811 protein-coding genes, 11 tRNA genes, 3 rRNA genes, 1 other RNA gene, 8 pseudogenes and 1 riboswitch (1 of these 835 running past the window's edge) are annotated in these 922,746 nt (G+C 62.2%); of the genes and pseudogenes, 454 read left to right on the forward strand and 380 right to left on the reverse strand.

Going from position 1 to position 922,746, the window contains the following annotated elements:
- The 3 genes from KI243_RS03800 to KI243_RS03810 form a co-directional block, all read left to right on the forward strand.
- Window positions 1-62 carry the 3' end of a sigma-70 family RNA polymerase sigma factor gene (locus KI243_RS03800; protein ID WP_017126722.1) on the forward strand. It extends 475 nt beyond the left edge of the window, so only the last 62 of its 537 coding nucleotides appear in the window; the start codon falls outside the window, past its left edge; it ends in the stop codon at window positions 60-62.
- Between the two features lie 79 nt (window positions 63-141).
- Window positions 142-2,406, forward strand: coding sequence for a type III effector HrpK domain-containing protein (locus KI243_RS03805; RefSeq protein WP_212810467.1), 2,265 nt, complete (start codon window positions 142-144; stop codon window positions 2,404-2,406).
- A 153-nt stretch (window positions 2,407-2,559) separates the two neighbouring features.
- Window positions 2,560-4,053, forward strand: a complete 1,494-nt coding sequence (locus KI243_RS03810; RefSeq protein WP_146049185.1) for a hypothetical protein — start codon at window positions 2,560-2,562, stop codon at window positions 4,051-4,053.
- A 63-nt stretch (window positions 4,054-4,116) separates the two neighbouring features.
- Here the strand turns inward: KI243_RS03810 and KI243_RS03815 are convergent, their stop codons facing one another.
- Window positions 4,117-4,464: a cupin domain-containing protein gene (locus tag KI243_RS03815; protein WP_017126724.1), complete on the reverse strand. Its 348-nt coding sequence runs from the start codon at window positions 4,462-4,464 to the stop codon at window positions 4,117-4,119.
- Between the two features lie 104 nt (window positions 4,465-4,568).
- Window positions 4,569-5,453, reverse strand: coding sequence for a LysR substrate-binding domain-containing protein (locus tag KI243_RS03820; RefSeq protein ID WP_177128657.1), 885 nt, complete (start codon window positions 5,451-5,453; stop codon window positions 4,569-4,571).
- Between the two features lie 83 nt (window positions 5,454-5,536).
- On the opposite strand from KI243_RS03820, the gene KI243_RS03825 reads away from it, so the two are divergent.
- Both KI243_RS03825 and KI243_RS03830 read left to right on the forward strand, forming a co-directional pair.
- Window positions 5,537-6,304 carry a sulfite exporter TauE/SafE family protein gene (locus KI243_RS03825; protein WP_212810468.1) on the forward strand — a complete coding sequence of 256 codons (768 nt, stop codon included), beginning with the start codon at window positions 5,537-5,539 and terminating at the stop codon, window positions 6,302-6,304.
- Between the two features lie 59 nt (window positions 6,305-6,363).
- Window positions 6,364-7,260 (forward strand): LysR family transcriptional regulator, encoded by an 897-nt coding sequence (locus KI243_RS03830; protein ID WP_017126727.1) that lies wholly within the window; start codon window positions 6,364-6,366, stop codon window positions 7,258-7,260.
- A gap of 62 nt (window positions 7,261-7,322) precedes the next feature.
- Here the strand turns inward: KI243_RS03830 and KI243_RS03835 are convergent, their stop codons facing one another.
- Together KI243_RS03835 and KI243_RS03840 are read right to left on the reverse strand one after the other, a co-directional pair.
- Window positions 7,323-7,838 carry a DUF4823 domain-containing protein gene (locus KI243_RS03835; RefSeq protein ID WP_212810469.1) on the reverse strand — a complete coding sequence of 172 codons (516 nt, stop codon included), beginning with the start codon at window positions 7,836-7,838 and terminating at the stop codon, window positions 7,323-7,325.
- A 200-nt stretch (window positions 7,839-8,038) separates the two neighbouring features.
- Window positions 8,039-9,325 carry an MFS transporter gene (locus tag KI243_RS03840; protein WP_017126729.1) on the reverse strand — a complete coding sequence of 429 codons (1,287 nt, stop codon included), beginning with the start codon at window positions 9,323-9,325 and terminating at the stop codon, window positions 8,039-8,041.
- Window positions 9,326-9,665: 340 nt separating this feature from the next.
- Here KI243_RS03840 and KI243_RS03845 point away from each other — a divergent pair, with 340 nt between their 5' ends.
- From KI243_RS03845 to KI243_RS32810, 8 genes and pseudogenes are all read left to right on the forward strand, one after another.
- Window positions 9,666-10,559, forward strand: a complete 894-nt coding sequence (locus KI243_RS03845; protein WP_017126730.1) for an NAD-dependent epimerase/dehydratase family protein — start codon at window positions 9,666-9,668, stop codon at window positions 10,557-10,559.
- Between the two features lie 102 nt (window positions 10,560-10,661).
- On the forward strand, window positions 10,662-12,014 hold the full coding sequence (locus tag KI243_RS03850; RefSeq protein WP_177109269.1) for a hypothetical protein: 1,353 nt from the start codon (window positions 10,662-10,664) through the stop codon (window positions 12,012-12,014).
- 12 nt (window positions 12,015-12,026) lie between these two features.
- A complete protein-coding gene (locus tag KI243_RS03855) occupies window positions 12,027-12,506 on the forward strand; it encodes a CesT family type III secretion system chaperone (RefSeq protein ID WP_177118853.1) in 480 nt (159 codons plus the stop codon).
- Between the two features lie 180 nt (window positions 12,507-12,686).
- The gene (locus KI243_RS03860; RefSeq protein WP_212810470.1) at window positions 12,687-14,036 is read left to right on the forward strand and encodes a gluconate:H+ symporter; all 1,350 of its coding nucleotides are present in this window, start codon (window positions 12,687-12,689) and stop codon (window positions 14,034-14,036) included.
- On the forward strand, window positions 14,037-14,897 hold the full coding sequence (locus tag KI243_RS03865; RefSeq protein ID WP_177109267.1) for a MurR/RpiR family transcriptional regulator: 861 nt from the start codon (window positions 14,037-14,039) through the stop codon (window positions 14,895-14,897). It abuts the gene before it with no gap.
- Window position 14,898: 1 nt separating this feature from the next.
- Entirely contained in the window at window positions 14,899-16,353 is a 1,455-nt protein-coding gene (locus tag KI243_RS03870; RefSeq protein ID WP_177066229.1) for a D-aminoacylase, read from the forward strand.
- Between the two features lie 100 nt (window positions 16,354-16,453).
- Window positions 16,454-16,822, forward strand: coding sequence for a glyoxalase superfamily protein (locus KI243_RS03875; protein WP_017126735.1), 369 nt, complete (start codon window positions 16,454-16,456; stop codon window positions 16,820-16,822).
- A 37-nt stretch (window positions 16,823-16,859) separates the two neighbouring features.
- Window positions 16,860-16,976, forward strand: a pseudogene (locus KI243_RS32810) (VapC toxin family PIN domain ribonuclease); the annotation flags it as partial.
- Between the two features lie 40 nt (window positions 16,977-17,016).
- Here the strand turns inward: KI243_RS32810 and KI243_RS03880 are convergent.
- Entirely contained in the window at window positions 17,017-18,939 is a 1,923-nt protein-coding gene (locus KI243_RS03880; RefSeq protein ID WP_212810471.1) for a methyl-accepting chemotaxis protein, read from the reverse strand.
- Window positions 18,940-19,367: 428 nt separating this feature from the next.
- On the opposite strand from KI243_RS03880, the gene KI243_RS03885 reads away from it, so the two are divergent.
- Entirely contained in the window at window positions 19,368-20,042 is a 675-nt protein-coding gene (locus KI243_RS03885) for a histidine phosphatase family protein (protein WP_212810472.1), read from the forward strand.
- Between the two features lie 69 nt (window positions 20,043-20,111).
- Here the strand turns inward: KI243_RS03885 and KI243_RS03890 are convergent, their stop codons facing one another.
- From KI243_RS03890 to KI243_RS03905, 4 genes are all read right to left on the reverse strand, one after another.
- Window positions 20,112-21,566 carry a phospholipid carrier-dependent glycosyltransferase gene (locus KI243_RS03890; protein ID WP_212810473.1) on the reverse strand — a complete coding sequence of 485 codons (1,455 nt, stop codon included), beginning with the start codon at window positions 21,564-21,566 and terminating at the stop codon, window positions 20,112-20,114.
- 109 nt (window positions 21,567-21,675) lie between these two features.
- Window positions 21,676-23,517 carry a gamma-glutamyltransferase family protein gene (locus KI243_RS03895; RefSeq protein ID WP_212810474.1) on the reverse strand — a complete coding sequence of 614 codons (1,842 nt, stop codon included), beginning with the start codon at window positions 23,515-23,517 and terminating at the stop codon, window positions 21,676-21,678.
- Between the two features lie 121 nt (window positions 23,518-23,638).
- The gene (locus tag KI243_RS03900) at window positions 23,639-23,992 is read right to left on the reverse strand and encodes a DUF1428 domain-containing protein (protein ID WP_212810475.1); all 354 of its coding nucleotides are present in this window, start codon (window positions 23,990-23,992) and stop codon (window positions 23,639-23,641) included.
- 161 nt (window positions 23,993-24,153) lie between these two features.
- Window positions 24,154-27,579: a hypothetical protein gene (locus tag KI243_RS03905; protein ID WP_244861814.1), complete on the reverse strand. Its 3,426-nt coding sequence runs from the start codon at window positions 27,577-27,579 to the stop codon at window positions 24,154-24,156.
- Window positions 27,580-27,871: 292 nt separating this feature from the next.
- Here KI243_RS03905 and KI243_RS03910 point away from each other — a divergent pair, with 292 nt between their 5' ends.
- The 4 genes from KI243_RS03910 (at window position 27,872) to KI243_RS03925 (ending at window position 31,999) form a co-directional block, all read left to right on the forward strand.
- Window positions 27,872-29,527, forward strand: a complete 1,656-nt coding sequence (locus KI243_RS03910) for a glycosyltransferase family 39 protein (protein ID WP_212810476.1) — start codon at window positions 27,872-27,874, stop codon at window positions 29,525-29,527.
- A gap of 113 nt (window positions 29,528-29,640) precedes the next feature.
- Window positions 29,641-30,210, forward strand: coding sequence for a type IV toxin-antitoxin system AbiEi family antitoxin domain-containing protein (locus KI243_RS03915; RefSeq protein WP_212810477.1), 570 nt, complete (start codon window positions 29,641-29,643; stop codon window positions 30,208-30,210).
- Entirely contained in the window at window positions 30,197-31,093 is an 897-nt protein-coding gene (locus KI243_RS03920) for a nucleotidyl transferase AbiEii/AbiGii toxin family protein (RefSeq protein ID WP_212810478.1), read from the forward strand. The genes KI243_RS03915 and KI243_RS03920 overlap by 14 nt, the downstream gene beginning before the upstream one ends.
- A 201-nt stretch (window positions 31,094-31,294) precedes the next feature.
- Window positions 31,295-31,999, forward strand: coding sequence for a dienelactone hydrolase family protein (locus tag KI243_RS03925; RefSeq protein WP_017126744.1), 705 nt, complete (start codon window positions 31,295-31,297; stop codon window positions 31,997-31,999).
- Between the two features lie 210 nt (window positions 32,000-32,209).
- Here KI243_RS03925 and KI243_RS03930 read toward each other — a convergent pair whose 3' ends face one another.
- Window positions 32,210-32,623, reverse strand: a complete 414-nt coding sequence (locus KI243_RS03930; RefSeq protein WP_212810479.1) for a nuclear transport factor 2 family protein — start codon at window positions 32,621-32,623, stop codon at window positions 32,210-32,212.
- A gap of 133 nt (window positions 32,624-32,756) precedes the next feature.
- On the opposite strand from KI243_RS03930, the gene KI243_RS03935 reads away from it, so the two are divergent.
- Window positions 32,757-33,635 (forward strand): LysR substrate-binding domain-containing protein, encoded by an 879-nt coding sequence (locus KI243_RS03935; protein ID WP_177128638.1) that lies wholly within the window; start codon window positions 32,757-32,759, stop codon window positions 33,633-33,635.
- Window positions 33,636-33,706: 71 nt separating this feature from the next.
- Here KI243_RS03935 and KI243_RS03940 read toward each other — a convergent pair whose 3' ends face one another.
- The 6 genes from KI243_RS03940 to KI243_RS03965 all read right to left on the reverse strand — a co-directional run bounded on the left by KI243_RS03940 (window position 33,707) and on the right by KI243_RS03965 (window position 39,032).
- Window positions 33,707-35,875 carry a hypothetical protein gene (locus tag KI243_RS03940; RefSeq protein WP_212810480.1) on the reverse strand — a complete coding sequence of 723 codons (2,169 nt, stop codon included), beginning with the start codon at window positions 35,873-35,875 and terminating at the stop codon, window positions 33,707-33,709.
- Between the two features lie 11 nt (window positions 35,876-35,886).
- Window positions 35,887-36,624: a hypothetical protein gene (locus tag KI243_RS03945; RefSeq protein WP_178991334.1), complete on the reverse strand. Its 738-nt coding sequence runs from the start codon at window positions 36,622-36,624 to the stop codon at window positions 35,887-35,889.
- The gene (locus KI243_RS03950; protein WP_212810481.1) at window positions 36,621-37,037 is read right to left on the reverse strand and encodes a hypothetical protein; all 417 of its coding nucleotides are present in this window, start codon (window positions 37,035-37,037) and stop codon (window positions 36,621-36,623) included. Before KI243_RS03950 ends, KI243_RS03945 begins: the two co-directional genes overlap by 4 nt.
- On the reverse strand, window positions 37,021-37,485 hold the full coding sequence (locus tag KI243_RS03955) for a prepilin-type N-terminal cleavage/methylation domain-containing protein (RefSeq protein ID WP_212810482.1): 465 nt from the start codon (window positions 37,483-37,485) through the stop codon (window positions 37,021-37,023). Before KI243_RS03955 ends, KI243_RS03950 begins: the two co-directional genes overlap by 17 nt.
- Window positions 37,485-37,946, reverse strand: a complete 462-nt coding sequence (locus KI243_RS03960; RefSeq protein WP_280529437.1) for a prepilin-type N-terminal cleavage/methylation domain-containing protein — start codon at window positions 37,944-37,946, stop codon at window positions 37,485-37,487. The genes KI243_RS03955 and KI243_RS03960 overlap by 1 nt, the downstream gene beginning before the upstream one ends.
- A gap of 174 nt (window positions 37,947-38,120) precedes the next feature.
- Window positions 38,121-39,032, reverse strand: coding sequence for a LysR family transcriptional regulator (locus KI243_RS03965; RefSeq protein ID WP_017126753.1), 912 nt, complete (start codon window positions 39,030-39,032; stop codon window positions 38,121-38,123).
- A 163-nt stretch (window positions 39,033-39,195) separates the two neighbouring features.
- On the opposite strand from KI243_RS03965, the gene KI243_RS03970 reads away from it, so the two are divergent.
- Window positions 39,196-39,945: an SDR family oxidoreductase gene (locus KI243_RS03970; protein WP_017126754.1), complete on the forward strand. Its 750-nt coding sequence runs from the start codon at window positions 39,196-39,198 to the stop codon at window positions 39,943-39,945.
- A 78-nt stretch (window positions 39,946-40,023) separates the two neighbouring features.
- On the opposite strand, the gene KI243_RS03975 is transcribed toward KI243_RS03970, so the two are convergent.
- On the reverse strand, window positions 40,024-40,485 hold the full coding sequence (locus KI243_RS03975; RefSeq protein ID WP_017126755.1) for an isochorismatase family protein: 462 nt from the start codon (window positions 40,483-40,485) through the stop codon (window positions 40,024-40,026).
- Between the two features lie 221 nt (window positions 40,486-40,706).
- Window positions 40,707-41,330 carry a LysE family translocator gene (locus tag KI243_RS03980; RefSeq protein WP_017126756.1) on the reverse strand — a complete coding sequence of 208 codons (624 nt, stop codon included), beginning with the start codon at window positions 41,328-41,330 and terminating at the stop codon, window positions 40,707-40,709.
- 14 nt (window positions 41,331-41,344) lie between these two features.
- On the opposite strand from KI243_RS03980, the gene KI243_RS03985 reads away from it, so the two are divergent.
- The gene (locus KI243_RS03985; protein WP_017126757.1) at window positions 41,345-41,575 is read left to right on the forward strand and encodes a hypothetical protein; all 231 of its coding nucleotides are present in this window, start codon (window positions 41,345-41,347) and stop codon (window positions 41,573-41,575) included.
- A gap of 407 nt (window positions 41,576-41,982) precedes the next feature.
- Window positions 41,983-42,402: a Rid family hydrolase gene (locus tag KI243_RS03990; protein WP_017126758.1), complete on the forward strand. Its 420-nt coding sequence runs from the start codon at window positions 41,983-41,985 to the stop codon at window positions 42,400-42,402.
- Window positions 42,403-42,459: 57 nt separating this feature from the next.
- On the opposite strand, the gene KI243_RS03995 is transcribed toward KI243_RS03990, so the two are convergent.
- Window positions 42,460-43,401: a helix-turn-helix domain-containing protein gene (locus KI243_RS03995; RefSeq protein WP_212810483.1), complete on the reverse strand. Its 942-nt coding sequence runs from the start codon at window positions 43,399-43,401 to the stop codon at window positions 42,460-42,462.
- A 131-nt stretch (window positions 43,402-43,532) separates the two neighbouring features.
- Here KI243_RS03995 and KI243_RS04000 point away from each other — a divergent pair, with 131 nt between their 5' ends.
- Window positions 43,533-44,264 carry a DJ-1/PfpI family protein gene (locus KI243_RS04000; protein ID WP_177086978.1) on the forward strand — a complete coding sequence of 244 codons (732 nt, stop codon included), beginning with the start codon at window positions 43,533-43,535 and terminating at the stop codon, window positions 44,262-44,264.
- Window positions 44,265-44,392: 128 nt separating this feature from the next.
- Here the strand turns inward: KI243_RS04000 and KI243_RS04005 are convergent, their stop codons facing one another.
- A complete protein-coding gene (locus KI243_RS04005; RefSeq protein ID WP_212810484.1) occupies window positions 44,393-44,998 on the reverse strand; it encodes an SCO family protein in 606 nt (201 codons plus the stop codon).
- 399 nt (window positions 44,999-45,397) lie between these two features.
- Window positions 45,398-46,414 (reverse strand): GlxA family transcriptional regulator, encoded by a 1,017-nt coding sequence (locus KI243_RS04010; RefSeq protein ID WP_348529734.1) that lies wholly within the window; start codon window positions 46,412-46,414, stop codon window positions 45,398-45,400.
- A 333-nt stretch (window positions 46,415-46,747) separates the two neighbouring features.
- Between KI243_RS04010 and KI243_RS04015 the strand changes: the two genes are divergently transcribed.
- From KI243_RS04015 to KI243_RS04045, 7 genes are all read left to right on the forward strand, one after another.
- Window positions 46,748-48,022: an MFS transporter gene (locus KI243_RS04015; RefSeq protein ID WP_212810485.1), complete on the forward strand. Its 1,275-nt coding sequence runs from the start codon at window positions 46,748-46,750 to the stop codon at window positions 48,020-48,022.
- A 162-nt stretch (window positions 48,023-48,184) separates the two neighbouring features.
- Entirely contained in the window at window positions 48,185-49,360 is a 1,176-nt protein-coding gene (locus tag KI243_RS04020) for an efflux RND transporter periplasmic adaptor subunit (protein WP_212810486.1), read from the forward strand.
- A 176-nt stretch (window positions 49,361-49,536) separates the two neighbouring features.
- Window positions 49,537-52,722, forward strand: a complete 3,186-nt coding sequence (locus KI243_RS04025) for a multidrug efflux RND transporter permease subunit (protein ID WP_212810487.1) — start codon at window positions 49,537-49,539, stop codon at window positions 52,720-52,722.
- 14 nt (window positions 52,723-52,736) lie between these two features.
- Window positions 52,737-54,242 (forward strand): efflux transporter outer membrane subunit, encoded by a 1,506-nt coding sequence (locus tag KI243_RS04030; RefSeq protein ID WP_244861815.1) that lies wholly within the window; start codon window positions 52,737-52,739, stop codon window positions 54,240-54,242.
- 117 nt (window positions 54,243-54,359) lie between these two features.
- A complete protein-coding gene (locus tag KI243_RS04035; RefSeq protein ID WP_212810489.1) occupies window positions 54,360-55,091 on the forward strand; it encodes an SDR family oxidoreductase in 732 nt (243 codons plus the stop codon).
- A gap of 160 nt (window positions 55,092-55,251) precedes the next feature.
- The gene (locus KI243_RS04040) at window positions 55,252-57,429 is read left to right on the forward strand and encodes a TonB-dependent siderophore receptor (RefSeq protein WP_212810490.1); all 2,178 of its coding nucleotides are present in this window, start codon (window positions 55,252-55,254) and stop codon (window positions 57,427-57,429) included.
- A 444-nt stretch (window positions 57,430-57,873) separates the two neighbouring features.
- Entirely contained in the window at window positions 57,874-58,242 is a 369-nt protein-coding gene (locus tag KI243_RS04045; RefSeq protein ID WP_212810491.1) for a hypothetical protein, read from the forward strand.
- 572 nt (window positions 58,243-58,814) lie between these two features.
- On the opposite strand, the gene KI243_RS04050 is transcribed toward KI243_RS04045, so the two are convergent.
- From KI243_RS04050 to KI243_RS04060, 3 genes are all read right to left on the reverse strand, one after another.
- Entirely contained in the window at window positions 58,815-60,578 is a 1,764-nt protein-coding gene (locus tag KI243_RS04050; RefSeq protein ID WP_212810492.1) for an ATP-dependent helicase, read from the reverse strand.
- Window positions 60,575-62,416, reverse strand: coding sequence for an AAA family ATPase (locus KI243_RS04055; RefSeq protein WP_212810493.1), 1,842 nt, complete (start codon window positions 62,414-62,416; stop codon window positions 60,575-60,577). The genes KI243_RS04050 and KI243_RS04055 overlap by 4 nt, the downstream gene beginning before the upstream one ends.
- Window positions 62,417-62,810: 394 nt before the next feature.
- Window positions 62,811-63,662 carry a hypothetical protein gene (locus KI243_RS04060; RefSeq protein WP_212810494.1) on the reverse strand — a complete coding sequence of 284 codons (852 nt, stop codon included), beginning with the start codon at window positions 63,660-63,662 and terminating at the stop codon, window positions 62,811-62,813.
- A gap of 322 nt (window positions 63,663-63,984) precedes the next feature.
- On the opposite strand from KI243_RS04060, the gene KI243_RS04065 reads away from it, so the two are divergent.
- Together KI243_RS04065 and KI243_RS04070 are read left to right on the forward strand one after the other, a co-directional pair.
- Window positions 63,985-64,185: an AlpA family transcriptional regulator gene (locus tag KI243_RS04065; RefSeq protein WP_212810495.1), complete on the forward strand. Its 201-nt coding sequence runs from the start codon at window positions 63,985-63,987 to the stop codon at window positions 64,183-64,185.
- Window positions 64,186-64,540: 355 nt separating this feature from the next.
- A complete protein-coding gene (locus tag KI243_RS04070; protein ID WP_212811170.1) occupies window positions 64,541-65,197 on the forward strand; it encodes an inovirus Gp2 family protein in 657 nt (218 codons plus the stop codon).
- A 102-nt stretch (window positions 65,198-65,299) separates the two neighbouring features.
- Here KI243_RS04070 and radC read toward each other — a convergent pair whose 3' ends face one another.
- From radC to KI243_RS04125, 12 genes are all read right to left on the reverse strand, one after another.
- Window positions 65,300-65,797: a DNA repair protein RadC gene (radC, locus tag KI243_RS04075; RefSeq protein WP_212810496.1), complete on the reverse strand. Its 498-nt coding sequence runs from the start codon at window positions 65,795-65,797 to the stop codon at window positions 65,300-65,302.
- Between the two features lie 51 nt (window positions 65,798-65,848).
- Window positions 65,849-66,769: a hydrolase or metal-binding protein gene (locus KI243_RS04080; protein WP_212810497.1), complete on the reverse strand. Its 921-nt coding sequence runs from the start codon at window positions 66,767-66,769 to the stop codon at window positions 65,849-65,851.
- A gap of 105 nt (window positions 66,770-66,874) precedes the next feature.
- A complete protein-coding gene (locus tag KI243_RS04085) occupies window positions 66,875-67,879 on the reverse strand; it encodes a lambda-exonuclease family protein (protein ID WP_212810498.1) in 1,005 nt (334 codons plus the stop codon).
- 107 nt (window positions 67,880-67,986) lie between these two features.
- Window positions 67,987-68,955, reverse strand: a complete 969-nt coding sequence (locus KI243_RS04090) for a DUF932 domain-containing protein (protein WP_212810499.1) — start codon at window positions 68,953-68,955, stop codon at window positions 67,987-67,989.
- A 69-nt stretch (window positions 68,956-69,024) separates the two neighbouring features.
- Window positions 69,025-69,354: a hypothetical protein gene (locus tag KI243_RS32815; protein WP_244861816.1), complete on the reverse strand. Its 330-nt coding sequence runs from the start codon at window positions 69,352-69,354 to the stop codon at window positions 69,025-69,027.
- 531 nt (window positions 69,355-69,885) lie between these two features.
- Window positions 69,886-70,926, reverse strand: a complete 1,041-nt coding sequence (dmpG, locus tag KI243_RS04095) for a 4-hydroxy-2-oxovalerate aldolase (protein WP_212810500.1) — start codon at window positions 70,924-70,926, stop codon at window positions 69,886-69,888.
- 10 nt (window positions 70,927-70,936) lie between these two features.
- On the reverse strand, window positions 70,937-71,878 hold the full coding sequence (locus KI243_RS04100) for an acetaldehyde dehydrogenase (acetylating) (protein WP_212810501.1): 942 nt from the start codon (window positions 71,876-71,878) through the stop codon (window positions 70,937-70,939).
- Window positions 71,879-71,937: 59 nt separating this feature from the next.
- Window positions 71,938-72,729 (reverse strand): fumarylacetoacetate hydrolase family protein, encoded by a 792-nt coding sequence (locus tag KI243_RS04105; RefSeq protein WP_212810502.1) that lies wholly within the window; start codon window positions 72,727-72,729, stop codon window positions 71,938-71,940.
- Window positions 72,726-74,477, reverse strand: a complete 1,752-nt coding sequence (locus KI243_RS04110) for a bifunctional 3-(3-hydroxy-phenyl)propionate/3-hydroxycinnamic acid hydroxylase (RefSeq protein ID WP_212810503.1) — start codon at window positions 74,475-74,477, stop codon at window positions 72,726-72,728. Before KI243_RS04110 ends, KI243_RS04105 begins: the two co-directional genes overlap by 4 nt.
- A 13-nt stretch (window positions 74,478-74,490) precedes the next feature.
- Window positions 74,491-75,486: a VOC family protein gene (locus KI243_RS04115; RefSeq protein WP_212810504.1), complete on the reverse strand. Its 996-nt coding sequence runs from the start codon at window positions 75,484-75,486 to the stop codon at window positions 74,491-74,493.
- Window positions 75,487-75,511: 25 nt separating this feature from the next.
- On the reverse strand, window positions 75,512-76,381 hold the full coding sequence (locus KI243_RS04120; RefSeq protein ID WP_212810505.1) for an alpha/beta fold hydrolase: 870 nt from the start codon (window positions 76,379-76,381) through the stop codon (window positions 75,512-75,514).
- A 239-nt stretch (window positions 76,382-76,620) separates the two neighbouring features.
- Entirely contained in the window at window positions 76,621-77,226 is a 606-nt protein-coding gene (locus KI243_RS04125; protein WP_244861817.1) for a TetR/AcrR family transcriptional regulator, read from the reverse strand.
- A 210-nt stretch (window positions 77,227-77,436) separates the two neighbouring features.
- Between KI243_RS04125 and KI243_RS04130 the strand changes: the two genes are divergently transcribed.
- The 7 genes from KI243_RS04130 (at window position 77,437) to KI243_RS04160 (ending at window position 87,570) form a co-directional block, all read left to right on the forward strand.
- Window positions 77,437-78,510 carry an amidohydrolase family protein gene (locus KI243_RS04130; RefSeq protein ID WP_212810506.1) on the forward strand — a complete coding sequence of 358 codons (1,074 nt, stop codon included), beginning with the start codon at window positions 77,437-77,439 and terminating at the stop codon, window positions 78,508-78,510.
- Window positions 78,511-78,689: 179 nt separating this feature from the next.
- Entirely contained in the window at window positions 78,690-79,985 is a 1,296-nt protein-coding gene (locus KI243_RS04135) for an outer membrane protein transport protein (protein ID WP_212810507.1), read from the forward strand.
- A 173-nt stretch (window positions 79,986-80,158) separates the two neighbouring features.
- The gene (locus KI243_RS04140; RefSeq protein WP_212811172.1) at window positions 80,159-81,256 is read left to right on the forward strand and encodes a VOC family protein; all 1,098 of its coding nucleotides are present in this window, start codon (window positions 80,159-80,161) and stop codon (window positions 81,254-81,256) included.
- A 63-nt stretch (window positions 81,257-81,319) separates the two neighbouring features.
- A complete protein-coding gene (locus KI243_RS04145) occupies window positions 81,320-82,273 on the forward strand; it encodes a fumarylacetoacetate hydrolase family protein (protein WP_212810508.1) in 954 nt (317 codons plus the stop codon).
- Window positions 82,273-84,183, forward strand: coding sequence for an acyl-CoA synthetase (locus tag KI243_RS04150; protein WP_212810509.1), 1,911 nt, complete (start codon window positions 82,273-82,275; stop codon window positions 84,181-84,183). The genes KI243_RS04145 and KI243_RS04150 overlap by 1 nt, the downstream gene beginning before the upstream one ends.
- A 148-nt stretch (window positions 84,184-84,331) precedes the next feature.
- Window positions 84,332-86,188, forward strand: a complete 1,857-nt coding sequence (locus KI243_RS04155) for a DUF1302 domain-containing protein (protein ID WP_212810510.1) — start codon at window positions 84,332-84,334, stop codon at window positions 86,186-86,188.
- 14 nt (window positions 86,189-86,202) lie between these two features.
- Entirely contained in the window at window positions 86,203-87,570 is a 1,368-nt protein-coding gene (locus KI243_RS04160; protein WP_212810511.1) for a DUF1329 domain-containing protein, read from the forward strand.
- A 207-nt stretch (window positions 87,571-87,777) separates the two neighbouring features.
- On the opposite strand, the gene KI243_RS04165 is transcribed toward KI243_RS04160, so the two are convergent.
- The gene (locus KI243_RS04165) at window positions 87,778-88,215 is read right to left on the reverse strand and encodes a helix-turn-helix domain-containing protein (RefSeq protein WP_348529743.1); all 438 of its coding nucleotides are present in this window, start codon (window positions 88,213-88,215) and stop codon (window positions 87,778-87,780) included.
- 93 nt (window positions 88,216-88,308) lie between these two features.
- Between KI243_RS04165 and KI243_RS04170 the strand changes: the two genes are divergently transcribed.
- The 3 genes from KI243_RS04170 (at window position 88,309) to KI243_RS04180 (ending at window position 92,399) form a co-directional block, all read left to right on the forward strand.
- A complete protein-coding gene (locus KI243_RS04170; RefSeq protein ID WP_212810513.1) occupies window positions 88,309-89,217 on the forward strand; it encodes an SDR family NAD(P)-dependent oxidoreductase in 909 nt (302 codons plus the stop codon).
- Between the two features lie 131 nt (window positions 89,218-89,348).
- Window positions 89,349-90,338: an LLM class flavin-dependent oxidoreductase gene (locus tag KI243_RS04175; protein ID WP_212810514.1), complete on the forward strand. Its 990-nt coding sequence runs from the start codon at window positions 89,349-89,351 to the stop codon at window positions 90,336-90,338.
- A gap of 78 nt (window positions 90,339-90,416) precedes the next feature.
- A complete protein-coding gene (locus KI243_RS04180; protein WP_212810515.1) occupies window positions 90,417-92,399 on the forward strand; it encodes a methyl-accepting chemotaxis protein in 1,983 nt (660 codons plus the stop codon).
- 128 nt (window positions 92,400-92,527) lie between these two features.
- Here KI243_RS04180 and KI243_RS04185 read toward each other — a convergent pair whose 3' ends face one another.
- Window positions 92,528-93,382 carry a LysR family transcriptional regulator gene (locus tag KI243_RS04185; RefSeq protein ID WP_212810516.1) on the reverse strand — a complete coding sequence of 285 codons (855 nt, stop codon included), beginning with the start codon at window positions 93,380-93,382 and terminating at the stop codon, window positions 92,528-92,530.
- Window positions 93,383-93,475: 93 nt separating this feature from the next.
- Here KI243_RS04185 and KI243_RS04190 point away from each other — a divergent pair, with 93 nt between their 5' ends.
- The 6 genes and pseudogenes from KI243_RS04190 to KI243_RS04210 all read left to right on the forward strand — a co-directional run bounded on the left by KI243_RS04190 (window position 93,476) and on the right by KI243_RS04210 (window position 100,305).
- Complete coding sequence (locus tag KI243_RS04190; RefSeq protein WP_212810517.1) at window positions 93,476-94,669, forward strand: Xaa-Pro peptidase family protein; 1,194 nt, start codon at window positions 93,476-93,478, stop codon at window positions 94,667-94,669.
- Between the two features lie 52 nt (window positions 94,670-94,721).
- Complete coding sequence (locus tag KI243_RS04195; protein WP_212810518.1) at window positions 94,722-95,081, forward strand: cupin domain-containing protein; 360 nt, start codon at window positions 94,722-94,724, stop codon at window positions 95,079-95,081.
- Window positions 95,071-96,663 carry a choline dehydrogenase gene (locus tag KI243_RS04200; protein WP_212810519.1) on the forward strand — a complete coding sequence of 531 codons (1,593 nt, stop codon included), beginning with the start codon at window positions 95,071-95,073 and terminating at the stop codon, window positions 96,661-96,663. The genes KI243_RS04195 and KI243_RS04200 overlap by 11 nt, the downstream gene beginning before the upstream one ends.
- A gap of 756 nt (window positions 96,664-97,419) precedes the next feature.
- Window positions 97,420-98,339, forward strand: a pseudogene (locus KI243_RS04205) (ABC-three component system protein).
- On the forward strand, window positions 98,336-98,587 hold the full coding sequence (locus tag KI243_RS33160) for an ABC-three component system middle component 6 (RefSeq protein ID WP_348529735.1): 252 nt from the start codon (window positions 98,336-98,338) through the stop codon (window positions 98,585-98,587). Before KI243_RS04205 ends, KI243_RS33160 begins: the two are co-directional and overlap by 4 nt.
- The gene (locus KI243_RS04210; protein WP_212810521.1) at window positions 98,584-100,305 is read left to right on the forward strand and encodes an ABC-three component system protein; all 1,722 of its coding nucleotides are present in this window, start codon (window positions 98,584-98,586) and stop codon (window positions 100,303-100,305) included. The genes KI243_RS33160 and KI243_RS04210 overlap by 4 nt, the downstream gene beginning before the upstream one ends.
- Window positions 100,306-100,414: 109 nt before the next feature.
- Here KI243_RS04210 and KI243_RS04215 read toward each other — a convergent pair whose 3' ends face one another.
- The 8 genes and pseudogenes from KI243_RS04215 to KI243_RS04250 form a co-directional block, all read right to left on the reverse strand.
- Window positions 100,415-101,056 carry a hypothetical protein gene (locus KI243_RS04215; RefSeq protein ID WP_212810522.1) on the reverse strand — a complete coding sequence of 214 codons (642 nt, stop codon included), beginning with the start codon at window positions 101,054-101,056 and terminating at the stop codon, window positions 100,415-100,417.
- Entirely contained in the window at window positions 101,031-102,200 is a 1,170-nt protein-coding gene (locus KI243_RS04220) for an XRE family transcriptional regulator (RefSeq protein ID WP_212810523.1), read from the reverse strand. Before KI243_RS04220 ends, KI243_RS04215 begins: the two co-directional genes overlap by 26 nt.
- On the reverse strand, window positions 102,197-103,570 hold the full coding sequence (locus KI243_RS04225; RefSeq protein WP_212810524.1) for a 7-cyano-7-deazaguanine synthase: 1,374 nt from the start codon (window positions 103,568-103,570) through the stop codon (window positions 102,197-102,199). Before KI243_RS04225 ends, KI243_RS04220 begins: the two co-directional genes overlap by 4 nt.
- The gene (locus KI243_RS04230; protein ID WP_244861818.1) at window positions 103,570-104,139 is read right to left on the reverse strand and encodes a hypothetical protein; all 570 of its coding nucleotides are present in this window, start codon (window positions 104,137-104,139) and stop codon (window positions 103,570-103,572) included. The genes KI243_RS04225 and KI243_RS04230 overlap by 1 nt, the downstream gene beginning before the upstream one ends.
- 124 nt (window positions 104,140-104,263) lie before the next feature.
- A pseudogene (locus tag KI243_RS04235) lies at window positions 104,264-104,532 on the reverse strand (IS66 family transposase); the annotation flags it as partial.
- Between the two features lie 277 nt (window positions 104,533-104,809).
- Window positions 104,810-105,484 (reverse strand): hypothetical protein, encoded by a 675-nt coding sequence (locus KI243_RS04240; RefSeq protein ID WP_212810525.1) that lies wholly within the window; start codon window positions 105,482-105,484, stop codon window positions 104,810-104,812.
- 357 nt (window positions 105,485-105,841) lie between these two features.
- Window positions 105,842-106,516: pseudogene (locus KI243_RS32820) on the reverse strand (integrase); the annotation flags it as partial.
- A 20-nt stretch (window positions 106,517-106,536) separates the two neighbouring features.
- Window positions 106,537-106,914: a hypothetical protein gene (locus tag KI243_RS04250; RefSeq protein ID WP_212810527.1), complete on the reverse strand. Its 378-nt coding sequence runs from the start codon at window positions 106,912-106,914 to the stop codon at window positions 106,537-106,539.
- A 164-nt stretch (window positions 106,915-107,078) separates the two neighbouring features.
- Between KI243_RS04250 and KI243_RS04255 the strand changes: the two genes are divergently transcribed.
- The 3 genes from KI243_RS04255 to KI243_RS04270 all read left to right on the forward strand — a co-directional run bounded on the left by KI243_RS04255 (window position 107,079) and on the right by KI243_RS04270 (window position 108,919).
- Window positions 107,079-107,426, forward strand: coding sequence for a hypothetical protein (locus KI243_RS04255; RefSeq protein WP_212810528.1), 348 nt, complete (start codon window positions 107,079-107,081; stop codon window positions 107,424-107,426).
- Window positions 107,427-107,514: 88 nt separating this feature from the next.
- Complete coding sequence (locus KI243_RS04260; RefSeq protein WP_212810529.1) at window positions 107,515-107,805, forward strand: hypothetical protein; 291 nt, start codon at window positions 107,515-107,517, stop codon at window positions 107,803-107,805.
- Between the two features lie 325 nt (window positions 107,806-108,130).
- Window positions 108,131-108,919: a hypothetical protein gene (locus tag KI243_RS04270; protein ID WP_212810531.1), complete on the forward strand. Its 789-nt coding sequence runs from the start codon at window positions 108,131-108,133 to the stop codon at window positions 108,917-108,919.
- A 96-nt stretch (window positions 108,920-109,015) separates the two neighbouring features.
- Here the strand turns inward: KI243_RS04270 and KI243_RS04275 are convergent, their stop codons facing one another.
- From KI243_RS04275 to KI243_RS04305, 7 genes are all read right to left on the reverse strand, one after another.
- The gene (locus KI243_RS04275) at window positions 109,016-109,984 is read right to left on the reverse strand and encodes a hypothetical protein (RefSeq protein WP_212810532.1); all 969 of its coding nucleotides are present in this window, start codon (window positions 109,982-109,984) and stop codon (window positions 109,016-109,018) included.
- 97 nt (window positions 109,985-110,081) lie between these two features.
- Window positions 110,082-111,338 carry an integrase domain-containing protein gene (locus KI243_RS04280; protein ID WP_212811174.1) on the reverse strand — a complete coding sequence of 419 codons (1,257 nt, stop codon included), beginning with the start codon at window positions 111,336-111,338 and terminating at the stop codon, window positions 110,082-110,084.
- A 185-nt stretch (window positions 111,339-111,523) separates the two neighbouring features.
- Window positions 111,524-111,913, reverse strand: a transfer-messenger RNA (tmRNA) gene (ssrA, locus tag KI243_RS04285).
- 86 nt (window positions 111,914-111,999) lie between these two features.
- On the reverse strand, window positions 112,000-112,278 hold the full coding sequence (locus KI243_RS04290; RefSeq protein WP_212810533.1) for a hypothetical protein: 279 nt from the start codon (window positions 112,276-112,278) through the stop codon (window positions 112,000-112,002).
- Window positions 112,279-112,384: 106 nt separating this feature from the next.
- Window positions 112,385-115,192: an FAD-binding and (Fe-S)-binding domain-containing protein gene (locus KI243_RS04295; RefSeq protein WP_212810534.1), complete on the reverse strand. Its 2,808-nt coding sequence runs from the start codon at window positions 115,190-115,192 to the stop codon at window positions 112,385-112,387.
- Between the two features lie 80 nt (window positions 115,193-115,272).
- Window positions 115,273-116,418 (reverse strand): FMN-dependent L-lactate dehydrogenase LldD, encoded by a 1,146-nt coding sequence (lldD, locus tag KI243_RS04300; protein ID WP_177085933.1) that lies wholly within the window; start codon window positions 116,416-116,418, stop codon window positions 115,273-115,275.
- A gap of 69 nt (window positions 116,419-116,487) precedes the next feature.
- Window positions 116,488-118,182, reverse strand: a complete 1,695-nt coding sequence (locus KI243_RS04305) for a lactate permease LctP family transporter (RefSeq protein WP_212810535.1) — start codon at window positions 118,180-118,182, stop codon at window positions 116,488-116,490.
- A gap of 262 nt (window positions 118,183-118,444) precedes the next feature.
- On the opposite strand from KI243_RS04305, the gene KI243_RS04310 reads away from it, so the two are divergent.
- On the forward strand, window positions 118,445-119,212 hold the full coding sequence (locus KI243_RS04310) for a GntR family transcriptional regulator (RefSeq protein WP_212810536.1): 768 nt from the start codon (window positions 118,445-118,447) through the stop codon (window positions 119,210-119,212).
- Window positions 119,213-119,348: 136 nt separating this feature from the next.
- Here the strand turns inward: KI243_RS04310 and smpB are convergent, their stop codons facing one another.
- On the reverse strand, window positions 119,349-119,831 hold the full coding sequence (gene smpB / locus KI243_RS04315) for an SsrA-binding protein SmpB (RefSeq protein WP_017126797.1): 483 nt from the start codon (window positions 119,829-119,831) through the stop codon (window positions 119,349-119,351).
- 127 nt (window positions 119,832-119,958) lie between these two features.
- Here smpB and KI243_RS04320 point away from each other — a divergent pair, with 127 nt between their 5' ends.
- Window positions 119,959-120,393 carry a type II toxin-antitoxin system RatA family toxin gene (locus KI243_RS04320; RefSeq protein WP_017126798.1) on the forward strand — a complete coding sequence of 145 codons (435 nt, stop codon included), beginning with the start codon at window positions 119,959-119,961 and terminating at the stop codon, window positions 120,391-120,393.
- Window positions 120,386-120,700: an RnfH family protein gene (locus KI243_RS04325; protein WP_017126799.1), complete on the forward strand. Its 315-nt coding sequence runs from the start codon at window positions 120,386-120,388 to the stop codon at window positions 120,698-120,700. The genes KI243_RS04320 and KI243_RS04325 overlap by 8 nt, the downstream gene beginning before the upstream one ends.
- 188 nt (window positions 120,701-120,888) lie before the next feature.
- Here KI243_RS04325 and KI243_RS04330 read toward each other — a convergent pair whose 3' ends face one another.
- Window positions 120,889-121,416: an outer membrane protein assembly factor BamE gene (locus tag KI243_RS04330; RefSeq protein WP_042935536.1), complete on the reverse strand. Its 528-nt coding sequence runs from the start codon at window positions 121,414-121,416 to the stop codon at window positions 120,889-120,891.
- Window positions 121,417-121,513: 97 nt separating this feature from the next.
- Here KI243_RS04330 and fur point away from each other — a divergent pair, with 97 nt between their 5' ends.
- Window positions 121,514-121,918: a ferric iron uptake transcriptional regulator gene (gene fur / locus KI243_RS04335; RefSeq protein WP_042935538.1), complete on the forward strand. Its 405-nt coding sequence runs from the start codon at window positions 121,514-121,516 to the stop codon at window positions 121,916-121,918.
- A 118-nt stretch (window positions 121,919-122,036) separates the two neighbouring features.
- Here the strand turns inward: fur and recN are convergent, their stop codons facing one another.
- A complete protein-coding gene (gene recN / locus KI243_RS04340) occupies window positions 122,037-123,710 on the reverse strand; it encodes a DNA repair protein RecN (protein WP_017126802.1) in 1,674 nt (557 codons plus the stop codon).
- 233 nt (window positions 123,711-123,943) lie between these two features.
- Between recN and grpE the strand changes: the two genes are divergently transcribed.
- The 8 genes from grpE (at window position 123,944) to KI243_RS04380 (ending at window position 134,351) form a co-directional block, all read left to right on the forward strand.
- Window positions 123,944-124,510, forward strand: a complete 567-nt coding sequence (grpE, locus tag KI243_RS04345) for a nucleotide exchange factor GrpE (RefSeq protein WP_017126803.1) — start codon at window positions 123,944-123,946, stop codon at window positions 124,508-124,510.
- Window positions 124,511-124,610: 100 nt separating this feature from the next.
- Complete coding sequence (gene dnaK / locus KI243_RS04350) at window positions 124,611-126,527, forward strand: molecular chaperone DnaK (protein WP_017126804.1); 1,917 nt, start codon at window positions 124,611-124,613, stop codon at window positions 126,525-126,527.
- A 160-nt stretch (window positions 126,528-126,687) separates the two neighbouring features.
- Window positions 126,688-127,812, forward strand: coding sequence for a molecular chaperone DnaJ (gene dnaJ, locus KI243_RS04355; protein WP_042935544.1), 1,125 nt, complete (start codon window positions 126,688-126,690; stop codon window positions 127,810-127,812).
- 10 nt (window positions 127,813-127,822) lie between these two features.
- The gene (gene dapB, locus KI243_RS04360; RefSeq protein WP_177106899.1) at window positions 127,823-128,629 is read left to right on the forward strand and encodes a 4-hydroxy-tetrahydrodipicolinate reductase; all 807 of its coding nucleotides are present in this window, start codon (window positions 127,823-127,825) and stop codon (window positions 128,627-128,629) included.
- 347 nt (window positions 128,630-128,976) lie between these two features.
- The gene (carA, locus tag KI243_RS04365) at window positions 128,977-130,113 is read left to right on the forward strand and encodes a glutamine-hydrolyzing carbamoyl-phosphate synthase small subunit (protein WP_177085920.1); all 1,137 of its coding nucleotides are present in this window, start codon (window positions 128,977-128,979) and stop codon (window positions 130,111-130,113) included.
- A gap of 104 nt (window positions 130,114-130,217) precedes the next feature.
- Window positions 130,218-133,439, forward strand: a complete 3,222-nt coding sequence (gene carB, locus KI243_RS04370) for a carbamoyl-phosphate synthase large subunit (protein ID WP_212810537.1) — start codon at window positions 130,218-130,220, stop codon at window positions 133,437-133,439.
- Between the two features lie 2 nt (window positions 133,440-133,441).
- Entirely contained in the window at window positions 133,442-133,918 is a 477-nt protein-coding gene (gene greA / locus KI243_RS04375) for a transcription elongation factor GreA (protein ID WP_042935590.1), read from the forward strand.
- Between the two features lie 28 nt (window positions 133,919-133,946).
- Window positions 133,947-134,351, forward strand: coding sequence for an MFS transporter (locus KI243_RS04380; protein ID WP_177085918.1), 405 nt, complete (start codon window positions 133,947-133,949; stop codon window positions 134,349-134,351).
- Window positions 134,352-134,363: 12 nt separating this feature from the next.
- On the opposite strand, the gene KI243_RS04385 is transcribed toward KI243_RS04380, so the two are convergent.
- Complete coding sequence (locus tag KI243_RS04385; RefSeq protein WP_017126811.1) at window positions 134,364-134,672, reverse strand: YhbY family RNA-binding protein; 309 nt, start codon at window positions 134,670-134,672, stop codon at window positions 134,364-134,366.
- A 106-nt stretch (window positions 134,673-134,778) separates the two neighbouring features.
- On the opposite strand from KI243_RS04385, the gene rlmE reads away from it, so the two are divergent.
- The 16 genes and pseudogenes from rlmE (at window position 134,779) to KI243_RS04465 (ending at window position 150,800) form a co-directional block, all read left to right on the forward strand.
- The gene (rlmE, locus tag KI243_RS04390; RefSeq protein ID WP_017126812.1) at window positions 134,779-135,408 is read left to right on the forward strand and encodes a 23S rRNA (uridine(2552)-2'-O)-methyltransferase RlmE; all 630 of its coding nucleotides are present in this window, start codon (window positions 134,779-134,781) and stop codon (window positions 135,406-135,408) included.
- 201 nt (window positions 135,409-135,609) lie between these two features.
- Complete coding sequence (gene ftsH, locus KI243_RS04395; protein WP_017126813.1) at window positions 135,610-137,520, forward strand: ATP-dependent zinc metalloprotease FtsH; 1,911 nt, start codon at window positions 135,610-135,612, stop codon at window positions 137,518-137,520.
- A gap of 8 nt (window positions 137,521-137,528) precedes the next feature.
- Entirely contained in the window at window positions 137,529-138,380 is an 852-nt protein-coding gene (gene folP / locus KI243_RS04400) for a dihydropteroate synthase (protein WP_212810538.1), read from the forward strand.
- Window positions 138,381-138,396: 16 nt separating this feature from the next.
- Entirely contained in the window at window positions 138,397-139,734 is a 1,338-nt protein-coding gene (gene glmM / locus KI243_RS04405) for a phosphoglucosamine mutase (RefSeq protein WP_212810539.1), read from the forward strand.
- Between the two features lie 66 nt (window positions 139,735-139,800).
- Window positions 139,801-140,555 (forward strand): annotated as a pseudogene (gene tpiA / locus KI243_RS04410) (triose-phosphate isomerase).
- Between the two features lie 4 nt (window positions 140,556-140,559).
- Window positions 140,560-140,943, forward strand: coding sequence for a preprotein translocase subunit SecG (gene secG, locus KI243_RS04415; protein WP_083875367.1), 384 nt, complete (start codon window positions 140,560-140,562; stop codon window positions 140,941-140,943).
- Window positions 140,944-140,972: 29 nt separating this feature from the next.
- Window positions 140,973-141,058: transfer RNA gene (locus KI243_RS04420), tRNA-Leu, on the forward strand.
- 96 nt (window positions 141,059-141,154) lie between these two features.
- Window positions 141,155-141,231, forward strand: a tRNA-Met gene (locus tag KI243_RS04425).
- A gap of 143 nt (window positions 141,232-141,374) precedes the next feature.
- A complete protein-coding gene (rimP, locus tag KI243_RS04430; RefSeq protein WP_042935593.1) occupies window positions 141,375-141,833 on the forward strand; it encodes a ribosome maturation factor RimP in 459 nt (152 codons plus the stop codon).
- A 47-nt stretch (window positions 141,834-141,880) separates the two neighbouring features.
- Window positions 141,881-143,362 (forward strand): transcription termination factor NusA, encoded by a 1,482-nt coding sequence (gene nusA, locus KI243_RS04435; RefSeq protein WP_017126818.1) that lies wholly within the window; start codon window positions 141,881-141,883, stop codon window positions 143,360-143,362.
- Window positions 143,363-143,389: 27 nt separating this feature from the next.
- Complete coding sequence (infB, locus tag KI243_RS04440) at window positions 143,390-145,915, forward strand: translation initiation factor IF-2 (RefSeq protein ID WP_178990754.1); 2,526 nt, start codon at window positions 143,390-143,392, stop codon at window positions 145,913-145,915.
- Window positions 145,916-146,074: 159 nt separating this feature from the next.
- Entirely contained in the window at window positions 146,075-146,491 is a 417-nt protein-coding gene (gene rbfA / locus KI243_RS04445; RefSeq protein WP_017126820.1) for a 30S ribosome-binding factor RbfA, read from the forward strand.
- Window positions 146,492-146,494: 3 nt separating this feature from the next.
- A complete protein-coding gene (gene truB / locus KI243_RS04450; RefSeq protein ID WP_017126821.1) occupies window positions 146,495-147,412 on the forward strand; it encodes a tRNA pseudouridine(55) synthase TruB in 918 nt (305 codons plus the stop codon).
- 142 nt (window positions 147,413-147,554) lie between these two features.
- A complete protein-coding gene (gene rpsO / locus KI243_RS04455; protein WP_002555121.1) occupies window positions 147,555-147,824 on the forward strand; it encodes a 30S ribosomal protein S15 in 270 nt (89 codons plus the stop codon).
- Window positions 147,825-148,047: 223 nt separating this feature from the next.
- A complete protein-coding gene (pnp, locus tag KI243_RS04460) occupies window positions 148,048-150,153 on the forward strand; it encodes a polyribonucleotide nucleotidyltransferase (RefSeq protein WP_017126822.1) in 2,106 nt (701 codons plus the stop codon).
- Between the two features lie 290 nt (window positions 150,154-150,443).
- Complete coding sequence (locus KI243_RS04465; protein ID WP_017126823.1) at window positions 150,444-150,800, forward strand: BON domain-containing protein; 357 nt, start codon at window positions 150,444-150,446, stop codon at window positions 150,798-150,800.
- 173 nt (window positions 150,801-150,973) lie between these two features.
- Here KI243_RS04465 and KI243_RS04470 read toward each other — a convergent pair whose 3' ends face one another.
- The 14 genes from KI243_RS04470 to dksA form a co-directional block, all read right to left on the reverse strand.
- A complete protein-coding gene (locus KI243_RS04470) occupies window positions 150,974-151,273 on the reverse strand; it encodes a DUF2845 domain-containing protein (protein WP_042935550.1) in 300 nt (99 codons plus the stop codon).
- Between the two features lie 2 nt (window positions 151,274-151,275).
- The gene (locus KI243_RS04475; RefSeq protein WP_177085912.1) at window positions 151,276-154,200 is read right to left on the reverse strand and encodes a DUF748 domain-containing protein; all 2,925 of its coding nucleotides are present in this window, start codon (window positions 154,198-154,200) and stop codon (window positions 151,276-151,278) included.
- A gap of 109 nt (window positions 154,201-154,309) precedes the next feature.
- Window positions 154,310-155,326, reverse strand: coding sequence for a class I SAM-dependent methyltransferase (locus tag KI243_RS04480; protein WP_212810540.1), 1,017 nt, complete (start codon window positions 155,324-155,326; stop codon window positions 154,310-154,312).
- Between the two features lie 136 nt (window positions 155,327-155,462).
- Window positions 155,463-157,400, reverse strand: coding sequence for an acetate--CoA ligase (gene acs, locus KI243_RS04485; protein WP_212810541.1), 1,938 nt, complete (start codon window positions 157,398-157,400; stop codon window positions 155,463-155,465).
- A gap of 270 nt (window positions 157,401-157,670) precedes the next feature.
- Window positions 157,671-159,335, reverse strand: a complete 1,665-nt coding sequence (gene pgi / locus KI243_RS04490; protein WP_017126828.1) for a glucose-6-phosphate isomerase — start codon at window positions 159,333-159,335, stop codon at window positions 157,671-157,673.
- 338 nt (window positions 159,336-159,673) lie between these two features.
- On the reverse strand, window positions 159,674-160,534 hold the full coding sequence (gene panC, locus KI243_RS04495) for a pantoate--beta-alanine ligase (protein WP_212810542.1): 861 nt from the start codon (window positions 160,532-160,534) through the stop codon (window positions 159,674-159,676).
- Window positions 160,531-161,331, reverse strand: a complete 801-nt coding sequence (gene panB / locus KI243_RS04500) for a 3-methyl-2-oxobutanoate hydroxymethyltransferase (protein ID WP_017126830.1) — start codon at window positions 161,329-161,331, stop codon at window positions 160,531-160,533. Before panB ends, panC begins: the two co-directional genes overlap by 4 nt.
- 368 nt (window positions 161,332-161,699) lie before the next feature.
- Window positions 161,700-162,182, reverse strand: coding sequence for a 2-amino-4-hydroxy-6-hydroxymethyldihydropteridine diphosphokinase (gene folK / locus KI243_RS04505; RefSeq protein WP_212810543.1), 483 nt, complete (start codon window positions 162,180-162,182; stop codon window positions 161,700-161,702).
- A gap of 4 nt (window positions 162,183-162,186) precedes the next feature.
- Window positions 162,187-163,575, reverse strand: coding sequence for a polynucleotide adenylyltransferase PcnB (locus tag KI243_RS04510; RefSeq protein ID WP_017126832.1), 1,389 nt, complete (start codon window positions 163,573-163,575; stop codon window positions 162,187-162,189).
- 751 nt (window positions 163,576-164,326) lie between these two features.
- Window positions 164,327-165,760: a sigma-54 dependent transcriptional regulator gene (locus KI243_RS04515; protein ID WP_017126833.1), complete on the reverse strand. Its 1,434-nt coding sequence runs from the start codon at window positions 165,758-165,760 to the stop codon at window positions 164,327-164,329.
- 22 nt (window positions 165,761-165,782) lie between these two features.
- Window positions 165,783-168,737, reverse strand: coding sequence for a sensor histidine kinase (locus KI243_RS04520; protein ID WP_167331640.1), 2,955 nt, complete (start codon window positions 168,735-168,737; stop codon window positions 165,783-165,785).
- A complete protein-coding gene (locus tag KI243_RS04525) occupies window positions 168,721-168,897 on the reverse strand; it encodes a hypothetical protein (RefSeq protein WP_003176118.1) in 177 nt (58 codons plus the stop codon). Before KI243_RS04525 ends, KI243_RS04520 begins: the two co-directional genes overlap by 17 nt.
- A 77-nt stretch (window positions 168,898-168,974) precedes the next feature.
- Window positions 168,975-169,874, reverse strand: coding sequence for a tRNA glutamyl-Q(34) synthetase GluQRS (gene gluQRS, locus KI243_RS04530; RefSeq protein WP_212810544.1), 900 nt, complete (start codon window positions 169,872-169,874; stop codon window positions 168,975-168,977).
- Window positions 169,875-169,970: 96 nt separating this feature from the next.
- Complete coding sequence (gene dksA / locus KI243_RS04535; protein WP_017126836.1) at window positions 169,971-170,417, reverse strand: RNA polymerase-binding protein DksA; 447 nt, start codon at window positions 170,415-170,417, stop codon at window positions 169,971-169,973.
- Window positions 170,418-170,815: 398 nt separating this feature from the next.
- Between dksA and KI243_RS04540 the strand changes: the two genes are divergently transcribed.
- On the forward strand, window positions 170,816-171,988 hold the full coding sequence (locus KI243_RS04540; RefSeq protein ID WP_212810545.1) for a pyridoxal phosphate-dependent aminotransferase: 1,173 nt from the start codon (window positions 170,816-170,818) through the stop codon (window positions 171,986-171,988).
- The gene (sfsA, locus tag KI243_RS04545; RefSeq protein WP_212810546.1) at window positions 171,988-172,695 is read left to right on the forward strand and encodes a DNA/RNA nuclease SfsA; all 708 of its coding nucleotides are present in this window, start codon (window positions 171,988-171,990) and stop codon (window positions 172,693-172,695) included. The genes KI243_RS04540 and sfsA overlap by 1 nt, the downstream gene beginning before the upstream one ends.
- Before the next feature lie 4 nt (window positions 172,696-172,699).
- Here sfsA and KI243_RS04550 read toward each other — a convergent pair whose 3' ends face one another.
- The gene (locus KI243_RS04550; protein WP_177085898.1) at window positions 172,700-173,017 is read right to left on the reverse strand and encodes a Rieske (2Fe-2S) protein; all 318 of its coding nucleotides are present in this window, start codon (window positions 173,015-173,017) and stop codon (window positions 172,700-172,702) included.
- 205 nt (window positions 173,018-173,222) lie between these two features.
- Between KI243_RS04550 and KI243_RS04555 the strand changes: the two genes are divergently transcribed.
- The 4 genes from KI243_RS04555 to deoC all read left to right on the forward strand — a co-directional run bounded on the left by KI243_RS04555 (window position 173,223) and on the right by deoC (window position 176,907).
- Window positions 173,223-174,098, forward strand: a complete 876-nt coding sequence (locus KI243_RS04555) for an ABC transporter substrate-binding protein (RefSeq protein ID WP_212810547.1) — start codon at window positions 173,223-173,225, stop codon at window positions 174,096-174,098.
- Window positions 174,099-174,148: 50 nt separating this feature from the next.
- Complete coding sequence (locus KI243_RS04560; RefSeq protein ID WP_177085954.1) at window positions 174,149-175,132, forward strand: iron chelate uptake ABC transporter family permease subunit; 984 nt, start codon at window positions 174,149-174,151, stop codon at window positions 175,130-175,132.
- Window positions 175,132-175,899, forward strand: a complete 768-nt coding sequence (locus tag KI243_RS04565; RefSeq protein WP_177146578.1) for a heme ABC transporter ATP-binding protein — start codon at window positions 175,132-175,134, stop codon at window positions 175,897-175,899. Before KI243_RS04560 ends, KI243_RS04565 begins: the two co-directional genes overlap by 1 nt.
- Window positions 175,900-176,115: 216 nt before the next feature.
- A complete protein-coding gene (deoC, locus tag KI243_RS04570; protein WP_212810548.1) occupies window positions 176,116-176,907 on the forward strand; it encodes a deoxyribose-phosphate aldolase in 792 nt (263 codons plus the stop codon).
- 206 nt (window positions 176,908-177,113) lie between these two features.
- Here deoC and KI243_RS04575 read toward each other — a convergent pair whose 3' ends face one another.
- From KI243_RS04575 to KI243_RS04590, 4 genes are all read right to left on the reverse strand, one after another.
- The gene (locus KI243_RS04575) at window positions 177,114-177,914 is read right to left on the reverse strand and encodes a cyclic nucleotide-binding domain-containing protein (protein ID WP_017126844.1); all 801 of its coding nucleotides are present in this window, start codon (window positions 177,912-177,914) and stop codon (window positions 177,114-177,116) included.
- Between the two features lie 15 nt (window positions 177,915-177,929).
- Complete coding sequence (locus tag KI243_RS04580; protein ID WP_010444127.1) at window positions 177,930-178,202, reverse strand: TfoX/Sxy family protein; 273 nt, start codon at window positions 178,200-178,202, stop codon at window positions 177,930-177,932.
- A gap of 255 nt (window positions 178,203-178,457) precedes the next feature.
- Window positions 178,458-178,802, reverse strand: a complete 345-nt coding sequence (locus KI243_RS04585; RefSeq protein ID WP_212810549.1) for a pentapeptide repeat-containing protein — start codon at window positions 178,800-178,802, stop codon at window positions 178,458-178,460.
- Between the two features lie 90 nt (window positions 178,803-178,892).
- Window positions 178,893-180,449, reverse strand: a complete 1,557-nt coding sequence (locus KI243_RS04590) for a bifunctional aminoglycoside phosphotransferase/ATP-binding protein (RefSeq protein ID WP_177108967.1) — start codon at window positions 180,447-180,449, stop codon at window positions 178,893-178,895.
- A gap of 117 nt (window positions 180,450-180,566) precedes the next feature.
- On the opposite strand from KI243_RS04590, the gene mrcB reads away from it, so the two are divergent.
- Genes mrcB through KI243_RS04605 form a run of 3 tightly spaced genes read left to right on the forward strand, consistent with a single transcriptional unit; the run spans window position 180,567 to window position 183,989 of the window.
- On the forward strand, window positions 180,567-182,891 hold the full coding sequence (mrcB, locus tag KI243_RS04595; protein WP_177085888.1) for a penicillin-binding protein 1B: 2,325 nt from the start codon (window positions 180,567-180,569) through the stop codon (window positions 182,889-182,891).
- Between the two features lie 16 nt (window positions 182,892-182,907).
- On the forward strand, window positions 182,908-183,660 hold the full coding sequence (locus KI243_RS04600; RefSeq protein WP_042935551.1) for a tetratricopeptide repeat protein: 753 nt from the start codon (window positions 182,908-182,910) through the stop codon (window positions 183,658-183,660).
- Window positions 183,660-183,989, forward strand: coding sequence for a YqcC family protein (locus KI243_RS04605; RefSeq protein ID WP_017126849.1), 330 nt, complete (start codon window positions 183,660-183,662; stop codon window positions 183,987-183,989). Before KI243_RS04600 ends, KI243_RS04605 begins: the two co-directional genes overlap by 1 nt.
- A 48-nt stretch (window positions 183,990-184,037) precedes the next feature.
- Here KI243_RS04605 and KI243_RS04610 read toward each other — a convergent pair whose 3' ends face one another.
- Complete coding sequence (locus KI243_RS04610; protein WP_017126850.1) at window positions 184,038-184,469, reverse strand: DUF4124 domain-containing protein; 432 nt, start codon at window positions 184,467-184,469, stop codon at window positions 184,038-184,040.
- A 402-nt stretch (window positions 184,470-184,871) separates the two neighbouring features.
- Between KI243_RS04610 and KI243_RS04615 the strand changes: the two genes are divergently transcribed.
- The 14 genes from KI243_RS04615 (at window position 184,872) to KI243_RS04680 (ending at window position 200,524) form a co-directional block, all read left to right on the forward strand.
- Entirely contained in the window at window positions 184,872-186,596 is a 1,725-nt protein-coding gene (locus KI243_RS04615; protein WP_042935595.1) for an acetolactate synthase 3 large subunit, read from the forward strand.
- Window position 186,597: 1 nt separating this feature from the next.
- On the forward strand, window positions 186,598-187,089 hold the full coding sequence (gene ilvN / locus KI243_RS04620) for an acetolactate synthase small subunit (RefSeq protein WP_003176102.1): 492 nt from the start codon (window positions 186,598-186,600) through the stop codon (window positions 187,087-187,089).
- A 47-nt stretch (window positions 187,090-187,136) separates the two neighbouring features.
- Window positions 187,137-188,153: a ketol-acid reductoisomerase gene (gene ilvC, locus KI243_RS04625; RefSeq protein WP_003185459.1), complete on the forward strand. Its 1,017-nt coding sequence runs from the start codon at window positions 187,137-187,139 to the stop codon at window positions 188,151-188,153.
- Window positions 188,154-188,298: 145 nt separating this feature from the next.
- Window positions 188,299-189,156, forward strand: a complete 858-nt coding sequence (pssA, locus tag KI243_RS04630) for a CDP-diacylglycerol--serine O-phosphatidyltransferase (RefSeq protein WP_017126852.1) — start codon at window positions 188,299-188,301, stop codon at window positions 189,154-189,156.
- 63 nt (window positions 189,157-189,219) lie between these two features.
- Window positions 189,220-190,233 carry a protein-methionine-sulfoxide reductase catalytic subunit MsrP gene (gene msrP / locus KI243_RS04635; protein ID WP_212810550.1) on the forward strand — a complete coding sequence of 338 codons (1,014 nt, stop codon included), beginning with the start codon at window positions 189,220-189,222 and terminating at the stop codon, window positions 190,231-190,233.
- A complete protein-coding gene (gene msrQ, locus KI243_RS04640) occupies window positions 190,233-190,859 on the forward strand; it encodes a protein-methionine-sulfoxide reductase heme-binding subunit MsrQ (protein ID WP_212810551.1) in 627 nt (208 codons plus the stop codon). Before msrP ends, msrQ begins: the two co-directional genes overlap by 1 nt.
- Before the next feature lie 730 nt (window positions 190,860-191,589).
- Window positions 191,590-193,126, forward strand: a 16S ribosomal RNA gene (locus tag KI243_RS04645).
- An 81-nt stretch (window positions 193,127-193,207) separates the two neighbouring features.
- Window positions 193,208-193,284 (forward strand) — tRNA-Ile (locus KI243_RS04650).
- 30 nt (window positions 193,285-193,314) lie between these two features.
- Window positions 193,315-193,390 (forward strand) — tRNA-Ala (locus KI243_RS04655).
- Between the two features lie 241 nt (window positions 193,391-193,631).
- Window positions 193,632-196,522 (forward strand): 23S ribosomal RNA (locus tag KI243_RS04660).
- A 169-nt stretch (window positions 196,523-196,691) separates the two neighbouring features.
- A 5S ribosomal RNA gene (gene rrf, locus KI243_RS04665) occupies window positions 196,692-196,807 on the forward strand.
- The 16S, 23S and 5S rRNA genes sit together here with 2 tRNA genes alongside, the layout of an rRNA operon.
- A 151-nt stretch (window positions 196,808-196,958) precedes the next feature.
- Window positions 196,959-197,618, forward strand: coding sequence for a paraquat-inducible protein A (locus KI243_RS04670; RefSeq protein ID WP_017123774.1), 660 nt, complete (start codon window positions 196,959-196,961; stop codon window positions 197,616-197,618).
- Window positions 197,605-198,228, forward strand: coding sequence for a paraquat-inducible protein A (locus KI243_RS04675; RefSeq protein ID WP_177119625.1), 624 nt, complete (start codon window positions 197,605-197,607; stop codon window positions 198,226-198,228). The genes KI243_RS04670 and KI243_RS04675 overlap by 14 nt, the downstream gene beginning before the upstream one ends.
- Window positions 198,221-200,524, forward strand: coding sequence for an MlaD family protein (locus tag KI243_RS04680; RefSeq protein WP_212810552.1), 2,304 nt, complete (start codon window positions 198,221-198,223; stop codon window positions 200,522-200,524). The genes KI243_RS04675 and KI243_RS04680 overlap by 8 nt, the downstream gene beginning before the upstream one ends.
- A 118-nt stretch (window positions 200,525-200,642) precedes the next feature.
- Here the strand turns inward: KI243_RS04680 and mksF are convergent, their stop codons facing one another.
- From mksF to mksB, 3 genes are read right to left on the reverse strand one after another with little or no spacing between them, the layout of a single operon-like run.
- Complete coding sequence (mksF, locus tag KI243_RS04685) at window positions 200,643-203,483, reverse strand: Mks condensin complex protein MksF (protein ID WP_177119623.1); 2,841 nt, start codon at window positions 203,481-203,483, stop codon at window positions 200,643-200,645.
- Window positions 203,480-204,193, reverse strand: a complete 714-nt coding sequence (gene mksE / locus KI243_RS04690; RefSeq protein ID WP_017123770.1) for an Mks condensin complex protein MksE — start codon at window positions 204,191-204,193, stop codon at window positions 203,480-203,482. Before mksE ends, mksF begins: the two co-directional genes overlap by 4 nt.
- Complete coding sequence (gene mksB, locus KI243_RS04695; protein WP_017123769.1) at window positions 204,183-205,463, reverse strand: Mks condensin complex protein MksB; 1,281 nt, start codon at window positions 205,461-205,463, stop codon at window positions 204,183-204,185. The genes mksE and mksB overlap by 11 nt, the downstream gene beginning before the upstream one ends.
- A 168-nt stretch (window positions 205,464-205,631) precedes the next feature.
- Between mksB and KI243_RS04700 the strand changes: the two genes are divergently transcribed.
- The 3 genes from KI243_RS04700 to can all read left to right on the forward strand — a co-directional run bounded on the left by KI243_RS04700 (window position 205,632) and on the right by can (window position 207,584).
- The gene (locus tag KI243_RS04700) at window positions 205,632-206,402 is read left to right on the forward strand and encodes an energy transducer TonB (protein ID WP_212810553.1); all 771 of its coding nucleotides are present in this window, start codon (window positions 205,632-205,634) and stop codon (window positions 206,400-206,402) included.
- Window positions 206,395-206,847: a ribosomal protein S18-alanine N-acetyltransferase gene (gene rimI, locus KI243_RS04705; protein ID WP_017123767.1), complete on the forward strand. Its 453-nt coding sequence runs from the start codon at window positions 206,395-206,397 to the stop codon at window positions 206,845-206,847. The genes KI243_RS04700 and rimI overlap by 8 nt, the downstream gene beginning before the upstream one ends.
- Before the next feature lie 92 nt (window positions 206,848-206,939).
- Window positions 206,940-207,584 carry a carbonate dehydratase gene (gene can, locus KI243_RS04710; RefSeq protein ID WP_017123766.1) on the forward strand — a complete coding sequence of 215 codons (645 nt, stop codon included), beginning with the start codon at window positions 206,940-206,942 and terminating at the stop codon, window positions 207,582-207,584.
- A 261-nt stretch (window positions 207,585-207,845) separates the two neighbouring features.
- Here the strand turns inward: can and KI243_RS04715 are convergent, their stop codons facing one another.
- From KI243_RS04715 to KI243_RS04730, 4 genes are all read right to left on the reverse strand, one after another.
- Complete coding sequence (locus tag KI243_RS04715) at window positions 207,846-209,021, reverse strand: hypothetical protein (RefSeq protein WP_177085429.1); 1,176 nt, start codon at window positions 209,019-209,021, stop codon at window positions 207,846-207,848.
- Between the two features lie 95 nt (window positions 209,022-209,116).
- Window positions 209,117-210,499 carry a J domain-containing protein gene (locus tag KI243_RS04720; protein ID WP_212810554.1) on the reverse strand — a complete coding sequence of 461 codons (1,383 nt, stop codon included), beginning with the start codon at window positions 210,497-210,499 and terminating at the stop codon, window positions 209,117-209,119.
- Window positions 210,500-210,511: 12 nt separating this feature from the next.
- Window positions 210,512-212,209: a molecular chaperone HscC gene (locus KI243_RS04725; RefSeq protein WP_017123762.1), complete on the reverse strand. Its 1,698-nt coding sequence runs from the start codon at window positions 212,207-212,209 to the stop codon at window positions 210,512-210,514.
- A 270-nt stretch (window positions 212,210-212,479) separates the two neighbouring features.
- Complete coding sequence (locus KI243_RS04730) at window positions 212,480-214,180, reverse strand: acid phosphatase (protein ID WP_212810555.1); 1,701 nt, start codon at window positions 214,178-214,180, stop codon at window positions 212,480-212,482.
- Window positions 214,181-214,415: 235 nt separating this feature from the next.
- Here KI243_RS04730 and KI243_RS04735 point away from each other — a divergent pair, with 235 nt between their 5' ends.
- Window positions 214,416-214,706, forward strand: a complete 291-nt coding sequence (locus KI243_RS04735; RefSeq protein WP_212810556.1) for a nucleotidyltransferase family protein — start codon at window positions 214,416-214,418, stop codon at window positions 214,704-214,706.
- A 159-nt stretch (window positions 214,707-214,865) separates the two neighbouring features.
- On the opposite strand, the gene KI243_RS04740 is transcribed toward KI243_RS04735, so the two are convergent.
- The gene (locus KI243_RS04740; RefSeq protein ID WP_017123760.1) at window positions 214,866-216,284 is read right to left on the reverse strand and encodes a TIGR00366 family protein; all 1,419 of its coding nucleotides are present in this window, start codon (window positions 216,282-216,284) and stop codon (window positions 214,866-214,868) included.
- 330 nt (window positions 216,285-216,614) lie between these two features.
- On the opposite strand from KI243_RS04740, the gene KI243_RS04745 reads away from it, so the two are divergent.
- Window positions 216,615-217,928, forward strand: a complete 1,314-nt coding sequence (locus KI243_RS04745; protein ID WP_212810557.1) for an MFS transporter — start codon at window positions 216,615-216,617, stop codon at window positions 217,926-217,928.
- 117 nt (window positions 217,929-218,045) lie between these two features.
- The gene (locus KI243_RS04750; RefSeq protein WP_212810558.1) at window positions 218,046-218,390 is read left to right on the forward strand and encodes a hypothetical protein; all 345 of its coding nucleotides are present in this window, start codon (window positions 218,046-218,048) and stop codon (window positions 218,388-218,390) included.
- A 6-nt stretch (window positions 218,391-218,396) separates the two neighbouring features.
- Here the strand turns inward: KI243_RS04750 and KI243_RS04755 are convergent, their stop codons facing one another.
- From KI243_RS04755 to KI243_RS04765, 3 genes are read right to left on the reverse strand one after another with little or no spacing between them, the layout of a single operon-like run.
- Window positions 218,397-219,425, reverse strand: a complete 1,029-nt coding sequence (locus KI243_RS04755; RefSeq protein WP_212810559.1) for an SIS domain-containing protein — start codon at window positions 219,423-219,425, stop codon at window positions 218,397-218,399.
- A gap of 20 nt (window positions 219,426-219,445) precedes the next feature.
- On the reverse strand, window positions 219,446-220,447 hold the full coding sequence (locus tag KI243_RS04760) for an ROK family protein (protein WP_017123756.1): 1,002 nt from the start codon (window positions 220,445-220,447) through the stop codon (window positions 219,446-219,448).
- Between the two features lie 8 nt (window positions 220,448-220,455).
- Window positions 220,456-221,859, reverse strand: a complete 1,404-nt coding sequence (locus tag KI243_RS04765; RefSeq protein ID WP_017123755.1) for an APC family permease — start codon at window positions 221,857-221,859, stop codon at window positions 220,456-220,458.
- A 207-nt stretch (window positions 221,860-222,066) separates the two neighbouring features.
- On the opposite strand from KI243_RS04765, the gene KI243_RS04770 reads away from it, so the two are divergent.
- Together KI243_RS04770 and KI243_RS04775 are read left to right on the forward strand one after the other, a co-directional pair.
- Entirely contained in the window at window positions 222,067-223,269 is a 1,203-nt protein-coding gene (locus tag KI243_RS04770) for an ROK family transcriptional regulator (protein WP_212810560.1), read from the forward strand.
- An 85-nt stretch (window positions 223,270-223,354) separates the two neighbouring features.
- On the forward strand, window positions 223,355-224,032 hold the full coding sequence (locus KI243_RS04775) for a metallophosphoesterase (protein ID WP_212810561.1): 678 nt from the start codon (window positions 223,355-223,357) through the stop codon (window positions 224,030-224,032).
- 10 nt (window positions 224,033-224,042) lie between these two features.
- Here KI243_RS04775 and KI243_RS04780 read toward each other — a convergent pair whose 3' ends face one another.
- A complete protein-coding gene (locus tag KI243_RS04780; protein ID WP_017123752.1) occupies window positions 224,043-224,267 on the reverse strand; it encodes a DUF6555 family protein in 225 nt (74 codons plus the stop codon).
- 177 nt (window positions 224,268-224,444) lie between these two features.
- Between KI243_RS04780 and KI243_RS04785 the strand changes: the two genes are divergently transcribed.
- Window positions 224,445-225,761, forward strand: coding sequence for a PAS domain-containing methyl-accepting chemotaxis protein (locus KI243_RS04785; RefSeq protein ID WP_177119242.1), 1,317 nt, complete (start codon window positions 224,445-224,447; stop codon window positions 225,759-225,761).
- Window positions 225,762-225,855: 94 nt separating this feature from the next.
- Here KI243_RS04785 and KI243_RS04790 read toward each other — a convergent pair whose 3' ends face one another.
- From KI243_RS04790 to KI243_RS04800, 3 genes are all read right to left on the reverse strand, one after another.
- Window positions 225,856-226,338, reverse strand: coding sequence for a RidA family protein (locus KI243_RS04790; protein ID WP_017123750.1), 483 nt, complete (start codon window positions 226,336-226,338; stop codon window positions 225,856-225,858).
- 76 nt (window positions 226,339-226,414) lie between these two features.
- Window positions 226,415-226,729, reverse strand: coding sequence for a transcriptional regulator (locus KI243_RS04795; protein WP_017123749.1), 315 nt, complete (start codon window positions 226,727-226,729; stop codon window positions 226,415-226,417).
- On the reverse strand, window positions 226,726-227,070 hold the full coding sequence (locus KI243_RS04800; RefSeq protein ID WP_177085445.1) for a toxin: 345 nt from the start codon (window positions 227,068-227,070) through the stop codon (window positions 226,726-226,728). The genes KI243_RS04795 and KI243_RS04800 overlap by 4 nt, the downstream gene beginning before the upstream one ends.
- 168 nt (window positions 227,071-227,238) lie before the next feature.
- On the opposite strand from KI243_RS04800, the gene KI243_RS04805 reads away from it, so the two are divergent.
- Together KI243_RS04805 and KI243_RS04810 are read left to right on the forward strand one after the other, a co-directional pair.
- A complete protein-coding gene (locus tag KI243_RS04805) occupies window positions 227,239-228,126 on the forward strand; it encodes a Dyp-type peroxidase (RefSeq protein ID WP_017123747.1) in 888 nt (295 codons plus the stop codon).
- A gap of 251 nt (window positions 228,127-228,377) precedes the next feature.
- Complete coding sequence (locus KI243_RS04810) at window positions 228,378-228,836, forward strand: hypothetical protein (protein ID WP_017123746.1); 459 nt, start codon at window positions 228,378-228,380, stop codon at window positions 228,834-228,836.
- Between the two features lie 36 nt (window positions 228,837-228,872).
- Here the strand turns inward: KI243_RS04810 and KI243_RS04815 are convergent, their stop codons facing one another.
- A complete protein-coding gene (locus KI243_RS04815) occupies window positions 228,873-229,595 on the reverse strand; it encodes a polyphenol oxidase family protein (protein ID WP_017123745.1) in 723 nt (240 codons plus the stop codon).
- A 143-nt stretch (window positions 229,596-229,738) separates the two neighbouring features.
- Here KI243_RS04815 and ddlA point away from each other — a divergent pair, with 143 nt between their 5' ends.
- Together ddlA and KI243_RS04825 are read left to right on the forward strand one after the other, a co-directional pair.
- Window positions 229,739-230,833 (forward strand): D-alanine--D-alanine ligase, encoded by a 1,095-nt coding sequence (ddlA, locus tag KI243_RS04820; RefSeq protein WP_042934434.1) that lies wholly within the window; start codon window positions 229,739-229,741, stop codon window positions 230,831-230,833.
- A 73-nt stretch (window positions 230,834-230,906) separates the two neighbouring features.
- Entirely contained in the window at window positions 230,907-231,947 is a 1,041-nt protein-coding gene (locus tag KI243_RS04825; protein ID WP_212810562.1) for a DMT family transporter, read from the forward strand.
- 32 nt (window positions 231,948-231,979) lie between these two features.
- Here KI243_RS04825 and KI243_RS04830 read toward each other — a convergent pair.
- Window positions 231,980-232,371, reverse strand: a pseudogene (locus tag KI243_RS04830) (tautomerase family protein).
- Window positions 232,372-232,598: 227 nt separating this feature from the next.
- On the opposite strand from KI243_RS04830, the gene KI243_RS04835 reads away from it, so the two are divergent.
- The 4 genes from KI243_RS04835 (at window position 232,599) to KI243_RS04850 (ending at window position 236,561) form a co-directional block, all read left to right on the forward strand.
- Window positions 232,599-233,594, forward strand: coding sequence for an aldo/keto reductase (locus KI243_RS04835; RefSeq protein ID WP_212810563.1), 996 nt, complete (start codon window positions 232,599-232,601; stop codon window positions 233,592-233,594).
- Window positions 233,595-233,671: 77 nt separating this feature from the next.
- Window positions 233,672-234,271 carry a TetR family transcriptional regulator gene (locus KI243_RS04840; protein ID WP_212810564.1) on the forward strand — a complete coding sequence of 200 codons (600 nt, stop codon included), beginning with the start codon at window positions 233,672-233,674 and terminating at the stop codon, window positions 234,269-234,271.
- A 139-nt stretch (window positions 234,272-234,410) separates the two neighbouring features.
- Window positions 234,411-235,619, forward strand: a complete 1,209-nt coding sequence (locus KI243_RS04845; RefSeq protein WP_212810565.1) for an MFS transporter — start codon at window positions 234,411-234,413, stop codon at window positions 235,617-235,619.
- 33 nt (window positions 235,620-235,652) lie between these two features.
- Window positions 235,653-236,561, forward strand: a complete 909-nt coding sequence (locus KI243_RS04850) for a LysR family transcriptional regulator (protein WP_212810566.1) — start codon at window positions 235,653-235,655, stop codon at window positions 236,559-236,561.
- Window positions 236,562-236,899: 338 nt separating this feature from the next.
- On the opposite strand, the gene KI243_RS04855 is transcribed toward KI243_RS04850, so the two are convergent.
- Together KI243_RS04855 and KI243_RS04860 are read right to left on the reverse strand one after the other, a co-directional pair.
- Window positions 236,900-236,976, reverse strand: a tRNA-Met gene (locus KI243_RS04855).
- A 115-nt stretch (window positions 236,977-237,091) separates the two neighbouring features.
- Window positions 237,092-239,149 carry a methyl-accepting chemotaxis protein gene (locus KI243_RS04860; RefSeq protein ID WP_042934436.1) on the reverse strand — a complete coding sequence of 686 codons (2,058 nt, stop codon included), beginning with the start codon at window positions 239,147-239,149 and terminating at the stop codon, window positions 237,092-237,094.
- Window positions 239,150-239,485: 336 nt separating this feature from the next.
- Here KI243_RS04860 and KI243_RS04865 point away from each other — a divergent pair, with 336 nt between their 5' ends.
- On the forward strand, window positions 239,486-240,703 hold the full coding sequence (locus KI243_RS04865) for an MFS transporter (protein ID WP_212810567.1): 1,218 nt from the start codon (window positions 239,486-239,488) through the stop codon (window positions 240,701-240,703).
- A 223-nt stretch (window positions 240,704-240,926) separates the two neighbouring features.
- Here the strand turns inward: KI243_RS04865 and KI243_RS32825 are convergent, their stop codons facing one another.
- Window positions 240,927-241,151, reverse strand: coding sequence for a hypothetical protein (locus KI243_RS32825; protein ID WP_244861929.1), 225 nt, complete (start codon window positions 241,149-241,151; stop codon window positions 240,927-240,929).
- On the opposite strand from KI243_RS32825, the gene KI243_RS04870 reads away from it, so the two are divergent.
- The 3 genes from KI243_RS04870 (at window position 241,089) to KI243_RS04880 (ending at window position 244,071) form a co-directional block, all read left to right on the forward strand.
- Window positions 241,089-242,894, forward strand: a complete 1,806-nt coding sequence (locus tag KI243_RS04870; protein ID WP_244861883.1) for a methyl-accepting chemotaxis protein — start codon at window positions 241,089-241,091, stop codon at window positions 242,892-242,894. The two genes, KI243_RS32825 and KI243_RS04870, sit on opposite strands and share 63 nt — an antisense overlap.
- A 150-nt stretch (window positions 242,895-243,044) precedes the next feature.
- Window positions 243,045-243,479, forward strand: coding sequence for a DUF3592 domain-containing protein (locus KI243_RS04875; protein ID WP_177107351.1), 435 nt, complete (start codon window positions 243,045-243,047; stop codon window positions 243,477-243,479).
- Between the two features lie 4 nt (window positions 243,480-243,483).
- Complete coding sequence (locus KI243_RS04880) at window positions 243,484-244,071, forward strand: hypothetical protein (protein WP_017123778.1); 588 nt, start codon at window positions 243,484-243,486, stop codon at window positions 244,069-244,071.
- A gap of 76 nt (window positions 244,072-244,147) precedes the next feature.
- Here the strand turns inward: KI243_RS04880 and ychF are convergent, their stop codons facing one another.
- From ychF to KI243_RS04920, 8 genes are all read right to left on the reverse strand, one after another.
- A complete protein-coding gene (ychF, locus tag KI243_RS04885) occupies window positions 244,148-245,248 on the reverse strand; it encodes a redox-regulated ATPase YchF (protein WP_212810569.1) in 1,101 nt (366 codons plus the stop codon).
- A gap of 23 nt (window positions 245,249-245,271) precedes the next feature.
- Window positions 245,272-245,856 carry an aminoacyl-tRNA hydrolase gene (gene pth, locus KI243_RS04890; protein ID WP_017123776.1) on the reverse strand — a complete coding sequence of 195 codons (585 nt, stop codon included), beginning with the start codon at window positions 245,854-245,856 and terminating at the stop codon, window positions 245,272-245,274.
- Between the two features lie 171 nt (window positions 245,857-246,027).
- Window positions 246,028-246,624 (reverse strand): 50S ribosomal protein L25/general stress protein Ctc, encoded by a 597-nt coding sequence (locus KI243_RS04895; RefSeq protein WP_017123775.1) that lies wholly within the window; start codon window positions 246,622-246,624, stop codon window positions 246,028-246,030.
- A gap of 137 nt (window positions 246,625-246,761) precedes the next feature.
- Complete coding sequence (locus KI243_RS04900; RefSeq protein WP_003171603.1) at window positions 246,762-247,703, reverse strand: ribose-phosphate pyrophosphokinase; 942 nt, start codon at window positions 247,701-247,703, stop codon at window positions 246,762-246,764.
- Window positions 247,704-247,749: 46 nt separating this feature from the next.
- Window positions 247,750-247,824 (reverse strand) — tRNA-Gln (locus KI243_RS04905).
- A gap of 35 nt (window positions 247,825-247,859) precedes the next feature.
- Window positions 247,860-248,711: a 4-(cytidine 5'-diphospho)-2-C-methyl-D-erythritol kinase gene (gene ispE, locus KI243_RS04910; protein WP_017129000.1), complete on the reverse strand. Its 852-nt coding sequence runs from the start codon at window positions 248,709-248,711 to the stop codon at window positions 247,860-247,862.
- 1 nt (window position 248,712) lies between these two features.
- The gene (lolB, locus tag KI243_RS04915; protein ID WP_212810570.1) at window positions 248,713-249,330 is read right to left on the reverse strand and encodes a lipoprotein insertase outer membrane protein LolB; all 618 of its coding nucleotides are present in this window, start codon (window positions 249,328-249,330) and stop codon (window positions 248,713-248,715) included.
- Between the two features lie 4 nt (window positions 249,331-249,334).
- Window positions 249,335-251,059 (reverse strand): tetratricopeptide repeat protein, encoded by a 1,725-nt coding sequence (locus tag KI243_RS04920; RefSeq protein ID WP_042936789.1) that lies wholly within the window; start codon window positions 251,057-251,059, stop codon window positions 249,335-249,337.
- Between the two features lie 185 nt (window positions 251,060-251,244).
- Here KI243_RS04920 and hemA point away from each other — a divergent pair, with 185 nt between their 5' ends.
- The 6 genes from hemA to KI243_RS04950 all read left to right on the forward strand — a co-directional run bounded on the left by hemA (window position 251,245) and on the right by KI243_RS04950 (window position 256,613).
- Window positions 251,245-252,534: a glutamyl-tRNA reductase gene (gene hemA / locus KI243_RS04925; protein WP_017129003.1), complete on the forward strand. Its 1,290-nt coding sequence runs from the start codon at window positions 251,245-251,247 to the stop codon at window positions 252,532-252,534.
- Entirely contained in the window at window positions 252,531-253,613 is a 1,083-nt protein-coding gene (prfA, locus tag KI243_RS04930) for a peptide chain release factor 1 (protein ID WP_017129004.1), read from the forward strand. The genes hemA and prfA overlap by 4 nt, the downstream gene beginning before the upstream one ends.
- Window positions 253,614-254,444, forward strand: coding sequence for a peptide chain release factor N(5)-glutamine methyltransferase (prmC, locus tag KI243_RS04935; protein ID WP_177085460.1), 831 nt, complete (start codon window positions 253,614-253,616; stop codon window positions 254,442-254,444).
- Window positions 254,438-255,193: a molybdopterin-synthase adenylyltransferase MoeB gene (locus KI243_RS04940; protein WP_177108836.1), complete on the forward strand. Its 756-nt coding sequence runs from the start codon at window positions 254,438-254,440 to the stop codon at window positions 255,191-255,193. The genes prmC and KI243_RS04940 overlap by 7 nt, the downstream gene beginning before the upstream one ends.
- Window positions 255,186-255,977: a glutamate racemase gene (murI, locus tag KI243_RS04945; protein ID WP_177108835.1), complete on the forward strand. Its 792-nt coding sequence runs from the start codon at window positions 255,186-255,188 to the stop codon at window positions 255,975-255,977. The genes KI243_RS04940 and murI overlap by 8 nt, the downstream gene beginning before the upstream one ends.
- 117 nt (window positions 255,978-256,094) lie before the next feature.
- Window positions 256,095-256,613, forward strand: a complete 519-nt coding sequence (locus KI243_RS04950; RefSeq protein ID WP_017126574.1) for an acyloxyacyl hydrolase — start codon at window positions 256,095-256,097, stop codon at window positions 256,611-256,613.
- A gap of 20 nt (window positions 256,614-256,633) precedes the next feature.
- Here KI243_RS04950 and KI243_RS04955 read toward each other — a convergent pair whose 3' ends face one another.
- The gene (locus tag KI243_RS04955) at window positions 256,634-263,122 is read right to left on the reverse strand and encodes a TcdA/TcdB pore-forming domain-containing protein (protein ID WP_212810571.1); all 6,489 of its coding nucleotides are present in this window, start codon (window positions 263,120-263,122) and stop codon (window positions 256,634-256,636) included.
- A 148-nt stretch (window positions 263,123-263,270) separates the two neighbouring features.
- Window positions 263,271-263,576, reverse strand: coding sequence for a YkgJ family cysteine cluster protein (locus KI243_RS04960; protein WP_017126573.1), 306 nt, complete (start codon window positions 263,574-263,576; stop codon window positions 263,271-263,273).
- A 121-nt stretch (window positions 263,577-263,697) separates the two neighbouring features.
- Here KI243_RS04960 and KI243_RS04965 point away from each other — a divergent pair, with 121 nt between their 5' ends.
- Window positions 263,698-268,347 carry a DUF6543 domain-containing protein gene (locus KI243_RS04965; RefSeq protein WP_212810572.1) on the forward strand — a complete coding sequence of 1,550 codons (4,650 nt, stop codon included), beginning with the start codon at window positions 263,698-263,700 and terminating at the stop codon, window positions 268,345-268,347.
- 330 nt (window positions 268,348-268,677) lie between these two features.
- Window positions 268,678-273,546 (forward strand): hypothetical protein, encoded by a 4,869-nt coding sequence (locus tag KI243_RS04970; RefSeq protein WP_212810573.1) that lies wholly within the window; start codon window positions 268,678-268,680, stop codon window positions 273,544-273,546.
- A gap of 10 nt (window positions 273,547-273,556) precedes the next feature.
- Here KI243_RS04970 and KI243_RS04975 read toward each other — a convergent pair whose 3' ends face one another.
- The 10 genes from KI243_RS04975 to KI243_RS05020 form a co-directional block, all read right to left on the reverse strand.
- Window positions 273,557-274,828, reverse strand: coding sequence for a cyclopropane-fatty-acyl-phospholipid synthase family protein (locus KI243_RS04975; RefSeq protein WP_178992070.1), 1,272 nt, complete (start codon window positions 274,826-274,828; stop codon window positions 273,557-273,559).
- Window positions 274,815-275,615, reverse strand: a complete 801-nt coding sequence (locus KI243_RS04980; RefSeq protein ID WP_177119252.1) for a DUF1365 domain-containing protein — start codon at window positions 275,613-275,615, stop codon at window positions 274,815-274,817. The genes KI243_RS04975 and KI243_RS04980 overlap by 14 nt, the downstream gene beginning before the upstream one ends.
- The gene (locus tag KI243_RS04985) at window positions 275,612-276,859 is read right to left on the reverse strand and encodes an FAD-dependent oxidoreductase (RefSeq protein WP_017126568.1); all 1,248 of its coding nucleotides are present in this window, start codon (window positions 276,857-276,859) and stop codon (window positions 275,612-275,614) included. Before KI243_RS04985 ends, KI243_RS04980 begins: the two co-directional genes overlap by 4 nt.
- The gene (locus KI243_RS04990; protein WP_177085476.1) at window positions 276,856-277,638 is read right to left on the reverse strand and encodes an SDR family NAD(P)-dependent oxidoreductase; all 783 of its coding nucleotides are present in this window, start codon (window positions 277,636-277,638) and stop codon (window positions 276,856-276,858) included. Before KI243_RS04990 ends, KI243_RS04985 begins: the two co-directional genes overlap by 4 nt.
- The gene (locus KI243_RS04995) at window positions 277,635-278,057 is read right to left on the reverse strand and encodes a nuclear transport factor 2 family protein (RefSeq protein WP_212810574.1); all 423 of its coding nucleotides are present in this window, start codon (window positions 278,055-278,057) and stop codon (window positions 277,635-277,637) included. The genes KI243_RS04990 and KI243_RS04995 overlap by 4 nt, the downstream gene beginning before the upstream one ends.
- Window positions 278,050-279,495 carry a deoxyribodipyrimidine photo-lyase gene (phrB, locus tag KI243_RS05000; RefSeq protein WP_017126565.1) on the reverse strand — a complete coding sequence of 482 codons (1,446 nt, stop codon included), beginning with the start codon at window positions 279,493-279,495 and terminating at the stop codon, window positions 278,050-278,052. The genes KI243_RS04995 and phrB overlap by 8 nt, the downstream gene beginning before the upstream one ends.
- Before the next feature lie 29 nt (window positions 279,496-279,524).
- Window positions 279,525-280,454, reverse strand: coding sequence for a MerR family transcriptional regulator (locus tag KI243_RS05005; protein WP_177119254.1), 930 nt, complete (start codon window positions 280,452-280,454; stop codon window positions 279,525-279,527).
- Window positions 280,455-280,456: 2 nt separating this feature from the next.
- Entirely contained in the window at window positions 280,457-281,425 is a 969-nt protein-coding gene (locus KI243_RS05010; RefSeq protein WP_177119255.1) for a DUF523 and DUF1722 domain-containing protein, read from the reverse strand.
- 114 nt (window positions 281,426-281,539) lie between these two features.
- Complete coding sequence (locus KI243_RS05015) at window positions 281,540-281,755, reverse strand: TIGR02450 family Trp-rich protein (RefSeq protein WP_177128395.1); 216 nt, start codon at window positions 281,753-281,755, stop codon at window positions 281,540-281,542.
- A complete protein-coding gene (locus KI243_RS05020) occupies window positions 281,752-282,738 on the reverse strand; it encodes an FAD-dependent oxidoreductase (protein ID WP_042935443.1) in 987 nt (328 codons plus the stop codon). The genes KI243_RS05015 and KI243_RS05020 overlap by 4 nt, the downstream gene beginning before the upstream one ends.
- 195 nt (window positions 282,739-282,933) lie before the next feature.
- On the opposite strand from KI243_RS05020, the gene KI243_RS05025 reads away from it, so the two are divergent.
- Window positions 282,934-283,836, forward strand: coding sequence for a TIGR01777 family oxidoreductase (locus KI243_RS05025; protein ID WP_042935441.1), 903 nt, complete (start codon window positions 282,934-282,936; stop codon window positions 283,834-283,836).
- A 13-nt stretch (window positions 283,837-283,849) separates the two neighbouring features.
- On the forward strand, window positions 283,850-284,875 hold the full coding sequence (hemH, locus tag KI243_RS05030) for a ferrochelatase (protein WP_212810575.1): 1,026 nt from the start codon (window positions 283,850-283,852) through the stop codon (window positions 284,873-284,875).
- Between the two features lie 174 nt (window positions 284,876-285,049).
- Here hemH and KI243_RS05035 read toward each other — a convergent pair whose 3' ends face one another.
- Complete coding sequence (locus KI243_RS05035) at window positions 285,050-286,324, reverse strand: uracil-xanthine permease family protein (protein WP_017126558.1); 1,275 nt, start codon at window positions 286,322-286,324, stop codon at window positions 285,050-285,052.
- Between the two features lies 1 nt (window position 286,325).
- Window positions 286,326-286,964 carry a uracil phosphoribosyltransferase gene (gene upp / locus KI243_RS05040; protein ID WP_017126557.1) on the reverse strand — a complete coding sequence of 213 codons (639 nt, stop codon included), beginning with the start codon at window positions 286,962-286,964 and terminating at the stop codon, window positions 286,326-286,328.
- A gap of 186 nt (window positions 286,965-287,150) precedes the next feature.
- Between upp and KI243_RS05045 the strand changes: the two genes are divergently transcribed.
- From KI243_RS05045 to KI243_RS05055, 3 genes are read left to right on the forward strand one after another with little or no spacing between them, the layout of a single operon-like run.
- On the forward strand, window positions 287,151-287,708 hold the full coding sequence (locus KI243_RS05045) for a hypoxanthine-guanine phosphoribosyltransferase (RefSeq protein ID WP_017126556.1): 558 nt from the start codon (window positions 287,151-287,153) through the stop codon (window positions 287,706-287,708).
- Between the two features lie 3 nt (window positions 287,709-287,711).
- Window positions 287,712-288,185, forward strand: a complete 474-nt coding sequence (locus KI243_RS05050; RefSeq protein WP_177107747.1) for a WbuC family cupin fold metalloprotein — start codon at window positions 287,712-287,714, stop codon at window positions 288,183-288,185.
- 58 nt (window positions 288,186-288,243) lie between these two features.
- Window positions 288,244-289,185: an AEC family transporter gene (locus KI243_RS05055; protein WP_042935461.1), complete on the forward strand. Its 942-nt coding sequence runs from the start codon at window positions 288,244-288,246 to the stop codon at window positions 289,183-289,185.
- A gap of 28 nt (window positions 289,186-289,213) precedes the next feature.
- On the opposite strand, the gene KI243_RS05060 is transcribed toward KI243_RS05055, so the two are convergent.
- The 6 genes from KI243_RS05060 to gatC form a co-directional block, all read right to left on the reverse strand.
- The gene (locus KI243_RS05060; protein ID WP_017126553.1) at window positions 289,214-289,594 is read right to left on the reverse strand and encodes a carboxymuconolactone decarboxylase family protein; all 381 of its coding nucleotides are present in this window, start codon (window positions 289,592-289,594) and stop codon (window positions 289,214-289,216) included.
- A gap of 11 nt (window positions 289,595-289,605) precedes the next feature.
- A complete protein-coding gene (locus KI243_RS05065) occupies window positions 289,606-290,661 on the reverse strand; it encodes a calcium/sodium antiporter (RefSeq protein ID WP_042935460.1) in 1,056 nt (351 codons plus the stop codon).
- A gap of 50 nt (window positions 290,662-290,711) precedes the next feature.
- On the reverse strand, window positions 290,712-291,083 hold the full coding sequence (locus KI243_RS05070; protein WP_177119257.1) for a septal ring lytic transglycosylase RlpA family protein: 372 nt from the start codon (window positions 291,081-291,083) through the stop codon (window positions 290,712-290,714).
- Between the two features lie 178 nt (window positions 291,084-291,261).
- The gene (gene gatB, locus KI243_RS05075) at window positions 291,262-292,725 is read right to left on the reverse strand and encodes an Asp-tRNA(Asn)/Glu-tRNA(Gln) amidotransferase subunit GatB (RefSeq protein WP_280529440.1); all 1,464 of its coding nucleotides are present in this window, start codon (window positions 292,723-292,725) and stop codon (window positions 291,262-291,264) included.
- A gap of 132 nt (window positions 292,726-292,857) precedes the next feature.
- Complete coding sequence (gene gatA / locus KI243_RS05080) at window positions 292,858-294,309, reverse strand: Asp-tRNA(Asn)/Glu-tRNA(Gln) amidotransferase subunit GatA (protein ID WP_212810576.1); 1,452 nt, start codon at window positions 294,307-294,309, stop codon at window positions 292,858-292,860.
- A gap of 16 nt (window positions 294,310-294,325) precedes the next feature.
- Entirely contained in the window at window positions 294,326-294,613 is a 288-nt protein-coding gene (gene gatC / locus KI243_RS05085) for an Asp-tRNA(Asn)/Glu-tRNA(Gln) amidotransferase subunit GatC (RefSeq protein ID WP_017126548.1), read from the reverse strand.
- A gap of 298 nt (window positions 294,614-294,911) precedes the next feature.
- Between gatC and mreB the strand changes: the two genes are divergently transcribed.
- The 8 genes from mreB (at window position 294,912) to tldD (ending at window position 306,153) form a co-directional block, all read left to right on the forward strand.
- Window positions 294,912-295,949 (forward strand): rod shape-determining protein MreB, encoded by a 1,038-nt coding sequence (mreB, locus tag KI243_RS05090; protein WP_002555108.1) that lies wholly within the window; start codon window positions 294,912-294,914, stop codon window positions 295,947-295,949.
- 142 nt (window positions 295,950-296,091) lie between these two features.
- Complete coding sequence (gene mreC / locus KI243_RS05095) at window positions 296,092-297,207, forward strand: rod shape-determining protein MreC (protein ID WP_177146582.1); 1,116 nt, start codon at window positions 296,092-296,094, stop codon at window positions 297,205-297,207.
- A complete protein-coding gene (gene mreD, locus KI243_RS05100) occupies window positions 297,207-297,698 on the forward strand; it encodes a rod shape-determining protein MreD (RefSeq protein WP_103032945.1) in 492 nt (163 codons plus the stop codon). Before mreC ends, mreD begins: the two co-directional genes overlap by 1 nt.
- A gap of 87 nt (window positions 297,699-297,785) precedes the next feature.
- Window positions 297,786-298,391, forward strand: coding sequence for a nucleoside triphosphate pyrophosphatase (locus tag KI243_RS05105; protein ID WP_212810577.1), 606 nt, complete (start codon window positions 297,786-297,788; stop codon window positions 298,389-298,391).
- Window positions 298,392-298,447: 56 nt separating this feature from the next.
- Entirely contained in the window at window positions 298,448-299,905 is a 1,458-nt protein-coding gene (gene rng / locus KI243_RS05110; RefSeq protein WP_017126544.1) for a ribonuclease G, read from the forward strand.
- Between the two features lie 78 nt (window positions 299,906-299,983).
- Complete coding sequence (locus KI243_RS05115; RefSeq protein ID WP_212810578.1) at window positions 299,984-303,799, forward strand: YhdP family protein; 3,816 nt, start codon at window positions 299,984-299,986, stop codon at window positions 303,797-303,799.
- Window positions 303,800-303,844: 45 nt separating this feature from the next.
- Window positions 303,845-304,690, forward strand: a complete 846-nt coding sequence (locus tag KI243_RS05120) for a carbon-nitrogen hydrolase family protein (RefSeq protein ID WP_177085502.1) — start codon at window positions 303,845-303,847, stop codon at window positions 304,688-304,690.
- Between the two features lie 20 nt (window positions 304,691-304,710).
- A complete protein-coding gene (gene tldD / locus KI243_RS05125) occupies window positions 304,711-306,153 on the forward strand; it encodes a metalloprotease TldD (RefSeq protein ID WP_017126542.1) in 1,443 nt (480 codons plus the stop codon).
- 49 nt (window positions 306,154-306,202) lie between these two features.
- On the opposite strand, the gene yjgA is transcribed toward tldD, so the two are convergent.
- A complete protein-coding gene (gene yjgA / locus KI243_RS05130; RefSeq protein WP_103033066.1) occupies window positions 306,203-306,724 on the reverse strand; it encodes a ribosome biogenesis factor YjgA in 522 nt (173 codons plus the stop codon).
- A 108-nt stretch (window positions 306,725-306,832) separates the two neighbouring features.
- Between yjgA and pmbA the strand changes: the two genes are divergently transcribed.
- From pmbA to KI243_RS32830, 6 genes and pseudogenes are all read left to right on the forward strand, one after another.
- Complete coding sequence (pmbA, locus tag KI243_RS05135; protein WP_017126540.1) at window positions 306,833-308,179, forward strand: metalloprotease PmbA; 1,347 nt, start codon at window positions 306,833-306,835, stop codon at window positions 308,177-308,179.
- A gap of 151 nt (window positions 308,180-308,330) precedes the next feature.
- Complete coding sequence (locus tag KI243_RS05140; RefSeq protein ID WP_017126539.1) at window positions 308,331-308,726, forward strand: hypothetical protein; 396 nt, start codon at window positions 308,331-308,333, stop codon at window positions 308,724-308,726.
- Entirely contained in the window at window positions 308,719-310,095 is a 1,377-nt protein-coding gene (locus KI243_RS05145) for a class II fumarate hydratase (RefSeq protein WP_017126538.1), read from the forward strand. The genes KI243_RS05140 and KI243_RS05145 overlap by 8 nt, the downstream gene beginning before the upstream one ends.
- Before the next feature lie 26 nt (window positions 310,096-310,121).
- Window positions 310,122-310,562, forward strand: a complete 441-nt coding sequence (locus KI243_RS05150; protein ID WP_017126537.1) for a hypothetical protein — start codon at window positions 310,122-310,124, stop codon at window positions 310,560-310,562.
- Between the two features lies 1 nt (window position 310,563).
- On the forward strand, window positions 310,564-311,175 hold the full coding sequence (locus KI243_RS05155) for a superoxide dismutase (RefSeq protein WP_017126536.1): 612 nt from the start codon (window positions 310,564-310,566) through the stop codon (window positions 311,173-311,175).
- 31 nt (window positions 311,176-311,206) lie between these two features.
- Window positions 311,207-311,320: pseudogene (locus KI243_RS32830) on the forward strand (ZIP family metal transporter); the annotation flags it as partial.
- 79 nt (window positions 311,321-311,399) lie between these two features.
- On the opposite strand, the gene KI243_RS05160 reads toward KI243_RS32830, so the two are convergent.
- The 10 genes from KI243_RS05160 to KI243_RS05205 form a co-directional block, all read right to left on the reverse strand.
- Window positions 311,400-311,672, reverse strand: a complete 273-nt coding sequence (locus KI243_RS05160; RefSeq protein WP_017126534.1) for an HPr family phosphocarrier protein — start codon at window positions 311,670-311,672, stop codon at window positions 311,400-311,402.
- 16 nt (window positions 311,673-311,688) lie between these two features.
- A complete protein-coding gene (gene rapZ, locus KI243_RS05165; protein WP_017126533.1) occupies window positions 311,689-312,546 on the reverse strand; it encodes an RNase adapter RapZ in 858 nt (285 codons plus the stop codon).
- 2 nt (window positions 312,547-312,548) lie between these two features.
- A complete protein-coding gene (gene ptsN, locus KI243_RS05170; protein ID WP_017126532.1) occupies window positions 312,549-313,013 on the reverse strand; it encodes a PTS IIA-like nitrogen regulatory protein PtsN in 465 nt (154 codons plus the stop codon).
- Between the two features lie 9 nt (window positions 313,014-313,022).
- Entirely contained in the window at window positions 313,023-313,328 is a 306-nt protein-coding gene (gene raiA, locus KI243_RS05175) for a ribosome-associated translation inhibitor RaiA (protein WP_017126531.1), read from the reverse strand.
- Between the two features lie 77 nt (window positions 313,329-313,405).
- Window positions 313,406-314,899 carry an RNA polymerase factor sigma-54 gene (locus KI243_RS05180; RefSeq protein ID WP_042935433.1) on the reverse strand — a complete coding sequence of 498 codons (1,494 nt, stop codon included), beginning with the start codon at window positions 314,897-314,899 and terminating at the stop codon, window positions 313,406-313,408.
- A gap of 186 nt (window positions 314,900-315,085) precedes the next feature.
- On the reverse strand, window positions 315,086-315,811 hold the full coding sequence (gene lptB, locus KI243_RS05185) for an LPS export ABC transporter ATP-binding protein (RefSeq protein ID WP_017126529.1): 726 nt from the start codon (window positions 315,809-315,811) through the stop codon (window positions 315,086-315,088).
- Complete coding sequence (gene lptA, locus KI243_RS05190) at window positions 315,811-316,356, reverse strand: lipopolysaccharide transport periplasmic protein LptA (protein WP_017126528.1); 546 nt, start codon at window positions 316,354-316,356, stop codon at window positions 315,811-315,813. The genes lptB and lptA overlap by 1 nt, the downstream gene beginning before the upstream one ends.
- Complete coding sequence (lptC, locus tag KI243_RS05195) at window positions 316,343-316,915, reverse strand: LPS export ABC transporter periplasmic protein LptC (protein ID WP_017126527.1); 573 nt, start codon at window positions 316,913-316,915, stop codon at window positions 316,343-316,345. Before lptC ends, lptA begins: the two co-directional genes overlap by 14 nt.
- An 8-nt stretch (window positions 316,916-316,923) precedes the next feature.
- Window positions 316,924-317,448, reverse strand: coding sequence for an HAD family hydrolase (locus tag KI243_RS05200; protein WP_017126526.1), 525 nt, complete (start codon window positions 317,446-317,448; stop codon window positions 316,924-316,926).
- Complete coding sequence (locus KI243_RS05205) at window positions 317,449-318,423, reverse strand: KpsF/GutQ family sugar-phosphate isomerase (protein WP_177107049.1); 975 nt, start codon at window positions 318,421-318,423, stop codon at window positions 317,449-317,451.
- A gap of 290 nt (window positions 318,424-318,713) precedes the next feature.
- On the opposite strand from KI243_RS05205, the gene KI243_RS05210 reads away from it, so the two are divergent.
- From KI243_RS05210 to hisC, 10 genes are all read left to right on the forward strand, one after another.
- Window positions 318,714-319,523, forward strand: coding sequence for an ATP-binding cassette domain-containing protein (locus tag KI243_RS05210; protein WP_017126524.1), 810 nt, complete (start codon window positions 318,714-318,716; stop codon window positions 319,521-319,523).
- On the forward strand, window positions 319,523-320,320 hold the full coding sequence (gene mlaE / locus KI243_RS05215; RefSeq protein WP_017126523.1) for a lipid asymmetry maintenance ABC transporter permease subunit MlaE: 798 nt from the start codon (window positions 319,523-319,525) through the stop codon (window positions 320,318-320,320). Before KI243_RS05210 ends, mlaE begins: the two co-directional genes overlap by 1 nt.
- Window positions 320,320-320,787, forward strand: a complete 468-nt coding sequence (gene mlaD, locus KI243_RS05220) for an outer membrane lipid asymmetry maintenance protein MlaD (protein WP_017126522.1) — start codon at window positions 320,320-320,322, stop codon at window positions 320,785-320,787. The genes mlaE and mlaD overlap by 1 nt, the downstream gene beginning before the upstream one ends.
- A gap of 11 nt (window positions 320,788-320,798) precedes the next feature.
- Window positions 320,799-321,458: an ABC transporter substrate-binding protein gene (locus tag KI243_RS05225; protein WP_017126521.1), complete on the forward strand. Its 660-nt coding sequence runs from the start codon at window positions 320,799-320,801 to the stop codon at window positions 321,456-321,458.
- A complete protein-coding gene (locus KI243_RS05230; protein ID WP_017126520.1) occupies window positions 321,451-321,756 on the forward strand; it encodes an STAS domain-containing protein in 306 nt (101 codons plus the stop codon). The genes KI243_RS05225 and KI243_RS05230 overlap by 8 nt, the downstream gene beginning before the upstream one ends.
- Before the next feature lie 113 nt (window positions 321,757-321,869).
- Window positions 321,870-322,121, forward strand: a complete 252-nt coding sequence (locus KI243_RS05235) for a BolA family protein (RefSeq protein WP_017126519.1) — start codon at window positions 321,870-321,872, stop codon at window positions 322,119-322,121.
- A 24-nt stretch (window positions 322,122-322,145) separates the two neighbouring features.
- Window positions 322,146-323,411 (forward strand): UDP-N-acetylglucosamine 1-carboxyvinyltransferase, encoded by a 1,266-nt coding sequence (gene murA, locus KI243_RS05240; RefSeq protein WP_017126518.1) that lies wholly within the window; start codon window positions 322,146-322,148, stop codon window positions 323,409-323,411.
- A gap of 155 nt (window positions 323,412-323,566) precedes the next feature.
- Window positions 323,567-324,202: an ATP phosphoribosyltransferase gene (gene hisG, locus KI243_RS05245; RefSeq protein WP_212810579.1), complete on the forward strand. Its 636-nt coding sequence runs from the start codon at window positions 323,567-323,569 to the stop codon at window positions 324,200-324,202.
- A 141-nt stretch (window positions 324,203-324,343) separates the two neighbouring features.
- Window positions 324,344-325,681, forward strand: a complete 1,338-nt coding sequence (gene hisD, locus KI243_RS05250; protein ID WP_212810580.1) for a histidinol dehydrogenase — start codon at window positions 324,344-324,346, stop codon at window positions 325,679-325,681.
- Window positions 325,678-326,730, forward strand: coding sequence for a histidinol-phosphate transaminase (gene hisC / locus KI243_RS05255; RefSeq protein WP_017126515.1), 1,053 nt, complete (start codon window positions 325,678-325,680; stop codon window positions 326,728-326,730). The genes hisD and hisC overlap by 4 nt, the downstream gene beginning before the upstream one ends.
- 82 nt (window positions 326,731-326,812) lie before the next feature.
- Here hisC and algW read toward each other — a convergent pair whose 3' ends face one another.
- Window positions 326,813-327,973 (reverse strand): Do family serine endopeptidase AlgW, encoded by a 1,161-nt coding sequence (algW, locus tag KI243_RS05260; RefSeq protein WP_017126514.1) that lies wholly within the window; start codon window positions 327,971-327,973, stop codon window positions 326,813-326,815.
- Window positions 327,974-328,074: 101 nt separating this feature from the next.
- Here algW and KI243_RS05265 point away from each other — a divergent pair, with 101 nt between their 5' ends.
- The 3 genes from KI243_RS05265 (at window position 328,075) to cysN (ending at window position 331,820) form a co-directional block, all read left to right on the forward strand.
- Entirely contained in the window at window positions 328,075-328,833 is a 759-nt protein-coding gene (locus KI243_RS05265) for a Nif3-like dinuclear metal center hexameric protein (protein WP_212810581.1), read from the forward strand.
- A gap of 157 nt (window positions 328,834-328,990) precedes the next feature.
- Window positions 328,991-329,908, forward strand: a complete 918-nt coding sequence (gene cysD / locus KI243_RS05270) for a sulfate adenylyltransferase subunit CysD (protein WP_177085512.1) — start codon at window positions 328,991-328,993, stop codon at window positions 329,906-329,908.
- 13 nt (window positions 329,909-329,921) lie between these two features.
- Window positions 329,922-331,820 carry a sulfate adenylyltransferase subunit CysN gene (cysN, locus tag KI243_RS05275; protein ID WP_177085514.1) on the forward strand — a complete coding sequence of 633 codons (1,899 nt, stop codon included), beginning with the start codon at window positions 329,922-329,924 and terminating at the stop codon, window positions 331,818-331,820.
- 214 nt (window positions 331,821-332,034) lie between these two features.
- Here cysN and KI243_RS05280 read toward each other — a convergent pair whose 3' ends face one another.
- The 3 genes from KI243_RS05280 to KI243_RS05290 are packed head-to-tail and all read right to left on the reverse strand — an operon-like array spanning window position 332,035 to window position 335,435.
- The gene (locus tag KI243_RS05280; RefSeq protein WP_017126510.1) at window positions 332,035-332,940 is read right to left on the reverse strand and encodes an acyltransferase; all 906 of its coding nucleotides are present in this window, start codon (window positions 332,938-332,940) and stop codon (window positions 332,035-332,037) included.
- Complete coding sequence (pta, locus tag KI243_RS05285) at window positions 332,941-335,040, reverse strand: phosphate acetyltransferase (protein WP_017126509.1); 2,100 nt, start codon at window positions 335,038-335,040, stop codon at window positions 332,941-332,943.
- Between the two features lie 56 nt (window positions 335,041-335,096).
- Entirely contained in the window at window positions 335,097-335,435 is a 339-nt protein-coding gene (locus KI243_RS05290; RefSeq protein ID WP_083875339.1) for a DUF3565 domain-containing protein, read from the reverse strand.
- Here KI243_RS05290 and KI243_RS05295 point away from each other — a divergent pair.
- The 3 genes from KI243_RS05295 to KI243_RS05305 all read left to right on the forward strand — a co-directional run bounded on the left by KI243_RS05295 (window position 335,404) and on the right by KI243_RS05305 (window position 337,767).
- The gene (locus tag KI243_RS05295) at window positions 335,404-335,889 is read left to right on the forward strand and encodes a peptidylprolyl isomerase (RefSeq protein WP_008000574.1); all 486 of its coding nucleotides are present in this window, start codon (window positions 335,404-335,406) and stop codon (window positions 335,887-335,889) included. The genes KI243_RS05290 and KI243_RS05295 overlap by 32 nt on opposite strands.
- A 135-nt stretch (window positions 335,890-336,024) precedes the next feature.
- Window positions 336,025-336,507, forward strand: coding sequence for a glutathione peroxidase (locus tag KI243_RS05300; RefSeq protein WP_042935431.1), 483 nt, complete (start codon window positions 336,025-336,027; stop codon window positions 336,505-336,507).
- Between the two features lie 156 nt (window positions 336,508-336,663).
- A complete protein-coding gene (locus tag KI243_RS05305; RefSeq protein ID WP_017126507.1) occupies window positions 336,664-337,767 on the forward strand; it encodes an NADH:flavin oxidoreductase in 1,104 nt (367 codons plus the stop codon).
- Here KI243_RS05305 and KI243_RS05310 read toward each other — a convergent pair.
- Window positions 337,736-338,956: a glycosyltransferase family 1 protein gene (locus KI243_RS05310; protein WP_177107046.1), complete on the reverse strand. Its 1,221-nt coding sequence runs from the start codon at window positions 338,954-338,956 to the stop codon at window positions 337,736-337,738. The two genes, KI243_RS05305 and KI243_RS05310, sit on opposite strands and share 32 nt — an antisense overlap.
- A gap of 138 nt (window positions 338,957-339,094) precedes the next feature.
- On the opposite strand from KI243_RS05310, the gene KI243_RS05315 reads away from it, so the two are divergent.
- A complete protein-coding gene (locus KI243_RS05315) occupies window positions 339,095-339,673 on the forward strand; it encodes a hypothetical protein (RefSeq protein WP_017126505.1) in 579 nt (192 codons plus the stop codon).
- Window positions 339,674-339,712: 39 nt separating this feature from the next.
- Here KI243_RS05315 and cysZ read toward each other — a convergent pair whose 3' ends face one another.
- Window positions 339,713-340,468, reverse strand: coding sequence for a sulfate transporter CysZ (gene cysZ / locus KI243_RS05320; protein WP_017126504.1), 756 nt, complete (start codon window positions 340,466-340,468; stop codon window positions 339,713-339,715).
- Window positions 340,469-340,782: 314 nt separating this feature from the next.
- Between cysZ and trxB the strand changes: the two genes are divergently transcribed.
- Complete coding sequence (gene trxB / locus KI243_RS05325) at window positions 340,783-341,745, forward strand: thioredoxin-disulfide reductase (protein WP_017126503.1); 963 nt, start codon at window positions 340,783-340,785, stop codon at window positions 341,743-341,745.
- Window positions 341,746-341,909: 164 nt separating this feature from the next.
- On the opposite strand, the gene KI243_RS05330 is transcribed toward trxB, so the two are convergent.
- From KI243_RS05330 to KI243_RS05355, 6 genes are all read right to left on the reverse strand, one after another.
- On the reverse strand, window positions 341,910-342,248 hold the full coding sequence (locus tag KI243_RS05330; protein ID WP_017126502.1) for a HopJ type III effector protein: 339 nt from the start codon (window positions 342,246-342,248) through the stop codon (window positions 341,910-341,912).
- Window positions 342,241-342,537, reverse strand: coding sequence for a DUF1244 domain-containing protein (locus tag KI243_RS05335; protein ID WP_017126501.1), 297 nt, complete (start codon window positions 342,535-342,537; stop codon window positions 342,241-342,243). Before KI243_RS05335 ends, KI243_RS05330 begins: the two co-directional genes overlap by 8 nt.
- Before the next feature lie 97 nt (window positions 342,538-342,634).
- Window positions 342,635-343,006 (reverse strand): dihydroneopterin triphosphate 2'-epimerase, encoded by a 372-nt coding sequence (gene folX, locus KI243_RS05340; protein ID WP_042935429.1) that lies wholly within the window; start codon window positions 343,004-343,006, stop codon window positions 342,635-342,637.
- A 2-nt stretch (window positions 343,007-343,008) separates the two neighbouring features.
- On the reverse strand, window positions 343,009-343,569 hold the full coding sequence (gene folE, locus KI243_RS05345; protein ID WP_017126499.1) for a GTP cyclohydrolase I FolE: 561 nt from the start codon (window positions 343,567-343,569) through the stop codon (window positions 343,009-343,011).
- Window positions 343,570-343,593: 24 nt separating this feature from the next.
- Entirely contained in the window at window positions 343,594-344,304 is a 711-nt protein-coding gene (gene folM / locus KI243_RS05350) for a dihydromonapterin reductase (protein WP_212810582.1), read from the reverse strand.
- A gap of 113 nt (window positions 344,305-344,417) precedes the next feature.
- A complete protein-coding gene (locus KI243_RS05355; protein WP_042935427.1) occupies window positions 344,418-344,987 on the reverse strand; it encodes an antibiotic biosynthesis monooxygenase in 570 nt (189 codons plus the stop codon).
- 211 nt (window positions 344,988-345,198) lie between these two features.
- Here KI243_RS05355 and KI243_RS05360 point away from each other — a divergent pair, with 211 nt between their 5' ends.
- Window positions 345,199-346,158, forward strand: coding sequence for a MerR family transcriptional regulator (locus KI243_RS05360; protein ID WP_212810583.1), 960 nt, complete (start codon window positions 345,199-345,201; stop codon window positions 346,156-346,158).
- Between the two features lie 12 nt (window positions 346,159-346,170).
- On the opposite strand, the gene KI243_RS05365 is transcribed toward KI243_RS05360, so the two are convergent.
- The gene (locus KI243_RS05365; RefSeq protein WP_212810584.1) at window positions 346,171-346,776 is read right to left on the reverse strand and encodes a hypothetical protein; all 606 of its coding nucleotides are present in this window, start codon (window positions 346,774-346,776) and stop codon (window positions 346,171-346,173) included.
- A gap of 68 nt (window positions 346,777-346,844) precedes the next feature.
- Complete coding sequence (locus tag KI243_RS05370) at window positions 346,845-347,309, reverse strand: PAS domain-containing protein (protein WP_017126494.1); 465 nt, start codon at window positions 347,307-347,309, stop codon at window positions 346,845-346,847.
- Window positions 347,310-347,463: 154 nt separating this feature from the next.
- Here KI243_RS05370 and KI243_RS05375 point away from each other — a divergent pair, with 154 nt between their 5' ends.
- Window positions 347,464-347,919, forward strand: coding sequence for a flavodoxin (locus KI243_RS05375; protein WP_017126493.1), 456 nt, complete (start codon window positions 347,464-347,466; stop codon window positions 347,917-347,919).
- Here the strand turns inward: KI243_RS05375 and KI243_RS05380 are convergent.
- On the reverse strand, window positions 347,900-348,796 hold the full coding sequence (locus KI243_RS05380; protein WP_017126492.1) for a LysR family transcriptional regulator: 897 nt from the start codon (window positions 348,794-348,796) through the stop codon (window positions 347,900-347,902). The genes KI243_RS05375 and KI243_RS05380 overlap by 20 nt on opposite strands.
- 96 nt (window positions 348,797-348,892) lie before the next feature.
- Between KI243_RS05380 and KI243_RS05385 the strand changes: the two genes are divergently transcribed.
- From KI243_RS05385 to KI243_RS05410, 6 genes are all read left to right on the forward strand, one after another.
- Window positions 348,893-349,279 (forward strand): CidA/LrgA family protein, encoded by a 387-nt coding sequence (locus tag KI243_RS05385; RefSeq protein WP_212810585.1) that lies wholly within the window; start codon window positions 348,893-348,895, stop codon window positions 349,277-349,279.
- The gene (locus KI243_RS05390; protein ID WP_042935423.1) at window positions 349,269-349,955 is read left to right on the forward strand and encodes an LrgB family protein; all 687 of its coding nucleotides are present in this window, start codon (window positions 349,269-349,271) and stop codon (window positions 349,953-349,955) included. Before KI243_RS05385 ends, KI243_RS05390 begins: the two co-directional genes overlap by 11 nt.
- Window positions 349,956-350,105: 150 nt before the next feature.
- Window positions 350,106-350,888, forward strand: coding sequence for a class II aldolase/adducin family protein (locus KI243_RS05395; RefSeq protein WP_042935457.1), 783 nt, complete (start codon window positions 350,106-350,108; stop codon window positions 350,886-350,888).
- Window positions 350,888-351,790, forward strand: a complete 903-nt coding sequence (locus KI243_RS05400; RefSeq protein ID WP_177119268.1) for an alpha/beta hydrolase — start codon at window positions 350,888-350,890, stop codon at window positions 351,788-351,790. The genes KI243_RS05395 and KI243_RS05400 overlap by 1 nt, the downstream gene beginning before the upstream one ends.
- Window positions 351,791-351,910: 120 nt before the next feature.
- Entirely contained in the window at window positions 351,911-352,822 is a 912-nt protein-coding gene (locus KI243_RS05405; RefSeq protein ID WP_017126487.1) for an SDR family oxidoreductase, read from the forward strand.
- Window positions 352,823-353,030: 208 nt separating this feature from the next.
- Window positions 353,031-353,438 carry a hypothetical protein gene (locus KI243_RS05410; protein ID WP_177109527.1) on the forward strand — a complete coding sequence of 136 codons (408 nt, stop codon included), beginning with the start codon at window positions 353,031-353,033 and terminating at the stop codon, window positions 353,436-353,438.
- Window positions 353,439-353,484: 46 nt separating this feature from the next.
- Here the strand turns inward: KI243_RS05410 and KI243_RS05415 are convergent, their stop codons facing one another.
- Window positions 353,485-354,009 carry a hypothetical protein gene (locus tag KI243_RS05415; protein ID WP_212810586.1) on the reverse strand — a complete coding sequence of 175 codons (525 nt, stop codon included), beginning with the start codon at window positions 354,007-354,009 and terminating at the stop codon, window positions 353,485-353,487.
- Window positions 354,010-354,683: 674 nt separating this feature from the next.
- Here KI243_RS05415 and KI243_RS05420 point away from each other — a divergent pair.
- Both KI243_RS05420 and KI243_RS05425 read left to right on the forward strand, forming a co-directional pair.
- Window positions 354,684-356,468, forward strand: coding sequence for a DUF1302 domain-containing protein (locus KI243_RS05420; protein ID WP_177109525.1), 1,785 nt, complete (start codon window positions 354,684-354,686; stop codon window positions 356,466-356,468).
- A 23-nt stretch (window positions 356,469-356,491) separates the two neighbouring features.
- Window positions 356,492-357,859, forward strand: a complete 1,368-nt coding sequence (locus KI243_RS05425; protein WP_212810587.1) for a DUF1329 domain-containing protein — start codon at window positions 356,492-356,494, stop codon at window positions 357,857-357,859.
- A 168-nt stretch (window positions 357,860-358,027) separates the two neighbouring features.
- Here KI243_RS05425 and KI243_RS05430 read toward each other — a convergent pair whose 3' ends face one another.
- On the reverse strand, window positions 358,028-358,807 hold the full coding sequence (locus KI243_RS05430) for an N-acetylmuramoyl-L-alanine amidase (RefSeq protein ID WP_177085539.1): 780 nt from the start codon (window positions 358,805-358,807) through the stop codon (window positions 358,028-358,030).
- A gap of 248 nt (window positions 358,808-359,055) precedes the next feature.
- On the opposite strand from KI243_RS05430, the gene KI243_RS05435 reads away from it, so the two are divergent.
- A complete protein-coding gene (locus tag KI243_RS05435; RefSeq protein WP_212810588.1) occupies window positions 359,056-361,605 on the forward strand; it encodes a LuxR C-terminal-related transcriptional regulator in 2,550 nt (849 codons plus the stop codon).
- Window positions 361,606-361,617: 12 nt separating this feature from the next.
- Here KI243_RS05435 and KI243_RS05440 read toward each other — a convergent pair whose 3' ends face one another.
- On the reverse strand, window positions 361,618-362,415 hold the full coding sequence (locus KI243_RS05440) for an IclR family transcriptional regulator (protein ID WP_212810589.1): 798 nt from the start codon (window positions 362,413-362,415) through the stop codon (window positions 361,618-361,620).
- 179 nt (window positions 362,416-362,594) lie between these two features.
- On the opposite strand from KI243_RS05440, the gene hmgA reads away from it, so the two are divergent.
- The 3 genes from hmgA to maiA are packed head-to-tail and all read left to right on the forward strand — an operon-like array spanning window position 362,595 to window position 365,852.
- Entirely contained in the window at window positions 362,595-363,893 is a 1,299-nt protein-coding gene (hmgA, locus tag KI243_RS05445; RefSeq protein ID WP_212810590.1) for a homogentisate 1,2-dioxygenase, read from the forward strand.
- A gap of 3 nt (window positions 363,894-363,896) precedes the next feature.
- The gene (gene fahA, locus KI243_RS05450; protein WP_177108620.1) at window positions 363,897-365,201 is read left to right on the forward strand and encodes a fumarylacetoacetase; all 1,305 of its coding nucleotides are present in this window, start codon (window positions 363,897-363,899) and stop codon (window positions 365,199-365,201) included.
- A gap of 12 nt (window positions 365,202-365,213) precedes the next feature.
- On the forward strand, window positions 365,214-365,852 hold the full coding sequence (maiA, locus tag KI243_RS05455; RefSeq protein ID WP_177108621.1) for a maleylacetoacetate isomerase: 639 nt from the start codon (window positions 365,214-365,216) through the stop codon (window positions 365,850-365,852).
- Window positions 365,853-365,923: 71 nt separating this feature from the next.
- Here the strand turns inward: maiA and KI243_RS05460 are convergent, their stop codons facing one another.
- On the reverse strand, window positions 365,924-366,727 hold the full coding sequence (locus tag KI243_RS05460; RefSeq protein ID WP_177108622.1) for a transglutaminase family protein: 804 nt from the start codon (window positions 366,725-366,727) through the stop codon (window positions 365,924-365,926).
- Between the two features lie 181 nt (window positions 366,728-366,908).
- On the opposite strand from KI243_RS05460, the gene KI243_RS05465 reads away from it, so the two are divergent.
- Window positions 366,909-367,928, forward strand: coding sequence for a Glu/Leu/Phe/Val dehydrogenase dimerization domain-containing protein (locus KI243_RS05465; protein WP_042935419.1), 1,020 nt, complete (start codon window positions 366,909-366,911; stop codon window positions 367,926-367,928).
- Window positions 367,929-368,031: 103 nt separating this feature from the next.
- On the opposite strand, the gene KI243_RS05470 is transcribed toward KI243_RS05465, so the two are convergent.
- A complete protein-coding gene (locus KI243_RS05470) occupies window positions 368,032-368,295 on the reverse strand; it encodes a YebG family protein (RefSeq protein ID WP_017126473.1) in 264 nt (87 codons plus the stop codon).
- A gap of 370 nt (window positions 368,296-368,665) precedes the next feature.
- On the opposite strand from KI243_RS05470, the gene KI243_RS05475 reads away from it, so the two are divergent.
- Window positions 368,666-369,166, forward strand: a complete 501-nt coding sequence (locus KI243_RS05475; RefSeq protein ID WP_017126471.1) for a phosphate-starvation-inducible PsiE family protein — start codon at window positions 368,666-368,668, stop codon at window positions 369,164-369,166.
- A 49-nt stretch (window positions 369,167-369,215) separates the two neighbouring features.
- Here KI243_RS05475 and KI243_RS05480 read toward each other — a convergent pair whose 3' ends face one another.
- Window positions 369,216-369,557, reverse strand: a complete 342-nt coding sequence (locus KI243_RS05480; RefSeq protein WP_017126470.1) for a YXWGXW repeat-containing protein — start codon at window positions 369,555-369,557, stop codon at window positions 369,216-369,218.
- Between the two features lie 255 nt (window positions 369,558-369,812).
- Between KI243_RS05480 and KI243_RS05485 the strand changes: the two genes are divergently transcribed.
- Together KI243_RS05485 and KI243_RS05490 are read left to right on the forward strand one after the other, a co-directional pair.
- On the forward strand, window positions 369,813-371,342 hold the full coding sequence (locus tag KI243_RS05485; protein WP_177108623.1) for a DUF1800 domain-containing protein: 1,530 nt from the start codon (window positions 369,813-369,815) through the stop codon (window positions 371,340-371,342).
- 31 nt (window positions 371,343-371,373) lie between these two features.
- Window positions 371,374-372,573 (forward strand): DUF1501 domain-containing protein, encoded by a 1,200-nt coding sequence (locus tag KI243_RS05490; protein ID WP_177108624.1) that lies wholly within the window; start codon window positions 371,374-371,376, stop codon window positions 372,571-372,573.
- Here KI243_RS05490 and KI243_RS05495 read toward each other — a convergent pair.
- Together KI243_RS05495 and KI243_RS05500 are read right to left on the reverse strand one after the other, a co-directional pair.
- Window positions 372,570-372,899 carry a DUF3509 domain-containing protein gene (locus tag KI243_RS05495; RefSeq protein WP_177108625.1) on the reverse strand — a complete coding sequence of 110 codons (330 nt, stop codon included), beginning with the start codon at window positions 372,897-372,899 and terminating at the stop codon, window positions 372,570-372,572. The two genes, KI243_RS05490 and KI243_RS05495, sit on opposite strands and share 4 nt — an antisense overlap.
- Before the next feature lie 157 nt (window positions 372,900-373,056).
- Window positions 373,057-374,445, reverse strand: coding sequence for a PLP-dependent aminotransferase family protein (locus tag KI243_RS05500; RefSeq protein WP_177108626.1), 1,389 nt, complete (start codon window positions 374,443-374,445; stop codon window positions 373,057-373,059).
- 173 nt (window positions 374,446-374,618) lie between these two features.
- Here KI243_RS05500 and KI243_RS05505 point away from each other — a divergent pair, with 173 nt between their 5' ends.
- Window positions 374,619-375,818: a benzoate/H(+) symporter BenE family transporter gene (locus KI243_RS05505; protein ID WP_017126465.1), complete on the forward strand. Its 1,200-nt coding sequence runs from the start codon at window positions 374,619-374,621 to the stop codon at window positions 375,816-375,818.
- Window positions 375,819-376,108: 290 nt separating this feature from the next.
- Complete coding sequence (locus KI243_RS05510; protein ID WP_017126464.1) at window positions 376,109-376,522, forward strand: HPF/RaiA family ribosome-associated protein; 414 nt, start codon at window positions 376,109-376,111, stop codon at window positions 376,520-376,522.
- 68 nt (window positions 376,523-376,590) lie between these two features.
- On the opposite strand, the gene fecA is transcribed toward KI243_RS05510, so the two are convergent.
- The 3 genes from fecA to KI243_RS05525 form a co-directional block, all read right to left on the reverse strand.
- The gene (gene fecA / locus KI243_RS05515) at window positions 376,591-378,939 is read right to left on the reverse strand and encodes a TonB-dependent Fe(3+) dicitrate receptor FecA (RefSeq protein ID WP_177108628.1); all 2,349 of its coding nucleotides are present in this window, start codon (window positions 378,937-378,939) and stop codon (window positions 376,591-376,593) included.
- A gap of 99 nt (window positions 378,940-379,038) precedes the next feature.
- Window positions 379,039-379,980: a FecR family protein gene (locus tag KI243_RS05520; RefSeq protein WP_212811175.1), complete on the reverse strand. Its 942-nt coding sequence runs from the start codon at window positions 379,978-379,980 to the stop codon at window positions 379,039-379,041.
- A 20-nt stretch (window positions 379,981-380,000) separates the two neighbouring features.
- Window positions 380,001-380,489 (reverse strand): sigma-70 family RNA polymerase sigma factor, encoded by a 489-nt coding sequence (locus KI243_RS05525; RefSeq protein ID WP_017126461.1) that lies wholly within the window; start codon window positions 380,487-380,489, stop codon window positions 380,001-380,003.
- A gap of 195 nt (window positions 380,490-380,684) precedes the next feature.
- Between KI243_RS05525 and KI243_RS05530 the strand changes: the two genes are divergently transcribed.
- The 8 genes from KI243_RS05530 to KI243_RS05565 all read left to right on the forward strand — a co-directional run bounded on the left by KI243_RS05530 (window position 380,685) and on the right by KI243_RS05565 (window position 390,582).
- Window positions 380,685-381,260 (forward strand): RNA polymerase sigma factor, encoded by a 576-nt coding sequence (locus tag KI243_RS05530; RefSeq protein WP_212811176.1) that lies wholly within the window; start codon window positions 380,685-380,687, stop codon window positions 381,258-381,260.
- Window positions 381,257-382,243, forward strand: coding sequence for a FecR family protein (locus KI243_RS05535; RefSeq protein ID WP_177108629.1), 987 nt, complete (start codon window positions 381,257-381,259; stop codon window positions 382,241-382,243). The genes KI243_RS05530 and KI243_RS05535 overlap by 4 nt, the downstream gene beginning before the upstream one ends.
- A 239-nt stretch (window positions 382,244-382,482) precedes the next feature.
- Window positions 382,483-384,933: a TonB-dependent receptor gene (locus KI243_RS05540; protein ID WP_212810591.1), complete on the forward strand. Its 2,451-nt coding sequence runs from the start codon at window positions 382,483-382,485 to the stop codon at window positions 384,931-384,933.
- The gene (locus KI243_RS05545) at window positions 384,933-385,982 is read left to right on the forward strand and encodes a hypothetical protein (protein ID WP_177119648.1); all 1,050 of its coding nucleotides are present in this window, start codon (window positions 384,933-384,935) and stop codon (window positions 385,980-385,982) included. The genes KI243_RS05540 and KI243_RS05545 overlap by 1 nt, the downstream gene beginning before the upstream one ends.
- Before the next feature lie 175 nt (window positions 385,983-386,157).
- Window positions 386,158-387,687, forward strand: a complete 1,530-nt coding sequence (dacB, locus tag KI243_RS05550; RefSeq protein ID WP_177108631.1) for a D-alanyl-D-alanine carboxypeptidase/D-alanyl-D-alanine-endopeptidase — start codon at window positions 386,158-386,160, stop codon at window positions 387,685-387,687.
- A 171-nt stretch (window positions 387,688-387,858) separates the two neighbouring features.
- On the forward strand, window positions 387,859-388,038 hold the full coding sequence (locus KI243_RS05555) for a DUF6026 family protein (protein WP_177108632.1): 180 nt from the start codon (window positions 387,859-387,861) through the stop codon (window positions 388,036-388,038).
- 201 nt (window positions 388,039-388,239) lie between these two features.
- A complete protein-coding gene (locus KI243_RS05560; protein ID WP_177108633.1) occupies window positions 388,240-389,985 on the forward strand; it encodes a phosphoethanolamine transferase CptA in 1,746 nt (581 codons plus the stop codon).
- Window positions 389,986-390,357: 372 nt separating this feature from the next.
- Window positions 390,358-390,582, forward strand: coding sequence for a co-regulatory protein PtrA N-terminal domain-containing protein (locus tag KI243_RS05565; protein WP_177085571.1), 225 nt, complete (start codon window positions 390,358-390,360; stop codon window positions 390,580-390,582).
- Between the two features lie 23 nt (window positions 390,583-390,605).
- Here the strand turns inward: KI243_RS05565 and KI243_RS05570 are convergent, their stop codons facing one another.
- On the reverse strand, window positions 390,606-391,481 hold the full coding sequence (locus KI243_RS05570) for an AraC family transcriptional regulator (protein WP_212810592.1): 876 nt from the start codon (window positions 391,479-391,481) through the stop codon (window positions 390,606-390,608).
- Between the two features lie 139 nt (window positions 391,482-391,620).
- Between KI243_RS05570 and KI243_RS05575 the strand changes: the two genes are divergently transcribed.
- A complete protein-coding gene (locus tag KI243_RS05575; RefSeq protein WP_177085573.1) occupies window positions 391,621-392,553 on the forward strand; it encodes a DMT family transporter in 933 nt (310 codons plus the stop codon).
- On the opposite strand, the gene KI243_RS05580 is transcribed toward KI243_RS05575, so the two are convergent.
- From KI243_RS05580 to KI243_RS05600, 5 genes are all read right to left on the reverse strand, one after another.
- Window positions 392,516-393,502, reverse strand: coding sequence for a D-glycerate dehydrogenase (locus KI243_RS05580; protein ID WP_177108635.1), 987 nt, complete (start codon window positions 393,500-393,502; stop codon window positions 392,516-392,518). The two genes, KI243_RS05575 and KI243_RS05580, sit on opposite strands and share 38 nt — an antisense overlap.
- A gap of 1,094 nt (window positions 393,503-394,596) precedes the next feature.
- On the reverse strand, window positions 394,597-395,553 hold the full coding sequence (locus KI243_RS05585) for a LysR family transcriptional regulator (RefSeq protein WP_177085577.1): 957 nt from the start codon (window positions 395,551-395,553) through the stop codon (window positions 394,597-394,599).
- A gap of 96 nt (window positions 395,554-395,649) precedes the next feature.
- Window positions 395,650-397,929 carry a hypothetical protein gene (locus KI243_RS05590; protein WP_212810593.1) on the reverse strand — a complete coding sequence of 760 codons (2,280 nt, stop codon included), beginning with the start codon at window positions 397,927-397,929 and terminating at the stop codon, window positions 395,650-395,652.
- Between the two features lie 6 nt (window positions 397,930-397,935).
- Window positions 397,936-398,286, reverse strand: a complete 351-nt coding sequence (locus KI243_RS05595; protein ID WP_212810594.1) for a hypothetical protein — start codon at window positions 398,284-398,286, stop codon at window positions 397,936-397,938.
- 15 nt (window positions 398,287-398,301) lie between these two features.
- Window positions 398,302-398,718, reverse strand: a complete 417-nt coding sequence (locus KI243_RS05600) for a hypothetical protein (RefSeq protein ID WP_177085583.1) — start codon at window positions 398,716-398,718, stop codon at window positions 398,302-398,304.
- A 269-nt stretch (window positions 398,719-398,987) separates the two neighbouring features.
- Between KI243_RS05600 and KI243_RS05605 the strand changes: the two genes are divergently transcribed.
- Genes KI243_RS05605 through KI243_RS05620 form a run of 4 tightly spaced genes read left to right on the forward strand, consistent with a single transcriptional unit; the run spans window position 398,988 to window position 403,757 of the window.
- Window positions 398,988-400,499: an efflux transporter outer membrane subunit gene (locus KI243_RS05605; RefSeq protein ID WP_178989955.1), complete on the forward strand. Its 1,512-nt coding sequence runs from the start codon at window positions 398,988-398,990 to the stop codon at window positions 400,497-400,499.
- Between the two features lie 10 nt (window positions 400,500-400,509).
- Complete coding sequence (locus tag KI243_RS05610; RefSeq protein WP_212810595.1) at window positions 400,510-402,696, forward strand: FUSC family protein; 2,187 nt, start codon at window positions 400,510-400,512, stop codon at window positions 402,694-402,696.
- The gene (locus KI243_RS05615) at window positions 402,686-402,886 is read left to right on the forward strand and encodes a DUF1656 domain-containing protein (protein WP_017124129.1); all 201 of its coding nucleotides are present in this window, start codon (window positions 402,686-402,688) and stop codon (window positions 402,884-402,886) included. Before KI243_RS05610 ends, KI243_RS05615 begins: the two co-directional genes overlap by 11 nt.
- 10 nt (window positions 402,887-402,896) lie before the next feature.
- Window positions 402,897-403,757 carry an HlyD family secretion protein gene (locus KI243_RS05620; RefSeq protein ID WP_177119658.1) on the forward strand — a complete coding sequence of 287 codons (861 nt, stop codon included), beginning with the start codon at window positions 402,897-402,899 and terminating at the stop codon, window positions 403,755-403,757.
- An 86-nt stretch (window positions 403,758-403,843) separates the two neighbouring features.
- Here the strand turns inward: KI243_RS05620 and KI243_RS05625 are convergent, their stop codons facing one another.
- The 16 genes from KI243_RS05625 to yaaA form a co-directional block, all read right to left on the reverse strand.
- Window positions 403,844-404,668, reverse strand: coding sequence for an SDR family oxidoreductase (locus tag KI243_RS05625; RefSeq protein WP_177085591.1), 825 nt, complete (start codon window positions 404,666-404,668; stop codon window positions 403,844-403,846).
- Window positions 404,669-404,677: 9 nt separating this feature from the next.
- The gene (locus tag KI243_RS05630) at window positions 404,678-405,079 is read right to left on the reverse strand and encodes a thioredoxin domain-containing protein (RefSeq protein WP_177085593.1); all 402 of its coding nucleotides are present in this window, start codon (window positions 405,077-405,079) and stop codon (window positions 404,678-404,680) included.
- Between the two features lie 108 nt (window positions 405,080-405,187).
- On the reverse strand, window positions 405,188-405,652 hold the full coding sequence (locus KI243_RS05635; RefSeq protein ID WP_017124125.1) for a hypothetical protein: 465 nt from the start codon (window positions 405,650-405,652) through the stop codon (window positions 405,188-405,190).
- 174 nt (window positions 405,653-405,826) lie between these two features.
- Entirely contained in the window at window positions 405,827-407,278 is a 1,452-nt protein-coding gene (locus KI243_RS05640; RefSeq protein WP_017124124.1) for a mannose-1-phosphate guanylyltransferase/mannose-6-phosphate isomerase, read from the reverse strand.
- Window positions 407,279-407,430: 152 nt separating this feature from the next.
- Window positions 407,431-408,087, reverse strand: coding sequence for an alginate O-acetyltransferase AlgF (locus KI243_RS05645; RefSeq protein ID WP_017124123.1), 657 nt, complete (start codon window positions 408,085-408,087; stop codon window positions 407,431-407,433).
- Between the two features lie 14 nt (window positions 408,088-408,101).
- Window positions 408,102-409,280 carry an alginate O-acetyltransferase gene (locus tag KI243_RS05650; RefSeq protein WP_017124122.1) on the reverse strand — a complete coding sequence of 393 codons (1,179 nt, stop codon included), beginning with the start codon at window positions 409,278-409,280 and terminating at the stop codon, window positions 408,102-408,104.
- 11 nt (window positions 409,281-409,291) lie between these two features.
- Entirely contained in the window at window positions 409,292-410,842 is a 1,551-nt protein-coding gene (locus tag KI243_RS05655; protein ID WP_017124121.1) for an MBOAT family protein, read from the reverse strand.
- Between the two features lie 308 nt (window positions 410,843-411,150).
- On the reverse strand, window positions 411,151-412,275 hold the full coding sequence (locus KI243_RS05660; protein ID WP_042934522.1) for a mannuronate-specific alginate lyase: 1,125 nt from the start codon (window positions 412,273-412,275) through the stop codon (window positions 411,151-411,153).
- An 11-nt stretch (window positions 412,276-412,286) separates the two neighbouring features.
- Window positions 412,287-413,720: an alginate O-acetyltransferase gene (locus KI243_RS05665; protein ID WP_177108026.1), complete on the reverse strand. Its 1,434-nt coding sequence runs from the start codon at window positions 413,718-413,720 to the stop codon at window positions 412,287-412,289.
- A gap of 11 nt (window positions 413,721-413,731) precedes the next feature.
- Window positions 413,732-415,321, reverse strand: coding sequence for a mannuronan 5-epimerase AlgG (algG, locus tag KI243_RS05670; protein WP_244861819.1), 1,590 nt, complete (start codon window positions 415,319-415,321; stop codon window positions 413,732-413,734).
- A gap of 26 nt (window positions 415,322-415,347) precedes the next feature.
- Complete coding sequence (locus KI243_RS05675) at window positions 415,348-416,832, reverse strand: alginate export family protein (protein WP_017124117.1); 1,485 nt, start codon at window positions 416,830-416,832, stop codon at window positions 415,348-415,350.
- Window positions 416,829-418,238 (reverse strand): alginate biosynthesis TPR repeat lipoprotein AlgK, encoded by a 1,410-nt coding sequence (algK, locus tag KI243_RS05680; RefSeq protein WP_042934519.1) that lies wholly within the window; start codon window positions 418,236-418,238, stop codon window positions 416,829-416,831. The genes KI243_RS05675 and algK overlap by 4 nt, the downstream gene beginning before the upstream one ends.
- 9 nt (window positions 418,239-418,247) lie before the next feature.
- Window positions 418,248-419,420 (reverse strand): alginate biosynthesis protein Alg44, encoded by a 1,173-nt coding sequence (locus tag KI243_RS05685; RefSeq protein ID WP_017124115.1) that lies wholly within the window; start codon window positions 419,418-419,420, stop codon window positions 418,248-418,250.
- A 36-nt stretch (window positions 419,421-419,456) separates the two neighbouring features.
- Complete coding sequence (gene alg8, locus KI243_RS05690) at window positions 419,457-420,941, reverse strand: mannuronan synthase (protein ID WP_177085870.1); 1,485 nt, start codon at window positions 420,939-420,941, stop codon at window positions 419,457-419,459.
- Between the two features lie 189 nt (window positions 420,942-421,130).
- On the reverse strand, window positions 421,131-422,447 hold the full coding sequence (locus KI243_RS05695; RefSeq protein WP_017124113.1) for a nucleotide sugar dehydrogenase: 1,317 nt from the start codon (window positions 422,445-422,447) through the stop codon (window positions 421,131-421,133).
- A 958-nt stretch (window positions 422,448-423,405) separates the two neighbouring features.
- A complete protein-coding gene (yaaA, locus tag KI243_RS05700) occupies window positions 423,406-424,185 on the reverse strand; it encodes a peroxide stress protein YaaA (protein WP_177108025.1) in 780 nt (259 codons plus the stop codon).
- A gap of 299 nt (window positions 424,186-424,484) precedes the next feature.
- Here yaaA and KI243_RS05705 point away from each other — a divergent pair, with 299 nt between their 5' ends.
- From KI243_RS05705 to KI243_RS05730, 6 genes are all read left to right on the forward strand, one after another.
- Window positions 424,485-425,609 (forward strand): polysaccharide deacetylase family protein, encoded by a 1,125-nt coding sequence (locus KI243_RS05705; RefSeq protein ID WP_212810596.1) that lies wholly within the window; start codon window positions 424,485-424,487, stop codon window positions 425,607-425,609.
- Window positions 425,610-425,946: 337 nt separating this feature from the next.
- Window positions 425,947-427,341, forward strand: coding sequence for a PhoH family protein (locus tag KI243_RS05710; protein ID WP_017124110.1), 1,395 nt, complete (start codon window positions 425,947-425,949; stop codon window positions 427,339-427,341).
- A 230-nt stretch (window positions 427,342-427,571) separates the two neighbouring features.
- On the forward strand, window positions 427,572-428,042 hold the full coding sequence (gene moaC, locus KI243_RS05715; RefSeq protein ID WP_017124109.1) for a cyclic pyranopterin monophosphate synthase MoaC: 471 nt from the start codon (window positions 427,572-427,574) through the stop codon (window positions 428,040-428,042).
- On the forward strand, window positions 428,042-428,287 hold the full coding sequence (locus KI243_RS05720; protein ID WP_177085605.1) for a MoaD/ThiS family protein: 246 nt from the start codon (window positions 428,042-428,044) through the stop codon (window positions 428,285-428,287). The genes moaC and KI243_RS05720 overlap by 1 nt, the downstream gene beginning before the upstream one ends.
- Window position 428,288: 1 nt before the next feature.
- The gene (gene moaE, locus KI243_RS05725; protein ID WP_177108023.1) at window positions 428,289-428,738 is read left to right on the forward strand and encodes a molybdopterin synthase catalytic subunit MoaE; all 450 of its coding nucleotides are present in this window, start codon (window positions 428,289-428,291) and stop codon (window positions 428,736-428,738) included.
- 392 nt (window positions 428,739-429,130) lie between these two features.
- Window positions 429,131-429,907: an ABC transporter substrate-binding protein gene (locus tag KI243_RS05730; protein ID WP_177108022.1), complete on the forward strand. Its 777-nt coding sequence runs from the start codon at window positions 429,131-429,133 to the stop codon at window positions 429,905-429,907.
- A gap of 127 nt (window positions 429,908-430,034) precedes the next feature.
- Here the strand turns inward: KI243_RS05730 and KI243_RS05735 are convergent, their stop codons facing one another.
- From KI243_RS05735 to KI243_RS05755, 5 genes are all read right to left on the reverse strand, one after another.
- Window positions 430,035-430,664 (reverse strand): transcriptional regulator, encoded by a 630-nt coding sequence (locus KI243_RS05735; RefSeq protein ID WP_177085610.1) that lies wholly within the window; start codon window positions 430,662-430,664, stop codon window positions 430,035-430,037.
- 69 nt (window positions 430,665-430,733) lie between these two features.
- On the reverse strand, window positions 430,734-431,861 hold the full coding sequence (locus KI243_RS05740; RefSeq protein ID WP_177118939.1) for an FAD-dependent oxidoreductase: 1,128 nt from the start codon (window positions 431,859-431,861) through the stop codon (window positions 430,734-430,736).
- A 25-nt stretch (window positions 431,862-431,886) separates the two neighbouring features.
- Entirely contained in the window at window positions 431,887-432,834 is a 948-nt protein-coding gene (locus KI243_RS05745; protein WP_212810597.1) for an ornithine cyclodeaminase family protein, read from the reverse strand.
- A gap of 134 nt (window positions 432,835-432,968) precedes the next feature.
- On the reverse strand, window positions 432,969-434,444 hold the full coding sequence (gene rhlB, locus KI243_RS05750) for an ATP-dependent RNA helicase RhlB (protein WP_177106892.1): 1,476 nt from the start codon (window positions 434,442-434,444) through the stop codon (window positions 432,969-432,971).
- A 75-nt stretch (window positions 434,445-434,519) separates the two neighbouring features.
- Window positions 434,520-435,176: an alpha/beta fold hydrolase gene (locus KI243_RS05755; protein ID WP_177085617.1), complete on the reverse strand. Its 657-nt coding sequence runs from the start codon at window positions 435,174-435,176 to the stop codon at window positions 434,520-434,522.
- A gap of 472 nt (window positions 435,177-435,648) precedes the next feature.
- Between KI243_RS05755 and KI243_RS05760 the strand changes: the two genes are divergently transcribed.
- The 9 genes from KI243_RS05760 (at window position 435,649) to KI243_RS05800 (ending at window position 444,204) form a co-directional block, all read left to right on the forward strand.
- Entirely contained in the window at window positions 435,649-436,680 is a 1,032-nt protein-coding gene (locus KI243_RS05760; protein ID WP_017124100.1) for an amino acid ABC transporter substrate-binding protein, read from the forward strand.
- 66 nt (window positions 436,681-436,746) lie between these two features.
- Entirely contained in the window at window positions 436,747-437,928 is a 1,182-nt protein-coding gene (locus tag KI243_RS05765; RefSeq protein ID WP_177118937.1) for an amino acid ABC transporter permease, read from the forward strand.
- Window positions 437,929-437,938: 10 nt separating this feature from the next.
- Window positions 437,939-439,033: an amino acid ABC transporter permease gene (locus tag KI243_RS05770; RefSeq protein ID WP_177085621.1), complete on the forward strand. Its 1,095-nt coding sequence runs from the start codon at window positions 437,939-437,941 to the stop codon at window positions 439,031-439,033.
- Between the two features lie 28 nt (window positions 439,034-439,061).
- Window positions 439,062-439,826 (forward strand): amino acid ABC transporter ATP-binding protein, encoded by a 765-nt coding sequence (locus KI243_RS05775; protein WP_010444394.1) that lies wholly within the window; start codon window positions 439,062-439,064, stop codon window positions 439,824-439,826.
- Between the two features lie 381 nt (window positions 439,827-440,207).
- A complete protein-coding gene (locus KI243_RS05780; protein ID WP_017124097.1) occupies window positions 440,208-440,867 on the forward strand; it encodes a FadR/GntR family transcriptional regulator in 660 nt (219 codons plus the stop codon).
- On the forward strand, window positions 440,857-442,170 hold the full coding sequence (locus tag KI243_RS05785; protein ID WP_017124096.1) for a CynX/NimT family MFS transporter: 1,314 nt from the start codon (window positions 440,857-440,859) through the stop codon (window positions 442,168-442,170). The genes KI243_RS05780 and KI243_RS05785 overlap by 11 nt, the downstream gene beginning before the upstream one ends.
- A 102-nt stretch (window positions 442,171-442,272) precedes the next feature.
- Window positions 442,273-442,743, forward strand: a complete 471-nt coding sequence (locus KI243_RS05790) for a nuclear transport factor 2 family protein (RefSeq protein WP_017124095.1) — start codon at window positions 442,273-442,275, stop codon at window positions 442,741-442,743.
- Between the two features lie 46 nt (window positions 442,744-442,789).
- Entirely contained in the window at window positions 442,790-443,119 is a 330-nt protein-coding gene (locus tag KI243_RS05795; RefSeq protein WP_017124094.1) for a GIY-YIG nuclease family protein, read from the forward strand.
- A gap of 143 nt (window positions 443,120-443,262) precedes the next feature.
- Window positions 443,263-444,204 (forward strand): glutathione S-transferase family protein, encoded by a 942-nt coding sequence (locus KI243_RS05800; RefSeq protein ID WP_212810598.1) that lies wholly within the window; start codon window positions 443,263-443,265, stop codon window positions 444,202-444,204.
- 118 nt (window positions 444,205-444,322) lie between these two features.
- Here KI243_RS05800 and KI243_RS05805 read toward each other — a convergent pair whose 3' ends face one another.
- Both KI243_RS05805 and yejK read right to left on the reverse strand, forming a co-directional pair.
- Window positions 444,323-444,673, reverse strand: coding sequence for a glutaredoxin family protein (locus KI243_RS05805; protein ID WP_177106888.1), 351 nt, complete (start codon window positions 444,671-444,673; stop codon window positions 444,323-444,325).
- Window positions 444,674-444,676: 3 nt separating this feature from the next.
- Window positions 444,677-445,684, reverse strand: coding sequence for a nucleoid-associated protein YejK (yejK, locus tag KI243_RS05810; protein WP_017124091.1), 1,008 nt, complete (start codon window positions 445,682-445,684; stop codon window positions 444,677-444,679).
- A gap of 396 nt (window positions 445,685-446,080) precedes the next feature.
- On the opposite strand from yejK, the gene KI243_RS05815 reads away from it, so the two are divergent.
- A complete protein-coding gene (locus KI243_RS05815) occupies window positions 446,081-446,362 on the forward strand; it encodes an HU family DNA-binding protein (protein WP_005785131.1) in 282 nt (93 codons plus the stop codon).
- A 62-nt stretch (window positions 446,363-446,424) separates the two neighbouring features.
- Here the strand turns inward: KI243_RS05815 and rlmF are convergent, their stop codons facing one another.
- The 5 genes from rlmF to KI243_RS05840 form a co-directional block, all read right to left on the reverse strand.
- A complete protein-coding gene (gene rlmF, locus KI243_RS05820) occupies window positions 446,425-447,453 on the reverse strand; it encodes a 23S rRNA (adenine(1618)-N(6))-methyltransferase RlmF (RefSeq protein WP_177116400.1) in 1,029 nt (342 codons plus the stop codon).
- 292 nt (window positions 447,454-447,745) lie between these two features.
- Window positions 447,746-450,592, reverse strand: a complete 2,847-nt coding sequence (locus KI243_RS05825) for a valine--tRNA ligase (protein ID WP_177085629.1) — start codon at window positions 450,590-450,592, stop codon at window positions 447,746-447,748.
- Window positions 450,593-450,833: 241 nt separating this feature from the next.
- Window positions 450,834-451,259: a DNA polymerase III subunit chi gene (locus KI243_RS05830; protein ID WP_212810599.1), complete on the reverse strand. Its 426-nt coding sequence runs from the start codon at window positions 451,257-451,259 to the stop codon at window positions 450,834-450,836.
- Between the two features lie 8 nt (window positions 451,260-451,267).
- On the reverse strand, window positions 451,268-451,696 hold the full coding sequence (locus tag KI243_RS05835; protein WP_017124087.1) for a DNA polymerase III subunit chi: 429 nt from the start codon (window positions 451,694-451,696) through the stop codon (window positions 451,268-451,270).
- A 58-nt stretch (window positions 451,697-451,754) separates the two neighbouring features.
- A complete protein-coding gene (locus KI243_RS05840; protein WP_212810600.1) occupies window positions 451,755-453,245 on the reverse strand; it encodes a leucyl aminopeptidase in 1,491 nt (496 codons plus the stop codon).
- 285 nt (window positions 453,246-453,530) lie between these two features.
- Between KI243_RS05840 and lptF the strand changes: the two genes are divergently transcribed.
- The 9 genes from lptF to pdxJ all read left to right on the forward strand — a co-directional run bounded on the left by lptF (window position 453,531) and on the right by pdxJ (window position 462,071).
- The gene (gene lptF / locus KI243_RS05845) at window positions 453,531-454,649 is read left to right on the forward strand and encodes an LPS export ABC transporter permease LptF (RefSeq protein WP_017124085.1); all 1,119 of its coding nucleotides are present in this window, start codon (window positions 453,531-453,533) and stop codon (window positions 454,647-454,649) included.
- A complete protein-coding gene (lptG, locus tag KI243_RS05850; RefSeq protein WP_177106883.1) occupies window positions 454,642-455,703 on the forward strand; it encodes an LPS export ABC transporter permease LptG in 1,062 nt (353 codons plus the stop codon). Before lptF ends, lptG begins: the two co-directional genes overlap by 8 nt.
- Window positions 455,704-455,874: 171 nt before the next feature.
- Entirely contained in the window at window positions 455,875-457,674 is a 1,800-nt protein-coding gene (lepA, locus tag KI243_RS05855; protein WP_042934511.1) for a translation elongation factor 4, read from the forward strand.
- Window positions 457,675-457,679: 5 nt separating this feature from the next.
- On the forward strand, window positions 457,680-458,534 hold the full coding sequence (lepB, locus tag KI243_RS05860; RefSeq protein WP_017124082.1) for a signal peptidase I: 855 nt from the start codon (window positions 457,680-457,682) through the stop codon (window positions 458,532-458,534).
- A gap of 66 nt (window positions 458,535-458,600) precedes the next feature.
- Complete coding sequence (locus tag KI243_RS05865; protein ID WP_017124081.1) at window positions 458,601-458,978, forward strand: DUF4845 domain-containing protein; 378 nt, start codon at window positions 458,601-458,603, stop codon at window positions 458,976-458,978.
- Window positions 458,975-459,664 (forward strand): ribonuclease III, encoded by a 690-nt coding sequence (rnc, locus tag KI243_RS05870; protein ID WP_017124080.1) that lies wholly within the window; start codon window positions 458,975-458,977, stop codon window positions 459,662-459,664. Before KI243_RS05865 ends, rnc begins: the two co-directional genes overlap by 4 nt.
- Window positions 459,657-460,559 carry a GTPase Era gene (gene era / locus KI243_RS05875; protein ID WP_017124079.1) on the forward strand — a complete coding sequence of 301 codons (903 nt, stop codon included), beginning with the start codon at window positions 459,657-459,659 and terminating at the stop codon, window positions 460,557-460,559. Before rnc ends, era begins: the two co-directional genes overlap by 8 nt.
- 24 nt (window positions 460,560-460,583) lie before the next feature.
- Window positions 460,584-461,273 carry a DNA repair protein RecO gene (gene recO, locus KI243_RS05880; RefSeq protein WP_017124078.1) on the forward strand — a complete coding sequence of 230 codons (690 nt, stop codon included), beginning with the start codon at window positions 460,584-460,586 and terminating at the stop codon, window positions 461,271-461,273.
- A gap of 51 nt (window positions 461,274-461,324) precedes the next feature.
- On the forward strand, window positions 461,325-462,071 hold the full coding sequence (pdxJ, locus tag KI243_RS05885) for a pyridoxine 5'-phosphate synthase (RefSeq protein ID WP_017124077.1): 747 nt from the start codon (window positions 461,325-461,327) through the stop codon (window positions 462,069-462,071).
- A 148-nt stretch (window positions 462,072-462,219) separates the two neighbouring features.
- Here pdxJ and mltF read toward each other — a convergent pair whose 3' ends face one another.
- On the reverse strand, window positions 462,220-463,680 hold the full coding sequence (gene mltF / locus KI243_RS05890) for a membrane-bound lytic murein transglycosylase MltF (RefSeq protein WP_212810601.1): 1,461 nt from the start codon (window positions 463,678-463,680) through the stop codon (window positions 462,220-462,222).
- A gap of 287 nt (window positions 463,681-463,967) precedes the next feature.
- Between mltF and purL the strand changes: the two genes are divergently transcribed.
- Window positions 463,968-467,864: a phosphoribosylformylglycinamidine synthase gene (gene purL, locus KI243_RS05895; RefSeq protein ID WP_212810602.1), complete on the forward strand. Its 3,897-nt coding sequence runs from the start codon at window positions 463,968-463,970 to the stop codon at window positions 467,862-467,864.
- A 6-nt stretch (window positions 467,865-467,870) separates the two neighbouring features.
- On the forward strand, window positions 467,871-468,182 hold the full coding sequence (locus tag KI243_RS05900; RefSeq protein ID WP_177106881.1) for a YqfO family protein: 312 nt from the start codon (window positions 467,871-467,873) through the stop codon (window positions 468,180-468,182).
- 15 nt (window positions 468,183-468,197) lie between these two features.
- Here the strand turns inward: KI243_RS05900 and nagE are convergent, their stop codons facing one another.
- From nagE to KI243_RS05935, 7 genes are all read right to left on the reverse strand, one after another.
- Window positions 468,198-469,877, reverse strand: coding sequence for an N-acetylglucosamine-specific PTS transporter subunit IIBC (nagE, locus tag KI243_RS05905; RefSeq protein ID WP_212810603.1), 1,680 nt, complete (start codon window positions 469,875-469,877; stop codon window positions 468,198-468,200).
- Window positions 469,878-469,900: 23 nt separating this feature from the next.
- Entirely contained in the window at window positions 469,901-472,417 is a 2,517-nt protein-coding gene (ptsP, locus tag KI243_RS05910) for a phosphoenolpyruvate--protein phosphotransferase (protein WP_212810604.1), read from the reverse strand.
- A 13-nt stretch (window positions 472,418-472,430) separates the two neighbouring features.
- Complete coding sequence (locus KI243_RS05915; protein ID WP_212810605.1) at window positions 472,431-473,453, reverse strand: SIS domain-containing protein; 1,023 nt, start codon at window positions 473,451-473,453, stop codon at window positions 472,431-472,433.
- A complete protein-coding gene (gene nagA, locus KI243_RS05920) occupies window positions 473,434-474,540 on the reverse strand; it encodes an N-acetylglucosamine-6-phosphate deacetylase (protein WP_177108681.1) in 1,107 nt (368 codons plus the stop codon). The genes KI243_RS05915 and nagA overlap by 20 nt, the downstream gene beginning before the upstream one ends.
- Window positions 474,541-474,559: 19 nt before the next feature.
- Window positions 474,560-475,291 carry a GntR family transcriptional regulator gene (locus KI243_RS05925; protein WP_177108682.1) on the reverse strand — a complete coding sequence of 244 codons (732 nt, stop codon included), beginning with the start codon at window positions 475,289-475,291 and terminating at the stop codon, window positions 474,560-474,562.
- A gap of 180 nt (window positions 475,292-475,471) precedes the next feature.
- Complete coding sequence (locus tag KI243_RS05930; RefSeq protein ID WP_017124069.1) at window positions 475,472-475,975, reverse strand: L,D-transpeptidase family protein; 504 nt, start codon at window positions 475,973-475,975, stop codon at window positions 475,472-475,474.
- A gap of 35 nt (window positions 475,976-476,010) precedes the next feature.
- A complete protein-coding gene (locus KI243_RS05935; RefSeq protein WP_017124068.1) occupies window positions 476,011-476,568 on the reverse strand; it encodes an NUDIX hydrolase in 558 nt (185 codons plus the stop codon).
- Between the two features lie 146 nt (window positions 476,569-476,714).
- On the opposite strand from KI243_RS05935, the gene KI243_RS05940 reads away from it, so the two are divergent.
- The 5 genes from KI243_RS05940 (at window position 476,715) to purT (ending at window position 479,916) form a co-directional block, all read left to right on the forward strand.
- On the forward strand, window positions 476,715-477,314 hold the full coding sequence (locus KI243_RS05940; RefSeq protein ID WP_177085642.1) for a CoA pyrophosphatase: 600 nt from the start codon (window positions 476,715-476,717) through the stop codon (window positions 477,312-477,314).
- Between the two features lie 46 nt (window positions 477,315-477,360).
- The gene (locus tag KI243_RS05945; protein WP_017124066.1) at window positions 477,361-477,885 is read left to right on the forward strand and encodes a gamma carbonic anhydrase family protein; all 525 of its coding nucleotides are present in this window, start codon (window positions 477,361-477,363) and stop codon (window positions 477,883-477,885) included.
- Window positions 477,882-478,091, forward strand: a complete 210-nt coding sequence (locus tag KI243_RS05950) for a DUF1289 domain-containing protein (protein ID WP_017124065.1) — start codon at window positions 477,882-477,884, stop codon at window positions 478,089-478,091. The genes KI243_RS05945 and KI243_RS05950 overlap by 4 nt, the downstream gene beginning before the upstream one ends.
- 75 nt (window positions 478,092-478,166) lie before the next feature.
- A complete protein-coding gene (locus KI243_RS05955) occupies window positions 478,167-478,634 on the forward strand; it encodes a VUT family protein (protein WP_177108683.1) in 468 nt (155 codons plus the stop codon).
- A 100-nt stretch (window positions 478,635-478,734) separates the two neighbouring features.
- The gene (gene purT / locus KI243_RS05960) at window positions 478,735-479,916 is read left to right on the forward strand and encodes a formate-dependent phosphoribosylglycinamide formyltransferase (RefSeq protein ID WP_177108684.1); all 1,182 of its coding nucleotides are present in this window, start codon (window positions 478,735-478,737) and stop codon (window positions 479,914-479,916) included.
- A gap of 161 nt (window positions 479,917-480,077) precedes the next feature.
- Here purT and KI243_RS05965 read toward each other — a convergent pair whose 3' ends face one another.
- The 3 genes from KI243_RS05965 to ccsA form a co-directional block, all read right to left on the reverse strand.
- Window positions 480,078-481,394, reverse strand: coding sequence for an MFS transporter (locus KI243_RS05965; protein WP_212810606.1), 1,317 nt, complete (start codon window positions 481,392-481,394; stop codon window positions 480,078-480,080).
- A gap of 383 nt (window positions 481,395-481,777) precedes the next feature.
- Window positions 481,778-483,022, reverse strand: coding sequence for a transporter associated domain-containing protein (locus KI243_RS05970; protein ID WP_212810607.1), 1,245 nt, complete (start codon window positions 483,020-483,022; stop codon window positions 481,778-481,780).
- 12 nt (window positions 483,023-483,034) lie between these two features.
- Window positions 483,035-483,847 (reverse strand): cytochrome c biogenesis protein CcsA, encoded by an 813-nt coding sequence (gene ccsA, locus KI243_RS05975; protein WP_042934507.1) that lies wholly within the window; start codon window positions 483,845-483,847, stop codon window positions 483,035-483,037.
- Window positions 483,848-484,047: 200 nt separating this feature from the next.
- Here ccsA and ffh point away from each other — a divergent pair, with 200 nt between their 5' ends.
- The 12 genes from ffh (at window position 484,048) to KI243_RS06035 (ending at window position 499,710) form a co-directional block, all read left to right on the forward strand.
- Complete coding sequence (gene ffh, locus KI243_RS05980) at window positions 484,048-485,424, forward strand: signal recognition particle protein (protein ID WP_017124059.1); 1,377 nt, start codon at window positions 484,048-484,050, stop codon at window positions 485,422-485,424.
- Window positions 485,425-485,675: 251 nt separating this feature from the next.
- Entirely contained in the window at window positions 485,676-485,927 is a 252-nt protein-coding gene (rpsP, locus tag KI243_RS05985) for a 30S ribosomal protein S16 (RefSeq protein ID WP_017124058.1), read from the forward strand.
- Between the two features lie 5 nt (window positions 485,928-485,932).
- Window positions 485,933-486,469, forward strand: coding sequence for a ribosome maturation factor RimM (rimM, locus tag KI243_RS05990; protein ID WP_177085648.1), 537 nt, complete (start codon window positions 485,933-485,935; stop codon window positions 486,467-486,469).
- A gap of 3 nt (window positions 486,470-486,472) precedes the next feature.
- On the forward strand, window positions 486,473-487,225 hold the full coding sequence (gene trmD / locus KI243_RS05995; protein ID WP_040064517.1) for a tRNA (guanosine(37)-N1)-methyltransferase TrmD: 753 nt from the start codon (window positions 486,473-486,475) through the stop codon (window positions 487,223-487,225).
- 45 nt (window positions 487,226-487,270) lie between these two features.
- Entirely contained in the window at window positions 487,271-487,621 is a 351-nt protein-coding gene (rplS, locus tag KI243_RS06000) for a 50S ribosomal protein L19 (RefSeq protein WP_003175895.1), read from the forward strand.
- 227 nt (window positions 487,622-487,848) lie between these two features.
- Window positions 487,849-488,745: a site-specific tyrosine recombinase XerD gene (xerD, locus tag KI243_RS06005; RefSeq protein WP_017124055.1), complete on the forward strand. Its 897-nt coding sequence runs from the start codon at window positions 487,849-487,851 to the stop codon at window positions 488,743-488,745.
- Window positions 488,746-489,030: 285 nt separating this feature from the next.
- Window positions 489,031-490,881 carry an FAD-dependent oxidoreductase gene (locus KI243_RS06010; RefSeq protein ID WP_212810608.1) on the forward strand — a complete coding sequence of 617 codons (1,851 nt, stop codon included), beginning with the start codon at window positions 489,031-489,033 and terminating at the stop codon, window positions 490,879-490,881.
- 169 nt (window positions 490,882-491,050) lie between these two features.
- Window positions 491,051-491,782, forward strand: a complete 732-nt coding sequence (locus KI243_RS06015; protein ID WP_017124053.1) for a DsbC family protein — start codon at window positions 491,051-491,053, stop codon at window positions 491,780-491,782.
- 138 nt (window positions 491,783-491,920) lie between these two features.
- On the forward strand, window positions 491,921-493,225 hold the full coding sequence (locus tag KI243_RS06020) for a homoserine dehydrogenase (protein ID WP_042934504.1): 1,305 nt from the start codon (window positions 491,921-491,923) through the stop codon (window positions 493,223-493,225).
- A 32-nt stretch (window positions 493,226-493,257) separates the two neighbouring features.
- On the forward strand, window positions 493,258-494,667 hold the full coding sequence (gene thrC / locus KI243_RS06025) for a threonine synthase (protein ID WP_212810609.1): 1,410 nt from the start codon (window positions 493,258-493,260) through the stop codon (window positions 494,665-494,667).
- Window positions 494,668-494,862: 195 nt separating this feature from the next.
- Window positions 494,863-498,384, forward strand: coding sequence for a transporter substrate-binding domain-containing protein (locus tag KI243_RS06030; protein WP_212811177.1), 3,522 nt, complete (start codon window positions 494,863-494,865; stop codon window positions 498,382-498,384).
- Window positions 498,385-498,471: 87 nt separating this feature from the next.
- Window positions 498,472-499,710, forward strand: coding sequence for an EAL domain-containing response regulator (locus tag KI243_RS06035; protein WP_212810610.1), 1,239 nt, complete (start codon window positions 498,472-498,474; stop codon window positions 499,708-499,710).
- 6 nt (window positions 499,711-499,716) lie between these two features.
- On the opposite strand, the gene KI243_RS06040 is transcribed toward KI243_RS06035, so the two are convergent.
- Window positions 499,717-500,379, reverse strand: a complete 663-nt coding sequence (locus KI243_RS06040; RefSeq protein ID WP_017124048.1) for a response regulator transcription factor — start codon at window positions 500,377-500,379, stop codon at window positions 499,717-499,719.
- Window positions 500,380-500,705: 326 nt separating this feature from the next.
- Here KI243_RS06040 and KI243_RS06045 point away from each other — a divergent pair, with 326 nt between their 5' ends.
- Window positions 500,706-500,996 (forward strand): DUF3509 domain-containing protein, encoded by a 291-nt coding sequence (locus tag KI243_RS06045; RefSeq protein WP_017124047.1) that lies wholly within the window; start codon window positions 500,706-500,708, stop codon window positions 500,994-500,996.
- A 163-nt stretch (window positions 500,997-501,159) separates the two neighbouring features.
- Here KI243_RS06045 and KI243_RS06050 read toward each other — a convergent pair whose 3' ends face one another.
- Both KI243_RS06050 and KI243_RS06055 read right to left on the reverse strand, forming a co-directional pair.
- A complete protein-coding gene (locus KI243_RS06050) occupies window positions 501,160-502,044 on the reverse strand; it encodes a TIGR02285 family protein (protein WP_177085656.1) in 885 nt (294 codons plus the stop codon).
- A gap of 74 nt (window positions 502,045-502,118) precedes the next feature.
- On the reverse strand, window positions 502,119-503,318 hold the full coding sequence (locus KI243_RS06055; protein ID WP_177119357.1) for a CaiB/BaiF CoA-transferase family protein: 1,200 nt from the start codon (window positions 503,316-503,318) through the stop codon (window positions 502,119-502,121).
- Window positions 503,319-503,457: 139 nt separating this feature from the next.
- Between KI243_RS06055 and KI243_RS06060 the strand changes: the two genes are divergently transcribed.
- From KI243_RS06060 to KI243_RS06070, 3 genes are all read left to right on the forward strand, one after another.
- Entirely contained in the window at window positions 503,458-504,000 is a 543-nt protein-coding gene (locus KI243_RS06060) for a YaeQ family protein (protein ID WP_017124044.1), read from the forward strand.
- Window positions 504,001-504,054: 54 nt separating this feature from the next.
- Entirely contained in the window at window positions 504,055-505,764 is a 1,710-nt protein-coding gene (gene recJ, locus KI243_RS06065) for a single-stranded-DNA-specific exonuclease RecJ (RefSeq protein ID WP_212810611.1), read from the forward strand.
- Window positions 505,765-505,949: 185 nt separating this feature from the next.
- The gene (locus KI243_RS06070) at window positions 505,950-507,056 is read left to right on the forward strand and encodes an NADH:flavin oxidoreductase/NADH oxidase (RefSeq protein WP_177085662.1); all 1,107 of its coding nucleotides are present in this window, start codon (window positions 505,950-505,952) and stop codon (window positions 507,054-507,056) included.
- A gap of 415 nt (window positions 507,057-507,471) precedes the next feature.
- Here the strand turns inward: KI243_RS06070 and KI243_RS06075 are convergent, their stop codons facing one another.
- From KI243_RS06075 to KI243_RS06115, 9 genes are all read right to left on the reverse strand, one after another.
- Entirely contained in the window at window positions 507,472-509,334 is a 1,863-nt protein-coding gene (locus KI243_RS06075) for an NAD(P)/FAD-dependent oxidoreductase (protein WP_212810612.1), read from the reverse strand.
- A 66-nt stretch (window positions 509,335-509,400) separates the two neighbouring features.
- Window positions 509,401-510,882 (reverse strand): amino acid permease, encoded by a 1,482-nt coding sequence (locus tag KI243_RS06080; protein WP_017124039.1) that lies wholly within the window; start codon window positions 510,880-510,882, stop codon window positions 509,401-509,403.
- Between the two features lie 101 nt (window positions 510,883-510,983).
- Window positions 510,984-512,408: a gamma-aminobutyraldehyde dehydrogenase gene (locus tag KI243_RS06085; protein ID WP_017124038.1), complete on the reverse strand. Its 1,425-nt coding sequence runs from the start codon at window positions 512,406-512,408 to the stop codon at window positions 510,984-510,986.
- 86 nt (window positions 512,409-512,494) lie between these two features.
- Window positions 512,495-513,319, reverse strand: coding sequence for an ABC transporter permease (locus tag KI243_RS06090; RefSeq protein ID WP_017124037.1), 825 nt, complete (start codon window positions 513,317-513,319; stop codon window positions 512,495-512,497).
- On the reverse strand, window positions 513,309-514,256 hold the full coding sequence (locus tag KI243_RS06095; RefSeq protein ID WP_017124036.1) for an ABC transporter permease: 948 nt from the start codon (window positions 514,254-514,256) through the stop codon (window positions 513,309-513,311). The genes KI243_RS06090 and KI243_RS06095 overlap by 11 nt, the downstream gene beginning before the upstream one ends.
- Window position 514,257: 1 nt before the next feature.
- Window positions 514,258-515,283: an ABC transporter ATP-binding protein gene (locus KI243_RS06100; protein WP_017124035.1), complete on the reverse strand. Its 1,026-nt coding sequence runs from the start codon at window positions 515,281-515,283 to the stop codon at window positions 514,258-514,260.
- A gap of 666 nt (window positions 515,284-515,949) precedes the next feature.
- A complete protein-coding gene (gene ydcS / locus KI243_RS06105) occupies window positions 515,950-517,101 on the reverse strand; it encodes a putative ABC transporter substrate-binding protein YdcS (RefSeq protein ID WP_017127072.1) in 1,152 nt (383 codons plus the stop codon).
- Between the two features lie 85 nt (window positions 517,102-517,186).
- The gene (locus KI243_RS06110) at window positions 517,187-518,677 is read right to left on the reverse strand and encodes a gamma-aminobutyraldehyde dehydrogenase (protein ID WP_177085670.1); all 1,491 of its coding nucleotides are present in this window, start codon (window positions 518,675-518,677) and stop codon (window positions 517,187-517,189) included.
- Between the two features lie 107 nt (window positions 518,678-518,784).
- Window positions 518,785-519,699 (reverse strand): LysR family transcriptional regulator, encoded by a 915-nt coding sequence (locus KI243_RS06115; protein ID WP_017127074.1) that lies wholly within the window; start codon window positions 519,697-519,699, stop codon window positions 518,785-518,787.
- 198 nt (window positions 519,700-519,897) lie between these two features.
- Here KI243_RS06115 and KI243_RS06120 point away from each other — a divergent pair, with 198 nt between their 5' ends.
- Window positions 519,898-520,617, forward strand: coding sequence for a tellurite resistance TerB family protein (locus KI243_RS06120; protein ID WP_177085672.1), 720 nt, complete (start codon window positions 519,898-519,900; stop codon window positions 520,615-520,617).
- 132 nt (window positions 520,618-520,749) lie between these two features.
- On the opposite strand, the gene KI243_RS06125 is transcribed toward KI243_RS06120, so the two are convergent.
- Window positions 520,750-522,411 carry a diguanylate cyclase gene (locus KI243_RS06125; RefSeq protein ID WP_212810613.1) on the reverse strand — a complete coding sequence of 554 codons (1,662 nt, stop codon included), beginning with the start codon at window positions 522,409-522,411 and terminating at the stop codon, window positions 520,750-520,752.
- 235 nt (window positions 522,412-522,646) lie between these two features.
- Here KI243_RS06125 and KI243_RS06130 point away from each other — a divergent pair, with 235 nt between their 5' ends.
- The 13 genes from KI243_RS06130 (at window position 522,647) to KI243_RS06190 (ending at window position 537,459) form a co-directional block, all read left to right on the forward strand.
- Window positions 522,647-524,269, forward strand: coding sequence for a methyl-accepting chemotaxis protein (locus KI243_RS06130; protein WP_177085684.1), 1,623 nt, complete (start codon window positions 522,647-522,649; stop codon window positions 524,267-524,269).
- A complete protein-coding gene (locus tag KI243_RS06135) occupies window positions 524,269-524,787 on the forward strand; it encodes a chemotaxis protein CheW (protein ID WP_017127078.1) in 519 nt (172 codons plus the stop codon). Before KI243_RS06130 ends, KI243_RS06135 begins: the two co-directional genes overlap by 1 nt.
- On the forward strand, window positions 524,784-526,058 hold the full coding sequence (locus tag KI243_RS06140) for a protein-glutamate O-methyltransferase CheR (protein WP_212810614.1): 1,275 nt from the start codon (window positions 524,784-524,786) through the stop codon (window positions 526,056-526,058). The genes KI243_RS06135 and KI243_RS06140 overlap by 4 nt, the downstream gene beginning before the upstream one ends.
- Window positions 526,055-526,738, forward strand: a complete 684-nt coding sequence (locus KI243_RS06145; RefSeq protein WP_212810615.1) for a chemotaxis protein CheW — start codon at window positions 526,055-526,057, stop codon at window positions 526,736-526,738. The genes KI243_RS06140 and KI243_RS06145 overlap by 4 nt, the downstream gene beginning before the upstream one ends.
- Complete coding sequence (locus tag KI243_RS06150; protein ID WP_212810616.1) at window positions 526,735-529,023, forward strand: hybrid sensor histidine kinase/response regulator; 2,289 nt, start codon at window positions 526,735-526,737, stop codon at window positions 529,021-529,023. The genes KI243_RS06145 and KI243_RS06150 overlap by 4 nt, the downstream gene beginning before the upstream one ends.
- Window positions 529,020-530,030 (forward strand): chemotaxis response regulator protein-glutamate methylesterase, encoded by a 1,011-nt coding sequence (locus tag KI243_RS06155; RefSeq protein WP_177118269.1) that lies wholly within the window; start codon window positions 529,020-529,022, stop codon window positions 530,028-530,030. The genes KI243_RS06150 and KI243_RS06155 overlap by 4 nt, the downstream gene beginning before the upstream one ends.
- Window positions 530,031-530,081: 51 nt before the next feature.
- Complete coding sequence (locus tag KI243_RS06160) at window positions 530,082-531,095, forward strand: PleD family two-component system response regulator (RefSeq protein ID WP_017127082.1); 1,014 nt, start codon at window positions 530,082-530,084, stop codon at window positions 531,093-531,095.
- 120 nt (window positions 531,096-531,215) lie between these two features.
- Window positions 531,216-532,311 (forward strand): peptide chain release factor 2 gene (prfB, locus tag KI243_RS06165; RefSeq protein WP_100221073.1). Its coding sequence is split into 2 segments (ribosomal slippage): window positions 531,216-531,287 and window positions 531,289-532,311, totalling 1,095 coding nucleotides; the frame shifts between segments, so codons are not numbered across the junction.
- An 82-nt stretch (window positions 532,312-532,393) separates the two neighbouring features.
- Window positions 532,394-533,896 (forward strand): lysine--tRNA ligase, encoded by a 1,503-nt coding sequence (gene lysS, locus KI243_RS06170; RefSeq protein ID WP_017127084.1) that lies wholly within the window; start codon window positions 532,394-532,396, stop codon window positions 533,894-533,896.
- A 108-nt stretch (window positions 533,897-534,004) separates the two neighbouring features.
- A complete protein-coding gene (locus KI243_RS06175; RefSeq protein ID WP_177085692.1) occupies window positions 534,005-534,721 on the forward strand; it encodes a TetR family transcriptional regulator in 717 nt (238 codons plus the stop codon).
- A gap of 50 nt (window positions 534,722-534,771) precedes the next feature.
- Entirely contained in the window at window positions 534,772-536,049 is a 1,278-nt protein-coding gene (locus KI243_RS06180; protein ID WP_212810617.1) for a flavohemoglobin expression-modulating QEGLA motif protein, read from the forward strand.
- Window positions 536,050-536,224: 175 nt separating this feature from the next.
- The gene (locus KI243_RS06185) at window positions 536,225-537,136 is read left to right on the forward strand and encodes an alpha/beta hydrolase (RefSeq protein WP_177108774.1); all 912 of its coding nucleotides are present in this window, start codon (window positions 536,225-536,227) and stop codon (window positions 537,134-537,136) included.
- Window positions 537,133-537,459 (forward strand): hypothetical protein, encoded by a 327-nt coding sequence (locus KI243_RS06190; protein ID WP_017127088.1) that lies wholly within the window; start codon window positions 537,133-537,135, stop codon window positions 537,457-537,459. The genes KI243_RS06185 and KI243_RS06190 overlap by 4 nt, the downstream gene beginning before the upstream one ends.
- Before the next feature lie 193 nt (window positions 537,460-537,652).
- Here KI243_RS06190 and KI243_RS06195 read toward each other — a convergent pair whose 3' ends face one another.
- The 3 genes from KI243_RS06195 to KI243_RS06205 all read right to left on the reverse strand — a co-directional run bounded on the left by KI243_RS06195 (window position 537,653) and on the right by KI243_RS06205 (window position 539,554).
- The gene (locus tag KI243_RS06195) at window positions 537,653-538,444 is read right to left on the reverse strand and encodes an OmpA family protein (RefSeq protein ID WP_177059290.1); all 792 of its coding nucleotides are present in this window, start codon (window positions 538,442-538,444) and stop codon (window positions 537,653-537,655) included.
- Between the two features lie 57 nt (window positions 538,445-538,501).
- Window positions 538,502-538,924, reverse strand: coding sequence for a DUF4398 domain-containing protein (locus KI243_RS06200; RefSeq protein WP_017127090.1), 423 nt, complete (start codon window positions 538,922-538,924; stop codon window positions 538,502-538,504).
- Window positions 538,925-539,209: 285 nt separating this feature from the next.
- Window positions 539,210-539,554, reverse strand: a complete 345-nt coding sequence (locus KI243_RS06205) for a hypothetical protein (RefSeq protein WP_017127091.1) — start codon at window positions 539,552-539,554, stop codon at window positions 539,210-539,212.
- Between the two features lie 236 nt (window positions 539,555-539,790).
- Here KI243_RS06205 and ppc point away from each other — a divergent pair, with 236 nt between their 5' ends.
- From ppc to KI243_RS06235, 6 genes are all read left to right on the forward strand, one after another.
- Window positions 539,791-542,421, forward strand: coding sequence for a phosphoenolpyruvate carboxylase (gene ppc / locus KI243_RS06210; protein ID WP_103033047.1), 2,631 nt, complete (start codon window positions 539,791-539,793; stop codon window positions 542,419-542,421).
- Window positions 542,422-542,707: 286 nt separating this feature from the next.
- Window positions 542,708-543,355, forward strand: coding sequence for an adenylate kinase (adk, locus tag KI243_RS06215; RefSeq protein ID WP_017127092.1), 648 nt, complete (start codon window positions 542,708-542,710; stop codon window positions 543,353-543,355).
- An 88-nt stretch (window positions 543,356-543,443) separates the two neighbouring features.
- Window positions 543,444-544,118, forward strand: coding sequence for a tRNA (adenosine(37)-N6)-threonylcarbamoyltransferase complex dimerization subunit type 1 TsaB (gene tsaB, locus KI243_RS06220; protein ID WP_212810618.1), 675 nt, complete (start codon window positions 543,444-543,446; stop codon window positions 544,116-544,118).
- Window positions 544,119-544,363: 245 nt separating this feature from the next.
- On the forward strand, window positions 544,364-544,663 hold the full coding sequence (locus KI243_RS06225) for a hypothetical protein (RefSeq protein WP_017127094.1): 300 nt from the start codon (window positions 544,364-544,366) through the stop codon (window positions 544,661-544,663).
- A 13-nt stretch (window positions 544,664-544,676) separates the two neighbouring features.
- Window positions 544,677-545,546: a DUF72 domain-containing protein gene (locus KI243_RS06230; protein WP_017127095.1), complete on the forward strand. Its 870-nt coding sequence runs from the start codon at window positions 544,677-544,679 to the stop codon at window positions 545,544-545,546.
- 33 nt (window positions 545,547-545,579) lie between these two features.
- Window positions 545,580-546,422 carry an isocitrate lyase/phosphoenolpyruvate mutase family protein gene (locus KI243_RS06235; RefSeq protein ID WP_212810619.1) on the forward strand — a complete coding sequence of 281 codons (843 nt, stop codon included), beginning with the start codon at window positions 545,580-545,582 and terminating at the stop codon, window positions 546,420-546,422.
- Window positions 546,423-546,450: 28 nt separating this feature from the next.
- Here the strand turns inward: KI243_RS06235 and KI243_RS06240 are convergent, their stop codons facing one another.
- Entirely contained in the window at window positions 546,451-547,065 is a 615-nt protein-coding gene (locus tag KI243_RS06240) for a hypothetical protein (RefSeq protein WP_042935714.1), read from the reverse strand.
- A gap of 92 nt (window positions 547,066-547,157) precedes the next feature.
- On the opposite strand from KI243_RS06240, the gene KI243_RS06245 reads away from it, so the two are divergent.
- Window positions 547,158-547,940 (forward strand): class I SAM-dependent methyltransferase, encoded by a 783-nt coding sequence (locus KI243_RS06245; RefSeq protein ID WP_177146710.1) that lies wholly within the window; start codon window positions 547,158-547,160, stop codon window positions 547,938-547,940.
- Between the two features lie 66 nt (window positions 547,941-548,006).
- Here the strand turns inward: KI243_RS06245 and KI243_RS06250 are convergent, their stop codons facing one another.
- Window positions 548,007-548,642, reverse strand: coding sequence for a TetR/AcrR family transcriptional regulator (locus KI243_RS06250; RefSeq protein ID WP_177109057.1), 636 nt, complete (start codon window positions 548,640-548,642; stop codon window positions 548,007-548,009).
- 93 nt (window positions 548,643-548,735) lie between these two features.
- On the opposite strand from KI243_RS06250, the gene KI243_RS06255 reads away from it, so the two are divergent.
- Together KI243_RS06255 and KI243_RS06260 are read left to right on the forward strand one after the other, a co-directional pair.
- Window positions 548,736-549,836 carry an efflux RND transporter periplasmic adaptor subunit gene (locus KI243_RS06255; protein WP_042935715.1) on the forward strand — a complete coding sequence of 367 codons (1,101 nt, stop codon included), beginning with the start codon at window positions 548,736-548,738 and terminating at the stop codon, window positions 549,834-549,836.
- A gap of 6 nt (window positions 549,837-549,842) precedes the next feature.
- Window positions 549,843-552,908: an efflux RND transporter permease subunit gene (locus tag KI243_RS06260; protein ID WP_212810620.1), complete on the forward strand. Its 3,066-nt coding sequence runs from the start codon at window positions 549,843-549,845 to the stop codon at window positions 552,906-552,908.
- Between the two features lie 163 nt (window positions 552,909-553,071).
- Here the strand turns inward: KI243_RS06260 and KI243_RS06265 are convergent, their stop codons facing one another.
- The 3 genes from KI243_RS06265 to plsB all read right to left on the reverse strand — a co-directional run bounded on the left by KI243_RS06265 (window position 553,072) and on the right by plsB (window position 557,151).
- The gene (locus KI243_RS06265; protein ID WP_177085706.1) at window positions 553,072-553,761 is read right to left on the reverse strand and encodes a DUF4197 domain-containing protein; all 690 of its coding nucleotides are present in this window, start codon (window positions 553,759-553,761) and stop codon (window positions 553,072-553,074) included.
- Window positions 553,762-553,909: 148 nt separating this feature from the next.
- Window positions 553,910-554,530, reverse strand: a complete 621-nt coding sequence (locus KI243_RS06270) for a hypothetical protein (RefSeq protein WP_017127103.1) — start codon at window positions 554,528-554,530, stop codon at window positions 553,910-553,912.
- 122 nt (window positions 554,531-554,652) lie between these two features.
- Window positions 554,653-557,151 carry a glycerol-3-phosphate 1-O-acyltransferase PlsB gene (plsB, locus tag KI243_RS06275; RefSeq protein WP_017127104.1) on the reverse strand — a complete coding sequence of 833 codons (2,499 nt, stop codon included), beginning with the start codon at window positions 557,149-557,151 and terminating at the stop codon, window positions 554,653-554,655.
- Window positions 557,152-557,421: 270 nt separating this feature from the next.
- Between plsB and KI243_RS06280 the strand changes: the two genes are divergently transcribed.
- Window positions 557,422-557,631, forward strand: coding sequence for a cold-shock protein (locus tag KI243_RS06280; RefSeq protein WP_017127105.1), 210 nt, complete (start codon window positions 557,422-557,424; stop codon window positions 557,629-557,631).
- A 186-nt stretch (window positions 557,632-557,817) separates the two neighbouring features.
- Here KI243_RS06280 and KI243_RS06285 read toward each other — a convergent pair whose 3' ends face one another.
- The 4 genes from KI243_RS06285 to KI243_RS06300 all read right to left on the reverse strand — a co-directional run bounded on the left by KI243_RS06285 (window position 557,818) and on the right by KI243_RS06300 (window position 563,052).
- Complete coding sequence (locus tag KI243_RS06285; RefSeq protein ID WP_017127106.1) at window positions 557,818-558,195, reverse strand: hypothetical protein; 378 nt, start codon at window positions 558,193-558,195, stop codon at window positions 557,818-557,820.
- An 84-nt stretch (window positions 558,196-558,279) separates the two neighbouring features.
- Window positions 558,280-559,089 carry a putative RNA methyltransferase gene (locus tag KI243_RS06290; protein WP_212810621.1) on the reverse strand — a complete coding sequence of 270 codons (810 nt, stop codon included), beginning with the start codon at window positions 559,087-559,089 and terminating at the stop codon, window positions 558,280-558,282.
- Window positions 559,089-560,240, reverse strand: a complete 1,152-nt coding sequence (gene dapE, locus KI243_RS06295) for a succinyl-diaminopimelate desuccinylase (protein WP_212811178.1) — start codon at window positions 560,238-560,240, stop codon at window positions 559,089-559,091. The genes KI243_RS06290 and dapE overlap by 1 nt, the downstream gene beginning before the upstream one ends.
- Before the next feature lie 220 nt (window positions 560,241-560,460).
- Window positions 560,461-563,052, reverse strand: a complete 2,592-nt coding sequence (locus KI243_RS06300; protein ID WP_212810622.1) for a glycosyltransferase — start codon at window positions 563,050-563,052, stop codon at window positions 560,461-560,463.
- A gap of 277 nt (window positions 563,053-563,329) precedes the next feature.
- On the opposite strand from KI243_RS06300, the gene tcdA reads away from it, so the two are divergent.
- The gene (gene tcdA / locus KI243_RS06305) at window positions 563,330-564,139 is read left to right on the forward strand and encodes a tRNA cyclic N6-threonylcarbamoyladenosine(37) synthase TcdA (RefSeq protein ID WP_177107332.1); all 810 of its coding nucleotides are present in this window, start codon (window positions 563,330-563,332) and stop codon (window positions 564,137-564,139) included.
- A gap of 87 nt (window positions 564,140-564,226) precedes the next feature.
- On the opposite strand, the gene KI243_RS06310 is transcribed toward tcdA, so the two are convergent.
- The 4 genes from KI243_RS06310 to KI243_RS06325 all read right to left on the reverse strand — a co-directional run bounded on the left by KI243_RS06310 (window position 564,227) and on the right by KI243_RS06325 (window position 567,302).
- Complete coding sequence (locus KI243_RS06310) at window positions 564,227-564,634, reverse strand: SufE family protein (protein WP_017127111.1); 408 nt, start codon at window positions 564,632-564,634, stop codon at window positions 564,227-564,229.
- Window positions 564,631-565,836, reverse strand: coding sequence for a cysteine desulfurase (locus KI243_RS06315; protein ID WP_177107331.1), 1,206 nt, complete (start codon window positions 565,834-565,836; stop codon window positions 564,631-564,633). The genes KI243_RS06310 and KI243_RS06315 overlap by 4 nt, the downstream gene beginning before the upstream one ends.
- A gap of 77 nt (window positions 565,837-565,913) precedes the next feature.
- The gene (gene dapD / locus KI243_RS06320; protein ID WP_177107330.1) at window positions 565,914-566,948 is read right to left on the reverse strand and encodes a 2,3,4,5-tetrahydropyridine-2,6-dicarboxylate N-succinyltransferase; all 1,035 of its coding nucleotides are present in this window, start codon (window positions 566,946-566,948) and stop codon (window positions 565,914-565,916) included.
- Window positions 566,949-566,993: 45 nt separating this feature from the next.
- Complete coding sequence (locus tag KI243_RS06325) at window positions 566,994-567,302, reverse strand: arsenate reductase (protein WP_218169588.1); 309 nt, start codon at window positions 567,300-567,302, stop codon at window positions 566,994-566,996.
- A gap of 453 nt (window positions 567,303-567,755) precedes the next feature.
- Here KI243_RS06325 and KI243_RS06330 point away from each other — a divergent pair, with 453 nt between their 5' ends.
- The gene (locus KI243_RS06330) at window positions 567,756-568,730 is read left to right on the forward strand and encodes an alpha/beta hydrolase (RefSeq protein ID WP_177107329.1); all 975 of its coding nucleotides are present in this window, start codon (window positions 567,756-567,758) and stop codon (window positions 568,728-568,730) included.
- 73 nt (window positions 568,731-568,803) lie between these two features.
- On the opposite strand, the gene KI243_RS06335 is transcribed toward KI243_RS06330, so the two are convergent.
- From KI243_RS06335 to map, 4 genes are all read right to left on the reverse strand, one after another.
- A complete protein-coding gene (locus KI243_RS06335; protein WP_177107328.1) occupies window positions 568,804-570,450 on the reverse strand; it encodes a Na+/H+ antiporter in 1,647 nt (548 codons plus the stop codon).
- A gap of 81 nt (window positions 570,451-570,531) precedes the next feature.
- A complete protein-coding gene (gene dapC / locus KI243_RS06340) occupies window positions 570,532-571,731 on the reverse strand; it encodes a succinyldiaminopimelate transaminase (RefSeq protein WP_212810623.1) in 1,200 nt (399 codons plus the stop codon).
- Between the two features lie 124 nt (window positions 571,732-571,855).
- Window positions 571,856-574,552, reverse strand: coding sequence for a [protein-PII] uridylyltransferase (locus KI243_RS06345; RefSeq protein ID WP_017127117.1), 2,697 nt, complete (start codon window positions 574,550-574,552; stop codon window positions 571,856-571,858).
- Window positions 574,553-574,573: 21 nt separating this feature from the next.
- Window positions 574,574-575,356 carry a type I methionyl aminopeptidase gene (gene map / locus KI243_RS06350; RefSeq protein WP_177107327.1) on the reverse strand — a complete coding sequence of 261 codons (783 nt, stop codon included), beginning with the start codon at window positions 575,354-575,356 and terminating at the stop codon, window positions 574,574-574,576.
- Window positions 575,357-575,753: 397 nt separating this feature from the next.
- Between map and rpsB the strand changes: the two genes are divergently transcribed.
- The 23 genes from rpsB (at window position 575,754) to ispD (ending at window position 602,104) form a co-directional block, all read left to right on the forward strand.
- A complete protein-coding gene (gene rpsB / locus KI243_RS06355) occupies window positions 575,754-576,491 on the forward strand; it encodes a 30S ribosomal protein S2 (RefSeq protein WP_017127119.1) in 738 nt (245 codons plus the stop codon).
- 346 nt (window positions 576,492-576,837) lie between these two features.
- Window positions 576,838-577,701, forward strand: coding sequence for a translation elongation factor Ts (gene tsf / locus KI243_RS06360; protein ID WP_017127120.1), 864 nt, complete (start codon window positions 576,838-576,840; stop codon window positions 577,699-577,701).
- 201 nt (window positions 577,702-577,902) lie between these two features.
- Window positions 577,903-578,646: a UMP kinase gene (gene pyrH, locus KI243_RS06365; protein WP_003189161.1), complete on the forward strand. Its 744-nt coding sequence runs from the start codon at window positions 577,903-577,905 to the stop codon at window positions 578,644-578,646.
- Window positions 578,643-579,200 carry a ribosome recycling factor gene (gene frr / locus KI243_RS06370; protein ID WP_017127121.1) on the forward strand — a complete coding sequence of 186 codons (558 nt, stop codon included), beginning with the start codon at window positions 578,643-578,645 and terminating at the stop codon, window positions 579,198-579,200. The genes pyrH and frr overlap by 4 nt, the downstream gene beginning before the upstream one ends.
- Window positions 579,201-579,216: 16 nt before the next feature.
- Window positions 579,217-579,972 (forward strand): polyprenyl diphosphate synthase, encoded by a 756-nt coding sequence (gene uppS / locus KI243_RS06375; protein ID WP_017127122.1) that lies wholly within the window; start codon window positions 579,217-579,219, stop codon window positions 579,970-579,972.
- Entirely contained in the window at window positions 579,972-580,784 is an 813-nt protein-coding gene (locus KI243_RS06380; protein WP_177085723.1) for a phosphatidate cytidylyltransferase, read from the forward strand. Before uppS ends, KI243_RS06380 begins: the two co-directional genes overlap by 1 nt.
- Complete coding sequence (gene ispC, locus KI243_RS06385) at window positions 580,781-581,971, forward strand: 1-deoxy-D-xylulose-5-phosphate reductoisomerase (protein WP_103033041.1); 1,191 nt, start codon at window positions 580,781-580,783, stop codon at window positions 581,969-581,971. The genes KI243_RS06380 and ispC overlap by 4 nt, the downstream gene beginning before the upstream one ends.
- A 54-nt stretch (window positions 581,972-582,025) precedes the next feature.
- The gene (gene rseP / locus KI243_RS06390) at window positions 582,026-583,378 is read left to right on the forward strand and encodes a sigma E protease regulator RseP (protein WP_017127125.1); all 1,353 of its coding nucleotides are present in this window, start codon (window positions 582,026-582,028) and stop codon (window positions 583,376-583,378) included.
- Window positions 583,379-583,453: 75 nt separating this feature from the next.
- Complete coding sequence (gene bamA / locus KI243_RS06395; protein WP_042935724.1) at window positions 583,454-585,841, forward strand: outer membrane protein assembly factor BamA; 2,388 nt, start codon at window positions 583,454-583,456, stop codon at window positions 585,839-585,841.
- Window positions 585,842-585,886: 45 nt separating this feature from the next.
- Window positions 585,887-586,390 carry an OmpH family outer membrane protein gene (locus tag KI243_RS06400; protein ID WP_017127127.1) on the forward strand — a complete coding sequence of 168 codons (504 nt, stop codon included), beginning with the start codon at window positions 585,887-585,889 and terminating at the stop codon, window positions 586,388-586,390.
- A gap of 3 nt (window positions 586,391-586,393) precedes the next feature.
- Entirely contained in the window at window positions 586,394-587,449 is a 1,056-nt protein-coding gene (gene lpxD, locus KI243_RS06405) for a UDP-3-O-(3-hydroxymyristoyl)glucosamine N-acyltransferase (protein ID WP_017127128.1), read from the forward strand.
- A gap of 114 nt (window positions 587,450-587,563) precedes the next feature.
- Entirely contained in the window at window positions 587,564-588,004 is a 441-nt protein-coding gene (fabZ, locus tag KI243_RS06410; RefSeq protein WP_017127129.1) for a 3-hydroxyacyl-ACP dehydratase FabZ, read from the forward strand.
- On the forward strand, window positions 588,001-588,777 hold the full coding sequence (gene lpxA / locus KI243_RS06415) for an acyl-ACP--UDP-N-acetylglucosamine O-acyltransferase (RefSeq protein ID WP_017127130.1): 777 nt from the start codon (window positions 588,001-588,003) through the stop codon (window positions 588,775-588,777). Before fabZ ends, lpxA begins: the two co-directional genes overlap by 4 nt.
- Window positions 588,777-589,910, forward strand: a complete 1,134-nt coding sequence (gene lpxB / locus KI243_RS06420; protein ID WP_167331642.1) for a lipid-A-disaccharide synthase — start codon at window positions 588,777-588,779, stop codon at window positions 589,908-589,910. Before lpxA ends, lpxB begins: the two co-directional genes overlap by 1 nt.
- Window positions 589,911-589,921: 11 nt before the next feature.
- Window positions 589,922-590,548: a ribonuclease HII gene (rnhB, locus tag KI243_RS06425; RefSeq protein WP_104009863.1), complete on the forward strand. Its 627-nt coding sequence runs from the start codon at window positions 589,922-589,924 to the stop codon at window positions 590,546-590,548.
- Window positions 590,549-590,619: 71 nt separating this feature from the next.
- Entirely contained in the window at window positions 590,620-594,141 is a 3,522-nt protein-coding gene (gene dnaE / locus KI243_RS06430) for a DNA polymerase III subunit alpha (protein WP_017127132.1), read from the forward strand.
- A 149-nt stretch (window positions 594,142-594,290) separates the two neighbouring features.
- Window positions 594,291-595,238 carry an acetyl-CoA carboxylase carboxyltransferase subunit alpha gene (locus KI243_RS06435; protein WP_017127133.1) on the forward strand — a complete coding sequence of 316 codons (948 nt, stop codon included), beginning with the start codon at window positions 594,291-594,293 and terminating at the stop codon, window positions 595,236-595,238.
- Window positions 595,239-595,414: 176 nt separating this feature from the next.
- A complete protein-coding gene (gene tilS, locus KI243_RS06440; protein WP_017127134.1) occupies window positions 595,415-596,743 on the forward strand; it encodes a tRNA lysidine(34) synthetase TilS in 1,329 nt (442 codons plus the stop codon).
- A 274-nt stretch (window positions 596,744-597,017) separates the two neighbouring features.
- A complete protein-coding gene (locus KI243_RS06445) occupies window positions 597,018-598,649 on the forward strand; it encodes a CTP synthase (RefSeq protein WP_042935727.1) in 1,632 nt (543 codons plus the stop codon).
- Window positions 598,650-598,654: 5 nt separating this feature from the next.
- A complete protein-coding gene (kdsA, locus tag KI243_RS06450; RefSeq protein ID WP_017127136.1) occupies window positions 598,655-599,500 on the forward strand; it encodes a 3-deoxy-8-phosphooctulonate synthase in 846 nt (281 codons plus the stop codon).
- 160 nt (window positions 599,501-599,660) lie between these two features.
- Window positions 599,661-600,950, forward strand: a complete 1,290-nt coding sequence (gene eno, locus KI243_RS06455) for a phosphopyruvate hydratase (RefSeq protein WP_017127137.1) — start codon at window positions 599,661-599,663, stop codon at window positions 600,948-600,950.
- Between the two features lie 168 nt (window positions 600,951-601,118).
- On the forward strand, window positions 601,119-601,397 hold the full coding sequence (ftsB, locus tag KI243_RS06460; protein ID WP_017127138.1) for a cell division protein FtsB: 279 nt from the start codon (window positions 601,119-601,121) through the stop codon (window positions 601,395-601,397).
- Window positions 601,394-602,104 (forward strand): 2-C-methyl-D-erythritol 4-phosphate cytidylyltransferase, encoded by a 711-nt coding sequence (gene ispD, locus KI243_RS06465; RefSeq protein ID WP_017127139.1) that lies wholly within the window; start codon window positions 601,394-601,396, stop codon window positions 602,102-602,104. The genes ftsB and ispD overlap by 4 nt, the downstream gene beginning before the upstream one ends.
- Before the next feature lie 330 nt (window positions 602,105-602,434).
- On the opposite strand, the gene KI243_RS06470 is transcribed toward ispD, so the two are convergent.
- Window positions 602,435-603,331, reverse strand: coding sequence for a LysR substrate-binding domain-containing protein (locus KI243_RS06470; RefSeq protein ID WP_177085731.1), 897 nt, complete (start codon window positions 603,329-603,331; stop codon window positions 602,435-602,437).
- Window positions 603,332-603,438: 107 nt separating this feature from the next.
- Between KI243_RS06470 and KI243_RS06475 the strand changes: the two genes are divergently transcribed.
- The 8 genes from KI243_RS06475 (at window position 603,439) to rpoS (ending at window position 610,679) form a co-directional block, all read left to right on the forward strand.
- A complete protein-coding gene (locus tag KI243_RS06475; RefSeq protein WP_017127141.1) occupies window positions 603,439-604,551 on the forward strand; it encodes an S-(hydroxymethyl)glutathione dehydrogenase/class III alcohol dehydrogenase in 1,113 nt (370 codons plus the stop codon).
- A 2-nt stretch (window positions 604,552-604,553) separates the two neighbouring features.
- On the forward strand, window positions 604,554-605,417 hold the full coding sequence (fghA, locus tag KI243_RS06480) for an S-formylglutathione hydrolase (protein ID WP_177085733.1): 864 nt from the start codon (window positions 604,554-604,556) through the stop codon (window positions 605,415-605,417).
- A 94-nt stretch (window positions 605,418-605,511) separates the two neighbouring features.
- Entirely contained in the window at window positions 605,512-605,985 is a 474-nt protein-coding gene (ispF, locus tag KI243_RS06485) for a 2-C-methyl-D-erythritol 2,4-cyclodiphosphate synthase (RefSeq protein WP_177063321.1), read from the forward strand.
- Complete coding sequence (truD, locus tag KI243_RS06490; protein WP_017127144.1) at window positions 605,982-607,040, forward strand: tRNA pseudouridine(13) synthase TruD; 1,059 nt, start codon at window positions 605,982-605,984, stop codon at window positions 607,038-607,040. Before ispF ends, truD begins: the two co-directional genes overlap by 4 nt.
- Window positions 607,028-607,777 carry a 5'/3'-nucleotidase SurE gene (surE, locus tag KI243_RS06495; protein ID WP_017127145.1) on the forward strand — a complete coding sequence of 250 codons (750 nt, stop codon included), beginning with the start codon at window positions 607,028-607,030 and terminating at the stop codon, window positions 607,775-607,777. Before truD ends, surE begins: the two co-directional genes overlap by 13 nt.
- A gap of 38 nt (window positions 607,778-607,815) precedes the next feature.
- Window positions 607,816-608,451 (forward strand): protein-L-isoaspartate(D-aspartate) O-methyltransferase, encoded by a 636-nt coding sequence (locus KI243_RS06500; protein ID WP_161796107.1) that lies wholly within the window; start codon window positions 607,816-607,818, stop codon window positions 608,449-608,451.
- Window positions 608,452-608,700: 249 nt separating this feature from the next.
- On the forward strand, window positions 608,701-609,567 hold the full coding sequence (locus KI243_RS06505) for a peptidoglycan DD-metalloendopeptidase family protein (RefSeq protein WP_212810624.1): 867 nt from the start codon (window positions 608,701-608,703) through the stop codon (window positions 609,565-609,567).
- Window positions 609,568-609,674: 107 nt separating this feature from the next.
- Window positions 609,675-610,679 carry an RNA polymerase sigma factor RpoS gene (rpoS, locus tag KI243_RS06510; protein WP_017127149.1) on the forward strand — a complete coding sequence of 335 codons (1,005 nt, stop codon included), beginning with the start codon at window positions 609,675-609,677 and terminating at the stop codon, window positions 610,677-610,679.
- Window positions 610,680-610,912: 233 nt separating this feature from the next.
- Here rpoS and KI243_RS06515 read toward each other — a convergent pair.
- The 10 genes and pseudogenes from KI243_RS06515 to KI243_RS06560 form a co-directional block, all read right to left on the reverse strand.
- Window positions 610,913-613,935: pseudogene (locus tag KI243_RS06515) on the reverse strand (multidrug efflux RND transporter permease subunit).
- A 14-nt stretch (window positions 613,936-613,949) separates the two neighbouring features.
- The gene (locus tag KI243_RS06520) at window positions 613,950-615,098 is read right to left on the reverse strand and encodes an efflux RND transporter periplasmic adaptor subunit (protein WP_177085741.1); all 1,149 of its coding nucleotides are present in this window, start codon (window positions 615,096-615,098) and stop codon (window positions 613,950-613,952) included.
- Window positions 615,099-615,360: 262 nt separating this feature from the next.
- On the reverse strand, window positions 615,361-616,458 hold the full coding sequence (locus tag KI243_RS06525; RefSeq protein ID WP_042935350.1) for a DUF1513 domain-containing protein: 1,098 nt from the start codon (window positions 616,456-616,458) through the stop codon (window positions 615,361-615,363).
- 2 nt (window positions 616,459-616,460) lie between these two features.
- Window positions 616,461-617,525 carry an imelysin family protein gene (locus tag KI243_RS06530; RefSeq protein ID WP_017125977.1) on the reverse strand — a complete coding sequence of 355 codons (1,065 nt, stop codon included), beginning with the start codon at window positions 617,523-617,525 and terminating at the stop codon, window positions 616,461-616,463.
- Window positions 617,526-617,552: 27 nt separating this feature from the next.
- Complete coding sequence (locus KI243_RS06535) at window positions 617,553-618,974, reverse strand: di-heme oxidoredictase family protein (RefSeq protein ID WP_177085743.1); 1,422 nt, start codon at window positions 618,972-618,974, stop codon at window positions 617,553-617,555.
- Between the two features lie 221 nt (window positions 618,975-619,195).
- Window positions 619,196-620,542: an imelysin family protein gene (locus KI243_RS06540; protein WP_177085745.1), complete on the reverse strand. Its 1,347-nt coding sequence runs from the start codon at window positions 620,540-620,542 to the stop codon at window positions 619,196-619,198.
- 239 nt (window positions 620,543-620,781) lie between these two features.
- Window positions 620,782-622,833 (reverse strand): GGDEF domain-containing phosphodiesterase, encoded by a 2,052-nt coding sequence (locus tag KI243_RS06545; RefSeq protein ID WP_017125975.1) that lies wholly within the window; start codon window positions 622,831-622,833, stop codon window positions 620,782-620,784.
- Window positions 622,834-623,166: 333 nt separating this feature from the next.
- On the reverse strand, window positions 623,167-623,763 hold the full coding sequence (locus tag KI243_RS06550) for a Fe-Mn family superoxide dismutase (protein ID WP_017125974.1): 597 nt from the start codon (window positions 623,761-623,763) through the stop codon (window positions 623,167-623,169).
- A 191-nt stretch (window positions 623,764-623,954) separates the two neighbouring features.
- Window positions 623,955-624,557 (reverse strand): LysE/ArgO family amino acid transporter, encoded by a 603-nt coding sequence (locus tag KI243_RS06555; protein WP_212810625.1) that lies wholly within the window; start codon window positions 624,555-624,557, stop codon window positions 623,955-623,957.
- Window positions 624,558-624,562: 5 nt separating this feature from the next.
- Window positions 624,563-624,964: an ACT domain-containing protein gene (locus KI243_RS06560; protein WP_017125972.1), complete on the reverse strand. Its 402-nt coding sequence runs from the start codon at window positions 624,962-624,964 to the stop codon at window positions 624,563-624,565.
- A gap of 96 nt (window positions 624,965-625,060) precedes the next feature.
- Here KI243_RS06560 and KI243_RS06565 point away from each other — a divergent pair, with 96 nt between their 5' ends.
- The 4 genes from KI243_RS06565 to KI243_RS06580 all read left to right on the forward strand — a co-directional run bounded on the left by KI243_RS06565 (window position 625,061) and on the right by KI243_RS06580 (window position 629,002).
- Window positions 625,061-625,954 (forward strand): LysR family transcriptional regulator ArgP, encoded by an 894-nt coding sequence (locus KI243_RS06565; RefSeq protein ID WP_017125971.1) that lies wholly within the window; start codon window positions 625,061-625,063, stop codon window positions 625,952-625,954.
- A gap of 52 nt (window positions 625,955-626,006) precedes the next feature.
- The gene (locus KI243_RS06570; RefSeq protein ID WP_177085747.1) at window positions 626,007-627,005 is read left to right on the forward strand and encodes an NAD(P)-dependent oxidoreductase; all 999 of its coding nucleotides are present in this window, start codon (window positions 626,007-626,009) and stop codon (window positions 627,003-627,005) included.
- Window positions 627,006-627,120: 115 nt separating this feature from the next.
- Window positions 627,121-627,960, forward strand: a complete 840-nt coding sequence (locus KI243_RS06575; RefSeq protein WP_017125969.1) for an ATPase — start codon at window positions 627,121-627,123, stop codon at window positions 627,958-627,960.
- Between the two features lie 679 nt (window positions 627,961-628,639).
- Window positions 628,640-629,002 carry a hypothetical protein gene (locus tag KI243_RS06580; RefSeq protein ID WP_042935273.1) on the forward strand — a complete coding sequence of 121 codons (363 nt, stop codon included), beginning with the start codon at window positions 628,640-628,642 and terminating at the stop codon, window positions 629,000-629,002.
- Between the two features lie 153 nt (window positions 629,003-629,155).
- Here KI243_RS06580 and KI243_RS06585 read toward each other — a convergent pair whose 3' ends face one another.
- The gene (locus KI243_RS06585; protein ID WP_212810626.1) at window positions 629,156-630,268 is read right to left on the reverse strand and encodes an enoyl-CoA hydratase/isomerase family protein; all 1,113 of its coding nucleotides are present in this window, start codon (window positions 630,266-630,268) and stop codon (window positions 629,156-629,158) included.
- A gap of 134 nt (window positions 630,269-630,402) precedes the next feature.
- Here KI243_RS06585 and ung point away from each other — a divergent pair, with 134 nt between their 5' ends.
- The 4 genes from ung (at window position 630,403) to KI243_RS06605 (ending at window position 638,103) form a co-directional block, all read left to right on the forward strand.
- Window positions 630,403-631,095, forward strand: coding sequence for a uracil-DNA glycosylase (gene ung / locus KI243_RS06590; RefSeq protein ID WP_177085753.1), 693 nt, complete (start codon window positions 630,403-630,405; stop codon window positions 631,093-631,095).
- A 183-nt stretch (window positions 631,096-631,278) separates the two neighbouring features.
- The gene (locus KI243_RS06595; RefSeq protein ID WP_212810627.1) at window positions 631,279-633,240 is read left to right on the forward strand and encodes a hypothetical protein; all 1,962 of its coding nucleotides are present in this window, start codon (window positions 631,279-631,281) and stop codon (window positions 633,238-633,240) included.
- Between the two features lie 421 nt (window positions 633,241-633,661).
- Window positions 633,662-635,617 (forward strand): hypothetical protein, encoded by a 1,956-nt coding sequence (locus tag KI243_RS06600; protein WP_212810628.1) that lies wholly within the window; start codon window positions 633,662-633,664, stop codon window positions 635,615-635,617.
- Between the two features lie 299 nt (window positions 635,618-635,916).
- Entirely contained in the window at window positions 635,917-638,103 is a 2,187-nt protein-coding gene (locus KI243_RS06605; RefSeq protein ID WP_212810629.1) for an autotransporter outer membrane beta-barrel domain-containing protein, read from the forward strand.
- A 185-nt stretch (window positions 638,104-638,288) separates the two neighbouring features.
- Here KI243_RS06605 and KI243_RS06610 read toward each other — a convergent pair whose 3' ends face one another.
- The 3 genes from KI243_RS06610 to KI243_RS06620 form a co-directional block, all read right to left on the reverse strand.
- A complete protein-coding gene (locus KI243_RS06610) occupies window positions 638,289-641,285 on the reverse strand; it encodes a hypothetical protein (RefSeq protein ID WP_212810630.1) in 2,997 nt (998 codons plus the stop codon).
- Window positions 641,286-641,521: 236 nt separating this feature from the next.
- Window positions 641,522-645,598 (reverse strand): hypothetical protein, encoded by a 4,077-nt coding sequence (locus tag KI243_RS06615; protein ID WP_212810631.1) that lies wholly within the window; start codon window positions 645,596-645,598, stop codon window positions 641,522-641,524.
- A gap of 229 nt (window positions 645,599-645,827) precedes the next feature.
- Entirely contained in the window at window positions 645,828-646,031 is a 204-nt protein-coding gene (locus KI243_RS06620) for a hypothetical protein (protein WP_177085765.1), read from the reverse strand.
- A gap of 391 nt (window positions 646,032-646,422) precedes the next feature.
- Between KI243_RS06620 and KI243_RS06625 the strand changes: the two genes are divergently transcribed.
- The 3 genes from KI243_RS06625 to KI243_RS06635 all read left to right on the forward strand — a co-directional run bounded on the left by KI243_RS06625 (window position 646,423) and on the right by KI243_RS06635 (window position 653,043).
- Entirely contained in the window at window positions 646,423-649,344 is a 2,922-nt protein-coding gene (locus KI243_RS06625) for a hypothetical protein (RefSeq protein WP_212810632.1), read from the forward strand.
- A gap of 250 nt (window positions 649,345-649,594) precedes the next feature.
- Window positions 649,595-652,513 (forward strand): hypothetical protein, encoded by a 2,919-nt coding sequence (locus tag KI243_RS06630; protein WP_212810633.1) that lies wholly within the window; start codon window positions 649,595-649,597, stop codon window positions 652,511-652,513.
- Between the two features lie 176 nt (window positions 652,514-652,689).
- Window positions 652,690-653,043 (forward strand): hypothetical protein, encoded by a 354-nt coding sequence (locus KI243_RS06635; protein ID WP_212810634.1) that lies wholly within the window; start codon window positions 652,690-652,692, stop codon window positions 653,041-653,043.
- 124 nt (window positions 653,044-653,167) lie between these two features.
- Here KI243_RS06635 and KI243_RS06640 read toward each other — a convergent pair whose 3' ends face one another.
- The 4 genes from KI243_RS06640 to KI243_RS06655 form a co-directional block, all read right to left on the reverse strand.
- Window positions 653,168-654,196 (reverse strand): AbrB family transcriptional regulator, encoded by a 1,029-nt coding sequence (locus tag KI243_RS06640; protein WP_212810635.1) that lies wholly within the window; start codon window positions 654,194-654,196, stop codon window positions 653,168-653,170.
- Window positions 654,189-655,703: a tripartite tricarboxylate transporter permease gene (locus KI243_RS06645; RefSeq protein ID WP_177085775.1), complete on the reverse strand. Its 1,515-nt coding sequence runs from the start codon at window positions 655,701-655,703 to the stop codon at window positions 654,189-654,191. Before KI243_RS06645 ends, KI243_RS06640 begins: the two co-directional genes overlap by 8 nt.
- 1 nt (window position 655,704) lies before the next feature.
- Window positions 655,705-656,163, reverse strand: a complete 459-nt coding sequence (locus KI243_RS06650; RefSeq protein ID WP_177085777.1) for a tripartite tricarboxylate transporter TctB family protein — start codon at window positions 656,161-656,163, stop codon at window positions 655,705-655,707.
- A gap of 62 nt (window positions 656,164-656,225) precedes the next feature.
- The gene (locus tag KI243_RS06655; protein WP_177085779.1) at window positions 656,226-657,206 is read right to left on the reverse strand and encodes a tripartite tricarboxylate transporter substrate binding protein; all 981 of its coding nucleotides are present in this window, start codon (window positions 657,204-657,206) and stop codon (window positions 656,226-656,228) included.
- Window positions 657,207-657,681: 475 nt separating this feature from the next.
- Between KI243_RS06655 and KI243_RS06660 the strand changes: the two genes are divergently transcribed.
- On the forward strand, window positions 657,682-658,353 hold the full coding sequence (locus tag KI243_RS06660; protein ID WP_017127579.1) for a response regulator: 672 nt from the start codon (window positions 657,682-657,684) through the stop codon (window positions 658,351-658,353).
- Window positions 658,346-659,731 (forward strand): sensor histidine kinase, encoded by a 1,386-nt coding sequence (locus KI243_RS06665; RefSeq protein WP_177108029.1) that lies wholly within the window; start codon window positions 658,346-658,348, stop codon window positions 659,729-659,731. Before KI243_RS06660 ends, KI243_RS06665 begins: the two co-directional genes overlap by 8 nt.
- 141 nt (window positions 659,732-659,872) lie before the next feature.
- Here the strand turns inward: KI243_RS06665 and KI243_RS06670 are convergent, their stop codons facing one another.
- Both KI243_RS06670 and KI243_RS06675 read right to left on the reverse strand, forming a co-directional pair.
- The gene (locus tag KI243_RS06670) at window positions 659,873-660,694 is read right to left on the reverse strand and encodes an HDOD domain-containing protein (protein ID WP_212810636.1); all 822 of its coding nucleotides are present in this window, start codon (window positions 660,692-660,694) and stop codon (window positions 659,873-659,875) included.
- A gap of 23 nt (window positions 660,695-660,717) precedes the next feature.
- Window positions 660,718-661,659, reverse strand: coding sequence for a folate-binding protein YgfZ (locus KI243_RS06675; protein ID WP_177085785.1), 942 nt, complete (start codon window positions 661,657-661,659; stop codon window positions 660,718-660,720).
- A gap of 151 nt (window positions 661,660-661,810) precedes the next feature.
- On the opposite strand from KI243_RS06675, the gene KI243_RS06680 reads away from it, so the two are divergent.
- Complete coding sequence (locus KI243_RS06680; RefSeq protein ID WP_017127583.1) at window positions 661,811-662,065, forward strand: succinate dehydrogenase assembly factor 2; 255 nt, start codon at window positions 661,811-661,813, stop codon at window positions 662,063-662,065.
- Complete coding sequence (locus KI243_RS06685; RefSeq protein ID WP_212810637.1) at window positions 662,049-662,501, forward strand: protein YgfX; 453 nt, start codon at window positions 662,049-662,051, stop codon at window positions 662,499-662,501. Before KI243_RS06680 ends, KI243_RS06685 begins: the two co-directional genes overlap by 17 nt.
- On the opposite strand, the gene nadB is transcribed toward KI243_RS06685, so the two are convergent.
- The gene (gene nadB / locus KI243_RS06690) at window positions 662,470-664,086 is read right to left on the reverse strand and encodes an L-aspartate oxidase (RefSeq protein ID WP_017127585.1); all 1,617 of its coding nucleotides are present in this window, start codon (window positions 664,084-664,086) and stop codon (window positions 662,470-662,472) included. The genes KI243_RS06685 and nadB overlap by 32 nt on opposite strands.
- Window positions 664,087-664,623: 537 nt before the next feature.
- On the opposite strand from nadB, the gene rpoE reads away from it, so the two are divergent.
- The 4 genes from rpoE (at window position 664,624) to KI243_RS06710 (ending at window position 668,495) form a co-directional block, all read left to right on the forward strand.
- Complete coding sequence (rpoE, locus tag KI243_RS06695; protein ID WP_017127586.1) at window positions 664,624-665,205, forward strand: RNA polymerase sigma factor RpoE; 582 nt, start codon at window positions 664,624-664,626, stop codon at window positions 665,203-665,205.
- A gap of 31 nt (window positions 665,206-665,236) precedes the next feature.
- The gene (locus KI243_RS06700) at window positions 665,237-665,827 is read left to right on the forward strand and encodes an RseA family anti-sigma factor (RefSeq protein WP_017127587.1); all 591 of its coding nucleotides are present in this window, start codon (window positions 665,237-665,239) and stop codon (window positions 665,825-665,827) included.
- Between the two features lie 8 nt (window positions 665,828-665,835).
- Window positions 665,836-666,816, forward strand: a complete 981-nt coding sequence (locus KI243_RS06705) for a MucB/RseB C-terminal domain-containing protein (RefSeq protein WP_017127588.1) — start codon at window positions 665,836-665,838, stop codon at window positions 666,814-666,816.
- A 245-nt stretch (window positions 666,817-667,061) separates the two neighbouring features.
- Window positions 667,062-668,495: a DegQ family serine endoprotease gene (locus KI243_RS06710; protein WP_017127589.1), complete on the forward strand. Its 1,434-nt coding sequence runs from the start codon at window positions 667,062-667,064 to the stop codon at window positions 668,493-668,495.
- Window positions 668,496-668,567: 72 nt separating this feature from the next.
- Here the strand turns inward: KI243_RS06710 and KI243_RS06715 are convergent, their stop codons facing one another.
- The 12 genes from KI243_RS06715 to arcD (KI243_RS06770) all read right to left on the reverse strand — a co-directional run bounded on the left by KI243_RS06715 (window position 668,568) and on the right by arcD (KI243_RS06770) (window position 683,085).
- Complete coding sequence (locus KI243_RS06715) at window positions 668,568-669,056, reverse strand: RDD family protein (protein ID WP_017127590.1); 489 nt, start codon at window positions 669,054-669,056, stop codon at window positions 668,568-668,570.
- A 101-nt stretch (window positions 669,057-669,157) separates the two neighbouring features.
- A complete protein-coding gene (locus KI243_RS06720; RefSeq protein ID WP_010220199.1) occupies window positions 669,158-669,370 on the reverse strand; it encodes a cold-shock protein in 213 nt (70 codons plus the stop codon).
- A 405-nt stretch (window positions 669,371-669,775) separates the two neighbouring features.
- Complete coding sequence (gene gcvT, locus KI243_RS06725) at window positions 669,776-670,900, reverse strand: glycine cleavage system aminomethyltransferase GcvT (RefSeq protein ID WP_017127592.1); 1,125 nt, start codon at window positions 670,898-670,900, stop codon at window positions 669,776-669,778.
- 49 nt (window positions 670,901-670,949) lie between these two features.
- On the reverse strand, window positions 670,950-672,326 hold the full coding sequence (locus KI243_RS06730) for an L-serine ammonia-lyase (protein WP_212810638.1): 1,377 nt from the start codon (window positions 672,324-672,326) through the stop codon (window positions 670,950-670,952).
- 153 nt (window positions 672,327-672,479) lie between these two features.
- On the reverse strand, window positions 672,480-675,329 hold the full coding sequence (gene gcvP / locus KI243_RS06735; protein ID WP_017127594.1) for an aminomethyl-transferring glycine dehydrogenase: 2,850 nt from the start codon (window positions 675,327-675,329) through the stop codon (window positions 672,480-672,482).
- A gap of 9 nt (window positions 675,330-675,338) precedes the next feature.
- Complete coding sequence (gene gcvH / locus KI243_RS06740) at window positions 675,339-675,722, reverse strand: glycine cleavage system protein GcvH (RefSeq protein ID WP_017127595.1); 384 nt, start codon at window positions 675,720-675,722, stop codon at window positions 675,339-675,341.
- Between the two features lie 423 nt (window positions 675,723-676,145).
- The gene (locus tag KI243_RS06745; protein ID WP_017127596.1) at window positions 676,146-677,654 is read right to left on the reverse strand and encodes a sigma-54-dependent transcriptional regulator; all 1,509 of its coding nucleotides are present in this window, start codon (window positions 677,652-677,654) and stop codon (window positions 676,146-676,148) included.
- Window positions 677,655-677,891: 237 nt separating this feature from the next.
- The gene (locus tag KI243_RS06750) at window positions 677,892-678,251 is read right to left on the reverse strand and encodes a DUF5064 family protein (protein ID WP_017127597.1); all 360 of its coding nucleotides are present in this window, start codon (window positions 678,249-678,251) and stop codon (window positions 677,892-677,894) included.
- Window positions 678,252-678,321: 70 nt separating this feature from the next.
- A complete protein-coding gene (gene arcC, locus KI243_RS06755) occupies window positions 678,322-679,251 on the reverse strand; it encodes a carbamate kinase (protein ID WP_017127598.1) in 930 nt (309 codons plus the stop codon).
- A gap of 86 nt (window positions 679,252-679,337) precedes the next feature.
- Window positions 679,338-680,348, reverse strand: a complete 1,011-nt coding sequence (locus tag KI243_RS06760; RefSeq protein WP_017127599.1) for an ornithine carbamoyltransferase — start codon at window positions 680,346-680,348, stop codon at window positions 679,338-679,340.
- A 21-nt stretch (window positions 680,349-680,369) separates the two neighbouring features.
- Window positions 680,370-681,626 carry an arginine deiminase gene (gene arcA, locus KI243_RS06765; protein ID WP_017127600.1) on the reverse strand — a complete coding sequence of 419 codons (1,257 nt, stop codon included), beginning with the start codon at window positions 681,624-681,626 and terminating at the stop codon, window positions 680,370-680,372.
- Between the two features lie 31 nt (window positions 681,627-681,657).
- Window positions 681,658-683,085, reverse strand: coding sequence for an arginine-ornithine antiporter (gene arcD / locus KI243_RS06770; protein ID WP_042936031.1), 1,428 nt, complete (start codon window positions 683,083-683,085; stop codon window positions 681,658-681,660).
- Between the two features lie 448 nt (window positions 683,086-683,533).
- On the opposite strand from arcD (KI243_RS06770), the gene arcD (KI243_RS06775) reads away from it, so the two are divergent.
- Window positions 683,534-684,961: an arginine-ornithine antiporter gene (gene arcD / locus KI243_RS06775; protein WP_212810639.1), complete on the forward strand. Its 1,428-nt coding sequence runs from the start codon at window positions 683,534-683,536 to the stop codon at window positions 684,959-684,961.
- A 212-nt stretch (window positions 684,962-685,173) separates the two neighbouring features.
- Here the strand turns inward: arcD (KI243_RS06775) and KI243_RS06780 are convergent, their stop codons facing one another.
- From KI243_RS06780 to mutS, 9 genes are all read right to left on the reverse strand, one after another.
- Window positions 685,174-686,526 (reverse strand): CoA transferase, encoded by a 1,353-nt coding sequence (locus KI243_RS06780; protein ID WP_017127603.1) that lies wholly within the window; start codon window positions 686,524-686,526, stop codon window positions 685,174-685,176.
- 68 nt (window positions 686,527-686,594) lie between these two features.
- Window positions 686,595-688,733: a methyl-accepting chemotaxis protein gene (locus KI243_RS06785; RefSeq protein WP_103032774.1), complete on the reverse strand. Its 2,139-nt coding sequence runs from the start codon at window positions 688,731-688,733 to the stop codon at window positions 686,595-686,597.
- A gap of 189 nt (window positions 688,734-688,922) precedes the next feature.
- A complete protein-coding gene (locus tag KI243_RS06790; protein WP_042936229.1) occupies window positions 688,923-689,330 on the reverse strand; it encodes a YbaN family protein in 408 nt (135 codons plus the stop codon).
- Window positions 689,331-689,473: 143 nt separating this feature from the next.
- Window positions 689,474-690,082 (reverse strand): biliverdin-producing heme oxygenase, encoded by a 609-nt coding sequence (locus tag KI243_RS06795; RefSeq protein WP_177130637.1) that lies wholly within the window; start codon window positions 690,080-690,082, stop codon window positions 689,474-689,476.
- A 143-nt stretch (window positions 690,083-690,225) separates the two neighbouring features.
- Complete coding sequence (locus KI243_RS06800) at window positions 690,226-692,826, reverse strand: TonB-dependent receptor (protein ID WP_177085805.1); 2,601 nt, start codon at window positions 692,824-692,826, stop codon at window positions 690,226-690,228.
- Between the two features lie 115 nt (window positions 692,827-692,941).
- Complete coding sequence (locus KI243_RS06805; RefSeq protein ID WP_085983798.1) at window positions 692,942-693,847, reverse strand: FecR domain-containing protein; 906 nt, start codon at window positions 693,845-693,847, stop codon at window positions 692,942-692,944.
- A 148-nt stretch (window positions 693,848-693,995) separates the two neighbouring features.
- On the reverse strand, window positions 693,996-694,514 hold the full coding sequence (locus KI243_RS06810; RefSeq protein ID WP_017127609.1) for a sigma-70 family RNA polymerase sigma factor: 519 nt from the start codon (window positions 694,512-694,514) through the stop codon (window positions 693,996-693,998).
- Window positions 694,515-695,083: 569 nt separating this feature from the next.
- Window positions 695,084-695,407, reverse strand: a complete 324-nt coding sequence (gene fdxA, locus KI243_RS06815) for a ferredoxin FdxA (RefSeq protein WP_003222178.1) — start codon at window positions 695,405-695,407, stop codon at window positions 695,084-695,086.
- A 142-nt stretch (window positions 695,408-695,549) separates the two neighbouring features.
- On the reverse strand, window positions 695,550-698,129 hold the full coding sequence (gene mutS, locus KI243_RS06820; protein WP_177085807.1) for a DNA mismatch repair protein MutS: 2,580 nt from the start codon (window positions 698,127-698,129) through the stop codon (window positions 695,550-695,552).
- A 187-nt stretch (window positions 698,130-698,316) separates the two neighbouring features.
- Between mutS and KI243_RS06825 the strand changes: the two genes are divergently transcribed.
- The 24 genes from KI243_RS06825 to recX all read left to right on the forward strand — a co-directional run bounded on the left by KI243_RS06825 (window position 698,317) and on the right by recX (window position 718,100).
- On the forward strand, window positions 698,317-699,060 hold the full coding sequence (locus KI243_RS06825; protein WP_083875407.1) for an XRE family transcriptional regulator: 744 nt from the start codon (window positions 698,317-698,319) through the stop codon (window positions 699,058-699,060).
- Between the two features lie 604 nt (window positions 699,061-699,664).
- Window positions 699,665-700,012: a phage holin family protein gene (locus tag KI243_RS06830; RefSeq protein ID WP_177109005.1), complete on the forward strand. Its 348-nt coding sequence runs from the start codon at window positions 699,665-699,667 to the stop codon at window positions 700,010-700,012.
- A 162-nt stretch (window positions 700,013-700,174) separates the two neighbouring features.
- The gene (locus tag KI243_RS06835; RefSeq protein ID WP_017127626.1) at window positions 700,175-700,759 is read left to right on the forward strand and encodes a hypothetical protein; all 585 of its coding nucleotides are present in this window, start codon (window positions 700,175-700,177) and stop codon (window positions 700,757-700,759) included.
- Window positions 700,756-700,938: a DUF2635 domain-containing protein gene (locus KI243_RS06840; RefSeq protein ID WP_017127627.1), complete on the forward strand. Its 183-nt coding sequence runs from the start codon at window positions 700,756-700,758 to the stop codon at window positions 700,936-700,938. Before KI243_RS06835 ends, KI243_RS06840 begins: the two co-directional genes overlap by 4 nt.
- Window positions 700,938-702,434 carry a phage tail sheath subtilisin-like domain-containing protein gene (locus KI243_RS06845; RefSeq protein ID WP_212810640.1) on the forward strand — a complete coding sequence of 499 codons (1,497 nt, stop codon included), beginning with the start codon at window positions 700,938-700,940 and terminating at the stop codon, window positions 702,432-702,434. Before KI243_RS06840 ends, KI243_RS06845 begins: the two co-directional genes overlap by 1 nt.
- Window positions 702,435-702,468: 34 nt before the next feature.
- Window positions 702,469-703,050, forward strand: coding sequence for a DUF642 domain-containing protein (locus KI243_RS06850; protein ID WP_017127629.1), 582 nt, complete (start codon window positions 702,469-702,471; stop codon window positions 703,048-703,050).
- An 85-nt stretch (window positions 703,051-703,135) separates the two neighbouring features.
- Complete coding sequence (locus tag KI243_RS06855; protein ID WP_017127630.1) at window positions 703,136-703,483, forward strand: phage tail tube protein; 348 nt, start codon at window positions 703,136-703,138, stop codon at window positions 703,481-703,483.
- Window positions 703,480-703,776, forward strand: coding sequence for a phage tail assembly protein (locus tag KI243_RS06860; protein ID WP_017127631.1), 297 nt, complete (start codon window positions 703,480-703,482; stop codon window positions 703,774-703,776). Before KI243_RS06855 ends, KI243_RS06860 begins: the two co-directional genes overlap by 4 nt.
- Before the next feature lie 130 nt (window positions 703,777-703,906).
- A complete protein-coding gene (locus KI243_RS06865; RefSeq protein WP_244861820.1) occupies window positions 703,907-705,502 on the forward strand; it encodes a hypothetical protein in 1,596 nt (531 codons plus the stop codon).
- Window positions 705,483-706,769, forward strand: coding sequence for a DNA circularization N-terminal domain-containing protein (locus KI243_RS06870; protein ID WP_103032827.1), 1,287 nt, complete (start codon window positions 705,483-705,485; stop codon window positions 706,767-706,769). Before KI243_RS06865 ends, KI243_RS06870 begins: the two co-directional genes overlap by 20 nt.
- Window positions 706,770-706,772: 3 nt before the next feature.
- Entirely contained in the window at window positions 706,773-707,810 is a 1,038-nt protein-coding gene (locus tag KI243_RS06875; RefSeq protein ID WP_017127633.1) for a phage baseplate assembly protein, read from the forward strand.
- A gap of 163 nt (window positions 707,811-707,973) precedes the next feature.
- On the forward strand, window positions 707,974-708,483 hold the full coding sequence (locus tag KI243_RS06880; protein ID WP_017127634.1) for a phage baseplate assembly protein: 510 nt from the start codon (window positions 707,974-707,976) through the stop codon (window positions 708,481-708,483).
- Window positions 708,483-708,881: a phage GP46 family protein gene (locus tag KI243_RS06885; RefSeq protein ID WP_177085813.1), complete on the forward strand. Its 399-nt coding sequence runs from the start codon at window positions 708,483-708,485 to the stop codon at window positions 708,879-708,881. The genes KI243_RS06880 and KI243_RS06885 overlap by 1 nt, the downstream gene beginning before the upstream one ends.
- Window positions 708,871-709,911: a baseplate J/gp47 family protein gene (locus KI243_RS06890; RefSeq protein WP_017127636.1), complete on the forward strand. Its 1,041-nt coding sequence runs from the start codon at window positions 708,871-708,873 to the stop codon at window positions 709,909-709,911. Before KI243_RS06885 ends, KI243_RS06890 begins: the two co-directional genes overlap by 11 nt.
- Entirely contained in the window at window positions 709,899-710,498 is a 600-nt protein-coding gene (locus KI243_RS06895) for a putative phage tail protein (protein WP_177066480.1), read from the forward strand. The genes KI243_RS06890 and KI243_RS06895 overlap by 13 nt, the downstream gene beginning before the upstream one ends.
- An 11-nt stretch (window positions 710,499-710,509) precedes the next feature.
- Window positions 710,510-712,075 carry a phage tail protein gene (locus KI243_RS06900; RefSeq protein WP_178990875.1) on the forward strand — a complete coding sequence of 522 codons (1,566 nt, stop codon included), beginning with the start codon at window positions 710,510-710,512 and terminating at the stop codon, window positions 712,073-712,075.
- Window positions 712,072-712,419: a tail fiber assembly protein gene (locus KI243_RS06905; protein WP_178990877.1), complete on the forward strand. Its 348-nt coding sequence runs from the start codon at window positions 712,072-712,074 to the stop codon at window positions 712,417-712,419. Before KI243_RS06900 ends, KI243_RS06905 begins: the two co-directional genes overlap by 4 nt.
- A 329-nt stretch (window positions 712,420-712,748) precedes the next feature.
- The gene (locus KI243_RS06910) at window positions 712,749-713,927 is read left to right on the forward strand and encodes a phage tail protein (RefSeq protein ID WP_244861821.1); all 1,179 of its coding nucleotides are present in this window, start codon (window positions 712,749-712,751) and stop codon (window positions 713,925-713,927) included.
- 14 nt (window positions 713,928-713,941) lie between these two features.
- Complete coding sequence (locus KI243_RS06915; protein ID WP_244861822.1) at window positions 713,942-714,367, forward strand: phage tail assembly chaperone; 426 nt, start codon at window positions 713,942-713,944, stop codon at window positions 714,365-714,367.
- 87 nt (window positions 714,368-714,454) lie between these two features.
- Window positions 714,455-715,018 (forward strand): glycoside hydrolase family 19 protein, encoded by a 564-nt coding sequence (locus KI243_RS06920; protein ID WP_212810641.1) that lies wholly within the window; start codon window positions 714,455-714,457, stop codon window positions 715,016-715,018.
- On the forward strand, window positions 715,000-715,536 hold the full coding sequence (locus KI243_RS06925; RefSeq protein WP_017127644.1) for a lysis system i-spanin subunit Rz: 537 nt from the start codon (window positions 715,000-715,002) through the stop codon (window positions 715,534-715,536). The genes KI243_RS06920 and KI243_RS06925 overlap by 19 nt, the downstream gene beginning before the upstream one ends.
- 442 nt (window positions 715,537-715,978) lie before the next feature.
- A complete protein-coding gene (locus KI243_RS06930) occupies window positions 715,979-716,479 on the forward strand; it encodes a CinA family protein (protein ID WP_212810642.1) in 501 nt (166 codons plus the stop codon).
- Between the two features lie 83 nt (window positions 716,480-716,562).
- On the forward strand, window positions 716,563-717,624 hold the full coding sequence (gene recA, locus KI243_RS06935) for a recombinase RecA (protein WP_017127646.1): 1,062 nt from the start codon (window positions 716,563-716,565) through the stop codon (window positions 717,622-717,624).
- An 8-nt stretch (window positions 717,625-717,632) separates the two neighbouring features.
- On the forward strand, window positions 717,633-718,100 hold the full coding sequence (recX, locus tag KI243_RS06940) for a recombination regulator RecX (RefSeq protein ID WP_017127647.1): 468 nt from the start codon (window positions 717,633-717,635) through the stop codon (window positions 718,098-718,100).
- On the opposite strand, the gene KI243_RS06945 is transcribed toward recX, so the two are convergent.
- Window positions 718,101-719,219 carry an LOG family protein gene (locus tag KI243_RS06945; RefSeq protein WP_017127648.1) on the reverse strand — a complete coding sequence of 373 codons (1,119 nt, stop codon included), beginning with the start codon at window positions 719,217-719,219 and terminating at the stop codon, window positions 718,101-718,103.
- A gap of 322 nt (window positions 719,220-719,541) precedes the next feature.
- On the opposite strand from KI243_RS06945, the gene KI243_RS06950 reads away from it, so the two are divergent.
- Window positions 719,542-719,736 carry a hypothetical protein gene (locus KI243_RS06950; RefSeq protein WP_017127649.1) on the forward strand — a complete coding sequence of 65 codons (195 nt, stop codon included), beginning with the start codon at window positions 719,542-719,544 and terminating at the stop codon, window positions 719,734-719,736.
- Here the strand turns inward: KI243_RS06950 and KI243_RS06955 are convergent, their stop codons facing one another.
- Window positions 719,737-720,162: a PA3611 family quorum-sensing-regulated virulence factor gene (locus KI243_RS06955; protein WP_017127650.1), complete on the reverse strand. Its 426-nt coding sequence runs from the start codon at window positions 720,160-720,162 to the stop codon at window positions 719,737-719,739.
- Between the two features lie 229 nt (window positions 720,163-720,391).
- Here KI243_RS06955 and KI243_RS06960 point away from each other — a divergent pair, with 229 nt between their 5' ends.
- On the forward strand, window positions 720,392-721,111 hold the full coding sequence (locus KI243_RS06960) for a tRNA-uridine aminocarboxypropyltransferase (RefSeq protein WP_212810643.1): 720 nt from the start codon (window positions 720,392-720,394) through the stop codon (window positions 721,109-721,111).
- Here KI243_RS06960 and KI243_RS06965 read toward each other — a convergent pair.
- Entirely contained in the window at window positions 721,086-721,988 is a 903-nt protein-coding gene (locus KI243_RS06965; RefSeq protein ID WP_212810644.1) for a DMT family transporter, read from the reverse strand. The two genes, KI243_RS06960 and KI243_RS06965, sit on opposite strands and share 26 nt — an antisense overlap.
- Window positions 721,989-722,228: 240 nt before the next feature.
- Here KI243_RS06965 and erdR point away from each other — a divergent pair, with 240 nt between their 5' ends.
- Both erdR and KI243_RS06975 read left to right on the forward strand, forming a co-directional pair.
- On the forward strand, window positions 722,229-722,879 hold the full coding sequence (gene erdR, locus KI243_RS06970) for a response regulator transcription factor ErdR (RefSeq protein ID WP_017127653.1): 651 nt from the start codon (window positions 722,229-722,231) through the stop codon (window positions 722,877-722,879).
- Window positions 722,880-722,953: 74 nt separating this feature from the next.
- Window positions 722,954-723,319: a diacylglycerol kinase gene (locus KI243_RS06975; protein WP_017127654.1), complete on the forward strand. Its 366-nt coding sequence runs from the start codon at window positions 722,954-722,956 to the stop codon at window positions 723,317-723,319.
- On the opposite strand, the gene KI243_RS06980 is transcribed toward KI243_RS06975, so the two are convergent.
- Entirely contained in the window at window positions 723,316-724,242 is a 927-nt protein-coding gene (locus tag KI243_RS06980; protein WP_042936047.1) for a LysR family transcriptional regulator, read from the reverse strand. The genes KI243_RS06975 and KI243_RS06980 overlap by 4 nt on opposite strands.
- A gap of 136 nt (window positions 724,243-724,378) precedes the next feature.
- Between KI243_RS06980 and fpr the strand changes: the two genes are divergently transcribed.
- Window positions 724,379-725,158: a ferredoxin-NADP reductase gene (fpr, locus tag KI243_RS06985; RefSeq protein WP_003443014.1), complete on the forward strand. Its 780-nt coding sequence runs from the start codon at window positions 724,379-724,381 to the stop codon at window positions 725,156-725,158.
- Between the two features lie 144 nt (window positions 725,159-725,302).
- On the opposite strand, the gene tsaA is transcribed toward fpr, so the two are convergent.
- From tsaA to KI243_RS07005, 4 genes are all read right to left on the reverse strand, one after another.
- Complete coding sequence (tsaA, locus tag KI243_RS06990; RefSeq protein WP_017127656.1) at window positions 725,303-725,998, reverse strand: tRNA (N6-threonylcarbamoyladenosine(37)-N6)-methyltransferase TrmO; 696 nt, start codon at window positions 725,996-725,998, stop codon at window positions 725,303-725,305.
- A gap of 11 nt (window positions 725,999-726,009) precedes the next feature.
- Window positions 726,010-727,623, reverse strand: a complete 1,614-nt coding sequence (locus KI243_RS06995) for an NAD(P)/FAD-dependent oxidoreductase (protein WP_017127657.1) — start codon at window positions 727,621-727,623, stop codon at window positions 726,010-726,012.
- A 108-nt stretch (window positions 727,624-727,731) separates the two neighbouring features.
- Window positions 727,732-728,403 carry a membrane protein gene (locus KI243_RS07000; RefSeq protein WP_017127658.1) on the reverse strand — a complete coding sequence of 224 codons (672 nt, stop codon included), beginning with the start codon at window positions 728,401-728,403 and terminating at the stop codon, window positions 727,732-727,734.
- A 192-nt stretch (window positions 728,404-728,595) separates the two neighbouring features.
- Window positions 728,596-729,195 (reverse strand): short chain dehydrogenase, encoded by a 600-nt coding sequence (locus KI243_RS07005; RefSeq protein WP_017127659.1) that lies wholly within the window; start codon window positions 729,193-729,195, stop codon window positions 728,596-728,598.
- Between the two features lie 104 nt (window positions 729,196-729,299).
- Here KI243_RS07005 and KI243_RS07010 point away from each other — a divergent pair, with 104 nt between their 5' ends.
- On the forward strand, window positions 729,300-730,208 hold the full coding sequence (locus KI243_RS07010; protein WP_042936050.1) for a LysR family transcriptional regulator: 909 nt from the start codon (window positions 729,300-729,302) through the stop codon (window positions 730,206-730,208).
- A 144-nt stretch (window positions 730,209-730,352) separates the two neighbouring features.
- Here the strand turns inward: KI243_RS07010 and KI243_RS07015 are convergent, their stop codons facing one another.
- From KI243_RS07015 to KI243_RS07055, 9 genes are all read right to left on the reverse strand, one after another.
- Window positions 730,353-730,856: a DoxX family protein gene (locus KI243_RS07015; RefSeq protein ID WP_017127661.1), complete on the reverse strand. Its 504-nt coding sequence runs from the start codon at window positions 730,854-730,856 to the stop codon at window positions 730,353-730,355.
- Complete coding sequence (locus tag KI243_RS07020) at window positions 730,853-731,629, reverse strand: DNA-binding domain-containing protein (protein ID WP_017127662.1); 777 nt, start codon at window positions 731,627-731,629, stop codon at window positions 730,853-730,855. The genes KI243_RS07015 and KI243_RS07020 overlap by 4 nt, the downstream gene beginning before the upstream one ends.
- The gene (locus KI243_RS07025; protein ID WP_017127663.1) at window positions 731,626-732,516 is read right to left on the reverse strand and encodes a DUF692 domain-containing protein; all 891 of its coding nucleotides are present in this window, start codon (window positions 732,514-732,516) and stop codon (window positions 731,626-731,628) included. Before KI243_RS07025 ends, KI243_RS07020 begins: the two co-directional genes overlap by 4 nt.
- Window positions 732,517-732,542: 26 nt before the next feature.
- The gene (locus KI243_RS07030) at window positions 732,543-732,842 is read right to left on the reverse strand and encodes a DUF2282 domain-containing protein (protein WP_017127664.1); all 300 of its coding nucleotides are present in this window, start codon (window positions 732,840-732,842) and stop codon (window positions 732,543-732,545) included.
- Between the two features lie 239 nt (window positions 732,843-733,081).
- Entirely contained in the window at window positions 733,082-733,783 is a 702-nt protein-coding gene (locus tag KI243_RS07035) for an ABC transporter ATP-binding protein (protein ID WP_017127665.1), read from the reverse strand.
- Window positions 733,784-734,551: a high-affinity branched-chain amino acid ABC transporter ATP-binding protein LivG gene (gene livG / locus KI243_RS07040; RefSeq protein ID WP_017127666.1), complete on the reverse strand. Its 768-nt coding sequence runs from the start codon at window positions 734,549-734,551 to the stop codon at window positions 733,784-733,786. It abuts the gene before it with no gap.
- Entirely contained in the window at window positions 734,548-735,801 is a 1,254-nt protein-coding gene (locus tag KI243_RS07045) for a high-affinity branched-chain amino acid ABC transporter permease LivM (protein WP_017127667.1), read from the reverse strand. The genes livG and KI243_RS07045 overlap by 4 nt, the downstream gene beginning before the upstream one ends.
- Window positions 735,798-736,721, reverse strand: a complete 924-nt coding sequence (gene livH, locus KI243_RS07050) for a high-affinity branched-chain amino acid ABC transporter permease LivH (RefSeq protein ID WP_017127668.1) — start codon at window positions 736,719-736,721, stop codon at window positions 735,798-735,800. The genes KI243_RS07045 and livH overlap by 4 nt, the downstream gene beginning before the upstream one ends.
- A gap of 227 nt (window positions 736,722-736,948) precedes the next feature.
- Window positions 736,949-738,067 (reverse strand): branched-chain amino acid ABC transporter substrate-binding protein, encoded by a 1,119-nt coding sequence (locus KI243_RS07055; protein ID WP_017127669.1) that lies wholly within the window; start codon window positions 738,065-738,067, stop codon window positions 736,949-736,951.
- A 347-nt stretch (window positions 738,068-738,414) separates the two neighbouring features.
- Here KI243_RS07055 and KI243_RS07060 point away from each other — a divergent pair, with 347 nt between their 5' ends.
- Entirely contained in the window at window positions 738,415-738,720 is a 306-nt protein-coding gene (locus KI243_RS07060; RefSeq protein WP_017127670.1) for a DUF2288 domain-containing protein, read from the forward strand.
- 119 nt (window positions 738,721-738,839) lie between these two features.
- Here the strand turns inward: KI243_RS07060 and KI243_RS07065 are convergent, their stop codons facing one another.
- The 3 genes from KI243_RS07065 to KI243_RS07075 form a co-directional block, all read right to left on the reverse strand.
- Window positions 738,840-741,014, reverse strand: coding sequence for a hypothetical protein (locus KI243_RS07065; RefSeq protein WP_017127671.1), 2,175 nt, complete (start codon window positions 741,012-741,014; stop codon window positions 738,840-738,842).
- 330 nt (window positions 741,015-741,344) lie between these two features.
- The gene (locus KI243_RS07070) at window positions 741,345-743,633 is read right to left on the reverse strand and encodes an EAL domain-containing protein (RefSeq protein WP_042936052.1); all 2,289 of its coding nucleotides are present in this window, start codon (window positions 743,631-743,633) and stop codon (window positions 741,345-741,347) included.
- Window positions 743,634-743,759: 126 nt separating this feature from the next.
- A complete protein-coding gene (locus KI243_RS07075; protein WP_042936054.1) occupies window positions 743,760-744,128 on the reverse strand; it encodes a YkgJ family cysteine cluster protein in 369 nt (122 codons plus the stop codon).
- A 225-nt stretch (window positions 744,129-744,353) separates the two neighbouring features.
- Between KI243_RS07075 and KI243_RS07080 the strand changes: the two genes are divergently transcribed.
- Window positions 744,354-745,700 carry an MFS transporter gene (locus KI243_RS07080; protein ID WP_017127674.1) on the forward strand — a complete coding sequence of 449 codons (1,347 nt, stop codon included), beginning with the start codon at window positions 744,354-744,356 and terminating at the stop codon, window positions 745,698-745,700.
- 151 nt (window positions 745,701-745,851) lie between these two features.
- On the opposite strand, the gene rapA is transcribed toward KI243_RS07080, so the two are convergent.
- Entirely contained in the window at window positions 745,852-748,698 is a 2,847-nt protein-coding gene (gene rapA / locus KI243_RS07085) for an RNA polymerase-associated protein RapA (RefSeq protein WP_212810645.1), read from the reverse strand.
- Between the two features lie 255 nt (window positions 748,699-748,953).
- On the opposite strand from rapA, the gene KI243_RS07090 reads away from it, so the two are divergent.
- Entirely contained in the window at window positions 748,954-749,295 is a 342-nt protein-coding gene (locus tag KI243_RS07090; protein ID WP_017127676.1) for a hypothetical protein, read from the forward strand.
- Here the strand turns inward: KI243_RS07090 and KI243_RS07095 are convergent.
- The 3 genes from KI243_RS07095 to KI243_RS07105 all read right to left on the reverse strand — a co-directional run bounded on the left by KI243_RS07095 (window position 749,265) and on the right by KI243_RS07105 (window position 751,943).
- Window positions 749,265-750,509, reverse strand: coding sequence for an aminotransferase class V-fold PLP-dependent enzyme (locus KI243_RS07095; RefSeq protein WP_212810646.1), 1,245 nt, complete (start codon window positions 750,507-750,509; stop codon window positions 749,265-749,267). The two genes, KI243_RS07090 and KI243_RS07095, sit on opposite strands and share 31 nt — an antisense overlap.
- Window positions 750,506-750,976, reverse strand: coding sequence for a RidA family protein (locus KI243_RS07100; protein WP_212810647.1), 471 nt, complete (start codon window positions 750,974-750,976; stop codon window positions 750,506-750,508). The genes KI243_RS07095 and KI243_RS07100 overlap by 4 nt, the downstream gene beginning before the upstream one ends.
- A gap of 88 nt (window positions 750,977-751,064) precedes the next feature.
- Complete coding sequence (locus KI243_RS07105; RefSeq protein ID WP_212810648.1) at window positions 751,065-751,943, reverse strand: LysR substrate-binding domain-containing protein; 879 nt, start codon at window positions 751,941-751,943, stop codon at window positions 751,065-751,067.
- 188 nt (window positions 751,944-752,131) lie between these two features.
- On the opposite strand from KI243_RS07105, the gene KI243_RS07110 reads away from it, so the two are divergent.
- Together KI243_RS07110 and ccoM are read left to right on the forward strand one after the other, a co-directional pair.
- Complete coding sequence (locus tag KI243_RS07110; protein ID WP_085983799.1) at window positions 752,132-752,293, forward strand: hypothetical protein; 162 nt, start codon at window positions 752,132-752,134, stop codon at window positions 752,291-752,293.
- 144 nt (window positions 752,294-752,437) lie between these two features.
- The gene (ccoM, locus tag KI243_RS33050; protein ID WP_017127681.1) at window positions 752,438-752,554 is read left to right on the forward strand and encodes a cytochrome c oxidase subunit CcoM; all 117 of its coding nucleotides are present in this window, start codon (window positions 752,438-752,440) and stop codon (window positions 752,552-752,554) included.
- Between the two features lie 139 nt (window positions 752,555-752,693).
- On the opposite strand, the gene KI243_RS07115 is transcribed toward ccoM, so the two are convergent.
- Window positions 752,694-754,169, reverse strand: a complete 1,476-nt coding sequence (locus KI243_RS07115; RefSeq protein WP_017127682.1) for an inorganic phosphate transporter — start codon at window positions 754,167-754,169, stop codon at window positions 752,694-752,696.
- Between the two features lie 388 nt (window positions 754,170-754,557).
- Window positions 754,558-754,758 (reverse strand): hypothetical protein, encoded by a 201-nt coding sequence (locus KI243_RS07120; protein WP_083875411.1) that lies wholly within the window; start codon window positions 754,756-754,758, stop codon window positions 754,558-754,560.
- Between the two features lie 758 nt (window positions 754,759-755,516).
- Here KI243_RS07120 and pcaR point away from each other — a divergent pair.
- The 10 genes from pcaR (at window position 755,517) to KI243_RS07170 (ending at window position 766,449) form a co-directional block, all read left to right on the forward strand.
- Window positions 755,517-756,359 (forward strand): pca regulon transcriptional regulator PcaR, encoded by an 843-nt coding sequence (gene pcaR, locus KI243_RS07125; RefSeq protein WP_017127684.1) that lies wholly within the window; start codon window positions 755,517-755,519, stop codon window positions 756,357-756,359.
- A 383-nt stretch (window positions 756,360-756,742) separates the two neighbouring features.
- The gene (locus KI243_RS07130) at window positions 756,743-758,089 is read left to right on the forward strand and encodes an MFS transporter (protein WP_017127685.1); all 1,347 of its coding nucleotides are present in this window, start codon (window positions 756,743-756,745) and stop codon (window positions 758,087-758,089) included.
- A 181-nt stretch (window positions 758,090-758,270) separates the two neighbouring features.
- Complete coding sequence (locus KI243_RS07135; protein ID WP_017127686.1) at window positions 758,271-759,128, forward strand: CoA transferase subunit A; 858 nt, start codon at window positions 758,271-758,273, stop codon at window positions 759,126-759,128.
- A complete protein-coding gene (locus tag KI243_RS07140; RefSeq protein ID WP_212811180.1) occupies window positions 759,125-759,907 on the forward strand; it encodes a CoA-transferase subunit beta in 783 nt (260 codons plus the stop codon). Before KI243_RS07135 ends, KI243_RS07140 begins: the two co-directional genes overlap by 4 nt.
- Window positions 759,904-761,109: a 3-oxoadipyl-CoA thiolase gene (gene pcaF / locus KI243_RS07145; RefSeq protein WP_212811181.1), complete on the forward strand. Its 1,206-nt coding sequence runs from the start codon at window positions 759,904-759,906 to the stop codon at window positions 761,107-761,109. The genes KI243_RS07140 and pcaF overlap by 4 nt, the downstream gene beginning before the upstream one ends.
- Before the next feature lie 187 nt (window positions 761,110-761,296).
- Window positions 761,297-762,592 carry an MFS family transporter gene (locus KI243_RS07150; RefSeq protein WP_017127689.1) on the forward strand — a complete coding sequence of 432 codons (1,296 nt, stop codon included), beginning with the start codon at window positions 761,297-761,299 and terminating at the stop codon, window positions 762,590-762,592.
- A gap of 46 nt (window positions 762,593-762,638) precedes the next feature.
- Window positions 762,639-763,997 carry a 3-carboxy-cis,cis-muconate cycloisomerase gene (locus KI243_RS07155; protein ID WP_212810649.1) on the forward strand — a complete coding sequence of 453 codons (1,359 nt, stop codon included), beginning with the start codon at window positions 762,639-762,641 and terminating at the stop codon, window positions 763,995-763,997.
- 26 nt (window positions 763,998-764,023) lie between these two features.
- Window positions 764,024-764,818, forward strand: coding sequence for a 3-oxoadipate enol-lactonase (pcaD, locus tag KI243_RS07160; RefSeq protein ID WP_042936235.1), 795 nt, complete (start codon window positions 764,024-764,026; stop codon window positions 764,816-764,818).
- A 37-nt stretch (window positions 764,819-764,855) separates the two neighbouring features.
- On the forward strand, window positions 764,856-765,248 hold the full coding sequence (gene pcaC / locus KI243_RS07165; RefSeq protein ID WP_017127692.1) for a 4-carboxymuconolactone decarboxylase: 393 nt from the start codon (window positions 764,856-764,858) through the stop codon (window positions 765,246-765,248).
- A gap of 301 nt (window positions 765,249-765,549) precedes the next feature.
- Window positions 765,550-766,449 (forward strand): polysaccharide deacetylase family protein, encoded by a 900-nt coding sequence (locus tag KI243_RS07170; protein WP_177085854.1) that lies wholly within the window; start codon window positions 765,550-765,552, stop codon window positions 766,447-766,449.
- A 65-nt stretch (window positions 766,450-766,514) separates the two neighbouring features.
- Here KI243_RS07170 and KI243_RS07175 read toward each other — a convergent pair whose 3' ends face one another.
- From KI243_RS07175 to KI243_RS07190, 4 genes are all read right to left on the reverse strand, one after another.
- On the reverse strand, window positions 766,515-767,777 hold the full coding sequence (locus tag KI243_RS07175; protein ID WP_212810650.1) for an OprD family porin: 1,263 nt from the start codon (window positions 767,775-767,777) through the stop codon (window positions 766,515-766,517).
- Between the two features lie 292 nt (window positions 767,778-768,069).
- Window positions 768,070-769,521, reverse strand: a complete 1,452-nt coding sequence (gene adeC, locus KI243_RS07180) for an AdeC/AdeK/OprM family multidrug efflux complex outer membrane factor (RefSeq protein ID WP_212810651.1) — start codon at window positions 769,519-769,521, stop codon at window positions 768,070-768,072.
- Entirely contained in the window at window positions 769,518-772,670 is a 3,153-nt protein-coding gene (locus tag KI243_RS07185) for an efflux RND transporter permease subunit (protein WP_177085393.1), read from the reverse strand. The genes adeC and KI243_RS07185 overlap by 4 nt, the downstream gene beginning before the upstream one ends.
- A 3-nt stretch (window positions 772,671-772,673) precedes the next feature.
- Entirely contained in the window at window positions 772,674-773,834 is a 1,161-nt protein-coding gene (locus tag KI243_RS07190) for an efflux RND transporter periplasmic adaptor subunit (protein ID WP_017127700.1), read from the reverse strand.
- Between the two features lie 254 nt (window positions 773,835-774,088).
- On the opposite strand from KI243_RS07190, the gene emhR reads away from it, so the two are divergent.
- Both emhR and KI243_RS07200 read left to right on the forward strand, forming a co-directional pair.
- On the forward strand, window positions 774,089-774,721 hold the full coding sequence (gene emhR, locus KI243_RS07195; protein ID WP_017127701.1) for an efflux system transcriptional repressor EmhR: 633 nt from the start codon (window positions 774,089-774,091) through the stop codon (window positions 774,719-774,721).
- A 157-nt stretch (window positions 774,722-774,878) separates the two neighbouring features.
- The gene (locus tag KI243_RS07200) at window positions 774,879-775,766 is read left to right on the forward strand and encodes a DMT family transporter (RefSeq protein ID WP_017127702.1); all 888 of its coding nucleotides are present in this window, start codon (window positions 774,879-774,881) and stop codon (window positions 775,764-775,766) included.
- A 14-nt stretch (window positions 775,767-775,780) separates the two neighbouring features.
- On the opposite strand, the gene KI243_RS07205 is transcribed toward KI243_RS07200, so the two are convergent.
- From KI243_RS07205 to KI243_RS07235, 7 genes are all read right to left on the reverse strand, one after another.
- Window positions 775,781-776,647, reverse strand: coding sequence for a hypothetical protein (locus KI243_RS07205; RefSeq protein WP_212810652.1), 867 nt, complete (start codon window positions 776,645-776,647; stop codon window positions 775,781-775,783).
- Between the two features lie 62 nt (window positions 776,648-776,709).
- Window positions 776,710-777,150 (reverse strand): hypothetical protein, encoded by a 441-nt coding sequence (locus KI243_RS07210; protein ID WP_177118262.1) that lies wholly within the window; start codon window positions 777,148-777,150, stop codon window positions 776,710-776,712.
- A gap of 143 nt (window positions 777,151-777,293) precedes the next feature.
- The gene (locus KI243_RS07215; RefSeq protein ID WP_017127705.1) at window positions 777,294-778,499 is read right to left on the reverse strand and encodes an ABC transporter permease; all 1,206 of its coding nucleotides are present in this window, start codon (window positions 778,497-778,499) and stop codon (window positions 777,294-777,296) included.
- 180 nt (window positions 778,500-778,679) lie between these two features.
- Window positions 778,680-779,129, reverse strand: a complete 450-nt coding sequence (locus tag KI243_RS07220) for a hypothetical protein (protein WP_017127706.1) — start codon at window positions 779,127-779,129, stop codon at window positions 778,680-778,682.
- A 245-nt stretch (window positions 779,130-779,374) separates the two neighbouring features.
- Entirely contained in the window at window positions 779,375-780,424 is a 1,050-nt protein-coding gene (locus tag KI243_RS07225) for an alkene reductase (RefSeq protein ID WP_212810653.1), read from the reverse strand.
- A gap of 21 nt (window positions 780,425-780,445) precedes the next feature.
- Entirely contained in the window at window positions 780,446-781,612 is a 1,167-nt protein-coding gene (locus KI243_RS07230; protein ID WP_017127708.1) for an MFS transporter, read from the reverse strand.
- 14 nt (window positions 781,613-781,626) lie between these two features.
- Window positions 781,627-781,929: a metalloregulator ArsR/SmtB family transcription factor gene (locus tag KI243_RS07235; protein ID WP_017127709.1), complete on the reverse strand. Its 303-nt coding sequence runs from the start codon at window positions 781,927-781,929 to the stop codon at window positions 781,627-781,629.
- Window positions 781,930-782,084: 155 nt separating this feature from the next.
- Here KI243_RS07235 and KI243_RS07240 point away from each other — a divergent pair, with 155 nt between their 5' ends.
- Entirely contained in the window at window positions 782,085-782,666 is a 582-nt protein-coding gene (locus tag KI243_RS07240; RefSeq protein ID WP_103032629.1) for an ACP phosphodiesterase, read from the forward strand.
- 98 nt (window positions 782,667-782,764) lie between these two features.
- Here the strand turns inward: KI243_RS07240 and KI243_RS07245 are convergent, their stop codons facing one another.
- Together KI243_RS07245 and olsB are read right to left on the reverse strand one after the other, a co-directional pair.
- On the reverse strand, window positions 782,765-783,565 hold the full coding sequence (locus KI243_RS07245; protein WP_212810654.1) for a lysophospholipid acyltransferase family protein: 801 nt from the start codon (window positions 783,563-783,565) through the stop codon (window positions 782,765-782,767).
- Window positions 783,565-784,320: an L-ornithine N(alpha)-acyltransferase gene (gene olsB, locus KI243_RS07250; protein WP_017127713.1), complete on the reverse strand. Its 756-nt coding sequence runs from the start codon at window positions 784,318-784,320 to the stop codon at window positions 783,565-783,567. Before olsB ends, KI243_RS07245 begins: the two co-directional genes overlap by 1 nt.
- Before the next feature lie 130 nt (window positions 784,321-784,450).
- On the opposite strand from olsB, the gene KI243_RS07255 reads away from it, so the two are divergent.
- The 10 genes from KI243_RS07255 (at window position 784,451) to KI243_RS07300 (ending at window position 791,883) form a co-directional block, all read left to right on the forward strand.
- Complete coding sequence (locus tag KI243_RS07255; RefSeq protein ID WP_177118259.1) at window positions 784,451-785,329, forward strand: acyl-CoA dehydrogenase family protein; 879 nt, start codon at window positions 784,451-784,453, stop codon at window positions 785,327-785,329.
- Window positions 785,330-785,404: 75 nt separating this feature from the next.
- Window positions 785,405-786,505: a serine hydrolase gene (locus KI243_RS07260; protein ID WP_177118258.1), complete on the forward strand. Its 1,101-nt coding sequence runs from the start codon at window positions 785,405-785,407 to the stop codon at window positions 786,503-786,505.
- Window positions 786,502-786,831, forward strand: a complete 330-nt coding sequence (locus tag KI243_RS07265) for an amidase (RefSeq protein WP_212810655.1) — start codon at window positions 786,502-786,504, stop codon at window positions 786,829-786,831. The genes KI243_RS07260 and KI243_RS07265 overlap by 4 nt, the downstream gene beginning before the upstream one ends.
- A gap of 64 nt (window positions 786,832-786,895) precedes the next feature.
- On the forward strand, window positions 786,896-787,474 hold the full coding sequence (locus KI243_RS07270; RefSeq protein WP_017127717.1) for a YceI family protein: 579 nt from the start codon (window positions 786,896-786,898) through the stop codon (window positions 787,472-787,474).
- A gap of 1 nt (window position 787,475) precedes the next feature.
- The gene (locus KI243_RS07275) at window positions 787,476-788,633 is read left to right on the forward strand and encodes a phosphatidylserine/phosphatidylglycerophosphate/cardiolipin synthase family protein (protein ID WP_212810656.1); all 1,158 of its coding nucleotides are present in this window, start codon (window positions 787,476-787,478) and stop codon (window positions 788,631-788,633) included.
- A 100-nt stretch (window positions 788,634-788,733) separates the two neighbouring features.
- On the forward strand, window positions 788,734-789,372 hold the full coding sequence (locus tag KI243_RS07280) for a LysE family translocator (RefSeq protein WP_042936061.1): 639 nt from the start codon (window positions 788,734-788,736) through the stop codon (window positions 789,370-789,372).
- Window positions 789,373-789,452: 80 nt separating this feature from the next.
- Window positions 789,453-790,730, forward strand: a complete 1,278-nt coding sequence (locus KI243_RS07285; RefSeq protein ID WP_212810657.1) for a GGDEF domain-containing protein — start codon at window positions 789,453-789,455, stop codon at window positions 790,728-790,730.
- Between the two features lie 147 nt (window positions 790,731-790,877).
- Entirely contained in the window at window positions 790,878-791,132 is a 255-nt protein-coding gene (locus KI243_RS07290) for a helix-turn-helix domain-containing protein (RefSeq protein WP_017127720.1), read from the forward strand.
- A complete protein-coding gene (locus KI243_RS07295; protein ID WP_158683253.1) occupies window positions 791,125-791,274 on the forward strand; it encodes a hypothetical protein in 150 nt (49 codons plus the stop codon). The genes KI243_RS07290 and KI243_RS07295 overlap by 8 nt, the downstream gene beginning before the upstream one ends.
- A 111-nt stretch (window positions 791,275-791,385) precedes the next feature.
- Window positions 791,386-791,883 (forward strand): hypothetical protein, encoded by a 498-nt coding sequence (locus KI243_RS07300; protein ID WP_103032631.1) that lies wholly within the window; start codon window positions 791,386-791,388, stop codon window positions 791,881-791,883.
- 87 nt (window positions 791,884-791,970) lie between these two features.
- On the opposite strand, the gene KI243_RS07305 is transcribed toward KI243_RS07300, so the two are convergent.
- Complete coding sequence (locus tag KI243_RS07305; RefSeq protein WP_042936062.1) at window positions 791,971-792,318, reverse strand: hypothetical protein; 348 nt, start codon at window positions 792,316-792,318, stop codon at window positions 791,971-791,973.
- A 509-nt stretch (window positions 792,319-792,827) separates the two neighbouring features.
- Between KI243_RS07305 and KI243_RS07310 the strand changes: the two genes are divergently transcribed.
- The gene (locus KI243_RS07310) at window positions 792,828-793,913 is read left to right on the forward strand and encodes a type I restriction endonuclease (protein WP_017127723.1); all 1,086 of its coding nucleotides are present in this window, start codon (window positions 792,828-792,830) and stop codon (window positions 793,911-793,913) included.
- 125 nt (window positions 793,914-794,038) lie between these two features.
- Here KI243_RS07310 and KI243_RS07315 read toward each other — a convergent pair whose 3' ends face one another.
- Window positions 794,039-794,863 (reverse strand): 2OG-Fe(II) oxygenase, encoded by an 825-nt coding sequence (locus KI243_RS07315; RefSeq protein WP_017127724.1) that lies wholly within the window; start codon window positions 794,861-794,863, stop codon window positions 794,039-794,041.
- Between the two features lie 226 nt (window positions 794,864-795,089).
- Between KI243_RS07315 and KI243_RS07320 the strand changes: the two genes are divergently transcribed.
- Complete coding sequence (locus KI243_RS07320; protein WP_212810658.1) at window positions 795,090-796,607, forward strand: hypothetical protein; 1,518 nt, start codon at window positions 795,090-795,092, stop codon at window positions 796,605-796,607.
- A 106-nt stretch (window positions 796,608-796,713) separates the two neighbouring features.
- Here the strand turns inward: KI243_RS07320 and KI243_RS07325 are convergent.
- The 5 genes from KI243_RS07325 to KI243_RS07345 all read right to left on the reverse strand — a co-directional run bounded on the left by KI243_RS07325 (window position 796,714) and on the right by KI243_RS07345 (window position 800,586).
- Window positions 796,714-796,787 (reverse strand) — tRNA-Gly (locus KI243_RS07325).
- A gap of 167 nt (window positions 796,788-796,954) precedes the next feature.
- A complete protein-coding gene (locus KI243_RS07330) occupies window positions 796,955-797,842 on the reverse strand; it encodes an alpha/beta hydrolase (RefSeq protein ID WP_177085370.1) in 888 nt (295 codons plus the stop codon).
- Between the two features lie 311 nt (window positions 797,843-798,153).
- The gene (locus tag KI243_RS07335) at window positions 798,154-798,846 is read right to left on the reverse strand and encodes a pseudouridine synthase (protein ID WP_177130079.1); all 693 of its coding nucleotides are present in this window, start codon (window positions 798,844-798,846) and stop codon (window positions 798,154-798,156) included.
- 38 nt (window positions 798,847-798,884) lie between these two features.
- Window positions 798,885-799,103, reverse strand: coding sequence for a cysteine-rich CWC family protein (locus KI243_RS07340; RefSeq protein ID WP_017127728.1), 219 nt, complete (start codon window positions 799,101-799,103; stop codon window positions 798,885-798,887).
- A complete protein-coding gene (locus tag KI243_RS07345) occupies window positions 799,096-800,586 on the reverse strand; it encodes a sensor domain-containing diguanylate cyclase (RefSeq protein WP_212810659.1) in 1,491 nt (496 codons plus the stop codon). The genes KI243_RS07340 and KI243_RS07345 overlap by 8 nt, the downstream gene beginning before the upstream one ends.
- Window positions 800,587-800,751: 165 nt before the next feature.
- On the opposite strand from KI243_RS07345, the gene KI243_RS07350 reads away from it, so the two are divergent.
- The gene (locus tag KI243_RS07350) at window positions 800,752-801,600 is read left to right on the forward strand and encodes a cache domain-containing protein (protein WP_042936064.1); all 849 of its coding nucleotides are present in this window, start codon (window positions 800,752-800,754) and stop codon (window positions 801,598-801,600) included.
- Window positions 801,601-801,648: 48 nt separating this feature from the next.
- Here the strand turns inward: KI243_RS07350 and KI243_RS07355 are convergent, their stop codons facing one another.
- Together KI243_RS07355 and pobA are read right to left on the reverse strand one after the other, a co-directional pair.
- Window positions 801,649-803,166, reverse strand: coding sequence for an MDR family MFS transporter (locus KI243_RS07355; RefSeq protein WP_177118255.1), 1,518 nt, complete (start codon window positions 803,164-803,166; stop codon window positions 801,649-801,651).
- Window positions 803,167-803,369: 203 nt separating this feature from the next.
- Window positions 803,370-804,554: a 4-hydroxybenzoate 3-monooxygenase gene (gene pobA, locus KI243_RS07360; RefSeq protein WP_212810660.1), complete on the reverse strand. Its 1,185-nt coding sequence runs from the start codon at window positions 804,552-804,554 to the stop codon at window positions 803,370-803,372.
- A 174-nt stretch (window positions 804,555-804,728) separates the two neighbouring features.
- Between pobA and KI243_RS07365 the strand changes: the two genes are divergently transcribed.
- A complete protein-coding gene (locus KI243_RS07365) occupies window positions 804,729-805,610 on the forward strand; it encodes a helix-turn-helix domain-containing protein (RefSeq protein ID WP_212810661.1) in 882 nt (293 codons plus the stop codon).
- Here the strand turns inward: KI243_RS07365 and KI243_RS07370 are convergent.
- Window positions 805,602-805,778: a hypothetical protein gene (locus KI243_RS07370; RefSeq protein WP_167331649.1), complete on the reverse strand. Its 177-nt coding sequence runs from the start codon at window positions 805,776-805,778 to the stop codon at window positions 805,602-805,604. The two genes, KI243_RS07365 and KI243_RS07370, sit on opposite strands and share 9 nt — an antisense overlap.
- Before the next feature lie 135 nt (window positions 805,779-805,913).
- Window positions 805,914-806,819, reverse strand: coding sequence for a LysR family transcriptional regulator (locus KI243_RS07375; RefSeq protein WP_103032632.1), 906 nt, complete (start codon window positions 806,817-806,819; stop codon window positions 805,914-805,916).
- A gap of 113 nt (window positions 806,820-806,932) precedes the next feature.
- Between KI243_RS07375 and KI243_RS07380 the strand changes: the two genes are divergently transcribed.
- Window positions 806,933-807,829, forward strand: a complete 897-nt coding sequence (locus KI243_RS07380; RefSeq protein WP_177130071.1) for an MBL fold metallo-hydrolase — start codon at window positions 806,933-806,935, stop codon at window positions 807,827-807,829.
- 48 nt (window positions 807,830-807,877) lie between these two features.
- The gene (locus tag KI243_RS07385) at window positions 807,878-808,492 is read left to right on the forward strand and encodes an NAD(P)-dependent oxidoreductase (protein ID WP_177109048.1); all 615 of its coding nucleotides are present in this window, start codon (window positions 807,878-807,880) and stop codon (window positions 808,490-808,492) included.
- Window positions 808,493-808,683: 191 nt separating this feature from the next.
- On the opposite strand, the gene KI243_RS07390 is transcribed toward KI243_RS07385, so the two are convergent.
- From KI243_RS07390 to arsC, 3 genes are read right to left on the reverse strand one after another with little or no spacing between them, the layout of a single operon-like run.
- Window positions 808,684-809,109, reverse strand: a complete 426-nt coding sequence (locus KI243_RS07390) for a DUF2069 domain-containing protein (protein WP_042936066.1) — start codon at window positions 809,107-809,109, stop codon at window positions 808,684-808,686.
- Window positions 809,102-809,707 carry an NAD(P)H:quinone oxidoreductase gene (wrbA, locus tag KI243_RS07395; RefSeq protein ID WP_017127738.1) on the reverse strand — a complete coding sequence of 202 codons (606 nt, stop codon included), beginning with the start codon at window positions 809,705-809,707 and terminating at the stop codon, window positions 809,102-809,104. The genes KI243_RS07390 and wrbA overlap by 8 nt, the downstream gene beginning before the upstream one ends.
- Entirely contained in the window at window positions 809,704-810,057 is a 354-nt protein-coding gene (gene arsC / locus KI243_RS07400) for an arsenate reductase (glutaredoxin) (RefSeq protein WP_177085352.1), read from the reverse strand. The genes wrbA and arsC overlap by 4 nt, the downstream gene beginning before the upstream one ends.
- Before the next feature lie 115 nt (window positions 810,058-810,172).
- Here arsC and KI243_RS07405 point away from each other — a divergent pair, with 115 nt between their 5' ends.
- Window positions 810,173-810,634 carry a TlpA disulfide reductase family protein gene (locus KI243_RS07405; protein ID WP_177130067.1) on the forward strand — a complete coding sequence of 154 codons (462 nt, stop codon included), beginning with the start codon at window positions 810,173-810,175 and terminating at the stop codon, window positions 810,632-810,634.
- Window positions 810,635-810,642: 8 nt separating this feature from the next.
- On the opposite strand, the gene KI243_RS07410 is transcribed toward KI243_RS07405, so the two are convergent.
- Together KI243_RS07410 and lldD (KI243_RS07415) are read right to left on the reverse strand one after the other, a co-directional pair.
- Complete coding sequence (locus tag KI243_RS07410) at window positions 810,643-811,731, reverse strand: FUSC family protein (protein ID WP_212810662.1); 1,089 nt, start codon at window positions 811,729-811,731, stop codon at window positions 810,643-810,645.
- 7 nt (window positions 811,732-811,738) lie between these two features.
- Complete coding sequence (gene lldD, locus KI243_RS07415; protein ID WP_017127742.1) at window positions 811,739-812,884, reverse strand: FMN-dependent L-lactate dehydrogenase LldD; 1,146 nt, start codon at window positions 812,882-812,884, stop codon at window positions 811,739-811,741.
- Between the two features lie 153 nt (window positions 812,885-813,037).
- Here lldD (KI243_RS07415) and KI243_RS07420 point away from each other — a divergent pair, with 153 nt between their 5' ends.
- On the forward strand, window positions 813,038-813,919 hold the full coding sequence (locus KI243_RS07420) for a LysR family transcriptional regulator (protein WP_017127743.1): 882 nt from the start codon (window positions 813,038-813,040) through the stop codon (window positions 813,917-813,919).
- A 62-nt stretch (window positions 813,920-813,981) separates the two neighbouring features.
- On the opposite strand, the gene KI243_RS07425 is transcribed toward KI243_RS07420, so the two are convergent.
- The 4 genes from KI243_RS07425 to KI243_RS07440 form a co-directional block, all read right to left on the reverse strand.
- Window positions 813,982-814,386, reverse strand: a complete 405-nt coding sequence (locus KI243_RS07425) for an META domain-containing protein (RefSeq protein ID WP_017127744.1) — start codon at window positions 814,384-814,386, stop codon at window positions 813,982-813,984.
- Window positions 814,386-814,820 carry a hypothetical protein gene (locus KI243_RS07430; protein WP_017127745.1) on the reverse strand — a complete coding sequence of 145 codons (435 nt, stop codon included), beginning with the start codon at window positions 814,818-814,820 and terminating at the stop codon, window positions 814,386-814,388. The genes KI243_RS07425 and KI243_RS07430 overlap by 1 nt, the downstream gene beginning before the upstream one ends.
- 96 nt (window positions 814,821-814,916) lie before the next feature.
- A complete protein-coding gene (locus tag KI243_RS07435; RefSeq protein ID WP_177085325.1) occupies window positions 814,917-815,906 on the reverse strand; it encodes a 2-hydroxyacid dehydrogenase in 990 nt (329 codons plus the stop codon).
- Between the two features lie 69 nt (window positions 815,907-815,975).
- Window positions 815,976-818,729: a response regulator gene (locus KI243_RS07440; RefSeq protein ID WP_017127747.1), complete on the reverse strand. Its 2,754-nt coding sequence runs from the start codon at window positions 818,727-818,729 to the stop codon at window positions 815,976-815,978.
- Between the two features lie 233 nt (window positions 818,730-818,962).
- On the opposite strand from KI243_RS07440, the gene cysM reads away from it, so the two are divergent.
- The 5 genes from cysM (at window position 818,963) to KI243_RS07465 (ending at window position 825,197) form a co-directional block, all read left to right on the forward strand.
- Complete coding sequence (cysM, locus tag KI243_RS07445) at window positions 818,963-819,865, forward strand: cysteine synthase CysM (RefSeq protein WP_017127748.1); 903 nt, start codon at window positions 818,963-818,965, stop codon at window positions 819,863-819,865.
- Window positions 819,865-821,217 carry a 23S rRNA (uracil(1939)-C(5))-methyltransferase RlmD gene (gene rlmD, locus KI243_RS07450; RefSeq protein WP_212810663.1) on the forward strand — a complete coding sequence of 451 codons (1,353 nt, stop codon included), beginning with the start codon at window positions 819,865-819,867 and terminating at the stop codon, window positions 821,215-821,217. Before cysM ends, rlmD begins: the two co-directional genes overlap by 1 nt.
- 119 nt (window positions 821,218-821,336) lie before the next feature.
- Window positions 821,337-823,580 (forward strand): GTP diphosphokinase, encoded by a 2,244-nt coding sequence (gene relA / locus KI243_RS07455; protein WP_017127750.1) that lies wholly within the window; start codon window positions 821,337-821,339, stop codon window positions 823,578-823,580.
- Between the two features lie 211 nt (window positions 823,581-823,791).
- On the forward strand, window positions 823,792-824,625 hold the full coding sequence (gene mazG / locus KI243_RS07460; RefSeq protein WP_017127751.1) for a nucleoside triphosphate pyrophosphohydrolase: 834 nt from the start codon (window positions 823,792-823,794) through the stop codon (window positions 824,623-824,625).
- A gap of 26 nt (window positions 824,626-824,651) precedes the next feature.
- On the forward strand, window positions 824,652-825,197 hold the full coding sequence (locus KI243_RS07465) for a DUF2058 domain-containing protein (RefSeq protein WP_017127752.1): 546 nt from the start codon (window positions 824,652-824,654) through the stop codon (window positions 825,195-825,197).
- Window positions 825,198-825,305: 108 nt separating this feature from the next.
- Here KI243_RS07465 and KI243_RS07470 read toward each other — a convergent pair whose 3' ends face one another.
- Window positions 825,306-825,494, reverse strand: coding sequence for a hypothetical protein (locus KI243_RS07470; RefSeq protein WP_017127753.1), 189 nt, complete (start codon window positions 825,492-825,494; stop codon window positions 825,306-825,308).
- A gap of 614 nt (window positions 825,495-826,108) precedes the next feature.
- Here KI243_RS07470 and KI243_RS07475 point away from each other — a divergent pair.
- Together KI243_RS07475 and KI243_RS07480 are read left to right on the forward strand one after the other, a co-directional pair.
- Complete coding sequence (locus tag KI243_RS07475; RefSeq protein WP_017127754.1) at window positions 826,109-826,555, forward strand: hypothetical protein; 447 nt, start codon at window positions 826,109-826,111, stop codon at window positions 826,553-826,555.
- A 119-nt stretch (window positions 826,556-826,674) separates the two neighbouring features.
- Window positions 826,675-827,478, forward strand: a complete 804-nt coding sequence (locus KI243_RS07480; RefSeq protein WP_244861823.1) for a hypothetical protein — start codon at window positions 826,675-826,677, stop codon at window positions 827,476-827,478.
- A gap of 67 nt (window positions 827,479-827,545) precedes the next feature.
- Here the strand turns inward: KI243_RS07480 and KI243_RS07485 are convergent, their stop codons facing one another.
- The 3 genes from KI243_RS07485 to purM are packed head-to-tail and all read right to left on the reverse strand — an operon-like array spanning window position 827,546 to window position 829,988.
- Complete coding sequence (locus KI243_RS07485; RefSeq protein WP_017127757.1) at window positions 827,546-828,259, reverse strand: DUF3108 domain-containing protein; 714 nt, start codon at window positions 828,257-828,259, stop codon at window positions 827,546-827,548.
- Between the two features lie 8 nt (window positions 828,260-828,267).
- Window positions 828,268-828,918: a phosphoribosylglycinamide formyltransferase gene (purN, locus tag KI243_RS07490; RefSeq protein WP_167331654.1), complete on the reverse strand. Its 651-nt coding sequence runs from the start codon at window positions 828,916-828,918 to the stop codon at window positions 828,268-828,270.
- A gap of 11 nt (window positions 828,919-828,929) precedes the next feature.
- The gene (gene purM, locus KI243_RS07495) at window positions 828,930-829,988 is read right to left on the reverse strand and encodes a phosphoribosylformylglycinamidine cyclo-ligase (RefSeq protein ID WP_017127759.1); all 1,059 of its coding nucleotides are present in this window, start codon (window positions 829,986-829,988) and stop codon (window positions 828,930-828,932) included.
- 374 nt (window positions 829,989-830,362) lie between these two features.
- Here purM and KI243_RS07500 point away from each other — a divergent pair, with 374 nt between their 5' ends.
- From KI243_RS07500 to KI243_RS07530, 7 genes are all read left to right on the forward strand, one after another.
- Window positions 830,363-831,415 carry a DUF2066 domain-containing protein gene (locus KI243_RS07500; RefSeq protein ID WP_103032633.1) on the forward strand — a complete coding sequence of 351 codons (1,053 nt, stop codon included), beginning with the start codon at window positions 830,363-830,365 and terminating at the stop codon, window positions 831,413-831,415.
- A gap of 37 nt (window positions 831,416-831,452) precedes the next feature.
- Window positions 831,453-832,526, forward strand: a complete 1,074-nt coding sequence (locus KI243_RS07505) for an AI-2E family transporter (RefSeq protein ID WP_017127761.1) — start codon at window positions 831,453-831,455, stop codon at window positions 832,524-832,526.
- 253 nt (window positions 832,527-832,779) lie between these two features.
- The gene (hda, locus tag KI243_RS07510; protein WP_017127762.1) at window positions 832,780-833,484 is read left to right on the forward strand and encodes a DnaA regulatory inactivator Hda; all 705 of its coding nucleotides are present in this window, start codon (window positions 832,780-832,782) and stop codon (window positions 833,482-833,484) included.
- Between the two features lie 231 nt (window positions 833,485-833,715).
- Complete coding sequence (locus KI243_RS07515) at window positions 833,716-834,351, forward strand: NlpC/P60 family protein (RefSeq protein WP_017127763.1); 636 nt, start codon at window positions 833,716-833,718, stop codon at window positions 834,349-834,351.
- 231 nt (window positions 834,352-834,582) lie between these two features.
- The gene (locus tag KI243_RS07520; RefSeq protein WP_017127764.1) at window positions 834,583-835,119 is read left to right on the forward strand and encodes a C40 family peptidase; all 537 of its coding nucleotides are present in this window, start codon (window positions 834,583-834,585) and stop codon (window positions 835,117-835,119) included.
- Window positions 835,120-835,301: 182 nt separating this feature from the next.
- Window positions 835,302-835,964, forward strand: a complete 663-nt coding sequence (locus tag KI243_RS07525; protein WP_017127765.1) for a class I SAM-dependent methyltransferase — start codon at window positions 835,302-835,304, stop codon at window positions 835,962-835,964.
- A 69-nt stretch (window positions 835,965-836,033) separates the two neighbouring features.
- Window positions 836,034-836,684 carry a hypothetical protein gene (locus KI243_RS07530; protein ID WP_017127766.1) on the forward strand — a complete coding sequence of 217 codons (651 nt, stop codon included), beginning with the start codon at window positions 836,034-836,036 and terminating at the stop codon, window positions 836,682-836,684.
- Window positions 836,685-836,751: 67 nt separating this feature from the next.
- Here KI243_RS07530 and KI243_RS07535 read toward each other — a convergent pair whose 3' ends face one another.
- Both KI243_RS07535 and KI243_RS07540 read right to left on the reverse strand, forming a co-directional pair.
- On the reverse strand, window positions 836,752-838,065 hold the full coding sequence (locus KI243_RS07535; RefSeq protein ID WP_017127767.1) for a sorbosone dehydrogenase family protein: 1,314 nt from the start codon (window positions 838,063-838,065) through the stop codon (window positions 836,752-836,754).
- 73 nt (window positions 838,066-838,138) lie between these two features.
- Window positions 838,139-838,717: a hypothetical protein gene (locus KI243_RS07540; protein WP_017127768.1), complete on the reverse strand. Its 579-nt coding sequence runs from the start codon at window positions 838,715-838,717 to the stop codon at window positions 838,139-838,141.
- Between the two features lie 157 nt (window positions 838,718-838,874).
- Window positions 838,875-839,095, forward strand: a riboswitch (cobalamin riboswitch).
- Window positions 839,096-839,177: 82 nt separating this feature from the next.
- Here KI243_RS07540 and cobO point away from each other — a divergent pair.
- Genes cobO through KI243_RS07605 form a run of 14 tightly spaced genes read left to right on the forward strand, consistent with a single transcriptional unit; the run spans window position 839,178 to window position 850,510 of the window.
- Window positions 839,178-839,789 (forward strand): cob(I)yrinic acid a,c-diamide adenosyltransferase, encoded by a 612-nt coding sequence (cobO, locus tag KI243_RS07545; RefSeq protein ID WP_017127769.1) that lies wholly within the window; start codon window positions 839,178-839,180, stop codon window positions 839,787-839,789.
- A complete protein-coding gene (locus tag KI243_RS07550) occupies window positions 839,786-841,165 on the forward strand; it encodes a cobyrinate a,c-diamide synthase (protein WP_017127770.1) in 1,380 nt (459 codons plus the stop codon). Before cobO ends, KI243_RS07550 begins: the two co-directional genes overlap by 4 nt.
- Window positions 841,162-841,812 (forward strand): 5,6-dimethylbenzimidazole synthase, encoded by a 651-nt coding sequence (bluB, locus tag KI243_RS07555; protein WP_042936071.1) that lies wholly within the window; start codon window positions 841,162-841,164, stop codon window positions 841,810-841,812. The genes KI243_RS07550 and bluB overlap by 4 nt, the downstream gene beginning before the upstream one ends.
- Window positions 841,809-842,717 carry an adenosylcobinamide-phosphate synthase CbiB gene (gene cbiB / locus KI243_RS07560; RefSeq protein WP_017127772.1) on the forward strand — a complete coding sequence of 303 codons (909 nt, stop codon included), beginning with the start codon at window positions 841,809-841,811 and terminating at the stop codon, window positions 842,715-842,717. Before bluB ends, cbiB begins: the two co-directional genes overlap by 4 nt.
- Window positions 842,710-843,702, forward strand: a complete 993-nt coding sequence (gene cobD / locus KI243_RS07565) for a threonine-phosphate decarboxylase CobD (protein ID WP_042936072.1) — start codon at window positions 842,710-842,712, stop codon at window positions 843,700-843,702. Before cbiB ends, cobD begins: the two co-directional genes overlap by 8 nt.
- A complete protein-coding gene (locus KI243_RS07570; RefSeq protein ID WP_017127774.1) occupies window positions 843,699-845,153 on the forward strand; it encodes a cobyric acid synthase in 1,455 nt (484 codons plus the stop codon). Before cobD ends, KI243_RS07570 begins: the two co-directional genes overlap by 4 nt.
- Window positions 845,154-845,168: 15 nt before the next feature.
- The gene (gene cobU, locus KI243_RS07575) at window positions 845,169-845,690 is read left to right on the forward strand and encodes a bifunctional adenosylcobinamide kinase/adenosylcobinamide-phosphate guanylyltransferase (RefSeq protein WP_017127775.1); all 522 of its coding nucleotides are present in this window, start codon (window positions 845,169-845,171) and stop codon (window positions 845,688-845,690) included.
- Window positions 845,687-846,742, forward strand: a complete 1,056-nt coding sequence (gene cobT, locus KI243_RS07580; RefSeq protein WP_017127776.1) for a nicotinate-nucleotide--dimethylbenzimidazole phosphoribosyltransferase — start codon at window positions 845,687-845,689, stop codon at window positions 846,740-846,742. Before cobU ends, cobT begins: the two co-directional genes overlap by 4 nt.
- Entirely contained in the window at window positions 846,739-847,317 is a 579-nt protein-coding gene (gene cobC, locus KI243_RS07585) for an alpha-ribazole phosphatase family protein (RefSeq protein WP_017127777.1), read from the forward strand. Before cobT ends, cobC begins: the two co-directional genes overlap by 4 nt.
- Window positions 847,318-847,319: 2 nt before the next feature.
- On the forward strand, window positions 847,320-848,051 hold the full coding sequence (locus KI243_RS07590; RefSeq protein ID WP_212811182.1) for an adenosylcobinamide-GDP ribazoletransferase: 732 nt from the start codon (window positions 847,320-847,322) through the stop codon (window positions 848,049-848,051).
- 59 nt (window positions 848,052-848,110) lie between these two features.
- A complete protein-coding gene (locus tag KI243_RS07595; protein ID WP_017127779.1) occupies window positions 848,111-848,524 on the forward strand; it encodes a MarR family winged helix-turn-helix transcriptional regulator in 414 nt (137 codons plus the stop codon).
- Window positions 848,525-848,576: 52 nt separating this feature from the next.
- The gene (locus KI243_RS07600) at window positions 848,577-849,785 is read left to right on the forward strand and encodes an MFS transporter (RefSeq protein WP_042936075.1); all 1,209 of its coding nucleotides are present in this window, start codon (window positions 848,577-848,579) and stop codon (window positions 849,783-849,785) included.
- Window positions 849,782-849,904, forward strand: a complete 123-nt coding sequence (locus KI243_RS33055) for a hypothetical protein (RefSeq protein ID WP_017127781.1) — start codon at window positions 849,782-849,784, stop codon at window positions 849,902-849,904. The genes KI243_RS07600 and KI243_RS33055 overlap by 4 nt, the downstream gene beginning before the upstream one ends.
- A gap of 54 nt (window positions 849,905-849,958) precedes the next feature.
- The gene (locus KI243_RS07605; protein ID WP_017127782.1) at window positions 849,959-850,510 is read left to right on the forward strand and encodes a redoxin domain-containing protein; all 552 of its coding nucleotides are present in this window, start codon (window positions 849,959-849,961) and stop codon (window positions 850,508-850,510) included.
- Window positions 850,511-850,588: 78 nt separating this feature from the next.
- Here KI243_RS07605 and KI243_RS07610 read toward each other — a convergent pair whose 3' ends face one another.
- The 3 genes from KI243_RS07610 to KI243_RS07620 all read right to left on the reverse strand — a co-directional run bounded on the left by KI243_RS07610 (window position 850,589) and on the right by KI243_RS07620 (window position 852,989).
- Window positions 850,589-851,869, reverse strand: coding sequence for an outer membrane protein transport protein (locus KI243_RS07610; RefSeq protein ID WP_042936076.1), 1,281 nt, complete (start codon window positions 851,867-851,869; stop codon window positions 850,589-850,591).
- Between the two features lie 145 nt (window positions 851,870-852,014).
- On the reverse strand, window positions 852,015-852,497 hold the full coding sequence (locus KI243_RS07615) for a hypothetical protein (protein WP_017127784.1): 483 nt from the start codon (window positions 852,495-852,497) through the stop codon (window positions 852,015-852,017).
- Between the two features lie 267 nt (window positions 852,498-852,764).
- Window positions 852,765-852,989 (reverse strand): hypothetical protein, encoded by a 225-nt coding sequence (locus tag KI243_RS07620; RefSeq protein ID WP_003204606.1) that lies wholly within the window; start codon window positions 852,987-852,989, stop codon window positions 852,765-852,767.
- A 927-nt stretch (window positions 852,990-853,916) separates the two neighbouring features.
- On the opposite strand from KI243_RS07620, the gene KI243_RS07625 reads away from it, so the two are divergent.
- Both KI243_RS07625 and rmuC read left to right on the forward strand, forming a co-directional pair.
- The gene (locus KI243_RS07625; protein ID WP_042936079.1) at window positions 853,917-854,240 is read left to right on the forward strand and encodes a hypothetical protein; all 324 of its coding nucleotides are present in this window, start codon (window positions 853,917-853,919) and stop codon (window positions 854,238-854,240) included.
- A gap of 192 nt (window positions 854,241-854,432) precedes the next feature.
- Window positions 854,433-855,797: a DNA recombination protein RmuC gene (rmuC, locus tag KI243_RS07630; protein WP_167331655.1), complete on the forward strand. Its 1,365-nt coding sequence runs from the start codon at window positions 854,433-854,435 to the stop codon at window positions 855,795-855,797.
- Window positions 855,798-856,197: 400 nt separating this feature from the next.
- On the opposite strand, the gene KI243_RS07635 is transcribed toward rmuC, so the two are convergent.
- Window positions 856,198-859,668 carry a hybrid sensor histidine kinase/response regulator gene (locus KI243_RS07635; protein WP_017127788.1) on the reverse strand — a complete coding sequence of 1,157 codons (3,471 nt, stop codon included), beginning with the start codon at window positions 859,666-859,668 and terminating at the stop codon, window positions 856,198-856,200.
- Window positions 859,669-859,790: 122 nt separating this feature from the next.
- A complete protein-coding gene (locus KI243_RS07640; RefSeq protein ID WP_212810664.1) occupies window positions 859,791-860,339 on the reverse strand; it encodes a TetR/AcrR family transcriptional regulator in 549 nt (182 codons plus the stop codon).
- A gap of 91 nt (window positions 860,340-860,430) precedes the next feature.
- Here KI243_RS07640 and KI243_RS07645 point away from each other — a divergent pair, with 91 nt between their 5' ends.
- Window positions 860,431-861,627, forward strand: coding sequence for an MFS transporter (locus KI243_RS07645; RefSeq protein ID WP_103032789.1), 1,197 nt, complete (start codon window positions 860,431-860,433; stop codon window positions 861,625-861,627).
- A 107-nt stretch (window positions 861,628-861,734) separates the two neighbouring features.
- On the forward strand, window positions 861,735-862,490 hold the full coding sequence (locus KI243_RS07650; RefSeq protein WP_017127790.1) for a hypothetical protein: 756 nt from the start codon (window positions 861,735-861,737) through the stop codon (window positions 862,488-862,490).
- Here the strand turns inward: KI243_RS07650 and KI243_RS07655 are convergent.
- Complete coding sequence (locus tag KI243_RS07655) at window positions 862,463-863,419, reverse strand: helix-turn-helix domain-containing protein (protein WP_017127791.1); 957 nt, start codon at window positions 863,417-863,419, stop codon at window positions 862,463-862,465. The two genes, KI243_RS07650 and KI243_RS07655, sit on opposite strands and share 28 nt — an antisense overlap.
- Window positions 863,420-863,544: 125 nt before the next feature.
- Here KI243_RS07655 and KI243_RS07660 point away from each other — a divergent pair, with 125 nt between their 5' ends.
- From KI243_RS07660 to KI243_RS07675, 4 genes are all read left to right on the forward strand, one after another.
- Complete coding sequence (locus KI243_RS07660; RefSeq protein WP_017127792.1) at window positions 863,545-864,171, forward strand: cysteine hydrolase family protein; 627 nt, start codon at window positions 863,545-863,547, stop codon at window positions 864,169-864,171.
- The gene (locus KI243_RS07665) at window positions 864,168-864,479 is read left to right on the forward strand and encodes a cupin (RefSeq protein WP_017127793.1); all 312 of its coding nucleotides are present in this window, start codon (window positions 864,168-864,170) and stop codon (window positions 864,477-864,479) included. Before KI243_RS07660 ends, KI243_RS07665 begins: the two co-directional genes overlap by 4 nt.
- A gap of 105 nt (window positions 864,480-864,584) precedes the next feature.
- Window positions 864,585-865,739 (forward strand): TDT family transporter, encoded by a 1,155-nt coding sequence (locus KI243_RS07670; protein ID WP_177085291.1) that lies wholly within the window; start codon window positions 864,585-864,587, stop codon window positions 865,737-865,739.
- Between the two features lie 90 nt (window positions 865,740-865,829).
- A complete protein-coding gene (locus tag KI243_RS07675; protein WP_212810665.1) occupies window positions 865,830-867,707 on the forward strand; it encodes an MFS transporter in 1,878 nt (625 codons plus the stop codon).
- Window positions 867,708-867,859: 152 nt separating this feature from the next.
- Here KI243_RS07675 and sugE read toward each other — a convergent pair whose 3' ends face one another.
- From sugE to rdgC, 3 genes are all read right to left on the reverse strand, one after another.
- Window positions 867,860-868,177, reverse strand: coding sequence for a quaternary ammonium compound efflux SMR transporter SugE (gene sugE / locus KI243_RS07680; protein ID WP_017127795.1), 318 nt, complete (start codon window positions 868,175-868,177; stop codon window positions 867,860-867,862).
- A 117-nt stretch (window positions 868,178-868,294) separates the two neighbouring features.
- Window positions 868,295-869,260 (reverse strand): bile acid:sodium symporter family protein, encoded by a 966-nt coding sequence (locus KI243_RS07685; RefSeq protein WP_017127796.1) that lies wholly within the window; start codon window positions 869,258-869,260, stop codon window positions 868,295-868,297.
- A 261-nt stretch (window positions 869,261-869,521) separates the two neighbouring features.
- Complete coding sequence (rdgC, locus tag KI243_RS07690; RefSeq protein ID WP_017127797.1) at window positions 869,522-870,442, reverse strand: recombination-associated protein RdgC; 921 nt, start codon at window positions 870,440-870,442, stop codon at window positions 869,522-869,524.
- Window positions 870,443-870,602: 160 nt separating this feature from the next.
- Here rdgC and KI243_RS07695 point away from each other — a divergent pair.
- From KI243_RS07695 to KI243_RS07710, 4 genes are all read left to right on the forward strand, one after another.
- Window positions 870,603-870,678, forward strand: a tRNA-Val gene (locus tag KI243_RS07695).
- A gap of 19 nt (window positions 870,679-870,697) precedes the next feature.
- Window positions 870,698-870,774, forward strand: a tRNA-Asp gene (locus KI243_RS07700).
- 166 nt (window positions 870,775-870,940) lie between these two features.
- A tRNA-Val gene (locus KI243_RS07705) sits at window positions 870,941-871,016 on the forward strand.
- 19 nt (window positions 871,017-871,035) lie between these two features.
- A tRNA-Asp gene (locus KI243_RS07710) sits at window positions 871,036-871,112 on the forward strand.
- 248 nt (window positions 871,113-871,360) lie between these two features.
- Here KI243_RS07710 and KI243_RS07715 read toward each other — a convergent pair.
- Entirely contained in the window at window positions 871,361-872,497 is a 1,137-nt protein-coding gene (locus tag KI243_RS07715; RefSeq protein ID WP_177085287.1) for a catalase family protein, read from the reverse strand.
- A gap of 37 nt (window positions 872,498-872,534) precedes the next feature.
- Window positions 872,535-874,343: a di-heme-cytochrome C peroxidase gene (locus KI243_RS07720; RefSeq protein WP_212810666.1), complete on the reverse strand. Its 1,809-nt coding sequence runs from the start codon at window positions 874,341-874,343 to the stop codon at window positions 872,535-872,537.
- A 268-nt stretch (window positions 874,344-874,611) separates the two neighbouring features.
- Here KI243_RS07720 and KI243_RS07725 point away from each other — a divergent pair, with 268 nt between their 5' ends.
- From KI243_RS07725 to KI243_RS07740, 4 genes are all read left to right on the forward strand, one after another.
- The gene (locus KI243_RS07725; RefSeq protein WP_017127802.1) at window positions 874,612-875,328 is read left to right on the forward strand and encodes an FKBP-type peptidyl-prolyl cis-trans isomerase; all 717 of its coding nucleotides are present in this window, start codon (window positions 874,612-874,614) and stop codon (window positions 875,326-875,328) included.
- A 297-nt stretch (window positions 875,329-875,625) separates the two neighbouring features.
- Window positions 875,626-876,081, forward strand: coding sequence for a YkvA family protein (locus KI243_RS07730; protein WP_017127803.1), 456 nt, complete (start codon window positions 875,626-875,628; stop codon window positions 876,079-876,081).
- A 113-nt stretch (window positions 876,082-876,194) separates the two neighbouring features.
- Window positions 876,195-876,536, forward strand: a complete 342-nt coding sequence (locus KI243_RS07735; protein ID WP_042936089.1) for a helix-turn-helix transcriptional regulator — start codon at window positions 876,195-876,197, stop codon at window positions 876,534-876,536.
- Window positions 876,533-876,904: a hypothetical protein gene (locus KI243_RS07740; protein ID WP_040065236.1), complete on the forward strand. Its 372-nt coding sequence runs from the start codon at window positions 876,533-876,535 to the stop codon at window positions 876,902-876,904. Before KI243_RS07735 ends, KI243_RS07740 begins: the two co-directional genes overlap by 4 nt.
- A gap of 18 nt (window positions 876,905-876,922) precedes the next feature.
- Here KI243_RS07740 and KI243_RS07745 read toward each other — a convergent pair whose 3' ends face one another.
- Both KI243_RS07745 and KI243_RS07750 read right to left on the reverse strand, forming a co-directional pair.
- The gene (locus tag KI243_RS07745; RefSeq protein WP_177085284.1) at window positions 876,923-878,755 is read right to left on the reverse strand and encodes a bifunctional diguanylate cyclase/phosphodiesterase; all 1,833 of its coding nucleotides are present in this window, start codon (window positions 878,753-878,755) and stop codon (window positions 876,923-876,925) included.
- Between the two features lie 134 nt (window positions 878,756-878,889).
- Complete coding sequence (locus tag KI243_RS07750) at window positions 878,890-880,974, reverse strand: carboxy terminal-processing peptidase (protein WP_177064220.1); 2,085 nt, start codon at window positions 880,972-880,974, stop codon at window positions 878,890-878,892.
- 182 nt (window positions 880,975-881,156) lie between these two features.
- Here KI243_RS07750 and KI243_RS07755 point away from each other — a divergent pair, with 182 nt between their 5' ends.
- Window positions 881,157-882,119, forward strand: coding sequence for an NAD(P)H-quinone oxidoreductase (locus KI243_RS07755; protein ID WP_042936095.1), 963 nt, complete (start codon window positions 881,157-881,159; stop codon window positions 882,117-882,119).
- Between the two features lie 162 nt (window positions 882,120-882,281).
- Here KI243_RS07755 and KI243_RS07760 read toward each other — a convergent pair whose 3' ends face one another.
- From KI243_RS07760 to KI243_RS07785, 6 genes are all read right to left on the reverse strand, one after another.
- Window positions 882,282-882,935: an HAD family hydrolase gene (locus tag KI243_RS07760; protein ID WP_017127808.1), complete on the reverse strand. Its 654-nt coding sequence runs from the start codon at window positions 882,933-882,935 to the stop codon at window positions 882,282-882,284.
- 49 nt (window positions 882,936-882,984) lie between these two features.
- Complete coding sequence (locus KI243_RS07765; protein ID WP_017127809.1) at window positions 882,985-883,974, reverse strand: ABC transporter ATP-binding protein; 990 nt, start codon at window positions 883,972-883,974, stop codon at window positions 882,985-882,987.
- The gene (locus KI243_RS07770) at window positions 883,971-884,786 is read right to left on the reverse strand and encodes an ABC transporter permease (RefSeq protein ID WP_177085280.1); all 816 of its coding nucleotides are present in this window, start codon (window positions 884,784-884,786) and stop codon (window positions 883,971-883,973) included. The genes KI243_RS07765 and KI243_RS07770 overlap by 4 nt, the downstream gene beginning before the upstream one ends.
- A complete protein-coding gene (locus KI243_RS07775) occupies window positions 884,773-885,618 on the reverse strand; it encodes an ABC transporter permease subunit (RefSeq protein WP_017127811.1) in 846 nt (281 codons plus the stop codon). The genes KI243_RS07770 and KI243_RS07775 overlap by 14 nt, the downstream gene beginning before the upstream one ends.
- Window positions 885,615-886,421: an alkaline phosphatase family protein gene (locus KI243_RS07780; protein ID WP_212810667.1), complete on the reverse strand. Its 807-nt coding sequence runs from the start codon at window positions 886,419-886,421 to the stop codon at window positions 885,615-885,617. The genes KI243_RS07775 and KI243_RS07780 overlap by 4 nt, the downstream gene beginning before the upstream one ends.
- A 168-nt stretch (window positions 886,422-886,589) precedes the next feature.
- Entirely contained in the window at window positions 886,590-887,657 is a 1,068-nt protein-coding gene (locus KI243_RS07785) for an ABC transporter substrate-binding protein (protein WP_017127813.1), read from the reverse strand.
- Window positions 887,658-888,048: 391 nt separating this feature from the next.
- On the opposite strand from KI243_RS07785, the gene KI243_RS07790 reads away from it, so the two are divergent.
- On the forward strand, window positions 888,049-888,762 hold the full coding sequence (locus tag KI243_RS07790) for a UTRA domain-containing protein (RefSeq protein ID WP_017127814.1): 714 nt from the start codon (window positions 888,049-888,051) through the stop codon (window positions 888,760-888,762).
- A 136-nt stretch (window positions 888,763-888,898) separates the two neighbouring features.
- On the opposite strand, the gene KI243_RS07795 is transcribed toward KI243_RS07790, so the two are convergent.
- The 7 genes from KI243_RS07795 to minC all read right to left on the reverse strand — a co-directional run bounded on the left by KI243_RS07795 (window position 888,899) and on the right by minC (window position 895,865).
- A complete protein-coding gene (locus KI243_RS07795; RefSeq protein WP_042936097.1) occupies window positions 888,899-891,070 on the reverse strand; it encodes a mechanosensitive ion channel domain-containing protein in 2,172 nt (723 codons plus the stop codon).
- A 63-nt stretch (window positions 891,071-891,133) separates the two neighbouring features.
- Window positions 891,134-891,316: a hypothetical protein gene (locus tag KI243_RS07800; protein WP_017127816.1), complete on the reverse strand. Its 183-nt coding sequence runs from the start codon at window positions 891,314-891,316 to the stop codon at window positions 891,134-891,136.
- Window positions 891,317-891,558: 242 nt separating this feature from the next.
- Window positions 891,559-892,848, reverse strand: coding sequence for a M18 family aminopeptidase (locus tag KI243_RS07805; RefSeq protein ID WP_017127817.1), 1,290 nt, complete (start codon window positions 892,846-892,848; stop codon window positions 891,559-891,561).
- Window positions 892,849-893,029: 181 nt separating this feature from the next.
- The gene (locus KI243_RS07810; RefSeq protein ID WP_017127818.1) at window positions 893,030-893,665 is read right to left on the reverse strand and encodes an RluA family pseudouridine synthase; all 636 of its coding nucleotides are present in this window, start codon (window positions 893,663-893,665) and stop codon (window positions 893,030-893,032) included.
- A 188-nt stretch (window positions 893,666-893,853) separates the two neighbouring features.
- Window positions 893,854-894,108 carry a cell division topological specificity factor MinE gene (gene minE / locus KI243_RS07815; protein ID WP_007898843.1) on the reverse strand — a complete coding sequence of 85 codons (255 nt, stop codon included), beginning with the start codon at window positions 894,106-894,108 and terminating at the stop codon, window positions 893,854-893,856.
- Between the two features lie 3 nt (window positions 894,109-894,111).
- Window positions 894,112-894,924, reverse strand: a complete 813-nt coding sequence (gene minD, locus KI243_RS07820) for a septum site-determining protein MinD (RefSeq protein WP_017127819.1) — start codon at window positions 894,922-894,924, stop codon at window positions 894,112-894,114.
- Window positions 894,925-895,127: 203 nt separating this feature from the next.
- Window positions 895,128-895,865 carry a septum site-determining protein MinC gene (gene minC, locus KI243_RS07825; RefSeq protein WP_042936251.1) on the reverse strand — a complete coding sequence of 246 codons (738 nt, stop codon included), beginning with the start codon at window positions 895,863-895,865 and terminating at the stop codon, window positions 895,128-895,130.
- 120 nt (window positions 895,866-895,985) lie between these two features.
- Here minC and KI243_RS07830 point away from each other — a divergent pair, with 120 nt between their 5' ends.
- Window positions 895,986-896,921, forward strand: a complete 936-nt coding sequence (locus KI243_RS07830) for a lipid A biosynthesis lauroyl acyltransferase (RefSeq protein ID WP_177085275.1) — start codon at window positions 895,986-895,988, stop codon at window positions 896,919-896,921.
- Window positions 896,922-897,007: 86 nt separating this feature from the next.
- The gene (locus tag KI243_RS07835; protein ID WP_042936100.1) at window positions 897,008-898,192 is read left to right on the forward strand and encodes a patatin-like phospholipase family protein; all 1,185 of its coding nucleotides are present in this window, start codon (window positions 897,008-897,010) and stop codon (window positions 898,190-898,192) included.
- A 67-nt stretch (window positions 898,193-898,259) separates the two neighbouring features.
- Here KI243_RS07835 and KI243_RS07840 read toward each other — a convergent pair whose 3' ends face one another.
- The 3 genes from KI243_RS07840 to KI243_RS07850 all read right to left on the reverse strand — a co-directional run bounded on the left by KI243_RS07840 (window position 898,260) and on the right by KI243_RS07850 (window position 901,267).
- Entirely contained in the window at window positions 898,260-899,063 is an 804-nt protein-coding gene (locus KI243_RS07840; protein ID WP_177118231.1) for a Cof-type HAD-IIB family hydrolase, read from the reverse strand.
- Between the two features lie 124 nt (window positions 899,064-899,187).
- The gene (locus tag KI243_RS07845; protein WP_042936102.1) at window positions 899,188-899,976 is read right to left on the reverse strand and encodes a VacJ family lipoprotein; all 789 of its coding nucleotides are present in this window, start codon (window positions 899,974-899,976) and stop codon (window positions 899,188-899,190) included.
- Window positions 899,969-901,267, reverse strand: coding sequence for a serine protein kinase PrkA (locus KI243_RS07850; protein ID WP_017127825.1), 1,299 nt, complete (start codon window positions 901,265-901,267; stop codon window positions 899,969-899,971). The genes KI243_RS07845 and KI243_RS07850 overlap by 8 nt, the downstream gene beginning before the upstream one ends.
- Window positions 901,268-901,504: 237 nt before the next feature.
- Here KI243_RS07850 and KI243_RS07855 point away from each other — a divergent pair, with 237 nt between their 5' ends.
- Window positions 901,505-901,864 (forward strand): hypothetical protein, encoded by a 360-nt coding sequence (locus KI243_RS07855; protein WP_017127826.1) that lies wholly within the window; start codon window positions 901,505-901,507, stop codon window positions 901,862-901,864.
- Between the two features lie 122 nt (window positions 901,865-901,986).
- Here the strand turns inward: KI243_RS07855 and KI243_RS07860 are convergent, their stop codons facing one another.
- Window positions 901,987-903,537, reverse strand: a complete 1,551-nt coding sequence (locus tag KI243_RS07860; protein ID WP_017127827.1) for a glycosyl hydrolase family 17 protein — start codon at window positions 903,535-903,537, stop codon at window positions 901,987-901,989.
- Window positions 903,538-903,868: 331 nt separating this feature from the next.
- Here KI243_RS07860 and KI243_RS07865 point away from each other — a divergent pair, with 331 nt between their 5' ends.
- The 3 genes from KI243_RS07865 (at window position 903,869) to KI243_RS07875 (ending at window position 906,901) form a co-directional block, all read left to right on the forward strand.
- Entirely contained in the window at window positions 903,869-904,720 is an 852-nt protein-coding gene (locus KI243_RS07865) for a glycine betaine ABC transporter substrate-binding protein (protein ID WP_042936103.1), read from the forward strand.
- A 214-nt stretch (window positions 904,721-904,934) separates the two neighbouring features.
- Window positions 904,935-905,246, forward strand: a complete 312-nt coding sequence (locus tag KI243_RS07870; RefSeq protein WP_017127829.1) for a DUF485 domain-containing protein — start codon at window positions 904,935-904,937, stop codon at window positions 905,244-905,246.
- On the forward strand, window positions 905,243-906,901 hold the full coding sequence (locus tag KI243_RS07875) for a cation acetate symporter (protein WP_042936106.1): 1,659 nt from the start codon (window positions 905,243-905,245) through the stop codon (window positions 906,899-906,901). Before KI243_RS07870 ends, KI243_RS07875 begins: the two co-directional genes overlap by 4 nt.
- Window positions 906,902-907,314: 413 nt before the next feature.
- Here KI243_RS07875 and gltA read toward each other — a convergent pair whose 3' ends face one another.
- Window positions 907,315-908,604, reverse strand: coding sequence for a citrate synthase (gene gltA / locus KI243_RS07880; protein ID WP_017127964.1), 1,290 nt, complete (start codon window positions 908,602-908,604; stop codon window positions 907,315-907,317).
- 353 nt (window positions 908,605-908,957) lie between these two features.
- On the opposite strand from gltA, the gene sdhC reads away from it, so the two are divergent.
- The 10 genes from sdhC to brnQ all read left to right on the forward strand — a co-directional run bounded on the left by sdhC (window position 908,958) and on the right by brnQ (window position 922,113).
- Window positions 908,958-909,344 (forward strand): succinate dehydrogenase, cytochrome b556 subunit, encoded by a 387-nt coding sequence (gene sdhC / locus KI243_RS07885; RefSeq protein WP_177057650.1) that lies wholly within the window; start codon window positions 908,958-908,960, stop codon window positions 909,342-909,344.
- A complete protein-coding gene (sdhD, locus tag KI243_RS07890; RefSeq protein WP_017127966.1) occupies window positions 909,338-909,706 on the forward strand; it encodes a succinate dehydrogenase, hydrophobic membrane anchor protein in 369 nt (122 codons plus the stop codon). The genes sdhC and sdhD overlap by 7 nt, the downstream gene beginning before the upstream one ends.
- 3 nt (window positions 909,707-909,709) lie before the next feature.
- The gene (gene sdhA, locus KI243_RS07895) at window positions 909,710-911,482 is read left to right on the forward strand and encodes a succinate dehydrogenase flavoprotein subunit (protein ID WP_017127967.1); all 1,773 of its coding nucleotides are present in this window, start codon (window positions 909,710-909,712) and stop codon (window positions 911,480-911,482) included.
- A gap of 11 nt (window positions 911,483-911,493) precedes the next feature.
- Window positions 911,494-912,198: a succinate dehydrogenase iron-sulfur subunit gene (locus KI243_RS07900; RefSeq protein ID WP_177057648.1), complete on the forward strand. Its 705-nt coding sequence runs from the start codon at window positions 911,494-911,496 to the stop codon at window positions 912,196-912,198.
- A gap of 291 nt (window positions 912,199-912,489) precedes the next feature.
- On the forward strand, window positions 912,490-915,321 hold the full coding sequence (locus KI243_RS07905) for a 2-oxoglutarate dehydrogenase E1 component (RefSeq protein ID WP_042936142.1): 2,832 nt from the start codon (window positions 912,490-912,492) through the stop codon (window positions 915,319-915,321).
- Between the two features lie 41 nt (window positions 915,322-915,362).
- Window positions 915,363-916,586, forward strand: coding sequence for a 2-oxoglutarate dehydrogenase complex dihydrolipoyllysine-residue succinyltransferase (odhB, locus tag KI243_RS07910; RefSeq protein WP_017127970.1), 1,224 nt, complete (start codon window positions 915,363-915,365; stop codon window positions 916,584-916,586).
- Between the two features lie 113 nt (window positions 916,587-916,699).
- Complete coding sequence (gene lpdA / locus KI243_RS07915; RefSeq protein ID WP_177085265.1) at window positions 916,700-918,136, forward strand: dihydrolipoyl dehydrogenase; 1,437 nt, start codon at window positions 916,700-916,702, stop codon at window positions 918,134-918,136.
- Window positions 918,137-918,333: 197 nt separating this feature from the next.
- The gene (sucC, locus tag KI243_RS07920; protein ID WP_017127972.1) at window positions 918,334-919,500 is read left to right on the forward strand and encodes an ADP-forming succinate--CoA ligase subunit beta; all 1,167 of its coding nucleotides are present in this window, start codon (window positions 918,334-918,336) and stop codon (window positions 919,498-919,500) included.
- On the forward strand, window positions 919,500-920,381 hold the full coding sequence (gene sucD / locus KI243_RS07925) for a succinate--CoA ligase subunit alpha (protein WP_017127973.1): 882 nt from the start codon (window positions 919,500-919,502) through the stop codon (window positions 920,379-920,381). Before sucC ends, sucD begins: the two co-directional genes overlap by 1 nt.
- Window positions 920,382-920,799: 418 nt before the next feature.
- On the forward strand, window positions 920,800-922,113 hold the full coding sequence (brnQ, locus tag KI243_RS07930) for a branched-chain amino acid transport system II carrier protein (RefSeq protein WP_177085263.1): 1,314 nt from the start codon (window positions 920,800-920,802) through the stop codon (window positions 922,111-922,113).
- Window positions 922,114-922,356: 243 nt separating this feature from the next.
- Here brnQ and KI243_RS07935 read toward each other — a convergent pair whose 3' ends face one another.
- Window positions 922,357-922,602, reverse strand: a complete 246-nt coding sequence (locus tag KI243_RS07935; protein ID WP_017127975.1) for a hypothetical protein — start codon at window positions 922,600-922,602, stop codon at window positions 922,357-922,359.
- Window positions 922,603-922,746 lie beyond the last annotated feature (144 nt).

Here is a 922,746-nt window from a genome sequence, read left to right on the forward strand (position 1 = left end):
TCCGTTCGCGGCTGTCGCGGGCCCGCGAGCAACTCAAGCGCAGCGTGCCCAGCGTTTTCTGAAGCAATTGCCATCAGATTGGAACCACTTGCGTCGGTCGCGCCACACAGCGATATGTTCGACTGACGATGGCGACCTCTCATGCGCATTTCCACTACACCTTTTTCCGGTACCGGTTCTCCCATGCTGGGCGGCGACATGTCGGTAGCTCCTTCGACGAAGGAGCCCAAGCTCGATAGTCAGTCGGCATTCGATTTCGGCGTTCAATTTGCCCAGCAGGCCTTGCAGCAGCATCCGGGCACCGATTCGGCGGATGATCTGAAAGCCATGATCAGCCAGCTGTTGAAGCGACTGTTTGGCGGGGATGCGAAACCCGAGGGCCAGGTTCCGGACAAGCCCGCGAGCAGTGCCCCCGCGACGCAGACCCCGCCGGCCACAGGCTCCTGCCCGGCGACGCCGGTGCAGGCTCCGGCTCCTGCGGCACCTGCCGCGGCCAACGATTGCTCGGCACCGGCCGCCAAGCCGAGTGCGGAAGCCAGTTTTCTCGATGATTCGAAGTACTCCTCGCCCAAGGACCTGGAGCGCTGGGCACCGATGGTCGCCAACCTGCCGCCGGACCAGCGCCTGCAGGCGGAAAAAGAGCTCAATCGACCGATCGCCGCCGCGCGCATGGCCTTGGAGAAAGGTCCCGACGGGGCCAAGGCGATGAAGTTCATCAACGACAACCCGGCCCTCAAGACGGCCATCGACACCGCCAAGCATGGCGGCAAGGCTGACGGCAAGATCAGCGACGGTGACCTCAAGGCGTTCGCCAAGAAGATGCAGGGCGCCGCGGATGGCGCGGCCAAGGATCTCGCCCAGTACCAGAAGGACAATCCCGGAGCTGACCCGCAGTCGTTGCAGATGGTCCGCTCGGCCCTGTTGCTCAAGGCCAACGCGCCACTCACCGCGGCCGCCGACCCCAAGCATGCCGCCGGCACGGAGGGCGAAACCAAGGTCGACAACCTGACCAGCGCCGATGGCCTGCAGGCCCTGCAGAAGAGCAACCCGGGCCTGGCCGGTGCCCTCAAGCAGTCGGCGAAGACCTTCTCCCAGCCGGGCTTCCTGAACATGCTCGACCAGGGCGGATTGTCCGGCCGCGGCCTGGCCACCCATGGCCCGGACAAGCTGTTCAATCCGGCGAATATCGGCGACTGGGTGAAGAAGCAGGCCCCCACCAACGGTGGCGAATTCGCCTCCATGCTCAGCGATGCGGCGACCTTGAACGCCGTGGCCGGGACCGATATCAGCAAACTCGACAAACAGGTGTTCGAGCAGCCGCAGAACTACACCGGCGCGCAGAAAGCCGCGGTCATGGTCAAGCTGCAACAGACCCAGCAAAGCGTGGTGGCCGGTCGCGACCTGCACAAGACCGGCAAGACCGAAGACGCGCTGGCAGAAAAGATCGCCCAGTTGCAGGCCGATCCGGATGTCCAGGCCTACATGAAGCAGGCGGTGCCGAGCCAGGAGCGCGCCCTGGTGGCCAGCGACCCGGCCCTGGCCAAGGCGGTCAAGGGACAACTGCAACAGGTGACCAGCGGCCAGGCGCTGCGTAACGACATGAGTACCGCCGACCGCAAGGCCAACGGCGACAGCAGCAAGGCTGACTACAGCGGCGCGATCAGCGGCCTGTCGGCCCAGTTGCAGATGCAACAGGACCTGCTGGGCCCGGATACCAAGTTGCCCAGCGCCCAGCAGGTGATCGGCGGACAGCCGCAGGTCCAGGCCCGGCTCAAGCAGTCCTATGAAGCCAACTTCAGCGAAGGCGGTGCCCTCAAGCAACTGCTGGGGCAGAAGAAGGCCGATGTCGGCGACTCCCTGCAAACCGTCGATGCGCGCAAGGCGGCCTATGACAGCGTGCTGCCGGAGCACTTCGTCCGTGGGCAGCAGGACAGCTACATGAACACCACCGTCGGCCAGTTGCAGCAATCGAAGAAGGGCCGCGAACTGCTCGAAGGCATGCTCGACCCAGGTGCCGGCGCCGATGCCGCATCACCGAAAAGCAAGGCCCAGCAGTTCAAGGACGGCTACGACAATGCCAAGTCCGGGCTGTCGGCCGCCAGGAACGGCATCGAGACCGCCGGCAAGCTGGCCGGCCGCGAAGTCTCGGTCGGGCTCGGGCGCCTGGCCGGTTCCATCGGCGGGCGCATTGCCGGGGCCGTGGCCGGTGAAGCGGTCGGCATGGCAGCGGCGTCCGCCATTGGTGCGGCGGCCGGGCCGGTGGGTTGGGTCATCGATGCGGCCATGAGCCTGGGTTTCGGCATCGCCGCGATCATCGAAGCGGTGAAGAAACACCACGCGCAGAAGCAGTTCGATCACAACGTCGATCCGACCCTGGACCAGTTCGGTATTCCCCGGGCGCATTGATGCCAGGCGCCAGTGATTGATGCCATCGAGCAGAGGAGCAAGACCGTGAGTGTGTCGATTTCACCGATTCGCACAGCTGTGCAAGATTCTGCAAATGCCTTCAACCCCGTGCTTGAACGGAAAATTTTCGTATAACAGCGAGGCAAGACGCCAATGACTATTCCATCCTCGACCTCAGGGGGCCATTACCTGACCACTTCGCAACGGCAGGCAAATGCCTCGCACGACGTGGAAATGCAAACGCCGTCGCGGGCGACCGCCGTCGACCGGGTCCAGCCCGGCACGCCGCAGGCCCTGGAAGGGCTGAAGCAGAAAATGGCCGACATTTTCGAGCCGCACAAGACCGCGGACAACGAAGAGGCCCTCAAGACCCTGATCGACAGTCGCGCCGACGAGCTGCACGCCATGGGCCAGACCGCCGATGACGTCGAGCGCCTGCTGGACAAGGCCGCGCGCATGGACCGCGTGGCGGTGCCGGCCCAGGGCGCGGTGGGCGGTATTCCGTTCGGTGTCGCCTCGGTGGTGCTCGATCGCGTGCCGGATATTTCCGCCGATGCCGCCCACAGCCCGGCCTATGGCGGCTTTCTCTCCGGTGCCTTCTCCGGTGCGGCGGACGTGGTCGGTGGCGGCCTGTTGTCGAAGGCGACCCATGACACCTTCTGGCTCAAGGCTCCGGCCGAAAGCCTCGAACCGGTGATGCAGGACGCCCAGAAAGCCAAGGCCTCGGAAAACCTCGGCACGCAGACCCTGCAGAACGCCGTGGCGACCCAGACCTTTTCCCTGCGCAACGCGGTGCGCGGCGTACTCAACACCACGCTGACCGCGACTTCGGGTCCGAAGACGGCCGCGGCGGTGGATACCGGCATGTCCGCGCTGGGCGGGATGGCCGCGGGTGCCGGTTTCGCCAGCATCATGCGCGGGCATGACACGCGGGCGCACCGTGCCGGTCCCGAGTACCTGTTCGGGCGCCAGGACTGGAAGAAGCAGTACGAGACGCTGCGAGACTGCAATCCGACCCGCGACCCACTGATCAATGGCGCCAAGCGCATGGCCAAGCTGCCGCTGGACATCATGACCGACGGCCTGAAGTCCATCGCCGGCGCCGCCACCATGACCAGCCTGGCCAACAACGGCCTGGCCCTGGGCGGTGGTTTCGCCGTGGCGTCGCAGGTCCGTGGCCTGGTCAAGGAGGCCGCGACCCGGGCCGGTTTCTCACCGGTGGCGAAGGTCGCGGTGGACCAGGCGACCAACCTCGGCATGTCGGCCCTGGCCTTTGCCGGCCTGAGCGTGACCTCGACCCTGGCCGGTCCGGCCAGCGATCATGCGGTCAAGGTGCTGCAGGAGGACGTACCACCGAAGGCCCAGGCCATTGCCGACAAGGTCCAGACCCAGGTGGCGGCCAAGGCCGAGTCCGCCGGCAAGCAGATCAGCTCGGGTTATGCCGGGGCCAAGCAGAGCGTGAGCCACATGATGGACGGGCTCGGCGATGCCGCCGCGTCCGGCGCCGATCTGCTGGCGGGTGCGATCAACACCGTGCGCCGTCGTCCTGCGGCTACCGCCAACGCGCCGGTCAACACCCCAACACCGACCCCGGCCAATGCCGTGGCGAGCAGCAGCACCCAGCCCAATCCGGCTTCGCAGGTCTGACCCCTGGGTGAATGAAAAAGCCCCCGGTTGCCAACGCAGCCGGGGGCTTTTCATGTGTGGGGCTCAGGCGAAGACGAAATACTTGCGCACGGTCTCGACCACTTCCCAGGTGCCTTTCATGCCGGGTTCAATGATGAACTTGTCGCCGGCCTTCAGGTGGATCGGCTCCTGGCCATCAGGGGTGATCACGCAATAGCCTTCCTGGAAGTCGCAGTATTCCCACTTCACGTATTCGACCCGCCATTTGCCCGGAGTGCAGATCCAGGTGCCCATGATCTTGCTGCCGTCCTCGCTGGTGTAGGCGTTGAGGTTGACGGTGTGCGGGTCGCCTTCGAGCTTTTCCCACTTGCAGGCGTCGAGCACCGGCAGTGGGTGGGTGTCGCGCAGAACGGTAATCGGTGGATTGGACATGCTGGGCTCCGGGCGCAGGTTCTGAATGAAGCCTGCACCCTAGCGGTCGCGGCCGCCCGGCGAATGTCCAGGGTCGACATCCACCTGTCCATGCGCGCACGGCGTCATTGCGGTTTCAGAGCCTCCACCAGGGCTCGGGCATAGGACGGCAGGTGTTCGAACGAGCGCGCGCACAGCAGCAGTTTGCGCCGGGCCCAGGGTTCGGGCAGCGGGCGACTGATCAGTCGCTCATCGGCCGGCCAGCGGTCGAGGGTGGCCTGGGGCACGATGCCCGGGCCGGCACCGCGGGCGACCATGCGCAACACCGCGTCGAAGCTGTCGACCCGCACGCGCAGTTGCATGCGCAGGCCCAGGTGCAAGGCCTGTTCTTCGAGGTACACCGCCAGTGCGCTGGCGGCGGCCAGGCCGACCTGCTCGTGGCGCAATGCATCGCTGAAGCGCGGCTGCGGGACCGCGGCCAGCGGGTGCCCGTCGGGGATCACCAGCACCAGCGGATCGTCGTGAAAGGGCAGGGTCTGCAAGTCCTGGGTGTCCACCGCGTCGGAGACGATGCCCAGTTCCGCGGCGCCCTGGCTGATGGCATGGACGATGCGCAGGCTGGGCAACTCCTGCAGGTCGATATCGATGGGCGGGTGCTCGCGCAGGAAGTCGGCGAGACGTTCCGGCAGGTATTCGCTGATCGCCGTGGTGTTGCACAGCAGGCGGACCTGGCCCTTGACCCCGTTGGCGTAGTCGGCCAGGTCCTGGCGCAGGCGCTCGCTCTGTTGCAGGATCAATCGCGCATGTTGCGCCAGGGCCTTGCCCGCCGCGGTGGGCGTGACGCCACGGCGACCGCGCTGGAAAAACGGCGTGCCGAGGGATGCTTCCAGGGCCCTGATCCGTGCGCTGGCCGCCGCCAGGGACAAATGACTGCGGGCCGCGCCGGCGGTGATATTGCCGGCATCGAGGATGTTCAGGTACAGGCGCAGGTCGGTCAGATCGAAGTGCATGGTTTTCAGCCTCTTGTATTGGCAGAGGCTAGCTCGGGCAATCGCAGATTTTCAAATGCATTCGCCGGGTCCAGCATGGGCCCATGAATACTTATCTCGAGTTCTACCAGGCACTGGGCCTGGCCCTTTCCCTGCTGGTGCTGGGCACCTTTCTGCTGGCCGGTACGGTCAAGGGCGTGATCGGCCTCGGGCTGCCGACGGTCGCCATGGGGTTGCTCGGCCTGGCTATGGTGCCGGCGCAGGCTGCGGCCCTGCTGATCATTCCGGCGACCCTGACCAATGTCTGGCAGCTGGCGGCGGGCGGGCATCTGCCGGCGCTGCTCAAGCGCCTGTGGCCGCTGTTGCTGGCGATCTTCCTCGGCACGGCAGCCGGCACCCTGTGGCTCGGTGGGATCGAGAGTGGCGGTTGGGCGGTGCGGGCACTGGGCGCGGCCTTGCTGCTGTATGCCGGGTGCGGGCTGTTCCTGCCGACCCTGCGGGTGGGCAGCCGCTCCGAACGCTGGCTGGGGCCGCTGTGTGGCGTGGTGACGGGTGTGATCACCTCGGCCACCGGCGTCTTCGTGATCCCGGCGGTGCCTTACCTGCAAGCCCTGGGACTGAACAAGGACCAACTGGTGCAGGCGCTGGGCCTGTCGTTCACGGTCTCGACCCTGGCCCTGGCGGCGGGGCTGTTCTGGCGCGGCGCCCTGGGCGAGGGCGCGCTCGGTGCCTCGTTGCTGGCGCTGGTGCCGGCCCTGCTCGGCATGTGGCTGGGCCAATGGTTGCGCCAGCGGATCAGTGCCGTGCTGTTCAAGCGGGTGTTCTTCATCGGCATGGGCGTGCTGGGCGGGCACCTGTTGATCAGCGGCTAGTGGTTCCTTTTGCCCCGCATACGGCTACTATCAGGCCTGTTTCCAGATGAGGGGCCAAGGTGAAAGCCAGATCCGATGAGTTGCAGATCTTTGTCAGCGTGATCGAGTGCGGTTCGATTTCGGCAGCGGCCGAGCAGGTCGGCCAGACGCCGTCGGCGGTCAGTCGCAGCCTGTCGCGGCTGGAAGCCAAGCTCGACACCACGCTGATCAACCGCACCACGCGACGCATGGACCTGACCGAGGAGGGCAAGTTCTTCTTCGAGCGGGCCAAGCAGATCCTGGAGCAGATGGACGAGCTGGAAGAGCGCCTGTCCCTGCGCCAGCAGACACCGGCCGGGCGCCTGCGGATCAATGCCGCGTCGCCGTTCATGCTGCATGCGGTGGTGCCGTACATCGCCGAGTTCCGCAGCCTGTACCCGGATATCCAGCTGGAGCTCAACAGCAACGACCTGATCATCGACCTGCTGGAGCAGAGCACCGATATCGCCATCCGCATCGGCAACCTGGCGGACTCGACCTTGCATGCGCGTTCGCTGGGCAGCAGCCCGCTGAATATCCTCGCCAGCCCCGCGTACCTGGAGCGCCATGGCGTGCCGGCCACTGTCAGTGAGTTATCCGCGCACACCCTGCTCGGGTTCACCCAGACCGAGAGCCTCAACCACTGGCCGCTGCGTCATGCCCAGGGTGACCGCTGGCAGATCCAGCCGGGCATCAGCGCCTCCAGCGGCGAGACCCTGCGCCAACTGGCACTGGAAGGGCAGGGCATTGCCTGCCTGTCGCATTTCATGACCCACCAGGACATCCAGTCCGGCCGCCTGCAAGTGATCCTGCCCGAGGCCAACAGCGGCTATCGCCAGCCGATCCACGCGGTGTACTACCGCAACTCGCAGTTGGCGCTGCGCATCCAGTGCTTCCTCGATTTCATCCAGGGCAAGCTGGCGGGGTACGCCAGCTAACCGGGGCGTGGGAGCGATCAAAAGCTTCGGGGGCAAGCCCCCTCCCACGGGAGCGATCAATATTAAAAAATAGAGTGGACGAAGTTGGTAATCGGTTCTGGCAACAGGTCCTGTGGGTGGTCACCGCCAAATGTAGCAAGACCGCTTTTACCTTTGACTATGCCGGAACTGAGCACATCCCCTGAACTTACTTCGATCACATCAATTTTTACTTCGACCTTGTCCGGGATCATGGACCACTCCGTAGCGCGGTCTTCCCAGTGGAGGATGGTCGGAAATATCAGCACGTCTTGCCCGGCAGCACGGGCATCCGTCAGGGCATCATCGTGGTTTTCGGCCAGACGACCGATCCGGGCCGCCCGTGTTTTCTGGACAAGGGCGTTGTAGATGATCTGGGCAGTATTTCGCCCTGAGCCTTCATAGCGTTGGGCGCCATACTGACCATCGGCTGGCGTCGAGATATAGAAGCGGTTTTTTGGATTGAGGGGGGCACCGGCTTGCTGTTGTGGTTGCCACTGGTGTGAATCGGCGCATCCGGCAAGCAGCGTAAACAGGGCAATGATCAGAGTGGCGCGCATCGCAACATCCTTGTCTAGATGAATATGGCCTTTCAGTGTCACTCACCCTATACCAATGGCTGTGCTGTTCCTAGAGGATGGCATACGTTTGATCGTTCCCACGCGCAGCAAAGGAATACCTCTCTGGACGCTCCGCGGGCGCTCTTGTGATGCAGAGCGTCACGGGCTGCATGCCCTTGCTGCACGTGGCGATCATCGGGTCAGTGCGCCGCCTGCTTTTTCAGCAGCACCGGGATCGACAGGGCGATCAGCGCGGCGATCACGCAGAGCATTCCGGCGATGAAGAAGGCCGGGATGTAGGTGGCGAGCAAGGTGCGGGTCAGTCCGGCGCCGTAGGCGGCGAAGGCCGCGCCCAACTGGTGACCGGCAAACACCCAGCCGAAGACGATGTTGGCCCGCTCGCCGCCGAATTTCTGTGCCACCAGCTTGACCGTGGGCGGTACGGTGGCGATCCAGTCAAGGCCATAGAGCACGGCGAAGAATGACAGGCCGAACACGGTGAAGTCGGTGAACGGCAGGAGCATCAGGGAGATGCCGCGCAGGCCGTAGTACCAGAACAGCAGCCAGCGATTGTCGAAGCGGTCCGACAGCCAGCCCGAACCCACGGTGCCGAAGAAGTCGAAGATGCCCATCATCGCCAGGATGCCGGCCGCGGTGGTGGCGACCAGGCCGAAGTCGCCGCACATGCTGATGAAGTGGGTCTGGATCAGCCCGTTGGTGCTGGCTCCGCAGACGAAGAAGGTGAGGAACAACACCCAGAATGTCCAACTGCCCGACACGTCACGCAGGACCTTCAGCGGGCTGATCAGCATCTGCAGCAGGCTGCCGCGATGGGCGGGGGCCGGCAACACTTCACGCTCGCCGTACAGCGGCAGGTTCAGGTCCGCCGGGCGGTCGCGCAGCAGAGCGATCACCGTCACCACGACCACCGCCATGGCGGCGCAGATCAGGCCCAGCGCCAGGCGCCAGCCATAGTGCTCGGTCAGCGAGGCCATCAGCGGCATGAACAGCAGTTGGCCGGTGGCCGAACTGGCCGACAGCAAGCCGACCACCAGGCCGCGACGATGGGAGAACCAGCGGGTCGCCACCGTGGCCCCGAGGACCATGGCGGTGAGCCCCGTGCCGATGCCGATCACCACGCCCCAGAGCAGGACCAGTTGCCAGAAGCTGTTCATGAACATCGAGCCGATCATGCCGCCGAGCACAATCAGCAGCGCCGCCAGCACCACCCGGCGCAGGCCGAAGTAGTTCATGAACGCCGCCGCGAAGGGACCGATCAACCCGTAGAGCATGAAGCGGATCGCCAGGGCCGAGGAAATCTGCGCGCTGCTCCAGCCGAACTCATGTTCCAGGGGCACGATAAACACCCCCGGCGCGCCCATGGCGCCAGCCATCACCAGCATGGTCAGGAAGGTGACGGCGGCCACCACCCAGCCATAGTGGACCTGGCGCCTGGCCAGGCGGTTTGCAACCAATGTAGACAGCATGAGGTGTTCCTTGTGCGTGCGGTGTCGGTGGAGGTATCGGCAACAGCATCGACGGGCAACACGTGGCGAGCGCAAGGGACAGCGTGGATGGCCTGCCAGGTTTGTCGAATAAATGTTTTGTAACATCTATTATTTCGCCGGATCGCGAGATGCTTGTCAACTTAAATGTCATTTGTCATTTATTTGAGACGCGCCAGCGGACAAACCACCGGACGGTTGTGACGGTCACGCTCAGGATTCGTGAATTCAATGCAAGAGTGAATTGGGCGGTACGGGGTTATTCGGCACGGATAAGTCTTCGATACTCATTCCATCACTTATTCATCCACGGAGTTTCTCCATGAACGTATTCGTTACCGGCGCAGCCGGCTTTATCGGCGGCTCCATCGCCACCGGCCTGATCGCGGCCGGCCATCAGGTCACCGGTCTGGTCCGCAGCGCCGAGCAGGCCGAAGAACTGCGCGGCCTGGGCATCACCCCGGTGATCGGCACCCTCGACGACAGCATGCTGCTCGCCGAACAGGCGCGCCAGGCCGATGCGGTGATCAACGCCGCCAGCAGCGACCATCGCGGTGCGGTCGAAGCCTTGCTCGGCGCCCTGCGCGGTTCCGACAAGATGTTCCTGCACACCAGCGGTTCGAGCATCGTCGGCGATGCGTCCGGTGGCAAGGCCAGCGATATCGTCTATTACGAAGACAACCTGCCGGAACCGACCGTCGACAAGGCCGCCCGCGTGGCCATCGACAACCTGATCCTTGGCGCGGCGAAGTTCGGCGTGCGCTCGGCGGTGATCTGCAACACCCTGATCTACGGCCACAGCCTGGGCGTGAATCGCGACAGCGTGCAGCTGCCGCGCCTGTTGAAACAGGCACGCAAGAGCGGTGTGGTGCGCCATGTCGGCAGCGGTCGGAACATCTGGTCCAACGTGCATATCGAAGATGTGGTGGCCCTGTACCTGCTGGCCCTGAGCAAGAATCCGCCAGGCACCTTCTACTTTGTCGAAAGTGGCGAAGCCTCGTTTATCGACATGACCACGGCGATGGCCAAGGCCCTGGACCTGGGCGAGCCGCAGGACTGGCCGCTGGCGGATGCCGAAGCCGAGTGGGGCTATGAAATGGCCAACTACGGCCTGGGCTCCAACAGCCGGGTACGTGGCAAGAATGCCCGTGAGTTGCTGGGCTGGGTACCGAAGCGCACCTCGGTCACCGAGTGGATCCTCAACGAAATGGTCTGACGCGCGGCGGGCCCGGCAACGGGCCCGCTCAAGGGTTCTGCAACGGAACCACTTCGCGCGATGAAGCCACACAACAGGACTCCTTCTCGCGAGCCCTGCGCCATGCCTTTATCGACGGATCGAACCTTTTCCGCCAGTTCCCGCCATTTCAACAGCGGTGATCGTGACCACACGGTGTCGACGCGCCGGGTACTGGCCTCCGGTGACCCGCGGCATTTCAAGGCGACGACGACGGTTTCCGTGGCCCAGATGAATGCGCTGATGTTGTCCAATCGCGCCATCGATGACACCTGGAAGATCCTCAACTACGGCTCGGGCAACCAGCGCAAGCATGTCCGGGCGAGCGAGGCCGAAGCCTACAAGCGCACGGTGGTGGTCTACGACGTCAGCGCCCCCGTGGATTATGCTCGTACCGCGGCGCGTTTCCAGGCCGGCAACTGCGACCAGATGGCGGCGGTGAATGCATTGCTGCTGGCGGGCGCGGAAGGGCAGCACCAGCAGGTGTCGATTGTGCAAGCCAGGGATGTCGGGCACACCTTCGTGGAAGTCGGTGACTCGCGGGTGAGCAACAACACCATCATCTCCGATGCCTGGCCGGAATTCGGGCGGGCCATGCGCCGTCAGGAGTTTTCCCTGCTGGGTGACAACCCCCAGATCGTACAGCGCTATCAACCACGCTACGATCCGGAAGAGCGCGAACGCCTGCTCAACGGTCCCAAGGCCAGCCAGCGCGAGGTCGACCGGGAGTTCGCCCGCTTGCGACCGAGCTATCCGCAAGACAAGGCACGGCTGACGGACTTCCTGCTGGAAAACACCAGGCTCTATACCCAGGTGCACGCGTCGAAGAACCTCGGCATGCGTTATGAGGGCGACCGCAACCAGGGCGATGTGCGGCGCCAGGACCAGGATTTCCCGGAGTACAAGTTCAAGCGGCGGATGAGGCAGCTGGGCCTGGATACGCGGGACGGCACGGAGTTGCCGCGCAATCCGCCTCCGGCACCGATGCCGATCGTCAATACCATGGACTTCCCCCCGGTCAACGGACATTCCCGTGGGCGCAGCGCTTCGATCAACCCCCCGGCGCCGCCACTGTCCCGTCCTCGTGCCGATAGCATCAATACCTGGTCGCGTCCGGTCGTTACCCCCTATGTTCCACCGCGGGACGACTATCGTGTCGATCCCCGGCACTACCGGCCGCCGGTGGATAACAGCGATTACTCCCGTGGTCGGCCCTCGACGTCGCGGGCCCGGGCGGAATCGTTCAGCACCCGCGAACGGCCGGTGATCCCCAACTACGGTCCGCCTCCCGTGGAGCGGCGCCGGGCGCCGTCGGTCAGTACCCGGCGCGAGCCGTCTTCGACACGCGACGGCGGCCGTTACCGCGAGACGCCGCCGGCCCGCCGCGAACGCTCCAACTCACTGATGGCGCGGATGCGCAACATGATCATCCGATAAGGAAAGTCGTCGATGGCGAGCCAGTTGAAACAAGTGCTGTCCCCGGTGTTTCACCAGATGGGTATCGATGAACGAGAGCTGGAGGTGTCCGACAGCTATGTCATGACCTTGCCGAGCGGCCTGGTGCTGGAGTGGCGCGAGTCGCCCCATGACTTCCTGACGGTCAGTTGCCTGCTGCCGGTGTCGGAACAACGCTTCGACGATCCGGATACCCTGGCCATCCTGCTCCAGAGCAATCTGCTGGGGCTGGAGCATCCGCCGATCCTGACCGGGGCGATTGTCGAGCAGAAGAAAGTCATCCTGTGGACCCGCCAGCCTTTCCTCATGCTCGACCACAGCGCGATGCAGCGCCTGTTCGAGCGCTTCACGGAGCAGGCCGACAAGCTGGGCAACTGGCTGGCGCTGAGCCTGGAAGAGTTGAAGGCCCGCGAGCAGGCTTCGCGACAGCCGATGCGGAAGACGCCGTTGCGCGGAGCGATACCGCGCAGCTAGGCCACTCGTCCTGATGAAAATACCGCGGCGTATTTTCATTTTTCCCGGTTCGGGATTTCTCTGAGCGACACTTCATACCTCTGTGCGAAAGTTATTTTCATGGAGGTTGGTCGGTGCTGCCCGTTAATGCATTCTGGTTTTCATGAGGGTTTTCCAGATACCGTTATCGAGGAACCCGCCATGACGCCACCACCGGGCTACGGACTGCTGCTGTATGCGGCGATTGCGATCATTGCGCTGATCGTGCTGATCGCGCGCTACCGGATCAATCCGTTCATTGTGATCACCCTGGTGTCTGTCGGCCTCGCGCTGTTGGCCGGGATGCCGGCGGGCAGCGTGGTGGGGGCGTACGAGGCAGGTGTCGGCAAGACGCTGGGGCATATCGCCCTGGTGGTCTCCCTGGGCACCATGCTCGGCAAGATGATGGCCGAGTCCGGTGGCGCCGAGCGGGTCGCGCAAACCCTGATCGAGCGGTTCGGCGAGCGCAACGCGCACTGGGCGATGGTCTGCATCGCCTTCCTGGTGGGCTTGCCGCTGTTCTTCGAGGTGGGCTTCGTGTTGCTGGTGCCCATCGCCTTCACCGTGGCACGGCGGGTCGGGGTGTCGATCCTGATGGTCGGCCTGCCGATGGTGGCCGGCCTCTCGGTGGTGCACGCCCTGGTGCCGCCGCATCCGGCGGCGATGCTGGCGGTGCAGGCGTACCAGGCCTCGGTGGGGCAGACGCTGCTGTATGCGATCCTGATCGGCATTCCCACGGCGATCATCGCCGGCCCACTCTATGCCCGGTTTATCGTGCCGCATATCCAGCTGCCCGCCGAGAACCCGCTGGAACGCCAGTTCATCGAGCGCGAGCCGCGCAAGCGACTGCCGAGCTTTGCCCTGACCATGATCACCATCCTGCTGCCGGTGCTGCTGATGATGATCGGCGGCTGGGCCAATCTGCTGTCCACGCCGGGTTCGGGCTTCAACCAGTTCCTGCTGTTCATCGGCAACTCGGTGATCGCCCTGCTGTTGGCGACACTGTTGAGTTTCTGGACCCTGGGCCTGGCCCAGGGCTTCAACCGCGAGGCGATCCTCAAGTTCACCAACGAATGCCTGGCGCCCACCGCCAGTATCACCTTGCTGGTCGGTGCCGGTGGTGGCCTGAACCGGATCCTGATCGACGCCGGGGTCACCGACCAGATTGTCGGCCTGGCCCACGCCTTCCAGTTGTCGCCGCTGTTCATGGGCTGGCTGTTCGCCGCGCTGATGCGCATCGCCACCGGCTCGGCGACCGTCGCCATGACCACCGCTTCCGGGGTGGTCGCGCCGGTGGCCGTCGGCCTGGGTTACCCGCATCCGGAATTGCTGGTGCTGGCGACCGGTGCCGGTTCGGTGATCTTTTCCCACGTCAACGACGGCGGCTTCTGGCTGATCAAGGAATACTTCAATATGACCGTCATGCAAACGTTCAAGACCTGGACCGTGCTCGAGACCCTGATCTCGCTGGTCGCCTTCGGCTTGACCCTGGGCCTTTCGGAGTGGCTGTAGATGGACATCCTGTATCAGATCCGTGCCCGCCAGGACGCCTTCAGCGCCGGTGAAGGGCGCATCGCCCGAGTGATTCTCGAAGACATCGGCCATGCCGCTTCGGCCAGTCTCGACGAGTTGGCCGAACGGGCTGAAGTCAGTGCCGCGACGCTCTCGCGTTTTGCCCGCACCGTCGGTTGCCGCGACCTGCGTGACCTGCGCTTGCAACTGGCCCAGGCCAGCGGGGTCGGCAGCCGTTTTCTCGATCCGGTGGGGCGCCCTGAGCAGTCGGCGTTTTTCCGGCAGATCGTCAGCGATATCGAGATCACCCTGCACGAACACCTGGCCGGTTTCGACCAGGCGCACTTTGCCGACGCGGTGCGGCTGCTCGCCCAGGCGCGGATGATCCATGCCTTCGGTCTCGGCGGCAGCTCGGCGCTGTGCAGCGACGAGTTGCAGGTACGGCTGGTGCGACTGGGCCTGCCGATCGCGGCCTGTCACGACCCGGTGATGATGCGTGTCACCGCCGCGACCCTCGGTCCCGAACATACGTTGCTGGTCTGCTCGCTGACCGGCCTGACGCCGGAGTTGCTGGAAGCGGTGCGCCTGGCCCGCAACTATGGCGCGTCGATCATCGCTATCACCCGGGCGGATTCGCCGCTGGCGCAATTGGCCGATGTGCTGTTGCCGCTGCAGGGCGCCGAAACCAGTTTTATCTACAAACCGACGGCGGCCCGTTACGGCATGCTGCTGGCCATCGATGTGTTGTCCACCGAAGTGGCGCTGTCGTTGCCGCAGGACAACCAGGAGCGGCTGCGGCGGATCAAGCTGGCCCTCGATGAATACCGTGGCGGCCCCGACAATCTGCCGCTGGGAGACTGATATGCAGTACGACACGCTGATTCGCAACGCCACCGTTATCGATGGCAGCAACACTCCGGGCTATGTCGCCGATGTCGGTTTGCGCGACGGGCGCATCGTCCGCATCGGGGCGCTGGGCGACGCCAGCGGTAGCGAGGAAATCGACGCCGGCGGCAAGGTCCTGGCCCCGGGTTTTATCGACGTGCACACCCATGACGACACGGTGGTGATCCGCCAGCCGCAGATGCTGCCCAAGCTCAGCCAGGGGGTGACCACTGTGATCGTCGGCAATTGCGGGATCAGCGCCGCGCCGGTCAGCCTGCGCGGCGATCCGCCGGACCCGATGAACCTGCTGGGCTCGCGGGAGGCCTTCGGCTACCCACGTTTCAGCGATTACCGCGCGGCGGTCGAAGTGGCGAATCCGGCGGTGAACGTGGCGGCGCTGGTGGGCCATACGGCGCTGCGCAGCAACCACCTGGACGACCTGTCGCGCACGGCGACGGCGACCGAGATCGACGCCATGCGCGCGCAGTTGCGCGACAGCCTGGAGGCCGGTGCCCTCGGGTTGTCCAGCGGACTGGCCTACGCCAGTGCCTTCAATGCCGAGACCGATGAGGTCAAGCAACTGGCCGAAGAGCTGACGGCCCATGGCGCGGTGTACACCACCCATCTGCGCAGTGAGTTCGAACCGGTGCTGGAGGCCATGGACGAAGCCTTCGAGATCGGCCGCCATGCCCGCTCGCCGGTGATCATTTCCCACCTCAAATGCGCCGGCGCGGGTAACTGGGGACGCAGCCCGCAGTTGCTGGCGAAACTGGAGCAGGCGGCGAAGGATCATCCGGTCGGCTGCGATTGCTATCCCTATGCGGCCAGTTCCTCGACCCTCGATCTCAAGCAGGTCACCGATGCCTTCCGCATCACCATCACCTGGTCGACTCCGCACCCGGAGGTGGGGGGGCGGGACCTGATGGACATCGCCCGGGAGTGGGGCGCTTCGCTGCTGGAAACCGCGCGGCGCCTGCAACCGGCGGGCGCGGTGTATTACGGCATGGACGAGGCGGATGTCCGGCGCATCCTGGCGCATCCGCTGTCGATGATCGGCTCGGACGGCCTGCCCGAGGACCCGTTTCCCCATCCGCGGCTGTGGGGCGCCTTCCCGCGGGTGCTGGGGCATTTCAGCCGCGATCTTGGCTTGTTTCCCCTGCACACGGCCGTGCACAAGATGACCGGGTTGTCGGCGACCCGTTTCGGCCTGGTGGAGCGCGGTGAAATCCGCGAAGGGCATTGGGCCGACCTGGTGCTGTTCGACCCGCTGACCGTGCGCGACGTGGCGGACTTCAATGACCCGCAACGGGCCGCTGCCGGCATCGACGGGGTCTGGGTCAACGGCGTGAAGAGTTATTCGGCCGGGCAGGCCAACGGTCGGCGAGCCGGCCGCTTCCTGGCGCGCTCCGGGGATTTGCGCGAGGGTTTTTGAGACGAATGTCGCGATTTCAATCGATGATGGCATTAAGCTATTAAAGAAACCCGCGCCGGGGCCGAAGCGCTTTGATCCAGACCCGCCAGGAAGACCTGTCATGAGCTTCGGTAAAACCACTCCCATTCTGCGAATTTTCAATGAGGCCGAGGCGTTGGGGTTCTATGTCGACTTCCTCGGCTTCCAGGTCGACTGGCGGCATCGCTTCGAGCCGCAGTTGCCGCTGTACCTGCAAGTGTCCAAGGGTGATTGCCTGCTGCACTTGAGCGAGCATCACGGCGACGCGACACCCGGTTCGGCCCTGCGTATCGAAACCGACGAACTGGTGGCGTTCCGCGAGCAATTGCTGGCCAAGGGTTATGCCCAGGTCCAGCCACAGATCCAGGCGACGCCCTGGGGCAGCCTGGACATGACCATCACCGACCCGTTCGGCAATCGGCTGGTGTTCACCAACGCGATTTGTGTGTAGGTCGGACAGCTGGGCTCTTGCTGGTTTTATGTGATTCGTGGCTGACGCGCAGATTATGGCGATTGCCAAGGCACACGGTGCGAGTATCGCCACGCGAAATGTTCGTGATTTCGAGCAATCCGGTGTGTTGATCATCAATCCCTGGATAGCCTGAAACCCGATCGCTCCCATGAGTATGGGAGCGATCTTCGCCGTCAGACCCGGAAGTGGCTGACCATCATCTGCAACTGATTGCCCAGGCGGGCCAGTTCGACGCTGGAGGCGGCGGTTTCATCGCTGGCGGCGGCGGTTTGTTCGGAGACGTCGCGGACATTGATGATGCTGCGGCTGATCTCTTCGGCCACCGCGCTCTGCTGCTCGGCCGCCGCGGCGATCTGCTGGTTCATCGACTGGATGTTCGACACCGTGCGGGTGATGTTTTCCAGTGAGGTGCCTGCCTTGCGCGTCAGTTCGACGCTGCTGTCGGTGAGGCTGCGGCTGTTGTTCATCACGGTCGCCACTTGCTGGGTGCCGTTCTGCAGGGCCGCCACCAGGCCCTCGATTTCTTCGGTGGACTTCTGCGTGCGCTGGGCCAGGCCACGCACTTCGTCGGCCACCACGGCAAAACCACGCCCGGCTTCACCGGCTCGGGCCGCTTCGATGGCGGCGTTGAGCGCCAGCAGGTTGGTCTGCTCGGCTACGGCCTTGATCACGTCCATGACGCTGCCGATCTTGTCGCTTTCCTGTTGCAGCACGGTCATGGCTTCGGTCGAACGCACCACCTCGGTGGCGAGGCGTTCGATCTGGGCGATGGCTTCGCCGACCACCCGATCGCCTTCACGGGCTTCGCCATCCGCCGCGGCGGCCGCGAGAGAGGCTTCTTCGGCATTGCGCGCGACTTCCTGCACGGTGGCGGTCATTTCGTGCATGGCCGTGGCGACCTGGTCGGTTTCGATCTTCTGGCTGTTGACCCCGGCGCTGGTCTGCTCGGTCACGGCCGACAGCTCTTCGGCGGCGCTGGCGATCTGGGTAACGCCGTCGCGAATGCCGCTGATCAGGTCGCGCAAGGTGCTGCCCATGCGCTGGATGCCCTGTTGCAGCACGCCCAGTTCGTCACGGCGGGTGACGACCAGGTTCTGCGTCAGGTCGCCGGAGGCGATGCGTTCCACCACCCCGAGGGTCTCGCGGATCGGCCGGGTGATCTGGCGGGTGATGACCACGGCGGCCAGGATGCCGAACAGCAGGGCGAGCAGGGTGCTGCCCAGTTGCAGGCTGCGGGCCCGGGCGCTTTCGCTGTCACGACGGTCCAGCTGGATCTGATAGAGATCGTCGCTGCGGGCGACGATGTCATTGCCCTGGTCGGTCATTTCCTTGCGGGCCTGGATGGCGGCACTGTTCGCCGTTTTATAGGCCTGCACGGCGACGCGGTAGTTGCCCAGGGCCGTCTCCAGTTTTTGCAGCTCGTTCTGCTGGCTGCTGTTGAATTGCTGCTGGAGTTGTTTCAGGCCGGCAATCGCTTCATTCAGCTGGTTGACAGCCTTCTGTTCGGTATCCGGGTTACTGTTGCCGGTATAGCCACGCACTTCGTAGCGCGTCAGCTGGAACTGTTCCTTGGCGTGGGTGATGGCCTGGAAACGCTCGAAGCGTCCCTCGTCGCCCGGTGCCATGTTCAGGACGTTGTCGTGGATCGTGGAGATCAGTTTCTGAATGACCTCGGCATTGTCGCCCATGGTCTGGCGAGCGCCGGCAGCGGTGCGATAGGCGTCGCGCATCTTGTTCAGCGACTGCTGGTAGTTGCTGATGATCGTCGCCTGCTCATTGAGCAGCTTGAGGTTTTCCGGGCTCTTGAAGCTGCCGATCAGCTTCTGCTGCTGGGCGATAAAGGCATCGAGGTTGACCTGCACGTTCTGTGCGGCGGTCTCGTCGCCGTTGGTGAGCATGTACTGCAAGCGGGCTACGCGCAGTTTGGTCAGCGAGGCATTGAGCTGGGTGATGTCGCTCATCCAGTTGCTACGGTCGATCAGGCCGCCCAGGCTGGTCCAGCCGGTCAGGGCCAGGATGGTGGTAAGCACCAGAACCAGGCCGAAGCCCAGGCCCAGTTTCAGGTTGACGCTGATATTTCCAAACCAGCTATTCATTGAATTCCTCCAGGAACGTTGTGTTGCTTGCTCGTCGGGTGGCTGGAAGGTGTTGTTCTTGGTGCCAGCTGAATTTGTCCGTAGGGGCTGTATCGGCGGCAGGGCCGATAGCTGAAAGGTTTTTCTCGTGAGCTGTTGTTTCACGAAGTGTAGTGCGAGATGGCGAATCTCCGCTGTGCCCGGATCCCGGGCTCGTGGCGGTGTTTTTGCCGGCGGGAAACCGCACCGCGGGCTTAAGGAATTTTTCACATTCCTTTCACCAGAGGGCGACTTCTGCGGACCTAGTCTCTGCGTTCGGATCGGTGCAGCGCGGTATTCGAGCGGTTTCTCCAGTGGCAGTGACGCCCGATGCTCGGCTGTCATTTTTGCCCTGTAGGGTCACCGACATCGTTTACTCAACCAGCGTTTGCCGTGGGGGCCACCTCAACGTGGAATCAAGACTGACGTATAGCGGGATCAGGCGTTCGTTCGAACTGAGCCGTTTCGCCAAATATAAAAATACCCTGGTTGTGCTGCTTTCCGCGTTATTTGTCATTCCCCTGACGCTGTTCATCCTGCGCCCGGCGACCATTACCGATCTTGCCCGTCACGGTGCCAGCAGCGCGGCGGCGTTGACTGCCGGTTGGGCCAAGGGCGAGATGGTCGTGCTGGTGCGCCATGTCGAGCGCTGCGATCGTTCCAAGGCGCCTTGCCTGGACGGCCAGGACGGTATCACCGATCGCGCGCGCGATGTGGCGGTGGGCCTTGGCGCCCGCTTTGAAAAGCTCGGACTGGCCAGGGCGGATATCTACAACAGTCCGTTGACCCGGGCGGTGCAGAGCTCATTCTATATGTTCAACCAGGCCAGCAGCACGCAGGACTGGCTGTTCAACTGCCGCAAGACCATGCTGCGCGATGTGCGCCGCTTCAAGGTGCCAGGGCGCAACCTGATCCTGGTCACCCACAGCGAGTGCATGAATGCCCTGGAGCAGTCGATGAAGCTCTCCATGCCTTCCCTCGGTTATGGCGCCGCCTTGTTCATCACGGAAAACTCGACGAGCGAAGCCCCGCGAGTGATGGGCTTTATCGAAGCTTCGGATTGGCCGCAGGTGTTCAAGCCGTGAGTGGTCGCGACCCGATCCAATAAAAAACGGCGCCCAAGGGGCGCCGTTTTTTTATGCCTGGCGTTCGCTTCAGCGGGTGTAGAAGTAGTAGGTGCGCTTGCCGCCGATGGTGACGGTCGCCAGGATCGTGTGCGACGCGTCCGGCTCCTGGTTCTGGGCCACGGCCACGTTGTCCGGCGAGGCTGCCAGGAAGGCATCCAGCTCGGCCTGGGTCTGGACCACCTGCTGCTGGCGCCCGGTATAGAAGACCGTCGAGGCGAGGCGTTCGTCCGGTTGATACAGCGCCACCTGCTTGCCGCCGGACTGCAGGGCGATGACCTGGTCGGTCACCGGCTTGAAGGAAGTGGTGCGGTCGGCGAGAGGTGCCCGCCAGGCGACCACCAGGTAAGCGCAGACCACGACGGCCAGCAGTCCCGTCGCCAGGGGGCGGCGGTACTCGACCAGGCCGCGGCTGAGCGCCGAGCCAGCGGAACGGCGGCGCAGCCAGTCGAGGATCACCCCGCTGTATTCGGCGGCGATGATGGCCGCGGCCGGTGCCATGGACACCATGTAGACCATGCGCTTGCTCGAGGCCAGGGTCAGCAGGGTGAACTGGGTCAGGATCCAGACGCTGGCGAACAGCAGGTGGCGGTGGCGCACCAGCTCCTTGCGCAAATGCCAGAGGCCCAGGTAGACCAGCAGGTTCCAGGGCAGGAAGGCTTCCGGCAGCTTGGTGAAGTAGTAATAGAACGGCTCGTAGTGCCCGGCGGCAGTGAAGGAACCACTGAAACGGCCGACGCTGTTGGCCCACAGCACCTCACCGACCGCTTGCAGGCCGTCCTGGCGGTAGAGCAGGGTCAGCCAGATCAGCAACGGGATCAGCCCGACCAGGGTGAACACCGCCGGACGTAGCCAGTTGCCGAAGGTGAAGCGCTTGTCGATCAGGCTCTCGCTGACCAGGTAGACGAAAATCACGATACCCGGCAGCGCCAGCCCGAGCACGCCCTTGCTGAGGGTCGCGATGGCGATGCCAACGACGAACACCAGCCAGTTGCCCAGGGTTCCCGCCTGTTCCTGCTGTCGCCGGCCGGCATGGAAAAAGGCGAACAGCGCCAACGCCACGCCCAGGCTGAGGATCGCGTCCTCACCGACCTGGCGCGCATTGCCCAGGTAGCTGGCCATGGTCGCGAGCATCGCCGCGGCGCTCCACGCCAGTAGCGTCGGTCGGCCGATCTTGCGCATGAACCCGTACAGCGCCAGCACCGTGAACAGCCCGGCGAAGGCCGAGGCCAGCCGCACCGCCAATGGCGTGCCGCCAAACAGGCGGATGGCGCTGGCGTCCAGCCACAGGCTCAGGGGCGGCTTCTCCAGGAACGGCTCGCCCAGCAGGCGCGGGGTGACCCAGTCGTTGTTCAGGTGCATTTCCATGGCGATCCCGGCGACCCGGGATTCGGTGGAACCCTGCAGTTCATGGTTGCCCAGGGCAAAGAAGAACACTAGACAGCCAAGCAGGAACAGCAGGAGAGCGGGGCGTGTTGTTCGCATGGTGATACCGGCTAAAGGAAATTGAGCCCGAGGGCATCCAGATAACCGGTCACTATACGGAGGGAGTTCTTAATAAATTGTGAACGACTGTGCGGAAGATCGGGTTTGTTCAATCCCCCAGCGCCGCGCCCTCGCGCCGTGGATCGGCACCACCGGCCCACGAACTGGCGCCCCGCGCATCGCGCACGCGCATGATCGCCTGGGTGCCGCTGGTCATCTCCAGCTCGCCGATCTCGTGGCCCTGGTGCTTGAGCGCATCGATCAAGCGCGGGGAGAACAGGCCCTGCTCCAGTTCGGTGGGACCATTGCGGCTGCCGAAGTTGGGCAGGTTGATCGCCGCCTGCGGGTCGAGGTTCCAGTCCAGCAGGCCGACCAGGGTCTTGGCAACATACTCGATGATCTGCGAACCGCCCGGGGAGCCGACCGTGCCGAGGAACTCGCCACCCTGGCGGTCGAACACCAGTGTCGGTGCCATCGACGAGCGCGGGCGCTTGCCGGGCTCGACACGGTTGGCCACCGGCTTGCCGTCTTCGCTGGGGATGAACGAGAAGTCGGTCAACTGGTTGTTGAGGATGAAACCCTCGACCATCAGGTGCGAACCGAACGAGCTTTCCACAGTGGTGGTCATCGACACGGCGCCACCCTGGTCATCCACCGCGACGATCTGCGAGGTGGAGATGCGCGGAGGCGAACGGTCCGGGGCGAGGGCGACCTGGAGTCCGGCGGGGACGCCGGGTTCGGCCTTGCCCAGGCTGCGTTCGCCGACCAGTGCGGCGCGTCGGGCGAGGTAGGTCGGATCGATCAGGCCGGCCACCGGCACCGGGACAAAGTCGCTGTCGGCGACGTACAGGCCACGGTCGGCATAGGCCAGGCGCTCGGCCTCGGCGATCAGGTGCACGGCTTGCGGACGCGGTTCGAGACCGGCGGCCGATGCGCTTTTCTGCGGGGCCAGGGCTGGCAACGCCCATTGCCTGTCCCGGGCCTCCAGCGCCTGCAAGGTGCCGAAGATCTGCGCGATGGCAATGGCGCCGGAGGACGGTGGCGGCATGCCGCAGAGTTTCCAGCGCTTGTAGTCCGAACAGATCGGCGTGCGTTCCTTGGCCTGGTAGCCCTGCAGGTCGGCCAGCGACAGGCTGCCGGGGTTGGCGCTGCCGTTGACCGCCGCGACCATCTCCCGGGCGATCGGGCCTTTATAGAGGGCGTCGCTGCCCTCATTGGCGATGCGCCTGAGCACGGCCGCCAGGGGCGGATTCTTCAGGATCGTGCCGACGGCTTTCGGGCTGCCGTCGGCGTTGAGGAAATAGGCCGCCATGGCTGGGGATTTCGGCAGGAACGAACTGGCGGCGATCTGCTTGTGCAGACGCGGCGAAATCGGGAAACCCTGCTCGGCCAGGCGGATCGCCGGCTCGAACAGCTGGGCCCAGGGCAGCCGGCCATTGTTGCGGTGGGCCAGTTCGAGGGCGCGCATCACCCCGGGCGTGCCCACCGAGCGGCCGCCGATCTGGGCCTGGGTAAATGCCATCGGCGTTCCATCGGGGTTGAGGAACAGTTTCTCGGTCGCGCCGGCCGGCGCGGTTTCGCGACCGTCATAGGCGTGTACGCGCTGGCCGTCCCAGACCATGATGAAGGCGCCGCCGCCGATACCGGTGGCCTGGGGTTCGACCAGGGTCAGTACGGCCTGCATCGCGATGGCGGCGTCCACGGCGGAGCCGCCCTGGCGCAGGATTTCCCGTCCGGCTTCAGCCGCCAGCGGGTTGGCGGCGGCGGCCATATGCCGGGTCGCATGCTGGGTGACCATGCCGGTGCGATAGCCCGTGCCGATCTCCGGCGCATCGGGCAGGGCGGTGGCGGTCGTGGCGGGCGGTGCGTTGCAGGAGGCAAGCGAAAGGGCGATGGCCAGGGAAGAAAGAGTACGAAGATAGACGCGACGGGTGAAAATTCTGGAGTGCACTGCGTAGGCTCCTGCCTTGGACGTGCCTGGCACTATAGAGCGTGCCGGGAGGCTGGAACAACACGGGGGCCGGCGGGTGCCGCGTTCCCACCGCCATCTGACGACAGCGGTGGGACTGTCGTCAGGCGCTGACGATGATCCGGAACCCGCCGAAGATCATCCGCTGGCCGTCAAACGGCATGGGGTTGACGTCCGGTTGCAGGCGGGGATCGTTCATCACTTTCTGCATCCCGGCGTCGCGGACTTCCCGCGAGGGCCAGACGATCCAGGAAAACACCACGGTCTCGTCTTCCTTGAGCTTGACCGCCAGGGGGAAGGAAGTCAGCTTGCCGGGCGGGACATCATCGCCCCAGCACTCGACGACGCTCAGTGCGCCGAACTCCTTGAACAGGACCGCGGCGCTTTCGGCATGCTGGCGAAAGCGCTCGCGGTTGGCGGTAGGTACGGCGGCTACAAAACCATCGACATAGGACATGATCAGTCTCCTGACTGGCGTGAGTGAATCGAGGTCGACCCGATAACGGTCGATCTGTGGGTTAGTCGATCCGCTGCTGGCGGAATCGACACCGCCATTCACTCGATGCCGGCCAGGCCGACCGGCGGTTGTGCCAGTGCCCGGACCTGCGATCCCCTGCGCTAGTCGCCGTAGTCCACATGCAGGTCGTCATCCAGGCGGTTGCTGGACGAGCCGCCCTTCTGCGGGGTCTGGTCGAAGTGTTCCCATTCGCTGTCCTGGAAGCGGAACAGGCTGTCGTCGGTCGGTGCTTCGCGACCGCCGTAATGGTGGATCGAGTAGTGGGCGTATTCGACCTTGTCGGCCCAGTTGTCCTGCAGCACCCCGTCACCGGCGAGTTCGCGGTACCAGTCGTTTTCCTTCTCGGAAGCCTTCTGTTTCTTGTTGTGGTCGACGAAGTAGCCGACGATCCCGCCGACCACCGCCAGCACCACGCCGACCAGGAAGAACGGGCCGGTCAGCGCCGCCGCGGAACCGGCGCCAAACAGCGCCGCCGCGCCGAGTACCCCCGCCGAGGCGCCGAAGGCACCGCCGGCGACCTGCAGGCCGCCGGCCGCCTTGGACAGCGGGTCGTTGGTCTCCACGCCGCTCTTGATGGTGAACGCACCGAGCACGATATCGGCAAAGCCGCCGACGATATCCGTGGCCGGGCCCAGCACCTTGATCACCGAACCGGCGATCTTCGCGGCCTTCGAGGCGCTGAGCTTGGCGCCGCCGGCGGCCGAGAGGGCATCGTCCAGGTGAGTGGTCAGGCCGTCGGTGACATTGTCGGCGGCGGCCTTGGCGCCATCACCGTCGCCGAACAGCTCGGCGATGCCGTCGTACTTGCTGTCGGGGACCGCATCCAGGGCGGTGCTGATCTTGGCTTTGACATCCGCCGGCAGGTCGCTGACGCGGAACTCGAAGTTCGGCGCCTGGGTGCCGGTCTTGCCCCAGATCTCGGGCAGGGTCTTGTCCAGGCCGAGGAAGTCCACCAGGCCGCCCTTGCCGAGGGCTTCGCCGATCTTGTCGCCGAGTTTGACGAAGTGACTGCTGGCTCCGGCGAAGCTGAGGAAGTCCTTGGCGATGGTCATGCGCTGGGCCGGGGTTTCGCCGAGCTTGCCGCCCTTGCCGACCAGTTGGTAGATCGCCGAGAACAGGGTGACGCCGGCCCCGAGGGAGCCGAGGATGCCCTTGTTGTTGAGGGTGTTGAACACCTCGCCGAGGGTGCCGCGGTCGGCGATCGGGATGTAGGGTTTGTTCAGGGCGGTGTTCAGGTCGGCTTCGCTGATCGAGCCGTTGGCCTTGTAGACCGCGCCCAGCTCTTCCAGGGCCTTGGTCACCGCCGAGGCTTTTTCCTTGCCCTGCAGGCCTTCGGTGAGGAATTTCTCGATGACTTCCTGGGAGCGCCGCGGCAGGTCGAGCAGGCTGCCCTTGAGCACCCCCTTGAGCAGGCCGAACAGGTCCTTGGTCGCCAGCTCCTTGTTGTCGTCGCTGATCTTGCTCGGGTCGGCGAGGATGCCGTTGAGGTCGGTGGTCAGGCCGTCGGCCTGGATCGATTGCGCGGCCTTGCTCGCGGCGTCCGGGTCGAACAGTGACAGCGAGGTCAGGGTATCGCTCAGGTCCTGCTGGGCTTCGTGGGTCTTGCCCTGGTTCTGCAGGTCCTTGAGGTAGGTGATGTAGTCCGGGTTGGCGGTCAGGTCGAGCAGCTTCTGCTTGATCTCGTCCTTGTTCGGCAGGTGGTTGATGGCATCGTCCATCTTGCCCTTGTAGTCGGCCTGGACGGTCGGGTCGGCGAACAGCGTCGCCAGCTGTTTCTGCAGCGCCGGGCCGTCGATGATGTCGTGCATGTCGGCGGAGGTGAGTTCGGTCTGCTTGTCGTCGAACACCCGCCAGGTGCCGCCGAAGGCGCCGGGCTCTTCCTCGTAGCCGGTGATGCCGCGACCGTTCTGGTAGGCGGCCTGGGCTTCCAGGGCGCGAACCAGCCTGGCCCGTGGATCGTCCTTGGCGATCGAGCCGTCGGCGACGCCGGCGCGGTAGGTGTCGAGCAGTTCCTTGGTCGCCAGTTCGCTGACACTCAGCTCCGGCGAGTTCGAATCCTTCTCATCGGCGTGCACGCCGGTCTTGAGGTTGAGCACGTCCAGTTCGGACTTGGGCGGCAGGTTGTATTTGCCGCGCGTCTCGTCGACCGTGCCGGCACTCCAGGCCTCCCATTTGCCGACCACCTCTTCGTAGAGTTGCGGGCTCAGTTCCTTGGAGACGATGACCTTGCCTTCGCTGGTCTCGTAGCGGATCAGGCCGTTCCCCAGCTCGTCGGGGGAACCGAAGGTGATATCGGTGTTCTTGAGGAAATCGTTGGGGCCGGCGAGCTTGTAGCCTTCGCCTTCGCTGGTGTGGATCTTGTCCCAGGTGTCGTGGGCGGTGGCGACGCTCTTGAACAGTTCCGGCGTCAGGTCGGCGGAGACCACCATGCGCTTGCCGTCATGGGTTTCGTAGGTCAGCACATTGCCTTGCTGGCCTTCGATCCAGCCGAAGCCCTTGTAGTCGTTGAGTCCGGGCTGCGGGGTGTTCTGGTCGGCCAGGGTCGAGCCACCGTCGGTGGCGGACTGCAGCGCGGCGAGCTTGCCCGGATCGCTCTTGAGGTCGTAGAGGCCGACGAGGTAGTCGAACAGCTTGGGATTGTCGTCGCGGGCGACCACGACTTTCTTGCCGTCGCTTTCATAGCGGATGGTGTCGGGACCCACTTCGTCCTTCGGCCCGACAATCGTGCCATCGACCGGTGGCCAGACTTCGTTGTCACCGGCCCGACGATACCCTTCGCCTTCGCTGGCGGTCAGGCCGCTCAGGCTGGCGTAGGCGTCCTTGGCCTGCTCGAAGAGCGCCGGGTTGTCGCGCTCCGAGACGATGACCTTGTTGCCGTCCTGGGTCTCGTAGCGGATCAGGCCGGGGCCCACTTCATCGGCGGGGCCGACGGATTTGAAGTCGCCGAGCTTCCCGGGCGGCGTGTCGTCGGCGCCGGCCCGGTGGTAACCGTCGGCCTCGCTGGCGTTGATGGCGCCAAGGGCCTTGAAGTCTTCGCTGACCTGCTTGAACAGCTCGGGGTTGTCGCGCTCGGCGACAATGACCTTGTGGCCGTCCCCGGTTTCGTAGCGGATCAGTCCCGGGCCCATTTCGTCGGCGGCGCCGATGGCCTTGTAATCCGCCAGGCTGCCGGGTGCCGACGCGTCGCCGGCGGCCAGCTGGTAACCCTGGGCGAGGCTGTCGGTCAGGCCCGGCAGGAGTTTCTGGTCGGCCACCACCTGTTGGTACAGCCCGGGGTTGGAGGCCTTGCTGACCAGCACGTGATCGCCGTCCCGGGTGACGAAACGCACCGTGTCGGCGGCCAGGGTGTCGGGCTTCTCGATGGACGCATAGCCGGACAGCGCCGGGGCCTTCTCATCGGGCCTGGCCTGGCGGTAGACGGCATTGTCCTGCTCGCCGGTCTTGAGCAGCACGGCAAAAGGGGCCCCGGAAGGCGAGCGATTGAAGGCTTTCGGGTCGGCGGTAGTGTTCAGCGCTTGCGTCTTCATGCTCGGGAGCTCCTGTGATAACCGGGCGGCGAGTGGTTGTCCTGCCGTTTCAGGATCGGCAAAAACCATAGCAGGGGGGCTGCCGTGGAAGGTTGCGAAAAGTTGTGAAAGATCGCGAAACCCAGGTGGGCCGTGGGCTGGCGACGAAACCAGGGCGGTCCGGGCGTCGCGAAGCGGGGCGTGGCGGCGGTTTTTCTGCAGCTTGTTCAGGGTGTATTCAGGGCCTGGACCTGCACCATTGGGGCTGGCACGCCAGCCTGCCGAGTGGCGACTCTGACTGATGGGACACCCGATGGCTCACGAAAACCGGTTTCGCCTTGAATCCCTGTTCATCTTCCTGATCGCACTGCTGCTCTTTACCCTGGGCATCTGGGACCAGACGGCCCAGGGCTTCGACGGGCGCTGGGCGTTGTTCCTCAATGAAATGTTTCGCCATGGCCCGAGCCTGTTCGCCACGACCTATGGCCAGCCGTATCCCGACTACCCGGGCACCGCGACGTTCCTGAGCCTTCTGTTCGCCCAGCTGTTCGGGGCGCCGAACCATCTGGCGAATGTCATGCCGACGGCGCTGGCCTCGGCCGGGGTGATGGCGATGATCTATCGGTTGCTGGCGCCGTCCGGGCGTTCCTGGGCGCTGCTGACCGTCCTGCTGACGGCGCTGACCACACAGCTGCTGGAGAAGTCCCGTTCGGTGTGCCTGGACCAGATGACTTCGTTGTTGTGCCTGGCCTGTTTCTATCTGCTGCACAGCGGTGAACGCCTGGGCTCGAAGCTTCGGCAGTACGCGATCTTCCCGCTGTTCGTCCTGGGCTTTGTCATCCGTGGGCCGTTGGGCTTGATCGAGGTCTGCGGGGTGGCCTGTGTCTATTGGGCCATGGGCGTTTCCCGCTCGCGGGCCGAGACGCTGCAACTGCTCAGGAAGGTCCTGGTGCACGGCGTTATCGGCCTGGTGCTGCTCGCCGCCTGCTGGTGGTTGCTGATGAAGCTGGCGCGGTTCAGTGGCGGCGAAGGCTTTGCCGATCAGGTCTACCACATGCAGGTCGGCGGTCGTCTCGATGAAAGTGGCGAGCCGTTCTTCTTCTACTTCCAGCTCAGTCTCTATCGTTATTTCCCGGTGGTGCCGCTGGCCCTGGCGACCCTGATCGCGCTGCGCCACAAATGGTCGCTGCGGGACCGGGACAGCGATGTGCAACTGGCTTTGCGCCTGGGGGCCTGCGGGTTGATGATCCTGCTGGGGTTGTCGGTGCCGCACTTCAAGCGTGCCTATTACGTCCTGCCGATGGTGCCGATGTTCGCGGCGGTGGCGGCCTATGGGCTGCTGCAGGCGCAAGGCTGGCTGGTGGGCGTGCGCCGCTTCTATGAAGGGCTGGTGACGCTGTTGCCGGGGTTGGCGGTGATTGTCGTCTTCGTCCTGCGCCATTCCTGGCTCAAGCATGGTTTCTGGCCGCAGGTTTCGCTGCCGCTGCTGGTCGGGACGCTGGTGATTCTGCAAGGGCTCGCTGCCTGTGTCTGGCTGAACAAAACCAGGGTGCAGCCGCTTCACGACCTGGGCCGGCGCCTGGTGCTGCTGAGCCTGATCGCCCTGGCGGCGCAGTGGTTGCTGCTGGTGAAGGTGGTGGAGCCGGCCAAGGACCTGGAGTTCGACACACGGGGCTTTGTCGAACCGGTGGAACGCCTGCGCGCGGCGAATCCGGGGCCGCTGGTGTTCCTGAACCTGGGGCAGGACACCTGGGCCGTGCGCTACATGATGAACCTGGACCATGACGAGCAGCCGCTGTTCATCGCCGGGGCCGATGCCGCCAGACTGGCTTCGCTGCCGCGTCCGGCCTGGGTGATCCTGTCGCGCAAGGACCTGGGGTTGCTGGCGGGGACGGCACTGGAGAAGGCCACTCCCGCATTCGAGGGGCGCTTCAATGGCAATCCGTGTGTGGTGATGCAGTTGCCGTGAGTTCCTGAACCGGCGGGTGCCGGTGGGCGCCTGGAGCGAAGAAACAGCCTGGTTTCTTGTTGGTGACTCTACAGTAAGTTACAGTAAGTGAAACCTTCTGTAGAGTCATTGGTATGCAAGCTGATCTCAGTCCTTCGCAGCCTATTCGTCGCCTCATGCAAAATCTCGCCAGACTTGCCAGCCCGGAGCGCTATCTCTTCACGCCCGAGGACCTGCGGGCACTGTTGCCCGAGTTATCGGATGGCGCCTATAGAACCCTCTTGAGTCGTGCCGTCTCGGAAGGTTATCTGGCCCGCGTTTGTCGGGGCCTGTACCTGTATGAGCCGGTGGCCCCTTCCAGCGGCCTGGTGCTGTTCCATGCCGCCGCCCGGTTGCGGGCAACACAGCTCAATTACATCAGCCTTGAGACGGCCTTGAGCGATTGCGGGATCATCTCGCAGGTGCCGATCAACTGGATCACCTTGATGTCATCCGGGCGCAGTAACAAGATCTCCTGTGGTCCCTGGGGTAGCATCGAGTTCGTGCATACCCGGCAGACTCCCCGGGAACTGATGGGGCAGCTTTACTACGATGCCCCTTGTCGGTTGTGGCGGGCCCGTCCGCAACAGGCCTTGCGTGACATGCGGGCCGCAAGGCGCAGCATGGAATTGATCGACTGGAGTGTCGTCCATGAGTCTGTTTGATGTACTGGTGGATGAGGCGCTGAAGAACCGCAATGATCTGGCGCCGTTGCGTGTGGTGGTGGAAAAGGAACTGCTGCATCACGACATCATGCTGGCACTGAGTGGTGCCGGCCTGCTGGCCAGATTGACCTTTATCGGCGGGACCTGCCTGCGGGCGTGTTACGGCTCGAACCGGTTGAGCGAAGATCTGGACTTTACCGGTGGGGCCGATTTCCAGCGTGAAAGCCTGGCGGAGCTGGCTCGTGTGCTTGTCCGAGAGTTGAAAGGCAAGTACGGCCTGGAAATCGAGGTCAGCGATCCGATTCGCGAGGTGGGTAATGTCGCTACCTGGAAGCTGAAAGTGCTGACCCGTCCCGGCCGTCCGGATCTGCCGGCCCAACGGATCAATATCGACGTGTGTTCGATTCCCAGTTATCAGCCTCAGCCGATGTTGCTGCTCAACCCTTATGGCGTCGACATGGGGACAAGTGGCCTGATCCTGCAGGCTGAAACCCGAGAGGAGATTTATGCCGACAAGATCGTTGCCTTTGCCTTGCGACCCAACCGCATCAAGAACCGTGATCTCTGGGATCTGGTCTGGCTGCGCCAGCAGGGAATCCGTCCAGACCTGGACCTGATCTGGCGCAAGCTTGGCGACCATCAATGCACCCCGCAGGACTTTCTTGCCGCGTACCGCGATCGTGCGGCAGCACTGGACAGCGATCCGCGGATCGCGATTGAGTTTCGCAAGGAAATGAGTCGATTCCTGCCGGCGCAACTGGTGAGGGAAACCGTCAATCAAGATGCGTTCTGGACGTTTCTGGCCATGCATATACGTGAGTTGTATGCCGCTACCGAAAAGGTCCTGCTGGGGGATGAGTCGGTGGTTGGTTTCAGGATGTGATAATGCTTCGGTGCTGTCGCCCAGGCAGGGCCAGCAGCACAGCGCCATGAAGCCGAGCATTGTCGGAATCTGCCCTGTTTATGTCCTGCCGGGCGCTTTGAAAAGTCATCGGTTGTCGGTCAAATAGCCCTCGTCAGCAGGAAGGTACGGGGCTTTGATCGAGCCCGACTCCATTCACTCCAACGCAAAGGTGGCAAGCCCATGTCGCAAGCAAACAGCCTGATCAGTTTCAAACGTCCCGATGGTCGCGAGGTCAGCGGTTATCTGGCCCGTCCGGCAAAAGTCGAAGGCGCCCCGGCCATTGTGGTGATCCAGGAATGGTGGGGTCTCAACGACCAGATTCGTGGCGTTGCCGATCGCCTGGCGGCCTGCGGCTACCTGGCCCTGGTGCCCGATCTGTACCGTGGCGAGTCGACGGTGGAAGAGGAAGAAGCCCACCACCTGATGAGCAAGCTGGATTTCGCCGAGGCGGTGTCCCAGGATATCCGTGGCGCCGTGCAGTACCTGGGCGCCCACACGAAAAATATCGGCGTGACCGGCTTCTGCATGGGCGGCGCGCTGACGCTGCTGTCCTTGAATGCCATCCCGGAGCTGACGGCCGGCGTGGTCTGGTACGGTTTCCCACCGCTGGAATACCTCAATGCCGCGGCGATCAAGGCACCGCTGCTGGCGCATTGGGCGACCCAGGATCTGTTCTTCCCGGCGGAAACCGTCGACACCCTCGAGACCACGCTGCATGAAGCGGGTGTCGATGCCACGTTCCATCGCTACCTGGCGCATCACGCCTTCGCCAACGAGACGGCGGTGGGGAGCGGACGCATCCCCGGAACCCAGTTCGACCCGGTCTGGTCGCAAATGGCCTGGGACCGGACCCTGACGTTCTTTGGCCAGAAACTCTGGGACTGATCCACCGTCAGGCCGTTTGCACGGGACACCGCGTCGTGTCCCGTGTGCCGGACGACTCAGGATGACGCCGGGTCGTCCTGCAGGCCCGAGCCCGTCTGGCAGTTCCTGGTGTCCATGACAATCTCCGGTGGACGGGCGCCATGGGCGGGCGTCAGCAGGTAGAGGAGCAGGATCAGGCAGGCTGCCGGGCGCACAGGATGCTGCCGGTATTCAGGACGCGAGCAATTCGCGCTGGACTTCCAGGGCATTGCGCTCGACCCAGTTGTGGCCCAGTTGCCCGTCCAGGCGCACTTCCCAGACCGCGGTCCCCAGCATCTTGAACGGGGTGCCGCAGGCCCGATTGCCGATAAAGCCGTTGTTCTTGCCCTCGAGTATCCAGCGCGAGGCCACGCGGGTGCCGTCGGCATTCTGGAAGGTCTCGATGCTGGCGAAATCGAAGTCGTCGATTTTCGCCAGGAACGCGCCGATCCAATCGATAAATGCCTCGCGGCCGACGACGTCGACACCTCCCGAGGTGATGACAAAGTCTTCGCTGACGAAGCGCGCCGCCGCTCGCGGATCCTGTTTCTGCCAGACCTCGCGCCAGAAGCTTTCGACGATTTCTACGGCCTTGTTGCCTGTCATGGGGTGTTCCTCGTGCTTGCAGTTGTTTGGCCGATGCGCTGACCGCCGACCGGATGAGCACGATGTTCGGAGTTTGCTATCTAGAACTAAAACGCATAAATTTAATTGCATCCAGTTGAAAGGCGAATTCATCATGCAAGCCAGCGATATCGAGATCGACCTGCTCAGGGCGTTTATCGCCGTGTCGGAAACCGGCAGTTTCACGGCGGCGGCAGAGGTGATCGCGCGTTCGCAATCGGCGGTGAGCCAGAAGATCATCCGGTTGGAGGAGATCCTCGGTCTACGGGTGTTCGAGCGCACCAGTCGCGCACTGACCCTGACCGCGGACGGTGAGCGCCTGCTGGTGGGCGCGCGCCGGATGCTGGTGCATTACGAGGCGTTCCTGCGTGAGATCAAGGCGCCGGCGATGCCGGGCTTGTTGCGCCTGGGCATCTCGGAAAACCTGGTGCTGACCCAGCTGCCCAAATTGCTGTCGCGCTTTTGCGCGCTGTATCCCGATATCCAGCTGGAGCTCACCACCGGCCTGAGCAATGACCTGCTCACCGCCTATGAGGCGGGGCAACTGGATGTGGTGATCGCCAAGCGCAAGATCAGCGCGACGGCCCAGCGCGGTCGCGTCATCTGGCGCGAGCCGCTGGTGTGGATGGCTGCCAGCGACTACGAAATCGAAGCGTCCCGGCCGGTGCGGCTGGTGATGATGCGACCGCCCTGCGCGTACCGCGCGATCATGGTCGAGGCCCTGGCGTCGGTGAATCGCGAATGGGTATCGGCCTGCCTGGCGAGCAACCTGATCGGCGTGCAGGCTGCCGTCTCCGGCGGGCTGGGCATCACTGCCCTGGGCACCTCGTTCCTGCAGGAGGGGATGAAGATTCTCGAACCTTCGGAAAAATTGCCGACACTGCCCTCCACCGAGGTGGCGGTAGTGGGCGATGAGGCCGGCACCCAGCACCTGGTACAGCCGCTGGTGTCGTTGCTGACCGAGGGGCTGATGGCGGGGGGGCGGTTGACCTGAGTGTTTACTGTTGTGCTACGAGGCCTGTTATGCACAACAAAGAGTCGCGCCGCTGGTGCGACAATCGCTGATCAATACGCCCGAACCCATCGCACTTTCGTCGAAGCCTGGACTGCGCCACTTCCGCCTCCGCCCGTGGGCGGGGTGGGGTTGGTGATGGTCTGGTCGCCGGTTACCGCCGAGACATCGATGGCGATGCCGCCCTGGGAAATGGTGGTGGGGCTGGCGCCGTTGTTGCCGGTTGACAGCGAGCCCTTGATGTTGGTCGTGGCCCCTGAGGTGCTGACCAGGCCGCCGAGGATGACGTTGCCGTAGAGGGTCCAGCCGCTGGTGGCGAGGCCGCCGTTGGCTTCGATGGCGATATTGCCGATGGGCAGGCCGCTGTGGGTGACGTTGGCGCTGTCGGTCCAGGTGGCCAGGGCCGGTGGTGTCGCGCTCTTGTTGCACAGGTTGGTCGGGTAGAACGACCCGCTGCACAGGTTCGAGTAACCGGAGAAGTTCGGCGAGTACAAGGGCACCGCGCTGTTGCTGGTCAGGGCAACGTTGCCGGTGGCGAGTACGGTGTTTGTGAGTCGGCTCAGGCCTTGCACACCATCGAGAGTGATGTTGCCCTGGAACCACAGCACGCCCGGTGGCAGGGCCTTGATCCCGGTGAAGGTCCAGCCGTTGGCGGGTGTCGCGCTGTTGCCGCAGCTGCTGTTGCCGTAGTTGCAGGTCAGGAAGGTGTTTCCCAGCAAGGTGCGCAGGTCGGTGGTCGCCAGGTTGTAGGGGCCGCCCGCCACGGCGGTGCCGGCGGCGGTCTTGACGTTCTGGATCTTCAGCATCGGTGTGTTGCCGTCGAAGTAGAACACGTAGTTGGCCTGGCTTTGCAGGGGCGTGACGTCCACCGGGGCGCTGGTGATGTTGCAGTACGGTATGCCGGGCAGGCCCGGCGAGGCGCCGGCGATGTTCTGTGTCAGGTTCGCCAGCGCGGTGCCCGTGTAGGCGGTGCCGTTCTGGTTGAGCACCTTGCCGGCGATCTGGCTGGCGGTGTTGAACGAGGGCGTGTTGTATTGCGTCACGCTGAGGTTGCCGCCGCCCTGGAACTGCCCCACCGTCGCGGTGAGGATCGATACGTCGCTGTTGGCCTTGAGCGTGTTGTAGGTGGCGCTGTAGCCGCTCAATGCCAGGGTGTTGCCCCAGAAGGTGCCGACGGTGGCGTTCCTGAAGTTGACGTCGCCGCCGTAGATCGCGTTGTAGCTCAGCGAAATGCTGGCGGGCAGGCTGCCGGTCCCGGAGATCAATTGCGCGCCGGTGCTGGTGCTGATGACCCCGGCGGATTGGCTGGCCTTGCTCAGGTCCAGGGTATAGACCGTGCCATCGGTCAGGGTGATCAGGGCCGTGCCGGTGCTGGCGGCGGTGATCGAGTTGTCGGTGTTTTTCGTGCCGCCGACCAGGGCGGTGCCGATGGTTGATCCGGCCGACAGGACGTTGGCCTTGAACGCGCCGGCCTTGATCGACACATAGCTGCCGTCGGACTGGCTGATGTTGATGGACTTGGCGCCTACCGTCAGGTTGACCGGCGGGCTGCTGGAACTCATGGAAAAAGTGCCCTCGGTGTTGAGGGTCGCGTTGTCCGCGATCCCGCCGCCGCTGAGGTTGATGCCGCCCTTGGCACAGCCGGAGACATAGGCTTTCGAGCCGTTGGAGATGGTCAGCACGCCGGTGACGGCGATATTCGCCAGGGTCGTGCCGTTGGTGATCGACAGATTGCCGCCGGTGTAGTTGAAGTTGCCATTGAACTGCAGGGCCGGTGGCAGATTGCCGCTGGGCGGGGCGGTCGCGGCACTGGCCGGGGTCAGCACGTAGACCACCTGCAAGGTATTGGTTGCCAGGTTGTTGGTGGCGGTGATGCTCGCGGTGACCAGCGTGCTGCCAGCGCTGGCGACCTTGGAGAGGATCTGGGCGCTGAGGCCGCTGGCGCTGATGGGCAGGTTGCCCGGTGTGACATTGGCCAGGGTGCTGTCCTGCAGCAGTTGGGCCTGCAGGTACAGACGCACCCACTCCACCCCGCTCCAGACCCGTGACTCCGCCGGTGAGATGGCATGGGCCGCCACTTGCTGCTGCTGGGCGCCCCGTATGCCGTACATCATTCCCAGGGCGGTCACGGACAGGGCCATGCCGACGAACAGGATCATCAGCGTGGCGGCCATGCCGCGTTGAGACGCGGGTGTCGATCCGGAAAACGAAGGGGCTGGCATCAAGCGCTCTGTCAGGAAGTGGGTTTTTCGAAGTTGATCAGACACGCCGTTGCCTTGCTTTTCACGTAGGCGGGCTGGGGATCGCTACTGTTGGGGTCGAGCGTGCTGTTGTTGGCGTTCAGGGTGACTTGCAGGCGTGAGGCAGTATTGGTGGTGTCGGTGGTCCGGCCATAGGGCCAGCAGGTGGCGAAGCCCACCGAGAACGAGGCGCTGCCCTGGCCGGCTTCGATCAGCGGGGTGCTGGTCCAGGTGCTGCTGCCCCATTGCGCCGAGGCCTGGGTGCAAGCGGCGGCGGCCTTGAGGCTGAGCAGGGCGCCGTTGCTGATCAACAGTCCGGCACAGCTGGGGTTGGCGGTGGCGCTGGTCTGGTAGGACCAGACAATCGCGTTGCCGGTGATGCCGTTGGGGGACGCATTGGTCAGGCTGGGAAAGCTGGTCTGGGCGGTGGCATTGCCGCTCAGGGTGCCGTTGCTCAGGACGGCGCCGGACAGCAGCACGAAATTATTGTCGATATCGGCGCTGGCGCGCACGGTGGCACTGCCGCTCCAGAAGCCGGCATTCATCAGCTCGCGCTGGGCGGTCAGCAGCGCCGCCGCCACCTGGCCGTCCTGCCGGGCGCTCTGGATCGATGCCACCGAGGTGTAGACCAGGTTTTTATACAGCGAAAGCATGGCCAGGATGCTGACCAGGGAAATGGCCGTGCCGACCATCAGGCTGATCAGCGTGAAGCCGCCTTGCCCACGGCTCATGACTCATCGCCCACGCGGATGACGCCGCCAAAGAGGCTGCTGTCCTGGGTGCGGGTGGTCAGCACCACGGCGCTCTGTGGTGTCCCACCGCTGAGGGTGCTGGTGCCGACGGTGACGGCCGGGGCGCTGGTACAGGTCGCCACGATCGGCAGCGGGCTGGTCTGGGTGGGAAGGGAGACGACGAGCAAGGCGGCGTTGGTCGAGCACAACAGCGCGCCGTTCTGTTCCAGCAGGCTGCGCATCTGGTTGACCACGATGTTCTGCAGCTTCATGTCGCGCTGGTTCACCGCCGCCCGCGATGCGGCATAGGTGATGCCCAGGCCGACGATCGCCATCAGCAGGATGCCGATCAGGGATTCGAGCAGGACATCACCCCGTTGTCGCCCGGGGTGGGGGTCAAATGAGCGGGACATCGACTGAACTCTCACTCCCCGCCGTGACCTGCAGCGTCGCGGTGGTGCAGGTGCTGGAACTGACCGCCAGGCCCCGATTGTTGAAGGCGACGCAGGCCAGGTCGACACCTGCGCTCTGGATACTGGCCGCCGCCGGCAGCGGGCTGCTCCAGAGGGGCGGCGTGGTGGTGGCGCAGTCGATGGCCTGCCCGGCGGTGAGCCTGAACAGCTGGAGATTTTGCCCGGAATGGCAGAGCACGGCGGCGGGCGCGCTGTCCTGCACGGCGCCCTGGTTGCGCAGGGCGATGGCCTTGGTGCGGCTGATCCCTTGCTTGAGCAGGCCGGCGGCATCGCGCTGATAGGCGCTGTTGGTCCATGACTGGGTCAACGGCACCCCCACGAACAGCAGCAGGCCGAACAGGGTAATGGTGATCATCAGCTCGATCAGGGTGAACCCGCGGCTGCGCATTACAACCAGTTGCCGTTATACGAGCTGCACGAGGCGATGCTGCGGGTGTTGTCCTGGGTCAGCGTGATCGTGCAGCCATTGACGTTGCCGCTGTTGCCTGTGGCGGTCACGGTGTAGGTGGTCGCGTTGGAGCTGAGCGAATAGCTGAACTTGCCGGACTGGCTCGGCTGCCAGCCTGACGTCGGGGCGGTGCAAGGCGAAGCGCTGCTGGCCAGCACGCACTGGATCTGCGTCGTGCCGCTGGCACCCGAGGCCGGGTACACCAGTTGTTTCTGGTAGTAGTTTTCCAGGCTGAGGCTCAGCGCGACCAGGTCGGACTCGGCGGCCTTGATCGTGCTCTTGGTGACGTAGCTGCTGTAGGCGGGCACGGCGATGGCGGCGAGGATCGCGACAATGGCGACGGTGACCAGCATTTCTATCAGGGTGAAGCCCGATTGTTTTCTTGGGTGTTTCATCGACATGTGAATGATGCTTTCCAGTGCCCCAATGCTCATAAATCGCATTATGACATCATTGAATAACAGTTCGGTGAATGGAGCCGGCGAGAAGCCGAATCTGAATAATCTTTCATTGTCGATGCTGTCGCGGATTCTCCCGTTGATCTGCATCAGTCCGGGGTATTGCGCGAGCGGGACTCAGGAGCGATTGGCGAGCGTGGACTGGAAGCGTTCGGCCAGCCAGTCGATAAATACCCTGACCCGATGGCTCAGGTAGCGATTGGGCGCGTAGACCACATGGAAGGGGTAGGGCGCCGGTCGCCAGGCTTCGAGGAATGGGATCAGGGCGCCGCTGTCGATATGCTTTTGCACCGTGTAGCCGAAGGTGTGGATGATCCCTAGCCCGGCGAGGGCGGCGGCGACATGGGCGTTGCTTTCATTGACGCTGCAGTTGCTGTGCCCGGTGATTTCAAAGCGTTCCCGGCCACGCTCGAAGACTGCCGGCATGACTCGGCCGGTGCGCGCGGACAGGTAGTCGATCAATTGGTGGCCGTTTTCCAGCGCCGTGGGATGGGTCGGTCGGCCGAAGCGTTCGAGGTAGGCGGGTGTCGCACAGGTCACCCAGCAGGCGTGGCCGATCGAGCGCGCCGCCAGCGACAGGTCCTTGAGCTCGCCGCCACGGATCGCGCAATCGACGCTTTCGCTGATGAGATCGACATGACGGTCGCTGACGCCGACCTCGAGGCGGATATCCGGATAACGCGCGAAAAACTCCGGCAGTGCCGGAATGATCAATTCGGTGGCGACCGACGAGCCGATATCCACTTTCAGTTTTCCCCGTGGCTTGACCTGGGCGGTGCGCAATCCCGTGTCGACTTCCTCCAGATCCCGCAGCAGGCGCGCGGTCTGTTCGTAGTACGCGAGGCCCTCGTTGGTCACCGAGACACGGCGGGTGGTGCGCTGCAGCAGTCGCACATTCAGGTAGGTTTCCAGCTCTCGGACCAGCTTGCTGACCGTGGTGGTCGGCATCGTCAGCGAGTCGGCCGCCCTTGTGAAGGAGCCGGCTTCGACGACCCGGGCGAAGGCGCGTATGGCGAGTAGCTGGTCCATGGGTGGGCTCTACCTGACGGGTATCAATGGGCGGGGATAAATGATTATGCACCATTGTGCATAAAGTAAGCGGGGCCAGGCTATTTTTCACTTAATGACCGAAGCCTACAGTCGCTCCAACGGCTCACTTCCTACCGAGCCTTTTCCTACTGGAGCACTGAACATGAGCAATAAACTGGCAGGCAAGATCGCACTGATCACGGGCGGGACCACGGGTATCGGCCTGGCCTCGGCGCGGGAGTTCGCGGCACAGGGCGCCAGGGTTTTCATCACCGGGCGTCGGCAGGCGGAACTGGATGCCGCGGTGGATAGCGTGGGCGCCAAGGCCACCGGCATTCGGGGCGACGTCTCGAAAATCGAGGACCTGGATCGGATCTTTGCCGTGATCAAGTCCCAGGTCGGTCACCTGGATATTCTCTTCGCCAACGCCGGCGGCGGGGACATGTTGCCCCTTGGGGAGATCACCGAAGAGCAGTTCGACCGCATCTTCGGCACCAATGTGCGCGGTACCTTGTTCACTGTGCAGAAGGCTCTGCCGCTGCTCCGGGATGGCAGCTCGATCCTGCTGACGGGCTCGACCACCTCGGTCAAGGGCACAGCCAGTTTCAGCGTCTACAGCGCGAGCAAGGCGGCGGTGCGCAACCTCGCCCGCTCCTGGTTGCTGGATCTGCAACCGCGCAATATCCGCGTCAATGTGATCAGCCCGGGGCCGGTGCGCACCGAAGGGTTGGGCGGCCTGGTACCGGCGGAACAGGTCGACGGCCTGTTCGCCCACCTGGCCTCGCAGGTGCCGATCGGACGCCTGGGCGAGCCCGGCGAAATTGCCCAGGCCGCGGTATTCCTGGCCTCGGATGACAGCCGTTTCGTCAATGGTATCGAGCTGTTCGTGGACGGAGGCATGGCCCAGGTGTGATACGCCGGCGGCTCTCGATAAAGGTGCCGGGATCCGGCGCCTTTTTTGTGCTGCTCGTGCCGGCCAATGTTCCCGCCGCTACAGCGCCTGCGAGTGCACCGTGTGCTTGAAGTGATGCTCCCACAGCCGTGCTCCCAACCCGCCCGAACGATCCAGGGACGAACCGACCGTCAGGTCAGTGATCAAGGTCGGTTGCAGCCCCGCATCGAACAAGGCAAATCCCGCCGCCAGGCAACAGGTTTCGGTTTGCAGGCCACAGACCAGGACGCGCTCGACCTCCAGGCTCTTCAGGTATTCGATGGTTTCCGGCGAGGGGGCGTAGCCATGCTTGATGAAGATGCGATCGGCCGGCACCAGGCTGTCGTCGTCCGGCGCCGGGTGCCAGCCGAGCTGGCGCTGGAACGGGGTGATCGCTTCATCGTGGCGCTCGACGGTGGCGACGCTGGGCATGCGGCCGATCAGGCCCCGGATACCGTCGATCAGCCATTGCGGCGGGGAGAAGCTGGGTTGGACATCGATGATCAGCAGGGCTTGGCGCATGGGGTGGTCCTGGGCGGTGTTCACGTCGTCAAGGATTGACGCATAACCCCGGCGATCGGTTCAACCCGAGGCGTGCGACCCGCCAGCGCACGCACCAGTAAAGACCGCGCGCCCGTGGAAAGGACGTCACTTGACGTCTGGCCATTCCCCGGGCGGCCAATCCGCTCAACAGGCCCATTTGAAGTCTGAAACAAACTGCCCTGAAGGTCGCCTGGGGAGCCTCAGCGACTGGCAAGCAGTACAGGGATCGCGTTGTTGAGAGAAAACGCCACCAGAAAGACCGCCAGCCCGACGTCGATCTGCCGGGTGTATTTCAGGAACAAGGCCTTGATCGGCCCCTGACCGAACAACAGGGCCACCAGGGAGTACCAGGTGATTTCCAGTGTCGAACACAGCAGCACCACCAGCACCTTGTCGAGCTCCGAGCGAGGCGAAGACAGAAAGCCCGCATAGATACTGATCATGAAGGCGATGGTTTTCATGTTACTGATGTTGGTGATCACTCCGACCCTGTAGGCCCTGGCAAAACTGGTCACGCCAGGCCCCGTGCTTTCAGGCGTGCCGGTGCTTTTCGCCAGCACGCTCCTGATGATGCTGTATGCGATGTACAGCAGGTACGCCGAGCCGCAGAGCGTGGCGACCTTGGAGAACGCCGGATACTGGTGCAGCAGCGCCGCCAGGCCCAGCAGCGAAATGGTCGAGAAGAACACGCCAACCGTGCAAATGCCCAGGGTTGCGCCAATGCCGGTCGACACCGAGCCGAGGGAAGAAAACCGGCTGACGATAATGAAATTGGGGCCAGGGCTGATGACCGCCAGGATGTAGATCAGTGCCGCAGTAAACATGTGAATTCCTTTTCATGGAGCACCGCCTGTTCGACCGTGATGTTATTGATAGTGTGATTGCGCTGCCGACCTTGCAGTTTTTCCTCGGGGATCCGCACATACGGGGTGTTGATCAGGTCGCCGAGTGGCTCAGAGTAACCGTCATGTCATATACCGGTTATCAATCCAATGAAATGGACTTTCAACAGGTAGAGTTATTGCCCAGTAGCCATGTAAGCAGTGCTGAGAAGACTTTAATCCCTTGAAGTTCGGCTGCAATCTTCATCCAGTGAAACATGACCCGCTCTGTTGACAAGCAAGAACAATGACGTCTTTCTTTTTTTAAACTAACAGCAATTACCGGGAATCTGAAAAAGTATAAATTCATATGCTTATGTCGTTCGTCGTCGAGTGCCTCCGGAGGCTGTGCCGATGAAGCGTCGACCGATCAGCGCTCGCCGCTCAATCGGCTCTCGCGTCGAACCGGTTGCGGCGGATGCGGGGGAACAGGCCGCAGACCGTGATATGGCGTGAAGTGAGGGAAAAATGTCGTTTGTGCCTTTTGCCATCAACCGTAGAGTCGGTGCTCGGAACAGCGCAGGCCATTCGCCCCTGTCGAAGGGGCGGCCGCCTGTTTTCATTCGGCATGCAAATCAGGACAAGGATATGAAAGATGACCAAGAAAGTACTTGAGATCCCGGCAGACCACCCGATGTTTGCCGCGACCCATGGCGGCTATGAGAGCTACGGCTACTCGCCCGCCGTTCGCGCTGGCAACCTGCTGTTTATCGCCGGCGAAGTCGGCTTCCGTCCCGATGGCTCGATCCCCGAGAGCGTGGCCGAACAGACCGAAGTAGCGCTGGAGCGGACAAGGGAAATCCTCCGCTTGCAGGGACTGACAATGGCCGACCTGGTTGAAGTGGTGAGCTACCACGTCAACCTGAAAGAGACTGTCGACGAGTTCCTGCCGGTCAAGGCCCGCTACACCGAGCGTCCGTTTCCGGCCTGGTCGATCATCGGGGTCGAGGCGCTGGCGCTTGCGCAGTTGAAGATTGAGATTCGCAGTGTCGCGGTTTTTCCGGAGGGGAAATAGGCGAGGGCTGCGTGCACGATGGCATGTTTCGATGGTTGGGCTGCGGGTATTTGGATTTTAGCTTGCTGAGCTGAAACGACGACGGTACTCCGTCGGCGTGAGGCCAACGACCCTTCGGAACCGCGACCGGAAGGTCACCGCAGACCCGAATCCGGAAAGAAGCGCCGTTTGATCAATCGACACCTCGCTCTCCTCAAGCAATTCACGCGCTCTCCCAATACGAGCGCTGAGAAGCCACTGTAAAGGAGTAGTGCCGGTCTGTTCCTGAAATCGCCGAGCAAATGTACGCGAGCTCATCTTGGCGCGAGCCGCAAGGTCATCGACTGTGTGCGAACTGCTCAAATTGTCCCGCATCCATTCGATCAACGGCATTAAGCTCGTCGGCGAGCCTGGTAGCTCCTGACGAATAAATTGTGCCTGACCGCCATCACGGTACAGCGGCGCGACCGCCAGGCGGGCAGTGTTTGCCGCAACAGACTGGCCGTAATCGCGCCGCACGAGATGCAAACACATATCCAATCCTGCTGACGCGCCGGCCGAAGTCACGATGCTACCTTCATCGACGAACAGAACATTAGGTTCTACCTTGATCTCTGGGTGAAGCCTGGCCAGGTCCTCGGAGAAACGCCAATGCGTCGCTGCGCGTTTTCCGACAAGAAGACCGCTTGCGGCAAGGATAAAGGCCCCCGTGCAGATTGACGCCAATCTTGCGCCACGAATATGTGCCTCGCGAAGAGCGATTTTTACTGCTTCTGGAACCACTCCAAACGGGTCTTCACTTCCTGGTATGACGATAGTTTGGGCTAGCGCAAGACGGTCGAGGCCGTACCGCACCTGCATATCAAAACTGGCGGAGCGAATTGTCCGCTCGGGTGCGCACACCTCCACCTCGTAAGCTTTGCGACCATCTGGCTGAGTAGCCAAAGCGAAAACCTGATAGGCAATACCAAAGTCCAATGGCACCACGTCATTCAATGCCAGAACCGCGATCTTATGCATGGTGTTGGACTCCGCTCGTAAAACCTGAATATTCAGCTGGCAGAAACTGATCGATCAATGTCATTTCCGCCACTCACGTGGAGCGTCTAACAGGAATACTCTTCAGTCAAGTACGACGAGAGGAGACGGTAATGTCTGATGAACTGAGCAATAAGATTGAAGACCGCCAACTGCAGATTGGCATGGTGATTTTTCCTGGTTTCACTCTGCAAGACTTGGCAGGCCCACAGACGGCGTTCGGCCTTCACGCTAAAACTCACATAATCTGGAAGACAATGGAGGCTGTTCCAACGGATATGGGCGTCACCATGAATCCCACGATCACGATAGATGACGTTCCAGATCACTTGGACGTGCTGTTTGTCGCAGGTGGCGGAGGAACTCCTGAAATCATGAAGGACCAGGAGCTGCTCGATTTTATTGCTCGCGCAGGAAAGACAGCCACTTATGTAACCGCCATATGCACGGGCTCTGTGCTTCTTGCTATGGCGGGACTGCTGGAAGGCTATCGTGCAGCGACCTACTGGCCTTTCTATGAACCCCTCATAGCCTTGGGTATCGAACCGAGCTACGAACGGGTATGCGTCGACAGAAACCGAATCACAGGTGGCGGTGTCACGGCGGGTATCGACTTTGCGCTGCAGGTCATCGCCGAACTCAAAGGCCAGGATGCGGCTGAGTTTACGCAGCTCGTGCTCGAGTACGACCCGCAGCCGACAATGCACTCGGGGAATCCACGTACTGCGCGGCCTGAGATCGTCGCACAGATAGAAGGTCTGTGGGGGAGAACTGACGAGGCTGTGAGAGTCGCGAATGAGCATATGGAGCGTCGAGCGCAGTTATCAAAACTGACTCCCGCGTGATCGTAGCTCCCATGCGCCCTCTATCTGCGTTTGGGCTGATACCTGGAAAACCAGCCCTGGTAGAGAAAGCCCAAGGACGATCTGTTCAACGCGTTGATTTGTTTTGGTTCGATTGGGCGCTGGGTGCATTAGCAAATCTCCATGAGGGTAATCAGATCTTCTGCACATTGTTGCGCCGAAAGTGCTTGAGAAAATCCGAGGCGTAGCGTTCCTTGGTAGTCATACACATAGCTCGTCGATGAATGAGTCAGTGTATAGCTTGATCCAATCGGTACTTTTTTATAGAACACGCCAAATTCCTTGGCTGTGGCTGCCGTTTCTTCTGGTGTTCCGTAAAGTGCGATAAAAGACGGGTCAAAAGTTTTGACATAGGCGTCTAGTACGGCTGGGGAATCCCGTTCGGGATCAAGCGTAATAAAGATAACCTGAAGGCGGTAGCCATCCTTATCCATCATCTTTTTGATTTTTGCTGCACGAGCCAAGGCGGTGGGACAGACTGCCGGGCATTGAGTAAATCCAAAAAAGATCATCGGCATCACGCCTCGATAGCTTGAAAGCGTTCTTACCTCGCCGTCAGTATCTTTTAGCCTGAATGTGCGCCCAAGAATTTTATCGCTTAAGTCTTTGCCATATTTGTACGATAGCTCACCCCGGGTATCGCAGCCTGCCAGCATGCCGATACCTAGCAGTCCCATACCTGAAATCACCTTGCGGCGAGTCAACAAAACGCTCATTGGTTAAAGCCTCTTCATACGAAAAAACAATAAATTGGATTGGCGTATCTTATTTAAATTACTACTTCATGCATCGACGGTATGCTTGCCGATAAATAAATATATCCGTTCAAGATCGAGCTGATCCCTGGTGCGGTTGACTTGAGGGTTTTGTCTCTAATACTTTTAACGGAACCTCAACGCCATCAAACGTGGGCCACCTAACTAAGCATTCACGCAAACCACGCTCAAACCGGTGCCGGTGATGAATGCACGCTTGCCTGAAAGTTCTTTCATGACTGTCCCATTAGTAGGTTGGAGATTCATCGCGACCATTCGGGGTCACTAAGATCCAGAGGCTGAAGCATAAGCGTCACTGGCGTTTTGCAAAACGACTTAGTCCCCTCGATTTACGCCATGCTATTTGGTCGAACTTGTTTCTCCCTTAACTTCAGAAGCGCTAACACCCTGATGTGCGGCCAGCCGTCTGATGCTTTGAGGCGGGTGTCCAATAACTCTGATGAAGGCTCTGCGCATCCGCTCCGGATCCTTGAAACCGACCGAGTGTGCTATCAGTTCGATTGGTTCCGCCCCACGTTCAACGCGCAGCCTCGCGACCTCGACACGCAAACGCTCCACTGCTTTAGCCGGTGTTTCCCCCGTTTCCAGCAGGAAAGCCCGACCGAACTGACGCAAACTGAGGCAAGCAATTGATGCCAGATGCTCTGTTGATAGCTGTTCGTTCAGATGCTCTCGCATATAGGAAAGCACCTCCCTCATGCGATCCGTCGACGGCTCCATATCGGCCATGGCCGAAAATTGTGATTGCCCTCCTGGCCGACGGTGATACACCACCATGGCGCGGGCGACCTCATGGGAAACAGCACTTCCCAGATCCTCCTCAATCATGGCCAGCGCCAGATCGATTCCCGCAGAGATGCCAGCAGACGTCCAGATGCCACCATCCTTCGTAAATATATGATTGGGCTGTACCCGCACCTTCGGAAAATTGCGTTGCAGTCGCGCGGTCTGCCTCCAGTGTGTAGTAGCCCTGCGACCGTCCAACAGGCCCGCCGAAGCCAATAGAAAAGCCCCGGTGCAAACACTCGCCACTCGCCGGGTACCTTTCGCGGCCGCATTAGCGAGGTGGTCCGACACCATAGGAAGGTCATAGGGCTTGGAAAAGGCCTTACCGCCGACCACTATCAACGTATCGTACGGGCTTGATCTGATCTTCTGACTCCTTACTTCCAGACCAGACGAACTCATCACAGGACCGCCCGACAACGAAACCACCGAACAGCAGTAGGGATCTGGTACCCCAATCTCTTTGGCGATCTCGAAGGCCGCCAGCGGACCGCTAAGATCCAGAATCTGAAACTCGGGAAAGATCAGGAAAGCGATGTCACGCATGGAATTACCTTCTTGAAAAATCATAGGTCCTGCTCGGAATTACTGTTCCCTGCCGACGTCCTATTGGCCGATTTTCGTACTGCTGGCCCCAAATCATCCTCTAAAAATTTCATGGCGAAAAGGGCGGAAAACCCTCAAAAAACGTCATCATTTTTTCTCGCTTCGCAGTCCCGCTTCGCTATCGGTTTCCCTGTTTGTGACACCTGCTGCCCAATGCAGCCCGACGACCAAAAAGGAGGGAACTAAGTCCTTTCTCCCGCGATAAGCGACGGAGAGAATGCTCCAGTTTCTCAACGGGAGAGTCGTCATGGTTGTAAGGGCAGACAGCTCGAACCTTCTTGATTGGAGGCGGGCACAATGAGCACATCAAAATTATCGGAAGACATTTCAGCGCCAGAAAAGTCGTCAAGCCGATCGAATGTGGCGGTACTGGCAATAGCTCAGGGTTTGTTCACGGCAGCCATCGCTATCGATCTCACATTGACCGGTTTGACGGGATATCAGCTCGCCCCCGATAAATCGCTTGCGACTCTGCCCTTTGCACTGATCACCGTAGCAGGCGCGATTGCGACATACTTCGCCTCTACCCTGATGCAAAAGATAGGTAGACGGCGTGGATTTGTACTAGGTGCCCTCACTGGCGCGATAGGCGGCTTGATTTCCGTATGGGCAGTCTTCCTGAATTTTTTCTGGCTGTTTTGCATCGGGACAGCCGCCGTAGGTGTTTTCCAGGCATTCGCCCAGTATTACCGGTTGGCGGCAACAGATTCGGAACCTGACAACCGCAAAGCACGCGCGATCTCGTTGGTGCTTGCGGGCGGAGTGATCGCCGCTTTTCTCGGGCCTTTGTTGGCGAGTTGGAGCGCGGGTTTGTTCCCGGTCCTGTTCGCCGGCTCGTACTTGATGGTATGCCTGCTGGGCCTTGTCTCCGCAGCATTACTTTGGCTGGGTTACCAGGATGCACGTCCAGAACCATTGGAACTGCATGATCACGAACAGCCGCCACGCAAACTACTCACAATATTCAAGCAACCTATTTCACTAGCGGCACTCTCGAATAACGTTATTGGCGGCGTGGTGATGATGTTCATCATGACCGCGACACCGCTGGCTGCTGTCGCCAGCAATCACTCCATAAATGATGGCGCCAGCATTATTCAATGGCATTTAGTAGGTATGTACGCGCCGTCACTATTCGCTGGGCGCCTGATTGCCCTATTTGGATTGCCACCGATTTTATTCCTGGGAATGGCACTAAGTGCAGCTTGCGGATTGATTGCGCAGTTTTCGGACAGCTTGACCGCGTTCTATATCGCGCTTCTTTTTTTAGGCGTCGGGTGGAATTTTATGTTTGTTGGTGGCACCACCTTGTTGACTTCCTCCTACCACCCCTCCGAAAAGGCCAGGGTGCAGGGAGTGGCAGAGTTTATTCAATATACGTTCACTGCATTTTCCACCTTGGCCGCCGGTCCCATATTGCAATTACTTGGCTGGAAGGGCATGAATAATATTGTTTTTCCGCTAATCGCGGTATCCGCGGTTATTACCTTAAGGTGGATGCGTGCCGACCGCAGAACAAAAAACGCCAATGGCGAACGCGTTCCAGACAATGAAAACAGGTCGATGACGTGATTTTTCACGCATGCCGTTCACTGTAAAAAAGCCGCGGTGTCGCTGGAGAAGAAAACACCTTGGCTCCCAACAAGCGCCACTTCATATTTCATGAGAATTAGCCATCGGAAGTTGGCATTCACACAGCAGTCAAGCTAGAACAGGATTAACTTTGGAGTAATTATGAGCGCTAATTCCAAACCCCGCACCAGGCTGGCACTTTATTCGGCAGGCATGCTTTGTATTTTCGGAGTCATTGCCTTTGGGGTGGTCGATAACTCAGAGAAAGCTGTAGCACAGGAAGGCCCGCTCCCAATCCAGGAGGTAGATGTCGCGGTCGTTAAAAGAGAAATCGTTACCGACTGGCAAATCTATTCTGGCCGATTAGCAGCGGTGGAAAAAGTCGAGGTCAGGCCGCTGGTGGCAGGAACCATAACGGACGTCAACATACATGACGGCCAATTGGTTAAAAAAGGGGACACTCTGTTCGTCATCGATCCACGACCTTACCAAGCACAAGTCGAACGAGCCAAGGGGCAGGTTGCGGCAGCTCAGGCTCGCGCCGCGTACACGAAAAGCGACTGGGAGAGGGCACAGCGCCTGATTACCGAAAATGCAATCGCAAAACGTGATTACGATGAAAAAAACAACGCAGCACTGGAGGCCATTGCCAATCTTAAAACTGCTGAAGCGGCGCTGGATGCAGCTAAAATTGATCTCGGCCATACCCAGATTAAAGCTCCAATTTCTGGTCGCGTATCGCGGGCAGAAATAACACTTGGAAACATCGTAAACGCCGGGGCAGGCGCGGCGCCTTTAACGATGCTTGTCTCTGTGAACCCCATTTATGCAGAGTTCAACGCTGATGAGCAGACTTATCTCAAGTACATCAACAGACTCGGCAATAAGGTTAATGTTCCGGTTGATCTAGGGCTTGCAGATGAGACAGGGTATTCGCGCCGGGGAGTCATCCAATCCGTAGACAATGAACTCGACACTACCTCAGGCACTATCCGAATGCGTGCACGGTTCGACAACGCTGATGGCACCATGGTCCCGGGGCTATATGCGCGTGTAAAAGTGGGCGGCAGTGAACCCTACGCGGCCCTTCTTATTGATGATGCGGCAATTGGCACCGATCAAGACAAGCGATTTGTCCTGGTCGTGGGAAAGGATGACCATATTGTTTATCGCCCGGTAGCGCTGGGGAATCTACAAGGCAATGATCGCATTATCACGTCCGGGCTCGAAGAGGGCGAACGGGTTGTGGTAGGCGGTATTCAGCGAGTCCGTCCAGGGGAGCAGGTTCTAGGAAAGATAATTCCCCAAAGTGACGCTCAGGCTAGAAACGCTCACTGACCCACGACGGCACTAGCCAGAATTCACTGATAAACAACGAATGCCCCTCGGGTTCGTACGATTTATTGGTCCGCGCATTGATTATAAAACAGAGTGCATCCTTGAGCGTCCTGTTGTCTTTTTTAACCTTAAAGCAGCGCTGAGAGTAAGTAGCCGCCTCACTTAAAGAGTCGTTAATGAACATATCAAAGTTCTTCATCGATCGTCCGATCTTTGCGGGCGTACTATCCGTGGTGATCCTGCTTGCAGGGTTGATAGCAATATTCAAATTGCCGATTTCTGAGTATCCAGAGGTCGTTCCACCCTCGGTCACCATCAGCGCACAGTATCCTGGAGCGAACCCAAAAGTCATTGCCGAGACAGTTGCGGCGCCGCTTGAGGAAAAAATCAACGGCGTTGAGAATATGCTGTACATGCAGTCTCAAGCGAACAGTGACGGTAACCTGACCATCACCGTGACTTTCGCATTAGGAACTGACCCGGACCTGGCTACCCAGTTGGTACAGAACCGAGTCAATCAAGCATTGCCACGGCTGCCCGAAGATGTCCAACGATTGGGTGTTACTACGCTCAAAAGCTCTTCTTCATTGGTTCTTTTTCTGCACCTCGTGTCACCCAATGATCGGTACGACACAACGTATTTGAGAAACTACGGCGTACGGAATGTCAAAACGCGCTTTGAGCGGATACCTGGCGTTGGCCGTGTCGATATGTGGGGCGCAGGTGACTACGCAATGCGTGTGTGGCTCGATCCGCAGAAGGTGGCACAGCGTAATCTCACCGCCTCGGAGATTGTCACTTCCATTCAAGAACAGAACATCCAGGTTGCTGCGGGGGCCGTTGGTGCTGCGCCTTCTTCGCCGGGTACTGCAGTACAGCTGACAATCAATGCCCAGGGTCGCTTGAAGACCGTCGACGAGTTCCGCGACATCGTTCTCAAAACCAGCCCGAATGGCGCAGTGACTCATCTGCGGGATGTCGCCCGGGTCGAACTCTCCGCGGCTGAATACGGATTGCGTGCGTTGCTGGACAACAAACCCGCCGTCTCCCTCGCCATCTACCAATTGCCTGGCGCCAACGCGCTGGAGATCTCCGATCAAGTCCGCGCGGCACTCAAAGACCTTAGCGCTGATTTCCCTCCAGGCCTGGATTACAGGCTTATCTATGACCCCACCCGCTTCGTGAAGTCGAGCATCAATGCGGTTATAGAAACACTGCTCGAAGCCATCGCACTGGTGGTCGTGGTCGTCATTGTGTTCCTCCAGTCATGGCGTACAGCGATCATCCCCTTGATCGCTGTACCGGTATCCATCATCGGTACCTTTGCGCTGTTGCTGGCCTTCGGCTTCTCGATCAATGCCCTGTCGCTTTTCGGAATGGTGCTAGCCATTGGTATCGTCGTCGACGATGCCATCGTTGTGGTGGAAAACGTGGAGAGGAACATAGCCAGCGGGCTGACGCCGAGGGACGCCACCTATAAAGCCATGCAAGAGGTCAGCGGCCCCATCATTGCCATCGCACTCACGTTGGTTGCTGTGTTTGTACCGCTGGCATTCATGAGCGGTCTCACGGGCCAGTTCTACAAGCAGTTTGCGATGACCATTGCGATCTCCACAGTGATCTCCGCGTTCAACTCACTCACGCTCTCTCCAGCCCTCAGCGCACTCCTTTTGCGTAGCCACGACGCCAAGCAAGACGCCTTGACGCGGGTGATGAATAAGCTGCTGGGCGGTTTTTTTCGAGCATTCAACAAGGTTTTCAACCGTGGCTCGGAGCAATACTCGAAAGGCGTAACAGGCGTCCTCAAGCGCAAGGGCAGCATGCTGGTTGTTTATGTGGTTCTTCTGGGTCTCACGGCGGTCATGGGGAACGTTGTGCCAGCCGGGTTCATTCCCATGCAGGACAAGGAGTACCTGGTCACCATCGCCCAGCTTCCCAATGGCGCTTCTCTTGACCGTACGGAAGAAGTGATTCGCCAGATGAGCGAAATAGTCATGAAGCAGCCGGGCGCAGCTCACGCAGTCGGCTTCCCTGGCATGTCCGTTAACGGATTCATGAACAGTTCCAGCGCTGGGATTGTCTTTGTTCCCCTCAAGCCTCTCAGCGAGCGTACATCGAAAGATGAGTCCGCCGCGGCCATCGTCGCGTCCCTCAACCAAAAGTTCGCCAGTATCAAAGGAGCCTACGTCGCAGCCTTTCCACCGCCTCCAATACTCGGGCTTGGCACACTGGGTGGCTTCAAAATGCAGCTGGAAGACCAGGGTAGCCTGGGGTATGAGGCGCTTAACAAGGCCGCTCAAGCATTCATGGCCAAGGCTGCTGTGACCCCGGAGCTTGGTGGGTCACTGACAAACTATCAGATCAACTTCCCGCAGCTGAACGTCGAGCTGGACCGTGTGAAAGCCAAACAGCTGGGGGTGTCGGTTACCGATGTATTCAAGACCATGCAGGTATACCTTGGCTCCTTGTATGTGAATGACTTCAACAGTTTCGGCCGTGTCTACCAGGTACGAGTGCAGGCCGACGCCCCGTTTCGTCAGCGAGCAGATGACATCCTTCAGCTGAAAACCAGAAACGACCGTGGGGAAATGGTGCCCCTATCGTCTCTGGTTCGTATCAGCCCAACCTACGGTCCGGACATGGTGGTTCGGTATAACGGCTACACCGCAGCGGATATCAACGGCGGCCCAGCGCCGGGCTATTCGTCTGGCCAGGCCCAGGCAGCAGCGGAGCGCATTGCCGCCGAGGTGTTGCCTCAAGGCGTGAAATTCGAGTGGACCGAGCTGACTTACCAGAAGGTTTTGGCAGGTAACGCCGGTATGTGGGTATTCCCTGTCAGCGTCCTGCTCGTATTCCTCGTACTGGCCGCACTGTACGAAAGCCTGACCCTTCCTCTGGCGGTCATCCTGATCGTTCCCATGAGCATCCTGTGCGCACTCACGGGGGTGTGGCTCACGCAGGGAGACAACAACATCTTTACCCAGATCGGGTTGATGGTACTGGTCGCATTGGCTTCCAAAAACGCCATCTTGATAGTCGAGTTCGCCAGAGAACTGGAGCACGACGGGTACACAACGCTGAAGGCAGCCATTGAAGCAAGCCGCTTGCGTCTGCGGCCGATTCTCATGACTTCGATCGCCTTCATCATGGGCGTTGTCCCACTCGTGTTTTCCACGGGGGCGGGCTCAGAAATGCGCCAGGCCATGGGGATCTCGGTGTTTTTCGGCATGTTGGGCGTGACTCTGTTCGGTCTCGCACTGACACCTGTCTTCTATGTGGTCCTGCGTACGCTGGCAGGTGGCAAAGTACACGTGGCTCAAAAAGACGCGCCCCACCTGACAACGCAAGCATTGGACGCATGATCGGAGCCAAACGAATGATCCAGTTACCCAAAAAGACTATTTTTGGACTGCTAACTTCCTCAGCGCTGCTATCGCTTCTATCAGCATGCTCTGTGGAGCCGACATACAACCGCCCCGACGTCCCGACTCCGCAGACGTTCAAGGAAGCTTCGGCTGAACAGAAGCAAGCATCCTTGCCCAAGGATAGCGCCTGGAAAAACGCTGAACCGGCCGATGCCGAGCATCGTGGGCAATGGTGGCTGGTCTTTGGCGATCCGGTGCTAAACGACCTGGAGCGGCAAGCCGCAGAGGCTAATCAGAATCTGAAGGCGGCTGCCGCACGAGTCCGGCAATCGAGAGCCTTGACCCAATCAGCCCGAGCGGGATGGTTCCCGTCCCTGGATGCGGGATTTGGTCCTACGCGTGAACGCCTGTCTCCTGCCTCACAATTGTTGCCTGACGATGCGAGTGGGTCTACGCAGACTCTTTGGCGGGCGCAGGCGACAGCCTCTTACGAGGTAGACCTGTTCGGGAAGGTGGATTCACAAGTGAACACCGCGCTCGCTAATCAAGCACAGAACGAGGCGCTGTATCGTTCTGTGCTGTTGGCCCTTCAAGCTGATGTGGCGAAAAATTATTTCGAGCTGCGTGAGTACGACAACCAACTTCGACTATTTCGTCGCACGGTCACCCTGCGTGAAAACACCTTGAAATTAGTGGAGGGGCGATTCAAGGAGGGCGACATAAGCGAACTTGACCTCTCGCGAGCGCGCAACGAATTATCGACCGCGAGGGCGGACTCGGTAGGGATCGCACGGCTTCGCGCGACGTCGGAACATGGTCTTGCCGTGTTGTTGGGCAAGTCTCCTGCCGACTTCGACTTCCCTGACTCACCGATAGAGCCCATCGCGACCCAGGTGCCTGTCGGATTGCCATCAGCGCTACTGGAGCGCCGTCCCGATATTGCTGCCGCCGAGAGAGCCATGGCCGCGGCCAACGCACAAATCGGATTGGCGAAATCAGCATTTTTCCCGCGGCTTAACATAAATGCCACTGCCGGCTTCGAGTCGTCGTCGCAGGGGAATCTGTTCGACTGGTCGACTCGGTCTTTTCTACTAGGCCCCCTTACGGGAACGGCGCTGACGTTACCGATATTTGATGGTGGTCGCAGGAAAGCAGATCTCGCCTCTGCAAGGGCTCGATACGACGAGCAGGTTGCGAAGTATCGGGAGCAAGTATTGGTGGCGTTCAGAGAGGTAGAAGACAACCTGGCGGACCTCAGGTTGCTCGATGATCAGAAAGGTAATCAAAGCGCAGCTGTTGCCGCATCCATACGGACAGAGCGGCTTTCTAAAACTCAGTATGAAGAGGGACAGATCAGCTACTTGGACGTGATCGATGCCCAGCGCCAGGTCTTGCAAACCGAACTGCAACTGAGCCGTCTGACGGGCACGCAGGCCATTGCAACGGTGAATCTGATCAGAGCCTTGGGTGGCGGGTGGGACCGCGCCAACACTGATATTGCCGCCAATGGGCCTTAGGCGGTCATCACGCAGCCTTGGACGGCTTTAAAGACAAAAGCAGCCCATTGAAGATCGCGAATTTCTTGACCTGGATCGCTTGAAAGCCAATCGAAACTTTTAACAGGTAATGCATGTATGAGCGAGAAGACACTGTTATTGACCGGTGCCAGTCGTGGCATAGGCCATGCCACCGTCAAACACTTTCACGCCGCCGGGTGGAGGATTTTCACCGCCTCTCGCCAGGACTGGGTCGCTGAATGCCCATGGGCCGAGGGCTTGCTCAACCACATTCATCTTGATCTGGAAGATATCGAGAGCATCACTGATAGCCTTCCGGCCATCAGGGAGAAATTGGGTGGGCGCCTGGATGCATTGGTAAACAATGCCGGAATTTCGCCCAAGGGGCCTGAAGGGGCACGCCTTGGTGTACTGGAGTCCGACTATGTAACCTGGATCAAGGTCTTCAATGTCAATCTGTTTTCCACGGCCCTCCTTGCGCGGGGGCTGTTTGATGAATTGAAAGCTGCAAAAGGCAGCATCATCAATGTGACCTCTATTGCAGGTTCCAAGGTGCACCCGTTTGCAGGTGTGGCCTATTCCACATCCAAAGCTGCGCTCTGTGCCCTGACTCGGGAGATGGCCTTTGATTTTGGCCGACATGGAGTCAGGGTCAACGCTATCGCACCCGGAGAAATTGAAACCTCAATGCTCTCCGCAGGCACTGCGCAAATCGTTGAACGGCTGGTGCCGATGAACCGGCTGGGCAAACCTGAAGAAGTTGCCTCGCTCGTCTACTTCCTTTGCACCGGTGGCGCTTCTTATGTAAACGGCGCCGAGATTCACGTTAACGGTGGCCAGCATGTCTGACGTTAATCGCCGTCGACCTGTCAGGCGCACCTCCACGAAAAACCTATTGATGCCTTCATGACTGCGGCAGCGGCCCGGTGGATAAATACGGGCTTTTGATTCTGGTGATGCCCAATCCTCCTGCGTATTCAGCTTCACATGACTTTCATCGGAATATCCCATGTACTCGGACAAGAACGAGCCGCCGTTTTACAGTGATCCGTCGCGGCTGCGCTGGCGCCATGCCTTTTGCATGTTTCTGGGGCTGGCATTACCAGTCATTGCCCACCCACAAGACGGTGCCGTGGATGTACCCCCAACATCCGATCAATCACAGATCTGGACGTTGGAAACCATAAACGTTTCCGGATCGCGTGAAGGCTACAGCGCACCCTCTTCTGCGTCGGCCACGCGCACCGACACGCCCCTGGTCGAAGTCCCGCAATCCGTGCAAGTTGTCACGCAAACGATCCTCAAGGAGCAGGACAGTCATTCGCTTGCTGACGCGCTGGTCAACGTCTCGGGGGTAAGAGCAACCAAGCAGCAGGAGGCCCTGTTCGCCCAGCCAATCGTGCGCGGTTTTCCGGCGGAAATTTACATGAACGGGCTGCCTGCATTTGGCGGTACGGCAGCGAGCATCGACCCGACCAGCCTCATCGGCACCGAGCGCATCGAGGTACTCAAAGGCCCTACATCAGCGTTGTACGGCGGCGGTATCGGCGCGCCGCTGGGTGGCTTGATCAACGTGGTTTCCAAACGGCCCGAGACCGAGCCAAGTGCACTGCTGTCGATGCGCACCGGTAGCTTCGGCACAGTGAATCCTTCGCTGGATCTCAACACACCCATCGGCGACAAGGTCGCCGCACGCATTACCGCCGACTATCAAGAAAACGACAGCTGGATTGATCACGTCAACGGCCATCAGTGGTCGATGCAACCCAGCATCGCTTTCCAGCTATCACCAGAGACTGAGTTGCTACTGCGCGGCCAATACGAGGATCGCAGCCAGGTCGAATATTCCGGCCTGCCGGCCGCTCAAGCATTGAGCGGGCAGATTGATCGCAACGCCTTCCCAGGAGCGACCAACGGACAGCCTCACACCACTATCGAGAATCGAACAACCACCGCCGAGCTCACGCATGAGCTTAACGACGACACACGACTGACCGTCACCGCTCAGTATTACGAGGGCAAAGTTCGCGATTATGGCAGCCTCGTATTTCCGGACCTTCTGGGATCGAATCCTACGACCCCCACGGTTTACCCGATATTCAAGCTTTACCTGCCCACGAATATCCGGGAAAGCACGCTGGATACCAACCTGAGCTCCCGAGTCGAATCGCTGGGTGGAGATCATGAGTTGCTGGTGGGTATCAGTTACGACAACACTCACTTCCGCTCGGGGATGTCCGGCATTGAACTCATCGGCGAGCTTGACCTTGCCAATCCGGGATATGGGATTTCCTACGGCGCGACGCCCGAAACAATGGTGTCCCAGACCAACCGTTACGAGACGAAGGCTTTATACGTTCAGGATCAAGCGACCTATGGCCGTTTGCACTTGTTGGGGTCGTTGCGATTGACCCAGCTCGACATCAACCAACAAGAGCAAGGTGTCGATGCTTCATATCATCGTGTGACACCACGGTTTGGCATCACGTATGACCTGACCGAAAGTCTTGCGCTCTACGCGGCGTACTCCACCGGTTTCAGGGGAGCGTTCAACTTCACTGGCAACGAGGCGCCCAAGCCTGAGTTGTCTCGCAATTATGAGGCGGGCGTCAAACTGGCGTTCAACGATCTCGGTATTTCTGGCACTCTCGCCGTGTTCGAGCAGACGCGTCGTAATGTGTCCACCCCTGATCCTGACCCTACCTACGCGATTCTGGGTTACTCGGTACAGAGCGGCGAACAACGCGCTCGCGGGGTAGAAGCGGACCTGGTCTGGGAACCGACCCCCGCTGTTTCATTGCTGGGTAACTACGCCTACACCCAGGCAGAAATCACAGAGGACAACTCGATTCCGGTCGGTGATGGACTGCCTCGCGTACCACGGCACAGCGGTCGCCTCGCCGCCCGCTATCGGATACTTGACGGCGCCGCCAAGGGACTGGGTTTCGGTGCTGGTATTACAGCACTCAGCGCGCGTGAGTTAACCCTGCCTAATACGGTATCCGTCCCAGGCTACGCACTGCTGGATGCGCAGACTTCCTACGATTTCGACCGCTACACGATCTCGGTTTCGGCGGTAAACCTGACAGGTCGCAAAGTCTTTGAGACCTATCAATATATGGGCTCCCCAGTGGTACTACCCACTCAACCACGTTCAGCGTACCTGACGCTGACGGCCCGCTTCTGAAGACACCCTCATGATCGATAGGCCTTAGTTCCGCGGCTGCGGATAAGAGCGGGTGGGCGGCCGGCGAATTCGAACCGCTGGGTGACAGGTTTTCCTTTTTCACCCCTGGATCGCGGGTGTCTCGTAATGAGTAGAAATAGCTTTCAAAATGAACTTACTTTTCCTACGCGTTTTAGGCGTGTGAGAATGTTGTGTGTGTCCAATGCCGTGTCTACATTCCTGTTGTCGCTGCAAATTCAGCGATACGGGTTTCGCAGCCCGGTAGTGTCTTGGCGCACAGCGCCGCGTAAGCGGTTTTTTCATGTCTGCTTTACGGCGGGCTGTGCGCAGGAGGCTTATGCCTGCCGGTTTCCAAGATCACCGGTCTGCGAACCTGCGTACAGTTCGCCACCCTTGTGTCGCAGCGAGTGTGGTGATCTCCTCAAATGATCTTGGAGACCTACCATGGTGAAAAAAATCACCCCTGACCCACCTCCTGTTACCAGCGATCCCGTGGAGTCAATGAGGCCAAATGCGGCCCGATTGCTTGATACCCTCGCTGTAACCCTGTCCAAAACCGTCAATCACGCTGACCCCCTGCGTCCCACGATTTTTGCCATCCAACCCGGCGTCACAGCCCACGACGCGCTGAGCTACGTATCGAACCTGTTGGAGGTCGCCGAACTGAACGGTGACGAAATCAGCTTGCATACCAATCCAGTGGAGCGAACGCTGTTCTGGGGCATGCTGCATTCGGTAGAGATGGCGAAGGCGGTGGTGGATGCTTTGCTTCAAGAAGCGCCACCAGCCCTGGACGGTCGATCACCTGGTTGATGCGGTTCTGCCGAAAACAGGGCGCATTTATTTTGTGGGTTTTTGCCTGGTTTGCTCGTTGAAGGCCTGCGTGCATACGTGGGGTTGAGGTGGTTGCGGCTGACCTCTTGGCGGGCAAGCCCGGCTCCCACGGTGGGCCGAGTACAAATGAGTAGGTACAAGTAGACCGATTGCCGAGGGAGGGCGTGCACATAGGGCGGGTGAGGGGGGCGGGGTGAAAGGCCAAGGCACAGACGCAACAAAACCCGCGTTGGGCTGGCTTTGCTGTTTGCTTCGCCGGGGTAATCTGAACAGGCTATTTAACTTTATGATTGTAAAGTATTATTTCTGGTTTGATTTTCTATTGGAATACCTTTTGGAATACCATCAACGAATCTTCTTAGATTCCCGCCTTTACCTCGACCAAAGCTCGATTCCATAGCTGTAATTCGGATCTCGCTTTTGAGCGCAACCAACGGCTTCTAATAGCAATTGCTGGTGCTTGTTCATGACTTCATTCGCTCTGGCGAGTCAGCACGTGCCTGATTGCCATCGCGTATGTGCTCCCTAGGATCAGACAATCCTCAGCGCATTTAGGTCGCCGTTCGGATTGTGGTGATAAAGGGAGACTCGACCCTATCGAACGCTAAATGTACCTGCGCCTTGGCGCGTGTAACACCCACATAAAACAGGCGCGCGGCCTCCTCATATGCTTCGGTCGTCTTAACGTATTTGCTTGGGACCACGCCCTCTTCCAACCCAAGCATGATCACTGCCTGAAACTCTAGCCCTTTTGAGCTGTGAAGCGTCATAAGGTTAATTTGATCCGGGCTCTTTCCCTGATTACCAAAAATCTGGACAGTGAAGTCTTCAAGCTCCCCACCATCAGCGGTAGCTTCAATAAGCTCATTAAGGTTATCGATCTCGTCGCTCAGGCCTGGCTCGCCGCGAAGCATGTCGTTCAGAACGGCTGTAGCTAAGGAGGTCAGCCATTCATGAAGCGACAAAGCGCCATCTCTCAACGCGAAGAGAGCTGAGATCAGTTGTTTGCGAGACTGGTGTAGCTGAGTCTCAGTGTTTCCGCCCCGTTGCAAGCGCCGCCAAACTTTGAGCAAATGGGAAAGCTGTACCTCACCGGTTTCCCAGCCGCCGGCACACCATTGCGCGGCCTCTGTGAGCCACTCGGTTAAGCGTGTGCGTTTGATCGGTGATCCATTGTCTAGGCGGAAGTACCGCATTTGTAGGCGATCAGCTGCCTTGGCAATCTCAGTACCTTCAACCTTACTCGGATAAAGCAAGGCAATGTCACCTGGGGACCAGGTGTCATTTGCGTCGAGCAGAGCTGCCACCAGCGTTTCGAGCGCATATTTCGCCTGCCCGGCGAGATCGCGTTCAAGCCTGTGAATAACAATCTCTCCTTGCCGGTCATCGTGGGACTGGAAATCCGCGCGGTCGGGAAAAAGCGATCTTGATGCTGCGATGATGCGATCGGCGCAGCGATAATTCAGTCTCAGGGTGACCGGCTCAATACGCGCGTCCTGTGCCAGGGCCTTTAGCAAGGCGGGGTTGGCGCCGGTAAATCCATAGATCGACTGATCCGGATCACCTACAGCGATGATCCGAACGTTCGCATCGAGAAGGGCTCGAACAATGCGGTGCAGCGGCAGACCAAGGTCTTGATACTCGTCTATCACCACAACAGGATATTTTGCCCGTAGTGCACGGCGCACCCACTCGTGCTTCTCAACCAACTCTAGCCCGGCAAGCACAATACCGTCGAAATCGATCTGCCCTTTTGCCAAGAGCAAATCCTCATAGGCTTCGACAATTTGCGTTTCGTATGAAGACCATGCTTTCCACTCGGCCGAGTTACGATCTGGAATCGTCCGTCGTAACTTGTCACACGCCATACGGACGTAACTCTTTGGATATCCCTTATGCAGCGAGGCGTAAGCCGTGTTGAAAAGCCGACTGGCTTCGGCAGGTGTCGCTACTGCCAATGGTTCCGGCACCGTCACACCTGCCAAGTTCGAGTACGGCAGTACGAGCTCTGTCAGACAGAATGAGTGCACGGTGGAGATGAGAATACGATTGCCGTCCTCAACTCCGAGCTTGTTCAACCTTGATCTCAACTCAGACGCACAGGCATTGCTGTACGTTATGCATGCGATGCGTTGTGGTCGATACACCGTCTCTGCGAGCAGTCTGGCGATTTTCACTGTAATGGTTTTGGTCTTACCGCTGCCGGGGCCAGCCAGAATGACACAGTTACCTGCCGACTCGTAGGCCGCCCATTGGTCATCATTGCCGCGTAGGTCGTCAGCAGCAACCAGATACTTGGGTCTCGCAGCACTCATCGCAGCTTCTCCCTCATGTACTCCAAAGCATCTTTGATGTAGGTAGGGCATACATCGGCGTCTGCGGCTCGCAGCGTGGAAGCTAGCCGTTGGGCAAATCTCCCCTTGCCGATGGAGTCGATGTCTTTGAGAAACTGCTTTTCGTCCAAAGAATCAGGGTCTTCAGCCAAAGCTTTGAAGCGTGCGTGCATCTTCTCATTAGCCGATAACCCTTTGGCAGTCTTCTGGAAGTGCACCTCGGCGCCGGCGTTGAAGACATCGACCTCAAAAGTAAATTCGTTTAGGAAGACTCCACGCGAAGGCGCAAGCTTTAGCAAATTGTTTCCTGTGAGATCGTCCCAAGTCTTTGGGGTAAGCAAAGCCCGCATGATGTGGTTTATCACGCGGCTTTTCCCGTAACTATCACCTATATGTTTGGCTTCCGGGTCGTCGTCTTCTTGGCTTACCTCCGAGCCTTTGGGGTCAAAGTCAGTAAGTATCGCGAACGGAATATCGAGCCCTTCGGGTCCCAGCAGCTTCACATAGGGCGCAAAATTCGTTCCGGCGATTGAACAAACAGTTATGCCCATGGCATCAAAATCGAACGACTTGTCGTAAAGACGTGCCATGGTTGGAAGGAGGAATTTTTCCGCATCACCCTCTACAAGAATTACGCCTTTCGAGAAGAACAGTTCTCCGCGCGTGACGTCCAGATACCGCTCCAGATCCTCCCGGTCAGCGACCTTGAGTTTGATCCCCGCGAGTGATCTTGCAACGGTATGTCCTTCTTTAGGGATGCTTTGTAAAACGACCACGTTTGAAAGTGGAGCGACGCTCGCGACGTTCGGCGAGTGGGTCGTGAGCAGAATGCTCCGCAGCTCTGAACTGCGCTCATCCTCATCTCGCTCCTTCAGGTAGTTTCGGTAGATCAGGCGCTGCAGATGGGGGTGTAGGTGCGCCTCGGGTTCCTCAATCGCCAGGAACGTGTGTTGCCGCTCCCCTTCTTCCACTAGGTACTGATGCTCCAAGTGTTTCAGCGCAAGATACAGCACGTTGGCGGAGCCGAGACTTGCTTCCGCTACGCCTCGTTTGCCGCCGTCGATCATCATCTGCAGTGCACGGATTAAGCGCTCAGGATCTGTTGGGGCGAAGCCTAGAGCCGTCTCGATCGTATGCGTCTCGCCAATCATTTCTGTGAGCTGGCCATTGACCTGCGTCACAACGTCAGCAAGTTCGGGTAAAGCCGCAATCCTGGATGTCGTCGCATGTACTTCGTCAGCAATCTCCTGGAGATCATCCTCGTCGATGGTCTGCGCCGCTCGGTCCAGTAACGGCCGTAGTGGAGAGCGCGTCCAGCGAGCAAGGTCTGACTCCGCGTCTCGAAGTGCCGGGAACAGATCCATCGGCATCCACCGTCTCAACTCGTAGCCAACCGAATTCTCAGGACGATTGCCTCCGAAAAGCACGAACTCATAATCCGTCTCGCCGCGCGGGGGGCGATCAATGCCCGTAATAGGTTGGAAGCGATACGTGACCTTTGCCACCATCGGTGATGGGGTAACCAGATGGTCGGCAAGTACAGCCAGCAGCTCTACACTATCTTCGAATTCGCTGAACTCAACTGAGATTTCAATTGCATCATCGGCTTTCAGTGGCCTGGGCAGGCCATCCCAAAAATCATCAAGACGCAGCCTCCGTGCGGAGTCAGGCAGGGTGGGGTCTAGGATCATCCGTAGGGCGAACAGCAAATTGGTCTTACCCACCTTGTTCTCGCCCAGTACCACCGCGTGCTGTCCCAGGCACACGTCGAGATGCTTGAAGTTTCTGAAGTTCTGGATCGTAATTCGACTCAGCCGCATATAGCCTTTCCTTCCCTAGATTGCGAGTTCTCACGGGGATAACGGATATCCGCGCGTACGGTTTTTGAGTTGTGCGAAGCACCGCTCGTAGTGGCGTCATACTGGCGCGCTCAATCACGTTTGTCATCCACAGCCAGGGATGCCTGTACGCGGCATAGACCGGAAAGGTTGGGTAATCGAAGATTTTATAGAGAAAGATGCGCGTAGTTATCAATAGCTCCTTAGATCGCTTAAGCACCGGTCGATAAAAAAGGTGTATTGCTCGAGGCGAGCGTTGACCTCCAATCGTTAGACAAACTACTAAATGATGAATCGAGAAGTTCCGTTTGAATTAAAGATTCTAAGGGGGGCGCCAGTCGAGGGCGAACTCAAGCAAGTTGGATGCTATTTTAGTTTATGGGTTTCTTAGTAGTCGTAGTGTTCTGATTCTTTCAGGTATGTGATCATTTTTTTCTGCTTCCATTTCTATCAGTATCTCTAAGAGTCTTGCTCGGCTAATCTCATAATGACTCGCCAGCTTTTCGAGGCTTTCAATTGCCTTGTCTGAAAGAACAAAGTTGTACTGCGCCTTTCCTTTTAGATTTTCTCTATATTTTTTTTGGGTCCATCCTTTTTTAATTTTTCCTATATAAAGTTCTTTTTGTTCGCGTGAATAATTCGCTTTGTCAAAAAAAATCAATATATCTTCGAATGTTTCGAAGGGGGTTGATCCCAGTGTGACGACGAAGGAGTTCTTTTCTAGCCAGTCCCAAGCGAATTGGCTTTTCTGGTCGTCATCTTTAAACCAGGCATACACTTTGTCGTTTGTTTTGTGGCTTTTCCATCTTTGTTCAAGATCTCTAAGTAAGTTTGTTTTTTGAGTTATGTCTCTTTGCCATACGTCGAGGATCGCGATAGGTAGATCTTTTTCTTTTAGGTCGAAGTAGTTCTTGAGTTGGCTGTGTCCGGTCGAGTTTTGAATTTCTCTTGTCATCCACTCTGCTACGCGACGGTCTTCAGTTATCCACTCAATATCTCTTTTATGGACAAGTTGCTTGCGTCGTTCTTTAAGTAGTTCGTCGACTCTCCATGTCCTGGTTTGTAGATATCTGGCAATTTTGTCTCTCATGCCAGTATCTGAGTAGTCATTTGGGTTAAATCTAGTTTCGTAGAATAAAAGTGTGTACCACAGCCATATATCGTGGCGATTGCTGTATTCCGTTTCGCCGAGAAGTTTGGAAAGAGCGTCTTCAAGGTGTAGTGCCACTGTAGAGTCCTTCTAGTCTGAAACAAGTAAGTATATAGATTTACTCTGACATCACTCACGTGTCAATCAAGAATGTCTCTAGTAGTTAGAAAATTTAATTTTCTCAGTATTTACTGGAGGAAGGTACCTATTTATACCGGCGATCTGGCGAAATGGAGGGGGCTCCATTTCACAAGCAATTTTTGCGTCTGATTACATTTGGTGCACTGCTCTGCCAAGGTTGCTTCGCCAGGCTCTGCCTCTTGATGAGGGGGTAGAGTAGGTAGCACGTTAATTTTTACTGGGCTTGCCAATCCTCTGAGCGAATACAGGAGCTGCGTTCATGAGGATAATTCGATTGAAAGAGGTCATGGATCTCACTGGCCTTGCTAGATCTACGATTTACAAATTTATTTCGGGAGATTCGTTTCCTAAACCTATTTCCTTGGGAGACCGTTGCGTAGGTTGGCTAGAAAGTGAAGTCCACGATTGGATACTGGGTAAAGTTAGAGAGCGGGATCAATTGGTGACAAAGATTGTATGAGGTTTCTCAATGATTTGCGTTGGAAGCTTTGGCTAGGTTCAGTTAACACCATCAAGGAACTCATCCTTGATGGTGTTTTTCCAGAGTTGTTATGGTCTCTGTAATGTTGCGTTTTGAACAGGGTTTGTGGGTGTTTTGTTTGGTGTTGTACCGGTAAATTGTTTCGGTATTGGTATTATGCTTATATAGCATCTCTATTATGAGTTCGGCTTATCTGTGCTAGTTAGGTGTAGAGGGTGCTGGAGGGAAGGTAGACCCTCTAAGCAGAGCAGTACTGTGCACTGCATTCTTGGGTATAAGGTAAAAATGTACTTGGAGTCCTGACTATATGAAACTCATTGCTCGGACTTCCATCATGGCTAGACATTCAGTTAATACGAACTTAACCCTTCATTACGAAGCCTCTTATCAAGGCTTATCCGTGCAAGTGGATAAAGGGCCTTTCATTCAAGAGTATCTAAACCGTCTTCATCAAACGGTATTTCGAGCGCTTGATCAGTATCCTCGTGTATTTGCACTCAGGTTTGACCTACGGCTACCAGCTAGCATTCAATTGCCAGATTACGTTTTCACGAACGAAGTTGTTGACCGTTTCATCGAGTCCTTTAAAGCCAAAATCAAGCACAATCGCCAAATGGCGAAACTTGTGAATAAGTACGCACACGACACCAAGGTGCGTTACGTCTGGGCTAGGGAGCAAGGGCAACACGGGCGACCACATCATCACTTTGCGATCTTGCTGAACTACGATGCCTTCAATGCGCTGGGTAAGCTCGAATCAGGTAGAGATAACATGTTCAATCGTTTGGAAGGAGCGTGGGCAAGTGCTTTAGGGTTGTCAGTAGAGGCTGTCAGGGGGTTGGTTGAGATTCCACAAAATCCTTACTATCACTTACATCGTGACGAGATAGCCGGGCAGGCTGCCTTCTTCCATCGTGCAAGCTATCTGTGTAAGTCCAGCACGAAGGTTTTTGGGGATGGTTCCCATGGTTTTGGATGCAGTAGAAGCTGAACGCAACGCTGAATCACAACAAAAAAATAAATAAAAGGACACCGTGCCGATAACCACCCTGGCAGTGCCAAGGGCGCTCCATCGGACGGTGTGAATATTGGATTAAAGGTAACCTCGTTCAGCCAGAGATACGCAGCCTTCATGACCAACAACGATGTGATCCAACGTCTGGGTGCCAATCATGCTGAGGGCGTTCTTGAGCGCCAGGGTTAGCGTGCGATCAGCTTGGCTGGGTTCGGGATCGCCGGATGGATGGTTATGTACCAGAATTGCCGCTGCAGCATTGAGCTCCAACGCAATCTTGACCACTTCGCGCGGGTACACGCTGGCACCATCCAGCGTGCCTCTGAATAGCTCCCTAAAGGCAATTACTCGATGTTTGCTGTCCAGCAGTAGTAGCGCAAAGACTTCGTGCTCGTGGTACTGCAGCAGTGTTTGCAGGTGGCTAAAAACCTGCTTTGGCTCAGTCAATGCCCGGCCTTTATACAGACGGCTCATTGCTAGCTGTTGCGCCATTTGCAGGATGTCAGCCTCTGTAACTGGGGACTCCATGACATAGGTGCCGGTTGTTTCACCGGCTATCAGCTTGTGATATTTCATGCGGGTATTTCCTGATCGAATAGGGAGAACGCAGAAGAGTTTGAGAAGGAGTTACTGAACCGAAGGCCTGTCTTTGCGCCGTGTGGCTTGCGACTCCAGCTTTTGGGCGAGTGAGGGTTTGGCAGGTGCTCCCAGTTGGGCTAGGGGCTCTACGCGACTAGGCTGATCTTCAATGGCGGGGAAGAACTCCTCGACGATGGCACCGGTGTCCTCCTCGCTGTCTTCAAAGGCCCCATTGTTAAAGCCCTGCCGGGCCGCTTGGTCCAAGGTGCTCTGGTCAAAGCCCGCGGCTTGACGGGTTTCCTCCAGTTGCTTGGCTGCAAATAAGGCATCCTCCATGCCCAAGCCACTGCGTACCGTGATGTCTACGTAGAAAATCGGCGTACCGTAGCTTTGGCGAGTGGACTTGCCCCGCAGACGCAACTCCAGCGGTAGGCAGGCGAGTCGATCGCCGGAGATGGCTTGTAGGTAATGCAGGCGCGCTGCCAGGGTGCGGATACTGTTGTAGCCCGTGGTACGAAAGATAAAACTGCCCAGCGGATCGTCATCACCAATCAACACATTGAGCCGGCCGTAAGGCTTGCAGGCATTGCCTTGAGCCAGTGAACAGCCATCCGGTGAAGGGCAGGGCAATGACTGGATGCCTTCCTTAGTCAAACGCCTGCAGGTCTCACCATTGCCGACGCATAGCGGCCGGCCGGTGTTACGGTCGAACAGGCTGTAGTCAGCCCGAAAGTTAAGGTCAGGCTCGTTGAACAGCAGCCGGATCGGAATGCTGCGCAGTTTGCCGTCCTGGCCATTGCGCAGTTCTTCGTTAAGGGGATGCAGTAACCAGCCGTCACGGCTCTGTACTTGGGAGGTGATGGTGAATTGATCGTCCTTTTCCGGCAGACGCTTGCCGTTCTTTTCGACAACCTTGCCGATGGAAATTCGGCCCAAAACCGGCGGTGTGATGGATAAACCTTTGAGCATGGGAGTTCTCCTGTATCTGAAATAAAAACGCCCCCTGGGCCGCACGAGCGGCCCAGCGGGCGTTGGAGAGAAAGGGCAGGGAATAAGGAAAGAGCGAACGAACGTTCAGGCCAACAGAAAACGTCGACTGCCGGCTTTGATGGTCGAGTAGCGAACTTGCAGGTGAGGCTTTTCTTTGAGCAGGCGGGGGATGTCCAGGGCCACGCTGTCTTTGGCTTTCCTCCAAGTGATGCTGCCGGTTGGGAAGGTTGCCCGACTGGCATTGCCCATGGCCTGTTGCAACGTTTGCTTGAGCTGAGCTTCCTGCTTCTCCTGCAGAGCAATCGATTCGCGCACGTTCTGCAGTTCGATAAAGTTCGTGCAGAGCAGCGTATCCTGGCTAAAGTCCAGGCTTTGTCCATTGTCCTGCGGATACAGACAGCGCAAAGCTTGCTCCGCCGAGGCGGAGCCGTCTGCTGGCGGCGGGGTGTCACTGACGACGTAATCCCAGAAGAGCCGTTCCAGGTCGACCAGTCGAGCTATCAGTGACTCATCGCGTTCAATGCGATGGATTTCCAGGTACTGACCACCGAGCAGTACCGCCACATCCGCCGCCTGCTTGCCAGTCACGGCCAACTGGTGCATCACTTGCAACTGCACATACTCGGGTACGCCTTCTTTCCACAGGCGTGCGCCGTTTATGCCGGCGGTTTTGCATTCGAGAATCTGCACTTCTGACGCGCCGATAACCTCACGGTCGATGTTGGCCAGCATCCAGCCCAGTTTGGGATCAGGATGCTGTAGCACCGCATTGACACGGCGGACCCGATGACCAGTGCGCCGGGTGTAATGTGATGCGACAATCGGCTCCAGGATGTTGCCCCAGTACGTAGGGCTTTCCTCATCCTGCGGATCGAGCTGGGGCAATGAGGTGTCACGCCCGGTTTTCTCCATCCACAACTCCAGCTGGGACTTATAAGGGCTCAGGCTCACAGCTGCGGCGGCATCCGAACTGCCGATGCCTTGCTTGCGTACGGCCAACCAGGCCTCACGCGGCAGTTGTTTAGTGCCAACTAGGCGTAAGGCAGGGCGGGCTCTAGTTCTGAGATGTTGTAGCGATTGAGTGTTCATAATCATTTCCTGAGGCATAAAAGAACACCCGACCAGCACGAGGCTGATCAGGCGTTTAGGGAGTGGAAGAAAGAGAATGGGTGGGGCGAGGACAGCGAAAGCCGGGGCTAAGCTGCAAGTTGTAACGCCGCCTCCAGCGCCCGTTGCTTGATCTGTGCACCTTGACCGAACCAGGCAGAATCCATGCGGTACTCGATGCTTCTCGCACGGCGTTCGTGGTCGACGTACTCCGTCACGGCGTTGAGCAGGCCCCAGGCGGTTCCTTGAGCTGACTCCAGGGTTGATCCGCGGCCCTGACCTTCATACAGGCATTGCACCTTGCGTAGCGCTCGCTCATTGGGAAGGACTGCTGATAGCTCGCTGTGGGGGCTGGCATCACACAACACTCTCGTGAAAAAGCCCATGGCTTCGTACGACTGGATTTTGCGTTCAGAAAGCAGGCGCATTCGGTGCATGAAGGCATCCCATTGCGAGATAGCAATACCGAGTTGCTTTTTCACTGCCTGTGGATCAAAGCGCGTGCGGTGTGGCACCTTGATCGACTTGTTCGCACCATCCAATGCAATGGTCAACGTGTTGTTACAGACTACCCGCACTGTCGTGGGCGTCGCTGTGGTGGCCAACGTGCCGTCACATGAAGTGGCCAGCAACAGGTAACCGTTAACCTGATCGTTGCCTTTCAAGGTCGTACCTTGACCAGTACGGGCCAACGCCCAGAACTTGCGACCGCCTTTGAGCACCCCGGCCGTTTCCAGCTCGTAGCCCGAGACTTCAGTGAGGTCCCGATAAAACTCTAAAACCTCGCGCGGCTGTACTACCTGATAGCGCGGGGAAACCACCGACAATGGGGCCTTAGTGTCGGAGCGGTACAGTACCTTTTGTTCGGGGAAAGTGTGAATTGAGCCAAGTGCACCGATGCTATCGGACTTGAAATGCACCGGGCTGTCCTGGATCTTCCAGTCCATACCGGCTTCGCGCTGCCAGATTTCGATTGGTTGTTTCGGGGAGAGTCGACTGCCCAGGCCGTGCCAAGGAGTTGCGCCAACGTAAGCCATTTGTTCAATGAGATGAGCCATGAGGATAGGTCCTTGTTAATAAGGGAGTGCGGCCCTATTTGCCATCGGCATGCAGGGCCTGACGATGAGTTAGCGGTTGGCGCTGAAGCTGTAACCGCACTCTAGGCATTGATAGTTATTCAGTACCTTGTCATCGAGCTGTTCACCGAGCGTGGCCCCGGCGATACCGCCAGCGACCCCTCCGAACAAACCACCTAAAATCGCTCCGGCTACGCTCCCGATTGCTATGCCTATTGGGCCTCCAGCAACACCTATTACGGCTCCAGCTTCGGCGCCAGACAGCGCCCCTGCCGTACCACTGGCGGCGCCGCCTGCGGCACCGATCAACCCGCCTGCTTGTTTACCAATATTTTTTGTGACGATTCGTCCAGAGTTGCAGCTTGGGCAAGGTGAGTACATACAAAAAACCTCTCAAGAGATGAGCGTGCACAGCCGAATGCGAGCACGCAAATACCCAATGGCAGTCGATACCGTTGGGTGTTCATAGAGGTGATATAGGTCTGAGATTTTTTTGAATGGGATCTTGGCTAATTAGAACCTGCAATACCCCACTGCAGGGGAAGGTTGGCAGTTCGAACCAGCCCTGGGACACCATTTAATCCTGGGTCCTCAGTGTTTCTGCTCTTACCCTACAACCTCGTGGGTGCAAAAAGGGTGTAAAAAGGGTGCAAGAAAGTCGATTTTTATGCCATGACATCAATCATGGGCGATCTAAGTTTATTCTTGAAACTTTGAGTCTTGCCTTTGTCGTACTCCCCCGAAATCGCGACGCCATTACAAGATCGAAAGCTTTTCTAACATCAAAAAGTTTAGCGCTCGGGCGGTTTATACAACAGTCCAAACAAGCGGGTGAAGCACCCTCTCCATGTAGGTCTTTATCAAAGTAGCGTTGCAGTTACAGGGGCGCTTGGATGAAGCGCCCTCCGTTTCTCAAGAGGTAGGTTGAAGCTTTCTTCTTGTCAGCAAGTCGAGCGCGACATCCACGATCATGTCCTCCTGACCACCGACCATACGCCGTTTGCCCAACTCGACCAGAATGTCGACTGTTTTGAGATCGTATTTAACCGCGGCGATTTCGGCATGGCGCAGGAAGCTCGAATAAACGCCAGCATAACCCAATGCCAAAGTCTCGCGATCGACGCGTACAGGACGATCTTGCAGCGGTCGAACAATCTCGTCCGCTGCGTCCATCAGTGCGTAAAGATTAGTCCCATGTTTCCATCCCAAGCGGTCGGCAGCGGCGATGAAGACCTCCAACGGCGCGTTGCCGGCCCCCGCCCCCATACCGGCAAGGCTGGCGTCAATGCGATCACACCCTTCTTCAACGGCGGTGATCGAGTTGGCCACGCCGAGGCTCAGGTTGTGGTGCGCGTGCATTCCAGTTTCGGTTTCCGGTTTGAGCACGCGCTTAAATGCACGGAATCGGTCGCGAATGTCCTCCATGCTCATTGCGCCACCGGAGTCGGCCATATACACGCAGGTCGCGCCGTAGCTCTCCATCAACTTGGCTTGGATGGCCAACTGCTCGGCCGGGATCATGTGGCTCATCATCAGAAAACCGACGGTATCCATGCCCAGCTCGCGAGCATATTCAATGTGCTGTTTTGAGACGTCGGCTTCGGTGCAGTGGGTAGCGATCCTAACGACCCGGGCACCGGCGTTGTACGCTGCTTTCAGGTCATGCACCGTGCCGATACCAGGCAACAACAGCGTGGTAATTTTAGCGTGGCTGATGACATCGGCTGCAGCCTCGATCCATTCCAGATCGGTGTGCGCGGCAAAGCCATAATTGAAGCTCGAACCTTGCAGACCATCACCGTGAGCCACTTCGATCGAGTCGACCCTGGCCTTGTCGAGGGCTCGGGCGATGTCCTGCACGTTCTGGATTGAGTACTGGTGACGCACAGCATGGCTGCCGTCGCGCAGGGTCACATCGGAGATGTAGAGTTTTTTGCTGGGGTCAAAAGTCATGTCGGTGTCCTCAGGCATTCAGCATCGACTGCGCCATGCGCTCGGCCGTGGCCAAGGCAGCGGAGGTCATGATGTCGAGATTGCCGGCGTAGGCCGGCAGGTAATGGGCGGCGCCTTCGACTTCGAGGAACACCGAAGTCTTAAGGCCCGAGAACTTTCCGAGCCCCGGAATGTTCAGCGGCGCATCCTCGGGGATCACGTCGAATTGCACTTGTTGCTTCAGGCGATAACCCGGTACATAGGCCTGCACAGCGGCCGCCATTTCGGCAATGGAGGCTTCAACCAGTACTTGGTCTGCCGCTTCAGACAACACAAACACCGTGTCACGCATCATCAACGGTGGCTCAGCCGGATTCATGATGATGATCGCCTTACCCTTCGTAGCACCGCCGATCACTTCGATGGCCTTCGAGGTAGTTTCTGTGAACTCGTCGATGTTGGCTCGAGTGCCGGGTCCGGCGGACTTGCTGGCAATGGAGGCGACGATTTCGGCGTAATGCACCTTGGCGACTCGTGAAACTGCCGCGACCATCGGAATGGTCGCCTGTCCGCCGCAAGTGACCATGTTGACGTTGAGTTGAGCGAGGTTCTGGTCGAGGTTAACCACTGGCACGCAGTAAGGCCCGATGGCCGCCGGGGTTAGGTCGATCAGCCGAATGCCTGGTTTGATTGACCGCAGGAATGCATCGTTTTTCACATGAGCACCGGCCGACGTGGCATCGAACACAAAATCGATGTCCTTAAAGACGTCAAGGCGGGTCAGACCTTCCACGCCTTCGTGGGTGGTGGCTACGCCCATGCGCTGGGCACGGGCCAGGCCGTCGGAAGCCGGGTCGATGCCGACCATGGCCGCCATTTCCAAGTGCCTGGCGTTACGCAGGATTTTGATCATCAAGTCGGTGCCGATGTTGCCGGACCCAATAATGGCGACCTTGAGTTTTGTTTGGCTCATAGAGGCGATCTCGTAGGCTGGCCGGACGCCTGGAACGTTCGGCTAAGGATTGGGGCGGTTTAGACGAAGCAGCAGCTGACTTCGCCCAGACGCGTTAAACGCAAGTGCAGGCTGTCTCCAGCTACCACTGGTGTCATTGGCCCAAGCGCACCGGAAAGCAGCACGTCACCGGCCTGCAAAGGGCGACCCATTTCCGCCATAGTTCGCGCTAGCCAAAGACAAGCATCCAGGGGATTGCCCAAACATGCAGCGCCTACGCCGATAGACGCTGTGGCCCCATTTTTCTCTAGCAACATCCCTTCGAGTCTCAGGTCGAGCGAAGAAAGTCGCGTGGGCTGTTTACCCAATACGTAAAGGGCCGATGAAGCGTTGTCTGCCACCGTATCGACCAAAGAGATGTTCCAGTTCTCAATGGCCGAATCGACGATTTCCAAGGCCGGAACCACGTACTCCACAGAGCGCATTAGCTCAGCCAATGTGGTGTCAAAATGGGGAAGATCGCGTCCCAGAACAAAAGCAATCTCGCCCTCGGCTTTGGGTTGTATCAGCTGACTGGTCTGAATTTGTCCGCCATCCACAATTTCCATGTCTGCGAACAACATGCCGAAGTCCGGCTGGTTGACCCCCAATTGCTGTTGTACGGCGGCGGAGGTCAGCCCAACTTTTCGTCCAGTCAAACGACGGCCTTGAGCCAGTGCGAGCTCGGTGTTGATCTCTTGTACGGCATAGGCGCCGGTCAAGGAATCGATACCGAAGGCTTCTGATATCCGAGAGCAGGGCTTGCGCTGCTCGCGAGCGACAGACAACGCTGCGGCGGCTGCTTGCAGATGCTGGATTGGGAACAGACTCATGCACTTTTCCTCAATGCAGAAGAAATAGGAGCTACAACTTCCTGGGTTGGCACCCATTGCAACTGAAATTTGAGTTCAGCAATTGCACGATCTAGGTCGATGGACTTGACCATAGCGAATGTGAATTTGTCTGGACGCACCACTGCAATGGCGCCTGACGAGAAACCTGAGCGCTTGAACCAGGCAACCATTTCACCGCTCACATCCTCGACCTCTGCTAACTCACAGGTATTGGTGCGATCGACGTTTTGGCCTTGTGGCCGTTTGGCGAACTCGAAGAGTGTGAGATAGCGAGTCCCCTGTGCTTCGAGCAGTTGCCGTGACGCCGCGCAAAGATGTTCACGCGGGTCTACATTCAGACCAATAAGGGCATACCCTTCGCCCAATAAGCCATCAAGCAGCACGCGCTTTCCTTTGAAGGTGCGTACTTCGGGTTGAGGGATCATCGTGCCTTCTGGGGATCGTCGATGCTTGCGCGGCAATCCCAAATAGCTGTCGAGTGCATAGGTGGGGGCGGGTTTGAAGCGTCCCTCGCGAACGTACCGACCGAGAAATGGCGTTACCAGAACGGTCTTAACAAGCAAATTTCGCAGTCTGCTGGTAATCGGGTTAGACATCGAAACGAAGTCTTTCATCTGCACCGATATATCGATCATGGCTTTGGCATGATGAAAGCGTTCAGTCCCATACGTATCGAGCAACCGATCGTTGGCGCGCCCCTTGATGACCGAGTCCAGTTTCCAGGCGAGGTTGTAAGCATCGCGCACCCCGGAGCTCATACCTTGCCCCATGAACTGAGGGGTCATATGTGCAGCGTCTCCAGCGATGAAGACCCGACCTTTACGCCAGTCCTTGGCGACTAGTGCGTTGAAGGTATAAACCAGCTTACGTTTGACGATGAATTTATCCGGATCGACGTGTCGACTGATAAGTGCACGCACGACTTGCGGATCTTCCATCTGCTCCTTCGTCTGGCCGGGCATCAGCATGAACTCGAAGCGATGGAAGCGACCAGGCTGAGGACAGCAGACGGTAGGGCATTCGGGGTCGCAGATGAAGCTGAAGTAAGGAAGATGGCGTAATGCGTCCTCGCCTTCTTTCATTTCCAGGTCGACCACCAACCAAGGTTCTGGAAAGTTCTTGCCACTCATACCGATACCCAGTGCTTCACGCACGGTACTACGACCACCATCGGCGCCTACCAAATAACGAGCGCGAATGGTTTGTGGGTCAGGGTCGGCAGCGATTTCGGTGCACGTATCAGTAGCGTCGCTGAAGCGAAAGTTACTGGTAGCTTGATGAGTAATGGTGACGCCATCGTCGTCCTGTTCAAAGTGCGTGAGTTCTCGACCACGCACAACTTGAACAGTGGGGTAACGCTTGAGTAGATCACTCAGCGTTGTTTCAAGCCACGGCTGATACAGGAAATTGATGATTGGCCAGCCGAATGGACGATCGAGGCGCCAGTACTGGCCAAGGACCTGGCCATTCGCGAGCACCCATTGAGCAGGTGTGTCCACCTGCATGTTGATGGCTAGGTCGTCCACGACACCCGCGGCTTGCATGACGCGCATGCATTCATCATCGGTGTAGACAGCCCGAGCGTTGCCATAAAACGTCGGCTCGCGCTCAAGCACGACCACCGACAAACCGCGCATACCCAACAGATGCGCCAAGGTTGCTCCGGTTGGACCTAGTCCGGAAATAACCACGTCGACCATCTGCGCATTGGAGTTCTTATTATTCATAGGGATACCCTTCTTACAGCGGTGAATACTCGGGCTTTAACAACGAACGGATGCCGCGGCCAAAGTTGCCAATATTGGTAGTTAACTTGCGCCAAGTACTGGTTTTCTCGGGCCGATGGCCCCAGAGACTGATGCCCTGATAGGAGGTCGTTTGCCATTGGGTCTCATCAACCACCAAAGCATTCCAACCCAGCTCCACTTCGAATCCGCAGGGGGTCATTACGTAAAATGATTGTTCGCGGTCGTTTGGGTGTTCGCCGATTTCGTGAGCCATCTCGAAGCCCAGTTTTCGGCAACGCAAAAATGCATCGGTGAGCTCGCCAGCAGAGATCGTCAATAAATTCATATGCTGGACTCGGGTGCGAACCGGATCCATTGGCAGGTCGCGCAGGCGTGCGATAGCTATAGAGTGATGCCGTTCATTGACCCTTAAAAAATCAATGTCCAGTGTCAGGCCCGCAATACGCTCGACAATGTGGTCGCTGTCTCGCGCATCAAAGATCTCCTGCCAGAAACGACGCATTTGTTGTGGCTTGCGCGATGTGATCGCCAGATGTCCCATACCGGCTTTTCCGGTGATAAAGCCGGCGTTGAGCATCGCCAACGGTTCATCCGTGATCAACGGTTCCCAAAATAATTCGACTGCCAGACGCTTGGGGCCAACAACCCGCCAGAACTGCTTCACTCCCCTTCGAGCCGCTGCGCTCGGATCGCTGACCTGCGCTTCGATGCCCAGTCGCTTCAAACGCAGCAACACTTCGTTCAGTGTTTCTTGATCACGCAGCTGCCACCCCACGGCAATGAAGTCTTCCTGCGGGCCGCGCTGAACGATGATTCGGCGTTGATGCGAATCCATACGGAACGCCAACACTTGCTCATCGTCGCAAGCCAAGTGCAGGCCAATACCGTCCTGGAGTAATGAACGCCACGGCCCCAAATGATTGGACTCAATCAGCGCATATCCCATGCTGCTGGCGCCGAAGATGTCTAGACCTTCTCTGTTTGCCATCAATAGATTCTCCATTTCGGCAAAATCAGAGCGCAGTGCGGCAACTGAGAAATGCGGTGGTCACGGCGTTGAACTCATCCGCACGCTCCCACTGCACCCAGTGACCGGTTTTACTGAACAAAAAAAGGTTGCAGTCAGGCATTTGACTGCGCAGTGCCTCGCCACCACTGGGGCGATTGACCTTGTCATCGGCCCCCCAGAGCACCAACGTCGATACTTGGCATTTTTTCAGGCGTGGATCTCGGGTGAAGTCCCAGTTACGGAAGTTGGGAATACCTTGAGGTTTGCGCAAAGGTGGAGCGGCAACTACTTGCGGATCAATGCTGGCTTGATAGCGCTCTTGGATCATCGCGTCGCTGACTTTACTGCCGTCATAAACTAGATATTCACGGATAAAACGGGTGATTTTGGCCAGGCTTGGACCTTCACCCGAGTAGTAATTGAGCAATAGTTTTAGACCGGGGGTTGGCAGGCTGCGGGTCGTGTTGACACCGCCTGGCCCCATTAACACCAATGCAGAAACCCGTTCTGGAGCATCCAGCGCCATGCGTAAGGCGCAGGCCCCGCCTAATGAGTTGCCGACCACGTGAGCACTGCTGATTCTCAGGGTGTCCAGCAAACCGAGCATTGCTCCGGCCAGATCGCCAAAAGGGTCCTTACGATCAACACCTTTGGTTGATTGGCCGTAGCCAGGCATGTCAGCAACGATTACGCGAAATCGTTGAGAAAGTGCCTCGATGTTCTTTGAATAGTTGGACAGGCCGGATGCACCGGCGCCACCACCATGCAGCATCAAAAGTGGATGTCCTGTGCCCATCTCGCTGATGAAAATCTGCCGACGACCCACTTGTACTGTTCGTGAAGTCAAGGCAGGGAGAGGTTCTTTATTGTTCATTGTTAGCTCCTGTCGAAACGCACTGGTCCCCAACGAGTGGGTCTGTGCTTTTGTCGACTCTATCACTCAAGCTCAAAAATGAACAACAGTGTTCAATCGTGTTTTTTGACCAAAGCCTTGCTTTAGCCCTGTAGAAGGACTTCAGCGATCTGATGAACGGTAGAAGTAGCTAAGAGAGATTCCCCCACCAGGCCTCTCTCGAAAAAGAGAAGGCCTGATGGCAGGGAGACGTGCAGAGGTCAGCTGGGTAGCAAAGGTAATGCTTTAGTGGCAATGGATTGTGCTTCGTCAGCAGGAACCCCTAAAGCCCGGAGCACGAACTCGGCTGTATCGGAGCCAGCGTCCCTCCAAGTCTTGTGACCTTGAAGCACCAACATAGTCGCAACAAGAACACTACCGCCAATCATGCTCATGACCGACGCCAGTTGCTCCTGACGAAAGCTGTACTTTTGGGAGGCCAGGCCACTGAGCACATCGTGCATTGGTGGCCCACTCCACATTTGCTGCAACGTCGTGTTACTGGCCGCATAGCGCACGAGGAAGCTGCCCCAGTAGGGTTCTTCATGGGCTCGACGAATATAAAAACGAATGCCATTAGCCAGGCGTTCGGTTGGTGGCATATCCGGATCAGCACTCCGGGCTACGCGGTCATTCATCTCAGCGCTAAGTTGACTGGCCACATCTTCGAACAAAGATTCGATCGAGGTGAGATTGTTGTAGATCGTGCCACGCGCGACACCGGCGATCTGTGCAAGCTCACTGACATTGACCTCTCCAACGCTTTTCTCAGCGAAAAGCCGCATGGCCGCTTCGTGGATTCGCTTTTGAACGGTGCTTAAGTTCAAGGACTGAACTCCATTAGGTCATCGAAATAATCATTGAACATCTGCGTTCAAAATAAAGCAACTCAAGCGAAGAGCACGTTGACAAATTTGAACATTGCTGTTCAATATTGTCCTTATAGGTTTTGCTGTCGTTCAGCAATCCTTCGCGCTGAGAGCCATGCCCCTTCAGTAGCCCTGCCTATCAGTAGAAGCCCAGCCAAGAGAGTCGCCATGTCAATCAAACAAGGCCGTATCGACGTTCATCACCACATCATTCCCCCTGCGTTTGTAGAAGCCATGGAAGCTAAAGGCCTTACCAAGGTCGCAGGGGCACCCTTGCCGAAATGGACGCCGGAAAAGTCCATTGAGGTTATGGACATGAACGGGATAGAGCGAGCGATCACGTCGTTGTCGGCCCCAGGTGTACATTTTGGCGGAGGAAAAGAGGAGGCGAGCGTCTTGGCACGTCGTTGTAACGAGTTCGCCGCCGATATGCGCGCTCGCTACCCCACTCGGTTTGGTAATTTTGCTGTGCTCCCCACGCCGTTTACCGAAGCCGCCTGTGCCGAAGCTGTGTATGCATTGGATAGTTTGAAAGCCGAAGGGGTCGTGCTCCTCGGGAGTACGGATGGTGTGTTTCTCGGAGATCCTCGATTTGACGAACTGATGGCCGAACTGGACCGACGCAAGGCAGTGGTGTTTGTTCATCCGAACATGCATGAAACCAGCGAGAGCATTGGATTGCAGACACCTGGTTTTCTGATCGAGTTTCTCTGTGACACAACCCGTGCTGCGGTCAACCTGATCTTAAGCGGCACCATGGAACGCTATCCTGGCATCAACTGGATTCTCTCCCACTCCGGCGGCTTTCTACCCTTCGTGGCGTGGCGTGTGTCCCTCGCCAATGCTTTGCCAGAGTTTCAAGACAGTGCTCCCCAAGGAGTCATGACCTACATTCGGCGCTTTTATTACGATACGGCCCTTTCGCCATCGCGCTTCTCCATGGCAGCGCTCAAAGAATTGGTAGACCCGTCACATATTCTGTTTGGCAGTGATTTTCCCTTTGCACCGGCGCCCGCCACAGCCCTGCAATGCCAAACCCTGGACAGCTCGGACATGTGGTCGCAGTCGATTCAACACGGGATAAATCGTGGTCACGCCTTGCGTCTTTTCCCGCAGTTCAAGCAACCCAACGAAGTCATCACACCAGCCCCAATTTATGAGGGCGAGTCGTTCTCACAACGCTTCAAGCGCAGCCTGACCCGCCCGATGGGCGCGATGGCTGAGCGTCTACGTAATCGCTGAATCGGCACCTAACCCACGCATCAGACGTTACGGACCGCATTGGCCTGTGGGATTTTGCGGGCTAAAAGGATCACCCGAAACAAATTTGATCTTCATTGACATTATTTGAACATATGTGTTCAATTGATTGAGCGGAAGTCATTTCCGAGCGCCTCAGAAAAATAATAAGAGCCGTAGCCATGACGAAAAGAAATCAGCTGTGCGCACTGGGGCTTTGCCTCATCTCCTCTCATACGTTGGCCAACGGCCTGCAAGTCAATGAACAGAGTATTAGCTCGGCCGGCAAGGCGTACTCCGGTCGCGCATCGGACGTTCAAGATGCCAGCATTGTCTACGGAAACCCTGCGGGCATGTCGAAGCTGGCGGGTGAACACGCCAGTGGCGGTATTAGCTTTATCAATGTCGACACCAATATCAGTGGAGTTAACACGTCAGTAGCGGGTACTTCCCGCGGCGATATGGTTCCCAGCCCGATCGTGGTGCCTTCGGGGTTCTACACCTTGCAACTCAACCAGGACTGGCATGTTGGGATGGGAGTTTATGCTCCCTTTGGCGGTTCGACGGAATACGAGGATAGCTTCCAAGGACGCTACCGAAGTTCACGCACCCAGGTAAAAGTGGTGACCTTACAGCCGACGTTGAGCTACAGAATCAACGATCGACTGTCGGTGGGATTTGGACCAACGATCAACCGCATCGACGGACTGCTTGAAAGCAAGATCAACAATCGGGCGGTGGGAGGTCAAGGTGACGGCACGGTCAAGGTTACTGGCGACGATACTGCGCTAGGTTTCAATTTTGGCATTATGTTCGATCCATTCGACAACCTGACGCTGGGGCTGGCCTATCACTCCAAGGTTGATTACACCCTTAAGGGCAAGACTAAAGTATCCGGTGCCAATGGTCTGCTAGCACCAATTCCAGCGCTGGGCTTACCTGGGCTCAATGGCAAATACGACTCTAGTCTCGACTTCACCACGCCTGAAACCGTCGATGCCTCAGCGACCTGGCGCTTTAGCGATCGCCTGGATTTCTCCGTCGGGGCACTGTGGAGTAGATGGAGCCGGGTCCCTGAGTTGAATGTTCAGAATACTGGCGTGCCGTCTTCCTATGCTGCATTCGGCTCAATTGTCGAAACCTTAAAGTGGCGTGACACCTGGTCGTTTTCAACAGGCATGTCTTACCGCCTCAACAAGCAGTGGAAAATTCGTACAGGTATCGCTTACGAACCCACGCCAATGCCCAACCAGTACACCTCCACTCGGGCCCCCACTGGCGATCGTAAAATCTTCACTTTGGGTTTGAACTGGCAGGCAACCGAGCAAATGTCATTGGATTTAGGCTACGGATATATCCACGAAGACACCGTTAAGGTTTCCCAACCTACTACGCAAGGCGGTTTGCGTCCGGGTTACAGCGCTGAGTATCAGAACACTATCAACGGGCTTGGCTTACAACTGAATTATGCGTTTTGACAGTGAAAGAGTGCCGCTTCAGGTCAGGAGCGAGGACGACCAGAGGCTGGATTTCATCGAACTGTCTGCTCTAAGCAAACGGAACTGATTCACCGCTAACTAACCATTGCGGCTTTGTAACTCAAGGTCGATGGACAGGCTTGGCCCGCGAAAAGGCAACGGAGAACAATAAAATGATTCGCCACACCGCTTTTCCTCAAGCTGTACTGGCAACGCCACAACCGGCGCGTCATCCCAAACCTTCCGTTAAGGCCACGAGCATCGCCTACCTGATTTTCGAGCGACCTGACCTCGACAAGGCTGAGCAGTATCTAACTGACTTTGGTCTGATCGTCACAGAGCGCAGCGATGATCTGTTGTTCCTGCGCGGCACTAACTCAGCGCCTTATTGCTACCGCGTAAAACGAGCGGAAAAACCCCGGTTTATTGGCTTTGGTTTGTCATTGAATTGCCGCGAAGACTTGAAGGTAATTGCTCAATTACCCGGAGCCTCAACCATTGAGAAGGCCCAGGCCCCTGGCGGCGGTGAACGAGTTACGTTAACCGACCCCTCCGGTTTTCTCGTTGAAGCAATTTACGGGCAAACGCCTGCGGTTGAGCTGCCACACCGTGCAGCGCTACGCTTCAATCAACCTGAGACCTCTCCACGAGTTAATGCTACCCAGCGCCCTCCGCAAACGCCCCCTGAAATCCTTCGCCTCGGCCATGTTGTACTGGAAGTCGCCGACTATCAGGCAACTTGCGCATGGTATACCCAGCATTTTGGCTTGATCCCCAGCGATGTGCAGGTCCTCCCCGACGGCTCGCCTGCTGTGACCTTCATGCGTCTGGACTTGGGCGTCACTCCAGCTGATCACCACTCCCTGGCCCTCGTTCAGGGGTTTATGCCGACCTACAGCCATAGTGCCTATGAGGTAGTTGATACCGACGCGATCGGTATGGGTCAGCGTGTCTTACGTGACCGAGGTTGGACACATGCCTGGGGCATTGGACGACACATTCTGGGAAGCCAAATTTTCGATTATTGGCAGGACCCCTGGGGCGATAAACACGAGCACTATTGCGACGGTGACCTGTTCACCGCTGAGCACACTATGGGTGTACACCATGTGAGCGCCGAAGCCATGGCGCAATGGGGTCAACGCATGCCCAAGAGCTTCACAAAACCGAAATTCAGTATGGCCAACATCCGCGCTCTGCTGCGCAACCTCAGACATAGCCCGGATCTGACTTTACGCAAGCTGATCATCTTGGCGCGTCTCTTCGCCTGATTTGTTACGCCCTTAACGCAACGTTACCAAGAACATAAAATGTGATGCACAGGAACCACAGCCATGGCCACGCACGTTGTCCGTTTTGTTTACCAGCACAACATTCAGTGGGGGGTACTCCGCCAGCAACGTATCACCATCGTTCCTGGTCAATTCGCTAGCACCGGTGACTTTATTCGGGCCAATACCGACTCCTCCTTGATGGCGTTGCAGGGCGATGAACTGTCCTTGGATCAAGTTACCTTGCTGAGCCCAGTGACCCGAGATCAACAGTTCGTATGTCAGGGCGCCAATTATCGCCAGCATATGATTGAGTCGGGCATGGATCCCGACGCCAAACACTTCAATATGATTTTCACCAAAGCCACCAGCTGCATCGTGCCTGCGGACAGTGACTTGATTAAACCGCGGAATGTTCAGTTTCTCGATTACGAGATTGAGCTGGGCCTGGTGCTCAAAAAAGAAATCAAAGGAAAAACTCTAGTCACCGAAAGCAATCTTCACGAATTTGTCGCCGGTGTAGTAATCGTCAACGACTACTCGGCTCGTGACGTGCAAATTCCGCAGATGCAGTTTTATAAAGGCAAAAGCTATCGCACCTTTGGCCCCGTCGGCCCATACCTGTGCCTGCTGTCGCCCAACGAGGTGAAATACCTCAAAACACTGCAACTGCGACTGACTGTGAACGGAGAAATACGCCAAAACGACACTACCGCCAATTTGGTATTTGGTCCGGCGGAAACACTCAGTGAGTTATCCAGCGTGCAGGACTTTGCCGCAGGCGATCTGATTGCCACAGGTACCCCAGCGGGCTGTGCGTTGACCGTACCTTCCCCAGCCAAGCAACGTCTTGGTGCGCTGCTGCCAGATGCGACGAAATGGAGGATTTTCCTCAAGGCCCAAGCTGCCCGTACTCAGTACCTCAAGATCGGTGACGTTGTGGAAGCCAGCATCCGCAGCAGCGACGGATTGATCGATCTGGGATTACAACGTAACCACGTGGTAGGTGAAGCCTGATGGCGGTTAGTAACCTGGCCGACATAGTCGCGATTGAGCAAACTTCGCTGAGCCAGCGCCAATTGCCCGCTAGTACCTATGCAGCGCTGCACGCAACGATGCAACGGATGCCTGACGCGCCGGCGTTGAGTTTCTTTCTAGATGCCCAGTCTTTTCGTGACACTCATGACTGGAGTTACGCTCAGCTGTTTGCGGATATAACTCGCACTGCCAATGCTCTGCATGACCTTGGCGTCAGCTCGCAAGATGTTGTGGCTTTTGTTCTTCCTAACTTGCCCGAAACCCACTTCACCATATGGGGAGGTGAGGCAACGGGAATTGTGATGGCGGTCAATCCGCTACTGGAGGCAGGACAAATCGCTGACCTGCTGCGTGCAGCCAAGGCCAAAGTAGTGGTTACCTTGGCGCCAACGCCAGGCAGTGATTTATGGCCGAAGGTGGCCAGCCAATTAAAGAATTTGCCCAGTGTCCAGCAGGTGCTGTGGGTCAGCATGGCGCCCTATGTCAGCGCCTTTAAAGGCATGGCACTGCGTTGGATGGCGCATCGAGAAAAATCCGCTCAACGCGGAGTGAAAATTGCGGATCTGCGCAGCCTGCTCAAACGGCAACCCGCCACCCACCTAAAAAGCGGTCGACAAATCCGAGCGCAAGAGCCCTCTTCGTATTTCTGTACCGGTGGTACCACCGGCTTACCGAAAATTGCTGTGCGCACACATGGCTCAGAAGTATTCAATGCCTGGTCAATGGCTGAAAACATGCAGCCACGCCCGACAGGCCAAGTCATTTTCTGCGGCTTACCACTATTTCACGTCAACGGTCAGTTGGTGACGGGGTTGATGCCTTGGACCCATGGTGACCATGTCATCCTCGGCACCCCGCAGGGCTATCGCGGCGCGGGTGTGATCGCGAATTTCTGGGCGCTAGTTGAACACTTCAAAATCAACTTCTTCTCTGGGGTACCCACCGTTTACTCCGCTCTATTACAGCAGCCGTTGCGAAACAAAGACATTAGCAGCTTGGACTCTGCCCTCTGTGGTGCAGCGCCAATGCCAGTGCAGCTATTTAAGGAGTTCGAACGCAAAACCGGTGTACGTATTCTTGAAGGTTACGGGCTCACAGAAGGCGCCTGTGTGTCTTCGTCCAACCCGCCTGCAGGCGAGCGGCGCATTGGTTCGATCGGGTTACGTTTACCCTACCAATCAATGCGTGCCGTCATCGTTGATGTTGACGGCAACTATCAGCGCCAGGCTGATACGGATGAAGTGGGAGTCATCGCCATTCATGGTCCGAACCTCTTTGCGGGCTATCTGGAACAAAACCACAATCAGGGACTTTGGATCGATATCAACGGCCAGCGCTGGCTAAATACCGGCGACCTCGGCCGGGAAGATAAAGATGGTTATTTCTGGCTTACCGGCCGCAAAAAAGAACTGATTATTCGTGGCGGCCACAATATCGATCCGAAGCAAATCGAAGAAGCGATCCAAACCCACCCTGCAGTGGCGATGGTCGCCGCCGTTGGCTGTCCCGATGTCCATGCCGGCGAAATACCGGTGGCCTATGTGCAGCTCAAACCGGATTTTTCCAGCACATCACAAGAACTACTCGCCTTTGCCAGTGCCAACATCGCAGAGCGGGCCGCAGTACCCAAGCGCATTGAAATCGTCGAAACGCTACCAGTCACGCCTGTTGGCAAGATATTCAAACCCGCATTACAGCAACTTGAAATCATCCGAGTTGTACGCCAAGAGGCCACTGACTGTGGCGCGACTCAGGCTACCGTGCAGGTGGTTCAAGATGCCCGTCGCGGGCTGATCGCGCAGGTGTATGCCGGCACGCATCATGAAAAATTGGCCCATAACCTAGGTCGCTACAGCTTTCACGTCGACTGGATGGAGTCGCCCATATGACGCGGCGATAACTCTCAAGCAACACCGCTCGAAATAAAACCGAACACCGGCCATTGCCCAAAGTACTGGCCAGTAGGACCTGCTGCGCCCAAAAAACAGCGGCAGGTCGGGAACACCTCCACAAAAACAACAAGAGGTAGTGACGGTTATGATGCGTAAACCTCCAATTGGGCGACAGCTCTATTTGCCGCTGACCATCAGTCTTGCAAGCGGTATCAGTGCACCCGTATATGCCGTGAATTTCAACATTGGCGAAATTCAGGGGCAGTTGGACTCATCGCTGTCGGTGGGTGCCAGCTGGGCATTGCGTAACCCTGATCCAGAGCTGCTGAACAGCCATAGTGCGGATGACGGCAAGCGTAATTTCGGCAAGGGCGATACCTTCTCGAAAGTGTTCAAGGGCATTCATGACCTCGAATTGAAATACGGCGATTCCGGCATATTTGTACGCGGTAAGTACTGGTATGACTTTGAGCTCAAGGACGAAAGCCGCCCGTTCAAAGACATCGATGACAGCAACCGTAAAGAGGGTGCCAAGTCAGCAGGTGCTCAACTATTGGATGCTTTTGTTTACCATAACTATCTGATCGGCGATTTGCCGGGAACCGTGCGTGTCGGCAAACAAGTTGTTAGCTGGGGTGAGAGCACATTTATCCAAGGCGGCATCAACTCGATCAACCCCATAGACATCGCCGCCTTCCGCCGTCCTGGTGCAGAGATCAAGGAAGGGCTGATTCCGGTCAACATGTTCTACTTATCGCAGAACCTGACAGAGAATCTGACTGCCGAGACGTTCTACCAATTGGAGTGGGACCAGACGGTCATCGACAACTGCGGCACATTTTTTTCGCAGAACGATGTAATAGCAGATGGCTGTGGCGGACTGCCGGTGGGGCCTGTTCTCAACCGCAACGCAGCAGCGCAAGCCGCCCTACGTCCATTCGGGGTCAATCTGACCTCAGAAGGCATTGAAATTCCTCGTGCTGGTGACCGTGATGCTCGAGATAGTGGGCAGTTCGGTGCTGCACTGCGCTGGTTCGCTCCAGAGCTCGACAGCGAGTTCGGCGCCTATTTTCTCAACTACCACAGCCGGCAACCGTATATCAGTGCCGTCACCAGCCCTCATGTCACGGATGTGGGGTTTGCTCCGCAATTATGCGGCAATCTCGGCGTCCCCCTGGCCGGTTGCAACAGCTTTCTAGGGAGTGCCTCTGGTCAGCAACTGGCCCAAGCATATCGCCTCGGTACCTCGAAATACTTCGCTGACTACCCGGAAGACATTCGCTTATATGGCTTGAGTTTCAGCACCAGTTTGTCTAGCGGTACCACCTTATCCGGTGAGCTCAGCTATCGACCAAACATGCCCCTGCAAATCAACCCCGTGGACCTGATCAGTGCAGCGGTTGGAGTACCGGCGGCCTCGCCTGTTTTGTCTTCCGGTGCCGTGACCTTGGCCAACAGCAGCGATGTCAGTGGCTACCGCCGCAAAGAAGTGACGCAAGCGCAGATCACAGCCACACACTTTTTTGACCAAGTCATGGGCGCTGATCGAGTGACCCTAATTGGCGAAGTAGGCGCAACCCATATCGGAGGCTTGGAAGGTAAAGGTGGTCTGCGCTATGGCCGTAGCACTGCTTTTGGTCAAGGTCGTCTGTACCCAAACAACAACCTCTGTACCAGCACCAGTGTGACGCCGGACAACTGCAACAACGATGGTTTTGCTACTAGCAACTCCTGGGGATATCGCGCACGAGCGATCTGGGAATACAACAACGTCATTCCGGGCGTTGAGCTACGGCCCAACCTTGCCTGGTCGCATGATGTGTCGGGTTACGGTCCGGAACCTGGTTTTAACGAAGGCTCCAAAGCAGTCAGCGTCGGTCTCGATGCAACCTACCTGAATACCTACAACGCCAGCTTGGCATATACCGATTTCTTCGGTGGCGATTACAACGTCAACATCGACCGGGATTTCGTCGCCCTGAGCGTCGGTGTCTCCTTTTGAGTGGAAGCAACCTAATGAAAACAACAGCATTGCTCCGTTTTAAATTAGCCATTGTCATCGCTCTACTGGCTGGCAACACCCATGCTGCAGTATCGGCTGGCGAAGCTGCGAAACTGGGAAGCACCTTGACCCCAACGGGTGCGGAAAGAGCAGGCAACGCCGATGGCAGTATCACGCCATGGGCTGGCGGCCTCTCCAAAAACACCGGCGAAATCGGGGTTAATGGTGCACCAAGCGACCCATTCACGAATGAGAAACCGCTGTTCACTATCACTGCTCAAAACGCTGCACAGTATCAGGAGAGGCTCACCCCAGGGCAGCTAGCAATGCTTCGGCGCTACCCCGATAGTTATCGCATGCAGGTATACCCAAGCCACCGTAGCGCGAGCCTGCCGGACTCAGTCTATAAAGCGATTGCCGCCAATGCGGTAAATACCCATCTGATATCGGGTGGCAATGGCCTGGATAATTTTGATCTCGCCATACCGTTCCCTATTCCACAAAGCGGCTTGGAAGTGGTGTGGAACCACCTTACACGCTATCGGGGCGGTAGCATCCGTCGAAATCACGTACAGGCGACACCGTTGGCAGACGGCACCTTCATGCCGGTGTACTTCGATCAGCAATTCACTTATCGGGATCAGCTAAAGGACTTCGACCCGAAGAACCCCGGGAACGTATTGTTTTATTACAAGCAGCTAGTTACGGCTCCGGCTCGTTTGGCCGGTGATGTGGTTCTGGTTCACGAAACACTTGATCAGGTGAAAGAACCCCGTATGGCCTGGGTCTACAACGCCGGCCAACGCCGCGTGCGTCGCGCACCACAGATTGCTTACGACGGTCCGTATCCCGCATCGGAGGGCCAGCGCGTCGCTGATAACCTCGACATGTTCAATGGTGCACCCGATCGCTATGACTGGAAGCTGTTGGGAAAAAAGGAAATCTACATCCCGTACAACAACTACAAGCTCGACTCCCCACAGCTGAAATACAGTGATGTCGTAAAGGCTGGCCATCTGAATGCCGACCTCCCTCGCTATGAACTACACCGTGTGTGGGTAGTGGAGGCGACCTTAAAGCCAGACCAACGCCACATCTATGCCAAGCGCGTGATGTACGTTGATGAAGACACTTGGCAGATCGTATTGGCAGACCACTACGACGCTCGCAACACCCTGTGGCGAGTGGCAGAAGGCTTCATGACGCAGATCTACGATAAGCAGATTCCCTGGTTGGGCGTAGAGGCTCTGTACGACCTAATCAATGGCCGATACATCGTTTCAGGACTACGCAACGAAGAAGTAAAACCAATGGAGATAGGCTTTAAAGCCCTAGGAGCGGACTACACACCGGCAGCCTTGAGAAGTGCTGGAGTTCGCTAACAACCCTGGGAAAACCTGACGCTACTTCGTCGATGGCCAAAAGCCTGAGACCTCGCCGCCGCACCAGCTGGCGGCTTTTTTTTGCGTCAAAAATAATGTTTAGCTATTCAAATCGAGCGAAAAATTGAGTGCACCACATATTTACCAACTCTAAAGGAAGGCAGCAGGAGGGCGTTATGGGACGGATGGTGAATCAACATATTCCAGCTACTGAGGTTCTGTTGCCAAGATGGCGTCGTCATAACTCCTCCTAGCCGCACTGATTTCGGCATATCGCTGATTCGCCCAGTTGATTAGCTCGGAAAGCGGATCAAGTAAAGATCGGCCGAGTGGGGCCAACCGATATTCGACACTTGGAGGTTTTGTTGGGAACACATGACGCGTAATCAGCCCATCACGCTCTAGATCCCGCAGCGTTTGCGTAAGCATGCGCTTAGAAATATCGGGAACGGCGCGCTGCAGCTCAGAAAACCGACGCGAGCGTGCAGCCAAAGCGACTATCAGCAGCATGGTCCATTTATCCCCAAGCCTGTCGAATACATCCCGCACCGGACAGGGGCGAGACCGTGGCTCGGTCCCTTCACGTCGCTCAAATGCTTCAACCACCTGGGAAGAGAGGCTTTTTAGTGGTTCCTTTTGGCTCACCTTGTTCCTCAAAAGTGCCTCCTTACGTGCCCTGATGGCGGTCTATATATTAGGGATGGTCTCATTTAGAAACCTTCTCAAGGAAGCCATTATATGTCAATCAACACCCATCCTCGCTTGCTCGTTACTGGTGCAAGCGGAAACTTGGGCCGTGAAGTGGTCGAGCAGTTGCTTAAGGCAGGCACGAAAAATGTGGTCGCTGGTAGCCGTAATCCAGAAGCGCTCGCAGAGCTCGCGGCCAAAGGCGCGGAGACTGTAACGGTCGACTTCGATGACCCAACCTCGCTCAGCACCGCATTTGCTGGCGTAGACCGAGTTCTCATCATCTCTGTCGATGCGAAGACTTCGGCAGAGGACCGCTTGCGTCGACAGTTAGCGGCTGTGGCCGCTGCGGTAGAGGCCAAAGTGGAGCGAATTGTTTATACCTCCATGCTCAAGCCTGAGCCGGGTTCGCTGATTGCTTATGCGCCCATCCATTATGCGACGGAACAAGCGATCGAGCGCAGCGGCATTCCATTCACGATATTGAGAGTGAACGCCTACACCGACAACGTTTTCTGGTGGCTACCGCCGATCTTGGCGTCCGGGCAATGGACAACAGCGGCTGGAAGAGGGCGTACTGCGTACATAGATCGCAGGGATGTGGCACGCGCTGCCGCTGCCGTTTTAACAAGTTCTGAAGTACTCGGTCGCATTGACCTCGGCGGGGCAGAAGCTCTGTCCGCGAATGAAATCGCCGCAATTGTCGATGACGTTTTCGACATTACGGTCACGTTGGATCACGTCACAGATGAGGTGCGCGAGCAGGGCCTTATCAGCGCTGGCCTTCCACCTCCCGTCGCTAAACATCTCACAGCCATCGACGCCACAACTCGTCAGGGTGACTTCGACTCTGCAAGTGACTTGGTGGAGCGTCTCACCGGCACACGGGCTCGAAGCTTCCAAGACTTTTTGATCGAGAAGCGAGTAGCTCTCTCAGCGGCAGCAAACCCAAAAAAGTGACAACCACTTAGCTGGGCTTACTCCATGAAGACCGCTTTCCGAGAGCGGCCTTCATAGTGAACCAAATCAACGATCTCAAGGTGGTGCAGATTCATCAATGCGCCCTAATCTCTAGCCTATAAGAGAACGCTATGACAGTACTGTCCGTACTCGACGTCGCCCATGTCGCCCAAGGTTCCGACCCAGGCCAGGCCTTGCGCCACAGCCTAGATGTCGCTCGTCATGCCGAGCGCCTTGGGTACCGCCGCTTTTGGCTTGCTGAGCACCACAATATGCCGGGCATTGCCAGCGCAGCAACCTCCGTAGCCATCGGTTATGTGGCCGCCGGCACCAGCACAATTCGCGTAGGTGCGGGCGGAATTATGCTGCCTAATCATCCACCGTTGGCCATTGCTGAACAGTTTGGCACTTTGGAATCGCTCTATCCCGGTCGTATTGATCTTGGGGTCGGACGTGCTCCAGGCGCAGATCAGATTACCGCGCGAGCCATGCGGCGAAATCCGAACGGCGACGAGGATCGCTTTCCGTTGGACGTAGCGGAGTTGATCGATTTGTTCCAGCCGGCAATCGAAGGTCAGGCAGTGCAAGCAGTACCTGGTGCCGGTCTGGAGGTCCCAATCTGGATGCTGGGTTCCTCAATCTTTGGTGCTCACCTCGCAGCCTATCTTGGCTTACCGTTTGCGTTCGCTGCGCACATTGGTCCGCAAGCACTGGAAGCCGCTCTCAGCGTTTATCGTGAGCATTTTCGTCCGTCCGAACGGCTTAGTGAGCCATATGTGATGGTCTCACTGAATGTTATTGCGGGGGAAAGTGATGAGGAAGCGCGCTTTTTAGCTAGCTCAATGCAGCAAGCTTTTATTAACCAGCGCATGGGACGCCCAGGGTACCTACCCGCCCCCATAGATGGTTATCTCGAAAACTTAGATTCGAATAGCCACCTGTTGCTCAAGGACTATCTGTCATTGGCCGTGATTGGCGGAGCACGCACAGTGCCGGGGCACCTCAAAGATTTTGCTGCGATTCATGGTATCGATGAATTGATACTCGTATCCCAGATATTTGAGCACCCAAAACGCCTGCGATCATTGGAAATCGCGGCGGATAAAACTATAGGCATATAGGTTGTAAATGCTCTCCCCCGACCATGACTCACAACGTCACGGCCTGGTGCTGGGTGACGTTTCGACTTGAGAACTCTCATGCCTAATCGAACTTTGCTTTTTAAGTTATTTTGGACTGCCCTGATCGGAACCGTATGCGTCATGGCGGCACTGCTTGGCTCGGTCGCGTATATCGCATATGGCTCATCCGTAAAAGAAACCTCCAATCTTGTCGATACGGTCGTCAAAGCCAACGCGAAAGAAGTAGAAGTCGAGCTCGGAGTTGCCTTTACAGTCGCGGAATCACTGGCCAGCGTAGCCATGGCTATGCAGCAACAACATGTCGACCGTAAGACCGCTGATGCTCTCACCCGCGAGCTACTTGAGGTTAATCCGCAATTATCGGGGCTGGGGCAGTTTTGGGAAGCGAATGCTTTCGATGGCAAAGACAGTGAATTTGCCAACCAACCAAACCATGACGCAACGGGTCGTTACCTTGTGTATTGGAACCGCGCAAATGGAGAAGTAACGTCTGAGCCGCTGGCTGGCTATGCGCCGGAAGATATCGACAACCAATATTACTATCGGCCACTGAATTCCCATCAACCATGGGCCTCTGAGCCGTTTAGCTATGAAACTCAAAATGGTCAGCAACAGATGATGGTGTCGATCATGGTTCCATTGTTGCTGGACGGAGATGCCTTGGGCGTGGCAGGCGTAGATCTCCCGCTTGAGGGTATCAACAGGCAGCTCTCAAAAATTAACGTATTTAAGGGCTATGGTGCACTCGTCTCCAGTGACGGACTCTACGCCAGTCACCCTGATTCCGAGCGCTTAAGCCAGCTTGCCGATGATCTGCCGACACCCGCAAAAGACGCTATTAAAGCTGGGCAGGCCTATCGTTTTGAGCGCAACGGATGGGGGTATGTGCTGCAACCGGTACGCATTGGCAAAGCACCAAACAATTGGGCTTTGCTGGTGGCTTATCCACTCAACGAAGCCCTGAAAGGTATTGATCAATTCCTTCATACGGCGGTCGTGATCGGCTTGGTGGCTCTATTAGTTTTAGCGATAGCCCTCTGGTATCTGCTGTCGTGGCAGATGCGCCCACTTTCAGGGCTCACCGTTGGAATCCAGGCTTGGAAAGGCGAATTGGGACTGCGCTTCGACCAGCGCAGCGCCGATGAAACTGGCAAATTGGCTGCAGCCTTTAACCAGTTCATAAAACGCCTAAGTGATCTGGTGGGATCTATACGCCACAGCAGTGCGACACTGATAAAAGTCTCCGATCATTTAAGCAGTGCGACTGGAGCCGTTGCAGAGCGGGCCACGTCTCAACATGCCGCGACGGAGGAGATGGCCAACGGCGTTATCGCGCTGGCGCATTCGGTTACCGAGATGTCTCAGCAAACAGACGACGTTGAGCAGCTAGCACGAAACACAGAAGTGCTGACCTCCCATATTTCCGATGACATGACCCTGACACTGGCGGGATTCACTCACATCGATAAAACCATGGATGCGGTGGCAGGAACAGTCGGCGAACTTGAGGTGCGCTCGCAGCAGATCGCCGGCATCATCGAGGTCATCCACAGTATTGCCGAACAAACCAATCTCTTGGCCCTTAATGCAGCAATTGAAGCGGCAAGAGCGGGAGAGCAAGGCCGCGGCTTCGCGGTCGTAGCAGATGAGGTGCGGCAACTGGCAGAGCGCACCAGCCGCTCTACAGCAGAAATCGACGAGATGATCGGCGCCATCGGTTCGGATGTACGCAACACCGTTACCAACGTCCAGATGGTTGGCGAAGCGGTTCGCCAAGGAGTGGTGCAGATGACCACTTCGACCGAAGGCGTCGATAAAATTCGCCAGCATGCGAAAGATATCCTGACACGTATCAGCGAGGTGGCACGCCAGACGCAAAGCCAGGCGGCAACTGGTGAGCAGCTTTCCGTCGCCATCCAGGGTGTTAGCCGCATCTCAGAGGAGAACGATTACGCGATCCGCGGCTTGCTGGATCAATCGCTGCAACTACGCGAACAGGCCGGTGCCTTAAACCAGCAACTGACGCAGTTCAAAGATTGAGATGACCACGGATGATTTCATCCCAAGCGTGAGCAACCGAAGCCCCTTTCTGAAGACTTGTTGGTTAGGGGCATTAGGTGCTGGAGGTTAGAGCGATTGAAGCTGACGCCTGCGACGAGCGGTGGTACTCAATTGGCTGACCACCAGGCACCTATCAATCGCTTCTTCAGACGTTCTGTATCTTCAGACTCCAGCGCAGGCGATGTCAGTATCTCGAATTGCATTACCTGTGGAGCTGTAAAATCCTGGCGCGCCAGCCGTCCAAGTTCAGGTCTTTCGTTAACCAGGGACACCGGGAGAAGAGCAGATCCAAAGTCGGCGCATACTGCATCCACCAGAGTGCTGACACTGGTGGATTCAAAAACGACTTTATGGCTGATCTGCATTGAGTTGAGTGAATTCATCGTCATATCGCGCAATACGCAATCGGTGGACAGCAATGCAATTTTCTCGGCCTCAGCCCCCGATCTGCATTGCCCAAACCAGCTGACACTTTCGGCCCATAAAACATCACTCGACTCCTTACCCACCTCGCAGGCAACAATCGCGACATCAATTTCGCCAGCCTTGACGCGTCCACGCAACATCCGGCTGGGTTCCAGGACGACCTTGGGTTCAATGAGCGGAAACTCGTTGGCCAGCAATGGAAGAAGCTTGTGGATGAGCGCTGGTCCGTAGTCAGTAGGAGCGCCAAAGCTCACCACGCCACTCATTTCATGACGACGCAAATCGGCGAGCAGCAAATTATTTGTCCTCATCAGCAACTCGCCATGGGCCCTGACGGTATGTCCTGCATCGGTCAGTGTTATGCCTTGGTTGTTTCGCTCCAGCACCCTGCAACCCAACATATCCTCCAACCGCTTGAGTTGCATGCTGATGGCCGAGGGCGATTTGTGAAGCTGCGCGGCTGCGGTCTTTTGCCCGCCGGTAGCGATCACTGTCAAAAACGTGTTGATGAGCTCAAGGTCCAGCGCGACGTTCATAATTCAATTTCCTTGAACTACAAGTTCAAATAGATTCGTTTGAGGGAATCATACGCCGCGATTAAGGTTTAAAAAAGCCTGAGGAGAGCGGCCATGACTCAACATCCAATCAGAGACAAAGAGGTAGAACTTCGGGCCTACCGCCTGAAAAGAACCCGTCAACTACTCGCACAATTCGGTATCGACGCTGCGATCCTGTTCGACCCTCTGAATCTGCGATACGCCACGGGCTGTCGCAACATGCAGGTTTGGACTTCGCACCATCTCTCCCGCTACGTCTTCGTACCAGTGAATGGGCCTGTCGTGCTGTTTGATTACGGTGGCGCAAAGCATCTGTCGGACGACTTGGAGACGATCAGCGAGACACGTCCCGCAAAGTCCTGGGACTACTTTGGTTCCGGGAACCGTTCGCTGGAGCACGCAGAGTCGTGGGCCAATGAGGTGACCGCTCTTCTACGCGAAACCTGCGGTGCTGACGCGGTGTTGGGACTTGATCGGGCTGACCTTTTGCCGTTGCGTGCTTTGGAGCGTAACGGGGTAACGATCAAGGATGCCAAAGGCCCGCTTGAAATGGCCAAGTCAATCAAATCCGATTATGAGATCGAAGTAATCAAACGATCCATGTCGGTGTGCAGTGATGCAATCACCTTCATGCGTGAACAGGCTGTACCCGGCGTAACGGAGAATTATCTATTGTCGCTGGTGAACCAGTTCAACATCGAACATGGCGGCGAGTATCAGGAAACGCGGCTTTTGGCGTCCGGCCAGCACACCAATCCTTGGTTTACTGAGGCATCCGAAAAATCCATCACCGCCGGCGAGATGGTGGTATTCGACAGTGATCTCATTGGCCCGGACGGCATTTTCACCGACCAAACGCGTTCCTTCGTCATGGGAGGCGGTCAGGCCACAGACGAGCAGCGGCGACTGTATGCCCACGCTTACGAGCAATTGCAGCACAACATTAGCCTGTTGAAGCCAGAACTCGAGTTTGCCGAGTTCATCGACAAGTCCTGGAAAATGCACGACATCTACTTGCCCAACCGTTACGCCGAGATGGTTCACGGCATCGGCTTTGGAGTCGAGTTCCCGGTGGTCTATTACCCTGACGATGCCGCGACTTGGCAATACAGCGGAAGATTTGAGGCCGGCATGACGGTTTGCGTCGAAAGTTACATCGGCAAGGTCGGCGGCAGGGAAGGCGTAAAACTTGAGCAACCAATCCTAATTACAGAGCACGGCCCGGTACCACTTTCGAATCTTGGGTTTGAGGAGCAGTACTTCTAACGCCGTTCTTTTAATTCGCCCGACCGCCATTCAAATCACTAGGCTCAAAATCATGTCTGCAATCAACCGCGATCTGAAATTATCGTACCTATCCCGCCAGCTAGCCTCTCCAGACACTCAACGTAAAACCGCCAACTGGGATGTCTGGTGCTGCGCGGACAGCATCTACAACCATCACTACGACAGAGAGGTTTCCTTTCTGGTCCAAGCCGGCGCGGCGGTTATCCAGCTCAGCACTGGCGAAAGTGTGGACGTTGCACCTGGGGACTTTGTGACTATTCAGCCGGGTGTCTCGGGTCAGTGGCATATCTCTGCACCGCTTGAAAACCGATTCTGTTACCACGATGGTTTTGACATTGCGAACCGTCGCCAGCCGACTTCTCTGCCTGAGGGGCAATCCCATGGCGAATAAGTTTGAGTTTGACTACGTGGTTGGCGGTGCGGGCTCGGCAGGCTGTGTCGTTGCCAGGCGGTTGGCCGACGCGGGGCACCGCGTCTTGCTGCTCGAAGCAGGCCCAAATGACAAGTCCTGGGTCATTCGGATGCCAGCCGGCTTACGGTCCATTTTCAAGCCATCCTCCAAGTACAATTACTGGTTTGAGACCGCCGAACAAGCACACCTGAACCAGCGCAAGGTCCTACAACCTCGTGGCAAGGTATTAGGGGGATCGTCCTCTATCAACGGGATGACCTGGCTACGCGGCCACCCCATGGATTACGACCGTTGGGAGAGTGAGGGTGCCAAAGGGTGGGGATGGCGAAATTGCCTTCCGTACTTCATGAAAATTGAAAACAGCAGTATCCAAAGTCCTTACCGCGGTCGCGGAGGTCCCATTCGGGCTCAACGCCAAGAAGACTTGAGCCCACTGAATCAAGCGTTCATCGACGCGGGGATCGAGGCAGGGCTTCCGTTCACTGCCGATGTGAATGGTCTTCAGCAGGAAGGTGTCTCTCGCTTTGAAATGAGCGTAGACAACGGGGTCCGTAACAGTACTGCCTATGGGTACTTACACCGGGACAACGCATTAAAGCGCATGACGGTCTGGACAGGCTGCAAGATCCTCAAGATCAACCTTGAGCGCGGTAAAGCGGTGGGGTTGAAAGTGCGCCACCGGGGACGTGAAATCGACGTTATCGCGCGCCGTGAAACCATCCTATCCTGCGGCGTGTTTGGGACCCCGCATGTGTTGATGCTCTCAGGTATCGGACCGCGGAAGCATCTGGAGGAGCACGGCATCACTTGCGTTGCAGATATTCCGGGGGTCGGGCAAAACCTTCAGGATCATTTGGAGTGCCACATTCAAATCGAAACCAAGAAACCGGTATCGTTGAATAGGGAACTGCAGCTGCACCGAATGCTAATTGCCGGCGTACAGTGGTTCCTCCAAAAAAAGGGGGTAGCGGCGGTCAATCAGTGCCACGTCGGCGCCTTCATCCGCAGCGATCAAAGCGTTCCACACCCTGACATCCAGTTTCACTTTTTCCCCGTGTTTTTCGACAAGGATTGGATTCCTACACCAACCACTTACGGCTATCGAATAGGCGTAGGGCCTATGCGCCCCGTCAGTCGAGGTCAAGTGAAGTTAAAAAGTCGCAACCCGGATGACTCACTGCTTATCGATCCTAACTACTTAGCAGCAGAGGAAGACTGGAAAGTCATGCGTGAGGCCCTGCGGATCGGTATCAAGGTTTCCCGCCAACCGGCCTTCAAGGCTTTCCATTTCAAGGAGCATACGCCGGGCTTCGATATCAGCGATGACGCTGCACTCGATGAGTTCATTCGTGAGGATGCGTCTAGCGCCTATCACCCCTGCGGAACTTGCAAGATGGGAGAGAGTAGCGATCCATTAGCTGTCGTTGATGAAAAGGGACGTGTTCACGGCGTAGGCAATTTGCGGGTGATCGACGCGTCCATCATGCCTTCGGTACCTAGCGCGAATATTAATGCGGCAACAATCATGTTGGCTGAAAAATTGGTCGACGTGTTGTTATGACAAGGACGTCAGTACCCGTGTTCATTTCCCGCTCTCAACATCTAAGTGAAACCAGCTTCAGGACACCCAGCACTGCAACGAGCTCAGTCGTATTGATTTTCGAAGTCAACCATTTTGAGTCGTATTTTGAAGCCATCGCTTCTACATGCGCTCCGCTGGGATCTTCCAGATTTTCTTTTAGTGGTCGAAGTCAGCGCGGGGAATCGTCGCGGCCTTCGTTATGCGTGTCTTGATGTGACATCAACCTAGTAAATCCGTATTGGCTTGCAGATTGTGCTGGCACCAGGCCCGGAAACGAGATTCAAACATCAGCTTGCCATTTGAGTAGGCGTAAAGTTTTTGTTCGAGCCGCTGGAGTTGATATTTTGATGGGGGCGAATGCTGATCCTGCTTCCCGTCCGAAGTAGGATGCTGGGCAAAAGCTAGGTGGGACGTTGGCTAGATAAATGACGCTAAGCTGCGACGCTTGATCGCTTTATGCCATAAAGGAAATGACGGGCTGCTTCGATTGGGCCACAATGATGATCGTATGTAATGGCCTGAACTGATGTCGTTCACGCTTGGATTTGGGGGGGGCGTGTACAAGAGGAAGCACCAAGGTGTTGGCCGAAATGGATCTGTTGGTTCCCCATATCCTCCGGATTCCGCTCCTCCGAATCGCTTCGATTTGAATGTGCACATGCCCTACCAAATTCCAAGGCGTCATAAGTGTTGCCTGGAGAAATCTCAAAAAAAACCAGTCACGGCCTTGAACGCATGGATCGCATACAGCAACTCAACTACGAAAAAGATTTCCGCATTGCCTTCTTGGAGTCTAAGGGGGATGGATTTCAACGCCTGTTCGAGAAGCTGATGTCGAAGGCACATCCTAACGATTTCATGGCTTGCCGCCCATGGGGCAATGTTGGTGATCGGAAGAACGATGGATACCTACCGTCGGCACGGATCCTTTTCCAGAGCTACGCCCCCAATGACATGAGCGCCTCCGAAGCAATCAAGAAGATCAATGAGGATTTCGAAGGGGCCAGAGATTACTGGGAGAAATATTTCGGTGAGTGGACCTTCGTCCACAATGCGCCTGATGGTCGTTTGGGACCTCACATCATTGAAGCATTAGCTAGGCTCGGCCACGAAAATCCGCACGTCAAAATCGGCCACTGTGGATACGATGAGATGCTTGCGAAGTTCCGTCAGTTGAGTTTGCTGGATCTTGAGTCTTGGTTCGGACCCTCGTTGACGATGGAGGCGAACGTCAATTTGGGTTATGGCGACTTGGTAGCCGTGCTCACTCACATCTGCATCACTCCCGTACCTACGACAAGTGAAGTGAAGGATGTATCGCGTGGGAAAATCGAGGCTAACCTCCTATCTCAGCCCGTCGCCGATTTCTTGAAGATTGGCATGCAAAAGTCGCCTCTCGTTGCGCAGTTTTTCAACAACTGGAGCAATCCTACGTACGGCGAGCAGATTGCTTTGGCATTCAAGAATGAATATGTAGCCATGAGGGATAGGACGCCCCGGCTTCATCCCGACGAAATATTTGGACGACTCGAAGCCTGGGCGGGGGGACGGTTAATTCCACGCCCACACACAAGGCGGCAGTGCTGGCTGTAATGGCATACCTGTTTGACGAATGTGAGATCTTCGAAGATGCCCAAACGGTGAGGACATCATGATCTTGCCGTCTAAACATCTTTCGCACGAGCGCGCATTGCTAACCGTTGGAGCACACGTTCTGACTTATCTCGCGCGGCCGAGGACAGTCTCCGCGTTATGGGAGGAGCTGAATAGGTTCGACGAACGGCTGACTGCCGTACCGCCACGTCGCATTACGTACGACTGGTTTTTACTTGCACTTGATCTTTTATTTTCCCTTGGGACCATCGAACTTGACGGCGGCCTGGTAGCACGGAGTACAGAATGATTCATCACATATTCAGCTCGCTGCCGACTTTCAAAAGACTAGATGATCTGAAGCCTGGTCTGAATGTGCTGCTCGCTCAAAAGACGGAGGGTGCAAGTAGCAAGCAAACGCGCAATCGTGCAGGTAAATCCAGCTTCGTCGAGCTCGTGCATTTCTTGACAGGTTCTGAAGCCGGTCCGGAGTCCATTTTTCGCACGCAGGAACTGGCCGAGTATCTCTTCGGCATGGACTTTGATTTGAAGGATGGCCGCACTGTTGTTGAGCGCAGTGGCGGCTCCAAAGCCAAGATCTTCGTGACAACACCCCCGGCATCTAAGGTCAAGTTCTCGGCAAGCGAGTGGTGTGCGTTTCTCGGTGAGCAAATGTTCGGCCTGAGCAGCCTCGAAGCCTCTGGTAGCAAACCTCCTTCGTTCCGATCACTGTTTGCTTACTTCGTGCGCCGTCAGGCAAGTGGTGCCTTTATGACGCCGGAGAAGCAGGCCGCGATGCAAGGAACAGGCGATATGCAAATTGCGCTAATGTTCCTGCTCGGATTGGATTGGCAGATTGCACGCGATTGGCAAGCTGTTCGAGACCGTGAAAAGACTCTTGAAGAATTGAAGAAGGCGGCCGGAGCAGGCGCATTCGGTTCGATCATCGGTAAGGCTGCAGACTTGCGTACGCAGTTGACCCTGCAGGAAGCGCGTCTTAAAAAACTCCATGCAGAAATAGGAATGTTCCAGGTGTTACCGGAATACCGGGAGCTGGAAGTTGAAAGCTCTTCACTGACGCGCCAGCTCAATGATTTGGCTAATGCCAATACCATTGACTTTACGGCTATCCGTGACCTGGAAGGCGCGTTGGCCTCCGAAATTCCTCCTCATCTCGAAGACCTTCAGGCTGTATATGAAGAAGCAGGTGTCGTGCTTCCAGGATTGGTAAAGCGACGCTATGAGGACGTAAAGAGCTTTCATGAGTCGGTCGTGCGAAATCGTAAAGACTACTTATCTAGTGAGCTCGAGGCGGCAAAACTGCGTATTGAGCTGCGAGACGGTAAGAAGGTTCAGCTCGACCGGCGACGTGGCGAAATACTGGGTATTCTTAAAAGCCATGGTGCGCTGGAGCAATTCCTAAAGCTGCAGGGGGAGCTAGGGCGACTGGAGTCCGAAGTAGAGTCACTGCGGCAGCGGTTCGAAGCCGCGGAGCAGCTCGAAGGCACGAAGAATGAGTTGGAGATTGAGCGCAACCGCCTTACGATCCGCCTGCGACGTGACTTTTCTGAACAAAAGGATAGGGTGGCGGAAGCCATTGTTGCGTTCGAGGAGACCTCGCAGAGACTGTATGAGTCCGCTGGCAGTATGACGATTGATGAAACCTCAAACGGCCCGGTGCTCAAGTTCCCAATGCAGGGTCAGCGCAGCAAAGGCATCAAGAACATGCAGATTTTTTGCTTCGACATGATGCTCATGCGCTTGTGCGCCAGGCGCCAGATTGGACCAGGATTTCTGGTCCATGATAGCCATTTGTTCGATGGTGTTGATGGTCGCCAAGTCATCAGCGCCCTGCGTCTTGGCGCCGAGATTTCGCATGAGTTGGGCTTCCAGTACATCGTGACAATGAATGAAGACGATGCGTTTAAGGAAGCCGTCGATGGCTTCGATCTCAACGACTATGTGATTCCTACACGTTTGACCGATGCCACAGAGGACGGCGGACTGTTCGGTATTCGATTCGGCTAAAAGCTACTGAGAAGTGTAATTGCCGTGGTGATGAGGTTGCGGGGGAATCGGTAGTATGGCTGTGAGGCCTAAATCTAAAGCTCGCGACCTAGTGTTGGGCGTTTTAATGCTACAGCTGACCAACGCCAAGCCGCCCAGTCTCCTTGAGCCTTGCAAGCCGCCTAAGACTAGGGCATAGACCTACGTTCTCACATCCAATCACCCCTTGAATCCAGTCGAATTGGTTTTCTCGAACTTGCATTCTGGCGTGTTTCAGGGCTTGAAGCGTTGCCATAGATAACGCTTCATCTCCGATTGAGATCCGCACAGGTTCATAGGCGAGAATATCCACAGTCGTAATCAGGCGTAGGGATGCAAAGCGTTCAGAGGAAATCTTGGTTGCTTTTTTTTCATCAATTACAGCTGTGAACCCGTTGCTATGTGCAAGCGCGAGTGTCGCTGCTTCCCCGTCTCCGAGCGAGGCCGCTGTGGACCCGGATACCAGGTCGAAGAAGTGCTCTAATGCAATGTCAGAAAGCTGTTCTCTCTTTAAAATTTGACTATGGATTAGCTCCAAAAGCTGCTTCGGTTCGGGCCGGCCATTTACGGACCCTAGATCAATCTCTCGTATGACATTGTCGGTGACTACAAGAGGAGTACGAACTGCTTGCAATATCGCGCTTGCATGATCGGTCGCGAGCAAGTTTATGATGACACTGGCATCGAGAACGAGAATGCTATCTCGATCAGTGAGACAGCTTGAAAAGGTCATCAACCTCATCCTCTTCTGCCTCATCAAGCAACTCGCGTACTTTCGCCCTATCGAGTTTAAGCAAATCCGACATTTGCCCTTCGCTGATTAGATCCTTCTTCCACGCATCGATAGCTAACAAAAAAAGCCTCGTTGATTGCGCGCCTTCCATAGGCGTGGAATCGTGAGCTATCGGGCCTAGTACCTGCTGGGCTTGGTCGTCGGTTATACCGCCATTATCCATAAACCAATCCCAAGTTCCTTTTTTCGTCAGGTCCAATTCTTCAAGCCTCATCACCATCGCCTGGCGTGAAACACCAAAGAAACTAGCGAGAAGGATGATGTGCCGACGAGTGAGGTGGGTTGATCCAATGGTCACTTCCTTGAACTTTTCCATGACAGTACGGGCTGGCGTTAGAAACGCACTTCCGAAAGCGTTCGCGTAACGCTCTTCACGCGAGTTCTCATACTTTTCGGCTTGATAGATCTCGGGCTGACGCCGCGTCGCTATAAAGTGCCCGAGCTCGTGGGCGCCAGTCTGAGTTTGACGATCCTTCCGATGTACTGCATTTATTAGCATACAGGCGCCAACGGCGTCGTCATAGGCAAACAGCCCAGACACTTTCGATTCAAGTCTCCGGCTATAAACACGAATTCCAAGTTGCATCTCTATGAGTGAAAACAGATCTTGAATCGGGCTCTCGCCGAGCCCTAGCCAGCTTCGGAGGCTATGTGCATCGTGCTCTGCTTGTTTGCGTACATCGCCAGGTAAGATGCTTTTTTCGGTCGGATAATTCGAGGTTTTCCGAACGCCTAAAATGTTCTCAAGTTCTACTTCCGCCCTGACGAGATCATTCAGCATCCGAGCAGCTTGGTCGATGCCTGCATCACCAGTGTCTGGGAGTGAGCGGAAACGAGGAACAAGGTCCACATGGACCGCTTCTCGGCGTAGCAAAGAGTTAGCAGATACTCCATAACAGCGACTAAGCATCTGGATCTCGTCAAGCCTTGCAGAGCGCTGCCCCTTTTCAATGGCCACGAGAGTGGTTCGAGCAAAGCCAACTGCTTTGGCCGCTGCGTCTTGGGTCATGGCCGCGGTTTCGCGCGCGACCTTCAGTCGTTCACCCAGTTCAGCTGGGTTCAGTTCAAAGTCTGGTTTGGTCATGATGCGCCATCTATCCACTTCCTCACGAACGACTCTGATCTCATATCGCTCGTGAACGCTGACCATTCCTTGGCATGTTGCTGCAAGAGCCTGTCAAGGTTCTGCGCCACGGCATGTGGCGACTCGGCCAGAGCTCGAGCCAGTTCGCTCGTTCTGCGGCGTTTGATCAGTTCGTACTGCGAAGATTCCCGAATCGAAGAAAGGTGTTCGAAATGAAGCACTCCTGCAATAGCGTATTGTCGCAAGGCTTTAGTAAAACTGGTGAATTCTTTTGCTGCGCCTGTTTCCCAGGTCGGGCTGTCTAGGGACTCCCATACATAGTTCGTTGGTGGCTCCTCTAATCCTGCAGCGTGAACGCTAAGGCGGCGAAGCATACACGCGGCGCATATGCCGCACTGTCTTCTTGCGCCTGAAACGGCTACCTGTCGGGATTGCTGCCAGCACGACCTGGTCGTTATCCAATTCGCGCTAGGACCACAGGTTTCCACAAACTCGCGCAGGGTCTCGCCTTTCGTCATCCAAAGCCTGGGAAAGATGTACTGGAATCGATAGCCAAGAAGTGCTTCGATAAAGCACTCCATCAGCTTGGTGAAGACGGGGTGATTTCGATAGTCCTCATACCCATGTGCAACAGGAAGGAGCACAGGTGCAAGTGCACCTTGTCCGCTTTCGGGGATGATGGCCATTGGAGCATCAATTAGATACGCCGCAATTGCGGATATGATGCTGAACTTGAATCCGCGGCTGCGCGCACTTCTCTCGGCGCTTCTTGCATCATCAAGCTTGACTGAATATGGGATGGCCGTGAATGGAATCCTTTGGCGTTCCTTCTTTGAAATGTCGTGTTGTTTGCTCCCTATTCGAAGACGAATCAGGCGTTTACCTAGGCGTTTGCTCTCAAGCTCAGAGACCGCACGGGAGTCCATTCCATCACTGAAAGCAATGACCGCCTCTGCATCGGAAGGAAAAGCTATTTGGCCTTGTGGCGGTCTCTGTGCGGCATGCATTCGAGATCGAAAGTTAAAATGCCAGTCGTCGCCGGTCAGGAGGTTTAGCGCATTGACGAGCGCTCGATTTACCTTGTTACTCGACCACCGTTCAACGTCGTGTACTGGAACATGCACGATGAACCGCCTGCCCCAACTCATGGTGCTGCGGACAAGGATGCGATCACAGAACTCGACTGCGGCGGCTATGAGTAGTGCGTCATGAGTTACGGGCTCCCATTTGTCATGGGATGAGAAGGATGCGAGAGCCTCAAGGTCGAACTCAATGTTCTTCTCTATGTAACACGGGACCACACCGTTTCTTTTGCGGGCACCAGGTTCAAGTATATCTACAGCTATTTCCTTAGGCGGCAAGGTGTTCATCACAACGATACCCCGTCATCAAGACCTTCCATCTTCCTAGGGGGGCGGATTCGAGCGGGCTCTGGACCCACAAGATCCAGACCGAGTTGAGTGCTCGATAGAGTAGAAATGGCATTCTGGAGTCTCTTGCTCACGTGCTCTGCTCTTTGCTCATTCGAGTCGCGAAGGTAGTGTTCTTCGATCGACCGTATGTTTGCGTGGCAGCGGTCTTTGGCGGCGAGGCCTACCGCCTCATGGAATGCTTCAATTCCAAATTTGCCTTCATGGATAAGAGTGATGCCCCATTCCACAAGATTCGTTCCAAAAACGGAGGCTGCTGCTAGGGCTTTCGCATTTTCAAGTTGATCCAGCGCAAGCTCCGGCATTTCCAGAGAGTTATCACTGCCGGTAAAGACTGCTTTCAAGGCCTCCATCAGATGCCACGAGACCTCCATTTTGAAGTCGCTGGCAACTGCATGAGTCGTTGCCTCTGCGATCTGGGAGGCGTCGTAGGTGTCTTGGTCCGCACGCTTTGCCAGTTCTTTCCATGGCTTTCGCAGCTTCAAACTTCTATGTGGCCCATCGCTCATTTCGTCCAGCCCCCAGTGAATACCGGTTTTGACATTGTCAGATATTAGTACTAAAAATCTGACAATGTCAAAGTCGCAATCAGAAAGAATGGCGGTAAGCGATTGGGTGTCCCGTCTTGCGCAACTAAACCGGTTGCCAACGATGCGGCAACAGCTCCCCGATTTCGCTCGCCAGCTGCGTGGGCGGGCGAGTGAAGACGTCCTTCAAGTGAGCATACGCATCGTAGCTATTAGGCTGGGCCGACGAGATCAGGCTCATAAGCGCCGCCGCTCATTTTCCGCTACGCAACGAATCAGCAAAAAACCAATTCTTACGTCCTAGCCGTCCACAGCCGTGATTGTTGTCCATCGGCACCGTGCCGTCAGGTAACGACTCAGCGCTGTCCAGCGTCTTTTACAAAGCCAGAATTTTTCGCGTGTCCAGGTGACAACCTAGGCATGTGATGAAGGTCTGTCAGCGCGTGAGAAGCGCGCAAACCCCTCGTAAAAAAGCCAGGTTCTTTCAAAGCAACCTGGCCCGCTGCTAGACTGTAGGCCGAGACCTACAGGTTTCGCATGTCGCACCACCACAGCCCTGACCAGTCAAGACTCGACCCTCAGCTGGTCCAGGGCTTTGCTTTTGAGGGCATCGAGGTGGGTGGATTGGCACTCGATGCCCCAAACTCTTCTCCTATGCATTTTCTTTCGTCCTCCTGATCCGTTTGGGCTTGGTTGATGGAGCGGGTGGTGGGGCTGGTGGAGCTGATACGGAATTGTTCGACGAATTCTTGGCTGCTTCAGCTGCAGCTTGCTCTGCATCCTTGAGCGCTTTCCAATAGTCGCGGACTGCCTCGATATCTCCATAGGCACCGATCTCGGGCAGTCGCTCAATGAAGCGGCTATAAAGGCCATCTTGAACCTGGCCTCCGTCACGCATCCACTCAACTGCGGCGTTAGGATTTGTGAGCATCACGTAGTGAAATTCGCCTGACGCTCCTGGCTTAGTGGCGATGAATTTCAGCTCCCGAAGCTTCTTCATTCGGCGGCGCCAGGTGTCTACGGCCCGCTCCCCGAGAAACCCCGCCTCAGCGGCAAAAGTGCTAGGATTTTCGATAGTGATGACAGGATGATCCGGCGTTCGAGCCCATAGACAAAACAGCACATGCCCGGCAGGCTGTCCCTTCGACTGGGCGTCGATGACCTGCATTGCAATTGGCAGAGTTCGAGGAATGGTGCAAAACCCATCGTGGGTTTTACGCGTCCATTTCCAAGCCTCTGGAATATCAGGGAAGTGCACCAGCATCAATTGCTGAGCTCGCTCCGCCATAGTCAAGCGGCGTTTTGCGGATTGTTTTGCGTTGGCCATTTCTCAGTCCTTATCCGATTTCTGTTGAGCCCAGTTTCCCGGCATCCGCTGACGATGGCAAACCGTCATTAGAGGTGTATATCCTGCACTTTCAAGTGTGTTAATTGACGATACAGGCTGTTCGGATGAATGATTTAATGCTAGTTCATATATACGAATTGCGCGATATCACGCAAAAAAGATCTATAACCTACTGAAATTTATAGTTTTATTTTTGTTTTTCGGTGCTCGTTGTGCTGATCGTACTCAGCGTGCTCGATGTCCTCACTGTGCTACAGGGTGTAGGGTGTGGGAAGAGGGGCGCCGAAAGTTGTGGAGTGCCGCAACTTTTTTGCAGCGGACGCCCGATCACCGCCTTCAATGGCGGACTTTGAAGGTCTGCGAGTCTTCGGGCTGCATGCCACCGGCGATCATAAGCGCGCCCCGGCCGACCCCTTCGATGCCCGTGAGCTTCGCGTATCTGTCCACCAGGGCATAGATGCCATTGGCACATGCCGACGTCGGTCTATCCAGCACGCAACGGCACAAACAGCTGTGCCTTGCCGTCGACCAGGTGATGGTCGGACATTTCCATACGCTCGGACGCCATTGGGTGCAGCGGCAGATTTCGCAGCTTGCGGCCCTTGCCATGGATCAGTAGGTGCCGGATGCCGCGCCGCTCCTGGATGTTGCTGATAATCACCTTGACGGCTTCCTCGCGGCGCAGTCCGTGATTCGGCAGCACAGCGTGAATGGCCTCGATCGCGCAACCCTTTTAACGTGGCTGCATCCGGCGCATAGAGCAATGCCTCGCTTGGTGATCACCCAAGGCCGGCGTCTTGCCTACATTTGTTTCAATTCTGGGCTGCTTTACGCCATGTACCGGGTTGCGCCGGTGACGGCGTTGCTTTCCAGCAGATGATCGAACAGGCAGGTTAAGGTCGTCAGTATGCGGCGGATTGTGGCACCGGTCAGACTGCGCTGCTCGAGCTACGCGAGCACATGTGCCCGGGGCGCCGCCTGAAACTCATCAGCCGAGGTGAGGCCAACAAATCGGCAGAAGCCTTGCAATCTCAAAGAGTCCGGTGGAAATAACAGTCAGGTTTAACGAACCACTTGCCCACGTCTTTCAGAGCCAGAAACCACTCGTTGCGCTTGTTCATCGCCGGTTTGGAATCAAAAACCCGCACCCAGTCACCCAGGTCGTTGTCCCGTGAGATCCGGTCACCGGGTTCCAGGTGTTGGGCCTGAAGTCGGTACACCCTATGCGTCTTGCCGGCGTGGTCCAGCAGTTCGATCAGAACCGCCTCGCCGCAGGTGTTACAGGTCCAGGTTTTGGCATCGAGATGGGTGTCCAGCATGAGTGCGCGGCGGGTGGAGTGCTTGCATTCCTTATTGTCGCAGGTGTAGCGCTGGTCGCGGTCGGTGGAGAGGTAGTGCGAATAGGCCATGGATCATCCTTTGAGAAATTGGTGATAGCGGGTTTTAGCACTAATCAATCACGGATTACATCACCAAAATAAATTGCATATTTGAGTTGCGTGTTGCATTTAAAAATGCAATTGTATTTGTGCTTTATGTATTGCATTTTGCAATGCGCGCACTAGGAGCCCCCATGGTCATCTCCCTCACGCTTACCCCCGAGCTCGCTGCCTGGGCACAAAAACAGTCCGACGTATCGGCAACGATTCTGGCTTTGTTGCAAGCGCACGTGAAAAGTACCGATACCCCTGCAGATCGCGCCGCCGTCGTCCTAAAAGAAAACGTCCTGAAATTGCCCGAGGAGATGGAGTTCGAAATACCTCAGATCATCGGCCAAGAGGTCTGGCAGACCCTTGATCGCTCCAGCCGGGTCACTTTTGGTAAGCAGGTAAAACGTGAAGCAGCGGATTTCGGATTGGAATTCATCCGCACCACGGTTTCCCGCCATGCGGTGTACAAAAGAAGAGTCGTTGCAGGCTAACGACTCAACCTGCAGGCAACGTCGGGTCGCACAATTAAATCAAAGTGCTTAGAACGCTAGATATGGAGGCTCTATGAAGACTTGGGGAATGCGCAGCAATTTCGACTACCAGGGCACGGTACTGACCGGTACTACTATCACCTACGGCAAAAATAGAAAGATCCATATCAGTGCCGAGCAGTATGCAGCACTGAGAAATACCTTCCTTAACCGGGCGGTGCCTATCGGTGCATCCCGGACAAGCGCCGATGTTGACAGTATCGGTGCTTGGCTTCAGGCGAATATCACCCCGGTGGCGATCGCTTCCTATGTGGGGCCTATTTTGCTTGAGGGGTATGCGGAGCGGGTCGGCAACACGCATATCCGCATCGTGCGTTAACCGCGTAGGATTAGATTGTTAGGGCCAAGCCTCACAGAGGATTTCTGCCTGGTTGAGAATCAACTGGGCAGCTTCCTCGGGTTGATCTGGCGGATATTTATATTTACGTAAAATCTGTCGCACGAAGATAGAGTCCGTCCGGTGCTTTTTCGTTTACAGGACAAGGTGTGCCAGTGCGATGCCGAGGTTAAGGGCATGGCGGAAATCATCATTGGGCAAGCAGCGTAATGGCACATCGAGAACCTCACGCCGGGGATGTACAATTTCGACGATGATGAATGAACCCTAGCGTAAGCCTAGAGTGACGACGCTCGAGGAGGCCCCCTTGCTGCAACAGACTGATGAGCAGTCCCTCTCTGAGGCCTGTAAGAGTGCCTGTGGCGACTATCTGAAATATCTGAAATCAATCCTTGAACCAGCCCTCAAGCAGCTCGAGGATGATTCCACAGGGCGTGCGTTGACGCTTCACCAAGTCATAGGTGCGAATCTCTGTGCCGCACATGCTGTCGACTACATCCATGCCATTCGAGCCGCTGATGGAGTCAAGGAGAAGCGCTGTCAGCTCGTAAGCGCCTTTGACTCGGAGTTCGCCATCGGTGGCGCCCGCATACAGGGCGGTAAAATGCGCCTTGTCGATGCCGTCAACAACGCTATGAAGCACATTCGCATTGACCCTAAACGGTATGCTGATCTCGTACAAAAGTACGGCCAGGTCAGCTTCGAGTGTTTAGTTGCTTTTGACGGAAAGGTTCTTTGCCTGCTCGATGGATTCCGGTTCGACTTCGTCCGCGTCGCACTATTGCCGACTCTTAGGGCACTGCGTGGTTGGCAGTTCGAAGATGAGGTAGACGTGCTCGAGTTTGCTCGAGGAGGGTTAGAACTGATCAACAACGGAGCGTCATATTGTGCAGGCGATGATGATCCTATAGACGCGTTAATTGAGGCTTGCAATCCAGCCTGCGTCAATTGTGATGAGTACGAAGATGACTGTCAGTGCGCTGAATACGTGTTCGATGGGAAGACCGGTGCGTTTGAAGGGCGGTTTGCATCCACTGACGAACTCGACACCTTGCTATGTGCTGTTTCGGGCGCCTATCGGCGGGACAGGCTTTAGGCCTTCCTGATGACGGGCAGATTGATCGTCAGGCAATCTGCTCCTGCCAGCGTAAACGTCATAATGCAACGCACTGGGCGGATGCTTGAGAGCTCATCATTGGAGTTTGAAATACTCTGGGTACACGGTGTTCAGGTAGGCCTTACAGGCGCCCGAAATATAATCGTGGGCTTGCTCAATGGTCATGACGCTTACAGTGTTCTTCTTGCCTGCTGGCTTAAGGCCGTGGCGAGCGTCATATCCGACAAGCGAGAAGTTGTTCGCATTGTTGGTGAATCGTTCTCTTGCAGCTGCTGTCCCTGGAACACTCGCCCCTTTCAGCTTCGCGTGGGTCTCCATTGTCTCCAGCAGCTTGTAGTAGTTGGACCAGCTTGGCTCAAAGCCTAGATACTTAAGCATCATGTAGACGTCCTCGTTCTCCGTTCCGAGGATCAGTAGTGTCAGGCGTGGAGATGTCTGGATCGCTTTGCCCAGATGCTCGGTCCACTTCCGCGGTGACATGGGTGGCCGTCCTAACAGTGAGATCACCCGAGCTTGCTCCTTGAACTGAACTGGCTTTCCGCAGAAGTTAATTTCTCGAATGACCTGCTTTCTCGACCGAATCCCGAACAGCTCACTTGCGCCGTTGAATAGACTCACGAGTTCGTACGCATACTGCCAAATCACCTCGGGATCATGGTGACCATTGAAATACAGCGAGTTGAAACTGTACCTATCGCTTGGGCAGTCATTCCAGTCATCTATTCCACCCCAGACTCTGAAGTAATCCGGCATGCCGCCGGACTGAGTCAGGCTGTAGAGGTCTCGGGCATTACCTGTCAGCTCGACCTCCCAATTAGCCTGTATAAAGGAGCTGTCGTAGCCTGCTTTGAAATCAGCATAGGCTTCAGTTTCTGCATCCAACTCGCTGATGGCGGTGCCATTGGCAGCAGCCACTTGGCCTGCGTTATAGCGCTCTTCAGCAGCGTCCTTTGCTTCGGCTTTCGTCATTCGCACGCCGTCACGCTCTACAGTTTCTTCTTCATTTTCACTACAAGTGGAGGTAGTAGTTTGTGTAAGGTCCATTGTGTCACCAGATCTAAAATCCACGCATGTGGGGGTAGCCATATTGGAGTATGAGGGAAGGGTGGCGGCCACCCAATAGCCCTTCGATTCTTGCGAGCTATCGCGCTGACACTACTTTTAAGCCTCTAGCCATTTGGATGGCTGAAACGGACAGGCTTCCGGTAGCAGCTTGTTGGATGTGATCGCTCCACCAGGTCATCATGGGGCGTCTTCTTTCTATGTAATCCGCGCGATTGTATGCACTACGCACTTCGTCTTTGTCCACGTGCGCGAGTGCGACCTCTATCAATTCTGGATCCCATCCCTGTTCGTTAAGAATGGTGCTGGCCATGGAGCGCATGCCATGACTCACTAATCGACCCTCAAAGCCCATGCGCTTCAAGGCCATGTTTGCCGTCTGGCTGTTGCAATGGGTTCGTGGGTCTCGATCAGCAGGGAACACATACTCTCTATGGCCGCTATAGGGTTTGATCGTTTCAAGCAGAGCAAGGGCGTCTTCGGTTAGCGGTATGACATGAGCGCGCCGCTTCTTCATGCGCTCCGCTGGAATCGTCCAGGTTTTCTTGTCGAGGTCGATGTCAGCCCAGGACGTCGTAGCGGCTTCCGCAGGACGGGTCATGGTGTGGAGTTGCCATTCGATCAGGCAGCGTGTTGTTCTCTTTATGCTCGCATTGGCGATGGCGACCATTAGCTCTGGCAGCTCTTCTGGGCGGAGGGCAGCCATGTTTTGCTTTTTCGGTTTTTTGAACACCGCCCGAATGCCACTGAGTGGATTGGCAAAGATCATTCCCGAGTTCACGCCGTAGGTCATGATCTCGTTGAGTCGTTGGGTCAGTCGCTTCACTGTTTCCAAGCTGCCTTTGGTTTCCAGCGGACGCAGCAACTGGATGACCATCGGGGCGTTGCATTGCGAGATAGGTGTTGTTCCCAGTGCTGGAAAGACATGCAATGTGAGCGAGCGCCAGATGTCCTCGGCATAAGCCTGGGTGACGGAATCCTTTTTGAGTTCAAACCAGGCAGACGCCACGTTTTCGAATGTGTGCTCGGTTGCCTGCCTTTTTGTTTGCTCCAAGGCGCTACGATGTTCTTTCGGGTCGACGCCCTGAGCGAGCAGTTCTCTAGCTTCGACGGTCTTCTTCCTGGCTTGTGCGAGGGAGAGCTCTGGGTAGGTGCCCAACCCCATATTGATACGATTCTTGGTAATCGGTTGCCGGTAGTTGAAGTTCCAAAGCGTCGAGCCGTTGACTCTCACTCGAAGCTGAAGGCCGTCCCCATCACTGAGGACGTAGTCCTTGTCTTTCGGTTTTACAGCTTTGAGCTGGCGATCAGAGAGACGGGAGGCTTGGGCGCACATGAGGTGTTCCATGACATCATTCGGTATTCCAAAAATTACCACCGAAGGGCTTGGAATACCATGTGGAATACCACGTGATGTGGATTCTGTCGGACGTCCGTGGACCCCAATAGACGCTAAAGTCTTGTATTCACTGGATTTAAGGCACAAAAAAAGACGTCCGTGGACGTCTTTAGATGATTATTTGGTGGAGCCGGGGGGATTTGAACCCCCGTCCGCCAGTACTCCGCTGTCGGTACTACATGCGTAGCCGTGTCTATTGAGTTAACCCTCAGCGACCCGACGGGCAGGGTGCTTTGGGCGAGTTGTGTAAGTTTTAGCCGCTTCGTCCACAACGTACTGCACGGCGATTCTGTTCTATATGACAATCATTTTGGGTTTACAGACATCCCCTGATGATTGCTGGACCCGAAGGTGCCAGGAGTGCATGTCAGCTGCAATTAAGCAGCGAGAGCAGCACCGTATTGGTCGTCATTGGCAACTATAAGTAGTTGCAACAGTGGATTTACGAGTTCTGTTACCAACTCGGCATGCACCTAGAGTTTCGCAACCGGCGTCGAATCCTAAACGGCCCCGAACCTGCTGTGCATTACCAGCAGGCAGGTGCAGTGTACGCTACTGTGGCTCGAAAGGCCATCCCGAAGGGACAGCCTCCGTGTCACTAGCCGCCTTTCTGGCTGTTCTGGATCTGCTGGATCGCCCTTTGTGTAATGGCGATGCATTCCTTGGTGCCTTCGGTGGTGTCTTTCGCCTGGGCGCGTTTGGCTTCGTCGACGCTGTTGTTGATCTGGCCCTGCAGGTCGGCCGCCAGGATGGTGGTCTTGGCATTGTTGAGGGTCTGCAGGTTAGTGTCGCAGAGGGTTTTCTCGCCGTCGGCAAAGGCCGGGGCAGCGAGGAGCGAAGCGATAACGAACAGGCCTGGCAGTACGGAACGTTTCATGGCTATCTCCTTGAACCGGGGTTCAGATATCGAAGCTGCCGCAGGTGGGCATGGGGCCCCTTTTGGCAGGGCCTGATCAGTGGACTGCCCCGGTTGGCCGAAGGTTCTATTTTTTTGCCCGGGTCACCCGATCCACCAGGTAGACCAGCCCGTGGTAGTCGATCCCGCCATGCTGGCTGAGGCCGATCTCGCAGGTGCGGCTGGTGGAGATGCCTTCCTCGCAGTACTGCACGGCGTCCTTCAGGGTGCGCAGCGAATGGGCATTGAGTTCCGGGGTGGTGAAGCCCTTGTCGCCGGCGAATCCGCAGCAATGGATGCCTTCGGGGATCACCACGTTGTGGCTGCAACGTCGCGCCAGGTCGATCAGGGCCTGGCTTTCCCCCAGGTGCTGGGTGCTGCAGGTCACGTGCACGGCAATCGGGGCGTCCTGGGGGGTGAAGGTCAACTTGTCCACCAGGTGCGTGCGAATGAAGCGCACCGGATCGTAGAGGTCGAGGCGGCTGTCGCCGAGGTCCTGGACCAGGCGCAGGGTGCACGGACTGGTGTCGCAGTAGATCGGATCGAGGCCGCCGCGGCTGGCCTGCAGCAGGGCGCCGATCAGTTCCTGGCGCTTGTGCTCGGCCTGTTCGGCGTAGCCCTTGGAGGCGAAGGGCTGGCCGCAGCACAGCTGTTCGGTGTTGTCCGGGAACACCACCTGGTAGCCGGCCTTTTCCAGCAGGCCGCGGGTCTTGTCGAGCAGCGACATCTGTTCCTTGTCACCCGCCGCCGGGCCCATCACCCGCGAGACGCAGGCGGCCAGGTACACCACCCGTGGCCGCGGGTCATCGACCGGCGGACTGAAACGCACCGCCCGCTCCGGTTGCGGCATGGCGCTGGTCCACTGGGGAACCCGGCCCTTGGACAGGCGCGTCAGGCCGGCCGAGAGCCGGGCCAGACGTGGAGCGCCCAGCAGCATGCGCGCGCCGTTGGCGACATGCAGGGTGAAGCGGGCGCCCTGCAGCGTGGTGGCGAAGTGCGTTGCCAGCCAGTCGGCGCTTTTCACATGGGTGGCTTGCTGGCCGCGCAGTTTTTTCACCAGTTCGCCGGTGTTGATGCCCACCGGGCAGCGTTGCGCGCACAGGCCGGTGGCGGCGCAGGTGTCGATGCCCTGGTATTGATAGGCGGCCTCGAGTTCCGAGGTGTCGATGCCGGCGCGTTTTTTCGCCTGGATATCGCGCCAGATCACGATGCGCTGGCGCGGGCTCAGGGTCAGGCCTTTCGACGGGCACACCGGTTCGCAGAAGCCGCACTCGATGCACTTGTCGACGATCTCGTCGGCGGCCGGCAACGGCTTGAGGTGCTTGAGGTGAATCTGTGGATCGTCGCTGAGCACCACATCGGGGTTGAGAATGCCCTGGGGGTCGAGCAGGCGCTTGATGGCCCACATCAGTTGATAGGCCTCGCTGCCCCATTCCAGTTCGACAAAGGGCGCCATGTTGCGACCGGTGCCGTGCTCGGCCTTGAGCGAGCCGCCGAATTCGACGGCCACCAGTTGCGCGACATCGTCCATGAACGCCTGGTAGCGGGCGACTTCCGCCGCGCTGTTGAAACCCTGGGTGAAGACAAAGTGCAGGTTGCCTTCCAGGGCATGGCCGAACAGGATCGCTTCGTCGTAATGGTGTTTGTCGAACAGCTCGATCAGGCGGTTGACGCCGATGGCGAGCTGTTCGACGGGGAAGGTCACGTCTTCGATGATCACCGTGGTGCCGGTCTTGCGCACGGCACCCACCGCCGGGAAGGTGTCCTTGCGGATGGCCCAGAGCCGGGCGTTTTCCACCGGGTCTTCGGTGAAGTCGACCTTTTTTTCCACCGGGAACGACGCCAGTGAGGCCATGATCCGCGCCAGTTGTTCCTGCAGCAGCGACGAGGAGGCGGCGCGGGATTCGATCAGCAGTGCGCAGGCGTTGCCCGACAGTTCGCGGACAAAGGCCGGCATGCCGGGCTTGTCCTGCACCGAGCGCAGGCTGCGGCGGTCGAGCAGTTCGACGGCGGACACCGGCTGGTTCTTGAGGATGGTGACGGCAGTGCAGCAGGTTTCCACATCGGGGAAGACGATCAGCGCCGAAGCCTTGTTCGGGTGGTCGATCACCGTGTCGTAGGTCACCGCGCTGATAAAGCCCAGGGTGCCTTCGGAACCCACCAGCAGGTGGCTGAGGATGTCCAGCGGCTCGTCGAAATCCACCAGGGCGTTGAGGGACAGGCCGGTGGTGTTTTTCAGCCGGTACTTGTGGCGGATCTTCGCGGCCAGTTCGGTGTTGGCGCGGGTTTCCCGGGCGAGGTCCGCCAGTTGCCCGAGCAGAGGGCCATGGCTCTGGCGAAAGGCGGCGACGCTGGCCGGGTCCTCGGTGTCCAGGCGGCTGCCATCGGCCAGCACCAGGCGAATCCCCGCCAGGGTGTGATAGGTGTTCTGCGCGGTGCCGCAACACATGCCGCTGGCGTTGTTGGCGACGATGCCGCCGATCTTGCAGGCGTTGATCGAGGCCGGGTCGGGGCCGATCTTGCGACCGAAGGGCGCCAACCAGGCATTGGCCTGGGCGCCGATGACCCCGGGTTGCAGGCGGATCTGGCTGCCCTGGTCGCGGATCTCCCGGCCATTCCAGTTATCGCCGAGGACGATCAGGACCGAGTCGCTGATGGCCTGGCCCGACAGGCTGGTGCCGGCGGCGCGGAAGGTCACCGGCACCTGGTCGCGGCGGGCCAGCTTGAGCAGGGCGACCACTTCATCTTCAGACTCGACGCGGATCACCAGCTTGGGGATCAGGCGGTAGAAGCTGGCGTCGGTGCCGAAGGCCAGGGTCGAGAGCGCATCCTCGAAGCGACGCTCGCGGGGAATCAGTTGTTCGACCGAGTGGAGGAACGGGGTGGGCAGACTCATGCTAACTCCTGGCGGGGTCGTGGCATCTGGTGCGCCATGGGCCCCGCTCAATCAGGCGGTGATTCGTACGGGAGCGGCGTTCAGGCGCCCAGTTCACGGACCAGCGAATCACGGTTGATCTCGCTGATGGACTTGGCGCCGGTGAGCACCATGGCCACGCGCATTTCTTTCTCGAACAGGTCCAGCAGGTTCTTCACGCCGGCTTCGCCCGCGACGGCCAGGGCGTAGAGGAATGCGCGACCGATCAGCACGGTGTCGGCGCCGAGGGCGATCATGCGCACCACGTCCAGGCCGCTGCGGATACCGGAGTCGGCGAGGATCTTCAGGTCGCCTTTCACCGCGTCGGCAATGGCCGGCAGGGCGCGGGCGCTGGACAGCACACCGTCGAGCTGACGGCCGCCGTGGTTGGAGACGACGATGCCGTCGGCGCCGAACTTCACCGCGTCCCTGGCATCCTGCGGATCGAGAATGCCCTTGATAACCATCGGGCCGTCCCAGAATTCGCGGATCCACTCCAGGTCCTTCCAGGAAATCGAAGGGTCGAAGTTGGCGCCCAACCAGCCGATGTAGTCGGCCAGGCCGGTGGGGTTGCCGCGATACTTGGAGATGTTGCCCAGGTCGTGGGGCCGACCCAGCAGGCCGACGTCCAGGGCCCATTGTGGGTGGGTCATGGCTTGCCAGACACGGCGCAGCGGCGCGTTCGGGCCACTCATCCCGGAGTGGGCGTCACGGTAGCGGGCGCCCGGCACCGGCATGTCCACGGTGAAGACCAGGGTAGTGACGCCGGCGGCCTTGGCGCGCTCCAGCGCGTTGCGCATGAAGCCGCGATCCTTCAGGACATAGAGCTGGAACCACATGGGCCGGTCAATGGCCGGGGCGACTTCCTCGATCGGACAGACCGACACGGTCGACATCGTGAAGGGAATGCCCTTGGCCGCCGCGGCGCGAGCGGCCTGGACCTCGCCACGACGGGCATACATGCCGGTCAGGCCGACCGGTGCCAGGGCCACCGGCATGCTCAGGGTTTCGCCGAAAAGCCGGGTTTCCAGGCTCAGTTCGGACATGTTCCTCAAGACGCGCTGGCGCAGGGCGATGCCGGCCAGGTCCTCGACGTTGTGGCGCAGGGTGTGCTCGGCGTACGCCCCGCCGTCGGCATAGTGGAACAGGAACGGCGGCAGTTTGCGTTGAGCTGCTGCGCGGTAGTCGGTAGAGGCGGAAATGATCATGGAGTGCTCGCAGCGTGGGTTGAAAGGAGCAGTTGCCGGGGGCGTCGACAGCCCCCGGCACGGGTCACTCTAGTGCACCAGCATACCGGTGAAGACGTAGGCCTGGGCCAGGGTGATCAGGCCGACGATGGTGGCGAAGAAGAGGCTGTGCTTGAGGGTGAAGCGGAACAGGTCGGATTCCTTGCCCACCAGGCCGGTGGCGGCGCAGGCCACGGCGATCGATTGCGGCGAGATCATCTTGCCGGTCACGCCGCCGCTGGTGTTCGCGGCCACCAGCAGGGTGTCGTTGACCCCGATCTGGTGCGCGGTGGTGGCCTGCAGCGAGCTGAACAGGGCATTGGAGGAGGTGTCCGAACCGGTCAGGAACACGCCCAGCCAGCCCAGGAACGGCGAGAAGAACGGGAACGCGCTGCCGGTGGCCGCCAGCACCAGGGCCATGGTCGAGGACATGCCCGAGTAGTTGGTGACAAAGGCAAAGGCCAGCACCATGCCGATGGACAGGATCGGCCAGCGCAGCTCGTAGAAGGTCTCTTTCAAAGTGGTCAGACCAGTTTTGAAATCGATCTTGAGGATCAGCATCGACACCAGGGCGGAGAAGAAGATCGCCGTGCCGGTGGCCGAGATCGGATCGAGCTTGAACACGGCGGGGATCGCGGTGGGCGTGGCGACAATCGGCGCGCTCTTGATCACCAGTTGATCCAGGTGCGGGATGGCGAAGTTGAACACGCTGCTGTACATCGCGCCGCCGGTGGCGAACATCGCCTTGAACGACTTGAGGGTCCAGATCGTCACCAGCACGGTGAGAATCAGAAACGGCGACCAGGCCTTGAAGATCTGCCCGAGGCTGTAGGGCGAGGCGAGGGTGCTGCGTGGCTGACCGAAACCGCCGACGCTGGCGGTGATCGCCGCGCTCGAGGTGGCGCCGGCAATCTGGGCGCCGGCGGTACGGCGCGGTTGCCAGACTTTCAGGAACAGGGTCAGGCTGATCAGGCTGGCCAGGGCCGAGGTGATGTCGGGCAGTTCCGGGCCGATGAAGTTCGAGGTGAAGTACTGGGTGATGGCGAAGCTCAGGCCGGCCACCAGCGCGGCGGGCCAGGTTTCACGCACGCCCCGCAGGCCGTCCATCATGAACACCAGCCAGAACGGCACGAACAGCGACAGCAGCGGCAGCTGGCGGCCGGTCATGGCGCCGATCTTGAAGGCGTCGATGCCGGTGACCTGGCCGGCGACGATGATCGGGATGCCCAGGGCGCCGAAGGCCACGGGCGCGGTGTTGGCGATCAGGCACAGGCCGGCGGCGTAGAGCGGGTTGAAGCCCAGGCCCACCAGCAATGCCGCGGTGATCGCCACGGGCGCGCCGAAACCGGCGGCGCCTTCGAGGAACGCACCGAAGCAGAAGCCGATCAGCAGCACTTGCAAGCGCTGGTCATCGGTAATCGACAGCACCGAACTGCGGATGATTTCGAACTGGCCGCTCTTGACCGTGAGTTTGTAGAGAAACACCGCAGCGACGATGATCCAGGCGATCGGCCAGAGGCCGTAGGCGAAACCGTAGCCGGCGGCGGCGAGCGCCATGTCCACCGGCATCTTGAAGGCGAAGATCGCCACCAGGATCGCCAGCGCCAGGGTGATGCTGCCCGCGACATGCCCCTTGAGGCGAAACACCGCCAGGGCCAGGAAGAAGAAAACGATGGGGATGACGGCCGCGAGCGCGGACAGGCCGAGGCTGCCGAGAGGGCTGTAGAGCTGTTGCCAGGTTTGCATATGGGGTGGCCCCTAATTGTTGTTGGTCAGGCACTGATCAGCTGATTTGGATAATTGGTATTACCAATTTACAATCGCTGTGGGCTAGGTTAAAAGCCTTGTTGGGTGCGTGTCAATTTGCCGCTCTGAAACTTTCGTCTGAGAGGCGTTCGGCAGGCGGACTGGACGGGTGATTTTTGCGGTGTCTGGTAGGTGCTGGCGCGGCGCCAATAGGCCAGAATAGGCGGTCCCGGCAAGGGTTCGGGAGCGTGAGGAGTAAGTGATGGGGTTTGATCAGATTCGTCAGCGCCGTTTGTCTGACGATATTGTCGAGCAGCTCGAGCGGATGATCCTCGAGGGTACGCTGAAGTCCGGCGAGCGTCTGCCGGCGGAGCGTGCGTTGGCCGAGCAGTTCGGTGTCTCGCGCCCTTCGCTGCGCGAGGCGATCCAGAAGCTGGTGGCCAGGGGCTTGCTGGTCAGCCGGCAGGGTGGTGGCAATTATGTGGTGGAGACGCTGGGGTCGACCTTCAGCGACCCGCTGCTGCATCTGCTGGAAAACAATCCTGAAGCGCAGCGCGATCTGCTCGAGTTCCGCCATACCCTGGAGGCGTCCTGTGCCTACTACGCGGCGTTGCGGGCCACCGAGGTGGACCGGGAGCGGTTGCGGGTGGCGTTCGAGTGCTTGCAGAACTGCTATTCCCGCGAAGGCGAGGTGAGTCGGGCGGAGGAGGGCGAAGCTGACGCGAACTTCCACCTGGCGATTGCCGAGGCCAGCCACAATGCCGTGCTGCTGCACACGATCCGCGGGTTGTTCGATCTGCTCAAGCGCAACGTGGTGATCAATATCGGCGGCATGTACAAGCAGCGCACGGAAACCCGCGACATGCTGATCAGTCAGCACCGTGAGTTGTACCTGGCGATTATCGAAGGGCGGGCGGAACAGGCGCGCGAAGTCTCCAGCCGGCATATCCTGTATGTGCAGGAGGTGCTGGAAGAAGTGCGTCAGGAAGTGCAGCGGGTGGCGCGGGCGGAGCGGCGCAAGGGGATCTAGGCCGTGCCGCGGTCCCTTGTAGGAGCCGGCTTGCCGGTGATGAGGCCCGTGAGTATTGCAACGCTTTCGAGGGCGCCATCGCCAGCAAGTCGGCTCCTACAGGAGGGGCGTTTGCCGGCAATTGGCATGACCGGGCTCAGTCGTCCTTGCCCTTGTTGCGTACCGCGCGCTGCAGTTCACGACTGGCGTCGCGCTCGCGTTCGGTATCACGCTTGTCGTATTCCTTCTTGCCCTTGCCCAGGGCAATCTCGCACTTGACCAGGTGCTTGCTCCAGTACAGCGAGAGGCAGACGCAGGCGTAACCCTTCTGTTGCACGGAAGCGAAGATCTTCTCCAGCTCGCGCTGGTTGAGCAGCAGCTTGCGCGTACGCGTCGGATCGGCGATGACGTGGGTGCTGGCGGTGGTCAGCGGCGTGAAATGGCTGCCGAACAGCCAGGCCTCACCGTCCTTGAGCAAGACATAACTGTCGACCAGTTGCGCCTTGCCTGCCCGCAAACTCTTTACTTCCCAGCCGGCCAGGACCAGACCAGCCTCGAACCGTTGTTCGACGAAGTAATCGTGGCGCGCCTTTTTATTTTGCGCGATGGTCCCTGTGGGGTGTTTCTTCTGTTTAGCCATAGGGGCGGCATTATAGGGGGTTGCGCGTCAGTCGGCTACGGTGAAGCTGCGTGCTTGAGCGCGTAGGATGAATCCCGGACAATGCGCCCACTTTTGTTTGCCGCCCAGCCGTGGAATCAACGCTGACATGACGACCCATATTCAACGTTCGGCCCTGCTGCCCTATCCGGCACAGGCGCTTTATGACCTGGTGAACGACGTCGCGCGTTACCCGGAGTTTCTGCCGTGGTGCTCGACGGCCCAGGTGCTGGAAAGCTCGGACGTGCACATGCGCGCCACGCTGGGGGTGGCCAAGGGCGGCCTGAGCCAGCAGTTCGTCACCCGCAATACGCTGGTGCCGGGGCAGTCGATCGAGATGAACCTGGAAGAGGGACCTTTCACCCAGTTGCACGGTGTCTGGGTGTTCAAGCCCCTGGGGGAAAAGGCCTGCAAGATCAGCCTGGACCTGACCTTCGATTATGCCGGGCCCATCGTCCGGGCGACCCTCGGGCCGTTGTTCAACCAGGCGGCCAATACCCTGGTGGATGCTTTCTGCCAGCGGGCCAAGCAGCTCCATGGCTGACGCTCTTGTCTCGCTGGAAGTGGTGTATGCCGAGGCCGGCCGCCAGTGCCTGCTGGCGATTTCGGTTCCCGCGGGGACGACGCTGCGGGCTGCTGTCGAGTTGTCGAAAATGGCGCAGGCGTTTCCCGGTGTCGACCTGTCGAATTGCCCGCTGGGAATCTTTGGCAAGGTGATCGCCGATCCCGAGGTCCGGGCTGTGGCAGAGGGCGATCGCATCGAGATCTACCGGCCGCTGCTGGCCGATCCGAAAGAGGTGCGGCGCCTGCGCGCGGAAAAGGCGGCCAGGGCCCGGGCGCAGAACCTGTAGCCGTTGTCTTGCGCAGCAGTACCGTAGGAGCCGGCTTGCTGGCGATGGCTTGGTGTCAGTCGACCAAGATGCTGGCTGATCAGCCGCTATCGCCAGCAAGCCGGCTCCCACAAGAAAGAGGCGCTGGCAGGGGATTTTTTCAGGCAATAAAAAGCCCGGACATGCCGGGCTTTTTATTGTGTCGCGGATTACTGCGGCGAGGTGTCTAGCGGTTCCGGTGTCGGCACCGGCACGGCTTTCACGCCATCGACGTCTTTCTGGATCTGGTCGAGCAGCGAACCTGGTTTGGCCGGCTTCTCTGGTTTCGGTTTTTCAGCATTCTGGGCCGGGGTATCAACGGTGTTGGCGTTGTCCTTGCCGAGAATGGCTTCGTCGCGACTCACACCAGGCATGAAATCACCCGACAGGCTTGCGAGTTGGTCGTTGTCGTTGAAGATCAGGCTGACACGTTCCTGTTGGCGTTCACCGCCACCGGGCTGCAGGCTATACAGGTAATCCCAGCGATTGGCGTGGAATGTGTCGGTCAGCAGGGGGTTGCCCATGATAAACCTTACTTGCTTGCGGGTCATTCCCGGGCGTAACTGGTCTATCATGTCCTGCGTGACGACATTGCCCTGCTGGATGTCGATTTTGTAAACCCCGGGGAATGAACAACCGGCGAGTGCGAGCAGTCCCACTAAGGTAAAACTGGTTAGCAAGAGCTTGGTGTTTTGCATCGGTGGGCGACTTCCACTATCTTGGCTGGGACAACGTAAACCCCGATCATACCCGTATTAAGAGAAGCTGCGAAGCAGCATCGCGAGAAAGCTGACCATGGTTGAAAATAGCGAACTACGTAAAGCCGGCTTAAAGGTGACTCTGCCGCGGGTCAAGATTCTGCAAATGCTGGACTCTGCCGAGCAGCGTCACATGAGCGCCGAGGATGTCTACAAGGCGCTGATGGAGGCTGGCGAGGACGTTGGTCTGGCCACGGTCTACCGTGTCCTGACCCAATTCGAAGCGGCCGGACTGGTGGTTCGCCATAACTTCGATGGCGGCCACGCGGTATTCGAACTGGCGGACAGCGGTCACCACGATCATATGGTCGATGTGGAAACTGGAGCTGTCGTCGAGTTCGTCAGCCCGGAGATCGAGAAGCTGCAGAAGGCCATTGCCGAGGAGCATGGCGTCGAGCTGGTGGACCACAACCTGGTGTTGTACGTGCGCAAGAAAAAATAAGCATGTCGCGCGGGCCCAGGCCCGTGAAACGATCGAAGGCGACCTCAGGGTCGCCTTCGTGCTTTTTGTTACCTGATGTTTTTGTCGCCTGAATAGGTCGCCTGAAGATGTCGAATGCCTAGATTTTCGCGGTAACGACCATCTTCTTGGCGTGCGCCAGGGATTCCTTGGTCAGGTCGATGCCGCCGAGCATGCGTGCGACTTCCTCAACCCGTTCAGTCTTGCTCAGCTTGGAAACGGCGGTGTGGGTGGCGTCGTTGCCGCGCACCTTGTGCACGAACAGGTGATGATGGCCCTGGGCCGCGACTTGCGGCAGGTGGGTGACCGTCAACACTTGCCCGCGTTCACCCAGGCGACGCAGCAACTGGCCGACGATTTCCGCCGTCGGGCCGCCGATGCCCACGTCGACTTCGTCGAATACCAGGGTCGGGATGCGCGAGGTCTGCGCGGTAATCACCTGGATGGCCAGGCTGATGCGTGACAGCTCGCCGCCCGATGCAACCTTGGCCAGGGCCTTGAGTGGCTGGCCCGGGTTGGCGCTGACCAGCAATTCGACCTGTTCCAGCCCATAAGGCAGGGGTTCGCTGCTGGTGTTGGCGTGCAGTTCGATGCTGAAGCGCCCGCCGGGCATGCCCAGGCGCTGGATTTCCTGTTCGACGGCGCTGGCCAGGCCGGTGGCGGCCTGATGGCGCAGATCGCTGAGTTCCCGCGCGCGCTCCTGATAATGCCGGGCGTAGGAGGCCAGTTCGTCGCCGAGGCGTTCGATGGCCTCGTCGTTGGCGTTCAGGGTTTCGATTTCATCCAGCAGCTTCTGTTGCAGGGTGGCGACTTCGGTGGGCTGGATGCGGTGCTTGCGGGCCAGGGTGTAGATCGCGTCCAGTCGTTCTTCGAGCTGCTGCAGACGTGCCGGATCGGCATCGAAGTGGTCGAGGAAGCGGTTCAGTTCGCCGACGGCTTCTTCCACCTGGATCTGCGCGCTGGCCAGCAGGTTGGTGGCTTCGCCCAGTGCGCCGGAGCCGTTGCTGACGCTGCCCAGGCGATTGAGGCTGGCGGTGAGGGCGTTGAGCACGTTGCCCGAATCGCTCTCGCTGCATTGTTCGACCACTTGCCGGCAGATGCCCAGCAGGGTCTCGGCATTGGTCAGGTTCTTGTGTTCCTGTTCCAGGTCCTCCAGCTCGTTTTCCCCGAGGCCGAGGTTTTCCAGCTCTTCCAGCTGATAGCTGAGCAGCTGGTGGCGGGCCCGTTGCTCGTCGCCGGAATTGGAGAGGCGCTCCAGTTCCTGGCGGGTCTGGCGCCAGCGCTGGGCCGCGAGCTGCACCTGGCGGGCGAGATCGGTGGCCCCGGCATATTCGTCGAGCAGGCGTCGATGGGTGTCGGTCTTCAGCAGGGATTGGTGTTCGTGCTGGCTGTGGATATCGATCAGCAGTTCGCCCAGGGCCTTGAGGTCGCCCTGGGGGCAGGGCGAGCCATTGATATAGCCCCGGGAACGGCCTTCGGCGGTGATCACCCGGCGCAGAATGCACGGGCCGTCATTGTCCAGGTCGCGTTCGGCCAGCCAGTTGCGGGCTTCCGGAATGTCTTCCAGGTCGAAGGTGGCGAGAATGTCGGCCTTGTCCGCACCCGGGCGTACCACGCCGCTGTCGGCGCGATCGCCCAGGGTCAGCCCGAGGGCGTCGAGCATGATCGACTTGCCGGCGCCGGTTTCGCCCGTGATGACGCTCATCCCGCGATCCAGTTCGAGATCGAGATGTTCAACGATTGCGTAGTTGTGTACGGACAGGTGCACCAGCATGAAGGCCGCTCCCAGGCTTTAGGTCTGGTTATTTATACAGTGTTTTGAATTCGACTGACAATGCCCGGGCTTAGCTCGATTCGCTTCAATGGCGGCATTTTTTAGTGCCAGGCGGAATGTACCACTCGGTCCGTGGTATGCACCGGGGCCCTTGAACCTGCAAAATGCGGCCCCATATACCTGGGCAGAAGCGCGGGCCTGGCTCGCGGACGATATTGAAAGGAGGTTTTTTTATGGCTGACGAACAGAATCTGGACTCGCAAAATCAAGAGGCCAACCAGGCCGCCGACGCTTCGAGCGACGACCTGGCCACTCGCGTGCAGGTGCTTGAAGAGCAACTGGCTGGCGCGAATGACCAAGCGCTGCGCGTCGCCGCCGACCTGCAGAACATCCGCCGCCGTGCCGAGCAGGATGTCGAGAAGGCGCACAAGTTCGCGCTGGAGAAGTTCGCCGGCGACCTGCTGCCGATCATCGACAGCCTGGAACGTGGCCTGGATCTGTCCAACCCGGACGATGAAAGCATTCGCCCGATGCGCGAAGGCATCGAGCTGACCCTGAAGATGTTCCAGGACACCCTCAAGCGTTATCAGCTGGAAGCCATCGACCCGCACGGCGAACCGTTCAACGCCTCGCTGCACCAGGCCATGGCCATGCAGGAGAGCGCCGACGTCGAGCCGAACAGCGTCCTGAAAGTGTTCCAGAAGGGTTACCAGCTCAATGGTCGCCTGCTGCGCCCGGCGATGGTCGTGGTGAGCAAGGCGGTTGCACCGGTTTCGCCGACGATTGACGAGCAGGCTTGAAATCGGCCGCAAGGCCCCCATCTATAAGTCAAGCGTTTAAGTGCTACCGCAGTTGGCCATAACCGCTGCGGCAAAAAAATCAAAGTTTCGGGAGAGTGAAATGGGCAAAATTATCGGTATCGACCTGGGGACCACCAACTCGTGCGTCTCGGTCATGGAAAACGGTCAGCCAAAAGTTATCGAGAACGCCGAAGGCGCGCGTACCACGCCTTCGATCATCGCCTACGCCAACGACGGCGAAATCCTGGTCGGCCAGTCGGCCAAGCGCCAGGCGGTGACCAATCCGCATAACACCCTGTACGCGGTGAAGCGTCTGATCGGTCGTCGTTTCGAAGAAGACGTCGTTCAGAAAGACATCCAGATGGTGCCTTACAAGATCGCCAAGGCCGACAACGGTGACGCCTGGGTTGAAGTAAGCGGCCAGAAAATGGCTCCGCCACAGATTTCGGCCGAAGTGCTGAAGAAGATGAAGAAGACCGCCGAAGACTACCTCGGCGAGCCTGTGACCGAAGCGGTGATCACCGTTCCGGCCTACTTCAACGACAGCCAGCGTCAGGCGACCAAGGACGCCGGCCGTATCGCCGGTCTGGACGTCAAGCGCATCATCAACGAACCGACCGCGGCTGCCCTGGCCTACGGCATGGACAAGGCCCGTGGCGATCACACCGTGATCGTTTATGACCTGGGTGGCGGTACCTTCGACGTTTCCGTGATCGAAATCGCCGAAGTCGATGGCGAGCACCAGTTCGAAGTACTGGCAACCAACGGTGACACCTTCCTCGGTGGTGAAGACTTCGACATCCGTCTGATCGACTACCTCGTGGACGAGTTCAAGAAAGAAAGCGGCATGAACCTCAAGGGTGACCCGCTGGCGATGCAGCGCCTGAAAGAAGCTGCCGAAAAAGCCAAGATCGAGCTGTCGTCGAGCCAGTCGACCGACGTCAACCTGCCGTACATCACTGCAGACGCTACCGGTCCGAAGCACCTGAACGTGAAGATCTCCCGCGCCAAGCTGGAATCGCTGGTCGAAGATCTGGTTCAGCGCACCATCGAACCTTGCCGTATCGCCCTGAAAGACGCCGGCATCGATGTCGGCTCGATCAACGACGTGATCCTGGTCGGCGGCCAGACCCGCATGCCGATGGTGCAGAAGACCGTTGCCGATTTCTTCGGCAAGGAAGCACGCAAGGACGTCAACCCTGACGAAGCCGTCGCCGTGGGCGCTGCCATCCAGGGCGCGGTACTGGCCGGTGACGTCAAGGACGTCCTGCTGCTCGACGTCAGCCCGCTGACCCTGGGTATCGAAACCATGGGCGGCGTGATGACCGCGCTGATCGAGAAGAACACCACGATTCCTACCAAGAAATCGCAAGTGTTCTCGACTGCCGACGACAACCAGGGCGCCGTGACCATCCACGTGCTGCAAGGTGAGCGTAAGCAGGCTGCGCAGAACAAGTCCCTGGGCAAGTTCGACCTGGCCGAGATTCCACCGGCTCCACGTGGCGTGCCGCAGATCGAAGTGACCTTCGACATCGACGCCAACGGCATCCTGCACGTAGGTGCCAAGGACAAGGCGACCGGCAAGACCCAGTCGATCGTGATCAAGGCCAACTCCGGTCTGTCTGACGAAGAAATTCAACAGATGATCCGCGACGCCGAAGCGAACTCGGAAGAAGACCGCAAGTTCGAAGAGCTGGCCGCTGCCCGTAACCAGGGCGACGCACTGGTTCACTCGACTCGCAAGATGATCGCCGACGCCGGTGACAAGGTCTCCGCCGAAGAGAAGACCGCGATCGAGGCTGCCCTGGTTGCCCTGGAAGCCGCCGTCAAGGGCGACGACAAGGCCGCCATCGAGGCCAAGGTCGAGGAACTGTCCAAGGTTTCCGCTCCGGTTGCCCAGAAGATGTATGCCGAGCAGGCCGAGAAGCCAGCAGGCGGCGCGGAGCCGGCCCAGGAAGAGGCGCACAAGGATGACGTCGTCGACGCCGAGTTCGAAGAAGTGAAGGATCACAAGTAAGCCTTACCAGGGCTGCTTGTTGGTCGGCCGGTTGACCGCTCTGCAGCGGTGACTGGTAGGATGTCGCCGCGCGGGAGCTTGCTCCCGCGTTGGCGTGTCTGGAACACGCAAATTTTTACAGCATGCGACAAGGTTCGGATGCTGGCCTCAGGGGCGATTTATGGCAAAGCGTGACTATTACGAAATATTGGGGGTCGAGCGTGGCTCTAGCGAGGCGGAGCTGAAGAAGGCTTACCGTCGTCTCGCGATGAAGCATCACCCGGACCGCAACCCGGATGACAAGGCTTCGGAAGAGCTGTTCAAGGAGGCCAACGAGGCCTACGAAGTGCTGTCCGATTCCAGCAAGCGTGCGGCCTACGATCAGTACGGCCACGCTGGCGTCGATCCGAGCATGGGCGGCGGTGGCGGTGGTTTCGGTGGGCAGAATTTCTCCGATATCTTCGGCGATGTGTTCAGCGATTTCTTTGGTGGCGGTCGTGGCGGCTCCCGTGGTGGTGCCCAGCGCGGCAGCGACCTGCGCTACACCCTGGAACTGAACCTGGAAGAAGCGGTTCGCGGGACTACCGTGAATATTCGCGTTCCGACACTGGTCAACTGCAAGCCGTGCGACGGTTCCGGTGCCAAGAAGGGCTCCGCGCCGATCACCTGTCCGACCTGTGGCGGTATCGGCCAGGTGCGGATGCAGCAGGGCTTCTTCTCGGTGCAGCAGACCTGCCCGCGCTGCCACGGCCAGGGCAAGATCATTTCCGATCCGTGCGACTCCTGCCATGGCCAGGGGCGTGTCGAAGAGTACAAGACCCTTTCGGTGAAAGTGCCGGCCGGTGTCGATACCGGCGACCGCATCCGCTTGTCCGGGGAAGGTGAAGCCGGTGCGCAGGGCGGCCCGACGGGCGACCTGTACGTGGTGATCAATGTGCGCGAGCACGCGATCTTCCAGCGTGACGGCAAGCACCTGTTCTGCGAAGTGCCGATCAGTTTCGTCGACTCGGCCCTGGGCGGCGAGCTGGAGATTCCGACCCTCGACGGTCGGGTCAAGCTGAAGATTCCGGAAGGTACCCAGACCGGCAAGCAGTTCCGTATCCGCGGCAAGGGCGTGGCCCCTGTGCGTGGCGGCGGCGCGGGCGACCTGATGTGTCGCGTGGCGGTCGAGACGCCGGTCAACCTGAGCCGTCGTCAGCGTGAATTGCTGGAAGAGTTCCGCGCGTCCCTGGACGGTGACAGTTCGCACTCGCCAAAGGCCAGTGGCTGGTTTGAAGGCGTGAAGCGCTTCTTCGGCGACCTGTAAGGAGCGGATCATGCGACGTATAGCTGTGATGGGCGCCGCCGGGCGCATGGGCAAGATCCTGGTCGAGGCGGTGCAGTTGCAGGTGCCGCTTGCCGGCCTGACGGCTGCTGTCGTGCGTCCTGGCAGTTCCCTGGTCGGTGCCGATGCCGGTGAGCTGGCCTCGCTGGGGCGGATCGGCGTGCCGTTGTCCGATGGCCTGGAGAAGGTGGCTGAAGAGTTCGATGTGCTGATCGACTTCACGCTGCCGGAAGTGATGCTGAAAAACCTGGCGTTCTGCCGCAAGGCCGGCAAGGCCATGGTGATCGGTACCACCGGCCTGAGCGCCGAGCAGAAGCAGTTGCTGGTGGAGGCGGGCAAGGATATTCCGATCGTCTTCGCCGCCAACTTCAGTGTCGGGGTCAACCTGTCGCTGAAGCTGCTCGAGCTGACCGCCCGGGTGCTGGGTGATGATGCGGATATCGAGATCATCGAGACGCATCACCGGCACAAGGTCGACTCGCCTTCGGGCACGGCCATGCGCATGGGCGAGGTCATCGCCGATACGCTGGAGCGCGATCTGCAGAAGGTCGCGGTCTATGGTCGCGAGGGGCATGTCGGGGCGCGGGCGCGTGACACCATCGGCTTCGCCACCGTGCGTGGCGGCGATGTGGTTGGCGATCACACCGTGTTGTTCGCCACTGAGGGCGAGCGCCTGGAGATCACCCACAAGGCCTCGAGCCGCATGACCTTCGCCAAGGGGGCCGTGCGTGCGGCGCTTTGGCTGGATGGCCGGGCCGCCGGCCTGTACGACATGCAGGATGTGCTCGATCTGCACTGATCGGCACGACGGGGTACCTGACTGTGGGAGCCGGCTTGCTGGCGATGGCGTCCATCAGGGCGCTGCAAGGCTCCAGGGCCTCATCGCCGGCAAGCCGGCTCCCACAGGTTGTGGCTCCTTCAGTGTCTGTTTCACACCGCCTGGCGACGTCCTGTCGCATTCCCTGGCCTTTAAGGCTCATTAGCGGTGGACCAAAAAAGCCTTTTTCTGTAAGCTACAGCTTTAGTGTGTCCACTAAAAGCGCGCAGAATAATTCAGTGAAAGAAGCGGGGTGACGTGTCCATACGTCACTCCGCTTTTTTACAACCTGCGATCGCCCCTTCAGGCTTTATTTACGGGAGGTCTTCTTGACTAAGCCAGCCATACTCGCCCTTGCTGATGGCAGCATTTTTCGCGGCGAAGCCATTGGAGCCGACGGTCAGACCGTTGGTGAGGTGGTGTTCAACACCGCCATGACCGGCTATCAGGAAATCCTTACCGATCCTTCCTACGCCCAACAGATCGTCACCCTGACCTATCCGCACATCGGCAATACCGGCACCACGCCGGAAGATATCGAGTCTGATCGTGTCTGGTCGGCCGGTCTGGTGATTCGTGACCTGCCACTGGTCGCGAGCAACTGGCGTAACACGATGTCCCTGTCCGATTACCTGAAAGCCAACAATGTGGTGGCGATCGCCGGTATCGATACGCGTCGCCTGACCCGCATCCTGCGTGAAAAGGGTTCGCAGAACGGCTGCATCATGGTCGGTGACACTATCTCCGAAGAAGCGGCGATTGCCGCGGCGCAGGGGTTCCCTGGCCTCAAGGGCATGGATCTGGCGAAAGTCGTCAGCACCAAGGAAAAGTACGAATGGCGCTCCACGGTCTGGGACTTGAAGACCGACAGCCACGCGACCCTCGAAGCCGCCGACCTGCCTTACCATGTCGTGGCCTACGACTACGGCGTCAAGTACAACATCCTGCGCATGCTGGTAGAGCGCGGCTGCCGCGTGACCGTGGTGCCGGCGCAAACCCCGGCCAGCGACGTACTGGCCCTGCAGCCGGACGGTGTGTTCCTGTCCAACGGCCCGGGTGACCCGGAGCCTTGCGACTACGCGATCCAGGCGATCAAGGATGTGCTGGAAACCGAGATCCCGGTCTTCGGTATCTGCCTGGGTCACCAGTTGCTGGCCCTGGCCTCGGGCGCCAAGACCCTGAAAATGGGTCACGGCCATCACGGTGCCAACCACCCTGTGCAGGACCTGGACACCGGCGTGGTGATGATCACCAGCCAGAACCACGGTTTTGCCGTGGATGAAGCGACCCTGCCGGGCAACGTCCGGGCGATCCACAAGTCGCTGTTCGACGGTTCCCTGCAAGGCATCGAGCGCACCGACAAGAGCGCGTTCAGCTTCCAGGGCCACCCTGAAGCAAGCCCGGGCCCGAACGACGTAGCGCCGCTGTTCGACCGTTTCATCAATGAGATGGCCAAGCGACGCTGAGTGAGCGGCCTGAGGGCGGCCCCGAAACCGGTGGCCCCCTCAGGCTCTGCAAAGATTGTTCAAGACGGCTTGCCGACTGACCTGCGGATTTGAGTGACAAACCCATGCCAAAACGTACAGACATAAAAAGCATCCTGATTCTCGGCGCCGGCCCGATCGTGATCGGCCAGGCCTGCGAATTCGACTACTCCGGCGCCCAGGCCTGCAAAGCCCTGCGCGAAGAGGGTTACCGTGTCATCCTGGTGAACTCCAACCCGGCGACCATCATGACCGACCCGGCCATGGCGGATGCGACCTACATCGAGCCGATCAAGTGGCAGACCGTTGCCAAGATCATCGAGAAAGAGCGCCCGGACGCCCTGCTGCCGACCATGGGTGGCCAGACCGCCCTGAACTGCGCCCTGGACCTGGAGCGCGAAGGCGTCCTGGAAAAGTTCGGCGTGGAAATGATCGGCGCCAATGCCGACACCATCGACAAGGCCGAAGACCGTTCGCGCTTCGACAAGGCCATGAAATCCATCGGCCTGGCCTGCCCGCGCTCCGGTATCGCCCACAGCATGGAAGAGGCCAATGCGGTCCTCGAGAAGCTCGGCTTCCCGTGCATCATCCGTCCGTCCTTCACCATGGGCGGCACCGGCGGTGGTATCGCCTACAACCGTGAAGAGTTCGAAGAAATCTGCGCCCGTGGCCTGGACCTGTCGCCGACCAAGGAACTGCTGATCGACGAATCGCTGATCGGCTGGAAAGAGTACGAGATGGAGGTTGTCCGCGATAAGAAGGACAACTGCATCATCGTCTGCTCCATCGAAAACTTCGACCCGATGGGCGTGCACACCGGTGACTCGATCACCGTCGCACCGGCCCAGACCCTGACCGACAAGGAATACCAGATCCTGCGTAACGCCTCCCTGGCGGTGCTGCGCGAGATCGGCGTGGAAACCGGCGGCTCCAACGTCCAGTTCGGCATCTGCCCGAACACCGGCCGCATGGTGGTCATCGAGATGAACCCGCGGGTATCCCGTTCCTCGGCGCTGGCCTCGAAAGCCACCGGCTTCCCGATCGCCAAGGTCGCGGCCAAGCTGGCCGTGGGCTACACCCTCGACGAGCTGTCGAACGACATCACCGGCGGCAAGACCCCGGCGTCCTTCGAGCCGTCCATCGACTACGTCGTGACCAAGCTGCCACGCTTCGCCTTCGAGAAATTCGCCAAGGCTGACGCGCGCCTGACCACCCAGATGAAGTCGGTGGGTGAAGTCATGGCCATCGGCCGGACCTTCCAGGAGTCCCTGCAGAAAGCCCTGCGTGGCCTGGAAGTGGGCGTTTGCGGCCTGGACGAGAAGGTTGACCTGAGCAATCCGGAAAGCATGAGCGTGCTCAAGCGCGAGCTGACCGTGCCGGGCGCCGAGCGTATCTGGTACGTGGCGGACGCCATGCGCGCCGGCATGAGTGTTGAAGATATCTTCGGCATGACCATGATCGATCCGTGGTTCCTGGTGCAGATGGAAGATCTGATCAAGGACGAAGAGAAGGTCAAGACCCTGGGTCTGACCAGCATCGACCGCGACCTGATGTTCCGTCTCAAGCGCAAGGGCTTCTCCGATCAGCGCCTGGCCAAGCTGCTGGGTGTGACCGAGAAGAGCCTGCGTGCCCATCGTCACAAGCTGGAAGTGTTCCCGGTCTACAAGCGTGTCGACACCTGCGCCGCCGAGTTCGCCACCGATACCGCGTACCTGTACTCGACGTACGAAGAAGAGTGCGAAGCCGCACCATCGGGCCGCGACAAGATCATGATCCTCGGTGGCGGTCCCAACCGTATCGGCCAGGGTATCGAGTTCGACTACTGCTGCGTACACGCGGCACTGGCACTGCGTGACGACGGTTACGAGACCATCATGGTCAACTGCAACCCGGAAACCGTCTCCACCGACTACGACACGTCCGATCGCCTGTACTTCGAACCGGTTACGCTGGAAGACGTACTGGAAATCGTCCGCGTCGAGAAGCCGAAGGGCGTGATCGTCCAGTACGGCGGCCAGACCCCGCTGAAACTGGCCCGTGCCCTGGAAGCCGCCGGCGTGCCGATCATCGGCACCAGCCCTGACGCCATCGACCGTGCCGAAGACCGCGAGCGCTTCCAGCAGATGGTCCAGCGCCTGAACCTGCGTCAGCCGCCAAACGCCACCGTGCGCAGCGAAGACGAAGCGATTCGTGCCGCCGCGAAGATCGGTTACCCGCTGGTGGTGCGTCCGTCCTACGTGTTGGGCGGTCGGGCGATGGAAATCGTCTACGAGGAAGAAGAACTCAAGCGTTACCTGCGTGAAGCGGTCCAGGTGTCCAACGACAGCCCGGTATTGCTCGACCACTTCCTCAACTGCGCCATCGAGATGGACGTGGATGCGGTCTGCGACGGTACCGACGTGGTGATCGGCGCGATCATGCAGCACATCGAGCAGGCCGGTGTTCACTCCGGTGACTCTGCGTGCTCGCTGCCGCCATACTCGCTGCCGGCGCACATCCAGGACGAGATGCGCGAGCAGGTCAAGAAAATGGCCCTGGAACTGGGCGTTGTCGGCCTGATGAACGTGCAGCTGGCCCTGCAGGGCGAAGACATCTACGTCATCGAAGTGAACCCGCGTGCCTCGCGTACCGTGCCTTTCGTGTCGAAATGCATCGGTGTTTCCCTGGCGATGATCGCGGCCCTTGTGATGGCCGGCAAGACCCTGAAGGAACTGGGCTTCACCAAGGAAATCATTCCGAACTTCTACAGCGTGAAAGAGGCGGTGTTCCCGTTCGCCAAATTCCCTGGCGTGGACCCGATCCTCGGCCCTGAGATGAAGTCCACCGGCGAAGTGATGGGCGTCGGCGATACCTTCGGCGAAGCCTTCGCCAAGGCCCAGATGGGTGCCAGCGAAGTGCTGCCGACCGGCGGTACCGCGTTCATCAGCGTACGCGACGACGACAAGCCGCTGGTTGCAGGCGTGGCCCGTGATCTGATCAACTTGGGCTTCGAAGTGGTTGCCACCGCCGGTACCGCCAAGCTGATCGAAGCCGCGGGCCTGAAAGTGCGCCGGGTCAACAAGGTGACCGAAGGTCGTCCGCACGTCGTCGACATGATCAAGAATGACGAAGTCACCCTGATCATCAACACGACCGAAGGGCGCCAGTCGATTGCCGACTCGTACTCCATTCGTCGTAACGCGCTGCAGCACAAGATCTACTGCACAACCACCATTGCTGCTGGCGAAGCCATCTGCGAAGCGCTCAAGTTCGGTCCGGAGAAGACCGTGCGTCGCTTGCAGGATCTACACGCAGGATTGAAGGCATGAGCATAACCAAGTACCCAATGACCGTGCAGGGCGCCAAGGCCCTGGAAGAGGAGCACGCCCACCTGACCAAGGTCGTCCGTCCGAAGCTGAGCCAGGACATCGGCACGGCCCGCGAGCTGGGCGACCTGAAGGAAAACGCCGAATACCATGCTGCCCGCGAGCAGCAGGGTATGGTCGAGGCGCGGATCCGTGATATCGAAGGCCGCATGCAGAATGCGGTGATCATCGATGTCACGACCATCCCGCATACCGGCAAGGTGATTTTCGGCACCACGGTCGAGATCGCCAACGTCGAAACCGACGAAAGCGTGACCTACCACATCGTCGGTGAGGATGAGGCTGATATCAAGCTGGGCAAGATTTCGGTGGGTTCGCCCATCGCTCGCGCCCTGATCGCCAAGGAAGAAGGCGATGTCGTGACCGTCAAGACGCCCGGTGGCGTGATCGAGTACGAGATTGTCGAAGTCCGCCATATCTGAACGGCGGCGCCCGCTGCGTGCGGGCGCCATGCTCTGGCAGCTGGCCCAGATGCTCTGGGTCGGCGGCCTGTGGTTGTTGCATGTGGGGCTGTTGCCGGTTTTGGCGCAGATCGGCCTGGCACCGCTGCTGATCGACGAGATCGGCGGCCTGCTGGGCTCTTTATTGGTGGGATTTGCAGCGGTCTGCGTGATCGTGCAGGTCCTGGTGCTGGTCCAGGCCAAGGGGCGGGCAAGCCTGTGGCGCGATATTCGCGGGCAGTTGCTGCTGATGGCGTTGTATGCGTGCGGGATGTATCTTGCGGTGCGCCACTGGCAGCCGGAGGCGTTGCGCTGGCAGCTGTTCAGTTATCTGGTGCTTGGCCTGTCCGGCCTGGTGCTGGTGCTGCAGCCGGTTCCCGGCGAGAGTGGCAGGGCACGCGAAGCGTACCCTTGACCCTTGTCTACATCACTTGAAACGGTGAACGTTCGACAGTTGCTTGTTGACACTGAAATTCTTGCGATAAACCAGTGCCATCTTGCCGATGACCTGTACCAGGTCCGCCTTGCCGACCTTGCACAGCTCGGCGATGTTCGCCAGGCGCGCTTCGCGATCGAGGATATTGAGCTTGATCTTGATCAGCTCGTGATCGCTCAATGCGCGTTCGAGTTCGGCTAACACACCTTCAGTCAAACCGTTGTCAGCCACAGTCAATACTGGTTTCAGATGGTGGCCAATGGATTTGTACTGTTTCTTCTGCTCTTGAGTGAGCGGCATAATCTGACCCCTGCGTCTGATCTTGTAAAAAGCGGCGGCCAGTTTACCCGAGCGAGTCCGGGACCGCCCAGTTAATCGCGATTCGACAATTTTTTCGAGGTGCCCCGTGGCCCGTTCCAAGACTAGCCTTAACTGGCTGAAAGAACATTTCAACGACCCGTTCGTCAAGATGGCACAGAAAGACGGGTACCGCTCCCGTGCCAGCTACAAGCTGCTGGAAATCCAGGAGAAGGACCGGATCATCCGTCCGGGCATGAGCGTGATCGACCTCGGCGCCGCGCCGGGTGGCTGGTCCCAGGTGACCAGTCGTCTGATTGGCGGGCAGGGTCGACTGATCGCTTCCGATATCCTCGATATGGACAGCATCCCCGATGTGACCTTCATCAAGGGCGACTTTACCGAGGACTCGGTGCTGGCGCAGATCCTCGAAGCTGTCGGAAATTCCGAGGTTGACCTTGTGATTTCCGATATGGCCCCCAATATGAGTGGTACGCCCGAAGTGGATATGCCGCGCTCGATGTTCCTCTGCGAGCTGGCACTCGATCTGGCCGGGCGCGTATTGCGTCCCGGTGGTGATTTTCTGATCAAGGTTTTCCAGGGCGAAGGCTTCGACGAGTACCACAAGAACTTCCGCAAGCAGTTCGACAAGGTGCAGACGCGCAAGCCGGCATCATCCCGCGATCGGTCCCGCGAGCAGTACCTGCTGGGTCGTGGTTTCCGCGGGCGCACCGAGTAAAACGGGGTTTTTGACCGGGGCGATAGGAATTTCGCATTTCGCCTCGTGAACATAAGCGAATATTGTGTAGTCAATGTTTCACAAAGGGTTACAGACGGCGCCTGCGAAGCTGTAGGTAATGTAGTAAGTTATGCCGGTGAATATCATGCGAAGCGCGCGCCACAAGCGGAGCTAGCTTCAGAGGGTAGTTAATTGAACGATATGGCAAAGAATCTGATCCTGTGGTTGATCATCGCGGCTGTCCTGGTGACGGTGATGAACAACTTCTCCAGCCCTAACGAGCCACAGACCCTCAACTATTCCGACTTCATCCAGCAGGTCAAGGATGGCAAGGTCGAACGCGTTGCCGTGGACGGTTACGTGATCACCGGCAAGCGCAACGATGGCGACAGCTTCAAGACCATCCGCCCGGCGATCCAGGACAACGGCCTGATCGGCGACCTGGTGGACAACCATGTCGTGGTCGAAGGCAAGCAGCCTGAGCAGCAGAGCATCTGGACCCAGTTGCTGGTAGCCAGTTTCCCGATCCTGGTGATCATCGCGGTGTTCATGTTCTTCATGCGCCAGATGCAGGGCGGTGCGGGCGGCAAGGGTGGCCCGATGAGTTTCGGCAAGAGCAAGGCGCGCCTGCTCTCCGAAGACCAGGTGAAGACCACCCTGGCTGACGTTGCCGGTTGCGACGAAGCCAAGGAAGAAGTGGGCGAGCTGGTCGAGTTCCTGCGTGATCCGGGCAAGTTCCAGCGCCTGGGCGGTCGTATCCCGCGCGGTGTGCTGATGGTCGGTCCTCCGGGTACCGGCAAGACCTTGCTGGCCAAGGCCATCGCCGGTGAGGCGAAAGTGCCGTTCTTCACCATTTCCGGTTCCGATTTCGTCGAGATGTTCGTCGGTGTCGGTGCCAGCCGCGTTCGCGATATGTTCGAGCAGGCCAAGAAGCACGCGCCTTGCATCATCTTCATCGACGAAATCGACGCAGTCGGTCGTCACCGTGGTGCCGGCATGGGCGGCGGTCATGACGAGCGTGAGCAGACCCTCAACCAGTTGCTGGTGGAGATGGACGGTTTCGAAATGAATGATGGCATCATCGTCATTGCCGCGACCAACCGTCCCGACGTGCTTGACCCGGCGCTGCTGCGTCCAGGCCGTTTCGACCGTCAGGTGGTGGTCGGCCTGCCGGATATCCGTGGTCGCGAGCAGATTCTCAAGGTGCACATGCGCAAGGTGCCAATGGGTGACGACGTCGCTCCGGCGGTGATTGCCCGTGGTACCCCGGGTTTCTCCGGTGCCGACCTGGCCAACCTGGTCAACGAGGCTTCGCTGTTCGCTGCCCGTACCGGCAAGCGCATCGTCGAAATGAAGGAATTCGAGCTAGCCAAGGACAAGATCATGATGGGCGCCGAGCGCAAATCCATGGTCATGTCCGAGAAGGAAAAACAGAACACCGCCTACCACGAAGCCGGTCATGCGATCGTCGGACGGGTAGTGCCCGAGCATGATCCGGTCTACAAGGTCTCGATCATCCCGCGCGGTCGTGCGCTGGGTGTGACCATGTTCCTGCCGGAAGAGGATCGCTACAGCCTGTCCAAGCGTGCCCTGATCAGCCAGATCTGCTCGCTGTACGGCGGCCGTATCGCCGAAGAGATGACCCTGGGCTTCGACGGTGTCACCACCGGTGCTTCCAACGACATCATGCGTGCCAGCCAGATTGCGCGGAACATGGTCACCAAGTGGGGCCTGTCCGAGAAGCTCGGTCCGTTGATGTATGCCGAGGAAGACCAGGAAGTGTTCCTGGGTCGTGGCGGCGGTGGCCAGAATGCCAGTTTCTCGGGCGAAACGGCCAAGCTGATCGACTCCGAAGTGCGCAGCATCATTGACCAGTGCTACGGCACGGCCAAGCAGATCCTCACCGATAACCGCGACAAGCTCGACGCCATGGCCGATGCGCTGATGAAGTACGAGACCATCGATGCCGAGCAGATCGACGACATCATGGCCGGTCGCCCGCCACGCGAGCCGCGTGACTGGGAAGGTGGTTCGGGTACTTCGGGCACTCCGCCCGTGGTGCAGAACGAGCGTCCCGAGACGCCGATCGGTGGCCCTGCGGCTGATCACTAAGGTTTGAAATGATTTCTGCTCAGTCCTCGACCCGGTTGCCTTGCGGCAACCGGGTTCTTGATTTGGCCCGGACGCATGTCATGGGCATTCTCAACGTCACTCCCGATTCCTTTTCCGATGGCGGGCGCTTCAGCCAGCTGGATGCGGCATTGCGACATGCCGAGGGCATGGTGCAGGCCGGCGCGACGCTGATCGATGTCGGCGGCGAATCGACCCGGCCCGGGGCGCGTGCGGTATCGCCCCTGGAAGAGCTGGAGCGGGTGGCGCCGATTGTCGAGCGCATCCATCGTGAGCTGGATGTGGTCATTTCGGTCGATACCTCGACGCCCTCGGTGATGCGCGAAACGGCGCGTCTCGGTGCGGGGCTGATCAACGATGTGCGTGCCCTGCGGCGCGATGGCGCGCTGGATGCGGCGGCGGCAACCGGGTTGCCGGTGTGCCTGATGCATATGCTCGGCGAGCCGGGCGACATGCAGGACAACCCGCACTACGACAACGTCACCGAAGAGGTGCGGGCCTTCCTGGTCGAGCGCATGCGTCAGTGCGAGGCGGCGGGGATTCCGGCCGAGCGGGTCATCCTTGACCCGGGATTCGGCTTTGCCAAGAATCTGCAGCACAACCTGAGCCTGTTCAAGCATATGGAGGCCCTGCACGTACTGGGGCGGCCACTGTTGGTTGGCGTCTCGCGAAAGAGCATGATAGGCCAGGCCCTCGGGCGTCCGGTAGGCGAGCGCCTGTACGGCGGCCTGGCGCTGGCGGCGCTGGCGATGAGCAAGGGAGCACGGATTCTGCGAGTGCACGATGTGGCCGAGACGGTCGACGTCGTCAGCATGATCGCTGCCGTTGAAGCTGCTGAATAAGAATGATGGAGCACTTATGAAAAAGAAATATTTCGGCACCGACGGTATTCGCGGTCGCGTCGGGCAATACCCGATCACCCCTGATTTCATGCTCAAGCTGGGCTGGGCTGCCGGCATGGCGTTCCGCAAGCTGGGCACCTGCCGCGTACTGGTCGGCAAGGACACGCGTATCTCCGGCTACATGTTCGAGTCCGCCCTGGAAGCCGGCCTGTCGGCCGCGGGCGCCGATGTGATGCTGCTGGGGCCGATGCCGACGCCGGCCATCGCCTACCTGACACGGACTTTCCACGCCGAGGCGGGGATTGTCATCAGTGCTTCGCACAACCCCCATGACGACAACGGCATCAAGTTCTTCTCCGGTGAAGGCACCAAGTTGCCGGATGAGGTCGAGCTGATGATCGAGGAATTGCTCGATGCGCCGATGACCGTGGTCGATTCGGAAAAGCTCGGCAAGGTTTCGCGGATCAATGACGCGGCCGGTCGTTATATCGAATTCTGCAAGAGCAGTGTGCCGACCGGGACCAACCTGGCGGGCCTGAAGATCGTGCTCGACTGTGCCCACGGCGCCACCTACAAGGTCGCTCCGAGCGTGTTTCGCGAGCTGGGGGCCGAGGTCGTCGCCTTGTCCGCGCAGCCCAACGGGCTGAACATCAATGACAATTGCGGTTCGACCCATATCAAGCCGCTGCAGGCTGCGGTGCTGGCCGAGAAGGCGGACCTGGGCATTGCCTTCGATGGCGATGGCGACCGGGTGCTGATGGTCGATCACACCGGTGCCGTGGTCGATGGTGACGAACTGGTGTTCATCATTGCCCGGGATCTCGCCGAGCGTAATAAATTGAATGGTGGCGTGGTCGGCACCCTGATGAGCAACCTGGGGCTCGAGCTGGCGCTCAAGGAGCTGGATATCCCGTTCGTGCGCGCCAATGTCGGTGACCGTTACGTGATCGCCGAGCTGCTCGAGCGCAACTGGCTGATAGGCGGTGAAAACTCCGGACACATCCTCTGCCTGAACAACACGACCACTGGTGATGCGATCATCGCGGCCCTGCAGGCCTTGCTGGCGGTGCGGCGTCGTGGCGAAAGCCTGGCCCAGGCGCGCGAGGCGCTGCGCAAATGCCCGCAGGTGCTGCTCAACGTCCGTTTCGGCGGTGGCGTCGATCCGGTCAGGCATCCCGAGGTGGTGGCAGCTTGCGAGCGCGTGACCGAGGCCATGCAGGGCCGTGGGCGCGTGCTGTTGCGCAAGTCGGGCACCGAGCCGCTGGTGCGCGTGATGGTCGAAGGCGAAGACGAAGTTTCGGTTCGTGGCCATGCCGAAGCTCTGGCAAAACTGGTTGCTGAAGTTTGCGCCTGAATTCGGCTTGCCAGTGATGATCTGGTTGGGTAACATCTGCGCCCACTTTGACCTGCGAGGTACAGCATGCGTCGTCCATTGGTAGCTGGTAACTGGAAGATGCACGGTACCCGCGCCAGCGTCGCTGAGCTGATCAAGGGCCTGCGCAACCTGGCCTTGCCGAGCGGTGTTGATATCGCGGTATTCCCGCCTTGCCTGCATATCAATCAAGTGATTGATGGCTTGAAAGGCAAGTCGATCTCGGTCGGTGCGCAGAACTCTGCGATGGAATCCATGCAGGGCGCCCTGACCGGAGAGATTGCACCGAGCCAGTTGGTCGATGCGGGTTGCTCCCTGGTACTGGTGGGGCACTCCGAGCGTCGCCTGATCATGGGCGAGACGGATCGCACCCTGAATCGCAAGTTCGCGGCAGCGCAGGCTTGTGGTTTGATCCCGGTGCTCTGTGTAGGGGAAACCCAGGAGCAGCGTGAAGCCGGCAAGACGATGGAAGTGGTTTCGCGTCAGTTGGGCAGTATCATCGAAGAGCTGGGTGTCGGTGCTTTTTCCAAGGCTGTCATCGCTTACGAGCCAGTCTGGGCCATTGGCACCGGGCTGACAGCTTCGCCGCAACAAGCGCAGGATGTGCACGCCGCCATTCGCGCGCAGTTGGCGGCAGAGAATTCTGAGGTCGCACAAGGTGTGCGGCTTCTATACGGCGGCAGCGTGAAGGCGGCCAATGCGGTCGAACTGTTCGGCATGCCGGATATCGATGGGGGCTCATTGGTGGAGCGTCCCTGAATGCAGATGAGTTCGGTGCGATCTGTCGCGCCGCGGGAAACTGAAAAAATGCTGGAAACAGTCGTAGTCGTTCTTCATCTGTTGGGTGCGCTGGGCGTTGTTGCCCTGGTATTGCTGCAACAGGGTAAAGGTGCGGACGCTGGTGCGTCTTTCGGAGCAGGTGCTTCAAATACTGTGTTCGGAAGCCAAGGTTCCTCTACCTTTCTTAGTAAGTTTACTGCTATACTTGCCGCAGCTTTTTTCATAACCAGCTTAGGGTTAGGTTACTTTGCTAAAGAGAAAGCTCACCAGCTGACTCAAGTAGGTTTGCCAAGCCCGGCGGTGTTGGAAGCGCCAAAGCAAAAACCGGCATCTGACGATGTACCGGTGCTCCAGGAGCAAAAGTCGGCTACTCCAGCGACTGACGTACCTCCAGCTCCTGAGCAGAAGTAAAACGGGTTTCATGCTGTAAACGTTGTATTGCCGAGGTGGTGGAATTGGTAGACACGCAACCTTGAGGTGGTTGTGCCCATAGGGTGTAGGGGTTCGAGTCCCCTTCTCGGTACCAATTATCAGGAGAGCCCGCTGTTGCGGGCTTTCTTGTAGGTGGAAGGTTACATTGACCCTGTAAGGGATCGGTCGTATACTTCCGCCCCAGCTTTGTCGCGGGGTGGAGCAGTCTGGTAGCTCGTCGGGCTCATAACCCGAAGGTCGTCGGTTCAAATCCGGCCCCCGCAACCAGTTTTAGCGGAGCCCCTTTTCAGGGGCTTTTTGTTAGCTGGACACTTTATGACGCCGCTGTTCGACGGCGTTTCAGGGATGGGCGATTCGCCCATTTTTTGTTTATTTCAATAGCATGCACATACATGCACGAGGGGGTTCAGGTGTCGAGCAAGCTAGAACAGTTGCAGGCCTTGTTGGCCCCGGTGGTCGTGGCCCTTGGCTATGAATGCTGGGGTATCGAGTTTTCAGCTCAAGGCCGCCATTCCGTGTTGCGCGTTTATATCGATAAAGAAGGCGGTGTGCTGGTGGATGACTGCGCCATTGTCAGCCGCCAGATCAGTGGCGTGCTGGATGTCGAAGATCCGATCACCACTGAATACACCCTTGAAGTTTCCTCTCCTGGCATGGAACGCCCGCTGTTCACCCTTGAACAGTTTGCCTCGCATGCCGGCGAACAAGTGAAAATAAGGTTGCGCTCGCCTTTTGAAGGTCGACGTAATTTTCAGGGCCTTCTGCGCGGAGTGGAAGAGCAGGACATCGTGGTGCAGGTAGAAGAGCACGAGTTCCTGTTGCCGATCGATTTGATCGACAAGGCCAACATTATTCCCAGTTTTGACTGAGACGCGGATCCCGCGGATCCAATGGCTTGCGAAAGGCGAGGCGTACGATGAGCAAAGAAGTATTGCTGGTTGTTGAGTCGGTATCCAATGAAAAGGGTGTACCGGCAAGCGTGATTTTTGAAGCACTGGAAGTGGCCCTGGCCACGGCTACCAAAAAACGCTTTGAAGACGAAGTTGACCTGCGTGTGGAAATCAATCGCCACACCGGTGCCTATGAGACTTTCCGTCGCTGGACTGTCGTCGAGGAAGCCGATCTTGACGATCCGGCTGTGGAAACCTGGCCGAGCAAGGTCGCGTTGACCCATCCTGGCGCACAAGTCGGCGATGTTGTTGAAGAAAAGATCGAGTCCATCGAGTTTGGTCGCATCGCTGCTCAGACCGCCAAGCAAGTCATCGTGCAGAAAGTCCGCGAGGCCGAGCGTGCTCAGGTCGTCGACGCCTATCGCGAGCGCCTGGGTGAAATCATCTCCGGCACCGTGAAGAAGGTCACCCGCGACAACGTCATCGTTGACCTGGGTAACAACGCCGAAGCACTGCTGGCTCGTGAAGACATCATTTCCCGCGAGACTTTCCGCGTCGGTGTACGGGTTCGTGCACTGCTCAAGGAAATCCGCACCGAAAACCGCGGCCCGCAGCTGATCCTGTCGCGTACCGCGCCGGAAATGCTGATCGAACTGTTCCGTATCGAAGTGCCGGAGATCGCCGAAGGGCTGATCGAAGTCATGGCCGCCTCCCGTGATCCGGGTTCGCGTGCCAAGATCGCCGTTCGCTCCAAGGACAAGCGCATCGACCCGCAGGGCGCGTGCATCGGCATGCGTGGTTCGCGCGTCCAGGCCGTGTCCGGCGAGTTGGGTGGCGAGCGTGTGGATATCGTCCTGTGGGACGACAACCCGGCGCAGTTCGTGATCAACGCCATGTCGCCGGCCGAAGTCGCGGCAATTATCGTTGACGAGGATGCCCATGCCATGGACATCGCCGTCGGCGCAGACAATCTGGCTCAGGCCATTGGTCGCGGCGGTCAGAACGTGCGTCTGGCCAGCCAGCTGACTGGCTGGACCCTGAACGTGATGACCGAATCGGACATCCAGGCTAAGCAACAGGCAGAAACCGGTGACATCCTGCGCAACTTCATCGACGAGCTGGAAGTCGACGAAGAGCTGGCACAGGTGCTGGTCGATGAAGGTTTCACCAGCCTGGAAGAGATTGCCTACGTACCGTTGGAAGAAATGCTCAACATCGACGGCTTTGACGAAGACATCGTCAACGAGCTTCGCGCTCGTGCCAAGGATCGCTTGTTGACTAAAGCCATCGCTACTGAGGAAAAGCTGGCAGACGCCCATCCGGCCGAAGACCTGCTCTCGCTTGAGGGTATGGACAAGGATTTGGCGATGGAACTGGCGGTGCGCGGCGTAATTACCCGCGAAGACCTGGCCGAGCAGTCTATTGACGATCTGCTCGACATCGACGGCATCGACGACGATCGTGCCGGCAAGTTGATCATGGCCGCCCGAGCCCACTGGTTCGAGTAATTAGGCGCGGCCTGAGGAGAGAAGTGCATGACGCAAGTCACGGTGAAACAACTGGCCGATGAGGTCAAAACACCGGTAGAGCGCCTGTTGCAGCAGATGCGTGAGGCAGGTCTGCCGCACACCGCCGCCGATGAAGGTGTGAGCGATAGTGAGAAGCAGTCTTTGCTGACTCACTTGAAGAGCAGCCACAAGGCGAAAGTGGAAGAACCGCGCAAGATCACTCTGCAGCGCAAAACCACCAGCACCCTGCGTGTCGCGGGTAGCAAGAGCATCAGCGTTGAAGTACGCAAGAAGAAAGTCTTCGTGCAACGCAGCCCTGAAGAAATCGAAGCCGAGCGCAAGCGCGAGCTGGAAGAACGTCGTGCCGTAGAAAATGCGGCCCGCCAGAAGGCTGAAGAAGAAGCCAAGCGTCGCGCCGAAGAAGAAGCGCGTCACCAGCCTGCTGCTGCTCCGGTTGCCGCACCTTCGGTTGAAGCGGTTGCCGCTCCGGCCGTGGCTGCCGAACCTGTGCGTGAGGCCCCGGTTGCCGCTCCTGCACCGGTTGCCGATACCCGCAAGCGTGAAGAACCACGCCGTCCGGACAAGCCTCGCGCCGACGATAGCAATCGTCGTAGCGGCAGTGGCGATGGCGAGCGCAAGAATGCTCCGCATCGCGCTTCGGTCAAGGAAAAGGCTCCGGCGCCACGCGTGGCGCCGCGCACTACCGACGAAGAGAGCGACGGTTTCCGTCGTGGCGGTCGCGGCAAGGCCAAGCTGAAGAAACGCAACGCCCACGGTTTCCAGAGCCCAACCGGCCCTATCGTGCGTGAAGTGAAGATCGGCGAGACCATCACTGTCGGCGATCTCGCCCAGCAGATGTCGGTCAAGGCTGCTGAAATCATCAAGTTCATGTTCAAGCTGGGTACCCCGGCCACCATCAACCAGGTACTGGACCAGGAAACTGCCCAGCTGGTTGCTGAAGAACTGGGCCACAAGGTGACCCTGGTCAGCGACACCGCCCTGGAAGATTCCCTGGCCGAGTCGCTGAAGTTCGAAGGCGAGGCGTTCTCCCGTGCACCGGTCGTGACCGTCATGGGCCACGTCGACCACGGCAAGACTTCCCTGCTCGACTATATCCGTCGTGCCAAGGTAGCGGCTGGCGAAGCCGGCGGCATCACCCAGCACATCGGTGCGTACCACGTTGAAACCGAACGCGGCATGGTCACCTTCCTCGACACCCCGGGTCACGCGGCGTTTACCGCCATGCGTGCCCGTGGTGCCAAGGCGACCGACATCGTGATCCTGGTGGTTGCGGCGGACGACGGCGTGATGCCGCAGACCATCGAAGCCGTCCAGCACGCAGTCGCGGCCGGTGTTCCACTGGTGGTCGCGGTGAACAAGATCGACAAGCCGGGTGCCGACCTCGATCGCATCCGTAGCGAACTGTCGGTTCACGGCGTGACCTCGGAAGAGTGGGGCGGTGATACGCCGTTCGTTCCGGTTTCGGCGAAAGTCGGTACTGGCGTCGACGAACTGCTCGAAGCCGTTCTGCTGCAAGCCGAAGTCCTGGAACTCAAGGCAACGCCTTCGGCTCCTGGTCGTGGCGTCGTGGTTGAATCGCGTCTGGACAAGGGCCGTGGCCCGGTGGCCACCGTGCTGGTTCAAGACGGTACCCTGCGCCAGGGCGACATGGTCCTGGTCGGTTCGAACTATGGCCGTGTACGTGCCATGCTCGACGAGAACGGCAAGCCGATCAAGGAAGCCGGTCCTTCCATTCCGGTCGAGATCCTCGGCCTGGACGGTACCCCGGACGCTGGCGACGAGATGAGCGTGGTGGCCGACGAGAAGAAAGCCCGTGAAGTGGCTCTGTTCCGTCAAGGCAAGTTCCGCGAAGTCAAACTGGCTCGCGCCCATGCCGGCAAGCTGGAAAACATCTTCGAGAACATGGGCCAGGAAGAGAAGAAGACGCTCAACATCGTCCTCAAATCCGACGTCCGTGGTTCGTTGGAAGCACTGCAAGGTGCGCTCAACGGCTTGGGTAACGATGAAGTGCAAGTGCGCGTCGTCGGTGGCGGTGTCGGTGGTATCACCGAGTCCGACGCCAACTTGGCACTGGCCTCCAACGCTGTACTGTTCGGCTTCAACGTGCGTGCCGATGCTGGCGCACGGAAGATCGTCGAGCAGGAAGGCCTGGACATGCGTTACTACAACGTGATCTACGACATCATCGAAGACGTCAAGAAAGCGTTGACCGGTATGCTGGGCAGCGACGTCCGGGAGAACATCCTGGGCGTGGCCGAAGTCCGCGACGTGTTCCGCTCGCCGAAATTCGGCGCGATCGCCGGCTGCATGGTGATCGAAGGTACCGTGCACCGTAACCGTCCGATCCGCGTACTGCGTGAAGACATCGTGATCTTCGAAGGCGAGCTGGAATCCCTGCGCCGCTTCAAGGATGACGCTTCCGAAGTGCGTGCCGGCATGGAGTGCGGTATCGGCGTGAAGAGCTACAACGACGTCAAGGTCGGTGACAAGATCGAAGTCTTCGAGAAGGTTCAGGTTGCTCGCAGCCTCTGACTCGCACACTTCAAGAGCCATGATGGCCCGCCGCAGTTCGCTGCGCGGGTCGTCAGCCGGACTCTAAACGCAACGCCCGGTCCGGCTTCTGCCAGGCCGGGCGTTTGCCGCTTTCAGACCACACGGGTTTCACCGTGGGGCAGTAACAGGTAACAAGACATGGCAAAAGAATACAGCCGTACCCAACGTATCGGCGATCAGATGCAGCGTGAGCTGGCACAGCTGATCCGTCGTGAAGTCAAGGACCCGCGCGTCGGCCTGGTCACCATCACCGCTGTCGACGTCAGCCGTGACGTCGGCCACGCGAAGATCTTCATCACCGTGATGGGCCAGGACAACCCGGACGATATCGCCCAGAGCATCAAGGTGCTCAACTCGGCGGCAGGCTTCCTGCGCATGCAGTTGGCCCGCGAGATGAAGCTGCGCAGCGTGCCGCAGTTGCACTTCCACTACGACGAAAGCGTCGTGCGGGGTGCGCACCTGTCGGCGTTGATCGAGCGTGCCGTGGCCGAAGACAGCCAGCATGTCGGCGATGCGACGCCAGAAGGCAACCTTCCAGCAGACGGCCGGGAGTAAGCGGTGGCTCAGGTCAAACGTATCCGTCGTAACGTCAGTGGCATCATCCTGCTCGACAAGCCGCTGGGGTTTACCTCCAATGCGGCACTGCAGAAGGTTCGCTGGTTGCTCAACGCCGAGAAGGCCGGTCACACCGGCAGCCTCGACCCGTTGGCCACCGGCGTGCTGCCGTTGTGCTTCGGCGAGGCGACCAAGTTCTCGCAATACCTGCTCGATTCCGACAAGGGTTACGAAACCCTGATGCAACTGGGCAAGACCACCACCACCGCGGACGCCGAAGGCGAGGTTTTGCAGACACGCCCGGTGACCGTTGGTCGTGCCGATATCGAAGCGGTCCTGCCGGATTTTCGTGGGAAAATCAGTCAGATACCGCCGATGTACTCGGCACTCAAGCGTGACGGACAGCCGCTTTACAAGTTGGCCCGTGCGGGGGAAGTAGTGGAGCGCGAACCGCGTTCTGTTACTATTGCGCGCTTGGAATTGCTGGCCAGCGAAGGCGATACTGCCCGACTGGCGGTGGACTGCAGCAAGGGGACCTATATTCGTACCCTGGTTGAGGACATCGGTGAGAAGCTTGGCTGTGGCGCATACGTTGCTGAACTGCGACGGACCCAGGCCGGACCTTTCACCCTGGCGCAGACGGTCACGCTCGAAGAGCTGGAAGCGGTGCATGCCGAAGGTGGCAACGAGGCGGTCGACCGCTTCCTGATGCCATCCGACAGTGGCCTGCTGGACTGGCCGCTGCTGCAGTTCTCGGAACACAGTGCGTTCTACTGGCTCAACGGCCAGCCGGTACGTGCCCCGGACGCGCCGAAGTTCGGCATGGTACGGGTGCAGGATCACAACGGTCGCTTTATCGGTATCGGTGAAGTGAGCGAAGACGGGCGGATCGCGCCGCGTCGACTAATTCGGTCAGAATGACCGGAACCAGCCCGTGTCACAGCGGGCTGGCGAGGGTGGCTGTCAACAGGCACGGTCACTACTCATTTATAGATACAGGGATTTGTCCCTGGCCTGTTGAAACTGTTTTCCTGAAACAGTTTCCTGATAAAAGGATTGCCTCATGGCTCTCAGCGTTGAAGAAAAAGCTCAAATCGTTACCGACTACCAGCAAGCTGTTGGTGATACTGGTTCGCCAGAAGTGCAGGTTGCACTGCTGACCGCCAACATCAACAAACTGCAAGGTCACTTCAAGGCCAACGGTAAAGATCACCACTCCCGTCGTGGTCTGATCCGCATGGTTAACCAGCGTCGTAAGCTGCTGGACTACCTGAAAGGCAAGGACGTGAGCCGTTACAGCGCTCTGATCGGTCGCCTGGGTCTGCGTCGCTAATCAGCGATTGCGCTATGAGGTTGGTTGTTTGCTGTGTGTCAGCGGGTTTCCGCGAGCACATGGCAAGCTCCCAGCCTCTAGTTTTATCTGAACACCTGCTTTACCCGAAGAGAGCACCTGAAGGCTGCACCCGGACAATGACAGTCGGGCCGATCCCCGGCGTTGCCCAAGAATTTCGCAAGAAGACAAGTTCCCCAAGAGCCACAAAAGAAGGTAGGACACCGTGAACCCGGTAATCAAAAAATTCCAGTTCGGTCAGTCGACCGTTACCCTCGAGACTGGCCGTATCGCCCGTCAGGCCTCCGGCGCAGTGCTGGTCACCGTTGACGACGACGTCAGCGTATTGGTGACCGTTGTCGGTGCCAAGCAAGCGGATCCGGGCAAGGGCTTCTTCCCTCTGTCCGTGCACTACCAGGAAAAGACCTACGCTGCCGGCAAGATCCCTGGCGGCTTCTTCAAGCGTGAAGGCCGTCCTTCCGAAAAAGAAACCCTGACTTCGCGTCTGATCGACCGTCCGATCCGCCCGCTGTTCCCTGAAGGTTTCATGAACGAAGTGCAGGTTGTCTGCACCGTCGTCTCCACCAGCAAGAAGACCGATCCGGACATCGCCGCGATGATCGGTACCTCGGCGGCCCTGGCCATCTCCGGTATTCCTTTCGACGGCCCGATCGGCGCCGCTCGCGTAGCCTTCCACGAAAGCACCGGCTACCTGCTGAACCCGACTTACGAACAACTGAAAGCCTCGAGCCTGGACATGGTCGTGGCCGGTACTTCGGAAGCCGTACTGATGGTTGAATCGGAAGCCAAGGAGCTGACCGAAGACCAGATGCTGGGCGCCGTACTGTTCGCCCACGACGAATTCCAGGCCGTTATCCAGGCCGTGAAAGAGCTGGCCGCCGAAGCTGCCAAGCCAACCTGGACCTGGGCTGCCGCCCCTGAAGCCACCGCACTGCTGGGCGCTATCCGCGCCGAGTTCGGTGAAGCGATCTCCCAGGCCTACACCATCACCGTCAAGGCCGACCGCTACGCTCGCCTGGGCGAGCTGAAAGACCAGGTGGTTGCCAAGCTGTCGGGCGAAGAAGGCCAGCCTTCCGCGAGCGACGTCAAGGCCGCCTTCGGTGAAATCGAATACCGCACCGTTCGCGAAAACATCGTCAACGGCAAGCCACGTATCGATGGTCGTGACACCCGCACCGTACGTCCTCTGAACATCGAAGTCGGTGTTCTGCCGAAGACCCACGGTTCGGCCCTGTTCACCCGTGGCGAAACCCAGGCCCTGGTTGTCGCTACACTGGGCACCGCCCGTGACGCACAGCTGCTGGATACCCTGGAAGGCGAGAAAAAAGACCCCTTCATGCTGCACTACAACTTCCCTCCGTTCTCGGTGGGCGAGTGTGGTCGCATGGGCGGTGCAGGTCGTCGTGAAATCGGTCACGGTCGTCTGGCCCGTCGTTCGGTCCAGGCCATGCTGCCGGATGCCGCCGAGTTCCCGTACACCATCCGCGTGGTATCGGAAATCACCGAATCCAACGGTTCGAGCTCCATGGCTTCGGTCTGTGGCGCTTCCCTGGCTCTGATGGATGCCGGCGTGCCGATGAAGGCACCGGTTGCCGGTATCGCCATGGGCCTGGTCAAAGAGGGCGAGAAATTCGCCGTCCTGACCGACATCCTGGGTGACGAAGACCACCTGGGCGACATGGACTTCAAGGTAGCCGGTACCGCCAAGGGCGTCACCGCGCTGCAGATGGACATCAAGATCAAGGGCATCACCGAAGAGATCATGGAAATCGCCCTGGGCCAAGCCCTGGAAGCGCGCCTGAACATCCTCGGCCAGATGAACCAGATCATTGGCCAGTCGCGTACCGAGCTGTCGGAAAACGCACCGACCATGATCGCGATGAAAATCGACACCGACAAGATCCGTGACGTCATCGGTAAAGGCGGCGCGACCATCCGTGCGATCTGCGAGGAAACCAAGGCTTCGATCGATATCGAAGACGACGGTTCGATCAAGATCTTCGGCGAAACCAAGGAAGCGGCCGAGGCTGCGCGCCAGCGCGTCCTGAGCATCACCGCCGAGGCCGAGATCGGCAAGATCTACGTCGGCAAGGTCGAGCGCATCGTCGACTTCGGTGCGTTCGTCAACATCCTGCCGGGCAAGGACGGTCTGGTGCACATCTCCATGCTGAGCGACGCTCGCGTAGAGAAAGTGACCGACATCCTGAAGGAAGGCCAGGAAGTTGAAGTCCTGGTACTGGACGTGGACAACCGCGGCCGTATCAAGCTGTCCATCAAGGACGTTGCTGCAGCCAAGGCGTCGGGCGTTTAATCAGCCCAGCGCTTCCAGCTGAAAAAGGGACCCTGCGGGGTCCTTTTTTATGGGCGACGAAAAATGCCGGTATTTCAGCGGCTTGCTGGCAGATAAACGCTGCAACTTGCATGCAGCCAAGAGCGCCGGTCATGCAATCTGCACGATTCCGTTTTTGCTGAATATTTATAACTAATTGAATTTAAAGGGTTTTATTTGAGGTCGTGGGTTGGCACAGCGACTGCAACTCTATAGGTAACCCTGCTGCCAGGACACGGCGCAGACTTTCCAGAAGAACAGGAGTTACTCGTATGAAAAAGTTCGCTATCGCTACTGCAGCTGCCACCGCCCTGACCCTGACTCTGGCCAACGCTGCCTTTGCAGCCGAGCAGACCCAGGCCTCCAAGCCAATGGTGATCGCCGCCGGTGAAGTTACCAAGGCCAAGCAAGAGACTTCCGATACCTGGATCACCACCAAAGTCAAAGCCGATCTGCTCACCGAGAAAGGCATTCCGGGCTCCGACATCAAGGTTGAAACCGCCAACGGCGTGGTTTCCCTCTCCTCGGAGAAGCACGTGACCGCGGCACAGAAGGAAACCGCAGTGCATATTGCCAAGAACATCAAAGGGGTCAAGAACGTAACAGCTGAAGCCCTGAAAACCGAATAACGCCTTTGGATGACGCTGGAACCGGCACGAGGGAACAACGGCTGAGCCAGTCGTACATCCGTTGAGCCCAGAGGTTCATGCGACCGGTCACAAGGATGTGACCATTACAGGCCCCGATGCTTTGCATCGGGGCCTGTTCTATTGTGCGGCGGGAAGTTGCAGAAGGGAGAGCTTCAGTTATTGCGGGTGCTCTGGATATCGGTCAACTGCCCGCCCTGAAAGCGCAGCGACTGCTTCATGCCGCCGCTGGGCGTGTAGATCCACTCCTCGACCTTGACCCCGTCCACCCGATTGCCGTGGCGCACTTCCGTATAGCCCCGGTCGATCACCGCAACCGGCTGGCCACACTTGCTGACCACATCAAAGGTGCTGTCGCCGTAGCTGATCAGGCCTTTCTCGCAGCGCAGGGTGGTGGCCTGGGCCTGACTGGCGACCAGCAGGGCCGCCAGGCTGAACATGACGCGTTTTAGCATGGTTACTCGCTATCCAGGTGCAGGGGGGTGACGACGCGGCCATCGCTCTCGGCCTGGCCGAGGCTGGCGTCGATGAAGTACACACGATCGTCTTCCAGCTGGCCCTTGTCCACCAGGAAATCCTTGATGCTGCTGGCGCGGTCCTGGCCCAGCTTGCGCAGCAGCACGGCGTTGCCGCTCCAGTTCTTGATCACGCCGTCACGTAGCCTGGCGGTGCGCTCGTCGCGGCTCAACTGGGCCCATTCGGCCGGTGGCTGCTGCTTGAGCAGGGTGCGGTAGATGCCCTCCAGCATCGGCGCCTTCTCATCTTCCGGCACTTGCAGCAGCGAGGCCTGGGCCGGAACCTTGTCGCCACGGCGCTGGAGCATCTTGTAGTAGGTGGCCTGATATTCGCGATCCAGGCGTTGCTGGGCGATGAGGGGGCCGTCGCTGGTCTGCGCGCTGGTGCCTTCGATCTCCAGGCGCAGGTTGGGGCGCTCCTTCAATGCCGCCGCCAGCTTGGTCAGGGAGGATTCGGCGTCCTTGCTCAGGTCGCTGGAACCCGGGGCGAAGGCGACGTTGCTGAGGTCCTGGGAATCGCCGCCGGCGATCAGCCCGCCAATGAACTTGAAGGGCGCCGTGGCGGCTCGCACGATCAGGTTGCGCAGGGTCTGCCAGACAATCGGCATCACGCTGAACTGCGGATTGTTCAGGTCGCCGGAAACCGGCAGTTCGATGGAGATCTTGCCGTCGGAGTCCTTGAGCAGGGCGATCGCCAGCTTGATCGGCAGGTCGACCGCATCCGGGCTGTCGACTTTCTCGCCCAGTTGCAACTGCTCGACCACCAGCTTGTTCTCGGCCTTCAACTGGCCCTTGGTGATCAGGTAGTGCAGGTCGAGGTTGAGCCGGCCCTTGCGGATGCGGTAGCCGGCGAACTTGCCGGAGTACGGTGTCAGAGTGGTCAGTTCGACGCGCTTGAAGCTGGTGGCGATATCCAGGCTGGCCATCGGGTCGAAGGGGTTCAGCGCGCCCTTGATGGTCACTGGCGCATAACGATCGACCTTGCCCTTGATATCGACATCGGCCGGCTTGGCCTGGCGACTGTCGATGGTGCCGATCTGGCCGTTGAGCTGCTGGATGGCCGTGGCGAAGTTGGGGGTCAGGCTGAAGTCGGCGAAATTGGCCGACCCGTCGTTGATGGCGATGCCGCCGACATGGATGCCCAGCGGCTTGCTGTTCGACGGGGCCGCCTTGGCCGTGGACTTGCCGGCGCCCCCGGCCGGTTGTGGAATCAGCAGGTCATCGACGTTGGTGGTGCGGTCGTCGTTGATCATGAAGCGCGCATAGGGCTGGAACAGGCTGACCTTGTCGATCGACAGGCTGTCGCCGTGCTGGTAGTTCAGGCCGTCGACCACCAGTTTCTGCCATTTCACGAAGTCCCGGGTCTTGAGGGTATCGAGGGTGTGCAACTGATCGACCTGGGCCCGTCCGGTCACGCTGAAGGCCAGCGGATCGACGTTCTTGAGGTTGACGTCGAGGTCGCTGCCGAGCATGCCGCTGCGCACTTCCAGGCGGATAAAGGGTTCGACGTAAGCCTGGGCGACCCGCAGGTCGATGTCCTGGGTCTTGACCTTCAGTCTGGCGCTGATCGGGCTCAGGTTGACTTCGCCGCTGGCGAGGACCTTGCCCTGCTTGCCCAGCCCGGTATCGAGCTTGAGGGTGAAGGGCGACTGGTTGAGGCTGTCGAAATTCTGCAGATCGAGGTTCAGCGGGCCGAGATCGAGGGCGACCGGTGTCTTGTTCGCGCGGTCGGCGAGGTGCACGCGGTAGTCACGCAGTTGCACGTCCTTGAGCAGCACCTGCCAGGGTTTGCTCGGTGCCGCGGGCGCGGGAGCGGGGGTATCGGCGGTGGCCGGGGCCGGTTCCTTCACCGCGGGTTTGGCCGGCTGGCTGGCGAACAGTTTCTGCCAGTCCAGTTGACCATCCGCTTCGCGGGCGGCCCAGGTTTCCAGGTTGTTGCTGCGGATCTTGCCGACGACCACCTGCTGCTTGGCGAGGTCGACGCTGGTCTCGCTGACGTCCAGCCGCTCCAGGCGTACCAGGGGCCGGCCATCGGGGGCCTTGATGGCAAACGGCGCGACGCTGAGGGACGTATTGCTCAGCAGCATCTCGGTTTCCTTGGCGAGGCTGAGCTTGTAATCGGTGCTGAGATTGACGACGCCGTCTTCCAGATCGAGCGGCACGGCATCCCGGACATAGGGCCACCAGACCTTCATCTTGCCGTCGGTGACTTTCAGCGAACCTTCGGAGGCGATCGGCACCAGGCTGAAATTGCCTTTCCAGTCGATGCGCCCGCCTTCGGGACCGGCGGCCACCAGGGTCATGTCGGCGTTGTCGTCGGGCAGGGTGCTGAGGTTTTTCAGCTGCAGGTCCATCTTGTCGTAGAGGAACTCGATGGGTTCGCTCGGACGCAGGTCCTGGAAGTGCAGGTAGCCGCCGGCCAGTTCGATCTGGTCGATGCGCAGCGGGAACGGCTTGGCGTTCGGATCGGCCGGGGTCGGTTCGCTGGCCGGCAGCTTGAACAGCTGGGCAAGGTTGAGGGTACCGTCCTTGCTGAAGGTCACCTCGGTCCTGGGCTTGTCCAGCTGGATCTCGGCCAGGTGCAGGGCATGGGTCCAGAGGCTGTCGATCTGCAGATTGACATAGAGGCGCTCGAACGCGACCTGCTCCTTGCCCGGCTCACCGATATTCAGGCCCCACAGCGTCAGCTCGAGGCTGAACGGGTTGAACTCCAGGCGCTGGAGCTTGGCGGGCACCGTGGCGTAGTGCGCCAGTTGCTGGTTGGCAATACGCAGGCCCACGCCCGGCAAGATGAAGAACCCCAGCACGGTGTATAGCGCGAGAACGGTCAGCAAGGCGCCGAGGGCGCGTTTCAATCCTTTGGACATGTGAGGCTTCGTCTATCTCAGTCGGAGGTGCCTTGGAGTATGGCACGCGTTTACGGTTCCGAAGCAATCCCCTTTTTACATCGCCGAGCGTGGTTTTCCGGCGTTTTTCCTACAGCTGGAGGATCAGGGTTTTCAGCGGGGGCTGTCCGTCCCGGGACGGGAAGTCGGTGGCCGGTGCCAGTACCTGCCAATCGCGTACCGGCCGCCCGGTTTTTTCCGCGCACCGCAGGACCTGTTCACGCCAATCGTCCAGGCTGACTTTTGCCAGGTTGTTGCAGCAGATCAGCACGCCATTTTCGGCGGTGGCCAGCAGCGCCGGCTTGAGCAGGCTCTGGTAGTCGCGCAGCAGGTCGACGGTGCCGAAGGCGCTCTTGGCCCAGGCGGGTGGATCGAGCAGCACCAGGTCGTACTGGCGCTGTTCCAGGCGCTGGTAGCTCGGCAGCTTCTGGCCGCGGCGCTGGGCGATGGGCAGTCCGGCGAGCTGGCGGATGGCCGGGAAATAGTCGGACTGGACGAATTGCATGGCCGGCAGTTTCGGGTTGAGCAGGCCGTTCTCGCGGCCCACGGTCAGGTTGCCCTCGGCGAAGTCGAGGTTGCAGACTTCCCGGGCACCGCCGGCGGCGGCACTCAGGCCGACACCGCAGGTATAGGCAAACAGGTTGAGGACGCTTTTGCCCTGGCTGTGCTGCTTGACCCAGCCACGGGCATTGCGCAGGTCCAGGAACAGCAGTGGGTCCTGCCCGGCGTGGCGGCCGCGTACGCGGTAGTTGAGGCCCCATTCGTGACCGATCAGGTCGGCGAGGGCGCTTTCATCGGCGCGGTAGACCGGGTCTTCGCGATCGATCCGTGAGTTGCCGCGGGAGCGGTCGTTGTAGACCAGCAGGGTATCCAGTTGCAGGTGCTGGTTGATGGCCCCGTGCAAGGCCAGCAGCTCTTCGCGTTGCAGCGTCTGGTGGAAGGTCTGCACCATCAGTTGCGGGCCGTAGCGATCGATGGTCAGGCCACCGGCACCTTCCTGGCTGCCATGGAACAGCCGATAGCAGTCGGTGCCCTGGGCATGCAGTTCGGCCAGCAGGTCCTGGCGATGGTCGAGGGCGGCGCGCAGCGCCTGGTTCAAGGAAGACATGGAGCGCGCCTTGGGGTGGGAAGTGGCGCGGGAGTTTACCAGCCTTCCGGTATCAGGCCCATGCAGCTCGGCCGGGGTGGCGACGAAAGCCGGCTTTCGCCGCCACCGGGTGATTTCACCGGGCTATTTCACCGAGCTATTGATTCAGGCGCTTGGCGATCAGTCCTTCGACCACGCTCGGGTCGGCCAGGGTCGAGGTATCGCCCAGGCTGTCCAGTTCATTGCAGGCGATCTTGCGCAGGATGCGCCGCATGATTTTCCCCGAGCGGGTTTTCGGCAGGGCCGGCGCCCACTGGATCAGATCCGGCTTGGCGAAGCTGCCGATCTCCTGGCTGACATGGGCCAGCAGCGCTTTCCTGAGGGCCTCGCTCGGCTCGATGCCATTCATGGGGGTGACAAAGGCGTAGATGCCCTGGCCCTTGAGGTCGTGGGGATAACCGACCACGGCGGCTTCGGCGATGCTCTCGTGGAGCACCAGGGCGCTTTCCACCTCGGCGGTGCCGATGCGGTGGCCGGAGACGTTGATCACGTCGTCGATCCGCCCGGTGATCCAGTAATGGCCGTCTTCATCGCGGCGTGCACCGTCACCGGTGAAGTAATAGCCGGGGTAGGGCTTGAAGTAGGTGTCGAGCATGCGCTGTGGATCGCCGTAGACGCTGCGGATCTGTCCCGGCCAGCTGGCCTTGATCGCCAGCACGCCACTGCCGGCGCCGCTGATCTCCCGGCCCTGCTCGTCCAGCAGCACCGGTTGCACGCCGAACATCGGCTGGGTGGCACAGCCCGGCTTGAGCTGGCGGGAGCCGATCAGCGGGGTGAGCATGATGCCGCCGGTCTCGGTCTGCCACCAGGTGTCGACGATGGGGCAGCGCTGCTCGCCGACCACATTGAAGTACCATTCCCAGGCTTCCGGGTTGATCGGTTCGCCGACGCTGCCGAGCAGGCGCAGGCTTGCGCGGGAGGTCTGTTGCAGTGGTGCGGCGCCTTCGCGCATCAGGGCCCGGAGGGCGGTCGGCGCGGTGTAGAAGATATTGACCTGGTGCTTGTCGATCACCTGCCAGAAGCGCGAGCTGTCCGGATGGTTCGGCACGCCTTCGTAGATCAGGCTGGTGGCGCCGTTCGCCAACGGGCCGTAGACGATATAGCTGTGGCCGGTGACCCAGCCGACATCGGCGGTGCACCAGAAGACTTCGCCCGGGCGGTAGTCGAAGACGTACTGGAAGGTCATCGCCGCCTGCAGCAGGTAGCCGCCGGTGGTGTGCAGCACGCCCTTGGGTTTGCCGGTGCTGCCGGAGGTGTAGAGGATGAACAGCGGATCCTCGGCGTCCATCGGCTCGGCTGGGCAGTCATCGCTGACGCCATGCAGGGCCTGGTGATACCAGAGGTCACGGCCTTCGACCCATTGCACGTCACCCTGGGTGCGCTCCACCACCAGCACGGTACTGACGCCCGGGCAACTGAGCAGCGCCTTGTCGACATTCTGCTTGAGCGGTATGTACTTGCCACCGCGCACGCCTTCGTCGGCGGTGATCACGGTGCGACAGTCGGCATCGAGGATGCGGTCACGCAGGGCATCGGGAGAGAACCCGCCGAACACCACCGAATGGATGGCGCCGATCCGCGTGCAGGCGAGCATCGCGTAGGCCGCCTCGGGAATCATCGGCATGTAGATGCAGACCCGGTCGCCCTTTTTCACGCCGCGCTCTTTCAGCACGTTGGCCAGCCGGCAGACGTTGTGGTGGAGCTTGCGGTAGGTGATCTGCGCCGACTCGGCGGGATTGTCGCCTTCCCAGATCAGCGCGATGTTGTCGCCGCGCTCGGCGAGGTGGCGGTCGATGCAGTTGTAGCTGACGTTCAGTCGGGCGCCGGCGAACCATTGCGCCTGGCCGGTGCGCAGGTCCCATTGCTGGACCTTGTCCCACGGCCTGGACCAGTCGAGAAAGCGTTTGGCCTGTTCGGCCCAGAAGGTGTCGGGGTGGTCGATGGAGTCCCGGTAGAGCCGCTGGTAGTCATCCTGGCTCAGTTGGGCGGCCTGGCGGACGGCTTCGGCCTTGGGGTATGTGCTGATATCGAACATGGCGGTTCCTTGTTCTTGTCTGCGACAAGCCTAAGGGTGCGCTCTGTTGTGGCGGGGTTCAAGCGGATAAAAGGTCGAACCTGTTCCAGCTGATATCCCAGGCAGCTACATCCGGGATATCACTGACTGAACACGGCCCTTGTAGGAGCCGGCTTGCCGGCGATGGCGGCCGGCAGAGCGACACAAGGCCAAGGGGCCTCATCGCTGGCAAGCCAGCTCCTACAGGTCCTGTGTCCATGCACAGACACAGGACCCTGCCGGAGGGTGCTATCAACCGCGATGACGACCGCGGAAGTAGTTGATCAGGCCCTGGGTCGAGGCATCTTCGGCCGAAGACTCCTCGCTGCCGACCAGGCGGTTGTACACGCCCTTGCCCAGCTCCTTGCCCAGTTCCACGCCCCACTGGTCGAACGCGTTGATACCCCAGATCACGCTCTGCACGAAGACCTTGTGCTCGTACATCGCCACCAGGGCGCCGAGACGACGAGGGCTGATGCGCTCGACCACCAGGGTGTTGCTCGGACGGTTGCCGGGGATCACCTTGTGCGGCGCCAGCTTCTGCACGTCGGCTTCGCTCAGGCCTTTTTCACGCAGTTCGGCCTCGGCCTCGGCGCGGGTCTTGCCGAGCATCAGTGCCTGGCTCTGCGACAGGCAGTTGGCGTACAGCCACTGGTGATGGTCGGCCACCGGGTTGAAGCTGACGATCGGCACGATGAAGTCGGCCGGGATCAGCTGAGTGCCCTGGTGCAGCAACTGGTGATAGGCATGCTGGCCGTTGCAGCCGACGCCGCCCCAGATCACCGGGCCGGTATCGGTGGACACCGGGGTACCGTCCTGGCGCACGCTCTTGCCGTTGGATTCCATGTCCAGCTGTTGCAGGTGCTTGGTGATGTTGCGCAGGTAGTGGTCGTACGGCAGGATCGCGTGGCTCTGCGCGCCCCAGAAGTTGCCGTACCAGACACCCAGCAGGGCCAGCAGTACCGGCATGTTCTGTTCGAACGGCGCGTTCTGGAAGTGCTGGTCCATGGTGTAGGCACCGGACAGCAGTTCCTTGAAGTTCGACATGCCGATAGCGAGGGCGATCGGCAGGCCGATGGCCGACCACAGCGAGTAGCGCCCGCCGACCCAGTCCCACATCGGGAAGATGTTCTCTTCGCGGATGCCGAAGGCCACAGCGGCGGCGTTGTTGCTCGATACCGCGATGAAGTGCTTGTACAGCTCCGCCTCGGAACCGCCCTGGGCCAGGTACCAGTCACGGGCGGCACGGGCGTTCTTCAGGGTTTCGAGGGTGGTGAAGGTTTTCGACGAGACGATGAACAGGGTGGTCTCGGCGCGGATCTTCGCCGACAGCTCGTGGAACTCGCTGCCGTCGATGTTCGCCAGGTAATGGCAGCGCACGCCTTTATGGGCGTAGGACAGCAGCGCCTCGGAGACCAGTTCCGGGCCCAGGAACGAACCGCCGATACCGATGTTCACCACGTCGGTGATCGGCTTCTCGGTGTAGCCACGCCACAGGCCGTCGTGGATTTTCCCGACCAGCTCGGTCATCTGGTTGAGGACTTTGTGCACGTCGGGCATCACATTGACGCCGTTGACCGACAGTTTGTCACCCACCGGACGGCGCAGCGCGGTGTGCAGCGCCGGGCGACCTTCGGAGGCGTTGACCAGTTCGCCGGCAAACAGCGACTTGATCGCGCCTTGCAGGTCGACCTCATTGGCCAGGCCCACCAGCAGGTTGCGGGTCTCGTTGGTGATCAGGTTCTTGGAGTAGTCGAGGAACAACCCGCAGCTGCTGAGGGTGAATTGATTGAAGCGCTGCGGATCGGCATTAAAGGCTTCGCGCATGCTGAAGTTGTGCATGTTTTCGCGGTGTTGGTTCAACGCCTGCCAGGCGGGCAGAGCGGTCACGTCGTGAGGAGTGCGGTAGTACGCCATCGCTGCGGATTTCCTTTTACGAGAACTGCCTTTTGGACATTTGGCTTTTTGGACACCAGAAACGCCGGAACGTCCTGCTTTTATCGGTGGCAGTGTCCGGCAACCTGCGTCGGCACGGTTGGGAGACGCAGCGCGATTACAGTAAACCTCACGCAGGCGTCTGTCTTGGCTTTGTCTGACCTTTTCTCGGTACTTTTTCGCACTCTCGGGTCCGACAGGCGTTTTTCAGTCCGAGCCGGGCCTGATCAGGCGAGCTGTACCGGGGGCGTGTACAACAGCGGATACGGGCCCCGGGCGGCGGCAGTTTGCCCGAAGCCCGGGGCCCGGGCAATCGCTGCTCAGGCGGGTGTATCGAGGTTCAGGTGCAGGTTGTCGATCAGGCGGGTGGTGCCGAGGAACGCGGCGACCAGGATCACCAGGTCACGGTCCTGCGCGGTGGCCGGGCGCAGGCTGAGGGCGTGGCGGATTTCCAGGTAGTCCGCACGCAAGCCTGCGCTTTCGATCAACCGGGTATGCTCGGCGAGCAGCTTCGGATAGTCGCGCTCGCCCTGCTCGATGGCCGTGGCGATCTGGCTCAGGCTGCGATACAGCGCCGGGGCGGTGGCCCGTTCGGTTTCGCTGAGGAAACCATTGCGCGACGACAGCGCCAGGCCGTCGGCGGCCCGTACGGTCGGCTCGCCGAGCACCTGGATCGGCATGTTCAGGTCATGCACCAGGGCACGGATCACGGCCAGTTGCTGGTAGTCCTTCTGGCCGAACACCACCAGGTCGGGCTGGACCATGTTGAACAGCTTGCTGACCACGGTCGCCACGCCCTCGAAGTGACCGGGGCGGCTGGCGCCACACAGGCCTTCGGACAGGTGCGGAACGCTGACCCGGGTCTGCCCGGCCATGCCGTCGGGATACATCTCCTCGACTGTCGGGGCGAACAGCAGGTGGCAGCCAGCCTCGAGCAGTTTCTCCTGGTCGGCGGCGAGGGTGCGCGGGTACTTGTCGAGGTCTTCGTTGGCGCCGAATTGCAGCGGGTTGACGAAGATGCTCGCCACCACGAAATCCACGCGCTGGGCCGCCTTGGTCACCAGGGCGGCGTGGCCGGCATGCAGGTTGCCCATGGTCGGTACGAAGCCGATGCGTTTGCCCTCGCTGCGGGCGCGCGCGACGGCGGCCCGCAGCTCGCGGACGGTCTTGACTGTATTCATGCCGAAAACCCGTGTTCGGTGCCTGGGAAGGTGACGGCCTTGACTTCGCTGACGTAGGCGCCGATTGCCCCTTGGATGCTGGTCTGGCCGGCCATGAAGTTCTTCACGAACTTGGGCACGCGACCGCTGATGGACAGCCCGAGCATGTCGTGCAACACCAGGACCTGACCGTCGGTGGCGGTACCGGCCCCGATACCGATGACCGGCACCTTGACCGCCTGGGTGATTTCCGCCGCCAGTTCGCTCGGCACGCACTCCAGCAGGATCATGGCGACACCGGCCTGTTCCAGGGCGATGGCGTCGGCACGCATCTGCCGGGCCTGGGCTTCGCCGCGGCCCTGGACCTTGTAGCCGCCGAAGATGTTCACCGACTGCGGGGTCAGGCCCAGGTGCGCGCAGACCGGTACACCCCGTTCGGCCAGCAGGCGAATGGACTCGGCGAGCCAGGCCGCGCCCTCGACCTTGACCATGTTGGCGCCGGCCTGCATCAGCAGGGCGCTGTTGTGCAGGGTCTGTTCGACGGTGGCATAGGCCATGAACGGCAGGTCGGCGACGATGAATGCACCCTGGTTGCCGCGCTTGACGCTGGCGGTGTGGTACACGACGTCGGCCACGGTCACGGGCAGTGTGCTGTCATGCCCTTGGGAAACCATGCCCAGCGAGTCGCCAATCAGCAGCACTTCGACGCCGGCTTCGCAGGAAGCGTGGGCGAAGGTCGCGTCATAGCAGGTCAGCATGGTGATTTTCTCACCTTTCTGCTTGAGGCTTTGCAAGGTGGTCAGGGTAATGTCTGGCATGAAAAAGTCCTCTTCAGGCGCCGTGCAAATTACTGCGAGTAACGCGCGTGATTCGTCATTTATGCAGGCGCACGTTCTTTTGTCGTGCTTATAAAGCCTGGATTGCGCCCTTCAACGCCGCAGGGGCGGCAACGGGACGCCTATAGTCGTGAGGAGAACGGGGGAAGTCAATCAGGTGTGTTACCGCAATGTTACGCCGGGAGTGTTACCGGTGTAACTGATGCGATTCAGCAAAGCCTCGGTCGAGGCAAGCGTGCAGGCGACCCCTGTGGGAGCCGGCTTGCTGGCGATGACGCTGCTTCATTCAACGTCGTCGTGACTGACCGATCGCTATCGCCAGCAAGCCAGTCCCCACGCCAGAAGCGGTGTTACGGGAGCAGGCGTTCCAGGCCGACGAACGGGCATTCGGCGAGCAGGTCGCGCAGTGTGCGGCCATCGGCCAGTCGCAGGTCGGCGGGCACCAGCTCCGCCAGCGGATACAGCACGAAAGGGCGGGCCTGCATATGGTAATGCGGGACCTTCAGGCGCGGCTCGTCGATCAGCCGGTCGCCGAACAGCAGGATATCCAGGTCCAGCGTGCGCGGCCCCCAGCGTTCATGCCGCTCGCGACCCTGGTCGATTTCGATGGCCTGCAGCGCATCGAGCAGGGTCAGTGGCGCCAGGCCGCTGTCGAGGGCGGCCACCGCGTTGGTATAGCGCGGCTGGCCGGGTAGCAGCGAATCGCTCTGGTAGAACGCCGAGACGCCCGCCAGCTCGGTTTCCGGCAGTTGCGCCAGAGCCCGGACGGCATGGCGCAGTTGCTCCGCGGGGTCTGCCAGGTTGCTGCCCAGGCCGATATAGACGCGCTCCATCGACTTATTCTTCCGAGCCGGCGGTACGCTTGCGCTTGCCGGCGCTGCTGCGACGACGCTTGCGCGGTGCACCGCTGGCGTCTTCCTTGCCGCTGAGGTCGCGGATCATGTCGCGACGGCCGGCATCATTGGCGTCCTGATAATCGGTCCACCAGTCACCCAGGCCATCGGTCTGTTCGCCAGCGGTTTCGCGCAGCAGCAGGAAGTCATAGCCGGCACGGAAGCGCGGGTTGTCCAGCAGCAGGTCGGCGCGTTTGCCGCTGCGGCGTGGCAGGCGCTCCTGCATGTCCCAGATTTCGCGGATCGGCAGGGTGAAACGCTTGGGGATCGCAATACGCTGGCATTGCTCGCTGATCAGTTCGTGGGCCGCTTCCTGCATTGCCGGAATAGGCGGCATGCCACGGGCCTGCAGGCGCAATACCCGCGCCGGCAGGGCCGGCCACAGCAAGGCGGCAAACAGGAAGGCCGGCGTCACCGGCTTGTTCTGCTTGATGCGCAGGTCGGTATTGATCAGGGCTTCGCTGATCAGTGTATGGGTATAGCTCGGGTTGTGCTCCAGCGCCTCGAAACTGGCGGGGAACAGCGGTTCGAACAGATTGAGGTCGACCAGCATCTCGAAGGTGTCGGCGGCATACCCCGAGAGGAACAGCTTGAGCACTTCCTCGAACAGCCGGGCCGAGGGAATCTCGCGCAGCATCGGCGCCAGATTGCGGATCGGCGCGACGGTATGTTTCTCGATACCGAAGTCCAGCTTGGCGGCAAAACGCACGGCGCGCAGCATCCGCACCGGGTCTTCCTGATAACGCTGGGTCGGGTCGCCGATCAGGCGGATCAAGCGATTGCGAATGTCGTGTACGCCATTGGCGTAGTCGAGGATGCGTTCGCTGACCGGATCGTAATACAGGGCGTTGATGGTGAAGTCGCGGCGCTGGGCATCGTCTTCGAGGGTGCCGTAGACGTTGTCGCGCAGGATCCGCCCGCTTTCGTTGCGGGAGGACTGGTTGCTGTCTTCCTCCTCGTCGTTCTGCGGGTGATTGGCGCGAAAGGTCGCGACTTCGATGATTTCCCGGCCAAAGTGGATATGCACCAGCTTGAACCGACGACCGATGATACGGGCGTTGCGGAATTCGGCGCGGATCTGCTCCGGCGTGGCGCTGGTGGCGACGTCGAAATCCTTGGGGGTGATATTGAGCAACATGTCACGCACGCAACCGCCGACCAGGTAGGCCTGGTAGCCGGCGTTCTGCAGGCGTTCGACGATGTTCACCGCATACCGGCTGAACTGCGCCTTCTGCAGCGAATGCTGGCTGCTGTTGAGCACTTCAGGGGTGCTGCGTTTATGTTGCGTTCGACGCAAGGGAGAACGGAATGACTGGAACAACTTCTTCAGCATGGGATGCACTGTTTGAAGGAATATTCGGCCAACACGAAGAATGACCGCATGATGGGCGGGGATTCTAGCATTTAGTCGAGGGATGGTGTAGGAAGCTGCGGCGGCAGTGCTGAAGAGTGGCTCCGGGCCTTATGGGGCGGGCCTTGAGAGGGCGAAAACCGTACTTTGGAAAGCGTAATCGCAGAAACTACAAGGGGAGCCGAAGCTCCCCCAGAAGTAGTTGCGTGCTCTTTTTTTATTATGGTTGCGGGCTTCTTGTTTTTGTTGATCGCCCTGTGCCACGGGTCTTCATGCCCGTGACGCCTCCCAATCGGGAGATAAGAGCAAACGGATTGCTTTGGTCGCTGTGTTGTCATGATCCATCGGATCCAACCAGTTCAGGCTCTACCTTGAGGGTAGTTTTTGTTGTTCTCGGCCTGGTCGTGGGGCAAGCCCCAAATACAACGCCTCTCCAAAAGAATCAGTTAGCTGCGCCTCCGCCCTGTTGTTCTTGTTGTGCGTGAGTCGATTCGTCTTATTTTTATTGTCTTGTACATTGCTTGTTATTGTTCTTGTACGAGACATATAGCAGGTGTCGTGCCAACTTTTGCATGGCCCAGCAAAACCGGGGGCTTCGAGGGTTTTCCGATTTTCTGAAGGCATAAAAAAGCCGGATCTTCGTTACCGATAGACCCGGCTTTTGTTACGCGAAAAAACTGCGGTAACAGTTTTTTCACATCCCGGGGTGTTACCCGGGGAACTGAATCCGGCTTCAGCTTTCGCTGGCCACCCCGGTCTTGCGCCGCGGGATGCCCAGGCGCTGGCGCCGTTCCCACAGGCACTTGCGGCTGACCCCGAGCTTGCGTGCCAGCTCGGTCTCGGTCATGTGGTCCTGGTGTTCCAGGACGAAGTGCTGGAAGTAGTCTTCCAGCGATAGGTCCTCGGTCGGCTCGTGGCTGGTGTTACCGGGATTGTTCTGCTGGGGCGCGAGGCCGATGAAGTCGTCTTCCTCCAGATCGCTCAGTTCGATGTCGATGCCCAGCAGATCGGCCGAGATTTCCGGGCTTTCGCACAGGATCACCGCGCGTTCCACCGCATTCTCCAGTTCGCGGACGTTGCCCGGCCACGAATAGTGGCGGATGGCTTGTTCCGCATCCGGGGCGAACTTCAGGTCGTTGCGTCCGACACGGGCACTCTGGCGGGCCAGGAAGGCGTTGGCGATCTCGTTGACGTCGGCGCCACGCTCGCGCAGGGCCGGCAGTTTCAGGGCGATCACATGCAGGCGGTAGTAAAGGTCCTCACGGAACTGGCCGATCTTGGCCAGGCTCTTGAGGTCGCGGTGGGTGGCGGCGATCAGGCGCACATCGACTTTCTGCGACTGGACCGAGCCGACCCGGCGGATTTCACCTTCCTGCAGGACCCGCAGCAGGCGTGCCTGGGCTTCCAGTGGCAGTTCGCCGATTTCGTCGAGGAACAGCGTGCCGCCGTCCGCGGCTTCCACCAGGCCGGCACGACCGGCGCTGGCGCCGGTGAATGCGCCTTTCTCGTGGCCGAACAGTTCGGACTCGATCAGGGTTTCCGGAATGGCCGCGCAGTTCACCGAGATCATCGGAGCCTTGGCGCGCCTGGACAGGTTGTGCAGGGCGCGGGCCACCAGTTCCTTGCCGGTCCCCGACTCGCCCTGGATCAGCACGTTGGAGTCGGTGGGCGCGACCTTGCGGATCTTGCTGTAGAGATCCTGCATCGGCGCGCAGGTGCCGATGATGCCGATCTCGCCATTGCTGTTGTCGGCGCCGGCTTTCTCCGCCGCGCCGTTGCTCTTGGCGACCCGCTCCGCGGGTGCGCCCTGGCCGCTCTGGCGATCGCGCAGGATGCGGGCCACGGCCTGGAGCATCTCGTCGTGGTCGAAGGGCTTGGCGATGTAGTCCACCGCGCCCATCTTCATCGAGTCCACGGCGGAACGCAGGCTGGCGTAGCTGGTCATGATCAGCACCGGCGTGCCCTGGCCGAGCTTGATCAGCTCGGTGCCTGGGGCGCCGGGCAGGCGCAGGTCGCTGACGATCAGGTCGAACGAGGGGATGCTGAAGCGTTCCTGGGCTTCCTGCACCGAGCCGGCTTCGCTGACCTGGTACTGATTGCGCTCCAGCAGGCGACGCAAGGCAGAGCGGATAATGGTTTCGTCTTCGACGATCAAAATGTGCGGCATTGATTCGGTTCTCTCGACGGTCTCAGTTCACAGCGGACGTCGCTTCGACATGACGCGGTAAGGTCACCCGGATACGGGTGCCGCGTTGGCTTTCGGTGTCAGCCGGGCTGTCGATGGTGATTTGTCCATAATGCTCTTCAACGATGGAATAGACCAGTGCAAGGCCCAGTCCGGTACCTTCGCCAGGATCCTTGGTGGTGAAGAAGGGTTCGAACAATCGGTCCATGATGTTCTTCGGGATGCCGCTACCTTCGTCTTCGACGATCAGGTCGACCGTGTGTTCGAAGGCTTCGCTCTTGACCCGTACCGCGCTGCCGGCGGGCGATGCGTCACGGGCGTTGGACAACAGGTTGATCAGCACTTGCGCCAGGCGCTGCGGATCGCCGTCGACCCAATGTTCGGGGTCGCACAGGTTGAAGAACTGTACTTCGAAATTGCGCCGGTTCAGGGCCAGCAGACCAATGGCATCCTGGGCGACCTCGGCCAGGCACACCGGTTCGTCGTTGTGCTGGTGGCTGCCGGCATGGGCGAAGCTCATCAGCGACTGGACGATGCGCGAGACGCGCTTGGTCTGCTCGATGATCTGCCCGCTGATCTCGGTGATCTCGCCGTCTTCCTCGCGCTCTTCGCGCAGGTTCTGCGCCAGGCAGGCGATCCCGGTGATCGGGTTGCCGATCTCGTGCGCGACCCCGGCGGCCAGGCGGCCGATGCTCGCCAGGCGCTCGGAATGCACCAGCTTGTCTTCGAGCATCTGGGTTTCGGTCAGGTCCTCGACCAGCAGCACCAGGCCGCTGTTGCCCGGGGCCAGCGGTTCGTCGATCGCCGCCTTGTGCAGGTTCAGCCAGCGGGTCTGGCCGTCGAGGGCCAGGTGTTGCTTGTGCAGGTGTTCGTCCGGCAGGTTGATAAAACCTTGCAACAATTCTTTCCACGGTTCGCCCAGGGTGCCCAGGCGCGAGCCGACGACCCGTTGCGCGGCAACGCCGGTGAGTTCTTCCATGGCCTTGTTCCACATCAGGATCTCCTGGTCCTTGGCCAGCGAGCAGACGCCCATGGGCAGTTCCTGCAAGGTCTGGCGGTGGTAGCGGCGCAGGGCATCGAGTTCGGCGGCCAGCCCGGTCAGGCGCGAGTGATAGTCCTCGAGGCGGCTCTCGATGAAGTGGATGTCTTCGGTGACATAGCTTTCACCGCCGGCCTTGTACGGCAGGAAGGTCTCGACCATGTCCTGGGCCACGCTCGGTCCCATCAGGCCCGACAGGTTGGCCTCGATCCGGTCGCGCAGGCGGCGCAGGGCATAGGGGCGCCGTTCGTCGAAAGGCAGGTAGAGGTCACGCAGGGCTTGCTCGACTTCCTTCTGCGCGGCCTTGGCTCCCAGCGGCTTGGCCAGTTGCGTGGCGAACTCCTGGGGCGAGGCCGCGTGCAGTTCGCGTCGCTGCGGCCGACGGACGTTGTCTACCGCGCAGGCTTCGGCGGCACTGGCCTCTTCCGGGCTGGCATTGCTGAACAGCGAGATCAGCGTGAACATCAGCACGTTGGCCGCCAGCGAGGCGATGGCCGCCATATGCCAGCTGGTATCGTCCAGCACGTAGATCATATTCAGCAGGGGAATATAGAAACCCTGCAGGTTGCCGATCAGCGGCAACATCATGGTGACCATCCAGACGATGATCCCGGCCAGCAGGCCGGCGATGAAGCCGCGGCGGTTGGCGGTCGGCCAGTACAGCACCGAGAGCACGCCGGGGAGGAATTGCAGGGTGGCGACAAAGGCGACGATGCCGAGGTTGGCCAGGTCCTGTTCGGCGCCGAGCAACAGGTAGAAGCCGTAGCCGGCCATGATGATCGCGACGATCAGGGCGCGGCGGGTCCATTTCAGCCAGCGGTAGATATTGCCTTCGGCCGGGGGCTGGTAGAGCGGCAGCACCAGGTGGTTGAGGGCCATGCCGGACAACGCCAGGGTGGTGACGATGATCAGCCCGCTGGCGGCCGAAAGCCCGCCGACATAGGCCAGCAGCGCCAGGGCCTGGTTGTTGGCGGCGATGCCGATGCCCAGGGTGAAGTATTCCGGGTTGGTGGTGGCGCCCAGCTTCAGCCCGGCCCACAGGATCAACGGCACCGCCAGGCTCATCAGCAGCAGGAACAGCGGCAGTCCCCAGCTGGCGCTGACCAGCGAGCGCGGGTTGAGGTTCTCGGTAAAGGTCATGTGATACATGTGCGGCATCACGATGGCCGAGGCGAAGAACACCAGCAGCAGGGTGCGCCACGGGCCTTCCTGCAGCGGCGTGTGCAGGGCGGCGAGGGCGGTCTGGTTCTGCAGCAGCCACAGTTCGAGCTGCTGCGGGCCGTCGAAGACCCCGTAGAGGGCATAGAGGCCGACCCCGCCGATGGCGATCAGCTTGATCACCGATTCGAAGGCAATCGCGAAGACCAGGCCTTCGTGTTTCTCCCGGGTGGCGATATGGCGCGAGCCGAAGAAGATGGTGAACAGGGTGATCAGCGCGCAGAAGCTCAGGGCCACGCGGTGCTGCACCGGTTCGCGGGTGAGGATGCCAATTGAATCGGCCACCGCCTGGATCTGCAGGGCCAGCAGCGGCAGCACGCCGATCAGCATGAACACCGTGGTCAGCGCCCCGGCCCAGGTGCTGCGAAAGCGGAAGGCGAACAGGTCGGCCAGGGATGACAGCTGGTAGGTGCGGGTTATCTTCAGGATCGGGTACAGCAGCACCGGTGCCAGCAGAAAGGCGCCGGAGACTCCCAGGTAGCTGGAGAGGAAGCCATAGCCGTACTGGTAGGCCAGGCCCACGGTGCCATAGAACGCCCAGGCGCTGGCATAGACGCCCAGCGACAGGGTGTAGGTCAGCGGGTGACGAATGATCGAGCGTGGAATCACGCCCCGTTCGCTGATCCAGGCGACACCGAACAGGGCCAGCAGGTACGCGGCGCTGATCAGCAGCATCTGGGTCAGGCTAAAGCTCATCGGCATCTTTTTGGCTCTGCAGGATGAAGGTCACGACGATCAGAATCAGCCAGAGCAGATAGGGCCGATACCAGGCGCCCGTCGCGTCGATCCACCAGTCCATGATCGCCGGCGAGAACAGGTAGATCCCGACTACCAGGAGCAGGACCAATCGATAGATGTACATCCTGGCCTCTCTTTTTTATAGGCGTGCCCGAAAACGTGCGGCGATGGTAACGGATGGGTGCCAACCTGCAAGGGGCGTCAGCGCAATTGCGCTTCGGCCAGGGTCGCGACCCTGGGAATCAGTGTGGCATCCCAATGGCGGATTCCCCAGTCGAGCACTTCCCTGGGCGTGCCCTGTTCCAGTGCGGTGGGTGGTGTCTGCCCCAGTGTACGCAGGGCCCGCATCAGCAACGGCGTGGCCTGATCGCCGGTCAGTGGCGGGGAGCGGTAGGACTTGCCGAGCTTGTTGCCGTCCGGCTGGATGATCAGCGGGACATGCAGGTAACGCGGCTGCGGCAGGCCCAGCAATTCCTGCAGGTAGAGCTGGCGTGGTGTCGAGTCCAGCAGGTCGGCACCGCGCACGATATCGGTCACGCCCTGCCAGGCATCGTCGAGCACCACCGCCAGTTGGTAGGCATACAGCCCATCGCGGCGACGGATCACGAAGTCGCCGGCCTCGCGCCCCAGGTGCTGGTGGAACTCGCCCTGGACCCGGTCCTGGAAGCGGTAGATCAGTTCCGGGACCCGCAGGCGAATGGCGGCGTTGTCGATGTCGTACCCGAGGTTGCGGCACAGGCCGGGATATATCCCGTCATAGGCTTCCAGCTCCTTGCGCGAGCAGGTGCAGGCGTAGGCCAGCCCCTGGCTGAACAGGCGATCGAGTACCTGGGCGTAGGCGTCATGACGGTCGCTCTGGCGGATCATTTCGCCATCCCACTCGAAGCCGTAGCGTTCCAGGGCGTCGAGGATCGCGGCCTGGGCGCCGGGGGCCTCCCGTGGCGGATCGAGGTCTTCCATGCGCAGCAGCCAGCGGCCACCGACTGAGCGGGCATCCAGGTAGGAGGCGAGTGCCGCGACCAGCGAGCCGAAGTGCAGGTGTCCGCTGGGTGTGGGGGCGAAGCGTCCGATATAGGCGGGCGAAGCGGTGATGGCAGTCATAAGTCGCAGGGTACTGGATCCGTGGAGGGCAGCGCCAGGAAACGCAGAAACGAAAACGGAGCGTTCGCACGCTCCGTTCGTTCAGTCCGGCATGGATTACTTGCCGACCTGTTTTTCCTTGATCTCCGCAAGGGTCTTGCAGTCGACGCACATATCGGCGGTCGGTCGGGCTTCCAGCCGGCGGATGCCGATCTCGACGCCGCAGGACTCGCACCAGCCATACTCTTCGTCTTCGATGAGCTGCAGGGTCTTGTCGATTTTCTTGATCAGCTTGCGCTCGCGGTCGCGGGCACGCAGTTCGAGGCTGAATTCCTCTTCCTGGCTGGCGCGGTCGGCGGGATCAGGAAAGTTGGCCGCTTCGTCTTTCATGTGGTCAACGGTGCGGTCGACTTCCTGCATCAGGTCCTGCTTCCACTTCTGCAGGATCTTGGTGAAGTGCTTGCGCATGGGCTCGCCCATGTACTCCTCGCCCTTGCCTTCAACATAGGGTTCGAAGCCGCTGATCTTTTGCTCAGTGCTTTGCTGCTTTGCTTGGGTGGGCATGAATGGACCGCCTCTACTCTTCTAATCCATTGCGCAGGATTTCAACATCACCGACACCTGCCGGCCCTGCGGCTGCAAGCGGGCGAACTTACCAGATCGAATCGGGGCGCGCTACTCCCGGTTGTCGAGCCTTGAGATGCGGGCCGGCCCCGGCAGTTTCCGGCGATCTTCGACGGGACCTTCGTCGGCAAGTATCGCGCCGACAGGTTTCACGGTGGTTTCAGGGCCGTGACGGGCCGATCGACGGGATGGTTGAATCTTCATTTTAGTCAATCCTGGGCGCGGCGTCGTATTGCTTTGACCTGGGGTAAGCGTGGCGTCGAGGATGTTTTTAAAGGTTCCCGGGGGAGCGAGGTTGGGTAGAATCGAATTTTGCCCACCCCAATCAAGGAAGGCTAATGGCTCAGCCCTACAGTGCGCGCAGCCGCGCGATCGAACCGTTCCACGTGATGGCCCTGCTGGCGCGTGCCAATGAGCTGCAGGCGGCCGGGCACGATGTGATCCACCTCGAGATCGGCGAGCCGGACTTCACCACGGCCGAGCCGATCATCCAGGCCGGCCAGGCTGCCCTGGCCGCCGGCAAGACCCGCTACACCGCGGCGCGCGGCCTGCCGGAGCTGCGCGAGGCGATCGCCGGTTTCTACCAGCAGCGGTATGGTGTGAGCGTCGACCCGCAACGCATCCTGGTCACCCCCGGCGGTTCCGGGGCGTTGCTGCTGACCAGCAGCCTGCTGGTGGATCCGGGCAAACACTGGCTCCTGGCCGACCCCGGCTACCCGTGCAATCGCCATTTCCTGCGCCTGGTGGAAGGTGCGGCACAGTTAGTACCGGTCGGACCGGATGTGCGTTATCAACTGACCGCCGAACTGGTGGATCGGCATTGGAACGAAGACAGCGTCGGCGCCCTGGTCGCATCACCGGCCAACCCGACTGGCACCCTGCTGAGCCGCGACGAACTGGCGGGGCTGTCGAAGGCGATCAAGGCGCGTAATGGTCATCTGGTGGTCGATGAGATCTATCACGGCCTGACGTATGGCTGCGACGCCGCCAGTGTGCTGGAAGTCGATGACAGTGCCTTTGTCCTCAATAGTTTTTCCAAATATTTCGGCATGACCGGTTGGCGCCTGGGTTGGCTGGTAGCTCCGCCGGAAGCCGTGGCCGATCTGGAGAAGCTGGCCCAGAATCTCTACATCAGCGCGCCGAGCATGGCTCAGCACGCTGCCCTGGCCTGCTTCGAGCCGCGGACCCTGAGCATCCTCGAAGAACGTCGGGCCGAATTCGGCCGGCGGCGGGATTTCCTCCTGCCGGCGTTGCGTGAGTTGGGCTTCGGGATTGCGGTGGAGCCTGAGGGTGCCTTCTACCTGTACGCGGATGTCAGCGCGTTTGGCGGCGATGCGTTCGCGTTCTGCCGGCATTTCCTCGAAACCGAGCATGTGGCGTTCACCCCGGGACTGGATTTCGGTCATCACCTGGCCAGTCACCATGTGCGTTTCGCCTACACCCAGAGCCTGCCGCGCCTGCAGGAAGCGGTGGAGCGGATTGCCCGCGGCCTGCGGAGCTGGCAAGGCTGATGCGTTTTTCTCCTGCACTCGAAGAAGGGCGGCTGATCAGGCGCTACAAGCGGTTCCTGGCGGATATCGAAACCACCACTGGCGAACGGCTGACGATCCACTGCCCGAACACCGGCTCGATGCTCAACTGCATGGTTGAAGGGGGACAGGTCTGGTTCAGCCGTTCCAACGACCCCAAGCGCAAGTTGCCCGGCACCTGGGAAATAGGCGAGACCCCGCAGGGGCGGCTGGCGTGCGTCAACACGGCGCGGGCCAACCAGCTGGTTGAAGAGGCCTTGCGCGCCGGACTGATCGTCGAGCTCAACGGCTTTACCGGGCTCAAGCGCGAGGTCGCTTACGGTCAGGAAAACAGCCGGATCGACTTTCGCCTGGATTACCCGACGGGGTCGGCGTTCGTCGAGGTGAAAAGCGTCACCCTCGGGTTTGACGGGACCGCCGTCGCGGCGTTTCCGGACGCGGTCACCCAGCGCGGAGCCAAGCATCTGCGCGAACTGGCCGCCCTGGCCCGGGACGGCGTGCGGGCGGTGCAGCTGTACTGCGTGAACCTGACGGGAGTCGAGGCGGTGCGACCGGCGCGGGAGATCGATCCGGCCTATGCCGATGCGCTGCTGGAAGCCGTGGCCGCGGGTGTCGAAGTGCTTGCCTACGGTGTCAGCCTCAGCGCCGAGGAAGTGCGGGTCGATCGGCGTTTGCCGGTACTGCTCTGAAGGCTCAGGCCTGGACCCAGATGCCCTCGGCATCTTCCCGACAGGGCAGTGCCAGCAGCGACTGCCCGACACAAGGCCCGGCCACGCATTCGCCGCTTTCGATCAGGAACAGGGCGCCATGGGTGGCGCACTGGATCAGGCTGGCACTGGCATCGAGAAACTGGTCGGGTTGCCATTCCAGGGCAATGCCCCGGTGCGGGCAGCGATTCTGATAGAGATACACCCGTCCCTCGCGGCGTACCGCCAGTAATGGCCGACCATCCACTTCGAAACCACGGCTGCTGTTGTCGGCGAGCATCTGTGACGCGCAGAGAAACTTCATGCTGATCCTTTGGCAGCCCGCCTTGCCTTTAATAAGGAAGAAGTATGGCGGCTGATGGAGCTGAACGAAACCTGTGACAGCGCGTGTCTTGGCTTGACGTTCAAATGCAAATAATTATCAAATAGATAATTGCCCTGGGGCGGTATCTTACCCGTCACTCTGATCCTGTCGCTTGTTTGATCAACCCTTCGAAGGAAATTCGTCTATGCGCCTGAGTTCCCGCCTGATTGCACTTGGAGCCGGGCTTGCGCTCAGCCATGCCGCGCTGGCCGGCGAGTTGCCGCAACGCTGGGTCAGCGCCGGCGGTGCGCTGTCCGAGTGGGTCAGTGTGCTGGGCGGTGAGGCGAAACTGGTCGGCGTCGATACCACCAGCCAGCATCCCGAGACCCTCAAGGCCCTGCCGAGCATCGGTTATCAGCGGCAGTTGTCGGCTGAAGGCATCCTCAGCCTGCGTCCGCAGATCCTGGTCGGCACCGAGGAAATGGGCCCGCCGCCGGTGTTGGCGCAGATCCGCAATGCCGGGGTGCAGGTGGAACTGTTCTCCGCCGAAGCCGACCTGCCGACGCTGCAAGGCAATCTGCAGCACCTGGGCAAGTTGCTGGGTAACGAGGCGCAGGCCGGGCAGTTGTTCCAGGGTTACCAGCAGCAACTCGACCAGCAGCAGGCCTGGGTCAGACAGGCGCAAGACAAGCAGTCGGCGCCGGGCGTGCTGTTGTTGCTCGGGCACGCCGGCGGCAAACCGCTGATTGCCGGCAAGGACACCGCGGCCGACTGGCTGCTGACGCGGGCGGGCGGTCACAACCTGGCGACCCACAGCGGCTACAAGCCGTTTTCCGTCGAAGCCCTGGCCGGGTTGAATCCCGAAGTCCTGGTCTTCGCCGACCGCAGCCTGACGGGCGAGGCAGCCCGCCAGGCACTGATGAAGGAAAATCCGATCCTGGCTTCGACCCGCGCCGCGAAGGCCGGGCGGGTCTTCGAACTCGACCCGACCTTGCTGGTCGGCGGCCTCGGCCCGCGACTGCCGCAAGCCCTGAAAACCCTGGCCGCTGAGTTCTATCCGACGGCGCCGACCGCGCCATGACCACCCTGGTCAAACCCCGTGCCCTGTTTATCGGCTTGAGCCTGCTGTGTGTGCTGGCGGTCTGGCTGTCCCTGGCATTGGGGCCGGTCAGCCTGCCGCTGGTCGATACCCTGCGTGCGGCCCTGCGCTTGCTGGGCCTGCCAGTGCCCGCCGAAGGACTGGAGCAGGCGGAACTGATCCTCGGACAGATTCGCTTGCCGCGCACCCTGCTGGGGCTGGCCGTGGGCGGCGTGCTGGCGCTGTCCGGGGTGGCGATGCAGGGGCTGTTTCGCAATCCGCTGGCCGATCCCGGCCTGGTGGGGGTTTCCAGCGGTGCCGCGCTTGGGGCGGCAATCGCCATCGTCGGTGGGGCGGCGTTCGGTGGGCTGCCTGAAGCGCTGGGGCCTTATCTGCTATCGCTGTGCGCTTTTCTCGGCGGCCTTGGGGTGACGGCACTGGTCTATCGGCTCGGCCGGCGCAACGGCCAGACCAGTGTCGCGATCATGCTGCTCGCCGGGATTGCCCTGACCGCCCTGGCCAGTTCGGCCGTGGGGCTCTTCACCTACCTGGCCGACGATGCGACCTTGCGCACCCTGACCTTCTGGAACCTGGGCAGCCTCAATGGCGCCAGCTACGCACGGCTGTGGCCGTTGCTGCTGGTGACCGCGGCGGTGGCTTTGTGGTTGCCGCGGCGGGCCAGGGCCCTGAACGCGCTGTTGCTCGGTGAGTCGGAGGCCAGTCACCTGGGCATCGATGTCGAAGGGCTCAAGCGCGAGCTGGTGCTCTGTACGGCGCTGGGTGTCGGCGCGGCAGTGGCGGCAGCCGGCATGATCGGCTTTATCGGGCTGGTGGTCCCGCACCTGGTGCGGCTGCTGGCCGGGCCGGATCATCGGGTATTGCTGCCGGCCTCCGTTCTGGCGGGGGCCAGCCTGCTGTTGTTCGCGGATCTGGTGGCGCGTCTGGCGCTGGCCCCGGCGGAACTGCCGATCGGTATTGTCACCGCCTTTCTCGGCGCGCCGTTCTTCCTCTATCTCCTGTTGCGGGGACGTGCCTGATGTTGCGTGCGCAAAACCTGCAGATCCGGCGTGGCCAGCAGACCGTGCTGGCGGATATCGATCTTGAGCTCAAACCGGGCGAGGTGCTCGGCGTGCTCGGGCCCAACGGTGCAGGCAAGAGCACCCTGCTCGGCGCCTTGAGCGGGGAACTGGTGCCGAGCCAGGGCGACGTCTGGCTGGACGAACAACCCCTGGCGCGCTGGCAGGGCGCGGAACGGGCCCGGCGCCTGGCCGTATTGCCCCAGACGTCGACGCTGGATTTCGCCTTCAGGGTCGAGGAGGTGGTAGGCATGGGCCGCCTGCCGCACCAGACCGGACAACTGCGCGACCAGGAAATCGTTGTCGCGGCGTTGCAGGCCGCCGATGCCGGGCACCTGGCCGGGCGCAGCTACCTGGCGCTGTCCGGCGGCGAGCGCCAGCGCGTGCATCTGGCGCGGGTACTGGCCCAGCTCTGGCCGGGACACAGCGGACAGACCCTGTTGCTCGATGAGCCGACCTCGATGCTCGATCCGTTGCATCAGCACACCACCTTGCAGGCGATTCGCGAGTTCGCCGACCGGGGCGCCGCGGTGCTGATCATCCTGCATGACCTGAACCTGGCCGCGCGTTACTGCGACCGCCTGCTACTCCTGGAAAAGGGCCGCCCGCACGCCCTCGAATGCCCTGAACGGGTCTTGCGGCCCGACATGCTGAAAGCCGTGTTCGGCCTGGAAGTGCTGGTGCTGCCGCATCCTGAGCGGGGTCATCCGCTGATCATCGCGCGCTGAAACGGTCGCCGGCCTGCTCGGCTGGTGTCGGTCAATTCACCCGGTTACACAGAGAATCCTCCCGTTCTCATGTAGTCCGGGTCTTTGTCTTTGGCTCGCTGTGATTTCGTCCGAATGAGTCCTTTATTGTGTCGGCAACGCGCACTCCGCGTCGTCCGAGGATTTCGGCCCCGGATGTTTGTCACGTTGATGCAATGATCGGATGTGGGAGCCAACATGAAGCAGATTAATCAGGCGGATCAGCAACTGGCGCGTCAGGCTATCGGCCTGCTCGACCTGACCTCTCTGAGCAATGATGACGATGCCGAGCGGGTCATCTTGCTGTGCCAGCGGGCCTTGACGCCTTTCGGGCCCGTGGCGGCGGTCTGTGTCTTCCCGCGGTTCGTGACCCTGGCCCGCAAGACCCTGGACAGGCTCGGCGCATCGGCGATTCGCGTGGCCACGGTGGTCAACTTTCCCTACGGTGGACCGAACGTGGCGTCGGCGGTCTCGGAAACGGAGGCGGTGCTCAAGGCGGGCGCTAACGAGGTGGACCTGGTCTATCCCTATCGTTCGCTGCTGATGGGCGATACGCAGACAGGCAAGACCATGGTCTCGGCCTGTCGCGAATTGTGCGCGGGGCGGGCCCGGCTCAAGGTGATCCTGGAAACCGGCGAGCTGCGCGACCCGCAGATGATTCGCCAGGCCAGCCAGGACGCGATTGCCGCCGGCGCCGACTTTCTCAAGACCAGTACCGGCAAGGTCCTGATCAACGCCACGGAGCAGGCGGCGCGGATCATGCTCGAAGCCATCGCGGAGCGGGGCGGGCTGGTGGGCTTGAAGGCGGCGGGTGGGATTCGTACCTTCGACGACGCGCGAACCTACATCGATTTGGCGAAGGCCCGTTTCGGCGCGGACTGGGTCGACGCCGACCACCTGCGCCTGGGCGCTTCGGGGTTGCTGGATGAACTGCTGGCACAGTTGGAATGGTCGGCTGCGTCGCCGACGAAACGGCGTGGCCGCAAATGAGCTTTTTCCGGGCAAAAAAAAGACCCGGCAAAAAGCCGGGTCAATAACCGTGATTAGCCTGATGAGGAGATAATCTGAGAGTCCGAACCAAGGGCCTTCCAGAAAATCCAACCGATCTCGCGATCAGTTGTGATAATCATAACGATTCTCATTTCTAAGTCAACAAATTTTTCCCGACCGTCCGTCGCCAGCGCCTGGCGGGCTATTCAGCCTTGCTGGGCGGCAGTGTTCAGCCGCGTGACTTCCTTGTTCAGCAGATCGATCCGCCGCGCCATGCTCTCGATCAGGCTATGGGCGATACGCGGGTTGCTCTGGGTCAGGTTGAGGAACTGCTCCTTGGGAATCAGCATGACCGTGCACGGCTGGCTGGCGATCACGCTGGCACTGCGTTTCTCGCCGGTGAACACCGCCATGGCACCAAATATCTCGTCCTTGGGGACGTCACCGACCTTGTGGCCATCGACAAAGGCTTCGGCATGTCCGTCGATGATGATGAAGACATGGTCGGCATCGTCACCCTGGCGGATCAGCACTTCACCGACCGCGACCTGCTGGAAGCCGTTGCTGCTGCGGAACTCCGGCTGCTTGAGGCGGGTGACCGCGTCCGACAGGAGGGCGGTCTGGCCCACGAGATAGCGCAGCAGCAGTTCGCTGCGGGCTTCATCGGCATAGATATGCTGGAACACTTCGCGGCGCCGATACGGCAGCAGGCGCAGCGGGCCATCACTGCTCAGCAGGCAGCGCGGCCAGTCGATGCCCTGGCGCAAACCCACCAGGTCGCCTTCCTGCAGGTAGAACAGCGGACGCTCGTCGACACGCGCATGCAGCAGGCCGCTATCGATCAGAAAGAGTTGATCGTCGGCCAGCCGGGATGAGAGGTCCTGGGTCTGTTCGAACTCGATGGCCGCGCCGCAGGGCGGCAGACCTTCAAGCAGTCGAGCGGGAATGCTCTGCAGCCGATTGATCAATTCATCGGCGTACGCCGGTTGCTCCCCGAGTAGATACATGACAAACCTGCACAATCAATTTTTATGCCGTGACGATATCGCTTCCAGTTGTTTATTCAAGGCTTCTTTGCGCTCCAGCGGGATGTCATTCCAGTGAATGTCCATCAGCGCGCCCTCGATGGCGTACAACAGCACTTTCGAGGCTCTGAATCCGCGGGTTCTTACTGCACGATAGGCATCCACTGCCCCTAATCGACGCAAATCCGATGCGCTGTGGATACCCACAGCGTGCAGCCATTGCGCCGACGTCTTGCCAAGGTTCTTCAGGTGTTGCAGTTCATCGTTCATCAAGCCTCCTTGCGATGGCCGAACGCTGCGTTGACGAGAGTAGGCAAGCCTGAAAAGAGTGTAGCGGTCAGTAGGAAAAGCGTGGTTCTTTGGTCGGCTTGTGCGCAAAAGCTTCTAAGCCCAAGCCACGGGCTGCGCGGGCCTGGCACTTTCGAGCCAGTCGGGAGGAGGGGGAAAAGCCATGCCTGCCGCTGTCCTGGGCGGCAATCGGTACCGGACTTCAGCGTTTGCAGCTGCTACCTCAAGCCGGAGCGGTTACTCCGGGTCGTAGCGCAGACGCGTGCCGAACTGCACGGACATGAGGATCTCGGCCGCTTTCAGTCGTGGCGGAAAGTAGGCACCGGAGATCTGCGCGTGGGCGACGCTGGCGCCTTCCAGTATGGCGTTCTGGAAGTCCACGCCGCGCAGGTCGGCGGAACGGAAGTAGGCGTCGGTGAAGTCGACCCCTTCGGCGTTCAGTTCACGCAGGTCGAGACCGCGGAAGTCGCCACCACGCATGTCGATCGGGCCGTCCTTGGGACGGGCTTTATTGAAGCCGGCAATGTCATCCTTGTGCAGCAAGGCGAACAAGGCGGAGTCGAGAAGCTTGGGGTGGCTCATGGAACGTCTCCTGTTGGATTTATGACGCCAGTATAATGCCACTATGTTTCAGCCGTGAAGCAATTGCCGCTTCACGGCTGAAATAGTTTTTTACAGACCTGGTAGGCGCAGGCGAATCTGCGCGATCAGGGTGTCGAGGCTGCCGCTCTCGTTGGTCTGCACGCGTTTGGTCCGCAGGATTTCATCGGCTCCCAGGGCTTCGCGGTTGGCCTGTTGGGTGGCGATGACTTCCAGGGTCGCATCGGAAGGGTCGAGGGCGTCGGCCTGGCGCTGGGCCAGCCAGCTTTCGATGACGGCCTGGGGCGCGTCGCAATCGAGGATCAGGCAGGGGGCGCCGGTGGCTTCGGCAACCTTGGCGGCGGCGTCGCGCTGTTCGCGCTTGAGGTAGGTGGCATCGATCACCACCGGGAAACCGGCGCGCAGGATGATGTCGGCGATTTCATGCAGGCGCTGATAGGTCCGTGCGCTGGCATCCTTGCTGTAGATACCGTCGCCGACCGCCTGGGTGCCCTGTTGCTCGCCGAACAGGCGCTTGCGCTCGACATCGGAACGCAGGCGGACCGCGCCCAGGGCCTCGACCATGCGCATGGCCACGTGGCTCTTGCCGACCGCGGACACGCCATGGGTAATGGCCAGGAAGCGCGAGGGGATGGTGCTGTAGCTTTCCGCCAGGTTGGCATAGTTGCGGTACTGGCGCAGGGTGGTCGCCCGTTGTACGGCGGTGGCGTCGGCCGGCATGCTGAACAGCGCGACCTTGGCGCGGACCAGGGCACGGTAGGCCTTGTAGAAGTTCAGCACTTCCAGGCCCTGGTAGTCGCCGGTCAGTTCCAGGTACTGGCTGACAAAGCGTCGGGCCAGGCTCTTGAGGCCGCGGTCTTCCAGGTCCATGGCGAGGAAACCGGTGTCGGCGTAGACGTCGGTGAAACGGAACGGTTCGTTGAACTCGATGCAGTCGAAGATCACCACCTTGCCGTCGATGACGGTGGCGTTGCCCAGGTGGATATCGCCATGGCATTCACGGGTGAAGCCTGCGGCCTTGCGCTGGGCGAACAGCGGCTTGAGGCGTTCGAAGCTGGTCTCGGCCCAGGCTTGCAGGGCGTCGAGTTGCAGCAGGTCGGCCTTGTCCTGCAGGAACGGGCGAATCTGTTCGAAGTTCTGTCGGACCGGGTCCATGACCGCTTCCGGCGTGCCCTGGTAGTGCTCTTTCGGCACTTCGGGAGCGGTCTGGTGGAAGCGGGCGATCTGCTGCGCCATCTCGTCGATATGCTGGGCGGTCAGTTCACCATTGGCCTGCAAGGTGCTGAGCAGCTGGCTTTGCGGGAACTGGCGCATTTTCAGCACGTATTCGATGGCCGGGCCGTCGCCTCCCAGTTGCGGGGCGTCGACCGTGCCGGTGATCGGCAGGACTTCCAGGTACAGGTCGTCGGTCAGGCGCTGGTTGAGGCGCAGTTCTTCATTACAGAAGTGCTCGCGGCCGGACAGCTCGGTGAAGTCGAGAAAGCCGAAGTTGACCGGCTTCTTGATCTTGTAGGCATAGGCCCCGGTGAGCAGAACCCAGGAAATATGGGTCTCGATGAGCTGGAACCCATCTACCGGATGGGGGTAGAGGGCCGGATTTTGCAGGGCGGCGATCAGGGACTGGCTCACGGGCGATCCTTCAGAGGTCGGAAAATTCGAGGGCGCCATTATGGCTGCTCGGACGGGTGCTGCAAACCGCCGGAGCGTGCATGTTGATCATGAATAAAGTGCGTATAATCCGCGCCCATGACTCGTACCCGATCCCCTCGTTCCAAACCCAAACCTCCGTCCGGCGGCCTTCGTCCCTGGCTCGGCTGGGCGCTCAAGCTCAGTCTGGTCGGCCTCGTGGTGCTGGCCGGCTTCGCCGTCTACCTCGATGCCGTGGTGCAGGAGAAGTTCTCCGGCAAGCGCTGGACCATCCCGGCCAAGGTCTATGCCCGGCCGCTGGAGCTGTTCGTCGGCCAGAAGCTGAGCAAGGAAGACTTCCTCACCGAACTCGATGCCCTGGGCTATCGCCGTGAGGCGGTGATCAACGGTCCGGGCGCGGCGGCGGTCAATGGCAACACGGTCGACCTGAACACCCGTGGCTTCCAGTTCTACGAGGGCATGGAGGCGGCGCAGCCGGTGCGTGTGCGGTTCTCCGGCGACTATGTCGCCGAGTTGTCGGCGCTCAACGGCTCGAAGCTCTCGGTGGTGCGTCTTGAGCCACTGCTGATCGGCGGGCTGTACCCGAAAAACCTCGAGGACCGGATCCTGATCAAGATCGATCAGGTGCCGCCGTATCTGCTCGATACCCTGGTGACCGTCGAGGATCGGGATTTCTATCATCACTTCGGCGTCTCGCCGAAGTCGATTGCCCGGGCGATCTGGGTCAATACCTCGGCCGGCCAGATGCGCCAGGGCGGCAGTACCTTGACCCAGCAGTTGGTGAAGAACTTCTTCCTGACCAACGAACGCAGCCTGAGCCGCAAGCTCACCGAGGCCATGATGGCCTTGCTGCTGGAACTGCATTACGACAAGAAGGAGATCCTCGAGGCTTATCTCAACGAGGTCTTTATCGGTCAGGACGGCCAGCGCGCCGTGCACGGTTTCGGCCTGGCGAGCCAGTTCTTCTTCAGCCAGCCGTTGTCCGAATTGAAGCTGCACCAGGTCGCGTTGCTGGTGGGCATGGTCAAGGGCCCGTCCTACTACAACCCGCGACGTTACCCGGATCGTGCCCTCGAACGGCGTAACCTGGTGCTCGATCTGCTGGCGCAGCAGGGCGTGGTGCCAGTCGAGCAGGTCGAGGCGGCGAAGAAGATGCCGCTGGGCGTGACCAAGCGCGGCAGCCTGGCCGACAGCTCGTTCCCCGGCTTCCTCGATCTGGTCAAGCGCCAGTTGCGTGAAGACTATCGCGACGAAGACTTGACCGAGGAGGGGCTGCGGATTTTCACCAGCTTCGACCCGATCCTGCAGATGAAGGCCGAAGCCTCGGTCAATGAAACCTTCAAGCGCCTGGCCGGGCGCAAGGGTTCGGAGGATGTCGAGGCGGCGATGGTGGTGACCAATCCGGAAACCGGTGAAGTCCAGGCCATGATCGGTAGCCGTCAACCCGGTTTCGCCGGTTTCAACCGCGCGCTGGATGCGGTGCGCAATATCGGCTCGCTGATCAAGCCGGCGGTGTATCTGACCGCGCTGGAGAAACCGAGCCAGTACACCCTGACCAGTTGGCTGTCGGACGAAGCGTTTTCGGTGAAGGGCGCGGATGGTCAGGTCTGGAAACCGCAGAACTTCGACCGTCGCTCCCATGGCACGATTTTCCTGTACCAGGGCCTGGCGCATTCCTACAACCTGTCGACGGCGCGCCTCGGCCTGGAAGTCGGCGTGCCGAACGTGCTCAAGACGGTTGCCCGACTGGGCATCACCCGTGAGTTCCCGGCTTATCCGGCAATACTGCTGGGCGCTGGCGGCATGACCCCGATTGAAGTGGCGACCATGTACCAGACCATCGCCAACGGTGGCTTCAACACGCCGATGCGTGGTATCCGCAGCGTGCTGACGGCCGAGGGCGAACCGCTCAAGCGTTATCCGTTCCAGATCCAGCAGCGCTTCGATGCAGGCTCGATCTACCTGATCCAGGCGGCGATGCAGCGGGTGATGCGCGAGGGGACCGGGGCCAGTGCCTACAATGTCCTGCCCAAGACCCTGACATTGGCGGGTAAGTCCGGCACCAGTAACGACTCCCGCGACAGCTGGTTCTCCGGTTTCAGCCAGGATCTGCTGGCGGTGGTCTGGCTGGGTCGTGACGACAACGGCAAGACGCCGTTTACCGGTGCGACCGGGGCCTTGCAGGTCTGGACCAGTTTCATGAAGAAAGCCGATCCGCTGCCGCTGGACATGCCACAACCGGATAATATTGTTCAGGCCTGGATCGATCCGCATACCGGGCAGGGCTCCGATGCCAATTGCCCGGGCGCGGTGCAGATGCCGTATATTCGCGGCAGTGAACCTGCGCCAGGTACGGCTTGCGGTGGTGCGGCGCCCGCGCCGGCCACCGAAGTGATGGATTGGGTCAAGGGCTGGTTGAATTAAGCGAAGAGGGTTTGAAGTGAACAAGTGGTGGTTTCCAGCTTTTACGGCTCTGGCTTTGCTCAACGGTTGCTCGAGCGTGCCCCATGGTTCGATCCCGGTAGTCGATTCCGGGACAGCCGTGTCCAACAACGATCGGATATCCGCCACCGGCGGTTTCCGCCAGACCACCATCAAGCGCGCCGTGCCGAACCAGGCCCAGGCCGTTCCGCAGGATTCCGGCGTGGTGGTGATGGTTCCGGGCGGTGGCGCGGCGACTTCCGCGCCGATCAGCAGCGAGCCCTGGACACCGGGTCCTTCCACGTCCGGGCCGATTACCCCGGGTCCGGTGGACAGTGCGCCGATCCAGACGTCGTCGATCAACCAGGGCGGCTACACCATGCCGAGCCAGGTAGCGCCCAGCGGCGTGCCTTCGGGCAATGCCGGCGGCCTGTCGGCGGACGAGCAACTGGATGGCCCGGTCCTGGCGCTGCTGACCACGGCTCAGCAGCAACAGTCCAGCGGTGACCTCAACGGTGCCTCGTCGAGCCTGGAGCGTGCCCAGCGCGTCGCGCCGCGTGAACCGCAGGTGCTCTATCGCCTGGCGCAGGTTCGCATGGCCCAGGGCGATGCCCCGCAAGCCGAGCAGTTGGCCCGTCGCGGCCTGAGCTTTGCCAATGGCCGTCCGGATCTGCAAGCCAGTCTCTGGGGCCTGATTGCCCAGGCACGGGAAAAGCAGGGTGATGCGGCCGGTGCGGCATTGGCGCGGCAGAAGGCCAAGGTCAGCCTCTGATGGATGATCGTTTCCTGTTGATTGCCGACCAGTTGTTGCTGATCGAGCGTGAACTGCGTATCCAGGGCTGGTGGGACGAGGAGCCGCCCAGTGCGCAGGCGCTGGCCAGCGTCGAGCCTTTCAGCGTCGACACGCTGGAGTTCGAGCAATGGTTGCAATGGATCTTCCTGCCGAGGATGAAGAGCATCCTCGAACAGGATCTGCCGCTGCCGGCTGCCTCGGGCATCCTGGCCATGGCCGAAATGGTCTACGCCCAGCGTCCGGGGCAGGGCAGGACGTTGCAGGCGCTGCTGGCGCAGTTCGATCAATTGATCAGCGAGTCGCGCTGAGCCTGAGCGCGTGGATGCGGCGAGGGGGCTTGCCCCTCGCCACAAGACTCAGGAACAGTTCTCTTCAATCGCCTTGCGCGTTTCAAGCAGCCGGGTCTGCCGTTCTTCCTCGGTCAGGCGCCGCAGTTCTCCGTTCACTTCCTCGCGCACCCGCGGATCGTTCTGCAATTGCGCCAGATTGGTCCGCGCCTTGTCGCAGAACACCTTGAGCGTGGCGTCTCGCTCGGCCACCTGTTTCCTGACCTTGGCATCCACGGCTTTCTGATCGCCCACCGGTGTGCTGGCCGGGACCTCGGGCCTGGGCGGTGGCGGGGGTGGCGTACCGATTGCCGGCGTGACCACGGTCGCTGTCTGTCCCGGTGGTGGCTGGGCGTCGAAATGAGTGACGCCCTGGGCATCGACCCATTTGTAGATCGGGGCGGCCAGGCACAGGGGGCTCACGGCAAACAGCAGGCTGCCTATGAGAATGCTCGTACGCATCAGGTTTCCTTGTCAGGCGGTTCAATCAGCAACCTAGCACATTCCTTCAGGAAAGGTTTTCTTCTGCTTTCTCATGCGCTTAGTTCGAAGAAAGCGCACAGATGACTTGACTTGAGCGAGGCGAATCAGAACAATCCAAAGTCCGCTGTAGAGGGACTGCCAGAAGCAGACCCACTCGGCAGATCATGAGGCGCACATCCGCGCCGACCTGTTACACCCGCAACGCGTTACCTCGCGCTGGGTGGGAAACCCCCGCAACACTTGGGGCACTCCCAATACTTGCTCAGTCAGTGCTGACGTAGTCGGCGACCACCGTCGCTCATGCTCTGCCGAGAAGTAAACCTATTAAGACCCGTCTCCAGCGTTTGTGGACGGTATTCTGGCGTTTTAGAGGTGAACAACGTGGAGCTTTTATCTGGCGGTGAGATGCTCGTCCGCTTTTTGCGTGACGAAGGCGTCAAATATATCTACGGGTACCCGGGTGGTGCTCTTCTTCATGTCTACGATGCCCTGTTCAAAGAACCGGAAGTGACCCACATCCTGGTTCGTCACGAGCAGGCCGCTACCCATATGGCTGACGGCTATGCCCGTGCCACCGGCAAGGCCGGCGTGGTACTGGTGACTTCCGGTCCCGGCGCAACCAACGCCATCACCGGTATCGCCACGGCGTACATGGACTCCATTCCGATGGTGATCATCTCCGGTCAGGTGCCAAGCACCCTGGTCGGTACCGATGCGTTCCAGGAAACCGACATGATCGGTATCTCCCGGCCGATCGTGAAGCACAGCTTCATGATCAAGCACGCCTCGGAAATCCCGGAAGTCATGAAGAAGGCGTTCTACCTGGCGCAGTCCGGCCGCCCTGGTCCTGTCGTTGTCGATATCCCGAAAGACATGACCAACCCGGCCGAGAAGTTCGAATACATCTTCCCGAAAAAAGCCAAGCTGCGCTCCTACAGCCCGGCTGTACGCGGTCACTCCGGCCAGATCCGCAAGGCGGCCGAAATGCTCCTGGCCGCCAAGCGTCCGGTGCTCTACTCGGGCGGCGGCGTGATCCTCGGCGGCGGTTCCGCACCCTTGACCGAACTGGCCAAGCTGCTCAACCTGCCGGTGACCAACACCCTGATGGGGCTCGGCGCCTACCCTGGCACCGACCGTCAGTTCGTCGGCATGCTCGGCATGCACGGCAGCTACACCGCCAACCTGGCCATGCACCACGCCGATGTGATCCTGGCCGTCGGTGCGCGCTTCGACGACCGTGTCATCAACGGTGCACCGAAGTTCTGCCCGAACGCCAAGATCATCCATATCGACATCGATCCGGCATCGATCTCCAAGACCATCAAGGCAGACGTGCCTATCGTGGGTCCGGTGGAGAGCGTGCTGACCGAGATGGTCGCGGCCCTCAAGGAAATCGGCGAGACTCCGAACAAGGAGTCGGTCGCCAGCTGGTGGAAGCAGATCGACGAATGGCGCGGTGACCGCGGCCTGTTCCCTTATGACAAGGGCGACGGCAGCATCATCAAGCCGCAGACGGTGATCGAAACCCTGTGCGAAGTGACCAAGGGCGATGCCTTCGTGACCTCCGACGTGGGCCAGCACCAGATGTTCGCGGCGCAGTACTACAAGTTCAACAAGCCCAATCGCTGGATCAACTCCGGCGGCCTGGGCACCATGGGCTTCGGTTTCCCGGCGGCCATGGGCGTGAAGTTGAGCTTCCCGGATGTGGATGTCGCCTGCGTCACCGGCGAAGGCAGTATCCAGATGAACATCCAGGAACTGTCGACCTGCCTGCAGTACGGTCTGCCGGTGAAGATCGTCAGCCTGAACAACGGTGTGCTCGGCATGGTTCGCCAGTGGCAGGACATGAGCTACGGCAGCCGTCACTCGCACTCGTACATGGAATCGCTGCCTGACTTCGTCAAGCTGGTCGAGGCCTATGGTCACGTCGGAATCCGTATCACGGATCTGAAAGACTTGAAGCCGAAGATGGAAGAAGCGTTCGCCATGAAGGATCGCCTGGTGTTCCTCGATATCCAGGTCGATACCAGCGAGCACGTCTACCCGATGCAGATCAAAGACGGCTCCATGCGCGATATGTGGCTGAGCAAGACGGAGCGTACCTAACATGCGGCATATCATTTCCCTGCTTCTGGAAAACGAACCTGGCGCTCTGTCTCGTGTGGTTGGTCTGTTTTCGCAACGCAACTACAACATCGAAAGCCTGACCGTGGCCCCGACCGAAGACCCGACCCTGTCGCGTCTGACGCTGACCACCGTGGGGCATGATGAAGTCATCGAGCAGATCACCAAGAACCTGAACAAACTGATCGAAGTGGTCAAGCTGGTCGACCTGTCGGAAAGTGCTCACATCGAGCGCGAACTGATGCTGGTCAAGGTCAAGGCCACTGGCGCCCAGCGCGCCGAGATAAAACGGACTACCGATATTTACCGCGGGCAGATCGTTGATGTGAGCGCCAGCGTTTATACCGTGCAATTGACCGGTACAAGCGACAAGCTGGACAGCTTCATCCAGTCGATCGGGACGGCCTCGATTCTGGAAACCGTGCGTAGTGGCGTCACCGGGATTGCCCGTGGCGACAAAGTACTGAGCATCTAACTTAATTTAGCGAATGGCCTGATGGCCTGGATATAAAGGGGTATTTCATGAAGGTTTTCTACGATAAAGACTGTGACCTGTCGATCATCCAGGGCAAGAAAGTCGCGATTATCGGTTACGGCTCCCAGGGCCACGCACAAGCTTGCAACCTGAAGGATTCCGGTGTCGACGTTACCGTCGGCCTGCGTAAGGGTTCGGCCACTGTTGCCAAGGCAGAAGCCCACGGCCTGAAAGTGACCGACGTCGCTTCCGCCGTTGCTGCCGCCGACCTGGTCATGATCCTGACTCCGGACGAGTTCCAGTCCGCGCTGTACAAGAACGAAATCGAGCCGAACATCAAGAAAGGCGCCACCCTGGCCTTCTCCCACGGCTTCGCGATCCACTACAACCAGGTTGTGCCGCGCGCCGACCTCGACGTGATCATGATCGCGCCGAAGGCTCCAGGCCACACCGTGCGTTCCGAATTCGTCAAGGGCGGCGGTATCCCTGACCTGATCGCGATCTACCAGGACGCCTCGGGCAACGCCAAGAACGTTGCACTGTCCTACGCCGCTGGCGTGGGTGGCGGTCGTACCGGCATCATCGAAACCACCTTCAAGGACGAGACCGAAACCGACCTGTTCGGCGAACAGGCCGTTCTGTGCGGCGGTACCGTCGAGCTGGTGAAAGCCGGTTTCGAAACCCTGGTTGAAGCTGGCTACGCGCCGGAAATGGCCTACTTCGAATGCCTGCACGAACTGAAGCTGATCGTTGACCTCATGTACGAAGGCGGTATCGCCAACATGAACTACTCGATCTCCAACAACGCCGAATACGGCGAGTACGTGACCGGCCCTGAAGTCATCAACGCCGAATCCCGCCAGGCCATGCGCAACGCTCTGAAGCGCATCCAGGACGGCGAATACGCGAAGATGTTCATCAGCGAAGGTGCTACCGGCTACCCATCGATGACTGCCAAGCGTCGTAACAACGCCGCCCACGGTATCGAGATCATCGGTGAGCAACTGCGCTCGATGATGCCTTGGATCGGTGCGAACAAGATCGTCGACAAAGCCAAGAACTGAGTTCAGGGCCTGTCTGGAAAAACGCGGCCTCGGCCGCGTTTTTTCGTTTAGGGGGCCGCTTCTGGTATAAAGCTGGATCGTTTTGCGGTCGAACCCCGGCCGCGAACCTCTGTCGAATTTTTTTCACCGTTGCAAGGTACTGTCCATGAGCGAACGTCCCGAAGAGCCGAACCAGGCTCCTGACGCCGAAAGCCTGCTGCCGATCGATGAGCATGTCGAAGAAGGACATGACGCCGAAGGCCGTAAAGTCCGGCATCGTGGTATCTATCTGCTGCCGAATCTGTTCACCACCGCGAACCTGTTCGCCGGTTTCTACGCGATCATCAGTGCGATGAGTGCGCAAAGTGCTGCCAGTGCGGGTGATCCCGCCGGGGCGAGCAAGTATTTCGCGTTTTCCGCGATCGCGATCTTCGTCGCCATGGTCCTCGACGGGCTGGATGGGCGCGTGGCGCGGATGACCAATACCCAGAGCGCCTTCGGCGCCGAGTATGACTCGCTGTCCGACATGGTCGCGTTCGGCGTGGCCCCGGCGTTGCTGGCCTTCGGCTGGGCGCTGGGCGATATGGGCAAGGTCGGCTGGATGGTGGCCTTTATCTATGTGGCGGGCGCGGCCCTGCGCCTGGCGCGCTTCAACACCCAGGTCGGGACCGCGGACAAGCGTTACTTCATCGGTCTTGCCAGCCCGGCCGCGGCCGGTGTGGTGGCCGGCACGGTCTGGGCCTTCAGCGACTACGGTATCCAGGGATCGAAGATGTCGTTCCTGGTGGCCCTGCTGGTGGCGGCGGCCGGGATGCTGATGGTCAGCAACATCAAGTACAACAGCTTCAAGGAACTGGATCTCAAGGGGCGTGTGCCGTTTGTCGCGATCCTGGCCGTGGTGCTGGTGTTCGCCGTGGTGTTCAGCGATCCGCCGCGGATCCTGCTGCTGATTTTCCTCGCCTATGCGGCTTCCGGCCCTGTCCAGTACCTGCTGCACCTGCGTCGCCACAAAAGCGTCGAGTGATGTAATTTCCCTTACACTCCGTAGTCTATTGGTGCATCAGTCGTCCAATACTGCGGAGTTGCCATGCTGATCAAGCTTTCCAGGACTTCCGACTCCAAGGAGTCGGAAGTCACCCCCGAGTCACTCTATCTTTCCCGTCGTGCCGTGCTCGGCAGTTCGCTGGCCGGGCTGGCGCTCGGCAGTCTGCCGCGTTGGGCCAGTGCGGCCGAGGCGGCGCGCTACGCCGATGTGGAAGCAGGGAATGCGCCGTCCTGGTTTGCCGGCAAGCTGCCGGATACCCGCTGGGGCGCCGTGACGGTCAAGGATGAAGCGATCACCCCGTACAAGGACGCGACGCACTACAACAACTTCTATGAGTTCGGGACCGACAAGGGCGATCCGGCGCAGAACGCCGGATCGCTGAAAACCGAACCCTGGTCGGTGGTGATCGACGGCGAAGTCGGCAAGCCCGGACATTATGCCCTCGAAGACTTCATGAAGCCTTATCAGCTGGAAGAGCGGATCTATCGCCTGCGTTGTGTCGAAGCCTGGTCGATGGTGATCCCGTGGATCGGCTTTCCGATCTCCGCGTTGCTCAAGCAGGTCGAGCCGACCTCCAAGGCCAGGTACATTCGCTTTGAAACCCTGCAGGATCCCAAGAGCATGCCGGGGCAGCGCTCCGGTTTTGCCCTGATCGACTGGCCTTATGTCGAGGGCTTGCGTCTGGATGAGGCGATGAACCCGCTGGCGATTCTGGCCGTAGGCATGTACGGGCGGGAGTTGCCGAATCAGAACGGCGCGCCGTTGCGTCTCGTGGTGCCGTGGAAGTACGGCTTCAAGAGCGTCAAGTCCATCGTGCGCATCAGCCTGGTGGCGGAACAGCCGAAAACCACCTGGCAGAGCATCGCTTCGGATGAGTACGGCTTTTATGCCAACGTGAACCCGACGGTCGATCATCCGCGCTGGACCCAGGCCCGCGAGCGCCGGTTGCCCAGTGGCCTGTTCAGTCCGAATGTGCGCGAGACGCAGATGTTCAACGGCTACTCGGATGAAGTCGCTTCCTTGTATACCGGCCTGGACCTTCGGAAAAACTACTGATGCGATATCCATTCTGGCGTGTGGGCGTCTTTATCGCGGCGGCGATCTGGCCGTTGCTCTGGCTGTATCAGGCGTGGATCTTTGCCCTTGGGCCGGATCCGGGAAAGGTGCTGGTCGACCGGCTGGGCCTGGGTACGCTGATCCTGTTGCTGATCACCCTCGGCATGACACCGTTGCAGAAGTTGAGCGGCTGGCCGGGCTGGATCGCGGTGCGGCGCCAGTTGGGGTTGTGGTGTTTCGCCTATGTGGTGCTGCATCTGGCGGCTTACCTGGTGTTTGTCCTGGGGCTGGATTGGTCGCAGTTGGGTGTCGAGTTGCGCAAGCGGCCCTACATCATTGTCGGCACCTTGGGCTTTCTCTGTCTCCTGGCGCTTTCCGTGACGTCGAACCGTTATAGTCAGCGCCGCCTGGGCGCGCGCTGGAAGAAGCTGCACCGCCTGGTGTATGTGGTTCTCGGCCTGGGGTTGCTGCACATGTTGTGGATCGTGCGGGCAGACCTGAAGGAGTGGACGGTGTATGCCTCTATAGGTGCGTTGTTGTTGGCGCTGCGTATCCCGGCGCTGGCGCGGCGGATTCCCCGTCTTGTGGCAAAGAAGCCGGCCCCTTCAGCGACACGGTCCCTGTAGGCGTCGGACTTGCCCGCGAAGGCGTTGTATGGACGCCTTCGCTGGCAAGCCAGCTCCCACAGGTATGTCGTCGGCCCCCCATTTTGTGTGCGACACCCAAACTGTAGGAGCCGGCTTGCTGGCGATGGCGTCCCTCTGGGCGCTGCAAGGCTTGCTGGCCTCATCGCTGGCAAGCCAGCTTCTACAGGGTTGCGTGTTCTGACTTGGTTCTGCGCTGTTTCTGACCCTTGTGACAGAAAGATGAAAATAAGGGTTGACGGCAGATTCCATGGGCCTATAATTCGCCCCACTTCCGGCGCAGTCGAAACGGAAAACTCCTTGAGATTCAACGAGTTAAGTAGGTTTCGACAGATGCTGGCTTCAGTTCATCGAAGCCCGGAAGCGCTGTAAAAGAGGTGTTGACAGCAGCGTGTAACGCTGTAGAATTCGCCTCCCGCTGACGAGAGATCGGAAGCGCAAGTGGTTGAAGTTGAACGGGAAATCGTGAAAACTTCTGAAAATAATCACTTGACAGCAAATGAGGCTGCTGTAGAATGCGCGCCTCGGTTCAGCGAACAGCTCAACCAACCGCTCTTTAACAACTGAATCAAGCAATTCGTGTGGGTGCTTGTGGAGTCAGACTGAATAGTCAACAGATTATCAGCATCACAAGTTACTCCGCGAGAAATCAAAGATGTAACCAACGATTGCTGAGCCAAGTTTAGGGTTTTCTCAAAACCCAAAGATGTTTGAACTGAAGAGTTTGATCATGGCTCAGATTGAACGCTGGCGGCAGGCCTAACACATGCAAGTCGAGCGGATGACGGGAGCTTGCTTCCTGATTCAGCGGCGGACGGGTGAGTAATGCCTAGGAATCTGCCTGGTAGTGGGGGACAACGTTTCGAAAGGAACGCTAATACCGCATACGTCCTACGGGAGAAAGCAGGGGACCTTCGGGCCTTGCGCTATCAGATGAGCCTAGGTCGGATTAGCTAGTTGGTGAGGTAATGGCTCACCAAGGCGACGATCCGTAACTGGTCTGAGAGGATGATCAGTCACACTGGAACTGAGACACGGTCCAGACTCCTACGGGAGGCAGCAGTGGGGAATATTGGACAATGGGCGAAAGCCTGATCCAGCCATGCCGCGTGTGTGAAGAAGGTCTTCGGATTGTAAAGCACTTTAAGTTGGGAGGAAGGGCATTAACCTAATACGTTAGTGTTTTGACGTTACCGACAGAATAAGCACCGGCTAACTCTGTGCCAGCAGCCGCGGTAATACAGAGGGTGCAAGCGTTAATCGGAATTACTGGGCGTAAAGCGCGCGTAGGTGGTTTGTTAAGTTGGATGTGAAATCCCCGGGCTCAACCTGGGAACTGCATCCAAAACTGGCAAGCTAGAGTAGGGTAGAGGGTGGTGGAATTTCCTGTGTAGCGGTGAAATGCGTAGATATAGGAAGGAACACCAGTGGCGAAGGCGACCACCTGGACTCATACTGACACTGAGGTGCGAAAGCGTGGGGAGCAAACAGGATTAGATACCCTGGTAGTCCACGCCGTAAACGATGTCAACTAGCCGTTGGGAACCTTGAGTTCTTAGTGGCGCAGCTAACGCATTAAGTTGACCGCCTGGGGAGTACGGCCGCAAGGTTAAAACTCAAATGAATTGACGGGGGCCCGCACAAGCGGTGGAGCATGTGGTTTAATTCGAAGCAACGCGAAGAACCTTACCAGGCCTTGACATCCAATGAACTTTCCAGAGATGGATTGGTGCCTTCGGGAACATTGAGACAGGTGCTGCATGGCTGTCGTCAGCTCGTGTCGTGAGATGTTGGGTTAAGTCCCGTAACGAGCGCAACCCTTGTCCTTAGTTACCAGCACATCATGGTGGGCACTCTAAGGAGACTGCCGGTGACAAACCGGAGGAAGGTGGGGATGACGTCAAGTCATCATGGCCCTTACGGCCTGGGCTACACACGTGCTACAATGGTCGGTACAAAGGGTTGCCAAGCCGCGAGGTGGAGCTAATCCCATAAAACCGATCGTAGTCCGGATCGCAGTCTGCAACTCGACTGCGTGAAGTCGGAATCGCTAGTAATCGCGAATCAGAATGTCGCGGTGAATACGTTCCCGGGCCTTGTACACACCGCCCGTCACACCATGGGAGTGGGTTGCACCAGAAGTAGCTAGTCTAACCTTCGGGAGGACGGTTACCACGGTGTGATTCATGACTGGGGTGAAGTCGTAACAAGGTAGCCGTAGGGGAACCTGCGGCTGGATCACCTCCTTAATCGACGACATCAGCTGCTCCATAAGTTCCCACACGAATTGCTTGATTCATTGAAGAAGACGATAGAAGCAGCCCGAAATTGGGTCTGTAGCTCAGTTGGTTAGAGCGCACCCCTGATAAGGGTGAGGTCGGCAGTTCGAATCTGCCCAGACCCACCAATTTTGTGTGGGAAAAGCCTGTAGAGATACGGGGCCATAGCTCAGCTGGGAGAGCGCCTGCCTTGCACGCAGGAGGTCAACGGTTCGATCCCGTTTGGCTCCACCATTACGCTGCTTCTGTAAAGCTTAGAAATGAGCATTCCATCAAGACGATGATGAATGTTGATTTCTAGTCTTTGACTAGATCGTTCTTTAAAAATTTGGGTATGTGATAGAAAGATAGACTGAACGTTACTTTCACTGGTAACGGATCAGGCTAAGGTAAAATTTGTGAGTACTCTTAAGAGTTTTGCGAATTTTCGGCGAATGTCGTCTTCATAGTATAACCAGATTGCTTGGGGTTATATGGTCAAGTGAAGAAGCGCATACGGTGGATGCCTTGGCAGTCAGAGGCGATGAAAGACGTGGTAGCCTGCGAAAAGCTTCGGGGAGTCGGCAAACAGACTTTGATCCGGAGATGTCTGAATGGGGGAACCCAGCCATCATAAGATGGTTATCTTGTACTGAATACATAGGTGCAAGAGGCGAACCAGGGGAACTGAAACATCTAAGTACCCTGAGGAAAAGAAATCAACCGAGATTCCCTTAGTAGTGGCGAGCGAACGGGGACTAGCCCTTAAGTGGCTTTGAGATTAGCGGAACGCTCTGGAAAGTGCGGCCATAGTGGGTGATAGCCCTGTACGCGAAAATCTCTTGGTCATGAAATCGAGTAGGACGGGGCACGAGAAACCTTGTCTGAATATGGGGGACCATCCTCCAAGGCTAAATACTACTGACTGACCGATAGTGAACTAGTACCGTGAGGGAAAGGCGAAAAGAACCCCGGAGAGGGGAGTGAAATAGATCCTGAAACCGTATGCGTACAAGCAGTGGGAGCCCACTTTGTTGGGTGACTGCGTACCTTTTGTATAATGGGTCAGCGACTTATTTTCAGTGGCGAGCTTAACCGAATAGGGGAGGCGTAGCGAAAGCGAGTCTTAATAGGGCGTCTAGTCGCTGGGAATAGACCCGAAACCGGGCGATCTATCCATGGGCAGGTTGAAGGTTAGGTAACACTGACTGGAGGACCGAACCGACTACCGTTGAAAAGTTAGCGGATGACCTGTGGATCGGAGTGAAAGGCTAATCAAGCTCGGAGATAGCTGGTTCTCCTCGAAAGCTATTTAGGTAGCGCCTCATGTATCACTGTAGGGGGTAGAGCACTGTTTCGGCTAGGGGGTCATCCCGACTTACCAAACCGATGCAAACTCCGAATACCTACAAGTGCCGAGCATGGGAGACACACGGCGGGTGCTAACGTCCGTCGTGAAAAGGGAAACAACCCAGACCGTCAGCTAAGGTCCCAAAGTCATGGTTAAGTGGGAAACGATGTGGGAAGGCTTAGACAGCTAGGAGGTTGGCTTAGAAGCAGCCACCCTTTAAAGAAAGCGTAATAGCTCACTAGTCGAGTCGGCCTGCGCGGAAGATGTAACGGGGCTCAAACCATGCACCGAAGCTACGGGTATCACTTAGGTGATGCGGTAGAGGAGCGTTCTGTAAGCCTGTGAAGGTGAGTTGAGAAGCTTGCTGGAGGTATCAGAAGTGCGAATGCTGACATGAGTAACGACAATGGGTGTGAAAAACACCCACGCCGAAAGACCAAGGTTTCCTGCGCAACGTTAATCGACGCAGGGTTAGTCGGTCCCTAAGGCGAGGCTGAAAAGCGTAGTCGATGGAAAACAGGTTAATATTCCTGTACTTCTGGTTATTGCGATGGAGGGACGGAGAAGGCTAGGCCAGCTTGGCGTTGGTTGTCCAAGTTTAAGGTGGTAGGCTGAGATCTTAGGTAAATCCGGGATCTTAAGGCCGAGAGCTGATGACGAGTGTTCTTTTAGAACACGAAGTGGTTGATGCCATGCTTCCAAGAAAAGCTTCTAAGCTTCAGGTAACCAGGAACCGTACCCCAAACCGACACAGGTGGTTGGGTAGAGAATACCAAGGCGCTTGAGAGAACTCGGGTGAAGGAACTAGGCAAAATGGCACCGTAACTTCGGGAGAAGGTGCGCCGGTGAGGGTGAAGGACTTGCTCCGTAAGCTCATGCCGGTCGAAGATACCAGGCCGCTGCGACTGTTTATTAAAAACACAGCACTCTGCAAACACGAAAGTGGACGTATAGGGTGTGACGCCTGCCCGGTGCCGGAAGGTTAATTGATGGGGTTAGCTAACGCGAAGCTCTTGATCGAAGCCCCGGTAAACGGCGGCCGTAACTATAACGGTCCTAAGGTAGCGAAATTCCTTGTCGGGTAAGTTCCGACCTGCACGAATGGCGTAACGATGGCGGCGCTGTCTCCACCCGAGACTCAGTGAAATTGAAATCGCTGTGAAGATGCAGTGTATCCGCGGCTAGACGGAAAGACCCCGTGAACCTTTACTATAGCTTTGCACTGGACTTTGAATTTGCTTGTGTAGGATAGGTGGGAGGCTTTGAAGCGTGGACGCCAGTTCGCGTGGAGCCATCCTTGAAATACCACCCTGGCAACTTTGAGGTTCTAACTCAGGTCCGTTATCCGGATCGAGGACAGTGTATGGTGGGTAGTTTGACTGGGGCGGTCTCCTCCTAAAGAGTAACGGAGGAGTACGAAGGTGCGCTCAGACCGGTCGGAAATCGGTCGTAGAGTATAAAGGCAAAAGCGCGCTTGACTGCGAGACAGACACGTCGAGCAGGTACGAAAGTAGGTCTTAGTGATCCGGTGGTTCTGTATGGAAGGGCCATCGCTCAACGGATAAAAGGTACTCCGGGGATAACAGGCTGATACCGCCCAAGAGTTCATATCGACGGCGGTGTTTGGCACCTCGATGTCGGCTCATCACATCCTGGGGCTGAAGCCGGTCCCAAGGGTATGGCTGTTCGCCATTTAAAGTGGTACGCGAGCTGGGTTTAGAACGTCGTGAGACAGTTCGGTCCCTATCTGCCGTGGACGTTTGAGATTTGAGAGGGGCTGCTCCTAGTACGAGAGGACCGGAGTGGACGAACCTCTGGTGTTCCGGTTGTCACGCCAGTGGCATTGCCGGGTAGCTATGTTCGGAAAAGATAACCGCTGAAAGCATCTAAGCGGGAAACTTGCCTCAAGATGAGATCTCACTGGAACCTTGAGTTCCCTGAAGGGCCGTCGAAGACTACGACGTTGATAGGCAGGGTGTGTAAGCGCTGTGAGGCGTTGAGCTAACCTGTACTAATTGCCCGTGAGGCTTGACCATATAACACCCAAGCAATCTGCTGCTTTGAGCTGAAAGGCGAAAGAGACCAGATTGCGGTGTATGAAGACGAAACGAACCGAAAGTTTGCGGCTCACAAAACACCGAATATCGATCACATACCCGATTTGCTGAAGCGCGGCCTCAAGGCCACGACTCGGTACCCGAATTTCTTGACGACCATAGAGCATTGGAACCACCTGATCCCATCCCGAACTCAGCAGTGAAACGATGCATCGCCGATGGTAGTGTGGGGTTTCCCCATGTGAGAGTAGGTCATCGTCAAGATTAAATTCCGAAACCCCAATTGCGAAAGCAGTTGGGGTTTTGTTTTTGCGCTGCCGAACGGTCCTGTGGCAGCCCGACAAATTTGCACAGTTATTTTCGAGCCGGCCCACTAGAATAGGCTCAATCTTTTACAGAGCCTGAGCCTCTATTTATGCCGGATCCGGTTGACACTCCCCAGGTGTCTGAACTGCCCCTGGAGGAGCTGGTGGCTTGTCACGAATGTGACCTGCTGATGCGCAAGCCCCAGCTCGGACTGGGTGAAAAAGCCCAATGCCCGCGCTGTGGTTATGAGCTGTACGCCCACCGCCACAATGTCGTCGAGCGCAGCCTGGCCCTGGTGATCGCGGCCCTGTTGCTGTACGTCCCCGCGAACTTTCTGCCGATCATGCAACTCAATCTTCTGGGACGCTCTTCCGAGGACACGGTGTGGAGCGGCGTGCTGGGCCTGCATAACACCGGCATGACCGGCATCGCCGTCGTGGTGTTCCTGTGCAGCATGGGCATTCCGCTGCTCAAGTTGCTGTGCCAGCTGGCGGTGTTGCTGAGCATCCGCTGGGACATCGGGCGCAGCTACGGCCTGCTGCTTTATCGCATTTATCACCATCTGCGTGATTGGGGCATGCTCGAGGTCTATCTCATGGGTGTGCTGGTCGCCATCGTCAAGCTGGCGGATCTCGCGGAGTTGAGCCTGGGCCTTGGCCTGGCCTGTTTTGTCAGTCTGTTGTTGGTCCAGGTACTGCTGGAGGTGGTGATGTCACCTCATCAGATCTGGCAGGCGTTGTCGGGAGAAGATGAACATGCGGGCGATTGATGCGGGCATCCTGATCTGTACGGAATGCCACGAGCTGAACCGGCAGGAGCCGGACGCCGACGAACAGGTCTGCACCCGTTGCGGTGCGCTGGTACACCCGCGCCGCCCGAACAGCCTGATGCGCACCTGGGCACTACTGCTGACCTCGGCCATTCTCTATATCCCGGCCAATATGCTGCCGATCATGACCATCAGTTCCCTGGGCAAAGGCGATCCCAGTACCATCATGGCCGGTGTCATCGTCCTGGTGCAGCACGGCATGTTCCCGATCGCCGCCGTGGTGTTTGTCGCCAGTATTCTGGTACCCACGTTCAAACTGGTGGGCATTGCCCTGCTATTGTTCTCGGTGCAGCGCCATCAGCCGCTGTCGGCCCGGCAGCGGATCATCATGTACCGTTTCATCGAATTCATTGGCCGTTGGTCAATGTTGGATATTTTCGTGATCGCCATCCTGGTGGCGGTCGTGAACTTCGGAAGAATTGCCAGCGTCGAGGCCAATCTCGGCGCGGTGGCCTTTGCCAGTGTGGTGGTGTTGACGATGCTTGCTGCAGTAACTTTTGATCCCCGACTGATTTGGGACAACACGGAGTCGGACGACGACCATGAGTGATTTGCCAAAAGCCAAAACCCGTCCGGCCTCGAACTGGTCGGCCATCTGGGTCCTGCCGCTGATCGCCCTGATCATTGGCGGCTGGCTCGGCTGGCGGGCCTATAACCAGACCGGTATCGAAATCCAGGTTCGTTTCGAGAGTGGTGAAGGCATCCAGGCCAACAAGACCGAAATCGTCTACAAGGGCATGCCGATCGGCAAGGTCAAGGCGCTGACCCTGGACACCGAAGGCTCCACCAAAGGCGTAGTGGCCACCGTCGAGATGAACAAGGATGTCGAATCGTCCCTGCGCACCAATACCCGCTTCTGGCTGGTGAAGCCGAGCGTCACCCTGGCCGGTATCACCGGCCTGGAAACCCTGGTCTCCGGTAACTACATCGCCGTCAGCCCCGGCGATGGCGAGCCCTCGCGCAAGTTCAAGGCCCTGTCCCAGGAGCCGCCGCTGTCGGATCTCAAGCCAGGCCTGCACATCACCATCAAGGCCGAACGCCTGGGCTCGCTGAACCGTGGCAGCCCGGTGTTCTACAAGCAGATCCAGGTTGGCCAGATCAAGAGCTTCGCGTTGTCCCCGGACCAGAACATGGTTGAGCTCAAGGTCTTCATCGAGCCCGCCTACGCCAACCTGGTGCGTAAACACACGCGTTTCTGGAATGCCAGCGGCATCAGCATCGACGCCAACCTGTCCGGCGTGAAGGTCCGTAGCGAATCGCTGGCCAGTATCGTTGCCGGAGGTATCGCCTTCGCCACCCCGGAGAACCGCAAGGACAGCCCGCCCACCGATCCGAGCCTGCCGTTCCGTCTCTACGAGGACTTCGACGCCGCCCAGGCCGGGATCCGCGTGAAAGTGAAGCTCAGTGACTTCGAAGGCTTGCAGGCCGGGCGCACCCCGGTCATGTACAAGGGGATCCAGGTCGGTAGCCTGAAGACCCTGAAGATCGATCCCGACCTGACCAGCGCCAACGCCGAATTGACCCTCGATCCCCTGGCCGAGGACTACCTGGTGGATGGCACCCAGTTCTGGGTGGTCAAGCCGTCGATTTCCCTGGCCGGCATCACCGGCCTGGAGGCCCTGGTCAAGGGTAACTACATCGCCATTCGCCCCGGCGACAAGGGCGGCCATCCACAGCGGGAGTTCGAGGCCCGGGCCAAGGCGCCGCCGCTGGACCTGCGTTCCCCCGGCCTGCACCTGGTGCTGTTCACCGACAACCTCAGCTCCCTGGAGGTCGGCAGCCCGATCCTCTACAAGCAGGTCAAGGTCGGTTCGGTGCAGAGCTACCAGTTCTCCCGTGACCGCAAGCAGGTGGTCATCGGCGTGCATATCGAGAAAGAGTACGAGGGCCTGGTCAACGCCTCGACCCGTTTCTGGAACGTCAGTGGCATCACCCTCACCGGTGGCCTGACCGGCGGCATCCAGGTGAAAAGCGAGTCATTGCAGACTCTGATCGCCGGGGGCATCGCCTTCGAGACGCCGCAGGAGAAAGCACCGCTGAAGAGACGCATCCCGCGTTTCCGCCTGTTCGCCAACCATGACGACGCCCAGCAGCAAGGCACCGTGATCACCATCCGGGTCGATCGTGCCGACGGCCTGCGCAGTGGCACGCCGGTCCGCTTCAAGGGGCTGGATGTGGGCAAGATCGAAAGCGTCGGCCTCAGCGACGATCTGCAATCGGTGCTGCTGTCGGCACGGATTACCGAAGTGCCGGACAGGATCGCCCGGGTCGGTAGCCAGTTCTGGGTGGTCAAGCCGGAACTGGGGCTGATCAAGACCGCCAATCTCGAAACCCTGGTGAGCGGGCAATACATTGAAGTGCAGCCGGCGGCCAGGAAGCAGGGCCCGCAGAAGGACTTCGTTGCGCTGAAGCAGGCCCCGGAGACGGTAGCCGCGGAAGCCGGCCTGAGCCTGACCCTGAGTGCCGCCCGCCGCGGCTCGCTGAAGGAAGGCGTGCCGGTGACCTATCGCGAAGTGACCGTGGGCAAGGTCACGGGGTACGAACTGGGCGCCACGGCGGACCGGGTGCTGATCCATATCCTGATCGAGCCGCGTTATGCGCCGCTGGTGCGCACTGGCAGCCGGTTCTGGAATACCAGTGGGTTCGGTGCCGATTTCGGCCTGTTCAAGGGCGTGACGGTGCGTACCGAGTCGCTGGAGACGCTGATCCAGGGCGGGATTGCCTTCGCCACGCCGGACGGCGAGCGGATGGGCAGCGCGGCGCGACCGCAGCAGACCTTCCCGTTGTTCGACAAGTTCGAGGACGAGTGGCTGACCTGGGCGCCGAAGATCACTCTCGGTAAATAACACCGCCTGTGGGAGCGGGCTTGCCCGCGAAGCAGGCAACGCGGTGCTATCTGGCAAACCGCGTCATCGTTCTTCGCGGGCAAGCCCGCTCCCACAGCAGAGACGAAGGCCTGCGGAATCAGGCCTCGTCCAGTTCCGGCTCCGAGGCTTCGCTCTGCAGGGTCGCCCTGACCTGATCGTGGCGACGGATGTACTTCCAGTCCGCCTCGTCGATATAGATCCCGTTGGGTCCGCTGCCGCCTTCCAGGTCGATGGCCACATGGGCCGAGACCTGCGGCTTGACGCTCGCCAGGATCGGCACGAAGCCCAGTTGCAGGCTGGTTTCCAGCAGCGCCGCCTGGTTCTTCTCGTCGATATCCGCGGCCTCGTCGAGGTAGTACGGCAAGCGCACGCGCCCGGCCTGGTCGCGGTCCATCAGGTGCAGCAACAGGTACATGTTGGTCAGCGCCTTGATGGTCATGGTGGTGCCGTTGGAAGCGGCGCCGTCGATATCGGTGTGGATCACCGGCTGGCCATGTACCTTGGTGATCTCGAACGCCAGTTCGAACAGGTCCTTCAGGCCCAGCTGGTTGTGGTTGGCCGCCACCAGCCGCGCCAGGTATTCCTTGGCCTCTTCGTTCTTGTTGTCCTGCTCGGCGCTCTGGCTCAGGTCGAACACCGACAGCGTCTCGCCTTCTTCGTACTGGCCGGCGCTGTGGATGATCTGGTCGATATGCTTGAGCGCTTCCTTGTTCGGGGCCAGGACGATGCGGAAACTCTGCAGGTTGGAGACCTGGCGCTTGTTGATCTCGCGGTTGAACAACGCCAACTGGTGCTCGAGGCTGTCGTAGTCGCTGCGGATATTGCGCAGGGTCCGGGCGATGTCGGTTACCGCCGCGCGGCGGGCCTTGCCCAGGGTCAGGGCTTCGTCGGTGCGGTGGTCATAGGCGTTGATCAGCAGTTGCAGGCGCCGCTCGACATCGTCTTCGCTGTCGAACTTGGCCACGCCCTTGAGGCGGACCTGGGCATACAGCGCTTCAATCTGCCCGTCGACCCGCTGCAGGCCCTGCCAGCTGTCCTGATAGTCGTTGAGCAGCGGCAGCAGGTTGTCCATGGAGTCGTCGACCGGGTCCATGAACGGCGTACCGAACGGCAGGTCCGCCGGCAGCAACTGGCGACGGCGCAGGGCATCGTCGAGGGTGCGTTGCTTGGCCTCCATGTCGCCGATCTGCCGGCCGACCAGTTGCAGCTTGGCCGAGAGCTGCTGGACGCGCTCGGTAAAGGCGTCGCTGGAGCGCTTCAGTTCGTCCTGGGCGGCTTCCATCTGTGCCAGCTGTTCCAGCTTGTCGCCTTCCTCGGCCCCGAGGGTTTCGGCGCGACGGAAGTCTTCCAGGGCCTTCTGCGCATCCAGCACCTGCTGGTACAGCGCTTCGGTCTGCGTCTTGCTCGCCGCGCGGTCGGCGGCCACGGCCTGCTGGGTCTTCAGTTGCTTGAGCTCCTTGTCCAGGCGCTCCTTCTGATCGCGCAACGCGGCGCGATCCGCCAGGGCCTGGAGCGCCGGCGGCTCGATATGCGACAGGTCGATGGACAGGCCCGGCACTTCGAAGCGCTCGCCCTTGAAACCGTCGAGGATCAGTTCCAGCGACTTGACCCACTCGCCGTCGTCGTCCAGCGCAATGCCGTGCTCGCCCAGCGGCAGGCTGAACAGGGCGCTGTTGAACAGGCGCATCAGGCGCTCGACATCCTGCTGCGAGAACTCTTCGCGCAAGCGTGCGTAGCTGTTGTTGTCCGCGTGGTCGAGCTGCTGCTTGACCGACTTCAGGCGTTTTTCCAGATCGCGCAGGCGCTCTTCCAGATCCTCGGCACTGAACTGCCGGGACTGGGCCAGGGCACCGGCCAGTTCGTCGTGGGCATCCTTGGCGGCCAGCAGTTGCTGTTCCAGGACCTTCACGTCGTCGACCAGGGCAAAGCGATGCCTGAGCACCGACAACTCGCCGAGCCAGCGCTGGATACCGCTGATTTCCCGCTCCAGGCGCATCAGCTCCTGGGTACTGCCGCGCTGGTCGTTCTGTAGCGCGTCCTGCTCGTTGCGGTAATGCTCGGACTGGATCAGCAGCTCTTCCTTGCGCGCACTGGCGTAGTCCGACCAGGTGCCCAGCAACGAGTCCAGCAACGGCGAGATCCGATGCAGCTTGCCGCGCAGGACATCACGCGAACGCACCCCGGCGGCCAGGGCCTCGACCAGCGGGCCGGCGGCCACCAGCGAGTTGTAGTCCTGCTCCATGCGCCGCACATCGCGGAAGGCCTCTTCGCAGGCGGCGATATAGTCGACGCTGCCGGAACGCAGGCTGTGCTCGAAGGCATCGAGGAACAGCTGCTTGAGCTTGGCCGCAGTGATTTCGCGCATGTGCAACAGGTTGATGAACAGGGCGCGGAAGGTCTTCAGGCTCTGTTCGCTGGTGGAGCGCAGCGGGATCAGGGTCAGGTCCAGCGGGATCGACGTATGCCCGCCGACCAGCAGGCGGCGCAGTTCATCGGGCTTGAGTTCGTAGGCTTTCAGGCCGTTGCGCTCAAGGTTGTTGAACAGCTCTTTCTGGCGCAGGCAGGTGTCGTCTTTCTGGTAGTGGGCCAGGTCCAGTTGTCCGGCATAGGCGAAGAACTGGTGACCGAAGCCACCGCCCGGACCGCGGCCGACCACGCCGATCACGTGCGGGCCGTGGGGCAGGGCGACTTCCACGAGGATGTAGCTGGTGTCGCTGGCGAAGTAGAAACGGCGCGATTGTTCCAGGCTGTATTTGCCGAAGCTCATGTCCGACATGCGTGCCAGGATCGGGAACTGCAAGGCGTTGATCGATGCCGATTTGCCGAGGTTGTTCGCCCCGTAGACCGACAGCGGGTGTTCGAGGGGAAACAGCCCGAGGCTGTAGCCGGCCGTGTTCAGCAGGGCGAAGCGGCGAATACCGTAGCGTTCCTGGCTCATGCGTCCATCTCCTGTTGCTCGGCGGCGATGGCACGGGCCAGCGCCTGCTCTTCACTTTCTTCCTGCGGTTCGGCGAATTCGCTGAGGTCCAGCGGATCATCGGTTTCCAGCAGCTTCTCGTCGCTGTCGTCATCCACCAGTACCGGCGTCGGCAACGGCAGCACGCTGTGCAGGCTGGCGGCCATGTCGCGGTCCTGCTGGACCGACAGGCAGACATCGAGGAAACGGTGCATCGGCGGCAGGAAGCGGTACAGGCCGGGCTCTTCGAGGGCAAAGCCGAGCTGGGTCATGCGGCGCATGATCTTTTCTTCCAGCTCGTCCTGGGTAGTGACTTCGGCCTGGACGAACAGGTCGCGGTACTTGTCCAGCAGCGATGGCAGTTCGTCACGGCCGAGGCTGCCGCCGTCGAGCACGGCGATCGGGTCGCGACCCTGGTCGGCCAGGTGTTCCACCAGGATGAAGGTGAACAGTGCCAGGCGCTGGGCGGTCTTGTTCACCTGGGCGGCGGCATTGTCCGGGACGAAGTAGTAGAAACCACGGGTATCGCAGACCAGTTCGAAGCCCAGGGCCTTGAACAGCGTGCGGTACTGGTCCTGGAAGTTCGACAGTTGCGCGTACAGCTCCGGGTCGCGGCGGCTGACGTGGTAACCCTTGAACAGCTCGCGAAAGATTGGCGCCAGCTGGGACAGTTCGGAAAGATCAAGATGCATGGGGTGTGCTCGCGGAATTCTCGGCGGTTTCTTCAACACGCGAGAGCAGGGCGAAGGAGCGCAGGCTGACCTGATGCTCCTGTGTGTAGTAGTCGCGGCGTTCGAGACGTTCGCGCTGGAAACGCTTTTCCCGCGACAGGCGCGAGAACCAGTACAGCAATTCGTCGGTGGCGCCGTCCGGCTCCTGTTCCAGCAGCCAGCTCATCAGGTCCGGCATCGGCAGGGCGTCGGTGCAGCGTTCGAGCATTTCCTTGACCGTACGCGGTGCCCGTGGCGACTCGCCGCCCTTGGACGACTTGTGTGCCTTGGGGAAGCGCGACGGCTTGGCCTCGAAGCGGGCAAGGGCGTAGACATAGGCTTCGACCTGCCCGGAGCTGCCGAGAAAGGTGCTCTGCGGCCGGGTGAACATCGGCATGGCCGCTTGCGGCACGGCGTCCAGGCCCTTGCGGCGGATCACCGACAGCGCCAGGGCCGCGCCACGGGTCACGGCATTGTGCCGGCGCGCTTCTTCACGCAGCGGCAGCAGCAGTTCGCGGGCATGACGCAGGGTCAGCTGGGCGCTGGTCTGCATCTCCAGGATCCGCGCGTGGGTGCGCAGCAGCATGTCGTCGTCCACCAGGTGGCCGAGGCGCTGCTGTTCGCTGAGCATGCGCAGCAGGACGTTCTCGACCTTGCGCACGCCCTGTTCGAAGGCGCCGTCGGCATTCACCAGCTGGATCATCGGCTCGACGTATTCGTCCCAGGTCGCCAGGACCTCGGCGTAGCGCTGGCGCAGCGGGATCTGCCGGTCGCTGGTCTTGGCCCGCTCGGCGACGGCCACCAGGGCCTGTTCGTCGTTGGCGAGTTTTTTCAGGACGTCGCGCACGCGCATGTCGAGCAGGCGCAGCTGGCGGGCCAGGTCGTTGCCGTCGCGGATATCGAAGGCGTCCTGGATATACCCGGCCAGGCGCTCGAGGTGGCGCAGGTAGGCTTCGATCTCCAGGCACAGGCCCAGGCGGTGCTCGCGGCGCAGGTAGGCCAGGAAGTCATGGATCTGCGCGTTCAGCTCGAAACGGTTCGGGCTTTTCGCCACCGGGACCAGGATGTCGAGGCGAATCCATACGTCCAGCAGGCTGGTGATGTCCTGGGGCGTGCTGTCCAGTTGCTGGGCGGCCAATTGTTGACGCAGCTCACCGAGGCTCAGGGTGCCTTGGTCGAAGTGTTCGCACAGGGGCTCCAGAAGGGCCCAGTGCTCGGCGAGGGCGCGCAAGACGCGCTTGGGTTCGATCATGGGAGAGGCCGGCTGGTTGGCAAATTAAAAGGAGCGATTGTACTGCATGACGCGCCCGATTTATCCCCAGGTGATCAGAGGACAGGTGTTGTTGCGATCAACAGCGGGCGATCTTCGCCGAAGAACGGTAGAATCCCGGTCTTCAACTTATCCACAGATGGCCGCCCCTTGCTTATCGAGTCCCGCCGCCGCGCTTATCTGACCGCCATGCAGGTGGTCCATTGGCTGCCCCGTACCGAACTGCCGTTCGCCGCGCCGTCGCGCCCGGAGCTGTTTGTCGAGCCGGAGCCGTTGGTCGAGGCGGCGCCGGAGGTGCGAACCGTCGCCGAACCCGCGGCCAGGCCGGCCGAACGGCCAAAAATCGAAGTGCCGCGGCCATCGCCGGCCAACCGGGCGGAAAGCAAGCCGGCGGTCGTTGCCGAAGAGGCGCCGGCACCGGCCAAGGTGGCCCAGCTCCCGCCACCGCGTTTCTCCCTGCAATTGCTGCGGGCGGGGCGTTGCCTGCTGCTGGTGGAACTGGTGACCGGCCAGGCCTTCCAGAGCCGCGATCCGTCCTACCTGTTGCTCAAGGACATGTTGCGCGCCGCCGGCCTGCCGGATGCGCCGCAGATCATCGGCGAGCCGGTGCGCTGGCCGTTGCTGGCGCGCGGCAACCTCGACCAGGGCCCGGACCGTGCCCGTGAGTTCGTCCAGGGCTTTGTCCAGGCGCGCCTGGAAGAAGGCGAATGCGCCTGCCTGTGGCTGATCGGCCTGCCGGCCGTGCGTTTTGCCGGGGAGGCCAACGCCGAATCGTACAACCGTGAACTCCAGGTCGAAGGCCTGGGTTCGGCCTGGGCGCTGCCCGGCCTGGAATTATTAATGGAAGAGCCACAGCGTAAGGCTGATGTCTGGCAAGCCATGCGTCGGCTGATGGCGCGTTGGAAAAGCGTTGATGAGTGATGCAATCAGTTTTCGCCTGGCCACCGAGGCCGACCTGGAGGCGATCCTCAAGGTCGAATATGCGGCGTTCAGTCATCCCTGGACCCGTGGCATCTTTACCGACGCCCTCAAGTCCTACAAGGTCTGGCTGATGTTCGAAGGCAGCCAGCAGGTGGGGCACGGGGTGATCCAGGTGATCATCGACGAGGCGCATCTGCTCAATATCACCGTCAAGCCGGAAAGCCAGGGCCGTGGCCTGGGGCTGCGACTGCTCGAAGAGCTGATGAAGCAGGCCTATGACATGGGGGCCCGCGAATGCTTCCTGGAGGTTCGCGACAGCAACCAGACGGCGTATCGTCTGTACGAGCGCTACGGTTTCAATGAAGTCGGGCGACGGCGCGACTATTACCCGGCGGTCGGTGGGCGCGAGGATGCATTGGTCATGGCCGCCACCCTGGTCGACTGAGCCCGGTCGAATGGCATTTGTCGCGATCGCGGGCGTGACCCCGACCGACGGTCGGTTGTCACAGCTGTGCATCATTCTCGAGGCCTTACAGCATGAACGAACTACAAGACCTGATTGATAACAACGAGCGCTGGGCCGCTGCGATCAAGGAAGAGGACCCGGAGTTCTTCGCCAAGCTGGCACGCCAACAGACTCCGGAGTTCCTCTGGATCGGCTGTTCCGACGCGCGGGTGCCGGCCAACGAAATCGTCGGCATGTTGCCGGGCGACCTGTTTGTCCACCGCAACGTGGCCAACGTGGTGCTGCACACCGACCTCAATTGCCTGTCGGTGATCCAGTACGCGGTGGATGTACTCAAGGTCAAGCATATCCTGGTCACCGGCCACTACGGTTGTGGCGGTGTGCGCGCGTCGATGCAGGACCGCCAGTTCGGCCTGATCGATGGCTGGCTGCGCTCGATTCGCGATCTTTATTACGAGAATCGCAAGGCGCTGGCGCAGTTGCCGACCGAGGAAGAGCAGGTCGACCGCCTGTGCGAGCTGAACGTCATCCAGCAGGTGGCCAACGTCGCCCACACCAGCATTGTCCAGAACGCCTGGCATCGCGGGCAGAGCCTGTCGGTGCACGGTTGCATCTACGGGATCAAGGATGGTCGCTGGAAGAGCCTGGACACCACCATCAGCGGCTTCGAGCAATTGCCGCCGCAGTATCGGCTGCGGCCTGTCGACGCGCCCTAGGCTGATCGCAGGAGCCGGCTTGCGGGCGATGCAGGCGACGTGGTCTGACAGAACACCGCGTCGATACCATCGCCGGCAAGCCAGCTCCTACACAGGACGGGGTCTGGCCACGGACTATCGGCAAGCCTGGGACCTTGTAGGAGCCTGGCTTGCCAGCGATAGCGGTGCAAGCCGCGCCGCCGCTTTCGCTGCGATGCGGCTTCCCTGGAAGCCGGCTCCCACAGGGTAATCTCCCGCAGGACCCGGCGTTGCTTGCTTTGCTCAGATATGCGGCACCGCGGTCATCGGCGTTGGCGCCGGTGCCCGCAGTTGCTGGAGCTCGGTCTTGATCGACGGCGTCGCGCATTTCTTCTCGGCGTCGGCTTCGCTCAGGTTGCGCACCGAGACATAGAACAGCTCACAGGTTTTTTCCTTGTTGGTCACCTGCCAGTTCTCGGTACAGCTCTTGAGCTGGGCCGATGGATCGCTGCCCGGCTTCTGGCCCATTCCCGCCTGCCAGCAGGCGGCGCTCAGGTCCTGGCCCATGACCTTCAGGCCCGCGGCATCGGCCTTGGCCTGGTCGCCGCCATAGCTGGCCGGATCCGCCGCATACCAGATATAGCTCGGATGGTTGGAGCCCAGGACCGGCACCTTGACGCCGGCGCTCGGGCTGATCTCGGCCAGGCCGAGCACCGCGACCGTCGCGCCATACTGCTGCTTGATCCAGTTCCGTACCGGTGCGCCGAAGGCCACCATCGGTAGCGCGGTGCCCTTGGCGGTCACGCTGACTTCCTTGACCATGGTGGTCTGGTAGTCGGTGAAATACCCGTAGACCCCTTCCAGGGTACTGCCGGCGTTGGACGGCGCGGCAATCGGCGCGATGTCGACGATGGTCTGGTAAGCCGGTGTCTGGTCGGCGGGGATGCCGTTGTCGGTCAGCAGCTCGGCCCAGCGGTCGGTGGTTTTCGACTCCAGGTAGTCCTGGGCCTGGGTCAGCGAGTAATCCGGCGGGAAATGCAGCAGTTCGACGCTCTTGCGGTTGTCCAGGGCCATGCCCAACGGCAGGAACAGGTACCAGCTGTATTCCCACTTGCCGTCGGCATTGAGTTTCGAGGCGCCCTTGTAGGCCAGGTCACCGGCATCCAGCAGGGCCGCCAGCGGTTTGTCGTAGCCGTTCGGAACGCCGCTGAAGTGGGCGTACAACTGGCCGTTGTCAGTTTTCACCGTCACCTTGGCGTCCTTGTAGCCGTCGCGTTGCACGCTCTGGTTCAGGTAGTGCTCGGCGGTCTGCTCCAGGGTCCAGTTGCGGTAGCAGATGACGTTGCAGTTGTTGGGGTAGGCGAACAGTTGGGTGACCCGTTCGGTGCTGCCCAGCTTCAGGTCGACATCGGCGTGGGCGCTGGCCATGCCCAGGGTCAGCGCGGCGAGGGTGGACGACAGTACTGCGAGTTTCGACATGCTCAGATCCTTTTCAGCGTGAGCCCCATGGTGGGGGTAGGTACATACTGGTACAGATTTGTCCTGGATGCCTCTTTTGCCGTCCCGACCCGGCACTAGCTCGGGCGGGTCAGCGGAAAACCGGGGTAGATGAAGATGCAGGTCACCGTCACGCCCAGCATGATCAGGAAGAAGCCCAGTTGCGCCGGGCTCCACTGGGTCCAGTGCAGGACGGCCTGCAGGGGCCGCTGCCAGCCCGATGCCGGTCGTTCGGCACCACGCCGTGAGTGATCGAACAGACCGATCAGGCCGACGCCGACAAAGGTCCCGAGCCCCAGGGCGCCCAGCGCGGCCCAGAAACAGAGGGCCAGGACCGCCTGCGGCACGCCGTGGCGCAGCACCAGCCAGTAGCCGTTCGGGTTGATCCGCCGGGGCAGCAGGCGCTGGCTCAATTGCACATCCTGGACGATGAACCTCGAACTCAGGGTCAACCAGCGCGGCATCAGGAACCGTCCGACCCAGACCGGAATCAGCGCCCAGGTGCCAGCCAGCATCAGCGTGACCCAGCTCGACTCGCCGTGGAGGACTTTCTGCGCCAGCAGGGGCAGGAAATGCAGGAGCAGGGCCAGCGCCGAGGCCGCCCACAGCCAGCTCCAGCTATTGCCCGGCACGGGCCGCGGGGTGAACTCGCGCCAGAAGAACACGTCCGGGTCGGGCAGGCGTTCGAGCAGCGCCGGGTACTGGTAGGCCAGGGTTTCGGCCAGTTGCTGGCAGGCTTGCCATTCCGCCGCCTCGAAACGTTGGTACAGCGCCATCTGCTGGGCGCGGGTCAGGGGCATCAGCAGCAGGTGCGCGGCCAACTGGTTGGCGTTCCAGGGTTGTGGGTTCTGTGCCTTGGCCAGGAGCTGTTGATAAAAACCTTCCTGTTCGCAGCGCTGGATCAGCGCGCGCCAGACCCAGGCCGGCTCCGGCGTGACGCCCGTGCGCTCATCCCAGCCGAACAGCTGACAGACCCGTTCGAACAGCGGCAGGCTCCAGCGGGTTTCGTGGAGCAGTTGCAGGATGAGGTGTTGCCACTCCTGCCGGTGGTCGAAGACCTGCAGCCAGGGTAGCCCGCTGTAGAGTTTCAGCTGATTGACGAATTCACGCTCGCGCCCGGCTTGCAGGTGATCCTGGAGCACCTGGCGGTATTCCTGCATCAGTCTCGCCGCCTGCCCGGGCGTCAGCCATTCCTGCTGCTGCACGACCTCGGTGGGCAAGGTGTCGTGGCGGGATACTTCGCTGACAGCGACGGGCGCCGCCACCGACAGCTCGGCAACGTCTTCGTCGTCATCCCGCCAGCGGACAATTTCCAAGGCGTCTTCGTACGCTTCGCGCAAGCGCTGGAAACCTTCGGCGTCATCATCCGGCCGGGTGGTTTTCAGCAGCCGCGCATAGCTGCGCTTGATGCTGCGCTGATCGGCGTCGTCGGGCAGTTGCAGTATCGACCAACAGTCCATGTCACCGTCCCCTCAATGCCAGATGCCGTTGTCGAGTCGGTCCAGGTGTTCGCTCAGCTCGCTGCGGGCCTCGCGGATCCGTCGTTCGTCCTGGGTCTCGAGTACCTGCTGGAAGTGCCCGGCCCACTGGCCGATACGCTCGCGCAACTCGCCCAGGCTTTCCTGGTAGAGCCGCTCCAGGCGTGCGGTCAGCACAGTGTTCACTTGCTGATCGCGTGGGTGCACCTTGAGCAGGGCGAGGGCCTGCAGTCGCTGCTGGATTTCCTCCGGCGTGAGTACCCCGGGGTTGTTCTCGATGATCAGCGAATGCTGTTCGCCGGTCAGCGGGACACTGACCTGGGCTTCGAGCAGACCGTTGTTGTCATAGGTGAAACGCACGTCCAGGGCGACATCGCCGGCCTTGCGCTTGGGCACCGGCATTTCCAGCTCGCCGAGGAACACGTTGTCGCGCACCAGGCGGCTTTCGCCCTGGTAGATCTTCAGCTTCACCACTTCCTGGTTGTCGTGCAGGGTGTACACGCTCTTGACCCGGCTGACCGGGACAATGCTGTTGCGCTCGATGATCGGCAGATAGTGCCCGCTTTCGATCTGCTGGCCGTATTGCTGGGACGTCTCGATACCCAGGGTGTAGGAGCAGACATCGGTCAGCACCACCTCTTCCAGGGCCGCCGAGCGGGCCTTGAGCGCGGCCTGGATCGCCGCGCCATGGGCCACCACTTCGTCGGGGTTGAGGCTGATGGACGGGAAGCGTCCGAACAGTCCGGCCGCCAGCTTGCGCACCAGCGGCATGCGCGTGGTGCCGCCGACCAGGAGGATTTCATCGAGGTCGCTGACACGGATCCGGGCATCGCGCAGGGCCCGCTCGATCGGGCCGCGCAGGCGTTCCAGCAGCGGTGCGTAGAGATCGGCCAACTGCGGCTGGGTGAAGGTATGGCTCCACTGCCGGCCATCCACCCGCAGGGTGAACTCGGCGCTGGCGTCCTGGCCCAGGGCCTTGCGCACCCGTTCGGCTTCACGGCGCAGCGGCTGGAGCACGCTGGTCCGTTCCGGGAAGTCCGCTGCGCTGCGCTGGCTGTCGACAAAGCGTTCGAGCAGGACCGCGTCGAAATCCTCGCCGCCGAGAAAGTTGTCACCGGCGCTGGCGCGAACTTCCATGACGCCGTCGAACAGTTCGAGGATCGAGACGTCGAAGGTCCCGCCGCCGAGGTCGAAGACCAGGAACGAGGTTTCCTTGTCCCGCTGGTGCAGGCCGTAGGCGAGGGCGGCGGCGGTGGGTTCGTTGATCAGCTTTTCGACTTTCAGCCCGGCCAGTTCGCCGGCGATCCGCGTGGCCTTGCGCTGGGCATCGCTGAAGTAGGCCGGAACACTGATCACCGCTTCGTGCACGGTCTCGCCGTAGGCGCGTTCGACGTCTTCCTTGAGGCTCTTGAGCACCAGTGCGGAAAGCTCTTCCGGGCGGAACAGACGATCACCCAGGCGCACTTCCTGGGCGCTGCCCATATGCCGCTTGAACAACGCGGTGGTGCTGCGCGCATGGGTGTGCAGGCGCTCCTTTGCCGCCTGGCCGACCAGCACCCGGCCTTCATCATCGAGACCGACCACGCTCGGGGTCAGGAACTGGCCGAGGGCATTGGGCACCAACTCACTGGCTTCCCCGCGCCAGACGGCGACGAGGCTGTTGGTGGTCCCCAGGTCAATCCCTACGATCATTGCGGCGAACTCCCTTTACGGTCGGTAAAAAGCGGAAACAGAATAATATCCAGTCAGGATATTACCGGAGTGATGAAGGGGTAAAGGAGATAGTGGCGCAAGGCCATTATTTGCGACGAGATGGGAAGCGTTGCTGTCGGTGGGTGATCGTTCCCACGCTTTGCGTGGGCCTGCAGCCGTGATGCAGAGCGTCACGACCGCGGACGCGGAGCGTCCAATGAGGCATTCCCACGCGGAGCGTGGGAACGATCATCGGGCCAGGCGCTTGCGTCAGGCGGTAAAGCGCAACGCGTTGGTCAGGTCGCCCATCGGTTTCTGGCCACGGGCAGTCATCGCCGCGTCCCGCTCCTTGAGGCCATCGAGTTTTTCCAGCTGGAAGACCCGGGTGATCAGGCGCAGGATCGAGGCGGTGTCATACACCGTATGGTCCACCGTGCCCTTGCGGGCGAACGGCGACACCACCAGGGCCGGAACCCGGGTGCCCGGGCCCCAGCGATCGCCTTGCGGCGGTGCCACGTGGTCCCACCAGCCGCCGTTCTCGTCGACCGTGACCACCACCACCATGTTTTTCCATTGCGGGCTTTCGCGCAGCACTTTCAGGGCCCGCACGATATGCCGGTCACCGGCCGCCACGTCGGCATAACCGGCGTGCATGTTCAGGTTGCCCTGGGGCTTGTAGAAGGTCACCGCTGGCAGTTTGCCCGCCGCGGCGTCGGCGAGAAACTTGTTGGTGCTGGTCTCGTCGCCCAGACCGCCATCGCGCAGGCGCCTGGCCCGCTCGCCCGGATTTTCCGGGCCCTGGCGGGTGAAGTAGTTGAACGGCTGGTGGTGATACTGGAAGTTCGGGATCTTCGGAATGCCGCCCGAGTCCTTGAATTGCTCCAGGGTCACCTGCCAGGCACCGGCGTACCAGGCCCAGTCGATATTCTTCTTCGACAGCTTGTCGCCGATATGGTCGTGGGTCTGCGGCACCAGTACGGTCGGCAGGTCCGGCTTGGCGTAGTCCGGGCGCTCGGGGTCGCGGATCCAGGTCGGCCAGTACGGCGGAGCCATGGTGTTCACCGCATAACCATCGGGTGTCAGCGCGCTCGGCCCGAATTGCGGCGGGCCGCTCATGGCGCTGGCGGGGGATTTTTCCAGCGGCATCAGGCGCGGGTTGGTCGGATCGTCGCTCTGTACCTTGGCGATCTGTGGCTTGGCTACCGAATTGGCGGCGTCTGGATAGAACGGCACCTTGGCGCTGATCAGGTACTGGTGGTTGAGGAACGAACCGCCAAAGGCTCCCTGGAAGAAGTTGTCGCAGAGCACGAACTCCTTCGCCACGTCCCACAGGCGCAACGAATAGCGGGTCTGGGCGTAGTAACCCATGGTCAGGCCACCGGAGTCGGCCCAGGCGACGAAACGGTCGTTCTTGCCACCATTGATCTGCATCTGGTTCTGGTAGAACACGTGCCACAGGTCGCGGGTCACCACCCCCAGGGGCAGGTCTTCGCCGCTCGGGCCCTTGAGCGCGTAAGGCGCGTTGGGCAGGTTTTCCTGGTACTGGGTTTCCACCGGGTAGGTCACGCCATCGAGGCTTTGCGGGCCGACCTGGACCACGCCACCCCAGGCCGGCGGCAAGGTCTGCAGCAGGCTGCCGTCGCGGTCGTATTGCTGATAGTCCGCGGGCTTGAGGGATGAGAGAGGCTTCTCGACACCCGGAAAATCACCGAACAGGTTGTTGAAGCTGCGGTTCTCGGCATAGATCACCACCACGGTCTTCACCTGGTCCTGCAGGGCCTTGTCCAGCGCCGCGCCCGACAACTCCTCGGCCGGCGGCTGCTTGCCCGGATCACTCGACGAGCCGCAGGCACTCAGGGTCGCGCCCACGCCCAGCACGGCGACACCGCCGAGAAAGCGGCGGCGACTGGTATCGGTGGGGGTATCGGCGGCGTCGGTCTGCGACTGCTCGAGGTCTTTCTCGTCACTCATCCTGGGTTCCTGCTGGCTGGGTTAGACGTAACAAAATATTTCGCATCGCACGCTAGCAACGCAATGTGACAGAACGGCGATGGCCGTCCAGCCGGCCAGTATGCCGATTGCGGTGGGGGGAGGGCAGTCGTGGCGTTATGCCTCGTAGGGCTCAACGTGTCGATCGGCAGTCGTGCTCTTGCTCCAGCCCGCTGTTAGACTGAAACCTGTCTGGCCTCTTTCGAGAATGCACCTCATGAAACCTTCTGCCGCGCTGGAGCTTAAACGAGTCGCTGTGCGTGAAGTTGTCGGTCGCTTTCATACTGCCAATCCCAGGGTTTTTGGTTCGGTCCTGAGTGGCACCGATAAAGAGGGCAGTGACCTCGACTTATTGGTGGACGCGTTGCCAGGGGCGACCTTGTTCGACTTGGGCGGCTTGCAGATCGAATTGGAGGATTTACTTGGGGTGTCCGTCGATTTGCTGACCCCAGCCGATCTTCCGGTGAGGTTCCGCGAGCAGGTTTTGGCTCAGGCTTGCCCGGTATGACCGATAATCGATTGGGCGATTATCTTGAGCACATGCGGCAAGCGAGTGTGGACAAACCGCATTACCGCAATTATTGAAGTGCCTGCCGAATGAGTCTGAGAACCCAGGCTGATCGTTGCTGTTCCGAGCAGCAATGATCAGCCCTCCAGAAGGTTTCAGCTAAGGCATTACCGGCCCGCTATAGGCCAGGGTCGTCCCCAGCGCCCAGAGCAGGAACAGCACCAGCGGCGCATGCACCAGCAACTGCACGAACGAGAAGCCGATCAGGTCCCGCGCCTTCAAGCCCAGCACGCCCAGCAGCGGCAGCATGTAGAACGGGTTGATCAGGTTCGGCAGGGCTTCGGCCGCGTTGTAGATCTGCACCGCCCAGCCCAGGTGATACTTCAGTTCGTTGGCGACCTGCATCACATACGGCGCCTCGATGATCCACTTGCCGCCGCCGGACGGGATGAAGAAGCCCAGTACCGCCGAGTAGACGCCCATCAGCAGGGCGTAGGTATCGTGGGACGCGATCTGGGTGAAGAAGGTCGAGATGTGATGGGCCAGGGTCTGGGCGTCGGCCCCCTTGACCGTGGTCATCAGCGCCGCGATCGAGCCGTACAGCGGGAACTGGATCAGTACCCCGGTGGTGGTCGGCACCGCCCGCGACACCGCGTCGAGGAAGCTGCGCGGCCGCCAGTGCAGCAGGGCACCGACCATCAGGAACAGGAAGTTGTAGGTGTTCAGGCCCGAGATGGCGCTGATCGCCGGCTTGGTCGAGAACTCATGGAACAGCCAACCGGCGGCCAGCAAGGCCAGCAGGATGGTCAGCAACGGACTGTGTTCCAGCCACTCGCCGGGACGTGTGCGCGGGCTCAGCGGCGGCAGGTTGAAGCTCGGATCGACCCCGCAGGCCTTGGCATCGCGGGCCGAATTCGGGCCGGGGGCGGTGGCGTAGGCGACGGCCAGCGAGACCACGATCAGGGCCAGCAACAGGGCCCCGGACTGCCAGAGGAAAATGGTCTGGGTGAACGGAATCACCCCGGTGATCGACAGGATCGACGGCGGCAGGCTGGCCGGGTTGGCCTGCAACTGCGCGGCGGACGACGACAGGCCCAGGGCCCATACCGCACCGAGACCGAGGTAGGCGGCGGCGCCGGCGGCGCGGTAGTCCATGCGCAGGTCGGTACGGCGGGCGAGGGCACGTACCAGCAGGCCGCCGAACACCAGCGACAGGCCCCAGTTCAGCAGCGAGGCGACCATGGAAATCAGCGCCACCCAGGCCACGGCGGAACGACCGTTCTTCGGGATCCGCGCCAGGCGGTCGATCAGTTTCACCGCGGGCGGCGAACTGGCGACCACATAACCGCCGATGACCACGAAGGCCATCTGCATGGTGAACGGGATCAGGCTCCAGAAACCGTCGCCGAAGGCCATGGCGGCATCGGTCGGCTTGGCGCCCATGGCCAGGGTGCCGAGGGCGACGATGATCACCGCCAGCGCGGCGAACACCCAGGAGTCGGGAAACCAGCGCTCGGCCCAGTTCGAGCAGCGCAGGGCAAAGCGGGCATAGCGGCTTTCATCAATTACAGCGGCCACGGAAGTACCTCGTTTTTTTTATGGTTGTCAGGAGGTCGAGCGCTCCAGGTGGAGGCACTCGAGAACTGCGCAAGAATGCGTCAATCGGGGCCCGCTGCAAAGCGGTACAGGTTCCGGTACCCGTTGGTTTCGGTTGTCGAAAAACGGAACCGGGCACGCAGTTTTCTGCTAAAAAGTGACCCGCAGGCAGGTTTGAGGTTGTGGTTGCAGGCAACTGCACTAACCTTGGCCGGTCGCGAGCCGCGTAATAACGGGCTTGCCTGAGTGTTTTTCGTACAGTCCCGGACAGCCGGTAGTGCTGCTTCCGAATACGGTATCCAGAGTCCTTTTATGACCGTTGATTCTTATCCGCGAAATCGCCGCTTTTCCCGGTCCGACTACAAGACCCTGGGCCTGGCCGCGCTGGGCGGTGCGCTGGAAATCTACGATTTCATCATCTTCGTGTTTTTCGCCCTGACCCTCAGTCAGTTGTTCTTCCCGCCGGAAATGCCCGAGTGGCTGCGACTGCTGCAAAGCTTCGGGATCTTTGTCACCGGTTACCTGGCCCGGCCGCTGGGCGGCATCCTGATGGCGCACTTTGCCGACCGCCTGGGGCGCAAGCGCGTGTTCAGCCTGAGCATCCTGATGATGGCCTTGCCCTGCCTGTTGATCGGGGTGATGCCGACCTATGCCCAGATCGGTTACTGGGCACCGCTGTTGCTGTTGTTCCTGCGGGTGCTGCAAGGCGCGGCGGTGGGCGGCGAGGTACCCAGCGCCTGGGTCTTCGTGGCCGAGCATGCACCGCCGGGACATCGCGGTTATGCCCTTGGCGTGCTGCAGGCGGGGCTGACCTTCGGTTATCTGCTCGGCGCGCTGACGGCCACCTTGCTGGCGCGGGTCTACAGCCCTGCGGAGATTCTCGATTTCGCCTGGCGCCTGCCCTTCCTGCTCGGCGGTGTGTTCGGGGTGATCGGCGTCTGGTTGCGCCGCTGGCTCAGCGAGACTCCGGTATTCATGGCCCTGCAGGCCCAGCGTGCGGCCGGCGGCGAACTGCCGTTGCGGGCGGTGCTGCGCGATCATCGTCGTTCGATCTTCCCGGCGATGCTGCTGACCTGCGTGCTGACTTCGGCGGTGGTGGTGCTGGTGGTGATCACTCCGACCGTCATGCAGAAAACCTTCGGCATGAGCGCCAGCCACACCTTTGCCCTGAGCAGCCTGGGTATCGTGTTCCTGAATATCGGTTGTGTCCTCGCCGGTCTGCTGGTGGACCGTATCGGCGCCTGGCGCGCGGTGCTGTTCTACAGCCTGCTGCTGCCGGTGGGCGTGGCACTGCTGTACGCCTGCCTGATCAGTGGCGGTGCCTGGATCAACCTGGCCTATGCCCTGGCCGGACTGGCCTGTGGCGTGGTGGGGGCGGTCCCGTCGGTGATGGTGGGGTTGTTTCCGAGCCGGATCCGCGTGTCCGGCATTTCGTTTACCTACAATATTGCCTACGCTCTCTGGGCGAGCACCACGCCGTTGCTGCTGATCGGCCTGATGCCCTGGAGCCCCTGGGTCTGCGTGGGGTATTGCCTGGTGATGGGCACGGTCGGGGTCCTGACGGCGCTGTTTTTTGGTGGACGGATCGCCATGAGTGCCGATTCGCAGCCTTGCACCGGGCATTGAAGATCAACCGGTGGAATCCGGTTTTTTCGAGGAGGTTGACGTTCTGACATTCTGGACAGGACAACGCACGGAGTGGCGGCGTCGGTTCAGGCATTTTCCCGCAAGAGGCATTTCGAAATGGATTTTCGTGTACTGCTGCTGGCCGTGGGCATCGCCCTCGGCACTTCCTTGGCGGCACCGTTGGCAGGATCAGCCGGCGGGCCGTTTCCCGGACACCTGTTGCCTGGGGCATGGCGTTCGCCGGTCTTGCCCCCTTGTCCACAGGCGCAAACGCCGCACTGTGTCAGTCCCATTGTCCAGGCAGCGTTCGTGCGGCAGTCTTCTTCGCTGAAAAATGCGGTGTTTCGCAGCGTGCTCCATAACCCGCGGACCGAAGCCAACCGGCAGGCCGAAGGCGTGCGATTCAGTGGCCATATCGATGAACTGCCACTGAAGGAGCATTTGCCAGTGTGGGTGTTCTGAGCCGGATCAACGGGTTTCCGTGACTTTCTTGAGAAAGCGCGGCTGATCGGGATTGCGCCCGCGCAACTCGGCCAGTTTCGCCGCCATCAGATAGAACCCCTGGATCATGGTGAAGGGCTCCAGCAGCGGATGGGCGGTGGCAACGCTGGGCAACTCCACGCCGGGCGTGCCAGGCGGTGCCACGACCATGACCTGGGCCCCGCGCAGGCGCATATCCTCGGCGAATGCCAGGGTCCCGGCCTGCTCCGGTCCGGAGGGGGCGAACACCAGCACCGGATAACCGGCCTCGATGATTTCCATCGGACCATGGCGCACTTCGGCGCTGGAAAAGGCTTCGGCCTGGATGCCCGAGGTCTCCTTGAGTTTCAGCGCCGCTTCCTGGGCAATCGGCAGCGCCGGGCCGCGCCCGATGACGATCATCTTGTCGGCGGTCTGCAACACCTTCAGCGCCAGTGACCATTCTTCATTGGCCACTGCGGCCAGGGCCGCGGGCAGGCTGTGCAGGGCGGCGCGCAAACCGCTGTCGTGGCCTCGCCGGGCGCCCAGGGCGGCCACGGTCTGCACACCGGCCATCAGCATCGCGACATAACTCTTGGTCGCCGCCACGCTCTGTTCCAGCCCGGCCGGCAACAGCACCTCGGCATCGCTGGCGGCGGCCAGCGGCGAATCGGCGGTGTTGACGAAGGCCGCGACGCTGGCGCCCAACTGCTTGAGATAGGCCACGCTGGCGATCAGGTCCGGGCTCTTGCCCGACTGGGACAGCGCCGCCACCCAGCATTTCTTCAAGCGCAGCGGTGGTTGTTGCAGGCTGACCAGCGACAGCGGGATCGACAGCCAGGGAATCCCCAACTGGCTCATCATCGCGTAGCCGAAGAAAGCGGCGGCGTGATCCGAACTGCCACGGGCGACACTGATGATCAGTTCCGGCAGGTCGGCGGCCAAGCGGTCCGCCAGGGCGTTGATCGCGGTATCGTCGTCGAGCATGTGCTGCACGATGGCGGGGATCGACAGGGTTTCTTGGCGCATCAGCGACATAACAGGGTTACCTGGGTGCTTCAGCCACGCGGGCTGTCGGGTAGGGAAAGAAGGTCGCCGGGGATGAAGCTCAGTCCGGCGGCGTCCATGGCCATGCTCAACGCGCCCCAGAGCGGCGCATCGTGAGTGAAATGGGCGGCGACGATCTGCGGTGGAAACGGCACCACCTGGCGGATCAGCTGCTCGATCACCGGGGCCAGGGTCGATGCCTGGTGGAACAGGCCACCACCAATCGCGATCCGACCGACGTCCAGCGCCACCGCGAGGTTGGCGACCTGCACCGCCATGCCGGCGATGCGTTGTTCCAGGGCCTCGCGCACGGCGCGGTCGTCACTGGCGAACAGGTCCAGGGCGCGGTGGCCGTGGCCGAGCATTTCGTTCGCCAGCTGGGTCAGGGCGGTGCCCGAGAAGAACTCCTCCAGGGGCGCGGCGCCTTTTTCGTGGGTTCGCCACTGGTCGGCGCGCAGCGGATCGAGAAAGGGTTCCAGCATATAGCCGATCTCCATGGCCGCACCGTTACGGCCGCGAATCAGGCGACCGTTGGCTATGGCGGCGGCGGCGAGCCCGGTGCCGAGGTTGAGGTAGATCGCGTCATCGATGCCCACCAGCGAGCCCCAGCGTGCTTCCGCCAGGGCCCCGGCCTTGACATCGTTGTCGAGCATCACCGCCTCGGTGCCCAGGCCGCTGCCGAGCAGGGCCGGCAGGTCGAGGTCTTCGAAGCCCGGCGTATTCGGCGCCATCAACAGCCGGCTGCCGCGCACCACGCCGGGAAACACGGCGGCCACGCTGGCCACCGGCACGTCGCCAAAGTCGGCGACGCAGGCCCGGGCGGCCTGGAGGATGCGCTCCAGCGCCGGCTCGCCACGCAGGCCGTCGGCATGGGTCGCCAGCCTGCGGGTGCTCAGGTGCTGGCTCGCCGGGTCATAACAGGCGACCTGGGTCTTGGTCCCGCCGACATCGATCGCCAGCAGCACGCCTTGGGTGGGCGCCGTGGCGCCCGGGGTATTCAACGGCTCGAACATCGTTGCTATCACTTATTGAAAGGCCAGAGCCGGTGTGCCCGGGCCCAGAACAGATAGGCCACGCAACCCGCCGCGACCCACACCAGCGACCACTGGATCGGGTAGGCGCCGGGGGCGTTGTGGTTGGAAGCGAAGTAGATATAGATCCAGCCTACCAGTGCGATGACGGCCGGGACCGGATACAGCCACATCTTGTAGGGACGCTCCAGGTGCGGCTTGGTCTTGCGCAGCACGAACAGCGAAATGATCTGGGCCACCGATTGCACCAGGATCATCACCGTGGTCAGCAACTGGATCAGCGTGGTGAGGTCGGTGAGGCGCCCGATCATGAAGCCGACCGAGGTCAGCACACCCATGCTGAGGATGCCGTAGACGGGGAAGTCATGCTTGGGATGGGTGACGCTGAAGGCATTGAAGAACACCTTGTCCTTCGCCGCTTCGAACGGCACCCGCGAACCGCCCAGCAAGCCGGCGAACACCGAAGCCACGGCGGTGATCAGGATCAACACGGTGACCACGCCCGCTGCCGTATTGCCCCAAGTTTCGCTCAGCACCACCGAGGCGACGGACTTGTAGGCCGCCGATTCCGGGTCGAGCATGCGGTGCCAGTCAACCACGCCCAGCACGCCGACCTGCATCAGCAGATAGACCGCGAGAATGCCGACGATCGACAGCACGATGGATTTGGGAATCACCCGGCCCGGCTGTTCCACTTCACCGGCCAGGTAGGCCGAGGTGTTGTAGCCCAGGTAGTCGTAGATGCCGATGGTCAGGCCGCCGGCCATGCCGAGCCAGAAACTGCTGTCACCGAGGTTGAAGGCGCCTTCCGGAAAACTGAAGGCCAGGTCGGCGTGGAAGTTGCTCAGGGCGGCGACAATCAATGCGCCGATACTGATCAGCATGATCACCCAGAGCACGATGGTCAGTTTGGCGATCGACTCGATCTTGCGCCAGAGCATGAAGGTGATAGCCCAGATCAGGACCAGGCCGATCAGGTTGCCGGCGGTCTGGCTCATGTCCGGCCAGAACCAGGTCAGGTATTGCACGAAGCCGATGATCCCGGTGGACATGATCAGCGGGATGAACAGCATCGCGGTCCACACGAACAGGAAGGGCAGCAGCTTGCCGGTGCGCTTGCCGAAGGCTTCGCGCAGGTACACGTAGGTCCCGCCCGCACCGGGCAGCGAGGCGCCGAGTTCGGCCCAGACCAGGCCATCGCACAGCGCCAGCAGCGCGCCGAGGATCCAGCCAAGATAAGCCTGCGGGCCGCCCATGATGACGATCATGGTGGGAATGGTGATAAAGGGACCCACGCCGCACATCTGGCTCATGTTCAGGGCCGTGGCGGGAAACAGACCGATTTTTCGCTTGATGCCGGACGAACCCTGCCCGGTGGGGATGCTTGTGCTCATGCTGTGACGACCTCTTGTGCGAGTGACGGAAGGTGGAGGGCAGGTGGCAAGGGTGCTGCGCGCCGGCGAGGGCTTCCATCGACTCGGTATCGTTATTGTTATGGGTTGCGGTCGCCCGAGGAGCTACTGCGACCGAGGTGTAGAAAAACACGTCACGACTATTAATTCAACTTGATTTAATTAATCGGCGGCGACGATCATCGGCGCATGAAAAATCCCCAGCACACCCGTACGGTAACCACCGGCACCAACGCCGAACATGCCCGCCTGCACAACCGCCGGGTGATTCTCGAGGCCATCCGCCTGGGCGGGCGCCTGACCCGCGCCGACCTCACGCGCCTGACTTCGCTGACGGCGCAGACGGTCTCGAACATCGTCACCGAGCTGCAGGAAGAGGGCGTGCTATTGGCCCATGCGGCGGAGAAGATCGGTCGCGGCCAGCCGCCGGTGCCGTTGTCGATCAACCCGCAAGGGGGTTATTCCATCGGTTTCCATGTCGAGCAGCATTCGATCATCGGCGTGTTGCTCGACCTGCTCGGGGACGCCCAGGCCCAGGTCACCCTGGCGGTCAGCTACCCGAGCTTCGACGACGCGCTGCCGCTGCTGCTCGACACCGTTGGGCAGTTTCGTGCGCTCCGGCCCGAGGGGCGTTTTCTCGGGGTCGGGGTGGCGCTGCCGGGCCCGTTCAGTGTCGAAGGCATGACTTCGGTGGGGCCGACGGCGATGTCCGGCTGGGATGACCCGCAGATTCCGGCGCGCCTGCACCAGGCCGTCGGCCTGCCGGTGCTGATCGAGAACGATGCCACGGCGGCGACCATGGGCGAGCGGTTATACGGCATCGCCAGCGACCTGCACAACTTCGTCCACCTGTTTATCGGCAGCGGCCTTGGGGCCGGCCTGTACCTGGGCAACCGCTTGTATTCCGGGCACTGGCACAACGCCGGGGAGATCGGCCACATGACGGTGGTGCCCGGGGGCAAGAGTTGCCATTGCGGCAACCGGGGCTGCCTGGAGCGCTATATTTCGATTGCCGCGCTGCTGGAGCACCTGGGGCAATCCGGCGATCAGGACCTGGCCGCCTGGAATCTCGACGATCTGCGCTTCAAGGCCGGCGTCGAGTCCTGGCTCGACGAAGCCGCACCGGCATTGCGCCAGGCGATCAACATCCTCGAATCGCTGCTCGATCCGCAGACCATCCTGATCAGCGGTTTCCTCCCCGAGGCGATCCTGGCCCGCCTGGTGGCGCGGCTGGAGCCCTTGCACCGCTCCATCAGCAGTCGCTCGGATCGCGAGTACCCGCGTATCCAGCTCGGCACCGCCGGGCACGATGCGGTGGCCCTGGGCGCGGCGGCGCTGATGATCCTCGCGGAGATCAGTCCGGACTATGAAGCGTTGCTCAAGCCGGAGTGAGAGGGTTTATATCGGCTTTACTCTATGGAGGGTGTCAGGACTCGCCGATTCCGGCGCTGCCCTGCTGACACGGGAGTAACGGGTCATGGCGCGGTTTGTTCACTACCCCCTCAATACCCGGGGCCGGGATTTCGCCGTCGGCGATATCCATGGTCATTTCAGCCGCTTGCAGGCAGCGCTGGATCGGCTCGGGTTCGATCCGGAGTGTGACCGGCTGTTCAGCGTCGGAGACCTGGTCGACCGTGGCCCCCAGAGCGAAGAGGCCCTGGGGTGGCTGGAGCGTTCCTGGTTCGCGGCGGTGCAGGGCAATCACGAAGCCCTGGCGATCCAGCATGTCGAGGGTCTGCCCCTGGACTACGGGATGTATCGTGCCAGCGGTGGCGGCTGGTTTCTCGACAGCAGCGCGCAGAAGCAACGATTGTTCGCCAGGCGCTTTGCGCAAATGCCGATTGCCCTGGAAGTCGAGACCCGACTCGGCCTGGTGGGGCTGGTGCATGCCGACAGTCCTTTCGCCACCTGGAGTGCCTTGCGTGACTATCTGCTGGGCCATTCCCAGGTGCGGATCGCTGTCGAAGAGGTCTGCCAGTGGTCACGTATGCGCCTGAAAAACCATGACACCAGTGGCATTCGCGAGGTGCGGGCGGTGATGGTCGGGCATACGCCGCTGCCCCAGCCCACTGTATTGGGCAATGTCTATCACATCGATACGGCAGGCTGGGGCAGCGGTCATTTCACCCTGATGGAGCTGGACACCTTGAGCTAGCCCCGCTCTTTCAGGCCTGGCGCCAGCTCACCGCCTCGATACCGAATTTCTCGGCCATGGGCTTGCTGGTCTTTTTCACCCGTTCGCGACCGAACTTGCCGATGCGGCCGACGCCGGCATCGCAGCTTGCCCAATGCCAGGCTTCGGCATTATCCATGTGCTCGGAGCGAATGATGAAGGACTTGGGACTGCCGTGAAGGGTGTAGTCGATAACGAAAAGTTTTGCCGTACTCATGGATCTGAAACTCCTCCCTGTTGTTGTAGAGGTGATCCCCGGGCAGCGGAAAAATTCCGTCGAACAGCCAGACGGTTGGCTGTAACAAATAACTCGGAAATGTCCTTCAGAAAATATATCGGTAGCCGATGCCAATGGCAGATCGCCGCATTTCCCTTTTGCCCATCGGTGCCCACCATGTTCAACAAACGCTTGAAGCAGGAGCTGTCGGCTCTTCGCGAGGAACTGTCCAGCCTCCAGCAAGTCAAGGAAAGCCTTGAACTGGAGATGCTGGTGCTCAATCTGGACCCCGATGGCCGTATCGAGTCAGTCAACCAGAATTTCATCCAGGAAATGCTCTACCAGAGCAGCGCCCTGGTGGGTCGTCATATCGACGAATTCGTCCCTGCCTACCTGAAGAACTCGGATTTTCACCAGCGCTTCAAGAACGCCCTGACCCGTGGCGAGCACTTCAGCGGCGCGGTACGCCTGCTGCGGGGCAACGGCCAGGAAGCCTGGCTGCGTTCGATCGTGCAGCCGGTGCGCAGCTCCGACGGTCGCATCAAGCATTTTTCGATCTACTCCAACGACCTGACCCGGACCATCGAGAGTTCCCGCGAGCATGAGAACCTGATCGGCGCGCTGTTGCGTTCCACGGCGGTGATCGAGTTCAACCTGGCCGGCGAGGTATTGACCGCCAATGATCGTTTCCTCGATGGCATGGGCTATAGCCTGGCGCAGATCAAGGGCAAGCATCACCGTATCTTCTGCGATGCGGCGGAAGCCGGCAGCGCGGACTACCAGGCATTCTGGAAGCGCCTGAACGCCGGTGAGTTCATCGCCGGGCGTTTCAAGCGTGTGGACAGCCATGGTCGTGTGGTCTGGCTGGAGGCTTCCTATAACCCTGTCCTCGATGCCAACGAGCGCCTCTACAAGGTGGTGAAGTTCGCCACCGTGATCACCGAGCAGGTGAATCAGGAGCAGGCCGTGGCCGAGGCGGCGAACATCGCCTACAGCACCTCGCTGCAAACCGATGCCAGTGCCCAGCGCGGTACCACCGTGGTGACCCAGGCGGTCGAAGTGATGCGCGACCTGGCCCAGCACATGCAGCATGCCGGTGACGGGATCGAGGCGCTCAATGCCCAGTCCCAGGTGATTGGCACCATCGTCAAGACCATCAGCGGCATTGCCGAACAGACCAACCTGCTGGCGTTGAACGCGGCCATCGAAGCGGCACGTGCCGGTGAGCAGGGGCGCGGTTTCGCGGTGGTGGCCGACGAGGTCCGGCAACTGGCTTCGCGCACCAGCCAGGCGACCGATGAGATCGTCCTGGTGGTACGCCAGAACCAGGACATGGCGCGCGATGCGGTGTCGCTGATGAGCAGCGGCAAGACCCAGGCCGAGGAAGGCTTGGCGCTGGCCGCTGAGGCGGGGACGGTGATTGTCGAGATCCAGGACGGTGCGCAGCGCGTGGTCAGTGCGGTCGGGCAGTTCGCCAACCAGTTGAGCACCTGACGCGACTTTTGCGCACCGGTGCGGGTTTGCCGGTGATCCAGGCGACGCGGGTTGATCAGACTGCGCGTCGCGGCCATCGCCAGCAAGCCGGCTCCTACGGTTTGAGCGCCACCACCACGTCGACTTCGACCGAAGCATTCTTCGGTAGCTGGAACACACCCACCGATGTACGGGTGTGCACCCCGGCCTCGCCGAACACCGTGTAGAGCACTTCCGAGGCGCCATCGGCGACTTCGCTCTGTTGCGTGAAGTCCGAAGCGCTTTGCACATACACGTTGATGCGCAACACCTTCTTGATCCGTCCCAGGTCGCCTTCGAGCATCTGCCGCAGAATCGCCAGCGCGCGCATGGTGCTGATCTGCGCCCCGTGCCGGGCCTGTTCCAGGGTGGTTTCGGCGCCGACGCGACCGGTCACCATCACGGTATTGTCGACACGCGGGATCTGCCCGCTGACATAGATTTCGAGATCGTTCTGCACCGCCGGTACGTAATTGCCGCCGATCTTCATTTCACCATCGAAGTTGTAGCCAAGCTGCTGGGCAATATGGGCGAACTGTTCGTTTCTGGACTGCGGCATCGTTCTCTTCCTGATAATTGAGGGCGCTGGAGATCGGGGGCCTGCCATTCAGGCCGGGTCCCGGCAGTGCATCAAATCACACGGCTCTCAGACGCTCAATCATGTCGGGAAAGCGCTCCACGAGTTTGATCAGCAGCGCTGCCTGAGCGTTGGGCCGGGATTTGGCTTGCTCCCAGTTCTTGAGCGTATCGGGACTGGTTCGAATCCGGTGGGCAAAAACCGGTTGTGACATGTGCAGCTTTTCTCGCAAAGCGACAATTTCCTGCGCTGTGACGACTGGGGGCGGTAGCTCTTCCAGCTCACAGTGACGAAGGGTGATTTTACCTTCGCGATGTTCGGCCATTTCTGTGACGCCTTGCATCAGTTCGGCAAACAGATCGCGCTTTTTCATGTTTTACCTCGTCGCTTCAATTCGGCATCAATCGCCGTTTTCAGCATGTTTTCCTGGTGTGGTGTCAGGTTTTCCAGCTCGCCTTTGTCATAGATAGCGAACATCCAGAACTGGCCACACTCCAGCAGCCAGTAATAGATGATCCGCAAGCCACCACGCTTGCCCTTGCCTCTTCGAACATCGGGCCAGCGTATTTTGCGAAAACCTCCTGTGCGAGGCATGACATCTCCTGCATGAGGATTGGCCTGCATCTCGAGTTGGAGTTGTCGATATTCGTCATCGGTAAGGTAATGACTCACCGTGGCAGTGAACTGTGATGTTTCGAAGAATACGGATTTCATGATGAAAAACATAGGTGATTTGCCTATGTTTTATGAAGCGGGCGTTTTCTCGCAAAAGCTGGCGTATTTCTCGGTTTTTTGTAGGAGGGATCATCACCCTATCACTGGCTCCCTGCAGCACTCGCGTCGCAACACAGGTAAACTCCCGCCTTTCACAAAGGAGTTCCCATGAGTCACTACCAGCCCGGCATCCTCGCCAAGCCTGTGCCCTTGCAGGCACGCCACCTGTTTTTCGCCCTGGAATCGGCCGAAGCATTGCCGGCAGCACTCGACAATCTTTCCCGGCTGGTGGATGGGAAAAACGCCGTGGTCGGCTTCGGCGAGTCGCTGGTGCAGGCGCTGGGTGCCCGGGTGGAAGGCCTGCGGGTATTCCCGGCCATCAGTGGCGCGGGTGTGGATAACCCGTCGACCCAGCACTCGCTGTGGTGCTGGTTGCATGGTGACGACCGTGGCGAGTTGCTGCACCGCAGTCGCGAACTGGAAGCCGCCCTGGCGCCGGCGTTGAGGCTGGTGCAGATGACCGAAGCCTTCCGCTACAAGACCGGCCATGACCTGACCGGCTACGAAGACGGCACCGAGAACCCGGTAGACCAGGCTGCCGTCGAGGCGGGTATCGCCGCGGGTGATGTCGCCGGCCTGCACGGTGGCAGTTTTGCCGCGATCCAGCAGTGGCAGCACGACCTGGACGGTTTTGCCGCCATGCCGTCCCATGAGCAGGACAACATCATGGGGCGCCGCAAGAGCGATAACGAAGAGCTGGACGACGCGCCGGAATCGGCCCACGTCAAGCGCACGGCCCAGGAAAGCTTCGCCCCGGAGGCGTTTGTCGTGCGCCGTTCCATGCCCTGGTCGAACGAGCAGGGCGCCGGCCTGATGTTCCTGGCGTTCGGTTGCAGCTTCGATGCCTTCGAGGCCCAACTGCGGCGCATGAGCGGGCTGGATGACGGCATCGCCGATGCCCTCTATCGCTTCAGCCGGCCGATCACCGGCGGTTACTACTGGTGCCCGCCATTGAAGGACGGTCACCTGGACCTGAGTGCGCTACTGGCCGGCTAAACGAAAACATTTCCAGTTCTGCGGAAAAAACGCCCGATGTCCTGCATCGGGCGTTTTTTTCATGACAGAAACTAAACTCAAGACGTAGCACTCACGCAGCTGCATCCCGTTGGTGGCGCACTCGCACCCTTGGCCCGCCGGCAGGGCTGCGTAGGCGGCCGCGGCAAAAGCAGGCGGTATTCCTCCAGGCGCCGGTTTGCCCTTGTCCAAGGGTGAGACTCGGGCTCTAAAAGGGCCGGGGAGTGTCTGTCATGATCTCTGTTCGTTACTGCCGGCTCACGGTGCTGGCCGGTATCCTGTTGGCCGTGACCATTGCGAGGGTGCTGGCTGCGCCCGTCGTCAACGAACCGATCAACATGGAGGCGGTGCAACTGGCGCCGCAACAGCAAAATGGCGTGGAGTACCTGACGGGGGGGATTGGCCTGGACGAGTCCCAGGCGTTGATCCAGACCCGCGGCTACAACCTGCATATCGTTTCCTCCACCGGGCCCAAGGACGAGTACCTGCCCGATGTGAACATCACCATCAACAAGGCCGGCGGTGAGCCGGTGTTGAGCCTGATTCAGGTCGGGCCGATGGTCTACGTCAAGCTGCCGGCGGGCAAATACCAGATTGTCAGCAGCCGTGAAGGGCACGAGAACCGGCAAAGTATCGTGGTCGACGGCAAGGGTACGCAGACGGTGAATGTCCACTGGAATGATGGCTACTGATTCCAGGGCACATGAATCGGGGGGCTGCGGGCAGGCTCAGATCCGTTGGATCCAGGAGTACTGGAAGGCCTTTTTCTCGTCCGCCTCGTGGGTTCGGCGGCGGTAGCTGCCAAACGCCGGTGACGAGCAATAGGTACAGACCGGACTGACTTCGACCTGTGCGTCCGTGATGCCTGCTGCGCGTAGGAGCAGCAGTGCATAGGCCTGCAGGTCGAACCAGTAGCTGCCCGATTGTCTCGCCGCGGGAGGTGCGATGGCGGGCGATGAAAGCGGTGTCGGCTGCTCGCGCGTCCAGGGGGCGACAGCGGTTTGCCAGAGATGCCCCTGGGCCGCCTGCAACTCATTCACGAACTGCTCGCTGACTTCATAACAGCACGGCTTGATCGACGGGCCGATGGCGATGCGCAGCGTCTGCCGGGGAATCTCCAGCGCCTCGAAGCGCGCGATGGCATTGCCGATGATGCCACCCTGCAGGCCTTTCCAGCCGCCATGGAGCGCCGCCACCAGCGAACCGTCCGTGGCGGCCACCAGCAACGGCAGGCAATCGGCGGTGATCACCGCGATCGGTCGTTCGCCGTCGGTGTATACCGCATCGCCTTGCAGCGATCCGGCCGGCAGATTGTCCGGCGCCTCGATCAGCGTCGCGCTGTGAATCTGCTTGCAGGTGAACACCTCGGCGGGCAGGCCGTCGTTGCCCAGGGTCAGGAAAGCGTGGCGGATACCGGCGATCTGACTGAGGTTGCTGGCGTATTCACTCACTATGGCTGCTCCATCCATCGCTCGAATCGCCAGCAGCATACCCGGATTGATGATTTTGGGGATGCGCAATCGGTGCCTTGCGCATAGGCTGCGCACAGAGGGAGATGGCTCCCGGAAACACACTTTGGACACGAGGCCGGATGATGGGCAAGTTGCGAGTCGGGATTATTTTCGGTGGGCTGGGCGCGGAGCATGAGGTGTCGCTGCAATCGGCAAAAAATGTGGTCGACGCGCTGGATCGCGAGCGCTTCGAACCGATCCTGATCGGTATCGACAAGCAGGGCGGCTGGCATCTCAACGACAGCTCCAACTACCTGCTCAACGCGCAGAACCCGGCGCTGATTGCCCTCAACCAATCCAATCGGGAACTGGCGGTGGTGCCGGGCAAGGCCGGCGGACAACTGGTCGAGACCGGCAGCCAGGCCCTGCTGGAACAGGTCGATGTGATCTTCCCGATTGTCCACGGCACCCTCGGTGAAGACGGCTGCCTGCAAGGCCTGTTGCGCATGGCGGACCTGCCCTTTGTCGGCTCCGACGTACTCGGTTCTGCGGTGTGCATGGACAAGGATGTCAGCAAGCGCCTGCTGCGCGATGCCGGCCTGGCGGTGACCCCGTTTATCACGGTGAACCGGGTCACGGCCGCGCGGCTGGATTTCGAGAAGGCGCAGGCGACGCTGGGCCTGCCGATGTTCGTCAAGCCGGCGAACCAGGGTTCCTCGGTGGGTGTGAGCAAGGTCGAGACCGCCAGCGAATACCAGGAGGCGCTGGCACTGGCCCTGGGTTTCGATGAGAAGGTCCTGGTCGAGTCGGCGGTCAGCGGCCGGGAAATCGAGTGCGCGATCCTGGGTAACGATCAGCCGGTGGCCAGCGGCTGCGGCGAGATCGTCGTACGCAGCGGTTTCTATTCCTATGACAGCAAATACATCGACGCCCAGGCCGCCGAAGTGGTGGTGCCGGCGGCGATCAGCGAGGAGGCCAGCGAGCGGATCCGCGCGCGGGCGATCGAGGCGTTCCAGGTGCTCGGCTGTTCCGGGCTGGCGCGTGTCGACGTGTTCCTGACCGACAGCGGCGAAGTGCTGATCAACGAGGTCAACTCGCTGCCGGGGTTCACCCGCATCAGCATGTACCCCAAGTTGTGGCAGGCGGCGGGAATGAGCTACAGCGAGCTGGTCAGCCGATTGATCGAGCTGGCGCTGGAGCGCCACGAGGCACGGCGCGGATTGAAGAACAGTCGCTGAACGGTGCGACGATTCGATTGATCAGGTGCCGCCGGCGCCATGATTATCCCCATTACGACAAAGGTCCTTTCCGATGAAACCGAGCATGCTCTACGCATTGGCCGCTGCCGCCCTGTTCGGCGCCAGTACTCCGCTCGCCAAGTGGCTGGGAGTGGGCATGTCCCCCGTCCTGCTGGCGGGACTCTTGTACCTCGGCAGCGGCCTCGGCCTGGCCGTTGTCCGTGTTGTCCGGGATCGCGGCTGGCAGAAGAGCGGGCTGACCCGCGGGGAGTGGCCATGGTTGATCAGCGCCATTGCCTTTGGCGGCGTGCTGGGGCCGGTGGCATTGATGTTCGGCCTGGGCCATACCCGCGGGGCGACCGCTTCCCTGATGCTCAACCTGGAGTCGGTGCTCACTGCCGTGCTGGCCTGGGTCGTGTTCAGGGAGAACGCGGACCGGCGGATCGTGATCGGCATGATCGCCATTGTCTCGGGTAGCCTGGTCCTGTCATGGCCGCAGCAGGCCGCGACCGTCCAGGACTGGACGGGACCGCTGGCTGTGGCGTTCGCCTGCCTGTGCTGGGCCATCGACAATAACCTGACCCGTAAAGTCTCGGCCTCGGATGCGCTGTTTATCGCCGGGCTCAAGGGCCTGGCGGCGGGCGGCGTCAACTGTGCCCTGGCCCTGGCCATCGGGGCGCAGTTGCCGGCGTTGCCGGTACTGGTGCCGACCCTGTTGCTGGGCTTTCTCGGCTATGGTGTCAGTCTGGTGCTGTTTGTGCTGGCATTGCGCGGGCTCGGCAGTGCCCGCACCGGGGCGTACTTTTCCACGGTGCCGTTTCTGGGGGCGCTGATCGCCATCGTGCTGTTGGGCGAGTCGGTGTCGCTGCTGTTCTGGATTGCGGCTCTGCTGATGGCCTTGGGCGTCTGGATCCACCTGATGGAGAACCATGTCCACGAGCATCAGCACGATCCGCTCCAGCACAGCCATCGTCATGTGCATGACGAGCACCACCAGCACACCCATGACTTTGCGTGGGAGGCCGGGGAGCCCCACAGTCATACCCATGAACATGCGCCGATCCGCCACAGCCATGCGCATTTCCCGGATATCCACCACCGGCACAGCCACTGAGAGAAGCACGCGCCCGTGGCGGGCGCGTCAGCTTATTCCGTCGGCGCGTATTGCATCTCGCCGTTGCCAAACGACCAGTCCTCGCGTTTCACGTCGACCAGGCTGATCCACACGTCCTCCTTGCGCAGTCCGGTCCTGGCGTGAATGCCCTCGGCGATCGCCTTGTAAAAGGCCTTCTTGACCTCGATCGTGCGGCCGGCATTCCAGGTCACCTGGATAAAGACGATGTTCGGCGTGTAGGTCACGCCGAGATAGCCGGCCGCGGGATAGACCAGTTCATCGCCGGCATGGCGATTGATGATCTGGAATTTGTCGTGCTCGGGGACATTGGCGGTCTGCAGCATGGCCTGGTAGACCACATCGCTGATGGCCGCAACGGTCTCAGGGGGGTGTCGGCAGCAACATCGATTCTGACTAACGGCATGGTTCGATCCTTTTCGCGTAGGTAAGGGAGCGCCCGGCATTCAAGGGCGCGCACCCGGAAACCAGGCCGGGGTTTTGCTCATCAAGCGTCTTGCGAAACCCCGGACCCGGTTTCTGCATAATAGATGTTAATTAACATTTATTGAATAGATGTTTTTCATCATGTATTGTTCGAGGCGAATACCTGATCAGCAGATCCTGACCATCCATGTGAAGCCGGAGTTTTTCATGAGTCTCAAAGACAAGATCATCGGCCAGTTGGGCTTTGGCACCGCGCCGCTGGGCAACATGTTTCGCGCGATCAGCGAGGAGGAGGCCGCTGCCACCGTCGAAGCCGCCTGGAGCCATGGCATCCGCTTTTTCGACACCGCGCCGCTGTACGGCGCCGGCCTGTCCGAAAGCCGCCTCGGCAGTGCCCTGGCCCACTACGCACGCGACGAGTACACCCTGAGCACAAAGGTGGGGCGGCCGATCTCCGACGAAGTCCATGACGCGTCCCGTTCGGGGCCGTTCAGCCTGGGCAATCCCAACAAGATGCTCACGGACTATTCCGCGGATGCGACCCTGCGTTCGATCGAGGGCAGCCTGCAACGGCTCGGCACTGATCGCCTGGATATCGTGTTTGTCCACGATGTCGCGCAGGACGCCCATGGCGACCAATGGATCGAGCACTTCAATATTGCCCGCACGGGGGCATTCCGCGTACTCGCCAGCCTCAAGGAACAAGGCGTCATCAAGGCCTGGGGACTGGGTGTGAACCGTGTCGAACCCTGTGAACTGACCCTGGATCTCGACGAGTTCCGTCCGGACGGTTTCCTGCTGGCCGGTCGTTATACCCTGCTCGATCACGAACAGCCTCTGCAGCGGCTGTTTGCCAAGGCCAGCGCCAAAGGCGCCGAGTTCATCAGCGGCGGCCCCTACAGTTCGGGCGTGCTGGTGGGCGGTACGCACTTCGAGTATCAGCCGGCGTCTGCCGAGATGCTGGAGAAGGTCCGGCGCATCCATGAGCTCGCCCGACAGTACGACGTCGACATCAAGGCGGCGGCGTTGCAGTTCGTATTGGCCAACCCGTTGGTGGCCGCGGTCATTCCCGGGGCCAGCCGCCCTTCGCGGATTGCCGAGGATGCGCGGTCCATCGAAGCCGTGATCGCGCCGCAGTTCTGGCAGGCGATGAAGGCACAAGGCTTTATTTGCGCGAATGCACCCACGCCTGCCGAAAAGTGAGTCGAGAGGGGAGAGGTCGCGGCGGCCTCTCTCTTTCCTGAATCATGAAGGTGGACATTGATTTCAGAGAGGTCGCCATGCCCAGAGTTTCCCGTGCCCAGTCCGAGCTCAACCGGATCAAGATCACGCAGACGGCGACGCGGTTGTTCCGCGAGCGTGGTTTCCAGAGTGTCAGCCTGTCTGAAGTGATGCATGAATCAGGGCTGACCCATGGCGGCTTCTATGGTCACTTCGCTTCGAAGGAGGCCTTGGCCAATGAGGCCTGTGCCCAGGCATTCGAGCAGTCGGTCAATGGCTGGCGCGAGAAGATGGCCGCGCACCCGCAAAAGCACCAGGCCCGGCAGAGCCTGATCGACCATTACCTGGCGGACAGCAAGCTCGAGCAGCATCAGGACACTTGTCCGGTGGTCGCGTTTTCCGCGGAGATGGCCCATGAAGATTCGCGGTCCGCGGTTCACCAGACCTTTCTGCGCGGGCTGGAGGCGCTGATCTCGACTTACGCCACTGCGGTCGAGGGGGATGGCTCCGCCGAAAGCGAAGCCGCCGGCCGGCAAACCGCGTTGGTGGAGTACGCGCTGATGGTCGGAGCGATGACCATGGCCCGGGCCGCCGGCGAGGCGCCTCTGTCGGCGGAAGTGCTCGCCGCGGTGAGGGCGTTTCTGCGCAAGGCGTCGTGAGCACGGCTGGTCGACCTGGCTGCCGGAGGCACTCAGCCATGCATGTTCGGCATGGGTGATATCACCGCCAGCTCTCTACTCCCACGCCTGGCTTGTCATTACTCTCGCTCGTCCCCTTCTTCGCTTTTGTGAGAAAGCCATGAGCGCCATTCCACAAGCAACAGGCATGACCCGGGGCAGGGTGATGCTGTTCGCGTTCTGCTGCGGCGCCATCGTCGCCAACATCTACTACACGCAACCGATCATCGACCTGATCGCCCCGGACGTCGGCTTGACTGCGGCCCTGGCCAGCCTGATCGTGTCCCTGACCCAGATCGGCTACGCCCTGGGTCTGTTCTTCCTGGTGCCGCTGGGCGACCTGCTGGAAAACCGCCGCCTGATGATCGTCACCAACCTGGTGGCCATCGTCAGCCTGCTGGGGGCGGCATTCACCGAGCAGCCAAACCTGTTCCTGCTGGTGTCGTTGCTGATCGGTTTCAGTTCGGTTGCCGTGCAGATCCTGATCCCGCTGGCGGCGCACCTGGCGCCTGCCGAGTCCCGCGGTCGTGTGCTCGGCAGCATCATGAGCGGCCTGCTGCTGGGCATCCTGCTGGCGCGGCCGGTGTCCAGCGTGGTGGCCGACCACTTCGGCTGGCGCGCGATGTTCATGGTGGCCGCGGCGCTGATGATGGTTATCAGCCTGGTGCTGTGGCTGACCATCGCCAGGCGCCAGCCGGATCACTCGGCCAGCTATGGCCAGTTGCTGTGTTCCCTGGGCACGCTGCTGCGTCGGCAGCCGGTGCTGCGCCAGCGCGCGTTCTATCACGGCTGCATGTTTGCCACCTTCAGTCTGTTCTGGACCGCCGTGCCGCTGGAGCTGATCCGCAACCATGGCCTGAGCCAGACCCAGATCGCGATTTTTGCCCTGGTCGGCGCCATCGGCGCGGTGGCCGCTCCCATCGCCGGACGGCTGGCGGATGCGGGCCACACGCACAGGGCTTCGCTGCTGGCGATGATTTTTGCCGCGCTGAGTTTCCTTCCGGCCCTGGTACACCCGTTGTACAGCGTGATCGGCCTGGCGGTGAGCGGTGTGGTCCTGGATTTCTGCGTGCAGATGAACATGGTCCTCGGCCAACGGGCGATCTACGCCCTCGATGCCAACAGTCGCGGCCGGTTGAACGCGTTGTACATGACCAGCATTTTCGTCGGCGGCGCCTTTGGTTCGGCGATCGCCAGCAGCGTGTACGAACGCGGCGGCTGGCTGGGGGTGATGCTGGTGGGCAGCGTACTGCCGCTGGTGGCATTGTTGCGGTTCTTGAGTGTGCCCAGGCAGACCGCCGGGATTACACTCGATAGCCAGGCCCCTTGAGGCCGTTCGCCCGGCAAACCCAAAGGACTCCCGATGGACCGTCTCACCGCCATGGAAACCTTCGTCCACGTCGTGGAAACCGGCTCGTTCTCGGCGGCTGCCAGACGCCTGGGCATCGGTCAGCCCGCGGTATCGAAAAGTGTCGCGCAACTGGAGGCTCACCTGAACGTGCGCCTGGTATTGCGCTCCACCCGGGGCCTGACCCCCACCGAGGCGGGCCTGGCATTCTACGAACAGGCTAGGCACGCCATCGACCATGCCAACGAAGCCGAGGATGCCGCCCGCGGTGCCGGCGCGGGCCTGTCGGGCAACCTGCGCGTCAGCGCCGGCGTGACCTTTGCCCGGATGTACATCATTCCCCATCTCGGCCCTTTTCTTGAGCGACACCCGGGCCTGAATGTCGACGTCGTACTCGACGACCGCATTCTCAACCTGATGGAGGCCGGCATCGACGTGGCCCTGCGCATCGGCAACGGCAAACTGGGCGGCTCCGCTCTCACCGCCCGCCGGATCGGCCAAAGCCCCAGCCGGGTGTTCGGCACTCCTGTTTATTTCGAGCGTTTCGGCGAGCCGAAAACACCCTTGGACATCCTGCGCCACCAGGCCGTGATCTATAGCCTGGGGGAAAGCACGCAATGGACCTTCACCCAGGGCGGGCGACAACAACCCATCCTCGCCCACGGGCGCCTGCGGGTCAGTTCCTCGGAAGGCATACGCGCCGGTGTCCTCGCCCATCACGGCCTGGCGATGACCGCCGAATGGATGTTCATGCCGGAGTTGGCCACGGGCGAGATCAAGGCGGTGCTGAACGACTGGCAACTGCCGCCCCGAGAGTTATGGGCGGTGACACCGACGGGAAGAATGGCCAGTGCCAAGGCGCGGGCATTTATCGCGCATATGGAGGGTGTTCTGAACGATCTGCCTTCGACAGTGCAGTCCTGAGCAGAGGGCAGTGGTTCCGATACCGATCGGCCTGGCCGGAAAACACCCCATCCCTGTGGGAGCTGGCTGGCCAGCGAAGGCGTCTGGACGGGCGCGACAAGACCCAAGGGCCTCATCGCCGGCAAGCCAGCTCCCACAAGGTCTGCATTTCAGGCTGAACTGATCGTCATCAGACACCGGCCTTGTCCCATGCCTGCCCGGCGATTCGTCAATGGCTATCGTCTTGCTGGCCGCTGCCATTCACGGGCGAAAACGAAAGCTTTTGTTGCTGGCCGCCTCGGCACTTTTCTCGAGACATAAAAAAACGGCCTACCTTGCGGTAAGCCGTTTTTAGTACTTGGTGGCTACACAGGGACTTGAACCCCGGACCCCAGCATTATGAATGCTATGCTCTAACCAACTGAGCTATGTAGCCAAGTGGCGCGCATTATTCGCTTGGAACGATGTTGTGTCAAGCAAATATCTGAAAATTTTCTCTACGCTATCAAAAGCTTAAGGCCCGACGGCGGAATCCGCGGGCCTTGGCCGTTTCAACTCAGGCGGAATCGCCCGGTATTGTCGCTCAGGGCCCTGCTGCCTTCGCTCAGGGTGTCCGCCGCACGGTTCACCGCGCGAGCCCCTTCGAGCAGCCGGACCGCCGCCTGGTCGACCTGCTGGATATTGCCGCTGACCTCGTCCGCAGTGCTCGCCTGTTCATCCACCGCCGTGGCGATCTGAGCCAGGGTATCGGTCACGCTCTGCACCGCGCTGGCGATTTCCACCAGGCGCTCGCCCAGCCCGGTCACCGATTGCGCGTCGGTTTCCGCCTGGCCGCAGGCCGCTTCCATCAGTGCCACCGCCTGGCTGACGGTGGCGCGCAGGCTGTCGACGGTGCTGGCGATCTGCGCGGTGGAACTCTGGGTGCGCTGCGACAGGCTGCGTACTTCGTCCGCCACCACGGCAAAGCCGCGGCCCTGTTCACCGGCCCGTGCCGCTTCGATGGCGGCGTTGAGGGCGAGCAGGTTGGTCTGTTCGGCGACCCCCCGAATGGTGTCGACCACCGATTGAATCTGCTGGCCCTGCTCGCTGACCCGGCCCAGCGCGGCAGCGGTTTCGTTCAGGCGCTGGTTGAGCTGCTGGATGCTGGCGGTGGTGCGCTGGCTGTCGCGGCTGCTGTCCGAGGCAATGCGCTGGGTGTTCTGGGCACTGCCGGAGGCCTGTTCGCAGCTCTGCGCGACACCCAGGGACGTGGCTGCCAGTTGCGTGGCCGCCGCGGCGATCTGGCTGATCTGTTGCTGCTGCGCCTCGACCTCGTTGAGGGCGCCGCTGGAATGGTTGTTGAGCGTGCGTACAGCGTCGCTCAATTGCAGGGTCTCGTGGTCCACGCCCTGCAGGCTGGTGCGCAGTTGCACCACGGCGACGTTCAGCGCGGTGCTGATGGCCGCCAGTTCGTCGCGGCCTTCCACCGGTACTTGCAGGCACAGGTTGCCGTCACGCAGGGATTCGGCCAGCAGGGTGATGCCGCTGGCGCTGCGCCGGATCGAGGCCTGCAGGCAGATGAACAGGTACAGCGCCGCCAGCAGCAGGCAGCCGAAGATCACCGCGACCAGGGTGAACTGGCGGATGGCCTGGGCGTGGTAGTAGTCCAGGCGGCTGTCGAGGGTGGTCAGGGAGTCCTGGCGCAAGCCGGCCAACTGATCGAGCAAGGTGTCGAGGGTTTTCTCGAAACCTTCAGGCTTGAGGGTGATGCTGCCGCCGAACATGCCGTCGTCCAGCGCCTTGAGGCCCTCGTCCAGGTGATTCAGGCTTTCCCGGTAACGTCCGGCCCAGTTCTGCAGTTCCGCCGGCAGGCGGGTTTCCAGTTGCGCGCCAGTCTTGGTCAACTGGTCGCGGGCATCACCGATGCGGCTGCGCAGGTCCTTGAGTTGCAGGCGGCTCTGCAGGCTGAACTGGCCCGACACCACCGAGGCCTGGCCGACGCTGGCGAGACGGCCGACACGTTCGATCAGGTCGGGAGCGTGCTGGGTGGAAATCTGCGTCAGCAGGTAGGTTTCCATCCAGGGCGCGAGGATCAGCCGGCTGTCCATGGCGATCTGTTCCCGCAGGCCTTGCAGGGCACTGAGGGCAGAGGTGAAGCGGTCATAGCCGTCCGGCCACCAGCCGACCTTGCTCAGGCTGCCCGAGTCGAGGCCTTCGAGTGTGGCTTGCAGGACCTGGTAACGCTTCATGGTCTCGCCGTTGGCGCCTTCGTTTTGCAGGGCCTGGCCCAGTTGCTCGATAGCCTGCTTGACCTCGGGCTGGGCCTTGTCGAGCACGGCCATGGCGGCGAGGGTGGCGGGTGTCGGTTGGCGGTTGGTTTCCGTGGCGCGCCAGCGCGCGGCGCGGTCGCGTTGGGCGGCCAGCAGGCTGTCGAGGGAGTCCAGGGCCAGCAATTGGCGGACACCGGCACGTTCCTCGGAGATCAGCGCCAGTTTGCTGCGGTAATCCTGGCCGATCATGTACAGGCTACCCATCAGCGGCACGATGAACAGCAGGAACAGCACCTGAAATTTACGGGCGAAACCGAATCGCCCCAACAGTCGCATCCCTGGTGATAAAAAAGCGTGCATGCCTGACCACTCCTCAAGGCATCCAGCACTGTTTGAGTGCGGTCATGACGGGTTGGTCATGATGGATGCCGTCGTTAAAGACCTCGGAAGAGTCGCCAGTGAGGGCGTTGTTGGCCGGCCGCTGTAGCGAAACTTCCCATTCTCGGGCCCCTTTGTAAGGGGCCGCGCTGTAGGAGCTAAGGTAGGCAAGATTCAGACCAGTAGCAAAGAGCTATCAGGCATTTCTTTGCACTTGGATGGATCGTTAGCTCATCAAGCATCTGGTATTGCCGCACTAAAAAATGGCACATTGACGCACCTGCAATCATGCACCCATCCGTGTGACGGAATTCCCTCATGGCTCTCACTGAAACGTCCGCTGGCGCGACCGTCGCATCGACGACACCGCAATCCAGCCCCCTGGTGATGCGCATCATCGGCGCGGTAGCGCTGGCGCACCTGATCAACGATCTGATCCAGTCGGTCCTGCCGTCGATCTACCCGATGCTCAAGGCCAACTACGGGCTGACCTTTACCCAGGTCGGGCTGATTACCCTGACCTTCCAGGTCACCGCGTCGCTGTTGCAGCCATGGGTGGGTTTCTACACCGACCGCCATCCGAAACCGCTGCTGTTACCGGCAGGCATGATCTGCACCCTGATCGGCATCCTGATGTTGTCCCAGGTCGGCAGTTTCCCGCTGATCCTGCTGGCCTCTGCCCTGATCGGCGTGGGTTCTTCGACGTTCCACCCGGAAGCCTCGCGCGTGGCGCGGCTGGCCTCGGGTGGCCGTTACGGCCTGGCGCAGTCGAGCTTCCAGGTGGGCGGTAACGCCGGCTCGGCCTTTGGTCCGCTGCTGGCGGCGGCAATCATCATTCCGTTCGGCCAGGGTCATGTCGCCTGGTTCGGGCTGTTCGCCTTGTTCGCCCTGGGCGTGCTCTACGGCATCAGCCGCTGGTATCGCGCGCACCTGAACCTGTTCAAGCTCAAACAGGGCCAGAAGGCCACCCACGGGCTGTCGAGGAATCGCGTGCTGGGGGCGTTGGTGGTGCTCGGCCTGCTGGTGTTCTCCAAGTACTTCTACATGGCCAGTTTCACCAGCTACTTCACCTTCTACCTGATCGAGAAATTCCAGCTGTCGGTGGCCAGTTCGCAGCTGCACCTGTTCCTGTTTCTCGGCGCGGTGGCGGCGGGGACCTTTGCCGGTGGACCGATCGGCGACAAGATCGGGCGCAAGGCGGTGATCTGGTTCTCGATCCTCGGTGTGGCGCCATTCACCCTGATGTTGCCCTATGTGGACCTGTTCTGGACCACGGTGCTCAGCGTGGTGATCGGCTTCATCCTGGCGTCGGCCTTCTCGGCCATCGTGGTGTTTGCCCAGGAACTGGTACCGGGCAATGTCGGCATGATCGCCGGGGTGTTCTTCGGCCTGATGTTCGGTTTCGGCGGTATCGGCGCGGCGCTGCTGGGGCACCTGGCGGATATCCACGGTATCGAGTACGTGTACACGATGTGCTCGTTCCTGCCGTTGTTCGGGGTGTTGGCGGTGTTGCTACCGAAGACGAAGAAGGCCTGAGACTTCAGGAGCGGGTTCGATCCCTCCCGGCTCAGATCAGCGCGGTAGCCCGCTGATTCGAGCTGATGCGGGAAGCCGCTCGGCAAAGCGGTAGCGGCTAGCGTGAGGCCGAACGCTAGCTGATATTTTTGTATACAAAAATATGGCGAACATGCCTCTTGCCAAATCGATCCTGGCGTGGTGGCAAATCGCTATTTGTCCGTGTAGTCTGGCCATTCGCAGCTCATTTCTTCGAATGGCGATCGCTACAATGAAAATAAAAAACAAGCTTGTCCTGGCCTTTGTCCTGGTCGCCTTCATCCCTGTAAGCCTTGTGGCAGTGATATCGGTGCTGAATATACGAGCTCAGGCGGTCGATCAGTTCATCGATGGCAGTACCCGCGAAATACGCCAGATCGACGGCAACATTCGACAGTTTTTCGACGGCACTCAGCAAAATGTCGATCAAATGGCGACAGATTCTGTATACACATCGGTGAGCAGTCTCAAGCACTACGAGGCTGCCGATGCGGCCAGTAAGCCGTTGCCGGCAGAGGCCCGCCAGGTCATCGATAGATTCGCCCGTTATGGCGCGACCCACCCGGCCGCGGCCATCCTCTCCATCGGCCTGGAAGACGGCAGCTACGCGAAATGGCCGGATGACCCGCAACTGTCGAGCTACGATCCGCGTACGCGTCCCTGGTACAAGGCCGCCATGGCCAGCCCCGGCAAGGCGGTACGAACTCCCGCCTATTACTATGACAAGGACGCTGTGGCGCTGGTCGGCAGTGCCAGGGCAATGCTGGATGACACGGGCAAGGCCAAGGGGGTCTTCGTCGTCAGTGTTTCGCTGAAAAACCTCACCGAGCTGGTCAAGAGCATCAAGCTCGGTGAAAGCGGCTACGTGATGCTGATCGAGGATGGCACCGTGCTGGTCGATCCGCGTGACGTCGGCCACAGCTTCAAGCCGCTCAAGGACCTGGGCGAGCCCTACGCCAAACTGGCCGCTACGCCGCAAGGCTCCACCGAAGTGCAAATCGACGGGGTCCGTTACATGGCCAATATCTGGAGCTCGCCCGGCCTGGGCTGGCGCTATGTCGGTCTGATCAGGTACGACGAAGTCATGGGCGCGGCCACGCACATGACTTACGTGACAGGGGTGATCGTGGTCGTGCTGGTGCTGCTCTTCGCGCTGCTTGCCGCAGCGTTCGCCAGGCTCATCGTCAAGCCGATCGGCCAGGTCAGCACCGGCTTGCAATCGATCGCCGAGGGCGAGGGCGATCTGCGCCGTGATCTCGAGGTGCAGGGCAGGGATGAAACCGCTGAGCTGGCAGGCTGGTTCAACAAGTTTCTCGCGGCGATACGCCAACTGATCCAGCGGATTGGCGCGGCATCCACCAATCTGCAGGACGCCTCGCGGGTCAACAGCGAGGTGGCCAGCAACATGAACCAGGCGGCCGGTCGCCAGCGTGAAGCGGTGGAACTGGTGTCCACGGCCTTCAACGAAATGGTCGCGACCGCCAACGAGGTCGCGCGTTCCTGTAGCGCGGCTGCCGACTCCGCCGAGAGCGGGCACCACCGGGTGGCCGAAGGCAAGCAGCAGATCGAGCTGACCACCCAGAACGTGGGTCGCCTGGGGCGTCGCTTGACCGAGTCTTCCCAGGCCATGGTCGAACTGGAGGCGGGCAGTCGCAACATCAACCAGATCCTCGGCACCATCCGTGCTATCGCCGAGCAGACCAACCTGCTGGCGCTGAACGCGGCGATCGAAGCGGCCAGGGCGGGTGACCAGGGGCGCGGTTTTGCCGTGGTCGCGGATGAGGTGAGGGCCCTGGCCAAGCGCACGTCCGACTCCACCGGGGAAATCGACCAGTTGCTCAACGCCCTCGGCAGCAAGACCCAGGAAGTGTCGCAGAAGATGGAAAGCTGCCTGGACCTGTCGCGGGCCAGTGTGTCCTCGATCGAGAGTGCACGGGACAGCTTTGAAGGCATCCAGTTGTCGGTCAATGAAATCAGGGACCAGAACCTGCAGATCTCGGCGGCGGCGGAAGAGCAGCACAGCGTGGCCGAAGAGATCAATCGGCATATCCGGCAGATCTACGATGAGGCGCAACTGGTGGAAAGCCTGGCCAACTCCGCGCAGGAAGACTCGGGCCGGCTTTCGCACCTTTCGGATGAACTGAGCGGGTTGGTGGGGCGTTTCAGGTCGTAGGAAGAGTGGTTGTCGGTTGTCGCGGGGGGGAATCACTCACTGTAGGAAATCAACCAGGTCTGTTTCATCCACTGCGCCGCACACAGCACTTGCCGGAGGTTTCTTGCTATCCTGATCGCCCTCTTTCATGGACGAATATCGAGACAGGCCATGGCTAACCAGACCCCGTCACGCCTCGGGAAGATACTCCAGGGGCTGCTTTTTACCCTGATTGGCATCGGCCTGTTGGGCATTGCCGTCAACCTCACGCTTGATCGACGCGAATTCCTCGCTCGCGCGCAGACCGCCGATGGCGTCGTCAGCCACTTGAATGCCGGCGGTTCGCATCCCGAGATTGCCTTCACCACCCGCAGCGGTGAACAGATTTCCTACCCCCAGGGCGGCTTTATCTTCGGTTATCAGAAGGATCAGCCGGTACGGGTCCATTACCTGCCCGAGCATCCGGCCGTCAGCGCCATCGTCGATGATCTGGCCGCACTGTGGGCCACTCCCGGCGTACTGGGGCTTATCGGTCTGGTGTTCTTCATTGCCGGTCTGGCAAGGGGCATCGGTCGCGGTGCGGTTCATTCACTCAAAGGACTATGAACGTATGAGCTACAACATCCCTATCCCGGTCAATGAAAGTCACTGGCAGTATCAGACTGCCAGCGGAGGCGGTTTGAGTGTGGCTTTGCTGGCGGGCAGTGGCGGTTCGATCATCTTGCGTTCGCCCCAGGGCGAGAACGTCAGCTACCGCTACGGCGGCGTCGGGGTGGGTGTCGGATTTGGCGCGCGGCTGCCGCGTTTCGGCAAGATCAATATCCAGGTCAAGGGCAAGAGCGTGGGCGGTGTCGGTGCGGCGGAGGCCTTTCCCAGTACCGGCAAGGTGTTTGTCAGCGACGCTCTGGTCAGTCGTGACCTGACCAGCGACGACATCACCGGACCTTGCCTGTATACCGAAGTGGGCCTGGGACTGGTGGTCGGCGGTTCAGCCACGGCCCTGTTGTTCGGCCTTGATCCCAAGCTGCTGGCGTTGGCGGCGGCAGTCAGCTCCAATCCGGCGACCTCGGTCATTGCCTCTGCCACGGTCAACCGGCAGTTATTGCAGTCGGCCCGGGGCGCGGTGGTCATGGCGGGCATGAACGCGGGTGTGCAGGCCGGTGGCGCCGCCGCGATCTACATGGGCTATCTGTTCTAGTCGCGACTGACGGGTCGATACCACGCACCCATGAAAAAGCCGCGAATCAACGCGGCTTTTTTGTTTCCGGCAACGCTTACACGTTGAAGCGGAAGTGCATCACGTCACCGTCCTTGACGATGTAGTCCTTGCCTTCCAGGCGCCATTTGCCGGCTTCCTTGGTCCCGGCTTCACCCTTGTACTGGATGAAGTCGTTGTAGGCGATCACTTCGGCGCGGATAAAGCCTTTTTCGAAGTCGGTGTGGATCACGCCGGCTGCCTGTGGGGCAGTGGCGCCGACCTTGACGGTCCAGGCCCGGACTTCTTCGACACCGGCGGTGAAATAGGTCTGCAGGTGAAGCATTTCGTAACCGGCACGGATCACGCGGTTCAGGCCAGGTTCTTCAAGGCCCAGGGCCTCGAGGAACATGTCTTTCTCTTCACCGTCGTCGAGTTCGGCGATTTCCGCTTCGATCTTGTTGCACACCGGGACCACGACCGCGCCTTCTTCCTCGGCGATGGCCTTGACCACATCCAGGTGCGGGTTGTTCTCGAAGCCGTCTTCAGCCACGTTGGCGATGTACATCACCGGCTTGGTGGTCAGCAGGTGGAAGCCCTTGATCACCGCCTTTTCGTCGGTGCTCATGTTCTTCATCAGGCTGCGCGCCGGCTTGCCTTCGGTGAAGTGGGCAATCAGTTGTTCCAGCAGGCCCTTCTGCACCACCGCGTCCTTGTCGCCGCCCTTGGCGTTGCGCGCGACTTTCTGCAGTTGCTTCTCGCAGCTGTCGAGGTCGGCGAAGATCAGTTCCAGGTCGATGATCTCGATGTCGCGTTTCGGGTCGACGCTGTTGGAGACGTGAATCACGTTCTCGTCTTCGAAGCAGCGGACCACGTGGGCGATGGCATCGGTTTCACGGATATTGGCCAGGAACTTGTTGCCCAGGCCTTCGCCTTTCGACGCACCGGCCACCAGGCCCGCGATGTCGACGAATTCCATGGTGGTCGGCAGGATGCGCTTGGGATTGACGATCTCGGCCAGGGCTTGCAGGCGTGGATCGGGCATCGGCACGATGCCGCTGTTCGGCTCGATGGTGCAGAAGGGGAAGTTCTCCGCCGCGATGCCGGATTTGGTCAGGGCGTTGAACAGGGTGGATTTGCCGACGTTGGGAAGGCCGACGATGCCGCAGTTGAATCCCATGGTGTTTCCCCTAGGAGTTAGAGTCAGGCCTTCTGGGTGTGCAGGTTTTTCATCGCGCGGTTCCATTCACCGGCGAGGATATCCGGCAGCACGCCGAGGGCAAAGTCGATGCTGGCATCGAGTTTTTCCTGTTCGGCGCGTGGCGCACGACCCAGGACGAAGTTTGAAACCATACTTGCAACGCCTGGGTGGCCAATGCCGAGTCGCAGGCGGTGAAAGGTATTCTGGTTGCCGAGCTGCGCGATGATGTCCCGCAGACCGTTGTGACCGCCATGGCCGCCGCCTTGCTTGAGCTTGGCGACGCCGGGTGGCAGGTCGAGTTCGTCATGTGCCACCAGGATTTCTTCGGGCGTGATGCGGAAGAATCCAGCCAATGCCGAGACGGCCTGGCCGCTACGGTTCATGTAGGTGGTGGGAATCAGCAGGCGAACATCCTGACCCTGGTGACTGAAGCGCCCGGTCAGGCCGAAATATTTGCGGTCGGCGACGAGATTGATGCCTTGTGCCGAGGCTACGCGTTCAACAAAAAGGGCCCCCGCGTTATGCCGGGTCTGTTCGTATTCGGTGCCTGGATTTCCCAGGCCAACGATCAGTTTGATGGCAGTCACGACAGGGGCCCTTCTGTGGAGTGGTGGATAACATCGCCGCAATGCTTGGGGATGGCGAAAAAAGTGGACGAAAAACGCTCATTTACCATGACGTAAACTTCGCATTCTCGCCCGCTTTCTCGCTACGTTCCAGTCCGCGATGTTTCCAGTCACTCCGGCGTCAGAGTGAAATTACTCTGCAGCGCCTTCTGCTTCTGGAGCAACACGTGGAGCGTGAACGTTGGCAACAGCCTTGTCGTCACCGTGTGCCAGAGCAACAAACTCAACGCCTTTAGGAGCCTTGAGGTCGGACAGGTGAATGATCGAACCGACTTCGGCGTCAGCCAGGTCGACTTCGATGAACTCAGGCAGGTCCTTGGCTTCGCAGGAAACTTCGATCTCGTTGACAACGTGGGAGATCTCGCCGCCTTTCTTCACTGGAGCAGCTTCGTTGATGAAGTGCACAGGAACAACAGCGGTCAGTTTCTTGCCAGCGACAACGCGAACGAAGTCGGCGTGCATGATGAACTGCTTGGCCGGGTGACGCTGCATCGCTTTAACGATCACGTCTTGCTTGACGCCGCCGATGTTCAGTTGGATGACGTGGCTGAAAGCAGCCTCGTCTTCGAACAGCTTGGCAACTTCTTTAGCCAGCATCATGATGGACTCAGGAGCCTTGTCGCCACCGTAGACAACGGCAGGAACCTGGCTGGCGAGACGACGCAGGCGGCGGCTCGCACCTTTCCCCAGGTCGGTACGCGCTTCGGCGTTCAGGATGAAATCAGTCATTTTGTATCTCCAAAATAGCCATGTCCGGGTGACGCCTGCGACCGACGTCAAAGCGGCATGGGCAAAAAAGCCCCGCCCCAACATGAGTGTTGGGGCGGGGCGCTTTACGTCAACGAGGTGTCTGCCGGGCAGGGCCCTTAGCGGAACATCGCGCTGATCGATTCTTCGTTGCTGATGCGGCGAACCGCTTCGGCGACTACCGGTGCGATATCCAGTTGGCGGATACGCGCACAGGCTTGTGCGGCGGCGGACAGCGGGATGGTGTTGGTCACCACCAGCTCGTCCAGCACGGAATTTTCAATGTTCTCGATCGCCCGACCCGACAGCACAGGGTGTGTGCAGTAGGCAAAGACCTTGGCAGCGCCATGTTCCTTGAGGGCTTTCGCCGCGTGGCACAGGGTGCCGGCGGTGTCGACCATGTCATCGACGAGAATGCAGGTGCGGCCTTCGACGTCACCGATGATGTGCATCACTTCGGAGTGGTTGGCCTTCTCACGACGTTTGTCGATGATGCCCAGATCCACGCCCAGCGACTTGGCGACAGCCCGTGCACGCACGACGCCACCAATGTCCGGAGACACGATCATCAGGTTTTCGAAGCGTTGGTCTTCGATGTCATCCACCAGGACGGGGGAGCCGTAGATGTTATCTACCGGAATATCGAAGAAACCCTGGATCTGGTCAGCGTGCAGGTCAACCGTGAGAACACGGTCGATGCCTACCACGGTGAGCATGTCAGCCACGACTTTCGCGCTGATAGCCACGCGTGCGGAACGCGGACGGCGATCCTGACGGGCGTAACCAAAGTAAGGGATCACCGCAGTGATTCGAGTCGCTGAGGAACGGCGGAAGGCATCAGCCATCACGACGAGTTCCATCAGGTTATCGTTGGTCGGAGCGCAGGTCGGCTGAATAATGAAGACGTCTTTACCGCGGACGTTTTCATTGATCTCAGCGGTAATCTCGCCGTCGGAAAACTTGCCGACAGAGATGTCACCGAGAGGGATATGCAGCTGACGTACGACACGTCGAGCCAGATCGGGGTTAGCGTTCCCCGTAAAGACCATCATCTTGGACACGCGCAGTACCTAGAGGCTGAGGGTAACCTGGATGAGTATTAGAAAATGGCAGGGGCGGCTGGATTCGAACCAACGCATGGCAGGATCAAAACCTGCTGCCTTACCGCTTGGCGACGCCCCTGTATCTGTTGCAACGAGTACCCAGTACCCGAATTCCTAGAGCAGACTTTGCAACTTGCGATGCAACATCGAGATGTTGCTTCCCTTTGCCACAAACCCTGTGTGGGTCTCTGTAAGAAGGGCCGAGACTTTATCAGCTTCAGCTTTGCTTGGGAAGGCCCCAAACACACAACTTCCAGTTCCGGTTAATTTTGCTTCGGTAAATTTACCTAGCAAATTCAAGGCGTTACGTACTTCTGGATAACGTCTTGCGACAACCGGCAAGCAGTCATTTCGACTGTTTCCCTTGGGAACGGGGCGCACTTTAATGGGCGCGGAGTCACGTGTCAACAGCGGATCGGAAAAAATTTCTGCTGTACTTACAGATACTTGCGGAACAAGCACGACGTACCACGGTTCTTCGGGGTCCACCGGGGTGAGTTTTTCCCCCACGCCTTCGGCAAAAGCCGCGTGGCCGCGGACGAAAACCGGGACGTCGGCACCCAGGGTCAGGCCCAGGGTGGCCAGGCGATCTTCATCCCAGGCCAGTTGCCAGAGGTGGTTCAGGGCGAGCAGGGTGGTCGCGGCATTCGAGCTGCCGCCACCGATGCCTCCGCCCATGGGCAGGATCTTGTCGATCCAGATGTCCATGCCGAGGGCGCAGCCGGATTGTTCCTGGAGTTTTTTCGCCGCGCGCACGATCAGGTTGCTGTCGTGGGGCACATCGTCGAATTCGGTGTGCAGGCGGATCACGCCGTCGTCGCGCACGGCGAAACTCAGTTCGTCGCCGTAATCGAGAAACTGGAACAGCGTCTGCAGCTCGTGATAACCGTCGGCGCGGCGACCGATGATGTGCAGCATCAGGTTCAGCTTGGCGGGGGCGGGCAGGGTCAGGCGGCTGGCCGGCATGTCACTGGCCCAGCTGGCGCGGCTGCCAGTCCTTGATCACCAGGGTCACGTCGAGGTCGCGACCGTGCAGCTTGATGCGCTCGGGCAGCCAGTAGCCGTTCTGCTCGGTGTAGCTGAGGTACTCGACCTGCCAGTCGTCCTGTTCGAGGGTGGCGAGGCGGCTGTCGTTATCCAGGCTCAGGCGGCTCTTGCTGTCGGGTGCGGGCAGGCCGCGCACCCACCAGACCAGATGTGACACCGGCAGGCTCCAGCCCATCTGCTCTTCGAGCAGGGCCTCGGGCGTCGCGGCTTCATAGCGGCCCTGGTTGGCGACTTCCAGCGACACCTGGCCGGGGCGACCGGTCAGGCGCGCCGCTCCACGGCCCAGCGGGCCGGACAGGCGGATATCGTAGTAGTCCTGGCGTTGCAGCCAGTACAGGGTGCCACTGCCGGAGTCCTTCGGCGCGCGGATCCCGACCTTGCCATTGATCTGCCAGCCATCGAGGCTGCTCAATTGCTGTTTGTGCTTGGCCCACTGGGCCGGGTCGCCGTGGCCCTTGACGGACTCACGGGCGCCAAAGCCCGCGCAACCGGCGAGCAGGGCGATCAGGCTGAAAACAACGAGGTGGCGCAAAAACATAAGCTTAAAGAGTCTCGGAACCGGTCAGGCGCTTGATGGTGCTGCGCAGGATTGGGCTGTCGGGCTGATCCTTGAGGAACTTGCCCCAGATTTTCCGGGCTTCGCCCTGTTTGCCGTTGGCCCACAGGACTTCGCCCAGGTGGGCGGCGACTTCCTGGTCGGGGAAACGCTCCAGGGCCTGGCGCAGCAGGCGCTCGGCTTCGTCGAGGTTGCCCAGGCGGAAGTTCACCCAGCCGAGGCTGTCGAGCACGGCCGGATCTTCCGGATTCAACTGATGGGCTTTCTCGATCAGTTCCTTGGCTTCGGCGTAGCGCGTGGTGCGGTCCGACAGGGTGTAGCCCAGGGCGTTCAGGGCCATGGCGTTGTCCGGCTCGCGCTTGAGGATCGCCCGCAAGTCTTTTTCCATCTGCGCCAGGTCGTTGCGTTTTTCCGCCTGCATGGCGCGGGTATACAGCAGGTTCAGATCGTCCGGGTACTGCAGCAGGGCCTGTTGCAGGACTTTCCAGGCCTGGTCGCCATGATTGTTGGCGGAAAGGATCTCGGCCTCGATCAGGTACAACTGGATCGCGTAGTCCGGCTGCTCGTCACGGGCGGCGGCGAGCTTCTTCGAGGCCTCTGCGCCACGCCCGCTGGTCACCAGGATATCGGTCTGGCGCAGTTGGGCCGGCAGGTAGTCATTGCCCGGGCCGACCTGTTCGTATTCTTCCAGGGCGCCCTGCGGGTCGTTTTTCTCTTCGGCGATGCGGCCCAGGTTCAGATGGGCGGAATCGACGTGGCTGTCGCGGGCGATCAGCTCTTCCAGGTAGCCCTTGGCCTCATCCCAGGCCTTGGCCTCCAGGCAGACCAGCGCCAGGGAGAAGCGCAGTTCGTCATCTTCCGGATACTGCTGGACCAGGCTGGAGAACTGCACCTTGGCATCGGTCATGCGGTCCTGTTCGACCAGCATGCGCGCATAGGTCAGGCGCAGGCGCTTGTCGTCCGGGTACTTCTTGATGCTTTTTTCCAGCAGCGGAATCGCTTCCTTGCCGCGATTCATGGTTTGCAGCAGGCGCGCGCGCAGCAGCAGCGGGGCGACTTCGCCGTCTTCCGGCGGGTTGTTCTCCAGCAGCGTCAGGGCGCCCTGGTTGTCGCCATTCTGTTGCAGCAACAGGGCCTTGCCGAAAATCAGCTGGCTGTTCTTCGGGTGCTTGACCAGCAGGCGGTCGAAACTCTTCATCAGACCGTTGCGGGTGTCCTGGTCGGTGTCGGCGGCCGACAGCGCGAGGAAGTCGAAGTGGGTGTCGCCCTTGCCCTGCAGGACTTTCTCCATATAGACCATGGAGTCGTCATAACGCCCGCTGCGCGCCAACTGGATCGCTGCCGCGCGTTGCGCTTCAAGATCGTCCGGGGCGTTTTTCGCCCAGATCAGCGAGGTATCCAGGGCTGCCTGGTCGGCGCCCAGGTATTCGGCAATACGGAAGGCCCGCTCGGAAATACCGGGGTCCTGGGTATTGATCGCCTGGGTGACGTAGTTATCCAGCGCGATATCGAAGCGATTTCGCTGCCCGGCCAGTTCCGCACTCAGCAGGCTGAAGACCGTGTCTTCGCTGAAGGAGCTGTAGACCTTGGGCTTTTCCGGGGCCGCAGTGGTGTCCTCGGCCGGCGGCGTATTGCCCGGCGATACGGGAGCCAAGGCCTGGCAGCCGCTGAGGAAGACAAAAGCGAGAAGCAACGCGGAGGATCTATTCATATAAGAGAAGGGCAACTTACCTGCGGTCGGGGCATCATGACACAAGCGGTGGGCAGAACCATACCCGTGACCGCTCACCGGGGCACTTATAGCGATGTTCCATTAGGACAATAGTCGGCAATGGTTGTTCTGAACCGGGTGAAGTAGGACAATTGTCGGCTTCTCGACATCATCAGCGACCTTGAATGGCCTTCCTCGCACTCGGCATCAACCACAAGACGGCCTCCGTAGACGTGCGCGAGCGCGTGGCATTTACTCCCGAGCAGTTGGTAGAGGCCCTGCAGCAGCTCTGCCGCCTGACCGAAAGCCGGGAAGCCGCGATCCTTTCCACCTGCAACCGCAGTGAACTGTATATAGAGCAGGATCACCTGGCGGCGGACACGGTGCTGCGCTGGCTGGCCGATTATCACCATCTGAGCCTCGAAGAACTGCGCGCCAGTGCCTATGTGCACGAAGACGATGCGGCCGTTCGTCACATGATGCGTGTCGCCTCCGGCCTGGACTCGCTGGTGCTCGGCGAGCCGCAGATCCTCGGCCAGATGAAGTCCGCCTACGCGGTGGCGCGGGAAGCCGGGACCATCGGCCCCCTGCTCGGGCGTCTGTTCCAGGCCACGTTCAGCGCCGCCAAGCAGGTACGTACCGACACGGCCATCGGTGAAAACCCGGTGTCGGTGGCGTTCGCCGCCGTCAGCCTGGCGAAACAGATTTTCAGCGACCTGCAGCGCAGTACCGCCTTGCTGATCGGCGCCGGCGAGACCATCACCCTGGTCGCCCGCCATCTGCACGAGCAGGGCGTGAAGCGTATCGTGGTCGCCAACCGTACCCTGGAGCGGGCCAAGATCCTCGCCGAGGAATTCGGTGCCCATGCGGTGTTGCTGGCCGATATTCCCCAGGAACTGGTGCACAGCGATATCGTCATCAGTTCCACCGCCAGCCAGTTGCCGATCCTCGGCAAGGGCGCGGTGGAAAGTGCCTTGAAGCTGCGCAAGCACAAGCCGATCTTCATGGTGGATATCGCCGTTCCCCGGGATATCGAACCGGAAGTCGGCGAGTTGGACGACGTTTACCTCTATAGCGTCGACGATCTCCACGAAGTGGTCGCCGAGAACCTCAAGAGCCGCCAGGGCGCCGCCCAGGCCGCCGAGGAACTGGTGAGCAGCGGGGTCGACGAGTTCATGATCCGCCTGCGCGAACTGGCGGCGGTGGATGTGCTCAAGGCCTACCGTCAGCAGAGCGAGCGCCTGCGTGACGAAGAATTGCAAAAGGCCCAGCGTCTGCTGGCCAATGGCAGCAGTGCCGAAGACGTGCTGATGCAACTGGCGCGGGGCCTGACCAACAAGTTGATGCATGCGCCCAGCGTGCAACTGAAAAAGTTGTCCGCCGAAGGCCGCCTCGACGCGCTGGCCATGGCCCAGGAACTCTTTGCCCTCGGTGAGGGCCCATCGGATAGCTTTTCGGATAAGAAACCGCAATGAAAGCGTCACTGCTCAATAAGCTGGACATCCTCCAGGACCGTTTCGAGGAACTGACCGCCCTGCTTGGCGATGGCGAAGTCATTTCCGACCAGAACAAGTTTCGCGCCTACTCCAAGGAGTACGCCGAGGTCGAGCCGATCGTCGCTGCCTACAACCAGGTGCTGAAAGTGCAGGCGGACCTGGACGGTGCCCAGGCGCTGCTCAAGGACAGCGACCCGGACATGCGCGAAATGGCGGTCGAGGAAGTCCGCGAAGCCAGGGAGCAACTGGTCGAGCTGGAGTCCTCCCTGCAGCGCATGCTGTTGCCCAAGGACCCCAACGACGGGCGCAACGTCTTTCTCGAAATCCGTGCCGGCACCGGCGGCGACGAGGCGGCGATCTTCTCCGGCGACCTGTTCCGCATGTACTCGCGTTATGCCGAGAAACGCGGCTGGCGGGTGGAGATCCTTTCGGAAAACGAAGGTGAGCACGGCGGCTACAAGGAAGTCATCGCCCGGGTCGAGGGCGACAATGTCTACGGCAAGCTGAAGTTCGAATCCGGTGCGCACCGCGTGCAGCGGGTGCCGGCCACCGAATCCCAGGGCCGTATCCACACCTCGGCCTGTACCGTGGCGGTGCTGCCCGAGCCGGATGAACAGGAAGCCATCGAGATCAACCCGGCCGACCTGCGCGTCGACACCTACCGCTCCTCGGGCGCGGGCGGCCAGCACGTGAACAAGACCGACTCGGCGATCCGCATTACCCACATTCCATCGGGGATCGTGGTCGAGTGCCAGGAAGAGCGCTCCCAGCACAAGAACCGCGCGCGGGCCATGTCGTGGCTGTCGGCCAAGCTCAACGACCAGCAGACCAGCGCCGCCGCCAGCGCCATCGCCAGCGAGCGCAAGTTGCTGGTGGGCTCGGGCGACCGCTCCGAACGCATCCGTACCTACAACTTTCCACAAGGCCGGGTCACCGACCACCGTGTCAACCTGACCCTGTATTCCCTGGACGAAGTCCTGGCAGGCGGTGTCGAGGCGGTGATCGAGCCGTTGCTGGCCGAATACCAGGCCGATCAACTGGCGGCCTTGGGTGATTAAATGACTATTATCGCCAGCCTGCTGCGCGCCGCCGAACTGCCCGACTCACCGACCGCGCGCCTGGACGCCGAGTTGCTGTTGGCGGCTGCCCTGGGCAAATCCCGCAGTTACCTGCACACCTGGCCGGAAAAGATCGTCAGCAGCGAAGCCGCGCTGGCCTTTTCCGGTTTCCTGCAACGCCGCCGCGGTGGCGAGCCGGTGGCCTATATCCTCGGCCAGCAGGGGTTCTGGAAGCTCGACCTGGAAGTCGCGCCGCATACCCTGATCCCGCGTCCCGACACCGAATTGCTGGTGGAAGCCGCCCTTGAGCTGCTGCCGGCGACCCCGGCCAGTGTGCTCGACCTCGGCACCGGTAGCGGCGCGATTGCCCTGGCCCTGGCCAGTGAGCGTCCGGCCTGGCGGGTCACCGCGGTGGACCGGGTGCTGGAGGCCGTGGCCCTGGCCGAGCGCAACCGTCAGCGCCTGGGCCTGGACAACGCCACGGTGCTGAGCAGCCATTGGTTCAGCGCCCTGGAAGGCCAGCGCTTTCAGCTGATCATCAGCAACCCGCCCTATATTGCCGCTGCCGACCCGCACCTGGGCCAGGGCGATGTGCGCTTCGAACCCGCCAGTGCGCTGGTGGCCGGCGCCGATGGCCTGGACGACCTGCGCCTGATCATCGCCCAAGCTCCGGCCCATCTGGAGGCCGGTGGCTGGTTGATGCTCGAACACGGCTACGACCAGGCCGAAGCCGTCCGCGAACTGCTCTCGGCACAGGGTTTCGGCGAAGTCCACAGTCGCACCGACCTGGGCGGTCACCAGCGCATCAGCCTGGGGCGCATATCGTGCTGAGCGACCAGGAGCTGTTGCGCTATAGCCGGCAGATCCTGTTGCAACAGGTGGATATCGACGGCCAGTTGCGCCTGAAAAACAGCCGGGTACTGATTGTCGGCCTGGGTGGCCTGGGCGCGCCGGTGGCCTTGTACCTGGCCGCCGCCGGTGTCGGCGAATTGCACCTGGCGGATTTCGACAGCGTCGACCTGACCAACCTGCAACGCCAGATCATCCACGACACCGACAGCGTCGGTTCGACCAAGGTCGACTCGGCGCTGCGCCGGCTGACGGCAATCAACCCGCAGGTCAGCCTGATTGCCCATCGCCAGGCCCTGGATGAAGATTCCTTGAGTGCCGTGGTGGCCGCCGTCGACCTGGTGCTCGACTGCTGTGACAACTTTGCCACCCGCGAGGCGGTCAACGTCGCCTGCGTGGCCGCCGGCAAGCCGCTGGTCAGTGGCGCGGCGATCCGTCTCGAAGGCCAGTTGTCGGTGTTCGATCCCCGGCGTGCCGAGAGTCCGTGCTACCACTGCCTCTACGGCCACGGCAGCGAGGCCGAACTGACCTGCAGCGAAGCCGGGGTGATCGGTCCGCTGGTCGGCCTGGTGGGCAGCCTGCAGGCACTGGAGGCGCTGAAACTGCTCGCCGGTTTCGGCGAGCCGCTGGTGGGCCGGCTGTTGCTGATCGATGCCCTGGGTACGAAATTCCGTGAGTTGCGGGTCAAGCGCGATCCGCACTGCAGCGTCTGCGGTAGCCGCGATGCGTGAGGCGCCGATCGGGGTGTTCGATTCCGGTATCGGCGGACTGTCGGTGCTCAATGAAATCAGCGCGCTGTTGCCCGGCGAATCGCTGCTCTATGTCGCCGATTGCGGACATATTCCCTACGGGGAAAAAAGCCCGGCCTATATCCGCCAGCGCTGTGAAGCGATTGCCGGGTTTCTTCGCGAGCAGGGCGCCAAGGCCCTGGTTATTGCCTGCAATACCGCGACGGTGGCCGGTGTCGCCGATCTGCGCCAGCGTTACCCGGACTGGCCGCTGGTGGGCATGGAACCGGCGGTCAAGCCGGCGGCGGCGGCTACCCGCAGTGGTGTGGTCGGCGTGCTCGCCACCACCGGCACCTTGCAAAGCGCCAAGTTCGCCGCCTTGCTCGACCGCTTTGCCAGCGATGTGCGGGTGGTCACCCAGCCCTGTCCCGGCCTGGTGGAAATGATCGAAGATGGCGATCTGCACAGCCCGGCCCTGCGCCAGTTGCTCGCCAGCTATGTCGAGCCGCTTTTGGCCGCGGGCTGCGACACCATTATTCTTGGCTGCACCCACTATCCCTTCCTCAAGCCGCTGCTGCTGGAGATGATTCCGGCGTCCATCAGTCTGATCGATACCGGTGCCGCCGTGGCCCGGCAACTCCAGCGCCTGCTGCAAGGCCGCGACCTGCTGTCCGCGGGGCCGGCACGCGAGGCGCAATTCTGGACCAGTGCTGATCCGCATCACCTCAGAAAAATCCTTCCGATGCTATGGAATAAGTCTGGCGTTGTGCAAAGCTTCACAGAGTAGGAAAGTCTGTGAAAAACCGCGCAAATCCGTGAACTTCTGCTTAACGCCAGATTTCTATTGAAGGCCTGTTGAGCTGTACAACAATCCTGAACATACGTTGGAAATAGGATGTTTCTCATGAAGCGACTGTTCTGCCTGGCTGCGCTTGCAGCCGCCACACTGGGGTATGGTCTTGCGGCACACGCGGCCGGTCTTGAGTTCGCGGTCGGCCAGACCAGCGATTCGACCCAGACCTATCGCCTGGGCCTGCAATTGGATTGGGACAAGAGCTGGCTGCAAAGCGATGTCGGTCGCCTGACCGGCTACTGGAGCGGCGCCTACACCTACTGGGATGGCGACAAGGCGGCCAGCAACCACAGCCTGTCGTTCTCGCCGGTGTTCGTGTACGAGTTTTCCGGAGCCTCGATCAAACCCTATATCGAGGCCGGGATAGGCGTCGCGGTGTTTGCCCATACCGAAGTGGAAGACAACAAGCTCGGCTCGGCCTTCCAGTTCGAGGACCGCATCGGCTTCGGCCTGCGCTTTGCCGGCGGGCATGAGCTGGGGATCCGCGCGACCCACTATTCCAACGCGGGGATCCGCACGCCCAACGACGGCATCGAGAGTTACGCCTTGCACTATACGATGCCGTTGTAGCGGAGCATTCGCTGCCGGGGTCAGCCTCCTTCGCCCTGGCGCTTGAGGCTGGCCAGGACGGCAAATACATCGTCGCCATCGACGCGGCCACGGTCGAGCTGGATCAGGCTCCAGTCGCCGTTGTCGCCGAGATTTTCCAGCGCCTCGTCCGTTCCGGTGTAGCCCCAGAGGGCACTGTGGTTGCTGGCGCGATAGCGTCGCGGGAAATGTTCCTGCAGCTCCCGGAGCGTCGCGTCGGCGGCGGCCAGTTGCTGCACATGGGCCTTGAGCCCGCTGGCGCCACAGAACTCGCTCAATGCCGGGCTTGACGCTGGTGCATACAACAGCAGCGTGCCCTGCTCCGGATCGCCGATGACCAGGATGTCATCGGCCGGATAGCCGTTGATACTCAAGCGATGCACCAGCACCTGGCGCGGTCCCTGGCTCGACGGCTCGCGTTCGTGGCGCGGCAGCAGTTGCAGGAGCATCTGGCCGGCGGTGTCCGAATACCGGCCTTGCAGCCGGGCGCGCTGTACCTCCAGGCGATATTGCGCCCGCAGAAAGTCGCCATAGCACTGCTCGTTGCGGGGCTGGCCGGCAGCGGGGTGGGCGCTCCAGAAACCCGCCGAACGCCCGCCGAACTTGCGGTACTGCTCGTCCAGGTGGCGCGTCAGCGCGGCCAGTGTCTCGACCGCCTGCCGGACTTTCTCGCGTTGGGGGCTGGAGGCGATCAATAGCATTTCGGCGGTCACGGGGATCTGGTACAGCTCGTCGCCGTGGTCCTCGCCGTTCGTGGGAATGGCGGCGAAGTCGCCGTCGGCGGGCCGATAGTAGATGCCCCGGCCCGGCCAGTCGGGTGCCGACAGGTCTTCGACAGGCACCGGGGCGGTCAGTCGCTGCAAGCCCTGCAGGGCTTGCAGGCGTTGCTCCAGCGCATTCACATCCTCGTGGTCGCGCGCGCTCAGTGTCGCCAGCGTGTAGCGGCCGCCGGTCAGGTCCAGCCGGTAGGCCTCGTCGAGCTTGTTGACCAGATACAGGGTCTCCTTGTCCCGCACCCGCACCACGACGCTCCCCACCGTCAGCCGGCCGGGCTCGAGGCGGATATCGTCCGGGCGACTCAACTGATCGGTGTGCAGCACCCAGGTGGAGGGGCGCGATGTTTCGCAACTGGACAGATCGAGGGTCGTGCCGTCGCTCAGGTAAATGTCATATTGGCTGCCCTGGCCTTCGATGGTATGGCTCAGGTAACGACCGCCTTCGCCGGGATCGTCCATGATCAGCATCGGCGCCGCCAGGCCGAGGCTGACCCGGATACGCGTGGCGTGGTAGCGCGGCTCCAGCTGTTCGACGATCTTCTGGAACACCGCGACCCACTTGGCCTCGATGAACTTGCCCCGGGTCTTCTGTTCGAGGGCCTTGAACAGCTGCAGCTCGGCGTCATTGCGCTGGGTGGCGCCCAGCAGCCAGCCGTATTGCGGCAGATAGGTGTGCTCGGGCGTGATCGGCAGATGCAGGAAGCGGGCACTGTCGGAAACCGGCAACGGCATCTCTCCGGGAAGCCCCAGGACCAGGCCGACATCGATGGCCTGGCGCTCGTCGAGGATCACCCGCGGATCGCCCGAACGCGAAGTGTCCACGGCATAGATCTTCGGGCTGCCCAGGTGGACCCGGCCATTGCGCTGATCCACATGGCTCACCACCACCGGACCGTCCAGGCGCAGCCCGTGGCTGTGCGGATCCTCGACATAACCGTTGCGATAGGCCTGGATCTCCCGGTTGAATTGCTCGCCCGTGGCCAGGACCTTGCGGGCCTTGGCAAAGAACACCGCCACCAGGCTGCTGGCGCCCAGGCCCAGGCCGGCCAGCGGTATCGACAGCGGCCCGAGGAACTCGGCGCCCTCGGTGAACCCGGCCAGCACCGTGCCCAGCGCGAGGCTATCGAGCCCGACGTTGGTGCCATAGGTGGCGGTTTCCTCGGCGCTCTCGGCATGGGCCAGCAGGTAGCTGTCGACCCCCAGGCTGGCGAGGACCAGCAAGGCGTTGCCGGCGGCCAGCACTCCGCCCAGGGTCAGGGTCTTGCCGCCCAGGCGGATCCCCTGGCCGGCCCTGTCCATCAGGCGGATGCTCTCGGCGCCCAGGTGCCCGGCGTCCTTCAGACCGAGGTAAAGCGCCTGGGCGAGCAGTGCGCCATCGTTGCTCAGGCCCATCACCACCAGGGCCAGTTGCGTGTAGAACTGCACCTGGACCGCGCGGGTCAGGTCCGCCGACAGGGCATGAGGCTTGCCGCTGCCGAGCAGCAACAGGGCGAAGCCGGTATTCAGGCTGTTCAGGCCATCGAGCTGGGCAAGGGCATGGACCACCTCGTGATGGGTGACGCCCGGGCGCGGCAGCAGTTGGCCGTCCCGGAACTGGAAGTGCTGGTGGAGGGTGTCCACGGTGCTGCGGATACGGTTCGAGAGCGCGGCCAGCGCGCTGGTTTTCGCCAGTGCCAACTGCCGGCGAGGTGCGCCGTCCGCGTCGATCAGTTCCAGGGTGTAGCCAGCGGTGGTGGATTGCAGGCTGTGCAGGTCGGGGACCCGGCCGGACACCGCCGTATCGGCGGCGAGCCGTTGCCACTCCTGTTGCGCGGCCTGGCCCAGCTCGGCGAACGCCTCGCGTTGCGTGCGCGATTGTTCGGCGATGGCGGGATAGGACTGGCGCCTGTCGCCTCCGAGGCCAGGGGTGTCGATAAACTGCCAGGAACCATCGGCACGCAGTTGCACCTCATAGGTCGGACGCCGGAAACCGTCGATGGCATGGATGATCCGCACGCGATTGCCGAAGGCGCGGACTTCGTAGCGCAGGCCGTCATGGCGGATGTAGGTCCTGCCGTTTGCCGCGTGATACAGGCCACGCGCATCCGGTCCCGACAGCTCCGCCGTCGATCTGCCGTGTACCTCGTATCCCCTCAGGTAAGTCGGTTGCGAGCCCGTCGACGGACCTGCCTGCCGTGTGTTCGGCAGTGGCGCGTTCAAGGCCCTGTCCAGTTTGGCCAGGCTGCTCAGGGTTTCCCGTGGAGAGGCCAGTGCATGGCGAACCCTGGCATTGTCATGGGTGGCGCTGGTCAGTTGGGTCCACATCTTTTCGACTACGCGGTTCGATCGTTGCCTGAGGATGCTGAACAGCCCGGGCGTATCGAGCAGCAGGTTGAGCCTGGCATTCGCGAGAGGGGCCGAGCGGAACTGATTCTGGGTCCAGACGATGGGGTCGGCCCTGAAGGGCAAAAGCAGTGGGGCGATGTCCTGGAAGCCCATTTGCCTGGCCAGCCCCAGCAGTTCCTGTTGATGTTCGAGGAGTCGCGACAGCACCTCGTCCGTCAGCGGCCTGATCCCGTCGGCGTTCTCCAGCAGGTTGATATTGAGGATGCCGGCATCCGCGCAACGGCTGATCAGGCGCAACCTGGTGGTGGAGATGTGCGGATCGTGGAGCAGGTGGGCGATCTGACCGATGTTGATCCCCTCGGCCATGGGCGGGGTCAGGGTGGGCGAGCTGAAAATGATATCGAGCCGTTCGAGCAGCGCCGGGACGCGCTGGAGCGTGGCGCGCAGCAAGTCGCGCCGGGCGGTGATCTGGTTGCCTATGTACTGGAGTGCATACCCGCGCAACTGGGCGGCCGTCGCGCCGTATTCCAGCAGGATGTGGCGGATGCTGTCGTCAAAAATGAAGATGCGCTGCTCCAGGAAATCGATGTCTGCCGCCTCTGACGGCCCGAGCAACAGCGTTTCCAGCAGCCTCCTGCGACTGGGCCCGGCGGCCAGCAGGGACAATACCGGACGGGGCGGGGCGTCAATATAGCGATCGATGATCTGGCGTATTTCCGCGGGCAGCGGACGCAGGGCATGGCGTTGATGCACGGCATCGAACGCGGCATCGACCATGCGGCTCAGCCTCGGTGAGCGCGACGTCAGGGTCGTCTCCAGGTAACGGATGACCGGCTGGAAGAGCCCGTACGGATTGGGGAAACCCTTGAGGATGGCGGTCAGCTCCTGATAGACCTCGCTGCCCAGCCAGATATTCAGTTCCGCGCAATGTTCGAGTGCCTGGGCATAGAGCGGCAGGTGCTCGGCGGTCACGAAGGAGGCGATCTCCGGATGGCGTTCGATATGCCCGGCGGTGGCATCGCGCAGTCTCTCGACCGTGAACGTGTCGCTGTCGCGACCCAGGTTCAGCGCCAGGGCCAAGGCATGAAAGAAGCTGTCTTCACCGGCGGGGGCGTCCACCCTGTTGCCATGGAGCCAGGCGCTGTAGTGATCGGGACCGGACCGGTACAGCACCACGTCCTGGCGGGCAACGAACATATCCGGGTTCACTCGAAATCCATAGGCGTCTTCGTGCAGTCCCTGCCGGTAGCGTACCGACCAGCCGGGTCCGGGGCCCTGGCAGTCGATGATCACCAGGCTGCCATGCGATGGCCAGTCCGACAGGCTGGGCATGAGGGGCGCGACGATATCCATGACCCGCGCGTTCCAGGAGCCCAGGCGGATCAGACCGGCTATGGCGGACACACGGGGTGGCAGGGCCGGGGGCGGATCGATCGGCGCGCCGCCCAGCAGCCGTAGCCGCACCGTACCGGGTGGCGTGGCGCCGCTGCTGGCCGGGCCCTGGCGCTCTGTCGCCGGGCGCGCCGGCAGAGCGGCAAGCTCGGGTTGGCCGGTCGCCCTGATCCGTACCAGGGCGTTTTTTCCGGGCAGGAACGTGCCGATCAGGCCGGCGCTCTTCTGGCCGACCACATTGCCCAGCGCCCACTGATCGATGAGTGACCGGCGGTCAGTGGTCGTGGTGTCGGGATCACTCTGGCGCGCCTGCTCCAGCAGTGCGTCGCGCCGTATGGTGTAGAGGCCCAGCTGCACATCGCCCGGTATCGGGATCAGTTGCACGTGGGCGCCGGTTACGGGGAACGGCACCTGCGGGATTGGCGTGCCCGACGTTTTCAGTCGCGCGGCCAGGTAGTTTCGCCACTGCGGTTCCACGAGATACGGGTCGATATCGGCGAGTCGGCTCAGGGCCTTGAGATCCTGGTCATCGGGGGCGTCCGGGATGTACAGCACGACAGTCGGGTCGTTCGGGGCCGAGCTGCTGATAGCGAGTATGCCGTCAATGATATGCAGCGTGCTCGGGGCATTCTCGGGATGGGTCCACAGGCCCAGCGCGCTGGCGATGAGGGTGTGTGTGCCGATCAGCGGGCGGGTGGCCGGGTCGGGGTAGTCGAGCAGCAGGCGGACCCATTGTTGCTGGCGCGTGTCGAGGCGGCCGTCGAGCGTGGCGTCCAGCAGCGCCAGTTGCAGGCTGGCGGCATTGACGTATTGCCAGGCCTCGCGTATTGCCTGTGCCGGTTTTGCGGTGGTCGGGTTTTCTGCGCTCAGCACCGTTACGATGGCATCCAGTACTGCCTGGTCCTTGATGACCGGCGTGGCGGAGTTGTCGGCAGGCGCGGTTGACGGCAGCGTATCGAGCAACGCCAGGCCCAGCGCCAACCGGCCGGGCTGCACCTGGCCGGCGGCGGTGCGGTAGCGTTGCCAGTCCTGCCGGCTGCCGTCCTTGAAGACCTGCCGCCAGGCCTGGTATTGCAATGCCTGCAAGCGCTGGTTCAGTCGCCCGCCGATATCCAGGATGTCACGCAGGTCCGCGGCGGCGGCGAGGTCTTTCAGCAGGGCTGGCGAGACGTCCGTCGGGGACGCGGCAAACACCGCGTTCACCTTGCGTTGCTGGGCGTCGCGCAGTGAGCGAACCTGCCCGGTGAACAGGCTTTCATGTTTGTCCTCGCTGGCGGTGAAGCGGTCGGCGATTTTGTGCCCGAGGCGCACTTGCAGCGTGCTGTGCAGGAGCCGGAGCGAGGCAAAGGCTTCAAGCCCCTGTTCCAGGGTGTAGAGCACGACCCGGCCGAGATCGCTGTGGACCTCGACCGCTTTCTTGCCCTTGAGCTGCGTCGGGTCGGGATCGTTGCCCGGCAGGACGGCGCCATCGCTGTTGGTGATAACGAATGCGCCGGGCCACGGCGCGGCGTCCTCTCCCAGCAGAGTAATGCCGTACACCGCCGGTCGATGGCGTGCTGGCAGTACCGGCAGGGCATCTTCCCGTTGTGCCCGCGTGGGCAGGCGCAGCACCTGGTCGATCAGTTGTTGGTCTTCGGTGTCCAGCGTGCCATCGGCGCTGCGCAGCTGCGCCTCGGCCCGCAGTTGCGTCTCCAGGCTCAGGGCGAGCCATTGCTCGGCGGGCAGGCCGTTGCTGGCGCCGTTGGGTTGCGTCCAGAACCGTTGCAGTTGCGCCAGATAATCCTGCTGCAACTGGCGTATCTGTTCACTTTTCGCTATTGCCGGACTCGCCTCGGGCAGCGTCGGGGATGGTAGCTGTTCCAGCAGGGCGGTCACTTGTGCATTGGCCGTATCGAGGGCGAGCAACGCTTGCGAGCGGGCCGGCGCGGGCTCGTCCGGTTCGGTCAGGGGATCGGCTGCACAGGGGGGCGAAGCACAGGGTGGTTCGAGGGTTTTCATGGGCCGGTGATCTCAGGTTCCGGGGGCAACGTTGGGGTTGCCCGCTACTTGTGACGTGGGGTCCCAAGTGTGGATTGCGCTGGTTCAGCGGATATATGGGAAGCGTCTTTGACTCGGAGATGAAAGCGCCCTGATGCGCCCGTTCAAATCATCGATACGCGGTGGCGATATCGCGGCGTTCTTCCAGGCACTCCGCCGAGCCGGTCTCGAACTCCCGGCAGATCAACGGCCGTTTCGCGTAGATCGTGCAGCGCATGCTGTCGCGATCCAGGGCCGCGCACCAGCCGTCGTCCAGGCGCAGCATCACCTCGCCGCCCCAGTCGTCGATATCGATAAAGCGCTCGGGCACACCGGTATCGGTGATCAGCATGACTTCCAGCCGACAGCAGCAGGCCGCGCAGGAAGAGCAGGTGATCGCCGGTGGCGTGAGGTCGGTCAGGGGAATCGTGGTCATGGGCGCCAGTGTATGCCAGTGCCGCGGGCCCGTATGCCTGAATCAACGGTCTGGCGATAGCCGGATACCGCCGTGGGCAGTGCTGTTCCTTGTCTACTCGCGCATTTGCAGGGAGCCAGACATGCCGGACACCACCACATCGCCTCGCCCGTCGCTGCAGCAGGACATCGCTGCGGCCAAGGCGCTTTTCGCCCGCCCGCCGACCTTGTCGGGGGTGGTCCTGGCGGCTATCCAGGAACAGTTCTTCAGCCGTTGGGACCCGCTGCGCAACGCCACGCACCTGTATGTCGGCGAGCCGCGATGGCTGACGGTCGATGGCAAAAGAGTCTCCGCCGGCTATCAGTACACGGCCTTGAGCGACCTGGTGCTCAAGCAGTTCACCCAGGGCGTGGCGCCGGTTTTCAGCGAAGATCATGTGCTGGAAGTCCGCTTCGTCGGCCTGCCCGGCGATCGCCAGATGATCGAGCCGCCGGTCCCGCCGACGCTGCTCGGCCAGTGGGGCGATATCCTGCTGGAGCTCTATCAGCAGGCGCTGGTCGACTACTGGAACGAAGAGAATGCGCAAGGCAGCAGTCGCTTTGGCCGGCTCAGTGCGTTGCTGGTGCGGATGCTCACCGCGGACCGCGAACAGTACCGCGCCTTCCTCACGGTCGACCTGCAGAAGCCCGACCAGAAACTGGCCGTCCATGGCCTGCGCGCCGTGAGCAAGGACCCGTGGGGCGGCTACTACCCGGAAGCGTTGCCGGTGCTGCTGGTTCGTCGCTGGGAGCATGAGGTCGAGCAGGCACCGTTGTTGCTCAGCCTCGCCCAGGGGCTGTTCCGGGCCCGGACCCCGGAAGTGGGACATCTGCTGCCCTTGTTCATGAGCCGCCGGGCCGAGGGGCGTGATATCGAATATCACGAGCATCGGCTCTGGCAGTCGGGTGATCCTGACGAGCTGCTGGAACAGGCCTTTGCCAGCCTGGGGCGTACCTTGCTGGAGAACCAGTTGCAGGAGGTTTCGCTGATCGGCCGTGATCTCGACTGGACGGTCGAGGATTACCAGCGGCGACTCAGCGCTATCACCCGCCCCGACAGCTGGTTTTTCAACCCCGAGCCGACGCAGCCCCATAGCGTGCGCGAACTGTCCGAGGAACTGACGGCGCTGCGCGATGCAATGCCCCACTGGTTGCTCGCTGCCGATCCGCGGGATATCGAGCGCTACCGGGATCTGCTCGATCATCTGGCGAGTGTGCAGCGTGCCTCCCAGGGCAAGGCCTTTCTCGACGGCATCGGCGACCTGATGAGTTTCACCCGGCGGGCCCTGCTGGAAAAAATCCATGAGGAGCATGCCGAGCCCCTGGGGATCAGCAGTTCCGACGATATCCGCCTGGAGCTCGACAGGGTCATCGCGGTGGCGACGGCCGGTGGCGGCGGTGGGGCCCTGGGCAGCATCGAAAAGGTCAGGATGACCCTGACCGAATTCGCCCTGGAGAACCTGGGCGGCTTTCACCATTCGAAGATGCGCATCGCGGTCCGGCACTGCGACCGTGAGTCCGCCGTGCCGGCCTGGCTGACCCCGGATTACGTCAGGCACCTGGTGACGGCCGTGGACATCGGCAAGACCTACCTGGAGGCGCTGCGGGCCAAGCTGATCGACGACGCCGACGAGGCCCGGCGGCGGGAAAAACTCTTCACCGAGCAACTGCGGGTGCAATTGCCCATGGCGGCGCTGGAACTCAAGATCAGGGCCCAGTCCGGTTTCAGCGAGGCGGGTTTCCGGTATATCGAGGCACTCATGAAACCCGCCGCAGCGCAGCGGCAGGTCGACGGCCAGGAGATAGTGCTCAGGCCCCTGGGTTTTCGTGCCGAAGCCGATGCCGCAGTTGATGAGGTGGCGTCGATGTTTATCATCGGGCCGAAGGATATCCGTCACGGTCCGCACGTGCTGTATCGCCCGTTGTTCGCCAAGGCCGGCAGCCATGAGTCGGCGTTGCTGGGCTTTCAGGCGGCCTCCGGGGCGGCCTTGTGTGCCCCCGACAACGATGCCCGGCCCACGCCGGCGCTCGAACCTCTGCGCCAGTACGAGACCTTCGTCGCGGTGTTCGAGGCCATCCGCCAGGAGGGCCCGCTGCAGGACAGCGTCCTGACCTGGATGAGCCCCCGGGCCAGGCGCCTGTACGACCATGGCGGCTTCCAGGAACCGCACCTGCCGCGATCGTTCGAAGACGATTTTGCCGCTTTTTCCACTCCGGGGCCGGCACGCCTGAGTGACGCGGTGGTCGACGGCGACTGCCTGCACCACCTGTTCACGTCGACGGCGCGCACGCTGATCGAGCTGGCCGACCGGCAGTCGGTGTCCAACGCCGAGCAACGCTGGGCCCAGCTCAAGGAAGGCGCGTGGCAACTGTTCAATGTGCTGCTGATGTTCATCCGTGGCCCGGCGGCCGTGGCGGGCTGGATCTATGCGGTGGTGGCCAGCGTGGACCGGGATATCCGTCAGTTGCAGGCCAGGGGCGGCCAGGGGCAGGCGAATGCCTGGGCCGATGTGCTGGTCAATCTTTCCTTTATCCTCAGCCATCATCTCGCCGAGGGCAAGGCACCTTCAGCCGCTCGCGAGGGTATACCGTTCAGCACGGAGCCCGCCGGGGCGGGCCGACTCAGGCCTGGGCCTTATGTGGCGCAAGGGGCGGACCTGCCCGTGCCCATGCACCTGGACGAGCCGGCCCTGGCGCCCTCCGGGCAGCGTCGCATCCGCATCGACGACCTGCTGCTGCGCCGTTTCGAACGGCCCTGGCCTGATGCCGAGTCACTGGGCGCGGTGATCGCCGAGGGTGAACTCAAGGGCCTGATCCGGCTCAACGACAGCGGCCACCTGGCCACCTATATCGGTGGGCGCCTGTATCGGGTCCGCGAGGAGCCCGGGGGCGGCGTGCGGATGATCACCCCGGACGGCAGTCGCGAAGGCTTCTACCTGAAAAGCACCGAGGCCGGCGAGTGGAGCCTGGACGTGAAGCTGCGTCTGCGCGGTGGCTCGGGGCGCGGCGGACGCAAGTCCATCAAGCAGATACAGGACGAAAAAAAGGCGGCGGCCAAGGTATTGGTGGATCGCCACAAGGAGATCGAAACCGCCGGGAAACTCGCGACAATCGCCGCCTCCGCGGCACGGGCCGCGTTGAAACTCAAGGAGGAGGGGACTGACGTCGAGGCCATCAGCAGGGCTCGGCAACGATATCTCCAGGAAGCGGAAAAGGCTTTCGACATGATGGGGCAGAGCATCGTCCTGCGCGAGGAACAATCCCGGGTGGCGAAAGTGCCGAAATGGAAGGACGCCGTGTGCGCTTTCCTCGGCATCCAGTTGGGCGGCTGCCGTGAGACGCTGGAAGTCCTGCGCCGGGTCCGTGAGGAAGAGCGCCCCTCCGCGATAGAACTCGAGCTGGCGCAGACCAGCGCTATGCAGATGGGCTCCGGGTTCTTCGAGCGGTTCCTTGCCTACCAACGGAGCAAGGTCGTGGCCAATGAGCGCATGTTCGAATGGCATCGCAGGGAAAGGCAGGTCGACAGGCATCTGGACGATTTCGCCGGCCTGGGGAGCAAGACCCGCGACCAGACCATCGGCCGGACCCCGAACGCTCCGCTGGAGCGCGACACGCAGGCGTCGCAACTGCATAGCCTGCGCTGGCTGACGCTGCATGAGTTGCGACAGGACGAGCAGGTCCCTCCTTCGCTGATAGACAAGACCCAGGAGATCGCCATGGCGAACCAGTCCTGGCTCAACCTGGAGCAGGACCCGGATATACCCGCCCGGCGCCGTCAGCGGGTGCTCAACACCTGTATCGAAAACTATGTGTCGGGCCTGCAGACCCTCGAGTTCTGGCGGCACCAGCAGCCCGAAGGCACGGCGCTGCCCTATACCGACCGTCTGCTCGAACTGATCGCGCAATTGCGTGACGAGGCGCTGGAGGCGTTGAGCGAGTCGCTCGAGGCACAGGCCAGCGAGATCGCCGCGCAGGAGGAGCTGGAGAAAATCCCCGGGCTGATCCAGACCCGCGGATCCAGGGGCGGGACCTACCTGGGGAAAGTCCGGCCGCCGGCCGCCGGTCAGAACCGGGAGACTGTCGAACTGGCCGATGGCGATGAAGTGCGGGTGTTCCAGGAAAGCGCCAGCGGCAGCTACTGGGAGGAGGTCAAGGCCCCCGAGCCGGCCCCGGCGCCGGTCGCCACGCGGCCACAGGTCGGGCTCAAGCGGCTGGTCAAGGAGGCCGGCACGCAGATGCAGAAGGCCCGTGGCGAGCTGGCCAATGCCCGCAAGGAGCTGGCACGCGCGCTCGACCACGCCGCCCGGTTGAAGCAGCCGGTGCGGGACCCGGTCTACCTGCAGGATGTGCTGGAAGGGGAAGCGCGGATCCTCGTCCGGCTCGCCGAGCAACTGGAGAACGGCCTGGCGAGCGCCGAGCAGTCGCCCGAGCGGCTCAACGCACAGAGTCAGGCGGCCAACTTGCGCGCCCTGGCCCTCGAGTTGGGCAACGAGGGGCTGCTGATCCGGGTCGAGGCGACCAAGGCGAGCATGCCGGACATGGCCCGCGTCGACTTCCTGCACCGCCAGGGCGCCATCGAAATCAGGAAAAACGGCCCGCGCAGCCTGCTCAAGTCCGGCGATTACCTGCAGGAGTACCTGATCCTCGACAAGGCGGTCGCGGGCAAGAAGAGCGCGTTGCTCTGGGTGGCCCACTTCCACTACCCCGACCTGACGCCCAACGATGACCTGTTCACCCCGGGGCCGCCCACCTGAAAACCCGCGAAGAGCGTTTTCTCGGGCCCAAGGCGCAAGCCCGTGCCGAAGGGGCGCGGTTCGAGCGTATTCGTCGCGGCCAGCCCGGTCGCGCGCAGGCGGCGGTGGATATCTGGCGCAGTGCGATCAGCCTGCCCATGGCCCGCCAGTTCTTTTTCGATGCCGCTGAAGTGGATGCGGCCCTGGTGGAGCAATTGCGCCGACTGTAGCTAAGCGGATACCGCCAGGGGGCGGTGTGCCGGACGTCTACTGCCCTGGTACCGCCGTGCGGTGCCGGGCACGGCGGCTCGAAGCCGGGCCCGTCGGATCTGTTTGAAGGGAATAGTCTGCATGAATGACGCAAGCACACTGCCGGGCCTGTCGCTCGAGCAGGAGATCGAGGCGGCCAAGGCGCTTTTCGCCCATCCGCCGACATTGCGGGAAGTGGCCCTGTCGGCCATCCAGGAGGCTTTTTTCAACCACTGGGACCCGCAGCGCAATGCCTCGCACCTGTATGTCGGCAAGCTCCTGTGGCGCGAGCAGGAAGGCAAACGGTTCTCGGGCGGCTATCAGTACCGTGCCGTGATCGACCTGGTGCTCGAACACTTTACCAGCGGGGTCGCGCCGCTCTTTACCGCCGAACATGTGCTGGAGATCAGGCTCGATGGCTTGCCCGGCGACCGCCTGGTGGTGGACGCCGCGGCAACCCAGGACACGCTCGGGTCGTGGGGCGATATCCTGCTGCAACTCTATCAACAGGGCCTGGTCGACTACTGGAACGCGGAGGATGCGCACGGCAGCAGTCGCTTTCAACGCCTTGGCCGGATCCTGATGCGCATGTTTTCCGCCGATCGTGAACAGCATCGAGCCTTTCTGTCGATCGATCTGCAAAAGCCCGAGCAGCAACTGGCTTTCCATGGCATCCAGGCGGTGAGCAGGGACATCTGGGGCGGCAGCTATCCCGAAGCCTTGCCCGTGCTGGTGGCCCGTCGCAAGGAGCGCGGGATCGAGCAGAACCCGCTACTGCTCAGCCTGGCCAAGGGCCTTTTCCGGGCCGACACCACGGACCTCGGACCGCTGCTGCCCTTGTTCATGAGTGTCCGCGCCAATGGCCGCGATATCGAGTATCGCGAGCATCGGCTCTGGCAGCGGGGCGACCCGGATATGCAACTGGGCCTGGCCTTCGCCAGCTTTGTCGAAACCCTGCTGGAAAACCAGCTGCAGGCGATTGCGCTGATCGGCTTCGATAGCGAATGGACGCTCGCGGACTACCAGCACCGGCTCGATGAAATCACCCGTCCCGATGACTGGTTTTTCACGCCGGTGCAGACCGAGCCCCATACGGTGGTCGAGTTGCCCGAAGCGCTGGCGGCGCTCAATGACGACTTGCCGCATTGGCTGCTGGGGGCGTCGAGCGAAGACCTCGGCACCTACCGCGCCCTGCTGGAAAAACTGGCCGAGGTGCAGCGTGTGTCGGGCGGCAAGGCATTTCTCGATGACGTGGGCGATCTGCCGGAGTTCGCGGCCAGGGCGCTGCGCAAGAAGATGGGCGAGGACCATCCGTCCGCTGCCGATATCGCCAACCCCGATGATATTCGCCTGGAGCTCGACAAGGTCATCGCGGTGGCCGTGGCCGGCGGCGCGAGCGGGGCGCTGGGGACGGTGGAAAAGGTGCGGATGAGCCTGACGGAGTTTGCCCTGGAGAATCTCGGCGGCTTCCGGCATGCGAAGATGAAGATCACCATCCGCCACTGTGGCGTGGACATGGCGGTGCCCGACTGGCTCACCGCGGACTACGTCAAGGCGCTGGTCACGGCCGTGGACATCGGCAAGACTTATCTCGACATCCTGCGGGCCAAGCTTGTCGACGACGCCGACGAGGCCCGGCGCCGGGAAACACTCTTCACCGGGCAACTGCGGGTGCAATTGCCCATGGCGGCGCTGGAACTGAAGATTCGCGGCGACGCTCACTTCGACGAAGCGGGTTACCGCTGTGTCGAAGCGGTAGTGCAGGCCGAAGCGGCGCAACGCCAGGTGAACGGCCAGGAGATCGTCCTGCGTCCCCTGGCGTTCAAGGCCGAAGCCGATGCGTCGGCGGATGTCGTGGCGTCCATGTTCATCATCGGTCCGAAGGACACGGGGAGCGGCCCGTTCATTCTCTATCGTCCGCTGCTGGCCAAGGCCGGCCCGCAGGCGGCGGCCTTCCAGCAGTTCCAGGCGACAGCGGACAAGCACTTCTGCCCTCATGACAATGACGCCCGCCCCACGCCTCCCGTCGAACCGCTGCTGCAATACCCGACGTGGTCGGCCCTGTTCGATGCGCTCAGGCAACCCGGTGCATTGCAGGACAGCATCCTGGCGTGGTTGAGCGATCAGGCCCGGCGCACCTATGCCAATGGCGGCCTGGTCGAGCCCCACCTGCGGCGTTCGTTCGAGGACGATTTTGCCGCGCTGCTGCCGGTGGCGCCGGCCACGCTCGACGAAACGGTGGTCCAGGGCGACTACCTGCATCATCTGTTCGATTCGCTGGCCAGGACCCTGATCGCCCTGGCTGACCGGCAATCGGTGTCCAATGCCGAACTGCGCTGGAACACCTTGAAGGAGGGCGGCTGGCAATTGTTCAACGTGGTGCTGATGTTTATCCGTGGCCCGGCGGCGGTGGCCGGCTGGATTTTCGCTGTGGTCGCCAGCGTCGATGCCGACTTTCGGCGACTGCAGGAAAAGGACCCCGGGGCCAAGGCCAATGCCTGGGCCGATGTCCTGGTGAACATCGCCTTTATTCTCGAACATCACTTGAACCGTCGGCAGGCGCACGCCAGGACACCGCAGCGGATCCCGCTCGACGAGGGCCAGCGGCCGCCGCACGGGGCCACGATCAGCGAAGGGCCGGACCGGCCATTGCCGATGAAACTGGACAATCCGGTGGCGCCCGGCACGGTCGCCTCGCGTCCGACCGCCAGTTCGTTCACCCTGAAGATCTACCCCTATCCCTGGCCCGCGCCCGAGACCCTCGGGGAGGTCATCGCGTCCGGCGACCTCAAGGGCCTGATCCGCTTGAAGGAGTCCAAGCGGCTGGCGGCCTACTTCGGGGGATGGCTGTTTGCTGTGAAGGCGGACAGCGAAGGCACTGTCCAGGTGGTCTCGCCGGACGGCCTGCGTGACGGCTTCTATCTGAAAAGCGATGGCGCGGGCGTTTGGACGCCGGACTTGAAGCTGCGCCTGCGCGGCGGCTCGGGGCGCCCGGGCAACGTCGGGAAAAGAAGAGCGGCCCTGCTCGAGGAAAAACGCCGGGAGCAGGAACAGCGGGAGCGGGTCAGCGAGCGCTTCATGGAAGGCTGGAACCAGCGCGTCGCGGAGCAGGGGAGACGGGCACGCGCGTTGTTTCCCGAACGCGAGGCCCTGGTGGCGATGGAAGCCAGTCCCGACCGCTATACCCACGCGCAATGGTTTGCCCGCATGGACCGGATCGCCGACCTGGGAAAAGCCCTGATCGACGGTTACGAGCAACAGCTCAACGAACTGCGGATGACCGAGACGGTCTTCCTGCGGGGCTACAAGGCGACACTCTTTACCACCCTGGATCAATTCGTCACGGCGATGCAGTTCGCCCTGGACGCGATAAGGCTCATCGACCGTCGTTGCGTGCGGATCATCGAGCATTTGCCCTATCAGGATGGTTCGGGCCGGGTCCTGCTGGAAACGCAACGACTGGAGCAACGGGAAAACCGCGCCGCGGACCTGTATATCGACTGGGCGGAGCGGGAGCAGCAGGCGTTTGCCGAACAGGGCAATCATCGCAACCAGAACCTGGCGGACTACCAGCGCCTGCAGCAAATCAGGGGCGGGGGGCACAAGGTGCGCGGACTGAAGGCCATCAGGGCGTGCCGGCTCGCGGTGTACTGCTTCAGGGAACTGGATCCGCACCAGCTCGAGAGCGATATCTGGACGAAGCTCGACGACCTGCGCGGTGCCCTGGCTTCCCAGTCCATTCTCGATGAACGCTCCGCTACGCCGCTGTCCGCCGAGGCGGACATCGCGGTGCTCAATACCTGTGTGAGCCAATACAACGAAGCCCTGGCCATGGCCGAGTACAAGACCGGCCTGTTGCCGCCGGAGACCCGCCTGGTCTGGGCCGATCTGTTCACCCGGCGCCTGGTCGAGCTGCAACAGGAGGCCGAGCGCAGCCTGGTCGCGCGCATCGAGGCGCAGGCCCCCACCGAGTACGCGCCTGACCTGCCGTCGCCGCCCGCCGGCAAGCGGCGCAAGATCATCCGTACCCGTCGCAAGCAGCACTATCTCGGCTATGTTCGCGACACGCCCCAGGATGGCCACGAGGTCGTCGAGCTGATGGACCCCCAGACCGGTCAACCGCTCGAGTCCTTTGTCGAGGAAGAGGACGGCTACTGGCAGCCGCTGCCCAAGCCGGCGCCCGCCCGCAGACCGGCGCCGCAGCCGGGCCTCAAGCGCCTGGTGCAGATGGCCGAGAGCCAGATCCGCCAGGCCGGCCGGGAAATCGAGATGGCCAGGCGGCAGATCCCGGTCGCCAAGGACCCGATCTATCTGCAGGATGTCCTCGGCGTGCGGGCGCGAGCGCTGGAAGCGCTGGCCGGGCAGATCGATCGGGCGGTGACGCAGGCGAACGGCTCGGTGACGCAAAGCGAAGTTTCCGCCGGCCAGGTCCAGGCCGCGGAACTGCGTCTCCAGGCCGGGACCGTCAGGCATGAGGGGCTGATGGCGCGGATCGCCGTGACCAAGTCGAGTGCGCCGGACACCGAACGGCTGCTGTTTCTCAAGGAGCACAACGAGGTCGAGATCTTTCGCAACGGGCCGCGCACCCGACTCGGCAAAAGCGACTTTCTCCAGGAGTATGCGGTGCGTGACAAGGCGACCGGCAAGAATATCTGGGTGGCGCACTTCCACTATCCCGACAAGGCCACCCCGGAGGAGTTGTTCGTGATGCGCGGGGCCCTGGACAAGGACGGCAAGCCACAGGCCCATGGCGCCCACCTGAAGCGCTGGGCCGAGCGTTTTCTCGGCATCAAGGCGCAGGCCCGGGCCGAGCAGGAGCGCTTCGAACGCATCCGCCAGGGGCAACCCGGGCGAGCCCTGGAGGTGTTCCGCATCTGGCGCAGCGAGATCAGCCTGGTCATGGCGCGCCAGCTGTTTTTCAATGCCCCGGAACGGGAGGCGGTGGTGCGCGAGCAGTTGCGCCAGCTCTAGCGCCGGTCCCTCAGCTGTCGAAACGCCCGAGCAGCGGCTGGGCCCGGGCGGTCGGCCGGGCCAGCAGCAACTGGGCGGTGCCGATGGTGCGTTCGAGGAAGCCGCCTTCGCAGTAGCACAGGTAGAACTCCCACAGGCGCAGGAAATAGTCGTCGTAGCCCAGCTCGCCCAGGCGGCCGTGGGCGCGGCGGAAGTTCTCGTGCCACAGGCGCAGGGTGCGCGCGTAGTGCGGGCCGAAGTCCTCCATGTGCAGCAGGTTCATGTCGGTTTCGCGGCTGACCACTTCGAGCATCTTGTGCACGCTGGGCAGGGCGCCACCGGGGAAGATGTAGCGCTGGATGAAGTCGACGCTGTTCTTCGCCTGTTCATAGCGTTGGTCGCGGATGGTGATGGCCTGCAACAGCATCAGGCCGTCGCTCTTGAGCAGGTGTGCGCATTGCCTGAAATAGTTGGCGAGGAACGAGTGGCCGACGGCCTCGATCATTTCGATGGAGACCAGCTTGTCGTACTGGCCGGTGAGGTCGCGGTAGTCTTCCAGCAGCAGGGTGATCCGGTCCTGCAGGCCCAGGCTGTCGATACGTTGCCGGGTGTAGGCGAACTGTTCCTTCGACAGCGTGGTGGTGGTGACCCGGCAGCCATGATGCAGGGCGGCATGGATCGCCATGCTGCCCCAGCCGGTGCCGATCTCCAGCAGGTGATCGCCCGGTTGCAGGTCGAGTTTGCGGCAGATGCGCTCGAGCTTGTTCAACTGCGCCTGTTCCAGGGAGTCATCGGGGCTGAGGAACTGCCCGGCCGAGTACATCATGGTCGGGTCGAGGAACTGCTCGAACAGCGCGTTGCCCAGGTCGTAGTGGGCCTCGATATTCTTGCGCGAGCCCTTGCGGGTGTTGCGATTGAGCCAGTGCAGGGCCTGGACGAAAGGACGCCCGAGGCGGGCCAGGCCGCCTTCCATGGCATCGAGCACGTCGAGGTTGCTGACGAACACCCGGACCACCGCCGTCAGGTCCGGGGTGGTCCAGTAGCCATGGATAAAAGCCTCGCCGGCACCGATCGAGCCATTGCCGGCGACCATGCCCCAGACCGCCGGGTCCTGGATATGGATCTCCCCCAGCAGGCTTTCGCCGGTATTGCCGAACAACTGGCGCTCGCCGTCCTCGACCAGCAGCAACTGGCCGTGGCGCAGGGCGCGGAGCTGGCGCAGTACGCCACGGCGCAACAGGCTGGTGGTCAGGGTGTTGGTGCTGAACAGATTGGCCCTGGTCACCAGGCTAGAACTTTTCATGACGTTGTTCCTTATCTTGCGCGGTGGCAATACCAAAGGCGCCATCGGCAGCCTGGTGGGAGAAGATCGGCATCCGTTTGAGCAGCAGGCGCAGGGCCTGCCAGTAGATCGCCAGGCAGGTCTTGGCGGTCATCCAGGGAAAACGCCAGAGGTAGCGGTGCAGGCTGGCCCGGCTGAGGGCTTCGTGCCGCAGGTTGAGGGTGGCGTCGAAGACCTTCAACTCGCCCTGCCAGTCGGCCATGTGCACGCCGAGCCTGGCATTCGGCTGGCTGAAGCTCATGCGGTATTCCAGGTCCCGCGGCAGGAACGGCGAGACATGGAACGCCTTGGTCACCGCGACATGCTGGTGGCCCTCGCCGTCAGCGGGCAGCACATAGTGGTAGTGCTCGCCCCAGGGGGTATTGGTCACTTCGCAGAGGATCGCCGCCAGGCGTTCGTCGGCGTCGAAGCAATAGAAGAAACTCACCGGGTTGAATGCCAGGCCCCAACTCCGTGCCTGGGTCAGCAGGCGTACGGGGCCCTGCGGGGCATGCCCGAGGGCACGGGCGACCTGCTGGCGCACCGCTTCGATCAGCGGCATGCCCTCGCGGGTCCAGGTGCGCAGGTAGTCGCTCTCGCGGAAGGCGAAGGGCGCGAAGCGACTGCGTCCCGCCAGCGCCGACAGCCCGAGCACGCTGTCCTGTTCATCGAGGTCCAGGTACAGCAGGCCGATCCGGTAGCGGAAGGCGTGGGCCCGCGGCGCAAAGCGCCGGTGAGCGATCCAGCCGCTGTACAGGGCGCTGTTCACAGGTATTCACCGAAGGCGCCGGCCACGCGCAGGGCGCTGTTCACGCCGTCTTCGTGGAAGCCGTTGGCCCAGTAGGCTCCGCAATAGTAGGTATGTCGCTCGCCATACAATTCCTCCCAGCGATGCTGCGCGGCCACGGCGGCCAGGCTGTATTGCGGGTGGGCGTAGGTGTAGCGGGCCAGGACCTTGCGCGGATCGATATCGGCGCCCTGGTTGAGGCTGACACAGAAGGTGGTGTCGCTGCGGATGCCTTGGAGAATGTTCATGTTGTAGGTCACGGCGGCCAGGCGCAGGCCATCGCCGCCGAGGCGGTAGTTCCAGCTGGCCCAGGCCAGCGGGCGCTCCGGCAGCAGGCGGGTGTCGGTGTGCAGCACCACTTCGTTGTCGGCGTAGGGCAGCGCGCCGAGGATCTGCTGTTCGGCGCTGCTCGGCTCGGCCAGCAACCGCAGTGCCTGGTCGCTGTGGCAGGCGAACACCACTTTGTCGAAGCGTTCGCTGCCGGCGGCGCTGTGGATAACCACGCCATGGCCGTCGCGCTCGACCCGGGTCACCGCGCAATCGAGGCGGATGCGTTCGCGAAAGCCGGCGATCAGGGGATCGATGTAACGACTCGAGCCGCCTTCGATCACCCGCCATTGCGGGCGGTTGCTGACCGACAGCAGGCCGTGGTTCTTGAAGAAGCGTACGAAGAACTGCAACGGAAAACCGAGCATGTCCGCCAGGGACATCGACCAGATCGCCGCGCCCATGGGCACGATGTAGTGCTGGATGAACCGCTCGCCATAACCGCCGTCGCACAGGTAGGTGCCGAGTGTGGTGTCGGCGGCGATGCGCTGCTGCTCCAGGTCGTCGAGGGCCTGGCGGTTGAATCGCAGGATATCGCGCAACATGCCCCAGAAACCCGGGGACAACAGATTGCGGCGCTGGGCGAACAGGCTGTTGAGGTTGTTGCCGTTGTATTCGCGGTTGGCCGCCGGGTCGCGCACCGAAAAGCTCATTTCGGTGGCCTTGTAGCCGACGCCGAGCTGGCCGAGCAGGCGGATGAAGTTCGGGTAGGTCCAGTCGTTGAAGACGATGAAGCCGGTATCGATGGCGTGCTGCTCGCCATTCACCGTGACGTCCACGGTATGGGTATGCCCGCCGATCCAGCTGGCGGCTTCGAACAGGGTGATCTGGTGATTGCGGTTGAGCAGGTAGGCGCAGGTCAGGCCCGCGATGCCGCTGCCGATCAGGGCGATTTTCATGAAGGGTCCTTGTCCTTGCCGTTATTGCGCGCCATGCGCCTGCCGATCGCCAGTTGCAGGCGCTTGGGCAGGCGTGACAGTGGCCAGAGCCCGGCCATGAACAAGGCCGGGAAGCTGATTTCCAGCGGCCGCTTGTGGAGTTTCTCGCAGATGTAGCCGGCAGCCTTGTCGGCCGGCCAGCTCAGGGGCATGGGGAAATCGTTCTTCTGCGTCAGCGGGGTGTCGACGAAACCGGGGCTGACGATGGTGACGTCGATACCTTCGCGGGCCAGGTCGATCCGCAGGGATTCGAACAGGTAGCGCATGCCGGCTTTCGAGGCACCGTAGGCTTCGGCGCGCGGCAGCGGCAGGAAGGTCACGGCGCTGGCGATCGCCACCAGGTGCGGCTCGGTGCCGGCCCTGAGCAGGGGCAGGGCGATCTCGATGCAGTAGCTGCTGGCGAGCAGGTTGGTACGCACCACCCGTTCGACGACCGAGGCATCGAAGGCCTGGGCATCGACGTATTCACAGGTGCCGGCGTTGAGAATCACCGTGTCGAGACCGCCCCAGGCCTGCTTGATGCGTTCGCCGATCTCGCGGACCTGGCGGCTGTCGGTCAGGTCGCCGGGGACCAGCAGCACCTGGCCCGGATAGCGTTCGTCGAGGGCTTCCAGTGCTCGCACATTGCGGGCGCTGACGGCCAGCTGGATGCCGCTCTTGAGCAGCACCTCGGCCATGGCGGCGCCGATCCCGCTGCTGGCACCGGTCAGCCAGATGCGACGCGCGGAGGACAGGCTCATGCGACTCTCCTTTTCAGCCACGCGGTGGCGTGCCCGAGCAATGGCAGGTGGTCATAGAGCAGTGCCCCGGCGTCGAAATAATCCCGGTGGCGGTAGACCTTGTGGATCCACAGCAGATGGGAGCAACCCTCGACATGGATCGGCTCGCCCCTGGCGAGCCTGGGATGACGATAGCTCATGTTCCAGCGCAGATAGCCTTCGCCCTCGCGGACCTGGTCGAGGCCATGGAAATCGAAGTGCAGCCCGCTGATGTCGCTGTACATCCGGGCGAAATAGCCCCGCAGCTCCGCCAGGCCGCTGACCTCGTGCAACGGGTCGGTGAACCGCACGTCGTCGCTGTACAGTTCGGCGAGCAGGTGCAGGTTGTCCTTGTCCAGGGCAGCGAAGCGCTGGACGAAATGGTGCAGGAACTCACTCATGCGCGGCTCCGGTATCCAGCCGCGCCGGCAGGCTCTTGAAGGCGGCCAGGGCGCGTTCGCGGCTTTTGCCCAGGTCGACGATGGGTCGTGGATAGTCGGCGACGCCGAACAGGCCGCCGACGGCCGCCGGGTTGTGCACTTCCTTCTTGTTCAGCCCAGCCAGCTCCGGCAGCCAGTGCTTGATGAACAGGCCCTCGCTGTCGAATCTCTCCGACTGGCTGATCGGGTTGAAGATGCGGAAGTAGGGGGCCGCGTCGGTGCCGGTGGAGGAACTCCACTGCCAGCCGCCGTTGTTCGCCGCCAGGTCGCCGTCGATCAGGTGGCGCATGAAGAATCGCTCGCCTTCGCGCCAGTCGATCAGCAGGTTCTTGGTCAGGAACATCGCCACGACCATGCGCAGGCGGTTGTGCATCCAGCCGGTGTCGAGCAGTTGGCGCATGGCCGCGTCGATGATCGGCAGGCCGGTGCGGGCCTGTTGCCAGGCCGCCAGTTCCTGCGGGGCATCGCGCCAGGGCACGGCTTCGGTTTCCGGGCGGAAGGCGCGGTGCCGCGAGACCCGCGGGTAGCCCACCAGGATATGTTTGTAGAACTCGCGCCAGAGCAGTTCGTTGATCCAGGTGACGGCGCCGGCGTTGCCGCTGTCGAATTCGCCCTGGTTGTTCTGCAGGGCGGCGTGCAGGCACTGGCGCGGGGAGACCACGCCGGCGGCGAGGTAGGCGGACAGCTGACTGGTGCCGGGCTTGGCCGGGAAGTCCCGCTCACTCTGGTAGTAGTCGATCTGCTGGTCGGCAAAGGCGTCCAGGCGCCGCCGGGCTTCGGCTTCTCCGGCCGGCCAGAGGTCGCGCAGGGCCTGGGACGGTGGCGGAAAACCTTCGACTTCGGCGGGAATCGGATCGCTGCCCAGGCTCAGCGGCAACTGCGCGCGGGGTGCCTCGACCATGGCCGGCAACGCGCCGTGAAGGCGGCTGTAGCAGACCTTGCGGAACTGGCTGAAGACCTGGAAGTAGCCGCCGGTCCGGGTCAGTACACTGCCGGGCTTGAAGAACAGTTGATCGAGATAGCTGTGGAAGCCGATGCCGTGGGCTTCGACGGCCTTGGCCACGGCCTGGTCGCGGCGGGTTTCGTGCACGCCGTATTCTTCGTTGAGATGCAGGGCGTCGATTCTCAGGGCCTGGCACAACTCGAGCAGGACCGCGGGGACCTGCTCCCAGGTGTCGGCATGGCGAACCAGCAGGGGAATATTCAGGGCGGCCAGCGCCTGGCTCAGCTCCCGCAGGTTGCGCAGCCAGAAGTCGACCTTGCACGGGGCGTCGTCGTGGGCCTGCCACTGGGCCGGTGTCAGCAGGTACACCGCCACCGTGGGGCCGCGCCGGGCAGCGGCGCTCAAGGCGGTGTTGTCATGCAGGCGCAAGTCGGTGCGCAGCCAGAACAATTGCATAGTCATTCCTTGGGCCATGGGCGAGATCGCTAGAGCAGTCCGAGCCGGGTCAGGCCCTGATGCGCCGACAACGGATCTTCGGCCAGGCTCACGCCCGGGTTCTCGTCGCTATATACGGACAGTTCGACAAAGTGGATGCACACCGCGGCGCCGGTGATCAGCCTGGGGCAACCGATACCGCTGAGCAGCCGGGGCAGGGCGCTCAGGCTCAGCGCCTTGCTGGAATACAGGACCACGGCCCGGGCCTTCAGGTGTTCGACGGCCAGCGCCAGTTCGCCGGGCGGCAGCGGCCAGTCGAAGACCTCCACCGGGCAGTCGGCACTGCTGGCCAGCCAGGCGGTCAGCCACAGGTGCGGCTCCAGCGGCAGGTCCGACTGGTTGACCAGCAGCAGAGGGGCGCCCTTGAGCTGGCGATTGTTGTGATAGATCCGTGCGCCGAGCTTGCTGCGCAGCCAGGAGTAGAAGAAGGTCCGCTCCATCTGCCCGCCGAACTGGCTCTGCCAGCGCTGCTCGAGTTCCGCCAGCAGCGGGATCAGCAACTGTTCGCAGACCGTGCGGGGCGGATACAGCGACATCGCCTGGTTGAAGCTGTCATCGACCTGGCGTTCATCCAGCTGGCCGATGGCCCGGACCAGGTTGTGGTGCAGCCGATGCCAGTCGTTTTCCGGCGGTTCGGCGGGCGGCTGCGGGGCATCGAGCAACTGCTTGACCTGGCGCACCGCCACGCCACGGTTCAACCAGGTCAGGATCGCCTGGATGCGTTGTACGTGTTCGGTGGAAAACAGCCGGTGCCCCTTGGGCGTGCGGTGCGGCACGATCAGCCCGTAGCGCCGCTCCCAGGCCCGCAGGGTGACGGCATTGACGCCGGTCTGCCGGGCCACTTCGCGGATCGGCAGCCAGCCGGCCGCCAGGGCGCTGGCGTAGTCGGGGTTGGCTTCGTCGTCTTCGGGGAGGGTCATGGTCAGATCGCGTTCCGCAGGCTGAGGTTTTCCGGGTGGGGCTGCAGGTAGACCTGCAAGGCCACGTAGGGATCGGGGTGTTGGCGGAAGTGGTGCTTGAGCAGGGTCAGCGGCACCACCAGCGGCACGATGCCGAGGCGGTACTGGCCGATGAGCTGCTGCATTTCCTGCTTGTCCGCGGCGCTGAGGGTTTGCTTGAGGTAGCCGCTGAGATGCTGCAGGACATTGGTATGGGTGCGGCGGGTCGCGCATTTCTTCAGGGCGGCCATCAGTTCGCTGAAGTAGCGCGGGCCGACCTCGTTCGGATCCGACTTGCCCATGCTGCCCAGCAGGTGACCGAGGGCCTTGTACTGCGGGGGGTTATGGGCCATGAGCAGGTACTTGTAGCGTGCGTGGAAGTCGGTCAGGGCCCGGCGGCTCAGGCCGCTGGCGCACAGTTCCTGCCAGGCGGCGTAGGCGAAGACCCGGGTCAGGAAGTTTTCCCGCAACACCGGATCGTTCAGGCGGCCTTCTTCTTCCACCGGCAGGTCCGGGTGCCGGGCGCAGAAGACCTGGGCGAAGATGCCACGTCCGGCGTGCTCGGCGGGGCGACCGCCGTCCTGGTAGACCTTGACCCGCTCCAGCCCGCAGGACGGCGATTTCTGCATGAAGATATAGCCACAGATATCCTTGAGCTCGGCTGCCATTCGCGTGCCGTAGTCCGCCAGCGCGTGGGTGACGTCAGTGTCGGGGTGCACCGTGCCGACGGCCCTGGGATGTTGCGGATCGCCCACCAGGCGAATCGGTTCGCGGGGCGTGCCCAGGCCGATCGCCACTTCCGGGCAGACCGGGAGGAAATCGAAATATTCGCTGAGGGTGCGGCTGCACAGTCGCGATTCCTTGTGCCCGCCGTTGTAGCGCACCTCGGCGCCCATCAGGCAGGCGCTGATGGCGATCCTCGGTTTACGGGGTGTATCGGTGGGCAAGGGCATTCGGCGAACCTCGGGGATTTACTTGTACAAACGTCATGTCTTGTACAACTAAATCTCATCATAGGTTCTATCTTGTACAAGTCAAATATTTTGTACAAGGTTGCTTGGCCGACGTTATTGCCAGCCCATCCGCCAACTGGCGGCGTCCTGCAGGGTCTGCCAGGCGACGCGCTGATTGCGTCGGGTCAATACCGCTTGCAGTTCGAGTTCGAGGACCGTGCCGATCTCATCGCAGAACAGTTCGGTGACCAGGAAATGCTTTTCCCGGTTTTGCGGGTGGGCTGCTGTCCACTTCGACAGCAGCAGCTTGCGTGGGTTGATCCGGTTCACGCCAGGTGTTCCAGCAGCCGGCGGGCGGCTTCCTGGCCGCTGAGCCAGGCGCCCTCGACACGGCCCGACAGGCACCAGTCGCCACAGACATACAGGCCCAGGTCGGCGTCGGCCAGGGCACCCCATTCGCGCGCACCGGCAGGACGGGCATAGAGCCAGCGGTGGGCGAGGGTGAAGGTCGGGGCGGGCATGGTGATATGCAGCAGTTCGGCGAACGCCCCGTGCAGGTGTTCGATCACGGCTTCCCTTGACAGGTCCAGGTGCTGCTTGCTCCAGCTGCTGGTGGCATGCAGGACCCAGGTGTCGAGCTTGTCGTCGCGTCCCGGTTTGCTGCGGTTGCGGGCCAGCCAGTCGAGCGGGCTGTCCTGCACGAAGCAGCCTTCCATCGGGGTATCCAGCGCTGTCTCGAACGCCAGGGCGACGGCCCAGGTCGGTTCCATCTGCACGCCGGCGGCGGCCCCGGCGAGTTTCGGCGCGGCGGCGAGCAGGGCGGTGGCCTGGGGCGCCGGCGTGGCGATGATGACGTGGCTGAAGGGGCCATGGGTGAAGCCTTCGGCGTCCTGCAGGTGCCAGTGCTGTTCGCCGCGGAACACTTCGGTGATGCGGCAACTGAAGTGGGTTTGCAGGTCCCCCAGCAGGCCGCGGGTGATGGCGCTCATGCGCGGGGCGCCGACCCAGCGGGTCTGCTCGTCCGGCGACAGGTTCAACTGGCCGTTCTGCCAGGTGTAGAGCGTCGGGTCCCATTCGGCGACCCAGCCCTGACTTTGCCAGCGTTGTACTTCGTTGACGAAACGGCGGTCGCGGGCGGTGAAGTACTGGGCGCCCATGTCCAGCGACCCGGCGTCGCTGCGTTTGCTCGACATGCGTCCGCCGCTGCCGCGGCTTTTATCGAACAGTTCGATGGCGTGTCCGGCATCCTGCAATGCGCGGGCGGCTGAGAGTCCGGCGATACCGGCACCAATTATTGCGATAGGTACAGTCATAGGGGCCTCGTTACCTGTCTGCACAGACTACGCCGTCGGTAAAACCTGTACAATCTTGATTTTAGGTATAAGTTGCGACCTTCCTGTCGTCTGAAGCTGTCCTATTGTTAAACACATATTCTGTCGAGAAGAAAAGAGCCCTGTGTATAAAAATAGACTAACGCTCCCGACAAAACGTTACGCGAGGACGCTTTCATGCACATATTGCTGACAGGCGGTACTGGTTTGATCGGGCGCCAGCTGTGCAAGCACTGGTCGGCGCAGGGGCATCGCCTGACGGTCTGGAGCCGCCGGCCCGAGGACGTGGCCCGCTTGTGCGGGGCGCAGGTGCGTGGCGTGCGCCATCTGGAGGACCTGGCCGGCGAGCCGCTGGACGCGGTGATCAACCTGGCCGGCGCGCCGATTGCCGACCGCCCCTGGACCCACAAGCGCAAGGCATTGCTGTGGAGCAGCCGGATCCAGTTGACCGAAACCCTGCTGGCCTGGCTCGAAGGGCGCGAGCAACGTCCGGCGGTGCTGATCTCCGGCTCGGCGGTGGGCTGGTATGGCGACGGTGGCGAGCGTGAGCTGACGGAAGATTCGCCGCCGGTCAGCGAAGACTTCGCCAGCCAGTTGTGCATCGCCTGGGAGGAAACCGCGCAACGCGCGCAGGCCCTGGGTATTCGCGTGGTGCTGGTACGAACCGGCCTGGTGCTGGCGGCCGAGGGCGGCTTTTTGTCGCGCCTGCTGCTGCCGTTCAAACTCTGCCTGGGCGGCCCGATCGGCAACGGTCGGCAGTGGATGCCATGGATCCATTTGCAGGATCAAATCGCCCTGATTGATTTTCTTCTGCACCGCGACGACGCCAGCGGTCCTTATAATGCCTGCGCGCCGAAACCGGTGCGCAACCGTGCGTTCGCCAAGGCCCTGGGCCAGGTGCTGCATCGTCCGGCCGTGATCCCCATGCCGGCCCCGGCCTTGCGGATCGGCCTCGGCGAGTTGTCGCTGTTGCTGCTCGGCGGCCAGCGCGCGGTGCCCAATCGCCTGCTGGCGGCGGGCTTCGTCTTTCAGTTTACCGATCTGCCCGCGGCCCTCGACGATCTGTCGGGTCGCCTCTGACATAGGACATTGCATGACCGATCACGCGCTGCTACTGGTCAACCTGGGTTCGCCGGCTTCCACTTCGGTTGCGGATGTGCGCAGTTACCTCAATCAGTTTCTGATGGATCCCTATGTAATCGACTTGCCGTGGCCGATTCGGCGCCTGCTGGTGTCGCTGATCCTGATCAAGCGCCCCGAGCAGTCGGCCCATGCCTATGCCTCGATCTGGTGGGACGAGGGCTCGCCGCTGGTGGTGTTGAGCCGGCGCTTGCAGCAGCAGATGAGCAGGCAATGGACCCAGGGGCCGGTGGAACTGGCCATGCGTTATGGTGAACCGTCGATCGAGACGGTGCTGACCCGGCTGGCCTCCCAGGGTATCCGCCAGGTGACCCTGGCACCGTTGTATCCGCAGTTCGCCGACAGCACCGTGACCACGGTGATCGAAGAGGCACGGCGGGTGGTGCGCGAGCGCAGGCTCGACGTGCAGTTTTCCATCCTGCAGCCGTTCTACGACCAGCCGGAATACATCGAAGCCCTGGTGGTGAGCGCGCGACCGCACCTGGCGCAGGGGTTCGATCATTTGCTGCTGAGTTTCCATGGCCTGCCGGAGCGCCACCTGACCAAGCTCGACCCCACGGGCAGCCACTGTCTCAAGGATGCCGACTGCTGTCGGAATGCATCGCCCGCGGTGCTCGCCACGTGCTACCGCGCCCAATGCCTGCGCACGGCGGCGGCGTTTGCCGAGCAGATGGGATTGGCGCAGGGGCAATGGTCGGTATCGTTCCAGTCACGTCTTGGCCGGGCGAAGTGGATCGAGCCCTACACCGAGGCACGCCTGGATGAGCTGGCCAGGTCCGGGGTGAAGAAGATCCTGGTGATGTGCCCGGCGTTTGTCGCCGATTGCATCGAGACGCTGGAGGAGATCGGCGATCGCGGGCGCGAGCAGTTTATCGCGGCGGGAGGCGAGGAGTTGGTGCTGGTACCGTGCCTGAACGATGAGCCGCAGTGGGCGGCGGCGCTGAACACGCTCTGTGAGCGGGCGCCGTTGGCCCTGTAAATGCAAATCGTGAAAACCCTGCTGGACCCTGTAGGAGCCGGCTTGCTGGCGATGGCAGCGGTGCGGTTTTCTGTCAAACCGCGTCGCCTGGATCGCCGGCAAGCCGGCTCCTACAGTTCTGTGTTGAATCGCAGATTTGCGTACAACACGGCCCCGTAGGAGCAAGCATGAGCCTTACAACAACGGCTCGTCGCCTTTCTTGTGCTTCCAGCTGTCATTGCCCGGCAGCAACAGGTTCAGGGCAATCGCCACCACGGCACACAGGGCGATGCCCTTGAGGCCGAAGTCGTCCGGGCCGGTGCCGGTGCCCACCAGCACGCCACCGATGCCGAACACCAGGGTCACCGAGACGATCACCAGGTTGCGCGCTTCGCCCAGGTCGATCTTGTGGCGGATCAGGGTGTTCATCCCCACCGCGGCAATCGAACCGAACAGCAGACAGAGGATCCCGCCCATCACCGGCACCGGGATGCTTTGCAGCAGGGCGCCGAACTTGCCGATAAACGCCAGGCTGATGGCGAAGATCGCCGCCCAGGTCATGATTTTCGGGTTGTAGTTCTTGGTCAGCATCACCGCGCCGGTCACTTCGGCATAGGTGGTGTTGGGCGGACCGCCGAACAGGCCGGCTGCCGTGGTGGCGATGCCATCACCCAGCAGGGTGCGATGCAGGCCCGGCTTCTTCAGGTAGTCGCGACCGGTCACGCTGCCCACGGCGATCACTCCGCCGATATGCTCGATGGCCGGGGCCAGCGCCACCGGGACAATGAACAAGATCGCCTGCCAGTTGAACTCCGGCGCGGTGAAGTGCGGCAGGGCGAACCAGGGCGCGGCGGCGATCTTGGCGGTATCGACCACGCCGAAGTAGAACGACATGGCAAAGCCCACCAGGACCCCGGAGATGATCGGCACCAGGCGGAAGATACCCCTGCCGAACACCGCCACGATCAGCGTGGTCAGCAGCGCCGGCATCGAGATCAGCATGGCGGTCTGGTAATGAATCAGTTCCGAGCCGTCGCCGGCCTTGCCCATCGCCATGTTCGCGGCAATCGGCGCCATGGCCAGGCCGATGGAGATGATCACCGGACCGATCACCACCGGCGGCAGCAGCCGGTCGATGAAACCGGTGCCCTTGATCTTCACCGCGAGGCCCAGGAAGGTGTAGACGAAACCGGCCGCCATCACCCCGCCCATGGTCGCCGCCAGGCCGAACTGGCCCTTGGCGAGGATGATCGGGGTGATGAAGGCGAAGCTCGACGCGAGGAACACCGGCACCTGGCGCCCGGTGACCAGTTGGAACAGCAGAGTCCCCAGGCCCGCCGTGAACAGCGCGACGTTGGGGTCGAGGCCGGTGATCAGCGGCATCAACACCAGGGCGCCAAAGGCCACGAAGAGCATCTGCGCGCCAGACAGCACCGTGCGCCAGAGCGGGTCGTTGAACTCATCCCGCATGTCAGGCGTCCTTCTGCTTGGTGCCGAAGATCTTGTCACCGGCATCGCCCAGGCCCGGGATGATGTAGCCGTGCTCGTTCAGTTTCTGATCGATGGAGGCGGTGTAGATGGTCACGTCCGGGTGGGCTTTCTCGACCACGGCGATGCCTTCGGGGGCCGCGACCAGGACCATCGCGCGGATGTCCTTGCAACCGGCTTTCTTCAGCAGGTCGATGGTCGCGACCATCGAGCCACCGGTGGCGAGCATCGGGTCGATGATCATCGCCAGGCGTTCGTCGATTTCCGGGACCAGTTTTTCCAGGTAGGTGTGGGCTTCGAGGGTTTCCTCGTTGCGGGCCACGCCCACGGCACTGACCTTGGCGCCCGGGATCAGGCTGAGCACGCCTTCGAGCATGCCGATACCGGCGCGCAGGATCGGCACCACGGTGATTTTCTTCCCGGCGATTTTCTCGACCTGTACGGTGCCGCACCAGCCTTCGATGTCATAGGTTTCGAGGGGCAGGTCCTTGGTCGCCTCATAGGTCAGCAATGCACCGACTTCCTGGGCAAGCTCACGGAAGTTCTTCGTGCTAATGTCAGCGCGGCGCATAAGGCCGAGCTTGTGACGGATCAGCGGATGGCGGATCTCACGGATGGGCATGGGGAAAGGCTCCGACGGCGGGCAAAAAAACCGCCCTAGATTAATCTATCCGGGGAAGATGTCCTATAGAACGGTAATACGTTAGTCCAGAAACGCTTGATCTGACCCTGCCGGGTGCGTACCTTTGCCGGCTTTTCTTGCGCAGCTCCCTGCACAAGCCCTACCCAAGCATCTATGGAGAGCGCCATGTCCGCTGATCTCGAGCATATCCGTCAAGTCATGCGCGAAGCCGACTGCCTGTACACCAACGACGAAGTCGAAGCGGCCATCGCCCGGGTCGGCGCGCAGATCAATGCCGACCTGGCCGAGCGCAATCCGGTGGTGTTCTGCGTGATGAACGGCGGCCTGATCTTCTCCGGCAAATTGCTGACCCACCTCGATTTCCCGCTGGAAGCGTCCTACCTGCACGCGACCCGCTATCGCAACGAAACCAGCGGCGGCGACCTGTTCTGGAAAGCCAAGCCGGAAGTCTCGTTCATCGACCGTGACGTGCTGATCATCGACGACATCCTCGACGAGGGCCACACCCTGGGCGCGATCATCGACTTCTGCAAGCATGCCGGTGCCCGCAAGGTGCACACAGCCGTGCTGATCGACAAGGACCACGACCGCAAGGCGCGTCCGGACCTGAAGGCCGATTATGTCGGCCTGCCATGCATCGACCGGTACATCTTCGGCTACGGCATGGACTACAAGGGCTACTGGCGCAACGCTGCCGGCATCTTTGCCGTCAAGGGCATGTAAGCCATGGCCGCGCCGAGTTTTCTCGATCAGGCCCTGTTTGCCGACCTGGCCGGCAAGGCCGCGGCCAGCCCGCGTGGGCGCACGCACCACAACTTTCACCAGATGGACGAGCCGTGCCATCGCATGGCGGTCGGCCTGCAGCCCAATACCTATGTCCCGCCGCACCGGCATTTGAGCGCGGACAAGGCCGAGACCCTGCTGGTGCTCAAGGGCAGCCTGGGTCTGCTGGTGTTCGACGAGGACGGGCAAGTGGTGACCCGTCGTGTCCTGCAGGCGGGCGGTGACTGTCCGGCCGTCGACCTGCCGGCCGGGGTGTTCCACGGGTTGGTGGTGCTGGAGCCCGACACGGTGATGTTCGAGTGCAAGGCTGGCCCGTATCGCCCGGTGGGCGAGGGCGAGATGGCGACCTGGGCGCCCCGTGAAGGCGAGGCGCAGGTCGCCGCTTACCAGGCCTGGATGCGCGCGCAGTTCGACTGAAACCCCATGCTTTGCCGTATCATTAGCCGACTAACGACAGGCTATGGGTTTCTACGGCATGCTGGCGATCTTTCTCGGCACTCTCACCATCACCGCGCCGGTGTTCGCCATGCTGTTCCTGGGCGTGGCGCTCAAGCGCGTTGGCTGGATCAACGACAACTTCATCCACACCGCGTCGGCGCTGGTATTCAACGTCACCATGCCGGCGCTGCTGTTCCTCGGGATCCTCCACGCCGACCTGCATTCGGCCCTGAAGCCCGCGGTGCTGGGGTATTTCGCCATTGCCACGCTGGTGGGGTTCGCCGGTTCCTGGGGGTGGGCGATCTGGCGTTGTCCGAAGGAAGACCGGGGCATCTATACCCAGGGGGCCTTTCGCGGCAACAACGGGGTGATCGGCCTGGCCCTGGCCGCCAGCATGTACGGCGACTACGGGATTTCCCTCGGGGCGATCCTCGCGGCGCTGGTGATCCTGTTCTACAACACCCTGTCGACCATTGTCCTGGCGGTCTATAGCCCGGTGATCAAGTCCGATCCCTGGAGCATCTGCAAAAGCGTGTTCAGCAACCCGCTGATCATCAGCGTGATCGCTGCCGCGCCCTTTGCGTACTGGCAGATCGGCCTGCCTGGCTGGCTGGAAACCTCCGGCAACTACCTGGCGCAGATGACCCTGCCGCTGGCGCTGATCTGCATTGGCGGCACCTTGTCCCTGGCGGCATTGCGCAAGAGCGGCGACATGGCCCTGAGTGCGAGCCTGGTGAAAATGGTCGGCATGCCGATCATCGCGACCCTGGGCGCATGGCTTTGCGGCTTTCGCGGCGCGGAACTGGGGATTCTGTTTCTCTACTTCGGCAGCCCGACGGCGGCGGCCAGCTTCGTCATGGCCCGGGCGGCCAATGGCAATCATGAACTGGCGGCGGCGATTATCGTGATCACCACGCTGATGGCGGCGATCACGACCAACATCGGCATCTTCGTGTTGCAGTGGGGCGGCTGGATCTGACGGCAGGCCCAGCCGCCGGCGGTCGCACTCAGTCCGCTGTCTGGTAGGCGTCGATCACTTCCTGGGCCGCGCGGAACGCATCGATGGCCGCCGGCACGCCGGCATACACCGCGCAGTGCAGCAGCGCTTCGCGGATTTCCTCGACGGTACAGCCATTGTTCAAGGCGCCGCGTACGTGGCCCTTGAGTTCCTGCGGACACTTGAGCGCGGTCAGCGCCGCGAGGGTGATCAGGCTGCGGGTCTTGAGCGGCAGGCCTTCGCGGTTCCAGACGCTGCCCCAGGCGTGTTCGTTGACGAAATCCTGCAGCGGCTGGCTGAACTCGGTGGCATTGCCCAGGGCACGGTCGACGAATACATCGCCCATCACCTGACGACGCATCTCGACACCAGGTTTCTTCTGATCGGTCATTGCAGTGGCTCCTATGAGTGTTGGCGACGCCAGGCCCGCAGCGTACTGAACAGCAGGTACGCCAGCAGCGCCGGCAGGATGAAAAACAGCATCAGGTGTTCCAGGCGCACCGCCATCGGCATGCCGGTGGTGAACCACACCACATGCAGGCCGTAGGCCAGGTACAGGCCGAGAAACAGCAGGCCTTCGGCGCGGGTGATGCGATAACCGGAGTAGAACACCGGCCAGCACAACGCCGCGACGCCGAGCATGACCGGCAGGTCGAACGACAGGGCGTTGGGCGACACCGACAAGGGTTCCGGGGCGATCAGGGCCGTGACGCCCAGTACCCCCAGCAGGTTGAACAGATTGCCGCCGATCACGTTGCCGACGGCGATATCCCGCTGGCCGCGGAAGGCGGCGATCAGCGAAGTGGCCAGTTGCGGCAACGAGGTGCCGACGGCGACCACGGTCAGTCCGATGATACGTTCGGACAGGCCCAGCTCGGTGGCGACGTCCACCGCCGCATCCAGCAGCAGGTGACCGGCGAGCGTCAGCAGGGCCAGGCCCAGCAGCATCCAGGTCACGCTGCTGACCCAGGGCGCGCGCGGGCGATCATGGGGATGCCCGGGGTGATGATGGGCATGCTGGTTGTGCTGCGAGGTACGCAACAGCAAGCCCAGGTACAGGGCGAAAATCACCAGCATCAGCACGCCGTCGAAACGGCTCAGCTCTTCGTTGAAGGCCAGGCCGAAGACCAGCAGGCTGGCGACGATCATCAGCGGGATATCCAGGCGCACCAACTGGCGCGAGACCCGCAAGGGGATGATCAGCGCCGAGAGGCCGAGGGTCACCAGGGTGTTGAAGATATTGCCGCCGATCACGCTGCCGACCGCGATATCGGCGTTTTCATAAAAGGCCGCCTGCAGGCTGACGGCCATCTGCGGCGCGCTGCTGCCGAAGGCGACGATGGTCAGGCCGATCAGCAGCGGGCGCACCCGCAGGCTTGCCGCCAGGCGCACGGCCGCACGCACCAGCAGTTCGGCGCCGACGATCAGCAGTAACAGGCCGCCGAGCAGTTGGATCAGGCTCAGGAGCGGCAGGGCGGTCAATCCGAAAATGGCGGGGGCTCCCGAAGTCAGTCGTTGAGGCTTTGTACACGAACGCGCGCGGTGCCGCTTTGCAGCATACCCAACTGCTCGGCCGCTTCCCGTGAAAGATCGATCAGGCGCCCACGGGTATGGGGGCCACGGTCGTTGATACGGACCACGACGCTGCGGTCATTGGCGAGGTTGGTGACTTTTACCCGGGTGCCGAAGGGCAGTTGGCGATGGGCGGCGGTCAGGCCGTGCTGGTCGAACGGTTCGCCGCTGGCGGTACGTTTGCCGTGGTGCCGGGCGCCATAGTAGGACGCCATGCCGGTTTCATCGTAGCCGCGCGGGTCGATATCGTGGGTGGCGCAACCGGCCAGCAGGGTGAGGAGGGCGCAGGCGCCAAGCAGGCGTTTCATCGGGGGCACTCCCTACAGTGATCGTTCCCACGGCGGAGCATGGGGTAGGCCCGCCTGTGGGAGCGGGCTTGCCCGCGAAGACGATGTATCTGCGCCATCGTATTCGCGGACAAGCCCGTTCCCGCAGTGGACAGGCATGCAAGGCTGGCGGGAGCGACCGTTGTCGGCCGCGCCGCTATCAGCCTTCGAGCTTGCTTTTCAGCAGTTCGTTCACCTGTTGCGGGTTGGCCTTGCCCTTGGAGGCTTTCATCGCCTGGCCGACAAAGAAGCCGAACATCTTGCCACGCTTGGCCTCGTCCGCCGCCCGGTACTGTTCGACCTGCTCGGCGTTGGCCGCGAGAACTTCGTCCAGAACCTTCTCGATGGCGCCGCTGTCGGTCACCTGCTTCAGGCCCCGGGCCTCGATCACCTGGTCGGCATTGCCTTCGCCGTTGGCCATGGCTTCGAAGACGGTCTTGGCGATCTTGCCGGAAATGGTGTTGTCCTTGATCCGCAACAACATGCCGCCCAACTGCTCGGCCGTCACCGGCGCCTGGTCGATTTCCACGCCCAGCTTGTTCAGCAGGCTGCCCAGCTCGACCATGACCCAGTTGGCCGCCAGCTTGGCGTCGCCGCCGATGCTCGCGACCTGCTCGAAGTAGTCCGCCTGCTCGCGGCTCGAGGCCAGTACGCTGGCGTCATACAGCGACAGGCCGTACTGGGACTGGAAGCGCTCGCGTTTCTGCGGCGGCAGTTCCGGCAGCTTGGCGCGCACGGCATCGAGGAACGCATCCTCGATGACCACCGGCAACAGGTCCGGATCGGGGAAGTAACGGTAGTCGTTGGCTTCCTCCTTGCTGCGCATGGCGCGGGTCTCGTCCTTGTTCGGATCGTACAGGCGGGTCTGCTGGATGATCTTGCCGCCGTCTTCGATCAGTTCGATCTGGCGCTGGACTTCAGTGTTGATCGCCTTCTCGATGAAGCGGAACGAGTTGACGTTCTTGATCTCGCAGCGGGTGCCGAATTCGACCTGGCCCTTCGGCCGTACCGACACGTTGCAGTCGCAACGCAGCGAACCCTCGGCCATGTTGCCGTCGCAGATGCCCAGGTAGCGCACCAGCGCGTGGATCGCCTTGACGTAGGCCACGGCTTCCTTGGCGCTGCGCATATCCGGCTCGGAGACGATTTCCAGCAGCGGCGTGCCGGCGCGGTTCAGGTCGACACCGGTGGAACCGCTGAATTCTTCGTGCAGGCTCTTGCCGGCATCTTCTTCCAGGTGCGCCCGGGTGATCCCGACACGCTTGACCGTGCCGTCTTCCAGGGTGATGTCCAGGTGCCCCTTGCCGACGATCGGCAGTTCCATCTGGCTGATCTGGTAGCCCTTGGGCAGGTCCGGGTAGAAGTAGTTCTTGCGGGCGAACACGTTGTGCTGGCCGATCTCGGCGTCGATTGCCAGGCCGAATTTCACGGCCATGCGCACGGCTTCTTCGTTCAGCACCGGCAACACGCCCGGCATGCCCAGGTCAACCAGGCTGGCCTGGGTGTTGGGCTCGGAGCCGAAGGTGGTCGAGCTGCCGGAGAATATCTTCGATTGGGTGGCGAGCTGGGTATGAATCTCCAGCCCGATCACGACTTCCCATTGCATGGTGTTACTCCTCGAAATCTTGCCAGGGGACGTTTGAAGCGTTGCGAGCCAAGGTAAGGCAAGGCGAAGGCTGACGAGTAAGCGCAGTTGACTTTAGTCAGTGAGCATTACGCGTCAGCTTTCAACGCAGCATTACCGGGCGCAGCGGCTTCAAAACCCCTGGGGGGTGCGGGTGTGCCAGTCAGTGTTCAACTGATACTGGTGCGCAACGTTGAGCAAGCGGCCTTCCTGGAAATACGGGGCAAGCAATTGCACGCCGACCGGCAAGCCGTCGACGAAGCCCGCAGGCATGGACAAGCCCGGCAGACCCGCGAGGTTGGCGGTGATGGTGTAGAAGTCTTCCAGATACTCGGCGACCGGATCGTTGTTCTTGGCGCCGATCTTCCAGGCCGGGTTGGGCGTGGTCGGGCCGAGAATGACGTCGACCTCGTTGAAGGCGCTCATGAAGTCGTTCTTGATCAGGCGACGGATTTTCTGCGCCTTGAGGTAATAGGCGTCGTAGTAGCCGGCCGACAGGGCATAGGCACCGACCATGATCCGACGCTGCACTTCCGCGCCGAAACCTTCGCCACGGGAGCGTTTGTACAGGTCTTCGAGGTCCTTGGGCTCTTCGCAGCGATAACCGAAGCGCACGCCGTCGAAACGCGACAGGTTGGACGAGGCTTCGGCCGGGGCGATCACGTAGTAGGCCGGAATCGCGTGCTGGTTGTTCGGCAGGCTGATTTCCTTGATCACCGCGCCGAGCTTTTCCAGCTCCTTAACGCTGTCGTGCACCCGTTCGGCGATGCGCGGGTCGAGACCGGCGCTGAAGTATTCCTTCGGCACACCGATGCGCAGGCCCTGGATCGAGTCGTTCAGGCCGGCGCTGTAGTCCGGTACCGGTTCATCGATGCTGGTGGAGTCCTGCGGGTCGAAGCCGGCCATGCCTTGCAGCAGCAGGGCGCAGTCTTCGGCGGTGCGGGCCAGCGGGCCACCCTGGTCGAGGCTGGAGGCGTAGGCGATCATGCCCCAGCGCGAAACGCGACCGTAGGTCGGTTTCAGCCCGGTGAGGTTGGTGAACGCCGCCGGCTGGCGGATCGAACCGCCGGTGTCGGTCGCGGTGGCGGCAGGCAGCAGGCGTGCGGCCACGGCGGCGGCAGAACCACCGGACGAGCCGCCCGGTACGTGTTCCAGATTCCACGGGTTCCTGACCTTGCCGTAGTAGCTCGACTCGTTGGCCGAACCCATGGCGAATTCGTCCATGTTGGTCTTGCCCAGCGTCACGGCGCCGGCAGCGGCCAGTTTGGCAACCACGGTGGCGTCGTAGGGCGCCTTGAAGTTGTCGAGCATCTTCGAGCCGCAACTGGTGCGCACGCCCTGGGTGCAGAACAGGTCCTTGTGGCCGATCGGCGCGCCGAGCAGGGCACCGTTCTCGCCGCTGGCGCGCCGTACGTCGGCGGCCTTGGCCTGTTGCAGGGCCAGTTCTTCGGTCAAGCTGATAAAGCTGTTGATCTGCGGATCGAGCTGGGCGATGCGCGCCAGCAGGGTCCGGGTCAGCTCTTCGGCGGAAAACTTCTTGTCGGCGAGTCCGCGGGCGATCTCGGCCAGAGTCAATTGATGCATTGCAGGCTCTTTCCCTTTAGTCGATGACTTTCGGAACCAGGTACAGGCCGTTTTCGACCGCTGGTGCGATGGACTGATAAGCCTCGCGGTTATTTCGCTCCGTGACGGCGTCGGCGCGCAGGCGCTGGCTCGCTTCCAGAGGGTGGGCAAGGGGTTCGATACCGTCGGTATCGACAGCCTGCATCTGGTCGACCAGACCCAGAATGCTGTTCAGGGCTTCGGTGGTGCGTGGAAGATCGGCTTCGACCAGGCCCAGGCGGGCCAGGTGAGCGATTTTTTCCACGTCGGAGCGGTCAAGCGCCATGGGAATCTCCAGTGGAAAACAAAATGGAAGCTGTCCGTGTGTTAGGCTCTGCACGGAAATTGCCTGCGCGACGATCATGCTGCGTTGAAAACACGCTCGATCGCCGCTCGACTAGTTTTCGTACTGATCCGGGATTATCGGAACACTACCGCATTTTTACGGTCACATGGCCGCGATTGTATGGGATGGTGCTCGGAAAAACGCCTAATTTAACATATTGGCGCCTTGCCCAAAATCCCCGTCGTTGTTAGAGTTTGCCGCACTTTTTTACCCACGCGTTGCCCAGGGTCCCTTTCCAATGTTCAAGAAACTGCGTGGCATGTTTTCCAGCGATCTCTCCATCGACCTGGGCACAGCCAACACCCTTATCTACGTGCGCGAGCGCGGTATCGTCCTGAATGAGCCATCGGTCGTTGCGATTCGCACCCATGGCAATCAGAAGAGTGTCGTTGCCGTCGGTACCGAAGCCAAGCGCATGCTCGGTCGTACGCCGGGCAACATTGCTGCCATTCGTCCGATGAAGGACGGCGTGATCGCCGACTTCAGCGTCTGCGAAAAGATGCTGCAGTACTTCATCAACAAGGTTCACGAAAACAGCTTCCTGCAGCCAAGCCCTCGCGTGCTGATCTGCGTGCCGTGCAAATCGACCCAGGTCGAGCGCCGTGCGATCCGTGAGTCGGCCCTCGGTGCCGGTGCCCGCGAAGTCTTCCTGATCGAAGAGCCGATGGCCGCCGCGATCGGTGCCGGCCTGCCGGTTGAAGAAGCCCGTGGCTCGATGGTCGTCGATATCGGTGGCGGTACCACTGAAATCGCGCTGATCTCCCTGAACGGCGTGGTCTATGCCGAATCCGTACGGGTTGGTGGCGACCGTTTCGACGAAGCGATCATCACCTACGTGCGCCGCAACTACGGCAGCCTGATCGGCGAATCCACCGCCGAGCGCATCAAGCAGGAAATCGGTACGGCCTACCCGGGCGGCGAAGTCCGTGAAGTCGACGTTCGCGGCCGTAACCTGGCTGAAGGCGTGCCACGTGCCTTTACCCTCAATTCCAACGAAGTGCTGGAAGCCCTGCAGGAATCCCTGGCGACCATCGTCCAGGCGGTGAAGAGCGCCCTGGAGCAGTCGCCTCCGGAGCTGGCCTCGGACATCGCCGAGCGTGGCCTGGTGCTGACCGGTGGTGGCGCGTTGCTGCGTGACCTCGACAAGCTGCTGGCCCAGGAAACCGGCCTGCCGGTGATCGTCGCCGAAGATCCGCTGACCTGTGTTGCCCGTGGTGGCGGTCGTGCCCTGGAAATGATGGATAAGCACACCATGGACCTGCTTTCCAGCGAGTGAGTTCGCTGGCAGGCTCTATGATGGTTCGTTCACAGGCAGCACTTTGCAGTGCTGCCTGTTGCGTTTATCTTCTGTCAATCTTCATCCAGGCCGGTTTGATGCCGTATGAATAAAATGACTCATTGCCTGGGAGGAGCGGCTTATTAAACCGCTTTTCGCCAAAGGCCCCTCATTGGGCGTGCGCTTGTTGGTGCTGGTCGTGCTATCGGTCGCGCTGATGGTGGTCGATGCCCGTTTCACACTGCTCAAGCCCGTGCGCAGCCAGATGTCGCTGGTGCTGATGCAGTCATACTGGATTACCGACCTGCCGCAACGGTTGTGGCAAGGCGTGGCCAGTCAGTTCGGCAGTCGTACCGAACTGGTCGCCGAGAACGAAAAACTCCAGACCGAAAACCTGCTGCTGCAAGGGCGCCTGCAGAAACTCGCGGCCCTGACCGAGCAGAACGTGCGCCTGCGCGAATTGCTCAACTCGTCGGCGCTGGTCAACGAGAAGGTCGAAGTCGCCGAATTGATCGGCATGGACCCCAACCCGTTCACCCATCGCATCATCATCAACAAGGGTGAGCGCGACGGCGTGGTACTTGGTCAACCGGTGCTCGACGCCCGTGGCCTGATGGGCCAGGTGGTCGAGTTGATGCCGTACACCTCCCGCGTCCTGTTGCTCACCGACACCACCCACAGCATTCCGGTGCAGGTCAACCGCAACGGTTTGCGCGCCATCGCCAGCGGTACCGGCAACCCCGAGCGCCTGGAACTGCGCCACGTCGCCGACACCGCCGACATCAAGGAGGGCGACCTGCTGGTCAGTTCCGGCCTGGGCCAGCGCTTCCCGGCCGGTTACCCGGTGGCGACGGTCAAGGAAGTGATCCACGACTCCGGCCAGCCTTTCGCCATTGTCCGCGCCGTGCCGACCGCCGCCCTCAACCGCAGTCGCTACCTGCTGCTGGTGTTCAGCGACAGCCGTACCCCGGAAGAGCGCGCCAACGAAGCGGCCCAGGCCCAGGAAGCCGACAAGCAGGGCGACGGTGCGCCGATCGTTCCGGCGACCGTACCGAAACCGGCTGCGGCGGCGGCTGCGGCGAGCGCGGCACCTGCGGCGCCAGCCCCGGCGAGCAAGCCACCGGCGCATGCCACCAGCACCAGCGCCCCGGCCCATGCGACACCGGCACCCAAGCCGGCGGCCGTCAAACCCGCGGCCACCAAGCCAGCGGCCAAGCCGCCCGCGGCTGCACCGTCCACCCAACGGCAGGAGGAATAATGGCGGGCGCTACTCTTTCGCGTAATGGCTGGATCGTCTGGCTGACCTTTGCCGTCGGCCTGCTGCTCAGTGTTTCGCCGTTGCCGCAGTTCATGGAAATCCTCCGTCCACTGTGGCTGGCGTTGCTGCTGGCTTTCTGGTCGCTGTACCTGCCGCACAAGATCGGCATGGTCACCGCATTCCTGCTGGGCCTGGCCGAGGACGTGCTCTACGGCACCCTGCTCGGGCAGAACGCCTTGATCCTTACGTTGATCACCTTCCTGGTGCTGTCGCTGCAACAGCGCCTGCGCATGTTCCCGATGTGGCAGCAGAGCCTGGTGATCCTGGTGATCTTCGGCCTGGCGCAGCTGGTGCAGCTGTGGCTCAGCGCCCTGACCGGCAACCGCCAGCCGACCCTGGCGCTGGTGCTGCCGGCGCTGGTCAGTGCCCTGCTCTGGCCGTGGATCAGCTTCGGTTTGCGCGGGCTGCGTCGACGCTACAAGGTCAACTGACCGATCGCGTCGAATGCCCGTGAGCTGGTGATGATGCTGATGCTGATGAAGAGCCCCGATAAAGCGCCCCGACACGGAGATGTCCCCATGACCCCGCTCTACCTGGCCTCCGGCTCGCCGCGTCGGCGTGAACTGCTCACCCAGATCGGCGTGCCCTTCACCGCGATCAGCGCGGATATCGATGAAACTCCCCTGATGGATGAGACTCCGGCGGCCTATGTCGAGCGCCTGGCGCGCGGCAAGGCGGCAGCCGGCCAGGGCCTGTTGGCGAGTCGCCAGGTCGCGGCGACGTTCTGTGTGCTGGGTGCCGATACCGCCGTGGTGCTGGACGGACGGATTCTCGGCAAGCCGCTGGATGAGGCGGATGCGGTGGCCACGCTGCTGGCATTGTCCGCTCGCGAGCACGAAGTGCTCACCGCCATCGCGCTGTTGGACGGTGATCGGTGCGAGTCGCGGGTGGTTCGCAGCCTGGTGAAATTTCGTACGATCAAAACAGAAGAGGCATCTGCCTACTGGTCCAGCGGCGAGCCTCGGGACAAGGCTGGAAGCTATGCCATTCAAGGCCTTGCCGCGGTTTTCGTCGAGGGCCTGAACGGCAGCTATTCGGGCGTGGTGGGCTTGCCGGTGTGCGAAACCGCAGAACTGCTCGGCCATTTCGGCATACCCTGTTGGCAAAACCTTATCGTGCGCTGATTGCCGCACTCCAGTGAACGGCAATTATTGTGAACACGCCTGAACGAGACCCAGCCATGAGTGAAGAGATCCTGATCAACATCACGCCGATGGAATCGCGCGTGGCGGTGGTAGAAAACGGTGTGTTGCAAGAGGTGCATGTCGAGCGTACGCAGAAGCGCGGTATCGTCGGCAATATCTACAAGGGCAAGGTGGTGCGGGTCCTGCCGGGCATGCAGGCGGCGTTCGTCGATATCGGGCTGGATCGGGCGGCCTTTATCCATGCCTCGGAAATTTCCATGCGCGAAGGCCCGGCGGTGGAAAGCATCAGCGCCCTGGTTCACGAAGGGCAGAGCCTGGTGGTGCAAGTCACCAAGGACCCCATCGGTACCAAGGGCGCGCGCCTGACCACGCAACTGTCGATTCCCTCGCGTTACCTGGTGTACATGCCGCGTACCGCCCATGTCGGCATTTCGCTGAAGATCGAAGAGGAAGCCGAGCGCGACCGGTTGAAGAAGGTCGTCAGCGATTGCGTGGCCCAGGAAGGCATCAAGGAAGCCGGCGGCTTTATCCTGCGCACCGCCGCCGAAGGGGCGGGGGCTGACGAGATCATGATGGATATCCGCTACCTGCGCCGGCTCTGGGATCAGATCGGCGCGCAGATCAAGACCATCGGTGCGCCCAATGTCATCTACGAGGACCTCGGCCTGGCGCTGCGGACCCTGCGTGACCTGGTCAGCCCGAAGATCGAGAAGATCCGCATCGACTCCCGGGAAACCTTCCAGAAGACCACGCAGTTCGTCGCCGAGTTGATGCCGGAAATTGCCGATCGTCTCGAACACTATCCCGGCGAGCGGCCGATCTTCGACCTCTACGGTGTCGAGGACGAGATCCAGAAAGCCCTGGAGCGCAAGGTGCCGCTCAAGTCCGGCGGCTACCTGGTGGTCGACCCGGCGGAAGCCATGTCCACCATCGACGTCAACACCGGGGCCTTTGTCGGTCATCGCAACCTCGAAGAAACCATCTTCAAGACCAATCTCGAAGCGGCCACCGCGATTGCCCGCCAACTGCGCCTGCGCAACCTCGGCGGGATCATCATCATCGACTTCATCGACATGGAAGACGAAGAGCACCAGCGCCAGGTGCTGCGGACCCTGGAAAAGCAGCTGGAACGCGATCACGCCAAGACCAACATCATCGGGATCACCGAGCTGGGCCTGGTGCAGATGACCCGCAAGCGCACCCGCGAAAGTCTTGAGCAGGTGCTCTGCGAGCCGTGCAGTAGTTGCCAGGGGCGCGGCAAGCTGAAGACCCCGGAGACGGTTTGTTACGAGATTTTCCGCGAGATCCTGCGGGAGGCCCGTGCCTATCAGGCCGAAGGTTATAGAGTGCTGGCCAACCAGAAAGTCGTTGACCGCCTGCTGGATGAAGAGTCGGGCAATGTCGCGGAGCTGGAGGGGTTTATCGGACGGACCATCCGTTTCCAGGTCGAAACCATGTATTCCCAGGAACAATACGACGTGGTGCTGCTCTGATTCCCTGCTCTGTACATACACTGTCCATGCTGGCTGGCGTTGGCCTGTTGATCGAACCTTGCCTGAGGGGCCACTGACATGGAGCGTCTGACACGCTTTGTCGCCGCGTTGACCCGCTGGGGCCTGGGTATCTGTGCGTTGTTGCTGGTGCTGGTGGCCTTGTATGCCAGCCTGGGGCGGCAGTTCGTGCCGCTGGTGGCCGAGTACCGCGCCGATGTCGAGGGCAAGGCGCAGGCCGCGCTGGGCATGCCGCTGTCCATCGGCAGCCTGGAAGGACGCTGGAGCGGCCTGGCGCCGGTGCTGCTGGCCCACGATGTGACGGTCGGTGCCGGTGTTTCGGCGTTGCGCCTGGACCAGGTGCAGGTGATCCCGGATATCTGGGCCAGCCTGCTGGCCCGCGAAGTGCGCATTGCCCGTCTGGAACTCAATGGCCTGCAGTTGAACCTGCGGCAGGACAAGGAGGGTCAGTGGGCCCTCGAAGGATTGCCACAGTCGGACGGCCAGCCGCTGGACCCCGAGCAACTGCTGAACCGCCTGCAGATGGTCGCGCAACTGTCGGTGCTGGACAGCCAGGTGACCCTGGAACCGTTCGGCGAATCGCCGCTGACCCTGACCTATGTCGGCCTGAACCTGCAGACCGGCCTGTCCCGCCAGCGCCTCGACATGCGCCTGACCCTGCCCGATGGCCAGCCCCTGGCGTTCAACCTGAGTACCCGTTTGCAGGCCGGCGCCTGGCGCCAGGGTTCCGCCGACGCCTACCTGAGCCTGCCGCAGAGCGACTGGGCGCGCTGGTTGCCGGCGAGCCTGAAACAGAAATGGAACGTCGCCGAGCTCAAGGCCGGCGGCGAATTCTGGTTGAAGTGGGCCGATGGCACGGTGCAAAGCGCCGTGGCACGTCTCAATGCCCCGCAATTTCGCGGTGCCTACGCCGACCGCAAGCCGGTGAAGATCGAGAACCTGGCCCTCAACGCCTACCTGCAGCGCAACGACCAGGGTTTCAGCCTGTTGCTCGACTCCCTGGCGATGAACCTGGGCAAGACCCGCTGGGAGTCCCATCTGCAATTGCAGCAGACGGCGGCGACCGACAAGGCCGGGGAGTTGTGGCATGTGCAGGCCGACCGCCTCGACCTGACGCCGATCACGCCGTTGCTCGATGGCCTGGCACCGCTGCCGGAAGGCCTGGCGACCGTCATCGATCACCTGAAGGTCACCGGTGCCTTGCGCAACGTGCTGCTCGATTACCGTCCCCAGGAAACCGGTGACCGCCGTCTCAGCTTCGAGGCCAACCTGGAGCGGGTCGGTTTCGACGCCTATCACGGTGCGCCGGCGGCGCGCAATGTCAGCGGCAGCATCAGCGGCGACCTCGGCCAGGGTGAACTGCGCATGGACAGCAAGGACTTCTCGCTGTTCCTGTATCCGATCTTCAACAAGCCCTGGCAGTACATCCAGGCCAACGCCCGCCTGACCTGGAAACTCGACCAGCAGGGGTTCACCCTGATCGCCCCCTATATCAAGGTGCTGGGGGAAGAAGGCAAGATCGCCGCCGACTTCCTGATCCGCCTGCATTTCGAGCGTGACCAGGAAGACTACATGGACCTGCGGGTCGGCCTGGTGGACGGGGACGGGCGCTTTACTCCGAAATACCTGCCGGCGGTGCTGAGTCCGTCTCTGGACGAGTGGCTGCGCACCTCGATCCTCCATGGCGCGGTGGAACAGGGCTTCTTCCAGTACCAGGGTTCGCTGGACCATGATGCCGTGGCCGCCGCGCAGAATATCAGCCTGTTCTTCAAGGTCCATGACGCCGAGCTGGCGTTTCAGCCGGGTTGGCCGCATGTCAGCAAGGTCAGCGGCGATGTCTTCATCGAAAACAGTGGGGTGCGGATCAAGGCCAGCAAGGGCCAGTTGCTCGACACCCAGGTCAGTGATGTCGTGGTCAACATTCCCCACTCGTCGCAGGGCAAGGCCCCGCACATGTTTCTCGACGGTGGTTTTGCCGGCGGCCTGGGCGATGGCCTGAAGATTCTCCAGGAAGCACCGATCGGCACCGCCGCGACCTTTGCCGGCTGGCAGGGCGAAGGTGAGCTGAAAGGCCAGGTCAAGCTGGATATTCCCCTGGAGAAAGGCGAGGAGCCGAAGATCCTGGTGGATTTCGCCACCGACAAGGCGCGGCTGAAACTGGCCGATCCGGCCCTGGAGCTGACCCAGCTCAAGGGCGCTTTCCGTTTTGACAGTGCCAAGGGCTTGAGCGGCGACGCGATCACCGCCCAGGCATTCGACCGGCCCATCACCGCGCAGATCGCTGCCGTCGGCAAGCCCGGGGATCTCGGTACCCGGGTCACCGCCAAGGGCCAGGTGGCGATCAAGAAACTCACCGACTGGCTGGGTGTCAGCCAGCCGCTGCCGGTCACCGGTGACCTGCCCTATCAGTTGCAGTTGAACCTCGACGGCGCCGACAGCCAGTTGATCATCAACTCCAACCTCAAGGGCGTTGCCGTCGACCTGCCCGCGCCCTTTGGCATGCCGGCCAGCCAGGGCCGCGACAGCGTGTTCCGCATGACCCTGCAAGGTGCCGAGCGCCGCTACTGGTTCGACTATGGCGAGCTGGCGAACTTCACCTTTGCCGCGCCGGGCGGCAAGTTCGGCGACGGTCGTGGCGAACTGTTCCTCGGTGATGGCGATGCCCAGCTGCCGACGACCAAGGGTTTGCGCGTGCGTGGCGTGCTCTCGGAACTGGACCTGGAGCCTTGGAAAGCGGTGGTTGACCGTTATGCCGGCCAGGATCCCGGCGGCAATGCCAAGCAGCTGCTCAGCAGCGCCGACTTCAAGGTCGACAAGCTCACCGGCTTTGGTACCCGTTTCGACCAGGTGAGCCTGCAGATGGCCCGCAGCGCCACGGCCTGGGGCCTGATGATCGACAGCCAGCAGGCCAAGGGCAGCGTGACCCTGCCGGATGCCAAGGGCGCGCCGATTGGCGTCAAGCTGGCCTACGTGCGATTGCCAGCACCGGATCCGAGCGTGGTGGCCGATGAAAATGCCCCGGACCCGCTGGCCTCGGCGGATCCACGGCAGATCCCGGCGCTGGATATCAGCATCGACCAACTGTTCCAGGGCCAGGACCTGGTCGGGGCGTGGTCGCTCAAGGCCCGGCCGACACCCAAGGGAGTCAGGCTCAACGATCTCGACCTGGGCCTCAAGGGCATGCAACTCCAGGGCAACGGTGGCTGGGAAGGCGTGCCGGGCAGCAGCAACAGCTGGATCAACGGTCGTGTGGAAGGCAAGAACCTGGCGGATGTGCTGAAGGCCTGGAGCTTCGCGCCGACCGTGACCAGCGAGGATTTCCACCTCGATGTCGACGGTCGCTGGCCCGGCTCGCCGGCCTGGGTCGGGCTCAAGCGTTTCTCCGGCAGCCTGGATGCGACCCTGCGCAAGGGTCAGTTCGTCGAAGTCGAGGGCGGAGCCCAGGCACTGCGGGTGTTCGGCTTGCTGAACTTCAACTCCATCGGCCGTCGCCTGCGCCTGGACTTCTCCGACCTGCTCGGCAAAGGCCTGAGCTATGACCGGGTCAAGGGGGTGCTGGTAGCCAGCGATGGCGTCTATGTCACCCGCGATCCGATTACCCTGACCGGACCGTCGAGTAATCTCGAGCTCAATGGCACGCTGGACATGGTGGCCGACCGGGTCGATGCCAAGCTGCTGGTGACCTTGCCGGTGACCAACAACCTGCCGATCGCCGCCTTGATCGTCGGTGCCCCGGCCATCGGCGGTGCGCTGTTCCTGATCGACAAGCTGATCGGCGACCGGGTCGCCCGTTTCGCCAGCGTGAAGTACAGCGTCACCGGCCCGTGGAAAGAACCGAAAATCACCTTCGACAAGCCTTTTGAGAAGTCCAAGTAGAGCGCCATGGAGTAGCATGGTTGCCTACCTTTCAAGGAGTGCGCCATGACTTTCTCCGTCATCCAGATGGTCAGCCAGAGCGATGTGCTGGCCAACCTGAGCCAGGCCCGCCGCCTGCTCGAGCAAGCGGCCGAAGGCGGCGCGCGCCTGGCGGTGCTGCCGGAAAACTTCGCCGCCATGGGCCGTCGGGATGTCGCCGCCATCGGTCGCGCCGAAGCACTCGGCGAAGGACCGATCCTGCCATGGTTGAAACAGACCGCCCGTGACCTCAGGTTATGGATAGTGGCGGGCACCTTGCCGCTACCGCCGGTCGACCAGCCGCAGGCGAAGGCCAATGCCTGCTCGTTGCTGGTCGACGAGCAGGGTGAGACGGTGGCCCGCTACGACAAGCTGCACCTGTTCGATGTCGACGTGGCGGATAATCGTGGGCGTTATCGCGAATCCGATGACTATGCTCATGGTAGCCGGGTGGTGGTGGCCGATACGCCGGTCGGACGGCTGGGCCTGAGCGTGTGCTACGACTTGCGCTTTCCCGAGTTGTACAGCGAGTTGCGCCAGGCCGGGGCCGAGCTGATCACCGCGCCGTCGGCGTTTACCGCGGTGACCGGCGCGGCGCATTGGGACATCCTGATTCGTGCGCGGGCCATCGAGACCCAGTGTTATGTGTTGGCCGCCGCCCAGGGCGGTGTGCACCCGGGGCCACGGGAAACCTTTGGCCATGCGGCGATCGTCGACCCGTGGGGGCGTATCGTCGCTGAACAGGATCAAGGCGAAGCGGTGTTGCTGGCCGAGCGCGACAGTACTGAACAGGCGTCCATACGGGCGCGAATGCCGGTGGCGAGCCATCGGCGCTTTTTCTCGCAGGGCGCACGGCGGCCTGCATCGGAATGACGAAATAAGGCGCAAAACCTATGAGCGAGTTGTTGTCCTCAGTCAGTGAACACCTGTTGGCGCCGGGTGGCGTGACGCTCGAAAACCTTCAATCGGTCCTTGGTGACCTGGCCGGTCCGGGCATCGACGCCGCCGACCTGTATTTCCAGGGGCAGATTTCCGAGTCCTGGTCCCTCGAAGACGGCATCGTCAAGGAAGGCAGTTTCAACCTGGACCAGGGGGTCGGCGTACGCGCCCAGTCCGGGGAAAAAACCGGGTTTGCCTACAGCAACGCGATCACCCTCGAAGCCCTGGGGTCGGCCGCGCGTGCGGCCCGTTCGATTTCCCGCGCCGGGCAGAACGGTACGGTGCAGGCCTTCTCCACCCGGGATGTGGCGCAGCTCTACGCCCCTGACAACCCGCTGGATGTCATGACCCGTGCCGAGAAGGTCGAGTTGCTCAAGCGTGTCGACATCGCCACCCGTGCCCTGGACCCGCGTATCCAGCAGGTCTCGGTGAGCATGGCGGGGGTCTGGGAACGGATTCTCGTCGCCTCCACCGATGGCGGCCTGGCGGCGGACGTGCGCCCGCTGGTGCGCTTCAATGTCAGCGTGATCGTCGAGCAGAACGGCCGGCGCGAGCGTGGCGGGCATGGCGGCGGCGGTCGTACCGACTACCGTTATTTCCTCAGCGAAGACCGTGCCATGGGCTATGCCCGCGAGGCCTTGCGCCAGGCACTGGTCAATCTGGAAGCGATTCCCGCTCCGGCCGGTACCTTGCCGGTGGTGCTCGGCTCCGGCTGGTCCGGGGTCCTGCTGCACGAAGCGGTCGGCCATGGCCTGGAAGGCGATTTCAACCGCAAGGGCAGTTCGGCCTACAGCGGGCGGATGGGCGAGATGGTTGCGTCCAAGCTCTGCACCATCGTCGATGACGGCACCCTGGCCGGGCGCCGCGGCTCCCTCAGTGTCGATGACGAAGGCACGCCGACCGAGTGCACCACGCTGATCGAAAACGGCGTGCTCAAGGGCTATATGCAGGACAAGTTGAATGCCCGGCTGATGGGCGTGGCGCGGACCGGCAACGGTCGTCGCGAGTCCTACGCGCACCTGCCGATGCCGCGCATGACCAATACCTACATGCTGGGGGGCGAAAGCGATCCGGCGGAAATCATCGCTTCGGTGAAGCGGGGCATCTACTGCGCCAACCTCGGCGGTGGCCAGGTCGATATCACCAGCGGCAAGTTCGTGTTCTCCACCAGCGAGGCCTACCTGATCGAGGACGGCAAGATCACCGCGCCGGTCAAGGGGGCGACGCTGATCGGCAACGGCCCGGAAGCCATGAGCAAGGTGTCGATGGTCGGTAACGACCTGGCGCTGGACAGCGGCGTGGGAACCTGTGGCAAGGATGGGCAATCGGTGCCGGTGGGTGTCGGTCAGCCGACCCTGAAAATCGATGCGATCACCGTGGGTGGCACGGGGTCGTAGGAAGGCGGAGCCTCGGGTGAGCGCCAACGGCACTCACCCGTGACGAAGATCAGCGCAGGCCGCGTTGAGTTTCGTCCAGCTCCCGGATGTACTTGAAGATTTTACGGCTGGCAGACGGCGGCTTGCTCTGGGCAAGTTCGTGCTGGGCCTGGCGAATCAGGGAACGCAGTTGCTGACGATCCGCATCGGGATAGTCGGCGACGAACTTTTCCAGCACATCGTCGGCGCCTGCGATCAGGCGATCGCGCCAGCGTTCGAGATTGTGGAAGCGTTCGTTGTATTGCCGGGTGGAGGCGTCGAGCTGGTCCAGCAACACCAGGATGGCGTCAGTGTCCTGGTCGCGCATCAGTCGGCCGATGAACTGGATATGCCGTTTACGCGCGATATTCGCGGTGTGCTTCGGCGCTTCGGCCAGGGCACGGCGCAAGCCGTCGGTCAGTGGCAGTTTTGCCACCAGGTCAGGCTTGAGTGTTGTCAGGCGCTCGCCGAGATCAACCAGAGCATGCAGCTCGCGTTTGACCTGGGTTTTGCTTTTCTCCCCATCGAGGGAGTCGTCGTAAGAATCAACCATGGTGGCAGTCCGCAAAGAAACGCCGCCATGATAACCAGTCGGGGGCCGCTTGTCCGGCCCGGTCGCTCGAAGACCTTGACCGAAAGCCGAATTTGATTGGAGAGAACCATGAGTGCAGCACAAAGCGTCGGCCCGCAGGCTTTGCCGGCACTGCAGGAGCAGGTCGAGCAGATTCTCGCCGAAGCCAAGCGCCAGGGCGCCAGTGCCTGTGAAGTGGCGGTGTCCCTGGAGCAGGGTTTGTCGACTTCGGTGCGCCAGCGGGAAGTGGAGACGGTCGAGTTCAACCGCGACCAGGGCTTTGGCATCACCCTGTATGTGGGACAGCGCAAGGGCTCGGCCAGCACTTCGGCCAGTGGCGCAGAGGCGATTCGCGAAACCGTCGCGGCCGCGCTGGCGATCGCGAAACATACTTCCGAAGACGAGAGTTCGGGCCTGGCGGATGCCGCCCTGATGGCAAAGGACCTGAAGGATTTCGACCTGTTCCACGCGTGGGACATCACTCCGGAGCAGGCCATCGAACGGGCGCTGATCTGTGAGGCGGCGGCGTTCGATGCCGATCCACGGATCAAGAATGCCGATGGCACCACGCTGACCACGGGTCAGGGCTGCCGTGTCTATGGCAACAGCCATGGCTTTATCGGCGGTTCCGCGTCGACCCGCCACAGCCTGAGCTGCGTGATGATCGCCGAAGGCGACGGGCAGATGCAGCGCGATTACTGGTATGACGTGAATCGCCAGGGCGAATTGCTGACCGACGCCGTGATCATCGGCCAGAAAGCCGCGCAGCGGGCGGCCAGCCGTCTGGGCGCGCGACCGGTCCCGACCTGCGAAGTCCCGGTGCTGTTTTCCGCGGAACTGGCCGGTGGCCTGTTCGGCAGCTTCCTCTCGGCGATTTCCGGCGGCAACCTGTACCGCAAGTCGTCGTTCCTCGAGGGCGCGATGGGACAGCGCCTGTTCCCGGAATGGCTGACCCTCGACGAGCGCCCGCATCTGATGCGCGCCATGGGCAGCTCGGCATTCGACGGTGATGGCCTGGCGACCTACGCCAAGCCGTTCGTCGAAAATGGCACCCTGGTGTCCTATGTGCTGGGCACGTATTCGGGGCGCAAGCTGGGCCTGCCGAGTACCGCCAACTCCGGTGGCGTGCACAATCTGTTCGTCACCCACGGCGTCGAGGATCAGGATGCCCTGATCCGTCGCATGGGCCGTGGCCTGCTGGTCACCGAACTGATGGGCCATGGCCTGAACATGGTCACCGGTGACTACTCCCGCGGCGCGGCGGGTTTCTGGGTCGAGAACGGCGAAATCCAGTTCCCGGTCCAGGAAGTGACCATTGCCGGCAATATGCGCGACATGTTCAAGCAGATCGTCGCCGTTGGCAGCGATCTCGAACTGCGCAGCAATATCCGCACAGGCTCGGTACTGATCGAGCGGATGACCGTGGCGGGCAGCTGATTCCGCTGGCCGGCTGCACACGAAGCGTGTCACCCACTGGGTGACACGCTTTTTTTTGCCTGGCTCCCGCCGCTGATAGATAGGCTTATGTGCTTGTCTTGATTCTCAATATCATATAATAATAAATCTCATTATCGAATGAGCCTGGGTCATGAGTTCTGCCTTGCATGAGCAACCCTACCTGGAAAGCTGGCGCTGGATGAGCCGCCAGATCCGCTGCGCATTGCTGCCGGATGAACCCCGGCTGATCGAGCACTACCTCGCCGAAGGCCGCTATCTGGCCTGCTGTACGGCCACCTCGCCGTGGACCATTGCCGAAACCGCCTTTCGCCTGTTGCTCGACACGGCCGCCGACACCGCGTTGCCCTGGCACTGGCGTTCGTTGTGCCTGGACCAGGCCTGGCGTCCGCTGCGCGACCTGGAGCGCCAGGCGCTGTGCAACTGTCGGTTGCGCCGCTGGCAAAGCTTTGCCTGGCAGTTGGCGACCTGTTCGCTGCTGCCTTCCATTCCCCTGACTGAACTGGTGCAAGGATTCCCCGATGAGTAATACCCGTATCGAACGCGACAGCATGGGCGAACTGCAGGTGCCGGCCGAGGCCTTGTATGGTGCCCAGACCCAGCGCGCGGTGAACAACTTTCCCATCAGTCGCCTGCGCATGCCGACGCAATTCATCCGTGCGCTGATCCTCGCCAAGGCGGCGGCGGCCCAGGCCAACGTCGAATTGCGGCAGTTGAGCGCTGCTCAGGGCAAGGCCATCGTCGATGCCTGCCAGGGCCTGCTGGAAGGCGACTTCATGGCGCATTTCCCGGTGGATATCTATCAGACCGGCTCCGGCACCAGCTCCAACATGAATGCCAACGAAGTGATCGCGACCCTCGCCAGCCGTTTGCTCGGCGAGCCGGTCAACCCCAACGACCACGTCAATTGCGGGCAAAGCAGCAACGACATCATCCCGACCACCATTCATGTCAGCGCCGCCCTGGCGTTGCACGAACAATTGCTGCCGGCACTGGCGCACCTGGTGCAGGTCACCGAAGCCAAGGCCGGGCAGGTCCATCCGTTTATCAAGACCGGCCGTACCCACCTGATGGACGCCATGCCGGTTCGCCTGAGCCAGGTACTCAACGGCTGGGCGGCGCAACTCAAGGCCAATGTCCAGCATCTGCGGGACCTGCTGCCGAGCCTGCAATCCCTGGCCCAGGGCGGTACGGCGGTCGGCACCGGGATCAATGCCCACCCGCAGTTCGCCGAGCTGTTCAGTCGGCAACTGAGCGCCTTGACCCATGTGCAATTCACCCCGGGCCATAACCTGTTTGCGCTGATCGGCTCCCAGGACACGGCTGTCGCGGTGTCCGGTCAGTTGAAAACCACCGCGGTGTCGCTGATGAAGATCGCCAACGACCTGCGCTGGATGAACTCCGGCCCCCTGGCCGGCCTCGGCGAGATCGAGCTGGAAGCCTTGCAGCCGGGATCGTCGATCATGCCGGGCAAGGTCAATCCGGTGATCCCGGAGGCTACCGCGATGGTGGCGGCGCAGGTCATCGGCAACGACAGTGCGATCACCGTGGCCGGGCAGTCAGGCAACTTCGAACTGAACGTGATGCTGCCGATCATCGCCCAGAATCTGTTGAGCAGTATCGAACTGCTGGCGAACGTCAGTCGCCTGCTGGCCGACAAGGCTATCGCCAGCTTCAAGGTCAACGAAGCCAAGCTCAAGGAAGCGTTGTCGCGCAATCCGATCCTGGTCACCGCACTCAACCCGATCATCGGCTACCAGAAGGCCGCCGAGATTGCCAAGAAGGCCTATCAGCAAGGCCGTCCGATCATCGATGTCGCGCTTGAACACACCGATCTGCCGCGCAGCCAGCTGGAAACCCTGCTGGATCCGGAAAAGCTCACCGCTGGCGGCGTGTAACCCACTGCATTGCCTGGAGGTTCGTCATGGAACACTGGAAACGCACGATCGAAAGGGCCAACCGCTATTTCAACCTGGGCGAGCTGGTCGATGCCCGCGAGCACTACCTGCAGGCCCTGGCCCTGGCACAGGTGTTGTTCGAGCGCTGGCCGGACGCCGAGGAGGCGGTGGCCGCCTGCGTGATTTCCCACCACAACCTGGCGGACCTCCACTTGCGGCTCAATCAGCCCGAAGAAAGCGTCGAGTACCTGTGCGCGATCCATCAGCGCCTGCTGCAGACGATGCAGGACACCCGGCTTGCGCCGCCACTGCGCGAGGCGGCGATGCATCAGAGCAGCAAGACCTACGTCGAATTGCTCGCCTTTATCAGCGAACACGGCGAATACCCCCGCACCAGCCGCCTGCTCTACAGCCAGACGGCCTCCTCGGGATCGACCCCGACGCGTCATCAACATGGAGTTCATTGAAATGACCTACACCTTGCCTGCGCTGCCTTACAACTACGATGCCCTGGAACCGCATATCGATGCCAAGACCATGGAAATCCACCATACCAGGCATCATCAGACCTACATCACCAACCTCAATGCGGCGGTGGAGGGCTTGGAATGGGCCGATTGGCCGGTGGAAGAACTGGTGGCCGCGGTCCAGCAACTGCCGGAAAAGATCCGCCCGGCTGTGATCAACCACGGTGGTGGCCATGCCAACCATTCGCTGTTCTGGGCGGTCATGAGCCCGTTGGGTGGCGGTGAGCCGGAAGCGGCGCTGGGCCAGGCCATCGACGAACAACTGGGCGGCTTCGAGGCGTTCAAGGAGGCCTTTACCAAGGCGGCACTGACGCGCTTCGGCAGCGGTTGGGCCTGGTTGAGCGTGACCCCGCAGAAAAAGCTGGTGGTTGAAAGCAGCGGTAACCAGGACAGCCCGCTGATGAACGGCAATACCCCGATCCTCGGCCTGGATGTCTGGGAGCACGCCTATTACCTGCTGTACCAGAACCGCCGTCCGGAATACATCAATGCGTTCTACAACGTGATCAACTGGCCAGAGGTCGAACGGCGTTATCTCGCGGCACTGGCGTGAACCCTATAACCAACAAGATCCAAAGCCGATGATGGGGACTGAAACCGTGGCAATGAGCAGAGGGCGACTATTTCGCTTCGGAGTCGGCTGGCTGTTGCTGCTGGCGGGGATGGTGTTGCTGGTTGCCCGACTGCTGGGCTGGCTGGAAGGGCTGTAGCAGGGAGTCAGCCCGGTCCCATGGCGTTCAGTCGAACGCCATCACTGCGGTGCGGCGTCGCGCCAGCTCAACCGCCCTCATCGAAGTAGTTGTTGATCAGCGCCACCAGTGCCGCCATCGCCTCGTCTTCCTGTTCGCCTTCGGTCTGCATGTGGATCATGGTGCCCTTGCCGGCCGCCAGCATCATCATGGCCATGATGCTCTTGCCATCGACCATGCTCTCGGGCGTACGACCTACCCGGATCTGACAGGGGTACTGACCGGCAACGCCGACGAACTTGGCGGAAGCGCGGGCATGCAAACCCAGTTTGTTGATGATTTCAATTTCCAGAGCGGGCATCGCGATGGTGATCCTTTCAGCTAAGGTCGCGGTGGCGGACCTGGACGTTCTTCAGGGATTGTTGCAGAACCTGGCCAAGGCGTTCGGTCAGGTAGACGGAGCGATGGTGCCCGCCGGTACAGCCAATGGCAATGGTGACATAAGCCCGGTTGCTGGCGGCGAAGCGTGGCAACCATTTGAGCAGGTAGCTGGAAATGTCCTGGAACATTTCCTCGACATCCGGTTGCGCGGCCAGGTACTCGGCCACCGGGCCGTCGAGCCCGGATTGCTCGCGCAGTTCGGGTTTCCAGTACGGATTGGGCAGGCACCGTACGTCAAATACCAGGTCGGCGTCCACCGGCATGCCGCGCTTGAAGCCGAACGACTCCACCAGGAACGCGGTCCCCGGTTCCGGCTGGTTCAGCAGGCGCAGCTTGATGGTATCCCGTAGCTGGTACAGGTTGAGGTTGGTGGTGTTGACCTTGAGGTCGGCGAGGTCGGCAATCGGTCCCAGCAGGTTGCTCTCGTCGCGGATGGCTTCGGCCAGCGAACGGTTGGCGCTGCTCAGGGGATGGCGCCGGCGGGTCTCGGAGAAACGCTTGAGCAGGGTTTCCTCGTCGGCGTCCAGGTACAGCACGTCACACTGGATATGCCGGCCGCGGACTTCGTCCAGCAACTCGGGAAAACGCGACAGGTGGCTGGGCAGGTTGCGCGCGTCAATGGACACGGCGACCAGCGGTTGTGCCAGCTCGGTATGGATCAGCGCCCGCTCGGCCAGTTCCGGCAGCAGGCCGGCCGGCAGGTTGTCGATGCAGTAATAGCCGTTGTCCTCGAGGACATCGAGGGCAGTGCTTTTACCTGAGCCGGAGCGACCGCTGACGATGATCAAGCGCATGATTAATGACCGTTCTGTACGTCCAGGACAACCTGATACAGGGCTTCATTGCTCGGTGCGCTACGCAGGCGGTCACGTACCTCCTTGCGATCGAGCATGCTGGCGATCTGCCGGAGCAGTTCCAGGTGCGCATCGGTGGCGGCCTGCGGGACCAGCAGTACGAACAGCAGGTCGACCGGGGCACCGTCGATGGCGTCGAAATCGATGGGAGCGTCCAGGTGCATCAGGGCACTGATGGGCGACTCGCAACCTTTGAGGCGGCAGTGGGGAATGGCGATGCCGTTGCCAAAACCGGTCGAGCCGAGTTTTTCACGGGCAATCAGGCTCTCGTAGACATCCTGCATTTCCAGATCAGGCACTTCACGGGCGATCAGGTTGGCAATTTGTTCGAGGGCGCGTTTTTTACTGCCGCCCGGCACGTTCACCAGGGAACGGCCGGGGGTCAGGATGTTTTCAAGTCGAATCATGGGTGGGTGTTAGCGACCTGTACCTTGGAGCAGGTGCAGGTTCTTTTCCTTATGCTTTTTCAGTTGGCGGTCCAGCTTGTCGGTAAGCAGGTCGATCGCGGCATACATGTCGTCATGTTCGGCGTTGGCGACCACCTCACCACCGTGAATGTGCAGAGTGGCTTCGATTTTCTGCTTCAGTTTTTCGACGGCCATTGTCACCTGTACGTTGGTGATCTTGTCGAAGTGGCGCTCTAATCGGTCGAGCTTCTCGCCGATGTAGGCACGCAGGGGTTCGGTCACTTCCAGTTGGTGTCCACTGATGTTGACTTGCATACAGCTTCTCCTTCGTTGCCAGTGCATAAAGCGGCAGGCGTATGCCTGCCACTGGAACGCTGTGGCACGCCCGGCGGTTACATCAACCGCTTCCGTTCGCTGGAAGGCGCGATCCCGAGGGACTCGCGGTACTTGGCGACGGTACGACGGGCGACCTGAATGCCTTGTGCCTCCAGTAAACCAGCGATCTTGCTGTCACTCAACGGCTTTTTCTGATTTTCCGCCGCAACCAGTTTCTTGATGATCGCGCGGATCGCCGTGGACGAGCATTCGCCGCCTTCGGAGGTGCTGACATGGCTGGAGAAAAAGTATTTCAGCTCATAAATACCGCGGGGGGTATGCATGAATTTCTGCGTGGTGACCCGGGAAATCGTCGACTCGTGCATGCCCACGGCTTCGGCGATGTCATGCAGGACCAGCGGCTTCATCGCTTCATCGCCATATTCCAGGAAACCGCGCTGGTGCTCGACGATCTGGGTGGCGACCTTCATCAGGGTTTCGTTGCGGCTCTGCAGGCTCTTGATGAACCAGCGGGCTTCCTGCAACTGGTTGCGCATGAAGGTGTTGTCGGCGCTGGTATCGGCACGGCGGACAAAACCGGCGTACTGCGGATTGACCCGCAGGCGTGGCACCGACTCCTGGTTCAGTTCCACCAGCCAGCGCTCGTTGTCCTTGCGCACGATGACGTCGGGCACCACGTATTCGGCTTCGGTGGACTCGATCTGCGAGCCCGGGCGCGGGTTGAGGCTCTGCACCAGCTCGATGACCTGGCGCAGCTCGTCTTCCTTGAGCTTCATGCGGCGCATCAGCTGGCTGTAGTCGCGGCTGCCCAGCAGGTCGATGTAGTCGCTGACCAGGCGTTGCGCTTCGCTCAGCCACGGGGTCTTGGCCGGCAGCTGGCGCAATTGCAGCAGCAGGCATTCGCCGAGGTTGCGCGCGCCGATGCCGGCCGGTTCGAACTGCTGGATGCGGTGCAGGACGGCTTCGATCTCGTCGAGCTCGATGTCCAGTTCCGGATCGAAGGCGTCGAGGATTTCCTCGAGGGTCTCGTCCAGGTAGCCCTGATTGTTGATGCAGTCGATCAGGGTCACGGCGATCAGCCGGTCGGTGTCGGACATCGGGGCCAGGTTCAGCTGCCACAGCAGGTGGCTTTGCAGGCTTTCCCCGGCGGATGTACGGGTGGTGAAGTCCCACTCGTCGTCATCGTTGCTGGGCAGGCTGCTGGCGCTGGTCTGGTAGACGTCTTCCCAGGCGGTGTCGACCGGGAGTTCGTTGGGAATGCGTTCGTTCCAGTCGCCTTCCTCGAGGTTGTCGACCGTGGGCGCGGTTTCCTGGTAGGAGGGTTCCTGGACGTCGGTGTTGGGTTTTTGCTCGGCGTTGTCGGCCAGTGGATCGGCATTATCGAAGTCGTCGCCTTCTTCCTGGCGTTCGAGCATCGGATTGGATTCCAGGGCCTCCTGGATTTCCTGCTGAAGGTCCAGGGTCGACAATTGGAGCAGGCGGATGGCCTGTTGCAGCTGCGGTGTCATCGTCAGCTGCTGGCCCATTCTCAGGACTAGCGATGGTTTCATGGCAGGGGCTTAACACCTTATTTGCCGGCGCGCATGCGCCATCCACTACAGGGCGCCGAAGCGCCAAACATAAGCAAATTATATGCCTGAAACCGGAGTGTTTGCCTAGAGCGCTGTAACAATAAAAGCATGTGACGCTTTATCGAACATTCCGGCGCTCAGGCGGGTAGTCAAACACCGTCGGGCTTACAGGCGGAACTCATGGCCCAGATAGACTTCCTTGACCAGCTCGTTGGCCAGGATGGTGGCCGAATCGCCTTCGGCGATCAGTTGCCCATCATTGACGATATAAGCGGTTTCGCAGATGTCCAGGGTCTCGCGGACGTTGTGGTCGGTGATCAGTACACCGATGCCCTTGGCCTTGAGGTGATGGATGATCTGCTTGATGTCGCCCACGGAAATCGGGTCGACGCCGGCGAACGGTTCGTCCAGCAGTATGAACTTGGGCGCGGTGGCCAGGGCGCGGGCGATTTCCACCCGGCGGCGTTCACCACCGGACAGGCTCATGCCGAGGTTGTCACGGATATGGCTGATGTGGAACTCCTGCAGCAGGCTTTCCAGTTCCTTGCGCCGGGCGGCCTTGTCGAGTTCCTTGCGGGTCTCGAGGATCGCCATGATGTTGTCGGCCACCGAGAGCTTGCGGAAGATCGAGGCTTCCTGGGGCAGGTAGCCGATACCCGCGCGCGCGCGGCCGTGCATCGGCTGGTGGCTGACGTCCTGGTCGTCGATCAGCACGCGACCCTGGTCGGCCTGGACCAGGCCGACGATCATGTAGAAGCAGGTGGTCTTGCCGGCACCGTTGGGGCCGAGCAGGCCGACAATCTGGCCGCTTTCGATCGACAGGCTGACGTCACGCACCACCTGGCGACTCTTGTAGGCTTTGGCCAGATGCTGAGCTTTCAAAATTGCCATTACTGGGCCTTTTGCTCGTCAGTTTTCTTTTTCGGTTGGATAACCATGTCGATGCGCTGGCGTGGCGTGGTGATCGGCGTGCCATTGGCGCGACCGGCGGTAGCCACCTGCTTCACCGTGTCGTAGACGATCTTCTCGCCTTCGGTGGTGTTGCCATCGTTGATCACCTTGGCCTGGTCGATCAGGACGATGCGGTTCTGTTGCGCATGGTACTGGATGGTCTTGCCGTAGCCCTTGACCGGCTGCGGGTCGGTGGCTTTCTGCCGCTGTTCGAAGTAGGCCAGGTTGCCCACGGAAGTCACCACGTCGATGGCGCCGTCCTTGGTGCGGGTGAGCGTCACGGTATTACCCTTAACGATCATCGAACCCTGAGTGATGATGACGTCGCCCTTGTAGGTGGCGATGCCTTGCTTGTCATCCAGTTGAGCGTCGTCAGCTTGAATGCGGATGGGCTGCTCGCTGTCGTTCGGCAGAGCCCAGGCGCTCACGCTTCCCAGTGCTGCGCCCAGGCTGAGCAAAATCGGGAGGGTTTTAACGAGACTCATACTGTCCTCTTACGTTCGATAGCAGGTGCATCCTGCTTTCTTCCAAATAGGCTTTCATGCCTGTGCCCGTGGTCACGCCGTTGGGGCCGTCGATTCTAACGGCTTGCTCGGTCTGCGCATATTGCTTCTGCGGGAATACTGTCATTCGGCTACTGGTGATGACGATATTGCGTTGCTTCTCATCGGTGCGCGCGATGCGTACCGAGTCGATCAGTTCGACCTGGGTGCCGTCCGGATTGACCTCGGCGCGTTCGCTCTGGACGTGCCAGGGGAAGGCCGTGCCGCGATAGAGTTGCAGGTCGGGCTTGGTCACCAGGGTCACATCGGACACCTTGAGGTGCTCGACCTTGTCGCCGGTCATGTCGTACTGCACCTTGCCGTCGGGCATGTACTGGACGCTGTGGGCGTTGATCGCATAGTAGTCGACGAGCGTGCTGTCGACTGGCGCGGCCGTCTGCTCCAGGAAGCGTTCCGGGCTGATGTTCCAGTAGCCAACAGCCGCGAACAGGGCGGCAATAACTGCGAACAGCACAATATTGCGAATTTTCTTGCTCAGCATAAATAGCTCTACAGGTAGGCGGCGTGGGCCGCTTCAAGGCTGTCCTGGGCACGCAGGATCAACTCGCAGAATTCGCGGGCGGCACCTTCGCCGCCACGGGCCTGGGTGACACCGTGCGCGTGCTCGCGGACAAAACCCGCGGCGTTGGCCACGGCCATGCCCAGCCCGACGCGACGGATCACCGGCAGGTCCGGCAGGTCGTCGCCCAGATAGGCAACCTGTTCATAGCTTAGGCCGAGTTCGGCCAGCAGGGCGTCAAGCACCACCAGTTTGTCTTCACGACCCTGGAACACGTGCGGGATACCGAGGTTCTTCGCGCGCCGCTCGACCAGCGTGGTCTTGCGGCCGCTGATGATAGCGGTTTGCACGCCCGCGGCCATCAGCATCTTGATGCCCTGGCCGTCCAGGGTGCTGAACGACTTGAATTCGGTGCCGTCCTCGAGGAAGTACAGGCGACCGTCGGTCAGTACGCCGTCGACGTCGAAGACCGCCAGCTTGATGTGCTTGCCGCGTTGCAGCAGATCGGTGCTCATTTACATCACTCCCGCGCGCAGCAAGTCGTGCATGTTCAAGGCGCCCACCGGGCGATCCTCGTCATCGACCACCACCAGTGCGCTGATTTTATGGTCTTCCATGATCTTCAGGGCTTCGGCGGCGAGCATCTCGGCCCGCGCGGTCTTGCCGTGGGGGGTCATGACGTCCTCGATCAGGGCGCTGTGGATATCGATGGTGCGATCCAGGGTGCGGCGCAGATCGCCATCGGTAAAGATCCCGGCGAGGCGGCCATCGGCATCGACGATCACGGTCATGCCCAGGCCTTTGCGAGTCATTTCCATTAGTGCGTTTTTTAACAGCGTGCCGCGCAATACCTGCGGCAGCTCGTCGCCGGCATGCATGACGTTTTCCACTTTCAGCAACAGGCGGCGGCCGAGGGCGCCACCCGGATGGGAAAAGGCGAAGTCTTCGGCGGTGAAGCCACGGGCTTCCAGCAGGGCGACGGCGAGGGCATCGCCCATCACCAGCGCGGCGGTGGTCGAGGAGGTGGGCGCCAGGTTCAGCGGGCAGGCCTCGTGCTCGACATGCACGTTCAGGTTGACCTCGGCGGCCTTGGCCAGCGGCGAATCCGGGTTGCCGGTCAGGCTGATCAACTGGATGCCCAGACGCTTGATCAGCGGCAGCAGGGTAACGATTTCCGCGGTCGAGCCGGAATTGGACAGCGCCAGGATGATGTCGTCCCGGGTGATCATGCCCATGTCGCCGTGGCTGGCTTCCGCCGGATGGACAAAAAAAGCCGTGGTGCCGGTGCTGGCCAGGGTCGCGGCGATCTTGTTGCCGATATGCCCGGACTTGCCCATGCCGACCACGACCACGCGGCCTTTGCTGGCCAGAATCATCTCGCAAGCGCGTACGAAATCTGCGTCGATATGGGCCAACAAGCCTTCTACGGCTTCTACTTCGAGGCGGATGGTGCGTTGTGCCGATTGAATCAGGTCGCTGGATTGGCTCATGTCAGAAATCGTATTAGCCTGATGAAAAGGCGCGATTATAGCGGCAATGAACGATTCCCTCACGCTTGATCGTTGCGCTTTGCTTATTGAGTGTAGGACCCTGCCGTCAGTTTTCACCCCGCAGTGTGTCAAAACGGGCTGTACCTATCCTGAACAAGCACGGCTTCGGCCTTGGGCGCCTCGTATCAGCAATGATATAGTTCGCGACCAGTTCGGCCCGCTCAGGAAGTGCGCGCCTCTTTTACAGAGGCCTGGTGTCCGAGTCAGAGGCTGCATCGCAAGGAGTTTAGATGAGCGCCGATAACGCCTACGCGGTCGAGCTGAAGGGTGTCACCTTCAAGCGCGGCGCGCGCAGCATCTTCAATAATGTCGATATTCGCATTCCGCGGGGCAAGGTCACCGGCATCATGGGGCCCTCCGGATGCGGCAAGACCACCCTGTTGCGGCTGATGGGTGCCCAGTTGCGTCCGAGCAGCGGCGAGGTGTGGGTCAACGGTCAGAATCTTCCGACGTTATCCCGTGGCGATCTGTTCGACGCCCGCAAGCACATGGGCGTCCTGTTCCAGAGCGGCGCGCTGTTCACCGATCTCGATGTCTTCGAAAACGTCGCCTTTCCGCTGCGGGTCCACACCGAGCTGCCGGAAGAGATGATCCGCGATATCGTCCTGCTCAAACTGCAGGCGGTCGGCCTGCGCGGTGCGGTCGACCTGATGCCGGACGAGCTGTCCGGCGGCATGAAGCGTCGCGTGGCGCTGGCGCGGGCGATTGCCCTCGACCCGCAGATCCTCATGTACGACGAGCCTTTCGTGGGACAGGACCCGATCGCCATGGGCGTGCTGGTGCGCCTGATCCGCCTGCTCAACGATGCGCTGGGGATTACCAGTATCGTGGTGTCCCATGACCTGGCGGAAACCGCGAGCATCGCCGACTACCTCTATGTGGTAGGCGACGGGCAGGTGCTGGGGCAGGGCACGCCCGAAGAGCTGATGAACGCCGACAACCCGCGTATCCGCCAGTTCATGACCGGCGATCCGGACGGGCCCGTGCCGTTCCATTATCCGGCGTCGGATTACCGCGCAGACCTGTTGGGGAAGCGCTGATGCGCAAGAAATCATTAATCGAGAGAATTCGCCTGTTCGGGCGCTCGGGCATCGATGTGCTCGCGGTGCTCGGGCGTTCGACGCTGTTCCTGTTCCATGTGCTGTTCGGTCGTGGCGGGATCGGCGGAGGTTTCGGCCTGCTGGTCAGGCAACTGCACTCCGTGGGGGTGATGTCCCTGGTGATCATCGTCGTGTCCGGGGTGTTCATCGGCATGGTGCTGGCGCTGCAGGGCTTCAATATCCTTTCCAGCTATGGCTCCGAACAGGCGGTGGGGCAGATGGTCGCCCTGACGTTGCTGCGCGAGCTGGGGCCGGTGGTGACCGCCCTGCTGTTCGCCGGTCGCGCCGGTTCGGCGCTGACCGCGGAAATCGGCAACATGAAATCCACCGAGCAGCTTTCCAGCCTGGAGATGATCGGCGTTGATCCACTCAAGTATATTGTCGCGCCACGGCTGTGGGCCGGCTTCATTTCCCTTCCGCTGCTGGCGATGATCTTCAGTGTGGTCGGGATCTGGGGCGGCTCGTGGGTGGCGGTGGACTGGCTGGGTGTCTACGACGGCTCGTACTGGGCCAATATGCAGAACAGCGTGACCTTCAGCGGTGACGTGCTGAACGGGATTATCAAAAGTATCGTGTTCGCCTTCGTGGTGACCTGGATTGCCGTGTTTCAAGGCTACGACTGTGAACCCACTTCGGAAGGGATCAGCCGTGCCACGACCAAGACCGTGGTCTATGCCTCGCTGGCAGTCCTCGGCCTGGACTTTATTCTGACCGCCTTGATGTTTGGAGATTTCTGATGCAAAACCGCACCCTGGAAATCGGTGTCGGCCTTTTCTTGCTGGCTGGCATCCTGGCTTTGCTGTTGCTGGCATTGCGGGTCAGTGGACTGTCCCCGACGGCGAATACCGAAACCTATAAACTTTACGCCTACTTCGACAATATCGCCGGTTTGACTGTCAGAGCTAAAGTGACCATGGCCGGCGTAACCATCGGCAAGGTCACGGCGATCGATCTGGACCGCGACAGTTTCACCGGCCGGGTGACCATGCAAGTCGAAAAACGCGTGAACAACCTGCCGACTGACTCCACCGCGTCTATCCTCACCGCGGGCTTGCTCGGTGAGAAGTACATCGGTATCAGCGTTGGCGGGGAAGACACCCTGCTCAAGGATGGTGGAACCATCCATGACACCCAGTCGTCGCTGGTACTGGAAGATCTGATCGGTAAATTCCTGCTCAATACCGTTAATAAAGACGCCAAATGAGGAGTTTTTCCATGATCTCTACCTTGCGCCGTAGCCTTCTGGTGTTGCTCGCGGCGCTGCCGCTGATGGGCAATGCCGTGGCGGCGCCTTCTGCCCACGACCTGGTGCAGGACACCACCAACCGCATGTTGGCCGACCTGTCGGCGAACAAGGAAAAGTACAAGCAGAACCCGTCGGACTTCTACAACTCGCTGAACAGCATCGTCGGTCCGGTGGTGGATGCCGAAGGTATTTCCAAGAGCATCATGACGGTCAAGTACTCGCGCAAGGCCACGCCCGAGCAGATGACCCGCTTCCAGGAAAACTTCAAGCGCGGGCTGTTCCAGTTCTACGGCAATGCCTTGCTCGAATACAACAACCAGGGCATCACCGTCGATGCGCCGAAGGATGAGTCGGGCGACCGCACCAGCGTCGGCATGACCGTCAAGGGCAACAACGGCGCGGTCTACCCGGTGTCCTACACCCTTGAGAAGATCAACGGTGAGTGGAAGCTGCGCAACGTGATCATCAACGGCATCAACATCGGCAAGCTGTTCCGTGACCAGTTCGCCGATGCCATGCAGCGCAACGGCAACAACCTGGACAAGACCATCGACGGCTGGGCGGGTGAAGTGGAGAAGGCCAAGGCCGAATCCGAGAAGAACCCGCAGAAGGATAGCGGCGGTGAGTGAAGCAAGCGTTCGCCTCGGCGAGCCGGGTGAATTGCACCTGGAGGGTGTGCTCGACTACAGCACCGGCCCGGCCTTGCGCAAGCAGGGCCAGGCGCTGATCAAGGCCAGCGAGGCGCTGGCCCTGGTGGTCGACTGTTCGGCCGTGAAGAAATCCAGCAGCGTCGGCCTGGCCCTGCTGCTGGCGTTCATGCGGGACGCGGCGCAGGATGGCAAGTCGTTGAGCATCCGGGCGATGCCCCTGGACATGCGCGAAATCGCCGAAGTTTCCGAGTTGACGGAGCTGTTGGCCGTCCATTGATTGCCACAAACAGACAAGCCCCCGTCAGAGTCCTGCAATGCGGGGTTCGCAGGCGCGGGGCTTTTTTGTATGATGGCCGACCCGCGCGCGTTGGGCGCCGATCGAGGTTGAGCATGCAGGCCACCGAAGTAAAGAGTTTCCTTGAAGAAAAACTGTCGGACTCTCTTCCACACATACAGGTTGAAGTTGAGGGCGAAGGCTGCAACTTTCAGCTGAATCTGATCAGCGACGAACTGGCGGCCCTGAGCCCGGTGAAGCGTCAGCAGAGCGTCTATGCCCATTTGAACCCGTGGATCGCCGATGGCAGCATCCATGCGGTCACTATGAAATTTTTCAGCCGCGCGGCCTGGGCCGAGCGCACCTGAGCCTGAACTGGCGTCGAGATTCCTATGGATAAACTGATTATTACTGGCGGCGTTCGTCTTGATGGCGAAATCCGCATCTCCGGGGCAAAGAACTCTGCCCTGCCGATCCTGGCCGCCACCCTGCTGTGCGATGGCCCGGTCACCGTGGCCAACCTGCCGCACCTGCACGACATCACCACCATGATCGAGCTGTTCGGGCGCATGGGCATCGAGCCTGTGATCGACGAAAAGCTCTCCGTGGAAATCGATCCGCGCACCATCAAGACCCTGATCGCACCGTACGAGCTGGTGAAAACCATGCGTGCGTCGATCCTGGTGCTGGGCCCGATGGTTGCCCGTTTCGGCGAAGCCGAAGTCGCCCTGCCTGGCGGTTGCGCCATCGGCTCGCGTCCGGTCGACCTGCACATCCGTGGCCTTGAAGCCATGGGCGCGGTGATCGACGTCGAAGGCGGCTACATCAAGGCCAAGGCGCCGGAAGGCGGCCTGCGCGGGGCGAACTTCTTCTTCGATACCGTCTCCGTGACCGGTACCGAGAACATCATGATGGCCGCGGCCCTGGCCCGTGGTCGCAGCGTGCTGCAGAACGCCGCGCGCGAACCGGAAGTGGTCGACCTGGCGAACTTCCTGATCGCCATGGGCGCGAAGATCTCCGGCGCCGGTTCCGACACCATCACCATCGATGGCGTCGAGCGCCTGCATTCGGCGACCTACAAGGTCATGCCGGACCGTATCGAAACCGGCACCTACCTGGTGGCGGCTGCCGTCACCGGCGGCCGGGTCAAGGTCAAGGATACCGATCCGACCATCCTTGAAGCGGTCCTGGAAAAGCTCAAGGAATCCGGCGCGGTGATCACCACCGGCGAAGACTGGATCGAGCTGAACATGCATGGCAAGCGGCCCAAGGCGGTCAACGTGCGCACCGCGCCGTACCCCGCGTTCCCGACCGACATGCAGGCCCAGTTCATCTCCCTCAACGCCATTGCCGAAGGCACTGGCGCGGTGATCGAGACCATCTTCGAAAACCGTTTCATGCACGTGTACGAGCTGCACCGCATGGGCGCCAAGATCCAGGTCGAAGGCAATACCGCGATCGTCACCGGCACCGAGACCCTCAAGGGCGCTCCGGTCATGGCCACCGACCTGCGGGCTTCGGCCAGCCTGGTGATTTCGGCGCTGGCCGCCGAAGGCGACACGCTGATCGACCGCATCTACCATATCGACCGTGGCTACGAGTGCATCGAAGAGAAGCTGCAGATGCTCGGTGCCAAGATCCGCCGCGTTCCGGGCTAGTGTCTGGGGGCCGGCTTGCTGGCGGTAGCGTTGTGTCAGGCAGCTGAGAGGTTGACTGACCGATTGCAATCGCCAGCAAGCCGGTTCCTACAAGGGACGCCGGTCTGTCTGTTAGAGTATTGCAATATCCTGAATTGAAGGACCTAGGTTTTCCCATGCTGACCATTGCACTGTCCAAGGGCCGCATCCTCGACGATACCCTGCCGCTGCTCGCCGAAGCGGGTATCGTGCCGACCGAGAATCCGGACAAGAGCCGCAAGCTGATCATTCCGACGACCCAGGCCGACGTGCGCTTGCTGATCGTTCGCGCGACCGATGTGCCGACCTATGTCGAGCATGGTGCCGCCGATCTCGGTGTCGCCGGCAAGGATGTGCTGATGGAATACGGTGGCCAGGGCCTGTACGAGCCGCTGGACCTGCAGATCGCCCAATGCAAGCTGATGACCGCCGGTGCCATCGGCGCGGTGGAGCCCAAGGGCCGGCTGCGCGTGGCGACCAAGTTCGTCAATGTCGCCAAGCGCTACTACGCCGAGCAGGGCCGTCAGGTCGATATCATCAAGCTGTACGGTTCGATGGAGCTGGCGCCGCTGATCGGCCTGGCCGACAAGATCATCGACGTCGTCGACACCGGCAACACCCTGCGGGCCAACGGCCTGGAGCCCCAGGAACTGATCGCGACCATCAGTTCGCGCCTAGTGGTGAACAAGGCGTCGATGAAAATGCAGCACGCCCGCATCCAGTCCCTGATCGACACCCTGCGCAAGGCAGTGGAGTCGCGACACCGCTGCTGATTCACATGCGCGGCCTTGAGCCGCGCCCATCTATCCGTGTCATAGCCAGAATTCTCAGGTGCCCACGCGGATGGCTTGGTAGTCTTGCGGCGCCTGAGATTTGCTGTTCCCAAGCATTCGCCAATTATTGAGGCCCTCGCTATGACTACGTCTACCGCTATTCGCCGACTCAACGCTGCCGACCCGGATTTCGCCCATCATCTGGATCATCTGCTGAGCTGGGAAAGTGTGTCCGACGACTCGGTCAACCAGCGGGTGCTGGATATCATCAAGGCCGTGCGCGAGCGCGGCGATGCCGCCGTGGTCGAGTTCACCCAGCGTTTCGACGGCCTGGAAGTCGCCTCGATGGCCGACCTGATCCTGCCGCGCGAGCGCCTCGAACTGGCCCTGACCCGGATCACCGTGCCCCAGCGCGAGGCGCTGGAAAAGGCCGCCGAGCGTGTGCGCAGCTACCACGAGAAGCAGAAGCAGGATTCCTGGAGCTACACCGAAGCTGATGGCACCGTGCTCGGCCAGAAGGTCACGCCCCTGGACCGCGCCGGTCTCTATGTCCCCGGCGGCAAGGCGTCCTACCCGTCATCGGTACTGATGAACGCGATCCCGGCCAAGGTGGCCGGTGTCACCGAAGTGGTGATGGTGGTGCCGACCCCACGCGGCGAGATCAACGAACTGGTGCTGGCCGCGGCCTGCGTCGCCGGCGTCGACCGCGTCTTCACCATCGGTGGCGCGCAAGCGGTCGCCGCCCTGGCCTATGGCACGGAAAGCGTGCCGAAGGTCGACAAGGTCGTCGGTCCGGGCAACATCTACGTGGCGACCGCCAAGCGCCATGTGTTCGGCCAGGTCGGCATCGACATGATCGCCGGCCCGTCGGAAATCCTCGTGGTCTGCGACGGCCAGACCGATCCGGACTGGATCGCCATGGACCTGTTCTCCCAGGCCGAGCACGACGAAGACGCCCAGGCGATCCTGGTCAGCCCGGATGCCGCGTTCCTCGACCAGGTGGCGGCGAGCATCGCCAGGCTGCTGCCGACCATGGAGCGCGCCGCCATCATCGAAACCTCGATCAACGGCCGCGGTGCACTGATCCAGGTGCGCGACATGCAGCAGGCCATCGACGTGGTCAACCGCATCGCGCCGGAGCACCTGGAGCTGTCGGTCGCCGACCCGCAGGCCTGGCTGCCGCAGATCCGCCACGCCGGTGCGATTTTCATGGGCCGCCACACCAGCGAGGCGCTGGGCGATTATTGCGCCGGTCCCAACCACGTCCTGCCGACGTCGGGCACCGCCCGCTTCTCGTCGCCGCTGGGGGTGTATGACTTCCAGAAGCGTTCTTCGATCATCTTCTGCTCCGAGCAGGGCGCGTCCGAACTGGGCAAGACCGCCTCGGTGCTGGCCCGTGGCGAGTCCTTGACCGCCCACGCCCGCAGCGCGGAATACCGGATCGTCGCCGATGACAACAAACAGGGGAAACAGGCATGAGCAAGTTCTGGAGTAAATTCGTCAAGGACCTGGTGCCCTATGTGCCGGGCGAGCAACCGAAGCTGACCCGGCTGGTCAAGCTCAACACCAATGAAAACCCCTACGGCCCGTCACCGAGGGCCCTGGCGGCGATGAAGGCCGAGGTCAACGACAACCTGCGCCTGTACCCGGACCCCAACGGTGACCTGCTCAAGCACGCCGTGGCCGAGTACTACGGGGTGCAGACCAACCAGGTGTTCCTCGGCAACGGTTCCGACGAGGTCCTGGCGCACATTTTCCACGGCCTGTTCCAGCAGGATAAGCCGCTGCTGTTCCCGGATATCAGCTACAGCTTCTATCCGGTCTATTGCGGCCTGTACGGCATCGACTTCGCCGCGCTGCCGCTGGACGAGCAGTTCCAGATCCGCGTCGCCGATTATGCCCGGCCCAATGGCGGGATCATCTTCCCCAACCCGAATGCGCCCACCGGCTGCCTGCTGGCACTGGAGGCGGTCGAGCAGATCCTCAAGGCCAGCCCCGATTCGGTGGTGGTGGTCGACGAGGCCTACATCGACTTCGGCGGCGAGACGGCCATCGGCCTGATCGACCGTTACCCGAACCTGCTGGTGACCCAGACCCTGTCCAAGTCACGCTCCCTGGCGGGCCTGCGGGTCGGTCTGGCGGTGGGGCATCCGGACCTGGTGGAAGCCCTGGAGCGGATCAAGAACAGCTTCAACTCCTATCCGCTGGACCGCATGGCGATTGCCGGCGCGGCGGCGGCGTTCGAAGACCGGGAGTATTTCCAGCAGACCTGCAACAAGGTCATCGAAAGCCGCGAGTGGCTGGTGGCGCAGTTGCAGGCCAAGGGCTTCGAGGTGCTGCCGTCGGCGGCGAACTTCATCTTCGCCCGGCACCCGCGGCACGACGCGGCGGCACTGGCGGCCAAGGTGCGTGAGCAGGGGGTGATCGTTCGTCACTTCAAGCAGGAGCGCATCGCGCAGTTCCTGCGGATCACCATCGGTGCGCCGGAGCAGAACCAGGCGCTGATCGATGCGTTGGGCGATCTCTGACAGCTTGACCCTGTAGGAGCCGGCTTGCCGCCGCTAGCGCCGGCAAGCCGGCTCCTACGCCGTACGTGGGAACGACAGCAACTCAGTTCTCTTCTTCCTGCGGTGGCGTCTGCTGTGGCGGACGCAGGCCGATTTCAGCCATCAGCTTGAGCTCCTTGCCGTTGCGCAGGACCTGGATCGCCACTTTGTCGGTCGGTTTGATCCGCGCCACCTGGTTCATCGAACGACGTCCGTCATTGGCCGGCTCGCCGTTGATGCTCAGGATCACGTCCCCCAGCTGCAGGCCGGCCTTCTGTGCCGGACCGTCACGGAAAATCCCCGCCACCACGATCCCCGGGCGTCCGCTCAAGCCGAACGACTCGGCCAGTTCCTGGGTCAGGGGCTGCACTTCGATACCCAGCCAGCCACGGATCACCTGGCCGTGCTCGATGATCGCCTTCATCACCTCGACCGCCAGATTGATCGGAATCGCGAAGCCGATGCCTTGTGAGCCGCCGGATTTGGAGAAGATCGCGGTGTTGATCCCGGTCAGGTTGCCGTTGGCGTCCACCAGCGCGCCGCCGGAGTTGCCGGGGTTGATGGCGGCGTCGGTCTGGATGAAGTCTTCGTAGTTGTTCAGGCCCAGCTGGTTGCGGCCGGTGGCGCTGATGATGCCCATGGTGGTGGTCTGGCCGACCCCGAACGGGTTGCCGATGGCCAGGGCGATATCGCCGATGCGGATCTTGTCCGAGCGGCCGATGGTGATCGAGGGCAGGTTCGGCAGGTCGATCTTGAGTACCGCGAGGTCGGTCTCCGGGTCGCTGCCGATCACCCGCGCCAGGGTCTCGCGACCGTCCTTGAGGGCCACGACTATCTGGTCGGCGCCGGCGGTCACGTGGTTGTTGGTCAGCAGGTAGCCGGTCGAACTCATGATCACCGCCGAGCCCAGGCTCGACTCCATGCGTTTCTGCTTGGGCAGGTTATCGCCGAAAAAACGCCGGAACTGCGGGTCCTCGAACAGCGGATGGCTGTTCTTGTTGACCATTTTCGTGGTGTACAGGTTGGCGACCGCCGGGGCGGCGAGGTCGACGGCGTCGGCATAGGACACCGGGCCCTGCTGGATGGTCGCGGTCTGCGGGGCTTGCTGCAGGTTCACATCCAGGTTCGGCAGCCCGACCCACTCTGGGTAACGCTGAATAATCAACAAAGCGATCAGCACGCCAGCCAGCAGCGGCCAGCCAAAAAAACGCAGAGCCTTGAGCATTGAGCAAGTCCTGGGAGGTTGCAGGCCATGTCGGACGGCCCATAATGTCGCGCATTATACGAGGCTGCGAGCGCCTCTGAACGGGATATTCAGGAGTTTTTATGGCCGTTGCATTAAGTACCCTGGTGGAGGAGGCGGACCGCTTCCTCGGCAGTTCGCGAATTGCCGACTATTGCCCCAATGGCCTGCAGGTCGAAGGTCGGCCACAGGTCACGCGCATCGTCAGTGGCGTCACCGCCAGCCAGGCGTTGCTCGACGCGGCGGTCGAGGCCGGAGCCGACCTGATCCTGGTGCATCATGGTTATTTCTGGAAGGGCGAGGACCCCTGTGTGGTGGGCATGAAGCAGCGTCGGCTGAAAACCCTGCTCAAGCACGACATCAGTCTGCTGGCCTACCACCTGCCGCTGGACCTGCATCCGGAGGTGGGCAACAACGTGCAACTGGCCCGGCAGCTGGATATCACCGTCGAAGGCCCGCTGGATCCCGAGAACCCGAAAATCGTCGGCCTGGTGGGTTCGCTCGGCGAACCGATGACCCCGCGGGATTTTGCCCGCAAGGTCCAGGATGCCCTGGGGCGCGAGCCGTTGCTGATCGAAGGCAGCGAGATGATCCGGCGGGTCGGCTGGTGCACCGGTGGCGGCCAGGGCTATATCGACCAGGCGGTACTGGCTGGGGTCGACCTGTACCTGAGCGGCGAGGCGTCCGAGCCGACGTTCCACAGCGCCCGGGAAAACGACATCAGCTTTATCGCCGCCGGTCACCATGCCACCGAACGTTATGGCGTGCAGGCCCTGGGCGACTACCTGGCCCGGCGGTTTGCCCTGGAACACCTGTTCATCGATTGCCCGAATCCGATCTGAACCTGTGGGAGCGGAGCTGATCTGGCCAAACACTGCGGTATATTCTTATACCGTTTCGATCTAGCTGGCCACCTCAATAGAATAGGTCGCTGTGCTAGCATGCCTCGCTCGAACACGGCCCGCTGGCCGTCCATAAGAACGCTTTTCGTGAGTAGCCATGGTCGACAAACTGACGCATCTGAAACAGCTGGAGGCGGAAAGCATCCATATCATCCGCGAGGTGGCCGCCGAGTTCGATAACCCGGTGATGCTGTACTCCATCGGTAAAGACTCCGCCGTGATGCTGCACCTGGCGCGCAAGGCGTTTTTCCCGGGCAAGCTGCCGTTTCCGGTGATGCATGTCGACACCCGCTGGAAATTCCAGGAGATGTACGCGTTCCGCGACAAGATGGTCGCCGAGCTGGGCCTGGACCTGATCACTCATGTGAATCCGGACGGCGTGGCGCAAGGCATCAACCCCTTCACCCACGGCAGCGCCAAGCACACCGATATCATGAAGACCGAGGGCCTCAAGCAGGCCCTGGACAAGCATGGCTTCGACGCGGCCTTCGGCGGCGCGCGGCGTGACGAAGAGAAGTCCCGCGCCAAGGAGCGCGTGTATTCCTTCCGCGACAGCAAGCACCGCTGGGACCCGAAGAACCAGCGCCCGGAGCTGTGGAACGTCTACAACGGCAAGGTCAACAAGGGCGAGTCGATCCGCGTCTTCCCGCTGTCGAACTGGACCGAACTGGACATCTGGCAGTACATCTACCTCGAAGGCATCCCGATCGTGCCGCTGTACTTCGCCGCCGAGCGTGAAGTCATCGAGAAGAACGGCACCCTGATCATGATCGACGACGAGCGGATCCTCGAGCACCTGTCCGACGAGGACAAGGCGCGTATCGTCAAGAAGAAGGTGCGTTTCCGTACCCTTGGCTGCTACCCGTTGACGGGCGCGGTGGAGTCCGAGGCTGAAACCCTCACGGACATCATTCAGGAAATGCTCCTGACGCGTACTTCCGAACGCCAGGGCCGGGTCATCGATCACGATGGCGCAGGTTCCATGGAAGACAAGAAACGTCAGGGCTATTTCTAAACAGGGTCTAAGCATGTCGCATCAATCTGATTTGATCAGCGAGGACATCCTCGCCTACCTGGGCCAGCACGAGCGTAAAGAACTGCTGCGTTTCCTGACCTGCGGTAACGTCGACGACGGCAAGAGCACCCTGATCGGGCGCCTGCTGCACGACTCCAAGATGATCTACGAAGACCATCTGGAAGCCATCACCCGCGATTCGAAGAAAGTCGGTACCACCGGTGACGATATCGACCTGGCGCTGCTGGTCGACGGCCTGCAGGCCGAGCGCGAGCAGGGCATCACCATCGATGTCGCCTACCGCTATTTCTCCACCGCCAAGCGCAAGTTCATCATCGCCGACACCCCCGGCCATGAGCAGTACACCCGCAACATGGCCACCGGTGCGTCCACCTGTGACCTGGCGATCATCCTGGTAGACGCCCGCTACGGCGTGCAGACCCAGACCCGTCGCCACAGCTTTATCGCCTCCCTGCTGGGCATCAAGCACATCGTCGTCGCCATCAACAAGATGGACCTCAAGGACTTCGACCAGGGCGTGTTCGAGTCGATCAAGGCCGACTACCTGAAGTTCGCCGAAGGCCTGAAGATGAAGCCGTCGAGCATGCACTTCGTGCCGATGTCGGCCCTCAAGGGCGACAACGTGGTGAACAAGAGCGAACGTTCGCCGTGGTACACCGGCCAGTCGCTGATGGAAATCCTCGAAACCGTGGAAGTGGCGGGCGACCGCAACTTCACCGACCTGCGTTTCCCGGTGCAGTACGTCAACCGGCCGAACCTGAACTTCCGCGGTTTCGCCGGCACCCTGGCCAGCGGCATCGTCAAGAAGGGCGACGACGTGGTCGTGCTGCCTTCGGGCAAGAGCAGCCGGGTCAAGTCCATCGTCACCTTCGAGGGTGAACTGGAGCACGCCGGCCCGGGCCAGGCCGTGACCCTGACCATGGAAGACGAGATCGATATCTCCCGTGGCGACCTGCTGGTGCATGCCGACAATGTGCCGCCGGTGACCGACAGCTTCGAGGCCATGCTGGTCTGGATGGCCGAGGAACCGATGCTGCCGGGCAAGAAATATGACATCAAGCGCGCGACCAGCTACGTGCCGGGGTCGATTGCCAGCATCGTCAACAAGGTCGATGTGAACACCCTCGAGGAAGGCCCGGCCAGTGCCTTGCAACTGAACGAGATCGGCAAGGTCAGGATCGCCCTGGACGCGCCGATTGCCCTGGATGGCTACGACAGCAACCGCACCACGGGCGCGTTCATCATCATCGATCGCCTGACCAACGGCACCGTCGGCGCCGGCATGATCGTCGCCCAGCCGCTGGCTCATGGCAGCGCCACGCACCATGGCAAGCTGGCCCATGTCGCCACCGAGGAACGTGCCCAGCGCTTCGGCCAGCAGCCGGCGACCGTGCTGTTCACCGGCCTGTCGGGCGCGGGCAAGAGCACCCTGGCGTATGCCGTGGAGCGCAAGCTGTTCGACATGGGCCGCGCGGTATTCGTGCTGGACGGCCAGAACCTGCGTCATGACCTGAACAAGGGCCTGCCGCAGGATCGTGCCGGACGTACCGAGAACTGGCGTCGTGCCGCTCACGTGGCACGCCAGTTCAACGAAGCCGGCCTGCTGACCCTGGCCGCCTTCGTTGCGCCGGATGCCGAAGGTCGTGAACAGGCCAGGGCCCTGATCGGTGGCGAGCGCCTGCTCACCGTCTATGTCCAGGCATCGCCGCAGGCCTGCCAGGAGCGTGATCCCCAGGGCCTGTACGCGGCCGGTGGCGACAACATCCCGGGCGAGTCCTTCCCGTACGACGTGCCGCTCAATGCCGACCTGGTGGTCGATACGCAGGCGTTGTCGCTGGAAGACAGCGTGAAGCAGGTGCTGGAGCTGCTGCGCCAGCGCGGCGCGATCTAAGCTTCTGCCGCAACAGAAAGCCCGCGGCCGAGTGATCGGCCGCGGGCTTTTTTGTGTCCTGCAGATCGCTTTCGCGGATCAGCATTGTTTCGAACATGCCACGCACCCGCAGGAGCCGGCGTGCTGGCGATTCACGCGACGCGGTGTATCAGGCGCTCCGCGTTATCGTTCATCGCCAGCAAGCCGGCTCCTATAGAAGAACACTGGCGGCGCCTCAAGGCCTGGCGGGATAGTCGCGATGCATCTGTTCGAGCAGCGCGTCCTTGCTTTCCCACAGCTGGTTGATCCAGCCCTGGAACGCCACGCGGTACTCGCCGTCCTGGTCATAGTTCCTGCCGATGAACTGCGGCGGGATCTTCAGCTCTTCGAAGTGCACCACCACCTCCCGCACGTTGCCGCACAGCAGGTCCCAATATCCCGGCTTGCCGCCCGGATAGTGAATGGTCACGTTGACGATGGACTCCAGCTGTTCGCCCATGGCATCCAGTACAAAGGCGATACCGCCGGCCTTGGGTTTGAGCAGATAACGAAAGGGTGACTGCTGCTGCGCGTGCTTGCCCGGGGTGAAGCGCGTGCCTTCGGCGAAGTTGAAGATACCCACAGGGTTGTCGCGAAACTTCGCGCAGGTCTTGCGGGTGGTTTCCAGGTCCTTGCCTTTCTTTTCCGGATGCTTCTCCAGGTACGCCTTGGAGTAGCGCTTCATGAAGGGAAAACCCAGGGCCCACCAGGCCAGGCCGATCACCGGGACCCAGATCAGTTCCTGCTTGAGGAAGAACTTCAGCGGGCGGATCTTCCGGTTGAGCACGTACTGCAGGACCATGATGTCGACCCAGCTCTGGTGGTTGCTGGTCACCAGGTAGGAATGCTGGTAGTCCAGGCTCTCCAGGCCGCTGAGGTGCCAGCGGGTGTCGCGGACCAGGCGCATCCAGGCCTTGTTGTTGCTGATCCAGGCCTCATGGGTATGGTTCATCAACCAGCCGCTGAAACGCTGGGTCAGGGCAAGGGGCAGGGCCTTGAGCAGCGCCACGCAGAACAGGAACGAGCACAGCAGGAGGGTATTCAGGGCCAGCAGCAGCGAGGCGATCACGCCTCGCAGCGGGGCGGGGAGAAAGTCGAGCATCTAGATATCCACAGGTCGGTTGGCGGCTTGGATCGCGGTCAGGGCGATGGTGTAGACGATATCGTCCACCTGGGCGCCCCGCGGCAGGTCGTTGACCGGCTTGCGCAGGCCTTGCAGCATCGGCCCCAGGCTGACGCAGTCGGCGCTGCGTTGCACGGCCTTGTGGGTGGTGTTGCCGGTGTTCAGGTCGGGGAACACGAACACGGTGGCGCGACCGGCGACCTGGCTGTTGGGGGCCAGCTGCCGGGCGACGTTTTCGTTGGCGGCGGCGTCGTACTGCAACGGGCCGTCGATCAACAGGTCGCGCTGGGATTCGTGGGCCAGCAAGGTCGCTTCGCGAACCTTCTCGACTTCCTCGCCACTGGCCGATTCGCCACTGGAATAGCTGATCATCGCCACCCGCGGGGTGATGCCGAACGCCTGTGCCGAGTCGGCACTCTGCAGGGCGATTTCCGCCAGCTCGGTGGCCGACGGGTGCGGGTTCATCACGCAGTCGCCATACACCAGCACCTGCTCGGGGAACAGCATGAAGAAGACCGACGACACCAGGGTGCAGCCGGGCGCGGTCTTGATCAGTTGCAGGGCCGGACGGATGGTGTTGGCCGTGGAGTGGATCACCCCGGACACCAGGCCGTCGACCTCATCCAGGGCCAGCATCATGGTGCCGATCACCACGGTGTCCTCCAACTGCTGCTCGGCCATTGGCGTATTGAGGCTCTTGCTCTTGCGCAGGGCGACCATCGGCTCGGCATAACGCCCGCGAATCTGGTCCGGGTCGAGGATCTCCAGGCCCGGCGGCAGTTCGAACCCATGGGCCTTGGCGACCGCCTCGACGTCCGCCGGCTTGGCCAGCAGCACGCAACGGGCGATGCCCCGCGCCTGGCAGATCGCCGCGGCCTGGACCGTCAGCGGTTCGCTGCCTTCGGGCAGGACGATGCGCTTGTTGGCCTCCTGGGCCCGCTGGATCAACTGATAGCGGAACACCGCCGGGGTCAGGCGCATTTCCCGCGGAGTGCCGCAGCGCTGGTGCAACCATTGGGCATCGAGGTGGCTGGCGACGAAATCGGTGATGATTTCCGCCCGCTCGCGGTCATCGATGGGGATTTCCTTGTTCAGGCCGTTGAGCTGGTTGGCGGTGTCGTAGGAGCCGGTACTCACCGACAACACCGGCAGGCCGGCCTGCAGGGCGCCGCGACACAGCTCCATGAGACGCGGGTCGGGCTTGGTGTCGCTGGTCAGCAGCAGGCCCGCCAGGGGCACGCCGTTGAGCGCGGCCAGGCTGACGGCGAGGATGATGTCGTCGCGGTCGCCCGGCGTCACCACCAGCACGCCCGGCTTGAGCAGTTGCAGGGTGTTGAGCACGGTGCGGGCGCAGATGATGATCTTCGACATGCGCCGGGTTTCGTAGTCGCCGGCGTTGAGTACCTGGGCTCCCAGCAGTTCGGCGACGTCGCGGGTGCGCGGGGCGTTGAGTTCCGGCTGGTAGGGAATGCAGCCCAGCAGGCGGAAATCGCCGCTGCGCAGCAATGGCGAGTGCTCCTTGAGGCGGGCGGCGAAGGCGTCCATGCTCTCGTCGGTGCGCACCTTGTTGAGGATCACGCCGAGGACCTTCGGATCCTTGGGGCCGCCAAACAGCTGCGCCTGCAACTCGACCCGGCCGGACAGCTCGGTGAGTACTTCGTTTTCCGGCGCGGAAACCAGGATCACCTCGGCATCCAGGCTTTTCGCCAGGTGCAGGTTGACCCGCGCGGCATAGCTGGCGCTGCGGGTCGGGACCATGCCTTCGACCACCAGCACATCCTTGCCGACGGCGGCCTGCTGGTAGAGGGTGATGATTTCTTCCAGCAACTCATCGAGCTGGCCGTCGCCAAGCATCCGCTCGACGTGGGCCAGGCCCAGTGGCTGCGGCGGCTTCAGGCCGTGGGTGCGGGCGACCAGTTCGGTCGAGCGCTCCGGTCCCGTGTCACCGGGATGGGGCTGGGCAATGGGTTTGAAAAAGCCGACTTTCAGGCCGGCGCGTTCCAGCGTACGGACCAGCCCGAGGCTGATCGAGGTCAGACCCACACCAAAATCGGTGGGCGCGATAAAAAAAGTTTGCATGCGTAGTCTCTAGGGGAGCGCAAGTGCGAGGGCCTATGGCTGGCCCCCTGCGGTATTCAGACGCCAAGGTTAGCGCTAACCGAGCCCTGTGCGCACCAACCACATTCAAAGGGCTGGCCGATTCTTGCCGCGCGCCGGGCGGGATCCAGTACCCAGCCGCGGGACTGCCACGGCGGCTGGTGGCGCAGGTGCTGGGTATGGCCGCAGGAGAGCTCGGCCACCCAGTGTCCGTCCTCGTCCTGGTGGAAACCGCTGACGGTCGGCGGATTCGTCGTGGCCCGTCCGTCCGGGTTCCGTTCGCTTTCGGACGAATCCTTGTTTAGACTTGTCCGTTCTTCATTCTTATGCAAAAGGTCTCGCCCCATGCTGATCGCCGCCAATAAGGCTGTCTCCATTGACTATACCCTGACCAACGACGCTGGTGAGGTCATCGACAGCTCTGCCGGCGGCGCGCCGCTGGTCTACCTGCAAGGTGCAGGGAACATCATTCCAGGCCTGGAAAAGGCCCTGGAAGGCAAGACCGTCGGCGACGAGCTGACCGTAGCCGTTGAACCCGAAGATGCCTACGGCGAATACGCCGCCGAACTGGTCAGCACCCTGAGCCGCAGCATGTTCGAAGGCGTCGACGAGCTGGAAGTGGGCATGCAGTTCCACGCTTCCGCTCCGGATGGCCAGATGCAGATCGTTACCATTCGTGATCTGGACGGCGACGACGTCACCGTTGACGGCAACCACCCGCTGGCCGGCCAGCGCCTGAACTTCCAGGTCAAGATCGTCGCCATCCGTGACGCCAGCCAGGAAGAAATCGCTCATGGTCACGTCCATGGCGAAGGTGGCCATCACCACTGATTTCAGCTGCTAAGCTCTGGTAGTTGGAAGGCGCCCACGGGCGCCTTTTTAGTCCGCCGCGGTTTTTATCTGGAAACCGGTCGTGGTGTCGGGCAACAATGTCGAGACGTAACACGGGAATATCGGGAGTTCGTCATGAGTGCTTTTCACGACCTTACACTAGAAGCGCTGGATGGCCAGGACCTACCTCTCGCACCCTTCAAGGGGCATGTCGTGCTGGTGGTCAACGTTGCCTCCAAGTGTGGTTTGACGCCGCAGTACGCCGCGCTGGAAAACCTCTACCAGCAATACAAGGGCCAGGGTTTCATGGTACTGGGCCTGCCGTGCAACCAGTTTGCCGGCCAGGAACCGGGGACCGAAGAGGAAATCCGCGAGTTCTGCAGCCTCAACTATGGCGTGAGCTTTCCGTTGAGCCGCAAGCTGGATGTCAATGGCCCCGACCGGCACCAACTGTACCGCCTGCTGGCGGGCGAGGGCGCCGAGTTCCCGGGGGAGATCACCTGGAACTTTGAAAAATTCCTGCTGGGCAAGGACGGACGTGTACTCGCGCGTTTCTCGCCGCGTACCGCACCGGACGATCCGACGGTGGTCCAGGCCATCGAGAAGGCCCTGGCCTGATTCCGGCCTGCTGTGGGAGCGAACCCTGCTCCCGCAGTCACGCATGACCTGACACTTCTGAAGCTTGATCACTCAGATCAATAGTGCTGTGCACCGCGTTGCGGGCGGAATATTATCCTGATCATAAATTCCCCCTTCAACCGTGGAGTATCTCCGATGCCGGTCAAAGCCCTGTTCAAACCTTTCCACCTCGGCACCCTGGAGTTGCCGACCCGCGTGGTGATGGCCCCGATGACCCGTTCGTTCTCCCCGGGTGGCGTGCCCAATTCGAAAGTCATCGAGTACTACCGCAAGCGCGCGGCGGCGGGCGTCGGCCTGATCGTCACCGAGGGCACGACCGTCGGCCACCTGGCGTCCAACGGCTACCCGAATGTGCCGCATTTCTACGGTGAAGCCGCCCTGGCTGGCTGGAAGAAGGTGGTTGATGCCGTGCACGCCGAGGGCGGCAGGATCGTTCCGCAACTCTGGCACGTAGGCAATGTGCGCCGCCTGGGGACCGAGCCGGACGCCAGCGTTCCCGGCTATGGCCCGAGCGAAAAGCTCAAGGACGGCCAGGTCGTGGTCCATGGCATGACCCACCAGGATATCCGGGAAGTGATCGCGGCGTTCGCCCAGGCTGCCCGCGATGCCCAGAGCATCGGCATGGATGGCGTCGAGATCCACGGTGCCCACGGATACCTGATCGACCAGTTCTTCTGGGAAGGCAGCAACCAGCGCACGGATGAATACGGCGGCAGCCTGGCCAACCGTTCGCGCTTTGCCATCGAGTTGATCCAGGCCGTCCGTGCCGCGGTGGGGCCGGCGTTCCCGATCATCTTCCGTTTCTCCCAGTGGAAGCAGCAGGACTACAGCGCGCGCCTGGTACACACCCCGGAGGCTTTGGGCGAGTTCCTCAAGCCGTTGTCCGACGCCGGCGTGGATATTTTCCACTGCTCGACGCGACGTTTCTGGGAGCCCGAGTTCGACGGTTCCGAACTGAACCTGGCCGGCTGGACCCGCAAGCTCACCGGCAAGCCGACCATCACCGTGGGCAGCGTCGGCCTGGACGGCGAGTTCCTGCAATTCATGGTCAATACCGACAAGGTGGCCCAGCCGGCCAGCCTGGAGAAATTGCTCGAACGCCTGAACAACGACGAGTTCGACCTGGTGGCGGTAGGCCGTGCGTTGCTGGTCGACCCGGACTGGGCGGTGAAAGTGCGCGATGGTCGCGAGCAGGACATCCTGCCCTTCAGCCGTGACGCCCTGATGAGCCTGGCGTAAGCGACAGATCCACCTTGGAGGCGGTTGGCGCATGGGGTTGCCCATGCTCCGCCTCACAGGCCCCGCGCAGTTGCTTCTCGAACTGTTCGACGATCGCCCCCCAGCCCTGCCGGCTGGCATGCTGGCGGGCGTTCAGGCGTACATTGCGCAGGGTTTCCCGGCCTTCGAGCAGCCAGCAGGCCGCATCGCAGAAGGCTTCCTCGTCCCCGGGCATTGCCAGCACGCCGTTGTAGCCATGGCGGATATGCTGGGCGGCGGCCGCCTCGTCATAGGCGACGACCGCCAGCCCCGAGGCCAATGCCTCCAGCACCACGTTGCCGAAGGTTTCGGTCAGGCTCGGAAACAGGAACAGATCCCCTGACGCGTAGTGTGCCGCCAGTGCTTCGCCGCGCTGGGTCCCGCAGAAGATCGCCTCGGGCAGATCCCTGGCCAGGGCAACGCGCTGCGGGCCGTCACCGACCACGACCAGCTTCATCAGCCGCTGTGGATAAGTCGTCTGCAGGGTGCGGAACGCCCGGGCCAGCAGGCCGAGGTTTTTCTCGGTCGCCAGGCGTCCGACATACACCACCGCGATATCGTCCTGGGCCAGCCCCCAGCTTTCGCGCAACTCGTTCAGCCGCTTGGCCGGGTGGAACAACTGGCTGTCGACGCCCCGGGACAACAGTTCCAGGCGTTCGAAGTGGCGCCGCTCCAGTTCCAGGCGCTGGCTGACGCTGGGGACCAGGGTCAATTTGGAGCGGTTGTGGAACCAGCGCAGGTAATGGGTCAGCAAGCGCGTCAGCATCCCCAGCCCGTACTGGTTGGAGTATTGCTGGAAATTGGTGTGGAAGCCGCTGACCACCGAAATGCCCAGGCGCCGGGCGGCACGCAGTGCGGACAGACCCAGGGGCCCCTCGGTGGCGATGTACAACACATCCGGGCGCTGGCGCTTCCAGCGGCGCAGCAGCTTGTGCATCGACGACTGTCCCCATTGCAGTCCCGGATAACCCGGCAGCGGCCAGCCACGACAAAGCAGTAGCTCGGTATCGCTGGGGCGGGTCTGGTCGCAGCTCTGGCGTGGCCGCACCAGCTCGATCTGGTGACCGCGGGCGCGCAGACCGTCACACAGGCGGCCAAGGGTGTTGGCCACCCCGTTGATCTCGGGCGGGAAGGTTTCGGTAATCAGGGTGATATGCAGAGCTGTCGTCATGCTTGCAGTATCGCGCCAGGCCGTTGCGACACCGTGGCAGTTGGGTGATGGATTTGTGACGGGGGGCCGTTTTTGTCCTAAACATCCGGGTCAAGGCGCCGTTAACCGGGGGATGTCCACCACTTTCAAGGAGATTCCGTGACCGACAATATCTATGCCCCGCCGCTGGCGGATCTGAGTGCACCACAAGGCCAGGCCTCGGGCCGGTTCTACGTGGTCTCGCGCACCAAGTTCTTCGTGTTGTTCATCCTCAGTCTCGGCCTGTACCAGATCTATTGGTCCTACAAGAACTGGAGCCTGTACAAGCGGGCGGCCAACCTCGATGTCTGGCCGGTGGCCCGGGGCCTGTTCCCGATCTTTTTCGTCCATGCGCTGTATCGCAATGTCGACAAGAGCATTCTGGCCGGCGGTCGCGGCCATGCCTGGGATGCGTCGCTCTGGGCGACCCTGTTCGTGGTGCTCGGCGTACTCAGCAACCTGCTGGAGGTGATGGTCAGGAACAAGCTGGGTGGCCCGCTGCTGGAAGTGACCAGCGTCATGCTGGTGTTCGTCCAGGCCGCGGTGACCTGGCAGGGCCAGCGGGCGATCAACGTCGCCAGTGACGATCCGCGGGGCGAAGGCAATGCGGGCTTGCGCTGGATCAACTACCTGGTGATCGTGCCGGGTGCGATCATGTGGCTGTTGATACTCCTCGGTACATTTGCCGTTCTGCGTTGAGTCGCGAGCCGGGGGCATCCGGCCCCCGGCGTCAGCGGTTCAGCGCGAAGGCTGCACCAGCGCCTCGTTCCCGCGCTCACGGACCCAGAACAGGGTCGCCCCGGCCACCGCCGCCGGCATCATCAGCAGGTTGACCACCGGGATCAGCAGCACCAGGTAGACGATCCCGCCGAAACTCATGCTCTGCCAGCGTTTCTGCCGCAGCCAGGCGAGCATTTCGTTCCAGCCCAGCTTGTGGTTGTCGGCCGGGTAGTCGATGTACTGGATCGCCATCATCCACACGCCGAACAGCAGCCACAACGGCGCGGCGATGATATTCACCACCGGGATGAAGGACAGGATGAACAGGCCGATGGCCCGTGGCAGGAAGTAGCCCAGCTTGCGCATTTCCCGCGCCAGGGTGCGGGGCACCATCGCCAGCAGTTCGCCCCAGCTGAAGGCCGGGAAGTCGTCGGTACCGCGCACCACCACTTCGACCTTTTCCGCGAGAAAACCGTTGAAAGGGGACGCGATGATGTTCGCCAGCATGGTGAAGCTGAAGAACACCATGAGGACCACCAGCACCACGAACAGCGGCCACAGGATGTAGTTGAGAAAGCTCAGCCAGCCGGGCAGGGTCGGCATCAGGTGATCGACCCAGAGGCTGAACTGATGCCCGGCGAAGTAGATCAATCCGACGAACAGCACCAGGTTGATCAGCAACGGCAGCAGGACAAACAGTCGCAGGCCCGGGCTCAGGACCAGCTTGAGGCCCTCGCGCAGGTATTGCGGGCCGGACATGACGGGTGCGGGCATAACGGGCTCCGAAGCAGGGGAAAACGCGCCGACCTTACCGGCTTTGCACAGGCGGTGAAAGGGCCGACATTTGCGGTAACGTTTTCAGCGATAACGGCTTTGCGCAGAACGTCCTTCAGGATAGAGACCTGCTATGAGCTGGATTGTTATTGCGTATTTCCTTAATCTTCGCGCTCTCGATACGCTGCACACCATTATTTTTCAGGACTGTGTGCTAAAAGCCTTCCCCAAGTGCTGTCGCAGTCCTTTTTTATTCCAGCCGGTTTGCCGGCGCTCCGCCCCGGTGCCTCACGGGCGGTCGATAGGAGTGAGTCATGTCTGAAGTACGCCATTCGCGAGTGATTATTCTCGGTTCCGGCCCTGCCGGTTACAGCGCTGCGGTCTATGCGGCTCGCGCCAACCTCAAGCCGCTGCTGATCACCGGCATGCAGGCCGGCGGTCAGTTGACCACCACCACCGAAGTCGACAACTGGCCCGGCGACGTGCACGGCCTGACCGGCCCGGCGCTGATGGAGCGTATGCGTGAACACGCCGAGCGCTTCGAAACCGAAATCATCTTCGACCACATCAACGCGGTGGACCTGGCGAAGAAGCCCTACACCCTGGTGGGCGACAGCGGCACTTTCACCTGTGATGCCCTGATCATCGCCACTGGCGCCAGCGCCCGTTACCTGGGCCTGCCTTCGGAAGAAGCGTTCATGGGCAAGGGCGTTTCCGCCTGCGCCACCTGCGACGGTTTCTTCTATCGCAACAAGCCGGTCGCCGTGGTCGGCGGTGGCAACACGGCCGTCGAGGAAGCGCTGTACCTGGCCAACATCGCCAGCACCGTGACCCTGATCCACCGTCGCGAGACTTTCCGCGCCGAGAAGATCCTGATCGACAAGCTGCATGCCCGCGTCGCCGAAGGCAAGATCATCCTCAAGCTCAACGCCACCCTGGACGAAGTCCTGGGCGACAACATGGGCGTGACCGGTGCCCGCCTGAAAAACAACGACGGCAGCTCCGACGAGCTGAAGGTCGACGGTGTGTTCATCGCCATCGGCCACACCCCGAACACTTCGCTGTTCGAAGGCCAGCTGGCGTTGAAAGACGGCTATCTGGTGGTGCAGGGCGGCCGTGACGGCAATGCCACCGCCACCAGCGTCGAAGGTGTGTTCGCCGCCGGTGACGTGGCTGACCACGTGTATCGCCAGGCGATCACTTCGGCCGGCGCCGGCTGCATGGCCGCACTGGATACCGAGCGTTACCTGGACGGTCTGCAGAACGCTTCGTTCTGAGCGACCTGAAATGAAAAAACCGGCCACGAGGCCGGTTTTTTTGTGCATCCATTTCCTTGTAGGAGCGGGCTTGCCCGCGAAGGCGGCAGTGCCGGCGCGGTATTTCTCCAGGGAGACCGCAGTGTTCCATTCGCGGGCAAGCCCGGCTCCCACAGGAGCTGTGATCAGCGGCGTGTCAGCGGCTGCGCGGCGAATGTCACACCGGCCAGGCCGTGCTTGATCAGGGCGCGGATATTGCCGTGGTCGCTGCCCTCGGGAGTGGCCAGTACCGAGCGGTAGTGCTCGCCGAAGGCCAGCAGCGCCTGCTGATCGCTCAGGCCTTCGAGCAACGCCAGGCCGAGGGTCTTGCACGAGCCTTCGTTCTGCCCGGCGGCGTTTTCCACGCCGCCGTTGTTGAAGGCCTGTGGCTGGTAATCGTAGCCGGCGGCGACAAACGCCAGGGTGTCGGCAAAGACATGCTCGCCGCTGTCGAGGCTGGCGCGCAGGGTATTCAGGTCAGTCATGGGGTTTTCCTTTGGCGAATGCCGCCTGTTGTTCGGCACTGGCTTCTTGCTGGTATTGGGCTTTCCACTCGGCATAGGGCATGCCGTAGACCACTTCACGGGCCTCGTCGAGACTCAGGGCGATCTGGCGTTCGTCGGCTTCGGCCTTGTACCACTTGGACAGGCAGTTGCGGCAGAAGCCGGAGAGGTTCATCAGGTCGATGTTCTGGACATCCTTGCGGCTGTCCAGGTGGGCGACCAGCCGGCGGAAGGCGGCGGCTTCGAGTTCGAGGCGTTCTTGCTCGGTCATGGTGGGCTCTGTGCGTGAAGGGCAGTAGACGATAGGCCGCGATGATAAGAGCCTGGCGTGCCGAATGCCAGGCAACTCCAGGTTTCAACGGCAGGCCTCAGCGGCTCGCCGCCAGGGTGATCGACACCGACTCGGCGAACCGCAGGGCATGGGGCTTGTCCACTTCGACCTCGGCGTAGAGCACCGCCTCGTTGCTCATGACCAGGTCCAGCAACTCCTGGGTCAGGCGTTCGAGCAGGGCGAAGCGGTTGCCCTCCACATGCTGGATGATCGCCTTGGTGATGGTGCGGTAGTTCAATGCGTGGTCGATATCGTTGTCGCGCACGGCTTCCTGGGCGGCATAGAGGATGGTGAGGTTGATCAGCACATCCTGCTTGTTGAGGATTTCGTCCTCGTTGATACCGATAAAGGTACGCAGGCACAGGTCCTTGACCCGGATCCGGGCCATTCCCGGTTGAAGTTGTGGCATTGCTACTTGCTCCGTCCGATCAGTTGCAGGAACTCCATGCGGGTGGTGTTCGAGTCGCGGAAGGCGCCGAGCATCACCGAGGTGTTCATGGTCGAATTCTGTTTTTCCACGCCGCGCATCATCATGCACATGTGCTGCGCCTCGATCACCACCGCGACACCGGCGGCGCTGGTCACCTGCTGGATGGCGTCGGCGATTTCCCGGGTCAGGTTCTCCTGGATCTGCAGGCGCCGGGCGAACATGTCGACGATCCGCGCGATCTTCGACAGCCCCAGCACCTTGCCGGTCGGGATATAGGCGACATGGGCCTTGCCGATGAAGGGCAGCAGGTGATGTTCGCACAGCGAGTACAACTCGATGTCCTTGACGATCACCATCTCGTCGTTGTCCGAGGCGAACAGCGCGCCGTTGACCACCCCCGCGAGGTCCTCGGCATAGCCGTGACACAGGTATTGCATGGCCTTGGCTGCCCGTTTCGGGGTATCCAGGAGACCCTCGCGATCGGGGTCTTCGCCAAGACCCAGGAGGATCTCGCGGTAATGCTCGGGCAGCGTTGCGCTCATTGCAATGTTTCCTCGCCGGAAGGCTTACTTGAGGTGCCGGCCGCCGTTGACGGTCAAGGTTGTGCCGGTGACGTAGGGGTTGTCCAGCAGATAGCGCAGGCTCTGGTAGACCACCTCGGCGCCGGGCTCGATACCCAGGGCCGATTTGGCCAGGGCCTTGGCGCGGTACGCCGCGTCGTCGTCGGGGTTGAACATCAGCAGTGCCGGGGCGATGCCGTTGACCTTGATCCGCGGTGCGTATCGGGCGGCGAAGGACAGTGTCAGGCTGTCCAGTCCGGCCTTGCTGGCGCAATAGGCGATATGATTGCTGCTGCCCTTGCGCGTCACGTCGTCGCTGATATGCACGATATCGGCGAGTGGCGATTGTTGCAGCAGTTCGGCGCAATGCAGGTTGATCAGGTACGGCGCCAGCATATGGACGTTGAACAGGCGGGTAAACGCCTCGGCTTCGGCGCCCGGTGTTTCGGTGAGCCAGGCCGAGGCATTGTGCACGATCGCCCGCAGGCTGTCGGTGTGCTGTTTCAGGCTGTCGATAAAGGCCAGGATGCCGGCTTCGCTGGCGAAGTCGGCGAACAGCGTGATCGCCCCCTGTTCGCGCAACGCCTGCAGGCCGGGCCGCTCGCTGCGGTAGCTGACGATGACCGGGCAACCGTCCGCCAACAGCCGCTCTGCACAGTGCAGGCCGACGCGCTGGCTGGCGCCAGTGATCAGGATCGGGGCGGGGGACGATGGCATCGGGGGCTCGCGGCAAGCAGTGAAGAGGTGTCGATTGACGTTGAAGTCAAACTATACCAGCGACACGCCTTCTACAACCCTGCGGCGAACCCGCGCGGGCCCCGCCCGCGGCGCTAGCGGCCCCGGGTCGGTGCCGCCTCCGGCAACGTCCTGGCCGGTGTCGCGTGCAGCCAGCCCGCCAGCAGGTGGGTCGACAGCGGGATGAAGAAGTAGACCATCAACGGCGTCAGCATCATCGTGCTGAGCAGGATCCGTGGCACCAGTTCCAGTTCGGCCAGCAACGGGCCGAGGGCGAAGTTGAACAGCAGCGACACCGGAAAGAATGCCAGCCAGATCGCCACGCTCTGTTTCCAGCGGGGCGGGCGTTGGCCGACGCTGCCGAACCAGCCTTCAAGGCCGCTGACCCGGTGCTCGGAGGGGCGGGCGAACAGATCGCTGCCGCGCTCCAGCCAGGCCTTGCGCGAGGCCGAGTGCTCCCAGGCATGCAGGGTGGCGGCATCGCTGAAACGGAAGATCATCTGGAATTCGTTGTCGGTCGGAGGTGGGGCGAGGACACCGGAACCCAGGTAGCCGGGGAAGTCGGTAGCCAGTTGTTCGCCTTCCTGGAGCCAGGCGAGCATATCCTGATAACGGCCGTCGGCGACGCGACGTGCGACCATCATGGTGACGGGTGAGGTAGACATTATGTATCTCCGCAAGACAAGCAGGCTGCCCGGGTAGGGCAGACGCGAAACGCAGCACCGGGGTGGTGGGCTGCGTCTGAAAAACAGGCAAGAATTATTCCCGGTTCAGGGAAAACCGTCAGAGACGTCGACCACATTGTTCCATGTTTGAAGAAAGTGAGTCGATGTAGGCTAGAATATCTACAAAATTTTACACATTGATGTGGAAAATATGGCCGTCATCACCGAACTTGCACCCCTATCGCTGCCATTACCGGCCTTGAAGCAGGAAGAGCTGTTTCCCATCCGCGAGGTGTCCCGCCTGACCGGTGTGAACCCGGTCACCCTGCGGGCCTGGGAGCGACGCTACGGTCTCATTCAACCGACACGCACCGAAAGCGGGCATCGGCTCTACGCCATGAGCGATATCGAGACCGTGCGCAGCATTCTCGGCTGGATCGAGCGTGGGGTGGCGGTCAGCAAGGTCGGCAAGATCCTGGCGAAAACCGCGGCGACCCGGGCCCCGGCGACCGACACCCTGCTGCCGCTGCCCGTGGATGACTGGCGCCACTGCCAGGTGCAACTGGGCAGCGCGATCAGTGCCTTCGACGAGCTGGCGCTGGAGCGTGTATACGGGCAGATTTTTTCCAGCTACCCGCTGACGGTGGTCTTCCAGAATATCCTGATGCCGCTCTGGCAGGATCTGCGCACCCAGCGCAGTGCCTTTGGCCAGGCCAGCGAATGGCTGTTCCTCGACGGTTTCCTGCGCGGCCGGGTGCTGCAGCGCCTGCAATCGGCCAGGGGCGCGGCGTCGGAGCGGATTATCCTCGCCGCCTTGCCTGGGGACTGTCGCGAGCTGGAGCTGCTGGTGGCCGGCTTGCTGCTCGGCAACGGCGAATGCCCGGTCAGCGTGCTGGCCATCGGACAACCTTTCGATGAGTTGCCGCTGATCTGTGAAAAGGTCAGGCCGCGGGTGCTGGTACTGTATTCCAACCGCTCGCCGGCCTCGGACCTGCCGCGCCGGCTGAATCGGCTGGCGCTCGCGGTGGAGTGTCCGGTGATGCTCGCCGGCGATGTCGCCGACCTGTTGCAGGACTCCCTGGAAGGCACCAGCATCGGCTGCCTGGGACATGACGGCCAGCGCATGCGCCAGCGCGTGCAGCAATTGCTGGCAGGCAAGCTGGATACCTGAAGGCCTTCGGGGTCAGACGTGAAAGTGCGGATGAGCCAGGCGATGCTGCTGCAGGATGTACTGGCGTAACCGTTCGGTTTCCCCCAGGTCGCTCTGGCTCAGCCGGTAGGCATACAGGCCTTGCTCGGTTTCCCGTTCGAAGCGCCCGCGCAATGCAATGCGTTCATAACCCGAGGGGCTGAACCACTGGGCGAACTGCCTGGGGGGCTTGATGCCGTTGCGACTCTCCACCAGCACACCCTTGAACGACACCTCGCGTACCGCCAGGCCGCCGGGCTGGCCCCGGGAATTTTCCAGGGCCACCGGCTCGTCCAGGGTCAGGCGCCAGGGGCGGACCATCGGCCCGTCTTCATAGATGCTCGGGACTCCCAGGCGCAGGTGCTGGGCGTGGAACTCGTCTTCCACCAGGTGCAGCGGGAAGGTCATTTTCTGATTGTCGAAGTGCGCCTGGATCGTCACCTGTTCATGGGCCGCCAGGCGCGTCAGCAGGTCGCGGATCTGCGACACCCCATTGACCAGCAGGCTCGACGAGGCATCGCGCTTGTTGAGTTGCGGGTTGTGTTGCATGGTCCGTATGAAATCCAGCTCGTCCTGAGTCAGAAGGGCGTCGCGTTGCATGATCGAGCTCGAAAGGTGGGAAATGCGCATAAAAAAGTGGTGGATGCCTGTTCAGACAACGGATTCCACTATTGGTTGTCGCCATTGGTCGCCTTGAGCGCTTCGAGCTCGGCCCTGACCTCGGCCAGTTGCGCTTCCAACTGGGCCACCCGCTGCTGGGCCTTGACCTGGATCGTCACATCTTTCTGGACCCCGACAAAATAGGTCAGCTGGTCGCTTTCGTTGAACACCGGGGAGATCGACAGTTCGTTCCAGAAGTGCGTGCCGTCCTTGCGATAGTTGCGCAGGATCTGGCGGCAGGGCGTGCGGCTGCGCACCGCCTCGCGGATCAGCTCCAGGCTCGGCTGGTCGCGGTCGCCGGACTGCAGGAAGCGGCAATCCTGGTAGAGAATTTCTTCGTTGCTGTAGCCGGTCAGGCGTTCGAACGCCGGATTGGCATAGATCAGGATATTGTCCTCACCTTCCTGTTCGGCGACGACGATGCCGTCGTTGGAAGCATCGATTACCAGTTGCAGCAGTTTCGGATTGATCATTGTGGCGCTGACCCGCAGTCCATTGGCGATCCGAGGAGTGTAAGAGAATGTTCCGGATGGTCAATGCCGCGTAGTGCATCCAGATGGATTTTCAGTGGGAATGTTTCTCACCTGTTAATATCCTACGCTTTTACTCTGCTCCAGGATCAGATTGATGAAAGTCGCCATCCTTTCCGGCTCGGTCTACGGCACGGCCGAAGAAGTCGCCCGTCACGCCCAGCGGGTTCTCGAAAAAGCCGGCTTCGAGGCCTGGCACAACCCCCGCGCCACCCTGGCCGATATCCAGGCCTTCGCCCCGCAGGCCTTCCTGGTGGTGACCGCCACCACCGGCATGGGCGAGTTGCCGGACAATGTCCAGCCGCTCTATTCGGCCATTCGCGACCAACTGCCGGCGGCCTGGCGTGGCCTGCCCGGCGCGGTGATCGCCCTGGGCGATTCGTGTTATGGCGACACCTTCTGTGGCGGTGGCGAGCAGTTCCGCGAGTTGTTCGCCGAACTCGGCGTGCATGAGGTCCAGGAAATGCTGCGCCTGGACGCCAGCGAAACGGTCACCCCGGAAACCGATGCCGAGCCTTGGCTGGCCGGGTTCATCAGCGTATTGCGGGGCTGACCGGGCGTTCGCGCAACAGCGCCAGCCAGGCCTTGGCGGCTTGCGACAGGTAGGCGTCACGCCGCCAGATAAACGCGATATCCCAGCGCAGGTCGGCGGGTGAGCTCAAGGTCAGGCGCACCACGCCGGGCCTGACCAGCGAACGGGCGACCACGCTGGGCATCAGCGCCACGCCTTGCCCGGCGGCCACCAGCGCGGCGAGAAAATCCGCCTGGCCGCTGCGTCCGCTTTCCTTTGGCGTGAAACCCAGCCGTTCGCAGGCCTGGATCAACCGATGGTTGAGCACGAAACTGCGCTGGTAGAGCAGGAACGGCGTGTCGGCCAGTTGTTCCAGGCGAATCGAACCTTCCTCGGCCAGCGGATGATCGATCGCCAGCAGGACATCCAGCGGTTCGTCACAGAACGGCTGGTAGTCGAACGCCGGGTTGCTCGGCTTGAGGCCGCCGCCCAGTTCGAGTTCGCCACTGAGGATCGCCGGCTCGATGCTCAGGCTGCCGCCTTCGAACAAGTGGATATTGATGTTCGGATACCGCCGCCGGTATTCGGCAAACAACCCGGCGAACAAGGTATCGCCGCCCAGTTGCGGCAGGCCGAGGCGCAGTTCTCCCCGCGCCAGCTGGCTCAGGTCGTCCAGTTCATGCAGCAGTCCGCTGCGCAACCGCAGCATCTCCTCGGCCCGTTGCAGCACCACGCTGCCGGCGGCGGTCGGGCGCACCTGCGCGCCCTGGCGATCCAGCAGCACCACGCCAAGACTGTGCTCCAGTTGCGCGACCTGCTTGCTCACCGCCGACTGGCTGACGTGCAAGGTCCTGGCTGCCTGGGTGAAGCCGCCCTGGTGAACCACCTCGACAAAACTGCGCAGCTGTTTGAATTCCATTCGCCAATTCCAATGTGGAATGAGCTTCAGTCTAACAATTCGCTTTTGAGATGGCAGGGGCAACTCTAAAATTGTCTCACTGAGGCCCCGAACACCATGAATCGATCCCTGTTGAAAAAAAACGGCCGTCTGCTCGCCGAACTGTCAGTGCTGGTCGGCCTTTACCTGCTGGGCGGACAACTGGCGGCCTGGGCCGGGTGGCCGATCCCCGGCGGCGTGATTGGCCTGGGGATACTGTTGCTGGCGTTCGCCGCGGGCTGGATCAAGCCGGCTGCCCTGCAACTGGGCGCTGGCTGGCTGCTGGCGGAAATGCTGCTGTTCTTCATTCCGGCGCTGATGAGTCTGCTGGACTACGGCGCGATGCTGCGCGAGAGCGGCTGGCGGATCCTCCTGGTGATCCTGTGCAGCACCTTGCTGGTGATGCTGGCGACGGCGCTGACCGTCGAACTGGTGTGCCGCTGGAGCGACCGCCGTGAAGCCTGAGTGGATGTCGCTGTTCTGGCTGGCGCTGACCCTGGCGGCCTACGGCCTGAGTCGCTGGAGTTACCGACGCACCGGGCGCTACCTGTTGTCGCCGCTGATCCTGGTGCCGATCATCCTGCTGGCGGTCGCCGTCCCGCTGCACACCGCCTACGCCGAGTATTCGCGCGATACCCACTGGTTGATCCTGGTGCTGGGGCCCGCCACCGTAGCGTTTGCGGTGCCGATCTGGCAGCAGCGCCGATTGCTTGCCCGGCACTGGCCGGCCCTGCTGCTGGGTATGCTCGCGGGCAGCGTGGCGTCCATCGCCAGTTCCTACGGGCTGGCCCGGGCCCTGTCCCTGGACAGTGACCTGACCCTGTCGCTGGTGCCCCGTTCGATCACCACCCCCTTCGCCATGCCGCTGGCCCGGGACCTGGGCGGCGTGCCGGAATTGACGGCGGTGTTCGTGCTGGTGACCGGTGTCTGTGGTGCCATGATCGGCAGCGTGCTGCTCAAGTGGCTGCCACTGCGCAGCAGCCTGGCGCGGGGGGCTTTGTTCGGTGTCGGGGCGCATGGCGCCGGGGTCAGCCGGGCCCGCGAAGTGGGCGGCGAAGAAGGCACGGTCGCGGGGCTGGTGATGGTCCTGACCGGCCTGCTGAACCTGTTTGCCGCGCCCTTGCTGGAGGCCGTGATCTGATACGCAGTTGAACTGTCTTGTACAGAATGCGCCACTGACCCGCAGGGTCATCAAGCTGGCTGGCAATGCAACTCCGTCGCGGCGACGGGCTGACTAGACTGTTTGGCAACCGAGCAGAATAAAAAACAGAACAATGCCGAGGTCAGTACCGTGAGCGTAGCCCCTGTTGCAGCCCCCGCGAATCTCAAGGATCAGGTCAGTGCCGCCGAGTGGCAGACCCGCGTCGATCTGGCGGCCTGTTATCGCCTGGTGGCGATGCATGGCTGGGATGACCTGATCTTCACCCATATCTCGGCCAAGGTGCCGGGCACCGAAGACTTCCTGATCAATCCCTACGGGTTGATGTTCCACGAGATCACCGCGTCGAGCCTGGTGAAGGTCGACCAGGCCGGCAACAAGCTGATGGACAGTCCCTACGAGATCAACCCGGCCGGCTACACCATCCACAGCGCCATCCATGAAGTCCGCCATGACGTCACCTGCGTGCTGCATACCCACACCGCCGCGGGCGTGGCGGTTTCGGCCCAGCAGCAGGGCGTCCTGCCCATCAGCCAGCAGTCGCTGTTCGTCCTGTCGAGCCTGGCCTACCACGCCTATGAGGGCGTGGCCCTGAACCACGAGGAAAAGGCCCGTCTGCAGGCCGACCTGGGACCGAACAACTTCCTCATGCTGCACAACCACGGTCTGTTGACCTGCGGTGCGAGCATCGCCGATACCTTCCTGATGATGTTCACCTTCCAGCGCGCCTGCGATATCCAGGTCCTGGCGCAAAATGGCGGGGCGCAGTTGATCGCCATCGAGCCGCAGATCCTCGCCGGGGCGAAGGCGATGATTGCCGGGGTGACCCGTAGCGCCCAGGGCATGGGCGGCGCCCTGGCCTGGCCGGCCCTGTTGCGCAAGCTCGACCAGCAAGACCCCGGGTTCAGACTCTGATGCCACTGGCCGAGATTCCCCTGTGCGTCTGGCGCAAACGCGGACAGGACTTCGTGTTTCGCGGCCATTGCATCCGCTACTGGGCGGCGGGGCAGGGCGAGCCGCTGTTGCTGATCCATGGCTTTCCCACGGCCAGCTGGGACTGGCATTACCTGTGGAAGCCCCTGTCGCAGCGCTATCGGCTGATCGCCTGCGACATGCTCGGTTTCGGCGATTCGGCCAAACCGCTGGATCACGACTACAGCCTCCTGGAACAGGCCGACCTGCAGCAGGCGCTGCTTGCCCACCTGGGGATCGACCAGCCGGTGCACCTGCTGGCCCATGACTATGGCGACAGCGTCGCCCAGGAACTCCTGGCCCGGCATTACGAAGCGCGGATCGACATTGCCAGCTGCGTCTTCCTCAATGGCGGGCTGTTCCCGGAAACCCATCGTCCGGTGCTGGCGCAGAAACTGCTGCTCAGTCCGCTGGGCTGGTTGCTGGGGCGTGCCTTCAGCCGCGATGCGCTGGTCAAGAGTTTCAGCCGGATCTTCGGCCCGAAGACGCGTCCCAGCGAAAGTGCGCTGGATGATTTCTGGAGCCTGGTGGAGAGCAACCAGGGCCCGCGGATCCTGCACAAGTTGATCGGCTACATTCCCGAGCGGCGGGCGCGGCGCGAGCGCTGGGTCAGCGCCATGCAGCGTGGCGCAGTGCCGTTGCGGGTGATCGACGGGGCCTTCGATCCGATCTCCGGGGCGCATATGGTCGAGCGTTACCGCCAGCTGATTCCCGACCCGGACACCGTGCTGCTGGCGGGTATCGGCCATTATCCGCAGACCGAGGCACCGGTGCAGGTGCTCAAGCATTACCTGGCGTTCCGGCAGCAGTCGGTGTCGCTGCCACCGCGCCAGGCCTGTTCCTGACGGACGGACTATCCCTCTGCCTTATCGCGCACCATTCAGCCCCAGCCGTATTTATTGTGACCCGCTGCCCCGTGTCCGACACTCAAGGTCTATTCCCATCGCCCCCGGCTGGAGACCTGTATGAGTGAGTCTGTGCGCTTCGAAGATAAAGTGGTGATCGTCACCGGTGCCGGCGGCGGCCTGGGCCGTGCCCATGCACTGCTGTTCGCCCGCCATGGCGCACGGGTGGTGGTCAACGACCTCGGCGGCTCGGCCCATGGCGAGGGCGCCAACGCGTCGGCGGCGGATCGGGTGGTGGCCGAGATTCGCGAAGCCGGCGGCACCGCGGTGGCCAACCATGACTCGGTGACCGATGGCGACAAGATCGTGCAGAATGCCCTGGATGCCTTCGGTCGTGTCGATGTGGTGGTGAACAACGCCGGTATCCTGCGGGACAAGACCTTCCTCAAGATGGACGACGCCGACTGGGACCTGGTCTACCGGGTGCATGTCGAAGGTGCCTACAAGGTCACCCACGCCGCCTGGCCGCACCTGCGGGAGCAGAATTACGGACGGGTGATCTTCACCGCCTCGACCTCGGGTATCTATGGCAACTTCGGCCAGTCCAACTACGGCATGGCCAAGCTCGGGCTCTATGGCCTGACCCGCACCCTGGCCATCGAAGGGCGCAAGAACAATATCCTGGTCAACGCCATCGCCCCCACGGGTGGCACGCGCATGACCGAAGGCCTGATTCCGCCGCAGGTGTTCGAACTGCTCAAGCCCGAGCTGATCAGCCCGCTGGTGGTGTTCCTCGGCAGTGAACAGTGCCAGGAAACTTCCGGTCTGTTCGAAGTCGGCGGCGGCTGGATCGGCAAGACCCGCTGGGAACGCAGCCTGGGCGCCGGGTTCGACCCGCACAACGGTTTCGCGGTGGAGGATGTCGCGGCGAACTGGGAAAAGATCTGCAACTTCGAAGGCGCCGTGCATCCGCAGGATACCCCCGAGGCGCTGCGGCAAATGATGGCGAATCTGCAAAAATATACGGCCTGAACCTTCCTCCGGTTCCGAGAGGGTGATCGTGAAAAAGGGAGGCGCGTTGGAAGTGGTGGTCTGAAGCAGGAGACGGCCTACGATTAAGTCGGATAGGTAAGGAATGTACAACTAGGGTGTGAATTGATTCCGTTTCTGGTGCGAGCTGCATAACGCAGCCGCGTGCATCGAGCGATGCGCCACTGAAAACGAAATGGAGTACTCACCTATGTTTGTTAAATACTTGCCACTGGTTATTGCTGTTGCCCTGGTGCCACAGACAGGAGCCGCCTCTGCGCAAAAGTCGCCTCTGACAGAGGCGACGTTCCCCAATTGCCTGATCAATCAGGGAACCATCCATCAAGGGATTGTCATGCCGGGGGAGACGATGGTGGTTCATGGTCCTTATACCTCGACCTGTGATGACCGATTTCATGACATCCGGATTCGGACACTGGGTGGAGCGTTGACCTACATACGTATCGAAAAACTTACTGGTAGTGATTGGTTTTTGGTGCGTGAGGGACCTTCGGATATACAGGAAAAATTAGGTGTTGGGACCTTTCGGGTGGTTATTGATAATCAGCTGGGAGAGACGGCTATACGCTATAAAGGAACATTCTCCGTACCACTGTAGGTAAAGCGACCCGCCTCCTCTTTGTATGGAGGCGGGTTGTTGATAATTAGACTGTTATATCTATCAGGTTGTTGTTTTTTTGGATTTTCGAATACTCTTGAAGCCCCTTCAATACGGTTAGTATGAATTTTTGCTTGGGGATCATATCTTTGGCGACGGCGTAGCCACCGTTTACCATTTCGGTGACTGCGTTAAGCTGCTTTTTTGTCTCAGTCACGGCATCGAGTTTTGTATCGCGATTTATTTGAGTTCCCTGTGCATTGTATTGTGACCCTATTGCTCCGAGCAGAATGACTCCAGTCATATCTAGCAATCCAGTCTGGTACAGTGCTAACCCTATAGCGTGAAGTTCTCTGTTTGACGTGCTATTTCCATTGAAGTCGCTCAGGTCAAGCTTCAGCTCCTTGAGCTGTTCGGTGATGGGGATATCTGTATCTGCCCAAAATTGCCTAAGTCGGGCGCTGGCATCTTCTTCTTCCCTCGTGTACCCGCTTGAAGTCTTGAACTCATCCCTGACGTGATGCACATAGGGCGCGACTCGATTCATCACCCTGTTGACGTAGTCAAACATAGTGACTCTCCTGAATGATTTATGACGAGAGTCCTATCGGGAAGAAAATCTGAATCTTTATGCGATATGACAGTTAAAGGCCTTGAGGTCGGCAAAAGAGAGTTTAGCTACAGTGGTTCGTTATTATTCCTACTCGTTTATAGGAATTGAATTGCGCGACCATAAAAAAAGCCGCTGCAAACGCAGCGGCCAAGGGAAGACGTTTGATCAAGGAGCTACAAATCAACGTCAGTGAACAGCGCGATGATGACCCGCCAACCCTGGGGCGGATATCGAAAAACGTTCAGCCGCGACGGCCAGGACAACCCTCAGTGCAGAGCCGGTGACTCGATGCCGGAACCTGTCTCGAAGTTTCAACCCTTCAAGCCATTCCTTCTGAAAGCCAGGTAAGAATAAGCAATTGTGGCTGTCTGAAAAAGCGCGCTTCGTGACAATCACTGTTGCATTCGCAGTAACAGTCGCTGGCGGTTGCCCCGAGGTCGGTCCGTGTGCCGACGACCTTCATCCATCCCCGCTATGGCCTGCCATCCAGCGTTTCGATGGTGCCCTGCAAGCCCGTGCCGGTGCGGGCATTCATCCTTTGGAGGTACAACGCGAATACCTCCTTGGTGCGCTTATCGCTCCCGCTGGCGGTGGGTAGGGTGAAGGCTTCTGTCACTCACCGGGGAAGACGCATGACAAAAACAACAATGCGCGCCATCTTCACGCCGCAGGCGCTGGCTATCGCCGTGGCCCTGGGCGCCAGCGCCCAGGCCAACGCGGTTTCGTTCAACATCGGCGAGATCGAAGGGAAGTTCGACTCTTCCCTGTCGGTCGGCGCGAGCTGGGGCATGCGCGATGCCGACAAGAAACTGGTAGGGGTTACCAACGGCGGTACCGGGCAGGCCTCCACCGGTGATGACGGGCGCCTGAACTTCAAGAAGGGCGATACCTTCTCGAAGATCTTCAAGGGCATCCACGACCTGGAACTGAAATACGGCGATACCGGTGTGTTTGTTCGTGGCAAGTACTGGTATGACTTCGAACTGGCCGACGGCGACCGCCCGTTCAAGGACCTCAGCGACCATCATCGCGACGAAGGGGCACGCTCTTCCGGCGCGCAACTGCTCGACGCCTTTGTCTACCACAACTACTCCATCGCCGACCTGCCGGGCACCGTGCGCCTGGGCAAGCAGGTGGTCAGCTGGGGCGAAAGCACCTTTATCGGCAACTCCATCAACAGCATCAACCCCATCGACGTCTCGGCCTTCCGCCGGCCCGGCGCCGAGATCAAGGAAGGCCTGATCCCGGTCAATATGTTCTTCGCTTCCCAGAGCCTCACCGATGCGCTGACGGTCGAGGGCTTCTACCAGTTGAACTGGGAAAACACCGTGGTGGACAACTGCGGGACCTTCTTCGGCAACGATGTGGTGCAACACGGGTGCAACAACAACTACACCGTCGGCAGCCCGGCCATCGCGCCGTTGCAGCCACTGGCGGCTGCCTTTGGGCAGGGCTTCGAGGTCACTCCAGAGGGCGTTGTGGTACAGCGCAGCAACGACCGCGAGGCTCGCGATGGCGGTCAATGGGGCATGGCCTTGCGTTGGCTGGGCAGTGACACCGAATACGGCCTCTACTTCATGAACTACCACAGCCGGACGCCGACTGTGGGCACCACCACCGCAGGCCAGAGCACCATCAATTCACTGGGCAGCATCCTGCCGTTGGCACCGGCTGCTGTCCGCAGCGGCCTGGCGCAAAGCATCATGCTGGGACGTGGTCAGTACTACCTCGAATACCCGGAAGATATCCGTCTCTACGGCGCCAGCTTCTCCACCACGCTGCCGACCGGCACCGCCTGGAGTGGCGAGATCAGCTATCGTCCCAACGCCCCGGTGCAACTCAACACCACCGACCTGACCCTGGCGCTGGTCAATCCGATTGCCGGCGGCACCGCCTCGCCGATCAGAACCACGGCCGGCTCCGACAACACCGGCTATCGCCGCAAGGAAATCACCCAGGCGCAAACCACCCTCACGCAGTTCTTCGACCAGGTCATGGGCGCCGATCGCCTGACCCTGGTGGGCGAGGCCGGGATCACCTACGTCGGTGGCCTGGAGTCCAAGGACAAACTGCGCTACGGGCGTGACTCGGTCTACGGTGCGTACGGCTTCCAGGGCGATACCGGCGGCTTTGTCACCGCCACCTCCTGGGGCTACCGCGCCCGGGCGATCCTCGACTACAGCAACGTGTTCGCCGGGGTCAACCTCAAGCCCAACCTGTCCTGGTCCCATGACGTCAAGGGCTACGGTCCCAACGGCATTTTCAACGAAGGCGCCAAGGCAGTGAGCATCGGTGTCGATGCCGACTACCGCAACACCTACACCGCGAGCCTCAGCTACACCGACTTTTTCGGTGGCCGCTACAACACCCTGACCGACCGTGACTTCCTCGCGCTCAGCGTCGGCGCGAACTTCTGATCAAGGCTGAAAAGGACTACTTTATGCGTAAGATGATCCTGCAATGCGGCGCCCTGGCCCTGAGTCTGCTGGCGGCCAACGTGATGGCGGCGGTTTCCCCGGAGGAAGCGGCCAAGCTCGGCACCACCCTGACCCCGATCGGCGCGGAAAAGGCCGGCAATGCCGACGGCTCGATCCCGGCCTATACCGGCGGCATCCCGAAAAATGCCGGCGCGGTGGACAGCAAGGGCTTCCTCGCCGACCCGTTCGCCAATGAAAAGCCGTTGTTCGTCATCACCGCGGCCACCGCCGACCAGTACAAGGCCAAGCTCTCGGACGGCCAGTTGGCGATGTTCAAGCGTTATCCGGAGACCTACAAGATCCCGGTCTACCCGACCCACCGCACCGTGGCCCTGCCGCAAGCGGTGCTGGACTCGGCCAAGCGCAGCGCCCTCAACGTCACCACGATCAACGACGGCAACGGCCTGGCGAACTTCACCGGCAACCGCTACTACGCCTTCCCGATTCCGAAGAACGGCGTGGAAGTGCTGTGGAACCATATCACCCGTTATCACGGTGGCAACCTGCGACGCACCATCACCCAGGCGACGCCGCAGACCAACGGCTCCTTCACCCCGATCACCTTCGAGGAAGAAGCCGCGGTGCCGTCGGAAGTACCCGACCTGGCACCGGACAAGGGTTCCAACGTGCTGACCTTCTTCAAACAGGAAGTCACCGCGCCGGCGCGCCTGGCGGGCAACGTGCTGCTGGTGCACGAAACCCTCGACCAGGTGAAGGAGCCGCGCCTGGCCTGGGTCTACAACGCCGGCCAGCGCCGCGTGCGCCGTGCCCCGCAGGTCGCCTATGACGGTCCGGGTACGGCCGCCGACGGCCTGCGCACCTCGGACAACTTCGACATGTTCTCCGGCGCGCCGGACCGCTACGACTGGACGCTGATCGGCAAGAAGGAGATGTACATCCCCTACAACAGCTACAAGCTGGACTCGCCGACCCTCAAGTACACCGATGTGATCAAGGCCGGCCATATCAACCAGGACCTGACCCGCTACGAGCTGCACCGGGTCTGGGAAATCGAGGGCACGGTCAAGCCGAGCGAACGGCACATCTATGCCAGGCGCCATATGTACATCGACGAAGACAGCTGGCAGGTCGCGCTGGTGGATCACTACGACGGTCGCGGCCAACTGTGGCGGGTCGCCGAAGGCCATGCGCAGTTCTACTACGATCACCAGGTACCGGCCTACACCGTGGAAACGCTGTACGACCTGATCGCCGGGCGCTACATCGCCCTGGGCATGAAGAACGAAGAGAAACACAGCTTCCAGTTCGGCTTTGTCGGCAAGGCAGCGGACTACACGCCGGCGGCGCTGCGGGCGAGCGGGGTGCGCTAGGCAACGCTTTTTCCCACTGTAGGAGCTGGCTTGCCAGCGAAGGGGCCATCAGCGGCGCTGCAAGTCTCGAGGGCCTCTTCGTGGGCAAGCCCACTCCCACAGTGCTCTGTGCAGCACCCAAGAATCAGCAGCGCCCCTGAACCTGAGTCGGCTTGCCGTGGCCGTCTCTCAGAGCGCCGAGGCGGGGAAGTATTTTTTCACCAGCGCCGCGAGGCGCGCAGCCGTTTCGATATCCATCCTGCCGTCATGGTTGTCGGCCCTGAAGTGCAATTGAAAGGCGCGGATCAGTTGCCACAAGCCCTGCTCCGAGGTCGCTTTCGAGGTGTCGTAGCCATAGGCCTTGAACTGCGCCAGCAAGGTGGCCGGCTGTGGCAGGCCCTGTTCGGTGAAACGGCTGAGATAACTGTCCCTGGTGGTTTCGTCGTACCAGGCGCCGATGCCTGCCTGATACAGCTGCTGCCAGGGAAAGGCCGCGCCCGGATCGCTCTTGCGGCCCACGGCGATATCGCTGTGGCCGACCACATTGACCGGGCTGATGGCGGGGTAGCGCGCCAGGATGTTCAGCGCCAGTTCCTTGACCGCCTCGATCTGCGGCTCGGGGTAGGGCGGGAAGGTGAACTGTCCATTGTCGTCGGTCGCCAGGTTGACGATCTCGATGCCAATGGAGCTATCGTTGAGATTGCTACGGTTGCCCCAGCTACTGGTTCCCGCGTGCCAGGCCCGGTCGTTCTCATTGACCAGGTTGAAGATGTTCTGGGTGTTGAAGCCCGCCGCGATATAGGACGCATCGGCCGGGTCCGGGACGAGGTAGTGGGCGCTGACATGGGGGCCGGTCAGACTGTCGATCGAAGCCTGGAAGTTGCCCGCCGTGTAATGCATCACGAGAAAGCGGACCCGACTGTCAAAACTCCTGGTTGCGCGGTAGGTGGTGTATTTGATGATGTTCATGAGACGAACTCTTTAAGCGTGGAACAAGACAGTAAGGCTTGTGGACTGCGCTGTTTTTAAGAGCTTTCCTTGTGCGGCGTAGGGTGTTTTTGAAATGCCCCTGCGATCCCTCGGGGCGACCCGGCGCGCCGGGCGCGACCGGTCGGTCAGTTTCCTTATGGCCGTCAATCAGTGTGCTGAATACTCATTCAACAAAGCGGCCCATGAGGACTAGGGTGGCGGTATAAAACCAAGAAAAGGCCGCCGCAATGACCGCCATGACCCCGCGTCTGGATCGTCCCGGGTTCTTGCCTCGTTTATCTTCCCGCCATCTGCCGCGCCCACGCCTGAGCACACCCTTGATCGAATCGTCGGCACGGGTGCGCCTGCTCTGTGCCCCCGCCGGCAGCGGTAAGAGCGCCCTGCTCGCCGAATGCCTGTTGCAGGCAGCGCCCAACTGCGGCGTGTGCTGGCTGCCACTGGCCGGCGCCAGCCTGAGCAGCGAGGCCTTCTGTTGCGCCCTGGCCGAGGCGCTGGGCCTGGACGATGCCCGGGATGAAGCGAGCCTGTTGGCCCGGCTGGCCCGCTGGACCCTGCCGACCTGGATCTTTCTCGACGACTACTGCCGCTTGCCCAACCCGGCCCTGGACCAGTTGCTCGATCGCCTGCTGGCGGTCAGCAGCCCGGTCCTGAGCTGGTGGCTGGGCGGGCGGCGACGGCCCCATTGCAACTGGCCCCGGCTGTTGCTGGAAGGCGAACTCTACGAGGTCGACGGCCCGAGCCTGGCTTTCGAGCGCGGCGAGATCGAACGCCTGGTGGTCAATCCGACAGTCCAGGTGTCGGCCCAGTGCATCGACCGGATCGGCCAGTACACCGCCGGTTGGTGCGCGGGTGTGCGGGTCGCCCTGCTGGAGGCGCCGGCGTGGATCACCAACGATCCCGAGGTCGGCTCGCGACGTTCGGCGACGCTGCTCGATTACCTGCAACACGAACTGTTCGATGCCCTGGCGCCCGAGCTGGCCGAAGCCTGGCGCGTACTGGCGCATCTGCCGCGTTTCAATGCCGATCTGTGCGAGCATCTGTTCGGTGCCGGGGAGGGCGCCCAGTGGATGCGCACCCTGCAGGAGCTGGGCTGTTTCATCGAACCCTGGGAAGACTCCACGGAATGGCTGCGGGTCTTCGCGCCGCTGACCCTGCTGCTGCGCGACGAGCCCTGGCCGGCCGGGCGTTCCTGGCATCGCCGCGCCTGCCAGTGGTTCAGTGCCCGGGGCGATTGGCAGGCGGCGGTGGAGCAGGCCCTGGCCGCCGAAGAATTCGAGGTCGCGGCCAGCCTGCTGCACAACTTCACCTTCGACTATCTGTTCCAGGGCCAGAACGTCGCGCTGCTGTTGCGCCTGCACGAGCAACAGCCGGACGAGCTGATGTTCGGCACGCCGCATCTGCTCGGCCTGATCACCACGGCGTTGCTGTTCGCCGGACGTTTCGACGAGGCGGCCCACAGCATCGAACAGATGGCCCGCTTCACCCCGCAACCGTCCGCCGCGGCCCAACGCCAGCTGGTGGCGCGCTGGCAGGCCCAGCAGGGCTGGTTGCTGCACTTGCAGGGGCAGGCACGGTCGGCGCGCGAGCATTTTCTCGATGCCCTCCACGATCTGCCGGCGGCGGCGTGGCCGGCACGGCTGTTCTGCCTGTCGGGGCTGACCCAGCAGGCCCTGCTCAACGGCGAGCTGGAACAGGCCCAGGCGTTGAGCCGCGAGGCCTTGTGCCTGGCGCGCGCCCAGGGGTCGTTGCTGTTCGAGGCATTGCTGGAACTGGATCACGCGCAGTTGCTGGAGCAGCGTGGCGCCCTGCATCGCAGTGAAGCCTTGCTGGATAACGTGCAGGCCCTGTTGACGGCCAAGCGTTACCTGACCGGCCCGTTGCGCGGTCGGGTCGCGTTGCGCCAGGGCCGCATTGCCTTGCGCCAGGGCCGCGACCAGCAGGCCGCCGAGTATTTCCAGGCCGGACTCGACGAATGCCTGCGCAGTCAGGACAAGCGCGCCCTGTACGGTTTCCTCGGCCTGGCGCTGCTGGATGCCAACCACGGCGACTATGCCCAGGCCTTCGTCCGTCTGCGCGATGCCGAGCGACTGATGCAGCAGCGGCATATTCCGGATCTGGTGTACCGCGCGGTGCTGTTGATGATCAGCAGCCATCTCTGGCTGCAACAGGGACGTCCCGAACTGGCGGACGAGGCATTGACCCGGGTGCTGCGCCATTATCGCGGGCCGAACGCGGTGCAGGCGCCACCGGCCACCCTGGAGCTGATTCCACGGCTGGAATACCTGTTGATCCTGGCCCGGGTCTATCAGCGCAAGCCCTGTGCCGGGCTGGAGTCGCTGGCGCAGCTGTTGGCGCAGGCACAGCAGCGGGGCATGCAGGGGATCGAAACGGAAATCCGCCTGGCCCTGGCGGAAGTGGCTTTTCTGGAAGGTCGCAGCGCCCTGGCCAAGACCCATCTCGGCGAGGGGCTGGCGCTGGTCGGCCGCTGCCATCTGCAGCAGGCCTTGCGTGAGCTGCGCCTGCGTCAGCCGGGGATCCTCTCGGCACTGGGCTTCGAGGAAGAACTGATCGCCACGGGGGACAATCCCCTCAGCCAGCGCGAGCTGGAAGTGCTCAAGCTGATCGCCCTGGGCAGTTCCAATCTGGAGATTGCCACCCAGTTGTTCATCTCGCTGCACACGGTGAAAACCCATGCCCGCCGGATCCACAGCAAGCTGGGGGTGGAGCGCCGCACCCAGGCGGTAGCGAAGGCCAAGGCGCTGGGTCTGATGGGGTAATCCCGGGGCCGGTCAGTCCTGTGGCTGATAGCCCATCCGCCAACTGACGGCTTCGCTCGCGGTCAGCAGGCGCTTGGCCGCCGGGCCGTCCTCATCGGCGTGAAACAGCGAGGTCGGGCCGACCACGGTCAACACCGCCGCCACCTTGCCCACGGCGTTGAACACCGGTGCCGACAGCGCATCGACCCCCGGCATCAATAACCCGTGGACAAAATGCAGGCCGCGCCGGCGGATCTGTTCGCAGGTCATGGCATAGGTCGCGGTATCGGCCAGCGGGTGAGGGTGGCCGGCCCTGAGTTCGGCCTCGCGCAGATCGGCGGTCTCGCGATCCGGGAGAAAGGCATTGAACACCAGCCCGGTGGATGAACTGAGCAACGGCAGCACCGAGCCCAACTGCGTCACCACCGTCACCGAGCGCACTGCCGGCTCGATATGCACCACGGTCGCGCCGTGATTGCCCCAGACCGCCAGGAAGCAGCTTTCATTGAGGTCGTCGCGCAACTCCGCCAGGGGCAGCGCGGCCACTTGCAGCACGTCCATGCTGTTCAGCGCCGCCAGGCCGACCCGCAGCGCCTCGCGGCCGAGACCGTAGTGGTTGGTGGCCACGTTCTGTTCGGCGAAGCCACTGGCAATCAGCGCCTGCAGGTAGCGGTGGACCTTGCTCGCCGGCATCTGCACGTGCTCGGCCAGGCGCGACAGCGAGGTGCTGGGCGACAGTTCGGCCAGGGCCTTGAGGATGTCGGTGCCGACCTCGGCCGAGCGGACTTTCTGTTTACCGTTGCTGTCGCTGGTACTGCGCGGCTTTTCCATGGAGGCGATGTGATCCCGGGACGAATGGGCGTCTTTATAGCTTGACGGGCACCGTCAATCAAATTACGTTTTGCATAATCGAATTACGCAATACATAATTTCGCACCGATAAAAACAAACCGACCTTGCTGCATGTCGATGATCGAGGCAGGCAACGGTCCACTCCCTCAGGAGGCTCCATGAACCTCGACTCCACGACGCTGGCCTATCAGTCCGGCTTCGGCAATGAATTCAGCAGCGAGGCGTTGCCCGGTGCCCTGCCGGTCGGCCAGAACTCGCCGCAGAAAGCCCCCTACGGGCTCTACACCGAGCTGTTTTCCGGCACCGCCTTCACCATGGCCCGCAGCGAAGCCCGGCGCACCTGGATGTATCGGATCCAGCCGTCGGCCAATCATCCGGCGTTTGTCCGGCTCGACCGGCAACTGGCCGGTGGCCCGCTGGGCGCCGTGACCCCCAACCGCCTGCGCTGGAACCCGCTGGAGATTCCGGCCGAGCCCACCGACTTCATCGATGGCCTGGTGGGCATGGCGGCCAATTCGGGCGCGGACAAACCGGCGGGCATCAGCATCTACGGCTACCGTGCCAACCGTTCGATGGAGCGGGTGTTCTTCAATGCCGACGGCGAACTGCTGCTGGTGCCCGAACTGGGCCGCCTGCGTATCGCCACGGAGCTCGGGGTACTGGAACTGCAACCGCTGGAAATCGCCGTGCTGCCCCGGGGGCTGAAATTCCGCGTCGAACTGCTCGATCCCCAGGCCCGCGGCTATATCGCCGAAAACCACGGAGCGCCGCTGCGCCTGCCGGACCTCGGGCCGATCGGCAGCAACGGCCTGGCCAATCCCCGTGACTTCCTCACGCCGGTGGCCCGTTACGAAGACCTCAAGCAAGCGACCACCCTGGTACAGAAATTCCTCGGTGAGCTGTGGGGCTGCGAACTCGATCATTCGCCGCTGAACGTGGTCGCCTGGCACGGCAACAACGTGCCGTACAAGTACGACCTGCGCCGCTTCAATACCATCGGCACGGTCAGCTTCGATCACCCGGATCCGTCGATCTTCACCGTCCTGACCTCGCCCACCAGCGTCCACGGCCTGGCCAACCTCGACTTCGTGATCTTCCCGCCGCGCTGGATGGTGGCCGAGAACACCTTCCGGCCGCCGTGGTTCCACCGCAACCTGATGAACGAATTCATGGGCCTGATCCAGGGCGCCTACGACGCCAAGGCCGAAGGTTTCCTGCCGGGCGGGGCCTCCCTGCACAGTTGCATGAGTGCCCACGGCCCGGACGGCGAAACCTGCAGCAAGGCGATTGCCGCCGACCTGGCACCGAGCAAGATCGACAACACCATGGCCTTCATGTTCGAGACCAGCCAGGTGCTGCGCCCGAGCCGTTTCGCCCTCGACTGCCCGCAGTTGCAGAACAATTACGACGCTTGCTGGGCGACCTTGCCCGCCACCTTCAACCCGGATCGGAGATAACCCATGACTCAACCAACCCTCACGCGCAGCTGGGTTGCGTCTGCCAACGGGCACGCCGACTTCCCGTTGCAGAACCTGCCTCTGGGCGTGTTCAGCCGCCAGGATTCGACCCCGCGCAGCGGCGTGGCCATCGGCGAGCATATCTTCGATCTGCAAGCGGGCCTGGAGGCCGGTCTGTTCGACGGGGCCGCCAGGGCCGCGGTCGAGGCCACCCGGGGCGGCCAGTTGAATGCCTTCTTCGCACTCGGTCGCAGCGCCCGCGTGGCCCTGCGCGAGCGCCTGCTGGAACTGCTGGGTGAAGGCAGCGAACTGCGCGGCCGGATCGAAGCCCAGGGCACGAACCTGCTGCCGCTGGCGGCGGATTGCGTAATGCACCTGCCGGCCAGGATCAGCGACTACACCGACTTCTACGTCGGCATCGAACACGCGCAGAACGTCGGCAAGCTGTTCCGTCCGGACAATCCGCTGCTGCCCAACTACAAGTACGTGCCCATCGGTTACCACGGCCGGGCCTCGACCATCCGCCCGTCCGGCACCGATGTGCGCCGTCCCAAGGGCCAGACCCTGCCGGCCGGGCAGAGCGAACCGGTGTTCGGCCCCTGCGCGCGCCTGGACTACGAGCTGGAGCTGGGGATCTGGATCGGCCAGGGCAATGCCATGGGCGATTCGATTGCCATTGCCGACGCGGCGGAACATATCGCCGGTTTCTGTCTGCTCAACGACTGGTCGGCGCGTGACGTGCAGGCCTGGGAATACCAGCCGCTGGGGCCGTTCCTGTCGAAGAGCTTCATCACCAGCATCTCGCCCTGGGTGGTGACCGCCGAGGCCCTGGCCCCGTTCCGCCGGGCCCAGCCGCCACGCCCGGCCGGCGACCCGCAGCCGCTGCCGTACCTGTTCGATCAACACGACCAGGAAAACGGTGCCTTCGATATCGAACTGGAAGTGCTGTTGCTGACCGAATCGATGCGCGAGCAGCAACTGCCGCCCCAGCGTCTGACCCTTAGCAATACCCGCCACATGTACTGGACCGTGGCGCAGATGGTCGCGCACCACAGCGTCAACGGCTGCCAGCTGCAGGCCGGCGACCTGTTCGGTTCGGGCACCTTGTCCGGCCCTGAGGCCGGGCAGTTCGGCAGCCTGCTGGAGATCACCGAGGGCGGCAAGAAACCGGTGGAGCTGGCTTCGGGCGAAGTGCGCAAGTTCCTCGAGGACGGTGACGAAATCATCCTGCGCGCCCGTTGCAGCCGTGAAGGCTTTGCCTCCATCGGTTTCGGCGAATGTCGCGGCAAGATTCTGCCGGCGCGTTGAGAGGAGCCCGCCATGGAGCTTTACACCTATTACCGTTCGACCTCGTCCTATCGCGTGCGCATCGCCCTGGCCCTCAAGGGCCTGGATTACCAGGCGCTGCCGGTCAACCTGATTGCCGCCGGTGGCGGCGAGCACCGGCAGGCGGCGTACCTGGCGATCAACCCGCAAGGGCGGGTGCCGGCGTTGCGCACCGATACCGGTCACGTGCTGACCCAGTCGCCGGCGATCATCGAGTTCCTCGAAGAGCGTTATCCCCAGGTGCCGCTGCTGTCCCGCGACCTGCCGACCCGCGCCCATGAGCGGGCGGTGGCGGCCCTGATCGGCTGCGACATCCATCCGTTGCACAATGTCAGCGTGCTCAACCTGTTGCGACAGTGGGGGCACGACGAGGAGCAGGTGCAGGCGTGGATCGGGCACTGGATCAGCCAGGGGCTGGCCGCCGTCGAGCAACTGATCGGCGACATCGGCTACTGCTTTGGCAATGAGCCGGGGCTGGCCGATGTCTACCTGATTCCGCAGTTGTATGCGGCCGAGCGCTTCAAGATTTCCCTGGAGGCGTATCCGCGTATTCGCCGGGTTGCCGCGTTGGCGCAGCAGCACCCGGCATTTATCCAGGCCCACCCGGCCAACCAGCCGGATACCCCGGCCTAGCAAGACGCGATCCTGCTGAATCGCCCTCGCGCTCCGGCGTGGGGCGACGGGTGTCTGGCGTACCTGCTTGGCTAATGCACCACGGTATTGGGCGGCAGTTGCCCCAGTCGTTCGGTCAGGCGCAGCCGCTGGATCGGGTCTTCGCTGAGCAGCAGGGCGCGCTCCAGGTCGTAACGCTCGGCCCGCGGGCACTCCAGCTTCTGGTACAGGCTGGCACGGGCCAGGTAGTCGCTGGCATTGCCCTGGCCCAGTTCCAGGACCCGCTCGGCATCCCGCAGCCCGGCCAGGAAGTCATCGTTGGCCAGGTGCAATTGCCGCAGGTTGCGTGACAGGCGCTGGAGCATCTGGACCGGCGTGGCGGTCTGCATATGCTCGGCGCGCAGGAGCATGCCGGGGCCGTACTGGCGACTCAGCAGTTCACGGCAATCGTTGGGATAGAGACGGCGACCGCCACAAGGGTCGAGCAGATGGTCGGCCCCTGGCACGCGCAGGAGGAAGTGTCCGGGGAAGTTCACCCCCACCAGCGGGATCTCCAGGCAACGGGCCAGCTCCAGGGCAATCAGCGCCAGGACCAGCGGCTGCCCGCGCTTGCGTTGCAGGACCTTGTCGAGTAACGCGGCATGGGGACGCAGTGGGGTGAATTCATCCTGCTGAAAGCCCAGGTCGTTCAGGCGGCGCAGCAGCGGTTGCGCCAGCTCGCTGACCGGCAGCATCGGCAACCCGGCGCTGACCCGCTGCTGCAGGTCCTTGAAGTCCTGCAACAGAGCGTCGGGCCGCACCTTCGGATCGTGCTCGGCGGCCAGCCACAACGCGGCTTCGAACACCGCGGGCGGAGTGCGCTCCAGGCAGGCAAAAAAGGCTTGGCGGGGGTTCATCGAAATCTCCGGCTGATGCTCCGTTTTAGCCCTGCGGCGGAGTTTCGTCCAGTGCCTTCGCAGCCCGGATGAGTTATGTCATAAAGCCTGGCAACGCGCGTCGGCTTATTCCCCGGTACTTCGGCATTCTTTGCGGCGAAGCCTATACTCGCTGTACAAGAAGTGATCAGGGGGCTATTCGATGTTTGCTCTCATGCAAAGCACTCGCCTTGAATCGCTGCACCTCAGCGTCGACCCGGTGACCGGGTTGAAGGCGGTGATTGCCATCCATAACCGTCGCCTGGGACCGGCCCTGGGCGGCTGTCGTTACCTTGCCTATCCCGATGATGAAACGGCCATGATCGATGCCATTCGCCTGGCCCAGGGCATGAGCTACAAGGCCGCTCTCGCCGGGTTGCCGGTGGGCGGCGGCAAGGCGGTGATCATCCGGCCGCCCCATGTCGAAAGCCGGGCCGCCCTGTTCGAGGCGTTCGGTCGCTGTATCGAACAGCTCGACGGTCGCTACATCACCGCGGTCGACAGCGGTACCTCGACCGCGGACATGGATTGCATCGCCCAGTACACCCAGCATGTCACCAGCACCACCAGCGCCGGCGATCCGTCGCCCCATGCGGCCATGGGCGTGTTCGCCGGCATCCGCACCACCGCCATGGCACGCCTGGGCAGTGACAATCTCGAGGGGCTGCGGGTGGCGGTGCAGGGCCTGGGCAATGTCGGTTATGCCCTGGCCGAGCAGTTGCACGCGGCGGGGGCGGAACTGCTGGTGAGCGACAATGACCAGGGCAAGGTGCAACTGGCGATGGCACAGTTCGGCGCGCACCCGGTGGCTACCGAGGCGTTGATCAGCACGCCCTGCGACATCTTTGCCCCCTGCGGCCTGGGCAATGTCCTGACCAGCCAGAGCGTGATGCAACTGCGTTGCGCGGCGGTCGCCGGTTCCGCCAATACCCAGCTGACCAGCCTGAGTGTCGCCGACCAACTGGAAAAGCGCGGGATCCTCTACGCACCGGACTACGTGATCAACTCCGGTGGCCTGATCTATGTGGCGCTCAAGCACCGGGGCGAGGAATTGCCGAACATTACGGCGCACCTGTCGCGGATCGGCACGCGCCTGACCGAAGTCTTTGCCCATGCCCAGGCGGAAAAACGCTCGCCGGCGCGGGTCGCGGACGAGCTCGCGGAGCGACTGCTGTACCGTTGAGCCGGTGGGAGCCGCGTGCCGGCGATGAGGTCGGCCAGTCTGGTGCCGTCCCGAAGGACGTCATCGCCAGCAAGCCGGCTCCCACAGGGCAGAGCGCGGTGTGTTACTCGGCGGGGTCGGCCGACAGCAGCTCGGCCAGGGCATCCGGCTGGCTCTTGAAGGCCTTGGCAAACACATCGCGATTCTTCGCCATGTAGATACCGGCTTCTTCCACCTGCTGCTCGCTCAGCGAGGGCACGGCTTTCTGCAGGACTTCAGCCAGCAACTCGGCCAGTTCGAGCATCTTGTCATGACGATCAGCTTCGGCTTTATCCATGAACAGGCGCTCCAGATCTCGGCTGCTGCGGTATACCACTTCGACGGCCATTTACCACCTCATATGCCTTCACGATAAATTGTCTTTTGCGATTACTGTATTTATATACAGCATAAAGAATAAGCGAATCCCCAGGGTTTGGGTAGTGGCTTTTTAATGTAGCCGGGTTTCGGGGTTTGTCAGGGCGATCGAAGCGGCGCTTTCAAGGGCAGCCCCCTGCCTGTGGAAGCTGGCTTGCCAGCGAAAGGGCCGGCACAGGCGAAGTCCAACGTGTCTTGAAACATATGCCCACCATCTCATCCAGGCTTCTGGCCTTTTTTCTGCATGCATGTCGTCGCCTGCAGCAGGAAGCCGCGGCATGCAGTGAAACAGTCACCTTCAACCCGCATCATCCGATCGAACCGATCTAAGGACGTGCACCGTGAAAATCAATTGGGCCGAGCAACTGCGGCAAAACGTGCACCAGGTGGCCGAGTCCCTGGGTAACCTGTTCGTCGAGTCCTTCCATTACCTGGCGCTGTTCGCCATCGGCGGGGTCACGGCCTGGGCGGCGGTGATGGAGTTCCTGGTGATGATCGAAGAGGGTCACATCAAGATCGACGACATCCTCTTGCTGTTCATCTACCTCGAACTGGGGGCGATGGTCGGGATCTATTTCAAGACCAACCACATGCCGGTGCGCTTCCTGATCTACGTGGCGATCACCGCGCTGACCCGGCTGCTGATCTCCAATGTGTCGCACCACAATCCTCCGGACATGGGCGTGGTCTACCTGTCCGGGGCGATCCTGCTGCTGGCGTTCGCGATCCTGGTGGTGCGCTATGCCTCGTCGCAGTTCCCGTCGGTGAAGATCGAACACCCACAGCGCAAGACCGGCGAAGGCTCCAGCGAGCATCCGGAAGTGGAGAAGGGCGAAATCTGAGCCCTGCCGATCGTTCCCACGCGGCGCGTGGGAACGATCGGTCAACGATTCAGTTGACCCACACCCCCGCCCGCAGATGCCAGCCATCGCCCAGTCGTTCCCAGTGCGGGTGCACATAGCGGTAGCCCGGGCGCACGGGTTCCCAGTGCCCGTGCATCGCCACGTAACGGCGACCGTCCCAGTGCCAGTAGCCACGGGCCCAGACAAAGCCGGGCCGGTAGGCCGGTTCCACTTCGATGATTTCCTGTGGCGGTGGTTGTGGCGCCACCACCTCGACGTAACGCGGTCCCGGACGCTCGACGATCACCGGGCGCTCGTGCACCACCCGCTCCTGCACGCAGCCCGATGCGGCGACGACGACGGCAGCCAATGCGGCATAACGAAAAAACATCAGACCTCCTCGGGGGTGTCCCGGACATGACGTGTTTCTTGTTGAACGACAGGGCCGTCACAAGTGACCGGCTATGCTTGTTTGTAACAGCCTGTGTCTGTCCATTGCCTGAAGCCGCAGGCTTTTTCCGTTCGGCGTGACACCGTCTGTCGGCACGCGGCAAGGTGAGGGTCTGTCAGCATCCGGACAGGCGATCGGGTAGACACTGGCATCGTGGTGGATGACGTTTTTTCCCTTAGCCAGGAAGCCTTTTGCATGCCGCTTGTTCGTGCCGTCCTGCGACCTTTTTGTCTGTCCCTCTGCGTGGGCCTGTGCCTTCCCGTGCCGGCCATGGCCGAGCCCCTCGCTCCCACCGATTCGGCCTGGCTGCGGCGTGATGGTTTCGACCTGGATGCGGCGAATGTCGCGCGCTTTCGGGCGATGGGACGGGCCGGGTTGCTGCAGGCGCAACTGAGCGATCGCATCCGCGAGCCGTTGCCGGCGTCTATCGACGCCCAGTTGCGCAGCTATCCGATCCTGGCGAACCCGTTGCAGGCGACTCTGCTGGCGTTCAGGCAGTCCCAGGAACAGCTCAAGTCGATGCCCGAGGGCGACGCCCAGGTGGCGGCGAAAAAGGCCATGCAGCAGCAAGCCAATGATGCCGCCGACCAGGCGCGGCAGATCGTCCTGTTGCGGGCGGTGTATGGCAGCAACCAGCTCAAGGAACAGCTGGTGTGGTTCTGGCTCAACCACTTCAGCGTCTTTTCCGGCAAGGGCGCGGTGCGCCTGATGGCGGCGGACTACGAGGAGCGGACGATCCGTCCGCACGCCCTGGGCAAGTTCAAGGACCTGGTGCTGGCCACGCTGAAAAGCCCGGCGATGCTGGAGTACCTCGACAATGCGCAAAACGCCAGGGGCAAGGTCAATGAAAACTACGCCCGTGAATTGATGGAGTTGCACACCCTGGGCGTGGGTTCCGGTTACACCCAGCAGGACGTCCAGCAACTGGCCCTGATCCTGACCGGCGCGGGCGTCCTGCCGATGGACGGTCGCCAGCAGAAGTTCGGGCCGCGGGTGGCCGCCCAGGTGGTGCGTGACGGCATGTTCGAGTTCAATCCCAAGCGTCACGATTTCAGCGACAAGGTGTTGTTGGGGCAGTCGATCCCGGGCAGCGGCTTTGACGAGATCACCCGTGCCGTCGAGTTGATCACCCGCCAGCCAGCCTGCGCCCGATTCATTTCCCGCAAGTTGGCCGAGTACTTTGTCGCCGATCAGCCGCCCCAGGCGCTGGTGGATCGCATGGCGCTGACCTTCCAGCGCACCGACGGCGATATCGCCCAGGTCATGCGCACGTTGTTCGAGTCTCCGGAACTGCTGCAAAGCGCCGGCAGGAAGTTCAAGGACCCGATGCAGTTCGTGGTCTCGGCCGTGCGCCTGGCCTATGACGGCAAGCCGATCGCCAACCCGCGTCCGCTGCTCAACTGGCTGAACCAGCTGGGCGAGCCGCTGTTCGGTCGCCAGACCCCGGATGGCTGGCCGCTGGATGCCGCCGGCTGGGCCAGCTCCGGGCAGATGTCCAGGCGCTTCGAAATCGCCCGGGCCATCGGCGCGGGCAACAACCGCCTGTTCACCGCCGAAGGCAGCCAGCAGGTCGGTGGCGGTTTTCCGCTGATCACCACGCCGCTTTACTACGACGCGATCGGCCCTCATCTGTCGGCGGCGACGATGGCGGCGCTGAACCAGGCCAGGTCGCCCCAGGAGTGGAACACCTTTCTGCTGTCCTCGCCGGACTTCAATAACCGTTAACCCTGCGCATTAGCCAACACAAGGTGCCGTGATGAATCGTCGAGACTTTCTCCAAGCTTGCGCGGTGGCCGCGGTAACCCTGCCGGGCTTGTCGTTTTCCGGGAAGCTGTTCGCCGCACCCGCATCGGCGCCTCGTTTCCTGATGGTGTTCCTGCGCGGTGGCTACGACTGCAACAATCTGCTGGTGCCGTACGCCAGCGATTTCTATTACGAGTCGCGCCCGACCCTGGCGATTGCCCGGCCCGATCCGCACAACATCGACAGTGCCATTGCCCTCGATGCCCACTGGGGTTTGAACCCCGTCCTGCGCGATTCGCTCTATCCGTTGTGGCAGCGCAAGCAGATTGCCTTTATCCCCTTTGCCGGGACCGATGACCTGTCTCGCAGTCACTTCGAAACCCAGGACAATATCGAAGCCGGCCTGCCCGGCGGGCAGCACGGTCATTACGGTTCGGGCTTTCTCGCGCGCCTGGCGGGGACGGTGCCGGGCAGCGCGCCGATTGCCTTTACCGATGCACTGCCCTTGAGTTTCCAGGGTGGCAAGGACATTCCCAACCTGTCGTTGCGGGGCGTCTCCAAACCGGTGTTCGACGATCGCCAGTCGGCGATCCTCGCCGCGATGTACCAGGGCACGCCGCAGGCCGCCTCGGTGTCCGATGGCCTGGAGTTGCGCCAGCAGGTGTCCAGGGATCTGCAGGACGAGATGATCAAGGCCGGGCGTGGCGCACCGACGGCGAAGAACTTCGAGGTCGAGACCCGACGCATCGCCACCTTGATGCGCGAGCAGTATCGCCTGGGCTTCGTCGATGTCGGCGGGTGGGACACCCACGTCAACCAGGGGGCTGTTCGCGGGCAGTTGTCGAATAACCTCGCCAATCTCGGACAGGGCCTGGCGGCCTTCGCCGAGGCCATGGGCGACCAATGGAAAAACACCACGGTGGTGGTGGTTTCCGAGTTCGGTCGGACCTTTCGCGAGAACGGCAACCGCGGCACCGACCATGGGCATGGCACGGTGTATTGGGTGCTGGGCGGCAGCGTGCAGGGCGGACGGATCGCCGGCGAGCAGGTCGCGGTGAATGCCGCCGGCCTGCTGCAGAACCGCGATTATCCGGTGCTCAACAATTATCGTGATGTGCTGGGCGGTGTGCTCGGGCGCGGCTGGGGGCTGTCCGGTGCGCAACTTCAGACCGTTTTCCCCGGCGCGCGCCCCAATGGGTTGCAGTTGCTCTAGAGGCCATTGGCCAGATAGCTGCGGCCCTGTCCGGCGACTTTGGGCGGCCGGGCCAGCAGCTTGAGGCTGTCGCTGTCGGTCATCGCGGTGAGGATATCCAGGGCGCTGTGGCCCTGCTCGATGGCGATGCCGAACTGGACGCTCTGGATCAGGCGCTTGAGGCGTTGCGGGTCATTGCGTTGCGCGGCGCTGATCATCCGTTTGGCGACGACCCCGCCGGCATTGGACAAAGTGAGCATGATGCTGCCATCCAGGCGTTGCAGGCTCAGGTTGACCCGGTACTCGGGCTGGAAGGCGTCGTTGATCAACTGAAAGGGATTATCCATGGTCTTCACCGCTCTGATCGAAACATGCAGTCATTGACTGGTCGGTATCCGGATTGGTTCGCTATTCCGGACCACTGGCAGGTCGACTGCCCTGGCCTCATGCCGGGGCAGGACCTCATCAAAGACTTAGCAAGCCCTGTGCCGGTTGGACGACCGTTCAGTAGTAACGACGTGGATCGGAGTCGATCAGGCTGGCCAGCTTGGTCAGGGCGAAGCGCAGTTCTTCGCGGCTGGTGGGCGACATCAGCACGATACGCACGCTGCGGGTCGGGCTGCTGCGCTCGGCCTGGAACTGGGTGCCGCTGAGCACCAGCACGCCATTGGCCCGGGCCAGCAGGGTGAACTCGTCACCGCTCCAGGGTTCCGGCAGGGTCAGCCAGAGATGGTAGCCGTGGGGCTGGGCGCTGATCTGCAAACCGCGGAAGACTTCGGCGGCGATGGCCTGGCGGGCTGCGGCCTCCTGGCGCTGGACCTGCACCAACTGGGTGTCCAGGCCCTCGGCAAGTACCGTGCTGGCCAGTTGCGCGGTGAGCGGCGAGGGCATCCAGATGCTGCTGCGGACCATGGATGTCAACCGCGAGAGCAGTTTCGGCGGGCTGTACAGATAGCCGATGCGCAAGGCCGGCATCACTGCCTTCGACAGGCTGGTCAGGTATACCGAACGCTCCGGGGCATGGCTGGACAGCGGCCGGATGTCCGGGTCGGTGGCGAGGAAACCGTAGATGTCGTCATCGACGATGATGAAGTCGAATTCCTCGGCAATCGCGGCGATTTGCGCCCGACGCCTGGCCGACATGATCGCCGTGGTCGGGTTCTGGCAGGTGGCGACGCAGATCAGCAGCGCCGGTTTTTCCTGGCGACAGCGTTCGCGCAGGGCTTCGGGAATGATCCCTTCCTCGTCCATCTCGATGCCGCCCAGGCGCCGCTCCAGGCCGTGGGCCAGGGAGATGATGCCGGGGTAGCAGAGCGACTCGCAGAGCACCAGGTCGCCGCTGTTGCTCAGGGCGCTGATCGCCACCATCAGGCCATGCTGGGCGCCAGCGGTGATCACCACTTGCTGCCAGCGGGCGTCGGGCAGCGCATGACGCAACCACTGCGCACCGGCTTCGCGATGGGCCGGATGGCCGCCGTCGGGGGCGTAGTCCAGGGCACGGGTGAAGTCCGGGTCGTTGGCCAGGGTCACCAGGGCATCGCGCAGGCCGTGTTCGAGGGTGTCGCCATGGGGCTTGATGATCGACAGGTCGAGCAGGTCGCCGGGGCCGCCGCTCAGCAGCGCCGGGGAGGGCGGGCGGGAGGGCGTCGACGGGTTCTGTTCGAGGACGTAGGTGCCACGCCCCACTTCGCCCTGCACCAGCCTGCGCCGCTGGGCTTCGCTGTAGGCGCGGCTGATGGTCCCGGGGGTGACGTCCAGGGCCTGGGCCAGTTCGCGCAAGGTCGGCAGGCGATCACCGGCGCGCAGCCTGGTGCTGGCGATATCCCGCGCCAGGGCATCGGCGATGGACAGGTACACCGGTTGATTGAAGTCGCCGAGTTGAGGAACCCACATGCGTATTGGCTGCCGATCAGGGAAATTGAGGACCGGGGGAGCTTATCACAGGGGCGAAACAATAAATTGGATTGAGTCTATTGAATCGAATCAATTATTCAGAATAGACTGATAGTTCTTCGATTCAATCGAATCAATTCCTTTCCCTCCTTTTCTCTACGGGCCCCGATGCCATGAGCAGCCTCAGCAAGGATTTTTCGTTATCGGCGGTTATCGCCGGCTTTATCGCGGTGATCATCTCCTATGCCGGACCGCTGATCATCGTGTTCCAGGCGGCGTCCCAGGCGCACCTGTCGAATGACCAGGTGTCGTCGTGGATCTGGGCGATCTCCATCGGCAGTGGCGTGACCGGCCTGCTGCTGAGCTGGCGCCTGCGGATTCCGGTGATCACCGCCTGGTCGACGCCAGGAGCGGCGCTGCTGGTGTCGATGCTGCCGACGGTGTCCTTCGCCGAAGCCATCGGCGCCTACCTGGTGGCCTCGCTGATCATCGTCGTGGTGGGGTTGTCCGGAGCCTTCGACAAACTGATGAATCGCCTGCCCAGGGCGATTGCGGCGGCGATGCTGGCGGGGATCCTGTTTCGCTTCGGCGCCGAGCTTTTCACTTCGATCCGTGTGCAGCCGGCGCTGGTGCTGTCGATGATCGCGGCCTACCTGGTCTTCAAGCGTTTCTCGCCACGCTACGCGATTCTCGCGGTGCTGCTGGTCGGCTGCGGCTTCGCGGCGTCCATGGGCGAGTTCCAGGCATCGGCGATCACCGTCGCGGTGGCGCAGCCGATCTTCACCGCGCCGCAGTGGAGCTGGCACGCGATCATCAATATCGGCCTGCCCCTGGCCCTGGTCACCCTGACCGGGCAGTACGTGCCCGGCATGGCGGTCCTGCGCACGGCGGGATACCTGAATCCGGCCCGGCCGATCATTTCCCTGACGGCCATCGGTTCGCTGCTGCTGGCGCCCTTTGGTGCCCATGGCCTGAACCTGGCGGCGATCACGGCGGCGATCTGCACCGGTCGCGAGGCCCACGAGAACCGTGACAAGCGCTATATCGCCGGGATCGCCTGCGGGGTGTTCTACATCCTCATGGGCACCTTCGGCGCGACCCTGGCCTCGGTGTTCAGCGCCTTGCCCAAGGAACTGATCGCCTCACTCGCCGGGTTGGCCCTGTTCGGCGCGATCAGTGCCGGGTTGAGCGGGGCGATGGCCGACGAGAAACAGCGCGAAGCGGCGCTGATCACCTTTCTGGTGACGGCGTCAGGCATGAGTTACCTGGGATTGGCGGCGGCGTTCTGGGGGTTGATCTTCGGCCTGGTGGCGCATTTTGTCCTGAGCTACACCCGCGAGCGCCAGGTGCCGGCGGGGCAGGGCAACCACTGATCGGGACAGGCAGGGAAGCCCGGTTCGGGAAAGGCTTGCGGCGAGCGCGCAGCTCGCCTTTTCTGGCAGGGTTGTATCAGAAAATGACAACAAAGCACCCCGACCCAACTCCCGACCTTACCAGTGCTTTTGCTGCTTGTCCGGCTTTTTTCGTCGGAAAAATTTATCTTTCAAAAAGGCTTGAATTGTTTTTTCAGCTGCCCAACTCTGTAAGCAAGAGGTCACGTTTTGCACCGCCTCCCAGCGGTGTGACGAGACTCTTGCGAGCTAGCTGAAATAAGGGAATAACTATGCAAATCCAAGTCAATAGTGATAACCATATTCAAAGCAGCATTCGACTGGAGGAGTGGGTCCGCACAACTGTTGAGAGCGCGCTCGAACGTTATGAAGAAGACCTGACACGGGTCGAAATTCACCTGAAGGACGAGAACGGCGACAAGCCGGGTCCGCACGATATGCGCTGCCAGATGGAGGCGCGGCCAAAAAACCATCAACCGATTTCGGTCACCCATAAAGCCGATACGCTGGAACAGGCGATCGATGGGGCGGCCATCAAGCTGGAACATGCGCTGGAACATCTGTTTGGCAAGCTGCAAGCCAAACGCGCGGCGATCATTAAAGGCGAGCGCCGCGACCTGGGGGATGCTCTGCTGGAAGAAGAGTTTGAAGAAAAAGAGCGCGTACGCCTGGCCGCCAATGGCTGATCGTCAGCGCTGAAGGAACCACGGGCCTGCATTGCAGGCCCGTTTTTTTTGCGTGCTGATCAGGGCGTTCAGAAGGCCACGGATGTCTGCAGGTACACCGTGCGCGGCTCACCCACGTACTTGCCCTTGTTGTTGTCTTCGAACGAGCGGGTGAAGTACTGGTGGTTGAAGATGTTCTTCACGCCCACCGCGACATTCAGGTCCGACAGTTGCGGGCCGAAATCATAGGCCGCGCGGCTGCTGAACAGCATGTAGCCGGGGATGCGCCCGTTGCTGCCGTCGGCAGTCTCGGCCGAGGTATTGGCGTTGTCGGCGAATTGGCTGCTCTGGTAGCTGCTGTCCAGGTTCAGCTTCCAGTGGCCTTCGGTGTAACCGACTCCCAGCGTGCCCTTGTGCTTCGAGGAAAACGGCACGCGATTGCCCTTGTTGGGGCCGTCTTCGCGAATGGTCGCATCGACATAGGCATAGGTGGCGTAGACATCGAAGCCCGCCAGTACCGGGCTCAGGCCGTCCAGGGCGTAGTTGACGCTGGTCTCGATGCCCTGGTGCCGGGTTTCGCCGCGGGCGATCACCGTGTCGTTGGTCTGGTTGCTCTCGTACTGGTTGTCGAAGTTGATCAGGAACGCGCCGATCTCCGCCCGCAGGTTGCCGTTGTCATAGCGGGTGCCCAGTTCCCAGGTGCGGGCCTTTTCCGGCTTCACTTCGCCGCCGGCCACGCGTTTCTGCATCTGGCTGTACTGCACGCTGCCGAAGGAGCCTTCGGTATTGGCATAGAGATTCCAGCTTTCGTTCAGGTGATACATCACGTTCAGGGCGGGCAGGGCGGTGTTGTAGTTGCCCTTGTACTGCTGTTTGAGGAGCTTGTCGGTCTGCTGCGATTCGATCATTTCGTAGCGGATGCCCGGGGTGAAGGTCCACTTGCCGATATCGATCCGGTCGTCGATGAAGAAGGCGTTGGCTTCGGTGGCGCCACGGGTGTCGCGGTCGTTGCGGCTGTCGGTGGTCGGGAACACCTGGTTGGCGGCCAGCGGGGTGCGATAACGCAGTTCGTGCCCGGCTTCGTTGATATAGCGGTAGCCGACGCCCAGTTCATGCACGGTGTCTCCAAGGTCGAAGCCCTGGCTGAAACGGGTTTCCAGCCCGCGTACCCAGTATTCACGGGGCGACAGCGAGAGGAACGTGCCCTGGTCCAGGTAGCCACTGCGCAGGGTCTTGGTAAAGAAGCTGTTGACGGTGAATTCGCGGCGATCCTCCTGGTAGCGATAACCGACATTGAACAGGGTCCGGCGGCCCCAGAAGCTGTCCTTCCGGCGGGTCGACTGATACGGGTCGGCCGCATAGTCCGCGGTACTCAGGCCGCCGGGCATATCGGCCTTGCCCTCGTAGTACTGGGCCATGGCATTGAAGCTGTTGGCGTCGTCGAGCTGGTACTTGCCCTTGAGGATCAGATCGTCGATCTCGGTGTCGCTGTGTTCGCGCCAGTCGCCGCCACGGGTGCCGGAGTACAGCAGGGCGCCACCCAGGCCGTTGTCGGCGGTGCCGCCGGCCAGCAGGTTGCCGGTGCGCTTGAAGCCGTCCTGGCTGGACGATGGGCTGACTTCGGTCTGGAAGCCGCCCTTGACCGTCGGCGTCTCGGGAATGGCGCGGGTCACGAAGTTGACGATGCCCCCGACGTTCTGCGGGCCATACCGCACGGCACCACCGCCGCGCACCACGTCCACCGCGTCCATGTTGCCCATGCTGATCGGGGCGAACGACAGCTGCGGCTGGCCATAAGGGGCGAACGGTACCGGGATGCCGTCCATCAGCACGGTCGAGCGCGAAGCCAGGCGGGGATTGAGGCCACGGATACCGAAGTTCAGTGCCATATCGTGGCTGCCGGTACCGTTGTTTTCCGGCGCATTGACGCCGGGGATGCGATTGAGTACATCGCGGGCCTGGGTGGCGCCCTGGCGTTCGAATTCTTCGCGGCGGATCACGTCGCGGGCACCGGGATGTTCGAAGACGTTGGTCTGTTCGGCGGCGCCGAGCCAGTCGCCGACCACGGTCGAGGCGCCGAGCTCCAGCGGGGCCTTGTCGGCGGCAGGCGGCAGCGGTTGCAGGCTGAAGGCGTTGTTGCCTTCGTCACGGGCCCGCAGGCCGGTGCCTTCGAGCAGCGCGTCGAGCCCTTCGGCGGTGCTGTAGTTGCCGTCCAGGCCATGGCTCTGCAGGGTACCGGTGACCTGGGAGCCGAAGGAGATCAGCACGCCGGCCTGGCGACCAAACTGGTTGAGGGCGTTTTCCAGGGAGGTCGGGGCGATCTGGTAATGCCGGGCCTCGTCGGCCTGGGCCAGGGCGGCGAAGCTCAGGCTGGCGCCCAGCAGCAGGTGACGCACTGAGCGGGCGAGGGGCGTGACGCGGGACGGCTGAGAGGGCATGTCGGTGATCCTGAGAAGGTGGAATCAAGGTGGCTTTCCTTCTCTGTCACGCGAGACTGAAAAAACGGCTCACTCTTTTTCAAGTTTTTCTGCGAGATATCAGGCCCGTGCCTCGACCGTCACCCAGTAGCGGGTAAACCGCCGTACCCGCACCTGCAGGCTGACTTGCAGCAGGTCGAGGATGCGTTCGCTGTCGTCCAGCGGGTAGCTGCCGGAAATCAGCAGGTTCGCCACCTGTGGCGCGCAATGCAGCTGGCCGCGGCGGTAGCGGGCGACCTCGTCGAGGAAGTCCGCCAGGCGCATATGGGCCGCCACCAGCATGCCGTCTGTCCAGGCGCCGCTGCCGGTCGCCAGTGGCTGCGGCTGCTCCCAGCCCCGGCGGTTGAAACTGATCTGCTGGTTCTTCTGCACCGGCAATGGCGCGCCGTTCCAGTCCCGTGGTTGCAATTCGACCTGACCATCGAAGACCGCCAACTGCGTGTGATCGCTCCACTGCCGCACATTGAGGCGGGCCTGTTGCGTGCGCACTTCGCCTTGCCCGGTCGAGAGCAGTAGCGGCCGGGTGTCCCGTGCCACGGTCAGCAGGATTTCGCCTTCGAGCAGGCGGATCAGTCGTTGCCCGGCATCGAAGCGTACATCGACGGCGCTGCCGGTATTGAGTTGCAATTGGCTGCCATCGGCCAGTTGCACCTTGCGTTGTTGTCCCACCGAGGTGCGGTAGTCGGCCAGCAGAGGCGTCAGCGGATTGTGTTCGCGCAGGCCCCAGCCCAGCGCCGAACCGGCCCCCAACAGCAGCAGGAGTTTCAGTGCCTGGCGCCGGCCGTGGCTGCGCGGGGCGTTCAATGCGGCATGGGCCAGGGGCGAAGACAGTCCGCGCAAACGCTGGTTGACCCGCTGGATATGTTCCCACGCCCGCTGGTGTTCACCGTGGGCGGCCAGCCATTGCTGCAGGGCCTGCTGCCGGCGCGGGTCGAGTGGGCCGTCCTGGGTTTCCAGCAGCCAGTGCACCGCCTGCTCGGCCACCCGCGAGGAAACATCCACCGGGCCGTTAATCGGCGCGCTCACAGGGCGAAGTAGCAGCGCAAGGCTGCCTTGTGCAGATGGCGCTTGACCGTGGCAATCGAGATGCCCAGTTCCCGGGCGATTTCCCCATGGCCCAGGCCATCGACCTGGGACAGCAGGAACGCGCGTTTCACCGGGCGCGGCAGGCCGTCGAGCAGTTGGTCCAGTTCGGCCAGGGTCTGCAGGATGATGGCCTTGTCTTCCTCGGACGGTGCGAGCATCTCGGGGAACTGGGCCAGGGTTTCCAGATAGGCCCGTTCCAGGTCCTGGCGCCGGTAGTGGTTGCACAGCACGCGCTTGGCAATGGTCGTCAGAAAGGCGCGGGGTTCGATGATCCGCGGTGTCTCGCGGGCCGTCAGGACCTTGATGAAGGTGTCCTGGGCCAGGTCCGCCGCGCTGTCCGGACAGCCGAGACGCCGCCGCAACCAACCGGTGAGCCAGCCGTGGTGAGCGTGATAAAGGACTTCGACGGTTTGCGCGTGGGGCACCGCGACCACTCCGGGAGCTTGCATGGATGCGTAAGAGAACAAGAATTGTTCGCATTGTAAGGGCCGCTCATGGCGTTCGGCAATCCACCCGGATCAATGGCCGCGAAGAGATTTCGTCGGCGTCTTTTGCGTATGAGAATATTTATCATTAATATTGCGAGATTATTCGTTCCGCGGGGTGGTGCCGTTTTGAACCTGATGCTGACACCGCCTGAATCACCTGAGGCCAACGAGCTGGACAGCAGCGTCGGGCGCGCGTATTTCCTCCAGGTGTTCCTGTCCCAGCGCTCGCAGATGGAAGCGCTGGTCAGCCGTCGCGTCGGTTGCCGGGCGACGGCGGCGGACCTGGTGCAGGACCTGTTCCTGCGTTTCTGGCGGCGGCCGCTGGTGCAGGTGGAGGAGCTCAGCACCTACCTGCTGCGCTGTGCCGGCAACATCGCCATCGACCATTTGCGCAGCGAGGGGGCCCGCGTGCGAATCAATGAAGGCTGGCTGCCCGAGCAGCACAACGAGAGTCTCGAGCCCCAGGCCGCGCTGGAGGCGGGCAACGACCTGCGCCATGTCGAGGCGGCCTTGCGCGCCCTGCCTGAACGTACCCGGCAGATTTTCCTGCTGAACCGCATCCATGGACGCAAGTACGCGGAAATCGCCAAGGCCATGGGGCTTTCCCAAAGTGCCGTGGAAAAACATATGATGCGCGCGCTCGAAGCCTGCAAGGCCAGCCTTCGAGACCCCCAGATATCGCGCACGCCAGGGAATGCACCGAAATGAACAGCACCAGCGTCCAGGTGACGCCCGATCAGGAGCAGGCTGCGCTGGCCTGGCTGAGCCTGTTGCACGACCAGCCGAGCAGCGGCGACCAGGCGACCTTCAGCCGCTGGCTGCAGGCCGATCCGGCCCATGCCGAGGCCTATGCCCAGGCGCAGGTGCTCTGGGAATTGAGCGAGGTGCCGGCGAGCAGGCTGGCGCGGGAAGAGGCCTTTGCCCTGCAGGGTTTCCTCAAGGCCATGGAGCGCCCGCCACGCCGGGCGCTGTGGCGCTGGTCCGCGCCGCTGGCGATGGCCGCCTGCCTGCTGTTGATGATTTCCCTCGGTGCCGGTTGGCAGCCGCAGCGCTGGTTCGACGACCTCGGTGCCGATTATGTCTCCGCGCCGGGGCAGATACGCACGGTGACGCTGGCCGACCAGTCGCAAGTGACCCTGGACACCGACAGCGCCATCGCCGTGGATTTCAGGGGGGGCGAGCGGCATGTGCGGTTGCGCCGCGGTTCGGCGTTTTTCAGCGTCAGCCATACCGGCGAACCCTTTATGGTGGATGCCCGGGGCGGTGAAGCGCGGGTCCTCGGCACCCAGTTCGAAGTTCGCCTGCAAGAGGATGGCGCCCGGGTCACGGTGTTGTCGGGCCGGGTCGGGGTCACGCCGCGCAAGGGCGCGGCGCAGCAGGTGCTGACCGCCAACCAGCAACTGGCTTATGCCGATGGCACCGCGCAGCCGCTGCACAGCGTCGACAGCGATATGCAACTGGCCTGGCGCCAGGGCTGGCTGAATTACTCGAAGGCGTCCCTGGCCGAAGTGGTCGACGACCTGCGGCGCTACTATCCGGGGCGCATCCTGGTGTTCAACGACACGCTGGCGGCGCGGCGGGTCAGCGGCAGTTTCCCGAACAAGGACCCGCAGGCGGTGCTGGACTCGTTGCAAGGGGTGCTGGGATTCGAGCAGCACAAACTGCTGGGGCGGCTGATCGTCCTGCGTTGACGGTCTACCCTGATGATCGTTCCAACGCTCTGCGTGGGAATTTAGCCCTTGACGCTCTGCGTCAAAACGGCGCACGCAGAGCGTCCAGTGAGGCATCCCCACGGGGATCGCGGCACGCTCAGAGGGGGCATGTGAAAAGAATTCAAAAAAGAGGTGAGGTAAACCCCGGCGTCATCCGTGTAGTGGGTGAAAGTGCGATGCATTCGCATTAATGGCTTATCTACACACGGGTCTCCAGCATGAAGTCCAGGGCAAAATCGGTGGCAGGCAGTTCGGTCAAACAGTGGCTCGGCGCATCGGCGCTGGCGGTTTCGGGGCTTGCCCTGTTGCCGTCGAGCGTGGCCCAGGCCGCTGACGCGAGCACGCAACACAGCGCCGTCTTCAACTTTTCGATTGCCGCCAAGCCCTTGCCCCAGGCCCTGAACGACTTCAGCCGGGTGACCGGCCTGAGCGTGGTCTACACCGATGAAGCCCCCTACGGCCTGCAGGCGCCCGCCGTCAGCGGACAGATGAGTGCCGAGCAGGCCATGCAACGCCTGCTGGGCAACTCCGGCTTCACCTTCCGTCGTACCGACGACCACACCCTGGCCCTGGAGCCGTTGCCGACCCAGGGGGCGCTGAGCCTCGGTGCCACCACCATCAGCGGCAGTCGCCCGGTGGACGGCGGCGGCACCAGCTACCAGCCGCCGCAGGTCACCTCGATCGCCCGTTCCAGCGCCTCGCTGCAGGAAATCCCGCAGACCATCAACGTGGTCCCGGCCCAGGTCGTGCGCGACCAGACCCCACGCAACCTGGATGACGCGCTGAAGAACATCAGCGGCATCACCCAGGCCAACACCCTCGGCAGCACCCAGGACGCGGTGATGATTCGCGGCTTCGGCGACAACCGCAACGGCTCGATCATGCAGGACAGCATGCCGCTGGTGCAGGGCCGCGCGTTGAACGCCACCACCGAGCGGGTCGAAGTGCTCAAGGGTCCGGCCTCGCTGCTTTACGGCATCCAGGACCCGGGCGGGGTGGTCAACCTGGTCAGCAAGAAACCCCAGCTGGAACAGTACAATGCCGTGACGATCCGTGGCTCGAGCTACGGCAACGGCAAGAACGGCAGCGGCGGCAGCCTCGACAGCACCGGTGCCATCGGCGACAGCAACCTGGCCTACCGGATGATCGTCGACCACGAGGACGAGGACTACTGGCGCGACTTCGGCACCCATCGCGAAACCCTGATCGCGCCGTCCCTGGCCTGGTTCGGCGAGAGCACCAAGCTGCTGTTCGCCTATGAACACCGTGAGTTCCTCACACCGTTCGACCGTGGCACGGCCATCGACCCGAAGACCAACCACCCGCTGGATATTCCCGCCGGTCGCCGACTGGACGAGCCGTTCAACAATATGGAAGGCCGCTCCGACCTCTATCACTTCGAGGCCGATCACGACCTGAACGACAACTGGAAAGCCCACTTCGGCTACAGCTGGAACCGCGAGACCTACGATGCGAGCCAGGTCCGCACCGTTTCGGTCAACCCCAATGGCACCCTGACCCGCAGCATGGACGGTACCCAGGGCGCGTTGACCACCGACCGCTTCACCACCGCCAGCCTCGAAGGCAAGGTCCAGGTCGCCGGCATGCAGCATGACCTGGTGTTCGGCCTGGATGACGAGTACCGCAAGATCTACCGCGCCGATCTGATCCGCCAGGCCCAGCGCGGGCCTTTCAATTACCTCGATCCGGTGTATGGCCGTGAAGTCGAAGGTTCCACCGTCAGCCCCAAGGACAGCGCCCAGACCGACCTGCTGCGTAGCGACGCGGTGTTCCTGCAGGACTCGATCCACCTCAACGACCAGTGGATCCTGGTGGCCGGTGGGCGCTTCGAGACATTCGACGAATATGCCGGCAAGGGCCGGCCGTTCCAGGTCAACACCGACACCAACGGCCAGAAGTTCTCGCCGCGTTATGGTCTGGTGTACCGCTACACCGACGAACTGTCGTTCTATGGCAGCTACACCGAGTCCTTCAAGCCCAACTCGACCATCGCCCCGCTCGTGACCACCGGCACCCAGCGCCTGGTCCTCGACGGCTCGATCGATCCGGAAGAATCCAAGTCCTGGGAACTGGGCGCCAAGCTGGATATCCCCGGTCGGGTGACCGCCACCGCGGCACTCTTCGATATCCACAAGCGCAATGTCCTGGTGACCGTCGCCGAAGGCCTGACCAACCAGTACAGCGTTGCCGGCGAAGTGCGTTCCCGAGGCCTGGAAATGGATGTCAGCGGTCAGTTGAGCGATCGCTGGAGCCTGATCGGCAGCTATGCCTACACCGATGCCGAGGTGACCAAGGACGCCAACTTCCAGGGCAACGACCTGCAGAACGTGGCGAAGAACAGCGGCTCGCTGTCGGCGGTCTATGACTTCGGCACGATCGTGGGCGGCGACCAGCTGCGGGTCGGCGCCGGCGCCCGCTATGTCGGCGAGCGCGCGGGCGATGCGGCCAACACCTTCGAACTGCCGGGCTACACCGTGGCGGATGCCTTCGCCACCTACGACACCAAGGTCGAAGGGCAGAAGGTCAAGTTCCAGCTCAACGTGAAGAACCTGTTCGACAAGACCTACTACACCTCGGCGGTCAGCCGGGTATTCGTCTCCATGGGCGATTCGCGGCAGGTGTCGCTGTCCAGCACCCTGGAGTTCTGATGAAGTGCCTGGTCAGTGTGATTTTCGCCCTGGGCCTGAGCGCCGCGGCCCTGGCCGCGCCTCAGGACGCCCGCCTGTATCACCGCGAGCACCAGGTGACGTTGCCCGGCAGTGGCGACAGCTGGGGCTTTGTCGCGCTGGAGCCGACGCGGCCGTATCTGTTTCTCGCCCGGCGCGAGAACGGCCTGAGTGTCTTCGACGTGGCGCAACAGCGCCTGGTCAAGACCCTCGAGGACTCGGCCGGCGCCAACGGCGTGGTGTTCGTGCCGGGCCTGGACCGGGTGTTCGTGCTCAATACCGATGGCAGCCTCGGCGTGGTCGAGCTGTCCAGCCTCAAGGTGTTGAAACGTATCCCGGTGGCCCGGAGCAATCTCAACAGCGCGGTGTACGAGCCTGTAACCGGCCAGGTGATCATCGTCAGCGGGCGCCGCGCCGATCGCTCGACGCTGTTCGTCTTCGATCCGCAGCAGGAAAGGATCACTGCCGCCCACGAGCTGGACGTGAAGAAGATCGACCCGTTGCTGGTCAAGGGCGATGGCAGTTTCTTCCTGCCGATGCGTGATGAAGGCAAGGTGGCGCGGTTGTCGGCGAGTACGTTCGAGGTGCTCGACAGCTGGCAGTTCGAGGGCTGTGCCAGGCCCAGCGCACTGGCCGAGGATACCGCGCGCCAGCGCCTGTTCGTGGCATGCCGGGGAGAGCAGCCGCGGCTGGTGGTCGTCGACCTGGAAAGCGGTGCGCTCAAGGCCAGCCTGCCGATCAGCCGGGACGTCAACGCCCTGGCCTACGACAGCGACAGCCGGCGCTTGCTGGTGCCCAGTGGCGTCGATGCCAGCCTGACGCTGGTCGAGCAGGTGGACGCCGATCGTTACCGGCTGACCGGCGCTGTCAGCACCTTGCCGATGGCCTATAACATGGCCTTCGATCCGCGGAGCCGGAAGGTCTACCTGCCCGCCATGGATTTCACCCTGCCGGCCGGCGCCAGGGGCGAGCCCAAGGCCGATCCGATTTTCCACGCCGATACCTTCTCCGTCACCACGCTGGCGCCCTGAGATAAAACCCTGTCCCTGGAATCCCGGTCAATCGCGCATGGATTCCCGGGACGGTGTTACCGCATAATTCTCCGCGTTGACTCGATAAGTGCCTTGTCCTTACGTGCCTCCTGAGTGATGGGGCCGCGCCTTTCCGTGCGGCTCTTCTGTGTGTCGGTTGAAATTGAGGCAGAAGATGAATTGGCTACAAGGTTCCATGGGCAAGGGGGTCGCGGCGGCCTTGCTGGTACTGCTGGGGGCCTGCTCCAGCAAGGCGCCGAAAGCGCCGACAGCACCAGAACCGGGAGGGACGGTTATCCTGCAAGCGGCGCAACTGCCCCTGCCGCTGCCCCGCTCGAACTTTTGCGCCAGCCTCGACAGCCGACTGCGCGGCGCGGCCATGCAGGGCGCGACGACCTCGCTGGTGGTGCGCGAGGCGGATGGCGGCAAACTGGTCTGTGAATTCAACGCGCAAACCCGGCTGGTCCCGGCCTCCAGCCTGAAGCTGGTGACCACGGCGGCGGCAATGGAAGTACTCGGCGCCAACTTCCGCTTTTCCACCACCCTGTTGACCACCGGAACGCAGCAGGGCGGGTTGCTGGTCGGCGATCTCTACCTGCGTGGCACGGGCGATCCGACGATGCGCCAGGAAGACTACCAGGCCCTGGCGGCCGGACTGGCGCGCAAGGGCATTACCCGCGTTCGCGGCCGGCTGATCCTCGATGACACCGCCTTCGACCGTGAGCGGCTCGGGCTCGATTGGGACAGCGCGGATGAGCAGCAGTATTTTTCCGCGCAGATTTCCGCGCTCAGCGTATCGCCCAATGACGACTTCGACGTCGGCTCGATCCTGGTCAACGTGAGTTCCGCGGGCGTGCGTCAACCGCCGCGTGTCAGCTTCACGCCCGATAATCGCTACATGACGCTGGTCAACCGGGCCACCACCGGGCGCGGCGGTCCGCTGGTGGTCAGTCGCGGCCACGGCGGCAATCTGTTGCGCATCGACGGGGCATTGCCCAAGGGGGCCCAGCGCGTCGCCCAGGTCACTGTCTGGGAGCCCACCGGCCTGGTCGCCGACCTGTTCCGCAGCGCCCTGGTCCGCGAAGGCATCGTGGTCGAAGGCGCCAGCGTGCTGGGGATGGCCACGCCGACCATGGCCCGGCCGCTGGTGGAGCACCAGTCGCCGGTACTGGCGGACCTGATGGCGCCGCTGCTGAAGTTGTCGAACAACAACATGGCGGAAATCCTGCTCAAGTCCATGGGCCGCAAGACCGCCAATGCCGGCACCGCGGTGGCGGGCGCGGCGGCGGTGAATGGCTTTCTGCTGCGACATGGCATAGCGCCAGCGGGATTGCTGCAGGTCGACGGCTCCGGTTTGTCGCGGCGCAACCAGGTTTCCGCGCGGACCCTCAGCGAGCTGCTGCTGACGGCGCGCACCCAGCCCTGGTTCCAGTCCTGGTACGCGGCGTTGCCGGTGGCCGGCAATCCCGACCGGATGACCGGCGGTACTCTGCGCAAGCGCCTGCGCGGGACGGCGGCGGCCAACAACCTGCATGCCAAGACCGGCAGCATGCGCAGCGTGTCGTCGCTGGCCGGCTACGTCACCAATCGCGACGGACGGTTGCTGGTGTTCGCCATGCTGACCAACAACTATGGGGTGGGGGGCCGGCAGATCAAGGCCGTGGAGGACTCGATCGTCGAGTCCCTGGCCGACAAGACCGACTGAGGGCGCCGTCGAGGTGCCTTACGCTCGACGGCGTCTGCGGGACACAACGACAACAAAAAATAAAAAAGTTCCCAAGCGCGGAAAAAGAACCCAAAATTACTGTGAATGAGCCGCACCGCTGCGACCCAGCGTTGCCGGCTCCACCGCAACAGACCCTTCGCGAGGTGAGCAATGGGTACGGTATCCGCAGTACGTCCTCCCCAAACCCTGTATGTCACGATCCGCCGTGATGAACTGCGGCAGTTGAAAGACGAACGCGAAGCCCTGCAACAACAGGTCGCCCAGTTGCGCGAAGCCCTGCGCACGCAGGCCCTGACCGCTCAAGCCCCGGTGCCACAGCTGGGCCAATGACCGACTGACGCCAGTCACCGGCGTGCCTGGTGCTGTGCCTTGTGCGTCACGGCCGGGAGCGAATGCTCCCGACTCACGAACTTTTCACATTCATCTACCGATACTCCAACCGGTTTAGCCGTGCGTAATTCGTGCGGCCGTTTGTCGTGGGCGCTTTTTTTTCGGCGCCACGATTCAGGTAGCGACTGGCTGGAGTGTTCTATGGCGATGTTCAAACGCAGCCCCAAGTCTGCGAAAGGTTTTGATTGGGCCGGATTCGGCTGGCTGTTCCTGTTCTTCTGGTACTTCTCGGGTATTACCCAACTGCTGATCCAGCTGACCGGCACTTCCGGCTTCACCGGGTTCCGCCAGGCCTTCTTCATGAGCGCCATCTGGCTGGCGCCGATGCTGCTGTTCCCAAGGAAGACCCGCCTGCTCAGCGCCGTGATCGGCCTGGTGCTGTGGGCCTGCTCCATGGCGAGCCTGGGCTACTTCTTCATCTACCAGCAGGAATTCTCGCAAAGCGTTATCTTCATCATGTTCGAATCGAACATCGCTGAAGCCGGCGAGTACATGACCCAGTACTTTGCCTGGTGGATCGTGCTGGCGTTCATCGCCCACACTGCCTTTGCGATTTTCCTGTGGACCCGCCTGCGCCCGGTCCACCTGCCACGCGGTCAGGCCCTGGTCGCGGCGACGACGATCCTGGTGGCGGTGATCGGCTATCCGCTGTTCACCCAGATCAACCGCAGCGCGACCCTGGCCGATGGCCTGGAACGCTTCGAAACCCGCATCGAGCCGGCAGTGCCCTGGCAGATGCTGGTGGCCTACCGTCGCTATCGCGAACAGCTGGACAATATGCAGGGCATGCTCGACAACGTCAGCAAGATCCCGCCGCTGCATAACCTCAAGGACAGCCAGGCCGGCCTGCCGGCTACCCTGGTGCTGGTCATCGGCGAGTCGACCAACCGCCAGCGCATGAGCCTCTACGGCTACCCGCGGGAAACCACGCCGAACCTGGACAAGCTCAAGGAACAGCTGGCGATCTTCGACAATGTCGTCACGCCCCGGCCCTACACCATCGAAGCCCTGCAGCAGGTCCTGACGTTCGCCGACGAGGAAAACCCGGACCTGTACCTGAAGACGCCCTCGCTGGTCAGCGTGATGAAACAGGCCGGCTACAAGACCTGGTGGATCACCAACCAGCAGACCATGACCAAGCGCAACACCATGCTCACGACCTTTTCCGAGCAGGCCGACGAGCAGGTGTACCTCAACAACAACCGCAACCAGAACGCCCGCCAGTATGACGGCGACGTGCTGGAGCCGTTCAACAAGGCCCTGGCGGACAGCGCGCCGCGCAAGCTGATCGTGATCCACCTGCTGGGCACGCACATGAGCTACCAGTACCGTTATCCGCCGACCTTCGAGAAATTCGCCGATCGCACCGGTGTCCCGCCAGGCCTGACCGATGACCAGGTTCCGACCTACAACAGCTACGATAATGCCGTGCTGTACAACGACTTCGTGGTATCGAGCCTGATCCAGGACTACGCCAAGACCGACCCCAACGGCTTCCTGCTGTACCTGTCGGACCATGGCGAAGATGTCTTCGACTCCGCCGGGCATGCCACCCTGGGGCGTAACGAAGCCAAGCCGACCGCGCCGATGTACACCATTCCGTTTATCGCCTGGGCGTCGCCGAAATGGCGCGAAACCCATGACTGGAACTTCGCTTCGGACCTGAACCGGCCCTACAGCAGTTCCAACCTGATCCACACCTGGACCGACCTGGCCGGCCTGACGTTCGACGAGCAGGACCTGAGCAAGAGCGTGGTCAACGATCAGTTCAAGGTTCGTCCCTTGCTGATCGGCGACCCCTATGCCCGCGCGCAGAAGGCCCTGATCGATTTCAGCCTGATCAAGCCCAAGGCCGTCTCGCCCCCTGCCGACGTCGCCAAGAAGTAATCTCGTGGCCTGTTCTCATGTCCGACATGAGAGCAGGCCCTGCAACTAACAAGTTGAAAATGCTTCGGGTGTGAAAGTTGTCGTTATTATTAACGCAGCGTTATGTGTTGATAAAAATAGTTTAATTTAAAGTTTCTGGTTGTTTCTGCTGCAATATCCTCCCCTCCTTCAATGCAGGCTTGCCTGCAGATCGCCTGTCCCCGGCTCTACGGCGCCTCAGGCCGGTGGTCGTCCGGCATTCAATTCTGAAAATAATGTAATCAGTCATTCATGTAGCCGTTAACGGCGACTTAATATAATTGTCCGACAGTACTTCTGAATTATCAGGCCGCCCAGACGGCACTCCCTTTTATTTGCTTGGAGTTCAAACTCATGAAACTGTCTACGTTGTTTATTGCCGGGTTATTGTCCGTCAGTTCTTTTGCCGCGTTGGCCGAGGGCGGTTCCGATCGCGTGATCGAGCGCTGGCAGAACTTCCAGCTCAGCCAGCAGGCCAATCGCGAACAGGCCGAGCAGAAGACCCTGACGGCCCAGGCGCAGAAAGTCGACGCTTCGTCGAGCGAGTCGAAAGACGTCAAGCAGCAACCTGATACCTGAGTTGTCGCGGCTCAGCCGCCACGTCAGCGGGTAAACGCCTGCCGGTAATCGCCAGGCGTTGCACCGAGGACCTGGCGGAAGCGGTTGCTGAAATGGCTGGCGCTGGCAAAACCGCAGGCCAGGGCGATGTCGCCCAGGGGCTGGCGGGTCGCGCGCAGCAGTTCGCGGGCCCGGCTCAGTCGTCGCGCCAGGAGATACTGGTGCGGCGGCAGGCCGAAGCTGCTGCGGAACATCCGCGCAAAGTGATATTCCGACAGGCTGCACAGGCCTGCCAGTTGGCCGAGGCTCAACGGCTGGTCCAGCCGGCTGTCGATATAGTCTGTCAACAGGCGCCGCTGGTGTGCCGCCAGGCCACCCTTGAGCCGCAGGCCCTGGCGCAGGCCAACCTGGTTGAGCAGCGTATGGCTGAGCATTTCATGGGCCAGGCTGCTGCCCAGCAGGCGCTCGCCGGGTTCGTCCCAGTTCAGTTGCAGCAACTGGTGAAAGCGCCGGACCTGCCGCGCATCCTCGAGAAATGTCGCCTCCTGCAAGTGCACCGTCCGCGGTTCGCGATCCAGCAGCGTGACGCACTCCAGGGCGAACTGTTCCTGGCTGATATAGACATGGGCCAGTCGCAGGCTGCCATTGATCACCCAGCCGGACTGATGCTCGGCGGGCAGGATGCAGAGCCTGTTCGGACCGCCCTTGTTGTCGGGACGGTCACGGCGAAAGGTCCCGGTGCCGCCGGCGATGTAGCAGGACAGGGTGTGATGGCTCGGCGCCTCGTAGTCCTGGGCGTCGTGATGGTTGCTCCACAGGGCCGCCGACATGCCGTCACCGAACTCGGCGCTGTGCTCCAGGCGGGAGTTGGGCGAGCGGTTGAGGGCTTGAAAGACTTGCAGGGTATCGAGTGCGGCCATGATCGGTTCTCCAACGTCTCGCATCCTACTCCGTCGGCGTCCGGCTGCCAGCCCACGGGCCGACAAAAGCGCAAGTTTCTGCAAGCGCGCGGCGGGGCAGGGGGCGACACTGGAGGTCGTCCCTGGGAGTACGCACCTGATGAACCTGTTTCTGTACCTGCTGACCGTGTTGATCTGGGGCACCACCTGGATCGCCCTGAAACTGCAACTGGGCGTGGTGGCGATCCCGGTGTCCATCGTCTATCGCTTCGGCCTGGCGGCACTGGTGCTGTTCGTCCTGCTGCTGCTCAGCCGGCGCCTGCAGCCGATGAACCGCCGTGGCCACCTGATCTGCCTGGCCCAGGGCCTGTGCCTGTTCTGCCTGAACTTCATGTGCTTCCTCACGGCCAGCCAGTGGATTCCCAGTGGCCTGGTGGCGGTGGTGTTTTCCACGGCGACCCTGTGGAACGCCCTGAACGCTCGGGTGTTCTTCAGGCAGAAGATTGCCCGCAATGTGCTGATGGGCGGTGGCCTCGGCCTGCTCGGCCTTGGCCTGCTGTTCTGGCCGGAGCTGTCCGGGCACACCGCCGGCCCGCACACGGTGCTCGGCCTGGGGCTGGCCTTGTTGGGTACGCTGTTCTTCTCGGCCGGCAACCTGCTGTCGAGCCTGCAACAGAAGGCCGGATTGAAACCCTTGACTACCAACGCCTGGGGCATGCTCTACGGCGCGACGATGCTGGCCGGTTACTGCCTGGTCCAGGGCATTCCCTTCGAGATGGAGTGGAACACGCGGTATATCGGTTCGCTGTTGTACCTGGTGATTCCGGGGTCGGTGATCGGTTTCACCGCCTACCTGACCCTGGTCGGGCGCATGGGGCCGGAACGCGCGGCTTATTGCACGGTGTTGTTTCCGCTGGTGGCGTTGAATGTCTCGGCCTATGCCGAGGGCTACCACTGGAGCGCGCCGGCCCTGTGCGGCCTGGTGGCGGTGATGCTCGGCAACGTGCTGGTATTCCGCAAGCCGGGCACACCGTTGCGGCCGGCGCCAGCGGCGGTCAGCCGGATGCCCGGCTGTTCCAGACCTGGGGGTTGACCAGGTCGCGGGGGCGCTCGCCGAGCAGGGCGCTGCGCAGGTTGGCCAGGGCCCGGTTGGCCATGGCCTCGCGGGTCTCGTGGGTGGCCGAACCGATATGCGGCAGGGTCACCGCGTTCTTCAACTGGAACAGCGGCGACTCGGCCAGCGGCTCCTTTTCGTAGACGTCCAGCCCGGCGCCGCGGATCGTGCCGTTCTGCAGCGCCTGGATCAGCGCCGGTTCGTCCACCACCGGGCCCCGGGAGATGTTCACCAGGATCGCTCCCGGCTTCATCAGGCCCAGTTCGCGCTGGCTGATCAAGTGGCGGGTCTTGTCGCTCAAGGGCACCACCAGTACCACGAAATCGGCTTCGGCCAGCAGCGCGTCGAGGCTGCGGAACTGCGCGCCGAGCTGCTGTTCCAGCTCCGGCTTGCGGCTGTTGCCGCTGTACAGGATCGGCATGTCGAAGCCGAGGCGGCCACGGCGGGCCACGGCCGCGCCGATATTGCCCAGGCCGACGATGCCCAGGGTCTTGCCGTAGACATCGGTGCCGAACAGCTCCGGCCCGACCGTGGCTTTCCACTGGCCGGCCTTGGTCCAGGCATCCAGTTCGGCGGCCCGGCGTGCGCTGCTCATGATGAGCGTGAAGGCCACGTCGGCGGTGCTTTCGGTCAGCACGTCGGGAGTATTGGTGAGCATGATTCCGCGCTCGCTGAGGTAGCTCACGTCGTAGTTGTCGTAGCCGACCGAAACACTGGAGACCACTTCGAGCTTGCCCGCATGTTCCAGCTGGGCACGCCCCAGTTTGCGGCCGACGCCGATCAGCCCGTGGGCGTGGGGCAGGGCTTCGTCGAACTGGGCATTGAGATCACCGAGCTTGGGATCCGGGACAATCACCTCGAAATCCTGGCGCAGGCGCTCGACCATGGCAGGGGTGACGCGGCTGAAGGCGAGTACGGTTTTTTTCATCGCAAAGCTCATCGAACGGCGGGAATGCCAAGCACGCTATCATTTTTCGCCGGAGTTGTGCGGTGGATTCTGCTTTCGCCATCGCCAGCAAGCCGGCTCCCACAGGTCGGCGTTTCGACACAGGCCATCGTCATGCGCAAAATCCTTGTGGGAGCTGGCTTGCCAGAGAAGAGGTCCGGGCAAGCAGTGCAGGGTTCAAGGGCCTCTTCGTGGGCAAGCCCACTCCCACAATGACCACCACGCCAGGCGCACATCTTGTGCACGCCGCAATCCTTGTGGGAGCTGGCTTGCCAGAGAAGAGGCCCGGGCAAGCAGTGCAGGGTTCAAGGGCCTCTTCGTGGGCAAGCCCACTCCCACAATGACCACCGCGCCAGGCGCACATCTTGTGCACGGCTCGATCCTTGTGGGAGCTGGCTTGCCAGCGAAGGCGTCCGGGCGGGCAGTGTAGGGCTCAAGGGTCTCTTTGTGGGCAAGCCCACTCCCATAATGAGTACCGCGTCAGGCGCACATCTTGTGTACGCCGCAATCCTTGTGGGAGCTGGCTTGCCAGCGAAGGCGTCCGGGCAGGCGGTGCAGGGTTCAAGGGCCCCTTCGTGGGCAAGCCCACTCCCACAATGAGTACCGCGTCAGGCGCACATCTTGCGCACGGCGCGATCCTTGTGGGAGCTGGCTTGCCAGCGAAGGCGTCCGGGCGGGCGGTGCAGAGTTCAAGGGCCTCTTCGTGGGCAAGCCCACTCCCACAAAATGACCACCGCGTCAGGCACATATCTTGTGCACGGCGCAATCCTTGTGGGAGCTGGCTTGCCAGCGAAGGCGTCCGGGCAGGGGGGCAGGGTTCAAGGGGCTCTTTGTGGGCAAGCCCATTCCCACAATAACCACCACGCCAGGTGCACATCTTGTGCACGGCGCGATCCTTGTGGGAGCTGGCTTGCCAGCGAAGGCGTCCGGGCGGGCGGTGCAGAGCTCAAGGGCCTCTTCGTGGGCAAGCCCACTCCCACAAAATGACCACCGCGTCAGGCGCGCATCTTGTGCACGGCGCGATCCTTGTGGGAGCTGGCTTGCCAGCGATGAGGCGCGGGCGGGCGCCGATGATCTCAGGTGGCGAGACGCACATGCCCCATTTCATAGGCCGCCAGTTCGGCCTGGTGGGCCGCGAGGATCTCCGGCAGGGAGCCGCGCAGGTACTCGACCCAGGTCTTGATCTTGGCGTCCAGGTACTGGCGCGATGGGTAGATCGCGTACAGGTTCAGTTCCTGGGAGCGGTAGTTGGGCATCATGCGCACCAGGCTGCCGTTGCGCAGGCCCTCGATGGCGGCGTACACCGGCAACACGCCGACGCCCATGCCGCTGGTGATCGCCGCTTTCATCGCGTCGGCCGAGTTGACCAGGAACGGCGAGCTGGACAGGGTCACCGCCTCCTGGCCATCAGGACCGTTGAAGATCCAGTTGTCCAGGGCGGTCACCGGGCTGACCAGGCGCAGGCAGGCGTGGTTGAGCAGTTCGCTGGGCTTGCGCGCGCAACCGTTGGCCTTCACATAGTCGGGCGAGGCACAGACGATGCTGTAGGTGATGCCCAGGCGCTGGGAGACAAAACCCGAATCCGGCAACTCCTTGGCGAGCACGATGGACACGTCGTAGCCCTCGTCCAGCAGGTCCGGCACGCGGTTGGCCAGGGTCAGGTCGAAGGTCACGTCGGGATGGGTCTTGCGATAACGGGCGATGGCGTCGATCACGAAATGCTGGCCGACCCCGGTCATGGTGTGCACTTTCAACAGCCCGGCGGGCCGGGCATGGGCATCGCTGGCCTCGGCCTCCGCTTCCTCGACGTAGGCGAGGATCTGCTCGCAGCGCAGCAGATAACGCTTGCCGGCCTCGGTCAGGGCGATGCGGCGGGTGGTGCGGTTGAGCAGGCGGGTTTGCAGATGGGCTTCCAGGTTGGAGACCGCGCGCGAGACATTGGCCGTCGTGGTGTCCAGTTGCACGGCGGCGGCAGTGAAGCTCCCGGCTTCGGCCACGCAACTGAAGGCGCGCATGTTTTGCAGAGTGTCCATGGGGTGTTCTCTGGGGCGATGACAAATTGTGACACGAAGTAACGGGGCGGTGTCAGCTTGTCACAGGCCAGGAACGGTGTCTTTACGGCCAACGTCTCAGGTCACGCGCCAGGCCTCCTTCACCTTGGCCTCATAGTAACCGCCAATGTAGGCGGTCAACATGGCTTTCAAGGCCTCCCGCGCCGCCGGCAAAGTGCTGGCGTCCGGTCGCTCGCGAGCGGCTTGTGCCGCGCTTAGCAAGGTGTCCACCGCGTCCGAGGGGGCAATCCGCACCTTGATCGTCGCCAGTTCACGACGCAGCAGCGTGCCTTTGCCCGGGTCGGCGATGTTGTTCAGCAGGGAGTCGAAGGCCTGCACATGCTTGTCGACGTAGCCGTCCCACCAGGCGGTATCCTGGCCTGGGGCCAGCTTGCCCAGGGCAATCGGCAGCAGCAGGTCCAGGGACTGGCTGCCCAGTTGCTCGTCGAACAGGGTATTGACCTGGCTGCCGGTGGCGCCTTCCAGGGTGATCGGCGTGGGCGTCGGGATGGCCTGGCTGAAGGCATCCTTTTGCGTGAGGAAGCGCTGGGTCAGCAACAGTGCCGGTTCTCCGTCCTTGAGTTTCAGCGCGAACCTGGCCGAGGTCCCGTGGGATTGATAGAGCACCGTGCCGCCGATCAGGGCAATGATCGGCGCGCTGTCGAAGTTTTCGACCCCGGCGCTGGAGAGCCCGCCGGCGATCAGTTTCTGCACGCTTTCCAGGGTGTTGAACTGGCCGGACACGACGATATCCAGGTAGGTGCCGGACAGGTGCGGGTCGTCCTCCTTCACGGAAGCCAGGCTGATCTTCACCCCGGCGTCGAGGCTCACGCCCCACGACAGCTTCGCTTTCGGTTCGACGGAAAGGGTCCGGGTCTCGGTGTTGGCCCTGGCGGTATAGCGTTTCAGGGTGTCCGGCCGGAACAGCGCCAGGTGCTGCTCCAGCAATTGGCGAATAGTGGCGTCCGCGTCGGCATCGATGGTTCGGGCGATCTTGAGGTGGACGTACTGCTCGGTCAGTTGCCGGGAGCGCTGGTCGAGGTCCTGGCTGATCTCGCGCAATTGCTCGGCGTTCTTGCCGTCCAGCACGGCGCGGGTCAACTGGTGGCTGCTGTCGACGACATGGGCCTGCATCGCGCGGATCAACTGCCGCGCATCGGGGCCGTACTCCCCGACGCCCTCCAGGCGCTGCTCGGCGGTGACCGGGTTCAGTTCGTAGAGCCCGATGATATCCAGGGCCTGGGCTTTCTCGGTTTTCAGCACATCGGCCTTCGCCTGCGCCTGGACCTGGAGCACGCCCAACCCATCGAACGCCATCGTCGCGCTGGCCGCGACCCGCTGGCCGGATTCGATCTGGAAGGGTTGGGGCAGGGGCTGGTGGGTCTTGAACAGCGGGCAGGGGTTTCCACTTTTTCGCAGTTCGTCGCCAAGCCACGCCTGGCTGAGGGAGGCCAGGCGGATATTGCGCTGATAGTTGTTGCAGGCGCTGAGCAAGGGTTTTGCCTGCATCAGCAGGTCGCGCTTGGAACCATTCCACCAGGCCCATTTGGACAGGCTGTTGGCCCGGACGTAGGTGTCCAGGTTGCTGTACTTTTCAGTGCGGACCGTTTCGTAGCCCAGGCCCAGTTCCAGCGAGACGGCATTGGCCAGGTGCAGGCGGCCTGTCACTCGCTTGTCGACGCTGGTGGTGTCCTTGATGATGCGGGTCTGCGTGGTCTCCAGCTTTGACGACAGCCCGACATTCGGCCCGATGCTGGCGCCGCCCAGCGCCCCCGTGCCGAGCTGTATCCCGACCCGCGCATCCCAGCCCTGGGACCCGCCTTCGCCGACCGTCGCCCGGCTTTTGGCCAGGGCCTGGTTCAGCGAGTTCTTCAGGTGCACGCTCAAGCTCGCGCGAAATTGCCACTTGAGCACCCGGCACAGGCGTTGCTGCTGTTGGTTTTCGCCTGCGCCGGGCAGGCTGGCAAAGGTGTGCTGGGCGGCCTTGAAGTAGCGATAGAGGGCCTGCAGTTCCTGCTTGCCGAGGCTGTCGAGGTCGCTGGCGCGAAGGGCGGGCAGGGCTTGCGCGTGAAGTTTCTGCAGCGGTCCGAGGCCCTGTTGTTGCGTGGCCGGGAGACTGTCCTGCAGGCGCTGCATGATGCGCTCGACGGCGCCTCCGAAGTGTTCGCCGGCGGCTTGCGGCTGCCTGGCGGCGTCGATACCTTGCAGGTTGTCGCCGAGGCAGGCGTCGCCCGCTTGCAGGTCGGGCGCATGATGGAAGATCGAGTATTTTTCCTTGTAGCTGATCAGGCTCGGTTGTCCGGCGGACGGATGAAACAATGAGGTGGAGCGGGCCTGTAGCGCATCAAGGGGACTCATGGGCGATCACTCCTGCGCCAGCGGCGCATGGCAACGTTGCAGGAACAGTTCGCAGGTATCGAGGATGGCCGTCCTGTCGGGAAACGGCAGCCTGAGGAACAGGGCCTGGGCGGCCTGCTCCTGGAACCAGGTGTCGAACAGCAAAGCCATGGAGCCGCCGGGCGCCCGGATAACGAAGTCAGAAGCTGGTGCATCGACGACCGGCGGCGTGAGCATGAGCAGCAGTCCCTGCTGGCCGTATTCCAGCCACAGCCTGCGGTCGTCGTGATCCAGCGCGATCTGGAAGTAGTCGGCCTGGCTGTCGTGCATCAGCCTGTGTAGCTGGCTAATCAGGTCGTTGCGGCTGGCGTCGGACATGGCTGCAGGTCCTGTTCAGTGGGCCGTATGCTTGGCGGCGTTCGAGAGATTGAAAAAGCTGGCCAGGCCGCGCAGGGTCTGGTCCTGGGACGCCCCCTCGATGATCAGGCCGCTGATGACCGGGCTCGGGCCCTGGCAGTCGATACTCATGTAGTGCCGGCACAGGCTCAGGTTCAGCCGCAGCCACTGTTGCACGCCGATGGCCTCGACCCCGTGCAGGGTGCGGCGCACCACGTAGGCGTCGGCATACTCGAGCGTGCAGGGATCGCCGTCGAGGGTGTGGAAGTGCAGGCGTTCGTCGCGCTGTTCGACGGCGATGCCGAGGTGCTGCACCAGGCATTCCTGCAAGGCGTCCAGGGGCGCCGGAGGGACGGGCACGAGAGACGGGTTGAAGCGGTCGCGGCGTTTCTGCAGTTCAAGAGACAGGTTCATCGGATGCCTCTGCCTTGTGTTCTTGTTGTCAGGCTGGTGCCAGGTCGGTGTAGGACGAAGCCTCGCACGCCCCTGCAGCCGGCCAATATCACATTGCGCTCATCCTCCGGCGCCCCGGATTCCCGGTCGTTGCCAGCTCCGTCGCCAGGACACGGATTATCTCGGGAACGGTAACAAACATTCGCAGGAAGCCCCGCTTATCGCCGCCTCGGGCGCCCCCTAGAATTGCCGCTCCAGAGCTTCTCCATCCATGTCGGGAATTTGCAGCAGTGCCGCGTCGCATCAGCAGAGAGCTGAAGACTCTCAGTGTTTGGGCCTTATCGTTAGCAATCGGCGGCTGCATCGGAACCGGAGGTATTGCCCCACAAGGCAAGACCCTGGCCGCCAATACCCTGGCCACCGACGAGGCGATCCAGAGCGCCGCCCGCGATGCGCACTGGCCGACCGCCCGCTGGTGGCAGGTCTACGGTGACCCGCAACTCGACCAATGGATCAGCCAGGCCATGCAGGGCAGCCCGAGCCTGGCCATGGCCGCCGCGCGCGTGCGCCAGGCCCGGGCCATGGCCGGGGTCGCCGAGTCGGCCGAGTCGCTGCAGATCAAGGGGGATGCCAGCCTCAAGCGCCATCAATGGGCCAACGATCAGTTCTATGGTCCCGGCGAACTGGCCGACTCGAACACCTGGGACAACAATGCGGGCCTGGGCCTGAGTTATTCCCTCGATCTCTGGGGTCGCGACAGCAATGCCAGCGAACGCGCCGTGGACCTGGCGCACATGAGCGTCGCCGAGGAGCGCCAGGCCCGGCTCGAGTTGCAGGACAATATCGTGCGCGCCTATATCCAGCTGTCGCTGCACTACGCCCAGCGCGATATCGTCGAGGCGACCCTCAGGCAGCAGACACAGATTCTCGACCTGGCGCAGAGGCGCCTGAACGGCGGACTCGGCACCCACTTCGAAGTCAGCCAGGCGCAGACACCGCTGCCCGAGACCCATCGGCAACTGGATGCCCTGGACGAAGAGATCGCCCTGAGCCGTAACCAGCTGGCGGCCCTGGCCGGTTTCGGTCCGGGCGAGGGCGCGCGGTTGCGGCGTCCGGCGCTGTCCCTGCGGACCGCGCTGAAACTGCCATCGGCGTTGCCCGTCGAACTGCTGGGCCAGCGTCCCGATGTGGTTGCCAGCCGCTGGCAGGTGGCGGCCCAGGCCCGTGGTATCGATGTGGCTCACGCCGGCTTCTACCCCAATGTCGACCTGGTCGGCAGCCTCGGCTACATGGCCACGGGCGGTGGCATGCTGGAATTCCTCGCCGCACGGAAATTCAACTACAGCGTCGGCCCGGCGATCTCCCTGCCGATCTTCGACGGTGGCCGCCTGCGCGCGGAACTGGGTGAAGCCACCGCCGGCTACGATATCGCGGTCGCCCACTACAACCAGACGCTGATCAATGCCCTCAAGGGCATTTCCGACCGCCTGATACGCCGCGAGTCGATGGACAAGCAGCAGGTCTTTGCCGCCGAGTCGGTGGCGGCGGCGCAGAAGACCTACGACATCGCCATGCTCGCCTACCAGCGCGGCTTGACCGACTACCTCAATGTGCTCAATGCCCAGACCCTGCTGTTCCATCAGCAGCAGGTCGAGCAGCAGGTCCAGGCCGCGCGCCTGAGCGCCCATGCCGAACTGGTCACCGCCCTCGGCGGCGGGTTGGGCGCGGGCAACGATGTACCGGCGCCGGAGCGCGACGTGCCGGGCAAACCTCCTGCGGTGCTGGCCGCCTTCGATCACTGAGAACCGCGTCATGACTCCCTTGCCCGCCCCGGTGCGCTGGCTGTATTCCCTCGAATGGCGTCGCGGCTTCTTTGACTGGGCCCGCAGCGACGGCGTGACCTGGGTGTATATCTTCAAGACCCTGGCCGCCGCCTTCCTGACCCTGTGGCTGGCCATGCGCCTGGAACTGCCCCAGCCGCGCACCGCGATGATCACGGTGTTTATCGTCATGCAGCCGCAAAGCGGGCATGTGTTTGCCAAGAGTTTCTACCGGCTCTTGGGCACCTTGGCCGGGTCGGCGGTGATGGTGCTGCTGATCGCCCTGTTCGCGCAGAACACTGAGCTGTTTCTCGGCGCGCTGGCGATCTGGATCGGGGCCTGTTCGGCGGGGGCGGCGCGCAATCGCAACTTCCGCGCCTATGGTTTCGTGCTGGCGGGCTACACCGCCGCCATGGTCGGCCTGCCCGCCCTGGCCCACCCCGAAGGGGCCTTCATGGCGGCGGTGTGGCGGGTGCTGGAAATCTCCCTGGGGATCGTCTGCTCGACCTTCGTCAGTGCGGCGATTCTCCCGCAGAGCGCCAGCGCGGCCATGCGCAACGCGCTCTACCAGCGCTTCGGCGCGTTTGCCGGGTTTGTCGGCAGTGGCCTGCGCGCGCCCCATGCCGGCGCGGCCTTCGAAACCGCCAATATCGGCTTTATCGCCCAGGCCGTGGGCCTTGAGGGCCTGCGCAGCGTCACCGTGTTCGAAGACCCGCACATGCGTCGGCGCAACGGGCGGTTGAACCGATTGAACAGCGAGTTCATGACCCTGACCACCCGCTTCAATGCCCTGCATCAATTGCTTGAACGCCTGCGCAGCCGCGGGCCGCTGCAGGTGCTGGCGGCCATCGAACCGGGCTTCCTGGGCCTTGCCGAACTGCTCGACGGTTTTGCCGGGCGGGCGCTGACCGATGCCGATGCCAGGCGGCTGGCCATGCAACTGGCGGACTACAAGCTGGCCTTGCCGCAACGGGTGCGCAGCCTGCGGGCGCGCTTCGAGGAAGGCGACCCGGACGCGGCCGGGCAGCTGGAATTTCATACCGCCTTCGAGCTGCTCTACCGCTTTGTCGAGGAACTGCACAGCTATGCGCTGACCCATGCCTCCCTGGCCGATCATCGTCATGAGCGCGAGCAGTGGGACGAGCCCTATGTGCCGAAGACCAACTGGCTCGCGGCGGCAGCCTCGGGGATCCGTGGCGCCTTTATCCTGATCGTGCTCGGCAGCTACTGGGTGGCGACCGCCTGGCCGAGCGGGGCGACCATGACCCTGATCGCCGCCGCCACGGTCGGCCTGTCGGCGGCCACCCCGAACCCCAAGCGCATGGCCTTCCAGATGGCCTGCGGGACCTTGCTCGGGGCGCTGATCGGCTTCGTCGAGATGTTCTTCATCTTTCCTGCCATCGACGGTTTCCCCCTGCTGTGCATGGTCCTGGCACCGGTATTCGTGTTCGGTGCCTTCCTCGCTTCGCGCCCAGCGTGGATGGGTGTCGGCGTGGGCCTGCTGATCTTCTTCAGCACCGGCTCGGTCCCGGACAACCTGACGATCTACAACCCCTACGGTTTTATCAACGACTATATCGGCATGGTCATCGGCATGCTGGTGTGCGCGGCGGCAGGGGCAATCATCCTGCCGCCCAACAGCCGCTGGCTGTGGCGGCGCCTGGAGCAGGACCTGCGCGAACAGGTGGTGTTCGCCATCAGCGGCAGACTCAAGGGGCTGGGCTCGACCTTTGAAAGCGGCACCCGTGACCTGTTGCACCAGGCCTATGGTTTCGCCGCGGGGCAGCCGAAGGTGCAGAGCGAGCTGCTGCGCTGGATGTTCGTGGTGCTGGAGGTCGGCCACGCGGTCATCGAATTGCGCAAGGAACAGGCGGTCCTCCCGGTGCACCCGGCCTATGCCGAAGCGCAGCCATGGCGCCAGTCGATCCGGGTCATGGGCCGCTCGCTGATGCGCCTGTTCATCCAGCCCAACGCGAGCAACCTGGAGCGCGCCTTGCTGGCGGTGGACCACGCCATCAGCCGGGTCCAGGCCACCGACGAACCTTTTGCCCGGCACTTCGATACCTCGGTGCTGCGCCGGGTCCAGAGCTACCTGCACTTTATCCGTACCTCGCTGCTGGACCCGCGCTCGCCGCTGGCGACCCTGGGCGGCGCACAAGGAAATTCCCATGCCTCGTGAAATCGCGTTCCACGGTCTCTACCTGCCGGCCATGACCCTGCTGTTCCTGATCGCCGCCGGCGTCGGTTGGGCGCTCGACCGTTTTATCGCCAGCCATGACCTGTACCGCTTCTTCTGGCACCCGGCGTTGCTGCGCCTGAGCCTGTTCAGCTGCATTTTCGGCGCTCTGGCGCTCACTGTTTACCGTTGAGAACGACCTGATGAAAAAACTCTTCAGCCTGATCGCCACCTTGCTGGTCCTGGCCCTTGCGATCTGGATCGGCCGGCTGCTGTGGGTGCAGTACATGGAAAGCCCGTGGACCCGTGACGGCCGTGTGCGCGCCGACATCATCAATGTCGCGGCGGACGTCACTGGTGAGGTGGTAGACGTGCCGGTGCGTGACAACCAGAGAGTGAACAAGGGCGACCTGCTGATGCAGATCGATCCCGAGCACTACCGCATCGCGGTCAAGCAGGCGCAATCGCTGGTGGACTCGCGCAAGGCCACCTGGGAGATGCGCAAGGTCAACGCCCATCGCCGGGCCGACCTGGACAACATGGTGATCTCCAAGGAGAGCCGTGACGATGCCGGCAACCTGGCCGACGCCGCCCTGGCCGACTACCAGCAGGCCCAGGCGCAACTGGAGGCGGCACAGTTGAACCTGGCGCGGACCCAGGTGCGGGCGGCGGTGGACGGCTATGTCACCAACCTCAACGTGCACCGCGGCGACTATGCGCGGATCGGCGAGGCGAAGATGGCGGTGGTCGACCTGAACTCGTTCTGGGTCTACGGCTTCTTCGAGGAAACCAAGCTGCCCCATGTGCAGGTCGGTGACCTGGCCGATATGCAGTTGATGAGCGGGCAAGTGCTCAAGGGCCATGTGGAGAGTATCTCGCGGGGCATCTACGACCGTGACAACCCGCAAAGCCGCGAGCTGGTCGCCGATGTGAACCCGACCTTCAACTGGGTGCGCCTGGCCCAGCGGGTGCCGGTGCGGATTCATATCGACGAGGTGCCGGACGGGGTGCTGCTGGCGGCGGGGATTACCTGCACGGTGATCGTCAAGCCGGCGGGGGAGTGAAGATCACCAGAAGCTTCTCGGCGGTGGTCGGATCGACGGCACTTGTGGGAGCCGGCAAGCCGGCTCCTACGGTTTGCGCGCGGTCATTACAGGGAGTGGTTCAGGCCAAAGCGCTTCATCAGCACCTTTTCCAGCAGGCCCTTGGGCAGCAGGGCTGACAGCAACGGCAACGCCCGGCAGCCGTTGCCCAGGCGCAGCAGGCGCGGAGGCTGTGGTTTTTGCGCGGCCTTGAGCAAGTCGGCGGCAAAGCTGGCCGCCGGGGTCGGGTTGTTCTGCGACGCATTGGCCCGGGCGCGAATGCCCTCGCGCAGCGGCCACCAGGGCGACGTCTCGGCGATCAGTTGCTCGGCCTCATGGCTGGCATTCCTGGCGAACTGGGTATCGATGGCGCCGGGCTGGACTTCCATCACGCGCACGCCGAAGGGCGCCAGCTCCATGCGCAGGGCATCGCTCAAGGCATGGACCGCCGCCTTGGACGCGCAATAGGCGCCAGCGAACGGTGTCACCAGGACACCGGAGACACTGCCGATATTCACCACCAGGCCGTTGTTGCGACGCAGCGCCGCGAGCAGCGCGCGGGTCACGCCGACGATGGCGAAGACATTGGTTTCGAACTGGCGCTGCATGGCCTCGACACCGCCATCGAGCAGCGGTCCCATGGCGCCATAACCGGCATTGTTGATCAGCACATCGAGGCCGGCGTGCTGCCGCTCGATACGTTCGGCCAGTTGTTGCAGGGCCGGGCCATCGTTGACATCGAGTTGCACGGCGGTGAAACCGGCGGCGGCCAGGGCGGCGACATCCACGGGCTTGCGCGCCGTGGCCCAGACGTCATACCCCGCGTTTCGGAAAGCATCTGCCAGCGCGCGGCCGATGCCGCTGGAACATCCGGTGATCAAGGCTACGGGCATGGCACATCCTTATTGGGCCTGGGAGTCGAAGACCTCCGAGAATACCTTGTCCGTGACAAAAAAGAGCGAATCGAGTCCTTGTTTGATCTTGATCCGGTCGGTGCCATGCATGCGGGTCTGCGCACCGTGGCCGTCGAGAAAGAACAGGGTGGGTACGTACTGGATCTCGATACCGGGCTGCAGCAGCTTGAAGATCGGGTAGCTGAGCTGGAAAAACGCCACCCGCTCCTGATAAGGGCCTGATGCCAGGGCCTCGAGCAGTCGCTTGAGTTGATCGCAGGGCGGGCAGCCGCGGCTGTAGACAAGAACCACCGACGGTTTGGGCCGGATCAGGGGAATCTCCAGGCTGCCCAGGGCCGTACGAAAAGCCCTCCGGGTCTTGATTTCGGTGACTGTGTTCTTGCTTTTCATCCTGACTCCCTGATCGGTAGCTTCACCTCCAGGGGGTATTCAACGTCAAATGCACTGGGTTGTAACCTGTCAGAAATGACAGGTGGCAATGAGCCGCTATCTTCGGTGTCAGCCGGAAAAACTGCCTTGCAGGCGTTCGGCACGAAATTCCAGGGTTTGTGGACGGTAGCCGGGGCGCAGCGGTGGCATCGGCAAGCAGTCTTCCCAGGCACCTGCGGCCTGGAGTTCACCGGGGCCGCGGTAACGCGGCGCGGTATAGCTGTTTTCCGCCAGGTTGACGGTATCGCCCGGAGCATAGGCCGCGATGCGCCAGCGCAGGTCGGTCAGGGGTACGTCGTTGTCGTTTTTCATCTTCAATTGCAGCGGCCGGTCGGCCGGGCAGTGCTCGGGAGCATAGCTGATGCGCATTTCCAGGCGCGCCAGTTGCCGGGCCTCGCGGGTATCCATCCAGGCGACCCAGGCGGCCACCAGTCCCAGCCCGGCCAATGCGGCCATGGACACCGGCAAGGCCTTGGCCGGGTAGCGCAACAGCAGGACCAGCCAGGTGATGATCAGCAGCACGCCGATAAACATGAAAAGCAGCCTCGAAAAGACAGGAAGCATCATCCTAACAGTGTAGGTGGTGCCCTTCACTTCGGGGACGGGGAGGGCGGGTTTTGCATCGCCGGCAAAAAAACACCCCCGCCCCCAATGACTGCGGATAGGGGACGCAGCCAGCGAGGGCGGGGGTGAGTGGAACGCCAGGGCTTACTGGGCGATGGTTTTCACCGAGATGCCGCGCTCGACCGGGGTCGAACGCCCGTAGATATCTTCGAAACGCTCGATATCGTCTTCGCCCAGGTAGCTGCCCGATTGCACTTCGATAATCTCCAGGGGGATCTTGCCCGGGTTGCGCAGGCGGTGCACCGAGGCGATCGGGATGTAGGTGGATTGGTTCTCGCAGAGCAGGAACACGTTCTCGTCGCAGGTCACTTCGGCGGTGCCGCTGACCACGATCCAGTGTTCGGCGCGGTGGTGGTGCATCTGCAACGACAGGCACGCGCCGGGCTTGACCGAGATGTGCTTGACCTGGAAGCGGCCGCCCATGTCCACCGAGTCATAGGAACCCCATGGCCGGTAGACTTCGCAGTGGTTCTGGGTCTCGCTGCGGCCCTGTTCGTTGAGGGTGTTGACCATCTGTTTCACGCCCTGGACCTTGTCCTTGTGGGCGATCATCATCGCGTCCTTGGTTTCCACGACCACGATGTTTTCCAGGCCGATCACCGACACCAGCTTGCCGTTGCCGTGGATCATGCAGTTGCGGCTGTCCTGGATGACCACGTCGCCCTTGCTGACGTTGCCGTTCTCGTCCTTTTCATGCACGTCCCACAGCGACGACCAGCAACCGACATCGCTCCAGCCGGCGCTCAGCGGTACCACGCAGGCGCGCTGGGTCTTTTCCATCACCGCGTAGTCGATGGAGTTGTCCGGGCACTGGGCGAAGGTGGCTTCGTCCAGGGTCACGGTATCGGCGTCCTGGTGGCTGCGTTCGAGGGTCAGCAGGCAGGTGTCGTAGATATCCGGATCGTGTTTCTTCAGCTCTTCGAGGAAACGGCTGGCGCGGAACAGGAACATGCCGCTGTTCCAGAAGTAACCGCCGGCTTCGACGAACTCGATGGCGCGTTTTTCATCGGGCTTCTCGACGAAGTGCGAGACGCGGCTGACGCCTTCGGGCAGCAGCGCATCGTTGCTCGACTTGATGTAGCCATAACCGGTTTCCGGCTTGGTCGCCGGTACGCCGAACAGCACCATCTCGCCACGCTCGGCGGCCACGGTAGCCAGGGCCAGGGCGCGTTGCAGGGCTTTCTGGTCGTCCAGCACGTGGTCGGCGGGCAGCACCAGCATCAACTCGTCGCGACCTTCGTTGATCAGCATCATCGCGGTCAGGGCCACAGCCGGCGCGGTGTTGCGGCCGAACGGTTCCATCAGGATGCGCTGGGCCTCGAGGTGGCGGTTGCTCAACTGTTCGTTGACGATGAAGCGATGGTCCTTGTTGCAGACCACGATAGGCGTGTCCATGCCTTCGAACACCAGGCGCTCGAGGGTCTGCTGGAACAGCGTCTGTTCGCCGGTGAGGGCGAGGAACTGCTTGGGAAACTGCTTGCGCGAAAGCGGCCAAAGACGTGAGCCGCTACCACCTGACAGGATTACCGGAATCATGTTGTTACTCCTTTAAGCAATGTATGGGTTAGAGCTACTGCGGTTGGTCGTTTCACTCTCTTGTTGTTGTCCGTGTCCGAATGGCCAACGCGATTCCTTGTGGCAGCCAGCAAGCCGGCTCCCACAGGGGGCGTGGGCCATTCGGAAAATCATCAGCGGGTCGACACCGGGCGCTTGACCCAGACCGGCGACAGGCTGCTGCCGCTGCCGGTGACGTAGAGCACCGCCGCTTCACCGCGCTCCAGGGCCACCGGCTTGAGGTCGCTGACCTTCTGGTTGCCTTCGTAGAGGGCGAAGCTGACCTTCACCGGGTTGATCTCGCGCTCGCCGCGGCCCTTGGCGGCTACGGACTCGACCACGGCGGTCTTGCCGTCGGCGGTCTTCAGGGTCAGGGCCTTGTCACTCAGGTTCTGTACCCGCACCAGGGACTTCTGCTTGTTCTTGAACGGCGGTTCCTCGATCAGTTGCGGCTGGCCGCTGGCGTTGTTGACCAGGGTGTAATAGTGGTCGGCGGCGAGTTTCACCGGCAGGCTCTGGCTGCCGACCTTGGCGCTGTAGTCGCCACCGGGCATGAAGCTGAAATCGCTGCTGGCCAGGGGTGCGACATCGCTGAGGGCGGTGGCGCCGACGGTGGCGCTGACTTCCTGGTTGCTGGCGTTGTACAGGCGCACGAAGCTCGAACCCTTCGGTGCGGTCGGGCCGTACAGGGCGGCGTCGCCGCCGGCCCAGACCTGTAGCGAGAGCAGGCTCAGGCCTGCGGCCATGGCCAGGGTCTTGACGGTGTTTTTACGAGTAGTGTTGAAGGTCATGGGGCATACCTCTTTCAGTTTTGCGCCTGTACAGGCGACTCGGATCGGGTGGTGTTCTGCACCAGGTTCTGTTGGCGGATACCAGCGGCTTTGAGTTGCGCGACCCACTGCGGGTCGGCATCGCCGATTTCGTTGTTGACCGGCAGGTAGCGTTCCGGGAATTCCCAGATCAGCACCTGTGGCGGGTTGTTCTTGAAGGCGTCGCTTTTCAGGTAGGCGAGCATCGGCAGGATCGGGCCGTGGCCGTCCTCGGCGTAATTCACCACGTCGCTGTGCAGGGCCTGCTTGAGGGCGCCGACGAAGTTCCAGTTCGGATTGGCGCTGTAGCTGGTGCCGATCAGCGCCACCGGCACTTCGTTGTCGGCGAACAGCGCGTCGTCGCCGGCCGGCTGGTCGTCCGCGGCACGGGTGATGCGTTTTTCCAGCGGTTCCTGCGGCGGCATCAGGTTGTCGAACAGCGGATCCAGCGGCAGGAACAGGGTCAGGTCGCCCTTGTGTTGCTCGGTCTTCTCGGCTTCGGTGACAAAGCGCTGCGGCGTGCCGCTGAGCGGCGCCTGTGCGGCGATGGCGCTGGCCAGCTGGGTGGCGGCGATCTGCGCGCCGTCCGGGGTCCAGTGGGTGTCGGTACGCAGGAACACCTGGCGGCCCTGTTGCTTGGCCTGTTGCAGCGGGCCGAGCAGGTCGGGGGCGAGGATCCGGTCGGCGGCGACGCGGGCATGGAAATCCTCGTAGAGGTTGGCGTGGATGCTCGCCGGGCGGACTTCACCCAGGTGTTCCGGGTACAGCCGGACCTTGGCTGGCACGATGGCCATCACCAGGTTCACGCCCTTGGCCTTGAGGGTCTGGCGCACGCCTTCGACCAGGGCGTAGTTGCCCTGCAGGTTCTGCTGCTCGTTGGCGATGGGGTTGAATTCCTCGTCGCTGTAGAGCCAGTGGTCGCGGCCCAGCACCACGCCCGGACGGCCTTCGTTGAACAGCTTGAAGTCCAGCGCGGCCCAGAGGTTGGTACCCAGGCGCTTGATCGGGAACTCGCCGTCGTAGTGGGTCTCGATGGCCTTGGTCCAGCGGCCGTTGAGCACGGTCGCGTCGGCGTTGGTGCTGAAGCCGATGAAGCTGCGCAGGGACCACAGCCCCAGCGCCAGCAAGGTGACGAGGAACAGGGCGATGTAGAGGATGCGTAATGAGCGGGTCATGGTCGGCTCCCTCAGAACTGGAAGTAGAGGAACGGCGAGAAGCTTTGCGCCGAAAGTTTGAGAATCGAGGCGATGAACAGCAGCAGCACCAGGGTGCGCATCAGGTAGCGCGGCCAGTCGGCCACCCAGTAGGCCGGTTGCACCTGGGCTTCGACGCCGACGTTGTAGCCGGGCTCGTGGATGCTGCCGGCCGCTTCGCCGGGGGCGGCCTTGATCAGGCCGGGTTGCGCGGTGGCCGGACCGTCGGCGGGCTTGGCCTTCGGCGCGGGCGGGTTGCTGTAGAAATCGCGCAGGCCGAAGAACGCCAGGGTCGCGTAGGCCACCACCAGGGTCGCCACCTGCAGGCCGGTGAGGCTGGCGCGGTTGAGCTCCGACAGCGACCAGTCGCTGAAGCTGAACATGGCGCCGTACATGCGGCCGGCCACGTGCAGGTTCTCGGCACGGAAGATCACCCAGCCCATGATCACCAGCAGGAAGGTCAGCGCCCAGCGGATCGGGTTGAAGCTGCGTGGCGTGGTGTTGATGCCCAGGGCTTTTTCGATCGCCAGCCACATGCCATGCCAGGCGCCCCAGACGATGTAGGTGATGTTCGCGCCGTGCCACAGGCCACCGAGCAGCATGGTCAGGAACAGGTTGCGATAGGTGGTCAGGGTGCCTTTGCGGTTACCGCCCAGGGTGATGTAGAGGTAGTCGCGCAGCCAGGTCGACAGGCTGATGTGCCAGCGCCGCCAGAACTCGGTGATCGACTGGCTGATATAGGGCTGCTTGAAGTTCTCCATGAAGCGGAAGCCCATCATCAGGCCGAGGCCGATGGCCATGTCGCTGTAGCCGGAGAAGTCGAAGTACAGCTGCGCGGTGTAGGCCAGGGCACCGAGCCAGGCGTCGCCGGTGGTCGGGTTCTGCAGGGCGAAGCAGTGATCGGCGACCACCGCCAGGGTATCGGCGATGAAGACCTTCTTGATGAAGCCCTGCATGAACCGCGTGGCACCTTCGGAGAATTTGTCGAGGGTGTGGGTGCGGTTGTTGAACTGGTCGGCGAGGTCGCGAAAGCGCAGCACGGGACCGGCGATCAGGTGCGGGAAGATCGCCACGAAGGCCGCGAAGTCGATCAGGTTGCGGGTCGCCGGGGTATCGCCACGGTAGACGTCGATGATGTAGCTGATGGACTCGAAGATGTAGAACGAGATACCGATCGGCAGCAGCACGTGGGTCAGGATGAAGGGCTCGAGACCGAACGAGGTCATGATCGCGTTGAGGCTGTCGACCCCGAAGTTGGCGTACTTGAAGTAGCCGAGGATGCACAGGTCGACGGCCACGCCCAGCAGCAGCCAGCGCTGGGCCGGCCTGGTGCGTACGCCGGCGGCGCCGACCTTGAGGCCGATCCAGTAGTTCCACAGGGTGACGCCGGCGAACAGCGCCAGGAAGTCCACCCGCCACCACGCGTAGAACACGTAGCTGGCGATCAGCAACAGCAGGTTGCGATAGCGTTGCCCGCTCAGGTAGTACAAGCCGAGAAAGATCGGCAGGAACAGGAACAGGAACACATTGGATGAAAATACCATCCCGATCTCTCCTTGTTTAATCAACGTTCAAGGGCCGAAGCCCCCCCAAACCCCCCATGAAAACCGGGGAGTGTCGATCGTTCCCTCGCTCTGCGGGGGAACGCCTCTCTGGACGCTCTGCGTCCGCTTTGTGACGCGGAGCGTCACGGGCTGCATGCCCACGCAGAGCGTGGGAACGATCGGTCAATCCACCACGGTCCCCTGTAGGAGCTGGCTTGCCAGCGATGGGGCCAGTGAGCCTTGCATCGCCTGTTCGGCCGCTATCGCCAGCAAGCCGGCTCCCACAAAAAAGAGCGGTGTGCCGGGTGCTACTGGTTGCCCTTTTCGTGCGTCGGGTCGTAGACCTTGGTCAGGTCGCCGCCGAGGCGGAAGGTCTTGAACGGTTGCATCCCATGCTTGCGTTCGAGCACATCCGCCGGGCAGGTGTAGAGCGTGCAGAACGGTTCGAGCCAGGCGAATTTCGAGTCGACCTTGAGGTCGGTCATGTCCTGTTCCTTGCCGTTCCTGGCCTGGAACTCGCCGGGATCCTTGACCCCGGCCAGCACCCGGTCACCCAGGCGCTTGAGCGCACCGTTGTTTTCCTGGCGCAGGTCGACGCCGTTGACCAGGGCGAAGCTGGCGATCATCGCCAACGGCGGCAACGCGTAGTTGTGGTAGGCCAGGGCGCGTTGCTGGCGCTTGAGTTCGTTGGGCAGGAAACCCTGCGGGTCGACCTGGTTGGCGCCGACCTTGTATTCCTTCACGGCCCAGTCGAAGAGGTCGCGGCGGTCGGTGGCTATGGCGGTAGCCATCACTGACCAGGCGGCCCAGTACGAGTGATTGTTGGTCTTCTCCAGCGGCAGGTTGTCCCAGTCGCTGACCACCTGGTCGGCCATCTTGCCGAACCAGGCCTCGATCTGCTGCGCTTCCTTCTGGTGGGTCGCCAGCGGATGGGAGTCGGAGAACTTCAGGCGGATATAGGCCGAGGCCATGCTGCCCAGGGCCCATTTGCGCATGGACTTGCCGGTGTGGTTGAAGTCCTTGGACATCAGCGCATCGGCCTGGGCCCAGGCGGTGAGCCAGCTCAGGGTACAGCTCAACTGTTCCGGACGACCGTCGCGCATGAACTGCATCACGCGCTTGCTGGTGCCGCGCTCCATCGTGGTGATGTCGGCGGTGGTGTCGCGAAAGGCTTTTTCCGACTGCACGTTCAGGGTCGCGCGGGCCTTGTCGGAGCCCTCGTATTTGCTGCGGAACTGCAACTGCCCGGTGTAGGGCTGGGGCATGGTGTCGCAGCCCTCGCTGTTGTCACCGGTCTTGAACTTGTCGACGGCGGCGAAGTAGCCCTGTGGCGGGCGCAGCGGCGCAGCGGCCCCGGCCGAGCCGGCGACCATCGCGAGGACCAGCATTGATGGAGCCAGGAGGGAGGGAGCGAGCAGTGTGCGGAGTTTCATCGGTAGGCACCTCATAACCCGGCCTGCGCCCTGTGGGGCTCAGCGCTGGGGAATACGTTGCGTTTGCAGATCTTCGCCTCGACTTTCTGCGGTGCGGTGCCCGCTTCCGGGCCCTGGACTTCGACGGCCAGCAGGTTCTGGTTGGCCCAGTCTTCGTCGGTGCGCAGTTCGAAGGCGAAACGTCCGTCCGTGTCGGAGGTTTCCGGTTTCTCGATCTTGATGTCCTCGTGGCGCCCGTTCATGTACCAGAGGGTGGCGTGCAGGGTTTTCACCGAGGTGTCGGCGAAGCGGATGTCGACCTGGTGAGCGCTGTTGCGCAGGTCGCGGTTGTTGCTGTTGACCAGCAGTTCGTTCTTGCCCGGCTTGACCGTGGTGCTGGCACTCATGTCGGCGCTCTTGCCTTCGCAGCCGTTGTCGAGCAGCGCCATCATCTGCCGGTAGATGGTTTCCTGGTCGAGGCGATACAGCGGCGAGAATTCCCAGATAAGGATCTTCGGCGGGGTCTTCTGGAATTCGTCGCTGCCCAGGTACTGCAACATCGAACCCTCGAGGCCGCCGCCGGGGAAGGCGACGTTGAGGATGTCGGCACCGATGTACTGTTGCAGGAAGCCGGCGAAGTTGTAGTTCTTGCCGCTGTGACTGGTCCCCACCAGGGTGATCTGCGGGTTGCCGGAATCGCCGAACAGGTCGCCGTCTCCCGCCTCGCCCTTGGGCTCGGTGCTGAACTGTTCCATGTACTGGATCGCGTAGCTGGTGCCGCACAACTGGCCGGCCATGTTGTGCAGGGTGCCGGTCTTGCCCATGCGCCCGGAGACCTTGGTCTCGAATTCGCGATGGGGAATGTCGGCGAAGCCGGGGACTTTTTTCACCGTCTCGGCGACGATCTTCGCGGTGCGCTCGGCACCGTACGGCGTCCAGTGCTGGTCGCCGCGGAAGTAGAAATCGTGGGCCTGCTGTTCGTTGGTCAGGGGCGACAGGTCCGGGACGTGATAGCCCATTTTCGCGAAGCGCCCGAGCATGGCCTGGTAGTTGTGCAGGGCCTTCTCGTAATCGAACTTGTCGCGTTCGGCCGGGAACAGTTTGTTGCGATCCACCAGGCCGCGGGTCGGCTGGTAGACCACCACCAGTTCCACGCCCTTGCTCTTGAAGGCGTCGTGCAACTGTTGCATGCGCTTGTAGCCGGCCGGCGTGGTGTCGAATTCGGTGCGCAGGTCTTCCTGGGTACGGAACAGCCAGTCGCCCTGGGCCTGGACCAGCGTGGTGAAGTTCTGCTGGTAGCGGGTGACGTAGTTCTTCGCGTCATGGGCCGCCGGGCACAGGCTGCAGCAGGGCTGCGCGGTGAAGTTCGGCGCCTGGACTTCCTCGGCCCGCAGGTTGCCGCTGGCGGCGAAGATCGCGGCGGCGAGGCCGGACAGGCCGAGCAGTTTGATCAGGTGTGGGTTCATAAAGGTCATCCTCAATCCCGCAGTTGGGTCTGGCGTTCGACGGGGTCGATCAGCACGGCTTTCTGCTGGCGTACCAGCAGGTCGAGAATTTCATCCTGGCGATCGCCGAGAATCCCGGTGAAGCTGATGCCGCTGTTCTTCGCCGGGGCGAGCATGGACACCCGGTACAGCTCGACGCTCAGCGGCGAGTCGATGGACAGCGGGCCGCTGCCATTGCCGGCCAGTTCGCCGCCGACCACGATCAGCGAGACTTCGGCGTCGAACGGGTCGAGCTTGATGTCGCGGTCGGTGTCGGTCAGGTCCTTGATGTGGCCGTAGATGCCGGTCAGGCCGTTGGCCATGGACACGTTCTCGTACAGGCGGATGTTCACGCTGTTGCGGATACGGATACCGTGGCGCTTGTTGCTGATCACCTTGTTGCCATAGATCAGGTTGTCGGCACTCTCGTAGAGCGTGATGCCGTCGGTGTGGTTCTTGTAGATCTCGTTGTAGGCGATCAGGTTGTTGACGCTGTTACGGTCGATCACCAGGCCCGAGAGGTGGTTGTCATAGCTGCGGTTGTTGAAGATGAAGCTGTCGTTCACTTCCCGGGAAATGATGATGCCGTGCTTCTTCTTGGTCCCATGGACGGTGTTGTCGGCGATGATCAGCCGGTGCGAACGGTCGTGGGGGTCGATGCCGTAGACGATGTTGTCGCGGTAGGTATTGCCCTTGACCACGAAGTCGCGGGTCTCGTAGCAGTAGAAGCCGTACCACATGTCCGAGAACTGCGAGCCGATGATCCAGCCGGTCGGCTCGGGCCGCTTGAGGACCTTGGCCATATTCGGCGTGTACTGGGAAATACTCACGCCGTAGGACTTGCTGTTGGCGTAGCCGAAGCTGGCCATCTGGCTGTTGACGATATAGGTTTCGGTGCCGCCCCAGGCGAGCAGGAACGGCCGGAACTCCTTGGGCGAGCGGAAGGTGGCCGGGCCGTTGTCCGCTTCGCGCCAGCCGGTGACCTTGGTGTCACGGATGAACAGCTGGCCATCGTTGACCAGGAACGAACCGCCTTCCTGGGACAGCCGCAGTTCCTGGGTCTGCCGGTCGATTTCGAGGATGCCCTTGCGCCCGACAACGATCGGCAGCCTGGCGAGGAACACACCCGGCGAGGTTTCGCTGATGTAGTTCTTCGGCAGCTTCTTGCTCAGGTCCTTGAGGTTGATATAGCCATCGTCGACGAAGATCGCCTGGGGAATGCCGTGCTGGCGGACCACCCATTCGGCCATCTTGTTGTCGCCGCCGATAAAGTCCTTCAGGGCGTCTTCCTGCATCATCCGGCGCACGCTGATCTTGCCCGGTTTGCTGCGCACGATCTTCGCCGCCGCCGCTTCGGCGGTGTAGCCACTGAGGTCCGGCAGCTTCGGTTTTTCCAGGTGCAGCGGTTCGGTCGGCGCGCTGCTGACGGTGTAGGTCTTGGCCTGTTGCAGCTCCTTGGCGATGATCGGCGCGCGCTCGGTCCTGGCGAGCGGCTGCTCGGCATTGCCGAAGGCGGCGCCGCTGGCCAGCAGTAGGGCTGCGGCCAGGACACTGAGCGGGCCTTGCATGGCGATATGGTTCATCTCGGACACTCCCTTCGCGAGCTGCATCAGAAGCGCCAGATCACGTCAATGAACGCGCGGTGCATATAGGAATCGACGTCTTTGCCGTAGGCATCGCCCGGCTTGAACACGCCGCCGCGAAAGCGCACCAGCGCCGAGGGTTCATCGATGGATTGGCTGAGGGCCGCCGGCAGCAGGCCCTGCTTGAAGTACTTGGTGACCACCAGGTCCATCTCCTGGCCCATGTCTTTCTTGCCGTCCTGCAACGGCAGCGAAGTGCTGGAGAGCAGGGCGCCGGTGGCGTCGTCATAGTTGTTCTGCACGGCGTTGATGCCGTTGCTGCCGACGTCCTTGTTGCCGTCGACGCGCCAGAACTTGTGGTAGACCAGACTGGCGTCGTAGTCCTCGCGCAGTTGCCAGGAGCCGAACAGGGTGGCGGTCTGCAGGTTGTTCAGTTCACCGCGGAAGGCTTCGCCGAAGCGGTGGGTGCGCGAACGGGTGCCGGTGAAATTCGAGCGGTTGCTTTCCAGGCCGTTCTGTTCGTAGTCGCCGCTGGCGCGGGCATAGGCCGCGCCGACCTGCCAGTTCGGATCGAGGCGCACGCGGATACCCAGGTCGGTGGCCCAGCCGTTGATGCTGTCGCTGTGCTTGGCGTCGACCGGGCGGCTGCCGTCGGCGTTGAGCGCATTGACGCTGTCGCGGTTGCCGCTCATGCCGGTGAGGCTGGCCCAGTAGTTGACGGTGTTGGTGTTGCGCCAGTTATAGGCGTCGCTGTTGGCTTCCAGGCCGAGCCAGGTCAGGTCGCCGTTTTCCTTCTTGTCCAGCGGATCGGCGGCGACACCGGGTGTCGGGTAGTCGAGCTTGCCGTCGTCGTGGGTGTGATGGGCGCGCACGCCGATCCACTGCCCGGGTGTCCACTGGTAGGCGACATCGCCATAGACATGCAGGCGGTCCTTGTCCTTGGGCGCCAGTTCGGTGAGGTCGGTGCGGTACTCGCTGAAGCGCTCGGCGGCACCCAGGTTGGCCCGCAGCAGCGTGGTGTCGAAGGTCCAGTTCAGCGCTTCGATATTGGTGTCGCGCCATTGTCCGTCATCGTTGCGCAGGCGTTGCCGACCGAACTTGAGCAGCTCGCCCGGATAAGGCGTCAGGCCTTTGTAGCCGACCCAGAATTCGCGCAGGGCCAGGTAGCTCTTGTCCGGCTTGCGGGCATCGTTGCCCGAGGTTTCCTGGCTGCCATCGGACTGCTGCAGGGTGTCGGTCTCGATGATGTCGGTGGCGGTCACGGCCTGGCCCATGGCGTAGGCGCTCCAGTTGCCGCGTTCGCCGTAGGCCCATGGGCGCAGGTCGAGGCCGACGCCGTTGGCGTCGCCGCCCTTGAGGGTGCCGAGGTCGCGGTCGTCTTCCGATTGCGCGGTGATCTTCACTTCCAGGCCGAAGTTCTGGGTGTCGCTGAGCGCTGCCAGGGTCGGTGTGGACCAGGCCAGGGCGAAGCTCAGGCCGATACCGGCCTTCACGAAAGGATTGAGTGTCATAGGGTTTTTTCCTCGCTGTCGCCTTCTTGCAGGGCTTGTTGCAGGTCCAGCGGGTTACGGCTCAGGGTCCCGCGCAGGCGCTGCTCCTGTTGCAGCAGGCGCTGGGCATCGGCGCGCTGCGCGGGCGGCAGTTGTTCTTCGAGTTGTTGGGCCAGCTCATTGGCCTGCGGCGTGTCCTGGGCCTTGGCCAGCTGGCTGAAGACGTAGGCGTTGAGCGGATCGGGCTTGGTCCCGCGACCCTGGGAAAACAGCTGGGCGATGGCGAAGTCGGCGCTGTTCTGGCCGTTGCGGGCGGCCTTGAGCAGGTGGTCGAGGGCCTTCTGCGGATAGACCTGGCCGAGGTAGCCGCGGCGGTAGATCTGTCCCAGGTAGTAGTCGGCGGCGACTTCCCTGCCGAGGGCTTTCTGGAAGTGCGCCTCGGCCTGCCTGGCATCCGCCGGCACCCACTTGCCTTCGTAGTAGAGCTTGCCCAGCAGCAGTTCGGCGCGGGGCTGGTCGGCCGCGCGGCCGTTGTTGAGGTACTCCATCATCTGGTCGACGTCGCCCAGGTCCGGGAAGTCGTAGAGCAGTTGCGCCAGGCTGACCCAGGAGGCCGGGTAGCCGGGGGCGACCTGTTCGAGCATCGCCTGGGCGGTTTTCGCGTCCGGCTGGCCGAGGGTCGAATCGCTGAGCACGCGGGCCACGCTGTCCATCCGCTGGGCACCGACGGTGCCACGGCTGTAGGCGGCCTGCAGTTGCTTGAGCAGTTCGGCCTGCTGGTCCGGCTGGGCACGTTTCTGGTACACGGTGGCGAGTTCGACGTAGCAGATATCCGTGCTGTTGAGCGCGGCCTTGCAGATCTTTTCCACCTCGTCCAGGTGCTGGTCGTAGGTGTCCTGGGTACGGTAGAGCAACACTTGCGCCAGGCCCGCTTCCGGATAGCCGGCGCTGCGCCATTGGCTGATCTGCCGCTGGGCATCGACGCCGGGGAAGCTCTGTGGGAATTGCAGGTAGAGCATCGCCAGGGGGATCAGGGTGTTGCCTTCACCGTTGGCGAAGGCCTTTTTCAGCAGGCCTTCGGCTTCGTGGTGTTCGGCCTCGGTCGCGCCGGGCTTGGCCACCAGCAACCGGCCCAGGCGTGCCTGGGCACGGGGCGAGGTGTCGGCGGCGGCGCGGTAGGTCGCTTCCGCCTGCCTGATCTGCGCCGGATCGCGGCTTTCCACCTGGATATCGGCCAGGCCGACCTGTGCGTCGCTGTAGCCCAGGTCCGCCAGCTTGCGATAATTCTGCTCGGCCAGGGCGGTATCGCCGCGCTTGAGCGCTTCGTTGGCCAGGCGCTGGTCGGGCAGGCCGGCGCAACCGGCCAGGCTGATCGCCATGGCCAGTGTCAGCGGTAGGGGCAGGGTTCGTAAGGTCGTCACAGGCATGTCCTCTGCTTACAGACCGGCGGCCATGGCTTTGTCGATCAGCCAGTTCACGCTCGGGCCGCGGTCGCTGTTGACTTCCACCGGACGGCCGGCGAGGGTGCTGTCGAGGTTTTCGTCAGGCTTGATCAGGACACGGATATCCGAGGACAGGTCGTCGCTTTTCAGGCTGGTGCTGCTGACGATCCTGCCCTGGCGGACCTGGTCTTCACCGGCGACCTGGAAGTTCACCCGGGTGCCCGGACGCACCTCGCCGAATTGGCGGTAGGAGAACCGCGCCTCGACGTTCGCGACGCTGTTGCGTGGCACCAGTTGGAAGATCACGTCGCCCTTGCTGGCGTACTGGCCGTTGGCGACCAGTTGCTGGGCCACCACGCAGTCGCAGGGCGAGGTCAGGGTGCCGGTCATCTGCTTGCCGAACAGTTCCTCGACCTTGGCCGGCTGCAGCTGGTCTTCGTCCAGGTGGCCCTTGAGCACATCGAGCATGCTGGTGCTGAAGGTCGCCAGCGGGGCGCCCTTGGCCGCGACGCCGTCGTCCTTGATCAGGCTCTGCACGGTGCCGTCGCGGGGCATGGTGACGTTCATCCCCTGCACGCTGACCAGGCCGGCCTGGGCGTGGCTGACGAAGTACATGCCGTAGACCGACTTGAGGACGAAGCCGAAGGCCGCCAGGCCGACGACGAAGACACCGAGGCTGAAGGTCACGGCGCGCAGGCGACCGAGCGGGCTCATGCCGCTGCCGTCATCCTTTTTCTTGCGCGCCCTGGTGAAGTTGTCGCGCTGCAGGGTGGCGAGTACGTCGCCCATGCTGACGATGTCACCGGCCAGGTGCGAGGTGATCAGGTGGCGCAGGGTGGCGATGTCCTGCTGTTCCAGGTTCTGGAACTGGCAGCCGACACGGCCGCTCTGGCGATCGTAGGAGCGGATCTGCAACTCGACGTCCATGGCCAGGCCGAGGTTGTCGATGACGAATTGCAGGCGTCCCTTGTGCACCTCTCCCGGGGTCACGGCCTGTTGCTGCGGCAGGTTGAAGCTCAGGCCGCCGGCGGACAGGTCTTCGACACGGACTTCCAGGGGCTTGCCCTCGGTGCCGAAGAACCGCAGCCGGGCGGGGATTTTCACCCGGGCGTGCTGGCGCTGGGCTTCGGATTCGTGGACGACATTGGCGTTGACTTTCGAGTTCATGGGTAAGGCTCCGTTAGCTAATTCAGGCGAGTCGGGTCAGACCATCGTCATCAGCACGGCGACGAAGATGCTGCCGGCAGAGAAGGTCATGGTCCGAGACGACCAGGTGTTGAACCAACCTTGAAAGCTGGCGAGGTCGCGGCTCAATTTGGTGTCCTGGCGGGTCCAGGATTGACGGTCGAGGCGGAAGAACACGTAGATCTTCATCAGTGCCCCGACGATCTGGTTGTAATAGAGAATCACCGGGTAGGCCGGGCCGATGGTGTGTCCCGAACAGGCCAGGAGGATCGTCAGGATCAGGCGGGTGATGCCGATCCACAGCAGGTAGGCGAGGATGAACGCGATGCCGTACTTGAAGCTGGCGATCAGCGCCACGGTCAGGCCCAGCAGCGAGGTCCACATCGACACGCGCTGGTCGAACAGCACGACGCTGGTGAACAGGCCGAGGCGGCGGATCCCCAGGCCCAGGGCCCGGGAGTTCTGCCGCAGGTTGTTGCCGTACCAGCGGTACATCAGCTTGCGGCTGGATTTGATGAAGCTCTTTTCCGGCGGGTGCTCCACGGTGTGGATCGCCGCGTCGGGCACGTAGAAGGTGTCGTAGCCCAGGCGCATCAGGCTGAACCAGCTGGACTTGTCGTCGCCGGTGAGGAACTTGAAGCGGCCCAGGCGCCAGTGTTGCAGCGAGTCGCTTTCGACGTCGGCGATGAAGCCCGGGTCGGTGACCACGCTGGCACGGAATACCGACATGCGTCCGGTCATGGTCAGCACGCGCTTGGACAGGGCCATGGAGCACATGTTGATGTGGCGCTGGGCGAAGCGCAGCTTGTGCCATTCGCTCATGATGTAGCCGCCGCGCACTTCGCAGAATTCGTTGGTGGTCAGGCCGCCGACATTGTCGAACAGCTGGAACCAGGGCACGGTCTTGCGCACCACGCCTTCGCTGAGCACGGTGTCGCCGTCGATCACTGCGACCACCGCGCGGTCGTCCGGCAGGTGCCGGGAGATCGCCCGGAAACCGAAGGCCAGGCCGTCGCGTTTGCCGGTACCGGCGATCCGCACGAAGTCGAGCTTGACCCGCTCGGGCGGATTCATCCTGGCCCAGAGACTCTTGACCAGCAGTTCATCGGACATTTCCACCAGGGAGCAGACCACGGTGGTCGGGAAGCCGCAGTCGATGGCTTCGCGGATCACCGAGCTGTAGACCTGGGCGGTGGTCAGGGCGTCGATGCGGAAGCTGGTGACCATCAGGAACACCTGGGACGGGTCCGCGGCCTTGCCCAGCTTGCGCAGTTTGCGCCGCAGGTGCGGGTAGACGATGTAGAGGAAGATCATCCCGCGCACGAAATGGGTGGCGCCCATGGAATAGCGCCAGATGCCCACGGCACCGATCAGGAAGATGAAGTCCTTGGATTCGGCATCGAAGGTCGAGGTGGGCAGCAACGAGGCCAGGCCCATCAGCAAACTCATGTAGAACAGCCAACCGGCGGCCTGAAGAAGGCCGTGCTTTAGCCTGTGCATAATCTGCATCCGTCTCTATCTCGGGCGAACCTGGCGGCTGCCCGATGGGGTTAAGGCAGGCAAGGCGTCCTTTCGGACGCCATCGCCGGCAAGCCGGCTCCTACGGTGCCGAGTCGTACCTGATACGTAGGGTCGACTCCGTCCTGCAGGAGCCGGCTTGCTGGCGATCAACCGCGCAGCGGTTGGGTTGGTTTACCAACAGATACCTTCGGTCCGGCCACTCGCACTGGTGGCCTTGGACATGAAGCCGACCAGGTCGATGACCTGTTTGCCGTGCGGGGCGTTCTCCGCCAGGGCGCGGAACTTCTCGTCACGGTTGCCGAGGATGATCACGTCGCTGTTGCCCACGACCTCGTCGAAGTCGGCGTTGAGCAGGGACGATACGTGGGGGATCTTCGACTCGATGTAGTCCTTGTTCGCGCCATGGACACGGGCGTACTCGACGTTCTTGTCGTAGATGCTCAGGTCGAAACCCTTGCCGATGAGCATTTCCGCCAGTTCCACCAGCGGGCTTTCGCGCAGGTCGTCGGTGCCGGCCTTGAAGCTCAGGCCGAGCAGGGCGACCTTGCGCTTGTCGTGGCTGGCGACGATGTCGAAGGCGTTCTGCACCTGGCTCTCGTTGCTGCGCATCAGCGAGTTGAGCAGCGGCGACTGGACGTCCAGGGAGCCGGCACGGTAGGTCAGGGCGCGGACATCCTTGGGCAGGCAGGAACCGCCGAAGGCGAAGCCCGGACGCATGTAGTACTGGGAGAGGTTGAGGGTCTTGTCCTGGCAGACCACATCCATCACTTCGCGGCCATCGACGCCGACGGCCTTGGCGATGTTGCCGATCTCGTTGGCGAAGGTCACCTTGGTGGCGTGCCAGACGTTGCAGGTGTACTTGATCATCTCGGCGACTTCGATGTCCTTGCGGATGATCGGGGCGTCGAGTTCTTCGTAGAGGGCTTGCAGGACGTCGCCGGAAGCGCTGTCGAATTCGCCGATGACGGTCATCGGCGGGAAGTCGTAGTCCTTGATCGCGGTGCTTTCACGCAGGAACTCGGGGTTGACCGCGACGCCGAAGTCGACGCCGGCCTTCTTGCCCGAGCAGTCTTCGAGGATCGGGATCACCACGTTTTTCACGGTGCCCGGCAATACGGTGCTGCGTACGACGATGGTGTGGCGGGTGGTCTTGTCACGCAGGACGAAACCGATTTCACGGCACACCGATTCGATGTAGTTCAGTTCCAGGTCACCGTTCTTCTTGCTCGGTGTGCCGACGCACAGCATCGACAGGTCGGTGGCGCGAATCGCTTCGGCAAAATCGGTGGTACCACGCAGTCGACCGCTGGAAATACCCTGCGCCAACAGCGCTTCCAACCCCGGCTCGACAATCGGCGATTTGCCGCTGTTGATCAGGTCGATCTTGTCTTTGGAGATATCAACGCCAACGACATCATGACCCCGTGCAGACAGGCAACCGGCACATACTGCACCGACGTAACCCAAACCAAATATGCTAATGCGCATCGCATTTACCTCTATCTTAATCACGCCATTAAATGGCCGGAGTTAATGTAGCCAGTAACCGTATTGCTCCCGAAGTGTGACCAAATGAAGTCACCTCACCGAGTGCAGGCATATAAGTGTCGAGTGGCTAAATAATTGCACTCAAGTTGGGCGAAACTTGGCCTTGTTATAGGGGACGTGCCCCTTCATGTGGCCGGCCTTCATCGGGAAGACCCTTGCCAGCGTGCTCGAAACTCTGTTATGCCCGCACAGGGGCCTTTTGAATCAACAGGTTATAAGTCACTTGCAAGTGCTTTGTCTGAGGGCCCGCCTTGGCCTGTATAGGGGATATTAATGGTGCGTATCTCCTGTCCTTTTGATTGAGTTGAAACTGTGGGGTGCGGTTGTAAGTCGCTGATGGCAACTTAAACATGTCATCCCGCCGCCACGTAAGTCATCTCTTACAAATTCTCCGAGAATCGTTACGGGTGGTATGAGCAACGCTTTGGAACATAAGTTCCTGTCCGCTCATCCTGTTTTCGAAAATTTTTGAAATATTATGAAAGATGGCACTGCTTTCATATTGATAGCACTTTCCGTTTCGCCCTTTAGTTACGGGGATGAAAAATGCCTAGATGGTTGTATGCCACTACGGAAAAAAATTTCCGGTGCCACTACGCAAAAAAATGCGAAATGTCGAGTGAAAGAAATTTCATGGTTGTTACAGTCAATTTGTTGGCGTCAAATAATTGATTTTTTGCTGCTGCGGGGAGGGGGATGCACAGGGATCGTCGGCGATTACACATTGCGTGTAATGCACCGAGTAGGTGCAGGGTAACAGAAATGTGGGTCGTCTGTTGCTCGTTCCCACGCTCCGTATGGGAACGCAGCCCATGACGCTGCACGTCACCTCGGGAGCGCACTCGCAGCGTCCAGTGAGGTGTTCCTTTGCTGCGCGTGGAAACGATCGGGCGGGGTGTTACTCCGGCGCGTGATCGCGCAGGAACACCAGATTGTCCGGCTTGGACAGTTCTGTGCTGAATCGGTAGCCTTGTTCGTCGAACGTCTTCAACTGTTCGGGGGTCTCGAGGCGTTCCCGGATCACGAAACGCGCCATCATGCCGCGGGCTTTTTTCGCATAGAAGCTGATGATCTTGTATTGCCCGTTCTTCTGGTCGCGGAACTCGGTATTGATTATCCGCGCCTTCAGCGCCGGGCGCTTGACCGCCGAGAAGTACTCGTTCGAGGCCAGGTTCAGCAGCACGTCGTCACCTTGTTCGGCCAGGGCTTCGTTCAGCCATTCGCTGATGCGCGTGCCCCAGAAGGCATAAAGGTCCTTGCCCCGGGCATTGGCGAACTTCGTGCCCATTTCCAGGCGATAGGGCTGCATCAGGTCCAGCGGGCGCAACAGGCCGTAGAGGCCGGAGAGCATGCGCAGGTGGGTCTGGGTGAAGTCGAAGTCGGCGTCGCTGAAGTCTTCGGCGCGCAGGCCGGTGTAGACGTCGCCCTTGAAGGCCAGCAGCGCCTGCTTGGCGTTGTCCGGGGTAAAGGCCGGGTTCCAGCTGCCGAAGCGCGCGGCGTTGAGGCCGCCGATCTTGTCGGAAACGTGCATCAGCTCGCTGATCTGCGCCGGGCTGAGGGTGCGCAATTGTTCGATCAGTTCCTGGGAATGGTCGAGGTATTGCGGCTGGGTGAAGCGTTTCGTCACCGGTGGTGTTTCGAAATCGAGGGTCTTGGCGGGGGAAATCACCATCAGCATGAAGTCGTCTCCTGTAATCGTCGGGGGATTCTAGGGGCTTGGGCGGTTTGACTCCACCTATGATGGCGATAGAGCAGAGGATGCAAGGCTTGCGGACCTCTTCGCCGGCAAGCCAGCTCCCACAATGTCAGCGCTCGGGCGCCTTTTCATGGTCTCTTCGCGGGCAAGCCCGCTCCCACATCAGACCGCAAACCCGTGGGAGCGGGCTTGCCCGCGAAGAGGCCGCTACAGGGTCCACGAGAGTCAGGATTGTCAGATCGGCTATAGTGCGCGGCGGGTTCTGAAATGGAGTCACCCTTTTGCGTATCGTTCTTTTCTTCTCGGCCCTGCTGGCCTGCCTCGCCGCCGTCGCCGCGCCGAACGACGCGGCGACCCTGGATCGCGGCACCTGGCCGGAACAGTTGAGCAGCCCGACCCTGTTCGATGTCGCCTCGCGGGCGGAAATCCTCACCTTCGCCCACGCCCTGCTGATCAGCGAAATGGCCGATGAGCCGGCACTGCGGCAGCGCCTTGGCCTCAAGCAGATCAACCTGGCGTCGATCAACCGGGTGCGCGCCCGTCTCTGGCAGCGTTTGCTGGAAAACTACAATTTCGCCCAGCAGAGCTGCGAGCAGGATGCTTCCTTCTGTTATTACGTCGAGGACATGGACAGCCTGCGCGAACAGGCCGGCAAGTTCCGGGTGGCCGAGGATTCCTTCTATGCCCGCTGGGCCGAACCGAGCCGGGCGTTTCACGAGCGCTATCTGGACGAGTTGCTGCGCATGGCCGCGCTGTTTCCCCAGACCAGCAGCGAAATCGCCCTGTTCGGCGAGCCGGAGCGTAACGGCGAGGCGTTCCATGACCGGCTGTTCCTGCTGACCTTCGACGGCGGCCCCGGGGCTTCGGCGGGCAACACCGACGAGCTGACCGCGTACCTGCGCCGGCAGAAGATGAACGGTCTGTTCTTTGTCCTCGGCAGTGCCTTGCAGGCGCGGGTCGACAAGACCTCGATCATGGCCGTGCGCGATCTCTATAAAGAGCAGTGCGTGGGTATCCAGGGTTGGCAGTATCGTTCCCACAGCCATTGGCAGGACTGGCAGGACTCGGTCCAGCGTAGCGCCATGCTGGCGCAGCGCGTATTGCCGGAGAACTATCAGCCCTTGTTCCGTCCGCCCTACGGGCAGCGCCAGGCGGACAGCGGGGCGTTCTTCAAGTCCCAGGGGTTGCAGGTGGTGTTGTGGGATATCGATTCCGCCGACGCCACCGGCAAGCTTACCGCCGAACAGTCGGCCCAGCGGGTGATGACCCTGATGTTGTTGTGGCGTCGTGGCGTGATCGTCTTCCATGACACCCAGGACAAGGCCCTCGGCGCATTGCCCTGGCTGCTCAGGCAGACCGCTGAAAGCGGGCTTGGCTGGAAAGGCTGTGATGACGCATTTCGATAGGAAGAGCGAGAAGCCCGTATTTGCTGGGCTTGTGGGAAATTTCTTACGAAATTCAGTGCAGGCGGACTTCCGACTTTAACGGTGTCCGGCCAGCTCGCCAAGGGCTATTCGTCACTCTGAAAAATAAACTTCAAAAAAGCGTCAAAGTGCTTTTTCCTGTCACGGGTTTTGCGGTATTACGGAGTCAGACCGCCGAAACCTGCGACACAGGTGGCGTCTCCCAAGGCCCTACCTTGTGCACAGAGCGCCTGTCCCCTCCAGGCGAATTCGGCGGTCACTTCGAGGCGCGATACCGTCAAGGTCTCGCGTCGACTGGCTCCCACAAAGGTGACCGAGTATGGATGATCACGGACGCACTCCTTCTTCCAACCAGCCAATCCTTTACGTGCTCGATACCAACGTACTGATCCACGATCCAAACGCACTGCTCAACTTCGAAGAACACCACGTCGCCATCCCGATGACCGTCCTGGAGGAACTCGACAAGCTCAAGAGCGGCCACCACAGCGTGGCTTCCGAATGTCGCCAGGCGATCCGCCTGATCGACAAGACCCTGGGCGACGCCAGCCCCGAGGATGTCGAGCTGGGTGTACCGATCCAGCGCGGCAAGAGCGGGCCGAAGGGCCTGCTGTCGATCCTGATGAGCAAGCGCAGCGAACCCAATGTGCTGCTGCCGGAAAACCTCAACGACAACATCATCATCAACCAGCTGGTCGACATGCACGCGCGCGACAAGGGGCTGCGCCTGGTGCTGGTGACCAAAGACATCAACATGCGCCTCAAGGCGCGTGCCTGCGGTATCGCTTCCGAGGACTACAGCACCGACCAGTTGGTCGACGACGTCGACCTGCTGCCCAAGGGCTTCCACAATGTGGTCGGCTCCTTCTGGGACCGTGTCAGCAAGGTCGAGACCCGTCAGGACCATGGTCGCACCTGGCACCAGGTGCAAATGACCGACAACCTGCCGGCCGTGCACGTCAACGAATTCATCATCGATGAGCAAGGGTTTGTCGGCTGGGTCAAGGAGATCCGCGCCGATGTGCTGTTGATCCTCGATCTGCATCAGGAGCCCCTGTTGCACCAGGAAGCCTGGGGCCTGAAACCGCGTGATATCTATCAAAGCCTGGCGCTGTTCGCGCTGCTCGATCCGGATATCCACCTGGTCAACCTGACCGGTGCCGCCGGTTCCGGGAAAACCATCCTGGCCCTGGCGGCTGCCATCGAGCAGACCATGGTCAGCAAGCGCTACCGCCGCATCATCGCGACCCGCAGCGTGCAGGGCCTGGACCAGGAAATCGGTTTCCTGCCCGGCACCGAGGCGGAGAAGATGGAACCCTGGCTGGGAGCGATCACCGACAACCTCGAAGCCCTGCACATGGATGACGAAAACACCCATGGCAGCGTCGACTACATCCTCAGCAAGGTGCCGTTGCAGTTCAAATCCCTCAACTACATCCGAGGTCGCAGCTTCCAGCAGAGCCTGATCCTGATCGATGAATGCCAGAACCTCACGCCGCACCAGATGAAGACCATCATCACCCGTGCCGGCGCCGGTTCGAAAGTGGTGTGCCTGGGCAACCTGGCACAGATCGACACCCCTTACCTGTCCGCGACCAGTTCCGGGCTGACCTACCTGACCGAACGCTTCAAGGATTTCCCGAACGGCGTGCACATCACCCTGCAGGGCGTGCCGCGTTCGATCCTGGCCGAATACGCCGAATCCCACCTGTAATTTCATCCACACCCGAGGGGCGGCCAGGCGGCCGCCCTTTTTTATGGGTTATGAGGTCTCTGTGGGAGCCGGCTTGCCGGCGATGGGGCCGGTGAGGCTTGCAGCGTCTGGTCGGTCGCCATCGCGGGCCAGCCCGCTCCTGCCATCGGTGTGCATGCTCAGGTCTTGCGGGGCGTGCGTAAAGCTGACCCGCAGGTTTACAATCGACGCTCCTGATCAGGAGTATCGCTGTGCTGACTCATCTCGATTCCCAAGGTCGCGCCAATATGGTCGACGTCACCGACAAGGCCGTGACCTTCCGCGAGGCGGTGGCCGAAGCGCGGGTGCGCATGTTGCCCGAGACCCTGCAAATGATTGTCAGCGGCGGTCACCCGAAAGGGGATGTGTTCGCCGTGGCGCGAATTGCCGGTATCCAGGCCGCGAAGAAAACCTCCGAGCTGATTCCCCTCTGCCATCCGCTGATGCTCACCAGCGTCAAGGTCGAGTTGAGCGCCGAGGGCAGCGACGCGGTGCGGATCGTCGCCCGCTGCAAGCTGTCCGGCCAGACCGGGGTGGAAATGGAAGCGCTGACCGCGGCCAGTGTGGCGGCGCTGACGATCTACGACATGTGCAAGGCGGTGGATCGCGGCATGATCATCGAGAATGTACGCCTGCTGGAGAAGCTGGGCGGCAAGAGCGGTCACTATCAGGTGGATGCGTGATGACGTTCGATGTGCAGTTTTTTGCCCGTTACCGGGAGGTGCTCGGGGTCGACGCCGAACAGGTTGAAGGTGACTTCACCGATATCGGGCAGTTGCGCCAGCATCTGTTGCAGCGGGGCGGGGCCTGGGCGGTGCTGGCCGAACAGAGCCTGATGTGCGCGCGCAACCAGGAGTTGTGCTCCTTGGACGAGCCCCTGGCCGAGGGTGATGAAGTGGCGTTTTTCCCTACCGTGACCGGAGGCTGACATGGTGGTTCGCGTCCAGGCCGGGGCCTTCGATCCCGGTGTTGAGGTCAATGCGTTGCACGCGGCCAATGTCGGTGTCGGCGCGGTGGTCGCTTTTGTTGGCTATGTCCGCGACTTCAACGATGGGCGGGATGTGGCGGGGATGTTCCTCGAACATTACCCGGGCATGACCGAGAAGGCCCTGGAAAAGATCGTCGACGAGGCCGCGCAGCGCTGGCCGTTGCTCAGGCTGGAGGTGTTGCACCGGGTCGGCGCCCTGGAACCGGGCGAGCCGATCGTGTTTGTCGGCGTGGCCAGTGCCCATCGTCAGGCGGCCTTCGACGCCTGCAATTTCGTCATGGATTACCTCAAGACCCGCGCGCCGTTCTGGAAGAAGGAAAATACCGCCGAAGGCCCGCGCTGGGTCGAGGGGCGGGACAGCGACCAGGCGGCGGCCGAACGCTGGAAGTAGCATTTGCAATAGCCGCTTACCCAATCGTTCCCATGCTCCGCGTTCGCTTCGGCTCTGTGACGCGGAGCGTCACGGGCTGCGTTCCCACGCGGAGCGTGGGAACGATCAAATGCTCCGCGTTCGCTTCGGGTCTGTGACGCGGAGCGTCACGGCTGCATTCCCACGCGGAGCGTGGGAACGATCAACGCAGGGCGCGGGCTGGCCGGACCGCCGCGAAGGCACCTGTGAAATCACTGCGAACCTCTCCTTCCCGCCCCCTCGGGCAGGCTGTATTTGCTCGTTGACGTTGTGTACATAAAAGTCCAGTATGGATTTATAAGTACAAAATAGAGTTGTCCTCTTCTGTCCACTGCCGTGCCACAACACCTCCAATAACAAGCGGGAGCCCCAGCATGAAGAAGTTCACCCGGATCTGTGCCGTCACCCTGAGCCTGCTCGCCAGTGCCAGCCCGTTCGCCGCCGAGAAGACCTTGCGCATCGGCATCGAGGCAGCCTATCCGCCGTTTGCCTTCAAGACCTCGGAGGGCAAGATCAGCGGCTTCGACTACGACATCGGCAATGCCTTGTGCGCGCAGATGCAGGTCAAGTGCGAATGGATCGAAGGCGAGTTCGACGGACTGATTCCGTCGCTGAAGGTCAAGAAGATCGACGCGGCGCTGTCGTCGATGACCATTACCGACGAACGCAAGAAGTCGGTGGATTTCACCCACAAGTACTACTTCACTTCATCGCGGCTGGTGATGAAGGAGGGCGCGGTGGTGGACGACCAGTACGCCAGCCTCAAGGGCAAGACCATCGGCGTGCAGCGCGCGACCACCACCGACCGCTACGCCACCGAGGTCTTCGAGCCACGGGGGATCAAGGTGGTGCGCTACAGCAACAACGAAGAGATCTACATGGACCTGGCTTCGGGCCGCCTGGATGGCATCTTTGCCGACACCATTCCGTTGAGCGACTTCCTGGCGATGCCACGGGGCGCCGGTTATGGGTTTGTCGGGCCCGAACTGAAGGATCCCAAGTATGTCGGCGAAGGCGCCGGGATCGCCGTGCGCAAGGGCAACAGCGAGTTGTTGGGCCAGTTGAACAAGGCCATCGAGGGTATCCGTGCCAGTGGCGAGTACCAGAAGATCGAGGGCAAGTATTTCAAGTCGGATATCTACGGCGACTGAGTGTCAAAACACCGCGTTCCCTGTAGGAGCCTGGCTTGCCAGCGAAGCTTCTGGCGGCCCCGAGGGCCTCTTCGCCGGCAAGCCGGGCTCCTGCAGGTGGGGTGTTCCTGTCAGGATCCGGTTGTGCTCAGACCTCTGCCTTCAATTCCTTCAGGTGCTTGTACACCGTCGCCCGTCCCATGTTCAGCACGTTCGCCACATAGTTGGCCGCGCTCTTGCCCTTGAAGGCACCTTCGGCGTGCAGCGCCAGCACCAGCTCGCGCTTGTGGTCGCGGGTCAGCAGGTTGAGCCCCAGTTGTCGGTGGCGCAGCCAGCTGTGCAGGAAGGTGTTGATCCGCTCCTGCCAGTCGTCGCGAAACAGTGCGTCGGGCTGCGGCACCAGTTTGCTGGGTGAGAGAAACAGGTCCAGCGCGGCCTTGGCGCTTTCGAACAGGGAAATATTCAGGTTGATGCACAGCACCGCCAGCGGGGTGCCCTGGCTGTCGCGCAGGACCGTGCTGACACTGCGAATCTTCTGGCCGTCCCAGTTGAGCTTTTCATAGGGGCCGATATTGCGCTCGCTGACTTCCTCGTCAAGCATGTCTTCCAGGGCCGCGTCGTCGCCGATCTCGCGTTTGGAGATGTTGTTGGCGATGTAGTCGACCTTTTGGGTGCGCAGGTCATGCAGCACCACTTCCGCGTGGGGAAAGAACAAGGTGGCAATGGCGTCGGCAATCGCCCGGAAATTATCCAGGGCGGGATCCTGTCGGGGTGTCATGGTCATTCTCCAGGCTGCGTCAGCGCCCCGGTAAGGGCGCTGGCAGTGTGCCGTAATCGCCGGCGGTCGTCATCCCAGGCGGGCAGGCGAGAGCATCGCGGCCGTCAGGCCGAAGTGTTGCAGATGTTCGGGCAGGGCCTGGCCACGCACCAGGGCGGCACTGGCCTGGCCCATGGCGGGGGAGGTCTGGATGCCATAACCGCCTTGCGCCGCGACCCAGAACAGGCCCGCGACCGCCGAATCAAAACCGGCCACCAGGTTGCCATCGCTGACAAAGCTGCGCAGACCGGCCCAGGTGCGGGTCGGACGGCGAATGCTCAGGGTGGTGGCTTCCTCGATCTGGTAGATGCCCATGGCAATGTCCAGCTCCTCGGGCTGCACGTCGTGGGGTTCGACCGGGTCGGCGTTGGCCGGCGAACCGAGGAACATGCCGGCATCCGGTTTCATGTAGAACGACTCATCGAGGCTGACCAGCATCGGCCAGTGGTGGCTGTCCAGGCCCTCCGGGGGCGCGAAGATAAAGGCGGCCCGCCGTTTCGGCTGCAGGCCCAGTGCGGCGGCGCCGGCCAGTTGAGCGATCCGGTCGGCCCAGGCGCCGGCGGCGTTGATGATCACCGGGGCGCTGAAGGTCTGTCCGTTGGTCCGCACCTGCCAGAGGCCGTCGGCATCGCGCTCCAGTCCGAGGACTTCGCAGTCGGTATGGATTGCCCCGTGCCGGCGGCGAATGCCGCGCAGGTAGCCCTGGTGCAGGGCGTCGGTGTCGATATCGCAGGCACTGGGGTCATAGAGGGCGCCGTGGACCTTGTCCCGACGCAGGATCGGCAGGCGGGCGCAGGCTTCGTCGGCGCTGAGCTTCTGCACTTCGGGCACGCTGGCCTTGGCGCTCAGGTACTGCGACTGCAATTCATCCGGGTCGCCGGTGAAGTCCACGGTCATCTCGCCACGGGGCGTGAGCAGCGGGTGTTCGGCGAAGCCGGCGGGTGGATGGTCGAAAAAGTCCCGGCTGGCGAGGGTCAGGGCGCGCACCTGGGCGGTGCCGTAGGCGGCGCTGTAGAGGGCGGCCGAACGTCCGGTGGAATGGTAGGCCGGGTGCGACTCGCGTTCGAGCACGATGACCCGGCCGTGTTCGGCCAGCCAGAAGCCGGTGGAGGCGCCGGCAATGCCGCCGCCGATGATGATGAAGTCTGCCTGGTGCATTCAAGGCCTCCGGGAAAAGGTGTGATCAGCGGGCGTCGTGCAGATGATAGAGCGCATTGGCCAGTGCGATATCTTCCAGGCCGAGGCCGATGGAGCGGAAGAACACGTGTTGTGCATACTGCGGGCGTGGAACCTGACCACTGAGCAATTCGGCCAGGTCGCCGCGAATGCTCTCGACCTGCCAGTCGTGCTGCGTGCTGGCGATCAGCATTTCTCCCGCCGAGGCAGGCGTGGTCTGGCGGTAGTCGCAGTAGACCTGCATCTCGCCCAGGCAGTGCGGCGGGACTTCATGGGCGCGTGGCGCGTTGGTACTGATGGAGGTGATCAGTGCCGGCTTGCCCAGGGCGCGCGGGTCGATGACCGGCGTGGCGGAGGAGGTGCAGAGCATGATGACATCGGCGTCATCCAGGGCCGCGTCGAGGCTGTCGGCGATTTCCAGGCTGGCTTCGATGCCGTGCAGGCGCCCCCGGGTCTCGGCAGCGAGGTTGGGTGAATACAGGCGGATGCCTTGCCATTCGCGCAGGTTCCTAGTGTAGCGCAGGTGCGCCTGGGCCACCGGGCCACTGCCGATGATCGCCAGGCGGCTGGCGGTCGGTGGCGCCAGGGCATCCACGGCCACGGCGGTGGTTGCCGCGGTGCGCGCGGTGGTCAGTTCGCCGGCGTCGCAAAGCAGCAGTGGCTGGCCGCTGTCCATGGACATCAGCAGGGTCCAGGCCGTGACCAGCGGGCCTTGTTCGCGCACGATGTAGGGTGAGGTCTTGACGCCATAGACGCGCTCCTCGGCCAGCACCCCCAGGTAGTTGATGAAGTCGCCGTCGCCTTGTGGGAACCCGACCAGTTGCTGGGCGGGCTGCACCGCCTGCCCGGCCGCGAGGTCCCGAAACAGTTTGCGCATGATCTGCGGCACGTCGAGTTGCTGCAGCAACTGATGAGCCTGCGGCTGGGCAATCACATAAGGTGTGGGGCTGGACATGCGAGGGGCTCCCTTGGCTTCTTGTTAAACTATTTTGTCCATTATGGACTTTTAGTTTAATTCGGCAATCGGCGAGCGAAAAAAAACGCCGCCCTGGAAAAGGCGGCGTTCTTGCGTGGCGCTGGCGGCGTGCGTCAAGGACGCTGGCGGACCACCGGGCGCAACAGTTCGGTCGGCGGGGTTTCGCAACTGATCTTGCGTCCCAGCAAGGCTTCGATCGAGGGCAACTGGTAGGAGTCGTCTTCCCCGGCGAAGCTGATGGACACGCCATCGGCCCCGGCACGACCGGTGCGGCCGATGCGGTGCACGTAGTCGTCCGGCACTTCCGGCAGGGTGAAGTTGATCACGTGGCTGATGCCGTCGATATGGATCCCGCGACCGGCGACGTCGGTGGCGACGAGGACGCGGATCTTGCCTTCGCGGAAACCTTCCAGGGTCTTGATGCGCTTGTGCTGCGGTACGTCGCCCGACAGTTGGGCGGCATTGACGCCGTCACGCACCAGGCGTTCCTCGATCCGGCGTACTTCGTCCTTGCGGTTGGCGAAGACCATGACCCGTTCCCAACCGTTGTCGGTGACCAGGTTGTACAGCAGCTTGTACTTGTCGGCACCGGCCACGGCATAGATATGCTGTTCGACGTTCTGGCTGGCGACGTTCTGCGATTCGATCTCGACGATCGCCGGGTCGGTGGTCCACTGCTTGGCGAGGTTCATCACGTCTTCGGTGAAGGTCGCGGAGAACAGCAGGGTCTGGCGTTCGCTTTTCGGCGGGGTCTGGCGAATGATCTGGCGGACCTGGGGGATGAAGCCCATGTCGAGCATGCGGTCGGCTTCGTCCAGCACCATCACCTCGACCATGTCCAGGTGCACTTCGCCGCGCTGGTTGAAGTCCAGCAGGCGGCCCGGGGTGGCGACGAGGATGTCGCAATGGCGGGCCTCGAGGTGCTTGAGCTGCTTGTCGAAGTCCATGCCACCGACGAATTGCATGACGTTGAGGCCGGTGTACTTGGTCAGGTCGGCGGCGTCCTTGGCGATCTGTACCACCAGCTCGCGGGTCGGCGCGATGATCAGTGCCCGCGGCTCGCCCATGTAGCGCTCTTTCGGCGGCGGGGTCTGCAGCAGCTGGGTGATGATCGAGATCAGGAACGCGGCGGTCTTGCCGGTACCGGTCTGGGCACGCCCGATGGCGTCCTTGCCGGCCAGGGTGTAGCCGAGCACCTGCGCCTGGATCGGCGTGCAATAGGGAAAGCCCAGGTCCTGGATGGCGTGCATCAGTTCCGGCGACAGCTTGAAGTCGTGGAAGCGGGTCTTGCCTTCCTGCGGCTCGACGACGAAGTCTTCGAGTTTCCACGGCAAGGGCTTGGGTTTCGGCGCTCGTTCACGGCGCGGTTGTTCGGTCCTGGGCTTTTCGCTGCGCGGCTTTTCGGCCTGCTCTGGCGCAACGGAAGGGGTTACCGGCTGGGCTTTCGGTTTGGCGGCAGGCTCGGCGCGCCCCGACGGTTGGCCGGCGGTGCGGCTGTCTGGGCTGGGGGTGGGAGCGCTGGGACCTGGTGCGAGCTGCTCAGCCTCGCTTTTACCGAATATTTTTTTGAGTGCTTTGAGCACGGTCATCTCATCAATTGGTTAAGGAATGTACGCCGGCCAGTGTAATGCAAGAATCGGGCGCGGCGTAGTGCGTTACGGCGATCAGCGCAAACGATCGGCCAGCCAGGTCCCGATGTCGTTGATTTCCTCAGGTAACACTTCGTGCCCCATTGGGTATTCCTGCCATGTCACGGTGACATCAAGGCGCTTCAGGTGCTCGTAGGCCGTGCGACCCATGGCGTTCTGCACCACCTCGTCGTAATGGCCGTGCAGGCAGTACACCGGAATCCGCTGCTGGCTGGCCGAAAGCTGCAGGCTGTCGCTGAAGGTCGGGGCGTAGGTCGACAGGGCGAGCACGCCACCCAGGGCGCCTTGCCATCTCAGGAAAGCGGTATGCAGGACCACGGCGCCGCCCTGGGAGAAGCCGGCCAGGAAGATCCGCGCCGGGTCGATCCCCGCGGCCCGCTGGGCTTCGATCAATTCGATGACGGTGGCGGCCGAGGCTTCGAGCTCTTCGTGGCTGATGGAGCGGGCCGGGCTCATGGCCAGGATGTCGTACCAGCTGGGCATCGCGTAGCCGCCGTTGATCGTCACCGCGCGGGTCGGCGCCTGGGGCAGCACGAAGCGGGTGGTCAGCAGGCGTTCCTGCAGGGCCTCGGCCACGGGCAGGAAGTCATAGCGGTCCGCGCCCAGGCCGTGAAGCCAGATAACACAGGCGTCGGCGGGCTTGGCGGGGTGAATGATCAGGGGATCGGTCATGTCTGCTCCATTGGTGTGCGTGCGCTCCGATTGAGTGCGTTATTGCGGTGCACGGATGGTTGATCTATTAATAATATGTCGCAACTTTGAAAGTTTTTCGGTTGACCAATGGCTGAATCGCTTTAGCCACCACTATGGTACGGGCTTTGCTATGGGAGATTCGAGTGTGTGCTTTCTCCCCTGGCGGTAACACTATCAGGCTAACGCCAGCTGTGGGATAGCACGAATCCGGGTAACGGATTCAGATTGACGTTCGCCAATGGCCGGGAAGGCTTCGCGAACACACAGGGCGCAAGCCCACTCGGCCGATTGGTGAGCAATGAGTGCCCCTCGGGGGATTTTCCCCCACTAGACTCATGGCTCAAGTTCTTTGCCGCTTGACCCAAAAATAAGCCAACGCGGGTCAACAGCGCCTCATAAGGGTGCGGCAGGACTCTAGCTCCGACACAACAAGAGCAAACTGGAGGTTTGAATGAAGATGTTGAAATCCACCCTGGCAGTCGTGACTGCTGCAGCCGTTCTCGGTGTCAGCGGTTTCGCGCAAGCGGGCGCTACCCTCGATGCCGTACAGAAGAAGGGTTTCGTACAGTGCGGTGTGAGTGACGGTTTGCCAGGTTTCTCGGTGCCTGATGCCACCGGCAAGATCCTCGGTATCGATGCTGACGTCTGCCGTGCCGTTGCCGCCGCCGTATTCGGCGACGCGACCAAGGTCAAGTTCAGCCAGTTGAACGCCAAGGAGCGTTTCACCGCGCTGCAGTCCGGCGAAATCGACATCCTGTCGCGTAACACCACCATGACCAGTTCCCGTGACGCGGGCATGGGCCTGAAATTCCCTGGCTTCATCACTTACTACGACGGCGTGGGCTTCCTGGCCAACAACAAGCTGGGCGTGAAAAGTGCCAAGGAACTGGACGGCGCGACCATCTGTATTCAAGCCGGTACCACCACCGAGCTGAACGTTTCCGACTACTTCCGCGCCAACGGCCTGAAGTACACCCCGATCACCTTCGACACCTCCGACGAAAGCGCCAAGTCGCTGGAATCCGGTCGTTGCGACGTACTGACCTCCGACAAGTCCCAGCTGTTCGCCCAGCGCAGCAAGCTGGCTTCGCCGAAGGACTACGTGGTTCTGCCGGAAACCATTTCCAAGGAACCTCTGGGCCCGGTCGTGCGTAACGGCGACGACGAGTGGCTGGCCATCGTTCGTTGGGTCGGCTACGCGCTGCTCAACACCGAAGAAGCCGGTATCACTTCGAAGAACGTCGAAGCTGAAGCCAAGTCCACCAAGAACCCGGACGTTGCCCGTCTGCTGGGTGGCGACGGTGAATACGGCAAGGACCTGAAACTGCGCAAGGACTGGGTCGTCCAGATCGTCAAGCAGGTTGGTAACTACGGCGAAATCTTCGAGAAGAACCTCGGCAAGAGCACCCCGCTGGAAATCGACCGCGGCCTGAACGCTCTGTGGAACAACGGCGGCATTCAATACGCACCACCGGTGCGCTGATTGACCTATCGCCCGGCGGGCCAACCGCCGGGCGATGTTTCTGTTCCGTTTTTTCTGGGGCACTACATGCAAAATCAAGTCGGCGCACCAAAGCAGAGGCTCACCCTCAGCGATCCGCGAGTGCGCGCGTGGGTATTTCAGATCATCACGGTTGTCGCGGTGATCGCCTTGGGCTGGTACCTGTTTCACAACACCCAGACCAATCTGCAACACCGGGGTATCACTTCCGGTTTCGGTTTTCTCGAGCGTAGTGCCGGTTTCGGTATTGCTCAACACCTGATCGACTACACCGAGGCGGACAGCTATTCGCGCGTCTTCGTCATTGGTCTGCTCAACACCCTGCTGGTGACCTTTATCGGCGTGATCCTGGCGACCCTGCTGGGCTTCATCATCGGTGTCGCGCGGCTGTCGTCGAACTGGATCATCAACAAGCTGGCCACGGTGTACGTGGAGATATTCCGCAACATCCCGCCTCTGCTGCAGATCCTGTTCTGGTATTTCGCGGTGTTCCTGACCATGCCGGGGCCGCGCAACAGCCATAACTTCGGCGATACCTTCTTCGTCAGCAGCCGTGGCCTGAACATGCCGGCGGCCCAGGCCTCCGAAGGTTTCTGGCCGTTCGTGATCAGCGTGGTGCTGGCCATCGTCGCGATCGTGTTCATGTCCCGCTGGGCGACCAAGCGCTTCGAAGAAACCGGCGTGCCGTTCCACAAGTTCTGGGCCGGCCTGGCGCTGTTCATCGTGATCCCGGCGCTCTGCGCGCTGGTCTTCGGTGCTCCGCTGCACTGGGAAATGCCCAAGCTGCAAGGCTTCAACTTCGTCGGCGGCTGGGTGCTGATCCCTGAACTGCTGGCACTGACCCTGGCCCTGACGGTGTACACCGCGGCGTTCATCGCCGAGATCGTGCGTTCCGGGATCAAGTCGGTCAGCCATGGCCAGACCGAGGCGGCACGCTCCCTGGGCCTGCGCAACGGTCCGACCCTGCGCAAGGTGATCATTCCGCAGGCCCTGCGCGTGATCATTCCACCGCTGACCAGCCAATACCTGAACCTGGCGAAGAACTCGTCCCTGGCCGCCGGTATCGGTTATCCGGAAATGGTCTCGCTGTTTGCCGGTACGGTGCTGAACCAGACCGGGCAGGCCATCGAAGTCATTGCCATCACCATGAGCGTGTACCTGGCGATCAGTATCAGCATTTCCCTGCTGATGAACTGGTACAACAAGCGCATTGCGCTGATCGAGCGGTGAGGAAACGCCCATGAGTTCCCATACTTTCAAACCCGACATGCCACCGCCGGCCAAGGTCTTCGGCCCGATGGCGTGGATACGGGCAAACATGTTCTCCAGCTGGATCAACACGCTGCTGACCCTGTTCGCCTTCTACCTGATCTACCTGGTGGTGCCGCCGATCCTGCATTGGGCGATCCTGGACGCCAACTGGGTCGGTACCACCCGTGCCGACTGCACCAAGGACGGCGCCTGCTGGGTGTTCATCCAGCAGCGTTTCGGCCAGTTCATGTACGGCTACTACCCGCAGGAACTGCGCTGGCGCGTGGATTCGACCGTGTGGCTGGCGATCATCGGTGCCGCCCCGTTGTTCATCTCGCGCTTCCCGCGCAAGGCGATCTACGGCCTGAGCTTCCTGGTGGTGTTCCCGATCGTCGCCTATTTCCTGCTGCACGGCGGTTTCGGCCTGGAAAACGTGGCGACCAGCCAATGGGGCGGCCTGATGCTGACCCTGGTGATCGCCACCGTCGGTATCGCCGGCGCCTTGCCGCTGGGGATCCTGCTGGCACTCGGGCGTCGCTCGAACCTGCCAGCGATCCGGGTGATCTGCGTGACCTTCATCGAGTTCTGGCGCGGCGTGCCGTTGATCACCGTGCTGTTCATGTCCTCGGTGATGCTGCCGTTGTTCCTGCCCGAAGGCATGAACTTCGACAAGCTGCTGCGGGCCTTGATCGGCGTGATCCTGTTCCAGTCGGCCTATGTGGCCGAGGTGGTCCGGGGCGGGCTGCAGGCGATTCCGAAAGGCCAATACGAGGCCGCGGCCGCGATGGGCCTGGGCTACTGGCGCAGCATGGGCCTGGTGATCCTGCCGCAAGCCCTGAAGCTGGTGATTCCCGGCATCGTCAACACGCTGATCGCGCTGTTCAAGGACACCAGCCTGGTGATCATCATCGGCCTGTTCGACCTGCTTAACAGCGTCAAACAAGCCGCCGCCGACCCGAAATGGCTGGGCATGGCCACCGAAGGCTACGTGTTCGCCGCCCTGGTGTTCTGGATTTTCTGTTTTGGTATGTCCCGCTATTCCATGCATTTGGAACGCAAGCTGGACACAGGCCACAAGCGCTGAGGCGCTACCTAATTTAGGAAGTTCTGTTATGAGTGAAGCGATCAAACAGCCTGTGAGTCCTGAAGGCATTATTCAGATGCAGGGCGTGAACAAGTGGTACGGCCAGTTCCACGTGCTCAAGGACATCAACCTGAACGTCAAGCAGGGCGAGCGTATCGTCCTGTGCGGTCCGTCCGGTTCGGGCAAGTCCACCACCATCCGCTGCCTCAACCGTCTGGAAGAGCACCAGCAGGGCCGCATCGTGGTCGATGGCGTGGAGCTGACCAACGACCTCAAGCAGATCGAAGCGATCCGCCGTGAAGTCGGCATGGTGTTCCAGCACTTCAACCTGTTCCCGCACCTGACCATCCTGCAGAACTGCACCCTGGCACCGATGTGGGTGCGCAAGATGCCCAAGCGCAAGGCGGAAGAGATCGCCATGCACTACCTGGAGCGCGTGCGTATCCCGGAGCAGGCCCACAAGTTCCCGGGTCAGCTGTCCGGTGGTCAGCAGCAGCGTGTGGCGATTGCCCGTGCCCTGTGCATGAAACCGAAGATCATGCTGTTCGACGAGCCGACCTCGGCTCTCGACCCGGAAATGGTCAAGGAAGTACTCGACACCATGATCGGCCTGGCCGAAGACGGCATGACCATGCTCTGCGTGACCCACGAAATGGGCTTCGCCCGCACCGTGGCCAATCGCGTGATCTTCATGGACAAGGGGGAAATCGTCGAACAGGCGGCGCCGAACGACTTCTTCGACAATCCGCAGAACGAGCGGACCAAGTTGTTCCTGAGCCAGATCCTGCATTGATCGACAGGCGCTGAATGAAAAGCCCGGACCTGGTCCGTGATGCTGTTCACTTAAGCATTTGAGTCCAATCCGGGGTTTCTAGAAAATCCGATACCAGTCCCCTGGTATCGGATTTTTTATGCCCATTCGGCAGCAATGGCTCGACCTCGGCGACATCTTCAACTTCTCTGAGCTGAGTACCTTGCCTCGTTATCGCTGGCAAGCCAGCTCCTACAGGGTTTGAGGCTGGGCGATAGTCCGTGGTGAGCCCCCATCCTGTGGGAGCGGGCTTGCCCGCGAAAGCGGCGGTGCGGCTGGCATCACTCGCCCTTGAGCTCAGCCGTTGATCTGGGATAGGCTATCCGTAAATTCATCCTATGATTGGATGTTAAGGTGGCTTCGATGTCTTCCAGTATTCCCCTGATCAAGCGTTCCCTGGTCGACCAGGCCCTGGAGCAGTTGCGCGAGCGCATCACCCTCGGCACCTGGGCCGTGGGCGAGCGTTTGCCGACCGAGCCGGAGCTGGCTGCCGAACTGGGTATCAGCCGCAATACCATGCGCGAGGCCATGCGCGTGCTGGCGTTTTCCGGCTTGATCGAGATTCGCCAGGGTGACGGCAGCTACCTGCGGGCGACCACCGATCCGTTGGCGACCATGCAGGCGCTGTCGCGGTGTTCCCTGGATCAGGCCCGCGAGACGCGGCACAGTTTTGAAGTCGAAGCCGTTGGCCTGGCGGCCCTGCGCCGGACCGACGAGGATCTCAAAGGCCTGCGCGAGGCCCTGGCGACCAGCGGCGATCACTACCACGGCGACCTCGACAGCTATATCACCTGCGACCTGGTGTTTCACCAGCGCCTGATCGACGCCGCGCACAACCCGATGCTCAGCGAGCTGTATCGCTACTTTTCCAGCGTGATTGCCGGTGCTCTGCACCAGACGCTGGATATCACGCCACGTCGTCAGTCGGTGTTCGATCTGCATATCGCCCTGCTGGAGGCGGTCGAGCAGCGCGACCCGGAACGCGCCAAGGCCCTGTGCCGGACCTTGATCAATGAACCTTGAATCCGAGAGCCTCATGCCCCGTTCTGCTTCAACTACCTCGACATCCACGCCAGCCCAGTCGTCCGAGCTCGACAGGTTGCTGATCGACGCCGAAGCCGATGACGCCATCGTCCAGCAGGAGCAACCGCTGCTGCGCCGTCCCTGGTTGTTGCTGCTGGGGCTGGTACTGGTGGCCCTGAACCTGCGCCCGGCGTTGTCGAGCATGGCGCCGATGCTCAGCGAGGTGTCCCGCAGCCTCGGCCTGTCGGCGGCCAAGGCCGGCTTGCTGACCACTTTGCCCGTGCTCTGCCTGGGGTTGTTTGCCCCCCTGGCGCCGTTGCTGGCGCGGCGTTTTGGCAGTGAGCGGGTGGTGCTGGGAATCCTGCTGACCCTGGCGGGTGGCCTGATCGTGCGCAGTTCTTTTGGCGAGTTCGGCCTGTTTGCCGGCAGCATCATGGCGGGCGCGAGTATCGGCGTCATCGGCGTGCTGTTGCCGGGAATCGTCAAGCGTGACTTTCCCAGGCAGGCGGGGACCATGACCGGGGTCTACACCATGGCCCTGTGCCTGGGCGCCGCGATGGCGGCAGGGGCGACGGTGCCGCTGAGCCAGCACCTGGGTAACAGTTGGTCGCTGGGCCTGGGCTTCTGGGTGATCCCGGCGCTGGTGGCGGCGTTGCTGTGGCTGCCACAGGTCGGCAACAAGCACGGTGCCCATCAGGCGGCGTACCGCGTGCGCGGCCTGTTGCGCGATCCGCTGGCCTGGCAGGTGACCCTGTACATGGGGCTGCAATCGTCCCTGGCCTACATTGTCTTCGGCTGGTTGCCTTCGGTGCTGATCGGCCGCGGCCTGACGGCGACCCAGGCGGGGATCGTGCTGTCCGGTTCGATCCTCGTGCAACTGGCCAGTTCACTGGCCGCGCCCTGGCTGGCTACCCGTGGCAAGGACCAGCGGCTGGCGATCCTGGTGGTCATGCTGCTGACCCTGGGCGGCCTGTTCGGTTGCCTGTATGCACCGCTCGACGGGCTCTGGGGCTGGGCGATCCTGCTGGGACTGGGGCAGGGCGGCACTTTCAGCCTGGCGCTGACCCTGATCGTGCTGCGTTCGCGCGATGCCCATGTGGCAGCGAACCTGTCGAGCATGGCCCAGGGCATCGGCTACACCCTGGCTTCCATGGGGCCGTTCGCGGTCGGCCTGGTGCATGACCTCACCGGCGACTGGCAGGCCCTGGGCTGGATCTTCGGCGTGATCGGTCTTGGCGCCATTGTCGCGGGGCTGGGCGCCGGTCGGGCGCGCTATGTGCAGGTCAACAGCGAAAAACTCTGAAGCACCTCGCACTGCGGGTATTCGGCCGGCGAATGCCGATGGTCAGGCGGGCATTTGCGGACTATCGTGCAGGCAATCTTTTGATCTGCACGGAGCCTGCCCATGAGTGATGCCCACAGCGCGTTGATTACCGAGTTCTACAAGGCTTTCCAGCGACTGGATGCCGAGGCGATGAGCGCCTGCTACACCGAGGACGTGCTGTTCAGTGATCCGGCCTTCGGCGAACTGCGCGGCCGTGACGCCGGTGATATGTGGCGCATGCTGACGACCCGGGCCAAGGACTTCAGCCTGGTCTTCGACAATGTTCGCGCCGATGAGCGCACCGGGGGCGCCCACTGGGTGGCGACGTACCTGTTCAGCCAGACCGGCAATATCGTGGTCAACGATATCCAGGCCCGCTTCGTGTTCCGCGATGGCAAGATCTGCGAGCACCACGATCATTTCGACCTGTGGCGCTGGGCCCGCCAGGCCCTGGGCACCAAAGGCCTGCTGCTGGGCTGGACGCCGCTGGTGAAAAACGCCGTGCGTGCCCAGGCGCTCAAGGGCTTGAAGGCATTCCAGGCGAACCGCTGAGGTCTGCTAAGATTCCGGCCCCGTTGCCGCCAAGTCCCTTTGCCCCGTGAACACTCACCAAGCGCCGATTGCCGCCACTGAACCTGCCACACCGGCGGCCAAGCCCTGGTTCGTCTATCTGGTCCGGGCTGCCAACGGCTCGCTGTATTGCGGCATCAGCGACGATCCGCAACGGCGTTTTGCCTCGCACCAGAGCGGCAAGGGCGCGCGTTTCTTCCATTCGAGCCCGGCGGTGGCGCTGGTGTATATCGAGGCGTGCGGCGACAAGGGAGAGGCCCTGCGCCAGGAGCGCCTGATCAAGAAATTGCGCAAGAGCGCCAAGGAAAACCTGGCGGCGGGTTTCAGCCTGGAAGATTTTTCGGTCGGCCGAAAATGACAAGGGGCGCCTTTCGGTGCCCCATCACGAACAGGCTGGCGTGTCATTGATATCGCTGATAAGGCGACATCAGGCCATCCGGGTAGGCTGACCCCGATTTGCAGGCTAAGCTGCGGGCTCCTACCTGTCCGGCGGACTCCAGCATGCCTGAGTTGATTCTTCACCATTACGCAACTTCGCCCTTTGCCGAAAAGGCCCGGTTGTTGCTGGGGTTCAAGGGGTTGTCCTGGCGTTCGGTGACGATCCCGCCGGTAATGCCCAAGCCCGACCTGACGGCCTTGACCGGCGGTTATCGCAAGACGCCGGTATTGCAGGTGGGCGCGGATATCTATTGCGACACCGCCTTGATCGCCCGTCGCCTCGAACAGGAAAAAACCTCGCCGACCCTGTTCCCCGAAGGACGGGAAATGGTCGCGGCGACCTTCGCCGCCTGGGCCGATTCGGTGGTGTTCAAGCATGCCGTGAGCCTGGTGTTCCAGCCGGAATCGGCGGCGGTGCGCTTTGCCCGGCTTTCCCCGGAGCAGCTCAAGGGCTTCATGATCGATCGCGCCGGCCTGTTCAGCGGTGGCTCGGCCACTCGGGTATCCCTGGAAGAGGCCCGGCACCAGTGGCCGACCTTCATGGCGCGCCTGGAACAGCAGTTGCAGCGTGAAGAGGGCGACTTCCTGTTTGGCCAGCCCTCCATCGCCGATATCGCGATGGCCCATCCGCTGTGGTTCCTCAAGGCCACGCCGGTCACTTCACCGCTGGTGGACGAATACCCGGCCGTATCGGCCTGGCTCGCCCGGGTCCTGGGGTTCGGGCATGGCGCCGCGAATGTCATGAGCGCCGAGGAGGCGTTGCAGGTCGCGCGCGAGGCCACGCCGGCCGATCTTCCCGATGAAGTCTTCAACGACCCGAATGGTTTCAAGGCCGGCCAGCGGGTGGTGATCGCGGCGACGGATTATGGTGTTGATCCGGTGGCCGGCGAGTTGCTGTTTGCGGGTAGCGAGGAACTGATCCTGCGACGCGCGGATGAACGCGCGGGCGTGGTGCATGTGCACTTTCCGCGGCTCGGCTTCAGGATTGAAGCGCTAAGGGATTGAAAGCACCGTCCCCCTGTAGGAGCCGGCTTGCCGGCGATGGCGGCCGCAAGATCGATGCGAGAGTCATTGGCCTCATCGCCGGCAAGCCGGCTCCTACAATGGGAATGCGTCCGGCTGGCTATTGCAGGGCGGCGATGATCGCCTCTGGCTGATATCCGCGGATCAGGGTGCCGTTGACATCCAGTATCGGAATACCCCCGCCACCCAGGGCTTCATAGGCCTTGCGCGCCTCGGCGTTCTTCTCGATATCGAACTCCCTGTAGGGAATGCCCTTCTGGTCGAGAAAACGCCGGGTCAGCTTGCAGTAGCCGCACCAGTCGGTGGCATAGAGAGTCACCCGGGCCTTGGCCTGGGTCTGTTCGGAGACCACCGAACCGGGCTTGAACACCCGCTCGATCTTGCCCCAGTTCTGATAGGCCACGACCACCAGCAGGATCAGCAGGAATTTCTTCAACATGCCATTGAGCACGGTTCAGTCCTTGCGGCGCTTGAGCTGATCGGTGAGCTGGGTCGGCAGGCCCTTGATGATCAGGGTCCCGGCTTCCTCGTCATATTCGATCTTCGAGCCCAGCAGGTGCGCTTCGAAGCTGATGGACAGCCCTTCGGCCCGACCGGTGAAGCGGCGGAACTGGTTCAGGGTGCGTTTGTCGGCGGGGATTTCCGGCGACAGGCCATAGTCCTTGTTGCGGATATGTTCGTAGAACGCCCGTGGGCGGTCTTCGTCGATCAACCCGGACAGCTCTTCCAGGCCCATGGGTTCGCCCATCTTGGCCTGGCTGCTGGCGTAGTCCACCAGGGTCTTGGTTTTCTCGCGGGCATCGTCTTCGGGCAGGTCCTCGCTTTCGACGAAGTCACTGAAGGCCTTGAGCAGGGTACGGGTCTCACCCGGGCCGTCGACCCCTTCCTGGCAGCCGATGAAGTCGCGGAAGTACTCCGAGACCTTCTTGCCGTTCTTGCCCTTGATAAAGGAAATGTACTGCTTGGACTGCTTGTTGTTCTGCCACTCGGAGATGTTGATGCGTGCGGCCAGGTGCAACTGGGCCAGGTCCAGGTGCCGGGACGGGGTGACGTCCAGCTCGGCATTCACCGCCACGCCCTCGCTGTGGTGCAGCAGGGCGATGGCCAGGTAATCGGTCATGCCTTGCTGGTAGTGGGCGAACAGGACGTGGCCGCCGACCGAGAGGTTGGACTCTTCCATCAGCTTCTGCAGGTGTTCCACGGCCACGCGGCTGAACGCGGTAAAATCCTTGCCGCCGTCCAGGTACTCTTTCAGCCAGCCGCTGAAAGGATGCGCGCCGGACTCGGCGTGGAAAAAGCCCCAGGCCTTGCCCTGCTTGGCGTTATAGCTTTCATTGAGGTCGGCCAGCATGTGCTCGATGGCCTGGGACTCGCTCAGTTCCGAATCGCGGGCGTGGAGTACGGCTGGCGTGCCATCGGGTTTCTTGTCGATCAGGTGGACGATACAGTGACGGATCGGCATGGGTTTCTCGGCTGATTGTCAGGGGGAAGAGCGGCTCCCCGGAAAAGCTGCCAGTGTACCGTAGACGCGGACCGAATCAGCGTTTGCGGGGCCAAACTTGGCCGATCGGCGGTTTCTGGCAGTTTTTTTTCGAAAACGAGCGCAAAAGCTGACCAAATGGCTAGGTAGAGGCGGATATTTCCCCGTCTCTGTGCTAGTTTTGCCCCCGTCTTGCGCACAGTAAGGGCGCAAAGCGTGCATTCAGCAGGTGTCAGGTCGAACCAAACCCCGTTTTTGCTATCTACATCCGCGATCCGTCGTGGTTTATCAGCGGGGTGTCAGGTCCACAAGACTTGGCTCGACGGCTGACACTGCACTCTGCAATCCAAATGAATTTGATAGGGAAGGAACATCTCAATGGCTTTGACTAAAGACCAACTGATCGCCGACATCGCTGAAGCTATCGACGCGCCGAAAACCACCGCTCGCGCTGCCTTGGACCAACTGGGCCAGATCGTTGCCGACCAACTGGAAAACGGCGGCGAAATCACCCTGCCAGGTATCGGCAAGCTGAAAGTGACCGAGCGTCCTGCCCGTACTGGCCGCAACCCATCGACTGGCGCTGCCATCGAAATCGCTGCCAAGAAAGTTATCAAGCTCGTTGTGGCCAAAGGCCTGACTGACGCTGTTAACAAGTAAGACGCAGTGCGACCGTGCCTCGGAGCGATCCGGGCACGGTTTTTTTTCGCCTGGTGAAAGCCTCAGGCGCGGGCCGCGCTCCAGTGCCGTTGCGCCCAGGCCTGTTGCTGGGCCTGGCTGTGGAACGTCCAGGCGACGAAACGGCTCTGCTTCTGGCCCTGGGACATCTCCACCACCTTGCTCTCCAGGGCGCCGGCTTTTTTCAGGGCCGCTTCGATGGCTGGCAGGTTCGATGCCTTCGACACCAGGGTGCTGAACCACAGCACCTGGCTCGCCAGTGGCGGGCTTTCGCTGATCAGCTGGGTCACGAAGCGCACTTCGCCCCCCTCACACCATAATTCCGCCGCCTGACCGCCGAAATTCAGGACGGGCAGCTTGCGCTTGGGGTCGGCCTTGCCGAGGGCGCGCCATTTGCGCCGGCTGCCGCTTTGGGCTTCATCCAGGGACGCATGGAACGGCGGATTGCACAGGGTCAGGTCAAAATGCTCGGTGTTGTCCAGCAGGCCGCTGAGGATGTGCTTCGGGTTGTCTTGCTGGCGCAGGGTGATGGCCTTGTTCAGGCCGTTGGCCTGGACGATGGCCTTGGCCGCGGCCAGGGCGGTCTTGTCGATATCCGAGCCGAGAAACTGCCAGCGATAGTCGCCATGGCCGATCAACGGATAGATGCAGTTGGCGCCGACGCCGATATCCAGCACGCGCACGGCCGCGCCACGGGGAATGTTGCCCTGGTTGCTTTCGGCCAGCAGGTCGGCGAGAAAGTGCACGTAGTCGGCCCGCCCCGGCACTGGCGGACAGAGGAAGTCGGCCGGAATGTCCCAGTGCTGGATACCGTAGAAGGCCTTGAGCAGCGCCCGGTTGAACACGCGCACCGCGGCTGGGTCGGCGAAGTCGATGCTTTCCTTGCCATAGGGGTTGAGGATCACGAACTGGCCCAGTTCGGGGCAGCCCTTGATCAGTTGCGGGAAGTCATAGCGGCCCTGGTGACGGTTGCGTGGGTGCAGGCTGGCTTTCTCGCGAGGCTCGACGCTCTTGGCCGGGGTGGCGGGCTTGGGCTTCTTGCGCGGGGCTTTGGGTTTGCTCGGGGCGTTCATGGCGGGATCGATTCGGGTAGGGCTTGGAATGACGGGCATTGTCCCATATTCCCCGACGCTGGCGCGCAGGGCATTGTGGCGGACACGCTCCAGTGCCGATCTTCTGCCTTGAGCGCGACATGACCCGCTAGGCCCCGGCTTGCCGGCGATGGCGTCCGATCAGGCGGCGCCAGGCCCGCGGGCCTTATCGCCAGCAAGCCGGCTCCTGCGAGGTTTCGGGGCGCTTGTGAGGATGCGCCGGGCATGAAAAAGGGAGACCCGAGGGCCTCCCTTTTTCAGTCAGGCGTCACGCTTACAGGCTGGCGATCCGTGCATGCTGCTCGGCCAGCTTGCCCAGGGCCTGTTCGGCCTCGGCCAGCTTGGCGCGCTCTTTCTCGATGACTTCGGCTGGGGCCTTGTCGACGAACGCGGCATTGGACAGCTTGCCGCCGACCCGTTGCACTTCACCTTGCAGGCGCTGGATTTCCTTGTCCAGGCGCGCCAGTTCGGCGCCCTTGTCGATCAGTCCGGCCATCGGCACCAGCACTTCCATCTCGCCCACCAGGGCGGTGGCGGACAGCGGTGCCTCGTCGCCGGCAGCCAGCACGGTGATCGATTCGAGTTTCGCGAGCTTTTTCAGCAACTGCTCGTTCTCGCTCAGGCGACGCTGATCCTGCTCGTTGACGTTCTTCAGGAACAACGCCAATGGCTTGCCCGGGCCGATATTCATCTCGGCGCGGATGTTGCGCACGCCGAGCATCAGGCCCTTGAGCCATTCGATATCGTCTTCGGCAACCGCGTCGATCCGCGCTTCGTTCGCCACCGGCCATGGTTGCAGCATGATGGTCTTGCCTTGCGCCCCGACCAGCGGCGCCAGGCGCTGCCAGATTTCCTCGGTGATGAACGGCATGAACGGATGCGCCAGGCGCAGGGCCACTTCCAGCACGCGCACCAGGGTGCGTCGGGTGCCGCGATGGCGTTCGATCGGTGCGTTCTCGTCCCACAGGACCGGCTTGGACAGTTCCAGGTACCAGTCGCAGTACTGGTTCCAGATGAACTCGTAGAGGGCCTGGGCCGCGAGATCGAAGCGGAACTGGTCGAGCTGGCGGGTCACTTCGGCTTCGGTGCGCTGCAACTGCGAGATGATCCAGCGATCAGCCAGGGACAGCTCGTAGGCTTCGCCGTTCTGGCCGCAGTCTTCGCCCTTGTCCAGCACATAACGCGCGGCGTTCCAGATCTTGTTGCAGAAGTTGCGATAGCCTTCGACGCGGCCCATGTCGAACTTGATGTCGCGACCGGTGGAAGCCAGCGAGCAGAAGGTGAAGCGCAGGGCGTCGGTGCCGTAGCTGGCGATACCTTCGGCGAATTCGGCGCGGGTCTGCTTCTCGATGGCCTTCTGCAATTTGGGCTGCATCAGGCCGGTGGTGCGTTTCTGCACCAGGGCTTCGAGCTCGATACCGTCGATGATGTCCAGCGGATCGAGGACGTTGCCCTTGGACTTGGACATCTTCTGACCCTGGCCATCACGTACCAGGCCGTGGACATAGACAGTCTTGAACGGGACCTGCGGGGTGCCGTCCTCGTTCTTCACCAGGTGCATGGTCAGCATGATCATCCGGGCGACCCAGAAGAAAATGATGTCGAAACCGGTTACCAGCACATCGGTGGGGTGGAAGGTCTTGAGGAAGTCGGTCTGCTCCGGCCAGCCCAGGGTGGAGAAGGTCCAAAGGCCCGAACTGAACCAGGTGTCGAGGACGTCGTTGTCCTGTTGCAGGGCAACGTCCGGACCGAGGTTGTGCTTGGCCCGTACTTCGGCTTCGTCGCGACCGACATAGACCTTGCCCGACTCGTCGTACCAGGCCGGAATGCGGTGGCCCCACCACAGCTGGCGGCTGATGCACCAGTCCTGGATATCGCGCATCCAGGAGAAGTACATGTTTTCGTACTGCTTGGGCACGAAGGCGATGCGACCGTCTTCCACGGCGGCAATGGCCGGTTCGGCCAGCGGCTTGGTCGACACGTACCACTGGTCGGTCAGCCACGGCTCGATGATGGTGCCCGAACGGTCGCCCTTCGGCACTTTCAGGGCATGGTCATCGACGCTGACCAGCAGGCCCGCGGCATCGAAATCGGCAACGATCTGCTTGCGCGCCTCGAAACGGTCGAGGCCGGCGTATTGCGCCGGGATCTTGCCGTCGATGCTGTCGTTCAGCGTGCCGTCGAGGTTGAACACCTGGCAGGCCGGCAGGACGGCGGCGTTCTTGTCGAAGATGTTCAGCAGCGGCAGGTTGTGGCGCTTGCCGACTTCATAGTCGTTGAAGTCGTGGGCCGGGGTGATCTTCACGCAGCCGGTGCCGAATTCGGGATCGCAATAATCGTCGGCGATGATCGGAATGCGGCGGCCGACCAGCGGCAGCTCGACGAATTTGCCGATCAGGGCCTTGTAGCGTTCGTCTTCCGGGTTGACCGCGACGGCGGCATCGCCAAGCATGGTTTCCGGACGAGTGGTCGCGACGATCAGGTAGTCCAGGCCTTCGGCGGTCTTGGCGCCATCAGCCAGCGGGTAGCGCAGGTTCCACAGGAAACCCTTTTCGTCGTGGTTTTCCACTTCGAGGTCGGAAATCGCCGTGTGCAGCTTGGTGTCCCAGTTGACCAGGCGCTTGCCGCGGTAGATCAGGCCGTCTTCGTGCAGGCGCACGAAGGCTTCCTTGACCGCTTCGGAAAGGCCGTCGTCCATGGTGAAGCGCTCGCGGCTCCAGTCCACGGACGAGCCCAGGCGGCGGATCTGGCGGCTGATATTGCCACCGGATTGGTCCTTCCACTCCCACACCTTTTCGAGAAACTTCTCGCGTCCCAGGTCATGCCGGTTCTGGCCCTGGGCTTCGAGCTGGCGCTCCACCAGCATCTGGGTGGCGATCCCCGCGTGGTCGGTGCCCGGCTGCCACAGGGTATTGCGACCCTGCATGCGGCGGAAACGGATCAGGGCATCCATGATCGCGTTGTTGAAGCCGTGGCCCATGTGCAGGCTGCCGGTGACGTTCGGCGGCGGGATCATGATGGTGTACGAGTCGCCCGCGCCTTGCGGGGCGAAGTAGTTCTCGGACTCCCAGGTCTGGTACCAGGAAGTTTCAATGGCGTGCGGCTGGTAGGTCTTATCCATGCGCGGCGGGACCCTTAGGCGTTAATTCAGGAAAGCCGACAAGTATAACGGGGATATGGCGCGGGGCGTAGAGCGAGGTGAGGGCCCAGGGGACAAATATGCCCGCTGGCGCGGTATTTTGCGTTGAAACGCGCTCCTCTGTGGGAGCCGGCTTGCCGGCGATGAGGCCCGTCAGCCCGGCATCGCTCTTATGGACGCCATCGCCGGCAAGCCGGCTCCCACAAGGGGGGGGGGCGTCGTGTCAGGAAGGATACTGGCTCAGCAGGCGCTCCATCCGGGCATCCAGGCGGCGCTTGATCTCGGTTTCGATATGCGGGGCGAAGTCGTCGATCACGTCCTGCATGATCAGTTGCGCGGCGGCGCGCAATTCGCTGTCCAGGTGCAGCAGGGCGTCCTGGTTGCCGGGCCTGGGCGGTTCCGGCTTCGCTTCGGCGATCGGTGCCGGCGCGGGTGCCGGTTCGGCCGCGACTGGCGGCGCGACCTCGGGGACTGGCTCGACCTCGGCCTTTTTACCCACCATGTCGAACAGCAGGGGAATCTGCCCTTCGCTGGCGACGGTTTCGGTCAGCAGCGGTGGCTGCAGGGTGTCGTCGCCGAGCAACTTGCGGATCGATTCCAGCTCATCGAGCAGGGGGGCAGCTTTTTGTGGTTGTTTTGGAGTGTCCATCGGGGTGCTCAAAGTCGCTGTAGACGGTGATCTTGCAGAGGATATCCCTGTTCGCGGTAGAAGCGGAAACTCTCCCGCGCCGCCTGGCGGATCGCCGGGTCTTCCACCACCACTTCCGCCACGCGGGCAAAACGCGAGGCAAAGGGCGGGACTTTCAAGTCCAGGTTCACCAGCAGGTCCTGATGAGGGCCGGGGTCTTCGCCCAGTCCCAGGACCACGCTGCCCTCGGGTTCGCTTTCCGCGGGGCCGTGGGGAACGAAGCTCTCGCCCTTGAAGCGCCACAGGCGGGCGTCCAGCTCATCGCGCTGGCCGGCATCGCTGCAGTGCAGATAGACCTTGTGCCCCAGGCGCCAGGCCTTTTCGGTCAGCTTGCAGGCGAAATCCAGCCGGGCTGAAGGATCAGGGCTGGGCAGAATATAGAAATCGACTTGGGTCATAGAGGTTCCTGAGCCACGGCGCCCTGCTCAGCGGAGGAGGGCGCCCTGGTCGCCGGCGTCAGGCCTTGGCGCGATCCAGCAGGTATTGGGTCAGCAGGGGCACCGGACGGCCGGTGGCGCCCTTGTCCTTGCCGCCGCTGGTCCAGGCGGTGCCGGCGATGTCCAGGTGGGCCCAGTTGAGGTTCTTGGTGAAGCGCGACAGGAAGCAGGCGGCGGTGATGGTGCCGGCCTTCGGCCCGCCGATGTTGGCGATGTCGGCGAACGGGCTGTCCAGTTGCTCCTGGTACTCATCGAACAGCGGCAGTTGCCAGGCGCGGTCGTCGGCCTGGCGGCCGGCGTTCAGCAGTTGCTCGATCAGCTCGTCGTTGTTGCCCAGCAGGCCCGAGGTGTGCGAGCCGAGGGCGACGATGCAGGCGCCGGTCAGGGTGGCGATATCGATCACCGCCTGGGGCTTGAAGCGTTCGGCGTAGGTCAGGGCGTCGCACAGCACCAGTCGGCCTTCGGCGTCGGTGTTGAGGATTTCCACGGTCTGGCCGCTCAGGGTGGTGACGATGTCGCCCGGACGGGTCGCGCCGCCGCTCGGCATGTTCTCGGCACAGGCCAGGATGCACACCAGGTTGATCGGCAGCTTCAGTTCCAGCACGGCCTGCAGCGTACCGAAGACACTGGCGGCACCGCCCATGTCGTACTTCATTTCATCCATGCCGGCGCCCGGCTTGAGGCTGATACCGCCGGTGTCGAAGGTGATGCCCTTGCCGACCAGGGCGAACGGCTTCTCGGATTTCTTGCCGCCGTTGTACTGCATGACGATCAGTCGTGGTGGCTGGTCGCTGCCCTGGCCCACGGCGTAGAACGAGCCCATGCCCAGTTCCTTGATCTTCTTCTCGTCGAAGATCTCGACCTTCAGGCCCTTGTGGGTCTTGCCCAGGTTCCTGGCCTGCTCGGCGAGGTAGCTCGGGTGGCAGATGTTCGGCGGGGTGTTGCCCAGGTCGCGGGTGAATGCCATGCCGTTGGCGATGGCCTTGGCGTGGGTCACGGCGCGTTCGACTTCGGCTTGCGCGGCCTTGATGGTGACCAGGGTGATTTTCTTCAGGGCACGCGGCTCGGCTTTCTGGCTCTTGTAGGCGTCGAAGCTGTACTCGCCATCCAGCAGGCTTTCCGCCAGCAGGCGGGTCTTGCCATAGCTGTCGCGACCCTTGACCACCAACTCGTCGAGGGCGAGCACGGCATCGCTGCCACCCAGGCCCTTGAGGGTGCCGAGGATGCCGGCGACGGTCTTGCGGAACGGCCGGTCGCCCAGCTCGGCGTCCTTGCCCACGCCCACCAGCAGCACGCGCTCGGCTTTCAGGTTCGGCAGGCTCTGCAACAGCAGGCTCTGGCCGACCTTGCCGGCCAGGTCGCCGCGCTTGAGGATGGCACTGATGGCGCCGCCAGTCAGTTCATCGACTTTCTGCGCGGCAGTACCGAGCTTGCGGCCTTCGCCGACAGCGAGTACCAGGGTGGCGGTTTTCAACGTTTCCGGGCTAACGCTTTTTACAACCAGTTCCATGTCTGGGTCCCTGAATAAAGGTCAGTGGGCGCGAAGCGAGGCTCTGCGCTGGGCGGCTTGGCAACGCGGTGGCGTGCAAGCGACAAAGGCGGCAGTTTGAACCTCGCCGCCCGCCGCTGACAACCCTGCGTTGCAGCTTTGCGTGCGTGGTTGAGCGTGCGCAGTGACAGGGGCGGCCAATCACAGGATAATGCGCCATCTTTTTAGACGGCTCTTGATGAGCTGACTCTATATGCTTGCTTGTTCGGCCGCCTTAGTTAGCCTGACAACCCTGGAGTGTCTGGTTTGATCGTCTTTCGTTATCTGTCTCGCGAAGTCCTGGTTACATTGAGTGCCGTCAGCGCCGTGCTGCTGGTGATCACCATGAGCGGGCGCTTCGTCAAATTCCTCGCCCAGGCCGCTTCGGGCGCCCTGGATCCGGGGGCGCTGTTCCTGATCATGGGCTTCCGCCTGCCCGGTTTCCTGCAGTTGATCCTGCCCTTGGGCCTGTTTCTCGGGATTCTGCTGGCCTACGGCCGGTTGTACCTGGAAAGCGAGATGACCGTGCTGTCCGCCACCGGCATGAGCCAGCAGCGCCTGCTCGGCATGACCATGGCGCCGGCCCTGCTGGTGGCCCTGCTGGTGGCCTGGTTGAGCCTGAGCCTGGCCCCCCAGGGCGCCTACCAGTTCCAGCTGGTGCTCAACAAGCAGGATGCCCTGACCGAATTCGATACCCTGGAGCCGGGGCGTTTCCAGGCGCTGAACGATGGATCGCGGATCACCTACACCGAGAAACTGTCGGATGACCGCACCCAGCTGGGCGGCGTGTTCATTTCCGAGAAACGTCTCGGCCAGGACAAGAAGGACCGTGGCATCTCGGTGCTGGTCGCCGATCACGGGCGCCTGGAAGTCAAGCCTGACGGCAACCGCTACCTGATTCTCGAGGACGGCTACCGCTATGACGGCAGCCCGGGACAGGCGGACTATCGGGCTATCAAATATGACACCTACGGCGTGCAGATGGAGAAACCCGAAATCAGCAACGAGGTGACCGACCGTGACGCCCTCGCGACCCGCGATCTGTGGGGCAGCAGCGAACGCAAGTCGATTGCCGAGCTGCAATGGCGCCTGTCCCTGCCGCTGCTGGTTTTTATCGTGACGCTCATGGCGGTGCCGCTGTCGCGGGTCAACCCGCGTCAGGGCCGTTTCCTCAAGCTGTTGCCGGCGATCCTGCTGTACATGGCGTACCTGACCATGCTGATTTCCGCCCGCGGTTCGCTGGAGAAGGGCCACCTGTCGCCGCTGCTCGGCTTGTGGTGGGTGCACGGATTGTTCCTGGTGATCGGCCTGGGACTGCTGTATTGGGAACCGTTGCGTTTGAAGCTGGCGAGTCGCCGCGACATGAAGGAGATGGCTCGTGGTTAAGCTCGACCGCTACATCGGCAGTACCGTATTCCTGGCGATCCTGGCGGTGCTCGGGATCATCCTGGGCCTGGCCTCGCTGTTCGCCTTTATCGACGAGATGGGCAATGTCAGCGACACCTACACCTGGGGCGATATCCTCAGCTTCGTGGTGCTGACGGCGCCTCGTCGCGTCTATGACATGTTGCCGATGGCCGGCCTGATCGGCTGCCTGATCGGCCTGGGCAGCCTGGCGAGCAACAGCGAACTGACCATCATGCGCGCGGCCGGCGTCTCCATCGGACGCATCGTCTGGGCGGTGATGAAACCGATGCTGGTGCTGATGATCGTCGGCGTGCTGGTCGGCGAGTATGTCGCGCCGGTCACCGAGAGCCAGGCCCAGGCCAACCGGGCGCTGGCCCAGGGTTCGGGCGATGCGCAGAGCTCCAAGCACGGCCTGTGGCACCGCCAGGGCGACGAATTCATCCATATCAACGCCGTGCAACCCAACGGCCTGCTCTATGGGGTGACCCGTTATCATTTCGACGAGCAGCGGCATCTGCTGTCGTCGAGCTTCGCCAAGCAGGCTCGCTTCGACAAGGATCACTGGAACCTGACGGATGTCACCACCACCTATTTCCGTGGCGATCACACCGAGGTCATCAACAGTCCGGAGGAGCTGTGGGGCGTGTCCCTCAGCCCGAACCTGCTGAGCACCGTGGTGATGGTGCCCGAAGCGCTGTCCATCAGCGGCCTGTGGGGCTACATCCATTACCTGGCGGACCAGGGGCTGGCCAATGGCCGTTACTGGTTGGCGTTCTGGGTCAAGATCCTGCAACCGCTGGTCACCGCCGCGCTGGTGCTGATGGCCATCTCGTTCATCTTCGGCCCCTTGCGTTCAGTGACCCTCGGCCAGCGGGTGTTCACCGGCGTGCTGGTGGGCTTCACCTTCCGTATCGCCCAGGACCTGCTGGGGCCGTCGAGCCTGGTGTTCGGCTTTTCGCCGCTGCTCGCGGTGCTGGTGCCGGCGGGGATCTGTGCGATTGCCGGGCTCTGGCTGCTGCGTCGAGCGGGATAAGGGCGACAAACACGCCTGGGTAACCCCGAAAAAAAGCCCCTGCCGACCAGCCGGGGCTTTTTTGTGCCGGTCGCCTTGCCTGTGAACGTGACGCCTAGGTCGCGCATCAGGTACAATTCCCGGCTATTTTTCGGCGGGCAGTCTGCCTGCAACCTTTTTGAGTGTTGACCCGTGAGTGATTTGAGTCATATCCGCAATTTCTCCATCATCGCCCACATTGACCATGGCAAGTCGACTCTGGCCGATCGCTTCATCCAGATGTGCGGCGGCCTTGCCGAACGCGAGATGGAAGCGCAGGTGCTGGATTCCATGGACCTCGAGCGCGAGCGCGGGATCACCATCAAGGCCCATAGCGTCACCTTGTACTACAAGGCCAAAGACGGCATCACCTATCAGCTGAACTTCATCGATACGCCGGGCCACGTCGACTTCACCTACGAAGTCAGCCGTTCCCTGGCGGCCTGTGAAGGTGCGCTGCTGGTGGTCGACGCCGGCCAGGGCGTCGAGGCCCAGTCGGTTGCCAACTGCTACACGGCGATCGAGCAGGGCCTGGAAGTCATGCCGGTGCTGAACAAGATCGACCTGCCGCAGGCCGAGCCGGAGCGGGTGAAGGAAGAGATCGAGAAGATCATCGGTATCGATGCCACCGACGCCGTCACCTGCAGCGCCAAGACCGGCCTGGGTGTCGATGAGGTGCTCGAGCGCCTGGTCGCCACCATTCCCGCGCCGACCGGCAATATCGAAGATCCGCTGCAGGCGTTGATCATCGACTCCTGGTTCGACAACTACCTGGGCGTCGTGTCCCTGGTGCGCGTGCGCCACGGCCGCGTGAAGAAGGGCGACAAGATCCTGGTCAAGTCCACCGGCAAGATGCACCTGGTGGACAGCGTCGGTGTGTTCAACCCCAAGCACACCGCCACCGTCGACCTGAAGGCCGGCGAAGTGGGCTTTATCATCGCCGGTATCAAGGACATCCACGGTGCGCCGGTGGGTGACACCCTGACCCTGAGCACCACCCCCGATGTCGACGTGCTGCCGGGCTTCAAACGCATCCAGCCGCAGGTCTACGCCGGTCTGTTCCCGGTCAGTTCCGACGATTTCGAAGACTTCCGCGAAGCCCTGCAAAAGCTCACGCTGAACGACTCCTCGCTGCAGTACACCCCGGAAAGTTCCGATGCCCTGGGCTTCGGCTTCCGTTGCGGGTTCCTCGGCATGCTGCACATGGAGATCATCCAGGAGCGCCTGGAGCGCGAGTACGACCTGGACCTGATCACCACGGCGCCGACGGTAATCTTCGAGCTCAAGCTCAAGAACGGCGAGACCATCTACGTCGACAACCCGTCCAAGCTGCCGGACCTGTCCGCCATCGAGGACATGCGCGAGCCGATCGTGCGGGCCAATATCCTGGTACCGCAGGAGCATCTGGGCAACGTCATTACACTGTGCATCGAAAAACGCGGGATCCAGCACGACATGCTGTTCCTCGGTTCCCAGGTGCAGGTGACCTACGACCTGCCGATGAACGAAGTGGTCCTGGACTTCTTCGATCGCCTGAAATCCACCAGCCGTGGCTATGCTTCGCTGGATTATCACTTCGATCGCTACCAGTCAGCTAATCTGGTCAAGCTGGATGTACTGATCAACGGTGAGAAGGTCGACGCCCTGGCGTTGATCGTGCATCGTGACAACGCGCACTACAAAGGGCGTGCGTTGACCGAGAAGATGAAAGAACTGATTCCTCGTCAGATGTTCGACGTTGCCATCCAGGCCGCCATTGGCGGGCAGATCGTGGCGCGGACAACCGTCAAGGCGCTCAGAAAGAACGTACTGGCCAAATGCTACGGTGGTGACGTTAGCCGTAAGCGCAAGCTGTTGGAAAAGCAGAAGGCCGGTAAGAAACGCATGAAGCAAGTAGGCAACGTGGAAATCCCACAGGAAGCCTTCCTTGCGGTGCTCAGGTTGGATAGTTAGGTCCTATGTCACTAAATTTCCCGCTGTTGCTGGTCATCGCCGTCGCCGTCTGCGGTCTGTTGGCGTTGCTCGATCTGGTCTTTCTGGCGCCACGCCGACGTGCGGCAATCTCCACCTACCAGGGCAGCGTCTCGCAGCCCGAGGCAGAAGTGGTCGAGAAGCTGAACAAGGAGCCTTTGCTGGTTGAATACGGCAAATCCTTCTTCCCGGTGCTGTTCATCGTGCTGGTACTGCGGTCGTTTCTGGTCGAGCCGTTCCAGATTCCGTCCGGCTCGATGAAGCCGACCCTGGATGTCGGTGATTTCATCCTGGTGAACAAGTTTTCCTACGGGATCCGTTTGCCGGTGATCGACAAGAAAGTGATCCCGGTCGGTGATCCGCAGCGCGGCGATGTGATGGTGTTTCGCTACCCGAGCGATCCGAACGTCAACTACATCAAGCGTGTAGTCGGTCTGCCGGGCGATGTGGTGCGTTACACCAGTGACAAGAAGCTGTTCGTCAACGGCGAGTCCGTGGCCGAGCAACTGGTGGGCAACGAGCCGGGCATGCTCGGCAGCGCCGAACTCTACAAAGAGAAGCTGGGCGCCGCTGAACACCTGATCCGCAAGGAGATGGGCCGTTATCGCGCGCCGCCTGACCACGAATGGAAAGTGCCGGCCGGGCACTACTTCATGATGGGCGACAACCGCGACAACTCCAATGACAGCCGCTACTGGGATGACCCCAGTATTCCCAAGGAACTGCTGGGCATGGTTCCCGACGAGAATATCGTCGGCAAGGCCTTCGCGGTCTGGATGAGCTGGCCTGATCCGAAATTCAGCCACCTGCCGAATTTCTCGCGGGTCGGCCTGATCAAGTAACCCAAGCGGCGCTGTTGAACACAGCGCCGAATGCTTTTCAGGTGCTTGAACACTATGAGAACAACCATGAAGTCCGCCGCTTCCCAGAAAGGTCTGTCGTTTTTCGGCTGGTTGCTGGCCCTGGCGCTGGTCGCCTTCGTCGCCAGTACGGCATTCAAGTTGATCCCGCATTACCTCGACTACATGTCGATGAAGAAAATCATCATGTCGGTGGAAACCGACAAGGCGGCGGGCGTCACCACCGTCAGCGACTTTTACACCCATGTTGCCCGCGGCATGCAGGTCAACAGTATTCAGGACGTGGATTTGAACAAAGCGTTAAGCGTGACGGTGGAGAACAACCGGTTCCTCGCCCATTTGAAATACGAGCAGCGTGATCCGCTGATCCAGAACATCGATCTGGTGGTCAAGTTCGACCACGAATTCAGCGTGGGTAAACCGTGACCGTGTCCTTGAGCCGTCTCGAGCGCCAGCTCGGCTATACCTTCAAGGACCAGGAGCTGATGGTCCTGGCCCTGACTCACCGCAGTTTTGCCGGGCGCAACAACGAGCGCCTGGAGTTTCTCGGTGACGCGATTCTCAACTTCGTTGCCGGCGAGGCGCTGTTCGACCGCTTCCCGCAGGCCCGCGAAGGCCAGTTGTCGCGTTTGCGCGCACGCCTGGTAAAAGGTGAAACACTGGCGGTCCTGGCCCGTGGTTTCGAATTGGGCGACTACCTGCGCCTGGGGTCCGGCGAGTTGAAGAGCGGCGGTTTCCGCCGTGAGTCGATCCTGGCCGATGCCCTGGAAGCGCTGATCGGCGCGATCTATCTCGACGCCGGCATGGAAATGGCCCGCGAGCGGGTGCTCGCCTGGTTGACCTCGGAGTTCGACAGCCTGACGCTGGTGGACACCAACAAGGACCCCAAGACCCGCCTGCAGGAGTTCCTGCAGTCGCGTGCCTGTGAACTGCCGCGTTACGAAGTGGTGGATATCCAGGGTGAACCGCATTGCCGGACGTTCTTCGTCGAGTGCGAAATCACCCTATTGAATGAAAAAAGCCGAGGACAGGGCGTGAGCCGTCGCATTGCCGAACAGGTAGCGGCCGCCGCAGCACTGATTGCCCTGGGCGTGGAGAATGGTAATGACTGATTCAATTGCAACACGCTGCGGCTACGTCGCCATCGTCGGCCGGCCGAACGTGGGCAAATCCACGCTGCTGAACCATATCCTCGGCCAGAAGCTCGCGATCACCTCGCGCAAGCCCCAGACCACCCGCCACAACATGCTCGGGATCAAGACCGAAGGCGCCATCCAGGCAATCTACGTCGACACGCCAGGCATGCACAAAGGTGGCGAGAAGGCGCTGAACCGCTACATGAACAAGACCGCCTCGGCGGCCCTGAAAGACGTCGACGTGGTGATCTTTGTCGTCGACCGCACCCGCTGGACCGAAGAGGACCAGATGGTCCTGGAGCGCATCCAGTACGTCGAAGGCCCGGTGATCGTCGCGCTGAACAAGACCGACCGGATCGAAGACAAGGCAGAGCTGATGCCGCATCTGACCTGGTTGCAGGAGCAGCTGCCGAACGCGCAGATCGTGCCGATCTCCGCCCAGCAAGGGCATAACCTGGATGCCCTGGAAGGCCTGATCGCCCAGCACCTGCCGGAAAACGAGCACTTCTTCCCGGAAGACCAGATCACCGATCGCAGCAGTCGTTTCCTCGCTGCGGAACTGGTGCGCGAGAAAATCATGCGCCAGCTGGGGGCGGAGCTGCCTTACCAGATCACCGTGGAAATCGAAGAGTTCAAGCAGCAGGGCAAGACCCTGCACATCCATGCGCTGATCCTCGTCGAACGTGACGGCCAGAAGAAGATCATCATTGGTGACAAGGGCGAGCGGATCAAGCGCATCGGCACCGAGGCACGCAAGGACATGGAGCTGCTGTTCGACTCCAAGATCATGCTCAACCTGTGGGTCAAGGTGAAGGGCGGCTGGTCCGACGACGAGCGGGCGCTACGCTCGCTGGGTTACGGCGATCTGTAACCAGGTCGTTTGAGGCTCGACGTCATGTCGGCTAACCCGCCTCCCGGCCAACCGGCCTACGTCCTGCACTCCCGCGCCTACCGCGAAAGCAGCGCGCTGGTGGATTTCATCACGCCACAAGGCCGGCTTCGCGCGGTGCTGCGCAGCGCGCGGGGCAAGGCCGGGACATTGGCGCGACCGTTCGTGCCCCTCGAGGTCGAGTTTCGTGGCCGGGGCGAGCTGAAGAATGTCGGGCGCATGGAAAGCGCCGGCGTCTCCACCTGGCTCAACGGCGAAGCGCTGTTCAGCGGCCTCTACCTCAACGAACTGCTGATTCGCCTGCTGCCCGCCGAAGACCCGCATCCGGCGGTCTTCGACCACTATGCCGCGACCTTGCTCGCCCTGGCCGAAGGCCGTCCCCTCGAACCCCTGCTGCGTTCCTTTGAGTGGCGGCTGCTCGATGACCTCGGCTACGGCTTTGCCCTGGACGTGGATGTCCATGGCGAACCGCTGGCAGCGGACGGCATGTACCGGCTGCAGGTGGATGCCGGCCTCGAGCGGGTCTACCTGTTGCAACCCGGGCTGTTCCAGGGCACCGAGCTGCTGGCCATGGCCGAAGCCGACTGGACCGCGGTCGGTGCCCTGTCGGCGGCCAAGCGCCTGATGCGCCAGGCGCTGGCGGTGCATCTGGGGGGTAAACCGCTGGTCAGTCGCGAGTTGTTTCGAAAGCCCTGAAATCCCCGTGTATGCTGTGGGCCGAATCTTCAACTGTTCAGGAGCCTTCCCGTGACCACCAGCACCCGCATTCTTCTCGGTGTGAATATCGACCACGTAGCCACCCTGCGTCAGGCCCGGGGCACGCGTTACCCCGACCCGGTCAAGGCCGCGCTGGACGCCGAAGAGGCGGGCGCCGATGGCATCACCGTGCACCTGCGTGAAGACCGCCGGCATATCCAGGAGCGTGACGTGCTGCTGCTCAAGGAGGTGCTGCAAACCCGCATGAACTTCGAAATGGGCGTGACCGAAGAGATGATGGCGTTCGCCGAGCGCATTCGTCCGGCCCATATCTGCCTGGTCCCGGAAACCCGCCAGGAACTGACCACCGAGGGTGGCCTGGATGTCGCCGGGCAGGAAGCGCGGATCAAGGCGGCGGTTGAGCGCCTGAGCAGGATCGGCAGCGAAGTGTCGCTGTTCATCGACGCCGATGAGCGGCAGATTGCCGCGTCCAAGCGGGTCGGCGCGCCGGCGATCGAATTGCACACCGGGCGTTATGCCGACGCCGAGACCCCGGCCGAAGTGGCCGAGGAACTCAAGCGCATCGCCGATGGCGTGGCCTTTGGCGTGTCCCAGGGGCTGATCGTCAATGCCGGACATGGCCTGCATTATCACAACGTCGAGGCGGTCGCGGCGATTCCGGGGATCAACGAACTGAACATCGGCCACGCACTGGTGGCCCATGCGCTGTTTGTCGGCTTCAAGGCGGCGGTGGTGGAGATGAAGGAATTGATCCTGGCGGCTGCGCCGAAGGCCTGACTGCCTGGCACGCTCCCACGGGAGGGTATGGGACAAACTGTGGGAGCCGGCTTGCCGGCGATAGCGATCTGATGGTCGACATCGTTGTTGCCCGATAAACCGCCATCGCTGGCAAGCCAGCTCCTACGAGGGCTGTGTTCGGCTCTGGCTATAGCTGTGACGGCTGTTCGGTCGGCTTGATCTTGTCCACGCCCGGTACGTGCAAGGCACCTTCGGCCACCTGGCTGCCTTCCAGCTGCGGCTGGGTCACCCAGGTGAGGATGTCGTAGTAGCGGCGGATGTTGGCGACGAAGTGCACCGGCTCGCCGCCGCGGGCGTAGCCGTAGCGGGTCTTGCTGTACCACTGCTTCTGCGCCAGGCGCGGCAGCATCTTCTTCACGTCCAGCCACTTGTTCGGATTCAGGCCTTCGTTCTCGGCCAGCTTGCGGGCGTCATCCAGGTGACCGCTGCCGACGTTGTAGGCGGCCAGCGCGAACCAGGTGCGATCCGGCTCCTCGATTTTCTCGTCGAGCTGGTCCTTCATGTAGGCCAGGTACTTGGCGCCGCCACTGATGCTCTGCCGGGCGTCCAGGCGGTTGGACACGCCCATGGCCTGGGCGGTGCTCTGGGTCAGCATCATCAGGCCGCGCACGCCGGTCTTGGAGGTGACGCTCGGTTGCCACAGCGATTCCTGGTAGCCGATGGCCGCGAGCAGGCGCCAGTCGACCTTTTCTTCCTTGGCCGAGGCCTGGAAGTGTTTCTCGTATTTGGGCAGGCGTTGCTGCAGGTGCTGGGCGAAGGTATAGGCGCCGACATACCCGAGGACATCGACGTGCCCGTAATAACGATCCTTCAGGCGTTGCAGGGTGCCGTTCTTCTGCACCTTGTCGAGGTAGGCGTTGATTTCGTTGAGCAGGCTGTTGTCTTCCCCCGGAGCCACCGCCCAGCGCTGGTTGCGGGCGTCGCCGAGGTCGAAGGCGACCCGCACGTTGGGGAAGTAGACCTGGTTCATCGCCACTTCGTTGGAATCCACCAGGGTCAGGTCGATCTGGCCCTCGTCGACCATGCGCAGTAGGTCGACCACTTCGACGGCGTCGGACTCTTCGTATTCTATTGCAGGATTCTGCTTTTTCAGTTCGGCCAGCTGTTCGGCGTGGGTGCTGCCCTTCAATACCGTGATGCGTTTGCCCACCAGGTCCGCCGGGGTGGTGGGGCGGGACTGGCCGTTACGGTAGATGACCTGCGGGGTGACTTCCAGGTAGGGATGGGAAAAGCGCGCCTGTTGCTTGCGCTGGTCGCTGCCGACCAGGCCGGCGGCCGCCAGCACCGGACCGTTGGGTTTGCCCAGTTGATTGAACAGGTCGTCGAGGTTGTCGGCGGTTTCGATCTCGAGCTTGACCCCCAGGTCATCGGCGAAGCGCTTGACCAGCTCGTATTCGAAGCCGGTTTCGCCGTTGCGATCCTGGAAGTAGGTGGCCGGACTGTTGCGGGTGATCACGCGCAGTACGCCATCCTCCTTTACGCGCTCGAGTGTGCTGGGTTTTTCAACACAGGCACCGAGCATCAGGAAGAGTCCGGTTGCGATGAGCCACTTGGCGCAGCGCGGGCGGAAAGCAGTTTGGGAAAACATGTGCGCAGTATACGCAAAGGACCTCGGCCGCCATATCTCGACAGATGGGTGCCGGTCTGCTAGAGAAACCCGGATAACGCTGGAAGCCTCAGGAATGGGGCCTGGCGCCGGGGAAACGGAGCAAAAATAACCGTTCCGGATGCCCTTGATGCCTATTAATAATAAGCAGGTCCCCCCGTACCGACGTCTGGCGCACGGCAAGCGTGCCGTTTCGGGTGCCGTCGCGGGCGGTTTAGGCTAGAATGCACGGCCTCAAAGCACACCCCCTTCCCGAGGCTGTCCCGAAGATGTTGATCCTGCGCGGTGCTCCTGCCCTTTCCGCCTTTCGCCACAGCAAACTACTCGAGCAACTGAGCCAGAAAGTTCCGGCTGTCAGTGGCTTGTATGCTGAGTTCGCCCATTTCGCCGAAGTCACCGGCGTTCTGACCGGCGATGAACAGCAAGTGCTGGCCCGTCTTCTGAAATACGGCCCGAGCGTGCCGGTTCAGGAGCCTACCGGTCGTCTGTTCCTGGTGTTGCCGCGTTTCGGCACCATTTCGCCCTGGTCGAGCAAGGCCAGCGACATCGCTCGCAACTGCGGCCTGGGGAAAATCCAGCGTCTGGAGCGCGGTATCGCGTTCTACGTGGCCGGCCAGTTCAGCGACACCGAAGCCGAGCTGATCAGCGCCAGCCTGCATGACCGCATGACCCAGATCGTGCTGGCCAACCTGGAACAGGCCGCCGGCCTGTTCAGCCATGCCGAGCCGAAGCCGCTGACGGCCGTGGATGTCCTCGGGGGCGGTCGCGCCGCGCTGGAAAAAGCCAACGTCGAGCTGGGCCTGGCCCTGGCCGAAGACGAAATCGATTACCTGGTGAATGCCTTCATCGGTCTCAAGCGCAACCCGCATGACATCGAACTGATGATGTTCGCCCAGGCCAACTCCGAGCATTGCCGTCACAAGATCTTCAACGCCAGTTGGGATATCGACGGCGAGAGCCAGGAAAAGAGCCTGTTCGGCATGATCAAGAACACCTACGTGATGCACAGCGAAGGTGTCCTGTCGGCCTACAAGGACAATGCCTCGGTGATCGTCGGCAATGTCGCCGGTCGCTTCTTCCCGGATCCAGAGACCCGCCAGTACGGCGCGGTGCAGGAGCCGGTGCACATCCTGATGAAAGTCGAGACCCACAACCACCCGACCGCGATCGCCCCGTTCCCGGGCGCCTCGACCGGTTCCGGTGGCGAGATCCGCGACGAAGGTGCAACCGGGCGCGGCGCCAAGCCGAAGGCCGGCCTCACCGGTTTCACCGTGTCCAACCTGCAGATCCCCGGCTTCGAGCAACCCTGGGAAGTGCCCTACGGCAAGCCCGAGCGCATCGTCACCGCGCTGGACATCATGATCGAAGGCCCGCTGGGCGGCGCCGCGTTCAACAACGAATTCGGTCGTCCGGCCCTGACCGGTTACTTCCGTACCTTCGAACAGTCCATCACCACCCCGCGTGGCGATGAAGTGCGCGGCTACCACAAGCCGATCATGCTGGCCGGCGGCATGGGTAACATCCGTGCCGAACACGTGCAGAAGGGCGAAATCACCGTTGGTTCCAAGCTGATCGTGCTTGGCGGCCCGGCGATGCTCATCGGCCTGGGCGGCGGCGCGGCATCCTCGATGGCCACCGGCACCAGCTCGGCGGACCTGGACTTCGCTTCGGTACAGCGCGAAAACCCGGAAATGGAACGCCGCTGCCAGGAAGTGATCGACCGCTGCTGGCAGCTGGGCGACAAGAACCCGATCAGCTTTATCCATGACGTCGGCGCGGGCGGCCTGTCCAACGCCTTCCCGGAACTGGTCAACGACGGCGACCGCGGTGGCCGTTTCGAACTGCGCAATATCCCCAACGACGAGCCGGGCATGGCCCCGCACGAAATCTGGAGCAACGAATCCCAGGAACGCTACGTCCTGGCGGTCGATGCGGCGGACTTCGAGCGCTTCAAGGCGATCTGCGAACGCGAGCGTTGCCCGTTCGCGGTGGTCGGTGAAGCCACTGCCGAACCGCAACTGACGGTCACCGATAGCCACTTCGGCAACAGCCCGGTGGACATGCCGCTCGAAGTGTTGCTGGGCAAGGCCCCGCGCATGCACCGTTCGGCCGTTCGCGAAACCGAGCTGGGCGACGATTTCGATCCGGGCAGCCTGGCGATTGCCGACTGCATCGAGCGCGTCCTGCACCACCCGGCCGTGGCGAGCAAGAGCTTCCTGATCACCATCGGCGACCGCACCATCACCGGCCTGGTTGCCCGCGACCAGATGGTCGGCCCGTGGCAGGTGCCGGTGGCTGACGTCGCCGTCACCGCCACCAGCTTCGACGTCTACACCGGTGAAGCCATGGCCATGGGCGAGCGTACGCCGCTGGCCCTGCTGAACGCCCCGGCCTCCGGGCGCATGGCGATCGGCGAGACCCTGACCAACCTGTCGGCCTCGCGCATCGGCAAGATCTCCGATATCAAGCTGTCGGCCAACTGGATGTCGGCCGCCGGTCATCCGGGTGAAGATGCCCGCCTGTACGACACCGTGAAAGCGGTCGGGATGGAGCTGTGCCCGGAATTGGGCATCACCATTCCAGTGGGCAAGGACTCGATGTCCATGGCCACCCGCTGGAAAGACGAGGGCGTCGACAAGAGCGTGACCTCGCCGTTGTCGCTGATCGTGACCGGCTTCGCGCCGGTGACCGATATCCGCAAGACCCTGACCCCTGAACTGCGCATGGACAAGGGCGTCACCGACCTGATCCTGATCGACCTGGGGCGTGGCCAGAACCGCATGGGCGCATCGATCCTCGCCCAGGTGCACGGCAAGCTCGGCAAGCATGCGCCGGACGTCGATGACGCGGAAGACCTCAAGGCCTTCTTCGCCGTGATCCAGGGCCTCAACGCCGACGGTCACCTGCTGGCCTACCACGACCGCTCCGATGGTGGCCTGCTGGTCAGCACCGTGGAGATGGCCTTCGCCGGCCACTGCGGCCTGAGCCTGAACCTCGACGGCGTGGCGGAAACCGCCGCCGATATCGCCGCGATCCTGTTCAACGAAGAGTTGGGCGCGGTGATCCAGGTGCGCCAGGACTCCACTCCGGACGTGCTGGCGCAGTTCAGCGCCGCGGGCCTGGGTGACTGCGTGTCGGTGATCGGCCAGCCGCTGAACAACGGCGAAGTCAGCATCACCTTCAACGGCGACACCGTGTTCACCGGCGAGCGTCGCCTGCTGCAACGCCAGTGGGCGGAAACCAGCTACCGGATCCAGCGCCTGCGCGACAACGCCAACTGTGCCGACCAGGAATTCGACGTCCTGCTGGACGAAGGCAATCCTGGCCTGAGCTACAAGACCAGCTTCGATGTGAACCAGGACATCGCCGCGCCGTACATCAAGAAAGGCATTCGTCCCCAGGTCGCGGTCCTGCGCGAGCAGGGCGTCAACGGCCAGGTGGAAATGGCGGCGGCGTTCGACCGTGCCGGCTTCAATGCCATCGACGTGCACATGAGCGATATCCTCGCCGGTCGTGTCGACCTGAACGAGTTCAAGGGCCTGGTCGCCTGCGGCGGCTTCTCCTACGGTGACGTCCTCGGCGCCGGTGAAGGCTGGGCCAAGTCGGCCCTGTTCAACGCCCGTGCCCGTGATGCCTTCCAGGGCTTCTTCGAGCGCAACGACAGCTTCACCCTCGGCGTGTGCAACGGTTGCCAGATGATGTCCAACCTGCACGAGCTGATTCCGGGCAGCGAATTCTGGCCGCACTTCGTGCGCAACCGCTCCGAGCAGTTCGAGGCGCGGGTGGCGATGGTGCAGATCCAGGAGTCGAACTCGATCTTCCTGCAGGGCATGGCCGGTTCGCGCATGCCGATCGCCATCGCCCACGGCGAGGGTTATGCCGAGTTCGAAAGCGAAGAAGCCTTGCTGCAAGCCGACCTGTCGGGTTGCGTGGCCATGCGCTTTGTCGACAACCATGGCAAGGTCACCGAAACCTACCCGGCCAACCCGAACGGTTCGCCGCGCGGGATCACCGGGCTGACCAGCCGTGACGGTCGCGTCATGATCATGATGCCGCACCCGGAGCGGGTGTTCCGTGCCGTGCAGAACTCCTGGCGTTCGGAAGACTGGAACGAAGACGCGCCATGGATGCGCATGTTCCGTAACGCGCGCGTCTGGGTTAACTAAGCGGCGATGTACAAGCTCAGCTTTTTCGTGCCGCCGAGCCATGTGGAGCAGGTCAAGAGCGCCGTATTCGCCGCCGGTGGCGGTCGGATCGGTGCCTATGACCACTGCGCCTGGCAGGTGCTGGGCCAGGGCCAGTTTCGCCCGTTGGACGGCAGCCAGCCGTTTCTCGGGCAAACCGGCGTGGTCGAGCAGGTGGCGGAATGGAAAGTCGAGCTGGTCGTGGAGAATGCCCTGATCGCAACCGTGGTCGCGGCCCTCAAGCAAAGCCATCCCTACGAGACGCCGGCCTATGAGGTCTGGCGTCTCGCCGATTTCTGATTCGACCCCCGTCCCTTATCGTCCCAGGGCGTTACCGAGAGCCTGGGCACGATCTCCCACCAGCAAATGCCACACCCCGTCTTCCAGCGGACTGATGCCCTGGCAGCCCAGTGCCTTGAGTGCCGTTTCCGACAATTGCCGGACATCTTCGAGTTGCACCCGCAGCCGCGTCTGGGCGACGCACTCCAGTGCCCGTACATTGGCTTTTCCGCCGAGTGCGGCAAGCCACTGCTGCAACTGTTCCCCGCTGATCTCGGTCGAGTCGACAGGCTCCGGCCCGCCCGGTGCGACTGTGCCTGAGCCCGTGGTCGGCAGCGCCAGGCGAATCTCGTCGGCGATACCGTCCGCCAGCGGCCCGACCACCACCTGCAGGCTGCCACCATGGCCGGGACGCACCACGGCCATGGCGCCGAGAGCCTTGAGATCGGCATCCACGGCCTTGTCGCGGTCCCGCAGTTCCACCCGCAGACGGGTGGTGCAGGCCCCGACCGTCACCAGGTTGGCGGCCCCGCCCAGGGCCTGGATATAGGCGGCTCCCCGCTGGTTTTCGCTGAGCACGCGGGTCGTCGCGGTGCTAGCGACAGGTTCGCGTCCCGGCGTTTTCAGGTCGAAGCGGCGGATGCAGAAATCGAACACGAAATAGTAGACCAGCGCATAGGCCAGTCCCACCGGCAGCACCAGCCAGCCGTTGGTGGACTTGCCCCAGCCCAGGGCCATGTCGATGGCACCACCGGAGAAGGTGAAGCCCAGGTGGATATTCAGCAGGTTGGTGATGGCCATCGACAGCCCGGTCAGCAGCGCATGCACCACATAGAGCATTGGCGCGAGGAACATGAAGGCGAATTCGATGGGCTCGGTGACGCCGGTCAGGAACGAGGTCAGGGCCATCGACAAGAAGATCCCGCCCATCAGCTTGCGGCGCTCGGGCAAGGCATTGCGATACATCGCCAGGCAGGCGGCGGGCAGGCCGAAGACCATCACCGGGAACATGCCGGTCATGAATTGCCCGGCCTTCGGGTCGCCGGCGAAATAGCGCGCCAGGTCGCCGGTGACCATGCGACCGGTGTCCGGATCGGTGAAGCTGCCGAAGACGAACCACATCATATTGTTGAGGATATGGTGCAGGCCGGTGACGATCAGCAGACGGTTGAAGACGCCGAAAATGAACGCGCCGATGCTGCCGCTTTCGACCATCAGCAGGCCAAGGCTGTTGATGCCGTTCTGGATCGGCGGCCAGACCAGGCCGAAGATCACCCCCAGGCCGACCGCGGAAAAGCCGGTGACGATCGGCACGAAGCGCCGCCCGCCGAAGAAGGCCAGGTACTCCGGCAGCTTGATGTCCTTGAAGCGGTTATACAGCGCACCGCCGAGCAGGCCGCTGATGATCCCCGCGAGCATGCCCATGTTGATGCTGGCGTCGAGCACCTTGAGCGTGGAGATCATCACCAGGTAGCCGATGGCGCCCGCCAGCCCGGCGGTGCCATTGTTGTCGCGGGCAAAACCCACGGCGATGCCGATGGCGAAGATCAGCGCCAGGTTGGCGAAGATGGTGTTGCCGGCATCGTGGATGATCGCGATGTTCAGCAGGTCGGTATCACCCAGGCGCAGCAGCAGGCCGGCGATCGGCAGGATGGCGATGGGGAGCATCAGTGCACGGCCGAGGCGTTGCAGGCCCTCGATAAACAACTGGTACATGGCGTGTCTCCTTATTGTTGTTATCAGCCCAGCGGCCAGTGGCGGCGGCAGGTTTCACGGACGCTGGCGGCACTGCCGAGCTGGAGCAGCGACTGGCTGATCCGGCGACATCCGGCGGCGTCGAGCTGGCGTACCCGTTCCTTGATCTCGCCGATCTGTGGCGGGCTCACGGACAGTTCGGTGACGCCCAGGCCGATCAGTACCGGCGTGGCCAGCGGGTCCGAGGCCAGCGCACCACAGACGCCGACCCAGCGTTGATGACGGGCCGCGCCGGCGCAGGTCTGGGCGATCAGGCGCAGCACCGCCGGGTGCAGGGCGTCGACCCGGGCGGCCAGGCCTGCGTGGTCGCGGTCCATGGCCAGGGTGTATTGCGACAGGTCGTTGGTGCCGATGGAGAGGAAGTCGGCGTGCTCAGCCAGCTGTTCGGCCAGCAGGGCGGCGGAAGGGACCTCGATCATCACCCCCAGCTCGGGACGTTCGACGATCCCCAGTTCGGCGGCCAGGGCGTCGAGGCGCTGGCGGATCTGCAGCAGTTCATCGACCTCGCTGATCATCGGCAGCAGGATCCGGCAGCGTTGCGGCGGGCTGACTTGCAGCAGCGCGCGCAGTTGCTGGTCGAGCAGCTCCGGTCGGGCCTGGGCCAGGCGGATGCCGCGCAGGCCGAGCACGGGATTGGCTTCCTGGGGCAGCGGCAGGTAGTCGAGCTGCTTGTCGCCACCGACATCGATGGTACGGATGATCACCGGCTTGTCGCCCATGGCATCGAGCACGCCCTGGTAGGCGTGGCGCTGTTCCTGTTCGTCGGGCGCGGTCTGGCGGTCGACGAAAAGAAACTCGGTGCGCAGCAGGCCGACGCCATCGGCCCCGCCTTGATGGGCTTCGCCGGCCTCATGGGCGGAGGCGACATTGGCCGCCACCTCGATGGACAGGCCGTCACGGGTCCGGGCCGCCGAATGGCTGTGTTCGCGCTGGCGCTGGCGTCGCAGTTGATGTTGCCAGTGGGCCAGGGCGACGCCTTCGAGGCGGGTACTGTCGGGGTTCAGTTCGAGGCGCCCGTGATCGGCATCGAGCACCACCTGCTGGTCGGGAGCGATCTCCAGCAGTCGCGGACCGAGGGCGACCAGGCAGGGCAGGCCCTTGCCCCGGGCGAGGATCGCCACGTGGGAGGTGGCGCCGCCGGCGGCCATGCACAGCCCGGCGACCTTCTGCTGGCTGATCAGCAGCAGGTCGGAAGGGGTCAGTTCCTGGGCGACGACAATCGAGCCTTCGGCCAGTTCGTAGTGCCAGGTCTCGCCGAGAAGGGCGCGCAATACCCGTTGGCGCAGGTCGTGCAAGTCGTTGGTGCGTTCGGCGAGCAGCGGGTTGTCCAGGTTCAACAGGACCTGGCACTGCGTTTCGATGGCCTGGCTCCAGGCATGGGTCGCCGCGTGGCCCTGTTCGATGGCCTGGCTGGCGGCATCGAGCAGGGCCGGGTCTTCGAGCAGGGCCAGGTGGGCGTTGAAGATCGCCTGCTCTGCGTGATCCTGGCGTCCGTTGGCCTGTTGCAGGGTGTCGTAGATCTCGGCGCGGACCTTTTCCAGCGCGATATCCAGGGCCTGCAGCTGTGCGTCGGCGATATGCCCACCGCTGTCGGGCGGCAACTGGATGGCTTGCAGGCGTGCGATGGGGCCGCTGACCAGTCCGGGAGCGGCGCAGACGCCGTGCAGCACGCCGGCCTCGGCCGGTTGGGCGGATGGGGCCGGACGGGCCGGGGGCGCATGATGTGGGTCGGCGGCCAACGGGGTTTGCAAGACCTGCAGCAGCGCCTGCAAGGCGGCTTCGCGGTCGGTGCCACGGCAACTGATTTCCACCCGGGCCTGTTCGGTGACGCCCAGGCCCATGATGCCGATCAGGCTGTCGAGGGAGGCGGAGCGCTCTCCCAGGTGGAGGCGCGCCTCGCAGTTGAAACCCTGCGCGGCCTGGCGCAGCAAGGCCGCCGGGCGCGCATGGAGGCCGCCAAGGTGGGCGACCCGGGCACTGCCACGGACTTCTTCGCTCGTCGTCCCGGCAAGCGTCGCCGCCTGGCGTCCGCTCTGGCGTGGCAGGACCCGCAGCAACGGCTCGCCGACCGTTACCGAATCGACGGGCAGCGCCCTCAGTTCGTAGTGTTCGCCGTTGGTCAGCACCAGCGGCGTCACCAGGCTTTTGCACTGGCGGGCGACCCGGTCGAGGTCGAAGCGCAGCAGGGCCTGGCCGGCACTGACCCTGGCACCTTCCGCGACCAGCAGGGCAAAGCCTTCGCCCTGCAGTTCGACGGTATCCAGGCCCAGGTGCAGCAACAGTTCGGCGCCGTTGTCGGCGCGCAGGGTCAGTGCGTGCAGCGTTCGCGCGACATGCAGGATCACCCCGGCACAGGGTGCATGCAGGGTGTCGTTGAGCGGGTCGATGGCGATGCCTTCGCCCATGGCGCCGCTGGCGAAGACCGCGTCGTCGATGCGGGTGAGTGGGAGCACGGGACCGCTGAGCGGTGCGCCGAGGGTGATCTCATTGTTGTTATGCATGGCGCTGTACTCGTCAGTGGGTACGGGTGACTTTGCTCAGGTGACGCGGTTGGTCGGGGTCCATGCCGCGGGCCACGGCCAGTCGGGCGGCCATCACATAGAAACTCTGGATCGCCAGGATCGGATCGAGGGCCGGATGCCCGGCGCAGGTCAGGTCCAGGTCGCGCTCGGCGATATCGGGTGGCGCGGCGAGCAGCACGCGGGCGCCGCGCTGGCGCATGTCGGCGGCGAGCTTGAGCAGTCCGGCCTGTTCCGCGCCCCGTGGGGCGAAGACCAGCAGGGGGTAGCCGGCGTCGATCAGGGCCATCGGGCCGTGGCGGACCTCGGCGCTGCTGAAGGCTTCGGCCTGGATCGCCGAGGTTTCCTTGAACTTCAGCGCGGCCTCCTGGGCAATGGCGAAGCCGGCGCCGCGACCGATCACCATCAGCCGCTCGCTACCGCGCAGCACGTCGATGGCCGCGCTCCAGTCCTGGGCCGCGGCCTGTTGCAGGCCGGCGGGCAGGGCCTGGCCGGCGTCGAGCAGGGCGCGATCCTGTTGCCAATGACCGAGCAGCCGGGCGCTGGCGCTGAGGGTGGCGATGAAACTCTTGGTGGCGGCGACGCTTTGCTCGGCCCCGGCCAGCAGCGGCACGGTGTATTCGCAGGCGGCCTCCAGGGGCGAGTCGGGGGAGTTGACCATGGCCACGCTGAGGGCTCCGCGTTCGCGCAGCAGGTGCAGGCTGTCGACCAGGTCCGGGCTTTGTCCGGACTGGGAAAAGGCGAACACCGCCTGGCCGCTGACGCGCAATGGCGAATGCCGCAGGGTGACCACCGACATCGGCAGCGAGGCCACCGGTACGCCGGTCTGCTGCATGGTCAGGTAGGCGAAGTAACTGGCGGCATGGTCGGAGCTGCCCCGGGCGACGGTCATCGCCACATGGGGCGGCTGGCGGCGCAGGCGGGCGGCGATGGCCTTCAGGCCATCGTCGAGTTGCTGCAACTGGCGGCTGACCGCCTCGTGGGAGGACAGTGCCTCTTCAAGCATTCTGGAAGTCAACGGCTTCTCCTTCGACCATTACCGAGGTCAGTGTCAACGAACGATCCAGGCGCACGCAGTCGGCCCAGGCTCCGGGCGCCAGGCGTCCGCGCTCTTCCAGGCCGAGGTAGTCGGCGGGGAACTGCGACAGGCGTTGCGAGGCTTCGGCGATGGGCAGGCCGATCTTCACCAGGTTGCGCAGGGCCTGGTCCATGGTCAGGGTGCTGCCGGCCAGGGTGCCGTCGGCCAGGCGTACGCCGCCCAGGCACTTGGTCACGGTGTGGCTGCCCAGCTTGTACTCGCCGTCCGGCATGCCGGCGGCGGCGGTCGAGTCGGTCACGCAATAGAGGCAGGGGATCGAGCGCAGGGCCACGCGCATCGCGCCCGGATGCACGTGCAGCAGGTCGGGGATCAGTTCGGCATAGCGGGCATGGGCCAGGGCGGCACCGACGATACCCGGCTCGCGGTGGTGCAACGGGCTCATGGCGTTGTACAGGTGGGTGAAGCTGGTGGCCCCGGCCTCGAGGGCGGCGACGCCTTCCTCGTAGCTGCCCAGGGTGTGGCCGATCTGCATGCGGATGCCGCGGCTGCTGAGGGCGCGGATCAACTGCGCGTGGCCGGCGATTTCCGGGGCGATGGTAATCACCCGGATCGGCGCGCGGCGCAGGTATTCATCGATTTCGGCGGCGATCGCCGTATGGGCGAAGTTCGGCTGGGCGCCGAGTTTGCCGGGATTGATGAACGGGCCTTCGAGGTGCACGCCGAGGACGCGGGCGGTGCCCGTCGGGCGCTGTTCGCAGTAATGGCCGAGCTGGCCGAGGATTTCGCCGATCTCCTCGGGCGGCGCGGTCATGGTCGTGGCCAGCAATGAGGTGGTGCCGAAGCGCAGGTGGGTGCGGGCGATGGTTTCGAAGGCGGCGCCACCCTCCATGATGTCCTTGCCGCCGCCACCGTGGACATGCAGGTCGATGAAACCGGGCAGCAGGTAGGGCAGGTCGTTGTCGGCCGGATCGCAGGGCGTGCCTTCGATACGTTGTACCTTGCCCGCCTGGTGTACCAGGCGGCCGCGGATCCAGCCTTGCGGGGTAAGGATGTTGTCTTCGGACATGGCAGGTTCTCTGGGGAAGCTAACGTCGCAGCTCTGCGACGAAGTCGTAGTAGTCGTTGCGGCAATAGGTGTCGGTCAGTTCGATGGGGGTGTTGTCTTCGAGGTAGCCGACACGGGTCATCAACAGCATCGCGGTACCGGGCTCGATACCCACCAGGGCGGCGAAGTCCGGCGAGGCATTGATCGCGCGGATATGTTGCAGGGCGCGGACCACCGGCCGACCGATACCGTCCAGGTATTCATAGAGCGAATCGCCGACCTGCTCCGGCTCGGGCAACAGCGCGGCGGGCAGGGTGCTCATCTCGATCGCCATCACCGTGTCGTCGGCCTTGCGCAGGCGCTTGAGGCGCGCCACCTTGTCGCTGGGGGACAGGGCCAGGCGGATCAGTTCTTCGTGGCTGGGCAGGGCGATATGGCGTTCCAGCCATTGCGAGCCGGGTACGAAGCCCTTGGAGCGAAGCATCTCGCTGAAGCTCGACAGACGTGACAACGGCTGTTCCAGGCGCGGGGTGATAAAGGTCCCGGAGCCCTGGCTGCGGCGGATCAGACCCTGTTCGAAGAGGACTTCCAGGGCTTTGCGGGCCGTCACCCGGGAGATACTCAGCAGTTCGCTCAGGTTGCGTTCCGAGGGCAATGCCTGTTCGGCTTTCCATTGGCCGGCATGTATGGCGGCTTCCAGGTTGCGCGCCAGTTGCAGGTACAACGGCGTAGGCTGGGACTCGTCGGGACGCAGTGCGAGTATCTTGTTCATGTAGGATTTCCGATGCGGTTATTAGAGGTTTTTCGCTCGGGTAGTGGCATCAAGCTAATACCACTTGAATACCATGTCAATGCCACTGGTATTCTTCGAGCGCAATAAAAAGCCCGGCATGGGGTGCATGCCGGGCATTCGGGGTTGCAGTGGTATCAGGGTGGTTGGGTGAAAGGCGCTTCAGGGGCGGATTTCCACCAGGGTGCCGTCCTTGACCAGGTTCCACACTTCACGCATGTCGACGTTGCGCATGCCGACGCAGCCGTCGGTCCAGTCCAGGGTATGCAGCCACTGCTCCGGGTAGTCCTCGGAGTCCGGCGTGCCGTGGATCATGATCATGCTGCCGGGATTGACGCCTTCGCGACGGGCGCGTGCGGCATCGCTGATATTCGGGTAGGAAATGTGCATGGACAGGTTGAATTTGTCGCTGGTCTTGCGCCAGTCGATCCAGTAGAAACCTTCCGGCGTACGACGATCGCCTTCTATCAGTTTCTGCCCCTTGGGGTTCCTGCCCAGGGAGATGCGGTAGGTCTTCAGGGGCTTGCCGTCGCTGATCAGTTGCAACTGGTGGGCGGACTTGAGGACCAGGACCTTTTCAATCATTCGACCTTGCAGTGGGTCGGCGGCGGAAGCCTGGGACAGCGCGGCAAACGACAGGCAGAAAACGGCAAGCAACCAACGCATTGAAACGGTATCCCTGAATAAAGTGGCGTAGCGGATTATTTGGGGTCGGCCGCTTTCGGCATCATCGGCGGCACGGCTTCGCTGCGCACCGGGAACTGTTGTGTGAGGCGGTCGGCGAAGAAGCATTCTAAGGTACGTCCGACCGTCCTGAAAGCCAGCTCGGACCAGGGGATCTCGTGTTCTTCGAACAGCCGTACCTCCAGGCTCTCGGTGCCGGCGCGGAAGTCCAGGTCGGCCAGCTCGGCGCGGTAGAACACATGGACCTGATTGATATGCGGTACATCGATCAGCGTGTAGATGCTCAGGTTGCGCACGCGGGCATAAGCCTCTTCGAAGGTTTCCCGGCGGGCGGCGTCCTCGACGGTCTCGCCGTTTTCCATGAAGCCGGCCGGCAAGGTCCAGAACCCCAGGCGCGGTTCGATGGCGCGGCGGCAGAGCAGCACCTGGCTGCCCCAGACCGGCAGGCAGCCGGCGACGATATTGGGATTCTGGTAATGAATGGTCTGGCAGTGATCGCAGACAAAGCGCAGGCGCGTGTCGCCCTCGGGAATGCGTTGACTGACCGGTTTACCGCATTGGCTGCAGAACTTCATGCTGGATTCTCTGGGTGGCGCGCCTATCTTCGCGTGGTCGGTCACCTGTCGGCAAGTTGTGCTTTCGCGACATGCATCGGTTGAGGGGTTGGGCGACCTGTCGGTTTGGTGCATGATGCAGGGTAAGTCAGAAATCGAGATCAGCCATGCTGGATGAGCTACTTCGACGTGTCAGCAACCATACCCCACGCCCCCTGGAAACGGATCGACGTTTTCCCGAGGCTGCGGTACTGGTGCCGATCACGCGCAGTGACGAGCCGGAGCTGGTGCTGACCCTGCGGGCCAGCGGTCTTTCGACCCATGGTGGCGAGGTCGCGTTTCCCGGTGGCCGCCGCGATCCCGAAGACCCCGACCTGGTCTTCACCGCCCTGCGCGAGGCGCAGGAAGAGATCGGCCTGGCGCCCGGGCTGGTGGAGATCATCGGTCCGCTCAGCCCGTTGATCTCCCTGCATGGGATCAAGGTAACGCCCTATGTCGGCGTGGTCCCGGACTTTGTCGAATACCAGGCCAACGATGCCGAGATCGCTGCGGTGTTCAACGTGCCGCTGGAATTCTTCCGCCAGGACCCGCGTGAACACACTCATCGCATCGATTATCAGGGCCGCAGCTGGTATGTGCCCAGTTATCGCTATGGTGAATACAAGATCTGGGGGCTCACGGCGATCATGATCGTCGAGTTGATCAATCTGCTGTATGACGCCAAGATCAGCCTGCACAAGCCGCCCGAGCGGTTTATCAATATTTGAGCCATCGTCGGTATGGCGTTCTGCCCCGAGCCGTGAGGACTACCGTATGAAATACCGCCTGGGCGACTTTCGCGTCGAAGCCCATCCACAGAGCTGGGTGGCACCCAATGCCGTACTGGTGGGCAAGGTCAAGCTGGAAGAGGGCGCCAACGTCTGGTTCAACGCCGTGTTGCGCGGTGACAACGAGCTGATCCTGATCGGGCGCGACAGCAACGTCCAGGACGGTACGGTCATGCACACCGACATGGGCTATCCGCTGACCATCGGTACCGGCGTGACCATCGGCCATAACGCCATGCTGCACGGCTGTACCGTCGGCGACTACAGCCTGATCGGCATCAACGCGGTGATTCTCAATGGCGCGAAGATCGGCAGGAACTGCATCATCGGCGCCAATTCGCTGATCGGCGAAGGCAAGGAAATTCCCGACGGTTCGCTGGTGATGGGCTCGCCGGGCAAGGTGGTGCGTGAGCTGACCGAGCCGCAGAAGAAGATGCTCGAGGCCAGTGCCGCCCACTATGTACACAATTCCCGGCGTTACGCCCGCGACCTGCAGGAAGACCTGGAATGACCACGCCGGAGCGTCCGGTGGCCTCGCCCTGCGTGAGTATCTGCGCGCTGGACGAGCAGGATATCTGCACCGGTTGCCAGCGCACGGTCGAGGAAATCACCCGCTGGAGCCGGATGGATAACGCCGAGCGTCGCGAAGTGCTCGGGCGTTGCCATGAGCGGGCCAAGTCCAGCGGGCTGCTGTGGATGCTGGGGACGAAGGGCTGATTCGGGTCCTGGCTGTGACCCTCCTGGCGCTTTGCGGTAATCTGTAGGGCTAAATCGACAGGTAGTCCGCGCCCCATGCTCTTTCTTATCGCCTATATCGCCAGCGTCGTGCTGATCAACTTCGCGTTCTCCAGCGCGCCGCACCTGGACATCATCTGGTCGGCCTGGGGTGGGCTGGTGTTTATCCTGCGCGATATGGTCCAGACCCGTTTCGGCCACGGAGCCATCGTTGCCATGCTGGCGGCGCTGGTGCTGTCGTATGTGACCTCCGACCCGACCATCGCCCTGGCCAGCGCCACGGCCTTTGCCATCTCCGAATGCATCGACTGGCTGGTCTTCAGTATCACCCGGCGCCCGCTGCACGACCGCCTGTGGATAAGTTCGGCGCTCAGCATCCCGCTGGACACCTTTATCTTCTTCGGCCTGATCGGCGCGCTGACCCCCCCTGTGGTCCTGACGGCGCTGGGCTCCAAGTTCGCCGGTGTCACCGTGGTCTGGCTGGTCATGGCCTGGCGCCTGCGTAAAGCCGCTCATCCGGCCTGAAACGATTTGTCCCAGTTCATGTAAAATGCCCGCCTTCTTATTCCCAGCAGGGGCCCGCTGATCGGGCGCCTTCGATGATCTGCTTCCTTGAGGACCTGAAATGACCCGTATCGGAACTCCACTGTCGCCGACCGCGACTCGCGTATTGCTCTGTGGCTGTGGTGAGCTGGGCAAGGAAGTCGTGATCGAACTGCAACGCCTGGGCGTCGAAGTGATCGCGGTCGACCGCTACGCCAATGCGCCGGCCATGCAGGTAGCCCATCGCAGCCACGTGATCAACATGCTCGACGGCGCGGCCCTGCGGGCGGTGATCGAAGCCGAGAAGCCGCACTTCATCGTTCCGGAAATCGAAGCCATCGCCACCGCCACCCTGGTGGAGCTGGAGGCCGAAGGCTTCACCGTGGTGCCGACCGCGCGCGCCGCGCAGCTGACCATGAACCGTGAAGGCATCCGTCGCCTGGCCGCCGAAGAGCTGAAGCTGCCGACCTCGCCGTACCACTTCGCCGACACCTTCGAGGCCTACAGCAAGGCCGTCGAGGACCTGGGCTTCCCTTGCGTGGTCAAGCCGGTGATGAGTTCGTCGGGCAAGGGCCAGAGCCTGCTGCGCAGTGTCGACGACGTACAGAAGGCCTGGGATTACGCCCAGGAAGGCGGCCGTGCCGGTAAGGGCCGGGTGATTGTCGAGGGCTTCATCGATTTCGACTATGAAATCACCCTGCTTACCGTGCGTCATGTCGGCGGTACCACGTTCTGCGCCCCGGTCGGCCACCGTCAGGAGAAGGGTGACTACCAGGAATCCTGGCAGCCACAGGCCATGAGCCCGGTGGCCCTGGCCGAGTCGGAGCGGGTCGCCAAGGCCGTGACCGAAGCCCTGGGTGGGCGCGGCATGTTTGGCGTCGAGTTGTTCATCAAGGGTGATCAAGTGTGGTTCAGCGAAGTGTCGCCGCGTCCCCATGACACCGGCATGGTGACCATGATTTCCCAGGACCTGTCGCAGTTCGCGCTGCATGCCCGGGCGATTCTCGGCTTGCCGATCCCGCTGATCCGCCAGTTCGGCCCGTCGGCCTCGGCGGTGATCCTGGTGGAAGGGCAGTCGACCCAGACCGCCTTCGCCAACCTCGGCGCGGCGTTGAGCGAGCCGGACACCGCCTTGCGCCTGTTCGGCAAGCCGGAAGTCAACGGTCAGCGCCGCATGGGCGTGGCCCTGGCGCGTGACGAATCGATCGAAGCGGCGCGGGCCAAGGCGACCCGTGCGGCCCAGGCGGTCGTGGTCGAGCTGTAACCCCGCTCAAGAGCGCGGATGTGTGCCTTGCGCGCACCCGCGTTCGCCGCTGAACCGTAGGAGCCGGCTTGCTGGCGATGAGGCCCCAGAGTGCAGCGTTGATCTCAAGGATGCCATCGCCGGCAAGCCGGCTCCTGCAATGATCGTGCTTGGCGCGATCTTCAGGCCACCTTGTTCAAATCGCTGTAGCGCGTTTCCTTCAGGCAGAAGATCGCAATCAGGCTCAGCGCCGCCGCCCCCGATACATACCCCCCGACCCAGCTCAGGCCGCCCATCGTCACCAGTTTCTGGGCAAAGAACGGTGCCGCCGAGGCCCCGACGATGCCGCCCAGGTTATAGGCCGCCGATGCGCCGGTGTAACGCACGTGGGTGGGAAACAGCTCCGGCAGCAATGCCCCCATCGGGGCGAAGGTGATCCCCATCAGGAACAGTTCGAGGCACAGGAACAGGGCGACGCCTGTGGTCGAGCCATGGCCCAGCAGCGGCTCCATGGTAAAACCGGACAGCAGTGCCAGCACCCCGCCGAGAATCAGTACCGGCTTGCGGCCGAAGCGGTCGCTGGCCCAGGCCGCCAGTGGCGTGGCCGCGGCCATGAACAGCACGGCAAAACACAGCAGCCCGAGGAAGGTCTCGCGGCTGTAGCCGAGGTTTGCGACGCCGTAGCTCAGGGAAAACACCGCCGAGATATAGAACAGCGCGTAGCACACCACCATCGCCACGGAGCCCAGCAGCACCGGTACCCAGTAGCGGTTGAACAGCTCGACCAGCGGCATCTTCACCCGCTCCTGGCGCGCCACGGCATTGGCGAAGACCGGGCTTTCCTCCAGTTTGAGGCGAACGTACAGGCCGACTATCACCAGCGCGGCACTGAGCAGGAACGGAATACGCCAGCCCCAGGAACGGAATTGCTCATCGCTGAGGGTCATGGCCAGGATCAGGAACAGGCCGTTGGCGGCGAGAAAGCCGATCGAGGGGCCCAGTTGCGGAAACATGCCGAACCAGGCGCGCTTGCCTTCGGGGGCGTTTTCGGTCGCCAGCAGCGCGGCTCCGCCCCATTCCCCACCCAGTCCCAGGCCCTGGCCGAAGCGCAGCAGGCACAACAGGATCGGCGCCCAGGCACCGATGGTGGCGTAGCCGGGCAGTACGCCGATCAGCGTGGTGCAGATGCCCATCAGCAGCAGCGAGGCGACCAGGGTCGATTTGCGCCCGATGCGATCACCGAAGTGGCCGAACAGGATCGAGCCCAGCGGACGGGCCAGGAAGGCGATGCCGAAGGTCAGGAAGGCCGAGAGCATCTGCGCGGTGCCGTCGGTCTGCGGGAAAAACACCGGACCGATGACCAGCGCGGCGGCGGTGGCATACACATAGAAATCGTAGAACTCGATGGCCGTGCCGATAAAACTGGCGGTCGCCACCCGTGAGGTGGAGTTCAGCGGCTTGTTCGGCGTGGCGTCGTCAAAGGTGGTGCTGGAGGTCATTACGGGCTTCCCTGAAAGTCTTGCGCGTGCGAGTTATTAGTATGAACACCCAGGGATAAGGGCTTATTCCCGTGCGACCGGTTGTGAGTGTCGGCGGCGGGTGATGACAAGGCAGTGCTGGCCGGAAAAGGCTGGGCGCGGGTAGGCGGGCATTCCGGCGGGGCTGGATAAGCCCACCCGATTATAGGAACGCGCCGCTGGATCGAACAAGAGCGACGATCATGCGGTGTGTGGGGATGACCTGAAGCCGGCAAGACTTCAGCTTGAAACGCCATACTGTGGGAGCCGGCTTGCTGGCGATGAGGCCGGTAAGTCCTGCATTGATCTTGCGCGCGCCATCGCTGGCAAGCCAGGCCCCTACAGGGCTGCGCAGTGATTTTGAATTACGCGGATGGCCTTGTCGCTGGGAGCGTGCTGGTGTGCCAGACCAGGACCTTGCTGACGCGGTTGTCCTCGGTTTCGAGGATCTCCAGGCGATAACGGCCGATCTTCAGGCAGACCGCGCTGTCCGGAATGGTTTCCAGGGCTTCGGTGACCAGGCCGTTGAGGGTCTTCGGACCATCGCTGGGCAGGTGCCAGCCCAGGCTCTTGTTCAGTTCGCGGATCGAGGCGGCGCCATCGATCACCAGGCGGCCATCGGCCTGCGGATGGATATGCGGGTTGTTGAGGCTGTGCTCGCTCTCGAATTCGCCGACGATTTCTTCAAGAATGTCTTCCAGGGTGACGATGCCCAGCACTTCTCCGTATTCGTCCACCACCATGCCCTGGCGGCGTTGCTGCTTGTGGAAATTCAGCAGTTGCAGTTGCAGCGGCGTGCTTTCCGGCACGAAGTACGGCTCGCGACAGGCTTCGAGCAGGGAGGCCTTGGTCAGGCTGGCATCGAACAGCAGGTGAAGGATCTGGCGGGTATTGAGCACCGCCTCGACCTGGTTGATGTCGCTGTGGAACACCGGCAGGCGGGTGCGTCGGTTCTTCAGCAACTGCGCGATGATGTCCTCGATGGAGTCGTCGAGATTGATCCCGTCCACTTCGCTGCGGGGCACCAGGATGTCGTTGACCGTGATGTTGTGCAGCGCCTGGATGCTGGACAGCGACGGGTGGCGTGCCGGATGTTCCGGTTCGTCTTCCGGATCGAGCGGGGGCTGGTCTTCATCGCTCTGCTTGACCGTGCCGGCCTTGCTGATGAAGGGCCGCAGCAACAGGCGGGCGGCACCGTCGAGCAGCCAGGCCGCGGGGTAGAGGATCTTCAGCGGGACGCCGAGCAGGGCGTTGCCGATCGCCAGGATGGCTTCGGGATAGCGGGCGGCGAGCAGGCGTGGCAGGTAGTCGGCGAATACCAGCAGGGCGACGGTGCTGCCCAGGCAGGCCAGCCAGGGCCCGTGTTCGCCCCAGAGCAGCAGCGAGAGCAGGGTGGCGATGATCACCGCGACGATGCGGCACAGGGTGTTGCAGAAGATCAGGCTGTCCCGCGGGAAGCTCAGGCGTGCGGCGGGTTTGTCACCCGAGCGCGAGGCCGGGCGTTGTGCCGTGAGCAACTGCTGGGCGACTTCAATGGCGGTGAACAGCGCCGACCAGAGGATCAGCAGGGCCAATACAGCGAGCATCGGCCCGGCGGGCAGGTTGTCCATGATCTCGGCCCGTCAGATGTGCAGGATGTATTCGCGGACCAGCTTGCTGCCGAAATAGGCCAGCATCAGCAGGCAGAAGCCGGCCAGGGTCCAGCGGATCGCCTTGTGCCCGCGCCAGCCGAGACGGTTGCGGCCCCACAGCAGCACACTGAACACGATCCAGGCCAGGCAGGCCAGCAGGGTCTTGTGCACCAGGTGCTGAGCGAACAGGTTCTCGACGAACAGCCAGCCGGAGATCAGGGACAGCGACAGCAGTGTCCAGCCGGCCCAGAGGAAACCGAACAGCAGGCTTTCCATGGTCTGCAACGGCGGGAAGTTCTTGATCAGGCCGGAAGGGTGCTTGTGCTTGAGCTGGTGGTCCTGCAACAGCAGCAGCAGGGCCTGGAACACCGCGATGGTAAACATGCCATAGGCGAGGATCGACAGCAGGATATGCGCGAGGATGCCCGGTTCCTCATCGATGATCTGCACCGTGCCCGACGGCGCGAACTGCGCCAGCAGCACCGTCAGCAGGCCCAGCGGGAACAGCAGGATCAGCAGGTTCTCCACGGGGATCCGCGAACAGGCGACCAGGGTCAGGGCGATCACGGCGACGGCGATCAGGCTGGCGGCGTTGAAGAAGTCCAGGCCCAGTCCGACCGGGGTCGCCAGGTGGGTGCACAGGGCGATCGCGTGGGCCAGCACGGCGAAGATGCCGAGCCCGACCAGCAGGCGTTTGTCGGCCTTGGCACACTGGCGCAGGCGAGTGCCTTGATAGAGAGTCGCAGCGGCATACAAGCAGGCGGCGGCGAGGCTGGTCAGCAAACTGGGTGACAAAGGAAGCATAAGTCCTGGGAAGCGAGCCCGAAAGGCGCTGAGTTTGGCATACAACCGCCAGTCCACGAAAGACCGTGGCGCTAGTGCCGCGCACGCAGTCTCGCTATAATCCGCGACCTGCCCACGCCGCAGGCTCGCCAGGCACGCTTTTGACTACGCCGGCGGCCTATTACCTCGGTTCTATTATTAGGGGCCTCAAAGGATCGCGCATGTTTGAAAACCTGACCGACCGTCTCTCGCAGACGCTGCGCCATGTCACCGGCAAGGCCAAGCTGACCGAGGACAATATCAAAGACACCCTGCGTGAAGTGCGCATGGCGTTGCTCGAAGCCGACGTCGCCCTGCCGGTGGTGAAGGACTTCGTCAATTCGGTCAAGGAACGCGCCGTCGGCACTGAAGTGTCGCGCAGCCTGACGCCGGGCCAGGCGTTCGTGAAGATTGTCCAGGCCGAACTCGAAAGCCTGATGGGCGCCGCCAACGAAGACCTGAACCTGAGCGCCGTGCCGCCAGCGGTCATCCTGATGGCCGGCCTGCAGGGCGCGGGCAAGACCACCACCGCCGGCAAGCTGGCGCGCTTCCTCAAGGAACGCAAGAAGAAAAGCGTGATGGTGGTGTCGGCGGACGTCTACCGTCCGGCCGCGATCAAGCAGCTGGAAACCCTGGCCAACGACATCGGCGTGACCTTCTTCCCGTCCGATATCAGCCAGAAGCCGGTGGCCATCGCCGAAGCGGCTATCAAGGAAGCACGCCTCAAGTTCATCGACGTGGTCATCGTCGACACCGCCGGTCGTCTGCATATCGATGCCGAGATGATGGGCGAGATCCAGCAGTTGCACGCGGCGATCAAGCCCGTGGAAACGCTGTTCGTGGTCGACGCCATGACCGGCCAGGACGCCGCCAACACCGCCAAGGCCTTTGGCGACGCGCTGCCGCTGACCGGCGTGATCCTGACCAAGGTCGACGGTGACGCCCGTGGCGGTGCCGCGCTGTCGGTCCGTGCCATCACCGGCAAGCCGATCAAGTTCATCGGCATGGGTGAAAAGAGCGAAGCGCTCGACCCCTTCCACCCGGACCGGATCGCTTCGCGCATCCTCGGCATGGGCGACGTGCTCAGCCTGATCGAGCAGGCCGAGGCGACGCTCGACAAGGACAAGGCCGACAAACTTGCCAAAAAGCTGAAGAAGGGCAAGGGCTTCGACCTCGAAGATTTCCGCGACCAGCTGCAACAGATGAAGAACATGGGCGGCCTCGGCGGCCTGATGGACAAGCTGCCGAACATCGGCGGCGTCAACCTGGCGCAGATGGGCAATGCCCAGGGTGCGGCAGAGAAGCAGTTCAAGCAGATGGAAGCCATCATCAACTCCATGACCCCGGCCGAACGCCGCGACCCCGAGCTGATCAGCGGCTCGCGCAAGCGCCGCATCGCCATGGGTTCCGGCACCCAGGTGCAGGACATCGGGCGCTTGATCAAGCAGCACAAGCAGATGCAGAAGATGATGAAGAAATTCTCCGCCAAGGGCGGTATGGCCAAGATGATGCGCGGCATGGGCGGCATGTTGCCCGGCGGCGGCATGCCGAAAATGTAAAGAATCTGCGCCGGCTGTCATGTCGGCGTTGCCCCGCACGGACGCGGGGATCTCCAGCAAACCCGCGCTACGCGGGAGCTGACCTGCCGTTTTTCACGACGGCTCTATGGCAAATCTTGATTGCATGGCGCCAGGCGCCGGAAAAAGTCATTTGCAAAAGTCCGGATATTCCTTAGAATATGCGGCCTTTCGGGCACCCATGCCCGCTGTGCATTTAGATTTGCAGCACCGACTACAGGAACGATGTTCACATGCTAACAATCCGTCTTGCCCTTGGCGGCTCCAAAAAGCGCCCGTTTTACCACCTGACCGTAACCGACAGCCGCAACGCTCGTGACGGTTCGCACAAAGAACAAGTGGGTTTCTTCAACCCGGTTGCTCGTGGTCAGGAAGTTCGTCTGTCCGTGAACCAAGAGCGCGTAGCCTACTGGCTGAGCGTTGGTGCACAACCTTCTGAGCGCGTTGCTCAGTTGCTGAAGGAAAACGCTAAGGTTGCGGCCTGAGCAATATGAACGCGACGCCGGCTTCTACCGATGATTTGATCGTTATCGGCAAGATCTACTCTGTTCATGGCGTTCGCGGCGAAGTGAAGGTTTATTCCTTTACTGATCCAATTAAAAACCTGTTGGACTACAAAACCTGGACGCTCAAGCGCGAAGGTAGCGTGAAACAGGTAGAGCTGGTCAGCGGGCGTGGGAACGACAAGTTCCTGGTCGCAAAGCTCAAGGGTCTCGATGATCGTGAAGAAGCGCGTCTTCTGGCCGGTTATGAGATCTGCGTGCCGCGCAACCTGTTTCCTGAACTGACCGACGGCGAGTACTACTGGTACCAGCTGGAAGGTCTCAAGGTCATCGACACCCTCGGGCAACTGTTCGGGAAGATCGATCACCTGCTGGAGACTGGCTCGAACGATGTCATGGTGGTCAAGCCTTGTCCGGGCAGCCTGGATGATCGCGAACGCCTGTTGCCCTATACGGAGCAATGCGTGTTGGCTGTCGACCTTGCCGCTGGCGAGATGAAGGTGGATTGGGATGCGGACTTCTAAGCGATGGCTAGCCTGCGCGTAGAAGTGATCAGTTTGTTTCCCGAAATGTTTTCCGCCATCAGCGACTACGGCATCACCAGTCGTGCGGTGAAACAGGGGCTCTTGCAGCTGACCTGTTGGAATCCGCGGGACTACACGACCGATCGACATCACACTGTGGATGATCGCCCATTTGGCGGTGGTCCGGGCATGGTGATGAAGATCAAGCCCCTTGAGGACGCCCTGGTTCAGGCCAAGGCAGCAGCAGGGGAGGCGGCGAAGGTGATCTACCTGTCGCCCCAGGGCCGGCAACTGAATCAGTTGGCGGTACGCGACCTGGCGAACGAGGAAGCCTTGATCCTCATTGCAGGTCGTTACGAAGGCATTGACGAGCGCTTTATAGACGCTCATGTCGATGAAGAGTGGTCGATTGGGGACTATGTTCTTTCCGGTGGCGAGCTGCCGGCGATGGTCCTGATAGATGCGGTTACACGACTGCTGCCCGGAGCTTTAGGGCATGCGGACTCCGCGGAGGAAGATTCCTTCACGGATGGTTTGCTGGATTGCCCGCACTACACCCGTCCGGAGGTGTATGCGGATCAGCGTGTTCCCGACGTGTTGCTCAGTGGCAACCACGCACATATCCGGCGTTGGCGTCTGAAGCAGTCCCTTGGCAGGACCTCGGAACGACGCGCCGATCTTCTGGAAAGCCGCTCGCTTTCTGGAGAAGAGAAGAAGCTGCTCGAGGAATACATCCGCGAGCGGGACGATAGTTAACAACGTATCGATGGTAGATCAGACGATTTACCTTAGGAGCACAGCATGACTAACAAAATCATCCTTGCACTCGAAGCAGAGCAGATGACCAAAGAGATCCCTACCTTTGCCCCGGGCGACACTATTGTCGTTCAGGTGAAAGTGAAGGAAGGCGACCGTTCGCGTCTGCAGGCGTTCGAAGGCGTGGTAATTGCCAAGCGTAACCGTGGTGTGAACAGCGCGTTCACCGTACGTAAAATCTCCAACGGTGTTGGCGTAGAGCGTACTTTCCAGACCTACAGCCCGCAAATCGACAGCATGGCTGTCAAGCGTCGCGGTGACGTACGTAAAGCCAAGCTGTACTACCTGCGCGACCTGTCGGGTAAAGCAGCTCGCATCAAGGAAAAACTGGCCTGAGTCCAGCTTCCGATGCAGAAAAAAGCAGCCTACGGGCTGCTTTTTTGCATTTCGGGTTTTGAAAAATCCGTTTGCCGCTGTCACAGTGGGATTGCAATGAACACCTTGCAGGAGCCGGCTTGCCAGCGAGTGGCCCTTGAGTCTTGTCGCGCCTGGGGGACGCCATCGCCGGCAAGCCAGCTCCCGCAATGCTCATCTGCTTATCGCCTTTTGCTTGTCGAGCCCTTATGCCAGCCATCGATCATCCCCTTATCGACCAGTTCCTCGACGCCCTGTGGCTGGAGAAGGGGCTCTCGGACAATACCCGTGATGCCTATCGCAGCGATCTTGCGCTGTTCAACGGCTGGTTGCAGGACAAGGGCCTGGAATTGCTCAATGCCGGTCGCGAGCTGATTCTCGACCACCTGGCCTGGCGTCTGGAGCAGGCCTACAAACCGCGCTCCACCGCGCGTTTTCTTTCCGGTGTCCGGGGCTTCTACCGTTACCTGTTGCGCGAAAAGCTGATCGCCGTCGATCCGACCCTGCAGGTGGAGATGCCGCAGTTGGGTCGTCCGTTGCCCAAATCCCTGTCGGAAGCTGACGTCGAAGCCCTGCTGAAAGCGCCTGACCTGAGCGAGGCCATCGGCCAACGCGACCGGGCCATGCTGGAAGTGCTCTACGCCTGCGGGCTGCGGGTGACGGAACTGATCAGCCTGACCCTGGAACAGGTCAACCTGCGCCAGGGCGTGCTGCGGGTCATGGGCAAGGGCAGCAAGGAGCGCCTGGTGCCGATGGGCGAGGAGGCGATTGTCTGGGTCGAACGCTACATGCGCGATGCCCGTGGCGAGCTGCTGGGCGGGCGGCCGAGCGACGTGCTGTTTCCCAGCCTGCGCGGCGAGCAGATGACCCGCCAGACCTTCTGGCACCGGATCAAGCACCAGGCCAAGGTCGCCGGCATCGGCAAGTCGCTGTCCCCGCATACCCTGCGGCATGCCTTCGCGACCCATCTGCTCAACCACGGCGCCGACCTGCGGGTGGTGCAGATGCTGCTGGGGCACAGCGACCTGTCGACCACCCAGATCTACACCCATGTCGCCCGTGCCCGCCTGCAGGACATGCACGCCAGGCATCACCCGCGCGGCTGAAGCTGCTGCGCAAAGCACGGATGCTGCCGAGCACCAGGGACAGAGTGGTGCGCGGTCGATTTCTTCGCTGTTCCTCCAGGTTCCGCGGCTCCGGACGCACGAATTCGAGCCCGGATAAACTGGGCTACGCTGAATTCGATGGCCGTAGTCGCATCCTCCTGTAGTCGCGCAGCCGTTTAGCCGGGCAGCAACCCAGTGGTTGACCAAGGATTGCTATTCAGGCGACCGACGCCACCTCCCCTCAGTTTTTGTGGCCGACTTTTTCCAAGGTATCTGGAGAAAAGTATGTCTATCAAAAAAGGAAGTAACAAAAGAAACAAACCCCTGTCCAGGAAAGTAAAAGCCAATGCCGTCAACGGGCGCGGTGTGAGCCGGCGGCGCTTTATCCAAGGTGGCTTAACCGTCGCGGCGGCCCTGTCGCTCAGTGGTATTCCCTATATGGCCAAGGCGGTCACGGGAAAAACGGTCGCGATTCTGGGTGGTGGCGTGGCCGGATTGACGGCGGCCCATGAATTGATTGAACGGGGCTACCAGGTGACGGTGTATGAGCGTCGCGCATTGGGTGGCAAAGCCCGCAGTATTCCGGTTCCCGCTACCGGAACGAATGGCCGCCTGGATTTACCCGGTGAGCACGGCTTTCGCTTTTATCCCAATTTCTACCACAACCTTCCCGATACACTGAGGCGCATTCCCTACAGCGGCAACGCCCATGGCGCCTGGAACAATCTCGTTGCCCTACAGGCGTTCCTGATTGCCCTCACGGGGCGCCCTGACTTTTACGTGGATACCACCACGGTTCTGTTGTTTCCGGGCACGCCCGCCGGCATTCCCCTGGCCCTGACGTCCCTGGTCAATCTGCTTTCGGCGGGTCTGCAGATTCCCCCTCTCGAATTGGCTTTTTTTGTCCAGAAACTGCACGTATTCATCACCAGTGGCGATTTGCGGCGCCTGGGACAATGGGAAAAAATGAGCTGGTGGGAGTACACCCAGGCGGCCAGCAAGTCCGCCGCCTATCAGCAATTGCTGGGCCGGATCATCATCGGCTTCGTGGCAGCGCGCCCCGAAATTGCCAGTGCGCGCACCATAGGGCAGGCGGTGGAAGGTTTTTTCTACAGCTATGCCAAGCGCGATGTCGATAATCCGTTTGCCGGTATCCTGCGGGTGATGAATCATCCCACCAACGAGGCCTGGATCACCCCCTGGGTGCAATACCTGACGGCGTCAGGCGTCACCTTCAGTGTGGGAACGCAAGTCACCGCGCTCAACTTCAGCAATGGCCGCATCACCAGTGCACAAGCGACCGATGCCAATAATGCCGGGATGACCATCAATGCCGACTATTTCGTGCTTGCCGTGCCCGCGGAGCGGGCGGTGCCCTTGATGACTCCGGCGATGTTGGCTGCCGACCCTCAGCTGGGCCGTATCGCCAATCTGCAAACACGCTGGATGAATGGCATACAGTTTTTCCTGACCGCGGCCACCGACATTCCGCTGATGGAATGTATCGACTCGCCCTGGGCCATTGGTGGAGGGACGCAAGCGCAACTATGGCCCGCTGGTTTTTCTACGACCTATGGCGATGGCAATGTGAAGGATGTGTTGTCGATCATCATTGCCGAGTGGACGGTGCCCGGTATCGTTTATAACAAACCGGCCAATCAGTGCACGCCGCAGGAAATCGTCGATGAGGTGTTGGCGCAGATCAGGACGGGGCTGGACAATGGCGCCAGTCTGCTCCCGGGCAGTCTGATTCATTCATGGTTTCTCGACCCTGGCCTGTCGAATGTCGGGACGGGCAATGTTCACAACGACGATCCTCTGTTGGTCAATACACCCGACTCGTGGAGTAATCGACCGGACACGAGTACCCAGATCGGCAATCTCTTTTTGGCCGGTGATTACGTACGGGCCACGGGATTTGACCTGGCCTGCATGGAAACCGCCAATGAAAGTGGGCGGCGAGCCGCCAACGCCGTGCTTGCCGCCAGCAACAGTTCGGCAGCGCCGGCCACGATCGTGACGCGCTATAAGGAGCCGCTGCTGGCATTGGATCAGACCCTGGACGACACGCTGTATCGTCTGGGCCTGCCCAATCAATATGACTTGATCTCGCCTTATCGACCGGGTTCATCGTAGGATTCGGGGGCTGGGTGATTATCCGACTCCCTGGCGCCTCGCATCGCCGGGAGTCGGTCATGCCGACCTTATGTGGTAGGCTTTACCCGTTTGCACGATGGGCGGTCGGAACCCGGATCTGCTGATCGGTGTTTACCGTCCCATGAGTTGCCCGCCTTCAGGAGTTCCCATGCGTTTGACCCAGATTTTCGCCGCTGCTGCCCTCGTCCTGGCCAGCTCCCTGGTCCTGGCCGATGACACCGCCGAACAGGCGATTCGCAAGAGCCTCGACAGCCTCCAGCTGGAAACCCCGGTGGAGAGCATTACCGCCAGCCCCCTGGCCGGCCTGTACGAAGTCAAGCTCAAGGGCAGCCGCGTACTGTATGCCAGCGCCGACGGCCAGTTCGTCATGCAGGGCTACCTGTTCCAGCTCAAGGACGGCAAGCCGGTCAACCTGACCGAAAAGACCGAGCGCCTGGGCATCTCCAAGCTGATCAACGGTATTCCGGTGGCTGAGACCGTGGTCTATCCGGCCATCGGCGAAACCAAGTCGCATATCACCGTCTTCACCGACACCACCTGCCCGTATTGCCACAAGCTGCACGCCGAAGTGCCGGCGCTGAACAAGATGGGCATCGAAGTGCGTTATGTCGCCTTCCCGCGCCAGGGCCTGGGTTCGCCGGGTGACGAGCAGTTGCAGGCGGTGTGGTGCTCGGCCGACAAGAAAACCGCCATGGACCAGATGGTCGATGGCAAGGAAATCAAGGCCGCCAAGTGCGCCAACCCGGTCTCGAAACAGTTCGCCCTCGGCCAGTCGATCGGGGTCAACGGTACACCGGCCATCGTCCTGGCTGACGGCCAGGTGATTCCGGGCTACCAGCCAGCGGCACAAGTTGCCAAACTGGCCCTGGCCGCCAAGTAATCCAGCCTCGTCGCGGTCGCCTTTGACGAGCAAGACCCCGGGCATCTGGCCCGGCGGTCCTAAACAGCAAGCCGCTGGTGGTCCAGCGGCTGTTTTCCACGGCCGACCTCGCGTCGGCCGTTTCATGGGGAGTTAAGAGTGAAACCGGTCAAAGTAGGCATCTGTGGGTTAGGTACCGTCGGTGGCGGCACCTTCAACGTACTTCAGCGTAACGCCGAGGAAATTGCTCGTCGTGCCGGGCGTGGAATCGAAGTGGCGCAAATCGCCACCCGCACGCCAAAGCCTCAGTTCCAAACGACCGGTATTGCGATTACCAACGATGTCTTCGAAGTGGCCACGAACCCTGAGATCGACATCGTCATAGAGCTGGTGGGCGGCTATACCGTTGCCCGCGAGCTGGTACTCAAAGCGATCGAGAACGGCAAGCACGTGGTCACCGCGAACAAGGCGCTGATCGCCGTGCACGGCAATGAAATCTTCGCCAGGGCCCGCGAGAAGGGCGTGATCGTCGCGTTCGAAGCGGCCGTGGCCGGCGGCATCCCGGTGATCAAGGCGATCCGCGAGGGCCTGTCCGCCAACCGTATCAACTGGGTCGCCGGTATCATCAACGGCACCGGCAACTTCATCCTCACCGAGATGCGCGAGAAGGGCCGTGCCTTCGAGGACGTGCTGGTCGAGGCCCAGGCCCTGGGTTATGCCGAAGCCGATCCGACCTTCGACGTCGAAGGCATCGATGCCGCGCACAAGCTGACCATCCTGGCGTCCATCGCGTTCGGCATTCCGCTGCAGTTCGACAAGGCCTACACCGAAGGCATCACCCAGCTGACCACCGCCGACGTCAACTATGCCGAGGCCCTGGGCTATCGCATCAAGCATCTGGGCGTGGCGCGCAGCACCGCTGCCGGTATCGAGTTGCGGGTCCACCCGACGCTGATCCCGGCCGATCGCCTGCTCGCCAACGTCAATGGCGTGATGAACGCGGTCATGGTCAATGGTGACGCCGCCGGTTCGACCCTGTTCTACGGTGCCGGTGCCGGTATGGAGCCTACCGCTTCGTCGGTTATCGCCGACCTGGTGGACGTGGTGCGGGCCATGACCTCCGACCCGGAGAATCGCGTACCGCACCTGGCCTTCCAGCCGGACTCGCTGTCGGCCCATCCGATCTTGCCCATCGATGCTTGCGAAAGTGCCTACTACCTGCGTATCCAGGCCAAGGACCATCCGGGCGTCCTGGCCCAGGTCGCGAGCATCCTGTCGGAGCGCGGGATCAATATCGAATCGATCATGCAGAAGGAAGTCGAAGAGCATGACGGCCTGGTGCCGATGATCCTGTTGACCCACCGCGTGCTGGAACAGCACATCAACGACGCCATCGCTGCGCTGGAGGCCCTGCAAGGTGTGGTCGGCCCTGTCGTGCGGATCCGCGTCGAGCACTTGAACTAAGCCGGCAGCGCCGAATTAGAGAGGAATTCTTCATGCGTTACATCAGTACCCGCGGCCAGGCACCGGCCCTGAACTTCGAAGACGTGCTGCTGGCCGGCCTGGCCAGCGACGGCGGCCTGTACGTGCCGGAAAACCTGCCACGTTTCACCCAGGAAGAAATCGCTTCCTGGGCCGGCCTGCCGTACCACGAGCTGGCGTTCCGGGTCATGCGCCCGTTCGTCACCAGCAGCATTCCGGATGCCGACTTCAAGAAGATCCTGGAGGAAACCTACGGGGTCTTCGCCCATAACGCCGTCGCGCCGCTGCGCCAGCTCAATGGCAACGAATGGGTGCTCGAGCTGTTCCACGGCCCGACCCTGGCGTTCAAGGACTTCGCCCTGCAACTGCTCGGTCGCCTGCTCGACTACGTACTGGAAAAGCGCGGCGAGCGCGTGGTGATCGTCGGCGCCACCTCCGGCGATACCGGCTCGGCGGCCATCGAGGGTTGCAAGCACTGCGAGAACGTCGACATCTTCATCCTCCACCCGCACAACCGGGTGTCGGAAGTGCAGCGGCGGCAGATGACCACCATTTTCGGTGAGAACATCCACAACATCGCCATCGAAGGCAACTTCGACGACTGCCAGGAAATGGTCAAGAACAGCTTCGCCGACCAGAGCTTCCTCAAGGGCACGCGCCTGGTCGCGGTGAACTCGATCAACTGGGCGCGGATCATGGCCCAGATCGTCTACTACTTCCACGCGGCCCTGCAGTTGGGCGGCCCGGCCCGCTCGGTGGCGTTCTCGGTGCCGACCGGCAACTTCGGCGACATCTTCGCCGGCTATCTGGCGCGCAACATGGGCCTGCCGATCAGCCAGTTGATCGTCGCCACCAACCGCAACGACATCCTGCACCGCTTCATGAGCGGCAACCAGTACGTCAAGGAAACCCTGCACGCGACCCTGTCGCCGTCCATGGACATCATGGTTTCGTCGAACTTCGAACGCCTGCTGTTCGACCTGCACGGTCGCAATGGCGCGGCCATCGCCGGCCTGATGGACACCTTCAAGCAAGGTGGCGGTTTCAGTGTCGACCAGGATCGCTGGACCGAGGCGCGCAAACTGTTCGACTCCCTGGCCGTGGATGACGCCCAGACCTGCGAGACCATCGCCGAAGTCTTCGCCCAGACCGGCGAGGTGCTCGACCCGCACACCGCCATCGGCGTCAAGGCCGCCCGTGAGTGCCGTCGCAGCCTGGATACCCCGATGGTGATCCTGGGTACTGCGCACCCGGTCAAGTTCCCTGAAGCAGTAGAGAAAGCGGGTGTAGGAAAAGCGCTTGAGCTGCCAGCACACCTTTCCGATTTGTTTGAAAGAGATGAGCGTTGCACGGTTCTGGCCAACGACCTGAAAGCCGTACAGGCCTTTGTCAGCCAGCATGGCAACCGCGGCAAGCCGCTCTGACCGACTAGAACGGTCACACTTTAGAGCCCGCCCCTTGGCGGGCTTTATCGTTTTTGCGTGCCAAACTTGCGCCCTGTTTTTTCATGTTCCAAAAAAGGGGTCAGGTACTTCGTCATGGTGTTTCAGCGCAGAACGCGATATTCCACTCTGGCATGGCTGCTATTGGCGTTGCTTGCGAGCCTCTCGGGCCAGTCGATGGCGGCCCAGGGGCTGCCCTTCAGCCTGCCCGCGTCGTTTGTCGAACTCGACCGGTTGCCCTTGAGCGCGGACGAGCAGCGCTGGCTGGAGGCCAACCGCACGTTGCGGGTGGGTATCTCGGTGGCCGACTACGAGCCGGTGGATATCACCAACGACCGTAATCGTTACCAGGGCATCAGCGCCGACTATGTGGGGCTGATCCGCGATCGGCTCGGGGTGGCGGTGGAGGTCATCGGGTTTGCCGAGCGCGACCAGGCCGTGGAAGCCCTGCGTGACGGCCAGATCGATTTTCTCACCAGTGCCAATGGTTTCGAGCGGGGTGTCCCCGAACTGGCGTTCTCCAGCGACTACATGCCCGACCGCTCGGTGATCGTCACTCGCAACGAGACCCCGGAACTGAGCGATCTCAAGGAGCGCAAGGTGGTCCTGCTGGAGGGGTATGCCGATGCGCAGGTGGTGCATGCCACCTATCCCGAGAGCAGGATCATCCTCGCGCCCACGCTCTACAGTGCATTGGAGGCACTGGCCCAGGGTGAGGTCGACGCGTTTATCGGCAATGAAGTGATTGTCCGGGCCTACAAGACCATACGGCCCTACATGGGCTTGCAGATCCGCGGGCAGAGCGCGCTGCCCCCCATCGGCTTCGCCTTCGCCACGCGCAAGTCGCAGCCGATGCTCAGCGGCTTGATCCAGCGGGCCCTCGACAGCATCGACGAGGCCACGCAACGGGAGATCCTGGCGCGCTGGACCACCGGTTTCGGCTCGGATATCACCCAGTCCCGGGTCAACCTGACTCCCGCGGAGCTTGCCTGGATCGACAAGCATCCACGGGTGGTGGTCGCCTCGCAGCAGTATCCGCCGCATATCTACAAGGACGGCCACGATCGTTGGGTCGGCCTCAATGTCGACCTGCTGGCGCGCATTTCGCGGATGACCGGGCTGCAGTTCGTCTTCGAGGAAAGTTTTTCCACGATGGAGACCATCGGCATGCTCAAGGAGGGCAAGGCGCTGATGAACGGCTCGCTGGCGGAAAGCCCCGAGCGCAAGGCGTTCCTGAACTTCACCTACGCCTTCGGCGGCAGTTCCTGGGTGTTTGTCGTGCCGGTCAACGACTCCCCGCTCGGCTCCTTCAAGCAACTGTCCGGGCGGGTGCTGGCGTTGCCCGAAGGGCATGCGCTGCAAGCGATGATTCGCCGCGAGCACCCGGATATCGTCTTGCGCAGTGTCAGGACCCCGGAGGAAGCCAGGGCGCTGGTGGAGAATGGCGAGGCGGCGGCGACCATCCAGAGTGACGCCTGGGCCTATCTGTATCCGCCCGGCAGGCTGAAGGTCGGGCGTAGCGTGGAGGGGCTCTGGTCCGCCGACAGTTTCTCGGTGGTCAAGACGTCTCCCGAGCTGCTGAGCATTCTCAACAAGTCGCTGGAGGCATTTCCCGTCGCGGAGCTGCGGGCCCTGCGGATCAAGTGGCTCGGTGCGGTGCCCGTGGCGCCGCCGCCGTCGGTGTGGAAGCGGGTGCCACGCTGGGTCTACGGACTGGCCGGGGCCATGTTGCTGCTGGGGGTCGTCTCGCTCGCCTGGAACCGCCGCCTGAATATCCAGATTCGCCAGCGCCGCCAGGCCGAGCAGGAGCTCAATGACCGGCTGGCCTTCCAGCGGGCGCTGCTGGATGGCATCCCCAATCCGATTTTCGTGCGTGACCTGCAAGGACGCTTGATCACCTGCAATCGCAGCTACGAGCAGAGCCTGTCGACGACCCTGGAGCAGGTGCAGGGGCGGCGTGTCACTGAAACCGGCCTGCTGCCGCAGGATGTTGCCCGGCAACTGCATGATGAGTTCGTGCGGTTGCTGGACGACCAGCAACCGGTGTTCAAGGATCGCCGGCTCGAATTTCTCAGTGGCGGCATCGATGTCTATCAATGGATGGTGCCCTTCTATTCGGCCGGGGCGCAGTTGCAGGGGCTGCTGGGCGGCTGGATCGATATCACCGAAAGAAAGCGGCTCGAGGCGCAACTGACCGAGGCCCGTCGGCAGGCCGAACAGGCCAGCCAGGCCAAGAGTGCCTTCCTGGCGACCATGAGTCATGAGATCCGCACGCCCATGGGGGCAATCATCGGCTTGCTCGAAGTGGAGCGCGAGCAGGCGCAGGCCCGGGGACAGGCGCTCTCGCAGGGTTTGCAGGTGGCCTATCAATCGGCCAGGGAACTGACGGCGCTGATCGGCGACAGCCTCGACCTGGCAAAGATCGAGGCCGGGCACATGCGCCTGGACCCGCAGCCCACCGACCTGAAGCGTTTCCTCGAGGGGGTGGTGCAGTTGTTCGAGGCCCAGGCCGTGGAGAAGGGCATCGAGCTGAGCCTGGAGGTCGCCCCCCTGTTCGAGGACGACCACCGGCTCGATCCGCTGCGCTTGCGCCAGGTGCTGCACAACCTGATCGGCAATGCCCTGAAGTTCACCCACGAGGGTTTTGTCCGGGTCCGGGTTGCCCTGCTTTCGCAATCGGCGGATATCGACCGCTTCTGCATCGCTATCGAAGACAGCGGCAAGGGCATCGGCCCGGAACAACAGGCTGCACTGTTCACTCCCTTCGTGCAGGGCCGCGATGAAACCGATGAGGAATATCGCGGGACCGGCCTGGGCTTGAGTATCTGCAAGCAACTGGTGGAGCTGATGGACGGCTGCATCGAGCTGCACAGCCATGCCGGACATGGTACCCAGGTGCGCCTGGAACTGCCGCTCAGGCGCGAGGCACGCCGCTCGACAACCGTACCGCCGAGCAGCGCCAGGTCCGAGCTGCCGTCCTTGAACGTACTGATCGTCGATGACCTTTCCGCCAACCGCCTGGTGTTGCATCAGCAACTCGCGGTGCTCGGCCAGCGCGTCGAGTCGTTCCGCACGGCGCAAGCAGCGCTGCAGGCCTGGCAGGGCGGACACTTCGACCTGGTGATCAGCGATTGCAACATGCCCGGCATGACAGGCTATGAGCTGGCCGAGGCGTTGCGTCGGCTGGAAATCGAGGAGCAGCGCCCGGCCTGCCTGATTGTCGGGTGCACGGCCAACGCCATGAGTGATGAGCGTCAACGCTGCCTGCAGTCCGGGATGAACGATTTGCTGGTCAAGCCCGTTGTCCTCGATGACCTGGCCCGCCTGCTGGCGGAGATCGCCCCCCGGGAAAAATCCTTCGATATCCAGACGCTGCGGGACATGACGCTGGCCGACAACGAAGTGCTCCAGCGCATGCTGCTGGAGCTCTGGAAGAACCTGCGGGAAGAGCGCGGCGAGCTGGAAGAAACGGTCAGCGGCGCTGACTGGGAGGGCGTGGCGATGTCCGTGCATCGCCTCAAGGGGATTGCCTCGCTTGTCGATGCCATTGCCCTGGCGCGGGCCTGTGTCGATATGGACGCTTGCCTGCGGCTGAAGGCTGTCGAGCGGCTGCAGCCTGAGTGGCAGGCACTCAAGGCGGCGATCGACCAGGTCATGGCCGACATTGAACCGAGTCTGCAAGACCGGTCACTACTTTAGGACTTGTCCTATGGGGAACGCCGGCTGCCCCGGCTAAGGTGGCAGGCCATTGCGGATAACGACCGCTTCATCCTGCGGAGATCATCGATGCGTGCACTCAAGATCCTGGTTCTTGAAGACAACCCCTTTCAACTGATGGCACTGCACCAGATGCTCAATGCCAACGGTGTCTTCGATGTGCTGACGGCTGAAAGCGTCGAGAGTGCCCGGCAGTCCCTGGTCAATCGCGGACCGGTCGATATTGCCATCTGCGATCTCTCCCTGGAAGGCGGCGATGGCCTGCAACTGATCCGGCACCTGGCCGAAACCCGCGAGGCCCAGGCCCTGATAATCCTCAGCAGCCTCGACCAGGAGGTGCGTGAAGGCGCCGCGCACATGGCCCGACAGCAGGGACTGCATGTGCTGGGCTGCCTGCTGAAGCCGGCGTCGGCGGCGATCCTGGGTGAGTTGCTGGCGACCTACCAGCAACGCTTCGGTCGCCAGCGCCCCGGGCTGCCGCTGGCCCAGGTCTGTGAGTTGCTTTCGTTGCATGAACTGCAGGCGGGGGCCGGACCCCGGGCGATCCAGCAGTACTGCAGCGCCTACTTCCAACCCAAGGTAACGTGTGATGGTCGGGTGCAGGGCGTCGAGGCGCTGGCTCGCTGGCAGCATCCGGAACAGGGCATGCTGTTGCCGGCCACCTTCATGCCGGTGCTCGAGTATGCAGGGCTCTCGGAGGCCCTTGCCTGGCACATGCTCGAACAGGCCATCGGCCTGTCGGTCGAGGTGTACCTGGGTACGGACGAGTATTTGCCGGTGGCAGTGAATATTCCGGGGTTGATGGTCGAACAGGCGGATTTCGCCGAGCGCCTGAACGAGCTGCTGAGACGTTTCCACCTGCCCGCCGAATGGCTGACGCTGGAGGTGGTCGACAGCGGCGAATGCACCGCCGAGGCGGCCCAGGTCGAAGGCATGCTGCGTCTGCGGATGCTCGGTTGCCAGCTGTCGATCGGCGATTTCGGCGTTGCTGGCGCCGGCCTGCAGAAACTGCTCGAACTGCCGTTCTCGGAGTTGAAGATCGCCCCCCGCTTTGTCACCGGCATGGCCGAGGATTCGCGCAAGCGCTCGATCGTCGCGGGGATCCTGAACATGGCGAAGGGCATGAACCTGCGGGTGGTGGTCACCGGGATCGAAACCGACGAGGAATATCGGTTGATCCAGGAGTTGGGGGACCTGCTTGTCCAGGGGCGATTCGTTGCCGCGCCCATGAGCCGTGTCGAACTCTTGCCCTGGCTGAGCATGGCCGGTCGCGTGGCTGTCGCCGAGCGTGAGCGGCAGCCTGGCTGAGGGCGATCAGGACAGTCCGTGCTCCTGCAGGTAGAGAAACAGCGCGGCATCATTGGACAGGCCGAGCTTGCGCATGGCACTGACTTTCTGCGCGCTGACGGTCTGCTTGCTGCGACACAGGCGGGCCGCGATCTCGCCCACCGTACGGCCAGCCGCGAGGAGGCGGGTGACCTCCAGTTCCCGCGGTGACAGCTGTTCCTGGTCGCCCAGCCGATGGGTGCCGGTTTCCCCGGCCTGCGCCAGGGTCTGGCGCACCGATTGGGCGACGAACACCTTGCGTTGTCGCACATGGCGGATCGCCACGGGCAACTCGGCCGCGAGGCTGGCCTTGCTCAACAGGCCCATGACGCCCAGGTCCAGGATATAACGGAACAGACCGGCATTGTTGAGCATGGTGACCACCAGGATCGGCAGGTCCGGGTAGTGCCGGACCAGGGCCTCGATCATCTTCAAACCGTCATTCTGATCCGCCGTCGGCATCATGAAATCGGTGATCAGCACGTCGCACGGGCGCTCGCCCAGAAGATCGAAGAGCGCCTGCGGGGTGCTGGCCTCACCGACCACGCTCAAGCCGGGATCGCGCTCCAGTACGGCCCGCAAGCCAATCAGGAAAATCGGGTGGTCATCCGCCAGGGCGATTCGTAGCGGCGTGTGGGGGGATGAACTCAAGACAGGTCTCCGGTGGGCGCGACGGTGGTGCGGGCGAGAGCAGAGCAACAAACCAGATACTTCGTGTCATATCTGTAAGCAAAGCCGATGCAGCCTGTAGTAAAAGCCTTAAAAGCCATTGATCTGATTCTAGCCAGTGCGGCCCCCTGCTGTTTTTTCTCTGTCATCTTTCTCATTCATGCTCGATAGACGTCGAGCAGCTCGCAAGGCCCTGTCGGCCCAGCGAACTTTCTTCTCTGACTGGCGGTCATTGACTCCAGGTTCTCTTGTTTTCGACCTTTCGGGTTCAGACCTTTCGGGTTTTTGACTATTGAGTGGTGATCGAGATGGAAAGTATCAGCCTGTTGCTCAATGAGGCATTGAGTCCATATCCCGTTACCCTGACGCCATCGGGCGGCCATGGTGAGTGCGTGGTGAGTGTGAGAAGCGTTGCCGGCCTGCTTCTGGTGGAGCGTGAAGTGAATCAGGCGCAACTGACGGACAAGCGTCTGCTGACCGACGTGGTCGATGGCTTGCATCGTGATCTGCGAATCGCCGAGGGGCGCCTGGAGCCCTGTGTGATTGCCGCCCTGCGCAACGCCGCCGAGCACCGGGTGTTCCGCGCCGCCAGTCGTTAGCATTTTTTTTGGAACCTTCCTTCCCAAGAAGGTGTCAGATTTTATAACGGCAAGGGCAGGCATTGTGCTCCGGTGTTTGTGGCTTGTCGTACTGGTCTTTGTAGGCCACGTTTAACCCCGAGTCGTCTCCCCACTTCTCGGGGTTTCTTTTGCCCGGAATTCGTCATTGCTCCTCGGGCGCGAGGAAAAACTCCCTGGCATCCTCCAGGTACTTGTCCCGCTCCGGCGGCACCAGCCAGCGTGCATAGAGCTCCACCAGCGTCTGTCGGCGCAGCCCGCGCAGAATCTCGTTGATATGGGGAATCACCGCCCGGCCCTGGGGCGTGTTGGAGCAGGCGACACGGATGAACTGATAGTCGGCCGTGCCCTTGATGGGATAGAACAGCCATTCGTTATCGCCGATCTGTTGCTGCCGGGCCTGATAGCGGATTTCCGCCCAGTAGCCGAGCAGCGCCTTCAAGCGCCCCAGGCGTTGCATCTGCAGCAGGCTGCCCAGGGCATCGTTGCCGTAGTGCAGGACCAGATGTTGCGCATGGGTGTGATGCAGCACGTCATCGATCGGATGGCCGTAGCTGCGCTCGGCGACGACGCCCAGTTGCAGGCTGTTGCTGGCCAGCAGCGCGGCGAGGTCGACCCGGCCGTCGGACACAAAGGGTTCGATCAGGGCCTGGTCGGCTGGTCGAACCACCAGGCCGTTGCTGGTGGTGCCCATGCTGGGGATGGAAAAGAGCATTTTCTGCGCCCGCGCCGCGGTCCACAGCAGCGCCGGATCGCAAGTGAACGTCGACCCGCCGAGCATCTGCATGCCCCGCGCCCGGTTGACTCGCAGTACCGTGTGTTCGTACTCCGGCAGCGCCGCCATCAGCAGCGGCAGCATCTGGTCCACCGCCCCCTGGCCTTCTTTCGGACCGTCGAAGATGCTCAGGGGCGGCAGATCCCGCAGCAGCCAGGTCAAGGTTTCCCTGGCCTGCCCGGTTTGCGGCAGGACACACATCAGCGCGGCCAACAGCGGGAAACCAAGGTGTCGCCACAGGGCACTGGGAGTCATGAGCTGGATACCTTCCCGGGTTCAAGCCAGTCGTTGATACACTCGTCGACGCACTTATCAACAGCCACGCGGCGCTAGATGGCGCCGCTTTCACGCAGCCGTGCAACCTGTACCTTGTCATAACCGAGGCTGCCCAGCACCTCGCCATTGTGTTCGCCCAACTGCGGGCCGACCCATTCGCTGGAGCCAGGCGTCTGCGAGAGTTTCGGCACGATGCCGGGCATCTTGAAGTCCTTGCCGTCGGGCAGCTTGGCCTGCAGGAACATCTCCCGGGCGAGAAATTGCGGGTCGCTGAACATGTCCTCGGCGCTGTAGATGCGGCTGGCGGGGACATCGGCGCCGTTCAGGGCGGCGATCACCGCGTCCAGGGGCAGTGAGTTGACCCAGCGGTCAATCACCCCGTAGATCTCGTCACGCCGGCTGTCGCGCCCGTCATTGCTGGCCAGCAGCGGGTCGTTCGCCAGGTCTTCACGGCCGATGGCCTGCATGAAGCGCTTGAAGATCGCATCGCCATTGGCGCCGATCTGCACATGCCGGCCATCGGCCGTGGTGTGGATCGACGATGGCGTGATGCCCGGCATGATATTGCCGGTGCGTTCGCGGATGAAACCGAACACATCGAACTCCGGCACCATGCTTTCCATCATCGCGAAGATGGCTTCATACAGGGCGACATCCACCACCTGGCCTTCTCCGCCATTCACTTCGCGATGACGCAATGCCATCAGGGCACCGATCACGCCCCACAGCGCGGCAATCGAGTCGCCGATGGAGATCCCGGTGCGCACCGGCGGGCGGTCTTCGAAACCGGTGATGTAGCGCAGCCCGCCCATGGACTCGCCGACCGCGCCAAATCCCGGCTGGTCCTTCATCGGTCCGGTCTGGCCGAACCCGGACAGGCGCACCATCACCAGCCCGGGATTCAGCGCGTGCAGGGTTTCCCAGCCCAGGCCGAGCTTTTCCAGGACGCCGGGGCGAAAGTTCTCGATCAGGATGTCCGCTTCGCCGAGCAACTGCTTGAGGATCGCCAGGCCGTCCGGATGCTTCAGGTTCAGCGTCAGGGATTTCTTGTTGCGCGCCTGGACAAACCACCACAGCGAGGTGCCTTCGTACAGCTTGCGCCATTTGCGCAGCGGGTCGCCGCCGTCCGGCGATTCGACCTTGATCACCTCGGCGCCGAATTCGGCGCAGATCCGCGAGGCGAAAGGGCCGGCGATCAGGGTTCCGAGCTCGATGACTTTCAGGCCGGAGAGAGGTTTGGCGGTGAACGGCATGGGCGATCCTGTAGGACAAGACGAGGGCAGTAGAGCCTTTTAACATGGCGCGCGCCATCTTCATAACCATCAGCAGTCGTTGATTGACCTGCGTATCGGTTAGACTTGGCGCCTTTCCTCGTCTCTAGAAGCCCCGTTCATGGCCCAGCCGTCCACGACCTACAAGTTCGAACTCAACCTCACCGACCTGGATCGCAGCGTCTACGAAAGCGTCAAGCAGACCATTGCCCGCCATCCTTCGGAAACCGAAGAGCGGATGACCGTGCGTTTGCTGGCCTACGCCCTCTGGTACAACGAACTGCTGGCTTTTGGTCGTGGTCTGTCGGAGGTGGACGAGCCTGCGCTGTGGGAAAAAAGCCTGGATGATCGCGTCCTGCACTGGATCGAAGTCGGCCAGCCGGATGCCGATCGCCTGACCTGGTGCTCGCGTCGTACCGAGCGTACCAGCCTGCTGGCCTACGGCAGCCTGCGCGTCTGGGAAACCAAGGTGGTCCCGGCGGTGAAGAACCTGAAGAACGTCAATATCGCGGCGGTTCCGCAGGAAGTCCTGGAAACCCTCGCCAAGGACATGCCGCGCGTCATCAAGTGGGATGTGATGATCAGCGAAGGCACGATCTTCGTCACCGATGATCGCGGCCAGCATGAAGTCCAGCTCGAATGGCTGATGGGCGAGCGCGGTTAACCGCGTCGCCACCGTTTCCACTCCTGTGTATTGAAGAGAAATTCCGCCAACGCCATGCGTATCGAACCCCGTCCATTGCCCGCCACCCTGCCTTTTCTCGGCGACCTGCCGCCACTGCTGACCCGCCTGTACGCGGCGCGGGGTGTCGAATCGGCAGCCGAACTGGATAAAAGCCTGGCGCGCCTGATTCCCTTCCAGCAACTCAAGGGGATCGACGCCGCGGTGGACCTGCTGGTGGTGGCACTGGAGCAGCGCCAGCGGATCCTGATCGTCGGCGACTTCGACGCCGATGGCGCGACCGCCAGTACCGTGGGCCTGCTGGGCTTGCGCCTGCTGGGCGCGGCGCATGTCGATTACCTGGTACCGAACCGTTTCGAGTACGGCTACGGCCTGACCCCGGAAATCGTTGCCGTGGCGTTGCAGCGCGAGCCGCAATTGCTGATCACCGTCGACAACGGCATCTCCAGTATCGAAGGTGTGCTGGCGGCCAAGGCGGCCGGCCTGAAGGTGCTGGTGACCGATCACCACTTGCCGGGCAACGAACTGCCGGCGGCCGATGCCATCGTCAATCCGAACCAGCCCGGTTGCGAGTTCCCGAGCAAGGCGCTGGCCGGGGTCGGGGTGATCTTCTATGTGCTGATGGCCCTGCGCGCGCGCCTGCGCAGCCTGGGCCGCTATGAAAACCGGCCGCAGCCGAATATCGGCGAACTGCTCGACCTGGTGGCGTTGGGCAGCGTGGCCGACGTGGTGCCCCTGGACGCCAACAACCGGATCCTGGTGCACCAGGGCCTGGAACGCATTCGTGCCGGCCGGGCCCGGCCGGGGCTCAAGGCGATCCTCGAAGTGGCCAAGCGCGATCACTCGCGCCTGACCTCCACCGACCTCGGCTTTATCCTCGGACCACGCCTGAACGCGGCGGGGCGCCTGGACGACATGAGCCTGGGCATCGAGTGCCTGCTTGCCGAGGACCCGGTATTGGCGCTGGAAATGGCCACCCAGCTGGATGAAATGAACAAGGACCGCAAGTCCATCGAGCAGGGCATGCAGCGCGAAGCCCTGGCCCAGCTCAAGGACTTGCCGGTGGAGTCGATGCCGTTCGGCCTGTGCCTGTTCGATCCGGACTGGCACCAGGGGGTGATCGGTATTCTCGCCTCGCGGATGAAGGAGCGTTATCACCGCCCGACCATCGCCTTCGCCGATGCCGGCGACGGCATGCTCAAGGGTTCCGGTCGTTCGGTCGCCGGGTTCCACATTCGCGATGCCCTGAGCGTGGTGGCGGCGCAGCACCCGGACCTGATGGGCAAGTACGGTGGCCACGCCATGGCCGCCGGCCTGAGCCTGCCGCAGGAAAACTTCCCGCTGTTCGCCGAAGCCTTCGATGCCGAAGTGCGTCGTCAGCTCAGCGAGGAAGACCTGACCGGACGCTTGCAGACCGACGGTACGCTGGCCCTGGAAGAGTTCAACCTGGAACTGGCGCGGGCCCTGCGCAACGCCGGCCCCTGGGGCCAGCATTTCCCCGAACCGTTGTTCCACGGGGTATTCCAGCTGGTGGAAAAGCGCATCGTCGGCGAGCGGCATCTGAAGGTGGTGCTGAAAAGCGAGTGTGGCTCGGTGAAGCTCGATGGCATTGCCTTTGGCATCGACCCGGAAATCTGGGCAAACGCACGGGTCGACTGGGTCGAGCTGGCCTACAAGCTCGATCTCAACGAGTTCCGTGGCAAGGAAAGCGTGCAACTGATGATTGCCCACATCGAACCGCGCTGAGCTTTAAATCGGCTGAACCCTCCGGCGTCCGTCATTGTCGACTAGGCTCTAAGCACTGTCTGAATGGTCTTGTGACGTTGTCTTCCTTATCCATCCGCCGGGGGGCGGACGTCCACCTTTTCCTGTCACTCGTCGACGTTCTCACAGAACCCTGGAGCCAGCCCACTTGATTTGAGAGGTGCCCCATGAGTCTGCTGCTTGAACCCTATACCCTTCGCCAATTGACCCTGCTGAACCGCATCGCGGTCTCGCCGATGTGCCAGTACTCCAGCGTCGATGGCCTGGCCAATGACTGGCATCTGGTCCACCTCGGCAGCCGGGCGGTCGGCGGCGCCGGACTGATCTTTACCGAAGCCACCGCGGTGACCGCCGATGGCCGCATCACCGCCCAGGACCTGGGCTTGTGGAATGACGAACAGATCGAACCGCTGCAGCGCATTACCCGCTTTGTCACGGCCCAGGGCGCCGTCGCCGGGATCCAGCTGGCCCATGCCGGGCGCAAGGCCAGCACCCATCGACCCTGGCTCGGCAAGCATGGCAGCGTCAAGCCCGAGGATGGCGGCTGGACGCCGGTCGGACCGTCGCCGATTGCCTTCGACCCGCAGCACACGCCACCGCTACAACTGGATGAGGGGCAGATCGCCGAGGTGATCGAGGCATTTGTCGCGGCGGCCAAGCGCGCCCTGGTCGCCGGCTTCAAGGTGGTCGAGGTGCATGCCGCCCACGGTTATCTGCTGCACCAGTTCCTCTCGCCCCTGAGCAATCAGCGGCGTGACCAGTACGGCGGCTCGTTCGAAAACCGTATTCGCCTGGTCCTGCAGGTCACCGAAGCTGTGCGGGCGGTCTGGCCCGAGGAGTTGCCGTTGTTCGTGCGCGTCTCGGCCACCGACTGGGTGGAAGACGGCTGGAACCCGGATGAAACCGTGGAACTGGCACGGCGCCTGAAAGACCTTGGCGTCGACCTGATCGATGTGTCCTCGGGTGGCACCGCCGCCAACGCGGAAATCCCCACCGGCCCCGGCTACCAGACCCGATTCGCCGAGCGCGTGCGCAAGGAATCCGGCATCGCCACCGGCACCGTCGGGCTGATCACCGAGCCGGCCCAGGCCGAACATATCCTGCGTACCTGCCAGGCCGACATCATTCTCCTGGCCCGCGAGCTGTTGCGCGATCCATATTGGCCGTTGCATGCCGACGATGACCTGGGCGGTCGCAAGGCGATCTGGCCGGCGCAATACCAGCGCGCCACCCATCGCGACCAGCCGATCCACGAGTCGGATCTGCGTGAGTGAGAGGGGGATGCGCCCTGCGTGAAAACACCGAGACCCGCCGACAAGGCGGGTTCTCTATGGATTGCAGGATTTTCCCTCTGCAAATTCCGAAATGATCTTAGCAGGCTACGGATTCTTCCTACCCTTAGGCTATGTCTGAGACGGTCTGTCCAGACGGTTCCTGTGCAGTCACAGAAGGAAGTCGTCCATGTCAAAGGAACGAAGCATTCTTGGATTCATGCTGTTTCTCTGGGCATTCAGGACACCACCTCGCGCCAGGGTGCGCAGGCTCAGCGATGACGAACGGCAGTTGGTGGAGCATTACCGAAGCTTGTCGGCAGAGGATCGCAATGCGTTGCACTGCCTGTTGAATGCGATGGGGAGTGTTTCGCGGTTTTGAGCCCCGCCCGAATCCCGGGCGGGGCCAGGCAGTGCCTTATCCCAATTCCCCCACCGCTCGCCAGGCTTCGTCTATCGCCGCGTGGGCATACGCGCTCCATGCCGCATCCGAGTTGGCGATGCTGACCCGGCCCACCGGCTTGCGCGCCAGCTTCATCAGTTTTTCGCTTTCGTCGGCATCGTCGAACAGGCTGTTGGAAAAGTACGCGTAGCCGTGGGACCAGCGGTTGACGGTGATCGCCAGGATATCGGTTTCATGATTGAAGCCGCCCGGACCGAGCATGCGTTGCAACTGGTCGCGCAATTGCGCCTCCAGTTGCTCGAAGGTCTGGCCGTAGAGCTTGCCGCGTCCGGCCCGTGCCTGGTCGCGGGCGTTCATGCCGCTGTTCGGGCTGGTCGGCACGTAGACCATGTGCAGGCCGATCGGCTGGCTCGGGTCCCGCGGATGCTCGTAGCCGCCCATGCTCACCGGATAGTCGAGCTTGATCCGGCTGTAGGGCTGGGTGGCCGCGTAGATTTCGTGCACGCCGAGTTTCTGGAACGACTGCCAGTTGCGGATCACCACCTTGGTGTACACCAGCGGGAATTTCACGTTCTGGCTCAGGGCATGGGCCTGGGGCGCCGGCAGGTCGCGCAGCAGGTAGGGGATCATCATGTTGTAGCAGGCCAGGATGCAGTGCTTGCCGCGTACTTGGCTCAACTGGCCGCCACGGCTGTAGCCGATGTTCACACCCTTGCCGACATTTCGCACGCTGACCACGGTGCTGTTCAGGCGCAGTTGCACCGGGGCCTTCGGCTGGTCGAGGCGGGCGTAGTCGAACGGTGCCAGCACGATGTCGTCCATGGTGTGTCCCGGCGCCACCGAGGGAATCAGGCTGCGCACCAGCAGGCGCGCCAGGGACGCGTTGCCGTCCGGGAAATGGTAGATGTACGGCTCTTCCATTTCCGCCCTGGATTCTTCGCTGATGGGCTCCAGATTCATCGCGCCGAAGCCGGGGAAACCGACGTTGTAGGCGTCGAACGCCGCCACCGCGTCGATGCTCAGGGCCGAGAAGTCATTGGTGCGGCTCTGGAAGTATTTCACCGCGTTTTCCGACAGGCCGACGTCCTTGAGCAGGAAGTCGCGGTAGCTGGTGGCGGCCAGGTGCTCGGCCTTCTCCGCGGCGCTCTTGCCTGGCAGGTAGTCACGGGGCGACTGGTGCAGTTCGATCAGCGCCTGGCGATCCGCTTCGGGCAGCGGGAAATCGTTGATGAAGTCGCGGATAGGGCGGGCATTCAGTTGTTCCGGAGCGATATCGTCGGCGACCATCGGTGTCGGGTCGCCGCTCACCAGTTTGTCCTCGCCGAAATTCTCCTTGTCGAAGAACACCCCGCGGGACAGGCCCAGGCCCGGATAGAACGGCCGGTCGAAGGCGGTTTCGAAGCGCTTGATATCGACCCCGAGCTTCTTCAGCAGGCCGTTGACCTGCTTGCTGTACAGATGGTTCGGCGACTGGAAGGCTTCGCTGCCGCCGTAGCCGAGGATCATGCGGCCCCCGGCGGAGAATTCGTTGCGCTTGGCGTGACCGCCGAAGTCGTCGTGGTTTTCCAGGATCAGGATACGTGCCTTGGGGTGCTTCTCCCGGTAGAACCATGCCGCCGACAAACCGCTCAGGCCACCGCCGACCACCACCAGGTCGTACTCTGCGGCAATGGGCAGGTGCGCGGTGTCGAAGACCTTTTTCTCCCAGCCCATCTGGTGGGCGACCTCGAAGGAGCCGACGTGGCTGCCCCGCAGGCCGGTCAGGGCCGGTGGGTAATAACGTCCGTCGGGCGCGGCCTGGAGCAGTTGCAGCGGGGTCATGCCGGCGGCGATGGTGATGGCGACGCCGTTGAGGAAGTCGCGGCGGGTGATATCCATGATAGATCCTTGTTTTTTATTGTTGGAACGACCCGGGCAGCCAGTGCACCGCCCGGGCGCCTGCCGTTACCGGCTGATTTTCCAGGCGTCGCCGGCTGGTGCGGTGCCGCGGTCGTAGGGCTTGCCCAGCCACATGTAGAGCAGGCCCAGGCCGATGACGATGGCGGTGCTCAGGACCATGGCGTAGTTGATGTACCAGGCCGCATCCGGCGTACGGGGCCAGGCCATGTTGACGATGGCGCCGACGCCATAGACCAGCGCGCCGATATTCACCGGCAGGCCCCAGGCCCCCAGGGTGAACTTGCCGCTGGGTTTCCAGCCGCGGGCGCGGGCGAACAGGGCGGCAAGCACTATCATCTGGAAGGCCAGGTAGATGCCGATGGCCGCGAAGCTGACGATGGTCGCCACCGCGTCCTGCAGGAAGAAGCCGAGGGCGATGATCAGCGCCGGCAGGACCCCGGAGACGAACAAGGCCGCCACGGGCACCTGGGTGGTCGGTGAAATTCGCTTCAGCAGGTTGCTGCCGATGACCATTTCATCGCGGGCATAGGAGTACAGCAGGCGGCTGGCGGCGGCCTGCAGGCTGATGACGCAGGAGATGAAGGAAATCATCACCACGCCCATCACCACTTTCGAGCCGACGCTGCCGAAGGCATTGTTGAGGATGGTGGTGACCGGGTCCTTGTCGGTGCCGTTGATCACCGCCTGCATGTCCGGTACGGCGAGGATCAGCGCCAGGCAGGCGAACATCGCCGCGATACCGCCGATGTAGATGGTCATGCGCATGGCCACCGGGATCTGTTTGCTCGGGTTCGGGGTTTCCTCGGCCACGTCGCCGCAGGCTTCGAAGCCGTAGTAGAGGAACATGCCCGCCAGCGATGCGGTGAGGAATGCCGGCAGGTAGGAGCCGTCGACCCGGATATCGAACGTATTGAACAGTACGCTGATGGGCTGGTGGCGTTCGAACACCAGCAGGTACACGCCGACGATCACCGCGCCGACCAGTTCGCAGAGAAAACCGAACATGGCGATGCGTGCCAGGACCTTGGTGCCGCTGAGGTTGACCAGGGTGGCGAACAGCGTCAGGACCAGGGCGATGACGATATTGGTGTTGTTGCTCGGCTCGAAACCGAGCATGGCCGCGAGGTAAGGACCGGCACCGACCGCGACGGCGGCGATGGTCACGCACAGGGCGATGGAGTAGATCCAGCCGACCATCCACGCCCAGCGTTTACCCACCAGGCGCCGGGCCCAGGGATAGACACCCCCGGAGATCGGGAACTGCGAAACCACTTCGCCGAAGATCAGGCAGACCAGCAGTTGCCCGCAGCCGACCAGCAGGTAGGCCCAGAACATCGGCGGGCCGCCGGCGGCCAGGCACAGGCCGAACAGGGTGTAGACGCCGACCACCGGCGAGAGGTAGGTAAAGCCCAGGGCGAAGTTTTCCCACAGGCTCATGCTGCGGTTGAAGTTCGAGGTGTAGCCCAGTTTGCGCAGCTGTTCGGCATCGCTGTCGGCATCTGCGCCGAGGTGGGGTTGTGCACTCATGGCGGTGTGGCTCCAGAAAATCGGCAGATTTCGGATGTCCGAAACCGTGGCCGGGCCATGACGGCCCGTCCCGGTTCGGTATTTTTGTAGTGGAGTTGTGCTTAGTGCTTGAACATCACATGGCGTACGGTGGTGTAGTCCTCCAGGCCGTACATGGACATGTCCTTGCCATAGCCGGACAGCTTCTGACCGCCGTGGGGCATCTCGCTGACCAGCATGAAGTGGGTGTTGACCCAGGTGCAGCCGTATTGCAGGCGGGCCGCCAGGCGGTGGGCGCGACCGACATCGGCGGTCCACACCGACGACGCCAGGCCATAGTCCGAATCGTTGGCCCAGCCCAGTACCTGGGCCTCGTCGTTGAAGCGAGTCACCGAAACCACCGGGCCGAACACTTCGCGGCGGACGATCTCGTCGTCCTGCTGGGCATCGGCCAGCACCGTCGGTTCGAAGAAGAAACCGTTACCTTCCACGGCCTTGCCGCCGGTCACCAGGCGGATATGCGATTGCGCCACGGCGCGCTCGACAAAGCCGGCGACACGATCACGGTGCTGGGCGGTGATCAGTGGGCCCAGCTCGGTGGAAGGATCATCCTGCAGGCCGTACTTGATGGTGCTCACGGCCGCGCCGAGTTTCTCGACGAACTTCTCGTAGATGCCGGCCTGGGCGTATACGCGGCAGGCCGCGGTGCAATCCTGGCCGGCGTTGTAGAAACCGAAGGTGCGGATGCCTTCCACGGCGGCGTCGATATCGGCGTCGTCGAAGATGATCACCGGGGCCTTGCCGCCCAGTTCCATGTGCATGCGCTTGACGCTGTCGGCGGTGCTGGAAATGATGTTCGAGCCGGTGGCAATGGAGCCGGTCAGCGACACCATCCGCACTTTCGGATGGGTCACCAGCGGGCTGCCGACGGTCGGGCCGCGCCCGAACACCAGGTTGAGCACGCCGGCGGGGAATATCTCCGCCGCCAGTTCGGCCAGGCGCAACGCGGTCAGCGGGGTCTGCTCCGACGGCTTGAGCACCACGGTGTTGCCGGCGGCCAGGGCCGGGGCGATTTTCCAGGCGACCATCATCAGCGGATAGTTCCACGGCGCGATGGAGGCGATCACGCCCACCGGGTCGCGGCGGATCATCGAGGTGTGCCCCGGCAGGTATTCGCCGCCGGCCGAACCGTTCATGCAGCGGCTGGCGCCGGCGAAGAAACGGAACACATCGGCAATCGCCGGGATTTCATCGTTGAGCGCCGCGCTCAGCGGCTTGCCGCAGTTGTCCGATTCCAGCCTGGCCAGTTCCGCGCCGTGGGCCTCGATGGCATCGGCGAGCTTGAGCAGCAACAGCGAGCGGTCTTTCGGCGCGGTCTGCGACCAGCTGTCGAAAGCGGCATCGGCGGCACGCACGGCGGCGTCGACCTGGGCTTCGCTGGCTTCGTTGATTTCCACCAGCACACGGCCAAGGGCCGGATTGAACACGGGTTGCGCAGGGCCTTCGCCAGCGACGAGTTGACCGTTGATCAGCAGTTTGGTTTGCATGGTTATGTCCTCATGACTCAATCGGGTTGTCCGGCGGCCGCCTGTCCCTTGTGGGAGCGGGCTCGGGCGGCCACTTGTTGAAAGGGTTATTTACCGCCACTGCCGGCCACGCTTTCACCGCCGCGGGTCAGGTAGTAGGCGCCGAGGATCGGCAGCATGGTGACCATCATCACCAGCATGGCGACCACGTTGGTGACCGGTACGTCCCGCGGTCGGCTGAGCTGGTTGAGCAGCCAGATCGGCAGGGTGCGTTCATGCCCGGCGGTAAAGGTGGTGACAATGATCTCGTCGAACGACAGGGCGAACGCCAGCATGCCGCCGGCCAGCAGCGCCGAGCCGAGGTTCGGCAGGACGATGTAGCGGAAGGTCTGCCAGCCATCGGCACCGAGGTCCATCGAGGCTTCGATCAGGCTGTGGGAGGTGCGCCGCAGCCGGGCGATGACGTTGTTGTAGACGATCACCACGCAGAAGGTCGCGTGGCCGACGATGATGGTGAACATCCCCGGCTCGATCCCCAGCGTCTTGAAGGTCGCCAGCAAGGCGATCCCGGTGATGATCCCCGGCAGGGCAATCGGCAGGATCAGCATCAGCGAAATGCCCTGCTTGCCGAAGAAGTCGCGGCGATACAGCGCGGCCGAGGCCAGGGTGCCGAGTACCATGGCGATCAGGGTGGCGATGGCGGCGATCTGCAACGACAGCTTGATCGCTTCCAGCACGTCCGGACGGGCGAAGGCCACGCTGAACCACTTCAGGGTGAAGCCCTGGGGCGGGAAGCTGAAGGCCGCGTCCTCGGTGTTGAAGGCGTACATGAAGATGATCAGGATCGGGAAGTGCAGGAACACCAGCCCGCCCCACGCGGCGATACGCAGGCCCAGGGAAGCCCGCCCTTGGGATGAAGAGTCAGAGTGCATCGAAGGCCCCCAGGCGTTTGACGATGGACAGGTAGACGGCGATCAGCACGATCGGCACCAGGGTGAAGGCGGCTGCCATCGGCATGTTGCCGATGGCCCCCTGCTGGGCGTAGACCATGCTGCCGACGAAGTAGCCGGGCGGACCGATCAATTGCGGCACAATAAAGTCGCCCAGGGTCAGCGAGAAGGTGAAGATGGAGCCGGCGGCAATGCCCGGGATCGACAGCGGCAGGATCACCTGCATGAAGGTCTGGCGCGGCTTCGCCCCGAGGTCGGCGGAGGCTTGCAGCAGGGACGGCGGCAGGCGCTCCAGGGACGCCTGGATCGGCAGGATCATGAACGGCAGCCAGATATAGACGAACACCATGAAGCGGCCCAGGTGCGAGGTCGACAGGGTGCTGCCGCCGACCCCGGGGATACCCAGGACGAATTGCAGCAGCGGTTCCAGTCCCAGGTGCTGGACGAACCACTGGGCGACGCCGCCCTTGGCCAGCAGCAGGGTCCAGGCATAGGCCTTGACGATGTAGCTGGCCCACATCGGCATCATCACCGCGATGTAGAAGAACGCCTTGGTCTTGCCGGTGGTGTAGCGCGCCATGTAGTAGGCGATGGGAAAGGCGACGATCCCGGAGGCGATCGACACCACCACCGCCATGCTCAGGGTGCGCACGATGATGTCGAAGTTCGACGGGTTGAACAGCGCGGCGAAGTTCGCCAGGGTCAGGTCCGGAGTGACCGCCATGGTGAAATCGTCGAAGGTGTAGAAGCCTTGCCAGAGCAGGGTCAGCAGCGAGCCGAGATAGATCGCGCCGAACCAGATCAGTGGCGGCACAAGCAGCAGCGCCAGGTAGAAGTTGGGACGGCGGTAGAGCAGGTTGGAGAACCGTCGCATCAGCGACGGGCTTGCCGTCGTGGGTGTCAGGGCCAGAGTGCTCATGTCACACCTCGCTCGCCAGCACGGTCATGGCTTCCCGCGCCCAGCGCGCGGTGATGCGCTGGCCGGTCTGGTGCTGGGCGCTGGTGTCCAGCCACTGGGTGTTGGCCTGGCTGATATTCAGGGTCTGGCCGTTCTCCAGCTTCAGCTCATAGCGGGTGGCGCTGCCCTGGTACTGGATATCGTGCAGCAGGCCGCTGACTTCGACTTCGTGGCCTTGTGCCGGGCCTTCGGCGAAACGCACATGTTCCGGGCGGATCGAGAAGGGCAGGTCGCTGCCGCTCAACTGCCTGGCCAACTCGCCACGAATCACGTTGGAGGTGCCGACGAATTCGGCGACGAAGGTGGTGGCCGGTTTCATGTAGAGGTTGCGTGGGGTGTCGACCTGCTCGATGCGGCCCTTGTTGAACACCGCGACGCGGTCGGACATCGACAGCGCTTCGGTCTGGTCATGGGTGACGAAGATAAAGGTGATGCCCAACTGGCGTTGCAACTTCTTCAGTTCGCCCTGCATCTGCTCGCGCAGCTTGAGGTCCAGGGCGCCGAGGGGCTCGTCGAGCAGCAGCACCCGTGGGCGATTGACCAGGGCACGGGCCAGGGCCACGCGCTGGCGCTGGCCGCCGGACAACTGCACCGGCTTGCGCTCGCCATAGCCGCCGAGGGCGACCATGCCCAGGGCTTCTTCAGCGCGCGCCAGGCGTTCGCTCTTGCCGACGCCCTTGACTTTCAGGCCGTAGGCGACGTTGTCGCGCACGTTCATATGGGGGAACAGCGCGTAATCCTGGAACACGGTGTTCACGTCACGCTGGTAGGGCGGCAGCCCGGCGGCTTCTTCGCCGTGGATGCGGATCGAACCGGCGCTGGGTTGTTCGAAGCCGGCGATCAGGCGCAGGCAGGTGGTCTTGCCCGAGCCGGAAGGGCCGAGCATGGAAAAGAACTCGCCGTCCTGGATATCGATGGAAACCCGGTCAACGGCTTTCACTTCGCCGAACTGACGGGAAACGTGGGTGAACTGGACTGCAAGCGTCATGATGCGGTGCTCCAAAAAGGCGAGGGCCGTTGCAGCGGCCTGGCCTGGACTTCTGAAAAATCTGAAACGGTGAACAGCGATCTGGCTGGCACTGCGCTGTCTGTTCGGACGCGGCAAGGCTCACGGGCCTCATCGCTGGCAAGCCAGCTCCTACAGGGGTTGTGTCGTACGCAAGCTCGTTGTGCGACACGGACTCCTTGTAGGAGCCGGCTTGCTGGCGATGGCGTCCGGATGGGCGATGCAAGGCTCATGGGCCTCATCGCTGGCAAGCCAGCTCCTACAGGGGTTGTGTCGTACGCAAGTTCGTTGTGCGACACAGATCCCTCGTAGGAGCCGGCTTGCCGGCGATGGCGTCCGGATGGACGCTGCAAGGCTGATGGGCCTCATCGCTGGCAAGCCAGCTCCTACAGGGGGTGTGTCGTACGCAAGCTCGTTGTGCGACACAGATCCCTTGTAGGAGCCGGCTTGCCGGCGATGGCGTCCGGATGGACGCTGCAAGGCTCACGGGCCTCATCGCTGGCAAGCCAGCTCCTACAGGGGTTGTGTCGTACTCAAACCCGGTATTCGACACAGATCCCTTGTAGGAGCCGGCTTGCTGGCGATGGCGTCCGGATGGGCGATGCAAGGCTCATGGGCCTCATCGCTGGCAAGCCAGCTCCCAGGGGTTTAGCGACCGCCCATGATCGCAATGTAGTCCTGGGTCCAGCGGCTGTACGGCACGAACTTGCCGCCCTCGGCCTGCGGGGTTTTCCAGAAGGCGATCTTGTCGAAGGAGTCGAAGCCGTTGGTCTTGCAGCCTTCGGCGCCGAGCAACTCGCTACCCTTGCACGCCGCGGGAACCGCCGGCAGGGAACCGAACCAGGCCGCTACGTCACCCTGGACCTTGGGTTGCAGCGACCAGTCCATCCACTTGTAGGCGCAGTTGGGGTGCTTGGCATCGGCATGCAACATGGTGGTGTCGGCCCAACCGGTGACGCCTTCCTTCGGAATGGTCGAGGCCACCGGCTGCTTGTCGGCCTGCAGGCCGTTGACCATGTAGCCCCAGGAGCTGGAGGCGGCGACGCCTTCGTTCTTGAAGTCACTCATCTGCACGGTCGCGTCGTGCCAGTAGCGATGGATCAGCGGCTGCTGCGCGCGCAACAGGTCGAGGACCGCCTTGTACTGGGTCTCGGTCAGTTCATAGGGGTTCTGGATCCCCAGTTCCGGCTTGGCGGACTTGAGGTACAGCGCCGCGTCGGCGATATAGATCGGGCCGTCATAGGCCTGTACGCGGCCCTTGTTCGGCTTGCCGTCCGGCAGGTTCTGCGCGTCGAAGATCACCGCCCAGCTGGTCGGGGCCTGCTTGAACACGCTGGTGTTGTACATCAGCACGTTCGGGCCCCACTGGTAGGGAGTGCCGTAGGTCTGCTTGTTGACCACGTACCACGGCGCATCCTTGAGGCGCGGGTCGAGGTTCTTCCAGTTCGGGATCAACTCGGGGTTGATCGGTTGCACCCGCTTGCCGACGATCAGGCGCAGCGACGCGTCGCCCGAAGCGGTGACCAGGTCGTAGCCGCCCTTGGCCATCAGGCTGACCATCTCATCGGAGGTGGCGGCGGTCTTCACACTGACCTTGCAGCCGGTTTCCTTTTCGAAACCGGTGACCCAGTCATAGGCCTTGTCGCTTTCACCCCGTTCGATATAGCCTGGCCAGGCGACGATATCGAGTTGGCCTTCGCCGGCACCGACAGCTTTCAGCGGTTCGGCGGCCTGGAGACTGGCGCTGGCCAGCAAGGCGGTGGTGAGTGCACTGAGCAGTGCGGTCTTGTGCGCGAACATGGGGTTTCCCTCTACTTTAATTATGGTCGGGGCAGTCGAACGGGTATTACATGCCGGTTGTGGCTTCTTGTTAGCGTAGTGCGTGTTACAGATGCTGGCCGTGGCGCGCCATGATATGGCGCACCACGCTGTAGTCCTGGAGCGAATCGCTGGACAGGTCCTTGCCGTAGCCGGAGCGTTTCAGGCCGCCGTGGGGCATTTCGCTGACCAGCATGAAATGGCTGTTGATCCAGGTGCAGCCGTACTGCAGGCGCGAGGCGACCTGCATCGCTTTATCCAGGTTCTGGGTCCAGACCGACGAGGCCAGGCCGTATTCCGAATCGTTGGCCCAGTCCACCGCCTGGCTCAGTTCGTCGAAGCGGGTCACGGTGACCACCGGTCCGAAGACTTCGCGCTGGACGATCTCGTCGCTCTGCCGGCAGCCGGCGAGCAGGGTGGGCTGGTAATAGAAGCCGGCGCCGGAGTGCACGGCGGCACCGGTGACGCGCTCGATGTGCGGCTGGCCGAGGGCCCGCTCGACGAAACTGGCGACGCGGTCGCGCTGGCGGGTACTGATCAGCGGGCCGATCTCGTTGTCGGCGTCGCGTTTACCGGCAAAGCGCAGGCTGCTGACGGCAGCGCCGAGTTCGGCCACCAATTTGTCGTGGATCCCGGCCTGGGCGTAGATCCGGCAGGCGGCGGTGCAGTCCTGGCCGGCGTTGTAGTAACCGTAGTTGCGCACGCCTTCGACCACGGCCTGGATATCCGCGTCGTCGCAGACGATCACCGGGGCCTTGCCACCCAGTTCCAGGTGGGTGCGCTTCACGCTTTTCGCGGCGGCCTGGAGGATCTTCTGGCCGGTGACGATATCGCCGGTCAGCGACACCATGCGCACCTTCGGATGGCTGACCAGATGGCTGCCGACCCCTTCGCCGCCACCGCAGACGATATTGATCACGCCCGCCGGCAACAGCTCGGCCAGCGCCGGGGCGAGGGCCAGGATCGACAGCGGCGTGTGTTCGGAGGGCTTGAAGACCAGGGTGTTGCCGGCGGCCAGGGCCGGGGCGATTTTCCATGCGGCCATCATGATCGGGTAGTTCCACGGCGCGATGGAGGCGACCACGCCAATCGGGTCGCGGCGGACCATGCTGGTATAGCCCGGCAGGTACTCGCCGGACAGTTGCCCGGTCTGGCAGCGCACGGCCCCGGCGAAGAAACGGAACACGTCGACGGTCGCGCTGAGGTCATCCTGGCGGGCCAGGTGCAGCGGCTTGCCGCAGTTCAGCGATTCCAGGCGAGCCAGCAGGTCGGCGTTTTTCTCCACCGCGTCGGCGATGGCCAGGAGGATGTTCGAGCGTTGCTGCGGCGTGGTGCGCGACCAGCCGGCAAAGGCCCGGTGGGCGGCGAGGATGGCGCTTTCGACCTGTTCGGTGCTGGCTTCGGCGATATGCGTGAGCACCTCGCCGGTGGCCGGGTTGAGGATCGGTTCCACGAAACCAAGGCCGGCAACGAGTTCACCGTCGATCAGCAGCGAGGTGAACAGCGGGGTCGGGTGCGCGCCAGCCATTTTGCGAGTTCTCTTTTCTTGTGTGGCCATTGGAGCTTCCCTTGCAGCTGGAGTCCGGCCTTTCTCTATATGGATGGCAAGAGACTAGAGGCCGGACGAGAGGTCGACAAATACTAAATACTGAAAGCAGCGTTCGATTAAATAGATGGCTTGCGCCCGCCATGGGGTTGTTCGCGGGCGACGGTCAGGAACGGGTCCACCAGGGTCGGTCGCGCGGTGCCGCGGCGCCAGGCCAGGCCGACGTCCAGGGTCTGGCTCAGGTCGGCGAGGGAGCGGGCTTCGATGATGTCACCCTCCAGGGACCAGGGTCGGTAGGTCATGTCCGGCTGGATCGACAGGCCCAGGCCGGCGGCCACCAGACTGCGCACCGCTTCGGTGGAAGCGGTGCGCAGGCTGATCCGTGGCTGCAGGCCGGCACCGCGCCACATGCGCTGGGCATTGCGGTCCATCTCGTCGACGTTGAGCTGGATCAGCGGTTCGCGGGCGACATCGGCGAGGTTGATGCTGTCGTGTTCCAGCAAGGGATGCTGGGCCGGCAGCCAGAGACGGTGCGGCGAATGGGTGAGAACCTCGGTCTGCAGGGCATGGCGGTCTTCCAGGTTGGAGAGGATCAGCACGCCGACGTCGATTTCACCGCTGACCAGCAAGTGCTCGATATACGGCCGTTCGTCTTCCATCACGCGGATTTCCACATTGGGGTAGGCACGCTGGAAGCGGGTCAGCAGGTCGGCCAGGTAGTAACCGGCCACCAGGCTGGTCACGCCGACGGTCAATTGCCCGGCGACCTGGTCGGTGCTCTGTTGCAGGCTGCGCTTGGCATTGTCGACCGTGGCCAGGATCAGGTGCGCCTGGCGCAGGAACTGGTGGCCCTGGTGGGTCAGGGTCATGCCCTTGGCGTGACGGTTGAACAGGCTGACGCCGATTTCCTGCTCAAGCTGCTGGATCGCCAGGGTCAGGGTCGACTGGGAAATGAACACCGCCTGGGCGGCGGCCGAGATCGAGCCGGTCTCGGCCACGGCGATAAAGTGTCGGATCTGACGCAGGGTCATCATGGGAGAAATACCCTTGCCGGTTATTTCGGCGAGTTGTTTTTATGGATGCACACCAGTGTATATCTTTTTAATCGATGGCTTGATCGGTGAGTCAGGATTCAGGCAAAAGCCGCGCAACATCTGGAAGCACTCTCGCCGACCACCGTATGACGGGTCGTTTTACTCTGTGGGTCTATTCGCCATTTACGGAGTCTGCCGATGAATACCCGTGGGTTGCTCGACCAGTTACTCAAGTCCGGCCAGGACCTGTTGCAGAATCAGGCCGGGGGCAAACAGGACAAGTCCGCTGACAAGGGGGCGCTCGGCAGTCTGCTCGGCGGTGGCTCCGGCGGCCTGGGCAGCCTGCTTTCCGGGGCCGGTGGCGGGGCGTTGGCGGCGGGCGCCATGGGCCTGCTGCTCGGTAACAAGAAGGCCCGCCAGTTCGGCGGCAAGGCGCTGACCTACGGTGGCCTGGCGGCACTGGGCGTGCTGGCCTACAAGGCCTATGGCAACTGGCAGGCGCAGCAGGCGAGTGCGCCCCGGGGCGAGCCGCAGACCCTCGATCGCCTGCCGCCGGCGCAGGTCGAACAGCACAGCCAGGCAATTCTCAAGGCGCTGGTGGCGGCGGCCAAGGCCGATGGGCATGTCGATGCCCGTGAGCGGGAGTTGATCGAAGGCGAGTTCAGCAAGCTGGGCAACGACCGGGAGTTGCAACAGTGGTTGCACGCCGAGTTGAACAAGCCGCTGGATCCGGCCGATGTCGCCCGGGCCGCGAGCACGCCGGAGATGGCCGCGGAAATGTATATCGCCAGCGTGCTGCTGGTGGACGAAGAGAACTTCATGGAGAAGGCGTATCTGGATGAGCTGTCGCGGCAGTTGCGGCTGGAGCCGGGGCTGAAACTGGAACTGGAGCGGCAGGTGCGCCAGGCTTCGCTCTGAAAGGGTGGGAGGGCTGCCGGCCTCTTCGCGGGCAAGCCCGCTCCCACAGTGATCGAGTCGAAACGAGGGCCCGCGTACGGCTCAGGACTTGTGGGAGCGGGCTTGCCCGCGAAGCGGTCCGGGAGCCGGGCGCTAGAGGCCCGGCGACACCTCTTCCGACTGGTGAAAGTGCGCCTGTCCCTTGCCCGCATGCTTGGCCCGGTACAGGGCCTGGTCGGCCAACCCGAGCACATCGCTCAGGTCCGGGTTGTCGAGGGGCCAGACCGCCCCGCCGATGCTGCAACCGATCCGCGCCGCAACCTTGTGCAGCATGATCGACTGACCGAGGCTGACGAGCACGCGGTTGGCAATGGCCCGGGCCTGGTTCAGCGCATCGTTGCGCGGCACTTGCAGCACCATCAGGAACTCGTCGCCGCCGAGGCGCGCGACCATGTCGCCCTCGCGCAGGCAGGCGCGCAGGCGGCCGGCGACCTCTCTCAACAACTCGTCGCCGCCGGCATGACCGAACTGGTCGTTGATCGGCTTGAACCCGTCCAGGTCCAGATACAGCAGTGCCAGGCAGTTGTTTTGTGACTGGCTGCGTTGCTGCGCCCGTGGCAGGTACTTCTCCAGGGCCGCGCGGTTGGGCAGCCCCGTCAGCGCATCGTGGTGCGCCAGGCTTTCCATCATCCCCAGGGCGGTCTGCTGGTTGCTCAGGCTGTCCACCAGATGCCGGATCGACTGGCTCAACTGGGCGATTTCCCGGGTGCCCCTGATCTCCGGGATCTCCATCGATTCGCCGACACTCAGGCGGTCCGCGGCCTTGGCGATGGCCTGCAGCGGCCGGGTGAACCAGGTCGCCAGCAGCCAGCCGACAAAGGCGATGATCACCGCCAGGGCAACGCCCCAGACCAGGATGTCACGCTGCAGCTCCTTGGCCGGGGCATAGGCTTCCTCGAGTGTCTGACGGGTGATCACGGTCCAGCCCAGGCCTTCGTAGTGGTCATGGCCGCGACTCAGGGCCACGCCGGTCAGGTAGTCGTTGCCATCCGGCCAGCGTTGCACGCCCCAACGCGGCTGCTGTCTGTCGAGGCCTTTCAGCAGCGGCAGTTCCAGTGGCTGGCCGATGCTGTCGCGCGGCCCGAGCAATACCCGGTGATCGGAAGCCACGAGAAAAAACTCGACATTGCGCCGCGCCTTGATGGGCGCCATCGCCGATTGGCGCATGCCTTCGGCCCAGGTCCAGGAAAGATGCGCGGCCAGCACGCCGATGTTCTGTCGGGCCTCGCCACTTTCGCCATTGAAGATCGGCAGGCTGATATCGACGAATTTCAGCGTTTCGCCGCTGGGATTGGGCAGCAGCCTGGAGAGCAGCACGGCGTCGTGGACGTCGCCGACGAACAGGTGGTCGCGGCCCTGGCTGAACACCGGGCGCTCGCTGATGTTGCTGTCCTGGAGAATGCCGCCGGTCGCGGCCCGTACCCGGCCCTGGGTATCGAGCATGCCCAGCCAGGCAATGTCCGGGAATTCCTGTTGCAGGTGTTCGAGTAACTGGCGGACTTGTGTCAGGTCGCGGGGCTGCTGCAGGACATTCAGGCGACTGATGACACTCAGCAGATGAATGCGGTTGGCCATGGCCCGGTCCAGCCGGTCGGACATCTGGTAGGAGACTTCAGCCAGGTCCTGGCCGATCTCGCCACGCATCCGCACGCTGGAGTCGTGACTGATGAAAGAACCCAGCAACCAGCTCAGCAGACCGACCAACAACGCGATGAGTAGCGCAAAACGGCTGCGCAGGCTGGACAGAACGGGCATGAACTAGGTTCCTGGGCCGTAAGGATTATATGATGATTGCCATGACTAGTGGCAATTTGCTTCTAACTAAGACTGGCAGCTTCTGTATGTAGTATCGGCAAGTACCTTAGTCAGGGTAGACGTAGACTGTCGGCTATATTCCCTTTGTTTGTAATCCAAGCCGTAACCCGTGCATAAATGATGGCACACCCTCGGCTATACTGCCTTCCATTTGAATGGCTCTTGAGGACTGACTGTGAAGAACTGGACTTTGCGCCAACGAATACTGGCGAGTTTTGCGGTAATCATCGCGATCATGTTGTTGATGGTTGTCGCTTCTTATTCCCGGTTGTTGTCGATCGAGTCCAGTGAAGAGAGCGTGCGGACCGACGCGATTCCCGGCGTCTACTACAGCACCATGATTCGCAGTGCCTGGGTCGACAGCTATGTGCTGACCCAGCAGTTGCTGGGGTTCAGTGCCGACGGCGTGATCAGTCCGGCTGACCAGGAGCAGTACAAGAACTTCGCCAACCGTTTGCTGGCACAGATCGACGCCTATCAGAAGACCATCAATACCAGCGAAGACCAGGCGGCGTTCGATGTCTTCAAGCGTGAACACGAGGTCTACAACAAGACCCTGGCCACTGTGCTCGATCTCTACCAGCACAAGCAGAACGACGAGGCGATCCGCCAGTTCAACACGCAGATGAGTCCGGCCTGGATGGACGGGCGCAAACAGCTCAATGACATCATCACCCAGAACAAGGATGTGGCCGATCACGCCACCGATTCGATTACCGAGGCGGTCTCGGCGGCGAAGATCAGCATGGGCGTTTCCCTGCTGATCGCGGTGCTGGCCGCCGGGTTCTGTGGTTTGCTGCTGATGCGCGCGATCATGGCGCCGATGCAGCGCATCGTCGACATCCTCGAGATCATGCGCACCGGCGATCTCAGCAGCCGCTTGAACCTGGCGCGCAAGGATGAGTTCGGCGCGGTGGAAACCGGCTTCAACGACATGATGACCGAACTCACCGCCCTGGTGTCCCAGGCCCAGCGCTCGTCGGTCCAGGTCACCACGTCGGTCACCGAGATCGCCGCCACCTCCAAGCAGCAGCAGGCCACGGCGACCGAAACCGCGGCCACCACCACCGAGATCGGTGCGACGTCGCGGGAGATCGCCGCGACTTCCCGCGATCTGGTGCGCACCATGACCGAAGTGTCCTCCGCCGCCGACCAGGCGTCGGTGCTTGCCGGTTCCGGCCAGCAAGGCCTGGCGCGGATGGAAGAAACCATGCATTCGGTGATGGGCGCCGCCGACCTGGTGAACTCCAAGCTGGCGATCCTCAACGAGAAGGCGGGCAATATCAACCAGGTGGTGGTGACCATCGTCAAGGTCGCCGACCAGACCAACCTGTTGTCCCTCAATGCCGCGATCGAGGCCGAGAAGGCCGGGGAGTACGGGCGCGGTTTCGCCGTGGTCGCCACCGAAGTGCGGCGCCTGGCCGACCAGACCGCCGTGGCCACCTACGACATCGAGCAGATGGTCCGGGAAATCCAGTCGGCGGTGTCCGCCGGGGTCATGGGCATGGACAAGTTCTCCGAAGAAGTGCGGCGTGGCATGTTCGAGGTGCAACAGGTCGGCGAGCAGTTGTCGCAGATCATTCACCAGGTCCAGGCCCTGGCGCCGCGCGTGCTGATGGTCAACGAGGGCATGCAGGCCCAGGCCACCGGCGCCGAGCAGATCAACCACGCGCTGGTGCAACTGGGCGATGCCAGCAGCCAGACCGTCGAGTCCCTGCGTCAGGCCAGCTTCGCCATCGATGAATTGAGCCAGGTCGCGGTGGGTCTGCGCAGCGGCGTTTCGCGTTTCAAAGTCTGATGAGCGAGTTGGTGGCTAAGCGCGTCGCCAGCGCGCCGTCCAGGAACAGCCTGTTCCTGGTCTTTCGCATTGGCGGCGAGCGCTATGCGCTGGAGGCTGTCGAGGTGGCGGAGGTGTTGCCGCGCCTGCAACTCAAGGCGATCGCCCATGCGCCGGGCTGGGTTGCGGGGGTGTTTGCCCACCGCGGGCTGATGGTCCCGGTGATCGACGTCAGTGCCATGACCTTCGGCCAACCCGCCGCCGCCCGCACCAGCACGCGGCTGGTGCTGGTGCATTACCGGCCTCGGCCCGAGGGCGACGGACACCTGCTCGGCCTGGTGCTCGAACAGGCGACCGATACCCTGCGCTGCAATCCGGCGGACTTCCAGCCCTATGGCCTGGACAATCGCCAGGCTCCCTACCTGGGGCCGGTGCGCGAAGACGAACAGGGCCTGGTACAACGCATCTGCGTCAACGAGCTGCTCAGTGGCGAAGTTCGCCAACTGCTGTTTCCCGAAGCTGCCGAGGGTCTGCAATGAGCAGTGACCAGCGCTTCTTCGATTTTCTCAAGGAGCGCATCGGCCTGGATGTCGCCTCGGTCGGCCCGGCCATTATCGAACGGGCCTTACGCCAGCGTTGCAGCCAGTTGCAGGCGGCCACCGCCGATGAATACTGGAGCCGCCTGCAAGGCTCCGCCGATGAGCAGCAGGCGCTGATCGAGGCGGTGATCGTTCCGGAAACCTGGTTTTTCCGTTACCCGGAATCTTTCTCGACCCTGGCCCGCCTGGCCCATGAACTGCTGGCGCAACGTCGCGGCATGCGCGCGCTGAAGATCCTCAGCCTGCCGTGCTCCACCGGCGAAGAACCCTATTCGATTGCCATGGCCTTGCTCGATGCCGGCCTGGCGCCGCATCAGTTCAAGGTGGACGGCATGGATGTCAGCCCGTTGTCGGTGGAGCGCGCCCGGCGGGGGGTGTATGGCAAGAACTCGTTTCGTGGGCAGGACATCGGGTTTCGCGAGCAGCACTTCACCGCGCAGAACGACGGCTACCTGATCAGCGAGCGGGTGCGCGAACAGGTGCGCTTGCGCGCCGGCAACCTGCTGGATCCGGGCCTGTTGGTCGGCGAAGTGTATGACTTCGTGTTCTGCCGCAACCTGCTGATCTATTTCGACCTGGACACCCAGAAACAGGTGTTCGAGATCCTCAAGCGCCTGACCCATGCCGACGGCGTGCTGTTCATCGGTCCGGCCGAGGGCAATCTGCTGGGCCGCATGGGCATGCGCTCCATCGGTATCCCGCAGTCGTTTGCATTCCGGCGGCAGGAGGCGATCGAGCCCGCGCCAGCACCGTCTTTTGTGCCACCGCCGCCGCTGCCGGTCCGTGCGCCGCCAGGCATCGCCGCCGTGGCGAAGGTGCGTCCTCGACCCTTCATGGTCGCCGCGCCGGCCATGCCAGCCCCCGCGGCTGCACCCTCGAACGACGCCACGGCCCTGCTCGCGCGAATTGCCGACCTGGCCAATGAAGGCCGCAGCAACGAGGCTCGTGAGGCTTGCGAAAGCTATCTGAAGCAACATGAACCGGTGGCCCAGGTGTTCTACTGGCTCGGCCTGCTCAGCGATGTCGCCGGCAGCGCGCTGGAGGCACAGGGCTTCTACCGCAAGGCGTTGTACCTTGAACCGCAACATCCCGAGGCCCTGGCCCACCTGGCCGCCTTGCTGGCGTCCCGGGGCGATGTGGCCGGTGCCCGGCGATTGCAGGACCGCGCCGCCCGTAGTGGGCGTGCCCCTGACAGTGAGCGTGAACGATGAGCGGTCTGACAGCCCTGAACCTGACCCATGAAGACGCCGAAGTCATCGACGATTGCTGGAACCGCATCGGTATCCACGGCGACAAGTCCTGTCCGCTGCTGGCGGACCATATCCATTGCCGCAACTGCTCAGTGTATTCCGCCGCCGCCACGCGTCTGCTGGACCGTTATGCCCTGCAGCAGGAACATCACCAACAGGCGACGGTGGCCGCGGGCGAGGAGATCGCCACCCGTTCGCTGCTGATGTTCCGCCTCGGGGAGGAATGGCTGGGCCTGGCCACGCGCTGCCTGGTCGAGGTGGCACCGTTGCAGCCGATCCATTCCCTGCCGCACCAGCGTTCGCGGGCCCTGCTCGGCGTTGCCAATGTGCGTGGGGCGCTGGTGGCCTGCCTGTCGCTGGTGGAGCTGCTGGGGCTGGAAGCGAATGTCCCGGTCACTTCCAGCGGCCGGGTCATGCCGCGCATGTTGATCATCGGTGCCCAGGGTGGGCCGGTGGTGGTGCCGGTGGATGAAGTCGACGGGATTCATGCCATCGACCAGCGCCTGCTCGACAAGGCGTCCGCCGCCGGGCCCCAGGCCAGCGCCAGGTATACCCGGGGCGTCCTGCCGTTCAGGGGGCGCAGCCTGCGCTGGCTGGATGAAGAGCAATTGCTGTCGGCAGTGACCCGGAGCCTCACATGACCCCCGATCAAATGCGTGACTCCTCATTGATGGAGCTGTTCAGCCTGGAGGCCGAGGCCCAGACCCAGGTCCTCAGCGCCGGCCTGCTGGCGCTGGAGCGTAACCCGACCCAGGCCGACCAGCTTGAAGCCTGCATGCGCGCCGCCCACTCGCTCAAGGGCGCGGCGCGGATTGTCGGGGTCGACGCCGGGGTGAGCGTGTCCCATGTGATGGAGGATTGCCTGGTCAGCGCCCAGGAAGGGCGCTTGTACCTGCAGCCGGAACATATCGATGCCTTGCTGCAGGGCACCGACATGCTCATGCGCATCGCCACGCCGGGCAGCGCCAATGTCGGGCCGCTGGATGTCGAGGCCTATGTCCAGTTGATGAACGCCTTGCTCGACCCGGCGGCCCCGGGTGCCCGCGTCGCGCCGACCGTTGCGCCCGCCGCGGTTGAGCCGCCGCTTGCGCCGGTCGTGGTGCCGGAACCCGAACCGTTGCCGACCACGGTCGAGCCCGAAGCCATCGTGCCAGGCCGGCGCGTCACCACCGAGGGGGGCGAGCGGGTGTTGCGGGTCACCGCCGAACGCTTGAACAGCCTGCTCGACCTGTCGAGCAAATCCCTGGTGGAAACCCAGCGGCTCAAGCCGTACCTGGCCACCCTGCAACGCTTGCGGCGCATGCAGAGCAACGGCCTGCGGGCCCTGGACACGCTCAACGACCATCTGAAGAGCGTGGGCCTGAGCCTGGAAGCCGAGGAGGCCCTGGCCGATGCCCGGCGCCTGCTCGCCGAATCGCAACAGATGCTCACCGCCCAGACCGTCGAGCTCGACGAGTTCGGCTGGCAGGCCAGCCAGCGTGCCCAGGTGCTCTATGACACCGCCCTGGCCTGTCGCATGCGACCCTTCGCCGACGTGCTCAACGGACAGGTACGCATGGTCCGCGACCTCGGGCGCAGCCTGGGTAAACAGGTGCGGCTGGAGATCGAGGGCGAGAAGACCCAGGTCGACCGCGATGTCCTGGAAAAGCTCGAGGCGCCGCTGACCCACCTGCTGCGCAACGCGGTCGATCACGGTATCGAAAGTCCGGAGCAGCGGTTGCTGGCCGGCAAGCCCGCCGAAGGCCTGATCCGCTTGCGTGCCTCGCACCAGGCCGGTCTCCTGGTACTGCAACTGAGCGACGACGGCGGCGGAGTGGACCTGGAGCGCCTGCGCCGCAATATCGTCGAACGCCAGTTGTCGCCGGCCGAGACCGCCGCGCAACTCAGCGAGGAGGAATTGCTGACCTTCCTGTTCCTGCCGGGCTTCAGCCTGCGGGACAAGGTGACCGAAGTCTCCGGGCGCGGCGTCGGCCTGGATGCCGTGCAGCATATGGTCCGGCAACTGCACGGTGCGGTGGCGCTGGAGCAGACGACCGGGCAGGGCAGTCGTTTCCACCTGGAAGTGCCGTTGACCCTGTCGGTGGTGCGCAGCCTGGTGGTGGAGGTCGGCGGCGAAGCCTACGCCTTCCCGCTGGCGCATATCGAGCGGATGCGCGACCTCGAACCGGAGGAGATCGTGCAACTGGAAGGTCGCCAGCACTTCTGGCACGAAGGCCGGCATGTCGGCCTGGTGGCGGCCAGCCAGTTGTTGCAGCGCCCTGCCAGCGAACACGTGGGCGAGAGCCTCAAGGTGGTGGTGATCCGCGAGCGCGATGCGGTCTACGGGGTGGCGGTCGAGCGTTTTATCGGCGAACGTACCCTGGTGGTGCTGCCGCTCGACCCACGCCTGGGCAAGGTCCAGGACATCTCCGCCGGCGCCTTGCTCGACGACGGTTCGGCGGTGCTGATCGTCGATGTCGAGGACATGCTGCGCTCGGTGGAAAAACTGCTCAATACCGGGCGCCTGGAACGTATCGACCGGCGTAATCGCCAGGCCAACGAGGCCGCGCGCAAGCGCATCCTGGTGGTCGACGATTCCCTGACCGTACGCGAACTGCAACGCAAGCTGCTGCTCAACCGGGGTTACGAGGTGGCGGTCGCGGTGGATGGCATGGACGGCTGGAACGCCCTGCGTGCCGAAGACTTCGACCTGCTGATTACCGATATCGATATGCCGCGCATGGACGGGATTGAATTGGTCACACTGTTGCGTCGAGACAATCGCCTGCAATCGCTGCCGGTGATGGTGGTGTCCTACAAGGATCGTGAAGAAGACCGTCGGCGTGGACTGGACGCCGGGGCCGACTATTATCTTGCCAAGGCCAGCTTCCATGACGACGCGTTGCTCGACGCGGTGGTAGAGCTGATTGGAGGCGCCCAGGGATGAGGATCGCAATCGTCAATGACATGCCCATGGCGGTCGAGGCCCTGCGCCGCGCCCTGGCGTTCGAGCCGGCGCACCAGTTGATCTGGGTGGCGAGCAATGGCGCCGAGGCGGTGAAGCTCTGCGCCGAAGACACTCCGGACCTGATCCTGATGGACCTGATCATGCCGGTCATGGACGGTGTCGAGGCCACGCGCCGGATCATGGCCGAGTCGCCGTGCGCGATCGTCATCGTCACCGTTGACCGCCAGCAGAACGTCCACCGCGTCTTCGAGGCCATGGGCCATGGCGCGCTGGATGTGGTCGACACACCGGCCATCGGCGGGGCCAACCCCAAGGAGGCCGCCGCGCCGCTGTTGCGCAAGATCCTCAATATCGGCTGGCTGATCGGCCAGCGTGGCAGCCGGGTGCGCAGCGCTGCGACCCCCGGCCGGGACAATGGCTCGCGGCAGAAACTGGTGGCCATCGGTTCTTCGGCCGGTGGTCCGGCGGCCCTGGAAACCTTGCTCAAAGGGTTGCCGGTCAACTTTCCGGCGGCGATCGTGCTGGTCCAGCACGTGGACCAGGTATTCGCCGCCGGCATGGCCGAATGGCTCAGCACGGCCTGCGGACTGCCCGTCCGGCTGGCCCGCGAGGGCGAGGCGCCGCAAAGTGGTACTGTGCTGCTCGCCGGCACCAATCACCATATCCGGCTGTTGCAGGACGGCACCCTGGCCTATACCGCCGAGCCGGTGAATGAAATCTATCGTCCCTCCATCGATGTGTTTTTCGAAAGTGTCGCCAGCTACTGGAAGGGCGACGCGGTGGGCGTGCTGCTCACCGGCATGGGCCGCGATGGTGCCCAGGGACTGAAATTGATGCGTGAGCGAGGCTATCTGACGATTGCCCAGGACCAGGCGAGCAGTGCGGTGTATGGCATGCCCAAGGCAGCTGCCGCCATCGACGCCGCCGTGGAAATTCGCTCACTGAACAGGATCTCGCCACGCTTGCTGGAGATCTTCCCCACATGAGCCTTGCAATCAGTCGGCCTGGCTTGAACGTAGTAGTGCAGGTGACCGCGCATGAATGATTTACAACTGGATGGCTTCAAACCCACGGACGAGAACGCCGCGATGGTGCTGCTGGTCGACGACCAGGCCATGATCGGCGAAGCGGTACGGCGCGGCCTGGCCTCGGAAACCAATATCGATTTCCATTTCTGCGCCGACCCTCATCAAGCCATCGCCCAGGCGATCCGGATCAAGCCGACGGTGATTCTCCAGGACCTGGTGATGCCGGGTCTCGACGGCCTGACCCTGGTGCGCGAATACCGCAATCACCCGGCGACCAAGGACATCCCGATCATCGTGCTGTCCACCAAGGAAGATCCGCTGATCAAGAGCGCGGCGTTTTCCGCCGGGGCCAACGACTACCTGGTCAAGCTGCCGGACAACATCGAGCTGGTGGCACGTATCCGCTACCACTCGCGCTCCTACATGATGCTGTTGCAGCGCGATGCGGCCTATCGTGCCCTGCGGGTCAGCCAGCAGCAGTTGCTCGACACCAACCTGGTCCTGCAGCGCCTGATGAACTCGGACGGCCTGACCGGGCTGTCCAACCGCCGGCACTTCGACGAGTACCTGGAGCTGGAATGGAGAAGGGCGCAGCGCGAGCAGACGCAACTGTCGTTGCTGATGATCGACGTGGATTACTTCAAGTCCTATAACGACAGCTTTGGTCACCTGGAAGGCGATGAGGCCTTGCGCAAGGTGGCGGAAGCGATTCGCGAGGCCAGCAGCCGACCGTCGGACCTGCCGGCGCGTTACGGCGGCGAGGAGTTCTCGCTGGTGCTGCCCAATACGTCCCAGGGCGGGGCGCGGCTGGTGGCGGAAAAACTGCGCCAGACCGTGGCGGGCCTGAAGATTCCGCACAATATGCCGGGCGAGGGCTCCGTGCTGACCATCAGCATCGGTCTGTCGACCATGACGCCGCAACAGGGCAGCAACTGCCGCGAACTGATCTCGACGGCGGACAAGGGGCTGTATTCGGCGAAGAACAACGGGCGCAATCAGGTGGGGATCGGCCAGGGGGAATGAGCGGCCGGAGAAAAAATTGATCCCGTGGCGGCCTCCACCCCGCCAAGCGGGCTGCCTGGATGGTTACAATTCGGTTATACTCGTCGGCTTTCAAAAGTTCACCGACGAGTGCTGCCCGCCATGGAAATCAACCCGATCCTTAACAGTATCAAGGACCTGTCCGAGCGCTCCGAAACTATTCGGGGGTATCTTTGACTACGATCAAAAGCATGAGCGCCTGACCGAAGTCAATCGCGAGCTTGAAGATCCGGCTGTCTGGAGCAACCCCGAATACGCACAGAACCTGGGACGCGAGCGCTCTGCGCTGGCCCAGATCGTCGAGACCCTGGATGAAATGTCCAGCGGTCTGGCCGATGCCCGCGACCTGCTGGAAATGGCTGCCGCCGAGGAAGACCAGGGCGCCGTGGACGACGTCGCCGCCGAAGTGGAGCGCCTGCGCGAGGCCCTGGAAAAACTGGAGTTCCGTCGCATGTTCAGCGGCGAAATGGACCAGAACCACGCTTACCTGGATATCCAGGCCGGCTCCGGTGGCACCGAAGCCCAGGACTGGGCCAACATCCTGCTGCGCATGTATCTGCGCTGGGCCGACAAGCGCGGTTTCGACGCGACCATCATGGAACTGTCCGCCGGCGAAGTCGCCGGGATCAAGGGCGCGACCGTGCATATCAAGGGCGAATACGCCTTTGGCTGGTTGCGCACCGAGATCGGCGTGCACCGCCTGGTGCGCAAGAGCCCGTTCGACTCCGGCAACCGTCGCCACACGTCGTTCTCGGCGGTCTTCGTGTCGCCGGAAATCGATGACAACATCGAAATCGACATCAACCCGGCCGACCTGCGGATCGATACCTATCGTTCCTCCGGTGCCGGTGGCCAGCACGTCAACACCACCGACTCGGCGGTACGGATCACCCACGTCCCGACCAACACCGTGGTCAGCTGCCAGAACGAACGTTCCCAGCATGCGAACAAGGACACCGCGATGAAGATGTTGCGGGCACGCTTGTACGAACAGGAAGTACAGAAGCGCAACGCCGCTTCCCAGGCCCTGGAAGAGACCAAGTCGGATATCGGCTGGGGTCACCAGATCCGCTCCTACGTACTCGATGCCTCGCGGATCAAGGATCTGCGGACCAACATCGAGCGCAGCGATTGCGACAAGGTGCTGGACGGCGACATCGACGAATACCTGGTGGCCAGCCTCAAGCAAGGGCTGTAAGACACTACTGTGGTAGCCGGCTTGCTGGCGATCCCCGGCCGCAGGCCGGGGGCAACGAACCTGTGATGGAAAATCTGAAGACATGAGCGACCAACAACTCGACCCGCAAGCCCTGCAACAGGAAGAAAACGCCCTGATCGCCCTGCGCAAGGAAAAGCTTGCCGCCGAGCGTGCCAAGGGCAACGCCTTCCCGAACGACTTCCGCCGCGACGCCTACTGCGAAGACTTGCAGAAGCAGTACGCGGACAAGACCAAGGAAGAGCTGGCAGAGGCAGCGATCCCGGTCAAGGTTGCCGGTCGCATCATGCTCAACCGTGGCTCGTTCATGGTGATCCAGGACATGTCCGGGCGCATCCAGGTCTACGTCAACCGCAAGACCCTGTCGGAAGAAACCCTGGCCGCGGTGAAAACCTGGGACCTGGGCGACATCATTTCCGCCGAAGGCACCCTGGCCCGTTCCGGCAAGGGCGACCTGTACGTCGAAATGACCGATGTGCGCCTGCTGACCAAGTCGCTGCGTCCGCTGCCGGACAAGCACCATGGCCTGACCGATACCGAGACCCGTTATCGCCAGCGCTACGTCGACCTGATCGTCAACGAAGAAGTCCGCCAGACCTTCCGCGTGCGTTCGCAAGTCATCGCCCATATCCGTAACTTCATGATGAAGCGCGACTTCATGGAAGTGGAAACGCCGATGCTGCAGACCATCCCTGGCGGTGCCGCGGCCAAGCCGTTCGAAACCCACCACAACGCGCTGGACATGGGCATGTACCTGCGCATCGCGCCGGAGCTGTACCTCAAGCGCCTGGTGGTCGGTGGCTTCGAGCGCGTGTTCGAGATCAACCGCAACTTCCGTAACGAAGGGGTGTCGACCCGGCACAACCCTGAATTCACCATGCTGGAGTTCTACCAGGCGTACGCCGACTACGAAGACAACATGGACCTGACCGAAGAGCTGTTCCGTGAGCTGGCCCAGGCCGTCCTCGGCAGCACCGACGTGCCGTATGGCGACAAGGTGTTCCACTTCGGCGAGCCTTTCGCCCGCCTTTCGGTGTTCGATTCGATCCTCAAGTACAACCCGGAACTGACCGCCGACGACCTGCTGGACATCGACAAGGCACGCGCCATCGCCAAGAAGGCCGGGGCCAAGGTGCTCGGCTTCGAAGGCCTGGGCAAGCTGCAGGTGATGATTTTCGAAGAACTGGTCGAGCACAAGCTGGAGCAGCCGCACTTCATTACTCAATACCCGTTCGAAGTCTCGCCACTGGCGCGTCGCAACGACAAGAACCCGAACGTCACCGACCGTTTCGAGCTGTTTATCGGTGGTCGTGAAATCGCCAACGCCTATTCCGAGTTGAACGACGCGGAAGACCAGGCCGAGCGCTTCCAGGCCCAGGTGGCCGAGAAGGATGCGGGCGACGACGAAGCCATGCACTACGACGCCGACTTCGTCCGTGCGCTGGAATACGGCATGCCGCCAACGGCCGGTGAAGGCATCGGTATCGACCGCCTGGTGATGTTGCTCACCAACGCCCCGTCGATCCGTGACGTGATCCTGTTCCCGCATATGCGGCCCCAAGCCTGACTATGCTGAACAAGAAGCCGCCTTTACCAGGCGGCTTTTTATTGCCTGTGTGGCACTAGCGTACTGATTCTGATTTCACCTGTCTTTGATCTGTGAGGGATACCTGTCGTGAACCGTGCAATGGCTCAAAAGGGCGCAGCTGGCATCGCCACCGCGGTAGCTGAAAGCGTCCAGTACCAGGGACGCAAGGCCAGCCGACAGGGCAGTGAGCAACGGCGACAGGACATTCTCGACGCAGCGATGCGCATCGTCGTGCGTGATGGCGTACGGGGTGTGCGTCACCGCGCGGTGGCGGCCGAGGCCTGTGTGCCGTTGTCGGCCACCACCTACTATTTCAAGGACATCGATGACCTGCTGACCGACACCTTCGCCCAGTATGTCGAGCGCAGCGCGGCTTTCATGGCCAAGCTGTGGGAAAACAACGAAGGCCTGCTGCGCGAGATGGTTGCCTACGGTGATGGCAGTGCGGCGTCGCGGGCCCAGTTGGCCGACGATATCGCGCGGATGACCGCCGACTATATCCAGCGCCAGTTGCACAACCGTCGCGAGCACCTGATGGCCGAGCAGGCGTTTCGCCAGGAGGCCCTGCTCAATCCGCGCCTGGCGGTGCTGGTACGTTCCCACCAGCAGATTCTGCTGCAGGGCACCTGCCAGTTTTTCCAGGTCCTGGGTTCCAGGGAGCCACAACAGGATGCCAAAGTGTTGACGGCGATTATCGGACGGATGGAATATCAGGGCCTTCTCGGCGAGGCGGGCCCCGAGGCGGAACAGGACATGCTCGGGATCCTCACCCGTTACATGCATCTGGTGCTGGCGTCCGTCTAGGCTGTAGCGAGTGCACAGGCAGTCACCGAAGCAATGATCAGGAGTTTTCCTTGGACGATTACCAGCAGACGATACGCAGCCTGTCCGACCGCATAGTGCTGGCACAGACACCGATTCGTGTGCTCGACGCGGTGAAGTGGGACGAGAACATCCGCAAGGGCTTTCTCCAGGCCAAGGGCAAGGAAATGCCGGCGGTGGATCGCGAGTACTACACCTCGCGGCCATTGTCGTTCGACTCCGGCGCGGTGAAGCTGGAATTCCAGAACATCGAGCGCGACATCACCCGCCAGCTCGGCCAGTTCAACCCGGTCGGGCAGATCATGCGGCGCATGTGCAAGGAGTACCGCATGGTCGTGCGGATGCTCGAAGCGCGGGGCACCGCCGACTTCGGGCTGATCTCGCAGGAACTCTACGGCGCCGCCTCCGATGCCTTCCATGCCGGCGATCCGACCCTGGCCGACCTGGGGCTGATGCTCTCCGACTACCTGAACAATATCGATGGCCGTGGCGACCTCAAGGACGAACCCAAGACCCTGACCGCCAAGGATGCCGTCGGCCTGCTGCAGAGCCGCCTGAACAAGGTGTTCGGCGAGGCCGAGGAAACCATCCGGGTGTTCGAGTCCGATGGGATCGTCGCCGACGCGGCGGCCGGTGCCGACTACATCAAGATCCGCGCCGATGCGCTGTTCAACTCGCGGGATGTCCGCGCGCTGGAGGTCCACGAAGGCCTGGTGCATGTCGGCACCACGCTCAACGGCCTGAACCAGCCGATCTGCACCTTCCTGTCCAAGGGCCCGCCCTCGTCGACGGTGACCCAGGAAGGCCTGGCGATCCTGATGGAAATCATCACCTTCGCTTCCTATCCGAGCCGCCTGCGCAAGCTGACCAACCGCACCCGGGCCATCGACATGGTGGAGCAGGGCGCCGACTTCCTGCAGGTGTTCGAGTTCTTCCGCGAGCAGGGTTTCGAGATGGCCGAAAGCTACGGCAACGCCAGTCGGGTCTTCCGCGGATCGACGCCGACGGGGCTGCCCTTTACCAAGGACCTGTCCTACCTCAAGGGCTTTATCATGGTTTACAACTACATTCAGTTGGCCGTGCGCAAAGGCAAGCTGGAGCAGGTGCCGCTGTTGTTCTGTGGCAAGACCACCCTGGAAGACATGCGCACCTTGCGCCAGTTGGTGGACGAGGGCCTGGTGGTGCCGCCCAAGTACCTGCCGGAGCAGTTCCGGGACATGAACGCGCTGTCGGCCTGGATGTGCTTCAGCAACTTCCTGAATCACCTGAGCCTGGACCGGATCGAGGCGGATTACTCCAATATCCTGTGAGGTTTCATCGATCCAACGGCAACATCAATCCAACGGCAACATCAATCCTTGTGGGAGCTAGCTTGCCAGCGATAGCGATCTTACAGTTGACCGCTTCGGGGCTGAAACACCGCTATCGCCGGCAAGCCGGCTCCTGCAGTTATCCGCGTTGACTAGCTCACGAGGTTTCAAACGGATGAGAATCCTCGGCATCCTTTGCCTGCTACTGACCCTCGGCGGTTGCAGTTCGCTGTTGTTCTATCCCGAGCCCGGCCTGCCGTTCACGCCGGACAAGGCCCATCTCGAATACCGCGATATCACCCTGACGACCGCCGATGGCACCCGCCTGCGCGGCTGGTGGCTGCCGGCCAAGGCCGGGGTGCCGGTCAAGGGCACGGTGCTGCACCTGCACGGCAATGGCGGCAACCTGTCCATGCACCTGGGCGGTAGCTGGTGGTTGCCGGAGCAGGGCTACCAGGTGCTGCTGATCGACTATCGCGGCTACGGCCTGTCCGCCGGCGAACCGAGCCTGCCAGCGGTCTACCAGGATATCGAGGCGGCGTTCCAGTGGCTACAGACGGCTCCCGAGGTACAAGGCCGGCCGCTGGTTGTCCTGGGCCAGAGCCTGGGGGGCGCGATGGCGGTGCATTATCTGGTCGAACACCCGGCCTACCAGTCCCGCCTCAAGGCTCTGGTGCTCGATGGCGTGCCGGCCAGCTATCGCTCTGTCGGACGCTTCGCCCTGGCGGGTTCCTGGCTGACCTGGCCCTTCCAGGTGCCGTTGTCCTGGCTGGTGCCGGACAGCGACAGCGCGATCAACGCCATGCCGCGCCTGGGCGGGGTGCCTAAGCTGATCTTCCAGAGTATCGACGATCCGCTGGTGCCCTTGACCAACGGTATTGTCCTGTATCAGGCCGCGCCGCCGCCGCGGGTGTTACAACTGACCCGTGGCGGTCATGTGCAGACCTTCGCCGACCCGACCTGGCGCCAGGTGATGTTGCGCTACCTCGAGGATCCGCAGCATTTCAACGGCCTGCGCCGGTTGGGCGAGATCCCGAATTATCCCGCTGTCCCGAATTCGAATAGTGAACCCGAGAATCCGCAATGACTGAAGAACGCAACGCCATTCCCCTGATCATCACCGGTATCTGCAGCATCATCGGCACGGTGGCGTGCCTGTGGTACTACGGCTACCTGCATTTCGCCAAGCCGGAGGATGCGTTGCTGCTCAATCAGTTCACCATGCTCAAGACCGTGCCTGGCGAAGACTACAAAGTCTCCCTGACCCCGGCGAACGAAGTCGCGCAGTGCATCGATGGCGTGCTGGTCCTGTTCGACACCGAGCAGAAGGGCCTGACCGGTGTGCTGGTCAACGACCGAAAGCAGGCGGTGCGCTGCATGGGCCAGGAAACGCCGAAGCTTGCGCAGTAACCGATCCTAACTGATCGTTCCCACGCTCTGCGTGGGAATGCCTCCCTGGACGCTCCGCGTCCGCTTTGTGACGCATAGCGTCACGGGCTGCATTCCCCCGCAGAGCCTCGGAACGATCTCAATCGTCATCCGCCCACGAAAAAGCCCCGCCTGATCGCATCAGGCAGGGCTTTTTCATGGACGGTGCAACCGGTCAGTAGGCGCTGCTGACCGAAGAACGCGGTGCCACCGGCTGGTTGTCGTTGGAGATGGTCACCTCCACGCGACGGTTCATGGCCCGGCCCGAGACGCTGCCGTTATCCGCCACCGGATACTCCTTGCCATAACCCTGGGTGACGATGCGCGAAGGATCCACGCCCATCTTGATCAGGGCCACCTGGACCGAAGTCGCACGACGCTCGGACAGGCTCTGGTTATAGGACGCCGCGCCGGTGCTGTCGGTGTAACCTTCAATGATCACTTTGCGGTCCGGGTTTTCCTGGAGGAACTGCGCCAGCTTGTTGATGTTGACCAGGCCGTTGGACTTCAGGTCGGCCTTGTTGGTGGCGAACAGCACGTCACCGAAGGTCACCAGCGTACCGCGATCGGTCTGCTTGGCGTTGAGGCTGTCCTGCAACTGCTTGATCTGCGCGTCACGGGCATCCAGGCGGGCCTGGGCCCGTTGTGCCGCGGCATTTTTCAGGTTGGCCTCGGCGGTGCGCAGGGCGATGGTCTGCTTGGCCACTTCCACCCGCTGGTTGGTCAGGTAGGCCAACTGGTCGACGGTCTGTTCGTTTTCACGGTTCTGGTAGGCCTTGTCGGCCTTGTCCAGGTAGTCGCTGGCGTCCTTGGTTTCCAGGGCCGCGACCTTGCTTGCCTGTGGGTTGGCCTGGAGGCCGGAGAAGTTGGTGCGGGCCTGTTCCAGGTTGGCGTTCGGCTGCGATGAGCAGGCCGCAAGACCTACGCTCAGAGCCAGAAGGGCTGGGATCATCAATTGTTTACGCATAATGGCTGGTCCTTTTCTATCCGTTGAAACTTCAGGTTGCGCGAAGCGGTGCCGGGCTTATTGCGCCGGTTGCACGGGGCGTTGGCTTTCCTGACGCAGTTCCTGAACCCCTTTCTGGGAATCCTTCAGCGCAAGTTCGGCCTTGGCGGCCTGGGCCTTGCGTTCGGCGACACGGGCATCCCATTCGGCCTGTTCGGCCAGGCGTCGGGCGTCGTCGTATTTCTTGTCGTGCATGGCCAGTTCGGCTTGCTTGAGCTTGTCTTGGGCCGATTTCATTTCCACGGCGGCGTATTCGGTGCCTCCGGCGCTGACCGCGCTGTTGACGGCAGATTGCGTCACCGCGTACTGCTCGCTCGGCGGGTTCCCGGCGCAACCGGCCAGGATGAAGCTGGTGCCGAGGGCCAGCGCGGCCAGTTTCAGCCCGCGCAGGTGGTTAAACGTGGATGTGGCAGTACTGGTCTTCATGGTCTTCAACTCCATTGGATAACTCCTGAAAAACATCAATACCCATCACGGTCCCGAAGGCCTTCAGCATCGATCCCGCCGTCTCGGCCGGGGCGTTTTACAGCAGCTGTTCCGGTGATGGCTACTGGCTGTGACCCGAGGCTTTTTTGAATAGTTCAGCAGGGATGGCTAATCGCCCGAAAAAAATACTGATCGATCGGTCAATGCAGAAAAACTGAACTTTGGCGACGCGCAGCGGTATCCCCGACTCGTGCTGGAGTCAGGAATACCGGGGCTTTCAGGGGAGGCAGCGGTGAGGTGTCAGTGCTTTGGCTCATCGGCCCGGGAGGCCATATCGTGCAGGTAGCGACGCGATAGCGTGAGAAAACGCGGGGTTGCGCCGACGTCCTCATAAAGGGGGTCACCCTCTTCGTCGGTGGCGACCACATGCTGGCCCTGGACATAGGGGAAGCTCGCTTCGAGTTCCTCCAGGGCGGCACCGATCAATTCCCCCAGCAACTCTTCGGGGCTGCGCTTGGGGTACATCTCGGTAATCGCGGCGAGGCGGGCGGCGGCTTCCACGTCGAGGTGAACGGCGTAGCCGCTGTCGGTCAGGCGACCCTTGGCATTCTCTTCCCAGTGCTGGGCTAGCTCGCGGATTTTCATGGCGACCTCAATTCGCACCCGCTGGTGGCGGGTATTGATGAGTGGCCGGGCTGGCGTCAAGGCAGGGCCGGCGGTCAGCCCGGGTAGGGCCTAATTATCAGACTAGCTGCAGGCGGCCAGGTTCAGCGGGGAATTTTTTGTCGCCGGGCAATCGATCGCCCGGCTTGTAAGGCTTCGTCGCTGTGGTGCACTCTTGGGCTCTGGAACCGTCTCAGAGTCCGCCGGAGAGCCTGCCGATGTCCGATATTGATGTGCGTTTGCGTGAGGACGTTCACCTGCTGGGTGAACTGTTGGGCAATACCATCCGAGACCAGCACGGCGATGAGTTTCTCGACAAGATCGAGCGGATTCGCAAGAGCGCCAAGGCCGATCGCAGCGATTCGGCCAGTGCCGAGTTGAGCGCCAGCCTCGGTGACCTCGGTGACGACGAATTGCTGCCGGTGGCCCGGGCGTTCAACCAGTTCCTCAACCTGGCGAATATCGCCGAGCAGTATCAGTTGATCCACCGGCGTGACGAGTCGCAACCGGCGCCGTTCGAATCGCGAGTGCTGCCGGAGCTGCTCGCCCGCCTGCGCGCCGAAGGCCATGGCGCCGAGGCCCTGGCGCGACAACTGGGGCGCCTGGACATCGAACTGGTGCTCACCGCGCATCCCACCGAGGTGGCCCGGCGCACGTTGATCCAGAAATACGATGCCATTGCCGCGCAACTGGCGTTGCAGGACCACCGTGACCTGACCGCTGCCGAGCGCGAACAGATCCGCCAGCGCCTGCAACGGTTGATCGCCGAGGCCTGGCACACCGAGGAAATCCGCCGGACCCGGCCGACGCCGGTGGATGAAGCCAAGTGGGGCTTCGCGGTGATCGAGCATTCCCTCTGGCAGGCGATCCCCAACTACCTGCGCAAGGCCGACCAGGCCCTGCACGCCGCCACCGGCCTGCATCTGCCACTGGAGGCGGCGCCGATTCGCTTCGCGTCCTGGATGGGCGGCGACCGCGACGGCAACCCGAATGTCACCGCCAAGGTCACCCGTGAAGTCCTGTTGCTGGCGCGCTGGATGGCCGCCGACCTGTATCTGCGCGATGTCGACCAGCTGGCCGCCGATCTGTCGATGCAGCAGGCCAGCGAGGCCTTGCGCGCCCAGGCCGGCGACAGCGCCGAACCCTATCGCGCGGTGCTCAAGCAACTGCGCGAACGGCTAAGGGCGACCCGCCAGTGGGCCCATGCTTCGCTGGCGGTGACGCAGCCGGCCCCGGACGAGGTCCTGCAGAACAACCGCGAGCTGCTGGAGCCGCTGCAACTGTGCTATCAGTCCCTGCACGAATGCGGCATGGGCGTCATCGCCGATGGACCCTTGCTCGACTGCCTGCGGCGGGCGGTGACCTTCGGCCTGTTCCTGGTGCGCCTGGATGTTCGCCAGGACTCGTCGCGGCATGCCGCCGCCATGAGTGAGATCACCGACTACCTGGGCCTGGGTCGCTACGAAGACTGGGATGAAGACGCGCGCCTGACCTTCCTCATGCGCGAACTGGCCAATCGTCGGCCACTGCTGCCCGCGTACTTCAAGCCCTCGGCGGACACCGCCGAAGTGCTGGCGACCTGCAAGGAGATCGCGGCGGCACCGGCGGCTTCCCTGGGTTCCTATGTGATCTCCATGGCGGGCGCGGCTTCCGATGTGCTCGCGGTGCAACTGTTGCTCAAGGAGTCCGGGGTCCTGCGGCCGATGCGCGTGGTGCCGTTGTTCGAGACCCTGGCCGACCTGGACAATGCCGGTCCGGTCATGGAACGGCTGTTGCTGCTGCCCGGTTATCGTTCGCGCCTGCAAGGACCGCAGGAAGTGATGATCGGCTACTCCGACTCGGCCAAGGACGCCGGCACCACGGCGGCGGCCTGGGCACAGTACCGGGCCCAGGAGCGGCTGGTGGAGATCTGTCGGGAGCAGCAGGTCGAACTGCTGTTGTTCCATGGCCGCGGCGGTACCGTCGGGCGTGGCGGCGGTCCGGCCCATGCGGCGATCCTGTCGCAGCCGCCGGGCTCGGTGGCGGGGCGTTTCCGTACTACCGAACAGGGCGAGATGATCCGCTTCAAGTTCGGCCTGCCGGACATCGCCGAACAGAACCTCAATCTCTACCTGGCCGCCGTGCTCGAAGCCACCCTGCTGCCGCCGCCACCGCCGGAACCGGCCTGGCGCAGCCTGATGGACGAACTGGCCGCGGACGGCGTCAATGCTTACCGCGCCGAAGTACGGGACAATCCGCAGTTCGTCGAGTATTTCCGCCAGTCGACCCCGGAACAGGAACTCGGCCGTCTGCCACTGGGCAGTCGCCCGGCCAAGCGCCGGGCCGGTGGGATCGAAAGCCTGCGGGCGATCCCGTGGATTTTCGGCTGGACCCAGACACGCCTGATGCTGCCGGCCTGGCTCGGCTGGGAGGCGGCCCTGCGCAAGGCGCTGGAGCGTGGCGAAGGCGAACTGCTGGGGCAGATGCGCGAACAGTGGCCGTTTTTCCGCACGCGCATCGACATGCTGGAAATGGTCCTGGCCAAGGCCGACAGCGATATTGCGCGGTCCTACGACGAACGTCTGGTGGAGGCCGAACTGCTGCCGTTGGGTGTGCACTTACGCGACCTATTGTCGCAGGCGTGCACGGTGGTGCTGGGTCTGACCGGCCAGTCGCAACTGCTCGCCCACAGTCCCGAGACCCTTGAATTCATTCGCCTGCGCAACACCTACCTGGATCCGCTGCACCTGCTGCAGGCCGAGTTGCTGGCCCGTTCGCGCCGCCAGGAAAGCGCCCAGGACAGCCCTCTGGAACAGGCTTTACTGGTGTCTGTGGCGGGGATCGCCGCCGGGTTGCGCAATACCGGCTAAGGTGTTGTGAATCATCGCCTGCCGATGGCAGGACAGGAACGACCGCCCGGTCACGGGCGGTCGTTTTTGTGTGGCGACACTTTGTTGCCGGGTTGCGACTCGGGATACCGGGTTTCAGGTGTCATGATGGCAGCGGTTACTGCGACTTTCGGCGGCTTGTGTGGGGTCGGTCGGCTGTGTATCTTGATCAGCCTTTGGCCGTTTGGGCGGCCATCACCCTATTGTTGAGATTGGCCCCACGAGGCGAATCCGAGCGTTTCTAAATAAAAAATTGAGGAGCACATCGATGCGCGTCATTCTGCTGGGAGCTCCCGGTGCCGGTAAAGGCACTCAGGCTAAGTTCATCACCGAAAAATTCGGCATCCCGCAAATCTCCACCGGCGACATGCTGCGTGCCGCGGTCAAGGCCGGCACCGAGCTGGGCATCAAGGCCAAGGGCATCATGGATGCCGGTGGCCTGGTTTCCGATGACCTGATCATCGCGCTGGTCAAGGACCGTATCGCCCAGGCCGATTGTGCCAAGGGTTTCCTGTTCGACGGTTTCCCACGCACCATTCCGCAGGCCGAAGCCCTGGTGGATGCCGGTGTCGAGCTGGACAACGTGGTCGAGATCGCCGTCGACGATGAAGAAATCGTCCAGCGTATCGCCGGTCGCCGTGTCCACGAAGCTTCCGGTCGCGTCTATCACACCGTCTACAACCCGCCAAAGGTTGAAGGCAAGGATGACCTGACCGGCGAAGAGCTGATCCAGCGCAAGGACGACACCGAAGAAACCGTTCGTCATCGCCTGTCGGTCTACCACTCCCAGACCAAGCCGCTGGTGGATTTCTACCAGAAGCTGTCGGCTGCCCAGGGCAAGCCGAAGTACAGCCACATCGCTGGCGTCGGTTCGGTCGAAGCGATCACCGGCAAGGTGCTCGAAGCGCTGAGCTGATTGCCGCCGGCCTCTCCAACAGCCCGCTTGCGGGCTGTTGTTGTTTATACTGTCGCACTTTTTTCATTCTGACCTGACGGAAACATCGATGAGCACCTTGCTGGCCCTGGACACCGCGACTGAAGCTTGCTCCGTTGCCTTGCTGCATGACGGCAAGGTCACGAGCCACTACGAGGTGATCCCGCGCCTGCATGCGCAGAAGCTGCTGCCGATGATCCAGCAGTTGCTGGCCGATGCGGGCATCGCCCTGTCGGCTGTCGACGCCATTGCCTTTGGCCGCGGACCGGGAGCCTTCACTGGCGTGCGGATCGCCATCGGTGTGGTCCAGGGCCTGGCATTCGCGTTGGAGCGGCCGGTGTTGCCGGTGTCCAACCTGGCGGTGCTGGCGCAGCGGGCGTTTCGCGAGCATGGCGCCAGCCAGGTCGCGGCGGCCATCGACGCGCGGATGGATGAGGTGTATTGGGGCTGCTACCGCGAGGTGGCCGGGGAAATGCGCCTGGTCGGTGCCGAAGCGGTCCTGCCGCCGGAAGTCGTGGCCCTGCCGGACGCTGCCAGCGGCCCGTGGTTCGGTGCGGGCACCGGCTGGGGTTATGGCGAGCGGATCAACGTTGCCTTGACCGGCCAGGATGCTGGCATGCTGCCCCATGCCGAAGACCTGCTGACCCTGGCGCGATTCGCCTGGGCCCGTGGCGAAGCCATCGTTGCCGATGAGGCGCAGCCGGTCTACCTGCGGGACAAGGTCGCCACGCCGAAGGCCCGTTGAGGCCGAGCGCGTTCCCCTGGAGGAGCCGGCGGCGCTACCTAAATTTCAGGCTAAACTGGATGTTAAGCCGATCACCCTGAAAACTACGCCGACCAGTCAAAAATGTGCCGTCCGTCATGTTTTGCACCGGTTGATGTCGTTGTGTGAAAACCTTTTCCACGTTCTGTGGTCTGGTTATCACTCGGGCAATAGCTATGTACGGCGCGTACTGCTAAATTGCCATCATCGACACCGAGCATGCCACAATGCGTATAGACGGCGTTTCATCACAGTCCTACCCCATCAAGCGCAAGCCCCGCAAGGCTGGCGTGGTGCTCGATGGCGACGAGGAGCTGCTGGACAACGAGAATGACGACCTGTCGGAAGTCGCCGCTCGTGCCCAGGCCGCCGGCAGTCGCCTGGCCAACCTGCCGGCACGCCCGCAGGACATGATCTTCCCGCGCTCCATGAGCAAGAGTGTCGCGACCGCCCTGGCCAGCTACCTGACCACGGCCGGTTTTGTCGAATGGGATATGGAAGTGCTGGGGCTCGACCTGCATATCTGATCTAATCGGCGTCATGACCGGTTCCATCCTGCCTTACTACCTTGGTTGTCCCTCCTGGAGCGAAAACGCCTGGCGCGAATTCCTGTACCCGGAAAACGCTCGTCCGACGGATTTCCTCGATCTCTACTCGCAGGTCTTCAATGCCGTCGAGGGCAACACCACCTTCTATGCGCGGCCGGCACCCGGCACCGTGGAGCGCTGGGCGCAGACCATGCCCGGGCATTTCCGCTTCACCGCCAAGTTTCCCCGGGATATCAGCCACGGTGGCGACCTGCGCGAGCAGGCGCAGGCGGCCGAGGATTTCCTGCAACTGCTCAAACCGTTGGGCGAGCGGGTGTCGCCGCTGTGGCTGCAGTTACCGGCGAGTTTCGCGCCTCATCGCCTGAGCGAACTGGCCGGGTTTATCGACAGCCTGGAGCGACCGCTGGCCATCGAGGTCCGGCATCCGGAGTTCTTCGCCAAGGGCGATGCCGAGCGGATGCTCAATCGATTGCTGCTGGACCGCGGGGTGGAGCGCATCTGCCTCGATCCCCGGGCGCTGTTCAGCTGTACCTCGACCGAACCCTCGGTACTGCACGCCCAGTCGAAAAAGCCCAAGGTGCCACCACGTCCGGCGGCCTTCACCGCATTTCCCCAGGTGCGCTTCATCGGCCATCCGGAACTGGCGGCCAATGAAAGCTTCCTCACGCCCTGGATCGAGAAAATCGCCGGCTGGATCGAGGAAGGGCGGACGCCTTATATCTTCCTGCACACTTCGGACAATCGCCTGGCGCCGGAACTGGCCCGGCGTTTTCACCAGCGCCTGATGGTACGTTTGCCTGGCTTGCCGGCACTGCCTGAGCTATACAGAGAGCCCGCCGTGGAGCAACTGGGCTTGCTCTGACGGCGACCTGTTTCTTCTGCCGGGAGTCGACCAATGGACGCGCAACCCTCTCAACACCAGAGTATTCGAGCGCAGGCCTTCAAGGCCCTGCACGAGCGTGCCGGGGCCTTTGTGATCCCCAATCCGTGGGATGCCGGCTCGGCGAAAATGCTCGCCGCCCTGGGCTTCGAGGCCCTGGCGACCACCAGCGCCGGCCTGGCGTTCTCCCTGGGGCGCCCGGATGCCGAGGGCGCGATCAGCCGCGCCGATAACCTGGACAATGCCCAGGCGATTGTCCGGGCCACGGCCCTGCCGGTGGCGGCGGACCTGGAGAACTGTTTTGCCGACAGTCCCGCCGGTTGTGCCGAGACCATCCTGATGGCGGCCGAAGTCGGCCTGGTGGGTGGTTCCATCGAGGATGCCACGGGCAATGCCGGGGAGCCGATCTATCCCTTCACCCTGGCGGTCGAACGGGTCGAAGCGGCGGTGGCGGCTGCACGTAGCCTGCCTTTTGCCTTCACGCTGACGGCGCGGGCGGAAAACTTCCTGGTCGGCCGACGGGATCTGGATGACACCATCCGCCGCCTGCAGGCTTTCGCCGAGGCCGGCGCCGATGTGTTGTATGCGCCGGCCTTGAGCACGCCGCAAGAGATTCGCGCGATCGTCAAGGCGGTGGCACCCAAGCCGTTGAATGTCCTGATGTCCGGCGGCGTGTCGTTGTCGGTGGCGGACTTGAGTGCGCTGGGGGTCAAGCGCATCAGCGTCGGTTCGGCGTTGGCGCGGGCGGCGTATGGGGCGTTCTATCAGGCTGCCGAAGAGATTCGCGGGCAGGGGACCTTCGCTTTCGCCGAACGGGCGATACCGTTCGGCAAGATCAACCAGATGTTCAAGGACTGAGGGCGGCGCTGAAACGGGGAGTGGCGACTCAGGCCGCCAGGCGCAGGTTGTGGGCGACCAGCGGGCGAGCCCAGCGCAGGTCGTAGTCCATTTCTTTCTGTTGCCGGGCCAGTGTCTGTTCGTCGAACGGCACGGCCGGTTTTTCCAGCAGGTCGAGTTCGAACTCGGCGATCGGCAGATGCAGCGGGCGCGGCTGTGGTGCCGCGCCAGGATCTGGCAGTGGCTGACCGGCGGTGAGTACGATCGGGCGAACCCAACCGCTGTCGAAATCCTGTTGTTGCTGTTGTGCGACGAGTTCGTCGTCCGGATAGGGCGGGGCGGGCTTTTTCAGCAGGTCCAGCTCGAACTCGGCGATGGGCAGGAACAGCGGCTCAGGTGGACGAACGGGAGTATCGGTGACATCGCATTGCCGCTGATCGACGATCTGCGCGAGCATTTGCGCGCCGGCGGTCGGTTCGACCGGGCCATCGACCGGCAGCTCGACGCTGGCTTGCTTCGGTGCATCACCCACCTGCTCGGCCATGGCCCGGGCAAAGAAATCCTGCCACAGATGGCTGACGCCGCTCAGTGCTTGAGAATTTCGCAGGCCGTAATCGCCGACGGGCGATAGATAACCTATGGATGTGCGTTGAATATCTGACATAGCTCTCGGTCGACGCTCAGCTCTGGCAAAATGCTGGATCATTCTGTTATCGGCAGTTTTTGCCGATCATTAAATTTTTGAGCGTGTTTTTCATGAGTGAGCAGCAAGCGGCCGTACGGATCAGAGTCGAGGCCTTGGCCGAAGGGTTTCAGCCCCAGGCAGAGCAGTGGGCCGAACGGCTGGGGCTGCCATTGCAGGAGCCCGGGGCGGAGTTCGCCTTGCAGGTCGGCGCGCAGGGCTTGCAGTTGCAACAGCTCGGGGCGGATGCGCCGGGCCCGGTGCGGGTGGATTTCGTCGAGGGCGGTGCGGCGCACCGTCGGCTGTACGGTGGTGGCAGCGGGCAGATGATCGCCAAGGCGGTCGGTGTCCAGCAGGGTGTGCGCCCGCGGGTGCTGGATGCCACGGCCGGCCTGGGCAAGGATGCGTTTGTGCTCGCCAGCCTGGGCTGCGAGATGAGCCTGATCGAGCGTCAGCCGCTGATCGGCGCGTTGCTGGAAGATGGCCTGGCCCGTGGCCTCGATGATTTCGATGTGGCGCCGATCGTTGCGCGCATGCACCTGCTCAAGGGCAACTCGATCGAGGTGATGCGCGACTGGGAGGGCGAGCCGCCGCAGGTGATCTACCTGGACCCGATGTTCCCCCATCGGGAGAAAACCGCCCTGGTGAAGAAGGAAATGCGCCTGTTCCGGCCATTGGTCGGTGATGACCCGGATGCCCCGGCGTTGCTCGAAGCCGCGCTGGCGCTGGCCACGCACCGGGTGGTGGTCAAGCGTCCGCGCAAGGCGCCGTGCATTGTCGGGCCGAAACCGAGCCATGCCCTGGATGGCAAGTCGAGCCGCTACGATATCTATCCGAAGAAAGCGCTGAAGCCCTGAGGGCCCTTTCGCGGGCTTGCCGGGACTGCGGACCGCCGCGAAGACAGTTGTCCCGTCGCCCTGTGCTCAGGGCTTGTAGGCGCGCATGAACAGCGTCACCACCTCGCGCACATGCGCCTCGCTATCCTCGGCGTTCAGAGGCGCGCCGCAGCCATAGAGCAGACGGAAATTCGCCGCGCCCTTGAGCAGGCAGAAAAAATGCTCGGCGGCATTGTGCGGTTTGTCGATGTCCAGGGCGCCGCTCTGGTGGATCTTGCTCAGCAGCCGCTCCATCTCCGTGAGCATCCGCTGCGGGCCCGCCTCGAAGAAGATCTGCGACAGCTTCGGGTCCTGGCTGCCCAGCGCCATGATCAGCCGATGCAGGTTCACCGACTCGTCGCTGTTGATCAGGATATGAAAGCCGCGGGCGATATTGAGCAGCACCGATTCCACCGGCACACCCACGGGCAGGGCGAAGAACAGTTCGGGCAACTGCTCCTCGCATTTGGCCACCACGGCGGCGGAGAACAGTGTCTCCTTGTCGTTGAAATGGCTGTAGACCGTCAGTTTTGAAACACCTGCCGCTGCTGCTACCGCGTCCATGCTGGTGCTGGCGTATCCATTACTCAGGAACAGATCTTTCGCCGCGTCAAGAATGGCCTGGCGTTTTGCCAGGTCCTTGGGGCGGCCGGGGCCGCTGGGCACAGAAAGATTGTCGGACATTTTTCACTTTAATACTGGACTGGTCAGTTTGGTATTAATACCATACTAGCCAGTATAATTATTCTGAGCATTCCTAGCGAAAGGTCCTACACCATGTTCCGCTATGTCCTGCCCCTTGCGTTGCCGGTCAGTTTAGCCTTTTTCCTGGCGGGCTGTGGTCACGAAGAGTCCGCCCAAGTCACTGTACGTCCCGCAATGGTGGTTCAACCGCAACTCTCGGCCCAGGCCATGGACAGTTATCCCGGTGAGGTCCGTGCACGTTTCGAACCTGAGCTGGCGTTCCGTATCGGCGGCAAGGTCACCCGGCGACTGGTCGAGGAGGGCGAGCGGGTCAAGGCCAACCAACCGCTGGCGGAGCTTGATCCCCAGGATGTGCGCCTGCAACTGGAAGCGACCCGCGCCCAGGTCGCGGCAGCCGAGGCCAACCTGAGCCTGGTGCGTTCCGAGCGGGATCGCTACAAGACCCTGCTGGACCGGCAGATGGTCAGCCGTTCGCAGTATGACAATGCGGAAAACACCTACCGTGCCGGCGAAGCGCGACTCAGGCAGATCAAGGCCGAGTTCGACGTCTCCAGCAACCAGGCCGGCTACGCCGTGCTGCGCGCCCCCCAGGACGGGGTGGTCGCCAAGCGCCAGGTCGAGGTCGGCCAGGTGGTGGCGGCCGGACAGACGGTCTTCACCCTGGCCGCTGACGGCGAGCGCGAAGTGCTGATCAGTTTTCCGGAGCAGGCCTTCGGACGGTTCAAGGTCGGCCAGGATGTCTCGGTCGAACTCTGGTCCCAGCCGGACCAGCGCTTCAACGGACATATCCGCGAGCTGTCGCCGGCAGCCGATCCGAAATCGCGGACCTTCGCCGCGCGCATCGCCTTCAGTGCCGGGAAAACTCCCGCCGAGCTGGGCCAGAGCGCGCGGGTGTTCGTCCAGGCGGCGAGTGTCGTGCCGCTGTCGGTGCCGTTGTCTTCGCTGACCGCCGAGAATGGCGCGACCTACGTCTGGAAAGTCCAGGCGGACAACACCCTCAAGCGCACCCCGGTGCGTGTCGGCGCCTTCGGCGAGAAGAGCGTGCCGGTGCTCGAAGGCCTCGGGGCCAATGACTGGGTGGTGGCGGCCGGTGTGCATGTGCTCCATGAGGGCGAACTGATTCGCCCGGTGGATCGCTCCAACCGCGTGGTCAACCTGGCGGCCAAGGAGTAGTCCCCGATGGGTTTCAACCTTTCCGAATGGGCGTTGCGTAACCGCCAGATCGTGCTGTTCCTGATGATATTGCTGGCGCTGGTGGGGGCTCTGTCCTACACCAAGCTTGGCCAGAGCGAAGATCCGCCGTTCACTTTCAAGGCCATGGTGATCCGCACCAACTGGCCAGGGGCGACGGCCCAGGAAGTCTCGCGGCAGGTCACCGAGCGCATTGAAAAGAAACTGATGGAAACCGGTGAGTACGAGCGGATCATGTCGTTCTCCCGTCCGGGCGAATCCCAGGTGACCTTCATGGCCCGGGACTCGCTGCACTCGGCGCAGATTCCCGAGTTGTGGTACCAGGTCCGGAAGAAAATCGGCGATATCCGCCAGACCCTGCCACCGGATATCCAGGGGCCGTTCTTCAACGACGAGTTCGGTACCACCTTCGGCAACATCTATGCGCTGACCGGCGACGGCTTCGACTACGCGGTGCTCAAGGACTACGCCGACCGTATCCAGATCCAGCTGCAACGGGTCAAGGACGTGGGCAAGGTCGACCTGCTGGGACTGCAGGACGAGAAGATCTGGATCGAGCTGTCGAACGTCAAGCTGGCGACCCTCGGCCTGCCGCTGGCGGCGGTCCAGCAGGCGTTGCAGGAGCAGAACACGGTATCCACGGCGGGCTTCTTCGAAACGCCGACGGAACGTGTGCAACTGCGCGTCAGCGGCAATTTCAAGAGCGTCGACGAGATACGCAATTTCCCGATCCGGGTCGGCGATCGCACCTTCCGCATCGGCGACATCGCCGAGATTCATCGCGGCTTCAATGAGCCACCGGCGCCGCGCATGCGCTTCATGGGGGAAGATGCCATCGGCCTGGCCGTGGCGATGAACGACGGCGGCGATATCCTGGTGCTGGGCAAGGCGCTGGAGGTCGAGTTCGCGCGGATCCAGAAAAGCCTGCCGGCGGGCATGCAGTTGAGCAAGGTTTCCGACCAGCCGGCGGCGGTCAAGACCGGTGTCGGCGAGTTCGTCCAGGTGCTGGTGGAGGCCCTGGCGATTGTCCTGCTGGTGAGTTTCTTCTCCCTCGGTGTGCGCACCGGCATGGTGGTGGCCCTGGCGATTCCGCTGGTGCTGGCGATGACCTTCGCCACCATGTATTACCTCGGCATCGGCCTGCACAAGATTTCCCTCGGCGCGCTGGTGCTGGCGCTGGGCCTGCTGGTGGACGATGCGATCATTGCCGTGGAAATGATGGCGATCAAGATGGAGCAGGGTTTCGACCGGCTCAAGGCGGCGAGTTTCGCCTGGACCAGCACGGCGTTCCCGATGCTCACCGGGACGCTGATCACCGCCGCCGGCTTCCTGCCGATCGCGACCGCGCAGTCGGGGACCGGCGAGTACACCCGTTCGATCTTCCAGGTGGTGACCATCGCGCTGCTGGCGTCATGGATCGCCGCCGTGGTGTTTGTGCCCTACCTGGGGGAAAAACTGCTACCGGACCTGGCGAAGATCCATGCCGCCAAGCATGGCGCGGGACAACCGGACCCCTACGCCACGCCGTTCTACCAGCGGGTGCGCCGCCTGGTGGGCTGGTGCGTGCGTCGGCGCAAGACGGTGATTGTCCTGACCGTCCTGCTGTTCGTGGGTTCGGTGGCGTTGTTCCGCTTCGTCCCCCAGCAGTTCTTCCCTGCCTCCGGGCGGCTGGAACTGATGGTCGACCTGAAGCTGGCCGAAGGCGCGTCGCTGAGCAACACCGCCGATCAGGTCAAGCGCCTGGAAGGCCTGCTCAAGGGGCATGCGGGCATCGACAACTACGTGGCCTATGTCGGCACCGGTTCGCCGCGTTTCTACCTGCCGCTGGACCAGCAATTGCCGGCGGCCAGCTTTGCCCAGTTTGTCGTGCTGGCGAAAACCATCGAGGACCGTGAAAGCCTGCGGACCTGGTTGATCGCCACGCTCAACGAGCAGTTCCCGGATCTGCGCTCGCGGGTCACGCGCCTGGAGAACGGTCCGCCGGTCGGTTATCCGGTGCAGTTCCGGGTCACCGGTGAACATATCGAAGTGGTGCGCGCCCTGGCCCGCAAGGTGGCGGCCAAGGTGCGGGAGAACCCCCATGTGGTCAACGTGCACCTGGACTGGGAAGAGCCGAGCAAGGTGGTCTATCTGAATGTCGACCAGGATCGTGCCCGCGCCCTGGGCGTGAGCACGGCGAACCTGTCACGCTTCCTGCAGAGCTCCCTGACCGGATCGACCGTCAGCCAGTACCGCGAAGACAACGAGTTGATCGAGATCCTGCTGCGCGGCACCGTGCACGAGCGCAACGAGCTGTCGGCCCTGCCGAGCCTGGCGGTGCCGACCGACAACGGCGCCAGTGTGGCGTTGTCGCAGATCGCGACGCTGGAGTACGGTTTCGAGGAAGGCATCATCTGGCACCGCAATCGCCTGCCGAACGTGACCATCCGCGCCGACATCTACGGCCAGGAACAGCCGGTGAGCCTGGTCAAGCAGATCATGCCGACCCTGGACCCGATCCGTGCCGAACTGCCGGATGGCTACCTGCTGGACGTGGGCGGTACGGTGGAGGACTCGGAGCGTGGCCAGGCCTCGGTGAACGCCGGGGTGCCCTTGTTCATCGTGGTGGTGCTGACCCTGCTGATGCTGCAATTGCGCAGTTTCTCGCGGGTGGCGCTGGTGTTCCTCACCGCACCGCTGGGGCTGATTGGCGTGACGCTGTTCCTGCTGGTGTTCCGCCAGCCGTTCGGTTTCGTGGCCATGCTCGGGACTATCGCCTTGTCGGGGATGATCATGCGTAACTCGGTGATCCTGGTGGACCAGATCGAGCAGGATATCCGTGCGGGCATGTCGCAATGGCAGGCGATCATCGAGGCGACGGTACGGCGCTTCCGGCCGATCGTGCTGACCGCCCTGGCGGCGGTGCTGGCGATGATCCCGCTGTCGCGCAGCGTGTTCTACGGGCCGATGGCGGTCGCGATCATGGGCGGCCTGATCGTGGCGACGGCCTTGACCCTGCTGTTCCTGCCGGCGCTGTATGCCGGCTGGTTCAGGGTGAAGAAGACCGCGGAATAAGCCGCTGCGCGGGGTCGAAGATCGTTCCCACGCTCTGCGTGGGAACGCCTGGCTGGATGCTCTGCGTCCGCTGTTGTGACGCGGAGCGTCACGGGCTGCATTCCCACGCGGAGCGTGGGAACGATCGGAGTTTGCTCCCACTGGGTGGGAGCGATCGGTGGGATCAGAGCGCGCCGAACACCTTTTTCGCCAGGCTGGTGGCCGCTTCCGCCGGGTTGGCGCGGATGCCTTCTTCCTTCTGGGCGATCATCTTGAACAGGCCGTCCAGGGCCTTTTCCGTCACGTAGCTTTCAATGTTGGCACTCTTGGCATCAAGCACGCCAAGGGTCGCGGCCTGCCCGGCGAACGAGTTGTACTGCTTGGCCAGGCCGACCTGGTCGGTGGCCTGCTTGACGATCGGCAGGAACTTGGCGCGGATCTGTTCGCGGCTGGTCTTGTCCAGGTACTGGGTGGCCGAGTCCTTGCCGCCGGTGAGAATGCCCTTGGCATCGGTCACGGTCATCTTTTTCACCGCGTCCACCAGCAGGGCCTGGGCCTGCGGCATGGCCGCCTCCGCCGCCTTGTTCATGCTGGTTTCCAGCTGGTCGACCTGTTCACCCATGCCGAACTGTTTCATCTTGCTGGCGACCTTGCCCAGCTTGCCCGGCAGTTCGATCTTCACTTCCGGGTTGTTGCTGAAGCCGCCAGGTTTGCCGAGCGTCGTGACGGCTGCGACGGCCCCCTGGGCCAGGGCGTCCTTGAGGCCGCCCGAGGCTTCGCCCTGGGAAAGGCTGCCCAGGGACAGGGCCAGGGCGTTGGCAGAAATCAGCAGGCCGGCGCAGAGGCCTGCCAGGCGTAGGGAAGGACGGAGCATGGAAAGCTTCCTTATTCGAGAAGTGAAGAAATGACCGGGCGGCATCGACACGGATCCGCGAGGGCTGTGCAGATGCAACCCGGTACTCAGGAGAATCTAACGGATTTGCCGCCAAACGCCAGCGCCCGACGGCTCCTGTCTCTTCGAATCAGGCGCTCAGCGTCAGCGGCTGGGGTTTTTCCTTCAGCAGCACGACGGTCCTGGGGATGGGTTTCAGGGTGAATTTGCGCCGGCTGCCGAAGGTGCCGCGGGTCTCGTAGGCCTGGCCGGGCTTGACCTTGAGCGGGTCATACCGCAGGTAGCGGGGGATCGAGCCCTTGAGCAGGGTGATTTCCTCGCTGAGCACGTAAGGCGGGAGGCCGGGCTCCGTCAGGGCCACCAGCCTCAGGGTCGCCAGGGTGTTTTCCTCCGTGCCGATCAGCGGCACCAGCGCGGCGCTCAGGTAGAGGTAGCCGGGCGGGCTCAGGTGGAAGCTTTCTTCCTGGTTGTCCTTGCGCCAGCGGAAGCTGTACTTGAGATCGGCCAGTTGCGAGACGCCGGCCACGCTCATGTCGAACTCGATCTCGATCTTGCAGTTGTACCTGAGATCCTGGGGCAGTTCGAAAGTGAAGCGCCATGGCGACTGGGTGGGCAGCCGGGCGGCGGTCCAGGTGCCCAGGACCGTGCCCGTGCAACGGTTGCGCAGGATGATCCGGGTCTCTGCCTGGGCCGGGATCGAGTAGTCCGGCGGGAAGTGGAAAACAGCGGTCACGACATTTTTTGCAGTCATCTCGATATCCTTATCGAACGCGTCAAAAGCAACGCAAGGTTCAGTCTATACGAGCGTCGGCGGGGTAAATCCGGCAAGGAAACATCCGTGCTTCTTTGCCGAACCGTCTGTCATGAGGTCGCCTATTCTCCGACGCTGGCCGGCTGATCGGCGGCATCCTCGTTGCGGTGCAGCGCCACCTGGCGGATCGACAGGCGGATCTCCGCGGGCAACACCCGCTTGGCCGCGCCTTCCGCCAGTTCGCCGAGCAGTTCGTGATGGCCCAGCTTGCCGGCTTCGTCCCGGCGCAGGACGCCGAGGTCGAGCAGGGTCTGGATAAAGTGTCGGAACAGGCTCTTGTCGAAGAACTCCGGGGCGTTGAGCCCGTGCAGGATCGACAGGCGCTGGGCCATGACCGTGCACAGGTCTTCCAGTTCTTCGGCGCTGATGCTGTTCTGGCCGCTGTTGAGCAGCAGCGAGATCGCCATGTAGAAGCGTTGCAGGGTCTGGGCAATGCTTTTCGACAGCAGCGTCAGCAGGACGAAATGCCGCGAGCTGGGCGCCGGACGCAGGTAGACCTCGTTCTCGAAACGCAGCAGGCCCTGTTCGACAAAGGCTTCGAGCCACTGGTCGATCACGGCGTCGAGTTCGTCGAGGGACCAGCGAATGAACAGTTCCGATTGCAGGTACGGGTACAACGCCCGGGTATAACGCAGGATCAGCTCGCGGCTCATGCGTGACGAGCTCTGGAAGAAACTCGCCAGCAGGGCCGGCAGGGCGAAGATATGCAGGACGTTGTTGCGATAGTAGGTCATCAGGACGGCGTTCTGCTCGTCCAGGTAGAGGATCTTGCCCAGGGCATCGCTCTGTTCGGAGAGCAGGTCCATATCCTTGACATGCTGGATCAGCGCGCGACCGTCACCTTGTGGCAGGGTGGTGTGCGGCGAATAGGGCACGCGGCGCAGCAAGGCCAGGTAGAGATCGAGGACCCGGGCCATGGCGCGGTCGTCCAGGGCCAGGCGGCTGGTGGACAGCAGGGCCAGGGCCACCAGGTTCACCGGGTTGATCGCGGCGGCTTCGTTGAGGTGGCGGGCCACGCGCTCGCCGAGGCGGTTGGTGGTCGCGTTCAGCCATGCCGGCTTGAACTGCGGACCCAGTTCCTGGGTCCGCCAGTCCGGTTGTTCCTGGTCGAGGAATTCGGCGAGCTTGATCGGTTCGCCGAAGTTGACCGCCACCTGGCCGAAGCGCTGCTTGAGGGCGCCGATGACCTTGAAGATATCGAAGATCGATTCCTTTTTCTTGCTCGCCCCGCGCAACTCACCGAGATAGGTACGACCTTCCAGCACCCGCTCGTAGCCGATGTAGACCGGGACGAAGACGATCGGCATGCGCGAGGAGCGCAGGAAGCTGCGCAGGGTGATCGCCAGCATCCCGGTCTTCGGTTGCAGCATGCGTCCGGTCCGCGAGCGTCCGCCCTCGACGAAGTACTCCACCGGGAAACCCTTGGTGAACAGGGTATGCAGGTATTCGTTGAACACCGAGGTGTAGAGCGGGTTGCCCTTGAACGTGCGGCGCATGAAGAACGCGCCGCCACGGCGCAGCAGGCTGCCGATCACCGGCATGTTGAGGTTGATCCCGGCGGCGATGTGCGGCGGGGTCAGGCCGTTGCGAAACAGCAGGTAGGACAGCAGCAGGTAATCGATGTGGCTGCGGTGGCAGGGTACGTAGATCACCTCGTGACCCTGGGCCACGGCTTGCACGCCTTCGATATGGTTGACCCTGATGCCGTCGTAGATCTTGTTCCAGAACCAGCTCAGCACCACTTCGAGGAAGCGGATCGCGGTGTAGGTGTAGTCCGAGGCGATTTCGTTGCCGTAGCGCAGGGCCTGTTCCTTGGCCTTTTCCACGGAGATGTTCTCGCGTTCGGCTTCTTCGAGGATCGCCTGGCGCACCAGTGGCTCGTTGACCAGGCCCTTGACCAGGTTGCGCCGGTGGGACAGGTCGGGCCCGATGACTGCGGTCTTGAGGTTGCGAAAGTGTACCCGCAGGATGCGCTGGGCCATGCGCACGGTGCGTTCGTGGCCCTTGTTGTGCTCCACCAGTTCGCGCAGGCGGATCGGCGCGGAGAACTGCACGCGGGTCTTGCGCCCGAGAATCAGGATGCTCAGCAGCCGGCGCAGGCGACCGGTGACCGCCCAGCTATCGGCGAACAGCAGTTTCCACGGGCTCGACTCGCTGTCCGGCGACTGCCCCCAGAACACGCTGACCGGGATGATCTGGGCATCTTCGACGGCGTCCCGGCTCAGGGTGTCGACCAGGCGGGTCAAGGTCGGTGGCGCGCCACGCTTGTCCTGGCGGCCCAGCCAGTCCGGCTCCGGGGTCAGGTAGAAAAAGGCCGCCGGCTCCATCAGGGGGCCCACCGACACCGGCAGTACCGGGCGCGGCAGGCCGGCCTTGGTGCATTCGCGGTCGACCACGGCCAGGTCGGTCAGCGACGGCGATTGCAGGACGTAGAACACCGGGCGGCTGCGGTCGAGGTTGAGGGTCAGGGACGACTGGTTGATCGTCTCCGAGCGCACCCACAGGTACAGGAGGCGGCGCAGGGTGCCAAACACAAGACGGCGGAACGGGGAGCGGGTCATACGGCTTCTGCTTAAGGTGGCTGCTTCAGGTGGCTGAACCAGGTGAATTGGACCGAGCGTTTGCTCGGGACTGGTAGTGTGCCGCATCTGCCGAAAATCGGCAAAAAGGCGACCCGGTAATATTGATTGAGAGTTTTCCGGGCTGTCTTATACTCGGATGTTCGCCATGAGCGGTATGACCCATGCGCGTCACGTGAAGTTCTGGCGATCAGGCTTGGAGAACCCTACGAGCGGGGTTCATTCGATAATAAAAAGACGGAGTACGGATTCATGGCAACTCGCGAGACAGGCAATGTGAAGTGGTTCAACGATGCCAAGGGCTACGGCTTCATCCAGCGCGAAGACGGGGCGGATGTGTTCGTGCACTACCGCGCGATTCGTGGTGAAGGCCACCGCTCCCTGGCTGAGGGGCAGCAGGTCGAGTACGCGGTGGTGGAAGGCCAGAAGGGCTTGCAGGCCGAGGATGTGGTCGGCCTGTAATACCTGCGTGCAGTGACGGCCAGCGCGGTCATGCAGGCGCCGGCTTGCCGGCGATTGGCCCTTGAGTCCGGCATCGAGCTTGCGGACGCCTTCGCTGGCAAGCCAGCTCCCACAAGTTCGGTGTTTCGCCGCAAGTGCCGTCAGGCCCCGGTTGTGATGCTGGCCCGGGCAAGTTCCCGGTGAGGGTCACGCCGTACGCCAGGTGATCTCTTCTTCGCCATCGGCGCTGATGCGGATCCAGCGATCGGCGCTTTCCTCGCCTTCTTCCTCGACCCAGCTCCCCGGCGCGCAGCGCACTTCGACGTCCAGCGCGGCAAAGGCGGCGCGGGCGCAGGCGATGTCGTCGTCCCACGGCGTCTGGTCGCTTTCCAGGTACAGGCTGTTCCACTTGCCCACGGCCTTGGGCAGCCAGGTCACCGGCACGCCGCCCGCCTTGCATTTCCAGGTCTGGCCCTTCTGGCTCCATTCGGTGCAGGGGCCGAGCGCTGCGCCGAGCCAGGCGGCAATGGCCTTGTGGTCGACGTCAGCGTCTTTCAGGTAAATCTCGATATCGGGCTGGCGCATGGATGTCCTCGCTGCGGCTGCTGAAAAATCCATTCGCGGATTCGGTCGCTCGCCAACCCGGGTTGGCGAAGTGTGTTGTAGGGGTTATTGCAGAACGAAGTAATCGTAGCGCATCGACACGCTGACCTCGAACGGCTCGGCCTGTTCGATCACCAGGGCGCGGCGTTCGGCGCTGGCACGCCATCCGTGCGGGGTCATGGCCAGCAGGTTGGCACGGTCCAGGGGACTGGCCAGGCTCAGCTTGAACTCCAGCACTTCGCTGTGTTGCAGCGTCATGCCCTGCGGCACCAGTGCCAGGTGCTTGTCGTCGGTGTATTCACGCACTTCGTCGTAGAGCCGCTCGCGCAGTTCCATCAGGTGACCGCTGGTCGGTCCGACCTTCATCAGGCCGCCACCGGGGCTGAGCAGGCGCCGGGCTTCCTGCCAGTCCAGCGGGCTGAAGACACTGGTGAGGAACTGGCAACTGGCATCCGCCAGCGGAATCCGCGCCATGCTGGCGATCAACCAGGTCAGCCGTGGATTGCGTCGGCAGGCACGCTTGACGGCCTCGCGGGAAATGTCCAGGGCATAACCGTCGGCGGTGGGCAGTGCCTCGGCGATCTGCGCGGTGTAGTAACCCTCGCCACAGCCGATATCGACCCAGCGCCGCGGCGCCCGCTCGGCTGCCAGTTCGGCCAGGCGCCTGGCCACCGGGGCGTAGTGCCCGGCATTGAGGAAGTCACGCCGGGCCTCGACCATCGCCTGGTTGTCGCCCGGGTCACGGCTGTTCTTGTGCTGCACCGGCAGCAGGTTCAGGTAACCCTGGCGGGCGCGGTCGAAACGGTGCCCGACCGGGCAGGCCACGCCGTTGTCGACCGCGCTCAGCGGGGCGCTGCAGAGAGGGCAGGTGAGCATCAGGCGAGCAACTTGATCAGGGTCTGGTAGTAGATTTCGGTCAGCACATCGAGGTCGCTGGCCAGGACCCGCTCGTTGACCTGGTGAATGGTCGCGTTGACCGGGCCCAGTTCCACCACCTGGGTACCGAGGGTGGCGATGAAGCGTCCGTCGGAGGTGCCGCCGCTGGTGGAGGCCTGGGTCTCGCGGCCGGTGATGGCCTTGATGCTGGCCGATACCGCGTCGAGCAGCGCACCCGGTTCGGTCAGGAACGGCAGGCCGGACAACGCCCAGTCCACGTGCCAGTCCAGTTCGTGCTTGTCGAGGATCGCCGCGACCCGCTGCTGCAGGCCTTCGACGGTCGACTCGGTGGAGAAGCGGAAGTTGAACAGTGCGGTCAGTTCGCCGGGGATGACGTTGGTCGCGCCGGTGCCCGAGTTGACGTTGGAGATCTGGAAGCTGGTCGGCGGGAAAAACGCATTGCCGTTGTCCCAGTGCTCGGCGGCCAGTTCGGCCAGGGCCGCGGCGGCCAGATGGATCGGGTTCTTGGCCAGGTGCGGGTAGGCCACATGGCCTTGCACGCCGCGTACGGTGAGCTTGGCGCCGAGGGAACCACGGCGGCCGTTCTTCACCACGTCGCCGACCAGCGAGGTGCTCGACGGCTCGCCGACGATGCACCAGTCCAGGCGCTCCTGGCGGGCGGCCAGGCGTTCGACCACGGCCTTGGTGCCGTGATGGGCCGGACCTTCTTCATCGCTGGTGATCAGGAACGCCACGGAACCCTTGTGGTCCGGGTAGTCGGTGACAAAGCGCTCGGCCGCCACCAGCATCGCCGCGAGGCTGCCCTTCATGTCGGCGGCGCCGCGCCCGCAGAGCATGCCGTGTTCGTCGATCAGTGCATCGAAGGGATCGTTCTGCCAGGCCTGGAGCGGGCCGGTGGGGACCACGTCGGTGTGACCGGCGAAACACAGCACCGGGCCTTCGTGACGGCCATGGGTGGCCCAGAAGTTATCCACATCTTCGATCCGCATCGGCTCCAGCTTGAAACCGGCATCGCCCAGGCGCTGCATCATCAGCTTCTGGCAGTCGGCGTCGATCGGCGTCAGCGACGGACGGCGGATCAGATCACAGGCAAGTTGCAGGGTCGGCGAAAGGTCGGCGTGGGCCGTCATGGGAAACTCCGGATGCTGGGGCAAGGTCGGGTAATACTTGTAGGAGCGTGGCTGGCCCGCGAAAGCGTCCTTGAGGGCGCCAAAAGCTTCGCGGGCAAGCCATGTTCCTACAGTCATCGGGTCTGGCCGTGGAATCGTGCTCGACCAAGGCGCGGAAAATGGCGGATATCTTAAAGCAAAACGGCGACCAGAGGCCGCCGTTTAGTGCATTGCATCGCGTTTATGCGGCCGGTACCTGTTCCGGCGTTTCCACCGGTTTGGGCAGCGAGGAGACAAACGCCATGACCAGTGCGGCCAGGTACGGCAGCGACTGCACCAGCAGCATGGTCACCCAGAAACGCATGTCGTTGCTCGGCAGGCCTTGCACCAGGAAGATCCCCAGCGCCGCGCCCCACAACAGCAGCATGATGAACAGCTCTTCCCGGGCTTCCGAGATCGCTACCCACAAGCCGTGGTTGTCGGCGTTCTTCGGCGTGCGGAAGAACGGGATGCTGCTGGTGAAGAAGCCGTACAGCACCGCCTTGGCAATGGTGTGCGACAACGCCAGGCCGGCCAGCGCCGCGGCGAAGGCATCCTTCATGTTGACCCCGACCGCGCGACGGTAGAGGAACAGGATCTTGCCGACCTTGAACACGAACAGCGCCAGCGGCGGGATCGCGAAAATCAGCAGCGGCGGGTCGACCCGCTGCGGCACGATGATCATCGCCGAGGACCAGAGCAGGGCACCGAAGGTGAAGAAGATGTTCATGCCATCGGCGACCCACGGCAACCAGCCCGCGAGGAAGTGATAGCGCTGGCCACGGGTCAGCTCGGTGTCCTTGCCGCGCAGCAGGCTGGCGGTGTGCCGCTTGATGATCTGGATCGCTCCGTAGGCCCAGCGGAAACGCTGTTTCTTGAAGTCGATGAAGGTATCCGGCATCAGCCCCTTGCCGTAGCTGTGGTGGTGGTAAGCCGCCGACAGGCCTTTCTCGAATACCCGCAGGCCCAGCTCGGCATCTTCGCAGATGCACCAGTCGGCCCAGCCCAGCTCTTCCAGCACCGAGCGCCGGGTCATGGTCATGGTGCCGTGCTGGATGATCGCGTCACGGTCGTTGCGCGTGACCATGCCGATATGGAAGAAGCCCTTGTATTCCGAGTAGCAGAGCTTCTTGAAGGTGCTCTCGTTCTGGTCGCGGTAGTCCTGTGGCGATTGCACGATGGCGATCTTCGGATCGGCGAAGTGCGGCACCATGTGCTTGAGCCAGTTGCGGTCGACGCAGTAGTCCGAGTCGATCACCGCGATCACTTCGGCATCCTTGGCGGTGTGCGGGATCAGGTAGTTCAGCGCGCCACCCTTGAAGCCGGCCAGCGGTGCGACGTGGAAGAAGCGGAAGCGCGGGCCGAGGGTTTCGCAGTAGGCCTGCACCGGTTCCCAGACCGCCGGGTCCTTGGTGTTGTTGTCGATGATCAGGACTTCATAGTCCGGATAGTCGAGGGCTGCCAGGGCGTCGAGGGTCTGCTTGACCATTTCCGGCGGCTCGTTGTAGCACGGCACATGGATCGAGACTTTCGGGCGGTAGTGCGAATCGCCTTCCACCGGGAGGAATTCACGCCGGCGCTTGTGGGTCCAGACCGCCTCGGCCAGTTCGTGGGCCTCGGTCAGCAGGACGATGAATACCCCCAGCGCGCCGAGGGCGAGCAGGAAGCCCACCGTCAGGCTGAACCAGGTGCTGTATTGCTGGCTGTAGTCGTAGCCGATCCATACCAGCACCGAACCGCAAAGGAAGGCGATAAAGGTCAGGAAGGTCCGGCCGCGCTGGCGCAGGGCCGAGCCGTCGATCAGCAGCATGGCCAGGGACAGCATCGCCAGGACCACCGAGCCGATGGCCAGTACCCGCCATTGCGGAATGGCGACGACCGGGCCCTCGAAGTTGAATTTCTGCTGGCGGGCCGCGTTGTACACGCCCCAGTAGGCGCCCACGGAACCTTCGTCGCTGGCCTTCCACGGCTGGTCGAAGGCCTCGATCACGAAGTAGTTGAAGCCCTGGCGGTTGAGTTTGTTCACCAGCGTGCGCAGGTAGATCGCCTGGTCAGCCTGGGTGGCATCGGCACCGCCGCGCATGCGGCCGTTGCTCGGCCAGCCGACTTCCGACAGCAGCAGGGGCTTTTTCGGGAACATGCGCTTGAGTTCGCGGGCCCGGTCCAGCACGTACTGGCCCGACTTCTCCATCGGGATGAATTCCCAGTACGGCAGGATGTGCGCGGCGATCAGGTCGACATGCTTGGCCAGTTCCGGGTTGTGTTCCCAGATGTGCCACTGCTCGGAGGTGGTGACCGGCACCTTGACGGCGGCGCGTACGCGGTCGAGCAGCACACCCAGTTCCTTGGCGGTGATCTCCTTGCGGAAGATCGCCTCGTTGCCCACCACCACGCGAACCACGCTACGCGAGGTATTGGCGAGTTCGATGGCGCGGGTGATTTCCCGTTCGTTGCGCTCCTGGTCCGGACTGATCCAGATACCCAGGGTTACCCGCAGGCCGAATTCCTCGGCCAGTTTGGGAATATCCTGCAGCGTGCCGTCGACCGAGTAGATACGGATGTTGTCGGTCAGCTTGCTGATGATCTCCAGGTCGCGACGCATATCATCGTCGGTCGGGAACTGGTCTTTCTGCGGGAACTGGCCCTGCTGGAAAGGCGAGTAGGAGAAGCCGGAAATGTGTTCAGGCCAGTCGGGGGCCGATACCGGACGGTTGATCAACGCCCAGAAACCGGTGAACAGCGCGGCGATTGCCAGCACCACCACCAGATTGAGTCCAAATTTACGCGATGACATAGATATTTCGGGTTCCCAAAGGGGCTAGGGGCTTGTACTGGAACGGTAAACAGCGCGGCGCGCATCCTACACGTGCAGTTCGCTGAACGCACAGCAAAGTGGAGGGCGGCTGAGCTTTGGCAATGACAGTTCGTTTAAGTTCTTTCTTGAGTCTTTGTAGCTCGTTTCTTGTGAATATGTTGTCATTTTCACTCAGGCTGCCGCCATTCGTAGCCTGAAGGTGCCTGTAACCTGCGAACGGCCCTATAATGCGCGCCGATTTTTCGGGTTATTGGTCATGAGTGCAGAAGATCCACGGTTTGCCGGCGTTGCCCGGTTGTATGGCATTGAAGGGCTGGAGCGGCTGAAGGCCGCGCATGTGGCCATCGTCGGTGTGGGCGGGGTCGGCTCCTGGGCGGCGGAAGCGATTGCCCGTTGCGGCGTGGGCGAGATTTCCCTGTTCGACCTGGACGATGTCTGCGTCAGCAACAGCAATCGCCAGTTGCACGCCCTGGACAGCACCGTGGGCCGGGCCAAGGTCGAGGTCATGGCCGAGCGTCTCAAGGGCATCAACCCGGATTGCCGTGTGCATGCGGTGACGGATTTCGTCACCCGCGACACCATGGCCGAGTACATCACGCCGGATATCGACTGCGTGATCGACTGCATCGACAGCGTCAATGCCAAGGCGGCTTTGATTGCCTGGTGCAAGCGCCGCAAGATCCAGATCATCACCACCGGCGGCGCCGGTGGGCAGATCGATCCGACGCTGATCCAGGTCTGCGATCTGAACCGCACCTTCAACGATCCGCTGGCGTCCAAGGTGCGCTCGACCCTGCGCCGCGACTACGGCTTCTCCCGTACGGTGACCCGCCATTACAGCGTGCCCTGCGTGTTTTCCACCGAACAGCTGCGTTATCCGAAGCCGGACGGCAGTATCTGCCTGCAGAAGAGTTTTGTCGGCGATGGCGTGAAGCTGGACTGCGCCGGTGGTTTCGGCGCGGTGATGATGGTCACCGCGACCTTCGGCATGGTGGCGGCCACCAAGGCAGTGGACAAGATCGTGGCGGGGATGCGGCGGCCGTCGGACCGGGTAAAGACCACCTGATGATCGTTCCCACGCCTTGCGTGGGAACGCCTCTCTGGACGCTCTGCGTCCGCTGTCGTGACACCGAGCGTGGGGACGATCGGTGGTTCAGGCGCGGGTCAATTCGCGCATCCGCTGCAGCACGGCGTTCAGGCCGTTGCTGCGCGACGGCGACAGTTGCCGGGAAAGCCCCAACTGGTTGAACCAGTCCGGCAGGTCGACGCCTTGCAGCTCTTCGGCGGTCAAGCCGTTGACCCGTACCAGCAGCAATGCCACCAGGCCGCGGATCATCCGCGCGTCGCTGCCGGCGACAAACCGCCAGCAGCCGTCCTGCAACAGGCCGGTCAACCAGACCTGGCTTTCACAGCCGTGTACGCGATTGGCCTCGATCTTCTCGGCGTCGCCCAGCGGTGGCAGGCGTTCGCCCCATTGCATCAGCAGGCGCGCGCGCTGCTCCCAGCCCGCCGCTCCCTGGAAGCTCTCGAGGGCGCCCCGTGCTTCGTTCGGCAAACTCATCGCAACAGGTCCAGGGCCTGGTCCAGCGCTTCGAAAAAGCGCTCGAGATCATCGGAATCGTTGTACAGCGCCAGGGATACGCGGATCGCTCCGGCCAGACCGAGCTGTTTCATCAAGGGCATCGCACAGTGATGGCCGGCCCGGACGGCAATGCCCTGTTCGGTCAGCAGATGGGCAAGGTCGGCGTTATGCACGCCTTCGACGACAAAGCTGACCAGTGCCAGTTGCGGCTCGCCGAGCAGGCGAATGCCCTTGCGCACGTTCAGGCCTTGCAGCAGATGGGCGTGCAGCGCCGCTTCGTGGGCGAACACGGCAGCCTGGTCCAGGCCCGCGAGGTAGTCGAGGCTCGCTCCCAGTCCGATCACACTGGCAATCGGTGGCGTCCCGGCCTCGAAACCCAGCGGCGCGGAGCGGAAGCTGGCGTGCTGGTAGTCGGCATCCTGGACCATCTCACCGCCGAACTGCCAGTGGCGCAGCTGATGCAGTGCCTCATCGCGGCCGTAGAGCACGCCCAGTCCATCAGGACCGTACAGTTTGTGGCTGGAGAACACGTAGAAGTCGCAACCCAGCGCCTGCATGTCATGGCGGCCGTGCACGACGCCCTGGGCGCCGTCGACCACCGTCAGGGCACCACAGGCCTTGGCCCGCGCCAACAACGGCGGCAATGGTTGCCAGGCACCGAGCACATTGGACAGCTGGCTGACGGCCAGCAGCCGGGTGCGTTCACCGATCAGGCCGAGCGCCTTGTCGATATCGATCAGGCCGGCCTCATTGATCGGCAGGATGATCAGCTTGAGGCCGCGGCGTTGTGCCAGTTGCTGCCAGGGCAGCAGGTTGGCGTGGTGTTCCAGGGCGCTGACAACCAGCTCGTCGCCCGCTTGAAAAAGGTGTTCCAGGCCATAGGCGAGGAGGTTCAGCGCCGAAGTGGCGCCGTGGGTGAAGATCACTTGCCCGCTGTCGCCGATGTTCAGCCATTGGCCGACCTTGATCCGGCTGTCTTCGAAGGCCTGGGTCGCATGGGCGCCGGGCAGGTGCTGGGCCCGGTGCACGTTGGCTGCGCCATTGGCGTAGTAGTGCGTCAGGGCATCGAGCAGGGCCTGGGGCTTCTGGGTGGTGGCGGCGCTGTCCAGATAGGTCTGGTCCTGCCGTTGCAGGGCGGCGATGGCCGGGAAATCGGCACGCCAGGGAGAGGGAATCAACATGGTGTTCGGCCCTGGTGAGCATGGGCGGGGGTCACACGAACCGTGGGAGCCGGCAAGCCGGCTCCCACAGCCTGCAATCAGTTGTGCGCGTGCAAGGCTTCGTTCAGCTCGATGGCCGACTTGTGAGTCTTGCATTCCACCGCGCCGGTTTCCGAATTGCGACGGAACAGCAGGTCCGGCTGGCCGGCCAGGTCGCGGGCCTTGACCACCTTGACCAGCTGGTTGTTCTCGTCGAGCAGCGCGACTTTGGTGCCGGCGGTGACGTACAGGCCCGACTCCACGGTATTGCGGTCGCCCAACGGGATACCGATACCGGCGTTGGCGCCGATCAGGCAGCCTTCGCCGACCTTGATCACGATATTGCCGCCACCGGACAGGGTGCCCATGGTCGAGCAGCCGCCGCCCAGGTCCGAGCCCTTGCCGACGAACACGCCCGCCGATACGCGGCCTTCGATCATGCCCGGGCCTTCGGTGCCGGCGTTGAAGTTGACGAAACCTTCGTGCATCACGGTCGTGCCTTCGCCGATATAGGCGCCCAGACGGATACGCGAGGCATCAGCGATACGCACGCCGTTGGGCACCACGTAGTCGGTCATTTTCGGGAACTTGTCCACCGAGAACACTTCCAGCAACTCGCCACGCAGGCGGGCTTCCAGCTGGTGCTCGGCCAGCTCCGACAGGTCGATCGCGCCCTGGCTGGTCCAGGCCACGTTCGGCAGCAGCGGGAACACGCCGGCCAGGCTCAGGCCGTGTGGCTTGACCAGGCGGTGGGACAGCAGGTGCAGCTTGAGGTAGGCCTCGGGGGTGGAACTCAGTTGCGCGTCTTCGGCCAGCAGGGTGGCGACCAGCGGCTTGTGGCTTTCGGCCAGGCGGGTCAGCAGGGCGGCCTGGGCGGCGTCGACACCCTTGAGGGCTTCGGCCAGTTGCGAGGCCTGGGCGGTGCTGAAGCCGATGGCCTGGTTGCCGCCGGTGTAGCCCAGTACGGGCGCGATGGCGGCGACCAGTTCGGCGGATGGCTGGATCAGTGGCTGTGCGTAGAACACTTCCAGCCAGGCACCTTGACGATTCTGGGTACCAACACCGAAGCCCAGGCTGAACAGAGTAGTGGACATGCAGTTACCTCTTGCAAAATGAGTGGGGGCCTTGAGCGCTCTGGCTCAGTTGAGGGCCGCCGCATAGCTTTCTGGCTTGAAGCCAATCAGGGTTCGGTTGCCGAGATCGAGCACCGGGCGCTTGATCATCGAGGGTTGAGCGAGCATCAGCTCGATCGCTTTCGCCTGGTCGAGATCGGCTTTGCGTTCGTCGTCGAGTTTGCGAAAGGTGGTGCCGGCGCGGTTCAGCACCACTTCCCAGCCGTGCTCGTCGCACCACTGGGTCAGGTGTTCACGGTCGATGCCGGCGGTCTTGTAATCATGGAAATCATAGGGCACCGCGTGCTCTTCCAGCCACGTGCGGGCTTTCTTCATGGTGTCACAGGCCTTGATTCCGAAAAGGTGCAACGTTTTGCTCGAAGCGGTCACAGCAATTGCCTCCCCTTTGGAGATGCCAGGGATGAAAGGTTGAAGATTATGCCATGACCGGGCCGCTTAGGTGCCCTAGTCGTGTGCGGTTACATCTTCCCCCGCGGCCGGCGATGCTGGCGCGGCGCCCGGGCGGCAGCTTAAGTGGCTAATGTGGCACTTCGACGGCAAGTTCCTGCTCTCGATACGTTTTAAAGGAATGGGTATCTGTATTTATTACGTCAGGTATCAATTCAAGTGCTTGGCTGTGCATTTATCGCGAAAGGCCACATAAGTAAGGTGATGCGACTGGCGTATGAGCCCTGCCAATCGGAGAAAGTCAGCCTGAACGATCGGGATGCTCGTCGATGTCATGCGCCGACAGCCAAGCCTTCTTGTTTTCCTGAGTGGAGTACTCCGATGATCAGATTACCCCTGGCCTGTGTATTGGCCTGTGCATTGGGCATGGCCGATAGCGTGGCGGCCCAGGCCGCCGAACCGGCGGGTCAGCCGACGCAACAGCTGTCTGTGGCCTACCGCAGTATCCAGGTCGATGGCCTGAGCATTTTCTATCGTGAGGCCGGTCGGCCAGATGCGCCGACGCTGTTGCTGCTTCACGGCTTCCCCAGTTCTTCGCGCATGTATGAGCCTTTGCTGTCGCGGTTGGCGCGGCATTACCATCTGGTGGCGCCGGATTACCCGGGGTTCGGCCATAGCGACGCCCCCGATCCCAAGGCGTTTGCCTACACCTTCGATCACCTCGCCAGTGTGATGCAGCATTTCACCGAGGCCCTGGGCCTGAATCACTACGCCCTGTATGTGCAGGATTACGGTGGTCCTGTCGGCATGAGGATGGCCGTCGCCCACCCCGAACGCCTCCAGGCCCTGATCGTTCAGAACGCGGTGTCCCATGAGGACGGGCTGGGGCCGTTGTGGCAGAAGCGTCGCGAGTTCTGGGCCGACCGGAGCAAGAATGAAGCAGGGTTGCGGGCCAGTTTTTTCTCGCTGGCGACGACCCGGCAACGGCATGTCGGCGCCAACCCGCATGTCGAGGGTTTCAACCCGGATCTGTGGACGGATGAGTTCAACTTCCTCAACCAGCCCGGTCAGGCTGACATCCAGAGCGACCTGTTCTACGACTACCGTACCAACGTGGCCAGCTATCCGAAGTGGCAGGCCTGGCTCAGGGCGCATCAGCCGCCGACGCTGGTGGCATGGGGCAAATACGACCCTTCTTTCGATGTCGCCGAAGCCGAAGCCTATCGTCGTGACCTGCCCGGAGCCGAAGTGCATGTGCTGGAAGCCGGGCACTTTGCCCTGGATGAACAGCCCGGGGAGATTGCGACACTGGTCGAGCACTTTCTCGACAAGAACCTCAAGGCACCGGGGAAATGAAGAACCGCTGCCAAGGTGGGTGAAGCAGCCCTGCACAGACTTGCAGGAGCCTCCAAGCCAATGCTTCCTGGCCCTACTTCACCTGTCCCAGATTCGCCTCGCTCAAATCCAGTTCCCCCAGCACCTCGCGCAAGGCGTCGTCACCAATCTGGTGATGACGCCTCAGGCTGTACAGCTCCAGCCTTTGCGCGCGCAATGCCTTCAGGCGCAGGCGCCGCTCCAGCAGATCCATCTGGAACGCCAGTGCCTGGGCCTCATCGGAATCATTGAACACCTCCAGCTGATGCCGGTACTCGGACATGATCCGTGCTTTCAACTCGGCCGCCAGCGAGGCCTGGGCCGCATCCTGGGAACCGGCCGCCTCGACCGCATCCTCGACTTCCAGCGCGCGGATCGCCGCCTCGGCGGTGCGCCGCCAGGCTTCGCGAACTTCATGGCGCCGCGCATCGTCGGGGCTTTTCGCAATATCCCGGAGCAGAATCGGCAAGGCGACACACGCCGCCACCAACGACAGCAGGATCACCCCGGCAGCGATGAAGATCAGCAGGTCCCGTTCGGGAAAATCCGCCCCCGGCGCCATCAGCAACGGCACCGACATCACGCCCGCCAGTGTCACCGCCCCGCGTACGCCCCCCACCGTCAGGAGCCAGCAGGATCGCGCCTTGGGCATCGAGGTCAGCTCACTCTTGCCGCGCCAGCGCCGTACCAGTACCGACAGGCGCCAGATGCTCTGCACCCAGACAAAGCGCAGCACCAGCAACACCAGGAAAATCGCCAGCACATCCAGGCAGCGATACAGGAGGGTTGGCCACAACGAGGCTTCATGACTGGCGACCGCCTTGACGATATCCGGCAGTTGCAGGCCCAACAGCAGGAAGATCAGGCCGTTGAAGGCGAATTCCAGCAGCGACCAGACACTGCGATTGAGCAGGCGGGTACTGGTCTGGCGCGGCAGCAGGTCGAGCCAGCTCTGCATCATCCCCGCCGCGACCGCTGAGAGGATGCCCGAGACACCGAGGCGTTCGGCCAGGACATAGGCGGCAAACGGCAACAGCAGCATGAACACCACGTGGGTCGCCGGATCGTCCCAGCCCCGGGCGATCATCCAGGCCCGCAGCCGTCCCACCAGCCAGCTCAGGACCACGCCGATCGCCAAGCCGCCCACGGCCACCAGCAGGAACGTCAGGCTGGCATTGGTCAGGGAGAACACCCCGGTCACGGCCGCTGCCAGGGCAAACTTGAAGGTCACCAGGCCCGACGCGTCATTCATCAACGCCTCGCCTTGCAGCATATGCATCAAGGGCGTGGGCAGGCGGTTCTGGGAGATCGCGGAGACCGCCACGGCATCCGTCGGCGACAACACCGCGGCCAGGGCAAAGGCCACCGGCAGCGGGATAGCCGGCAACAGCCAATGGATGAAGTAGCCGGCGCCCACCACGGTGAACAGCACCAGCCCCACGGCCAGGGTCAGGATCGGTCCCTTCAGGCGCCAGAACTCGCGCTTGGGCATGCGCCAGCCGTCGGAGAACAGCAGTGGTGGCAGGAACAGGAAGAGAAACAATTCCGGGTCCAGGGCTACATGCAGGCCCAGCGTCGGCCAGGCCAGCACGGCACCCGCGGCGATCTGCACCAGTGGCAGGGGGAGTGGGATCACCCGTGCCAGCAAACGCGAAACGCCCACCAGCATCAATAGAATGAGGACGGTGTAGGCGGTTTGCATAAGGCGGCTTCTCGATCGATCAGGAGCGTATCGGGCCATCGGCCCCGGCTCGCCATCACTGGCGAGCCGACTCCTGTTAGGTTACTTGCGACGCTGGATAAACGCCCGGATCCGTTCGGCGGCTTCGACGCATTCGGCGAGCGGTGCCACCAGTGCCATGCGCACGCGGCCGGCACCCGGATTGACGCCATCGACCTCGCGGGACAGGTAGGAGCCCGGCACCACGGTCACATGTTCCTCGGCGAACAGGTCGCGGCAGAACTCGGCGTCGTCACCCTGCACATTCGGCCACAGGTAGAAGCCGCCGTCCGGACGCTGGACGTCCAGCACCGGCGCGAGGATTTCCAGCACCGCGTCGAATTTCTCCCGGTACAGCGCACGGTTGGCGCGCACATGCACTTCATCGTTCCAGGCGGCCACGCTGGCCAGTTGGGTCTGCACCGGCATCGCGCAACCGTGGTAGGTGCGGTACAGCAGGAAGCCCTTGAGGATCTCCGCATCGCCGGCCACGAAGCCCGAACGCAGGCCTGGCAGGTTCGAGCGCTTGGACAGGCTGTGGAACACCACGCAGCGCTTGAAGTCCTTGCGGCCCAGTTCGACGCAGGCGCTGAGCAGGCCGGGCGGCGGGGTCTGTTCATCGAAGTACAGCTCGCTGTAGCACTCGTCGGCGGCAATCACGAAGTCGTGTTCGTCGGCCAGGGCGATCAGCTTTTTCAGGGTGTCCACGGGGATCAGCGCGCCGGTCGGGTTGCCCGGCGAGCAGAGGAACAGAATCTGGCAGCGTTGCCAGATTTCGGCCGGTACGGCGTCGAAATCCGGGTTGAAGCCATTTTCGTCGAGGCACGGCAGGTAGTGCGGCTGGGCACCGGCGAGGAAGGCCGCGCCTTCGTAGATCTGGTAGAACGGGTTCGGGCTGACCACCAGGGCGTCAGCGCCACGGTTGACGACGGTCTGGGTAAAGGCGAACAGGGCTTCGCGGGTACCATTGACCGGCAGGACGTTGCGCGCCGGGTCGAGCCAGCCGTCGGGCACGTTGAAGCGCCGTTCGCACCAGGCCGCGATCGCCTCGCGCAGGGCGGGAATGCCCAGGGTGGTCGGGTACACCGCCATTTGTTCCAGGTTGGCCGCCAGGGCTTCGGCGACAAAGCTCGGCGAACGGTGTTTCGGCTCGCCGATGGACAGCGCGATCGGGCGCTTGTCCGCATCGGGCTTGACGCTGCCCAGCAGGGCGCGGAGTTTCTCGAACGGGTAGGGCTGCAACTGGTTCAACGCGTTGTTCATGGACATCTCGTTCAATTCGGTTGTTGCGGGAGCGGGCTTGCCCGCGAAGGGAGCACCGCGTTTTTTCAGGTCTGGCGCGTCAGCGTTCTTCGCGGGCAAGCCCGCTCCCACGGGAAGCATTCATTCAAATACTCAGGCGCTCGATACTCGGTTCGGAGTTGACGCTCAGTTGTTCGACGATGGCGTCCTGCAGACGGCTGCACAGTTGCGGGTCGGACAGGGGCTGGTTGTGCGCATCGGTGATGAAGAACACGTCCTCCACCCGTTCACCAAGGGTGGCGATCTTGGCGTTCTGCAGCGACAGGTCGAATTCCAGGAAGATCTTGCCGATCCGCGCCAGCAGGCCGGGGCGGTCCGGGGCGCTGAGTTCGAGCACGGTCACCGGGCGCTGGGCATCGTTATGGATGGTCACCTGCGGGGCAAAGGCGAAGTGCTTGAGCTGGCGCGGTACCCGGCGCTGGATGATCGTCGGGTAGTCGTCGGGGTTGCGCAGGGCGTCGGTCAGGCCGTCGCGGATCTGCTTGACCCGCTTCGGATTGTCGCCGATGGCACCACCGTCGTTGTCCAGCACGATGTAGGTGTCGAGGGTGAACTGGCTGCTGGACGTGATGACCCGGGCATCGTGGATGTTCAGGTTGAGCTGGTCCATCGCGGCCACGGTCACCGCAAAGAAATCATGCTGGTCCGGGGCATAGATGAAGATCTGCGTGCCGCCTTCGAATTCGCGCTGGGTGGTTTCCTTGATCAGTACCAGCGGGCCGCCATCGGCCGGTTGCTGGAGGATCGCGTCGCTGTGCCAGGCCACGTCGCCAGCGGTGTGGCGCAGGAAATAGTCATCGCCCAGTTGCGACCAGAGCTGCTCGACATCGTCCGGGTCGGTGCCGGCGCGCACCAGGATATCCAGGGCGGCGCTCTGGGTCTGGCGAATCTGTTCTTCGCGGTCCACCGGGTTTTCCAGGCCACGACGCAACGCGCGCTTGGTCTCGGTGTAGAGCTGGCGCAGCAGGCTGGCACGCCAGGAGTTCCAGAGGCTCGGGTTGGTCGCGTTGATATCGGCCACGGTCAGGACATAGAGATAGTCCAGGTACACGTGGTCGCCGACGATCTGCGCGAAGTCGTGGATCACCTGCGGGTCGGAGAGATCCTTGCGCTGGGCCGTGGTGGACATCACCAGATGGTTCTGCACCAGCCAGACGATCAGGCGGCTGTCCCAGGCCGGTAGCTGATGGCGCTTGCAGAAGGCCTCGGCGTCGACCGCGCCGAGTTCCGAGTGGTCGCCATGGCGGCCCTTGCCGATGTCGTGATAGAGCCCGGCCATGTAGATCAGCTCGGGCTTGGGCAGCTTGGCCATCAGCTTGGCGGCCAGCGGGAATTTCTCGGAGACCTGGGTGTACTGCAGTTTTCGCAGGTGCTTGATCAGGTTCAGGGTGTGCGCATCGACCGTATAGATGTGGAACAGGTCGTGTTGCATCTGCCCGACGATATCGCCGAACTCCGGCAGGTAGCGGCCGAGGATGCCGTAGCGGTTCATCCGGCGCAGGTTGCGGTGGATACCGATCTTGCACTTGAACAGCTCGATGAACAGGCTGGTGTTGCGGATATCGTTGCGGAAGTCGTCGTCGATCAGGTGCCGGTGTTCGCGCAGCAGGCGGATGGTGTCGGCGCGCACGCCCTTGATTTCCGGCTGCTGGGCCATCAGCACGAAGATTTCCAGCATGGCGAACGGCGTCCGCTTGAAGACGTTCGGGTGGGTCGCCTCGATGTAACCGTCGTGCAGTTGGAAGCGCGAGTTCAGCGGTTGCGGCGGCGCTTCGTCTTCCGGGGCGAGGATGACCTCTTCGAAGTGCTGGATGATCAGGTCGCTGAGCTGGGCAATGCTCATGACCACCCGGTAGTACTGTTGCATGAAGTTTTCGATGGCCTGCTTGGCGTCGTCGCCCTGGAAGCCCAGCAGCCCGGCGATGGTGCGCTGGTGGTCGAACAGCAGGCGGTCCTCGGCGCGCCCGGCGAGCATGTGCAGGGCGTAGCGGACCTTCCAGAGAAACTCCTGGGACGAGGCCAGCAGGGCGTTTTCGCTTTCCACGAGGAAGCCTTCGCCGGCCAGGGCACGCAGGTTCAGGGTGCCGTACTGGCGGCGGGCGACCCAGAGAATCGTCTGGATATCCCGCAGGCCGCCGGGCGAGCCCTTGACGTTGGGTTCCAGGTTGTATTCGGTGTCGTTGTACTTGTGGTGACGGGCCTTCTGCTCGGCGCGCTTGGCCAGGAAGAAGTCCTTGCTCGGCCACATGTGGGCGGTGCTGGTGACGTCGAGCATGCGCAGGCGCAGGCGCTCGGGCCCGGCGATGGTACGGCTTTCCATCAGGTTGGTGATGACGGTCAGGTCGGCGCGGGCCTCTTCGGCACATTCGTCGATCGAGCGAACGCTCTGGCCGACCTCCAGGCCAATATCCCAGAGCAGGGTCAGGAAACGCTCGATGGAATCGCGAAAGATCTCGTGGTCGGCGCTGTCCAGCAGGATCAGCAGGTCGATGTCCGAGTAGGGGTGCAGTTCACCGCGACCGTAGCCGCCGACCGCCACCAGGGCGATATCGGCATCTTCGCTCCAGTCGAACTGGTCCCAGGCCTTTTGCAGGATGTTGTCGACGAACCAGGCGCGGTCTTCGATCAACCGGCGGATGTCGCGGCCACTGCGAAAGCGCGCGTCGAGGACTTCGTGGGCCTGACGGATGGCTTTCTTGAATGCCGCTATGGGGCTGGCCTTCAGGGCCAGTTCCGCCTGGAACTGGCCGCGGTCGAAGAGTTCGGGATCCACCTGCGGCATCGATTGGTTTTCCTTCGGGAATCAGGCTGAGACGCGTGGGATGGTGTCATCGCTGCGCAGGGTGAAGATCTCGTAGCCGGTTTCGGTGACCAGCAGGGTGTGCTCCCACTGGGCCGAGAGCTTGCGGTCCTTGGTGATGGCGGTCCAGCCGTCGCCCAGCACCTTGGTGTCGGCCTTGCCCTGGTTGATCATCGGCTCGATGGTGAAGGTCATGCCGGCCTTCAGTTCCATGCCGGTGCCGGCACGGCCGTAGTGCAGGATCTGCGGCTCTTCGTGGAACACCTTGCCGATGCCGTGGCCGCAGAACTCGCGCACCACGGAGAAACCGTTCTTCTCGGCGTGCTTCTGGATGATTTCGCCGATATCGCCCAGGCGGCAGCCGGGCTTGACGATCTCGATCGCCTTGTACATGCATTCCTGGGTGACCAGGGACAGGCGCTCGGCCCAGACCGGCACGTTGCCGACATGGAACATCTTGCTGGTATCGCCGTGGTAGCCGTCCTTGATCACGGTCACGTCGATGTTCACGGTGTCGCCATCCTTGAGCGGCTTGTCGCCGGGGATGCCATGGCAGACCACGTGGTTGACCGAGGTGCAGATCGACTTCGGGAAGCCCTTGTAGTTGAGGGGCGCGGGAATGGCCTGCTGCACGTTGACGATATAGTCGTGGCAGATGCGGTCCAGCTCCTCGGTGGTGACGCCGGGCTTGACGTATTCACCGATCATTTCCAGTACATCGGCGGCCAGCTTGCCGGCGACGCGCATTTTTGCGATGTCCTCGGGAGTTTTGAGGGTGACGGTCATACAGGCTCTCTATGCGCTCGGTGGCGCTGATAAACACGGAAAAAGGTCGAAGGCGGCAACATCCGGTCATGGAGTGGTGCGTTTCGAAACCTTGAAAAATGCGATTCTAACAGACGGACGGGGTAAATCATGACGTCCGGGCATCGCTTCTCTCTATAAACGATGGGGCATTCTGGCGCGAAACCAAGGGTCGCGCAAAAGCCCGTGGCGGGAAATGCGAATCCGGGTTCCGTTTTTGTCCTCCTTGTGGTATAAAATGCGCCGCTTTCCGGGGATACCCCGAAAGGCTTAAATCCACACACGTGTCGACACGATGACCTGGGTGCCTTCAGCTTGATGCTGCTTGGTTGGTCATTGGGATACGTGGAGGCCAAACCCGACTTATTAAGGAACTATCATGTCCCAAGTCAACATGCGCGATATGCTGAAGGCCGGTGTGCACTTCGGTCACCAGACCCGTTACTGGAACCCGAAAATGGGCAAGTACATTTTCGGCGCGCGTAACAAGATCCACATCATCAACCTTGAAAAAACCCTGCCAATGTTCAACGAAGCTCTGACTTTCGTAGAGCGTCTGGCTCAGGGCAAAAACAAGATTCTGTTCGTCGGCACCAAGCGTTCCGCTGGCAAGATCGTTGCCGAAGAAGCAGCACGTTGCGGTTCGCCGTACGTCGACCACCGCTGGTTGGGCGGCATGCTGACCAACTTCAAGACCATCCGTGCTTCCATCAAGCGTCTGCGTGACCTTGAAGTGCAAGCCGAAGACGGCACTTTCGCCAAGCTGACCAAGAAAGAGGCGCTGATGCGCACTCGCGACCTGGAAAAGCTGGATCGTAGCCTGGGTGGTATCAAGGACATGGGCGGTCTGCCAGACGCTCTGTTCGTGATCGACGTTGACCACGAGCGCATCGCGATCACCGAAGCCAACAAGCTGGGCATCCCGGTCATCGGCGTTGTCGATACCAACAGCAGCCCGGAAGGCGTTGACTACATCATCCCAGGCAACGATGACGCCATTCGCGCCATCCAGCTGTACATGGGTTCGATGGCTGACGCCGTGATCCGCGGTCGCAACAACGTTGCCGGCGGCACCGTTGAGTTCGTCGACGAAGCACCGGTCGCTGCAGCTGAGTAATTGACGCCCCAGGTCTTTAAGAAAACTCGCCGAGCGGCGATCAGGCAAGGCAAAACAGGCGAGGAACGACCGGAGTCGCGCGCGACTTTAGTCCACTAAATGAGCATTCCGAGCCTGCTTTTAACGCAGCATGATCATCGCGCAGGTAGTTTTGGACAGGGCCTGGCGTTGGCTCAGTAAGTAAAAAGGGGGCTAGGCCCCCTTTTTGCCACCTCGAAAACCATTTGTCTGGCGCGCCGCTACAGCGTCTGTAACGTGCAGTTGCTAACAAGGGTGGTTCGGGAAGAATTGAACGCCCGTTCGATCGGGTGGAATGGTTGATAACCTATCCAAGAGGAATTTTGAAATGGCAGAGATTACTGCAGCGTTGGTCAAAGAACTGCGCGAGCGTACCGGCGAAGGCATGATGGACTGCAAGAAGGCCTTGACCAAGGCCGGCGGCGACATCGAAAAAGCCATCGATGACATGCGTGCATCGGGCGCCATCAAAGCCGCCAAGAAAGCAGGCAACGTTGCTGCCGAAGGCGCTATCGCTATCAAGTGCGACGGCAAATCTGCCGTGATTCTGGAAGTGAACTCGCAGACCGACTTCCTGGCCCTGCAAGACGACTTCAAGAACTTCGTCGCTGCCAGCGTCGAAAAAGCCTTCGCTGACAAACTGACCGACGCAGCTCCGCTGATCGCCGCTCAGGAAACTGCTCGCGAAGCCCTGGTTGCCAAGGTTGGCGAAAACGTCAACATCCGTCGCCTGGCTCGTATCGAAGGTGATGTGGTCGGCGCCTACCTGCACGGCAACAAGATCGGTGTGGTCGTGGCTCTCAAGGGCGGCAACGAAGAGCTGGCCAAGGATGTTGCCATGCACGCGGCGGCAACCAACCCTGAGTTCCTGCTGCCATCGCAGGTTTCTCCTGAGGCCATCGAGCGCGAAAAAGGCGTTTTCCTGACCCTCAACGAAGAAAAGATCAAGGGCAAGCCTGAGAACATCGTTGAAAACATGGTCAAAGGCCGTATCAGCAAGTTCCTGGCCGAAGCCAGCCTGGTTGAGCAAGCTTTCGTCAAGAACCCGGAAGTCACCGTCGGTGCCCTGGTCAAGAAAGCCGGCGCTGAAATCGTTTCCTTCACTTACTTCAAAGTAGGTGATGGCATCGAGAAGCCAGTGGACAACTTCGCTGAAGAAGTTGCTGCTCAAGTGGCTGCCAGCAAGCAATAAGACGGTTTTCAACTGTCGACCCAAGAGGCTGCCCGCTTACGCGCGCAGCCTCTTTTCAAATGGGAGGAAGGTTTCTCTTTTTCCTTTCGGAACCGGCTTACAAAGCCGTGTTCTGATGGCGCTGTAGCAGCGCCAAGCTAGAGTTAGCGCAGGCTGCAAACAGCTCGCAAGATTTTTTAAACGCCGCAGGAGAGATTCGCAATGGCTCAGCAGGGCAGTGGTTATCAAGCTCGCTATAAACGCATTCTACTCAAGCTTAGCGGCGAGGCCCTGATGGGCTCGGAAGAGTTCGGGATTGACCCGAAAGTCCTGGATCGCATGGCGCTGGAAGTGGGGCAACTGGTCGGTATCGGTGTGCAGGTCGGCCTGGTGATCGGCGGCGGCAACCTGTTCCGCGGTGCCGCCCTGAGCGCTGCCGGCATGGACCGTGTCACCGGCGACCACATGGGCATGCTGGCTACCGTGATGAACGCGCTGGCGATGCGCGATGCGCTGGAACGTGCGAATATCTCGGCCATCGTGATGTCGGCCATTTCCATGGTCGGCGTGACCGATCATTACGATCGTCGCAAGGCGATGCGTCACCTCAACTCCAAGGAAGTGGTGATTTTCGCCGCGGGTACCGGCAATCCGTTCTTTACCACGGATTCGGCGGCTTGCCTGCGTGCGATCGAAATCGATGCCGACGTGGTGCTCAAGGCGACCAAGGTCGATGGCGTCTATACCGCAGATCCGTTCAAGGACCCGCATGCCGAGAAGTTCGATCATCTGACCTACGATGAAGTACTGGATCGCAAGCTGGGTGTCATGGACCTGACCGCTATCTGCCTGTGCCGCGATCACAAGATGCCGCTGCGCGTATTTAACATGAACAAGCCTGGCGCCCTGCTGAACATCGTGCATGGTGGCGCTGAAGGAACCCTGATCGAGGAAGGCCAACAATGATCAACGAACTCAAGAAAGACGCTCAAGAGCGCATGCAGAAATCCCTGGAGTCCCTGGCTCACAACTTCGGCCGGATCCGTACAGGGCAGGCTCACCCGAGCATCCTGGAAGGCGTGATGGTGCCTTACTATGGCGCGGACACCCCGATCAAGCAGGTCGCCAACATCACCGTCAAGGATGCCCGTACCCTGCAGGTCGTGGCGTTCGAGCGCAATATGCTCGGTGCCGTGGACAAGGCGATCGGCAGCGCCGGCCTGAACCTGAACCCGACCAACCTGGGCGAGCTGCTGCTGATTTCCATGCCGGCACTGACCGAGGAAACCCGCCGTGGTTTCACCAAGCAGGCCCGGGAAGAGGCGGAAAACGCCCGTGTTGCCGTGCGCAACATTCGCCGTGACGTGCTGGGCGACCTGAAGGACCTGGTCAAGGAAAAGGAAATCAGCGAAGACGAAGAGCGTCGTGCCGCCGACGAGATCCAGAAGCTGACCGACAGCTTCGTGGCTAAAATCGAAGTGGCCGTGAAGCAAAAAGAAGCGGACCTGATGGCCGTATAAGGGTCAGGACGTTTTCATGGAAAAGACCAAGCAGGCTGGGCTGTCCTCGGTACCGCGCCATGTCGCGATCATCATGGATGGTAATAATCGCTGGGCGAAGAAGCGCTTCTTGCCGGGTGTCGCCGGCCACAAGGCCGGCGTCGACGCGGTGCGGGCGGTGATCGAGGTGTGTGCCGAGGCCAAGGTCGAGGTATTGACCCTGTTCGCCTTCTCCAGTGAGAACTGGCAGCGCCCCGCCGATGAAGTCAGCGCCTTGATGGATCTGTTTTTCAAGGCGTTGCGGCGCGAGGCCAAGCGCCTCGACGACAACAACATCAGCCTGCGGATCATTGGCGACCGCTCGCGCTTCCACCCTGAACTCCAGGCGGCGATGCGCGAGGCGGAAGCAGCGACGGCTGGCAGCAATCGTTTCATTCTGCAGATCGCGGCCAACTACGGCGGACAGTGGGATATCGCCCAGGCGGCCCAGCGTCTTGCCCGCGAAGTGCAGGCCGGGCATCTGCGTCCGGACGACATCACCCCGGAGTTGCTGCAGACCTGCCTGGCAACCGGCGACCTGCCGCTGCCGGACCTGTGCATCCGTACCGGTGGCGAGCATCGCATCAGCAACTTCCTGTTGTGGCAGCTGGCATACGCCGAGCTGTATTTCTCCGACCTGTTCTGGCCGGACTTCAAACACGATGCCATGCGCAATGCGCTGGCTGATTTCGCTTCCCGCCAGCGTCGCTTCGGTAAAACGAGCGAGCAGGTCGAAGCTGGAGCCCGGGTTTAATGCTCAAGCAACGCATCATCACGGCACTTATCCTCCTGCCCATCGCCCTGTGCGGTTTTTTCCTGCTCTCGGGATCCGGTTTCGCGCTGTTCATCGGCGTGGTCGTGACCCTCGGCGCGTGGGAATGGGCGCGCCTGGCGGGCTTTGAAGCGCAGCCGGCCCGCGTGGCGTACGCCGCGCTGGTCGCGGTCCTGCTGTTCTTCATGTACATCCTGCCGAACCTGGCGCCCTGGGTGTTGGGGGCAGCGGTGCTGTGGTGGGGGCTGGCGACCTACCTGGTGCTGACCTATCCGCAGTCCAGCGGGCACTGGTCGAGCACGGCGAGCAAGCTGGTGATCGGCTTCCTGATCCTGCTGCCGGCCTGGCAGGGGCTGATCGAAATCAAGCAGCACGCTTCCGGCCAGGGCAACCTGCTGATCATGGCGGTGATGATCCTGGTCTGGGGCGCCGATATCGGTGCCTATTTTTCCGGCAGGGCCTTTGGCAAGCGCAAGCTGGCGCCTTCGGTCAGTCCGGGCAAGAGCTGGGAGGGCGTCTATGGCGGCCTGCTGCTGAGCCTGGTGATCACCGCCGTGGTCGGCCTGGTATACGGCTGGGGCTTCGGCCAGATCCTGGCGAGCCTGCTGGGCGCGGCGATCATCGTGTTCATCTCGGTGGTCGGCGACTTGACCGAAAGCATGTTCAAGCGTCAATCCGGGATCAAGGACAGCAGTAACCTGCTGCCCGGCCATGGTGGCGTGCTCGATCGTATCGACAGCCTGACCGCGGCGATCCCGATGTTCGCGGTGCTGCTGTGGATCGCCGCATCGTGAGCCGCCCACAACAGATCACCGTGCTGGGGGCTACCGGCTCCATCGGCCTGAGCACCCTGGATGTGATTGCCCGGCACCCGGAGCGCTACCAGGTATTTGCCCTGAGCGGCTTCACGCGCCTGGCCGAGCTGTTCGCGCTGTGCGTCCGCCACCGGCCGCGTTTTGCGGTGGTGCCGGAAGTTGCCGCTGCTCGCGGTCTGCAGGAGCAATTGCGCGCTGCCGGCTTGTCTACCGAGGTGCTGGTGGGTGAAGAGGGGCTATGCCAGGTTGCGGCCGACCCCGAAGTCGACACCGTGATGGCGGCCATCGTCGGGGCGGCGGGCCTGCGTCCTACCCTGGCCGCAGTCGAGGTCGGCAAGAAGATCCTGCTGGCCAATAAAGAAGCGCTGGTGATGACCGGCGCGCTGTTCATGCAGGCGGTGCGCAAGAGTGGTTCGGTACTGTTGCCGATCGACAGCGAGCACAATGCGATTTTCCAGTGCCTGCCGGGTGATTTCGCCCGTGGCCTCGGCGCGGTGGGCGTGCGGCGTATCCTGCTGACCGCTTCCGGCGGCCCGTTCCGGCAAACACCGTTGGCCGAACTGGAGCATGTCACGCCCGATCAGGCCTGCGCGCACCCGAACTGGTCCATGGGGCGCAAGATTTCCGTCGACTCCGCGAGCATGATGAACAAGGGGCTCGAACTGATCGAGGCCTGCTGGCTGTTCGATGCCCGGCCGAGCCAGGTCGAAGTGGTGATTCACCCGCAGAGCGTGATCCATTCGCTGGTCGATTACGTCGATGGCTCGGTACTCGCCCAGTTGGGCAATCCGGATATGCGCACGCCGATCGCCAATGCCCTGGCCTGGCCGGAGCGTATCGATTCCGGCGTCGCCCCGCTGGACCTGTTTTCCGTGGCCCGGCTGGACTTTCAGGCGCCGGACGAGCAGCGTTTCCCCTGCCTGCGCCTGGCGCGGGCGGCCGCCGAAGCCGGTGGCAGCGCGCCGGCGATGCTGAATGCGGCCAATGAAGTGGCTGTCGCCGCGTTTCTCGAACGGCGCATCCGTTATCCCGAGATCGCGAGTATCATCGAGGGAGTTTTGAATCTGGAACCTGTTGTTGCGGTCGATGAACTCGACGCGGTATTCGCAGCAGATGCCAAGGCACGGGCATTGACCGAACAGTGGCTGAGTCGCAACGGGCGTTGAGCCCGGTGTAGCGTACGAGCGATGCGGCACTAGATAGGATTGCGGAGAAAGCAGATGAGCGCGCTCTATATGATTGTCGGCACCCTGGTCGCCTTGGGTGTGCTGGTTACTTTCCATGAATTCGGCCATTTCTGGGTGGCGCGCCGCTGCGGCGTCAAGGTGCTGCGCTTCTCCGTGGGGTTCGGCACGCCGCTGCTGCGTTGGCATGATCGTCGTGGCACCGAGTTCGTGCTGGCGGCGATTCCCCTCGGCGGCTACGTGAAAATGCTCGACGAGCGCGAGGCGCCGGTTGCGCCGGAAGAGCTCGATCAGGCCTTCAATCGCAAGACCGTGCGCCAGCGCATCGCCATTGTCGCTGCCGGGCCGATCGCCAACTTCCTGTTGGCGATGGCGTTCTTCTGGGTGCTGGCGATGCTCGGCAGCCAGCAGGTGCGTCCGATCATCGGCGCGGTGGAGAGCGGCAGTATCGCCGCCAAGGCCGGTTTGAGCGTCGGTCAGGAAATCGTCGCCATCGATGGCGAGCCGACCACCGGCTGGTCCGCCGTCAATCTGCAGTTGGTCCGTCGCCTGGGAGAGAGCGGCACGCTGCGGTTGCAGGTGCGTGAGCAGGGCTCGACCAGCGACTCGCCGCGTGAGCTGATCCTCGATCGCTGGCTGCAGGGCGCCGACGAGCCGGATCCGATCAAATCCCTGGGGATTCGTCCCTGGCGCCCGGCGCTGCCGCCGCTGCTGGCCGAACTCGACCCGAAAGGCCCGGCCCAGGCCGCCGGCCTGAAGACCGGTGATCGCCTGCTGTCGTTGAATGGCGATGCGGTCGATGACTGGCAGCAAGTGGTGGACTGGGTCCGTGTGCGACCTGATACCAAAATTGTGCTGCATGTCGAGCGTGATGGTGCTCAAATCGACGTCCCGCTGACCCTGGCTTCCCGCGGTGAAGGCAAGTCCGCCACCGGTTACCTGGGGGCCGGTGTCAAGGCCGTGGATTGGCCGCCGGAGATGGTTCGCGAGGTCAGCTTCGGGCCTTTGGCGGCGATCGGCGAGGGGGCCAGGCGTACCTGGACCATGAGTGTCCTGACCCTGGATTCGCTGAAGAAAATGTTGTTCGGCGAGCTCTCGGTAAAAAACTTGAGTGGACCGATAACCATTGCTAAAGTGGCGGGCGCTTCGGCCCAGTCGGGCGTCGCTGATTTCCTGAATTTCCTGGCTTATCTGAGTATCAGCCTGGGGGTTCTGAATTTGTTGCCCATCCCGGTACTGGATGGGGGGCATTTGCTGTTTTATCTGATCGAGTGGGCACGTGGTCGCCCCTTGTCGGAGCGAGTACAAGGTTGGGGGATACAGATCGGTATCAGTTTGGTGGTCGGGGTGATGCTACTTGCCCTGGTCAACGATCTGGGTCGACTGTAACGCGTCGCGAAAATTGCGAATCTGCCGCATTTTGCGGCAGTTTGTTTATTGCCAGTTGGAATAAGAAAGGACTTCATGAAACGTCTGCTGCTAACTGCGGTTCTCACCGTATTGATGATCGCCGAAGTTCACGCCGAGTCCTTCACTATCTCCGATATTCGTGTCAACGGCCTCCAGCGGGTATCCGCTGGTAGCGTGTTTGGCGCGTTACCGTTGAACGTCGGGGAGCAAGCGGATGACCGTCGCCTGGTGGAATCCACTCGTGCGTTGTTCAAAACCGGTTTCTTCCAGGATATCCAGCTGGGCCGCGACGGCAACGTCCTGGTCATCACGGTCGTCGAGCGGCCTTCGGTGGCCAGCATCGATATCGAAGGCAACAAGGCAATTTCGACTGATGACCTGATGAAGGGTCTGAAGCAATCCGGCCTGGCCGAAGGCGAGATCTTCCAGCGCGCGACCCTCGAGGGTGTCCGTAACGAACTCCAGCGCCAGTACGTGGCCCAGGGCCGCTACTCCGCCGAGGTCGAGACCGAAGTGGTACCGCAGCCACGCAACCGCGTCGGCCTGAAGATCAAGATCAACGAAGGCACCGTTGCCGCCATCCAGCACATCAATGTGGTGGGTAACACGGTATTCCCCGACGACGACCTGATCGACCTGTTCGAACTCAAGACCACCAACTGGTTGTCGTTCTTCAAGAACGACGACAAGTATGCCCGTGAAAAACTTTCCGGTGACCTGGAGCGTCTGCGTTCCTACTACCTGGACCGCGGCTATATCAACATGGATATTGCCTCGACCCAGGTTTCGATCACGCCGGACAAGAAAAACGTCTATATCACCGTCAACGTCACCGAAGGCCAGAAGTACAAGGTTCGCGACGTGAAGCTCAGCGGCGACCTGAAAGTGCCTGAAGACCAGGTCAAGTCGCTGTTGCTGGTCGAGAAGGGCCAGGTGTTCTCGCGCAAGCTGATGACCACCACTTCGGAACTGATCACCCGCCGCCTGGGTAACGATGGCTATACCTTCGCCAACGTCAATGGCGTACCGACGCCGCATGATGACGACCACACCGTCGATATCACCTTCGTGGTCGATCCGGGCAAGCGTGCCTACGTCAACCGTATCAACTTCCGTGGCAACACCAAGTCCGCGGACGAAGTTCTGCGTCGTGAAATGCGCCAGATGGAAGGCGGTTGGGCTTCCACCTACCTGATCGACCAGTCCAAGACCCGTCTCGAGCGCCTGGGCTTCTTCAAGGAAGTCAACGTCGAGACCCCGGCTGTTCCGGGTGTCGACGACCAGGTCGACGTGAACTACGCCGTGGAAGAACAGGCTTCGGGCTCGATCACCGCCAGCGTCGGCTTTGCCCAGAGCGCCGGTCTGATCCTGGGTGGTTCGATCACCCAGAACAACTTCCTCGGTACCGGTAACAAGGTCAGCATCGGCCTGACCCGCAGCGAATACCAGAGCCGCTACAACTTCGGCTACGTCGACCCCTACTGGACCGCCGACGGCGTCAGCCTGGGTTACAACGTGTTCTACCGCACCACCGACTACAAGGACCTCGACGTCGATGTAGCCAGCTACGCGGTAGACAGCCTGGGTGCCGGCGTCAGCGTGGGCTACCCGATCAGCGAGACTTCGCGCCTGACCTTCGGTCTGACTGCCCAGCAGGACAAGATCAAGACCGGCCTGTACACCGTGGACGAGATCTTCGACTTCGTGAACCGCGAAGGCGACAGCTACCTGAACTTCAAGGCATCGGCTGGCTGGTCGGAATCGACCCTGAACAAGGGCGTCCTGGCGACCCGTGGTCATTCCCAGAGCCTGACCCTGGAAGCCACTACGCCCGGCAGCGACCTGTCGTTCTTCAAGCTCGACTACCGCGGCCAGGTGTTCACACCGCTGACCGACAACTACACCATGCGTTTCCATACCGAGCTGGGTTATGGCGACGGCTACGGTTCGACGAACGGTCTGCCGTTCTACGAGAACTACTATGCAGGTGGTTTCAACTCGGTTCGCGGCTTCAAGGACAGTACTCTGGGGCCTCGTGGCACGCCTAGCCGTGGTGTCGGCGTGACCGGCAACGTCGGTACCATTGCCGACTCGGACAACGATCCGCTGCCGTTCGGTGGTAACGTGCTGATCCAGGGTGGTGCCGAACTGCTGTTCCCGCTGCCGTTCGTGAAGGACCAGCGTTCCCTGCGCACCTCGGTATTCTGGGATGTGGGTAACGTGTTCGACTCCAAGTGCGATCAGGTCAAGAACACCAACGGCACGTCTTCGCAGACGCAGTGCAACGATATCAGCCTGACCAACCTCGCCAGTTCCGTGGGCGTGGGTGTGACCTGGGTTACCGCGCTCGGTCCGTTGAGTTTTGCCTTGGCCATGCCAATCAAGAAACCGGATAACGCCGAAACTCAGGTGTTCCAATTCTCCCTCGGCCAGACGTTCTAACGGTCAGGCCCAAGATAACGACAATGGATTTTGTAGGAGTTTATCGTGCGTAAGTTGACTCAACTGGTGCTGCTGGCGACTGTTCTGGTAGCGACCCCGGCATTTGCCGAAATGAAGATCGCGGTCCTGAACTACCAGATGGCCCTGCTGGAATCCGACGCGGCGAAGAAATACGCCGTGGATGCCGAGAAGAAGTTCGGCCCGCAACTGACCAAGCTGAAAACCCTGGAAAGCAGTGCCAAGGGCATCCAGGACCGTCTGGTCAGCGGTGGCGACAAGATGCAGCAAGGCGAGCGTGAACGTCTTGAGCTGGAATTCAAGCAGAAGGCCCGTGACTTCCAGTTCCAGTCCAAGGAGCTGAACGAAGCCAAGGCCGTTGCCGACCGTGAAATGCTCAAGCAGTTGAAGCCGAAACTGGACAGCGCGGTAGAAGAAGTCATCAAGAAAGGTGCCTTTGACCTGGTGTTCGAGCGTGGTGCAGTGATCGATGTCAAACCTCAGTACGACATCACTCGCCAGGTTATCGAGCGCATGAACCAGCTGAAGTAATCCATGACCGCGACTATCAAGCTCGGCCAATTGGCCGAGATCCTCGGCGCCACCCTGCGTGGCGACCCGGAGAAGGAAATCACTGGGCTGGCCACCTTGCAGGAGGCTGGCCCAGCTCAGTTGAGCTTTCTGGCAAATCCCCAATACCGTAAATACCTGACAGATTGCCAGGCCGGTGCCGTGTTGCTCAAGGCTGCCGATGCCGAGGCGTATGCCGGGGATTCGCTGGTGGTGCCTGATCCGTACATGGCGTATGCGCGCATTTCGCACCAGTTTGATCCAAAGCCCAAGGCGCCAGCGGGAGTCCACCCCAGCGCTGTGGTGGCGGCGGATGCGTTCGTCGATCCGATGGCGAGTATCGGTGCCTTCGTGGTTATCGAAAGCGGCGCGCGCATTGGCGCGGGTGTCACCATCGGCGCGCAGTGCTTTATCGGCGCTCGTTGCGAGATCGGTGAGGGTGGCTGGCTCGCGCCACGCGTGACGCTCTACCACGATGTACGTATCGGCAAACGCGTGGTGATCCAGTCCGGTGCCGTGCTGGGCGGGGAAGGTTTCGGCTTCGCCAACCAGAAGGGCGTCTGGCACAAGATCGCCCAGATCGGCGGCGTGCTGGTCGGTGACGATGTGGAAATCGGCGTGAATACCGCCATCGACCGTGGAGCCCTGGCCGATACGATCATCGGTAACGGGGTCAAGCTCGACAACCAGATCCAGATCGCTCATAACGTCCAGGTGGGTGATCACACCGCAATGGCGGCCTGCTGCGGCATTTCCGGCAGCACCAAGATCGGCAAGCACTGCATGCTCGCCGGTGGCGTCGGCCTCGTGGGGCATATCGAGATTTGCGATAACGTTTTCCTGACCGGAATGACCATGGTGACCCACTCGATCACCGAGCCGGGCTCCTATTCTTCCGGTACGGCCATGCAGCCGGCAGCCGAATGGCGCAAGAGCGCGGCGCGTATTCGCCAGCTCGACGACATCGCGCGGCGACTGCGACAGCTGGAAAAACGTGTCGGGGACGTGACCCCGGACGCGGACGCTTCATCTGAAGGCTGATACCATTTCCATATCAAGTAGTCGCCAGAGTCTGTACGAAAGCTGCCTTCTTGATTTGCTAGAGGAGCGCGCCCGCAGCGTGCTCCCCATCTTTACTACAGGCTTCCCCACGAAATGATGGACATCAACGAGATTCGCGAATACCTGCCTCACCGTTACCCGTTCCTGCTGGTGGACCGGGTGGTGGAACTGGATGTCGAGGCCAAGCGCATTCGTGCCTACAAGAATGTCAGCATCAACGAGCCTTTCTTCAACGGTCACTTCCCGGCGCATCCGATCATGCCGGGTGTCCTGATCATTGAAGCCATGGCCCAGGCTGCCGGCATCCTTGGTTTCAAGATCCTGGACGTGAAGCCTGCCGATGGCACCCTTTACTATTTCGTCGGTTCCGACAAGCTGCGCTTCCGCCAGCCGGTCAAGCCGGGTGATCAGTTGATCCTCGAAGCCACCTTCATCAGCTGCAAGCGCAAGATCTGGAAGTTCGAATGCCAGGCTTCGGTTGATGGCAAGCCGGTGTGCTCGGCCGAGATCATCTGTGCGGAACAGGCGGTATGAGTTTGATTGACCCTCGCGCAATCATCGATCCGACGGCCGTGCTGGCCGACGGCGTTGAGGTCGGCCCCTGGTCGATCGTCGGCGCAGGTGTGGAAATCGGCGAGGGAACAGTGATCGGGCCGCATGTGATCCTCAAGGGCTCGACCCGGATCGGCAAGCACAATCACATCTACCAGTTTTCCTCGGTAGGTGAGGATACCCCTGATCTCAAGTACAAGGGCGAGGACACCCGCCTGGTGATCGGTGATCACAACATCATCCGCGAAGGCGTGACGATCCACCGTGGCACGGTCCAGGATCGCTCGGAAACCACGCTGGGCGACCACAACCTGATCATGGCCTATGCCCATATCGGCCATGACAGCGTGATCGGCAACCATTGCATCCTGGTCAACAACACCGCGCTGGCCGGCCATGTGCACGTGGATGACTGGGCGATCCTGTCCGGCTATACCCTGGTACACCAGTTCTGCCATATCGGCGCCCACAGCTTCTCCGGCATGGGCACCGCCATCGGCAAGGACGTTCCGGCCTACGTCACGGTGTTCGGCAACCCCGCCGAAGCCCGCAGCATGAACTTCGAAGGCATGCGTCGCCGGGGCTTCAGCGAGGAAGTGATCCATGCGCTGCGCCGGGCCTACAAGGTGGTGTATCGCCAGGGCCTGACCGTGGACCAGGCGATTGCCGAACTGGCCGAGCCTGCCGCGCAGTACCCTGAAGTGGCAGTGTTTCTCGAATCGATCCAGTCCTCGACCCGCGGCATCACCCGCTGATCATGGCCAGCCTGCGTATTGCGCTGGTCGCCGGTGAAGCGTCCGGCGATATTCTCGGCTCCGGTCTGATGCGTGCCCTCAAGGCCCGGTATCCCGCTGTCGAGTTTATCGGCGTGGGTGGGCCGCTGATGGAGGCGCAGGGGCTGGTCTCCTATTTCCCCATGGAACGCCTTTCGGTCATGGGGCTGGTCGAGGTGCTCGGCCGCCTGCCTGAGCTGCTCAAGCGGCGCAAGAATCTGATCCAGACGCTGATTGCCGAGAAACCGGACGTCTTTATCGGCATCGACGCCCCGGACTTCACCCTCAATATCGAACTCAAGCTGCGGCGTGCCGGGATCAAGACCGTGCACTACGTCAGCCCGTCGGTCTGGGCCTGGCGCCAGAAGCGGGTACTGAAGATCCGTGAAGGCTGTGATCTGATGCTGACGCTGTTGCCGTTCGAGGCGCGTTTCTACGAAGAGAAGGGCGTACCGGTGCGGTTTGTCGGGCACACCCTGGCCGATACCATTCCGCTGCAGGCTGATCGGGCTGCCGCGCGTGCCGAACTGGGCCTGCCGGACGGTCCGTTGGTGGCCTTGATGCCGGGCAGTCGCGGCGGCGAAGTCGGACGCCTGGGCGGCCTGTTCCTGGATACGGCGCAGCGTCTGCAGGCGATGCATCCCGGCATCCGTTTTGTCATGCCTTGCGCCAGTCCGCAGCGCCGCAGCCAGATCGAGGCCTTGCTGGTGGGGCGCGACCTGCCGCTGACCCTGCTCGACGGACAGTCCCACAAGGCCCTGGCGGCCTGTGACGCGGTGCTGATCGCCTCCGGTACGGCCACCCTCGAGGCCTTGCTCTACAAGCGCCCGATGGTGGTCGCCTACCGCCTGGCACCGTTGACCTTCTGGATTCTCAAGCGCCTGGTGAAGAGCCCCTATATCTCCCTGCCCAACCTGCTGGCCCAGCGTTTGCTGGTGCCCGAGTTGTTGCAGGATGACGCCACGCCCGAAGCGCTGGCCAGGACCCTGTCGCCGTTGATCGAGGATGGCCGGGAACAGACCCGCAGTTTCGACGAGATCCACCGGACCCTGCGCCTGGATGCCTCGAACCAAGCCGCCGACGCGGTCCTGACGTTGATCGGAAAGCCCGTATGAGTAATGTGAGGATGCAGATGGGGCTGGACTTCAGCCTGGTGGCCGATGCCGGGGAACTGGTGGCCGGCGTCGACGAAGTCGGTCGCGGCCCGCTTTGCGGTGCGGTGGTCACGGCGGCGGTGATCCTCGATCCCAAGCGGCCGATTCTCGGGCTGAACGACTCGAAGAAGCTGACCGAGGCCCGCCGCGAAAAGCTGTACGACGAAATCCGCGAAAAAGCCCTGAGCTGGTGTATCGCCCGGGCCGAGGTCGAGGAAATCGATGAACTGAATATCCTCCATGCGACCATGCTCGCGATGCAACGGGCGGTCGCGGGCCTGCATATCCAGCCCAGGCTGGCAATGATCGACGGCAACCGCTGCCCGAAACTGCCGATGCCGGCGGAAGCGGTGGTCAAGGGTGACAGCAAGGTGCCGGCGATTGCCGCGGCGTCGATCCTGGCCAAGGTCAGCCGTGATCGTGAAATGGCGGTTTTCGAATCGATCTATCCCGGCTACGGCATCGGCGGCCACAAGGGCTATCCGACGCCGGTGCACCTGGAAGCCCTGAACCGCCTGGGGCCGACCCCGATTCACCGGCGCTCGTTCGCGCCCGTGCGGCTGGCCTGGGAAGCCCGTGAGGGGCTTGTCGAGCTTTAGTCTGCTGATGTTTTAGCCAAGGCCCGGTACAATCCGGGCCTTGTCGTTTTTCATGCTTCTACAGGATCACTATGCCGGCTTCATTCGTTCACCTGCGCCTGCACACTGAATACTCCCTGGTCGACGGCCTGGTGCGGATCAAGCCGCTGGTCAAGGCCCTGGCCGGCCTGAACATGCCCGCCGTGGCGGTGACCGACCAGAACAACATGTGTTCCCTGGTCAAGTTCTACAAGACCGCCATGGGCGCCGGGATCAAGCCGATCTGCGGCGCCGACCTGTGGCTGTCGAACAAGGACCCCGATGCGCCGTTGAGCCGCATCAGCCTGCTGGCGATGAACCCCCTGGGTTATCGCAACCTGACCGAGCTGATCTCCCGTGGTTTCATCGACGGTCAGCGCAACGGCATGATCATCATCGAGCGCGAATGGGTCGCCGAGGCCAATGAAGGCCTGATCATGCTGTCGGCGGCGAAGGAGGGCGAGATCGGCATGGCCCTGCTCGGCGATAACGCCGCGGAAGCCGAAACCCTGGCGCGTGAGTGGATGGCGGTGTTCCCGGACCGCTTCTACCTGGAGATCCAGCGGACCAATCGCCCCAACGACGAAGAACAACTGCACGGTGCCGTGGCCCTGGCCGAGAAGCTGGGCGCGCCGCTGGTGGCGACCAACGATGTGCGTTTCATCAAGCAGGAAGACTTCGAGGCCCACGAAACCCGCGTCTGCATCGGTGAGGGCCGGGCCCTCGACGATCCGCGTCGCTCGAAGAACTACAGCGACCAGCAGTACCTGAAAAGCGCCGAGGAAATGGCCGAGCTGTTCAGCGATCTGCCCGACGCCCTGGAAAACACCGTCGAGATCGCCAAGCGCTGCAATATCGAAGTGAAGCTGGGCAAGCACTTCCTGCCCAACTTCCCGATTCCCGATGGCATGACCATCGACGAGTATTTCCGCAAGGTGTCGTTCGACGGTCTCGAAGAGCGCCTGGCGGTCCTGCTGCCCAGGGAGACCACCGAAGACTACGAGGCCAGGCGCCAGGTCTATGTCGACCGGCTGAATTTCGAGCTGGATATCATCATCCAGATGGGGTTCCCCGGTTACTTCCTGATCGTTATGGACTTTATCCAGTGGGCCAAGAACAACGGCGTGCCGGTCGGTCCCGGCCGGGGGTCGGGTGCCGGTTCCCTGGTGGCCTACGTGCAGAAGATCACCGACCTCGACCCGCTGGAATATGACCTGCTGTTCGAACGTTTCCTCAACCCGGAACGGGTTTCCATGCCCGACTTCGACGTCGACTTCTGCATGGACGGCCGCGACCGGGTGATCGACTACGTGGCCGAGAAATACGGCCGCAACGCGGTGAGCCAGATCATCACCTTCGGTTCCATGGCCGCCAAGGCGGTGGTGCGTGACGTGGCGCGGGTGCAGGGCAAGTCCTATGGCCTGGCGGACCGCCTGTCGAAGATGATCCCCTTCGAAGTCGGCATGACCCTGGAAAAAGCCTACGAGCAGGAAGAAATCCTGCGCGACTTCATCAAGGTCGATGAAGAAGCGGCGGAAATCTGGGAGATGGCGCGCAAGCTCGAAGGCGTGGTGCGTAACGTCGGTAAGCACGCCGGTGGCGTGGTGATCGCGCCGACCAAGCTGACCGACTTCTCGCCGATCTATTGCGACGAAGAAGGCGATGGCCTGGTAACCCAGTTCGACAAGGACGACGTCGAGGCCGCCGGCCTGGTGAAGTTCGACTTCCTCGGCCTGCGGACCCTGACGATCATCGACTGGGCGCTGAAGACCATCAACCGCGACCGCGCCAAGGTCAACGAGCCGCCGCTGGATATCGCCTTCATCCCGCTGGATGACAAACCGACCTACAGCCTGTTGCAGAAGGCCGAGACCACCGCGGTATTCCAGCTTGAATCCCGCGGCATGAAGGAGCTGATCAAGAAGCTCAAGCCCGACTGCCTGGAAGACCTTATCGCCCTGGTGGCCCTGTTCCGTCCGGGCCCGTTGCAGTCCGGCATGGTGGACGACTTCATCAACCGCAAGCACGGCCGCGCCGAGCTGGCGTATCCGCATTCCGACTACCAGTACGAAGGCCTCAAGCCGGTGCTGGCGCCGACCTACGGCATCATCCTGTACCAGGAACAGGTGATGCAGATTGCCCAGGTCATGGCCGGCTACACCCTCGGCGGCGCGGACATGCTGCGTCGAGCCATGGGCAAGAAGAAACCCGAGGAAATGGCCAAGCAGCGCGGCGGTTTCATCGAGGGTTGCGCGACCAACAATATCGACCCGGACCTGGCCGGTAACATCTTCGACCTGGTGGAGAAGTTCGCCGGTTACGGCTTCAACAAATCCCACTCTGCCGCCTACGGCCTGGTGTCGTACCAGACCGCGTGGCTGAAGGCCCATTACCCGGCGCCGTTCATGGCCGCGGTACTCTCGGCGGATATGCACAACACCGACAAGGTCGTGACCTTGATCGAGGAAGTGCGGACCATGAAGCTGCGCCTCGACGCACCGGACGTGAACACCTCGGAGTTCAAGTTCACGGTGAACGACGAAGGCCGGATCATCTATGGCCTCGGCGCCATCAAGGGCGTTGGCGAAGGCCCGGTGGAAGCGATTACCGAAGCGCGCCAGGCGGGACCGTTCGAGGACCTGTTCGATTTCTGCGCCCGGGTCGACCTCAAGCGCATCAACAAGCGCACCCTCGACGGCCTGATCCGCAGCGGTGCGCTGGATCGTCTCGGACCGTATTTCTACGACGAACCCAAGCCGTACCAGGCCAATATCGACCGTAACCGCGCAGTCCTGCTGGCGGCGATGGAAGAAGCGATCAAGGCCGCGGAACAGACTGCGCGTACCCACGACAGCGGCCACGCCGACCTGTTTGGCGGCTTGTTCGTCGAAGAGGACGCGGATGTCTACGGCAATCACCGCAAGGCCAAGGAGTTGACCCTCAAGGAGCGCCTGAAAGGCGAGAAGGACACCCTCGGCCTGTACCTGACCGGTCACCCGATCGACGAGTACGAAGGCGAGATCCGTCGTTTCGCCCGCCAGCGCATCATCGACCTGAAGCCGGCCCGGGATACCCAGACCGTGGCGGGGATGATCATCAACCTGCGGGTGATGAAAAACAAAAAAGGCGACAAGATGGGCTTTATCACCCTCGACGACCGCTCGGCGCGAATCGAGGCGTCATTGTTCGCCGATGCCTTCATGTCGGCCCAGTCGCTGTTGCAGACCGACGCGATGGTGGTGGTCGAGGGCGAGGTCAGCAACGATGACTTCTCCGGGGGCCTGCGCCTGCGGGTCAAGCGGGTGATGAGCATGGAAGATGCCCGGACCAACCTGGCCGAAAGCCTGCGCCTGAAGGTGCAGAGCGCCGCGCTCAAGGGCGATGAGCTACGCTGGCTGGGCGAGTTGTTCAAGAAGCACCGGGGCGCCTGCCCGATCACCATGGAGTACACCGGCCAGGATGCCAAGGCCCTGCTGCAGCTCGGTGACGGCTGGAAGATCGACCCGGCGGACAGTCTGATTCAGGCATTGCGTGACCAGTTCGGGCGAGACAACGTCTTTCTCCAATACCGTTGAGGTGGTGGTGCCATGAATGCGCCCCGACCTTGAACTTACTTTTAATCTCGACCTGAGCGCGCCATATCCCTTAAGGTAGGGCGCGATACAGATCAATCGGCCGGCCAGGCTGTGTAAAAACTACTGTGCTCGACCCAAGACGGATGCTTATGAACCCGAATTTTCTTGATTTCGAACAGCCGATCGCTGACCTGCAAGCCAAGATCGAAGAACTGCGCTTGGTCGGTAATGACAATTCGCTGAACATCGGCGATGAAATCTCTCGCCTGCAAGACAAGAGCAGCACGCTGACCGAAGACATTTTCGGCAAGCTGACCAGCTGGCAGATCGCGCGCCTGGCGCGTCATCCGCGTCGTCCGTACACCCTGGACTACATCGAGCACATCTTCACCGAGTTCGATGAGCTGCACGGCGACCGTCATTTCTCCGACGATGCCGCGATCGTCGGCGGTATTGCCCGTCTGGAAGACCAGCCAGTGATGGTGATCGGTCACCAGAAAGGCCGTGAAGTGCGCGAGAAGGTTCGCCGCAACTTCGGCATGCCGCGTCCGGAAGGCTATCGCAAGGCCTGCCGCCTGATGGAAATGGCCGAACGCTTCAAGATGCCGATCCTGACCTTCATCGACACGCCGGGCGCCTACCCGGGAATCGATGCCGAGGAGCGCAACCAGAGCGAGGCCATCGCCTGGAACCTGCGGGTCATGGCGCGCCTGAAGACGCCGATCATCGCCACCGTTATCGGTGAGGGTGGTTCCGGCGGTGCACTGGCGATTGGTGTCTGCGACCAGTTGAACATGCTGCAGTACTCGACCTACGCGGTGATTTCTCCGGAAGGTTGTGCGTCGATCCTCTGGAAAACCGCCGAGAAGGCTCCGGATGCCGCGGAAGCCATGGGTATTACCGCCGAGCGCCTGAAAGGCCTGGGCATCGTCGACAAGGTGATCGCCGAGCCCCTGGGCGGTGCCCACCGTGATCCGGTGGCCGCGGCGGCCCTGATCCGTGCCGAACTGAGCTCGCAGCTGGCGATGTTGAAGAAATTCGACAACGATGCGCTGCTGGCCCGTCGCTATGAGCGATTGATGAGCTACGGTCTCTAAGTGACCTGATGGAGCGCCCCTGAATTCCAAGGCGGCGCTCACCCCTGCAGGAGCCGGCTTGCCGGCGATTCGAGCCGTCGATGCAAGACTTGCCGGCCTCGTCGCCGGCAAGCCGGCTCCTACAGGTTTGTGTTTCAGTCAGGCTGACCGCATTGAGGCGAAAAGCGACCGAACTCATGACTCTGCGTACCCTTCCTCTGGCAGACCGACTGCTGCATGCCCTGGCCCCCTGGCGTAACGCCTCGGCCTGGCGCGTAGCGTTCTCGGGCGGCCTCGACTCCACCGTCCTCCTGCATCTTCTCGCCCGCCTGGGCAAGACCGAATCCCTGCCCGAACTGACGGCCCTGCATATCCATCACGGCTTGCAGATTGCCGCCGATAGCTGGCCGGAACATTGCCAGGCATTCTGCGACACCCTGGGCGTGCCCTTGCAGGTGGTGCGGGTCAGCGTCCAGCTCGGTGCCAGTCTCGAGCGCGCCGCCCGGGATGCGCGCTACCTGGCCTTTGCCGGGGTGACCCAGTTGAACGAAGTCCTGCTGACGGCCCAGCATCGCGATGACCAGGCCGAGACGCTGTTGTTCCGGCTGTTGCGCGGTGCCGGGGTACGTGGCCTGGCGGCCATGCCGGGCGAACGCGAGGTGGGCGGCGGCTACCTGGTGCGGCCGCTGCTCGATGTCTCGCGTGCGGAACTGGAGCAGTATGCCCGCGAACACGGCCTGAACTGGATCGAAGACCCGTCCAACGCCGACCAGCAGTTTTCCCGCAACTACCTGCGCCATCGGGTTTTCCCCGATCTTACCGAGCGCTGGCCGCAGGCGGTCAGCAGCATGGTGCGTAGCGCCGCGCACCTGCGCGAGGCCCAGGAGCTGCTGGACGAGCTGGCCGACGTCGATCTCGACGAGGCCCAGGCCCATTCCCGTTATGACTGGCTGGGCATGCCGTCCCTGGCGCTGGATGCGGTGATCGAGCTGTCGCCGGCTCGCCAGCGCAACCTGCTGCGTCACTGGCTGGCACCGCTGACGCGCCTGCCGGACAGCGACCACTGGGCCGGCTGGGATGACCTGCGCGACGCCGGGCACGATGCCCGGCCCAAGTGGCGCCTGGCCGAAGGCGAGTTGCACCGCGCCGATGAGCACCTGTGGTGGCTGAGCGGTTCCTGGTTGCGCCAGCCGGTGGCGGATATCGAGTGGACCAGACCCGGGCAGACCCTGGAATTGCCGGACAACGGCGAACTGCTGATCATCGGCGATGCGCCGCCGGGTCCGTTGCGGGTGCGCTATCGTCAGGGCGGCGAGGTGTTGCACCTGCCGGACCGCGGGCACCGGGATCTGAAGCGTCTGCTTAATGAAAGCGGGGTGCCCTGGTTTGTCCGCGGCCGATTGCCGCTGGTCTACCGGGGCGAGCAATTACTGGCCGTGGCCAACCTGGCGGGGCTCGATGGCAGCGCGTTCGGAGACTGGCATTTGCAATGGCAGCCACCTTCGAGCGATCAAGGTTTGAGCTGAAAGCCGCTTTCCGGTAGACTACGCTCCCTTCTTGATACAACTTCTGTGGATTCGCCTGAATTGCAGGAGTTGCCGATTACCAAGCAGTCTTTGCTGGGCGATTCCAAAAAATGTGTAGCGAACAACGTACCGGTGTCGTCACTTCCGGTCTGTCCCAACGCGGCGGTTTTTTTGAAAGATGCACTGTGATTAATGCAGGTGATCGGGGGCTTCGGCCTTCCTTCGCTTTCCCCGGCGGCTCGGACCGCTTTAACGCAGACTTCTAGGGTTTTTCATGACGCGCTACATATTCGTCACGGGCGGTGTTGTTTCTTCATTGGGGAAAGGCATTGCCTCGGCTTCATTGGCGGCCATCCTGGAGGCGCGGGGACTGAAAGTCACCATGCTCAAACTGGACCCGTACATCAACGTCGACCCGGGCACCATGAGCCCGTTCCAGCACGGTGAGGTGTTCGTCACCCACGACGGCGCCGAGACCGACCTGGACCTGGGCCACTACGAGCGGTTCATCCGCACGACCATGACCCAGAACAACAACTTCACCACCGGCCGTGTCTACGAGCACGTGCTGCGCAAGGAGCGCCGTGGTGATTACCTGGGCGCGACCATCCAGGTGATTCCGCACATCACCGACGAAATCAAGCGTCGCATCATCAAGGGCGCCGGCGATGCCGACGTGGCCCTGGTGGAGATCGGCGGCACCGTGGGCGACATCGAGTCGCAACCGTTCCTCGAAGCCATCCGCCAGTTGCGGGTCGAAGTCGGCTCCAAGCGCGCGATGCTGATGCACCTGACCCTGGTCCCGTACATCGCCACCGCCGGCGAGACCAAGACCAAGCCGACCCAGCACTCGGTCAAGGAGCTGCGCTCCATCGGCCTGCAGCCGGACGTGCTGATCTGCCGTTCCGACCACCCGGTTGACGTGTCCTCGCGTCGCAAGATCGCGCTGTTCACCAACGTCGAAGAGCGTGCGGTGATTTCCCTGGAAGACGTCGACACTATCTACAAGATCCCGGCCGTCCTGCACGCCCAGGGCCTGGATGACTTCGTCGTCGAGCGTTTCGGTCTGCAATGCAACGGTGCCGACCTGTCCGAGTGGGAAAAAGTGGTCGACGCCAAACTCAACCCCGAGCACGAAGTCACCATCGCCATGGTCGGCAAGTACATGGAGCTGCTGGATGCCTACAAGTCGCTGATCGAAGCGATGAGTCACGCCGGCATCACCAACCGCACCAAGGTCAACCTGCGCTATATCGATTCCGAAGACATCGAGAACCAGGGCACCGGCCTGCTCGAAGGCGTCGATGCGATCCTCGTACCGGGCGGTTTCGGCCTGCGTGGCGTGGAAGGCAAGATCACCGCCGTGCAATACGCCCGCGAGAACAAGGTGCCGTACCTGGGTATCTGCCTGGGCATGCAAGTGGCCGTGATCGAGTTCGCCCGTAACGTGCTGGGCTGGAAGGACGCCAACTCCACCGAGTTCGACCGCACCAGCGCTCACCCGGTCGTCGGCCTGATCACCGAGTGGGAAGATGCCACCGGCGCGGTGGAAACCCGCACCGAAACGTCGGACCTGGGCGGCACCATGCGCCTGGGCGCCCAGGACTGCCTGCTGGAGCCGGGTTCGCTGGTTCACGATTGCTATGCCAAGGACGTGATCGTCGAGCGTCACCGTCACCGCTATGAAGTGAACAACAACCTGCTGCCGCAGATCATGGAAGCCGGCCTGAAGATTTCCGGTCGTTCCGGTGACGGCGCGCTGGTCGAAGTGGTCGAGGCCCCGGATCATCCATGGTTCGTCGCCTGCCAGTTCCACCCCGAGTTCACTTCGACCCCGCGTGACGGCCACCCGCTGTTCAGCGGTTTCGTCAAAGCCGCTTTGGCCCAACACCAGAAGAAGGCGTAAAGCTGATGGCCCAGAAGATCATTCGCGTCGGCGACATCGAGATCGCCAACGACAAGCCGATGGTGCTGTTCGGTGGCATGAACGTGCTGGAAAGCCGTGACATGGCGATGCAGGTCTGCGAAGAGTACGTCAAGGTCACCGAAAAGCTCGGTATCCCCTACGTGTTCAAGGCCAGCTTCGACAAGGCCAACCGTTCCTCCGTGACCTCCTACCGTGGCCCCGGCCTGGAAGAGGGCATGCGGATCTTCCAGGACATCAAGCAAGCGTTCGGCGTGCCGATCATCACCGACGTCCACGAGCCGGCCCAGGCCGCCGTGGCCGCCGAGGTCTGCGACATCATCCAGTTGCCGGCCTTCCTGTCGCGCCAGACCGACCTGGTGGTCGCCATGGCCAGGACCGGCGCGGTGATCAACATCAAGAAGGCCCAGTTCCTCGCGCCCCAGGAAATGAAACACATCCTGAGCAAGTGCGTGGAAGCCGGTAACGACCAGTTGATCCTCTGCGAGCGCGGTTCGAGCTTCGGCTACAACAACCTGGTGGTCGACATGCTCGGCTTCGGCATCATGAAGCAGTTCGAATACCCGGTGTTCTTCGACGTGACCCACGCCCTGCAGATGCCGGGCAGCCGTTCGGACTCCGCCGGCGGTCGTCGGGCCCAGGTCACCGACCTGGCCAAGGCCGGCATGAGCCAGGGCCTGGCGGGGTTGTTCCTCGAGGCGCATCCGGATCCGGACAACGCCAAGTGCGACGGTCCTTGTGCCCTGCGCCTGGACAAACTGGAGCCGTTCCTAGCCCAGCTCAAGGCGTTGGACGAACTGGTGAAGAGTTTTCCGACGATAGAAACCGCGTAATCCTCGTTTATTCGGTAGACTGCCCCACAATTTTCGCTCTGGCCTGCCGGCCGTACAACTTTTGTGGGAGCGGGCTTGCCGGCGATAGCGATCTTACGGACGCCATCGCCGGCAAGCCGGCTCCTGCAAGGTTTTCGTCAACTTTGGAGTGTTTACAACAATGGCAAAAATCGTCGACATCAAAGGTCGTGAAGTTCTCGACTCCCGTGGCAACCCCACCGTGGAAGCGGACGTCCTTCTGGACAACGGCATCATCGGCAGCGCCTGCGCTCCGTCCGGTGCTTCCACCGGCTCGCGTGAGGCGCTTGAGCTGCGTGATGGCGACAAGAGCCGTTACCTGGGCAAGGGCGTGCTGAAGGCTGTCGGCAACATCAACGGTCCGATCCGCGAACTGTTGCTGGGCAAGGATCCTTCCGACCAGAAGGCCCTGGACCACGCGATGATCGCGCTGGACGGCACCGAGAACAAGGCGACCCTGGGCGCCAACGCCATCCTCGCCGTGTCCCTGGCCGCGGCCAAGGCGGCTGCGCAGGATCAGGACCTGCCTCTGTACGCACACATTGCCAACCTGAACGGCACCCCGGGTGTCTACTCCATGCCGGTACCGATGATGAACATCATCAACGGCGGCGAGCATGCCGACAACAACGTCGACATCCAGGAGTTCATGGTCCAGCCGGTCGGCGCCAAGTCCTTCTCCGAAGGCCTGCGCATGGGCACCGAGATTTTCCATCACCTCAAGGCCGTGCTCAAAGCCCGTGGCCTGAGCACTGCTGTCGGTGACGAAGGTGGTTTCGCGCCGAACCTGGCGTCCAACGAAGATGCCCTGAAAGTCATCTCCGAAGCGGTCGCCAATGCCGGTTACAAACTGGGCACCGACGTGACCCTGGCCCTGGACTGCGCGGCCAGCGAGTTCTTCGAAGACGGCAAGTACAACCTGTCCGGCGAAGGTCAGGTGTTCACCGCCGAAGGTTTCGCCGACTACCTGAAAGGCCTGACCGAGCGCTACCCGATCATCTCCATCGAAGATGGCCTGGACGAGTCCGACTGGGCTGGCTGGAAGATTCTTACCGACAAGATCGGCGAGAAGACCCAGCTGGTGGGTGACGACCTGTTCGTGACCAACACCAAGATCCTGAAGGAAGGCATCGACAAGAAGATCGCCAACTCCATCCTGATCAAGTTCAACCAGATCGGCACCCTGACCGAAACCCTGGAAGCCATCCAGATGGCCAAGGCCGCCGGCTACACCGCGGTGATCTCGCACCGTTCCGGTGAAACCGAAGATTCGACCATTGCCGACCTGGCCGTGGGCACCGCTGCCGGCCAGATCAAGACCGGCTCGCTGTGCCGTTCCGACCGCGTTTCCAAGTACAACCAACTGCTGCGTATCGAAGAGCAATTGGGCGCCAAGGCGAAGTACAACGGTCGTTCCGAGTTTCGCGGTTAAGCAGTAGATGGTAAAAAGACACCGGATTGTGTCGGAAAAGTCGCTATAGCGGCTTTTTCGCAACTAATCTGATGGCTGACAAGCACAAGCCTGGTCTTTCCAGGCTTCGTGCTGTTGGGTATACGGAAGTCGGCTTGGCTGTCTTTTTCACTGGGTAAACGAAATTCGATGCGCAGTCCCAATTGGTTGTTCCTTGTCTTGCTCTTGCTGCTGGCTGGCCTGCAGTACCGCCTTTGGGTGGGTAACGGGAGCCTGGCGCAGGTAGCCGACCTGACACAACAGATTGCCGACCAGCATGCCGAGAACGAGCGTCTGCTGGAGCGTAACCGTGTCCTCGATGCGGAAGTTCTTGAGCTGAAGAAAGGCATGGAGACCGTTGAAGAACGTGCTCGCCATGAACTGGGCATGGTCAAGGACGGCGAAACCCTCTATCAGTTGGCACAATGACTGACTCATCGCTACCGGCCTTCTGGGCCGTGATTCCTGCCGCGGGCGTGGGTGCCCGTATGGCGGCCGACCGTCCCAAGCAGTACCTGCAACTGGGCGGACGAACCATTCTCGAACACAGCCTCGGCTGTTTTCTCGATCATCCGGGACTCAAGGGGCTGGTGCTCAGCCTGGCGCCCGACGATCCCTATTGGCCTGGCCTGGCCTGTGCCGGCGACCCGCGCATCCAGCGCGTCGACGGTGGTGCCGAACGTGCCGACTCGGTCCTCAATGCCTTGCTGCACCTGCATGCCCGGGGGGCGGCGGATGAGGATTGGGTACTGGTTCATGATGCGGCGCGGCCGAACCTGTCCCGCGACGATCTCGACAAGCTGTTGGCCGAGCTCGCCGACGATCCGGTGGGCGGCTTGCTGTCCGTGCCGGCCCGGGACACCCTCAAGCGTGTCGACCAGCATGGCCGGGTGGTGGAAACCGTCGATCGCAGCCTGATCTGGCAGGCCTACACGCCACAGATGTTCCGTCTCGGTGCCTTGCACCGGGCGCTGGCCGACAGCCTGGTGGCGGATGTCACCATCACCGACGAAGCCTCGGCGATGGAATGGGCGGGGCAGGCGCCGCGTCTGGTGGAGGGGCGTTCGGACAATATCAAGGTCACCCGTCCCGAAGACCTGGAGTGGCTGCGCCTGCGCTGGGCCAACCGGCGCTGACAATCCAGGCCGCACTGCCGCTATCGCCAGCAAGCCGGTTCCCACAGGATGGTGTTTCACCCCGGACTATCGCCAGGCCTGGGACCTTGTAGGAGCTGGCTTGCCAGCGATGGCGTCCGCAAGATCGATGCAAGACACTCTGCCCTCATCGCCAGCAAGCCGGCTCCCACAGGATGGTGTTTCACCCCGGACTATCGCTGGGACCTTGTAGGAGCTGGCTTGCCGGCGATGGCGTCCGGAAGATCGATGCAGGACGCTCTGCCCTCATCGCCAGCAAGCCAGCTCCTACAGAGACTGCGTTGATCTCAAGAGGGTATTTACAGGCGTCGATCAAACGGCGTACTCGGGCCGTTTGGCCAACCCCTCCTTGAGATAATCCACCAGCTTGCGCACCTTCGGTGACAGGTGCCGTTGTTGCGGGTACAGCGCCCACACCGCGGTATTGGGCGGCTGGTGGGCCTCCAGCAGGGAAACCAGGTGACCGTTCTGCAAGTGCTCGAGCACGTAATAGTCGGGCAACTGGCACAGACCGACCCCCTGCAATGCCGCATCCAGCACTGCCTGCCCGCTGTTGCAGCGCCAGTTACCCTGTACCCGCTGGGAAAATTCGCGCCCGTCCTGGGCTAGTTGCCAGATATCCGAACTGCCGATCAGGCAGTTGTGCCGGCTCAGTTCCGAGAGGCTGTGGGGGCGACCATAACGCTCCAGGTAGGAGGGCGATGCGCACAGATACATCCGTCGTGGCGCCAGCCGGGTCGCCACCAGCCGCGAATCCTGCAGGCGACCCAGGCGGATCGCCAGATCCAGCCCCTCATGGACCAGGTCCAGGGTGCGGTTGCTCAACTCGATGTCCACTCGCAGCTGCGGATACAGGCCCATGAAAGCGGTCACCAGCGGCACGATAAAGCGTTCGCCGTAGGCCACGGCACAGGTCATGCGCAACATGCCCTTGGGTTCGCTGTTGAGGTCGCCCACCGCCCGCAGGGCTTCTTCGCGACCGTCCTGCAGGCGCTGGCAATGTTGCAGGAAGGTCTGGCCGGCTTCGGTCAGCGTCACGCGGCGGGTGCTGCGATACAGCAGGCGGGTCTGCAAGCGCTCCTCCAGCCGGGCGATCTGCCGGCTGATATGCGACGAGGACACTCCCAGGCGTTCCGCGGCGGCGGTGAACTGGCTGCACTCGGCCACGGCGACAAACTCGTCGATGCCTTCCCAGCGGTTCTCGCTCATCTGATTATCCCTGTATGGCAATAATGTTTTGCTTTCGGTCGGATTATTCATCAATGGACGATGATTTACACTCCAGTCTTTCGCATTCACTTTTCAGGAGTTGCTGGATGATCAAGTCACGTGCTGCCGTTGCCTTCGAGGCGAAAAAGCCTCTGGAAATCGTCGAAGTCGATGTCGCCCTGCCCAAGGCCGGCGAGGTGCTGTTGCGTGTCGTGGCCTCCGGCGTCTGCCACACCGACGCCTACACCCTGTCCGGTGCCGACCCGGAAGGCATCTTCCCGGCGATCCTCGGCCACGAAGGCGGGGCGATTGTCGAAGCCATTGGCGAGGGCGTGACCTCGGTGGCCGTCGGCGACCACGTCATTCCGCTGTACACCCCGGAGTGCGGCAAGTGCAAATTCTGCCTGTCGGGCAAGACCAACCTCTGCCAGGCGATCCGTGCCACCCAGGGCAAGGGCCTGATGCCGGACGGTACTTCGCGCTTCTCCTACAAGGGCGAGACGATTTTCCACTACATGGGCACCTCGACCTTCTCCGAGTACACCGTCCTGCCGGAAATCTCCGTGGCCAAGATCGCCAAGGAAGCACCGCTGGAAAAGGTCTGCCTGCTGGGTTGCGGCGTCACCACCGGGATCGGCGCGGTGATCAATACCGCCAAGGTCAAGCCGGGTGACACCGTGGCGATCTTCGGCCTCGGCGGCATCGGCCTGTCGGCGGTGATCGGCGCGGTCAAGGCCAAGGCGGCACGCATCATCGCCATCGACATCAACCCGGCCAAGTTCGAGATCGCCCGGCAGCTGGGCGCTACCGATTGCGTGAATCCCAAGGACTTCGACCGGCCGATCCAGGAAGTCATCGTCGACATGACCGACGGCGGCGTGGATTTCTCCTTCGAGTGCATCGGCAATGTGCAGTTGATGCGCGCGGCACTGGAGTGCTGCCACAAGGGTTGGGGCGAGTCGGTGATCATCGGCGTGGCCGGTGCGGGTCAGGAAATCGCCACCCGTCCGTTCCAACTGGTGACAGGCCGCGTCTGGCGTGGTTCGGCCTTCGGCGGTGTGCGTGGGCGCAGCGAGTTGCCGAGCTATGTCGAGATGGCGCAGAAGGGCGAGATCCCGCTGGATACCTTCATCACCCACACCATGGGCCTGGAAGATATCAACAAGGCATTCGACCTGATGCATGAAGGCAAGAGCATCCGCACCGTCATCCATTTCTGAGGTTGCTCATGAGCCTGGAAAACCTTTCCTGCCAGAAAAGCTTCGGCGGCTGGCATAAACGCTACAAGCATCATTCCGAAGTCCTCGGTTGCGACATGGTATTCGCGGTCTATCTGCCACCGCAGGCGGAGCAGGGCGTCAAGCTGCCGGTGCTGTATTGGTTGTCCGGGCTGACCTGCACCGATGAAAACTTCATGCACAAGGCCGGCGCCCAGCGCATGGCCGCGCAACTGGGGCTGATCATCGTCGCGCCGGACACCAGCCCGCGTGGCCCGGGTGTCCCGGGCGATCCCGAAAATGCCTGGGACTTCGGTCTCGGCGCCGGCTTCTACCTCAATGCCACGCAGGAGCCCTGGGCGCGCAACTACCGGATGCACGACTATGTGGTGCATGAGCTGCCAGCCCTGGTCGAGGCGCATTTCCCGGCTTCCGACAAGCGCGGTATCAGCGGTCATTCCATGGGCGGCCATGGGGCGCTGGTCTGTGCGCTGCGCAATCCGGGGCGTTACCAGTCGCTGTCGGCATTCTCCCCGATCAGCAATCCGATGGATTGCCCGTGGGGACAGAAGGCCTTCTCGCGCTACCTGGGAGAAGAGCGCTCGCGCTGGCGCGAGTGGGATGCCTGTGCGCTGATCAGCGAGGCGGGTGAAAAGCTGCCGATCCTGGTGGATCAGGGCGACCGGGATGATTTCCTGGCCAATCAGCTCAAGCCCGAAGCCCTGCAACAGGCCGCCCGCCTGGCGCAGCATCCGCTGATCCTGCGCATGCAGCCGGGCTACGACCACAGCTATTTCTTCATCGCCAGCTTCATCGAAGACCATCTGGTGCATCACAGCGAAGCGCTTGGCGCAGGTTCTGCACGATAATTGTCGGCGCTCGCTCAGGCTAATTCTCGTACGAGAACCTAATGTCGGACAAAATAGGTAGAATCACGCCCTGACTAAATCGGGGCGTTTTTTTATGCGTATTGGCCACGGCTATGATGTGCACCGTTTCGCCGAAGGCGACTTCATCACTCTGGGCGGCGTGCGGATCGCACACCACCACGGATTGCTGGCTCACTCCGACGGCGACGTGTTGCTGCATGCCCTGAGTGACGCGCTGCTGGGTGCGGCGGCACTGGGGGACATCGGCAAACATTTCCCGGACACCGATCCCACCTATAAAGGTGCCGACAGCCGCGTGCTGCTGCGCCACGTGGTATCGCTGCTCAAGGCCAAGGGCTGGAAGGTCGGCAATGTCGACAACACCATCGTTGCCCAGGCGCCGAAAATGGCCCCGCATATTGAATCGATGCGCGCGCTGATCGCCGCGGATCTTGAAGTTGAGTTGGATCAAGTGAACGTAAAAGCCACCACCACTGAAAAGCTCGGCTTCACCGGGCGGGAAGAAGGCATCGCGGTGCATTCCGTTGCCTTGTTGCTGCGCGCATGACGGAACTGGAACTGCTGGGCCCCCGTGCCCATGGTGATGCCCTGGGCCGTGCGGTGCTCAAGGCCACCGCGGAGGATTTCCAGGTCGATGAAGTCCTCGACATCCCCTTGTCCGGCGACGGCGAGCACCTGTGGTTGTGGGTCGAAAAACGGGGCCTGAACACCGAGGAAGCCGCCCGGCGCCTGGCCAAGGCGGCCGGTGTCCCCTTGCGTACCGTCAGCTACGCGGGCCTGAAGGACCGCCAGGCGCTCACCCGGCAATGGTTCAGCATCCAGCTGCCGGGCAAGGCCGACCCGGACATGGGCGCGGCGCAGAACGATACCCTGCAGATCCTCAAGAGCGTGCGCCACAAGCGCAAGTTGCAACGCGGAGCCCATGCGGCCAACGGTTTCACCTTGCGCCTGAGCCAATTGGCGGCGGACAAGGACGGCCTGCAGCAACGTCTCGAGCAGATCAGCCGGCAGGGTATCCCCAACTATTTCGGCGCCCAGCGCTTCGGCCACCAGGGCGGCAACCTCGGCGAGGCGCGCACCTACGCCGCTCGCCAGGCCCTGCCCGAGCAACGCAATGTGCGTTCGCGGCTGCTGTCCACTGCCCGCAGCTACCTGTTCAACCAGGTACTGGCGGCGCGGGTCGCCGACGGCAGCTGGAATCGTGCCCAGGTCGGCGACCTGCTGGCCTTCACCGACAGCCGCAGTTTTTTCCCGGCCGGCGAAGCCGAGTGCGGCGATCCGCGCCTGGCGATTCTCGACCTGCACCCGACCGGTCCGCAGTGGGGCGAAGGGCCGTCGCCGGCGACCGGCGCGACCTTCGAACTGGAGCAGGCCGTCGCCGCCCGTGAAGCCGACCTGTGCCAATGGCTGGTTAAGGCGGGAATGGAGCACGAACGTCGCATCCTGCGGCTGCCCATTGGCGGGCTGACGTGGCATTATCCCGAGCCTGACATTCTGCAACTGGAATTCGTCCTGCCGGCCGGATGCTTCGCCACTGTTCTGGTGCGCGAGCTCGTTGATCTGGTGCCGGTAGGGCAGACGGACAGCTCATGCGTATTCTGATTTCCAACGACGATGGGGTTTTTGCACCCGGTCTCGCCGCGCTTCATGCTGCGCTGGCGGATTATGCCGAGTGCCGGGTGATTGCCCCGGACCAGGACAAAAGCGGTGCCAGCAGTTCGCTGACCCTCGATCGTCCGCTGCATCCACACACCTTGCCCAATGGCTTCATCAGCCTCAACGGGACGCCTACCGACTGCGTGCACCTGGGGCTCAACGGCCTGCTGGAGCAGGAGCCGGACATGGTGGTATCGGGTATCAACCTGGGCGCCAACCTGGGCGATGACGTGCTGTACTCCGGCACGGTCGCCGCGGCGCTCGAAGGGCGTTTCCTCGCGCGGACCTCGTTTGCCTTCTCGCTGGCCTCGCGCCAGCTCGATAACCTGGCGACCGCCGCGCATTTCGCGCGCCTGCTGGTAGAGGCGCATGAAGGATTGCGCCTGCCACCGCGCACGGTGCTCAACGTCAACGTACCGAACCTGCCGCTGGAGCATATCCGTGGTATCCAGCTGACCCGCCTGGGTCACCGGGCACGGGCGGCGAAGCCGATCCTCGAAGTCAACCCACGGGGCAAGGCCGGCTACTGGATCGCCGCGGCCGGCGATGTGGAGGACGGTGGTCCGGGCACGGATTTCCACGCGCTGATGCAAGGCTTCGTTTCGGTGACACCGCTGCAACTGGACCGCACGTTCAACGATGCCTTCAGTAGCCTCGACGGTTGGCTGGAGGGGCTTGCCTGATGGCGCGTGAAAACGATTTGCTGCGCGGCGGAATCGGCATGACGTCGCAGAGAACCCGCGAGCGCCTGATCCAGCGGCTTTACGAAGAAGGCCTGTCCAACGCCCAGGTGCTGGAAGTGATCCGCCGGACCCCGCGCCATCTGTTCGTCGACGAAGCGCTGGCCCACCGTGCGTACGAAGACACCGCGCTACCGATCGGCCACAACCAGACCATCTCCCAGCCTTACATGGTGGCGCGCATGAGCGAGCTGCTGCTGGAGGCGGGGCCGCTGGACAAGGTGCTGGAGATCGGCACCGGCTCCGGCTACCAGACCGCCGTCCTTTCGCAACTGGTCGAGCGGGTGTTTTCGGTCGAGCGGATCAAGGTCCTGCAGGACCGTGCCAAGGAGCGCCTGGTCGAACTCAACCTGCGCAACGTGGTATTCCGCTGGGGCGACGGCTGGGAAGGCTGGCCGGCATTGGCTCCGTACAACGGCATTATCGTCACCGCCGTGGCCACCGATGTTCCCCAGGCGCTGCTCGACCAGCTGGCTCCGGGCGGGCGCCTGGTGATTCCGGTCGGGGCGGGTGAAGTCCAGCAACTGATGCTGATCGTGCGCGAGGAACATGGATTTTCCCGGCATGTACTGGGGGCGGTACGTTTCGTGCCGTTGCTCAACGGGCCCCTGGCCTGAGCGTTGATTGCATTTGTTGCATTTGTTTAAGCGGCACGCTGAATTCTGTTGAACGTTGTCGGTCATAGGGCCGGACCTTGCAGACAGTATGTGTTTAAAAGTGTGTCGAGTTTCACTGTCGAACCGTACAAGAGAGTCGCTTATCGGGCTTTGCTGTCCGTAAAATTCCAACGGCCAGTTATACTTGCGCACACGACCGCCTGTACGGGCACTCTATATTCATTTCAGCCAACACAAAGGGAGCGGCGGGTGAGTCTCACAGTCATTCGGCAGCGTATGGGTAAAACAAGCGTTCAGCGCCTGATGATCGGTCTTGCCCTCAGTGCTTTACTGGCTGGTTGCTCCAGTGCTTCGAAGAACGGCGTGCGCGTCGTGGATCGCAATGGCAACGCGAGCAGCCCTGCCAGTGCCGCACCGCAACGACCGATGACCACCACCGGCCAGCACGTGGTGGTTCGGGGCGATACCTTGTTCTCGATCGCCTTTCGCTACGGCTGGGACTGGAAAGCCCTGGCCGCGCGCAACAATATTCCCGAGCCCTACACCATTCACGTCGGTCAGGCGATTCGCTTCGACAGCCGTTCAAATTCAACGCCGGCGGTGGCGACGTCGACGACCACATCGTCGAGTTCATCCTTCAGCAAAACCACGGTTACCCGGCGTCCGGCGACGGCTGCCGGGACGCCCGCGGCGGCCCCGGCGCCGACCGCCGCGGCCACGCCGACACCGCCACCAGGGCCCGCGCCGAAGGGCTGGGCATGGCCTTCGAACGGCGTTTTGATTGGAAAATTCTCTTCAAACGGTAGTTTGAATAAAGGTATTGATATCGCCGGGGATTTGGGACAGCCTGTTTTAGCTGCGTCTGATGGGTCAGTGGTTTACGCCGGGAGTGGGTTGCGGGGCTACGGCGAGCTGGTCATCATCAAACACAGCGATACTTACGTCAGTGCCTACGGTCACAACCGTCGGCTGTTGGTTCGGGAGGGGCAGCAGGTCAAAGTCGGACAGACAATTGCCGAGATGGGATCAACTGGTACAGACCGGGTGAAACTGCACTTTGAGATTCGCCGCCAGGGCAAGCCCGTAGATCCATTGCAATTCCTGCCGCGTCGTTGATCCGTTTACCAGCCTGTTCTCATGACGTAGAGGGAACAGGCTCCAGCGTTGCCAAGGATAAAGGCGCCGCTTGAGCTTGAGGTCGAACTCACCAAAGGACTATAACAATGGCTCTCAGTAAAGAAGCGCCGGGGTTTGACATCGACGATGAGGTGCTCCTTATGGACTCCGACATTGTCATGGATATGATGCCGGAGGACGACAGTTCTCCACCCCCAGTTCGTGCCAAGACCAAAAACGCTGCTGCGCTCAAACAGCACAAGTACATTGACTACACCCGGGCCCTGGACGCGACCCAGTTGTACCTCAATGAAATCGGTTTCTCCCCTTTGTTGTCTCCGGAAGAAGAAGTCCATTTTGCGCGTCTGTCGCAAAGCGGCGATCCGGCCGGACGCAAGCGCATGATCGAAAGCAACCTGCGTCTGGTGGTGAAAATCGCCCGACGTTATGTCAATCGTGGGCTTTCCCTGCTGGATCTGATCGAAGAGGGCAACCTCGGACTGATCCGGGCGGTCGAGAAATTCGACCCGGAACGCGGCTTCCGCTTTTCAACCTATGCCACCTGGTGGATCCGACAGACGATTGAACGGGCGATCATGAATCAGACCCGGACCATCCGCCTGCCGATTCATGTGGTCAAGGAACTCAACGTCTATCTGCGGGCGGCCCGCGAGCTGACCCAGAAGCTCGATCACGAACCGTCCCCCGAAGAGATCGCCAACCTGCTGGAAAAACCGGTCGGGGAGGTCAAGCGCATGCTGGGCCTGAACGAACGGGTCTCCTCGGTGGATGTCTCCCTCGGCCCGGACTCGGACAAGACGTTGCTCGACACCCTGACGGATGACCGGCCGACCGATCCCTGCGAGTTGTTGCAGGACGACGACCTGTCCCAGAGTATCGACCAGTGGTTGTCCGAGCTGACCGACAAGCAGCGCGAGGTGGTGGTACGCCGCTTCGGCCTGCGCGGCCACGAGAGCAGCACGCTGGAGGACGTTGGCCTGGAGATCGGCCTGACCCGTGAGCGGGTGCGGCAGATCCAGGTCGAAGGTCTCAAGCGCCTGCGCGAGATCCTCGAGAAGAACGGCCTGTCCAGCGAGTCGTTGTTCCAGTAACGGAGCGGCGACCAATACCTGCACGGACCTTGTGGGAGCCGGCTTGCCGGCGATGAGGCCCTTGAGCCTTGCTGCGTCCATCCGGACGCCATCGCCAGCAAGCCGGCTCCTACAATAGGTGCCTCACGGCAAAATATCGCCTTGCCCAAAAAACTGTGGGAGCCGGCTTGCCGGCGATGAGGCCCTTGAGCCTTGCTGTGTCCATCCGGACGCCATCGTCAGCAAGCCGGCTCCTACAAGTCCTTCTTCGCCAGCTGGCTGTACACGCATGGCAGCACGAACAGCGTGAACAACGTCCCCACCGACATCCCGGTGGCGATCACCGTGCCGATATCAAAGCGACTGACTGCCCCGGCGCCGCTGGCGAGGATCAGTGGCACCATCCCGAACACCATCGCCGCCGTGGTCATCAGCACCGGACGCAGGCGGATCGCCGCGGCCTCCTCGACGGCTTCGCGGGCTGACAACCCCTTGTCCTTGCGCAACTGGTTGGCGAACTCGACGATCAGGATCCCGTGCTTGCTGATCAGCCCGATCAGGGTCACCAGGCCCACCTGGGTGTAGATGTTCATGCTCGACCAGCCGAGGAACAGCGGGATCAGCGCGCCGCAGATCGACAGGGGCACCGTCACCAGGATCACCAGCGGGTCGCGGAAACTCTCGAACTGCGCGGCCAGCACCAGGAAGATGATCGCCAGGGCCAGGCCGAAGGTGACCCACAAGGCGCTGCCTTCCTGGACGAACTGACGCGTGGCGCCGGCATAGTCGCTGGCAAAACCCACGGGTGCCTCTTCGGTGGCGATCTGGCGAATGGTCGCGATGGCTTCGCCCATGCTGACGATGGGCACCCCGGAGATAATCGCCGAGTTCAGTTGCTGGAACTGGTTCAGCTGGCGGGGACGGGCGCGGTCCGAGACCTTGATCAGGGTCGACAGCGGCAGCAGCTTGCCTTCGCTGTTCTTCACGTAATAGTTGTTCAGCCAGTCGGGATTGTCCCGATAGGCGCGTTCGACCTGGGCGATCACCTTGTAGCTGCGACCCTCCAGGGTAAAGCGGTTGATCTCCGCCTCACCGAGCAGGGTCGCCAGGGTGCCGCCCAGGTCCTGCATCGAGACGCCCATCTGCGCCGCCTTGGCCCGGTCGATATCGACCACGACTTCCGGCTTGTCGAAGGCCAGGTCGATATCGAGAAAGGCGAACTTGCCGGACTCCAGCGCGCGTTTCTTGATCCGGCCGGCGACGTCCAGCAGGGCGCTGTAGTCGTTCGGTGTATTGAGCACATACTGGAAGGGCAGGCCCTCGCCGGTACCCGGCAGCGACGGCAGGTTGAAGCCGAAGATCTGCAGCCCGGTGATGCCCGCCAGCTTGCCCTGGACCTCGGGGAGGATCTGCATCTGCGTGCGCTTGCGCTCGTTCCAGGGCTTGAGCAGGAAGCCGCCGATCCCCGACTGCACGCCGTTGAAACCATTGATCTGGAACGATGAGTAGTACTCCGGGAACTCCTTGAAGATCGTGATGAACTCGTCGGTGTAGGTGTTCAGGTAGTTCAGGTTGGTCGGCTGCGGTGCGGTGGCCATCATGAAGATGATGCCCTGGTCCTCGTTGGGCGCCAGTTCCGATTGGGTGAACTTCAACAACAGCGGAATCAGGCACAGGATGATGATCGCGAAGACCACCACCACCGGCCGCGTGTTGAGGGTGCCGTGGAGGATCTTCTGGTAGCGCCGCTTCAGGCGCTCGAACAACTGGTCGAGGCGGTGCGACAGGCCCGACGGGTTTTCATCGTGGCGCAGCAGCAGGGCGCACATCATCGGCGACAGCGTCAGGGCGACCACCCCGGAGATCACCACCGCCCCCGCCAGGGTCAGGGCGAACTCCTTGAACAGCGCACCCGTCAGGCCCTGCAGGAAGCCGATGGGGGCGTAGACCGCCGCCAGGGTGATGGTCATCGACACCACCGGCACGGCGATCTCCCGCGCGCCTTCGAGGGCGGCGTCCAGCGGTGTCTTGCCTTCCTCGATATGGCGGTGGATGTTCTCCACCACGACGATCGCATCGTCCACCACCAGGCCGATGGCCAGCACCATCGCCAGCAGGGTCAGCAGGTTGATCGAATAGCCCATCAGTTGCATGAAGAACAGCACGCCGACCATCGACAGCGGAATGGTGATCACCGGGATCACCACCGAGCGCAGGGCGCCAAGGAACAGGAACACCACCACTATCACGATCAGCACGGCTTCGAAGAGGGTCTTCACCACTTCGTTGATCGACGCCTGGATGAACAGGGTGGCGTCATAGGCGATTTCCGCCTTGAGGTTGGTCGGCAGCTGCGCTTCCAGCTCCGGCATGATCTTGCGCACTTCCTTGATCACATCCAGCGGGTTGGCGCCGGGGTGGCCTTGATGCCGATATACACCGATGGCGTGCCGCCGAAGGAACTGACGGTGTCGTAGTTTTCCGCGCCCATCTCCACCCGCGCCACGTCGCTGAGCAGGACCCGGCTGTCACCGGAAGTCTTGAGCGGAATCGCCGCGAAGGCCTCGGCGGATTTCAGCTCGGTGCTGGCGTTGATGCTGGTCACCACGTACTCGCCCTTGACCTCGCCGGCGGCGGACAGGAAGTTGTACCGGCGCACGGCGTTGGTCACGTCCGCGGCGCTCAGGCCGAACCCGGCCATCTTCACCGGGTCCAGCCACAGGCGCATGGCGAACACCTGGTTGCCGAGAATTTCCGCCTCGGCCATGCCCGGCAGGGTCGCCAGCTTGGGCTGGATCACCCGCGACAGATAGTCGGTGATCTGCGGATTGCTCAACTGGTCGCTGAAGAAACTGATGTACATCAGCGCCGAAGCGTCGGCGGCTTCCTTGCTCAGCACCGGGTCCTCGGCGTCCTGCGGCAACTGGTTCTTGACCTCGTTGGCCTTGGCCAGCAACTCGGTGAATAGCCGGTCGCTGTTGGAGCCGATCCGGGCGTAGATCGAGATCACCGAGAAGTTCTGCCGACTGACCGACGTCATGTAGTCGATGCCCTCGGCACTCGCCAGGCTCTGTTGCAACGGCTGGGTGATATAGCCCTGGATGGTCTCGGCATTGGCCCCGGGGTAGGCGGTGGTCACCGTGATCAGGGCGTTTTCCATCTGCGGGTACTGGCGCAGCGGCAGTTTGCTGTAGGCCTGGAACCCCAGCAGGATGATCAGCAGGCTGACCACACTGGCAAGCACCGGGCGACGAATGAACGGATCGGTAAAGGCCATGCTCGACTCCCTGATCAGTTCGCCGGAGCGGGCGGGTTCGCCGCCGGTGCCGTCTTGTCCGCGCTGATGGCGATGTGCGCGCCATTGTCCAGTTTCAGCTGGCCGCCGCTGACCACCTGCTCACCGTCCTTGAGCCCCTTGATGACTTTCACCAGGCCGTCACGGCGTTCGGCGGTTTCGATGAAGCGCCGCTCGGCAATCAGCACCGGCTGGCCGTCGGAGGCTTTTTCGAGGCTGCCGTCCTCGGCCTTCTTCTGTGTCACGACATACACCGAGTTGCCGTAGAGCGTGTAGGCGACCGCGCTTTCCGGGATCACCACATAGGACTGCGGGTCGGGCAGCAGCACCTGGAGATTGGCGAACATGCCGGGCAACAGCTTGCCGTCGGGGTTGGCCAGGGTGGCGCGCACCAGCACGTTGCGGGTGGTTTCATCGACCTTGGGATTGATGGCGCTGAGGCTGCCGGGGAAGTTTTCCCCGGCGTAGGCGCCCACGCTCAATTGCAGTGGCTGGCCGACCGCCAGCTTGGGCACGAACTGCTCGGGGACATAGAAATCGACATACAGGCTGCTCAGGTCCTGCAGCGTGGCGATCACCGTGCCGCTGGCGAGGTAGTCGCCGACATCCACCTGGCGGATACCGATGGTGCCGCTGAAGGGCGCGACGATCTTTTTCTTCGCCAGGGCCGCCTTGAGCTGATTGACCGTGGCCTTGTTCTTTTGCAGCACCGCCGAGAGCCGGTCGAACTCGCCCCGGGAAATCGCCTGGCTGCCGACCAGCTGGGCGCCGCGGCCGTAGTCCAGTTGCGCCAGCCCGAGGTCGGCCTGGGCGGTTTCCAGCAGGGCGCTTTCGACATCGCTGTCGAGCTGGACGATGGGTTGCCCGGCCTTGACCTTCTGCCCCGACTCGAACTGCACGGCCTTGACCGTCCCGGCGATCTCCAGGCTGAGGTTGACCCCTTGCAGGGCCTTGAGTGTGCCCACCGAGGGCAGGCGGTTCTGCCAGGGCTGCGCGCTCGCGGTGACGGCCGCGACATTGATCGGTGGCTTGGGCGCGGCGAATACCTGGATCTGCCTGTAGATCGAGAAGGCCTTGTAACCGGCGAGTGCCAGTACGACCAGGAGGACGATACCCAACATGATCAGCATGCGGCGACGCAGCATATTCCGGTTCCTTGGAAGACGAGGCTAGAGGGAGGTCGAACAACCGCCCAGCACGATACTGCCCGCACCCAGGCGTCGCCATGCAACTATACCGTCAGATATTACGCCAATACCGTGGCTTGAGAAGGGGGGTTGTGCCGACGTCTTCGTGGGCAAGCCCACTCCCACAGGGGTAGCGTCGTATGCACACTTTGCGTACGACATGACACTTGTGGGAGTGGGTTTGGCCTGGGCGGCGTTGCGACGAAGAGGCCCGCGAGGTCTACGCCAGGTGCAGATGGTTGTCCCAGAGCCCCGCGGGCAGATCCAGCGGTTGCGCACTCAGTTCTTGCCGGCGGCAATCGTAGAAACGGCAGCGACCCTGTCCTGACGTGACGACAAAACCATCGGCGACCGCGCCGACCCCGGCACAATCCGGCAGCGGCGCATCCAGGCGCAGCGCGGCGCTGTCCAGGTCCCAGATAAAGAACCGGTTGCCCCGCGGCGCGGTCAGCGCCACCAGGCGCAGCTCGCTGTGCACGGCGACGCTGGCGGTGTAGTGCCCCATGGCCTGCAACTGCTGCTCGGCCACCGGAAAAGCGACAAAGGGCTGGCCGGGGCGCTTGATCGCCAGCAGTTCCGACGATTCGTGGGACGGTCCCATGAATTGCTGGCCGGCGACGATGGTGCCGTCGCTGGCCACGCCGAGATGGCGCACGCTGTTCATCTGCTGGGCCAGGGTTTCCTTGCTCAGCAGGGTGCCGTCGCGCTGCATCAGCACCAGACTCGGCTCCATGGCGTCGAGGTTCATCTCGACCCGGCTTTCGGCCTCGGTGCGGATGCCGCCGTTGGCGACGATCAGGGTCTCGCCGTCGGGCATCCACGATACCTGGTGCGGACCGATGCCATGGGTGGAGATTTCCCCGCTGTGCACCAGCCGCTCTCCTTCGAACCTGTACACGCCGAGCAGGCCACGGCCCGGATCGCGGGTGTCGTTCTCGGTCGCATACAGCCAGTCGCCACTCTTGTGGATCACCGCATGGCCGTAGAAATGCCGGTTCGGCTGCGAGACGATCGTCTGCAGCAGGCGCCCGTCGCGCAGGTCGACCAGGTAGCTCTCGGTACCGGGGCGACGCGCGACGAACAGCGCCAGGGGCAGGGTCGGATGATTGATGATGTCGTGGCAACGCTGGCCGACCCGGGTCGCGAAGACCTGCTTGCCATCCAGTCGATAGCCCACGGCGTAGTGCCCGCCCTCGCTGTCATCGCGGGCGGAAAGCAGCAGCGGGCTTTTGCCTTTTTGTCGGAACAGCGTCCAGCCACCCAGGGTGATCGCGCTGAGCAGGAGGCTACCGAGGGTCAGGGCCTGGCGTCGCAACATCATCAGTCACCGTCGTTGGCATTGAAGCCCAGTTGGATGCCCAGCGCCTTGGCCAGTTCGCCTTCGTGCAGGCGGTGGACGACGTTGAGGCTGTCATAGAGGTCGTTGAGCTGCTGGCGCCCGGCGTCGTCGCCGAGCATGTCGGTCAGCGAGCGCTGGTTGCTGGCGAACAGCTTCAGGGACGCGGCATAGGCGGCGTCGATCTTGTCGGCCAGCGGCTTCTGCTCGGCCGGCAGCAGGCCGCGCAGGCCCTTGTTGTCGACCCCGACCCAGACGGTGCGGGCAGCGGCCAGGCTGGCCTCCAGGCCTTGCAGCGACGACTGGCTGCGCCAGGCGTCGGCCTGGAACGGCTGCGGAATGCCCTTGGTCTGGCGGCCCATCGGTGTGCCGAGCTTCTTCTTCAGGGTATCCAGCGCGGTCACCTGGACCCGCAGCAGATCGGCGATGGCTTCGTGGGAATCGGCATAGCGCTGGTTCGGGAACTTGCTCATCTGCGCGAGCATGCCGTCGTTGCTGTTCCAGCTCGACAGGATCTCTTCGGCGAGGGTTTTCTGGCGCTCGCCGATGGCTGTCAGCAATGGGCAGTAACGGGCTTTCTGGGCGCTGTCGGCCATGTCGATCTTGCTGTCGAACAGGATGTATTCATAGGCCGACAGGCCCTGGACCACCACGCTGGATTTGGCCAGGGCGGCGGCATCGACCTGCGGCTGGGCGGTGACCAGTTGCTCGACCTGGCGTCCCACGAGGTTTTTCTTGTCCGGCCAGAACTGCACCTGCCAGGAACGATTGCCTTCGGCCAGCGGGCCGATCAGCAGGGGCTGCAACTCGGCCCAGGCTTTCTGCGCATGGAGGAAATCGGCGCGGGCGGTGTCCAGGCTCTCCTTGCCCTGGCAGAAGGCCAGGGCGCTGATCGCCAGTTGGCGGTCGGCCTCGACCCAGCGGCTGTAGGTCGGCAGGATCACCTGCTTGGCGATGGCGGCCGAGGTCACGGCCTGTGGGTCCTGCGGCGAACAGGCACCGAGGGCGAGGGCGGCGAGGCTGGTGAACAACAGTTTGGGGCGGAACATGTCCGTGTCCTCTCTTTTAGAGAAATCTTATAAGGAATTCAGGAAAGCCAGCAGCGCGGCACGCTGCTCGGCATTGAACGACAACACGCGTTGCTGGGCCGGCAAGGCTTCGCCGCCATGCCAGAGCACCGCTTCCATGAGGTTGCGGGCGCGGCCGTCATGCAGGAACTGGGTATGGCCGCTGACGGTGGCGGTCAGGCCGATCCCCCACAACGGCGGGGTGCGCCAGTCGCGGCCACCGGCCTGGAACTCGCTGCGGTTGTCCGCCAACCCAGGGCCCATGTCATGCAGCAGCAGATCGCTGTAGGGGCGGATCACCTGGCCGGCCAGCTCGGGCTCGACCGCCGTGGTCGCCGTGGTGAACTGGGGCGTATGACAGGCCTGGCAGCCGGCCTGGTAGAACAGGTTCTTGCCGGCCAGCACTTGCGGCGCACCGACGTCCCGTCGGGCCGGCACCGCCAGGTTGCGGGTGTAGAACAGCACCAGGCGCAGGATATTGTCGCTGACTTCCTGTTCGCCGTCCGCGCCGTTGCCATTAGGAGCTGTGCGGCAGGCGGTCTGGCTCGCAGTACAGTCATCGAAGGGTCTCAGGGTCGTGGTCAGGCCCATATCACCAGAAAACGCGTGAACATTCTGTTGATTGAGGTTCGGTTGCCCGGCTTTCCAGCCAAAACGTCCCAGCACGGTCTTTTGCAGGGCATCGTCCCAGACCCGGTTCGGCCGCCCGGCGACGCCGTAGCCTTGCTGCTCCCTGGCATTGGCGAGGATGGCTTCCTCGGGAATGGCTTCCAGCAAGCCCAGGCCGATCATCGGCGGGGCGACACGGGCGGAAAAACGCGTGTCCGGATGCATCGGGCCGTAGCCCAGCTGGGTGATCAGCAGGCGCGGCTTGCGCAGTTCGACTTCGCTGCCGTCCTTGAACCGTACCGGCACGGGATCGTATTCGACCCGCACCTTGCCTTCCGGGGTGACGCCGGGAATCGCCATGTCCTGCAACTGGCCTCCATAGACCGGTTCGGGGACCACGCCCTGTTGCTCGATCAGGCGCGCATAGGCCGGTGTATCGGGGATCGACAGGCGTACCAGCATCGACACGGCATTGTCCGAGCCGGGTTCCGGCGGGTGGCCGCGGCCGTCCTTGATATGGCAGTTCTGGCAAGCGTTGGTGTTGAACAGCGGGCCCAGGCCGTCGCGTGCGGTGGTGGTCGAAGGGGCGATCACCCAGGGGCTGCGGAAGAAACTGTTGCCGACACTGAATTCCAGGCGGCGGGTTGGCGACAGGTTGGCCGCCGGCAGGGAAAAGGCATTGCGATCGGTCTTGCGCACGGTGGTGCTGCCACCTGAACGTGCCTCGCCGGGCTCGGGCTTGGTAAAGCGCGGCGCGTCATCGCAGGCGCTCAGGCCCAGGACCAGGAGCAACGACGACAGGCGGAGGGGCAGCGAGGGCATCGGCATCCGGAGCAGGCTTCAAGACAGGGCGCGAAGTTTATCAGGCCAGGGTGTATGGAATCAGCGCAATCGGCATTTGCCTGATCTGCAGCAGGTTCTTCGTTGCAAACCGACCCCTGTGGGAGCCGGCTTGCCGGCGATGGCGTCCGCAAGATCTATGCAAGACTTGCCGGCCTCATCGCCGGCAAGCCGGCTCCCACAAGTCTTGCGCCGAGTGCAGATCAGAACTCGTGATCGGCGTTGTCCGGGTTCAGGTCGCTGATGCCCAGCTTGGCGGCGGCCTGTTCGATCGAACCGGTCTGCTTGACCAGCGCGGCGATGGCGTCGCGGACGATCTTGTTGCCCGCGTCGTTGCCGGCGGCGATCAACTGGTCGTAATGCTCACCCTTGTTGGCGTGGTCGACCATGATCTGGATCTTCGCTTCGGTCGCTTCCAGGTCGCCCTTGAGCGCTGTATCGGCGGCCGGATCGGCTTTTGCCACCAGCGACGACAGGCTCGGGCCGGTCAGCTTGGTGCCGTCGGTGCGGGTGTATTCGCCCAGGTAGACGTTGCGGATGCCCTTGGCGTCGTAGAAGTGCGAGTTATGGGTGTTGTCGCTGAAGCAGTCCTGCTCGTCTTCCGGCGAGTTGGCTTCCAGGGATACCTTCATGCGCTCGCCCGCCAGTTCGCCGAGGGACAGGCTGCCCATGCCGAACAGCATCTTGCGCAGGCCACTTTCCGCCGGCTCGGCTTCCAGGCTGGCGCGGTAGTTGTCGGCCACGTTCGGCTTCCAGTTGCCGACCATTTCTTCCAGGTCGTTGACCAGCAGCTGGGTCACGGCCTTGAGGTAGGCCCGACGGCGATCGTTATGGCCACCGGTGGCACCGGCGCCTTCCAGGTAGTCCGACGCCGGACGGTTGCCGGCGCCCGGGCCGGTGCCGTTCAGGTCCTGGCCCCAGAGCAGGAATTCGATGGCGTGGTAGCCGGTGGCGACGTTGGCTTCGGAACCGCCCAGTTCGTTCAGGCCGGCGAGTTTTTCCGGGGTGATCTCGCTCACATCGACCTTGTCTTCGCCGATCTGGATCTGCTTGTTGGCGATGATATTGGCGGTGGCCCCCGGATTGCCCAGCGCGTGCTCGTACGAGGCGTCGACGTAGTCGATCAGGCCTTCGTCCAGTGGCCAGGCGTTCACCTGGCCTTCCCAGTCGTCGATGATGGTGTTGCCGAAGCGGAACACTTCGCTCTGCAGGTACGGCACGCGAGCGGCGACCCAGGCGGCCTTGGCGGCCTTCAAGGTGTCGGCGTCCGGCTTGGCGAGGAACGCGTCGACAGCGCTCTGCAGGGTTTTCGCGGTGGATTCGGCATCGCTGTAGACGGCGAAGACCATGTCGGCGTAATGCGCGACCACGGCCTTGCCGGCGGCTTCGTCAACCTTGCCGGCGGCGTCGCTGGCCGGTGTGGCCGCGGCGGTGGTGGTGGCGGGTGTCGGCGTGGCGGCGGCGGTTTTTTCCTTGTCCTTGTCGCCGCAGCCGGCGAGGGCAATGGCAATGGCCAACAGACTGGCGGTGGCCAGAGGCATACGAATCATGGCGAATATCCTGCTTCGAGAGGTTGGACGGGCGCGCGCGGGGACACGCAAAACCGGCACATGATGCGAAAGAGTTGCATTTGAGTAAAGATTTAGTTATTGAAATATTTAGTAATATTTACTGATCGTTCCCACGCCCTGTGTGGGAATGCAGCCCGTGACGCTCTGCGTCACAGATCTGAAGCGGACGCAGAGCGTCCAGTCAGGTATTCCCACGCAGAACGTGGGAACGATCCGGATCACAGGATCGCCGCGTTGCTGCGTTGTGCCTGCTTGAGATAGGCGCTCAGCTCGCGCGCCGGCAGCGGCTTGCTGTAGTGATAGCCCTGGCCTTCATGGCAACCCTCGGAAATGATGTAGGCCTCCTGCTCGACGGTTTCCACCCCTTCGGCGATGACCTGCATGCCCAGGCTTTTGCCCAGCTGGATGATCGCCCGCACGATGGTCGCGTCGTCATCGTCGTCCAGCAGGTCCTGGACGAAGCTCTTGTCGATCTTGATCTTGTCCAGCGGCAGGCTCTTGAGATAGCTCAGCGACGAATAACCGGTGCCGAAGTCATCGATGGCGATCAGCGCGCCGGAACGACGCAGGCTCAGCAGGTGCTGGGCGGCGGTGCTGATGTCTTCCATCAGGCCGGTCTCGGTGACCTCCAGTTCCAGGCTGCGCGGCGGCAGGCGGTACATCTGCAGCAGGTTGTTGACCACCCGCGGCAGCTCGGCGTGGTGCAACTGCACGGTGGACAGGTTGACTGCCATGCGCAGGTCGCTGAAGCCCTGGTCGTGCCATTCGCGCAATTGCCGGCAGGCCTGGTCCAGCACCCACTCGCCGATGGCGATGATGGTGCCGTTCTGCTCGGCCAGTGGGATGAACAGATCCGGCGGCACCAGGCCGTGTTCCGGGTGCTGCCAGCGGATCAATGCCTCGACGCCGACCACGCGGTGGTCGCGGTAGCTGATCTGCGGCTGGTAGACCAGGTAGAACTGGTTGCGGTTGAGGGCGTCGCGCAGGTCCTTTTCCAGTTCCCGGCGGCGGCGCATTTCGCTGTCGACGCTGGCGATATAGAACTGGTAGCGGTTGCGCGAGCGGGTCTTGGCCAGGGTCATGGTCTGTTCGGCTTTCTGCAGCAGCTTTTCGGTGCTGTCGCCATCTTCCGGGAACAGGGTGATGCCGATGGTGGCGCGCAGGCGGATTTCCTGGTGGTCGAGGGCGAACGGCGCCTCCAGGTCATCGAGGATGCTTTGCGCCAGTTCGGCGGCCTCGTAGGGCTGTTCGATATCCGCCTGGACCAGGGCGAACTGATCGCCACCCAGGCGCGCCAGGGCGCCGAGGCGACCGCTGTGGGCGCGCAGGCGATCGGCCAGGGCCAGCAGCAGTTGATCGCCGGCCTGGTAGCTGAATTGTTCGTTGATGCCCTTGAAGTCATCGAGGCCGACCACCAGCACCGCGACCCGGCGTTGCAGGCGCCCGCCATCGGTGAGGATCTTGTCCAGTTGCTGCTGCAACTGCTGGCGGTTGGGCAGGCCGGTGAGAAAGTCGTACTGGGCCATGCGCAGCAGGCTGTTTTCCGCTTCATGGCGCAAATGGGTATTGCGCTCGATCGAGGCCAGCAGCTGGTTGGCGGTGTTGATCCAGATGCCCAGTTCGTTCTTTTCGTGGCCCTTGAGCAAGGGCAACTGGTGCGCGGCCGGGCGATCCGGGTTGATATTGGTCAGGTGCTCGATGATTCGCGACAGCGGCTTGGTCAGCAACCAGTGATAGACCAGGTACAGCACCAGGCCCATGAGCAGGGCCCGGAGCACGCCGGAGATGAAGATGATCACCGAACTGATGATAAAGCCCTGGCCGTAGGTGGCGGTGTCGAGGGTGATGCTCAGGTCGCCGTAATACTCGCTGTAGGGGCCGCGACCGACCAGTTGCGTGGTAAAGGTGCGTTCCTGGCCGAGGATCAGGTCGGTGAGCCAGCGGCTGGAAGAGGTCTGCAGGTCGCGGGATTTTTCCGCGAGCATGGCTTCGTTGGGGTGGCCGATGGAGGCCATGCGCACGGAGCGGTCCTGGAACAGGCCTTCGATCACCTGCATGCCCATCTCCCGGTCGAGGCTGTAGACGGCCTGGGTCGAGGGGTCGCGGAACATGTCGAGAATTCGCTGGGCGTCACCGGCGACCGCCTGGCGGGTCTTGTAGGCGTCGAAGACGATCTGCGCACAGCTCAGTACCACGCCGACAATCAGTGCCGACAGCAGCACGACCCGGAGCAACTTCACCGACAAGCTGTTCTTGAGTTCCAGCTTCAAAGGGCTATTCCTTGTTCCGTGCGGGTAGCATCAAGTTGCCATGAGTATTGGCAATCCGGCCCCGGCAGTCAAAGGGACAATGCGACCGGGGATGATCCATGCTAGGGCTTGGCCGAAATGTGCTTCTCGAACCTTTTCAGGCCATAGGTACTGTGTCGTAGCAGCGCCGCGTAACTTGAGGCGGTGTCATTCAATTTAGCGGATTATTCAGCGTAGTCCCTGGTGGCGTTGGGGCAAGGGACAATCGGTCGTGGGCGCCCGTGGTCACGGGGGCGTCCGCGGGGCATAAAAAAACCCGGCCAGGCCGGGTTCTTTCTCAAGCGTGATTCAGTCTCAAGCGGTGAAGGTCTTGCCTTCGAACTGCTCGGCGACGAATTTCCAGTTCACCAGATTCCAGAACGCTTCGACATACTTCGGACGCACGTTGCGGTAGTCGATGTAGTAGGCGTGTTCCCAGACGTCGCAGGTCAGCAGCGGGGTGTCGCCGCTGGTCAGCGGGTTGCCGGCGCCGATGGTGCTGGCCAGGGCCAGGGAACCGTCGGCCTTCTTCACCAGCCAGCCCCAGCCGGAACCGAAGGTGCCGACGGAAGTCTTGGTGAATTCTTCCTTGAACTTGTCGAACGAACCGAACGCAGCGTTGATCGCTTCGGCCAGTGCGCCGGTAGGTTGGCCGCCGGCGTTTGGCGCCAGGCAGTTCCAGTAGAAAGTGTGGTTCCAGACTTGAGCGGCGTTGTTGAAGATGCCACCCGAGGAAGACTTGACGATTTCTTCCAGGGTCTTGCCTTCGAACTCAGTGCCTGGCACCAGGTTGTTCAGGTTCACGACATAGGTGTTGTGGTGCTTGTCGTGGTGGAACTCCAGGGTTTCCTTGGAGATGTGCGGCTGCAGGGCATCGTGTGCGTAGGGCAGCGGTGGCAATTCGAAAGCCATGGTTATTCTCCTAATCAGGTCAGTTGCGGTGAGCGCAAGGCCGATCACGGGCGGCCAAACTATGCGCCGTGGAGTTTGTACCCCTTGCGGCGCAGGTTTCCGATCATAGCACCGGGGTTGCGGCTTAACCACGCAACAACTGTGTGGGATAGAGGTTCCAGAGCCTTTTGGAATAAAAGCCCCTGGCGATATCAGGCGCTGCCGATCAGTTGGCTCGCCACGCTGAACATCATCACCGCCACCAGCAGGTCGAGGATGCGCCAGGTCGCCGGGCGCGCCAGCCATGGAGCCAGCCAGGCCGCGCCCAGGGCCAGGGTGAAAAACCACAGCAGCGACGCACTGGCGGCACCGACCACATAGGCCCCGGGTTCGGTCTGCTGGGCGCCGAGGGAGCCGATCAGCAGCACGGTGTCGAGGTACACGTGGGGATTGAGCAAGGTCACCGCCAGGGCGCTGAGCAGCACGGCACGCAACGAGCGCGCGGTCTGGCCCTGGCCCTGGTGCAGGCTTTGCCGCGAGCAGGCGCGGCGCAGGGCCAGGCTGCCGTACCAGAGCAGGAAGGCGGCGCCGCCCCAGCGGGCGATCGCCAGCAGCGTCGGGTTGTGGGCCAGTACCGTGGCGAGGCCGAACACACCCGCTGCCACCAGCAGCGCATCGCAGGCCACACACAGGGCCGCGACCGGCACGTGGTGTTCACGGCGCAGGCTCTGGGCCAGGACAAAGGCATTCTGCGTACCGATGGCCATGATCAGTCCGGCCGCGACCAGCAGGCCGTTCACATAACTCTGCCACATGCGGGTCATGCTCCCTGGTGGGCCAGGTCCTGCAACACGGACATGGCGCGTTCGGCGTCGTCGCGGCCGACGAACAGATGATCGTGGTAGTAGCCGGCGATCACGTTGCAACTGATACCGGCCTTGCCCAGCGCGCCGGCGAAGGCGGCGGTGAGGCCGACGGCTTCCAGGGCCGAATGCACGTTCAGGGTGATCCAGGCTGCGCGGTAGTCGAAGGGCAGGCCCAGCGCCTCGGCGTCTTCACGGCGGAGAATCACCGTCAGGCCCTCGCGTTCGCGAAAGCTGCCGATGGGCTCGCGACCCTGGAGCACGGCGGCGTCGGCGATGCAGCAGAACACATAGTCGCCGTCATTGAGGTGGGGGCTCATGCTGCGCAGCAGGATTGCCAGGGAGGTTTCGCCAGCCATTGCACTGTCCTTCATTCAAAGAGTACTGGCGGGCATTCTCCCGGGGGATCCTGTATAAGAGAAACCAATATTGATGATCGCTCATTAGGAAAACTGATGTTCGACTACAAATTGCTCTCCGCCCTGGCCGCCGTGGTCGAACAGGCCGGGTTCGAGCGGGCGGCACAGGTGCTGGGCTTGTCCCAGTCGGCGATCTCCCAGCGGATCAAGTTGCTGGAGGCGCGGGTGGGCCAGCCGGTGCTGGTGCGCGCGACGCCGCCGTCGCCGACCGAGATCGGCCGGCGTCTGCTCAATCATGTGCAGCAAGTGCGCCTGCTCGAACGCGACCTGCAGGGCCAGGTGCCGGCACTGGACGAAGAAGGGCTGCCGGATCGCCTGCGTATCGCCCTGAACGCCGACAGCCTGGCGACCTGGTGGGCCGAGGCGGTGGGTGACTTCTGTGTCGCTCACCACCTGTTGCTGGATCTGGTGGTGGAAGACCAGACCGTCGGCCTCAAGCGCATGCGCGCCGGTGAAGTGGCGGCCTGTGTCTGTGCCAGCGAGCGGCCGATCGCCGGTGCCCGCAGCCTGTTGCTCGGGGCCATGCGCTACCGGGCACTGGCGACCCCGGCATTTGTCGCCCGGCATTTCCCCGACGGCGTCGACGCCCGCTCGCTGGCACAGTCGCCGGCGCTGGTATTCGGTCCGGACGACCTGCTGCAACATCGCTACCTCGCCGCGTTGGGCGTGGAGGGCGGTTTCGAGCACCACCTGTGTCCGTCCGCCGAAGGTTTTCTGCGTCTCAACGAGGCGGGACTGGGTTGGGGCCTGGTCCCCGAATTGCAGGTGCGCGAACAGTTGGCGCGGGGTCGGCTGGTGGAGTTGATTCCAGATAAACCGGTCGATGTGCCCTTGTACTGGCATCATTGGCGCAATGGCGGTCAGTTGCTGGGGCGCTTGACCGAGCACCTGGCGCGTTCGGCGGCGCAATGGCTGGTGCCTCTGGCGTGACGGGCAGCGTTTAAGTAGCAGGCAAGACGAATCAAGGCATTTGGAGCACGACATGAAAATTCTGGTCACCGGCGCAAGCGGCTTTATCGGCGGACGCTTCGCGCGTTGCGCCCTGGAGCAGGGCTATGACGTGCGGGTCAATGGCCGCCGGGCCGAGAGCGTCGAGCATCTGGTACGCCGTGGCGCCGAGTTTATCCAGGGCGACCTCGGCGACCCGCAACTGGTGCGCGACCTGTGCCGCGATGTCGAGATCGTGGTGCATTGCGCCGGTGCCGTCGGCCTGTGGGGGCGCTACCAGGATTTTCACCAGGGCAATGTGCTGGTCACCGAAAACGTCGTCGAGGCCTGCCTCAAGGAGCAGGTGCGACGCCTGGTCCACCTGTCCTCGCCTTCGGTCTACTTCGACGGCCGCTCGCACCTGGAACTGACCGAGGAGCAGGTGCCCAAGCGCTTCCGGCATCCCTATGCGGCGACCAAGTTCCTCGCCGAGCAGAAGGTCTTCGGCGCCCAGGAGTTCGGCCTGGAGACCCTCGCCCTGCGTCCGCGCTTTGTCACCGGGGCCGGCGACATGAGCATCTTCCCGCGCCTGCTGAAGATGCAGCGCAAGGGCCGCCTGGCGATTGTCGGCAACGGCCTGAACAAGGTCGACTTCACCAGTGTGCAGAACCTCAACGATGCTCTGCTGAGCTGCCTGCAAGCCAGTGGCTCGGCCCTGGGCAAGGTCTACAACATCAGCAACGGTACGCCGGTGCCGCTGTGGGACGTGGTGAACTACGTGATGCGCCGGATGCAGGTGCCGCAGGTCACGCGCTATCGCTCCTATGGCCTGGCCTACAGCGTCGCGGCGCTGAACGAAGCGGCCTGTGCGCTGTGGCCGGGACGTCCGGAGCCGACCCTGTCGCGACTCGGTATGCAGGTGATGAACAAAGATTTCACCTTGGACATCAGCCGGGCACGGCATTATCTGGGGTACGAGCCCAAGGTCAGCCTGTGGGCGGCACTGGATGAGTTCTGCCACTGGTGGCAGGCCCAGGAACCGGCTGCCCGGTGAAACATTCAGTGACCAGGACTGAACCGAGTGCCGGGTTCAGAGTCGATCAGAGCGGCGGGTAACGGGTTTATACTCGGCGCATTTCGCCATCAATGTGGTCCGCAAAGGTTCTTTCATGCGCAACGATGCCAACGACGATTTCGATGATGTACCGAGCCTGCGTGCCGACGTGGGCGATGACGATGACTTCCCGGTGACCCCGGCTGCCCGCGAGCGCACCAAGGTGGCGTCGCGCAGCACCCCGGTGGTCAAGGTCAAGGGGCCGAGTACCGGTCCGTTGTGGGCGCTGGTGGGGGCGTTGTTCTTTGCCTTTGCCGGGTTGGCCTGGTGGAGCTTCCAGCAGATCTCGCTGATGGAGCAGCAACTGGTTGCCACCCAGGAGAGTTTTGCGCGCATCAGCGAGGACGCGGCCGGGCGCCTGCAGGCGATTTCCGGCAAGGTGGTGGCGACTGAATCCAACGTCAACAGCGACAGCGAGGCGTTGAAGTTGCAGGTCAAGCAGTTGGAAGGCAAGTTGCTGGAGCAGGGCAAGCAACAGCAGGGCGTCGCCGGCCAGCAGACCGGGCTGGAGCAGCGCCTGCAGCAGATGACCGCGCAGACCAGCGACCTGCAGAGTGCCAATGGCCAGTTGCAGGCCCAGGTCAAGAGCCTGGTGGCGGACCTGGCGACGCTGAAGGCGGCCCAGGCGGATGCCGGCAAGCTCGATGCCGAGGTCAAGAGCCACGCCGCCGATATCGCCGCGCTGAAGAAGCAGGGCAATCCGAGCGCGGCCGTGGAGCGCCTGGAGCAGGACATGATCGTGCTCAAGAGCGAGCAGGACAATCGCCAGGCCGCCGCCGGACAGGGCGCCAGCACGGCGGAGTTCGACGCCTTCCGTGGTCAGGTCACGCGCAATATCAACACGCTGCAAAGCCAGATCCAGAACCTGCAGCAGCAGCTCAACGCGCGGCCCTGATGGCCAGCGCCTCACGGTTGGCTCGGCCCTTTGATTGATCGTTCCCACGCTCTGCGTGGGCATGCAGCCCGTGACGCTCCGCGTCAGCTGCAGAGCGGACGCGGAGCGTCCGGTGAGGCCTTCCCACGCTGGAGCGTGGGAACGATCATCTTGCAGTGTGCTCAAGGCCTTATCGCCAGCAAGCCGGCTCCTACAGTGGATCGGGGGCGGTGCGGAAAAGCAGGTTTTGATCGTTCCCACGCTCTGCGTGGGAATGCAGCCCTTGACGCTCCGCGTCACTTGCAGAGCGGACGCGGAGCGTCCAGTGAGGCCTTCCCACGCTGGAACGTGGGAGCGATCATCTTGCAGTGTGCTCAAGGCCCTATCGCCAGCAAGCCGGCTCCTACAGTGGATCGGGGGCGGTACGGAAAAGCAGGTTTTGATCGTTCCCACGCTCTGCGTGGGCATGCAGCCCCTGACGCTCCGCGTCACCTGCAGAGCGGACGCGGAGCGTCCGGTGAGGCATTCCCACGCTGGAGCGTGGGAACGATCAGAAGGGTGTAGAAAAGCATGTTTCCAAATATTGCCGAATGGCACTTCATGAGGGTTTTACAGTCTTAAAGAGTGTGCGTGGACCTGTTTGTCCACGCATGCCGACCAGCGTCGCTGGTGTGGCTTCTTCGCGGTCCAGGAGGCCGCCATGTACCCTCGACTTCTTCTCACGGCAAGCCTGGCTTTGACGCTTTCTGCATGTGTGCCTTACTACGACGGTGGTGCCGACTACTACCGTTCCGAGGTCTACACGGCACCCGCACCGGTCTATTACGGCGGCGGTTCGTACTACCGTCGAGACTACTACGCACCGCAACCGCGCTACTACGCGCCACAGCCCCGCTACTATGCCGCGCCGCGTTACTACGCCCCGGCGCCACGGGGCTATTCGAACGGCTACCCGAACCGTGGCTGGGGCCAGCCTTACCGGCAGGGCTGGGGCGAGCATGGCGGCAATGGCGGTCACGGCAACAACGGTGGCCACGGGCACGGTGGAGGTCGTGGGCACTAGGGTTGAAGAGGGCGCCCAGAAGCTTCGCTGGCAAGCCAGCTCCCACAGGGTTCGTGCCGTAGCGCAGCACTGTGTCCGACGCAAATCCTTGTGGGAGTCGGCTTGCCGACGAAGAGGCCGGCAAGGCCCATCGAAGACCCGGATCCGTGTGCTTCAGTAATTGGACAGGTCCGCCAGGGGATGGCGGCCTTCCCAGGCCTTGTGGAAATGTGCCTCGACCACCGCCCGCGGCACCGCCGTGACATCCGGCCAATGCCAGCGCGGTTGCTGGTCCTTGTCGATCAGGCGGGCCCGCACCCCTTCGCTGAATTCCGGGTGACGGCAGCAGTTCAGGCTCAACGTATATTCCATCTGGAACACCTGGGCCAGCGACAGGTGCCGCGCCCGGCTGATCTGCTCCCACACCAGGTGAGCCGTCAGCGGACAACCGTCCTTGAGGTTCTTCGCCGCCCGGGCCAGGAGGTCGTCGGGGTCCTCGGTGCGTTGGGCCAGCATCCGCCAGGCACAGGCCACGTCACCGACGTCCAGCAGCGCGTCGATGGTTTCCCGGCGTGGCAGCCACTGCGCCGGCGGACGCTGCTCGCGTGCCTGGTGCTCCAGGGCCTTGAGCAGGCTGTTGAGTTGCACCGCCGTCTGTTCCTGCCAGTTGAGCCGCAGCAGGCCATCGATCAATTCGTCCTGCTGGTCGTCGCGCAACATCCGGTCGGCCAGACCGAGGTCAAGCGCATCGCGGGCATTCATCCGCGCGCCGGTCAAGCCGAGGAACAACCCCAGCTTGCCCGGCAGGCGCGAGAGGAACCAGCTGCCGCCGACATCCGGGTACAGGCCGATGCCGATTTCCGGCATCGCCAACTGGCTGCCGGGCGTGACGATGCGGATGCTGGCGGCCTGCAGCAGGCCCAGGCCGCCGCCCAGCACATAGCCGTGGCCCCAGCAGATCAGCGGTTTGGGATAGGTGTGCAGGTGGTAGTCGAGGCGGTATTCCGCGGCGAAAAATGCCGCCGCCAGCGGCGGAACCTCGCCCGGTCGAGCGCGGCATTCCTGGGCCAGGCTGCGTACCTCGCCGCCGGCGCAAAAGGCCTTGGCGCCGTTGCCGCGCAACAGTACGCAAGCGATCTGTGGATCCTTCGCCCAGGTCTCGAGCCGCTCATGAAGGGCCGTGATCATCGGCAGCGAAAGGGCGTTGAGGGTGTGTTCGGCATCCAGGCTGGCGACGCCGATCCGGGCGCCATCGGTACCGATGAGTTCTTCGACGTGCAGATTCATTGCGACCTCAAACTGCGGGTTGAATGCTCAGTATGATCCCTGTGTGGGAAACTGCCGGGAATGCGTCGGATCAATTGACAAGCGTGGTCGGCTTTCCTAGTGTCCGCCCCATTGCTCATTCAGGACAGGATCTCATGACCGACGACGACCGCATCAAACTCGAACCGAGCTGGAAACACGCCCTGCGTGACGAGTTCGACAAGCCCTACATGGCCGAGTTGCGCGAGTTCCTGCGCCAGGAACATGCCGCCGGCAAGCAGATCTACCCGCCGGGCCCGCTGATCTTCAATGCGTTGAACAGCACCCCGCTGGACCAGGTGAAAGTGGTGATCCTCGGCCAGGACCCGTACCACGGCCCGGGCCAGGCCCACGGCCTGTGCTTCTCGGTGCAACCGGGCGTGCCGGCGCCGCCGTCGCTGGTCAATATCTACAAGGAATTGCAGCGCGACCTGAACATCGACATCCCCAACCACGGCTACCTGCAAAGCTGGGCCGAGCAGGGCGTGCTGTTGCTCAACACCACCATGACCGTGGAGCGGGGCAATGCCGCTTCCCACGCCAACCGGGGCTGGCAGTTCTTCACCGACCGCATCATCGAAGTGGTCAGCGAGCGCCAGGACAAGCTGGTGTTCCTGTTGTGGGGCGCCCATGCCCAGGGCAAGCAGAAACTGATCGACGCCACCAAGCACCTGGTGCTCAAGTCGGTGCATCCGTCGCCCCTTTCGGCCTATCGCGGCTTTATCGGTTGCGGGCATTTCAGCCGGACCAACAAGTTCCTCGAGCAGAACGGCCTGGCGCCGATCGAATGGGCGTTGCCGGCGCTGTAGGCCGTCGATCCGCGCCAACCCGGGGCTGCACTTTTCAGACGTAAGGCCCCTCGACCTGTCATTTCTGACAGTATCCGCTGCGCACCTTTACGCATTAAATGTTCTCCACGGCCTTGTCGGTCGGCCCTGTGCCGACCCGGTGGTCAACGGCCGCTCGTTGATCATTTCCCAAGGAGAATGCAAATGTCCGAATCCAAACCCGTGAGGGCTGCCTCGACTGGGGCGGCTACCGATGGGCGGTCTCGACCTGCCGAGAAGATTGGTTCCCCCCGAACCCTGGACTCCCTGGTCTTTCGTGATGTGCTGGAGCGTCTATGGGATGAAACCAGTTACACATTGCCGATCTATTTTCAGCCGCTACCCTTGCGGATCGTCATTGAACATCCCTGGCCGTTCACCGCGCATGAGGAGGACGAACAGGAAACCCAGGTTTATTTCGTCCTGGATAATCATGATATTCCAGAGCTGACTATTTCCATCAGCGGAGCCTACGAACTCGATGATGTATTTCCTATCGAAGTGGATGTGCCTGCCGAACTGATGGGGCCAGGCGTGCATCGTCTGTCCTATCGGGTCGATGGCAACATCATCGGCACCAGTCACTCTTTCGTCGCGGCCATCAACTACGATCAGACCCAACCCAACCAGGGTAATCCCGGTTGGGAACTGGTGTTCGATGACGAAGTGAGGCAGAACGGCATTACCGAGGCCTACCTGAACACCCATCATGGCGCCACGGCCCTGGTGCCCCGGTGGTCGGATGTAAAGACCGAAGACGAGGTCATCTACTACTGGTCGCCCACCGCGCACCTGGGGCGGGTGGACGTGCTGTCGATCACGCGGGCGCACGCTTCCGGTGCTCCCATCGAAGTCACTTTCCCCGAAGCGGACATTCGCGCCCACGGTTCGGGCATCCGTTATGCGTCCTACCGTCTGCGCGACCGGGCCGGCAACATCGGTCCCTTTTGCGATCCGCCTTCGCAAATCAATGTGTCACTGAACACACTGCCCATCCGCTTGCCACGACCCGATGTGCCGTTGGCCGACAGCGACGGGGTGATTGATCTTGCCGATGCACGTGCCCCCACGGTGGTGGTCATCCCGGAAATCCTCGATGCCGAGATCGGCGATGTCGTGCGTATCTACTGGAACATCCATGAGCTGGCTTCCTTCACCGTGGAAGGGCCGATCCCGGTCTGGCCGGTCTCCCGGCCCGTCTCCTGGGATATCGTGTCTTCCAGTGGTTTTGATGCGCGGGTGTCGGCCGTGGTGTTTTATCGTCTTTATCGGGGAGTGCCCTTCGTCCCGTCTCCGGACAATTTCTTCGAGGTCGACCTGACGGTCGCCGGTCCGGACCCCGAAGGCCCGGATCCGATCAACCCCGGGCTGTACCCGGTCACGGTGCAGGGCGTTACCGCCGACAACGTCATCACCCTGGCCGACCGTGACACCACCATACGGGCGGTGGCCCCGCTCTACGCCAATCCGCAACCGGGTGAACGCCTGGAGTTGATGTGGGGCGATGACAGCAAGCTGGCATCGGTCTATACCGTTCGCGCGGGTGACACGGAGGCGGTCTTTTTCGTGCCGTGGGAGTTCGTCGAAACCAACGGCAGCCACCTCGCGCTGCCGGTCTACTACTGGACCGACAATGGCGTGAATCGCCAGCGTTCCCGGCCCACGCCGGTCCGTGTGGCCATCGATCGGGTCACGGGACTGAAGTCTCCGGAGTTCCTCCATGCCGTCCGGCGCTTCATCAACTGCAACACTCTGCCGGCTCCCTGGCTGGGTGTCCATGTGCATATTCCCGGAGATTCGAGCCGTCTGGCGACGGGGGACGAGGTCGTCCTGCACTGGCAAAGCTACCCGACCCCGAACGCCACCGGAGAGCCTTTTCCCGAGACGGTGAGATCCTTCAGGCATACGCTCAGGGACAATGAAGCGGCGACCGGTTATACCTTCGTCATCCCGTTCAGGCCCTATATCACATTGCCCGGACTGACTCCGTCCTATGGCTCGGCGGACGCCTACTACGACCTGAACAAGGCCGACGGTGGTTTTGGCGGATCGGAAGATTCATGGATCTCTATTGATCTGACCCGTCCCGGCTCGCCTCCCTGCCTGGGGGATGATGTGGTGGATTGAGCGGCATGAGGATAGAACACAAATCGGGAGGGGCAGATACCCTCCCGTTTGTTTTCGAGGCGGATGCAAACAGATCCGGCAACATAGTCATCAAGAAGAGAATGATCGGTTTTTATTGCTGAAAGTGATAATCGCCGGCTAGGTTTTTTCGCAATGAAAAGCCTGTTTATTATTCTCGAACCCGACATTGGTTGGCCGTTTTAGCGCAGTTTCTCACCATGCATATTTTTCGACTTTGCGCACCTGTCAAAGTTGACAGGATGTAATTTCCGCGAAAGCGCTTTCTAATGAATTTCCCCCACTGTCGTATCACCAGCGGATCAGTCAGTACCAGCGAGTGGTAGCGGGTTCGATCCCTTACCGGCAGGTCTCAGGCACAGGCAATGCCTGATCACCTTCCCACTGCCCTGGAGCCATTGACATGCGGACACCCAAAAAAAACCTGGAGGCCGAACTGCAACGTGCCGAGGTTCGAAGCGCGGCCAATGCGCGCGCGCCGAAAAGTACTAACGAACCCATTATTATTGACGCGCCTGATATTCATAATGCGCTACCGAACCTGGATGGCGGTCAGCCAAATCTTATCCACAGGGAAGAACTGCTGGAGAAGGGGGTGAGTATCAGTCTTCCCGGCTGGCTCAACTCGGCACCGGAGCCGGAACCGGATGATCCTCCCGAAAAATTTACCGATTATGTGACCATATTTCTCAATAACGTCAAATTCGATAATCTCGACCTGCTTGGGCCTGTGGCGCCAAAGTTTCCGATACCCCTTACCTATTCCGAGGATCGCTTTGGCAATAATGGTACGAATATATTCCGTTATGAAGTCGTGAGGTACGATGAAGTACTGAACGTGTCCGAAGAGTTGGTATTCACAATTGACCGCGTCAATCCCACGGGGGGGAGTCCGGCCGATCCGGTGGAACTTCCCGCCTGGGTCATCGAGGGTACGATCACTCCCGAACTACTGGCCGACAATGACGACGAGGTGGTTCTCACCATTCCCCCCTGGGCGGATCGCAAGCCTTACGACATCGTCAAGGTCTATTGGAACTTCTTCGATACGGTTCCCATTGCCACCCGGGAACTGACCAGCGCCACGGGGACCGTCGAGATCGCCATCCCTGCCGCCGACATCCTGGCTGCCGGCGAGGGCAGCAAGCTGGTCACCTATACGCTGGAGGACCGGGCCGGCAATATCAGCCAGAAAACCACGCACGTCACGGAAGTCCTGGTGCTGCTGCATCCACGGCCGGACAACCTGCGGGCCCCCGTCGTGCCGTTGGCCCCCATTGATCGGGATGACGCCAATGTGCCGCCGCAAATCGAAATTGCCTATGACAAGGCGGTTGCCGGGGATCGGCTCGAGATAGACTTTGGTGGTTATGTCTTTTTCCATGAGATTCCCCGGCTCAGTCCTATCTACTATGTGGACCTGACATGGGATGCGCTCAGGTCCGGTGGCCTGCTGGCCCCCTATACCGCGGTATTACGCTACAGGGTACATCGTGGGATCTATGCGACGGATTGGAGTCCGACCCTTGACGTGGATGTCGATCTGTTCGTGCCGGGTGGCGATGACGAAACGCCGGGGCCGGTCAACCCGGACCTGCCTATTCCGGTCGTCGAATCCACGGTCACCGGCCAGCTCAACAAGTTGGGGCCGGATGACCGCGACGCGGATGCCCGCGTGCATTTCCCGGTGCCCGCGGATGTGCTGGCCGGGCACTTTGTCCAGGTGTACTGGGGCAACCAGGAAGTCTTCACAACGCCGCATGAGGTGACGCCCGAGGAGGTTGCCGATGGGAATTTCATCCTGGAGGTACCCTGGGAGGTGATCGAGCGGGAGAAAAACGGCCTGATCCCGGTTTACTACGAGTTCAGCAGTGCCAGCAACGCCAACCGCGCGCAATCAGCGCCACAGGAAGTCAGGGTGGCTATTTTCGAAATCGTGGACCTGGCGTTGCCGACCTTCCGCGATCCACAGAATGGGGTCATCACGGTTATCAACTGTAACCACAGGCCCGAGCTCGGTGTTCGAGTCAATATCCTCGACCCGAAAAACATCAAGGCGGGCGACAAGCTGTTCTTGAACTGGGTGGTATTTGAGCCGGTCTCCAATGGTGTTCCAGTGGAAGCTTCCCGTGGCGAAGACATACCCCTGCCACCGGTCACCACCGATCATGATCTACCGGGACATCCGGGTGAAACCTACCTGGTGCCTTACGATCCCTATGTCTCGACGGTGGTGGTCGGCAGGGCGGTGATTTTCTATCGACTGGAATCCGCTGATGAAACCAATGGGGGGCGTTCAAAGGAAACAAGAGCCGTACTGAGTCGACAGAACGGTGATGGTTCTATCTGTTCGGCCTGAAGGAAGGGCTCGCGAATCGATAGTTGTTGATTAAACAGAGGCCGTAGGAGGCCTCTGTTTTTTTTATAAAATAAATATAAAAGTAAAATTATTCCTTCGCTGCAACAGGAAAAATCCTACATTTTAATTCGGATCCCCTCTGTACTTTATGCACCTCTGAAAGCCAAGCCCGTTATCGGTGGACTGTATTGGCTTTTATAGCCAGTAAAGCACTTGGAGGTTCGTTTTAAATGTCCTGTTTCAATATTAAACTTTTCAATTATTCGCGTTTGATCAAGGCCACCGGTCTTTTTGCATTCATGCCTTTGTCGCTGGTGAGTCTCGAGTCGCTCGCCAAACCGCTTATCGGTGGTAATACCGTCATTGAGGAAGGCACCTCGCCTGACCGCTATGCGCTGACCCGGGGGGCGACCTTGACCGTCAACGGTGCAAGAACCTTCGAGATCGACGCGCGAGAGGGGTCGAGGGTGAATTTCAACGGGGGCTCGGTGTCCGTCGGTGGTGCCAATGTCCATGGTATCGCCCTGTATGACTCCAGCGCCCTGCTCAATGACGTCAGCATCACCAGCACCGGCGGCACCGGGCTGGTGGTCGGCTCCAACGGCACCGGCTCCGTCGCCGAGGTCAATCGAAGCGTGATCACCGGGGCCGCGACGGGAGCCAGCGTCAGCGTACAAAGCCATCTGATCCTGAACGCGACGGATGTCGTGGGCACCAACGCGACGGGCAATGGCCTGACCATGTACGGTGGCCGGGTTACCGCTAACGGCGGTAGCATCACCGGGGGCAATCACGGAATTCGGGTTATCCGTTCCAGCGATGAAGGCGCCGACATTTCTCTGGACGGTACGCAGGTCGTCGGCCAGGCCGGTGCGGCGATCGCCATCAGCCAGGATATCACCGCCGAAATCGATGTGCGCAATGGCGCTACCTTGACGGGCGGCAACGGCAACATGCTTCAGTTGAGCAGCGGCGCCAACGCCAATATGCGTGTCGCCAACAGCAACCTGACCGGTAATATCCGGGTCGGCAACGGCAGCACCCTGGACCTGAGCCTGGACGGCGCGTCCATGACCGGCGATGTGGTCAAGGATGTCGATGGCACCGCCCATGTGGCCCTGAACAACGGTTCGGTCCTCACCGGCCGCCTGGACAACGTCGACAGCCTGGCGCTCAACAGCGACGCGACCTGGGTCATGACCGACCACCAGAGCATCGGTGACCTGAACATGGCCGGCGGTAACGTCAAGTTCGGCGACCCGGGGGCGTTCTACCAGCTGGACGTGGAAAACCTCGCGGGCAACGGCACCTTTGTCATGACCGCCGACTTCGCCCATCTGCAGGGGGATTTCCTCAACGTCACCGGTACTTCCGAGGGCGCGCACAAGCTGCTGATCAGCAGCAGCGGTGCCGACCCGTTGTCCGAGGATCGCCTGCATGTGGTGCGTACCGCCGACGGTGGCGCGAGCTTCAGCCTGCTGGGCGACCGCGTGGACGTGGGGACCTACTCCTACAGCCTGATCGCCGACAACGACGGCAAGGACTGGCACCTGGACCCGTCGACCAAGGTCATCAGCCCTGGCACCCGTTCGGTGCTGGCCCTGGCGAATGTCGCGCCGACCGTGATGTACGGCGAGCTGAGCTCCCTGCGTTCGCGCATGGGTGAACTGCGCTTCAACGGCGGCCAGAGCGGTGGCTGGGCGCGCACCTACGGCAACAAGCACAAGGTCGATGCCGGCAAGGGTGCCGCCTATGACCAGAACCAGCAGGGCATTGCCCTCGGTGCCGACGGGCGCTTGCCGGTCGGTGACGGGCAATGGCTGGCCGGTGTGATGGGTGGCTACAGCAAGTCCGACCTGAGCCTCGGCCGCGGTACCAACGGCACCGTGCACAGCACCTACGTCGGTGGTTATGCCACCTGGCTGGACGAGCAGAGCGGTTACTACTTCGACGGCGTGGCCAAGCTCAACAGCTTCCACAACAAGTCCTCGGTGGCGCTCAGCGACGGCAAGAAAGCCAAGGGCAACTACAAGGACATGGGTGTCGGGGTTTCCGGTGAGTTCGGTCGTCACATCAAGCTGGAAAACGACTACTTCGTCGAGCCGGCGGTACAGCTTTCGGCCATGGCCGTGGGCGGCAAGGACTATAAGCTGGACAACGGCCTGAAGGCGGAAAACGGTCGTACCCTGTCGTTGCTCGGCAAGGTCGGCGTGACCGGCGGGCGCAACTTCGACATCGGTGACGGTCGCGTGGCCCAGCCTTACCTGCGCACTGCCTTCGTGCAGGAGTTCGCCAAGAACAACAAGGTGCAGGTCAACGACAACACCTTCCACAACGACCTGTCGGGTTCGCGGGTGGAAATCGGTACCGGTGTGGCGATGTCCCTGAACGACAAGTGGCAAGTGCATGCCGACCTGGACTTCAGCAAGGGCGAGAAGATCGACCAGCCCTGGGGTGCCAATGTCGGGATTCGCTATAGCTGGTAAGCGGTCCGTTTAAACAGAAAGAGGAAGCCTTGGCTTCCTCTTTTTGTTTTTGCTGGTGTGGTTTATCAGACAGACTCAACTCACTCAGTCCCACAAGGTAAAGAAGTCCAGGAAGGAATAATCAGCGCGGCTGTTGGCAACTTCTATGTGGGAAATGGGTCCATTAATCACCGGAACAGAGTAGTCTACCCAGTGATGGAGCACGTTAGTCCCCCCCCAATGGCGTCTCCTCCTTTACATTCACGCTCTACCAATAGCGTCCCAATTGAGTTATAGAAAAAAACCGTTCCAGTAAAATTGAGATACGTATAGGCAAATCTCACTCTCTGATACCCTCGCTTGAACGTCAGGCGCAAACGTTGTCTGCCCACATTTCCATCGCTCAAGACGATCGAACGTCCAGACTGCATATCCGGTACCTGGTTGCCTGTGTAATGAACTATCCCGGATTTTCCTCCCGATTCCGGCAGCAAGGTGATCGTCATCAGCGGGGTGTCCATGCTCTGTCCCGCCGTGATGCTCCGCACGGGCACCGTTTCGAATGTTTCGTAGTAGATTCTGGGCTGGTTTTGCGTAACCACGATACGATACGGAAAAACCGTTGCATTGGCCTCGACGCTGCTGTGGTCAAAGGTCACCTTGAACGTGGCTGATAGCGAGCTGGTATCGTGCAATCCTCTCAGGTAACTGGCTGGTACCGGTATTTCCGCGTAGCCGGTGCTGATCCACCCGGAGGAAACCGGAAAGGCTTCCCATAGGGTGTGATTGTTCGGCAGCCCTCCCAATCTCAACCAGACTTTCTGGCCCACAGCGATCAACGGCCAGGCGAGCAGGCGCATTTTTATGACTCTTCTGACATCGAGCGTACCTCCGGTCACTTCGACATTGTCCGCATAGAACTTGGGCCTTGGCAGGTCGCTGTCATTGAACCGGGAAACACTGACCTGCAAGGTATCGGAGACTGTCGTGGCCCCGCCGCGCTCCACGCTGTAGCTCACCTGGCAATCGCCACCGATGGCCGCCGCCACCGCGCTGCTCGGTGCTGTGAAGTCCACCTGGCCCGAGGTCGAGCCGGGCTTGGGCAGGATGCCTGGCGTACCGATGCCGGGCTTGCCGATCCAATGCACGGTGATATTGTCGCTGGGATACATCGGGCTGTACTCGACCCGGATCGTGACCACCGGCGGGGAGTCGACATGCAGCGGATTGATCGTCGCGGTATCGGGACCGGTCACCGTACTTTCCAGCACATGAGGCACGGGCAGCTCCAGCGCACTGCCGACCTTCATGATGAAGGGGTGGGAAAAGCGGATCCGCTGACCAGCTCGCGCCAGGGTGTAGTACAGGCGCATCGAGCGGTCGAGGTTGGGCAGGATGTACTGGCGCTTGAGGGTGAAGGGCAGGTCCCGGCCGACCCAGGGTGCCGTCACGGGAAAGCTGAAGGGCGGTGCGCTGCCGCCGGGTGCACTGCCCTCGGCGTGGAGGTTGATGATGTCATTTTCGATGATGTCCACGTTCGCCTTGACCAGCACCCTGGCATCGAAGAGCGATACCTCGGGGTCGAAGACCTGATCGGGTGGCGGGGCTTCGTTCACCTCCACCGGTGGCAGCGAAGCCTGCGGTTCGCCCACATCGAGCAGCAGATCCTCGGACGGGATTTTACCCATCGCGTTTTCCACCCAGTAGTACAGCCGCAAGGTTCCGCCTTCGAGCCTGGCGATATCGCCATTGGGGCCATTCTGCAAACGGAAGACGATGTCGCCCTCACCGGCGATATCGTAGAGCTCATCGTAGTAGGACTGGCCATTGGCGAAGGTGCCGTCGAGTACCAGGGTGATCCGGTCGAACGGATCCTGGCCCAGATACTCCTTGATATTGACGATCAGGAAAGCGATGTCCGGCGGCAGTATATCGCCGGGGGCACCCTCTACCGTGGGGGCTGGCAGGCCGGTGCCGACTTCGCTGCCAGTGATATAGACGACCACGCTGCGCGAGCCACGGTTCGGGACGGAGGGGCGGATGCGTACATAGGAAATCTGCACCCGGCCCTTGATCAGGGCGCGGATCTCGGCGTTGGCCCAGGGGATTCGTGCCGTACGCCCCAGTTCATTGGTCGCGACGGGATGCTCGATATGGCGGACGACCGGCAGTCCCGCCGAAGTCTTGCCGCTGAGCCTTACCCGAATGGTATCGCCGACTGCAAAGTCCGCCCGGTGAACCGCCACGACGATGGTGGCATCGGCGCCGTCGAGCGCATCGGCATCGAGTTCATTGTGCTCGTCTGACTCTTCCACATAAGGCTCGTAGAGCAAGGGCTCGGCCTGATCGTCGAGACGCACTTCCAGCAGTTGCGCCGGTGACCAGCCATCGGAGTAGTTGCCGACCTCGTCGACCACCTCGTATTCGCAGACGTGCTCGCCGCTGCCGATCTTTTGCCAGTCGCCGGTATTGACCCAGAGGGTGATCGGGTCGGTGCTTTCGACTTCGCCCTCGGTGACCCGGTGCTCGATGATATGGCCGCCGATGCTCAGGCGGATGCGGTCACGCACTGCGCGGTTGATGTCCGGTGCCGGGTTGCTGACCGCCGGGTAGAAATCGATGCGGACCGGGACCGGGGTGATGATGTCGCCTTCGCCGACCCCAAAATCGATCAGGTCCTGGGGAAAGACCGGCATCGCCAGGTTTTCGTTGTAGTAGGTACTGGCGACGGGATTGCGGCCACCGGGGGAGACGGTATCGACCTTGAGACGAAAGCGCGCGGTTTCATCGGTGTTGCTACTCACCCGGGTCAGGCGAAAGAACACCGGGTCGGCCGGGCCGTCGGGCAAGCGTGCGCGGGGAATGAACAGCGGGATCTGGGCATTGTTGGCGGCCTCGATATCGCTGACGGTATGAAAGGCGACCGGAGTGACGGTGTCTCGGCAGAACAGTTCGATGAAGTCGTTTTCGGCCATGGGCCGGTAGGGCAGCAGGATGCACTGCAGACCCTTGTCCCGATGGGCATCGAGGGCCGCCCGGTTGATGCCGCCGTCGAAGCCGACCACAGGCGCGGTCTTGTTGGGAATGTAGAGTTCGAGCTCGTTGAAGGGCACGGGGGTGATAGGTTCTGGCTGGCTCAGGTCGAAGGTGCGCACAGGCAGCGGGTTGTCGACGAGGGATGTGGGATCGAGGCTGTCGTTCATGGTCGGGGTTCCTGACAAGTCACGGAAAAAGGCGACCCGAAAGCCCGGATGGCGAGTCGTAAAGACCATTCAACGCTGGGAGGGAGTGGCTGGCTAGCTGTCAGAAATGACAGTGGCGACGAGTGGTGGATGTCGAAAGACAGGGGAGAGCAGGGCTCCCCCCTGTCAGTGAGCGTGAGTTTGCTAACGCCTGTTGATGCCCGTTCCTCGCAACGGACTCAAGGCGATATTCACTCTTACTCCCTCATCATTGCACGCAGGCGAATGGAAGGGTTGTGCATATTAAACCCCTGGGTTCCCCACTGCATATTCCCGGTAAAGTTGTAATACCGCGGATCGCTATAAGGCGTCGAGGTCCAGTAAGCTGGCAGCGTGCCGTCATTCACCCAGGTGCCGGGGTAACTGCTAAATAGCGGGCCCCATTCACCCCACAAAGTTCCAACCATTCGGTTGGACGTAGCATTGGAGAATTGCTGGCTTGAAATCGCATTGGCGGGAACTGCGGTTGTACCGTAAAGCTGGGGTGATGGTCGTACATAAAGTTGTGGCACGGCCAACGTATGTGTAACGGTTACATTTCTCGCATCCGTGATCGTGAAGGTAATCGATGCGCCAGGTTTGGAATGGACGGTGACTCGCCCCTTGCCATCGATACTCGCGACCGCTGAATTCGAGGAAGTGAACTTCACGGGTCTGGCTCCGCCGGCAAACCCGATATCGAAAATGGCGCCGGGGAACAGCGTTCTCGGAAAGCCGCTGTTCAGAGCAAATGTGAAAGGCGCGGGAAGCGGATCGGTACCCCCGTGCGGGCTGGCGACCAGGTTGACCAGGCTCAACGGCAGTGTTGCGATCTTGAAGCGATAGGGCGGTGACACCTGCGTCTCGCCGAGCGTAATCGCCGTCAGCTCATAATCCCCATCCGCTAGTGCGGTGAGCGAGGTTTCCCAGGTTTTCTGACTGCCAACGGACGCTGTGGCAATAACTCCACCACGGTTGCGTATCTGCACCGTCGAGTTTTCACGGCCCGTGCCGTAGACCGTCAGGTTAACGCTGGAGGTGGTGCCGTTATCAGGTATAACACCCTCGGCGTCGGTGACACGGGTGATGCTCGGCGTTACAGAGGCGATTACGGTGAAAGTCCTGATGTCGGACGACAGCACCCCACCGACGACTTTGGCGATGAGGTCGTGTCGTTCGAGGGGCAGGTTGTTGATGTGATCGCTCCAGATTCCAGAAGCATTGACGCTGGTGGTCAAGATAACTGTCCCACCTCTGCGTACCTCGATGGTGGAGTTGGGCGTCGCGGTCCCGGACAGCGTCAGGCTTCTTTGATCGGTACTGCCATTGTGAGGTACCGAAGCCCCGGTAGAGGTGTGCACGCCAGTAATCTCCGGTCTCACCTCACGGATGACGGTAAAGGTGCGCGGCGGAGTGGACTCCGGATTGCTGCCATACAGGCCGCGCGCGGTGATGCTGTAGTCCTTGGCTGTCACCGTCAGCGCGGGTGTGCTCCAGGTTCCGTTGTCGTCAGCGGCGACCGTGCGCAGGACGTCGTTGCCGTCACGAATCTGCACCTGCTGTCTATTGGCGGCTGTGCCCGTGAGTGTCATGGTCGTCGTGATCACGCGGGTGCCATTGGTGATCTCGGTGCCGCCGGCATCCTTGATGGAGGTGATGGTCGGAATGACAGAGAGCTGATTTTGCACGGTCACGGTACGCGATGGGAAAGTCTTGGCATTGGCTTCGACGCTGCTGTGGTCAAGGGTCACCTTGAAGGTCGCTGTCAGCGAGCTGGTGTCGAGCAGCCCATTCAGGTAACTGGGCGGTACCGGTATTTCCGCAAAACCGTCCCTGACCCAGGCCGCTGAAACCTCGGCGTCCTCCCAGAGGGTGTAATTGTTCGGCTGCCCCGTCAGCCTCAACCAGACTCTCTGTCCCGCCGCTATCAACGGCCAGGAAGGCAGGCGCATTTTTATGGTCCTGGTGATATCGAGCGTGCCGCCGGTCACCTCGACATTGTCCGCATAGAACTTGGGTGTTGGCAGGTCGCCTTGATTGAACTCGGAAACACTGACCTGCAGGATTTGGGACGGGGTCGTGGCACCGCCGCGTTCCACGCTGTAGCTCACCTGGCAACCGCCACCGATGGCCGCCGCCACCGCGCTGCTCGGGGCCGTGAAGTCGACCTGGCCCGAGGCAAGACCCGGCTTGGGCTCGATGGCCGGTGTGCCGATCCCCGGCTTGCCGATCCAATGCACGGTGATGTTGTCGCTGGGGTACATCGGGCTATAGCGCACGCGAATGGTGACCATCGGTGGCGAGTCGACGTGCAGCGGATTGATCGTTGCGGTGTCAGGCCCGGTAATGGTGCTTTCCAGAATATGTGGTACGGGCAGCTCCAGCGCACTGCCGACCTTCATGATGAAGGGATGGGAAAAGCGGGGCCGTGCGCCAGCCCGGGCGAGGGTGTAGTACAGGTGCATCGAGCGGTCCAGGTTGGGCAGGATGTACTCGCGCTTGAGGGTGAAGGGCAGGTCCCGACCGACCCAGGTCGCGGTGACAGGGAAGACGAATACCGGTGCGCTGCCCCCGGCGACGCTACCCTCGGCGTGGAGGTTGATGATGTCGTTCTCGATGATGTCCACGTTCGCCTTGACCAGTACCCTGGCATCGAACGGCGACACCTCGGGGTCGAAAATGTGATCGGGCGGTGGCGCCTCATCCACCTCTACCGGTGGTAGCGAAGCCTGCGGTTCGCCGACATCGAGCAGCAGGTCCTCGGACGGGAATTTACCCATCTCGTTTTCCACCCAGTAGTAGAGACGCAAGGTCCCGCCTTCGAGCCGGGCGATATCGCCATTGGGACCGTTTTGCAAGTGGAAGACGATATCGCCGGTGCCGGCGATATCGTCGACTTCCTTGTAGTACGACCGGCCATTGGCATAGGTGCCGTCGAGCACCAGGGTGACCCGGTCGAAAGGATCCTGGCCCACATATTCCTTGATATGGACGATCAGGAAGGCGATATCCGGCGGCAATACATCGCCGGGCGCGCCCTCGACCGTGGGCGCCGGCAGGCCGGTGCCGACCTGGGTGCCGGTGATATAGACGATGACGCTACGCGAACCTCGCTCCAGGGCCGAGGAGCGGATCCGCACATAAGAGACCTGCACCCGCCCCTTGATCAGGGGCAGGATGTCGCTGTTCTTCCAGGGGATCCGCGCGGTGCGTCCCAGCTCGCTGGCGACCACGGTATGTTCGATATACCGGGTGACACGCTGGCCCTCGAATGTTCGGCCGTTGAGCCTGACCCGGACGATATCGTCGACGGCGAAGTCCGCCCGGTGAAGGGCGACGACAATCGTCGCGTCGGCGCCCTCGAGGGCATCGGCATCGAGCTCATTGTTCTCGTCGGATTCCTCCACATAGGGTTCGTAGAGCAAAGGCTCGGCCTGATCGTCCAGACGCACTTCAAGTAGCTGCGCCGGTGACCAGCCATCGGAGTAGTTGCCGACCTCGTCGACCACCTCGTATTCGCAGACATGTTCGCCGCTGCCGATCTTTTGCCAGTCACCGGTGTTGACCCGGAGGGTGATCGGGTCGGTGCTTTCGAATTCGCCCTCGGTGACCCGGTGCTCGATGATATAGCCGCCGATGCTCAGGCGGATGCGGTCACGCACGGCGCGGTTGATATCCGGTGCCGGGGGGCTGATCGCAGGATAAAAATCGATGCGGACCGGTACCGGAACCTCGATATCACCCTCGCCGACCCCAAAATCGATCAGGTCCTGGGGAAAGACCGGCATGGCCAGGTTTTCGTTGTAGTAGGTGCTGGCGACGGGATTGCGACCGCCTGGGGAGACGGTATCGACCTTGAGGCGAAAGCGCGCGGTTTCATCGTCGTTGCCACTCACCCGGGTCAGGTGAAAGAACACCGGATCGGCGGGGCCGTCGGGCAGGCGTGCGCGGGGGATGAACAGTGATATCTGCGCGTTGTTGGCGGCCTCGATATCGCTGACGGTATGAAAGGCCACAGGAGTGACGGTGTCTCGGCAGAACAGTTCGATGAAGTCGTTTTCGGCCATGGGCCGGTAGGGCAGCAGGATGCACTGCAGGCCCCTGTCCCGGTGGGCATCGAGGGCCGCCCGGTTGATGCCGCCGTCGAAGCCGACCACGGGCGCGGTCATATTGGGAATGTAGAGATCGAGCTCGTTGAAGGGCACGGGGGTGATAGGTTCTGGCTGGCTCAGGTCGAAGGTGCGTGCTTGCGATGGAGCGTCGCTGGGGAGCAGGGGATCAACGTAGTCGTTCATGGTCGGGTTCCTGACAAGTCACGGAAGAGGGCGACCCGAAAGCCCGGATGGCGAGTCGTAAAGACCATTCAACGTCGGGAGGGAGTGGCTGGCTAGCTGTCAGAAATGACAGTGGCGACGAGTGGTCTGTACCGGTGATTTCAAATTGAAAAGGGGAGTCTTATTCCCCTTTCAATTCTCTATCGCGGTCGCGTCAAGTGCTTGCCAGGAGGGGCTTTAACCAGATCGTTTATTCATAGTCCGCGAGGTGGAGGATGATTAAGTAACTGCCATCTTCTTCGAGTTTATGTTCCCTCAAGGTCACCAGCGAGCGTTTTCCTGGAGCTAGCTGGCCATTGATGACATCTCCTTGGACGGGGACGACTAAAACTTCTGCCTTTGCTTTAAACGCTGTTTTCTTGTTGCCTGCCATTACCACTATTTTAGTTGTCATAAAGACGCCTCTATGAAAAAAGTGATTGAGCCGGATTTGCTTTCACTGAGCGTTTTTTCATCCCTGAAAGTAGCAAGCCTGTTGAAGACTGCGCGTTGCACTGCCTCTCTCTGCTGGTACTCGGCGTGTCAGCGAATCAAAGAGGTATTTTCTGAGGCTTGGTGATTCATTCGACACCGAAGTGGCAGGAAGGGCTACCTGTCAGAAATGACAGTATCGACGAATGGTCATTGGAAAAAGAGTGTGAAACCGTTGGTCCACTTTACAGCCTTGCGCGGCTGAAACTGTCATTTCTGACAGTAGACATTCCCTCTCCCGAAACTTCAAATGACCTCAACGCGCAGTGGCGGCGGGCAGCCGATAGCCCATGTTCCGAACAGGAGTGTGCGTGATGAAAGAGCAACCGCTTGCCGAGCTCGACTTGCCCGAAGCCAAATTGCTGGATGCCGATGGCGGGCACCTCGACAGTCTTCTGGTGCCCCTGGACGGCACGCCTGTCGAAGTCCGATACCCCGATATGCTGCCGACCGACCTGATCCGCTTCTGCTGGCCGGGCCTGCTGCCGGATGAAGAGTTTGCCCCGATAGAGCCCGTGTACGGGAATGCCGAGGGCGTGGTCCAGTTCAGGGTGCCCTATGACTATGTCGGCTATGTCCTGGACATGTATGCCAGTTTTTTCTACACGGTGACCCGCGATGAAGAGACGTTCAAGTCGCGGGCGGACACGGTCAGGATCACGCGACCGAGCACCTTTCCGCTTCTGCACCTTGTGCCGTTGATCGACAATACCCTGTTCCTGTCGGCGCTGAGTGACGATCATTTCACGTTGCAGATGGACCCCTGGCCGTTTATCACGTCGGACTGCCGGGTCACGGTGTGGGCGCATGTCGAAAAGCCCGGCGGTGAAAGAATCAACTTCCGTCTCGTGACACAGGAGCGGGTGACCGCGACGGATATCCGTGTCGGCTGGACTCGCCGGTTTTCCAGTGACGTATACGCCACGAGTCCTTCCGGCAGCATACTGTTCTTCGATTTGTTTGCCTCTTTCGGCGGCCAGTCCCACAGCATCCGGTTCCTTCCAGGGATAGCCTTTGTAGGGCTGAACAAGGACCCCCTGCCTACCCCGGAGGTACCGCAAGCACCGGACGGGCTGTTGGACCTTGAGGTTGTCCGCGGTGACCCACAATGCCGGGTCGCCCGCTGGCCTTTCGCCCAGACGGGGCAGCCGACATGGCTGCATGTCATCGGTGAGCTTGATGACGGAAGCTCATTGCGTATCGAGGTGTTGCTGGGCGAGCCGTTTGTTCCCGATGGCGAATTCCAGGGACTGAGCACTCTCCTGCCACGTGGAGCACTGAAACAGCTGCGCGATGGCAGTTACTTGTCTGTGCACTTTGGTGTCAACAGTCATGGCCCGGCCGATGAGAGTACCGCGATCTGGTTTCCGGAACTGCGGCTCAAGGTGCTTCAGGAAGCCCTCGAACTGATTGCGCCAAGCGTACTGCAGGCATCCGGTTCGCTGTTGAATCCGATCAATGCCATCGACGGCGCGACGGTGCGGGTTGCCTATGAGCACATGAGCATTCATCACATCATTCACCCTTTCTGGACAGGGCAGCCCGGATTGGGCACACCTGTCTTGGGCTCTGCGTCCGGGAGTCGTGACGGTCATGTCGATTTCCCCGTGCCGCCTTCGGCAGTGACGGCCAATCTCGGTACCACCGTAGAGGTCGGTTACTTCGTGGAGTACAGGGGGCAGACACTCCCGTCACCCGAGTTGTCCCTGCAGATCATGGCCCTGGCAGGGTTGCCGACTCCCGCGGTGAGCCAGGCCACCCTTGACGTATTGGATCTCAACACGTTCGAAGGCGATATCGAGTGCACGGTGGAGCCTTGGGACTTCATTGCCCGGGACCAACCCTGCTGGCTGTGGATCACGGGAGAATTGGAGGATGGTTCTCCCCATGTTCTCGAGGTGCTTGAGGGCGAACCCCTGCCGGCCGAAGGCGTGGTGCAAGGAGTGGTTGCGGGAGTGTTGCGGCACGAACTGGAGAAACTGGCGGATTGCAGCACGCTGACGGTGTATTTCGCGGTCAACTTCGATGGTCGCTCGGACAAGTCGTCGGCAGTCGTTTTTCCGCTGCTGGAGCTGCACCTTGTGCAAGAGAACCTGACGTTGCACGAGCCCTCGGTGCTGGAGGCGGTAGGCTCGACGCTGACACCGTTCAATGCACAGGACGGGGCCACCGTACGGGTGGAGTATGAGCGGATGAATGCTCGGCAGAGCATCCAGGTCCGCTGGCAACGTCCCGATGGCAGTTTTGTGCCGATTGACGCCCAGGACGGCAACAGTGATCCGGGTCATGTCGATTTCCATGTACCACGCGAAGCAGTGATTGCCGGAATGGGCAAGACCGTCCCCGTCAGTTATTCGGTGACCAGCCCGTGCAAGAATGCCACCTCGCCCTTGCTCCGGTTGAACATCCTGCTGCCCACGCGCCTGCCTGCGCCGGTGGTACGACAGGCGGCCGGAGGCGTTCTGGATCTGCGGACTTTTGTTGGCAATGCCGATATCACGGTTGAAAAATGGTGGTTCATCCTGGCCGGGCAGAAGTGCTGGTTGCGTGGGGTCGGGACTTTGCAAAATGGCAGTAACTACACCTTCACGGTCATCAATGGCGCGGCCGTGACGTTGGATGAGGTGGGCAAGGGGCTGCACAGGATCTTGCAGCGGACGGTTCTCGACTCATTGAAAAATCAAAGCGAGCTGACCTTTACCTGCAAGGTCACCGCCGATGGCAGCACTCAGGAAAGCCAGGCGATCAGCTTTGTGCCGCTGACGTTGAAGGTGCTCAGGGCGGTCATCGACTACGAAAGATTCGAGACGGTCCCCTTGAAGAAGATCACGGCGGGGCAAAGCATCGAGGCGCCGACGATGACGGTTACCTTGTTGCCCGACTCTCGGGGAGAGGCCGGGATAATCCAATACACCGACAACAACAATCCGGACATGGTCTCCGGGCACTCGCTCGCCATGAGCATTGCAAACTCGGGAACACAGCGTGCGCGCCTGGCGCTCAAGCTGGAGTACCTGCGGGTCAGATTTTCCTTCATGTACCTCAATCTGTCCGCGACGATCTTTTTCTATAACAAACAGGGGCGGCTCCTGGAAGAGCGTGCTCTCACAGGAGGAGGAACGGGGGTCATCAATTATTGGGTCGACTACTCTGCGCCCGTGGGTGAACGCATTGCCTCCGTGGAAGTGGTCAGTAACGATTACATCATCATGGACTTCTTTACCCTGTGGGGCTGAGTACACTGAGTCTGTCTGACAAGAAACGGGGGAACGCGATGTTCCCCCGTTCAGGAGGAACACGGGACCTGAGGCATGGTCCCGCAGCGTGGAACGGCAGTGAAAACCCGTCGGTCGGTTTTCCTCTTATTTAAGGTCAAGACTGTCATTTCTGACAGTAGACATTACCCCTTCCCGGAACTTCAAATAAGGTCAACGCGCAGTGGCGGTGGGCGGCCGATGGCCCATGTTCCGAGCAGGAGTCGTCCTGATGAAAGAAACACCGCTTGCCGAGCTCGATTTGCCCGAAGCCAAATTGCTGGATGCCGATGGCGGGCGCCTTGACAGTCTTCTGGTGCCATTGGACGGTACGCCTGTCGAGGTCCGATACCCCGACATGCTGCCGACCGACCTGATCCGCTTCTGCTGGCCGGGCCTGCTGCCGGATGAAGAGTTTGCCCCGATAGAGCCCGTGTACGGGAATGCCGAGGGCGTGGTCCATTTCACGGTGCCCTATGACTATGTCGGGTATGTCCTGGACATGTATGCCCGTTTTTTCTACACGGTGACCCGCGATGAAGAGACGTTCAAGTCGCAGGTGGCCGATGTCAGGGTCGCGCGGCAGAGCACGTTCCCGCCGCAGAAAATATTGCCAGTGTTCGACAATACCCTGTTTCTGTCAGCGCTGAGCGACGATCATTTCATCCTCCAAATCGATGCCTGGCCGTTTATTACGTCGGACTGCCGGGTTACGGTATGGACTCATATCGAGAAGCCTGACGGCGAAAGAGACTACTTTCGGCTCCAGCACCGAGAACCGGTGACCGAGGTGGATATCCGTTTTGGCTGGCAACGCAGGTTTCCCAGTGACGTATACGCCACGTACCCTTCCGGCAGCATTCTCCACTTCGTTTTTCTTATGTCTTTCGGTGGGCAATCCCACGACATCATGTTCTGGCCGGGAATATCGTTTATCACGCTGAACAAGGACCCGCTGCCCGCTCCAAAAGTCGCCCAGGCCCGCGAAGGCATGCTCGATATCCGCACATTCGACGGCGATGCCGAGTGCACCGTGGCGCCCTGGCCGTTTATCCAGGCCGGGCAAAAGGTCTGGTTGCAGGCCACGGGGACCCGGCGCGACGGCAGCCTGCTCGAGATCGTGCTGATGCAGGGCGAAACGGTCACGGAAAGCGAGGTGGGCGAAGGGCTGAATCGTCCGCTGCCGCGTGAGGACCTGGAGCAGCTGGCCGATCTGAGCCTGCTGACGGTCACTTGCAAGATTGACCATGGGCAGGGCGATGCCATTAGCCTGAAACCGCTGGAGCTGACGATGCATGTGCCGGTCAGGCTGGTCCTGCCGCCGCCCAGTGTCCGTGAATCGACCCAGGACGGGACCGACGGCTGGCTGCTGAATCCGGTCAACACCACCGAGGGTGCAACCATCGTGGTGGCCTATAGCGGCATGAGCGCGGGAGATTGGGTCTGTCCCGCCTGGGAGGGTACGCCCGGGGCCGGTTCGCCGGCGCTCGAGTGCGGTGAGGTACGGGAAGGCGAAACGTCCATCGAGTTCCGGGTACCGCCGTCGGCCATCAGTGCGAACTTGCTCCAGACGGTCACGGTGTCCTATAGCGTGACGCAAAGCTCGGGCGTGTTCTGGCCCTCACCGCCGCGCCGGGTGACGGTGCTCGATATCAGCCAACTGCCGACACCGATGGTGGAGCAAGCCACTGCCGGCAAGCTGGACCTCAATACCTTTGCCGGGGATGCCGATTGTGTGGTCGAACCCTGGGACTACCGGGTGCTTGGACAGCCTTGCTGGCTCTGGGTGACCGGCGAGCTGGAGGATGGCAGCCCCTACAGCTTTCAGGTGCTCGCCGGCGAACCGCTGGATGCCGAGTGGCTGGAGAAGGGCGTGAGCAGCCTGCTGCCGCGTGCCCAACTGCAAAAGCTGGCGGACTGCAGTCGATTCGAGGTGCACTTCGCGGTGAATTTCAACGGGATTGCCGATAAGCCCACGGCCACGCTGTTCCCGACCCTGACGCTGGAAATCACCCAGGAGGATTGGGTCCTGAAGGCGCCCACTGTCCGTGAGGCCGTCGGTTCGCTCCTGACCGTCTACAACGGCAGGGACGGGGTGACGCTGCGGGTGGAATACGAGGCCATCAATGCCCGGCACAGCATTCAGCCCTGCTGGCAACGCGATACCGGGGGCTGCCTGCCGCTGGAGCCGAAACCCGGTAACGACGAACCGGGGCATGTCGATTTTCATATTCCGCGCGAGGCGGTGATCCAGGGGATCGGCAAGACGATACCGATCCGCTATACCGTCACCGGCCGCTGCAAGGTGGCGACTTCTCCGGATCTCGATCTGCAGATCAGCGTGCCCGTCCGGTTGCCGACACCGGTGGTGCCGCAGGCGACCCGAGGCATTCTCGACGTGCGTACCTTTATCGGCGATGCCACGATCACGGTGGAACCGTGGTGGTTCATCCAGCCGGGGCAGAAGGTCTGGTTGACGGGCCTCGGGGTCGGGAAGAAGGGCAATCCGGTGATCTTCAGGATCCTGCAGGGCGAGCCGGTGACGGCGAGCCAGGTCGGCAGTGGGCTGCGCTCGCCGGTGTCGCGTGCCCAGCTTGAGCAACTGGAAAACGTCAGCCCCCTGAGCTTCACCTGCAAGGTCACCGCCGATGGCAGTGCCAATGAAAGTGAGGCCGTGAGGTTCCCGGTACTGGAACTGACGGTACGCCTGCCCTTCGATGACCTGACCCCGTTTGACAACGGTGACTGGAACAGCTGGCTCAAAGGCCCCGCCGCGGCGGATCCCCGTGACCTGGTCATCAAGCACGAGGACGGTAACTGGTTCTTGTACAACTGGACGTACACGAATCAATCCAACGGTGTGTTTCTGTATCGAGACTACCGCGGCCTTGAACCGGGTATGAAATATGAGTTCAGTATTGCCATTCGACGCGTGAACGATGTGCCGAGCGCTCCCATAGTGTCTCTGTGGGTCGAGGGTAAATCATTGGTGGGACCTGTGACCATTTCTCATCAGAACTGGCAGACCTTGAAAGGTGTGTTTACCGCGACAGCCAGCACCATGCGCTTACAACTGTATAACCATGTCGCGACCGGGCTGGGGAACGATTACGCGGTGGACAATGTGCGAGTAAGGGAACTGGGGCTGTAAGGCTGATTCCAGCTTCTCCGGTTTCCCAGGACCTTTTGTCGGGACTGTCATTTTTGACAGTTTCCGGGGTGTTGATTTGTTGTTGGAATGGCCTGGGGAAATGAAGGCATGGGCACGGTGGATTACTGCCCATGTCGGATTTTCTTATATCTGGTTTTATTAAAGGAGTCAGGGTAATGACGGATTCAACAGAAGTGATTAAATATACTTTGCCACAACCTCATCTTCTTGAACTTTCAGGTGATGTGCTTCACGTCCCGGATCTGGGAGGAGGGCCTGCCACCGCAGAGGTCAGGTACGATGGTATCAAGGCAGGGGACTCCATTCTTCTTGTGGGGGATAGACTTGTAGATCGTTTCCAAATTCCCCATACGGTTTCCGCGTCTGAAGCGTCAAGCGGCAAGGCGACAATAAAGATTGAAAATCGCCATTTTTTGTATTGGGGAGAGCATCTCGATCTCATAAACCTCTATTACGTCGTAAGTAATGTCGGTGAGTCAGTTCGACTTCTCTTTAGATTAACCTACTGACAAATGAAACCAACAGGCGCCAGATCCAGGTGGATAGGCGGTTTTCCTGAAACTCTTTCCTTGCTGATGACTCGGCATTGATCCGCAAGGAAAGGGTTGCTCGACCTGCAAGCCAGGCAGTCCCTCAAGCCTGCCGGCTCCAATAGCGAAACAACGGTTCCGCCAGAAACAGCACGAACAACAAGCGCATCACCTGCATCGCCGTCACCAGCGGCACCGACAGTTGCAGGGTCTCGGCGGTCAGGCTCATTTCCGCGATACCGCCGGGCATCATGCCCAGGGTCAGCGAACGCAGATCGAGGTGGGTCAGCGCACTCAGGGCCCAGGCCGAGAGGCTGGCGATCAGCATGGTCAAGGCGGTGCCGATCAGTGTACGGCCCATGAACGAGGGCGCGCGGCGAAAGAACTCGCGATTGAAATGACAACCCAGGCCGCTGCCGATCAGCCACTGGCCGATCTGGCTGCCACCGTTGGGCAGGCCGATATGCAGGTCCCAGGCGATGCTCACCGTCGCACTCACCAGCAACGGTCCGAACAACCATGGATTGGGCTGGCGCAAGCGCTGCCAGAGCCAGGCGAGCAGGGCGCCCAGGGGGAACAGCGCGGCCAGCCAGCGCCAGTCGACGACACTCGCACCGCCCAGCGGCACGCCATCGCCGAGCAGGTACTTGAAGGCGGCCGGTACGCACAGCACCACCACCAGCACCCGCAGGCTCTGTCCCGCCGCGACCCGGCTGAGCACCGCGCCATTGCGCGCGCCGAGGTTGACCATCTCCCCGGAGCCGCCCGGCATGCTGGAGAAGAACGCCGTGGCGCGATCCTCGCCGGTGCGCCGCAGCAACCAGACGCCGAGTACGCTGGAGAGGCTGGTGACCAGCGCGCCGAAAAAGATCAGGCCGAAATGCGCCAGGACCTGCTCCATCACCACCGGGGTGAAGTGCAGGCCGATGCCGATGCCGACCACCCACTGGCCGGTCTTGCGCCCGCCGGGGATTTCCGCCAGTTGCCAGGGAGTCAGGCAGCGCACCAGGATGATCGCCAGCAACGAGCCGACCATCCACGGCAGCGGCCAGCCGACCTGGCTGGCGAGGTAACCGCCGACCAGGCCGACCAGCGGCGTTCCCCACCAGTCCCTGAAGGTTTTCTCACGCATTGGCCAGGGCACGACGCTGGGCGGCACGCTTGCGCCAGATGCGCAGCAGCGGCATCGACAGCATGATGAAGGTCAGGACCCAGACGCCGAGGCTGATCGGGCTCGACCAGAGGATCTCCAGCGCACCGTTGGAAATCGACAGCGCCCGGCGCAGGTTCGACTCCATCAGCCCGCCGAGGATAAAGCCCAGCAGTACCGGCGACAGCGGGAAGTCCAGCTTGCGCAGGATGTAGCCGAAGATGCCGATGCCGATCATCAGGAACAGGTCGAAGGTGGTGGCGTGCACCGCGTAGACGCCGATCGCGGTGATGATGGCGATCACCGGCACCAGCGCCCAGTTCGGCACGGCGAGGATGCGGGTGAAGATGCGGATCATCGGGATATTGAGGATCACCAGCATGATGTTGGCGATGAACAGCGAGGCGATCAGGCCCCAGACGATATCCGGTTGCTGCTGGAACAGCAGCGGCCCCGGGGTGATGTTGTACAGCGACAGGGCACCGATCATCACCGCGGTGGTACCCGAGCCGGGGACACCGAGGGTCAGCATCGGCACCAGCGCGCCACAGGCCGAGGCGCCGATGGCGGTTTCCGGCGCGGCGAGGCCACGCTTGTCGCCCTGGCCGAAGGTCCCGCCGGCACCGGCGATGCGCTTCTCGGTCATGTAGGCCACGGCACTGGCGAGGGTCGCGCCGGCACCCGGCAACACGCCCATGATAAAGCCCAGCAGGCCGCAACGGATGTTCACCACGAACACCGACGCCGCTTCCTTGAAGTTGAACATCATCCGCCCGGTGGCTTTCACGGCCTCCTGGCCATGGTGGGTCTTTTCCAGCAGCAGAAGGATTTCGCTGATGGAGAACAGGCCCAGGACCAGCACGACGAACTGGATGCCGTCGGTGAGGTGGATATTGTCCCCGGTGAAGCGGTAGACGCCGCTGTTGGCATCGATCCCGACACTGGACAGGAACAGGCCGATCAGCGCCGCGATAAAGGTCTTCAGCGGTCGGTCGCCGGCCATGCCGCCGAGGCAGACAATGGCGAAGACCATCAGCACGAAGTACTCCGCCGGACCGAAGGCGATGGCCCATTTCGCCAGCAGCGGGGCGAACAGCACCATGCCGCAGGTGGCGATAAAGGCACCGATGAACGAGCTCCAGGCCGACAGCGACAGCGCCACGCCGGCCAGGCCCTGGCGGGCCATCGGGTAGCCGTCGAGGGTGGTCATCACGGTGGAGGCTTCACCAGGGATGTTGAGCAGGATCGAGCTGATCCGTCCGCCGTATTCGCAGCCCAGGTAGACCGCCGCCAGCAGGATCAGCGCCGATTCCGGCGGCAGGCCGAGGGCGAAGGCAATCGGGATCAGCAGGGCGACGCCGTTGATCGGGCCCAGGCCCGGCAACAGGCCGACCACGGTGCCGATCAGGGTGCCGCAGAGGGCGGTGACCAGGTTGTAGGGGCTGAGCGCGACGCCGAAGCCCTGGCCCAAATAGCTGAAAGTATCCATGTCAGTTCTCCAGAACGTCGAGCAGTCCGAGGGGCAGCGGCACGTCCATGGCTTTATCGAACAGCAGATAAAGCCCGACGCTCATCAGGCTGATGATCACCACGCTGGGCAGCCAGCGACCGCCGTACAGGCGTGCCATCGGCACGCCGATCAGGATGCTGCTGAGGATGAAGCCCAACGGCTCGAAGGTGCCGGCGAACACCAGCAGCAGTGCGGTGCAGATGCCGATCTTGGTCAGGGTCTGGCGGTCCAGTGGTGGCTCGTCGTCGTTGTGCTTGATCGGTGCCGGACGGAACAGCATGTACAACAGCGCCAGGCCCATCAGGCCGAGCATCAGCAGCGGGTAGGCCCGCGGTCCCACCGGTTCATAGGAAAATGCGGCCTGGTAGGGCCAGGCCATCAGCGCCAGGCCGGCGCAGGCCAGCAGCAGCGTGAAGGCGAAAATGCGTTGCAAGAGCATGACGGACTCCTGGGCCACGCCGCCGGTAACCGGAAGGCGTGGCCGCGACTAGAGAAAGATGATCACTGGATCAGGCCGAATTCCTTGGCCAGCACTTTGTAGTCGGCAACCTGCTTCTTCACGTAGGTGTCCAGCTCCGGGCCGGTCATGGCGAACGGGAAGAGTTCGCGCTGGTCGCGCAGCTTGGCGAACTCTTCGGAAGCCAGCAGCTTGTCGAAGGCGTCTTTCCACCAGGCGTAGTCTTCGTCGCTGACCTTCGGCCCGAGGTAGAAACCGCGCACCACTGGCCAGACGATGTCGTAGCCCTGTTCGCGGGCGGTCGGGATGTTTTTCATTTCCGGCTCGTCCAGGCGCTGCTCGGAGAACACCGCCAGCAGGCGCATGTCACCGCTGAGGATGTGCGGCATGGAGTCGGAGATGTCGGTGCTGCCGACCTGGATATGACCGCCGAGCAGGGCGGTGGCGATTTCGCCGCCGCCTTCGAGGGCCACGTAGCGCAGGTCGCGCGGGTTGATCCCGGCGGCCTTGGCGATCAGTGCGGTCTGCATCCAGTCCTGGCTGCCGACGGTGCCGCCGGAACCGATCACGACGCTGCTCGGGTCCTTCTTCAGGGCCTTGACCAGATCGTCGAGGCTCTTGTACGGCGAATCGCTTTTCACCGCGATGGCACCATAGCTGGTGCCGACGGCGGCCAGCCAGCGCACGGCGCTTTCATCGAAACGGCCGAACTTGCCCTGGGCCAGGTTCAGCAGCGAGCCGCTGGACCATGCCACCAGGGTCCCGGCGTCGGCCGGGCGCTGGGCCACCACGGCATTGTAGGCCACGGCGCCGACACCGCCGGGCATGTAGGTCACGCGCATCGGCTTGCTCAGGACTTTCTCGTTGACCAGGGCGCTTTGCGCCAGCTTGCAGGTCAGGTCGAAGCCGCCGCCCGGCGAGGCCGGGGCGATGCATTCCGGGCGCTTGGGCTCGGCGGCCAGGGCTTGGCCGGCGAGCAGGACGACGCTGGCGGCGAGGGCGAGTTTACGTAGTGACAGGTCCATTGTTCTCTCCACGGGAGTTGTTGTTATGGGTTTGTTTCGAGGGTGGCGGGGCAACGCGCTCGCTTACCCGCAAGCGCGCCTACCCGGCGGCAGGGCAGAGGTACGGGGTGGTTGGCGCGGTACGAGAGGTCGGCCAGGGCGCGGGCGCCGGGAGGCACAGTGTGACCGAAAAGGGCAAGGACGAGCCTGGGGCTGTAGAGACAGCATCGTGTCGGACTCCATTATTGTTCTTATTCTTGGCGAAAACGCATCGTGGCGTTTTTCGGGGTTTTACTATCCTGGATACAGCGGTATCGCGTAGGAATCGGCAGTCGGAACTGTCCGTAGGGAGACTCTAAAGGCTTAACCTTTCACCAACCTTTCAGCATGAAAGGCCCGATAAACAAGGGGAATGCTGGCTACCGGGCGTAGGTTTATTGGGTAAACTCCGCGCCCAGAAGGACGTTCAACGGTCCCCAGTCGAGGTAGGAAATTCATGCGTGTGCTTCTGGTCGAAGACCATCTGCAGTTGGCCGAAAGCGTTGCCCAGGCGCTCAAGGGCGCGGGCCTGACGGTGGACGTGCTGCACGACGGGGTCGCCGCGGACCTGGCCCTGGGCAGCGAGGAGTACGCGGTGGCGATCCTCGATGTGGGGTTGCCGCGCATGGATGGCTTCGAAGTGCTGGCCCGCCTGCGTGCCCGCGGGAAAAACCTGCCGGTGCTGATGCTGACCGCCCGCAGCGATGTGAAGGACCGGGTCCATGGCCTCAACCTGGGGGCCGACGATTACCTGGCCAAGCCGTTCGAGCTCACGGAGCTGGAAGCCCGGGTCAAGGCCTTGCTGCGCCGCAGCGTGCTGGGCGGCGAGCGCCAGCAGCGCTGCGGGGTGCTGGTCTACGACCTGGACACCCGACGCTTCACCCTCGGCGACGACCTGTTGACCCTGACCTCCCGCGAACAGGCGGTACTTGAAGCCCTGATCGCCCGGCCGGGACGGGTGATGAGCAAGGAGCAACTGGCTTCCCAGGTCTTCGGCCTGGATGAGGAGGCCAGCCCCGACGCCATCGAAATCTATGTGCACCGCCTGCGCAAGAAACTCGACGGCCATGCGGTGGCCATCGTGACCTTCCGCGGTCTCGGTTATCTGCTGGAAAACCGCGATGCATAAGCCCAGCAGCCTGCGTTGGCGGTTGCTGTGGAATCTTGCGCTGCTGCTGGTGGTGCTGATGCTCGCCAGCGGCTTGAGCGCCTACTGGAACGGTCGCGAAGCCGCCGACACGGCTTATGACCGGACGTTGCTGGCGTCGGCGCGAACCATTGCCGCCGGCCTTTCGCAGCGCGACGGCACCCTCAGCGCCGACGTGCCATATGTGGCGCTCGATACCTTCGCCTATGACAGCGCGGGACGCATCTACTACCAGGTCAACGACATCAACCAGCAGCTGATTTCCGGTTACGAAAACCTCCCGCCACCGCCGCCCGGCACCCCGCGTACCGATGACTATCCGGCCCTGGCGCGGTTCTACGATGCGCAATACCGCGGGCAGAACGTGCGGGTGGTGAGTCTGCTCAAGGCGGTCAGCGAGCCGAACATGAACGGCATGGCGGAAATTCGCGTGGCCGAGACCGATGAGGCGCGGGTCAACATGGCCCGCAGCCTGATGGCCGATACGCTGCTGCGATTGGGCATGCTCGCGGTGGGCGCTTTGTTGCTGGTGTGGTTTGCCGTGAGTGCCGCGCTGCGTCCGCTGGAGCGCCTGCGCACGGCGGTGGAGGAGCGCCAGTCGGATGACCTGCGGCCCTTGCCGTTGGTGGAAGTGCAGCACGAATTGTGGCCTCTGGTGCGCGCCCTCAATCATTTCACCGAGCGCCTGCGCCGGCAGTTCGAGCGCCAGGGGCAGTTTATCGCCGATGCCGCCCATGAGCTGCGTACCCCCCTGGCGGCGTTGAAGGCGCGCCTGGAACTGGGCTTGCGGGCCACCGACGCCGACACCTGGCGCAGCACCCTGGAAACCGCGGCCCAGGGCACCGATCGCCTGACGCACCTGGCCAACCAGTTGCTGTCGATGGCGCGGGTGGAAAACGGCGCGCGGGCGATTGCCGAAGGTGGCGCGCAGTTGCTCGACCTGAGCCAGCTGGCGCGGGAACTGGGCATGGCGATGGCTCCCCTGGCCCATGCCCGGGGCGTTGCGTTGGCGCTGGAAGCGGATGAGCCGGTGTGGTTGCGTGGCGAGCCGACGTTGCTCAACGAGTTGCTGAGCAACCTGGTGGACAACGCCTTGGCCCATACACCGGTGGGCGGCAACGTGATCCTGCGGGTGAGTGCGCCGGCGGTGCTGGAAGTGGAGGATGACGGGCCGGGGATCCCCCTGGAAGAGCGCGACCGGGTCTTCGAACGCTTCTATCGGCGCAACCAGCAGGTCATGGGCTCGGGACTGGGCCTGGCGATTGTCGGCGAGATCTGCCGGGCGCATCTGGCGCAGATCAGCCTGCACGACGGCGAGCCACGCGGGCTGAAGGTCCGGGTGAGTTTTATCGCGGGTTGATGGGTTGCCCGGGCCTGCGCTTTCGCGGGCAAGCCCGCTCCCACATGGGCTCTGTGTCGCACACAAGAATCATGAGCACCCCGGAATTTATGGGAGCGGGCTTGCCCGCGAAAGCGCCAGAACAGGCGCCACGCTGAAAAGCTAGTTGAACATCATTCGCGCATCGTTGAGCTTTTCGACCCAGGCCTCGCTGTCCGGGTCCAGCCTCAGGCGCCTGAAGGCCGCCAGGCTGGCGAGCGGGATATTGGCATAGGGCTGCGTCGTGCCCTGGTGGCAGAACACCGTGGCGATCTGCACCAGGTCGACGTAATCGAGGGTGCCGCTGTCACGCTCCAGGTCCTGGTACTGGCCCGGCAGCTTGACCAGCCGCTCGGGAAAATCCCAGACCCGCAACAGCTTGTCGCCCAGCAGCGGATGAATGCTCTCGATCACATGGTCCAGGCTCAACGGGTCGGCCAGCAGTTCGTAGTGATCCTCGGCGTAGGTCAGGATCGGCAATACGCCGATCTGGTGCACCAGCCCGCCGAGTGCCGCCTGGTCTGGCTTGAGCGAGGTGTAGTCGCGGCACAGCACGTAGCTGATCCCGGCGATTTCCAGGCTCTTGCGCCAGACATCGCGCATTTTCTGTTCCACCACCTCGGAGCGGGCGTGGAAGATCTGCTCCATCACCAGGCCGATCGCCAGGTTGCTGCTGTAGTTCACGCCCAGGCGGGTGATGGCGGTGTGCAGGTCGGTCACTTCGTGGCTGGCGCGCAGCAAGGGGCTGTTGACCACCTTGATCAGGCGGGCCGACAGGGCGGTGTCGCCGGCAATCACCTTGCTCAGGGTACTGACGCTGATTTCGGGATCTTCCGCCGCCTCGCGAATCTTCAGGGCGACTTCCGGGAGCGTGGGCAGAACCAGGTCATCGTTGTCGATGGACGCTACCAAATCCTGTTGGACCTTTTCCGCCAGCTTGTTCATTTGTGTTCTCTAAGGCGGTGCGGTTAACGCTGGATCTCGCGATCGCGGTCCAGTTGGTAAGGTAGGTCGAGCAATGTCAGGGCCGGGCCTTGCAGGTCACCCAGATGGACAATGCCGGCTTCGACCGCTTCGGCCTGCAGCACCGCCAGCAGTTCGATCGAGTGTTCGGCCGTGGCCGCGATCACCACTTCGCCGATGGAACTGTTGTGGGCGGGCGAGAACAGTGGCGTACCGGGTTCAGGCAGTTGCCCGGCGTCCAGTGTCAGGCGATACAGGCGGCGCTTGAGCTTGCCCAGGTACTGCATGCGCGCGACGATTTCCTGGCCGGTGTAGCAGCCTTTCTTGAAGCTCACGCCACCGACGGCCTGCAGGTTGAGCATCTGCGGGATGAACAGTTCGCGGGTCTGCGGCATGACCTGGCCGATGCCGGCGCGAATCTGTCCGAGCAACCAGGTATTGAGATCGGCTTCGCGCAGTTGGCCGGCCAGTTGCGCCCGCAGGTCCTGCGCCTGGTCCGCCGGGGCCCAGAGTTCGCTGCGCCCGACGGATACGCGGATGGCGATCAGGCCATTGGCCCGTGCCACCGAGTCGGTGTCCTCGGGCAGGTCGAGGCCGAGGGCGGCCAGTACGCTGTCCGCCTGGCCCAGGCCGAAACGTACCCAGCCGGCGCTTTCATCGGTGAGCCTGGACTTGGAGAACACCGCGTATTTCTTCAGGTCCGCCAGTTGTGGTTCCAGCAACTCGCCGGCCATGGCCAGCAGCACGCCGTCACCTTCGAGCAGGATGCGGAAGCTCGACTGCATGCGGCCTTTCTGCGTGCAGCGGGCGCCGAGGCTGGCCCGGTTCTCGCTGAGGTAGTCGAGGTTGCAGGTCAACTGGCCCTGCAGGAACTTGCTGGCGTCGGAGCCGCGGACGGCGAGAACGCCTTCGTGGGAGAGAGTGCAGAAAAAAGCGGAATCGGCCATGGGTCTTCGCAGCATGAATAGGTCTGGTGGACATCATAGAGGGGCGCCCTGGAAATGGGTAGTTCACAAAACACCGCGCGCCCCCGACCAAAGCCGACTGTGCCGTGACGCTCGGGCCTGTATACTTGCGCACAAATTTGAGGAGCGCTCCATGGTCGAAGATGTAGAACTCAATCGTCTCTATTGGCACAGCCGCCGCGGCATGCTGGAACTGGACGTGCTGCTGGTACCGTTCGTCAAGGAGGTGTACGCGCATCTGAATGACGTCGACCGCGAGTGCTATCGCAAGCTGCTCGAATGCGAGGACCAGGACATGTTCGGCTGGTTCATGGAGCGTTCCGAGTCGGAAGATCCGGAGCTGCAGCGCATGGTCCGCATGATCCTGGACCGTGTTCAGCCCAAGTAACACGTTCGAATGCCGCTGGCAGGCCTCGCGGCTGTTGCTGGCGGCGTATCTCGGGGCCCTGGGCCTGGCGTTGTCGTCGTTCAGCCTGCTGGAAATCCCACTCTGGGCGAGCCTGTCCGGGGTTTTGCTGTGCCTGCTCCACGGGGCCTGGGTGGTGCCGCGGCGAATACGCCTGGACCATCCGTCGGCTTTTACCGGTTTGCGGCGTGACGAGCGGGGTTGGCAGCTCTGGAGCAGGGCAACTGGCTGGCAGCCGGTCCGCTTGCAGCGTGACAGCCTCGCCTTGCCCTGGCTGGTGGTGCTGCGCTTTCGTCGGCCCGGGGACTGGTGGCCGCGCTCGATCTGCGTACCCCGCGACGCGCTGGCGGCCGACTCGCATCGGCGCCTGCGCGTGCGCTTGAAATTCAGTCGGCGTAGGTGGGCGGCACCAGGATAGTGTCGAGGGCCTCGGGCAGCAGGTCCGGGTAGTCGAGGGTGTAATGCAGGCCCCGGCTTTCCTTGCGCTCCATGGCCGAGCGGATCATCAACTCGGCTACCTGGGCCAGGTTGCGCAGCTCGATCAGGTCGCGACTGACCTTGTAGTTGCTGTAGAACTCGTCGATCTCGTCCAGCAGCAGGCGCACCCGGTGTTGGGCCCGCTGCAGGCGCTTGTTGGTGCGCACGATGCCGACGTAGTCCCACATGAAGCGCCGCAGCTCATCCCAGTTGTGGGCGATGATCACGTCTTCGTCGGAATCGGTCACCTGGCTCGCGTCCCAGCTCGGCAAGGCCACGGGTACGGCGACCTGTGGCAGTTGCCGGAGAATGTCGGCGGCCGCCGAGCGGGCATAGACGAAACACTCCAGCAGCGAGTTGCTGGCCATGCGGTTGGCGCCGTGCAGGCCGGTGAAGCTGGTCTCGCCGATGGCATACAGGCCGGGTACGTCGGTGCGGCCCTGCTGGTCGACCAGCACGCCACCACAGGTGTAGTGCGCCGCCGGGACCACCGGGATGGGTTGTCTGGTGATGTCGATGGAGAATTCCAGGCAGCGTTCGTACACCGTCGGGAAATGCGTCTTGATAAAGGCCGCGGGCTTGTGGCTGATGTCCAGGTAGACGCAGTCGATGCCCAGGCGCTTCATCTCGTGGTCGATGGCGCGGGCGACGATATCCCGTGGCGCCAGCTCGGCCCGTGGGTCGAAGCGCGGCATGAAGCGTTCGCCGTTGGGCAGCTTCAGGTGCGCGCCTTCGCCACGCAGGGCTTCGGTGATGAGGAAGCTCTTGGCCTGCGGGTGGTACAGGCAGGTCGGGTGGAACTGGTTGAATTCCAGGTTCGCCACCCGGCAGCCGGAACGCCAGGCCATGGCGATGCCGTCGCCGCAGGCACCGTCGGGGTTGCTGGTATAGAGGTAGACCTTGGCCGCGCCGCCCGAGGCGAGAATGGTGAAGCGCGCGCCGTAGGTATCGACTTCGCCCGTGCCGCGGTTGAGTACATAGGCCCCCAGGCAGCGTTCGCCGTCCAGGCCCAGGCGTTTTTCGGTGATCAGGTCGACGGCCACGCGCTGCTCCAGCAGCTCGATGTTCGGGCGCTGCCGGGCCTGTTCCAGCAGGGTGGTGAAGATCGCCGCGCCGGTGGCATCGGCGGCGTGGATGATACGCCGGTGGCTGTGGCCGCCTTCACGGGTCAGGTGGAACTCGAAACCGCCGTCGTCGACCTTGGCTTCTTCGTCGCGGGTGAAGGGCACGCCCTGGTCGATCAGCCACTGGATGGCCTCGCGGCTGTGCTCGACGGTGAAGCGCACCGCGTCCTCATGACACAGGCCGCCGCCGGCGTTGAGGGTGTCCTCGACATGGGACTGCACGGTGTCGGTGTCGTCCAGCACGGCGGCGACGCCACCCTGGGCCCAGTAGGTCGAACCGTTGGCCAGGTTGCCCTTGCTCAGGACGGCAATGCGCAGATGGCCCGGCAGGGTCAGCGCCAGGCTCAGGCCGGCGGCGCCACTGCCAATCACCAGCACATCGTGTTGAAAATGTTGGCTCATCTCTAGGAATCCGGAAAACGCCCTGGTGGGCCACGGAGCCCGCCACACAGCGCACTAGTATATGGCTGGGGGGATCGGCACAATAGCCGGGCCTTCGTGGCATTGTGAAACTACAGCGGGCAGGAAGTGTGCGCCACTCTGGGTCGCCGTGCATGTGGTTTTGCACGGTAAGACGATGATTTTTCGGCTATAACAAGGCTCAGGCAGTCTTTGGTCGAGGGAACGGCACAATGCTATTACTTACTGCGGTCTCCGGGAACTTTTGAAAAGCCCCGGGCTCCATAGACAGGTGCCTGAAAGAAGGGGACAGCGTCGGCTTTCTGCGTGGCCTGATGAAAGGGCTTCGCCAGCGGATTCGACGACAAGATTATTCACGCAGTCGGCCAAGTCCGAGCTGCGTTTTTCGTGTGTGTCCGTTCAGCGGGCCGCAGGAAACTTGCTTGAAGGGGGAGAACTTTTGCCAAAAGCCCGAGTCTATGTTTGCAAGCCTGATCAATTAGCAATGGCAGCCTCCTTCAAGTCCTATGAGGAGTGTTCATGCTAACCCAGGAAGAGGATCAGCAGCTGGTCGAGCGCGTTCAACGCGGCGACAAGCGGGCTTTCGATCTGCTAGTGCTGAAATACCAGCACAAAATTCTCGGGTTGATCGTGCGTTTCGTGCACGACACCCATGAAGCCCAGGACGTTGCACAAGAAGCCTTTATCAAAGCCTACCGTGCCCTGGGTAATTTTCGCGGCGACAGTGCTTTTTATACCTGGCTGTACCGCATCGCCATCAACACGGCGAAAAACTATCTGGTATCCCGCGGTCGCAGGCCGCCAGACAGTGATGTGAGTTCCGAGGATGCCGAGTTCTACGATGGCGATCATGGCCTGAAGGATCTCGAGTCACCGGAGCGTGCGTTGCTCCGGGATGAGATCGAGGGCACCGTCCATCGAACCATCCAGCAACTGCCAGAAGATTTGCGTACGGCGTTAACTTTACGTGAATTCGATGGTCTGAGTTATGAGGACATTGCAGCCGTCATGCAATGTCCTGTGGGCACCGTGCGCTCCCGGATTTTCCGCGCTCGGGAGGCCATAGATAAAGCCCTGCAGCCGTTGTTGCAGGAAACCTGAGACAGCGGCGACAGCCAAGAGAGGAACCGTCATGAGTCGTGAAGCCCTGCAGGAATCGCTGTCCGCGGTGATGGATAACGAAGCGGACGAATTGGAATTGCGTCGGGTACTGAGTGCCCTTGACGATGCCGACACCCGTGCTACCTGGTCTCGTTACCAAATCGCCCGGGCAGTGATGCACAAGGAATTGCTGGATCCACGCCTGGATATCGCCTCGGCCGTATCGGCCGCGCTGGCTGGCGAAGAAGTCCCGGCCAAGGGCTCCCGTGGTCCGTGGCGTACTCTTGGCCGCCTGGCCGTGGCCGCTTCGGTGACCGTGGCGGTGCTCGCCGGTGTGCGTTTCTACAACCAGGATGACATTGCCGGCGCCCAACTGGCCCAGCAATCGAACCAGCCTGGTCTGGCCGCTCCGACGGTCAAGGGCCCAGCGGTCCTGGCCGGCTATACTGAAGGCTCCGAGCCCACCGGGCCGATGGCCAATGGCGTGCTGCAACAAGGCCAGCCGGGTTGGGACCAGCGTCTGCCAGGCTACCTGCGCCAGCATGCCCAGCAAGCTGCCCTGAAAGGCACTGAGAGCGCACTGCCCTACGCACGTGCCGCCAGCCTGGAAACCGCCAAGTAAGGAGGATCATGCGCGCGCTACCTCTTCTAACGCTTGCCCTGGCCGGTGGGTTCATCCTGACCGCCCAGGCCGACGAAGCCCAGGACTGGTTGGAGCGTCTTGGGCAAGCCGAGCAGCAGCAAAGCTTCCAGGGCACTTTCGTCTACGAACGCAACGGCAGTTTCTCGACCCACCGTATCTGGCATCTCGTCCAGAACGGTCAGGTTCGTGAACGTTTGCTTCAGCTCGATGGCTCGGCACAAGAGGTCGTACGCGTCGATGGGCACACCGAGTGTGTCAGCGGCACCCTGGTTGCCGGACTCGGCGAGTCGCCCGATGCCCATGCCCGCGCGCTTGATCCACAGAAACTCAATGCCTGGTATGACATTGCCGTCGTGGGCAAGTCACGCGTCGCCGGCCGCCCCGCGGTCATCGTGTCGCTGACGCCCCGCGACCAGCATCGCTATGGTTTCGAATTGCACCTGGATCGCCAGACCGGCTTGCCGCTCAAGTCGCTGCTGATCAACGACAAGGGGCAATTGCTCGAACGTTTCCAGTTCACCGAACTCAATACCGCCGACGTGCCCCAGGACAGCCAGTTGCAGGCCGGTGCCGAATGCAAGCCGGTGGTATTGCTCAGCAACCAGGCGCAGGCCAAGGTGCAGGTGCTGGGCAGCAAGGTGGCGCAGCTCTGGCATTCCGACTGGCTGCCGCCGGGCTTCGAGCTGGTGAGCAGCACGGCGCGTGTCGATCCGCAGTCCAAGACCCAGGTCAACAGCCTCATGTATGACGACGGGCTGGCGCGTTTCTCGGTGTTCCTCGAGCCCCTCAACGGCGCCACCATCGCCGACACCCGCACCCAACTGGGCCCCACCGTTGCGGTTTCCCGGCGCCTGACCACCCCGAGCGGGGAAATCATGGTCACGGTGGTGGGCGAGATTCCCATCGGGACCGCCGAACGGATCGCCTTGTCGATGCGTGCCGGCGATGCGCAGGCCAGCAAGCAGTGAGCCGCTGATCCATGACGCCTGGTGACTCGATCATGTCCGCACATGAAGCCGCGCGAGCGGTGGGATCGAGATGCCGAAATGTCCGGTGATCATTTTCATTTGCAAAACCAGCCGAATTTTCCTATAGGTCAGGGCCCCAACGGCCCTGGCCTTGTTTGTTGTTCCCGGTCCGTAATCCAGGCTTAATCATCCTTGGGTTTTATGGTACCTGTCGCTTAACCATGCTCGTTGTTTACGGGAGCCGTATGTCGATACCAAGCTTGAAATCTTATCTGTCCATTTTCGCCGCTGTCCTGCTGCTCGGGCAGACAGTCGCGGCCCAGGCCGCGGAGCTGCCCGATTTCACCCAGTTGGTGGAGCAGGCTTCGCCGGCGGTAGTGAACATCAGTACCACCCAGAAGCTGCCGGACCGCAAGGTCTCGGAGCAGATCCAGGGCCTGGAAGGCTTGCCGCCGGAAATCCAGCAGTTCTTCCGCGGTTTCCCGCAACCGCGCGGGAAGGGGGGCGGTGGCGGCGGTCGGCAGCGTGAGGCGCAGTCGCTGGGCTCGGGGTTCATCATCTCCGATGACGGCTATATCCTGACCAACAACCACGTGGTTGCCGACGCCGACGAGATCCTGGTGCGCCTGGCTGACCGCAGCGAGCTCAAGGCCAAGCTGGTCGGCACCGATCCGCGTTCCGACGTGGCGCTGCTGAAGATCGACGGCAAGAACCTGCCGACCCTCAAGCTGGGCAAGTCCAAGGACCTGAAGCCGGGTCAGTGGGTTGTCGCCATCGGCTCGCCGTTCGGCTTTGACCACACCGTGACCCAGGGCATCGTCAGTGCCGTGGGCCGCAGCCTGCCGAACGAAAACTACGTCCCGTTCATCCAGACCGACGTACCGATCAACCCGGGCAACTCCGGTGGTCCGCTGTTCAACCTCAACGGTGAGGTGGTCGGCATCAACTCGCAGATCTACACCCGTTCCGGTGGCTTCATGGGCGTGTCCTTCGCGATTCCGATCGATGTCGCCATGGACGTTTCCAACCAGCTGAAGAGCGGTGGCAAGGTCAGCCGTGGCTGGCTGGGCGTGGTGATCCAGGAGGTCAACAAGGACCTCGCCGAGTCCTTCGGCCTGGACAAGCCGGCCGGTGCGCTGGTGGCCCAGGTCCAGGACGATGGTCCGGCGGCGAAAGGCGGCCTGCAGGTCGGTGACGTGATCCTCAGCATGAACGGCCAGCCTATCGAGCTGTCGGCCGACCTGCCGCATCTGGTGGGTGCACTGAAGGCGGGCGAGAAAGCCAAGCTGGAAGTGGTGCGTGAAGGGCAGCGCAAGACCATTGACCTGACGGTCGGTGCGATCCCGGATGAAGGCAAGGAAATGGATATCGCCAAGTCCGCCGGTGCCGAGCGCAGCAGCAATCGCCTCGGGGTTTCCGTCGCCGACCTGACCGATGACCAGAAGAAAGCCAACGACCAGCTCAAGGGCGGCGTGGTGATCAAGGAAGTGCAGGACGGTCCGGCGGCCCTGATCGGTCTGCAGCCGGGCGACGTGATCACGCACCTGAACAACCAGGCGATCACCGATGCCAAGCAGTTCACCGATATCGCCAAGGCCCTGCCGAAGAATCGCTCGGTATCGATGCGCGTACTGCGCCAGGGACGTGCGAGCTTCATCACCTTCAAGCTGGCCGAATAAGCCGGACTGAAGTGAGTGACAAAAAAGCCCGCCTCGAATGAGGCGGGCTTTTTCATGGGCGGACGCAAGGCGTCAGCGGTTCTGCTTGGGAATCCGTACCAGCTGGCTGTTGGAGTAGATGTCGTGCCAGCTGCGTTTGCGCTTGTCGAAGAGCACCCAGATAAACCCCAGGCCGGCAAACAGCCAGGAAGCGATCGATACCATGAAGCGCAGCAGCGCCTGCCAGATGCTGATGGCCGAGCCGTCGGCGTTCTGCACGCGGATCCCCCAGACCTGCATGCCCAGGGTCTGGCCCTTGTAGGTCCAGAATTTGGCGAAGAACGCGAACAGCACGCAGAACAGCAGGGTCGACAGCAGCGGGTCGCCGTCGAGGGCGCCGGCATCGGAGAGGGCCTTGAGCCGCTGTTCGCCGATGAGCGCCATCTGCACCAGCTTGTAGATGAAGCCGGTGACGATCAGCAGGGCGGTACACAGCAGGAAGTCATAGAACATCGCGGCCAGGCGACGGCCCAGGCCGGCGGCAGGGAACTCGCCCTGGGGGCTTAGTACGTGCTTCGACATAGCAGCTCTCTCTGAACGGAAAAAGCCATTTTACGGAATTGCATTCACAAAAAAGCCCCTGATGTCACCATCAGGGGCTTTTAGTGTAATAAAGCTTGAGATCAGGCTTCTGCGATCACTTCGTCAGCCTGCATGCCTTTCTGGCCTTGCACGGCGATGAAGGTCACTTTCTGGCCTTCTTTCAGGCTCTTGAAGCCGTTGCCCTGAATAGCGCGGAAATGGACGAACAGATCCGGACCGCTTTCTGGAGTGATAAAACCAAAACCTTTCTCGTCGTTAAACCACTTGACGGTGCCGCTCTGACGTTGGGACATTTCTTATTTCCTTTGACGCTAAAAATTAATGACAGCCCCTTTCACCTGAAAGAGTACTGGGCTGGGTTGCAGGAAAGTAAGAGACGTCGAACGGGTTGTAGCAAACTTAGAGCTACTGCCCAGGTCACGATTCCAAGCGACCCATGCAAACACAGTAGGGAAACTCTACGCCAACTGTGGGAGAAAAAACAAGCCCCCGCCAAGCCCGCGGTTTGCGCCGGTTTGTCGCAGTTTTCGCGGGCTTTGGCGGGGGGATGCCGGACATACAGTATTCAGTTGGGTTCGACTGTTATAAGCCAAGTTCGCTAACGAATATATGCACTGTTTTGTGGCGGTTGCGTTACAAGCTAGTGCACTGTTTCATAACCGCTTTAGTTGTTACTGTTGGTATCAACCGCGATAGTTTCAACCGCGGTAGTAACGTTGCGGAACAAAAGGCATTTTGCTGACTTTCAGCGGTACGCGCTTGCCGCGGACGATGGCCCAGACCTCGCTGTCCAGCGCGCAATGGGCGCTGTCCAGGTACCCCATGGCCAGCGGTGCGCCGAGGGTCGGACCGAAGCCGCCACTGCACACGCTGCCGATGACGGTGCCGTCCTGGTCGACGATTTCCGCGCCTTCGCGTACCGGTGTGCGTTCCTGCGGCAGCAGGCCGACGCGCTTGCGTTGCACGCCTTGTTGCTGCTGGGCGAAGATCTGCTCGGCACCGGGGAAGCCGCCGGCCCGTGCACCGTCGGCACGACGGGTCTTGGAGATGGCCCAGAGCAGGCTGGCTTCGATCGGCGTGGTCTCGGTGTTCATGTCATGTCCGTAGAGGCACAGGCCGGCTTCCAGGCGCAGCGAGTCGCGTGCACCGAGGCCGATGGCTTCGACTTCGCGTTCGGCCAGCAGGCTGCGGGCCAGGGACTCGGCGCTGGCCGCCGGTACCGAGATTTCGAAGCCGTCTTCGCCGGTGTAGCCCGAACGGCTGACGTAGCAGTCGACACCCAGCAGGCGCACGGCGGCGAATTGCATGAAAGTCATCCGGGTGACTTCCGGTGCCAGGCGCGCCAGGACGCTCACGGCGGCCGGACCTTGCAGGGCGAGCAGGGCACGTTCCTCGAACAGCGGCTGGACCTCGCACAGATGCCCCAGGTGCTGTTGCAGGTGCGCCAGGTCCTGGTCCTTGCAGGCGGCGTTGACCACCAGAAACAGTTCGTCGTTGCCCAGGTTGGCGACCATCAGGTCATCGAGGATGCCGCCGGTTTCGTTGGTGAACATCGCATAGCGCTGCATGCCCACCGGCAGGTCGATGATATCCACTGGCACCAGGGCTTCCAGGGCCTTGGCGGCCGCGGCGCCGACCAGGCGGATCTGGCCCATGTGCGAGACATCGAAGAGCCCGGCCTGTTCACGGGTGTGCTGGTGCTCCTTCATCACGCCCAGCGGGTACTGCACCGGCATGTCATAGCCGGCGAACGGCACCATGCGCGCACCGAGTTGCAGGTGCAGGGCGTGCAGCGGGGTTTTCAGCAGGTTTTCGGTGGACATCTTCAGCTCCTGGAAATTGCCGGGAGGCCGGTTGCGCCGGCCTTGTCGATCAGCATTCGATAATGTTTACGGCCAGACCGCCACGGGCGGTCTCCTTGTATTTGCTTTTCATGTCGGCGCCGGTCTGGCGCATGGTACGGATGACCTTGTCGAGGGAGACGAAGTGCTGGCCGTCGCCACGCAGGGCCATGCGCACGGCATTGATGGCCTTGACCGAGCCCATGGCGTTGCGCTCGATGCACGGCACCTGCACCAGCCCGCCGATGGGGTCGCAGGTCAGCCCGAGGTTGTGCTCCATGCCGATTTCGGCGGCGTTCTCGACCTGTTGCACGGTGCCGCCGAGCACTTCGCACAAGGCGCCGGCGGCCATCGAGCAAGCCACGCCGACTTCGCCCTGGCAGCCGACTTCGGCGCCGGAGATCGAGGCGTTTTCCTTGTAGAGAATGCCGATGGCGGCGGCGGTGAGCAGGAAGCGCACCACGCCGTCCTCGCTGGCACCGGGGATAAAGCGCATGTAGTAATGCAGCACGGCGGGAACGATCCCGGCCGCGCCGTTGGTGGGGGCGGTGACCACGCGTCCGCCGTTGGCGTTTTCTTCATTGACCGCCAGGGCATACAGGTTGACCCAGTCCAGCACCGACAGCGCATCGCGCAGGGCGGCTTCCGGGTTCTTGCACAGCTGCCGGTGCAGGGCCGCCGCGCGCCGCTTGACCTTCAGGCCGCCCGGCAGGATGCCTTCGTTGCGACAGCCGGCATCGACGCAGTCCTGCATCACCTGCCAGATCTTCAGCAGCCCGGCGCGGGTTTCCGCTTCCGGGCGCCAGGCGCTTTCGTTGGTCAGCATGACCTGGCTGATGGACAGGCCGTAGGTGCTGCAATGCCCCAGCAGTTCCTTGGCGCTCTTGAACGGGAAGGTCAGCGCAGTGCTGTCTTCGACGATGCGGTCGGCGCCGGCGGCGTCTTCGTCGACCACGAAACCGCCGCCGACCGAGTAGTACTCGCGGCTGCGGATCTGGATGCCGGCAGCGTCGAAGGCGCGGAAGATCATGCCGTTGGGGTGGTAGGCCAGGGGTTTCCTGATCATCGCCAGGTGGAGCTTTTCGTTGAATTCGATGGAATGTTCGCCGAGCAGATTCAGGCGTCCGTCACTGCGAATGGTGTGCAGGCGGGCGGCGACGGTTTCTGTGTCGACGGTATCCGGGTGTTCACCTTCCAGGCCCAGCAGCACGGCCTTGTCGCTGCCGTGGCCTTTGCCGGTGGCGCCGAGCGAGCCGTACAGCTCGACTTTGACGCAGGTGGTCTGTTGCAGCAGGCTTTCGCGCCGCAGGCCCTCGACGAAGCGCGCGGCTGCGCGCATCGGACCGACGGTGTGGGAGCTGGAGGGACCGATGCCGATCTTGAACAGGTCGAACACGCTCAGGGACATGTGGGTTCTCCGGGGTCGTTCTTATTATGGTGATGGACACGCTCCCCTGTAGGAGCCGGCTTGCCGGCGATTGCGTGTAGCCAGCCAGCATCGTGGGCGACTGAAACGGCGCTATCGCCAGCAAGCCGGCTCCTACAAGGGGGGGCTATGGGATCAAGCGTAGTTCTCTATCGACGGGCAGGCGCAGACCAGGTTGCGGTCGCCGAACACATTGTCGACGCGACCGACCGGCGGCCAGTACTTGCCTTCGATCAACGACGCCACCGGGTAGACCGCCTGCTCGCGGCTGTACGGGTGCGTCCACTCGCCGACGATCTCCGCCGCGGTGTGCGGGGCGTTCTTCAGCGGGTTGTCGTCCTTGTCCAGGCTGCCGTTTTCCACCGCGCGGATTTCTTCGCGGATGCGGATCATGGCGTCGCAGAAACGGTCCAGCTCTTCTTTCGATTCGCTTTCGGTCGGCTCGATCATCAGGGTGCCGGCCACCGGGAACGACATGGTCGGCGCGTGGAAGCCGAAGTCGATCAGGCGCTTGGCGACGTCATCGACGCTGATGCCGCTGCTGTCCTTCAATGGTCGCAGGTCGAGGATGCACTCGTGCGCCACCAGGCCGTTGCTGCCGGTGTAGAGCACCGGGTAATGCTCTTCCAGGCGGCGGGAGATGTAGTTGGCATTGAGGATCGCCAGTTGCGAGGCACGCTTGAGGCCTTCGCCGCCCATCATGCGGATGTACATCCAGGTGATCGGCAGGATGCTCGCGCTGCCGAACGGCGCCGCGCAGACCGCGCCTTCCTTGCGCTCCATGACGCCGTGACCGGGCAGGAACGGGGTCAGGTGCGATTTCACGCCGATCGGGCCGACGCCCGGGCCGCCACCGCCGTGGGGGATGCAGAAGGTCTTGTGCAGGTTCAGGTGCGACACGTCGCCACCGAACTTGCCCGGGGCACAGAGGCCGACCATGGCGTTCATGTTGGCGCCGTCGATGTACACCTGGCCGCCGTTGTCATGAATGATGCCGCAGATTTCGCGGATGCCTTCCTCGAACACACCGTGGGTCGACGGGTAGGTGATCATTAGCGCGGCGAGGTGCTCGCGGTGCTCGATGGCCTTGGCCCGCAGGTCTTCGATATCGACGTTGCCACGGGCGTCGCAGGCGGTGACCACCACGCGCATGCCGGCCATGTTGGCGGTGGCCGGGTTGGTACCGTGGGCCGACGACGGGATCAGGCAGATGTCGCGACGGTCATCGCCACGGCTCTGGTGGTAGGCGCGGATCGCCAGCAGACCGGCGTATTCGCCCTGGGAACCGGCGTTCGGCTGCAGGGAGATGGCGTCGTAGCCGGTGGCGGCGCAAAGCATCGCTTCCAGCTCGTCGGTCAGTTGCTGGTAGCCGGCGCTCTGTGCGGCCGGGGCGAACGGGTGCAGGGCGCCGAACTCGGCCCAGGTCACCGGGATCATCTCGCTGGCGGCGTTGAGCTTCATGGTGCACGAACCCAGCGGGATCATGGTGCGATCCAGGGCCAGGTCCTTGTCCGCCAGCTTGCGAAGGTAGCGCATCAGCTCGGTTTCCGAGTGATAGCGGTTGAACACCGGGTGGCTGAGGATCGGCGACTGGCGGACCAGGGCCGCCGGGATGGCGCCTTGTACTGACGCGGCGAGGGCGGCGAAGTCCGGCAGCGCCTTGCCATCGGCCAGCAGGTTCCACAGGGCTTCCACGTCAGCCTGACTGGTGGTTTCGTCGAGGGACAGGCCCAGGCGTTCGCCGTCGACCACCCGCAGGTTGATCCGTTGGGCATGCGCCTTGTCATGCAGGGCAGCGGTGCGCGCGCCGGTCTTGAGGGTCAGGGTGTCGAAGAAGCTGGCTTGCTCGACGTCCAGGCCCAGTGCGCCCAGGCCTTTGGCCAGGATGGCGGTCAGGTGATGGATGCGGTTGGCGATCTGCACCAGGCCCTTCGGACCGTGGTACACCGCGTACATGCTGGCGATGTTGGCCAGCAGGACCTGGGCGGTGCAGATGTTGCTGGTGGCCTTTTCACGACGGATATGTTGCTCGCGGGTCTGCATCGCCAGGCGCAGGGCCGGCTTGCCGAAACGATCCACGGAAACCCCGACCAGGCGGCCGGGCATATCGCGCTTGAACGCATCGCGGGTAGAGAAGTACGCGGCGTGCGGGCCGCCGAAGCCCAGTGGCACGCCGAAGCGTTGGGCGCTGCCGATGGCGACGTCGGCACCGAACTCACCCGGCGGGGTCAGCACGGTCAGGGCCAGCAGGTCGGCGGCAACCGCCACCAGGGCGTTGGCGGCGTGGAAGCGTTCGGTCAGTTCGCGGTAGTCGAACAGGTCGCCGTTGCTGGCCGGGTATTGCAGCAGGGCACCGAAAAAGGCGCTGACATCGCTCAGCTCACGCTCGTCACCGACCACGACGTCGATGCCCAGCGGCTCGGCACGGGTGCGCAGCACGTCGAGGGTCTGCGGGTGGCAGTGCACGGAGGCGAAGAAGGCGTGGCTGCCCTTGTTCTTGCTCAGGCGCTTGCAGAAGGTCATGGCTTCGGCGGCGGCGGTAGCTTCGTCGAGCAGCGAGGCGTTGGCGATCGGCAGGCCGGTCAGGTCGCTGATCAGGGTCTGGAAGTTCAGCAGCGCTTCCAGGCGACCCTGGGAGATTTCCGGCTGGTACGGCGTGTAGGCGGTGTACCAGGCCGGGTTTTCCAGGAGGTTGCGCAGGATCGGCGATGGCGTGTGGCAGTTGTAGTAGCCCTGGCCGATGTAGGTCTTGAACAGCTGGTTCTTCGCGGCGATGGCCTTGATCGACGCCAGGGCGTCGGCCTCGCTTTGCCCGGCCGGCAGGTCGAGGACGCTGGTGCCCTTGATGCTGTCGGGAATCACGCTGGCGCTCAGGGCTTCCAGGGAATCGAAGCCGAGGGTGGCGAGCATGGCGCGTTCGTCATCCTGGCGCGGGCCGATATGACGGGAGATGAATTCGTTGGCGGTGCCGAGGTTGATGGTCATGGCGATTCCTCAGGCTTCGGCGTTGGCTTTGATCAGGCGGTCGTAGGCGTCCTGATCCAGCAGTTGGCCGACAGCGGCGGCGTCGCTCGGCTGGAAGCGGAAGAACCAGCCTTCGCCCAGCGGGTCTTCGTTGACCAGTTCCGGGCTGGCGTCCAGGGCCGGATTGATTTCCAGCACTTCACCGTCCAGGGGCATGTACACGCCGCTGGCGGCTTTCACCGATTCCACGGTGGCGGCTTCGGCGCCCTTGTCGTAGGCCTGCAGTTCCGGCAGTTGCACAAACACCACGTCGCCCAGGGCATTCTGCGCGAATGCCGTGATGCCGACCGTGACACTGCCATCGGCTTCGGTACGCAGCCATTCGTGGTCTTCAGTAAAACGCAACTCGCTCATGGAAACTCCTCAAGGGCCAGACTCGTCTGGTGGACGCGATAAAGGCGAGAGCTATGCCTCGCTTGCATGGCAGTTCCCTTAGCAAGTTTGTGGCCAATAGTGTTTGAGGCTTGTAAATCAAGAGTTTGCGCGAGATTTCAGCCGCACTGCCGGGTATCGCTGTAGCGAAAACGCTACAGCTGCACCGGGGAAAAAAAGCTCAACAGGATCAAAGCCTTGTTGGGCGTGGGCTGGTTGCGATTGTAGCGAAATCGTTCCACTGTAGCGCTTTCAGTACAGATGGAGGTCGCTTTTAGGGTGTCTCGAGGCTGGCGCTTAACCTTGTGGGAGCGTGGCTTGCCCGCGAAGGGGCCCGTGAGTCTCGCGGCGCCTGAGCGACCGCCATCGCTGGCAAGCCAGGCTCCCACAAGGTTTTCCGCTGTATCAGGCCTTGCCGGGGATGCCGTACTTGCGCAGGCGATGGGCAATCGCCGTGTGGGAGGTCTGCAAGCGGCTGGCCAGTTGGCGGGTGGACGGGTACTGGACATAGAGTTTGCCCAGCAGGTCCTTCTCGAACTCCTCGACCGCCTGTTCCAGGCTTTCGATTTCGCTGTCGCTCTGGCGGGCCACGGACGTTCCGGCGATGTCCAGGTCGCCGATATCCACCAGGCTGCTCTCGCAGATCGCCGCCGCGCGGAAGATCACGTTCTGCAACTGGCGGACATTGCCCGGCCAGCGATTGCCCAGCAGCGCCGGATAGGTCCCGGGTGCCAGCCGGCAGACCGGGCGCTGGATCTGCGCGCAGGCCTGCTGCATGAAGTAGCGTGCCAGCAGGAGGATGTCCTGGCCGCGCTCGCGCAAGGGGGGAACCTCGACATTGAGCACGTTCAGGCGATAGAACAGATCCTCGCGGAAGCTGCCTTCGCCGACCATCTTTTCCAGGTCGCGGTGGGTGGCGCTGAGGATCCGCACATTGACCTTGACCTCGCGGTCGCCGCCGACCCGACGGAAGCTGCCGTCATTGAGAAAACGCAGGAGCTTGGCCTGCAGGTACGGCGACATCTCGCCGATCTCGTCGAGAAACACCGTGCCCTGGTTCGCCAGTTCCATCAGCCCCGGCTTGCCGCCGCGCTGGGCGCCGGTGAAGGCGCCGGGGGCATAGCCGAACAGTTCGCTTTCGGCGAGGTTCTCCGGCAGCGCCGCGCAGTTGAGGGCGAGGAACGGTGCGCTGTGACGGGCGCTGATGGCGTGACAGGCACGGGCCACCAGCTCCTTGCCGGTGCCGGTTTCGCCCTGGATCAGCAAGGGCGCGTCCAGCGCCGCGACCCGCTGGGCGCGTGCCTTGAGGGTGCGGATCGCCGCCGACTCGCCGAGCAGGGCATCGAAGCCTTCGGCATGGTCGTGATGCAGCGCCGACAGGCGCTCACCGATACGGTTGGGCTGGTACAGCGTCAGCAGCGCGCCGGCGTCGGTGATGGGGGTGGCATCCAGCAGCAGGGTCTGGCCGTTGACGGTGATTTCCCGCAGGGGCAGGCGAAAACCGTTTTCCAGCAGGGCTTCCAGCAGGCCGGGATCGGCGAACAGTCCGGCCACGCTTTCGCCAGCCGGCTCGCGTCCGTACAGGGCAATCAGCGCCGGGTTGGCGAGCAGCACCAGGCCTTCGCTGTCGAGTGCCAGGACCGGGTCGGTCATGGCGGCGAGCAGGGCGTCGAGTTGCAGGTGCCGGCGCTGGCCGGGAAGGATGTCCACCACCGTCACCGCCTGCACGCCGCGGACGCTGAACAGCGCGTCGCGCAATTCCTCGAGCACTTGCGGGCTCAGGGTCGGGGCGTCGATGTAGACGTTGGGTGGCACCATTTCCACCGCATCCAGGTTCAGGTTGCGGCCGCCGAGCAGGGCCAGGACTTCCTGGGTAATGCCGACGCGGTCGATGAAGCTGACGTGGATACGCATGGGGCGCAATTCGGTTCTGGACGAGAGGGCGCCAAGTATGACATCTCTTGTGGGAGGGGGCTTGCCCCCGAAGCTTTTGATGCTCTTGCGGGCCTCTTCGCGGGCAAGCCCATTCCCACAGGTTTCAGATTCACCACGGCCCCTTGTACGCGGGGTTGGCGGGACGCCGCACCGCCGCGAAGAGACCATTTTGAGCTAAAAGCTTCCGGGGCAAGCCCCCTCCCACATGACCCTGGGTTATTCCAGGTGTTCGGGCTTCATCGGGTCGCCGGACTTGACGTGGAGCTGCGCGCGCACGTCCTCGAACATCTCGTCGTAGTACTTGTGCATCGAGGCGATGCTGGCGTTCTTCGGCAGGCCGTATTGCTGGGCGATGCGGGTGGCATGGCGGGCGAAGTCGAAGGCCTGGTCCTTGGCCAGGAAGAACGACTCCTTCACGGGCTTTTCCTCGATGCTGCCATGCAAGGTGAACTGCATGCCCTTGCCCTCCCTGGGGTCCTGGGCGAGTTCATAATCGATACACAGGTTGTAGCTGTAATCGTCCTTGTTCAGCGCGTGCCGCTCGATATGCAGGTGACCGGGCTCGAACTTGGCCATGGGAACTCTCCTTCAAGGCATGGGAATAGGGCAGACCACGAATCTGCCCCAAGGGTTCAAGGGCAGCTGTTCATGAGTAGACGATGCCGGGTTTGGCGGTGCTGACTCGCGTCCCCGCTTTACCTTGGACGATGGCTTCGATATCCGCCAGTGAGCCGATTACCGCGACCTTGCCGGTATGCCGGGCGAATTCGCAGGCGGCCTGGACTTTCGGGCCCATGGAGCCGGCGGCGAAGCCGAGTTTCTCGAGATCGTCCGGGTGCGCCTGGGCGATGGCCTTCTGGCTCGGCAGGCCCCAGTCGACAAAGGCCGCGTTGACGTCGGTGGCGATCACCAGCAGGTCGCTGTCCAGCTGTTCGGCCAGCAGCGCCGAGCACAGGTCCTTGTCGATCACCGCTTCGATGCCCTTGAGCTTGCCGTCCTCGCCGTACATCGTGGGAATGCCGCCACCGCCGGCACAGATGACGATACTGCCCTTGTCCAGCAGCCATTTGATCGGCCGGATCTCGAAGATGCGCTTGGGTTTCGGGCTGGCGACCACGCGCCGGAACTTGTCGCCGTCAGGGGCGATGCTCCAGCCTTTTTCCGCGGCCAGCCGCTCGGCTTCGGCCTTGGTGTAGACCGGGCCGATGGGCTTGCTCGGGTGTTGGAAAGCCGGGTCCCCGGGATCGACTTCGACCTGGGTCAGCAGGGTGGCGAAAGGCACCTCGAAATCCAGCAGGTTGCCCAGTTCCTGTTCGATGATGTAGCCGATCATGCCTTCGGTTTCGGCGCCGAGGACATCCAGCGGATAGGGCGAGACCTGGGTATAGGCGGCCGCCTGCAACGACAGCAGGCCGACCTGGGGGCCGTTGCCGTGGGCGATGACCAGCTGGTTGCCGGGATGGATCCTGGCAATCTGTTCGGTGGCGATACGGATATTGGCGCGTTGATTGTCCGCGGTCATGGGTTCACCACGACGCAGGAGGGCGTTACCGCCCAGTGCTACGACGATACGCATGATGCAATCCTTATATAGGGCATCGGGGCCAGACTTCTGTTGGGGGCGGGCTAGCCCGCTCCCACAGGGTGGAGTTCTCCGACAGATCAGATATCCGCCAGCGCCGCGACCAGGATCGCCTTGATGGTGTGCATGCGGTTTTCCGCCTGCTCGAAGGCGATGTTGGCCGGCGACTCGAACACCTCTTCGGTGACCTCGACGCCATTGGCCAGGTGCGGATAACGCGCGGCGATATCCTTGCCGACCTTGGTTTCGCTGTTATGGAACGCCGGCAGGCAATGCATGAATTTCACCCGCGGGTTGCCTGCGGCCTTCATCATTTTCGCGTTGACCTGATACGGCAGCAGTTGCTCGATGCGCTCGTCCCAGGCTTCCACCGGCTCACCCATGGACACCCAGATATCGGTGTGGATGAAGTCCACGCCCTTGACCGCTTCGCGCGGGTCTTCGGTGATGGTGATGCGCGCGCCGCTTTCCTCGGCGAACGCCTTGCACTGGGCGATGAAATCTTCATGGGGCCACAGCGCTTTCGGCGCGCCGATGCGCACGTCCATGCCCAGCTTGGCGCCGATCATCAGCAGCGAGTTGCCCATGTTGTAGCGGGCGTCGCCGAGGTAGGCGTAGCTGATATCGTGCAGCGGCTTGTCGCTGTGCTCGCGCATGGTCAGGGTGTCGGCGATCATCTGCGTCGGGTGGAATTCGGCGGTCAGGCCGTTGAACACCGGCACGCCGGCGAACTTCGCCAGTTCCTCGACGATTTCCTGCTCGAAGCCACGGTACTCGATGGCGTCGAACATCCGCCCCAGTACGCGGGCGGTGTCCTTCATGCTTTCCTTGTGGCCGATCTGCGACGACACCGGGTCGATATAGGTGACATGGGCGCCCTGGTCATGGGCCGCGACTTCGAAGGCGCAGCGGGTGCGGGTCGAGGTCTTTTCGAAGATCAGTGCGATGTTCTTGCCCTTGAGATGCGGTTGCTCGGTGCCGGTGTACTTGGCGCGCTTGAGGTCGCGGGACAGGTCGAGCAGGTAGTGCAGCTCGCGGTTGGTATGGTGCATCAAGCTCAGCAGGCTGCGGTTGCGCATGTTGAAAGCCATTTTTTTCTCCCTGGATATCGGTCAGTAATCGATCGGATCGCGAATGATCGGGCAGGTCATGCAGTGGCCGCCGCCGCGGCCCCGACCGAGTTCACCGGCGCTGATGGTGATGACCTCGACACCGGCCTTGCGCAGCAGGGTGTTGGTGTAGGTATTGCGGTCATAGCCGATCACCACGCCAGGTTCCACGGCGACCACGTTGTTGCCGTCGTCCCACTGCTCACGCTCGGCGGCGAAGGCGTTGCCGCCGGTTTCCACCACGCGCAGGGCCTTGAGGCCGAGGGCCTTGGCGACGGTGTCGAGGAAGCTGGTTTCTTCCCGGCGCACATCGATGCCGCCCGGCTTGCTCTCGTCCGGGCGCAGGCTGAAGGCGACGATCTGGTTCACCACTTCCGGGAAGATGGTCACCAGGTCGCGGTCGCAGAAGCTGAACACGGTGTCCAGGTGCATGGCCGCGCGGGACTTCGGCAGGCCGGCGACGATCACCCGTTCCACCGCCTTGTGCTTGAACAGGTTCAGCGCCAGCTGACCGATGGCCTGGCGCGAAGAGCGCTCGCCCATGCCGATCAGGACCACGCCCTTGCCGATCGGCATCACATCGCCCCCCTCGAGGGTGGCGTTGCCGTGCTCCTGGTCCGGATCGCCGTACCAGACCTGGAAGTCGGCCTCGGTGAATTGCGGGTGGAACTTGTAGATGGCGCTGGCGAGCAGGGTTTCCTGGCGGCGCGCCGGCCAGTACATCGGATTGAGGGTCACGCCGCCGTAGATCCAGCAGGTGGTGTCGCGGGTGAACTGGGTGTTGGGCAGCGGCGGCAGGATAAAGCTGGAGTGGCCGAGGAAGTCGCGGAACATCTCGATGGTCTTGCCGCCGAAGCTGTCGGGCAGGTCATCGGCGGAGACGCCGCCGATCAGGAACTCGGCGATCTTGCGTGGTTCCAGGCTGCGCAGCCAGGAGCCGACTTCGTTGACCAGCCCGAGGCCGACCTGGTTGGCGGTGATCTTGCGTTCGAGAATCCAGTCCAGGGCTTCCTTCTGGCCGACGATATCGGTCAGCAGGTTGTGCATCTCCAGTACGTCGATATCGCGTTCGCGCATCTTGGTGACGAAGTCGAAGTGATCGCGCTTGGCCTGGGCGACCCAGAGCACATCGTCGAACAGCAGTTCGTCGCAGTTGTTCGGGGTCAGCCGCTGGTGGGCCAGGCCGGGGGAGCACACCATCACCTTGCGCAGTTTGCCGGCTTCGGAATGGACGCCGTACTTCACTTTTTCCGTGGTCATTGCAGATCCTCCAGATAGAACGAACAGGGTGTTACAGGGTCAGGAAGCCGTCGTAGAGTCCGTAGGCAGCCACCAGGGCGCCTGCGACCACTGCGGCGAAAATCAGCTTCTCGACGTTGGTGAAGATCGGTTTGCCCAGCTCGCGCTTGGCCTTGGCGAACAGGATCGCGCCGGGGGCGTAGAGCAGGGCGGACAGCAGCAGGTATTTCACCCCGCCGGCGTACAGCAGCCAGACCGCGTAGATCAGCGCGATAGCGCCGATGACCAGGTCCTTCCTGCGTTCGGCGAAGGCGTTTTCATAGGATTCGCCGCGCACCGCCAGCAGCACCGCATAGGCCGCGGACCACAGGTAGGGCACGAGGATCATCGAGGTGGCGAGGTAGATCAGCGACAGGTAGGTGCTGGCGGAAAACAGCGTGATCACCAGGAAGATCTGCACCATGGCGTTGGTCAGCCAGAGGGCATTGGCCGGCACATGGTTGGCGTTTTCGCGGCGCAGGAACTCCGGCATGGTGTGGTCTTTGGCAGCGGCGAACATGATTTCCGCGCACAGCAGCACCCACGACAGCAGGGCCCCGAGCAGCGAGATGATCAGGCCGACGCTGATCAGCACCGCGCCCCAGTGTCCGACCACATGTTCCAGCACGGCGGCCATGGACGGGTTCTGCAGCTTCGCCAGTTCCGGTTGGGTCATGATCCCCAGGGACAGCACGTTCACCAGCACCAGGAACAGCAGCACGGTGATAAAGCCGATGACCGTGGCCTTGCCGACGTCCGAGCGTTTTTCCGCCCGGGAGGAAAAGATGCTCGCCCCCTCGATGCCGATAAACACCCAGACGGTCACCAGCATCATGTTGCGCACCTGGTTCATCACGCTGCCCAGGTCCGGGTTTTTCACGCCCCAGATGTCGGCGGTGAAGATATCCAGCTTGAAGGCGAACAGCGCGATCAGCACGAACAGCAGCAGCGGCACGACCTTGGCAACGGTGGTCACCAGGTTGATGAAGGCCGCCTCCTTGATCCCGCGCAGCACCAGGAAGTGCACGCCCCAGAGCAGCAGCGAGGCGCCGATCACCGCCGCGACGGTGTTGCCTTCGCCGAAGACCGGGAAGAAGTAGCCGAGGGTACTGAACAGCAGGACGAAGTAGCCGACGTTGCCCAGCCAGGCACTGATCCAGTAGCCCCAGGCCGATGAGAAGCCCATGTAGTCGCCGAAACCGGCCTTGGCGTAGGCGTAGACCCCGCCGTCCAGGTCCGGCTTGCGATTGGCCAGGGTCTGGAAGACAAAGGCCAGGGTCAGCATACCGACCGCGGTAATGGCCCAGCCGATCAATACCGCACCGACATCCGCGCTGGCGGCCATGTTTTGTGGCAGGGAAAAGATCCCGCCGCCGATCATCGAACCAACTACCAGGGCGACCAGTGCACCTAGACGTAGTTTTCCGGGAGATTCAGACATTGCATGACTCCAATCCAGGAGAAGTGAGGCTACAGGGTAGGTCCGGGAGTAATAACGAGAGGTGATTCAGATCAGTTCATTGGCACATTCCATTGAAAATGAATGACTTGAGTCTATTACGCGGGTACAACGTGGCCCTCGCTGAGAGGCTTGTTCCAGAGGCCTCGCGGGAGAACTAAAAGAAATAATTCGTATTGCCGTGGATGTTTAAACTAGACAGTTTTCAGGAGAGTGCAAATTCCTGGCGTCAATTTTTCAAACGCCCTTGATTAATCTCGAATCGCTCACAAAACTGTCTGTTCGAGCCGGGCGCATAGTCGAAAACGGTCTTAAGCTCCCGTGTTTATTAGCCATATCCAATAAACGAATTCCGACAGGCGATCATTAATCGAGTGAACTGTCGTTCTCTCTTTGATAATTGAAACAATTGGAAATACAGGGAGTGGATATGTCACAACCGGCACAGAAACTGCGGCTCGGTGCGCTGATTGCCCTGGTGGTCGGCTCGATGATCGGTGGCGGGATCTTCTCCCTGCCGCAGAACATGGCGGCGCGGGCGGATGCCGGGGCGATCCTGATCGGTTGGGCAATCACGGCGGTCGGCATGCTGACCCTGGCCTTCGTCTTCCAGACCCTGGCCAACCGCAAGCCGGAGCTGGATTCCGGGGTCTATGCCTATGCCAAGGCCGGGTTTGGCGACTACATGGGGTTTTCGTCGGCCTGGGGCTACTGGATCAGCGCCTGGCTGGGCAACGTCGGCTACTTCGTCCTGTTGTTCAGCACCCTCGGTTACTTCTTCCCGGTCTTCGGCCAGGGCAACACGCCGGTGGCGATCGGTTGTGCCTCGGTGTTGCTGTGGGCGGTGCATTTCCTGGTCATGCGCGGGATCAGGGAGGCGGCCTTTATCAACCAGCTGACCACGGTCGCCAAGATCGTGCCCATCGTGATGTTTATCGTGATCGCCGCCGTGGCGTTCAGGGCCGATATCTTCACCCGGGATATCTGGGGGAGCGGCAATCCGGATTTCGGCGGGGTGATCGACCAGGTGCGCAACATGATGCTGGTGACGGTATTTGTGTTCATCGGTATCGAGGGTGCCAGCGTCTACTCCGGACGGGCGGAGAAACGCGCGGATGTCGGCAAGGCCACGGTCATCGGTTTTATCGGCGTGCTGGCCTTGCTGGTGCTGGTGAATGTCTTGTCCCTGGGGATCATGAGCCGCCCGGAACTGGCGCAATTGCAGAACCCGTCCCTGGCGGCGGTACTGGAGCATATCGTCGGGCCCTGGGGCGCCTTGCTGATCAGTATCGGCCTGGCGGTGTCGTTGCTCGGGGCCTTGTTGTCCTGGGCATTGCTGTGTGCCGAAATCCTCTTTGCCACGGCGCGGGACCGGACCATGCCGGCCTTCCTGAAAAAGGAAAACGCCAACCACGTGCCGGTCAATGCCCTGTGGCTGACCAATGTGATGATCCAGTTGTTCCTGTTGATCACGCTGTTTTCGGCGGGCACCTACACCAGCCTGATCTACCTGGCGTCATCGATGATTCTCGTGCCTTACCTGTGGTCGGCGGCCTATGCGGTGTTGTTGAGCGGTCGTGGGGAAACCTACGAGGGTGCGGCGGGCGAACGTCGCAAGGACCTGCTGGTCGGTGGCATCGCGCTGATCTACGCGATCTGGCTGTTGTATGCGGGCGGGGTGAAATACCTGCTGCTCTCGGCGCTGCTGTATGCCCCGGGAGTGATCCTGTTTGCCCTGGCCAAGCGTGAGCAGGGGCAGCCACTGTTCACCCGGGTGGAAAAGGGCATCTTCGGCTGCGTGGTGACGGGGGCTTCGCTGGCGGCCTATGGGTTGTATAGCGGGGTGTTGAGCCTCTGAAGTCTTGTGCTGCCTGCCCGGGCCTCTTCGCGGGCAAGCCCGGCTCCCACAGGGCCCGCGTTGCACACCGATTTTGTGTACGACGCAAACCTTGTAGGAGCCGGGCTTGCCAGCGAAGAGGCCCGGCTCCCACAGGGCCCGGGTTGCACACCTATTTTGTGTACGGCGCAAACCTTGTGGGAGCTGGCTTGCCAGCGAAAGCGATTGCCGATTCACCACCACTTTGCGGGATGGGCGCCCAGTTCCCCGGCCGGGAACTGCCAGCGCAACGGCGACCCTTCTATGTTCAGCGGTGCTGCCAGGCGATGCGCCGGCCCCCAGACGGTGTACTCCACCAGGGTGCTGCGATCGGCCGGCACCTCGCGGCGCAAGGGCTCCGGGTCATTGACCGGGCCCTGTTCCACCAACAACTTCGCGGTCCGCGCCAACGACAGGCGCGCCGTGCCGCCGCGTCCGCTGTCCAGGCGTTCGGTCAGCGCCCGGATCGCCGCAGCCGCCATCAGGTAGCCGGTGCCCTGGTCCAGCGCCTGCACCGGCAGCGGTGTCGGTTTATCCGCCTGCTTCCAGTCCATGCCCGCCTGGGCAATCCCGGTGCTCATCTGCACCAGGCTGTCGAAGCCGCGACGGTGCTGCCACGGTCCGCTCCAGCCATAGGCATTGAGACTCACGTCGATCAGTCCGGGAGCCAGCTGCTGGCGGCGCCGGGCGTCGTAACCCAGGCGTTCCAGGGCATCGGCCCGGTAACCATGCAGGAGGATATCGGCCTGGCTCAGCAGGTGTTCGAAGACCTCGCGGTCGGCGCTGTCGTGCAGGTCCAGGCGGGCGCAGCGTTTGCCCAGGGTGACTTCCGGGACCAGGCCCGGTTCATCCCAGTCTGGGGGATCGATGCGCAGGACATCGGCGCCGAGTCCGGCGAGCAGGCGGCTGGCAACGGGACCGGCGAGCACCCGGGTCAGGTCGAGGACCTTGATTCCAGACAGCGGACGCGCCGTCGAACCCTGCCAGTGCAGTGGCCGTTGCAGGGTATCGGTGCTGCGCTGGACCAGCGCCTCGGCGTTGACCGCCAGGCCCTGAGGGTGGCTTTTCCAGTCGGTCCACGCGCGCATTTCGGCGGCGCAGCCACCGGTGGCGACGATGGCCTGCTCCAGTTCGCCCTTGCTCCACTGGGCCACCCGGGCGGCCATCGCCTGGCGATCCGTGACCTGGCCCAGGACCCGTTCGGCGGCGGCCCGATGGTGAGGCGCATTGGTGTGCAGGCGGATCCAGCCGTCGCGTGTGGCGTAGTCGCCGGCAATCGGGTCCCAGGGCGGCGGCAGGGTCCAGTCGATGGGGCGCAGGGAACTGGCGAACCAGAAGGAGGCCAGGCGCCGGTCGACGCCGATGTTCGGGCGCTGCCCGGTCTGCTGCTGGAGCAATTCGGCGACCGCTGCGCCGGCGGCGGCGAGGCTGGCGCTGGCCAGGTCGGTGACGGCGAAGGCCGAGGGCAGGGCGCCGCGTTCGGTGAAGGTCGGGGAAGAGCCTGGCAGTTCCAGTGCGGCTTGAATGGACTTCAGCAGATCAGTCATTGAAAAGCCCTCCATGAGAAGGGCCATTGCACCGCAAATTCCCGCTGCTGTCGATGTTTCCAGAGTGGCTATACGCGGAACTGATCCATCAGCTTCATCTGGTGGTTGGCCAGGGCATTGAGCTGGCTGCTGACCTGCGCCGACTCATCGGCCTGCCCGGTCAGGGTCTCGGTCACGCTACGGATCGCCGAGACATTGCGGTTCACTTCCTCGGCCACCGCGCTCTGCTGTTCCGCCGCGCTGGCGATCTGCAGGTTCATGTCGCTGATCACGGTCACCGCGTCGCTGATCTTGCCCAGGGCCTGCACCGCCTGCTGGATTTGCCCGGCGTTGCTCTGGGCCTGGCTCTGGCTGGAGTGCATGGTCGCCACCACGCCACGGGTCGCGCTCTGGATCCGCTCGATCACCAGGCGGATCTCTTCCACCGAGTCCTGGGTGCGCTTGGCCAGGTTGCGCACTTCATCGGCCACCACGGCGAAGCCGCGTCCGCTTTCCCCGGCCCGTGCCGCCTCGATGGCCGCGTTCAGGGCCAGCAGGTTGGTCTGCTCGGCAATGCTGCGGATCACCTCCAGTACCGAACCGATCTGCTCGCTGTTGACCGCCAGGGCTTCGACTTCGCCCACGGCCTTGCTGACTTCATCGGCCAACTGGTTGATATCGCGGGTGCTGCGCTCGATGATCGACATCCCGTCCCTGGCCGACTGATCCGCGCCCTTGGCCGCCTGGGCGGCGTTCGAAGCACTGTTGGCGACATCGTGGGCGGTGGCGCTCATTTCGTTGGAGGCGGTGGCGACCTGGTCGATTTCGCGGAACTGGGTCTGCATGCCTTCGCTGGTCTGGCGGGCGATGGCCGAGGACTGGTCGGCGGTACTGCGGGCATCGACGATGCTCTGCTTGATCTGGGCAATGGTCGGTTGCAGCTTGTCGAGGAAGCGGTTGAACCAGCCGACCAGCTCGCCCAATTCATCTTTCTTGCTGTAGTCCAGGCGCTGGGTCAGGTCGCCGTCGCCGCTGGCAATCGCCTTGAGCATCGCGGCCACGCGGTTGATCGGCCGGGTCACGCCGGAGGCCGTCAGCCAGATCAGCAACAGGCCGACCAGGCCGGCGACGGCGGCAATCAGCAGGGCCTCCAGGGTGCCGCGGGACTGCGCTTCATCGAGGACCTTCTGCAGTTTCACCGAGTCGGCGAGCAGGACCTTTTGCGGCAGGTCGATCACCACGCCCCAGGCCTTGGCCTCGGCAATCGGACTGACCGGGTAAACTGCGCGGATCAGGTCGCCCTGCTTGAGGATCTTCGCCCCGCCGCCGGAGACGGCCTGGAGCACGTCCTTGCCTTCGCTGCCGAGGACGTCGCCGATGTTCTTGCCGACCGCCGCCGGATCGCCGCTGAAGCCGGCGAGCACGCCGCTGCCGGAAACGATCAGCATGTTGCCGGCACCGTTGAACAGCTCGCGGCGCGAGTCGTTGGCGGCGGCCTGCAGGGAGTCCAGGGCGATGTCGATGCCGACCACGCCGATGACCTTGCCGTTGCTGACCAGCGGCAGGGAAATGGTGGTCATCAGCACCAGCTTGCCCCCCACGGTGTCGGCGTACGGGTCCAGCAGGCAGGTCCGCTTGTTGTCGCGTGGGCAGGTGTACCAACTGTTGTAGGGCGTACCGCTGAGGCTGAGGGTGGTCTTGTTCATGTCGTCCTCGACCATCACCGTATTCAGCGCCTGGCCCCCGGCGCGACTCCAGTAGCTGGCGAAGCGCCCGGCTTCGTTGGCGCCGCGCGGTGCGTCATTGAGGAATTCGCCATCCTTGCCATCGAGGCCGTTGGGCTCGAAGGCCAGCCAGACACCGAGCACCCTGGCGTTGCGGTCGAAAGCGGTCTTGAGGCTCTGGTTGAGATCCTCGCGCAGGGCCGCGGCCGGTAGCGCATGCCTGTCGGCCTGGCTACGCATATCGTTGATCTGGTCGGCCAGGGCGGTGATCACCAGCAGGCTTTCGCCGAAGGTCTTCTGCAGGCGCACGGCCTGTTCGGCGGCCTTGGCCTGGAGCAGGTCCTGGACGCTGGCGATCAGCATCTGGCTGCTGGAGGACTCGGTCAGCGCGTTGCTCTGGCGAGTCTGGTAGACATTCATGCCGACAATCAGCCCCACTACGCCAAGCAGGCACAGGCCGGACAGCAGGACGATTTTCAGGCGGATGGAGAGGGCGTCGAACATAGGCGTACTCGCGAGATGGAAAAGGGGGAAGACAGGCGAGTCCGGGCCGACTCCTGTTCGCCAACTCCATCCGGCGCTATTCCTGCAACATCGGCTACAGGCCTTGTTACATGAGGCTTTGCCGATGAGCGGTGGTCGCAAACGGTTGCGTGGGAAGATCCAGCGGAGAGTACGGATGCGGCAGTGTTTTCAGGGTTGCCCGGCGACCGGCAGGTGCTCGGGACGGGACCAGATCCACAGATTGCCCAGGCTCATGCCGGCGATGGCCAGGTAGATCGGCCAGCCATGTTCGAGCATCACCAGCATCAGGGTGGCGCAGAGCAACATGCTGACGGTGGCGCTGATCTTGGCCCGGCGGGCGATGATCTTGCCATTGCGCCAGTTGCTCAGGATCGGCCCGAACAGGCGGTGGTTTTCCAGCCAGGCACTCAGGCGCGGCGAGCTTCGGGTGGCGGCCCAGGCGGCCAGCAGGATGAACTCGGTGGTGGGCAGGCCGGGCACGACAATGGCGATCAGGCCGATGGCGAGGCTGACATAGGCGAGCACGCCGAACAGGATGCGCGCGAGTTTCGAGGACGAGGGTGTTTTGCTGGTCATGGCGTCGATTGTGGTGCGCTGGGCAAAATGGCTCAAGCCTTGGTGCAATGCCGTTCGTTCAAGGCGTGTGCCGCGGAGCGGATTCTCGTGGCGAGCGGGCGGGCCCGCTCGCCACGAGGTAGCGTCCACCGGGGACTTTCGCATCAGGCCAGTTCGGGCGCCGTGGCGTAGGCCTGTTCCAGCAGCACGGTGAAGCGTACGAAGGCATCGATGGCGCCTTTTTCCACCGCGGCTTCCTCTTCGGCGCTGAACTCCAGGCCGTCGAGGGTCTTGATGAAGCTCTTCCAGCCTTCGGCACGACCACCGGCCGGCTCGCCCAGGTGACGGGCACCGAAGGTTTCGCTCAGGCCCAGGCCAACGGCACGCTTGATCAGGAACGCCGCACCGAGCTTGGAACCCTCGGAGACAAAGATCCAGCCCAGCGCTTCGGCCTTGCTCGGGTTGTGCACCGCACCGGCGACCGGTGCCGGTACTTCGGTGTCCAGGTCGGCGAGGTCGGCCTTGGCCTGTTCGGCACGGCAGCGGGCCGGCAGGTCCGGGACAATGGCGATCAGTTCGGGATCGTTGTACAGGGCGACCAGTTCCGACTGGAACAGGTACTGGGCGACGACAAAACGGGCGAAGTTGGCCTGGGTTTCGAACGGCGCATGGGCCTTCACCAGATGATCGAGCCGGGTGTGCGGCTCGTTGGTGATCTGGTTCAGGCGTTGGGAGCGCAGGCTCGGGCGCTGGGTGTTGTCCTGGGAGGTCATTGCGAAGTCCTTGGGAATGAGAGGCGCTTTCAATTGCTACACAAATAGATAGACGAATCAGAAGACGCGCCACAGTAAAAAAACCTCACCCCGCCGTTGCATATCGCGGCGGGAGAGGTGTGCAGGGGGTCAGGTGCGCAAGGTCAGATGTCCCAGATCAGGTTGACCGAAAAGTTGCGCCCCGGAGCGGTCAGGCGGTCGAGGTTGGCCGGGCTGACGGCACCGGCTTCGCCGACACCGTCGTAGCCGCGCACGTCATCCCAGTTCCAGTATTTCTTGTCGGTCAGGTTGTACAGGCCGGCATTGACGGTCACATCGTCGGTCACCTTGTAGAAGCCGGTCAGGTCGAACACACCGTAGCCCGGGGTCTTGAACTGCTTGCTGCTGGTCAGGCCGTCCGGGGCGTTGAAGGTGGTGTCATCGACCCGATCCTTGCGCTTGACCAGGGTCCAGCTCAAGAGCGCGCCGTAGTTGTCCTGGTCGTAGCCGAGGCCGAAGACGCCGGTGAGCGGGTTGACGCTGTTGATCGGCTCGCCGGTGTCATCGTTGCGACCGTAGGTATAGGCCACCGAGCCCTGGGTGTAGAGCCCCTGGGGGGCACCGAAGTGGTCCAGGTCCAGGCGACCCTTGGCTTCCGCGCCCTTGATGGTGGCGTGCTTGATGTTGTTGGTCTGGAAGGTCAGCTCGCTGTAGCCCGGGGCGACGGCGTCTTCGTTGATGAAGTCGCGGTACTTGTTATAGAACACCGCCACATCGAAGGAGCCGGCGTCGAACTTGCCGCGCAGGCCGGTTTCGTAGCTCTTGCTCTTTTCCGGCTCCAGGTTCGGGTTGGGCTCGACGTTATAGCCGGAGGTGCTGTTCTGGAAGCGACCGTAAAGGGCCTTGGCCGATGGTGTGCGGAAACCTTCGGCGTATTGGCCGTACCAGGTGTACTGGTCGGTCAGGGCATAGGTCAGGCCGAACTTGGGCGACAGCCGATGCCAGGTCTTGTCGGAACCGTCGATGGTGCCGCCACCCGCGGCGTTGATGGTGTTGACGAATTCCTGGGTGATATGCGGCTTGAGCTGGGTGTAGTCGTAGCGCAGGCCGGGCAGGAAGGTCCATTTGTTCCAGCTGATCTGGTCCTGGGCGAACAGGCCGTAGCTGTCGATGGTCGGGTCCGGGAAGTCGCTGGATTTCACCAGCCGGTCCCTCGGGCTGTCGCCGCCGATCACCGTACAGCCCTGCGCCAGGCTGCTGAGCGCCAGGCAGGTGCCGCTACCGCTGCGCGAGCCGGTGACTTTCTGCTGCTTGATCGTGGTGCCATAAGTCAGCAGGTGGTCGGTTTCGCCGATATTGAAGGCCTTGTCCGCCTGGGCGTCGAGTACCCATTGCTGTTCCTGGTAGACCGTGTCGCGGCTGCGCATCACATGACGAACGAAGGGGAAGTAGTCTTCCAGGGTGCTTTCGTCGGTCTTGGCGGTCTGGTAGTTCAGGCTCAGCTTGACGTGATCGGCCACGGCGCTGTCCAGGCCGAAGCTGTCCTCGATACCGAAGCGCTCGCGGGTCACCGTGTCGTTGCCTGTGCGCGAGAGGTACATGCCGACCGGGACGCCATTGCCGAACGGTCCGCCCACGGCGCTGCGCTGGTTGGTGTCGATGTCGCTCTTGAAGCGTTCGTAGGTCAGGCCCAGGCGCGAGTCGTCGTTGTAGTTCCAGCCCAGCTTGGCCAGCACGTTGGTGGTCCGGGCGGTTTCCGGGTTGGCCTCGGTCCGCTTGAGCCCGGTGCCGCCGGTGTCGCCATAGGATTCGGTTTCGCGACCGTTGCGCTGGCTCAGGTGCAGCAAGCCGTCGAAGTCGCCGTTGCGACCGGCGACGGTGCCGGAGGTCAGCCAGCTGTTGTCGGCGGAACTGTAGCCGGTCTTCAGGCGCGCGCCGGTGTCCTGGCCGGGCTTGATGATGTCGTCCGGATCGAGGGTGTAGTAACTCACGGCGCCGCCGATGGCGTTGCTGCCGTAGAGAACGGAGGCCGGTCCGCGCAGGATCTCCACGCGCTTGATGATTTCCGGATCGACGTAGTTGCGCTGGGTCTGCGCGTAGGGACCGTTGAAGAAACTGTCGGGGATTTCGACGCCATCGACCTGGGTCAGAATGCGGTCGCCGTCGATGCCGCGGATGTTGTAGTTGCTGATGCCGCCGCCGCGCTGACCGGCACCGCCGACCGAGACGCCGGGCTCATAACGCACCAGTTCCTTGATGGTGTTGACGTTCTGCCGGTCGAGTTGCTGGCGGTCCTGTACGGTCACGGTGCTCGGCACCGAGGACACGTCCTGCTCCTGGCGGGTGGCACTGATGGTCACCTGCTGCAGGTTGAGGGTGCTGCCGCCGGCGCGTTTTTCCAGGACGATATTGTTGTCGCCCAGCTTGCGGTAACTCAGGTTGGTGCCGACCAGCAGGCGCTCCAGGGCTTTTTCCGGCGTCAGCGCACCGCGTACGCCCGGTGATGCCACGCCCTGGCCGAGTTCGGCCGGCAGGCCGACTTGCCAGCCGGTGACCGTGGTGAACGCATTCAGGGCCGACACCAGCGGTTGCTGGGCGATCGCGAAGTTGTAGTTGCCCAGACTGCGTGCCGGCTGTTCGGCGCTGGTCGCCGCGAGCACGGGAGTCGCCTGGGCACCGGCGAGCAACACAGCGACGGTGAGCAGGGACAGGGTGCACTGTTGCAGGCCGCTGCTGCGGGCCTTGGGCGTGAAACGTGTGGGCATCGATAGCGCTCCGGTGTACGAATCTTATAGTTGCAATGCGATTCTTTATGAGAATCACTTGCATTGGCTATAACGAGACGAATGGCCTATCGCTATCGAGTAAAAAAACTTTCAGCTAGTTGAGAATGACCAGCGCCGGGTATTCCGATACCCGCGCGGAGGTGATGTGGGCGAGGGAGCGGACCACGTCCAGAGGCTTGTCCAGGCGGTAGTTGCCGGTCACGGCGACCTGCGCCAACTGCTCGTTGTTGTTGACGATCCAGCCGGGGTAATAGCGCCGCAGTTCGGCCAGCACCTGGCTCATCGGGCAGTTCTCGAACACCAGGCGACCCTGGACCCAGGCCAGGTCCTTCTGTACGTCGAGCTTTTCCGGACGACCAAAGCCATGGGGACCGATCCGCACGCTGTTGCCGGCGGAGAGACGCAGGCGGGCGCTGTCGTCGCGGGTGCGCAGGTCGACATCACCACGTTCCACCTGGACCTGCGCTTCGCCATTGAGGTAACGCACGGCGAAGGCGGTATCGCGCACGCTGGCCTGGACCGGGCCGGCATCGACTTCCAGCGGGTGTTCGCGCTGGCCGGACACCTCGAAAAACGCTTCGCCCTTGTACAGCCGGGCCACATGCCTCTGCTCGGTGAAGGAACTGGAGAACGCCGAGTTGGTATTGAGCAGGACCTTGGAGCCATCTTCCAGCTGCAGGTGCTGGCGCTCACCGACCACGGTCAGGTGATCGGCCTGCAGGCGCAACGGCAGGTTGCCGTAGATGCCGATGGCGATCAGCAGCACGGCGGCGGTCGCCAGGGGTTTCCAGTGGGGGCGCAGGCGTCGTGGCAACGACGGCCGACGCCGGGCTTGCAGGGCCTGGGCGGCGGCGATCACCGGTTCGGCATTCCAGGCGCCGCTGGCGCGGGCGTAGGCCTGAGCGTGCGCCGGATCGGCGGCGAGCCAGGCATTGAATTCGACGCGCTGCTCGGCGCTCGGGCACTCCATCACGATCAGCCAGTCCAGTGCCTGATCCATGGCGTTGTCTTGCAACACCTGCCGAGCCGGCTCGGGGGAGTGCAGGTTGGGGCTGTCCGTCACGGGTGTTCCTCGGTAATCGCTGCCACGGTTCGATTCGATGATCCGCTGCTGTGCATGGACGGATCTTATAGGTCTGGTGCCAAGCTTAAGGGCGATCCAGGCGTTCGGCCACCCCGACACAGATGGCCATGATCAGCTTGAGTTCCTTCTGCACGGTGCTCAGGGACACGTCGAGCTGTTCGGCGATCTCCTGATAGCTGCAGCCGTGCAGGCGGCTGAGGATGAAGATCTGCTGCTGGCGGGCACTCAATTGACCAAGGCTCACACTCAGGCGCTCCAGCAGTTGTTCGGCATGGGTGGCATCTTCCGGGGTGCTCAGCGGCGCGGCGACATTCTCCACGACCTCCAGCGGCACGTCTTCCATCAGGGTACGGGACTGGATACGTCGTGCGCGCAGGTGGTCCAGCGCCAGGTTGCGGGCGGTCTGGAACACAAAGGGTTCGAGGTGATCGATGGGGCGTTCGCTCAACGCCCGGGTAACCCGCAGGTACGTCTCCTGCAACAGGTCTTCGGCGGTGCTGTGGTTGTGCACCATGCGTTGCAGCGTCCGCAGCAGCGAGACCCGCTGGGTAAGGAAGACCTGGTTGAACTGGGATTGCGTCACGACAGCACCGGAGCGATTACAAGCGAATGATAATGCTTATCATCTGTGTCGTTGGTCAAGTACTTATGTGCTGCCGGCCTGTTTGAGCGGGCCGCTGGTGTTTGCTCGGGACTGTCTTGATGCAATGAGCGCAGGAGACTGTGTCGGAATCCAGAAGTTCTTTTTTGTAGGCTTGCCGGTGTAAGCCTTTGCTTACACGTTGCGTAAGCGATCAAGGATGGAAGTAGGAATAGATCACCGCATGATTTTTGTATCTTGTTGAAATATATGTATTTTTGTATTTCTTGATGGGCCCGGATGGCAGATGCCTGCCGTTGGATCCACTTGCAGGCGATCTGAAAACCCTTAATATCAGCCCTGTGTCGACGGATAGACACGGTGATCAAGGAAGGTCGCTGGAAGGAACGTCGCAGGATGCGATTCATCAGGATGATGAAAGGGAAAAAAGGGATTAGGGAAAAAATGTGGGCGGGTCATACCGCCCCTTTTTTTTGCCTGCAGGAAAGTGAAACCTCCTGCCCGGAAACGTAAAAAGGCCCGCAAGGGGCCTTTTCAGGAACGCTCGGCAATCAGCGTTCGAGGTCTTTGATCTTGCCTTTGACGCCATCCCACTCTTCGGCATCCGGCAGCGATTCTTTCTTCTCGGTGATGTTGGGCCAGATTTCAGCCAGCTCGACGTTCAACTGAATGAACTCTTGCATGTCCTCCGGGACTTCATCCTCGGAGAAAATAGCCACAGCAGGGCATTCCGGCTCGCAAAGCGCGCAGTCGATGCACTCGTCCGGGTGAATCACCAGGAAGTTCGGGCCTTCGTAAAAGCAGTCCACCGGACAGACTTCTACGCAGTCGGTGTACTTGCACTTGATGCAGTTGTCGGTGACGACGAAGGTCATTTCTAATTTTCTCCTCAGGCGGCGGCAGCGAAACCCGGTCAAAATGGGTTCGCCAGGTTCGGGAGCGATAGTCTGCGAACCAGGCTAATAGCCCGCAGCATCCCAAACCGCGCGAGATTCTAGCAGCTTGCGGCCGTCTGCGTTAGATCCGTGTCTTCAATGTATAGAGCATTTCCAACGCGCGGCGTGGGGTCAGATTGTCCAGGTCGAGCTTGGCCAGTTCATCGAGCACGGGGTGCGGCAGGCTGGCGAACATGTCGCTCTGCATCGGTGCCGCCGGCTTGCCGGGCTTGGTCACGGGAATCTCGTGGGGCAGGCTGGTGGTTTCCAGGCGGCTCAGGTGTTCGCGGGCCCGGACGATCACATCGGACGGCACGCCGGCCAGTTGCGCCACCGCCAGGCCGTAGCTCTGGCTGGCCGGGCCGGGCAGCACGTGGTGCAGGAAGACGATGCGCTCATTGTGCTCGGTCGCGTTCAGGTGCACGTTGGCCACCAGCGGTTCGCTTTCCGGCAGCACCGTCAGTTCGAAATAGTGCGTGGCGAACAGCGTGTAGGCCCGCAGGTGCGCCAGGCGCTCGGCGGCGGCCCAGGCCAGGGACAGGCCGTCGAAGGTACTGGTGCCGCGCCCGACTTCGTCCATCAGCACCAGGCTTCGTTCGCTGGCGTTGTGCAGGATATTCGCGGTTTCGCTCATTTCCACCATGAAGGTCGAGCGGCCACCGGCCAGGTCGTCGCTGGAGCCGATCCGGGTGAAGATCCGGTCCACCAGTGACAGTTCGCAACTGGCCGCCGGCACGAAGCTGCCGATATGCGCCAGCAGCACGATCAATGCGGTCTGGCGCATGTAGGTGGATTTACCGCCCATGTTCGGACCGGTGATCACCAGCATGCGGGTGTTGTCGTCGAGGGCCAGGTCGTTGGCCACGAACGGCGTGGTCAGCACCTGCTCGACTACCGGGTGGCGCCCCTGGCTGATGCGCATGCACGGCTCGTCGACAAAGCGCGGGCAGTTCAGGTCCAGGTTCAGCGCGCGTTCGGCGAGGTTGCTCAGGACATCCAGCTCAGCCAGCGCCGCGGCGGTGTCCTGCAATGGCGGCAACTCGCCGATCAGGGTTTCGAGCAGGGCTTCGTAGAGCATCTTTTCCCGCGCCAGGGCCCGGCTCTTGGCCGACAGGGCCTTGTCTTCGAACTCCTTGAGTTCCGGGGTGATAAAGCGCTCGGCGCCCTTGAGGGTCTGGCGGCGGATATAGTCGGCCGGCGCCGACTCGGCCTGCTTGCTCGGCAACTCGATGAAATAGCCGTGGACACGGTTGTAGCCGACCTTGAGGTTGGCCAGGCCCGTGCGGGCTTTTTCCCGGGCTTCCAGGTCGATCAGGAACTGCCCGGCGTTTTCACTGAGGGACAGCAGTTCGTCCAGTTCGGTATCGTAGCCGGTCTTCAGGACCCCACCGTCGCGGATGATCGCCGGCGGGTTATCGATGATGGCGCGTTCCAGCAGGATCGCCAGTTCCGGGTAGGTGCGGGTGGTGGCGGCCAGTTGCCTGAGGTGCGGGGCGTCCAGTTCGAGCATCGCGTCCTGCAGTTGCGGCAGTGCGCCGAGGGCATCGCGCAGGCGCGCCAGGTCGCGAGGACGGGCATTGCGCAGGCCGATCCGGGCGAGGATGCGCTCGATATCGCCGATTTCCTTGAGCTGCGGTTGCAGCTTTTCAAAGCGGTAGCCTTCCAGCAGGCAAGTGATGGAGCTCTGGCGTGCCGTCAGGACCTTGAGGTCACGCAGCGGACGGTTCAGCCAGCGGGTCAGCAGACGGCTGCCCATGGCGGTCTGGCAGCGGTCGACCACCGATTGCAGGGTGTTGTCGCGACCGCCGGCGAGGTTGGTGTCCAGTTCCAGGTTGCGGCGGCTGGCGGCATCGAGCACCACGGTGTCGTCCAGGCGCTCATGGCGCAGGCTGCGCAAATGCGGCAGGGCGGTGCGCTGGGTTTCCTTGGCGTAGCTGAGCAGGCAGCCGGCGGCACCGATGGCCAGGGTCAGGGTTTCGCAACCGAAGCCTTTCAGGTCCTGCACGGAAAATTGCTGACAGAGACTTTTATGCGCGGAATCGCGCTCGAAATCCCACGGCGCGCGACGACGGGTGCCCCGGCGTTTTTCCGCCGGCAGTCCCTGCGGCCAGTCATCCGGAATCAGCAGTTCCACCGGGTTGATCCGCTCCAGTTCCGCCAGCAGGTTTTCCCAGCCCTTGATTTCCAGGACGCTGAAATTGCCACTGGTGATATCCAGCACCGCCAGGCCGAACAGACGCTCATCGCCCAGCAAGGCGGCGATCAGGTTGTCGCGGCGTTCATCGAGCAGGGCTTCGTCACTGACGGTACCGGGGGTGATGATCCGCACCACCTGGCGTTCCACCGGACCCTTGCTGGTGGCCGGGTCGCCGATCTGCTCGCAGATCACCACCGACTCGCCCAGCTTGACCAGCTTGACCAGATAACCCTCGAGCGAATGGTACGGAATCCCGCACATCGGAATCGCCTGCCCGGCCGACTGCCCGCGGGCCGTGAGGGTGATGTCCAGCAGCTTGGCGGCCTTCTTCGCGTCTTCATAGAAGATCTCGTAGAAGTCGCCCATGCGGTAGAACATCAACTGGTCGGGGTGCTGGTTCTTCAGGCGCCAGTATTGCTGCATCATCGGCGTGTGGCTGGACAGATCGGAAGTAGTTTTACTCATCGGATACTTAGGCGGATTCGTTTTGAGTGGGGGGCAAGGTCGGGCGTCTGGCCCGCTGCTTTACGATGGGCGCAAGGTTAACACGGGCGGTCCGGCGTCCGCAGGCATGGCCTTTTGACGTCGGTGCAAATTTTCATGCATGAAATATGCAAATCAGCATTTGCCATTCGCGAAAAGCCCAAGCAATATGCGCGTTATGCAAATACGCAACGTTTCTACCGTCCTCCGAGCATTGCTCGACCGTCACGGGATCTCCCCCACGGAGCTTCACCGTCGTACCGGCGTGCCCCAATCCACCCTGTCGCGCATCCTCAGCGGGAAGATCGTCGATCCTTCGGACAAGCACATCTCGAAGATCGCCGAGTATTTCCGTGTCAGCACCGACCAGTTGCGCGGACGTGCCGACATTGCCGGCACCAGGGATCAGGAGCCGGTCACGCTGCATTCGGAACTCAAGGATATAAGCCTGTGGGACGACGATACCCCCGTCGATGAAGACGAGGTTTCCGTTCCCTTTCTTCGCGAGGTTGAATTGGCTGCTGGATCAGGAAGATTCGTCATCGAGGAAAGCGAGAAGGCCAGCCTGCGCTTCGGCAAACGCAGCCTTCGCCATAACGGCGTGCAGTTCGACCAGGCCAAGTGCGTGACCGTGCGTGGCAACAGTATGTTGCCGGTGCTGCGCGACGGCGCCACGGTCGGGGTCAACGCCGGCAAGAGCGCCATCGGCGACATCGTCGACGGCGACCTCTATGCCATCAACCACAACGGTCAACTGCGGGTGAAACAACTCTATCGCCTGCCCAGCGGGATCCGCCTGCGCAGCTTCAATCGTGACGAGCATCCGGATGAGGACTACAGCTTCCAGGAAATCCAGGAAGAGCAGATCACCATCCTCGGTCATGTCTTCTGGTGGGGCATGTACGCCCGCTAATCCGTCCTGACTCGGAAAAAACCCACAGCGATGTGGGTTTTTTTTCGCCCCAAAAAAACCCGTAGCCCCTGACCGACATGGGTTTCATGCATGGGTGCAAATCTCGATGCATAAATAAATGCATTTGTGCATTGACTGTATATGCATACATGCATATTCTTTGTCTCAAGCCGGCCGGAAAGGTCGGCCACAGGCAGAAATGCCAGGGGCAACCCGAAGCTCTTTAGTGACACCGCTTCAAAGAACAGGCAGCGATGAACCGGCCTCAACGGTTCAGAGGGTTGGCAACTGACCCGGGTGTGCAGCGTAAAGCACCGTAAGCAGTTATCCGGCGGACAGGGTCGCGGTCGGAGGAACAATTCGAATCGATCCGTACCGCGCCAGTAGCGCCGAAGGATCAAGTGCCTTGCCGGAAATCCGCCTCGCCGAAAACGCGGGTCGGTTCAGGCCGGGGCATCAGGACCGCATTACTGAAAAGCCTGGGCGACCGGGCTTTTTGGAATGCCCACCGAACCTGGGCTTCCACGAGAATCCTTCATCTTGAAATCCAAGCGAAACCCCCACCGGCCAATGAATGGCCCCTTTTTATTGCAGGAGGCGTGACATGACGAACGAGCAACAAGCGTTGGCGGACATGCCTGTCTGGCTGGTCATCGTGCTGGCCGTGATCGGCGGCGTTTCCGGTGAAATGTGGCGTGCCGACAAGGAGGGCGCCCGTGGCTGGTCGCTGCTGCGCCGGCTGGCGCTGCGCTCCGGGGCCTGCATGGTCTGCGGGGTGTCGACCATCATGCTGCTGTACGCCGCCGGCGTGTCGATCTGGACCGCCGGCGCCTTTGGATGCCTGACCGCCATGGCCGGTGCGGATGTCGCCATCGGCCTTTACGAGCGCTGGGCGGCCAGGCGGCTGGGGGTGGGCGAGGTGCCTCCCCCGGAAACCAGGTCTGGACAGTAGTCCGGCAAATCCTTGAACAAGGAGGTCATCAACATCACCAACGGACTGGAGCCGTCGGGCCCGAGAGCAGGGCCCAGCCCGCATGGACGCGGGCTTTCTGGAGGCGAGTGATCGCCTGTCGAACCCGTCAATCGACGGGTTTTTTATTACCCGGTGCACCCCATGAAAATCACCCCGATCCTCAAGCAATTGCGCGATCAATGCCCCAGTCTTGCCTCATCTATCTCGACTGGCCTTGATCTCGATCTGTTGCAAGGCAACACCACGCTGCAAACCCCGGCGGCATTTGTCGCCGTGATCGCCGACCTGGCGAGCAAGGACGCCTCGCAGAACGTCACCCGCCAGGGCATCCGCGATCGCCTGGAACTGACCCTGGTGCTCGACGGCAGCAACGGCCAGGCCGCGTTCGACCAACTGCATACCTTGCGTGCCGAACTCTGGCGCGCGCTGGTGGGCTTCAAGCCCGACACCTTCTACACCCCTCTCGAATACGACGGCGGCGAACTGATTTCGATCAACGCCAGCCGCCTGCTCTATCGCCTGCATTTCTTCGCCGAGTTCCAGCTGGGGCGCAATCGCTCCAGCGACCCGGCGGAAACCTGGCACGAGCGTGAATTGGACGGCTTGCCGTCTTTTACCGGGGTGACGGTGCGGGTCGATGCCATCGACCCGGCCGACCCCAATCTGCACCGCCCAGGCCCCGACGGGCGTCTGGAGCTGACTTTTTCAGGAGACGTAAAGCAATGACCCAACGCATCACCGTAGTGCCGGCCGAAGGCCGCGCCGTGCCGGATCCGGAAGCCGGCGATCTGCTGCCGGCCGCCGGTCGCGAAGTGGCTGACAGCGCCTGGTGGCGCCGTCGTCAGGCCGATGGCGATATCACCCTCACCGCCGTGCAAGCGGCACAACCACAGGATGCCCAATAATGGCTATCGGATTCAGCAACATCCCCGCGGACCTGCGTGTTCCGCTGTTCTATGCCGAGATGGACAACTCGGCGGCCAATAGCGCGTCGTCGACCCTGCGTCGACTGATCGTCGCCCAGGTCAATGACAACGCCACCAGCGCGGAAATCGGCAGCCTGGTACTGGTCTCCAGCGTCGCCCTGGCGAAGAGCATCGGTGGCCAGGGCTCGATGCTCGCCGCGATGTACGACACCTGGCGCAAGACCGATCCGGTCGGCGAGATCTGGTGCCTGCCGCTGCGCAATAGCACCGGCGCGATTGCCAAGGCCGATCTGAAACTGACCGGCGCCGCCACCGAAAGCGGCGTGCTCAACCTGTATGTCGGTGGTGTACGGGTCCAGGCCGCCGTGGTCAACGGCGCGACCGCCGCCCAGGTGGCAACCACCCTGGCACTGCAAATCAACGCCGCCGCCGACCTACCAGTCAGTGCCGTGGCCACCGATGGCACCGTTACCCTGAGCTGCAAATGGACCGGTGACAGCGGCAACGACATCAGCCTGCAGTTCAACCGCCTGGGCAAGAGCAACGGCGAAGAAACCCCGGCCGGCCTGACCATCGTCACTGCCAGGATGGCGGGTGGCGCCGGTGTGCCGGATCAGGTCGCGGCGCTGGCGGCTCTGGGCGACGAACCGTTCGAGTTCATCTGCCAGCCATGGTCCGATGCGGCCAGCCTGAGTACCTGGCAAGCGGCGATGGACGACAATGTCGGTCGCTGGTCCTGGTCCAAGCAGCTGTTCGGCCACGTCTACACCGCCAAGCGCGGCACCATCGGCACCCTGGTGGCGGCCGGCCAGACCCGCAACGACCAGCACATGACCATCCAGGCCCTGGAGCCCGGCGTTCCGCAACCGTACTGGATCCAGGCCGCGGCCCTGGCCGCGCGCACCGCGGTGTTCATCTCCGCCGACGCCAGCCGTCCGACCCAGAGCGGCAGCCTGCCGGGTATCGATCCGGCTCCGGCCAGCGAGCGTTTCACCCTGACCGAGCGCCAGTCGCTGCTCAGCTACGGCATCGCCACCGCGTACTACGAAGGCGGCTACGTGCGCATCCAGCGTGCGATCACCACCTACCAGAAAAACGCGTACGGCCAGGCGGACAACTCCTACCTGGACAGCGAAACCATGCATCAGTCGGCCTTTATCGTCCGTCGTCTGCAAAGCGTGATCACCAGCAAGTACGGTCGCCACAAGCTCGCCAGCGATGGCACCCGCTTCGGCGCCGGGCAGCCGATCGTCACCCCGAGCACCATTCGCGGCGAGCTGATTGCCCAGTACGCCAAGCTCGAACTGGAAGGTCATGTGGAAAACGCCGAGCTGTTCGCCGAGCACCTGATCGTCGAGCGCGACAGCCAGGACCCGAGCCGGGTCAACGTGTTGTTCCCGCCTGACTACATCAACGGCCTGCGCGTGTTCGCGCTGCTCAACCAGTTCCGTCTGCAGTACGACGCGGTGGCTTGATTGCCACCCGATCATTCAGTGCAAAGGTGAAAACATGAAAGCGATTAAACAGTATCTCGGTGCCGGTCTCGTGTCGGCTGCGCTGCTGGCGACCGCTACCCCGGCGTTCGCCGCCAATCTGTTGGTCAATGGCAGCTTCGAGTCTCCAGGTTGCAGTTTCAACTGCATTCTGGATACCCCTGCCCAGGCCGACTTCATTTCGGGCTGGACGACTTTTCTCTCCGGCGTCGAATACTTCAGCGTACCGGCGACGGTCCCCGGCTCGGCTGCTGCCGACGGGGTGAACGCCGTGGACCTGGCGAACTACGTCTACACGAATGGCGGCGGCATCCAGCAGAATTTCAAGACTGCTGTCGGTCAACGTTATCGGCTGACCTTCAGCGCGGGCAATAGCGCCGCGAGCGGTCGTACCGGTACCGGCGTGATTCAGGTCAAGGTAGCGGGGCAGACGGTGAGTTTCGACACTCCCGTCGTAGCCACCCAGGCCGTGGCCTGGAAAACCATCACCTATGACTTCACCGCAACCACTCCCCAAACGACGTTGAGCTTTTTCAACGAAGAGAACCCTTACACGCACTACGCGCTCATCGACAACGTCATCGTCGAGGCCCTGTAAGTCGCGCTCACCGCTCTGATCCCCCCCTTGTCGATTTGCACGGCGAAGACAAGGGGCATCACTTTTTATTGCAAGGAGATACACCATGGGTCAACTGATTGCGGGCACCTGCTACGTCAAAGTGGACGGCGCTCAACTGACCATCAACGGCGGCTGCGAAGCGCCCCTGATGGCCGTCAAACGGGAAACGGTCGTGCCGGGTTTCTACAAGGAAACCGATATCACCCCGTCCTTCAAGGTCACTGCGCTGCATACCCCGGACTTCCCCCTCAAACAACTGATCGCCGGTTCCGACATGACCGTCACCTGCGAATTCAGCAACGGCAAGGTCTATGTGCTGGCCGGTGCCTACCTGGTCGAAGAGCCAGTCGCCAAGGGCGATGACGCGGCCATCGAACTGAAATTCGAAGGCATCAAGGGGACCTGGCAATGACCGATCCGGTGAAGTTGCAGGTGCCCATCGAGGCCCACGGCGAACCGCTGCTCGAACTCACCCTGCGCCGTCCGACGGTGCAGGAGGTGCGGGCGATCAAGGCGCTGCCGTACAAGATCGACAAGAGCGAAGAAGTCAGCCTCGACATGGATGTCGCGGCCAAGTACATCGCGGTCTGCGCCGGCATCCCGCCGTCGTCGGTCAACCAGCTGGACCTGTCCGACCTCAACACCCTGAGCTGGGCGGTGGCGGGTTTTTTCATGAGTGCGGCATCGCAGCCATCGGTGAGCTGATTGCGATTGCCTATGACTTGGCCTGGTTCTGGAAGGTTGACCCCGAACAGATGATGGCCAGGCCACTGGATGTGCTCCGGGAGTCCCTGGAGCACGCGCAACGGATCAATGCGATGCAGCAGGTGCAGTGATGGCCAAGAAAAAAGTAAGTGTCAGTGCCGAGGATCTGCAGTCCCTCGTGGTGGCTGCGAAGGCGGCTCTGGCCGCCCCCAAGGCCAGTGACGGGACCGCAAAGGTCGCCAATCTCAAGAAGAGCCTGGAAGACAGCGGCCTCGACAAGTTGAACCTGAAGGGTGGTGGCTTGCTGGCACCCTTTACCAACGGCCTCAAGGCCGCCATCAAGGAGCAGGACCGGCTGGCCAGGACGGCCAACGTTCGCAAGGCTCCGACACTCCCCAGGGCGGCGACGCTACCCAAGGCGCCGATAGCACCGAAGTTGCCTGCCGCTCCGAAGGCTCCCGCGGTCCCGAAAGCACCCGCGGTACCCAAAGTACCTCAGGTGGCGAATAAAGGACTGGGCGAAACCGCGCAGCATCTGGAGGCGCTCGGCAAGGCGCTGGACAAGATTTCACTGAAGATCGGGCAGGCGCTGTTGCCGGCCTTCGACAGTATCGTCACCGCGCTGATCCCCCTGGCGACGGCGTTCGGGCAATTCGTGGCGGACAATCCGGCGCTGGTGCAGGCACTGGCTGTCGGGGCCCTGGCGTTTACGGTGATGACCGGGGCGGCGATCGGCCTGGCGACGGTGATGGGGGTATTGACGTCGCCCATCGGCTTGGTCGCCGCGGCTGTCGCGTTGGCGGCGGCGGTTATCGTGCTGGCATGGAAGCCGCTCACCCGCTTTTTCAGTGGGGCCACGAGACAGATCACCCTCGCGGCGATCGCGACGGTGGACGCTTTCAAGGCGCTGCCGACGGCCATTGCGGCAGTCTGGGGCAAAGTGACCTCGACCTGGGACCAGGCCGTTTCCGCGGCCGGCAAGTTCCTGGGAGAGCTCAAGAGCGGGTTCATCGACGGCTGGAGTGAGCTCAGGAACACGCTTGCCAGCTGGTCGCCGATGGATGATCTGAAAAAGCTCTGGGGCGGGACTAAGGGGTTTTTCCAGGAGATCGGCAACGGTATCAGCGAGAGTCTCGGACAGTCCTGGAACAGCCTCAAGGAGACGTTCAGCTGGTCACCCCTGGAAACCCTCCAGACGCTCTGGACCGGTGTCATTACCTTCCTGGGCGGCCTGGGGAGTCAGCTGGTCGAGTTCGCGGCGCCTTTCGGCAACTTCATGAAGACGCTGTTCGACGTCGATCCCCTGGAGGCGTTGAGGACCAGGCTGGGGGCTATTCCCGAGTTCTTTTCCTCATTGCTGGAAAAACTGAAGCCGCTTATCCAGCCGATCAGGGAACTGATCAGCAGTGTCGTGGACAGCGTCAGCGGTTTTTTTGGCGGCAGCGACACGCCTGTGGTCAAGCCTGCGCTGGCGGGTGTCGGCGACGCGCAAGACAGCGCGCTGCTGGCCGGTGGGCTGGCTCGCAACTCGAACCTGCTCATCCAGCAGACCGCCGCCAACAACCGCACGCAGCTCGAAGGCGGCCTGACCGTCAGCTTCACCAATGCTCCAGCAGGCCTGCGGGTCGATCAACCGCAGACCAATCAACCGGGCCTGAGCCTGACGCCTCGCGTCGGCTATCGCTCACTTTCCTTCGGAGGTGCCTATGGCGAGCAACTGGCGTGATCGTTTGTTGCCGGCGTCGTTTCGCGGCGTACCTTTCTGGGTCGACCAGGCGAAAACCCCGGTCGGCCAGAAAGGCCAGTTGCATGAATACCCCCAGCGCGACCAGCCGTTCTTCGAGCGGCTCGGCCAGCAGGCGAAGATCCATGACCTGACGGCGTTTATCGTCGGTGCCGATTGCCTGGAGCAGCGTGACAACCTGCTCAAGGCGCTGGAGCAGGGCAGTGGCGAACTGGTCCACCCCTGGCTGGGGCGGATGCAGGTCAAGGTCGGCGAATGCGACATGACCCAGACCCGCCAGGATGGCGGGCTGGTGACCTTCAATCTGAAGTTCTACCCGGACGAGTTGCTGCAGTTCCCCAAGGCCGTCGTCGACACCAGGGAGCAACTGCAGGTGGCGTCGAGCAAGTTGCTCGACGCTTCGGTGGGGCGCTTCGATGAAGCGATGGCGCTGGTCAATCAGGCGCGGGTCAGCGTGGAGAATCTGCGCAAGGGAATCACCCTCGCGTATCACGTGATCGAGCAGGAGTTGCAGCCGCTGATCGAGACGTACGCGACGGTCTACGCCCTGGTCCGCACGGTCAAGGAATTCCCCCGGCAACTGAGTGCTGCGGTCAAGGGTGTGCTGGGCGAGTTCAAGGGCGTGGTGGGTGAAGTCCGCGGCCTGGTGGGCGACGTGCGGGGATTGAAGGACTTTGCCGTGCAGGGCTATCGCGGGATGCTGGCCGACCTTTCGAAACAGGTGGAAGAAGCCAAGTCCCTCGACACGTCGCAGCTGACCATCGGCAAGGACTCCGCTGCTGCCTCGCAGGCCACGGTGAACCTGATCCAGGATGCCATGCTGGTGCAGATCTCCCAACTGGTGTCGATGATCCCGGTGGCGACGCCGCCGGTGAAACTGGCGACGACCCCTTCGCTGGCCCAACAGGCCCAGCAGCCGGTGCAACGCGCCGATGTACCGGTGGTCGACGACGTACTGGCACTGCGCGACAGCCTCAATGAGGTGATCTGGCAGGCGGCGCTCAAGGCTGACTCGGTGCATTACCAGGCACTCAATAGCGTACGCCAGACACTGGTGCAGCATCTCAACGCGGTGGCGTCCACCGGGGTGCGGCTGATCGACCTGACACCCAAGAGCAACCTGCCGGCGCTGGTCGTGGCTTACCAGAACTTCGGTGATGCCACGCGGGTGGGGGAAGTAGTGCAACGCAACCGCATTTCGCATCCCGGGTTCATACCGCCAGTGCCGCTGCAGATATCCCGGGAGTAGGTCATGAACGACATCGACAATGCCGTCGTCCTGCTGGTCGACGGCCTGAGCTACGAGGGCTGGAAAGCCATCGAAATCAGCGCCGACCTGGAGCGTCAGTTCCGCACGTTCAAGCTGGGGATCACCTGGCAATGGCCGGGGCAGACCCTGGCCGTGCCGATCAAGGCCGGGGCCCGTTGTTCGGTGCTGATCGGCTGTGACCTGGTGCTCACCGGACATGTCTACCAGGCACCCATCAGCTATGACGGCCATCAGATCAGCCTGACCATCGAGGGCAGCTCGCTGACCCGCGACCTGGTGGACTGCGCGGCCATCAACCAGCCGAGCCAGTGGCGCCAGCAGGGCATGCTGAAGATCGTCGAGGCGCTCGCCAGACCCTACAAGGTCAACGTGCGCAGCGAGATCCCGGAGACCACCAAGTTGCAGACCCACAGCATCGTGCCGGGGGAAACGGTGTTCAAGTCCATCGACCGCCTGCTGACCTTGTACCGGGTGTTTTCCACCGATGATGCCGATGGCAACCTGGTGCTCGCCAAGCCGGGAAGTGGCGGCCGCGCCAGCGATGTGCTGGAGCTGGGCAAGAACATCCTCTCGGCCAATACCGCGCGGGATTACAGCGCGGTGTTTTCCGAGTACCGGGTGATCGGCCAGCACAAGGGCAGTGACCAGAAAAGCGGCAGCGCGGTCAGCGAGGTGTCCGGTGTGTCCAGCGAAGCCAATCCGCAGCGCAGGCGGGTCACGGTGATCAGCGAAAGCGTGCAGCTCACCCCGGAACTGGCCCAGCAAAGGGCCGACTGGGAGCGTGCGACCCGCACCGGCAAAGCCCTGGCCACCACTTACACCGTGCAGGGCTGGCGACAGTCCAACGGCGATCTGTGGCGACACAATCTGCTGGTGCGGGTGAAGGACCCGGTACTGGGCCTGGACCAGGACATGCTGATTTCCAAGGTCACCTATTCGTTGTCCGCGCAGGGCTCGATCACCACCCTGGATGTGGCGCCGCCGCAGGTCTTCGATGCCACGCCGGCCAAGGCCAAGTAAGCCTCTTTATTTCGAGGGGGCTGTTCCATCGTCTTCGCGGGCAAGCCCGCTCCCACAACCGTGGCGTCGCGCCGAGAGTTTGCGGCGAGGCACGGACTCCGTGGGAACCGGCTTGCCGGTGAAAGCGTCCTCCCTGACCTACCGCTCGCCCAAGGAACCCACCATGAGCCTACTGACACGCCTGCTGGCGCGCGGCACCGTCGTGCTCGCCAGCTCGGCCAATAAACTGCAATCGCTGCAAATGCGCCTGACCGCCGGCGAAGTGAACGACGACATGGAGCACTTCGAACCCTACGGTTTCACCAGCAATCCGCTGGCCGGCGCCGAAGGCATCGCGACCTTTCTTGGCGGCGATCGCTCCCATGGCATCGTGCTGGTGGTCGCCGACCGCCGCTACCGCCTGCAGAACCTCGCCCCCGGCGAAATCGCCCTGTACACCGACGAAGGCGACCGGATCCATTTCAGGCGCGGCCGGATCATCGATATCGATACCGGCACCCTGAACATCCGCGCCAGCACCGCCATCAACCTCGACAGCCCGACCCTGACCCAGACCGGCAAGATCGTCTCCCAGGGCGACCAGGTCGCCGGCGGTATCAGCCAGATGCAGCATGTGCACGGCGGCATCCAGCCGGGCAACGGCCAGACCGGCGTACCGGCGGGAGGTGCCTGATGTTTGTCTCCGGCACTCTCAAGGCGGCGCTGACCCGCTCGGTGTTGATCAGCCTCTTCACCTGGCGTCGCGCCAACTCCGACGACCCCCTCGACGACGATGAGCGTTTCGGCTGGTGGGGCGACAGTTTTCCCGCGGTGACCGACGACCGCATCGGCTCGCGGCTGTGGCTGTTGCGGCGGGTCAAGCTGACCGCGCAGACCCAGCTCGACGCCGAATTCTATGCCCGTGAAGCCCTGCAATGGCTGATCGACGACGGTCATTGCAGCGCCATCGAAATTCAAACCGAACGGCTCGACGCCCAGCGACTGAACCTGCGAACGGTTCTGACCCTGGCCGGCGGCGAGCGCCTGGATATCAACCCGAACAACAGTTGGCAGGTGACTTATGCCGTTTGAAACCCCTTCGCTGCCGGTGCTGATCAACCGCACCCAAAGCGACCTGGCCAGCGATTCGCTGCGCCAGTCCGATGCCCAGGTCCTGGCCCGCACCCTCAGCGGCGCGGCCTTTGGCCTGTACGGTTACCTCGACTGGATCGCCGAGCAGATCCTGCCCGACACCGCCGATGAAACCACCCTGGAACGCATCGCCGCCCTGCGCCTGCATCAACCGCGCAAGGCCGCCCAGGCTGCCAGCGGCAGTGTCAGCTTCACCGCTGCCGCCGGCGCCGTGCTGGATGCCGACACCCTGCTGCAGACCAGCGATGGCCGCAGCTACAAGGTGACCCTCGGCGGTACCACCAGCAGCGGCACCAACACCACGCAGATCCAGGCGCTGGATGCCGGCAGCCTGGGCAATGCCGACGCCGGCCTGACCCTGTTCCCGGTGCAGCCGGTGCAAGGTGTCGGCAACACCTTCACGGTACTGGCTCCGGGCCTGACCGGCGGGGTCGCGCAGGAAAGCCTCGAGTCCCTGCGGGCGCGGGTCATTCGCTCGTACCGCGTCACGCCCCATGGTGGTTCGGCGGCCGACTACGAGACCTGGGCCCTGGAGTGCCAGGGCATTACCCGGGCCTGGTGCCGTGGCAACTACCTCGGACCGGGGACCGTCGGCTTGTTTGTCATGCGTGACGACGACCCCGTGCCGCTGCCGGATGCCGGGCAACTGGCGCTGGTCCAGGCCTATATCGAGCCGTTGCGGCCGGTGACGGCGGAGCTGCATGTGCTGGCGCCGGTGCTGGTGCCGGTCACCTACACCCTGCGCCTGGTGCCGGATACCAGCGCCACCCGCGCCGCGGTCGAAGCGCAACTGCGCGACCTGCATGACCGTGAAGGCGGCCTCGGGGAAACCCTGTTGCTGACCCATATCGCCGAATCCATCAGCAGCGCCAGTGGCGAGAACGATCACCTGCTGGTCACGCCGTCCGCCGATGTGCCAGCAGCCACCAACCAGTTGCTGACCTTCGGAGGCTGCGTATGGCTGGAGTAAGAACCGCCGCGCAATACCAGGAGCAACTGCGCAGCCTGCTGCCGGCCGGTCCCGCCTGGGACCCGGAACAGGTGCCGGAGATCCAGCAGGTACTGCTGGGCATTGCCCAGGAACTGGCCCGGGTCGATGCCCGGGCGGTCGACCTGATCAACGAAGTGGACCCGGTGACCGTCAGCGAACTGGTGCCGGACTGGGAGCGGGTGATGAACCTGCCCGACCCGTGCCTGGGCCCCAAGCCGCTGTTCGACGACCGCCGCCTGGCGGTGCGTCGGCGGCTGCTGGCGGTGGGTGACCAGAGCATCGGCTACTTCATCGACATCGCCCGCAGCCAGGGCTACCCGAATGCCAGCGTCACCGAACTGCAGACCCCGCGCATGGGCCGGGCACGGTTCGGCAAGGCGCGCTTCGGCACCTGGAGGGCGCAGTTCATGTGGACGCTCAACACCGGCGGCCGCTTGCTCATGGGCCGTCGTTTCGGCGCCAGCTACTGGGGCGAGCGCTTCGGCGCCAACCCCGGCAGCGCCCTGGAATGCCTGATACATCGCACTGCTCCGGCGCACACGCTGGTGCACATAAATTACGACTAGAGGATAGACGCGTGGATTACCCAAAAAGCGTACCCAGCGTTGGGCTGGTAAATGGCAAGTTCGTCGACGAGAACCCGGTGAACGGTTCGCCGGGATCGTTGATTCCGGCGGTATGGGGCAACGCGGTCACCGAGGAACTGCTCAATGTGGTCCAGGCCGGTGGCCTGCAGCCTTCGGAAACGGCCCGCGATCAGTTGCTGACGGCGATCCGCACGATCATCCAGAGTTCATTGCCGGTGGAGCAGGTGCGTACGACGCTGGCGGCATACGGGATTACCGATGCCTACACCAAGGCCGAGATCGAGGAAAAGCTGAAAAACACTTCTGCCTTGCCGGTGGGGGTGATGGTGCCGTTTCCGAAAGGGACCGTGCCGCCAGGGTATCTGGAGGTGGACGGCAGTGTGCAGAGCGCCGCTACTTATCCTGATCTGTATGCGTACCTGGGGACGACCTTCAACACGGGGAGCGAGCCCGCGGGCTTCTTCCGGTTGCCGGAGTCGCGGGGGGAGTTTCTGCGTGGGTGGGATCATGGGCGGGGGGTGGATGTCGGTAGGGTAATTGGTAGCTATCAAGCAGACGACTTCAAGTCTCATAACCACAAGCTGACTTTTGGGGCGAACGTAGGGGGCGGCGGCAACATTTCGGGTGGTACAGGGTTTGGTAGCTTCAGCACTGCCGCTATAGAGGCTAGCGGCGGTAGTGAAACACGACCACGCAACTGGTCCGTGATGTGGTGCATCAAGGCCTGGAATGCGCCGACCAATCAGGGAAATATTGATGTCGCTGCATTGGCAGCCCAAGTTCAGAGCGTGCAGAAAGTCGCTGTCGTTGGTTCACATAGGGGGCTCACTGTATCCGCCTCCGGGTTGAACTCGCTGGTAACGGTTACTGCGGACCAGTTGGTCGTAGGTAATGAGGTTTCTTTCAAGAACCTGTCGGGCTTGAGCCTGAGTATCAACTCATCTACTGTCGGTGCTAATGGCTTGGACTCTGGTGTTTTGGGGGCCTCGACCTGGTATAGCGTTTGGGTTATCTGGAATGGTGTGACACCTTCAGGGCTTCTTTCATTAAGTTCTGTAACACCCACACTACCTGCTGGGTACACACACAAGGCATTGGTAGGTTGGATATTTACTGACGCAACTGCCAATAAATATCCATTGGGCTTCATTCAGAAAGGCCGAAAAGCCAAATGGGTTATTACAGCGGGTTCTAATCTTTCTACGTTACGAATCCCCGTGTCTGGTGTCGCAGGTACCTGGAATGCGACGGCTCCCACTTGGGCGGCCGTATCACTCGCTAACCATGTCCCTCCCACAGCGGTGTCCGTATCATTGTCGGCTATTGCCAGCTACAACGGTGGCGCGCAGTCGAATGTTTATGTGGCGCCAAGTTCAAGCTACCTGGGCTCACGAACTAACTCAGTACCGCCTTTGTCCACGACGTTAGCTGGGGGGACAGGTTCTGCCCTGGATGTTGTTTCAGGTGATTTCATACTTGAAAGTATGAGTATTTATGTCGTTTCGCAAACTGCTGCCGGTGCGGTGGCGGTGCTGGGTTGGGAGAATAATCTATGACTGGTTACGCTGTAAGAAATGATGGGCAAGGGTGGAGGGAGGTTGACAGCCTGAATGATGTGGAGCCAGATGAACGATTCACAACCGATACTCCTCCTGAGCCAATTGCATTGCCACCCGTTCTGACTGATCTTGTTAAACTGGCTAAGGGGAAACGGGAGCAACTACTTTTTGCTGCTGGCAATTCTATGGGGCCGTTGCAGGATGCAGTGGATTTGAATGAGGCGACTGTAGATGAGGTCGATAGGTTAAGGGGGTGGAAGCAGTATCGAATTGCCCTGAATCGCATCGAGCAACAGCCCGATTTTCCAACCGGTATTGTTTGGCCAGTATCGCCAGAGTAAATCGTTTGGAATGACCATGCCCGCCATGTGCGGGTATTCTTTTCCCCGGAGAAAAGTATGTCCATTGTCTTTCCGAAGAGAACTTTGACACTTGCGAGCGTTGAGCAGGCTCGGCGCGGTTTTACCTTTTCTTCATTCGCGGCAAACGATGCACACGCAGGCGACACTTCGATGGTGTTGCCTTTTCTGTGTCCTGATGCTCGGGAGAGAAAATACACCTTGGGTCTTGGGGCATTCAAGTCAGGAATTTCAGGGCAGAGATGCCCGAAACAACGCACTTTATCTTTTAAATGGAGGGTGCATATCAATGATGGTTAAAGGATGTATGAATGGATTATCCAAAAAGTGTGCCCGGTGTCGGGCTGTCGAATGGCAAGTTTGTCGACGATAACCCGATTACCGGTGCTCCAGGATCGCTGATTCCGGCGAGCTGGGGCAATCTAGTCACGGACGAGTTGTTGAATATTGTCCAGGCCGGTGGGCTTGAGCCATCCGAAGTGGCCCATGATCAGTTGCTGATCGCCATCCGGACGATTATTCAAACTTCGCTGCCGCCAGAGAAAGTCCGGACTACGCTGGCCGAGTATGGAATTACCAACGCCTACACGAAGGATGAGGTCGAGGCGCTGCTGAAAAAGGCCTCGTCGCTGCCGGTCGGTTCAATGGTGCCGTTTCCAAAGGGGACTGTACCGCCGGGGTTTCTCGAGGCCGATCACAGCGTTCAAAGCATTGCGGCTTACCCCGATCTTTATGCTTATCTGGGGACCACATTCAACGATGGGACGGAAGCTGCTGGGTTTTTCCGGTTGCCGGAGTCGCGTGGTGAGTTTCTGCGTGGCTGGGATCATGGACGGGGGGCAGATGTTGGACGGACAGTTGGTAGCTACCAAGCCGATGAACTGAAAAGTCACACACATACAATCAAGACAAAAGCACAGCTTATGCCTCAGTCGGGCTCAGCTAATAACTGCTGGACTTATGAAGTCGACGGTCTGACAGGTGCAACGGGAGGCAACGAAACGCGTCCTCGAAATCTAGCAGTGATGTGGTGCATCAAAGCCTGGAGCGCGCCGATCAATCAGGGGAATATCGACATTTCGGCACTAGCACAACTAGTGGCTCCTGCCACCGAAGCTCGTCCAGGAACAGCGAAGATTGCAACTCAGGAGCAGGTTGTCGCCGGCGTGGATAACGAGTCGTTTGTTACCTCAAAAAAACTCCGATTTGGTTTCGCGATGAGCCTTGCCCCGAGTGGTTTTGTGGCTTTTCCATCCTGGTTGGGTGGCTTGGTTATTCAATGGGGTACAACCAACTCCACTAGCGTGACGTTCCCCTTGCAGTTTCCGACGAACCTTCACTACCTGTCGCTGGTCGCTTCCAACTTCGACAGTACCTCGGCATTTGCGGGCCAATATCAATCATATCGATCCTCTTCGACGACCGGGTTTACCGCAGCGGCTGTGTTGGCTGCTCCTGGCTCGATGAAATGGCTCGCTATCGGAAACTGAACCAAGGAGTAATCATGATCTACGCAAAATGGATTGAGGCTGACGCTCGATTTGCTTTCTCGCTCGTTGACAATGGTGGACAGCAGATCACGGAGGGCATGCGCGATACCCTGCTTTCCGATGAGTCTGCCGGCAAGGTAATTGTGCCAGATGCAAACGGACTGCCTATTGCCACGATCCCAAGCCTGACGGCAGAGCAATCTGCTGCCCTGGAACGGGCATGGCGGGATGGTGCTCTGTCGGGAGTTATGGGGATTCGCGATCGGCACCGTGATCAAAAGGAAATCAACGTGCCTACCACGCTTTCAGATGAGCAATTCAAGGAACTGCTGGTTTACATGCAAGCGCTGCGCGATTGGCCTCAGTCAGCCGATTTTCCGGTATCCGGTGACCGTCCTGCTGCGCCTGTATGGCTTGCCTCATTGAGCTGGCAGGCCTAGTTGCAGGCAGCGACTGCGCTTACTGTTTGGGCAAAACCCAGACCTCACCCGCCTCCATAGAGCGGTTTTTTGGGCCCGGAGAAAGCCATGCCTGTTACTGAGCAGCAATTGCTGCAAATCATGCCCAACGCCGGCCCCAAAGCCGGCGTTTTTGTACCTGCTCTCAACACCGCCATGTCCCGCCACAGTATCAACACCCCCAAGCGCATTGCCGCCTTCCTGGCCCAGATCGGCCATGAGTCCGCGCAACTGCGCTATGTGCGGGAACTGGGCAGTGACCGGTACCTGAGCAAGTACGATACGGGTGCCCTGGCGATCCGCCTGGGCAATACCCCGGACGCCGACGGCGATGGCCAGCGCTATCGCGGTCGGGGGCTGATCCAGATCACCGGGCGCAGCAACTACCGTCAATGCAGCCTCGCGCTGTTCGGCGACGAGCGTCTGCTGCAACAGCCGGAACTGCTGGAACAGCCACAATGGGCCGCCGAGTCGGCGGCCTGGTTCTGGGAGCAGCAAGGGTTGAACGCGTTGGCCGATGCCGACCAGTTCAACAGCATCACCCGCAAGATCAACGGCGGCCTCAACGGCCTCGAGGATCGATTGCAACTCTGGGCACGGGCGAGGGCGGTGCTATGCGCCTCCTCGACCTGACCCCGGCGCCTTACCGCCTGTTCGCTGTCGTCGTGCTGCTGGCCATTCTGGCCGGTGGTTCGGCGGCACTGGCCTGGCGGGTTCAGGACTGGCGTTATGGCCTGCAACTGGAGCATCAAGCCAGGCTGCAGGCCGATACGCTCAAGCAGATTTCCCTGGCCGCGGCGACGCAACAGCGTGCCGAGCAGGACAAGCGCCTGGCCCTGGAGCAACGACTCCAGGCCAGCGACCAGACTCATTCGAAGGAACTGAGCGATGTACAACAGGATCAGGCTCGCCTGCGTGATCGGATTGCCACTGCTGATCTGCGGCTGTCAGTCCTCCTCGACAGCGGCGATCCCGCCAGTGGCCGTGCAGTGCCAGCCACCACCGCCACCGGCGGCGTGGTTCATGCAGCCCCACGCGCCCGACTTGACCCGGCGCATGCTCAACGAATTATCGCCATCACCGACGACGGCGACCGCGCCATGATTGCCTTGCAGGCCTGTCAGGCGTATGCCGGAGCGGTGTCGCGCTGACATCCGGACGCAAGTCGCGGCTTGAAAGTCCGATGCGCTCCTGTAGGGTATTCACTTTGCCCAGGCGGCCCAGGTGTTCGAAACCTGCGGGAGCCGGCTGACTGGCGATGACGGCGGTGAATTCACCCTCGCTATCGCTGGCAAGCCAGCTCCCACAATGACCCGGTCGAATCTGTGGGAGTGGGCTTGCCCACGAAAGGGGCCTCAAGGTCGCCTGAAGCTTCGCTGGCAAGCCGGCTCCCACAATGACCCGGTCGAATCTGTAGGAGTGGGCTTGCCCGCGAAAGGGCCCTCAAGGTCGCCTGAAGCTTCGCTGGCAAGCCAGCTCCCACAATGACCCGGTCGAATCTGTGGGAGTGGGCTTGCCCACGAAAGGGCCCTCAAGGCCGCCTGAAGCTTCGCTGGCAAGCCTGCTCCCACGCCGTGAAAAGGAGAGAGCAACGTGGACGATATCACCCGGCTTGCCGCCGAACTCGGCAAGCGCTTGCAAAACCTCAAGGCCCAGGTCACTACCGCCGAGTCCTGCACCGGCGGCGGCATAGCCGAGGCCATCACGCGGATTCCCGGCAGTTCGGCCTGGTTCGAGGCGGGCTACGTGACCTATTCCAATCGGCAGAAGACCTTGCAGTTGCAGGTCCCCGAGGCCTTGTTCGGCCAGGTCGGCGCCGTCAGCCGGGAAGTGGTCGAAGCCATGGTCCGTGGCGCCCAGGCCCATAGTGACGCGCGGTTTGCCGTGGCGGTCAGCGGCGTGGCCGGGCCGGACGGCGGCTCGCCGGAAAAACCGGTGGGCACCGTGTGGCTCGCCTGGGGTGTGGGCGACCAGGTCGATACCGAGCGCCGGCAGTTCCCCGGCAACCGCGACGCGGTCCGCCGACAGACGGTGCAGGCCGCGCTGGAAGGGCTGTTGCGACGGGCGGAAGCAGAAATCGCAAATCAGGGGTAGGCGATCCGCCAACGCTGTGGAATAATACTGGCTACTTATACAGGTGTTGGCCGTCAGGCCTTATTGATTACGTGAGGACTTTAATGGACGACAACAAGAAGAAAGCCTTGGCTGCGGCCTTGGGTCAGATCGAACGTCAATTCGGCAAGGGTGCCGTGATGCGTATGGGCGATCATGACCGTCAGGCGATCCCTTCGATCTCCACCGGTTCCCTGGGCCTGGACATCGCCCTCGGCATCGGCGGCCTGCCAAAGGGCCGTATCGTGGAAATCTACGGTCCGGAATCCTCGGGTAAGACCACCCTGACGCTTTCCGTCATCGCCCAGGCGCAGAAAGCCGGTGCGACCTGTGCCTTCGTCGACGCCGAACACGCCCTGGACCCGGAATACGCCGGCAAGCTGGGCGTCAATGTCGACGATCTGCTGGTTTCCCAGCCGGACACCGGCGAGCAGGCCCTGGAAATCACCGACATGCTGGTGCGCTCCAACGCGGTTGACGTGATCATCGTCGACTCCGTGGCCGCCCTGGTGCCAAAAGCGGAAATCGAAGGTGAAATGGGCGACATGCACGTCGGCCTGCAAGCCCGCCTGATGTCCCAGGCACTGCGCAAGATCACCGGTAACATCAAGAACGCCAACTGCCTGGTGATCTTCATCAACCAGATCCGCATGAAGATCGGCGTGATGTTCGGCAGCCCGGAAACCACCACCGGTGGTAACGCGCTGAAGTTCTACGCTTCGGTTCGCCTGGACATCCGTCGTACCGGCGCGGTGAAGGAAGGCGACGAAGTGGTGGGCAGCGAAACCCGCGTCAAGGTCGTCAAGAACAAGGTGGCTTCGCCGTTCCGTCAGGCCGAGTTCCAGATCCTTTACGGCAAGGGCATCTACCTCAATGGCGAGATGATCGACCTGGGCGTGCTGCACGGCTTTGTCGAGAAGTCCGGTGCCTGGTACAGCTACAACGGCAGCAAGATCGGTCAGGGCAAGGCCAACTCGGCCAAGTTCCTGGCGGACAACCCGGAAATCGCCGCTACCCTCGAGAAGCAACTGCGTGACAAGTTGCTGACTCCAGGTGTTGATACCAAGGCCAACTCCGGTGCTGCTGTCGTCGAAACCGAAGACGACCTGGCCGACGCTGACCTCTGAGTGAAGCGATGACCGCCGTACTGGATACCCCGGTCGCCGTACGGCGCACTGCCATGGACCTGCTCGCGCGACGCGAGCATGGTCGAGTCGAGCTGACGCGCAAATTGCGTCAGCGCGGCGCTTCTCCCGAAATGATCGACACCGAACTCGACCGCCTGACGGAAGAGGGGCTGCTGTCCGAATCTCGTTACCTCGAAAGCTTCGTTTCCTACCGTGCCCGTTCCGGCTATGGGCCTCTGCGTATTCGCGAGGAACTGAGCCAGCGTGGTCTTCAGCGTGCCGATATCGAACAGGCCCTGCGTGAAAGCGGTCTGGACTGGCAGGCGCAGTTGGAAGACACCTGGAGGCGCAAGTTTGCCGGACAACTGCCGGTGGACGCCCGTGAACGTGCTCGGCAAGGGCGCTTCCTGAGTTATCGGGGGTATTCCATGGAAATGATCGGCCGCCTGTTCAGCGGCCGAGGCATGGACGACTGATCAGGTTGCCTTGATCGGCTCCCTGGCTCGCTGTTGCTCGGGGAGCCAGGCCTTGCCCCAGTTCTCCGGCAGGTTGATGAAGTCCACCAGTTCGCGCAAGCGTCCCTGATCCCGCGCGGTAAAGTGAAACGCCAGCCGCGACAGGTGGCTGAATTGCGGCTCGTCGTGCTCCTGGCCGCTGTAGGCATGCTGATGAAAACCGCCACTGACGCACAGGTCGGTGAACTGTTCGTCCAATTGCGCCAGCGCCTGCTCGTTGAGCGGATGGTTCATGCGGATCACGAACTGGTTCTTCAGCCAGCGACTTGAATGGAAATTGCTGTAGAACTGGTTGATTTCCGCTACCGCTTCATCGGCGCTGTACACCAGTCGGGCCAGCTTCAGGTCCTTCGGCAGGATGTAGTGATTGGCTTCCAGTTGCGTGCGGATGAAGTCGATGGCGCCTTGCCAGAAGCTGCCGCCCGGCGTATCCAGCAACACCACCGGCACCAGTGGGCTTTTACCGGTCTGGATCAGGGTCAGTACTTCCAGCGCTTCATCGAGGGTGCCGAAACCACCCGGGCACAGCACCAGCGCGTCGGCTTCCTTGACGAAGAACAGCTTGCGGGTGAAGAAGAAGTGGAAGGACAGCAGGTTGACGGTGCCGTCGACCGTCGGATTGGCATGCTGCTCGAAGGGCAGGGTGATATTGAACCCCAGGCTGTGTTCCAGCCCGGCGCCGGCATGGGCGGCGGCCATGATGCCACCGCCGGCACCGGTAATGACCATCAGGTCGGAGTGGGCGAGAGCGGCTCCCAGTTCCTTGGCCTGGGCATACAGCGGGTGTTCGATGGGTGTGCGGGCAGAGCCGAACACAGTGACCTTGCGGCGGCCCTTGAACTGATCCAGCACCCGGAAAGCATGTTCCAGTTCGCGCAGGGCCTGCAGGACGATCTTGGCGTTCCAGCGATTGCGGTCATCCTGGGCCATGCGCAGGACGGTCAGCATCATGTCGCGATAAAGCGGGAGGTTCGGGCTGTCGGGGGCAACCCGCTTGAGTTGTTCTTCGACCTTGCTGGTCAGGTCGACACCATTGCTCTGGAAATGACGGGACAGGAAGTCATCCGGTTCGTAAGGCATTCAGCTTCTCCTTCATATACAGAACTTCTGGCGCGGTCGAAATATTCACCGGCGCCGCGACACTGCATGTGTCGCTGTATAGCCAGCTTGATGGCTTTGCATGACAACTGGCGAATTGATCATGGGCCTATAAAGTCTTGTCTGGCAACAGCTTGTTGCATCGTCGCGGCCGACTTGCACCGCTCGTCAGAAGCTGTGCCCGCGCCTTCCGGCTCTGATTTACTTAAACACAAACCGGCCAGAAGCGCTTCACGGGCGTGACGGGTCCAGGCCGGCGTTTTCTGGTAGTGGGATCGACACCGGGACGGCAGGGAGGCGGGTGATGGCGAGGATGACGTTGGAAGTCGATAGCGAGCTCTACCACTTGTTGCAGATGGCCGCGCGGGCCAACCATCTCACTCTGGAGGACGAATGTCGCCGGCGACTGGAGGGTGGGGAGCGGCGCTCGCGTTACATGCAAGCGCTGGTCGCGGAACTGCGCGCCGATGATGAGCAACGGCGCCAGGCGCGGCAGTGATCATTTTTTCTTTGGCGGTGTTGCTTTCGGGCAATCGCTTTCCACGAAGTGGGCGGAAGCGACGGGGCGGTTGCTCTTGTTCTCGGTGAACTCGTAGCGCATCACCGCGCCCTGGGCCATCAGCTTGCGATAGTTGGCGTTGCGGCAGACGCTGGCGCCCAGTTGCAGGTAGACCGCCTTGGGGTTGGCCCGCATGCCTTCGGCATAGTCGGGCTGCACGCTGAGGTGGTCGATCAACTGGTTGCCTTCCACCGTATAGGCGACTTCCAGGATGTTATCGTTGAGTTCGCGAGGCAGGGTTTCGTTGCTCTTCTGCGCGACGTCCTTCAGCATTTTGTTCAGTTCGAAATCCTTCAGCGAGGCCGCCTGGGCACTGAAGGGCAACGCCAGCAAAAGGGCGATGGACGGTACGGTAAGGCGCAGCATGAAACTCTCCTGATTCGGTAACTGGTGCTTCGACCCGTTACCGGGCTGTGCGTTCAGTGGTGGCGAAGTATAGAGGGCGGTTGTAGGCCCTACTAGGCCGGTGCTGAAGGAAATCTCGACAGTCCGCTGGGCAAACGCTGCGGTTGCCTCTGTTAGACTTCGCGCACTTTTTATCGGCGTGAGTCGTATTGTTCGTGTTCAACCCTTCTTTTTGCCGGCGTCGCAGCTTATGAGCCACGCTGTTTCCCGCCTGCGCACCCAGCGCCTGGCCCGTGCGAAAGCGCCGTTCACCGCCCGGGGCTCAAGGGCCGAGCGTTGCGAGGGCTGCCGGGTCATTCCGCAGTATTGCCTGTGCGACTGGCGTCCTCGTGTCGCGGCGCGCTCGGCGATCTGCCTGCTGATGCACGATGTCGAACCGATGAAACCGAGCAATACCGGTTGGCTGATCGCTGATGTGATCGCCGACACCACGGCCTTCAGCTGGTCGCGTACCGAGGTCGACCCACAACTGCTGGCGCTGCTGGCCGATCCGCAATGGCAACCGTTTATCGTCTTCCCGGGAGAGTTCGTGGCACCGGAGCGGGTGGTTACCGAGGTGCAGCCGATGGCGGGCAAGCGCCCTTTGTTCATTCTGCTGGATGCGACCTGGACGGAAGCGCGCAAGATGTTTCGCAAGAGCCCCTATCTGGAGGGCTTCCCGGTGCTGAGCCTGGAGTCGGAGCAGTTGTCGCGCTACAAGTTGCGCCGCTCCAAGCGTGATGATCATTTCTGTACGGCGGAGGTCGGCGCCTTGTGCCTGGAACTGGCGGGCGACACTCGCGCCGGTGAAGCGGTGAGCGCCCTGCTGGAAGTCTTCACCACTCACTATCTGGGCGCCAAGTTCCAGTTGCCGCTGGATTTCGACGACGAGGCCCACTGTCAGCTCAGGCCTTTTCTCCAGGCGCCGTAGCGCTTGTTTTCGGCCAGAGCTGGGCGACCAGCATGCCGGCGAGCATCAGCGCGCAGCCCAGATAGCCGCGCAGTTGCAGGGATTCGTCGAGCAGCAGGGCGCCGGCGATGGCGGCAAACACCGCTTCCAGTGAGAAGATGATCGCCGCATGGGAGGCAATTGCGTCCTTCTGGGCGATCACCTGCAGGGTGTAGCCGATACCGACGGCCACGATGCCGCCGTAGACAATCGCCGGACCGGCGGCAACGATGGCCGACCACTGGATGGGTTCCAGACACAGGGCCAGCAGCAGGCTGACCAGGGCGCAGGTGGTGAATTGCAGGAAGGCCAGGCGAATCACATCGTGGCGCTTGGCGAATACCCCCACCAGGATCACATGCCCGCCCCAGACGAATGCGCCGATCAGTTGCAGCCAGTCCCCGGGCGATACGTGGAATTGATCGCCGACACTCAGCAGGAACATGCCGACAACGGCGAGCAGGGCGCCCAGCCAGGTGCCCAGGCCGGTCTTGTGGCCGATGAAGAGTCCCAGCAACGGCACTACAATCACATAGAGGCCGGTGATAAAGCCGGCGTTGGTAACCGTGGTGAACAGCAGGCCCACCTGTTGCAGGTTGATACCCAGCGCCAGGGCCAGCCCCATCAGCACGCCGCCGAGCAACAGGCCGCGGGTCAGAAAGGGTTCTGGCCGGATCTGCCGGGCGTTGCCGCGCAGTACCAGTGGCAACAGGCAAAGTGATCCCAGGGCGAAACGCAGGCCGGAATAGAGGAAGGGGCCCACATGATTCATGCCGGCGGTTTGTGCGACAAAGCCGCTCCCCCAGATCACGGCGGTCAGCAGCATCAGGATATCGGCACGCAGGGCTTGGCTTCGCATGATGGCACTCTTGTTGATAGGCCGACGACTGTGCCGTAAAGCATCGAACTTGACCACCCCGGCTTCGCTGGTCATGCTTGGCGCCGATTCGGGTGCGCTAGAGTGTGCAAGCGCTGGTTTTCCGGGCTTCTGGCGTGGAACGTACCCTTTGGCGCACAGCCTTCACAGGCTGTCGCTTCGAGATGCTTCGGCGAGCCGCGAACCGATCGACGCTCGCCTAAAAACAGGATCATTGGAAAAATGACCACATACGAAATCCTGATCGCCGACGACCATCCTCTGTTTCGCAGTGCATTGCACCAGGCGTTGACCCTCGGGCTCGGCCCCGACGTGCGGCTGGTGGAAGTGGCGAGCATTGCCGAACTGGAAACCCGCCTGACCGAAAAAGCCGATTGGGACCTGGTCCTGCTGGACCTGAACATGCCCGGTGCCTACGGTTTCTCCGGATTGGTGTTGTTGCGCGGGCAGTACCCGCAGATTCCGGTGGTCATGGTCTCGGCCCAGGAAGAAGCTTCGGTGGTGGTGCGTTCCCGCGAGTTCGGCGCCAGTGGCTTTATTCCCAAATCCAGCTCCCTGGAAGTGATCCAGAAGGCCGTGCGCACGGTGCTCGACGGCGATGTCTGGTGGCCGCCACAGGCCTTCGAAGCCGTCAGCGTCTCCGATGAGGCCAAGGCCGCCAGCGCCGGCCTGGCCAGCCTGACACCCCAGCAGTTCCGGGTGTTGACCATGGTTTGCGAAGGGCTGCTGAATAAACAGATTGCCTACGAGTTGAGTGTATCCGAGGCGACCATCAAGGCTCACGTGACGGCGATCTTCCGCAAGCTGGGCGTGCGGACCCGTACCCAGGCTGCCTTGCTCCTGCAACAACTTGAGTCAATTTCGAGCCAGTAAGACAGCGGCTATTCACGCTTTTTTGACTTTTGTTGAACTAGCTTTCCTACACCTTTTTATTCAGTTGCCTACTTATGTCCTCGCCTTTTAAAGGTCAAACCGGTTTTAAACGTATCCTCAACGCGTCGGGATACTCCCTCGACGGCCTGCGCGCGGCGTTCACCGGCGAGGCGGCGTTCCGGCAACTGGTGCTGTTGAACGTGGTGTTGATCCCCGTGGCGTTCTTCCTCAACGTCAGTCGGGTCGAGCGCGCGCTGTTGATCGCCGTGTGCCTGTTGGCGCTGATCGTCGAGTTGCTCAACTCGGCGGTGGAAGCGGCCATCGACCGGATCTCCCTCGACCGGCATCCGTTGTCGAAAAATGCCAAGGACATGGGCAGTGCCGCCCAGTTCGTTGCCCTGAGCATGATTGCCCTGGTCTGGGCCGTGATCCTTCTCTAGGCGATCGTCGGCAACACGATCTCATCGCTGCGCTGCACGCCGGCGGTGAGGTTGCGGCACAGGTCGAGGAATTCGCGCATGGCCGAGGTCTGGTACTTCTGCTTGTGCCAGATAAAGTAGAACTGCCGTGCCAGGTCCAGTTCCGGGGTTTCCACCGCCACCAGGCTGCCTCGGCGGAACGCATCGCGCAGGGCCAGGCGCGAGATGCAGCCGATGCCCAACCCCGACTCCACCGCGCGCTTGATGGCTTCGGTGTGCTCCAGTTCCAGGCGGATATTCAGCGCGCTGCGGTGATGACGCATGGCCTGGTCGAAGGTCAGGCGGGTCCCCGAACCCTGTTCGCGCAGGATCCAGGCTTCCCGGGTCAGCTCTTCCATGCTCGCGTGGCCGCGTTTTGCCAGTGGATGCTGGGGCGCGCAGAACACCACCAGTTCGTCTTCGACCCAGGTCTGCACTTCGATATCCGGGTGGCTGCAATCGCCTTCGATCAGACCCAGGTCAATTTCGTAGTGGGCGACCTGTTGCACAATGTTCGCCGTGTTCTGCACATGCAGCTTCACCTGGCTCTCCGGGTGCAGCTGCATGAAGCTGCCGATCAGCAGGGTCGCCAGGTAATTGCCGATGGTCAGGGTGGCGCCCACCGCCAGTGAGCCGAAACCGGACTTGCCATTGAGCAGGTCTTCGATTTCCTTGGCCTGGTCCAGCAACGCCACCGCTTGTGGCAGCAACTGTTTGCCCAGGGCGTTGAGGCTCAGGCGCTTGCCGGCGCGGTCGAACAACTGGCAGCTCGATTGCCGTTCGAGCTCGGTGATCGAGGTACTCGCGGCGGATTGGGAAAGGGCCAGCAGCCCGGCGGCGCGTGACACGCTTTCCTGCTGGGCGACCGTGACGAATACCTGAAGTTGACGGAGAGTAAATCGCATATCTATATAACCGATAACCCTTATCTTGATAATTAATTTAACAGATATTGTCGCCGGCATTAGAATGCTATGCAATCGCGCGTCTTGATAGCTGCCCATTGACAGCGCAGACCCAATTTCCAGGAGCCCCACCCCAATGAGCAACATGAATCACGAGCGTGTCCTCAGTGTTCACCACTGGAACGACACCCTGTTCAGCTTCAAGTGCACCCGCGACCCGGGCCTGCGCTTCGAAAACGGTCAGTTCGTGATGATCGGCCTGCAACAGCCTAACGGCCGGCCGCTGATGCGTGCTTACTCGATAGCCAGTCCGAACTGGGAAGAGCATCTCGAATTCTTCAGCATCAAGGTGCCGGACGGTCCGTTGACCTCCCAGTTGCAGCACCTGAAGGAAGGCGACGAGATCATCATCAGCAAGAAACCCACGGGGACCCTGGTGCTCGACGACCTCAAGCCGGGCAAGCACCTGTACCTGCTGAGCACCGGTACCGGCCTGGCGCCGTTCATGAGCGTGATCCAGGATCCGGAAACCTACGAGCGTTTCGAAAAAGTGATCCTGTGCCACGGCGTGCGTTACGTCAACGAAGTCGCCTACCGCGAATTCATCACCGAGCACCTGCCGCAGAACGAGTTCTTCGGCGAGGCCCTGCGTGACAAGCTGATCTACTATCCGACCGTGACCCGCGAGCCGTTCGAGAACGAGGGGCGCCTGACCGACCTGATGCGCAGCGGCAAGCTGTTCAGCGATATCGGCCTGCCGCCGATCAACCCGCAGGACGACCGCGCCATGCTGTGCGGCAGCCCGAGCATGCTCGACGAGACCAGCGAAGTGCTCAACAGCTTCGGCCTGAAGGTTTCGCCGCGCATGCGCGAACCGGGTGACTACCTGATCGAGCGCGCCTTCGTCGAAAAATAGGCCCTGGCCTGGTGGTGTGGGAGCGCAGCTCGCCGGCGAAGCCTTGAGCGCCCGGAAGGGCCTCTTCGCCGGCGAGCCGGCTCCCACAGAAAAAAGCCCGCGTTGCCTTCCCAGGCAACGCGGGCTTTTTCGTTTATGGCGCTCCTAGCGGGCGGGAACCACTTCCAGGACACGGATCACGCCCGCTTGCGGGTAATGCCAGCGCACATCCAGGTCCCAGAACCGGGCGCCGTACTCGCGTTCGGGCGTCGGGGTCTGGTAGGCCGGGCGCGGGTCCTGTGCCAGGCATTGCTCGATCAACGCGACCAGGGGCTCTTCCAGGCGCAGGGCGTGGCCCTGGGCCTGTTGCAGGGCCGTATCCGTCCACTGCACGGGAATCAGCCCTGGCGCTGCGCTGGCGATGTCGTTGACGGCACCGGCAACATGGTCGGCGTAGGGCACATAGGGCTTGATATCGAGAATCGGCGTGCCATCCAGCAGATCGATGCCCGAGATCCACAACCGATGGCCTTCGACCTTGTCCAGCCTGACCACGGACTGGCCGATGCCGTTCGGCCTGTGGGTCGCGCGGGTGGCGAAGACCCCGATGGATTTGTTGCCCCCCAGGCGCGGCGGGCGGACCTTGAGCCGTGGCTTGTCCTCCAGGGCCTGGTGGAACAGGAACAGCAGCCAGACATGGCTGACCTGTTCCAGTCCCTGGACCGCATCGCCCTGGTCGAACGGCGCCACCAGTTCCAGTACGCCCCGTGCCGCCGGCGCCAGTTGCGGCTGGCGCGGGATGGCGAACTTCTCCTTGAAGCAGGAGCGGACGAAACCGATGGGCGAGACGCTATAGCTCATGACGGCCGGCCTCAGGCCTCGATCCCCAGGATATCCCGGGCCACGGCTTCGGCGATGCGAATGCCGTCGACGCCAGCCGAGAGGATCCCGCCGGCATAACCGGCACCTTCGCCGGCCGGGAACAGGCCCTTGACGTTCAGGCTCTGCATCGACTCGTTGCGGGTGATGCGCAACGGTGACGAGGTGCGGGTTTCGATGCCGGTCAGGACCGCATCGTGCAGCGAGTAGCCCTTGATCTGGCGTTCGAAGGCCGGCAGGGCCTCGCGGATGGCTTCGATGGCGAAGTCCGGCAACGCCAGCGCCAGGTCGCCCAGGGCCACCCCGGGCTTGTAGGACGGCTCGACGCTGCCCAGCGCGGTCGAGGGTTTGCCGGCGATGAAGTCGCCGACCAGCTGCGCCGGCGCCTCGTAGTTGCTGCCGCCGAGCACGAAGGCATGGGACTCCAGGCGCTCCTGCAGCTCGATACCGGCCAGCGGGCCACCGGGGTAATCCACCTCGGGGGTGATGCCGACGACGATGCCGGAGTTGGCATTGCGTTCATTGCGCGAGTACTGGCTCATGCCGTTGGTCACCACCCGGTTCGGCTCCGAGGTGGCGGCGACGACGGTGCCGCCGGGGCACATGCAGAAGCTGTAGACCGAACGACCGTTCCTGGCGTGGTGCACCAGCTTGTAGTCGGCGGCGCCCAGTTTCGGGTGCCCGGCGTACTTGCCCAGGCGGGCGCTGTCGATCAGCGATTGCGGGTGTTCGATGCGGAAACCCACCGAGAACGGCTTGGCTTCCATGTACACGCCTCGGCTGTGGAGCATGCGGAATGTGTCGCGGGCGCTATGCCCCAGCGCCAGGATCACATGGCGCGAGTCCAGCTGTTCGCCGCTGTCGAGTACCACGCCGGTCAACTGGCCGTCGTCGATCAGCACATCGGTGACCCGTTGCTGGAAGCGCACTTCGCCGCCCAGGGCTTCGATCTGCTGGCGCATGTTCTCGACCACGCCGGTCAGGCGGAAGGTGCCGATATGCGGTTTGCTGACGTAGAGGATTTCTTCCGGCGCCCCGGCCTTGACGAACTCGTGCAGGACCTTGCGACCATGGTGTTTCGGGTCCTTGATCTGGCTGTACAGCTTGCCGTCGGAGAAGGTCCCGGCGCCGCCCTCGCCGAATTGCACGTTGGATTCGGGGTTGAGCACGCTTTTGCGCCACAGGCCCCAGGTGTCCTTGGTGCGCTGGCGCACTTCCTTGCCGCGTTCGAGGATGATCGGCTTGAAGCCCATCTGTGCCAGCAGCAGGCCGGCGAAGATCCCGCAGGGACCGAAGCCGACGACGATCGGGCGGGTGCCGAGGTCGGCCGGCGCCTGGCCGACCACGTGGTAGCTGACATCCGGTGCCGGGTTGACGTTGCGGTCGTCGGCGAACTTCTTCAGCAGGGCTTCTTCGCCCCGGGCCGAGAGGTCGATGGTGTAGATGAAGCACAGCTCGGACGACTTCTTGCGGGCATCGTAGCTGCGCTTGAACAAGGTGAAATCGAGCAGGTCACCGCTGGCGATGCCCAGGCGCTGCACGATGGCGGGCCGCAGGTCTTCATCGGGATGGTCGATCGGCAGCTTGAGTTCGGTGATTCGTAACATGACAGGGTCCAGTGTGCGGGCCACGCGGGCGCGCCGGCTTTACAACAAACCGGTGATTATAAGCCCCAACGGGCGTTTTCCGTGAGGCTTGAATGGCAGCTCGTCGAATCAGTCGTTACGTGCGCCGCCGAAAACGCCGCAACCACGCTGGACCTGACCATTGACCCGCAGCTCGGCGCTCAGGCTCTGGACGCTGCCGGTGACGCTGTCGACGCAGCGCTGGGGCGCGACCCACAGCTCGATACGCTGGTTGTTGCCTTCGGTGCTCAGGCTGAAACGGCCGTCACCCAGCTGTTCTTCCAGATAGGGCAGGACGATGGCCGGTTGCTTGTCGCGTTCGAGGACCAGGCCGCTGCCGCTGGCCTTGAACGACCAGTCCGGACCATGGCCACTGGCGATCACGGTCTGGCGCTTGAAGTCGGGATCGCCGCAGGTGCCGGTGCCGCGCTCCAGGCGATAGATCTGTTGCAGGTTCATCTGGCCGTCGGAGCCGTCGGCTTTGCTCGCGGAAAAGCTGCCGCGCAGGTCGGCGAACAGTTTGCCGGGCTTGCTCGCCAGGCTGGCGGCCTCCTGGGCGATGCTGGTGTTGCCGCTGTCGTTGACGACAAAGCGACGTTGTTCCTGGCACGGCTGGAACACCAGCTTGCCGTCGACGCTGCTGAGCTCGCCTTGCATGCGGCTCAGGCCGGCGGTGGAGTTCGACGGTTGCGGGGCGAGCATCTGGCACCCGGCGAACAGGGGCAGCAGGGCAAGGAACATGAGGGAACGGGCGGCATGCATCGTGGGGTCTCCTGGCAAGTGCCGCCACGTTACTCAGGCTGGGCGAGCATCACAAGTCCGGCAGACGATGACGCGCCCTCTGTAGGAGCCGGCTTGCTGGCGATCCGCCGCAGGCGGCCATTCAGTGAGATCTTCTGGTGGCGGCATGACTGCGATCGCCAGCAAGCCGGCTCCCACTGGATGTGTTTCCTCTCAGCCGACGTGATAGGTCTGGCCAGTCTGCAGGCCTTCCACGCTCTTGGCATAGGCGAGGGCCACGTCCGCCGCCGGCACCGGTTTGAAGCCGCGGAAATAGGGGGCGTAGCTGCCCATGGCCTCCACCAGCACGTTCGGGCTGACCGAGTTGACGCGCAGGCCGCGTGGCAGCTCGATGGCGGCGGCCTTGACGAAGCCGTCGATGGCGCCGTTGACCAGGCTGGCAGAGGCCCCGGTGCGGATCGGATCGCGGTTGAGGATGCCGCTGGTGAGGGTGAACGACGCGCCGTCATTGGCGTATTCGCGCCCGATCAGTACCAGGTTGACCTGGCCCATCAGTTTGTCCTGCAGGCCAAGGGCAAAGTCCTTTTCGCTCATGTCGGCCAGCGGGACGAAATTCACGTTGCCGGCGGCGCAGACCAGGGCATCGAACTTGCCGGTCTGCTCGAACAGTCTGCGAATCGATGCGCTGTCGCTGATATCCACGTGCAGGTCACCGCTGGTGCGGCCGATCCTGATGATCTCGTGACGAGGGGCCAGCTCTTTTTCGATGGCCGAGCCGATGGTGCCCTGGGCGCCAATCAAAAGAATTTTCATCCTGCGGTTCCTCCAGTGAGTGGTTGAGCTTTTAGTCTAGAGTGGATTTTTCCGCAGATAAGCGTGCTAATAGGCAACCTTTGGTTTTCTTTTGGAAACAATCCGTGAGTGAAATGGATGATCTGGCGGCGTTTGCCGTGCTGGTCGAGGCGGGCAGCTTTACCCTGGCTGCCCAGCAACTGGGTTGCAGCAAGGGGCAGTTGTCCAAGCGCATCAGCCAACTGGAGGCGCAATTCTCCGTGGTGCTGCTGCACCGCACCACGCGACGCCTGAGCCTGACCGCCGCTGGTGCGGCCTTGCTGCCCCAGGCCCAGGCGCTGGTGATGCAAGTGGAGCGGGCGCACCAGGCCCTGGCCCGGCTCAAGGACGATATCGCCGGTCCCGTCCGCATGACGGTCCCGGTGTCCCTCGGGGAGACCTTCTTCGACGGACTGTTGCTGGAGTTTTCTCGGGACTATCCCGACGTCCAGATCGAACTGGACCTGAATAACGGTTTCCGCGACCTGGCCCGTGAAGGCTTCGATCTGGCGATCCGTACCGAGGTCGGCAGCGACGAGCGCCTGGTGGCCCGGCCGTTGCTGGTCATGACCGAACTGACCTGCGCCAGCCCCGCCTATCTGGAGCGCCACGGCGAGCCGCGCACACCCCAGGAATTGGCCAGCCACCGTTGCCTGCTCAACAGCCACTACAGCGGCCGCGAGGAGTGGCAGTACCACCGTGAACATGAATTGCTGCGGGTACGGGTCGCCGGCCCCTTTGCCAGCAATCACTACAGCCTGTTGAAAAAGGCCGCACTGGTGGGCGCCGGCATAGCCCGCCTGCCGTCCTATGTCCTCCCCGCGGAGCTGGCGGACGGCCGCCTGCGCTGGTTGCTGCGGGACTACCGCACCCGCGATATGCCGTTGTACCTGGTGCACCCTTACCAGGGCGGTTTGCCGCGGCGTACCCAGGTATTGGCCGACTACCTGATCGGTTGGTTCAAGCGCAGCGGCGAGGCCCTGGATCGGTTGTAGGTATCAATCCTGAAACAACGCAAACCTGGTAGGAGCTGGCTTGCCAGCGATGAGGCCCTTGAGCCATGCGGTGTCCGTCCAGGCGCTATCGCCGGCAGGCCGGCTCCTGCAAGGACCGCGTCACGCCGAGGAGGGTGCAATCAATCAGCGGTAGCGTCTGGCAATCAGCTGATCGATGGAGAACACTCCCGGTCCCTTGGCCATCAGCAGCAACAGGATGGCCATCCAGGTGCCGTGGGTCGGGTAGGCGTCCGGGTAGACGAACAACTGGATGGTCAGGGTCATGCCGAACAGCGCCAGCGCCGAGAAGCGTGTGGCGAAACCCAGCAGGATCAGCACCGGGAAAAAGTGTTCGCCGAACGCGGACAGATGGGCGGCGATTTCCGGTGACAGCAGCGGCACCTTGTATTCACTGGCGAACAGCGGAATGGTCGAGTTGGCGAGGCGCGGCACGCCCAGGTCAAAAGTGCCTGAGACCAGGTCGATGGCAAAACCCTGGACCTTGGTCTGTCCCGACTTCCAGAACACGGCGGCAATGGAGAAACGGGCGACAAAGGCAATCAGGCTGTAGGGGATCATCTCGAACAGCTGGATGATCCGCCCGATCAGGCGCGCGACGGGATTCTGCGATTCAGTGCGAGTGTTCATGGTCGGGCCTTTTCTTCTGATTGCAGGTGGATGATGGCGCTGTGGCGAATCAGCAGGGCGAGCGCCTGGCTGGGGTCGAACCCGGCACTGGCTTCTGCGGCGCGGACGATGGCCTCGCCCAGCGGCGCGTCGTTTTGCAGGCTCTGGATAAACGCCAGGATGCCGCTGTCGATCCTGAACACTTCGACTTGCCAGTGCTGGCGCAAGACCAGCGCCGCTTCGCCCTGTGTCGGGTCGACCTGATCCAGGCGGTGCTCGCCCTGGTGGGTCTGCCATAACGACACCACGGCATGGGCTGAATCCAGCACGGCGAGAGCGGGGTGCAGGTGCATGCGCAACGTGATCAGGGACTCGGGGTTGGCAAGGTAGTGGCCGATCTGTTCCGGGCTGACCGGCGTCGCATCGGCGGCGTGATAGGCGTTGATCCGCAAGCGCTCCAGGCGGGCAACATCGGCCAGGTAAGGCACGCTCGCCGCCGGGGCGAAGTCCTGGATAAAGTCGCCGAAGTCCTGGCCGTAATGGTTGAGGATCGGGCTGCGAGGCGGGCATTGCTGGAGGTAGAGGCCGGCCATGGCACGGAAGAACGCCTCGCCGACCAGTTGCATGACCACCGGGTAGCTGTCCGCCAGGGCATTGATCAGCGAGCCCTGGACATTGTTGCGGTACACCGCGAAACGACTGGCCGGATCGGCCCCGTTGACGCTGCACAGGCCGGGTGGGCAGGGCAGTTGCGGGTCGAGCAGCGCGGCGCTGAAGCAGGCCTGGTCGCTCATCGGCGCACCTCGGCTCGATCCAGCAGCGATTGGGCCTGCGCGGCTTCGCCAAGGAGCACGGCAAAGGCCGGGAGCTGGTTGTCGCGTTCGATCAGGGTCGGCTTCGCGCCGATCTTCGCCAGCACCTGTTGATAGAGGGTCCAGACCGCCTGGTCGATGGGCGCACCATGATCGTCGATCAGCAGCCGGTCGCCGAGGTTGTCGGCGTCCTCGGCAAATCCCGCCAGGTGGATTTCTCCCACCGCGTGCAAGGGCAGCGCTTCGATATAGGCCCACGCGTCGTGCTGGTGGTTGATGCTGGAGACATAGACGTTGTTCACGTCCAGCAACAGCCCGCAACCGGTACGGCGGATGATTTCGTTGATGAAGTCCGCCTCGTCCAGGGTCGAGCGCTCGAATTGCAGGTAGGTGGCCGGGTTCTCCAGCAACATCGGGCGTTTCAAGGTGCTTTGGACCTGGTCGACATGTTCGCAGACCCGCAGCAGGGTGGCCTGGTCATAGGCCAGTGGCAGCAGGTCGTTGAGAAACACCGGGCCGTGGGTCGACCAGGCCAGGTGTTCGGAAAAGGACTGGGGCTGGTAGCGCTCGATCAGCAGCGCCAGGCGCTCGAGGTGTTGCTTGTCCAGTGGGCCTTCGGTGCCGATGGACAGGCCGACGCCATGCAGCGACAGCGGATACTGTTCGCGGATCAGGCCCAGGTAATGGTGAAACGGTCCGCCGGCGACCATGTAGTTTTCGGCGTGGACCTCGAAGAAACCGAGGTCGGGGCGGGTTTCCAGGACCACCTGGAAGTGTTCGGCCTTGAGTCCCAGCCCGCAGCGGGCTGGGAGCCCGGCGCCAGCGGCCTGAGCGGGATGATGGGCAGTGGATTGCAGTAGCGTGGACATCTTCGGCGCTCAGACTGGTGGGAGAATCAGGCCGCTGGGCCCTGTTTCAGGCTGCCCATGCCGTTCGGGGTCTTGATGGTTTCGCAAGTACCGGCCGGGACGAGTTTCCAGGCGTTGGCCTGGTAGTCCTTGGCTGACGTGCCGGCGCAGCTGGTGCCGGCGCCCGCGGCGCAATCGTTCTGGCCCTTGAGGGCCACGCCGTAGCATTTTTCCATTTTGGCGGCGTCGTCGGCATGCGCGGTCATCGGCAAGGCAGCCATGCTCAGGGCGGAACCGAGGGCCAGGGCGAGGGTGGCGGCGGACAGGGTGCGGGAAGTGGTGCTCATGGTCGATCTCCGATGGTTATCAATGATGGAAGCAGTGGTTGGATGGGTTTCATTGCGTTCCTGCCTTACTTGAGCGGCGAGGGCGGGGTTTGTTACAGCATGCTGCAAAAATAATCGATTATTTTTCGGCGGAGTATAAAGATCCGCTCTCCCGGCGTTTGCGCGGGCAAAGAAAAGCCCCGAATGATCGGGGCCTGTCCTTGGAGCGGTGTATCAGGGCCTGCCTGTTACGGGGCGGATCAACCACCCAGGTAGGCTTCGCGTACCTTGGGATCGGTCAGCAGGTCGTTGCCGCTGCCTTCCATCACCACCCGGCCGTTTTCCAGCACATAGGCGCGGTCGGCGATTTTCAGCGCCTGGTTGGCGTTCTGCTCCACCAGGAACACCGTTACACCGTCCTTGCGCAGTTGTTCGATGATATCGAAGATCTGCTGGATGATGATCGGTGCCAGGCCCAGCGAAGGCTCGTCGAGCAGCAACAGCTTGGGCTTGCTCATCAGCGCCCGGCCGATGGCGAGCATCTGCTGTTCGCCGCCGGACATGGTGCCGCCGCGCTGGCTGAAGCGTTCCTTGAGCCGTGGGAACAGCTCCAGGACCTTGTCCATCTGCGCCTGGTAGTCGCCCTTGTCGGTGAAGAAACCGCCCATGGCGAGGTTTTCCTCCACGGTCAGGCGCGAGAACACGCGACGGCCTTCCGGCACCACCGCGATGCTCTTGCGCATGATCTGCGAGGATTCCTGTCCCACCAGCTCTTCGCCCATGTAGCGGATGCTGCCGCTGTGGGCCCTTGGCGAGCCACAGAGGGTCATCAGCAGGGTCGACTTGCCCGCGCCGTTGGCACCGATCAGGGTGACGATCTCCCCCTGGCGAACCTCCACATTGACGCTGTGCAGGGCCTGGATCTTGCCGTAGAAGGTGGAAACGTTTTCGAATTGCAGCATTTACGCTTCCCCCAGGTAGGCTTTGATCACTTCAGGATTGTCGCGGATCTGTTGTGGCGTGCCGTCGGCCAACGGCGTGCCCTGGTTGATCACGACGATATGGTCGGAAATGCTCATGACCAGTTTCATGTCGTGTTCGATCAGCAGGACCGTGACGTTGTGTTCCTCGCGCAGCACGCTGATCAGCGCCTTGAGGTCGTCGGTTTCCCGTGGGTTGAGGCCTGCCGCGGGCTCGTCGAGCATCAGGATCCGCGGGCGGGTCATCATGCAGCGGGCGATTTCCAGGCGGCGTTGCTGACCGTAGGCCAGGGTGCCGGCCGGGCGGTTGGCGAACTCGGTCAGGTTGACCTTGTCCAGCCAGTACGCGGCGTATTCCATGGCTTCGCGCTCGCTCTTGCGGAACGCCGGGGTCTTGAACAGACCGGCCAGGAAGTTGGTGTTGAGGTGACGGTGCTGGGCGATCAACAGGTTCTCGACCGCGGTCATGTCCTTGAACAGACGCACGTTCTGGAAGGTCCGCACCACGCCCTTGCGGGCGATCTCGTGGCCGGCCAGGCCCTGGATCGGCTGGCCGTCGAGCAGGATGCTGCCGGCGCTCGGCTTGTAGAAACCGGTCAGGCAGTTGAACACCGTGGTCTTGCCGGCGCCGTTCGGGCCGATCAGTGCCACCACCTGTTTTTCCTGGACGGTCAGGGCCACGCCGTTGACCGCCAACAGGCCGCCGAAGCGCATGCTCAGGTTTTCTACTTTCAGGATCTCGCGGCTCATTTGCGCAGCTCCATGTGTGGACGTTGCATGGGCAGCAGACCTTGTGGACGCCAGATCATCATCAGCACCATCAGGGCGCCGAACATCAACATGCGGTATTCACTGAACTCACGCATCATTTCCGGCAGCAGGATCATCACGATGGCCGCCAGGATCACGCCCAGTTGCGAGCCCATGCCACCGAGCACGACGATGGCGAGGATGATCGCCGACTCGATGAAGGTGAAGGACTCCGGCGTCACCAGCCCCTGGCGCGCGGCGAAGAAGCTGCCGGCGAAACCGGCGAACGCGGCGCCGAGGGTGAAGGCCGACAGCTTGATCACGGTCGGATTCAGGCCCAGGGCCCGGCAGGCGATCTCGTCTTCACGCAACGCTTCCCAGGCACGGCCGATCGGCATGCGCAGCAGACGGTTGATCACGAACAGCGCGAGCAAGGCCAGCACCAGGGCCACCAGGTACAGGAACACCACCTTGCTCACCGGGTTGTAGTCCATCCCGAAGAACTCGTGGAAAGTCCGCATGCCTTCGGCGGCGGTGCGGTCGAACGACAGGCCGAAGAAGGTCGGCTTGGGAATGTTGCTGATGCCGTTGGGACCGCCGGTGAGGTCGGTGAGGTTACGCAGGAACAGTCGGATGATTTCGCCGAAGCCCAGGGTCACGATGGCCAGGTAGTCGCCACGCAGGCGCAGCACCGGGAAGCCCAGCAGGAAGCCGAAGGTGGCGGACATCAGGCCGGCGATCGGCAGGCAGATCCAGAAGCTCCAGCCGAAGTAGTGCGACAGCAGCGCGTAGCTGTAGGCGCCGACGGCGTAGAAACCCACGTAACCCAGGTCGAGCAGGCCGGCCAGGCCGACCACGATGTTCAGGCCCAGGCCCAGCAGCACGTAGATCAGGATCAGGGTGGCGATGTCGACCGCGCCGCGCGAGCCGAAGAACGGCCAGATCAGGGCGGCCACGATCAGGCCGATGATGATCCAGCGCTGGGTACGCGGCAGGGTCAGGAACTGGCCGACCTTGGGCGAGACCAGCGGGCCCCGGGACGACTTGAACATCGCACTGAACTGTTCGCTGAACAGCACGCGCAGGAACATCAGCACCGAGCAGAGGGCGATGATGGTCAGGGTCACGGGACCGGTGCCATGCACTTCGAGATTGATCCCGACGATGCTCAGCTTGAGGCCGAGTACCGGAAAGGCCACGGCCCATACCAGCAAGGCGCTGAAGAACGCCGATTTGAGATATCTGTTCATACTTTCTCAACCTCCGGACGGCCCAGAATGCCGGTCGGCCGGAACAACAGCACCAGAACCAAAAGACCGAACGCCACCACGTCCTTGTACTGGTCGCCGAACACGTCGGCGCCAAAAGCCTCGGCCACACCCAGCACCAGCCCGCCGAGCATGGCGCCCGGAATGCTGCCGATGCCGCCCAGGACTGCCGCGGTGAAGGCCTTCAGGCCCACCAGGAAGCCGGCGTTGGGGTTGATCACGCCGTATTGCATGCTCAGCAGTACGGCGGCGACTGCCGCGAGGGCGGCGCCGATGACGAAGGTCAGGGCGATGATGTTGTTGGTATTGATGCCCAGCAGGTTGGCCATCTTGATGTCTTCGGCGCAGGCGCGGCAGGCGCGGCCCAGGCGTGAACGGGAGATGAACAGGGTCAGTCCGGTCATGGCCACCAGGGTCACGACGAATACCAGGACCTGCATGTAGGAAATCAGCACTTCCTCTGCGCCGCCCGGACCAAAGGAGAAACTCCCCGGGATCAGGTTGGGGATGGACTTGTCCTTGGAGTCCTGGGACAGCAATACGGTGTTCTGCAGGAAAATCGACATGCCGATGGCGGAAATCAGCGGGATAAGACGGTTGCTGCCACGCAGGGGGCGGTAGGCAACGCGCTCGATACTGTAGCCATAGGCACTGGTCACGACGATCGTCGCGATGAACGCGGCGGTCATCAACAGCGGCAGTGAGTGGATGCCCAGCATGGCCAGCCCGGCAAGGACGATGAAGGCCACGTAGGAACCAATCATGTACACCTCGCCATGGGCGAAGTTGATCATTCCAATAATGCCGTAAACCATTGTGTAGCCAATGGCTATCAAGGCATAGGTGCTGCCAATGGTCAGGCCATTAACCAGCTGTTGGAAGAAGTGATAGATCTCAGGCATTACAGCGCTCCTAAAAACCCGATACGCATTTCACTGGTGGAGTCATGTTCCGGCCCGGTGCCGTGGTCTGTGGCCACGTTGGCACGAGCGTTTGCCAGCGAACCGCTGGTGACGGTTTTAAGATTTTCAGGTGAGCCAGCTCCCGGATCGCGGGTGTCGGGCCCATAAACCTCGTAAAATAAAGCCCACTGTTCGCACAGTGGGCTTCTTGACCTGTCAGGCCTGACTTACTGAGGGGAAACTTCGGTTTTCGGTTTGCCGAAGTGCCACTGGTAGACCACGAACTTGAAGTCCTTCAGGTCGCCCTTGGCGTCGAAGCTCAGGTCGCCGGTCGGGGTCTTGAAGGTACCGGCGTGGATGGCGGCTGCCACCTTGGCGGTGTCTTCGCTCTTGGCCGCGGTGATGCCACCGGCGATCAGCTCGACAGCGGAGTAGGCCGGGAACACGAACGGACCGCTCGGGTCCTTGCCGTCGGCCTTGATGGCGTCAGCGATGGCCTTGTTCTGCGGATCCGCATCGAAGGATTTCGGCAGGGTCACCAGCAGGCCTTCGGAAGCGTCCTGGGCGATCTGCGAGATGGAGTCGTTGCCGACGCCTTCCGGACCCATGAACTTGGCGTTCAGGCCCTTTTCCTTGGACTGGCGCAGGATCAGGCCCAGCTCAGGGTGGTAGCCGCCGTAGTAGACGAAGTCGACGTTGGCTTGCTTGAGTTTCTGGATGATCGAGGAGAAGTCCTTGTCGCCGGCGTTCAGGCCTTCGAAGACCGCAACTTTCACGCCTTTCTTCTCGAGGGTCTGCTTGACCGCGGTGGCGATGCCTTCACCGTATTGCTGCTTGTCGTGCAGCACGGCAACCACTTTCGGCTTGACGTGGTCGGCGATGTAGTTACCGGCGGCAGGGCCCTGGGCGCTGTCCAGGCCGATGGTACGGAAGACCAGCTTGTAGCCGCGATTGGTGATGTCCGGGCTGGTGGCGGCCGGGGTGATCATGATCACGCCTTCGTCTTCGTAGATGTCCGAAGCCGGCTGGGTGGAGCTGGAGCAGAGGTGACCGACCACGAACTTGACGCCGTCGTTGACCACTTTGTTGGCTACGGCCACGGCTTGTTTCGGATCGCAGGCATCGTCGTATTCAACGGCTTCGAGTTTTTTGCCATCCACGCCGCCCTTGGCGTTGATGTCCTTGATGGCCTGTTTCGCGCCCGTGAACTGCATGTCACCGTACTGGGTCACCGGGCCGGTCTTCGGGCCGGCGATGCCGATCTTGATGGTGTCTGCAGCGAAAGAATGGCTGGCGATACCGGCCAGAACCATAGCGGCGAACAGTTTGGAAATCTGCTTAGTCATTAGTGCTCCACTCTTGCTGTTGTAATTTTTATAGTCCTGACGCCAAGGCAGCAGAACCGGGTTTGAGAACCCCGATTTTCCCCGGCAACTGTACCGATACAGTTTAGAGCGCCCGTCAATCGCTTGAATAGCGGGCAGCCAAGGGCAAAATCGGAGGATGTCGCTTAAATGAAAGAAAAAGACAGAATAGCGGCGGATTGCCATGCAGATTGTTATCTGGATGTTGCTGACCTTCACGACAATCCCTGGCTCCCTGGTTCCTCTTTCACCCCAACCATTTGCATCCGGGTTTTTCTGCCTGAGTCGCGACGTTATGATTGCGCCGATTTTTTCTCAGGTAGAAACCCATGATTCAAGAACCTAGCACCCTCTATGCCAAGCTGCTTGGAGAAACTGCATCTATTCGCTGGGAAGAGCTGCAACCGTTCTTTGCCCGGGGTGCCCTATTGTGGGTCGAACCGTCGCTGGATTTGATCGCGGCGGCCGAGGCCATGGCCGAGAACCAGGCCGACAAAGTGGCGGGCTGGCTGGCTGCCGGGGAGCTTGCCAAGGTGTCTGAAACGCGGGCGCAGGATCTTTTCGAGCGTGACCCGGACCTGTGGGCGGTGGTGGTGTCGCCCTGGGTGATGATCCAGGAAAGGGCAGAAAAATAATTTATCGCACTGTAATAGTGCATATGCCTTGTGCGTTTATGGCCTACGAGTGTGTAGGCCAGTAACCGCGCCGAACAGTAATGGCAGTTTGCCCGTGGAGAAAATCCACAGGCTCCTGGCTAGTACTCGGTTTTACCCGTGTGGTTGTTCAGCGAAATGACCCGGGTCTTGCCGATGCGATGGCGGTAGATCTCGCGCAGGTACTTGATGGCCTTTTTCACGCAATCGCGGGACAGGCGGATATCGTTGATCGAGACGAACTTGTCCTTGTCGTTGATCAGCTCGCGATACTTCTTCTCGTACATCGGCTTGATCGCATACCAGTTGGTATCGAGGATCTTCGCCGGGTTCTCGAACTCGTTGAGCAACTCGTCGATATGCCCTTCGTCGAACTCGTCGCGGGTGATGAAGTCCAGCATCGAGTTGTCCAGCGTATCGTCGAAACGGTACGGGTTGCGGGCGAAGCAGCGCTTGATGAAGGCCACGATCAGGGTCAGGAAGTCATCCGACAGGCACGGGCTCTTGGCGATCAGGGTGGTCAGCGACAGGTTGGCCGAGGCACCGATCACCAGCGCGTAGCGCTTGAGCGTGGTGTTGGGGAACAGGCTGTTGAGATGGGTCTTGAGCCGGTTCAGGTCCATGTAGGACAGTTTGTAGTCCTTGGGCAGCGAAACGATCGACACCACCGACGAGCAGTTCTTGAAGAAGTGCAGGTCATGCAGGGCCGCCGCGTCATAACCCGAGGCCTTGTACTGTTCCAGGGCCGCACGGTAGCGCTTGGACTCGATCGGCAGCAGGCTGATGCCTTCGATCGCCTGGGTGACCTTGTTGAAGTGCGGCAGGTCGATGGAGCGGAAGAACAGGTCGTCGATGTTCAGACGCTGCGGTTCTTTCTCGAACACTTTGAATTTATCGCTGGTGGGCGCCGGCTGTTCCGGTACCACGGACTCGGCGTAGGCAATCGCCACCGGACCGGCCAGGCTCATGAACAGGTCGTTGGCATCCAGGCGGATGGTCTCGCCGATGTCGATGCCGGCACGCCGGAAATAGTTCTGGTCGTAGTCGGTGGTCACGGCCTGGGCCGTGAGGATATTGAAGATCTGCTGGGAGATGTACTGGTTGGCGTGCTTCTCCATGGCATTGACATCAATGTTCTGGATATTGCCATCATCGTTCTCTTCGGCGTAACGCATGATGTCGTTGGAGATCAGCATCATCGCGTTCCACGGGCGGATACGGCCCATGACGCTGGCTTCGCTGCTGTCTTCATTGTCGAAGTTGTACGAGAAGTCCCATTCTTCGGACAGGTACTTGCAGAGCAGGCGACCGGCGTTGATATGCAGGGCCTCGGACATTTCGCTGCGATGGTCGGAGATGTTCGGCAGCACGCAGATGCCGCTGGTGAAGATCGGCTCGAAGACGAAGGAGTGGCCGCTCTTGCTGTCGTGCTCGTCCATCGGCTTGGTATCGAACGTCTTGTTCATGTACGAATACTGCTGGGCCAGGCCGAACTCCGAGGCCATGCCCGAACCGGTACCGCCGCCGGCACTGAAGATCGAGAAGTACAGGCGCGACTGGTTGGCCTTGATGCCGCAGGAGTCGATCAGGTACGAGTGGATCATCTTCCAGTCGGGGCTGGAAAAACGCTGGGTGTCCTTGTTCAGGATGATCTTGGCCAGGTACTGGCCGAGGATCGGCGCGTTACCGGCACCGCCGGCATGGACTTCCGACAGGTCCATGATCTTCATTTTGCTGTAGTCGCGGATAAAACCGCTTTTCTCGCCCTTGCGGGAGAAGCGGATGCGTCCGGCGATGTCCTTGTCCAGGTCGCCAAGCATCACCAGCGGTTCCACCAGGAACACCGGCTTGGCTGACTTGTTCTGCACCAGGCGCAGGTTGTTGCGGATCCACTGCGCGGGGCGATAGCCCTTGTCGGTGGATTTGTCGTCGTTATTGAACTCGTTGAGGTAGAACTTGCGCGCGTTGTACACCAGTTCGGCGACGTCCAGCGCAATGTTCGAACCGCAGCGGCCCAGGCCGATCAGGCAGACCGAAGGGAATTCCTGCTCGCGGCGCGCTTCGTTTTCACCTTCCGGATGGGGCGAGCGCGGGAAGACCATGTCGCGCAGGCCGTCGAGGTTATCGAGAATACGATCCGTATTGGTTTCAGTGAAATAAAGGTACTGCTGCGTCGCCAGTGGACGCGGTGGGGAATAGGCCTTGTAAGGTTTTTCCGCGACGGTTGGCAACATCAGATCGGATACTGGGTTGGCCGGGTTGTTTTTAGAGGTCATTGTGCGCCATATACCTGGTCTGGTTAGGCGGTCGAGGAGATATCAACGCGCCATCACGGAGTGAGAGATCGCGACTTTACCGCGCGATATTGGCTTGAGCGATAGGGTTTTACCCTAGGCTCACCTAGGGGCGATCCTTGCTTGAATACCGTTGAATCGGCCAATAATTGGCGTTCTTTAATTGACGGGGAACTTTTTGTGAATTTTGTACTACCTTCCCCGGCGCAGCCGGTCACGGCCTGCCTGACCGCGCACGCCGGTGAGCGGATATCGACCGGGCACTACCGTTCAACGAGTGCCGATCAATGAACGCTGGTCAACGAACGCTGCTCAACGAATAGGTCGCACGCTTGATATGCCGGCATGGGCGCCAGGAGGGTCGGCAAAAAGGTCCCGTGACGTCGGCACATCGGTGTCGCGGGCCGTTGTCACCGGAGTGAGCGGCGCCGGGGTGTGCTGGCGGCGCTGGTTTAGCTGCTTGAGGACCGGTTGCAGGTCTTCCAGGCGCACCGGCCGGCTGAGCAGGTAGCCCTGGACGTAGTCGCAGTTGTACTGGGCCAGGAAGTCGTATTGCTGGGGCGTCTCGACGCCCTCGGTGACCACCTGCAGGTGCAGGGTATGGGCCATGACGATGATCGCCTGGACGATCTCCATGTCCTGGGTCGACTTGGGAATGTCGAGGATGAATGAACGGTCGATCTTCAGGGTATTGAGTGGCAGGCGCTTGAGGTAGGCCAGGGACGAGTAGCCAGTGCCGAAGTCGTCGATGGACAACGACACGCCGAGGGTGCGGATCTGTCGCAGCAGTTGCAGGGTGTTGGCGATATTGCCCATCAGGGCGTTTTCGGTGACTTCCAGTTCCAGTCGATCAGGTGGAACGCCGGCGGCCCGCAGCGCGCTTTCGATCTCATCGGCAAGTTCTTCGCGGGCCAGGTTCAGCGCCGAGCAGTTCACGGCGATTTTCAGTTCGCCGCAACCCTGCTCGGAGAGTCTGGCCAGGTCCTGGCAGGCCTTGCGCAATACCCAGTTATCCAGCTCGGCGATCAAGCCGTTGGCTTCGGCGATCCCGATGAAGCGATCCGGCGACAGCAGGCCGTGCTGGGGGTGTTGCCAGCGTACCAGGGCTTCGAGCTTGGCGACCTGGCCGGTCTTCACTTCATAAATGGGTTGGTAGAACAACTGCAATTCGTTGCCTTCGCGCAGGGCGTGGCGCAGTTCCTCCTCCAGTTGCAACTCCAGGGTGGCGCGGGTTTTCAGGTTGGAACTGAAGAAGTGCAGGCTGTTGCGCCCCGCACCCTTGGACTGGTACAGCGCCAGGTCGGCGTTCTTCAGCAGTTCTTCGCAGGACTTGCCGTCTTCGGGGAAGACGCTGATGCCGATGCTGGTGGTCATCACCATGCGCCGTCCGGCCAGTTCGATGGGCTCTTTCATCTTCTGCATGATGCGCTGGGCCATGTGCCGCGCTTCGTCGCGGTTGTGCAGGCTGATCAGGATGCAGAATTCGTCGCCGCCAAAGCGGGCGACCACGTCGTCATGGCTGCGGGTAGCGGCCTTGATATGTCCGGCGATGACCTTGAGCAGTTCGTCGCCGGCATCATGGCCGAGGCTGTCGTTGATGCGCTTGAAATGGTCGATATCGAGGAACATCACCGCCAGCATGCCGCCGTTGCTGCTGCGCTCGATCAGCTTCTCGGCAAAGATCTGATTGAAACCGCGACGATTGATCAGGTTGGTCAGGGCGTCGTAGTGGGCGACCTGGGCCAGCGACATGCGGGCCTGGTCCAGTTGGCTGAGCAGGGCATTGACCCGGCGCAGGTCGTGCTCCTTGTTCTGCAGTTTCTTGTCCGCCAGGGCCGCGCTGATGCTGCTGCCGATGATCAGCAAGGCGATCACGGCGATGGTCATGCCCAGTTGCAGGTGGTTGTTCTCCACGGCGGCGGGCAGGGCACTGCCTGCGGGCAGCATCAGGTGCAATGACCACATGCCGGTGAAATGCATGCTGACGATACCGGCGCCCATGACCAGGCTGGCGGTGTACTTGAGCAGTTGATGCCACATGCCGCTGCCGTTGGTGAAATGCCGGGCCAGCAACAGCGCCGCGAGGCTGGCGCCGATGGCGATCGCCACCGACAGGCCGACCAGGGCCGGCTGGTAATACTGCACCGCGCTCGAGCGCATGGCCGACATGCCGACGTAATGCATGGCGGCGATGCCCAGTCCCATGAACACGGCCGCCCGCAGTGTCTGCGAGGCACGCAGTTCGGCGCGGCCGAGGGTGTGCATGGCGAGGAATGACGCGAACAGGGCAATCAACAGCGAGGCGAGGGTGGTGGGCAGGTCGTAGCGCACTTCGATGGGCGCCTGGAACGCCAGCATGCTGATGAAGTGCATGGTCCAGATGCCGCCTGCCAGGCAGCAGGTGCCGATCCAGCGCCAGAGCCGCTGTTGTGCCGGTTTCTCTACATGACCGACGCGCTCGGCCATGTCCAGCGTGGCAAAGCTGGCTGCACAGGCGACCAGGTAGGCCAGCATGACCAGCAATGGATTGTGGCTGCAATTGAGGAGCAGGTGCCCACTATCGGGAAGTCCGTTAACAAAATGCAAACCCTGCCATTCCATAGCATGCCCTGTACCGACGCATTGGACAGCCGACGCCTCAAGCATCGGCCAACGCATTGGAGTATAGAGTGTCACTCATGGCTGCAAGCGCTAATGGCAGAGTGCTCCCAATGATTTGGGAATGGCCTAGATAGCGATTGGTACTAAGGCGGCTTTCTGTTCCGGCTCCAGCGGGGCCAGGCCGAAGGCGGCCCGGGCGGCATCGCAGCGCTCGTTGGGCTCGTTGTCGACCCAGGCGGCTTCGAACTCACGGCAGGGGCTGGAGCGCTCGTGATAGATCGAGCAACTGACCTCTTCTCCGACTTCGCCCCTGAGTGCCGTGCAGCGCGGGTTGCGCGCTTCGGTGCCGAGCATGGCGACGCGGCTCGGGCTGATCTGGGTGACCAGTTCGTCGGGCACCAGCCCGCCGCCCGAGACACACTCACCCCAGTAGAACGACACGCGAAAATAGGCACAGCAGGCACCGCAATTCAGACACGGATTAGCATCAGGCATGGGAGGTCAACGGAGGAAGGAGGGAAGGGGGGAATCCATCGCCATTCTAGGCTTCGGCCACGGCTTTGTAAGGGGGGATTACAAGTATTTTTCAGCGCCCGGGGCAGGGCCTCCATTGCCCGGTATCAGCGCCGCGAATGGTGGCAGACAGACCCGGTCGCGCTGACTAGATTGAGGGCTCCGGGCCTGGCATTGAAGCCCTTATAACAATAAAGAGACGGACCCATGCAGAACTCGACCCAAGCGGCGAATGCCTGGCGCATTCTGTTCCTGCTGTTTCTCGCCAACCTGTTCAATTTCTTCGATCGGACCATTCCGGCGATCATCATCGAGCCGATCCGCATGGAATGGCACCTGAGCGATTTCCAGATCGGCATCATCGGTACCGCCTTCACCATCGTCTATGCCATCGCCGGCCTGCCCCTGGGGCGCATGGCCGACAACGGGTCGCGCAGCAAGCTGATGGGCTGGGGCCTGGCGGTGTGGAGCGGGCTGACGGCAGTCAATGGCCTGGTGGGCAGCTTCTGGACTTTCCTGCTGGTGCGCATGGGCGTTGGTATCGGTGAAGCCAGCTATGCGCCGGCGGCCAACTCGCTGATCGGCGACCTGTTCCCGGCGCATCGACGCGCCAGGGCGATGGGGATCTTCATGCTCGGCCTGCCACTGGGGCTGCTGCTGGCCTTCTTCACCATCGGAGCGATGGTCAAGGCCTTCGACAGCTGGCGGGCGCCATTCTTTATCGCGGCGGTGCCGGGGTTGCTCCTGGCCGTGTTCATGTTCTTCATCAAGGAACCGAAACGCGGCGCGGCGGAAACCGTGAAGGTCTCCCAGGAACGGATCGAGCGTCCGGTGCGGCGCCTGATGGCGATCCCGACCTTTCTCTGGCTGGTCCTGGCCGGGTTGACCTTCAACTTCGCCACTTATGCCTGCAACTCGTTCCTGGTGCCGATGCTGCAACGTTATTTCCTGATGCCGTTGCAGGAGGCGGCGGTGGCCACCGGCCTGATCGTCGGTGTGACCGGGCTGTTCGGGCTGACCCTGGGCGGTTGGGTGGCGGACAAGATCCACCAGCGTGTCGCCAACGGTCGCCTGCTGTTCGCGGCCGGCAGCCTGGTGGTCTCGACCTTGACCACCGCCTGGGCGCTGCATGCCGGGCGGATCGAGATCGGGGTGTTCGTGGCGGTGTTCAGCGTCGGTTGGCTGTTTGCCTATAACTTCTATACCTGCGTCTACACCGCGATCCAGGACGTGGTCGAGCCGCGGCTGCGGGCGACGGCGATGGCCGTGTATTTCGCGGGGTTGTATCTGCTCGGTGGTGGCCTGGGGCCGGTGGTGGTCGGATTGTTGTCCGATCATTTCGCCCATGCGGCGATGCTGGCGGCGGGGGCACAGCAGATGACCGAGGCGTTCAAGGCCGTGGGCCTGCATGACGCGATGTACCTGATACCGGGGGCGTTGTTGCTGACCCTGCTGTTCCTGTTCCAGGCAGCCCGGTGTTTCAGCAAGGATGCGCAGCGCATGCGCGAGGGGATGGCCGCGGATGAGCCGGGCACGGCGCCTGTGGCAGTTTGACTCTGAACCTTGCAGGGACCGGCTTGCCGGCGATTGGGGACCTCATGGCTTGCGTTGCCCATGATGACCTCATCGCCGGCAAGCCGGCTCCTACAGATTGGAGACCAGGTCTGGAGGAGCGGGCAGGCGCTGGCGAGAGCGCCCCGGTGGATCAGCCAGCCACCAGCACCCGGATCGCTTCCAGGCGCAGCGCGGCTTTTTCAAGCATCGCCAGGCCCTGTTCCCGTTGCTGACGCAGCGCCACCAGCTCGCTGTCGCGCACGGTCGGGTTGACCGCCTGCAACGCGGTCAGGCGCGCCAGTTCTTCATCGGTATCCGCCGCCAGGCGCCGTTGCGCTTCGGCCACGCGCTCGGCGTGGCGTGGCGCGATCTTCGCTTCGCCAGCGTTGATCTTCGGCGTCAGGCTGTCGCGCTGGGCCTGGATGAACTTGTTGGCGCTGGCCCGTGGCACGCTTTCCAGCTGGTCGTTCAGGGTTTCGAAGGCGACACGGGTCGACAGGTCGTTGCCGTTGGCGTCCAGCAGGCAGCGCAGGGCGGCTGGCGGCAGGTAGCGGCCCAGTTGCAGCGAGCGCGGGGCAACCACTTCACTGACGTACAGCAGTTCCAGCAACACGGTGCCGGGTTTCAGCGCCTTGTTCTTGATCAGCGCCACGGCGGTGTTGCCCATCGAACCGGACAGCACCAGATCCATGCCGCCCTGCACCATCGGGTGCTCCCAGGTGATGAACTGCATGTCCTCGCGTGACAGCGCCTGGTTGCGGTCGTAGGTGATGGTCACGCCTTCGTCGTCGCCCAGCGGGAAGCTGGCGTCGAGCATCTTCTCGCTCGGTTTGAGGATCAGGGCGTTTTCCGAGTGGTCTTCGCTGTCGATGCCAAAGGCGTCGAACAGGGTTTCCATATAGATCGGCAGGGCGAACTGATCGTCCTGCTCATGGATCGCCTCGACCAGCGCATCGCCTTCGCCGGCGCCGCCGGAGTTGAGTTCCAGCAGGCGGTCGCGACCGGTATGCAGCTCGGCCTCCAGGCGCTCGCGCTCGGTGCGGGCTTCTTCCACCAGTGCTTGCCACTCGCCATCGTCGCCACCTTCGAGCAGCGGCAGCAGGCGCGGGCCGAACTGGTGCTGCAGGGCGTTGCCGGTCGGGCAGGTGTTGAGGAAGGCGTTCAGCGCTTCGTGGTACCACTGGAACAGGCGCTCTTGCGGGCTGGTCTCCAGGTACGGCACGTGCAACTCGATCACGTGTTTCTGGCCGATCCGGTCGAGACGACCGATCCGCTGTTCCAGCAGGTCCGGGTGCGACGGCAGGTCGAACAGCACCAGGTGATGGGAGAACTGGAAGTTGCGGCCTTCACTGCCGATTTCCGAGCAGATCAGTACCTGGGCGCCGAATTCCTCGTCGGCGAAGTAGGCTGCGGCACGGTCCCGCTCGAGGATGTTCATGCCCTCGTGGAACACTGTCGCCGGAATGCCGGAGCGCACGCGCAGGGCGTCTTCCAGGTCCATGGCGGTTTCCGCGTGGGCGCAGATCACCAGCACCTTGGTGCGCTTGAGCATTTTCAGCTGGTCGATCAGCCACTCGACGCGCGGGTCGAAGCGCCACCAGCGTTCTTCCTCGCTGGCGTCCGGCTGGGACTGGAAGCTGACTTCCGGGTACAGCTCGGCGTGTTCGCCCAGCGGCAGTTCCAGGTATTCGTCCGGGTTCGGCAGCGGGTAGGCGTGCAGCTTGCGCTCCGGGAAACCCTGCACCGCGGCGCGGGTGTTGCGGAACAGCACGCGGCCGGTGCCATGGCGATCCAGCAGTTCGCGGACGAGGCGGGCGCTGGCTTCGGTATCGCCGTCGTTGACTGCGGTGAGCAGGGCTTCGCCTTCGTCGCCGAGGAAACCCTGGATGGTCTTGTGCGCCGCCGGGGAGAGACGGCCCTGGTCCAGCAGTTCCTGCACCGCTTCGGCCACCGGGCGATAGTTTTCGCTTTCGGCGCGGAAGGCTGCCAGGTCGTGGAAGCGGTTCGGGTCGAGCAGGCGCAGACGGGCGAAGTGGCTGTCCTGGCCCAGTTGTTCCGGGGTGGCGGTCAGCAGCAGGACGCCGGGAATGGTCTCGGCCAGTTGCTCGACCAGGGCGTATTCCGGGCTGACCTGATCTTCATGCCAGACCAGGTGGTGCGCCTCGTCGACCACCAGCAGGTCCCAGCCGGCGGCGAACAGCGCATCCTGGGCCTTCTCGTCCTCGACCAGCCATTCCAGGGCCACCAGGGCCAGTTGGGTGTCTTCGAACGGGTTGCTGGCATCGCTTTCGATAAAGCGTTCGGCATCGAACAGCGCGACCTGCAGGTTGAAGCGCCGGCGCATTTCCACCAGCCACTGGTGCTGGAGGTTTTCCGGCACCAGGATCAGGACGCGGCTGGCGCGACCGGAAAGCAGTTGGCGATGGATCACCAAGCCGGCCTCGATGGTCTTGCCCAGGCCCACTTCGTCCGCAAGCAGGACCCGTGGCGCGATACGGTCGGCGACTTCACGGGCGATGTGCAGCTGGTGCGCGATGGGTTGCGCGCGGACACCGCCCAGGCCCCAGAGCGAGGACTGCAACTGGCGGCTGGTGTGTTCCAGGGTGTGGTAGCGCAGGGAGAACCAGGCCAGCGGGTCGATCTGCCCGGCGAACAGGCGGTCGCTGGCCAGGCGGAACTGGATGAAGTTCGACAGCTGGGTTTCCGGCAGCGTGACGACTTCGTTCTGCGCGTTGAGGCCATGATAGACCAGCAGTCCGTCGACATCGTCGACTTCGCGCACGGTCATCTTCCAGCCTTCGAAGTGGGTAATGGTGTCCCCGGGCGAGAAACGCACACGGGTGAGAGGCGCATTCCTTAGCGCGTACTGGCGAGTGTCGCCAGTGGCCGGATAGAGCACGGTCAACAAGCGGCCGTCCTGTGCCAGAACGGTGCCCAAACCCAGCTCGGCTTCGCTGTCACTGATCCAGCGTTGCCCCGGTTGATACTGCTGCGCCATGCTGCCTGACTCCCGCCTTGAAAAAGCCGACTATCTTAACGGAATCGGCGCTTTCAGGCCAAAGGCTCTTGCTCTCTTGATTGAAAGGACGGGACTCCTGTCGAGAAACCATGCGGAACAAGACTAACGGTAGCCCACGATGACGTTCGTCGGGACGTATTGCACCCTTGAGCGATAACCGGGTCACACTTTCGCGACTGACGGCTCAAGTCGTGGATCCCACAGCCGACAGCCTGCCGACAGGAGAGAAAAATCATGCTGCCACCGCTGCTACCCCTGAGCGTCCTGCCGGTGACCTCCCAGCAGGACCCGATCCGGCCACGACCGGATATCCCGCCCGTGGTGCCGGTTCAGGAAAGCTCCAACGAAAGTACCATCGACCTGCAGAAACGCGACCCCGAAGAGGCCGCGTGGCTGCTGCGTGAAGAACAGCGGCGCCAGCAGGAACAGCAGCAGCGTCGGCGCGAGGCCGACGATGATCCCGAACGCCACCTGGCGGTGCCGGGCGACGAGTTGAACGCCGATAACACCGTGCCGGTGGTGGCGCTGATGGATGAACAGCCGCGTCAGGGCCTGCTGGTCGACGTCGAGGTCTGAGGCCCTTCACTGGCCAACTGACCCAGGGCCTGCAACAGCAGGTCGATTTCCTCCCGGGTGGTGAGATGACTCACGGCAATCCGGGCAATGGCCGGCAGATCGCGGGCCTGCATGTCCAGGGGCGTATAGGCCGTGCCGTTGGCGCCCAGGTTGATCGCCCGTTCGGCCAGTTTCTCCTTCAGGGCAAACACATCCCAACCCTTCAAGGTAAAGGCAATCAGCCCGGATTGCTGCCCGGACAGGCCGAGGTCATGCAGCTCAAGGCCCGGAATTTCACGCAGATCGTGGCGCAGCCGGTCGCTTGATGCCTGGATCCGGCGACGGATGCGTTCGATGCCGAGCTGATTCACTTCTTTCAAGGCGTTGGCCAGGCCGGCCATCAGCACCAGCGAGCGTTCGCTGGTCTCGAAGCGCCGGGCATCGTCGCGCAGGGTGAAGGCCTTGCCGTCCCAAGGCGCCGACAGCACGTCTAGCTGGCGCGGCGCCAATTGTTCGAGAAAACCCCGACGCACATACATCAGCGCCGTGCCGCGCGGGCCACGGAGGAATTTGCGCGCGGCGCCCTTGAGCACGTCGCAGCCCAATGCCTGGACGTCGCAGGGCAACTGTCCGAGAGCCTGGCCGGCATCGATGAAATAGGCAATGCCATGACGCCGCGCCACCTCGCCGATGGCGGCGGCCGGGTTGATCAGGCCACCGTTGGCCGGCAGCCAGGTCAGGGCGATCAGGCGTACGCGGGCGTCGATCAGTTGTTCCAGGGACGACACCGACACCGCTCCGGTTTCGTCGCAGGGGATCACTTCAAGACTGGCTCCGGCCTTGACTGCCTCGGCCATGCAGGCCAGGTTGCCGGCCCACTCATGGCGTCCGACGAGAATCCGTTCGCCGGCGCGCCAGGGCCCCAGCGCCGCGAAGGCCATGCTCCAGGCCGCGGAACCACTGCTGGCGAACGCGATGCTGTCAGTGTCGGCGTTGAGCAGTTGCGCCGCAGCCTGTCGGGCCTGCTCTTCCAGGCGCGCGCCATGGACCCCGGCCTCCATCGGGCCGAGGCTCGCTTCGAGCTGCAACTGCCCGGTCATGGCGTCCAGCGTGGCCTGGCTCGGCAGCGACGCCCCGGCGTGGTTGAAATGGATCACCCGCGCGCAGCCCGGTGTGGCGGCGCGCAGACGGGTGATTTCTGCGTCGGACAGCTCGGTTGAGGTGTCGTTGTTCATGGCCGCAGCTCGAAAATCGCATCGATCTCCACGGCCACGCCGCTGGGCAGGCTGGCGACACCGACGGCCGTGCGGGCGTGGCGGCCTTTTTCCCCCAATGCATTGACCAGCAGGTTGGAGGCACCGTTGGCGACCGCGCCCTGGCGCTGGAAGTCGGGGGCGGCGGCCACGAATACGCCGAGACGGACGATGCGCACCAGTTTCGACAGATCGTCATCGATGGCCTGGCCCAATTGCGCCAGCAGGCCAAGGGCCGCCAGTTCCGCGGCCCTGGCGCCTTCTTCCCCGCCGAGGGTATCGCCCAGTCGGCCGATATAGGCGGGTTTGCCTTCCTGCAACGGAATCTGCCCGGAGATGAACAACTGGTTGTTGCTGATCACGTGGTTCACGTAGTTGGCGATGGGCTGGCTGGGCACCGGCAGGCTCAGGCCCAGTTGGTTGACACGGTCGAACAGGGAATCGTTCATGCTGAAACCTCCTGGAAGAAGATGCCAGCATGCTCGGCGCGCCATGGGGCGACAAACGGATAGATTCAATCGGACGTATCTGATTGGCTCATGTGTCCGCCCGGGCGCATTGTTCCGTCAGCCAGGCGCAGAAGCACTCGGCGTCCGGGGAAAGGGCGGCATTGGGCTTGATCAACCAGTATCCGATCTCGCTTTCAAAGGTCGGCGTGTCGAAGGCCGGAACCAGAGAACCGTCCCTGAGCCTGCGCCCGATCAGGCGTTGGCGACCCATGGCGATGCCCTGGCCGGCCACCGCGGCTTCGACGACGATGTTGTAGTCATGGAGCATGACCGTGGGGTAGTGCTGCAAGTCGATATGCTGGTGCCGCGACCAGTCGATCCACTCGAAGGGTTGTCGGGCCTGGGCCATCAGCAGTGGGCCGCGTTCGATCGAGCGGGCCTTGAAGGCCGGGCTGCAGACCGGAGTCAGGCGCTCGGTCATCAGGCGCTGGGCATCGACGTTGCTCCAGCCGCCCTTGCCATAACGAATCGCCAGGTCAACCTGGGCGCCGGCGACATCGGCCAGTTGGATGGACGGCTCCAGTTCCACCTGGATATGCGGGTGGCGGCCGATGAAGTCAGCCAGGCGCGGTGCGAGCCAGAGGGTGGCGAAGGAGGCGAGCAGGCCGATTCGCAGTACCCGGCCCGGCCCGGCGGAGCGCAGTCGCCGCGTGGCCTCGGCGATCTGCTCCAGCGCCGGGCGGATCTGCCGGTAGTAGCGCTGGCCGGCCTCGCTGAGGTCGATGGCGCGGGTGCGACGGATGAACAGGCGCTGGTCGAGGTACTGCTCCAGTTTCTGGATCTGATGGCTGACCGCACTCTGGCTGACGGACAGTTCCTCGGCCGCCTTGATAAAGCTCAGGTGACGGGCCACCGATTCAAAGGCGCGCAGGGCCATCAGCGGTGGGAGGTCCTTGTGCAATGTCACGTCAACGATCCTTGGCAGCCATTCGGATGGGGCGATTCTGCGGGGAAATCGCCGTTGCTGACACACTTTAATGGCAAGCGGGCGGCTTCACGACTGGTCAGCGCGGGCGCTTGCCCGCATTATTGAGTCATTGCGCGGGTCGAAGTGGATGACTTCGGCCGAATTCGACGGATAGCGATGTAGTGATCATGAGCCAAGACGACAAGCTGATCGACCTGAATACCGAGCGGGCCAAACGTGTCCACGACCTCAACGAGAAGCGCCTGAATGAAGTCCGCCAGGCGTTCGAGCAGGCGATGCCCCTGGGCAAGGCCAGGAAAAAATCGAAGAACAAGCCGAAAAAGCGCTGATATCGGCGCTGAAACTTGATGCACGTCAGTTAATGTCCTTTCCCCGCGCCCGGTTCCGGGCGGCATTGATCCCGGTCAATTTTCCTCCGTGCCCGTTTGGGTAACTTAGCCCCATCGCAACAGGGCAAGCGCAGGAGGCCAGTCATGTTTTTCGATAACGTGGTAATCGCCGGAGTGCTGACAGTGGGCCTCATGGTGATGTTCTTCGCAGGATTCGGTTTTTTTATCTGGAAAGACTCACATAAGCGGAAAAAACCCTAGGTCTTTCCAGGGAGCGAGCACGCAAGGCATTTTGGGCGACTTCGGTCGCCCTTTTTTTTGCCTGTCGTTTGCCTTTTGACCGGGCAAAAAAAAGGTGCGATCCGCAGATCACACCTTTTTCTGTGTCACTGGAAACGACTCAGCTGCCGAGCATCTTCGACGCGATCCAGAACAACCCGGCGGACAGCGCCACGGTGGCTGGCAGGGTCAGTACCCAGGCCAGCAGGATGGTCTTGATCGTGCTGCTCTGCAGGCCGCTCTTGTTCGCCAGCATGGTGCCCGCGACACCCGACGACAACACATGAGTGGTCGAGACCGGCAGGGCAAAGATGTTCGCCAGGCCGATCATGCAGGCGGTGGTGATCTGTGCCGACATGCCCTGGGCATAGGTCATGCCCTGCTTGCCGATCTTCTCGCCGATGGTCAGTACCACCCGCTTCCAGCCAACCATGGTGCCCAGGCCGAGGGCCAGGGCCACTGCCAGAATCACCCAGAACGGTGCGTATTCGGTGGTGGTGGTCAGGTCCTTGCGCAGTTTCTCCAGGTCCGCCTTCTCGCGGGCATCCAGGCCCGGCAGCTTGCCGACTTTCTTCGCGGTGTCATCCAGGCAGAGCAGGTAGCGACGTACTTCGATGCGCTTTTCCGGCGACAGCGAATGGTAGTCGGTCACACCCTTGAGGTTGTTCAGCAGGGCGGCGATGGTCGGCTCGGTCTGCTGCGGGTTGCAGCGGAACTTGCCCGGCAGGTCGTCCTGAACGCTTTTGCCCAGGGCCAGGAACTCGCTCAGGGTCGCGTTGTTGCGCTGGTAGAACTGGCTCAGGTGCAGGGTCGCGTCACGGGTCCGCTCGATCTGGTAGGTGGTGGTGCTCAGGTCGAGGACGAATTGCGCCGGGACGATACCGATCAGCACGAGCATGATCAGGCCGATACCTTTCTGGCCATCGTTGGAGCCGTGCACGAAGCTGACGGCCATGGCGGAAATCACCAGGACCAGGCGGTTCCAGAACGGCGGGTGCTTCTTGTCGTCGATCTTGCGCCGCTGGTCCGGAGTCTTGTGCATCTTCGACAGCGGACGCCACCACTTCAGGCCCACCAGCACCAGGCCGGCGACCAGCATGCCGGCCAGCGGCGAGAACACCAGCGAGGCACCGATATCGATCGCCTTCTGCCAGTTGACCCCGTCACCCAGCGGAATATCGTTGAGCAATGCGTTGGCCAGGCCGACACCGAGGATCGAACCGATCAGGGTGTGGGAGCTCGACGCCGGGATACCGAAGTACCAGGTACCCAGGTTCCAGGTGATGGCCGCGGCCAGCAGCGAGAACACCATGGCGAGGCCATGGCCGGTATTGACGTTGATCAGCAACTCCACCGGCAGCAGGTGCACGATGGCATAGGCGACGCCGACCCCGCCGAGCAATACGCCGAAGAAGTTGAATACACCGGAAAAGAACACCGCGAGATGCGGCGGCATGGCTTTGGTGTAGATCACTGTGGCCACCGCGTTAGCGGTGTCATGAAAGCCGTTGATGAACTCGAAGCTGAGGACAAAGGCCAGGGCGAGCAACAGGCTCACAAGAACCCAAGCATCCAGTCCGCTGAATAAATCGATCATGAAGGTTTTCTGACCCGGTCATAAGGGGGCGCGATTATGCCAGAAAAGCCTGCTAATCGATGCACTAGCTGCTCACCGGTAACATTCTTCAATGAAAAAAAATGTAGGAAACCGTTAAACCTCAGGTTTTCCGGGCGTTTGCCAAGCATCTGATTTCATTGGAAATGCCCAATGAACACAAGGTTTCAGCGCGGGAATGAAAGGCCGAAACGGATGTGCGAAATTTCTGTGTGAGGGCCTGCCGGGCGTCATTCAACCCGATGGGATGTTCGGGGGCCTGGGCTCGGCGCGGGTAGCGCAAGCCGTTGACGTCCAGAAGCCTGAGGGAATCCGGATAGGAGAGACCGGCTGCCAGGGGCAAGCCTCACAAGGTTCGAGACCGCCGTGCCTAAGGCTCTTCGGCCTTGAGTTCCTTTTCCATTTTTTGCAATTCCTGGGTAAATGCCTGGTCCAGGAGGCTGGCTCGTTTGCGCCAGGGTTTGCGTTCTGGTTCGGGTTGCGCGGCGTAGGTGGTAATTTCCCCGCCGTAAACATCCTTGTAACGTTGCTCCTGGCGCTCAAGTTCCGCGCGCAGTTCGTCTTTCGTCACAGTGTTACCTAATTTGAGTTGATAAGGTTTTCCGGCGATACGTAATACGGGAGTTCCATGAAGTCCGGTGGCGTATCGGAACGGTTTTATAGTCGTTGGCCCTGGACGACGTGTCGGCGAAACAGCGGCGCCATGCACCAGGGCGGCGTCGACAGGGAAAGTGCCGTCATGGCAAGCGTTTCCCGGTTCGACAAAACGCGGCCATCCACGTTGAACATTGGTCTGGGCTTGAGAGCCAGGCTCTCGGAACCGCGACAGAACCAGACGGTTCGAATGTCGTATGGGGAGTATAGCGGCCGGTTTGAATAATACTATCGCGAAGCGGGGCTGGCCCGTCAACTTTGTGTGTGGGTTTTGTTGCGTAGGAGTTATGAACTGCAACTTGAGGACTTGGCTGGATACTGCCTGTTTTTTGGCGGCAAATTAACACTGCAAGTTCCGCGCGGGCAGTGTTAATTGAAAAGGGAAGAGCGCTTCTATATTGACGGCAACCTCATGTATCGGCGGTTTGCCGGAAGTCGGGAAAACGGCCTCACTTCGTGGGTAAGGCCGTGCCGGTGGATTTTCCGGTGGGTACCTGACCAGTATCCCGGAAAACCACCTGATGGCGGGGCAACGTTATAAGCTTCGGACCCTGGGGGTCAATTGCGATTATCGGGCCAGCGTTCGATAATCGCCCAATGTCGAGCCTGGCCGGCTTGTCTATCGGGCTGATGTCGGCCTGTAATAGCCGCTGACCGCGTGAACAAGGACCTGGAATGAACGACCCACTGCGCACTGCCTTCAACTCCGTGGCGCCGCCTATCGTTGCCTCGCCCGCCAAGCGGATCCAGGCCTTTACCGGTGACCCGGACTTCATGACTTCGCTGGCCCGGGGCCTGGCGGTGGTGCAGGCGTTCCAGGAGCGCAAGCGGCACCTGACCATCGCGCAGATCAGCCATCGCACGGAAATTCCCCGGGCGGCCGTGCGCCGTTGCCTGCACACGCTGATCAAGCTTGGCTATGCCACCACCGACGGACGCACCTACTCGCTGCTGCCCAAGGTCCTGACCCTGGGTCACGCCTACCTGTCCTCGACCCCGCTGGCGGTGTCGGCCCAGCCTTATCTGGACCGCATGAGCGAGCAGCTCCACGAGGCCTGCAACATGGCCACCCTCGAGGGCGACGACATCCTCTATATCGCCCGTTCGGCGACGACCCAGCGATTGATCTCGGTCGATCTTTCCGTCGGCGGGCGGCTGCCGGCCTATTGCACTTCCATGGGCCGGATCCTGCTGGCCGCGCTGGACGATGCATCGTTGCAGGAATACCTCGACCATGCCGACCTGCAGGCCAAGACCAGCCGCACCCTGCATACGCCCGAAGCCTTGCTCGAATGCCTGCAGCAGGTACGCCAGCAAGGCTGGTGCATCGTCGACCAGGAGCTGGAACAGGGCCTGCGTTCCATCGCCGTGCCGGTCTATGACGCCTCGGGCCAGGTGCTCGCGGCACTGAACGTCAGTACCCATGCCGGGCGCGTCAGCCGCAGTGAACTGGAGCAGCGTTTCCTGCCGAGCATGCTCGGCGCCAGCCGCGACCTCAGCGCCCAGCTGTTTGCCTGAACGTCCCGGCTGCCGCGGCAAAGCCGTTCGATAACCGCCCAGAGTTGCGTTTATCGAATTGCGCCGTTTTACGCCGCTCATTAATGTCGCGGCAGCGTCCTGAGTCGACGAGCCCGCAGGCCTCGACCCGGTGACCGCCCGATAATAATGACGAGGCCAAGCCGCCATGAGCACTCCCTTCGATAGCCTTCTGTGCAAGAACTCTCTTCGCAAGAACCCTCTCCGTAAGAACACTTTCCGTAAGAACACTCTTCGCAAGAACACTCGCGCACGCATGCCGTTTACGCTGAAACGGCTCGCCTGAGCGTTATTCGCTCTGTCCAACGTCCGCCGCCCCCTGGTCGGCACCTGTGCGTCTGCGCGTCTGTGTGGAAATAAAAATAATGAACCAGCCTCAATCCGCTGTCGGTCACTGCCTCGATGTGCAGTCCTTTATCAACGATCAACCGCTGTCGCGCTATCAGTGGCGGGTGGTGATCCTGTGTTTCCTGATCGTCTTCCTCGATGGCCTGGACACCGCTGCCATGGGCTTTATCGCTCCGGCGCTGTCCCAGGACTGGGGTATCGATCGCGCGAGCCTCGGCCCGGTGATGAGCGCGGCCCTGATCGGCATGGTCTTCGGCGCCCTCGGTTCCGGCCCGTTGGCCGACCGGTTCGGGCGCAAGGTGGTGCTGGTGGGGGCGGTCCTGTTGTTCGGCGCCTTCAGCCTGGCTTCGGCCTACAGCAGTAACGTCGACCAGTTGCTGGTCCTGCGTTTCCTCACCGGCCTCGGCCTGGGGGCCGGCATGCCGAACGCCACCACGCTGCTCTCCGAATACACCCCGGAGCGCCACAAGTCGCTGCTGGTGACCAGCATGTTCTGCGGCTTCAACCTGGGCATGGCCGGCGGTGGTTTTGTTTCGGCCAAGCTGATCCCGGCCTTCGGCTGGCACAGCCTGTTGCTGATTGGCGGGTTGCTGCCGCTGATCCTGGCGGTGGTGCTGCTGCTCTGGCTGCCGGAGTCGGCGCGTTACCTGGTGGTACGCAACCGTGGCACGGACAAGGTGCGCAAGGCGCTGGCGCCGATTGCTCCCGAGCAGGTCGCCGGGGCGGCGAGCTTCAGTGTTCCGGAGCAGAAGACGGTCAAGGCGCGCAACGTCCTGGCGGTGATTTTTTCCGGCACCTACAGCGCCGGCACCCTGCTGCTATGGCTGACCTATTTCATGGGACTGGTGATCGTCTACCTGCTGACCAGCTGGCTGCCGACGCTGATGCGTGACAGCGGTGCGAGCATGGAGCAGGCCGCCTTTATCGGGGCCTTGTTCCAGTTTGGCGGGGTGCTGAGTGCGGTGGGGGTCGGTTGGGCGATGGACCGGTTCAACCCGCACAAGGTGATCGGCACTTTCTACCTGCTGGCGGGGATCTTTGCCTACGCGGTTGGCCAGAGCCTGGGCCATATCGCCCTGCTGGGAACCCTGGTGCTGGCGGCGGGCATGTGCGTGAACGGCGCGCAGTCGGCGATGCCATCGCTGGCGGCACGCTTCTATCCGACCCAGGGACGGGCCACCGGGGTTTCCTGGATGCTGGGGATCGGTCGTTTCGGCGCGATCCTCGGCGCCTGGATGGGCGCCACGCTGCTGGGCATGGGCTGGAATTTCGAGCAGGTGCTGACCGTGCTGGTGGTGCCGGCGGCATTGGCGACGGCGGGGGTATTGATCAAGGGCCGGGTCAGCCACGCGGACGCGACCTGAGGATCGGCCTTGCCGTTGGCTGGCAAACGGTAGCCTACAAACAATTGGTTCGATAATCGAACACTTAGTCGATTATCGGATTGTTTGACCCCTGGCCTCGACTTAATCTGGTTTCACTCCGGCGCTGAACCTCGCGCCTTTTTCTTCCACGCTGGCTTGTTGAAACCGGGAGTCTGCATCCATGGCTGAAATCCTTTCGTTGCATGAAGCGGTGAAGCAATTCGTCAACGACGGTGACACCGTCGCCCTCGAAGGCTTCACCCATCTGATTCCGACTGCGGCGGGTCATGAAATCATTCGTCAGGGCAAGAAGGACCTGACGCTGGTGCGGATGACCCCCGATCTGATCTACGACCAGTTGATCGGTGCCGGTTGCGCTCGCAAGCTGATCTTCTCCTGGGGCGGCAACCCGGGTGTCGGTTCCCTGCACCGTCTGCGCGACGCGGTGGAGAAGCACTGGCCCCATGACCTGGAAATCGAAGAGCACAGCCATGCCGACCTGGCCAATGCCTACGTCGCCGGTGCCTCCGGCCTGCCGTTCGCGGTGTTGCGTGCCTACGCCGGTTCCGACCTGCCGAAGGTCAACCCGTTGATCAGGAGCGTGACCTGCCCGTTCACCGGCGAAGTGCTCGCCGCGGTGCCCTCGGTCCGTCCGGATGTGACGGTGATCCACGCGCAGAAGGCCGACCGCAAGGGCAATGTCCTGCTGTGGGGCATTCTCGGGGTACAGAAAGAGGCGGCCCTGGCTGCCAGGCGCTGCATCGTCACTGTCGAGGAAATCGTCGACGACCTGAACGCGCCGATGAATGCCTGTGTCCTGCCGACCTGGGCCTTGAGCGCGGTCTGTCATGTCCCCGGTGGTGCGCATCCGTCCTATGCCCATGGCTACACCGAGCGCGACAACCGCTTCTACCAGGCCTGGGATCCGATTGCCCGTGACCGGGAAACCTTTACCGCCTGGATCGCCGAATACATCCATGGCACGGCGGACTTCGCCGAGTTCCAGGCCAAGCTGGCCCGCGCGTCGGAGGCAAAATAATGACCTACACCACCAATGAAATGATGACCGTCGCCGCTGCCCGTCGCCTGAAGAACGGTTCGGTCTGCTTTGTCGGTATCGGCCTGCCTTCCAAGGCCGCCAACCTGGCACGCCTGACCTCTTCGCCGGATGTGGTGCTGATCTACGAGTCCGGCCCGATCGGTGCCAAGCCCAGCGTGTTGCCACTGTCCATCGGTGACGGCGAACTGGCGGAAACCGCCGACACCGTGGTGCCGACCGGCGAGATCTTCCGCTACTGGCTGCAAGGCGGGCGGATCGACGTCGGTTTCCTCGGCGCCGCCCAGGTCGACCGGTTCGGTAATATCAACACCACGGTGGTGGGCGACTATTTCTCGCCCAAGGTCCGCCTGCCCGGCGCTGGCGGTGCACCAGAGATCGCCGGTTCGGCGAAAAGCGTGCTGATCATCCTCAAGCAGTCGGCCCGTTCCTTTGTCGACAAGCTGGACTTCATCACCTCGGTCGGTCACGGCGAAGGCGGCGATTCGCGCAAGCGCTTCGGCCTGCCGGGCGCCGGTCCGGTGGGCATCATCACCGACCTGTGCATCATGGAACCGGAAGCGCAAAGCAATGAGTTCGTGGTCACGGCCCTGCATCCGGGGGTGACCCGCGAACAGGTGATCGCCGCCACGGGCTGGCCCGTGCGTTTCGCCGAGCAGGTGGACAGCACCGCGGCACCGAGCGCAACCGAACTGGCCGCCTTGCGCGACCTGGAAGCCCGCACCGCCGCGGCCCATGGCCAAGCCCCTGGAGAAGCCTGATGCGTGAAGTGTTTATCTGTGACGCCATTCGTACGCCCATCGGCCGTTTCGGTGGCGGCCTGGCCGGCGTGCGCGCCGATGACCTGGCAGCGATGCCGATCAAGGCGCTGATGGAGCGCAACCCGTCGGTGAACTGGGACGAGGTCGATGAAGTGTTTCTCGGCTGTGCCAACCAGGCCGGCGAAGACAACCGCAACGTCGCGCGCATGGCGTTGCTGCTGGCGGGCCTGCCGGAGAGCATTCCCGGGGTGACCCTCAACCGCCTCTGCGCCTCCGGGATGGATGCCATCGGCACCGCGTTTCGGGCCATCGCCAGCGGCGAGATGGAACTGGCGATTGCCGGCGGCGTGGAGTCCATGTCCCGTGCGCCGTTCGTGATGGGCAAGGCCGACGCGGCGTTTTCCCGCAACATGAAGCTGGAGGACACCACCATCGGCTGGCGTTTCATCAATCCGTTGATGAAGGCCCAGTACGGTGTCGACGCGATGCCGCAGACCGCCGACAACGTTGCGGATGACTATCAGGTCTCGCGCGCCGACCAGGATGCCTTTGCCCTGCGCAGCCAGCAGCGCACGGCGGCGGCCCAGGCCGCCGGTTTCTTCCGCGAGGAAATCGTGCCGGTGCGTATCGCCCATAAAAAGGGTGAAACCCTGGTCGAGCAGGACGAGCATCCCCGGGCCGACACCACCCTGGAAGCACTGGCACGGCTCAAGCCGGTCAACGGCGCGGACAAGACCGTCACCGCCGGCAATGCCTCCGGCGTCAACGATGGCGCCGCGGCACTGATCCTGGCGTCCGCCGAGGCGGTGAAGAAACACGGCCTGACAGCCCGGGCGCGGGTGCTCGGCATGGCCAGCGCCGGTGTCGCCCCGCGGGTCATGGGCATCGGTCCGGTGCCGGCGGTGCGCAAGTTGACTGAACGCCTGGGCCTGGCGGTCAGCGACTTCGACGTTATCGAGTTGAATGAAGCGTTCGCCAGCCAGGGCCTGGCGGTGCTGCGCGAGCTGGGTATCGCCGATGACGCGGCACAGGTCAATCCGAACGGCGGGGCGATTGCCCTGGGGCATCCCCTGGGCATGAGCGGCGCGCGCCTGGTCCTGACGGCGCTCCACCAACTGGAAAAGACCGGCGGCAGCAAGGGCCTGGCGACCATGTGCGTGGGCGTCGGGCAGGGGCTGGCGCTGGCGATTGAACGGATCTGACCAGGGTTCGGTCGCTGTAACCTGTGGGAACCGGCTTGCCGGCGATGAGGCCCTTGAGCCTTGCCGCGTCTATCCATGTGCCATCGCCGGCCAGCCGGTTCCTGCAAGGGCGGCGATTGTTCTTGCGGAACAGGTCTGTTGCAAAGTATGTCTAGACTGCAACTACCCCTCCTACGAGTGAGAGAACATGACAACAACAACGACGCCGTACACCGGTGAGGAACGTAGCAAAAGGATCTTTGCCATCGTCGGTGCTTCTTCCGGCAACCTGGTCGAATGGTTCGACTTTTATGTCTATGCCTTCTGTGCCATCTATTTTGCCCCGGCTTTCTTCCCTTCCGATGACCCGACGGTGCAACTGCTCAACACCGCCGGTGTATTTGCCGCCGGCTTCCTGATGCGGCCCATCGGTGGCTGGTTGTTCGGTCGTGTGGCCGACAAGCACGGCCGTAAGAACTCGATGATGATCTCGGTGCTGATGATGTGCGCCGGCTCCCTGGTCATCGCCTTCCTGCCGACCTATGCCAGTATCGGAGCCTGGGCACCGGCGCTGCTGCTGGTGGCGCGGCTGTTCCAGGGCCTGTCGGTGGGCGGCGAGTACGGCACCACCGCGACCTACATGAGTGAAGTGGCGTTGCGCGGCCAGCGCGGCTTCTTTGCCTCGTTCCAGTACGTGACCCTGATCGGCGGCCAGTTGCTGGCGGTGCTGGTGGTGGTGATCCTGCAACAGTTCCTCACCGAGCCCGAGCTCAAGGCCTGGGGCTGGCGCGTACCGTTCGTGATCGGTGCCATTGCGGCTGTGATCTCGCTGCTGCTGCGTCGTGCGCTGAAGGAAACCACCAGCAAGGAAACCCGCCAGGACAAGGACGCCGGCAGCATCCGGGCGCTGTTCCGCGATCACAAGGCGGCGTTCATCACCGTGCTTGGCTACACCGCCGGCGGCTCGCTGATTTTCTACACCTTCACCACCTATATGCAGAAATACCTGGTGAACACCGCCGGGATGACCGCCAAGACCGCCAGCTACATCATGACCGGCGCGCTGTTCCTCTATATGTGCATGCAGCCGCTGTTCGGCATGCTCTCGGACAAGATCGGCCGGCGTAATTCGATGCTCTGGTTCGGCGCCCTGGGTGCCTTGTGCACGGTGCCGATCCTGCTGACCCTGAAGACCGTTACCAACCCGTTCCTGGCCTTCGTGCTGATCACCCTGGCCCTGGCGATCGTCAGCTTCTACACCTCCATCAGCGGCCTGGTCAAAGCCGAGATGTTCCCGGTGCAGGTACGCGCGCTGGGCGTGGGCCTGGCCTACGCGGTGGCCAATGCCCTGTTCGGCGGTTCGGCGGAATACGTGGCGCTGAACCTCAAGTCGGTGGGGATGGAGAACGCCTTCTACTGGTATGTGACGGTGATGATGGTCGTCGCCTTCCTGTTCAGCCTGCGCCTGCCGAAGCAGGCGGCGTACCTGCACCACGATCACTGATCGGCCTGCGCGCCCGTTCCGGGCGCGCATTTACCAGGGATTTTTTATGCCGCGACCGAGCAATCAACTGTTCGATGCCTACTTTGTTGCCCGCGATATGGGCGAGGTGTTCTCCGATCAGGGGCGGGTCCAGGCGATGCTGGACTTCGAAGCGGCCCTGGCCCGTGCACAGGCGCGGGTCGGGCTGATTCCCCAGGCGGCGGTGGCGCCCATCGAGGCGGCCTGCCGCGCCGGGCTCTACGATTTTTCCGCCCTCGGCGAGGCGATCGCCACGGCCGGCAACTCGGCGATCCCGCTGGTCAAGGCGCTGGGCAAGCAGATCGCCGGCACCGATGCCGGGGCCGAACGTTATGTGCACCTGGGCGCCACCAGCCAGGATGTGATGGACAGCGGCCTGGTGCTGCAACTGCGCCGCGCCTGGCAACTGATTGACCGTGACCTGCAACGCCTGGGTGAAGTCCTGGTGTCCCAGGCCCGGCGCCATGCGGCCACTCCACTGGCCGGGAGGACCTGGCTGCAACAGGCGACCCCGGTCACCCTGGGCATGAAGATCGCCGGCTGGCTGGGGGCGGTCACCCGCCATCGACAGCGCCTGCGCGAGCTGCAACCGCGCTTGTTCAGCCTGCAGTTCGGCGGGGCCTCGGGCACTCTCGCGGCCCTGGGCGACCAGGCGCTGGCGGTGGCCGAAGCACTGGCCGGCGAACTGCAACTCGGCCTGCCGGAGCAACCCTGGCACACCCATCGCGATCGCCTGGTGGAGTTCGGTGCCGTGCTCGGACTGATTGCCGGCAGCCTGGGCAAACTGGGACGTGACATCAGCCTGCTGATGCAGACCGAGGCGGCGGAAGTCTTCGAGCCGTCGGCGCCCGGCAAGGGTGGTTCCTCGACCATGCCGCACAAGCGCAATCCGGTGGGCGCCGCCGTGCTGATCGGCGCGGCGACCCGGGTGCCGGGGCTGCTCTCGACCCTGTTCAGTGCCATGCCCCAGGAGCACGAGCGCAGCCTCGGCCTTTGGCATGCCGAATGGGAGACCCTGCCGGAGATTTGCCGGTTGGTCTCCGGGGCCTTGCAGCAGGCACTGATTGTCTGTGAGGGGCTGGAAGTCGATCCGGCGCGGATGCTCGAGAACCTCGACCTGACCCAGGGGCTGCTGCTGGCGGAAGCCGTGAGTATTGTCCTGGCCCAGCGCCTGGGACGTGACACGGCCCACCACTTGCTGGAGCAATGCTGCAGGCGGGCGGTGGCTGAACGGCGCCACCTGCGCGTGGTGCTGGGCGACGAACCGCGAGTGACCGCCGAACTGTCCGCGGACGAACTGGATCACCTGCTCGACCCGGCCCACTATCTCGGCCAGGCACAGACCTGGGTCGAGCGTGCCGTGGCCGATCATCTGGCTTTTATCTGAAGGAGGCTGTCGTGGGAAAGAGCGTCGTGGGTTCTGTGCAACTGGCCGAAGGCCAACTGAATTACCAGCTCGATGGCCCGGAGGGCGCTCCGGTCCTGGTTTTGTCCAACTCCCTGGGCACCGACCTGGGCATGTGGGACACCCAGTTGCCGGCGTTCGCCGAGCACTTGCGGGTATTGCGTTATGACACCCGTGGCCATGGCCGCTCGCTGGTCACCGAAGGACCGTACAGCATCGAGCAACTGGGGCGGGATGTGCTGGCCCTGCTCGATGCCCTGCAGATCGAGCGCGCGCATTTCTGTGGCTTGTCCATGGGCGGGCTGATCGGCCAGTGGCTGGGGATTCATGCCGGCGAACGCCTGCACAAGCTGATCGTTTGCAACACGGCGGCCAGGATCGGTGATCCGGACATGTGGAACCCGCGTATCGAGACCGTGCTGCGGGACGGTGAGGCGGCCATGCGGGCCTTGCGCGACGGGGCGATCGCGCGCTGGTTCACGCCGGACTTTGCCGCCGCGTACCCGGAGCGGGTGACGCCGATTACCGACATGCTCGCCGCGACGTCGCCCCAGGGGTATGCGGCCAACTGCTGTGCGGTGCGCGACGCGGATTTCCGTGACCGGCTCAGCGCGATCCAGGTGCCTCTCCTGGTGATCTCGGGCAGCGAGGATGCGGTGACGCCGCCGTCGGGTGGCGTATTTATCCAGCAGCATGTGCAGGGCGCCGAGTACGCCGAGTTCCATGCCGCCCACCTGTCGAATGTCCAGGCCGGCGATGACTTCAGCCGTCGGGTGCTGGATTTCCTGCTGGCCGGGGTTTAAAGAGCCTGTTTGAACAGCCTGTGTGAGGAGAGTGTTCGTGGATGAGAAACAACGTTACGCCGAAGGCCTGCAAGTGCGTCGCGCGGTATTGGGCGAGGCCCATGTCGAGCGCAGCCTGAACAACCTGACCGAGTTCAACTCGGAGTTCCAGGAAATGATCACCCGGCATGCCTGGGGCGATATCTGGACGCGGCCGGGGTTGCCCCGGCACACCCGCAGCCTGATCACCATTGCCATGCTGATCGGCATGAACCGCAGCGAAGAACTCAAGCTGCACCTGCGCGCGGCGGCCAACAATGGCGTGACCCGCGAGGAGATCAAGGAAGTGCTGATGCAGAGTGCGATCTACTGCGGAATCCCGGCGGCCAACGCGACGTTCCATCTGGCGGAGTCGGTATGGGATGAATTGGGTGTCGAGTCCCGCGGATGATGATCGCTCCCGCGCTCTGTGTGGGAATGCCTCTTGGGACGCTCTGCGTCCGCTTCTGTGACGCGCAGCGCCACGGGTTGCATGCCCGGAACGATCGGTGCGAAGTCAGCCGCGTACGGAACGCTTTGCCATCCTGATGCTCTGAGTAAGATGATGGCCCCCCTTTCAGGATGGAGCGGGGCAAGGAGCTTGTGCCATCTCGCCACAGAGATGCGCACTCAAGCTCCACTCCGTTCCTTGCAACGACGGCTTGAAGGCATCTTGGTTCTGTCATTGTTGCGTCCCGGACCAGACCCTCCCCATGAAGTCGGTTTTCACTTTTCTTTCCGTGCTCGCGCTCGTCGCAAGCCTGGGCGGCTGTATCGGCCCGCCGCTACCACTGACACCGGGCACCGAGCAGGCCCTGCGCACGCAACCCCCGATCCGTTTCCTGCTGACCTTCGATGATGGGCCGAGCGCGTCCAGTTTCTGGAATCCCACGGCATCGGTGCTCGATGACCTGGCGCAGAACCCGATCCAACCGGGAATCAAGGCCGTGTTTTTCGTCCAGACCGGAGCGCCCAGGGCAGGTAACAGCGATATCGGACGGGCGCTGATGCGCCGCGAGCAGGCCGAGGGGCATATCCTGGGTTTCCACACGGCGGGAGCATGGCACACCAATCACCGCTCGCTGGATCCCCAGGCGCTGGAGCAATCACTCAGCGACGGCAGTGCCGTCATTGCCGGGATCAGTGGCGCGCCGCCGACTCTCCTGCGCCCGCCATTCTGGAACTACGACAAACGCACCTTCGCCGCCTATCAGCGGCATGGCCTGCATGTGCTGTTGACCGACCTGAGTGCCAATGACGGCAAGGTCTGGGGGATTACCGCCAGCCCGCAGCGCCGGGCCAATCTGCTCAAGCACCTGGCCGAAGTGCGTGAGCAGATCGCCCGTGGCGAGATGCCGGTGGTCGATGGGGTGATCCCGGTGGTGGTGACCTTCCATGATCTCAATCGCTACACCGCCCGGCATATGCAGGAGTATCTGCAGATCCTCATGGACTGCGCGCGGGACACCGGCGTGCGGACCGCCGAACAGCCGTTCTACACGGACCGCGCGGCGTTGTTGCGGGCGGTGCTGGCGCGCACGGTGCAGGACAGTTCCGTGCCGGTGCATCTGCCCGGCCTCTGGAACTGGTGGTGGGACAGTGATTCCCACTAGACCCGTACGAAAACCACCTGATCGCCGCTCGGCGAGTTTCGTGCGGAGCCTGGGCCGGCGCGTGCTTACAGCAATGAAATCGGATAGCTGACGATCAGGCGATTTTCGTCGAACTCGTTGCTGCTGAAGCTCTTGCGCAGGCTGGAGTTGCGCCAGCGCACGCTCAGGTCGCGCAAGGCCCCGCTCTGCACGGTATAGGCCAGCTCCGATTCGCGGCCCCATTCCTTGCCGTCGGTCACCGTGCCGATGTGCACGTTGTCGCCGCTGATATAGCGGTTCATCAGGGTCAACCCGGGGATGCCCAGCGCGGCGAAGTTGTAGTCATGGCGTAACTGCCAGGATTTCTCCCGGGCGTTGTCGTAGCTGTTGTTGTAGCTGTCGTTGGCGAGGGTGCCGCCGCTGGTGCCGTTGACCCGCATCCAGGCACTGTCGCCGGTGAGTTTCTGCAGGCCGACATAGAAGGTGTTGCCGCCATGGCGGGCGGAGAACATGCCCGACCAGGTCTTGTTCTCCAGGTCGCCGGCCAGGGCGCTGCCGTCCTCCTTGCCGTAGAAGAAGCCGAGGTTGGCGCCCAGGGTCCAGTCACCCAGCGGCTGGCTGTGGACCAGGTTGACGTACTGCTGGCGGTAGATGTCCTTGAGCTGGGCATTCCACAGCCCGACCATCGTGCGCTTGTCATTGAAGCTGTATTCGCCGCCCTGGAAATTGAAGCGGTCGGAGGTGATACCGGCCCTGCCGTTCATGAACATATCGGTCATGCTCGAATCGTTGCGCGGGCTGTTCTTCTGGAACTGGCCGCCGTAGAGCGTCAGGCCGTCGATTTCCTTCGAGGTGAGCTGGCCGCCGCGAAAGGTCTGCGGCAGCGAGCGGCCATCGTCCGAGCGGAGGATGGGCAGTACCGGCATCCATTCGCCGACCTTCAGTTCGGTCCTGGAAATCCGCGCCTTGAAGGCCACGTCCAGGCGACCGAAGTTGTCGGCCGGACGTCCGTCACGGTCCAGCGGCAGCAACTGGGTACCGCCGGTGCCTTTGCCGCCGTCGAGCTTCTGGGAAAAGCTGCCGAGCACGTCGAGACCGAAGCCGACCGTGCCCTGGGTGAAGCCGGATTTCGCATCGAGGATGAAGTTCTGCGTCCATTCCTCGGCCTTGCCCTGGGGATAGGCCGGGTTGGTGTAGTTGCGATTGATGTAGAAATTACGCAGGTTCAGGTTGGCCTGGGCATCCTCCACGAAGCCATGTTCCTCGGCCATGGCCGGCAGGGTCGCACCGGCCATGACGAGGGCCAGCAGGGCGGGGGAGGGAAGCTTGCTCGTGTTCAGTGGCTTCATGGATCGGTCTCTCTAATTGTTAGGGATGAAGCAGGGCGCAGCCGCAACCAGGGGTTGCAGACAAAAGGCGTGGACAGGGAAACGGGCGGGTGCGATCAGCCGCTGAGGGCAGGGCGTCGAGGCATGGTGGATGAACCTGTTGTTATTGGTATGGGTCTGTGGGAAGGAATGTTGCGTTGGACCCACCGCCGGGTTCAATCGCGCTTTGGCGGTTCTGGGCGATTACCGAACGGAACAGCGCAGGCATGAAAAAACCCGCCGATGGCGGGTTTTTTGTGTCGCGTGAAAGGCTTCAGCCCTTCGGTGGTGTTTCGTCGATCGGGCGGGCCTGACCGGTCTGCTCGTTCCAGCCACCGCCGAGGGCCTTGTACAGGTTGACCTCGCTGGTGAGCTGCGACAGGCGATCGCTGATCAGCGATTGCTGGGCCGTGAACAGCTGGCGCTGGGCATCGAGGAACGTCAGGTTGCTGTCGACACCGATGCGGTAGCGACGCTCGGCCAGGCGGTAGTAGTCCTGGTTGGCGGCGACCAGGTCACGCTGGGCCTGCAACTGCTGGTTGAAGGTCTGGCGCGCGGCCAGGCCATCGGAGACTTCCTGGAAGCCGGTCTGGATCGCTTTCTCGTAGTTGGCGACGCTGATGTCCTTCTGGATCTTCGAGTAGTCCAGGCTGGCCCTCAGGCTGCCGGCGTTGAAGATCGGAATGCTGATCTTCGGCGCGAACAACCAGGTCCCCGAACCGCCCTTGAACAGGCCGCCCAGGTCCGGGCTCAAGGTTCCGGCGTTGGCGGTCAGGCTGATGCTCGGGAAGAACGCCGCGCGTGCGGCACCGATATTGGCATTGGCCGCCATCAACTGGTGCTCGGCACCGAGAATGTCCGGACGCCGTTGCAGCAGGTCCGACGGCAGGCCGGCGGGCATGTCGCTGAGCAGCTTGGCCGACAGCGGTTGAGCGGCCGGCAGGTTGGCCGGCAGGCCGGTGCCCAGCAGCAGCGTCAGGTTGTTCTGGTCTTCGGCGACCTGGCGGGTGAACTGCGCCAGCTTGACCCGTGCGCCTTCCACCGAGGTCCGCGACTGGCTCAGGTCCAGGGCGGACGCCACGCCGACTTCGTTGCTGCGCGAGGTCAGCTTGTAGCTTTCCTCGTAGGCCGCCAGGGTGTCCTGGGTCAGCTTGAGCAGTTCCTTGTCGGCCTGCCAGGTCAGGTAGGCGTTGGCGACGCTGGCCACCAGGCTGATCTGCGTGGTGCGGCGGGCTTCTTCGCTGGCGAAGTAAGCCTGCAGCGCCTGCTCGCTCAGGCTGCGGATCCGCCCGAACAGGTCCAGCTCATAGGAGCTGACCCCGAGGGTGGCCGAGTACTGGCTGCTGATCCCCGCCTTGCCGCTGGCCGAGGCGTCGGCCGGCAGGCGTTGGCGGCTGCCGCTGCCGTCGGCGCTGACCGCCGGGAACAGGTCGGCACGCTGGATCTGGTACTGGGCGCGGTAGGCTTCGATGTTCAGCGCCGCGACACGCAGGTCGCGGTTGTTTTCCAGCGCGACCTGGATCAGCTGTTGCAGGGCCGGGTCGCTGAAGAACTGGCGCCAGCCCTGTTCGGCTGCCGCGACATTCGCCGCCTGGGCCGGCGAGTAGGCCGGTCCTTGCGGGTACTGTGCCGCTACCGGCGCTTCCGGGCGCTGGTAGTCGGGAATCAACGAGCAACCGCTGAGCACGAAGGCTGCGACCGCTACGGAGAGAAGGGACTTGCTCATTGGCCAGCCTCGTTGCTTGGAGTTTCAGTAGTGTCTGGCTTCTTGTGCTGCTTCTCGCCGCCGATGGACGACACCGATACGAAGAACAGCGGCACCCAGAAGATCGCCAGGATCGTTGCGGTGATCATACCGCCAATTACGCCGGTACCGATGGCATGTTGGCTGCCCGAGCCGGCGCCGGTGGAAATTGCCAGCGGCACTACGCCGAGGATGAATGCCAGGGACGTCATGATGATCGGACGCAGACGCATGCGGCAAGCCTCGACGGCGGCCTCGACCAGGGTACGGCCCTGTTCATGCAGTTCCTTGGCGAACTCCACGATCAGGATGGCGTTTTTCGCCGCCAGGCCGATGGTGGTCAACAGGCCCACCTGGAAGTACACGTCGTTGGACAGCCCACGGAAGGTGGTTGCCAGCAGCGCACCGATAATCCCCAGCGGCACCACCAGTACCACCGCGATCGGAATCGACCAGCTTTCGTACAGGGCGGCCAGACACAGGAACACCATCAGCAGCGACAGGGCGAACAGCGCCGGCGCCTGGGAACCCGACTGCTTTTCCTCATACGACAGGCCGACCCAGGAAATCCCCACACCCGCCGGCAGTTTCTCGGCGAGGGCCTCGACTTCCGCCAGGGCCTGGCCGGTACTGTAGCCAGGCGCCGGGGCACCCAGTACTTCCACGGCGGAAACACCGTTGAAGCGCGACAGTTTCGGCGAACCGTAGACCCACTCGCCCTTGGCGAACGCGGAGAACGGCACCATGATCCCGGCGCTGTTGCGCACGTACCATTTCTGCAGGTCCTCAGGGCTCATCCGCGAACTCGGCTTGCCCTGCACGAACACCTTCTTCACCCGACCACGGTCGATGAAGTCGTTGACGTAGCTGCCGCCCAGCGCAATCGACAGGCTGCTGTTGATGTCCGCGAGCGATACGCCCAGGGCACTGGCGCGCTCGTCGTCGATGCTCAGCTGGTACTGCGGTTCATCGTTCAGGCCGTTCGGACGCACCTGGGTGAGCACCTTGCTCTGTGCCGCCATGCCGAGGAACTGGTTACGAGCGGCCATCAGCTTCTCGTGACCGATACCGGCCTGGTCCTGCAGGTAGACGTCGAAACCGATGGCGTTACCCAGTTCCAGTACCGCGGGCGGGGCGAAGGCAAACACCATCGCGTCGCGGAACGAGAAGAAGTGCTGTTGCGCACGGGCCGCCAGGGCGAACACGTTGTTGGCCGTGGAGCGTTCGTGCCATGGCTTGAGCATGATGAACGCCAGGCCCGAGCTCTGGCCGTTACCGGCGAAGTTGAAACCGTTCACGGTGAAGACCGAGTTGACGGTGTCGCCTTCCTGGTCCAACAGGTACGAACGCATCTCGTCGAGCACCACCTGGGTGCGCTCGGCGCTGGAGCCCGATGGCGTCTGGACCTGGGCGAACAGTACACCCTGGTCTTCTTCCGGCAGGAAGGAGGTGGGGATACGGGTGAACAGCCAGAGCATGCCGGCAAAGATGATCACGTAGACCAGCAGGTACGGCGCCTTGTGACGCAGGATGCTGCCCACAGTACGTTCGTAGCCGCGCACACTGCGGTCGAAGTTGCGGTTGAACCAGCCGAAGAAACCGCGCTTGGCGGTGCCGTGGTCACCCTTGGCAATCGGCTTGAGCATGGTGGCGCAGAGCGCCGGGGTGAAGATCAGGGCAACCATCACCGACAGGGCCATGGCCGAGACGATGGTGATCGAGAACTGCTTGTAGATCACCCCGGTCGAGCCGCCGAAGAACGCCATCGGCAGGAGTACCGCCGAGAGCACGAGGGCGATACCCACCAGTGCGCCCTGGATCTGCCCCATGGATTTCTTGGTGGCCTCCTTGGGTGACAGGCCTTCCTCGCTCATCACCCGCTCGACGTTTTCCACCACAACGATGGCATCGTCCACCAGCAAGCCGATGGCGAGCACCATGCCGAACATGGTCAGGGTGTTGATGCTGAAACCGGCCGCCGCGAGGATCCCGAAGGTCCCGAGCAATACCACCGGTACGGTCATGGTGGTGATGATGGTGGCGCGGAAGTTCTGCAGGAACAGGAACATCACCAGGAACACCAGCACGATCGCCTCGACCAGGGTTTCAACCACGCCCTTGATCGATTCGGTCACCACCGGCGTGGTGTCGTACGGGAACACGACTTCCATGCCAGGCGGGAAGAACGGCTGCAACTTGGCAATGGTCTGGCGCAGGGCCTTGGCGGTGTCCAGGGCGTTGGCACCGGCCGCGAGTTTCACCGCCAGGCCGGAGGCCGGCTTGCCGTTGTACTGGGCGTTGACGCTGTAGTTTTCGCCCCCGAGGCCGACATCGGCGACATCGCCCAGGCGTACTTGCGAGCCGTCCTGGTTGACCTTGAGCAGGATCGCCTTGAACTGCTCGGCGGTCTGCAGGCGGGTCTTGCCGATGATGGTGGCGTTCAACTGCTGGCCGGGCATGGCCGGCAGGCCACCCAGTTGCCCGGAGGACACCTGGACGTTCTGTGCGGCAATGGCGTTCTTCACGTCAACCGGGGTCAGCTTGAAGTTGTTCAGCTTGGCCGGGTCGAGCCAGATGCGCATCGCGTACTGGGCACCGAACACCTGGAAGTCACCGACACCCGGGGTCCGCGAGATCGGATCCTGCATGTTGGAGACGATGTAGTTCGCCAGGTCTTCCTTGACCATGCTGCCGTCGGTCGACACCACACCGATGACCAGCAGGAAGTTCTTCACCGACTTGGTCACGCGGATACCCTGTTGCTGCACTTCCTGTGGCAGCAGCGGGGTGGCCAGGTTCAGCTTGTTCTGCACCTGGACCTGGGCGGTATCGGGGCTGGTGCCCTGGTTGAAGGTCGCGGTGATGGTCATGCTGCCGTCGGAGTTACTCGACGACTCGATGTAGCGCAGGTTGTCGATACCGTTGAGCTGTTGCTCGATCACCTGGACCACGGTGTCCTGCACGGTCTGCGCCGAGGCGCCCGGGTAGGTCACGGCGATCGCGATGGCCGGTGGAGCAATGGCCGGGTACTGGTTGATCGGCAACTTGAGGATCGATAGAGCCCCGACCAACATGATCACCAGGGCGATAACCCAGGCGAAGATCGGACGGTCGATAAAAAATTTCGACATGGTTTACTCCCCTTTGCTGCCTGCGGCTTTTTCTGTGGCCGGGGCAGGTGCCGGGTTGGCTGCCTTCACGTTGGTGGCTTCGGTGGCCTTGACTTCAATGCCAGGACGCACGAACTGGAGACCTTCGGTGATCACGCGATCGCCGGCGTTCAGGCCGTCTTCGATCAGCCATTGGCTGCCGACGGTACGGGTGGCCTTGAGCTGGCGCAGCTCGACCTTGTTGTCGGGCCCGACGACCATCGCGGTCGGCACGCCCTTGAGGTCGCGGGTCACGCCCTGTTGCGGGGCGAGGATCGCCGCGCTCTTCACACCGGCCTGCAAGCGGGCGTGCACGAACATGCCGGGCAGCAGGGTGTGATCGGGGTTGGGGAACACTGCTCGCAGGGTCACGGAACCGGTGGTTTCATCCACGGTGACTTCCGAGAACTCCAGCTTGCCGTCCTGCTGGTACTGGCTGCCGTCTTCGAGGGTCAGCTTGACCGTCGCGGCGTTGTCGCCAGCCTTTTGCAGGCGACCGCTTTCCAGGTCGCGGCGCAGTTGCAGCAGCTCCGCGGTGGATTGCGTGACGTCGACGTAGATCGGGTCGAGTTGCGAGATCGTTGCCATGGCATCGGCCTGCCCGGAGCTGACCAGCGCGCCCTCGGTCACCGAAGAACGGCCGATACGTCCGGACAGCGGGGCATACACCTTGGTGTAGCGCACGTTGATCTGGGCGCTTTGCAGGGCCGCTTCCGATTGCAGGCGGTTGGCGACGGCGGTGTCGTATTCCTGGCGGCTGACGGCCTGCTCGTTGACCAACTGCTTGTAGCGGTCGGCGATCGACTTGGTCGATTGCAGGTTCGCCTCGGCACTCTTCAGGGTCGCTTCATAGACCGACGGATCGATCTGATAGAGCTGCTGGCCGGCTTTGACATCGCCGCCTTCCTTGAACAGGCGCTTGAGAATGATGCCGTTGACCTGGGGACGGACTTCCGCGATGCGATAGGCCGTGGTCCGGCCCGGAAGATCGGAGGTCAGGGTAAAGGTCTGGGGTTGCAGGGTGACGACGCCGACCTGAGGCGCGGGAGGGGCTGCCGGGGCGGCCTTTTCCTCTTTACATCCGCTGAGCAGCGATGCCAGGGCGACGGCGGTGACCAGAGCGGTAACAGCTGGCTTGAGTTGCATGAAGATCCTCGGGTCAGGCGCGCACGATGCGCACAAGAAAAGTGGAAGGGTATTAAAGGTGATCCGACTGGATAAATAGGTTGCTAATGAATATACTTACATTCATGGTTGTTTGTAAATACTTGCACTTTTCGTGAAAGTAGTGACAAAGCATTGAATTCATTTCGGGAAAAGGCACAAGAATCGCCGCCCGTCGTTAATCTCGGATCAAGCCCAGGGGCCATCCGAGGCCCCCTGATTGAGGTTGTACTGCCATGGTCCGTCGCACCAAAGAGGAAGCTCAGGAAACCCGGAGCCAGATACTCGAAGCTGCCGAAAAGGCGTTCTACGAGCGTGGTGTGGCGCGCACGACCCTGGCCGATATCGCGACCCTGGCGGGGGTGACACGGGGCGCCATCTACTGGCATTTCAGCAACAAGGCCGACCTGGTGCAGGCGATGCTCGACTCGCTGCGCGAGCCGCTGGATGACATGGCCAAGGCCAGTGAAGACCAGGATGAACTTGATCCGCTGGGCTGCATGCGCCAGCTGCTGGTGCATTACTTCCAGCAGGTGGCCCTTGATCCGAAAGTCCGACGCATCAATGAAATTCTGTTTCATAAGTGCGAGTTCACCGATGAAATGTGTGATTTGCGTCGCCAGCGACGTGCCGCCAGCCTGGACTGCAACGTGCACATCGAACTGGCCTTGCGTAATGCGGTGAGCCGAGGACAACTTCCCGAAAATCTCGATACGGCCCGCGCGGCCATCAGCATCCATGCCTGGATTGATGGCATTCTCTATCAGTGGTTGCTGGCACCCGACAGCTTCAACCTGGCTGACGATGCCGAACGCTGGGTCGATACAGGATTGGATATGCTGCTCCTGAGCCCCAGCCTGCGCAATTGAGTCAAAATGCGTAATTGAGTCTAGTTGTGTCAACATTTAACGCTAGTAACAAAAGCAGCGCGGTTACCGACAGCGGGCCACATTTATATACCTGTGGGCTGAAACTTGGTAGTTAGTGTGCTAAGTATTTTGTAGCAAATTTGTTGCGAGCGTGTGAATGAATGTATCGAACCTGCTGCACAAGAGCGCCGAGCAGCCACTCAAGGGCATTGCCCTGATCGGCGTGGCGGTACTGTTGTTCGCCAGCCATGATGCCCTGTCCAAGTACCTGTCGGGTTTTTACCCGATCGTGATGGTGGTCTGGGCCCGTTATGTGGTCCACACGCTGTTGATGCTGGTGGTCTTCGTGCCCCGCAGCGGTTTTTCGGCGGTGGTCCGCACCCGGCGGCCCGGCCTGCAGCTGCTGCGTGCCTTGTGCCTGATCGGCACCAGTCTGTTTTTCACCACCGGCTTGCGCTATATCCCGCTGGCGGAAGCCACCTCGGTCAACTTTCTCGCGCCCTTGCTGGTCACCGCCTTGTCGGTGCCGCTGCTGGGCGAGCGGGTGAGCCGCGGGCAATGGGCGGCGGTGATCGCCGGTTTTGTCGGGGTGCTGATCGTGGTGCGACCGGGCGGGGCCTTGTTCACCCCGGCGATCCTGCTGCCGTTGTGTTCGGCGCTGTGTTTCGGCTTCTATCAGTTGCTGACCCGGATGCTCAGTGGCGTCGACAGCCCGACCACCAGCAACTTCCTCACCGGCATCCTCAACAGCCTGATCATGAGTGCGTTGCTGCCGTTTTTCTGGAGCACCCCGACTCTGGTCCATGGCCTGTTCATGATCGGCCTGGGCACCTGCGGCATGCTCGGCCACATGTTCCTGACCCAGGCCTTCCGCCATGCCGCGCCGGCGATGCTGGCGCCGTTCAGCTACGGGCAGATCCTGTTCGCGGGCATGTACGGCTACCTGATTTTCGATCACACGCCGGACATGTTCGCCGTGGCCGGGATCGCGGTGATCTGCCTGAGCGGACTGGCGGTGGCCTGGGGGCAACGCAAGCGCGCGTGACCCCGGGCCGGCATTCAGCCATTGCGGTTTCGGCTGAGAAAGGTCGCCAGCGATGATTGCCAGCCGCCATTGCGGACCATCTGGAGCAGGCTCCTGCGCCAGATGTCCTGCAGGGTTTCGACTTTTTCCGAGTCCGGTGCCGGATTAGGCGCCGCAGGATTCTGCCCCGTGGCCTCCTGCTTCTGTCTTGCCAGGCGTTCCAATGTCACTGGCTCCAGGATCTCCCTGGATTTATGCTCGATATAGCCTTGGTGCGATTGATAAGTCTGGAACTGGGGAGGCAGCGTCACATCCGGGTCGCCTGTAGTGGAAAAGCGGGTGATGACCTTTTCCAGGAAGTCGAAGTCGCAGATATGGTAGGCGCCATGTCCAGGGTCGAGCATGTAACGGAGGAAATCCTGATCCAGGGCACTGCCTTTTATAACGTCACCGTCGAGAATGCGCGCGGCCGTTGCAGCATCTTTGTCGATGAAACTGTAGCTTAGCTGGTGTCCTTCAATGTCGTACATATGACCGCTGTTCAAGCTGCCCAGCATGGTGCCATTTTGAAATTTTCGGTAGTTGGCCAGATCTCTGGCGAGGGCAGTGACATATCTTGGCGCGGCGCCCTGTTCTTGAGCAAATTCATAGATGGAAGCCAGTAGATCCCTATCGGCTTGAGTCAGATAATATTTTTCACTCTTGATTGGGTCAAGAACTGTTTCGAAAGGCGGGTTGGCTTGTCCGCTGTATAAGTGGGTGAGCAGTAGCGCTTGACCACTAATAGATATCGACGATGGGGTGTTGGTTGTTGTAGTGCTTGTTGAGGGTAACGGCTTTTCGGTTTTTTCGTTTTTTTTGGGGGAATGGAGATATGGTTTTTCTAAGGAGGTGATTTTCATGTTGACAATCCGTAGGGGGCTTTAGAGCTCCGCCAACAAATGGTTGCTGGCGGAGGCGCTTGTTATTGATAGCTATACTCAAAGGTAATGGAGTCCTCTCCTACAGGATGGGCGGGATTTTTAAGATCGTCTGATATGTGGGTGAGGTAGACTTTCACTCCGTGTCCGAATCGCTTTTCATTAAATTTATTGGTTGTGCCCGCCGAGTTGGGGGTGATCGCTTGGCAGTCGATTGCCGTTGTGGAGTAAGGCTCGAAATAACAAAGCTGTATTCTTTCGTTAATTGCGTCGGGAAAGAGTGTCGTGCTCCAGCGAATGCTTTTGAGCTTCATCGTAAGGTTTATCGGGTGAGTGAAGTCGGCGAACGACGTTCGATGTATTGAAGTAGCCGTATTGATATAACTGAACATGCTCGGCGGTTTTGCCGATTTGGTAATACTCGCATCGGTGGCGAAAGTTGGGGTACTTGCCAAAAGCAAGGCGAGCGAAAGCAGCTTTTTCATGAGGGTATTCCTGAAAAAAGAGAGTGTTGTTTATGTTTTATGGGGCATGCCGGCTCCGGGTTTCCGTGGGCGGTCCCCGGGGCGCGTGGCTGTACTGAGGGAGGCCAGGACCCGGAAGGGAGCTGCAGGAGAGCGCTATCGGATCAGTCATCACGAAGTGCCTCCACCGGTTGCAGGCGAGAGGCTTTCAGCGCCGGATGCAGGCCAAAGAACAGTCCGGTCAACAGCGAACTGCCGATCCCGAGCAGCAACGCTTCGGGGGCCAGATGCAGGGACCAGCCGGCAAGATGACTGAAGATCAGCGCGACCAGGCTTCCCAGGACCGCTCCCAGCAGGGCACCGAGCAGCGACATGCACAGCGCCTCGCAGAGAAAGGCATCGCGGATATCCCGGGGGCGGGCACCGAGTGCCAGGCGCAGGCCGATTTCCCGTCGACGTTCGGCGAGGTTCATCAGCATCACGTTCATCACCCCGACGCCCGCCACCAGCAGGACAATGCCGCCGAGTCCGCCCAGCAGTCGGGAGAAGGTGGCGGCCTGGCGCTTCAGACCGTCGAGCAGTTGCTGCGGTATCCGCACCTCGACGTCCCGGCCCTGGAGCAGGGCCCGCAAATGGACCTTCAGTGCTTGCGCCATGGCGTGCGGGTCGGCATCCGGCGCGATCCTGATAATCAGGCCGTCGATTTTCGGCTCGGTAAACAAGCGTCGCAGACTGTGCACGGGGATCACGATCGAGTGATTGATATCCAGTGGCAGCAATGGGTTGTTGGGCTGGCGAGCCGCGATGCCGATGACATCGAACAGATAGCCTTCGACAGGCAATTGGTCACCCGGGCGCAGGGGATGGCCCTGTTCCGATAATTGTCGTGCGACCTCTGCGCCGACCACGACAAAGGTTTCCCGGCGGTCGAATACGCTCAGGAAGCGACCATCGCGCATCTGCAGGCCCAGGGCCGCCGCCAGATCGCTGGTGGTGCCGAGCAGGGCGCTGTCGACTTCGATTGCAGAGCGGCGCAAACGCGTGGAATGCAGGCTGACGGGGGCAATATCGATCAGATGGGGCAGGGCGTTGCGCAAGGTGGCCGGATCGAACGTCGTGGTGGGTGTCCGGGAGGTTTTGCCGCTCGGCGGGAAGCTGACGACCAGCATGTCCGTCCCCATGGCCTGGAACGAACGCAAGGCTTCGGCTTGCGCACTGTTGCCGATGTTCAGCAGGGCAACGATCGAGCCGCTGCCGACCACCAGGCCCAACAGGCTCAGCCAGGTGCGTCGGCCGGCCAGCCACAGGTTGGCGATAGCCTCGGCGAGTACCTGGCGCGGGAGGGGGCCGTAATGTTCGAGATGGATCATGCCGCACTCCTCCTTTGGACCGATCACTGCGTAGCGCAGATGCCTCATAAGAGTCGGCCGTTGGAAGGGGGGCTAAATAGGAATGGTTTCCGCTTGTTGTGTGGGAATTTTCTATTGCCGGCAGCGAGTTGAGCGACATCGGGCATCCGCTGAAGCGGGTTTCAGCGGACGCCCGGTGACTCAGCTCATGCTGAATTTCACGCTATAGCTGTAGGGCGGGGCCTTGAGCGTCTTGTTCAGTCGGGCCTTGCAGGATGCCCGGCGTTCGCCGATCGACTCGGCTTCCCGTGTCCACACCGGCAGGTAGCTGTGGCGGGGCGCCTGGGCGAAACGCTGTTGCAGGGAATGCTGGGCCACGAAGCGGCATTTGCGGGGCCCCGAGCCATAGATGAACCAGGCCCGTGGTCCGGCGAGCTTCAGTTCCCGCCGCTCGCCGCCGGCAATGGAAAAGCTCGAAGGCGAGGCGCCATTCAGGTCGATGCCGGTGCCCAGCAACTCCAGGGGTTGGGAGGAGTCGTTGTGGATTTCCACCGCGGTGACGATGCCTGAGGCATAGGCGGCAAATGAAAGCAGGGCGGACAGGGCACCGCAGAACAGCGCGATGCTGAAGGATTGCAGCAGGAGAGTCATGTTAATTCCTTTTAGGTCGGATCTTGGAAGCAACGCCATTCCGTGGCGTTGCACGCTTTTCCGAAGAGGGGAGGAAAAGCGCCGGGTAAGTATGCGGACTGTGGCGAGGAATACCCGCGACAAAGCCCCCTTTGTCCTGTGAGTGTTTTCCGATAGTGATGTAGTTGAATTCGGTAGAGACAAAAAAGCCCCGGTTCTGGCGAACCGGGGCTTTTTCTTGCGGCCTTCAGTGCGTCACTGGCGGCTCAGAGCGCCGGGTAGTCGATGTAGCCGACCGGGCCCTTGCCGTAGAAGGTTTCAGGGTGGGGATCGTTCAACGGGGCGTCGGCCTTCAGGCGGGCCGGCAGGTCCGGGTTGGCAATGAACGGTACACCGAAGGCCACTGCGTCGGCCTTGCCGCTGGACAGCCAGGCATTGGCGCTGTCCTTGGTGAAGCGTTCGTTGGCGATGTAGGGACCGCCGAAAGCGGCTTTCAACTGTGGACCAAGGCTGTCGGCGGCTTCCTTCTCGCGGGAGCAGATGAAGGCGATACCGCGCTTGCCCAGCTCACGGGCGACGTAGGTGAAGGTCTCCGAGAGGTTCTCGTCGCCCATGTCGTGGGAGTCGGCACGTGGCGCCAGGTGCATGCCGACACGGCCGGCGCCCCAGATTTCCACCACGGCGTCGGTGACTTCGAGCAACAGGCGGGCACGGTTTTCCAGGGAGCCGCCGTAGTTGTCGGTGCGCTGGTTGGTGCTGCTTTGCAGGAACTGGTCGAGCAGGTAGCCGTTGGCCCCGTGGATTTCCACGCCGTCGAAACCGGCAGCCTTGGCGTTTTCCGCGCCGACGCGGTAGGCCTCGACGATATCGGCGATTTCAGCGGTTTCCAGTGCCCGTGGCGTCGGGTAGTCGGACAACGGACGGACCAGGCTGACGTGGCCCTTGGGCTGGATGGCGCTCGGTGCGACCGGCAGTTCGCCGTTCAGGTACGACGTGTGGGAAACCCGGCCGACGTGCCACAGTTGCAGGAAGATCCGGCCACCGGCGGCGTGGACGGCCTTGGTGACGTTGCTCCAGCCGCGCACCTGGTCGTTGGACCAGATGCCCGGGGTATCCGGGTAGCCGACGCCCATCGGGGTGACCGAGGTCGCTTCGCTGAGGATCAGGCCGGCGGAGGCGCGCTGGACGTAGTACTCGGCCATCAGGGCGTTCGGTACCCGGCCTTCATCGGCACGGCAGCGGGTCAGCGGCGCCATGATGATGCGGTTCGGCAGTTCGAGGTCGCCCAGCTTGATCGGATCGAAAATAGTAGTCATGTGCACAAACCTTTTTGCTGATTAGTGGGTAGCGGGAGCCAGGTCGGCATTGCCGCCCTGGCGAAAGGTGATCAGGGTCACCAGCAGTGCGAGCACCGCCAGTGCCGCAGCGGCCAGGGGCACGCTGGTCAGGCCGAAACCGTGGGCGATGACGCTGCCGCCGATCCAGGCACCGAGGGCGTTGCCGATGTTGAAGGCGCCGATATTCAGGGTCGAGACCAGGTTCGGCGCGGCCTGGCCATAGGTCACCACGTTGACCTGCAACGCGGGGACGGCGGCGAAACAGGCGGTGGCCCAGAGGAACAGGGTGATTTCAGCCGGAACGACAATCAGGCTGGTCCAGGTCAGTACGGTGGCCAGCACGGCCATGGCGATGAACACCCCGATCAGCGTCGCCGACAGGCTCTTGTCCGCCAGCTTGCCGCCGATGATATTGCCGACGGTCAGGCCCAGGCCCATCAGTACCAGGGTCCAGGTCACGCCCCGCGGCGAAACGCCGGTGACTTCGCCGAGCAACGGCGCGATGTAGGTGAACAGGGCGAATACCGAAGCGGAGAACAGCGCGGTCATGCTCAGGGACAGCCACAGGCCGGCACCCTTGAGGGCCGCGAGTTCGGCACGCATGTCGAGTTTTTCTTCATCGCGCTTGGCCGGCAGGAAGCGGATCAGGCCGATCAGCGCGATCACGCCGATGACGGTCACCGCCCAGAAGGTCGAGCGCCAGCCGGCCTGCTGGCCCAGGGCGGTGCCCAGGGGCACGCCGAGCACGTTGGCCAGGGTCAGGCCGGTGAACATCAGGGCCACGGCCGAGGCACGCTTGTCCGGGCTGACCAGGTTGGCCGCCACCACCGAACCGATGCCGAAGAAGGCGCCATGGCACAGGGCGGTGACGATGCGCGCGAGCATCAGCACGTTGTAGTCGCTGGCCACCGCGCAGAGCAGGTTGCCGATGATAAAGATGCCCATCAGGGCCACCAGGGCCGCCTTGCGTGGCAGCCGGGCAGTGGCCATGGCCATGAATGGCGCGCCGATGGCCACGCCCAGGGCGTAGCCGGTCACCAGCCAGCCGGCGCCGGGGATCGAGACCCCGAGGTCCGCCGCGACATCGGGCAACAGGCCCATGATGACGAACTCGGTCGTGCCGATGGCGAAGGCGCTCAGGGCCAGGATAAGTAGCGAGAGGGGCATCGGGTACGGTCCTTTTAGAGCTCTTGGCTCATGATGCGGAGGAATTCCTGGATGGTTTCCTCGTTGCGTTTGAAGAAGTGCCACTGGCCTGCTTTCTGGCTGCTGATCAGGCCAGCCCGTTGCAGCGTCGCCAGGTGGGCGGACACGGTCGACTGCGACAAGCCGCAGCGTTGGTCGATCTGTCCGGCGCAGATGCCGTATTCATGGTGGTGCTGCTGGTCCGGGAACTGGGTTTCCGGATCTTTCAGCCAGTTGAGGATGTCTCGGCGTACTGGGTGTGCCAGCGCTTTTATTATTTCGTCGAGGTCAATGGTCATGGCAGTGTCTCAGGGTGGTAAAACGGTATATCGCGATGGGGCGAAATATAAATCGCTATTTCGCGATATACCAATATGATTTCGATCTGACCTCAGCGTAAATCGCTATATCGGGTTATAACGATATAGGTAGCGAAGGTGCTAAGCTGCGTGGCATGAACTATCTCGCACATCTCCATCTGGGCGGCCAGCGCCCGGAACAACTGCTCGGCAGCCTCTACGGCGATTTCGTCAAGGGGCGTGTGGACGGGCAATTCACCCCGTCCATCGAGGCGGCGATCCAGCTGCATCGGCGGATCGATGTATTCACCGACCGACATCCCCTGGTGGACCAGGCGCTCTCGCGTTTCAGCCTGACCCGCCGGCGTTATGCCGGGATCGTCCTGGATGTGTTCTTCGATCATTGCCTGGCGCGGGACTGGGGCTTGTACGCCGAGGGTTCGCTGGACAGCTTTACCGCCGGGGTCTACCGGCTCCTGGCGAGCGAACCGCGGCTGCCGGGGCGCCTGGCGCAGGTCGCGCCCTATATGGCGGCGGATGACTGGTTGGGTTCGTACCGGCAGTTCGACGTGTTGCGGCAGGTCTTGCGGGGGATTTCCCGGCGCCTGTCGCGGCCCGAGGAACTGGCCCATGCGATGCACGAGCTGGAGCTGCTGTATGAGCCCCTGGGTGAGGATTTCCGGCGTTTCTATCCCGAGTTGCAGGCGTTTTCCCGGGAGCAGTTGCAGGTCCTGTAGGAGCCGGCTTGCCGGCGATCCGCCGCAGGCGGTCATGCGCTGCGGTCCGGCGATATCCGTACGATCGCTATCGCCGGCAAGCCGGCTCCTACAGGGGTTTATGCCGCTTCGGCTTCGGCGACCTGGCGGGGCGTGGTGCGCTTCGGTTCGGCGACTTCGCCAAACAGGGCCATGTGCACCGCCTGCTGGGCCTGGAAGGCCAGGGCCGCGCGTTCCTGGCCGTTGCAGGCAATCGGCGCCAGTACCTGGATTTCCACCTCGGCCTGATCGTTGGAAAACAGCCGCATCAGGTGCGAGAGCAGATCGTCGTCGCCAATGAAGGGCGCGAGCATGTCCGGCTGTCCGTCGCGCAGGTAACGGATCGCCACCGGTTGCAAGTAGACGTCCGCATCGATGGCCGCCGACAGTAGGCGACCGTGGAAGGTGCGCAGCGAACGGCCATCTGTGGTGGTGCCTTCGGGGAACATCAGCAAGGGATGCTGTTGCTCCAGGTGACGGGTCATCTGCTTGCGGATCAACTGGCTGTCACCCGAGCCACGGCGGATAAACAGGCTGCCGGCCTTGGCCGCCAACCAGCCGGCCACCGGCCAGGTACGCACTTCGGCCTTGGACAGGAAGGACAGCGGCGTCAGTGCTCCCAGCAGGGCGATATCGGTCCAGGACACGTGATTGCTGACCCAGAGCATCGGCCGGGTCGGCAAGGTGCCACGGACCGTTACGCGAAAGGGCAGGGCATTGCTCAGCCGGGCCATGAAGAACCGCGACCAGCGCTGGCGTCGGACCATCGAGTTGGCGACACCCAGGCGTTCGAACACGCCGAACACACTGGCCATGCTCAAGCCCAGGGCGACCACCACCAGCACCCGCGCTATCCGCGCATACACCCGCAGCCGGCTCATTACACGGCCGCCTTGAAGTGGCGGGCGTAACGCGGGCACAGCTCGTCGCGCTTGAGCAGGATGAACACATCGGCCACCTGGAAGTCTTCGTCCCAGCACGGCTCGCCGCAGATCTTCGCGCCCAGGCGCATGTAGGCCTTGAGCAGCGGCGGCATCTCGGCGATGACGTTGCCGGGGATATCCAGCGACGGCAGCGGATTCTTCGGTTCGGCGCGCAGGTGTTCGGTGCTCAGGTAGCGTTCACGCAGACGCTGCATGATCGCCTGGGCCTGGATCCCGCCATCCTGCATCGGGATGCTCGCGCAGCCCATCAGGTAGCTGTAGCCGCCTTCGTTGAGCACTTCGGCCAGTTCGCCCCAGAGCACGGCGATGGTGCCGCCGTTGCGGTAGGCCGGGTCGACGCAGGTGCGGCCGATTTCCAGGATCGGGCCTTGCAGGTGGCGCAGGCCATGCAAGCTGAATTCTTCTTCGCTGTAGAAACGGCCCAGGGTGTTGGCGGCCTTGTGGTCGAGCAGGCGAGTGGTCGCCACCAGGCGGCCGCTGTTCAGGTCGCGCACGCCGATGTGGCTGCAGTGCACATCATAATCATCCATATCCAGGCCGAGCTCAGCGCCTTTCAGCTTGGCATTGAACTCGCCGCTGAAAACGTTGAAGCGCAAGGCCTGGGCTTCTTGCAAGGCCGCGGCGCCCAACAGGCGTTCGGCTTGCAGGCGGCGTTCATTGCCGGTGTCGCTGATGCGGGCGATCTGAGTCATGACGCGTCTCCGGTTGCCGGCCAGGGTTGCGGCCAGTCGACTTTGTTGTGCAAAGTCAGGCTATGTAGCCCCGGTGTCATCGCCATGAAGCTTTGGTGATGCTTATATGACAGCCCCCAAGGAGCCCGCCATGCCCTGGTCATTCCTGCTCGACCCGCCCCAACGCCTGCCTGCGTCGACCGATCTGGCGGAGGGCTATGCGGTTCTGCTCGAAACGCTGGGGGCGGTGACGCCGTTCGAACTGGCGGTGCGCGGGGGACGGCTCATGGCTTCGCCGGGGCTGGCCTTCCTGGTGGGTTATCAGGCGGCCTTGCGCATGCTCTGGCCCAGCGCCCCGGCCAGTCTCGGCGCGTTATGCGCGACCGAGCAGCGCAGCCTGCGCCCGGCCGATATGCGGACCCGCCTCGCCGACCTGCGCCTGACCGGGCACAAGGATTTCGTCACCGGAGGCGATGCCGCCGATTGGCTGTTGGTGGCCGCGCGCAGTGAAGAAGAAGGCGATGCGCCGCGCCTGAGCCTGGTGATCGTCTATCCGGGGGAGCCGGGTGTCCGCCTGGAGCGCCTGCCGCCATTGCCGCTGATACCGGATATCGGCCATGGCCAGGCGTCCTTCGATAACGCCGCCTGTGAGCGCCTGGCCGGTGATGGCTGGGACGCCTATATCAAGCCGTTCCGCACCCTGGAAGACATTTATGTCCTCAGCGCCCTGACGGCCTGGCTGCAGGGGATCGGCCAGGACAGCGACTGGCCGCAAGCGCTGCAATTGCGCCTGCTGGGCCTGTTGGCCGGATGCGCGGAGGCCAGTCGACAAAACCCGTCTTCAGTGGCGGCGCATGTCGTGCTGGGTGGCCTGTTTGCCCAGTTCGAGGCCCTCAAGACCGAGCTGGAGGCGGCATTCGCCCAGGGCCCGGTGGAGTGGCGGGATATGTGGCTGCGTGATCGCGCAGTGCTGGATATCGCCGCCGGTGCACGGGCCAGGCGCCTGGCAAAGGCCCTGGCCCAACCCTGAGCAGGCAGGACGCTGAGCAGAACTGTCATCAAATCTCGTTACACTCGTTCGAAGCTATTTCTCCGAGCTTGCCCCATGCCCAAGGGTTCGACTTTTTTCGCGGTTTTCCTGCTGCTGGTCACCTCCACCGTCCGTGCCGAAAGCTGGCCCGGTGCCGAATGGGCCGAAGGTCCAAAGGTCGCCGGTCCTGCCGTCGAAGCCCTGCAGGCCTATGCCTTTCCACCGCGCGACGACGAAACCCGCAAGGGTGTGCGCACCGATGCCCTGTTGGTGATCCACCAGGGCCGGATCGTCTACGAGCAGTATGCCGGCCCGACCCGCGTCGATACCCCACATCTCACCTGGTCGATCAGCAAGAGCATCATGGCGACGGTCCTGGGCGTGGCTTATGGCGAAGGCCTGTTTCAACTGCACGATCCGGTGGCGAAGTTCTACCCGCCTTTCCAGGCACACCCCAAGGTCACCCTGGAGCACCTGCTGAACTGGTCGTCGGGCATCGACTGGCAGGAAGACTATGAATATGCGCCATTGAAATCCTCGGTGGTGGCGATGCTCTACACCCTCGGCCACGCCGACATGGCCGGCTACACCGCCGGCCATGGCGAATACAGCCCGGCCGGCCGGGCCTTCCGTTACTCCAGCGGGGACAGCAACGTCCTGGCGGCGGCGCTGCGCCAGATCGTCGGTGCCCAGCGTTACCCGGACTTCCCCTGGACGGCGCTGTTCGACCCGCTGGGCATTCGTGGCGCGGTCTGGGAACGCGATGGCAGCGGCACCTTCGTGGCTTCGTCCTATGCCTACATGACCGCCCGCGACCTGGCCCGGATCGGCCTGCTGATGGAGCGCAACGGTCGCTGGCAGGATCGGCAGTTGCTGCCCAAGGCCTGGGTCGATTTCAACCGACGCCCGTTTTCCGGGTACAAGCCGGGGCAGGATGAAGCCGTGGCGGGCGGCCAGTGGTGGCTCAATCGCTCCATCGACGGGGCGCCCAAGCCATGGCCCGATGCACCGTCAGACACCTTCGCCGCCCTGGGGCACTGGGGACAGGTGTTGTATGTGGTCCCCAGTGCCGGCCTGGTGATCGTGCGCTACGGCGATGACCGCGACGGCAGCTATCGTCACAACGAACTGCTCAAGCGTGCCCTGGTGGCCTTCGCGCCGAAGGTGCTGCCATGAAGTCCGCCAGTCTTGTGCGTCGCCACCCGATCATCAGCCTGCTGGCGTTGCTGCTGTTGGCGCTGTTCGCCTGGGTCTGGCATGAGCGCGTCGCCCTGCGGGCCTTCCCGCAGATCATCAGCGCCTATACCGCCAAGGAGTACTGCTCCTGCCGGTATGTCATGTACAACGCCGCCGACTATTGCCTCGGGTATGTGAAGCAGTCGGTGCCGACCAGTCGTTTTGTCGACGATCCGAACCAGCGCCGGGTCAGCGCCGAGGGCCTGGGGCGCAGCAGCACGGCGGTCTGGGTCGGTGAGCGGGAAGGCTGTCGGCTGGAGCCCTGAGACGTCGTTTGCCACCTCAACCGCCGCCGGTTAAGGTGACGCCTACGTTCAATCAGGAGCTTGCATGCACCGATCCCGCCTTCTTCTGGCCCTGCTCGGGGTGCTGGCCCTGCCGGCCCAGGCCAACTGGTACCTGGACAACGAGTCTTCGCGCCTGTCGTTTGTCACCACCAAGAACGCCGATATCTCCGAAGTCCACCGCTTCCTGACCCTGCATGGCAAGGTCGATAGCCAGGGTGTGGCGACCCTCGAGGTCGAGCTGGAGTCGGTCAATACCGGCATTCCCTTGCGCGATGAGCGCCTGCGTCGTGATCTGTTCGAGATCAAGACCTACCCCGAGGCGCGGGTCACCGCGCAGATCAATGTCCAGCCGATCAACGACCTTGCGCCCGGTGCCCAGCTCGAACTGCGCCTGCCCCTGGTGGTCAGGCTGCATGGCCAGGAGCACAGCTACAACGCCGAGCTGTTGGCGACCCGCCTGGATGACCGGCGCTTCCAGGTCGTGACCCTGGAACCGCTGGTGGTGCATGCCGAGGATTTCGACCTGCTGCCGGGCCTCACGACTTTGCGCAAGGTGGCCGGCCTGTCGGCGATCAGTCTTTCGGTACCGGTGGGCGCGGTGCTGATTTTCACGGCGCGCTGAGATGGCCGGCGCGGTCTTTCCCTGGCGCAGCGACAATGCCTTCGAGCTGCTGATCGACGGCCCGGATTTCTTTCCGCGGATGCTGGTGGCGATCGCCCGCGCCGAATGCCAGGTCGAGTTGGAGCTTTACTTGGTGGAAGCCGGCGAGTGCGCCGAAGCCATGGTCCAGGCGCTGGTCCAGGCGGCCGAGCGCGGGGTGCGGGTACGTTGCCTGTTCGATGACTATGGCAGCCTGGCCTTTACCCTGGGGCTGCGCCGGCAACTGACCGAGGCCGGGGTCGAGCTGCGTTTCTATAACCGCCTGCGCTGGCGGCGCGGCATGCGCAACCTGTACCGCGATCACCGCAAGCTGCTGCTGGTGGACAAGTCCATGGCGGTGGTCGGGGGCACGGGCGTCACCGACGAGTTCTGGACGCCCGGCAACGACCGTTTCGAATGGCACGAGGTCATGGTGCAGATCCACGGTCCGCTGGTGCTCGACTGGCAGTTGCTGTTCGACCGCCAATGGCTGGCCAACGAACAGCGCACCGCCTGGAAGCCTGTCGCCCATTTCGGCCTGCCGCGCCTGCCACGGCTGCCGGTGGCGGGGCAGGGCATGGGCCGGGTGGCCTACGCCGACGCCCGGCAACATCGCGATATCCTGCAATCGCTGGTTCGCGCGTTGAGCAGCGGCAAGCAACGGATCTGGCTGGCGACCCCGTACTTCCTGCCGACCTGGAAAGTCCGACGCTCGCTGCGTCGGGCCGCCCAGCGCGGGGTGGACGTGCGGCTCCTGCTGACCGGGCCGCGTACCGATCATCCTTCGGTCCGTTATGCCGGCCATCGCTATTACCCGCGCCTGCTCAGGGCGGGTGTGCAGATCTTCGAATACCAGCCGTGTTTCCTGCACTTGAAGATGGTGCTGGTGGACGATTGGGTCAGCATCGGCTCGTGCAATTTCGATCACTGGAACCTGCGCTTCAACCTGGAAGCCAACCTCGAGGCGCTTGATCCGTCGTTGACCGAGGCGGTGACGGCCAGCTTTATCGCCGACTTCGCCCTCAGCCAGCCGGTCAGCCTCGAAGCCTGGAAGGCACGGCCGTTGTGGCGCCGGGTGAAGCAGCGGCTGTGGGGCTGGGTCGACCGCCTGGTGGTGAACCTGCTGGACCGCCGGAACTGATTCATTGCGCGACAGTGTCCCGCAGGTCGCATTCAGGGTATTGCGACCTGTTAGCCTGGGATAGACTCCCGTCAATTCGTCCTATGTCCGGGAACCCCCCATGACTCCATCGTTGCTTATGGCTGTCCTTGCGTCAGGCTTTATCTATGGCATCACCCCCGGCCCCGGTGTGCTGGCGGTGTTCGGCATCGGCGCGGCGCGCGGACGACGGGCAGGCGCGGGGTTTCTCTGCGGTCACCTGCTGGGGGATGTGATCTGGTGCAGTACCGCGCTGATCGCGATTGTCGGCGCGCGGGAAATCGGCAGCACCGCCTTCGATGTACTGGGCGTCATCAGTGGCCTCTACCTGTTCTGGCTGGGCTGGCGGGCACTGCGCAGCCGTCGCGCCAACGGTGAATCACCCCAGGGCGCGGCCCGGCAACCGTTCTGGCACGGCATCCTGTTCGGCCTGACCAACCCCAAGGCCTACCCGGTGGCGGTCGCGACCTTTACCGCCTTGCTCTCCAGCCGTGCCGAGCTGTTGAGCTGGTCGATGCTGCCGGCGCTGATTTTTCTCAGTTTCCTTGGCGGCGTGCTGGCATACGCTATTCTCATCGGTGTTGTCGGCGCCCAGCGGGTGCGGGTGCTGTATCAGCGCCACGAATTGATGATTACGCGTTTGTGCGGTGTGATGTTCATCGGCTTTGCCATAAATGCGCTGACTCATGCGCTGCCGGGGTTGTTGCCGAACAAGGCTTGAGTCGACGGCGAGGGGGGCAGGGAGCCGCTGTTTTCCATGGATCGATACTGACGCTTAATTTTTCGGGCGATCTCTTTCTGATGGAAACGAAGACTGTCACACCGCTGGCCAGCTATATCGACCTGCTGCTTGATGCGGTGTGTGCCGTTGATGTCGAAGGACGTTTTGTTTTTGTCAGTGCCGCCTGCGAGCGCATCTTCGGTTATACGCCGGACGAACTGATCGGCACCTCGATGATCGACCTGGTCCTGCCCGCCGACCGCGAGCGGACCCTCAAGGCCGCCAGTGAAATCATGGCCGGCGAGCCCAAGCCGCATTTCGAAAACCGCTATGTGCGCAAGGACGGCCAGGTGGTCCATATCATGTGGTCGGCGCGCTGGTCCGAGGCCGATCAACTGCGTATCGCCGTGGCCCGTGACATTACCGAGCGCAAGCTTGCCGAGGCGAAACAGACGGCGCTCTACGCGATTTCCGAAGCGGCCCACGCGACCGAAGACCTGCTGACCCTGTTTCAGCGGGTACACCGGATCATCGGCGAGTGGCTGCCGGCGCAGAACTTCTGCGTGGCGTTGTATGACGCGCCACGGGACCAGTTGAGTTTCCCCTATCACATCGACGACCACCGGGCCCGGTGCAACGCCGACGGCCATTGTGCGCAGATCGTGCGCAGTGGCCTGCCGTTGCTGCTGAATGACGAGGAGGCGCCTTGTCTGGGCGTGCCCCTGACCTCGCAGAACGGCATCATTGGCGCGTTGCTGGCAAAGAGTTCGGATGGCGAGCGCTACACCGAGCACGACCAGGATCTGTTGCAATTCGTCTCGGCCCAGGTCGCGGCGGCCATCGAGCGCAAGCAACTGCACGCGCGCCTGCAATACATGGCGCGTTATGACCAGTTGACCCACCTGCCCAACCGGGTGTTTCTGCAGGAGCGCCTGAAGGCGGCGCTGGCCAGGGCACGACGGGAGCGTGGGCAGTTGGCGCTGCTGTATGTCGACCTGGACAAATTCAAGCAGGTCAACGACAACTTCGGCCATGGGGTGGGCGACCTGCTCCTGCAGGAAGTGGCCCGGCGCCTGCAGCAATGCGTGCGCGAAACCGATACCGTGGCCCGTATCGGCGGGGACGAATTTGTCATTCTGCTGGAGCAACTGCACCTGCGTGAACATGCCGTCCAGGTCGCCGACAAGATCCGTCGCCTGCTCAACGAACCGATGATCTGGGAGGATTGCAAGCTGAGCATCATGCCCAGCATCGGGATCGCCCTGTATCCGGAAAACGGCGAGGAGGCGCACCAGTTGTTCAAGCATGCGGATGAGGCGATGTATGGGGTGAAGCGCGGAGGGCACGTGACCCATTGAGGCAAGAATCGGGAGATGTCTTGATAAAGTGATCTGTAGGTCACATTTCTATTGCTGTGTGATTTATAGATCACTTTATGGGTTTTGACGTTGCTTAAAAAGTGCTCTATAAGTCACTTACTCTTTGAAAAGTGATTTATAGCCGACATGAACGATCTTCTAGTTCAAGATCAATTCGCCCAACAGCTTCGGGCCTTGCGTAAACGTCGCGGCCTGACCCAGGCGCAGGTTGCCGCACTGGCGATGATTGACCGCAAGCAGGTGATCCTGGTCGAGAAAGGCTTGGGCAGCGTGTCTTTCGAGTTCTATAGCAAGGTCATCGCCGCCTTGGGGTGCACGGTTGAAATCAAGCCGGCGACGCGTCCGACGCTGGAAGAGCTGCAGGGCATCTTCAATGAATAACCCTTTGTCTCTTGAAGTGGTGACGCCTTCCGGCTTTGCCGGCGATCTTTTTTTTTCCGACCCTGCAAAGCACTACGTATTCCGTTACGACCGACAGGCATTCAGGCAACCATTGAATCAGTTCGAAAGCAGTTTTGCTTGAGTGCAACGGAGTGGGCTGTGTATCCATTTGCTTACTCTGTGCTCAAGTCCGCCCGGCGGGTGCCGATAAGTCGATACAAGGACTTCTGTAGCGCTTGAGCAAGCATCGACCATGGTTTCCATCAGCAGTGTCACCATCCACAACCCGGCCTTGCCGGCCACCCAGGGCACTGCTGCCGCGTCGAAAGACAAGCCTGCCACCGCTTCGACCCAGCCGGTCGAAGGGATTCAGGTAAAGATTTCGGCCGAAGGACTGGCGGCATCGAATGCTGCCAAGCCGACGGCCAAGAGTCCGGCGACCGCCCAGGCCCAGCAGATCGAAAAACTGCGCAAGATGATGGCCGAGCTGCAAAAGCAGATCGCCGAGAAGCAGGCGCAGATCCAGGCGGTTGCCAACAGCCAGTCGAGCGATGCGGAGAAGGCCAGCAAGGTCGAGGCCTTGAACACCGAAATGGCGACCCTCAGCGCGTCCCTGACCAGCGCCACCGCGACCCTGTTCAACCTGATGAAACAGAAACCGACGCCGGCGCTTTCGACCGAACCGATCCCGGTGACGGCGACGGTGAAGTCGGACGATGCTCCGGCTGAAATGGCGCCGCTGGAGGGCTGACAACCTCGTTGTTCGCGGAGGGATAAGCCGGGAGGGGCGGCTTTTCCTTTATTGGCTTTGCTCCCCTCCCTTTCGTCGCTGCTTCTTTTAGCTTGTCGCGATCACCGGTTCACGCTCCAGCACTGAATCCACCATCCTCTGCGCCAGTTCAATCAGATGCACCACGCCCATCGCTACCTTGCGATTGGGGCCTGTGAGGTTGTCGGCGTTTTCGTAGGCCGTGGCGGCTGCGGATTCCAGGACAGAGCTGGCACTTACCAAGGTTTCTTCGGTGCTCTGGAAGTCGGGCAAGGGCTCGGGTGTTGGTACAGCGCCGAGATGTTTTCGCCTATGGGGCGGCGGTAGGTCGTAGTGCGCCAGGGCGCGATCAGCGACCTTGGGGTCAATCGTTTCGAGATTCGGTGAACCTGGCGGGTTCGGTGTGACCTTGAACATGGCAAATCTCCAATCCAATGGTTGGAGCCGTCACGCCATCGCTACCAAACGATTCTGGGTGGCGGCTGTACACAGGTTGGTAGACCGGAAGATTGGAAAAACCGGCGCACCCGAGGGTGCCCTGCGCACAGCCACCGTAAATTGCAGGCAATAAAAAACGCCTGAATCCAAGGAGGCGCTGTGCGCCAATCTATACCGGGCTACCAAACCCGATCACTGATGTGCAGTGATGGATTGAAGATAGCCACCTGGATTGGCAGGCACAAGCGCTCAGGATTTTCTAGGAAGTTTCAGTCAAAGGAAAGGGACTTGTCTTGCCTGCTCGGCAAAATCACTGACTGATGGTAGCGAGTTGTGACAGTCGTCGGGACTGTTCGATCTGTCTAGCCACAGCTGCTTCTGGACGCTTTGCAGCTCTTCCTTCCTTTGTTCAATTTTGTGTCTACGCTCAAGGGCAGTCATTTTGCCAGTATGCCGATGCACGGACTTGAACAGATAAGGAGTCGTTTATGGAGTTCTTTGAAAAGCTTGCCAGCCTCGCCGCAAAGGTTCGCCTGCAAGGGGCTGCGATTCAAACGGAGGAGGCCACCAAAAACGCGTTTGTCATGCCGTTTATCAACACTGTGCTCGGCTACGATGTTTTCGATCCGCTTGAGGTAACCCCAGAGTTCGTCTGCGATGTAGGGACGAAGAAAGGGGAAAAGATTGATTACGCAATCATGAAAGACGGTGAAGTTCAGATACTGATCGAATGCAAGAAAATCGGTGAACCGCTCAATATTAATCATGCCTCGCAGTTGTTCCGCTATTTTCATGTCACGAGTGCCAGGATTTCCATCCTCACCAATGGGCAGGTCTACAAGTTTTTTACTGATCTGGATGCGCCCAACAAAATGGACGAAAAGCCTTTTCTTGAACTTGATTTGCTCGATATCGATGAGTACTCGGTTCCAGAACTGACCAAACTCACCAAGTCCGCTTTTGATGTCGATTCGATTATCAACGCTGCTGGCGAGTTGAAGTACGTGAGCCAGATCAAGAAGGTGATTGGCGCCCAGGTCAGCAAGCCCGACGATGACTTCGTCAAAGTGTTTGCCTCAAGAGTCTACGATGGGGTGATTACGCAAAAGGTTCGTGAGCAGTTCTATGAGTTGACCCGAAAGGCCCTTGGGCAATTCCTCAATGACCAGATCAATGACCGACTGAAATCTGCGATGAGCGGAGCACTTCAGCCGACGATCAGTTCCCCTCCACCTTCGTCTGGGCAGACAGAGAACCTTGATACACGTGAGGACTCAGACGATAAAATATTGACGACGCTGGAGGAACTTGAGGGTTACCACATCGTTCGCGCCGTAGTGCGTTCGGTGGTCGATGCGAAGAGAATCGTGCAACGGGATACCCAGAGTTACTTCGGAATTCTGCTGGATGACAACAACCGCAAGCCAATCTGTCGCTTGCATTTCAACCGCTCACAGAAATATATCGGGATTTTTGACGAAGGAAAAAACGAAACGCGACACCCGATAAACTCCGTCGACGACATTTATGAATTTTCGGATCGACTGAAGAAAACAGTGGGTTATTACGAATGAGCTGCGGACTGGCGATGAGATTATTTTGAGCTCAGTTCATTTTTAAAATAATTGGAGAGTGGGAGAGCACTCTCCAATTGAGATGATTCAAGCGTGAGGCTTGTCGCTCTCGAACTCACATTTTCTTAAGACTTCGGCTTTCCAGCCTGATCTTTTCCTCGGCCGACACGCAGCAGTTTGGAGACCGCGTTGCGCAAGGTGTTGTCGACGACACCCAGTGCACGACGCCCCGGCTCTTCTGGACGGCCATTGAATGACGTTACATGGAAGTAGGACTTGTCTTCGTCGTCGGGAGACTCTTCGGAAAAGTAGTAGTTGGATACGCAGCAGCGCGGGCCTTCAACACGTACCTTGCTCACCGAGTGCCAGGAGTCCTTGTTGGTCTCCATCACCACCAGCCGGTTGAATTTTGAAACCAGGGTTTTTTGTGTCTTGACCTGTGGGTCCCACAGCTCGAAGTTTCCGCCGTTTTCCAGGCGCCAGTCTGGCGCGACGTAGTACAACAGGTTCAGCCGACGATAGAGCGCTCGGGCAGCATCATGGCTGTTGTCGATATGAGGGTTGAGGAAGTCATCCTTGAACATCATCGACAAGCCCCCCGCGTAGAGCGTCGGATCCGGCAGGATGCCTTCGATAGCGACCAGTTCGGCAATTTTGCCTACGACCGAAGGATGCTGCATCGCGAAGGTGATCGAGCTGAGGATCTCGGGATGATCGGCGAGGTTGCCCAGGGTTTTCTTCTTTTCACGAAACGATTGCCTGTCGAAGAACCCATCGGCATTTCGGGGGAAGGCATCATAAATCTGTTGCGCCATCTCGTTGGAGAGCAGCTCGTCGATGATGAAGTGTCGTGTGTGTGTACCTTCCGGGTTGTTCCACTGGTTCTGGATGTCAGCGCTGAGGGCGGTCAGGCGTTCAACGATGAGGGCGGCAATTTGCGGGGCGTCCATTCAGGGAATCCTAAACTCAGAAAAAGGTATTTGCTGTATGAGAATTCTTACAGATTTGACGTTAATGGCAAAGTGGAATCGGGTGCGAACAGCCTGATTCTCCCTCGCCAATCGGATGTATCCGATAGCCGCTGCGATCCCGTACCGATACCTTGCCGACCGGCATGACAGGCGCCGCACAGCTGACCTGACATGTCCTTTGGCGCATTTTGTTCGGGAATATCATGTGAATGTAGGTATCAGTATCTCGTTGGCACCCAGGCCGTTGCAGGGGAGCGGATCGTCCATCCAGGACACGCGGAGGGTGTATGGCCCGGAGCCGGCGGGAGCAGAATTCGAGCCGTTGCAAATGCTGGCGGCGGCCACGGAGGAGGACTCGACCGGGCAAAGGCTTGCCGCCCTATCGTCGGCACCAGGCCGAGCCGAACATTCGGGATTTCGTGCGATGCTTTCGGCACCCGGCGGCACGGGCACGGGCACGGTCTTGGGCAGGCAAGCTCCTCCTTCGAGCCGCGAGGAGAAGATCGAGGCATTCGTGGCGTCGTGGAAACAGGCCAGCGCGGTGTTCAACGGAATGCCGCGGTCGAGCCCTCTACAAGACGCGCAGCAGGCATTCGAACGGCAGTTTCCCCATGCGCCGCGACCCGTGGATCTGCACAGGATCCAGGTGCACGTCTATCAGATGACGGGTTCCCCACCTGGCGACGAGATGTCCGAACATACACTGGTGGCCTCGCCCAGCCTGGCCGATTTGATCGTGGCGCACTACAACGGCAGCGATGTATCCACGCCCTATGGTCGTTACCCGTTCCCTGGCATTTTGTACTATGGCCATGGCGACGCTTACTGCTTGGGCGATGGCAGCGCTCACGAGAGTCCACGAAGAATCTGGTCGGTCAACACCCAAGACGCCCTCGGCTTCATCGGCAAACTCCCGGCGGACAAAGCCAGGGAGGTGGCCGGGCAGCAGGCTCGCCATTTCGTCACGCCTGGCGTGGATGGCAAGACGCCGCGCGAGGCGCTGGCGGACATTCGCAGGGAGCAGATCCTGATTGAGGCGCAGCAGCAGGATGACCAGGACATTCTCAGCGAGGAAGGCAAGGCGTTTGTCGAATCGATCGTGAAGACTCCATCCGCGACCGATCTCGAACCTGCCTGTCTCGATCAGAGCCGGCGCCCGAGGGTCTACAGCCTGTCGGTCCGGGAGGCTGCCCACGACGGCAATGACAACGATTGCAACCCCTCTCTGACGCTGCAGGGGCCGTTTGTCATGGTCAGGCCTGCCAATGATCAGCCTTCTTCCGGGGAAGACGATGGCAGTCTCTTCGTGCTTTATCTGCCGGGGTGGGGGCTCAAGGAGTTCAGCTCCAGGCAGGACCTGATGGCCTCCATCGCGGTCTCGCCGATGTTTCAGCGGTTCCTGCCCGAGGTGGTGCAGGCGCGCTCGCCAGAGACAACACGTTATGTGTTCGACAAGTTCGAAGCGGTCCCGAGCGACATGAGCTTCCTCGAACACAGCGTCCAGCAGCAGATCGACAAGCAGCAGCGCGATACTCGGCACCGGTTGGAGCAGGCGGGCAGGCGTGGAGTGGACCTGATCGAGTTTGACGTGATGGCCGGCCATTCAATGCGCGACTTTCGCAAGTCGTTCGAACCGCCCCGGGTCATGGCGGGAAACTCGCGTCCTGCGGTCGATCACAACCTGAACGTCAGCACCCTGTTGAGGGCGTCCCTCAGAGCGTGAGAGCGGCTGGAGCATCAGCCAAATCCCACCCATGAAAAAACCGGCCTCTGAGAGCCGGTTTCTTGTCTTCGTCGCTAGCTTGAGCAGCGTCGGAGCGGGTTCGATCTGGAGCGGGTAGAGGGAATCGAACCCTCAACTAAAGCTTGGGAAGCTTTCGTTTTGCCACTAAACTATACCCGCTCGAACGGCTGACTTTGTACCAGATGTTGTCGCGGATTTGAAGTTTTTCTTTGGGAATCTGTATTTTAGCGCAGATCGCAGAGCGGATTTTCGCCAGGCGTCATCGCGGGCATTCAAGCATCGGCCAGGGGCTCCCCGAGAATGCCGTTGCCCGCGACGACGGTCGATCACATGGCTTGCGCATGGTGTTCCTGGACGTGTCGGTAATAACGTGCCCGGCTTTCCTGGTGGGTGGGTTTGAGGAAGTCGAGCAAGGCGTGACGACTGTCCCGGCAAGCGGACTTGTGTTCCATGTCGAGGAAGTGCCCGGTGCTGCGAATGGTGCTGAAGTGGCTATGGCGGACATGATTGCCGAACTTCTGCGCGTCCTCGGCGGCGGTGTATTCGTCCCATTCGCCATTCATGAACAGCACCGGTACGTCGATCCTGTCCGCGGCCTTCAGGTAGCACAGGCGATCGCTGGCGAGTATTTCGCTGATATGGAAATGCATCTGCCCGTATTCATGCTCCGCCAGGCTGCTGACGTGCCGGTAGTTGAAGCGCTTGAACAATGACGGCAGGTGCTTGCCGATGGTGCTGTTGACCAGGTTGCCGACACGGTCGCGGTCGCAGGCACCGAGATAGTCGACGCCGCGCTCCAGGTAGTCCCGCATCGGTTCGTTGATCACCGGCGAGAACGAACTGATCACCGCCTTTTCCACCCGCCGCGGACGCTTGGCCAGGGCGACCAGCGCTGCGGCGCCGCCCCAGGAAAACGACATCACGTGCTCGGCGGCGAAGTGGTCGATCAGTTCCAGGAGGATCTGCCCCTCGACTTCCTTGGTCAGCATTTTCTCGTGACGGTTGTGGGCCTTGGACTTGCCCGCGTAGGGCTGGTCGTAGCACACGACGTTGTACTGCGGATGCAGGTTTTTCACGGTCTGTGCAAATGACGCAGTGGTGGCCATCGAGCCGTTGACCAGGATAATGGTCTTTTCTGCGGCATCTGCGCGATAGAACTCCGTGTAAACCCGATATTGACCCTGTATATCCAACACAGCGATTTCTGGCCTCATGTCAAAAGACTCCTGGCAAGCGGGTATGCGCGCAACTGACTGTGCACGAGCTATATGACAGGTAGGCATTCGCCTGGAATTTGAAGCCCATGTCGGTCCGGTAAAAGCCTGGCCGACGGGTGTTTTTATAGGCGGGCAATCTGCCGGAGAGCGAGAGCTGGCAAGCCCTGCAGCCGACAAAGAGTTTCTTGGAGTTGTGGGGTGACTTGTCAGTCACAATCTGGCTGACGGTTTGATTCAAGCAGGCACGCGGTGATTGTGCAAGGAGCGATTTGGCATAAGCCGATCACTTCTGCCCAACGGTCATCCGTTCAGATCTGGCGGATTTCTTCGTCCGTCAGCGGTCGGTATTGCCCGGGCGCGAGGCGTTCGTCGAGCACCAGCGGGCCCATGCGTTCGCGATGCAGGCGCAGGACCTTGTTGTCGAAGTGGCCGAACATGCGTTTGACCTGGTGATATCGACCCTCGACGATGCTCAACCGGGCGCTGCGCGGGCCCAGCAGTTCCAGTTCGGCCGGTTGGGTGGTGAGGTCTTCGAAGGCGAAGTACAGGCCTTCGGCAAAGGTCGCGGCATAGTCGGCGCCGATCACCTGCTCGGTCTCCACGTAGTAGACCTTGGGCAGCCTGGTCAGCGGTTGCGTCAGGCGCCGCGACCACTGCCCGTCGTTGGTCAGCAGCATCAGGCCTGTGGTGTTGAAGTCCAGGCGCCCGGCGATATGCAGTTCGTGGACGTCCGGTTCCTCAAGCAGGTCGAGGACGGTCCGGTGCTGCGGGTCGCGCGTGGCGCTGACGCAGCCCCGGGGTTTGTGCAGCATGAAGTAGCGCGGCGGGCGACCTGCCTGCAGCACTTCGTCGTCGACTTCGACCTGGCTGAACTCACGTACTTCATGGTGCGGATCGGTGGCGATCAGGCCGTCGACCCTGACCCGTTTTTCCACCAGCAACAGGCGTACCTGCTGGCGGTTGAAGCGGGGCAGGTTGCTGAGGAAACGGTCGAGGCGCATGGCGGGATGTTCATGGGGAAGCGGGTGGGCATTTTACGTCATGGCGTCGAAGATGGGGCCTGCTTCAGTTGTTCGTCCACCCGCGCGCAACGCGGACACAGGCAGGCGGCGTTGCGCAGTTCCGCGGGCAGGGCTTCGAGTACCGCCGGGTCGATGCTGACGCTGTAGCACCAGCAGGGCCGGTCGACGGTTCGCGGGTCGGCCAGGGCGCAGTCGTTGCGGGCACCACAGGCCGGGCAGAGGCCGGGATCATTCATGGGCGGACTTCGCCAGGTCGCTGCACACGCGGTTGCGCCCGCTCTGCTTGGCGCGGTACAGCGCGTGGTCGGCACGGGCCAGCAGGCTGTGCAGGGTGTCGTCCTGTTGCAGTGAGGTCAGGCCGATACTGACAGTCAGTTGCAGGCTCTTGCCGTTATAGCTGTAGCGCTGTTGCTCGATGTGCTGGCGGATCTTCTCGGCCACCAGCAGGGCATTGCTGCTGTCGGTGTCCTTGAGCAGCACGATGAATTCCTCGCCACCCCAGCGGCAGATGATTTCCGACTGGCGCAGGCAGCGTTCCAGGTCCCGGGCAAAACCGCTCAGCACGACATCGCCCGCGAGGTGACCATGGCTGTCGTTGAGTTGCTTGAAGTGATCCAGGTCCAGCAGCAGCGCGGTCAGCGGCTTGGGTTCGCGCTGGGCTTCGTGCAGGGCCTGGGCCGCCAGCAGGTCGAAGCCCCGGCGATTGGGCAGATCGGTCAGGCTGTCGAGGGTCGCCAGGGCCTGGATCTTGCGCTGGTAGCGGTGGACCACGCGGTTGAGCAGGGCCAGTACGATCAGGGTCACCACCAGGCAGATCAGCAGGTTCAGGTACAGCGACTGGCGGATCCCGCTGAGGGCGCTGTCTTCGCGCTTGTCGACGAACAGGTACCAGTTCAGTTCCGGAATGAAGCGTACGTTGAGGAAGTGCCGCTGGCCGTCCGTCTCCGCATAGTCGTAGCTGCCATCGTGGGGCTTGGGCAGCTTGGCCAGCAGGTTCTTCATGCTCGCCAGGTCGTTGAGCGACGTGCCGGCCCGGGCGCCTTCAGGGCCACCGTCGGCACCGGTCAGGACCAGGCGGCCGAAGGTGTCGACGAAGTACACGCTGCGCTGGTAGCGCTGCTGGTACTTGTCGATCAGCTTGATCACCGCATCCACGGTGAGGCCGACCCCGGCCGCGCCGATGAAGTGTTCGTCGTAGTCGAAGACCTTGTAGTTGATGAAGAAGGTCAGGCGGTTGTTGTTGGCGGTGTCCGGGTCGACGTTGATCTCGTAGGGGGGCTGCATGTCCCGCACGCGGAAGTACCAGAGATCGTTGGGTTCATCGATGCGGACTTTCTTCAATACGCCCTTGGCCTGGTAGTAGGTCAGGTTGCTGTTGGAGACGAAGAAGGCGGTGTAGGCGCCATAGTGGGTCATGACCTCGTTGAGGTAGCGGGTCATCTGGTCCGGATCGCGCTCGCCGGCCACCACCCAGTCGCGCATGAAGGTATCGCGGGCCATCATCGAGGAAATCAGGATCGGTCGCACCAGGTCCTTCTGGATTTCCGAATAGACCGTGTCGGACGTCAGAGGCAGTTCGGTATTGATGATGCCGTCGCGGATCGAGGCGCGCGAGGCGTAGTAGCTGAGCAGGGACGTGGCCAGGAAACCGCAGCCGAGCAGGGCGACCAGCGTCACCACCAGCGAACGTTGTGAATAGAGCACAGAGCGAAGCGGCATGACGATTCCGTAGGCGGTTCCCGATGGACGCATTCTAGTGGCGCGGCTGAAAAATGCCTGCACATTTTGCAGGGGGACGGTCCACCACCGAGGCTTGCTGAATGATTCCGTATAGGCCGTGGCGGTCTACGCTCTTGGAAGACCAACAAGAACGAGGGATGCACCATGAAGTCTGGCTTGCTACGGGCCTTGGCCGGTTGCCTGATGTTGCTGTGCGGGGGGATGGCGCTGGCGGCGGCTGCGCCCAGCGATGAGGCGCCGGCCGCCAGGGCGTTGCTGGAAAAGGCCCTGGCCTATTACCACGAGCAGGGCGACAAGGCGTTCGCCGCGTTCAGTCGCCAGGGCGAGTTCGTCGATCAGGATCGTTATGTATTCGTGGTCGACACCCGGGGTGTGATGCTGGCCAGCGGCGGCCCGTCTTCGGCGCTGATCGGGCGTGACGTGTCCGAGGTGCTCGGTGCGGATTTGCGCAAGGCTTTCAAGGACGTGCTCAAGACCCCCGAGGGCAGCGGGATCCAGGAGGCCGAGTATCGCTGGCAGAACTGGAGCGACGGCAAGGTCGAGCGCAAGCGGGTGTTTTTCCAGCGGGTCGGCGAGCGCATCCTGGCGGTCGGTTATTACCTGCCACGGGCTTCGGCGGATCAGGCCAGGGCTTTGCTGGCAAGGGCGGCGACCGATCTGGGCAAGGATCGCAAGGGCACGCTTGACGCGATCAACGGGCTGCGGGGCGGGTTCCTGCAGGATGACCTGTATGTCTTTGTCGTGGACCTGAAGAGCCATCGTTACCTGGCCCACGGTACCAACCTGCGCATGGTCAATACCGATTTCGGCAAGGTCAGGGACCCTGACGGCAAGCCGGTGGGCGAGCCGATCCTGGCGATGATGGGCAAGCAGGAGCAGGGCGAGTACGCGTATCGCTGGAAGAACCCGGTGACCGGCAAGGTCGAGGACAAGCATGCCTACTTGCGCAAGGTCGGGTCGCTTCTGGTCGCGGTCGGCTACTACAGTCCCTGACCGGCTTCACGCCATTCCCACGCGGGCGTGGGAATGGCGTGAGCCGGATCAGCCGGCCTTGTCCTCTCGTCCGCGCAGCACCCTGTTCGGCATGGCGATGGCCGCGGCCAACCCCAGCAGGGCGACGCCGGCGCTGATCAGCAGCAGATGCCGGAAAGTCAGCAGCAACTCCGCCCGCAGGGCTTCCTGCGCCGGGCCGGGGGCGGCGTTGAGGCCGTCGAGCAGGGCGTTGCCCGAACTGCCTTCGGCGATCACCGCGGTGCCGGCCAGGTGGGTCAGGCTCGAGTCCTGCAGCAACGCCAGCAGCAGGGCCGACATCAAGGCGACACCCACCGCCCCGCCAAGGGAACGGAACAGGTTGGTGGTACTGGTGGCGACGCCGATATCCCGTTGCTCCACCGAGTTCTGCGTGCCCACCAGCGAGGTCGGGAACTGCAGGCCGCCGGCGATCCCGCACAGCAGCATGAGCAGGCTGCTCAAGACCACCGCCTGGGGCGCGGTGAAGGCCATGCCGACAATGGCCAGGGGCATCAGCAGCGCACCGCTGAGAATCATCGGTTTGTAGTAGCCGGTCACCGAAGTCATGCGCCCGGCGAAGTAGGCCCCCATGGGCAGGCCCATCGCCAGCGGCAACAGGTGCAGCGCCGCGCTGTCGGCCCCGGCTCCGGTCACGCTCTGGAAGCGCAGCGGCATCAGCACGGTCAGCGAAATCGCCTGGAAACTGGTGAAGAAGATCGTGCACCAGCACAGCAGGGCATTGCGGTTGAGGAACAGGTGCATCGGCAGCAGCGGTTCGGCGGTGCGCCGTTCATGCAGTACGAACAGCGCCAGGGCGATCACTGCCGTGGCCAGCAGTCCCAGCACATCGCTGTCATTCCAGCGATGGCCCTGGCCGATCTGGGTGATGCCCAGCAGCAGGGCGGTCAGGCCGACGATCATCAGCAGCGTACCGAGGTAATCGATGACCGGTTTGCGCTGTGGTACCGGCAGGCCGACCAGCGTCCGGTGCGCCACCCACCAGGCACCCACTCCCAGCGGCAGGTTGATCAGGAACACCCAGCGCCACGACAGGTATTCGGTCATGTAGCCGCCGAGTACCGGCCCGGCGACGCTTGCCACCGCGTACATGCTGCTGAAATAACCCTGGTAACGACCGCGTTCGCGCGGCGGGATGATGTCGCCGATGATCGCCTGGCTGACCGAAATCATCCCGCCGGCACCGATGCCCTGGATGATTCGCGCAATCACCAGTTGTTCCATGCTCTGGGCCATGCCGCAGAACAACGAGGCCAGGGTGAACAGGCCCATGCCGAACAGCATCAGCTTGCGTCGACCGTAGAGGTCGCCCAGCTTGCCGTAGATCGGCACCGCCACCGTCATGGCGACCATGTAGCCGGAAATCACCCAGGCCAGCAGGCCGACATCCTTGAACTGGGCGGAAATGGCAGGGATCGAGACGGCGACAATGGTCTGGTCCAGAGCGCCGAGGAAGATCGCCAGCATCAGGGCGATCAATATGCTGCGAATCGCCGGCTTCGTCTGGCCGGGCTGATGAAGATTGGTCACGGTAGAACCTGCACACAGAGGTTGACCCGTGATCTGTCTTGAGCGCCGCAGTCCTCTGCAGGTGCCGGGCTTGCCCGCGAAGTGGCCCTCAGGACCTCTGAACGCTTCGTGGCCAAGCCCGGCTACCACAGATAGGCATCAGTTGCGGACCGACGGTTATCGGGACAAGCACGGGAGTGCCTGCCAGTGTACTAGATAGCTTGCTATTGGATAGTCTCATAAGGGAGGCCGACGTAATTTTCCGCGATGGTCTTGCGCCCGGCTTCGGAGCCGACGAAGTAGTCCAGTTCGGTCTGTTGCAGGCGTTGGCTGAAGGCATCGCTGTCGGGAAAACGATGGAGGATCGAGGTCATCCACCAGGAAAAGCGCTCGGCTTTCCAGACCCGGCGCAGGCAGATCGACGAGTATTGCTCCAGCAGTTCGTGACGGCCCTCGCGGTAGACCTTGAGCAGGATGTCGAACAGGGTGCTGACATCGCTGGCCGCCAGGTTCAGGCCCTTGGCGCCGGTGGGCGGGACGATATGGGCGGCGTCGCCGACCAGGAACATCCGCCCGTACTGCATCGGTTCGACCACGAAGCTGCGCAGCGGCGCGATGCTCTTCTCGATGGACGGTCCGGTGATCAGGCGCTCGGCCAGGCTGGCCGGCAGGCGCGCCTTGAGTTCTTGCCAGAAGCGCGCGTCGGACCAGTCCTCGACCTTTTCCTGCGCCGGCACCTGCACGTAGTAACGGGTGCGCGTGGGCGAGCGCATGCTGCACAGGGCAAAACCGCGTTCGTGGCTGGCATACACCAGTTCTTCGCTGACCGGCGGCGTGTCGGCAAGAATGCCCAGCCAGCCGAAGGGGTAGACCCGTTCGAAGGTCTGCAGCGCGTCGGCCGGAATCGACTGCCGGGCGACCCCGTGGAAACCGTCGCAGCCGGCGATGTAGTCGCAGTCCAGGCGGTGGGTCTGGTCGTCCTTCTCGAAGGTCAGCCAGGGCGCGTCGGTTTTCATGCCGTGGGGCTGGACGTTGCCGGCGCTGTAGATCGTCGGCGCCCCGGCGGCCTCGCGGGCGGCCATCAGGTCGCGGGTGACCTCGGTCTGGCCGTAGATCATCACGCTCTTGCCGCCGGTCAGGGTCTTCAGGTCGATATGCACCCGCCGGTCGTTGAAGGCGAGTTCGAAGCCGTCATGCACCAGTCCTTCGGCATCCATGCGCGCGCTGACCCCGGCCTGGCGCAACAACTCGACCATGCCCTGTTCCAGGACGCCGGCGCGGATCCGCCCGAGCACGTAGTCCGGTGCCTGGCGTTCGATGATCACCGTGTCGATCCCGGCATTGTGCAGCAGTTGGCCGAGCAGCAGGCCGGAGGGGCCGGCACCGATAATAGCGACTTGAGTTTTCATTGTTGTTCTCTCTGCAAGCTTCACGCGGCGTGCCGGTGAGTCGGTTCTTATAAGGACTCTGATATCGAGTGCCTGCATTTTTCGCTTGCAGTAGTGGCTTTAAAAGGTGAAAACTGCGCCTTTGCCGGTACTTTTCAACAATACGGGCGATTATCGCCCAGGTCCGCCACGTCGATGAACAAGCCCGCCACCGCGTCGATTCCGGTCTTCAAGCTCTATGGTGAAAACCAGGACTGGATCACCCCCGACCTGCTGCACTGCGAGACCATTCCCAAGCGCAGCCGCCTGCATCACTGGGAGATCCAGCCGCACCGGCACGCCGACCTGTGCCAGTTGCTGTTCCTCAACAAGGGCCAGGCCCAGGTCGATATCGAAGGGCAGCGCACCACCTTGCGTGAGTCGGCGATCCAGGTGGTGCCGCCCCTGTGTGTGCACGGCTTTCATTTTTCCGAGAACATCGATGGCTACGTGCTGACCCTGGCCGCGCCGCTGGTGGCGCAGCTTCAGCAGCAACTGGGCAGTTCGCCGGATGCCCTGGCGCTTGCCGCGAGTTATCCGGCGGGCAGGGACCGCGTCTATCTCAACCGCTTGTTCAGCGCCTTGCAGAGTGAGTACGCGGCGAACCAGCCGGCGCGGGACATGCTCCTGCGTTCGCTGGTCAGCGTATTGCTGGTATGGGTCAGCCGCCAGGTGATCCGCCGTCAGGCAGCCGGACAGCTACCCGAACGTGGCCGGGAGTACCTGAGTCGTTTCAACGGGTTGGTGGAGGCGCATTTTCGCCAGCAGCCGAGTGTCGAGCAGTTGGCCCACAAGGTCGGCATCTCCGTCGCCCACCTGAACAGTACCTGCCGGGAATGGGCGGGGCAGTCGGCGCTGCAGATGATTCACCAGCGCCTGTTGCTGGAGGCCAAGCGCAACCTGATCTACACGCGCATGACCATCAACCAGGTCGCGGACGACCTGGGATTTGCGGACCCGGCCTATTTTTCGCGGTTCTTCCGGCGCCTGACCGGACTTTCGCCGAGTGCCTTTCGCGCCGATACCGGCCTAACGTAGCGCGCTCAGGCTGGCCGTGTGCGGCACGCAATGCTCAAGGTTGCAGGTGGAGAGGTTGCGCGGTGTCTGCCTGAGCTGCTCGACCCGCCAGGCGGCGGTGGCATACAGCGCGACAACGGCGCAGACAGCAAGAACGGCGGCACATTTTCTTGTTTTGAGGATATTCATGGTGCTGACCTCTGACTCAGTCGAACCGGGTTCGCTAGAAGGTACTGAGTTGAAGATTAGGTCAGTTGCGCCGACTTGCCAGCTTTTCGAGCGCCACCAGCGTGGACGCGCCGCGCCCCGTAGCGATCCATGAAGTCAGAGGCCCCTGTCCCAGGCCGGCGTCTCGGGAAAACGCTGCACCAGGAAGTCCAGCATGCTGCGCAAGGTCGCCGGCATGTGCTTGCGCGAGGCGTAGACCGCATAGATGTTCATCAGCCGAGGTTCGGCGTGGGGCAGCAGGCGCACCAGTTCGCCGCGGTGGATATGCACCCCGGCCTGGTAGGTGGGCAGCATCGAGATACCGGCCCCGGCCATGACCGCGCGCAGCAGGGTGCTGGCTTCGTTCGCACTGATATTGCCCTGGACCGGCACCGAAACCTGTTCGCCATCCTGCTCGAAATGCCAGAGGCTCTTGCCGAAGTAGGAGTGCGTCAGGCAGTTGTGCTGGCTCAGTTCCTCGACCCGCCGCGGCGCCGGGTGTTCGCGCAGGTAGGCCGGTGACGCGCAGATCACCGAGCGACAGACCGTCAGCCGCCGGGCGATCAGGTTCGGGTCGAGGTCGTTGCTGGTGCGGATCGCCAGGTCGATGCGTTCGTCCACCAGGTTCACGGTGCGGTCGAGCATCTGCAGGTCGATGCTGACGCCGGGGAAGCGCCGGACGTACTCCGCCATGGCATCGGCCAACTGGGCCTGGCCGAAGGAGGTGCTGACGCTGATCCGCAGCAGGCCTCGCGGTGCTTCGTCCGGGGTGCTGACGGCGGCCTGCAGGTCGCCGGACAACTCCAGCAACTGCCGGCAACGCGGCAGGGTTTCGCTGCCCGCCGCGGTCAGGCTCAGCTTGCGCGTGGTGCGGTGCATCAGGCGCGCGCCGACCCAGTCTTCCAGTTCCGCCAGATAACGCGACACCACCGGTCGCGACAGCTCCAGGTGGTCGGCCGCCGCCGATTGGCTGCCCAGGTCCACCACCGTCACGAACACCCGCATTGCTGTAAGACGATCCATGATTTGCCCGATTTCAGAAACAAACTATGTCCCAGCATCGCATTTTTTGTATCGGATCGGGCAACTAAGCTCTGTTCACTGCCAATCACGGCAAACAGACCCTGGAGCTGTACATGATCGGACTCTCTTCATTTCGTCGCCTCTTGCTCGCTGGCGCGACCCTTGGCGTTGCGGCCCTCGGTTTTGCCGGCCAGGCGGCGGCCCAGCCGGCCCTGACCCTGGACGTCTACAACCCGGGAACGGCGGCGATTTTTCCGGTGACTTCGGTGCTGGTCAGTGGCGAGAAGGAGGCGATCCTGGTGGATGCCCAGTTCGGCAAGTCCCAGGCCGAGCAGGTGGTGGAAAAGATCCGGGCCAGCGGCAAGCAACTGACCACCATCTATATCAGTCACGGTGACCCGGACTACTACTTCGGCCTGGACACCCTCACCCGCGCGTTCCCCAAGGCCAAGGTACTGGCCTCGGCACCGACCGTGGCGCATATCAGGGCCACCGTCGACGGCAAGCTGGCGTTCTGGGGCCCGAAAATGGGCGCCGATGTTCCCGCCCGGACCGTCGTGCCGCAGGTGCTCAAGGGCCATCGACTGATCCTTGAGGGACGCGAGCTGGACATTATCGGCCTGGATGGCGCGCAGCCGGATCGCAGCTTTGTCTGGATCCCGTCGCTCAAGGCGGTGGTGGGCGGCGTGGTGGTCGCAGGCAATATCCATGTGTGGATGGCCGACACCCAGTCCGCCCAGTCCCACAAGGATTGGCTGGCTACGCTGCAACGTATCCAGGCACTGCAACCGCAGATCCTGGTGCCCGGCCATTACCTCGGCGATGCCGCGCATTCCGTGGCGACGGCGCAGTTCACGGCGGACTACATCAAGGCCTTCGACGAAGAGACCGCCAAGGCCAGGGATTCCGCACAGCTGATCGCCGCCATGAAACAGCGTTACCCGGACCTGGGCGAGGAGTCCTCCCTGGAACTCAGCGCCAAGGTCGCCAAGGGCGAAATGAAATGGTGAGTCTGTTCACCGCCTGATTGATCGTCAACAATCCACTTGGAGAGCGTCATGAGCAAGATTGCAATCATTGGTGCCACCGGTCGTGCCGGTAGCCAGTTGCTGGAAGAAGCCCTGCGTCGCGGCCACAGCGTCACCGCCATCGCCCGCAATCCGGCGAAGATCGAGGCACGCCCCGGTGTCGTCAGCAAGGCGGTCGATGCCCTCGATGCGGCTGCGCTGGAAGCAGCCGTGGCCGGTCACGATGTGGTGATCAGCGCCGCGCATTTCGCCACCCTGCCGGCCGCGGCGGTGATCGGTCCGGTGAAGAAGGCCGGAGTCAAGCGCCTGCTGGTGGTCGGTGGGGCCGGCTCGTTGTTGCTGCCCGGTGGCGGGCGGGTGATCGACAGTCCGGGTTTCCCGGCGGAATACAAGGCCGAGGCCAGTGCCGGGGCGGCCTTCCTCGAAAGCCTGCGTCAGGAAAAGGAGCTGGACTGGAGCTTCCTGTCGCCTTCGGCGGAGTTCGTCGAAGGCGAGCGCACCGGCAAATTCCGCCTGGGCAAGGATGACCTGCTGGTGAGCGCCGAAGGCCGCAGCTGGATCACCTTCGCCGACTATGCGATTGCCCTGCTGGATGAGGTCGAACAGCCTGCTCACTCGCGCCAGCGGTTCGCGGTCGGCTACTGATCGTCGCAGGACCAGGGCCTTTTCGCTGGCAAGCCGATCTTCACAATGGGGCTGTCGGTCGTACCCACAGACCTTGTAGGAGCCGGCTTGCTGGCGATGCAGGCACCGCGTTCCAGCCGATACCCCGCGTCGATGCCATCGCCGGCAAGCCGGCTCCCGCGGGGGCTGCCAGTCACAATCTGCAGATGGGGTCAGGCCGGTTGGGCCTGGCCTTCTCCCGCCAGTCGCCGGTTCAGTTGATGACGCCAGCGCACATACAGCATGGCGCTGCAGAACACCGCCAGGCTCGCGCCCATTTCCAGTACCCCGAACAGTTGCCGGTTGGGGTCGAAGGCCGCCAGCGCGCCCTTGAGGAAATACAGGTTCACCACATAGCAGGTGAACGAATGGCCACGCGCGCTGCCCAGCAACATCCCCGGCAGCAGCGGCAACAAGGGCACCAGTTCGACCAGCAGGATCACCCACGGTCGGGCGCCGTGCAGGTCGGCAAACATCAGGTAATACACGCAAAGCAGGCCGATCAGCCCGAGAAAGCACACCAGGGCCAGCACCCGGCCGAGCCTTACCCGTGGCTCCAGCCAGTCCTGGCTGGGTAGAACCTTGGGCTTCCTAGCCACGGCCGTTCTCCAGTTTCAGCGCTGTGTTCGCCAAGCGCAGGCCGAGGGCGCGGCACAGGGCGATCTCGTGTTCGTCCAGGGCGCGCTTGCCGTCGCTGCCGGTGTGATGGCTGGCGCCGTAGGGCGTGCCGCCACCGCGGGTGTCGAGCAGGGCCGATTCGCTGTAGGGCAGGCCGGTGACCAGCATGCCGTGGTGCAGCAAGGGCAGCAGCATCGACAGCAGGGTGCTTTCCTGGCCGCCGTGCAGGCTGGAGGTCGAGGTGAAGACCGCACCTGGCTTGCCCACCAGGGCGCCGGTCAGCCAGAGGTTGCTGGTGCCGTCGATAAAGTACTTCAACGGCGCGGCCATGTTGCCGAAGCGGGTCGGGCTGCCGAGGGCCAGGGCCGAACAGTGCTTCAGGTCGTCGAGGCTGGCATACAGCGCGCCTTCGTCGGGAATGGCCGGGGCCACGGCCTCGCATTCGCTGGAGATCGCCGGCACGGTGCGCAGGCGCGCCTCCATGCCGGCCTGCTCGACACCCCGGGCAATCTGGCGGGCCATTTCGCGGGTGGAACCGTTGCGGCTGTAGAACAGCACCAGGACGTACGGTTCGCTCACGGCAGGATCTCCAGCACTTTTTCTGGCGGACGGCCGATGATGGCCTTGTCCCCGGCCACCAGGATCGGTCGCTCCATGAGTTTCGGGTGGGCGGCGATGGCGGCGATCAGTTGTGCTTCACCGAGCTGGTCGTCGGCCAGGTTCAGGCTCTTGTATTCGTCTTCGCCGCTGCGCAGCAGTTGCCGGGCGCTGAGGCCGAGCTTGTCGAGCAAGGCGCGCAATTGGGTAGCGTCGAGCGGGGTTTCCAGGTAGCGCACCACGGTCGGGGCCAGGCCACGGGCTTCGAGCAGTTCCAGCGCACCGCGGGATTTCGAGCAGCGCGGGTTGTGATAAAGCGTCAGATCGGTCATGTGCGGGTCGCATCTTGCGTAAGGTGGCGGGTATTCTACCTGCCTGGCGAGCGCTCCTGAACCGTACGAGGTAAATGGTCGCAGTCGATGACTCAATTGACGGGGGATGGTGCACATGGCGAGGCGATTGGCCGCCGCATTGGCGATGATGGGCGCGCTGCTGCTGAGCGGCTGCGGCAACGATTACGGGGTTGACCAGCACGGCCAGAAGGTCGCGTCCGAGCGGCTGGACAAACAGTGGAAAGTGGTCAACTACTGGGCTGAATGGTGCGGTCCGTGCCGCACTGAAATTCCCGAGTTGAATGCCTTGTCCGAACAGCTCAAGGGCCAGTCGGTGGGGGTGTTCGGGGTGAATTTCGATGGCTTGCAGGGCGATGACCTGGTCAAGGCCAGCGAGGCGCTGGGGATCAAGTTCACCGTACTTGCACAGGATCCGGCGGATTTCTTCGACCTGCCACGCAGCGAGGCCTTGCCGGTGACCTACATCATCGACGACAAGGGCAAGGTCCGCGAGCAACTGATGGGCGAGCAGACCGCGGCCGGTGTGCTGGAGCGGCTGAAGGCGCTCAAGGGCTGAAGGGCTGACTACGAGTCCCCGAGCCTGCCAACGGTTCCGCTCGACTGTGGCTTTCTCCAGAGCGGTCGGGCGACCAGGGCGATCATGATCACCAGTAGCGCGGCGGCGAGGCTGTTGAACACGCGCAGGTAGGTGAGGCCGATTTCGCCTTCGTCGGGTTGGCCCAACTGGGCAACCAGGATGAAGTGCGGTGTCAGAAACAGCATATAGGCCAGGTAGCTGATGTTGCGGCAGGCCAGCGTTCCGATCGAGATGGGCAGGATCAGCCACGCCATCAGCAACGGCGCGTGGACGAAATGGCCCAGCAGCATGGCGATCAACGCGCCGAGCAAGGTGCCCGCCACCCGTTCGACAGACACTTTCAAGGTGGCGGCAAAACCGGGCTGGCTGATCAGCAGCACCGTCAGGATCATCCAGTAGCCGTGATCCAGTTCGCAGTAGTGCACGGTGGCCACTGCAATCGCCGTGGCCAGGGCCACACACACACCGTGCAGAAAACCCTGTGAGCCCGGGTTGAAGTGTTGTCGCAGCGTGCTGGAAAGAACTGCGGGCAGCTCGCCCGGGACCAGCGCCTGTTCACGGGGACGCCACGACAGCAGGGTGATAGCGCTTGCCCAGAGGCTGCCGGAGAGAAAGTAACGGGCATAGCCGAGGGCATGCTCGAGGTTGTTTCCGGCAAAGGCCGTCGATACCGCGAAGGCCGTGGCAACCAGCAACGCCGGGAAGCCGATGCGCTTGCCCGCCACGCTGGCGAAGGCGCCACAGAAACCGATCAGCGCCGCCAGGACGATCATCAGTGGCGCGCAGGCGGTGCTCCAGACACCCAGACCCGAAGCGAACGCGCCCGCCAGGCCAAATACCAGGGCGAACCGGCAGCGCTTGCCCAGGGGCCCGCCGGGCAGGCTGATGTGGGTCCAGAACGCGGCGATGGCCGACCAGCCGAGCAGTGGATTGTGACAGTACGCGGCGAGGATCGCCGGGGCCGCGCATACGACCCCGCCGCGGGCGAGGTCGGCCAGAGGGATCCGGTGGGGCGATCCTGCGTCTGCCAACCGACGCAGGATCGCCGCCACTTTCGAGGTCATGGGCTGTGGCATGATGGACTCAACAGGCTGGAGCGCGGGCGAGGATGGATTCGTTGATCTGGTCGATCGACGTCACGCCGGTCAGGGTCATGGCCACGCGCATTTCCTGGGCGAAGATATCCAGCATGTTTTCCACGCCGTGTTGCCCTTCCGCCGCCAGGGCGTACACCGTCGAGCGTCCGAGCAGCACGCTTTTCGCCCCCAGGGCCAGCATCCGCACCACATCCAGCCCCGAGCGGATGCCCGAATCGACCAGCACGCTCAGGTCGCTGCCCACGGCCTGGGCAATCGGTGGCAGGGCCCGGGCGGTGGAGAGCACGCCGTCGAGCTGCCGGCCGCCATGGTTGGAGACCACTATCCCGTCGGCGCCGAAGCTGACGGCATCCTTGGCGTCCTGCGGGTCGAGGATGCCCTTGATGATCATCGGACCCTTCCAGAATTCGCGGATCCATTCCAGGTCCTTCCAGCTGATGGACGGATCGAAGTTGTTGCCCAGCCAGCCGACGTAGTCTTCCAGGGTGGTGGCCTTGCCCAGGTAGCGGGAGATATTGCCCAGGTCGTGAGGGCGTCCGAGGACGCCGACATTGAGTGCCCAGTCCGGTTTCATCGTCGCCTGGAGGATCCGGCGGGTCGCGGCATAGGGGCCGGACATGCCCGAATGCGCATCACGATAACGTGCCCCGGGGGTCGGCATGTCCACGGTGAATACCAGGGTCTTGACGCCGGCGGCCTGCGCCCGTTCCAGGGCGTTGCGCATGAAACCACGGTCCTTGAGCACATAGAGCTGGAACCAGATGGCCTGCGGGCTTTGCGAAGCGACTTCCTCGATAGAGCACACGGAGACCGTCGACAGGCAGTAGGGGATGCCCTTGTTTGCGGCCGCCTTGGCCGCCTGGACTTCGCCACGACGGGCATACATGCCGGTCAGCCCCACCGGGCTCAGGGTGATGGGCATCGCCATCGGCTGGTCGAACAGGCTGGTCTTCAGGCTGAGGCTGTCGACGTTTTTCAGGATCCGCTGGCGCAGGCTGACGTCCGCCAGGTCCGAACCGTTTTTCCTGAGGGTATGTTCGGCGTAGGCACCGCCGTCGATGTAGTCGAAGAGAAAACGGGGCAACTTGCGGCGTGCGGCTTCGCGGTAGTCGGTGGCCGATGAAATGATCATGGGAGCAATTCCTCTGAGTGACGGGGCTGGCGTGCCTGAGCGCTGATCCGGGGGGATATCGCTGCGGGGTGGCCGACGGGGTCAGAGTAGGGAAAACCCGTGTATGATAAAAACAACTTTTTCAACTTGAATTAAGTCGCAAAGGGAATAGTCATGAACCTGCGGACATTGCGCGCATTTGTCGAAGTGGTACGTCAGGGTGGGTTTTCCCAGGCAGCGGAAGTGGTGTCGTTGACCCAGTCGACCGTCAGCAAGGCGGTCAAGACCCTGGAGGATGAGCTGGGTACGCCGTTGCTCAATCGCATCGGCCATCGCAGCGAGCTGACCGCCGCCGGGGAGATCGCCTATCGCCGGGCGCTGGTGCTGTTGGCCGAGCGCAACGACCTGATCGCCGAGCTCGACGAGCTGCGCGGGCTCAAGCGTGGGGTGTTGCGCATCGGCTTGCCGCCGGTGGGCAGCGGTGCCCTGTTCGCCGCGATGTTTGCCGCCTATCGCAGCCGTTACCCGGCTATCGACATCGAGCTGGTCGAGCATGGCAGCAAGAAGTTGAACGAATGCCTGCAGGCGGGGGAGGTCGATCTGGCGGCGTTGCTGGTGCCCATCGATGAGGAATTCGAATATCAGGAGGTGCGCTCGGAGCCGCTGATGGTCCTGATGCCTCGCAGCCATCCGCTGGCCGGGAACAAGACGGTGGACTTCGCCCAGCTGGCGCCATCGCCGTTCATTCTGTTCGAGGCCGGATTCGCCCTCAACCGGATCATTCTCACCGCCTGTGAGCGTCGCGGCGTGGTGCCGCGGATCACCGCCCGCAGTGCCCAGGTCGACTTTATCGTCGATCTGGTGGCGGCAGGGTTGGGCGTGGCGTTCCTGCCGCGCATGCTGGCGCAGAAGCATCGGCATGAAGGGATCGCGCAGATTGCGCTGGATGAGCCGCAGACCGATTGGCATATCGCCCTGGCCTGGCGCCGTAGTGCGCACCTGCCGCCGGCGGCACGCGCCTGGCTGGAGCTGGCGGAGGAAATGAAGGAGGAGTGAAAGGCCATGCGGGCGCCGTGCGTTTCAGGCCACGGCGCCTCGGCTGTGCGGTTGAAAGCGCTTCAGCCTTCTTCCGACCACAGGCGCAGGGGTTGGCCTTGCGCCGGCCAGAAACGCACCTGTTCCACCGGGGAAATATCCCAGCGCTGGACAGTTTCCAGGGCCTGCAGGAAGCGTTTTTCCTGCTCCATCAACGCTGGGGCACAGAGCTTGCGGGTGCTGCCGACCTTGCCGAAGCTCAGGGTGTCGCCGTCCAGGGTGTAGGGCGCGAACCAGTGGTTGCAGCCGCCGGTGCCGTAGGCCCGACCGTCATCGCCGAGGGTGATGGTCAGATGGCTGTTGTCGATCAGCGGACGTTCGCCGATCCACTCCAGCACGTAGCTGTGATCCTGCTGCAACTGCACACGGTCGCCGGCACAGCCCAACAGGCTGGTCGCCAGCATCCCCAGAATCACTGCTTGTTTCATTATGTTGCCTCCTGGCATTTCGGGCAGAGGTGCTTCTCGCCCTGTGTGGTCCAACCCAGCTCGGCGATGCGGGCCGTGGCTGCGGGTTTCTGGGCGGGGACGCCGAGCTTGGCATCCACCGCGAATTCGAAGTTCAGCTCTTTGGCGCAGCTGTCGCAGTTGACCTGCCACTGGTGAATCGCCAGCTCACCGAACACCGGACCGCGGGCCATGGCGGTCCACTGGCCCGGCGGGTTGATCAGGTGCCGCACGGTTTCGACGGTCAGGCGCATGGACAGGTCCTTGCTGCCCTTGAGGGTGACCAGCAGCACGTCGTCGATGCGGATCGAGCCACCGTTGCCGGTGACCTGATAACGACCCGGCACCAGGGCGCGGCATTCGGTCAGGGTGTGTTGCGGGTTCATCAGGCTGTAGCGGAAATCGTGTTCGACCATGGGTCCTCCAAATATGGCCGGTATGCTAGCACGCAGATGCGAACCGGATAGCGCCGGGATGCGACCTTCGATCCGGTTCACGGCGCTTCTGTCGGCTCAGGGCTGCACCAGGTTGCGGGCGTGGCCGGATTTCCAGGCGGCGATGTTGTCCAGGGTGGTGGTGGCGATCGCCGCCAGTGCCTCGTGGGTGAGGAACGCCTGGTGGGCGGTGACGATCACGTTGGGAAAGGTCAGCAACCGTGCCAGGACATCGTCCTGCAACGGCAGGTCGGAGCGATCCTCGAAGAACAGTTGTGCCTCTTCCTCGTAGACATCCAGGCCGAGATAGCCGAGCTGGCCCTCCTTGAGGGCGTCGATCAGCGCCGGGGTATCCACCAGGCCGCCGCGTCCGGTGTTGATCAGCATGGCGCCGGGTTGCAGGTGGGCGAGGGTGTCGCGGTTGATCAGGTGCCGGGTATGGCTGTTCAGCGGGCAGTGCAGGCTGATGATCCGCGACTGGCCGAGCAACTCCGGCAGTTCCAGGTAGCGGGCGCCCAGGGCCTCGACCTCGGGATTGGGGCAGGGGTCGTACGCCAGCAGTTGGCAGCCGAACCCGGCCATGATGCGGGCGAAGGTCGCGCCGATCTGGCCGGTGCCGACCACGCCGACGGTTTTCCCCACCAGGTCGAAGCCGGTCAGCCCGTGCAGGCTGAAGTCGCCCTCGCGGGTCCGGTTGTAGGCGCGGTGCAGGCGACGGTTGAGGGCGAGGATCAAGGCCACGGCATGTTCGGCCACGGCGTGGGGCGAGTAGGCCGGCACGCGCACCACGCTGAGCCCCAGGCGGCTGGCGGCGTTCAGGTCGACATGGTTGTAGCCGGCCGACCGCAGGGCGATCAGGCGGGTGCCGCCGGCAGCCAGTTGCTCCAGCACCGGGGCACTCAGGTCATCGTTGATAAAGGCGCAGACCACTTCATGTCGTTCGGCCAGTGCGGCGGTGTCCAGGCTCAGGCGGGCGGGCTGGAAGTGCAGCTCCAGGTCGGCCATCGGGGCGACGGCCAGGAAACTGTCGCGATCGTAGGTCTGGCTGCTGAATAGAATTCCACGCATATCGGACTTCCTTGTTTTAAGACAGACCGGCAGTCTGGCGCCGGTCTCCTGGGGGCGTGTTGTCGTGGATCAGGCGCTGACGCGGGCCTCGATGGCGAGACGGGCGATGGCCATGTCCAGTTCGTCGAGGGCCTTCTGGGCGTTGGGATCGTCCTGCTTGAGCAGGGTCTCGCTGCGTTGGCAGGCCGCGCGCAATTGGGGTACGCCACAGTAGCGGGTGGCGCCATGGAGGCGATGGACCCGTTCGATCAGCCCGTTGTTGTCATGGGCTTCACGGGCTGCGCGAATCGCTTCGCGGTCGGCATCCAGCGAGGCCAGCAGCATCGCCAGCATATCGGCGGCGAGGTCGGCCTTGCCGGCGGCCAGGCGCAGGCCTTCGTCCGGATCGAGGACCAGCAGGTCGCTGCCGCTGTTCCAGACTTCGCTACTGCGCTCCTGGCCCTGGTTGCGCAGGGCCAGGCCGGTCCACTTCAACACCACCTGGGCCAACTGGCGTTCGCTGATGGGTTTGGTCAGGTAGTCATCCATGCCGCTTTGCAGCAGGGCACGTTTCTCGTTGGCCATGGCATGGGCCGTGAGGGCGACGATCGGCAGCGGCGTGCTCTGCCGTTCGTTTTCCCACTGGCGAATCGCTTCGGTGGTCTGCCGGCCGTCCATGCCGGGCATCTGCACGTCCATCAGCACCAGGTCGAAACGGGCCTGTTGCACGGCATCGATCGCCGAGTAACCGCTTTCCACCGCCACGACCTCGGCCCCCATGTCTTCGAGCAGGGTCTGCACCAGCAGCAGGTTGGCCGGGTTGTCATCCACGCACAGCACCTGGGGCGCGCGGCTGCTCAAGGGTTCGATGGGCTCGATGCGCATCGGCCGTGGCGTGATCAGGTCCGACAGGGCACGGCGCAACTTGCGGGTGCAGGCCGGCTTGGCCTGGAGCTGGCTGTGGGGATTGGGCACCGACAGATGGAACAGCGTCTGTTCGGTGGTCGGGCAGAGCACCATCACATGGCAGCCGAGGTGTTCCAGGTCCCAGATATGCTGGTTCAGGCGTTCGGGCGGCATGTCCTGGGCGGTGACCCCGAGGACCGCCAGATCGATGGCCTGTTCGGTCTGGTGCGCGCCGGTCACGCCATTGGCGAGGTTCTGCAGGGTGTTGAACGGAATCACTTCCAGCCCGCAATCTTCCAGCTGGTGCTGCAGGGCCTGGCGGGCCAGTTCGTGGTTTTCCAGCACGGCGACGCGCCGGCCGAGCAGCGGCGCGGCGGGCAGGTCTTCGATGTCGTCGCGGGTCTTGGGCAGGCTCAGGCTGATCCAGAACTCGGAGCCTTCGCCCGGCGTGCTGTCCACGCCGATTTCGCCGCCCATCTGTTCGATCAGGCGCTTGGAGATCACCAGGCCCAGGCCGGTGCCGCCGGGTTGCCGCGACAGCGAGTTGTCGGCCTGGCTGAAGGCCTGGAACAGCGCCCGCACGTCCTGGCTCGACAGGCCGATGCCGGTGTCCTGCACGCTGATGCGCAATTGCACGCTGTCCTCGTGTTCTTCCTCGAGCATGGCCCGGGCGACGATGGTGCCTTCGCGGGTGAACTTGATCGCGTTGCTCACCAGGTTGGTGAGGATCTGCTTGAGTCGCAGCGGATCGCCGATCAACGACAGCGGCGTATCGCGGTAGACCAGGCTGACCAGTTCCAGCTGCTTGGCGTGGGCGGCCGGGGCGAGGATGGTCAGGGTGTCCTGCAACAGGTCGCGCAGGTTGAACGGGATACTGTCGAGGACCAGCTTGCCGGCTTCGATTTTCGAGAAATCGAGGATCTCGTTGATGATCCCCAGCAGGCTGTCGGCGGATTTCTCGATGGTGCCCAGGTAGTCCAGCTGGCGCGGGGTCAGTTCGCTTTTCTGCAACAGGTGGGTGAAACCGAGGATGCCATTGAGCGGCGTACGGATTTCGTGGCTCATATTGGCGAGGAATTCGGACTTGATCCGGCTGGCTTCCAGCGCTTCCTTGCGGGCCAGGTCCAGCTCGATGTTCTGGATCTCGATGGTCTCCAGGTTCTGCCGGACGTCCTCGGTGGCCTGGTCGATGCTGTGCTGCAATTCTTCCTGGGCGTTCTGCAGGGTTTCGGCCATGCGGTTGATGCCCGAGGCCAGTTCGTCCAGCTCCTGGCTGCCGAGGGGCGGCAGGCGGGTTTCCAGGTTGCCGTCCTTGAGCTGGGCCACGGCCAGCTTGATCTTGCTGATCGGCGTATTGATGGTGCGGCTCATGCGCACGGCCAGCAGCGCGGTGCCGAGCAGGCCCGTGGCGATCAGCAGCAGGCTGGCGAACAGGCTGCGATAGCCGCGCAGCAACATGCCATTGTGGGACAGCTCCAGCTCGACCCAGCCGAGCAGACGGTCGGCTTCGTCGGGGAGCGGTTCGCCGGCCATGTTTCGGTGCCGGCCGAAGACCGGCAGCAGGTAGCGGGTCGCGTCATTGCCGCTGCGTTGCAGCATATGGCTGCTGTTGCCGGTGGGCGGCTGGTTGAGCATGCTGGGGCCGGCATGGGCCAGCTGTTCGCGGTTGGCGCCAAGGAACGACACCGCGCGTACGTCGGTCTGTTCCAGCGCCTGGGTGGCGACGCGCTCCAGTTGCTCGCTGTCATTGCGGCCCAGCGCCGGAGCCACCAGCGGGGCCAGTTGTTCGGCGATCATTTCCCCGCGTTGCAGCAACTGGGTTTGCAGGTCTGATTGTTGCAGCCAGGTGAAATAGCCGCCCAGCACTAGGGCCATCAGTGTGGTCGGCAACAGGGTGAGCAGCAGGACGCGGCCTTTGATGCCCAGGTTTTTAAGCACGCAATTCTCTCCATCAGATACGGCGTCCGGCAGACACGGCGATCTTCGATTCTTGGCGCGCGCTTCCTGCGCCCGCTCCACCTGCGCAGTGTAGGGGAGCCTCAAACCACAAGCCACAGGCCGGCACGTTAAGCTTATAGCCGAAGCGAATAACATCCGCACTTTGCGTGATATGGGCCGCAGGCGTTTGCCGGTATGATAGTCGCCCCCGCAGTCTGGATTGCGAATACGCCATGACCTTGCAGTACCCTACTATCGCCGATTGCATCGGCAACACGCCCCTGGTTCGCCTGCAACGCTTGCCCGGAGCGACCAGCAACACCCTGCTGCTCAAGCTTGAAGGGAACAATCCTGCGGGGTCCGTGAAGGATCGTCCGGCACTGTCGATGATCACCCGTGCCGAGTTGCGCGGGCAGATCCAGGCCGGCGACACGCTGATCGAAGCGACTTCGGGCAATACCGGGATCGCCCTGGCCATGGCCGCGGCGATCAAGGGCTACAGGATGATCCTGATCATGCCCGACAACTCCACCGCCGAACGCAAGGCGGCGATGACCGCCTATGGCGCCGAGCTGATCCTGGTCAGCCGCGAAGAAGGCATGGAAGGGGCCCGTGACCTGGCCGAGCGGATGCAGGCCGAAGGCCGTGGCAAGGTGCTCGACCAGTTCGCCAACGGCGACAACCCCGAGGCGCACTACACCAGCACCGGCCCGGAAATCTGGCGGCAGACCCAGGGCACCATCACTCATTTCGTCAGTTCCATGGGCACCACCGGGACCATCATGGGCGTGTCGCGCTATCTCAAGGAGCAGAGCCCGGACGTGCAGATCGTCGGCCTGCAACCGATGGAAGGCGCGTCGATTCCCGGCATCCGCCGCTGGCCCCACGAATACCTGCCGAAGATTTTCCAGGCCGAACGGGTCGACCGCATCGTCGACATGGGCCAGGAGGAAGCCGAGGACGTGATGCGTCGCCTGGCCCGCGAGGAAGGGATTTTCTGCGGTGTGTCTTCGGGCGGTGCGGTGGCGGCGATGTTGCGCCTGTCCCGGGAAGTCGAGAACGCGGTGATGGTCGCGATCATCTGTGACCGCGGCGACCGCTACCTGTCGACCGGCATCTACGACGCGCCCAACTGATGGCCAAGCATGAGAGAGGCCTGCGCTTCCAACCGAGTGGCGGCAGCCGGGCCCCGCAAGTGCCTGTGGGCAAGAAGCAGCGCCTGACGATCGAGCGGCTGGCCAACGATGGCCGCGGGATCGCGTTTATCGAAGGCCGTACCTGGTTTGTCGCCGGCGCCCTGGCCGGTGAAGAGGTCGAGGCCCGTGTTCTGGGGGCCCATGGCAAGGTGGTCGAGGCTCGTACCGAACGGGTATTGCTCGCCAGCGAGCGGCGGCGCCCGGCCCCTTGCGCCCATGCGGGGCGTTGCGGTGGCTGCAGCGTGCAACATATGCCCCATGATGACCAACTGGCCCTGAAACAGCGCATGCTCGCCGAGCAGCTGTCGCGGGTGGCCGGTGTCGAGCCCGAGGCGTGGGCGGCGCCCCTGACCGGTCCGGAGTTCGGCTATCGCCGCCGGGCGCGGGTGGCGGTGCGCTGGGATGCCAAGGCGAAAAAACTCGAGGTGGGTTTCCGTGCGGCCTCCAGCCAGGACATCGTCGGTATCGACGATTGCCCGGTGCTGGTACAGGCCTTGCAGCCGATCATGAGCGGCTTGCCGGCAATGCTCCGGCGCCTGGGCAAACCCCAGGCTCTGGGGCATGTCGAGTTGTTCAGCGGTTCGGCGCTGGCGGTGTTGTTGCGGCATATGTCGCCGTTGTCGGCCGATGACCTGCAGGTCCTGCAAGGCTTTTGCGCAGAGCATGGCGCCCAGCTCTGGCTGCATGGCGAGGACGGTCCGCAGCCGGTCGATCCGACGCAGTCCCTGGGCTACCGCCTGGAAGCGTGGGACTTGGAACTGTCGTATCGGCCGGGGGATTTTGTCCAGGTCAATGCCGGGGTCAATGAAGCGATGGTGGCCCAGGCGCTCGACTGGCTGCAACCGACGGCTGGCGAGCGGGTGCTTGACCTGTTCTGCGGGCTGGGCAACTTTGCCTTGCCGCTGGCCCGTCAGGTCCGCGAAGTGGTGGCGGTGGAGGGCGTGCAGACCATGGTCGAGCGGGCCGCGGCCAATGCCGCTAGCAACAATCTGCATAACGTGGCTTTTTTTCAGGCCGATTTATCCCAGCCCCTGAGCGATGCCGGCTGGGCCAAAGCAGGCTTTTCTGCGGTACTCTTGGACCCACCACGTGACGGTGCTTTCGAGGTGGTGGGCAAGCTCGCCGCATTGGGTGCCGAACGGTTGGTGTATGTGTCGTGCAACCCGGCAACCCTGGCGCGCGACACGGTCGAATTGATCAAGCAGGGCTACCGGTTAAAACGTGCCGGGATCCTCGATATGTTTCCGCAGACCGCGCATGTCGAGGCCATGGCGTTATTTGAAGCGAGCTAGGATGCTCGTCTAGTCCGACTGGCCGCCTCCGTATTCCGACCAGCCTTGCCGGAATGCGGGGGCGATGAACGGCCAGCGATTTTGACGCATGAATCTGCGTCGTAGGGAAGGTAAGCAAGATGGTACAGGTGAGAGCACACCAGCCGATCAACACTGACGGCAGTATCAATCTCGAGGCATGGCTCGATCATACGGTCAGCGTCGACCTGGCGCTGGATCGTGAAGCCTTGAAGGAAGCCTGCGAATACGCACGGCTTGCCGAACAACAGACTAACGCGGCCCAGAACCTGTGGCCCGAAGGCGGTTCCAGTTTCAGCACCGGCCTGGAGATCGCCGAGATCCTCGCCGACCTCAAGCTCGACCAGGACTCCCTGGTCGCGGCCGTGCTGTACCGCGGCGTGCGCGAAGGGCAGATCGCCCTGCCGGCGGTCAGCCAGAAATTCGGCCCGGTGGTGGCCAAGCTGATCGACGGCGTGCTGCGCATGGCCGCGATCAGCGCCAGCCTCAGTCCGCGCCAGTCCCAGGTCCTCGGCACCCAGGTGCAGGTGGAAAACCTGCGCAAGATGCTGGTGGCGATGGTCGACGACGTGCGTGTCGCGCTGATCAAGCTGGCCGAGCGCACCTGTGCCATTCGTGCGGTCAAGAACGCCGACGACGAGAAGCGCAACCGGGTGGCCCGCGAGGTGTTCGACATCTACGCGCCGCTGGCCCATCGCCTGGGCATCGGTCATATCAAGTGGGAGCTGGAGGACCTGTCCTTCCGCTACCTGGAGCCCGACCAGTACAAGCAGATCGCCAAGTTGCTGCATGAGCGGCGACTGGATCGCGAGCGTTTCATCAGCGACGTGATGAGCCAGCTGGAAAACGAACTGCTGGCCACCGGGGTCAAGGCCGATATCAGCGGCCGGGCCAAGCACATCTATTCGATCTGGCGCAAAATGCAGCGCAAGGGCCTGGAGTTCAGCCAGATCTACGATGTGCGCGCCGTGCGTGTGCTGGTGCCGGAAATGCGCGACTGCTACACCGCGCTGGGGATCGTCCACACCCTGTGGCGGCATATCCCGAAAGAGTTCGACGACTACATCGCCAACCCCAAGGAGAACGGCTACCGCTCGTTGCACACGGCGGTGATCGGTCCGGAAGGCAAGGTGCTGGAAGTGCAGATCCGCACCCACGCCATGCACGAAGAGGCCGAGCTGGGGGTTTGCGCGCACTGGAAGTACAAGGGCACCGACGTCAAGTCCGGTTCCAATCACTACGAAGAGAAAATCTCCTGGTTGCGCCAGGTGCTGGAATGGCACGAGGAGCTGGGCGATATCGGTGGCCTGGCGGAGCAGTTGCGGGTCGATATCGAGCCGGACCGGGTCTATATCTTCACCCCGGACGGCCATGCCATCGACTTGCCCAAGGGCGCGACGCCGCTGGACTTCGCCTATCGGGTGCACACCGAGATCGGTCACAACTGCCGTGGCGCGAAGATCAACGGGCGGATCGTCCCGCTCAACTACAGCCTGCAGACCGGCGAGCAGGTGGAGATCATCACCAGCAAGCACGGCACGCCGAGCCGTGACTGGCTGAACTCGAACCTGGGGTATGTCACCACCTCCCGGGCGCGGGCGAAGATCGTCCACTGGTTCAAGCTGCAGGCCCGTGACCAGAACGTCGCCGCCGGCAAGACCCTGCTCGAACGCGAGCTGACCCGTCTTGGCCTGCCGCAGGTGGACTTCGACAAGCTGGCCGACAAGGCCAACATGAAAACCGCCGAGGATATGTTCGCCGCCCTCGGTGCCGGCGACCTGCGCCTGGCGCAACTGGTCAACCAGGCCCAGCAACTGGTCGAGCCGGAGCGCGGCAACGAACAACTGGAACTGATCCCGCGCAAGGCCACCGGCTACAAGCCCGGCAAGCGCGGCGATATCCAGATCCAGGGCGTCGGCAACCTGATGACCCAGATGGCCGGCTGCTGCCAGCCGCTGCCGGGGGATGCCATCGTCGGCTATATCACCCAGGGCCGTGGTGTGAGCATCCACCGCCAGGACTGTGCCTCGGTGCTGCAACTGAGCGGGCGCGAGCCGGAGCGGATCATCCAGGTCAGCTGGGGGCCGGTGCCGGTGTCGACCTATCCGGTGGATATCGTGATCCGTGCCTACGACCGTTCCGGTCTGCTGCGTGACGTGTCCCAGGTGCTGCTCAACGAGCGCATCAACGTGCTGGCGGTCAACACCCGCTCGAACAAGGAGGACAACACCGCGTTGATGTCCCTGACCATCGAGATTCCAGGGCTGGACGCGTTGGGGCGGTTGCTGGGGCGGATTTCCCAGTTGCCGAATATCATCGAGACCCGACGCAATCGCACCCCTTGATGATGGCGGGGGTGTAGCGGGCTTGTGTGTGGGAGGCCGAAGGGGGCCTTGAGGTCGCCAAGAGCTTCGCGGGCTTTGTGGGAGGGGGCTTGCCCCCGAAGAGGCCCTTGAAGTCGACATGAGCTTCGTGGACAAGCGGAGCGCCGTCCGGCACGGCCCCTACAAGGTTTGCGCTGTTTCCAGCGTGTGACAGAAACGAACGGGACAACCGATGTACAGCCTCCAAGACCTGCTTCACCTGATGGCCCGCTTGCGCGACCCGCAATACGGCTGCCCGTGGGATATCAAGCAAAGCTACGCGACGATTGTTCCCTACACGCTGGAGGAAGCCTACGAGGTGGCCGATGCCATCGAGCGCGGCGACTTCGAGCACCTGCAGGGCGAACTGGGCGACCTGCTTTTCCAGGTGGTCTACTACAGCCAGCTGGCCCGTGAAGAAGGGCGCTTCGAATTTGATGGCGTGGTCGACAGCATCACCCGCAAGCTGATTCGCCGACACCCCCATGTTTTCCCCACCGGCGATCTCTATGCCCCCGTCGACCTGCCGCGCCTCAGCGAAGAACAGGTCAAGCTGCGCTGGGAGCAGATCAAGGCCGAGGAGCGTGCGGAAAACCACCGCGCGCCCGAGCAGTTGTCCCTGCTCGACGATGTCCCCGCGGCCCTGCCGGCCTTGTCCCGGGCGGCCAAGTTGCAGAAGCGCGCGGCCCAGGTCGGCTTTGACTGGCCGGCCGCCCTGCCGGTGGTGGACAAGGTCCGCGAGGAGCTGGATGAGGTGCTCGAGGCCATGGCCGACAACGACCCGGCGGCCATCGCCGATGAGATCGGCGACCTGTTGTTCAGTGTGGTCAACCTGGCCCGTCACCTCCAGGTCGACCCGGAAAATGCCCTGCGTGGCGCCAACGGCAAATTCGACAGGCGCTTCCGATTTGTCGAACAGGCATTGCGCGACACCCACCGTCCCATGGAAGATTGCACCCTCGAAGAGTTGGACGCCTTGTGGGGCGAAGCCAAACGTCAGGAAAAGAATGCACCCAGCTGCGGCTGAGTCGTTGACCCAAGTGAGTAAGCACCATGAGCCTTTCCCTTCGCGACCAGTTGCTCAAAGCAGGTCTGGTCAATCAAAAGCAGGCCAAGCAGGTCAGCAAAGACAAACAGAAACAGCAACGGTTGGTCCATAAAGGCCAGGCCGAGGTTGACGACACCCAGGCCCGCCTGGCCCAGGAAGCGCAGGCCGAGAAGGTCAAGCGCGACCAGGAACTGAACCGCCAGCAGCAGGAGAAAGCCGAGGCCAAGGCGCGGGCGGCTCAGGTCAAGCAATTGATCGAAACCTCGCGCCTGCCCAAGCTGACCACCGAGGACTACTACAACTTCGTCGACGACAAGAAGGTCAAGCGCTTGTCGGTCAACACGCTGATGCGCAACAAGCTCAGCAATGGCTCCCTGGCGATCGTGCACCACGGCGGCGGTTATGAAGTGATTCCCCGTGAAGCGGCGCTGAAGATCCAGGAGCGGGCTCCCGAGCGGATCGTCCAGCTCAATATCCTCACCGAGAGCCAGGTGCCGGACGAGGACGATCCGTACGCGGCCTACCAGATCCCTGACGATCTGATGTGGTAAGCCCCTGGCGGCACCCCTGAAACGACAAACCCCGCTCGAAAGGCGGGGTTTGTGCTTGTGGGTCATCGCCGGCTGCGTGGGCCGGGGGCGCCCAGGGTGCTCAAGACTTCAGGAGCTTTGTGCCTGGCGTTTCATCTCGAGGGTTTCCAGCTCGTTCTTGTAATTATGAGCATCGGCCTCGTTGTGAAACATGCCTACCAGCAGGTCCTGTTGGTGTACATCCCAGATTCGAATGCCATTGGCTACGCCTTCATGGGACATATGTGCATCATCGCGTTCGGTCACTTTTACGGTCATCTGCAAGCTCCAGTCTCTGTTGAACTGCGGCAACGCGTCGCAGGCCTCTTTTATATGATTCATTAGCCTCCTACGTAAATCGTTCGCAGAAGAAATTCACCGTTGCAAAAACTGCAGTAATCGACAAAGGCCCGGATTCGTTGGGGATGAGGCGATTTCTGCGGAGTTTCCTGACAAAAGTTTCATGTTCGATGGGATGCAAAGCGCGGATTAGAGCGATGCCTGACGGTGATTCGCCCAGCCGGCGGTGAGCGCACGAAAGCAGTCGGCGATCCGTCAGGGCGCTTTCCACTTTCCGACGTTCTGTGGTAAATACCTCGCCTCGGATTTCCAGCCAGGTGGCTGGAACCATGGATAAAAGAAGTTCGGCATGGAAGCCACAGTCAATACCTGCGCTCGCTCGACAGCGTCCTGCTGCCCCTGCGGCGCTCTCCCGATCTCTCTTCCCGCCAGACGACAGGCCTGACCTGATTCGTGGGGAAAGTCGTGCCTCGGGTTCTGTGTTTTCCATGCTTTCGAACTTTTGCCGTCGGCCTGGTTGTGCCAGGAGACAGGTTCTTTCCGCTCGACCGGAAAAGCCGTGGACAGGAAATCAAACCAAAAGGAGCAAAAGCATGAAGATGTTCAAGTCTGTTATTTCGGTACTGGCCCTGGCCACGCTGACCGCCGGATCGGCCTTTGCCGGTCCTCCGGTAGCGGTCACCTTCAAGAACCTGGGCACGACCGATGCGGCGTACACGATCATCACCAGTAACGAAGCCAGCACCAACGTCAACGCGGTGCCAAAGCCCGTGGCGACGGTCCGTGCGGGCGGGGCCGATACCTATACCGTGCAAAGCAATATTTCGCCCAATGCCAACTACGCCAACCTGCGTTACACCATGGGCGGCAAGACCTGCACCTTCCTGGCGACCTACGTAGGGACCCTGGGCCCGTTGGGCTCGATCATTCCCAAGTGGAACAACACCGCGACTCCGAGTGGCGGCGCGGTCTGTACCGCGAAAGTGACCTCGACCAACATCTCGACCTATTCGTGGACGGTTGAATTCACGATGAAGTAAGGCCATGACGGGCCTCGCAGGGTCATGCCGTGCGAGGTTCGTGGTCCTGCCGTTCATCGTGGGACCTTACAGTTTCCCCGGCGGTTGCCGATAACGGTTGATGGGCCAGGGATTCGGGAGTGGCCACTAACAGGGAGGACGTCATCTTGGTAGGTTCAATCAATTCGAATTCAGTATCCGGCGCGCAGGTTTCCGGCGTGGCCGCGACTCCGGGCGAGCCGCTCGCCAAGGCCGGCTCCACGGCGCCAAGTCCCGCAGCCGAGCCTGCGAAAGACACCAGCAGCATTTCCTCGCTCTCCCGTCAGTTGAGCGAAAGCGCCGCGCGTGCGGCGGCGCGGGATGCGAGCCTGAGCAGGAAGGAGCTGGGGGCCAAGGCCAACGAGCTGTTGGGCAAGATTTCCGGCGATGGTTATTTTGCCAATAAGGCGGCCAATGATGCCGAGGTTCCCGATACCCAGGATCCTGACTTGCTGGCACGTGCCCGCAATGCCACGGATTTTGTCAATGGCAGCGGGAAGAACCCCTTCGCCGGTATGTCGAAAGACCAGCTTTCGTTGATCATCTACGACGATAGCGGCAATTTCACCGCAAACGAGCGGCGGGCGGCCTGGAGCGAATCATCGGACCAGGAATATGCCTGGCGGCAGAAAGTCGTGGCCAGTTCGATCGCCGAGTACGACGGAACGGGCAAGCTGAGCAAGTTCTTCACCGCGGCGCTGGAGCATTACAAGGACCTGCCCGCGATCGAGCAGGCCCAGTACCCGAACAGCTACGAGGCGAAGTTGCAGGCCTGGATAGCCCTCGACTTCAACTACAAGACCCACACCGCCGAAGGCCAGGGCAGTGCGCAGGATGTGATGGACAAGGTCCTGGGTCTCGACAAGCAGACTTTCGATGAAAGTGGATCGGGTGCCGCTGTCTGAGCCGATGTGGCATCGCCCATGAAAAAGCCCCGCATCAGGCGGGGCTTTTTTGTTGCCGTGGAGGGTATCAGCTGCCTTTGACAGCCTTGCCGTCGACGGTACCGTCCTGGAGCATGATGTTGTACTCCTTGCCGTCGGTTTCGACCTGGCGCAGGGCAACCAGGATGTAGCCCCAGTCCTTGGCGAACCACATTTGCGTGATGCGCTTGCTCTGTGTCGGGTCGCGGACGCGCTCGACCTTGATCGCGTCGATCGTGCCGGCCTTGGTCTGGACCTTTTCCGGGCCGATCACGCGGAAGTCGTAGGTGTCGGTATCGGTGCCTTCGGCCACCCGGTAGCTCATGCTTTTCTTGCCAGCGGCGACATCACGCTGCAGGGCCAGCTGATAGGTCGACTTGTCGAGCATGCCGCTTTCGAGGGGCAGGTTGACCGAATCCTTGCCTTCGAAGCCGGTGACCTTGTTGGTCGCCCAGTCGAAGTCCAGATTGATCTTCTTGGCCTTGCCCAGCCCACCACGTTCGAAGGTGTAGGTCTGTGGCAGCAGCTTGTCCTTCTCGAGGCGCAGGGTGCTTTCCTCGGTCAGGCTGGCGATCATCATGGAAGCCTTGAAATTCAGGGTCCAGCTGCCATTGTCGTTTTTCGTCAGGCTACGTTCGGCCGAACCGCTCATGGGGAGCTGTTTCCAGTCGGCGGTGTAACTGGCGGAGAAAGGCTGAAGATCCGCCGCCTGCACAACCGGCAAGGCAAGCAGAGTAAGAGCGAAGAGCAGGGCGCGACGCATAAAATCTCCTAGGTTCGAATCGAATGGCCGCTGGCCGCGAGTAATTGACCGTCCAATAAAGCACCCCGGTCGCCAAGGCTCAAGCGCCCTTCGGCGAACCAGCGTACCGCCAGCGGGTAAATCCTGTGTTCCTGGGTATGAACCCGTTGCGCCAGACTCTGCGCCGAATCATCAGACTCTACCGTAACCACAGCCTGTACGACCAGAGGGCCGCCGTCTAGTTCCTCGGTGACGAAGTGCACGCTGCAGCCGTGTTCGGCATCGCCGGCGTCCAGCGCCCGCTGATGGGTGTGCAGACCTTTGTACTTGGGCAGGAGCGAGGGGTGGATATTGAGCAGGCGTCCCTGGTAGTGCCGGACGAAATCCGCGCTGAGGATGCGCATGAAGCCGGCCAGGACCACCAGTTGCGGGTTGAAGGCGTCGATCAGTTCGATCAGGGCGGCATCGAAGGCTTCGCGGCCTTCGAAGGCCTTGTGATCCAGGGAGCGGGTGTCGATACCCGCATCCCTGGCGCGTTGCAGGCCGTAGGCATCGGCGCGGTTGGAGATCACCGCGGCGATGCGGGCCGGGTTGCCCCCGGTCCGTACGTCATCGATCAGGGCCTGCAAGTTGCTGCCGGTGCCCGACAGCAACACCACGACGTTACAGGTCGAGGTTATCGGCTCGGACATCAGTGAGCCTTGAGGTTCTTCAGCTCGACCTGGGCAGCGCCTTCGGCGGCAGTGGCGATCTGGCCGATGACCCATGGCTGTTCGCCGGCTTCACGCAGGACCTTCAGGGCGGTTTCAACGTGTTCCTGGGCGACGCAGATGACCATGCCGACGCCGCAGTTCAGCACGCGGTGCATTTCGGTTTCGTCGACGTTGCCTTTTTCCTGCAGCCAGTCGAAGACCGCCGGACGCTGCCAGCTGGCCACGTCGACCACGGCCTGGGCGCCTTTTGGCAGGACGCGCGGGATGTTGTCCAGCAGGCCGCCGCCGGTGATGTGGGCCATGGCCTTGACCGCGCCGGTGTCCTTGATCAGCTTGAGCAATGGCTTGACGTAGATCCGGGTTGGCGCCATCAGCAGGTCGGCCAGCGGCTTGCCGTCGAGCTGGGTGTTTTCGATGTCGGCACCGGAGACTTCGATGATCTTGCGGATCAGCGAGTAGCCGTTTGAGTGCGGGCCGGACGATGGCAGGGCGAGCAGGGCGTCCCCGGTGGCGACTTTCGAGCCGTCGATGATCTCGGCTTTTTCCACGACGCCGACGCAGAAGCCGGCCAGGTCGTAGTCTTCGCCTTCGTACATGCCCGGCATTTCAGCGGTTTCGCCGCCGACCAGGGAGCAGCCGGACAGTTCGCAACCGGCGCCGATGCCGGTGACCACCTGGGCGGCGGTATCGACGTTGAGCTTGCCGGTGGCGTAGTAGTCGAGGAAGAACAGCGGCTCGGCGCCGCAGACCACCAGGTCATTCACGCACATGGCGACCAGGTCGATGCCGATGCTGTCGTGCTTGTTCAGGTTCAGAGCCAGGCGCAGCTTGGTGCCGACACCGTCGGTGCCGGAGACCAGGACCGGCTGCTTGTAACCGGCCGGGATCTCGCAGAGGGCGCCAAAACCGCCCAGGCCGCCCATGACTTCCGGGCGCGCAGTGCGCTTGGCCACGCTCTTGATGCGTTCGACCAATGCTTCACCGGCGTCGATGTCTACACCGGCGTCCTTGTAGCTCAGGGAGGGTTGCTTGCTCATGATCCAGGCCTTTAGGGGGATTCAGGGGTATCGACCGGGAGCGACGGGACCACGGGAAGGAACGGCACAAGTCGTTCTTTCCGGGTGTCCGGTCATTGCCGGTCTGCGAAGGCGCGCGATTTTATCAGGCTTGAGCAGCAGCGGCCATCCTCGGGCCGACGGGCAGGGCGATATCCGTTAAAAAATCCCTGAACGGTGGCGCTGGCCGCATCGGGCACGGCTGTATAAGGTATAGCTTTATCAATCGCTGTCTTTATGACGGCGGAAAAACTTTCAATGCCGGTATGAATGATGGCACTGCGCTGTGGTCACACGCCTGTCCCTTTGTATTCATTCGGTCTTTCACGCCGTTTTCTGCCTGTCGGGAATTTTCCATGCGTTTGTTCAAATTACTGAGTGTCGGTTGTCTTTCCCTGCTGAGCCTGGCGATTCATGCCGAAACCCTGAACGGCTTGTATCAGGTCCGCGAGCCGGTCAGCAGCCAGACCCCCGATGAGCGTAACCAGGCTACCCAGCGCGCGCTGGAAACCCTGGTGCTGCGCCTCACCGGCGATCCCAAGGCGGCGCAGAGCCCGGGGCTGGCCGAGGTGCGCAAGGATCCGCAGCAGATCATCAGCCAGTACGGCTACGACGCTGGGCCGCCGCAGAGCCTGCAGGTGGATTTCGATCCGGTGAGTACCGATCGCGCCTTGCGTGGTGCCGGGCTGGCCCTGTGGGGCAGCAATCGACCGTCGATTCTCGGCTGGTGGCTGAGCGATTCCACCGAGGGTTCGAGCCTGGTGGGCGATGGGCAGTCGGCCGCCGAACCGCTGCGCCGTGCCGCGCAGCATCGTGGCCTGCCACTGCGCTTGCCCCTGGCCGACCTGGATGAACAGATCGTCGCGACCGCCAAGAACCTCGAAGGCTCCGATTCCTCGCCATTGCATGCGGCGTCCGAGCGTTATGGCGCCGACGCCCTGCTCGCCGTGCACGCCCATCAGAATGGCACGCAGTGGGAGGCGAAATGGCGCCTCTGGCTGGGCGACCAGAAAGAGCAGGGCACGGCCCAGGGCGCGGACACCGCGGCCCTGGCCGATGCCGTGCTGCTGGCGGTGAGCGAGCGCCTGGCTCCGCGCTTTGCCGCCAAGCCCGGCACGGCGACGGAGCAGTTGCTGGAAGTGCAGGGCATGAACCTGGAGCGCTATGCGGCGCTGGGGCATCTGCTCGAACCTTTTGGCGGTCGGCCGCTGAGCGTGGATGGCGACCGGATCGTCTATCAGGTCAGCGGCAGCGCGGAGCAGCTACGGGCACAACTGGGGTTGGCGAAGTTGCTGGAGGTTCCGCCAGGCGAAGCGCCGGCGCCTGCGGCGGTCAGCGATCCCGCGGCGACTCCCGCGACTCCCGCGGTGCCGCCGGCACCGACACCGCAGTTGCGTTTCCGCTGGTAGTTCATCTTTCCTTCTATATATAAGGCTGGAATCGTCCATGACCGACACCCGTCGATGGATTTGGCTTGGCGCGGCGATCCTGCTGTGCGTGCTTGTGTACTTGCTGCACCCGATATTGTCGCCATTTCTGGTGGGCATCCTGCTGGCCTACATGTTCGATCCCGTGGTCGACCGGCTGGAGAAGTTCGGCCTGTCGCGGACCTGGGGCGTGGTGGCGGTCTTCGCCCTGTTCAGCCTGATCCTGATGACCCTGTTGCTGGTGCTGGTGCCGATGCTGGCCAAGCAGCTGTTCCGGCTCTATGAGCTGGCGCCACAGATGCTCGACTGGCTGCAGCACACGGCCATGCCCTGGGCGCAGCACAAGTTCGGCCTGGCGGACGGTTTCTGGAAGTTCGACAAGGTCAAGGCCGCCATCAGCGAGCACATGGGCCAGACCACCGATATCGTCGGCGTGGTCCTGTCCCAGGCGACGGCATCGAGCCTGGCGTTGATGGGCTGGCTGGCCAACCTGGTGCTGATCCCGGTGGTGAGCTTCTACCTGCTGCGGGACTGGGACCTGATGATGGCCAAGATCCGCAGCTTGCTGCCGCGTCAGCAGGAGGGGCATATCGTCGCTTTGGCCGATGAATGTCATGGCGTGCTCGGCGCTTTCGTGCGCGGCCAGTTGCTGGTGATGCTGGCACTCGGGGTGATCTACGCCGGCGGATTGATGCTGGTCGGCCTGGAACTGGGGTTGTTGATCGGCCTGCTCGCCGGCCTGGCGGCCATTGTGCCGTACATGGGATTCGTCATCGGGATTGGTGCGGCGATCATTGCCGGCCTGTTCCAGTTCGGCGGCGACCTGTATCCAATGATCGGCATCGTCGCGGTGTTCATGATCGGCCAGGCCCTGGAGGGCATGGTGCTGACGCCGTTGCTGGTGGGCGATCGTATCGGCCTGCATCCGGTCGCGGTGATTTTCGCCATCCTCGCCGGGGGCGAGCTGTTCGGCTTTACCGGTGTGCTGCTGGCGTTGCCCGTGGCGGCGGTGATCATGGTGCTGGTGCGACATGTCCATGACCTGTACAAGGAGTCGGATATGTACGGCGGGCAGGAAGATCCTGACCTCTGACGCGGTTCCCCTGTAGGAGCCGGGCTTGCCCGCGAAGCGTTCAATGGCCCTGTCGGGCCATTGCAGGCAAGCCGCGCTCCCGTGGTGATTTGTGTCATTTTTGACCACGCGGTTATCCCGCTAATCCCATCGGTCAACGCAAACCTTTGATTTTGCTTGTGGTCTGTTGCATTGTGCGCCCGGCGTCACGGGTATAAACTTTGCAAACTTTACACAGAGGCCACTAACGGTTCCCTAGAACTGTTCAGTCAGCATGAAACCGATTCAGCTGCCCCTAGGTGTGCGTCTGCGTGATGACGCTACCTTCATCAACTACTATCCAGGCGCCAATGCCGCTGCACTCGGCTATGTCGAGCGGCTATGCGAAGCCGACGCCGGATGGACCGAAAGCCTGATTTATCTCTGGGGCAAGGACGGCGTGGGGCGTACCCACCTGTTGCAGGCGGCGTGCCTGCGTTTCGAGCAGTTGGGCGAGCCGGCGGTCTACCTGCCGCTGGCCGAGTTGATGGATCGCGGCGTCGAGTTGCTGGATAACCTCGAGCAATACGAACTGGTCTGCCTGGATGACCTGCAAGTGGTCGCCGGGCGAGCGGACTGGGAAGAGGCGCTGTTCCACCTGTTCAACCGCCTGCGCGACAGCGGTCGGCGCCTGCTGATTGCCGCGTCGACCTCGCCGCGTGAATTGCCGGTGAAGCTGGCGGACCTGAAATCGCGCCTGACCCTGGCCCTGATCTTCCAGATGCGTCCCCTCTCCGACGAAGATAAACTGCGTGCTTTGCAACTGCGTGCTTCAAGACGCGGCCTGCACCTGACCGACGAGGTAGGACATTTCATCCTGACCCGTGGTACCCGCAGCATGAGTGCGCTGTTCGAACTGCTCGAGCGTCTCGACCAGGCCTCTTTGCAGGCTCAGCGCAAGCTGACCATTCCCTTCCTGAAAGAAACCCTGGGCTGGTAAACGACAGGTAAAGCCCCTAATATTGCGGGCTGCAAGCGATTTTTCGCCAAATTCCAGACGCCACGAAACCCACGCCAAAAGCATTTTTCTGGCGCGCGCGATCCGTTCGGGTATTAAGTCCTTAGATGTTTTCAGGATGTGAGCGAGTCACATCTTGTCCCATAAAATTTGCAAATGAGGGTGATAGAGGGCATAGTCACGCCTTCTAACAATTCAGCCACGGTCGTGCCCATGCTAAATCGCTTCGCACCCCTCGTGCCTCTCGCACTTGTTACCCTGCTTTTTGGTTGCGCGGCACATACGCCGGTTTCGCAACAGCAGGTAGAAAATTCAGTCAAGGTTGCTTCGGTTTCTGGCGTCAAATCCTCGGCCGTACTGGACGATGAGCTGGCCACCGAGAAAGAGCTCGCCGAGTTCGCCGACAGCAAGCCTTATCAGTTGCCAGTCCTGGCCGACAGCATTCTCGAGCGCGGCATGTCCCTGATCGGCACCCGCTACCGTTTCGGCGGTACCAACGAGAGTTCCGGTTTTGACTGCAGCGGCTTCATCGGTTATCTGTTCCGTGAGGAAGCGGGCCTGGATCTGCCGCGTTCCACCCGTGAGATGATCAACGTGAAGGCGCCTCTGGTTGCTCGCAACAAGCTCAAGCCGGGTGACCTGTTGTTCTTCGCCACCAATGGTCGTCGCGGTCGTGTCAGTCACGCCGGGATCTACCTGGGCGATGACCAGTTCATCCATTCCAGCAGCCGCCGCAGCGGTGGCGTCCGGGTCGATAGCCTGGGCGACAGCTACTGGAGCAAGACCTTCATTGAAGCCAAGCGCGCCCTGGCAATGGCTCCTACCACGGTCACGGCCAGCAACAAGTAATCGTTCGGACGTTTCAGTGCCATCGGCCATCGCTGATGGCCAAATGCCAATCAGCAGGGTTGGCAGGACTGTACAAAAAATGTCCGAAGTTAAAGTGATACTTGAAGTTTGGCCCATAGCCGCTAGAATCCTGACATATTGTTGAGTGTCTGACCGCGCAAGCCTGCTTGCGCGGTTTTGATTTCTTTACGCCACGGCAGAGCAAGCCGCATTCAGTCAGGATTTCTGCACATGTCGACCTCGGCCCGTATCGCCCTTATCGCCCTCACCGCGTTGCTCGGTGCCTGTGCCAGCCATGCGCCGCCGCCGCCCGCGCCGGTGGCCCGTCCGGTGGTCTTCGCGTCCCCGCAACCTTCGTCACCGGAGGCCGAAGACGTCCTGTTCCGGGCATTGGGTCTGGTCGGCACGCCTTATCGCTGGGGCGGCAATACGCCGGATTCGGGTTTCGATTGCAGCGGCCTGATCAGCTATGTGTACCGTGACATGGCGGGTATCAACCTGCCACGCTCGACCCGTGAGATGATCGTGATGCGTGCGCCGAATGTGCCGCAGAATGCCCTGCAGACCGGCGACCTGATCTTTTTCGCGACCAATGGCGGCTCCCAGGTCAGCCACGCGGGGATCTATGTCGGCGAAGGTCGTTTTGTCCATGCGCCCGCCACCGGCGGCACCGTCAAGCTGGACAGCCTGTCCAAGGCCTACTGGCAGCGGGCTTACCTGAATGCCAAGCGCGTGCTGCCGGCCGAACACCTGGCGCGCAATCCCTAATGGCCCTGTACGGCCAGCTCTGCTGGTCAACTTCGGCGCCATAAGCCCCTGTCCCGCGTTGCTGTTCCTGGCCATGGCGGCTATGACTCGTCACAGCGCCTTGGCCAGGAACTTCCGGCATCCGAATGTGAACTGACGAACTGGCCGTACAGGCCTCTGGTCGCTGATTCTGTGAGGTTGTCATGACCGCTCGCACCCTCAAGCTCGACGATGCCCTCTACGGCTACCTGCTGGACGTTTCCCTGCGCGAGACGCCGCTGCTCAAGCGCCTGCGCGATGAAACCCAGGCCTTGCCCATGGCGCGCTGGCAGGTGGCTCCCGAGCAGGGCCAGTTCCTCGCCTTGCTGGTCAGGCTGACCGGCGCCCGGCGCCTGCTCGAGGTCGGCACCTTTACGGGCTACAGCGCCCTGTGCATGGCGTCGGCGCTGCCGGAGGGCGGCTCGTTGCTCTGCTGCGACATTCCCGGCGACTACAATGCCACGGCTTTGCGCTACTGGCAGGAAGCGGGTGTGTCCGGGCGGATCGAGCTGCGCCTGGCACCGGCGCTCGATACCCTGGCCGAACTGGAGCGGCAAGGGCTGGGCGAGACCTTCGACCTCATGTTCATCGACGCCGACAAGGCGAACTATCCGCGTTATCTGGAGAGCGCCTTGCGCCTGTTGCGCAGCGGCGGCCTGGCGATTTTCGACAACACCCTGTGGAGTGGCCGGGTGCTGGAGGTGGATGCGCAAAGCGAGGACACCCGGGCTATCCAGGCATTGAACCTGGCCTTGAAGGACGACTCGCGAGTAGATCTGTCGTTGTTGCCCGTAGGCGATGGCCTGACCCTGTGTCGCAAGCGATAGGCCCCACGTTCAAGTTATTTGTATCGTTGCCGTTACAAGGAGTACCACCCGACAACATGGATGTGACTCATGGGTATCAGTATCCCGGGCAGCTCGTTCGCTTCTCTGCCCTCGTTGGCTGCGAAACCCCTCACCCCCGCTGACGTGCCGGGCCAGTCCGTCACGATTGCGCACGTGGCGCCTACGGCTGCGGAAGAGGCCGAGACCCAGGCGCGGATCAAAGCCAATGTCGATACACGGCTGGCGCAGCTCAATACCCACTCCGAGGCGTTCTTGCAGGCGCAGGAACAACTGGGCGCGGCCACTATCGGCCTGCGCTCGGTGTTCAATGACTTCAAGAGCTCGCTGGGCGAGAACCTGGCAGGCAAGTCCTTCGGTTTTACGGTCGGGGCGGATGGCCTGTTGCGGGTCCTCGATACCCACGGTTCGCTCAGCCATGAAGAGATGGAGCAGCTCAACGGGCTCATGAACAACTCGAGCTCGCTGAAAAATGCCGCCCACCATTACATGAGCAGTGCCATCGATTATGTGAACGAGGACCAGAAGGGGCCTCGCATGCTGGGCGCCACCTATTTCCTCGACAAGGCCAACTTCGGCGGCATCATCGACCTGGGGGCGGTGGCGGCAGACCCGAGGTCGAGGGGCGCGAAGGACGGCTGGCTGACCAGCCAGCTATGGAACAAGGGCATCAGGACGGGAGGCATCCACGAGGTGGTCTGACCTCCCGCCGCAGTCCAGGGCAAGTATTCCCCGGTCGTTCCCGCCCCTGAGGTTGGGTGGCGATGGCTCATTTGCTGGCGGACACCCGCCAGATCTTGTTGCCGACATCGTCCGCCACCAGCAAGCCGCCTTGTTGGTCGATCACGACCCCGACCGGGCGGCCCATGGCGTTTTCATCCTTGTCGAGAAAGCCTGTCAGCACATCCACGGGCTGCCCATTGGGCTTGCCAGCGGCAAAAGGTACGAAGATCACCTTGTAGCCGCTGTGGGGCTTGCGGTTCCAGGAGCCGTGCTGGCCGATAAAGGCACCCTGGGTGAACGGCGCCGGGAGTCTGCTGCCTTCGGCAAAGGTCAGTCCCAGGGACGCCGTATGCGGCCCGACGGCGTAATCCGGGGCGATGGCCTTGGCGATCATCGCCGGGTCCGAAGGCGATACCCGCACATCCACGTGCTGGCCATAGTAGCTGTAGGGCCAGCCATAGAACCCGCCGTCCTTCACCGAGGTGATGTAGTCCGGCACCAGATCGCTGCCGATCTCGTCCCGCTCGTTCACCGCGGTCCACAGTTTGCCGCTCTGTGGCTCCCAGGCCAGGCCGTTGGGATTGCGCAGGCCGGAGGCGAAGATCCGGTGGCTGTGGGTGGCCGGATCGACTTCCCAGATCGCGGCGCGACCTTCTTCCTTGTCCAGGCCGTTTTCGCCGACATTGCTGTTGGAACCGACGGTGACGTAGAGCTTTTTCCCGTCCTGGCTGGCGATGACATTCTTGGTCCAGTGGTGATTGAGGGTGCCGCCAGGCAAGTCGATGACCTTTTCCGGTTGTTCCTTGATCGTGGTTGCGCCGGGCTCGTAGTGGAAGCGCAGCAAGGCATCGGTGTCGGCGACATACAGGTCATTGCCCACCAGCGTCATGCCGAAGGGCGAGTTGAGTCGCTCGATAAAGGTCGTGCGGGTTTCTGCGACCCCGTCGTGATTGCTGTCGCGCAGCAGGGTGATGCGATTCGCGCTGGGCACTCCGGCCCCGGCCTTGCCCATCACCTTGCCGGTGATCCAGCCCTTGATCCCCTGGCTGTCATCGGGCTTGGGGGGCGAGTTGGTCTCGGCCACCAGCACATCGCCGTTGGGCAGGACATACAACCAGCGTGGATGATCCAGGCCCTCGGCGAAGGCACCTACCTGGGTGCCGGGAGCGGCCACCGGCCTGGTGCCCTGGGGCCAGCCGATGGCGGGTGCGATATTGACCGTGGGAAAGAGGGTCTTGTTCGGTTCCGGGAGCTTGGGCGAGGGACCGGTGCCATCGGACACCGACAGGGTAGAGCTTTCGCCGCAAGCAGCCAATCCGCTGGCGAGCAGAATGATCAGGGCGTGTTTCTGCTGGAACATGCTGAATCTCCGTCGAGGCTTACGCTGGTCTAGAAGTAGAGAAGCGTAGTCGGCGCAGGTTCAATCCTTTTGCTCAGGCCTCCTTGAACAGCAGGGCGATGCCGGGATGGTAGTGGCCGGCTTCGTTGTGCAGCTTGCGGTAGGGGTAGGGGAAGTACCAGGCGACGGCGCAACTGTTGGCTTTTTGCAGGTCGTCGACCATGTCCTGCAGGTCTTCCGGGCTCGGGCTCTGCTGGGGCTTGAATGGCGAGACGAACAGGCAGCCGAGCTTGAGGTGATGGGGATGGCTGACCTTCCTGGCATCGCCGACCGCGTCGAGCAGTGCCGGCATCAGATTCAGGTTGTTGAACCGCGGCCAGCGCTGGTTGGCGCGGATATACACCGAAGCCTCCGACGTGGCGATGTGCAGGTCGCAGCGCCCGTTGCGGTCGTCTTCCTCGGCCTGTTTTTTTGTCTGGAAATGCTCCAGAGTCACCATCTCCGCCGCCCAGGCAGCGGCCGACAGCAGTCCCAGGTTGGCGCGCTCGTTGAACCAGTAGGGCGCCTGGCCGTCACCGAGCACCTGGTTGTAGCGGTCGATGCAATCAAACCAGCGTTCCAGGGCCGGGCGCAGGAATTCCAGTTTCGGGTTGCTGATCGTCAAGCCTTGCATGTTGCTCACCCTTGTTATTGTTGGTTGGGTTATGGCTATTTGATATCACTTCTTGCAGTGTGGCACAAATTCTGGCGCCGGTTTATTGATCCGTGTCGTCTTTCGATCAACGGGGCACTCCTCGGCTTTAATTGACGCTCCACCCCCAACCCTCTAACCTTCGCGGCTTGTTTCAGGTGCTCTGTGGCGATCCGTCGACAGGGTGAAACAGGGAAGCCGGTGAGCCCTTTCGACAGGCGCGATTCCGGCGCTGCCCCCGCAACGGTAAATGAGTCAAGACTGCGCTTTTCGCCACTGTGCCGCGGCATGGGAAGGCGCGCAGTCCCGCGCTTGCGCAGCTCATGAGTCCGGAGACCGGCCTGATCCATCCCACGGCATCACGGCGGGCGATGCCGGACTGCCTCGGCTGTGCTTTTTCCTGCCCCCCGTTTGCCTTATCCAGCCCCAACGGAGAGCTGCCATGAACGAATCCCCCGATCGCGACGAACGTCACCTGGCGCGCATGCTGCGCAAAAAGGCGGTGATCGACGAACGTATCGCCAGTGCCCCCAACGAATGCGGGTTGCTGCTGGTCCTGACCGGCAATGGCAAGGGCAAGAGCAGTTCCGCCTTCGGCATGCTCGCCCGGGCCATGGGCCACGGCATGCAGTGTGGCGTGGTGCAATTTATCAAGGGCCGCAACAGCACCGGTGAAGAGCTGTTCTTCCGGCGTTTCCCCGAGCAGGTGCGGTTCCATGTGATGGGCGAGGGGTTCACCTGGGAAACCCAGGATCGCCAGCGTGATATCGCGGCCGCCGAAGCCGCCTGGGCCGTGTCCCGGGAAATGCTCGGCAATCCGGATATCGGCCTGGTGGTGCTCGATGAGCTGAATATCGCCCTCAAGCACGGTTACCTGGATCTCGACCAGGTACTGAGCGACCTGCAGTCCCGGCCGCCGATGCAGCACGTGCTGGTGACCGGCCGCGGCGCCAGGCAGGAAATGATCGACCTGGCGGACACCGTGACCGAAATGGGCCTGCTCAAGCACGCGTTCCAGGCCGGGATCAAGGCGCAGAAAGGCATCGAATTATGAGTCAGCCGCGTCATTGCCCGGCGGTGCTGATCGCCGCGCCGGCTTCCGGCCAGGGCAAGACCACGGTGACGGCGGCCCTGGCGCGCCTGCACCGCAACCAGGGGCGCAAGGTCCGGGTGTTCAAGTGTGGCCCGGACTTTCTCGATCCGATGATTCATGAGCGGGCCAGTGGCGCGCCGGTGTATCAGCTGGACCTGTGGATGGTCGGCGCCGAGGAAAGTCGTCGCCTGTTGTGGGAGGCGGCGGGTGAAGCCGATCTGATCCTGATCGAAGGGGTCATGGGCCTGTTCGACGGGACGCCGTCCAGCGCCGATCTGGCGCGGCATTTCGGCGTGCCGGTGCTGGCGGTGATCGACGGCACGGCCATGGCGCAGACCTTTGGGGCCCTGGCCCTGGGCCTCGCGCGTTATCAACCGGACCTGCCGTTTGCCGGGGTGCTGGCCAATCGCGTGGGCACCCTGCGCCATGCGCAACTGCTCGAAGGCAGCCTGACCGAAGGCCTGCGCTGGTACGGTGCGCTCTCCCGGGAGACCGGGATCGAGCTGCCGAGCCGCCACCTCGGGTTGGTCCAGGCCAGCGAATTGAACGACCTCGACCGGCGCCTCGACGCCGCGGCCGAGGCCCTGGGGGGCAGTTGCGAAGTCGCGCTGCCGCCTCCGGTCGAATTCGCCGCACCGACACCGGTTGCTGCCGAGCCGCTGTTGGCTGGCGTGCGGATTGCGGTCGCCCATGACGAAGCCTTTGCATTCATCTACGGCGCCAACCTCGACCTGCTGCGGGCGATGGGCGCCGAGTTGCGCTTCTTCTCGCCGATTCACGATACCGGCTTGCCGGACGCCGACAGTCTTTACCTGCCGGGTGGCTACCCGGAATTGCATCACCTGGCCCTGGCCGGCAACCGCGGCATGCTCACGGCGATCCGCGAGCACCATGCCGCGGGCAAGCCCTTGCTCGCCGAGTGCGGCGGGATGCTCTACCTGCTCGATGCGCTGATCGATGTCGACGGTCAACGCGCCGAGTTGCTGGGCCTGCTGGCGGGGGAGGCGGTGATGCAGAAACGCCTGGCGGCCCTGGCCCTGCAGGCGGTGGAGTTGCCGGAAGGCTTGCTGCGCGGACATACCTATCACCATTCGCTGACCACCACCGAACGGGCACCGATTGCCCGCGGTTTGAGCCCCAATGGCGGGCGCGGCGCGGAAGCGGTGTATCGCGAGGGACGCATGACCGCCTCCTACGTGCACTTCTACTTCCCGTCCAATCCAGGGGCGGTTGCCGCGTTGCTGGCACCTGATGCCGCGATCAATTCTGCCAAGGCCGGCGCTCTTCCAATGGGAGCGGGTTTGCCGGATCGCCGGACCGCCGCGAACAGGCCATGACAGACAACACATTCTCTATTGAAGAGCGAAATGCAATCTACCGCGCCATCGCCGAGCGCCGTGACATGCGCCACTTCGTCGGTGGCACGGTGCCCCCGCAACTCCTGGCGCGCCTGCTGGAAGCCGCGCACCAGGCACCGAGTGTCGGCTTGATGCAGCCATGGCGGTTTATCCGGATCAGCGACCGCGAACTGCGTGGGCGGATCCGGCAACTGGTCGAAGAGGAACGGATCCGCACCGCCGAAGCCCTGGGCGAGCGCTCCGATGAATTCATGAAGTTGAAGGTCGAGGGGATCAACGACTGCGCCGAAGTGTTGGTGGCAGCGCTGATGGACGATCGCGAACGGCATATCTTCGGACGCCGGACCTTGCCGGAGATGGACATGGCGTCCCTGTCCTGCGCGATCCAGAACCTCTGGCTGGCCTCGCGCGCGGAAGGCCTGGGCATGGGCTGGGTATCGCTGTTCGAGCCGCAGGCGCTGGCGGAACTGCTAGGTTTACCGGCGGGGGCCAAGCCGCTGGCGGTGTTGTGCCTGGGGCCGGTCAAGGAATTCTATCCGGCGCCGATGCTGGTGCTGGAAGGCTGGGCGCAACAGCGCCCCTTGAGTGAATTGTTGTACGAAAATTATTGGGGAGTGAGTCAATGAGTGTGGCGTTGTTGAGTGTCGCCGGGGTTGCGCTGGATGCGCTGCTGGGCGAGCCCAAACGCTGGCATCCGCTGGTGGCGTTCGGCCGAATCGCCGATCGCATCGAGCAACGTTTCAACGCCGGTGGCCGCGGCTGGCGCAGCCATGGCGTGACCGCCTGGGTGCTGGCCGTGGTGCCGCTGACACTGTTGGCCACGGCCTTGTCCTGGGCGCCTTATATCGGCTGGGTGATTGAAATCCTGTTTCTCTATTGTGCCCTCGGCATGCGCAGCCTGGGCGAGCACGTGGCCCCTGTGGCCCAGGCGCTGCGTGGCGGCAATCTGGAGTTGGCCCGCGAGCGCGTGGGCTACCTGGTCAGTCGCCAGACCTCTGAGCTGGATGAGACCGCCGTGGCCCGCGCGGCAACCGAGTCGGTGCTGGAGAACGGCAGCGATGCGGTCTTCGCCGCACTGTTCTGGTTTGCCGTCGCCGGTGTGCCCGGTGTGGTGCTGTACCGCCTGAGCAACACCCTCGATGCCATGTGGGGCTATCGTAACGAGCGCTTCGAGCGGTTCGGCTGGGCGGCGGCGAAGATCGACGACCTGCTCAACTATATTCCCGCCCGACTGGTGGCACTGACCTATGCATTGCTGGGCAAGACCCGGCTGGCGCTGAAATGCTGGCGCGACCAGGGCCCGACCTGGGACAGTCCGAATGCCGGGCCGGTGATGGCTGCCGGGGCCGGTGCCCTGGGGGTCGAATTGGGCGGTGCGGCGATCTATCACGGCGAGCTGCACCAGCGCCCGCAACTGGGCGAAGGTCCGGCCGCCGATGCCGATGCGATCGATCGCGGCTGGCAGTTGGTGCAGCGTGGCGTGTGGTTGTGGTTGCTGATTCTCTGTCTGGGAGCTGAGTTTTATGCTTGAGCACGGCGGGCGGTTGCGCAAGGCGGTGGAGCAGTACGGCATTGCCGAGGCCGATTGGCTGGATCTGTCCAGTGGCATCGCGCCGTGGCCCTGGCCGATCCCGCCGATTCCCGAGCGCGCCTGGGCCCGCCTGCCGGAAACCGACGACGGCCTGGAGCAGGCCGCCTGCGCCTACTACGGTGCGCCGCTGGTGCTGCCGGTGCCCGGTTCCCAGGCGGCCATCCAGCTGCTGCCGCGGCTGCGCCGGGTGGGCAAGGTCGGGGTGCTGTCGCCGTGCTACGCCGAACACGCCGAGGCCTGGCGCCGCAACGGCTATATCGTGCGCGAAGTGCTGGAGCATGAAGTCGATTTCTTTATCGACAGCCTCGATGTCCTGGTGGTGGTCAATCCGAACAACCCCACGGGCCTGAGCCTGCCGCCGGAGCAGTTGCTGGAGTGGCATGGCCGGCTGGCCCAGCGCGGCGGCTGGCTGGTGGTGGACGAGGCCTTCATGGACAACACGCCGCAACTGAGCCTGGCGGCGCATACCCACAACGTCGGGTTGATCGTGTTGCGCTCGTTCGGCAAGTTTTTCGGCCTGGCCGGTGTTCGCCTGGGTTTTGTCCTGGCCGAGCGCAAGTTGCTCAAGTTGCTGGCCGAGCAGGTCGGCCCCTGGTCGGTGGCCGGGCCGACCAGGGTGCTGGGGCAGGCTTGTCTTGCCGACGATGCCGGCCATGCCCGCCAGCGGCTGCGCACGGAACAGGCGAGCCAGCGCCTGGTTGCCCTGTTGGGCCGGTACGGGTTTGCGCCCCAGGGCGGCTGTGCGCTGTTCCAGTGGTTTATCACGTCGCGGGCCGAGCACCTGCATGAATTCATGGCCCGGCGCGGGATCCTGCTGCGGCTGTTCACCCAGAACAGCAGCCTGCGCTTTGGCCTGCCGGTCGACGAGGCCGATTGGCAGCGGCTGGAACTGGCGTTCAAGGCCTATACCGAGGAACACCCATGAGCACCCTGATGGTCCAGGGCACCACGTCCGATGCCGGCAAGAGCACCCTGGTGACAGCCCTGTGCCGCTGGCTGACCCGCCAGGGCGTGCGGGTGGTGCCGTTCAAGCCGCAGAACATGGCCCTCAACAGCGCGGTGACCGCCGACGGTGGCGAGATCGGCCGGGCGCAGGCGGTCCAGGCCCAGGCCTGTGGCCTGCAGCCGCACACCGATATGAATCCGGTGCTGCTCAAGCCCAACAGCGATACCGGTGCCCAGGTGATCATCCATGGGCGCGCAGTGACCACCATGAACGCCGTCGCCTACCACGACTACAAGGCCATTGCCATGCAGGCGGTGCTGGCCTCCCATCAACGCCTGAGTGCCGGATACCCGGTGGTGATGGTCGAGGGCGCGGGTTCGCCGGCGGAGATCAACCTGCGCGCCGGCGATATCGCCAACATGGGGTTTGCCGAGGCAGTGGACTGCCCGGTGCTGCTGATCGCCGATATCAACCGCGGCGGCGTGTTCGCCCATCTGGTGGGCACCCTGGAGCTGCTGTCGGCCAGTGAGCAGGCGCGGGTCAAGGGTTTCATCATCAATCGCTTTCGCGGCGATATCGCCTTGCTGCAGCCGGGACTCGACTGGCTGGAAGCGCGCACCGGCAAGCCGGTGATCGGCGTGCTGCCCTATGTCATGGACCTGCACCTGGAAGCCGAGGACGGCCTTGACCGACGCCAGGCCGACAAGGTCGAAAAGGTCCTGAAGGTGGTGGTGCCGGTCCTGCCGCGCATCAGCAACCATACCGATTTCGATCCGCTGCGCCTGCATCCGCAGGTCGACCTGCAGTTTGTCGGGCCCGGCCAGGCGATTCCGGCGGCGGACCTGATCATCCTGCCCGGCTCGAAGAGCGTGCGCAGCGACCTCGCCTACCTGCGCGGCAACGGCTGGGAGGCCGCGATCAACCGGCATTTGCGCTACGGCGGCAAGGTGCTGGGTATCTGCGGCGGGCTGCAGATGCTCGGCGAGCAGGTGCACGATCCGTTGGGCCTGGAAGGTCCGGCGGGGTCCAGCGCCGGCCTGGGCCTGCTGGCCTTCAGCACCGAGCTCGAGCAGGAGAAGCAACTGCGCAATGTACGCGGGCACCTCTTGCTGGAGAACGCCGAGGTCAGCGGCTACGAGATTCACGCCGGCGTGACCACTGGCGCGGCGCTGGAGCGCCCGGCGGTACGACTGGATGACGGGCGCCACGATGGCGCCCAGAGTGCCGACGGGCAGATCCTCGGCACGTATCTGCATGGCCTGTTCGAGTCGCCCCGATCCTGTGCCGCGCTGTTGCGCTGGGCGGGCCTGGAGGCGGTGCAGGAGGTGGACTACCACGCCCTGCGCGAACGGGATATCGAGCGCCTGGCCGATCTGGTCGAGCGGCATCTGGACACCGATCGCCTGCGCGAGCTGTGCGGTCTTGGCTAAGCGGGTCTATTGAATATGCAGCAACTGATTCTGGGGGGCGCACGTTCCGGTAAAAGCCGTCTGGCCGAGCGCCTGGCCGACGAGAGCCGCTTGCCGGTGACCTACATCGCCACCAGCCAGCCACTGGACGGCGAACTGAGCGAGCGGATCGCCTTGCACCGTCAGCGTCGGCCGGCCCATTGGCGGCTGATCGAGGAACCGTTGCAACTGGTGCGGGTCCTGCGCGACAACGCCGCGACAGACGCCTGCCTGCTGGTGGACTGCCTGACCCTGTGGCTGACCAACCTGTTGATGCTGGAGGATCAGGCCCGCCTGCAGGCCGAGCGTGATGCCCTGCTGGACTGCCTGGCCGAGCTGCCGGGGGAAATCATTTTTGTCAGCAACGAGACCGGACTCGGTGTCGTGCCGCTGGGCGAATTGACTCGCCGTTATGTCGATGAAGCCGGTTGGCTGCATCAAGCCCTGGCCGAGCGCTGCCAGCGTGTCGTACTGACCGTGGCCGGCCTGCCCCTGACTTTGAAAGGACCTGCGTTATGAGTGAATCGTGGTGGCTGAATCCGTGCAAGACAATCGATCTGCAAGCCCGGGAGGCGGCGTTCGAGCGCCAGCAACAGTTGACCAAGCCCGCCGGCTCCCTGGGCCTGCTGGAGCAGGTGGCGGTCCAACTGGCCGGCCTGCAGGGGCGGCTCAAGCCGCGGGTCGATCATCTGTGGATCGCGATTTTCGCCGGTGACCATGGCGTGGTGGCCGAGGGGGTATCGGCCTATCCCCAGGAAGTCACCGGGCAGATGCTTGCCAACTTTGTCGGCGGCGGCGCGGCGATCAGCGTCCTGGCGCGGCAACTGGGTGCGCAGTTGGATGTGAATGACCTCGGTACCGTGACGCCGATGCTCAACCTGCCGGGTGTGCGTCACCTGCAGATCGGCGCGGGCACGGCGAACTTTGTCCAGGGGCCGGCAATGACCGAGGCCCAGGGCCGACTGGCGCTGGAAGCCGGACGTGACAGTGTGCGCCGCGCCGTCGCGGCCGGGAGCGAATTGTTTATCGGTGGCGAGATGGGCATCGGCAATACCGCCGCCGCCAGCGCCGTGGCCTGTGCCTTGCTCGGCTGCCCGGCCAATCTGCTCGCCGGCCCGGGCACCGGCCTGGACCCGGCGGGTGTCAGTCACAAGGCGCAGGTCATTGAACGGGCCCTGGCATTGCATGCCGGACACACCAGCGATCCGCTGCAGGCCCTGTTCCGCCTCGGCGGTTTCGAGATCGCGGCGCTGGCCGGGGCTTACCTGGCCTGTGCCCAGGAAGGTATGGCGGTATTGGTCGACGGTTTTATCTGTACCGTGGCGGCGATGGTGGCGGTGCGCTTGAACCCCGGCTGCCGGGACTGGCTGATTTTCGGCCACCGTGGCGCGGAGCTGGGGCATCGGCATGTGCTGGAAAGCCTGCTGGCCGAACCGCTGCTGGAACTGGGCCTGCGCCTGGGCGAAGGCAGCGGCGCGGCGCTGGCGGTGCCATTGCTGCGCCTGGCCTGCGACCTGCACGGACAGATGGCGACCTTTGCCGAAGCGGCCGTGGCGGACCGTCCGGCATGACGGCCCTGCATCTGGATCTGCTGCGCCATGGCGAGACCGAGCTGGGTGGCGGCTTGCGCGGCAGTCTGGATGACGCGCTGACCGACAAGGGTTGGGCGCAGATGCGCAGCGCGGTGCTGGGGCAGGGGCCCTGGGATCGGCTGGTCAGCTCGCCCTTGCAGCGTTGTGCGCGGTTTGCCGAAGAGCTGGGGGGGCGACTGGGTTTGCCGGTCGAACTGGAAAAAGATCTGCAGGAGCTGCATTTCGGTGCCTGGGAAGGACAGAGCGCGGCGGCGTTGATGGAGACGGACGCCGATGCCCTGGGGCGATTCTGGTCCGACCCATATGGCTTTACCCCACCCGAGGGGGAGCCGGTGTCACGGTTTTCCGAGCGCGTGCTGGGAGCGGTCGGGCGTTTGCAACAGCGCTATGCCGGCCAGCGGGTGTTGCTGGTCAGTCATGGTGGTGTCATGAAGTTGCTGCTGGCCCGGGCGCGGGGCCTGCCGCGCGAACAACTGCTGCAGGTCGAGGTCGCCCATGGTGCCTTGTTCACCTTGCGGGTGCCGGCCGATGGCGTGCTGAGGGAAGGGCGGTGAACCTGTTGCCCTTGTGGATTGCCCTGCAGTTTCTCAGCAGCCTGCCGATTCGCCTGTCGGGCATGCCGCAACCCGAGGAGCTGGGGCGGTCGCTGCTGTGGTATCCGCTGGTTGGGTTGCTGCTGGGGGCACTGCTGTATGGCGTCGACGGATTGCTGGGCGGGGCACCGCTGTTCTTGCACGGTGCGTTGTTGCTGACGGTGTGGGTGTTGTTCAGCGGCGGCCTGCACCTCGATGGCCTGGCCGACAGTGCCGACGCCTGGTTGGGCGGCTTCGGCGATCGCGAACGGACCCTGCTGATCATGAAGGACCCGCGCAGCGGACCGATCGCGGTGGTGACCCTGGTCCTGGTGTTGCTGTTGAAGTTCTGTGCCTTGCTGGCCCTGATCGAACAGCAGCAGACGGTGGCCCTGATCCTGGCCCCACTGATCGGGCGCGGTGCCCTGCTTGGCTTGTTCCTGGTGACGCCTTACGTCCGCGCCGGCGGCCTGGGCCAGGCACTGGCCGATCATCTGCCACGGCGCACCGGGCGTCATGTGTTGCTGGCGAGCATCCTGGGTTGCCTGGTCCTCGCGGGCCTCAAGGGGGCGTTTGCCGTGCTGTTGGCGGTGGGGTGTTTCTTCTGGTTGCGGCGGTTGATGATGCGGCGCCTGGGGGGCACCACCGGTGATACGGCAGGGGCCTTGCTGGAGTTGCTGGAAATGGCGGTACTGGTGGGGTTGGCGTTGATCTGACACTCTGCCGTTTTATCGATAAACTGGTTACACGTGTTTCGCGGGTATATACACCTATCATGTTGTCCACCGACTGTTTATGCATCAGCCTGCGTCGCGCCGCACGTGGCGTCAGCAGACATTATGACGGCGCTCTCGATGGCTTCGGGATCAACGTCGCGCAGTATTCTCTGCTGTGTAATCTGCAACGCCTGGACAAGCCGAGCATTTCCAGCCTGGCTGAAGCCATGGGCCTGGATCGCAGCACCCTGGGGCGTAATCTGCGGGTCCTCGAAGGCGAGGGCCTGGTGAAGTTGAGCGAGGGGGCCGACCAGCGCAATCGCCTGGTGTGCCTGACCGCTGCCGGAGCCGAACGGCTGGAGGCGGCGTTTCCGGCCTGGGAGGCGGCGCAGTTGCGCCTGGCCGAGCGGTTGGGAGATGAAAAGCGCGCCGCCCTGCTGGCGTTGCTGGATGAACTGGCGTGTGGCGAGTAATCGCCTTTAATTTGAATAAAAGTGGGTATATACCCGCTATTGGAGAACAATAATGACATCGCTCTGGCGTACCAGTGGCTGGATTCTTCTCGGGGGCGCGTTGATTCTCGCCTTGTCGCTGGGAGTGCGCCATGGCTTCGGCCTGTTCCTGCCACCGATGAGCGCGCAGTTCGGTTGGGGGCGGGAAGTCTTTGCCTTTGCCATCGCCTTGCAGAACCTGATCTGGGGCCTGGCACAACCCTTCACCGGCGCCCTGGCCGACCGTTTCGGCGCGGCGAAAGTGGTACTGGTCGGTGGCCTGCTGTATGCCGTCGGCCTGGTCTTCATGGGGCTTTCCGATTCGGCCCTGAGCCTGTCCCTGAGTGCCGGCCTGTTGATCGGGATCGGCCTCTCGGGCACCTCCTTCTCGGTGATTCTCGGCGTGGTAGGACGTGCTGTCGCGCCGGAGCAGCGCAGCATGGCAATGGGGATCGCCAGCGCCGCCGGCTCGTTCGGGCAGTTCGCGATGTTGCCGGGTACCCTGGGGCTGATTGGCTGGCTGGGTTGGTCGACCGCCTTGCTGGTGCTGGGCCTGCTGGTGGCGCTGATCGTGCCGCTGGTGGCGATGCTCAAGGACAAGCCGCTGCCGGTACTGGCCGGTGAGCAGACCCTGGGCGAGGCGCTGCGCGAGGCCTGCTCCCACTCCGGGTTCTGGCTCCTGGCATTCGGCTTCTTCGTCTGCGGCTTCCAGGTGGTGTTTATCGGCGTGCATCTGCCGGCCTACCTGGTGGACCAGCATCTGCCGGCCAGTGTCGGCACCACCGTGCTGGCGTTGATCGGCTTGTTCAATATCTTCGGCACCTACACCGCCGGCTGGCTGGGCGGACGCATGTCCAAGCCGCGCCTGTTGACGGCTTTGTACCTGGCCCGGGCCGTGGTGATCGGGCTGTTCCTCTGGCTGCCGGTGACGCAGACCAGTGCCTATCTGTTCGGCATGGCCATGGGCTTCCTCTGGCTGTCGACGGTGCCCCTGACCAATGGCACCGTGGCGACCCTGTTCGGGGTGCGCAATCTGTCCATGCTGGGTGGGATCGTTTTCCTGTTCCACCAGATCGGTTCCTTCCTCGGCGGTTGGCTGGGTGGCGTGGTGTATGACCAGATGGGCAGCTATGACTTGATCTGGCAGGTGGCGATTCTCCTCAGCCTGTTGGCGGCAGCCTTGAACTGGCCGGTGCGTGAGCGGCCCGTGGCACGCCTGCAGACGCAGTTGGGGGTGGCATGAATACCTTATGGCCGCGGCTGCTGACCCTGGCTGCCGTGGCGTTGCTGCTGGCGTTGGCCTGGTGGGGCTGGCATCAGGGTGGCCTGGCCTTGATGCAACTGGGCATGGGTGCTTGCTAGGTGCACGCAGGGACGAGTAACGTCGAAACCTGATCTTTTTCAAGGACGCTGGATATGGCGATGCGCTGGCTGGTGGTACCTGCGATGTTGATGGCGGTGTCGGGAGTGGCACTGGCGGCCGATTGCCCCGAGTTGCTGCAGGGGCAATTGCCGAAGCTGCGGGCCAAGGAGTCCATCGACTTGTGCCAGAAGTTTGCCGGCAAACCGCTGGTGATCGTCAACACGGCGAGCTTCTGCGGTTTCGCCCCGCAGTTCAAGGGCCTGGAAGCGCTGTATCAGCGCTACAAGGGGCAGGGCCTGGAGTTGATCGGTGTGCCGTCGGATGACTTCAAGCAGGAGTCCAAGGACGGTGCCGAGACGGCCAAGGTCTGTTATGTGAACTACGGCGTCACCTTCACCATGACCGAGCCGCAGGCGGTCCGGGGCAGTGATGCGACACATCTGTTCAAGGTGCTGGCCGAACAGGCTGGGGCGCCGAAGTGGAATTTCTACAAGTACGTGGTGGATCGCCAGGGCAAGGTGATCGCGCATTTTTCCAGCCTGACCAAGCCGGATAACCCGGAACTGATCGAGGCGGTGGAAAAGGCCATTGCGTCGAAGCCGTGAGACAACCGGCCAATAAAAAACCCCGCGAGTGCGGGGTTTTTTCTGTTCAACCGATCAGCCGTTCAGGCTTGCGGGGGATCAGAACTTGTAGGTCGCGCCCAGGCCGTAGCCCCATGCGCTGTTTTTGTAGTCGGCGCTGTAGCTTGCCAGTGTGTTGCTTTTGTTGACGCTGACTTCTTCTTCCTTGAGGTAGGAAATGGCTGCGTCGATAGTCAGGTTGTCGTTGATGGCGTAACCCAGGCCAGCACTGATGATGGTACGGTCGCCGGTAGGAATGCGCGGCGAACGATCAGTGTTGTTGGTAGGTGCCTGGTCGAAAGTCAGACCGGTACGCACTACCCACTGCTTGTTCAACTGGTACGAAGTACCCAGTGCATAGGCCCAGGTGTCGTGCCAGTTCTGCGGTTCGCTGATGGTGCCGAACAGGGTAGGAGCCAAGCCGACCGGGGAGGACGCCGTGACACCTTGGTTGTTGACGGTGATGTCCTTCAGGCGGCTCCAGCGGGTCCAGGTAGTACCCGCGTAGACTTTCCAGGCATCGTTGATGTCCTGGGTGACCGACAGGTCATAGGATTCAGGCGTCTCGATTTTCAGCGAGGCGTCATAGCGGGCGCTTTGCAGCAGGGCGCCAGGAGTACCGGCACCCGCCGTGATATCAGTATGGCCGTCGAGCTTGTACTTCACTTTCGAGTGATAGGTCAGGCCTACGCGTGTGCTGTCGGTCGCCTGAACCAGGATACCGGCGTTGAAACCCAGCGCGGTGTCATCGCCCTTGATTCTGACATTGGTATCGCCAAATGCCGGGTTGAGGGTCAGATCCGACTGCAGTTCGCCAGAGATGCGGTTGATGGTCGGACCGAAGCCGATCGATACCTTGTCGTTGAAGGCATAGCTGATCGTCGGCTGCACGGTGACAACCTTGACTTCGCTCTTGCTGCCGAACCCGCGACCCTGGAAGCCGCCTTCATAGTCGGTCACCAGACCGAACGGGGCATAGATGCCGACACCGGCGCTCCATTGATCGTTGATCTGGTTGGTGTAGAAACCCATTGGAACCGACGTGAACGGAACCATGTCGCCGTCGTTGCTACCGCGAGAGCGGCCGCCGGCGTTCTTGATATCGGTCTTGGCGTCGATGGAGGCAACACCGACAGTGACTTGCTGGCCCTTCAGGCGGGACATACCGGCAGGGTTGCCATAGACAGTGCTTGCATCATCGGCAGAAGAGGATCGACCCGCAAAACCAGTACCCATCCCGCTGATGCTCTGCTCGTTGAGGGCAAAGCCACTCGCGAAAAGCTGGGTGGATGCCAGGGTAACGGCGAGGCTGAGTGTGGTCTTGAGCATTACTTTTTTCATTATTAGAACTCCGTGGTGATCACCGAGGCGGAAATTACCAACATTTTCGCTTCGGCGCTATAGGCTGTATCGCAGGAGATAGAGCGGTTTTGTAGGACAATCCGACCAAAATCGGTAGTATTTTGCCGATATCGAAGGAGGACGATTAACAGGCGACAAAACTGACCGATGAGTCACAATTTTTCCAGGCGCGGGTGAAGTCGCGCAAACGTCCCTGTGGCTGGAAGATCTGTCGCCAGATTCGCGCCATGCCGAGCAGGTCGTCGGCGGCAGGAAGGCGCAGTTGTTGCTCCTCGATCAACAGCCAGGCAATGGCCGTGGCGTAACGCAGGTTCACGGTGAGTTCGAGGTGGGGGCTGCTGAGGAAGGCATGTTGGCTGGCGAGGCCGCGAACCAGGCTGGCGAGTTCGGGGTCGAGGGCCAGGTAGTGGTCCCAGAGTGCGGCATGACGGTTTTCACCGATGCGGTACAGGCCGTGGCCGCGACGGTTGTGCAGGGCCGAGCCCAGGTCCGATTGGCTGGCGGCGATGCCCAGCAGCAATGCTTCTGCGGTCTGGCTGTGACGGCCCAGGTACTGCAAGGTCGGGCGAATCACATAAAGGCGCAGTTCCCTCGCGGCAATACCCATAACACCCTCAAACTTATTATTGGCCGGCGAGACCTGGCGCTTGGCAGCGGTGGATCGATCAGGTCTGCCGGAAGCGGCTCAGACCGCTTGAGTTGAAGTGTAGTGTCATATCTTTGCTGTAAAGGACTGTTTTTAAAATATTTAAAACGTGCAGCCGGAGCTTATATATTTATTCGTGATTAGGACGGCGAGCAAAATCGCGAAACTTCAGGCAATAAAAAGCCCTGCTTCATGGGCAGGGCTTCTGGAGTGCGGCGGGTTCGAACTTCAGGCAACCAGTGCCTGACGGGTGCGTTCGATCACGGCCTGCAGCGGCTCGGCGCTGGAATACTGATCCGGATACAGGCGTTCGCTGTGACGGGCGATGCCGTGTTCGTTGACCAGGGTGAAGCTGAAGCAACCTTTGCGAGCGGCCATGATCAGGCAGTTCATCGGTGCAAAGGCATTGGTTAGGGTGCGAATGGCATCCTGAGCATGGATTTGAGTGGACATAGTTATTAGGTGTTCCTACAAATGACACGGTATCTGAACCGCGCAACGTTAAAACGTTCCAGTAACGCCGAACCACCATTGGTCGGACGAAGAACCTGACTGGAACAAAGCAGCCAGTTTGCAGCGCTTGAAATAAGTGGCGCTTGGGCTGGCAGGTAGGTACTTAGGAGGGCAGGCAATCACAACAGGGGCAAAGGTTCTGGGCCCGGGGTGAAGATCCTGATCAATTTGCAGGTTGGTTCGGTCAGAGTAATAACACCTGGCAACACCCTTTGCTTTCGATTCAAAGGCTGTGTTGTCGCAAGTTTTACCTGGAAACCATCGAGGTGGTCGGCCCCTTTTTTCAGCCGCTGATTCCTTTGCAGGACGCTTGCCGGGGGACGTGTTCGACCAGAATTGACTTTCAGCTTGGTACTAACGGTGCGGATACTATCGCATCGAGTCGGGGAATGGAAGGGGGATGATGAAAAAACTCGGGCCCCGCGCAGAGGGCAGGGCAACGGGGCTCTAGCCCCTGCCTCGACCGCTTGTCGAGACGTTTGCCGCGGTGCCGCGCCCGATTTTGCCCGCTTGTGCAAAAAAGGTGCGTCGATATAACCGTCAAAGTATGACTTGTGCACATTATTGGCCCGCCTTGTCACCTCGTTGTCATCTTCCGGTTCAGGCCCTCGAATGCCTGTATCGGAAATACAAGTCAATGAAAAATATCGTATTTTTTTATTGGTGAAAAAATCGACAGTTTGACTGCGAGCCCCATTCCATGGGGGTTTGCGGGGATTAAAGAGTGGTTGTCCACTGAGTTATCCACAGCTTCTGTGGATTGTCCCAAGCGCTTGCTCTAGCACGGGCATATGACGTTTTTTCGACTTTACCTGAGCGGAAAAAAGAGTAGAGTGGCGCGCCCTGCGATCTACCCTACTGTCAGATATGAAGTTTCGCTCAAGCTCACCAACCCTATCTTCCTCCAATACTATTTCAACCGAACCGAAGCGTTTTTCCCTGCGTGTCGCGCTCTGGTTGCTGGACAGCCCGAGCCTGGGTCACAACCCCAGCGTCAAGCACTTCGCCGGGCGCTTGCTGAAACAGCCGGCTCGCGAGGGTGTGGTGCTGGCCCAGCGCCGATTGGGGCAACTGATGTGCCGTGATTGCGGGAGTGCCCGGGACCAGCGTATCGGCCATGAGTTGCTGCGCCAGGCCGCGCGCGCCGGTGACCCGGTGGCACGGCGCGAACTGGACCTGCGCGAAGACTGAGCTGTCCCTGGCGGAGTGGGTTCGCTACCCTTGACCCTTTGAGTCCGGCCCTGGTGTCGGCGGCTAACGGGAGTGCTTATGGCGTTGGATCTGACCAGTCTGTTGCTGGGTGTGGCGGGGGCGGCGCTGCCGTTGCTGGCATTCGTCTGGCAGTTGCAGCGCCGTGGCAGTGCGGCGCAGGCGGAACTGGCCTTGCTGGACGAGCGCCTGAGCACCGCGCAGCTGGCCCAGGACGGTCTCAATGCGCAGCTGGATGCCTGTCGCGACGAGGTCAGTGACCTGGGCCAGGCCAATGCCGCGAGGCAGGCGGAGCTGGCGGCAACACGACGGGAAGTCGAGTTGTTGCAGATCGAACGCGACAATGCCCGTGATGCGGCCCATGCCTGGAATCTCGAGCGCAGCAACAAGGAAGCCGAATTGCGTCGCCTGGACGCCCAGGCCGCCTCGCTGAGTGCCGAACTGCGTGAACAGCAGGACAGCCATCAACAACGCCTGGACGACCTGCAAGGTTCGCGGGACGAGCTGCGCGCGCAGTTTGCCGAACTGGCCGGAAAGATCTTCGACGAGCGCGAGGCGCGGTTCGCCCAAAACAGCCAGGAGCGTCTCGGGCAATTGCTCGACCCGCTGAAGGAGCGCATTCAGTCTTTCGAAAAACGGGTCGAGGAAAGCTACCAGGCCGAGGCTCGCGAGCGCTTCTCCCTGGGCAAGGAGCTGGAGCGCCTGCAGCAACTGAACCTGCGCCTGAGCGATGAAGCGACCAACCTGACCCGCGCGCTCAAGGGCCAGAAGACCCAGGGTAACTGGGGTGAGCTGATTCTCGAACGGGTCCTGGAACATGCGGGACTGGAGAAGGGGCGCGAGTACCAGACCCAGGTCAGCCTGAAGGGGCCCGATGGCGAGCGTTTCCAGCCGGATGTGCTGATCCTGTTGCCGGGCGACAAGCAGGTGGTGGTGGACTCCAAGGTCAGCCTGACCGCCTATCAGCAGTACGTCGGCGCGGACGACGAGGTGATCGGTCAGGCGGCGCTCAAGCAGCATGTGCTGTCGCTGCGCAATCATGTCAAAGGTCTGGCCGGCAAGGACTACAAGCGCCTGGAGGGCCTGCACAGCCTCGATTTCGTGCTGCTGTTCGTGCCGATCGAGGCGGCCTTCTCGGCAGCCCTGCAGGCGGAACCGAACCTGTTCCAGGAGGCTTTCGATCGTAATATCGTGATTGTCAGTCCGACCACGCTGCTCGCCACCTTGCGGGTTATCGACAGCCTGTGGAAGCAGGAGCGCCAGAGCCAGAATGCCCGGGAAATCGCCGAGCGGGCCGGCTGGCTGTATGACAAGTTCGTGCTGTTTATCCAGGATCTGGATGAGATCGGCGGTCGTCTCCAGCAACTGGACAAGGCTTACGCCGCGGCCCGCAACAAGCTGACGGAAGGGCGCGGCAACCTGATCAGCCGCAGCGAACAGCTGAAACTGCTTGGCGCCCGCGCCAGCAAGAGCCTGCCGGCGGACCTGCTGGAGCGGGCCATGACCGATGAGGAAGGTGCATTGCAATTACCGGAGTAGGTCGCCAGCGCGGGCACGATTCTGGGGAGCTGGCTTGCCAGCGATGACGATGCCAGCCGCGCCGCCGCTTTCGCGGGCAAGCCCGCTCCCACAGGATGGAGGCTCATCACGAACTATCGCCCAGCCTGGAACCCTGTAGGAACTGGCTTGCCAGCGATGACGAGGCCAGCCGTACCGCCGCTTTCGCGGGCCAGCCCGCTCCCACAGGCTGGGGGCTCACCACGAACTATCGTCCAGCCAGGGACCTTGTAGGAGCTGGCTTGCCAGCGATAACGATGCCAGCCGCGCCGCCGCTTTCGCGGGCCAGCCCGCTCCCACAGGATGGGGGTTCACCACGGACTGTTGTCCAGCCTGGAACCCTGTAGGAGCTGGCTTGCCAGCGATAGCGTCGGTGAAGCTTTCAAAGCGGCAGATGCCGGCTCAGCAAGGCCCGTAGCGCCGCCGGCTTCACCGGTTTGGCCAGGTAGTCGAGCCCGGCCCCGTGTACCTGGGCCACCGTCTCCGGGCGACCGTCGGCGCTGATCACGACGCCGGGCAGCGGTTCGTTCAATCGCGTGCGCAGCCAGGCCATCAATCCGGTGCCGGTCTCGCCGTCATCGAGGTGATAGTCCACCAGCGCCAATTGCGGGCGAATACCCTGTTCCAGCAGTGCCGTGCATTCCTGACGATTGCGCGCGGTCCAGACCTGGCAGCCCCAACGGGTCAGCAGGCTGTGCATGCCGATCAGGATGCTGTCTTCGTTGTCGACACACAGCACCTGCGCCCCGCTCATGACGTGGCCGTTGTGGGGCGCCGCCTTGTTGGCTGTCGCCACGCGGCCACGGGCCAGGGGCACGCTGACGCTGAAGACGCTGCCCCGTCCCGGCCAGGAGCGTACCTGCAACTGGTGCCCGAGCACCCGACACAAGCCGTCGGCAATCGCCAGTCCGAGTCCCAGGCCCTTCTCGGCGCGGGTCTGATGGCTGTCGAGGCGCTTGAATTCCTCAAAAATCACCTGGCGCTTGTCTTCGGGAATGCCCGGACCGCGATCCCACACCTCCAGCAGCAGTTGTTCGCCGCGCCGCCGCACACCCAGCAGCACCGGTCCCCTGGCGTAGCGGAAGGCATTGGTGAGGAAGTTCTGCAGGATCCGCCGCAGCAGCTTGATATCGCTGTGGATCTGCAGGCGGCTGCCCCGCACGCGGAATTTCAGGCCCTGTTCCTGGGCCAGGGCCTTGAACTCCGCGCCCAGGGTGTCGAACAGTTCGTTGAGGGCAAAGGGTTTCGCGTCCCGGGTGATCTTGCCGTTTTCCAGGCGCGAGATATCCAGCAGGTCGCTGATCAGGTCTTCGGCCGAGCGCAGTGAACTGTCCAGGTGCTGCACCAGTTGCTGGGCCTCGCCGGACAGGCCGTCTTCCTGATGGGAGAGTGCCGCGGAAAACAGTCGCGCGGCGTTCAGGGGTTGCATCAGGTCGTGACTGACCGCCGCGAGAAAGCGGGTCTTGGACTGGTTGGCCGATTCGGCGGTGCCCTTGGCCTCGGTCAGCGCGACGTTGAGTTGCGACAGTTCATGGGTACGCTCGGCGACCCGTTGCTCCAGGCCTTCATTGGCTTCGGTGAGGGCCTGCTCGGCCTCGCGGAACGCGGTGATGTCGGTGAAGCTCATGACAAAACCGCCGCCCGGCATCGGGTTGCCGATCAATTCGATCACCCGGCCATTGGGGAACAGTCGTTCGGACGTGTGCGCCCGGCCCTGGCGCATCCAGTGCAGGCGCCGGGCGACGTGGACCTCGGCCTCGCCGGGGCCGCAGAGGCCGCGCTCGGCGTTGTAGCGGATGATGTCGGCAATCGGCCGGCCGACGCTGATCAGGCCGTCGGGATAGTTGAACAGCTCCAGGTAGCGACGGTTCCAGGCCACCAGTTTCAGTGACTGATCGACCACGCTGATGCCCTGGGTGATGTTCTCGATGGCGCCCTGCAGCAGGGCGCGATTGAACTGCAGCACCTCGGAGGCTTCGTCGGCGATCCGGACCACGTCCTCCAGTTGCATTTCCCGGCCTTCGATGGCGGCTTTCACCACCGCCCGGGTCGAGGATGCGCCGAGGACACCGGCCAGCAGGCGCTCGGTGTGGGCGATCCAGTCGCTGTCGGCGTTCTGGTTCGGGTTGAAGCCCTTGCCCTGTCGATAGGCGAAACGGATAAAGCTCTGGCGCGCGCGCTCGTCGCCGACAAACCGCGCGGCGAGGGTCAGCAGGTCTTCGATCTGTACCGCCAGCATCGAGCGGGCGCTGGGGCGGGCGTTGATTTCCTGGCCGATGAAACGCCCAGCCTGCCAGTGCTCCGAGACGCGGGTCCGCGACAGTACCGAGACCCAGGCGAACAGGGTGAAGTTACCGGCCAGCGACAGCACCACGCCCTGGGTAAGGGGCGTGATGGGCAGGTTCAGCGGGTTGCCGTGCAGCCAGGCCAGGCCGGGGAAACTGCTGAGCGACCAGCCCAGGCTATGGGCGGCGATCGGCAGGATCAGGGTATAGAACCAGAGGAAGGTGCCTGCGGCGATACCGGCAAACACGCCGCGGCGGTTGGCCTGTTTCCAGTACAGCGCCCCGAGCATCGCCGGGGCCAGCTGGGTCACGGCGGCAAAGGCGATCTGGCCGATGGTCGCCAGGCTGGCGGTGGAGCCGAGCAGGCGATAGCTGACATAGGCCAGCAGCAGGATCACCACGATGCTGATGCGACGCACCGACAGCATCCAGTGGCGGAACACTTCGAATGGCCGCTCGGAATTGGTCCGGCGCAGCAGCCAGGGCAGCAGCATGTCGTTGGAAACCATGGTCGACAAGGCGACGCTGGCGACGATCACCATCCCGGTGGCCGCCGAGGCGCCGCCGATAAAGGCCAGCACGGCCAGTGCCGGATGCGCCTGGGCCAGTGGCAGGCTGATGACGTAAGAGTCGCGCAGGACCTCGGCGGGCAGCATCATCCGCCCGGCGAGGGCAATCGGCACCACGAACAGGGCCGCGAGGATCAGGTAGGCGGGGAACACCCATTTGGCCAGTCGCAGGTCCTGGGGCTCGATGTTTTCCACCACTGTGACGTGGAATTGTCGTGGCAGGCAGATGATCGCCATCATCGCTACACCGGTCTGCACCACCATGGAGGGCCAGTTGACCGTTTCCTTCCAGTACTCGGCCAGCAGTTCCGAGGTCCTGGCCTGGTCGAACAGATCGTCGAAGCCGTCGTAGAGGCCGTAGGTGACAAAGGCACCCACCGCGAGAAAGGCGAACAGCTTGACCAGGGACTCGAAGGCAATCGCCAGCACCATGCCGCGGTGGTGCTCGGTGGCGTCGAGGTTGCGGGTACCGAAGACGATGGTGAACAGCGCCAGCACCAGGGAGACGATCAGCGCCGTGTCCTGGGCCCGCACGCCCATGGCGTCGGCCCCGGCGCCGATCAGCAGGTTGACCCCGAGCACGATGCCCTTGAGCTGCAAGGCAATATAGGGCAGTACCCCGACCAGGCAGATCAGCGCGACCACCACCGCCAGGGATTGCGACTTGCCGTAGCGGGCGGCGATGAAGTCGGCGATCGAGGTGATGTTTTCCTGTTTGCTGATCAGCACCATCTTCTGCAGGACCCAGGGCGCGAACACCAGCAACAGCACCGGGCCCAGGTAGATCGGCAGGAATGCCCAGAGCTGGTCGGCGGCCTGGCCGACCGCGCCGAAGAAGGTCCAGCTGGTGCAGTAGACCGCCAGTGACAGGCTGTAGACCCAGGCGCGCACCCGCGGCGGCAGGGGCGCGCTGCGGCGGTCGCCGTAGAAGGCGATGGCGAACATGATGGCCATATAGGCCAGGGCGACGGCGGCGATCAGCCCGCTGGACAGCGACATGGAAACTCCCGGCAAAAGATATCCCGAGGGCAGTCCGGCCCTGGCGCTACAGTCTCGCACGATGGCCGGGCGGCGTCAGTGTCGACCAAGGTCGAGCGTGGCCGGGTGTCGCAGTCGATGGTTCAGCCGCGCAGGGCGATGTCGATCTGCTGGTGCAACTCCTCGACACTCAACGGTGCGCTGGAGAACAGGACGCGGAACACCGTCGGGGAGACGATCAGGTTGATCAGGTGATCGACGCTGGGCAGCGGCACGACGGCCTGGCGGTAGCGATCGAGGATGATCTGCAATTGCCCGCCGAGGATCTCCACGCAATAACAAGGCCTGGAGGCGCTGTTCTGGACGTCGCGCATCAGGTTGCGTCCCGGCTCCGAGCTGATCTCATCCAGGTACTGCTCGGCCCAGGCGCGCAGGTCGCCCGGCAGGCTGCCGGTGTCGAGCGGTTCGCGATCCGGTTGCAGGCGCGCGAGGGCCACGTCCGCCAGCAACTCCGAGAGATCGCCCCATCGCCGGTAGATGGTCGACGGCGTGACACCGGCCCGCGCGGCGATTTGCGGGACGGTGAGGGTCGAGCGGTCCTGCTCTTCAAGGAGCGCACGGACCGCCGCATGAATCGATTCCTGCACCCGGGCACTGCGGCCACCGGGGCGGATACTTTCTTTGATTGCCATGGATAAAACCTTAACACAAAGAATTTGCTTTAAGCGAAAGTCGGTAGCACACTGCGCAAAAGCAAAACATTAGCTTTTGTGGAGAGCGCTTATGTCCAGCCGTGCCGAAATGCCCGTTTCAAGCCGTTCCGGCCTGGTGTTCCTGTCGATCACCTTGCTGACCTTTCTCGCGGCATCCAGTGCGCCGACGCCGTTGTACCACCTGTACCAGGAGACGATGGCATTTTCCGCCGCGACCCTGACCCTGATCTTCGGCGTCTATGCCCTGAGCCTGCTGGCAGCCTTGCTGACGGTCGGTTCGTTGTCGGATCACCTGGGACGCAAGCCGGTGATCTTCGGCGCGCTGCTGCTGGAAATCGTCGCCATGGGCTTGTTCATCGGCGCCGACAGCATATCGTTGCTGATTGCCGCCCGCATCCTGCAAGGCTTCGCCACCGGGATGGCCACCAGCGTACTGAGTGCGGCCCTGCTGGATCGCGACAATCGCAAGGGGCCGTTGGTCAACAGCCTGGCGCCGTTGCTGGGCATGGCCTGCGGGGCCTTCGGCGCCAGCGTGCTGGCCGAGTTCTGTCCACGGCCCACGCAGTTGGTGTACGAGTTGCTCCTGGCGTTGCTGGTGCTCCAGGCCCTGTATGTCTGGCGCCTGCCGGAAAGTGTCAGCGCGCAGCCGGGGGCGCTGGCGTCGTTGCGCCCGACCTTGCATGTCCCGCCACAGGCCCGGCGGGCGCTGTGGTTGTCGTTGCCGGTGGATATCGCGGTCTGGGCGGTGGGTGGCTTCTACTCTTCGCTGGCGCCGTCATTGGTACGCGCCGCAACGGGCTCGACCTCGAACCTGATCGGCGGTGGCCTGGTGGCGATCCTCACCTTGAGCGGGGCGGCGGCCATTTTCAGCTTGCGCGAGCGTCCGGCGGACAAGGTCCTGCAACTGGGGGCCGGCTTGCTGGCGGTGGGGGTCAGCCTGATCCTGATGGCTGTGCACGAGGCGAGCCTGGCGCTGTTCTTTGTCGGCACGCTGGTGGCGGGCAGCGGTTTCGGTGCCGGTTTCCTTGGCGCCTTGCGCAGCGTGGTACCCCTGGCATTGCCCCATGAACGGGCGGGCCTGATGTCGGCGTTCTATGTGCTGAGTTACCTGGCCTTCTGCCTGCCGGCGTTTCTGGCCGGGAGCCTGAGCCGCACCTTCGGCCTGATCGCCACGACCCAGGGCTACGGCGGGATCTTGATCGTGCTGTCGGTGGCCGCGCTGTTGGCGTTGCGGCTGCAGCGCCCGGCAAAGACCTGCCCCGCCTGAGGGCCCGGGCAGACGGCGGGCCGGCCGGCGAGCGCTAATTGAAAGCTGCGGGGAGGGGGGCAGGTCAGTCTGGTACGGATCCCACATCCGATTTTCCTAGGTCGATCATGCCCGCCCGCACATCCCCGGCATCCCCCCTGAACCCTGCTGCTCTTGTACAACAACTCGCCATCGCGGACCTGCCCGAGGCCTTTGCCCTGGCCCTCGAGGTCGCCGCGCAACCCTTGGCGCGCCAGGCCGACCTGCTGTTGAGTTCCGGCGTCCTGTTCGCTCTTCATCGACAACTGCGGCATGTCCTGCCTTCGGACTCGATGCGTCCCCAGGGGGCCGCGCCTCTGGCCTTTGCGTTGTACGCCCTCAAGGAAGCCCTGCTGCGCGAGCGTGACGCGCGGCGACGGGTGGTGCATGCCCATGAAGTCATCGACAGCCTGCTGGTGAGGAAAGGCTGGCGTTGCATTGGCCGGCGTATCGCTGTCCTGCACGGCCTGGAAGCCATGGACATGGCGGTCCAGGGCTTTATCGCGCTGGTGGAGGTCTGTGCATCGATCCTCAGGGACCGGGACTTTGTCATGGCTCGTCTGGGTATCGGTGCCGGCTGGTTCGGCGGGGAAACCGGTGTCGCCGCCAGGCTGGGTCGGGCCGGCTTCTACGGTTCCGGCGGACATATCAGCAGGGCGCGCTTTGCGATTCTGCGCAATGATCTGCTGCGTGGCGACGAAATCAAGCGACCGGCACCGGGCCTGGAGCCGGTGCTGGATGCCGCCTGGCTGCGCAGGGAGTTTCAACGGGATGCCCGGCGGGACGAGCCCGAGCCCGAGGTGTGTGTGCCGTCGGTTCAGCGCCCGATGAACTGGGCCCGATAAGCCGATGGAGAAATCTGCAGCGAGGCGTTGAAGTGCTGGCGCAACGACAGCGCCGTGCCGAATCCGGCTTCCTGGGCAATGGTTTCTATGCTGTGGGGGCTGCTTTCCAGCAGGCGTTGGGCATGGCTCAGGCGTTGTCCCAGCAGCCACTGGCCGACGGTGGTGCCGGTCAGTTGCCGGAAGTGCCGGGTAAATGATCGGCGACTCATTGCCACACGGTCGGCCAGTTCATCAAGGGAATGGCTACGGGTGAAATTCTGCCCGAGCCATTGCAGCAGTTGCCCCATGCGATCCTGCTCGCCGGCGAGGGGAATCGGCCGCTCGATGAACTGTGCCTGCCCGCCCGAGCGATGGGGTGCGACCACCAGTCGCCGGGCGACCTTGTGCGCGACTTCGGCGCCACACAACTGCTGCATCAGGTACAGGCAGCAGTCCAGGCCGGCAGCGGTGCCGGCCGAGGTCAGCAGGTGGTCGGACTCGGCATACAGCACATCGGCATCCAGCAGCACCTGCGGATATCGACGGGCGAAGTCCGCCGCCCAGTTCCAGTGGGTGGTGGCCTTGCGGCCGTCCAGCAGCCCGGCCTCGGCCAGCACAAAGGCGCCCAGGCACAGGCCGACGATCCGGGTGCCCTTGTCGTGCGCCTGGCGCAAGGCGTGCAGCAGCGACTCGGGTGGCCGCTCCGCGGTGTCCCGCCAGGACGGCATGATGATCACATCGGCCTGGTCGAGGATCTCCAGTTCATGGTGGGTCTGGATATCGAAGCCGGCGCAGGTAGCGAGCGGGCCGGGTTCGAAACCGCAGACCTTCAGGGCAAAGCGCGGCATGTCGATGCCTTCGCGCTGTTCGGCGAACACCAGGGTTGGCACTGACAGATGAAAGGGGCTGATGCCGTTGAAGGCGATCACGGCGATATGGATCGTGGTCATCGTGGCGCGCTCGCTGTTGCTGGGTTTGGCCTGATTTTATCGAATATTGTCTTTCGGGCCACTTATGGATTTTCGGGCGGCAGGCAATCATGCGTGCTCAAGCCTGTTTACCGAGGAGTTGAACCATGTCCCGCGCCCCCCGTCGTGCCCTGATCGTGATCGATGTGCAGAACGAATACGTCAGCGGCAACCTGCTGATCGAGTACCCGCCGGTCGAGGAATCGCTGGCCAATATCGGCAAGGCCATCGATGCCGCGCATGCCGCGGGTATTCCGGTGGTTGTCGTGCAGAACGACAGTCCGGCGGGATCGCCGCTGTTTGCCATCGGTTCGCCGGGTTGGGCGTTGCATCCGGTGGTCGGCTCGCGTGCCCGCGATCATCTGATCCACAAGACACTGCCCAGTGCCTTTGCCGACACCGACCTCGGCCAGTGGCTGGCGCAGCGCGAGATCGATACGTTGAGCGTGGTCGGCTACATGACCCACAATTGCGATGCCTCGACGATTTTCGAAGCCACCCATCGTGGCCTGGCGGTCGAGTTCCTCAGTGATGCCACCGGTTCGCTGCCCTATGCCAACGAAGCCGGGCAGGCCAGCGCCGAGGAGATCCACCGGGTGTTCAGCGTGGTGTTCCATACGCGTTTTGCCGCGGTGGTCAGCACGGCGCAATGGCAGTCTGCCGTGAGTGACGGCGTAGCCTTGTCCCGCTCTTCGATCCCGGCCTCCAATCAACAGGCGGTGCAACGTTCATGAGCCTCATTCGGAGCCGTGACTTTACCGGCAGCCGGCCCTGGGCCGCGCTGGATATCGCCAGCATGAACGGCATCAGTACCCGATTGCACTGGACTGACCAGCCATATGTCTGGCACGTCAATGATGGGCAGGAGGTCTTTGTGGTGCTCGACGGCCAGGTTCGCATGCGTTATCGCCGGGACGGCGTCGAGCAGGCCGTGATGCTGGAAGTCGGTGATATTTTTTACGCTGCCATCGGTTGCGAGCACCTGGCCGAACCCCAGGGAGAGGCGCGGGTGCTGGTGATCGAAACCGAAGGTAGTGTATAGATTTATATCTGTAAAATAGATAACAGATAGAGAAATTATCCGTTATATGGATATTCGATACGGTTCTATGATGACTGCAACCTCACCCGAGGACAGGAGTCAGCCATGCAAACGTGCCCCAACAGCATCAAACCCGGACTGCGGCCCTTGAGCCATTTGCAGCACCCCCGGGAAGCCATCCGCCAGTTCACCCCGAACTGGTTCGCCGCCACCATGGGCACCGGAGTCCTGGCGCTGGCCCTGGCCCAGTTGCCGGTTGAAGTACCGGGCCAGCGTGCCTTCGCCGAGGGCTTATGGTTGTTCAATATCCTGCTGTTCGCCGTGTTCAGCCTGCTCTACGGCGCACGCTGGGTATTGTTTTTCGACGAGGCCCGGCGGATTTTCGGCCATTCCACGGTCTCGATGTTCTTCGGCACCATTCCCATGGGGCTGGCGACCATCATCAATGGCTTCCTGCTGTTTGGCGTGGCGCGCTGGGGCGACGGTGCGGTGCAGGTCGCCGAGGTGCTGTGGTGGATCGATGTGGCGATGTCCCTGGCCTGCGGCGTGCTGATTCCCTTCATGATGTTCACCCGCCAGCAGCACAGCATCGACCAGATGACCGCGGTCTGGCTGTTGCCGGTGGTGGCCGCGGAAGTGGCGGCGGCCAGTGGTGGCCTGCTGGCGCCGCACCTGCTGGATGCGCACATGCAGTTCAATGTGCTGATCACCAGCTATGTGCTCTGGGCGTTCTCGGTGCCTGTGGCGTTCAGCATCCTGGTGATCCTGCTGTTGCGCATGGCCTTGCACAAGTTGCCCCATGAAAACATGGCGGCCTCGAGCTGGCTGGCGCTGGGGCCGATCGGTACCGGGGCCTTGGGCATGCTGGTGCTGGGGGCGGATTCGCCGGCGATCTTCGCCGCCAATGGGTTGGCGGGGATCGGCGAGATCGCCAGTGGCCTGGGCCTGGTCGCCGGCATCATCCTCTGGGGCTTCGGCCTGTGGTGGATGCTGATGGCGGTGCTGATCACCCTGCGTTACCTGCGTCGCGGCATTCCCTTCAACCTCGGCTGGTGGGGCTTCACTTTCCCCCTGGGCGTCTACTCCCTGGCGACCCTGAAACTGGGCAGCACCTTGCACCTGGGCTTTTTCAGCGGCTTTGGCCTGGTGCTGGTGGCCTTGCTGGCGGTCTTGTGGCTGATCGTCGGCAGTCGTACGCTGCGGGGCGCGTATAAAGGCGAGCTGTTTGTTTCGCCCTGCCTTGCAGGAATCGCGAAATAAATCTTCAGGATTAGGTAAGGTTGTGGCCTGGAGCGGTGATCCGCATTCCAACAAGAAAGCCGCTCTCGGCGCCACTCAGGACCATGGAAGATGAGTCACCCCTCACAGTTCAGCCTACTGCGTACGCGGCGCTTCCTGCCGTTCTTCGTGACCCAGTCGCTCGGAGCGTTCAACGACAATATCTTCAAGCAGTCGTTGATCCTCGCCATCCTCTACAAGTTGAGCATCGACGGTGATCGCGGCATCTGGGTCAACCTCTGCGCCCTGCTGTTCATCCTGCCGTTCTTCCTGTTTTCGGCCCTGGCCGGGCAGTTTGGCGAGAAGTTCGCCAAGGACGCGCTGATCCGGCTGATCAAGCTGGGGGAAATCGCCATCATGGCGGTCGGGGCCACCGGCTTCCTGTTCGACCACCTGTCCCTGATGCTGGTGGCGTTGTTCGCCATGGGCACCCATTCGGCGCTGTTCGGCCCGGTGAAATATTCGATCCTGCCCCAGGCCCTGCGCGAAGAGGAACTGGTGGGCGGCAACGGCCTGGTGGAAATGGGTACCTTCCTGGCGATCCTGGCCGGGACCATCGGTGCCGGGATCATGATGTCCTCCAGTCATTACGCACCGGTTGTCTCCGCCGCCATCATCGGCGTGGCGGTCCTGGGCTATTTCGCCAGCCGCGGCATTCCCCGGGCGGCGGCGTCCAGCCCACAGTTGCGGTTGAACTGGAATATCTTCAGCCAGTCCTGGGCCACCTTGCGCCTGGGCCTGGGACAGACGCCGGCGGTTTCGCGCTCGATTGTCGGCAACTCGTGGTTCTGGTTTGTCGGGGCGATCTACCTGACGCAGATTCCCGCCTACGCCAAGGAATGGATGTACGGCGATGAAACCGTGGTGACCCTGATTCTCACCGTGTTCTCGGTGGGCATCGCGGTGGGGTCGATGCTCTGCGAGCGCCTGTCCGGACGCAAGGTGGAAATCGGCCTGGTGCCGTTCGGCTCCTTCGGCCTGACGCTGTTCGGCCTGCTGTTGTGGTGGCATTCAGGCAACTTGCCGCAGAACATCCAGGCCAATGACTGGCTGAATGTGCTGGGCTACCACCAGGCCTGGTGGGTGTTGCTCGATATCCTCGGGCTGGGGGTGTTCGGCGGCTTCTATATCGTGCCGCTGTATGCCTTGATCCAGTCGCGCACCGCCGAGAACGAGCGGGCCCGGGTGATCGCCGCGAACAATATTCTCAATGCGTTGTTCATGGTGGTCTCGGCAATCGTCTCGATTCTGCTGCTGAGCGTGGCGAAGCTGTCGATCCCGGAGTTGTTCCTGGTGGTGTCGCTGATGAACATCGCGGTCAACGCCTACATCTTCAAGATCGTCCCCGAGTTCAGCATGCGTTTCATGATCTGGCTCCTCAGCCATTCCATGTACCGGGTCGAACACAGGAACCTTGAGCTGATCCCCGATGAGGGGCCGGCGTTGCTGGTGTGCAACCACGTATCGTTCGTCGATGCGCTGCTGATCGGCGGGGCGGTACGTCGGCCGATCCGCTTCGTGATGTATTACAAGATCTACCGCTTGCCGGTGCTCAACTTCATCTTCCGCACTGCCGGAGCGATTCCGATTGCCGGGCGCGGTGAAGACCTGGAGATCTACGAGCGTGCGTTCCGCAAGATTGCCGAGTACCTGAAGGACGGCGAGCTGGTGTGCATTTTTCCCGAGGGCAAGTTGACCACCGATGGCGAGATCAGCGAGTTCAAGGGCGGCATGACCCGCGTGCTGGAGGAAACCCCGGTGCCGGTGATTCCCCTGGCGCTGCAAGGCTTGTGGGGCAGCTTCTTCAGCCGCGATCCGCAGAAGGGCCTGTTCCGTCGCCTCTGGTCACGGGTAACCCTGGTGGCCGGGCCGACGGTGGTGGCCGAGGAGGCAGTGCCGGCGCGGTTGCGTGAGCAGGTGTTGCAGTTGCGGGGGATGGTGCACCGTTAGGCGTGTGCGGGAGGGAAGCTTTTAGCGGCCTCGCAGGCTTCCTCATTCCTTACGATTGAACACAGCCCTTGTGGGAGCCGGCTTGCCGGCGATGGCGTCCGATCGGCTTGTTGGCCTCATCGCCGGCAAGCCAGCTCCCACAAGGGACACTGTCAGGCCGCCGAGACCTTCAGGCCGATCAGTCCGGCGATGATCAGCGCCACGCTCGCCAGCCGGAACAGGGCCATGGACTCGCCGAACAGGATGATGCCGGCGATCACCGTGCCCACCGCGCCGACACCGGTCCAGATCGCGTAGGCGGTCCCCAGCGGCAATTCCTTCATGGCAAGGCCCAGCAGGCCGAGGCTGATGGCCATGGCGGCAACGGTCAGGGCGGTGGGCAGCGGGCGGCTGAAGCCATCGGTGTATTTCAGGCCGACGGCCCAACCGACTTCAAACAGACCGGCGAAAAACAGAATGATCCAGGACATGATGACCTCCATCGATTGACGGGGTCGTCCCCAGATTGATAACTCGATCGAGCCGCAAGGTCGTCCCTGCGTTGCGCACTATATTGCCCATTCTCAACCTGGGGATCAAGTTGTCACTCAGTCGGCCGTGCCCTGGGCGGCCAGTTCGCGGTCCTGCCTGTCACTCATCCGGCGGAACCAGGTCGAGAGCAGGGCCCCGGAAATATTGTGCCAGACACTGAACAGCGCGCTGGGCACCGCCGCCAATGGCGAGAAGTGCGCGCTGGCCAGGGCGGCGCCCAGCCCGGAGTTCTGCATGCCGACTTCCAGGGCCAGCGACTTGCGCTGGGCCAGCGGCAGCTTGAACAGGCGGCCGGTGAAATAGCCGAGCAGATAACCGAAGCTGTTATGCAGCATGACCACGGCCATGATCAGCAGTCCCGACTCGGCGATCTTCGCCTGGCTGGCGGCGACCACTGCGGTGACGATGATCACGATGCTCACCACCGAGATCAGCGGCAGGACTTCCACCGCATGGCGTACCCGTTCCCCCAGCAGGCGTTGGGCAACCACGCCGAGCACGATGGGCAGCAGCACCACTTGCAGGATCGACCAGAACAGCTCCATGAACGACACCGGCAACCAGGCCGAGGCCAGCAGCCAGATCAGCGCCGGGGTCAGCAACGGGGCGAGCAGGGTGGTGACCGCGGCAATCGCCACCGACAGCGCCAGGTCGCCACGGGCCAGCCAGGTCATCACATTGGACGAAGTGCCGCTCGGGCAGCAACCGACCAGGATCACTCCGACGGCGATTTCCGCCGGCAGCTGGAAGGCTCGGCAGAGCAGCCAGGCGACGCCCGGCATGATAATGAAATGGGCGACCACACCAAGGGCCACGCGCCAGGGATGGCGGGCGACTTCGGCGAAGTCTTCGAGTTTGAGGGTCAGGCCCATGCCGAACATCACCAGGCCGAGCAGGGGCACGATGGCGACTTTCAGGCTGATGAACCAGGCAGGTTGCAGAAACGCCAGCACGGCGAAAATCAGCACCCAGTAGGCGAAGGTGTTACCGACAAAACGGCTGAGTGCGGCCAGTGCGCGCATGGGATTTCCTTGTTATTTGAGTTCGTCATCTTGACCCGGCCCCTTGCAGGAGCCGGCTTGTCGGGACGCCGCCTCGCAGCGATGAGGCCCTTGAGCCTTGTGGTGGCTGTGCGGACGCTATCGCCAGCAAGCCGGCTCCCACAGGGAATGGATGTCGTACGCCCGTTCCGTGCCCGACATGGCCCTTGTAGCTGGCTTACCAGCGATGAGGCGGACGCTATCGCCGGCAAGTCGGCTCCTGCACAGGGCCCGCGTCCGGCATCAGATGCCCTGCGGCATTTCCTCGCCACCCAGGGCGTCGAACAGTTCCGGCAGGAACTCGCCGAAGGTCAGCATCATCAGGGTGAAGCTGGCGTCCAGCTGGCCCAGGGCTTCTTCGCCACCGTCCTGTTCCGCCTGGTCCTGCAGCAGGTCTTCGAACTTCAGGCGCTTGACCACCATCTTGTCATCGAGCACGAAGGACAGCTTGTCCTGCCAGGCCAATGCCAGCTGGGTGACCATCTTGCCGGTGCTCAGGTGCAGCTGGATTTCCTCGCCGGTCAGGTCCTGGCGCTTGCAGCGGACGATGCCGCCATCTTCCTGGGTGTCGCGCAGTTCGCACTCGTCGAGGACAAAGAAGTGCTCGGCGGCTTTCAGGGTCTTGACCCAGTCGGTCATCACCGCGGTCGGCGCGGTCTTCACGGTCAGCGGACGAACCGGCAGGGTGCCGAGTACTTCACGCAGGGTCGACAGCAGGTCTTCGGCGCGTTTCGGGCTGGCCGAGTTGACCAGGATCAGGCCCTGTTTCGGCGCGATCGCGGCAAAGGTCGCCGAGCGACGGATAAAGGCACGGGGCAGGAACGCCTGGATGATTTCATCCTTGAGTTGATCGCGTTCCTTCTTGTAGACCTTGCGCATTTGCTCGGCCTCGATCTCCTCGACCTTTTCCTTCAGCGCGTCACGCACCACGCTGCCGGGCAGGATGCGCTCTTCCTTGCGCGCCGCGACCAGCAGGAAGTCGCCGCTGACGTGGACCAGCGGGGCGTCTTCACCCTTGCCGAACGGAGCGACGAAGCCATAGGTGGTCAACTCCTGGCTTGCACAGGGGCGGGCCGGTTTGGTCGCCAGTGCGGTTTCCAACGCCTCGGCATCAAAAGGCAGATCTTGGGTCAGGCGATAGATAAGCAGGTTTTTGAACCACATGGGGTGAATCTCTCCTTTATACAAAGGAGGGCATTATTCTCTTCGTGGCCCGATAGGCCAACCCTCTGCTAAGTCTTTGGAAGGCCTGAGAAAAATATTAAAGAAAGTGCTTGCCAGAGTGTGGAGTGCTCCGTAGAATGCGCGCCACACCGAAAGCGAAGGGTGATTAGCTCAGCCGGGAGAGCATCTGCCTTACAAGCAGAGGGTCGGCGGTTCGATCCCGTCATCACCCACCATTCGTCAACAGTGTTACGCGCAGCGGTAGTTCAGTCGGTTAGAATACCGGCCTGTCACGCCGGGGGTCGCGGGTTCGAGTCCCGTCCGCTGCGCCATATTCGATGTTCTGGACCACTGAACGCCAGGACATCACAGGAAGCCCGCCTAGTGCGGGCTTTTTGCTGTCTGCTGTTTGCAAAAAATCCTGGATTTAAAAAAAGATTATTTAAATCAGTGCGTTATGGATTTTTTGTGGCATAATGCGCCCACACCGAAAGCGAAGGGTGATTAGCTCAGCCGGGAGAGCATCTGCCTTACAAGCAGAGGGTCGGCGGTTCGATCCCGTCATCACCCACCATTCGATATCAGTGTTACGCGCAGCGGTAGTTCAGTCGGTTAGAATACCGGCCTGTCACGCCGGGGGTCGCGGGTTCGAGTCCCGTCCGCTGCGCCATATTCGATGTCCTGGACCACTGAACGCCAGGACATCACGGAAAGCCCGCCTTGTGCGGGCTTTTTTTCGTCCGTCTCTTCTGACGCCGTTCAGTGATTGCGGCGGTGAGGCTCACATCGCGATCGCCAGCAAGCCGGCTCCCACAAGATTTTTGTCGCACGCTAATCCAGTGTTCAGCACGGGCTATTGTGGGAGCCGGCTTGCCGGCGATGGCGCCCGCGCAGGCGCCACAAGGATAAAGGACGGCGCTATTGCTCGGCGTTGCGGCTATGCCGGTAATCGCTGACCGCGTCGTATACCGCCTTGCGCAAGCGGTTGATCCCGCCAATCGGTCGATGGGCCTCCAGGCCGTGCCAGGGGCTGAACGACTGGTTGTCACAGGCGATGTTCTGTTCCAGCGTATCGAAGTCCTGGGCCGGGATGCGCACGCTCGCCACGGTCTCGTATGGCGCATCGCTTTCCTTCCATTCGATGCTGGTGTCTTCGATCGGCATGTACTTGTTGGCGTTCTGGCGCTGGATCTGCAGGACGAAGCAGGCCGGTACGCGGTCTGTGGATAACTGCTGGACCAGGGCGCTGCGCAGGAAGTTCGGCAGGTCCTCGTTCTGCTTCGGCAATTCGTATTCCGGGCAGCTCTGTGGATCGGGCGCTACACGGAACTTGGCGTTGGCGCTGCCGAACTTGTACGGCGATACGGAGAAGTAGGTCGTCCGGGTCGGGCTTTTCGGTGCCGGCGCCAGGGTTGCCAGGGCAATGAACAGATGGCGGATCTGCCAGCCGGTGGGATTCCAGCTCGGGAAAAACGCCAGGACCTTCTTGCCATCGGCCTGGGCCCCGATGTTCTGCTGGTACTCGGCAACGTCGCTGACGAAAAAGTTCGGGTGGCTGAACATCACGAAATCCTGCTCGTGACGACCCTGTTGCCCCGCCAGCAACTGCTTGCCGGGGACATCCATCAGCTTGATCGCCATGCCGCGGGCATCGCGGATACTGTCGAACTGCGGGTAGGCGTTGCCATTGGACAGGCGGATCAAGGCCTGCCAGGTCTTGCCCGGCTCGGCGAACACACCCTGGCGCAGATCGCCGCCCAGGCCATCGAGTACCCGGACTTCGGCCTTCACGCAGCCGTGGGCCTTGGCATGGGCGTCACGCAGAAAGCGCGTGCCCTCGCGGTGCTGGTCGACGATGCGCACGGCGGTCTGGATGATGTCCTGGGTCATGGCCGACTCACCGGGCGGCACCTGTTCCTCCGCCGAGACCGGCCCGCTGTGGCGCCAGGCATACCAGCCGGTCGACAACCCCCAGCCGAGCAGGCCGAGGCCGATCAGGACCAGCAGGCTCTTGCCGAGAAAGGCGCCGAGGCGCAGCCAGAGTCGCTTCAACATGGGGTCATCCTTTTGACGTGATCGTGGGATTGCAGGCTCATGGCAGTTGCTGCTCCAGCGGTCCGCCCAACACTTTCAGGTATTCGAGCAGGGCCCAGCGCTCTTCCGGTTGCAGCAGGCGGCCGATGACCCCGTTGCCACGCTTGCCGGCACGGAATTCGTGGCCGCTGTTGTGGTTGCCACTGATCCGGGTATCGAACAGGAAGCCGTTCTCGAAGGCTTTCTGGCGATAGCCCAGGTGGCGCGGATCGTATTCGAAGGTGCCTCTGTAGAAGGTGGTGGCGCGCTCGTCCTGGGGGGACAGCAGCTGATACAGGCTGGGTACCGAGCCGTTGTGCAGATAAGGCGGCGTGGCCCAGACCCCGGCCAGGGGGCGTGCCTTGTAGGCGCGCTGTTCGAGGACGCCGATGGGCAGGCCGAAACCGTCCAGTTGCGCGCGCTCGGCGGGGGTGACCTTGGCGTCGCGGTAGGCGCGTTCTTCGACGAAGGCGGTGACATAGGCCAGGCCCTTGGCGACCGACAGTTGCGTCATGTCCAGCGGCTGGTCCGGCTTGGGGTGCAGTTCCACCGGCAGTCTTGCCAGCTCCGCCGGGTCCCACTGCAAGGCGCTGAGGTCGTAGCGCTGGTCGGCGATATTGCTGGCGGTGTTGGGATCGGTACCGATCGCCGCGAGCGGAATCGCTTTCAGGTGCTGCACCGGCCGGCCGTTTTCCTCGTTGGTCGCCGGCACGTGGCAGCCGGCGCAGTTCTCGGCGAACAGCGCGCGACCCTGGGCGGCACGGGCCAGGTCGACCTTGCCGAACAGGTCCTCGGGCCAGGTCGGCGGCTTCAGGCGTTGCAGGGTTTCCTCGATCTTGTGCAGGTCGCGCACCCGCACGCTGGAGGGGTAGCGAGCGTCGCCCTGCAGCGGCTGGCCGTTGTCATCGAAGAAGTTCAGGGTGGCGCCGACGCCCAGGGCCTCGCCGATATTGCGCGCCATGGGTTGCTGGGCCGATGCGGTCCACTGGACCCAGTCGAAGGTCCAGATATCCCACAGTTGCGGGTAGTCCACGGGGGCATTGGCGACCCGGTAGTTCTTCTCGGAGATGGCATCGCCGAAGCTGGCGTTGGCGATCCGGCCGAAGGCATCCGTGCGGCCGGGGCCTTCCAGGGTCGGATACAGGCCGCGATGGGTATCGTTCCAGGCGACGTGGAGGAAGGTGTCCAGGGACTGTTTGACGGCGGCGCGCAGCTCGTCGTGGCGGGCTTCGTATTCGTCACCGAGGACCTGCCGGGCGAAACGCTTGAACTTCCAGGGGTTGTAATAGGTGGCGGCGAGGCTGGCGACCAGCGCCTGGCCAAAGCTGCCACCGCGTACCGTCGGCACGCTCGAGGGCAGCACATGCTGGGCCGAGCCGCCGTCGATCCGTAGGGCCTGTCCTTTATAGCGCAGTTCGCCGGTATGGCAGGCGGCGCAGGTGATATCCAGGTAGCGGGCGTCGCTGCCGGGGTTCTGGTGACGGGTGAAGCCTACTGGCAGGTTGCCGGGATTGTCCGGCGAGGCCTGTTGCCCGGGGTCCACCAGGAAACCGAAACGCGCCAGGTATTCCGGGGCCGCGAAGCGTTGCTCGGAGAAAGGCAGTTCCAGGGCGGTGAACCATTCATACCGCAGGCCTTTCACCTGGGTGCCCTGGGGGGTGTAGTAGAAGGTCTGGCGGTCGGCGGGGCTCCACTGCTCCAGGTAGCGGACCTGTTCCGCCGGCACGTATGTCGGCAATTTCGGATTGGCGATGTAGTACAGAATCACCGCGAGGCCTAGGCCAAGCAGGAGTATCAGAGCCAGTAACACACGGTAAAATATGCGCAAGATAACGATCCTTGTCGAGTTGTCATGCTCTTATGCCTGAGCCGTTGTCAGGCAGCAAGTGGCCGTGATGGCCGTCTATGCTGGCCCCCTGTCGGGGGATGGTGTCGGACCGGTACGTAAACTGAACGTCAGGGCTTTGTAAAATGCCCGAAATGACTGAACTTATTGGCGCTTTACCCCTCTCATCCCCGTAGCCATTGGTCGTGGCCGCCTGATAAGCTCGCGGCTTTACTCGATTGCCCTTTAGGCGCATGAACAAGGAAATAGCATGAAACAGCATCGGTTGGCGGCGGCGGTTGCCCTGGTAAGCCTGGTACTTGCGGGCTGCGACTCGCATTCCAGCGTAGAGCTGAAAACCCCGGCGCAAAAAGCTTCCTATGGTATCGGCCTGAACATGGGCAAGAGCCTGGCTCAGGAAGGCATGGATGATCTGGATTCCAAGGCTGTTGCCCAGGGCATCGAAGATGCCATCGGCAAGAAAGAGCAGAAGCTGAAAGACGACGAACTGGTCGAAGCCTTTGCCGCCCTGCAGAAACGTGCCGAAGAGCGCATGGCCAAGCTGAGCGAAGAGTCGGCAGCCGCCGGCAAGAAATTCCTCGAGGAAAACGGCAAGAAGCCTGGTGTTGTGACCACCGCTTCCGGCCTGCAGTATGAAGTCGTCAAGAAAGCCGACGGTCCTCAGCCCAAGCCTACCGACGTAGTGACTGTTCACTACACCGGCAAGCTGACCAACGGCACCACCTTCGACAGCTCCGTGGATCGCGGCAGCCCGATCGACCTGCCGGTGAGCGGCGTGATTCCGGGTTGGGTCGAAGGCCTGCAACTGATGCACGTTGGCGAGAAGTACAAGCTGTACATCCCGGCAGACCTGGCTTACGGCGCACAGAGCCCGAGCCCGGCGATCCCGGCCAACTCGGTGCTGGTGTTCGATCTGGAGCTGTTGGCGATCAAGGATCCGGCCAAGGCTGACGAAGCCGCCAAGTAATCTGGTCGTGCTTGTGACAACGCCCCGTCTGACGGGGCGTTGTCGTTTCTGCGTCTTGATAAGCTGTAAGAAATCGAACGCAGACTGGTCAGCGTAGTCTTAACATTGAGCTAATCGACCTAGTCGTAGACTGGCGTCAAGTCAATGAAATTATGGGTTTTTTTTAGTGAGTAAAAAACGCCCGATCTGAGCCGGGGCCTTGTATGACGGGGCTCTCAGCTGTAAAAAGTGGCTCTGTTCACAAGGTTATCCACAATTTGTGTGGATAACCTTGTGCGTCTGCCTGCTGGAGTGATGATGAAAGCACCCTGGAATTTCGCGCGCTTCCTGCCATTGGCCCAACGCTTGCTGGTTCGTGGTCGTTTGCCGACGCTGTTGTTCGCGGTGGCGAGCAAGAGTGCCCGGCAAGGTGGACGGTTGGGCAAGCTCAAGGAAGACCTGAAACTGCTGCAGGTGCTGTGCCTGGCGTACTGGCGGGGCGAGTACCGGGAGATCAGCTACAAGTCGATGATCATCGTGGTGGCGGGCCTGATGTATTTCCTCAGCCCGATCGACGCGATTCCGGACTTCATCCCGGTATTCGGCATGCTCGACGATATCGCGGTGCTGGCCTGGGTGATGAACACCCTGGACCAGGAGTTGAATGCCTTCAGGGCCTGGCGCGAGCGTCAGGTACCCGCGCAACTGCAGGTCGTCGAGCGCCTGCCGGACACGCCGGAGCAGTTGCAGCTCGAGCACGACGAAAAAAATTGATCCAAATCCTGTTGTACGAAGAACAAGCACACTAGCGACCTTGGCGGCTGTTAATATTAAGCTACAGGGAAAGCGCTGACTCGCTATGTGTAATCGTCCTACGGGGTGTGGTAATGGATCTTCAAATAATTACACGTGACGGCGAACCGGAGTATGCGGTTCTCCCCTGGGCTCAGTACCAGGCCTTGCTTGAAGCTGCCGGTTTGCGCAGCCAACAACCCTCTCCCAAACCCTCCGATACGCCTGTCGCGGCGGACCCGGCATTGCCGGCGTTCGATCAGTTGCGCAGCCTGCGCGAAGCCAAGGGGCTGGCCATTGAAAGCCTGGCCCGGACCGTCGGCATCAGCCCGTCGTACCTGGGCCTGATCGAAAGCGGTGAGCGCCAGCCGGATGCCGCGATTCGCCGCAGCCTCGCCTGGGAACTGGGTGTGGCCGGCTGGAGGGACGCATCGTGAGCGTGCGGATCAGTCGCCAGCATTGGGATGGTTTGCTCGGTGAACTCGATCAGGCCCGCCGCCAGCGCCATTTGCTGACCTATCGCGCGCTGCTCGAGCGCCTGCAGTTGCCGAGCCCGGCGATGCAGACCCTGACGGCGGCCCTGGAGCACCTGGCGGCCCTCGATGCCAAGGCCGAACAGCCGCTGCGCAGTTCACTGGTGATCAGCCAGGGCGCCAGTCGCCTGCCGCGTACCGGCTTCTTCGAGTGTGTCGAGCGCCTGGGGCGTTTCTCCGGCCCGTCCGATGGCGTGGCGGCGGCGTCCTGGCATGCTTCGGAAGTGGTGCGGGTGTTCGAGTACGATTATCCCGAGTCCGCGGAGGCCTGAGGCGGGTCACACCGGCCGCTAGGGGCGGGCCCAGGCCGGCGTGGCGTTGTCGGCGGGTGGCTCATCGGTCGGCAGGCTGCTCTGCGATGCCGCGGTGACCAGTTCCCGGCTATCGATCACATGGATGCTGTAGCCAGGGACGTTCTTGGCGTGGTGCTTGGCCTGGGAGGCGAGCTCCGCCAACTGGCTGGCATCCAGCAGGCCGCATGACTGCGGTTGCAGGTGCACCACCCCTATCGACAGCGACAGCAGCGGAAACTCCTGGCGCTGGCCCTGGCGGTTCGAGGCGATGAAGCAGCCCGCCTCCAGGTGCTCGGCGCGGTAGAAACGCCGGCACTGGTGCTGGAAGTCTTCCAGCAACTGATTCAGGCGCTTGCGCCAGTCCTCCGAGCCCAGCACCAGCAGGAAGTCGTCGCCGCCGATATGGCCGACGAAATCCCGGCTCGGATCGACACGATCGTTCAGGCATTGCGCCAGGCACAGCAACACCTCGTCGCCCCGGCCGTAGCCGTAGATATCGTTGAAGGGCTTGAAACTGTCGATATCCACGTAGCAGATGAGCGACTCGCGCTGTTGCTGCAACAGGCGCGTCAGGCACTGCTGGATCGGCACGTTGCCGGGCAGCAGGGTCAGCGGGTTGGCGTAGCGGGCCTGCTGGATCTTCAGTTCGGTGATCAGTTTGAGTACGTCGATCACCCGTCCCAGGCCCAGGTAGCAGCCATTGAGGGTGATGATGAAGTCTTCCTCTATGCGTTGCCGGGCGCGGCTGGTCAGCAGCCGGCTGACCTGCTGCAGCGACTGGCTCAACTCCACCGCGAGGAAGTCATCGCTCATCAGCCGGCTGATGGGCTTGCGGGCGAACAGGTCGGTGGCGAATGGCTTGAGCAGGGCATCCGACAGCGAGTGCCGGTGGACGATGCCACAGGGCCGTTCCTGCTCGTCCAGCACCGCCAGGGAGTTGAGGTTGGCCTGGCGGCGGAAAGCTTCCAGCACGGTTGCCGTGGGGGTGCCCTGGGTCACTGCCGGCTGTTCGATCAGCAGTGCGCTGAGGTCACTGGCTTCCTCGCTCAGGGCAATCGAGGTGTTTTCCAGTTTCGGCAGCAGGCTGCGGGCGTCCTGCGGTGGCTGTTCCTGGGGCCGGCAGAGCAGGTAGCCCTGGACCAGATCGACCCCCATCTCGGTGAGCACTGCCAGTTCTTCCGGCAATTCGATACCTTCGGCGATCACTTGGGCCCGCGAAGCCTTGGCGATCTGCAGGATGGAGCCGACGAATTCGCGCTTGAGGCCGTCCTGGTGGATGCCGTCGATAAAGTGCCGGTCGATCTTCACGTAGTCCGGGCGCAGCTCCGACCACAGGCGCAGGCTGGAATAACCGGCGCCCAGGTCATCCAGGGCGATCGAGAAGCCCATGGCGCGGTAGTGGTGCAGCGCGTTCTGCAGCAACTGGAAGTCGTCGGTCGGGGTTTGTTCGGTGAGTTCGATGACCACGTTGCTGGGGTCGATGCCGAAGTCCTGGAGCAGCGTAAGGGTCCGGCCCGGTTGGTGGGTCGGCTCCAGCAGGGATTCTGGGGAAACGTTGAGGAACAGCTTGCCCGGCAGTTTCTGCTCGCTGAAGCGGCGGCAGGCGCTGAGCCGGCAGGCCATTTCCAGTTCGCTCAGGCGTCCGGCCTGGCGGGCCACGGCGAACAGGCTGATCGGCGAGTGCAGGGGGCTGTTGGAGGGCCCGCGACTGAGGGCTTCATAACCGACGATACGCCTCTCGGAGAGCGAAATGATCGGCTGGAACAGACTGTGCAGACCACTCTGAGCCAGGATTGAACTCAAGGCCTTCAGCTGTTCGGTCATGGTCATGGCAGTCTCTGATAATAAAAAAGGACCGGAAGAGACTCTTGATCCAAGAGCCGCATCCAGTCCTTATTTCACGACAGAATGATGACTGTTTGATGACGCTCCGAAGAGCGATCACATTAAATTGCCATTATCTATCAGTGCTTGGCCACCGCGGTATTCAGGCGCAGGTAATCCAGGAGGATCCGCCCGGTTTCGCTCAGGTAGGCGTCGTCTTCCGGCTTGGTTTTTTTGTCTGGATCAGGCGGCAGGGCGTCTTCGTCCTCTTTCTTCAGTTCCTTGAGAGCGTCTTCGCCCTTGGCCTTGCGGCGGGCGTTTTCCATGGCCAGTTGCTTGGCATCGATATCGGCGCGCTGGGCGCGACGGTCGGCCTCGTTCAGGCTCACGGTCTTTTCCTTCATCAGCTTCTCGGCCAGGGCCAGCTTGTCGCGAATGAAGATGAACTCGGCATCCTTCGACGCGCGGGCATCGTGGTCAGACTTGAGCTGCGCCAGGAACGGCTTGAACGGATCCACCGCCGGCTTGATCGACGGGCGAATGGTGTCCCATGGCATGGCTTCCGGCAGTGCGCTCTCGCCGATTTCCTTGGTGTCGATGATCGACGGGAAATCCACGTCGGGCAGCACGCCCTGGTGCTGGGTGCTCTGTCCGGAAACCCGGTAGAACTTGGCCAGGGTCAGCTTCAGCTCACCATGGTTCAGCGGCTGGATGGTCTGCACGGTGCCTTTGCCGAAGGTCTGGCCGCCGATGATCAGCGCCCGGTGATAGTCCTGCATGGCGCCGGCGAAAATCTCCGAGGCCGAGGCGGACAGGCGGTTGACCAGCAACGCCATCGGGCCCTTGTAGAAGGCGCCGGGGTTTTCGTCTTCGAGCACATCGACCTTGCCGTCGGCGTTACGCACCAGTACGGTCGGGCCCTTGTCGATAAACAGGCTGGTGAGCTCGGTGGCTTCCTGCAGGGAACCGCCGCCGTTGTTGCGCAGGTCGATGACCACGCCGTCGACGCCTTCCTTCTGCAATTCGCCCAGCAGCTTCTTGACGTCGCGGGTGGTGCTCTTGTAGTCCGGATCGCCGGCACGGAAGGCCTTGAAGTCCAGGTAGAACGCCGGGATGTCGATGACGCCGAGCTTGTAGTCCTTGCCATCCTGCTTGAGGTGCAGGATCGACTTGTTCGCGGCCTGGTCTTCCAGCTTCACCGATTCACGGGTGATGGAGACGATCTTGCTGGTCTGGTCGTTCGGCGCGTTGCTCGCCGGAATCACTTCCAGGCGGACCACGGAGCCTTTCGGGCCACGGATCAGCTTGACCACTTCGTCCAGGCGCCAGCCGACCACGTCGACCATTTCCTTGTCGCCCTGGGCGACACCGATGATCTTGTCGGCCGGGGCGACCTGTTTGGTCTTGTCCGCCGGGCCCGACGGCACCAGGCGCACGACCTTGACCTGGTCGTTGTCGCTTTGCAGCACGGCGCCGATCCCCTCGAGGGACAGGCTCATGTTGATGTCGAAGTTTTCCGCGCTATCCGGTGACAGATAGTTGGTGTGCGGGTCGTAGGACATCGCAAAGGTATTGATGTAGGCCTGGAAGATATCTTCGGCCCGGGTCTGGTCCAGGCGCGCCAGCTGGTTCTTGTAGCGCTTGACCAGCAGTTCCTGGATCGCCTTGGGATCCTTGCCGGCGATCTTCAGGCGCAGCACTTCGTCCTTGACGCGCTTGCGCCACAGGTCGTCGAGCTCGGCGGTGCTCTTGAGCCATGGAGCGTCCTTGCGATCGATCAGCAAGGTCTCCTTGGTGGTGAAGTCCATCTTGTCCACGCCCTTGTTCAACTCGGCGAGGGCGAAGTCCAGGCGGGCCTTGACCCGGTCCAGGTAGCGCTTGTAGATGGTGAAGCCGGCATTCAGGTCGCCGCTCTTGAGGAAGTCGTCAAACTGGGTTTTCCATTTGTCGAATTCGCTGATGTCGCTGGCGAGGAAGTAGCTGCGCGACGGATCGAGCAACTTGAGGTAACTGTCGTAGATGATCACCGAGCGCGCGTCGTCGAGCGGCGGCTTGCTGTAGTGATGACGCTTGAGCAACTCGACGACGTTCAGGCTGGCAATCACCTCGTCACGGTCGGGCTGAAGGTTGTCCCAGCTATTGGCTGCGAACGTATTGGCCGAGAACGTGGAAACGCCAAGGCCAATGAAAAGGGCAAGAGCGGTGCTGGGGAACAAATGCTTCATGCTGAGTCGACGCGGGGACAATTGATCACGCATATTAGGCCGTCTTTAAAGTCGCCGGTTCCGCGGGACTGCGTACCAAAACTGCATTGGCAGGTTTTCGTACGACCCTCGGACCGGTCGCATAATGCAAAAAGCCCGGTGCTACAGCTCCGGGCTCAGTCCAGACTCACTATGGAGGCACTGTGAAAGCATTGCAAGGCGTTGAAGGTCAAGTGGAGTGGGTTGAAGAGCCAAGTCCGGCCTGTGATGTCGGACAGGTACGGATTCGCGTGGCGGCTGCGGGACTCAATCGCGCCGATCTGTTGCAGAAGGCCGGGCTCTATCCGCCACCGCCGGGGGCCAGCGAGGTGCTGGGCCTGGAGTGCTCCGGGGTGATCAGTGAAGTGGGCCCGGGATCCGCCTGGCAGGTCGGCGACCGTGTCTGTGCGCTGCTGGCCGGCGGCGGCATGGCCGAGGAAGTGGTGGTCGACGGGCGCCATGTGCTGCCGGTGCCGGAGGGCCTGAGCCTGGTCGAGGCGGCCGCGTTGCCTGAGGTCTACGCCACCGCGTGGCTGAATCTGTTCCAGCTGGCCGGACTCAAGCCGGGTGAAAAAGTGCTGTTGCATGCCGGTGCCAGTGGCGTCGGTTCGGCCGCCATCCAGCTGTGCAAGGCGTTCGGCAATCCTTGCTGGGTAAGCGTCGGTTCGGCGGATCGGCTGGCCTATTGCGAGGCGCTGGGCGCCCAGGGCGGGGCGATCCGCAGCGATGATATCGAAGGGTTGAGCGACTTCGCGCCCTTTGATGTGATCCTCGATCCGGTGGGGGCGAACTACGCCGAGCTGAACGTGAAACTTTTGTCAGCTGACGGGCGGTGGCTGCTGATCGGCCTGATGGGCGGGCGGGAAACCCGGCTGGACCTGGCGAAGATCCTGGCCAAGCGCATCCAGTTGCTGGGGTCGACCTTGCGCAGTCGCGACGCGCAATTCAAGGCGGATCTGCTCAGTGACCTGCATCAGCACGTCTGGCCGCTGTTCGCCGAGAAACGCCTCAGTCCGCAGTTGGCCAAGGTGTTCCCGATCCGCGATGCCGAAGTGGCGTTCACCGAGCTGGCCGGCAACCAGGTGGCGGGCAAGCTGGTGCTGGTAATCGACGAAACGCTGGCGTGAATGCAGGGGCGGCGCCTGTGTGGGAGTGGGCTTGCCTGTGAGGTCTTTGGCGGTCTCACGGGCCTCTTCGCGGGCAAGCCCGCTCCCACAGAAGCCCGATCCCACGGAAGCCGGTTCCTACAGAAGCCGGCTCCCACATAAACCGGCTCCGATAAGGGCCGGCTATTTCCAGTGATGGACAGGCCAGCCGGCCTTTTCCGCCTGCTCGCGCAGCACCGGGTCCGGGTTGACCGCGTGGGGATGGTCGACCTTCAGCAGCAACGGCAAGTCGTTGCGTGAGTCGGAATAGAAGCTCGCGTCCTCGAGGTTTTCCTCTTCGGCATCCAGCCATTCCAGCAGACGGGTGATCTTGCCTTCGCGGTAGGTCAGGGTGCCGACGGTATGCCCGCTGTAGACGCCGTGCATGACCTCCAGCTCGATGCCCAGCACTTCGTCGATGCCCAGGCGTTCGGCAATCGGTTTCACCAGGTGGGTGCCGGAGGCGGAAATCACCAGGATCCGGTCACCCGCCGCCCGATGGGCGGCAATCGCCTTGCAGGCATCGCTGTAGATCAGCGGCTCGATCACATCCTCGACCCAGGGTTCGACCAGGTGCTCGACCTCTTCCGGGGTGCGTCCGGCCATGGGCTCCAGGCTGAACAGCATGAAGTCTTCCATGGCCAGCTCGCCCTTGCTGTAGGCGGCCATCAGTTCGTTGTTGCGGCGCATGAACGACTCCGGGTCGACCCAGCCCAGGCGACCCATCTGCTCGCTCCAGAGCGTCGCGCAGTCACCGTGGATCAGGGTTTCATCCAGATCAAAAATTGCCAGGGCCATCAGCGGGATTCTCTCGTCAAGGGAACACTCTTCAAACGCGTCAAAGACATCAGGCTACCTCACACAGGGCTGTCGGATCGATGGACAACGCCAGGCGCCGACCATCGGGGTGCAGATCGGCGGCCGAACGGTTGAGCACATCCACCACCAGTTCCACGCCCCGCGCCTCGACCCGATAGCGGATGACGTTGCCCAGCAGGCTGTGGCTGCGGATCAGCGCATCCAGCTCGCCGTCGGTACTCAGTTCGATGGCTTCCGGGCGGATGGCGATACGACCGTTGATCGGACGCTGCAGCAGGCGGCTGGCGGCGTCGGCCTCGAGCAGGTTGTAGTTGCCGATAAAACCGGCGGCAAACACATCCACCGGGGCGGTGTAGAGCGATTCGGCGTCGCCGCTCTGGACGATCTTGCCCTGGTTCATCAGGAAGATCCGGTCACTCATGGTCAGGGCTTCTTCCTGATCATGGGTGACGAAGATGGTGGTCAGGCCCAGCTCGCGCTGGATTGCCCGGATCTGTTCGCGCAAGTGCTTGCGAATCCGCGCATCGAGGGCCGACAGCGGCTCGTCGAGCAGCAGCAGGCGCGGGCGGGTGACCAGCGAACGGGCCAGGGCCACGCGCTGGCATTGGCCGCCGGACAGCTGGTGCGGGTAGCGCGCGGCGAAGTCGTGCAGTTCCACCAGCTTGAGGGCTTCCATCACGCGCTTGTGGCTGTCGTCGGCATTGACCTTCTGCATTTTCAGGCCGAAGGCTACGTTCTGTTCCACGGTCATGTTGGGGAACAGCGCGTAGCTCTGGAACACCATGCCGATCGCACGCTTCTGCGGGCTGAGGGGCACGATGTCCTGGCCGTCGAGGAGGATCTTGCCGCTGTCCACCGGGGTCAGGCCGGCGATGCAGCGCAGCAGCGTGGACTTGCCGCAACCGGACGGGCCGAGCAGGGTGACGAACTCGCCCTTGGCGATTTCGCAGTTGATGTCGCTGAACACCGTGGTGCCGGCGTAGGTTTTTTTCAGGCTCTGGACACTGATGAAGCTCATTGGCTTTTGTCCTTCTCTTTTGGTGAAGAGCTCAGGCGATTGGCGACCCAGGTGAGTACCAAAACAAAGAGGAAGTAGGAGATCACCAGGGCGCTGGTGAAGTGACCGCTGCTGTTGCGCATGTTGTTCAGGTACACCTGCAGGGTTTCATAGCGGGTGCCCACCAGGATGTTGGCGAACACGAACTCGCCGAACAGGAAGGAGAACGACAGCAGCAACGCGACCATCAGGCCCTTGCGCAGGTTGGGCAGGACCACCAGGAACGCCGCCTGCCAGGTGCTGGCGCCGAGCAGGTGGGCGGCGTCCATCAGGTCGCGCAGGTTGATCGCCTGCAGGTTGTTGGTGATGGCCCGGTACATGAAAGGCAAGGCCACGGTGAAGTAGCAGCCGATCAGGATCCACGGCGTACCGACCATGGCGAACGGCCCGGAGCCGTACAGTTGCAACAGTCCCACCGAGGACACCACCGGCGGCACCGCGAAGGGCAGCAGGATCAGGATGTTCATCAGCGCGTCGAGCCGCGGGAAGTGGTAGTGCACCACGAACAGCAGCGGCAGGATCAGCACCACCGACAACACCAGCGAGCCGACGCAGACGATCAGCGACTGGCCGAAGGCATTGAGGAAGCGTGGGTCGCTCCACAGTTGCAGGTACCACTTGAAGGTGAAACCGCTGGGCAGGACGGTCGCCGACCAACTGCTGGCAATCGAATAGACCAGGGTGCCGGCCAGGGGCAGCAACAGGATCAGGAACAACAGGTAGACCACCAGGCGGTGGTACAGGGCGGCGGAGCCGGGTTCAGCGCGCGACATGGTAGCTCCTCTTCAACAGCCACTGGTGGATCACGGTCACGAAGGTCATCAGGCCCACCAGCACTACGGCCAGGGCACTGGCCATGTTCGGGTCGAGGCTGATGTCGCCGGAGACCATGGCGGCGATACGGATCGGCAACACGTTGAAGTTGCCGGTGGTCAGGGCATAGACCGTGGCGTAGGCGCCGAGGGCGTTGGCCAGCAGGATCACGAAGGTCCCCAGCAGCGCCGGGGTCAGCACCGGCAGGCCGATATGGCGCCAGAACTGCCAGCCTTCGGCACCGAGCAGCGCGGCGGACTCGCGCCAGTCTTCGCGCAGGGCGTCGAAGGCCGGGTAGAGCAGCAGCACGCCCAGGGGAATCTGGAAGTAGGTGTAGAGGATGATCAGGCCGGTCTTCGAGTACAGGTTGAAGTCCTGGATGATCCCCGCCTGCTTCAGCATGATGGTGATGGTGCCGTTGAAGCCCAGCAGGATGATGAACGCGAAGGCCAGGGGCACGCCGGCGAAGTTGCTGGTCATGTTGGCGAAGGCATTGACGAAATCCCGCAGGCGCGAGTCGACCCGGCGTAGCGAGTAGGCACCGAGCACCGCGATGATCATGCCGAACACGCTCGACCAGAAGCTGATCTCCAGGCTGTACTGGATCGCCTGCAGGTAGAACTTCGAACTGAAGATCTTGCTGAAGTTGGCCAGGCCCCAGCCATCGTCTTCCGATTGCAGGCTGTTGATCAGCACCCACACCAGCGGCGCGATCTCGAACACGATGAAGAACAGGGCAAAGGGCACCAGGCAGAGCACGGCGAGCCATTTGCCACGGGTGAGTGAATTCACTTCAGCAGCTCCCGGCATACAGGTTTGTCATGGGGGACGCCCAGCAGCTCGCAGATCGTGCCGCACAGTTGCGTCTGTTGGGGCGTGGCGTCGGGATCGAAACTGAAGGCATCGCCGAGGACGAACAGCGGCACTTCCCGTTCCTCGGCCAGCAGGCCGTTGTGCGAGCGGTCGTTGTTCATGCCGTGGTCGGCGGTCACCAGTACCTGGTAGCCGGCGTCGAGCCAGCCTTGCAGGTAGTCGGCCAGGATAATGTCGGCTGCACGCGCGCTGTTGCGGTATTGCGCGGTATCGAGGCCATGCTTGTGGCCGGCGTCGTCGATATTCATCGGGTGCACCAGCAGGAAGTTCGGCGCGTGTTGCAGGCGCAGGCTTTCGGCATCGGCGAACAGATGGGAGTCGGGGTAGTGATCGACCCAATAGAAATGCCCGTGCTGGATCGGCAGGCTTTCATCGCGGGTATGACGGTCACGGGCCGCGACGAAGGGCGAGCGGTTGTACAGTTCGCTGACCCAGTGATAGGCCGCCGCGGCGGTGCTCAGACCGGCGTCGCGGGCGTAATGGAACACGCTGCGCTGGTTGGACAGGCGCGAGACGTGGTTGTGCACGATGCCGCTCCGGATCGGGGCCACACCGGTGAGAATGCATTCGTAGAGCGGTCTTGAGAGCGAGGGCAACTCGCATTCCAGTTTGTACAGCGCCGCGCGTCCTGCGCCTGCGTAAGCCTGGAGATGGCCCATGGCATGCCGGGCGACCTCGTAGTTCAGGCCATCGAGCACGACCAGGATGACGTTGTGCTGCATAAGCCGGGCCTCCATGTTGGGGAACGAACAGAATCTGATGTGGGAGCCGGCCTGCCGGCGACGAGGGCCTTGAGACTAATATTGTTCTCTCGGTCCTTATCGCCGGCAAGCCGGCTCCTGCAATGATCGCGTTGACCCGGGGACGAGCCCCGGGCCAAGGCTGTCGGGTTATTGCATGTTGATGATGACTTCTTCGTTCCACTTCTGCGGCAGCGCCTTGGAAGTCTTCTCCCAGGCATCGGCGTCTTTGATCGGCGTGACTTTCTTGTACTGCTCGTTAGGCAGCAGCTTGGCTTTCACGTCTGCCGGCAGGGTCAGGTGCTCGGCACGGATCGGACGGGCATTGCCGCGCGCCAGGTTGATCTGGCCCGCATCGCTGAAGATGTATTCGCGGGTCAGCTTGGCGGCGTTCGGGTGCTTGGCGTACTTGTTGATGATGGTGGTGTAGCCGGAAATCACCGAACCGTCCGATGGGATCAGCACGACGTAGTCATCCGGGTTGGCCATCTTGGCCTTGTAGCTCAGGCCGTTGAAGTCCCAGACCACGCCGACTTCGACTTCGCCTTTTTCCATGGTGGCGATGGTCGGGTTGGCGAGCGACAGGCGACCCTGCTTGGCGATATCGGCAAACATCAGCAGGGCCGGTTGCAGGTTCTTCTCGTCGCCACCGTTGGCCAGGGCAGCGGCCAGTACGCCGTTGGCGGCCTGGGCGGCGGTGCTCACGTCACCGATGGAAACCTTGTACTTGCCGGTCTTGAGGTCAGCCCAGCTTTTCGGTGCTTCGGAACCGTGCAGCAGCTTCTTGTTGACGATGAAGGCGATGGTACCTGTGTAGGCCAGTGCCCAGTTGCCGTCCTTGTCCTTGGCCCAATCCGGGACCTGGGCCCAGGTGCTTGGCTTGTACGGCTGGGCGACGCCCTTTTTCACCGCGATCGGACCGAAGGCCGCGCCGACGTCGCCGATATCGGCGCTGGCGTTGTCTTTCTCCGCATCGAACTTGGCGATTTCCTGGGCCGAGCTCATGTCGGTGTCGATGTGCTTGAGGCCGTACTTGTCGCTCAGGTCTTTCCAGGTGCCAGCCCAGTTCGCCCAGTCATCGGGCATGCCGACGCTGTTCACGGCGCCTTCTTTCTTGGCGGCGTTTTCAAGTGTTTGCAAATCGGTGTCAGCGGCCATGGCGGAGGTGCACAGGGCAATGGTCGAGCCTAACAGTGATGCCAGGAAAAGCTGTTTCATCCGAAGCTCCTTTGGGCGTTTTCAACGCAGAGATTTTTTATCAACAGTTTCTATGACGGTTTTTATAACGTGGTGCAGTGCATCGTTTGGTCTAGGTCAGCAATACCTGAGCCAATTTAAGCCAGCAGGATGACACTTTGATGTCGGCATCAGTCCTGCAAGGTTTTTTGCCCGTAGTGCTCATGACCGTCGAATTAAGCGTAGACCATTTGTAACTAGCTGATATTTATGCGAATTGATGTTCTGGAACGGCCGTCCACGTGCACCGTTTCGTCGCTTTGTCACATATCAGTCATATGCATTGCCTAGGCTGAGCGCTACAACTGGGGACCGCGATCCTGTGCGGTTCTGCCCTCAAACAGTGCTGGACTAGTCCAGATAGGTAACGTTGATGCGCGAAGAGGCACCAAAAGCGGTGACAGCCATCGGTCAGGCGCTCCATGAGCAGATCGAACACGGGCTGTTGCCACCGGGAAGCAAGCTGCCGGCCGAGCGCAAGCTCAGCGAGCTGTTCAGCACCACCCGGATCACCGTGCGCGAGGCCTTGCTGCAACTGGAGGCCCAGGGGCTGATCTATCGGGAGGAGCGTCGCGGCTGGTTCATCTCGCCGCCACGGCTGGCCTACAACCTTATGCAGCGTAGCCACTTTCACGCGATGGTCAGTGCCCAGGGGCGGGTGCCGTCCACCCAGGTGATTTGCGCGCGCCTGCAACCGGCTTCGGCGGCGGTGTGTGACTGGTTGCAGTTGCCGGCCTTGTCCAGCGTGATCCAGATCTGCCGGGCGCGGCGGATCGATGAGCGGCTGGTGCTGTATGTCGAGCACTACCTCAACCCGCAGTACTTCCCGGGCATCCTGGAGTTCGACCTGAACCAGTCGATAACCGAGCTGTATGCCCGCCACTACGACCTGCATTACGGGCGGGTGCGCTTCGAAATCGTGCCGACCTCATTGCAGGTCGAGGCGGCCGCCGCGTTGCGGGTATCGGTGGGCAGTCCGGGCCTGCGGATTGCCCGGGTCAACTACGACCAGCATGAACGGCTGATCGACTGTGACCTGGAGTTCTGGCGGCATGATGCGATTCATGTCGGCGTGGATGTGGTTTAGCGGTCACTCCTGGATTGGCAGGCGACGCGGATTTTGTGGGAGCCGGCTTGCTGGCGATAGCGGCTTTCCAGGCGGCAGCGATGTGGCCATCAGATGGCATCGCCAGCAAGCCGGCTCCTACAATTCAGTGGTGTGTTCAAGATTTTGGCGTGGATTCCGTTTCCGGACCGCCGCCGGCGGTGACCACCTGCACGCTCAGGCGCGGGGTCGCCAGGTCCAGCCCGGCCTCGTCCATGGTGCGTTTCAACGACAGGTTGAACGCCCGTGAGACTTCCCACTGCTTGATCGGCGCGGTCTTGAACCGGGCGCGCAGGATCGCGCTGCCCGACTCGAAGCTCTCGACGCCCTGGATCTCCAGCGGCGACCAGATATTGCGCCGCTGCAGCGGGTCGGTGCGCATCTTCTGGCCGACATCGCGCATCAGCTTGATCGCATCGTCAATCGGCATGTTGTAGGGGATCGCCACCCGGAAGATCGCATAGCCGAACTCCCGCGAGTAGTTCTTGATGCTCTTGATCTCGCTGAACGGGATGGTATGCACGATGCCGTCGATGTCCCGCAGCCGCACGGTGCGGATGGTCAGGCCTTCGACGGTGCCGAGGTGGCCGCCGACATCCACGTAGTCGTCGATGGCCAGGGAGTCCTCGATGATGATGAACAACCCGGTGATCAGGTCCGCCACCAGTGACTGCGCACCAAAACCGATCGCCAGGCCGATCACGCCGGCACCGGCCAGCAGCGGCGTGACGTTCATGCCCATGTTCGCCAGGGCGACGATCAACGCGATGATGAAGATCGCCACGAACAGCACGTTGCGGATCAGCGGCATCATGGTCTGCGCCCGGGCATTGGCCAGGCCCTTGCGCGAGCGGGTCAGGGCGTGATGCACGGCGGTGTCGCTGAGAATCCACACCAGCCAGGCGAAAATCAGCGTGCCGCCCAGGCTGAACAGCCTGACGCTGACCTCGTGGCCTTCGCCTTCGGTAAAGCGGATCAGCGACATGCCCCAGACCCGCAGGCCCAGTTCGATAAAGACCAGCCAGACAAACAGGTGCACCAGGGTGTAGCAAAAACTCTTCAATCGCTCGGAATACAGCGCGTGGCGCTTGTGTCCGCGTTGCGGCTTGAGGGCATGGCGCCGGACCAGGCCGTTGATCACCATGCACAGCACCACCAGCACGGTGCAGATCAGCGACTGGCGCAGGGCGGTGCTGGTATCGCCGGCGGAGACGAAGGTGGCGAACAGCGAGATCGCCACCAGGATCAGGGCGGGGACGAACCAGAAGGTGCCGAGGATCTCGATGGTATCGCTGAGGGCGCGCCGGGTCAGGCGTCGGGACAGCGGCTGGTTGCGGATCAGGTGGGCGATGGGCCGGCGGAACCGCAGGATGAACAGTCCGGTGGACAGCGCCGCCATGACATTGGCGAAGGTCGCGGCGGTGTGCGCCAGGTGGCTGCCGAGGCTGGCGACCAGGCGCGGATCGCCGAGGGCCTCGCCGAACGCGGCAAAACTGCCGATCAGCCACAGCGGCCGGAAAGCCCGGTGCCGCAGGATGTGCAGGGCCTGGTGGCGGTGCGGTCCGTCGAGCACGGAGAAGGCGATCACGCAGATCGCCGAGAAACAGGTGCCGACCACCAGTGCATAGGCCAGCACCATCGCCAGGTCCTTGCCCAGGGACGAGGGCAGGGCGTAGCCCATGTACACGGTAATCAGCAGGGCGATCATCCAGGGACCGAGCTTGCGCAGGGCAAAGCGCAGCAGGTCGACCGTGCGCGGATGCTGGGGCAGTTCCTCGGTCAGGCCGAAGCGCAGGCGGACCCGGTGGCTGAGCCAGATCATGGTCCAGGCGAGGAAGCTCCACAGCAGCAGGATCAGTGCGAAGGCGAAGATGATCGGCAGCCATTCGCTGGCCGGAAGCATCAGCGCGAGCATTTCCTCCTGGGCCAGGTCGAACTCCTGTGACCAGCGATTGAGCGGACTGTCAGTGCCGGTGAACTGTTTCTCGAGGTTGGACAGGGTGCTGCCGATCAGGCCGAGCACGCCTTCCTCGGTGACCGGCTGGGCCTTCTTGGTGCTGTCCCGGAGCTTTTTCAGATCGCTCAGCAGCTTGCTGCGCTGCTGGTCGTTTTCCAGGTTCTTGATCACTTCGTCCAGCGACTGGGCCAGGGGCTCGGTCGGTTGCGGCTGGTTTTTGTCGGCGCTGTTCAACAGGCTGGGCAGGCCGACCGCCTGGGCGGGGGCCAACGGCATCAGCGTCAGCAGGCAGATGAACAGGCAGGCGGGCAGAGCGAAAAGACGGGCGAACACTAGGCAGTCAACCATACGGGATACGGATCGACCGAGTGTACGCCAGCCTCAGGCGTCGCGCATTTATTCAGCTTCAGCCAGTTTGGCGAGGATCTTGTAGACCACGGTGCCGAGGATGCACAACATGCCCAGCCAGATCAGCACGGGACCGGCATTGCGCTCACGGAAGTTGAAGCCGACGGCCAGCATCAACATGCCTGCCAGGATCGGGATAAGCATCGAGTGAAACGCAAGTGGGCTGATCATCGCGACGGCCTTGTCGAGGGGGATACCTTGAGTCTAGGTCGCTTTGGCGGGATGTGTATTGATGTGTATCGGTGATTGCACACCCTGATCGGGTTTGTGTGGGGGCGGGCTATTTGAATGTCTCGCTGGAGGCTCTTGTGACGTGGAGCGTCACGGGCTGCATTCCCACGCAGGGCGTGGGAACGATCAACAAAAGCTTCGCGGGCAAGCCCGCTCCCGCAGGTGCGGTGTTGCGTCGGGGACTACGGCAGTTCGCGGCTGGCGAAGAAGGCGCTGAGGACCTTGACCAGGTGCGCCAGGTCATGGCTGCCCGCGAGTTCGCGGATCGAGTGCATGGCGAAGGTCGGCAGGCCGATATCCACCGTGCGCACGCCCAGGTGGCTGGCGGTGATCGGGCCGATGGTCGAGCCGCAACCCATGTCGCTGCGGACCACGAAGCTCTGCACCGGGACTTCTTCGGCCATGCACAGGTGGCGGAAGAAACCGGCGGTTTCGCTGTTGGTGGCATAGCGCTGGTTGCTGTTGACCTTGATCACCGGGCCGGCGTTGAGTTTCGGGCCATGGTTGGCGTCGTGCTTGTCGGCGTAGTTCGGGTGTACGCCATGGGCATTGTCGGCCGAGACCAGCAGGGATTTCTGGATCGTCCGGACGAACTCGTCGCCTTCGGGCAGCAGGCGGCGCAGGGTCTGTTCGAGCATCGGGCCGTCGGCGCCGCAGGCGGAACAGGAACCGACTTCCTCATGGTCGTTGCAGACCAGGACGCAGGTTTCCTCGGTGTCGGCGGTGAGCAATGCTTGCAGGCCGGCGTAGCAGGACAGCAGGTTGTCCAGGCGGGCGCCGGCGATGAAGTCGCCGTTGAGGCCGATCACGGCGGCGGCCTGGGTATCGTAGAAACTCAGCTCGTAGTCGAGCACCACATCGGCGTTGAGGCCATGTTCGCGGGCCAGTTGCTCGGTGAGCACGGCGCGGAAATCCACCCGCTCGTCACCGGCGAACTGGGCGAGGATCGGCGGCAGTTCGTTCTGCGCATTGATCGCCCAGCCCTGGTTGGCTTCACGGTTGAGGTGAATCGCCAGGTTGGGAATGGTCGCGATGGGGGCCTTGAAGTCGATCAACTGGCTTTCGACCTTGCCGTCGCGGCGGAAGGTGACGCGGCCGGCCAGGGACAGGTCGCGGTCGAACCAGGGGGCGAGCAGGGCACCGCCATAGACTTCGACGCCCAGTTGCCAGAAGCCCTGGCGCTGCAGTTCGGGTTGCGGCTTGACGCGCAGGCACGGGCTGTCGGTGTGGGCGCCGACCATGCGAATGCCATCGAGCAGTGGCGAAGCGCGGCCGAGCTTGATGGCGACGATGGAGGAGTCGTTCCGGGTGACGTAGTAGCGACCGTTGGCTTCGGTGTTCCAGGTCTCGCGTTCGTCGAGACGCTGGTAACCCGCCGCTTCCAGGCGCTGGACCAGGCTGGCAGTGGCATGAAAGGGGGTGGGGGAGGCCTTGAGGAAGTCGATCAGGCCTTGGTTCAACTCTTCGCGCATAAGTAGCTCCAGACAGCAGTGCCGGAAGTTTACCGTATCTTGTGGGAGCCGGCTTGCCGGCGATGGCGGCCTTGAGGTTTGTGCCGTTCTCACGGGCTCTATCGCCGACAGGCCGGCTCCTGCGGGGAGCTTGGCAGTGGCGAAAGCGAAGCCGGTTTGTCCTGGTAGCGTTTGCGCGATATCAGAAGGGGGCGGGGCACTCGAAGCGCAGGCGTTCGCCACTCTGCGGGTGGGTGAAGCTCAGCATGCTCGCGTGCAGGCACAGCCGTGGCCAGGCCGCCAGTGCCTGCGGATGGGCGTACAGGCCGTCACCGAGCAGCGGATGGCCAATGGAGAGCATGTGCACGCGCAACTGGTGCGAGCGTCCGGTGATCGGAGTCAACTCGACACGGCACCAGTCACCCTGGCGTTCCAGCACTTTCCAGAAGGTCAGCGCGTGCTTGCCGAACTCGTGGTCGACCACATGGCGGGGCTTGGTCGGCGGGTCGTAGCGCAAAGGCAGGTCGATGCTGCCGCTGTCCAGTTCCGGCTGGCCCCAGCACAGCGCGGTGTAGGCCTTTTCGGTTTCGCGGTCATGGAACTGCCGCGACAGTTCGCGGTGGCTATCGGCATCGCGGGCCAGCAGGATGATGCCCGAGGTTTCCCAGTCCAGCCGGTGCACGATACGGGCTTCGGGGTAGCCGTTTTCCTGCAGGCGGGTGATCAGGCAGTCCTTGTTGTCATCGGCCCGGCCCGGGACGGAGAGCAGCAGGGTCGGTTTGTCCACCACCAGTACGGCGGCGTCCTGGTGGATGATGCGGATATTGGACAGCGGCATTAAAACAGTCTCGTAACAAACGCCAACGGCGGCCCGATGATATTCACCCGACTGTAGGAGCCGGCTTGCTGGCGATCGCATCGACGCGGTTTACCTGATAAACCGAGTTGATTCTATCGCCAGCAAGCCGGCTCCCACGACAGTTAAGGGTGAATATCACCGAGCCGCCGTGGCTCCCACCGGATCGATCAACGATCAGGCAGGGTGATATTGAGTTCCAGGATCGAGCAGCTGCCCTGGTTTTCCAGGGCAACGTGCACGTCATCGGACCCGATATTGACGTACTTGCGGATCACTTCCACCAACTCCTTTTGCAGGGCGGGCAGGTAATCCGGGGTACTGCGTTGGCCGCGTTCGTGCGCCACGATGATCTGCAGACGCTCTTTCGCGACCGACGCGGTGCTTACTTTTTTGCTGGCACGAAAGAAGTCAAAAAGGTTCATTGCTTAGTTGCCTCCAAACAGGCGCTCGAAGAATCCCTTCTTCTGTGCATCGAGGAAACGATGCTCGACGGTCTTGCCCAGCAGACGGTCAACCGCGTCGCTGTAGGCCTGGCCAGCATCGCTCTGGTCGTCGAGGATCACCGGTACGCCCTGGTTGGAGGCCTTGAGCACCGCCTGGGATTCCGGGATCACGCCCAGCAGGGTCACTGCCAGGATTTCCTTGACGTCTTCGACGCCGAGCATTTCGCCCTTGCTCACGCGCTCCGGGTTGTAGCGGGTCAGCAGCAGGTGTTCCTTGATCGGCTCTTCGCCTTTCTCGGCACGACGCGACTTGCTGGCCAGCAGGCCGAGCATGCGGTCGGAGTCACGTACCGAAGAGACTTCCGGGTTGGTCACGACAATCGCTTCGTCGGCGAAGTACATCGCCAGGTGGGCACCGGTCTCGATACCGGCCGGGGAGTCGCAGACCACGAACTCGAAGGTTTCCTTGAGTTCCATCAGGACTTTTTCCACGCCTTCCTTGGTCAGCGCGTCCTTGTCACGGGTCTGGCTGGCCGCCAGCACGTACAGGTTCTCCAGGCGCTTGTCCTTGATCAGGGCTTGCTGCAGGTTGGCTTCGCCGTTGACGACGTTGACGAAGTCATACACCACGCGGCGTTCGCAGCCCATGATGAGGTCGAGGTTACGCAGGCCGACGTCGAAGTCGACGATCACTGTCTTGTGGCCGCGCAGCGCGAGGCCGGTACCGATGGCGGCGCTGGTGGTGGTCTTACCCACACCACCCTTGCCGGATGTAACCACGAGAATCTTGGCCAAGGTGTTTCACCCCTAAGGAAAAAGGACTTTCCAGTCCCTGAAGAACGTCACTGAAAAACAACTGTAGTCGTGCAGCTTCAACTGGGAGACGACGAAATGTTCAAAGTACCGGGGGTAAATGTTTACATTTCGTGTTTTCTTACGTCGTTGAAGCTGTTTTCGCTACGAGAAGGCGACGTTTTGGAAATGGCGGCAAGTATCCGTTAAAGACGGATGATGTTCAACACGTCGCCGGACAAGCTGATCTGAACGCCCGACCCCCATAGCGGATCGCGACGCAAATCCTCGGAAACCTTGTACTGGCCGGCAATCGAGATCAGTTCGGCACTCAACTGCTGGCAGAAAATCCGCGCCTTGGTGTCGCCCTTGACGCCGGCCAGGGCACGACCACGCATCGGCCCGTAAACATGGATGTTGCCATCGGCCAGAAGTTCCGCGCCGGGGCTGACGGAAGACACCACCACCAGGTCGCCGCCCTGGGCGTAGACCTGCTGGCCGCCGCGTACCGGGGTGGTGATGATTTTCGTCGGCTTGATGGTCGGCTCCGGCGGTTTTTCCGGTTTTTTCTTCACTTCGCCTTCCGTCGGATCGACCGGACGTTCGCGGGCACCGGACGGCGGCAGGACGGGCAGGTCGATGGCAATGGCGGCGGCAATGTCTTCGATGCGGTTGGCGCGGATCGCCAGGGTCCGCAGGCCGTGTTGCCGGCAGACGCGCATCAGGCCGGGCAGGTCGATGGCGCCCTGGTCGGCGGGCAGCTTGTCCAGCGCCAGGACCAGCGGGGTGTTGCTGAAGAAGTTGGGGGCCTGGGCAACCTTGGCGGCCAGTTGGCGGTCGAGGACATCGAGGTTGTTCTGCGACAGTTCCAGCACCGTGATGGCGAGCATGCTGCCCTTCAGCTGGAACACGGGATCCTGGTCTAGCGGTTCGGTTTGGCTCATGGTCGGCATAACGCGGCTTGTCACTAAAAGTGCCGAGACTTATAACGAGAACGCCCGCGCCCCGCAAGCCGGGTCGAACCGTTGTAGAATGCGCGGCCCTGTGTCTGTCCGGAATCATTAATGGATCGCCCGCGTTTTCGAGCCGCTTTTTTTCACCCACGCTACTGGTTGCTCTGGTTGGGGCTGGGGCTGTTGTGGTTGATTGTCCAGTTGCCTTATGGCGCGCTGCTGTGGATCGGCCGTGTGCTGGGGGCGTTGATGTATCGGGTGGCCGGTGAGCGCCGGCGGATCGCCGCGCGCAACCTCGAGCTGTGTTTTCCGGAGAAGTCCGCCGCCGAGCGCAGCCGTCTGCTCAAGGAGAACTTCGCCTCCACCGGGATCGCCTTCTTCGAAATGGCCATGAGCTGGTGGTGGGCCAAGCCGCGCCTGGCGCGCCTGGCCCATATCGAGGGAATCGAGCATCTGAAGCAGGCCCAGCTCGAGGGCAAGGGCGTGATCCTCATGGCCCTGCATTTCACCACCCTGGAGATCGGTGCGGCCCTGCTCGGCCAGCAACACACCATCGACGGCATGTATCGCGAGCACAAGAACGCGCTGTTCGATTTTATCCAGCGCCGTGGGCGTGAGCGGCACAACCTCGATTCCCTGGCCGTCGAGCGCGACGACGTGCGCGGCATGCTCAAGTTGCTGCGCTCCGGCCGGGCGATCTGGTACGCCCCCGACCAGGACTATGGCATCAAGCAGAGCATCTTCGTACCACTGTTCGGCATCCAGGCGGCGACCGTCACCGCGACCAGCAAGTTTGCCCGCCTGGGCAAGGCGCTGGTGGTGCCATTTACCCAGGAGCGCCTGGCCGATGGCAGCGGCTATCGGCTGGTGATCCATCCGCCGCTGGCGGATTTCCCCGCCGACTCCGAAGAGGCCGATTGCCTGCGCATCAACCGCTGGGTCGAAGTGTCGTTGCGCGAATGCCCCGAGCAGTACCTGTGGACCCATCGCCGCTTCAAGAGCCGGCCGCCGGGAGAGCCCAGGCTCTACGATAAAAAACGCCGCTAAACCGTCGCCTGCCCTTGCTGCAAGGGAAGGCCCTGGTGTATCAGGTAGCTCATGATGACGAGCTACCTGATTGACGGAGTGTCGCGATGAGTCCAGCTGAACCGGTTACCGGCCTGATTCTCTCGGGTGGGGGCGCACGAGCCGCGTATCAGGTGGGAGTGCTGGCGGCGATTGCCGAGCTGTTGCCGGCCGGGGCGGCCAACCCGTTTCCGGTGATCGTCGGCACGTCGGCGGGGGCGATCAATGCGGTCAGCCTCGCCAGCGGGGCGATGAACTTCACTGCCGCCATCGAGCGCCTGACCGCCTTCTGGCAGAACTTTCGCAGTCACCGGGTATTGCGCAGCGACTGGCCAGGGGTGATCCACCAGGCGACCCGTTTTGTCGGCCACAGCCTGCTCGGCCTCGGTGCGCAAGTGCCGGTGGCCCTGCTCAACAGCTCGCCACTGCGCGATCTGCTCAACGAAAAGATCCATCTGCCGGGCATCGAGCAGGCCATCGAGCACCAGCAATTGCGTGCCGTCGCGGTGACCGCCTTTGGTTATGAGTCGGGCCAGGCGGTGACCTTCTACCAGGGCAAGGGCACCATCGACTCCTGGTTGCGCCATCGCCGCATCGGCCTGCCGACCCAGTTGACCGTCGATCATCTGCTGGCCAGCTCGGCCATTCCATTGCTGTTCGCACCGGTCAAGCTCGACCAGGAGTATTTCGGCGACGGCGCCGTGCGGCAGTCGGCGCCGATCAGTCCGGCACTGCACCTGGGGGCCAGCCGTGTGCTGGTGGTCGGGGTCAGCGGCAACCCGCGCGGGGTCGATACCCAGGCCACCACCGAACGCATCTATGGCGGGCAGCAGCCGAGCCTGGCGCAGATCGGCGGGCATATGCTCAACAGCACCTTTATTGACAGCCTGGAAAGCGACATCGAGTTGTTGCAGCGACTGAACCAGTTCAGTCAGTTGCTGCCGCCGCAACCGCGCAGCCTGGGCCTGGCGCCGGTGGACGTGCTGGTGATCGCGCCGAGCCAGCCGATCGATGAGATCGCCGCGCGCCATCGCCATGAGCTGCCGCCGGCGTTGCGCCTGTTCCTGCGCGGGCCGGGCGCCACCAAGACCAGTGGTGCCGGCGTGCTCAGCTACCTGTTGTTCGAGGCCGGTTACTGCAGCGAGTTGATCGAGCTCGGCCGCCGCGATGCGATGGCCAAGCGGGACGAGCTGTGTCGCTTCCTCGGCCTGCCCCAGGCTTCGGTGATGTTACAGACAGCTTCCGCACTGTAGGCGCTGGCTTGCCGGCGATAGCGTCTACAACATCACTGCAAGGGCCTCATCGCCGGCAAGCCGGCTCCTACAGCAGGTGCTCCGACAGGTAGCGGGCGACCGACTCCTCGGTGCAGGCACCGATGGTTTCGTGTTCCGGCAGGGCCTGCATCACCTTGTGATGGGCGGTGCCCATGATCAGGCCCTTGCCGGCCATCGTGAGCATCTCGACATCGTTCATGCCGTCGCCGAAGGCGATGCATTGGCTCATGGGCACATCGAGGAATTCGGCGAGCTTTTTCAGGGCGTTGCCCTTGGACACGGTGCTGGCCATCATTTCCAGGCACCAGGGCGCCGAAAAGGTGCTGTGCACCGCGTCGCCCACCAGGGCCTTGAGTCGTCCGTCGAGCCGCACCAGCGCGTCGTGGTCCTTGTTCCTGTGGATAAAGAACACTTTCTCGATCGCCTCGACCGGAAACGCATCGACAGCCAGGACCGTGGGCTGGAAGTCATCGTTATGGTTGAAGTCCTCGAGCAACTGGCTGTCGGCGTTGGTGATCCAGCGCGAGTCGCAGTAGGCGTTGATCACCAGGTCCGGGTCGGCCCTGGTCGCGTCGAGCAATGCCCGGACCACGGGTTCCGCCAGGTGCTCGCTGGCCGTCAGGTTCTTGCAGGCGCTGGTGATGCGGGCGCCGTTGGAAGTGATCAGGTGCACCGGCAGCGAGTAGTCGCGCAGGATCGACTCGACGTCGGGTTGGCTGCGACCGGTGGCGATCACCACGTGCCTGCCGGATTCGACGAGCCGGGTCAGGACCGACCGGGAAAACTCGCCGATGCGGTCGTCCGCAAGCAGCAGGGTTCCGTCCAGATCGGAGGCGATGAGGCTGTACATGGTGGTGTCCTTGACCGTGGGGAGTAGCAGGAGTCTGCCCGGCAGGACGGTAGAGATCAATTGTGTCGTTCGGTTGACAGCGACCCGCCCCGGACGGAGCGGGCCGCTGTCCCGGGCGGGGCGATTACTCGGCGATCTGCAGCTTGCGCGCCTCGGTATACACGTAGCGCACCTTCTCGTATTCGAACGGCGAGTTCAGCTGACCGTAGCGGAAACTGGTGGTGTAGCGCTTGTCGATGGCCCGCAGGGCGTAGATTTCCGGATGGTTTTCGCTGACCTCGGCGACGTTGAGGAAGTTGATCTGGGATTCGGCGGTGAAGTCGAAGACCAGGCCGCCGGTATCACGCAGGTTCGACGGGCCGAAGAACGGCAGCACCAGGTAGGCACCGCCCGGCACGCCATAGAAGCCCAGGGTCTGGCCGAAGTCTTCGCTCTGGCGCGGCAGGCCCATCTTCGTCGCCGGGTCCCACAGGCCGGCGACGCCGATGGTGGTGTTGAGCAGCAGCCGCCCGGTGGTTTCCAGCGAACGCTTGCCCTTGAGCTGGAACAGGCTGTTGAGCAGGTTGGAAATATCCCCCAGGTTGCCGAAGAAATTGCTCACCCCTTCGCGCAGGAAGGTCGGCGTGACATAGCGGTAACCGTCGACCACCGGCAGGAACACCCACTCGTCGAAGCGGTAGTTGAAGTGGTAGACGCGGCGGTTCCAGGACTCCAGCGGGTCGTAGACGTTCAGCGCGTTGAGCGTCGAGCGTTCGAATTCGCGCTGGTCCAGGCCCGGGTTGAACTTGAGTTTCTTCAACGGCTCGGTGAAGCCATCCGGGTCGGGTACCACGGTGTCGTGGGCCTTGCTGTTGTCCGCCTGGGCGTAGCCTGCGCAGAGCAGGGCAGCGATAAGCATCAGATGTTTAGCCACGGAAAAACTCCAGCATGGCGTCTGCGTTGACGCGGTAATTGAGGTTGCCGCAGTGACCGCCGTGAGGGTAGACGGTCAGGCGGTCGCCAAAGGTGCTGCGCAGGAAGCCCAGGTCGCCCGGACCGAGGATGACGTCGTCGGCGTTGTGCATGACGGCGATTTTCGGGCTGTCATGCAGGTAGTCCTTGAGGGCATAGAGGCTGACCTGGTCCACCAGTTGCAGCAGGCTGCCGCCGTCGGTACGGGCGCGCCACATCGGAATCACCTGTTCGGTCAGGTAGCAGTCGAAGTCGCATTGCAGGGCACGCTTGAGCATGGGCGTCAGGCTGGTGCCCTCGGTGATCGGGTACTTGGGCGGGGTGATCAGGCCGCGGCGGTTGATCAGGTCCGAGGTAAAGGCGATGTCCGCGGCCGAGAAACGGAAAGACGTGCCGATCAGCATGGCCATCTGTTCGTTGGTCAGGTGCTGCCTGGACTGCTGGAAGTCGTAGAGCAGGGCGTCGTTGAGGTCGATATAGCCTTTCTGCTGGAAGTAGCGGGTCAGCTTGGCCAGGACCAGTTCATAGAAAGTCGTGGTGTTGTTGATGCCCTTGACCTCGGTCTGGACCAGCTTGTCGAGGTTGGTGATCGAGGTATAGAGGTTGACCGGCGGATTGAGCAGCAGGACTTTCTTGAAGTTGAAGCTGCGGCGGGTCTCGTCCAGCTTGCTGACAAAGGCCGCATCCAGGGCGCCGAGGCTGTAGCCGGTGAGGTAGAAGTCGGTCACCGGCAGTTTCGGGTTCTGCGCCCGTACCGCCTGCATCACCCGGTACATGTCTTCGGCGTCTTCCTTGCTCACCCCGGGCGTGGCGAAGCGCGAGGCGGCGCTCATGAAGTCGAAGCTGGTGGGCGACGACAGCTGGACGACGTGGTAGCCGGCCTTGTAATAGAGCTTTTTCAGGTACTCGTTGATGCTGCTGTCATAGCGTGCGCCGGTGCCGGCGATCAGGAAGATCAGCGGCGCGGCGTGGTCCTGCCGGGCGATGCGGTAGGTGAGCTTCTTGACCGCCCAGAAGTTGTCCGGGAGGGTGAACTCGCGTTCCGGTCGCAGTTTCAACTGGTAGTCGGACTGGTCGATGTCCTCGTTGCTGGGCAGTTGCGGGCGCAGTTCCGGCGGGGTCGTGGCGATGGTCGCTTCGAACGGGTTGGTCAACGGATAGCCATAGCTGGCGGCGTCGACATCGACCGCCAGCGCGGACGCACTCAAAATGAGGCCGCCGATGAAAGCAGCGAGGCGCAGAGAACGGAGCATGACTACATCCCTTTAAAGGAGAATGCTGAATGGGGGTCGCAGGCTATGACCACTACGCTAGTGCCGAAGTGCCATGTCCCATTGCATAAATAATGCAATCGGCGTGTATTCATTCAGACCATAGCCTACAGACGATACACTTTGCCTCATTTTGCTGACCAGCCAGGCGTTGTTTACGCTTGCATGCGCCGTCTTGGCGATTATGCTGGGCGCCGTTTTCGCCTATCGGAGTTGTTCATGTCCCGCCGTCTGCCGCTGATCCTGCTGTTTATCGTCCTGCCCCTGTGGCTGGCTGCCAGTTACGGCGTGCGCTACGGGTTGATGGAGGACGGGCAGTGGGTCGGTATCTGCGTCGATGAGGCGCTGCGCTGGGAGTGCCAGGCGCGTTCGAACCTGGGCTGGCTGATTCATTTCAAGGTGTTGGGCTGGGCTGCCCTGGGCGCGGCGGTGCTGGCGTTCCTGGTGCCGGGGCGTGCCGGTCGGGTGCTGGCGGTGCTGGCACTGCTGGTCGGTTTTCCGGCGCTGGCGTTGTACAACACCAGCCTGGCGGTGTTTGCGGTGGTGATTGGCGGGTTGCGCCTGGTCAGGTCGGCCTGAGCGCAGGTCTCGACCTGTAGGGGCCGGCCTGCTGGCGATTGTGGTGTGTCAGGCAACAAGGTAGTTGACTGCGACATCGCAATCGCCAGCAAGCCGGCTCCCACGGACCAGGCTCCCGCGGATCAGGGGCGTACGCGCAGGCTGCGCCATAGCGCGGCGACCATCAGTACGCTGACCGCCGCCCAGCCCCAGGCCTGCGGGTTTTCCAGGCCTTCGCGATACAGTTGCGGGGCGATCCCGGCGCCGATGATAAAGGCCAGCAGGGCGGTTTCCCCGCGCGGGGCGCGGACCGGGCGAACCAGGAAGGCCAGCGCCGGCAACAACAGCGCCGCACTCGGGAAGCTGCGATAGCGCGGGTCCAGGACCAGTTCCAGCATCATCACCGCGCCGGCGAACCCGGCGCTCGCCAGCAGCCAGCCGGCCCGTCGCTCCAGCCATTCGAAGGCGCCCGCGCGCCAGTCGGCCCGGCTGCCCAGGGCCAGGGCGGCGTGGCTCAGCACCAGCAGGTTCAGGCCCAGCAGCAAGGCTGCCCAGATCCATTCGCTGGCAAAGCGGCTGGTCACCCGCGCCAATTCACCCCACGCGCCGATGGAACAGGCGGCCAGTGCGCCGAGCAGCGGCAGGACCAGGGCGGCCCGGGTGGTGCGCACGCGCCCACCGATGAGCAGGGTGCCGAGCAGGACCAGGCCACCAAACGCCAGCCACTGCGGCCAGTACGGCAGGTTCGATACCGGCCCGGCGAGGATGCCCTTGTCCTGGCGGTCGGCGTCGAACAGTCCCCAGTAGCCGCCGACCGCACCTTCGCTGCCGCGCTTCCAGGGCTGGTCGAAGGCTTCAATCAGGTTGTAGTGCCAGCCGTTCTGTTCGGCCAGGGTGACAAAGCCGCGAATGAAACGGGCTTCGTTGACCCGGCTCGGCAGCGCGGTTTCGCGCTGGCGCCCTTCGCTCGGCCAGCCGGTTTCACCGATCAGGATATCCTTGGGCGCGAAGCGGTTGCCGAAGGTCTGGCGAATCTGCGCCACATGATCGATGGCCGCGTCGATTCCCGCCGGATCGTCTTCCCAGTAGGGCAGCAGGTGGATGGTCAGGAAATCCACCGCCGGCGCGACGTCCGGGTGGCTGAGCCAGAATTCCCAGACGTCGGCATAGGTCACCGGCTGTTTCACATGCGCCTTGACCTTGTGGATCAGCCTGACCAGCTGTGGCGCCGTGACTTCCTTGCGCAGCAGGGCTTCGTTGCCGACGATCACCGCGGTGACCACGTCGGCGTTGGCGTTGGCCGAGGCGATCAGGGCATCGACTTCCTTTTCCGTGTCCACCGGGTTGCTGTTGACCCAGGCGCCGATCATCAGCTTCAGGCCGTGCTTGCGCGCCAGCTCCGGCAGGGCCTCCAGGCCGGTCATGGAGTAGGTGCGAATGCACTCGAAGCGGGTCGCCAGCAGGGCCAGGTCGGCATCCATGCGCTCCGGGCGCGGCTTGAACGGCTGGTCGAAGGGCGATTGATCCTTGTCGAACGGTGTGTAGGACGCGCATTGCAGCTTGTGCGTCGGGGTCGCGGCATCCGGCAGGATCACCGGCTGGCCGAGGCCGTACCAGAAACCACAGAGGGCGAAAATGCCCAGCAGGCAGGCGAACAGATAGGGCAGGAGCGGGAAGCGGGCGGTGGCGGGCATGGTCAGGCCGTCTGGGAACAAAGCCGCGCATATTACCCGGAATTACCCGGGCCTTGGGCCTGTGCAGTATTTTGTCATGCAAAGTTCGGGCGCAATAAATGTGGGACTTTTCCGAAGCGTTGATTGCTGGCGTTCTGATGTCGTTTCTCGCTGCCTTGAGGTCGCTGCCAGAGCAGGTCGATTGACGGGTCGGGTTGATGATCAGGGCGTCAGTACTCCGCTGATGATCGAACGGGTTTGGCCGTGAGGCGTGAAGGGGGCGCCGTGCACCATAACTATACGTTGATGCCGCTCGACAGCCGTCGGGCGCAGCACTTTCGGGGAAGTAACGATGAAGATGCGACGACTCTTAGGCGCAGGTGCCGCTCTGGTGCTTGCGGTCAGCTCCAACCTGGCCAGTGCCGATGCCAAGACCGTGACCATTGGTTACGTCGATGGCTGGTCCGATAGCGTTGCCACCACCAACGTGGCGGCTGAAGTGATCAAGCAGAAGTTGGGTTACGACGTGAAGTTGCAGGCTGTCGCCACCGGGATCATGTGGCAGGGCGTCGCCACCGGCAAGCTCGATGCGATGCTGTCGGCCTGGCTGCCGGTCACCCATGGCGAGTACTGGGCCAAGAACAAGGACAAGGTGGTCGACTACGGCCCCAACTTCAAGGACGCCAAGATCGGGCTGATCGTGCCGGAGTACGTCAAGGCCAAATCCATCGCCGACCTCAAGGACGATACGACCTTCAAGAACAAGATCGTCGGTATCGATGCCGGCTCGGGTGTGATGCTCAAGACCGACCAGGCCATCAAGGACTATGGCCTCGACGCCTACAAGCTGCAAGCCAGCTCGGGCGCGGCGATGATCGCCGAACTGACCCGTGCCGAAGAGAAGAACGAATCCATCGCCGTGACCGGCTGGGTACCGCACTGGATGTTCGCCAAGTGGAAACTGCGTTTCCTCGACGATCCGAAGGGCGTGTACGGCGCGGCTGAAACCGTGAACAGCATCGGCAGCAAGGGCCTGGACAAGAAAGCGCCGGAAGTGGCGGCTTTCCTGAAAAAATTCCAGTGGGCCTCGAAAGACGAAATCGGCGAAGTCATGCTGGCGATCCAGGACGGTGCCAAGCCTGAAGTGGCGGCCAAGGACTGGGTTGCCAAGCACCCCGACCGCGTCGCCGAGTGGACCAAATAATACCCCGAAGGCTCTAGACCGTTGTATCGAAGGCCGCCCGGCAGTCCTGCCCGGCGGCCTTCGTGTTTCCGTTTGTTGAAGATTTGCCTCGCAGCCTGCCGTCGCCCCGAATCTGGACTAGTGTCGTTCTAATACTAAGGTCGTCTGGTTTCGCTTCCACAGCCGCCTAAAGTGAAAAATGTTTCATCTCATCTGTGCTGCGAGGATAAAAACAATGAACGACAGCATTTACCTCTCGATTCAGAACAGCCCGCGTTTCAAGGAGCTGGTCAGAAAAAGGGAACGATTCGCCTGGATTCTTTCGGCGATCATGCTTGGGTTGTATTCGGGCTTCATTCTTCTGATTGCGTACGGGCCACAGGTGCTGGGCGCCAAGCTCAGTCCCACGTCTTCCGTTACCTGGGGGATACCGATTGGTGTCGGGCTGATTGTTTCGGCCTTTATTCTCACGGCAATCTACGTGCGTCGCGCCAATGGCGAATTCGACGACCTGAACAATGCGATTCTCAAGGAGGCTCAGCAATGATCCGGCGTCTTCTAGCAGCCTTGGGCGTCATGGCCTTCGCTCCCACCCTGTGGGCCGCCGATGCGTTGGCCGGCGAAGTGCACAAGCAACCCCTCAACGTCTCGGCGATCGTGATGTTCATCGCGTTTGTCGGTGCCACCCTGTGCATCACCTACTGGGCCTCCAAGCGCAACAAGTCGGCTGCCGACTATTATGCGGCGGGCGGCAAGATCACCGGTTTCCAGAACGGCCTGGCGATTGCCGGCGACTACATGTCGGCGGCGTCCTTCCTGGGGATTTCCGCGCTGGTGTTCACCTCCGGCTACGATGGCCTGATCTACTCCATCGGCTTCCTGGTGGGCTGGCCGATCATCCTGTTCCTGATCGCCGAGCGCCTGCGCAACCTGGGCAAGTACACCTTTGCCGACGTGGCGTCCTACCGCCTCGGGCAAACCCAGATCCGTTCGCTGTCGGCCTGCGGTTCGCTGGTGGTGGTGGCGTTCTACCTGATCGCGCAGATGGTCGGTGCCGGCAAGCTGATCCAGCTGCTGTTCGGCCTCGACTACTATGTGGCGGTGATCCTGGTAGGCATCCTGATGTGCCTCTATGTGTTGTTCGGCGGCATGCTGGCCACCACCTGGGTACAGATCATCAAGGCGGTGCTGCTGCTGTCGGGTGCCTCGTTCATGGCGCTGATGGTGATGAAGCACGTCAACTTCGACTTCAACACGCTGTTCTCCGAAGCGATCAAGGTTCACCCCAAGGGTGAGGCGATCATGAGCCCGGGCGGCCTGGTGAAAGATCCGATCTCGGCGTTCTCCCTCGGCCTGGCGCTGATGTTCGGCACCGCCGGCCTGCCGCATATCCTGATGCGCTTCTTCACCGTGAGCGACGCCAAGGAAGCGCGCAAGAGCGTGCTGTATGCCACCGGTTTCATCGGCTACTTCTACATCCTGACCTTTATCATCGGCTTTGGCGCGATCCTGCTGGTCAGCACCAATCCGGCGTTCAAGGATGCCGCGGGTGCCTTGCTGGGTGGTAACAACATGGCGGCGGTACACCTGGCCAACGCGGTGGGTGGCAGCGTCTTCCTCGGCTTCATCTCGGCGGTGGCGTTCGCGACCATCCTCGCGGTAGTGGCGGGTCTGACCCTGGCCGGCGCTTCGGCGGTGTCCCATGACCTGTATGCCAGCGTGATCAAGAAGGGCAAGGCCAACGAGAAGGATGAGATCCGGGTGTCGAAGATCACCACCATCGCCCTTGGCGTGCTGGCGATCGGCCTGGGCATTCTCTTCGAAAGCCAGAACATCGCGTTCATGGTCGGCCTGGCGTTCTCCATTGCCGCCAGTTGCAACTTCCCGGTGCTGCTGCTCTCCATGTACTGGAAGAAGCTGACCACCCGTGGCGCCATGATCGGCGGCTGGATGGGCCTGGTCAGCGCGGTGGGCCTGATGATCCTCGGCCCGACCATCTGGGTGCAGATCATGCATCACGAGAAGGCTATCTTCCCGTATGAGTACCCGGCGCTGTTCTCGATGATCATTGCGTTTGTCGGGATCTGGTTCTTCTCCATCACCGACAAGTCGGCCGCGGCCGAGAACGAGCGGGCGCTGTTCTTCCCGCAGTTCGTGCGTTCGCAGACCGGTCTGGGGGCGAGTGGGGCGGTTTCCCACTGAGGGAGTACCGGCTTCCCTATATAAGTTGTGCCGAAACGAAAAGCCCTGGTCGAGAGACCGGGGCTTTTTTATGGGGGCGCAGGTGGCGGCCTTGAATCTCGTGCTGCCTGTCAGGGCCTCTTCGCGGGCAAGCCCGCTCCCACGGTTGGGTGTCGACCGCAAGCCGGTGTAAGACACGAACCTGTAGGAGCCGGCTTGCTGGCGATGGGAGCGCCGGGGTGGATCAGGTACGCCGCGTTACCGTTCATCGCGGGCAAGCCCTGCTCCCACGGGACGGTGGCACACCTTGTGGGAGCGGGCTTGCCCGCGAAGGCGGCAGTGCGGGCGCCAGGAGTGTCCGCGGGCAGAAACGAACAGGGCCTCCAGATGGAGGCCCTGTCGGGTGCAGTCAAGGAGCTACCGTAAGGTAAACCTTACTTGCGGTCTTCCAGCTTGGTGATGTCACGCGACTCGTAGCCGGTGTACAGCTGGCGTGGACGGCCGATCTTGTACGGGCTGGAGAGCATTTCCTTCCAGTGGGAGATCCAGCCGACGGTCCGCGCCAGGGCGAAGATCACGGTGAACATGCTGGTTGGAATGCCGATCGCCTTGAGGATGATCCCCGAGTAGAAGTCGACGTTCGGGTACAGCGAGCGCTCGATGAAGTACGGATCGGTCAGGGCGATCTCTTCGAGGCGCATGGCCAGTTCCAGCTGAGGATCGTTGTTGATGCCCAGTTCCTTGAGGACTTCGTCGCAGGTCTGCTTCATCACGGTGGCACGTGGGTCGCGGTTCTTGTAGACCCGGTGACCGAAGCCCATCAGCTTGAACGGATCGTTCTTGTCCTTGGCCTTGGCGATGAACTTGTCGATGTTCGAGACATCGCCGATTTCATCGAGCATGGTCAGTACCGCTTCGTTCGCACCGCCGTGGGCAGGGCCCCACAGTGCGGCGATACCGGCGGCGATACAGGCGAACGGGTTGGCACCCGAGGAGCCCGCCAGACGAACGGTGGAGGTCGATGCGTTCTGCTCGTGGTCGGCATGGAGGATGAAGATCCGGTCCATGGCCTTGGCGAGCACCGGGCTGATCGGTTTGATCTCGCACGGGGTGTTGAACATCATGTGCAGGAAGTTTTCCGCGTACGACAGGTCGTTGCGCGGGTACATCATGGGTTGACCCATGGAGTACTTGTAAACCATCGCTGCCAGGGTCGGCATCTTGGCCACCAGGCGGACCGCGGAAATTTCGCGGTGCTGGGGGTTATTGATGTCCAGGGAGTCGTGGTAGAAGGCCGACAGGGCGCCGACCACGCCGCACATGACGGCCATCGGGTGGGCGTCGCGACGGAAGCCGTTGAAGAAGGTCTTCAACTGCTCGTGCACCATGGTGTGGTTCTTCACGGTGCTGACGAACTTGGCTTTCTGCTCTGCGGTCGGCAGTTCGCCGTTGAGCAGCAGGTAGCAGGTTTCCAGGTAGTCCGATTTCTCGGCAAGTTGCTCGATCGGGTAGCCGCGATGCAGCAAAATGCCGTTATCGCCGTCGATATAGGTGATTTTCGACTCGCAGGACGCAGTCGACATGAAGCCAGGGTCGAACGTGAACCGGCCCGTGGCCGTCAGGCCCCGCACGTCGATTACATCGGGACCAACGGTGCCGGTTAAAATGGGCAGCTCGACGGGGGCTGCGCCCTCGATGATCAACTGCGCTTTTTTGTCAGCCATGTGGCCTCCTATTTATGCTTGAAATCATCAGACAGGCCCCCCACGCAGGGCCCGCACCACTATAGTGAGATAAATTCGAAAGTCAATTTGCCAAAAGTCATGCGCCAGAGGGCTTTGAGCGCCATTTTTCCTCGAAATTGACGGCTATTTACGCCTTTTATCCCACTAACGCAATGCACCATTAGGGGTAGTCCTTTGCGTTGTCATTAGTAGCCTAACTGTCTATACTCGGCGTCCGACCGCCAGGGGCTTTTGGGCCTGTTTTCATTGGGGGTCGTCACTCCCTGGGTGGTGGGTACCTGACCAGTGCACTTGCCCAACAACTTTGCCCTGATTGTTAGGGGCTCTTCAGTGTGAAAAAAGCCGTGAAAAGCCAACGACCTGTAAACCTAGACCTAAGGACCATCAAACTCCCAGTCACTGCTTACACGTCCATTCTTCACCGTATCTCCGGTGTCATCCTCTTTGTCAGCCTAGCCATCATGCTCTACGCATTGGACAAGTCGCTGAGCTCCGAGGAAGGCTTCGGTCAGGTGAAAGCGTGTCTGACCAGTCCGCTAGCCAAGCTAGTGATTTGGGGCATCCTGTCCGCCTTGCTGTATCACCTGGTTGCCGGCGTGCGCCATCTGATCATGGACATGGGCATCGGTGAGACGCTGGAAGGCGGCAAGCTGGGCTCGAAAATCGTTATCGCCGTTTCCGTGGTGGTAATCGTTCTGGCAGGAGTCTGGATATGGTAACTAACGTCACGAACCTCTCGCGTTCGGGCCTCTATGACTGGATGGCACAGCGCGTGTCGGCGGTCGTTCTCGCGGCTTACTTCCTGTTCCTGATCGGATACATCATTGCGAACCCAGGCCTGGGCTATGCCCAGTGGCATGAGCTGTTCTCTCACGGCTGGATGCGCATCTTCAGTCTGCTGGCCCTGGTGGCCCTGGGCGCTCACGCCTGGGTCGGCATGTGGACCATCGCGACCGACTACCTGACGCCGATGGCGTTCGGCAAGTCCGCGACTGTAGTGCGTTTCCTTTTCCAGGTGGTATGCGGCGTTGCGATGTTCGCGTACTTCGTCTGGGGTGTGCAGATTCTCTGGGGTATCTGATTCATGGCTAACATTCCAACGATTTCTTTCGACGCCATCATCATCGGCGGCGGCGGCGCGGGTATGCGTGCCGCCCTGCAGCTGGCTCAGGGCGGTCACAAGACGGCCGTGATCACCAAGGTGTTCCCGACCCGTTCGCACACCGTGTCCGCCCAGGGTGGCATCACCTGCGCCATCGCTTCGGCCGACCCGAACGACGACTGGCGCTGGCACATGTACGATACCGTCAAGGGTTCCGACTACATCGGTGACCAGGACGCTATCGAGTACATGTGTCAGGAAGGCCCGGCTGCGGTGTTCGAACTGGACCACATGGGCCTGCCGTTCTCCCGTACCGAATCCGGCCGCATCTACCAGCGTCCGTTCGGCGGCCAGTCCAAGGACTTCGGCAAGGGCGGCCAGGCGGCACGTACCTGCGCAGCCTCTGACCGTACCGGTCACGCGCTGCTGCACACCCTCTACCAGGGCAACCTGAAAGCCGGCACCACATTCCTGAACGAGTACTACGCCGTTGACCTGGTGAAGAATCAGGACGGTGCGTTCGTCGGTGTGATCGCCATCTGCATCGAAACCGGTGAAACCTCCTACATCCGCTCGAAAGCCACCGTATTGGCCACCGGCGGTGCGGGGCGCATCTACGCTTCGACCACCAACGCCCTGATCAACACCGGTGATGGCGTCGGCATGGCCCTGCGTGCCGGCGTACCGGTACAAGACATCGAAATGTGGCAGTTCCACCCGACCGGCATCGCCGGCGCCGGCGTCTTGGTGACCGAAGGTTGCCGTGGTGAAGGTGGTTACCTGATCAACAAGCACGGCGAGCGTTTCATGGAGCGTTATGCTCCGAACGCGAAGGACCTGGCTGGTCGCGACGTGGTTGCCCGTTCGATGGTGAAGGAAATCATCGCTGGCAACGGTTGCGGTCCGAATGGCGACCACGTGATGCTCAAGCTCGACCACCTGGGCGAGGAAGTGCTGCACAGCCGTCTGCCAGGCATCTGCGAACTGTCGAAGACTTTCGCGCACGTCGACCCGGTTGTTGCCCCGGTTCCGGTCGTACCGACCTGCCACTATATGATGGGCGGCGTTGCCACCAACATTCATGGCCAGGCCATCACCCAGAACGCCGAAGGCGTGGACCAGATCATTCCTGGCCTGTTCGCGGTAGGTGAAGTGGCTTGCGTATCGGTTCACGGCGCCAACCGCCTGGGCGGCAACTCGCTGCTCGACCTGGTGGTCTTCGGCCGTGCGGCCGGCCTGCACCTGGAAAAAGCCCTGACCGACGGCATCGAATACGATGACGCCACCGACGCTGACATCGAAGCTGCCCTGGCGCGTCTGTCCGCCCTGAACGAGCGTACCGATGGCGAAGACGTGGCAACCCTGCGTCGCGAGCTGCAAAGCTGCATGCAGAACTACTTCGGTGTATTCCGTACTGGCGAATACATGCAGAAGGGTATCGCGCAACTGGCCGATCTGCGCAAGCGTATCGCCAACGTGAAGATCAACGATAAGTCGCAGGCGTTCAACACTGCCCGTATCGAAGCGCTGGAACTGCAAAACCTGCTGGAAGTGGCCGAAGCAACCGCTATCGCCGCCGAAGTGCGCAAAGAGTCCCGCGGCGCCCATGCCCGTGAAGACTTCGAAGATCGTGACGACGAAAACTGGCTGTGCCACACCCTGTACTTCCCGGGTGACAAGCGCGTCACCAAGCGAGCCGTGAACTTCTCGCCGAAGACCGTTCCGACTTTCGAACCTAAAGTCCGGACTTATTAAGGGTGACCGCCATGTTGCAAGTCGAAGTTTATCGTTACAACCCTGACACCGACTCAGCCCCGAAAACCCAGGTTTTCCAGGTCGATACCGGTGGCAAGGACCTGATGGTGCTGGACGTGCTGGCGCTGATCAAGGAGCAGGACGAAGGGTTCTCCTATCGTCGCTCCTGCCGTGAAGGCGTTTGCGGTTCCGACGGCATGAACATCAACGGCAAGAACGGCCTGGCGTGCATCACGCCGCTGTCCGCCGTGGTCAAGGGTAACAAGCTGGTTGTTCGTCCTCTGCCTGGTTTGCCGGTTATCCGTGACCTGGTCGTCGATATGAGCATCTTCTACAAGCAATACGAGAAGGTTAAGCCATTCCTGCAGAACGACACGCCGGCTCCGGCCATCGAGCGTCTGCAGTCCCCTGAAGAGCGTGAAAAGCTCGACGGCCTGTACGAGTGCATCCTGTGCGCTTGCTGCTCGACGTCCTGCCCGTCCTTCTGGTGGAACCCGGACAAGTTCCTGGGCCCGGCCGCCCTGCTGCAAGCCTACCGCTTCCTGGCAGACAGCCGCGACACCAAGACGACCGAGCGCCTGGCTTCGCTGGATGACCCGTTCAGCGTCTTCCGCTGCCGCGGGATCATGAACTGCGTCAACGTATGTCCGAAAGGCCTGAACCCGACTAAGGCCATCGGTCACATCCGTAACATGCTGCTGCAGAGCGGCGTGTGACTCAGCTGCTGTAACCCGGCTGTTGTAGAACCGGTGTTGTAAAGAGTGGCATCGCTGTACCCGTAGAGAGCTGCGGCGCAGGCTTCAACCCGCGCCGTGGTTTTAACCTGAGCGACGGCTCACAAAGCTGTGGCTCTTATTTTGAAGAAATGAGACCAGCAGGGGCATCCGGGCTGGTACCCGGACTATCAGCGTGATCCTAGGTGGCTTGTTCAGGTCGCGGCATTCGGACTTTTGCAAGCTTGCTCGGTGTTTTCGCCGGTGGTGTCCCCTAACCGAGGGTGACCAAGCATGCAAGAAAGCGTGATGCAGCGCATGTGGAACAGCGGCTATCTTTCAGGTGGTAACGCTGCCTATGTGGAAGAGCTTTATGAGCTCTACCTGCACGACCCTAACGCTGTGCCAGAAGAATGGCGCACCAAATTTCAGACGTTGCCCGCTGACGGCAACGCTGCCACCGATGTATCGCACTCGACAATCCGCGAGCATTTCGTGTTGCTGGCAAAGAACCAGCGCCGCGCCCAACCGGTATCTGCCGGCAGCGTGAGCAGTGAGCACGAGAAGAAGCAGGTTGAAGTGCTGCGATTGATCCAGGCCTATCGGATGCGTGGCCACCAGGCAGCCCAGCTTGACCCGCTGGGACTGTGGCAGCGTCCTGCACCTGCAGACCTGTCGATCAATCATTACGGCTTGACCAATGCCGATCTTGATACGACCTTCCGTGCCGGCGACCTGTTCATCGGCAAAGAGGAAGCGAGCCTACGCGAAATTCACGAAGCGTTGCAGCAGACATATTGCCGCACCATCGGCGCCGAGTTCACGCACATCGTCGATTCCGAGCAGCGCCACTGGTTCCAGCAGCGCCTGGAAAGCGTGCGCGGCCGTCCAACCTTCTCCGCCGATATCAAGAGCCACCTGCTCGAGCGCGTCACCGCCGCGGAAGGCCTGGAAAAATACCTGGGTACCAAATACCCGGGCACCAAGCGTTTCGGCCTGGAAGGTGGCGAGAGCCTGATTCCGATGCTGGACGAGATGATCCAGCGTTCCGGCTCCTACGGCACCAAGGAAATCGTTATCGGCATGGCCCACCGCGGCCGTCTCAACGTGCTGGTCAACACCTTCGGCAAGAACCCGCGCGAGTTGTTCGACGAGTTCGAAGGCAAGAAGAAGGTCGAGCTGGGTTCCGGTGACGTCAAGTACCACCAGGGCTTCTCGTCCAACGTGATGACCACCGGTGGCGAAGTTCACCTGGCCATGGCGTTCAACCCGTCCCACCTGGAAATCGTTTCCCCGGTGGTCGAGGGTTCGGTTCGTGCCCGCCAGGACCGTCGCAACGATGCGACCGGTGACAAGGTTCTGCCGATTTCCCTCCACGGTGACGCTGCGTTCGCAGGTCAGGGCGTGGTCATGGAAACCTTCCAGATGTCGCAGACCCGCGGCTTCAAGACGGGCGGCACGATCCACATCGTGATCAACAACCAGGTCGGTTTCACCATCAGCAACCCGCTGGACTCGCGTTCCACCGAGTACGCCACCGACGTCGCGAAGATGATCCAGGCGCCGATCCTCCATGTGAATGGCGATGATCCGGAAGCCGTGCTGTTCGTGACCCAGCTGGCTGTCGACTACCGCATGCAGTACAAGCGCGACGTGGTGATCGACCTGGTCTGCTACCGTCGTCGTGGTCACAACGAGGCTGACGAGCCAAGTGGCACCCAGCCGCTGATGTACCAGCAGATCACCAAGCAGCGCACCACCCGTGAGCTGTACGCCGAGCGCCTGGTTCAGGCCAAGGTGCTGGATGACGCGCGCGTGCAGGCGAAGGTCGACGAATACCGCAACGCCCTGGACAACGGTCTGCACGTGGTCAAGAGCCTGGTCAAGGAACCGAACAAGGAGTTGTTCGTCGACTGGCGCCCTTACCTGGGTCACGCGTGGACTGCACGTCACGATACCCGCTTCGATCTGAAGACCCTGCAGGAACTGTCCGCCAAGCTGCTGGAAATTCCGGAAGGCTTCGTGGTCCAGCGCCAGGTCGCGAAGATCTACGAAGATCGTCAGAAAATGCAGGCCGGCGGCTTGCCGATCAACTGGGGTTACGCCGAAACCATGGCGTACGCGACCCTGGCGTTCGAAGGTCACCCGATCCGCATGACCGGCCAGGACATCGGCCGTGGTACGTTCTCGCACCGTCATGCCGTGCTGCACAACCAGAAGGACGCGGGCACCTACATTCCGCTGCAGAACCTGTACGAGGGTCAGCCACGCTTCGACCTGTACGACTCGTTCCTGTCGGAAGAAGCGGTCCTGGCGTTCGAGTACGGTTACTCGACCACCACGCCGAATGCCCTGGTTATCTGGGAAGCCCAGTTCGGCGACTTCGCCAACGGTGCCCAGGTGGTTGTCGACCAGTTCATCACCAGTGGCGAGCACAAGTGGGGTCGTCTGTGCGGCCTGACCATGCTGCTGCCGCACGGTTATGAAGGTCAGGGTCCGGAGCACTCCTCGGCCCGTCTGGAGCGCTACCTGCAACTGTGCGCCGAGCACAACGTCCAGGTTTGCGTGCCGACCACCCCGGCTCAGATCTACCACCTGCTGCGTCGTCAGGTCATCCGTCCGCTGCGCAAGCCGCTGATCGTGCTGACACCGAAGTCGCTGCTGCGTCACAAGCTGGCGATCTCCACGCTGGAAGATCTGGCCGAAGGCTCGTTCCAGACCGTTATCCCGGAAATCGACGCCCAGGATCCGAAAAAGGTCCAGCGCCTGGTTCTGTGCAGCGGCAAGGTCTACTACGACCTGCTGGAAAAACGCCGTGCCGAAGAGCGTGACGATATCGCCATCGTGCGTATCGAGCAGTTGTACCCATTCCCTGAGGACGACCTGATCGAAGTCCTGGCTCCGTACAAGAACCTCAAACATATCGTTTGGTGTCAGGAAGAGCCGATGAACCAGGGTGCCTGGTACAGCAGCCAGCATCACATGCGTCGCATCATCAGCGGCCACGACAAGTCGCTCGCACTCGAGTACGCCGGTCGTGACGCTTCTGCTGCTCCTGCTTGTGGTTATGCATCGATGCACGCCGAGCAGCAGGAAAAACTGTTGCAAGATGCCTTTACTGTTTAACGCCTCGCGCACCTGAAACCGAATTTAAGGAACCACAGATAATGGCTATCGAGATCAAAGCCCCCCAATTTCCGGAATCGGTTGCCGATGGCACCGTTGCCACCTGGCACAAGCAGCCGGGCGATGCGGTCAAGCGCGACGACCTGATCGTCGACATCGAGACCGACAAGGTGGTACTGGAAGTCCTGGCTGAAGCCGACGGCGTTCTGGGCGCTATCGTTGCCAACGAAGGCGACACCGTTCTTTCCGCACAGGTACTGGGCTCCATCGAAGAGGGCGGTGCTGCCGCCGCTGCTCCTGCTGCCGCGCCTGCCGCCGCCGCCCAAGCTGCTGCCCCGGCTGCCGCCGGTGGTGAAGACGATCCGGTTGCTGCTCCGGCCGCGCGCAAGCTGGCTGAAGAAAACGGCATCAACATCGCTTCCGTTGCCGGCACCGGCAAGGGTGGTCGTGTGACCAAGGAAGACGTGGTCGCTGCCGTCGCCGCGAAGAAAGCCGCTCCGGCTGCTGCTCCGGCCAAGGCTGCCGCCCCGGCTGCCGCTGCTCCTGTGTTCGCCGCCGGCGACCGCACCGAGAAGCGTGTACCGATGACCCGCGTACGTGCCACCGTGGCCAAGCGTCTGGTCGAAGCCCAGTCGAACATGGCGATGCTGACCACCTTCAACGAAGTCGACATGACCGAAGTCATGGCCCTGCGTTCGAAGTACAAGGACCTGTTCGAGAAGTCCCACAACGGCGTACGCCTGGGCTTCATGTCGTTCTTCGTGAAAGCGGCCACCGAGGCGCTGAAGCGCTTCCCGGCTGTCAACGCCTCGATCGACGGCGCGGACATCGTCTACCACGGCTACGCCGACGTCGGTGTCGCCGTTTCCAGCGACCGTGGCCTGGTGGTACCGGTACTGCGTAACGCCGAACTGATGAGCCTGGCCGAAATCGAAGGCGGCATCGCCACCTTCGGCAAGAAGGCCCGTGACGGCAAGCTGTCCATCGACGAAATGACCGGCGGTACGTTCACCATCACCAACGGTGGTACATTCGGCTCGATGATGTCGACCCCGATCGTCAACCCGCCACAAGCGGCGATCCTGGGTATGCACAACATCATCCAGCGTCCGATGGCAATCAACGGTCAGGTCGTGATCCGTCCGATGATGTACCTGGCTCTGTCCTACGATCACCGTTTGATCGACGGTAAAGAAGCTGTGACCTTCCTGGTTACCATCAAGAACCTGCTGGAAGACCCGGCTCGTTTGCTGCTGGATATCTGATTTTGCCCAAAGGGCAGGGCGCCTGGCGCCTTGCCCGCCGTGTAAATGACCAGCTTCGTCCCACGACGGTCGCCAAAAGCGGCCGTCCGGTTTGATTCGATAAGGAATGACACATGACTCAGAAATTCGACGTGGTAGTGATCGGCGCGGGTCCTGGCGGCTATGTAGCCGCCATCAAGGCCGCGCAACTTGGCCTCAAGACTGCCTGCATCGAGAAGTACCAGGACAAAGAGGGCAAGCTGGCTCTCGGCGGTACTTGCCTGAACGTGGGCTGCATTCCCTCCAAGGCGCTGCTGGACAGCTCCTGGAAGTACCATGAAGCCAAGGATGCCTTCGCCATCCACGGTATCACCACCGGTGACGTGAAGATGGACGTCCCGGCGATGGTCGGTCGCAAGGCCAACATCGTCAAGGGTCTGACCAGCGGTGTTGCCACCCTGTTCAAGGCCAACGGCGTGACTTCGATCGAAGGCCACGGCAAGCTGCTGGCCGGCAAGAAAGTCGAAGTGACCGGTCCGGATGGCGTTGTCCAGGTCATCGAAGCCGAGAACGTGATCCTGGCTCCAGGTTCGCGTCCGATCGACATCCCGCCTGCTCCGGTTGACCAGAAGGTGATCGTCGATTCGACCGGCGCCCTGGAATTCCAAGCCGTACCGAAGCGCCTTGGCGTGATCGGTGCCGGCGTGATCGGCCTGGAACTGGGTTCCGTCTGGTCCCGCCTGGGCGCTCAGGTGACTGTCCTGGAAGCCCTGGACACGTTCCTGCTGGCCGCTGACACCGCGGTGTCCAAGGAAGCGCTGAAAACCCTGACCAAACAAGGTCTGGACATCAAGCTGGGCGCTCGCGTGACCGGCTCCAAGGTCAACGGCGAAGAAGTGGTCGTGACCTATACCGACAAGGATGGCGAACAGACCATCACTTTCGACAAGCTGATCGTAGCCGTTGGTCGTCGTCCGGTGACCACCGACCTGCTGGCTGCCGACAGCGGCGTGACCCTCGACGAGCGTGGCTTCATCCACGTCGACGATCACTGCGCGACCACCGTTCCAGGCGTCTACGCCATCGGTGACGTGGTTCGCGGCATGATGCTGGCTCACAAGGCTTCGGAAGAAGGCATCATGGTTGTCGAGCGCATCAAGGGCCACAAGGCCCAGATGAACTACGACCTGATCCCGTCGGTTATCTACACCCACCCGGAAATCGCGTGGGTCGGTAAAACCGAACAGGCCTTGAAAGCTGAAGGCGTTGAAGTTAACGTCGGCACCTTCCCGTTTGCCGCCAGTGGCCGTGCCATGGCAGCCAACGATACCGGTGGTTTCGTCAAGGTCATCGCTGATGCCAAGACCGACCGCGTCCTGGGCGTCCACGTGATTGGCCCAAGCGCGGCCGAGCTGGTACAGCAAGGCGCAATCGGTATGGAATTCGGCACCAGCGCCGAAGACCTGGGCATGATGGTCTTCTCCCATCCGACCCTGTCCGAAGCGTTGCACGAAGCGGCATTGGCAGTGAATGGCGGCGCCATCCACATTGCCAACAAGAAAAAACGCTAAGCGAATAATAAGAAACCACGGCGGATCGCCCGTCGTGAGCCTTGCGCGCAAGACTCACCGCGGAACATCCGCTGGACGCAGTCTTGCGTTGTTTCGCCGGGCGACCGGATAACGACGCAAGCAGCAGTCACAGGTGGTGCGGCACTGCAATCAGTGCAGCACCGAACGCGCAGTACCTAACGAAGACGGTAAAAAGCATGAATCTTCACGAGTATCAGGGTAAGCAGCTGTTCGCTGAATACGGCCTGCCAGTATCCAAAGGCTACGCGGTAGACACCCCGGAAGAAGCAGCAGAAGCTTGCGACAAGATCGGTGGTTCCGAGTGGGTTGTAAAAGCCCAGGTTCACGCCGGTGGTCGCGGTAAAGCGGGCGGCGTCAAGCTGGTTCGCAGCAAAGAAGACGCTAAGGCCTTCGCACAGCAGTGGCTGGGCAAGCGTCTGGTGACCTATCAGACTGACGCCAATGGCCAGCCTGTCACCAAGATCCTGGTTGAATCGTGCACTGATATCGCTAAAGAGCTGTACCTGGGCGCTGTCGTTGACCGTTCGAGCCGTCGCATCGTGTTCATGGCTTCCACCGAAGGTGGCGTGGACATCGAGAAAATCGCTCACGACACCCCTGAGAAAATCCTCAAGGCCACTATCGATCCACTGGTTGGCGCTCAGCCATTCCAGGGGCGCGAGCTGGCATTCCAGCTGGGTCTGGAAGGCAAGCAGGTTGCCCAGTTCGCCAAGATCTTCGTTGGCCTGGCCAAGCTGTTCAAGGATCACGACCTGGCCCTGCTGGAAGTGAACCCGCTGGTGATCAAGGCCGACGGCGATCTGCATTGCCTCGATGCCAAGATCAACATCGACGCCAACGCCATGTACCGTCAGCCTAAGCTGAAAACCTTCCACGATCCGTCCCAGGACGATCCGCGCGAAGCGCACGCTGCCAAGTTCGAACTGAACTACGTGGCCCTGGAAGGCAACATCGGCTGCATGGTCAACGGTGCCGGCCTGGCCATGGGTACCATGGACATCGTCAACCTGCATGGCGGCAAGCCAGCCAACTTCCTCGACGTGGGCGGTGGTGCTACCAAGGAACGCGTAACCGAAGCGTTCAAGATCATCCTGTCCGACACCAACGTCGCTGCAGTACTGGTCAACATCTTCGGCGGCATCGTTCGTTGCGACATGATTGCCGAAGGCATCATCGGTGCAGTGAAAGAAGTCGGCGTGAAAATCCCGGTTGTTGTGCGCCTTGAAGGCAACAACGCTGAACTGGGCGCTAAAGTACTGGCAGAAAGCGGCTTGAACATCATCGCTGCTACCAGCCTGACCGACGCTGCTCAACAAGTTGTCAAAGCTGCGGAGGGCAAATAATGAGCGTCCTGATCAATAAAGACACCAAAGTTATCTGCCAGGGTATTACCGGTTCGCAAGGTAGTTTCCACACCCAGCAAGCCATCGAATACGGCACCAAGATGGTCGGTGGCGTAACGCCGGGCAAAGGCGGCACCGAGCACCTGGGCCTGCCAGTGTTCAACACCGTGAAAGACGCTGTAGCAGCCACTGGCGCCACCGCCAGCGTGATCTACGTTCCGGCTCCTTTCTGCAAGGACTCGATCCTGGAAGCGGCATTCGGCGGCATCAAGCTGATCGTCTGCATCACCGAAGGCATTCCTACCCTGGACATGCTGGACGCCAAGGTCAAGTGCGACGAACTGGGCGTGATCCTGATCGGCCCTAACTGCCCAGGCGTGATCACTCCAGGCGAATGCAAGATCGGCATCATGCCAGGTCACATTCACTTGCCAGGCAAGGTCGGTATCGTTTCCCGTTCCGGCACCCTGACCTACGAAGCTGTGAAGCAGACCACTGACGCCGGTTTCGGTCAGTCGACCTGCGTCGGCATCGGCGGTGACCCGATCCCGGGTTCGAACTTCATCGACATCCTGAAGCTGTTCCAGGAAGACCCGAAGACCGAAGCGATCGTCATGATCGGCGAGATCGGCGGTTCGGCTGAAGAAGAAGCGGCTGCCTACATCAAGGCTCACGTGACCAAGCCGGTTGTTTCCTACATCGCTGGTGTGACTGCTCCTCCGGGCAAGCGCATGGGCCATGCTGGCGCAATCATCTCTGGCGGCAAAGGCACTGCAGACGAGAAGTTCGCTGCTCTGCAAGACGCAGGCGTGAAAACCGTGCGTTCGCTGGCAGACATCGGCAAGGCCCTGGCCGAGCTGACCGGTTGGGCTGTCAAGTAAGCCTCGCGCTTAGCTGACGCTCCATCAGCAAAGGCCACCTTCGGGTGGCCTTTGTGCTTTGTGGGTAGGGGAAAGGCCTGTGTCGTTTGTGCTGGCCTCTTCGCGGGCAAGCCCGCTCCCACAGATTCTAGGTGTACGACGCGGACACTGTGGGAGCGGGCTTGCCCGCGAAGGGGTCACTACAGGCTGCACCGATTTCATACGAAAACGCGACAGGGAAGTGTCGCTTATCGGACAACATGCCCTCTAACAGTGCGTTTGCCGCGCAAATTCGTTAGTCTGGCAGCCATTTTGCGTTTGCTCCCCAAAAGGGAACGGCGCGCTAAACGGGTCAACCTCAAACGGGTCGACAGCATTTCCCCCACCCCACGGGAAATCCCTCTCTAAATTCCGATTCAGCAGTGTGGTATTTCCTTAAATGAAAGTGTTGAAAGGCCAGGACATCCTGGCACTTGGTTTTATGACCTTTGCCCTGTTCGTCGGGGCCGGTAACATCATCTTCCCCCCTATCGTCGGCCTGCAGTCCGGACCCCATGTCTGGATGGCGGCGCTGGGTTTCCTGATTACCGCGGTTGGCCTGCCGGTCGTCACCGTCGTTGCCCTGGCCAAGGTCGGCGGCGCCATGGACGCCTTGAGCAGCCCGATCGGCAAGCTTGCCGGTGGCCTGCTGGCCGCGGTCTGCTACCTGGCGGTTGGCCCGTTGTTCGCCACGCCACGTACCGCGACCGTGTCCTTTGAAGTCGGCCTGGCGCCCTTGACCGGTGAAAGCCCGCTGGCACTGTTCCTCTACAGTTCGGTGTATTTCCTGCTGGTGTTCTTCATCTCCCTCTACCCGGGGCGCCTGCTGGATACCGTCGGGCGCTTTCTCGCCCCGTTGAAGATCATTGCCCTGGCGGTCTTGGGCATCGCGGCGTTTGCCCTGCCGGCGGGGGATATCGGTACCGCCACGCCTGAATACGTGGCCGCGCCGTTTTCCCAGGGCTTTATCAATGGCTACCTGACCATGGATACCCTCGGTGCCCTGGTGTTCGGCATCGTCATCGTCAACGCCATCCGCTCGCGCGGTGTCGAGTCGCCACGGTTGATCACCCGCTACGCGATCATCGCCGGTCTGATCGCCGGTGTCGGCCTGGCGCTGGTGTATATCAGCCTGTTCCGCCTGGGCTCGGGCAGCCATGAAGTGGCGGTCGGTGCCACCAACGGGGCGGCGGTGTTGCATGCCTACGTGCAACACACCTTCGGCTCCCTGGGCAGCGGTTTTCTGGCGGTGCTGATTTCCCTGGCCTGCCTGGTGACGGCAGTCGGCCTGACCTGTGCCTGTGCCGAGTACTTCAGCCGGGTGCTGCCGCTGTCGTACAAGACCCTGGTGATCATCCTGGCGGCGTTTTCGCTGCTGGTGTCGAACCTGGGGCTGACCAAGCTGATCGCGTTCTCGATTCCGGTGCTGACGGCGATCTATCCGCCCTGCATTGCCCTGGTGGCGCTGAGCTTCTGCCAGTCGTTCTGGCACGCCCAGGGACGTATCGTCGGGCCGGTGATGCTGGTGTCGTTCCTGTTCGGGATGGTCGATGCGCTGAAGGGTGCGGGCCTGGCCGACTGGATGCCGACGCAACTGTCCCACCTGCCGCTGAGCGAGCAGGGGCTGGCCTGGCTGGTGCCTTCGGTGATCATGCTGGTGGTGGTCGTGGTGATTGACCGTCTGCTCGGGAAACGCAGCGAAGCGCTGGCCTGAGGTCTGCGCCCGTCACGAACGGGTTGTGGATAAGTGAAAAAAGCCCCCGTGTCGGATAACGACCGGGGGCTTTTGCTTTGGCTCTTGTCCCGATGGACTGTTATCCACAGGACTTCAGTAGTTGCATCCCAGGATATTGGAATAATCTGTAGGAAAGTTAACCGACGGACAAAGTAAAGCCCGCACAAGGCGGGCTTTCTTTTGCAACCTGAGTTCTTCCGCAAAGGAAGAAACTCCAATGACTCAAGAACCGGTGGCTTCTTTATTGGCCTCTTCGGCAGCCGCCTTGTTGGATTCAGCCTGAGCTTTGGCAGCTTCGGCGTTTTCCTTCGCTGCGTCGTTCACCTTATCCTGGGCTTCGTTCATTTTTTGCTGAGCTTGCTCGGCGTGCTGGTTTGCGTCTTGAGCTTTGTCCTCTGATTTTTTATCGCAGGCAGCGAGACCCAGAGAAGCGGTCAGCATCAAGGCAATAGCTAAAGTCTTACGCATGGGGTATTGCTCCTTTGTGGAAATAGTTACTACTGGCCTTTCGAACCCGAGCCCAAGGGTTAAGTTCCTTGATTTGCAAAGATATATAACTATTCCCGGTGCGGAACTTTTACCAATTGTGCAGATTTTATCGTCGCCGATATT

It is taken from the genome of Pseudomonas sp. Ost2 (assembly GCF_018326065.1).
Classification (GTDB): Bacteria; Pseudomonadota; Gammaproteobacteria; order Pseudomonadales; family Pseudomonadaceae; genus Aquipseudomonas; species Aquipseudomonas gingeri.

Coding starts and splice junctions, on each gene's coding strand:
- KI243_RS03805 (WP_212810467.1), top strand. CDS start 142: ATGCGCATTTCCACTACACCTTTTTCCGGTACCGGTTCTCCCATGCTG.
- KI243_RS03810 (WP_146049185.1), top strand. CDS start 2,560: ATGACTATTCCATCCTCGACCTCAGGGGGCCATTACCTGACCACTTCG.
- KI243_RS03815 (WP_017126724.1), bottom strand. CDS start 4,464: ATGTCCAATCCACCGATTACCGTTCTGCGCGACACCCACCCACTGCCG.
- KI243_RS03820 (WP_177128657.1), bottom strand. CDS start 5,453: ATGCACTTCGATCTGACCGACCTGCGCCTGTACCTGAACATCCTCGAT.
- KI243_RS03825 (WP_212810468.1), top strand. CDS start 5,537: ATGAATACTTATCTCGAGTTCTACCAGGCACTGGGCCTGGCCCTTTCC.
- KI243_RS03835 (WP_212810469.1), bottom strand. CDS start 7,838: ATGCGCGCCACTCTGATCATTGCCCTGTTTACGCTGCTTGCCGGATGC.
- KI243_RS03840 (WP_017126729.1), bottom strand. CDS start 9,325: ATGCTGTCTACATTGGTTGCAAACCGCCTGGCCAGGCGCCAGGTCCAC.
- KI243_RS03845 (WP_017126730.1), top strand. CDS start 9,666: ATGAACGTATTCGTTACCGGCGCAGCCGGCTTTATCGGCGGCTCCATC.
- KI243_RS03850 (WP_177109269.1), top strand. CDS start 10,662: ATGCCTTTATCGACGGATCGAACCTTTTCCGCCAGTTCCCGCCATTTC.
- KI243_RS03855 (WP_177118853.1), top strand. CDS start 12,027: ATGGCGAGCCAGTTGAAACAAGTGCTGTCCCCGGTGTTTCACCAGATG.
- KI243_RS03860 (WP_212810470.1), top strand. CDS start 12,687: ATGACGCCACCACCGGGCTACGGACTGCTGCTGTATGCGGCGATTGCG.
- KI243_RS03865 (WP_177109267.1), top strand. CDS start 14,037: ATGGACATCCTGTATCAGATCCGTGCCCGCCAGGACGCCTTCAGCGCC.
- KI243_RS03870 (WP_177066229.1), top strand. CDS start 14,899: ATGCAGTACGACACGCTGATTCGCAACGCCACCGTTATCGATGGCAGC.
- KI243_RS03875 (WP_017126735.1), top strand. CDS start 16,454: ATGAGCTTCGGTAAAACCACTCCCATTCTGCGAATTTTCAATGAGGCC.
- KI243_RS03880 (WP_212810471.1), bottom strand. CDS start 18,939: ATGAATAGCTGGTTTGGAAATATCAGCGTCAACCTGAAACTGGGCCTG.
- KI243_RS03890 (WP_212810473.1), bottom strand. CDS start 21,566: ATGCGAACAACACGCCCCGCTCTCCTGCTGTTCCTGCTTGGCTGTCTA.
- KI243_RS03900 (WP_212810475.1), bottom strand. CDS start 23,992: ATGTCCTATGTCGATGGTTTTGTAGCCGCCGTACCTACCGCCAACCGC.
- KI243_RS03905 (WP_244861814.1), bottom strand. CDS start 27,579: ATGAAGACGCAAGCGCTGAACACTACCGCCGACCCGAAAGCCTTCAAT.
- KI243_RS03910 (WP_212810476.1), top strand. CDS start 27,872: ATGGCTCACGAAAACCGGTTTCGCCTTGAATCCCTGTTCATCTTCCTG.
- KI243_RS03915 (WP_212810477.1), top strand. CDS start 29,641: ATGCAAGCTGATCTCAGTCCTTCGCAGCCTATTCGTCGCCTCATGCAA.
- KI243_RS03920 (WP_212810478.1), top strand. CDS start 30,197: ATGAGTCTGTTTGATGTACTGGTGGATGAGGCGCTGAAGAACCGCAAT.
- KI243_RS03925 (WP_017126744.1), top strand. CDS start 31,295: ATGTCGCAAGCAAACAGCCTGATCAGTTTCAAACGTCCCGATGGTCGC.
- KI243_RS03930 (WP_212810479.1), bottom strand. CDS start 32,623: ATGACAGGCAACAAGGCCGTAGAAATCGTCGAAAGCTTCTGGCGCGAG.
- KI243_RS03935 (WP_177128638.1), top strand. CDS start 32,757: ATGCAAGCCAGCGATATCGAGATCGACCTGCTCAGGGCGTTTATCGCC.
- KI243_RS03940 (WP_212810480.1), bottom strand. CDS start 35,875: ATGCCAGCCCCTTCGTTTTCCGGATCGACACCCGCGTCTCAACGCGGC.
- KI243_RS03945 (WP_178991334.1), bottom strand. CDS start 36,624: ATGAGCCGTGGGCAAGGCGGCTTCACGCTGATCAGCCTGATGGTCGGC.
- KI243_RS03950 (WP_212810481.1), bottom strand. CDS start 37,037: ATGTCCCGCTCATTTGACCCCCACCCCGGGCGACAACGGGGTGATGTC.
- KI243_RS03955 (WP_212810482.1), bottom strand. CDS start 37,485: ATGCGCAGCCGCGGGTTCACCCTGATCGAGCTGATGATCACCATTACC.
- KI243_RS03960 (WP_280529437.1), bottom strand. CDS start 37,946: ATGTCGATGAAACACCCAAGAAAACAATCGGGCTTCACCCTGATAGAA.
- KI243_RS03965 (WP_017126753.1), bottom strand. CDS start 39,032: ATGGACCAGCTACTCGCCATACGCGCCTTCGCCCGGGTCGTCGAAGCC.
- KI243_RS03970 (WP_017126754.1), top strand. CDS start 39,196: ATGAGCAATAAACTGGCAGGCAAGATCGCACTGATCACGGGCGGGACC.
- KI243_RS03975 (WP_017126755.1), bottom strand. CDS start 40,485: ATGCGCCAAGCCCTGCTGATCATCGATGTCCAACCCAGCTTCTCCCCG.
- KI243_RS03980 (WP_017126756.1), bottom strand. CDS start 41,330: ATGTTTACTGCGGCACTGATCTACATCCTGGCGGTCATCAGCCCTGGC.
- KI243_RS03985 (WP_017126757.1), top strand. CDS start 41,345: ATGGAGCACCGCCTGTTCGACCGTGATGTTATTGATAGTGTGATTGCG.
- KI243_RS03990 (WP_017126758.1), top strand. CDS start 41,983: ATGACCAAGAAAGTACTTGAGATCCCGGCAGACCACCCGATGTTTGCC.
- KI243_RS03995 (WP_212810483.1), bottom strand. CDS start 43,401: ATGCATAAGATCGCGGTTCTGGCATTGAATGACGTGGTGCCATTGGAC.
- KI243_RS04000 (WP_177086978.1), top strand. CDS start 43,533: ATGTCTGATGAACTGAGCAATAAGATTGAAGACCGCCAACTGCAGATT.
- KI243_RS04005 (WP_212810484.1), bottom strand. CDS start 44,998: ATGAGCGTTTTGTTGACTCGCCGCAAGGTGATTTCAGGTATGGGACTG.
- KI243_RS04010 (WP_348529734.1), bottom strand. CDS start 46,414: ATGATTTTTCAAGAAGGTAATTCCATGCGTGACATCGCTTTCCTGATC.
- KI243_RS04015 (WP_212810485.1), top strand. CDS start 46,748: ATGAGCACATCAAAATTATCGGAAGACATTTCAGCGCCAGAAAAGTCG.
- KI243_RS04020 (WP_212810486.1), top strand. CDS start 48,185: ATGAGCGCTAATTCCAAACCCCGCACCAGGCTGGCACTTTATTCGGCA.
- KI243_RS04025 (WP_212810487.1), top strand. CDS start 49,537: ATGAACATATCAAAGTTCTTCATCGATCGTCCGATCTTTGCGGGCGTA.
- KI243_RS04030 (WP_244861815.1), top strand. CDS start 52,737: ATGATCCAGTTACCCAAAAAGACTATTTTTGGACTGCTAACTTCCTCA.
- KI243_RS04035 (WP_212810489.1), top strand. CDS start 54,360: ATGAGCGAGAAGACACTGTTATTGACCGGTGCCAGTCGTGGCATAGGC.
- KI243_RS04040 (WP_212810490.1), top strand. CDS start 55,252: ATGTACTCGGACAAGAACGAGCCGCCGTTTTACAGTGATCCGTCGCGG.
- KI243_RS04045 (WP_212810491.1), top strand. CDS start 57,874: ATGGTGAAAAAAATCACCCCTGACCCACCTCCTGTTACCAGCGATCCC.
- KI243_RS04050 (WP_212810492.1), bottom strand. CDS start 60,578: ATGAGTGCTGCGAGACCCAAGTATCTGGTTGCTGCTGACGACCTACGC.
- KI243_RS04055 (WP_212810493.1), bottom strand. CDS start 62,416: ATGCGGCTGAGTCGAATTACGATCCAGAACTTCAGAAACTTCAAGCAT.
- KI243_RS04065 (WP_212810495.1), top strand. CDS start 63,985: ATGAGGATAATTCGATTGAAAGAGGTCATGGATCTCACTGGCCTTGCT.
- KI243_RS04070 (WP_212811170.1), top strand. CDS start 64,541: ATGGCTAGACATTCAGTTAATACGAACTTAACCCTTCATTACGAAGCC.
- radC (WP_212810496.1), bottom strand. CDS start 65,797: ATGAAATATCACAAGCTGATAGCCGGTGAAACAACCGGCACCTATGTC.
- KI243_RS04080 (WP_212810497.1), bottom strand. CDS start 66,769: ATGCTCAAAGGTTTATCCATCACACCGCCGGTTTTGGGCCGAATTTCC.
- KI243_RS04085 (WP_212810498.1), bottom strand. CDS start 67,879: ATGAACACTCAATCGCTACAACATCTCAGAACTAGAGCCCGCCCTGCC.
- KI243_RS04090 (WP_212810499.1), bottom strand. CDS start 68,955: ATGGCTCATCTCATTGAACAAATGGCTTACGTTGGCGCAACTCCTTGG.
- KI243_RS32815 (WP_244861816.1), bottom strand. CDS start 69,354: ATGTACTCACCTTGCCCAAGCTGCAACTCTGGACGAATCGTCACAAAA.
- dmpG (WP_212810500.1), bottom strand. CDS start 70,926: ATGACTTTTGACCCCAGCAAAAAACTCTACATCTCCGATGTGACCCTG.
- KI243_RS04100 (WP_212810501.1), bottom strand. CDS start 71,878: ATGAGCCAAACAAAACTCAAGGTCGCCATTATTGGGTCCGGCAACATC.
- KI243_RS04105 (WP_212810502.1), bottom strand. CDS start 72,729: ATGAGTCTGTTCCCAATCCAGCATCTGCAAGCAGCCGCCGCAGCGTTG.
- KI243_RS04110 (WP_212810503.1), bottom strand. CDS start 74,477: ATGAATAATAAGAACTCCAATGCGCAGATGGTCGACGTGGTTATTTCC.
- KI243_RS04115 (WP_212810504.1), bottom strand. CDS start 75,486: ATGGCAAACAGAGAAGGTCTAGACATCTTCGGCGCCAGCAGCATGGGA.
- KI243_RS04120 (WP_212810505.1), bottom strand. CDS start 76,381: ATGAACAATAAAGAACCTCTCCCTGCCTTGACTTCACGAACAGTACAA.
- KI243_RS04130 (WP_212810506.1), top strand. CDS start 77,437: ATGTCAATCAAACAAGGCCGTATCGACGTTCATCACCACATCATTCCC.
- KI243_RS04135 (WP_212810507.1), top strand. CDS start 78,690: ATGACGAAAAGAAATCAGCTGTGCGCACTGGGGCTTTGCCTCATCTCC.
- KI243_RS04140 (WP_212811172.1), top strand. CDS start 80,159: ATGATTCGCCACACCGCTTTTCCTCAAGCTGTACTGGCAACGCCACAA.
- KI243_RS04145 (WP_212810508.1), top strand. CDS start 81,320: ATGGCCACGCACGTTGTCCGTTTTGTTTACCAGCACAACATTCAGTGG.
- KI243_RS04150 (WP_212810509.1), top strand. CDS start 82,273: ATGGCGGTTAGTAACCTGGCCGACATAGTCGCGATTGAGCAAACTTCG.
- KI243_RS04155 (WP_212810510.1), top strand. CDS start 84,332: ATGATGCGTAAACCTCCAATTGGGCGACAGCTCTATTTGCCGCTGACC.
- KI243_RS04160 (WP_212810511.1), top strand. CDS start 86,203: ATGAAAACAACAGCATTGCTCCGTTTTAAATTAGCCATTGTCATCGCT.
- KI243_RS04170 (WP_212810513.1), top strand. CDS start 88,309: ATGTCAATCAACACCCATCCTCGCTTGCTCGTTACTGGTGCAAGCGGA.
- KI243_RS04175 (WP_212810514.1), top strand. CDS start 89,349: ATGACAGTACTGTCCGTACTCGACGTCGCCCATGTCGCCCAAGGTTCC.
- KI243_RS04180 (WP_212810515.1), top strand. CDS start 90,417: ATGCCTAATCGAACTTTGCTTTTTAAGTTATTTTGGACTGCCCTGATC.
- KI243_RS04185 (WP_212810516.1), bottom strand. CDS start 93,382: ATGAACGTCGCGCTGGACCTTGAGCTCATCAACACGTTTTTGACAGTG.
- KI243_RS04190 (WP_212810517.1), top strand. CDS start 93,476: ATGACTCAACATCCAATCAGAGACAAAGAGGTAGAACTTCGGGCCTAC.
- KI243_RS04195 (WP_212810518.1), top strand. CDS start 94,722: ATGTCTGCAATCAACCGCGATCTGAAATTATCGTACCTATCCCGCCAG.
- KI243_RS04200 (WP_212810519.1), top strand. CDS start 95,071: ATGGCGAATAAGTTTGAGTTTGACTACGTGGTTGGCGGTGCGGGCTCG.
- KI243_RS33160 (WP_348529735.1), top strand. CDS start 98,336: ATGATCTTGCCGTCTAAACATCTTTCGCACGAGCGCGCATTGCTAACC.
- KI243_RS04210 (WP_212810521.1), top strand. CDS start 98,584: ATGATTCATCACATATTCAGCTCGCTGCCGACTTTCAAAAGACTAGAT.
- KI243_RS04215 (WP_212810522.1), bottom strand. CDS start 101,056: ATGACCTTTTCAAGCTGTCTCACTGATCGAGATAGCATTCTCGTTCTC.
- KI243_RS04220 (WP_212810523.1), bottom strand. CDS start 102,200: ATGACCAAACCAGACTTTGAACTGAACCCAGCTGAACTGGGTGAACGA.
- KI243_RS04225 (WP_212810524.1), bottom strand. CDS start 103,570: ATGAACACCTTGCCGCCTAAGGAAATAGCTGTAGATATACTTGAACCT.
- KI243_RS04230 (WP_244861818.1), bottom strand. CDS start 104,139: ATGAGCGATGGGCCACATAGAAGTTTGAAGCTGCGAAAGCCATGGAAA.
- KI243_RS04240 (WP_212810525.1), bottom strand. CDS start 105,484: ATGGCCAACGCAAAACAATCCGCAAAACGCCGCTTGACTATGGCGGAG.
- KI243_RS04250 (WP_212810527.1), bottom strand. CDS start 106,914: ATGGCCTATTCGCACTACCTCTCCACCGACCGCGACCAGCGCTACACC.
- KI243_RS04255 (WP_212810528.1), top strand. CDS start 107,079: ATGGTCATCTCCCTCACGCTTACCCCCGAGCTCGCTGCCTGGGCACAA.
- KI243_RS04260 (WP_212810529.1), top strand. CDS start 107,515: ATGCGCAGCAATTTCGACTACCAGGGCACGGTACTGACCGGTACTACT.
- KI243_RS04275 (WP_212810532.1), bottom strand. CDS start 109,984: ATGGACCTTACACAAACTACTACCTCCACTTGTAGTGAAAATGAAGAA.
- KI243_RS04280 (WP_212811174.1), bottom strand. CDS start 111,338: ATGTGCGCCCAAGCCTCCCGTCTCTCTGATCGCCAGCTCAAAGCTGTA.
- KI243_RS04290 (WP_212810533.1), bottom strand. CDS start 112,278: ATGAAACGTTCCGTACTGCCAGGCCTGTTCGTTATCGCTTCGCTCCTC.
- KI243_RS04295 (WP_212810534.1), bottom strand. CDS start 115,192: ATGAGTCTGCCCACCCCGTTCCTCCACTCGGTCGAACAACTGATTCCC.
- lldD (WP_177085933.1), bottom strand. CDS start 116,418: ATGATCATTTCCGCCTCTACCGACTACCGCGCAGCAGCTCAACGCAAA.
- KI243_RS04305 (WP_212810535.1), bottom strand. CDS start 118,182: ATGCAAACCTGGCAACAGCTCTACAGCCCTCTCGGCAGCCTCGGCCTG.
- KI243_RS04310 (WP_212810536.1), top strand. CDS start 118,445: ATGGGGTTTGATCAGATTCGTCAGCGCCGTTTGTCTGACGATATTGTC.
- smpB (WP_017126797.1), bottom strand. CDS start 119,831: ATGGCTAAACAGAAGAAACACCCCACAGGGACCATCGCGCAAAATAAA.
- KI243_RS04320 (WP_017126798.1), top strand. CDS start 119,959: ATGACGACCCATATTCAACGTTCGGCCCTGCTGCCCTATCCGGCACAG.
- KI243_RS04325 (WP_017126799.1), top strand. CDS start 120,386: ATGGCTGACGCTCTTGTCTCGCTGGAAGTGGTGTATGCCGAGGCCGGC.
- KI243_RS04330 (WP_042935536.1), bottom strand. CDS start 121,416: ATGCAAAACACCAAGCTCTTGCTAACCAGTTTTACCTTAGTGGGACTG.
- fur (WP_042935538.1), top strand. CDS start 121,514: ATGGTTGAAAATAGCGAACTACGTAAAGCCGGCTTAAAGGTGACTCTG.
- recN (WP_017126802.1), bottom strand. CDS start 123,710: ATGCTGGTGCACCTGTCCGTACACAACTACGCAATCGTTGAACATCTC.
- grpE (WP_017126803.1), top strand. CDS start 123,944: ATGGCTGACGAACAGAATCTGGACTCGCAAAATCAAGAGGCCAACCAG.
- dnaK (WP_017126804.1), top strand. CDS start 124,611: ATGGGCAAAATTATCGGTATCGACCTGGGGACCACCAACTCGTGCGTC.
- dnaJ (WP_042935544.1), top strand. CDS start 126,688: ATGGCAAAGCGTGACTATTACGAAATATTGGGGGTCGAGCGTGGCTCT.
- dapB (WP_177106899.1), top strand. CDS start 127,823: ATGCGACGTATAGCTGTGATGGGCGCCGCCGGGCGCATGGGCAAGATC.
- carB (WP_212810537.1), top strand. CDS start 130,218: ATGCCAAAACGTACAGACATAAAAAGCATCCTGATTCTCGGCGCCGGC.
- KI243_RS04380 (WP_177085918.1), top strand. CDS start 133,947: ATGCTCTGGCAGCTGGCCCAGATGCTCTGGGTCGGCGGCCTGTGGTTG.
- KI243_RS04385 (WP_017126811.1), bottom strand. CDS start 134,672: ATGCCGCTCACTCAAGAGCAGAAGAAACAGTACAAATCCATTGGCCAC.
- ftsH (WP_017126813.1), top strand. CDS start 135,610: ATGGCAAAGAATCTGATCCTGTGGTTGATCATCGCGGCTGTCCTGGTG.
- folP (WP_212810538.1), top strand. CDS start 137,529: ATGATTTCTGCTCAGTCCTCGACCCGGTTGCCTTGCGGCAACCGGGTT.
- glmM (WP_212810539.1), top strand. CDS start 138,397: ATGAAAAAGAAATATTTCGGCACCGACGGTATTCGCGGTCGCGTCGGG.
- secG (WP_083875367.1), top strand. CDS start 140,560: ATGCTGGAAACAGTCGTAGTCGTTCTTCATCTGTTGGGTGCGCTGGGC.
- nusA (WP_017126818.1), top strand. CDS start 141,881: ATGAGCAAAGAAGTATTGCTGGTTGTTGAGTCGGTATCCAATGAAAAG.
- infB (WP_178990754.1), top strand. CDS start 143,390: ATGACGCAAGTCACGGTGAAACAACTGGCCGATGAGGTCAAAACACCG.
- rbfA (WP_017126820.1), top strand. CDS start 146,075: ATGGCAAAAGAATACAGCCGTACCCAACGTATCGGCGATCAGATGCAG.
- rpsO (WP_002555121.1), top strand. CDS start 147,555: ATGGCTCTCAGCGTTGAAGAAAAAGCTCAAATCGTTACCGACTACCAG.
- KI243_RS04465 (WP_017126823.1), top strand. CDS start 150,444: ATGAAAAAGTTCGCTATCGCTACTGCAGCTGCCACCGCCCTGACCCTG.
- KI243_RS04470 (WP_042935550.1), bottom strand. CDS start 151,273: ATGCTAAAACGCGTCATGTTCAGCCTGGCGGCCCTGCTGGTCGCCAGT.
- KI243_RS04475 (WP_177085912.1), bottom strand. CDS start 154,200: ATGTCCAAAGGATTGAAACGCGCCCTCGGCGCCTTGCTGACCGTTCTC.
- KI243_RS04480 (WP_212810540.1), bottom strand. CDS start 155,326: ATGTCTTCCTTGAACCAGGCGCTGCGCGCCGCCCTCGACCATCGCCAG.
- acs (WP_212810541.1), bottom strand. CDS start 157,400: ATGTTCGATATCAGCACATACCCCAAGGCCGAAGCCGTCCGCCAGGCC.
- pgi (WP_017126828.1), bottom strand. CDS start 159,335: ATGGCGTACTACCGCACTCCTCACGACGTGACCGCTCTGCCCGCCTGG.
- panC (WP_212810542.1), bottom strand. CDS start 160,534: ATGAATACAGTCAAGACCGTCCGCGAGCTGCGGGCCGCCGTCGCGCGC.
- panB (WP_017126830.1), bottom strand. CDS start 161,331: ATGCCAGACATTACCCTGACCACCTTGCAAAGCCTCAAGCAGAAAGGT.
- folK (WP_212810543.1), bottom strand. CDS start 162,182: ATGGAGCGCGTCTATATCGGCCTGGGCAGCAACCTGGCAGACCCCGCG.
- KI243_RS04510 (WP_017126832.1), bottom strand. CDS start 163,575: ATGCTGAAGAAGTTGTTCCAGTCATTCCGTTCTCCCTTGCGTCGAACG.
- KI243_RS04515 (WP_017126833.1), bottom strand. CDS start 165,760: ATGCCGCACATTTTGATCGTCGAAGACGAAACCATTATCCGCTCTGCC.
- KI243_RS04520 (WP_167331640.1), bottom strand. CDS start 168,737: ATGCCGATGAGCTTTAGCCTGACCCAGATGCTGCTGATCAGCGCCGCG.
- KI243_RS04525 (WP_003176118.1), bottom strand. CDS start 168,897: ATGTACATCTATCGATTGGTCCTGCTCCTGGTAGTCGGGATCTACCTG.
- gluQRS (WP_212810544.1), bottom strand. CDS start 169,874: ATGACTGCCATCACCGCTTCGCCCGCCTATATCGGACGCTTCGCCCCC.
- dksA (WP_017126836.1), bottom strand. CDS start 170,417: ATGCCCACCCAAGCAAAGCAGCAAAGCACTGAGCAAAAGATCAGCGGC.
- KI243_RS04540 (WP_212810545.1), top strand. CDS start 170,816: ATGGCTCAGCCCTACAGTGCGCGCAGCCGCGCGATCGAACCGTTCCAC.
- sfsA (WP_212810546.1), top strand. CDS start 171,988: ATGCGTTTTTCTCCTGCACTCGAAGAAGGGCGGCTGATCAGGCGCTAC.
- KI243_RS04550 (WP_177085898.1), bottom strand. CDS start 173,017: ATGAAGTTTCTCTGCGCGTCACAGATGCTCGCCGACAACAGCAGCCGT.
- KI243_RS04555 (WP_212810547.1), top strand. CDS start 173,223: ATGCGCCTGAGTTCCCGCCTGATTGCACTTGGAGCCGGGCTTGCGCTC.
- KI243_RS04565 (WP_177146578.1), top strand. CDS start 175,132: ATGTTGCGTGCGCAAAACCTGCAGATCCGGCGTGGCCAGCAGACCGTG.
- deoC (WP_212810548.1), top strand. CDS start 176,116: ATGAAGCAGATTAATCAGGCGGATCAGCAACTGGCGCGTCAGGCTATC.
- KI243_RS04575 (WP_017126844.1), bottom strand. CDS start 177,914: ATGTATCTACTCGGGGAGCAACCGGCGTACGCCGATGAATTGATCAAT.
- KI243_RS04580 (WP_010444127.1), bottom strand. CDS start 178,202: ATGAACGATGAACTGCAACACCTGAAGAACCTTGGCAAGACGTCGGCG.
- KI243_RS04585 (WP_212810549.1), bottom strand. CDS start 178,802: ATGAGCCACCCCAAGCTTCTCGACTCCGCCTTGTTCGCCTTGCTGCAC.
- mrcB (WP_177085888.1), top strand. CDS start 180,567: ATGACTCGTACCCGATCCCCTCGTTCCAAACCCAAACCTCCGTCCGGC.
- KI243_RS04605 (WP_017126849.1), top strand. CDS start 183,660: ATGGATGATCGTTTCCTGTTGATTGCCGACCAGTTGTTGCTGATCGAG.
- KI243_RS04610 (WP_017126850.1), bottom strand. CDS start 184,469: ATGCGTACGAGCATTCTCATAGGCAGCCTGCTGTTTGCCGTGAGCCCC.
- ilvN (WP_003176102.1), top strand. CDS start 186,598: ATGCGGCATATCATTTCCCTGCTTCTGGAAAACGAACCTGGCGCTCTG.
- ilvC (WP_003185459.1), top strand. CDS start 187,137: ATGAAGGTTTTCTACGATAAAGACTGTGACCTGTCGATCATCCAGGGC.
- pssA (WP_017126852.1), top strand. CDS start 188,299: ATGAGCGAACGTCCCGAAGAGCCGAACCAGGCTCCTGACGCCGAAAGC.
- msrP (WP_212810550.1), top strand. CDS start 189,220: ATGCTGATCAAGCTTTCCAGGACTTCCGACTCCAAGGAGTCGGAAGTC.
- msrQ (WP_212810551.1), top strand. CDS start 190,233: ATGCGATATCCATTCTGGCGTGTGGGCGTCTTTATCGCGGCGGCGATC.
- KI243_RS04670 (WP_017123774.1), top strand. CDS start 196,959: ATGCCGGATCCGGTTGACACTCCCCAGGTGTCTGAACTGCCCCTGGAG.
- KI243_RS04675 (WP_177119625.1), top strand. CDS start 197,605: ATGCGGGCGATTGATGCGGGCATCCTGATCTGTACGGAATGCCACGAG.
- KI243_RS04680 (WP_212810552.1), top strand. CDS start 198,221: ATGAGTGATTTGCCAAAAGCCAAAACCCGTCCGGCCTCGAACTGGTCG.
- mksF (WP_177119623.1), bottom strand. CDS start 203,483: ATGAGCCAGGAACGCTACGGTATTCGCCGCTTCGCCCTGCTGAACACG.
- mksE (WP_017123770.1), bottom strand. CDS start 204,193: ATGCATCTTGATCTTTCCGAACTGTCCCAGCTGGCGCCAATCTTTCGC.
- mksB (WP_017123769.1), bottom strand. CDS start 205,463: ATGATCGAACCCAAGCGCGTCTTGCGCGCCCTCGCCGAGCACTGGGCC.
- rimI (WP_017123767.1), top strand. CDS start 206,395: ATGAGTGATGCAATCAGTTTTCGCCTGGCCACCGAGGCCGACCTGGAG.
- can (WP_017123766.1), top strand. CDS start 206,940: ATGAACGAACTACAAGACCTGATTGATAACAACGAGCGCTGGGCCGCT.
- KI243_RS04715 (WP_177085429.1), bottom strand. CDS start 209,021: ATGTCGAAACTCGCAGTACTGTCGTCCACCCTCGCCGCGCTGACCCTG.
- KI243_RS04720 (WP_212810554.1), bottom strand. CDS start 210,499: ATGGACTGTTGGTCGATACTGCAACTGCCCGACGACGCCGATCAGCGC.
- KI243_RS04725 (WP_017123762.1), bottom strand. CDS start 212,209: ATGATCGTAGGGATTGACCTGGGGACCACCAACAGCCTCGTCGCCGTC.
- KI243_RS04730 (WP_212810555.1), bottom strand. CDS start 214,180: ATGAGTGACGAGAAAGACCTCGAGCAGTCGCAGACCGACGCCGCCGAT.
- KI243_RS04735 (WP_212810556.1), top strand. CDS start 214,416: ATGAAACCTTCTGCCGCGCTGGAGCTTAAACGAGTCGCTGTGCGTGAA.
- KI243_RS04745 (WP_212810557.1), top strand. CDS start 216,615: ATGACCGTTGATTCTTATCCGCGAAATCGCCGCTTTTCCCGGTCCGAC.
- KI243_RS04750 (WP_212810558.1), top strand. CDS start 218,046: ATGGATTTTCGTGTACTGCTGCTGGCCGTGGGCATCGCCCTCGGCACT.
- KI243_RS04755 (WP_212810559.1), bottom strand. CDS start 219,425: ATGTCGCTGATGCGCCAAGAAACCCTGTCGATCCCCGCCATCGTGCAG.
- KI243_RS04760 (WP_017123756.1), bottom strand. CDS start 220,447: ATGTTCGAGCCGTTGAATACCCCGGGCGCCACGGCGCCCACCCAAGGC.
- KI243_RS04765 (WP_017123755.1), bottom strand. CDS start 221,859: ATGAGCACAAGCATCCCCACCGGGCAGGGTTCGTCCGGCATCAAGCGA.
- KI243_RS04770 (WP_212810560.1), top strand. CDS start 222,067: ATGAAAAATCCCCAGCACACCCGTACGGTAACCACCGGCACCAACGCC.
- KI243_RS04775 (WP_212810561.1), top strand. CDS start 223,355: ATGGCGCGGTTTGTTCACTACCCCCTCAATACCCGGGGCCGGGATTTC.
- KI243_RS04780 (WP_017123752.1), bottom strand. CDS start 224,267: ATGAGTACGGCAAAACTTTTCGTTATCGACTACACCCTTCACGGCAGT.
- KI243_RS04785 (WP_177119242.1), top strand. CDS start 224,445: ATGTTCAACAAACGCTTGAAGCAGGAGCTGTCGGCTCTTCGCGAGGAA.
- KI243_RS04790 (WP_017123750.1), bottom strand. CDS start 226,338: ATGCCGCAGTCCAGAAACGAACAGTTCGCCCATATTGCCCAGCAGCTT.
- KI243_RS04795 (WP_017123749.1), bottom strand. CDS start 226,729: ATGAAAAAGCGCGATCTGTTTGCCGAACTGATGCAAGGCGTCACAGAA.
- KI243_RS04800 (WP_177085445.1), bottom strand. CDS start 227,070: ATGAAATCCGTATTCTTCGAAACATCACAGTTCACTGCCACGGTGAGT.
- KI243_RS04805 (WP_017123747.1), top strand. CDS start 227,239: ATGAGTCACTACCAGCCCGGCATCCTCGCCAAGCCTGTGCCCTTGCAG.
- KI243_RS04810 (WP_017123746.1), top strand. CDS start 228,378: ATGATCTCTGTTCGTTACTGCCGGCTCACGGTGCTGGCCGGTATCCTG.
- ddlA (WP_042934434.1), top strand. CDS start 229,739: ATGGGCAAGTTGCGAGTCGGGATTATTTTCGGTGGGCTGGGCGCGGAG.
- KI243_RS04825 (WP_212810562.1), top strand. CDS start 230,907: ATGAAACCGAGCATGCTCTACGCATTGGCCGCTGCCGCCCTGTTCGGC.
- KI243_RS04835 (WP_212810563.1), top strand. CDS start 232,599: ATGAGTCTCAAAGACAAGATCATCGGCCAGTTGGGCTTTGGCACCGCG.
- KI243_RS04840 (WP_212810564.1), top strand. CDS start 233,672: ATGCCCAGAGTTTCCCGTGCCCAGTCCGAGCTCAACCGGATCAAGATC.
- KI243_RS04845 (WP_212810565.1), top strand. CDS start 234,411: ATGAGCGCCATTCCACAAGCAACAGGCATGACCCGGGGCAGGGTGATG.
- KI243_RS04850 (WP_212810566.1), top strand. CDS start 235,653: ATGGACCGTCTCACCGCCATGGAAACCTTCGTCCACGTCGTGGAAACC.
- KI243_RS04860 (WP_042934436.1), bottom strand. CDS start 239,149: ATGCACGCTTTTTTATCACCAGGGATGCGACTGTTGGGGCGATTCGGT.
- KI243_RS04865 (WP_212810567.1), top strand. CDS start 239,486: ATGGCTCTCACTGAAACGTCCGCTGGCGCGACCGTCGCATCGACGACA.
- KI243_RS04875 (WP_177107351.1), top strand. CDS start 243,045: ATGGCTAACCAGACCCCGTCACGCCTCGGGAAGATACTCCAGGGGCTG.
- KI243_RS04880 (WP_017123778.1), top strand. CDS start 243,484: ATGAGCTACAACATCCCTATCCCGGTCAATGAAAGTCACTGGCAGTAT.
- ychF (WP_212810569.1), bottom strand. CDS start 245,248: ATGGGATTCAACTGCGGCATCGTCGGCCTTCCCAACGTCGGCAAATCC.
- KI243_RS04895 (WP_017123775.1), bottom strand. CDS start 246,624: ATGACTGATTTCATCCTGAACGCCGAAGCGCGTACCGACCTGGGGAAA.
- ispE (WP_017129000.1), bottom strand. CDS start 248,711: ATGCCGGCCAGCCGCCTGACCCTGCCCGCCCCCGCCAAGCTGAACCTG.
- lolB (WP_212810570.1), bottom strand. CDS start 249,330: ATGTTTTTGCGCCACCTCGTTGTTTTCAGCCTGATCGCCCTGCTCGCC.
- KI243_RS04920 (WP_042936789.1), bottom strand. CDS start 251,059: ATGAATAGATCCTCCGCGTTGCTTCTCGCTTTTGTCTTCCTCAGCGGC.
- hemA (WP_017129003.1), top strand. CDS start 251,245: ATGGCCTTCCTCGCACTCGGCATCAACCACAAGACGGCCTCCGTAGAC.
- prfA (WP_017129004.1), top strand. CDS start 252,531: ATGAAAGCGTCACTGCTCAATAAGCTGGACATCCTCCAGGACCGTTTC.
- prmC (WP_177085460.1), top strand. CDS start 253,614: ATGACTATTATCGCCAGCCTGCTGCGCGCCGCCGAACTGCCCGACTCA.
- murI (WP_177108835.1), top strand. CDS start 255,186: ATGCGTGAGGCGCCGATCGGGGTGTTCGATTCCGGTATCGGCGGACTG.
- KI243_RS04950 (WP_017126574.1), top strand. CDS start 256,095: ATGAAGCGACTGTTCTGCCTGGCTGCGCTTGCAGCCGCCACACTGGGG.
- KI243_RS04955 (WP_212810571.1), bottom strand. CDS start 263,122: ATGAAAACCCTCGAACCACCCTGTGCTTCGCCCCCCTGTGCAGCCGAT.
- KI243_RS04960 (WP_017126573.1), bottom strand. CDS start 263,576: ATGACCACGATTCCCCTGACCGACCTCACGCCACCGGCGATCACCTGC.
- KI243_RS04965 (WP_212810572.1), top strand. CDS start 263,698: ATGCCGGACACCACCACATCGCCTCGCCCGTCGCTGCAGCAGGACATC.
- KI243_RS04970 (WP_212810573.1), top strand. CDS start 268,678: ATGAATGACGCAAGCACACTGCCGGGCCTGTCGCTCGAGCAGGAGATC.
- KI243_RS04975 (WP_178992070.1), bottom strand. CDS start 274,828: ATGAAAAGTTCTAGCCTGGTGACCAGGGCCAATCTGTTCAGCACCAAC.
- KI243_RS04985 (WP_017126568.1), bottom strand. CDS start 276,859: ATGAAAATCGCCCTGATCGGCAGCGGCATCGCGGGCCTGACCTGCGCC.
- KI243_RS04990 (WP_177085476.1), bottom strand. CDS start 277,638: ATGAGCCTGTCCTCCGCGCGTCGCATCTGGCTGACCGGTGCCAGCAGC.
- KI243_RS04995 (WP_212810574.1), bottom strand. CDS start 278,057: ATGAGTGAGTTCCTGCACCATTTCGTCCAGCGCTTCGCTGCCCTGGAC.
- phrB (WP_017126565.1), bottom strand. CDS start 279,495: ATGCAATTGTTCTGGCTGCGCACCGACTTGCGCCTGCATGACAACACC.
- KI243_RS05005 (WP_177119254.1), bottom strand. CDS start 280,454: ATGACCCTCCCCGAAGACGACGAAGCCAACCCCGACTACGCCAGCGCC.
- KI243_RS05010 (WP_177119255.1), bottom strand. CDS start 281,425: ATGCCCTTGCCCACCGATACACCCCGTAAACCGAGGATCGCCATCAGC.
- KI243_RS05020 (WP_042935443.1), bottom strand. CDS start 282,738: ATGACTGTACCTATCGCAATAATTGGTGCCGGTATCGCCGGACTCTCA.
- KI243_RS05025 (WP_042935441.1), top strand. CDS start 282,934: ATGCACATATTGCTGACAGGCGGTACTGGTTTGATCGGGCGCCAGCTG.
- hemH (WP_212810575.1), top strand. CDS start 283,850: ATGACCGATCACGCGCTGCTACTGGTCAACCTGGGTTCGCCGGCTTCC.
- KI243_RS05035 (WP_017126558.1), bottom strand. CDS start 286,324: ATGCGGGATGAGTTCAACGACCCGCTCTGGCGCACGGTGCTGTCTGGC.
- upp (WP_017126557.1), bottom strand. CDS start 286,964: ATGCCCATCCGTGAGATCCGCCATCCGCTGATCCGTCACAAGCTCGGC.
- KI243_RS05045 (WP_017126556.1), top strand. CDS start 287,151: ATGTCCGCTGATCTCGAGCATATCCGTCAAGTCATGCGCGAAGCCGAC.
- KI243_RS05050 (WP_177107747.1), top strand. CDS start 287,712: ATGGCCGCGCCGAGTTTTCTCGATCAGGCCCTGTTTGCCGACCTGGCC.
- KI243_RS05055 (WP_042935461.1), top strand. CDS start 288,244: ATGCTGGCGATCTTTCTCGGCACTCTCACCATCACCGCGCCGGTGTTC.
- KI243_RS05060 (WP_017126553.1), bottom strand. CDS start 289,594: ATGACCGATCAGAAGAAACCTGGTGTCGAGATGCGTCGTCAGGTGATG.
- KI243_RS05070 (WP_177119257.1), bottom strand. CDS start 291,083: ATGAAACGCCTGCTTGGCGCCTGCGCCCTCCTCACCCTGCTGGCCGGT.
- gatA (WP_212810576.1), bottom strand. CDS start 294,309: ATGCATCAATTGACTCTGGCCGAGATCGCCCGCGGACTCGCCGACAAG.
- gatC (WP_017126548.1), bottom strand. CDS start 294,613: ATGGCGCTTGACCGCTCCGACGTGGAAAAAATCGCTCACCTGGCCCGC.
- mreB (WP_002555108.1), top strand. CDS start 294,912: ATGTTCAAGAAACTGCGTGGCATGTTTTCCAGCGATCTCTCCATCGAC.
- mreD (WP_103032945.1), top strand. CDS start 297,207: ATGGCGGGCGCTACTCTTTCGCGTAATGGCTGGATCGTCTGGCTGACC.
- KI243_RS05105 (WP_212810577.1), top strand. CDS start 297,786: ATGACCCCGCTCTACCTGGCCTCCGGCTCGCCGCGTCGGCGTGAACTG.
- rng (WP_017126544.1), top strand. CDS start 298,448: ATGAGTGAAGAGATCCTGATCAACATCACGCCGATGGAATCGCGCGTG.
- KI243_RS05115 (WP_212810578.1), top strand. CDS start 299,984: ATGGAGCGTCTGACACGCTTTGTCGCCGCGTTGACCCGCTGGGGCCTG.
- KI243_RS05120 (WP_177085502.1), top strand. CDS start 303,845: ATGACTTTCTCCGTCATCCAGATGGTCAGCCAGAGCGATGTGCTGGCC.
- tldD (WP_017126542.1), top strand. CDS start 304,711: ATGAGCGAGTTGTTGTCCTCAGTCAGTGAACACCTGTTGGCGCCGGGT.
- yjgA (WP_103033066.1), bottom strand. CDS start 306,724: ATGGTTGATTCTTACGACGACTCCCTCGATGGGGAGAAAAGCAAAACC.
- pmbA (WP_017126540.1), top strand. CDS start 306,833: ATGAGTGCAGCACAAAGCGTCGGCCCGCAGGCTTTGCCGGCACTGCAG.
- KI243_RS05140 (WP_017126539.1), top strand. CDS start 308,331: ATGAGTTCTGCCTTGCATGAGCAACCCTACCTGGAAAGCTGGCGCTGG.
- KI243_RS05145 (WP_017126538.1), top strand. CDS start 308,719: ATGAGTAATACCCGTATCGAACGCGACAGCATGGGCGAACTGCAGGTG.
- KI243_RS05150 (WP_017126537.1), top strand. CDS start 310,122: ATGGAACACTGGAAACGCACGATCGAAAGGGCCAACCGCTATTTCAAC.
- KI243_RS05155 (WP_017126536.1), top strand. CDS start 310,564: ATGACCTACACCTTGCCTGCGCTGCCTTACAACTACGATGCCCTGGAA.
- KI243_RS05160 (WP_017126534.1), bottom strand. CDS start 311,672: ATGCCCGCTCTGGAAATTGAAATCATCAACAAACTGGGTTTGCATGCC.
- rapZ (WP_017126533.1), bottom strand. CDS start 312,546: ATGCGCTTGATCATCGTCAGCGGTCGCTCCGGCTCAGGTAAAAGCACT.
- ptsN (WP_017126532.1), bottom strand. CDS start 313,013: ATGATTCGACTTGAAAACATCCTGACCCCCGGCCGTTCCCTGGTGAAC.
- raiA (WP_017126531.1), bottom strand. CDS start 313,328: ATGCAAGTCAACATCAGTGGACACCAACTGGAAGTGACCGAACCCCTG.
- KI243_RS05180 (WP_042935433.1), bottom strand. CDS start 314,899: ATGAAACCATCGCTAGTCCTGAGAATGGGCCAGCAGCTGACGATGACA.
- lptB (WP_017126529.1), bottom strand. CDS start 315,811: ATGGCAATTTTGAAAGCTCAGCATCTGGCCAAAGCCTACAAGAGTCGC.
- lptA (WP_017126528.1), bottom strand. CDS start 316,356: ATGAGTCTCGTTAAAACCCTCCCGATTTTGCTCAGCCTGGGCGCAGCA.
- lptC (WP_017126527.1), bottom strand. CDS start 316,915: ATGCTGAGCAAGAAAATTCGCAATATTGTGCTGTTCGCAGTTATTGCC.
- KI243_RS05200 (WP_017126526.1), bottom strand. CDS start 317,448: ATGAGCACCGATCTGCTGCAACGCGGCAAGCACATCAAGCTGGCGGTC.
- KI243_RS05205 (WP_177107049.1), bottom strand. CDS start 318,423: ATGAGCCAATCCAGCGACCTGATTCAATCGGCACAACGCACCATCCGC.
- KI243_RS05210 (WP_017126524.1), top strand. CDS start 318,714: ATGAGCGCCGATAACGCCTACGCGGTCGAGCTGAAGGGTGTCACCTTC.
- mlaE (WP_017126523.1), top strand. CDS start 319,523: ATGCGCAAGAAATCATTAATCGAGAGAATTCGCCTGTTCGGGCGCTCG.
- mlaD (WP_017126522.1), top strand. CDS start 320,320: ATGCAAAACCGCACCCTGGAAATCGGTGTCGGCCTTTTCTTGCTGGCT.
- KI243_RS05225 (WP_017126521.1), top strand. CDS start 320,799: ATGATCTCTACCTTGCGCCGTAGCCTTCTGGTGTTGCTCGCGGCGCTG.
- KI243_RS05235 (WP_017126519.1), top strand. CDS start 321,870: ATGCAGGCCACCGAAGTAAAGAGTTTCCTTGAAGAAAAACTGTCGGAC.
- murA (WP_017126518.1), top strand. CDS start 322,146: ATGGATAAACTGATTATTACTGGCGGCGTTCGTCTTGATGGCGAAATC.
- hisG (WP_212810579.1), top strand. CDS start 323,567: ATGCTGACCATTGCACTGTCCAAGGGCCGCATCCTCGACGATACCCTG.
- hisD (WP_212810580.1), top strand. CDS start 324,344: ATGACTACGTCTACCGCTATTCGCCGACTCAACGCTGCCGACCCGGAT.
- hisC (WP_017126515.1), top strand. CDS start 325,678: ATGAGCAAGTTCTGGAGTAAATTCGTCAAGGACCTGGTGCCCTATGTG.
- algW (WP_017126514.1), bottom strand. CDS start 327,973: ATGCTCAAGGCTCTGCGTTTTTTTGGCTGGCCGCTGCTGGCTGGCGTG.
- KI243_RS05265 (WP_212810581.1), top strand. CDS start 328,075: ATGGCCGTTGCATTAAGTACCCTGGTGGAGGAGGCGGACCGCTTCCTC.
- cysD (WP_177085512.1), top strand. CDS start 328,991: ATGGTCGACAAACTGACGCATCTGAAACAGCTGGAGGCGGAAAGCATC.
- cysN (WP_177085514.1), top strand. CDS start 329,922: ATGTCGCATCAATCTGATTTGATCAGCGAGGACATCCTCGCCTACCTG.
- KI243_RS05280 (WP_017126510.1), bottom strand. CDS start 332,940: ATGCTCGACTTTCTCCCCGCCCCGCTGCGAGGCGTGATCGCCTCGCTG.
- pta (WP_017126509.1), bottom strand. CDS start 335,040: ATGCAAACTTTTTTTATCGCGCCCACCGATTTTGGTGTGGGTCTGACC.
- KI243_RS05295 (WP_008000574.1), top strand. CDS start 335,404: ATGCTGATCGCCGCCAATAAGGCTGTCTCCATTGACTATACCCTGACC.
- KI243_RS05290 (WP_083875339.1), bottom strand. CDS start 335,435: ATGGAGACAGCCTTATTGGCGGCGATCAGCATGGGGCGAGACCTTTTG.
- KI243_RS05300 (WP_042935431.1), top strand. CDS start 336,025: ATGAGTGCTTTTCACGACCTTACACTAGAAGCGCTGGATGGCCAGGAC.
- KI243_RS05305 (WP_017126507.1), top strand. CDS start 336,664: ATGCCGGTCAAAGCCCTGTTCAAACCTTTCCACCTCGGCACCCTGGAG.
- KI243_RS05310 (WP_177107046.1), bottom strand. CDS start 338,956: ATGACGACAGCTCTGCATATCACCCTGATTACCGAAACCTTCCCGCCC.
- cysZ (WP_017126504.1), bottom strand. CDS start 340,468: ATGCCCGCACCCGTCATGTCCGGCCCGCAATACCTGCGCGAGGGCCTC.
- trxB (WP_017126503.1), top strand. CDS start 340,783: ATGTCTGAAGTACGCCATTCGCGAGTGATTATTCTCGGTTCCGGCCCT.
- KI243_RS05330 (WP_017126502.1), bottom strand. CDS start 342,248: ATGACTGACCTGAATACCCTGCGCGCCAGCCTCGACAGCGGCGAGCAT.
- KI243_RS05335 (WP_017126501.1), bottom strand. CDS start 342,537: ATGACCGAGCAAGAACGCCTCGAACTCGAAGCCGCCGCCTTCCGCCGG.
- folX (WP_042935429.1), bottom strand. CDS start 343,006: ATGCCACAACTTCAACCGGGAATGGCCCGGATCCGGGTCAAGGACCTG.
- folE (WP_017126499.1), bottom strand. CDS start 343,569: ATGAGCGCAACGCTGCCCGAGCATTACCGCGAGATCCTCCTGGGTCTT.
- folM (WP_212810582.1), bottom strand. CDS start 344,304: ATGCCATCGTCCCCCGCCCCGATCCTGATCACTGGCGCCAGCCAGCGC.
- KI243_RS05355 (WP_042935427.1), bottom strand. CDS start 344,987: ATGTCTACCTCACCCGTCACCATGATGGTCGCACGTCGCGTCGCCGAC.
- KI243_RS05360 (WP_212810583.1), top strand. CDS start 345,199: ATGGCCGTCATCACCGAACTTGCACCCCTATCGCTGCCATTACCGGCC.
- KI243_RS05365 (WP_212810584.1), bottom strand. CDS start 346,776: ATGCAACGCGACGCCCTTCTGACTCAGGACGAGCTGGATTTCATACGG.
- KI243_RS05370 (WP_017126494.1), bottom strand. CDS start 347,309: ATGATCAATCCGAAACTGCTGCAACTGGTAATCGATGCTTCCAACGAC.
- KI243_RS05375 (WP_017126493.1), top strand. CDS start 347,464: ATGAAAGTCGCCATCCTTTCCGGCTCGGTCTACGGCACGGCCGAAGAA.
- KI243_RS05380 (WP_017126492.1), bottom strand. CDS start 348,796: ATGGAATTCAAACAGCTGCGCAGTTTTGTCGAGGTGGTTCACCAGGGC.
- KI243_RS05385 (WP_212810585.1), top strand. CDS start 348,893: ATGAATCGATCCCTGTTGAAAAAAAACGGCCGTCTGCTCGCCGAACTG.
- KI243_RS05400 (WP_177119268.1), top strand. CDS start 350,888: ATGCCACTGGCCGAGATTCCCCTGTGCGTCTGGCGCAAACGCGGACAG.
- KI243_RS05405 (WP_017126487.1), top strand. CDS start 351,911: ATGAGTGAGTCTGTGCGCTTCGAAGATAAAGTGGTGATCGTCACCGGT.
- KI243_RS05410 (WP_177109527.1), top strand. CDS start 353,031: ATGTTTGTTAAATACTTGCCACTGGTTATTGCTGTTGCCCTGGTGCCA.
- KI243_RS05415 (WP_212810586.1), bottom strand. CDS start 354,009: ATGTTTGACTACGTCAACAGGGTGATGAATCGAGTCGCGCCCTATGTG.
- KI243_RS05420 (WP_177109525.1), top strand. CDS start 354,684: ATGACAAAAACAACAATGCGCGCCATCTTCACGCCGCAGGCGCTGGCT.
- KI243_RS05425 (WP_212810587.1), top strand. CDS start 356,492: ATGCGTAAGATGATCCTGCAATGCGGCGCCCTGGCCCTGAGTCTGCTG.
- KI243_RS05430 (WP_177085539.1), bottom strand. CDS start 358,807: ATGAACATCATCAAATACACCACCTACCGCGCAACCAGGAGTTTTGAC.
- KI243_RS05435 (WP_212810588.1), top strand. CDS start 359,056: ATGACCGCCATGACCCCGCGTCTGGATCGTCCCGGGTTCTTGCCTCGT.
- KI243_RS05440 (WP_212810589.1), bottom strand. CDS start 362,415: ATGGAAAAGCCGCGCAGTACCAGCGACAGCAACGGTAAACAGAAAGTC.
- hmgA (WP_212810590.1), top strand. CDS start 362,595: ATGAACCTCGACTCCACGACGCTGGCCTATCAGTCCGGCTTCGGCAAT.
- fahA (WP_177108620.1), top strand. CDS start 363,897: ATGACTCAACCAACCCTCACGCGCAGCTGGGTTGCGTCTGCCAACGGG.
- maiA (WP_177108621.1), top strand. CDS start 365,214: ATGGAGCTTTACACCTATTACCGTTCGACCTCGTCCTATCGCGTGCGC.
- KI243_RS05460 (WP_177108622.1), bottom strand. CDS start 366,727: ATGAACCCCCGCCAAGCCTTTTTTGCCTGCCTGGAGCGCACTCCGCCC.
- KI243_RS05465 (WP_042935419.1), top strand. CDS start 366,909: ATGTTTGCTCTCATGCAAAGCACTCGCCTTGAATCGCTGCACCTCAGC.
- KI243_RS05470 (WP_017126473.1), bottom strand. CDS start 368,295: ATGGCCGTCGAAGTGGTATACCGCAGCAGCCGAGATCTGGAGCGCCTG.
- KI243_RS05480 (WP_017126470.1), bottom strand. CDS start 369,557: ATGTTTTTTCGTTATGCCGCATTGGCTGCCGTCGTCGTCGCCGCATCG.
- KI243_RS05485 (WP_177108623.1), top strand. CDS start 369,813: ATGCCGCTTGTTCGTGCCGTCCTGCGACCTTTTTGTCTGTCCCTCTGC.
- KI243_RS05490 (WP_177108624.1), top strand. CDS start 371,374: ATGAATCGTCGAGACTTTCTCCAAGCTTGCGCGGTGGCCGCGGTAACC.
- KI243_RS05495 (WP_177108625.1), bottom strand. CDS start 372,899: ATGGATAATCCCTTTCAGTTGATCAACGACGCCTTCCAGCCCGAGTAC.
- KI243_RS05500 (WP_177108626.1), bottom strand. CDS start 374,445: ATGTGGGTTCCTCAACTCGGCGACTTCAATCAACCGGTGTACCTGTCC.
- KI243_RS05505 (WP_017126465.1), top strand. CDS start 374,619: ATGAGCAGCCTCAGCAAGGATTTTTCGTTATCGGCGGTTATCGCCGGC.
- KI243_RS05510 (WP_017126464.1), top strand. CDS start 376,109: ATGCAAATCCAAGTCAATAGTGATAACCATATTCAAAGCAGCATTCGA.
- fecA (WP_177108628.1), bottom strand. CDS start 378,939: ATGCCCTCTCAGCCGTCCCGCGTCACGCCCCTCGCCCGCTCAGTGCGT.
- KI243_RS05535 (WP_177108629.1), top strand. CDS start 381,257: ATGAACAGCACCAGCGTCCAGGTGACGCCCGATCAGGAGCAGGCTGCG.
- KI243_RS05540 (WP_212810591.1), top strand. CDS start 382,483: ATGAAGTCCAGGGCAAAATCGGTGGCAGGCAGTTCGGTCAAACAGTGG.
- KI243_RS05545 (WP_177119648.1), top strand. CDS start 384,933: ATGAAGTGCCTGGTCAGTGTGATTTTCGCCCTGGGCCTGAGCGCCGCG.
- dacB (WP_177108631.1), top strand. CDS start 386,158: ATGAATTGGCTACAAGGTTCCATGGGCAAGGGGGTCGCGGCGGCCTTG.
- KI243_RS05555 (WP_177108632.1), top strand. CDS start 387,859: ATGGGTACGGTATCCGCAGTACGTCCTCCCCAAACCCTGTATGTCACG.
- KI243_RS05560 (WP_177108633.1), top strand. CDS start 388,240: ATGGCGATGTTCAAACGCAGCCCCAAGTCTGCGAAAGGTTTTGATTGG.
- KI243_RS05565 (WP_177085571.1), top strand. CDS start 390,358: ATGAAACTGTCTACGTTGTTTATTGCCGGGTTATTGTCCGTCAGTTCT.
- KI243_RS05570 (WP_212810592.1), bottom strand. CDS start 391,481: ATGGCCGCACTCGATACCCTGCAAGTCTTTCAAGCCCTCAACCGCTCG.
- KI243_RS05575 (WP_177085573.1), top strand. CDS start 391,621: ATGAACCTGTTTCTGTACCTGCTGACCGTGTTGATCTGGGGCACCACC.
- KI243_RS05580 (WP_177108635.1), bottom strand. CDS start 393,502: ATGAAAAAAACCGTACTCGCCTTCAGCCGCGTCACCCCTGCCATGGTC.
- KI243_RS05585 (WP_177085577.1), bottom strand. CDS start 395,553: ATGGACACTCTGCAAAACATGCGCGCCTTCAGTTGCGTGGCCGAAGCC.
- KI243_RS05590 (WP_212810593.1), bottom strand. CDS start 397,929: ATGAGTCCCCTTGATGCGCTACAGGCCCGCTCCACCTCATTGTTTCAT.
- KI243_RS05595 (WP_212810594.1), bottom strand. CDS start 398,286: ATGTCCGACGCCAGCCGCAACGACCTGATTAGCCAGCTACACAGGCTG.
- KI243_RS05600 (WP_177085583.1), bottom strand. CDS start 398,718: ATGAACCTGTCTCTTGAACTGCAGAAACGCCGCGACCGCTTCAACCCG.
- KI243_RS05610 (WP_212810595.1), top strand. CDS start 400,510: ATGACTCCCTTGCCCGCCCCGGTGCGCTGGCTGTATTCCCTCGAATGG.
- KI243_RS05615 (WP_017124129.1), top strand. CDS start 402,686: ATGCCTCGTGAAATCGCGTTCCACGGTCTCTACCTGCCGGCCATGACC.
- KI243_RS05620 (WP_177119658.1), top strand. CDS start 402,897: ATGAAAAAACTCTTCAGCCTGATCGCCACCTTGCTGGTCCTGGCCCTT.
- KI243_RS05625 (WP_177085591.1), bottom strand. CDS start 404,668: ATGCCCGTAGCCTTGATCACCGGATGTTCCAGCGGCATCGGCCGCGCG.
- KI243_RS05630 (WP_177085593.1), bottom strand. CDS start 405,079: ATGAAAAGCAAGAACACAGTCACCGAAATCAAGACCCGGAGGGCTTTT.
- KI243_RS05635 (WP_017124125.1), bottom strand. CDS start 405,652: ATGTTTATCGGCGTGCTGCTGATCATCACCTGGCTGGTCCTGCTGTTG.
- KI243_RS05640 (WP_017124124.1), bottom strand. CDS start 407,278: ATGATTCCGGTAATCCTGTCAGGTGGTAGCGGCTCACGTCTTTGGCCG.
- KI243_RS05645 (WP_017124123.1), bottom strand. CDS start 408,087: ATGACCTTCAACACTACTCGTAAAAACACCGTCAAGACCCTGGCCATG.
- KI243_RS05650 (WP_017124122.1), bottom strand. CDS start 409,280: ATGACCCGCTCATTACGCATCCTCTACATCGCCCTGTTCCTCGTCACC.
- KI243_RS05655 (WP_017124121.1), bottom strand. CDS start 410,842: ATGGTATTTTCATCCAATGTGTTCCTGTTCCTGTTCCTGCCGATCTTT.
- KI243_RS05660 (WP_042934522.1), bottom strand. CDS start 412,275: ATGAAACTCCGCACACTGCTCGCTCCCTCCCTCCTGGCTCCATCAATG.
- KI243_RS05665 (WP_177108026.1), bottom strand. CDS start 413,720: ATGAACCCACACCTGATCAAACTGCTCGGCCTGTCCGGCCTCGCCGCC.
- algG (WP_244861819.1), bottom strand. CDS start 415,321: ATGAACCATATCGCCATGCAAGGCCCGCTCAGTGTCCTGGCCGCAGCC.
- KI243_RS05675 (WP_017124117.1), bottom strand. CDS start 416,832: ATGACACTCAATCCTTTCGTGAAGGCCGGTATCGGCCTGAGCTTCGCC.
- algK (WP_042934519.1), bottom strand. CDS start 418,238: ATGCCTGTGACGACCTTACGAACCCTGCCCCTACCGCTGACACTGGCC.
- KI243_RS05685 (WP_017124115.1), bottom strand. CDS start 419,420: ATGAACTCGAAAGTCAACGCCAATGTCGTCCACGAATCCGAAGCCCAG.
- KI243_RS05695 (WP_017124113.1), bottom strand. CDS start 422,447: ATGCGCATTAGCATATTTGGTTTGGGTTACGTCGGTGCAGTATGTGCC.
- yaaA (WP_177108025.1), bottom strand. CDS start 424,185: ATGCTGATGGTGATTTCCCCCGCCAAGACCCTCGATTTCGAAACACCA.
- KI243_RS05710 (WP_017124110.1), top strand. CDS start 425,947: ATGGATGATCACGGACGCACTCCTTCTTCCAACCAGCCAATCCTTTAC.
- KI243_RS05720 (WP_177085605.1), top strand. CDS start 428,042: ATGACGTTCGATGTGCAGTTTTTTGCCCGTTACCGGGAGGTGCTCGGG.
- moaE (WP_177108023.1), top strand. CDS start 428,289: ATGGTGGTTCGCGTCCAGGCCGGGGCCTTCGATCCCGGTGTTGAGGTC.
- KI243_RS05730 (WP_177108022.1), top strand. CDS start 429,131: ATGAAGAAGTTCACCCGGATCTGTGCCGTCACCCTGAGCCTGCTCGCC.
- KI243_RS05735 (WP_177085610.1), bottom strand. CDS start 430,664: ATGACACCCCGACAGGATCCCGCCCTGGATAATTTCCGGGCGATTGCC.
- KI243_RS05740 (WP_177118939.1), bottom strand. CDS start 431,861: ATGCACCAGGCAGACTTCATCATCATCGGCGGCGGCATTGCCGGCGCC.
- KI243_RS05745 (WP_212810597.1), bottom strand. CDS start 432,834: ATGTCCAGCCCCACACCTTATGTGATTGCCCAGCCGCAGGCTCATCAG.
- rhlB (WP_177106892.1), bottom strand. CDS start 434,444: ATGACCGTGCTCAAAGCACTCAAAAAAATATTCGGTAAAAGCGAGGCT.
- KI243_RS05755 (WP_177085617.1), bottom strand. CDS start 435,176: ATGACCGATCCCCTGATCATTCACCCCGCCAAGCCCGCCGACGCCTGT.
- KI243_RS05760 (WP_017124100.1), top strand. CDS start 435,649: ATGAAGATGTTGAAATCCACCCTGGCAGTCGTGACTGCTGCAGCCGTT.
- KI243_RS05765 (WP_177118937.1), top strand. CDS start 436,747: ATGCAAAATCAAGTCGGCGCACCAAAGCAGAGGCTCACCCTCAGCGAT.
- KI243_RS05770 (WP_177085621.1), top strand. CDS start 437,939: ATGAGTTCCCATACTTTCAAACCCGACATGCCACCGCCGGCCAAGGTC.
- KI243_RS05775 (WP_010444394.1), top strand. CDS start 439,062: ATGAGTGAAGCGATCAAACAGCCTGTGAGTCCTGAAGGCATTATTCAG.
- KI243_RS05780 (WP_017124097.1), top strand. CDS start 440,208: ATGTCTTCCAGTATTCCCCTGATCAAGCGTTCCCTGGTCGACCAGGCC.
- KI243_RS05785 (WP_017124096.1), top strand. CDS start 440,857: ATGAACCTTGAATCCGAGAGCCTCATGCCCCGTTCTGCTTCAACTACC.
- KI243_RS05790 (WP_017124095.1), top strand. CDS start 442,273: ATGAGTGATGCCCACAGCGCGTTGATTACCGAGTTCTACAAGGCTTTC.
- KI243_RS05800 (WP_212810598.1), top strand. CDS start 443,263: ATGCCTGAGTTGATTCTTCACCATTACGCAACTTCGCCCTTTGCCGAA.
- yejK (WP_017124091.1), bottom strand. CDS start 445,684: ATGCCGATCCGTCACTGTATCGTCCACCTGATCGACAAGAAACCCGAT.
- KI243_RS05815 (WP_005785131.1), top strand. CDS start 446,081: ATGGCTTTGACTAAAGACCAACTGATCGCCGACATCGCTGAAGCTATC.
- rlmF (WP_177116400.1), bottom strand. CDS start 447,453: ATGAACGCCCCGAGCAAACCCAAAGCCCCGCGCAAGAAGCCCAAGCCC.
- KI243_RS05825 (WP_177085629.1), bottom strand. CDS start 450,592: ATGGATAAGACCTACCAGCCGCACGCCATTGAAACTTCCTGGTACCAG.
- KI243_RS05830 (WP_212810599.1), bottom strand. CDS start 451,259: ATGGACACTCCAAAACAACCACAAAAAGCTGCCCCCCTGCTCGATGAG.
- KI243_RS05835 (WP_017124087.1), bottom strand. CDS start 451,696: ATGACCCAAGTCGATTTCTATATTCTGCCCAGCCCTGATCCTTCAGCC.
- KI243_RS05840 (WP_212810600.1), bottom strand. CDS start 453,245: ATGGAACTGGTTGTAAAAAGCGTTAGCCCGGAAACGTTGAAAACCGCC.
- lepB (WP_017124082.1), top strand. CDS start 457,680: ATGTCACTAAATTTCCCGCTGTTGCTGGTCATCGCCGTCGCCGTCTGC.
- KI243_RS05865 (WP_017124081.1), top strand. CDS start 458,601: ATGAAGTCCGCCGCTTCCCAGAAAGGTCTGTCGTTTTTCGGCTGGTTG.
- era (WP_017124079.1), top strand. CDS start 459,657: ATGACTGATTCAATTGCAACACGCTGCGGCTACGTCGCCATCGTCGGC.
- recO (WP_017124078.1), top strand. CDS start 460,584: ATGTCGGCTAACCCGCCTCCCGGCCAACCGGCCTACGTCCTGCACTCC.
- mltF (WP_212810601.1), bottom strand. CDS start 463,680: ATGTTTTCCCAAACTGCTTTCCGCCCGCGCTGCGCCAAGTGGCTCATC.
- purL (WP_212810602.1), top strand. CDS start 463,968: ATGTTGATCCTGCGCGGTGCTCCTGCCCTTTCCGCCTTTCGCCACAGC.
- KI243_RS05900 (WP_177106881.1), top strand. CDS start 467,871: ATGTACAAGCTCAGCTTTTTCGTGCCGCCGAGCCATGTGGAGCAGGTC.
- nagE (WP_212810603.1), bottom strand. CDS start 469,877: ATGTACCAGTTGTTTATCGAGGGCCTGCAACGCCTCGGCCGTGCACTG.
- ptsP (WP_212810604.1), bottom strand. CDS start 472,417: ATGCATAACAACAATGAGATCACCCTCGGCGCACCGCTCAGCGGTCCC.
- nagA (WP_177108681.1), bottom strand. CDS start 474,540: ATGTCCGAAGACAACATCCTTACCCCGCAAGGCTGGATCCGCGGCCGC.
- KI243_RS05925 (WP_177108682.1), bottom strand. CDS start 475,291: ATGAACAAGATACTCGCACTGCGTCCCGACGAGTCCCAGCCTACGCCG.
- KI243_RS05930 (WP_017124069.1), bottom strand. CDS start 475,975: ATGCGTTGGTTGCTTGCCGTTTTCTGCCTGTCGTTTGCCGCGCTGTCC.
- KI243_RS05935 (WP_017124068.1), bottom strand. CDS start 476,568: ATGAAGTTCTGCAGCCAATGCGGTAAACCGGTCAGTCAACGCATTCCC.
- KI243_RS05940 (WP_177085642.1), top strand. CDS start 476,715: ATGCTGGATGAGCTACTTCGACGTGTCAGCAACCATACCCCACGCCCC.
- KI243_RS05945 (WP_017124066.1), top strand. CDS start 477,361: ATGAAATACCGCCTGGGCGACTTTCGCGTCGAAGCCCATCCACAGAGC.
- KI243_RS05950 (WP_017124065.1), top strand. CDS start 477,882: ATGACCACGCCGGAGCGTCCGGTGGCCTCGCCCTGCGTGAGTATCTGC.
- KI243_RS05955 (WP_177108683.1), top strand. CDS start 478,167: ATGCTCTTTCTTATCGCCTATATCGCCAGCGTCGTGCTGATCAACTTC.
- purT (WP_177108684.1), top strand. CDS start 478,735: ATGACCCGTATCGGAACTCCACTGTCGCCGACCGCGACTCGCGTATTG.
- KI243_RS05965 (WP_212810606.1), bottom strand. CDS start 481,394: ATGACCTCCAGCACCACCTTTGACGACGCCACGCCGAACAAGCCGCTG.
- KI243_RS05970 (WP_212810607.1), bottom strand. CDS start 483,022: ATGGACAACCTGCCCGCCGGGCCGATGCTCGCTGTATTGGCCCTGCTG.
- ccsA (WP_042934507.1), bottom strand. CDS start 483,847: ATGCTTCCTTTGTCACCCAGTTTGCTGACCAGCCTCGCCGCCGCCTGC.
- ffh (WP_017124059.1), top strand. CDS start 484,048: ATGTTTGAAAACCTGACCGACCGTCTCTCGCAGACGCTGCGCCATGTC.
- rpsP (WP_017124058.1), top strand. CDS start 485,676: ATGCTAACAATCCGTCTTGCCCTTGGCGGCTCCAAAAAGCGCCCGTTT.
- rimM (WP_177085648.1), top strand. CDS start 485,933: ATGAACGCGACGCCGGCTTCTACCGATGATTTGATCGTTATCGGCAAG.
- trmD (WP_040064517.1), top strand. CDS start 486,473: ATGGCTAGCCTGCGCGTAGAAGTGATCAGTTTGTTTCCCGAAATGTTT.
- rplS (WP_003175895.1), top strand. CDS start 487,271: ATGACTAACAAAATCATCCTTGCACTCGAAGCAGAGCAGATGACCAAA.
- xerD (WP_017124055.1), top strand. CDS start 487,849: ATGCCAGCCATCGATCATCCCCTTATCGACCAGTTCCTCGACGCCCTG.
- KI243_RS06010 (WP_212810608.1), top strand. CDS start 489,031: ATGTCTATCAAAAAAGGAAGTAACAAAAGAAACAAACCCCTGTCCAGG.
- KI243_RS06015 (WP_017124053.1), top strand. CDS start 491,051: ATGCGTTTGACCCAGATTTTCGCCGCTGCTGCCCTCGTCCTGGCCAGC.
- thrC (WP_212810609.1), top strand. CDS start 493,258: ATGCGTTACATCAGTACCCGCGGCCAGGCACCGGCCCTGAACTTCGAA.
- KI243_RS06030 (WP_212811177.1), top strand. CDS start 494,863: ATGGCGGCCCAGGGGCTGCCCTTCAGCCTGCCCGCGTCGTTTGTCGAA.
- KI243_RS06035 (WP_212810610.1), top strand. CDS start 498,472: ATGCGTGCACTCAAGATCCTGGTTCTTGAAGACAACCCCTTTCAACTG.
- KI243_RS06045 (WP_017124047.1), top strand. CDS start 500,706: ATGGAAAGTATCAGCCTGTTGCTCAATGAGGCATTGAGTCCATATCCC.
- KI243_RS06050 (WP_177085656.1), bottom strand. CDS start 502,044: ATGACTCCCAGTGCCCTGTGGCGACACCTTGGTTTCCCGCTGTTGGCC.
- KI243_RS06055 (WP_177119357.1), bottom strand. CDS start 503,318: ATGCCGTTCACCGCCAAACCTCTCTCCGGCCTGAAAGTCATCGAGCTC.
- KI243_RS06060 (WP_017124044.1), top strand. CDS start 503,458: ATGGCCCAGCCGTCCACGACCTACAAGTTCGAACTCAACCTCACCGAC.
- recJ (WP_212810611.1), top strand. CDS start 504,055: ATGCGTATCGAACCCCGTCCATTGCCCGCCACCCTGCCTTTTCTCGGC.
- KI243_RS06070 (WP_177085662.1), top strand. CDS start 505,950: ATGAGTCTGCTGCTTGAACCCTATACCCTTCGCCAATTGACCCTGCTG.
- KI243_RS06075 (WP_212810612.1), bottom strand. CDS start 509,334: ATGGATATCACCCGCCGCGACTTCCTCAACGGCGTCGCCATCACCATC.
- KI243_RS06080 (WP_017124039.1), bottom strand. CDS start 510,882: ATGAGTGCACAACCCCACCTCGGCGCAGATGCCGACAGCGATGCCGAA.
- KI243_RS06085 (WP_017124038.1), bottom strand. CDS start 512,408: ATGCAAACCAAACTGCTGATCAACGGTCAACTCGTCGCTGGCGAAGGC.
- KI243_RS06090 (WP_017124037.1), bottom strand. CDS start 513,319: ATGCACTCTGACTCTTCATCCCAAGGGCGGGCTTCCCTGGGCCTGCGT.
- KI243_RS06095 (WP_017124036.1), bottom strand. CDS start 514,256: ATGAGCACTCTGGCCCTGACACCCACGACGGCAAGCCCGTCGCTGATG.
- KI243_RS06100 (WP_017124035.1), bottom strand. CDS start 515,283: ATGACGCTTGCAGTCCAGTTCACCCACGTTTCCCGTCAGTTCGGCGAA.
- ydcS (WP_017127072.1), bottom strand. CDS start 517,101: ATGTTCGCGCACAAGACCGCACTGCTCAGTGCACTCACCACCGCCTTG.
- KI243_RS06110 (WP_177085670.1), bottom strand. CDS start 518,677: ATGGCCACACAAGAAAAGAGAACTCGCAAAATGGCTGGCGCGCACCCG.
- KI243_RS06115 (WP_017127074.1), bottom strand. CDS start 519,699: ATGATGACCCTGCGTCAGATCCGACACTTTATCGCCGTGGCCGAGACC.
- KI243_RS06120 (WP_177085672.1), top strand. CDS start 519,898: ATGAATACCCGTGGGTTGCTCGACCAGTTACTCAAGTCCGGCCAGGAC.
- KI243_RS06125 (WP_212810613.1), bottom strand. CDS start 522,411: ATGCCCGTTCTGTCCAGCCTGCGCAGCCGTTTTGCGCTACTCATCGCG.
- KI243_RS06135 (WP_017127078.1), top strand. CDS start 524,269: ATGAGCGAGTTGGTGGCTAAGCGCGTCGCCAGCGCGCCGTCCAGGAAC.
- KI243_RS06140 (WP_212810614.1), top strand. CDS start 524,784: ATGAGCAGTGACCAGCGCTTCTTCGATTTTCTCAAGGAGCGCATCGGC.
- KI243_RS06145 (WP_212810615.1), top strand. CDS start 526,055: ATGAGCGGTCTGACAGCCCTGAACCTGACCCATGAAGACGCCGAAGTC.
- KI243_RS06150 (WP_212810616.1), top strand. CDS start 526,735: ATGACCCCCGATCAAATGCGTGACTCCTCATTGATGGAGCTGTTCAGC.
- KI243_RS06155 (WP_177118269.1), top strand. CDS start 529,020: ATGAGGATCGCAATCGTCAATGACATGCCCATGGCGGTCGAGGCCCTG.
- KI243_RS06160 (WP_017127082.1), top strand. CDS start 530,082: ATGAATGATTTACAACTGGATGGCTTCAAACCCACGGACGAGAACGCC.
- lysS (WP_017127084.1), top strand. CDS start 532,394: ATGAGCGACCAACAACTCGACCCGCAAGCCCTGCAACAGGAAGAAAAC.
- KI243_RS06185 (WP_177108774.1), top strand. CDS start 536,225: ATGAGAATCCTCGGCATCCTTTGCCTGCTACTGACCCTCGGCGGTTGC.
- KI243_RS06190 (WP_017127088.1), top strand. CDS start 537,133: ATGACTGAAGAACGCAACGCCATTCCCCTGATCATCACCGGTATCTGC.
- KI243_RS06195 (WP_177059290.1), bottom strand. CDS start 538,444: ATGCGTAAACAATTGATGATCCCAGCCCTTCTGGCTCTGAGCGTAGGT.
- KI243_RS06200 (WP_017127090.1), bottom strand. CDS start 538,924: ATGGAGTTGAAGACCATGAAGACCAGTACTGCCACATCCACGTTTAAC.
- KI243_RS06205 (WP_017127091.1), bottom strand. CDS start 539,554: ATGAAAATCCGCGAGCTAGCCCAGCACTGGGAAGAGAATGCCAAGGGT.
- ppc (WP_103033047.1), top strand. CDS start 539,791: ATGTCCGATATTGATGTGCGTTTGCGTGAGGACGTTCACCTGCTGGGT.
- adk (WP_017127092.1), top strand. CDS start 542,708: ATGCGCGTCATTCTGCTGGGAGCTCCCGGTGCCGGTAAAGGCACTCAG.
- tsaB (WP_212810618.1), top strand. CDS start 543,444: ATGAGCACCTTGCTGGCCCTGGACACCGCGACTGAAGCTTGCTCCGTT.
- KI243_RS06225 (WP_017127094.1), top strand. CDS start 544,364: ATGCGTATAGACGGCGTTTCATCACAGTCCTACCCCATCAAGCGCAAG.
- KI243_RS06230 (WP_017127095.1), top strand. CDS start 544,677: ATGACCGGTTCCATCCTGCCTTACTACCTTGGTTGTCCCTCCTGGAGC.
- KI243_RS06235 (WP_212810619.1), top strand. CDS start 545,580: ATGGACGCGCAACCCTCTCAACACCAGAGTATTCGAGCGCAGGCCTTC.
- KI243_RS06240 (WP_042935714.1), bottom strand. CDS start 547,065: ATGTCAGATATTCAACGCACATCCATAGGTTATCTATCGCCCGTCGGC.
- KI243_RS06245 (WP_177146710.1), top strand. CDS start 547,158: ATGAGTGAGCAGCAAGCGGCCGTACGGATCAGAGTCGAGGCCTTGGCC.
- KI243_RS06250 (WP_177109057.1), bottom strand. CDS start 548,642: ATGTCCGACAATCTTTCTGTGCCCAGCGGCCCCGGCCGCCCCAAGGAC.
- KI243_RS06255 (WP_042935715.1), top strand. CDS start 548,736: ATGTTCCGCTATGTCCTGCCCCTTGCGTTGCCGGTCAGTTTAGCCTTT.
- KI243_RS06260 (WP_212810620.1), top strand. CDS start 549,843: ATGGGTTTCAACCTTTCCGAATGGGCGTTGCGTAACCGCCAGATCGTG.
- KI243_RS06265 (WP_177085706.1), bottom strand. CDS start 553,761: ATGCTCCGTCCTTCCCTACGCCTGGCAGGCCTCTGCGCCGGCCTGCTG.
- KI243_RS06270 (WP_017127103.1), bottom strand. CDS start 554,530: ATGACTGCAAAAAATGTCGTGACCGCTGTTTTCCACTTCCCGCCGGAC.
- plsB (WP_017127104.1), bottom strand. CDS start 557,151: ATGACCCGCTCCCCGTTCCGCCGTCTTGTGTTTGGCACCCTGCGCCGC.
- KI243_RS06280 (WP_017127105.1), top strand. CDS start 557,422: ATGGCAACTCGCGAGACAGGCAATGTGAAGTGGTTCAACGATGCCAAG.
- KI243_RS06285 (WP_017127106.1), bottom strand. CDS start 558,195: ATGCGCCAGCCCGATATCGAGATTTACCTGAAAGACGCTGACGTCGAC.
- KI243_RS06290 (WP_212810621.1), bottom strand. CDS start 559,089: ATGCTCACCTGCCCTCTCTGCAGCGCCCCGCTGAGCGCGGTCGACAAC.
- dapE (WP_212811178.1), bottom strand. CDS start 560,240: ATGACGGCCCACGCCGACCTTTCGCCGACCCTGCAACTTGCCTGTGAT.
- KI243_RS06300 (WP_212810622.1), bottom strand. CDS start 563,052: ATGTCATCGCGTAAATTTGGACTCAATCTGGTGGTGGTGCTGGCAATC.
- tcdA (WP_177107332.1), top strand. CDS start 563,330: ATGAGTGCAGAAGATCCACGGTTTGCCGGCGTTGCCCGGTTGTATGGC.
- KI243_RS06310 (WP_017127111.1), bottom strand. CDS start 564,634: ATGAGTTTGCCGAACGAAGCACGGGGCGCCCTCGAGAGCTTCCAGGGA.
- KI243_RS06315 (WP_177107331.1), bottom strand. CDS start 565,836: ATGTTGATTCCCTCTCCCTGGCGTGCCGATTTCCCGGCCATCGCCGCC.
- dapD (WP_177107330.1), bottom strand. CDS start 566,948: ATGTCCACTACTCTGTTCAGCCTGGGCTTCGGTGTTGGTACCCAGAAT.
- KI243_RS06325 (WP_218169588.1), bottom strand. CDS start 567,302: ATGAAGAAAGCCCGCACGTGGCTGGAAGAGCACGCGGTGCCCTATGAT.
- KI243_RS06330 (WP_177107329.1), top strand. CDS start 567,756: ATGATCAGATTACCCCTGGCCTGTGTATTGGCCTGTGCATTGGGCATG.
- KI243_RS06335 (WP_177107328.1), bottom strand. CDS start 570,450: ATGCAAACCGCCTACACCGTCCTCATTCTATTGATGCTGGTGGGCGTT.
- dapC (WP_212810623.1), bottom strand. CDS start 571,731: ATGAACAACGCGTTGAACCAGTTGCAGCCCTACCCGTTCGAGAAACTC.
- KI243_RS06345 (WP_017127117.1), bottom strand. CDS start 574,552: ATGCCGCAGGTGGATCCCGAACTCTTCGACCGCGGCCAGTTCCAGGCG.
- map (WP_177107327.1), bottom strand. CDS start 575,356: ATGACCGTCACCCTCAAAACTCCCGAGGACATCGCAAAAATGCGCGTC.
- rpsB (WP_017127119.1), top strand. CDS start 575,754: ATGTCCCAAGTCAACATGCGCGATATGCTGAAGGCCGGTGTGCACTTC.
- tsf (WP_017127120.1), top strand. CDS start 576,838: ATGGCAGAGATTACTGCAGCGTTGGTCAAAGAACTGCGCGAGCGTACC.
- pyrH (WP_003189161.1), top strand. CDS start 577,903: ATGGCTCAGCAGGGCAGTGGTTATCAAGCTCGCTATAAACGCATTCTA.
- frr (WP_017127121.1), top strand. CDS start 578,643: ATGATCAACGAACTCAAGAAAGACGCTCAAGAGCGCATGCAGAAATCC.
- uppS (WP_017127122.1), top strand. CDS start 579,217: ATGGAAAAGACCAAGCAGGCTGGGCTGTCCTCGGTACCGCGCCATGTC.
- KI243_RS06380 (WP_177085723.1), top strand. CDS start 579,972: ATGCTCAAGCAACGCATCATCACGGCACTTATCCTCCTGCCCATCGCC.
- rseP (WP_017127125.1), top strand. CDS start 582,026: ATGAGCGCGCTCTATATGATTGTCGGCACCCTGGTCGCCTTGGGTGTG.
- bamA (WP_042935724.1), top strand. CDS start 583,454: ATGAAACGTCTGCTGCTAACTGCGGTTCTCACCGTATTGATGATCGCC.
- lpxD (WP_017127128.1), top strand. CDS start 586,394: ATGACCGCGACTATCAAGCTCGGCCAATTGGCCGAGATCCTCGGCGCC.
- fabZ (WP_017127129.1), top strand. CDS start 587,564: ATGATGGACATCAACGAGATTCGCGAATACCTGCCTCACCGTTACCCG.
- lpxA (WP_017127130.1), top strand. CDS start 588,001: ATGAGTTTGATTGACCCTCGCGCAATCATCGATCCGACGGCCGTGCTG.
- rnhB (WP_104009863.1), top strand. CDS start 589,922: ATGCAGATGGGGCTGGACTTCAGCCTGGTGGCCGATGCCGGGGAACTG.
- dnaE (WP_017127132.1), top strand. CDS start 590,620: ATGCCGGCTTCATTCGTTCACCTGCGCCTGCACACTGAATACTCCCTG.
- KI243_RS06435 (WP_017127133.1), top strand. CDS start 594,291: ATGAACCCGAATTTTCTTGATTTCGAACAGCCGATCGCTGACCTGCAA.
- tilS (WP_017127134.1), top strand. CDS start 595,415: ATGACTCTGCGTACCCTTCCTCTGGCAGACCGACTGCTGCATGCCCTG.
- KI243_RS06445 (WP_042935727.1), top strand. CDS start 597,018: ATGACGCGCTACATATTCGTCACGGGCGGTGTTGTTTCTTCATTGGGG.
- kdsA (WP_017127136.1), top strand. CDS start 598,655: ATGGCCCAGAAGATCATTCGCGTCGGCGACATCGAGATCGCCAACGAC.
- eno (WP_017127137.1), top strand. CDS start 599,661: ATGGCAAAAATCGTCGACATCAAAGGTCGTGAAGTTCTCGACTCCCGT.
- ftsB (WP_017127138.1), top strand. CDS start 601,119: ATGCGCAGTCCCAATTGGTTGTTCCTTGTCTTGCTCTTGCTGCTGGCT.
- ispD (WP_017127139.1), top strand. CDS start 601,394: ATGACTGACTCATCGCTACCGGCCTTCTGGGCCGTGATTCCTGCCGCG.
- KI243_RS06470 (WP_177085731.1), bottom strand. CDS start 603,331: ATGAGCGAGAACCGCTGGGAAGGCATCGACGAGTTTGTCGCCGTGGCC.
- KI243_RS06475 (WP_017127141.1), top strand. CDS start 603,439: ATGATCAAGTCACGTGCTGCCGTTGCCTTCGAGGCGAAAAAGCCTCTG.
- ispF (WP_177063321.1), top strand. CDS start 605,512: ATGCGTATTGGCCACGGCTATGATGTGCACCGTTTCGCCGAAGGCGAC.
- truD (WP_017127144.1), top strand. CDS start 605,982: ATGACGGAACTGGAACTGCTGGGCCCCCGTGCCCATGGTGATGCCCTG.
- surE (WP_017127145.1), top strand. CDS start 607,028: ATGCGTATTCTGATTTCCAACGACGATGGGGTTTTTGCACCCGGTCTC.
- KI243_RS06500 (WP_161796107.1), top strand. CDS start 607,816: ATGACGTCGCAGAGAACCCGCGAGCGCCTGATCCAGCGGCTTTACGAA.
- rpoS (WP_017127149.1), top strand. CDS start 609,675: ATGGCTCTCAGTAAAGAAGCGCCGGGGTTTGACATCGACGATGAGGTG.
- KI243_RS06520 (WP_177085741.1), bottom strand. CDS start 615,098: ATGCTGCGTCGCCGCATGCTGATCATGTTGGGTATCGTCCTCCTGGTC.
- KI243_RS06525 (WP_042935350.1), bottom strand. CDS start 616,458: ATGTTGCGACGCCAGGCCCTGACCCTCGGTAGCCTCCTGCTCAGCGCG.
- KI243_RS06530 (WP_017125977.1), bottom strand. CDS start 617,525: ATGTTCCGCCCCAAACTGTTGTTCACCAGCCTCGCCGCCCTCGCCCTC.
- KI243_RS06535 (WP_177085743.1), bottom strand. CDS start 618,974: ATGCCCTCGCTGCCCCTCCGCCTGTCGTCGTTGCTCCTGGTCCTGGGC.
- KI243_RS06540 (WP_177085745.1), bottom strand. CDS start 620,542: ATGATTCGTATGCCTCTGGCCACCGCCAGTCTGTTGGCCATTGCCATT.
- KI243_RS06550 (WP_017125974.1), bottom strand. CDS start 623,763: ATGGCTTTCGAATTGCCACCGCTGCCCTACGCACACGATGCCCTGCAG.
- KI243_RS06555 (WP_212810625.1), bottom strand. CDS start 624,557: ATGTGGCAGAGTTATGTGAACGGCCTGCTGGTCGCGGCCGGACTGATC.
- KI243_RS06560 (WP_017125972.1), bottom strand. CDS start 624,964: ATGGCTGGCGAAACCTCCCTGGCAATCCTGCTGCGCAGCATGAGCCCC.
- KI243_RS06565 (WP_017125971.1), top strand. CDS start 625,061: ATGTTCGACTACAAATTGCTCTCCGCCCTGGCCGCCGTGGTCGAACAG.
- KI243_RS06570 (WP_177085747.1), top strand. CDS start 626,007: ATGAAAATTCTGGTCACCGGCGCAAGCGGCTTTATCGGCGGACGCTTC.
- KI243_RS06575 (WP_017125969.1), top strand. CDS start 627,121: ATGCGCAACGATGCCAACGACGATTTCGATGATGTACCGAGCCTGCGT.
- KI243_RS06580 (WP_042935273.1), top strand. CDS start 628,640: ATGTACCCTCGACTTCTTCTCACGGCAAGCCTGGCTTTGACGCTTTCT.
- KI243_RS06585 (WP_212810626.1), bottom strand. CDS start 630,268: ATGAATCTGCACGTCGAAGAACTCATCGGTACCGATGGCGCCCGGATC.
- ung (WP_177085753.1), top strand. CDS start 630,403: ATGACCGACGACGACCGCATCAAACTCGAACCGAGCTGGAAACACGCC.
- KI243_RS06595 (WP_212810627.1), top strand. CDS start 631,279: ATGTCCGAATCCAAACCCGTGAGGGCTGCCTCGACTGGGGCGGCTACC.
- KI243_RS06600 (WP_212810628.1), top strand. CDS start 633,662: ATGCGGACACCCAAAAAAAACCTGGAGGCCGAACTGCAACGTGCCGAG.
- KI243_RS06605 (WP_212810629.1), top strand. CDS start 635,917: ATGCCTTTGTCGCTGGTGAGTCTCGAGTCGCTCGCCAAACCGCTTATC.
- KI243_RS06610 (WP_212810630.1), bottom strand. CDS start 641,285: ATGAACGACAGCCTCGATCCCACATCCCTCGTCGACAACCCGCTGCCT.
- KI243_RS06615 (WP_212810631.1), bottom strand. CDS start 645,598: ATGAACGACTACGTTGATCCCCTGCTCCCCAGCGACGCTCCATCGCAA.
- KI243_RS06620 (WP_177085765.1), bottom strand. CDS start 646,031: ATGACAACTAAAATAGTGGTAATGGCAGGCAACAAGAAAACAGCGTTT.
- KI243_RS06625 (WP_212810632.1), top strand. CDS start 646,423: ATGAAAGAGCAACCGCTTGCCGAGCTCGACTTGCCCGAAGCCAAATTG.
- KI243_RS06630 (WP_212810633.1), top strand. CDS start 649,595: ATGAAAGAAACACCGCTTGCCGAGCTCGATTTGCCCGAAGCCAAATTG.
- KI243_RS06635 (WP_212810634.1), top strand. CDS start 652,690: ATGACGGATTCAACAGAAGTGATTAAATATACTTTGCCACAACCTCAT.
- KI243_RS06640 (WP_212810635.1), bottom strand. CDS start 654,196: ATGCGTGAGAAAACCTTCAGGGACTGGTGGGGAACGCCGCTGGTCGGC.
- KI243_RS06645 (WP_177085775.1), bottom strand. CDS start 655,703: ATGGATACTTTCAGCTATTTGGGCCAGGGCTTCGGCGTCGCGCTCAGC.
- KI243_RS06650 (WP_177085777.1), bottom strand. CDS start 656,163: ATGCTCTTGCAACGCATTTTCGCCTTCACGCTGCTGCTGGCCTGCGCC.
- KI243_RS06655 (WP_177085779.1), bottom strand. CDS start 657,206: ATGGACCTGTCACTACGTAAACTCGCCCTCGCCGCCAGCGTCGTCCTG.
- KI243_RS06660 (WP_017127579.1), top strand. CDS start 657,682: ATGCGTGTGCTTCTGGTCGAAGACCATCTGCAGTTGGCCGAAAGCGTT.
- KI243_RS06665 (WP_177108029.1), top strand. CDS start 658,346: ATGCATAAGCCCAGCAGCCTGCGTTGGCGGTTGCTGTGGAATCTTGCG.
- KI243_RS06670 (WP_212810636.1), bottom strand. CDS start 660,694: ATGAACAAGCTGGCGGAAAAGGTCCAACAGGATTTGGTAGCGTCCATC.
- KI243_RS06675 (WP_177085785.1), bottom strand. CDS start 661,659: ATGGCCGATTCCGCTTTTTTCTGCACTCTCTCCCACGAAGGCGTTCTC.
- KI243_RS06680 (WP_017127583.1), top strand. CDS start 661,811: ATGGTCGAAGATGTAGAACTCAATCGTCTCTATTGGCACAGCCGCCGC.
- nadB (WP_017127585.1), bottom strand. CDS start 664,086: ATGAGCCAACATTTTCAACACGATGTGCTGGTGATTGGCAGTGGCGCC.
- rpoE (WP_017127586.1), top strand. CDS start 664,624: ATGCTAACCCAGGAAGAGGATCAGCAGCTGGTCGAGCGCGTTCAACGC.
- KI243_RS06700 (WP_017127587.1), top strand. CDS start 665,237: ATGAGTCGTGAAGCCCTGCAGGAATCGCTGTCCGCGGTGATGGATAAC.
- KI243_RS06705 (WP_017127588.1), top strand. CDS start 665,836: ATGCGCGCGCTACCTCTTCTAACGCTTGCCCTGGCCGGTGGGTTCATC.
- KI243_RS06710 (WP_017127589.1), top strand. CDS start 667,062: ATGTCGATACCAAGCTTGAAATCTTATCTGTCCATTTTCGCCGCTGTC.
- KI243_RS06715 (WP_017127590.1), bottom strand. CDS start 669,056: ATGTCGAAGCACGTACTAAGCCCCCAGGGCGAGTTCCCTGCCGCCGGC.
- KI243_RS06720 (WP_010220199.1), bottom strand. CDS start 669,370: ATGTCCCAACGTCAGAGCGGCACCGTCAAGTGGTTTAACGACGAGAAA.
- gcvT (WP_017127592.1), bottom strand. CDS start 670,900: ATGTCCACCGAAAACCTGCTGAAAACCCCGCTGCACGCCCTGCACCTG.
- KI243_RS06730 (WP_212810638.1), bottom strand. CDS start 672,326: ATGTCCCTGAGCGTGTTCGACCTGTTCAAGATCGGCATCGGTCCCTCC.
- gcvP (WP_017127594.1), bottom strand. CDS start 675,329: ATGACCATCAACCTCGGCACCGCCAACGAATTCATCTCCCGTCATATC.
- gcvH (WP_017127595.1), bottom strand. CDS start 675,722: ATGAGCGAGTTGCGTTTTACTGAAGACCACGAATGGCTGCGTACCGAA.
- KI243_RS06745 (WP_017127596.1), bottom strand. CDS start 677,654: ATGCGTATCCACGTCAGCTTCATCGACCGCGTCGGCATTACCCAGGAA.
- KI243_RS06750 (WP_017127597.1), bottom strand. CDS start 678,251: ATGGCCAAGTTCGAGCCCGGTCACCTGCATATCGAGCGGCACGCGCTG.
- arcC (WP_017127598.1), bottom strand. CDS start 679,251: ATGCGTATCGTCGTAGCACTGGGCGGTAACGCCCTCCTGCGTCGTGGT.
- KI243_RS06760 (WP_017127599.1), bottom strand. CDS start 680,348: ATGGCTTTCAACATGCGCAACCGCAGCCTGCTGAGCTTGATGCACCAT.
- arcA (WP_017127600.1), bottom strand. CDS start 681,626: ATGACCACGGAAAAAGTGAAGTACGGCGTCCATTCCGAAGCCGGCAAA.
- arcD (WP_042936031.1), bottom strand. CDS start 683,085: ATGTCTGAATCTCCCGGAAAACTACGTCTAGGTGCACTGGTCGCCCTG.
- arcD (WP_212810639.1), top strand. CDS start 683,534: ATGTCACAACCGGCACAGAAACTGCGGCTCGGTGCGCTGATTGCCCTG.
- KI243_RS06780 (WP_017127603.1), bottom strand. CDS start 686,526: ATGACTGATCTGCTGAAGTCCATTCAAGCCGCACTGGAACTGCCAGGC.
- KI243_RS06785 (WP_103032774.1), bottom strand. CDS start 688,733: ATGTTCGACGCCCTCTCCATCCGCCTGAAAATCGTCCTGCTGTCCGGC.
- KI243_RS06790 (WP_042936229.1), bottom strand. CDS start 689,330: ATGACCAGCAAAACACCCTCGTCCTCGAAACTCGCGCGCATCCTGTTC.
- KI243_RS06795 (WP_177130637.1), bottom strand. CDS start 690,082: ATGACCTCCCAGGACAACACCCAGCGCCCGAGCCTGCGCTCCCAACGC.
- KI243_RS06800 (WP_177085805.1), bottom strand. CDS start 692,826: ATGCCCACACGTTTCACGCCCAAGGCCCGCAGCAGCGGCCTGCAACAG.
- KI243_RS06805 (WP_085983798.1), bottom strand. CDS start 693,847: ATGGATCAGGCACTGGACTGGCTGATCGTGATGGAGTGCCCGAGCGCC.
- fdxA (WP_003222178.1), bottom strand. CDS start 695,407: ATGACCTTCGTCGTCACCGACAACTGCATCAAGTGCAAGTACACCGAC.
- mutS (WP_177085807.1), bottom strand. CDS start 698,129: ATGAGTAAAACTACTTCCGATCTGTCCAGCCACACGCCGATGATGCAG.
- KI243_RS06825 (WP_083875407.1), top strand. CDS start 698,317: ATGCGCGTTATGCAAATACGCAACGTTTCTACCGTCCTCCGAGCATTG.
- KI243_RS06830 (WP_177109005.1), top strand. CDS start 699,665: ATGACGAACGAGCAACAAGCGTTGGCGGACATGCCTGTCTGGCTGGTC.
- KI243_RS06835 (WP_017127626.1), top strand. CDS start 700,175: ATGAAAATCACCCCGATCCTCAAGCAATTGCGCGATCAATGCCCCAGT.
- KI243_RS06840 (WP_017127627.1), top strand. CDS start 700,756: ATGACCCAACGCATCACCGTAGTGCCGGCCGAAGGCCGCGCCGTGCCG.
- KI243_RS06845 (WP_212810640.1), top strand. CDS start 700,938: ATGGCTATCGGATTCAGCAACATCCCCGCGGACCTGCGTGTTCCGCTG.
- KI243_RS06850 (WP_017127629.1), top strand. CDS start 702,469: ATGAAAGCGATTAAACAGTATCTCGGTGCCGGTCTCGTGTCGGCTGCG.
- KI243_RS06855 (WP_017127630.1), top strand. CDS start 703,136: ATGGGTCAACTGATTGCGGGCACCTGCTACGTCAAAGTGGACGGCGCT.
- KI243_RS06860 (WP_017127631.1), top strand. CDS start 703,480: ATGACCGATCCGGTGAAGTTGCAGGTGCCCATCGAGGCCCACGGCGAA.
- KI243_RS06865 (WP_244861820.1), top strand. CDS start 703,907: ATGGCCAAGAAAAAAGTAAGTGTCAGTGCCGAGGATCTGCAGTCCCTC.
- KI243_RS06870 (WP_103032827.1), top strand. CDS start 705,483: ATGGCGAGCAACTGGCGTGATCGTTTGTTGCCGGCGTCGTTTCGCGGC.
- KI243_RS06875 (WP_017127633.1), top strand. CDS start 706,773: ATGAACGACATCGACAATGCCGTCGTCCTGCTGGTCGACGGCCTGAGC.
- KI243_RS06880 (WP_017127634.1), top strand. CDS start 707,974: ATGAGCCTACTGACACGCCTGCTGGCGCGCGGCACCGTCGTGCTCGCC.
- KI243_RS06885 (WP_177085813.1), top strand. CDS start 708,483: ATGTTTGTCTCCGGCACTCTCAAGGCGGCGCTGACCCGCTCGGTGTTG.
- KI243_RS06890 (WP_017127636.1), top strand. CDS start 708,871: ATGCCGTTTGAAACCCCTTCGCTGCCGGTGCTGATCAACCGCACCCAA.
- KI243_RS06895 (WP_177066480.1), top strand. CDS start 709,899: ATGGCTGGAGTAAGAACCGCCGCGCAATACCAGGAGCAACTGCGCAGC.
- KI243_RS06905 (WP_178990877.1), top strand. CDS start 712,072: ATGACTGGTTACGCTGTAAGAAATGATGGGCAAGGGTGGAGGGAGGTT.
- KI243_RS06910 (WP_244861821.1), top strand. CDS start 712,749: ATGGATTATCCAAAAAGTGTGCCCGGTGTCGGGCTGTCGAATGGCAAG.
- KI243_RS06915 (WP_244861822.1), top strand. CDS start 713,942: ATGATCTACGCAAAATGGATTGAGGCTGACGCTCGATTTGCTTTCTCG.
- KI243_RS06920 (WP_212810641.1), top strand. CDS start 714,455: ATGCCTGTTACTGAGCAGCAATTGCTGCAAATCATGCCCAACGCCGGC.
- KI243_RS06925 (WP_017127644.1), top strand. CDS start 715,000: ATGCGCCTCCTCGACCTGACCCCGGCGCCTTACCGCCTGTTCGCTGTC.
- recA (WP_017127646.1), top strand. CDS start 716,563: ATGGACGACAACAAGAAGAAAGCCTTGGCTGCGGCCTTGGGTCAGATC.
- recX (WP_017127647.1), top strand. CDS start 717,633: ATGACCGCCGTACTGGATACCCCGGTCGCCGTACGGCGCACTGCCATG.
- KI243_RS06945 (WP_017127648.1), bottom strand. CDS start 719,219: ATGCCTTACGAACCGGATGACTTCCTGTCCCGTCATTTCCAGAGCAAT.
- KI243_RS06950 (WP_017127649.1), top strand. CDS start 719,542: ATGGCGAGGATGACGTTGGAAGTCGATAGCGAGCTCTACCACTTGTTG.
- KI243_RS06955 (WP_017127650.1), bottom strand. CDS start 720,162: ATGCTGCGCCTTACCGTACCGTCCATCGCCCTTTTGCTGGCGTTGCCC.
- KI243_RS06960 (WP_212810643.1), top strand. CDS start 720,392: ATGAGCCACGCTGTTTCCCGCCTGCGCACCCAGCGCCTGGCCCGTGCG.
- KI243_RS06965 (WP_212810644.1), bottom strand. CDS start 721,988: ATGCGAAGCCAAGCCCTGCGTGCCGATATCCTGATGCTGCTGACCGCC.
- erdR (WP_017127653.1), top strand. CDS start 722,229: ATGACCACATACGAAATCCTGATCGCCGACGACCATCCTCTGTTTCGC.
- KI243_RS06975 (WP_017127654.1), top strand. CDS start 722,954: ATGTCCTCGCCTTTTAAAGGTCAAACCGGTTTTAAACGTATCCTCAAC.
- KI243_RS06980 (WP_042936047.1), bottom strand. CDS start 724,242: ATGCGATTTACTCTCCGTCAACTTCAGGTATTCGTCACGGTCGCCCAG.
- fpr (WP_003443014.1), top strand. CDS start 724,379: ATGAGCAACATGAATCACGAGCGTGTCCTCAGTGTTCACCACTGGAAC.
- tsaA (WP_017127656.1), bottom strand. CDS start 725,998: ATGAGCTATAGCGTCTCGCCCATCGGTTTCGTCCGCTCCTGCTTCAAG.
- KI243_RS06995 (WP_017127657.1), bottom strand. CDS start 727,623: ATGTTACGAATCACCGAACTCAAGCTGCCGATCGACCATCCCGATGAA.
- KI243_RS07000 (WP_017127658.1), bottom strand. CDS start 728,403: ATGCATGCCGCCCGTTCCCTCATGTTCCTTGCCCTGCTGCCCCTGTTC.
- KI243_RS07005 (WP_017127659.1), bottom strand. CDS start 729,195: ATGAAAATTCTTTTGATTGGCGCCCAGGGCACCATCGGCTCGGCCATC.
- KI243_RS07015 (WP_017127661.1), bottom strand. CDS start 730,856: ATGAACACTCGCACTGAATCGCAGAATCCCGTCGCGCGCCTGATCGGG.
- KI243_RS07020 (WP_017127662.1), bottom strand. CDS start 731,629: ATGAGCGACCAGGCCTGCTTCAGCGCCGCGCTGCTCGACCCGCAACTG.
- KI243_RS07025 (WP_017127663.1), bottom strand. CDS start 732,516: ATGTCCACGCTACTGCAATCCACTGCCCATCATCCCGCTCAGGCCGCT.
- KI243_RS07030 (WP_017127664.1), bottom strand. CDS start 732,842: ATGAGCACCACTTCCCGCACCCTGTCCGCCGCCACCCTCGCCCTGGCC.
- KI243_RS07035 (WP_017127665.1), bottom strand. CDS start 733,783: ATGCTGCAATTCGAAAACGTTTCCACCTTCTACGGCAAGATCCAGGCC.
- livG (WP_017127666.1), bottom strand. CDS start 734,551: ATGAGCCGCGAGATCCTGAAAGTAGAAAACCTGAGCATGCGCTTCGGC.
- KI243_RS07045 (WP_017127667.1), bottom strand. CDS start 735,801: ATGAACAGATATCTCAAATCGGCGTTCTTCAGCGCCTTGCTGGTATGG.
- livH (WP_017127668.1), bottom strand. CDS start 736,721: ATGCCTGAGATCTATCACTTCTTCCAACAGCTGGTTAATGGCCTGACC.
- KI243_RS07055 (WP_017127669.1), bottom strand. CDS start 738,067: ATGACTAAGCAGATTTCCAAACTGTTCGCCGCTATGGTTCTGGCCGGT.
- KI243_RS07060 (WP_017127670.1), top strand. CDS start 738,415: ATGATTCAAGAACCTAGCACCCTCTATGCCAAGCTGCTTGGAGAAACT.
- KI243_RS07065 (WP_017127671.1), bottom strand. CDS start 741,014: ATGACCTCTAAAAACAACCCGGCCAACCCAGTATCCGATCTGATGTTG.
- KI243_RS07070 (WP_042936052.1), bottom strand. CDS start 743,633: ATGGAATGGCAGGGTTTGCATTTTGTTAACGGACTTCCCGATAGTGGG.
- KI243_RS07075 (WP_042936054.1), bottom strand. CDS start 744,128: ATGCCTGATGCTAATCCGTGTCTGAATTGCGGTGCCTGCTGTGCCTAT.
- KI243_RS07080 (WP_017127674.1), top strand. CDS start 744,354: ATGCAGAACTCGACCCAAGCGGCGAATGCCTGGCGCATTCTGTTCCTG.
- rapA (WP_212810645.1), bottom strand. CDS start 748,698: ATGGCGCAGCAGTATCAACCGGGGCAACGCTGGATCAGTGACAGCGAA.
- KI243_RS07090 (WP_017127676.1), top strand. CDS start 748,954: ATGCTGCCACCGCTGCTACCCCTGAGCGTCCTGCCGGTGACCTCCCAG.
- KI243_RS07095 (WP_212810646.1), bottom strand. CDS start 750,509: ATGAACAACGACACCTCAACCGAGCTGTCCGACGCAGAAATCACCCGT.
- KI243_RS07100 (WP_212810647.1), bottom strand. CDS start 750,976: ATGAACGATTCCCTGTTCGACCGTGTCAACCAACTGGGCCTGAGCCTG.
- KI243_RS07110 (WP_085983799.1), top strand. CDS start 752,132: ATGAGCCAAGACGACAAGCTGATCGACCTGAATACCGAGCGGGCCAAA.
- ccoM (WP_017127681.1), top strand. CDS start 752,438: ATGTTTTTCGATAACGTGGTAATCGCCGGAGTGCTGACAGTGGGCCTC.
- KI243_RS07115 (WP_017127682.1), bottom strand. CDS start 754,169: ATGATCGATTTATTCAGCGGACTGGATGCTTGGGTTCTTGTGAGCCTG.
- pcaR (WP_017127684.1), top strand. CDS start 755,517: ATGAACGACCCACTGCGCACTGCCTTCAACTCCGTGGCGCCGCCTATC.
- KI243_RS07130 (WP_017127685.1), top strand. CDS start 756,743: ATGAACCAGCCTCAATCCGCTGTCGGTCACTGCCTCGATGTGCAGTCC.
- KI243_RS07135 (WP_017127686.1), top strand. CDS start 758,271: ATGGCTGAAATCCTTTCGTTGCATGAAGCGGTGAAGCAATTCGTCAAC.
- KI243_RS07150 (WP_017127689.1), top strand. CDS start 761,297: ATGACAACAACAACGACGCCGTACACCGGTGAGGAACGTAGCAAAAGG.
- KI243_RS07155 (WP_212810649.1), top strand. CDS start 762,639: ATGCCGCGACCGAGCAATCAACTGTTCGATGCCTACTTTGTTGCCCGC.
- KI243_RS07170 (WP_177085854.1), top strand. CDS start 765,550: ATGAAGTCGGTTTTCACTTTTCTTTCCGTGCTCGCGCTCGTCGCAAGC.
- KI243_RS07175 (WP_212810650.1), bottom strand. CDS start 767,777: ATGAAGCCACTGAACACGAGCAAGCTTCCCTCCCCCGCCCTGCTGGCC.
- adeC (WP_212810651.1), bottom strand. CDS start 769,521: ATGAGCAAGTCCCTTCTCTCCGTAGCGGTCGCAGCCTTCGTGCTCAGC.
- KI243_RS07185 (WP_177085393.1), bottom strand. CDS start 772,670: ATGTCGAAATTTTTTATCGACCGTCCGATCTTCGCCTGGGTTATCGCC.
- KI243_RS07190 (WP_017127700.1), bottom strand. CDS start 773,834: ATGCAACTCAAGCCAGCTGTTACCGCTCTGGTCACCGCCGTCGCCCTG.
- emhR (WP_017127701.1), top strand. CDS start 774,089: ATGGTCCGTCGCACCAAAGAGGAAGCTCAGGAAACCCGGAGCCAGATA.
- KI243_RS07200 (WP_017127702.1), top strand. CDS start 774,879: ATGAATGTATCGAACCTGCTGCACAAGAGCGCCGAGCAGCCACTCAAG.
- KI243_RS07205 (WP_212810652.1), bottom strand. CDS start 776,647: ATGAAAATCACCTCCTTAGAAAAACCATATCTCCATTCCCCCAAAAAA.
- KI243_RS07210 (WP_177118262.1), bottom strand. CDS start 777,150: ATGAAAAAGCTGCTTTCGCTCGCCTTGCTTTTGGCAAGTACCCCAACT.
- KI243_RS07215 (WP_017127705.1), bottom strand. CDS start 778,499: ATGATCCATCTCGAACATTACGGCCCCCTCCCGCGCCAGGTACTCGCC.
- KI243_RS07220 (WP_017127706.1), bottom strand. CDS start 779,129: ATGACTCTCCTGCTGCAATCCTTCAGCATCGCGCTGTTCTGCGGTGCC.
- KI243_RS07225 (WP_212810653.1), bottom strand. CDS start 780,424: ATGACTACTATTTTCGATCCGATCAAGCTGGGCGACCTCGAACTGCCG.
- KI243_RS07230 (WP_017127708.1), bottom strand. CDS start 781,612: ATGCCCCTCTCGCTACTTATCCTGGCCCTGAGCGCCTTCGCCATCGGC.
- KI243_RS07235 (WP_017127709.1), bottom strand. CDS start 781,929: ATGACCATTGACCTCGACGAAATAATAAAAGCGCTGGCACACCCAGTA.
- KI243_RS07240 (WP_103032629.1), top strand. CDS start 782,085: ATGAACTATCTCGCACATCTCCATCTGGGCGGCCAGCGCCCGGAACAA.
- KI243_RS07245 (WP_212810654.1), bottom strand. CDS start 783,565: ATGAGCCGGCTGCGGGTGTATGCGCGGATAGCGCGGGTGCTGGTGGTG.
- olsB (WP_017127713.1), bottom strand. CDS start 784,320: ATGACTCAGATCGCCCGCATCAGCGACACCGGCAATGAACGCCGCCTG.
- KI243_RS07255 (WP_177118259.1), top strand. CDS start 784,451: ATGCCCTGGTCATTCCTGCTCGACCCGCCCCAACGCCTGCCTGCGTCG.
- KI243_RS07260 (WP_177118258.1), top strand. CDS start 785,405: ATGCCCAAGGGTTCGACTTTTTTCGCGGTTTTCCTGCTGCTGGTCACC.
- KI243_RS07265 (WP_212810655.1), top strand. CDS start 786,502: ATGAAGTCCGCCAGTCTTGTGCGTCGCCACCCGATCATCAGCCTGCTG.
- KI243_RS07270 (WP_017127717.1), top strand. CDS start 786,896: ATGCACCGATCCCGCCTTCTTCTGGCCCTGCTCGGGGTGCTGGCCCTG.
- KI243_RS07275 (WP_212810656.1), top strand. CDS start 787,476: ATGGCCGGCGCGGTCTTTCCCTGGCGCAGCGACAATGCCTTCGAGCTG.
- KI243_RS07280 (WP_042936061.1), top strand. CDS start 788,734: ATGACTCCATCGTTGCTTATGGCTGTCCTTGCGTCAGGCTTTATCTAT.
- KI243_RS07285 (WP_212810657.1), top strand. CDS start 789,453: ATGGAAACGAAGACTGTCACACCGCTGGCCAGCTATATCGACCTGCTG.
- KI243_RS07290 (WP_017127720.1), top strand. CDS start 790,878: ATGAACGATCTTCTAGTTCAAGATCAATTCGCCCAACAGCTTCGGGCC.
- KI243_RS07295 (WP_158683253.1), top strand. CDS start 791,125: ATGAATAACCCTTTGTCTCTTGAAGTGGTGACGCCTTCCGGCTTTGCC.
- KI243_RS07300 (WP_103032631.1), top strand. CDS start 791,386: ATGGTTTCCATCAGCAGTGTCACCATCCACAACCCGGCCTTGCCGGCC.
- KI243_RS07305 (WP_042936062.1), bottom strand. CDS start 792,318: ATGTTCAAGGTCACACCGAACCCGCCAGGTTCACCGAATCTCGAAACG.
- KI243_RS07310 (WP_017127723.1), top strand. CDS start 792,828: ATGGAGTTCTTTGAAAAGCTTGCCAGCCTCGCCGCAAAGGTTCGCCTG.
- KI243_RS07315 (WP_017127724.1), bottom strand. CDS start 794,863: ATGGACGCCCCGCAAATTGCCGCCCTCATCGTTGAACGCCTGACCGCC.
- KI243_RS07330 (WP_177085370.1), bottom strand. CDS start 797,842: ATGAGGCCAGAAATCGCTGTGTTGGATATACAGGGTCAATATCGGGTT.
- KI243_RS07335 (WP_177130079.1), bottom strand. CDS start 798,846: ATGCGCCTCGACCGTTTCCTCAGCAACCTGCCCCGCTTCAACCGCCAG.
- KI243_RS07340 (WP_017127728.1), bottom strand. CDS start 799,103: ATGAATGATCCCGGCCTCTGCCCGGCCTGTGGTGCCCGCAACGACTGC.
- KI243_RS07345 (WP_212810659.1), bottom strand. CDS start 800,586: ATGCCGCTTCGCTCTGTGCTCTATTCACAACGTTCGCTGGTGGTGACG.
- KI243_RS07350 (WP_042936064.1), top strand. CDS start 800,752: ATGAAGTCTGGCTTGCTACGGGCCTTGGCCGGTTGCCTGATGTTGCTG.
- pobA (WP_212810660.1), bottom strand. CDS start 804,554: ATGAAAACTCAAGTCGCTATTATCGGTGCCGGCCCCTCCGGCCTGCTG.
- KI243_RS07365 (WP_212810661.1), top strand. CDS start 804,729: ATGAACAAGCCCGCCACCGCGTCGATTCCGGTCTTCAAGCTCTATGGT.
- KI243_RS07370 (WP_167331649.1), bottom strand. CDS start 805,778: ATGAATATCCTCAAAACAAGAAAATGTGCCGCCGTTCTTGCTGTCTGC.
- KI243_RS07375 (WP_103032632.1), bottom strand. CDS start 806,819: ATGGATCGTCTTACAGCAATGCGGGTGTTCGTGACGGTGGTGGACCTG.
- KI243_RS07380 (WP_177130071.1), top strand. CDS start 806,933: ATGATCGGACTCTCTTCATTTCGTCGCCTCTTGCTCGCTGGCGCGACC.
- KI243_RS07385 (WP_177109048.1), top strand. CDS start 807,878: ATGAGCAAGATTGCAATCATTGGTGCCACCGGTCGTGCCGGTAGCCAG.
- arsC (WP_177085352.1), bottom strand. CDS start 810,057: ATGACCGATCTGACGCTTTATCACAACCCGCGCTGCTCGAAATCCCGC.
- KI243_RS07405 (WP_177130067.1), top strand. CDS start 810,173: ATGGCGAGGCGATTGGCCGCCGCATTGGCGATGATGGGCGCGCTGCTG.
- KI243_RS07410 (WP_212810662.1), bottom strand. CDS start 811,731: ATGCCACAGCCCATGACCTCGAAAGTGGCGGCGATCCTGCGTCGGTTG.
- lldD (WP_017127742.1), bottom strand. CDS start 812,884: ATGATCATTTCATCGGCCACCGACTACCGCGAAGCCGCACGCCGCAAG.
- KI243_RS07420 (WP_017127743.1), top strand. CDS start 813,038: ATGAACCTGCGGACATTGCGCGCATTTGTCGAAGTGGTACGTCAGGGT.
- KI243_RS07425 (WP_017127744.1), bottom strand. CDS start 814,386: ATGAAACAAGCAGTGATTCTGGGGATGCTGGCGACCAGCCTGTTGGGC.
- KI243_RS07430 (WP_017127745.1), bottom strand. CDS start 814,820: ATGGTCGAACACGATTTCCGCTACAGCCTGATGAACCCGCAACACACC.
- KI243_RS07435 (WP_177085325.1), bottom strand. CDS start 815,906: ATGCGTGGAATTCTATTCAGCAGCCAGACCTACGATCGCGACAGTTTC.
- cysM (WP_017127748.1), top strand. CDS start 818,963: ATGACCTTGCAGTACCCTACTATCGCCGATTGCATCGGCAACACGCCC.
- rlmD (WP_212810663.1), top strand. CDS start 819,865: ATGGCCAAGCATGAGAGAGGCCTGCGCTTCCAACCGAGTGGCGGCAGC.
- relA (WP_017127750.1), top strand. CDS start 821,337: ATGGTACAGGTGAGAGCACACCAGCCGATCAACACTGACGGCAGTATC.
- mazG (WP_017127751.1), top strand. CDS start 823,792: ATGTACAGCCTCCAAGACCTGCTTCACCTGATGGCCCGCTTGCGCGAC.
- KI243_RS07465 (WP_017127752.1), top strand. CDS start 824,652: ATGAGCCTTTCCCTTCGCGACCAGTTGCTCAAAGCAGGTCTGGTCAAT.
- KI243_RS07470 (WP_017127753.1), bottom strand. CDS start 825,494: ATGACCGTAAAAGTGACCGAACGCGATGATGCACATATGTCCCATGAA.
- KI243_RS07475 (WP_017127754.1), top strand. CDS start 826,109: ATGAAGATGTTCAAGTCTGTTATTTCGGTACTGGCCCTGGCCACGCTG.
- KI243_RS07485 (WP_017127757.1), bottom strand. CDS start 828,259: ATGCGTCGCGCCCTGCTCTTCGCTCTTACTCTGCTTGCCTTGCCGGTT.
- purM (WP_017127759.1), bottom strand. CDS start 829,988: ATGAGCAAGCAACCCTCCCTGAGCTACAAGGACGCCGGTGTAGACATC.
- KI243_RS07500 (WP_103032633.1), top strand. CDS start 830,363: ATGCGTTTGTTCAAATTACTGAGTGTCGGTTGTCTTTCCCTGCTGAGC.
- KI243_RS07505 (WP_017127761.1), top strand. CDS start 831,453: ATGACCGACACCCGTCGATGGATTTGGCTTGGCGCGGCGATCCTGCTG.
- hda (WP_017127762.1), top strand. CDS start 832,780: ATGAAACCGATTCAGCTGCCCCTAGGTGTGCGTCTGCGTGATGACGCT.
- KI243_RS07515 (WP_017127763.1), top strand. CDS start 833,716: ATGCTAAATCGCTTCGCACCCCTCGTGCCTCTCGCACTTGTTACCCTG.
- KI243_RS07520 (WP_017127764.1), top strand. CDS start 834,583: ATGTCGACCTCGGCCCGTATCGCCCTTATCGCCCTCACCGCGTTGCTC.
- KI243_RS07525 (WP_017127765.1), top strand. CDS start 835,302: ATGACCGCTCGCACCCTCAAGCTCGACGATGCCCTCTACGGCTACCTG.
- KI243_RS07530 (WP_017127766.1), top strand. CDS start 836,034: ATGGGTATCAGTATCCCGGGCAGCTCGTTCGCTTCTCTGCCCTCGTTG.
- KI243_RS07535 (WP_017127767.1), bottom strand. CDS start 838,065: ATGTTCCAGCAGAAACACGCCCTGATCATTCTGCTCGCCAGCGGATTG.
- KI243_RS07540 (WP_017127768.1), bottom strand. CDS start 838,717: ATGCAAGGCTTGACGATCAGCAACCCGAAACTGGAATTCCTGCGCCCG.
- cobO (WP_017127769.1), top strand. CDS start 839,178: ATGAACGAATCCCCCGATCGCGACGAACGTCACCTGGCGCGCATGCTG.
- KI243_RS07550 (WP_017127770.1), top strand. CDS start 839,786: ATGAGTCAGCCGCGTCATTGCCCGGCGGTGCTGATCGCCGCGCCGGCT.
- bluB (WP_042936071.1), top strand. CDS start 841,162: ATGACAGACAACACATTCTCTATTGAAGAGCGAAATGCAATCTACCGC.
- cbiB (WP_017127772.1), top strand. CDS start 841,809: ATGAGTGTGGCGTTGTTGAGTGTCGCCGGGGTTGCGCTGGATGCGCTG.
- cobD (WP_042936072.1), top strand. CDS start 842,710: ATGCTTGAGCACGGCGGGCGGTTGCGCAAGGCGGTGGAGCAGTACGGC.
- KI243_RS07570 (WP_017127774.1), top strand. CDS start 843,699: ATGAGCACCCTGATGGTCCAGGGCACCACGTCCGATGCCGGCAAGAGC.
- cobU (WP_017127775.1), top strand. CDS start 845,169: ATGCAGCAACTGATTCTGGGGGGCGCACGTTCCGGTAAAAGCCGTCTG.
- cobT (WP_017127776.1), top strand. CDS start 845,687: ATGAGTGAATCGTGGTGGCTGAATCCGTGCAAGACAATCGATCTGCAA.
- cobC (WP_017127777.1), top strand. CDS start 846,739: ATGACGGCCCTGCATCTGGATCTGCTGCGCCATGGCGAGACCGAGCTG.
- KI243_RS07595 (WP_017127779.1), top strand. CDS start 848,111: ATGTTGTCCACCGACTGTTTATGCATCAGCCTGCGTCGCGCCGCACGT.
- KI243_RS07600 (WP_042936075.1), top strand. CDS start 848,577: ATGACATCGCTCTGGCGTACCAGTGGCTGGATTCTTCTCGGGGGCGCG.
- KI243_RS33055 (WP_017127781.1), top strand. CDS start 849,782: ATGAATACCTTATGGCCGCGGCTGCTGACCCTGGCTGCCGTGGCGTTG.
- KI243_RS07605 (WP_017127782.1), top strand. CDS start 849,959: ATGGCGATGCGCTGGCTGGTGGTACCTGCGATGTTGATGGCGGTGTCG.
- KI243_RS07610 (WP_042936076.1), bottom strand. CDS start 851,869: ATGAAAAAAGTAATGCTCAAGACCACACTCAGCCTCGCCGTTACCCTG.
- KI243_RS07615 (WP_017127784.1), bottom strand. CDS start 852,497: ATGGGTATTGCCGCGAGGGAACTGCGCCTTTATGTGATTCGCCCGACC.
- KI243_RS07620 (WP_003204606.1), bottom strand. CDS start 852,989: ATGTCCACTCAAATCCATGCTCAGGATGCCATTCGCACCCTAACCAAT.
- KI243_RS07625 (WP_042936079.1), top strand. CDS start 853,917: ATGAAGTTTCGCTCAAGCTCACCAACCCTATCTTCCTCCAATACTATT.
- KI243_RS07635 (WP_017127788.1), bottom strand. CDS start 859,668: ATGTCGCTGTCCAGCGGGCTGATCGCCGCCGTCGCCCTGGCCTATATG.
- KI243_RS07640 (WP_212810664.1), bottom strand. CDS start 860,339: ATGGCAATCAAAGAAAGTATCCGCCCCGGTGGCCGCAGTGCCCGGGTG.
- KI243_RS07645 (WP_103032789.1), top strand. CDS start 860,431: ATGTCCAGCCGTGCCGAAATGCCCGTTTCAAGCCGTTCCGGCCTGGTG.
- KI243_RS07650 (WP_017127790.1), top strand. CDS start 861,735: ATGCCCGCCCGCACATCCCCGGCATCCCCCCTGAACCCTGCTGCTCTT.
- KI243_RS07655 (WP_017127791.1), bottom strand. CDS start 863,419: ATGACCACGATCCATATCGCCGTGATCGCCTTCAACGGCATCAGCCCC.
- KI243_RS07660 (WP_017127792.1), top strand. CDS start 863,545: ATGTCCCGCGCCCCCCGTCGTGCCCTGATCGTGATCGATGTGCAGAAC.
- KI243_RS07665 (WP_017127793.1), top strand. CDS start 864,168: ATGAGCCTCATTCGGAGCCGTGACTTTACCGGCAGCCGGCCCTGGGCC.
- KI243_RS07670 (WP_177085291.1), top strand. CDS start 864,585: ATGCAAACGTGCCCCAACAGCATCAAACCCGGACTGCGGCCCTTGAGC.
- KI243_RS07675 (WP_212810665.1), top strand. CDS start 865,830: ATGAGTCACCCCTCACAGTTCAGCCTACTGCGTACGCGGCGCTTCCTG.
- sugE (WP_017127795.1), bottom strand. CDS start 868,177: ATGTCCTGGATCATTCTGTTTTTCGCCGGTCTGTTTGAAGTCGGTTGG.
- KI243_RS07685 (WP_017127796.1), bottom strand. CDS start 869,260: ATGCGCGCACTGGCCGCACTCAGCCGTTTTGTCGGTAACACCTTCGCC.
- rdgC (WP_017127797.1), bottom strand. CDS start 870,442: ATGTGGTTCAAAAACCTGCTTATCTATCGCCTGACCCAAGATCTGCCT.
- KI243_RS07715 (WP_177085287.1), bottom strand. CDS start 872,497: ATGTTGAAGCGACTCTGGCTGCGCCTCGGCGCCTTTCTCGGCAAGAGC.
- KI243_RS07725 (WP_017127802.1), top strand. CDS start 874,612: ATGAAACAGCATCGGTTGGCGGCGGCGGTTGCCCTGGTAAGCCTGGTA.
- KI243_RS07730 (WP_017127803.1), top strand. CDS start 875,626: ATGAAAGCACCCTGGAATTTCGCGCGCTTCCTGCCATTGGCCCAACGC.
- KI243_RS07735 (WP_042936089.1), top strand. CDS start 876,195: ATGGATCTTCAAATAATTACACGTGACGGCGAACCGGAGTATGCGGTT.
- KI243_RS07745 (WP_177085284.1), bottom strand. CDS start 878,755: ATGACCATGACCGAACAGCTGAAGGCCTTGAGTTCAATCCTGGCTCAG.
- KI243_RS07750 (WP_177064220.1), bottom strand. CDS start 880,974: ATGAAGCATTTGTTCCCCAGCACCGCTCTTGCCCTTTTCATTGGCCTT.
- KI243_RS07760 (WP_017127808.1), bottom strand. CDS start 882,935: ATGGCCCTGGCAATTTTTGATCTGGATGAAACCCTGATCCACGGTGAC.
- KI243_RS07765 (WP_017127809.1), bottom strand. CDS start 883,974: ATGAGCTTCATCAGTGTCCAGAGCCTGAAAAAAACCTACGCCGGCACC.
- KI243_RS07770 (WP_177085280.1), bottom strand. CDS start 884,786: ATGTCGCGCGCTGAACCCGGCTCCGCCGCCCTGTACCACCGCCTGGTG.
- KI243_RS07780 (WP_212810667.1), bottom strand. CDS start 886,421: ATGCAGCACAACGTCATCCTGGTCGTGCTCGATGGCCTGAACTACGAG.
- KI243_RS07785 (WP_017127813.1), bottom strand. CDS start 887,657: ATGAAACAGCTTTTCCTGGCATCACTGTTAGGCTCGACCATTGCCCTG.
- KI243_RS07790 (WP_017127814.1), top strand. CDS start 888,049: ATGCGCGAAGAGGCACCAAAAGCGGTGACAGCCATCGGTCAGGCGCTC.
- KI243_RS07800 (WP_017127816.1), bottom strand. CDS start 891,316: ATGATCAGCCCACTTGCGTTTCACTCGATGCTTATCCCGATCCTGGCA.
- KI243_RS07805 (WP_017127817.1), bottom strand. CDS start 892,848: ATGCGCGAAGAGTTGAACCAAGGCCTGATCGACTTCCTCAAGGCCTCC.
- KI243_RS07810 (WP_017127818.1), bottom strand. CDS start 893,665: ATGCCGCTGTCCAATATCCGCATCATCCACCAGGACGCCGCCGTACTG.
- minE (WP_007898843.1), bottom strand. CDS start 894,108: ATGAACCTTTTTGACTTCTTTCGTGCCAGCAAAAAAGTAAGCACCGCG.
- minC (WP_042936251.1), bottom strand. CDS start 895,865: ATGAGCCAAACCGAACCGCTAGACCAGGATCCCGTGTTCCAGCTGAAG.
- KI243_RS07830 (WP_177085275.1), top strand. CDS start 895,986: ATGGATCGCCCGCGTTTTCGAGCCGCTTTTTTTCACCCACGCTACTGG.
- KI243_RS07835 (WP_042936100.1), top strand. CDS start 897,008: ATGAGTCCAGCTGAACCGGTTACCGGCCTGATTCTCTCGGGTGGGGGC.
- KI243_RS07840 (WP_177118231.1), bottom strand. CDS start 899,063: ATGTACAGCCTCATCGCCTCCGATCTGGACGGAACCCTGCTGCTTGCG.
- KI243_RS07850 (WP_017127825.1), bottom strand. CDS start 901,267: ATGCTCCGTTCTCTGCGCCTCGCTGCTTTCATCGGCGGCCTCATTTTG.
- KI243_RS07855 (WP_017127826.1), top strand. CDS start 901,505: ATGTCCCGCCGTCTGCCGCTGATCCTGCTGTTTATCGTCCTGCCCCTG.
- KI243_RS07860 (WP_017127827.1), bottom strand. CDS start 903,537: ATGCCCGCCACCGCCCGCTTCCCGCTCCTGCCCTATCTGTTCGCCTGC.
- KI243_RS07865 (WP_042936103.1), top strand. CDS start 903,869: ATGAAGATGCGACGACTCTTAGGCGCAGGTGCCGCTCTGGTGCTTGCG.
- KI243_RS07870 (WP_017127829.1), top strand. CDS start 904,935: ATGAACGACAGCATTTACCTCTCGATTCAGAACAGCCCGCGTTTCAAG.
- KI243_RS07875 (WP_042936106.1), top strand. CDS start 905,243: ATGATCCGGCGTCTTCTAGCAGCCTTGGGCGTCATGGCCTTCGCTCCC.
- gltA (WP_017127964.1), bottom strand. CDS start 908,604: ATGGCTGACAAAAAAGCGCAGTTGATCATCGAGGGCGCAGCCCCCGTC.
- sdhD (WP_017127966.1), top strand. CDS start 909,338: ATGGTAACTAACGTCACGAACCTCTCGCGTTCGGGCCTCTATGACTGG.
- sdhA (WP_017127967.1), top strand. CDS start 909,710: ATGGCTAACATTCCAACGATTTCTTTCGACGCCATCATCATCGGCGGC.
- KI243_RS07900 (WP_177057648.1), top strand. CDS start 911,494: ATGTTGCAAGTCGAAGTTTATCGTTACAACCCTGACACCGACTCAGCC.
- KI243_RS07905 (WP_042936142.1), top strand. CDS start 912,490: ATGCAAGAAAGCGTGATGCAGCGCATGTGGAACAGCGGCTATCTTTCA.
- odhB (WP_017127970.1), top strand. CDS start 915,363: ATGGCTATCGAGATCAAAGCCCCCCAATTTCCGGAATCGGTTGCCGAT.
- lpdA (WP_177085265.1), top strand. CDS start 916,700: ATGACTCAGAAATTCGACGTGGTAGTGATCGGCGCGGGTCCTGGCGGC.
- sucC (WP_017127972.1), top strand. CDS start 918,334: ATGAATCTTCACGAGTATCAGGGTAAGCAGCTGTTCGCTGAATACGGC.
- sucD (WP_017127973.1), top strand. CDS start 919,500: ATGAGCGTCCTGATCAATAAAGACACCAAAGTTATCTGCCAGGGTATT.
- brnQ (WP_177085263.1), top strand. CDS start 920,800: ATGAAAGTGTTGAAAGGCCAGGACATCCTGGCACTTGGTTTTATGACC.
- KI243_RS07935 (WP_017127975.1), bottom strand. CDS start 922,602: ATGCGTAAGACTTTAGCTATTGCCTTGATGCTGACCGCTTCTCTGGGT.